Genomic DNA, 922,746 nt, shown 5'->3' with positions numbered 1-922,746 from the left:
GTTCGCGCCAGGATCGGGAAGTCGGCCCGAACCGCTGTGACGTCGAGCTCGCGCACCGAGGTGGTCATCGTGATTACGCTCCCTGGGTAGCTGCGGTGTCCGCGGTGAAACGAACGTAGCCGTTGGTCTCGAGCTCGTCGGCCAGCTCCGGTCCACCGGACTCGACGATGCGGCCACCGACGAACACGTGAACGAAGTCGGGGTTGATGTAGCGCAGAATGCGCGTGTAGTGCGTGATCAGCAGAACGCCGCCGTTCTCGCGCTCCTTGTAGCGGTTGACGCCTTCGGAGACGGTGCGCAGAGCGTCGACGTCGAGGCCGGAGTCGGTCTCGTCGAGGATCGCGATCTTCGGCTTGAGCATGCCCAACTGCAGGATCTCGTGGCGCTTCTTCTCGCCACCGGAGAAACCTTCGTTGACCGAGCGCTCGATGAACGAGGGATCGATCTCGAGCTCGCTGAGGGCTTCCTTGACTTCCTTGACCCAGTGGCGCAGCTTGGGAGCCTCGCCTCGCACGGCCGTAGCGGCGGTGCGCAGGAAGTTGGACATGGAAACGCCGGGAACCTCGACGGGGTACTGCATGGCCAGGAAGAGCCCGGCACGCGCACGCTCGTCGACGCTCATTGCGAGGACGTCTTCACCGTTGAGGGTGATGGAGCCGGACGTGACCTGGTACTTGGGGTGACCGGCGATGGCGTACGACAGAGTCGACTTGCCGGAGCCGTTGGGGCCCATGATCGCGTGGGTCTCCCCCGAGCGGACCGTCAGGTCGACGCCCTTGAGGATCTGGATGGGCTCGGCGTTGGCATCGGAGTTGGCGACCTCGACGTGCAGGTCACGAACCTCGAGGACCGAAGTGGTGGTGTTGTCACTGGTAGACATGAAATTCCTTCAAGATGAGGCGGGCGAGCGTAGCGACGGGGTGGTGTCGCCGGCGGGGCGGTCAGGAGCCGACGGCTGCGAGTTCGGCTTCGACTGCGGCTTCGAGGCGATCGCGCACCTCGGGAACAGCGATCTTGTTGATGATTTCGTGGAAGAACCCACGTACGACCAGACGACGAGCCTGATCCTCCGGGATACCACGAGCACGCAGGTAGAACAGCTGCTCGTCGTCGAAACGTCCCGTTGCACTTGCGTGGCCGGCCCCGACGATCTCACCGGTTTCGATTTCGAGGTTCGGAACCGAGTCGGCGCGGGCGCCGTCGGTCAGCACCAGGTTGCGGTTGAGCTCGAACGTGTCGGTGCCCTCCGCTGCGGCGCGGATGAGAACGTCGCCGATCCACACGGTGTGCGCGTCGGGCTTGCCGGATCCGGGATCGCCCTGAAGCGCACCCTTGTAGACCACGTTGGACTTGCAGTTGGGCTGCGAATGGTCCACCAGCAGACGCTGTTCCAGATGCTGGCCGGCGTCGGCGAAGTACAGGCCGAGCAGTTCGGCGTCGCCGCCCGGTCCGTCGTACTTGACGGTGGCGGACAGGCGCACCAGGTCGCCGCCCAGGCTGATCGAGGTGTATCGAAGCACTGCGTCGCGGTTCAGGCGAGCGTGGTGTGACGTCACATGAACTGCGTCGTCCGCCCAGTCCTGGATGGCCACCACGGTCAGCTGCGAACTGTCACCGAGAACGAATTCGATGTTCTCCGCGAAGGTTCCGCTGCCGCGCTGGTCGATCACGAACGTCGCCTTGGCGAACTGCGCCAGACGAATCTGGGTGTGTCCGTAGGCGACGTTGTCGACTCCGGGGCCGGTCATGGTGACCACAACGGGCTTCTCGACCTCGACCTCGGCACCAACCGAGATGACCGTTGCCGTCTCGAAGCTCGAATACGCCTGCGCTGCAATGCGATCAGCGGGAACGCCGGCTTTGCCCAGACGTGCGTCGTCACGGCCGACGGTCTCGACGGTGATGTCGCTTCCGCCGTCGACCTCGACGGTGACCTGTCCGTTGGCGACGGCGCTGCCGTCGTGCAATCCCCGGAGGCGACGCAGCGGGGTGAACCGCCAGATCTCGTCACGTCCGCCGGGAACCTCGAAAGCATTGACGTCGAACGAGGAGAACTGCTCACCCTTGTTCGTGATGGGTGAGCCTGTGGCTGCACCCTTTACAGGAGCGGTCGGGTTCTCCCCGGCAACAGCTCCGATGACTCCGGTCTCTGGCGTGGTCACTAACCCACAGCCCCTTCCATCTGAAGTTCGATAAGGCGGTTGAGCTCGAGCGCGTACTCCATCGGGAGTTCCTTCGCGATGGGCTCGACGAATCCACGCACGATGGTGGCCATCGCCTCGTCCTCGGTCAGTCCGCGGCTCATCAGGTAGAAGAGCTGATCGTCACTGACCTTCGAAACGGTGGCCTCGTGACCCATGGTGACGTCGTCCTCGCGGATGTCGACGTACGGGTAGGTGTCGCTTCGGCTGATCTGGTCGACCAGCAGAGCGTCACACTTGACGGTCGACTTGGAGCCGTGGGCACCCTTGTTGACCTGCACCAGACCGCGGTACGACGCACGTCCACCACCACGGGCGACAGACTTGCTGATGATGGTCGAGGACGTGTGCGGCGCGAGGTGGAGCATCTTGGCGCCGGTGTCCTGGTGCTGGCCCTCGCCGGAGAACGCAACGGAGAGAACCTCACCGCGGGCGTACTCGCCCATCAGCCACACGGCCGGGTACTTCATGGTGACCTTGGAGCCGATGTTGCCGTCGACCCACTCCATGGATCCGCCGGCCTCGACCTTGGTGCGCTTGGTCACCAGGTTGTAGACGTTGTTGGACCAGTTCTGGATGGTCGTGTAGCGGCAGTGGCCGCCCTTCTTCACGATGATCTCGACGACGGCCGAGTGCAGTGAATCGGACTTGTAGATCGGCGCGGTGCAACCCTCGACATAGTGCACGGAGGCATCTTCGTCGACGATGATCAGGGTGCGCTCGAACTGACCCATGTTCTCGGTGTTGATGCGGAAGTACGCCTGCAACGGGATGTCCACGTGGACTCCCGGCGGAACGTAGATGAACGAGCCACCGGACCACACGGCGGTGTTCAGCGCGGAGAACTTGTTGTCGCCGGCCGGGATGACCGATCCGAAGTACTCCTTGAACAGCTCCGGGTGCTGCTTGAGACCGGTGTCCGTGTCGAGGAAGATGACGCCCTGCTCCTCGAGGTCCTCACGGATCGAGTGGTAGACGACCTCGGACTCGTACTGAGCTGCGACGCCGGCAACGAGGCGCTGCTTCTCCGCCTCGGGGATGCCGAGCTTGTCGTACGTGTTCTTGATGTCCTCGGGCAGGTCTTCCCACGACTCGGCCTGCTTCTCGCTGGACCGGACGAAGTACTTGATGTTGTCGAAGTGAATACCTTCGAGGTCGCTGCCCCAGTTCGGCATCGGCTTCTTGTCGAAGGTGCGCAGCGCCTTGAGGCGGATGTCGAGCATCCACTCGGGCTCGCTCTTCTTGGCGGAGATGTCCCGCACGACAGCCTCGGACAACCCGCGCTGCGCGCTGGCTCCGGCTTCGTCGGAATCGGACCAGCCGTAGCCGTAATGACCGAGGGACGCGATGGTCTCTTCCTGCGTGAGCGGCTCGGTGCCTGCTGCCGCAGTGGTAGTCGCCTGGTCTGATGTGACGGTCATGCGAGCTCCTTCCGGAGTCTTGTTTCTTGACGGCTGCTCGGGTTCAGCGAGGGCTGGTCGCTGTGGTCGAGCAGTTCTGACTTTGAAGAACTAGCTGAAAAATCTCTATTCGAACGCTGCACGGTGGCAACGCTCTGTAGAACACTCTGGTCCGGTCATCTACTCCCGGTGGACACGAGGGGCACGTGCGTCGTGCAGGCGCAGTCACCGTTGGCGATGGTCGCCAGACGCTGAACATGAGTCCCGAGCAATTGCCGGAATGCTTGCTGCTCTGCCTCGCACAGTTCCGGAAACTCTTCTGCCACATGGGAAACCGGGCAATGGTGTTGGCAGATCTGCACGCCGTTGCCGACCGGCCGGGTCGACGCCGCGAACCCCACCGCGTTGAAGGCTTCGGCGATTGCGTCCGCTGTCGCCTCGACGTTGTCGACATCTGTCGGATCAGCCGGTTCGACGTCTCCGACGATCGCCTGAACCCGACGCTTGGCGAACTCCTCGATTGCCGCGTCTCCGCCGATTTCACGGAGTTGCCGCATCGCGGCTCCCGCCAGATCGTCGTAGGTGTGGCCGAGGCGGCCGCGACCGGTCGCGGTGATCTGGAACCGCTTGGCGGGACGACCTCGTCCACGCTGACGCAGCGACGACGCCGAAGCGGTACGGGCTTCGCCGGACTCGATCAACGCATCCAAGTGACGTCGGACACCTGCGGCACTCAAACCGAGGCGCGTGCCGATTTCGGAGGCGGTAATGGGGCCTTCTTCGAGTAGCAGCTTGACCACTGCCGCCCGCGTCTGACCTTCGACGCTCACTGTCACCGGATTTGCGGCAGCACTCGGCGAGGCCGCTACAGTGGGCTGACCTGCAACTTCCTTGCTTCGTGGGTCTGACGCATTTCTTTTCACAACACAAGTGTGACGGAATTCTTTTCGCAGGTCTACTAAGGGCAACCTGCATTACATTCGGGAATATCCGGACAACGTACGTTGTTTGTGCTTGTCTGTCCGGCTGGATGGAGCCGCTACGCTGCCTGGTGTGCCGCAGACCCCCGAGAAGACGACGACCGCCCGATCGGCGCGCGCGATCCTGCTGGAAAAACCCAAGGCACTCGCGCTTTCCACAATCGGCGTTCGACCTTTCGGATCCGCTCCCCGGCAGAGTATGGCCGCGGTGCTGCACGGCGACGAGGACGAGCGCCCTGGCCTGAACGCGAAGGAAACCGCACAACTGCGAGGGATTCGCCGATTCGGCGCAACCGGCGCGGTCTTGATGGCAGTCGGAGCGCTCGGCGCCGGCGCACAACCCGTCCTGCAGAATCCGACCGCAGGACTTCGAGTCCTCAGCCTTCCCGGACGTATGCCGACGGTCTCACTCACCATGACGATGACCGGAACCGTGCTCGTCGTTCTGGCCTGGCTGATGATGGGCCGATTTGCAGTCGGGGACATACGCAGCCGTTCCGGCGCACCGCGGCGCATGACCCGTTCCCAGTTGGACCGCACACTCCTGCTGTGGATCCTGCCGCTCTCGGTCGCACCGCCGATGTTCAGCCGCGACGTCTACTCGTATCTGGCTCAAAGCGAAATCGCGGCCCGTGGACTCGATCCGTACGCCATCGGCCCCAAGGCGGCACTGGGCGTCGACCACGTTCTCACCCGCACGGTTCCGACGATCTGGCGCGACACCCCGGCTCCGTACGGACCGTTCTTCCTGTGGCTGGGACGCGGGATCAGCTCACTGACCGGCGACAACATCGTGGCCGGAATCTTCTTGCACCGCTTGCTCGCATTGGCCGGCGTCGCGCTCATCGTGTGGGCGATACCGCGACTGGCCAAGCGATGCGGTGTCTCTGCCGTCAGTTCGCTCTGGCTCGGTGCCGCGAACCCACTGTTGCTCTTCCACTTGGTGGCCGGCATCCACAACGAAGCACTCATGCTCGGGTTGATGCTCGCCGGAATCGAGATCGCTCTTCGCGCAGTCGAAGGGTCCGGGCCCATCCGTGGGCGAGCGCTGTTCTATCTCGTTGCGGGATCAGGTTTGATCGCCTTGTCGTCGACCGTCAAAATTCCGTCCTTGCTTGCACTGGGATTTGTCGGCATGGCTTTGGCCCGGCGTTGGGGTGGAACCTGGAAAGCCTTGGCGGGAGCCGCGATTCTCCTGGGCATCGTTGCCGCTGTCGTCACGTTTGTCATCAGCGTGGCCAGTGGGCTCGGTATGGGTTGGATCAACACCCTCGACACCGCCACCGCAGTCCGGAGTTGGATGTCCATCCCGACGCTCCTGGGCGTCGGCACGGGATTGGCCGGTGTACTACTCGGACTCGGCGATCACACGACGGCGATCCTCACGATCACGCGGCCCATCGCAACTCTCGTCGCCATGCTCGTCACCGCACGGATGATGATCTCGGTGTACATGGGCCGCATACACCCGGTCGGTGGACTCGGCATCGCACTCGGAGCGATCGTTCTCCTGTTCCCCGTCGTTCAGCCGTGGTACCTGCTGTGGGCGATCCTTCCGTTGGCGGCGTGGGCCACCGCGCCGATTTTCCGCATCCCTGCCGTCGTCTTCACCTCGATCGTCAGCGTCATGTTGATGTCCAACGGCGCCGAATACCTTCCGTTCATGATCGTGCAGGCCGTCATCGCGACCATCCTCACCGCCGGAACGCTCATCGTCTTCACCCGCAATTCACTCCCCTGGCGTAGCGACAAGCCAGTAGCGGAGATCACGAAAGGCGGACCGGTAGACGAAGACAACTCGGCGGGGGCTTACGCTGATTCCCCGTGACCTCGAGAGCCTCCAGATCGTCGACGCCGGCGGTACAGATCCAGGGTGTCGTCAAGTCCTTCGACGGTGTTCGAGCCGTCGACGGTATCGATCTCACTGTCGAGACGGCCCAGGTCGTTGCCCTGCTCGGCCCCAACGGAGCCGGTAAGACGACCACCGTCGAAATGTGCGAAGGGTTTGTCACCCCCGATGCCGGCACGGTTCGAGTGCTCGGTCTCGACCCCATCGCCGACTCCGGTGAAGTCCGCTCGCGAATCGGCGTCATGCTGCAGGGCGGCGGCGCGTACCCCGGGTCCAAGGCCGGGGAAATGCTCGACCTCGTGGCCGCATACTCGGCCGACCCGCTCGATCCCGCCTGGCTCCTTTCCAAACTCGGCCTCACCGATGCGCGCAAGACCCCGTACCGCCGCCTCTCCGGAGGCCAGCAGCAACGACTGTCACTGGCATGCGCGCTGGTCGGCCGTCCCGAATTGGTATTTCTGGACGAACCCACCGCCGGCCTCGACGCTCAGGCACGTCTACTCGTGTGGGAACTCATCGACGCTCTGCGACGCGACGGCGTGAGCGTCCTGCTCACCACACACCTCATGGACGAGGCCGAAGCGCTCGCCGACGAACTGGTCATCATCGACCACGGCAAGATCGTCGCGTCGGGAACGCCGGCGGAGGTCACCAGCAAGGGCGCCGAAGGACAACTCCGTCTGACGACGGTTCCCGGTTTGAGCCTCGATTCGCTGGCCGGTTCACTCGCCGGGTTCCGCATCGAGGAATCCAACCCCGGCACCTACGTCGTCGAAGGTGCAATCGATCCGGCAACCGTGGCGACTGTCGCAACGTGGTGTGCCGATCAGGACGTGCTGATCAACGACATTCGCGTCGATCAACGGAGTCTGGAAGACGTCTTCCTCGAATTGACGGGCCGGGAACTGAGGGGATGACGGAGATCAAGGTCATGAACGAAACAGCGTCGAACGGCCAGAGCAGTCCCATCAGCGTTGCCAGAGACCGGCGGCTCGCCGAGAACCGCTTCGAGCCAGGCACCTTCTCGCCGGATCCCCGCCCCAATTCGGCGGCCAAGATGCTGGCGGCGCAGACCAAACTGGAGCTGACTCTTCTGCTCCGCAACGGTGAGCAATTGCTGCTCACCATGTTCATCCCGATCACCCTGCTCATCGGACTGTGCCTACTTCCGATCGGCGATTTGGGCGATTCTCGGGTCGATACCGTGCTCCCTGGTGTCATGATGGTTGCCGTGATGTCGACGGCGTTCACCGGACAGGCCATCGCCGTCGGATTCGACCGCCGATACGGCGCGCTCAAGCGACTCGGTGCAACGCCGCTACCGCGGTGGGGAATCATCGCAGGCAAGAGCGCTGCCGTCATCATCGTCGTGGCGCTGCAGTCACTCTTGCTCGGCGCTATCGGTTTGGCGTTGGGATGGCGTCCGTCGTTCGTCGAACTTGTACTCGGCGCAGTGGTCATTGCCATCGGTACTGTCACATTTGCAGCGCTTGGCCTCCTGCTCGGCGGTACTTTGCGCGCAGAGATCGTTCTCGCTCTCGCCAACGTCCTGTGGTTCATCATGGTGGGCATCGGCAGTGTGGTCTTCGCCAGCGGCGAACTTCCGACCGCTGTTCACACGCTGGTCCGCATTGTTCCGTCCGGCGCTCTCGCACACGCACTCGAAGCGGCCCTCGACACCTCGATGGACTGGTTTTCGATTCTCGTACTACTCATCTGGGCCGCAGTGGCCGGAGTCTGCGCAGCAAGGTGGTTCAAGTTCACGTGAGTACACGACGGACAGCTCAGATCGTCGGCTGTGTGGCCGCAACAGTCATGTTGTGTGCCGGACCCGCAACGGCGACCCCTTCGGTGTCCGGTCCACTCGCACCTGCAAATCCGCACCTCGGTCCCGTCGGTACTTCCACCATGCACGGTGACGCGGGCTCGTCCGACGTCACGCCGCTGCCCGGTCCAGGAACCGGCCCCCACGAGGTGACAGCTTTCCCGATGATGGCCGCCTGCCCGACGGTCCTCCAGGGTTCCGACGGCATGATCGTCTCGCTCTGCACGACGATGATCGGCCAGATCCCGACCATCCATTTGATCGATCCGAAGGCCGACGCCACGCCGTTGGGTAGATCCGTAGCACAACTGCCGCTCGCGAAGGGCAGTCTGCTCGGCGGCGTCTACGCCTACCTCGACAACGAGAACCGTCTCGTCGCCGTCGACGGAAACCGTCAACTGGTCCGCATTTCCCATGCGCAGAATCCGGACGGCAGTTGGCGGCTGGAACTCGCGGATGTAGTCGATCTCAGTGGTGCGGTTGCCGCCGACGACAACGTCACCGGCCTCGCTCCGGACTGGGAAGGCAATGTCTGGTTCGCCACCGGGCACGGCACCGTCGGGTACGTCGGCACGGATCGAATCGCGCACAGCATTGCGCTCCCCGAAGGTGAACAGGTGCAGAACAGCATCTCCATCTCCCCGACGGGCACTGCCGTCGCAACGACCCACGCGCTCTACCAACTGAAGCGAAATGGCGACGAGGTCGTCATCGACTGGCGTCAGCCGTACGACCGCGGGCCGGCCCGTAATCCGGGTCAGCTCAGCTGGGGAACCGGATCGACGCCGACATACTTCGGCCCGTCGACGGGCAGCGATTTCTTGACCATCGTCGACAACGCCCACCCGACAGTGAGCTTGCATGTCTATCGCGCTGACACGGGCGCCGAGGTGTGCACGCAGCCGGTGTTGTCCGCTGCCAGCCAGGACGGCTCACCGAGCGGCAGCGAGAACTCCCCCGTCGGCATCGGTCATTCCGTCTACGTCGCCGGCACTTACGGATACCCGTACCCCACGACTCCTGAAGGTGCCGGTCCAGCGGTCCCCGCCACGGCACCCTTCAACGGCGGAATGACCCGCGTCGACATCGATCCGGTCGGTTGCCATGTCGTGTGGGACAACACGATTCGTAGCTCCGCGGTACCCCACCTCTCGACGGCTGACGGCTCGATTTACACCGTGACACGGGACGGTGCTCCGAACACCTCTCCGCTGGACGGTTACTCCTTCGCGGTGATCGACTCGAAGGACGGGTCGCAGATCGGTTCGACTCCGCTGCCGTCGACGATCCTCAACGACACCCTTCAGATGTCTGCACTCATCACCGAGTCGGGCGAGTACTTCCAGGGAACGATCTCGGGAATCGTGCGAGTTCGCGCGAACTGACGCGAGCTGGCCCCAACGACGCGGGGCAGGCGCGGAGCGAGCTGGCCCCAACGACGCGGGGCAGGCGCGGAGCGAGCTGGCCCCAACGACGCGGGGCAGGCGCGGAGCGAGCTGGCCCCAACGACGCGGGGCAGGCGCGGAGCGAGCTGGCCCCAACGACGCGGGGCAGGCGCGGAGCGAGCTGGCCCCAACGACGCGGGGCAGGCGCGGAGCGAGCTGGCCCCAACGACGCGGGGCAGGCGCGGAGCGAGCTGGCCCCAACGACGCGGGGCAGGCGCGGAGCGAGCTGGCCCCAACGACGCGGGGCAGGCGCGGAGCGAGCTGGCCCCAACGACGCGGGGCAGGCGCGGAGCGAGCTGGCCCCAACGACACTGTGTAGTTGATGGGGAACTACGATCGTTGGCGTGGTGAATCGTGTGTATGCCGGATTTTTACGCTTGGTGGATCGACTACCTCTCCCCTCGCTGAAAACGCAGAAAATCATCGCGTTCATCGTGATCCTGACGCAGGGCGGCATCGCTGTCACCGGCGCGGTGGTGCGCGTGACGGACTCGGGACTCGGTTGCCCGACGTGGCCGCAGTGCTTCCCCGGTAGCTTCGTCCCGGTCGGCCACGGACAGGTCGCGGTGATTCACCAAGCCGTCGAGTTCGGCAACCGCCTGCTGACCTTCCTGGTCGTCATCGTCGCCGCTGCGATCGTGCTTGCGGTGACTCGCGCTCGCCGACGCAAAGAGGTGCTTGTCTACGCCTGGATGATGCCGCTCGGCACTGTCGTTCAGGCAGTGATCGGCGGTATCACCGTCCTCACAGGCTTGCTGTGGTGGACGGTCGCCATTCACCTGGTTGCGTCGATGCTGATGGTCTGGGTTGCCACGGTGATGTACGCGAAGATCGCGGAACCCGACGAAGCAACAACTCTGGTCGTGATGCCGAAGCCGTTGCGCTGGCTTACCGCGCTGTCAGGTGTCGCGCTCGCCGGCGTTTTGGTCGCTGGAACTCTCGTAACGGGCGCAGGCCCGCACGCCGGCGACAAGGGACTGGACCGGACGGTGCCTCGCCTGGAGATCGAGATCGTGACGCTCGTCCATCTGCACTCACAGCTTCTGGTCGGATATCTCGCGCTGGTCGTGGGTCTGACCTTCGGCCTGTATGCGGTCGGGACATCCGCAGCCGTGAAGATCCGTCTGAAGGTCCTGCTGGGACTGATCCTCGCGCAGACGCTCATCGGTGTCGTGCAGTACTTCACCGATGTGCCGGAAGTTCTGGTGATCATGCACGTCGCCGGTGCAGGACTGTGCACGGCTGCGACCGCAGCAGTTTGGGCTGCGGGTAAGACCCGCCAGTACACGCCGACCAATTCGCCGATACCAGCTGTCTGACGCTTCAAGACACGTGTGGGGCGTAGGAACACCAAAAGGTGTTCCTACGCCCCACACGTCATTTCAGGATTCGTTGCGAGCTTTCGGGAACCGAGTCTGGTTGGCGACCCAACCGGCCATCTTCTTGAAATGGCCTTCCTGCGGGGTGACGATGCTCGTCAGTTCGCGCTCCCACTCGGCGACGGTGACGTTGTCGAAGGACGCGACGACCGCGTTTGCCGTGGCGAGGTCCTCGACGACCTGATCACCGAGGATGCCGTCGGCACCTACGAGGGTGATGCGAACGCCGGCCAGGCCGACCGGCTGGATGACGGCGCTGGCGGAGCCGCCGTGCTCGGCGACGAACTTGGTGATGGCGTTCACCGTGGACTTCGGCAGTTCCGGCGCGGACGGGGTGGCGTCCGACTTCTCGGTATCGGTGCTCATGACTCGACAATACTGGTCGGTAGCCCGGAAGCGACACCAGGCATGGACTGAGCGTCGGCCGCCTCGGGTGTAGAACAGAAACCATGCGAGCCATCTACGTGACCGAGACCGGCGGACCAGACGTTCTGACTCTGACCGAACAACCCGAACCGACACCCGGCCCAGGCGATCTACTCGTCAAGACCGAAGCGATCGGCATCAATTTCATCGACACGTACTTCCGAATGGGCCAGTACAAGCGTCCGCTCCCCTACATTCCCGGCGACGAGGGCAGCGGTGTTGTCGAAGCTGTCGGCTCCGACGTCAACGAATTCTCCGTGGGCGACCGGGTCGCGTGGGCCGCTGCCACTGGCAGCTATGCCGAGAAGGTGGCTGTTCCCGCCGCAGTCGCCGTGAAAGTGCCTGACGGTGTCCCTGCATCGGCCGCAGCGTCGGCGCTCCTGCAGGGGATGACGGCGCACTACCTCGCGAAGTCGACGTATCCGATCCAGAGCGGCGACACCGTGCTCGTGCACGCAGGCGCGGGCGGCGTCGGGTTGATCCTGACGCAGATGGCCGTCAGCCTCGGGGCGAAGGTCATCACGACTGTGTCATCGGATGCAAAGGAAGAACTCTCGCGCGGCGCGGGTGCCTCGGAGGTTCTGCGGTACGACGAGGACATCGCAGCGCGAGTCCGGGAGTTGACCGGCGGCGAAGGAGTAGCGGCGGCATACGACGGCGTCGGCGCGACAACTTTTGATTCGAGCTTGGCTTCCGTGCGCATCCGCGGCACGGTCGCTTTGTTCGGTGCGGCCAGTGGACCGGTTCCGCCGGTTGATCCGCAGCGGCTCAATTCGTCGGGTTCGCTGTTCCTGACGCGTCCGACGCTCGCGCATCACATTCGCACTCGAGAGGAACTGACCTGGCGTGCCGGCGATGTCTTCGACGCCATTGCGGCCGGGAAACTCGATATTCGCGTCGGCGCCGAGTATCCCCTCGCCGATGCGGCAACAGCGCATCGGGATCTGGAAGGTCGAGCAACGACCGGGTCGATCGTTCTGATCCCCTAGCGAAGTGCTGTGCGCCTTTATTAACCGCCCGCGGTTAATAAAGGCGCACAGCAGAATCAGCTGAGCATGTCGCTGATCGTCTGCAGTCCGAGAACCGAGTCGACAGCGAGGCCGACGAACACGATCGCAAGATAGTTGTTGGACTGCAGGAACAGGCGGAGCGGTTTGACCTGAGCACCACCGCGAACGCTGCGGTACAGCTGATGTGCCATGAGCAGGAACCACGCACCGGCGACGATGGTGATTGCGGCGTAGATGACGCCCGACGCGGGGACGAGGACAAGCGTCGTGACGACCATTGCCCAGCTGTAGAACAGAATCTGCTTGGTGACGTGCTCTTCGGTGGCGATCACCGGAAGCATGGGAACACCGGCAGCTTTGTAGTCCTCTTTGTATCGCATCGCCAGCGCCCAGGTGTGCGGCGGCGTCCAGAAGAAGATGATCAGGAACAGCACGACGGGCTGCCAGCTCAGCGACCCGGTGACAGCGGCCCAGCCCACGAGGACGGGCATACATCCGGCTGCGCCACCCCAGATGACGTTCTGCCAGGTACGACGCTTGAGAACCATCGTGTAGATGAGGACGTAGAACGCGATCGTGATCACGACGAGGATGCCGGCCAAGAGGTTGGCTCGCCACCACAGCCACAGGAACGACGCGAGTCCGAGAAGGAGCCCGAAGACGAGCGCGTTGCGCGTCGGCACCGCCTCGCGGGCCAGCGGACGCTTCGCCGTGCGCTTCATGACCTTGTCGATGTCGGCGTCGACGACGCAGTTGAGCGAGTTCGCACTCGCCGCGCCCATCCAGCCACCGAAGAGGGTGCTGAGGATCAGAACGATGTCGACTGTTCCGCGATCGGCCAACAGCATTGCCGGAATGGTTGCCACCAACAGCAATTCGATCACTCGCGGCTTCGTGAGCGCGATATAAGCCAGAACCTTGCCCGTTGCGCGACCCCACACCGTATCGGTATTGGTCGCCCGCGGGGCGGCACCTGGGCTGCCGAAGCCATGTCCGCTCGGCTGTTGCCCTGTCCGCACGTTCTCTCCTTGCACCACGCGTTACCGCACTAACTCTTCACGACACACTGCTGACACTGTTCTCTACTACGAACGATGGTAGACCGCAGCCATTGAGGAACCGAATCGACCCGGACAGCCAGGACCATTAGGCTGGGTTACGCAGTGGAGGGACACCCCACCCTCGCAATCCACGTACACCATGTCAGGAGACATCTGCCAGTGTCGATCACAGACGAGATCCACGTCCTCACGCAACCCGTCCACCCCTCGGACTGGACCGACCTGGACACCAAGGCTGTCGATACCGCCCGCGTGCTCGCCGCCGACGCGGTTCAGAAGGTCGGCAACGGCCATCCCGGAACTGCAATGAGCTTGGCGCCGTTGGCATACACCCTCTTCCAGCGCGTCATGCGCCACGATCCTTCGGATGCAGAATGGGTCGGCCGTGACCGCTTCGTTCTCTCCTGTGGCCATTCATCCTTGACGCTGTACACCCAGCTCTACCTGTCGGGCTACGGTCTCGAGCTCGCTGACCTCGAAGCTCTCCGCACGTGGGGCGCACTGACCCCCGGCCACCCCGAGGTCGGCCACACCGTCGGCGTCGAGATGACCACCGGTCCGCTGGGCCAGGGCCTTGCGTCCGCAGTCGGTATGGCGATGGCTGCGCGTCGTGAGCGTGGGTTGTTCGATCCGGAGACCCCGGTCGGCTCCTCCCCCTTCGACCATCACATCTACGTGATCGCGTCCGACGGTGACATCGAAGAAGGCGTTACGTCCGAGGCCTCGTCTCTCGCCGGTGTCCAGGAACTGGGCAACCTCATCGTCTTCTACGACGACAACAAGATCTCCATCGAGCACGACACCACCATCGCTCTCGGCGAAGACGTCGGAAAGCGATACGAGGCATACGGCTGGCACGTTCAGCACGTCGAAGGTGGCGAGAACGTCTCCGGCATCCTCGACGCGGTTGCCGCGGCCAAGGCCGTCGTCGATCGTCCCTCCATCATCTTGCTCCGCACCATCATCGGTTTCCCGGCTCCGAAGAAGATGAACACCGGCGACGTCCACGGCTCCGCTCTCGGTGCCGACGAAGTTGCAGCGGTCAAGGAAGCCCTCGGCTTCGATCCGGCCAAGTCCTTCGACGTCGACGCCGACGCCCTGGCTCACGCCCGTGAGGTCGTCTCCCGCGGCGCCGACGCACGCAAGGCATGGCAGGTCGAGTTCGACGCGTGGGCTGCACGTGAGACCGAGCGCAAGGAACTCTTCGACCGCCTGTTCGCCGGTGAGTTCCCTGCCGGCTGGGCCGACGCTCTCCCGACCTACGAGGCCGACGCCAAGGGCGTTGCGACTCGCAAGGCCTCCGGTTCGGCGCTCAACGCGCTCGGACCGATCCTGCCCGAGCTGTGGGGCGGCTCCGCCGACCTCGCCGGCAGCAACAACACCACCATCAAGGGCGCAGATTCGTTCGGCCCGTTCTCCATCTCCACAAACGACTGGAATGCGCAGCCTTACGGCCGCACGCTCCACTTCGGCATCCGCGAGCACGCGATGGGCTCGATCCTCAACGGCATCGCGCTTCACGGACCCACCCGCCCGTACGGCGGAACCTTCATGGTCTTCTCCGACTACATGCGTCCGGCGGTTCGCCTGGCCGCACTGATGAAGACTGCCGTCACCTACGTCTGGACCCACGACTCCATCGGTCTCGGCGAAGACGGCCCGACCCACCAGCCGGTCGAGCACCTCGCTGCTCTTCGTGCGATCCCGAACCTCGCCGTCGTCCGCCCGGGTGACGCCAACGAGACCTCTTTCGCATGGCAGGCAGCACTCGAGAACAAGACGGGCCCGACGGCTCTGGCACTCACGCGCCAGGACATCCCGGTTCTCGAAGGCACCAAGGAGAAGGCTGCCGAGGGTGTCAAGCGCGGCGCTTACGTCCTCGTCGACGCAGCCAACGGTTCGCCCGAGGTCATCTTGCTGGCGACCGGTTCCGAACTGCATCTGGCCACCGAGGCTCGCGAAACCCTCGAAGCTCAGGGCGTCGCAACCCGCGTCGTTTCCGTGCCGTGCCTCGATTGGTTCCTCGAGCAGGATCAGGCGTACCGCGACGAGGTCATTCCGCCCGCCGTGCGCGCGCGTGTGTCCGTCGAAGCCGGCATCGCGATGCCGTGGTGGCGCATCCTCGGCGACGCCGGTCAGGCCGTCTCGCTCGAGCACTACGGCGCTTCCGCCGATTACAAGACCTTGTTCCGGGAGTTCGGCATCACTGCCGACGCGACTGTCGAAGCCGCGCAGCGCTCCCTCGCAGCTGTGAAGGGATGATCTCGATGACACAGAACGTGAATACCGAAAAGCTCTCCGCTGCAGGCGTTTCCATCTGGCTCGACGACCTCTCGCGGGATCGCATCCAGTCCGGCAACCTGCAGAACCTCATCGACACGAAGTCGATCGTGGGTGTCACGACCAACCCGTCGATCTTCCAGGCGGCACTGTCCAAGGGATCGGCGTACGACGCTCAGGTCCGTGAGCTCGCACAGGGCGGCGCCGATGTCGACGCCACCATCACCGCGGTGACCACCGACGACGTGCGTGCAGCGTGCGACATCCTGGCTCCGCAGTTCGAGGCGTCGAACGGCGTCGACGGCCGCGTGTCCATCGAAGTCGACCCTCGCCTGGCACACGACACCGACGCCACCGTCGCGCAGGCGATCGAGCTGCACAAGATCGTCGATCGCCCGAACGTCCTGATCAAGATCCCCGCGACGCTGGCAGGCATTCCCGCCATCGCCAAGGTGATCGGTGAGGGCATCAGCGTCAACGTCACCTTGATCTTCTCGGTCGAGCGCTACGAGGCAGTCATGGGCGCATACCTGGAAGGTCTGGACACCGCCAAGGCTGCCGGCCGCGACATCTCGTCCATCGAGTCGGTCGCCTCGTTCTTCGTCTCCCGCGTGGATTCCGAGATCGACAACCGCCTCACGGCAATCGGCACGCCGGAAGCCCTCGAGCTTCGTGGCAAGGCTGCACTCGCAAACGCGCGTCTGGCGTACAACGCGTACCAGCAGATCTTCGAGGTGCAGCCGCGCTTCCAGGCTCTTCTGGCCGACGGCGCCAAGGCTCAGCGTCCGCTGTGGGCGTCGACCGGCGTGAAGAACCCGGATTACCCCGACACTCTCTACGTCACCGAGTTGATCGCGCCGAACACGGTCAACACTATGCCGGAGAAGACGCTCGACGCCCTCGCCGACCATGGCGAGATCACCGGCGACACGATCTCGGGCACCGCTCAGGAGTCGCAGGCGGTCTTCGATCAGCTCGCTGCAGTCGGCATCGATCTTGCGGACGTGTTCAAGGTCCTCGAGACAGAGGGCGTCGACAAGTTCGAGGTGTCCTGGAACGAGTTGCTCGACGCAACCGCCGAGCAGCTCCGCGCAGCAACCCAGAAGAGCTGAGCCTGTGAGCGATTCCGCGGCGGCATCAGATTGGGTGAATCCCCTTCGGGACAGCACCGACAAACGGCTTCCGCACATTGCGGGGCCCTGCGCCCTGGTGATTTTCGGTGTTACCGGCGACCTTGCCAGGCGCAAGCTCATGCCCGCCATCTACGACCTCGCCAACCGTGGACTGTTGCCGCCCGGATTCGCTCTGGTCGGGTTCGCCCGGCGTGACTGGACGGACGAGGACTTCACGAACGTCGTCCTCGAAGCAGTCAAGGACGGCGCTCGCACCAAGTTCCGTCAGGACGTCTGGGAGAGGCTCGCCGAAGGTATCCGGTTCGTGGAGGGCAGTTTCGACGAGGCCGAGGCCTTCCAGAACCTGTCCGACACGTTGGCCACGCTCGACAACGAACGTGGTATCGGCGGCAATCACGGTTTCTACCTTGCGATTCCGCCCAACGCGTTTCCTCAGGTGCTCGAGCAACTGTCGGCGTCGGGCCTCGCGCAGGCCGAGGACGGTCAGTGGCGACGAGTCGTCATCGAGAAGCCGTTCGGCCACGACCTCGAGAGCGCTCGCGAACTGAACGCCGTCGTCAACAAGGTGTTCCCCGAGGACACGGTCTTCCGTATCGACCACTACCTCGGTAAGGAAACCGTCCAGAACATTCTGGCTCTGCGCTTCGCGAACCAGTTGTTCGATCCGATCTGGAACGCGCACTACGTCGACCACGTTCAGATCACGATGGCCGAGGACATCGGCCTCGGTGGACGCGCCGGGTACTACGACGGCATCGGCGCGGCCCGTGACGTGATCCAGAACCACCTGCTGCAGTTGCTCGCGTTCACGGCGATGGAAGAACCCATCAGCTTCGAGCCGCTCAATCTGCAGGCGGAGAAGATCAAGGTCCTCTCGGCCACTCGCCTTGCCGAGCCCCTCGACGAGACCACCGCACGCGGCCAATACGCGGGCGGCTGGCAGGGTGGGCTGCCGGTGGTCGGGCTCCTCGAAGAAGACGGCTTCGCAGCGGACTCCATCACGGAGACCTTTGCCGCCATCACCCTCGAGGTCGACACCCGCCGCTGGGCGGGTGTGCCGTTCTACCTGCGCACGGGCAAACGACTCGGACGCCGTGTCACCGAGATCGCGGTGGTGTTCAAACGTGCACCGCACCTACCGTTCGACAAGACGATGACCGAAGACCTCGGCCAGAACGCTCTGGTCATCCGCGTGCAGCCCGACGAGGGTGTCACCATGCGGTTCGGTTCGAAGGTTCCCGGATCGAGCATGGAAGTCCGTGACGTCAACATGGACTTCTCGTACGGCCAGGCTTTCACCGAGTCGTCACCGGAGGCGTACGAGCGACTCATTCTCGACGTGTTGCTCGGTGAGCCGTCACTCTTCCCGGTCAACGCCGAAGTCGAATTGTCTTGGGAAATCCTCGATCCCGTCCTCGAACACTGGGCAGCCGGCGGCAAGCCGGAACCCTACGAGGCCGGAACGTGGGGACCACCGTCTGCGGACGAAATGATGCAACGCACCGGACGCGAATGGAGGCGACCCTAGTGATTCTCGATTTGCCCTCCACCACCACGGTCCAGGTCAGCAAGAAACTGGTCGAGGTGCGTAAGACCGGCGGCGCTGTCACCTTGGGGCGAGTGCTGACGCTCGTCGTCTGCACCAGGGACACCGGGAATGCCGAGGAAGCCATCGAGGCCGCCAACGAAGCCAGCCGCGAGCACCCTTGCCGCGTCATCGTGCTCCTGCGTGGCGACGAGCAGAGTGAGCCCAGGCTCGATGCTCAGATCCGTGTCGGCGGGGACGCCGGCGCCTCGGAGGTTGTCGTGCTGCGTCTCTACGGTCCCCTGGCGGACCACGAGAGCAGCGTCGTCATCCCGTTCCTGCTCCCCGATACACCGGTAGTCGCGTGGTGGCCCCTCGAGGCACCCGAGATTCCAGCCAAGGATCCCGTCGGGAAGCTCGCGATACGGCGCATCACCGATGCCACCGGCGCCCCCGATCCGACCGCCACCATCAAGGGGCGACTCGCGTCGTACACCGCCGGCGATACCGATCTCGCTTGGAGTCGCGTCACCTACTGGCGCGCGCTCCTCGCGTCGGCTCTCGATCAGCCGCCGCACGAGAAGATCACCTCAGCGGTGGTCTCCGGTCTCAAAACCGAACCGGCACTGGATATTCTCGCCGGTTGGTTGGCAGCCAAGATCGACGGTCCGGTCATTCGACGTACGGGTGAGCTGACGGTCGAGTTGAAGCTCGAGACCCGCAGTATCTCCATCAGTCGTCCGCAGGAGGGCACGACCGCTACGTTGATCCGCACCGGTCAGCCTGACGCGCTGGTTTCTCTGGGTCGTCGAGAGACACGCGATTGCCTCGCCGAGGAATTGCGTCGGCTCGATCCGGACGAGATCTACGAGGAAGCTCTGGCCGGATTGGAGAAGGTGACCTATGAGTGATGTTGTCGTGGAGAAGTTCTCCGACGCCGGCCAACTGGTCGACGCTGCCGCCGCACGCCTGGTCACGACCATCGTCGACGCCCAGAAGGCTCGCGGGTTTGCGTCCATCGTGCTGACTGGCGGTGGAACCGGCATCGCACTTCTCGAGAAGTTGCGTGAAGCTCCCGGCGACATCGACTGGTCGCAGATCGATCTGTACTGGGGCGACGAACGGTTCCTGCCGTCCGGCGATCCCGAGCGGAACGAAGTGCAAGCACGTGAGGCGCTTCTCGATCATGTGCCGGTCGATCCCGACAGGGTACATGCGATGGCCGCATCCGACGGTATCTACGACGGTGATCCACACGGGGCGGCGACGGCGTACGAACAACTGCTGGGCGCTCAGGCACACGGGAATCAGGTTCCGACGTTCGACGTGCACCTGCTCGGTATGGGCGGCGAAGGACACGTCAACTCGTTGTTCCCGCACACCGACGCTGTTCGCGAAGAAGCGCGTTTCGTAGTCGCGGTGACGGACTCCCCCAAGCCGCCACCGGTGCGGATCACCCTCACGTTGCCTGCTGTTCGGCGAGCCAAAGAGGTCTGGCTGCTCGTCTCGGGTGCTGCAAAGGCCGAGGCCGTTGCCAAAGCCGTCGGGGGTGCTTCGGCCGAGGACTGGCCGTCCGCCGGCGCCACCGGTTTGGTTGCGACACGTTGGTTCCTCGATACGGACGCTGCCTCGCAGCTTCCCTGATCTGATTTCACAGATCTGATTTCACAGATCTGATTTCACACCGGTCGGGAATCGTCTTCGGGCGATTCCCGGCTTGGTGGTACGTCGACGACTTCCTCACCGTGGCGACTTTCGACTACCCGCCGAGTCCGGATCCGATGCGAATTTCCTTTTGACGGAACGGAACTCAATCCCGAGATCCCGTTTCTCCAACCAGCACTGCGCCCCACACAACGATCCATCTCTCCCCTACCTCCTTCATCCGAGTGATTACTACCTTGGACGCCGCGAAGTAAGGTTCGGTTCCGCAGATCGCGTTCACTCTTGAACGAAGCAATCCAGGCGAGAACAATCGAACAATGTCGTGGACACCGAATCCGGACGCACTTCGCGGGCGAGTGGCTGTAGTTGCCGGGGCGACGAGGGGCGCCGGACGCGGAATCGCCGCGGCCTTGGGCGAGGCCGGTGCAACCGTCATCTGCACTGGCCGGAGCACATCTGCCGGAATTCTTCAGTCGGACTATCCGCGCGGAGAGACCATCGAAGAGACGGCAGAGCTGGTCACCGAGCTGGGCGGCGTCGGCGTGCCGATTGCCGTCGATCATCTCAAGAGCAAACAAGTGGCTGATCTCGCCGAACGCTTGCGAATCGACTATCACCATATCGACATCTTGGTCAACGACATCTGGGGCGCGGAATTACTCAAGGGTGGGCCGGCGGAGTGGAACACGCCGGTATGGGAACACGATCTGGACAAGGGGTTTCACATCTTGCGTCTGGCGATCGACACCCACATCACCACGTCGCACCACCTCCTGCCGCTCATGACTGATCGGCCAGGCGGACTGGTCGCCGAAATAACCGATGGCACTACCGAATACAACGCATCGAACTATCGCATCTCGGTGTTCTACGACTTGGCCAAGGTGTCCGTGAACAGGCTCGCATTTTCGCAAGGCCACGAACTTGCCCCGTTCGGCTGTACTGCCGTCGCCATCACTCCCGGGTTCCTGCGATCGGAGATGATGCTCGAGAATTTTGGTGTCGGCGAATCGAATTGGCGTGACGCTTTGTTGCCGGAGCGGGATGGTCCGACTGCGCCCGCGGATTTCGCACGCTCCGAGTCACCGAGATTCATCGGACGTGCGATCGCGGCCATCGCTGCCGATCCGAATCGACAGCGATGGAATCAGCGATCGGTCAGTTCAGGCGAACTCGGAACGGAATACGGGTTCACCGACGCGGACGGCAGCCGCCCCGATTTCTGGCGGACCAAATGAATCCGGCTGCGATTATGATCCGCGCATGGCCGAATTCGCGACGATCAACGAATACATCGCTTCGTTTCCCACCGACGTGCAACCAGCCCTCGAGAGTATCCGCGAGACGATTCACAACACGGTTTCAGGCCTCGATGAGACCATCAGCTATCAGATGCCGACCATGACGGTGAACGGAAAGAACCTGATTCACTTCGCAGGCTGGAAAAACCACATCTCGATGTACCCGCTCCCGGCGGGTGACGCCGAGTTCGAGAAGTCCGTCGACCCTTACCGGGCTGCGAAATCAACGGTGAAGTTCCCGCTGAACAAACCGATCCCTCTCGATCTCGTGGCTCGGATCGTCGAATTGCTCGCGCAGCGCCACTAACGTCCGTTCTCGTCGGAGCCTTGTGAGAACGTATGGCCGTGCAGAGACAACCCATCCGCCGCATCAAGGCCGGGCCATCGTCGGGCGCCGACGTAGGCAGCTGGCCGCTGACGGTGCCTGCAGTCGCGCAGATCGTTCAGCACGGTCTCGAGCTTCCACCGGGTGTCACCATTCTGGTCGGCGAAAACGGAGCGGGAAAGTCGACCGTCATCGAAATTATTGCCGCCGTTCTCGGTCTCAACGCCGAAGGCGGGTCGACCAATACGCGGCATCAGACTCGATCGAGTGAACCGGGCGGCCTCGACCTTGTGATCGAGCGGAGTCCCGGAGCATCGAAGTGGGCGTACTACCTCCGAGACGAAACCCTGCACGGTTTGTACACGTACTTGGAGGACAACCCCAATCCCAAGCGACCTGAACCGCTTTACCATCACCTCTCCCACGGTGAGGCGCTGCTCGAGATCCAGTCGTCGACGACCGCCGACGGCGGCTTCTATCTCATCGACGAACCCGATGCCGCACTCTCCTTCCAGGGGACCCTGACACTGGCCGTGCTGCTCGGCGAGTTGGTGGAATCCGGCGCGCAGGCGGTGATCGCGACGCACTCGCCGATCATCGCGGCGCTGCCGAACGCCAACCTGCTCGAGATCGGAGAATGGGGAATCCGAGCCTCGAGCTGGGAGGACCTCGATCTGGTGTCGAACTGGCAGCGGTTCCTTCACGACCCGCACACGTACCTGCGCCATCTGATCTAACCTGGAACTCCACCCCAGGAGGCCTCCATGGCATACGACAAAGCGCTGGCTGAGCGTATCCGCGATGCGCTCTCGGGCGAGGACGACGTCGAGGAAGTAAAGATGTTCGGTGGGCTGAGCTTCATGGTGAACGGGAAGCTGGCCGCCAGTGCGAACTCACACGGCAACATCATGGTTCGGTGTGACCCCGATCGAGTCGACGAGCTTCTGACGCACAAGGGTGCAAGTTGGCCCGAGATGCGGGGTAAGCCGATGAGCAAGGGATGGATCGTCGTCGACCGAACCGGGACGAGTTCGAACGTCGAATTCAACGCGTGGATCAAGGAAGCTCTGGACTTCGTTCACTGACAGTTGGGGTGCGTTGCCGAAGATATCTGACGAGACTGGTGTGGCCGCGGGCTCTCGCGTCGATGAGGGACTGAACCGTGCCCGATCGACCTGAGATTGTCTGTATCTGCGGCTCTGCGCGATTCGCTGAAGAGATGCGGGAGGCGAACCGCGACCTGACGTTCGCGGGCGTGATCGTCGTCGCGCCGGTTGAAGCAGACGAGGCGGTCTCTGTCGAGCAGAAGAACCTGCTCGACGCGCTCCATCTGCGCAAGATCGACCTCGCCGATCGGGTTCTGGTCGTCAACCCTCGCGGATACATCGGTGAGTCCACGCGCCGAGAGATCGCGTACGCGCGCGCCGCCGGCAAACCAGTGTCGTTCACGACGCCGTTTGATCAGTAAGCGCCTCGTCGGTGCGGGCCGCAACGAATATTCTCACGCCGAGTTGCTCGAGCCCTAGCGCCGGTTCGATCAATTTCGCTCGATTCGGCAAAAGTGAACTGGGCGGCCCTTAGACTCCGGAAAAGCATTGGATTGGGCGGCTCGACGCCGCGGAGGAAAGGTGGTCCGTCGCGTGACGTTCACACCCAATCAGCCGGATCACCAACGCGCCTTCGGGTTTCAGACGCCGTCGACCCGCGCAATTCCCTCCCTCATGCCCAACCGTTTCGGACCTAGCCTCATCGGATCGCTCTGGGCGTGCGCCGGGATCGTCGCCGGAAGCCTCGGCCCGTGGACGTCATCCTCCGCACTGGACCACAGTGGTATCGACGAATGCGGAGTGATCACTCTCGTCCTCGCTCTCTGCGCGGTGACCGCGCTGATCACCCTCATGGTTCGAGACGTCACGCCCGAGATCAAGAATCACTGCACCGGCCCTTTGGTCGGAATCGCGGTCTTGATCGTTGCCGTCGGAAACGCCGCGTCCATCGTGCGACGTAGTACCGAGTTCGCAGGGCACACTGCCGGACCGTCCATCGGGTGGGGACTGTGGGTGGTCATCGCGGCCGCAGTGATCCTGTGCATCACGTCGTCGACCGTCGCGCACATGATCAGGTTTCAGGCAGCAATGATCACAAGGTCTTGATCAGACCGCCGTCGATCACGAAATCCGCGCCTGTCACGTTCCCCGCACGATCGCTGGCGAGGAACAACACCAGGTCGGCAACCTCTTCGGGGAAGGTGAACCGCCCAGTCTCGGCTCCGGCCGCGGCGCTTTCGACGATGTCGTCGGCGGCTGATCCACTCGCCTTCGCCAGCGTCGAGGCCACTCCGTGCTTGCCGAGCCACAACTCCGTTTGCACCGGGCCAGGGCTGACGGTATTGACGCGGATCCCCTGCCCGCCCAGTTCTTTCGACAACGACTTCGAGAAGTTGGTCAACGCCGCTTTGGCGGCGCTGTAGTCGATCACCGTGGGGTCAGGTAAGAATGCGTTGACCGAACTGATCGTCACGATGCTCCCGCCACCTCGGCGGATCAACTCCGGCAGCGCAGCGCGAACAGTGCGTACAGCCGACAAGAACGTCAGATTGAACGACGCCGCCCACTCTTCGTCTGTGATGGCCGCGAAACCGCTCGTTCTCGGGGTGACGGCCCCGACGTTGTTGACCAGGATGTCGACGCCGCCCCTCGCTGCTGCAACCTCGAGCAGTCGGGTTGATCCTTCGACACTCGCGAGGTCGACGCCGACAAAGGTGACGGCGCCGCCGGACTGCAGCGATTCGAGTTCCGGCGAGAGCGTCCGCGAGCCCGCGACGACGTGGACTCCCTCGGCCACCAACGCCCGCGTGACAGCCAGTCCGATACCTTTTCCCGCGCCGGTAACGACGGCAGTTCGTCCGTCCAATTGCAGATCCACTGCGGTCCCCGTTCGGTCCGGTGCGCAGCGTTGGGTGTGCGTGCGACAGCTCTAGAGTCGCCGCACGCACACCCTGGTAAACCTGCAGAACCAGCCGCTGTTACCTAGCCACTGTTACGAAGCGCAGTGGCCAGGCCGTTCATCGTCAGCTGGATACCCCGACGCACCTGATCGCTCTCGTCGCCGGAACGGTACCGACGGATCAGCTCGACCTGTAGATGGTTGAGAGGTTCGAGGTACGGGAACCGGTTGTGGACCGAACGCTCGAGGCCCGAGTTGTCGGCAAAGAGGTTCTCGTTGCCCGTGATTGCCTTGTACATGCGAATTGTGCGTTCGTGCTCGTCGGTGATCATTCCGAAGACTCGATCGCGCAGTTCGGCGTCGGGCACGAGGTCCGCGTACCGGGCCGCCAAACCGAGATCCGACTTCGACATCACCATGGCCATGTTCGAGAGCACGGTTCGGAAGAACGGCCACTTCTCGTACAGGGCCGTCAACGTGGCAAGCCGAGTGTCGTCTCCGTCGATCCATCGTTCGAACGCGGCGCCGGTTCCGTACCAACCCGGAAGCATCACGCGAGACTGACTCCACGAGAGCACCCAGGGAATCGCTCGCAGGTCGGAGATCGCCTTGGTCTGCTTGCGAGAGGCCGGACGAGAGCCGATGTTGAGTGCCCCGATCTCGGCGACCGGTGTCGACGCTTCGAAGTACTGCACGAATCCTGGTGTGTCGTGCACTAATTCGCTGTACGCGGTGCGGGCGAGGGCCGCGAGCTCGTCCAGTACCGCGTAGGCAGCGTCGGCATCGCTGCCGAGTCCTTCGACGTCGAGCAACGTCGACTCGATAGTCGCGGCGATGAGTGTTTCGAGGTTGCGATGTGCCAGACGCGGTTCGGCGTACTTGGCCGCAATCACCTCACCCTGCTCGGTGATTCGCAGAGAACCAGCGACTGCACCGGGAGGCTGAGCCAGAATCGCTTCGTAACTCGGTCCGCCGCCACGTCCGACGGTTCCGCCGCGGCCGTGGAAGAGCCTCAACCTGATTCCGCTCTTACGCGCGGCATCGACGAGGTCGAGTTCGGCACGGTACAGCGCCCAGTTGGCTGCCAGGTACCCGCCGTCCTTGTTCGAGTCGGAGTACCCGAGCATCACTTCTTGACTGTCACCACGGGAACGGACGATCGCACGATAGATCGGGATGTCGAGCGTCGCCAGCAATGTGTCGGCGCCGCCCTGCAGATCCTCGATCGTCTCGAACAACGGCACGATGCCGATCGGGCACGAGGGCTCGCTACCGACGCCCGGATCGAGCACCCCGACCTCTTTGAGCAGCACTGCAGCCTCGAGCATGTCACTGACCGAGGTACACATGCTGATGATGTAGTTGGGTACCGCACCCGCTCCGAGAACCCGCACTGCCTTGGCACCGGCCGCCATGATGGCCAGTTCCTTGGTGGTCAATTCGCTGAACTCGGCGTCCGGCGAAGTCAGTGGTCGCCGCGTCGTCAACTCGGCCGACAGCAATTCGACTCGATCGGCTTCCGGCAAGGACGCGTAGTCCGGGTGAACTCCGGCCCACGCCAGAAGTTCTGCGACGACGCTTTCGTGTACCTCGGAGTTCTGCCGCATGTCCAGACCGGACAGGTGAAAGCCGAACACCTCCACCGCTTCTCGGAGCCGATCGAGTCGATCGTCGGCGATGGTCTCGTCACCGAAACGACGCAACGAGGTGTCGATGATTCCGAGATCCCGCTGCAACTGTGCCGGGTCGGTGTACGCCTCGAGTCCGTCGTCGGACCCGTGGGCGGGCAACTCCCCCAGTACCGTCAGTGCTGTGGCGCTCAAGCGCCCGCGGATACCGCGAATCGCGCGACGGTACGGCTCGTCGGCCCTGAAGGCAGAGTCGTCGCCGGAGGTAGACGCCAGCAGATCGAGTTCGGGCGTGACGGAAACCAGCCGCGCCGACATCGACAGTTCACGCTCGAGATGTTCGAGTTCCTCGAGGTGATGCTCGAGAGCAGTCGCCGCAGCGCGCGACGTGGCGCGCTGGACGATTTCGCCGGTCACGTACGGATTGCCGTCTCGGTCACCGCCGATCCACGAACCCGGCCTCAGGATCGGTTCCGGCAGGAGCCCGGCGTCCGGCCAACGAGTGCGCAGAGCTTTGCGAACCTCGGCGTTGATCTTCGGAATCACCTCGAACAACGCTGCGTCGTAGTAGCGCAGGCCTACCTCGATTTCATCCTGGATGCGGAGGCGGCTGAGCCGGATCAGAGCCGTCTGCCAAAGGGTCAGGATCTGACGGCGCAATTGCAGATCGACATCAGCGGTTTCTGCGACGCTCAGCGCCGTGCGCTCGCGGTATCGCATCAACTCGGTGATCCGACTCTGCGTCTCGAACACCGTACGGCGTCGGGTCTCCGTCGGGTGAGCGGTGATGACGGGTGAGACCAGGGCGCCCCGAAGCGCTTCTTCGACGGTGGCCGAATCGATATCGGCTGCATCAAGTTTGGTGTACGTGGCCGCGAGAGTGCTGTCGCGGGGCGGTTCCCCCGCGTTGACGTGGATGGCCCGTCGACGCTCGCGATGGATGTCCTCGGCCAGGTTGGCGAGCAGTGCGAAGTGACTGAACGCCCGGATGACGGGAATGGCGTCGTCCGTACTGATTTCGGCGAACAGCGACACCAGTTCGGCGCGATCGATCTCCGAACGACGGACTCGGAACGACTCGACACGGGCTCGCTCGACCAGATCGAACACATTGTCGCCGGCTTGCTCTCGCACTATTTGTCCGAGTATTCCGCCGAGAAGCCGGATGTCTTCGCGCAGCGGCTCGGTGGCCTCTCGCGGTGTTTCTCGATGCGACGCGGTTTCAGTCATCACACAATTATCGACCGAAACAAAGAACCCCGCTCGATAGGCGGGGTTCCGTGTCTGAAATTCGTGTGTGAAAAACTACCGGCTGTAAGTCATGAGCCGAGAATCAGGCGAACTTGATCTCCAGGCCGATGCCGACGATCGAAATGAGCCAGATCAACGCGGTGAAGACCGTCAACCGGTCGAGGTTCTTCTCGACAACAGTCGATCCGGACAGGCTGGACTGGACACCGCCACCGAACAGACTCGACAAACCGCCGCCCTTACCGCGATGCAGGAGCACCAAGGCGATGAGGAGCAAGCTGGTGATGACCAGCAGGATATCCAGGAACAGTTTCATGTCTGTCTACGTCCACCAATCCAATAGGGACAACTACAACCGATAACACCATACAGGCGCGCGCAGATAGCCTGACCACATACCCGCCTCGCACATGACTTTGCACCCGGCCAGGCACGACTCTTGGTCAGTGGCATCGATCACACTGTCGAGATACCGATTCAGTAGTTTTTCAGTTGACGCGACTCTACCTCCGAAAGGCCGGCTCCATGCTTTCCGACACTGCCCTGCCCAACACTGCCCTGCCCGACACACCCCTGCCTGACACACCGCGTCTGGCTTCGATTCACAACTTCCGCGACGTGGCCGGACCCGGGTACGTCACGACCAGCGGACAGGCGATGAGCCGCGGAGTCTTCTACCGTGCAAACGTACTGACGCCCTCGCCCGAGGATCTTGCAATCGTGGAATCGCTGGGGCTGACCGCCGTCTATGACGTGCGCTCCGAAACCGAGGCGAACGAAACTCCCGACATCGTGCCGGCGCCGGCGATGTACGCCCACATTCCCATCCTGTCCGGAAACATCCACGCCGAAGCGATGGCTCTCCGAACAGCGGACGCTGCAACAGCTTTCATGCAGAACATCAATCGCAGCTTTGTCGCAGACCCCGTCACTCGGAACGGATTTTCGCAGTTGTTCGCCGCCCTGGCGACCACCGAGGGGCCGCAACTCTTCCACTGCACGGCGGGCAAGGACCGAACAGGTTGGGCGGCAGCACTACTGCAGACACTCGCTGGTGTACCGCGCGAAACGATCACGGCGGACTACCTGCTCACGAACACGTACTCGGCCGAGTACATCGATGCAACAGTCGCGAAGATCGCCGCTGCCACAGATGCAGACAAGGGCGAGGTGATCCGGTTGCTGCTTTCCGTCGACGCGAGTTACCTGGGCGCTGCCTTCGAGCAGGTCGAGCACCACTACGGGACCGTCGAGAACTATCTGACCGCCGGGTTGGAGCTTGCTCCCGAACTCGTCGGCGCTCTGGAAACCAAACTGGTGAGCTGACTCGCGAACAAAAAACTGCGGGTGTGTGACCTACTCGGTCACACACCCGCAGTCTTAGTCTCGAGCAGTTTCAGCTCACTACCCGATCATCACGGGAGTGGACCGCCTGCAGCGATCGCAGACAGTGTCGCGAACTCGTCAGCCTTGAGTGACGCGCCGCCGACAAGAGCGCCGTCGACGTCGGTCTGGCCGACGATCTCTCCGACGTTCTTCGAGCTGACGCTACCGCCGTACAGAACGCGAACGCCGGCCGCGACCTCGGCGTCGGCAAGTTCGGCCACTGTTGCTCGTACCGCAGCACACACTTCCTGTGCATCGGCGGCAGAAGCGACACGGCCGGTGCCGATGGCCCAGACAGGTTCGTACGCAATGACGATCTTGGAGATCTCCTCCGCGCTCAGGCCCGCCAACGAACCCTTGAGCTGGTCGACGTTGTAGGCGACATGCTCGCCCGCTTCGCGGATCTCGAGGCCTTCGCCGATGCACACGATCGGCGTGAGGCCGTTCTTGAGAGCAGCCTTCGTCTTCGCGAGGACGGTCTCGTTGGTCTCACCGTGAAGGGTGCGACGCTCGGAGTGGCCGACCACGACGAAGGTGCAACCGAGCTTGGCCAGCATGGAGCCGCTGATCTCGCCCGTGAACGCACCCGAGTCTTGAGCCGAGACATCTTGCGCGCCGTACGTGAGGAGGAGCTTGTCGCCCTCGATCAGCGTCTGGACGCTTCGGATGTCGGTGAACGGCGGGATGACCGTGACGTCCACTTTGTCGAAGTACTTCGCAGGCAAGGAGAAAGCGATCTTCTGCACCAGGGCGATAGCCTCGAGGTGGTTCAGATTCATCTTCCAGTTGCCGGCGATCAACGGCTTACGTGCCATGTCGGATCAGCCTTCCAGTACTGCGATGCCAGGCAGCTCTTTGCCCTCGAGGTACTCGAGGGAAGCGCCACCACCGGTGGAAATGTGCGAGAAGCCCTCGTCCGGGATACCGAGTTGACGAACGGCTGCTGCGGAGTCGCCGCCGCCGACGACGCTGAAGGCGCCCTTCTCGGTTGCCTCCACGATTGCCTCGGCGACACCGCGGGTGCCTGCCTCGAACTTCGGGAACTCGAACACGCCCATCGGGCCGTTCCAGAACACCGTCTTGGCGCCGGTCAGGATCGCGGCAAAGCGCTTGACCGACTCCGGTCCGATGTCCAGACCCATCCAGCCGTCGGGAATCTTGTCGAACGGAACGATCTTCGACTCGGCATCGGCCGAGAAGGAGTCCGCGACGACAACATCCTGAGGGATGTGGATGACGTCGGCGTACCGGTCGAGGAGATCCTTGCAGGTCTCGATCATGGACTCTTCACACAGCGAATTGCCCACGGACACACCCTGAGCCGCGAGGAACGTGTAGAACATTCCGCCGCCGATCACCAGAGTGTCGACCTTCGGCGCCAGTGCCTCGATGACGGCCAGCTTGTCCGAGACCTTGGAGCCACCGAGCACCACCGCGTACGGACGCGCTGCGTCCTGCGTGAGCTTGGCGAGCACCTCGACCTCGGCGCCGACCAGGTATCCGGCGTAATGCGGGAGCAGCTTCGCGACGTCGAAGACCGACGCCTGCTTACGGTGAACAACACCGAATCCGTCGGAGACGAATGCGCCGTCGTCACCGACCAGCTCGACGAGAGCCTTGGCGAGCTTGACCCGCTCGGCTTCGTCCTTGCTGGTCTCGCGAGGGTCGAAACGGATGTTCTCGAGCATCAGGACGTCACCGTCGGTGAGTCCTTCGGAACGAGCCAGCGCGTCCTGTCCCACGACGTCACCGGCCAGTTGCACGTTGCGACCGAGGATTTCGGCCAACTTCGCGGCAACCGGTGCGAGGGAGAACTTGGGATCGGGCTGACCGTCGGGGCGCCCGAGGTGCGCGGTCACGATGACCTTCGCTCCACCCTCGGCGAGTGCCCGCAGGGTGGGAGCGGATGCGACGATGCGACCCGGGTCCGTGATTTCTCCGCCATCCAACGGGACGTTGAGGTCGGAACGCACCAGTACGGTGCGCCCCTCGACCCCAGCGTCCAGCAGATCCTTCAGCGTCTGAACTGCCACTGTTATCGAAACTCCGCTCAGAGAGACTTGGCGACGAGGCCGATGAGGTCGGCGAGGCGGTTGGAGTAGCCCCACTCGTTGTCGTACCAGGAGACGATCTTGACCTGGTCGTCGATGACCTTGGTCAGGCCCGAGTCGAAGATCGACGAGTGCGGGTCGGTGACGATGTCCGAGGAGACGATCGGTGCGTCGGTGTACTTCAGGATGCCCTTGAGGGGTCCTTCGGCAGCAGCCTTCATCGCAGCGTTGATCTCGTCGGCGGTGGCCGACTTCTTCAGGTTCGCGGTGAGGTCGGTGACCGAGCCCGTGGGGATCGGCACGCGCAGTGCGTAGCCGTCGAGCTTGCCGAGCAACTGCGGGAGAACCAGGCCGATTGCCTTGGCTGCACCGGTACCGGTGGGAACGATGTTGAGGGCAGCTGCGCGGGCGCGACGGAGGTCTGCGTGCGGAGCGTCCTGCAGGTTCTGATCCTGGGTGTACGCGTGGATCGTGGTCATCAGACCCTTGACGATGCCGAACTCGTCGTCGAGAACCTTGGCGATGGGGCCGAGGCAGTTGGTGGTGCACGACGCGTTGGAGATGATGTTCTGGCTGCCGTCGTACTTGTCGTCGTTGACGCCCATCACGATGGTGATGTCTTCACCCTTGGCCGGAGCCGAGATGATGACCTTCTTGGCGCCGGCTTCGAGGTGTCCCTTGGCCTTTGCGGCGTCGGTGAAGATGCCGGTGGACTCGACGACGACGTCGACGCCCAGCTCGCCCCAGGGAAGTTCGTTCAACGGGCCACGGTGTGCGAGGGCCTTGATGCGCTGATCGCCGACGACGATCGTGTCGTCACCGTCGAGCGACACGTCGTACGGCAAACGGCCGAGGATGGAGTCGTACTTCAGCAGGTGAGCGAGCGTCGCGTTGTCAGTCAGGTCGTTGACTGCCACGATCTCGATATCGGTGGTTCCGAGCGCCTTCTGCGCATCCACCGCCCTGAAGAAGTTACGTCCGATACGGCCGAAACCGTTTACGCCAACCCGGACAGTCACAATTCGCTCCTTTGACCATGATTCTGGTGTGCAACTTGACCCACGCATACTCCGAATCCGTGTGTGCACGACGCGGACGTGGGGTTCATCGGTCGATGTGACTCATACCCTAATGCGCGTGGCCCGAACGTGCGCAGCCCACCCTGATGGAGGGCAGGTCACCCCTCTTCGAGTAGCTCCACATTCACTGCGGATTCGGTGTCGGGTATGCCCGTTTCCTTGGCCTTGCGATCAGCCATCGACAGCAGGCGACGGATACGTCCGGCAACGGCGTCCTTGGTCATCGGCGGGTCGGCCAACTGGCCGAGTTCTTCGAGGGACGCCTGCCGATGCTCGACGCGCAGTGCACCCGCCGCCGCGAGGTGATCGGGCACGTCCTCACCGAGGATCTCCAACGCACGCTCGACGCGCGCAGCAGCCGCAACGGCAGCGCGAGCAGAGCGTCGCAGGTTTGCGTCGTCGAAATTGGCGAGACGATTGGCGGTGGCGCGGACCTCGCGTCGCATCCGCCTCTCCTCCCACACCAGACGTGTGTCCTGGGCTCCCATTCGGGTCAGGAGATCGCCGATGGCCTCACCGTCGCGGATCACCACACGATCCGTTCCGCGAACCTCACGTGCCTTCGCCGAGATCCCCAGACGCCGCGCAGCTCCAACCAGAGCAAGTGCGGCTTCCGGGCCCGGGCAGCTCACTTCGAGCGCCGACGAACGGCCGGGTTCGGTCAGGGAACCGTGCGCGAGGAACGCACCGCGCCACGCTGCTTCGGCGTCGCCGACACTTCCGCCGACGACCTGCGCAGGCAAGCCGCGAACCGGGCGCCCGCGAAGATCGAGCAGTCCCGTCTGGCGCGCGAGGGCCTCACCCTCCTTCGCTACACGCACGATGTAACGAGCGGACTTTCGAAGCCCGCCCGCACTGAGTACGTGCACGTCGGCACTGTAGGTGAACAGGTCGAATATCTCCCGGCGCAGACGTCGCGCCGTGGAGCCCAGATCCACCTCTGCTTCGACGACCACCCGGCCGCCGACGATGTGGAGCCCACCGGCAAAGCGCAGCAACGCGGAGACCTCTGCCTTGCGGCAGCTGACCTGAGTCACCACTAACCGGCTCAGTTCGTCCTTGACCTCCGCTGTCATTGCCACGAAGCGTTCTCCCTCTGTTCTTCGGATTGCTGTTCTTGCAGGGAAGACTGTGTCGAATCCCCTACTGCCGCACTGCTCGACAGTTCAGCCAGTACATCGGCCAGTTTTGCCGGATCGTGTACATGCGCTGCGCCCGGTGAGGTGTCCGCGACATCCGCGTACCTGACTTCGGCTGAAAATTGATCCGCCGCACGCTGCAGATGTTCACGTTCACGCCCGGCCGGTACCGACGCCGAGTCGACCACCACGTAGTCGACCCGGAAATCGGGCACGTGTTGGGAGAGTACGTGCAGGTGACGCTCCGCGGAGAATCCGGCGGTCTCCCCCGGCTCGGGTGCGAGATTGAGCACCAGTACCTTTCGAGCCTTCGTCGACGACAGTGATTCGACGAGTTCGGGTACCAGGACGTGTGGGATCACGCTCGAGAACCACGATCCCGGGCCGAGAACCACGAGATCGGCACGATCGATCGCAGTCACGGCATCGGGGCACGCGGGCGGATTGGACGGGAGCAGTCTCACACGCCGAACCTTGCCCGGGGTGGTCGCGACGGCAACCTGTCCACGAATGCAGCGGCTGACGCGGGGGTCCTCTTCGAGTCCCTGAACGTCGGCTTCGATCTCGAGCGCGATCGGCGACATCGGCAGCACACGGCCACGGATTCGCAGCAGTCGCGCCATCTCGTCGAGCGCGACGACCGGATCGCCGAGCACCTCGGTCAGTCCGGCCAGGATGAGATTGCCCACCGAGTGCCCGGCAAGTGCGCCGACACCGCCGAAGCGATGCTGAATGGTCCGAGTCCAGTCGACTATCTCGGGTTCGTCCGACGCGAGAGCTGCCAGCGCCATCCGGAGGTCTCCAGGCGGGATGACGCCGAGTTCGGCGCGCAGCCGGCCCGACGAACCACCGTCGTCGGCGACCGTGACCACGGCGGTGACGTCGACCGTCAAGCGTCTGACGGCCTGGAGCGTGGCGAACAATCCGTGCCCGCCGCCGAGCGCGACGATGGCCGGCCCTTCGGGTGTCTCCCGCGAGCGATGTGTCGGTTCACTCATTCGCGCCCCAGATCCCGGTGCACGATGCTGACCGAGATGTCGTCCTCGGAACCCAAACGCCTCGCGAGAGCTTCGGACATGGCTACGCTTCGGTGCTTACCGCCGGTGCATCCGACCGCAATTGTCATGTAGCGCTTTCCTTCTCGTCGATATCCGGCGATCGTCAAATCCACCAGATGTCGGTAGGTGTCGAGATAGTCTTCCGCGCCCTCGCGGGACAACACGTAGTCGCGGACGTCGGCATCCTGACCGGTGTGCGGGCGAAGTTCAGGGATCCAGTGGGGATTGGGCAGGAAACGAACGTCACAGACGAGATCGGCGTCCATCGGCAGGCCGTACTTGAATCCGAACGACTGGACCGTCACCTTCATCGTGCGGTTGGCATCGTTCCCGAACGCCGTTTCGATCTTCTGACGCAGCTGATGCGCCTTCAGCGCCGACGTGTCGATGACCAGATCGGCGGCCGCCTTCACCACGGCCAACTGCCGACGCTCGGCTGCGATCCCTTCGGACAATGTGCCGTCGATGCCGTCGCTCTGCAACGGATGACTGCGGCGCACCTGTTCGAACCGTCGGATCAACACGTCGTCCGACGCTTCGAGGTACAGCACCCGAGTATGGATCGGTTCCGCCTCGAGTTCGGTGAGCACCCACCCGAGATCGCCGGTGAAGAGTCGACTCCGCACGTCGATCACGACGGCGAGACGATCGACCGGCGGATCGGAGGTCAGGCTCAGACCGACCATTCGGGAAATGAGCTCAGGTGGCAAATTGTCCGCGACATACCAGCCGAGGTCTTCGAGCACCTTGGCAGCGGTACTCAAACCTGCTCCGGACAATCCCGTCACCAGCAGGAAATCCATCGTTCGACTGTCTTTGGCGCTGTCGGTAGTCACTGTGCACTCGGCCCCGTCGTCGGCATGGACAATTCTCGCGACTCGGAGCCCTCGTCACCGCTACCGGATTCGGCGCTGGGCGCGTCAGCAGACGTAACAGACGATTCGGATTCCGTGTCCAGCTCATCATCCCCTACCGCGGCTGGCAGCGCTCGAGCTTCAGCACCCGCGTCGGCTGCAGCCGAATCCGTGCCGAGTGCGGCCAGAACTGCTGTGGCGGTGGTCTCACCGATACCGGGGACCTGCATGATCTCCTCGACCGTTGCCGTTTTCAGCTTCGCCACGGAACCGAAGTGAGCCACCAGAGCGGTTCGACGAGTTTCACCGAGCCCCTTGACCGAATCCAGAGCCGAAGCCGTCATCCGCCTCGAGCGTTTGCTGCGATGGAACGTGATCGCGAAGCGGTGGGCTTCGTCTCGGATGCGCTGCAGTAGGTACAACGACTCGCTCGTCCGAGGGAGGATGACCGGATCTTCTTCCCCCGGCACCCATACCTCTTCGAGTCTTTTGGCCAACCCGACTACCGCGACGTCGGTCACCCCCAGCTCGTCGAGGACCGCCGCTGCCGCCGTGACCTGAGGGGCGCCGCCGTCCACGACGAACAGATTGGGCGGATAGGCGAACCGCCGAGGCCGGCCCGTCGCCGGGTCGATCGCCGCTTCGGGAGCCAGATCACCACCGTCCGAGTCCATGGTCGACGCCGACGCCGCGAGGACGCCCAGGTCGCGGTTGTGGCGCAGGAACCGCCGACGCGTGATCTCCGCGATACTCGCGACGTCGTCGGAATGACCGTCGCCGGCAGCTTCCTTGATCGCGTAATGGCGGTAGTCCGACTTACGCGGGAGCCCGTCCTCGAACACGACCAGTGACGCCACGACGTCGGTTCCCTGGACGTGACTGATGTCGATGCATTCGATTCGTAGCGGAGCCGAGTCCAGGTCCAGTGCTTCCTGGATGCCCTGCAGCGCCGCAGAACGCGAAGTGAAATCGCCGGCGCGCTTGAGCTTGTGCTGCGCCAGAGCCTCTTTCGCGTTTCGCTGGACTGTTTCGGCGAGGTCTTTCTTGTCGCCGCGTTGCGGAACCCGCAGTTGCACTTGCGATCCCCGAAGCTTGCTCAGCCACGCCTGGATCTCGGTCGCGTTTGCCGGCAGAACCGGCACCAGAACTTCCTTGGGAACCGCGCTGATCCCGGCCTCGGAACCCGCTCCCGGGTCGAGGGCCGCCTGCTCCCCGTAGAACTGGGTGAGGAACTGCTCGACCAGGATCGGCAGGTCGGACTCGGCGTCGAGTGCGGCCCAGTCGATGGCGTCGCCTGCCTTCTCCACGACCCATCCACGCTGACCCCGCACGCGTCCGCCCCGCACGTGGAACACCTGAACGGCGGCTTCGAGATCATCGGTGGCAAAGGCGACGAGATCGGCGTCGGTGCCGTCACCGAGTACGACGGCCTGCTTCTCGAGCGCCTTGCGCAAAGCCCCGATATCGTCACGCAGACGGGCTGCGGTCTCGAAGTCGAGGTCCTCGGAAGCCTGCTGCATGCGCTTTTCGAGATCTTTGACCAACTTGTCCGTGCGGCCGGCGAGGAAGTCGCAGAAATCTTCGACGATCTGACGATGCTCCTCGGCGCTGACTCGCCCGACGCAGGGCGCCGAGCACTTGTCGATGTAGCCGAGCAGACACGGCCGGCCGATCTGGTTGTGTCGTTTGAAGACTCCGGACGAGCACGTTCGTGCGGGAAAGACTCGTAGCAGCAGATCGAGAGTTTCGCGGATCGCCCAGGCATGGGAGTAGGGACCGAAGTACCGGACACCCTTGCGCCGCGGACCGCGGTAGACGAACAAGCGCGGGAACTCTTCGTTGAGCGTTACCGCGAGAACCGGATACGTCTTGTCGTCGCGGTACCGGACGTTGAACCGCGGATCGAATTCCTTGATCCAGTTGTACTCGAGCTGAAGCGCTTCGACTTCGGTACTGACGACGGTCCACTCGACGCTGCCGGCGGTGGTCACCATCTGCCGAGTACGGGGATGCAGTGTCGTGACGTCCGCGAAGTACGAGTTCAAACGTGAACGGAGGCTTTTCGCCTTTCCGACGTAAATGACCCGACCATGCGGATCGCGAAATTTGTAGACGCCCGGCGCAGCCGGAATGGTTCCGGTAGCGGGGCGGTAAGTCGAGGGATCCGGCACGGTTTCAGGTTAGTCGCCGCCACCGACCGACTCGGAAACGCGCAGGATGCGGGCACCGAACCGGTCGGAAGACGTCAGTTGCTCTTGTGCGCGACCGGTGCGTAGCGGTCGGCCAGTTCGCGGAACTTGCCGACCGTGTCGACGGCGTACTCGCGGTCGTTGGACTGGATCGCCATCACTGCCATGTACTCGTCGTCGGGCAATTCGATGCGTGCCCAGGCGGCACCGTCGGGGAACGAGAGTCCCTCGAACAGATCCCAGTCGACGATCTTCTCGCCCAGGATGTTTCGTACGGCAATACCCTGCTTGCCCACCTTGACCCGGGGCCGCGTCAACATCAGCACACCGAGAGCCAGAATGGTGCCGATGCCTGCCATCGCGATCTGGTCCGCGGCACGGAAGTACACGCCGGTGGACCCCTGGCGAAGCAGGAGTGCCAGTGTGACGTGAACGATCACCAGGAGGACGGCAACTCCGATCGCGTATCGCGTCGACTTACGCGGTGACGCAATCAGTTCCCAGTTCTCGTTGTCGCCGGGTGTACTCATCGAAACGAATCCTCGGTCCATGGTGCTCGGAGATGGCGCAGGGTCACTGCGGTGTCCAGTGCGGCGGCGCAGGCCTGTGCGCCCTTGTCCTCGACGCTACCCGGCAGACCCGAACGGTCAAGAGCCTGCTGCTCGGTGTCGGTGGTCAGGACACCGTTCCCCACGGGGGTGCTTTCGTCGAGCGAGACGCGTGTGAGGCCCGCGGTGACCGCGTCGCACACGTACTCGAAGTGCGGCGTGCCACCGCGGATGACAACACCGAGAGCGACGACGGCGTCGTGCGTGCGCGCCAATGCCTGCGCAACGACCGGCAGTTCGATCGCACCGGCGACACGGACCAGTGTCACGTCCTTGATCTGCGCCTCCTGCGCGACGCGCTGCGCGCCCGCGATCAGAGCCTCGGAGATCGTCGCGTGCCACTGCCCGGCAACGATCGCCAGCTTCAGATCCTTGGCCTCGGCGATCGCGAGCTGCGGCTGACCTTCGCCGCTCACAGTGCGGTTCCCGGCTGTGCGGTGTTCTGGTTCGCCTCGTACTCGTCCAGTCCGATCAGATCGTGCCCCATCCGATCGCGCTTGGTGCGCAGGTAGGTGAGGTTCTCCGCATTCGCGCGCAACGGCATCGGAACACGATCGGTGATCTGCAGGCCGTAGCCGTCCAGACCCACACGCTTGGCCGGGTTGTTGGTCAGCAGACGCATCGACGAGATCCCCAGATCGACGAGGATCTGGGCACCGATGCCGTAGTCACGGGCGTCCGCCGGCAGGCCGAGTTCGAGATTGGCGTCGACGGTGTCGGAACCGGCGTCCTGGAGCTGGTAGGCCTGCAGCTTGTGCATGAGACCGATGCCACGACCCTCGTGCCCGCGCATGTACAGAACAACGCCGCGGCCCTCCTGGGCGACCATGTCCAGTGCGGCGTCGAGCTGCGGGCCGCAATCGCACCGCAGCGAACCGAAGACGTCGCCGGTGAGGCACTCGGAGTGAACGCGGACGAGTACGTCGCTACCGTCGCCGTCGGGGCCTGCGATGTCGCCGCGCACCAGCGCAACGTGCTCGACCTCGTCGTAGATGCTGGTGTAGCCGACAGCGGTGAACTCACCGTGGCGGGTGGGGATGCGGGCCTCGGCGATGCGCAGTACGTGCTTCTCGTGCTTGCGACGCCACGCGATGAGGTCCGCGATCGAGATCAGAGCAAGGTTGTGTTCGTCGGCAAATACTCGCAACTCGTCGGTCTGAGCCATCGCGCCTTCGTCCTTCTGGCTGACGATTTCGCAGATGACGCCGGCAGGACGCAGGTCCGCCATGCGGGCGAGGTCGACTGCAGCTTCCGTGTGGCCAGGACGACGCAGTACTCCGCCTTCCTTCGCGCGGAGCGGAACGACGTGACCGGGGCGAGTGAAATCGTTGGCACCGGATTCGGGGTTGGCGAGCAGACGCATCGTCGCAGCGCGGTCCGACGCCGAGATGCCGGTACCGATTCCCTCACGGGCGTCGACGGTGACGGTGTACGCCGTGCCGTGCTTGTCCTGGTTGGTGGCGTACATCGGGGGCAGGCCCAGCCGATCGCAATCGTCACCGTCGAGCGGCACGCACAGGTAGCCGGAGGTGTACCTGACCATGAACGCCACCAGTTCCGGGGTGGCTTTCTCGGCGGCGAAGATGAGGTCGCCCTCGTTCTCGCGATCCTCGTCGTCCACGACGACAACAGCTTTACCTGCAGCGATATCTGCTACTGCGCGCTCGATACTGTCGAACCTGGTCACGTGCTCGCACTCCAAAGTCTTGACTTTTCACATCATCGAATACAACGAGTGCATCCGACGGATGCACTGACAACCCTACGACCAATCGGACGGGTCCGATCAGCCTGGTCCTACCGACCGGCAGAGTGAAGCCGCTCGACGTACTTGGCGATCACGTCCACCTCGAGGTTGACCGGCGTACCGACCACAGCGGTTCCGAGCGTCGTCAACTCGAGCGTTGTCGGGATCAGCGAGATCTCGAAGTACTCGAACCCGCGGTCTCCGCCCAGCGCGGAGACCGTCAGCGAGACTCCGTCGACGGTGATCGAACCCTTCTCCACGACGTAACGGGAAATGGAGTCGGGCAGTGCGATCCGCACTACCTCCCAGTTCTCGGACGGCGAGCGGGAAATGACGTGGCCTGTTCCATCGACATGCCCTTGAACCAGGTGGCCGCCGAGTCGGCTGTTCAGCGCCGCGGCACGCTCGAGGTTGACGCGAGAGCCGACATCCAATTTCGCCAGGCTCGAGCGGTTCAGGGTTTCCTGCATGACATCTGCGGTGAACGAACCGTCGGCAAGCACGTCGACCACCGTCAGGCACACTCCGTTGACCGCGATCGAATCACCGTGACCGGCGTCGGAGGTGACCAGTGGCCCGCGCACCGTGAAACGTGCAGCATCGACCAGTTCTTCCTTGGCGACAATTTCGCCGAGTTCTTCCACAATTCCTGTGAACACGCGCCCTACTCCTCGTTCCCCGGAGCAGAACTCTCCGGAACCAGACTCAACAAAATATCGGGGCCGATCGTTACCGCAGACTCCAAACGGAATCGGTGTGCGTCGGTGATGGTGTGCACTCCGGCATCGACGAGTGCGGAGGCGCCAGCGCCGAGCAGGATCGGAGCGATGTATGCCTCTATGACGTCGACATATCCGGCGGCAAGGAATGCTCCGGCCAGACGGGGCCCACCCTCGAGAAGTACGTCCGTGTACTCCCCCAACGCCTCGACTACTTCGTCGACGTTGTCGGTGTTGAGCACCAGAGTCGGTGCGGTGTCGTCGAGAATGCTTGCCGTCGAGGGTATTTCGCGCTTTCCGACGACGACGCGAACGGGCTGGTGCGCCGCGAGCTCACCGGTGGGCTGACGTGCGGTCAGCCACGGATCGTCGGCGAACACGGTGCCGGTACCGACCACGATCGCATCGATCTGCGCTCGCTGCGCATGCACGCGCGCCCTCGCCTGCGGACCGGTGATCCACTGACTCGTTCCGTCCTCAGCGGCGCTGCGTCCGTCCAGACTGGCCGCGTACTTCCACGTGATGTGCGGACGACCGGTGCGCTGTTTGTGCAGCCAGGCCCGCAGTGGACCAGCTTCCACCTCGGGTGCTCGCAGTCCGGCCGTGACGCTGATTCCAGCGCGCATGAGCGTCGCTGCGCCGCCGGAAGCCTCGGGATTGGGATCACCGACGGCGTAGACAACCGCCGAGACTCCGGCATCGATCAATGCCTGTGAGCAAGGGCCGGTTCGCCCCTGGTGATTGCACGGTTCCAGTGTCACCACTGCCGTACCGCCACGTGCCGCATCGCCGGCCTCGTCGAGAGCCACGACCTCCGCGTGCGGTCCACCGGGCGGTTGCGTCATACCGACGCCCGCGATGGTTCCGTCGGCAGCGAGGATGACCGCGCCGACCGGTGGGTTGGGGCTGGTGAATCCGCGCGCGGAATCAGCTGCGGCCAGCGCGATCTGCATCGCGGCGTCGAGATCAGCCGTCGACGCCTGTCCACCCTTTGCCATCGAGCGGCTCAGACCGACAGCGTCAGGTGCGGCGACGCCGAGGCGGCCTGCGCGCGCAGCTTGCGCACCGCCTCACCGGGATCACTCGCTCCGTACACCGCCGAACCGGCGACGAAGCAGTCGATCCCTGCTTCAGCGGCCTGCTCGATCGTGGAAGCGTTGATGCCGCCGTCGATTTCGACAAGGAGCGTCAGCTCACCCGAGTCGACGAGCTTTCGAACTGCGCGTGCCTTGTCGAGCACCTGAGGCATGAAGGACTGACCACCGAATCCGGGTTCGACGCTCATGATCAAGAGGGTGTCGAAATCCTTGAGGATTTCCAGGTAGTCGTCGATCGGGGTTCCAGGCTTGATGCTCAGACCCGCCTTGGCACCAGCTGCACGAATATCGCGGGCAACCGAACGCGGATCGTCGGTGGCCTCGGCGTGAAACGTGACGTTGTACGCACCGGCCTCGGCGTACGGCGGCGCCCAGCGCTCCGGATTCTCGATCATGAGATGGCAGTCGAGCGGAATATCCGTCGCCTTCAGCAGACTCTCGACCACCGGCAGACCCAGCGTGAGATTGGGAACGAAATGCGCGTCCATCACGTCGACGTGAAGCCAGTCGGAGCCGGACACGGCAGTCGCTTCATCAGCGAGTCGAGCAAAATCTGCGGACAGGATGGACGGTGCAATCATCGGGGAAGCCACGACGCCGAGTTTAGCTGTGTCTCATTGCCGACCGTGCATGCACATCGGAGCCGGTGCAATCAGATCAGTTCTTGACGACGGTGTGGAGCTTTCGCACCTTGGCCGGTGCCTTGATCCGCCACGCGTCTTCGAGCATCTCACCCAACTGCACCTCGTCGATCAGTTCGAGGTGCACCAGGATCGAGCCGTGCCCGTGATAGTGATCGGTGGTGAAGAAAGCCGCCTCGCCACTGGCGAGTAGCGCCTCCTTCTCGTCCAGACCGCACATCACGACCAAAGCGCCCTCCGCTTCGGTGCGGAGCCGTGCAAAAGTCTTACCTGCCACCTTGAGTGCCGGGGTGTTGTACGAGGTCGACTCTTCCACGGAGGGAAGAGCCGAACCCAGTACTACAACCTGTTCCCACGTAACCATGTAGGCACCATACGACTACCGATGCCCAGAAGTCATCCGATCAGGCCAGCGGCTTGCGCAAAGCGGCCATGAACATAGCGTCCGTGCCGTGTCGGTGCGGCCACAACTGAACCGACGATCCGTCGCCGACGTCCGGGACACCTGGCACCAATTCCTTGGTGTCGAGTTCCACGACGCCGTGACGTCGCACTGCATCGGCGACCACTGCCAGCGTTTCCGACAAGTGCGGCGAGCACGTGGAGTACAGCACCACTCCGCCGGGGCGAACCAGTTCGATTGCGGCAGCGAGCAATTCACGCTGTAACTTCACGAGCGGAGCCACATCGGACGGCTGGCGACGCCAACGTGCCTCCGGGCGCCGACGCAGCGCACCCAACCCGGTGCAGGGAGCGTCGACGAGGATGCGGTCGTATCCGGGTTCGAGCCCGGATTCGCGGCCGTCCGCCACGTGTACGTCGACGGGAAGTTCGCGAGTGGTCTTGCGGATCAGTTCGGCGCGATGTTCGACGGGCTCGACGGCGTCGAGTCGACCACCTTCAATGCCGGCAAGAGCACCGAGAAGTGCCGCTTTTCCTCCTGGACCTGCACAGAGGTCGAGCCAGCGTCCGGAGTCTTCACCTTCGAGAGGAGCAATGCTGAGGGCGCGGGCCACCAGCTGACTGCCCTCGTCCTGCACGCCCGCCAAGCCTTGGCGGACCGCTTCGAGCTGTCCGGGGTCACCGCCGTCGAGATGCACGGCGTACGGCGAGTACGGCCCGATCTCGCCGCCGGTCACCAGTGCTAGCTCCTCGGCGGAGATCTCGCCGGGGCGGGCGACGAGGTGTACTGCAGGGCGGGCGTCGTCGGCGATCAGGACGTCTTCGAGTTCACCGGCAGCAGCGCCGAGCGAGTCGGCAAATACCTGCGCGATCCACAGGGGGTGAGCGTGCTCGAAGGCGAGCCGGCCGACCGGGTCCTTCGGGGCCAGCAGCTCGACCCACTCCTCCTGGGTGCGTTCGGAAACACGGCGCAGGACCGCATTGACGAATCCTGCTCGGCCCTGGCCGTTTTCGGCGCGGACCAGATCGACCGAAGTTGCGACGGCAGCGTGCGGTGCGACACGAGTGCGCAGCAATTGGTACGAGCCGAGTCGGAGAACATCGAGCAGAGTTCCGTCGATCTCTTCGATCGGCCGACCCGCTGCATGGGCGATCACCGCATCCAGCAGTCCCTGAGCACGTGCCGCGCCGTACGCCAGTTCGGTTGCCAGCGCAGCGTCGCGTGCGTCGAGTTTGCGGTCACGCAGGAGCCCTGGCAGAACCAGGTTCGCGTACGCGTCACGCTCACGGACCGCGCGCAGGACGTCACGCGCCGCCAGACGCGGTTGATCGAGCCCGGCGGTTGCCGGATCAGGCCGCTTGGCCTGCTTCGGCTTGGTGTTCTTGGCGCCGCCGCCGTTCTTGGCTCCGGGACCCTGTGTCCGTCGTGCCGGTCGTCGTGATTCGGTCACTGTGCTCGTACCTCCGCGTCGAGTCGGGCACCGCGTGCCCAGTCCCCTGCCGACATCAATTTCTTGCCCGGGGGCTGAATCTGCCCGAGTCGCACCGCGGTGGTCGCGGTACCGATGTACAGACCATCCTTGCGTACCGAGATCTCACCGACTGCCAGGGTCTCGTCCGTGACGGTGATCGGGCCGACCTTGACTCGAAGATCACCGATCATCGTCCATGCCCCGGGTGCGGGTGTGACGGCTCGGATATGCCGGTCCACTGTGGGAGCGGGCAGTTCCCACCGCACGCGGGCCGCGTCCACCGTCACCTTGGGGGCGTACGAGACGCCGTCGGCAGACTGCGGAACCGCGTTGATCTCGCCGGCCTCGAGTCCGTCGAGTACCGATTCGAGGAGGGCAGCGCCGTTTTCCGCGAGACGTCCGAGCAGGTCGCCCGCCGTATCGGTGTCGCGAATCCGCTCGGTCATCACTCCGTACACGGGACCGGTATCCATCCCGGCTTCCAAACGGAACGCGCTGGCGCCCGTCACCTCGTCACCGGCACTGATCGCGGCCTGCACCGGCGCGGCGCCGCGCCACGCGGGAAGCAACGAGAAATGCAGATTGACCCAACCGTATTTCGGAATGTCGAGGACGTTCTGCGGCAACAGGTTTCCGTAGGCGACGACGGGTGCACAGTCCGGTTCGAGGCGGGCGAGTTCGGCCGCGAAGTCGGGATCGGACGCCTTGGCCGGCGTCAGCACCGGGATGCCGTGCTCGTCGGCAAGCAGACCGATCGGCGATCGGGTGACTTTTCGACCGCGGCCCGCCACAGCGTCCGGACGCGTGACGACGGCTACCACTTCGTGGTTGGCGGATTCGATGAGCCGACGCAGTGAAGGAACCGCGGGTTCGGGTGTTCCGGCGAACACGACGCGCATGTCAGCTCTCCCGTTTCGTTGGGCTCTTCGGACTCTGATCAGCCGATCGGCCTGTCGAACGCGGTGGACTGCAACTCACGAAAATGCTCCCGGATGTGTCGGTGGGTGGAACTGTCAGTCTAAGGACTGCGAGAGCTACGACCTACCTCGCGCCGCACCGAACCACTTTCTCAGCAATTTCTTTGATCAGAACCCTGCACATTCACCGGTCCTCGGTATTGACTGTTTCTGTCGTCGCCACTCGGCGGAGGCTGATACGGGATACACCGATCACACGGAGGAACTTAGATGGCAGGCATCGACAGTAAGTTCGACAAGGCCTACGCAGGAAAGTCCGTCGAAGAATTGGCGGACGCCCCGGTCGCGGCACTCAACGGCGTAAGCGATTCGGACGCAGAACATTTGAAGGCAGCGTTCAACATCAAGACCGTCCGCGACCTCGGAACGAACAAGTTCTTCCTGTGGGCGCAGGCCACTGCCAAGCTCGCCGAGTAAACATCCCGACCCACGTGATCTCGGTGCTCACGAGTTAGCAGCTCACGAATTTGCAGCTCACGAATTTGCGTCGATGACCACTTGCGGAATATCCGTGCCGAGCGGCACCACGCTGCACGAAGCGTGCCGCTCGGCATCGGGGTCGAGGACCGTCCGGATGACGTCGATCACGTAGGGGTCGTACGGCATGCGGAAGTGGCCGGTCAGGTTCGACGGGCACAGATCCTGGAGGACGATGTTTTCTGCACCGGCATCGCGGAGCGCGATGTTCGAGGACGGCTGGATCATCTCGTCGACAGTGGACCCGATGGTCGTGTAGCGCACTCCGGGTACGGTGTCGCCGCCGTCGTTGAGGGCGTTCAACATATCCGACCCCTGCATCTGCTCACGGACAGCTCGCGAAAAGACGTCTTCGACAAAATCCTCTCCGCCGGGGATCGCGCGGACGATCGGAACCAACCCGAACATCACCCCGCCGTAGGTCGGCGAAGCCAAACCGACCCAATGATCGACGTAGGCGTCGCCGCCCATCTTGTTGACGTAGTACCGCGTCACCGTCGCGCCTTGCGAATAGCCGATGACGACGACCTTGTCCGCGCCGGTCGCGGTCAGCACCTGATCGACGAAAGAACCGAACGCGGTGGCACTACCGACTATGTCGCCGACGCCGTAGGTCTCGTGTGCGACGTCCCCGTCTTCTTCTTTGATCGCACCGCCGTAATTGAGGGCGAAGACGCAGTAGCCGTCAGCTGCCAGTGCCGGCGACAGGGCCGCCCAATCCGCGTACGCCTCGGTGTCGGTTCCGTGGGCGAGTACAACCGGTCGGGGATGCGTGTCGGAAGGCTCACAGCCGAAATCGTTCGATCCGGCAGGTGCGGATCCTGGATGAGCATGCGCATATGCCGTAGCAACGGAACGGGTCGCCTGACCCGGACCGATGTCGAGAGGAACGTCCATCGCGTCGGCACTCGCAGACGGAAGCGTCGGTGCGGCACCCGATATCGCCGGCGGTGCTCCGATCAGCAGCGCCACTGCTACCGAAAATGTCAGTCCCACAGACCGTTTGACGCCAGCCATTGTTCCTGCTCCTGCTCTGATCCTACGAGGGAGCTGACCGTAACACCATAAACTTCGAGGCGCATACCCTACCGAACAGTAGGTATCCGACGTCTCAATTGCCGCCTTCACCGGCATCATCGCCGGCAAGCACTCGGTACAGCGACTTGCGTGCCTCGACCAGCACGTCGGCTGCGGCCTTGACCTGCGCGGGCGTGCCTACAGCGGCCACTTGACCGGCCGCGCCCATCAACTGTCCGATCAGTTCACGAAGGTCCTGCTCCGGCTCCCCTACGCTGAGACGAACGTCATCCCACGGCGCCCCGAGATCGGCGCGATGCTCCTCGACGTATGCGACGCCTTCCTCGGTCAGCTTGGCAGTCTTGCGGCCGGCGACCTTTTCGATGATGACGAGTCCTTCGTCCTCGAGTTGGGACAGCGCGGGATAAATGGAACCCGGACTCGGCTTCCAGACGCCGCCGCTGCGCTCGACGATCTGCTGAATCAATTCGTAGCCGTGCATCGGCTCTTCCGCGATCAACAGCAGAATCGCAGCGCGCACATCTCCTCGACGACCTCGTCCGCCACGTCCTCGCCCGCGACCGAACTGAGCGCCCGGACCGAAGCCGGGGCCGGGTCCGCCGTCTGGACCGAAACGCCCCCGCCGATGGCCTCTGCGTGGCATGTCACCGAAGCCTGGCCGCTCGTGCGGTCGACCGCGCCGTCCATCGTCTCGATCGCCGGGACCATCGCCCGACGCGCCGTCGTCCGTCGGCACCCACATCACAAATGGTGGCCGTTGCTCACGGCCGAAACCGCCGAAGAAACCGCGCCGGCCGAACATCCCCTCGTTCGGGAAACTTGCATCCATCGTCGAACCTCCATCACTATCGTTGATAGTTCGACGATATATCGTCATATCGGGTAGCGCAAGGATTCCTCCGACAACTCGAAACTCAGCCGATGCGGCGTGGGTCGATCTGAATGCGGACCGGACCCGAAGACTTCCGCGCACTGCGCGCGGCCCTCGCATGTGCCAGAGCGTCCGCAAGGCCGCGACCGTCCTTGCGTGGAACGCGGACCAGCATTCGCTCCGGCGCGACACCGCTCTCGTCCTCACCGGAATACGGAAGCCTCTCCCCCGCAGGCAGTTCCACTGGTCCGAGCAGTACAGCACTTGCCGGCAGATCAGCCGAGTCCACCAACTCCGCAATTGCTGCGGATCCACCGTCGATCGCAGCCATGTGAACGGCCGGAGGAAAGCCGACCTCGTCCCGTTCCTCGAATTGAGACTGTGCGTGCCCCACTGGATCCCATCGGACCAACGCCTGCACCGTCGGGATACCCGAGTCTGCGACAACCACAACTTCACCGCCTTCGGACAGCGGAATCACCATGGCAGCAGCCGACATCCAGCGTCTGAGTGTTTCCTCGGCGGCGCGAAGATCGGGCCGGCCGAGCAGTGCCCAACCGTCGAGCAAGAGCGCGGCGCCGTAGCCGCCGGTCATCACCGGCTCCGCACCCACTGTCGAGACCACCAACGCGGGCCCGTGTGGCAGTTCCTTGACCACATCACTGCCCCCGGACAGAACAACTTTCACACCGGGAAACGCCCGCCCGAGTTCTTCGGCGGTCCGGCCGGCACCGACCACCACCGCGCGCAATGCTTTCGCCCCGCACGCGTGACATCGGTAGGCGGCATCGGCAACCCCGCACCAGCGGCACGCCGGTGTCCCGGCGCCGTCGGGACCTGCCGCAGCGGGAAGAGCCAGTGGGCCGTTACACCGACGGCACCGTGCCGGGGCACGGCACTTTCCGCAGGCCAGGGTCGGTACGTACCCCCGCCGAGGCACCTGTACCAGGACTCCGTTGCCCTCACCCAGAGCGCGCCGGGCGGCCGCGAATGCAATAGCGGGCAAACGAGCCGCTCTGGCTCCCGGATCGCGGGCCAAGGCTTGATCGCTGTCGGCAAGCGCGGTGATCTTGGGTGCGTGGGCACGAACGACGTCCCGCGTAGCGACCAGATCGTGCGCCCATCCCGAGTCGACGAGTACCTGCGCTTCTGCCGTACGGGAGAACCCACCGATCACGACGGCGCACCCGGCGACGTAGCCACGCAGGACGGCAACTTCGCGGGCATGTGGATACGGCGACCGCGGCTCGGACAAGTTGTCGTCGCCGTCGTCCCAGACGACGACAAGACCGGTCTCGGGCGTCGGCGCAAAAACAGCACTCCGCGTGCCGACGACGATCCGGGCGGTCCCGCGCAGTGCAGCGAGCCACCTCCGATATCGCATGGCCGGCCCCAGGCCCGCGGACAGACCTACCACCGCATCCGCTCCGGAGAGTTCGGTACAAGCGGCGACGACGCGGTCCAGGTCGCGTTGATCGGGCACAACCAGGATCGCGGATTTACCACTTGCCGCTACGGCCCCGGCCAGTTCGGCCAGGCGCAGTGGCCAGTTTTCACCAGGCAACGCCTGCCAGACCGCACGTGGGCTTTTCGACTCGCGAATCGCGGACAGGAAGGCGTCACCGAATCTGTAGAGATGCCAACCATTTTCGATCGGTTCAGGAGCGGACGGCGGCTCGGCGGGCCCCCACGGTTCCGCCTCGACCTTCGCGTGCCGCGGCGGTACCGCCAAACGGAGAACATCGGCACGGGTTCCGGCATAACGCTCCGCCACACGATCGACGACTTGCGCGATTTCGGCCGTCAGGACCCGCTCGGACGAGATGACGCGTTCGAGCCAGCCGAACTTCCCCTGATGGTCACTGGTCGCCTCGCGCGAGACGATGAAACCGTCCACCAGACGACCAGCGAAGCGGATGCGCACCCGGACTCCGGGCTGCGCATCCGCTTCGAGTTCACGAGGAACGAGGTAGTCGAATTCACGGTCGAGGTGAGCGAGCGGGAGCATCGGCAGCACCCGGGCGACCGGATCGACTTCTGCCGCTACTCTTTCCGCGCCCACCCGCGCCCCGTCTGTACGTCAGTGATCAGAGACCAGCTGCGCTACGCAGCTTGTCGGCGCGATCGGTGCTCTCCCACGGGAGGTCGATATCGGTGCGACCGAAGTGACCGTATGCCGCCGTCTGCGCGTAGATCGGGCGCAGCAGGTCGAGGTCGCGGATGATCGCTCCCGGACGCAGGTCGAAGATCTCGGTGATCGCCTTCTGGATCCGTGCCGGATCGGTCTTCTCGGTGCCGAAGGTTTCGACGAAGAGTCCGACCGGAGCTGCCTTGCCGATGGCGTAGGCGACCTGAACCTCGATGCGGTCGGCCAGACCTGCGGCAACAGCGTTCTTGGCCACCCAGCGCATGGCGTAGGCAGCGCTGCGGTCGACCTTTGACGGGTCCTTGCCGGAGAACGCGCCGCCACCGTGGCGAGCCATTCCGCCGTAGGTGTCGACGATGATCTTGCGGCCGGTCAAACCGGCGTCACCCATCGGGCCACCGAGGACGAACTTGCCCGTCGGGTTCACCAACAGACGAACATCGGAGGTGTCGAGATCGGTGAGGTTGACGTCGGTCAGCACCGAGTGAAGCACCTTCTCGCGAAGATCGGGCGTCAACAGGTTGTCGAGGTCGATGTCAGCGGCATGCTGGGTGGAGATGACCACGGTGTCGAGACGGACAGCCTTGTCACCGTCGTACTCGATGGTGACCTGGGTCTTGCCGTCCGGGCGCAGGTACGGCAGCACGCCGGACTTACGGACCTCGGTCAACCGGCGAGAGAGACGATGAGCCAGCGCGATGGGCAGCGGCATCAGTTCCGGCGTGTCGGTGGTGGCGTAGCCGAACATCAGGCCTTGGTCGCCCGCACCCTGACGGTCGATCTCGTCGTCGCTGATTCCGTCGACGCGAGCCTCGTGCGAGTGATCGACACCCTGCGCGATCTCGGGCGACTGGGCGCCGATCGCGACGTTGACGCCGCAGGAGTTACCGTCGAAGCCCTTTGCGGAGCTGTCGTAGCCGATTTCGAGGACCGTGTCGCGCACGATCTTCGGAATGTCCGCGTACGCAGTGGTCGTGACCTCACCGGCTACGTGAACCTGGCCGGTGGTGACCAGTGTCTCGACGGCCACGCGGGCGCGCGGGTCCTGGGTGAGCAGCGCGTCGAGGATCGAGTCGCTGATCGCGTCACAGATCTTGTCCGGGTGCCCCTCGGTGACGGACTCGCTGGTGAATAGCCGACTGCCGGACTTGCTCACAGATCTCCCTCTCGACGACTGAGTTCTTGACTACAGCTTATTGAAGTATCCGAATCACCGTTCGGTGACCGTTTTGTCATGCTTTGTTAGCTGGGGGCTGAGCCGACGATAACGGTTGGACCGCCTGCGCAACACCCTTGTACTCACCCGATTATCGTGGGGTAACTCTCACCACCGGGCGCGTGTCGCTACTCGGGAAAGAGCTTGACCAGGGCGTCGAGTACTCGACTGGCCATCAAAGCCTTGGATCCGTGTTCGAGAGCGGACTCCGAGCCGTCGGAACCGAGCAACCAACCGTCGTTGTGATCGACCTCGAACGCCTTGCCCTCGCCGACCGCATTGACCACGAGGAGATCGCAACCTTTGCGGGCAAGCTTGGAGCGGGCATAGGTGAGAACGTCACCATGGGCGTCACCGGTCTCAGCGGCGAATCCGACGATCACCGTTCGAGCATCCAAGTCGCCGTCACGACGCGCTTCGACGAGACCGGCGAGGATGTCGGCATTTCTGGTGAGGCTGATCGAGTCGGGTTCGTTTGCGCCCTTCTTGATCTTGCTGCCTTCGACGGTGGTGGGGCGGAAGTCCGCGACAGCCGCAGCCATGACGACTCCGTCGTGTCCCGGTGCGTGCTTTTCCACTGCCAACCGGAGATCTTCGGCCGTCTTGATGTGCACGACGTCGACAGCGGCGGGGTCGGCGAGATCAGCCGTGTACCCGGCGATCAGTGTCACGTGCGCGCCGCGTTGCGCGGCAAGACGGGCGAGCGCGTAGCCCTGCTTGCCCGAGCTGCGATTACCGAGAAAGCGCACGGGATCGAGCGGCTCGCGAGTACCGCCGGCGGTGACCAGAATGCGGCGACCCTCCAGGTCGCGCGGCAACGCGTCCGAGCGCTCGAGGAGCAACGATGCCAACCCGACGATCTCGTCGGGTTCGGGAAGTCGACCGGCTCCGGTGTCTTTCCCTGTCAAACGCCCGGAGGCAGGTTCGATCACGTGGACGCCGCGCGAACGCAGTGTCGCCACGTTCGAGACCGTTGCGGGGTGCTCCCACATCTCGGTGTGCATTGCTGGGGCGAAGACAACCGGACAGCGCGCGGTCAACAAAGTGGCCGTCAACAGGTCGTCTGCGCGACCCATGACCGCTCGCGCCATCAGATCAGCGGTTGCCGGCGCGATGACGACCAGATCGGCTTCCTGTCCGAGACGGACATGCGGAACCTGCGGGACGTCGTTGAAGACGCCGGTGTGAACCGGGTTGCCGGAGAGTGCTTCGAACGTCGCGCGCCCGACGAACTCCAGAGCGGATTCGGTCGGAATCACGCGGACGTGATGACCGCTCTCGGTGAAGCTGCGGATGATCGAGCACGCCTTGTACGCGGCGATACCCCCACCGACACCGACGACAATGCGCTTACGTATCGATGTGGGCGCGTCGGACACTCCCCCGACACCCGAACGAGGTTCGGGTGCGGCAGATGTGGTGCTCACTCGCCTTCGGTGTGCTCGAGGAGATCAGCGTGGATTTCACGCAACGCGATGGACAGCGGCTTTTCCTGCAGACCGGGCTCGACCAGAGGTCCGACGTATTCGAGGATGCCGTCACCGAGCTGGTTGTAGTAGTCGTTGATCTGGCGCGCGCGCTTGGCTGAGTAGATGACCAGGGCGTACTTGGAAGAGGTGCGTTCGAGCAACTCGTCGATCGGCGGGTTGGTGATGCCGAGCGGGGTGTCGTAGGCAGGCAGAGCGCCCTGACCTGCTGCGGACGCGGCTGAAGTGCTGCTCACTCTTGTGTCTCCTGAATTAGATCTTCATTGAAGAACTAGTTTTATCGATCCGGATATCTGAGAAACGGGGTGGAAATCGGTTCCCGAAGGGTGCGGAATCAGTTCCCAACCAACAAGGATACCAACTCATCGCAAGCACGGCTTACATCCTCGTTCACGATGACCGTGTCGAACTCGTCCTGTGCGGCCAATTCCACTCGGGCCGTCTCGAGTCGGCGCGCCACGACGTCTTCCGTTTCGGTTCCACGTCCGGTCAGCCGTTGCACCAGAACGTCCCAGCTCGGTGGAGCCATGAACACCAACAGAGCCTCGGGCATCGCCTTGCGGACAGCTCGTGCTCCGGCGAGATCGACCTCGACGAGAACGGGCTTTCCAGCTTCGAGCGCTTCTTCGACCGGAGCTGCGGGGGTGCCGGAGCGCTGCAGGCCGCCGTGGATTTCCGCCCATTCGAGAAGTTCACCGGAGTCGATCATCCGTTGAAATTCTTCACGGGAGGTGAATCGGTAGTCCTTGCCGTCCACTTCACCTGGACGGGGATCGCGAGTGGTCGCCGAAACACTGAAAACGAGTTCAGGCAACCGAGTTCTCAGCTCGCGAACGACGCTGGACTTACCGACAGCCGAAGGGCCGGCCAGTACAACCAGCCGACCCCTCCGCACTGCGGTCTTGCTCTCTGACACTGTTGCGTCAGCAATCATCAGACACTGCCGCGTCAGCAATCATCACTTGTCGGCTCAGGCCTCGAAGTCGAACTTGGTGAGCAGAGCCTTGCGCTGCCGATCACCGAGGCCACGAAGGCGACGGGTCGGTGCAATCTCCAGCTCGGTCATGATCTCCTGAGCCTTGACCTTGCCCACCTTGGGCAGCGCCTCGAGCAGTGCCGAAACCTTCATCTTGCCCAAGATTTCGTTGTCTTCGGCGTCCTTGAGGACCTGCTTGAGGTCGGTGCCGCCACGCTTCAGGCGCTCCTTGAGCTCAGCCCTGGCCTTGCGGGCAGCAGCTGCCTTCTCCAAAGCAGCAGCGCGCTGCTCATCAGTCAACTGGGGAAGGGCCACGGTTCCTCCGTCTCGTCGTGTGCAAATTTTGTCTATTCCGCTGATAACCAGCAGCGATAGCGACCGTACTCACGCCTGGCGCGAATTGCTAACCCACCCCCCGCGGTCCGATGCAGATCGCGGTGGGTTATGCGCGTCGAATCGATGTCACGGATCGTCACCGTTTTCGGCTGGATCGAGACGAATTCGACGCCACACGAACGTGCGTACAGTACCGAAATAGACTGTAACACAATGTATTTCGACCCATAGCGTGCGACACCCCCGTGCGAGTGTGCGAAATCGTTACCTGCGGGAATGAACGTGGTCGCCGACACATCCAAAATTTTCGAGCATTTTCGGCGCCTATGCGCGTGTCGCGGCCCGTTTTCAGGTCTGCAGCGACGATTTCGGATCGCCGGCGTCGACCGTCTCGGGTTCGATGCGACTCACGCCGGGGGCGGCCAGAGCGAGCACTACCGCGAGGCTCGCCCAGAGCAATGAATTCTCCAGCACGAAGCCGACTACCGGGATATCCGTGTCCGCGCCGACTCGAGGAAGCCGAAACAGCACTACGACAGCGGTGAGACCGATCGCGATCCAGGACCACACAGGGACCGATCGAGTGCCCTCCCCCACGCCCGACTTGATCGGAACGAGGAGTACACCCACCGCCGGCACCAACCACACGAAGTGGTGCGTCCAGGCAATGGGAGTCACGATTGCCGCCAGCAGAGCCACCACCGTGAAACCGGCGAGATCGCCCCGCAGGCGCTGAGCGCGCCGCGTCGCGACAATTCCGAGGACACCCAACACCGCACAGGCGACGAGCCAGGCCGGACCCACCAGGCCCTCGGGAAGTAGCCGCAAGGCCATTCCACGCACGGACTGGTTACCGAACACGGACGGGTCACCGACGGCGACGCGCCCCGAGAGTGAGGCGATGTCGCCGAAGTAGTCGATCGTCTGGCGTGGGAGAACCGCAAAGCCCAGAGCCGTGGCGCCGAGGAAGCCGGCGAGGCCGCCCGCAACTGCTTTCCAGCGCCCGGTGATCACGTAGTAACCGATGTAGACGAGTGGCACCAGTTTGACCGCGCCGGCGATCCCCACCAGCACGCCCTCGGGAATCCACCGTGGTCGAGCCAGCACGTCGATCAAGCACAGGAGAGTCAGAAACAACCCGACCTGGCCGTACCCGAGGTGATCGGAGATCGGCGATGCCGCCGTCCACAGGACCAGGAAACCCACGTAGACGACGACTGGCCGCTTACGTGTGAACGGGACTTCGCGATAGCTGAGCACGATGATCGCGGCCAGCATCAGGAGGCTGACGAAACTCCATCCCCACTGGACCGCACCCCAGGAACCCAGGGCGACTGGAACGGCGACGAGCGCAGCGAAGGGCGGATACGTGAACGGCAGTCTCGCGTTGAACGACTCGTCGTACAGGTTCGAGCCGTCGAGGACGGCCTGACCCGCCGTCCGGTACACGGCGAGATCGTCGCCGTGTACGCCGGTGACGGATTGGAACCCGGTGGCCAGCAGCGCGCACGCCGCGACGAGAAGTCCGATCTGCCACCAACGATTCACCGACGGACGGTACCACCGGGTTCCACCGCTCGAACGAGCCTCGAGGTCACTCACGGATCAGTTCGCCAATGCGGCTTCGATCTCGTCTCGGTCACGCATTGCTGCCTCCCGAAGTGCCGATACCGAAGGACCATGCTTGAGCACCCCACGGGAAGTGTTCGGCAGCAGGAGCTCGGTCGATCCCGCGAAGATGTCTGCGAGATCCGCTGCCGTCGCACCCTGCGCGCCGAGTCCCGGAGCGAGAATCGGGCCGTTGAACTGCGACAGGTCCAGACCGTGGTCCCGAGTTGCACCGACCACCAGTCCGACGGTGTCACGGCCGTCGCCGTTCGCATCGACCGCAGCGTCGACGATCGACTGAGCCACGCTCACACCGTCAGTCGACGACTGTTGAAGTACGCCGCCTTCCGGATTGGAGGTTCGTGCCAGGACGAAGATCCCGCGGGCGTTCTGCCTTGCCAGTTCGAGTGTCGGAGTCAGCGCCCCGAATCCCAGGTACGGCGAAACGGTGACCGAGTCGGAGGCCAACGGCGAATCACCCAACCAGGCTTGCGCGTACGCGTCCATCGTCGAACCGATGTCACCGCGCTTGGCATCCGCGACGACCAGAGTTCCCGCATCACGAAGAACCGAGATGGTCCGCTCCAACACGGCGAAGCCGGCGCTGCCGTAAGCCTCGAAGAACGCGACCTGAGGTTTGACCAGTCCGACCTCACCGGTGAAGGCCTCGACGCAGATCTCGGCGAAAGTCTCGAGACCTTCGGCCGTACGCGGCAGTCCCCACGCGTCGAGAAGCGCGGGATGCGGGTCGATACCGACGCACAGCCGCCCCCGGTCCGCGATCGCGGACCGGAGACGCTGCCCCCAACTGTGACTCACGACTGCTGTGCCGGCTGACGAAGACCTGCGTGCAATTCCTGCAGGGAGTGAACTCCGATGTCGCCGCGAATGGCTGCTTCGATGCCCTGCACGGCAGCCGAGGCGCCCTGCACCGTCGTGATGCACGGGATGTTCGACGCAACCGCTGCGCTTCGGATCTCGTAGCCGTCGACACGCGGGCCGTTGTTGCCGTACGGCGTGTTGATGACCATGGCGACCTCGCCGCTGCGGATCTGGTCGACGATGGTCTCGGCACCGGCCGGAACATCTTCACCCGACTGCTTGTACACCTGCTTGCACTCGATACCGTTGCGCCGCAAAACATCTGCGGTTCCTTCGGTGGCAAGAATGGTGAATCCGAGGTCTGCCAGGCGCTTGACCGGGAAGATCAGCGAACGCTTGTCCTTGTTGGCGACCGAGACGAACACCGCGCCCGTGGTGGGCAACGAACCGTAGGCGGCAGTCTGCGACTTGGCAAAAGCCGTACCGAAGTCGAAGTCGATTCCCATGACTTCACCGGTGGACTTCATTTCCGGGCTGAGCAAGGTATCCACGCCGGTACCGTCGGCGCGGCGGAAGCGGTTGAACGGCAACACAGCTTCCTTGACCGCGATCGGTGCACCGGCCGGGGTGTTTCCGCCGTCGCCCTTCGCCGGCAGAATGCCGCTCGCACGCAGTTCCGCGATGGATTCGCCGAGCATGACGCGGGCGCATGCCTTGGCCAACTGGACGGCCGTCGCCTTGGACACGAACGGAACCGTGCGGCTGGCGCGAGGATTTGCTTCCAGCACGTAGAGGATGTCGTCCTTGAGGGCGTACTGGACGTTGAGCAGGCCCTTGACGCCGATGCCCTTCGCGAGAGCCTCGGTGGAGCGGCGGACGTTCTCGAGATCCGCCCGGCCCAGAGTGATGGGCGGGAGCGCACACGCCGAGTCACCGGAGTGAATGCCGGCTTCCTCGATGTGCTCCATGACGCCGCCGAGGTACACCTCGGTGCCGTCGCACAGAGCGTCGACGTCGATCTCGACCGCGTCTTCGAGGAAGCGGTCGACCAGGACCGGACGATCGTCGGAGATCTCCGTGGCGCGCGAGATGTAGTCGGCGAGGGAAGCCTCGTCGTAGACGATCTCCATGCCGCGTCCACCGAGCACGTACGACGGACGCACCAGCACCGGGTAGCCGATACCTGCCGCGATCTCGCGGGCGCCGTCGAACGTGGTGGCGGTACCGAACTTCGGTGCGGGCAGACCGGCTTCGGTCAGTACGCGGCCGAATTCGCCGCGGTCCTCCGCCAGGTCGATGGCTGCGGGGCTGGTTCCCACGATGGGGACGCCGGCAGCTTCGAGACGCTTCGCCAGTCCGAGCGGGGTCTGGCCGCCGAGCTGGACGATGACGCCGGCAACGGTGCCCGACTGCGCCTCCGCGCGGTAGACCTCGAAGACGTCCTCGAACGTCAGCGGCTCGAAGTACAGGCGATCAGCGGTGTCGTAGTCCGTGGAGACGGTCTCGGGGTTGCAGTTGACCATGACGGTCTCGTACCCGGCCTCGGACAGCGTCTGCGCCGCGTGGACACACGAGTAGTCGAACTCGATACCCTGACCGATGCGGTTGGGGCCGGATCCGAGGATCAGAACCTTGGGTCGCTCGGTCTGCGGAGCAACTTCGGACTCGGCCTCGGGATCGAGCTCGTAGGTCGAGTAGTGGTACGGCGTCTTGGCCTCGAACTCTGCGGCGCAGGTGTCGACGGTCTTGTAGACAGGGCGCACGCCCAGCTGATCACGCAGAGCGCGAACGGCGTCCTCACCTGCGTGCGTGTCACCACCGAGTTCGGGGCGCAGAGCCGCGATCTGGCGGTCCGAGATGCCGTGGTACTTGGCCTGACGCAGGGAAGCCTCGTCGAAAGAGTCTGCAGCGCGCAGCTTTTCACCGAGCTCGTGAATCTGCTGGAACTGGTCGAGGAACCACGGATCGATCTTGGTGGCGTCGAAGAGCTGCTCGACAGTTGCGCCGAGCGCGAATGCCTTCTCGATGCCGTACATGCGGCCGTCCTGCGGAACGCTCAGATCGGCGAGCAGTGCATCCAGGCTCTCCGTCTCGATGTCGGCGCCGGTCCAGTAACCCGCACGCTTGGTCTCGAGCGAACGCATGACCTTGCCGAAAGCCTCGGTGAAGTTGCGGCCGATGCTCATGGCCTCGCCCACCGACTTCATCGTGGTGGTCAGAGTTCCGTCGGCACCGGGGAACTTCTCGAAAGCGAACCGCGGAGCCTTGACGACGACGTAGTCGAGCGTCGGCTCGAAGCAAGCCGGGGTTTCCTTGGTGATGTCGTTGACGATCTCGTCGAGCGTGTAGCCGATGGCAAGCTTGGCCGCCATCTTCGCGATCGGGTAACCGGTCGCCTTCGACGCCAGAGCCGACGAGCGGGAGACACGCGGGTTCATCTCGATGACGACCAGGCGGCCGTCCTTCGGGTCCATCGCGAACTGGATGTTGCAGCCGCCGGTGTCGACGCCCACCTCACGCAGAATGTCGATGGAAAGGTCGCGCATCGCCTGGTACTCGCGGTCGGTCAGCGTCATCGCCGGGGCGACGGTGACCGAGTCTCCGGTGTGGACACCGACCGGGTCGACGTTCTCGATGGAGCAGACGATCACGACGTTGTCGCGACTGTCGCGCATGAGCTCGAGTTCGTATTCCTTCCAGCCGAGGATGGATTCCTCGATCAGGACGTTCGCCGTCGGCGACGCGGCCAGACCGCCACCGGCGATGCGGTTGAGATCGTCGACGTCGTACGCCATGCCGGAACCGAGGCCGCCCATGGTGAAGGACGGACGCACGACAACCGGGTAACCGAGTTCGGCGACCGTGGCGTGTACTTCGTCCATCGTGTAGCAAACTGCGGACTTCGCGGATTCGCCACCGACCTTGGCGACGATGTCCTTGAACTTCTGGCGATCCTCGCCGCGCTGGATGGCGTCGAAGTCGGCGCCGATCAGTTCGACGTCGTACTTCTCGAGGATGCCCTGCTCGTGCAGCGCCACTGCGGCGTTGAGCGCAGTCTGACCGCCGAGCGTCGCGAGGACGGCGTCGATCTTGTTGCCCTGCAAGGCTTCCTTGGCGATGACCTTCTCGAGGAACTCGGCCGTGATCGGCTCGACGTACGTGGCGTCGGCGAACTCGGGGTCCGTCATGATGGTGGCCGGGTTGGAGTTGACCAGGCTGACGCGCAGGCCCTCCTCCTGGAGGACGCGGCAGGCCTGGGTGCCCGAGTAGTCGAACTCGCAGGCCTGACCGATGACGATCGGACCGGAGCCGATTACCAGGATGTGCTTGAGATCTGTACGGCGTGGCATTAGTTCTTGACTCCGGTTTCTTTCCGTGCGGAGAGCAGGCTGGTGAAGCGGTCGAAGAGGTACGCGGCGTCGTGCGGGCCGGCTGCCGCCTCGGGGTGGTACTGCACCGAGAAGGCCGAATCGTCCAGCAGGCGAACACCTTCGACGGCTCCGTCGTTGGCGCAGGTGTGGCTGACCACCGCGCGGCCGAACGGGGTGTCGAATTCCTGACCGGCTTCGCCTTCGAGCGCGAAGCCGTGGTTCTGAGCGGTGATCGCGATGCGACCGGTCTGATGCTCGATCACCGGGATGTTGATTCCGCGGTGGCCGAACTTCATCTTGTAGGTGCTCAGGCCCAGGGCGCGGCCCAGGATCTGGTTGCCGAAGCAGATACCGAACAGCGGCAAGCCCTGTCCGATGACCTCTTTCGTGAGGTGGACTGCGCCGTCGGCGGTGGCTGGGTCACCGGGACCGTTGGAGAGGAACACTCCGTCGGCCTTCAGGTCGAGGATCTGTTCGAGACTCGCGTTGGACGGCAACACGTGGACGCGAATACCGCGCTCGGCGAACATGCGCGGGGTGTTGGTCTTGATACCGAGGTCGATGGCGGCAACCGTGTACAGCGCCTCCCCGCCCTTCGGCTCGACGACGTAGCCGCTGGTGGTGCTGACCTCACCGGCAAGATCGGCGCCGAGCATGGTCGGCTGATCCTGAACCCGTCGGACCAGTTCGTCATCGGCGGCGATGGCTTCACCGGAAAAAATTCCGGCCTTCATCGAACCGCGAGTACGCAGGTGGCGAACCAGGGCGCGGGTGTCGATCCCGGCGATTCCGACGATGCCCTGCTCTTCGAGCTTGGCCTGCAGCGAACCGGTTGCACGCCAGCTCGAGGTGACGCGCGAGGGGTCACGAACGACGTACCCGGCAACCCAGATCTTGGCGCCGGCACGCTCGCCGGTCGGTCCGACCGACTCGTCGTCTTCGTCGTTCCAGCCGGTGTTGCCGATCTGCGGTGCGGTGGAGACGACGATCTGGCGGTGGTAGCTGGGATCGGTGAGCGTTTCCTGGTAGCCGGTCATTCCGGTGCTGAACACCGCTTCGCCCAGGGTCTGTCCAACCGCACCGAAGGTGGTTCCGCGGAACACCCGTCCGTCTTCGAGGACCAGTACTGCGGGGCTGTTGTCAAAGCCGCTCATGCGTTCTTTCCGTTCTGCTCGATGTCGCCAGAGCTTGCGTCTTCGTTTTCATTCGTCTTGTTCGAAGCGGTCTTGTTCGAAGCAGTCACCGGCTTGACCCAGTCCGGATAAACCGTCTTGTCGTCACCGCGCACGCCCGTGTCGATCTCGGTTCCGCTCGGCAATTCCCAGCGAATCACCAGGACGCCGTCCTTGCTCATGACCTTGCCGGCAAGACCGTTCTCCGTGCGGATCGCGCGGATCGACTTCTCCGGAATCCAGATGGCCGACGCGCCGTCACGCTCGACCAGAATTCCGCCGCTGTAGCGGCTGATCTCGCAGGTGGCGCGGAAACCGAGGTCGCCGACGGCGATTCGGTCCTGCCAACTGGGTGCGATGGTGCTGCCGACGTACAGGCCGGTGGTCGGCAGGACGAGCAGTTCACCCAGGGTTGCCGGTACCGTCGGCAGTTCGCCGATCTTGTCTTTCTGGCGTCGAGCGCGTCCACGCCAGCCGACGTACATCAGGCCGATCATCGCGACCCAGAAGATCGCCAGACCGATGATCCACAGTGCTCTGTCCATGACGCGCTACTCCTCGCTACTCCGCAGCCGCACATTCCCGTCGTGTGCGGTGATGCGGCCACGTAACAGTGTGGTCGTGACCCGAGCGGGCAATGTCATCGACTCGTACGGAGTGTTATGCGCGACACTCGCCAGGTCGGGACCGTGGACCGTCCACTCGGCCGACGGATCGACCAATGTCAGGTTCGCGGGCTCCCCCACCTCGATGGGACGGCCCTGATCGTCGAGGCCGACGATTGCCGCGGGGCGCTCGCTCATGACCCGGGCAACACCGCGCCAGTCCAACAAGCCGGGCTGGACCATCGTCTGCACGATGATCGAGAGTGCGGTCTCGAGGCCGAGCATTCCAGGGCGAGCGGCTGCGAACTCGCAGCACTTGTCCTGCTCGGCGTGCGGAGCATGGTCGGTCGCGACGCAGTCGATGATTCCCTCGGCCAGACCCTTGCGCAGCGCGGCAACATCACTGGCCTCACGCAAGGGCGGGTTGACCTTGTTGATCGCGTCGTACGTCTCGAGCCGTGAATCGTCGAGGAGCAGGTGATGCGGGGTGACCTCGGCGGTGATCGAAATCCCTTGGCTGCGAGCCCACTTCACGAGTTCGACGGTTCCGGCGGTGGAGGCGTGGCAGATGTGAACGCGGGCGCCGGCGTCACGCGCGAGCAGTGCGTCGCGGGCCACGATCGATTCTTCGGCTGCGCGCGGCCATCCGGCCAGGCCGAGACGCGCGGCCGTGGGGCCCTCGTGGGCGACCGCACCGACGGTCAAGCGCGGCTCTTCCGCGTGCTGGGCGATCAGGACGCCCAGTGAACTGGAGTATTCGAGCGCGCGACGCATGATCAGTGGGTCGTAGACGCAGTGGCCGTCGTCGGAGAACATCTTGACCTTGCCGACGCCTGCGGCCATGGTCGCCATCTCGGCGAGTTGCTTGCCTTCCAGGCCCGCTGTGACTGCGCCGACGGGGTGGACGTCGACGAGGCCGACTTCCTGCCCGCGTCGCCAGACGTGATCGGTGATGACCACCGAATCGGCGACGGGACTCGTGTTGGCCATCGCGAAGACCGCGGTGTATCCACCCAGAGCCGCTGCCGAGCTTCCGGTTTCGATGGTCTCGGTGTCTTCGCGGCCGGGCTCACGCAGATGTGTGTGCAGGTCCACGAAGCCGGGAAGCAGGATCTGCCCGCCGGCATCGATCACCTCGGATGCCGTGGCCGGATCGAGGTCCACGCCGATCTCGAGGATCGTGCCGTCGCCGACGAGTACGTCGGTGGGCTCACCTTCTCCGTAGATCAGGACTCCGCGGAGCAGGACACTCACGGGTGATTCTCCGTTCTCGTTTCTGGTCACAGCGCACCGTCCTCCGACCCGACCAGCAGTCGGAACAAGACAGCCATGCGCATGTGTACGCCGTTGGTAACCTGTTGCAGTACAGCAGTTTTGGAGGAATCGGCAACGGCGGATGCAATCTCCATGCCGCGCAGCATCGGGCCGGGGTGCAGGACCACCGCGTGATCGGCCAGCATCGCCAGCCGCTTCTCGGACAGGCCGTAGTTGATCGAGTACTCGCGCTGCGACGGGAAGAAGCCACCGTTCATGCGTTCGGCCTGAACCCGCAGCATCAGCACCGCGTCGAGTCCGGGCAGTTCCGCGTCGAGCGAATGCGAGACCGTGACCGGCCACGTGTGCGCACCGACCGGCAGCAGTGTCGGCGGCGCAACAAGAACAACCTCGGCACCGAGCATCGAGAGCAGCAGTGCGTTGGAGCGGGCGACACGGCTGTGCAGGATGTCGCCGACGATGGCGATCCGCTTGCCCTCGATGTCGCCGAGACGCTGGCGAAGGGTCAAAGCGTCGAGAAGCGCCTGAGTGGGGTGCTCGTGCGTGCCGTCACCTGCGTTGATGACTGCCGGGCCACCGTCGTCGGCCGCTCCGGTCCACTTTGCGATCTGGTGGGCGGCGCCCGAAGCCGGGTGGCGCACGATGAGTGCGTCGGCACCGACCGCGCGCAGGGTCATCGCGGTATCGCGCAGGGATTCACCTTTGGACACCGAGGAACTGGATGCGCTGACATTGATGACGTCGGCACTCATCCATTTGCCTGCCACCTCGAAAGACACCCGGGTGCGCGTCGAGTTCTCGAAGAACACCGTCATGACCGTGCGTCCGCGCAGCGTCGGGAGCTTGCGTACCTCTCGTCCCAGAAGTGCCTGCTCGAACCGTTCTGCCTCGTCGAGAAGTTCTACCGCGGACTCACGATCGAGGTCCGCGATGGAAAGTAGGTGCTTCACGCGCTCTTACCCCCGGAGATGACTACCGCTTCCCTGCCGTCGTGCTCCTGGAGGAGAACCTTGACGTCCTCGGACCTCGCGGTCGGGACGTTCTTGCCGACGTAGTCGGCGCGCAGCGGGAGTTCGCGGTGACCACGATCCACGAGCACTGCGAGTTGGACCGCGCGGGGGCGGCCCAGATCGCGCAACGCGTCAAGTGCCGAGCGCACGGTGCGACCGGAGAAGAGGACGTCGTCCACGAGAACGACCAGCGCATTGTCGACGCCACCCTCGGGGACGGACGTGCGCTCGAGCGGGCGGTGCGGCTTGTTCCGGAGATCGTCGCGGTAGAGGGTGATGTCGAGAGATCCGATGGGAAGACGCACACCGGAGAATTCTTCGATCTTGGCGCGCAGTCGCGTGGCGAGGGTGGTTCCACGCGTCGGGATCCCGATCAGGACCACACGAGGGGCAGTTCCCTCGGGTCCGTCGAGTGCGGTCTTCTCGATGATCTCGTGAGCGATCCGCGCGATGGTCCGGCCCACATCCTGGGCGGACAACAATTCGCGGGTTTCGCTACCTGCCTCGGCACCGACCGGCGCCTTCGAGTTACCTGGACCTGCAAGATCGGATGGGCGAGACCCTTCGGGCACGCTCATGCAGCGACCTCCTTCTCCGCCTCACTGGACGGATCGTTAAAGGATGTCTGACGGTCCCCACCCTATCAGCCGACAGACCTGATCCCGCCGTGCGAGCAGCGACTCCGACCGGTTGTGTGCAGACACACAACGCGCACGGTGACACTCGCACGGCGGTGGTGGAACAAAACTTGCTACTCGGTACCCGAATCCGATTCCTGCGCGCGCTGGGAGGTCGCGGCCGCAGCCGATCGAACCTGCGGCGCAACGAGAACGACCTGGCCGAGGATTCCGTTGACGAATCCCGGAGAGTCGTCCGTCGAGAGCTGCTTCGCGAGTTCGACGGCCTCGTCCACGGCGACAACCGGCGGAACGTCCGTCGCGTGGAAGAGCTCCCACACGGCGATACGCAGAATCGCACGGTCGACGGCGGGCAGACGCTCGAGCGTCCAGTCCTGCAGATGCGAGGAGATGACCTGATCGATCCGGTCCAGATTCTCCGCAACGCCGGACACCAACGTGACGGTGTAGGCCGCGACGGGTGCTACCGCGTCGTCCTTGACGGACAGATCGGAACGCTCCGACGCCAGTGCGACCGGATCGAGGTCACGTGCCTCGGCTTCGAAGAGGAAGTCGACGGCACGCTTGCGCGCCTTGTGGCGTGCACCGAGTTTCTTATGTGTGCCGGACACTCAGGAATTCACACGCCCGAGGTAGTTGCCGTCACGAGAATCGACCTTGAGCTTGTCACCGGTGTTGATGAAGAGCGGGACGTTGATCTCGGCACCGGTCTCGAGGGTCGCAGGCTTGGTGCCGCCGGTGGAGCGGTCGCCCTGCAGGCCCGGATCGGTGTGCTTGACGACGAGCTCGACGGTGACCGGAAGCTCGACGAAGAGGGGAACGTCTTCGTGGGTCGCGACCTGGACTGCCATGTTCTCGAGCAGGAAACGCGACTGGTCGCCGACGGTGGACTCGCTGATCGACACCTGGTCGTAGGTGTCGCCGTCCATGAAGATGTAGTCGCTGCCGTCGTGGTACAGGTACGTCATGTCACGACGGTCGACCGTGGCGGTCTCGACCTTCACACCGGCGTTGAACGTCTTGTCCACTACCTTGCCCGAGAGCACGTTCTTGAGCTTGGTGCGCACGAAGGCAGGGCCCTTGCCGGGCTTGACGTGCTGGAACTCGATGATCGTCCACAGCTGGCCTTCGATCTGCAGAACCAGACCATTCTTGAAATCACTGGTGGAAGCCACTTGCTTCGCGTCTCCTAGGGGTCGGGAAACCGTCTCAGACGACGGTAAGGTCTTTTGCGGTCAGTGTGAGCAGCTCTGGCCCCTGCTCACGAACAACGAGCGTGTCCTCGATCCGTACACCTCCGCGCCCGGAGAAGTACACGCCCGGCTCGACGGTCACCGCCGCGCCGGAAAGAAGTGTACCGGTGCCGAGCTTGCCGATCCCCGGTGCTTCGTGGATTTCGAGCCCCACACCGTGGCCGAGGCCGTGCAGGAACAACTCGCCGTAGCCTGCATCGTCGATCACCGCACGGGCGACGGCGTCGACTGCCGCACATTCGACACCCGGCGCGAGCGCGTCGCAACCGGCAGCTTGCGAACGCGCGACGAGCTCGTAAATCTCCCGTTGCCAATCGGAAACGGACTCGAGCACGTAGGTCCGTGTCATGTCCGAGTGGTACCCACCGACCTGGGCTCCGAAGTCGAGTTTCACGAAGTCACCCGACGCCAGGATCGCATCGGTCGGTCGGTGATGCGGAATCGCCGAGTTGGCGCCGGCCGCCACGATCGTCTCGAAGGAAATACCGTCCGCCCCGTTGTCGAGCATCAGATTTTCCAGCTCGCGGCCGACCTCTCGTTCCGTTCGGCCAGGTCGCAGACCGCCGCGAGCGATCAACTGCGCCAACGCGACATCGGCTGCGGTGCACGCGGCTCGCAACAACTCCACCTCGTACTCGTCCTTGACCATGCGCAATTGTTCGACGAGTCCGCTCACCGGTTCGAACCGGATCTTCGGCGCTGCTTCGGTCCAAGCCCGATGTTCGGCGAACGTCGCCACATGTGACTCGAACGCGAGAACGGGCGCCGTGGACTTCTCGATCAAGTGCGCAGCACTCGAACGGGCGATTTCGGCCCGAAGGTCCGGCACCTGCTCTGACACCTGCGTCACGTAGCGGCCGTCGGTGCAGATCACCGTCTCACGCTCGTCGGACGCTGAATCCGATGCACTGACGACGAGCGCCGCATTGGAACCGGTGAAACCGGTGAGGTATCTGATGTTGAGGAGATCTGTGACGAGAATCGCGTCGAGTTCGCGCTCCGAGAGGAGGCGTCTGAGGGATTCACGGCGTGTTCTGAAGTCGACCGGCATCCCTCGAACCTACCGCCCGCGCAGACCTGCCGATCAACTCGAAACTCGCGGTTACAGCAATAACTGTGGGTTAGGCCACAAGGTGTAATGGGTTCTAGTTAGGCTGTACCCATGAATGCGTGGTTGGTACGTGGCCTCGGCATGGCCCTGATACATGTTGTGTTTCGTGCGTTGCTCGGTGCAGCGATCGCACAGTGGCCACTTCAGGGGTCCACCCTGCGCTGGCTGTCCCTGTTGATCGTCATCGTCTTCGCCGCGATCTGGGGTGGTATCGACGGCATTCGTGACCGCCGGAACTTCCCCGAACCCGAGGACGGCGCCGATCTGACCATGCTGTGGCTCAAGGCCGCATTGGTCGGCGGGTTCGTCGCCGGCGCTGCCAGCTGGGCACTCAGCCTGGTCCCCTCCCTCGAACTCACCCAGCAGGGCTTGTTCTTCGAGGTGACCTCCGGTGCGGCGTTCACGATCCTTCTCATCTTCGTCCCCGCCATGATCGCCATCACCGTCGGACGCTTCTTCGTCAGCCGTGAACAGCGCAAGAACGGAACAGCTCCGCAGACCCCGTCCCACGAGCGTCACCACGAACCGGTGCCCGTCAGCGAGGGCTACGACTCCCCCACCGAGCAGCACGCATACAGCGGAGCCGCGATGTCCGTCGAGGAATCCGACGCCGATACCGCGGTCTTCCCGGCGATCGATCTGGGCAAGCGCGAGCAGTAACGCCCACCGTCCACACAACCGAATGCGGCCCCGAGGATATTTTCCTCGGGGCCGCATTCGTGTGGCTGTTTTTTCGACTTCCCTCGTTCAGCCTCGCTCGGCGAGGAACCTGATCGCCAGCGGATACGCGGCGACGCCGAGTCCGACGATCACTCCGGTCGCAATCGGACTCAGGTAGGAGTGGTGCCGAAACTCTTCTCGCGCATGAACGTTCGAGATGTGTACCTCGACGAGACCTGCGGTCAGTTCGGCGCATGCATCTCGCAGGACCACCGACGTGTGCGTCAAGCCACCGGCATTGAGGATCACCGGTTCCCCCGCGTCCGCCGCGTCGTGGATCCAACCGAGCAGATCGCCTTCGTGATCGCTCTGACGGACGATCACCTCGACGCCGAGCTCCTTGCCTGCCGCGACGCACAATTCGATCAGATCGTCGTGTGTGGTCGCGCCGTAGACCTCGGGCTGACGCTTACCCAGACGCCCCAGATTGGGTCCGTTGACGACGTTGATCCTCACAACAGGACCGTTCCGCCGGCCGGCCGCGCATCGCGGGCAATCGCGGAGTACGCCGCAACCAGCAGACTCGGATCCGGCCCCTCGAGGCGACCCGGCTTGGCCAGTCCGTCGAGGACCACGAAACGCAGCAGCCCGGCACGGTTCTTCTTGTCGGTCTGCATTCCCTTCATCAGATCGCCGAACGCATCACCGTCGTACGACGTCGGCAGCCCGACGAGATCGAGGATCGACTTGTGACGATCCGCGGTGGCGTCGTCGAGTCGGCCCGCGAGCCGTCCGAGTTCGGCAGCGAAGACCAGGCCGACGGAGACAGCGGCACCGTGGCGCCACTTGTAGCGCTCACGACGTTCGATCGCGTGGCCGAGGGTGTGGCCGTAGTTGAGGATTTCGCGCAGATCCGACTCGCGCAGATCCGCGGCCACGACCTTGGCCTTGACCTCTACGGAGCGCCGAATCAACTCGGGCAGAACAGTTCCCGACGGATCGAGAGCTGCCTTGGGATCGGCTTCGATGAGATCCAGGATCACCGGGTCGGCGATGAATCCGGTCTTGATGACCTCGGCCATGCCTGCAACGATCTCGTTGTGCGGCACAGTCTCGAGCGTCGCGAGATCGATGAACACCGCTCCCGGCTCGTGGAACGAACCGACGAGGTTCTTGCCCGCTTCGGTGTTGATACCGGTCTTGCCGCCCACTGCTGCGTCGACCATCGCGAGCAAGGTGGTGGGGACGTGAACTACCTTGACACCGCGCATCCACGTAGCCGCGACGAAGCCGGTGAGGTCGGTCGCCGCTCCCCCGCCCAAACTCATGATCGCGTCGCTGCGAGTCAGGCCGATCCGGCCGAGCACGTCCCAGCAGAAGCCCGCGACAGCAAGATCCTTGCCGTCCTCGGCATCGGGGATCTCGATACGGTGGGCGTCGATTCCCTTCTCCGCCAACGCAGCCCGTACGGCCTCCGCGGTCTCTGCCAGCGGCGGCTGATGGAAGATCGCGACAGTGCGCGCGCCGTCGAACTCGGCAACGAGATCACCGAGCAGGCCGCGGCCGATCACGACCGGGTAAGGACTTGCGGTCTTCACCTCTACACGTACGGGTTCGGTCACTGCTCCACTACTCCGCTCCGGTTGTTCATTTGTCTTGAAGTTTCGACACCAGTTGCCCGACGACACGCGCCGGACTTCGGCCGTCGGTCCGAATCCGAATCGTGGCCGAACGCCGGTACAGCGGACGACGACGCCTCATCAACTCCTGGTACTTGACCTTGGGATCTCCGCCGGCCAGCAGCGGGCGATGATTGTTCGCCCCAGTGCGGCGAAGCCCTTCGGCGACACTGATCTCGAGGTAGATGACCGTGTGCCCCTGGAGCAGTTCGCGCGTGCGATCGGAGAGGATCGCACCACCGCCGAGCGAGACGATTCCGTCGGTGGCCTGCAACGCTTCGCGAACCACCGATTCCTCGATCTCACGAAACCGAGGCTCTCCGTCATGGGTGAAGATCTCCGGGATCGTCCTACCCGTGGTCCGTTCGATCTCGGCGTCGGTATCGACCAATTCGAGTTCGAGTGCCTGCGCGAGACGTCGACCGATGGTCGATTTGCCGGCACCGGGCGGACCGATGAGTACAGCCTTCGGCTTCATCGATACGTGAGTCCTATCGAGGCGGTCGGGCTGCGATGCCCTCGGCGTAACGACGGTAGTTGGCAGTGGTTTCAGCAATGGAATCACCACCGAACTTTTCGAGTGCAGCCTGAGCCACGACGAGCGCGACCATCGACTCGGCGACGACGCCGGCGGCCGGAACCGCGCACACGTCGCTGCGCTGGTGGATGGCAACCGCTTCCTCGCCGCTCTCCATGTCGACCGTCGCCAGAGCGCGCGGAACCGTCGAGATCGGCTTCATCGCGGCGCGAACTCGAAGAGCCTCACCATTGGTCATGCCACCTTCGATTCCGCCTGCGCGGTTCGTGGAGCGCACGATGCCGTCCGGGCCCGGACGGATCTCGTCGTGAGCTTCGCTGCCACGACGGCGCGCGGTCTCGAAGCCGTCGCCGACCTCAACGCCCTTGATGGCCTGAATTCCCATGAGAGCAGCAGCAAGTCGTGAATCGAGACGCTCGGCGCCGCTGACGAAAGTGCCGAGTCCGACCGGCAGGCCGTGGATGACGACCTCCACGACGCCACCGAGGGTGTCGCCGTCCTTCTTCGCCGATTCGATTTCGGCGATCATCGACTCTTCTGCAGCCTTGTCGAATGCGCGGACCGGGCTCGCATCGATCGCGTCGAGATCCTTGCCCGCCGGCACGGGGCCGACGTACGGCTCGGAAGCACCGATGGAAATAACGTGTGAAACGACCTCGGCACCGAATACCTGACGCAGGAAGGACCGTGCGACGGTTCCAGCGGCTACGCGGGCCGCGGTCTCGCGAGCGCTGGCACGCTCGAGGACGGGACGCGCGTCGTTGAAGCCGTACTTGAGCATGCCGCTGTAATCGGCGTGTCCGGGACGCGGGCGCGTCAACGGGGCATTGCGAGCCTGATCGGCGAGCAGGTCCGGGTCGACCGGGTCGGCGGACATGATGGTTTCCCACTTGGGCCACTCGGTGTTGCCGATCTCGATTGCCACGGGGCCACCGAGCGTAAATCCGTGGCGGACACCGCCGATGATGGTGACCTTGTCGGCCTCGAACTTCATCCGTGCGCCACGGCCGTAACCGAGTCGACGACGGGCAAGTTCGGACGAGATGGCCTCAGAGGTCACTTCGACCCCCGCGACCATGCCCTCGAGCATCGCGACGAGGGCGGGACCATGGGATTCTCCGGCAGTTATCCAACGCAGCACGCCGACCATCTTTCCACGTCGCAGACCTCAGTTGTCACAGTGGTCCTCCCGGTGAACACAGATGGCCCACACGCACGAGGCGTGTGGGCCATCTCAGAGGTACCTGTGGGTCTAGAACAGGCGGAATCCTCCACCGTTTGCGTTGATGTCAGCCAAACCGATGTTGATGTCCGCCGAGTTGTCGGGAGCGTGGAACGGCGGCGGAAGCGGCTCGAAGCAGTACGGCGGGTAGCCGTTGCTGATCAAGCCCACCAGGCGGTCACCGACGACGAGCGGTCCACCGGAATCACCGGGAATCGAGCACGTGTGCTCGACGATCTCACCGTAGACGGAGTCGTAGCCCCAGGTGATACCGCACGTGTTGCCGGTCGAACGGCCTTCCTTGCACACGATCGTGCCCGGTGCCGGCGGGGCGCCGATTCCGTTGATCGTCGTGCCGCCGACGGTACGCAGCGGAGCTACCTTGGCGTCGTCGAGATCGATCACGGCGATGTCCGAGACCGGACTCGAGTAAGAGAACCGACCGATGGGTCCGGCCTCGGGCAGGTACTCGGCGAACACCCGGTCCCCGACAACTCCGCAGTGTCCGGCGGTGAGTGCCACGAGAGAACCGGCGTTGTCGTAGCCGACCGCGGTCAACGTGCATGCTGCAACTCGGTCAGGATCGGAGTGATCCACGTCCGGCAGCAGGATTCCTGAGCCCCCGCCCAGTGCCACCGATGAAGGTGCAGGCGCGGCGCCGGCGACGCCCGCTCCTGCAGCCACAGCCGCCAAACAGGCTGCCGCAGCGACGAAAAGCCTTGTGCGCATAGGTTCCCCCGATAATCGAGTGCGAAACGAGATTCGTTTTGTCCCATTTCCGAAACCTCAGTGAACGTCAGGGTGTGGACATTCGGCAAGTCCGACTCGCCGCATACTGGGACCGCGCGCTGGCAATACCCGCATGTATGAAACCGACGGTTACGTCTTTCCTGCAGTTCACCGTCCGTCGTTGAACGGTCAATAACGCCAGACTTCTCGCGGATGTTGCACTCGTCACGTCAGCCAGGCAAACGCAATCGAACCGCAGGCTGCCAGGCACATCGAGGGTCCGTGGGCAATGGGCGAATTGTGGGCTACCGGCCCTCGTCTTCGCAGTTCCAGCGCGGTGCCCAGCGTTGCGGTGAGCACCGACGCAGACACCAACGACCACAGCCAGGCGTCCGCTCCCACCAATCCGGTCACGGCGCCCAGAGGAAGCGAGAGCTTCACATCGCCGACACCCATGGAACCAGGCGACATCACGTGCGCCAGGAGGTGGATTCCGGCGAGCAGTGCCGACCCCACCACCGCCACCCACACCGTTCCCGACACCGTCGCGTAGACCATCACGACGGCGTAGCCCGGCAGCGTGAAACTGTTGGGCAGCCGACGCACAGCCAGGTCGACAGTCGAAATCGCGACGCACCACCACACCACGGCGAGACCGGAAAGTAACTGCACCACCGAGGTATTCAGCGCACCGACGACAACCCAGCCTGTTGCGACGGCGCACTGCGGCACACAACAGAAAGTCACGACTGGTCGATAACCGTGTCGCCGCAACCAATTGTCGACGATCGCCCGAGCACCGAAACCAGCGATTACCCCAGCGCCTGCCAAGACCACCAACGTCCACATGGTTTCGAGCTTGGCGTCTGCCGTTCGCCAGCGGCAGACTACGAATCGTCTTGTGGACTACCTCGACACTGTGAACAGACCTAAGCGATAGCGGCTGCCATCGCCTCTCGCGGAGCGGGCTTGCCCGTGAACTGCTCTACCTGCCCGAAGGCCTGATTGAGCAACATCTCGAGGCCACCGATCACCGTGCCATCGGCCGCCTCGACAACCGAAGCAAGTGGCGTCGGCCAGGGGTTGTAGATCGCGTCGAGGACAAATCGCGCCTTCCCCAATTGCTGGGCAAAGGGCGCTGCCGCTTCCGCGGGAACGGTACTGACCAAGACCGAGGATTCGGCGCAGATCCCGCCTAGCCGTGCGTCGTCGAAGGCGACCAGATCAATGTCCAACCCGACCGCGCCGCCGCATTCGATGGCACCGGATGCGCGCCCCGGATCACGCGCGACCACGGTGACTGTCCGAACTCCCATGTCGGCCAACGCGACCAATGCCGGCCGCGCGGTGCCGCCCGCGCCGACAACTACCGCCGAAGTGCCGCTGAGATCGCCGACACCGCCGGCGATCAACGCACCGCTGACTCCGTCGACGTCCGTGCAGTCGGCACGCCAACCGCCGTCGATGCGAACCAGGGTGTTGGCCGAGCCGATGGTCACCGCTCGCGGTGTGCGTTCGGTGGCATATTCGAGTGCTGCGATCTTGCCCGGCATCGTCACCGAGAGGCCGATCCATTCGGGGCCGAGTGAGTCGACGAGGGGAGGCAACTGCTCGCCGGTGCATTCGATCCGCTCGTAGGTCCAATCGCTCAGCCCCAAAGCCGCGTACGCCGCAAGATGCAGCAACGGGGACTTCGAGTGAGCGATCGGGCTTCCGAGAACTGCCGCCTTACGTGGCGTCGCGAGCGAAGTCGCGGTACTACCGTCCACTGTCGAGAATCCCACTTTGCTGTGCCAGTTCGATGTTGGCCAAATGCTCCTCGTAGCTCTTGGTGAAGAGCGTCTGGCCTTCCTTGTTGATCGTGACGAAGTACAACCAGTCACCGGCCGCCGGCGATTCCACGGCCTTCAGCGCGTCGATGCTCGGCGAAGCGATGGGCGTTGCAGGCAGACCCGGCATTGCGTACGTGTTCCACGGCGTGACGCGCTCACGGTCGGCATCCGTGGTTGCGACCTCGGTGGTGTCGAGTGAGTAGTTGACCGTGGAGTCGAACTGCAGAGGCTGATCGACTGCGAGTCGGTTGACGATCACCCGCGCGACCTTGGCCATGTCTGCGGGCAACGCCTCACGCTCGACCAGCGACGCTGCCACCAACAATTGGTACGGAGACATTCCGACCCCGCTGCCGGCTGTCAGAATTCCCGTGGCCTCGTACTTGGCGGCGCTACCCTCGACCAACGACCGCAGGATCTCGGTGGGCGTAGCAGTGGGATCGAAATCCCAACTGCTGGCGGCGATCAGGCCTTCGAGCTGACGGTCCTTGTCCGGCACGCTCTTGACCGACGACATCGCCCAGTCCGGCACGCCGAGCGAAGCCAGATCGGAAGATGCTCCCGCAGTGTTCAATTCGTCTGTCGAGACACATTTCTGAGCGGAAACCGGGCCGACACAACTCGCCTCGGAAATGAGGTTGTAGATGCCCTTCTTGAGCGAGCCGGTCTGCGCGTCCGAACTGTCGTGCAGCTGACGCCCTTCGGCGATGACAACACTGCCGACTCGGGAGTCCGGGGCAACCAAGGTGTCGAGTGCGCTCGCGGCGCTACTCTGCACCGACACCTGGTAGAAGCCGGGTTGCACCTTCTGGATCTCAGACGGATTGGCGATCGCCGCGTTGTAGAAAGCAGCGGAACTCGCGACGACGTTCTTCGCCTCGAGCGTCGCACCGATCTCCGATGCGGTTTCTCCACTGTTGATCTGGATGACCACGGGTGCGCCGCCGGGGCCGGCAAAATCCTCCGCGGTCTTGTTGCGATCCATGTACCAGAGAGCGCCGTATGCACCGACACCGAGGACTGCGATCACCAACACCAGCAGGGCGAGAACGCCGACCTTCTTGCCACGCTTGGCGCGCTTGTTGCGCGCTTCGCGTTGCTTGCGTGCCTCGGCTCGCGACATGTGCGGCGGATCGATGTTCTGCGGCAGTGCACGCATGACCATGGTCTCGTCGTTGTCGAAGTCGAACGAACTGGTGGGCCGGCTTCCGCCGCCCTCATCCCACCGCGCGTTCACAGATCGCCCTCCAGTGCAGCGTCCTTCGACGACTCCCCTGGTTTCACAGCTCTACTCCGCTCGTCCAGCCAGCCTTGCAGGATTTCCACCGCCGCAGCCTGATCGATCATCGGTCGCTGGCCGCGTGCCTTGACTCCACTTTCGCGGAGATTGCGCGCAGCCGTGACGGTCGTCAGTCGTTCGTCGGACAGTCTCACCGGGATCGGTTCGACGGCCCGCTGCAGTCGTTTGGCGAATGCAGTCGCGATACCGGCGGCTTTACCTTGCTCACCGCGCAGCGTCTGTGGCAGTCCGACGATAACCTCAACGGCCTCGTATTCGGACACGATGGCGATAATGCGCCGGATATCCGGCGCGTCGGGCCCACGCTCCTTCGAGCGTGGAACCGTTTCCACCGGTGTCGCGAGGATGCCGTCGGGGTCGCTGGACGCGACGCCGATGCGAACACTGCCCACGTCGATGGCGATGCGCCGCCCGCGACCAGGGTCGTCGATGCCGGGGCGATCGGGACCCTGTTGCGTAGCCACCACCGTCAGCTGCCGCCCGCCAGCTCTCCGACTCTGTCCCGGATCGCATCGAGCGCCGCCGGGATTCCTGCGGAGTCCGAACCCGAACCCTGGGCCATGTCGGGCTTTCCGCCGCCGCGGCCGCCGATCTTGGGACCGAACGACGCGACCAGCTCGCCGGCCTTCACACCGAGACCTTGAGCTGCCTTGCTCGAGGCGACCACGAACGGAACCTTGCCGTCGACGTCACCGAGCAGAGCTACGACGGCAGGTTCGGAGCCGAGGCGACCCTTGATGTCCGTGACGAGGCTGCGCAGGTCGTTTCCGCCGACTCCGGCGGGAGCAGGCTCGGCGATGACGAGGACACTGCCGATGCGCTTGGCCTTGGCGACGTACTCGCCTGCCGACGCCAGCACAGCCTTGGCCTTTGTCTGCTCGAGTTCCTTCTCGGCCACCTTGAGTCGCTCGACGAGCGCCTCGACGCGGGCGGGCACCTCTTCCGAAGGAACCTTCAGCGAGGAGGAGAGTCCGGCCAGGAGCGCGCGTTCCTTGGCGAGGTAGCGGTAGGAGTCCAAACCGACGTACGCCTCGACGCGTCGGATTCCGGAGCCGACCGACTGCTCACCGAGCAGCGTTACCTGACCGATCTGTGCGGAGCTTCCGACGTGAGTGCCACCGCACAGTTCCATCGAGAACGGGCCGCCGATTTCGACGACGCGAACCTCGTCGCCGTAGTTTTCACCGAAGAGTGCCATCGCACCCATCGCCTTGGCCTTGTCGAGATCCGTGACAAATGTGTTGACCGCGTAGTTCGACGCCACGGCTTCGTTGGTGAGTGCCTCGATGTCCTGCTTCTGGGAGTCGGACAGCGCGCCCTGCCACGAGAAGTCGAAGCGGAGGTAACCCGGCTTGTTGAGCGAGCCCGCCTGCACCGCGTTGGGGCCGAGCACCTGACGCAGCGCCGCGTGCACCATGTGGGTGCCGGAGTGCCCCTGGGTTGCACCCTTGCGCCACTCGGCGTCGACGTGCGCGAGTACGACGTCGCCCTCGGTGATCTCGCCCTTCTGCACCGTCACCTTGTGCGTCCAGACCTTCTTGGCGATCTTCTGCACGTCGTTGACCTTGGCTTCGAGGCCCGGAGCGGTGAGCGAACCGATGTCGGCGATCTGTCCACCGGACTCTGCGTAAAGCGGGCTGCGGTCGAGGATGACCTCGACGTCCTGACCGGCCTTCGCGACCGGCACGCGGACACCGTCGACGATCAGTGCGAGGACGTGAGCCTCGGAGACGAGCTCGTCGAAACCGGTGAACTCGGTGGCGCCTCGGTCGAGCAGTTCCTTGTAGACCGTGAGGTCGGCATGGGCGTGCTTGCGCGCTTGAGCGTCGTCCTTGGCGCGCTTGCGCTGCTCGGCCATGAGCGTGCGGAAGCCGTCCTCGTCCACGGTGAGACCGGCCTCGGACGCCATCTCGAGCGTGAGATCGATCGGGAAGCCGTAGGTGTCGTGCAGTGCAAATGCCTGATCGCCGGCGATGACCGACTTTCCGGACGACTTGACCGTCTCGGCAGCATTCTCGAACAGAGCAGAACCCGAAGCCAGCGTCTTGAGGAACGCGGTCTCCTCGCCGACGGCGACGTTCTCGATGCGCGTGAAGTCGGTTTCCAAAACCGGGTACGACGGCGCCATCGTGTCGCGGACGACGACCATGAACTCGCGCATGGTGGGCTGCTCGCTGCCGAGCAGTTTGGCCGAACGCACGATGCGACGCAGCAACCGGCGCAGGACGTAGCCGCGGCCGTAGTTGCCGGGGTTCACACCGTCGGCGATCAACATCGCTGCGGTGCGTGCGTGGTCGGCGATGACGCGGAAACGGACGTCTGAAGTGTGGTCGGTCCCGTAGACACTGCCGGTCAGTTCGGCGGCCTTGTCGATGACGGGGCGGAGAAGATCTGTCTCGTAGACGTTTTCGACGCCCTGCAGGAGGAACGCAACGCGCTCGACGCCCATGCCGGTGTCGATGTTCTTCTTCGGCAACGGTCCGAGGATCGGGTAGTCGCCCTTGTTGGTGCCCTCGCCGCGCTCGTTCTGCATGAACACGAGGTTCCAGATCTCGATGTAGCGATCCTCGTCGGCTTCGGGGCCACCCTCGACGCCGTATTCGGCGCCGCGGTCGTAGAAGATCTCCGAGCAGGGGCCGCACGGCCCGGGAATGCCCATGGACCAGTAGTTGTCCTTCATGCCGCGGCGCTGGATGCGCTCTTCGGGCACTCCTACCTCGTCGCGCCAGATCGAGAACGCTTCGTCGTCGTCGAGGTAGACGGTGGCCCACAGGCGCGTGGGATCGATGCCGTATCCGCCGTCCTCGACCGAACCTGTCAGCAACTGCCAGGCGTGGGAGATGGCTTCCTTCTTGAAGTAGTCACCGAAGGAGAAGTTGCCCGCCATCTGGAAGAAGGTGTTGTGGCGGGTGGTGATGCCGACCTCTTCGATGTCCAGGGTGCGGACGCACTTCTGCACGGACGTCGCCCGTGAGTAGGACGGCGTCTGCTGCCCGAGGAAGAACGGCACGAACGGAACCATGCCCGCGTTGACGAACAGAAGGTTCGGGTCGTCGAGAATCAGCGAGGCGCTGGGCACCTCGGTGTGGCCGGCCTTGACGAAGTGGTCGAGGAATCGCCTGCGGATCTCGTGGGTTTGCACTAACCGGTCCTTACCTTCAAGAGCGTCGAGCTATGGGTGTCCAGACTAACGCGTCGGCCGGTGGAACCTGGCAGGCGTCAGCCACGAACTATTCGGCGAAGTTTGCTCACCCGATCGGCGATCTCCCGCTCGTTGCCGTGCGCGGTGGGCTGGTAATAGTCGACACCCACCAGATCGTCCGGTGGATACTGTTGCCGCAGAACACCATCACGTGTGTCGTGCGGGTACTTGTATCCGACTGCGTTGCCCAATTGCTCGGCGCCCTTGTAGTGCCCGTCACGCAGGTGCGGCGGTACCAGTCCGGATTTTCCGGCGGCCACGTCGGCCATGGCCGCGCCGAGTGCGGCGATGACCGCACCCGATTTGGGAGCCGTCGCCAGATGAATGGTGGCCTGTGCCAGCGCCAGACGAGCCTCCGGCATACCGATCAGCTGCACTGCCTGCGCCGCGGCGGTGGCAGTCTGCAGCGCCATCGGATCAGCCATGCCGATGTCTTCGCTGGCGTGAACCACCAGACGCCGTGCGATGAAGCGAGGGTCTTCGCCCGCGGTCAGCATCCGTGCGAGGTAGTGCAGGGCGGCGTCGACGTCTGATCCACGAATGCTCTTGATGAATGCACTGATGACGTCGTAGTGCTGATCTCCGGCACGGTCGTACCGAACCGCGGCCTTGTCGACACTGGCCTCGACGGTCGCGAGGTCGAGCACCACCGGGCCCGAAGCGTCACCGGCCGTGTCCAGTGCAGCTCCGGCGGCAGCCTCGAGTGCCGTCAGGGCTCGGCGGGCGTCGCCGGCCGCCAGACGAACGAGGTGTTCCATCGCGTCGTCGTCGATCGTGATCGCTCCGCCGAACCCGCGTTCGTCGGCGACAGCGCGCTCGAGCAGTTCCTGGACATCCGCAGCGGTGAGCGATTGCAGTTGCAGGACCAACGAGCGCGACAACAGAGCGGAGACGACCGAGAACGACGGGTTCTCGGTGGTCGCGCCGACCAAGAGCACGATGCGGTTCTCGACCGCGGCGAGCAAGGCGTCCTGCTGGGTCTTGGAGAAGCGATGAACTTCGTCGATGAACAAGACGGTTTGTTCGCCGTTCAGCAGGCGGCGGCGCGCGAGTTCGATGACACCGCGGACTTCTTTGACTCCGGCGGACAGAGCCGACAGAGCCTCGAACCGGCGGCCGGTAGCACCCGAGATCAACGATGCGAGCGTGGTCTTGCCGGTGCCGGGAGGTCCGTACAGAAGTACCGATGCGGCGCCGGACCCCTCGACCATTCTGCGGAGTGGCGCGCCGGGCCCGAGTAAGTGCTGTTGACCGACAACTTCACCAAGAGTGAGCGGACGCATGCGGACAGCCAGAGGAGCACCGGGCGGCACCGAGGACAGGGCGCGCTCGGCTACAGACACGACATCTGGTTCGTCGACGATCGCGGATTCCTCCGGAGTTGCCTCGAACAGGCCGTCTTCCGCCACCACGCCGTCTTTCGCCCCCACACTGTCTTCCGCTTGCCAATCGCTCACGAATCGACGCTACTAGAGACCACCGACGCCCGACACAATCCGCTGTTCCGCCAGCCCTCACCCAGTCGTGAATCCGCATTGGATAGCGTTGTCGCCATGAGCACCTCCGAGATCGCCACCGTCCTCGCGTGGCACGATGCACTCAACTCCCAAGACGTCGACACTCTGCTGCAGTTGTCGAGTGACGACATCGAGGTAGGCGGCCCCAAGGGCGCGAGCCAGGGACTCGCTGCCCTGCGCGAGTGGGCCACCAACGCCGGCATCACGCTCGTCCCCGGAAAGATGTACGTCCACCACGGCGTGGTCGTCGTCGAACAGACCGCAACGTGGGCGGCCGAACCGGACAAGTCCGCGACCCTGGCCTCTGCTTTCCGAGTCGTGGCCGACCAGGTGACGTCGACGTTCCGGCATCCCGATCTGGCGACAGCGCTCGCGGCGACGGACCTGTCCGAGAACGATCTGGTCTCCGACAACTGAGCGGACTCGACCGAGAAAGGGCGCTCGTGCTTCGTGCACGGGCGCCCTTCTGTGTGTGATCGGTCAGCTGAACTCGGTCCGCAGCGCCGCCACGACGTCGCGGGCGTGTGCCTCGACGGCGTCGTTGCCGGCGAGCTGAGCCGAGCGTGCGAGCCTGGCCCAGCGTCCGACCAGTGCGTCGGCGCGTGGAATCGAGAGATAATGTTCGCGGACGGCGGCGATACGCGAATGATCCTCGGGCAGGTACAGATAGGTACTGAGCCAGACCCAGATGAGTTGGGCCTCGACGATCCTGCGCCCCAATTCGGCCTCGTCGGCCAGGGCGGGCCACATCCCCACTACCTCGGCCCGCCAGGCATCGACCATCGCCGACGCCCGCTCTTCGGTCAGGTCGATGTTGCACAGGCAGCCGGGAAAAGACACCAACGCGTAGGTGATGTCGAGGAGGGCGTCGCGGTAGCCACCCCACTCGTAGTCGAGGAACTGCACGCCGTCGTCGTTGACGATGATGTTGTCGGGGCACAAGTCCGACGGACTGAAGGCACGGAACCGACCGCCACTGAACAGTGTCTGCGCGTGCTGAACCTGCTCGAGAATGTCCGAACTCACATCGATCCCGAGACTTTCCACCAACATCGCGGGAACACCGGTCACTGCGCGTCCCACCTGATCCGCAACTTCATCGGAGCAATGGGCAACCTCGGCTCGACGCAGCAGTGCGGTGAAGTCGTCCTCCCGGCCTACGGTCGCGGCGTGCATGCGTCCCATTGCCTGAGCCATGGCCATCAACGTGTAAGTGACGGTGTCCGGGTCGGAGTCTTCGAGTCGGACGCTGATTGCGGTGGCGTCGCCGAGATCACTCAGGATCAGGAGGCGAGCATCGAGGTCGGACGCCAACAGTTCGGCGCCGGGGCGTGCGTCCTTGGCAAGCGCGTTGGCGAACTGATACGACACCGCTTCACGAAGGAATGCGGTCTCGACGTCGAAGTCACCTTCGGACGCGGCCGGGAGCGCAATCGCTGTTTTGGTAGCTCCCTGGAAGTTGTCGCGGACCTGCTTGATCACCAAAGTTCGGGGCAGGGAGAACGGGTTCTCGGCGACACGAACGCGCAGCACGACGGTGCGGCCACTCCCCCCGAGATCTACGGGATCCACCAGGGTTACGGGTGCCCCTGTGCGGCGTGTCAGCAACTGCTCAGCAGCTGCGACGACTTCGGAAACGGGGTCTGCCAGTAATGCGGTCATCACCGACCAACTTACCCGTTAGTGACTCCGATCATGCCCAGCTCGTCCGCTCGCAGCGGAGAATTCAAGGCCTCACAGCAACAGAAATTGCCGACTACCTGCGGCGATGACAAAAGTCCCCAATCGCCACACCGGCACACAGTTCTCTCGAGAATTTTGCTGTCGGTGAGCAGAACTCCGAACCTGCGACGTCATGGAGTCTTGTCCTCGTCGACAAATCGAGAAATGCCTTTCAACGCTGCTTCGAATTCCTCGTCGGCCCGGGTTCTGAGCCAGAGAACAAGCACGCAGGCAGTGACGATCCCGAGCAGGTTGACAGCCAGTTGCAGAGACGACAACCCGGCGATCCGCCATTCTCCGTTTGCTGCCGCAACCACCGCGAAACCGGCGGCAGGAACCGTGGTGACAGAGATGAACACCCCGACCAAGGCAGCGGACTTCGACGAGACGAGTGCCAGCATCCCAGCCGCACCGGCAAGAAGCGCGACGACAAACGAAATGGGCCCGACCTTGTATACGAAATCGACCTCGTGGAGTGACTCGAGACTGACGACGTCCATCCATCCGAAGAACTTCACCACGAACGTTGCGGCAAGCGTCACGCCCATCGCGATGGGGAATCCGACGGCAAGCGCGAGAATCGAACGCCGACGCAACCGTCGATCCCGCCGTACGAGTGCGACTGCCAAAGCAGCCAGCGGACCGAACTCCGGACCGACGACCATGGCGCCGACGATCGTGATCTGAGAGTCGGTCACGACGCCGATCGCGGCCAGCAGACACGCAATGGTCAGGAACGCGACGAACAATCCGTTGAGAGTCGACTCTTCGCGAGTGCGGGACAGCAATTCCTCCCACACGACGGAATCCGCGGGATCACCAGGCACGTCACGCTCGGCTTTGCGCGCCGCCGCCGACAACACCGTCTCGACCGGCACGAGCGTCATTCCGCCGTCCTCGGCGACGCCGAGTTCGTTCAGGGCATCGACGACGTCGTTTGCCGCCTCACGGGCGACGTCGGCCTCCACCATGTCGCCGGCAGGATGAACCGCGACGTCGCGCATCACGACGATGTGTGTCGCGCCCCGCCGCGACGCGAGCGCACCGAGAACTTGCTCGGTGCGCTCGGTCGGGCAGATCACCCGCAAATGCAGCATGGCGATCCGGTGTCGGCTCTACTTGGCTTCGCCGGTGTCGCCTTCGGACTTCTTGTCCTCTGACTTCTTCTCGGGCTTCGCGTCGATACCCGATTCCTTGCGCTGCTGAGCCGAGATCGGTGCCGGAGCATCCGTCAGCGGGTCGACGCCGCCGCCGGACTTCGGGAACGCGATGACCTCACGGATGGAATCCATGCCGGCGAGGAGCGCGGTGATGCGGTCCCAGCCGAATGCGATTCCGCCGTGCGGCGGCGCACCGAAGGCGAAGGCGTCGAGGAGGAAGCCGAACTGCTCCTGCGCCTCTTCCTCGGAGATACCCATCACCTTGAACACTCGTTCCTGAATGTCCTTGCGGTGGATACGAATACTGCCGCCGCCGATCTCGTTGCCGTTGCAGACGATGTCGTACGCGTAGGCGAGAGCGGAATCCGGATCGGTGTCGAACGTGTCGAAGAACTCCGGCTTCGGCGACGTGAACGCGTGGTGCACGGCGGTCCACGCGGAGTGGCCGAGAGCGACGTCACCGGATGCAGTGGCGTCGGCGGTCGGCTCGAACATCGGAGCGTCGACGATCCACACGAACGCCCACGCGTCAGGATCGATGAGGTCCTTCTTGCGGGCGATCTCACCACGGGCAGCGCCGAGGAGGGCGCGCATCGGCTTCGTTGCACCAGCTGCGAAGAAGACGCAGTCTCCCGGCTGAGCTCCGACGTGGGCGGCCAGGCCCTCACGCTCGGCGTCGGTCAGGTTCTTGGCAACAGGTCCACCGAGAGTGCCGTCTTCACCGACCAACACGTACGCCAGACCCTTGGCCCCACGCTGCTTGGCCCATTCCTGCCAGGCGTCGAGTTGCTTGCGCGGCTGGCTTGCACCGCCGGGCATCACGACGGCGCCGACGTACTCCGCCTGGAACACGCGGAACGTCGTGTCCTTGAAGAAGTCCATGCACTCGACGAGTTCGATGTCGAAACGCAGGTCCGGCTTGTCGCTGCCGTAACGACGCATTGCCTCGGTGTAGGTCATGCGGTCGATCGGCGTCTTGATCTCGTGGCCGACGAGCTTCCAGAGCGCCGTCAGGATTTCCTCGGCGAGCAGGATGATGTCGTCCTGGTTGACGAAAGCCATCTCGATGTCGAGCTGAGTGAACTCGGGCTGGCGATCGGCGCGGAAATCCTCGTCGCGGTAGCAACGTGCGATCTGGTAGTAGCGCTCGATGCCGCCGACCATGAGGAGCTGCTTGAACAGCTGCGGGCTCTGCGGCAGTGCGTAGAAGCTACCGGGCTGAAGGCGCGACGGCACCAGGAAGTCACGGGCACCCTCGGGCGTCGAGCGCGTGAGCGTCGGAGTCTCGACCTCGACGAACTCGTGATGCGCGAGAACGCCGCGCGCTGCAGCACTTACCTTGGAGCGCAAGCGAATTGCGGAGCCGGGGCCTTCACGGCGCAGGTCGAGGTAGCGGTACTTGAGGCGCGCTTCTTCGCCGACCTGATCGTCGAGCTGGAACGGCAGCGGTGCGCTTTCGTTGAGAACCTCGAGTTCAGTGGCGTTGACCTCGATTGCTCCGGTGGGGATCTCGAAGTTCTGGTTGCCCTCGGGGCGAACCTCGACCGTTCCGGTCACGCGAACGCAGTATTCCGCGCGCAGACGGTGCGCCTGCTCGGCCACGTCACCTGCCCGGAAAACTACCTGCGCAACTCCGGATGCATCACGGAGATCGATGAAGATCACTCCGCCGTGATCACGACGCCTGGCTACCCAACCGGTGAGCGTTACGGTCTGCTCTGCCTGCTCGGGTCGCAATGAACCGGCGAGATGTGTGCGCAGCACGGGATTCCTTTCGAACTACTTCCAATAACCGACGACCGACTACTTTGCCTGCGATCCTACGGAGCGAACTGCACAGAGCGGAAACGCGGACCCGCATCGCATGCGAAGCTATCTCCAGAAGTGACGGCAAGCACTTGTTCACGACAGCAGAAAGCGGACATAGATGACCTTCAACGAGGGGGCCCGCGGCGAAGCGGGACGCGTTCAGGTTCAAGGCGGCGGGGGTGGCGGTGGCCGCGGCGGCAAAATCGCGATCGGCGGTGGCGCGGGCGGCATTATCGTTCTGATCCTGGCGCTGTTGTTCGGCGGTGACCCCGGCTCACTCCTGGGTACGTCTACCGAGACTTCGAGTTCGTCGACCGGACTGTCGTCGGTCGACGAGTGCACCGGTGCTCAGGCAAACGCCGATGTGAACTGCCGCGTCACACTGACCGTCGGAAGCCTCGACGACGTTTGGGAACAGCAGTTGGTCAAGCAGTCCGGCACGGCGTACGTGCGACCCGAAGTCATTCTGTTCAGCGGTTCGGTCAACACCGGTTGCGGCCAGGCGTCGAGTGACGTCGGTCCGTTCTACTGCCCGGCCGACCAGACTGCGTACTTCGACACGAGTTTCTTCCAACTACTCGTCGACCGTTTCGGTTCCAGCGCCGGACCGCTCGCACAGGAGTACGTGGTCGCGCACGAGTTCGGACATCACATCCAGAATCAGCTCGGCGACATCGGCCGCGCGCAGGCCGACCCGCAGGGTGAGCAGTCGGGTGCGGTTCGCACCGAACTCCAGGCCGATTGCTACGCCGGCGTCTGGGCACATTTTGCGGACACGATTCCCGACGAAGCGACCGGTCAACCATTCCTGAAGCCCTTGTCCGAGAGCGATATTCGAGACGCCCTCTCGGCGGCGTCATCGGTGGGCGACGACCGCATCCAGAAGTCCACGACCGGTCGGGTCAACCCCGAAGGCTGGACACACGGCTCCTCCGCACAGCGGCAGGCGTGGTTCAAGACCGGATACCAGACCGGCCAGATTTCGTCGTGTGACACGTACTCGGCGCGGGATCTGAACAACCCGCCCGACCTCAAGCGATAGCGAACCTCCGAAACCATCCCACCGACAATTTTTTCTGTCTTGACAGATTCAGTTGTCGGTGGGATGGTTTTCTCATGTTGGACGTAGCAGTCATCGATCGCCCCGGCGCTGCCGAGGCGTCGCTCGATCCGATTCGGCAACGGATTCTGGCCGAATTGGCGGTGCCGGGATCGGCATCCTCGCTGGCGCCCCGGATCGGGCTGACACGCCAGAAGGTGAACTACCACCTGCGCACTCTCGAAGACCACGGACTTGTCGAGCTCGTCGAGGAACGCAAGCGAGGCAACATGACCGAGCGAATCATGCAGGCCAGTGCCGCGTCGTACGTCATATCCCCTGCCGCCATGTCGGCGCTCGCCCCGGACCCGGGCCGGTTCCCCGATCAACTCTCGGCGCGCTGGCTCGTCAGTCTCGCAGCGCGGATCGTCCGAGAGGTCGGCGAACTGATCGCCGGAGCAACTGCAGCCGGAAAACCGTTGGCGTCCTTTGCCATCGACAGCGACATCACCTTTGCCACGGCGGCCGACCGTGCCGCCTTCGCCGGCGAACTCGGCGAGTCGATCAACTCACTCGTCGCCAAGTATCACGACGGCAATTCCGAAGGCGGACGCAAACACCGCCTCGTTGTCGCCCTGCATCCCAGCCTCACCACACCCCAAACCATCACAACCCAAGCGATCGACGCGCCCGAAACGGAGAAGTAGCAATGTCCGAGAAATTCGAAATCCGCCGCGAGGTGGTCGTCCCAGGAACCCCCGAGCAGATCTGGGCCGCCATCTCGGCCGAAACGGCCGGCTGGATGTTCCCCTCCCCTCTCGAGATCCCCGCCGACGGCAGCCGCCCGGACAGCCCGATCATCGCGACCTGGGAGCCGCCCCGCGAACTCGCCATCCACATGCAAGGCCCCGACGGCTGGTTCAACAACCTCGAATACGTCGTCGAAGCACGCGACGAGAGCACCGCCGTTGTCCGCTACGTCCACGCCGGAGTGTTTGCCGATGACTGGGACAACCAGTACGACGGCGCGAGCAAGCACACGGACTTCTACCTGCACAGTCTCGGCCAATACGTGCGGTACTTCGCCGGAAAAACCGTCACCTATGTCTCGGCCGAAGGCCCGGAATCCTCGTCCGCGCCGCAAGCGATGGGAACGCTTCGCAGCGCCCTCGGAATCACCTCGGGCGCCGGTGTCGGTGACTCCGCGTCGGTGGAAGTCCCCGGAATCGGAACCGTCGACGCGATTGTCGACTACATCAACGACTGGTTCATCGGCTTGCGCACCGAGGACGCATTGCTGCGGTTCTACGGCCGAAATGCTTTCGGCGGCAACGTCGACGCGGCCCATCACCTCTTCGCAGAGGGCGCTGACGGTGGATCAGCAACGGCAGCGTGGCAGGGCTGGCTCGACGGCGTGTTCGCCTGAGTCGTCACACTCCCCGCTCTGCTGACACGCGACCGTCGTCGATCGCGGTCAGCAGAGCGGCGTGATCGCGAGCATTGCGCTTGGCGTAGGCAGCCGCGAACTCCCCGATCGCGAAATCGAATTCGGTTCCGTCACCGAGATATTCGGCGATCGCTATCCGATCGGACGAGCGAGCGTGTGCGTAGGCAAGGACCCTGGCGCACAGGCGCCCGTAGAGTTCCAGCCCCTGCGGCACCATCTCTTCGATGACTGCCGACCCTTTACCGTCACGCAGTTGACGAATGTAGAAATCGTGCTCACCCTCGTCGAGCCCCGGCCCTCGTTCCCAGCCGAGAAAGATGTCGCTTGTCGCTTGCATCAAGCGTTGCCCGTTGACGACGCGTTCCCCTTCGTTCTTGAAGGTCGGACCATCGACGTAGCCGGACAATACCGAGGGTTGCGCTTCCTTGACCTGCAGGATCAACGGATCGTCGTCGTCGACGCCTTTCATGAGGATCATCCATGCGCGTGTTCCGACGCTCCCGACACCGACAACCTTCCGCGCAATGTGCGTCATCTCGAAGCTTTCGAGCAACACCCGACGGTCCCACTGCAGCGTGCTCCGATACGACCGAACGCGCTGACGTAGCAACTCCTCGATCTGCGTGAGATCGGTCCCTGCGAACAACTCGTTTGCGGGCACGATCAGCGGCGGATCACTGATGAATTGCCGCCGGCCGTCGACGATTTCGGTGAACTTGCCTGCCGCCTGCACACTGTCGCGGCGACGAGCCTTGTCCAGCGTCGCTTGTGTGCGAGCAAGCATGCGCTTCTTCAGGTCGATCTGGAGAGCCTCGAGCCCGTCCTCGGGTGCGATGTGCGAGTACCAGACTGCAAGATTTCCCAATCCTGCCTGGGTGATCATGGTTTCCCGATACTCGGCCGCGCATCCGCGAACGATCTTCTTCCGCTCCTTGCCCGAAAATCCGTTGTCCTTTGCGGCGATCACCAAACTTGCGGCCAGACGCTTGACGTCCCATTCGAACGGTCCCGGGTACGTTTCGTCGAAGTCGTTGATGTCGAACGCGAGCTTTCGCTCGGGCGTCGCATAGATACCGAAGTTGCTCAGGTGCGCGTCGCCGCAGAGTTGGCTGGCAAGACCCGAATCCGGACTGCGTGACAAATCGTCGGCCATCACCAGCGCAGCGCCGCGGAAGAACGAGAACCGCGATGCCGACATCCGCCCGTATCGGATGGGCACCAGGTCCTGTACCCGCGACTTCGCCTGCAATTCGAGCAGTGATATCGGATCACGGTCACTCTCTGCCAGATCCGCGAGCGCGGCCAATGGCGTATCTCTACGCGCCTGGCGCCCGCGCGCCCGCCTTTCGTCGACCGTGAGATGCTCGGTACGCACTGCTGTCATCTGCCCGACCTTTCACTCGCAACGGCTATCGCTACGAACTCGACGCGTCGGGCGTCGTGCGGCCTCCTGATCCGCGCGCTGCGCGTACCAGGAGTTCCGGACTTGACACCAACGCCTTGCGCCACGGAAGTACCCCGTCGATCTCAATCTGAATCGACAGGCTCAGCACGGTCCTAATAAGAACGATCATGCCCAGAACTGCGGCGTCTGTCAGCGACGGCGACGACGTCACCGTCTTCACCAGATCAGCGGCGACAAGGATCTCGAGGCCGAGAAGGATGACCGCGCCCATGGTCTCGCGCAGAGTACGAAACGCCGAACTACCGTCCCGCGTTCGACTCCATGCGCGCCCCGCGATCACGAATGCGAACACGAACCCGAGAACCATGGCGACAACACCGAGTACCTCGAACCATTCGGTGACCAGCTCGAAGAACCTGATTTTGTCCATGGTCATGATTCTCGAGGTAATGCACCGATAAGTCGAGGTGACACGACGGCGTCAGCTGAAGATCCGCTCGATGTCGTCGAGTCGCAGCTCGGTCGCGCGGGGAGAATAGCCCGAGCCCCACAGGCTGTCGTCGACGTAATGGACGTTCCCCGAGCGGACAGCGGGAAGACGCTCCCAGAGCGGGTTCATCGCCAACTGCGCGCGGACGTCCTGCTGGTCCTGGAATGCGCCCACGATGATCACGTCGCTGGTCACCTGATCGAGTTGCTCCGCTGTGAGTGTGCGCGTGAACTCCTCCGATGTAGCTCGTTCGCCGGGGAAACCGAGGGCGTCGAGAAGAGCGTCGACCTGGTTGTAGACGACACCGTTCTCGCCGGTGCGGAGGAGGGTCACCGACGGCAACGAACCGAGGGCGGAGAGTCGATCCTTGATTGTGAGGAGGCGCTCTTCCGTTCTCGCGTTCAATTCCGCAGCAGCGTCTTCGCGTCGGACCGCGACGCCCATCGAGGTGACCAACTTCTTCATCTCGGCCCACGTGAGGTACCCGTTGAAGCCGGCGAATACTGGAACACCGGTCGCGGAGAGTTCGTCGTAGGACTTTGCCGCATAAGCATTTCCGGCGGTCAGGAGCATGACGATCAGATCCGGCGACGCGCCGATGATCGCTTCCTTGTTCCACGTCCCCGCCGTGCCGAGGTTCGGGATGTTCGCAGCCTCCGGCATCGTACGCAACACCGCGTCACCGCTCACACCATCGAGACCGAAGAAGCCGCCGACGATCTTCTCCGGCGGCACACCGAGGTCGAGCACCGTCGCCATGGCGCTGACATGGGCGATGACCATTCGCTGCGGGTCCGACGGAATCTCGACACTGCCCGTCTCATCCTGCACTGTGACGAGACCACTTGGCGCCGAGCCGTTTTCGTCGCTGCTGCACGCTGCAAGCAAGGTCGCGGCCGCGGCACCGAGCCCGGCGCCGAGGAAACCCCTGCGCGTCAGCGCATCGACGATGCGTTTCCACTGCTCGTCTGTATCGAGTGCGGTGTTATCGAGTGCGGGCGCCAGGCAGATCGAGTTCGGCACAGTTCGGTCCATTCGTTCGAGCGGTCGAGAATCACCTCGATTGTGGCTATCGAACCGTCGAAACTGAACAGGATTTCGAGCCGACAACTATCGCTGTCCGGTCACACCTTCTTGACGACGCTCGACTTCAATTGCATCGGTCCGATGCCGTCGACCTTGCAGTCGATGTCGTGGTCACCAACACCCTGAACAAGGCGGATGTTGCGAACTTTCGTACCTGACTTGATGCCGGTCGGACTGCCCTTCACCTTGAGCGTCTTGACGACCGTCACCGTGTCGCCGTCCGCAAGAATGTTGCCTACGGCATCTTTCACCACACCCAGGTCCTCGCCGGCACTATCGGTCGGCGCCCACTCGTGCGCGCAGGACGGGCAGACCATCAACGCGCCCATCTCGTAGGTGTATTCGCCGGCGCATTCAGGGCAAGGGGGCAAGGTGTCTTCCACGCGGTTCATCCTATCCACCAGGCACCCGATCCCCATTTTTGCACTTCATGAGGCATTCTTGGGCGAAATATTGCATTCGATGAAACTTTGCACTCTGTGCAATTATGGATGAAATGGGAACCGAAACTCTCGGATTGCGCGAACGAAAACGAATTGCGACGAGGCAGCTGATCGAGCACACCGCCGTCGAACTCGTTCTCGACCTGGGCTATGACGAAGTGACCGTCGAGAAAATCTGCGAAGCCTGCAATCTGTCGACCCGCACGTTCTTCAACTACTTCCCCACCAAGGACGCAGCGATCGGTGGGCTCATGCTCGTCGTGCCAAGTGAGACGACCATGCTCACGCTCATCGGCGAGCACCCGGACGATCCGCTGCGCGGCGCCCTCGCGGTATTCGAGGCGGCGATGCAAATCGTCGACGAGCGACCCGATCTGCTCGCGCATCGACGCGAATTGTTCGAGCGTCATCCCACGCTGTTGCAACAACATCTGGCCACCTTCCACGATCTTGAAGACACGCTCACCCGGATCCTCACGCGGGAGTTGTCGAACAGAACCGAGTATCGCCGCCTGCACTCGGACACAGCCGCTGCCGACGAAGCCACAGCAACGGTCATCACCGCAGGCGCCGCGATGCGTTACGTCTTCCGAAAATGGCAGAACAGTGAACGGGCAAGCCCCAGAACAGATTTGCTCGATCCGGCACTACTCCTGATGGCTCGAATACTGAGGTCCGAGAGCTGATCCACACTCTCGCACCCGCCGTCACTCAACTAAGGAACTACATGTCCACTCGAGAAGCTGCGACCGTCGAGCCCGACGGCACGCATACCGACACCGAGGCCTCGCCGGACAAACGGTCGATCATCCTCGTTTTTGTCGGGCTGATGATCACGATGCTTCTGGCTTCGCTCGACCAGATGATCTTCAGTACCGCTTTGCCCACCATCGTGGGCGAATTGAACGGCGTCAACCACATGGTCTGGGTGACGACGGCATACATCCTCGCCTCGACCGTCATGATGCCGGTGTACGGAAAACTCGGTGACCTGATCGGCCGCAAGGGCCTCTTCATCGGCGCCATCAGCATTTTCATCGTCGGTTCGGTGATCGGCGGTCTGTCCCACGACATGACCACACTCATCGCTGGTCGAGCCGTGCAGGGACTCGGCGGCGGCGGATTGATCCTGCTGTCCCAGGCGATCATCGCCGACGTCGTCCCCGCCAGGCAACGCGGCCGGTACATGGGTGCGATGGGCGGGGTGTTCGCACTGGCTTCGGTTGCCGGTCCCCTACTCGGCGGCTGGTTCACCGAGGGCATCGGTTGGCGTTGGGCCTTCTGGATCAACATCCCCCTAGGCCTACTCGCCATCGCGAGCGCGATGGCATTTCTGCACCTGCGGAAGCCGAACCTCGGCAAGCCTCGCATCGACTATCTGGGCATGGTTCTCGTCGCGACGGCAGCGACGTGTCTGATCCTGTTCACGACCTGGGGCGGAAACACCTACGCCTGGGGATCGGCCGTCATCATCGGGTTGATCGTCGGCTGCGTCGTGACGGCAGTGGCTTTTGTCTTCGTCGAAAAGCGTGCCGACGAACCGGTGATTCCGATGCACCTGTTCGCTCAGCGCAACTTCGTGTTGACCACCGTCGCCGGCCTGATCATCGGAATCGCCATGTTCGGTGCGCTCGCCTACCTGCCGACCTACATCCAAATGGTGACAGGCAAGAACGCCACCGAAGCTGGATTGATGATGATTCCCATGATGGCGGGCCTGCTCGTCGCCTCCATCGGGTCCGGCCAGCTGGTCAGCAAGACCGGCCGCTACAAGATCTTCCCCATCGTCGGAACATCCATCGTCGCTGTTGCTCTGGTCCTGCTCTCACGTCTGACGCCGTCGACCTCACTGCTGGTCTTCGGTTGCTACATCGCACTCATGGGTATCGGACTCGGCCTCGTCATGCAGATCTTGATCTTGATCGTGCAGAACACCTTCCCCGCGGCCGAAGTGGGAACGGCCACCGCGTCGAACAACTTCTTCCGCCAGATCGGTGCGTCGTTGGGCAGCGCGATCGTGGGCAGCCTGTTCGCCTCGCGTCTGACCAATCTCCTGGCCGAGCGACTCCCGGCGAATGGCGGCGCGGTCGGTGGTGACGAGAACTCCTTGACCCCGGGAATCCTCTGGAAGTTGCCGAGCCAGGTTCGCGAGATCATCGTCGGTGCATACAACGACGCGCTGGCGCCGATCTTCCTGTACCTCGTCCCCTTGGTCATCGCGGCGGTTGTCCTGTTGCTCTTCGTCAAGGAGAAGCCCCTCGCGACGACGATCGATCGCTCGGCGCCCCCGCTCGAGTAATTGACTATCGTGGCGTGATGTCGCACGCACCGAATACGCCCAGACGCACTCTCGCTGTTCTGGGCGTATTCGGCGTTGTGGTGGTCGTAGTTGTCGCCGGCGCACTGTGGTGGTTCGCGCGCGGCGACGACGCTCTTGCCGGCGAGAATCTCGATTCGCTCCCGGCCGTCGACCACAGCATTCTCAGCGCTCAGCAGAGTGCGCTACTGGGCGTCCTCGAGCAGGAGTGGGAGTCAGGGAGTCCCGGCACCAAATACGCCGAGGGTGTCGAAGAATCGTGGTGTGCCGATTTCGTGAGCTGGTCGATGAACCAGATCGGCACGCCGTTCTCGAACCCCAACTCAGGGTCGTGGCGCATCCCCGGGGTGTACACGCTGCAGGAGTATTACGAGTCCGTCGACGCGTTTGTCCCCTACGGTCAGGACTACCAACCCAAGGTCGGCGACACGATCCTGTACGGCGACTCGAGCCCCTTCGGCCAACACGTCAACGTCGTTCTGGTCAACGACGCCGGCACTCTGACGACCGTCGGCGGCAACGAGAACAACAAGGTCATGCTCCATCGCATCGTCCCGTCGGAAGTCCCGGGGATCGTCGGGTTCGGCGTCATCTGAGCCCGAGCCCCACCGTCGTTGCTTGATGGTTCTTGCGATGTGCAGAGGTGAGGCTACAGATTGGGGGTTGCCGTTGGATGGCACTTGCTTTCAACCAATATTCGGATAATTCCGTGTTTCCGTCATTGACAGATATTGGACATCTGTGAAGAAGTTTCCCTGCCAACTAGATTCGTATCCAGCTGTCCCCCACCCAGAACAGGAATTCGATGCGCCCTGGTGAGCTCACCACTCTCGAGCAGATACAACTCATGGCCCGCGCGGCTGCTGCGCAGGCCATGAGTGCTCCGTCGATGCTCCGACTCCGGCTCGGCCGCTACCCCACTCGCACACCCGAGCTGCGCAAACGCCCACTCCCCGACACCAAGCTGTGCAGCGAAGCGCTCGATCACGCCAGAGGAACCCTCTCCCCCGCGGTCTTGAACCACAGCCTGCGCTGCTGGATCTGGGCCGACGCCTTCGCGCAGATCGATGCGATCGAGTACGACCCCGAAGATCTCTTCACTGCGTGCGCCCTTCACGATGTCGGACTGGGCGCAGAAGGATCGGCCGAGCACGGGTGTTTCACCTACATCAGTGCCGCAGACGCAGAAGAACTCGCGACCCGAGTGGGAACTTCGGAGAGGTCGGTACAGCGAATCGGCGAAGCGATCCGTCTGCACATGGATCTGACCGTCGACCGCGGCGCGGGCGCTGACGCCTATCTACTGCATGCCGCAGCGCATTTCGACGTTGCCGGTCGGCGTGCGCCCGAAATTCCGCGAGCAACTGTTGATGCAGCAATCGCGGAGTACCCGCGAACAGGGTTCACCGACGAGTTCACGCAGTCGATGAGGCGCGAGGTCCAGCTCCGTCCGCACTCTCGCGCGGCGACGCTCTGGAGATCGGGCATGGCACTGCCGCTCCGAACCAATCCCCTGGATTGGAAGAGCCGCTAGCTACGTCCAGTCCTCGAGCACCGCGGTTCGTGATCCTCCGACGTTCCCGGTATTCACCACGCCCACGGGTTCGATCAACATCACCTCCGCTTCCTCTTCGGCGATGGGACAATGCTCGACTCCGCGAGGCACAACGAACAATTCACCGGGCCCCAGCGAAACATCTCCGTCGCGCAGTTGGATTCGGATCTGCCCCTTTGTCACCAGAAACATTTCGTCGGTGTCGGTGTGGGAGTGCCAGACGAATTCACCTTTGATCTTGACGATCTTGATCTCGTAATCATTGAGGGCCGCAATCTTCTTGGGCGACCAGTGCTCGGTGAACTGACCGAACTTCTCGCGGAGCGATACCGCTGTTGCCGAACTGTTCATGTTGTTCCTCCCTCGGGCGCGCCACCACTGCGATGACGACCCCGCCACTCTTCGTCACCCGAGGCAGCTGCGTCTTGTACGTTTCTGACATGGACCCCCGCGGCGCACAGATCACCGCGTGGGCACCGAGCCTCGCGGGAATCACCGAGGTCTTCCATGCCGATTTCGTCGGACACGCCTATCCCAAACACACGCACGATCAGTGGTCCCTGATGCTCGTCGACCGCGGCACGATTGCATACGACCTCGATCATCGCGCTCATGGCGCAGCACCAGAGATCGTGACTCTGTTGCCGCCAGGCATTGCACACGACGGAGTTCCGGTCACCGAGGCCGGATTTCGTCAACGAATCCTCTACCTCGACACGTCAGTTCTCGGCGAGGTCCTCATAGGCCCGGCGGTGGACAGCCCCGAGATTCGAGACCCTCTGCTGCGCCATCGCATCGATCAACTGCACTCTGCACTCGGCCCGGACGGCGAATCACTCGAGGCCGAAAGTCGCCTGGGGTTCCTCGCTGAAAGATTGAACGAGATCCTCACACCGGCCACAGGTCGATCCCTTCACACGCCGACCGTTGACGAACGCGTTGCCGATCAACTTCGGGACCTGCTCGATGCGCGACTCACAACGGGAATCACGATGCGGGAAGCGTCGAACATCCTGCAGCGGAAGCCCACGTATCTGATCAAGAACTTCGCGAAGCATTTCGGGCTTCCGCCTCACAAGTACGTGACGGGACGTCGAATCGATCTGGCGCGACGCGCAATCCTCGCCGGGCGCGAATTGGCGGACGTGGCCGTCGACGTCGGATTCCACGATCAATCCCACCTGTCGCGGCACTTCGTCAAGCATGTCGGGGCGCCGCCCGGCAAATACTCACTGAACGTGGCCAGTGGAGCGCGCTAGTCGCAGCACCTGGCACCGGTTTCGTCGAGCAGACACTGGTTCCGGTCAGCTGGAGTCTGTGTCCACTGAATAAAAACGGTGTCAGGTCCCAACGATCAAGCAGCCGTCTCGAGGTCGACCAGGAGGAAGTCCTCGCGCCGCGGCCCGTATTCACGATCGGTCAGCTGGTACGAGCGCAACGCACGAGGTGCACGCGCCAACTCGTAGAAGCGCTCGGAGCCAGGCACGAATTGCCTCGTAGCCCAACCCCAGTTCGGGCCGTGCGGAAACTTCGGGTCGGGCAGCATGTCGGACTCCATCGACATGAGCCGCAGGCGCCGAACTACCCCGGTCGTGGCGGCATCTGCGCCGAAGTCTATCCACGCCTGACGCGCGTTTGGGTCGTCACGAGGAGTTCCGGCAAGTAGGTGCAATGCACCCGCGACTTCGGCAACCGCCCACCGGCGCGGGTTGTCGACATTCCAGGAGAGTCCCCACCGGACGGTCTCCCCCAATTCTGGAGGAACAAACCACCGAAAACGCAGACCGTCGATGACTACCGGCGTGATCATCGCGTCGAGGTTCGCCGACGCACCGACCATTCGACCGGCTCGACCGCATCGTCGAGCCCGAGAACCACGCGAGCTGCGTTGCGCCCTTGATCGAACAGGGACTGGCGAACCGTTGTCAGGCCGGCGTCCGATGCGGCTGTTGTGTCGTCCCATCCGACGACTGCGACATCGTCGGGCAGCGCGAGGCCGAGTTCACGGATCGCGTCCAGAACCCCCAGAGCCAGTTCGTCACTCATCGCCAAGATGACATCGGGCCTTCGGCTCTCGGGAACGTCGAGCAGGGACCGAGCCATCCGCGCACCCTCGCTCCGCTCGTTGACAGTGACGACCCCTACCCGCACCGAGGGCCAATCGAGGCCCGCGTCGCGGACGGCGCGCTCGTAGCCCTCGAGCCGATGGCGGGACACCGGAAAGAACGCTTCACCTGGATCCACGTCCATCCGAATCTCGGACCGACGCTCACGATCCCACGGAAGGCTGATCACCGCGGGCCGCTGCGCCCCCGACAACCCGACTGCCGCGATCGCGACGGCGCCGGCAACATCGTCCATCCCGACGAGATCCACACCCTCGTGCAACGGACCACCCTGGATGCATGCGGGTTTTCCGGTGCCGACAATCGCGTCGAGGATGGGATCGTCGAAGACGGTGGTCCAGACGACAAAACCGTCTACTGCCGCGTCGCGAACTCTGTCGACGTCTCCCGGTTTCCCCGAGTTCGGCAGCATCATCAGCCCGGCGTTCGCATCCAGGCACGCTTCGGCGACTCCCGAGAGGAATCGCCGAGCTACTGCGTCTTCGAAGGCGTACGTCAGCTTCTCGCTGAAGACGACCGCGATGTTGTTGAATTTCCCGCTCCGCAAGGACTGCGCCGCCCGGTTCGGGCCCGCGTACTCGAGCTCTTCGGCGGCGGCGAACACCTTGGCCCGCGTTGATTCAGACACGCGCTCGGGCTGCGCGAAGGAGTACGACACCGACATCACCGACACGCCTGCGGCCTTGGCGACGTCGGCCATCGTCGGACGACTCGAACGCTGCGCACGTATGGCCATGAGCATCAGCATAGCGAGTGAAAAATATCCATTGCGCAGGTGTGTATCGATACATGTATCGTTACACAACATGACTGCTCGACTGCCGAAGGCAACCACGCTACGGCTGATGACACTGGCCGGAGCAGCCTTCGCCTACGTGACGGCCGAAATGCTCCCCGTCGGACTGCTCAGCGAAATCTCGACGGACCTCGACGTCACCGAAGGGCGTGTCGGCCTACTGCTGACCTTCTACGCATACGGTGTCGCGGTCTTGACGCTTCCGCTGATCGGAGCGGTCAAAACCTGGCCGCGACGACGCGTCGTCGTTCTGACGGTGGCCACCCTCGCGGTGTCGCAACTGGTCGCAGCATTGGCCGTCAACTATCCGATGCTCGTGATCGGACGATTGCTCTGCGCTGCGACGCACGGAGTGTTCTGGGCTGTCGTTGCACCGGTCGCTGCCACCCTGGTTCCGCGCGGACAACAGGGCAAGGCCATCGCGATGGTGTATGCCGGTACGTCTCTCGCTTTTGTTCTCGGAGGACCCCTGTCTTCGGCGATCGGCCAGTCCTGGGGTTGGCGGACCGCGTCGGCGGCAATCGGTGTGGTGGCAGTGGGCATTGCTTTCTCACTGCATCGTGCGTTGCCAGAAATGCCGGTCGATCAACACCATCGGAGTAAGCGAGACAAACCGAAGCCGACACCGGCGATGAAACGGGCACTCGCCGTCATCTGCGCGGCAACGCTGTTTGCCGCCCTTGGGCAATTCGCTTCGTACACGTTCTTCACACTTCTGGTGGAGGAAAGCCTCGGCTCGTCCGGTGGCATCCGTACCGCGATGCTTCTGGTCTACGGCGCCGCCGGCGCCGTCGGAGTGTGGGTCGCCGGCAAGTACTACGACCGCCGACCGCGCCTCTTCACGCTCATCTCGATCGCGACGGTGGCAGGCGCGCTGGCCATCTTCTGGCTCTTGGCGCCGTCGATGGGAGCGTTCGCTGTCGTCGCCACGATCTTGTGGGGTGCGGCGTTCACTACCGTTCCGATCTGCCTCCAGTCCTCGGTTCTGCGCGCCGTCCCTATCGGGACCGACCGTGCCTCGGCCATCTACGTTGTCGTGTTCCAGATCGCGATTGCAACGGGCGCTCTGCTCGGTGCGGCCGTCGTCGACAGTGGCGGGCTCTCACATCTGGCGGGCATCGGGGTCGCTCTGATGATCGCTTCGTTGGCGATAGTCGGGTTCGGCCGACGCGCGTTTCCCCAGGAACCGGAACGGTCTACTCACTCCCCCACCGACGCGCCGGCCGGACTCTCGTCGTAGATCAGGGTGTATCGCCAGAACAGTCGTCTCCTGATCCGGCTACCTGGCAAATACAACGCGGCCGCGCGTCGGACGTCAGCCATCGACTCACCCGGTTCCGCGGTGGGAGCTGTCATCGCCTTCAGTGGCTCGGAGGCAACCCGTCGATGCTTGACGACGCCGACGACGGGATTGCACACGGTCGCCAACACCGACAGGAGTGCGTCGGTGGCTGTGGTCGATCGATAACACCCGACCACGACGAGCCGCCCGCCCGGTTCGAGCAGGCTACTCAGCTGCTTCATCGATTCTTCGAGTGGAAGATGATGCAACGCTGCGACGACTGTGATCGCGTCGTACTTCGCCTCGGATGCAAAGTCCTCGATCCGCTGCGCGTCGATGATCACGTTCTCGTCGTCGACAAACCTTGCGCGCACGGCGGCCGAGGTTGTCAGGTCGGGTTCCACACCGACCACCACGTCGAACCGCCGACGCAAGAGGTCGATCAGATTGCCGGTCCCGCTCCCCACGTCGAGAGCGCGACCGGACCTGACCCCGCGCAGATTACGTAGAACCCACCGGCCGTAGTGATCGTTGTGACTCCACGGATGGCGTCGATTGAAACCGTCCAAGCGAGCAATCACACCCATACCCGACGGTATCAATCCGAGCCCGCGCACCGGCCGTCACAACCGCGGGTCGACCGGCTCCGATTCGAGAGCCAGCACCGCGAACACGGCCTGGTGCGCTCGCCACAAAGGTTCACGGTCGACGAGCCTGGATACCGCCTCCATGCCGAGCGCGTACTCGCGCAGCGCCATCGACTGCTTGTGTCCGAGGTTGCGGTTACGCAATCTCGCAAGCGTCGACGGTTCGAGGTAGTCGGCACCGTAGATCAATCGCAGGTACTCCCGGCCGCGGACCTTGATCCCCGGCTGAACCTTCGCGTTGTACCCCCGCGGTCCGTGAATCTGATTCGCCAGCGGTTTGACGACCATCCCCTCACCACCGTCGCCGGTGAGCGACTCCCACCACTTCGTCGCTTCGAACACCGAGTCCTCGGAACCGAGATCGACCACCAGGCGACGTGTAGTGGTAAATCGACTCGGGTCGGCCGCGGCCAGGCGGTCCGAAATACCGAGGTGCCATTCGTGATCCCGTTCCCCGTACGACTGGCCCTCGGCCGCCAGAATCTGGAACGGCGCGATGGTGACGCCGTCCAGTCCGTTCGTCGGCCACACGTACCGTCGGTACGCCTCGCCGAAGCGCTCGATACTGGCGGCCCGAACAGTTGTCTGTTCGAACATCTCCGCCACGTCCAGGCCCCGCGACCCGGCCCGCGCCAGCACGGCCTCGCGAGCTGTGAGGTCTGATCGCCCGGCCGCCGCGACCGACGCGTACTGCGAGCGCAGCAGACCTTCCGCTTTGACGTTCCACGGCAACAGTTCGCAGTCGAGGAGCAGCCAGTCGGTGCCCAGCTCTTCCCACAACCCAGCGGAGGTGACTGCGGCGGCGATGTCGTCGATCAACTGCTGAGTCAGGTCGTCGTCGAAGAACTGGCGGCCGGTGCGGGTGTGCACCATCCCGGTGAGCGCATCCGGTGCGTCGAAGCGGGACTGAGCAACCGATCGATCACGGCACACGAGCACCACTGCCCGCGAACCCATGTGCTTCTCTTCGCAGATCACTGTTCCGATTCCGCCGGCCCGGTATGCGTCGAACGCGGTCGACGGGTGTTCCAGATAGTCATCGGATTGGGCGCTCGCGCAGGGCGCCATGGTCGGCGGTAGGTACCGCAGCCATTGCGGCGCGACCGCGAATCGGCTCATCACTTCCAAGGCGCCGGCAGAGTTGTCGGTGCGAACGGACACTCGACCGCGCAGTTCGGTGTCGACGCCGGTCGTTTCGAGGACGTCGGCGAGATCGAGCACATCCGGATCACGAGTCGGCGGTGCCAGCGGTACCACCGGCTCGTACCAAACCTGCTCCGCCGGAACCGACACGATCTCTCGTTCCGGGTATCGAAGGGCGGTGAGGGATCCACCGAAGACGCACCCGGTGTCGAGGCACGCGGTGTTGTTGATCCATTCCACCTCGTGCACCGGCGTGTGACCGTAGAGGACCATCGCTGATCCTCGGTAGTCCTGCGCCCACGGGTATCGAACGGGTAAGCCGAATTCGTCCGTCTCACCGGTAGTTTCACCGTAGAGCGCAAAGCTCCGGACTCGACCGGATGCCCTGTTGTGGTAGTCCTCCTTGAGACCGGCGTGCGCGACAACGAGTTTGCCGTCGTCCAGGACGAGGTGCGCGACGAGGCCGTCACAGAAGTCGACGACGCTTTCGCGGAACTCCGCCGACTCGGTGGCCATCTGCTCGAGGGTCTCGGCGAGTCCGTGACTCGGCGTGACCTTCTTGCCGCGCAGCGCCTTGACGAGTTTGTTCTCGTGGTTACCCGGAACCGCTATCGCGTGTCCCGCCGCGACCATCCCCATGACCAGACGCAGCACACCGACCGAATCCGGACCTCGATCCACGTAGTCACCGAGGAAGACGGCAGTTCGCCCGACCGGCGGCACCGCATCGACAGCTCTGCCATCCGTCCCGAAGTCGATGGTGTAGCCGAGTTTCACGAGGAGCGTCTCGAGCTCGCTTCGACATCCGTGGATGTCACCGATGACGTCGAACGGACCACGCTCGACACGCAGATCGCTGCGGAGCGGGTGGCGCAAGAATGTGGCTTCGGAAACCGCGTCCTCACCTCTGAGTATGTGAACCGAACGGAAACCTTCCTTGCCCAACCCGCGAAGCGAGCGAGTCAGCTGTTGGTGCTGGCGGCGAATGACGTCGCGTCCGAACGTCCGATCAGAGCGTGCGTCGTTGCGCGCAGAACAGACCGATTCCGGAATATCGAGCACGACTGCCACCGGCAGTATGTCGTGCTCGCGAGCCAACGCAACGAGTCGCTTGCGCGCGGCGGGCTGGACGTTGGTCGCGTCGACCACCGTGAGGCGTCCGCGTCGCAAACGCTTGGCCGCGACGAACTCCAGCACTTCGAAAGCATCGGACGTCGACTCCTGTGAGTTCGGATCATCACTGACCCACCCTCTGAATGTGTCACTCGAGAGAGTTTCGAACTCACCGAAGTGACGCGCCGCGAAGGTCGACTTTCCCGAGCCACTGACGCCGATGAGTACTACCAGGGCGAGATCTGGAATCTCGTACACCGTCATGACGTTCGTGCCTCCTTCGTGAAGATTGCCATCTGTGTCGGCCCGCCAAGGACCGGATCAATTGCTCCGACAAATTCGAACTCCACGCAATAGCCGTGGACTCGGGCCGTTTCGGTTGCCCAGTCGCGGAATTGGGTTCGGGAGAACTCGAACCTGTGATCGGGGTGCCTGAACTCTCCCGCGGCCAATGCCGGATACAGCACGTTGTAGTCGGCATTCGGAGTAGTCAGCAGCACATACTGCGGTGCTGCGTCCACGAAGACCGATCTGACCAGCGCCGGCAGGCGCGCCGTGTCGACGTGCTCGACCACCTCCATCAGCACGGCTGCGTCGAAGCCTTTCAAGCGCGCGTCGCGGTACGTCGCGGACGACTGCATCAAAGACACACGTTCACGTTGGGCGTCGGACATTTCGGTGAACTTCAATCTGCGTTGCGCCCGTGTCAGTTCGCGCGCGCTCACATCGACGCCGACAAGTTTGTCGAATTGAGCGTGCGGCATCAGCACCTCGATCAGTTTGCCTTCGCCGCAACCGATGTCGACAATCGTTCTGACGTGCAGTCGCTGAAGCGTCGCCAAAACTGCGTCGACGCGAAGCCGTGCCAGCGGCGGATCCGGTCGCGGTAGTTCGATCTGCGCCTCTGCTTGGTCGGGAATCAGTCGATCGACCACCGATTCGACCAGGTCGCGTCGACGCGCCAGGTAGCGGGACATGATCAGCGCGGAATCCGGATGCGACGCCAACCACTCTCCAGCGACGCGGATCAACTTGTCTGCCTCGTCGGGTCCCACCCAGTAGTGCTTCACGTCGTCGAGGACCGGCAACAGCACGTAGAGGTGCCGAAGGGCACTCTGCACCGTGTGTTCCCCGGTGAGCGTCAACGACACGAAGTCGGAGTTTCCCCACGTCGGCAGGTGCGGATCAAGCTGCACCGGTATCGCGGTCACATCCCAGCCCAGCGGCTCGAACAACCGACGAGGCAATTCCGCATCGCCGCCACACGGAACCACCGGAATCGAGACGGTCAACGCGAGTTCGGTTCCGACGAGTTCCGGGTGCGACTTGCACGTTCCCGTCAACGCGGTGCGAAACAGCTTCGACAGAGCAACCGAGAGTATGGACGACGCCGCATACGGCCGATCGTTGACATACTCACCCAGCGAAAAGTTGTCGCCACTCTTGCCGCGTCGATACCTACTCTGCACAAGTTCGATGGGGTCGACGTCCACAATCACTGCCACCGTGGTCTTTTCGGCTGAGGCCTCAGGGTACAGAACCGTGGCGGTGCCGATCGCCAAGTCGAAGCTTTGCACGCGGTCGGGATGTTTGTGCAGCAGGTAGCTCAACGCGGTCGCATCAGGAGTCTGCGGGGTCGGGGTGGACGTCAGTGTGAGTAGCACCAGGCGAATGTAGCCCGGCAAACGTCCGGGGCGCCTCCGATTTACGCGCCCGCGGCCGTCAGAACAAAGTGAGAGCTGCTCCCGCACCCACCAGTTCCCGGGGCGCCTCACGCGGCTCACTGCCAGCTGCACTGACGTCTCGATGCTCCGAACGACCACCCAACCCATGGCGCTCGACCAGTGGCTCGACACGGCTTGCGAGCCAACGCTTGTATTCGGGAGTGACATACGCACCCCGCCCGTACAGCTCGCGGTAGCGACGGATGAGCGCCGGATGTTCCTGTGCAAGCCAATTCATGAACCAACCCCGAGTACTCCCCCGCAGGTGCATCGGGAAGACCGTCACACTCGTCGCACCGGCTTCGGACAGTGCCTCGAACAGCCCGTCGAGATGACTGGTGGAATCAGTGAGGAACGGAATGACCGGCGCCACCATGACATTGCACGAGAATCCCGCGTCGGTGATGGCGCGGATCATCTCCAGACGCGCCCGCGGCGACGGGGTACCAGGCTCGATCTGCTTCTGAAGTGCAGCGTCGTTGATCGCCAACGACACTCCGATTCCGACGTCGACCTGCGCTGCCGCCATTTTCAACAGCGGCAGGTCCCGTCGGAGCAGAGTTCCCTTCGTCAGGATCGAGAAGGGAGTTCCGGATTCGGTCAACGCGCGAATAATGCCGGGCATCAAGCGGTATCGGCCCTCGGCTCGCTGATAGGGATCGGTGTTGGTACCCAGTGCCACCGCCTCCCGTTTCCAGGACTTTCGCGCCAACTCTTTGCGCAGCACCGCGGCAATGTTCGTCTTCACGACCACTTGGGAATCGAAATCCGCGCCGGCGTCGAGGTCGAGATACTCGTGACTCGGTCTCGCGAAACAATATCGGCATGCGTGCGAGCAACCACGAAAAGCGTTGACGGTGAAGCTGAACGGCAACGTCGACTCTTCGGGCATCTTGTTGAGCGCGCTCTTGCAGAGCACCTCGTGAAACGTGATTCCCTCGAACTCGGGAGTCTGCACGGAGCGAACCAACCCGGCCCGTTCGAGTCCGGGTAGCGCTCCGTCATCTGCATCCAATGCCTGACCCGACCACCTCATGGCCCCAAGTCGAACACTTGTTCTAAGGTATGTCAAGATGGAGCGAATACCTGACCGTGCCTCACCACGGCCGGGAAGTTGTTGGCAGAATTCGGTGCATGTCGAACAGAATCAATATTTCGTCCGGTTCCGAATGGGAACCCAAGATCGGTTACTCCCGTGCCGTGCGCATCGGTAACCAGATCGCAGTCTCCGGCACCACCGCTCCTGGTGAGACCCTCACAGATCAGACCCGCGCAGCGCTCGAAACGATCAAGGCGGCACTGGCCGAGGCCGGCGCCTCGCTCGACGACGTCATTCGCACTCGCATGTACCTGCGCGACATGACGCAGTGGGAGCAGGCCGCTCTCGCGCACGGTGAAGTGTTCGGCGAGATTCGTCCCGCCACGACGATCCTCGAGGTCAGCTCGCTGATCGACCCCGCTCTGCTCATCGAGATCGAGGCCGACGCGGTTCTCAGCTGATCGCCAATCCGGACATTTGTGAAATGGGCGCCTAGTCTGAGCCGATGAAACCGATGCGGCTGTATCCGTTGACGCTCGCGCTCGGCATCACCGCCGCTTTCCTCTCGCCCGGTTCTGCACTCGCAGAACCGGGCGAGAGTCTTTCGACGGCTTGCGGCAGCCCGCTGAGCAATGCCGAGGTGGGCCGGATTGCCGAACTCAGCGACGTCACGACGCTGAACGGTGCCGGACTGCCTCGGCTCGAGACCGCTGTCGAACGTCATCGTGAGATCACGTCGATCCTCGTCTCACACCACGATTGGCGAGGCTTGTTCTCCATCGGCCTGGACGCTGCCGAACACGAGGCGGTGATGCCGCTGCAGCGAGACCCTGCGGCCTTCGCCGATGACGAGTGGGCCCATTCCGTCAGCTTCGAATTGTTGCGCAGGTACCTGGTGAACGTCCATGCGGAGTTCACCGGTACTCCCACCGATCCGGCGTGGAACAACTACTTCACCCTGACGCGTCAGTGCGACGCCAGTCCGGCACGAGTCGCCATGGCCGGCTACAACGCGCATCTCACCGTCGACCTCGCTCACGCCGTCGCCACTTCCGGAACCACAGCAGAGGATGTCCCCGATTTCTACAAGATCGTCGATTCCATTGCCGTCAAGGGTGGTTCGATCGTGACCCTCACCAAGGCCGAGTACGACGCCGATCTGGGGCCGCTCTGGCGGTTCTACTTCGTCGGCGAAGGACTCGACCGATTGGCCGGAAACTCGCAGCCCTCGGAACTGCTGCTCCGCGCCGCCGACAGCGGATACAACACCATCACGCTGGCCAACGGATTCGCCCTCCAGAATCCGCAGACACGTCCGGGCGCAGAACAGGAGATCGACGCACTCTGGCGTACTACAGATTCCGCTCTCGACGTACTCTCGCGACTCGGTGGTCTCTGACATCTCACCCTCCGCTGCCTGAACCGGACACACCTGCGACAATGACCCCATGACGGGGCACTCGACGGGGCAAGGCATGCAGAGTCCCGCCATGCGCCGGGTGCGAGACCTGTTGCGCGGGCCCGCAATTGTCTGCGACGGCCGGGCAACCATCCGCGAGGCCGCGAAGTTGATGACCGATGCGGGCCGCCGCGCTGTTGTGATCCCGACGGAGACAACCGGTTTCGGAGTCTTCACCGAAGGTGACCTACGTGCTCGTGTGGTAGTCGGTGGTATCGACAGCAATCAGCCGGTATCAACGGTGATGACGCCGTCAGCAGTGACAGTCGATCCGGATCGATTGGGCGCCGACGCCGTGACCGACATGCTCGAGTACGGATTGCGCCATCTCCCGGTCGTGACTGAGGCAGGCGCACTGATGGGCGTGCTCGAACTCAGCGACCTCCTGACTTCGGCCACCAATCAGGGTTTCGAACTGCGCGCAGCGCTCGCCACAGCACAGGATGACGCCCACCTCGTCGAAACAGCCCGCGCGGTCCCTGTTCTGGTGACGGAATTGGTGGCGTCACGGGTCTCACCGCTCGACATCGGTGCGACGCTGGCGGTGCTGATCGACGTGACGGTCAGGCGCGCCATCGAATTGGTGGTGGACGGAGACGAGCGACCGGATTTCGCGTGGCTGTCGCTCGGCAGCGTCGCCAGACGTGAAGCGCTCCCCTCTTCGGATATCGACAGTGCGCTGGTGTGGGGCGGCGAATCTCATCACGAGGGAGCCGACGCCGCGAAGACCATCCACGACATCCTCGATCTGTGCGGGTTCCCTCGCGACACCAAGAACGCCGTCGCGACCCAGGCCAGGTTCGCTCGGACGCTCCCACAATGGCGCACTGCGCTGCGGAAATGGGTATCCAATCCGTACCAGGACCAGGCCCTGGTCATGTTGTCGATGCTGGCGGATGCCCGCGTCGTCGCGGGCGATCCGGCGTTGGATCCTCGCCCTGCGGCGTTGGATCAACTGCGACTGCACCCGGCCGTCATGCGACTGCTCCTTCGCGAAGCCGTCGGAGACAAGGCAAAGCTCCATTCGTTCAAGGACGTGATGACGCGTCGGACCGGAACCGTCGACCTCAAAGCCAGCGCCGTCCAACCGATCGTGAACATCGCTCGTTGGGCGGGGATTTCCGTGGGCGCCCGCACGAGTTCGACACTCGAACGCCTCAAGGCTGCAGCGGGAAGCGGTTTCCTACTCGACGACGACGCCCAGGTACTGATCGAATCTTTCGAGGTGTTGCAGCAGATTCGTGTCCGCCACCAGACCGATCAGTTCGCGGCAGGTCGGCCACCGACCGACGAAGTCGTGATCTCCGAACTCACTCCGCTCTCGCGGAGCTTGCTGAGCAATGCAGTGCGCGAGGTCGCAGGTGTGCAACGACGACTCGAATATGCCGCGTCCGCGTCGGCGCTACCCGACATCGACCCGTGAATCACACTGCGCTCGAACAGGTTCTAGCGGCGGAGCGCCTCGAAGGCTGGGATCCGAGTAACGAGCAGATCGCGGAACTCGAGGCCGTCATGATCGGGATGCTCTCTCGGCGTGAGTATTTCGAGCAGGAATTGGCGCGAGCCGTCGGCCTCTCGTCTGCGATTCCCCCGCGGATCCGCTGGCGACGATCAGCGCCGTACGTCTATCGCGGTACATCGGTTCTCGAGAACAATTTCGACGTACGAGATCCCGCCGCACTGCAATCACTCGAGTTCGCGGCGACCGCGCTTCGTCTGGGTGAGGCGCATCTCGGCAGCGACCTCGTACCGCACACGCGAGACACAGCCGAACTTCTCCTACTTCACCAGCACGTTTTCCAAGATCTGTACCAGTGGGCCGGACACATCAGAACCGTCGACATCAGGAAAGGTGCGGCAACGTTTGCTCCGGTCTCGGCGATTCGGAACTACCTGTCCGAGGTCGAAGAGATCATCGCCGCCGTCGATTGGGTAGCACTCGATCACGGCGCTGCGTCGTTCGCGCTCGCATCGGTGTACTCGACGCTCAATCATGCCCACCCGTTTCGGGAAGGAAACGGGCGAACCGGAACCCTCTTCCTGCACCGACTCGCCGCGGACACCCGGTATCAGCTCGACTTGTCGCGGGTGAGCAGAACCGAGTGGGTATCCGCGTCGAGGGATTCTGCGCCTTTCCGGCCCACCGGAACCCCGTCGCCTCGCCCGTTCATCGATCTGTTCAATCGCGCGCTGACTCGCTGACGCAAACATCTGCTGCCCGTTCCAGGCGGACTGAACACCGTTACTGCTGAGTGAGCACCGCTTCCGACACTCTGGAAGCGGTGCTCACTCGAGGAAAAGGGTGCTCACTCGACCATCAACCGGGCAGCGCGAACTCCCCTGCGTCGGACCAGCGCTGACGCTCGGCCCCGAACGCGACGGACTGCATCGCACGGAACTCCTCGATCGAGCGCGAGTTCGACGCGAGGAACTCCTGATGCTCGGCCAGCGAGAAGCTGCCGTCCTCGATCTCGACGCCCCCGCCGCGGCCGGCGGCGGTGTCCGCGCGCAGATCCATCAACTCTTCCGGCTCGACGGGGTACCAGGAGATCCGGTCGAAGAATCGCAGCAACCACGGAGTGCCCTCCTCGAACGGCCCGGACTTCGCGGGGTGGCGGTGATTCCACACCTGCGTCGTACGTCCGACGAACTGGTACCCGCCCGGGCCTTCCATGCCGTAGATGCAGAGGTACGCCCCACCGATCCCGACGGCGTTTTCGGGGGTCCAGGTGCGGGCGGGGTTGTACTTGGTCGTGACCAGACGATGACGCGGATCGAGCGGCGTCGCGACCGGCGCTCCGAGGTAGACGTCACCGAGTCCGAGCACCATGTATTCGGCGCCGAAGACGGTGCCGAACACGTCGTTCACGGATTCGAGACCGTTCATCCGGCGGATGAACTCGATGTTCCACGGGCACCACGGCGCGTCGGCGCGAACCCCGTGCATGTACCGCTGGATCGCTTCGCGCGTTGCCGGGTCGTCCCACGACAGTGGCATCCGCACAGTGCGACTTGGCACAACGAGTTCGTTGGCCGCCGGCAAGGTGTCCTCCGCCTCGGCGAGCATTCCCATCAGCTTGCGGACGGGCAGCACGTCCGGGTCGACGCGGACCTGCAGGCTGCGGATTCCCGGGGTGAGATCGAGTAGTCCGGTCGGCTTCTCGGCTTCGAGTCGCTGGTGCAGTGCATGAGCACGCGCACGTAACGCCAGGTCGAGATTCATGTCGCCGTATTCGACCAACACGTTGTCGTCGCCTGAGCGCCGGTACGTGACCGCGGTGTCGCCGTCACGACGGGCTATGACGCCGTCGTCGCCGTCACCACCGGAGGAATGAACAACCGAATTGGAGGCTCGACGCGATACTCCGAGGTCACGCCGGGAGGCTGCCCGTTCGGCGCGGACCGGCACGAAGCGAATCTTGTTCCCGGGAGCCAACTGTCCGAGCTTCCAGCGATCAGCGGACACCACTGTGATCGGGCAGACGAAGCCGCCGAGGCTCGGTCCGTCGGGTCCGAGGAGGATGGGCGTGTCGCCGGTGAAGTCGAGTGCACCGATCGAATACGCGTTGTCGTGGATGTTCGAAGGGTGAAGTCCGGCTTCGCCGCCGGTGGTTCTGGCCCAGTCTGGTTTCGGACCTATCAACCGGACACCGGTGCGGTCGGAGTTGAAGTGGACCTCGTACTCGGTCGCGTACAGCGTGTCGATGTCGGAGCGGGTGAAGAACTCCGGCGCCCCGTGCGGGCCCTCGGTCACCGCAAGTTCCCAGCACGTGTGTATCGCCGGAACATGCTCGGCGGGAACAGCTCCCGCGACCCCGGTCGCCTGTCCGAGTTTGAGAACGTCTCCTGCCCGCAGAGTCCTACCTTCGTGTCCCCCGAACCTGCCCAGGGTGAAGGTCGACGCACTGCCGAGATAGTCGTCGGTCTCGATTCCGCCCTGTACGAGTACGTAGATGCGCAGTCCCGGGCCGCTGACCGTTCCGACGTCGAGCACCGATCCAGCGGGGACGAAAACTGGTCGCCACTGACCGTGTACGACGCCGTCGACGGTCACCGACACCGGGGCACCTGTGATGCAGACCGTGGTGTCTTCGTCGAACGTCATGGCAGGTCCGGCCATCGCGCATTCGATGCCGGGGGCGCCTTCGGGGTTTCCGAGTGCGGTGTTTCCCAACCGAAACGACAGGTCGTCCATCGGGCCCGATGGTGGGACTCCGATCTGCCAGTATCCGACGCGTCCTGGATAGTCCTGAACCGTCGTCAGCATTCCGGGACGCACGATGGTCAGTTTTGCGTTCATTCGTCTGCTCCCGGCCGTGTGACGATCATGCGGACGGCCGTGGGATCGAAGCCGTTGCACGGGTTGTTGATCTGCGGGCAGTTGGACACGAGGACGAGCACGTCACGTTCGGCACGCAACGCGAGCCGCTTGCCTGGTGCCGACAGTCCGTCGACGATTCCGAGTGTGCCGTCGGGGTCGACCGGGACGTTCATGAAGAAGTTGATGTTGGACACCAGGTCCCGCTTACCGAGCCCCCATTTTGCGCCCTCGACGAGGAAGTTCTCGACGCACGCGTGCTGATGCTTGGTGTGGTGGCCGTATCGCAGGGTGTTCGATTCCTGTGAGCACGCGCCGCCGACGGTGTCGTGGTTTCCGACCTCGTCTGCGACCAGGGTCATGAGTGGAGTTCCGTCGTCACTGCGGAGCACGGAGCCTGTGGACAGAAACAGGTTCTTCTGAGCTGTGACCGTCGCTGCTGCCGAGTACCGAACGCTGTGATCGTCACCGGCGTAAACGAGGGTGTCGACGGCTTGATTTCCGTGTAGATCGACGATGGTCAGGACGTCACCGGCGCGGACAACTGCGGACCACGGCCCGAATGCGTCCGCGATCTCGTCGAGGATCACCGTTCCGGGAAGGAGGGCGGGGACATCCAAGGTGGTGGTCATGCGGTCTCCTCCAGGTTCGAAGCCGTCCAGGCATCTTCGGTATTGAGCACTGCGCGTTGGTATTCCGGCCCGAGATCGTCAAGGCTGCCGAGTTCGTCGGCGGCCTTCCACGCGAGCACTTCGAGGGACGTGGTGGGAAACTGCGGCGCCGGATCGAGTGGGTGCGCGGTGTTGGCGATCATCACGATGACGGGCAGGTGAATCAGAAGGTCGACCGTTGCGCCTGAGCCGACGGACCCCGTACTGGTGAGAGCGCCGTCCGCCTCGACGCGGACACCATGGAAGAAGGACAACGGCGGCGCTATGTCCTGCGGCCCGAGTCCGTTCTTCGCGGCAGCGACGGTGAACAGTTCACGACCGGCCGGTGAGGCACTGTGCAGCGAACCCTGCCCGTACTTCGCCTCGTTGGTGGCGCGTGACGTCGTTCCGCAGAACGCGTCGTGGTGACCCGACGTGTCTGCGACCACGGTCGCAAGTACTCGCCCCTGATCGGAGAGCAACGGGTGCCCGACGCCGAGATAGGCCTGCCATGGCACCTTGACGGTATCGGCGACGTTGAGACGCTCCCAGGGGGCGTCGGCGCGATAGAGCAAGATGTTTGCGCAGGCGCTGCCAGCGATGTCGCGAAGTCGCAATCGGGTTCCACGTGCGAGAACCTTGGTCGTGTACCGCCCACCCGGCACGGTCTCAGCCCAGGTCAGACGTTCGGGAGCGACGTCTTCGGGTGGGTTCGGCCAACGCGTTGCCGGCAATACGGGCATGGAATCGGTGATCGTTCCAGCTTGAGACCGGGCATGCTCGCGCGCTCCGGCGGTGGTCTGAGTACTCATGGTCAGGCTCCGATCGTGACGGGATTCGGGGTGGCGCGGCCACGTGGGAAGCAAGCGACTCCCAGCCCCACGACCAGCGCTACCGTGATGGGCGCGGCCCACTGCAGAATGGGGAACTCCCCGGTGGGGTTGAAGATCTCGGCTCGTGGCCAGGACAGGTTGATCACCATCAGCGCGCCGTACACAACCGCGGCGATGTTGACCGGAACTCCCCAGATACCCAGGGAGAAAAGCTTTTTGCCTTCGGCGTCGAACTTGGGGCCGACTGCCGTGCGAGGCCATCCCTTGAGACGCTGAACCAGCAGCGGCACGGTCACCATGAGGTAGGCCAAGTAGATCAAGATGATGCATACGCTGGACAGGGTTGCAAAAATTGCCGAGTTGCCCACGTTGACGGCCAGGACGGCAATGCAGACCAGACCGATGAGGACGGACGGCGCGATAGGTGTTCCGGTGCGGGGGTTGACCTTTGCCAGTACCTGCGAGGCAGGAAGCCGCCCGTCGCGGGCCATCGAGAACATCAGCCGTGAAGCAGCAGTCTGAATGGCCAAGGTGCACACGAACACTGCGATCGAGACGTCGATCAACAAGACCGTGCCCCACGGGGAACTGAGAATCGATGTCAGTACGTACGGCAAACCTTCCGTGGCCAGGCGTCCGTCGGTGAGTGAGGGCGCTGCCATCAACGCGCCGAGGATCATCAAGCCGCCGCCGAGCGCGGAAGCGGACAGTGCAAGCCGGATCGTACGAGGTGCGACGCGTCGGGGGTTGCGGGTCTCCTCGGCCAGTTCGCCTGCCGAACCGAAGCCGACCATGACGTAAGCAGCCATCAGTCCGGACATGATCCACGCCCAGGCGTATCCGGGCTGACCGCCGGCACTGCCGGTGTCGAAGACGACGTCCGGTCCGCGCTGAGCGTGGGTGAAGAACATCCCAATCACTGCGATGACACCGACGATTTCGCAGGTCACGCCGATGTTGTTGATACGCGACATCCAGTTGACGCCGATGCAGTTGATAAAGGTGGTCAGAACCAGAAGTACCGATCCGAGCAGCACGGCGTTGGCGGCACCACTCGATGAGGTGAGTGCGCTGTCCTCGCCGATGATCTGGAACCCGCTCCACACATTGGGGAGCACGACCTGCAAGGCGATCGCGGCGGCCGATGCAGTGACGATCTGAGCGAGAATCATGAACCAACCGGCGAACCAGCCGACGATCTCACCACCCATCCGCCGCGACCACTGGTAGATGGCACCCGAAATCGGATATCTGGCAGCAAGTTCCGCGAAGTTGAGAGCGACCATGAACTGACCGATGAAGACGATCGGCCACGTCCAGAAGAATGCCGGACCCGCGAAACCGAAACCGAGGCCGAACAATTGGAAGATCGTGGTGAGGATGGAGACGAAGGAGAAGCCCGCGGCGAAAGACGCGAACTTTCCCAGCGATCGATGCAGCTGCTGCTCGTAGCCGAACTCCGCGAGGTCACCGTCGTCGTGAGGCGAAGAGGCGAGTGCGGATGCGGTGATGGGCTGCGCAGCCGGGGTGGTTGCACTCAACGGCGTACTCCTTCGGCGAAGCGATTCAGAGGCGAATAACTGTCGATTGATAGTTTTCGCGAAATCCACTCGCCGCAGGTGACGCCCGCGTATACGATTCGCCTGATTCTGTAACAGGCTCGTTGAGTACGTTTCGAGCACGTGACCGAATGCTCACAGCGGCGGCCATCCCGCACGTAAGGCCGCAGCCTGCCACTATGGAAGGCGTGACCAACGCCGGCCCCGGACGACCCCGCCTGACCGCTCGCCGACGCCCGGGTGGCACTGCCCGGGCGGAGATCTTGGATGCAGCCGCTGAACTGTTCACCACCCGAGGCTTCGCCGCGACGTCCACACGCCACATCGCCGAAGCAGTCGGAATGCGTCAGGCGTCGCTGTACAACCATTTCGCCACCAAGGACGACATTCTGGTTGCACTTCTCGCCGACACCGTGACGCCGGCGCTCGACTTCGCGGAGAATCTCAGGCCACTCGACACCGCACCCGAGGTCAAGCTGTACGCACTTTCGTACATCGACGCGGCACAACTGATCACCGGACGGTGGAACCTCGGCGTCCTTTATCTCTTACCGGAACTGAGAAGTGACAGGTTCATGTCGTTCCGAGCCGATCGCGATCGGCTTCGCGAGCAATACCGGGCACTCGCCCAGGATGTGCTCGACGCGATTGACGATCCATCATCAACGCACCTGGCCGAGCTTCCGTTTCGCCTGGTAGAAAGTGTGATCAGCGCGCGAGCCGACGCGCTCGAAGGCACCCCGATTCCCGACGCCGCTGTCATCGCCGGGTCGGCGCTGCACATTCTTGGGTGGCGCCAGGATCTTGACCCCATCCATACGGAAGCGGCAACGATCATTGCGAACGCAGAAACGCCGAAACTGTCCGGGGCTGCATCAGCTCCGGACAATTTCGACGCATTGAGGACCTAAACGGCCACGAGACTAGACCGAGAGGGACTGTCCCGGGAAGATCAGGTTGATGTTCTGAACCTGGCTGGCGAGGTTCTCGAGCGAGATGCCGTGTGCAGCAGCGATCTTCGACAGGGTGTCGCCTGCCTTGACCACGTAGTTGCCGCTTCCGGTGCTTGCTGCCGGAGCCGACTCGACGGAAGCCTCAGCGGTGACGGGGGCGGCTGCGGCCTCGTAGTTGCCTGCGGTGGTGCCGGTGGTCAGGTACTGACCGCAGACGGGCCATGCGCCGACGCCCTGGCCTGCGAGAACGTTCTCGGCGACACGGATCTGCTCGGCCTGGCTGGCGTTGGCAGCGTTGCCCGATCCACCGAATGCGTTCCAGGTGCTCTGCGTGAACTGCAGACCACCGTAGAAGCCGTTTCCGGTGTTGGCGGCCCAGTTACCGGAGGACTCGCAGTTTGCGACTCCGGACCAGTCGTGGCCGGCTGCCGAAGCGGTGCCGGTGCTCATGGCGAGCGGGATCGCGACGACTGCGCCTGCGGTTGCAACTGCGCCGAGGGCGCGCTTGAAGGTGATGCTGGTCATTGGGTAAATCCTCTCCGCTACCGCGGACGAGGTCGGCCCGGACGCTTTCACGTCTCGTCGATCGACTCGTCTGTTTCACTCCTGCCCCGCGAAGGTTTCGGGAGTACCGGACCCGCGGGGCAGAAGCACGCAGTTGCGGGTCGGTGTTTGCCCGGTAGTTTCGGGCTGTCAACGACCGTAGGTGATGGTCACGGATTGGTCACGGGGCAGTTTTCCGGCACTGCTGTACCAGACTCAGTCGAAACTCGAGCAATAACCACAGGTCAACTAATTGATTCGAGCTTCAACCATACCGATCGTTATCCGTCCGTTATGTGGCAACCGTCACGGTGATTTTGTGACCCACCACACCGAAACAGGCCGTGTCGGACCGCCAACGAGGATCCTGGGGATGTTAAGAGATTCCTGGCAACGGGAAAAACCAACCGCCCCAATCATTATGGAGAATGGACTGGTGATCATCGCAGTAGAAGGACCCAGCGCCGCCGGCAAGACCACCTGGTGCCGAACCCAACTCGGTGGCGAATCCGCGGCGGAGAGATTCGTCGCCGAGTATCAGCCCACCGGGTTCGAGCCGGACGGTACGGATCTCGACCTTCAGGCAAGTTACTGGACAACGGTCAATTCGAAGCGATGGTCGCAAGCGGAAGATCTCGAAGCGAGAACCGGTATCGCGCTCTGCGACAGCGACCCGCTGAAACTGCACTACAGCTGGTGTCTCGCTGCGGTGGGCGCAGCACCTCGGGAGCGATTCGAGTACGAGCTCGCGGCAGTCGAGACAGCTTTCGAGCACCTCGAACTGGGTTTCGCGGATCTGACCGTCATCTCGATACCGTCACCGGAGCAGCTTCTGCTTCAGCGCGAAGGCGACCCCAGCCGCCGCCGACGGCATTTCGAGCTTCACGCGGCGCTCGCCGAGCCCCTCACCCACTGGTACTCGGCGGTGAACAGGGTAGATCCAGGTCGCGTTGTGTGGCGCTTTCCGACACAGCTCGATCTTTCGCGCTGTCCCCCGCCTCGATCGGATCGCAGCGATCCGGGCCTCCTTCGCGCGATGATCAACGAGCTGCCGCCTCTCCCCAGGTAGGGAGTGGCTGCTCGATCTCAGCGCGCTCGTTCGACCCTGGCCTCGTCCCACACCGGCGACTCGCTCTCGTACACGTTCCCATCCGATCCGAAGACGAGGAACCTGTCGAACCCGCGCGCGAACCAGCGATCGTGCGTGACCGAGATGACCGTGCCGGCAAACTGAGCAATGCCTTGCTCGAGCGCGTCAGCCGAATGAAGGTCGAGGTTGTCGGTCGGTTCGTCGAGCAACAACATCGTGGCGCCGGAGAGCTCGAGGAGCAGGATCTGCAATCGTGCCTGCTGACCGCCGGACAGGTCGTCGTACTTCTGTTCCGCAGCCTGGGACAATCCGTAACGGTCCAGCGCGCGGCTCGCCGCTTCGCGTCCCATTCCGCTGCGGTGTTCGTCGCCCATGTGCAGGATCTCGAGCAGCGTGTTTCCGGTCAGATCGGGTCTGGAGTGTGTCTGCGCAAACAATCCGGGACGTACCCGGGCACCCAGCGTCGCAGTACCCCCGTGCTCGACCGGCGCGATGTCGAGCGCCTCGACAGGCAGATGCTCGCTCCCCGGATCGGTCCCCCCACCCGCCAAGAGCCGAAGGAAATGCGACTTTCCGGATCCATTGGAGCCCAGCACGGCAACCCGATCTCCGTACCAGATCTCGGTGTCGAAAGGCTTCATCAATCCGGTCAGCTCGAGATCTTGACATACCAACGCGCGCTTGGCGGTTCGCCCGCCCGCCAGCCGAACCGTCACCTTCTGCTGAAGTGGAATCGCTTCGGGTGGCCCTGCCTCCTCGAACTTCGCCAACCTGGTTTGCGAGGCGTGATAACGCGCAGCGACGCCGTCGTTGAACTTGGCCTTTTCACGCAATCGCAGAACCAGGGCACGCAGTTTCGCGTGCTCCTCGTCCCAGCGTCGGCGCAGTTCTTCGAATCGAGCGTTGCGATCCTCGCGGGCTTGGTGGTAGCTGGCCAGCCCAGCACCGTGGGTCCACGACGTTGCGCCGCTGATTCCGGGCTCGAGCGTCACGATGTGGGTGGCCGCGTTGGCGATCAGTTCGCGGTCGTGGCTGACGAACAAAACCACTTTCGACGATTCCGAGATCGTCTTTTCCAGCCATCGCTTGCCCGGAACATCGAGGTAGTTGTCCGGCTCGTCCAGCAGGAGTGCGTCGTCGGGCCCAGCGAACAGTGCTTCGAGAACCAACCGTTTCTGCTCGCCACCACTGAGGGAGTTGGCCGCGCGCCACTTCGCACGGTCATAGGGAACACCGAGAGCCGCGGTAGTGACCTTGTCCCAGAAGTCTTCGGTCTCGTAGCCGCCCACGTCGGCCCAATCGGCCAGCGCATGCGAATACTTCATTTGAGTTGATTCCTCGTCGCGCTCGATCATCGCGTTTTCTGCCGTATCGAGCGCCAGTGCTGCGTCCCGGATCCGTGCCGGCGAGACGGACAACAGAAGATCGCGCACGGTGGACTCGTCGCGAACCTGGCCGACGAATTGCCGCATCACGCCCAGTGTTCCGGATCGAGTGACAGCGCCCTCGTCGGCGACGACGTCTCCGGCGACAATGCGGAGCAACGTCGTCTTACCAGTCCCGTTGGGGCCTATCAGTGCAGTTTTTGCACCGTTGCCGACCCGAAAGCTGACACCGCTGAGCAGTTGCCGACCATCAGGGAGAAAGTAGTCGACGTCGGCGATGTTGAGGTGGGTCACGCTGTCAAGAGAACCCTACCCACGGCGATCTGCCAAACCATTATTCCTGCCTTCGGTCTCGAGCTCACTACCGTCGCGGGATCGTCCGACCGCATCGAGCGCCGCCAGATATCCGAAAACCATTGCGGGACCGGTAGTTGCACCTGGACCGGCATAGGTATGACCCATCACCGGTGAGCTGGTGTTACCTGCTGCATAGAGCCCGTCGATGACCGAACCGTCGGCGCGCAACGCTCGCGCGCGAGCGTCCGTGTTGATGCCGCCTTTGGTCCCCAGGTCTCCAGGCACCATCTTCGCGGCATAGAACGGACCCTTCGTGAGTTCTCCGAGGCTGGGGTTGGGCTTGTTGGTGCAGTCGCCGTAGTAGTGGTCGTATCTGCTTGTCCCACGGCCGAAGTCGCGATCGACTCCGTCGCGCGCGTGACTGTTGAATCGTGTGATGGTCGCGGACAGCGCATCGCCCGGCACTCCGATCTCGGCAGCGAGTTCGGCAATCGATCCAGCTCGCACGATCGCACCCGATTCGATCCACGACCGAGGTATCGGCCTGCGCGTCGGAACCCCCGCGAACAGGTAACGGTCACGGTACGTCTGATCGAAGATCAGCCAAGCCGGGATGTTCTCAGCGGGTCCTTCACCTCGGCCGTACTTTCCGCCGAACATGGCGTGTGCCGCTTCGACATAGGGAAGTGACTCGTTCATGAAGCGCTGACCGCTGGCGTTGACCATGAGGCTGCGAGGCAACGAGCGTTCCGCCAAGGCGAACCACGGGCCTTTGGGCAGTGGAATCGACGGGGCCCACCACGCGTCGTCCATGTACGAAATTGCGGCGTCGACGCGTAGAGCTGCACGGATGCCATCCCCGGTATTGGTCGGTGCCCCGAGAGTCCACTGCGCGCTACTCGGCCGTCGCTGGTACTCGCCTCGCATGTCGTCGTTGTTGTCGAACCCGCCACACGCGAGGATGACACCGCATCGAGCGTGCATGGTGGTCTGCACTCCCCCGGACTCGAGTCGCACACCCACGACACGATCACTGTCGGTCACCAAATCCACAAGCCTCGTCCCGAGCTCCACCGTCACTCCGGCGTCCCGAACTCCGAGCATCAGTTCGGCCATGAGCGCCGGCCCGAGCCCGATCAGCTTCTTCTTCCGAGCTCTTGCGGCCAGGGATCTCATTCCTACCCGAAGCATCCGCACCGGACCCCGCCAATGCCGGATCCCCGTGCTCAGCCAACGGTAATCAGATTGTTGGACAACCATGTTGAGCGGAACCTTCATGTACGGCGGATGAAGTGTCGCAAGATCGTCGCCCAGAGCTCGCGCGTCGAACGGGCGCGGCTCGCACGAGCGGCCGCTTGCACGTCCGCCAGGTGCCTCGGGAAAGTAGTCGGAGTAACCCTTCACCCATTCGAGCTCGAGTGCAGAGTGACGAATCAGGAAATCGAGGGCTTCCGGACCTCGATCGAGATACGTGTCGATTCGGTCGCTGTCTGCATCCTCTCCGACAATGCTCTTCAGATATGTTCGCGCAGAGTCGATATCATCTTTCGGTGCCTCGCGGCGAAGTATCGAGTTTCCCGGAATCCACACGCCGCCCCCGGACCGGGACGACGAACCGCCCCAGTATTCGGACTTCTCCACGAGTATCGTCGAGAGTCCGTTGCGGGCTGCGGTGATGGCTGCGGACATGCCGGCAGCCCCCGATCCGACAACAACGACATCCACTACGGGCGGCGCGGCGCCCTGAGAGTTCTCGTCCATCACTGGTCACGACCTTTCGTGTCATCTTCGTCCTGCGTGTGCCACCGGGATCCCCGAACTGCGTCGAGCGCCCCCTCGACGCACACGGGAAGTGATGCCCCGCGCTTGTGAGGGTTACGTATCCATTGCCGATAACCGAACTCCGCCGCTGCCAACATCAAATGAACGAGAAGTCCTGGGCGGCTGTCATTTTCCGGATCGAGGTACATCCGTTGTGCCACCAACTCGACCAACCGATCACGATGCTCGGGCGCGATCAGGGCGACTCGATCCATCAGGTGCGGCGCGGTGCGGAACGCTGCTCGCCACTGATCGATCTCCGAGGACTCGAAAGCATTGGAGCGTTCCAGGATTGCCCGCGAGATCGCAAGATCAGCCGACTCGGATGCCGGGCGATCCTCGAGCAGCGTCACGATTCCGGCGCCGCCCTGCCTGACCGGATCCAACAGCAGATCCTCCTTGTTACGAACGTGCCGGAAGTACGTACTCGCCGATACCCCCGCTGCCGCCGCAATCTGCTCGGTGGTCACATCCTCGAAACCGTCACGCGCGAACAGATCGAATGCCGCACGTTGAATGTCTGCTCGCACCTGCAACCGCTGTCTCTCCCGTAGTGACATCAGCAACGTCCTCCCGCCTCGGCCGAGATCCGGCCATTCTCGATAATGCGAGTCTCACCTATTGTGACAGTCACTGTCAATATCCAATTCTCTGTCAGATATCAGCAGACCCGGGCACATCGTTGACAGGGCATTCGATGCCACGACAAGCTTCGAAGATGAAGCGATGGGGACCGAATCGAGACGTTTCTCCAACAATTTGTCGATGCGGGGCTTCAAGGCGCGGTCACCGAAGCGTATTTCGGTGGTCCACTCTGGCGCATGACCCTGCTCGCCCGTTTCGACGACCGGGCCCTTGGCCCCGACGGCGCCGTCATCTATCGAAATCGAACAGTGCTTCTCGTTCGGACCAAGTGGGAAAGATCATCGAGCACGAGGACTACTACGAGGACACCGCCAGAATCGGTGACTTCGACAGGCGGCTCCGCGAAATCGAAGCCGGACGAGCCTGTGGCACAGTCGTGGGATGACAGACGTCAGGATTGACCGTCACCGAAAGCTGTCGGCGTTCCTGTCTTCCCAGAACGATGTCGAACTGGCCCGACTGGTCGACACCGTTCGAATCTCGAGTGTCGGCGTAGGTGGCGCCGCAGGAGTGATCAGGGTCTATGACAACAGGCTCAACGGCGTTCCGGTATTCACCAAACGCATCCCACTGAGCGTGCGGGAAATCGCCGAGGTGGGCTCTACTTCCAACCATTTCGATCTGCCGACGTTCTGCCAGTACGGCATTGGTGGCCCAAGCTTCAATGCCTGGCGAGAACTGGCCGCGAACATCGTGGTCACCGATGCCGTTCTGGCCGGCGAAACACAGTCGTTCCCAATGCTTTACCACTGGCGGATACTTCCCGGACGTTCGCCCGTTGCGGCCGAACACGCCGACATCGATTCCGTTCACACCGCCGGCGCCAGCCGTGAAGTGCGGACCCGTCTCGAAGCGCTTGCCGCTGCGCCGTGCAGCCTCGTACTGTTCTGCGAGTACATCGAACACCCGATCTCGAATTGGCTGGAAGACAACCCGTCCGCCAAAGCTGCCGAAGTCGAGCGACAGTTTTCGGAGATCGTGGCATTCTTGCGCGATCGACAGTTGCTGCACATGGACGGACATTTCGGCAACATGCGCACCGACATGGAGCGGATCTATCTCACCGACTTCGGACTGGCCACATCCCCACACTTCGACCTGTCGACTGCCGAGCACGACTTCGTCCGGCGCCACGCCACTCATGACGCCGACTACGCCGCCATGCTTCTGGTCAACTGGCTGGTGACCGAGGTCTGCGGGGTACCGAGGCCGACGAGCGGCGGACCAGTCGCCCGCAACCAGTACGTACGACGATGCGCCACAGGTCATATTCCAGGTGATGTGACACCAGAGGTGGCCGCGATCGTGACACGGCACGCGCCCGTCGCTGCGAGGATGAACGACTTCTACTGGCGATTGTTCGACGGCGACTTCGATGCGCCCTACCCGCATGCCGCGCCAGTTCCGACTTCCGGTCGAGCACAGGGTTTTCCCTGAACTGCCGTATTCACATCTCAGGGTTCATGTCATCCTCGGGACCGATGTGCTGGTCAGTGCCGGTAGGGCACAGTTCTCCTCATGATTGAACTGAGGGGATTGACCAAGGTTTACGGACCGACGAAAGCGGTGGACGACTTGTCGTTCACGGTCAAGCCGGGCATCGTGACGGGCTTCCTGGGCCCGAACGGTGCAGGCAAGTCGACGACGATGCGGATGATCCTGGGTCTGGATCAGCCGACGTCGGGTGCGGCGTTGATCGAGGGCAAGCCGTACCGCGAGCTCAAGACGCCGTTGCGGACTGTCGGCGCGTTGCTGGATGCGAAGTGGGTGCACCCCAATCGCAGTGCGCGTGCACATCTGCAGTGGATGGCTGCTTCGAACGGGATCCCGAAGTCCCGCGTCGACGAGGTGCTCGGGTTGGTCGGATTGTCCGAGGTGGCGGGCAAGAAGGCCGGCGGGTTCTCGCTCGGTATGTCGCAGCGTCTGGGGTTGGCGGGTGCGTTGTTGGGGGATCCGAAGGTGTTGTTGTTCGACGAGCCGGTCAACGGTCTCGATCCGGAGGGCATCGTCTGGATTCGTAAGTTCATGCAGCGGTTGGCGGCCGAGGGCCGCACGGTGCTCGTGTCGAGTCACCTCCTGTCGGAGATGGCGCTCACGGCGGAGCAGTTGGTGGTGATCGGTCGGGGTCGGTTGATTTCGGATTCGACGGTCGCGGAGTTCGTGGATCGTTCGTCGGAGTCGACGGTGCGCGTGCGCAGCCCACAATTGGACGCTCTCCATGCCGCATTGACTGCCCAGGGACTGACTGTCCGCGAGGAACATTCAGGATCCGAGCCGGTGTTGGTGGTCGTGGATTCGACCACCGATGTGATCGGTGGTTTAGCTGGTTCGCAGGGAATCGTGTTGCACGAGTTGGCTTCTGTGCAGGGATCGCTCGAGGATGCGTTCATGAAGTTGACCGGGGACGATGTCCAGTACCACGCATCCGGTATCGATCCGGGCGCCGGAGCCCACCACGCAAACACACAGCACGCTATGGGAGGTGCACTGTAATGGCTGTTCTCAGTGCTGAACGTATCAAGATCACCACGACCAAGTCGCCGCTGTGGTGCACGATCACAATCATCGTCCTAGGGTTGGGCGTCGCCTGGATGATCGGGCGTTCGTCGAGTTCGAGCATTCAGGCGTACAACGACGAAGCCGCATCAGGAACTCCTGATTTCGAGAAATTCCTCCCCACGTTCAACGACGCGGGGCTAGGAGTATCCGGATTCGGCGTCATGGTCCTGATGATCATGGCGGCGCTCGCGATCACCAGCGAGTACCGCTTCGGCATCATCCGTACCACCTTCCAGGCCATCCCGAGTCGGGCTTCGGTTCTGATCGCCAAAGCCTGCCTGATCGGGGCTTTCGGCGCGGTGCTGTCCTTCGTTCTCATGCTCGGCGCGGTATTCATCACCAAAGCTGCGGCAGGCTCTGAAGGTTCCACCAATCTGGCACTGGACAACGCCGACGCCTGGCGCGCCGTTTACGGCGTACCGATCTTCGCGTTCCTCTGCGTTGCCCTTGCCATCACCGTCGGAGCACTCCTTCGTCAGTCCGCCGGCGCCATTGCACTACTGCTGCTGTGGCCACTGCTCATCGAGAGCCTGTTCGGCATGTTCGGATCCTTCGGCAGAAACGTCACACCGTTCCTCCCGTTCGCCAACGCCGACCACTTCCTCTCTTCGGGTTCGAGCACCAATTTCCATTGGGGCCCTTGGGGAAGCTTGTTCTACTTCGCAGCGTTTGTGCTGGTGATATTCGGAATCAGCATCGCCGTCGTCAACAAGCGCGACGCCTGACCGAGTCGCAAACCGACCAAGACCAAAACTGGCCGCACCGGAGCCCTTCCGGTGCGGCCAGTTTCGCGTTGACAGAACCCGCAGCGCTTGTCGATCACGCCAAGGAACAGGACAGGGCACGCGCGGGTTCGCGTCACTCTGCCCCGCGGACGCGGCACCTCGAAATAAGACCTGGTCGAGTTCCTGGCAGACTGACCTTACGCGTCAGCGTTCCAGTTGCGCGGCAAGCTCTTTCATCCAATCGAGGAATGCCTGCGGGCCGTCGAACTGGACGCCGTCGACAGCAGCCACTTCCGGTGCGATGTCGTCGCCCTTGACCACCAACGCTTCTCCACCCGAGGCAAGGACAACGGCAAAGGCCGGTAGGTCACCCCGGTCGTCGCCCGCGTACGCGACGACGTCGACCCCTGCGGCCGCGATCGCGCGAAGGAGGCCTGTCCCCTTGTCCTCCTCAACGGGTGGACGCAATTCCTCGACCAACTTGCCGGGCTCACGCCGCAACCCGGTCCGGCTCGCGATTTCTGTCGTCGCTGCTTCCACCAGGCGCTGCGCGACCGCACGATCCGCGGCCCGACGCCAATGCACGGCCACCGCAAGGCCTTTGCTCTCGACATGGATGCCAGGAACTGCCGGAGAGTCGAACAAGCGTCGCAATTCGGCTTCTGCTTCGGCGACAGCATCACTGAACGCCGCGACGGCCGGAAGCACGTGGATTCCGTCGTCCGTCCAGGTCTCGACGCCGTAGGAACCCATGAGCACAACGGAATTCAAGCTGAGCCGCTCTCGCAAGAACGACACAGGCCGTCCCGAGAGCAAGCCGACAACACCGAGATGCTCGGCCAGGGTCGCAAGCACGTCTTCGGCGCCGGGCAGTAGCGCACTCGCCGACGGATCGTCGACGATGGGTGCAAGCACGCCGTCGAAATCCATCACCAGTCCACAGCGAGCTGGATCGGACGTGAGTCGGAGGATGACGTCCGAAGCGGTTCGCATGGTTCGAGTGTGCCAAATCGATCGCACTCGCAATACCAACACCGGAGCCGAATGTAATCTCTGCCACTTCGTCCAGGTTGTCCGGAACCGCTGAGTAGGTCGCGTCGTCTCCCTGTAAGGGCCCACAGTGGTCCGCTAAAGTTCTCACGACGCTTACCAACTGGGGGGTAATGATGAGCGAATTGACTGTCGCCACTGACGGCATCCGAAAGTACGGCTCGACGTCGACCGAAGCGGCAGGACGCATCGCGCAGGCCGCCGCCGTCGATCTGGGTGCAAACATCGCAGCAGTCGCACCGGCCGTGGGCCCCGTCGGGATCGAATTTCTCGAAGCATTCGCGCGCGCTCAGGCCACACACACCAAAGATGTTGCAGCACTCGCCACGTTCTACGCCGGCAACGCCGCGACGGCCGGTGCGGCCGCGCAGGCCTACGACACCACAGATCATGCAATCGCAACAGATCTGACCGCTGCGGCCGGATCGACGGGCGCGACCGCGTGAGCACCGAAGACGACTCGACGACCGTCATCGAATTCCTTCACGGTGGCGCTCCTGCCCCGGTACTGCCGAACAATGTGGTCGAATCGATGCTCGCCGGCATACCGGTACCGGCACTCCCCGGAATCGAAGATCTGTTCGCGCCCTTGATCGAACTCGGGAAGAGTCTCGGCACAGGCACTTTTGCGGGCATCGATCCCGTCGGCATCTTCGATCAGGCGTCCACTCTCATCGACCACGCCATGGGACTGTCCCGAAGCGCGGTCGCCGACGTGGGCCAGACCTGGAACAGCACCGGCAGTGACGCCGCGACCGAACTGTCGCGATCCGCCCAGAACAGCGGCGCAGAATTGAGCGAACGCGGAACCGCGATATCGAAAACTGCTGCCGCCGCCGCGGAATCGGTGCAGCGAGGCAACGCGAATCTCGCGGCAATCGCGCAGTCCTTCGCCACCACGGTTGCAGCTGCCGCGCCCATCGCGTGGACACCACCAGGACAGGCGATGTTGCTTGCCTCGGCAGCTGAACACATGCAGGCAGCCGTCGCGGCGGTGACTCGGACGCGTGGGGAGATGCTCGGGCACACCGCAGCCATGAACGCCCTTGCCGGACCGATCCCCGTGCCGACCCCACCGACCAGTGAGGCACTCTCCAACCTGGTCACTGCGGAGGCAATCAACAACGCCGCCCGTCAGATCGCCCAACCTCTTTCTGCCTCAACCGATGCCGGTGATGCGCCGTACTCCACCCACCCGGACTCCACTCAGCCAGGCACAGAGGCTGTTCGAACTTCGGCTGCACGGGCCGGCGCCGGGCTTCCGACCGGCGTCGACAAGCTGTGGGGCGCAGGCAATCCGTCGACGTCACTCGCAGCCGGCGCGTCGCCGTCACCCAGTGCGACGGCAAGCTCTGGCGGAGCATGGGTGAGCGGAAGCGGTGGCACTACTGGCGGAATGGTGAGGGGTGCAGCGGGAGTTGCTGCAGTTCAACCGGTTCCGGTAACAACGCCCGGCCTGGGTGCACCATCGTCGGCAGTCGGCAGTAGCGGCATGTCGCCGGGCGGCATGCTGGGCGGTGGACCCCGCGGATCTCGGGACGACGAGTCGTCACGCACTACCCCGAGGTATCTCGTCACTGCCGGCGACGAGAATTCGATGGTCGACGATCTGCCGATGGTGTCGCCGCCCGTGCTCGGGGCTGACGATCCCGATCAGTACCTGTTCCGAGATCTCTGATCAAGACAAACCTCAGACGAAGCCCAACTCCCGCACCGCCGCACGCTCCTGCTCCAGTTCGCTGACGGACAGGTCGATCCGTTCGCGTGAGAAGTCGTCGATCGCGAGGTCGGGCACGATAGCGAACTCGCCATCGGCACAGGTCACAGGGAAGGAAGAGATCAAACCTTCGGGCACTCCGTAGGAACCGTCCGAACAGACGGCCATGGATACCCAGTCGTCCTCGGCGGTACCGATCACCCAGTCGCGGACGTGGTCGATCGACGCGCTGGCCGCACTCGCCGCAGAGGACGATCCCCGTGCAGCGATGATGGCGGTGCCTCGCACCTGCACAGTCGGGATGAAATCGTTCTCCACCCAGTCGCGGTCGTCGATCACCGCGAGTGCAGGCTCACCTGCGACAGTCGCGTGGGACAGGTCCGGGTACTGCGTCGCCGAATGGTTTCCCCAGACGGACACCTTGCGCACCGACGACGCACGAACCCCGGTCTTCTTCACCACCTGCGCGATCGCTCGGTTGTGGTCGAGACGCGTCAGTGCACTGAACCGAGTATCGGGCACATCCGGTGCATTGTTCATCGCGATGAGTGCGTTGGTGTTGGCCGGATTTCCCACGACCAGCACCTTGACGTCCGAGGCTGCGTTGTTGTTGATCGCCTTCCCGTGGGCTGTGAATATCGCGCCGTTCGCACTCAGCAAGTCGGCACGCTCCATCCCCTTGCTCCGCGGACGTGCGCCGACCAGCATCCCGACGTTCGCGCCGGAGAAGGCGACATCGGGATCGTCAGTGATGTCGATGGAGCTCAGCAACGGAAATGCGCCGTCTTCGAGTTCCATCGCAACGCCTTCGGCAGCGGACACGGCGGCAGGAATCTCGAGCAGTCGAAGTTTGATCGGGACGTCAGCGCCGAGCATCTCCCCCGCAGCTATGCGGAAAAGCATTCCGTATGCGATCTGACCCGACGCTCCGGTTACCGTGACGGTTACGGGCGCAATACTCATTGCCGACTCCTCACCTGCCGTTTTCACGACTGTCCGTTCTACAACGCTGTAAGAACGGTTTCCACGCTAGTCGAGTAAACCGGCCACTTCGTGGTCTGTCAGTGTGGTTCTCGGCACTCGTCCCTCCGCCGTCACGAGTTCGACGGCGCGGTAGAGCGGACGCTCGGCGAGTCCGGCGCCGCGGGCTTCGGCACGCAACTGTTCGATCAGCACCGAGGACAACGCGGCAGCCGGTACCAACTCGCTGGCTGCCAGCGCGTCGGCGAGCTTGCGGAGTGCAAGGATCTCCAACTCGCGCCCACCCCCCGCGGTATACAGCGCGAGCGGGATCCGCACGGTGGACCGTCCGTCGCCGAGCGTCAAGCTGACTTCGCTGATCCGGCCGGATCTCACCGTCAATGCCGCCGTGAGTACCTCGGCCACGTCGACGACGTTGGTTCGAAAACCAGCTTGCGCACGAACTCTGTTGCCGTACAACGTGATGTGCCGGCGCAGCGTCATCAGGATCGCAAGTGACGTCGGCACCGCGATGACGGCACCGACGATCACTCCAACGGTCGCCGTCGAGAACACACTGACGATCAACCCGACGACCACACCGAACACCACGACAACAACGGCGAATTTCTTCAACCGCGGCGCGATCAACGCCACGGGAACCAGATCGAGCGAAACCGGTTCGGCCTCAGTGCTCAACGAGTTCCCCGAGCTTGTCGACAACCTGGTCGAGCGCCACTGTCTCCTGCTCACCTGTTGCCAACTGTTTGACAACGACAACGCCCTCTTCGAGTTCACGCTCGCCGAGAACCAAAGCGATCGCGGCACCCGAACGATCAGCTGCCTTCATCGAGCCCTTCACGCCGCGGTTTCCGTACGCCAGGTCGACGCGAATCCCATTGGCACGCAACTGATGTGCGATCTTCACCAGTGCAGCCTTCGCCTCGGCACCCATCGGTACACAGAAGACGTCGACACGCGCCGGTGGCGCAACGGACTTGCCCTCGGCCTCGAGCGCGAGAACCGTGCGGTCGACGCCGATTCCGAACCCGATGCCCGAGAGCGGCTGTCCACCCAGCTGTTCCATCAGACCGTCGTAACGACCACCACCACCGATTCCGGACTGCGCACCCAGTCCGTCGTGCACGAATTCGAAGGTTGTCTTGGTGTAGTAGTCGAGGCCGCGGACCATGCGCGGGTTGACGACGTACGGAACGCCCAATGCGTCCAGGTGCGCTAGCACCTCGTCGAAGTGCGCCTTGCAGCTCTCGGACAGGTGATCGAGCATGAGCGGTGCGCCGGCCGTCATCTCGCGTACATCTGGGCGCTTGTCGTCGAGCACCCGAAGCGGGTTGATCTCGGCGCGTCGACGTGTGTCTTCGTCGAGCGGAAGTGCAAAGAGAAACTCCTGCAGCAGTTCGCGGTACTGCGGTCGGCAGGTGTCATCGCCGAGAGAGGTGATTTCGAGGCGGAAGCCGTCGAGCCCCAACGACCGGAATCCGGCGTCGGCGATCGCGATGACCTCAGCGTCGAGCGCGGGGTCGTCGATCCCGATGGCTTCGACTCCGACCTGCTGCAACTGGCGGTAGCGGCCGGCCTGCGGGCGCTCGTAGCGGAAGAACGGGCCCGCGTAGCTGACCTTGACCGGCAACTGTCCACGATCGAGGCTGTGCTCGATGACGGCACGCATGACACCGGCGGTTCCCTCGGGACGCAACGTCACCGAACGGTCACCGCGATCGGCGAAGGTGTACATCTCTTTGCTGACGACGTCGGTCGACTCACCGACACCGCGAGCGAACAGGCCGGTGTCCTCGAAGATCGGCAATTCGATGTGGCCGTATCCGGCCAACCTCGCGGCGCGCGTCAAACCGTCACGAACGGCGACGAATTCGGCTGACTGCGGCGGAACGTAGTCCGGAATGCCCTTGGGTGCAGAGAAGGTGCTGGCTTTACTCACGAGAGGTACTTTTCCTTATTCTTGTGCGCTGAGTCCAACGAGAAACGGATTCGAGCTTCGCTCGGCGCCGATCGAACTGTTGCCGCCGTGCCCGGGCAGGACCACTGTCTCGTCACCGAGTACCAATAGCTTGCGGGCGATCGAAGCGAGCAACTGCTCGTGATTTCCGCCGGGCAGGTCGCTGCGCCCGATGGAACCCTGGAACAGGGTGTCACCGGTGAACGCCAAATCCACGGGCCCGCTCTCGGTGTTCGCCTGGGTGCGGAACACCACCGATCCCTGCGTGTGCCCGGGTGTGTGGTCCACGACGAACGTCATTCCGGCCTCGGTGATCTTGTCTCCGTCGGCCAGTTCGATCACCTCGTCCGGCTCCACGAACGTCATGCCTTGAATGAATTCCTTCATCGTCGGGCCGATCCCCCGTGCCGGATCGCTGAGCATGTAGCGATCCTCGGGATGGATGTACGCGGGTACGGAATACCGCTCACAGACCTCGCGGGCCGACCACACGTGATCGAGATGACCGTGCGTCAGGAGGACCGCCGTGACCGACATGTCCTTGGAGTCCAGATATTCGAAGAGCGGCTCAGCTGCATCCTGACCCGGATCTACGACTACGCACTCGCACGCGTCGTCCTGAGCGAGTATGTAGCAGTTGGTTTGGAACATCCCGGCCGGAAAACCAGTGACGAGCACGGGGGCAACTCCTCTTCGAAGGGTGGAAACGAACAACACGCTGTCGGTTACAGCCTAAGCTGCTGCCCCGCCAGTAAGTTCTCAGGTTGCAATGGGAGACTCTGACGACGAGTAGAGCCGCTTGCCGAAGCCGACCCCCAGGGTGTCGCTCGGCCGGCCGACCACGATCCACCCGCGATACGGAGGACTACAGCAGTGCCGAGTAACGAGCAACGCCGCGAGGCGGCGAAACGCAAGCTCGAGCGTCAGCTCGAACGTCGCGCAGAACGTGCCCGCAAGCGCAAGCAGATGACGATAGCCGGAACTGCGCTCGGCGTGGTCGTCGTAGTCGGCGTCGTCGGTGGACTCATCTGGCTGAGCAATCGCAGTGACGACGACGCGAACACCACCAACACTGCTGCCGACGACTCGAGCCTCACGCCACAGACCGCGGGTGCAATGCCGGCCGGTCTGTCGACGCCACTGGCCGACACGGTTTCCTGCTCGTATCCAGCCGACGGCGCTACCGCGTCCAAGGCCAACAACCCTCCTCGTACCGACGGGATTCCCACCACCGCGCCGGACGCGACGCCGAGCATCAGCGTCGAGACCTCGCAGGGAAACATCGGGCTCACACTCGACGGAACGAAGTCTCCGTGCACGGTCAACAGCTTCGTGAGCTTGGCGCAGCAGGACTACTTCAACGACACCACCTGCCACCGCATGACGACGAGCCCCTCGCTCCAGGTGCTGCAGTGCGGTGACCCGTCCGGCACCGGCACCGGCGGACCGGGCTACGGCTTCGACAACGAATTCCCCACCACGGCGTATTCCACCACCGACCCGGCAGCGCAAGAGCCCGTCACCTACGCGCGCGGCACGGTTGCGATGGCCAACACCGGGGCACCCGGTAGCAACGGCAGCCAGTTCTTCCTCGTCTACGGCGACTCACAACTCCCCCCGCAGTACACGGTTTTCGGCACGATCGACGAAACCGGGCTCGCCACTTTGGACAAGGTCGCGGCCGGCGGATCGACGCCAGAGGGTGACGGCAAGCCGAATCTGACCACCGACATCAAGACAGTAAGGCTCGACTGATGCGACGTAATCCTGTGATGCGCTTTCCTGTAGTCATTGCCGCCGCAAGCGCCGCGGCGCTGCTTCTGGCTGGTTGTTCCAGTGATTCCGGTAGCTCGGACTCGCCGTCCAGCACCTCCAAGGCGAAGACGACAACGGCTGCCATGCCGCCGCTCGACATGTCACAGTTCGACGCACTCCCGCCTGTCCCGACTCCGGCCTCGGCGACCGTCGACTGCTCGTACCCGAGCGCGGCGGGTGCAGCAAAAACCGTCAATCCGCCGAACTCCACGGGTGTGTCCACCGAGGGAACCGTCAACGTCGCGCTCACGACTACGGCCGGCCCGATCGGGATGGAACTGAACCGGGCGGAAGCCCCCTGCACGGTCAACAGCATCGTGAGCTTGACCGAGCAGAAGTACTTCGACGACACCCCGTGCCATCGACTCGTCACCACACCCGGTCTACAGATCCTGCAGTGCGGCGATCCCTCGGGCAAGGGCACGGGCGGACCGGGCTATGGCTTCGACAACGAGTACCCGACCACTGCCTACCCGGCTAACGATCCGGCACTCTCCTTGCCTGCCGTCTACCCCCGCGGCACGCTGGCAATGGCCAACTCGGGTAAACCGGGCAGCAACGGCAGCCAGTTCTTCCTCGTCTACGAGGATTCGGTCTTGCCGCCCAACTACACGGTCTTCGGAAAGATCGACGACGCCGGCCTGGCGACGATCGAGAAGATCGCGGCCGACGGCGACGACGGTGGCATGGGAGCAACCGGCGGCGGTGCACCCAACACCCCGATCACCATCGAGACTGCAATAGTCGCCTGACCCCCTGTGCGCCTTTATTAACCGCCCGCGGTTAATAAAGGCGCACAGCAGTTTACGAGGCAGAGGTCACGCGGTAGACGTCGTAGACGCCTTCCACGTTACGAACCACGTTGAGAACATGACCCAAGTGCTTCGGGTCACCCATCTCGAAGGTGAACTTGCTGATCGCCACGCGGTCGCCGGACGTGGTGACCGAGGCCGACAGGATGTTCACCTTCTCGTCTGCCAACGCCTTGGTGACGTCGGAAAGCAACCGATGACGATCGAGCGCCTCGATCTGGATCGCGACCAGGAACACCGATGTCGCTGACGGTGCCCATTCGACGTCGATGATTCGCTCCGACTGATCGTGGAGCGAGTTGGCGTTGGTGCAGTCGGTACGGTGCACGCTGACCGCGCCGCCACGCGTGACGAAGCCCAGAATCGAATCGCCCGGTACCGGCGTGCAACACTTCGCGAGTTTTGCCACCGTGCCCGGTGCTCCGGGAACCAGAATTCCGGAGTCACCCGTACTGCGGGTGCGCACCGGCATGGTCGACGGCGTCGAACGCTCGGCCAGTTCCTCCTCGACGGCACCGACGCCGCCCAGATGAGCAACCAGTCGCTGCACGACGTGGTGCGCCGACACCTGACTCTCGCCTACGGCCGTGTACAACGCCGAGACGTCGGGATAGCGAAGTTCGTGCGCGATCGTGCTCATCGATTCGGCATTCATCAACCGCTGCAACGGAAGTCCCACACGGCGGACCTCCTTCGCGATCTGATCCTTGCCGGACTCGAGCGCCTCCTCGCGGCGTTCCTTCGCGAACCACTGACGGATCTTCGCCTTGGCACGCGGCGAGACGACAAACGTCTGCCAATCACGGCTCGGCCCGGCGGTGGCAGCCTTCGACGTGAAGACCTCCACCACTTCGCCGTTTTCGAGAGTTCGTTCCAGCGCGACCAGTCGGCCGTTGACCCTGGCACCGATGCATCGGTGCCCGACCTCGGTGTGCACCGCATACGCGAAATCGACGGGGGTCGATCCGGCAGGCAACGTGATGACGTCGCCCTTCGGCGTGAAGACGAAGATCTCCTTGACCGCGAGGTCGTAACGCAACGATTCGAGGAACTCCCCCGGATCGGCCGCTTCTCGCTGCCAGTCGAGTAGCTGACGCATCCACGCCATGTCGTCGACCTCGGCGATGTCGCCCGCGTGCTTGCCCTTGGTCTCCTTGTACCGCCAGTGCGCGGCGATACCGAACTCCGCGGTCCGGTGCATGTCCTGGGTCCGGATCTGGACCTCCAGGGGCTTGCCTTCCGGTCCCACGACGGTGGTGTGCAGCGACTGGTAGACGCCGTAGCGCGGCTGTGCGATGTAGTCCTTGAAGCGTCCGGCCATCGGCTGCCACAGCGAGTGGACAACACCGACCGCGGCGTAACAGTCACGCACCTCTTCGCACAGAATGCGCACGCCGACCAGATCGTGGATGTCGTCGAAATCGCGGCCCTTGACGATCATCTTCTGGTAGATCGACCAGTAGTGCTTGGGCCGGCCCTCGACGATGGCATTGATCCGCGAGGCGGACAGAGTCGAGTTGATCTCGGCGCGAACCTTGGCCAGATAAGTGTCTCGAGAGGGCGCGCGATCGGCGACCAGTCGAACGATCTCGTCGTACTTCTTCGGGTGCAGGATCGCGAACGAAAGGTCCTCGAGTTCCCACTTGACGGTCGCCATTCCGAGCCGATGCGCAAGTGGTGCAATGACTTCGAGAGTCTCACGCGCCTTACGTGCCTGCTTTTCGGGCGGCAGGAATCGCATCGTGCGCATGTTGTGCAGACGATCCGCAACCTTGATCACGAGCACGCGCGGGTCCCGCGCCATCGCGATGATCATCTTGCGGATGGTTTCGCCCTCGGCGGCGGTGCCCAGAACGACCTTGTCGAGTTTGGTGACTCCGTCGACAAGGTGAGCGACCTCGTCACCGAAGTCCTTGGTCAACTCTTCGAGTGAGTAACCGGTGTCCTCGACGGTGTCGTGCAGAAGGGCTGCGACGAGGGTAGTGGTGTCCATACCCAACTCGGCCAGAATGCTTGCGACGGCCAACGGATGCGTGATGTACGGATCGCCGGACTTGCGCCGCTGGCTCGAATGTCTGTCCTCGGCGACGTCGTACGCACGCTGGAGCAGCGCGAGGTCGGCCTTCGGATACAGCTCACGGTGGAGGCTGACCAACGGCTCGAGCACCGGGCGGATGGTGGCGTTGCGCTGACCGGTGATGCGTCGAGCAAGCCGAGCGCGCACCCTACGGGAGGCGGAAGCGGGCACGGCCAGATTCTGCCCACCCCGATTGCCGGTAGTTTGCGCAGATCCCGAATCGTCGGGCACCGCGGACTTCGATGGTGTCGTCTCCGGAGCCGGAACTACACCCGTCTCCTGCGACACTGCACCCGAGTTCTGTGATCGATCAAGATTCGACGTCATGTCGCCACCTCCTACCACCGAGTTGGTTGAGGCAACCGCCCTGCATCGGGTAATTGCCCTGGAGGTCTAACTCGACCCCCAGGAGACAACTTTAATACTCAGACCTTCACCAGTGATGTCAGTGGGTACTTCAAGAAGCGATCTCGACCGCGCAGTTCCTCGATCTCGAGCACCACTGCGACGCCGACGACGTTCGCTCCACCCAACTCGACCAACTGTACCGCCGCCTCGAGTGTCCCTCCGGTAGCCAGAACGTCGTCGATCACCAGAACATTCCGCCCGGTGAGATCGAAGCCGTTTGCGGGAATCTCGAGAGTCGAGGATCCGTACTCGAGGCTGTACGAACGAGAGAGCACCGGCGGCGGCAGTTTGCCGACCTTCCGCACGGCAACGACTCCCGCACCCATCTTCGCGGCCGCACCGGCACCGAGCAGGAAACCGCGAGCATCGACGGCGGCGATCGTGTCGGCGTCCGGAGCACAGGCGACAAGGGCATCGAGCACGGCCCCGAACCCCTCGGCGTCGGCGAACACCGGAGTCAGATCGGCGAACCGAACACCGGGACCGGGAAAGTTGTCCGCCCAGCGGGTCAGCCGAACAACGGCGTCCCCGGCAGCCCGGTGGATTGCGATCAATTCTTCAGTCGTGTGCAAGGCAACACCATTCGAGACGCTCATCTGCGTAGTACCCATCTGTCCATGTTCCAGCCGGTAGCGGCCCGAGTCGGATTGACCAACACTGCCGACATGCCTGGAGCTACAGCGACAGTTCGTAGTTGATTGAACAGTGGAATCGTAGGCACCTGGGTCCACAGGATGTTCTCCGCCTCCACCGAGAGTCCCAATTGCGCACTCGTGCTCGCATCCACGTTCAACTGATCGATGATCTGATCGATCCTGGCATTTCCGTACGTACCGAGGTTTGCGCCGTTGCCCGATCGCAGCGCTCCGCGCGCGTCGATCATGCTCGCTGTTCCGCCTGCGCCGACTTTGCCTGCCATGCCGGAGAGCACGGCGTCGACTCCCCCACTCTGCAGACTCGCGGGATCGAAGCTGTCGCTACTTGCGTCCTCGACCGTGATTCCCGCCGGAGCACACGCGGCTTTCGCTTCGGAGACGATCTGCGCCCGCACCGGGTCCGGTGCGAGGTACCCGACCCGGACGGTCAACTGGTCGAGGTCGGCTTCCGACAACGACGTCTTCGCAGCCTCGATGTCGGCATTGGCGTACCGATCACCGTCGACCGCAGCGGCGTCGCTGTAAACGAGTGAATCCGGCGCCATCAGTCGCGAATCGACCACGCCGGAACCCAAACCCGCCTGCGGCGCATTCTCCGTCTGCCCGAACTTCTCGAACAAAGTCGTACGCGGAACACAATGCGCGAACGCTCGACGGGCGGCTTCGTCGCCCAGCGAACCAGAGGTCGCGAGAACGAACTGCTCGATCGACCGCGACGGAATCTGTTGGACGTCGAACCCGGACGGAGTACCGAGTTCGCCAGCCGAGCCGGAAGCGACGTCGACGACCTCGATCGAGTTCTTGTCGAGATCCTCGGTCAGATTCACACCACGTGGCCAGACGACGATGCGATCGGTCGCCGGCTTGTTGCCCCACCACCGCTCGTTCGCGACCAGCACCAGGCCGTCGTCGGTACTGTACGAGTCGATTCGATACGGACCAGCGGAGGGCAGTACGGAGGTGTCCACCTGACCTGGAGTCAGGTTCCACCCGGTGTTCCAGAAGTCCGCGATCTTCGACAACGCTTCGGTGTCACCGGCATTCACCGCGCTCACCACGTCGCTGACACCCGTGCGCTGCGTCACGACGTGTGAAGGCATCAACGCAGTCGCACCGAACAACGACCGCCAATCGGTGAACGATCGCCCGGGTTTGAAGAACACCGTCGCGTCCTTCGCCCCGCTCTGGCAGTCGATCCGGTCGATGTCCGCGTATCCGAGATTGTTCGCCGTGTCGAACATGGGCTTCGCGGCACCATCGACGTCTTCGGTGAACTTGCCACTCGACGCCGCCCAGGTGAGGACGAGATCGTCACAGGACATCGGAATCCCGTCGGAGTACACGGACGCCGGATTGAGCTTGTACGAGACCGTGAGCACGTCACCGGGCAACTCAGACGCCGTTCCGATGTCGGTGTCGGAGACAGGTGCTCCGGCCGGGCCGGTGAACGTGAAGCCGGGAAGCACCCGGCCGAACGCGGCCATCGCCCCGGACACCGATCCAGCTGTCGTGTTGGCGTTGTACGTGGAGATGGAGTTGTCGATGGCATATCCGATGGACGGAACCTGCTCGGCGCTTTCCGAGCAGGCCGCCAACGAACCCGCAGCCACAGCGGTGGCCGCAACGAACGTCATCGATCGAACCAGTGTGCGTGTTCTTGGGAGCATGTTCAGTGCCCCTTCTTGTTTCGCTTTCCGGTCGGCCGCGCACCCGGCTGCGGAGCAACCGGCGCACGGCGTGCAACTGGTGCGCCGACGGCAACCGTCTGCGTACCCTTCTCGGCCAGCGTAGCCCGGCGCGAGAGCACCTTACGAGTGTGCGCGGCAACGGGTCCCCAGCGTTCCTTCATCGACACCAGGAGCGGCGTCGCGAAGAAGATCGAGGAGTACGCACCCACGATGATGCCGACGAGCTGAACGAGCGCAAGGTCCTTGAGTGTGCCGACGCCGAGCATCCAGACCGCGACGACCATCAGAGCGATCACCGGGAGCACACTGATGACGGTCGTGTTGATCGATCGCATCAAGGTCTGATTCACCGCGAGGTTGGCCTGCTCGCCGTACGTCCGGCGCGTCAGATGCAGAACACCGCGGGTGTTCTCTTCGACCTTGTCGAACACCACCACGGTGTCGTACAGCGAGAAGCCGAGAATGGTAAGCAAACCGATCACCGTCGCGGGCGTCACCTCGAAACCGACGAGCGAGTAGACGCCGGCAGTGACGATGATGTCGAAGAACAACGCAACGATCGCAGCTACCGCCATGTCCCGCTCGAAGCGGATGGCGATGTAGATACTCACGATCACCAGGAACACAATCAGCGCGATCAGCGCCTTCTTGGTGATCTGGCCGCCCCAGGTTTCACTCACGTCCGCAAAACTGATGGCTTGCGCCGACGGGTTCCCGTTCTTGTCCTTGGGCTGGAACTCGTCGAAGAGAGCCGACTGAAGATCGTTGATCTGCGTCGCGTTCAACGTCTCCGACCGGATCTGCACGGTTGCGCTGGCACCCGAGCCGACTGTCTGCACGCTGACCGGTTCGAACCCGAGTGTGTCGGAGTAGACGGTTTCCACCGCCGACGTCTCGACTCCGCCCTCGGCCGGGAACTGAATGCGTGATCCGCCTTCGAAATCGATACCGAAGGTGAAGCCGCGCAGGATGATGCTCAGCAGCGCAATGGCGACCAGAGCGCCGGTCAGTCCGTAGTAGAAGCGACGCTTGCCGACGACCTCGAACGCACCCGTTCCGGTGTACAACCGCGAGAGCCAGCTGTGCTTGGGCATCGCGCCCTGATCGACGCCTGAGTCAGTGATCTCCGACCGGGCCGCCGCATCGGCGGACTCGGCGGCGGAACTGTTGGTGGACCCCACCGGGGAGTTGTTGGACTCGCTCATGCTCGTGTCTCCTTAGCCGACGCAGCGGCGGCAACCTTACGTTCGCGGGCAACCTCTTGCACTGCGCCGAGACCGTTGACGCTGGGCTTGGACCAGAACGCCGAACGGGACGCCATGCTGACCAGTGGCCACGTCACGAGGAACACGACAATCACGTCGAGAATGGTCGTCAGACCCAAGGTGAAGGCGAAGCCTCGCACCTGTCCGACCGCCAGCACGTACAGAACTGCAGCGGCGATGAAGCTCACCGCGTTGCCGGAAAGAATTGTTCGGCGTGCTCTTGCCCAACCGCGTGGCACCGCCGAGCGGAAGCTACGGCCCTCACGCATTTCGTCCTTGATGCGTTCGAAGAACACGACGAACGAGTCGGCGGTCATACCGATACCGATGATCAGACCAGCCATGCCGGCCAAGTCGAGCGTGAAGCCGATGTATCTGCCGAGCAGAACCATGATCGCGTAGACCATGACTCCGGAGAGAATCAGCGACAACGCCGTCAGGACGCCGAGCATGCGGTAGTAGACGAGGCAGTACAGCAGAACGAGAACGAGACCGACCGCGCCGGCGATCAATGCCGCCTGCAGTGAGGCCAGGCCGAGCGTGGCCGAGACCGTCTCGGCCTCAGAGGCTGCGAACGAGAGCGGAAGCGAACCGTACTTCAGTGTGTTGGCAAGTTCTTTGGCACTCTCGGCAGTGAAACTGCCCGTGATCGAGGTGGCGCTACCCGCAGGCGTTGCACCTTGAATCGTGGGAGCGCTGACGACCTTCGAGTCGAGCGTGAACGCTGCCTGCTTGCCGATGTTGGCTGAAGTGAACTCGGCCCAGGTGTTGCTGCCGGTCGTCTTGAACGAGAGGCTGATCTCGTGGCGCGACTGCTGCGAGTTGAAGACCGAAGACGCGTCGGCAATCTCCTGGCCGTCGATGATCGAAGGACCGAGGAGATAGATGTTCAGTCCGTCTTGCGAGCACGCGACCAGCGGCAGGGTCGGGTCGTCGTTTCCACGGAGCGGATCCGCGACGGAGCAGTCGAGGTTCGCCACTGCTTGCTGCTGCACTGTCGGATCGCTGCTCTGCCGGAGGGCGCGCGCTGCGGCGATTTCCGCTGCTGCTGCGTCGCCTTCGTCGGTGCCGTCGCTCGGCGCGTCCCCGGTGGGGGCCGGAGTCGTTGTCTGCGGCGCGGGCGTTGCCTCGGGAGTAGTCGGGTCCTGAGCCAGGAACGGACGGTTCTGCGGCGTCTGCGTCCCGTCAGCGGGTGCTTCGGGGGCCGGTGCATCAGTGGCCGGAGTTTCGGCCGCCGGCGCCTCAGGCGTAGCTGTCCGATTCGCGTCACGGGTGGCGACGTCGATCGAACCCGTCACCGGGCGGATGTACAGACGAGCGGTCTGGCCGAGCGAGCGAGCCTGCGCACTGTCGTCGCCGGGAACGGTGATGACGAGGTTGTCACCGTCGACAACGACCTCGGAACCGGAAACGCCGAGACCGTTGACGCGGGTCTCGATGATTTCCTGAGCCTGCTTGAGACTGTCCTGACTGGGAGCGCTGCCGTCCGGGGTACGAGCGGTCAACGTGACGCGCGTTCCACCCTGCAGGTCGATGCCGAGCTTCGGCGTGGCCGACTTGTCTCCAGTGAAGAACACCAGGGCATACAGTGCCACTACCAGGACCCCGAAAAGGGCCAGGTAGCGGACCGGATGCACCGTTCCGGTGGAAGGTGCCACGATCTTTAAGTCTCCTCGGTAGGTGCAGAGCTTCAGTAAGTGCACGGCTCGGGTGGTCGACGACCACCCGAGCTGCGGCGTTCGAACTGCAACGATTGATCAACGGGGCGAACTGAGCTGCTGGTGTAAGAGCGGACAAACCGATCTGGACGTGTGTCCGAGTTCACAACTCTAGAACACGTACCAGTTCGACGAAGTCAGGACTCCTTGGTGAGCCGGATTTCGGTGTCGGCAGCAGACTCTTCGATCTCGGAAATCGAGTCGTCGTCGTACTCGTCGGTCTCGGTCGTCTCGACGACGCGCTCACGGATGACCAGACGCGACCAGGTGGTGATGACACCGTCCGCGATCTCGAGGTCCACGGTGTCGTCGTCCAGGGAAGCGATCGTGGCGTAGAGCCCGGCCGTGGTCTGCACCCGATCGCCGACCTGCAGCGAGTCCTGCATCTCGGAAGTCGCGGCCAAGGCCTTCTTCTGCTTGCGCATGCCCAGGAACATGGGCACCAGCAGTGCGAGGATCAAGAGGGGGAAAAGCAAACTCGACATGTGTTGATCAACCTCGGTTGTGTTGCACGTTTTACGCCGCGATGGTCCCGGATGGACCTACGCAATACACCAGTGTGCCATTAGTTGCTGAGGATTCCTGACAGATCGGCCGTTCAAGTAGGCCTTTCCAGTCGAAATTCACTCGCCGTTCGGATCGAACAACGTGGCCTGCGGTTCGTTGACACGAACCTCGATACCGCCCGCTGCGGCATCCGGCGGCGGTGTCATTCCGAGTTGAGTCCAAGCAGCGGCGGTAGCCACACGTCCTCGCGGCGTCCGGGCGATCATTCCGGCCCGGACCAGGAACGGCTCGCACACTTCTTCCACCGTCGACGGTTCCTCGCCGACGGCCACCGCAAGCGTCGACACGCCGACGGGCCCGCCGCCGAACGAACGCACCAAAGCACTCAGTACCGAACGGTCGAGACGGTCCAAGCCCAACTGGTCCACGTCGTAGACGGCCAAGGCCGCCTGAGCGACGTCCATGGTGACGATTCCGTCGGCGCGCACCTCGGCGAAGTCGCGAACCCGGCGCAGCAATCGGTTCGCGATACGCGGTGTCCCCCGCGAGCGTCGTGCGATTTCGGCACCGGCATCGACTTCGAGATCGACGCCCAGAATTCCGGCCGAACGCATCAGAATCTGTTGCAGCTCTTCGGGTTCGTAGAAATCCATGTGAGCGGTGAACCCGAAGCGGTCGCGCAACGGACCGGTCAGCGCACCCGACCGCGTAGTCGCACCGACCAGCGTGAACGGTGCAACCTCCAGAGGAATCGACGTGGCGCCCGGCCCCTTACCGACGACGACGTCGACACGGAAGTCTTCCATGGCCAGGTACAACATCTCCTCGGCCGGTCGAGCGATTCGGTGAATCTCGTCGATGAACAACACGTCGCCCTCGACGAGGTTGCTCAGCATCGCAGCCAGGTCTCCGGCGCGTTCGAGCGCCGGTCCGGACGTCAACCGCAGAGAAGAGCCCAACTCCCCCGCGATGATCATCGCCATCGACGTCTTGCCGAGCCCGGGGGGACCGGACATCAGGATGTGATCAGGCGTGCTGCCACGAAGTTTTGCTCCGGTGAGCACGAGCTGCAGTTGTTCGCGAACACGAGGTTGACCGATGAAGTCGTCGAGACTCTTGGGGCGCAGACTCGCTTCGACATCACCGTCTCCCGCCACCAATTCGGCAGAGACCTGCGACTCGTCGTCGAAATCGTCGATCGGGTCGAAGTTCATCGAGTCTTACCGAGCAGCGACAGAGCGGAACGCAGTGCGACCGACGTGGTGGCCTCGGGCGATTCCGCCAGAACCGAATCCGTGGCCTGCTCAGCCTGCTTGATCGGGAAGCCCAGACCTTCGAGAGCCTCGACGATCTGATCACGGATCGAGCTGCCGACGACGACGCCGGACGCCGCGCCGGCCGTCGTCGCGACGGCGTCGACCTTGTCACGCAGTTCGACAACCATGCGCTCGGCGCCGCGTTTTCCGATACCGGGCACCCTCGTCAACGCCGTCAGGTTGCCTTCCGAGAGCGCCCGCCGCAGCGCGTCCGGTTCGAGAACTGCGAGAGTTGCCATCGCCAGGCGCGGTCCGACTCCGGAAACCGTCTGCAGGAGGCTGAACAGGTCCTTCGACTCGGTATCGGAAAAACCGTACAGCGTCATCGAGTCTTCGCGAACGATCATCGTCGTGAACAGTCGCGCTTCGCTTCCCCGGTGCAGCGCACCGAGAGTCACCGGGGTGGCATTGACCCGATAGCCGACACCTGATGCTTCGATGACCGCGTGATCGAGCGCAATATCGAGTACCTCGCCGCGTACCGACGCGATCATCGTGAACCTGCCTTCTTCGTCTCGGCCAATTTTGCCTGATACTTACGCATTTGTTCAGCGGCCATCGCCTCGGCGCGGGCCATCCGCTCGATCATCGGTGCTCGCCAGCAGTGACAGATCGCCAGCGCCAGAGCGTCGGCAGCGTCAGCAGGTTTCGGCGCCGTCTTCAAATTCAGAATTCGCGTCACCATCGCAGTGACCTGCGCCTTGTCGGCGTTACCGCTGCCGGTGACGGCGGCCTTCACCTCGCTGGGCGTGTGGAAACACACCGGAATGCCGCGTCTGGCGGCAGCGAGCGCGACAACTCCGCCTGCTTGCGCCGTCCCCATCGCGGTACTGACGTTGTGCTGCGCGAACACGCGCTCGATCGCGACCACCTCCGGCTTGTACTGCTCGATCCACAGTTCAGCCGCATCGGAGATCCGCAGAAGCCGAGAACCGAGGTCCATCTCGGCCGGAGTCCGCACCACGTCGACCGCAATGGGGCGCACTTTCCTGCCGTTACTCCCGTCGACCACTCCCAACCCGCAGCGAGTCAAGCCTGGGTCCACTCCGAGCACGCGCACTTGTCACACCTCTCCATACCGAACAGCTGTTCGATAGCTTAGCGGTGCGCGGGACTACTACCCCGCATCAACACGCAACCCGGCCCGGACGCGGACGTCAGGACCGGGTTGAGTTGAAAAACAATCAGTCTTCGAGAGCCGCGAGAACCTCGTCGGAAAGATCGATGTTGGTGTAGACGTTCTGCACGTCGTCAGAATCTTCGAGCGCGTCGACGAGCTTGAAGATCTTGCGTGCGCCGTCGACATCCAAGGGAACCTCGACGGAAGCGCGGAAATCGGCTTCAGCGGAGTCGTAGTCGATGCCGGCTTCCTGAAGTGCCGACCGTACGGCAACCAGATCCTGTGGCTCACTGACGATTTCGAAGGTTTCACCGAGATCGGTGACTTCCTCGGCACCGGCGTCGAGCACAGCCATCAGGACGTCGTCCTCCGACTGGCCGTTCTTCTCGAGCGTGACGACACCCTTGCGAGCAAACAGGTAGGAGACGGAACCCGGGTCAGCGAGGTTGCCACCGTTACGGGTCATCGCGGTGCGAACTTCACCGGCTGCGCGGTTGCGGTTGTCGGTGAGGCACTCGATCAGAACGGCGACGCCGTTGGGTCCGTAGCCCTCGTACATGATGGTCTGCCAGTCTGCGCCGCCCGCTTCTTCACCGGCGCCGCGCTTGCGCGCACGCTCGATGTTGTCATTGGGAACAGACGTCTTCTTCGCCTTCTGGATGGCGTCGTACAAGGTGGGGTTGCCCGTGGGATCGCCACCGCCGGTTCGTGCCGCCACCTCGATGTTCTTGATCAGCTTCGCGAAGGATTTGCCACGACGTGCGTCGATCACAGCCTTCTTGTGCTTGGTGGTGGCCCATTTTGAGTGGCCGCTCATGCGATTCAAGCCCCTTTCCTGCTGCGTTGCGCACGCCGAATGCGCGTCTTTCAGCTCTGCCGATGTTACCCGTCCCACGTCACAACTCGCTGCATCCCCCGACACGAATTAGTCAAACCGCGCATTGTTTGCATAGAATGCAAACATGTTGGTCCGAATAGATCACGCCTCCACAACTCCACTCGCGGAGCAGATTGCAGCCGGGGTTCGTGGCTCGGTCATCCGCGGTGAGATCGGACCAGGTGACCGCCTGCCGTCCGCTCGCGCTCTCGCCGAGTCGATCGACGTCAATCTCCACACGGTTCTTCGTGCGTACGCAACACTCCGCGACGAAGGCCTGATCGACCTCCGACGCGGACGTGGCGCCGTCATTCGCGCCGAATTCGACTCGGGAAGAACAGCTCTCAACGAATCTGCGCGCGAGTTCGTACGGCAGGCCCGAAATCTCGGACTCGACACTGCGCACATGCTCGACCTCATCAAGGAGACCAGCACACAATGACGACCAGCAAGATCCGACTCTGGACAGCAGCTTCGCTGACTCTGATCCCGACCCTGATCCTGGTTCTCGCACGCTTCGCGTGGGGTGACCGCCTACCCGAGACCGTCGCGAGCCATTGGTCCGGATCGACCCCGGACGGCTTCAGCACCACGACGACGTTTTTCGCCATCGCGCTGGTGATTTCTCTGGTGGCTGTCGTTTGCGCCTGTGTCGTCGCGGCCCGTTCGAGCGACAACGCGCCCTTGTTTCTCGCCGTAACCTCGATCTCGAGTGCGACACTGGCGACGATCTGGATTCTGAGCGTCGCCCTGACGATCGACGCCGGGTCGCCGGAAGCCGCGCGTATCGGCTGGTGGATTCTTGCGCCGATCGCGGCGGTACTCGTAGGAGTTCTGGCATACGCGCTGCCTGACCCGCAACGAAGCGGCCCGGAGTCGCCACTGCCGACCCCGACGCTCGACACTCCGCTGACGGCCTCCGAACGTGCAGTGTGGGTCGGGCAGGTCCGCAGCGTCTGGCCGTGGATCGTTACCGCCGGCCTCGTAGTTCTCGTGATCGCGACTGCCGCGTACTCGGATTGGTGGGTTGCCGTGATCCTGGGTGTGTCCACCCTCGCCGTCACAGCATTCGCGTCGGTCACCGTGCGCGTCGACCGTCACGGTGTCGGCATCAGTTCCTGGGGCGTTCAATGGAAGAAGATCCCCATCTCGAAGGTGAAGTCCGCATCGGTCGACGCGATACGTCCGGCCGAATGGGGCGGATGGGGTTACCGAATGACACCGCGCGGAACAGCCGTCACTCTCCGCTCGGGTGAGGCCATCGTGGTCACTCTCGAGAACGGACGACTGTTCGCCGTGACCGTCGATCACCCGGAAGACGGTGTGAAGCTGATCAATTCGTTGGTTCAGGCTGGTTGATTCACGAACAACGTCAATTCACGAACAACACGGCAGCGGCATTGCCGGCGAGGTAGAAGCCGGCAATGCCGAACACCCAACCCATCGCGCTGTCGCCGTGGCGTGAGATGAACGAATCCACCCCGCGCAGCGGCTTGTCCAGTCGGTCGCCGGCCACGATCCGCCCACACAACAGAAGGACTGCCGGAGTGGCCATGATCAGGCAGTATCCGGCAAGTATCGACGCAGACGTGAATGAGGACAGCCCAGCAGCGGTGATCATCGCGATCGCCGCCAAGTAGGGCAGCATCGTCACCAATTCGGCGGTTCCGGCAGCAATCGCCAGAAGTACAACACTTCTCGCGGAACTGGCCGAGCCGAGCACCCGCTCTCGCCAAACATGGGTTCGATCGGCCTGACCGGATGTGCGTCTCTTCTCGGAATCGAATCGAAAGCTCCACGCGAACAACGCGATACCGAGAATCAACTGCGCAACGCGGGCGGCGGGGGTGTCGAGTAGCGGGGCGACGACTGGCATGCCTACCCGTGCCGTCGTCCAGACGGCCACCCCGACAACAAAATAGAACGTCGTGATGACCACCAGATACGTCAGCAGCCTGCGAACCTGCGGTCGTCCCGGCATCAACAACATCCAGACCGGGACGACCAATGTTCCGATGCTCGTACTGTCCAGCAGGGCGAGCCCGCCCAGCGTGGTGAGCAGGACGAGTTCCACGTCAGTCGTTTCGGCGCTCGGGTATCGCTGCCTCCCGCGTTCGGACTGCATTCACGATGTCGAAGGCACCGATGATCGCGAGGATCACGCCGAGTGGTCCGCCGCGAAACCAGAAGAACTCGGCGTCACGCGCGAACAGCCACAGACAGCCGCCACCGACGACCAAGAGAATGCCGATCATCAACTCGAAACGAATCTTCATACGTCGAGCCTGTCTTCTCTCTCGAATCCGCACATCAGCCATCGGAACAACGCCGACCTCATCATTTGGTATGACAAGTCAGGCGCCCCGATGTGCTCTGATAAGTCTGTGGTGACCAGAAGTCGGAGTGTCGGCAAGTGGAACGATCCGCTCATCGCCTTCGGCCTGTTCGCGATCGGGGTACTCCTCTACCTGGTCGGCCTGTACCAAATGTGGACAGATGTCGGAGGTGTCGCCGACGTTCCCGCCGGGGTTCGGATCGGGATGCTGGCTCTGCTGTGTGCGATCGACTCGTTCCGGCGGGTGCGTCCGGCAACGGCCTTGGCGGCGGGGGCCGTCATCGTCGCGGTCGACGCCGCCCTTGGCCCGACTCTGCCGATGTGGCTGGTCCTCTCGGATCTCACCTACGCCGCAGTTCTGTACGGGACGGCGCGGCTGGGCCGAGTGGTGTGTTCTCTGACCGCGGTGACGGTTGCCGCGCTCACCGCACTCGTCTACCTGTCCACCCAGGACGTCCGCGCTGCGGCTGGGGCGGGCGTCGTGACCGCTCTGTTCTTCGGTACGCCGGTGTGGTGGGCACTGGTCATCCGTCGACAAGTCGAACTGACCGAGGCCGAACGCGAGCGTTCCAGAGTCCACGAAGCACTCGCCGCTCTGGACCGCGAGGCCGCGGTCGCTCACGAACGCGCGACCATGGCGCGCGATCTGCACGACGTGATCGCAAGCCACCTCTCCGCCATCGCCATCCACTCGGAGGCGGCACTGTCCACCTCAGCTCTCTCCGGTGAACGGGGCGAACCAGACGACGGCTTGCGGGAGATGATCGGGGCGATCAGATCGAGCAGTCTCGCGGGCCTTTCCGAGATGCGCTCGATGATCGAACTGCTCCACGCCGGGGACGACGAGACCCCGGACCCGCGTTCCTCTCCCCCGCGGCTGACCGAGTTGCCCGTCGTCCTGGACGCAGTTCGGGCAGCCGGCGGCACTGTGCACGTTGCGATCGACGTCGATGCTGCCGACCTGCCGAGCGTGGTCGATCACACGGCGTATCGGATCACCCAGGAAGCGTTGACCAACGCACTCAAGCATGCGCCTGGTGCACCGATCTCGATGTCGATCTCTCTCCAGCACAATGCATTACAGATCGAGATCCGAAACCCCGTCGGTCGCGACACATCCAGTTTTCGGGCGGGAACGCACGGACTTGCAAACATGCGTCACCGCGCCGAACTGCTGGGCGGTTCACTCGACGCACTTCCGGTCGACGGAGAATGGACGGTATGCGCACAGCTACCGGTCCCCGCGCCGAACGGAACGGATCAGTGATCACCGTCGCCCTGGTCGACGACCACGCCGCGATCCGGTCCGGACTCGCGATGATCCTGCGGCAGCACGACGACATCGATGTCGTTGCAGAAGCCGGTGACGGAGCGTCGGCGATCACCGTCACCCGCACGCATCAACCCGACGTCGTACTCATGGACGTCCGGATGCCAGGCACCGACGGCATCGAAGCGACACGTCAGATCGTCGGAACGACCCGAAGCCACGTATTGGTGTTGACCACCTTCGATCTCGACGAATACGTCTTCGCGGCCCTGCGCGCCGGTGCGTCGGGATTCCTGCTCAAGACTGCGACCGCGGACGAACTGACCCGCGCTATCCGCAATGTCGCGGCCGGAGATGCAGTGCTCGCTCCTCGCGCGGCGCGTGTCCTGATCGGCGAGTTCGTGCAGCGCGCACCCAAACCCACCGAACCGCTGGGATTGAACGAGCTCACCGACCGTGAACGCGAGGTGCTCGCGCTGTTGGGGACGGGTCTGTCCAACGCCGAACTGTCGCGTGAACTCGGAGTCGGTGCTCCGACGGTGAAGTCGCACGTGTCGCGAGTTCTGTCGAAGTTGCACCTCACCTCACGCGTCCAGGCGGCGATCCTTGCCCGCGAACTGGAGCTGTAGGTTCGGCCGAGGCTGACTACTCCAGTTATCCGCGAACCAGATCGACGAACATCTCGTGCACTCGACGGTCCCCGGTAACCTCGGGATGGAAAGAAGTGGCGATCACCGAGCCCTGCCGAACCGCGACGATCCGGCCTGCGGCCTCCCCCGCGGCGGCGGGAACCTGCGCAAGGACCTCAACGCCCGGCCCAACTCGCTCCACCCACGGCGCGCGGATGAAGACGGCGCGAATGGGATCACCGATGATGCCCTCGAACTCCAGGTCGGACTCGAAAGAATCGACCTGCCGACCGAAAGCGTTGCGGCGCACCGTCATGTCGATGGCGCCGAGATGCTCGGCGTCCGGCCGGGTGTCTAGTACCTCGCTGGCGAGCAGAATCATGCCCGCACACGATCCGTAGGCCGGCAGCCCGCCGCGGAGTCGCTCACGAAGCGGTTCCAGCAGCTCGAATACCTGCAGAAGCCGGCTCATCGTGGTGGATTCGCCACCGGGGATCACGATGCCGTCGACCTTGTCGAGTTCCTCCGGGCGCCGGATACCCACCGCATCCGCTCCCGAATCATCGAGTGCGGCAAGGTGTTCGCGAACATCACCTTGGAGGGCGAGTACACCGATCAACGGACGCGTCATCACACAGTTCCTGTCTTGTTCTCACGGCTGTTCTTGCTCTCATGGCTGTCGGGTTCGCGTTCGAGACGCGTCAAACCCTCCTGAACCACCGCTGCCACCATGTTGCCATCGCGATCGTAGATACGCCCCTGAGTGAGCGCGCGACCAAAACCTGCCGACGGCGACGTCTGGTCGTAGAGCAACCACTCGTCGGCCCGGAACGGACGCAGGAACCACATCGCGTGATCGAGCGAAGCAGTCTGCGTCTTCACGCCGCGGTGCGGGACTTTGGAAGTTCCGAGCAGGGTCATGTCACTGAGGTACGCGAGGGTGCAGATGTGCAGCAGCGGACGATCCGGCAGAGCCTCGCGGTAGCGCATCCACACGCGTTGTTGCGCAGCGAGATCCGGCGCTGACGCGCTCTGCTCAGCGGGCACAATTCTGATGTCCCAGTTCTTCCACTCCTGATAGAACTGCGATTCAGCCAACTTCGGAACGGTCTGCGCGTCCGGCAAGTCCTCCGGCGCCGGAACGGAGGGCATCCGGTCCTGGTGCTCGATACCTTCGTCGTCGACGTGGAACGAGGCCGACATCGTGAAGATCGTCTTGCCGTCCTGAACTGCATTCACCCGGCGGGTGCAGAACGAGCGCCCGTCGCGGATGCGGTCCACCAGGTAGACCGTCGGAATCTTCGGATTGCCCGGGCGCAGGAAATATCCGTGCAACGAGTGCACGTGGTAGCTCTCGTCAACGGTGCTCACGGCAGAAACCAACGACTGCCCGGCAACCTGCCCGCCGAACGTCCGTTGAAGTGCGGTGGGATGGACCGCACCACGGAAGATGTCCTTCTCCAGGTGTTCGAGCGCGAGGATCTCCTCGATACCAACCATGAGTCCTCCGAAAACATAGACCGCCGCACTGGGCGCGATGACGGTTCACAATATCGCCTCGGCGAGCGGGCACGGCACCATGGTGGGCGTGAGTACATTCATCCCGTCCAGTCCCCTCGCCTTGGCCGAGCAGATTGCAACGCTTAGCGGATCGTTTCCGTCGGTGGCGGTAGTAGCGATCGACGGACCTGATTGTGCACAGCCGTCTCGGCTCGCGGATCTGGTTGGCACCGCCCTCGAGTCGCGCGACAGGCCGAGTGCTGTTGTGTCACTGCACGACTACGTACGGCCGGCTTCGCTGCGATACGAGTTCGGCCACGAGGATGCGCTGAGTTACCGCACTATCTGGTTCGACTATCCGGCACTCGATCGTGAAGTGATCACCGCAGCCCGCACCAAACGGGCGTTCTTGCCGAAACTCTGGGACGAACCCACCGATCGATCGGCTCGTTCGACCCGTATCCCCGTCCATGAGCGCGCGGTCATCGTGATCGCCGGTCCGATGTTGCTCGGGCGCGGGCTGGAGTTCGACGTCAGCGTCCGCCTGGACATGAGCGAACCTGCCATGCGGCGGCACACACCGGAGGCAGATCTGTGGACCGTCGAGGCACTCCTCGAACACCGATCAGAAGTGTCCGAGGAGGTCGATTTCGAGGTCAGATACGACCATCCGGCCCGGCCTGCGGTGCGGTCTCGCCAGTGAAGGTCTCACTGCGATTGATCTCACGTCGGCCGACCTCACTTCGGGCGATACAGCCTGGTCAGACCCTCCTGGACGACTGCAGCAACCATATTTCCTCGGCTGTCGAAGATTCGTCCCTGCGTCAGTGCGCGACCGAAGCCCGCTGACGGCGACGTCTGGTCGTACAACAGCCACTCGTCGGCGCGGAACGGCCGCAGGAACCACATGGCGTGATCGAGCGAAGCGCTTTGCATGGCCACGTCCATGTGGGGGCCGCGGGAAGATCCGAGCAGCGTCATGTCGCTCATGTAGGCAAGCGTGCACACGTGAAATACCGGGTCGTCCGGGAGTGCCTCGCGGGAACGAAACCACACTTGCTGCTGCGCGGCAGCGCCCGGACGTTTGTCGATGTCGGCCTTCGGCACCATTCGAAGGTCCCAATCGGACCACTCACGCGCCAGCCACGCAGTCTCGGGATCCTCCGAATCCTGGGCGATGGCCAAGGTCTCGGGATCAGGAACGGGTGGCATCTCGTCCTGGTGCTCGATGCCTTCGTCTTGGACGTGGAAGGACGCCGACATCGTGAAAATGGCTTGCCCGTCTTGAATTCCGGTGACCAAGCGGGTCGCGAACGATCGACCGTCCCGAACACGATCAACCAGAAAAACCGTCGGCTCCATCGGATTTCCCGGACGCAGGAAATATCCGTGCAACGAATGAACCGAGTAGGCCGGATCGACCGTGCGTACCGCCGACACCAATGCCTGTCCGGCGACCTGGCCGCCGAAAGTGCGGGTCAGGGTGGTCTCCGCGATGATTCCTCGAAAGATGTCCCGCTCGAGGCGTTCCAACTCCAGAATTTCTTCGATCCTCGCCATCGATGCTCCACATCTTCCCGTGTACCGACGTCTACCGACCTTCACACAATGCCTGACGCACCCCCGGCCACCAAAGTGGGCATCCGAAAACACTGAGCGACGGGGCGCATCGACTCAGAATGGCGGTGGATCGTCTCCGCCGTCGAAGGTCCTCCTCCGGGCCTTCTTCTTCATTCGGAGGTGCATTCGTAACCGCTGCCGCCGGCGTTCACCCCGCACACGAGCGGCTTTGTTTTCCAGACGTGTGCGCCGACGCCGACCACCCTCGGGCAGTACAGGCTCGAGCATTCCCGCCAGCAGACCTGACGGCCTCGTTCGGTAGCAATGTCCGGTCGGCGAGGTCAGCATGACACTCCGGTCCGGGTTCGAGATATGCAACCACTGACCGGAATGCTTGAGGCGGTGATGGTTTCGACAATACGCACTCAGATTCGACGCCACGGTCTTTCCACCACAAGTGGGATCGCGATGATCAAAGGGCTCAGTGTGATCAAGATCTGAATTCCATGCAGCGACATCGCAGTGCAACCACTGGCAGCTTCCTGCGATCACCCGCACCCAGGTGTCGAGGACAGCGCCGGGGCGGTAGACCGACGCCGAAGGAACAACGGGCGGAGGTACTGGCTCGCCCTCACCGGAAGACTCGAGCGCGGCATCGGCTGGTACCTTCACCTTCCGAATCAGCGCACCCGCGGCGATGTCACGCGCATGCTCTGCACTGATCACTCCATAACCGTCGAGGTGAGCGGGTTCGTCTGCACCTGGTACGTCACCGCCCTGAAGCGTTGATTCCAGCATGACCACGTGAACCAACGGCCGACGCACCACCACAATCCCGCTTCGATCTTGTGGGCACTCGTCCCGGCCGCAATCGCACGGCAGAATCGTCTACCCGGATACCAACGCTCCCAATGCGTCAGCTCGTCGTTGCTCGTACTTACGGGAATCGTGTCGACACACCGACATTGCCAACTCCCGCAACCGACGGTCGAAAGCCCGTGCTTCCTCCGCCGGAATACTCCCCAATATCCGCGCCATTCCGTCCTCGGCAGCGCTCACACCCACGAACCGATCAGCCAGGGCGCGGCGTCGACGTTCGCGTATCCCCTCGGGATCCACCACGGCGACGATCCGGTCGATAGCCGCTGTCAATCGGCGACCCGTCAAGCCGGTACCGCCAGGCATCGGTGGCGCCGAGATCTTCTCGAGGAGTTGCCGTTCCACCTCGTCGATCAAATCGTCGGCTACGTTGGCCGTAGCGGAGTCGATCAATCCGACTCGATACAGATCCAGTTCTCCGCGCGCCATGGCGGCACGCGTGCGATGGAGGCGAGTCTTGAGAGAAAAGCCGAGACCGATCAACTTTCCCGCTGCGGCACGGCCCATGGTCAATGCCGCGCCGAGCTCGGCCTCAGCCAGTTCGTGAGCGGTAGACGACCAAGCACCGTTATCAGTGTGGTCAGCGCTGCGACGCTCGAAAAACTCGGCAATGGCAGCCAGTTTCCGTTCCACGAGCATCGATTCGCGCGCATGCAGATCGGCGATGAGATCGATGAGGGCGCAGTCGGATTCAGCACCGGACAGCTGCGCTGCGGTACCCGAACTTCCTACTCCGTCATCGAACATTCCTCAACATTATTCGAATATACGTTCGATATCCATGATTTCCAGGAATCAGTCCGAACAATCCCGATTGACCGAAAATCCACGGCCAATATCACCAAAAGTGATGGGGTGGGCGCAAATACGACTTGGACTTGCCGAGACTCCCGATGGCAGACTCGAACACCATTCCCGGACAAAAGAACCCATTGAGGAACCGATGAACGACGCAAGTACCTGGACCGCACGACTCGCCGCACTCGACCTGACCCTCCCGCCTGTTGCCACCCCCGCAGGCTCATACCTCCCCGCCGTTCAGACGGGGTCATACGTCTACACGTCGGGGCAATTGCCGCTCGTCGACGGCACTACGACGTGCATCGGTAAGTTGGGCGAGGGCGTCTCCGTCGAAGACGCCGCCCAGGCGGCGCGGTTGTGCACTCTCAACGGACTCGCGGCAGTCGATGCCTTAGTCGGGCTCGATCGCATCGTTCGGGTCGTCAAGGTCGTTGGATTTGTTGCTTCCGGATCGGGATTTTCGCAGCAACCCCAGGTGATCAACGGTGCGTCCGACCTGCTGGCCGAGATCTTCGGTTCGGCTGGACAACACGCCCGCTCAGCGATCGGCGTCGCCGAACTACCCCGAAACAGTGCCGTCGAGGTCGAGTTCGTGTTCGAGGTATCGGACAGCATCTGATCGGTCTGCCACACCCCGAAGGGGCGGCGGTTGCCAACGCAACCGCCGCCCCTTCGTCTGTGAGGACTTTCAGGCACTGGGCCCGGTCGTCGAACCTGCTGTCACCAACCGCGCTCTGCGAGGCGGTGTCCGACAGGCAGGTCGTCGACGTTGATACCGACCATTGCCTCGCCGAGTCCGCGCGAGACCTTGGCGAGCACGTCCGGGTCGTCGTAGAACGTGGTGGCCTTGACGATGGCCTCGGCGCGCTGCTTCGGGTTGCCGGACTTGAAGATGCCCGATCCGACGAACACGCCCTCGGCGCCGAGCTGCATCATCATGGCAGCGTCTGCCGGGGTCGCGATGCCGCCCGCGGTGAACATGGTGACAGGCAGCTTGCCGGCCTTGGCGACCTCGACGACCAGTTCGTACGGGGCCTGCAGTTCCTTGGCGGCTACGTACAGTTCGTCCTCGCTCAGCGAGGTCAACCGGCGGATCTCGCCTCGGATGGTGCGCATGTGGGTGGTGGCGTTGGAGACGTCTCCGGTGCCTGCTTCACCCTTTGAGCGGATCATGGCCGCGCCTTCGTTGATGCGACGGAGCGCTTCACCGAGGTTGGTGGCGCCACAGACGAAGGGAGCGGTGAACTTCCACTTGTCGATGTGGTTGGCGTAGTCGGCCGGGGTCAGGACCTCGGACTCGTCGATGTAGTCGACGCCGAGGCTCTGCAGGATCTGCGCTTCGACGAAGTGACCGATGCGTGCCTTCGCCATGACGGGGATGCTGACGGTGGAGATGATGCTGTCGATCATGTCCGGGTCACTCATGCGCGAGACGCCGCCCTGTGCGCGAATGTCTGCGGGGACCCGCTCGAGTGCCATGACGGCGACGGCGCCGGCGTCTTCGGCGATCTTGGCCTGCTCAGCGGTGACCACGTCCATGATCACACCGCCCTTGAGCATTTCAGCCATGCCGCGCTTGACGCGGGCGGTGCCGATGGCGGTGGTGGGGGCAGAGTCGGGGGTGCTCACAGCAAACTCCTGCAGTAGTGGCGTGACAAAAGAAACGAGGCACGGCGAACACACGAGTTCATTCGCTCGGAGGCCTCTGGCCAGAACTCTAGGACTAACCGGCCTTCGATTCCGTATCCAATTTGCCATTGCTGGCCTTAGACTGCCCGCGAGCACTGAACGACCGAAAGATCAGCGGATGGAACGCACTTCCGGATCCTCGGTACCGTCCGCGATCGTCGCCGCTTCCACCAGGAGGTTTGCCAGATCCAACGGGTAGACCGGCTCACCGGACTTGGCCAATTGGCGGATCTCGTCGGCGCTGCACCAGCGATGGCCGGTGATGGCACGCTGCTCCAATTCGGTGTGGCCTTGGAAGACCGGCTCGAAGCCGTGAGTGCGCGTAGCGAAGAACAGCTCTTCCGAACGGATCAGCTCACCGTCGAACGGGAAAATCGCCACACGCCGCCAGAGCGGACCTCGCAGATTCTCCGGAGCCACGACGAATCCGGTCTCCTCCTCGATCTCACGAACGGCAGCCGCCCGTAGGTGTTCGCCCCGTTCGAGCCCTCCGCCGACGGTGAACCAGAAGTAAGTGTTCGGGATCTTGGGATCGTGGCCGCGCAACAGCAGCACCCGATCGTCCTCGTCCAGCATCACCACGCGGGCAGAGGTCCGTGACGTATCCACGGTGATGCCCTCGGGCACCGCCGCCGCGGTCGTGCGCTCCGATATCTCGAAGTACTGAGGTAGCGGTGCCGTTCCCCCGAGGTGCAGCCAGCGAACAAGTCGACGCGTACGCAACGCGAGAGTGTCGCGCACCGCGTCGTTGTGGAACCGCCGAGCGATCAGGACCCTCGCCTCGGCATCGGCCAACTCGGCCACCAGTTGAGGTCGCAGCGACGTCGTGCCGTAGGCAGCGAGAGCATTGGACAGCCGGTTCTCGGCAAGCTCGCGATCCTGACGATCCGCACGTTCGGCGGCGTCCGCCAAGGTGACGAATCTGCGGGCGTCGTCGGCGCTCATGTCCACAGCCGCCGCGCGGACAACCGCGGCACGACGGGACAGAGCCGCATCGAGCGCCAACCACGACTGATCCGAACGCACATGCAGTCGATCGAGTCGGTTCGCCGTCCCGTACGCCCACAGTCCGACGACCAGGACGACGGCAGCGACGAGCCCGAGAATGAAGATTGTCAGAGCGGAGAAGGTCATGAACCCACCACGCGTACGCCGGTGCCGCCAACCGTGACGGTCTCGTAGACACGCAGGATCTGTTCGGCCACCACCGGCCAGTCGTATTCGGCAACAACACTTGTCGCGGTGTTGACCAGCGCGCGTCGTCGATCCGGGTCACCGAGAACGGAATCGATTGCCTCGGCCAAGGCATCGGAGTTCCCGATGGGGACCAGCAAGCCGGCCTGACCGTCGCGAAGAACACGGCGAAAAGCGTCCAACTCACTGGCCACGACGGCAGTGCCAGCCGCCATGGCCTCGACCAGCACGATCCCGAAGCTCTCACCGCCGAGATTGGGCGCGCAGTAGACGTCCGCACTGCGAAGCGCCGACGCTTTCTCCTCGTCACTGACCTGCCCGAGCAGGCGGAGATGCTTGAAGTACTTACCCGCCTCTTTGCGGAGTTTCTCCTCGTCGCCGCGTCCGACCACGATCACTTCGAGGTCCGGATGACGCTCGACCAACTCCGGCAGCGCACCGAGGAGGACGGCCATCCCCTTGCGCGGTTCGTCGTAGCGACCGAGGAACAGAATGGTTCCGCCCTCGCGCGGGTAGCCGGGCAACAGATCGGCCTCGGCAAACGCTGCGACATCGACGCCGTTGGGGATCTCGACCGCGTCGGATCCGAGAGACTCGACCTGCCAACGACGCGCCAACTCCGAGACTGCGATCCGGCCGCTGATCTTCTCGAGATACGGAGCCAAGACACCCTGAAACGTGCTCAGCACCAACGACTTCGTGGTCGACGTGTGGAAGGTGGCGACGATCGGGCCTTCCGCGATGCGCAACGCGAGCATGGACAGACTCGGCGCATTGGGTTCGTGGATATGTAGAACGTCGAAGTCACCTTCCGCGATGAACTTGCGGAGGCGGTTGTTCGCCGTCGGGCCGAAAGACAACCGCGCAACAGAACCGTTGTAGGGAATCGCGACGGCTTTACCTGCGGAAACCACAAAATCCGGCAACTCGTCGTCATCGGACGACGGCGCAAGCACACTCACTTTGTGACCACGTTCGATCAGCACCTCGCCCAGATCCACCACGTGCGCCTGGACGCCGCCGGGGACGTCGAAGGAGTACGGGCAGATCATGCCGATTTTCATTCACCCTCCATGCGGGCGAGCCGCGATTCGGAAAGGTCCGAGCGCCACAGCGGTTGAAGCATGTGCCAGTCAGCGGGGTGCGCTGCGATGTTGACCGCGAAACGGTCGGCAAGTGCTTGCGTGGCCGGGCCGACTCCGCCGGATACGTCGATCGGCGGGTCGATCTTGAAGCCCCATCCGTCGGGTGTGAACCAGCAGTGGACCGGTAGCAGCGGCGCGCCGGTGTCGATCGCGAGCTTCGCCGGGCCGGCGGGCATGCGAGTGGGTTCTCCGAAGAACGTGACGGGCACACCCTTCTTCGCCAGATCGCGCTCCCCCAACAGGCACACGATCTTGTTCTCACGCAGATGCTTGGAGAGTTCGACGAACGGAGGATGCTCCCCGCCGCTGAGCGGGAAGATCTCGAAGCCGAGACTCTCGCGATAGTCGACGAACCGTTCGTACAGGGATTCGGGCTTGAGCCGCTCGGCAACGGAGGTCAACCCGCCCCACTGCTGAACGCACCACACGCCGGCCATGTCCCAATTACCGCTGTGAGGCAACGCCAATACCGCGCCATGACCTGCCGCCATTGCCTTTTCCAGATGTTCTTGGCCCTCGACCAGCGCATGCAGCGCCTTACCTGTCGCGACCAGGTCCATCGACGGAAGACGAAACGCCTCACGCCAATACCGGGCGTACGAGCGCATCGAATCCTTGATCAACTGATCCGGAACTTGCTCCGGCGTCGTGCCCAGAACTCTCGCGAGGTTCTTCCTGAGTTGTTCGGGTCCGCCCTTGCGTACCGCGAAATCCGCTCCGGCGTCGAACAGCTTGACCGCCACCGATTCCGGCAGGCTTCGCACCAGACGCCAACCCGCGGCGTATCCCAGATCTGTTGCACGCTCGGCAAAGCTCATTTCTCTGCCTCGCCGTCCGTGTCCGGCGCACCTTCGACCGTCGATGCGGCCGGGGCGATCGGCAGAAGTTCCCGAGCGCCAGGGGAATTGCGCACCGCGAGCACTCGCTGGAAGACCGTCACGATGCTTCCGGCGGCAAGTACCCACATCGCGATGTGGATTGCCCACGGAAGACCCATACCCGTCAGGCCGGATCCGACCAACACGATGATCAGTCGGTCCGGGCGCTCGATCCACCCGCCGTCCGCAGTCAGCCCGCTCGCCTCCGCGCGCGCCTTCGCGTACGAGATGACCTGCGAGGTGACGAGGCAGATGAGCGTCGCGACGAGCAGCCACTTGCTGTTCTCGTGGTAGACCGCCCACCAGGCCAGGCCGGCAAAAATCGCGCCGTCGGCGACGCGGTCGCAGGTCGCGTCCAGTACCGCCCCGTACCGCGTTCCGCCGCCGCGAGCACGAGCCATTGCGCCGTCGAGCATGTCGAACATGACGAAGAACCAGATGAACATGGTTCCCCAGAACAGATGTCCGGACGGAAACAGCGTCACCGCACCGGCGACGCTTGCCACCGTGCCGATCACCGTCACCGAGTCCGGCGTCAGACCGGTCTTGACCAGCGCCTTCCCCATAGGTGCCGTCACCTTGGACACCGATGCGCGCCCGAAGAAGCTCAACACCGCAGGAACCCTCCCCGTCGTGAGTTCCGGTTCGGAACTCGTTGCAGCAATGCATCCTGCCATGAAGCCGGATGCGTCAACCTATTGTTGCCAGGCACCGGCGAGTAGTCCCCTGGTCTCCCGCAGCAATTGCGGCATCACCTTGACCCCACCGAGCACGGTGATGAAGTTGGCGTCGCCGCCCCAACGTGGCACTACGTGTTGGTGAAGGTGCTCGGACAGCGAACCGCCCGCAGCGGCACCGAGATTCAGGCCGACGTTGAATCCGTGAGGATTCGACACGCTCTTGATCACCCGCAACGCCTGCTGGGTGAACGCCATCAACTCGGCGCTCTCCTCCGGCGTCAGGTCTTCGAGTGCCGCGACCTTGCGGTACGGAACCACCATCAGGTGCCCCGGGTTGTACGGATACAGGTTCAGAACCGCATAGACATGCTCACCGCGGGCAACGATCAGTCCTTCTTCGTCCGACATCTTCGGAATGTCGATGAACGGTTCACCTGTCGTGCCCGGGGTGTTGGGCGCCTCGGTGATGTACGACATCCGATGCGGCGACCAAATGCGCTGCAAATGGTCAGGGTCACCGACGCCGTGGTCGATCAGCGAACCCGGACCGTCGTCACCGGGGGCGCTCACTGCGCCACGCTTGGCTGCACCAGTTCGGCTGTCGGCGAGGCGTTCTCGCGGCGGCCGATCCACTCGGTGATGATCCGGACGGCGTCGTCGACGGGAATGCCGTTGATCTGCGTGCCGTCACGGAAACGGAAGCTGACCGCGCCGGCCTCCACGTCACGCTCGCCCGCGAGGAGCATGAACGGGACCTTTTGCGTGGTGTGGTTACGGATCTTCTTCTGCATACGGTCGTCACTGAAGTCGACCTCGGCGCGAACACCGGCTGCCTTGAGCTTCTTCGTGACGTCGAACAGGTGATCGGCGAACGCCTCGGCCACCGGGATTCCGACGACCTGCACCGGCGCCAGCCACGCCGGGAACGCGCCCGCGTAGTGCTCGGTCAGGACACCGAAGAACCGCTCGATCGAGCCGAACAGCGCGCGGTGGATCATGACCGGACGAGTCTTGACGCCGTCGTTTCCGGTGTATTCGAGCTCGAACCGCTCGGGCAGGTTGAAGTCGAGCTGGATGGTCGACATCTGCCAGGTGCGGCCGAGTGCGTCCTTGACCTGAACGGAGATCTTGGGACCGTAGAACGCGGCTCCGCCCGGATCCGGCACCAGAGTCAGGCCGGAAGCTTCGCCGACCTCGGCGAGCGTTGCAGTTGCCTCTTCCCAGACGTCGTCGCTACCGACGAATTTGTCCGGGTTCTTGGTGGACAGCTCGAGGTAGAAGTCGTCGAGGCCGTAATCCTTGAGCAGGTTCAGCACGAACTGCAGCGTGGTGGTCAGCTCGTCGCGCATCTGCTCACGGGTGCAGTAGATGTGAGCGTCGTCCTGGGTCATGCCGCGCACGCGGGTCAGGCCGTGGATGACGCCGGACTTCTCGTAGCGGTAGACCGAGCCGAATTCGAAGAGCCGCAACGGCAATTCACGGTACGAGCGTCCGCGAGCACGGAAGATCAGGTTGTGCATCGGGCAGTTCATCGGCTTGAGGTAGTAGTCCTGGCCCGGCTTGCGCACGGTGCCGTCCTCGTTCAGTTCCTCGTCGACGTGCATCGCCGGGAACATGCCGTCGCGGTACCAGTCGAGGTGACCGGAAACCTCGTACAGATGCCCCTTGGTGATGTGCGGAGTGTTGACGAACTCGTAGCCCGCCTCGATGTGGCGGCTGCGCGAGTAGTTCTCCATCTCGGTGCGGATGATGCCGCCCTTGGGATGGAACACCGGCAGACCCGAACCGAGCTCGTCGGGGAAGCTGAAGAGGTCCAGTTCGGTACCGAGCTTGCGGTGATCACGACGCTCGGCCTCGGCGAGCAGTTCGAGGTATTCGTCCTGAGCCTCGGTGGACTCCCACGCGGTGCCGTAGACACGCTGAAGATCGGCGTTGTCCTGGTTGCCACGCCAGTAGGCGGCGGAGCTTCGGGTCAACTTGAAGGCCGGGATGTGCTTGGTGGTCGGAATGTGCGGGCCGCGGCACAGATCGGACCAGATCTTGTCGCCGGTACGAGGATCGAGATTGTCGTAGATGGTCAGCTCGTTGCCGCCCACCTCCATGATCTCGGGATCGTCGATACCGGACTTGTCGTCGATCAATTCGAGCTTGAAGGGCTCGTCGGCCAACTCGACCCGAGCGTCCTCGATCGAATCGACGACTCGACGCGAAAAGCGCTGTGATCCCTTGATGATCTGCTTCATACGCTTTTCGAGCTTGGCCAGATCCTCCGGAGTGAACGGGCGGTCCACCGCGAAGTCGTAGTAGAAGCCGTCCTTGATCGGCGGACCGATGCCGAGCTTCGCGTCGGGGAATTCTTTCTGAACCGCCTGCGCGAGGACGTGGGCCGCGGAGTGCCGGATGACGCTGCGGCCGTCCTCGGTGGATGCTGCCACCGGCTCGACGTCGACATCGACCTCAGGTGTCCACGACAGATCCTTGAGCGTTCCCTCGCCATCGCGGACAACGACGATCACGTCGGGCCCCTTCGTGGGGTATCCGGCTTCGCGCACTGCAGTCCCGGCGGTCGTCCCCGCGGGCACCCGAAGTGGGGCGGCTGAGTGCTCTGGCGCGGGACTGGTCACGGCGATGTGCTCCTAAAGGTATTGCGACAAGTTAGACAGGCGTCGTACCCACTGCGAGCACGCGCACGATCATGTTATCGGCCCTACCGACATGGTGAGACAACCGAGTGAAGGAAACCGGGCCGCGTTCAACTCACAGCGGCGACTCGAGCCACGAGTAGTCCAGGCCCACCCATGTCCCGATCAGGCCGAAAGTGCCGAGCACCCACAAAGTCGCCAAGACGATCACTGTGGTGAACAGAACGCCCAACCCTTTGACGAACAGCGACTGCTTGCCGAACCATTCCATGAACCGGTCGTATCGAGCCTTCGCGAAATGAAGGAGTCGATGTGCCCACGCGAACTCCGACGCCAGGATGCCGAGGCCGGCGAAAACGATGAGCCAACCGGGCCCGGGGTACGGAATAGCCACGATGCCGGCGGCGAACACGATCGTGCCCACGACTCCGACGCCGATGCGGTACGCAAGATTGAGGGTGGGCCGCGCGGCGATTCCCGCGCGCCACCGCTCCCAGCGGGACTCTGCGTCCTGGAAGACGGACAGGTCTGAATCGTCGACGGAAGAATCGACCTTTTCGGTACTCAAAGCAGTCACCTTTTCGGTCGCGAAATGTCTCTTCGACCAGGCTACCGAAATCGTCGCCCGGCGACCTGCGACGACGGTCTGCATGCCGAAACGACCGTGCCCTCGAACAGCTGTGCTCTCAAACGGCTGTGCTCTCAAACGACTGAAGGCGTCCCCGATGATCGGGAACGCCTTCAGTGTTTTTCTGTGGTCCCGGCTGGGATCGAACCAGCGACCTTCCGCGTGTGAAGCGGACGCTCTCCCACTGAGCCACGGGACCGTAAGTCATCCGAACGCATGCGCTCGAACGAGTTGGAACATTAACACGGCTGCGCGATGAATACGAATCACCAGGTTGGCATTCGTTTTGCTCCAGGCCGCCCCGAAATCTACGAATTCGAACTGATTTCAGACCGTATTCATCGCCAAGACGGACAGTTGCAACGCGCGCGACGGGCCGATTCGACTCCGAACACGCCACTGAGCTGGTGATTTGTGTGTATCCGACACGGTCGGCTAATGTTTCCAACGCACCGAGGAGAGCGAGCAGCTCCCCAAGCAACACGGTGCGATGCGGACGTGGCGCAGCTGGTAGCGCACAACCTTGCCAAGGTTGGGGTCGCGGGTTCGAATCCCGTCGTCCGCTCGAGAGGTGTGACTCAACCTTTTACGGTGGAGTGGCCGAGTGGTGAGGCAACGGCCTGCAAAGCCGTGCACACGGGTTCGATTCCCGTCTCCACCTCGCGCGATTAGCTCAGCGGGAGAGCGCTTCCCTGACACGGAAGAGGTCACTGGTTCAATCCCAGTATCGCGCACCACGTCAGGCCCTAGGGCCTGATGGTCAAGACCTGCTTGCAGGTCTGATAAGTTAGAAAAGTACTGAGTTCCGGTAACGGAGTTCATTGCTCATGCGGACGTGGCGCAGCTGGTAGCGCACAACCTTGCCAAGGTTGGGGTCGCGGGTTCGAATCCCGTCGTCCGCTCCATTTTTCTCCAGAACCCGCGCGATTAGCTCAGCGGGAGAGCGCTTCCCTGACACGGAAGAGGTCACTGGTTCAATCCCAGTATCGCGCACCATTTGAGAATGCAAGAAGCCGGAACCTCAGGGTTCCGGCTTTTTGCGTTCGAGCGCCGAACACACGGGCCGCAGTACTGACGCAAGCCCCTCGGGAATCCACGTCAGTACTGCGGTTGATGTAGCTGATCAGATTGTTGTAACTGCTCAGTGAGAGAAGCGGTTCGCTGCCGAAGTCATCGCGCGCAGCGAGGACTCCGTCGACGACTCCGCAATACCCATCGCCCAGCTCCGACGGCCGTCGCACTCGGTGAAGATGAACGTCGCAGTGCGGTGGCCGATCTGGTGCTGATGGAAAGACAGGATCTCGAGCGAGATTCCCGCGTCGTGCAGCATCGACGTCATGGCCGAGATCGCGCCGGTCGAGGTGGCGGACGCTTTCTGGATACGCTCCCCCAGACCGAGAGTCGCTTCGAAGGTCCAACGACCCGGCGCAATCTTCTCGGAGGACCACGCACCCAGACGGATCGGGCCGCTCATGGCCGCATACGTGGACTCGAACTCGGTCCACGACATCGCTGAGCATTCGGCACGCAAGCCGGCGGGCAGAGATTTGCCGTGACGCGCCGCGAAGGGATCAGCAGCAGAAGAATCAGAAGCGAAAGCGAAGTTGTAAGTCATGATCGTGGTCTTCCTGGAATGAAGTGGAGGACCAACTGGTAGCAAGACGACCCGCAGCGAGGGGTCGGTCCGATTCAGACCCCGCTACGGCGGCTTACTACGAGAATTCGCTTCATGAGAGACGAGGCTAGGCGGCCCGGTTCGAGAATGCAACCCAGACCGCCTCCGCACAGGTCAGACCTGAGCCGCTTTGTGCTCGGCGATGAGGGCGCGATACCACTCGAACGAGGTCTTCGGAGTGCGCTTCTGGGTGTCGAAATCGACGTGCACCAGGCCGAATCGCTCTTTGTATCCCGCAGCCCATTCGAAGTTGTCGAGAAGTGACCACACAAAATAACCGCGGACGTCGACACCGTCGTCCATTGCCGATCGGAGGGCGCGAAGGTGCGCATCGTGGTAGTCGATTCGTGCTTCGTCGTCGACGACGCCTGCGGCATCCGGGGCGTCGTGGAATGAACATCCGCTTTCGGTGATGTAGATCGGCGGCAGTGCGTCACCGAAGCGGGCGTGGAACGTCCGCAAGATCTCGCCCAGCCCCTCGGGAACGATCGGCCAACCGAAATCGGTTGTGGGATAACCGGTAATCGCGACAGGGGCAAAGGGCAGGCCCGGGGGCAGGTCGACTTCGAGCACACCTTCGGTCCCCTGGCCTTCCACCGGAGCAGCAATCATCGTCGGCTCGTAGTAGTTGATCCCGTACCAGTCGAGCGGCGCCCCGATGATTTTCAAGTCCTCGTCGACAGGACCGCTGAGCAGCTGAGCGAATTCGTCGGCCGGGTACTTCCCGACCAGAACCGGGTCGGCGAACATCCAATTGACGACGTGGTCGTAGATGTCGGCAGCCATCACGTCTTCCGGCGAATCCGAAGCGGCACGCACCGGAGCATGGTTCGAGGCGATTCCGATGTTCGTGCATCCGGTTGCCCGAAGCGCTTCGACAGCGAGGCCATGCCCGAGCAGCTGGTGATGTGCGGCTTGGAAAGCCTCGAACCCCAAGGCCAGTCCGGGGGCGTGAACTCCGAGGGCATGCCCGTAAAGCGTGTGCACAACTGGTTCGTTGAGCGGCATCCACATTCCGACCCGATCCGACAGCCGCTCGCCGACGACCTGCGCATACTCCCCCAGCCGATACGAGGTGTCGCGGTTCATCCAGCCGCCCTGCTCCTGCAAGGCAAGGGGCAGATCCCAGTGAAAGAGCGTGACAGCGGCAGTAATTCCCGCCGAACACAGTCGGTCGATCAGGCGGTCGTAGAAGTCGAGCCCCTTCGCATTCACTGCCCCCGTTCCGGTGGGCAGAATGCGCGACCACGACAGAGACAGCCGATAAGCGTCGAGCCCGAGCTGATTCATCAGCTCGATGTCCGACTCCCAGCGGTGATAATGATCGGCAGCGACCGTCCCGGTGTCGCCCCCGACGACAACACCGGGACGGTCACAGAACTCGTCCCAGATCGACGGTCCGCGACCGTCTTCGGCCACAGCTCCTTCGATTTGATAGGCCGCAGTGGCGGTCCCCCAGACGAAGGAAGTCGGAAATTCTGGTGTCGGCTGCCGAGTCATGTCGGTCAGTTAATCAAAGAACCGTGCAAAACACGCAGCTTTGTTGGACACTCGACCAGTATCAAGATCCAGTACCGTTCGGCCTAACCGAACGAACGAGACAAAGGCCCTGCTTGATGACGGATAACACCCGCACCCTGACGAGGGCTCGGATCGCCACTTCGGTGGCCTTCGGACTTCAAGGATTTCTGCTCGCCGCCATTCTGACGCAGCTGCCGCAGTACAAGGACTTGTTCGAGCTGAGCGAGACACTGGTTGTGGTTGCGGTTGTCACTGTGTCCGTCATCGCCGGGCTCGGCAGCGTGCTCGCCGAGATGCTGGCCGTGAGAACGTCGAGCAAGATGACCCTGCGAACTGGGCTCGCCGTCATCGCAGTCTTCGGCGGGGCAACCGGAATTGCGCCCAACGCAGCGATGTTCTTCGTCTTCCTGGCGATCTACGGCATCGGACTCGGCATGGTCGACGCGGCCGCCAACATGCAGGCAGTCTCGATCCAACACGCCAAGGGCCGCTTCATCCTCTCCTCGTTCCATGCTTCCTGGAGCGTCGGAGCGATTGTCGGTGCCCTGTTCATCTCTGCTACCGCAGGCCTCGACATTTCGATCCGCGTCACGCAGGTGATCGCGGGAGTTGTTGTCGGACTGATGCTTCTGGCCTTCGGCCCGCAACTGCTCGATCGGTCCGAGTCTCCGGTTGCCGAGGCAAACATCACGAGCACCGCGAAATTCGCGGTACCCACCCGCGCCTTCGTCCTCCTCGGCGTCGCGATGGCATTGTTCTACGCGGTCGACTTCAGCGTCGGAAACTGGTCGACTCTGTACGTCAAGGACGAACTGCTCGCCGACGCCGGGACCGCTGCCCTTTCCGTGGCGGCGTATCAGATCGCGGCACTTGTCGCACGACTGACCGGGGACTACTGGGTCGGGAAATTCGGTGAGACCACCGTCGTGCGGATCGGCTCTCTCATCGGCGTAGTCGGCATGACAGTTGTCGTCCTCGCGCAATCTCCCGCCGTTGCCATCGCCGGGTTCCTCATCGTCGGGCTCGGGGTACCGGTGATCGCTCCGATCTGCTTCAGCGCTGCCGGCAGGATGGCTCCCCCGGATCAGGTCGATGCGGTGATCGCACGCATCAACCTCTTCAACTACGTCGGCACAGTCGTCGGCGGCGGCATCGTCGGCGCGGTCGCTGCCTTCAGTGACCTTCGAATCGGGTTCCTGATTCCGCTGGCGTTCTGCACGATCTTGATAGTTCTTGCTCCCGCGTTCGCACCGAAACGAGCCACAACTCCGGTCGCCGAGAACGCCGCTTGAGCATTGCGCCCGAGGAAAGTGGTGTACTTGATCGACCGAATTGTGTGCGCGAGAGGCAGAAACTGACGTGACGATCACCGTTGACCGGGCCGGGATCTGGGATTCCGAAGCAATCGCCGACGTGGCAGCGGTGACATTTCCACTGGCGTGTCCGCCGGACGCATCCGACGACGACATCAGTGCCTTCATCGACAACGTTCTCTCCGTCGACAAGTTCTCCGAGTACCTGACCGATCCGACGCGAACCGTTCTCAAGGTCATTCGCGACGGTTCGATCGTCGGCTACGCGATGCTTGTCGACGACGAGCCCGCCGACCCGGACGTCAAAGCTGCTGTGACACTTCGCCCGACAACGGAACTGAGCAAGTTGTACGTGCTTCCGGGTAACCACGGGACCGGCGCGGCGGCATCCTTGATGGACGCGGTTGTCGACCACGCACGACGCAGCGGAAGTGCCGGGATCTGGCTGGGCGTCAATCAGGAGAACCTGCGCGCCCAGAAGTTCTACGCAAAGCACGGTTTCACACAGGTCGGCACGAAGACTTTCCTCGTGGGCGCACAACTCCACCACGATTTCGTGATGGAGCGCCCGGTCAGCTGACAGGCGTGCAGACTAGCCGGCCGCGACCTCGAACCGAGAAAGTGCGAGCAGACGCGAGGTCGCGCGCAGGTACTTCTTCTTGTACCCACCGGCGAGCATCTCGGGAGTGAAGATCTCGTCGAGGCGTGCGCCGGAAACAGTGACCGGGATGCTCGCGTCGTACAGGCGGTCGGCGAGAACCACGATGCGCAGTGCAACGGACTGATCCGTTGCCGGGTGGACACCGTCGATGAACACGGCCTTCACACCCTCGACCAGCTTGTTGTACCGCGACGGGTGCAGGGTGCTGAGGTGCTTGCACAGCTCGTCGAAGTTGTCGAGCGTGGCGCCGTCGATGGCGTCGGCCCGAGAAACCAACTCCTCCGAGGAGATGGGCTCGGGTGCGGGCGGGAGATCGCGGTGACGGTAGTCGGGGCCGTCGACGCGAATCGTCTCGAAGATCGAGCCGAGCTTCTTGATCTCGCGCAGGAAGTCCTGGGCGGCGAAGCGACCCTCCCCGAGCTGGCCGGGAAGCGTGTTCGACGTCGCGACGATGGACACGCCGCGCGCGGAAAGCTCCGAGAGGAGGCGGGATACGAGCATGGTGTCGCCCGGATCGTCGAGCTCGAACTCGTCGATGCAGAGAACGCTGTGGTCGGCGAGCGCTTCGACCGCCTTGTTGAAGCCGAGAGCGCCGACGACGTGTGTCAGCTCGACAAAGGTTCCGAACGCCTTCGGCGACGGAACGCTGTGGAAGATCGACGCCAGCAAGTGAGTCTTACCGACACCGAACCCGCCGTCGAGGTACAGGCCGGCGCCGGTCGCCTGGGTCTTCTTGCCGAACAGTCCGCGGCGTCCACCACTACGGATCTTGGTGACGCGCTTGGAGAATTCCTCGGCCTTGGCGACAGCAGCTGCCTGGCTCGGTTCCTTCGGATCAGGAATGTAGGACGCAAAACTCACCTCGTCGAACATTGCGGGAGGCACCATTTGAGCTACCAGTTGATCGGCGGGTACCACCGGGCTGCGATCGACAAGACGTTCATGCATCCGTCAAGGGTATCTACGTGATGTGATCTCTCATGTGCACCGTATGGATATTGCGACCTACTTCACACCAGGCCACGAAGACGAGCTCCGCGGCTTGTACGCCTATCCGGAGAACCTCTCGCAACCCTGGATGCGCGTGAACTTCGTTTCCAGCATCGACGGGTGCGTCTCCGTTGACGGAGTGAGCGGTGGACTGGGCACACCGGCAGACAAGTCGGTATTCGGGATCTTGCGCGAACTTTGTGACGTCGTCGTGGTCGGCGCAGGCACAGCGCGAGCCGAGAACTACGGGGGTGTGCAGGTCTCGGACGCAGCTCGGGCGCGACGAAAGGCGAGCGGCCTCGCTCCGGTCCCACCGATCCTCGTCGTCTCGGCGCACGCGTCGATCGACCCCGAAAGCCGACTCCTTCGCGATACCGAAGTTCCACCGATCCTTGTTGTCGGTCGCGACGCGGACTCCGCGGCAATTTCGGCGCTGAGATCTGCCGGAGCGCAGGTGGAGGTGACGGACTCACCGAACGTCACCAGCGGCGACATCGACAGGGCCTTGTCGGCTCGCAAGCTCCGTCGCGTGCTGTGCGAGGGCGGACCATCACTTTTCGGGCAGTTGATCGAGGACAATGCCGTCGACGAACTCTGCATCACCACGTCACCTCAACTGGTGGGGAGCAAAGTCGGCCGAATCTCCCTCTCCCCCAACGCAATGCCCACAGCCATGCGTCCCGCGCACATTCTCGGCGATACGGACGGCACGATCCTCACTCGATGGGTTCGTCAGCAGCCACGTCGGTGAACCTGGCACTCTGGTCGGCATGCGCAGAGTTGCTTTGATGGCCGTCGTCCTCGCGACGTGTTGTGCGTGCGGCGCCGGTCCGTCGCTTCGGCCCGCCGTCGCGGTCGAAGGCCGCACCGACGGCAGCCCTGCCCAGAGCGAGGGACCGTCGCCCGATGCGCCGCCGGTTGACCCTGGCGTCCCGACCGATGACATACCGTGGCGAGACTGCACCGGCACGTCACTCGCCGACCAGGCTCTCGCGGCGTCGAGCGCCGGCGTCATTCTCGAATGCGCGGAATTCAATGCCCCCATCGACGTGACCGGCGCCATCGACGGCAACTTCACTGCCGGCTTGACCCGCGCTCGGACCTCGTCGACGCCTGCCGACGCGTATCCGATCGTGTTCACATCGGGCACCGATCGTTCGTCGGGAAACTCTCTGGCCATGCTCGCCGCTTCCGGCTTGAACACGGTTCTCGCCGAACATCCGGTGGTTGCCCTCGATCGCCGCGGAATCGACAGGTCCACCGCAATCGACTGCATGACGCCGGAGATTCGGCGCGGACTTCACGATCTGGGCCAATTCGACTCGGACACCACCGGTGACGCCGCCGATGCGGTCGCGGCCCTCGGTCACGACGCCACCATTGCCTGCACGGACTACCTCGACCCTCAAGAACTGAAGTTCGGCGCCGACTCCGCAGCCGAGGACATCGACGCTCTACGTACACGGTGGGGCGTCGAGACCATCGCTCTGTGGTCTGCAGGGTCCGGCTCGGACATCGCGCTGAGCTATGCGGCGGCCCACCCGAACAACCTCGCGAGGTTGATCCTCGATTCTCCCGCTCCGGTGGCCACCGACGCTGCCACCGAGGCAGAGAGTCGCGTGCAGGGCGAGGAAGCCGCGTTGACCGCGTTCGCTCAGCGATGTGTGGCGCTGGGGTGCTCGCTCGGACCTGATCCGAAGAAATCGGTCACGGACTTGATGGAGCGCGCTCGAGCCGATGAATTCCAGCCGCTGTCCGCCGCTGCGGTGTCGAACGCGATTTCGGCCAGACTGTGGACTGCCGGAACCAACCGTGAGCAGGAGACCCGCTCACTGTCCGACGCTCTGTCCGCGCTCGGTACCGGCAACGCTTCGCCGATTCGAGAGCGCGCCGCCCGGGCGGAGAACGAGGTGGACGGCGACGGCCAGTTCATCGGACGGTGCACCGACGGCATGCAATGGCCGGGCATCGGGCGTGCGCGCGAGCTTGCGGACACCTGGGGCACCAACTATCCGGTGTTCGGGCGAGAAGCCGCGCTCGGGTTGCTGGCGTGCGCCAGCTGGCCGTCGACCGCCAACTCCCCCCTGCCGAATCAGTTGAAGCCCCCAGTCCTCGTGCTGAGCGGTCAGGGTGACCCGGCCGTCGGGAACTCCGGACTCTCGACCGTCACCGGCGTCGTGACCAATGCAGGATCGCGCTTCGCAACTCTGGACTGGCAAGGTGCGGGTCACCCCGCGGCACAATCCACCTGCGCTCAACAGGCGATGCGCCTCTACCTCAGCGACGCCTCCCTGCCCAGTAACGGAAGCGTGTGCCCAGCCTGACTCGGGCGCTCGTCCACCACGACCGAAAAGGGGTGCATCCCCCGATCACACCCTGCTCCGGTGTACCGTGCCGAAGTGTTCCTTCGACAGCTCGAGCCGCGTACCGGGCGGACAACCCAACAAGTCGTCAACTTCGTTTTGTGGCCGATCGCCGTGATGACAGTGCTCAATCGTGTCATCGTCACAGCAGTCAACGGCGCCATCACCGATGACTTCCGACCGGTCTACAACGCCGCGCTGGCGTTCTGGAACGGGCGCGACGTCTACACCGCAGATTTCAACTCCGTAGACCCCCATTACCTGTACCCACCATCGGGTTCCTTGTTGATGGCCCCCCTGGCGATCCTCGATCCCGAGCGCTCACGGTGGCTGTTCATCGGTGTCAATGCCGTCGCCATTCTCGTGGCTCTCTACCTGCTGTTGCGCTTGTTCGACCTGACGATCAGTTCCATCGCGGCGCCGATTCTGGTGCTCGGCGCGTTCATGTCGGAGACGGTCACCAACACGTTGGTGTTCACCAACATCAACGGCCTCGTCCTGCTCGGCGAAGTTGCCTTCCTCCTGTTGCTGATGCGCAAGAAGGATCTGTGGGCCGGCGCCGCGATCGGTCTCACCATCGCAGTGAAACCCACTCTCGCGCCGCTGCTCCTGCTGCCACTCGTTCGCGGTCAGTGGAAGGTGTTGGTCACCGCCCTGGGCATCCCGTTCATTCTCACGGTCGTGGCATGGCCGCTGGCGTCGGATCCGATGGACTTCGTCCGCCGCACCGTGCCGTACCTGCTCGAATCTCGTGACTACTTCAACAGTTCGATTGTCGGAAACGGCGCTTACTTCGGTCTGCCCGAATGGTTGATCCTGCTCTTGCGCGTCGTGTTAGCCGCCATGGTCGTCGTCTCTCTGTGGCTTCTGTACCGCTACTACCGCAACGACGAACTCTTCTTCCTCACCACCGCGACCGGTGTGATCATGACCGCGTCGTTCCTGCTGCCCTCGCTCGGCCAGATGTACTACTCGATGATGCTGCTCCCGCTCCTGATGTCCGTGGTACTCAAGAACTCGGTCATGCGGAACTGGCCGGCGTGGCTCGCCGTCTACGGCTTCATGACGTTCGACAGCTGGTGGTCGAACCGCTGGCCGACCTTCGGCCGGGCGGCCGAATACACCAAGAGCACCCTCGGCTGGAGCCTTCTGCTGATCGTGATCTTCTGTGTCCTCGGATACCGGTATCTGGTCGCGCGTCGAGAGGGCCGTTTGGATCGGGGAATCGATCCCGCGTACCTCCTCGATCCCCCACTCGATGCCGTCTCACCTGCCCACGAAGCCGAAACGGCGACAAAGCATTAGCGTGGAGGCATGAGTTCTTCACACGATGGCATCGACAGCACACCTGAGGTCACGTACACCGAGAGCGAGTGGCGCGAAAAACTGACGCCGGAGGAGTTCGCCGTCCTGCGCCAAGCCGGCACCGAACGCCCCTTCGTCGGCGAGTACACCGACACCACCACGGAAGGTGTCTACTCCTGCCGGGCCTGCGGAGCCGAACTGTTCCGCAGCACCGAGAAGTTCGAATCGCACTGCGGGTGGCCGTCCTTCTTCGATCCGGCGGATTCGGATGCCGTGATCCTGAAGGAAGACAGCTCACTCGGGATGCGCCGCGTCGAGGTCATCTGCAAGAAGTGCCACAGCCACCTCGGTCACGTCTTCGAGGGTGAGGGGTACCCGACGCCGACCGATCAGCGGTACTGCATCAACTCGATCTCGCTGGTCCTCAAGCCCGCTCAGTAGCCAGGTCGTGGGCTACCCCGTGTCACTGGTAGCCCACGATTCGAGACTTTCCACTCAGAAGTCCCAGTTCAGCGCAGTCGGGCTCAGACCGGCCGCATTCAGGTCCTCGTTGCGAGCGACAAGTCCGTCTTTGACGGAACCGATCCCGCCACCGATCGCGCCGGAAGTGATGTCAGTCAACGAGGCGTCGCCGCCCGTGACTTCCTTCGTCACGATCGCAGCGGACGCTCCCGACACCGCGTCGTCGAAGGCGCCCCGCGCGATCTCCTGCACTCTCGAACCGGTCGGGAGCGGGTTCGGGTCAGGGCCGACACGATCCGGCGTCGTCTTCAACCCTCCGTTCGCAAGTCCCTTGATGAAACCGTCGCGCCCCTCGGTCACGACCTTGCCACCGTCGATCGACTGGCGATGATCCATCGTCATCTGCCCGAGTTGAATGGCGAGGCCGGAGAAGACGGCAGCGGCAGCTTCCACTGCCGCAGCCTCGATCACTCGTATCAACAATTGCTGCAACAACATTCGGACCGTGAGTGTTGTTGCGACCTCAGCCGCCACGACCCCGGCGGTACTGACACCCAGTGTCGGGACAGCAGCCGCCACCATGGCGGCAATCTCGAGCGCCAGTGCGCCCAGCGCCGCGAGGATCGACAGTTTGGTGTACTCGATGTCCGTGCCGGTATCGGTGCATGACTGACCCAGTTCGGCCGCGGCAGAGGACAACCGCTCGAAGACCTCCGCAACTCCCCCGGCCTCGGACCAATACCGAGACAACGAGTCGCCGGCTCGACCGTCGATCGATGCCAGTACTGCCTGCAATCCGTAACCACCGGCAGCGGCCGAAGCCTCGATCCGATCGGCCGCACCTGACCAGGCATCACCCAACCTCCACAGTGCCGTTTCGTCTCCTTGCGGCCAGTCACTGCCCACCGCGACCGACGCAACCGCCTGTAACCAGCCGGGAATCTCGAGTCCCATCAGAGCCCACCCGCCATGTCGTCGGCAAGCGAGGTGTCGATCGATTCGAAACGATCGGTGATCTCGATCAGCGTGGCGGTCAATTCGCGGAGCGCGCCCGCGACCAGTGTCATCCCACCGACTGCTGACTCCGCACCGGGAACATATGCGCCTGAGAATGCGGATCCGAACTGGTCAGTGCCCCAGCAACCCTCTTCGGCGGCGACCACTGCGTCGAGAGCGCTCCGCGCCTCGTCGAGATCGGCACCGACCACCGCGAAGGCTGGTGCAGCACTTTTCATCGCGGCCACATTCACGCCCAGTTCAGACATTGCCGGAGCTCCTCAGAACGGTGCGGTCCCAGTTCTCGTCGCAGGAAGCCGGTGTGGAGCTCGGACGAGGTTCGAGAATCTCGCGCAATCCGAGCACGCCCGGAACCAGATCCGGCAAGTCGATTCCGGCCGCCTCCGTGAGCGGCTTCGTCATCTCGGCAACCTGTCGGCGTATGTCTTCTGCCGCAGACGCGGCCGTAGCCAGGATCAGATTCCCCAACGCTGCCGGCGAATGCTTGGCGTAAGAACTCCCCGAGAGATCGACTCCCACCACCGCCCCCGGGCGTCGACGACGATTTCCACGCTGCCGTCACTCGAACGCGCGCTCGCCGTCGCTCGAGCGATCCTCTCCTGCAAGTCCGCCAGCGATCGAGTCCGCTCCAACAGAACGTGCTGCATCGAATCGATCTGAGCCCGAAGTACTTCGACTTGCCCCCGCATCGAACCAACATCCGCTGCACTCACGATGGCCCCCACCTTCGATAGATCGTGACACCTGATTCAGGCGCTCACGAGGTTCGACGCGAGAGGTGGCCGATCGGTTCCGTCAGCGTGAACGAAGCACGGGCGGATCGAATGCCTTGACCGGCGGCAGGGCCCCGTCGAATTTCTCGATCTGCACCAGAACGTGCTGGCCGGTGCACCCGTGCGAGAGTGACGACGTGCCGACGTCCGGTGTCAGAACGTTGGGATTGCCGTGCACACACAGAGAGTCGGGATCGGCAGGATCGAGCGGGTCGTACCAGGCACCGGTGGAAAGTTGGACGACGTCGCTCCGCAAGTCCGAGTCGACGATCACACCAGCAAGGCACGCTCCGCGATCGTTGAACACCCGCACCACGTCTCCTGCCGAGACGCCGCGCGCGGCCGCTGCATCGGGGTGCATACGAATCGGCTCGCGTCCCTGAATCTTCGACGCCTGGCTCGCAGCGCCGTGATCGAGTTGGCTGTGCAGACGCGTCTTGGGCTGATTGGCGATCAGGTGAAGCGGGAATTGCGAGGCTCGCGGTCCACCCAGCCACTCGTCGGGCTCGTACCAGCGCGGATGGCCGGCGCAGTCGTCGTAGCCGAAGGACTCGATGGTCTCGGAGAAGATCTCGATCTTCCCACTCGGAGTCGAGAGCGGATATTTCTCGGGATTCTCACGGAAGTCACCGAAGAGCACGAGGTTGTCTTCGGTTCGCATCCGGTAGTGCCCTTCTGCCCAGAAGTCCTCGAACGTCGGTGTGTTGCCGCCGTCTGCATCGACGAACGGCCGCCATTGACCGTAGAGATGCTCGATCCACTCCTGTGAGGATCGCCCCTCGGTGAACTGTTCCCCGAATCCGAGCGCAGAAGCGAGAGCGGCAAACGTGTCGTAGTCGTCACGCGAGTTCTCGAAAGGTGGAACGACCTGCTGCATCGCGACCAGAAGCGGGTCGTTTCGAGTGCAGCTCAGGTCATTTCGTTCGAGCGAGGTGGTCGACGGGACAACGATGTCGGCGTTGCGGGCCATCGGCGTCCAGTACGGATCGTGAACGACGATCGTGTCCGGACGCGCAAATGCCCGTCGCAGCCTCGGGAGATCCTGATGGTGGTGAAACGGATTGCCACCGGCCCAATAGACCAACCGGATGTCGGGATAGGTCAAGCGCCGGCCGTCGTAATCGAACTCCTCCCCGGGCGAAAGCAGCAGGTCGGAAATCGCGGCTACCGGAATGAAATCCGACACCGGATTCACACCTTGCGAGAAGGTCGGCAAGGGATACGGCACCGGAGCCAGACCCGGCTCGTTCATCGAACCGTAGCCGTGCCCGAAACCTCCACCCGGAAGCCCGAATTGGCCGAGCATCGCTGCGAGTGTCACGCCCATCCACGGTGCCTGTTCACCGTGTTTGATGCGTTGCAACGACCACGTGACGGTCACCAGCGTCCGGCCAGACGCCATTCTCCGAGCCAGGTCGGTGATGAACTCCGCCGACACACCGGAGATCTTCTGCGCCCAGCGCGGATCCTTCGGTACACCGTCGGAACGTCCGAGCAGGTAGTCCTCGAAGCGTTCGTAACCGACGCAGAAACGGCCCAGGAAATCGCGATCGTGCAGGTCCTCCGACGCCAGGACAAACGCCAGGGCAAGCATGATTGCAACGTCGGTTCCCGGAACGGGTGCGATCCACTCGCAGTCACCCTCGACGTCGTCACGCAACGGACTGAAGGAGACGATCTTTCCGCCGCGGGCACGAAACGCGTCGAGCGCCCCGCGCGTCGGATGATCGCTCGTACCACCGGCATTGACTCCGGTGTTCTTGATCGGCACTCCTCCGAACGAGACGAGGAGATCGGAGTGCTTCGCGATGACGTCCCACGACGTGGAGCGCGCGAACAACTTCGAGTGCGTTCCGACCACACGCGGCATGATGACGCCGGTGGCACCGAGCGAGTAGCTGTGAACTGACTTGGTGTATCCACCCAGCTGATTCAGAAATCGGTGAACTTGGCTCTGCGCGTGATGGAATCGGCCGGCGCTGGCCCAGCCGTACGAGCCGCCGAAGATCGCGTTGTTTCCGTGCGCGTCGACCACGCGACGCAGTTCACGCGAGAGGAGTTCGGTCAGTTCGTCCCAGGAGACCGAGACGAATTCGTCGGCTCCACGTCGGTCGCTGGGACCCGGCCCGTTCTCGAGCCAACCCCGACGCACCGCCGGGCCCGAAACACGAGCCCGACTGCGCACCGAACCGGCGAGGTTCCCGAGCATCGGCGAAGGATTCGCATCACCCTCGTACGGATGCACGGCGGTCACCTCGCCGGCGACCGATTCGGCGGTGAACATTCCCCAATGGGACATGTGTTGACGACGCCGGTTCGGTGCAGTTGTCACAGAAACTACTTTCGAAGCAGATCAGGGAAGGGAAAGGACCAGCTTCTCGATGTCCACGCGCGGGCCGGTGAAGAACGGCACCTCTTCGCGAACGTGCAAGCGAGCTTCGGTGGCACGTAGATCGCGCATCAGATCGACGATACGAATGAGCTCGGGTGCTTCGAACGCGAGAATCCACTCGTAGTCCCCCAGGGCGAAGGCCGGGACCGTGTTGGCGCGAACGTCCTTGTACGAACGAGCAGCCATACCGTGATCGGCGAGCATCTTGCGACGCTCCTCGTCGGGGAGCAGGTACCACTCGTACGAGCGGACGAACGGGTAGACGCAGATGTAGTCGCCCGGATCCTCACCCGCGATGAACGAGGGCACGTGGCTCTTGTTGAACTCCGCGGGGCGGTGCACCGCCGAGTTGCTCCAGATGGGAGCACTGGCCTGTCCGAGGACGGTGGTGCGACGGAAATCCGCGTACGCGGCCTGCAGTTCCTCGATGGTGGCCGCGTGGGTCCAGATCATGAAGTCCGCGTCGGCGCGCAGGCCGGCGACGTCGTAGATCCCGCGAACCACGACGCCCTTGTCTTCGAGACCCTCGAAGAACAAGCGGGCGTCCTTGACCGCAGCTTCCCGATCATCGCCCAGCACACCGGGTTCCACCTGGAACACGGAGAACATGAGGTAACGGATTTCAGAGTTCAGTTTGTCGAAATCAAGGCGTGCCATGGGTCTATCGTGCCACTCGCTCGAATATCCGTGTAGCCGCCGTCGTGCCGACTGCGACACACGCCGGAACCCCAACGCCGTGCAGCCACGACCCGGCCAGGGCGAGGCCGTCGAACTGCGTCATCCCGGACTCGATTTCAGCCACGATTTCCGTGTGACCTGGGGCGTATTGGGGAAGACCTCCGTGCCACCGCTGTACGAAGGTCGCGCCTGGCTCCTCGGTGATTCCGGTCACGGTCTCGAGATCGGCGCGCGCGAAGTCGATCAACTCACCATCCGGCCGGTCGACGATCTCCGATGCACCGAATCGACCGAACGACACCCGAACGAGGTGCTCACCGCGATCAGCGAGGTGTGTCCACTTTCGGCTCGACAGCGTGAACGCCTTGGCGGTCAGGTCGGCGTCGGTGGCTACCAGGATCCCTGAATTCTGCGGAAGTTCGACCTGCCCGGACAACCGGAGCGCCACCACCGCGGACGACGCCAGTTCGATCCGAGCGACGGTACTCGCAACATCCGCATCGACTCCGGCCAACAGCGCCGCCGCGCGCGGCGCCGGGACGGCCAGAATCACCGCGTCGACGCTTCCGAGCGGATCGACGTTCCAACCAGCCCCGTCGCTGCGCAACCCGGAAGCCTCGCCACGGACGAAGGTCGCGTCGGCGGCCTGCTGCAGCGCATCGAGCAGGATGCCGTACCCGTCTCTGAGCGCTCCGAACACCGGCCCCGGTGCAGGCGTCGGCAATGCGGCTGCGACTGCATCCGTGAGGCTCCGAGAGCCCGCATCGAGGGCCGCAGCGAGTGTCGGCAAAGCTGCACGCACGCCGATGGTCTCCGCCAGCCCCGAGTACACCCCACCGAGAAGCGGATCCACCGATCGGCTGACCACCTGATCACCGAATCGCTGCGAAACCAGTTCGGCAACACTGCAATCGGAACCGCGGGTCCACTCCAGCGGGACGCCGGCCTCGGCCGCTATGCGCGCCAGGGTCTGCTCGTCGACAAGATCTCGAACCGACTCCGCCGAAGCCGGGATTCCCATCAGGGTTCCGGTCGGCAACCGATTCAGTGAGCCCTGAGACCAGATCAACGGACTCAGGCCCGCGGGATAGACGATCTGATCGGTCAGTCCCAGCTCGGCGAGAAGCGCAGGAACTTCCGGCCGACGGGCGATGAAAGCCTCGGCACCGATGTCGATCGGGCCACCGCCCAGATCAATCGTTCGCAGCTTCCCGCCCAGCCGCGGTGAGTCGTCGACGATCGTGATGTCCGCTTCGGAGCCCAGACTGCGCCGAAGCCGGTACGCGGCAACCAGACCGGAGATTCCGCCTCCGATCACCGCGACCGACGGCCGAGTCGTTGTCACAGCGAGTGCACCAGCTCCACCGCCGAGGTGATCGCCGTGGGATCGGTGTCGGGAAGAACTCCGTGGCCGAGGTTGAAGATGTGGCCGATGGCACCGGCCTCGATCGCGCGGTCCCCTTCGGCGGCGATCCGGCGCACCTCACGATCGATCACCTCGGGGCCCGCGAACAGTACGGCGGGATCGAGATTGCCCTGCAGCGCCTTACCCGGACCGACACGACCAGCCGCGACGTCGAGCGGAATCCGCCAGTCGACACCCACGACGTCGGCGCCTGCCTCCCCCATCGCGCCGAGAAGTTCACCGGTGCCGACACCGAAGTGGATACGCGGGACGCCGGCAGCGGCAACCTCGGCGAACACTCGCTCGGAATGCGGCAGGACAAATTCCCGATAATCGGCCAGCGAGAGCGCGCCGGCCCACGAGTCGAACAGCTGGACCGCGTCGACGCCCGCCTTGAGCTGCGCCTGCAGGAAGCAGATCGTGGTGTCGGCCAAACTTCCGAGCAACGCGTGCCAGGTCTTCGGATCGGAGTGCATGAGCGCTTTGGTCTTCTCGTGGTTCCGGCTCGGACCACCTTCGACCAGATACGACGCCAGAGTGAACGGCGCTCCGGCAAAGCCGATCAGCGGCGTGGAGCCCAACTCGGTGGTGAGAAGCCGAACGGCCTGCGCGATTGCGCCTACCTCTTCGGGGACCAGTCGCGGGAGTGCTGCAACGTCGGCGATGGAGCGAATCGGATTGGCAACCACCGGTCCGACGCCGGCAACGATGTCGAGATCGATTCCCGCGGCTTTGAGTGGAACGACGATGTCCGAGAACAGGATTGCCGCGTCCACGTCGTGACGGCGCACCGGCTGCATCGTGATCTCACAGACCAGCGCCGGATCGAAACAAGATTCCAACATGCCGATCCCGGCGCGGACCTCGCGGTACTCCGGCAACGAACGCCCGGCCTGACGCATGAACCACACCGGCCGTCGACTCGGAGTGCGTCCGGTCGCCGCGGCAAGCAACGGTGCGTCGGGCAAGACTCGCCGAGCGCTGTACTCCGCCGACCCGGTAATGCCTGAATTCATGTTGTCCAACCCGCTCATCAGTCCTCGCGCTCTCCGCCAACGTGTGTCTTCGATCGACTCAATGCTGCCACGTCCCACACTCGGGATCGGACACCCGAGCGGTTCGTGAGCGGCCACACACCCGAGCCACACTCGGTCGGCGCGCCTCCACCTCCCCGCCCACATCCCCGACTAACGTCCTGACCTGTGACGACATCCGGATCGACAGCCGACCCGGCCGAGTTCCGTGCCGCCGTGGAGGCGATGACCGCTGCGCGGGTTCGGCCCGAGATAGAGGTCGGTCCCATCCGCCCGCCGCAGCGTCTCGCTCCGTACAGCCACGCGGTGGGGGCCGAGGTTCTCCACCCGGACTCCGACGTAGTGGCCGAGCAGTCCGAAGGTGACGCTTTCGGCCGCCTGATCCTGTTGTTCGATCCGGACGGCGACGAGGCGTGGAACGGCACCATGCGGTTGGTGGCGTACATCCAGGCCGATCTCGACGAAGCCGTCGCCGCGGATCCACTACTTCCCGAAGTAGCCTGGAGTTGGCTGGTGGACGCTTTGGAGGCCGGACCGGAACCTTTTGTGGCCCTGGGCGGTACGGTCACAGCTACAACTTCCGTGCGGTACGGCGACATCGCCGGGCCTCCGCGAGCCCATCAACTGGAGTTGCGAGCGTCCTGGACTGCAACTTCGTCCGAATTGGCTCACCACGTCGAGGCTTTCTGCGAGGTTCTCGCGTACGCGGCGGGGCTTCCGCCTGCCGGGATAACCACGCTGTCGCGGCAGAACGACTGACTCTGTCACTCGTTTGAGCATTCCCCCGGAAAAATACTAGAACCTGTTCTAGAATGAGTCATGCAACGTCTCAGCGGACTCGACGCGACCTTCCTCTACTTGGAAACACCGACCCAGCTATTGCACGTTTGTGGACTTGTCCTGCTCGACCCCACGACCATCCCGGGCGGCTACGACTACCGGAAGCTGCTTCGCGAGTTGGACTCGCGAATGGCCACCATGCCGACCTTCCGGCGCAAACTCAAAGATTCCCGTCTCAATCTCGACTACCCCGTGTGGGTCGACGATCACGATTTCGACATCGAGCGGCACTGCCATCGGACCGCGGTACCTGCTCCCGGCACACACGCGGAACTGGCAGAGCTCGCCGGACACATCGCGAGCCAACCGCTGGATCGTTCCCGACCGCTGTGGGAGATGTGGGTCATCGAGGGACTTGCCGACGGACAGATCGCCGTCATGTCGAAGATCCATCACAGCGCTGCCGACGGTGTCACCGGCGCGAACATCCTGGCTCAGCTGTGCAGTCTCGAACCGGATTCACCGGCGCTCGTGGATCCCACAGCACAGGGTGCGGGCGACGCGGGAACGCTGGACATCGCCATCGGCGGACTCATGGCCGTCATCGCCCGACCCGCAAGAATTGCCCGTCTGGTCCCCGGCGGAATCGCCATGCTCCCGAAGTGGGTGACGCGTGCGCGAAAGGGTGAAGCGATGCCTGCTCCGTTCACCGCGCCGCGGACCTCGTTCAACGGCGCGATCACCGGTCACCGCAACGTCGCGTTCAGCCAACTCGATCTCGCGAAGGTCAAAGCCGTCAAGGACCGTCACGGCGTCAAGGTCAACGACGTGGTTCTCGCGCTCTGCGCCGGGGCACTGCGTAAGTATCTGGAGGACCGGGACGAGCTGCCGGAGGACTCCCTCGTCGCCATGGTGCCGGTGTCGGTCCACGGCAAATCCGATCGTCCGGGCACGAACCAGATCTCGGGCATGTTCACGCAACTCGGCACCCAGATCGCCGATCCGGTCGAACGCCTGCACGCGATCAGCGATTACAACGCCACCTCGAAGAACCACAACGAGGCTCTGGGCGCGAACATGCTCCAGGACTGGTCGCAGTTCGCTTCGCCGGCGGTGTTCGGCGCCGCCATGCGCGTGTACTCGTCGCTCAAACTCGCCGAGCGTCACCCCGTCGTGTCCAACCTGGTCGTGTCGAATGTGCCTGGACCGCCGGTCCCGCTCTACTTCCTCGGTGCCCAGATCAAGGGAATGTTCCCGCTCGGCCCGATCTTTCACGGAGCAGGTCTCAACGTGACGGTGATGTCTCTCGACGGAAAACTCGACGTCGGCATCGTCAGTTGCTCCGATCTGGCCCCCGAATTGGACCAGCTCGCGCAAGGTTTCGGAGCCGCACTCGACGAACTGTTCGACGCTGAGGTGACAACCCCGGCCCCGACTGCGACGTAGAGTCAGTGACCATGTCCGAAGTCACCGATGATGCAACCGAGCCCACCTCCGACGTAGTTCCGCTGCTCGTTCCGCGTGACGGAGTTCCGGACGTCATCACCACTGCCGCCGGTGTCGCCGACGCCGCGGCCGCGCTGGCCTCCGGCCACGGCCCGCTCGCCGTGGACGCCGAGCGCGCATCCGGATTCCGCTATTCGGCACGGGCGTACCTGATCCAGCTTCGACGCGAAGGAGCAGGATCGTTCCTGCTCGACCCGATTCCGACAGCGCAAGACCTGCAGCCGTTGGCCGAGGTGATCAACCCGTTGCAATGGGTGCTGCACTCTGCCGATCAGGATCTCCCCGGCCTCGCCGAACTGGGCCTGACGCCGGCCGAGCTGTTCGACACCGAACTGGCCGGACGACTGGCCGGGTTCGAGCGAGTCGGACTCGCCGCGATCGTGGAACGAACCCTGCGAGTGGAACTTCGCAAGGGTCACGGGGCTGCGGACTGGTCGACACGTCCGCTGCCGGACGCCTGGTTGAACTACGCCGCCCTCGACGTCGAAGTGCTTCTCGAACTGCGCGACGCAATGGAAGCCGAACTCGAATCCCAAGGCAAGCTCGAGTGGGCGAAGGAAGAGTTCGAGTACATCCGTCTGGCCGGCCCGCCCAAGCCCAAACCGGACCGCTGGCGTCGTACGTCGCACATCACCTCACTCAAGACCACCCGTCAGTTGGCGGCGGTACGGGCGCTGTGGCAAGCGCGCGAGGATCTCGCACGCAAGCGCGACGTGTCTCCGAGTCGGGTTCTTCCTGACTCCGCGATCATCGATGCCGCTCTCAAAGATCCTCGGTCGCTGGATGCGCTCCGCTCGCTTCCCGTCTTCGGCGGACCACGTCAACGCCGTTATTCGCGTATCTGGATGGACGCACTGGAAGCCGCGCGCAGGCTCCCCGACAGCGAGCTTCCGCCGAAAACCCCGCCCATCGTCGGGCCGCCCGCTGCCGGCCGCTGGGCCCGCCAGGATCCAGCGGCGGCTGATCGGTTGACCGCGGCGCGCGCAGCACTGTCGGACCTGAGCAAAGAGGTTTCGGTGCCCGTGGAGAATCTGCTCCAACCCGACCTGGTCAGGCGCCTGTGCTGGGACTGGAAACTGGAACCCGACTCGGACATCGCCGAAGTCGAGAGTGCGATCGAGACCAAGCTCACTTCCGGTGGCGCACGTGGCTGGCAACGCACTTTGACCGTTCCCGTCCTCGCCGAGGCACTGAACTCCGTGGTCCCGGCCGAGCCCGAAGTGGAAGAGCCGGAATCCTGACCTGACCCCGGTGTGAGGTTGGAGCAATTCGGCACGTTAAGTTACCGGTCAGTAATGGGCAGTAGTACGCTCGATACGAGGCCGGACGCCTGGCCGTGATCGCCGAACCAACGTCTCACCGCCCTTCGGTGCGGTGGGCAGCTCCATCAGGAGGAATTCGCGTGGCTCCATCCACAAACAACCAACGCAACGTCGTCTTCGTCGACGGCATTCGCACCCCGTTCGGCAAGGCCGGCCCGAAAGGCATGTACGCCGACACGCGCGCAGACGATCTCGTCGTCAAGGCGATTCGTGAGCTGCTTCGCCGCAACCCGCAGCTCGATCCCGCACGGATCGACGAAGTTGCCGTTGCAGCCACCACACAGACCGGCGACCAGGGCCTGACCATCGGCCGCACCGCTGCGATCCTCGCCGGTCTCCCCGAAACCGTTCCAGGATTCGCCATCGACCGCATGTGTGCCGGCGCGATGACCGCCGTCACCACGACCGCGTCGGGCATCGGCTTCGGCCAGTACGACGTCGTGATCGCCGGTGGCGTCGAGCACATGGGTCACCACCCGATGGGTGAGGGCGCAGACCCCAACCCGCGTTTCCTCGCCGACCGCCTGGTCGACCCGAGCGCCCTCGTGATGGGTAACACCGCCGAGAACCTGCACGACCGGTTCCCGACCATCACCAAGGACCGCACGGACGCCTACGCCGTCAACAGCCAGAACAAGTACGACGCTGCCAAGAAGGCCGGCTTCATCGCCGACACCCTGGTCCCCGTCGCCACCCGCAGTTCCGCGGGCTGGGGTCTGGCCACCGAAGACGAGCCGCCGCGCCCCGGAACCACCGTCGAAGATCTCGCGAAGCTCAAGACGCCGTTCCGCCCGGCCGGACGCATCACCGCCGGTAACGCAGCCGGACTCAACGACGGTGCCACCGCAGCACTGCTCGCCGGTGAGGACACCGCAGCCGAGCTCGGCCTGCCGGTCGGCATGCGCATGGTGGGCTTCGCCTACCAGGGCGTCGACCCCGCCGTCATGGGCATCGGCCCGGTTCCCGCCACTGAGAAGCTGCTGGCACGCACCGGCCTCAAGATCGAGGACATCGGACTCTTCGAGATCAACGAGGCGTTCGCCGTTCAGGTCCTCGCGTTCCTCGAGCACTACGGAATCGCCGACGACGACCCGCGCGTCAACCAGTGGGGCGGCGCCATCGCGTGTGGCCACCCCCTCGCTTCCTCGGGCGTTCGCCTGATGACGCAGCTCTCCCGCCAGTTCGCGACGCGTCCCGACGTGCGCTACGGCTTGACCACCATGTGCATCGGCCTCGGCATGGGCGGCACCGTCATCTGGGAGAACCCGAACCACGCTGACTACCAGGCAGGAGTCAACTAAATGTCTGATATTGCAACAGCATTCGCCGACGAGGTCGTGACGAACGCCTACACGAGGATCATCTCGGTCCCCGGCATCGAGGGCCCGTTTGCACTGATCACCCTCGACAACGGCTTCGACCACACCAAGCCGTCGTCCTTCGGTCCCGGCGGACTCGCAGCATTCGACGCCGCCCTCGACGAAGCCTTTGCCGCCAACCCGGTTGCCATCGCCGTCACCGGCAAGCCCTTCATCTTCGCCGCCGGCGCGGACCTCAAGGGTGTTCCCGCGATCACCTCTCGTGAGCAGGGACTCGAGCTGGGCCGCTTGGGCCACAAGGTGTTCCGACGCCTGCGTGAGTCGTCCGTTCCCACGTTCGCCTTCATCAACGGTGTCGCTCTGGGCGGCGGCCTCGAGGTCGGACTGCACAGCCACTACCGCACGGTTGCCGCCAATGCGGGCGCACTGGGTCTTCCGGAAGCATTCCTCGGTCTGGTCCCCGGTTGGGGCGGAACGCAGTTGCTCCCCAACCTCGTCGGCCCGTCGAACGCCGTCACCGTGGGTATCGAGAACTCGCTGAACCAGAACAAGGTGCTCTCCCCCAAGAAGGCACTCGAACTCGGCGTCGTCGACGTCGTTCTCGACTCTGCCGACTTCATCGAGCAGTCCCTCGCCTGGGCGTCGCAGGTCCTCGCCGGCACAGTGACCCCCGCTCGCCCCGAGATCGATCGTGGCCAGGGCTGGGACGACGCGATTGCTCGTGCGAAGGCGATCGTCGACGGCAAGACCAAGGGCAACGCTCCCGGCGCCGTCAAGGCCGTCGAGTTGCTCGAACTGGCTCGCAGCACCGACATCACCGATGCCGCCTCGCTCGACAAGGGCTTCGCGGCCGAGGACGAGGCTCTTGCCGATCTTCTGCTGACGGACGAGCTCCGGGCTGGTCTGTACGCCTTCGATCTGGTGAACAAGCGCGCCAAGCGTCCCGCCGGAGCACCCGACCGCTCGCTCGCTCGTAAGGTCAGCGGCGTCGGCATCGTCGGCGCCGGCCTCATGGCCAGCCAGCTCGCGCTGCTCTTCGTCCGCCAGCTCAAGGTGCCGGTCATCCTGACCGACATCGACCAGGAACGCATCGACAAGGGTGTCGGCTACGTCCACACCGAGATCGAGAAGCTCCAGGGCAAGGGACGCCTGTCCCCCGACGCTGCGAACCGCCTCAAGGCGCTCGTCTCCGGCTCCCTCGACAAGGCCGCGTTCGCCAAGACCGACTTCGTCATCGAAGCCGTCTTCGAGAACATGGACGTCAAGAAGAAGGTCTTCGCGGAACTCGAGCAGTTCATTGCTCCCGAAACCATCCTCGCCACCAACACCTCTTCGCTCTCCATCACGGAAATGGCGTCCGGCCTCGAGCATCCCGAGCGTGTGGTCGGCTTCCACTTCTTCAACCCGGTGGCCGTTCTTCCCCTCCTCGAGATCATCAAGGGCAGCAAGACCGATGATGCCACTCTCGCAACGGCTTTCGCCACCGCGAAGTCGCTGAAGAAGTCCGCCGTCCTCTGCGGCGACAAGGCCGGCTTCGTCTTCAACCGCCTCGTCACCCGCACCTTGGGTGAGGTCATGTCCGCCGTCGACGAAGGCACCCCCTTCGACGTCGCAGACAATGCCATCGCCGAACTCGGCATGCCCATGTCGCCGTTCACCTTGCTGGCCCTCGTCGGACCCGCAGTGGCACTGCACACCGGTGAGACCCTGCAGGAGTCGTACCCGGACCGGTTCAAGAGCTCACCCGGACTCGAAGCACTCGTCGAGGCCCGCAAACCCGGCGTGTGGACCTGGGGCGAGAACGGTCAGGCCGTCGACCCCGAGGTCGCCGCACTGTGGCCGCAGGGTGACAAGGTGTCAACTTCGGAAGAGGTCCTCGAGCGCACACGTCGTGCATTTGCCGAGGAAATTCAGATCATGCTCGACGAGGGCGTCGTAGCGGCAGCCGAGGACATCGACCTCTGCCTGCTGCTCGGCGGCGGATTCGGATTCTGGAACGGCGGCATCACGCCGTACCTGGACCGGACCGGTACCTCCGAGGTCGTCAACGGCAAGCGCTTCCTCGCGCCCGGTGTTGCCAGCGTCTGAGTCAGTCGATCGACCCGTCACGGACGGCGTGCCCTCGGGTACGCCGTCCGTGGCGTTTGCGCAGGTTCAGAATAGGGTTCCCACATCGTCTTTCACGATGTTCTCGAGCGCACGCTCCGCGACGGCGGCGATGGTCATCGACGGATTGCACGCAGCGGAGTTTCCCGGCAGCAGAGCGCCGTCGAGCACGTACAACCCCCGCTGGCCCAGAACCCGCCCATCAAGATCGCACACCGAGTTCATGCAGGCACCGCCGAGGGGATGCCACGTGGAGGGCAGTATCGCGTTCGTGTCGGTGAGCAGTCCTCCTGCCGCGATCCGGTGGGCGGCCGGCCCGATGTGGCCTTGCTGGATCGCCGAATCCCCGTCCTTCGGCCAACGGAGCACCGCCTCACCCCGCGCCGAGTCGTACACGAACCGACCTCGGTCGTCGCTCACACCGAATCCGACCATCACCGTGCTGTGAGCGTCGAACGCAACGGGCGGGAACGACGCCTGAATGACGGTGAACGCATTATGCGGGTCGTCCCAGTTCCGGCTGCCGTAGACGACCGGCCCGCCCTGCGTCGCACCGAAGTTCTCGGCGAGATCCGACCAGATGTAGATCCGATCGGCATTGGTCCCCCACCCTGCGCCGAGCTCGTCCGGTAGATCCCTGATCCGCCCCGTTGCCGCGGCGCGGACCAGGAGTTTGGTGGTGTTCATGCTGCCGGCAGCCATGACGAGCGCATCCGTCGTCAAGATCTTGTTCTCGAGAATCTTGCCGGAAATGTCGGTCCGGTCCACGTACACGCGCCACCGTCCGTCGGCAGCCCGCTCGACATCGGTGACCTGGTGCAGAGTCTCCACATTCACCAATCCGGTCGCTTCCGCAGCCGCAATGTAGGTGACATCCACCGAATGCTTGCCACCGTTGTTGACACCGAGCGCGCCGTCACCGTTGGTGTAAGACGGCTTCATCTCACCCCTCAGTTCGGCCAACGCGAAGTTCCAGTCGATCGGCATCGGAATCTTCGACACGGGTAGACCGGAACGCGTTGCGTTACGCGCGAATACACGTGCCGCCTCGTAGTTCGGGCTGGAAATCAGTTCGTCTGGTGCAGTTTCCACTTGCAGCATCCGCGCCACCCGCGGGTAATGGACGCGGTCCATTCGTGCGTAATCGAGCTCCTCCGGAAAGTGCGTGTTGAAGACCGCTTCTTCCGGTTGCAGCGTCATCCCTTGGTACACAAGCGATCCGCCGCCCACACCGGCTGCGCAGATCGCGGTCATGTTCTCACCGGTCACCGTCTCCAACAAACCCGCGTACGGCTCGAAGATCGCCGGCCTGCCGAACAGAGTCGGGTTGGACTGATGCCAGAGGATGCGCTTGTCCGGACTGGCTGGGTGCGGAAAAGTTTCGGCATTCGGCCCGGTCTGCCACCGAATCCCTCTCTCCAGCAAAGTGACCGGAACCCCCGCCTCGGCCAGGCGAAGTGCCGTCACCCCGCCGCCGAACCCCGATCCGATAACCACGGCACGGTGCACTTCACGTGTCAGCGGAATCCCTGTTGCAGCCCTGGCCGTGCGTGGCGCCATCATCGCGACTCCCACGGCGGCCGTACCGGCCAAGAACGATCTACGTTTCACTCCGGACATGACTGGTGCTCCCTCGAAGAATGTCGCCAGAGAATTCCGGGCACGCCAAAACTAGACACTCTGACGCTCGAGTGTCAAGGTTTTGGCGGAGCAGGCAAGGAACTACGAGGTCGACCGGATTGCGGGCCCGAGCCACCTCGAGAGAAAGGCCCGCAAGGAGTCGTCGGAATGTACGAGGTCACTGTCGAATGCAACAACCGAAAGCCCCAGTCGCACGGCAATTTCCACTATCTCATCCAACTCCGCCTCGGTGGCGAGGCCACGTTCGACCATAGGGGTGAGCATCTGACCAGCGAAAGGTATTGCTCGACTCATCATTTCGAGATCGAAGACAGGGTTTCCCCGCTCGGCGAGGAGCAGAGTCGCGAGCACCGGGTGAGCACGCACGGCAGTTCGCGCGGCAACGATGAATTCGACGACGTATTCACACGCCGTGTCGACCGACTCCACCTGTGCCGTGATCTCCCCGAGAACCTCGACAGCGAGACCGCCCATCGCCTGGGAGACGACCTCTTCACGTGTGCCGAAAATCGAGTACACCGTCTGGCGCGAGACACCGGCCGCGGTGGCAACTGCGGCAATGTTCACAGCCTCGAATCCGCCACCTTCGATCAGTCCGAGGGCGGCACCGAGAATCTTCTGCTGTGATCGCACGAGGAAAGTATTGCCCACCGAAACGGTGCACTGAGAAACGCGGTCCAGATCCGACTCCCACCTGCATAAACGGCACAATCGGTTTCGTTTGGCTGCCGAAATTCAGTAGGTTAGGCTGCCCTTCATGAAAACTTCTGTTCGGGGCTTCACTGCCCTCGGTGCGGCTGCAATCGCGGTCACCGCACTTGTCTCGTGCTCCTCGGATTCAGGCACATCCACGACATCCCAAGGTACGGGCGGATTCCCCGTCAGCATCGAGAACACCTTCGCCACCACGACCATCGACTCGAAACCCGAGCGCCTCGTCACCCTCGGATGGAACGCGCAGGACATCCTGTACGCACTCGATCTGACTCCGGTCGGACAGCCCAAGTACACCTACGGCGCGGACGACAACGGCGTCATGCCCTGGGCGCAGGACTACTTCGACGCGGACAAGACAACGCTCTTCGACATGCCGGCCAGCGGAGAACCGCCGATCGAGTCCATCGCGTCGTTGACCCCCGACGTCATCCTCGCGCCGTACGAGGGCTTCGAGGAATCCGTCTACAACCAACTGAGCAAGATCGCACCGACGGCCGCCTACCCCGGCGCGGCCTGGCAGACATCCTGGCAGGACCAGACCCGCATCGTCGGCAAGGCAGTCGGCAAGAGCGAAGAGGCCGACAAGCTCGTCGACGGCCTCGACGCGACTCTCGCCGATACCGCCACAGCCCACCCGGAGTTCGCCGGAAAGACATTGGCAGTGGTCAACTTCGACACCGATTCGAGCAACATCAACGTCTATCTGCCCACTGATCCGCGGGTCCAGGTGCTGACCGAACTCGGGTTCGTCAACGCACCGGGCGTCGAGAAGCTAGCCGCGGACAATGCAGGTGGATCGTTCTTCAAGACGATCTCCTACGAGAACATCGCCGACATCGACGCCGATGTGATCGTCGGCTTCACCGACGGCTCCGGTGATCCGTCCGGCATACCCGCAGTCGGTGGACTCGGCGCGGTCAAGCGTGGATCCACCGCATTCCTCAGCGACACCCGGGTCATCGGCGGACTGAGCAACGTCAACGTCCTGAGCACGCCGTGGGTCCTCGGCCAGATCACACCGACGTTGAGCGAAGCCGCAAAGCGCGCCTCCGCCTAGAAAAGATGCAGTGTCGGTCACGGTCTTTATGCTCACCTGCATGGCCGAACTTTCGATCTCCGTAACCAGGCACGTCAACGCACCGGCGGACACTGTGTGGCAGGTCCTGACGGACCTCGACAACGCTGCAGACACCCTCTCCGGCCTGATCCGTATCGAACGGCTCGCCGGAGAGGGATACGCCGTCGGCACCAAGTGGCGTGAAACTCGGAAGATGATGGGCAAGGAAGCAACCGAGGACATGTGGGTCACCGAGGTCGAGGCTCCCACCCGCACCGTCGTCAAAGCCAACTCCCACGGCATGAACTACACGAGTGGGTTCACGCTGAAGCCTGACGCCACAGGCACGATACTCGAGATGCATTTCTCCGGTGAATCCGAATCCACTTCACGTATCTCGAAGATCTTCACAGCGGTATTCGGTCGGTTGGGCGCGCGGTGACCCGGAAATTCATGGCGAAGGATCTCGAAGACATCGCAGCAAAAGCCGAGCGTCTCTCGGGCGAGTAAAGCGCCCTCACCTGCACTTACCATATTGTTTGCATACTAACTGCAATCAATACGACATTACTGTGTCAAGCTGATTCTCTGCGGGAATGGACTCAGCTGGGTAACGGCGCGTGAGTCCCCGCCAAATCTGCCCCGGTGGGCGTAGCGTGCAGAGTGCTCGCGGATGGATCGGCGCATCGGGGTGTCGACCGTAGGGCCTTTGAGGGGGCAGGAATGGCATTCAGCGGAACCGCCTCCGGCGGAGGATCAGGCGCTACTCGCGCCGACGTCGGACATGCAGTGCTCTTCGCCGGCGCCGCCGCGCTCGGCGGTTTTCTGTTCGGATACGACACCGCCGTCATCAACGGGGCGGTCGGTGCGATCCGAGACAAGTACGACATCGGCGCCTCGGGCACCGGGCTCACGGTCTCACTGACTCTGCTCGGCGCAGCACTCGGCGCCTGGATCGCAGGCACACTCGCCGACCGACTCGGCCGCATCCGCGTCATGCAGATAGCCGCGGTGTTGTTCATCATCGGCGCCGTAGGCTCCGCAATTCCGTTCAGCGTCTACGACCTCACATTCTGGCGCGTGGTCGGCGGCCTGGCAGTGGGTTTCGCGTCAGTCATCGCCCCGGCCTACATCGCGGAGATCTCTCCCGCCGCGATTCGCGGACGTCTCGGCTCGATGTACCAGCTGGCTATCGTTCTCGGAATCGCCGTGTCGCAGTTGGTCAACTACGCCCTCCAGGCCGCGGCCGGTGGTGATCGCAATCAGATCGCAGGCCTCGAAGCCTGGCAGTGGATGCTGATGCTCGAGGCGGTTCCCGCAGTCCTGTACCTGATCATGACAACCACGATTCCCGAATCTCCACGGTTCCTCGTGGCGCAGGGCAAGGACGATCGTGCTCGCAAGATCATCTCCGATCTCGAAGGTGGAGATCACGACGCCGTCACCGAACGCATGAACGAGATCCGCGAATCTCTGACGGAGAAGCAAGCCAAGACCACAGTCCGCCAACTCTTCTCGAAGCGGCTCGGGGTTTCCCATCTGGTGTGGGTCGGTATTGCACTCGCCGCATTGCAGCAGTTGGTCGGCATCAACGTGATCTTCTACTACTCGAGCACCCTCTGGCAGGCGGTCGGATTCGGCGCTGACCGGTCCCTGCTGATCAGCGTCGTGAGCGCCTTGGTCAACATCGTCGGTACGTTTGTCGCCATCGCCGTCATCGACCGGGTCGGTCGAAAGCCGTTGTTGCTGGTCGGTTCCGCCGGTATGGCCATCTCACTGGGCACCGCAGCGTTCTGTTTCCATTCGGCAACAGTGACCAAGAACGAGATCGGCGAATCCGTGGCGACGCTGACCGGAGCCAATGCCACTATCGCTCTTATCGGGGCGAACGCATTCGTGTTCTTCTTCGCCTTGTCCTGGGGCCCGGTCGTCTGGGTGTTGATCTCCGAAATGTTCCCCAACCGCGTGCGTGCTGCAGCAGTGGGAATTGCGACCGCCACCAACTGGGTCGCGAACTTCCTGGTGTCCTGGACGTTCCCGGCACTGGCCGATTGGAATCTGTCGTACACCTACGCCGGCTACGCCGTCATGGCAGTGTTGTCGCTGTTCGTCGTCCTGAGGTTCGTGAAGGAAACGCGAGGCAGCACACTCGAATCCGTCCAGTAGCGAACTCTCACGATTTCACCGAAAGCGGTGGCCCTCGGATTGATCCGTGGGCCACCGCTTTTCGAGATCGTAGTGAAGATTATCGTGAGACGAGCTGTCAGCCTTGCGCGACTTCACCTTGAGCCGACGCCGAGGACGCGTCTTCCTGGACGTGGACGCCGACGCTGCCCATCCCCGCCACCCAGCCGGTGATCTTGCGGGAGAGGTCCTGAGCCGTGAGTCCGAGTTCCTTGTGGATGGCCTCGCGGCTGGCGTGATCGAGGAACTGCTGGGGAACGCCCATGTCGCGGCACGACGTGTGCACTCCGGCTGCCCGCATCGCGGCCGAGACCGTCGAACCGATGCCGCCGTGCAGACCACCGTCTTCGATGGTGACCACGAGGGCGTACTTGTCCGCCATCTTCACCAGCGAATCCGCGACCGGCAGAACCCACCGCGGATCGACGACGGCAACCGAGATGCCCTGCTTGTCGAGCCGCTCGGCAATCTCGAGTGCCAGGGATGCAAACGGGCCCACCGCGACGAGGAGCACGTCGCCGCGCTCACCCTCGCTGGACTTGAGAACGTCGACCATTCCGTCGAGTCGCTTCACGGCCGGAATCGCTTCGGGTACAGCGCCCTTCGGGAAACGAACGACGGTTGGGCCGTCGTCGACGAGAAGCGCCTCGTCCAACTCTTCCCGCAGCGTGTCTGCGTCACGCGGTGCCGCGACGCGGATCCCCGGGATGATTCCGAGCAGCGAAAGATCCCAGACGCCGTTGTGGCTGGCGCCGTCGACTCCGGTGACCCCGGCGCGGTCGAGCACGACTGTGACCGGTTGCTTGAGTAGAGCGACGTCCATCAACAACTGGTCGAAAGCCCGATTGAGGAAGGTCGAGTAGATAGCAACGACGGGGTGAAGTCCGCCAAGTGCAAGACCGGCGGCCGAGGTCATCGCATGCTGCTCGGCGATACCGACGTCGAACATGCGGTCGGGGAACTTCTCACCGAATGCCGCAAGGCCGGTGGGCCCGGCCATCGCTGCGGTGATGGCGACGATGTCCTCACGACGCGAAGCCTGCTCGATCAATGCGGCCGAGAAGACCGACGTCCAGTCCGGCGCGGACGACTTGGTGCCGCGACCGGTGACGGGATCGATGACACCGGTGGCATGCATCTGGTCGGCCACGTCGTTCTCGGCGTGTGCGTAACCGTTGCCCTTACGAGTGACGGCATGGACGATGACCGGTCCGCCGTAGGCCTTTGCCCGGCGCAATGCCGATTCCATGGCGGCTTCGTCGTGTCCGTCCACCGGTCCGAGATACTTGATACCCAGATCGGTGAACATGACCTGAGGGCTGACCGCGTCTTTGAGACCCGCCTTCATTCCGTGCAGGACGGAGTACGCGGTGCGCCCCACCCAGGGCAGTCTCTTGACCATGCGTCGGCCACTGTCGAGGGCGCGCTCGTAACTCGGCGCAGTGCGCAGTGCCGAGAGATGGTCGGCGAGTCCGCCGATGGTCGGTGCGTACGAGCGACCGTTGTCGTTGACGACGATCACCACCGAACGGTCCTTGCCTGCCGCGATATTGTTGAGAGCTTCCCAACACATTCCGCCGGTCAGCGCACCGTCACCGACGACGGCAACTACGTGGCGATTCTGACCCGTCAGCGCGAAGGCCTTCGCGAGGCCGTCGGCATAGGACAGCGCGGCGGAAGCGTGAGAGGACTCGACCCAGTCGTGTTCGCTCTCGGCGCGGCACGGATACCCGGACAGTCCGCCCTGCTTACGCAGAGTGTCGAACTGATCCTGACGACCGGTGAGGATCTTGTGTACGTAGGCCTGATGGCCCGTGTCGAAGATGATCGCGTCCTGCGGCGAGTCGAAAATTCGGTGCAGTGCGAGGGTCAACTCCACGACGCCCAAGTTGGGCCCGAGGTGACCACCGGTCGCAGCGACCTTCAGCACGAGGAACTCACGAATCTCGTCGGCCAACTCCGTCATCTCGGCGTGGCTCAACTGACGTAGATCGTCAGGACCCTGAATGCGGGCAAGAACACCCAACGAGATCGCTCCCTCCGTGCTTCACAGCTGCACCGGTGCGCGCCGCGGCTGTCTTCGCGACAGTGCTGCCAGTCTACGGAGCGTTCCGGCGAACCGACACGCGGACTCGGCCCGATTCCGGTGTGACTTCGCGTAACAGCGAAATCCCGCGGATCGCTCGTGATCGCAATCACAGACAAATGGGATCCGTCGCGATCGACTCGGCAACTCTTCTTCCACAAAACGACCGCCATGTCAGCTTAAGGTCGACGTATGGGAACTGTGGTCGACGACCTGATAACGCGAGTGTTCGACGAAGTCCGATCACTCGACGAAGGCGAGTTGGCCGACTACATCCCCGAACTCGCGGCGGTCGCCCCCGATTCGTTCGGAATCTGCATCGCCACCGTAGACGGTTACGTCTACGAGATCGGTGACTCGCGAATCCCGTTCACCATTCAGTCGATCTCGAAGCCCTTCACCTACGCCTTGGCTCTCGCCGATCGAGGAAGCGAGGCGGTTGCCGCGAAAATCGACGTCGAACCATCCGGCGAGCCGTTCAACGAAATCAGCCTCGACCCGCTCACCGAACGGCCACGAAACCCCATGATCAATGCCGGGGCGATCACCGCTGCATCACTGGTTGCCGGACCGAATCCCGAGGCCCGCTTCGAGCGCATCCGCTCGGCGTACTCGCGATACGCAGGCCGCGAGCTGACCTTCAACGAAGCCGTCTACACCTCCGAGGCCCGCACCGGTCACCGCAACCGTGCGATCGGCCACATGCTGCGATCCTTCGACGTCATCACCGGCAATCCCGACGAGGCCGTCGACCTGTACTTCCGTCAGTGTTCGATCGACGTGACCTGCCGTGATCTGAGTCTGATGGCTGCGACGATGGCGAACAACGGCGTCAATCCGCTCACCCACGAGCGTGCGCTGGCACCCGCAGGCGTCGAACAGGTCCTCAGTGTCATGGCAACCTGCGGGATGTACGACGGCGCCGGCAAGTGGCTGGTGGAGGTCGGATTGCCGGCCAAGAGCGGCGTCGGCGGCGGAGTGCTGGCGGTTCTGCCGGGCCAGATCGGCATCGCCGTGTACTCCCCCAGGCTCGACGTTCACGGCAACAGTGTTCGCGGAGTTGCGTCTGCCCGCGCGCTGTCGAAGGAACTCGAACTGCACTTCCTCCACGTGACGCGGGCGTCACGCTCGTCGATCCGGGCCAGATACAGCGTCATCGAAGCACCGTCGCGAGTACGACGCACCCCGACCGAACAAGCCGTGCTCGACGACGTCGGCAAGCGCAGCCGGGTCTACGAACTGCACGGCGATCTCCTCTTCACCGGTGCCGAATCGGCGGTCCGCGAAATCGGCTCGGTGGACGAGGGCCTCGAAGTTGTCGTCATCGACGTCCGCCGCGTCGACGACGCCAGCGACGTCGCAGTACGCATGATCACCGCGCTGCAGGTTCAACTGGCCGAGCGGGCTTGTGCGGTGGCCGTCGTCGATCCGCAAGGACTGCTGGGACAACGAAGTTCGAGCATCGACCCCGCCAGAAGAAGTGGTCGGGTTTTTGCCGATCTCGATTCCGCCATGCAGTGGTGCGAAGACACTCTGCTTGCGGTGCATTGTGAGGTCGATCGGCAGGCGTCGACGATCTCGATCGAGGACCACCCAGTTCTCGATGCTCTGTCCGCGGCACAGATCGAGGGATTCTCGGCAGAGTTGGAGACGCGAACCTATGCCCGCGGCGAGAAGATCGCCCGCCGAGGTGAATCGGCGTCTGGCTTCTACCTGATTCTCAGTGGCCAGGTCAGCACCATGTTCACCGACGCGCACGGGGTCGAGCACCGCATCACGACGCTCTCCGCCGGAATGACGTTCGGCGAGATGACGATGTTCCTCGACACTCCGTTCCTCAACGACATCCGCGCCGATTCCACGGTCACCGTGGCCGTGCTGACTCCGGAGCGATATGCAGAACTGACCGCACAGGCACCCGAGTTGAAACTTGCGCTTCTCGAACGACTGGCTACGGGCGCCTACGAGCAATTGGACCTGATGTTGCGGAGTGTCATATCCGCCGGACGAATCGGATAGGAACCACACGTGCCCACCACCGCCTTCACCTCGGAGCCGTCCACTGTCACGGTGACCGGAACTGCCACTGCAACAGCTGTTCCCGACATCGTGCGATTGACGATCGGAGTATCGGTGACACAGACGGCCGTTTCCGACGCATTCGACGCCGTCGCGCGTCTGTCCACTGCGCTGACCGAGACCCTGCACGCGCGCGGTGTGCGCGGAGCGGACCTCACCACCGCCGGGCTGAGCGTCCATCCGCAGACTCAGTGGAGCGACGGAGGCCGCCAGGAGACAACAGGATTCACGGCATCGACAACTTTCCGAGTCGTACTGCGAGAGCTGGAGCCGGAAGCGGCGAACTCCCCCGCTGCCGTCATCGCGGCATGTGTATCGGTGGGTGGCGACGCGATTCGGCTCGACGGACTGGAGTTCGATCTCGACGACCGCAGCGATCTGGCGACAAGAGCACGCGAATTGGCCTGGACGGCAGCCGAATCGAAGGCCAGACAGTTCGCAGACCTGGCAGACAAAGATCTGGTCGAAGTCCTCGAGGTGCTCGAGGACTTCGACCAGATCGTGCCGATGCGCGGACGTGTCGCGGCGATGAAAGCGGATTCGGCCCCGATAGCCGTCGAACGCGGAGAGATCGAAGAATCGATCTCGGTCCGCGTTCGATGGGCTATGGCGTGACAACAGTAATTCAGAAGACGCGGCCGGCAGTAGACCAGCCGGGCTTGCGGATCAGCGAGTGAGGTTCTTCTCCTCGTTCTTCTCTTCGCGTTCTTCTTCGAACTTCTGCTCGGCGTCGGGGGTTGCCATGTCGATGGTGGTGCGCAACGGACGGTTCGGGATGAAGATGACCGACACGAGCGTGACCACGGCGACGACCGCTGCGACCAGGAAGATCCGTCCTGTTGCGTCGCCGTAGGCGAACCGAACGATCTGCGAGACGAAGTCAGGCATATTGCTCAGGTCGAGGCCGTCCTGGAGGCTCTTGCCAGCTACTGCCTGCTGCTCGGGCGGCAAGGTGGAGACCGAATCGACTGTCAGTGTCTTGACGCGGGTCGCAAGAATCGAACCGAGCACCGACACGCCGATCGCGCCGCCGAAGGTGCGGAAGAACGCCACGATACTGCTGGCCGCGCCGATGTTCTCGACGCTGACCGTGTTCTGCACGGCGAGCACGATGTTCTGCATCAGCATGCCGGTACCGAGACCCACGATGGCGATGAAGATTCCGATGGTCCAGAGGCTGGTTGCGTGGTCGATCGTCGACAGCAGCCCGAAACCGACCAGCAGCAGAACTGCGCCGGCGACGATGAAGGGCTTCCACTGACCGAACTTGGTGATCAGCTGGCCCGAGCCGACCGAGGCGACGAGCATGCCTGCGACCATCGGAATGGTGAGCAATCCGGCTTCGGTGGGATCGAATCCGCGTGCGGTCTGGAAGTACTGCGTCAGGAACGTCGTCGCGCCGAAGAGGCCGACACCAACTGCGATCGAGGCGATGATCGCGAGAGCCGTGGTGCGCTCGGTGATGATCTTGATCGGCAGGATCGGATCCTTGACCTTGGATTCGACGAACATCGTCAGGCCGAGCAGGGCCAGACCACCGATGACGAAGAAGGCCGACTCCTTCGAGAACCAGGCGTAGTAGTCGTCCTGACCGGCAAACGAAACCCAGATCAGTAGGACGCTGACACCGGCGGTGAGCAAGGTGGCGCCCATCCAGTCGATGGAGACGTTGTCCTTCTTCACGGTCTCGACGTGCAGTGTGCGCTGAAGCAGGAACAATGCGATGACTGCCAGCGGAACACATACGTAGAAGCACCAGCGCCAGCCGGCAGTGTCCACGAGGACGCCGCCGAGGATCGGTCCACCGGACATCGAGACGGCCATGGCCGCACCCATGTATCCGGAGTAGCGACCGCGATCTCGCGGCGGGATGATCGTGCCGATGATGGCTACGACGAGAGCGGTCAGACCGCCCATACCGATGCCCTGGATGACACGCGCACCGAGCAGCAACGGAACGTTGTGCGCCGCGCCGGCGATGACCGAGCCGATCACGAAGATGACGATCGCGGTCTGGACCAGGACCTTCTTGTTGTAGAGGTCGGCAAGCTTGCCCCAGATCGGCGTCGACGCCGCGGTGGCGAGCAACGCTGTCGTGATGATCCAGGCGTACTGCGTCTGAGTTCCGTGCAGTTCACCGATGATCGTGGGAAGCGCTGTGGAAACGATGGTGCTACTGAGCAGCGCGGTGAACAGCGCTGCGATGAGTCCGGTGAGTGCTTCGAGAATTTCGCGGTGAGTCATCGCGCCCGCTTCGCGAGCCGATCCGTCACCTCCGGTACTTGCCCGGGTTTCTCCTACTGTTGCTGCCATGTGCCTTATCTCCCAATACTTTCTACGCCCGTGTGCGGAACTGCCGGTGAGGCCTGCCGATTCGATGCGCCGAACGTCTCGTTGAGACGTTGCAGCGATGTCACTGCGGCCATGGCCTCTTCCTGGCTCCAGTCTTCGAGCATGTTGCGCAAACGCGCCGCACGCCGCTGCGTGGTTCTCCGTAAAACGTCGTGTCCCTCTTCCGATACTCGGATGCGGAACGCCCGCTTGTCAGCCGGATCGGGATTTCTCTCGACATACCCAGCGTCGACCAGATCCGACATTTGTCGGCTGAGCGACGACTGACTGACACACAGATCGACGGCCAATTCGTTCTGTCGGCACTCCCCACGCGCCGCCAGCATGAACAACACACTGACCAGCGCAGGCGGCAGCAGGCTGTCTGCACCGGTGGTGACCGCGGCTCGCAGCGATCTGCCGAACATGAAGATCGTGTCGACGAGCGCTTGGGCCGTCTCCGGCTGTACCGACATTGCCTACCCCTGAATTCGAGTGGCCCGAACGAGCCGTGACTTGAAAACGGAAAACTACTTGCAGAACGAAACTATACGATTAGTTGCGTAATGCAAGCAACTGTTGTGAACGCGAGAAGCGTCACACCGTTTCAGGGAAAGATTTCGGGACGTCTCAGCGTTCGAGGAGCGCGATGCACTCCATGTGGTGAGTCTGGGGGAACGCGTCGAACGCCCGGAGGCCACCGATTCTGAAGCCCTGCTCCAGGTAGAGGCCGATATCGCGACCGAACGACGCCGGGTCGCACCCGATGTGGACTATCCGCTCAGCGCCCGTTGAGGCGAGAGCTTCCACGACCGGACGGCCGGCCCCCGCACGTGGCGGGTCGAGCACGACGACAGCAGGCGAACGCTCCAGATCCGCGATGATGTTCTCGACGCGGGCGCTGTGGAAGCGCACCTGACCGAGATCGGACAGCGCTGCCTGCCCGTCCGCGACTGCACGCGCCGAAGATTCGACGGACTCCACCACGCCGGACGACCCGACAAGCTCGGCGAGCACAGCTGCGAACACGCCGACACCGCCGTAGAGATCCCAGGCCGTGTCCGCGGTAGCGGCTCCGGCCCACTCCCCGACCACCTGTGAGTACGCGGCCGCAGCGCCGCGATGGGCCTGCCAGAAACCGGTCGCGGCCAGCGCCCATTCTCGACTGCCGACGCGCTCGGTCACTGTGTCCGATCCGATGGCAACTCGGGTCTTTCGCGGGCCGCCGCTTGCCGCTCGGCGTGCCATCGCGCCGCGTCGCCCGGGCGTCCGCCGTCCCGTCTTGGACACCGCGGGTGCCGCGATTTCCACGACGTGCCGCTCGCCCGCAGCGTCGAGAACGACCTGCAGCTCGCTACCTGGCGCCCACTGCGCACCGCCGAGACCGTCGTACGCGCTCTGATCGATCTGGGTGCACCGCAGGTCTGTGACGATCCGGTTGCTGCGGTACGCGTGGTATCCGGCGACACCGTGCCCGTCCACCGCCAACCGGACTCGCGTGCGCCAACCCGTTCCGCCTCCGGTTCCGGGCAGTTCCTCTACCTCGACGTCCGATTCGACACGAGCCAGTCGCAGAAGCTGCTCCCGCACGACCGAGGTCTTCATCTCACGTTGGACGCTCAGATCCGCATGCGAGTAGTCGCAGCAGCCCGCCCCGCCCGGGCCGGAGATCGGGCATGTCGGATCGATCCGATGCGGAGAAGCGTCGAGAACGGTGATCGCGTCGGCGCGGCAAAACGATCCGCCCTTGTCCTCGGTCACCCGGACCAGCGCACGCTCCCCCGGCAAACCGTGACGGACGAACACGACCCGCCCCTCGTGCCGGGCGACGACGAACCCGCCGTGACCGGGGTTGCCCAGATCGACCTCGAAGGTCTGTCCGGTCCAATTCTCACTCAACGAACTACGCCTGCCATTTCGATGTTGCCGATCATTTTTCGCCGGTGATCATTTCTCGCCGGTGTCGTAACCGCGACGCGTGGCGCCTGCGGTCTTCTCGATGTCGAGCGGCTTCGCCTTTGCCGACGAACTCAGCTGCCACGGAACGCTGGTCACCATCACGCCGGGCTGGAAAAGCAGACGACTCTTCAGACGAAGCGCGCTCTGATTGTGCAGGATCTGCTCCCACCAGTGTCCGACGACGTACTCGGGAATGAAGACGGTGACGACGTCACGCGGAGCATCGCGTCGTACACGCTTGACGTAATCGAGAACCGGCTTGGTGATTTCGCGGTACGGCGACTCGATCACCTTGAGCGGAACCGTCACGTCGCTCTTCTCCCACTCACGCACGAGTGCACGGGTGTCCGGCTCGTCGACGTTGACCGTGATGGCTTCGAGGGTGTCCGGTCGCGTGGCTCGCGCGTAGGCGAGAGCTCGCATCGTCGGCATGTGCAACTTCGAGACGAGCACGATCGAGTGCGTGCGGCTGGGCAGTACGCCGTCCCACTCCTGCTCCTCGAGCTCGGCTGCGACGCTGTCGTAGTGCTTGCGGATCATCTTCATCACGATGAAGATCGCGACCATCGCGACGATGGCGATCCATGCGCCGGCAGCGAACTTGGTGATCAGAACGATGATCAAGACGGTGGCGGTCATTGCCAGACCGATCGAATTGATCACTCGCGAGCGCTGCATACGGGCCCGTTGCGCCTTGTCGGTCTCGGACTTCAGATGCCGAGTCCAGTGCTTGATCATGCCCGTCTGGCTGAGCACGAACGAGACGAAGACGCCGACGATGTACAACTGGATGAGCTTGGTGACCTCGGCGCCGAACACCACGACGAATGCGATGGCAGCACCGGAGAGGAAGAGGATTCCGTTGCTGAATGCCAGTCGGTCGCCGCGCGTGTGCAGCTGACGCGGTAGGTACCGATCCTGCGCCAGGATCGATCCGAGTACCGGAAATCCGTTGAACGCGGTGTTCGCGGCCAGAACCAGGATCAGTGCCGTGACGATCGCCATGAAGAAGAAACCGATCGGGAAACCACTGAACACGGCTTCGGCGATCTGCGCGATCAAGGTCTTCTGATGGTAGCCCTCCGGCGCTCCGACCAGCTGTTCCTGCGGATTGTGTGCGTAGACGATGCCGATCTTCTGAGCCAGGATGATGATGCCCATCAGCAGGACGATGGCGATCGACCCGAGCAGCAGCAAGGTCGTGGCAGCGTTGCGCGACTTCGGCTTCTGGAACGCCGGTACGCCGTTGCTGATGGCCTCGACGCCGGTCAGTGCGGCACAGCCCGAGGAGAATGCGCGGGCGATCAGGAACGCGAAGGCAATTCCGTACAGATGCGAATCCTCGGCGTTGAGCGTGAACGACGACGATTCCGCGTGCACATCCTCACCGAGGACGTAGATCCGGAAGAATCCCCACCCGAGCATCAGGAACATGCCGACGATGAATGCGTAGGTCGGAATTGCGAACGCGGTCCCCGATTCACGGATACCGCGAAGGTTGACCGCGGTCAGCAACACGATCGCCGCAACCGCGAACAACACCTTGTGCTGCGCGACGAACGGCAGAGCCGAGCCGATGTTCGACGCCGCCGACGAGATCGACACGGCGACCGTCAGCACGTAGTCGACCATCAGCGCACTACCGACGGTCAGACCGGCGGTCGGGCCGAGGTTGACCGTCGCGACCTCGTAGTCGCCGCCACCGGAGGGGTATGCGTGGACGTTCTGGCGGTAGCTCGCCACCACCACAGCCATGACGATGGCGACGGACAATCCGATCCAGGGTGTGTACGCATACGCGGAAATACCCGCGACGGAGAGAACCAGGAAGATTTCTTCGGGGGCATACGCGACGGACGACATCGCGTCGGACGCGAAGACCGGTAGTGCAATTCGCTTGGGTAGCAGCGTGTGCCCGAGTTTGTCGCTTCGGAACGGCCGACCGAGCAGGAGCCGCTTGGTAGCGGTCGAGAGCTTAGACACGTGCAAAGCGTAAGCCGTCTCGCCCGATTCGGAGTCATCAGAGCCCCAACTTCACCTTTTGTCGTGACAACCGGCACGCGAGCGACCGTTGTACTTGCTCTTCCCGTGAGGGGCTGTACCGTTCGATTCGGCGTGCAATCGCGCCATGAGGGTCCATGAACGGAGTAGGGCGTGTATGTCGTCATCATGGGGTGCGGTCGAGTGGGTTCTTCCCTCGCCGCGTCTCTGACCAGGATCGGACATGAGGTCGCCGTCATCGACCGCGATCAGAGTGCGTTTCTGCGTCTCGATCTCGACTTCCCGGGAACCAAGGTTCTGGGAATGGGGTTCGACCGTGACGTGCTGGTCCGGGCGGGAATCGAGCGGGCCGACGCCTTTGCCGCGGTGTCCTCGGGAGACAATTCCAACATCATCGCAGCGCGAGTCGCACGCGAGACTTTCGGCGTCGAACGCGTCGTCGCACGTATTTACGACGCCAAGCGTGCCGCCGTTTACGAGCGACTCGGCATTCCCACGGTCGCCACCGTGCCGTGGTCGACGGATCGTTTCCTGCACACGTTGACCAAGGAAAGTCAGACTGCGAAGTGGCGCGATCCTTCGGGCACTGTCGCCATCACCGAACTTGCCCTGCACGAGGATTGGGCGGGCAAGCCGATCGCGCTCCTCGAGGGCGCGACCAGTTCGAGAGTCGCCTTCATCATCCGCTTCGGGACCGGCATTCTCCCCGACCGCAAGACTGTCATCCAGGCCGACGATCAGGTCTACATCGCCGCCGTGTCGGGAACCGTCGCCGAAGCTGTCGCACTGGCCGGCAACCCGCCGCCGAGCGACGACTGAGGGAGGCCGCAGATGACTGATCCGTACGCCGCCCCCCACAACAAGACTGCGACTGTGTTGCACTACAACGTGATTGGAAGTTCTCGATGAAGGTCGCCATCGCCGGAGCCGGCGCCGTAGGCCGTTCCATTGCGCGAGAGCTGATTCGAAGCTCACATGACGTCATGCTGATCGAACGCAAACTCGATCACATCGAACCGGAGTCGGTGCCCGAGGCGAAGTGGGTGCACGCGGACGCCTGCGAACTCAGCAGACTCGAGGACGCGTCGATGGAGTCGTACGAGGTCGTGATTGCCGCGACCGGAGACGACAAGGCAAACCTGGTCCTCAGTCTGCTCGCGAAAACCGAGTTCGGTGTTCGCCGAGTTGTCGCCCGCGTCAACGATCCCCGCAACGAGTGGCTCTTCGACGAGTCCTGGGGCGTGGACGTCGCCGTCTCGACACCGCGGATGCTCGCTTCGCTCGTCGAAGAGGCCGTCTCGGTCGGTGACCTGGTCAAACTGATGACATTGCGGCAGGGACAGGCCAACCTCGTCGAGATCACGTTGCCCGACAACACACCTCTTGCCGGAAAAGCCGTCAAGAAACTCGAACTTCCGCGAGACTGCGCACTGGTCACCATCCTGCGTGGCGGACGCGTGATCGTCCCGCAGATGGACGATCCCATCGAAGGCGGGGACGAACTGCTCTTCGTTGCGGCCGTCGACGCCGAGGATCAGTTGCGCGTTGCACTCCGCCTGGAGAATTGACCGACGAACACACTGACGACGAAAGGGAATCACATGGCACAAGCGCCCGAAAACACCGTAGTCACCGACAATCCGGCCCAGAGCCGGTACGAGATCCATGCCGACGGCGACCTCGCCGGGATCGAGGACTACACCACCTCCGGTGACGTCGTCTCGTTCAACCACACCGAGATCTACCCCGCCTTCGAAGGTTTCGGATTGGCCGGGATTCTCGTCCGCCAGGCTCTGGACGACCTACGAGCACGCGGCCTCAAGGTTCATCCGGTGTGCCCGTACGTCGTGAAGTTCCTCGACAAGCACCCCGAGTACCAGGACCTGATCAGCTGAGATCTCGGTCTTCGCGCGGCTTCGTCAGATTCACCGAGCCCACCTCTTCGGACCCTGCGTCCGTGGCGGTGGGCTCGCTGCTTTCGGGCTCCACAACCGGTTCAGGCTCGACGATGCGATCGGCCTTACGCACAGCCCAGACCGTCACGAGCAGCACCAAACCGGTCAACGGCCAACCCATGCCGATACGCGCGACTGCGAGCCATCCGGTGTGGTCGGTGTCGTAGAGCTGTGACTGAACGAGATACCGCGCACCGAAGACCAACGCCCACGCTGCCGTCGCGACGTCGTAGAGCCGGACGGCGGAGCTGTGCTTGCGCCAGAGATTGCCGTGCCCGTTGAGATAGCCCCAGATGATTCCGACGAGGGGCCAGCGTACGAGGATCGAAATCAGGAAGACCGCACCGTAGGCGAGGCTCGTGTAGATACCGAAGAGGAAATATCCTTTGGCGTCGCCGGTGCGGTAGGCGATGAATGCGGAAACTCCGACTCCGAGAAAACCGGAAATAGCGGGTTGGAGGGAATCCTTGCGGAAGAGGCGCCAGGCCGCGATAGCGACAGCGACGCCCAATGCGGCCCAGATTGCCGCGGTGAGATTCCAGATGCTGTTGACCGGGACAAAAATCAGAATCGGCAACGACGAATAGATCAGACCACTCAGCCCGCCGAGTTGGTCGATTACCGATCGCTGTTGTGTTTCAGTCACCTGTCGAGGGTGCCACAGTCACCGAGTTGCACGGTAAATGCGGGAAACGCGCCTATTCGCCGCGCAGTTCGTAGTAAGGGTTGAAGATCGCCTTGCGACCGTCACGCTCGCCCACACGACCGCGGATCAGCAGGGTCTTACCGGTCTCGATTCCCGGGATCCGGCGACGCCCGATCCAGACGAGATTGATCACCTCGGTGCCATCGAAGAACTCGGCCTCGATACTGGCATTTCCCGACTTGGGACACGCGTCGACGCTGCGGAGTCGGCCCACCATCGTGACTTCTTCACCGCGACGACAATCGCATGCCTTCTGACCTCCGGAAGCCTTGTTGGACTCGACCATCTCCTGGGCGTCCAACTGGTCGACGTCCTCGGTCAGACGCTGGGTCAGTCGACGAAAATATCCTGCGGCGGCGGGTGCCATTGCGCGCTCCTGCGAACATGTGTGACGCAAGGGTTTCGCGTCACGTGAAGGGCTGTGTGATCGCCACTGTAGACCCATTACGAGCGTGTAACCACACCGGTCAGTCCGCGTCTCGGGGGCACCGGGCAAGATCAAGAGATGCAGAACTCTGAATCGGCGACCGTTGCCGTCGTTCTCCCAGGTACAGGCTCTGACGCCCACTTCGCGGACCGCGCATTCCGGGCGCCGCTGGAGGCTCTGGGTGTGCGCATCATCGCAATTGAACCGGACCCTCGGCGTGTCGTGGACGGCTATCTGGACGCGATGGACAGAGCCGCGGACACGCACGGCCGAATCATCGTCGGAGGGGTCTCGATCGGAGCGGCCGTTGCACTCCAGTGGGCCGCCGACAATCCCGATCGAACGGTGAGTGTGTTGGCAGCGCTTCCGGCCTGGACGGGCTCGGCCGACGACGCCCCCGCAGCAGCGAGCGCGCGGTTCACCGCCGGGCAACTGCGCTCCGAAGGCTTGGAGTCGGTGATCGCTGCGATGCTCGCGTCGAGTCCGGCGTGGCTCGGAGCCGAACTCGAGCGCTCCTGGCGCTCTCAGTGGCCCGATCTCCCGGCTGCGCTCGACGAGGCGGCGTCGTACCACTCACTCGGCGAGAGCGCGCTACGGGCGGTGGGCGTTCCGGTCGGCATTGCGTCGGCGGTGGACGATCCGGTTCATCCCGCGTCAGTGGCGCAGGCCTGGGCGGCTTCACTCCCCCGCGGCGCAGTCGCCACGACGACGCTCGACATGATCGGGCGCGACCCCGCGGTTCTCGGGTCCACCTGCATCAAAGCGCTCGCGGCGATCGAATCCGATACCACCGCGAGCGCCTGAAGAAAATTCTGTTACTGACCCAATTGCTGCATGGCAGAACCGGATTCGCCGCTACGAGGCGGCGGGGTCGGCCGTGCTGGAGGTGCCGGCGGAGCGGGCGGTGCTGACTGCTGTTGCTGCTGGGCGGCGACCTGTTGCTGCTGCGCTGCCGCCAACTGCTGCTCGTGTGCGGCCGCCAACTGCTCGGCGAGCACCTGCGGGAGCACCACGGGCAGCGGTGTCCGCACCGGATGCGGCTCTGATCCTCGGTTGACGACGGTGTCACGCAAGATGTCCCGTGCGATTGCCACCAGAGGAGCGTTCGCGGCGGTGGATCCACTCGGACCCGCGACCACGCAGCGCACCATCCACCGGGGACCGTCGACGCCGATGAACCGCAGGTCCATGTTGGCCGTCACAGCAGCCAGTTCACGGCCCCACGGGCCGTTCTCGACGCTCACCGCGGAATTGTCGTCGCGAAGCGACTGCGCGAGCTCGGCAACGACCTCACGCCACTGACCGGGCGATTTCGGGGCGGCGTAGGCAGCAACCGTGATGCGGCCGTGCTCGGTGACCAGGTGCACGGCCTGCGGCGAACCGTTGGGCGCCATCTCGACCTGCAACTGCCCGCCGGTCGGCATCGGCACCAGAACGGAACCGAGATCAAGACGCTGACCGTCACGGCCTGCCGTCGGATCGTCGGAATCGATCTCCGAGATGTCGTAAGGGCCTTCCGATTCGTCACCGAACTCGTCGCCGGTGACTTCGAGATCGTCTTCGACCTCGTCGATCTCCACCGACTCGTCGTTCTCGTCACCGAAGAAGCTGGTGGTTTCCTCGTCGACATCTGTCTTCTTCTTGCGTCCGAACATGATTCAGACTCCCTTTCCGACTACCGCGCCAGGCGCATCGGTATCGAGTATCGCGTGCCCGCCGCTGGAACCGTAGCCTCCGGTTCCTCTGGTCGTGTCGTCCAGCGATTCGACTTCCTCGAAAACCGGAAGTTCGACTCGTTGAACCACGAGCTGAGCGATTCGGTCACCGCGGCGGATGTCGATGGCTGTGGCCGGATCGAGATTGATCAAGCAGACCTTGAGTTCACCCCGGTATCCCGCGTCCACGGTTCCGGGCGCATTCACGATCGACAGTCCCGATTTGGCGGCGAGTCCGGAACGCGGATGGATCAACCCGACGGTGCCCACCGGCAAAGCGATCGCGATCCCCGTTCCGACCAGTGTTCGGTGTCCGGGTTCGATGGTGACATCGCTGGTGGAGCACAGATCCACACCCGCATCTCCGGGATGCGCACGCTGTGGAACGGGCAGGTCTGGATCCAGTCGCTTCAAGGCGATGGAGAGATGGTCGCTCACGTGGGCCAAGACTACTCGTAGCGACGGACTATCCTTGACAGGTGCCCGAAACATCTCGACCTGACGTCGCCACCACAACGCCCCCGTCCACGACGCTGTACTCCGAGCGCCTGTGGGTGCCGATCTGGTGGTGGATCGCCGGGCTGGCCGTAGCCGGACTCCTCGCGGCCGAGGTCCACATGGGCCGCCCGGGGCTTCTCTCGTACCTGGCGTATGTCGTACTACTCCCGATCCCGATCTGGGCGGCATTCTGGCTCAGCCGGATGCGCGTCGAGGTGGTGGAGACAGCAGGGGTGAAGGAATTGCACGTGGGTAGAGCCCACCTGCCGGTCGAATTGATTTCACGGGCGGCAGCAGTGCCGGCTTCCGCGAAGAGTGCTGCGATGGGGCGCCAACTCGATCCGTCGGCGTTCGTCCAGCATCGCCCATGGGTCAAGACAATGGTGTTGATCGTGCTCGACGACCCGGAGGATCCCACGCCGTACTGGTTGGTGAGCACACGTCGTCCCGCTGATCTGCTGGCTGCGCTGGATCTCTGACCAGAGCGGTCACAGCAAAGCAGTACTTCCCGACCCTTGGTCGACCCTCGCGCTGACGGGTCGACCACCGGGAAGGGAGATCAGGCAGCGCAGTCCATGCATACGAGCTGTCCGTTGGCATCACTGGCCAGGCGGCTGCGGTGATGAACCAGGAAGCAGCTCGAACACGTGAACTCGTCTGCCTGCTTCGGAACAACTCGAACTGAGAGTTCCTCGCCGGAAAGGTCGGCACCCGGCAGCTCGAAGGACTCCGCGGTGTCCGTCTCGTCGATGTCGACGACGGCTGACTGCGCTTCGTTGCGTCGCGCCTTCAGCTCCTCGAGCGAGTCCTCCGAAACCTCGTCGGACTCTGTACGCCTCGGTGCGTCGTAGTCAGTTGCCATCTCGTCTACCCCATCCTCTTCGTGTATCCCGGTCCCGTGTGCGCCGAGAATCCGGTAGATCCTTGATGCGCATGGAAACCGCCGTGGCATCCAGATCATTCCCTGTCGCTGCATAACGCTGCAGGACTGGAATTAGTGCCCGGAAGTTCCTTCCGAGAACGTGATCTGCGCCTCATTTGGTTGTCATTTCGGCGTCCGGCCGATGCCCAGTTGAACGACCTGGGCCGCCAGACAGTAGCCGACGTGAGCACGAAAGTAGTAACCGAATCGGAAATTTCCGAAAAATGACTGCGAATTGTCACCAAGGCAAGAGCAAGCTGTGACCTTTCCACGATGTTTTCGGGCCGAATCCGGGTAGAAACAGGCCGGTAATCGGCCAACTGCCGTTTCTCAATCGACAAGGACTCGACGCGTCGAGCCTCGCTTCGGCTGTCTCGTCACACAGGCCCTCTAAGGTAGGCACCGAACGTCATGCCGGCGCCGCTCGGCCCGATGGCGAAGTAGAAGTTTCGTCAAGAAAGTCGAGGGATACCGTGGTTTCTCTGATCACCGAAGGCAGCTCTACCGATGACCAGGGACATCCGTTCCGCCGTCGGCGCGCGTGGCCGGTGATCGCCGTGTTCGCGGTACTCGCATTGATCGGCAGTGTCTTGTGGGTCCGCATCCTGAGCGCCGAGGCGGAAGTCAGTGACACCGTCGCCTGCAACCTGCCGCAACCTTCGTCCGATCCTTCGGCAGCGGCGCCACTACCGCTGGGAACCGTCGTCGACCGCTCGAAGCTGCTCGACGTGGATCCCGCTCCCCTCGCCGCCACCAAGGTTCGTGTGTTCAACGCCAACGGTGAACACGGCCAGGCGGCCCAGGTGGCAGCGCAACTGAGCGAGTTCGGCTTCTCCAGCGCGCCGGACGTCCAGGTCGGAAACGACCCCGTCTACGTCGACCAGAACATGGAGTGCCAGGGTCAGATCCGATTCGGAGCGAACGGCCTCGCCGCCGCCAGTTCCGTCTGGCTGGTCGCCCCCTGCGCCGAACTGGTCCAGGACGGCCGCGGCGACGACACCGTCGACCTGGCTCTCGGCACCTACAACAAGGGCGCCCTGACCCCCAACACCGACGCCACCGCGATCTTGCATGCTCTGGCCGAGCAGCCCGCAAACGCCGAAGTCGCTCCGATGGACATCGCACTGCTCAAAGCAGCGCGCACGGCGCGCTGCTGACAGGCCTCAGCTCGGAATCGGCTGATCTGCGCCGATCGAACTGAGCATGTGCGCGAACTGCTCGGCGATCGCCGGAGCGACTGCGTAAACGACATCGCCGTCGGCGGACGTGGAATTGGGCGCCGGGACGTTGATCACGGCGCCCGCTTCGGAAGCGATCAAGGAGCCGGCTGCCCAGTCCCACGGACTCAGTCCGTGTTCGAAGTGAGCGTCGACCCGGCCGGTGGCAACCATGCACAGATCCAACGCAGCCGAACCGATGCGTCGGATGTCGCGGACCTGCGGCAGGATCTGCCCGATCAACGTGCCCTGCACCTTCCGGCGATCCGCTCCGTAACCGAAGCCGGTGGCCAACAGCGCCATTGACAGCTCGGTCACCTCATTGGCTTGCAGGTCGCTGACGACGCCGTCGGCCGTGGTCATGGTTGCACCGCCGCCCCGATGCGCGGCGTACGTGGTTTCCAACGACACGTCGACGACAGCCCCGGCTACCGAGACCCCGTCGATCTGTACGGCCACCGAGATGGCGAACGCGGGGATTCCGTAGAGAAAATTCACCGTGCCGTCGATGGGATCGACAACCCATCGAACTCCCGCGGAATCGTCGGTATCTCCGCCACCTTCCTCACCCAGGATCGAATCTGCAGGCCGCCATTGCGCCAGAAGGTCGCGAATCACTTGTTCGGTTTCGGTATCGACCACCGTGACGGGATCGGTGGGCGTGCTCTTCGCCGCAACCGAACCACCCTCGGCGGCACCGGAACCCACCAGGCCGAATACCTCGGGCCGACGCAAACGGACGTGTTCGGCTGCGCGTTCGGCGACGGCTACGGCTACTTCCCGCAACTGTGCGGGGTCCAGAGAATCGGCGGAAAAGTCGGGCAATGTTCTTTCTGAAGGGCGCACCGGACTATCGCAACACATCTCTACCGAGGGGCACCACTCGAACGTCTCGAGGTGGGCGGTTCGAGAGGACGCGCCCGGGTCCTTGTTCGGGTTAGTGTTTGCAACGGTAGATCGTGACCTCGAATTCGACACTCAGGAGCGCAGGACGATGACAACCACAGGTTTCGGGATCGACGTCGGCGGCAGCGGCGTCAAGGGCGGCACGATCGACCTGAGCACCGGGGAAATGATCGGTGACCGCATCAAGATCCTGACCCCGCAGCCGTCCACACCCGATGCGATCGCGGGCACTGTCGCCGAGATCGTCGAGCAGGCCAAGTGGACCGGTCCGGTCGGCATCACCTTGCCCGCTGTCGTGACCGGCGGCGTCGCGCGAAGCGCCGCGAACATCGACAAGTCCTGGATCGACACCGACGCCGCCGCTCTGTTCGGCAAGGCACTGGGCGGGCGCGAGGTCACCGTCCTCAACGACGCCGACGCTGCCGGAATCGCCGAGGACTCGTTCGGAGCGGGCAAGGACACCTCCGGCGTCGTGATCTTGTTGACCTTCGGCACCGGAATCGGATCTGCCGTGCTGCACAACGGAGTTCTGTTGCCCAACACCGAGTTCGGTCACCTCGAGGTCGACGGCAAGGAAGCCGAGCACCGGGCGGCGTCGTCGGTGAAGGAGAAGAAGGACTGGAGCTACAAGGAGTGGGCCGTCGAGGTCTCGCGAGTTCTGACCACCTTCGAGAACCTGCTCTGGCCAGATCTCTTCATCGCCGGAGGCGGTATCAGCCGCAAGCACGAGAAGTGGATTCCGCATCTGACCAACCGCACCAAGGTCGTCCCCGCCACCCTTCTCAACACCGCGGGAATTGCGGGAGCTGCGCTCGCATCGGTCGGACTGACTAGGCCGGCCTCCGTCGCCGGATGAGAAAACCCGCACGTGAAAAGCGGAAAATCTACCTGTTACGGCCCGCCGTGACGTAAGAGTTTCCTGAGAGTCGTTACAATGGTGAAGTCCGGCTGCGCGCCGGCCAACAACCATTGACCTCTCCGCCGGATCACCACTCTGGCGTGACGCCGCACGACACCGTCACGAAAGGGCGTACGTGGCAGCCACCGATACACGTCAGACTGCTGATTCTCCATCAGAGTCAGAGCCACAATCTCCAGCCGTGGAGGCGGCCACCGTCACCGCTCCGGCAGCCAAGAAGGCTCCGGCGAAAAAGGCCCCCGCCAAGAAGGCAGCAGCAAAGAAGGCTCCGGCCAAGAAAGCTCCGGCCAAGAAGGCAGCAGCTAAGAAGGCCAGCCCTAAGAAGGCCGGCGATCCTGACGCCGAAGACGGCGATGTCGAGTTGGAAGACATCGACATCACGGACGGCGACCTTGCCGAGGTCGAGTCCGATGTCGTCGAGGTCGTAGCAGTCGGCGAAGACGAAGAGACCGCTGCAGAGCCGTCCGAGAAGGACAAGGCTTCCGGCGACTTCGTCTGGGACGAGGAAGAGTCCGAGGCTCTCCGTCAGGCACGCAAGGATGCCGAACTGACGGCGTCCGCCGACTCGGTTCGCGCTTACCTCAAGCAGATCGGCAAGGTCGCACTCCTCAACGCCGAAGAGGAAGTCGAACTGGCCAAGCGCATCGAGGCCGGCCTCTACGCCGTGCAGATCATGCAGGACCTCGCTGACAAGGGCGAGAAGTTGCCTGCGGCTCAGCGACGCGACATGAGCTGGATCTGCCGCGACGGCAACCGCGCCAAGAACCACCTCCTCGAGGCCAACCTCCGCCTGGTCGTCTCGCTGGCCAAGCGCTACACGGGCCGCGGCATGGCGTTCCTGGACCTCATCCAGGAAGGCAACCTCGGTCTGATCCGTGCAGTCGAGAAGTTCGACTACACCAAGGGTTACAAGTTCTCGACCTACGCCACGTGGTGGATCCGTCAGGCCATCACCCGCGCAATGGCCGACCAGGCTCGCACCATCCGTATCCCGGTGCACATGGTCGAGGTCATCAACAAGCTCGGCCGTATCCAGCGTGAGCTGCTCCAGGACCTGGGCCGTGAGCCCACGCCGGAAGAGCTCGCCAAGGAAATGGACATCACGCCGGAGAAGGTGCTGGAAATCCAGCAGTACGCGCGTGAGCCGATCTCTCTCGACCAGACCATCGGCGACGAGGGCGACAGCCAGCTCGGTGACTTCATCGAGGACTCCGAAGCTGTTGTCGCAGTCGATGCCGTCTCGTTCACCTTGCTGCAGGATCAGCTGCAGTCGGTACTCGAGACGCTGTCCGAGCGCGAAGCCGGCGTGGTTCGCCTCCGCTTCGGTCTCACCGACGGTCAGCCGAGGACTTTAGACGAAATCGGACAGGTCTACGGCGTCACGCGTGAGCGTATCCGCCAGATCGAATCGAAGACGATGTCGAAGCTGCGCCACCCGTCGCGTTCGCAGGTTCTGCGCGACTACCTCGACTAGTCACACCAGCTATGCACACAAGAGCCGCTCTCCGGATCGCCGGAGAGCGGCTCTTGTGCGTTTGCCGCCTCAGACCAAGAGTGTGTCCCGGAGTTGTGCGACATCGTCCTCGCTCAACTGAAGGCCGTCCCGGACGTAGTTGTCGAAGTTGCCGTACACCCGATCCACCGTGGCGAAAGACGTGTCCAGCCAAGACTGTTCGACGCCGTCGATGAACGCGCTCCCCGTGCGGGGTCCGGTGAGGTACTGATTGCTGAGCATGTAATCGGCGTTCACGTCGGTGCGACTCACGCCGAGGACGGTCAGGAGAACTGCGGTCATCCAACCGGTACGGTCCTTGCCCGCCGAGCAGTGGTAGAGGACTGAACCGTCGGTGTTCGCGACGTTCACCAGCGCGTCGTGGAATGCGCGGCTCGCCCCCGGATCGGTCACCATCAACGCGTACATCGTCGGCATGTCCACCAGCGCCGGGAGGTTGGCGGGGTTGGTTCCGATGACGTCGAACCAGTTGCTTCGCGCCCCGTTCGGAAGGCGATCCTGCGAGAGCGTTCGTTCGACGACCGTACGGAAGTCGTCGACCGATTCCACTCCGCGTTCGCTCAACGACGCGAGATCCGACGGTGTCAGCTTGTCGAGGGCATTCGAGCGAAATACCTTCCCCCACCGAACGGTCTGCCCGTCCGCGGCGTCGTAGCCACCGATGTCACGCGCGTTCGACGCACCCTCGAGGTGTAGCGATCGATCCGCGGCAACCTGCGCAGCTGTTGGTCCGGCGTGGTCGAGAGCGGGAATTCCACCGGCGAGCGCCGGGACCGGTGCACACGAGATGATCAGCGCACACAGAGCGGTCGCGGCGGGACGGGCGATTCTGTTCGACATCCGGACAGAATAGGACCGCAATCAGGACTTCGTACGAACCTTGATGTACAACGAGGCGACCGGTTCGATAACTCTTGCCGCCACCGGGCCGATGACCGCCATCAGGAGCACGTAAGCAGTTGCCAATGCGGCAAGTTCGGCGTCGACGGCGCCTGCGGACACCGCGAGGCCGGCGATGATGATGGAGAACTCACCGCGGGCGATCAGAGCGGCACCGGCGCGCGCCTGACCCATTCGCGCGACACCCTGACGTCTGGCCGCCCAAGCGCCGGTTACCAGCTTCGTGATCGCCGTGACCACTGCCAGGATCGCGGCCCATCCGAGGACTGGCGGAATGGAACTGGGATCGGTGTTGAGACCGAAGACCACGAAGAACATTGCGGCGAACAGATCTCGAAGGGGCTCGAGCACGCGACTGGCATTGTGCGCCGTCGACCCCGAGATCGCGATTCCGAGGAGGAATGCGCCCACAGCCGCCGACACCTGCATCGCCGAACTGATGCCGGCGACCAACAGTGCGGCACCGAGCAGCTTGAGCAGGAGCGTCTCACTGTCGGGACTGTCGAGGAGGGCAGAGACGTACCGTCCGTATCGGAGGGCCACGACAAGAACCACGGTGATGACCAACAACGAGATCCCGACCGCTTCGAGCCCGCCCATGAAGCTCACGCCCGCGAGCATCGCGGTCAGAATCGGCAGGTACAGCGCCATCGCCAGGTCTTCGAACACCAGAATCGACAGCACGACCGGTGTCTCGCGGTTACCGAGGCGCCCCAGGTCGCTGAGCACCTTGGCGATGATTCCCGAAGACGAGATGTAGGTGACGCCGGCCATGACCGTCGCCCCCACGACGCCCCAACCGAGCATCAAGCCGACAACCGCGCCAGGGGTGGCGTTGAGGACGATGTCGACGATGCCGGCTACCCGCGAGCGTTTGAGACCGGTGACGAGCTCGGCCGCAGTGTATTCGAGCCCCAACAGCAGCAAGAGCAGGACGATCCCGATCTCACTTGCCAGATGGGAGAACTCGCCGATGTCGCCGAGCTGGATGAAACCGCCCTGTCCGAAGCACAGGCCGCCGATCAGGTAGAACGGGATCGGCGACATGCCGACGCGAGCAGCGAGCCGTCCGAGCAGTCCGAGCGCGAAGAAGACCGCGCCGAGTTCGATCAGTGCGAGGGTGGTTGTGTCCACGCGCCAGTCAGCCGTTGGCCAAGATTTTTGCCGCTGCAGCCAAACCGTCCGGCGTTCCGACTGCCACGAGAAGGTCTCCCCCGGTGAACGTGAAGTCGGGGTTCGGAGACGGGCTCACCTGTCCTGCGCGCATGACGGCGACGATGGACACTCCGGTGCGCGTGCGCATGCCGGTGTCCCCGAGGGTCTGTCCGTCGTAGCGAGAACCGTCCTTGATGTAGAGCTGTTTGGTTCGAATGCCCGGAAGGTCACGGTGCTCTTCCTCGAGCTGAGCAACGAGCTGGGGGGCACCCAGGAGATTGCTGAGCGCTGCCGCTTCCTCGGTGGTCAGAGGCAGCGAGGCAGCACACGCGTCAGGGTCGTCTGCCTTGGAAACGATGAGGTCGGTATGACCGTCCCGATGGGTGACGACACCCACGCGACGACCGGAAGACAGAACAAAATCCTTGCGCGTCCCGATCCCCGGTAGTGGGGTGACTTCTACGTTCATATACCAACGGTAGCGCCGATCGGTGACCTGCATCGCGGGAGGGCCGTAATCCGCGGGGCACAGTTCACGACCGGCCAACCGGCGACCTACCGAACCGGCGAAAACAAGCCGTTCTCGCCCGGAAAATACTCGACGACAGCGGTGACGGCTGCGACGGGAATCGGGGCGTACAGATGCGGGAATCGCATCGATTCCGGGTCCGAGGGGACACCCGGTTCGTACTTGACCTGACCGACGAGCAAGGCCGGATCGATAGCCAGAAGGACTATGTCGTCACGGCCGGCAAAGATCCGATTGGCCGGGAGATGAACTTGCGCCGGAGTCGACATGTGGACAAATCCCTCCGCCTCGAATCCGTCGGGGATACGTTCACCGAGCTGTTGTGCCCGCGCCCACTCCTCGCGCGTGCACATGTGGAGCAACTCGACGCTCTTGTCGACAAGTGGTTCGCGTCCCGGGTTCATCCGCCCAGAATATCGGGCTGAGGTCGGCGATCCGAATCAGCTGTCAGCGAACAATCCTCACCCGAGAATGCCTGCCCAGCGCATTTCCAGTGAGACACAACACTAAGAAACGCCTTCGGGAACAACCCGTAAACCCCAAACGTCTGTAAGAGTGGATCTACCGCGCCATTCCGACGCGGCGGACCAGGCCCCAGGCACGCGGCCCGAATGCCGCAAAGCCAGTACGGAGGAGTCATGCCCGGAACACTGACCAGCCCACAGTTGACCGCTGCCGACCGGTGCGACCGGTGCGGTGCCGGAGCACGCGTACGCGCCGTGCTTCCCACCGGCGGCGAGCTTCTCTTCTGCGGACACCACGCAACCGAACACGCGGATCGACTTCGCGAGATGAATGCCGTCGTCTCCGAAAGCGAACCCGCAATCTGACCTGTCAGCCGGGGGTGGCCTCTTCACGAGGCGCGCCATGAACGCCAGAACGGGCGATCACAGTCACTGTGATCGCCCGTTCTGCCGTTCCGGGGCCGCAAGCACGCGAAGCGTGCGGGACCGGTATCGGCTGCTACCAGCTGCGGAGAATCGCGATGCGTTCGGTCAGCTGATCGACAGTAGCGATGGCCGTCGGCGGACCGCCGCACACCCGGCGCAGTTCCGCGTGAATGATGCCGTGTGGTTTGCCGGTGCGGTGAACGTTCATCGCCACCAACCCGTTCAGCTCCTTGCGGAGCGCTCCGAGCTGATCTGCCGTGGCCGCTCGATCGGATACCACTGCCGCCGTGGGTTGCGGTGCGGCGGCCTTGGCCGAGTTGGCCTCGACCTGTGTCTGCTGGCGTTGACGCAGCAATGCCCGCATCTGATCGGCGTCGAGTAGACCTGGCAGACCGAGGTAGTCGGCTTCCTCGTCACTTCCGGCGAATGTCGCGGTACCGAAGGACGATCCGTCGTAGATCACCTGGTCGAGTTCGGCATCGGCGCCCAGGGACGTGAACGCCTTCTCCTCCTCGCCCAGCTCGTCCTTCTGCTTGTTCGCATCGGCGAGCAGGTCGTCTTCGAGGCCGTCCTTCTCACGATGCGGCTTGCCGAGTACGTGATCACGCTGGGCCTCGAGCTGTGCGGCAAGGTCGAGAAGCACCGGCACCGACGGCAGGAAGACGCTGGCAGTTTCGCCCTTACGACGCGAGCGCACGAAGCGCCCGATCGCCTGAGCGAAGTACAGCGGAGTCGACGCGCTGGTCGCGTACACACCGACCGCCAGACGGGGAACGTCGACACCCTCGGACACCATGCGGACCGCGACCATCCATTTCTGGTCGCTCGCACCGAATTCGGCGATTCGCTTGGACGCGGTGGGGTCATCGGACAGCACGACGGCCGGCTGTTCGCCGGTGATCGCTGTCAGGGCCTTCGCGTACTCGCGGGCCACTGTCTGGTCCGTCGCGATGACAAGTCCGCCGGCATCGGGCATACCGGTACTGCGCAGCTGCGCCAAACGGGTGTCTGCTGCTTGCAGCACGGCAGGAATCCAGTCGCCGGCAGGGTCCAAGGCCGTACGCCAGGCCCGAGTCGTCTGCTCGGCGCTCAGCGGCTCGCCGAGTCGAGCGGTGAATTCCTCGCCGGCGTTGTTTCGCCACCGTGCCTCGCCCGAGTAGGCGAGAAACACGACGGGGCGAACCACGCCGTCCTTGAGGGCATCCGAATATCCGTAGGAGTGGTCGGCTTTCGAGCGGAGCAGACCTTCCTTGTCCGGCTCGTACTCGACAAAAGGAATGGCACTGTCGTCACTGCGGAACGGGGTTCCGGTCAGTGCGAGACGCCTGGTCGCGTCGCCGAAAGCTTCACGAATGGCGTCGCCCCAGCTCTTGGCGTCGCCGCCGTGGTGGATCTCGTCGAGGATGACCAGCGTCTTGCGGCCCTCGGTGCGCACACGATGCTTCGACGGGTGCGAGGCAACCTGGGCGTAGGTCAGCACGACGCCGTGATAGTCACTCGAGGTCTGGCCAGTCGAGTTGGAGAACCGCGAGTCCAATGCGAGGCCGGAGCGCTGAGCGGACTCCGCCCACTGGTGCTTGAGGTGCTCGGTCGGCGCCACGACGGTTATCTGGTCGACCGTCCGGTCACGGAGCAATTCCGAAGCTACCCGCAGAGCGAAGGTGGTCTTACCTGCTCCCGGCGTTGCGACCGCCAGAAAGTCACGCGGACTGCTGGAAAGGTATTTGGTCAGTGCACGGCGCTGCCATGCACGAAGGGAACCGGTAGGGGCGCCAGGTTGGGTTCCCGCGGATTGAGCTCCGGCGGGTTCGGGCGACTTGCCGAACTCGGCTGCCACGGTCTCAGACGTCATAGGCCGCGCCTCCACTGGAATCGCACTGTTGTCTCGCGCTCCTCGAATTTTCATCAATGTCCGGCGACGAGCCTAGCCGCCGCCACCGACGAAAGCCGCACTCGAAGCGCGTACTCATGGCCGTTCTCACTCCGGCCGGCGAGGTTTCGCTTCTCTCGCATCCTGCCGACCTGCACGCGAATTGTCTCAGAAATGTGCGACACGTCGGCGCCATGGTTGGGCAACCGGGTGTGTCGTCAGGGATGCTGGAGACATCATGAGTGAAGCGCGAGGCGAGAAGTCGAGCGGAAGTGATCTGCACCACCGCAGATGGCATCCGCTACGCCGCACCGGGCAGTTGATCGGTCGAACCCTGAGCAAGGCCTGGGACGATTCCATCTTCGGAAAGGCGGCTACGGCCGCGTTCTGGCAAACGCTGTCGCTGGCTCCCCTGCTGCTCGGACTTCTGGGAATGATCGGCTACATCGGTGGGTGGTTCGGACCCAACACCGTCGAGATCATCGAATCCAAGATCGTCACGTTCAGCGGAACGATCTTCAGCGAAAGCGTCGTCGACCAGATCATCCGCCCGACGGTGACGGACGTCCTTCAGCGCGGACGCCCGGAGATCATCTCCGTGGGCTTCCTGCTGTCCCTGTGGGCGGGATCATCGGCGATCAGTACGTTCGTCGACTCGATCGTGGAAGCACACGGGCAGCAGGATGCCCGCAATCCCATCTGGCAGCGCATCTTCGCCCTGCTGCTCTACGTGATGTTCCTGGTGATGGCGGTGTTCATCCTGCCGCTGGTAGCTCTGGGGCCGACGCTCGTCGGGCGAGCACTGCCGGCCTCCTGGTACGTGGTCGGATCGAATCTGGTCGACACGTTCTACTACCCCGCTGTCGGTCTGCTGGTGATCATCGGCCTCACGACGCTCTACAAGGTCGCTCTGCCGAAGTCGCTGCCGTGGCATCGGCTGCTCGCGGGCGCCCTGGTCGCCGGTGTGTTCTTCATGGCCGCCAGCACCGGATTGCGCTGGTACCTGGGATTCGTCACCAGCACCGGCTACACGTACGGCGCACTGGCAACGCCGATCGCGTTTCTGCTCTTCACGTTCTTCCTCGGTTTTGCCGTCGTGCTCGGCGCCGAGTTCAACGCGACGGTTCAGGAGTTCTGGCCGGCTCGTGCCACTCGGATGGAGCAGATGCGAGAGTGGCTTGCGGCTCAGAACACCGACGAAAAGACCGGTCCGGTCACCAACCTGACCTGGCACCTGGCCACCAGCCCGATCCGCATCTCGGGCGACAAAGCGGACCCGGCCACGGTCCCCTCGTACGGGCGGCCCCGCAGCAGACAAACCGAGAGCAGACAATCGGAGTCGCGCCAGAACTCGTGCGTCGACCAAGATCCCTGCGATGAACCGCAAGCAGACGCGAAGAGCCCGGCGGCCGACTGCGTCGAGGCTGTCGATCCGCCGAGCTCCGGAAGTACTCCCGCTCGCCTGACCCGAGGTCAGTCGCCCTTACGGAGTCCTTCGTAAATCTTCTTGCAGTCCGGGCACACCGGTGATCCCGGCTTGGCGGACTTCGTCACGGGAAACACCTCACCGCACAGCGCGACGACATGGGTTCCCATGACGGCGCTCTCGGCGATCTTGTTCTTCTTCACGTAGTGGAAGAACTTCGGGGTGTCGTCGTCGGTCGTTTCGTCGGTGGAGACGTCGGGACGTTCCTTGGTTTGAGTGCTCACCCCTCCAATAATGCCGTCTCCGTCACAGCGGTGCGACCCACGGGTCGTGTGCAATTGTCGGCCGAGAGTGGAACAGTGGAGTCATGGCACGAAATGGCGCGTTCGGCAGGTCCGACGAGGCCGGGACTCCCGACAATCCCGTACTGATCACCGAAGCGCAGCAGTCCGTCGAAGAACAGCACAAAGCCCGAGTGCGCAAGTACATGATCATCATGTCCTTCCGGTTCCCGGCGTTGATCCTCGCGGCGATCGCGTACGGCATCTGGGCCAACGCCTGGATCTCGATGCTCATCATCGGTGCATCCATTCCGCTTCCCTGGATCGCCGTCCTGATCGCCAACGACCGACCACCGCGCACCAAGGACGAACCGAGTCGATACGACGGACGAAAGAAGACCGCAGGCGAGATCGAATCCGCGACGCACCACACCATCGAAGGCTGACAAGTTCCGCCTGCGAGAATGACGGGGTGAGAAGCGAAACGCTCCTGTCCATCACCCCTGCGCTGCGTGAGGCTCTGCTTCGCAATCGATTCGACACCGGAACCATGCTCGAGGCGTTGGGTCCCGAAGTTCACGCTGCTCTCGGCCGAAGTGAGCCGGTGCCCGTGCGCCGCGCCACCCGAGAACTCGGGGACCTGGGCGTTCTCATCAGACTGTTCCTTCTCGCCGATGACTGCCCGGCGGGCGACGTCGCCGCGGCGCTGGCTCCGCTGACAATCGCGCAGTGCGTCGACGCCGGTCTGCTCGAAGGTGAGAACTTCGACAGTGAGAATCCGCTCGTGCGGGCCGCGGTGGATCTTCGCCCCATCGACGTCGGCGACGGCGATCGTTGGGTGATCTCGGATCTCGACGGCGGAATCCGCCCCAAGAAGGCCACGGCCGATCATGTGCTGGGCGTCGGGCATGCGTCACTGTCCTTGCTGCAGGCCACGCCCACCGCGAGGGTCGGCAGCGTGCTCGACCTCGGTACGGGATGCGGCATCCAAGCCCTGCACGCGAACACGTACGCCGATTCGGTCACCGCAACCGACATCAATCAACGCGCTGTCGACCTCACGGCAGCAACCATGGCCCTCAACGGACTGGACGTCGAACTCCTTCAAGGGTCCTGGTTCGAACCCGTCGAGGGTCGAACCTTCGACCAGGTGGTCGCCAATCCGCCGTTTGTCGTCGGCGAGGCACGCGTCCATCACACGTACCGCGATTCCGGCCTCGATCTCGACGGTGCGAGCGAATTGATGATCTCGCAATCGATCGACTACCTGAACCCCGGCGGCACGGCAGCTCTGTTGGCGTCCTGGGTGCACGTCGAAGGGCAGGACTGGCGGTCGCGGATCGCGTCATGGCTGCCGGCCCACGGCGTCGATGCCTGGGTGGTCCAGCGCGATGTCGCGGATCCGGCTCTGTACGTCGGCACGTGGCTCAAGGACGGCGGGCAGGATCCGCGAGATCCGGAAACGGCATCGAGAGCAAACGCCTGGCTGGATCACCTCGAAGAATCCGATGTCGAGGGCGTCGGCTTCGGTTTCGTGTTCCTTCGCCGCACCGACTCCCCCGCCGACCTGATGGCCGAGGACCTCATGCACGGCTTCTCGGACCCGCTCGGGGCCGAGGCGCTCGCTTACTTCGACCGTCTTGCCTGGTTGCGTGAACACGACGTCCTCGAGGAACGCTTCGTCCTCGATCCGGACACGGCTCTCGAACGCGTCTACCTCCCCGGTGACGAGGGATGGCAACAAGTGGTCACGCGTGTGCACCGCGGCAACGGACCGCACTGGCAGCACGAGATCGACGAGCTCGGTGCTGCGCTGTTGGCCGGACTCCGAGCGGATGGACTGGTGGTCGACGAATTGATCGAACTTCTTGCCGCGGCGAACGGCGAAGACCCGAACCAGCTACGTGAGGCCGTCGTCACAATGATGGTCTCGCTGGTTCGACACGGGTTGGTGCTTCCCGTCACGAACTGAGTTCCCGGTGAGTTGCAGATTTTTGTGTTCTCAGCAACTTCTCAGGACGACTGGGAAATAACTGCAGGTCACGGCGATTTAGCGGAAATCGGCACGGGAACTTTCCCGGAACTCTCACACGTTGAACTGTGTGAGAGACCGCCGATAGGGAGGCAAGTCATGACAAGCCCCAGCACCACTACTCGCATTCGTCCGAGCGCCGCAGATCTGGACGCCCAGAGCCCGGCCGCAGACCTGGTCCGCGTCTACCTGAACGGGATCGGTCGTACTGCACTGCTGACAGCAGCAGACGAGGTCGAACTGGCGAAGCGAATCGAAGCGGGGCTGTACGCCAGCCACGTCCTTGCCACGGGAAAGCGCCTGACAGTCGCCAAGAAGAGGGATCTCGCAACGATCGTTCGCGAGGGACAGTCGGCACGTAGCCACCTCCTGGAAGCGAACCTGCGACTCGTCGTGTCGCTGGCCAAGCGCTACACCGGCCGCGGCATGCCGCTCCTCGATCTGATTCAAGAAGGCAACCTCGGACTCATCCGTGCGATGGAGAAGTTCGACTACGCCAAGGGCTTCAAGTTCTCGACGTACGCCACCTGGTGGATCCGTCAGGCGATCACCCGCGGAATGGCTGATCAGAGCCGCACCATCCGGCTCCCAGTCCACCTCGTGGAGCAGGTCAACAAGCTCGCCCGCATCAAGCGCGAACTGCACCAGCAGCTCGGGCGAGAAGCCACGGACGACGAGTTGGCCGAAGAGTCGGGCATCCCGGCGCACAAGATTGCCGACCTGCTCGACCACAGCCGCGACCCGGTAAGCCTGGACATGCCTGTGGGCAACGACGAAGAAGCGCCCTTGGGCGATTTCATCGAAGACTCCGAGGCGACCTCGGCCGAGAACGCCGTCATCGCCGGTCTGCTGCACAGCGATGTGCGCAGCGTGCTCGGGACGCTCGACGAGCGGGAGCAGCAGGTCATCCGACTTCGCTACGGTCTCGACGACGGCCAGCCCCGCACCCTCGATCAGATCGGCAAGCTCTTCGGCCTCTCGCGTGAGCGGGTTCGTCAGATCGAGCGTGAGGTCATGGGCAAGCTCCGCGTCGGTGATCGCGCCGAGAAACTGCGGTCCTACGCGAGCTGATCAAACAACACAGCACGTGCGTCAGCGCGCCACACCACTCGCGCTGACGCACCGCACAAAGCACCGGCCACTGCTACTTCCCTCCCCCTCGGGAATGTGCGGTGGCCGGTGTTGTTCGCTGTGTCTACCGCAGCCGCCTGGGCCCCAGGTCGATTGCGCTCGGCTCAGGTCCGATTCGGACACGTGAATCGGTGATCTCCGCGCCGGTAGCCGAAGCGAGTACCGGCTCACAGGCCAGTTCGCGGACTTCGGGAATGTCGTCGGCCAGCGCCGAGATGCGCTGGACCAGATCAACCAACGCACCCTTGTTGACCGGAACGGCGTTGCGGTATCCGGAGAGAAGCGGCGCGGCCTTGGGCGCGTCGATCAATTCCGTAGCAGCGTCCTCGGTGAGAGGCAGTACGCGATAGGCACGGTCACCGAGGAGATCGGAGATCACGCCGGCAAGCCCGAACGAGATCAGCGAACCGAACGACGGGTCGTCTTGGACACCAACCACACATCCGATGCCCTTGGTTGCCATTTTCTGCACGTGCAGCAGCGGTTCACCCGACGCGGCCGCAAGATCTCGGTAAGCGAGGCGCACCGATTCCGGTCCACTCAGATCCAGCCTGACGCCGCCCAGATCCGGTCGGTGTCGCCACATTTCGCCGGTTGCCTTGACCGCGACCGGGTAGCCGACAGCATCCGCTGCCTCTACTGCTTCGTCTTCGCTCAGGACCGAACGGAATTCGACGACGGCGACCCCGTAACACTCGAGCAGCGCCGCCGCTTCCACATCTGAAAGCCAACGGCCAGGAGAGTTTTCAAGCCAATCTGCCACCATCTTCTGGGCTCGCTCGGAGTCGATACCCACGGGACGAACCACCTTCGACGCAGGCTTGCTGCGCCACTCCGCATATCGCCAAGCCCTCGCCAACGCCAGGGCGGCACGCTCCGGCCCCGGGTAGGACGGCACCGAACCGCGGGTCGGGTTACCGACTTCGTCACGAACTGCCAGGACGTCCGGCACACCCTCAGCTGCGAGGAACGTGGTGAGAATCGGCTTGTCCGAGCCTGCGACGGCGTCCTTGAGTGCTTTCGCGAACGGCTCGACCGGAATGGCAACCGGGGGAACGAAGACGGCGATGACGGCATCGACGTCGAACGACGCCAAAGCGTCGCGCACGGCAGTGGCGAAGAGTTCCGGACTCGCCTGGGCGCCGAGGTCGACCGGGTCGCTGACCTGCAGACCTTCACTGCGGGCCGCGTCCGCAGCAAGGACACCGAGCGCGGTCGAGTTGCCGATGACCGCAAGCCGTGGGCCGGCGGGCAACGGTTGGTATCCGAAGAGCAAGGCGCAGTCGAACAATTGTGAAATGGACCCGACCTGAATGACGCCCGCCTGTTCGAAGAGGGCGCGGACGATCGAATCGTCGATCTCGACTCCGGTGGCGGCGAGCACCGGCGGAACCGCGTGCCGACCGCTCTTCACTGCGACGATCGGCTTCTTCCGCGCAACTCGACGCGCGATGCGAGAGAACTTCCGTGGGTTGCCGAAGCTCTCCAGATAGAGAAGGACCACTTCGGTGGACTGGTCGGAATCCCAGTACTGCAGAAGGTCGTTACCCGAGACGTCCGCACGGTTACCGGCGGAAACGAAGGCGGACAATCCGATTCGGCTGCGAGCGGCTTCGTCGAGAATGGCGATACCGAGCGCGCCGGACTGACAGAAGAAGCCGACGTTGCCTGCCACCGGCAAGACCGGCGCGAGCGTCGCATTCAACGAAATCGCCGGGTCGTTGTTCGCGACACCCAGCGCATTCGGGCCGATGAGGCGCATACCGTGAGCGCGCGCTGCATGGACCAGTTTGCGTTCGGACGAGCGCCCGTCCGGACCACTCTCACTGAAGCCCGACGAGACGACCACCAGCGCTTTGACGCCCTTGTCGAGGCAGTCGTCAAGTACCGAATTGATCGATTCTGCAGGTACAGCCACGACGGCGAGATCGACGTCGTCGGGGATGTCACGAACCGTCGGATATGCCCGAACGCCGTGTACCGAACGATGCTCTGCGTTGACGGGATAGACCGGTCCGGTGAATCCGCCGCGCAGCAGGTTGGTCAACACCGCGTTACCCACTTTGGCCGGGTCCGCTGATGCGCCGATCACCGCCACCGATCGCGGGCTGAGCACGTTTCCCATGCTGCGGGCCTCAGCTGCCCGCTCACGCGAATTACGTACTGAAACAAGCGCTTCCGTCGGGTCGATCGCGAATTCGAGTCTCAGCACGCCACCGTCGAAAGAGCGGCTCACCTGATACCCCGCCTCACGGAACACCGTCACCATGTTGCGGTTCTCGGAGAGGACCTCGGCGACGAACATCGTCAGACCGTTCTCGGCCGCTGCCGCTGCCAGGTACTCGAGCAGGATCGGGCCGAGGCCGCGCCCCTGGTGTGCGTCGGCGACGACGAAGGCGACCTCGGCAGACTTTCCGTCACCGACGTCGAGCAGTCGCTCGTATCGACCCACCGCGATGATCTCGTCGCCGAGCATCATCACGAACGCCACGCGGTTGTGGTGGTCGACCGTCGTGAAGTTCTTGACGTCGCGCGCCGACATCGTGGGGTACGGGCCGAAGTAGCGCAGATACCGGGTGCGCTCGGAGAGTTTGCCGTGGAATTCGACGAGCTTGTCCGCGTCTTCGGGAACGATGGGTCGCAACGCCACCGCTCCGCCGTCGGAGGCGAGAACATCGACTACCCAGGAATGGGGATAGGTGTGAGCGGGGTCGGTCTTCGGCGCCTGGCCGCTCGCCTCGCCGCCGGCAGCTACGGTATCGGACTGTTCAGTCACGGGGATCCTCCGGGTCGAGTCCGAGTAGCGGGAACGAAGCGCGACGTGTCGCGATGATCGCCGAGTCGATACGGGTGAGTGCACGGTCCACCGAGGCGACACCTGTCTCCGGTGTACCACCCGGGCCGTCCCACGGCGTGTAGGCGACATCGCCGCCGTCCCCCATGGTCGGCGGGAGGTCGACGCTCGGCGCTCGCAGCTTCGTCGATTCCTTCCAGTCTTCCGGGACAGCGGTGTCGACGTCGATCTCGCGATCGAGCGCTGCAGCGATCAAGTGAGTCCATGCCCTCGGCACGACGCGCACCAGTCCGTATCCCCCGCCTCCGACTGCCAGCCACCGCCCCTCGGAGTAGCGGTCGGCGAGGTCACGCATCGCCAAAAACGCGGCGCGCTGACCGTCGACGGTGAGGGCGAGATCCGCGAGCGGGTCCTCGCGGTGCGAGTCGACTCCGCACTGGCTGATGATGATCTGCGGGCGGAAGGCTGCAATGGCTCCCGGGACGACGGCGTGAAATGCACGCAGCCACAACGCGTCGACGGTTCCGGGCAGCACCGGGATGTTCACCGCCGTACCTTCGGCGGCCCCGTCGCCGACTTCGCTCGACCATCCGGTGTTCGGCCACAAGGTTGCCGGGTGCTGATGCAGCGAGACCGTGAGCACCCGCGGGTCCCCGAGAAACGCATGTTGCACTCCGTCGCCGTGGTGAGCGTCGACGTCGATGTAGGCGATGCGGTCGTAGCCGTTGTCGAGCAGCCACGAAATCGCAACCGCCGCATCGTTGTAGACGCAGAATCCAGAGGCCCAATCCGCCATCGCGTGGTGCATGCCGCCGCCGATGCTGACCGCGCGCCTCGTTCGTCCCGAAGCGATTTCCTGCGCTGCGGCCAGCGAGCCGCCGGCGAGGATCGCACTGGCTTCGTGCATGTGCGGGAAGACCGGGTTGTCCTCGGTACCGAGCCCGTGGGGAACATCCTGGCCGCTCACACCGTTGTTCGCAGAGTTACCCGCGTCTTTGACCGCTGCAAGATATGCCGGTGTGTGGATTCTGAGGAGGTCGGCATCGGACGCGGCACTCGGTTCGAGAAATTCGATGCCCTCGAGAAGTCCGAGGCTTCGCGAGAGTGCCATCGTGAGATCGAGGCGAGTGGGATTCATCGGGTGATCGGCGCTCCACCGATAGCTCAGGTACTCCGGACTCCACACCACGACTCGATTCGCTCGAGACGCCGCGGGGTCCCCGTCAGATCTGATCGACGCGGTCATGGGATCACGCTACTTCCTTCTCGTTTCGTGCTGCACACCACACTCGTGGCCCGCTTCGGAGACCGAGATCGAGTGACACGAATCCAATTCGGACACGCGCTGGACTCGCCGCGGTGGAGGCGGCACCGGAACCACGAACTGAACGGTAGAATGATCAACTGACGAAGGGGTTGAGTGTGAAGGATCTAGTCGACACCACGGAGATGTATCTCCGGACGATCTACGACTTGGAAGAAGAGGGCGTAGTCCCACTCCGGGCGCGGATCGCCGAACGGCTCGAACAGAGCGGACCCACCGTCAGCCAGACTGTTGCGCGTATGGAGCGTGACGGCTTGCTGATGGTCGCCGGCGATCGACATCTGGAACTCACCGACAAGGGTCGCGATCTCGCGATCTCTGTCATGCGTAAGCACCGGTTGGCAGAGCGCCTGCTGGTGGACGTCATCGGTCTCAAATGGGAAGACGTACATGCCGAGGCATGCCGTTGGGAGCACGTGATGAGCGAGGAGGTCGAGCGTCGGCTCGTCGTCGTTCTGAACAACCCCACGACGTCGCCCTACGGCAACCCGATTCCGGGCTTGGACCAGTTGGGACTCGACGGCCCGGTTGCCACCACCGAAACATTGGTGCGCCTGACCGATATTCCGCACGGCGCACAGACAGCTGTGGTCGTTCGGCGACTGGCCGAGCACGTGCAGTCCGATCCCGAGGTGATCGCGCAGCTGCGTGACGCCGGCGTCGTTCCCGACGCCAGGGTGACGGTCGAAACCCGTCCGGGCTCGGTGACGATCATCGTGCCGGGTCACAGCGGGTTCGACCTGTCCGAGGAAATGGCTCACGCCGTTCAGGTCAAGCAGGTCTGAGGAAGTAGATGAAACTCCTGGTCACCGGCGGCGCCGGTTACGTCGGCAGTGTGTGCAGCACTGTGTTGCTCGAGCGTGGACACGAGGTTGTCGTCATCGACGACCTCTCCACCGGAAATGCCGACGCGGTGCCTGCCGGTGCCGAGTTCATCGAAGGAGACGTGGGAGCGCTTGCCGCCGACGTCCTCGGCAGTGCGGGTTCACCGGTTTTCGACGGTGTGCTTCACTTCGCGGCGCAGTCGCTGGTCGGCGAATCGGTGCTGCACCCCGAAAAGTACTGGCGCGGAAACGTCGTCACGACCATCGAGTTGCTCGAGGCGATCCGTGTCTCCGGTACTCCGCGCCTCGTGTTCTCGTCCACCGCCGCAACGTACGGCGAACCGGAGCAGTCCCCGATCGTGGAGACCGCTCCGACCCGCCCCACCAATCCGTACGGCGCGACCAAGCTCGCGATCGATCATGCGATCACCTCGTACTCGATCGCTCACGGCCTCGGTGCGACGAGCTTGCGCTACTTCAACGTCGCGGGCGCGTACAAGTCCGCCGGTGAGAACCGGGTGATCGAAACCCACCTGATTCCGCTCGTCCTTCAGGTCGCACTCGAGCAGCGGGACAAGATCTCGGTCTTCGGAACCGACTGGCCCACGCCGGACGGAACCGCGGTACGCGACTACATCCACGTGCTGGACCTCGCCGAAGCACATCTACTGGCGCTCGAATCCTCGGTTCCCGGCGAGCACCGCATCTACAACCTCGGAAGCGGTGCCGGCTTCAGCGTGCGCGAGGTGATCGCCGCCTGTGCGCGGGTCACCGGCCTGCCGATCAACGTCGAGGACGCGTCACGACGGCTGGGTGATCCGGCAGTACTGATCGCATCGAGCGACAAGGCGATTACCGAGCTCGGTTGGACGCCCACGCGTACCGATCTCGACGTCATCGTCGCCGACGCATGGCAGTTCCTCCAGGATCTGGGCGACCGCTCACACGCTGCTCGCTAGCTTCCATTCGGCAGTGCCGGCGGCAAGCCGGTGATTCCGAGCGATTCCCCGATGGACAATCCGACGGCCGCGAGGTCACGGATTCCGTCGGGGCGCATACCGGATTGCAGCGATAGATCCAGCAATCCCGCCAAGGTGTGTTCCGAATCGGCCGACAGCGCGGCCGACAGCGCAACACCTGCCAGAGGTCCGTCGCCACGCACGTATGCAAAGAAGCCGAGAAGTGTTGCCGGCCAAGCTCGTTCGGGCAACGGGACTTCATGGGTGAGCACGAGCCACAATTGCTCAGCATGTGCCGCAACGGACGTGATCGCCAATCCCAGCACCACGTCGCGCACGCGTACGTCCGTCAAAGCGACCACCAGATCGGCGCATTCCTGCGGGTCAGGGCAGTGAGCGCCTGCCTCGACACGGCGGACATGTTCCAACACCAGATCGATCCGGCGCTGAACTGCGGTTTCACCGCTCGGTCCTCCACTGTGCGCGCTCGACTCTCGTCGGCTCGCGATCAGTCGGGCAATCGTGTCGTGATTGCGAGCGGCGCCGTGTACCCACCGGACCAGTTCCTCACGCGAACGGCGAATGACCCTCCCGCCCAACACCTGTGCTGCTGCAACCGACGAAGATGCCGGGTCTGGCAGGGTGCCGCGGTGAATCGAACGCATGACGCTCGTCCACGGCTGGCCAGATTCTATTGCGGCCGTGCACAATACGTCGGCCAGCTCGACGCAGGTTCCGCCGAGCATGTCTTCGAATACCTCGGCCAGCTCGATGGTTTCATCGATCAGAGTTTCAGCCGCCGAGCAATCGGTGATCACCACGAGAACGACCGCACGCGCGCCTTCCCCGTCACAGACGGCGGCGAACTGGCGCAGCGCCGCGCTCATCTGCCTCGCGGGCTTTCCCCTGACACTGGGAAAGTAGTCGTGCCGCATCACTGGTCCGAGCGTCGAGGCGGAGGCGCCCATCAGAGACAGCGCAACCACAGAGTTGGACGGATGGAAGCCCAGGAGTGCGGGTATTGCCGCGATCAATTCGCCTGGATCGGAGACGCGTTCGACGCATCCGAGAAGGGCGGCAAGGTCGTCGTCGGAGAATTCGAATTCTCCCGGAAGAGGTGATGTCGTCATGCACACACCGTCGCTGATCACCCTGACCCGACCGTCTGCTCGAGCAGGGAAAACAGCTGCGTCCAACTCGTCTGTGGATTACCGCATTTGTTGGGGACCAAGTACCGCGCCGCACCGAGCAGCTCCGCTACTTGTCGGACCTGTGTGCTGTGAAATCACTTGCCTGCTTTGACCTTCTGCACGGCTGCGGTGAACGCTTGATCCAGCGGTGCCGTCGAGGGCGTCGCAGAACCGAACGTCATCAGTGTTGTCGCCACCCGTACGTCGCCGACCTGCGCGATCAAGGTCAGCATCGTCTGATCACCGGCTGTGGCCTTGGGGGACACGACAGTGCGGCGAAGTGACATCGTCTTGTCGGCATCGATCGGCGACGGCGGAAGAATTTCCGTCGTCACTGCCGTAGTGACGCCGTTCGCAGTGACAGTCATGGACGGGCACTGCCGAGTTTGCGCTTCCAACTCGTCCAGTGGTGCATCGACCTTCGTGAGTTCGACCGAAATCGTTGCCCTCGTCGCGTTGTCGGTCCCGACCGCCATCACGGTCCCGTTCGGACCGTAATCCTGTTCCGGTGGCTCACATTCGGACGGATCGACGGTGGCACCGCGCGGGACGCCGACTAGATCCGGCGCTGCCATCGGAACGGCTTGCGGGGGCAGCACAACAGCGCCGAAGGGCTCGGGGAATTCCTCGGGAGTCAGCAGCAGTTCGGACAGCGGTGCCGCCGTTTTCGGAGAGGTGGATTTCGGCGTCGAGGATTTGGGTGCAGCCGTCGTACTCGGCGCCGCCGTGCCGCTGTCGGTCGCACCGGCAGTCGCCGGCGCGGAGTCCGGAACGGGTGCTCCTTGGACCGACCCGGAGCAGCCCGCGAGTAGTGCAACGGCGGCCACCGCAGCAAGTGAGCATGCGGCCACTCGCCTGGACGATCGTGGACACACCCGCATGTAAGCCTCCGCACTCGACCGATCCCGACAATCGACCAATCCATTTCGGACAAATCGGCCGTGCCGACCTTGTGTTCCACTCTGCCATGTCCGAAGCCGCGCACCCGACATCTAGCGAACGCCCAGGCCAAGTGTCGAAAAATACCGCTCAGCTTCGCTCTCGGCGAACGCCCGTCTCGTCGGATCGGGAATGATCGGTCACCGACTCGGTGTTCTTACCGATGAACGTCTGATCCAGTGCTGTCGGGCACCTGACTCCGATGCTGTCGAGCGTGCGCCGATAGTGGACACTTGAGATCAAGACCGAAGAGCGAAGGGGACTGCGATGGACGAACAGTCGAGGATGTACGAGCTGGAATTTCCGGCGCCCCAGTTGGCGGCTGCCGACGGCCAGGGACCGATCCTGATTCACGGACTCGAGGGTTACTCCGACGCCGGTCACGCCGTGAAGTTGGCGACGACGCATCTGCGCGAAAGCCTCGAGACCGAGCTTGTCGCGTCGTTTGCTGTCGACGAGCTGATCGACTACCGCTCGCGTCGACCGACGATGACGTTCAAGGCCGATCATTTCTCCGATTACGACGCTCCGGCGCTCAATCTGTACGCACTGCGCGATACGGCCGGCACGCCGTTCCTGCTGCTTGCCGGGATGGAACCGGACCTCAAGTGGGAGCGGTTCACCACAGCTGTTCGACTGTTGTCCGAACAGTTGGGAGTGCGTCGAACCATCGGGCTCAACGCGATTCCGATGGCAATCCCGCACACCCGACCGCTCGGTGTGACAGCACATTCGACCAACAAGGACCTGATCCAGGACCATCAGCGTTGGTCAGGTGAACTGCAGGTTCCCGGCAGCGCATCATCACTGCTCGAGCTTCGTATGTCTCAGCACGGGCACGAGGCGATGGGCTTTTCGGTGCATGTCCCCCACTACCTCGCGCAAACGGACTACCCGGGCGCCGCAGAAACTTTGCTCGAAAACGTTTCCGAGGTTTCGGATCTGGAGTTGCCCTTGGTGGCACTGGGTGAGGCCGCGGCGCGCGTTCGGGAACAGGTTAACGAGCACATAGCCGGGAACGAAGAAGTTCAGACTGTAGTCCACGCTTTGGAGCGTCAATACGACACTTTTGTCGCCGCTCAGGAACAACAGTCGTCCCTTCTGGCCGGCGAGGCCGACCTTCCCAGCGGTGACGAGATCGGCGCAGAGTTCGAAAAGTTCCTGGCCGAACAGGCGGGAAATGACGACTTCGGCTCAGCTGGAGACCTCGATCGAGGCGACAACTGACGAAAATGTGACGGGCGGGGCGCATAATTCGACATTGTGCGCATTCCGCAACCCCTCCGTTACCTGGGCTGTTGTTCAGGACACATCCGTCGGATAGCCTCAAACTCTGTGTGATTTTCGTTGACGGCTCAACAACTGGAGCAGACAGTCAACGTGGTCACACGCCGAGCCAGGAGGCGACATGAGCAGACCACGGAACCGTCAGCTCCGACCGGTCCCCGACGAGGAACCGCGGATGATGTTCCGGACGATTCACGGCTACCGACGCGCATTTCGGATAGCCGGCGAGGGTCCGGCGGTACTGCTCCTGCACGGAATCGGCGACAACTCGTCGACGTGGACCGAGATCATTCCCCACCTCGCCAAGAAGTACACGGTCATCGCACCTGACCTGTTGGGTCACGGCCGTTCCGACAAGCCACGCGCGGATTACTCGGTAGCCGCGTACGCCAACGGCATGCGGGATCTTCTGTCGACGCTCGGCATCGAGCACGTCACCGTCATCGGGCACTCGCTCGGCGGCGGCGTAGCGATGCAGTTCTCCTACCAATTCCCACACATGGTGGATCGCCTCGTGCTGGTCTCGGCCGGTGGCGTCACCAAGGACGTCCATCCGCTGCTGCGCCTCATGTCCGTTCCGGTGGTCAACGAGGTGGTAAAGCTGCTCCGGATACCTGGTGCGATGCCGCTCGTCCGGATGGCCGGGAACCTTGCCGGCGTAGTTCACGGTTCAAATCTGCGTCCCGGCACCATGTTGCATGACACACCGGACCTGATTCGCGTGCTCGCTGATCTCCCCGACCCCACGGCCTACGAGGCCTACCTTCGTACGCTGCGGGCCGTCGTGGACTGGCGCGGACAGGTGGTCACGATGCTCGACCGCTGTTATCTGACCGAGAATCTGCCGGTTCAACTGATCTGGGGCGACGACGACTCCGTCATTCCCGTCTCCCACGCTCATCTCGCGCACGCGGCGATGCCGAACTCACGCCTCGAAGTCTTCCGCGGCTCGGGCCACTTCCCGTTCCGCGACGATCCGATGCGTTTCCTGCAGATCGTCGAAGATTTTCTTTCCAGCACCGCACCACTCGTCTTCGACGAGGCTCGCTGGCGCCACATGCTGATCTCCGGGGTCGGCGAGAACACCATCACCGGAACGTCGTCCACCCGCATGGCTGTGCTCGACGCCATGGGCTCGGACGAGCGAAGCGCAACCTGATCCACGGTTGCGGCTAGCCTGTACGAGTGCTGCTGACGGAACTTCTCCCCGACAACGCGGATCCTGATTCCGTTTTCGACGCCTTCTCTTCGTGGACCATCGAACGAGGTTTGACGCTCTACCCGGCCCAAGAAGAGGCCGTCATGGAGTTGGTCTCGGGTGCAAACGTGATCCTTGCGACGCCGACCGGGTCAGGCAAGTCGATGGTGGCGATCGGCGCGCATTTCTATGCGATGTCGCTCGGCAAGCGCACCTATTACACAGCGCCGATCAAGGCGCTCGTGAGCGAGAAGTTCTTTGCACTGTGTGAGGTCTTCGGTGCCGAGAACGTCGGCATGATGACCGGCGACGCCGCCGTGAACTCGTCGGCGCCGATCATTTGTGCGACGGCCGAAATCGTCGCGAATCTTGCACTGCGCGAGGGCCCGAACTCCGATATCGGCCAGGTCGTGATGGACGAGTTCCACTTCTACTCCGAACCCGATCGAGGTTGGGCGTGGCAGGTTCCGCTCATCGAGTTGCCGCACGCCCAGTTCCTGTTGATGTCGGCAACTCTCGGTGAAGTCGACTTCTTCTCCGAAGATCTGACGCGGCGTACCGGGAAACCCACCACCGTCGTCTCCGGCACAGAACGCCCCGTGCCTTTGATGTTCTCGTACGCGACCACGCCGGTCGGCGAAACCATCGAAGATCTGGTGACCACCAACCAGTCCCCCGTCTACATCGTGCATTTCACGCAGGCCGCCGCCCTCGAACGCGCCCAGGCACTGACGAGCGTCAATTTCTGTTCCAAAGAAGAGAAGGAAGCGATCGCCGAGGCGCTGGGTGGTTTCCGCTTCACCACCGGGTTCGGAAAAACACTCTCCCGCCTGGTTCGGCACGGCATCGGCGTTCACCATGCGGGCATGCTGCCCAAGTACCGACGGCTCATCGAAGTTCTCGCACAGGACGGGCTTCTCAAGGTGATTTGCGGTACCGACACCCTCGGCGTCGGCATCAACGTCCCGATCCGCACGGTGCTGCTCACGGGTCTGGCCAAGTACGACGGTGTCCGTACTCGACATCTGAAAGCCCGCGAGTTCCATCAGATCGCCGGTCGCGCGGGTCGTGCAGGCTACGACACGATGGGCACCGTCGTCGTACAGGCACCGGAACACGAAGTAGAGAATCTGCGGGCAGTCGCCAAGGCCGGCGACGATCCGAAGAAGATCAAGAAGATTCAACGCAAGAAGGCTCCCGAGGGGTTTGTGTCCTGGAGCGAAGCGACGTTCGATCGCTTGGTCGCGGCCTCGCCCGAGCCGTTGGTGTCGCGATTCTCGGTCAGCAACTCGATGCTGCTCAATGTCATTGCCCGCCCGGGTAACTGCTTCGACGCGATGCGGCACCTGTTGGAGGACAACCACGAATCGCGTCCGGCGCAGCGCAAGCACATCCTCAAAGCGATCTCGCTGTATCGCGGATTGCTCAGCGCCGGCATCGTGGAACGCCTCGACGAACCCGACGAGTACGGCCGCATGGCTCGGTTGACGATGGACCTGCAACGCGACTTCGCCTTGAACCAGCCACTCTCACCGTTCGCCTTGGCGGCATTCGAACTTCTCGACGTCGAATCCGACAGTTACGCACTCGATGTCGTCTCGATCATCGAGTCGACGCTCGACGATCCGCGTCAGGTTCTGATGGCGCAGCAGCACTTCGCTCGTGGCGAAGCGGTTGCGCAGATGAAGGCCGACGGCATCGAGTACGAGGAGCGCATGGAACTCCTCGAAGAGGTTACGTGGCCGAAACCGTTGTCGGACTTGCTGTTCCCGGCTTTCGAAATGTACCGGGGTGGCCACCCGTGGATCACCGAGTTCGCCCTCTCCCCCAAGTCCGTGGTGCGCGACATGATCGAACGCGCCATGACGTTTGCCGAGTTGATCAGCCATTACGGACTCACCCGGTCCGAGGGCCTCGTCCTGCGCTACCTCGCCGACGCCTACCGCGCGCTGCGACAAACCGTCCCGACGGAAGCGCGCACCGAGGAACTCGAAGACATCATCGAGTGGTTGGGCGAGCTGATCCGTCAGGTCGACTCGAGCCTGCTCGACGAATGGGAGTCACTCACCGACCCCGGAGCCGAGGCAGATACGGAAGAGGTTGCGATCGGCGCCGACATTCCCCGTCCCATCTCGGCGAACCCGCGCGCATTCCGCGTCATGGTGCGCAATGCGATGTTCCGACGCATCGACCTCGCGTCGCGTCGGCAGTGGAATGAGCTGGAAAACCTCGAGGACGGTATCGACGCCGCCGAGTGGGAGGAGCAACTACTCCCGTACTTCGAGGAGTACGCAACAATCGGAACCGGGCCATCGGCGCGCGGGCCGGCGCTCTTCCAGGTCACCGAAGAGGGTGAGTTCTGGCGGGTGCGGCAGGTGCTCGAGGATCCGGAGGGCGATCACGGATGGGCACTGCTTGCCGTCGTCGACATCCCGGAATCGGATGCCGCGGGTGAAATCGTGTTCGACGAGCTGAGCGTCGTAGAAGGCTAGCGCCTGTGCGCCTTTCTGGTAGTCGGCGCTACCAAAAAGGCGCACAGGGGGCGTCAGCCCCTACGAGCCTTCCGCGGCTGGTTGCGGCGAGCAGCGCGCTTTTCCTTGATGCGAACGTTCTCGGCCCGCACCTCGGCCTGAACAGCGCGTTCCTTTTCGAGCCATTCGGGCTTCTCTTCGAGGAGTGCGGCGATCTGATCCGTGGTGAGTGCTTCTTCGACGCCGCCGCGGGCCAGGCCGGCGATCGATACGCCCAGCTTGGCTGCGATGACCGGGCGAGGGTGCGGTCCGGTGCGTCGCAGCTCCAGCAGCCACTCCGGCGGATCGGTCTGCAGAGCGGTCAGCTCGTCACGAGTCACGTCGCCTTCCTGGAACTGCGCAGGTGTTGCTTCCAGGTACACACCCAGCTTCTTGGCAGCCGTCGTCGGCTTCATCGTCTGGGGAGTTTTGTTCGACGTCATGCAACAAGAGTAACCAGCCGATACGGGTGCTTTTACCAAGGCGGTAGCCTTGCCTGGTGACAGACGCGGATAGTCAGGCAATTTTTCGACTCGCGTACGCCCCGGGGGTGACGCCCACCAAGTGGGTCCGGGTGTGGCACGAGCGGCTCCCCGAGGTGCGTCTGGAACTTGTTCAGTTCCCGGTTCTCGAACTCGAAGCTGCACTTCGCGCCGGTGAAGCAGATGCAGGTTTGGTTCGACTGCCGATCGACCGGACCGGCATCAGCGCCATCTCGCTGTACGCGGAAACCCCGGTGGTGGTGGTACCGAAAGATCACGTATTCACTACTGTCGATCAGATTTCCGTCGACGATCTGGCCGACGAGATAGTGCTCGATCCTCTCGACGACAGACTCGACTGGCCGACCCGTCCCGGAAAGACCGCCGCCGAGCGACCAGCGACCATCGCCGACGCCATCGAGTTGGTGGCCGCCGGCGTCGGAGTTGTCGTGGTTCCCCATTCGCTGGCGCGGTTCCACCATCGCAAGGACCTGACCTTCCGTCCGGTGGACGGTGCGCCCGAGGCTCCTGTGGCTTTGGCATGGATGGAGTCCAAGACCACAGATCTGGTCGAGGAACTGATCGGCATCGTGCGGGGCCGAACGGCACAGAGTTCCCGCGGACGGAACGGCGAGCCGGCAGAGAAGATCAAGGGCTCCGTCAAGGCCAAGATCGCGGCCCGCGAGCGTCGCGCAGAAGCTGCCAAGAACGGGCAGAAAGCTAAGGGCGCCGGCACCGCGAAGAACATATCCGGACGCAACGCCGGTTCCGGTAAGGCCAAGGCGGGCGGCAAATCAGGCAGCGGGAAGTCCGGTGGGACCAAGAGTTCGGGTGGCCGGTTCTCCGGAAAGCAGAAGGGCCGCTAGGGCTTCAACTGGCAACTCGGAGGATCGCTGCCGGACAACGCTGAACTGATCAGGCGCGACAGACTCGGGCTGTGGTCTCGCGAATTGGCGCATCGTCGAACTCCGTCGAGCATGATGAGAGTATGACTCCCGCGAGTTCTTCAGCCCTCGACGAATTGGTAGCGGCACTCCCCGAGGGAGCCGTCCTGCTGGATCCGGACGTGACCGCGGGCTACCGCCAGGACTGGGCCGCCGACCCGACCGCCGGCCGTCCAGCTGCCGTGGTTCGCGCTACGTGCACCGAAGACATCCAAACCGTGATGCGATGGGCAACCGCCCACCGCGTTCCGGTGGTTCCCAGAGGTGCCGGCTCGGGCCTTTCCGGTGGATCCAGCGCCGTCGACGGTTGCATCGTGGTCAGCACCGAGCGAATGCGACAGATCACGATCGACCCGGTCGCCCGGGTGGCGGTTACTCAGCCCGGCTTGATGAATGCGGAGGTCAAGAAAGCCGCCGCAGAGCACGGACTCTGGTACCCACCTGACCCGTCGTCCTTCGAGATCTGTTCCATCGGCGGCAATGCAGCCACCAACGCCGGCGGGCTCTGCTGCGTCAAGTACGGAGTTACCACCGACTACGTTCTCGGACTCCGGGTCGTGCTGGCGGACGGTACAGCTGTCAGCCTCGGAGGTCCCCTTCTCAAGGACGTCGCCGGACTCTCACTCACCAAACTGTTCGTGGGCAGCGAGGGCACTCTCGGCATCATCACGGAAATCACGTTGCGTTTGATTCCCGCGCAGCCGCCCGCATCAACCGTCGTCGCGTCGTTCGACTCGGTACAAGAAGCTGCCGACGCGGTCTTGGCGATCACCAGCAACATGCGTCCGGCGATGCTCGAGTTCATGGATCACGCCAGTATCAATGCTGTCGAGGATTCGGTACGCATGGGTCTGAACCGCAAGGCTCACGCACTACTGCTCGCGCAGTCCGACGCACCCGGCGCGGCAGGCGTGCTGGAAATCGAGACGATTGTTCAGGCGTGCGAAAACAACGGAGCCACCGAAGTATTCGCCACCGATGACCAGGCCGAAGGTGACGCTTTTGCGGCGGCACGGCGAGCGGTGTTCCCGGCCGTGCTCGCGATGGGAAGTCTGCTTCTCGAAGACGTGGGCGTTCCCATGCGCGCACTCCCCCAGCTGGTAACCGGGGTCGAAGCCATCGCAGACGACCTCGACGTCCTGATCTGCACGGTGGCGCACGCCGGAGACGGAAACACCCACCCGCTCATCGTCTTCGACCCCGCAGACCCGGACATGTCCGAACGCGCACAGATCGCATTCGGACGGGTGATGGATCTCGCCATCGCGCTCGGCGGCACGATCACCGGCGAACACGGGGTGGGTCGACTCAAGCGCGACTGGCTGCCGTCACAGTTGGGTGAAGACGTCATGGCCCTCAATCGCAAGGTCAAGGATGCGCTCGACCCGCTGGGAATTCTCAATCCCGGAGCGGTCATTGCCGTGAAAGAAGGCTCTCTCGACTAGCTTTCACGTCGACGTCGAACGAGTTACGTCATCGAGGAACCGTCGGGCTGACCGAACGGACCAGCTCGGCCAGCTGACGGAATCCTTCTGCTCGGCCACTCGACGAGCGGAACACGACGCCGATCGTGCGACCTGGAGCTGGCGAAGCGAAACGCGCCGTCGACAAGTCCCCGCGTCGAACCTCCACTGCAACAGCCGATTCCGGGACCAAAGTCACCCCGAGTCCCCCGGCCACACATTGCACGACTGTCGCGAGAGAGGTAGCCCGCGTGTCGCCGGCAAGCGGATGGGCGTCTACCGAACGGCACAGATCCAACGTCTGGTCACGCAGGCAGTGGCCGTCGTCGAGCAAGAGCAACGGCAGCGCGTCGAGCACGTCCGCCGTGAGATCGACACGTCCGGCCAAGGAATGATCGTTCGGCACGACCATCACAAAATCCTCTTCGTACACAGGAACTTCCACCAGGCCAGGTGTTCCGGCAGGAAGCGCCAACACCGCGACGTCGAGCGCTCCCGATCGCAGTGCATCGAGTAGGCGCGCCGTTTGATCCTCGACTATTTGCGGCGCCAACGACGGCAACTTCTCGCGCAGCTCCGGCAACAACCCCGGAAGAATGTAGGGCGCAACGGTCGGGATCAACCCGATGCGTAGCGGTCCGGTCAGAGAGTCGCCGGAGCCGGCCGCGCTCGCGACGAAACCGTCGGCAGCTTCGAGAATCTGCTTGGCCTGACCGAGCAAGCGCTGTCCGTCCGCGGTCACGAGCACACGCCGGGTACTGCGTTCGATCAGTCTGACTCCCAGCCCCGCCTCTAGAGCTGCCAGCGCCTGCGACAGTGTGGGTTGGCTCACACCGGAACGCGCTGCGGCAGTACCGAAATGCCGATACTCGGCGACCGACACGAAGGCACGCAGCTGTGACAAGGAAGGTTGATAAGTCTGATCAGACATGCCTATCAGTGTAGTGCCACCCATCACCTTTACCTTTTGAACGGTTTGATGCAGAATGGACTCATACCAAAAAGCGCCGGTCACAACCTCGACACTCCAGTCGAAACCGTCCGACCCGCTGACGGTGACAAACCCTCTCGATCCAGCACGTTCGGCCGTCACAGTCCGAACAGCCGGATCGTGTGCGCAAGAAATTCCTGTTCACGAGACACGTAGGAGAATGAGACACATGGCTCTGCTCACAATCGGCGACCAGTTCCCCGCTTACAACCTCACGGCTGTCATCGGCGGCGACCTGTCCAAGGTCGATGCCCAGCAGCCCGATGACTACTTCACCACCGTCACCAGTGACGACTACGCAGGCAAGTGGCGCATCGTCTTCTTCTGGCCCAAGGACTTCACCTTCGTGTGCCCCACCGAGATTGCTGCATTCGGCAAGCTCAACGAAGAGTTCGCAGACCGTGACGCTCAGGTTCTCGGCGCTTCCGTCGACAACGAGTTCGTGCACTTCCAGTGGCGTGCACAGCACGAAGAGCTCAAGACCCTCCCCTTCCCGATGCTCTCGGACCTCAAGCGCGAGCTTGCCGAGGCCACCGGCGTCCTCAACGCCGACGGCGTTGCAGACCGCGCGACGTTCATCGTCGACCCCAACAACGAGATCCAGTTCGTCTCCGTCACAGCCGGTTCCGTCGGCCGTAACGTCGACGAGGTTCTCCGCGTCCTCGACGCTCTCCAGAGCGACGAGCTGTGCGCATGCAACTGGAAGAAGGGCGACCCGACCATCAACGCCGGCGAGCTCCTGACTGCGAGCGTCTGAGTATGAGCGTCGAGAACCTCAAGAACTCGCTTCCCGAGTACGCGAAGGACCTCAAGCTCAACCTGAGTTCCATTGCGCGCACGACGGTCCTGAACGAGCAGCAGTTGTGGGGAACGCTCCTCGCAACGGCCGCAGCCACCAAGTCTGCGTCCACGCTCAAGGAGATTGCTTCCGAGGCTGCCGACAACCTGTCGGCAGAGGCATACAACGCCGCTCTCGGCGCAGCGTCGATCATGGGCATGAACAACGTCTTCTACCGCACCAAGGGCTACCTCGACGGTAAGTACGACGACCTTCGTGCCGGCCTGCGGATGAACATCATCGGCAACCCGGGCGTCGACAAGGCCGACTTCGAATTGTGGTCGCTTGCAGTGTCCGCGATCAACGGCTGCAACCACTGCCTCGAAGCTCACGAGAACACCCTCCGCCAGGAAGGTGTCGACCGCGAGGTCATCTTCGAAGCGATCCGCGCCGGTTCCATCGTCGCGGGCGTCGCACAGGCTGTCGAAGCCAACGAGATCCTCTCTGCCGCACAGGTCTGATCACTCGGACCTGAGTGCAGTTCGACGAGCCCTCCCCACCGTGAAGGTGGGGAGGGCTTTTCGCGCGCTAGGGTGGACCGATGGGTATCGAGGTGAGTGTGGTCCGGGTCTTCACGGACGAGAACGGCAAGCACGGGAATCCGCTGGGAATCGTCGACGCGTCCACGGTTGCAGAATCGGATCGACAAGCCGTCGCGAAGGAACTCGACTACAGCGAGACCATCTTCATCGACGTTCCGGATGACGGCGCCTCGCGTGCGCGGGTCCAGATCTTCACTCCGGCAGCAGAACTCCCCTTCGCCGGACACCCGACCGTCGGTGCCACGTGGTGGCTGGGCGAACAGGGCCGTCGCGTGAGCGCCCTCGACGTTCCTGCCGGCAGTGTCGACGTCCGCCAATCCGGCGCTTTGACGTGGGTACGCGCGCGTGCCGAATGGGCACCGGAATTCGCGATCTATCCGATGGACACGGTGGACGACGTCATCGACGCAGATCCGTCCGACTACGAGGCGGATCATTCGTATCTGTGGGCATGGCAGGACAAGCTCGAAGCTGCCATCCGCGCACGCATGTTCGCACCGGTGATGGGAATCGCCGAGGACGAGGCGACCGGATCTGCAGCGCTGCGCATCACGGACCGATTGAGGAAATCATTGCTCATCACCCAGGGACGCGGATCGGTCCTTCACACGACCTTCTCTCCGGAAGGTTGGCTCGAAGTCGGCGGCCGCGTCGTCGCCGAGCCGTCACGAACCTTGTGAGTACCCGGCGGGATTGCGTCCGGCCTCGAGGTCACGTGCACTCAGTGATACCGAGATCTCGTCACCGAGCGCAACTCCCGGCGCGAGGGGCAACTGATCTCCACTCCAGAACTTGCCCGGGTCGAACCAGTTGACACGACGATTACCGACGAGCAGACCCATCGCTTCATAGGTCTTGGCAACCACTTCGGCGCAGTAGGCGCTCTCGACGGCTACTGCCGATACGTCGGACTTCTTGCGCAGCTTCGGGATTCGGCCGCCGAACCAGCGCGAAGCAAGCTTGGCCGTCGACGGGAAAGGCGTACCGTCCAGCCGCGCGATCGTCTCGAGCAGAGCGTCTTCCTGCTCCCGGGTGATCTCGTGGTCGAGCTGGCGCAACCATCCACGCTGCCCGTACTTGGCGCCCCAAACCTGAACGGCCGATCGCAGATCGTGCAGTTGGACACCACGCTGGAAGCGTCCGGTCCACATGTCCTGCAGCGAGTGACCGAGTTCCGCATGCCACATCAGCGGCGGGAGGTCGTCGATCACGACCGACATTCCGACGTGGTTGACCGGGCTGTTGGTCAGCGTCTGGATGGCCCGGTCCGCCGTCGACTCTCCGCGGAAGATCCAGATGTCGCCCGTGCGGGTCGCCGCGGCGGCCTCGTCGAGACTCACCTGCGAAAGCAATCGTCGGTCCATGCCTCTAGCGTAGAGGGATGAAACTTCCTACTCCTCTGCGCGCCTCGCACGTTTGGAAACTGGTCGGCCTCGCCGGCGCGATGGGCGTTGCCGCCACCGGGGTCCTCGTTGCGCGCGGCGAACGCCAGCGTCGGGCCTACTCTCCGGACGAGATTCGCTCGGTACTGCACGAGCGGTACACCCAGGCCTACGCCAAGCAGTCGGAACAAGAGGTTCTGGAACTGGAACCTGCACCCAACGCTGTGCGGCGCCGAATCGAGAAACTCTTCCGGCGCCGCAACTGAACTCATCCGAGAGCTGCGAGGATTCCTGCTGCCATCTCCGCGACCTGATCATCGGTCATGACAAACGTCGGCGAAATCTGCATCGCACCCTGACCCGCGGCGCGACCCGAAATACCGTGCTCACGAAGCGTCTTCACGAACGGCAACGCCTCCGCCGGATCAGCCAACTGCACCGCGGCGACCGCACCGAGCCCACTGCGAACCTCCGCCACCCGCGGATGCTCGGCCAGCGGTTGCAGATGCGTATGCAACGATGCCTCCAGACGCTTCGACTCCGCGAGCAGATTCTCACGCTCGAGAATGTCGAGGTTCGCCATCGCCGCAGCAGCAGCACCGGCATGACCGCCGTAGGTGTACCCATGGCGCCACCACGAACCGGCATAGAACGGCTCCGCCACCCGCGGCGCGATGAACACCGCACCCATCGGCACGTAACCCGACGTCAAACCCTTTGCCGTGGTCATCATGTCGGGCTGCAAATCGAAACGAGTGGACGCGAACCACTCACCTCCGATCCGGCCGAAACCGGTCACGACCTCGTCGACGACAAAGAGGATGTCGTGCTCGCGGCAGATGTCACGCACCTCGGCCAGGTACCCCTCCGGCGGAAGATACACCCCACCCGCACCGATGATCGGCTCCGCGAAGAACGCAGCGATCTTGTTCGCACCGATCTTCTCGATCAACTCGAGCAGGCTCTTCGCATCATCCCAGCCGACGGTCGCCGCATCCGCCATCAGCTCGCCGTACCCCTCACGGTTCACCGGAATACCAGCGAGAGCCGTTCCCGCAACGTGCATTCCGTGATACGCCTTCTGACGACCGACGATGATCGCCTTCTCCGGCTGCCCCACCTCGTGCCAGTACCGACGAGCGAGCTTCGCCGCAGTGTCCACCGAATCCGAACCACCCGAAGTGAAGAAGATCTTGCTCCCGGCAACCGGCGCGATCGTCGCCAACCGCTCCGCCAACACCTGCGTGGTCTCGGGAACGAAATCACCGAAATTCGAGAAATGAGCGATCTTCGACAACTGAGCCGCCACCGCATCCGCGATCTCGGTGCGCCCGTGCCCGACATTGGTGAACCACAGGCCCGCCGTCGCATCCAGATACCGCGTGCCCTCGCGGTCCCAGATGTACGCGCCCTCACCGCGAGAGACGACAAACGCGCCGTTCTTCTCCACAGCGCCCATGTCCGCGAACCCGTGCCACAATGCCGAAGCCATCATTGTCCCCTTCGAATACAAACGATGCTGGTGTGCAAACGATGTGCTGCGACTATATCGACACCAGGAATCCGCGCACGACGGCGCTCGCCCGGCACCGGCTTTCACGGGCGCACCCGTAATCTGTCGACCATGACTTTTGCCGACAATCTTGCAGCACTGCCCGCCATCGATCATCTGGCCGCCATCGAGGTACTCGACGCCGACGGAACCGTCCTCGACACCGTCGAGAACAAGCCCGGAAAGTCCGGCTCGGTCAAGGTGTACAACCATCTCGCTCAGGTCTACGGCGCGCTGACACCCGAAGCCGCCTCGGCAGGATTGACGATCTTCGCCGAGCACACCGAGGACGCCCGGGCGAACCCCGGTAAGCACCCGAACGTGGACCGCCTCGAGCAGGTGCTCGCCTCCGGCAATCCCCTAGGACTTCGCAGCGTTCCGTCCGCGTAACCCGGCTCCCAGCCGTCCGACGGCATTGACCGCCAACGCCATCAGGGCCATCGCGATGCCCAGTACGACGAATCCGATGAACAGGGCCAGATAGCCCTGGTGGCGAGGATCCATGAACGGATACGGATACCAGTCGACGATCGGCCCTCGAATCAACGTGTACACCGCGTAGATCACCGGAAACAGCAGCCACTGCAGTGAGCGGGCTTCGGAGATCCTGTGCCTCGAAGCGAAGAACACCCAGTCGAGAAGCATGACCAGGGGAAGAATCCGATGCAGTGCCGAGTTGATCCAGGTATCGTTCAAATTGACGTCGATATCGGCCAGGAGCACGGCGTAGATGATCCCTGTGATCACCATGTACAGCGTCACCGCCCCTCGGATCGACTGCCACGCCTGCGATTGTGGATCTCGAATTGCACCGACCAGCAACACGATCACCGCAAGAATGTTGCTCTCGATGGTGAAGTAGCTCAGATAGTTCGACAGAGACAGCTCAGCCGCGTCACGGATCGGGATCCACAGCAAAGCGGCAAGTCCGAACACAGCAAACAACAGTCTCAGGGCTCGCACGGCGATCGGCGTCGACAAGACAGGCACCGATGACTCATTTGCGGTATTTGTCGTCACCGGTCGATATTTGCACATCAGCACGATCTGCGAGCGGTAGTTGTGAACGCGTTCGATAGGCTGTCATCAGCATGTCTACAACACCACCGGCCCCGCTCTCCACCAAGCGGAGTGACCTGAAGAGCGCGCTGGCGCAGGTCTCACTCCGCGACGAGAGTCGACTCCGTCGCAAACTCGACCGTGCCCGCACACCAGACGCTTTGGTGGCGCTGGCCGAGGAAATCGAAACGGCGCGCACGCGGTTGGCCGCACGCTCCGCCAATGTTCCCGCAGTCTCGTATCCGGAAGCTCTGCCCGTCAGTCAGCGCAAGGACGACATCGCGACCGCGATCTCGGAGAATCAGGTTGTCATCGTCGCCGGCGAGACCGGCTCGGGTAAGACAACCCAGATCCCGAAGATCTGTCTCGAACTCGGACGTGGCGTCCGCGGTCTGATCGGACACACACAGCCGCGCCGGTTGGCAGCACGCACCGTTGCCGAACGTATCGCCGAAGAACTCGACACCGAACTCGGCGACGCCGTCGGATACACCGTGCGGTTCACCGACCAGGTCTCGGACCGCACCTACGTCAAGCTCATGACCGACGGCATTCTACTCGCCGAAATTCAGCGCGACCGTATGCTCCGACGCTACGACACGCTGATCATCGACGAAGCGCACGAACGCAGTCTCAACATCGACTTCATCCTCGGTTACCTGGCTCAGCTGCTCCCCCGCCGACCCGATCTCAAGGTCATCATCACGTCGGCGACCATCGATCCCGAGCGCTTCGCCAAGCACTTCGCTGTCGACGGTAAGCCCGCGCCGATCGTCGAGGTATCCGGGCGTACATTCCCTGTCGAAATGCGTTACCGGCCACTGACCGTCGAATCCGGCGACATCACCTTCGACCGCGATCCCGTCGACGCGGTCTGCGAGGCGGTCGACGAGCTGAGCGCGGAGGGCGAAGGCGACATCTTGGTCTTCCTCTCCGGCGAACGCGAAATTCGCGACACCGCAGATGCTTTACGCGATCGGCGTCTTCGCAACACCGAAATCGTCCCGCTGTACGCGCGGCTGTCTGCCGCCGAGCAACACAAAGTGTTCTCGCCGCACACCGGCCGACGCGTCGTCCTTGCCACCAACGTGGCCGAGACCTCGCTGACCGTTCCCGGCATTCGGTACGTCGTCGATCCGGGAACCGCGCGCATTTCGCGATATTCGGTGCGCACCAAGGTTCAGCGGTTGCCGATCGAGCCCATTTCGCAGGCGTCAGCTCGTCAGCGTTCCGGGCGTTGCGGCCGCGTCGCCGAAGGAATCTGCATCCGCCTGTATTCCGAGGAGGACTTCGAGTCACGTCCGGCATTCACCGAACCGGAGATCCTGCGAACCAACCTCGCATCCGTGATCTTGCAGATGACGGCCCTCGGCCTGGGCGACATCGCGGCATTCCCCTTCGTCGAACCGCCGGACCAGCGCGCCGTGAAGGACGGAATCGGACTCCTCGAAGAACTCGGCGCCATCGCGCGAGGTTCCGAGGCCAGCCACCCCGAACTGACGCCGGTCGGCCGCGAGCTGGCCCAGATTCCGGTGGATCCGCGGATGGCACGGATGCTGGTGGAAGCCAAGAACAACGGTTGCCTTCACGAAACCCTTGTCATCGTCGCGGCGTTGTCCATCCAGGACGTTCGCGAGCGGCCCGCCGAGTTCCAGCAAGCCGCCGACGAAAAGCACGCCCGCTTCAACGTCGAGAACTCCGACTTCCTGGCCTACCTGAAACTGTGGGACTACTTACGCGAACAACGTAACGATCTGTCCTCCAACCAGTTTCGCAAGATGTGCCGGAACGAGTTCCTGCACTGGCTCCGCATCCGCGAATGGCAGGACCTGCACGGGCAACTCCGGCAGATCACCCGCGGTCTCGGCTGGACAGTGGGAGAGACACCGGCAAGCGAGAACGCGATCCATCAGTCGCTCCTTGCCGGATTGCTCTCGCATATCGGGCTACGCGAGGGCGAGAAGCGGGACTACCTCGGCGCCAGGGGCAGCCACTTCGCGATCTTCCCCGGATCGGGACTGTTCAAGAAGCCACCACGCTGGGTCATGGCCGCCGAACTCGTGGAAACGTCGAGGCTGTGGGCGCGCATGTCCGCGCGTATCGAACCCGAGTGGGCTGAAAAGCTCGCCCCGCACCTGGTGAAACGGACCTATTCCGAACCGCACTGGTCCTCCAAGCGCGGCTCGGCGATGGCATACGAGCGGGTCACTCTCTACGGAGTTCCTCTGGTAACCGGCCGCGCAGTGACGTACTCACGAATCGATCCCGAGGCCTCTCGCGATCTCTTCATCCGCCATGCGCTCGTGCAGGGCGAATGGCAGACGAACCACAAGTTCTTCCACGAAAACCGTGCACTCCTCGACAACGTCGAAGAACTCGAGAACCGCGCGCGCCGACGCGACATCCTCGTCGACGACGAAACTCTCTACGAGTTCTACGACGAACGGGTCGGCCAGGAAGCGGTGTCCGCCAGGCACTTCGACCAGTGGTGGAAGGGTGAGCGGCGCAAGAACCCCAGTCTGCTGACGTTCACGCCGGAAACCGTGGTCAACTCCGACGCGGCTGCCGTCCTGGGCGGCGAGTACCCAGACGCTTGGCGCCAGGGCGACATGCAGTTTCCGCTCACTTACCAATTCGAGCCGGGAAAAGACGACGACGGCGTCAGCGCGCACATCCCGGTCGGCCTGCTCGCGCAACTTCAGCCGGTCGGCTTCGACTGGTTGGTCCCCGGTATGCGCGTCGATCTCGTTACCGCTCTGATCAAGACGTTGCCCAAGAACATTCGACGCGCTGTCGTTCCGGCTCCGGATTATGCCGCCGCAGCATTGGCAGCAGTCAAACCTCGATCCGAGCCGTTGATGACCGCAATGGCCCGCGAACTCTCGCACTTGGGCGGGATCCAGATCGACGCCAAGGACTTCGATCCCGCCGCGCTGCCCGACCATCTTCGGATGACATTTGTCGTCGAGGACGAATCGGGCAAGGTTCTCGCGAAGGGTAAGGATCTGGCGCAGCTACGACGCACGCTCGCCCCGCGCGTGCAGAAGGAAGTGGCCAAGGCGGCAACCGGAACCGAACGGGCAGCGGCAACCGTCTGGACATCCGAAACGCTGGGCGCATTGGAACAGACCATCACTCGCTCCATCGGCGGACAGCAGGTGACCGGCTACCCAGCTCTGGTGCCGGAGAACGGCGGAGTTGCCGTTCGTGTCCTGAGTACGCCGGCCGCGCAGGCGCAGGCGATGAGGGAAGGTACGCGGGCGCTTCTCCTCGCGGCCGTTCCCACCCAACTCAAGGCAGTGACCGCCGGCTTGTCGAACACGCAGCGTCTGGCTCTCGGCCAGAATCCGGACGGCGGCTTGGAGGCCCTCGTCGAAGATTGCCGGGTGGCAGCTGCCAACGAAGTGATCGCGGCTCACGGTGGACCGGTACGCACGCCTGAAGCGTTCGATGCCCTGGTGAAGATCGCACGCTCCGAACTGGCCGGACGCGTTTCCGCGATCCTGCGCATGATTGTTCCGATCCTCGAACAAGCACACCGACTGAGCGTCGTGCTGGACCGCTCGCGCGGCGAGGCAGCCGACGACGTCCGAGAACAGTTGACCTCACTGCTGTTTCCGGGATTTGTCGCCGAACTGGGATCGGCCCGCCTACGCGATTTACCGCGGTATCTTGCCGCAGCAAAATTCCGTCTCGAAGCTCTGCCCGCAAGTGCACAACGAGATCAGCAGGCTATGGATGTCCTCGACCGGGTGTACGCAGCGTACGACCGGTTGTTGAGTTCGCTTCCCGAAGAGCGTCGCACTGCTCGAGATGTCGATGCGATCAGTTGGATGATCGAGGAACTGCGCGTGAGCCTGTTTGCGCAGTCCCTCGGTACACCCACACCGATTTCCGAAAAGCGAGTCCTGAAAGCTATCGAAGCGATCAAGCGTTGATGTTCGGCGGGAATTGCGCGATCAGTAGATTGTCTGAATGTTGACGTTGGTGAGGAAACCGCCAAAGGTGGCAACAGTGTTGGCGAACCCGAGGGTTACCAGGCTGTTCACGACTCCGAGAACTGCAACTAAGTTCATAACGCCTCCGTGAAGATCCGAGATGCGGACGAACGTACCTGGTAGACACTAAGCGAATAACGTGCCCGATTTGTTCGATTGTTCGCTTTGTGTTCTCAGCGTTACCTAAGACCGCTCTGTGCTCTCAGCGTTATCTGAGGCGAAGGCCTCAGTCGACGGAAACGGTCTCGGCGCCGGGAGCCTTCTCGGCGGCACGGGTCTCTGCATGCTCGCGCATGTCGGTGATCTCACGTTCGAAATCCGCAGCCGAGCTGAAGGACTTGTACACCGATGCGAATCGCAGGTAGGCGACTTCGTCGAGATTTCGAAGCGGATCGAGGATCGCGAGCCCTACCTCGTTACTGGGAATTTCGGCAGAACCCGAAGCTCGAACGGCATCTTCAACCTGTTGGGCGAGCAAATTCAGCGAATCGTTGTCCACTTGGCGGCCCTGGCATGCGCGACGCACACCTTTGACAACCTTTTCTCGGCTGAAAGGCTCCGTGACGCCGCTGCGCTTCACGACCGAGAGAACTGCCGTCTCGACCGTGGTGAATCGGCGGCCACACTCGGGGCACGAACGGCGCCGCCTGATCGCCTGGCCCTCGTCGGCCTCGCGCGAATCGACCACTCGGGAATCAGGGTGCCGGCAGAACGGGCAATGCATCGGGGTTCCTTCGTTGTCGCCGAAATGGCCGCAACTCAGATTCGCTACCGACTGCAAATCCTCCGACGATTTACAGAGCAGATCCACGTACTCAACGCGACCACCCGAGGTGGTGGGACTGTCAAGTGGACAGCTTACTCGCTGTGAACGGACTGCTCTCACGCTCGGTACGCCCCCGCCTGGTACGGGGTAGGTCAGCGCCCCGAGGCCGGCACGATCAGCGTTTGTCCCACTGACAGTCCGGAACTCGACATCGCATTGAGATCCATGATCTGCTCGATCACCGAACCGACAGCCTGGCCGGGTGCAACCTTGGCAGCAATATCACTGAGGGATTCACCCGCGGCAACGCGAACCACTTCGGTCGCGCCGTTTGTCGCAGCTACGTCACCACTCGACAAAGCGCCGATCCCCACCAACGCCAACACTGCGAATGCGGTGAATACGGCGCCCAGGAAAACCGTCTTCCAACTGACATCCTCGGCGGCCACTTCATGTTCGACCCGTGACACACCGACCCTGTTTCGGTGCGCGAAACTTCCTCCGTACGGGCGTGACGAATCGTGCTCGCTGTCCCACCGGCGAGGAGATTCGCGCAATGAACGCGAACCTGAAACCGCGCCCACCGCCGGAACCCGGCGAACGACGGCCGCCTGCGGTTCGTTGTCGACATCCCTGGCCACGCCATGCATTTCGGCCGCTCCGCGCCGTTCGAAGGACACAGCGTCTGCATCGGGCCCATAGAACGAGGGGTGGTACTTCAGTGCCGACGTACCGTCGAAACCAAACGCGTCGAAACCAATCGCGTCGTCGAAAACCCTGTTGCTTTTCAGTGCTGCGTTACCCATCGTGACCTCCGCTGGTCGACACCGATCGATGTGTTCGATCATGCGTTCGATGGAACGCATGTTCGAATTTCTACCACGCCTGGCCGACAATGTCTCTACTTGGAGCGACACGAATCGAACAGATGTTTGAAACCGCGAGCAAATCCGGCTAGATTCGTGTCAGACCACACAGCGGGAATTGCGAAAGCCTCCGTGTTTGTCGACAGCTCGAATGTTGGCAGGAGGCACCGACAGGTTTCTGCGCGACTTGCACCAGGCACTTTTGCAGGCAGTTTTCAGACACGACTTGTTCAGACACGACTTCTTCAGACACGACTTCTTCAGACACGGAGGCAACAGGCCATGAAGGACGATCGCTCCAGCACAGCCGCGGAGGCAGGAGCTTCTGCAGTTCCGTCTCCGTCGAGCGAGACGCTCACCGAGCGTCAGCGGCGCGTTCTCGAAGTGATCCGCGATTCGGTGACGGAGCGCGGGTATCCGCCGAGCATTCGCGAAATCGGGGATGCGGTGGGGCTTACCTCCACGTCGTCGGTCGCGCATCAACTGCGAACGTTGGAGCGCAAGGGCTTCCTTCGACGCGATCCCAATCGCCCTCGTGCAGTCGATGTTCGGGGTCTCGACGAGGTTGCGGCCGATACCGCCATCGCGTCGGTGTCGAAGCATTCCGGCGAGTACAACAGTGCCGACCCGCTGCCAGAGCCGGCGTTCGTCCCCATCCTGGGCCGCATCGCTGCCGGCGGACCGATCCTCGCCGAGGAAGCTGTGGAGGATGTGTTTCCACTCCCCCGCGAGCTCGTCGGCCAAGGTTCGCTCTTCATGCTCAAGGTTGTCGGTGAGTCGATGATCGATGCAGCGATCTGCGATGGCGACTGGGTTGTCGTCCGTCAGCAGAACGTCGCCGAGAACGGTGACATCGTGGCCGCAATGATCGACGGCGAAGCCACCGTGAAGACGTTCAAGCGTACGAAGAAGGAGGTGTGGCTGATGCCGCACAACGACCTCTTCGAGCCGATTCCCGGCAACAACGCCGTCATCTTGGGCAAGGTTGTCACGGTCATGCGGAAGATCTGAGTTCGCTCGCACCCTCGATCACAAAACTCTGGGCCCCGGCATCAGCCGGGGCCCAGAGTCTTTTCGTGACGATCAGCGGTCCATCACCCGAATCAGAGATTCAGCGAACGTCCGATGATCTCCTTCATGATCTCGGTTGTGCCCCCGTAGATGGTCTGCACACGAGAGTCCATGTACGCCTTGGCAACCGGGTATTCCTTCATGTAGCCGTAGCCTCCGTGCAGCTGGAGGCAGCGGTCGATGAGCTTGACCTGAGCTTCGGTGGTCCACCACTTCGCCATCGCAGCTTCCTGCACGGTCAGCTTCTCGGCATTGAGCTGCTCGATGAACTTGTCCACCAGGATGCGCACTGCCGTGGTCTCCGTTGCCAATTCGGCCAGTACGAATCGGGTGTTCTGGAAGCTGCCGATCGACTTGCCGAATGCCTTGCGGTCACGGCAGTACTGGATCGTGCTCTCGAGAACCGATTCCATTGCGGCGGCAGCAACGACGGCGATCGAGAGTCGTTCCTGGGGAAGGTTCTTCATCAAGTAGAAGAAGCCCATTCCCTCTTCGCCCAGCAGGTTGGCAGCGGGAACGCGTACGTCGGTGAAGCTGAGTTCGGCGGTGTCCTGAGCCTTCATGCCGATCTTGTCGAGATTGCGTCCTCGCTCGAAGCCGGGCATGTCCCGCTCGACCACGAGGAGGCTGAAGCCCTGAGCACCCTTGTCCGGGTCGGTGCACGCGACAACGATGATGATGTCGGCGTTGATTCCGTTGGTGATGAAGGTCTTCGAACCGTTGAGTACCCAGTGGTCCCCGTCGCGAACTGCTTTCGTCTTGATGCCCTGCAGGTCGCTACCGGTACCCGGTTCGGTCATCGCGATCGCCGAGATCAGCTCACCCGACGCGAATCCGGGTAGCCAACGCTGCTTCTGCTCCTCGTTGGTCAACTCCAGGAGGTACGGCGCCACCACGTCGTTGTGCAGCGTGAAGCCGATACCACTGAAGCCACCCTTGGTGGTTTCCTCGGTGATGATCGCGTTGTAGCGGAAATCCTTGACACCGCCGCCGCCGAATTCCTCAGGTACCGCGGTTCCCAGGAATCCCTGCTTTCCGGCCTCGACCCAGACGTCACGATCGACGATGTTCTGCTCTTCCCACTTCTCGTGGTTCGGTGCCACGTGCTGTGCCAAGAACTTCTGGTACGACTCCCGGAAGAGTTCATGTTCCGGTTCGAACAGGGTGCGCTCCACGCCGACTCCTTGCAATTCGATATACGGCACTTCAGTGATGTACCCGGTGGGGACGATGTACCCGGTCGGGATATTTTCGCTGAGACTGGGCACGCCGAAGTTCGCGGGCCCACGTCACTGCCTCCGACGGTAGAACCTGTTGCGATACCCGTCGATGACCCGAACGATCACGATTCGTGACTGTAGCGGTTATCTGTTACTCGAAGTACGGAATCTGGCGAGGTATCGCATGATCGGGTAGGCGACGAGGATGCCGATCGACCCCCAAGCGATGCCGCCCAGCTCGACCGAACCAATGGTCAGCGTCAGGTTCCCGATGCCGGCAACCAGTGCGGCAGCGGCGACGGTCAGGTTGACCGGATCGGTGAAGTCCACCTTCGCTTCCATCCAGATGCGCACACCGAGAATGCCGATGAGTCCGTAGAGAACCATCGTCGCACCGCCGATGACGCCGTTCGGAACCGTGAAGACCAGTGCACCGAATTTGGGCGAAAATGCCAGGATCACGGCGGTGGCGGCCGCTACCCAGTACGCCGCGGTCGAGTACACACGCGTCGCTGCCATGACCCCGATGTTCTCGGCATACGTGGTGGTTCCGGATCCGCCGCCGGCGCCCGCCAAGGTCGTGGCGAGACCGTCTGCAAACAGCGCATTGCCGGCCAGATCATCGAGGGACTTACCCGTCATGGCGGACACCGCCTTGACGTGTCCGACGTTCTCGGCGACCAGAACGATCACCACGGGCAGCGCGAGCACGATCACCGACCAGTCGAACGACGGTCCGTGCAGACTCGGCAGCCCGAACCAGTCGGCTTCGCGCAGAGCGGACACTCGTTCACTGTCGAGACCACCGATGACCGCGGCGAAGACCCAGCCGATCACTACGCCGACCAGAATGCCCAACCGGCCGAGCAACCCGGGACCGACGACCGTGACCAGCAGGATCGAAACGAGCGTGACCGTGGCGATCAGCGGCTGCGATTCGAAGGAACCGACCGCCGTCGGAGCGAGGTTGAGACCGATCAGCGCGACGACGGCGCCTGTCACTACCGGCGGCATGACGGCGTCGATGACCCGGCTGCCGATCAGACGTACGGCGACGCCGATCAACATCAACACGATGCCGACGGCCATGACGGCACCGAGCTGCGCGGCCGGGCCTGACCCTGCTGACGCTGTCAGCGGGGCGATGAACGCGAAGGACGAACCGAGATAGCTCGGGATCCGGCCCCGGGTGATGAGCAGGAACAGCGCGGTGCCGATACCCGAGAACAACAGCGTCGTCGTGACGGGGAAGCCGGTGATGGTCGGAACGAGCAGTGTCGCTCCGAACATCGCGATGACGTGCTGCATCCCGATCCCGATGGTGCGCGGCCAACTCAGTCGTTCATCCGGCGCCACGACGGCGCCGTCGGCGATCCGCTTGCCGTCTCCGTGGACAGTCCAGCCGATTCCGCCGGCCCCGGTCATTGTTTCTCGTTCGATCACAGGTCGAAATACTAGAGGTCAGGCGCTCGGTCTCCGACCGAGACCAACGAAACCAGTTCAGCTGATTGCGTCGGCCGCCGCTTTGCGCGCTGCCACCGGATCACCGGTTGCCAGCACCGCCGCCGCAGCCGCCTCACATTGCGCCATGGTGACTGACCCGACCTTCGCTCCCACACCCGCGACCGACGCCGCAGCGCACGACAGCGAGGAAACTCCGAGTCCGGCCAGAACACACGCCAACAGTGGATCGGCGGCCGCCTCACCGCAGACGCCGACGCGCTTGCCTGCCGCCTGACCGGCCTGGGCCGTACGTGCGACAAGGGCGAGCACCGCGGGCTGCCACGGATCGGTCAGGTCGGCGAGTTCGGAGGACATCCGATCAGCGGCCATCGTGTACTGAGCGAGGTCGTTGGTACCGATCGAGAGGAATTCGACGTGTTCGAGAATCTGGTCGGCCAACAGCGCCGCCGCCGGGATTTCGACCATCACACCGGGAACAAGATCGCGTGCCCGCACCGCATCGGCAAAACGTTTCGCCTCGGCCGGGGTGGCGATCATCGGTGCCATGACCCACGGGGACGAGTTGGTCGACGCCGCGGCTGCCGCGATCGCGTCGAGCTGGCGGTCGAGAATTCCCATGTCCTGCCAGGCGATTCGGACCCCACGAACGCCGAGGGCCGGATTCGCTTCCTCTTGATGGTTGGCGAATTTGAGCGGCTTGTCCGAACCCGCGTCCAACGTGCGAATGATGACCTTCTTTCCTGCGAAGGCCTCGAGAACTTCGGCGTAGATCGCCGCCTGCTCGTCTACGGTCGGTTCGGTCTCACGGCCGAGGAAGCAGAGTTCGGTCCGGAAGAGCCCGATGCCTCCCGCTGCGGTCAACGCCGCGGCGCGAGCGCCCGCGCCGTCTTGAACATTGGCGAGAACGTCTACCGGCCGACCGTCCGACGTCCGGCCTGGTCCGGTCCACGTGCTGACGCGTTCGCGATCGATCCGGGATTGTTCGACCAGTTCGCGCGCCTGTTCGGGATCCGGCTCCGCGATCACGTCGCCGGTGGTTCCGTCGATCAGAATCGGTGTTCCGGCCGCGATGGATTCCAATTCCTTCGCAGCCACGATGCACGGGATGCCCAACTGCCTCGCGATGATTGCCGTGTGGCTGGTCGGGCCGCCGAAGATGGTCACGAGTCCGATGATCTTGGTTGCATCGAGGCCCGCGGTGTCCGCAGGAGCCAGATCGTCCGCGCACAGCACCGACGGCGTCTCGGGCATCGGAACTCCGGGTTCGGGCAATCCGGAGAGTTCGGCGATCACGCGGTCGCGGATGTCCTCGAGATCGGTGACGCGCTCGGCCATCACACCGCCGACCTTGGTGAACAGCACCACGAACTGCTCCGTCGCCGCGATCGCAGCCTGCACCGGGGGCACTCCGCCGGCGATCGACTTCTTTGCCGCCCCGATCCAGCCGCGATCGGCTGCCATCGCTGCGTTGGCCTGCAAGACCTCGGCGGCCGCGCCTGTGGCTTCGGCAGCCCGTCCGAGAAGGCGGTTCTCGACAGCCTTCGCTGCTGCGACGAAGGCGTCTGCAGCGGCCTCTCGATCGGCCTCGTCGAGTGCGGGCGCATCGGTGACGAGTTCTGGTCGGCTGGACGGCCAGATAGCCGGGCCGTAGGCAATTCCGGGCACGACGGGGGTGCCGTGCACGGTGATTCGGTTGAGCTGTTCGGTCATCTGTCCTCCTTGAGCGATGGGCCCGGTGTCACACCGGATCACCTCGAGCGTGTAAAGCCCTCACCTTCGTTGTGACGAAGATTACTCCCAAGTCTTGACATGTCAACACACTCGGGCGTAAAACAACATAAAGCAACATTCACTGTGATCCACAACGCACCGTCGGATCACATTTCGGAATCGGAGAGCACGTGTACGCGGAAGAACGCCAACAAGCGATCGGCACCATGGTGTCGCAGCGCGGACGCATGTCCGTGGCGGCGCTGTCGGAGACCTTCGGTGTGACCACCGAGACCGTGCGTCGCGATCTGGCCTTCCTCGAGCGGATCGGACAGATCAGGCGTGTACACGGCGGCGCCGTTCCGACCGGATCCCTCCACGTGACCGAACCGGGCATGGCGGAACGCGATCAGACCCGCGCGCAACAGAAGGACCGGATCGCCCGCTGCGCGGTCACCTATCTCCCTCCTACCGGCGGCAGCGTCATCTTCGACGCGGGCACGACCACGGGCCGCATGATCCCCGAACTTCCGACCGAGAACGACTTCACGGCCGTGACCAATTCCGTGCCGATCGGCGCACGACTGGCATCGATGAACTCGATTTCCCTGATCCTGCTCGGCGGACGAGTACGCGGGGTGACGCAAGCCGCGGTCGGCGAGGACGCTCTGCGCCTGCTGAGCACGTTGCGGGTCGACGTCGCCTTCGTCGGAACCAACGCGATCAGCGTCGGGCACGGACTCTCCACCCCGGACAGCGAAGAGGCCGCCGTCAAACGAGCGATGGTCAAGGCCGCCAATCACGTTGTCGTGGTGGCCGATTCCAGCAAAGTCGGCCGCGAGCACTTGATCAGCTTCGCACCACTCGACAGCATCGACGTCCTCATCACCGACGAAGAGATCAGTCCCACAGACACATCCGAGTTCCACGACCACGGAATCGAGGTGGTGATCGCATGATCGTCACACTGACAGCCAACCCGAGTATCGATCGGACCGTACAACTCGAGCAACGGCTCGAACGAGGCTCCGTCCTACGTGCCCACTCCACTCGCAGCGACCCCGGCGGCAAGGGGGTCAACGTCGCGCGTGTTCTCGCCGCAGCCGACCTCGACGTGCTCGCGGTGCTACCGGGAAATGGTGGCGATCCCTTGCTCTCGGCGCTCGCAGCCGGTGGGATTCCCCACATCGGCGTCGCCACAACGGGTCCGGCTCGCACCAACATCACCATCGCCGAACCGGACGGGACCACGACGAAGATCAACGAACCCGGCGCAACGCTGTCCGGTTCGACGCTCGACGCCCTGGCACAGGAGTTGATCGCCCGCGCCGATACCGCACTGTGGTTCGCGCTGTCCGGCTCACTGCCTCCCGGCGTTCCTCTGGGGTGGTACGGCGAACTTGTCGCGGCGCTGCGCGATCACCCGTGCAAGGTAGCGGTCGACACCTCGGACGCCCCACTGACGGCACTCGCCGAATGCTTCCCCGGCTCGGCACCTGATCTGCTCAAACCCAACGGCGAGGAACTCGCGCAACTGACCGGCGTCGACGGCCACGTCCTCGAACGTGCTGCCGAGAACGGTGATCCCGGGCCTGCAATCACGGCGGCACAGCGATTGGTCGACCGCGGCGTCGGCAGTGTGCTCGCCACACTCGGCGCAGCCGGTGCCGTCCTCGTCACGGCCGACGGCGCGTGGATCGCCACCGCTCCCCCGATTGTCGCAGTCAGTACCGTCGGCGCAGGCGATTCGTCGCTGGCCGGCTACATCCTCGCCGAAGCGGGCGGCGGCTCGGAATCCGAGCGGCTACGTCACGCGGTCGCCTACGGAAGCGCCGCTGCCTCCCTTCCCGGCACAACCCTTCCCACACCCGAACAGATCGATCTGGCAGCGGTTTCGGTATCTGCAGCAGATGCCGCCTCTCCCATCCCCGTCCCCACCGAACTCGCCTGACGCCCTAAGGAACCTGACATGTCCGATACCACCGCAGCCGGCAGTTCCGGCCCGGAGATCATCAGTCCCGAACTGATCTCACTCGACACCGACCTGGGTTCGACCAAGGAAGATGTCATTCGTTCTCTCGCAGCGCGATTGACTGCAGCGGGGCGGGCGAGCGACGCCGCGGGACTGGTCGACGCCGCACTCGCTCGCGAAGCGCAGTCCGCGACCGGACTGCCCGGCGGAATCGCAATTCCCCACTGCCGCGCCGAGGCTGTCTCGTCCGCGTCCCTGGGGTTTGCTCGACTCGATCCGAAGGTCGACTTCGGTGCACCCGACGGCCCCGCCGATCTGGTCTTCCTGATCGCGGCGCCCGAAGGCGCCGGGGCCGAGCACATGAAGCTGCTCTCCTCCTTGGCCCGAGCACTCGTCAGGCCCGCGTTCGTCACGTCACTTCGTGAAGCGTCGACGCCGGACGAGATCGTGAGACTGGTCGACGAGGTACTCAATCCCGCACCGAAGGATCCTGCAGCAAAGGCTGCGGCAGCGACACCCCCGGCACCTGTTTCCACCGGGAAACACGCTACCGAGGAGACCCCGGCACCAGCGCCCGCGGAGCGTCACATCGTCGCGGTCACCGCCTGCCCGACCGGAATCGCTCACACCTACATGGCGGCGGACTCACTCGTCGCCGCGGGTGAACGCGCCGGCATCAAGGTTCACGTCGAAACGCAAGGTTCGAGCGGAAGCACCCCCCTTGACCCTTCGGTGATCGCCGGAGCCGCCGCGGTCATCTTCGCCACCGACGTCGGAGTGAAGGGCCGCGAACGATTCGCCGGTAAGCCCGTCGTCGCTTCCGGTGTCAAGCGGGCAATCAACGAGCCGGACAAGATGCTCGCAGAAGCGTTGCGCGCCTCCGAGAATCCCGCCGCCGCCACCGTTGACGGCACCGCCGCAGCGGCCGCGGATTCCGATGCCGGTTCCGTAGGGTTCGGCACCCACCTCCGTCAGGTCCTCCTGACCGGTGTCAGCTACATGATCCCGTTCGTCGCGGCCGGCGGTCTGCTGATCGCACTCGGCTTCCTGCTCGGCGGATACGAGATCTCCGGTCCGGCCAAGGACATCGTTCTCAACAACTCGATCACCAACCTTCCCGACGGTGGTCTGGCCACCTATCTCGGCGCAGTGCTGTTCCAGATCGGTTCGTTGGCATTCAGCTTCCTGGTGCCCGCGTTGGCCGGCTACATCGCCTTCGCCATCGCCGACCGGCCTGGCATCGCTCCCGGCTTCACAGCCGGCGCGGTCGCCGTGTTCGTCGGTGCCGGTTTCATCGGCGGCTTGGTCGGTGGTCTCATCGCCGGTGTCGTCGCGCTCTACATCGGCCGGATCGCCGTCCCGCAGTGGCTGCGAGGCCTGATGCCGGTGGTAATCATCCCGCTGTTCGCGACGCTGGTCGTCGGAGCACTGATGTTCATCGTCCTCGGGCGTCCGCTCGCCGCGATCACCTCCGGTCTCACCGACTGGCTCAACGGACTGTCCGGCAGCTCGGCCATCTTCCTCGGCATCATTCTCGGCCTGATGATGTGCTTCGACCTCGGTGGACCGGTCAACAAGGCGGCTTACGCCTTCGCCGTCGCCGGACTCAACGTCAACGACCCGGCCACTTTGCGCATCATGGCGGCTGTCATGGCTGCCGGTATGGTTCCGCCGCTTGCCATGGCACTTGCCTCGACGGTGCTGCGTCCCAAGCTCTTCAGCGAAGCCGAACGGGAGAACGGAAAGGCTGCCTGGTTGCTGGGTTCGGCATTCATCTCCGAGGGCGCGATTCCGTTCGCCGCTGCCGACCCGCTTCGCGTGATCCCCTCGATGATGGCGGGCGGCGCGGTCACCGGCGCGCTGATCATGGCTTTCGACGTCACTCTCAGCGCCCCGCACGGCGGCATCTTCGTCTTCTTCGCAGTCGGCGGAATCGGCTGGTTCCTGGTCTCGCTCGCCGCGGGAACCGTGGTAGCTGCGCTCGCCGTCGTCGGAGCCAAGGAGTTCTTCCGCAAGGGGCCGTCCGATGCCGAACTCGACCCCGAAATCGTGCCCGCTGCGGCATGATCGACAGCAGGCAACACTGCAGTCACCACCTGAGTCACCAGATCTGCCCGAACACCCCATAACGTCCGCAACGACAGTTCTACAACGAGGAGATCCCATGCCCAGCAAGACAGTTGCCGTCGGTTCCGCAGTCGGCCTCCACGCCCGCCCCGCCGCTCTCATCGCCGAAGCAGTCGGAGCCTCCGGCGCCACGGTCACCCTCGCAGTCGCCGACGGCGAACCGGTGGATGCAGGGTCGGCACTGATGATCATGACGCTCGGAGCCGCCAAGGACACCGAAGTAACCATCGAGTCCGACGACGCCGACGCACTCGCCAAGGTCGCCGAGCTGGTAGCCGCTGATCTCGACGCCTGACCTGATGTCAGTCGGTGCTGTGCAGCGGGCCGGACACTCTCACGGAGTCAGTGCGAGTGTCCGGCCCAGCCAGTCCATTTCGAGTTCCAGAGCAGTGCCCCACACATCACCCGAGTGCCCGCCGGGAAGGGTGTAGTAGTCCACGTTCATGTCGGCGGCGCGTGCAGCCTCGAACATGATCTCCTGCTGAGGGCGGTAGATGTCGTCGTCCTCACCCGCGACAAATACACCCGACAACTGCGGATACCGATTCTGCGCCATCAGGTCTCGGGCGTTGACCGCGTCGAACGCGCTTTCGTCACCGTCGAACATGGCCGCCACGGTGTCCTCGTGATCACCGGTCGACGGTTCGTCCTGGCCGGAGAAGTCCAGGAACGACGGGTATCGGTCCGGGAAGTTCACGGCCATCTCGATCGCGCATGTCCCGCCGTAGGAGAACCCACCGATAGCCCATTGCGCAGCGTCCGGATTCACTTGAAGGTTCGATTCGATCCAGTTCGGGACGTCCTGGTCCAGATACGTCGCGACGTTGCCGAGCGCAGAATCCATGCAGCCGGGGTTGGCGTCGTAGTCCCCCAACGCGTCGGGCACCACCACGACGGGAGCAAGCCCGGAATGCCTCGACGCATAGGCGTCGACGGTGGTCGCGAGCCGGCCACTGTCCAGCCAGTCGCTGGGGCTGCCGGGCTCGCCCGCCACCAACACCAGTACGGGCAACTCGGCACGCGGATCGGCAAGATAGGCCGGCGGGAGATACAGCGTCGCAGGCCTCGCGTCGAATCCCGAAACGTTTCCTGGAATCGCCGCTTCCGTCACGACACCGTTGCTCGGCATCCGCACCGGAACCTGCCAATGAGTTTCGGTGGGCAGTCCCCGTTGTACCCAAGGTTCGGCCCCGGGGAGCGAATCGAAGGCAACGTTCTCGACCGAGCCCACCGGCCAGTGCCCGACCAGTGAGCCGAGTGTGGGATAGGTGCCGGTCTGCGCGTTGACCTGACCTACTGCGACGATCGCGGCCAGCCCGGCGAATGCCGTCACCGAAAGGCCACGCGCAAGCCCTGGGCGCCGAAGGAGAACGAGTGCGGCGCCGATGACTCCGAACATCGCCAGCGCTATCCAGACAAAATTCGACGCCGGTAGCTGCGCGGGCAGCGGCCGAAAGCTGAGCCACACGAACGTCGCACCGGTGGCTGATCCGAGCACTGACAGACCTAGCGCGACCAACGCGGCCCTACGCGGCAACCACCGAAGCAGAAGCAACGTGCCGACGCCGACGATGACGGAACCCACGAGCAGCGCTGCGGTGATGTGTCCGTGCTCGAGTGACATACGCGAGAGCCGCGTCAGGAGTTGATGCCCGTGCATTCGTTCCAGTATCCACATCTACCGTCGGTCTGCGAATTCGTGGAATTATCGGGAATCAGCGGCGTCGTCGAAATCTCACGAATGCCGCGCCCCCGATCGCACATCCTGCCGCGACCAACCCGGTCCACACGAATGTCCACGGATCGACCCCGACACCGACCGAACCGGCAGACGAGTCAGCCGTCGCTTCTGTCGCGTCCACGAGCGCTCGCATCACGTACACCGGAGGCAACGCTCCGCCGGCAGATTCCGAACCGATCAGAACATCGCCCGCATCGTTGAATGCCACCGCCTCACCCTGAGGCTCCTTCGGGAGCGGGATCCGCAGCGGTTCGGTACCGGTGAGCGTCGCGCCGATTCCGCCGTCCACGACTTCGTACAGGTACAGGTCGGAGTAACTCCGAAGTGCGATCGCCGAACCGTCCGACGACACCGCTCCCCCGGTGAACATCACCGACACGGGCTTCTCCGGTCCGAGGGACACGGCTCCGACGCGCTCGAGCGGCGTCGGGCCGGGCTGCGCCAAGTCACTCAGTTTCTGATCCCCGATCGGTGTGTAGACACTGCTTTCGCCGAACAATTCCTTGGTCACGACAAAAACGTGGCCGTCGGGGTCTAGCAGTATCGACTCGGTGTCGTGCGCACCGTCCGGGTACGTGAGGCGGTGCAACGTACCGTCACCGGAATCGAGGTCCATCGTGATGAACGCCACTGTTTCGCGGGTCCGGAGGTTGTCACCGGTGTCCGACAGAACGAGCGTTCGCCCACTCACCGCAAGATCTTCGACGTCGTAAGGATCTATCGGGACCGGAATCTGTTTCTGGACAACACAGTTCAGGTCCATTTCGAATACGAAGTCGTCACTGCCGCCGTCGCCCATCGCGTAGATCCGATCGTCGACGACGACCATCCCCGACAACTCCTGGAGCGCAGGATCGGTAGGCGTACAGAGTGGGGCGAACTCGCTCGGTTCGAACGACGACGCCTGTGCGAGCGCTCCGGGAAGCAGTGCGGTTGCCGTAGTCGCAGCAATCACCGCGACCACGGCCCCGAAACTACGCACTAGGTGCGTACTCGACCAATGCCGAGGCCAACATCTGTGGCACGCGTGCGTGCACCCGCGTTCCCGCCTCTTCGTGAGTCGATTCCAAAATCGTTCCGTCCGAGTGGATTCGAGCCATCAAGTCACCGCGCGTGTACGGCACCAGCACGTCGACCTCGACCTCCGGCCGAACCAGCACCTCGCTGAGATGTGCTCTTAGTTCGGCGATTCCCTCACCCGTCCGCGCCGAGACGAACACGGCACCAGGCAACAGACCACGTAGTTGCGTCAACGTAACCGGATCTGCCGCGTCGATCTTGTTGACCACGATCAACTCCGGCGGAGCCTTCGAATCCGTCTCGCGCAGAACATCGGTGACGACTTCCCGAACAGCCTTGATCTGTTCTGTCGGCAACGGATCCGAACCGTCGACGACGTGCAGCAGCAGATCCGCGTCGGTTACTTCCTCGAGAGTCGAGCGGAATGCCTCGACCAACTGAGTCGGCAGGTGTCGCACGAAGCCGACCGTGTCGGTGAGTACGTACTCGCGGCCGTCGTCGAGTGCTGCGCGGCGAGTGGTCGGGTCCAAGGTGGCGAACAACGCGTTCTCCACGAGCACACCCGATCCGGTGAGCGAATTGAGCAGACTCGACTTGCCCGCGTTGGTGTATCCGACGATGGCGATCGACGGGATGTCGCTCTGCAGTCGACGTGTGCGCTTGGTGTCGCGAGCGGCCTTCATGCCCTTGATCTCGCGGCGTAGTTTCGCCATGCGCTCACGAATACGGCGACGGTCCGTCTCGATTTTCGTTTCACCGGGACCACGCAGGCCCACACCGCCGTTACTGCCGGCACGGCCACCGGCCTGGCGCGACATCGACTCGCCCCAACCACGCAGACGCGGGAGCATGTACTCCATCTGAGCAAAAGCCACCTGGGCTTTACCCTCACGAGACGTGGCGTGCTGAGCAAAGATGTCGAGAATCAGAGCTGTCCGGTCGATGACCTTGACCTTGACGATCTTCTCCAGCGCCGTGAGCTGCGCCGGCGTCAGCTCACCGTCGCAGACGACGGTGTCGGCGCCGGTCGCCAGGACTACTTCGCGCAGTTCCTGCGCCTTGCCGGAACCGATGTAGGTGGCAGCGTCGGGTTTGTCGCGACGCTGAACCAGTCCTTCGAGGACCTCGGAGCCGGCCGTCTCGGCAAGTGCGGCCAACTCGGTCATGCTCGCCTCGGCCTGCTCGGCAGTTCCCTGCGTCCAGACGCCGACCAGGACAACTCTTTCGAGTCGAAGCTGGCGGTACTCGACTTCGGTGACGTCCTCGAGCTCGGTCGACAGACCGGCCACGCGGCGCAGGGCGCCGCGATCTGCGAGTTGCATCTCACCGGTCGACGGGTTGCCCGATGCGGACGCTGCCGTGTATTCGGCTTGCGCGTACTCGGACTGCTCGTGAGCGGTGGACTCTTCGTTTTCATGTGTGTTCGTCATACAAGATCCATGGTCCCACGAAACCTGGCCACGGTGCATCCGTATTTCCTGCAGGCGTATTTCCCGCGGGCGATATCACACAAGCGATTGCCACCACGCGTCGCTGATCGTTCCGCTCGCCACCAGAACCGAGGGCCCCCGCAACGACCCTTTGCCGCCTTCGACGGTGACCTGTACCTCGCCGCCGAGCACGCGCACCAGTACCGAGCCTTCATCGCGGCCGTCGTACCTCAGCGCCGCGGCCGCAGCTGCGACCGTTCCGGTTCCGCAGGAACGAGTCTCGCCCACACCACGCTCGTGTACGCGCATGTGGACCCCACCGTCGTGGATCGGCGTCACGATCTCGATGTTGACCCCGTGCGGGAAGAACCCGGGATCGAAGCCCGGAGAAACACTCAAATCGAGCGCACTCAAAACTTCTGCCGTCACGTGCTCGTCGACACACGCCAAATGCGGATTACCGACGTCGATGCCGACGCCGGCGAAGACGCGGCCGTCGATTGTTGCCGAACTGGTGCCGAGGTCCTTGATCGGGCCCATCGCCACGGTCACGTCACCATGTGTGGCGTCGTAGCCGTGCACCACGACCGGACGCGCTCCGGCGCGGCTGCCGACCACGAACTCGTCCTTGCTCTCCAAGCCCGAGGCCTTGAGATAGTGGGCGAATACGCGAACTCCGTTTCCGCACATCTCCGCGATGGAGCCGTCGCTGTTGCGGTAGTCCATGAACCAGTCTTCGGCAGCGACGCCGTCGGGCAGCGCACCGAGCACGCCCGCGTCCGCAAGTGCGCCTGCCCGGGCGACACGAAGGATGCCGTCGGCGCCGAGGCCACGCTGACGATCACACAACGCTGAAACTCGCGCCGGCTCGAGATCGACCCGAACGTCGAGGTCAGGGAGAACAACGAAGTCGTTCTGCGTGCCGTGGCCCTTACTGAAATCCATGGTCGCCATCCTATCCGGACCTGCCGACCGACTCACGCAGGTGACGCGGTGACCACGACGTTCTGTTCGTACGTGAAGCCGGACGGCAACGAGGGGTCGGGCACGGTTGCGCCGCCGCAGGTCACGAGGACCAGCCTGGGCGCACCCGTTTCGGAAAAGAACTCGGCCGGCAAAGCCACCTTTTCGTACAGCTTCAGGCTCGCTGCGTGATAGGTGAACATCGTTCCGGTGTCGTCGCTCACGTAGATCGGTGTTCCGGGCTTCATCTGGTGCAGCGCCCACAAGGCGCCGTGCGTGCGATCACCGTCGTCGACGTGGCCGGCAACAAGATTGGTGCCCTCCGAAGATCCGAACTGCACACCGTTGGTGAAATGCGAAACCTTGTCAGGATGCGGAAGGATCATTCCGCGGTTGGCGCCGAACCCACTGGTCACGATGTCGGCTCGCACATCGAGATCGGGAATCGCGAGCGTGTTCGGCGGCAGATCCGTTGGCGCAGGCGCCCACGTCGCCCCTGGATCGGTTGGAGCTCCCACGTCGAAGGGTGCTTCGGGAACAGGTGCGCTGATGGGCTTCCCGGCCGCACTCACCGCAAAATAGACGAGCACCCCGCCGACCGCGAGAAATGTGACGAGCAGTAGGAGAAGCGGCAGCCGACCCGCGCGTCGGCCTCTCGGTCGCGCGTGTGTCCCGGTCTGCGCCATGTTCGTTGTCCTCCAGTCCGTCGATCGCGAAACGAATGGATCGCGAAAGAGCTAACTGTAAGATAGCTGATCGGGGCGATCGTGTTACAGGCCGCGATATGCAAGGGCAGCGAAGGCCGAGCGAGCCAGCTCCGGATCGGCACCGTCGAGCCAGTGCACGCGTGCGTCACGACGGAACCATGATCGTTGGCGGCGAACGTAGCGCCGCGTCCCGATGAACGTCCGTTCGAGTGCTTCGGCCAGATCGTATTCACCGTCGAAATGTGCGAGCACCTGTGCGTAGCCGATGGCTCGCGGCGCTGTGACGCCCTCACGCAATCCTTGCTCGACGAGTACGGCGACTTCGTCGACAAGTCCGCCTGAAAACATCAGCTCGGTTCGCAACCGAATCCGGGCGTCGAGTTCTTCCGTATCCCGATCCACGCCGAGAATGCGGGTTCCCCATCGAGGGTCACCGATCTGCGGCGCCGAGGCCGCGAACGGCAGACCTGTCAGCTCGACGACCTCGAGCGCCCGAACCATCCGCCGACCGTCCGTCGGCAGTATCGACGCCGCTGCTACCGGATCAGCAGCAACAAGCGCCGTATGCACCGCACCGACCCCACCGTCGGCCAGCACTGCCTCCCACTTCGCACGAACTTCGGGATCCGTTGCCGGAAAGGACCATTCGTCGAGTAGAGACTGGACGTACATCATGGATCCGCCGACGATCACCGGAACCTTGCCCGCCACGATCAGATTCTCGGCGATCGCGATCGCGTCGCTTTGATAACGCGCGACGGTGGCGGTCTCCTTCACGTCGAGAACGTCGAGCAGGTGATGCGGAATCCCGCGACGCTCGGCCGGCGTCAGTTTGGCGGTCCCGATATCCATGCCGCGATAGAGCTGCATCGCGTCGATGTTGATGATTTCACCGCCGAATTCCTCGGCCAGTGCCAACGCGAGATCGGACTTTCCCGACGCTGTCGGACCGACAACTGCGATCGGGCGAAGTTCTTCAGGGACGTTCACGGCCGCCACGTCCCGACGTGGTAACCGACGCCGAACGGCGCATCGCTGTAGTCGGCCGTCGCGCGAGGATGGGCTGACCGAGACGAGCCCGTAAAGGCACCGGCCAGGACCTGCCACGCCGCGCGCCCCTGGGCTCCGACACTCCGGCAGAGCTGGGGATCGAGAGCAAGAAGCGCCTCCGGGTCACCGGCCGTCAGGGCGTCGTCGATGGCCGACTGCACACCCGCGGCGCGCTCGTCGAAGCTTCCTGGCGCCTTTGCCGTCAGCGTGGACGCACCGTCAGCAACGATCAGAAGCCCTTGCGGTCGGTTGTCGCTGTCGAGTTGCTTGCGCAGCTGCTGCCCGAACTCACGACATTCATTCGCCGACGCCTTTGCACTGACGACGTGCATGTCGACGGTTATCTCCACGTCTGTTCGGCCACGCAGCCAGCCGGCAACAAGGGCGCACAGTTCGAGAGATGGCATCGGTTCGCCTGCCGCATCCGCGTCCAGTGACGTCCGGACATCGGCGCCGAATCCAGCGAACGTACCGATCTGCCCACGTCCGACGCCCGATCGCCAGAGTTCGCCTGCTGCTTTCTCGGGTTCTGCATTCTCGGGGCCGACGCCGACGCCCACCCAGTGCACCGCCTCGTGAGCGAGCCGGCGCACGGCGGTTGTCGCTGCAGCACGCACCTGAGCGGACTCGGCCGAATCACCGGACAATTCCGGCACGAGTAACGGCGCCGAGGGGACGAGAACAGCGGAAGTCAACACAGTTGCCACGCTAGTCGACCCCGAGGTGGCGACCTCACACCCTCTTACCTGATTCAATAGTCGGAGAACGTGAGTACCGGGTTCAATGGAACCAGGAATGCGATCAGGCAGCCGTGACGCGCGGCAGAGACGAGGACCGATGACCGAGAACAGTGAACCCACCACCGGCGCCGACAGCAGTTCGGCCAGCCCGAGCCCGGCAGCACCCAAACCCGGCGCTCCCAAACCTGGTGGACCACGCCCCGGTGCGCCCCGCCCCGGAGCACCTCGCCCCGGACCAGCAGCCTCGCATGCCGTCACCGCCGCACCGGCCAGCGACCCGAGCAAGTTCGGACGCGTCGAGGAAGACGGAACCGCCTGGGTGAAGACCGCTGACGGTGAACGTCAGATCGGTTCGTGGCAGGCCGGCGACGCCACCGAGGGCCTCGCCCATTTCGGTCGTCGCTACGACGACCTCGCGACCGAGGTCTCGCTACTCGAGGCGCGACTGACGTCGGGCGCCGGAGACGCCAAGAAGACCAAGGCTGCCGCCATCGCTCTGTCCGAATCCCTCTCGACCGCTGCAGTGATCGGTGACCTCGACGCTTTGGCTCGCCGACTCGACGTGATCGTTGCCGGTTCCGACGAGGCCGCAGCGCACGCGAAGGAAGAGAAGGAACAGTCGCGCGCGGCAAGCACCGCCCGCAAGGAGGCCCTCGCAGTCGAGGCCGAGCAGATCGGCTCGGAGTCGACCCAGTGGAAGACCGCGGGTGATCGACTGCGCGAGATTCTCGACGAGTGGAAGACGATTCGCGGAATCGACCGCAAGGTCGACGACGCGCTGTGGAAGCGGTACTCCAAGGCTCGCGAGTCCTTCAACCGACGACGTGGAGCGCACTTCGCCGAACTCGACCGGGATCGTGCGAGCGCCCGTTCGACGAAGGAAGAACTGGTCGAGCGCGCCGAGAAGCTGTCGACCTCCACTGAATGGGGACAGACCGCCGGGGAATTCCGCGATCTGCTCAGCGAGTGGAAGGCTGCCGGCCGCGCACCGCGCGAGGCCGACGACAACCTGTGGAAGCGCTTCAAGGGCGCTCAGGACGTGTTCTTCGCCGCGCGCAACGCTGCTGCATCCGAGCGCGATGCCGAATTCGAGCAGAACGCGGTTGCAAAAGAGGAGCTGCTCGCTGCCAATGCGAACATCGATCCGGCGCACGGACTCGAGAACGCCCGCGCAGCGCTTCGCGACCTGCAGGAGAAGTGGGACGCGATCGGCAAGGTGCCGCGCGACCGAATGCAGGAACTCGAAGCGAAGCTCCGGGCCATCGAAACCAAGGTGCGCGACGCGGTCGACGCCGAGTGGCGTCGCACCGATCCGGAAGCACTTGCCCGGGTCGCGCAGTTCAAGGAGCGGGTGAGCCAGTTCGAGGAGCAGGCCGCCAAGGCTCAGGCTGCCGGCAAGACGAAGGACGCCGAGAAGGCTCTCGCTCAGGCCAAGCAGTGGCGTGAGTGGGCCGAAGCTGCCGAAAGCGCCGTCAACGAGTAATCGACGACGAGCTGTAAAGACAACAAAAACGCCGGCTGACTCCGAAAGGAGTCAGCCGGCGTTGTCTTGTGCTTTGGACGGACGGCCTGCTGTGTCAGCCGACGTTCCATTCCTGATGCTTCTCGGCTTCGGCCGCAGCGATCCGGCGTTGCTCCTCGGCAGCGAGCTGAATGTTGGTTCGTGTCCAGACCACCTTGAGCCAATGGAACGTCAAGAACACGACGGCAAACCATCCGATGATCAGCCCGATCGACGGTCCTGCCACATTGAAACCGGCGGGAATGGTCTGACGCGACCAGACGGCCATCATGCCGAGAGCGCTCGCCACGGCACTGCCGGCGAGTGCGACCCAGGCCAGACTCCAACGCCGCGTGACCAGCGCGAGCATCGAGAATCCGATGCCGAAGATGACGACGAACCACACGAACAAGCGTGAGAACAGTGCAATCCGTTCGGTTTCCGCGTCCTGGTTGTACGCGAGCACATCCCAGCCATTCGAAACTCCCGCATGGGGCAGGGCAAGGGTGCCGACCAGCACGAGCACCGCAACCGCGACAACCATGGCGCGCACACCCGGGTCGATTTCTCCCGCGACCTTGCGTTCCGCGTCGTCGAGATCCTTGCGGTAGCCCTCGAAGGCGTCGTCGCCCGGCTGTGGTGTCGTGTTCTCGTGTTGCGAGGTCATGCGTTGCATCCCATCTGAACGGGTTGTGGGGCCGGGGCACCGATCTGCGGTAGTCCGAGACCTACGCCGATGGGCGGGGTCTTGGGTGTGATGCCCTTTTCGAACGAATCACCGGCGCGGGTCCGACGGTGCGTGAGCACTCCGTCATCTGCCACGAGGTGATGAGGGGCTCCGTGGGTGACGACGACCGTCACCACGTCACCGGGTCGGATTGTGCCGTCGAGGTTTCCCTCGGGGCGGAAATGCACCAGGCGGCCGTCTCGCGCGCGACCACTGAGACGGTGAGTCGCCGCGTTCTTCCGCCCCTCCCCCGCTGCCACCAAGAGTTCGACCTCGGTGCCGACGAGCTTGCGATTTTCCTCGATGTTCACTTCTTCCTGAACGGCGAGCAATCGCATGTAGCGTTCCTGGACAACCTCTTTGGGGAGTTGATCGGCCATCTCCGCCGCCGGCGTGCCCGGGCGCTTGGAGTACTGGAAGGTGTAGGCGTTGGAGAATCGCGCCTTACGCACGACGTCCAGCGTCTCCTCGAAATCCTCCTCCGTCTCCCCCGGGAACCCGACGATGATGTCCGTGGTGATGGCGGCGTGCGGCATTGCGGCGCGCACCTTCTCGATGATCCCGAGGTACTTCGACTTGCGGTACGAGCGCTTCATCGCTTTGAGAACCTTGTCCGAACCGGACTGCAACGGCATGTGCAGCTGCGGGCAGACGTTGGGAGTGGTTGCCATCGCTTCGATGACGTCGTCGGTGAATTCTGCCGGGTGCGGCGATGTGAACCTCACCCGTTCGAGGCCGTCGATGTGTCCACATGCCTTCAAGAGGGAGGCGAAGGCTCCGCGATCGCGCGGTTGTTCCGGATCGGCGAACGACACGCCGTAGGCATTGACGTTCTGTCCGAGCAGGGTTACTTCCGAGACACCCTCGTCGACGAGTGCCTGCACCTCGGCCAGAATGTCGCCGGGACGTCGATCCACTTCCTTGCCACGCAGGGCCGGAACGATGCAGAACGTACACGTGTTGTTGCAGCCCACCGATATGGAAACCCAACCTGCATAAGCAGATTCGCGTTTGGCTGGCAGTGTCGAGGGAAACGCCTCGAGCGCGTCGAGGATTTCGACCTCGGCGCGCTGATTGTGACGCGCACGATCGAGCAGCGCGGGAAGCGAGCCGATGTTGTGAGTGCCGAAGACGACATCGACGAACGGCGCCTTCTTGACGACGGTGTCACGATCCTTCTGCGCCAGGCACCCGCCGACCGCGATCTGCATGTCGGGGTTCGCCTCCTTGTTCGGGGCGAGCTGGCTGAGGTTGCCGTACAACTTGTTGTCCGCGTTCTCGCGGACCGCACACGTGTTGAAGACGACAAGATCAGGATCGGTTCCGGTCTCCGCCTTCGAATACCCGGCGTCCTCGAGCAGACCGGACAGTCGCTCGGAATCGTGGACGTTCATCTGACAGCCGTACGTCCGCACCTCGTAGGTGCGAACAGACTTCGCAGTCGGCTCCGGAACTGCAGTCGGCTCCGGAAGTGCAGGGGACATTTCGTCTATCAGTGACACGCTTCAGCCTAGCTCACGTCCACTACGACGTGTAATAATGCCCTGATAAACAGCCGAAACGCGACATAAACGTCGTCACAGTAAAATTTCCATTACATATGGCAAGAACCATGGCGAAATCACGGGCGTCGACGCAAACTACGCCTAAGGTTCTCGTTTATGACCCAAGCCGACGATGCGACGACGCCGACCACCTCCGGCGATTCCACATCCATGATTTCGATGACCTCGGTGAACAAACACTTCGGGGAACTTCACGTCCTGCAAGAGGTCAATCTCGAGGTACCCAAGGGCCAAGTGGTGATCGTCCTCGGTCCGTCGGGCTCCGGTAAGTCGACTCTGTGCCGCACCATCAATCGCCTGGAACCCATCGACTCGGGCACCATTGCCGTCGACGGCAAGACGCTCCCCGAGGAGGGCAAAGCACTTGCCGCACTTCGTGCCGACGTCGGGATGGTCTTTCAGTCCTTCAACCTGTTCGCACACAAGACGATCCTCGAGAACGTCATGCTCGCACCGATGAAGGTCCGCAAGGCGAAGAAGGACGAAGCCAAGAAGACGGCGCAGGCATTGCTCGAGCGCGTAGGTATCGCCAATCAGGCCGACAAGTACCCGGCGCAGCTTTCCGGCGGTCAGCAACAGCGTGTCGCGATTGCTCGCGCTCTTGCGATGCAGCCGAAGGTGATGTTGTTCGACGAGCCCACCTCCGCTCTCGACCCCGAGATGGTCAACGAGGTCCTCGACGTCATGACTTCCCTCGCCAAGGAAGGCATGACCATGCTCGTGGTCACGCACGAGATGGGATTCGCCCGCAAAGCCGGCGATCGTGTGCTGTTCATGGCTGACGGCCAGGTCGTCGAAGACACCACGCCCGAAGAGTTCTTCACCCATCCCAAGTCGGATCGGGCCAAGGACTTCCTCGGCAAGATCCTCACTCACTGATCACAGTCCCCTCCGACAGTCCTGTCCTCGTCCACAAGACAACTTGCTCGACTGCACCGTTCACCTCGGCTGCACCGTTCATCTCGACTGCACCGTTTGCATGTCGACAACTGAGAGGATCTTCATGAAGATCAATCGCTCCGTCCGTTTCGGAATCGGAATCATGGCTATCGCGTTCGCTGCCACGGCTTGTGGTGGAGGAGAAGAAAAGAGCGCATCGCAGAGTGCTGCCGATGGAACGCTCACCGTCGGTATCAAGTTCGATCAGCCCGGCCTCGGTCAGCGCAATCCGGACGGGACGTTCTCCGGCTTCGACGTCGAGGTAGCCCGGTACATCGCGAACGAACTCGGCGTGAAGCCCGAAGGAATCACCTTCAAGGAATCACCGTCAGCCCAACGCGAGACCCTGATCCAGAACGGCGAGGTCGACTACATTGTGGCCACCTACTCGATCACCGACGCACGCAAGGAAAAGGTCGGCTTTGCCGGTCCGTACTTCATCGCCGGCCAATCGCTGCTCGTTCGCTCCGACAACACCGACATCACCGGTCGCGATTCTCTCAGCGGCGGCAAGAAGCTCTGCTCGGTGACTGGCTCCACTCCGGCTCAGAAGGTCAAGGACTCCGTACCTGACGTCCAACTTCAGGAGTTCGACACCTACTCTGCTTGTGTCGAAGCACTGCGCAACGGCGCTGTCGACGCAGTCACCACCGATGACATCATCCTCGCTGGTTTTGCCGCACAGTACCCCGGCCAGTTGAAGGTCGTCGGAGAACCGTTCACAACGGAAAACTACGGCGTCGGCCTGGCCAAGGACGATTCCGAGACCCGCGGCAAGATCAACGACGCCATCGAGAAGATGATCTCCACCGGCGCATGGGAAGAAGCCTTCAACAACACCGTTGGCGCTTCGGGCTACCCCATCCCGGCGCCGCCCACCGTTGATCGTTACTGACCTGCTTTTTTCACCGTCAATCTCGCTGCGGCTCCCACTTCGGGAGCCGCAGCGCGTGACGCCACCAACGGAGATCCCGTGATCTGGGGAGACGGCAAGTGAACCTTCTGAGCAAGTACGGCGACCAGCTTCTGGAAGCCTTCTGGACCACGATCCAGCTGACATTTTTCTCCGCGATCGGCGCTGTCATCATCGGTGTGCTGATCGCGGCGATGCGCGTGTCACCGGTCCCGGTCGCCCGATTCCTGGGCGCCGCGTACGTGACCGTGTTCCGCAATACCCCCCTCACACTGATTCTGTTGTTCTGTCTGTTCGGTCTTTCGCAGACGCTCGGAGTCAACCTCGCCAAGTCGGATTCGCCGACATTTCTGGTGGACAACAACTTCCGACTCGCCGTCCTCGGCCTCAGTGTCTACACCGCCGCGTTCGTGTGTGAGTCACTTCGATCGGGAATCAATACCGTTCCGGTCGGCCAGGCCGAAGCGGGCCGATCACTCGGTCTGTCGTTTGCACAAAATCTTCGGCTGATCGTCCTGCCTCAGGCATTTCGCGCGGTCACAGCACCGCTGGGTAGCGTGCTGATCGCACTGACCAAGAACTCGACCATCGCCGCGGTGATCGGCGTATCCGAAGCGTCAGCGCTGATGAAGAAGATGATCGAAAACGAAGCGGCGATCTTTGTCGTCGGTGGAATCTTCGCTGTCGGTTTCGTGATCCTGACACTTCCCATGGGCTTGATCTTCGGCAAGCTGAGCAAGCGATTCGAGGTTTCACGATGAGCAACCGCGCAACAGTCCTCTACGACGCGCCAGGTCCGAGAGCGCGAAATCTCTACCGATTCGCGTCCCTTGTCGTCGCTGCACTCATGGTCGCAATCGGTTACGTCATCTACCGCGCACTCGACGAAAAGGGCCAGCTGACAGCAGCGAAGTGGGATCCGTTCCTCGAATCCACGTCGTGGACAACGTATCTGATACCCGGCATCCGGGGAACGCTGATCGCGGCTGCGATGTCCATCGTCTTCGCGCTCATCCTCGGTTCTGCACTGGGTATCGGCCGACTCTCCGAGCACAACATCATTCGGAAGATTTGCGGCGTCATCGTCGAATTGTTCCGAGCAGTACCGGTTCTGATTCTGATGATCTTCTCGTATCAGGTGTTCGCCGAATACGAGGTCTTCAAGTCCAAGTACCTCGCACTCGCGGCAGTCGTCGTGGGTCTGACTCTGTACAACGGTTCTGTGATCGCCGAGATCGTCCGTGCCGGAATCAACTCACTCCCACGAGGGCAAAGTGAGGCCGCCAAGGCACTTGGTATGCGCAAGACGCAGATCATGGTGACGATCCTGCTCCCCCAGGCGGTTACCGCCATGCTCCCGGCCCTGATTTCACAGATGGTCGTGGCGTTGAAGGACTCCGCCCTCGGTTACCTGATCGGATATGTCGAGCTGGTGCGTCAGGCCCAACAGCTCGGCACCTTCTACGGAAACTTCCTGCCGGCGCTCATCGTGGTCGCCGCGATCATGATCGCTCTCAACTCGGCTCTGACCTTCCTGGCAACCAAGGTGGAGAAGCGCCTGCGGTCCGGGAAGCGAAAGGGCAAGGGCCCCATCGCGGCTCCGTCCGCCGACCCAGCTGTTTCGGTTCCGGGTATGGACCTGACCAAGCCGTGAATCAGATGGAGCCGTGAGTCGAATCCAGCCGCGTTAGCGTGAATACACAACAGGGCGGGGGTACCACCGAATTTCGGTGGTACCCCCGCCCTGTTGTTCTGAATGCTGCACTTCGCTACGAGTCGGTGACCGCCGCCATCTCGGCTTTGACCACCTCGTACGACATCCCAGCTGAATATCCCTTGCGTGCCAGCATCGAGACCAGTCGACGCGTGACCTTGTCGCGATCATCGACGGGCTTGTTCTTCAGCTTCCGCCGAACCAGCTCCGCTGCTCGCTCGCGTTCATCTTCCGGATCGATCTGTGACAACGCTTCGGAAGCGGTGTCCTGGTCGATTCCTTTGAGCCGCAACTCGACTGCAAGCGCACGCTTTCCCTTGCCCGAGTACGTATGCCGCGAATGAACCCACTGGTTCGCGAAGTCTGCGTCGTCGATCAACCCGATTTCTTGGAGTCGATCGAGGACCTTGGCAATCATCTCGGGCTCGAAGCCGCGCCCGCTAAGCTTTGTTTCCAGCTCGGAACGACTGCGCGCCCGGTCGGTCAGGAGGCGTAGGCAAGCATCTTTGGCCTGCGCCTCCGTCCCACCTTCTGCGCGTTGCGACGGCTTCTCGGATCGTTGACGGGATCGACGCCGAGGAGCGCCGTACTCTTCACGAGCATTCTCGCCGTTGTCACCGTCGTCGAAGCTCATGACTGAACTCAGAAGTCGGCGGGAGCTTCGTCGGTTGCAGTGACGTCAGCACCGATACCGAGCTTTTCCTTGATCTTCTTCTCGATCTCGTCACGGATATCGGTGTTCTCCAGCAAGAACTTACGAGCATTTTCCTTGCCCTGACCCAACTGGTCACCTTCGTAGGTGTACCAGGAGCCGGACTTGCGGATGAACCCGTGCTCGACACCCATGTCGATGAGCGAGCCTTCCTTGCTGATGCCCTGGCCGTAGAGAATGTCGAACTCGGCCTGCTTGAACGGCGGCGCGACCTTGTTCTTGACGACCTTGACGCGAGTGCGGTTACCCACTGCGTCGGTACCGTCCTTGAGAGTTTCGATACGACGGATGTCGAGGCGGACCGAAGCGTAGAACTTCAGTGCCTTACCACCGGTGGTGGTTTCGGGAGAACCGAACATCACACCGATCTTCTCGCGAAGCTGGTTGATGAAGATGACGGTGGTGCCCGAGTTGTTCATGGCACCGGTGATCTTGCGCAGCGCCTGGCTCATCAGTCGAGCCTGCAAACCGACGTGGCTGTCACCCATCTCGCCTTCGATCTCGGCGCGAGGAACAAGAGCGGCCACGGAGTCGATCACGACGATGTCGAGGGCGCCTGAACGGATCAGCATGTCGGTGATTTCGAGGGCCTGCTCACCCGTATCGGGCTGCGAGACCAGGAGTGCATCGGTATCGACGCCCAGCTTGGCTGCATAGTCGGGATCGAGTGCGTGCTCCGCGTCGATGAACGCCGCGATGCCGCCGTTGGCCTGAGCATTGGCAACTGCGTGCAGTGCCACGGTGGTCTTACCCGAGGACTCCGGGCCGTAGATCTCGATGACGCGGCCACGCGGCAGTCCGCCGATACCCAGCGCGACGTCGAGCGCGATGGAACCGGTGGGAATGACGGCGATGGGCTGGCGGACACCCTCACCCAGGCGCATCACCGAACCCTTGCCGAAGTTCTTGTCGATCTGCGCCAACGCGAGGTCGAGTGCCTTGTCCCGATCAGGTGCCTGTGGTGCCATCGTGATCCCCATCCTTGTTTCAGTCTTCAGTGCCTGCCTGAGCAGACTCCGTCTCTTCAGCGCCTGCCTGAGCCGACCCTGTTGGTGTGTTGCGATCAGAGTAGATCCGGCCACCGACAGACTTTTCGATCTTGCTTTAGCGCTTGTCGATCACCGCGTTTGTAGGTCACCGCGTTTGTAGAACATCGAAAGTTCGCAGTTACCAAAGAAGCGTCACCACCGAACAGGTTCAGCATAGACGAACACGTGTTCGAACAGAAGATGGGAGACGTTCGACACGCCGAAGAATCAGCGGCGGGCGGGTGGTACGTCGAACTCCACACAGAGCGCACGCCACACTTCGCGAGGCTCCCAGCCTGCTTCGACGGCCTCCGCGGCAGTCATTCCGTCGAGACTCTGGAGTACATGGTCGATCAGCATCGAGTCGCCTCGTACCTGCCCGAACTCTTCGCGCACCATTTCATGAAATTCGGTCAACCGCACAGCCGCCACCGTAGTCCACAGAGCGGTGCACCTGCATTCAGGCGCAACGTGCTCACGCCGTCACACCTCCGTTGACCACCTGTCGGCACACCGCCACCGGATCGGTGACCTGCGACGCAGTCGCGGCAGCCGCTCTCGCAGCTTCCGCGAATCGTTTGTCGGAGAGCACCTGCAGTACGGCATCGCGAATCGACTGAGCATCTGCGGGCCGCACGATCACCGACGTCCCTGCCCGCGCAGCGCGATTGGCCAACTCCCACTGGTCCCCGCCCCCGGGAACGACGACCGTCGGCACGCCGGCCAGCAGGGCCTTCGCCAACATGCCGTGCCCGCCGCCACATACCAACACCGACGCGTCACGCAGCATCGCGTCCTGGCGTCCGAGACCTGCACGAACCCAATCAGGATGCTCACCTTCAGCCCCGTCGAGCATCGACGCGATCAGCCGCACACCGGCTCCGCCGAGTCCTTCGACCGTGCCCTCGAACATTCCCACTGCGCCGGTGTGCGCCGTGGAGGGCGCCACCATAACCAGCGGTTCGTCACCTGGCGGTGGATCCAGAATCACCTCGGTCGGCTCCCACAGAAGCGGTCCGACGACGTGAGCGCGCTCCGGCCAGTCGGGGCGAGGCACTTCGAGTGCCGGAAGTGTTGCGATCAGCCGCGCTTGCGGACCGGGATCCAGAGCGGGCAGTCCGACACCGACACGGGCCTGGGATCGCTGGGCCAACCCTTGCTTGATCGAACGTCCCGTCGCTGCGCGCATCAGGGTATCGCGGAGTCGACCACGAATTCCGACGCCGGGAGCGAGCCCACTGCCGATCGGCGGCAACCCCCGTGAAGGTGAGTACAGCGGGTGAGGCGAGAGTTCCACCCAGGGGATGCCAAGTCTTTCGGCGGCCAATCCGCCTCCGGCAGTGAGGATGTCGGAAACGACGAGATCCGGGGAGACGGACTTCAGGTCGGGAAGCAGTTCGGTGGAAATATAGGCGGCGCGCGAATGAATCCGAGCGCCTGCATCAAGATCGTCGTCTCCCGGCCGCGGGGCCAAGCCCTTGAGCGGCTCGGCTTCCACGCCGGCTGCTCGCGCTGCCTCGACCCACCGGGTCCCCGTGTACAGGATCGGTTCGTCGCCGGCCTGGATCAACGCCAGCGACAACGCTATTGCGGGAAAAGCATGACCCGGGTCCGGCCCGGCAACAACGGCTACACGCACCGGATCAGAGTGTCACACCGAGTGAAAGGCCTGTTCCGCCGCACCCAGTGCGCGTTCGCGATCCGAAGCCACCAATCCGATTCTCGTCCTGCGATCGAGGACGTCGTCGACGTCGAGGGCGCCTTCATGCGACACCGCGAAATCGAACTCGGCACCGCAGATCTCCAAGTCCGCAACCGACCGGAGACGATCGCCGCTCGCCGCGGCAACGACCTCGGCCTCGGTGCCGTATCGCGCCACCAATGACGCGGGTGCCTTGATCTTCTTCAATTCCGCCGGTGATGCAGCGCCTACCAGCGGCAACGCGCGTGTCCGACATGCCCCGGCGCTCAGCGACCCGACCTCGACCGCAGCGTCGACGGCGTCTTCGGCCATCTTGCGGTACGTCGTGAGTTTTCCGCCTACCACCGTGACCAAGCCCGAGTCCGAACGGACTACAGCGTGATTGCGCGAGAGGTCGGCCGTCGAGCCTTCACCGGTGTCCAGCAGCGGACGCAGACCCGCGAAGGTCCCCAAGACGTCCCCACGGGTCAGCGGAACTTCCAACGCCGTGTTCACGGTGTCGAGCAGGAAGTCGATCTCGTCCTCTGACGCCGACGGCACGTCTGGCACCGGTCCCGGCGCTGCTTCGTCGGTCAACCCGAGGTAGATCCGGCCGAGCTGGGCGGGCAGGGCGAAGACGAAACGGTTGGTCTCGCCGGGAATCGGCACGGTCAGCGCTGCCGTGGGGTTCCCCAATCGCGCTGCATCGAGCACCAGGTGCGTCCCGCGGCTGGGGCGCAGGGTGATGCTGGAGTCGACCTGATCAGCCCAGACACCGGTCGCATTGACCACGACGCGGGCACGCATCAAGAACTCGGATCCGGTCAACTCGTCGCGCAAGGTGGCCGACGTTCCGGATACGTCGTATGCACCGACGCGGGTCAGGATTCGCGCGCCGTGCGACGCTGCGGTTCTGGCGATACCGACGACGAGGCGGGCGTCGTCGATGAGCTGCCCGTCGAACGCGGTCAAGGCGCCTCGTAGGTTCTCGTGCTTGACCGCGGGAGCCAATTCGCGCGCCCGCGCAGCGCTGACCGTCCGTGATCTGGGCAGCACCGAAGCCGGGGTTCGCGCCGACATGCGCAGAGCGTCACCGGCCAGGAAACCGGTACGCACCAGGGCCTTCCCGAAGAACGACGTTTCGGGCAACAGCGGTACGAGTTGAGGCATGGCGCGAACGAGGTGCGGCGCGGTGCGCGTCATGAGGATGCCGCGCTCGACCGCACTTTCACGCGCTATACCGACATTGCCGGAAGCCAGGTACCGAAGGCCGCCGTGTGCGAGTTTCGAACTCCAGCGGCTGGTGCCGAACGCGAGGTCGTGCTTTTCGACCAGCGCAACACTGAGCCCACGAGTCACGGCGTCGAGAGCGACACCGACACCGGTGATTCCGCCGCCGATCACCAGGACGTCGACCGAATCGCCGTTCGCCAACTGCTCGAGTTCACGAGTACGCCGTTGTGCGTTGAGCGCTGAATCGCTGCCTGCTGAATCTAGGGGGCTCACAGCTATTCTCCCGAATTCTTGACGGGTGCCAGATAAGCAGCGACCGCATATCGAAGTTGCTCGACCGACGCATCGGAGGAAAGCTCCGGCTCGAGAGTCGGCGCAGAAATGACGACGGACTGAGCCATCAGTAGAACCATCGCCGCGATCTCGTTGACGCTTCCCTCGCGAATCGAACCATCCTGTTGGCCGGCCGCGACAACGGATGTGATCAGCTCGAGAATCGACTTCTGGCTCGCGCCGAGCCGGTCCACGATGTAGGTCGTCAGCAATTCTTGATCGGCTTGCCGAATTTTCACGAAGAGCGGATGGTCGCGAATCTGGCCGACGACGTCACCGATCGCCTCCACGAGCAACGTGCCGGCAGACCCGTTGAAGGTCACCTCGGGCAGCACCGATCGGATCTCCCGGGTGAGCAGGTCCGCGACGACAGCTCGCGTGTCCGGCCATCGCCGGTAGACCGTCGGTCGGCTCACGCCGGCCCGACGCGAGATCTCGGCAAGTGTGGTTCGCTGCATTCCGAAATCGAGGACACACGACCTTGCTGCGTCGAGAATCACGTCGTCGATCTCGCGGCTGGGGATGCGCTGACCATCTGCCTTGCGAGGGGCAATTGAGTCATCTGCGTTACGGATTACCATCGTGTGTAACACAATACCGGACAAGTCACCGGTAATCCCGTCGGGACTTGCGATTTCTCTCGCTCAGAGATCATCAGAAATAGTACAACTCGAAACCAACTGCTCGCTCGGCGTCGAAACCAGGCTTCGGTCCGCTGACCATGTCGATCTGTGCGCGCGCCTGTTCCCGGATCGGCGTGGAACTCAGCGCCGCCAGATATCGCGCATGCTCCGCGAGCGAATCCACGGCGCGATCGACCGTCGACGTCACGTCGACGCAGTGTGTGGGAGTCATCGTATTGACCGCAACCCACCGAACACCGGACCACGGCGCCAGTCCCTGCGCTGTCAATGAGGGAAAGATCCATTCATTCGCTGCGTCGGCAGTTGCGTCGAGAACGCTGATCCCGAGTGCACGGTGATCTGCGCTGTTCAGATAGCCGGGGCCCCAGGTGTGGGAGAAGTTCATCGTCACCACCAATTCCGGACGGTGGCGGCGAATTGCTGCGGCGAGAGTCGAGCGCAACTCCAAGCCTTCCACGAGACGACCGTCGGGCAGGCCGAGGAACTCCACCTCACCGACACCGACGATCGCGGCCGAGCGACGCTCTTCTTCCTCGCGGATCGGGCCGGACTCCTCGGGCGACAGACCGGCGATTCCGGCCTCGCCGCGCGTGGCCAGGACATATCGCACGTCTTTGCCGCGATCGGTCCACTGCGCCACTGCTGCGGCTGCGCCGTATTCGATGTCATCGGGATGCGCCACGATGACAATCGCGCGCTGCCAGTCCTCGGGGAAGTTTTCCATAGGGCAGATCTTGCCCGTCAGAACCGCGAAGCGGGCGAATTGTCGCCACTTCCCGACATCGCCTTCACCAGGAAGTAGATTCCGAAGCCGACAGCGCCGACCACCAGAACCCAGAAAAGCCCCTTGATCAGCGCACCGACCACCGCGAGTGCGACCCACACCAGTACGACGGCCAAAACGATCTTCCAAAACATGCTTACCTCCAACGTGCCGTTGAATAATCAGTCGAATCGGACAGGTGCTGCGTCGTCCGTAGAACCAGCCTGACAGGTCTGGCGTGACAAAGCAGCAGCTCAGCGGCAAGTTCAGGTAAAGATCAGGGTTCACCCCGAGACCGGCCCTCACGCAGGTCAGGTGTCCAACCCATGGGAGCTTGCTCCTGGCGTAAACTCGCGAAGTTCGATCCCGTATGCCGAAGGAGCACGTCCGCAGTGTCTACGACCCGTTTCCCCGCTCGCGATCTCGCGCATGTAGCCGTCTTCGCCGCACTCATCATCGCGCTGGGCCTACCCGGGTCGATCAACATCGGCATTTCCGGCGTGCCGATCACCCTTCAGTCCATGGGCGTCATGATGGCCGGCGCTCTACTCGGACCGCGCAAGGGTGTTCTCGCCGTCCTGACGGTCATTGCTCTGGGATTGGTCGGTCTACCGGTCCTTGCCGGCGGTCGCACCGCACTCGTGTCTCTATCGAGCCCGACAGCCGGATTCCTCATCGGTTGGATCCCGACGGCGTTTGTTATCGGATGGCTGACCGCCAAGATGCTGCCCAAGTACCGGATCATCGCGGGCATCGGCATCAACCTTCTCGGCGGCGTCGTCGTTCTCTACGCGTTCGGCATCGTTGGAATGATGGTCCGCGGACACATGAGCTTCGTTGCCGCATGGTCGGCCAACGCCGCCTTCATCCCGCTCGACGCCGCAAAAGCAGTCGTCACCGCGTTGGTCGCGTCCCAGGTTCACCGGGCATACCCGGCACTACTGCGCGACTCGGTGATCTCGTCGAACAAGACCGTGGTGGCGAATTAATCTCCGATGAGTGAGATCGTCTTCGAGAACGTCGGACACAGCTTCGGTGAACGAACGGTCCTGCAGCAGATAGATCTGCGACTGAGCGAGCAGCGAATCGGAATCGTGGGTGCGAACGGAAGCGGCAAGTCGACGCTCGCTCGCATGATCAACGGACTGGTCGTTCCGACGGAAGGACACGTCCACGTCAACGGCTTGGACACGGCGAAGAAGGGCCGCGACGTACGCAAGCAGGTCGGATTCGTCTTCACCGATCCCAACCACCAGATCGTGATGCCGACGGTTGCCGAGGACATCGAATTCTCGCTCCGCCGTAGCGGATTGGGCAAAGCCGAGCGCGCCGCAAAGGTGGCCTCGGTGCTCGAACGCTACGGCCTCGCCGGGCACGCCGACCATCCCACCCACCAGCTTTCCGGTGGGCAGAAGCAGCTACTCGCGCTCGCGGCCATCATGGTGACAGAGCCGAACGTACTCGTCGCCGACGAGCCCACCACGCTCCTCGATCTTCGCAACTCGCGACTCATCAGCTCGGTGTTCGAGTCACTCGATCAACAACTGATCGTCGTGACCCACCAACTCGACCTCCTCGAATCATTCGAACGGGTGTTGGTTGTCGACCAAGGCCGTGTCGTCGCCGACGGCTCCCCCGCCGACTCGATCGGCCATTACCGGTCGTTGGTCTCGTGACCACTCTCGGCGTCTACCGGCCGGGCACATCGCTCCTGCACCGGATGCCGACGGGGATCAAGCTCTTCGCATTGATCGTGGCGATCCTGGCCGTCTCGATCTTCGTACGTGAGCCGTGGCAGCTGGCAGCTCCCGCGATCGTCGTGATCGCCCTGTACGTCATTGCGCGCATCCCGCCGATGACGGCGATCCGGCAGCTGCGACCCGCACTGTGGATGTTGCTGTTCATCGGCGCGTTCCAGCTGGTGGTCGCGGGGTGGCAGCGAGCGACCGTCGTGTGCGGCGTCCTGATCATCTCGATCGCCTTCGCGGCGATCATGGGTCTGACCACGCGGATCTCCGAGATGCTCGACGCGATCACCCGGTTCCTGACACCCTTGCGACGCTTCGGCGTCAATCCCGAACGGATCGCCTTGCTCCTGGCAATGACGATCCGGTGCATTCCGCTGATGTTCGAGGTCATCACACAGGTGTCCGAAGCACGCAAGGCACGAGGGCTCGGCTTCTCGCTGCGTTCCTTCGCAGTGCCGGTCATCGTCGGCACCCTGATGACCGCAGATGCGATGGGTGAAGCATTGGCAGCCCGCGGCGCCGACGACTGAGCGCCAATCAGACCAGGAACTGTCAGTTGTACTTGCGGGTGATGTCGTCCACCTCGCCGATGGCGTCGGCAAGCGCCGAAAGTCGCTCGGCGGCCGCGTGCAGCGCCGAGAGTTCTCGGTTGAATCCCACCAGAGCCGAAGGGCTGTGAGGCGCTGTCAATGCAGCTGCGGAGGTCACCAGATCCTCGTACTGATCCAACCCCGACTGCAACTCAAGAACTGCGCCGTCGATGGTGGGATCAAGAGGTTCGGTCACCTTGGGTGTAGCGGCCACGGCGCGTTCCATTGCGACGACATCCGAAGACACCGCGAACATCGCTCTCAATGCCGAATCGGCGGTAACAGTGATTTCGTCCAACTCACCGGGGTCGATGGTGTCGGCGCGCCTGAGCACACTCAAGATCTCGAACAACGAAGTCTCGGCGCCGATGAGGCGAGACATCGGGATGAACGCGCGAGACGACGACGGTGGCAAGCGCCGGCGAATCGGCGCCGACGGCGGTGGGCCGGAACTCATCGAACGGTAGCGGCCGACCGCGATGACGGCGGGAACCGCGAACAGTGCCGCTCCCCCGCCTGCCACGACCACCGACCACTCGGGGGCCGACGCAACAGCAAGGCCGGCCGTGCCGACCACTGATCCGCCGGACATGAAACCCCAACGCTGAGCGCGTCGACGTGCACGGGCACGTTTGCGCTCGAATTTGGCGCGCGGGTCCTGCCACCGCCGAGCGGCATCCGCCGCAGACAGTCCGACCTCGCGCAATGTGTCCGCGGTGCGTCCCAACGCTCCGAAGGCGCCGGATACGGAAACGGGAACGGCCGACCGGGGCTCGCGCCCAGATCGACCGTCTCGTGAAGAAAACATCAGAGCATCACTGCCGACATCGAGGATTCGGCTACTGCCCGGTCTGACCGGCAGCCGGGGGCTGCTTCTCGACGGACGGAGTCGCAGGAGTGGCTGCTGCGCCGCCGGACGGCAGTGCCTCGCCCTTCATGGAAGCACGAATCTGCTCGAGGCGACTGTGCCCTGCCATCTGGACCGAGGCCTGCTGGACCTCCATCATGCGGCCTTGAACGGAGTTCTGAGCGAGTTCGGCAGAGCCGAGTGCGTCGGCGTAACGCCGCTCGATCTTGTCGCGCACAGCATCGAGGCTGGGTGTGTTGCCGGGAGCCGACAGCGTGCTGTCCATGGACCGAAGGGACTCGCTCACGCGCTCCTGCATCTTGGCCTGCTCCAGCTGGCTGAGCAGCTTGGTGCGCTCGGCAACCTTTGCCTGCAGAGTCATCGCGTTCTGCTCGACAGCCTTCTTGGCCTGAGCGGCGGCCTGCAAGGACTGGTCGTGCAGTGCCTTCAGATCTTCGACGCCCTGCTCGGCCGTCACCAACTGGGCCGCAAAAGCTTCGGCAGCGTTGGTGTACTGGATCGCCTTGTCGTTGTCGCCGGCAGCAGCGGCCTGATCGGCGAGGTTGACGGCCTGGCGCGCGTTGGCGTTGAGCTTTTCGACCTCGTCGAGTTGACGGCTGAGCTTCATCTCGAGTTGACGCTGATTACCGATCACCGACGCAGCCTGCTGGGACAACGCCTGATGCTGGCGCTGTGCGTCCTCGATCGCCTGCTGAATCTGAACCTTTGGATCTGCCTTCTCATCGATCTTCGAATTGAAGAGCGCCATCAGGTACTTCCAGCCCTTGACGAAAGGATTAGCCATTGGTTTGATCCTGCCTCCATCTGATGCGCCGCGCCGAACGCGACCCGGAGCGCGACCGTCGCGCACCGAAACAAGGGCTGCGCCCTATCTGCTCTGACCCCACCTGCTGGAAACCGGCGGTTACGTACAAAATCTATCGGTTACGGCCGGTAGTGGCTACGCCGCCGCCAACCTTCGAGCGTTCGGTGCCGGAATCACGACGCGGGTATCGCGTGCGATTGTCGGCGAACCGGAAGCCGAGACCGAACCGGAAGCCGAGACCGAACCGGAAGCCGACACCGCAGGTTCGGCGACCTGTCGACCAGCTACCGGAGCGCTCTTCTTCGTGGCCAGGGTCTCGCTCACGTCGACCAGCACGTCGGACAGTGGGACTGCGAGCGCATCACAGATCGCCGCCAACAGTTCGCTCGATGCTTCCTTACGTCCACGTTCCACTTCGGACAGATAGCCCAAGCTCACACGCGCGCTGTTCGACACCTCACGTAGCGTGCGGCTCTGCGAAACGCGCGTACGCCGGAGACTGTCACCGATTGCCTCACGCAATAGCAGCGCCATCTCGCTCCTCCTTCATCCGTGACCTCATCGTGCATGGTCGTACGTCTTCACAATCGTCAACGTCCGAACACATCCGATTGGTTCCCGAGCCTATCGTGCCGCACGCTCTGCGACACGATCACGTAACCGCGACACGGCAGTTGCGACTGCGGTTGTCCGAATCTCCCACCGTTCGCCGCCGAGCGCGAGGGGTACGCATTCGGTTCCGTCCGGGCCGGCGATACCGAGAAACACCGTTCCGACCGAGTGTCCGTCCTGCTCACTCGGACCGGCGACTCCGGTCAGTCCGATACCCCAGTCGGCGCCGCACCTCGTCCGGGCGCCGAGCGCCAAAGCCACGGCGGTGCTCTCGGACACGGGGCCGTCCGTTGCCAGACGCTCGGGATCCACGCCCGCCAGCGTCGCTTTCAGGTCGGTCGCATACACGACCAGGCCCCCACGCAGCACCGCGCTCGACCCTGGCACGGACGCGACCGCAGCCGTGAACAAGCCAGCCGTCAGAGATTCGGCGGCGGCGACAGTCTGCCTCGCGGCGCCAAGGGCGTCGACGAGTTCGACCACTCCGAGTGCGAGCAGCGGGTCCGTCATGACTCGACTGCGCGAACTCCGGCGCGAAGCCTGATCGCCTGCACGATGTATTCGATTCCCGTCGCCACCGTCAGCACGACGGCAGCAGCCATCAGCAATCCGCTGACGATGTCCCAACTGCTCGGCAGCGGGCAGAGGTAGAACCCGATCGCGACGGCCTGCACGAGGGTCTTGAGCTTGCCGCCCTTGCCCGCCGGGATGACCGCGTGCCGCAGTACCGCGAACCGCAACAGCGTGATTCCGAGTTCTCTGGCGATGATCACTCCGGTCACCCACCACGACAGGTCACCGAGAACCGAGAGACCGATCAGCGCGGCGCCGATCAGTGCCTTGTCCGCGATCGGGTCCATGAGTTTGCCGAAATCGGTGACCAGACCGTACTTCCGAGCCAATTGGCCGTCGATCCGATCCGTGATCGCGGCGACGATGAACACGCCCATTGCCCCGAGACGCCACCACGTCGAGTGTCCGCCGTCGACGAACAGAACAACGAGAAAAACCGGAACGAGAACCATTCGGACCATCGTGAGAATGTTCGCGATGTTCAGCAACGGAACCGGGTTGTCCGCGACAGGTGTGCCGTCGGACGGGCCGACGGCGGCGCGATGGGCGTCGGTCTGATCGCGCGGGGTACTCATCGGATCACCGCACAGGCGGTGAGCCGAACCCGGGACAAAGCCGAGCGGCGCGGGAATTGCGTGGGGCGGACAGGCACGCGACTTAGAATATCGGTAGGGCCATTGACTAATGTGCACCACATGACTTCGACCGCGCCGACCTATACCGAGAGCCAGTTGATCGTGCGTCGCGCGCGAACGTCGGACATCCCCGAAATCAAGCGTCTGATCGACATCTACGCCGGCAAGATCCTCCTCGAGAAGAATCTCGTGACGCTGTACGAGGCAGTCCAGGAGTTCTGGGTCGCCGAGCGAGGTGACCAGGTAATCGCTTGCGGCGCACTGCATGTGCTGTGGGCGGACCTGGGTGAGATCCGCACCGTCGCAGTCGATCCGACTGCCAAAGGCCAGGGCGCAGGTTTCCACGTCGTCGACAAACTCATCGAGGTCGCCAAGGAATTGGAGTTGGAACGGTTGTTCGTTTTGACGTTCGAGACCGAGTTCTTCCACCGTCACGGATTCGCGGAGATCGACGGCACCCCCGTCACCGCCGAGGTCTATGCGGAAATGTGTCGGTCCTACGACGCCGGCGTCGCCGAGTTCCTCGATCTGAGCTATGTGAAACCCAACACACTCGGCAATACTCGCATGCTCCTGACTCTCTGAACCGTTCAGACTCTTCACACACCACCCTCTCGATCACCAGCCCCGAAAGCGGTTCACGATGTCGTTGTTCCTCGTCGAATACACCTACGCGCCCGAGAAGATCGCTCAGCGCGACGAAGTCCGTAGCGATCACCGCGCGTGGCTCGCGGATCTGGTTTCCCGCTCGATCGTCTTGTCATCCGGCCCGTTTGCAGATGGAAACGGCGCGCTGATCATCGTCGACGCCGCAGACGCCGACACCGTTTCCCTCCTCTTCACCCACGATCCGTTCGCGATCGCCGATTTGATCGAGAAGGTCCGGATCACCGAGTGGGTTCCGGTGTTGGGTCAGTTCAGCGCCTGAGAGCCCCGGCCCCGGCTTACTCCCCCGCCCGGTCGCGAGTCTTCAACAGGCTCGCGACCGTCGTCACCGCCAATACTCCGATGATCACTCCGAGTGAGAGTGCCGTGGAGATTTCCGGGACGGAGACGTGTTCACCTCCGTTGACGAACGAGAGGGTGTTCTCGTGCAACGCGTGAAGTACCAATTTCACACCGATGAACGCCAGGATTATCGAGAGCCCGTACGAGAGATAGACCAGCCGTTCGAGCAACCCACCGATCAGGAAGTACAGCTGCCGTAGACCCATCAGCGCGAAGGCGTTGGCGGTGAACACCAGATACGGTTCCTGGGTCAGACCGTAGATCGCCGGAATCGAATCGAGCGCGAAGAGCACGTCGGCAAACCCGATTGCGATGAGCGCCAACAACAACGGTGTCACGACGCGCTTGCCGTCGATCCGGGTGATCAGTTTGTCCCCGTCGTATTCCTCGGTTGTCGGCAGCACCCGCTTCACGAGTGAGATGATGCGACTGTCGCGCTTCTCCTCGGCTTCCTTCTCATGCCCGTGATCGCGGATCAGGGTGTACGCGGTGTAGATCAGGAACGCACCGAAGAGGTAGAACACCCAGCTGTACGCATTGATGGCGGCCGCACCGACTCCGATGAAGATTCCGCGCATCACCAATGCGAGGACGATGCCGATCAGCAGGACTTTCTGCTGGAACTCTCGCGGGACGGCGAACGTCGACATGATGATCACGAAGACGAACAGATTGTCGACCGAGAGCGCCTTCTCCGTGACGTAGCCGGCGAAGTACTCACCGCCGTACGTGGTGCCCCAGATCCACATCACGACGAGGCCGAAGACGATGGCGATCGAAATGTAGACCGTCGACCAGAATGCGGACTCCCGGAAGGTCGGCGCATGCGGAGTGCGGACGTGGGCGAAGAAGTCGAAGACGAACAGGCCGAGGATCACCACGATCGTGATTCCCCAAGCCAACGGCGTCACATGCACGGGTTCCTCCGGTCGTCTGTCGACGGCTTCTCCGCCGAGGTGTCCCTACTCGTCTGCGGGTGCCTCGTCCGGGTCGCCACCGCGAATCGACCACAGCAGACCGTCGAGTTCCTCAGGCTTCATCAAAACCTCGCGTGCCTTGGAGCCCTCGCTGGGGCCGACGACGCCACGATTTTCCATGAGATCCATGAGTCGACCGGCCTTGGCGAACCCGACGCGCAGCTTGCGCTGCAGCATCGACGTCGAACCGAATTGACTCGTGATCACCAGTTCCACGGCCTGCAAGAGGACGTCCATGTCGTCGCCGATGTCGGGGTCGACGTCTTTCTTCTCCCCGGCCTTCTGTGCGGTGACACCTTCGGTGTACTCGGGCTCGGCTTGGTTCTTCGCGAAGTCGACAACCGCCGAGATTTCCTCGTCGGTGATGAACGCGCCTTGCATACGGGTCGGCTTGCCGGCGCCCATGGGCAGGAACAAGCCGTCACCCATACCGATGAGCTTCTCGGCGCCGGGCTGATCGAGGATGACTCGCGAGTCCGTGAGCGAGGACGTCGCGAACGCCAGACGCGAAGGCACGTTGGTCTTGATCAGGCCGGTGACGACGTCGACGGACGGGCGCTGCGTTGCCAGCACCAGGTGGATTCCGGCAGCGCGGGCTTTCTGGGTGATGCGGACGATTGCTTCTTCGACGTCGCGCGGCGCGGTCATCATGAGGTCTGCCAGCTCGTCCACGATCGCCAGGATGTAGGGGTACGGACGGTAGACGCGCTCGCTGCCCAGCGGGGCGGTGATTTCGCCGGACTTGACCTTGGAGTTGAAGTCGTCGATATGACGCACCCGGTTGGCCTGCATGTCCTGGTAGCGCTGTTCCATCTCCTCGACCAACCAGGCCAGCGCTGCCGCTGCCTTCTTCGGCTGAGTGATGATCGGCGTGATCAGGTGCGGGATACCTTCGTACGGCGTGAGCTCGACCATCTTGGGGTCGATGAGGATCATCCGTACTTCTTCGGGCGTTGCTCGGGTGAGCAACGAGACGAGCATCGAGTTCACGAAGCTCGACTTACCCGAGCCGGTCGAACCTGCCACCAGAAGGTGGGGCATCTTCGCGAGGTTCGCACTGACGAAGTCACCTTCGATGTCCTTACCCAGACCGATCACCAGCGGATGGTGATCGCGTCGGGTGCTCGGCGCGTTCAAAACGTCGGCGAGGCGGACCATTTCGCGGTCGGAGTTCGGTACCTCGATACCCACCGCGGACTTACCCGGAATGGGGGCCAGGAGGCGGACGTTGTCGGTTGCCACGGCGTACGCGATGTTGCGGGCGAGCGCGGTGATCTTCTCGACCTTCACGCCTGGGCCGAGTTCGACCTCGTAGCGCGTCACCGTCGGTCCGCGGGTGAAACCGGTAACAGCGGCATCGATCTTGAACTGTTCGAGGACTTCGCTGATCGCCTCGATCATCGCGTCGTTCGCAGAACTGCGGAGCTTGGGCGGGTCTCCCTCGATCAGCAACGTCGTCGGCGGGAGGTTGTAGTCGCCGTCGGTGACCCGATCGGTGACGAAGTGTTCCTTCTCCTCCGGCTCCGGTTCGGGTTTCGGCACGGGCTTGGCGATGGGGACCGAACGCGCAGGCACCTTGGGGCGCGGTGCCGGCGTCTCCACGACGGGCGCTGCCGCAGCCGCGACGGGCTCGTCGGGTACTGCGGTGTCGTCGGCGTTCCACAGACCGAGGACTTCGGTCTTCTTGTCTCCGGATTCGAACTCGTCCGTCGGGTAGTTGTCGATCGGTGCGCGTCGGCTGGTCCGCTTGGCGGGCTTGAGCGGCGGCTCGGCGTAGGTGTCGACCGGGTAGCCGTCGGCGTCGAACAGTGAAGGATCGTAAGCAGATTCGCCGTAGTGGTGCTCACCGTCCTCGTCGAATTCGGATCCGTAGTCGCCGTATTCATCCGAGCGATACGAGGCGCCGAAGAAGGACTGGAACTTGCTCGGCACCTCACGCAGAGTCGTTCCGGTCAGAAGGAGGATTCCGAATCCGGCGGCGATGACCAGCAGCGGCGCAGACAGCCAGACGGTGAGCCCGTTGGTGAGCGGGCCGCCCACGACGTATCCGACAAACCCTGCGCCGTTGGAGCGACCGGTGGCGTCTGTCGGTGAACCCGAGATGATGTGCCAGAGGCCGAGCGCCGGCAGACCGACCAGCAAGGATCCCATGATCAGTCGGGGCCGGATCTCAGGTTTCGGTTCGGTGCGCATCAACAGGATCGCGAGGCCGACGCCGACGATGGGGAGCACGGCCGAGGCCGCGCCGAAGATCGCCCGCACGAGGGTGTCGATGCCGCCGCCGATCGGACCACCGGCCTTGAACCAGACGCCACCGGCGATGACGACGCTGAATGCGATCAGGCCGAGCGCTATTCCGTCGCGGCGGTGGCCGGCTTCGATCTCGCCGACCTTACTGACGGTGCGTGTGGTGGCGCCGACGCCGCGGGCAGCCAGGGACCACCCGGCTCCGATTCCCTTGCCCACAGCGGCCAACGGGCTGGCCCGCTGAGAGGTTTTCGATACCGGGCGGCGCGCGGCCGACGACGTACCGGACGCCTTCTTGGGCGCCGGCTTGGAGCCTTTGCCCGACGCGGGGCGCCCACCAGCCCTGGCCGAAGTCGTGACATTTCGAGGAGTCGATACGGTTCGCGTGGTGCGCGAGGCACGAGGTTTTGCGGTTGCGCGCGCGCTCGGAGTAGAGGCTGACGACCTGGTCGATGCCCTGGACGTAGACGTGCTTGTACTGGATCCCCGGGCGCTCGACTTACCTGCCATGGAGTTCAGGCTAGTCTGTGCGACCCCATCTGGACCATCCGCAACACCAGCAACACTGGTGGCGAGTGCGAAACGTGATCTTCACAACCCGTCTGTCGAGCTCGGCTCCGGCAGAAGGGGGCCATCAGAAACTGCGATCGAGCGCCATCACGGATTGAACGTCGGCCAGTTCACCTTTGGCTTCGATCTTCACCTCGTTGCGACCGAAAGCGTGCAGCAGCAACTCGGCGGGTTCACCCTGCAGGACAACACTGCGAGAGCCGGATTTGTGGACGACCGCACTCTCGCCGGACGGAAGTTCGAAAATGACCTCGACAGCGGCTTTGCGGTAACCCATCTTGCCGATCTGCCGGGCGTACTTCCACAGCTGAGCCTGCCGACCCTCCGACAACGGACGCGGCGCCCAGTTCAGATGTGCGCGTCGTACATCTTCGTGGTGGACGAACATTTCCGTGGTATTCACCTGCGCGTCGAGCCAGTACATCGGCGACCACCGAGGCGGCCCACTCCGAACGTCGTCGAGGATCTCCTCCCACGGACGCGCCGCTGCGGCCTTACGCACGCTCTCGGTGTGACCGGCAAGAGGGCTCAACATGATTCCGGGAGCGGCGTCGAGACGCCGCTCCCGGACTATCAGATGTGCTGCCAGGTCACGATTGGTCCACTCCCCACACAGTGTCGGAGCATCGGGGCCGAATTCGACCATGCTGTCCACCAGGGCGAGTCGTTCGTCATGAGCGAAGGTCACCTTCGCCAAAGTACTCGAACCGGACCGGGTTCGAGCGGAAGCGACCTGCTGTGCCGAATCTACGGAACCGCGATGACCGTCGGAATGATCATCGGACGGCGGCGGTACTTGTCCGCGACCCAGCGTCCGACGACGCGGCGCACCGACTGCGCGATGCGATGAGCGTCGATGACGCCTTCGCTCGCCAACCGGGCCAGGTCCGATTCCACGAGATCCGCGGCAGCCTTGAGCGCTGTCGGATCGTCGGAGAAGCCGCGACCGGACACCTCGGGGGTGCTGACCGCACGGCCCGTCGACTCGTTGATGACGATGGTGATCGCGATGAAGCCGCCCTCACCGAGCACGAGGCGATCGGACAGCGTCGGCTCACCGACGTCGCCGACGGACAGACCGTCGACGTAGACGTGTCCGACCGGTACGCGTCCGACGATCTCGGCGAGGCCGTCCACCATGTCGACCACGACGCCGTCCTCGGCCAATACGATGCGCTCTTCCGGCACGCCGGTTGCCTTTGCCAGCGCGGCGTTGGCACGCAGGTGCCGCCATTCACCGTGGACGGGCATGGCATTGGTGGGCCGAACCGCGTTGTACAGGTAGAGCAACTCACCGGCGGACGCGTGGCCCGAGACGTGAACCTTGGCGCTCTGCTGGGTCACGACGGTGGCACCGCGCTTGGCCAAACCGTTGACCACGGCAAAAACGGAGTTCTCGTTGCCCGGGATCAGCGAAGACGCGAGAACGACAAGGTCGTTGGCGCGGATGTTGATCTGACGGTGTTCGCCGCGCGCCATCCGCGAGAGCGCTGCCAACGGCTCACCCTGCGAACCCGTCGAAATGAGCACCAGGCGATCGTCGGGAAGGGTGGCGGCGGTGTCGATGTCTACGACGAGGCCGTCGGGCACCGTCAGGTAGCCCAGATCCTGGGCGATCTGCATGTTGCGGACCATCGAGCGGCCGACGAAGACGATGCGGCGGTTGTACCGAGCGGCTACGTCGACGACCTGCTGGATGCGATGCACATGGCTGGCGAACGATGCCACGATGACGCGCTGCTTCGCCTTGCCGATGACATTGTCGAGCACTCCCCCGATTTCGCGCTCGGGTGTGACGAATCCCGGAACCTCGGCGTTCGTCGAGTCGACGAGGAACAGGTCGACGCCCTCGTCGCCCAGGCGGGAGAATCCGGCGAGGTCGGTCAGGCGGCCGTCGAGAGGCAGCTGATCGAGCTTGATGTCACCGGTGTGCAGTACGACGCCGGCGTCGGTGCGAATCGCGATCGCGAGAGCGTCGGGAATCGAGTGGTTGACCGCGAAGTACTCGCAGTCGAACGGGCCATGGGTGGTGGTGTTTCCCTCGACGACCTCGACCAGGTTCGGACGCAGGCGATGCTCGCGGCACTTGGCGGCAACGAGAGCGAGAGTGAACTTCGCGCCGATGACCGGAATGTCCGCGCGCAGACGCAGCAAGAACGGCAGAGCACCGATGTGGTCCTCGTGTCCGTGAGTCAAGATGACGGCTTCGACGTCGTCCATACGGTCTTCGATGTAGCGGAAGTCCGGGAGGATCAGGTCGACGCCAGGCTGCTGGTCCTCGGGGAACAGCACACCGCAGTCGACGATCAGCAACTTGCCACGGTGCTCGAACACCGTCATGTTGCGACCGATTTCGCCGATGCCGCCCAGCGCGACGATGCGCAGACCCGATGCCGGCGCCTTCGGGGGTGTTCCGAGGCGACCCGTGGGATCGACGGCCGGACGGTTCTCGGGGCGCTTGTTTCCGCGCCCGTTGCCCGACTTCGATGCTGCCGGTCGGTTACCGCCGGAAGATTTGCGCGGCGACCTGTCTTCGGTCGACTTCTTGGGTGCAGCAGATTTGGTGGCAGCGGACTTGGTTGCTGCAGATTTGGTTGCTGCGGCCTTCTTGGGCGGGGCGGCTGCGGCGGGGGCCGCTTCTGCCGCCGGCGCAGCTGGTGCCTCTACCGGTGCGGCCTTTGCGGCCGTTTCGGGAGCCGGAGGCGAAGGCGGACCGGCTTGACGACTGGCACTACGACGTCGGGGGGGACGGGTCATTTACAAAACTCCTGCCGCATGCAGATCGGCGGCAAGACCGTCGATCTGCTCTTTAGTGGGTGCAACCTGCGGAAGGCGTGGTTCTCCGACATCGATTCCGATGAGTCGCAGACCCGCCTTCGAAGCGCTGACACCGCCGAGGCGGGCAACGGAACGAATCACAGGGATCAAACTGAGGTTTATCTCGCGCGCGCGGGCGATATCGCCGGACACGAACGCGGTGTGAAGGTCGCGGAGACGACCCGGAACAAGATGGCCGATGACGCTGACGAAGCCGGTGGCGCCCACAGCGAGCCACGGCAGATTCAGCGGGTCGTCGCCGGAGAAGAACTGAAGCTCGGTGGTGCCGATCAACTCTGCGCCGGCGTTGAGGTCGCCCTTGGCGTCCTTGACGGCCTTGATTCGCGGGTGCTCGGCGAGTCGGCGGATCGTCTCGGTCTCGATGGGAACGACGGAGCGGGGCGGAATGTCGTACAACATGACGGGCAGGTCGGTCGCGTTGGCGACGGCGGTGAAGTGTGCAAACAGTCCGGCCTGGGGCGGACGTGAGTAATACGGGGTGACGACGAGCAGACCGTGCGCTCCGGCGCGAGCCGCGTCACGTGCGAGTTCGACGCTGTGAGCGGTGTCGTTGCTGCCGGCGCCTGCAACGATCTTCGCGCGGTTACCGACGGCGTCGATCACTGCGCGGAGCAGGTCGAGCTTCTCGGACTCGGTGGTGGTGGGAGATTCACCGGTGGTACCGGCAAGAACGAGGCCGTCACAGCCGTTGTCGACGAGATGGGCTGCGAGGCGCACTCCCGCGTCGACGTCCAACTTCCCGTCGGCAGTGAACGGGGTCACCATCGCAACGGAAATGGTGCCGAACGGACGCTCGACAAGAGAAGCGGAATCACCGTAGGTCATGGTCAGAAGGTTACCCGGTTCAGCTCTTACTTCTGCACACGAGTCACGACTCGGCCGCAAATGCGCTGACGGCAATTTCCGATCCGTCGCTTCCGCGAAGAATCTCGTAGTCCCCGAACACATTTGGCGCGACATCACGAAGCTGACGCAGGCACTCGACCGCGACTCGCCGGATCTCGACATCCGCATGTTCGGTGGCACGCATCTCGACGAAGTGCCGCCAGGCCCGATAGTTCCCGGTCATGACCAAGCGCGTCTCGGTGGCGTTGGGCAGCACCGAGCGCGCAGCCTGCCTGGCTTGCTTGCCCCGCATCGGGGCACCGGGCACCGATTGCAGTTTCCCTTCGAGGGCAGTCAGCAGTTCCCCGTAAGCGCGACGGCTTTCGTCGGTGGCATTCAGAAACAGTGCTTCGAGCTCGGGATCACCTTCGACAGCAGGAGGCACGACGACGTTTGCATCGTTCTCACGGACGAATCGCTGCGAGAGTTGCGAGTACGAGAAGTGCCGGTGACGAATCAATTCGTGAGTGCACGAGCGCGAGATACCGGTGATGTAGAAGCTCACTGTCGCATGCTCGAGCACCGAAACGTGTCCGACCTCGAGCAGATGCCTCAGATAGCCGGCGTTGGTTGCGGTTCGCGGATTCGGCTTGGACCAACTCTGGTAGCAGGCTCGACCGGAGAACTCGACCAGCGCTTCGCCACCATCCGCGTCCGTCTCCCACGGAATGTCCTCGGGCGGGAAGAACTCGGACTTCGCCACCAACTGCACCTTCAGCGACACCGTGTTCGGCACAACCCACTCCTCGACAAGCACGAAACGACCAGCACGAAACCCGGGCGCCGTTCGCCTCAGGTGCTGGGCAACTCTATAGCGGTCGACCGCCCTCGATACCGAGTGACGTCATCACATCCTTGACTGACGTCACTTTTGACGCCACTGTGGTGTCATGGACATTTCGGAGTACACCGCAAAGCTGCAGAACGACCTCGCCACTGCAGCCGAACTCGGCGACGATCACACGCGCCGGATTGCGGCGTCGTTGTCCGCCGCCATCGAACCCTCGGTCCGCCTGGTCTTGTTGGCCGCGGCGACGGAACTGGCCAAGGAGATCGGGGCGAAGCTGGGCGACCGAGAGGTCAAGGTCAATCTCGACGGAAGCGAATTACTGGTCGACGTCGTTCGCCCGCCGAACTCGACCGGCGGCGAGGGTGCAAACGAGAAGGCAGACGACGAGAAGAAGGACTCAACCTACTCGTTCGACGACGTCAGCGGAGATATCAGCCGGGTGACGTTGAGGATGATGGAGCAGATCAAAGCCCGCGCCGAGGAGGCCGCCAATCAGAACGGAGTCTCCCTCAACTCGTGGGTTTCACAAGCCGTCCAGGGCGCATTGCGGGACCAGATGCGCAAGAACGGCATGGACTAGCTCGACGCCAACCCGATCACCGAATGATCTAATTGCGCAACTGCAGTAATCACGAACCGTTGCCGCAAGGCGAGAAGGAGCACGTTCATGGCCGTTTCGGGCGTCAAGGAATTCGAGATCAAGGCTGATCCGGAAACGGTGATGAAGGCCGTAGCAGCCGTCGATCGGCTGCCGGAGTGGTCGTCTGCACACAAGAAGATCACCATCGAGAGCACCCACGACGACGGTCGCCCCCATCGCGTTCGCATGGCCGTGTCCATTCTGGGAATCAACGACGAGCAGGTAGTCGACTACACCTTCGAGGGCGACGAGAAGGTGACCTGGACCCTCGTGGAGAGCGGTCAGCAGAACCAGCAGGACGGCTCGTACGTCTTGACTCCCACCGACGGTGGAACCAAAGTCACCTTCGAACTGACCATCGATCCCAAGATCCCGCTGCCGGGCTTCCTGGTGAAGAAGGCACAGAAGACGGCCCTGGAAACAGCGAGCAAGGGCCTGACGAAGTTCGTCGAAAACTTCTGAGCGCACACGCAATTCAGGCGGCCCTTACTTCGGCGTTCATCGCCGGGTAAGGGCCGTTTGCCGTGAAGCCGAGCTGTGTTTTCGCGGAAGTCCCTGCCGATGTTGAAGATTCGCCGGTAGCCGGGGACCGCCCGGAGTAACGTCGGCCGCGTGTCCGCCGAGACCGCAGAGCCCAACTCCATGGCACCCGTGCGCATCCTCGTCTACAGCGACGACGCACACACGCGCGAGCAAGTTCGGCTCGCTCTCGGAGAGCGCCCACATCCGTCGATGCCCACCATCGACTACATCGAGGTCGCGACGGCACCGATCGTCGTAGCCAAGCTCGACGCCGGCGGAATCGACCTCGCAATCCTCGACGGCGAGGCGAGTCCGGCGGGCGGCATGGGCGTCGCGAAACAACTCAAGGACGAGATCGCCGACTGTCCACCGATCCTCGTACTGACCGGTCGACCCGACGATGCGTGGCTGGCGTCGTGGTCGAGAGCGGAAGCCTCAGTGCCGCAGCCGATAGATCCGATCGAACTTGCTTCCACCGTCATCGCGCTTCTGCGTCGACAACTGAGCCGGTGAGCACCCGTTGCAGCGGTGATTCGTTGCGGCGCCGACTACTTCGGACTTTCGAGAGCGAAACTCCGCACCCCGAAAACGAACCCAATGTCGGAGGCCTCCCCTAGTGTGGGTGTCGCAGGTCACATAAGTATCGAATTGCTGGCAGTATCGAAATCGAACGGCACCTTCGGGCTGGGCGGACATCCGCACAGCGGAGAGGAGTTCGGGTGACATGAACGCTTACATCCCCATTCTCGTCCTCGGGGTCATCGCGATGGCCTTCGCCGTGGTGTCGGTTGTTCTCGCGTCCGTGGTCGGCCCGAAGCGGTACAACAGGGCGAAACTCGAAGCCTACGAATGCGGAATCGAACCGGCACCCCGTACCGCCGGTGGCGGGCGGTTTCCCGTCAAGTTCTATCTGACGGCAATGCTGTTCATCATCTTCGACATCGAGATCGTTTTCCTCTACCCGTGGGCGGTGCATTTCGATTCGCTCGGCTTGTTCGGCCTCGCGGCGATGGGCCTTTTCATAGTCAACGTCTCGGTGGCATACGCATACGAATGGCGACGAGGCGGTCTCGGTTGGGACTAGGCCAGCGGACACAGGTACAGCACACATACGTCAGACAAAACCGGTCACACCGCAGCTGTTACGACTGAAAAGAGTCGGATATGGGTCTCGAAGAAAAGCTCCCCAGCGGATTTCTACTGACCACTGTCGAGGGCCTGGCAGGGTATGCCCGCAAAGGATCACTGTGGCCTGCCACCTTCGGGCTCGCGTGCTGCGCGATCGAGATGATGGCAACCACGTCAGGTCGCTTCGACCTGGCGCGGTTCGGCATGGAGGCATTCCGCGCGTCGCCGCGACAGGCAGACCTTCTGATCGTGGCCGGGCGGGTCAGTCAAAAGATGGGGCCGGTACTTCGTCAGGTCTACGACCAGATGGCCGAGCCGAAATGGGTTCTGGCCATGGGTGTGTGTGCGTCGTCCGGCGGTATGTTCAACAACTACGCAGTGGTACAGGGCGTCGACCACATCGTGCCGGTCGACATCTACTTGCCCGGTTGTCCGCCGCGGCCGGAGATGCTCCTGAACGCGATCATCGAACTGCACCGAAAGATCCAGGAGATGCCCCTCGGCGTGAACCGCGAAGAGGCACGCGCGGCAGCCGAGCGCGCCGCACTGGCATCCACCCCCACCATCGACATGAAGGGGCTTCTGCGATGACCGCGGGCAACAACGGATCGAGGGGGATGTTCGGGGTCCGCGGCAGTGGTGACACCTCGGGCTACAGCCGGCTCGCCCCGCCGATCTCAGTAGAGGACAAGGCCTCTCGACCGTTCGGTGGATACTTCGACGAAGTTGCGGACTCCTTGGATGCCGCATTGCGCAGCGGGGGCAGCACTTTCACCGATGCAATCGAGCGGGTAGTGATCTTTCGAGACGAGATGACGCTGCATGTCGAACGGTCTCACCTCCCGCAGGTCGCGCGCAGACTGCGCGACGAATCGGAACTGCGCTTCGAACTTTGCCTGGGTGTCGATGGAGTCCACTATCCGCAGGACACCGGTCGCGAGCTCCACGCAGTGTATCCATTTGCTTCGATCACGCACAACCGCCGGATCAGACTGGAAGTGTCCGTGCCGGACTCCGATCCACATATTCCGTCCATCGTCGGGATATACCCCACCAACGATTGGCACGAGCGTGAGACCTACGACTTCTTCGGGATCGTCTTCGACGGTCACCCGGCCCTGACCCGTATCGAGATGCCCGACGACTGGAAGGGCCACCCACAGCGCAAGGACTATCCGCTCGGCGGTATCCCGGTCGAGTACAAGGGCGCCCAGACTCCTCCACCCGACGAGCGTAGGTCGTACAACTGATGAACGAGACGACAGGAAGCAACTCCGGTGCCACGACGGAAACCGTCGTCACAGCATCGGGTCAGGACTGGGACGACATCGTCACCGCGGCCGCTCGCCAGCGAACCGGCGAGGCCGAACGGATCGTGGTCAACATGGGCCCGCAGCATCCGTCCACTCACGGCGTCTTGCGCCTCATTCTCGAAATCGAGGGTGAGACAGTCGTGGAAGCTCGGTGTGGAATCGGCTACCTGCACACCGGAATCGAAAAGAATCTCGAATACCGGAACTGGACGCAGGGCGTCACTTTCGTTACTCGAATGGACTACCTGTCACCGTTCTTCAACGAAACCGCGTACTGCCTCGGAGTCGAAAAACTTCTCGGTATCACCGACGACATTCCCGAGCGAGCCACCGTCATTCGCGTGATGATGATGGAGCTCAATCGAATCTCGTCGCACCTTGTCGCCCTGGCAACCGGTGGAATGGAACTGGGCGCCGTGACGGCGATGCTGTTCGGATTCCGCGAACGCGAATTGATTCTGGACGTGTTCGAGACGATCACCGGACTGCGGATGAATCACGCCTACATCAGGCCTGGTGGTCTCGCTCAGGATCTACCCGACGGGTCGGTCGCGAAGGTGCGAGAACTGTTGAAGGTCCTACCGAAACGGTTGCGTGACGTCGAACTGATGCTCAGCGACAACTCTATCTGGAAAGCCCGCACCCAGGGAATCGGATATCTCGATCTCACCGGCTGCATGGCGCTCGGCGTGACGGGGCCGGTCCTACGCGCCACGGGTCTCCCCCACGATCAGCGTCGAGCGCAGCCCTACTGCGGCTACGAGAACTACGAGTTCGACGTCGTGACGCACGACGGATCCGATTGCTACGGAAGGTACGTCATCCGTGTCGAGGAGATGAAGGAGTCCCTCAAGATCGTCGAGCAGTGCCTCGACAAACTGCAACCGGGGCCGGTCATGGTGGACGACAAGAAGATCGCCTGGCCTGCCGATCTCGCTGTCGGACCGGATGGCCTCGGCAATTCGCAGAAGCACATCGCCAAGATCATGGAGTCGTCCATGGAGGGTCTGATTCACCATTTCAAACTGGTCACCGAAGGAATCCGCGTGCCGCCCGGCCAGGTGTACGTCGCCGTCGAGTCCCCGCGTGGCGAGTTGGGTGTGCACATGGTCAGCGACGGGGGAACCCGGCCGTACCGCGTCCATTTCCGGGATCCGTCATTCACCAACCTTCAAGCGGTAGCGGCGATGTGCGAGGGAGGCATGGTGTCCGACGTGATCGCCTCGGTTGCCAGTATCGATCCCGTCATGGGCGGAGTGGACCGATGACCGGCCCGAACGGCTCGTCACGGGTGTTCATCGAACTCGGGCCGCGCCCGGACGAGCCCACGCAACTGGTACGCCCTGGCGCACGATCGAGTTATCCGCCTGACGTACTCGCCCGACTCGACGCCGATGCCGAAACCGTCATCGCTCGTTACCGTGAGCCTGACGCCGCGGCGACCACCAGTCGATCAGCCCTCCTGCCGCTCCTTCATCTCGTGCAGTCCGAGGACGGGTACATCACCCCGGCCGGGATCGATTTCTGCAGTGCCAAGCTGGGTTTGACCGGCGCCGAGGTTGCCGCCGTTTCCACCTTCTACTCGATGTATCGCCGTGGTCCGACGGGTGAGTATCTGGTCGGAGTCTGCACCAACACGCTGTGCGCGATCATGGGCGGAGACGACATCCTCGCAGCACTCGAAGAGTATCTCGGGTCAGCAGGCTCCAGAGACGAAGGCGGACAATCCATCTCGACGTCCGACGGCAAGATCACCCTCGAACACATCGAGTGCAATGCGGCGTGCGACTACGCCCCCGTCATGATGATCAACTGGGAGTTCTTCGACAACCAGACTCCGGAATCGGCGCGCTCACTCGTCGATGCGCTCCGCGCCGGAGAGCGCGTGACACCCAGTCGCGGTGCCACACTGTGTTCGTTCCGACAGACCGCACGCACCTTGGCCGGGTTCCCCGATACGCGAATCGAAGCAGCCGAAGCACAAACAATCGGCGGGGCAACTCTTGCCGGACTGCGTATCAGCCGATCTCACGACGACAACCCACCCGGCTCGGCCTCAGCAGCCGACGCTCCCGACGAAGGGAAGTGACATGACACTCGCCCCCGTCCTGAGTCGCTACTGGGATCAACCGAACTCGTGGACTCTCGACAGCTACCTTCGTCACGACGGCTACCAAGCCCTACGCAAAGCGCTAGCCATGTCCCCCGACGCCGTGATCGAAACGGTCAAGGACGCGGGCCTTCGTGGGCGCGGTGGCGCCGGTTTCCCGACGGGCCTCAAGTGGAGTTTCATCCCACAGAGCACCGAAGACAAGCCAGGAGACGGCAAGCCTCACTATCTCGTCGTCAATGCCGACGAGTCCGAACCGGGCACATGCAAGGACATGCCGTTGATGATGGCGACCCCACACACGTTGGTCGAGGGAGTCATCATCGCGGCGTATGCAATTCGAGCGGCCAAAGCGTTCATCTATGTCCGGGGCGAGGTGGTCCCGGTCCTGCGACGTCTGCAGACCGCCGTGGCCGAGGCCTACGCGGCCGGATACCTGGGCCGCAACATCCTCGGTTCGGGATTCGACTTGGATCTCGTCGTGCACGCCGGAGCAGGCGCGTACATCTGTGGTGAGGAGACAGCCCTCCTCGATTCGTTGGAGGGACGACGCGGTCAGCCTCGACTGCGGCCGCCATTCCCCGCCGTCGCCGGCCTCTACGCCTGCCCGACCGTCGTCAACAACGTCGAGTCCATCGCGAGTGTGCCGTCGATCGTCCTGGGCGGCCCGGAGTGGTTCCGGTCGATGGGAAGCGAGAAGTCGCCGGGGTTCACGTTGTACTCGCTCTCTGGTCATGTCACCACTCCTGGCCAGTACGAGGCGCCGCTCGGCATCACGTTGCGAGAACTTCTCGACTACGCGGGCGGCGTTCGCACCGGGCACACCCTCAAGTTCTGGACTCCCGGCGGATCCTCGACTCCGATCTTCACCGACGAACATCTCGATGTCCCACTCGACTACGAGGGCGTCGGCGCGGCGGGATCGATGCTCGGCACCAAAGCACTGCAGATATTCGACGACACAACCTGCATCGTGCGTGCGGTGCTGCGGTGGACCGAGTTCTATGCCCACGAATCTTGCGGTAAATGCACGCCGTGCCGCGAAGGCACGTACTGGCTGGTGCAGATCCTGCGTCGGCTCGAAGGCGGAACAGGTACTGAAGCTGATCTCACCAAACTTCTCGACATCTCGGACACCATCCTCGGAAAATCCTTCTGCGCGTTGGGCGACGGAGCGACCAGCCCGATCATGTCCTCCCTGAAGTACTTCCGCGAGGAATACGTAGCGCATTTCGACAGCAACGGATGCCCGTTCGATCCTCGCCGATCCGTTCTCGCGACAGGAGCGTTCGTCTCATGACTGCAGCCGACGCTACCAAGAACGACGCCACCAAGCCCGACACGGCACCGCCCACTGATCTGGTCGCCCTCACCATCGACGGCCGGGAACTCCAGGTACCCAAGGGCACGTTGATCATTCGCGCTGCAGAGATGATCGGCACACAGATTCCGCGGTTCTGCGATCATCCTCTTCTGGACCCGGTCGGGGCGTGCCGACAGTGCATCGTGGAGGTCGAAGGTCAACGCAAGCCGGTGGCGTCCTGCACGACACCGGTTGCGGACGGAATGGTCGTCACCACACAGCTCACGTCACCGGTGGCGGAGAAGGCGCAGCGCGGGGTGATGGAACTCCTGCTCATCAACCACCCTCTGGACTGCCCCGTGTGTGACAAGGGCGGCGAGTGTCCGCTTCAAAACCAGGCGATGTCGACCGGTCGCACCGAATCCCGGTTCGGTGAGGAGAAAAGGACCTACCCCAAGCCCATCCCACTCTCGTCCGAAATCCTGCTCGACCGCGAGCGTTGCGTCCTCTGCGCCAGATGCACACGGTTTTCGGGCCAGATCGCCGGCGACCCGTTCATCGATCTCCTCGAGCGCGGCGCGCTTCAACAGGTCGGGATCTACGCCAACGAGCCCTTCGAGTCCTACTTCTCGGGCAACACCATCCAGGTGTGCCCGGTCGGCGCGCTTACCAGTACGGCATACCGATTCCGGGCGCGACCGTTCGATCTGGTGTCCAGCCCCAGCGTGTGTGAACACTGCGCCGACGGATGTGCTCAGCGCACGGACCACCGTCGCGGAAAGGTTCTCCGCCGTCTCGCCGGGGACGACCCCGCAGTCAACGAGGAATGGAACTGCGACAAGGGCCGTTTCGCATTCACGTACACGACCCAAGGTGATCGGATCACCACTCCCCTGATCCGCAACGCTGACGGCGAATTGATTCCGGCGTCGTGGCCCATGGCACTCGACCTCGTTGCGCGATCCTTCGCGCAGGCCCGCGGTGACGCAGGCGTACTCGTCGGCGGACGCTCTACCTTGGAGGACGCCTACGCCTACGGCAAGTTCGCGCGAGTTGCTCTCGCTACCAACAACATCGACTTCCGAATCCGTGCTCATTCTGCCGAAGAGGCAGGTTTCCTCTCAGCACACGTCGCCGGCCGCACACTCGAAGAGTCGGTAACGTACCAGGACCTCGAGTCGGCCCCGGCCGCATTGCTGGTAGCTCTCGAGCCCGAGGAGGAGTCACCGATCATCTTCCTGCGGCTACGCAAGGCCGCACGTTTCGGCAAGACGACGGTGCTCTCCAGCGCGCCATTCGCTACGCGCGGCCTGCAGAAGATGGGCGGCTCTTTGCTTCGGACCGTACCCGGAAGTGAAGCAGCTCTGATGGATTCGTTGTCTCACCCCAGCAGTGAGGAGGGCCAGCTCCTCCGGCAGCCCGGTGCAGTGATCCTGTTGGGCGAACGACTCAGTGAGGTGGCGGGCGGCTTCGCCGCGGCGGTACGTCTCGCCGAAGCGACAGGAGCTTGTTTGGCTTGGGTCCCACGCCGCGCTGGTGATCGCGGCGCCGTCGAGGCCGGCGCACTACCGGGATTGCTTCCCGGCGGACGCCCCGTTGCGGACCCGGCAGCACGTCAGGAGGTGGAATCAGTGTGGGGGGTCTCCATCCCGGCATCCGACGGGCGCGACGCCGCGAGTCTGCTGGATCCGGGGCAGACGACTGCTGCCCTTCTTGTCGGCGGCGTCGAATTGAGTGATCTCCCGAACCCGGCGAAGGCAAGGGCCGCGATCGAAGCAGCAGGGTTCGTGGTGAGTTTGGAGATCCGTCACAGCGGAGTCACCGAACTCGCCGACGTCGTCTTCCCCGTGGCGCCGGTCGCCGAGAAGCCCGGAACCTTCCTCGATTGGGAAGGCCGCGAGCGCGTGTTCGACACCGCATTGAGAACGACAGGAGTGATGCCGGATCAGCGCGTCCTTCACGCGATCGCAGCCGAGATGGGCATCGATCTGGGCCTACCCGACGCAGATTCCGCACGCTCGGAGATACACCGCCTCGGCGCGTGGCCCGGATCGCGCCCCACCTCGCCTCAGGTCCCGTCAGGCACCATGCCCACACCGGCACTGGGCGAGGCAGTGTTGTCGAGTTGGCGAATGTTGCTCGACAACGGCCGATTGCAAGACGGCGAGCCCAACCTGGCGGGTACGGCACGGCTCCCACTCGTGCGTTTGTCTGCCGAGACCGCTGCCGAGATCGGCGCCGACAACGGCGATCACGTTGCGGTGTCGACTGAATCCGGTTCCATCACATTACCGTTGGAGATCACCGAACTCCCGCCTCGAACAGTCTGGCTCCCGCTCAATTCACCGGGTAGCACGATCTACGAAACGCTCTGCGTTACCGCGGGTTCCGTGGTGAAGATTGCGAAGGCGGGAGCGCAATGACCACCCACGAGTACGGGACCGTGGCAGCTCCGGTCGACCTGTCGGCGTTCGGGCACGACCCGTGGTGGTTGGTGATCGGCAAGGCTCTCGCCATTTTCGTGTTCCTCGTACTCACACCGCTGGTGGCAATTTACGCGGAACGAAAGGTCATGGCACGCATGCAGATGCGTGTCGGACCGAACCGCGTCGGCCCCCGTGGAATGCTCCAGAGTCTCGCTGACGGAATCAAGCTCGCCCTCAAGGAGGGCATCACACCGACCGGCGCCGACAAACCGATTTATCTCCTCGCGCCCGTCATCGCAGTCGTGCCCGCGTTCATGGCCTTTGCCGTCATCCCGTTCGGTCCGCAGGTGTCGATCTTCGGAACCCTTTCACCCCTGCAACTGACCGATCTGCCGGTCGGAGTTCTCTACATCCTCGCCGTGACTTCAATCGGTGTGTACGGGATCGTGCTTGCCGGCTGGTCGTCCGGATCGACGTATCCACTACTGGGCGCACTTCGATCGACCGCGCAGGTCATCTCCTACGAAGTAGCAATGGGGCTGTCCTTCGCCGCAGTCTTCCTCTACGCCGGCACGATGTCCACGTCCGGCATCGTCAGCGCCCAACAAGGTGCCTGGTACGTCTTTCTCCTCCTGCCGTCCTTCCTGATCTACGTGACAGCCATGGTCGGCGAAACCAACAGGGCTCCCTTCGACCTTCCCGAGGCCGAGGGTGAACTGGTGGGTGGGTTCCACACCGAGTACTCCTCACTCAAGTTCGCGATGTTCATGCTGGCCGAGTACGTGAACATGGTGACGGTGTCCGCTCTGGCCACGACACTGTTCCTGGGCGGGTGGCACGCACCGTTCCCGTTCAACCTGTGGGACGGCGCCAATTCCGGTTGGTGGCCGGTGCTGTGGTTTGTCGCCAAGGTGTGGGGCTTCCTCTTCGTCTTCATCTGGTTGCGCAGCACGCTTCCTCGATTGCGCTACGACCAGTTCATGAATCTCGGATGGAAGATTCTCATCCCCGCTGCCTTGGTGTGGGTGATGGTGATCGCGACCGTTCGTGCGTTCCGCAACGAGGGTTACAACACCTGGGTCGTACTTCTTTGCGTCGCACTGGTTCTCGGAGCTGCGCTCCTGATCGTGTTGGCCGGGACTTACCGCAGCCGACGCCGTACTGCCGCGTTGGTGCCCGATTCGGGGACCCGGCCTTTCGATGCAATGTCGGGCGGCTTCCCGGTTCCACCCCTACCTGGTCAAACGCTGCCGACCCGAAAACTACCGGGTCAGAACGTGCCACCGCCGCGGCGGACAGATGTTTCCGACACATCGGAGGACTCCCATGCCTGATTTCCTCGGACCTATCGCGGGTTTCGGAGTGACGCTCTCGACAATGTTCAAGAAACCCGAGACCGAGTTCTATCCGGAGGAGAAGCGGCCCACCGCGCCCGGATACCACGGTCGCCATCAACTCAACCGGTATGCGGACGGACTCGAGAAGTGCATCGGTTGCGAACTGTGTGCCTGGGCCTGCCCCGCCGACGCGATCTATGTCGAGGGTGCTGACAACACCGAAGAAGAACGGTTCTCCCCCGGCGAGCGTTACGGGCGGGTGTATCAGATCAACTACCTGCGGTGCATCGGCTGTGGTCTCTGCGTCGAGGCTTGCCCCACTCGGGCTCTCACCATGACCAACGAGTACGAGATGACCGACGACAACCGAGCCGGGTTGATCTACGAGAAGGACCGCCTTCTCGCGCCCCTGAAACCCGACATGGCAGCGCCACCACACGCGCTGCGTCCCGGCACAACTCAGGACGACTACTACCGCGGCGACATCACAGCAGCTCCCGAACAGGCAGTACCCGAGCAAGAGCCGAACCCGGAGACCGAGAAATGATCGCGGCGGTCACGACCACGATCCTGGCGGAGGGAACGATGACATCGACCTCCACCGGCGAGGCGGTGCAGTTCTGGATCCTCGGAACCCTTGCGGTGATCAGCGCTTTGGGTGTGGTCGCCGCCCCCAAGGCCGTCTACTCTGCGCTCTTCCTTGCAATGACGATGATCATCCTGGCCGTCTTCTACATCGTGCAGGGCGCACTGTTCCTCGGTGTCGTCCAGATCGTCGTCTATACCGGCGCAGTGATGATGTTGTTCCTGTTCGTCCTGATGCTGGTCGGCGTGGATTCTTCGGACTCCTTGGTCGAAACGCTACGGGGACAACGCGTCAGCGCGATCGTGATCGGCGTCGGATTCGGGCTACTCCTTATCGGCGGCCTCGGAAATGCGTCGATCTCGGGGTTCACCGGATTCACCGGACTCGACCAGGGCAACATCGACGCTCTCGCCGATCTCATCTTCATCCGCTACGTCTGGGCCTTCGAACTGACCGGCGCACTGCTGATCACGGCGACACTTGGCGCAATGATGCTCGCGCATCGGGAGAAGATCGGATCCACGCTCAGCCAACGCGAACTCTCGCAGCAACGATTCGCGTACCTGGGCAGCGATGAGAGCAATCCCGACAAGGGCTCGGCCACTCCCCTCCCCAGTCCCGGCGTGTACGCACGTCACAACGCAGTAGACATGCCGGCGTTGTTGCCCGACGGAACGTTCTCGACCCTCTCCGTCAGCAGCGCCCTCACTCCGCGATCCCCGGATCCCGATACCGGCGAGGAAACGCAGCGATGAATCCCGAGAATTACCTGTATCTGTCGGTCCTGTTGTTCACCATCGGGGCTGCGGGAGTCCTCCTGCGACGCAACGCCATCGTGGTGTTCATGTGTATCGAATTGATGCTCAACGCCGCGAACCTGGCATTCGTGACCTTCGCGCGCATGCACGGCAATCTGGACGGCCAGATCTTCGCCTTCTTCACGATGGTGGTAGCTGCGGCCGAAGTAGTCGTCGGCTTGGCAATCATCATGATCATCTTCCGATCTCGGCGTTCTGTATCCGTCGACGACGCAGACCTGCTGAAGTACTGACATGTCAGGAGGAATCACGTCCGCCATCTGGTTGCTCCCCGCCCTGCCCCTGTGCGGCGCCGCTGTCCTGTTGCTGGCGGGTCGTCGCACGAACGCGTGGGGCCACCTGTTCGCCTGCGTCATGGCACTCGCGTCGTTTGCCGTCGCAGTGGTGTTTTTCATCGCCATGCTCGGCCGCGACACCGCCGACCGCACCGTCACCGAGCACCTGTTCAGTTGGGTCCCGGTCGACAGTCTTCAGGTCGAGTTCGGACTGCAGCTTGATCAACTGTCGATGTGTTTCGTCCTGCTCATCACCGGTGTAGGTTCGCTGATCCACATCTACTCGGTCGGCTACATGGCGCACGACCCCGAGCGTCGTAAGTTCTTCGCCTACCTCAATCTCTTCCTCGCTGCGATGCTGCTCCTCGTGCTCGCCGACAACTTCCTCGGGCTCTACGTCGGCTGGGAAGGCGTCGGTTTGGCGTCGTACCTGCTGATCGGTTTCTGGCAGCACAAGCCGTCGGCGGCGACCGCTGCCAAGAAGGCTTTTGTCGTCAATCGGGTGGGCGACATCGGATTGATGATCGCGATGATGTTGATGTTCAGCACGTTCGGCTCGCTCTCGTTCAGCAGCGTCTTCGCCGACGCGTCTGGTGCAAGCGAAGGTGTCCTGACGGCGATCGGCCTGATGCTCCTCCTCGCTGCATGCGCGAAGTCGGCGCAGGTGCCACTGCAGTCGTGGCTCGGCGACGCGATGGAGGGCCCCACCCCCGTCTCGGCGCTGATTCACGCGGCCACGATGGTCACGGCCGGCGTCTACCTGATCGTGCGCTCCAATCCGATCTTCGATCTCGCACCCGACGCTCAACTCGTGGTTGTCATCGTCGGTGCCGTGACGCTGCTGTTCGGTGCGATCATCGGCTGCGCGAAGGACGACATCAAGAAAGCGCTCGCCGCATCGACCATGAGTCAGATCGGATACATGGTCCTGGCAGCGGGTCTCGGACCAGCTGGATACGCCTTCGCAATCCTTCATCTGATCACCCACGGATTCTTCAAGGCAGGCCTGTTCCTCGGCGCGGGTTCGGTGATGCACGCGATGAACGACGAAACCGACATGCGGAGCTACGGCGGGCTCCGAGCGTTCATGCCACTGACTTTTGTCACGTTCGGGCTCGGATACCTTGCCATCATCGGTGTTCCGCCGTTTGCCGGGTTCTTCTCCAAGGACAAGATCATCGAGGTTGCGATCGGCGAGGGTGGCGTCAAGGGTGTTGTGCTGGGCATCGTCACCCTGTTGGGTGCCGCCCTCACTGCCTTCTACATGAGCCGCGTGATGCTGATGACCTTCTTCGGGAAGGCCCGCTGGGAGAACCAGAAACCTCACGAATCTCCGGCGGTGATGACGTCTCCGATGATCATCCTGGCGGTGGGGTCCGTCGGCGCCGGGATGCTCCTGACCATCGGGTCCAGCTTGCAGAACTGGCTCGAACCGGTTGTCGGCTCACATCACGTCGAACCGCAGATACCCGCATGGTCGATCACCGCGCTGGCGCTGCTCGCAGTTGCCGCCGGCGTCGCGATTGCGTATCGCGAGTACGCCACCCGGGAGATTCCACTTGTGGCACCGACTCCGGTTTCACCGTTGACCGGTGCGGCTCGCCGCGATCTGTACGGTGACGCCTTCAACGAGACGGTGTTCATGAAGCCTGGACAACAACTCATGAAGTCGTTGGAAGTGTTCGACACCAAGGGAATAGGCGGCGTCGTGGGCAGCTTTGCGGTGGTCGTCACCGGGCTGTCCGCGCTCACGCGGAAGCTACAGACCGGGTTTGTTCGCTCGTACGCACTGGTGATGTTTGTCGGAGCAACACTCGTGGTCGCGACAATGATGGCGGTGACACTGTGGTGATCGAAGCGGCGGTGAGCGACTCTGTGACCAATACCGGCTTCCCCGCGCTGACGGTGCTCTGGTTGCTTCCGCTCATCGGAGCGGGTGTTGTCCTCGCTCTGCCGGCACGGTCGTACCAATTTGCGAAGTCTCTCGCATTGGCTGTGTCCGTGGCAGTCCTGGTGGTCGCCGCCGTTCTCGGGGTTGCGTTCGACCGCGGCGGCGAACAATTTCAATTTGTCGAAAGCCACAGCTGGATACCGGCTTTCGGTACCAGCTACACACTCGGACTCGACGGGATCGCACTCGTTCTGGTTCTTCTCACCGCAGTGCTGGTGCCATTACTACTGATCGCGGGCTGGAACGACGTCCCAGCAGACCCGGCATCACCCAAGAGAATGCCGCACACCTATTTCGCGCTGATCCTTGTTGTCGAGTCCATGGTGATGATTTCGTTCAGCGCCTTGGACATTCTCTTGTTCTACATTTTCTTCGAGGCAATGCTGATACCGATGTATTTCCTCATCGGCGGGTTCGGCGGAGTGGGCAGATCTCGCGCAGCCGTGAAGTTTCTGCTCTACAACCTCCTCGGCGGCCTGGTCATGCTCGCTGCAGTCATCGGCCTGTATGTGGTCACCACGCGCGACGAGAGTCCCTTCGCGAGCGGCACTTTCGACTTCCGGGCGATCGCCTCAGCGGCAAACAGCGGTGAACTCGGTGTGGGGCCCGGGGTGCTCAACGCCTTGTTCCTCGGATTCATGTTCGCGTTCGCGGTGAAAGCACCGCTCTGGCCGCTGCACAGTTGGTTGCCGGACTCCGCGGTGGAATCGACTCCGTCGACAGCAGTGTTGATGATGGCGGTCGTGGACAAGGTGGGCACGTTCGCGATGATTCGCTACTGCCTGCAACTGTTCCCGGAGTCGTCGTCGACTTTTGCACCGTGGATCATCACGCTCGCCGTTATCGGGATCGTCTACGGCGCAATACTGGCGATCGCACAAACAGACGTAATGAGACTTATCGCCTACACGTCGATTTCGCACTTCGGCTTCATCATTCTCGGAATCTTCGCGATGACCAGCCAGAGCCAGGCGGGTTCCGCGCTGTACATGGTCAATCACGGAGTCTCCACTGCGGCTCTGTTCTTGATTGCGGGATTCCTCGTCTCGCAGCGAGGTACTCGATCGATCGCGGCGTACGGCGGCGTCCAGAAAGTTGCACCCGTACTTGCCGGCACATTCCTCGTTGCGGGGCTGGCAACGCTGTCGCTGCCGGGTCTCGCGCCGTTCATCAGTGAGTTCCTGGTGCTGATCGGGACGTACTCGCGATACCACGTGGCCGCTATCGCGGCGACTGCCGCGCTTGTCCTGTCCGCGATCTACATACTCTGGCTCTACCAGCGCATGATGGGCGGACCTGTGAAGGAAGGGCAGGGAACGATCCGCGACCTCGCTCGACGCGAACTCGTGGTGGTCGCCCCTCTGATCGCACTCCTGTTGCTTCTCGGCATCTACCCCAAGCCTGCCTTGGACGTCATCACTCCTGCAGTGAGCCATACGGTCGTCGACGAGGCTCCGACCCCGCTCGTCGCCGATCACGAAGGAGGTGCCCACAAATGAGTTCCTTCAACGACGTGACCATCCTCGGCTCAGCCGGCACGGCGTCACCCAATGTCGAATACAGCTTGCTCTCGCCAATGTTGATCGTGTTCGGTGTTGCGGTTGTGGGCGTACTCATCGAGGCGTTTGCACCCCGGCGTTTTCGATACCCCGTGCAACTCGTCCTCGGTGTCGCAGGTTTGGCGGCCGCGTTCGTGGCAGTGCTTCTACTCGCCGGCACGCGGTCGACGGCGATGATGGGTTCTGTAGCGGTCGACGGTCCGACCCTTTTCCTGCAGGCCACGATCCTTCTCGTGTCGATCCCCGCAGTACTGCTGATCGCCGAGCGAGGCTCGGGCAACACCGCCGAGGTGATCGCGCAACACGACGCGCTCGGCGGTTTCACCCCTCAAGCGTCGAGCGTCCCCGGAAGTGTTGCGGAACAAGAAGCGGTCAAGGTCGGTATCGCCCAGACCGAGGTCTTTCCGCTCACCCTCTTCGCTGTCGGCGGCATGCTCCTCTTTCCCGCGTCCAACGATCTGCTGACGATGTTCGTTGCGCTCGAAGTGTTCTCACTGCCTCTGTATCTCCTGTGTGGTCTGGCACGCCGACGTCGCCTGCTCTCCCAGGAAGCTGCGCTCAAGTACTTTCTGCTCGGGGCATTTTCGTCGGCGTTCTTCGTTTTCGGAATTGCGTTGCTGTACGGCTATGCCGGGACGGTCACGCTCTCCGGTATCGCCGACGCAGCTCGCAGCGGGTCGGGTACCGACGCCTTCCTGTGGCTCGGGACAGCACTCGTGGCCGTGGGATTACTGTTCAAAGTCGGTGCCGTGCCGTTCCATTCGTGGATTCCCGACGTCTATCAAGGGGCGCCGACGCCGATCACCAGTTTCATGGCTACTGCGACCAAGATCGCCGCATTCGGTGCCATCCTTCGTGTCTTCTATGTGGCTCTGCCCAACGAGTACGTGAACTGGCGTCCACTGGTGTGGGCGGTCGCGATTCTCACGATGGTTGTCGGATCGATCGTCGCTGTGACGCAAACCGATATGAAGCGGATGCTCGCGTATTCGGCCATCGCGCACACCGGATTCATTCTGACCGCTGTGGTTGCGGATTCGGACGCCGGCCTGGCCTCGGCGATGTTCTACCTTCTGGCCTACGGATTCAGCACCGTGGGCGCGTTCGCCGTCGTGAGTCTGGTTCGGGACGCAGACGGTGAGGTCGCGACGCTCTCGCGCTGGGCCGGATTGGGCCGGCGCTCACCGCTGGTCGGAGTTGTGTTTGCACTGTTCCTGTTGGCTTTCGCCGGGATCCCGTTGACCAGTGGGTTCATCGGAAAGTTCGCGGTGTTCAGCGCAGCAGCCGAGGGCGGGGCCGCACCTCTCGTGATCGTCGGCGTCCTGTGCAGCGCGATCGCCGCGTACTTCTACGTGCGAGTGATCGTGTTGATGTTCTTCACCGAATCGGCCGCAGACGCTCCGACCGTCGTGGTACCGAGTGCACTGACCAGCAGTGTGATCGGCCTCGGCGCCGGTGTCACGCTCATCCTCGGCATACTCCCCCAGCCGGCGCTCGACCTCGCCGAGCGTGCAGCGGACTTCCTACACTGAGCCGATGCGTGAATCTGACCTCGACCCCGGGCTGCCGAGCACCATCCGGGCCCCATGGTTCGTCGTGTTTTCAGCGGTAGCGATTGTCCATCTGATCCTCAATGCCGCTGATGCTGCGCCCTGGGACGGGATCACCAAGGTCATGCTCGCGCCGATTCTGGCTGCCTGGGTTGTCGCCCGACGCGGACCTCGAGTTGTGGCTGCGGCACTGATTGCCTGTGCTTTCGGAGACCTGTTCCTGATCTGGGACTCCACGTTTGTCATCGGCATGGCAGCCTTCGCGATCGGTCACCTCTGCTTCATCCGATTCTTTCTCTCACACGGCGCTCTTCGGGAGATACGAAGGCGGCCATGGTTTCTGTGCGCTTACACCATCGCTGGAATCGCTCTTGTGTCGTACACCTGGCCCGGTCTCGAACCTGAACTTCGAATTGCCGTCCCCGTGTACGCCGCAATCCTGGTGGGAACCGCATCAACCGCACTGACGTACAACTCGATCACCGGTATCGGCGGCGCGCTGTTCCTCACCTCTGACGCCCTCATCCTGCTCGGCCAGGCGAACAAGTGGCAGCCCGCCGCTGCGGGCATCTGGATCATGACGCTGTACATCCTCGCTCTGTTGCTTCTGACAGTGGGGGTTCTCGGCCGGAGTAAGACGCCAAACCGTCCATTAGCTCAGAGGCTGTAAGGATCAGCAACCAGCCGGACATCTCTTCATATGACCCCGAAATCCGAGGAACAACCGCCGCCGAGCGGCGAAGAGCGGTTCACCGCCCTGTGGGACGCCTACGCCGGTCGGGTGTTCGCGTATACCTGTCGCCACGTTGATCATCACAGCGCGCAGGAGGTTGTCTCCGAGACGTTCCTCGTTGCCTGGCGACGCTTGGACGAAGTGCCCGAGCAGGCACTTCCATGGCTGTTGGTGGTGGCTCGAAACACCGTGAACAATAACCGTCGCAGCGTTCGGCGCCTTGACGCGCTCACCGAGAAGATGGGACGCATCGAGCAGATTGCGGCATCGACGCCGGGCGCCGACGTCACTGTCACCGAACGCACGGAACTGCTCGAAGCACTGGCAACACTCACCGTCACCGAACGTGAAGCCCTGCTCCTGACTGCCTGGGACGGGTTGACCGCCACCGAAGCCGCGCGGGTCGCTGGGTGTTCGGTTCCGGCCATGCATGTTCGTCTCTTTCGCGCTCGGCGTCGATTGCGCGCCGGGTTGACTTCAAATTCCGTCACCGTAATCCCGATGAACACCGCCCGACCTTGCGCTGCCGCCGAACACGGGAGTACCCCATGACCAAAGATCTGCTGACCACGCTCGAGAAGCTGCGGCCGAGCGATACGGTTTCCGCCGAACTCTGGCCCGAGAACGTCCAAGATGCCGTACGCACCCGAATCATGGCTACCGAAAACAACATTGGGGCAACCAAGGCTCCACGCCGTCGCGTCGGTGCCATCGTTCTCGTCGCGGCGATCTGCGCAGCAGTGGTGGTGGGCTGCGCCGCTGCCACGGGGATGATGCCGAAAGCGTTCACCGACATGTACTCGGGTTGGCAGACGATGCCGGGAACCAACGGCGGAATAGATCCGTCCACCGCCGAGCGGGTCGGGTCCATTCCCGGACCTGACGGAACCTTGTTCAGCGTCTTTGTCGCCCACGGCGCCAATGGCTGGAGGTGCGTCGCCCCGGTTTTCGAGGCGTCAGCCGACATCGACAAGGTTGGTCCGTCGAAATTCATCGGCCTCGGACACGGCTGCAGATCAATTGACTTGTACGGCGCGGATTCATTCGGGGGCGGCGCCGGGTACGAGGCCGGTCCGCACGAGGCGACCTACGACGCAGGGGCGGGAGGTGCTGTCCGAGCCGAACTTCACACCGCAGACGGCCATATCTATCCGACAATTCTTGCCGAAGACCGCTTCTACGGATGGATTCCCCTGTCGCTCACGTCCCCTCGTCCAACCCTCGTCGGATATGCCGCAGACGGGACGGTCGTCGGCACCCGGTGAGCTGTCGGTACCCTCGAAAGATGACTGCACACGCCCCGAACGAGCGCATCCCCAGCCAGTGGGAAGAGATCACTGCAGCCGACTCGACGCATTCCACACGATATGTCGAGCGTTTCCGTTCCATGAGAGCGGACGGCAAGGACATTGTCGGGGAAGCACGTTTGATCGACGCGATGCTCGGACGCGGTGGCCGGGTTCTCGATGCAGGGTGCGGGCCTGGCCGACTCGGCGGTTATCTGCACGACGTCGGGCATGTGGTTGTCGGAGTCGATGTCGACCCGGTTCTCATCGCTGCCGCAGAAGAAGACCACCCCGGACCGACGTGGCTTGTCGGCGATCTCGCCGAACTCGATCTGCCGGCCCGCGGTGTCGAGGCAGATTTCGACGTCATCGTGTCGGCAGGCAACGTGGTGGCGTTTCTCGCTCCGTCCACCAGGCAAGCAGTATTTTCAGGATTTGCTCGTCATCTCGCTCCGAGCGGCCGAGTGGTCATCGGATTCGGTGCCGGCCGTGGCTACGAGTTCCCCGAGTTTCTCGCCGACGCGACCGCGAGTGGCCTCGAGGCTGATCTGCTGCTCTCCACGTGGGATCTTCGCCCGTTCAAGGAGGATTCCGAATTCCTGGTCGCGGTGTTCTCCCGCGCCTGACCCGGCACTTCCCCCGCACTCCCTGCGATCCGTCACACGGCGATCAACTCACCCTGATCACAATGGTGGCGACTGTTGTTCACTACGAACATAATTGGATCAATGCGGGTGTGGCCGAGCGGCAAGGCAGCGGTCTGCAAAACCGTCCACGCAGGTTCGACTCCTGCCATCCGCTCCCCTTGCGAACCAGCGACTCATGTCGCAACCCCCACCTAGGAATGACATTCGGTGCACGCAGCCTGCATCGCTCCGCTCCGTCTCCGCGCACATGGCTCCGGACAGTTACCCTCGATCGATGCACCCTCTCCCCGAGACAGGACAGTTACCTCCCGGACCGATGGCTTTGCAAGTGGAACACCTCTGCATGGCGTTCGGCGCGAAAGTTGCTGTGAACGACCTTTCTCTTGCAGTGCCCTCAGGTTCGTTGTTCGGACTGGTTGGCCCGAATGGTGCGGGAAAAACGACCACATTGTCGATGGCTGTCGGATTGCTTCGCCCGCACTACGGTCGCAGCCTGGTGTACGGCTACGACGTGTGGAACGACCCTGTGGCAGCGAAGAGTCTGCTCGGCGTCCTACCCGACGGTTTGGCGCTACCCGCCCAGTTCACCGGTCATGAACTACTCACCTATTTCGGGCGACTGCGCGGTATGCCAGAGGACGTCATCGCGTCACGACGCGACGAACTGTTGGCCGCGCTCGATCTCGCCGATGCAGGTGGAACGGTCATCGCCGATTATTCAGCGGGCATGACGAAGAAAATCGGGTTGGCCTCGGCCTTGTTGCACGGCCCTCGCTTACTGGTACTGGATGAGCCGTTCGAAGCTGTCGACCCCATTTCTTCGGCCGGAATTCGGAGCATTCTGCTCTCGTTCGTCCACTCAGGTGGCTCGGTCATTCTTTCCAGTCACGTGATGGCCCTTGTCGAACAACTGTGTACTCACATCGGAGTCATCGCAGACGGTCGCGTCGTGGCTTCAGGAACGGTCGACGAGGTGCGCGCAGGCAACACTCTCGACGAGGCATTCGTTCGCCTTGTCGGTAGCCGCAGTCCCAGTCCCGACGGACTGTCATGGATGCGCGCATGACCACCACCAGCTTTTCACCGACACACTGGAACCCGTCGGTCTCTGTGTGGCGCACTGTTCTCCGCATGCGCATGACCCTCTACAAACGTCAGTTCACCGGTGGAAGAGCTGTAATCAAGGTCATTGCAGCGTTGTTCGGGGTTCTGGGGGCAGCGCTACTGTGCCTACGAGCTTCGGGAAAGAACGGTGTTTCCCCCGATCTCGTCAGCGGCACAACCAGTCTCGCACTTTCGGCTATCGGCGTGATGTGGATCTTGATGCCGATCATGTCTGGTCTGTCAGATGACAATCTTCACCCCAGACATTTCCAACTACTCCCCCTGGAACCCGTCCGACTCGCCAGAGCACTGTTCTCGACGTCGCTGGTCGGTATAACCGTGCCGATTACCGCGTTGGCTGCAGCAGCGATTCCAATTTATGCCGCTACACACCACCCTGCCGCACTGCCATTGGCCATTATCGCTTGGCCCGCAACGGTCCTGCTCATTGTCGGCACCTCACGGGTCGCGATGCTGGCGATGTCGCAGCTCCTGCGGAGTCGTCGCAGCCGCGAACTGGGACTGTTGGCATTCGGCACGTTCTTCGGCGGACTGTATCTGCTGCAATTTCCGCTGCAGAGTCGCCTCGGCACGGTCGTGGACGGCGACGTCACGTGGCCGCTCACGGTCGCGCATTCGATCCCGTTCGCGTGGGGAATCACCAGTGTCGACGCAGCAGCAGGAGGCGCCTGGCTCCTCGCCGCCGGAGCAGTCCTCGCCCTGGTGCTGGTCGATCTCGCACTGCTGTGGTCATGGCAACGCCTGGTCGTTCGCTACTTCAACGGGAAGGTCGCAGAATCAGCGGGCGCCACTTCCGTGCAATTGAAGAACCAGGGCCGCGACATTCGAACCGGTTGGCGCGCATCCCGACTGGGCACCGTCATCTCTCGCGAGCTTTCGCTCTGGCACGGAGACATGCGCCGACGAACACAACTGCTCTCCGTTGCCATCATGACCTTGGTCTCCGGCTTCGGACCGCTGATCTCGTCATCGATCCCCTTCTCCGCCGCATGGGGTGCCTGGTTCCTGATCTACCTGGCAATGGCAGCCGGATCGAATCTGTACGGATTCGACGGCGCATCGATCTGGCATCTGGTGATGATCCCCGAAGCCGCTGCCGCTGACGTCCGGGGCCGACAAATCGCGTGGGCGATCGTGATGACACCCTTCGTGGTCGTCGCAACAGCTGCTGTACGGATCTTCGGGGACCTCGGGACCGACCGACTGGCCGTGCCGCTCGCCGTCGGCATTTCGATGATGGGAGTCGGTGCAGGACTGGCAGTAGCGATCTCCGCCAAAGCCCCCTACCCGGTCCCGGAGATGAAGAAGACGTTCTCCCTCAACACCCGCGGATCCTTCAACGGCTCGTCCTTCGGACTGATCATCCTCGCCATCGTCATCTTCGCCGCGACAACGGCGCCCGGCGTGCTACTAGGGGCGCTGCTACCGAACCCGGTGAACTATTCCGCCATCCCTGTCGCTGTTGCGATCGGTGCACTTGGTGCTTGGATCGGGGGCCGCGTCGCGATCACCCGTATGCAACGCGAGCCGGATCGGATTCTGTTCGCGGTTACCACCGCATGATCGTTGCCCAGATAGTCCGAGAATTTCTGGGCGTCAGCGCAGTAGCCGCAACTTGCACCAAAAAACTCAGTCTGGGCAATCGGATTATCAGGGATCCAGGTAGCGCAGCTCAACGGGTTCGGTCCTCGCATATCGCCGCCGGGCTTTCGTGACATAGCTTCCGCTCGAGCCGAACCATTGCCCTGGAAACATCGCACCACCAAGATGTTTGGCATGCCCCCGGAGCACCACGGTTCCGTACGTGTCGCCGAACGTCCCGGCCGATGCGGGAACTGCGCGCACCCCGCCCCTTCGCTGGAGCGTGGGTGGATCGAGCGCTGCCTCAGGTTCGCACCGCAGCCCGCTCGGTGTGCAGAAATCCTGGTGATGGACCACTACACCGGAGCGATGGAATTCTGCCGGTGCCGACATCCGTTCCACGGGTCCTGATCGCGCCGGATCCTCGAGATCCGCTGTCGAGCCGAGTCCCTCGGCGCCCCGGCTCGACAGCGAAATCACACCTGAATCAGCTCAGCGAGCTCAGCAGCGGCTCGAGAAGCTTGTAGAGCTCGAAGATTCCGATGATCGTTGAAATAGAACCCATGATGATCCTCCGTGATTCGTGAACTTTCCGTGACGTCGCGTCACAGGCAGAAAGCTAACAAACCCGGCATTCAAACGGGGACCTTGGATGTGTCCGGCAGATGAACTCCCTGCTCGGAGAAGCATTTTGGTGACCAGCGTCATGCTCATCGAGAAATGAGCCCCATCGTCACATCACCTGACACCGACCGACGGTAGCAGCAAAAGTCTGCCCGTTGCGATCTGGCGATACATGGCACCATTTCCACCCCATCCGACTCTTGCTTTGTGCGCTGAATCCGATTACATTTCTCAACAATAACGGTACGCGTAACGAAATAAAGAGACGGTCTACTTCACAGCCCGATATATCCAGTGCCACAACCCTTCCGGGCTCTTGGAGGGGCGGCGTTTCGTCGCGTCCATAAGCTCCTCACTCCCCGATCGAAAGAGAGCACGATGACCACAGAGAGCGTCTCCGGCAATCAGCCGCGACCGGTAGCAACTATCGCAAGCCTGACCCTGCTGATCGCTGCCGTGGCCGCGCTCGAATGCATCATCGTCCCCGCACTCCCCCTGATACAGAGAGACTTCGGAGTGACGGCCGACGTCGGAGCGCTCGCATCCGTCGCTCTGACGTTGAGCACTGTCCTCGTCACGCCGATGGCCGGGCAAATAGCCGACGTGTACGGCGCCCGCCCCACCTTGCTCGCGATCACGACAATCGTTGTCCTGGGCGGCAGCGTGTCCGCTCTCGCAACGATCTTCCCGCTGTTCGTCCTCGGCCAGTTTCTCCAGGGATTCGGGCTCGGGTTGCTTCCCGTGAGCTTCGTGGTCCTACGACGCACTTTGTCCTCGGACCGACTGAAGACGGCCACGGGTTTGCTCGGGGCTGTCGTAGTGGCCGGCGGCGCTCTGGGAGTCGTATTGGCCGGGCCCGTCGCGGAAAACGTCTCACGCTCCGCGATGTATGCAGTTCCGACCGCGTTCGTTTTGCTCGGCGCAATTGCTTTTGCCGTGAGCACACCACGAGATCACATGTCGAACGTCGGCGGCCGACTCGATTGGCCGGGAGCGGGCGGATTGGCTCTGGGATTGTTGACGCTGACGGCGTGGCTGGCGAGCGCATCGAGCAACGGGTGGGGCGCACCGACGTCGATGCTGCTGCTTCTCGCTTCCGCTGCCGTGTTCACGATCTGGGCCAGGTATCAGAGCCGGACAACCGAGCCGATGGTCGACCTGACGATGATGCGGCATCGTTCGATGTGGAGCGCCGTGGTCGTCGGCGTGGTTTTCGGGTTCACCTACGGCGCTGTTGTCTATCTACTTCCGCAACAACTCGCCGTGCCGGCAGAGAGCGGATTCGGCCGCGGTGCGTCGACCAGCGCCATCGGCTTCCTGCTGTGCGTCGGCTACGGCGCAGCGGTCATCGCGTCGGTGATCTCCGGAAAGCTCGCACAACGGGTCGGCACGAAAGCCATTGCGGTAGCGGGAGTTGCCTTCCTCGGCCTGAGCGGCGCCGTCGGGGTCTTTGCAACAACGATGTGGCAGATCGTTGTGGTGCTGATCCTTGCGGGTACCGGCGTTGCCGCCGCGTCGACGGCAGTGTTCGTCATCTCCGCCGACAGCGCACCGGCAGACCGCGTAGGTGTCACGACGGCAATAGTCACGATCGCCAGATCGCTGGGTTCTGCTGTGGGAACCCAAATTGCCGCCGGGATCATCGCGAGCGCGACTTCATCCGGCGGCCTTCCCCAGCACTCGGCATTCGCCACAGCTTTCGGAGTGGCGGCAATCGTTGCGATTGTCGGACTCGTTGTCGCGGTGACGATGCCGAAACCGGCATCAACCGATGTTCAGTGGTCGTCGTCGTCCTCGTCGAAGTCTGCGACTCCGCGCTTCCAGTAGCCCGTGATCAGGTGGTCGCCCGAACTCAGGCCGAGTTCGTCGCGCACGAATCTGCGAATCGGCTTGAGACTGGTGGCCTCACCGGAGATCCAGGCGTAGACACGCTCGCCCTCGGGCACGGTGACCGTCCGTACTGCCTGCTCGAGCAGATCCGAGTGACCGGCTGGGACGTCACCGCGGTGCAGCCATCGCACCTCGACGCCTTCCGGAACAGTGAGTTCGATTTCCTGTGAAGGGTCGGTGATCTCGACGAACACCCACCCGGCGGCAGCAGCGGGCATCATCTCGAGCCAACGAGCAATGGCAGGAAGGGCGGTGATGTCACCGGCCAGCAGATAGCGGTCGTACGTCCACGGAACCACGACGCCACCGGGCGGACCTGCCACGTGCACCCGAGTGCCGACGGTGGCCGCCTGAGCCCAATCAGAGGCGTACCCACCATCGTGGAGCGCGAAGTCGAGGTCCAGCTCCCCCGCCTCGGCGTCGTATCGACGGACGGTGTACTCACGCGAGATCGGCAATGGACGAGGCCACTTCAGGCTGAATCCGTCGCGTTCGGGTAGACGTAAAGTTCCGTCTGCATCCGGGTAGACCAGGCGAACATGCTCGTCGGGAGCGTGCGATTCGAAGCCCGCCAACTCCGGTCCACCCAAGGTCAGACGCAACAGTCCGGTCCCGACCATTTCGCTGCGAACAACTTCGAGTTCGCGAATGCCGATGGGGTACGGCACTTTTGCGCCGGTGGTTCCCGCCAGAACTTCGGCGATGGTCGCGAGGTGGTCTCCTCGGTTCATGAACTACCTTCCTTTTCCGGCGGAGCATTCCCCACCGGCACAGTGTTTTCGGAGAGATCGACTTCGTTGATCTCCGAAGTTACCCGGCGCACCGAACCCAATGCTGCCAGGAGCACCAGGCCCAGTGTCACACCGGCGAGCCCCAAGACCAGTAGCGCGGCGCCAGGCTCGAGCCACTGCCCGAGGAACCCGGCTGCCATCGAACCGATCGCCGTACCCGTGACGGCTTGCACCATCCACAGACTGGACACGCGTCCGCGCAATTCGTCCGGCGTGTTCTGTTGAAGGACTGCAAATCTCAGAATGTCGTTGAGTGCGCGGCCGAGGCCGAATCCGGCCAGGCCCAGGAACGCGACAATCGCTGCTCCCGACGCACCCAGTACCACCAGGCCGAGAGGCATCAGCGCAACAGAGATCAACATCGCGGCGCCGTTGCGGTGGACTCGTCCGGTCCAACCGCTGGTGAGGGAACCGACCACAGCGCCGACAGCGGGGGCGCCGTAGAGCAGACCGAGCATGGTGGGTCCGCCGCCGAGAACCTGGTCGACGAAGGCAGGCAGCAACACCATCGGCCCGCTGACGAACATGACCAACAGACCGCTGATCAGGATGCCGCGAATGACTGTGTGCGTGCCGGCGAATTTCACGCCGGTCACCAGCGCGCGCATCGGGCTTTCGTGATTCGTGCCCGGTGCAGGAGAAGGGCCGATGGCTTGGAACAACGTGACAGTTGCTGCGGTGGCCACCGCAGCAACAAAGTATGTCGCGGGAATGCCGCCGGAGGCGATGATCACGCCGGCGATTGCCGGCGAGATCATCGTCCCGATGTCGGTGGTCAGCGCTACCAAAGCGCCGGCCGCAGCCATCTTGTTGCGCGGCAACAACGTCGGCATCAAAGCCATCAAGGCCGAGCTGCTGACACCGCCGGCCAAGCCGTCGACAGCTGCCGCGACGTAGATGACCCACATCGACGGGTGTGGCAAGAGCGCATTGCACCCGAGAATGACAAAGCCGAGACCCGCAGCACTGCGGGCCAACTGGATGGTGCGTCGCCGATCGTAACGGTCAGCGAGCACGCCGCCGAACAGGCTGCCGAAGAACATGGCGATGGCCATCGCCGTGGACACTCCGGCAACCTGCAAGGTCGAGCCGGTGAGCTGGTACGTCTGCGCGGGGACGGCTACGACGAGCAGTCCGATCCCGAGCAGCGAGATCAATCGCGCGGAAAAGGCGTACCTGAAGGGACGGCTGGTCCGCAAGGGTGAAACATCGATCACCAGCCCACCGAATCGAGTCATGCGAAGGTCTGGCCGATCAGGTCGAGGGTAGCCATTGCGCCGTCGTAGTCAGGACGGTAGCTGCTGGCGGGGAGCTCGAACGTCGTGCCTGCCTTGAAGGACGGCAACTGCGAGTAAAGCGGATCGGTGGCAAGTTCGGCCATCGGGCGACCGGACACCGGAATCACAAAGGCGACAGGAGCATCGGCGACCTGCGAGAGCAGTTCCGGGCTGACCTCGAACGAGTCACCCGAGCCGAAGAGCTGCGGGTTGCCGGCCTTGGCCATGACGTCGTCGGCCTTGAAACCGAGCTCGGCGAGCATCGCGGGCAGCGCGGCCGTCGGCGGAACGAGGTACGGCTTGTTGCTCGAGACCGAGAGGAAGTAGACGACGTTGCCCTCGGGAACCTTGATCTTGCCCTTGACCTCTTTGACCTTGTCCTCGTATGCGCTCATCAGCGCCGGAACCTGGTCGGAACGGCCCGCCGCGTCGGCGACGATTTCGAGCTGCTTGTCCCACGCGGCGACCGTCTTGGGGACCAAGACGGTGGGTGCGATAGCAGTGAGCTGATCGTAGAGTTCCTCGGACTGAACGGAGGTGATTCCCTGGCCACCGCCGATGATCAGGTCGGGCTCAGCCGCCGCGACGGCTTCGATGTTGAGCTGCTCGCCGGCCGGCAATTCCTTGGTGCCCTGCGCCTTTGCGGCGTCCGCCCAAGCCGGCGGGAATCCACCGTCGAGGTTCGTGACACCGAGGACGCGGGTATCGGTGGCAACCACCGGTGCGTCCAGGGCGTACAGGTATCCGGCGAGACCGCCGCTCAGAACCACGATGCGCTCCGCCGACGCGGGCACGGTGACCGAGCCCTTCTCGGTCTCGATCACGCGGGTCGCGGGCTCTGCAGCCTTGGTCGGTTCGTCGTTCGAATCGCTACTGCAACCGATCATCGCCACGAGTGCGACGATCAGCAACCCTGCGATGGCGACGAAACGTCGCCAACTCCGTATCGCGAGGGGCGGTGTGGACTTCATCATTGAGCTCCCATTGTGTTTCAACTGTGTGGTTTTCGAACTATGTAGCCGTGCGTTTCGACAAATAGCTGTCGAGCAGCGGGGCAATCGCCGCCCACCCGGCTGGGGTCACCAAACCGGCGTGGTCGTACGGCAGATGGTGTACTGCCATGTCCTGGTCCCCGCGGACTCCGCGCCAGCGATCAGCCAGCAGCTGTCCGGACGCCTCGGCGTCGGCGGTGATCAGAGTAACCGGTCCGTCGTAGGTTGTGTCGGTCGAGCTGGCCACGAGCAAACGAGTGGCATCAAAACCCGCCCGAACAGCGTCGACCAGTCCCGGTGCCTGAGTGAGGATCTCGGGTGGCAGGGCGGCGGCCAGATCTCGGTCGTCGGCATCGTCGCGACCGCGATCGTCACGATCTCCCAGCGGATGAGTATCGATCAGACCGGCGAACTCCACTGTCTCGCCGATATCGACCAGCTGAGCAGCCATCGCGGCAACGACGTTGCCACCGAACGAGTAGCCGAGCAGGTGGTACGGCCCGCTCGGTTGCACGCCGCGAATCGTGTCGACGTACATCGCTGCCAGTTGGTCCACGTTCGTCGGTTCGAGTGGCTCCCCGGCAACTGTGGGCAGTTGCAGGCCGAACAGCGGACGGTCGGCCTCGAGAACACCGGTCAAAGGCGCAAAGGGCCAAGCGAATCCACCGGCCGGATGCACGCAGAACAGTGGCTCTCCGCTGCCGTCGGCTCGCAGTGTCAGGAGGCGATCACGACTCAGATCGATTTCGGACGCCGACTCGTCAAGGTGTACTGCAAGTTCTGCAACTGTCGGACGGGCCATCAGCGTTCCCACACCGACGCTCACCGACAGGTCGTGCTCCATCTCCCCCACCAGTCGCATGGCTCGAAGCGAGTCGCCGCCGAGATCGAAGAAACTCTCTTCGGGATCGACTGCCTCGACGCCGAGTACCCGCGCAAAGACCTGGCACAGTTGCCTTTCCATCTCGGTTCGCGGTGCTCGGGCCGCTGCTCGGGCGGGGGGTGCCGGCAACGCACCGCGGTCCAGTTTTCCGTTGGGCGTCAGCGGGATCGAGTCCACGACGACGATGTCCGACGGAACCAGGTGTGCCGGTACGCGTTCCCGCAACGCAGCTCGCAGATCGGTTGAATCGGCACCGGGTTCTTCGATGACGTAGCCGACCAGTCTCGGCGGCGCACCGCCTTCGCTACGGACGGACGCTGCCGCTCGCAACACTCCCGGCAACGACGCCAACGCGGATTCCACTTCACCCAATTCGATCCGAATGCCTCGGATCTTGACCTGATGGTCCGCGCGACCCAGGTATTCGAGTTCACCGTCGCGACGACGCAGTACGACATCGCCCGTGCGGTACATGCGCTTGCCGACGGAGTAGGGATCAGCAACGAACACAGCGGAGGTCAACGCGGTCCGGTGAAGGTAACCCATCGCCGTTCCGTCTCCGGACATGTACAGCTCGCCCGCCGCTCCGATCGGTACCTCCCGCAGACCCGAATCGAGTACCCGCGCAGACGCGTTCAGAATCGGACGACCCAAGCAGGGTGTCTCGCTCCCCTGAACCGGGGATCCCATCGCGTTGATCGTGAACTCCGTCGGCCCGTAAAGGTCGTACCCGTCGACACCGTCCTGATCGCGCAATCGCGACCACAACTCGGCAGGTACAGCTTCTCCGCCGAGCATCACCAACACCGGCGTCCGCTCACCGTCGAGGAGACCGGCGGCCATCAGTTCCCGTGCATACGAGGGGGTTACATTCACGACGTCGATACCGACTTCGCGGTAATGCTTCACCAGAGACGCGGGGTCCAGTCGCGCCTGCTCGTCGATCACGTGAACTTCGTGCCCCGCGAGCAACCAGAACAGTTCCTCCCACGACATGTCGAACGAGAACGAGACTGTATGCGCGATGCGCAGACGTCGGCCACCCACACTGTTTTCGGTCGGAGTGAATATCTCGGCCTTGTGATTGTGATACATCGTCGTCAACCCGCGGTGACCCACCACGACGCCCTTGGGTTTTCCGGTACTGCCCGAGGTGTAGATGACGTAGGCAGGCTGGTCCGGTGAGGTCGGCCCGCAGACCGCAGCCTCGTCGACAACTGGTGCCGAAGACTGCCCGTCGAGTACCCCGGCCACGTCCGGGTCGTCGAGGACCAGACATGGCTGTCCATCGGGAACAACGAGGTCACGCGTCTGAGTCGTGGTGACTACCAGCGCCGCATCGCTGTCGAGGATGAGTTCGCGCAGGCGTGCCGGCGGGTGAGCCAGATCCAAGGGAAGGTAGGCCGCTCCGGTTCTCATGACGGCGAAGATTGCGACGACGTGATCGGCAGTACGCGGAAGCGCGAGCGCGACAACACGGGTCGGTCCCCCGCCTGGTACCGACTGCCCCAGCGCCGAAGCGAGTATCCGTGCCAGTCTGTCCACCCGAGAGTTCATCTCGGCTGCGCTCAGTGTGACGTCTCCGAAGACCAGCGCCGTCTCGTCCGGAGTTGCCGCTGCCCTTTCGCGCAGTAGTGCGTCCACGCTACCGCCGGCCTGGTCCGGCCGTGGCATCACGACGTGCTCCGAAGCGAATTCCGCGGGGGTGCGCGAAAGCGGAACCGCCGTGTCCGCCACCGTGGCGGTATCGGAATTCGCCATCACTTCGAGAATCGTGATGGTGCGGGACAGGATGTCCTGAGCCACGTCGTGCGGAATCAGGTCAGGACGGTTTTCGAGTGTGAGCGCCATCGCCGCGTCCCCGACACCCGGATCCACGTCGAGCGTGAGCGCATAGTGCGTGCCGTCCACCGCATCGAACCCGACGATTCCACTGCGACCGAACGTGTCTCGACGTGCCTGTTCGTCGCGAGGGGTGTTGCGGAAAACGTAGAGCGTGTCGAAGAGCGTGGCGAACCCTGCACTTCGCTGCACGTCGCCGAGCCCGAGATGGTGATGCCCCAGCAGCGAACCTTGTTCACGGAACAGGCGTCCGAGCAACGCCGAGATCTCCTCGCCTGGCCGGACCCGGACACGCACGGGAATGGTGTTGAGCGCCAATCCCACCATGCGGTCGGCGCCCTCGACCTCGGGTGAACGTCCCGAAACCGCCGATCCGAAGACCACGTCGTCACGGCCCGTCACGGCGCGCAATGCCAGGCCCCACGCCGCAGAGACGACGGTGGACAGCGTCACTCCGCTACGTCTGGCCAACTCGCGTACGTGCTCGGTGATCTTCTGTTCGAGCTGAACCCGGGTGAACACCGGCAACGGAGCGCGTCCGCCTGATCCCGTACCACCCACGAGTGTGGGTTGCTCGAGATCCGCGAGGTAGTCCTTCCAGGACGAGATGGCGTCCGTGCGATCCGCTTCGGCGATCCATCGCAGGTGATCACGGAAGTCCGCAGGCTTGTCGAGCGCGCCGCCGAGTCCAACCGGGTCCGTGCCGTGTGTGCGAGCAAACTCGTAGAGCGCAAACAACTCCGCGTACATCAAGGTCTGCGACCAACCGTCGGTCAGCAGGTGGTGCTGAGTGAAGACGAGGTGCGCTCCACCACCTGGCAACCAGACCAACACCATTCGAATGAGTGGCGGCGCACTCAAGTCGAACAGCCTGCCGAATTCAGCCTCGTCGACGGCGCGGACCTCGATATCCAAGTCGTCGGGTGCGACTGCGCTCAGATCGATTTCGCGGAAAGGCATTTCGGCTGCCCTGGGCACGAACTGCACCGGAGCGTCGAACCCGGCGTGTGTGAAGCCGGCCCGCAGGTTCGGATAGCGCCGCAAGAGCGCATCCCCTGCTGCGCGGAGTGAGCGAACGTCGACGGCGGCATCGGCGGAGAACTCGAATCGCGGCTGCATGTGATAGACATCCGTGCCGCCGGCGCCGTCGAGAACCGACTGGAAGTACATGCCTTCCTGCAAGGGACCGAGTGGCAGCACGTCCTGCCAGCCCGGGCTCAGCGACTCGAGCCGTGCCCGACGATCCGCATCGACGGCCACGAGCGGACTCGGCACGCGATCCGGCGCGGTGTCGGGCAATGCCTTCCGGTCCACCTTCCCGTTGAGGGTGAGTGGTAGTGCCTCGAGCACCGTGATGGTCTGCGGCACCATGTGTTCGGGTAGGAGCCGCGCAATCTCCTTGCGCACCAGTACCGAATCGAGCGTGGTTGCACCTTCGGGAACCACATACCCGTGCAAACTTCCGGTACCCGCCGCATCGACGCGAACGGTGGCTGCCGCGCGGAACACACCTGCCACCGATCCGAGCGCGCCTTCGACTTCGCCGAGCTCGATGCGGAAACCGCGAACCTTCACCTGATCGTCCGCACGACGAAGGAAGTGCAAAACCCCTCGCCGGCGTCGGACCAGATCGCCGGTGCGGTAGAGGCGTGCCCCCGGCAGAGAAGGATCGGCGACGAACCGAGCGACGGTCAGATCGGGGCGGTTCAGGTATCCGCGGACCACCTGCGCACCGCCCAGATACAGCTCGCCCGCAACGCCTTCCGGAACCTCACGCAGGTCGTCGTCGAGGATTCGCACGTGCACATCGGTCCAGGGCTGACCGATCGTGACTCGGTCGCCGGTCGTGATGACCGAAGATGTCGCCCACACCGTGGCCTCGGTGGGTCCATAGACATTCCGGACCGAAGCAGCGTTGGCCACCAGATCGTCGGCCAGATCCTGCGGGAGGGCTTCCCCTCCCACCAGGGCTCGCACCATGGCGAGTCCGACTGCGTTCTCGTGTTCGGTGACCACTCGCCACAGCGCCGGCGTTGCCTGCATCACTGTCGCATCGCTTGCGATGATCAACGCCGACAACGCATCCGGATCGCGAACCGTCCTGCGGTCTGCGATCACGACAGTCGCGCCCGCCGCGAGCGGGCACAGCAACTCGAGTGCCGCGATGTCGAACGACACCGTTGTCACCGCGACGATGCGATCGCCCGGCCTGATCCAGCAATCCTCGAGTACCGTGTCCGCGAAGGCTGCGAGGTTGCCCGTCGAGACCATCACGCCCTTGGGGCGACCCGTCGAACCGGAGGTGTGGATCATGTAGGCGAGGTGATCACCCGCCGCGGGCGGCGGAGGAAGCACGACACCCGAGTTGGTGAACTCACCGTCCACGAAGACACTCGTGGCGACCGTCAACGGAAGTTGCCCGGCGCTGTCGATACTGGTCAGGACACACACCGGAGCCGCGTCCTCGATCATGAACTCGAGCCGCTCAGTCGGGTAATGGACGTCGAGTGGCAGGTACGCAGCGCCGATGCGCAGTACCGCGAGCAGTCCGGCCACCAGATCCGCATTTCGATCCAGCGCGACGGCGACTACCTTCTCGGGTCCGGCGCCGACCGCGAGAAGTTCGCGGGCCAGCTCGTCGACGCGCGCCGACAGTTCCCCGTAGGTAATTCCGACCTCGCCGGAGATCACCGCGATGTCGTCGGGGTGGCGGCTGACGTGTCGAGCGAACAACTGCGAGATCCCCGACGGCGGCGTCGCGCGTCGGCCCGGGTCGCGATCCGGCTTGTTTTCCGCCAGTCGCAGATCCGCGACGACAGTGCTGATTTCGTGACCGAGGACCGCGATCACACCGTCGAGCAATGCGTCCGCAGTCGCGGCGTCGAACAGCCCGGCATCAACCGTCAATCGAAGTTCTGTTGCGGTTCGGACGAATTCGAGGTCGACGCTCTTTCCGGGCGAGTGACCGACACGGGCAGCGAACAGGCTGCTCGTCGGACGCCCGAGTAGATCCGCGATTCGGTCGAGGCTGACATCGGAATGCGCAAGTGCCTCGGTGACAGCGTTTTCGACTCGCCGAACGACATCGGCAATTCTCGGCCGACCGGACAGGTCGACCCGAATCAGGGTGTCATTCCCTTCCGAGACCAGTCCGACCGCAAGGTCCCGACCACCGCCGAAGCTGTTCAGCGTCGCCGCCACGGCAGCCAACAGCACCGCGTCGAATCCTAGTTCGTCACCGAACCGGGCATCGCGTAGCTGACGGAGGTAGGTGTGCGGGCGGTACTCTTCGCCGCGCGGGCGGTCATACGGAAGGTCCGTTTCGAGGGGCAGGTCCGCGAGCGTGCGAACCCAGTACCGCTCGTGATCAGGATTTCCCGCCACCGCCGGGGCGCGGAACGTCGCCACGGTCACGACGGGTCGATCGACGCCAACGACCGAATCCGGCGAGAACTTCGTCCGATCGACGCGTGCGGCCACGGCAAGACCGAGGGGGGTCGGGGTGTCGAAGACATCCGAGACGACGACGCGAATTCCCAGCTTGCGCAGGCTTCCCACCAACCGCATCGCAGTGAGCGAGTGACCGCCGAGAGTGAAGAAATTGTCACCCGGATCGACGTCGGGAATCTCCAACACCGTTTCGACACAGGCGCACACTGCATCAACGACCGCGGGATCGACATCGATCGCAGGATCGGACGCGGCCACCTTTTTCGTGACAGCGACATTTTTCGCGGCAGACACCGCATCGGCAACGGACACTGCCTGTCGGACTACCGTGAGCACCTCGGATGCGGGAGCTGTCGGTTCGGTCAGCAACCCACGCAGGATCTCCGCGAGCCGTGTGACCATTCGCTGCGCCGTGGCGTCGGAGACAACTGCCGGATCGTGGTATAGAACCAGATCCAGATTGGTGCTCGGCGGCGCCATCAACGTCATCGGATAGTGCGTGACTCCGCGGTTGGTGAATCCCTCGACCCGCAGTGTGTGCGATGCAGGCTGTCCCGCACCGGAGTTCGGGAAGTTCTCGAACACCAGGAGCGTGTCGAACAGTTGCCCGATTCCGGCGATGCGTTCGATCTCGGCCAAACTGGTGTGTTCGACGTCCACGATGTCGAATTGGGCGTTCTGCAGACCGACGAACTGATCGAGCAAAGGCCGGTGCGCGACGATGTCGAGGCGGGCCGGAATCGTGTTGCTGAACAACCCGACCATTCCCTCCACCCCCGAGAGTTCGGCAGGTCGGCCGGACACCGTGGCCCCGAACACGACGTCCCACTGTCCTGTCGCTTCGGCGAGCGCTGCCGCCCACGCACCCTGAACCAGGGTGTTGACCGTCAGCGCTCGCGCACGGCCGAGTTCGATCAGCGCTTCGGCGTCCGATGTCGCGAGAGGAACCTCGAGCGCGACGGGCACACTTCGCGGCGCTCCGGCATCGGCAACGAGAGTCGGCGCGGTGAGCCCACGCAAACGCTCGCTCCACGCTGCGCGGGCAGAGTCCTGATCACGGCCGGCGATCCATGCCAAGTAGTCGCGATACGGCGTCGGCGCAGGGAGGCGGCTGTCGCCGTCGTGGTAGACGTTCATCAGCTCGCGCAGGACGATCGGAGTCGACCAACCGTCGGTGAGCAGGTGGTGCGCGTTGAGGACCAAACGGTGCACCCCGCCGGGCAGCCGAACCAGTAGTGCACGCAGCAGAGGCGGTGTACTGACGTCGAAGACATGCTTGGCGGCCTCGTCCTCGAGCTGATCTGCAGAGCGGAATGCAGTGTCAGCTGGAACGGAGGTCAGATCGACCGAACGCCACTCGACTTTTGCGCCGCGCGGAATGATCTGAACGGGCCGTTCGAACTGCTCGTAGTGAAAAGCTGCGCGAAGGTTCGGGTGCCTGTCGATCACGGTCTCGAACGCGTCGGCCAACTTCGCCTCGTCCAGTGGCCCGGAGAGGTCGAAGCGTGCAGTGAGCGTGTAGACGTCTGCGGCTCCGTCACGGACCGCATGGAACAGGAGACCTTCTTGTAGCGGCGAGAGCGGAAGGACGTCGGCAAGCGGTCCGTGGACGGCTTCGAGTTCGTTGATCCCGGCCTGATCGACCACCGCGCCCTGGCCGAAGATCGTCGCCGAGCAATCGGAAGGCGTCAAACCACCCTCGAAGAGCGCGGCATGCGCGGTCAGGGCAGCGAGCGCACGTTCCCAATGCTCTTGCAGCTCGACGATCGTCGCGCCGTCGAGCACTGAACCCGCCGCAGTCCATTCGACCGCCAGCGTCGTCGAGTCGTCCTCTCGGACAAATGCGTTGAGCGCCAGCACTTCCGACATTGCCTTGCTCGCCGGTTCGATGACCGCGAATGGATCCTGCTCCGGCAATCGCCATCCGGTTCCGGGTAGGGACGGGAAGCGGCCGAGATAGTTGAGCAACAGTTCAGGTGTAGCGCACGCGGAAAGGTCAGGTGCGGTGTCGCGATCCAGATGCCGCAGAACTCCGTAGCCGACTCCACCTCCGGGTACGGCGCGTTTTGCTTCCTTCACCGCACGAAGCAGATGCCCGGCAGCTGCTCCCCCGCTCAGTGCGTCGGCAAGATCGTCTGCGGTGAGCAGTGCATCGGTGGGAACCCGAACGGGGAACTCACTGGTGAACCACCCGATGGTTCCGGCGAAGTCGGTGTCGCTGGCGAGCGCGTCGCGGCCATGACCTTCGACGGTAACTGTCTGCGCGGGCAGCCCAGTCAGGCCGCGACTGTGCTGCCATGAGCGCAAGGCAAGCATCAATCCCGCGAGAAGCACTTCGTCGGTCTTGGCTCGATACGCCGCCGGAAGCGTGGTCAACAGCGCGTCGGTGACGGCCGGGGGCGCAATGGTTGTCGTGCGAGAGGCGGTTGCGGTCACGTCGATCTTCGGGTCGAGACGACGACTGCCGATCGGCTCGTCGTCCGCCTGTACCGACGCGGACTTCCAGTACTCGAGCTCTGACGCCCTGCTGCCAGAGGCCCCGAATTCCGCGAGCAACCCTGCGTATCGACGCCACGAACTTCCGCCTGCAGCCAACCGGGCCGACCTACGCTCGCGCGCTGCATCGGTAGCTTCGTGGAGGTCTGGAAGCAGAATTCGCCAGGACACACCGTCGACGATCAAATGGTGAGCCACGACGATCAATTGGTCGGGTCGACCGGCCTCGGTATTGACCAGTACGACTCGCAGGAGTTCACCGGCGCGTGGGTCGAGACTCGCCGCCGACGCCTCCGCGAGCTCTCTGATCCGGGACGGCTCGGAGGTGTCGGACACCTCGCGAACGAGTCCCTCGCTGCGCACTGCACCGGCGTCCCGGACGATCAATTCGGCAGTGCCGCTGTCGTTGTCACGGCGCAGGAGCAGGCGTAGAGCGTCATGGTGATCGAGGATCGTCTGCACGCCGGACTGCAGGTCACCCAGTGAAAGGCTGTCGTCGATGCGCACTGCGGTCCATTGCGCGTAGCCCGCGATTGCCTCGTCTGTCGGATTCTTGTCGATCAGTGCTCGAACGATCGGCGGGGCGATCACGGTGCCGGTCGCCACGTCCGCAACCGAGGCTACGGCGTCGGCGTCATCGGCAATCTCACGCGCCGCAGCGGCGATGGTTCCCAGATCTCGCTGTGCCAGTAGTTCTTTGGGAGCAACGATCAGACCACGCACCCGCAGTCGACTGCTGACACTGATTGCCGTGATGCTGTCACCACCGAGGCCGAAGAAATCCTCGTCCACGCCGACGCGTTCGCGGCCGAGCACCTCGGCCACCACGTCACAGAGGATTTCCTCGTGTGGTGTGGATGCAGCGCGACCTGCCGATTCGGCAGCCGGGGCAGGTAGTGCCGCACGATCGAGCTTTCCGTTCACCGTGACGGGCAGTTCGTCCAGAACGACGATTGCGGCGGGAACCAGATGATCCGGTACGCGACCGGCGAGGTCACGGCGCAATTCTTCCTGCGGCGGAAGCGTCGCGCCGGCGGCGGCTACAACGTAGCCGACGAGGCTGGGCCGTCCCCCATCCGTGCGGATCAACGCAGCAGCCGCGCCGATTCGGGGTACCGATCCGAGAACAGCCTCGACCTCGCTCAACTCGACTCGATGTCCGCGAATCTTCACCTGCTTGTCGCTGCGACCGATGAAGTCGTAGCCCCGCCCCGGCACCCACCGCGCCACGTCCCCGGCGCGGTACATCAGATCTCCCGGAGCCCCGAAAGGATCTGCGACAAAACGCTCGGAGGTCGCGCCGGCGCGGCCGAGGTAGCCCCTGGCCAATTGCGGTCCCGCCAGGTAGAGCTCACCTCGTTCACCGTCGGCGACCGGCTCGAGCGCGCTGTCGAGCAGGTACGCACGGGTACCCGCGAGGGGGTACCCGATACGCGGTCCGGCACCTTCGACCGTGGTCGCGATCGCGTCGACCGTCGTTTCTGTGGGGCCGTACAGGTTTCGAGCCGGAACACCGGATTCGATGATCGCGTCCCACAGTGCGGGCGGTGCCGCCTCGCCACCCACGACGAGGAGCTGCAACCGCTGCGTACGCAGCAACCCGTTGTCCACCATCGCTGCCGCCATCGACGGCGTCGTGTCGACCACGTCGACGCAATCTCGCTCGAACGCCGCGACCAGAGCAACCGCGTCCTTCTGCAGTTCCTCGTCGTATACGTGCACACGATGACCACACAGCAGCCACAACAGTTGATCGAGAGACGCATCGAAGGCGAACGACGCTGTGTGCGCGGTGTGCAGTTGACGGTTCCCGACGCGCTCGGCGGTGTCCCGGTAGATGGTGGCGCGATGGTGGTGAAGCAGGTGCGCCAATCCACCGCCTCTGACCAGCACACCCTTGGGCTTGCCTGTCGATCCCGAGGTGTAGATGACATACGCCAGGTGATCACCATGCCGTGCTGTCGCCAGTTCACCGAGTTCGAGTGGAAGCTCGGAATTAGCACGGAGTTCTTCGCGGACTGCGTCGGAATCGATGACGAGGGGGTCGGGCCGAGAACCTCCGACGAGTTGCTCGGCCAGAGTGGAAGTGGTGATCACGACTTTCGGCTGCGCGTCGTCGATCAGATCTCGCAACCGCTCGGCCGGGTGCTGCGGATCCAGGGCCACGTACGCTGCGCCCGCGTTCAATGTCGCGAGCAGAGCCACCACCATCTCGGAAGTACGCGGAAGCGCAAGTCCGACAATGTCGTCCGGGCCGACATCGCGGGCCCGAAGCAACCGGGCGAGCTTGTGGACGCGGCCACCGAGTTCTGCGCCTGTCAAACGTTCGTCACCGCATACGAGGACTGTGTCATCCGCGTGCTCGACGACGATGCGGTCGAACACGTCGGGAACGAGTTCGACCGAGCCGGGCAGCGGTGCAGTTTCGCGGCCGGCGAGAATCCGCGAGGCTTCGGCCGCAGGCATCATCTCCACCTGACCGACGGCAGGATCTCCCTCCCCGACCATCGCGTTGACGATGCTGACGAAACCGGCGAGGCGACGCTGAACCGATTCCCGAGTATTGGTACGCGCGTCCACTTCGAATCCGAGTAGAACTTCGCCGTCCGCAATGGGCGTCACCGTCAAACCCAGGTCCTCCGGCGGTCCCCCGGCGACGTTTTGCAGTACACCCACAGCGCCGGCGAAATCGAGGGCGAAGTCGAAAGCCTTGAGATTGATTCCGATCCCGTGAAGCAGTGCGCCGGTTCCGGCGACGCCCAGGTCCCGAGCAAGATTCTCACCGCGGTAGCGCTGGTGTGCGCGCAGGCTTTTCATCGTGGCGGCCACCTGCTTGCTCAGGTCACCGAGTCGATCGTGGCTGCGAATCGTCAACCGGAGAGGCAGAACGTTGACTGCCATGGCCGGCGTCTTGAGTGCCGTGCGGCCTACGCGCGCCATGAGTGGCATCGCGATGACAACATCCGTCTCGCCGAGCAGTCGGTGGAGAAACGCGCCGTAGCAGGCGATCAGTGCCTCGGCCCACGTTGTTCCCGTCGCGTCTGCCACCTCTTTGAGGCAGCTGAGGGCGTCGGCGGTAATGACCTCGCGAACCTGGATCGTTCGTTCCGCCGGACCGGTGACCTGCTGGCCGCGTCCGTCCAACGCGGGCAACGGCGTCAGGACATCACGCCAGTAGTCACGATCTTCCGCGAACTGCTCGCCAGCCCGGTACGCCTCGTCCTCCCTGACCAGATCTGTCATAGAACCGAATCGCGTTGGCGCGACCTCGGTTCCCTTCTTCGCGGCCGTGTAGTGCGCGGCGACTCGGCGCGAAATCATTGCTGCGCTGTATCCGTCGACGATCAGGTGGTGATAGAGCTGAATGCACCAGATCTCGCGATCGGAGAGCCTGATCAGCGAGTAGGTGTACAGCGGACGCTCCACCATCAGGCGGCAGTACTCGGACGCCCGGCTGCGCTCGGCGTCGACCAGTGCGTGCGCCACGGCTACGGGATCGCGCTCGTCACGGACGTCGGTGATCGGGATGATGCCAACCGGCTCGTCGGAGATGTACTGACGCGGGCCGTCCGCCGTCTCGATCATCCGCAGCCGCATGGTTTCGGCTTCACCGATCGTCGCCGTGATGGCGGCTGTCAGCAGTTCGGTGTCGATCGGTTCGTCGCCCGAGATTTCGAGCACCTCACCGACGAGGTAGCTCCGGGATTCGGGATCAAGCCTCTGTGCGTTCCAAATCCCGAGTTGAGCTCCTGTGAGAGCAAACGTAGCTTCGCTCGCCGCTCCGGAGTTCGAACCTGGAAGAACGCTCACACTGATCCCCTCGTCTGTGGACACACGTCACCCAAGGGTGACCTAACGTCGTTTTGGGTAGCCTAAACTAAATGTCAATGAATCGGGGAATCCGCCTCGCCGATGACCCGAGAACCGACGGCTCCCGACGCGTCAATCAGAGGACACGCGCTTCTACAACCGCTTGCGGGACAGTCTCTTTCGTGAATCGAAACGAGAAAGTGAAGGCTAGTCCATCAGCGTTGCCGCGACGGTTCCGCCCAGTTCATAACAACCATCGCGGACAGATTTGTCCACGCTCACAGTCACTTCGAGCGGATCCGCCACCGCGACCAATCCGAGCCCGGTGGCGAGTTTGCGCACCGAGGACACTGCACCGGCAGTGTCGTTGTTGCCGTGAACCCACAGGCCGTACGGTCGATCCGAAACCGCGCCGAGGCATTGGTAGTACGTGGTGTCGAAGAAGTATTTCAGCGCGCCCGACATGTAACCGAAATTGGCGGTGGTTCCGAAAAGATAGCCGTCAGCAGCGAGGACGTCGGGCACCGTCGCCGCCAACGCCGGCATCACCTTCACCTCGACGCCCTCAATCTCGGGATCGCGAGCCCCGGCCAGGACCGCATCCAACAATTCGTGGGTTGTCGGCGAGGGCGAGTGGTGAACCACCAACAATGTCTTCACACACCTGACAATACGGCGACGGGTGGCGCACCCGTCGCCGTTCACGCCTACGCCGAAACCCTTTCCGCGCTCATCGCCTTGACCAGGTCGTCGGTTCGGGTGACCGAGGCGCAGCGCCCGGCCGCGTACTCGAGCGCGCCGACATGCTCGTCCAGGGAGAAGTCGGCTACCGCGTCGCCCACGAAGAAGATCTGCACGTCTTGCATGAACCCGTCCAAAGCGGTAGTCAGGCAACCGATGTGGGCATAGATTCCGGTGATGATCAGCTGGTCACGCCCACTCTCGCGCAGCCGCTCACGCAGATCTGTCTTGATGAAAGCGCTGTAGCGCCATTTTGTGAGCATCAAGTCGTCCGGATGCGGAGCCAACTCGGCGATCACGTCGGTGTGAGCGGGATCTGCCTTCAGACCCGGTCCCCAGAAATCCGACAGCAACGCGCGCTCCTCGGGATCCTGATCACCGGGTTGCGCGGTGTAGACGATCGGGATTCCGGCAGCTCGCGCCGACGAACGAAGCCGGTCGATGTTCGGAACCACGGTTTGGAGCGGGTCGACGCTTCGGTCGTACGCGTTCACGAAATATTCCTGCATGTCGTGCAGAAGCAACAACGCTCGGGAAGGATCGAGAGTCCAGTCGACCCGATTCTGCGGAAACTCGGTGGGCATCTCGTATCGCACTGCTGTGGGTAGCGCCATGATGAATCTCCTCGAAAATGTGGGGGTGGGAACCGATCAACTCGACAGAGTCTGTGCGGCAATCGATTCGCTGAGAACACGGCGCAAGGCCGCCTTGCTGGTCTTTCCGACGCCGGTGACGGGGAACTCGGTCACGAACTCCACTCGATCCGGAACCTTGTACGCCGCAACGCCTCGGCCTCGTATGTATCGCTTGATCTCGCCGACGGTCGGGGCATCTCCGGAAATCACCAGAACAGCACAGGTTCGTTCGCCCAGGTACTCGTCGGGAACGGCGACGACGGCCGCATCGTGGACAGCCGGATGCGAGAGCAGGTGGTTCTCGATCTCCTCGGCCGCAACCTTCTCACCGCCGCGGTTGATCTGGTCTTTTGCGCGCCCCTCGACTATCAGATGTCCTGAATCGGTGACGCTGACCAGATCGCCGGTGCGATAGAAACCTTCGGCGTCGAAGACCTCGGCATTGTGCGCATCCGCCCGGTAATAGCCGCGGATCGTGTACGGACCCCGAGTCAGTAAGTGCCCCGTGGTTCCGGGCGCGACGAGCGCGCCTTCGTCGTCGACCACACGAACCTCGTCGTCGGGTGAAATGGGCCGGCCCTGAGTGCTGACGATCAATTCTTGCGTGTCGTCGAGGCGGGTGTAGTTGACCAGCCCCTCGGCCATCCCGAACACCTGCTGGAGGGTGCAGCCCAACTCCGTGGGTACGCGTGCAGCGGCTTCGGCGCTGAACTTCGCTCCGCCGACGCCGAGAACCCGCAAGCTCGACAGATCGTGATCTGCCTTACTGGGGGCGGCCATCCAGGCCAACGCGATCGGTGGAACCAAGGAAGCGTGCGTGACTCGCTCTGATTCGATCAGACCGAAAGCTGTGGAGGGCATGGTGTCCGGCGCCAGAACCACGGAGCCGCCCGCGTGGAGAACGCCCAGGATGCCCGGCGAACTCATCGGAAAATTATGCGCTGCAGGAAGAACCACCAACATGCGCGTCGAGTCGTCGACGCCACAGATCGGGTTGGACGCTCGCACCGAGTAGAGGTAGTCGGCGTGCGTTCGCGGAATCAGCTTCGGAACACCGGTCGTGCCACCGGAAAGCTGAAGAAAGGCGACCGACAACGGATCGACGTCGGCAAGAACGGGAACCTCGTATCCGCGCAGCGAATCGAAACCGACAAACTCTTCGGGGTCACCGGCCACGATCACAACAGGCGGAGTCTCGAGGCCTTCGTTCACCTCACGCGCCAGCGCGCGGTAGTCGAACCCGCCATGACGGTCGGCGACGATATAGGCAGCGACATCAGCGAACTGGCAGAAGTATCCGATTTCGGTTCGGCGATGCGCCGGCAACCCGAATACCGGCAGGGCGCCGAGCTTCAACACACCGAACAATGCTTCGACGTATTCCACGATGTTCGGCAGCTGCAGAAGCACCCGGTCACCGGCGCGAACACCCAAGCCGGACAGGCCTCCGGCCACGGCCGAGCTGCGACGATCGAGGTCGGAATACGTCAGCCGTGTCTGTGTGCCAAAGGCATCGCTGCCGACCACCGCTTCGTTGTCGGGATGCCGTGCGGCCGCGGCCGTGACGAATCCGGCCAGCGTCTCGTCAGTCCAATAGCCTCGTTCCCGATAATACGTCACCAAATCGGGTGGATACTGTGCGACGGGTGCCAAGGGCTCGCGAGCGATCCTCGAGGTCATGCAAGTGACTCCTGTTCGAAAGTACTGTCAGCAAATACGTCTCACGCTTTGAGCGTCGCTCCACCGTCGACGTACAGCGCCTGCATGGTGATGTGGGCCGCCCGGTCGGACAGCAGGAAGTGCACCGAGTCCGCGATATCGTCTGCGGTGGCCAGTTTTCCGAGCGGAATACCCAGGCGATAGCTCGCCAGATTGCCTTCGATGACCGCGTCGGCACCCGAATCGTCGGAAGGGTCCGACCACAGTGACCGCTGCATCGCTGTGTCGGTGGATCCCGGAGCGACCACGTTGACACGAATGCCTTCAGTAGCCAGCTCCAGTCCAGCGGTTCGAACCAACATGGTGGCAGCAGCTTTGGACGAACCGTAAGCACCCATCCCGATACGTGGGACACCGGCCGCGTTCGACGAGACGACCACGATCGCCCCGGCCCGACGGCGACGCATTTCCAGTCCCACGCTTTGCAGCACGTTCAGCAATCCGAAGACGTTGACGCCGAATATCTTCCGCCACTGGTCCGGATCGGAGTCCAGCACCGATCCGGTGTCGAGAATTCCGGCGACGTGCGCGAGCGCGTCGATCCGGCCGAACGTGTCCATCGTCGAGGCCACTGCAGCGTCGACTGCCTGCCGGTCGGTCACGTCCACGACGTGACTCTCGATATCGGCGCCTTCGACGATTGTTTCTGCCAATTCCGCAGTTACCCGCTTCAATTCGACGTCGTCGCGATCGAGCAACGCCAGCGAATACCCGTCGCGCGCAAGCGTACGGGCCACTGCGGCGCCGATCCCCGCCGCAGCACCGGTGACCACGGCGATTCGGCGCTCGCTCACTGCGGGCACAGGACCTGAACCCAGGCATTGATCGTGGGCTCTTCTGCCAACTCCGCGAAGTCGGCATCCGCGCCCGCTCCCCGCCACCGTTCGACGAGCGTCATCAAGCGAACCGAGTCAAGGCCTTCGTCACCCAGGTCCGCGTCGTCGCCGAGTTGTTCTGCCCTCATCGACAGAACCTCGGCGACGTCGCGCACGATCTGGTCACGGTCCACGGTGTTGCTCATCGGTCTCCTCGAGTAGTGGTCGACGCGCTCAGATCGAGCCAACCCAACCTCGTGTCGACCCCGTCCGCACGCCTTGACTTTAGGCCAGCCTAACCATAACGGTACGGAAGTACACAACCCGGACGCTCGCAACACAAATTCACCCAAACTAAGGCTAGCCTCAACATAACAAGCAATCTGTCGAACTGGAAGGGTGTCCATGTCAGCACTCGCCGAAGTCTCCGAATTCCCGTTGCGCAACAACCGGACTGACGATGAAACGGACTCCGTTTTCCTGCTCTCACGTAGGCAAACGTCGATCCGCACTTCGGGAGTAGTCGAAGAATTCGACTCGGCCTTCGACGCTGCCGAAGCCCTCAAGACCGGGCGCATCGACTCGGTCGTCGGCGCCCTGCCGTTCTCCCCGGAGACGCCGTCCGCCCTCACCGCGCCACTGAGTTTCACACGAGTCCACGGTGATCTATATCACTCGAACATCCCGTCATTACCCACTTCGCGGGTAGCCGGATTCGAACCCAGCCCGCAGATCCACACCGACAGGGTCCGCGGAGCCATCGAACGACTTCGAGCAGGCGAACTCGACAAAGTTGTCCTCGCACGCTCCCTGACCATCGAGGCCGAGTCCACGATCTTCCCCGCCGCTCTGGCCGAGAAACTGATTGCACTCGATCACGCGCACAACGGTTTCTGCGTCGACCTGTCCCCCGCCGGAGGAAAGTACCGCGGGCGTTCGCTGGTCGGTTCGACGCCCGAGGTTCTGATCGAAAGGCGAGGCGGCGTCGTCACCTGCCACCCGCTGGCGGGCTCGATTGCACGCCATCCGAATTCGGATCAGGACGAGGCGAATGCCGAGCAACTCCGCGCGTCGACCAAAGATCTGGCCGAACACGCGTTTGTCGTCGACTCCATCAGCGCGATACTCGGACCACTGTGCACGTCCTTCAATGCACCCAGCGCACCGGAAATCCTTCGGACACCGCAACTGTGGCATCTCGGGACCAAGATCGAAGGTGTCCTGATCGACCCGAGCCTGACCTCGCTCGAACTCGCAATGGCGCTGCATCCGACTCCCGCTGTCTGCGGCACACCGACGGTCGCCGCACGCGAGCACATCACCGCAACCGAAGCCGATCGTGGGTTCTATGCCGGTGCCGTGGGCTGGTGCGACCGGACTGGAGACGGCGAGTGGATGGTTGCTATTCGTTGCGCCGAGATCGCAGCAGACGGCCTCTCGGCGCGGGCCTACGCCGGCGGCGGCATCGTCGCTACTTCCGACCCGGAAATCGAATTGAGAGAGACCAGTACAAAATTCCGCACGCTACTCAGTGCGTTCGACCTCGCTGAACATCATCTCTGACAGGGCGTCACTTCTTCGAGGTGTTCAGGGCAATCGCGGCGTGAACGAGTGCCTTGAACGCCTTTTCGTCGACGGCTTGGCCCTCGTGGAAATCGATCGCCCGTCGCGTATTGCCCTCGAGGCTGGAGTTGAAGAGTCCTGAAGCGTCGTCGAGTGATGCGCCTTTGGCAAAGGTCACCTTCACTGCGCTCTTGTAAGTCTCACCGGTACAGATCATTCCGGCGTGGTACCACACGGGAACACCTCGCCACTTCCATTCCTCCACCACATCCGGATCCACTTCTTTGATCAGAGTTCGTATCCGGGCGAGCATCTCGCCCCGCCAGTCTCCGAGTTCCTCGATTCGCTTGTCGATCAACCGAGACGGGGAATCTGCGCCTTGCTTGTCGGACTCACTCTTCGCCATCGCTTCGTCACTTCCTGCTCGTCGCCGCCGATCTCCGGTGAGTCGAGTATCCCCTCCTGCACGCGGATTCACTCGGTGAATCACTGACGCATCACGGCGTCTCGGCAGATGCGATTTCTTGCAGTTTCGGTCAAAGTGAGACGGACGTCCAGTATTCTCTGGGTACTAAGTCCCGATTCTTCGGCCTGGAGGACTGCATCGTGATCTGGAATCGACCGCTCACCCACTCAGTCGCTTGGGCTGCCGGATCGGTTGTTCTCGCCGCCGCGATTGTCGGCGTTCACACTGTTCCTGCGGCGGCGCAACAGGCCCGCGTCTTCGACGTACTGTGCACACCCACCGATGCAGGCCTTTCCGAGCTGTCCGGACTCACCGTCACCGCGGCCGGGATGTACGCAATCGGCGACAGCGGCTCCGACGATCGGGTCGCCGAACTCGATTCGAACTGCCACGTGCAGCGCTGGATCAGCGTGGGCACCCCTCGTGTCGACGTCGAGGAGCTGTCGTCGACTCCCGACGGCCATCTGTGGCTGGCAGACATCGGCGACAACAACGCGGTACGAACGTCGGTCGGGCTGATCGACCTCGATCCGGCTTCAGGTGCGGCGACCTCCTACCCCCTGGTCTATCCCGACGGCGGGCACGACGCCGAGACACTACTGATCCAGAGCGACGGGGTTCCCGTCATCGTCACCAAGGACTACCTAGGTGCAAGCGTGGTCTACACAACCGCTGAGCGACAGCAGGTTCAGGATCTGAGTACGGGCTCGCCGACCATGTTGGCCAAAGTAGGTCAGCTCAGATTTACTCCCACCCTCACACCCGGTGGGCCCGTCCCCCACGCCGGCACGATGGCTGTCACCGGCGGCGCCGTGAGCAAGGACGGCACGGTGGTAGCGCTCCGCACGTATACCGACGCTTACCTGTACGCAGCTCCCGACGGCGATGTCGTGAAAGCGTTGAACACCAACCCGATTCGCGTCCCCCTTCCCGACGAGCCACAAGGTGAGGCGATCGCGTTCGACGCTGCCGGTGATCTGATCAGTGGCTCCGAGGCATACCGAGGGCCATTACCACCAATCCGAATTCTTCGCGGCGCCAGCGACATCGCACTGTCGGGCGGAGCGAGCGGCTCTCTCGGGTCGTAGTCGATTCGCGTCCCCGGGAAAGCGGACAGGCGCCGCTATCATGGCCGAGTGAACAAACAACTTCGAGCGACAGTGGTGGTCTCGGCAGTTCTCGCACTGGCTTCGTGTGCGAATTCCCTCGAAGGATCACCGCGCCCGGATGCGTTTGTTCCGAGCATCGACAACCCGGATCCGTCCGAAGCCATCGACGGAGTTGTCACGGTCGACTACCCAGCAGCCCAACACGTACGCCCGAACGAACGCGTGGCGTACACATATTCACCGCCCTTCGGCGGCCGTCATGACTCGGTCTGGGCAAACTGCACCGGAGTTGTTTATCCACAAGCGATTCGGACCGAGAATGCGGTCCATTCTCTCGAGCACGGGGCCGTGTGGATCACGTACAACCCCGACCTCGTCTCGAGCGAGGATCAGGCTCGCTTGGCACAGCGAGTCGAGGGCATGAGCTACACGTTGATGTCGCCGTATCCGACCCTGGATTCGCCGATCTCGCTGCAGTCGTGGGGCCGTCAGCTCAAGCTCGACAACGCCGCGGACGCGCGCATCGATCAGTTCGTCTCGGCTCTGCGCGTCAACCCGAACACGTATCCCGAAGTGGGCGCGACCTGTTCGGTGCCGGTGACGAGCTTCGACCCGAACAACCCGCCGCCATTCGACCCCACCACTCCGGATCCGTCATCTCCCACAACCGTTCCGGAGCGGTAGCGTCTCAGCAGGCCCCGCTCCGCGGCGTAGACACCTACTTGCCTCGTGAACGGCGTTCCAGTTCGACTGCCCGTCGCATGGTTTCCCGAGCCCGGCTTCGGTCACCGGCATAGTCGTAGGCGCGAGCAAGTCGGAAGTTCTGCTTCCAGTTGTCCGGGTCTGCTTCCCAGTCGACCTTGATCTGGGCGAACAACTCGTCGGCAGCCGCTCGCTCGATCCGGCCCGAAGGCAATTTCGGAAGCGCAGACGCATCGACAGCGAGGCCCTCGTCGTGAATCTGCTGCGCGAGGCGCTGGTGCGTGAAGCCGGCACGGAGCGTGGCGATGACGAGCCACAGCCCCAGGAACGGCAGGATCAGCACGCCGATCCCGAGACCGATCGCGGCGCCGCCACCGTCCTGGATGAGCTGGATTCCGCGCTGGCCGAGCAGCACGAAGTACACCGCGAGCGCAATGCAAATCGCGACGATCAGTGCGACGGTGCGGGTGGTCTTGTTCATAGATCGAGAAAGGAATCGATACCGACCGTCAGACCCGGACGCGAGCCGATCTGGCGGACACCGAGCAGAACGCCCGGCGCGAACGAATTCCGGTCGATCGAGTCGTGGCGAATGGTCAGCGTCTCGCCCTGAGTTCCGAGAATCACTTCCTGATGCGCGACCAGTCCGGCCATCCGCACGGAGTGAACCCGGACGCCGTCGACGTCCGCTCCGCGCGCACCCTCGAGCTCGGTCGTGGTGGCGTCAGGACTGCGTCCCACGCCTACTTCCGCGCGAGCCTCGGCGATCATCGCGGCCGTTCGGTATGCGGTGCCCGAGGGAGCATCTGCCTTGTTGGGGTGATGGAGTTCGATGACCTCGACGGAATCGAAGAAGCGCGCCGCGGCAGCCGAGAAGCGCATCAACAGCACAGCACCGATGGCGAAGTTCGGGGCGATCAGAACACCCGTTGCCGGCTGGGCGTCGAGCCAGGACTGCACAGTCGCAAGCCTGGACTCGTCGAAACCGGTGGTGCCGATCACTGCGTGAATTCCGTTGGCCACGAGGAATTCCAGATTTCCCATGACGACGTCGGGGTGCGTGAAATCGACCACTACCTGAGTGCGGGTGTCGACAAACGTCTCGATGCGATCACCGGTGTCGACCTGAGCGACGAGTTCCAGATCGGGAGCAGCTTCCACTGCCTCGCAGATCGCTCGACCGACCTTGCCCTTGGCTCCCAGAACCCCGACCCTGATGGGTGCTGCACTCACGTCTTCCACGCTCCGTCCGATGCATTGTTTGAGGTGAAGCCTACGCAATCACCCCGATGCGCTCACCATCAGTCGGGCGGGAGTTATGTCACCACTGGCACACTGGACGTAGTGAGCAACCGTCCGCAAGTCCGCGAAACCGGCAACCTTCGACCACTCGAGTTGGCAACGGGTGCCGTCATGGCCGGATTCACGGTCGCGTTGTCCGTCATTGCCACGGTCATCCCCATGGCCAGCGCCCTCAACCTCGTGGCCGCCGTTCCGATGGGAATTGTTGCCCAGCGCTTCCGAGTCCGCGCCGTGACGACGGCCGGTATCTCGGCTACGGCAGTCGCCTTCGTCGCGGCGGGTTCGGGATCTGCGGCGGCGGTCGCATTGAGCGCTCTCCTCGGCGGAATCATCGGTACGGTCAAGCGGCGCGGTCTCGGCTTCGTCTCCGCATTGCTGTCGTCATTGGTCATCGGGCCCGCGCTGGCGTTGTTCTCCATAGTCCTGTTGCTTGTTCTCGCTCCGCTGCGCACCTTGTTGTTGACCTCGCTCGAGAACACCGCGTTGGGCGTGGCCGAGATCTTGAAGCGTGCCCCCACACTCGTCGGCGCAGCCGAATGGATCGAGAACAGCATCGGCTCGATCATCGACTACTGGTGGTTGTGGATCGGCGTGTCCATCATCTCCGGAATCGTCCTCAGTACCGTCGTCTCCTATTTCGTCCTCGGCGCCGTCCTCGACCGATTGGCTGCACTCCCTTCGGCCGACCCGCTCCAGACAGCACCCGACGACCGTCCGATCGATCCGTTGCCGGTCACTTTCGATCACGTGGGCTTCACCTATCCGGGTGCAACGACACCGGCCCTCGTCGACGTCAACTTCACCGTGCGACGAGGAGAGTTCGTCACCGTCGTCGGCCACAACGGCTCGGGCAAGTCCACACTCACCCGGTTGCTCGCCGGTCGCGCGCCGACTGTCGGGACGCTGACGAGACCCGGGTCCGCCGGTCTCGGCCGACACGGCGGAACCGCCGTCGTCCTCCAACGACCCGAAAGCCAGATCCTCGGAACCCGCGTCGCGGACGACGTCGTCTGGGGGCTTCCCCCCGAGTCGCATCCCGACGTCGATGCACTGCTGGCCGAGGTGGGACTCGCAGGCATGGGTATGCGTGAGACCTCCGGGCTGTCCGGTGGCGAGATGCAACGTCTGGCTGTTGCAGCCGCGCTGGCGCGGCGCCCCGCTCTGCTGATCGCGGACGAAGCCACCGCGATGGTCGATCAGGCCGGCCGGGAGGAATTGGTCTCGCTCCTTGCCGAACTTCCGCGACGCCACCCGATGGCCGTGGTACTGGTCACCCATCACCACGCCGACACCCGCAACGCAGATCGGGTGATTCAACTACAACGCGGACGGCAGATCGATCACCAACCAGGTTGGATGACGTCGACGTTCGGGGGTCCGCCGTCTGCGCCGTGGCCGGTCAGCACTCGAGCTGTCCTCCAACTCACCGATGTCACCCACACGTACAACGACCGGACTCCGTGGTCGCGGCGCGCACTGTCGGACGTCAATCTCACAATCGGCGACGGCGACGGGCTGCTGGTTCTGGGCGGCAACGGTTCCGGTAAATCGACTCTGGCCTGGATCATGGCGGGCTTGATCGCACCGAGCAAGGGAACCGCAGTCTTCGACGGCAAACCCGTCTCACGCCAACTCGGCACCGTCGGTCTCACGTTCCAGCATTCGCGACTGCAGCTGCAACGCCGAACCGTCGCCGAAGACATCGAGGCCGCCGGAGGTCCGGAGATCGGATCGGTGCAAGTCTCGTGGGCGCTCGACGCCGTCGGACTCGACCGTCACATCGCCGGCCGCAGCATCGACGAGTTGAGCGGCGGACAGATGCGACGCGTCGTCCTGGCCGGTCTCCTCGTGCGCCAACCGCGGGTACTCATCCTCGACGAACCGCTGGCCGGTCTGGATCCACCCGGTCGACACGAAATCCTGAACGTACTCAGGTGGATTCGTCGGAACGGAACCGCAGTAGTCGTCATCTCCCACGATGTCGACGGCATGGACGCCGTGTGCAGCAGAACAATTCGACTGTCGGAGGGTCGCATCCTCGACCCTGCCGCCAGCAGCGCCTTGGAAGGATCGACGACGTGACAACACTTCTGCGCGAAGTCCCGACTTCATCGCCGATCCACCGATTGTGGGCCGGAACGAAGATCGTTGCCGTCGTTCTCGTCAGCATCGTGGTCGTGACCGCTCCGTCCTGGCCGGCGATCGGCGTCGTACTCGGATTGTTGTTGCTGACCGCGGTGATCGGACGCATCCCCCCGACTGCAGTTCCGCGACCTCCGTGGTGGTTGTGGGCGCTGATCCTGCTCGGCGCGTTGATCAATCTTCCGATCGGCCTCGACGCAGTGTTCATCTACCTGCAAGCGGTGGCGTTCGGTCTTGTATTGCTCTGCGTCTCACTGATGTTGGCATGGACCACGTCGATGAGCGATGTGGCGCCGGCACTGGCAACACTCGGTAGACCGCTACGATTCCTCAAGATCCCGGTCGACGAGTGGGCGATCGCGACGGCCCTCTGCATTCGTTCACTTCCGCTCTTGATCGACGAGATGCTCACCCTGGTGGCGGCGCGACGACTACGCCCGAAAGCTGTGGTCAACAGCGCTGCCGACAATTCGATAGTCGATCTGATCACCACGACCATGTCGGTGGCAATTCGGCGCTCTGCCGAGATGGGTGAAGCGATCTCCGCTCGCGGGGGCACCGGTTTGATCGCGGCGTACCCCAAGCGCCCTCAGCTCGCCGACCTGTTCGCACTGACCGTCGTCATCGCCGCGTGCGTCAGCGCGGTTGTTTTGACTCTGGTTCTGCGCTGATCGGGTCACCACTGACAGAATTTCCCTGGGCGATGATCGCAGAACCCATCCAGCGCCGTAGGTATCGCCGCAGTTCTTCGTCGCTCCGCTTCGGGTCGCCGGGCGCGAGGAAAAACGACTGCATCGTCCGCAGGACGTATTCGACCAGTTCCTGAAGTGATGCGTCGTCGTATCCGAAACGCACCCAGTCCACGTCGAAGCGGGTGATCATCGCCATTCCGAAGGCCTGCGCCTCCTGAGAGGTCAGACCCTCGGGATGAAGACTCGAATTCGTGCTGGTGAGCAGAATGCCGAGATGCGGCGTTCGGTGGACCTGGGTCAGGGTGTAGACGACACCCTCGGTCATCGCCTCGACGGGATCTTCGATGCCGCTCACGTGTGTGGTGAGTCGATCGAGATAGCCGTCGACCGACGCGATCGCCGCTGCCCGCATCAGAGCGTCAGCGCTGGGAAAGTATCGATACACGGTCTGCCGGATCACGCCCAGTGACTCGGCGACGTCGCCGATGCTGATTTCCGAACTTGTCCGTCCGATCAACTCGACCGCGGCCTCGACAATGCGACGAGACGCATCTTCGTCACTGTCCGGTGGATTGCCGCCCCACCCACGCCTTCGTGCCACTGCCCACTTCCTCGCTCGAACGAGGCTCGAACCATGTCTTTGCGCTCGAAGTCCAAGAGCCACAGGCTAACACAGGCAGGTTTTGCGTCTGCGCCCCTCGAATTCACTCCCCTCGCCGAAAGTGAACATACAACTGCACACCAATATGTATGATTACCGCCACACGTGGCTTCGAGTGCCAGCGCGGCCACCTGACCAGCCCCTCCGAAAGACGAGGTTCGACAAGTGACCAACCTTCAACCCCGAAAAATGGACTTCGGATTCGAGGATCAGGACGTTCCCTTCCTGTGGAACCCGGAGAACCCGGCCTGGTCGAGCATGTCCAACGCGGTCTCGTTCCTGGCCATCGGTTTCGAGAAGATGATCGTGAAGATGATCATGCAGACCAAGTCGCGGATCAGCGATCCTGAAGTGGCCGAGGAAGCCGTGGCGTTCATGCGTCAGGAAGGCCATCACTCGACCGCGCACCGCCAGCATGTGAAGGCTCTGATCAGGCGCTACCCCGGACTACAGAACACGCTCGACGCTGTGATCGGTGAATTCGATCTACTGACCGAGGCGACCTCGCTGAACTACCGGCTTGCATACACCGCAGATCTAGAGGCGACCTTCACTCCGGTGTTCAAGCTGATGCTCGACAACGAGGCGACCTTGTTCCGCCCGGGAGACGACCGCGTCGCGTCACTGTTCATCTGGCACTTCGTCGAGGAGGTCGAGCATCGCAGCTCGGCACTGATCATCTTCAATTCCGTTGTCGGAAGCGAGCTTTACCGGATGCGAATGGCGCCGTCGATCTTCGCACACGTCATGAAGGTGATTCGTATCGCCTGCGCAGGCTTCAACCAGCACGTTCCGCTCTCCGAGCGGCAAGTCGACTCACTGTCGATGTTCGCCACCCACCGCACCAAGCAGAAGATTCTGACGTCGTTCGCTCCGTATCTGACCAAGGGCACGATGCCTCGCGCCTTCGATCACCTTCAACTCGGAGAACAACTCGTCGCACTCGGCGGTGTCTTCCGCAGCCAGATGCCCAATCACAACCCGGACCACGAGAAACTCCCCGCACTCGCCGACCAGTGGTTCAAGCGTTACGACGACGGCTACGACTGCACACGCTGGTACACCGCCGAATCTCAGGCACAAGCCGAGTCGATCACGTCAGGGGCCAACTGATGGCAGAACACTGCTCCCCCACGTTCTCCCAGCTCGCAACAGAACTCGGTTTCTCCTGTCAGGAAGCAGGTGGACTCGTCGAGTTCCGTAACCCCGCGGCGCTGGAGAACTGGACCCTGCCCGTCCTCGAATGGACCATCATCGTCGGCTCGGTGCTCGCACTGGTCCTGGCGATCGTGCGGTTGCGCCGCAACGGCGACCCCACCAATCTGGTTCTCTGGTTCGGCGCCACCGCCTACCTGTTCATCATCGAGCCTCCGCTGTACTTCCCGGCGGCGTTCGGCATCGAAGAACAAGTGGACACGATGTTCGCGCACAACGTGTTCACCGTCGACTTCATGTGGGGTCGACTGCCGCTGTACATCGTTGCCATCTATCCACTGATGGCGACGTTGGCCTTCGAAATAGTCAGAATGCTCGGCGTTTTCCGCAAATACGGTCCACTACTGGGCGCTGTCTGCGTCGGCTTCGTCCACCATGCGTTCTACGAAATCTTCGACCACCTGGGGCCCCAGTTGCGGTGGTGGGAGTGGTCGACGTCGAACCCGATCAACCAACCCATGTTCGACGCGGTTCCACTTCCCAGCGTGGTCGTCTTCGCCGCGCTGTGGCCGATGTCGTTGGCATTCTGCGTCCAGTACTTCGTCGGACGGCACGTCGATGCCGGCAAGCACTTCTCCGGACTTCAATTGGTATGGCGCACCATCGTGATCGGCCTGCTGGCCTCGCTGGGTACGTTCATTCTTCCGCTCCCGGCGACGGTCTTCGGTATGGGAAGCGACACTGTCCGCGGGTTCCTCTACGCCGCTGAACTTGCAGTCCTCACAGTGGTCGCGATCGTGGTTCTCGTCCGCCAATGGACGCACCTGCGCTCGGCAGAATCGAACACTCCTGCACACACCAACAGGTTCGTGCAGATCTACAGCGTGGTGTACCTGGTTGTCATGGCCGTCCTGTGGGCGAGTGCGCTTCCCGACTTCTTCGACGCGGTCGACGGTTCCACCAGCGCTGGAGATCCCATCGGGAACCTCTGGTACACAGTGGCGTGCTTCGTCATCGCAATCCTGTGCGTGAGCGCAACTTTCACCATTCCGAAGCGGAACTCCGGGACGGCCGACGCCGAGCTCCTCGGGGCAAACTCAGCGACTCCGGCTACCTAGGCGACCGGGACGAGACCGCTCGGGTCTCGTCCCGGTTTCTCGGTTTCACGGGACGCGGTGAGTCCACTCTTCGGTTCTGAACTTCGTGTCCACCAGCTTGCGCGCCTGCTCCAACTCCGAGTCCGTGTAATCGCTGTCGTGGGTGTCGTATTGACCTCGGAAGTGCTGCGCAAACGACTCCAGGATTGCTGCACGCGTCATTCCGGTCTGCGAACGCAGCGGATCGACGCGCTTGGCCGCACTCTTGGTTCCCTTGTCCGACATCTTCTCTCGTCCGATTCGCAACACCTGCGTCATCTTCTCAGCGTCGATGTCGTAGGCCATGGTCACGTGATGGAGCACAGTGCCGGACGCGAATCGTTTCTGAGCGGCGCCGGCGATCTTGCCCTTGTCCGAGGCGATGTCGTTGAGCGGCACATACCGAGCGTTGATACCGACCTCGGCAAGCGCTCCCATGACCCACTGATCGAGAAACGCGTAGGACTGCTCGAAACTCAAACCCTCGACCAATGACGCCGGTACTGCCAACGAGTACGTGATGCAGTTGCCCGGTTCCATGAACATCGCGCCGCCACCGGAGATTCGGCGCACCACCCCGATGCCGTACCGCGCAGCCGCCTCGGAGTCGACCTCGTTACGCACGGACTGGAACGATCCGATCACGACCAAGGGCGAGTCCCAGTCCCAGAAACGCAATGTCGGCGGACGCTCACCCGATGCGACCTCACGCGCGATGACCTCGTCCAGCGCGACGTGCATCGCGGGATCGAGAACCACCGGCGGGATGAGGTCGAAGGTGTGATCCGCCCAGCTCGTGGCGTGGCCGAGTGCGCGCCGGATCGCGATGCCGACCGACTGCGGCGTGAAGCCGATCATCGAGACGGACTCGTCGAGCGCAGTGGAGATGGCATGCGCCAACTGTTCTGCATCCGAGTCGGCGGGCATTCCGCGCAACGCCGCGTTGATGTCGTCGAGCGCGCTGTCGGGCTCGAGGAAGAAGTCCCCCGAGACTGCGACTTCGGACAGCCGACCGTCCGCCACCTCGACGTCGACCGCGACCAGTTTTCCACCAGGAACCTTGTACTCTCCACGCATCCGTCCAGCCTATCCCTGCGGGATTCTCTGCGGTGAGCGCCGTCGAAGATCACACCGCGCGCGCAGTGCGCATCTGTTCGGAAGGCAGGGCGACCAAGTAACCACACCTGTAAGTCGCTGCGGGGCTGCACAATCGCGCGGACGGGACCGCACGTGTCGACCCCTGGCAATTTGGCCGAGCAACGGCCCTGCTTCTGCCGACAGGCGAGATGATCTCTGTGGTGGGAGGATTGCCGCAACGAGCCAACTCCCTGGCGAGCCACAACGGAGGTAGACATGAAGGTCCCGGCGTTCCACTCGACGGTTCCTTCGGATCTCGACGTCTATCACGACAACGAAAGCTGCATTTTGGCCGCGCGCATCGCAGTGTCCCATCGTGCGCCCGGAGTCGACGGCCGACCGTGGTGCACTGCGTGTGCGTCTTTGGACTGACGAGCGACCACCAGCTCACTCACACCCACGTCGCCGATTCGGGGACAACCCCGTTGGCCCGAGCATTCGCATCGATGACAGCGCGGAGCCACACTGTCAGACCGGTCTCGACCTGCTCGTAGAACGCGGTGAATCCCGGATCGGCCACGTACATCCGTCCCAGACACACCTGCATCGAATGTGTGCAGTCGAAGTAAACCCCGATCGACGCTCGGTGCCGTTCTGCCAGCAAATTCGCCTCGCCGCTTCCCGGTTCGACACCGGATCGGCAGGCCAGCGCCAGATCTTCGTTGAGCGTCTCGACGCAGTCGGCGATCTTCTGCCAATCCTCAGCGGTCCTACCCGCCGACCGTTCCGCGTGCTGCGCCCACTGCGCACTGTCACCCCAACGCTCGTGCGCCTCAGGTCCCCATGACGGCTGCCAGTGTCGGCCGAAGATCGAGACCTGCTCGTGTGCCGGCAACAGCACACCCGACTTCCTGGCATCGATGATGCGATCCAAGGACTCGCCCAGTTCCTCCAAGTCGGCTATCCGTTGCCGCAACTCGGCGCGCTGCCCACGCAGCGTCTCGTCCACGTGGGCTGCGGGCGCATCGAGCAATATCCCGATCTCGTCGAGCGACAAACCCACGTCACGGTAGACAAGCACCCGGCCGATGCGACCGAGGTCCGCGTCGGTGTAAAGCCGGTAGCCCCCGTCACTGCGCCCGGACGGACGCACCAAACCGATTGCGTCCCAATGATGGAGGGTACGTACGGTTATGCCTAGTCGTGATGCGGCAGCACCGACAGTGAGAGCACTGTCTGCCTCGTCTCCGAAGAGTTGGTCCGTCACGTGATCCAGTCTGACAGACGCGGTTCGGGAGGCCACAGCGTCAGACCTCGGTTCAGTCGTCGGGTCCGTCAATTCCCATGCCTCGCAGATGCTCGGCCTCGGCACTGTTCGGGTCGTACGGACGAGCGGCCGTCATGATCACGCGCGCGTTCTCCGGTGTCACAATCTCCAACTCCAGTGAATTCCACGGCTTCAGATGTGGACCGCTGGTGCATCCGGGCCGCAATTCCTCACACGCCTGTGCTATCTGGTCCATCTGACTCAGCACACACGCAAAGCTCACACTGACGGACGGTGGTGAATCTGCACATTCGCCGGGCACGAGCAGAACGTCTTGAAATGCCCAGCGTCGCAGGTGCGTCAGTCGATCCGGTACCGAAAAGAGGTCGAAGAAACCGAGCCCACGGATCCAGAAGTCGGCAGATTCGGCCAGATCCGATGTCGGAACCGACACGAACATGGGCATTCCGTAGAGACCTCGGAACTGTTCCGGAGGCACGGCGTCTGTAGCGGGGACAGGGACGGGGCTGATGTCGAATGCCGGGTAAGTATCGGTCATGAAGCCATCGTGAGCCCTCACGCTACGTCAGGGTCAAATCGTGTGAAATCCGATCGAACCAGATTGCGCGATCACACCGTGCGTGCGAATGCGCCGTCGTCTGCGAATACCCGTTGGGCAAAGCGTTCGCCGATGAGATTGTGCGTCGCAGCGTCCGGATGGAGCTGATCGGGAAGCGGCAACTCTTCGTTCTCGGCCGCACCATAGAGATCGCACCCGTCGACGTAATGCAGATTGGGATCATCCGCCGATCGCTGGGTTACGATGCGCGCCAACTCTTCCCGAATAGAGCGCAGCGTCAGCTTTCCGGCTGCGCGCTCGGCGGGATCGCCGGTAGCAACGAATCGCATTTCGCCTCTGGCAAGCGCGTCGAAATCGAATGCACCAGGTCCAGGCGTGTCTTCGTGAATCGGGCAATAGACAGGCGAGACGACCAGCAGTGGAGCCACTGGATGACCGTCGCGGACCGTGTCGAGGAAGCCGTGCATTGCCGACGTGAAGGCCCGCAGGCGCATCACGTCGGAGTTGACCAGATTGATGCCCATCTTGATGCTGATGAGGTCGGCAGGAGTGTCTCGCATAGCGCGGGCGACGTACTGGTCCAGCAGAGCGCTGCCGCTGAACCCGAGGTTGATCAGATCCACGCCGCCGAGAGAGGCTGCGAGAGCAGGCCAAGTGCGGGAGGGACTTTCAGCGCCGGAGCCTTGACTGATCGAGCTTCCGTGATGGAGCCACACATCACGCTTCGTGCCGACTGCGAGTTCGAGCGGGGCGTCGGTTCGCAATGCGACAAGTTCGGTGGTTTCGTTGTGCGGCAACCAGATCTCGACGGTCTTGGATCGCGCGGGCAAGTCCGCGAAGCGGATGGTGCTGACGGGTCCGGATTGTCTCTGAGCGGTACCGGTCGCCATGTCGATCGTCACCGTGTTGCCACCCTCAGCGATTGCGTGCCCGGTTGGTTCGCCGTCGACGATCAGGTCGTACACCCCTTGCGGCCTCGGCGGAGCACCGATGTAGATCATTTTCGTGGGCAGAGTGTCGAGTTCGATGGCCGTAGCGCTGGTTCGGAACACCAGCCGCACTCCGGACGGTTGTGATTGCGCCATTGCCATCTGCCCGTCAGCGAATTGCGTGCGAGCTCTGGCAGGCAGACGGTGTGTCAGCACACCGCGTTCGGTCCGCTCGAGCTCGAGGGCTCCGCGCACGATGTCCTCGGAAATTACGGTAGTAATCCAGCTGCTCTGGCTGTTCATCTCATTCACCTGTAGATAAGTTGCGAAGGTTTTAACTACAGCACACAGTAATTTGCCTATACTATTTAGGCAAGCGGTTTCACTTCTCGACGAACAGGACCAACGGACATGCCTCGCGCAGGACTGACACCCGAACGCCTCGCCGTGGCGGGCGCCGAATTGGCCGACGAGGTGGGCTTCGAGCAGGTGACCGTATCGGCGGTCGCCAGAGCGTTCGACGTCAAGGTCGCAAGCCTGTACTCGCACGTGAAAAGTTCGAACGACCTCAAAACCAGAATCGCGCTGCTTGCCTTGGAAGAGATGGCCGACCAGGCTGCCGACGCCGTGGCCGGTCGGTCCGGCCGCGACGCCTTGACCGCCTTCGCGAACGTGTACCGCAACTACGCGAGGTCACACCCTGGTCGGTACGCCGCGTCACAGATGCGCCTCACCCCGGAGGCCGCGGCCGCGAGCGCGGGTTTCAGACACTCGCAGATGATGCGATCGATTCTGCGCGGGTACAACCTCACCGATCTCGATCAGACCCACGCAGTTCGGTTGCTCGGCAGCGTTTTTCATGGGTACGCCAGCCTCGAGCTGGGTGGATCGTTCAGCCACAGTGCACCGGACAGCGCCGAAAGCTGGGCAAGAATCCTCGAGGCTCTCGATTCGATGCTGACCAATTGGCCAGCGTCGAGTCCATGACCAGTCGTGATTCTTGCGCGCCAAGTTCTTGCGCCACTTGGTGATCGCACACGGCCAAGAAACCTCGGGCCCACCCCAGGAGCGGCGCCACACAATCGCGCGCTCCCGCAACCACAGGTCGCACTGGGACAGAAGAAGGTCCGAGTAGGCAAGAAGCCGGGCGTGGAGCTCCGCTTAGAGGAGAAGCTTGGCGCGCAGAGAGTCGACAGTGCCCTGGTCGACGCCGAGGCCCTCCCGTACGTAAGTATCCATACCGCCGTAGAGCCGGTCCACCTGTGCATACGCCGCATCGAGCCACGACAGGTCCACCGCGTCGTCCCGGCCCAGGTACGTGTTCGACGCCATGAAATCGGCACTGATGAACTCACGCGGGACACCCAGAATGGTCAGCAGGATCGCGGTACCCCAACCGGTGCGGTCCTTCCCTGCACTGCAGTGGTAGACGGTTGCGCCGTCGGAGTTGTTCGCGATCGCAGTCAGCAGGTCACGGAAGGCGACATCGGAACCACGGTAGTTGACCATGAACGGGTAGCCGATGCTCTGGCCGATGTTCGAGGTTCCCTTGACTGCGCCGTCGATCAACGCGCGACCGAGGGTCAGGGGAACGAACTCGTGGAACGCGATGCCGTGTTCGATACTGACGACGTCGGCGACCTGGTAGGTGACCCCGGCGGGGATCCGATCGGGATCCTCCGCACGTTCGGAGGCGTTGCGCAGGTCGACGTCGAGGGTCAGGTTCGCGGCGGTGAGTTTTGCCAGATCAGTCTCATTGAGCGAGCTGAGCTTGTTGGAACGGAACACCAGGCCTGTCCGGACGGTCCTGCCGTCGGTAGTCCGATACCCGCCGATGTCGCGGAAGTTCCGCGCCTCGTCGAGCCTGATCTCGGCCGCGGACGGCGGTGGGATCTCCGGCAGCGGCGGTTGCTCCCCGGACGATCCGAACTGACTCGAACCCAATTGCAGGTCGCCGCTCGAGGCGGAGGCGAGTGTGGGGCCTGTCAGGGCCGCACCCACGGCGACCAGCGCAGCGAGGGCGATTCCGAAAGGGCGCGCCCCTCGGCGGCGCGTGTAGGCAGTTGTCACCTTCATCCTCTCATTGGTTGTGCGGGATACCCCGCGCCCCGCAAACTCCCGTGCGAGATTACAAGGGTGGCACGCTCCTCGTCCCGACTTTGCTCCAGAAACCGGACATGTGTTCAGGTGCCCGGCCAGCCGCCATCCGGCAGGAAGAAGCTCTTGCCCGTCACTGCGTCGCCATCGACCACGCCGGGCCCGTTCGAACGACAGACCGCGGCCGCGGCGGCAGCCGTAACTGCACAGCGCCGAACAACTTCACTGTCGAGCAACTGCACGAATCTCCACCTCGAGCTGGTAACCGTTGGGACGAAATCAATCTCATGCGCTACCTGCCGTCGACCATGACCAGTGCAGGCTGAGGAATGTCGGACGAAGCGTCTGCGAGAGCAGCAAGAGTGCCGTCGAGCGCGACAAGGTCCGCACGACGACCCGGCGCCAAGATCCCCACCCGTCCTTCGTCATGGACCAAGTACGCACTGTCCACAGTCATGGCCTGCACTGCACGCTGCACTCCGATCCGTTGGTGGGCGCCAAGCACGGCACCGCCCATGGTCAGCCGATTCACAGCAGTCCTAATCGTCTGGAGGGGATCCATCGGCGTTATCGGGCAATCCGAGTGCAGCCCGAATTTCAAGCCGATGTCATCGGCGCACGCCAGCGGGTCCAGGTTGCCGGCTCTCTCAGGACCGAGGAAACGGTCACGGTGACGATCGCCCCAATGAAAAACATGGTTGACGAAAAAGCTCACCCCGATCTCGGCATCACGTATCGCCTCGAGATCCGCAGGCCTACTCACCTGGCAGTGCTCGATACGGTGCCGCGCTCGACGTCCGTCACTGCGGTGCGCACTGCGCAGCGCCGCGATGGCGGCGGCTACAGCCGCATCGCCGTTGGCGTGCACCGCGACCTGACCTCCCTCGCGGTGCACCTGGAGAACCATGTCGTCGAGTTGCTCCTGCGGATAGAGCAGATCACCGTGATGGTTCGGGCTGCAGGTATACGGAGTTCGCAAGGCTGCAGACAATCCTTGAATGGACCCATCCGCCCAGAATTTGGCGCCGGCCAGGCGGAAGCGTGACCCTGGGGCCGGTGCAGCCGTGAAAGCGATGTTCCTTTCCTCCAGTTCTGCGATCGCGAGATCACCCCGAAGGAAGCCAACCGTGTGCACGGGCATCTCGCCCATGGTGTCCAGGGCACGATAGGCGGCCAACTCCTGCATGCCCGCCGACAGGCCGACCCCTAAATCGTGGACGGTCGTGATTCCTCGCGAACGCGCCAGTGTCAAGCTACGCAGCAACGCGGTCTGCACCTCTGCCTGTGTCAGGTCTGGTATCGCGCCGCTCAACCGTGCCACGGCGTCGATTTCCCAGGCCATCCCTGTGAGCCTCCCGTCCGCCCCACGCGGAAACTGCGAGTCCCCGGGATCCACCGTCGATTCGTCGATGCCTGCAGTTGCAAGCGCAACAGTGTTTGCCACCGCAAAGTGCCCCGAGATGTGCAGAACGATGATCGGGCGGTCGGTGCAGACTGCGTCGAGGTCATCGCGTGTGAGATGGCGACCTTCTCGAAGTTGTGTGTCGTCGTACCCCCATCCACGTATCCAGCCGTGAGTGGGAGTGGAGTTCCGCAGAGCCCCTTGGATATCCGTGATCGAGGCGCACGGTGGCGTCCGGCAATCGGCCCATCCGTCAGTCAAGCCGGAGTAGGTCGGGTGAATGTGCGACTCGATCAGCCCCGGGATCACAGTAGCGCCGGCGAGATCGAGCCGACGAGTTTCCGGTCCGGCGTACTCCCCCATGTCCTTTCGACTTCCGGTGGCGACAACCAGGCCTCCATCGAGGACGAGCGCCTCAACCTGGGGTGACGCTGCGTCTTGGGTGAGGATTGCATCTGCGGTGAGTAGTGTCCGAGTCATCGGATATCCGCCTTCGTGGTCGGGGCTGCGGGGCAAGGCACTGGTGCCGATCGATTTTCTGCACGGAGGCCCGAAACCGCTTCGACAGGAGGCCACATCACTCGGGTGGCGGACACGAACAACACGTTCAGAACGAGCGCTGCGGCACCGATGTTCATGCCTTTGTCCGCCAACCACATCGATACCGTGCCGTGTGTGTCGAGGTACAGCCAGAGCACCAGCACGTCGCCGAGCACCACGCCCATCGCGAGCGCTGCCGGTCGCAGCTTCCATCCGAAGATCATCGTCGCGAACACCACCACGGCCTGGGTCACCCCGTAATACGCGGTATTCACCAGCGTCAGCAGCAATTGGGGTGCGGCGAGGGTGAGGATCAGCGACAGGCCGAGGTAGGCGACGATGACCCCGCGCACCCACACTCTCTGACGTGATTCGGGTATTCCAGGAACGATGTTTCGCGAGACGATCGAGCCGATTCCCAGCGCCGAGCCACACAGAACAACGATCGCGCACAGTGCCGCACCACCCGCCACCACTCCGGTCAGCCAGTCCGGGAGCACGAGACGGGACAGTTGCAGGAGCACCTCATTGGACTCTGCGCCCTCGAGCTTGTTGGGCAGCAATGAAATTGCGCCGAAGGCAGCAGCGACGAGGAAGGGATACATGAGCATGTACAGCGGGTTGAATCGGGCGACTCGCTTGAGGGTTGCCTCGGACTTCGCCGATAGCACCGCTTGCACGATGAAGGGGAAAACGAAAAAACCGAGTGACTGGAACACAATTGTGGTGAGAACGAAGGTCAGCGACGAACCGGTGACGGTGGATTGCGAGGCCTGCCCGGCCCCATGGGATGCCGCATCGGCAAAGAGCTTCGTGATACCGCCCGATTTGGCCGTGGCGGCCAGTCCGATCAGGATCGCTCCCAACAGCAGAGCTGCGTCCTTGACGTAAGACACGAACGCCGGTGCACGCACACCCGAAAGCAGGAGGAAGAGCAGAGCAAGCGCAGCGCCGACGAAAACCGCCACCGTCGGGTTGATGGTGATGCCAAGTCCGCTCAGTGCGACCTGGAGGCCGGCAAGCTGCAACTGCCCCCAGGGAATGAGGAAGACTACCGAGGCAATCGCGATTGTCAGTTCCAACCCGCGCGACCGAAAGTGCCGCCCTGCCACATCGGGCAGCGTCATCGCGTTATACCGCTTGCCTGCCCGCCAGAGATAGGGCGCAAAGAAGTATCCGATCGGGTAGGCAAGCAAGATGTATCCGATGAACCAGACGCCGTAGCTTGCCCCGTGGGCGTACACACCCCCGGGAAATCCAATGAGCGTGCCGATGCTGTAGGCCTCACCTGCTCCCAGGATGAAAACCAGCACGGGACCGAAAGACCGCCCGCCCACGAGGTAGTCGGAGATCTCTTTTTTGCTTCCACGGCGTGAAAGCACTCCGGCGCCGAGCGCGAGGAGTAGCACGAGCGTAAATGTTGCAGCGATCATGTCGGATCCCCGATCTCGGTCTTGGCCTGAGCCAGTTCGTTTCGTTCCGCTTCCTCGAAGTCCTTGCGGTCAAAGAACTTCCATGCCATGTGGAGACACAACGAGGTCAGCGGCATCCACAGGAAAAGCCACGCGAACAAAATGGGAAATCCGAGAACAGTCAGTTCGGATCCGGAGAGCGCAACTATCCCGCCCAGCACCCCGACGAACGGAACTCCGATTGCGAGCAAGGCACTCTTCGCCTCGTTGGACATGATTGTGGCTCCTTAGCCGTTGATCGATCCGGAGCAGATGAGGCGAGGGGCGTTTTGCCGTCGAATCGTCGTCCGGTCTAGCGTTGAGTGTGCCTCCCGTCACTATGGCGGGACCATGGGTGAACCCCGGAATCCACGACGCTCGTTCGTGAAATTCACGGGACGCAAGACCAAGCACGCACAAAGGAGTAACCCCGTGGACGTAACCGACGTCGAAGAAGAAGACACGATCCGACGGTTGTGTCGCGAGGTTTCCGACGAGCTCGAAGCGCTCACCGAGCGCGCGGTACAACAGATTCGCAGCGAACTCCCGGCCTACTCCGCGGTACCAGTGGCCGAGCAAGGCAACTACATCCGCAAACAGTTGTCCGCAATGCTGTGTGCCGTCGCCGAGAACGAAACGATCACCACAGAAGACACCGACCGAAACCGCGAACTCGGGCGCCGTCGCGCGATGCAAGGGCTCCCCCTCTCCGATGTCATCGAGACCTATCACATTGCATCTCGTGAGCTCTGGGACACGATGGTCCAGCGGTCCACGAAACCAACACACGAGCTGCTGCAAGCAGGCGGCAAACTTTGGGACCTCGTTCACGCCGCGACGAGCGCAGTCGCAGTCGGACACTCCGAGGCAACGCGCAGCGAGCAGGCCATCCGCGCCGGCGTTCGATACCGATTCTTCGAAACACTGCACAGTGCAACGGATATGGAACTGAGCAACGCCCGAGAGCTGGCACAAACCCTCGGATTCGAAACACAGAAATCGTTCCAAGCACTGTCGGCCGTCGAGGACGAATGGTCAGAAGCACAAGTGGAACACCTGCAACGAACCCTGGATTCCGTGCATGTTGTCGCGCATTGCAGTCGACATGGCTCCCGAGTAATCGTGATGTGTCAGGGCGAACCAACCGAAGTCATCCACGCAATCATGCGAGATCATCCACGAACGTCACTAGGTATCGGGATGCCCCGGGTCGGGCTCGTCGGCGCAGCTCAAAGCATCACCGACGCCGAGCGCACATTGCAGTTGGCGACAGCGCCGGGCACGACGGTCAGTTTTGCCGACGAATGGCTCATCGCCACTCTTGCCACCCACCAGGACGAGCTGCTGCCGCTTCTACAGGCCGGGGCATCTGTGGCCGAAGAGCACTCACATCTGATGGACGCCGTCCGCGCCTTCGCGCGAAGCGGGTTCTCTGTCAGCGCCGCCGCCCGTGACATCCACCTACATGCGAACTCTGTCACCTATCGACTCGACCGCTGGCAGCATCTGACTGGATGGGATGCGCGAACCCTCGACGGCCTGATGAAATCCATGGTGAGCCTCGAATTGTTTCATCGTAAAACGCTCGCCAAGATCTGACACCGAACACAGTCCGCTTTTCCTCGGCACACTGAACCGCGCCCGTGCTTGTCACGCGGGGTCGGAGTCGAGTCGATTCCGAAGCCAAGCACCCATATCTAGCGCAGCACGCCGGGCAACAGGCGTTGGATGGTTTGTAAATCCATGCGGGACATCAGGATAGAGACGCAAGTCGACGTCGTTTCCGGCCGCCGACAGTCGCGCCACCATGGCAAGGTTCTCTGCCAGGACCACGTCTTCTGATCCAACGACAACGAGGGTCGGCGGCAGGCCGCTGAGGTCGCCGAATGTCGGAGAAATATCCGGAAGAGTGCGATCATCGACATGGCCGACGTAGGCTTCGATGAAGTATTCGTCGCTGATGGTGCGGCCCGCGGGAGTCTGGGCACTGACGTCGTACGTGCCCGCTTCCAGCACCGCACCCGAAAATGCCTTGGCCAGACCTCGATCACGAAGGCGCAGCAACGTCGTCGTCACCAAGGTTGCTCCCGCCGACATGCCACCGATGGCGAGCCTGGTCGTCCCGAACCGTTCGGCAGCGACCTCAAGCAGCCACAAGGCGACTGCCTCACAATCGTCCGGCGCTGCCGGCCAAGGGAATTCCGGTGCAAGCCGGTAATCGACGGTAACCACTACTACCCCGACCTCGTCGGCAAGTCTCATGCTTCGGGCGTCAGCGCTGGCCGCTGAACTCATGTAGAAACCCCCACCCGGAAGATACAGATAGACCCCGTTGACATCGCCGTCTTTCGGAGTGACTACGCGCACCGAAACGGATCGGCCCTCGATGTCGAGTGTGTGTTCAACAGCCCGGCTCGCCGTGGGATCAACCACCCTGGATGCTCGCACCACAAGCAGTTCCTGCAGGGAACTCGGACCGACACCGGCAGGCCGCGACGCATAGAACGCTCGCGTACTCGCCAAATCGTCACGAGGCATTTGTTCGATCAGATCAGTCAATGCAAGCTTCACCAGGGCTCCCTCGGGTCGAGACTTGTCGACAATGATGACACCTCCAGCAGGAGCACGTGTCCGACGTGTTCTCGGCAACGCGGGGCCGTGACAGGTATGAGCAAACCGCGCCGGAAAGAGGTCTTCTCACGCTAGCCTCGACTCGGAATTGGACGTTTGTCTAGAAAGGTCGATGGATGCGTGCGCTGTTGCTTGCCACCCTCGCAATCCTGGTCCTCCAGATTGCAACTCCGGCGGCGAACGCTGCACCACCGGATCCGGGCTGGACTCTCCCCCAACTGACCGTCGCAGATCGAACGATCAAGGACGTCGACGGACGAACGGTGTTGCTCCGCGGCGTGAACGCCAACGGTCTCAATGACTACGCAACCAACGGCACCGGTCTACCCACCGTTACGCCGCTGGGAAGAACGGACTTCGCGCAGATGGCAGCGCTGGGCTTCAACGTCGTCCGACTCAACGTCGCGTGGTCCCTCCTGGAACCGACCCGCGGTGCATTCGACACTGCGTACGTCGACCGCGTTCGAGTAGCGGTCGAGGATGCAAAAGACCACGGCATCTACACCATTCTCGACATGCATCAGGATGCATGGGGCCCGTACGTCGGCACCCCGAGCGACCAGTCGTGCCCGTCTTTCATGGAGCCGGGAGTCGGCTGGGACGGCGCACCCGAGTGGGCAACCCTGACCGGCGGATGGACAACCTGCAACATCGGTGGACTCAGGGAAGCCGCACCCGCGATCGCCCATGCCTTCCAGGCGTTCTACGACGACGAGCAAGGAATCCAGAGTCGCCTCGTCGCGACGTGGGCGCGGTTGGCTGCCGAGTTCAAAGACGAACCAGCTGTAGCCGGATACGACCTGTTGAACGAACCGAACCCCGGCCTGCGCGATCCATTCACGGCAGCTGATCAGATCGGGCAGTTCTACAAGCGGGCTACCGACGCCATCAGACAGGCCGAAGCAGGAGGATTTCCACACCTCGTGTTCTTCGAGCCCAGCGCGATCTGGTCGGCTTTCGGCCTCGACGCGCTGCCTCCACGCCATTACCTGACCGATCCCCTGGTGGTCTTCTCGCCCCATCTCTACAGCGAATCGATAACGGTCAGTAGCGAATTTCCCGGAATCGAAGACGGATTCAAGATCGCCGACCTCGCTGCCGCCTGGTACGACGCACCGTTGTGGACAGGTGAATGGGGTTGGTTCGGCGACGCCGACGAGCAGAGAGCAGACGTCGACCGCTTCGTCGATGCCACCGACAAGTACCGGATGGGCGGCGCGTGGTGGTCGTGGACACAAGCGTGCGGTGACCCCCACCCGGTTCGCGACGGCAATACCCACCAGCCACAGGGAAATCTGAATCGCATCGACTGCCCGTCCGGTGAATCACTCGGGCTCGTAGAGGGATTCGCCGCGCCACTCTCGCGAGCGTATCCGCGGGCAGCGCCCGGCACGCTGACGGAGGTATCGCGTGACGGGTTTGACGGGAGCGGCACCGGACGGGTCGAGGCCTGGTACCCCGGCACCGACCGGCCACAGCTCGAGACCACGAATCTCTCCGACGTCCGACTGTCCCCGATCGAGGGCGGATGGCAACTGATCGGCCACGCCGACGGCGACTACGCGGTCAAGCGCGCCTGATCGAACGATCATCCGGGAATCGCGCGTTCACACCACGCGAAAGAGCGGGTATCAGAAGATTCCGCCAATTCCCTTGCCGATCAGAACAACTCCGACGACCAAGATCAACACACTCATCACCGTGGTGTTGTTGTCCTGGAGCCAGACTTTGAGATTGGCCAACGGCTTTCGCAGGCGATCAGCAGCCACCACGTATCCGATGACCGGGATCGCGACAGTTGAACTGGCGATGACCGTGAAGACGAGAATCGAGGTGATCGCTCCGCTGGTCGCCAACGACGCCGAGCCGATCGACACTCCGGCCGCGATGCACATGAGCAGGTTCTTCGGGTTGATCGCGGCGAGCGCGAATCCAAGGCCCAATCCCTTGGCCGCGGTCATCTCGTCGACGGCTTGCATCCACTTCGGTGTTTCGTGCTCGCCGCTGCGCCCCCGCCACTGCTTGACCCCGACGGCCAACAGAAGGACACCGAGAGCTAGTTTGATCCACGAAACCGTGGCGGACGGTCCGTCGTCTGACGTGCTGACGACACTGGACAAGATGACGAAAAGAACTGTAGCGATGAAGATTCCGAGTAACCAGCCCACCGCGAACCCGGCGCTGGTGCTACCCGCTCGCTTGGAGAGCAACATCAAGATAGTGGCGATGACGGCCACCGGCGACACGGCGACACCGACGGCCAATGGGAGAAGTTCTCCGACAACGGAACCCATGTCAAAACTCATTTCTGATTGCAGCAAGCAGGATAGGCGGTAGGCGAGAAAAGGCGCCCCTGTCCGCCACGACGGACAACAGAGCACAGCTGATACCGCTGCGCGACAATGCTGACACTGCGAGCGCCTGCGTAGTTGATGCCTCATTCGAAAGGGATGAGTGCCTGAACCGCAGGCCTCGATTCCCCACCGAAGATCGCGAAAAGACTTGGCTAACGGTGTGTCGGCTGCGCTCGCAGCAGAGCGCAGCCGACATCATCGAGGAGGATCACCAGACACAATCTCGAGTAGTGACCTCACGCGTAAAGACGGGTTACTTCGCGCAGCCACTGCCCTCGAACGCGAGCTTGGACGTATATTGCCCGTCCGGCAAATACTCTCCCATCACGGCCTTCTCGTCGCCGGGCGTCTTGGTATCGTGTGCAGCGTGGCTGAAGTCCTTGGCCGGCAGCATGTTCCGCATGATCAAGAGGGAATCGTCGGGATGCCCTGCGCCGTCACCGGCCGGCGAGAGCGAAAGCCATGACACCCCACATTCCTTCGTAGCGTTTGCGGGTCGGTCTTCAGGGAGCGACGCGACAATCGTGTAGCGACCATCCGCATCAGTGGCCATCTGCTCGTCGAACAGACACGTCGCTACCTTCGTCGTTGCCAGCGATTCATTGCTGCACATCGACCAGAACCGCATGTCGACTGCGCTGTCGAGATTCTTTGCGCCGCCTGTCGTCTTCGGAGTCCTCGGCAACTCTCCCCGAAGTACTAGAACTTCGCCGAACCCACGGTTGACTTCGGCGGTGACGTAGCTGTTGTCGATGTTGGAGTACTGCCCGCCCACCCGCTGGGGTGTGCCATCGCATTTGCCGAGATAGGTACAGCCGAGCGTGAACTCGGCGCTGTAGTACGCCCGCCAGACTGGTGTCTGCTCGGAAGGGAATGTCGCAGGCTTGCCCGGTTGGTCACGCAATGCCTTGTACGTGTCCAGCGGCAGCGAAGCCGGCTTCAAGATTCCGTTGTCCGCACCGACCGCTGAACACAGATCCTGCCCGCGCAACACCTGACCACCGGAAAGGTGCAGCTCTGGCTCCGGCAGTCCAACGCCGCCGGTGAGATCACGCCCGTTGTCCGGCAGGTAGATGCGATAAAGCAGGCTTATCCGGTCCTGACCTGGCACACCGGCATACAAGGTGTTGGGTTTCGGCTCAGCAGGCGAGGCCTCGTTGAGGACGGAAGCCGTGTACGACCTGGCACTTTCGTTCGATCGATCGGCACCGGGAAGATAGGTGTTGCGCGAACCTGCGTCGGGAGCTGTCGAAATGTCATTGAGGACGGCGGTCGGCATCGCGGTTGCCGCGTTGTACGAGTTCAACGACTGATAGCGAGCATGCGCATACTGCCCTCGGATAACCAACTCGGCGTTCTCGGGGATTGTGAACTGCGCAGCCCAGTAAATCGCCGCAGTGTCAGGAAAGGCGTAGTTGAGCTGTGGGTCCGCGCGCTCGGGATTGATCGGCACGGACCAGAAGCAGGTCGACACCGGATGCTCGACGTCCGGTCCGCCGGATCCGAAATCGACAGAACCAGATTCGGATCCGCTAGCCGAACCGGTTCCTGATCCGGATCCGCTCGACGAACCGAAATCGACAGATCCGACCGCCGGCGCGGCGACCGCGGACCCAGCCCCGGCAAATACAGTGATCGCGCTCAGCGCCACCGCAGCTACGAGTGTTCTTGATGAATGCATCGCGCTCCTTGTTAGATAGCTGACAAACAGTGATAGAACGATCTAGAGCGAGTACTCCCGGTCCAACGACGAGAGACCGTCACGAGGTCCGCACTCCGCACTACTACTTGGTGGGTTGAAAGTCGTTCGTCAGAGCGCCGCGAATCGCGTCGGTGTCCGACTGAGACCAGTTGTCGGGGTGCAGGATCCGCGCCCACATGTCCGCCGCCTCGGCACCGTAGTTGTGCCCGTGACCTGGCGGAACGTCCGCCGAGAAGACCATGTCGAGTGTCACCTGCCAGAATGTCACGAACGGTATCCACGTCATTCCCGGATCGACATCACGGCCGAGAGGCTCGGCAAGCCAGTCCGGCTTGTTCAGAAGCAGGTCGAAAGACCACCAGACAATTGGGTCGCTGGCGTGCTGCCAGTACACGACGCGTGAGTCGTTCCACGGCGCATCCAGTTCGAGATCCTCCGGATAGGCAGCGAAACGAATCGACTGCCCGTCGTCGATCACCGGCACGGCTTCCCGTGAGCCGGAGTCACGACTGCTGGTGATCTCCTGCCATTGAGCGGTGAAGTTCGGAGTCCCCGACCACAACGCCCCATCCACCCGCGTCGCCATGTCCTGTGCTCCCGCGAACGCGGCCTGTCCCCCGTACGATCCGAGGCTCTCGCCGAAAACGACAAGCTTGGGGCGCTTGTCGAGCGGCAGATCGATCCACTTCGCATAGACAGAGTTGAACAGCGCCCGGCCTGCGGCCATCGGGGTTTCGCGATCGGCGATGAATGCCAAAGGGCTGGGAAGGAACGAGTACTGCATCGCCGCGATGGCGGTATCGCCGCCCTGGACGTATTCGAAAGCGGACGCCACGTCGTCGTTCACCCAGCCGCGGCCGGTGGTGGTCACTACTGCCAGGACGGCACGGTCGAAGCCGCCGGTGCGCTCGAGTTCGTTGACGACCCGCTGCGCGACACCGTCGACGGAATCCGACGACTCACGGCCGGCGTACACGCGGATGGGTTGCTTCGCGTCCCGGCCGGTCAGCGCGGAAATCTGCACCGCAGACGGCCCGCTACCCATGAAAGTGCGACCCTCCTTGCCCAGCGAATCCCATGCCTCGGCAGACATGGGTGAACCACTGCGTTCGGCGATCAGAGGCTGGTCGATACCATCGGGCGTGTCGTTGTCCGCGCCGGAGAAACTCCAGTTCGCAAAAGCGATGAGCCCGTTGTAGAGGGCACCGTTGACGACGAAGATCGCCAACGCGAAGACGACGACCAAGCTCGCGACTTTCGCTGCTTCCTTGGGAACAAACCGCAGAGCAACGGCAGCGAGCCCTCTGGTGAGATGCCGCAGACCGCGACCCGCCTCCAACAAGATCAACCACACCACCAGCGAAATCAGCAGCACCAGAAGATAGTTCGCCCGGTTCACGCGAGGCGCCTCGACCAGATCACGGACGATCTGCTGCCACCACGAACCCAAGATCAGAAAAAGAGGCACCAATATCACTGCCAGTACGGCGAGTACGGCCCAACCGATCCGCTTGGTCCGGTCCGACCATCTCGGTTCGACTCCGCATTTGCGGATCATCCACGCCACGATCACACCGATGGCGTACCCGGTGGCGACGGAAATACCGGTTGCCACGCCCTGCAGGTACCACGCGCGCGGTAAGAGGGACGGGCTCATCGAGAGGACGAAAAACACCAGACCGAACGACAACCCGACCGAGTGCAGTGTCTTGCCGTAGCGCCGCACACCTTCCCACACACGTTTCATGCCCGAATCGTAAGTGCGCCAGAAAGATGAAATGCGCCTCTCATCCCTTTCGAATGAGGCGCGAACTACGTCGGTGGAAAGTGTTCGCTATTCCGCGTCATGCACCGAAAAGCTTCGACCCAACGGCAATCACGGACAAACACCGGTGGTGCGTTGACAGATTTCACACACGCGATTCCGCGTACACTGTGTGGGGTCAATCCACTCAGCACGTACAAATTCGGCGCGATTCTCATGGCGGCAAAACGAGGAAACCTACCGATCGAACTGAGCAGTTTCGTCGGTCGCCGGTCCGAGGCCAAAGAAGTCCGACGCCTGCTGTCGGACTACCGGCTCGTGACCCTTACGGGCCTGGGTGGGGTCGGCAAAACCCGCTTGGCGCTCCGTGCCGCCGATGATTCCTCTCGTGCGTTCCCCGGGGGCGTCTGGTTCGTCGACTTCAGCGAACTGCGGGAGCCGGCACTTCTCGATCAGACGATTCTTGCCGCACTCGGAGTACAAGACCGATCTACGCGGTCACCGCGATCGGTACTGATCGGCCGTCTCGTCGACGAACGTGTCCTGCTTGTTCTGGACAATTGCGAACACCTCATCGGCTGGGTGGCCGACACCGCCGCCGAACTCCTCCGGTGCTGTGCCCGATTGGCACTTCTGGCGACCAGCCGAGAACCGCTCGACATTCCCGGCGAGATGGTATTACGGGTGCCGCCTCTGCGATTTCCCACCGAGGCGCCGTCGCCAACCGACACCCGTGATGGTGATGCGATGATGCTGTTCGAGCAGCGGGCACGTTCCTCCGTGACGGACTTCCGCATCACCAGCGAGAACAGCGCGGCTGTGGAGAAGATCGTCCGCCGGTTGGAAGGACTACCGCTGCCGATCGAGTTGGCGGCTGCCCGACTGAGGGCGATGTCGGTCGATCAGATCCTGCAAAAACTCGACGACCGCTTCCAACTGCTGACGCGGGGCAGCCGGAACGCTCCAGCGCGTCAACAAACGCTTGCACAGAGTATCGACTGGAGCTTCGATCTGTGTACGCCGCCGGAGAAGTCGTTGTGGGCGAACTCGAGCGTATTTGCGGGTAGCTTCGATCTCGGGTCCGTCGAAGGAATTCTCGCCGACGAAGCACAGAACGACGACTTGGGCGATCTCGTGATGTCCCTTGTCGACAAGTCGATCCTCATCCGTGAACAAAACGGCTCGTACGTCCGCTACCGCCTACTCGAGACTCTTCGCGACTACGGGCGTGAACTGGTGTCAGTCGACGAGTGGGTCTCGCTGCAGCGCAGGCACAGTGAGTGGTTCAGGCAACTCGTCTTCCGCGCCGGAGTCGACTGGACGGGGCCGCACCAAATCGACTGGATGACGCGGATCGACCGCGACTTACCCAACGTGCGCACCGCGTTGGAATTCGGTCTGACCGAACCCGACTCGGTCGAAGCCACATTGCGTACCGCAAGTGCCTTGCATGATTACTGGCTTGCACGTGGTCGATTCAACGAAGGTCGCTACTGGTTGGGTCGCGCCCTGGCCGAGGTGCCCGAACTGACCGAGGGCACTCTCGGTGAGGCGGTAGTCGAGGCCGCCGCGACAGGCGCACTGCTGGCAGCCCTCCAACGAGATATCGCTTCGGCGACAAGCATTGCCGAAGAGGCTCGGCGACAGGCCGAGATGCAGCGGAACGACGACGGTCGCATACTGGCGCGGTACACGCTCGGATTCGTCGCGGTCGCCGACGGCGATCTCGTGCGCGGCGCCGAGTACCTGGAGCAGGCTGTCGCAGCATTCCGGGCAAACGACGACATCGCCCGTCTGGTACCCGCGCTCTACTGGTTCGCCTTCGTCGTCGACGCACTCGGCGAAACTGACCGGGCTGCAAGTATTTACGAGGAGGAGTTGGCCCTCACCGAATCGCGCGGCGAAATCTTGTGGCGGTCGATGACGATGTCGGACTACGGATCCGCCCTATGGCGTCATGGCAACCACGCTCGCGGTATCGAGCTACTCGAAGATTCTCTCCGATTGCTGCGAGGGCTGGGTAACCAGTTCGGATGTGCATGGTGCCTCGAGGAAATCGCGTGGACGCTTGTCGACCGGGACGCAAAGCTGGCAGCCACACTGATGGGAGCTGCCAACACGCTGTTCACCGCCACGGGCAGCCCGATGGACACCTTCAGGAGCATGGTCCCGTACCACGAAAACAGCGTGACCGAGGCTCGTAACCGGCTCGGAGACAGGGTGTTTCAAACAGCATTCGATCATGGACGAGCTCTGACTCTCGACGACGCAGCGGCCCGCGCGCTGAGAGGGCAACCGCCCGGTGGATCACCGAAATCGGCGGCCGACGAAGTGCTGACTCCGCGGGAGCAGCAGGTGGCCGAACTCGTCGCACAGGGCCTGACAAACCGAGCAATCGCGGACAAGCTGGTCATTTCTCAGCGCACTGTCGACGGCCACGTCGATCACATACTGAACAAACTGGGGTACGGCTCGCGCACCAGGATTGCGGCCTGGGTGCTCCAGCGCACAAACGACTTCCGCAACCCTTCGACCTCGTGACGGTCGGTGTCTTCGATCGATCGCGGCGCGGCGGGTAACCCGGCCGAATCCTGTCGCAAGAATCCGACCGTCGAAAGTTTTCTCAGCCTTCGTGATCAGCGAGAGTCCAGTGTCCTGCACCGCGCAGTTCGAGTTATCGATTGTGAAAAACGTCGAGAGTGCTGCGATGCCCGACGCTGACAATGATGCTGTCGGGCAGTTCACGGCGAAGGATGTCGTAGAGCGTGTACTCGAGGCCTTCGTCGATTCCGGATGTCGCCTCGTCGAGAAATGCGGTTCGCGGTCGGATCAGGAGGACTCGGGCGAACGCCAACCGTTGTTGTTCGCCCGGCGACAGAATTCGAGTCCAATCAGCCGGCTCGTCGAGCCGACCGATCAAATGTGCGAGATGCACCTCGGCGAGCGCGTCGTGGAGCCTGCGGTCGTCGAAGTTCGAGCGCCCGGTGTTCGGCTGACCTGAGGGCAACTGGTCCGGATATGCCAAACCCGCGCGCAGAGAACCCAATGGTAGGTATGGCCGTTGTGAGAGGAACAGGACGTCTCCGACCGGGGTGGTCACGGAACCGTTTGTGTACGGCCACAACTGCGCGATGCTGCGGAGCAGCGTGGTTTTGCCGCTACCCGACGGACCCTTCACCAGCAGTGCATCGCCGGGCCCCAGTGACATGTCGAGTTCGGAGATCAACGCCTCACCAACCGGCGTGCGCACGTCGAGTCCCCGAACAACCAAATGACTGCCAGCGGAGAACGCGTCGAGCACGGGAAGTGCGCGGGCACGTCGATTGGCATCGGCGAGCCCGGTCAAACGGATCAGTGTGGCCCGGAAACTTGCAAAATCGGCATAAGACTCTCGAAAGAACGACAACGAATTGTGCACCTGGCCGAATGCTTGAGCAGTTTGCATCACTTCGCCGAAAGTGATCTGCCCGCTGAACAATCGAGATCCCTGGACCAGAAACGGAAACACCACCGCTGTCTGATCCACTGCCAGATTGAAGCCACTGAACTTGAGCGTCCGGAAGACGATCGCCCACATATTGCGGATCACTGCAGCAAAACGTAGTCCGAGCGTGCGTCGTTCGACGTTCTCTCCGCGATAGAAGGCGATGCTTTCGCCGTACTCCCGTAGTCGAACCAACGCGTACCGGAAGCTGGCGCCGAGTTTCTCGTTCAAGAAGTTCAGCATGATCAAAGGCCGGCCGATCCAGAATGCGAGTGCCGTGGTCACCAACACGTAGGTGTAGACGAGAAAGATCATCGCTCGCGGAATCTCGGCACCGAAAACAGTCAAGGGACCGGACAGATCCCACAGGATCTTGGTGAAGCTGACGATCGAGACCATTGCGGCGACGGCGCCCATGGACAACGTGCGGGACGACGTCGCGAATGCGGTGATGTCTGCCTGAATACGTTGGTCCGGATTGTCGACCGGGTTCTCCAGGAAGTTTCCGCGATAGTAGGCGCGGCCGTCGAGCCAATCGTCGGTCAATGTGTCATTGAGCCAACTGCGCCAATTGATATCGAGTGTTTGGCCTACCAGGTAGACGACGAGTGAGCTAGCGACGTGGACTGCGGCCAATATCGCGAACACTCGCAGGTAGTGCCAGAAAGCGGTTTCGTCGAGGTTCTGAATGGCGTCGTAGAAATCCTTGTACCAGTACGAGAACAACACCGTCACGCGGACACCGAATATCGTGAGCAGCAGCAGTAACGCGAGAATCGACAGCGGAATGACGGTGCGCCGGGGATCGAAGTAGGGCCAAGCCATTCGCCGAAACTGGTTGCCCCAGAAGGTATACCGAGCAAGCAGCAGCGCGGTGACGACGAGAACCACTACCGTGATCGCATATGCCTCTGCCAACCACAGTGCGCTGTCCGTTACCGCGCTACCCCAATTCACCGTAGCCTCCGTCCTGGAGGGGAACTGACGATCACATATCGGTCGACAGCATTCGGTTCGCGATCCGCAATCCCGAGTCTTCCGCGGCATCCAATGCACGTGATTGCTCTGCCGTTATCCTGTCGCACACCCAATCCCAGTGCATCGTCACCACAGCGCCGGGGACGGGCATCGCCGCAAGCGCGTTGCCCTCGACCCTCCACCGCACTCTCTGCGTTGCCGGTCGGCCGCGTGCGAGTTGCTCACCGTCGAACTCGAGCGGGGACGAAACCACCAATGCATGCTCCTCGCCGACGTCCTCGACCACTCCCCATCTGATCCGGCAGTTCTGGAGGACGGACAGTGGGACCGCACCGCGCTTCCGAAGAAGCTTGACCCACGGATACACCAGAAATACGTGAAAACTGTGGTGCGCGAGCGCGCGGTCCCGACCCCCGAGGACGGGGAGGAACCCGGTGTTCTCGCGTTCACCGAATGCCCCCCTCAAGTGCTGTAACAACTTCCCCGAATCGAGAGAGTCGAGGAGATCACCTCCCACCCAATAGGCTTCGATCACTCGCGGATCCAGGGGGTCGTCGATGCCCGCTCCTACAGCCAATGCCTCGAGGTACGGCCACGCACCGTCGAATTGACGAGCGTGATCACGGTCGCCGCTGCCCGAGTTGCCGCTGGCCAGACGAAGCAGCACTGAAGGATCGTCGGGTCCGCAGTAACCCAACTCGTTCGGCGGATACGCGTAGCGGGCAAACAATGCCGGCCCGTTCATACCGACGGCAGTCATCAGCAGATCCGAGGAAGTTGTTCACCTGCCGGCAAATCCACTACCCGATTGCCTCCCAATGCCGTACGCGCCACCACCATTGTGCGATGTTCGGCCACGCACTCCCCGATCACGGCGGCTCCCACACTCAGTGGATTGCCGTGCATCGCTTCCAGAACCAGGGCGGCATCTTCGCGTGGAACGAAAGCGATCAACTTGCCCTCGTTTGCGACGTACAACGGATCCAAGCCGAGTAGCCCACAGGCGTCGCGCACGTCAGCGGGAATCGGCAGATCTCGCTCCACCAGCGCAACCCCGATGTTCGACGCCTGAGCGATCTCGTTGAGGGTCGCGGCGACTCCGCCCCGCGTAGGGTCGCGCAGGACGTGGATGTCGACACCGGTGGCAATCATGTCGGCCACCACGCCGTTCAGGGCCGCACAATCACTGCGCACTTCGGTCCCGAATTCGAGACCTTCGCGACAACTCATCACGGCCACGCCGTGAACGCCGATGTCGCCGCTGACGATCACGACGTCACCCACTTGTGCGCGAGTGGGGCTGATGTCCACCCCGTCTGCGACAATCCCGATTCCTGCGGTGTTGATGAAGACTCCGTCGCCGTGACCGGCATCGACGACCTTGGTATCACCTGTCACCAGCCGAACGCCGGCAACGTGCGCGGCCTCACCGAGCGCCTTCGCGATTCCCGCGATGTCGGTCAGCGCCGTCCCTTCTTCCAGGATGAATGCCGTCGACATCACCAATGGCTGCGCTCCCGCCATCGCCAGGTCGTTCACCGTTCCGTTGACAGCGAGATCGCCGATAGTTCCGCCGGGAAACACCATGGGTTTGACGACATACGAGTCGGTCGAGAACGCGAGCCGCACCCCGCCGACGTCGAATACGGCCGAGTCACCGAGTTCTGCATCGGCAGCGCTTCCGAACGAGGGCAGGAACAGGTGCTCGATGAGCTCGGCGGACATCGCTCCTCCACCACCGTGCCCCATGACGATGTTCGGCGAATCACGCAGCGGCAGTGGGCAGACCCACGCCGACAAGTCCACGACAGCGGTCTCCTCAGCCGGCATGACCCGCCTCCTGAAGTTCCAGGCGCCGGTACAGGTAGTACGCGGCGCACGCCCCCTCGGACGACACCATCGTGGCACCGAGCGGATTCCGCGGAGTGCATTCCTTCCCGAAGGCACTGCACTCGTGTGGCTTGATCAAACCTTGCAACACTTCTCCGGAACGGCAGACGCTCGACTCGTCAGTGTGGATATCGGTCACCGAAAAACGCTCTTCGGCATCAAAATACGCATACTTCGGTGCCAGCTGCCAACCGCTGTCCGGGATCGATCCGATGCCGCGCCACGTCCGGTCCGACACGGCGAACACATCCTCGAGCATCGCTTTCGCTGCGGTGTTGCCCTGCGCGGTGACGGCACGGGCGTAGGCATTTTCGACCTCGTATCGACCCGATTCCAACTGCAGCACCGTCTTTCGGATGCCCTCCAGCAGATCCAGCGGCTCGAATCCGGTGACGACGATCGGGACCTTGTACTTCTCGGCCAGCGCCGGGTACTCCGACGTTCCCATCACACTGCATACATGCCCGGCCGCCAGAAATGCCTGCACGCGGCACTCTGGCGAATCCATGATCGCGGCCATCGCCGGCGGGACCAGAACGTGCGAGACGAGTAGCGAGAAGTTCTCGATACCCAGGCGATTGGCCTGATAGACGGTCATGGCGTTGGCCGGCGCGGTGGTCTCGAATCCGATCCCGAAGAACACCACTTGCCGGCCCGGATTCTCCTTGGCAATAGTCAGTGCATCCAACGGTGAGTACACCACCCGCACGTCACCGCCGGCGCTCTTGATGCGGAACAGATCCGACGAACTCCCCGGAACTCGCAACATGTCCCCGAAGGAGCAGAAAATGACATCGGGTCTTGCCGCGATTTCGAGAGCTTTGTCGATGATCTCGAGCGGGGTGACACAGACCGGGCATCCGGGTCCGTGGATCATCTCGATCTGTTGGGGAAGTAATTGATCGATGCCGTGTCTGATGATCGAATGTGTCTGACCACCACACACTTCCATGATCGCCCATCGCCGTGTGGCCAGCGCACGGATCTGATCCAGCAGTTTGCCGGCCAGTTCCGGATCGGAGAACTCGTCCAGATATTTCATGATTCTTTCTCCTTCGGTTCGATCCCCGCGGCCCGGGCAGCCCTTTCGAACCCGTCACCGAATTCCTCTTCCAGTACGCCGAGGTGCTCGAATTCCGCCAGCGTGCTGCGAGCGGATTCCTCGTCGAGTCGCTGGATGGCAAATCCGACGTGCACCACGACGTACTCGCCGACTTGGGCGCCCGGAATGTACTCGAGGCACACTTCTTTTCGGACGCCACCGAAGTTCACCACCGACATCGTCGTTCCGTCGCGTTCCTCCAGGGACTCGATACGTCCCGGTACGGCTAGGCACATGACACAACTCCTGACCTCATGACGAACTCCCCACCAGCACTTGGCCGTAGGCGAGACCGCCGTCGTTCGGCGGCAACTCCAGTCCTGTCAACGGCGTGAATCCAGCGTCTGAGAGCAGAGCACACGCCCGAACGAGCAGTAGAGGGTTCTGAAAGACACCTCCGGTGAGTACTACCTCGTCCACTCCCGCCAGTTCCCGGCCACGAATTGCCCACTCGAGCACCAGGTGCGCTACGGATTCGTGGAAACGGGCGCCGATCACTTCAGCGGGCAACTTCTCCCGGAGATCGCGGACAACAGCCCGAATGACCGACCGCGGATCTGCTGTCCACGAATCGTCGTCCGACTGCGTCCAATCGAAGGTGTACCGCGAACCGGCGCTGTCGACTCCCCTCGACACCCCCTCCAACTCGATGGCAGCCTGCGCTTCGTAGTCGACCCTCTGACGGACCCCGGTCAGCGAGGAGACTGCGTCGAACAACCGCCCCATGCTCGAGGTGTCCACGCACCCGAAACCGGTTTCCATCTGGTGAAGTAGGACCGACTGCTCTCGGGGCGGACAGGCTGCCACGGGCGCGAGGTCGGATTCCCAGTCCAACCCGGCATGCCACAGGTGGGCGAGCGCCATTCGGTACGGCCGTTCCACTCCGGCATCGCCCCCGGGCAGCAGTACGTATCCCAGATGCGCGAGACGGCGATAACCCTTGTACGTCGCCAGCAGTAGTTCCCCTCCCCACACTGCGCCGTCCGCCCCGTAGCCGGTGCCGTCGAACGCTATTCCGAGAACTGGTTCGCTCCCGTCCCGGCCGTTCTCCCCCATCACGGAAGCCACATGTGCGTGGTGATGCCCGACGATGCGCACCGGTCGGTCACCACTACGACTGCGAGCCCACGAGGACGAGCGATACCGCGGATGCTCGTCACAGGCGATCTGGTGCGGCACCACCCCCGTGATCGATTCGAAGTGACTCTCCGACGCAGCAAAACTGTCGATGACAGCGAGGTCGCCCATGTCTCCGATGTGCTGACTCGGCCACACATATCCGTCCTCGGCAAGACAGAAGGTGTTCTTCAGGTCGGCCCCGACCGCCAAGGTAGGCGGTACGTCGAACGGCGCGGTGACGGGCAGCGGAGCATATCCGCGCGAGCGACGAAGCAACTGTCTTCCACTGCCGACTATTCGCATCACCGAGTCGTCACACGGCATCAAGATCGGACGGTTGTGGGTCAATACCCCGTCGGCCAGGTCACCCAATCGTTCGAGATCGTTGTCGGAGTACAGAATCGGCTCACCGCCGATGTTCGCCGATGTCATGACCAACACCGCTGGGCCCGCCTCTTCTCCGGCCAAACCCAGAAGAAGATGCTGAATCGGGTTGTAGGCCAGCATGATTCCGATATCCGGAATGCCGGGGGCAATCAAGGGGGAAAGCGCGTATCCAGACGCTTTGGCAACCAGCACAATCGGGCGCTCGCGCGAGGACATGGCATCAGCCTCGGCATCACCGACCACACCCAACTCTCTGGCTTCTGGCACATCGCGCACCATCACCGCCAACGGCTTGCTTGCTCGATGCTTGCGTTCACGCAACTCGTGAACCGCGCGGTCGTCGCGGGCATCACAAGCCAGGTGAAATCCTCCGATTCCCTTGACAGCAAGAATCTTCCCGTCTCGCAGTAGGGATCGGGCTCGTAGCAGTGCACCCTCACCGGTCACGGCGGGCGCGTCCCCTTCCACGAACGATAGCGTTGGACCGCACTGCGGGCAGGCAATCGGTTGCGCATGAAACCGGCGGTCGGCGGGATCCACGTACTCCGCCGCACAGTTCGCGCACAACGGGAATCGCTTCATCGTCGTAGCGGCCCGGTCGTAGGGCAGCGATTCGATGATCGTGAATCGCGGACCGCAGTTGGTGCAGGTGATGAATGGATGACGATATCGCCGATCGCTCGGATCAGTCAGTTCCCGGAGGCAGTCGTCGCAGATCCCGACATCCGCCGGCGCCAAGGTTCGCCCGACCGACCCCGCATCCGTCTCGACTATGCGAAACCCCTCACGACCAACCGGCCGCGAGTCCTCGCGCTCCACCGACTCCACCCGTGCCAGCGGTGGGGGGCGGTTTCGCACCCGAGCGACAAATGCATCGATTGTCTCTCCGTCGCCTTCGACGTCGATCACGACACCGAGAGCAGAATTTCCCACCGAACCCGACAGTCCCAGTTCGGTGGCGGTCGCATGGACGAACGGCCGGAAGCCCACCCCCTGGACTACGCCACGAACGATGACACGGCAGGCGATCTTCATGTCCCGACCTCGCCGTTACCAGTATCGGAGTCGACTACCTCACCGTCGTGGCCACCACGGCCCATCAGTTCGAGGCCGGCCCGAGCATGGCGAGCTCCCTGCTCGTCGACCTTCTCGACTGCAAAGCCCATGTGGATCACCACCCAGTCACCTGCCGTGACGGTGCCTTCGTCGAGCATTCCGATGTTGACCTTGCGTGGTGCCCCCTCCACGTCGACGAGAGCGAGTTGACCTCCGTATCCGTCCAGTAGCTCGCGTACCCGTCCCGGAATCCCCAGACACATGACTCACACCTCCGGCCCCAGTGTGGTGGCATCACAGTCCACGTCGATGGACCGGACGAGTGCCAGCACCGCAGAAGCGGCTTGCCTTACCGAATCACGCATCTCCGCACTCAATCCGATTCCGTCGCCGATCGATTTCGCATGTGCCCCCACCACGAACGTCCGCGGGAGTGTTCCGCCGAGGGCCTGCAGGCTGGCAAACACCGAACTCGGATGCATCGAGTGCGCGTCGAAACCTCCTTGCGGGCCTTCACTTTCGGGGTCCACTTCGATGATCGCGAGCTTGCCCGGGACTCCGGTCGCCGGTAAGGCATCGATCAGGACCAGGGCGTCCCACGACTCCAACAAGTCGTACGCCAGATGCACGCCCCGAATCCCGTAGTCGACCAGGCGAGCTCCCGATGGGAGATTCTCATGCTGCAGCGCCCGAACAACTTCGGGGCCGAATCCGTCGTCTTCGAGAAATATGTTTCCGACACCTGCAATCAGCACGCGCACAGCGCTTTACATCTTTCGCATTCGCAGATAGCGCTGGATGTCCGGCATCGACACCACCAGGACGATCGCGGCTGCGATCGCGGTGGCGCCGAGAAGTGCCGTCGACAGCAATCCCATGCTCCTCATGGCGAGTTCTCCTCTCGATAGCTGTGAAGTTCGATAGCTGTGAGTACGTCACGCGCTGTCGCGCGGCATCGGCTCTATCTCGTCCGGCGCGAAGTACAGGTAGCGGCCGTACCAGTTGTGCAGATCGGCGGCCGGATCGTCCAACAGTGTCACCCCAACATGAATGTCGCCGTCCACGTCTTCATGAATGGTGGCGACGTGGGCGATCCGGCCGTCGAAGAACAGGTCCTGAGCATCAGCGCGGCGTGAGGGGTGGAGCCGAACCGTACTTCCACCAGAGACACGGACGCCGTTGATCAGAACTGCGTCGGTGCGTGGTTGAACACTGGTGTCGGCTTCCGGGGTCCACCAGTCCACACCGTCAGGCACCTCGGGTATCAGATCAGAACCGGCATTCGAATCTCGCAGCACGCCGTGCAGGCCGGCTAGATCGTCGTCCGTCAATCGCTCACATCGGTCGATGATGTCGGCAGCTCTGGAGTCGGTAGCTCGCGCCCGCGCCTTTTCCTCGTCGGTCATGGCAAGGATTCTCAGGGTGAGAATTTCGTCGATCTCGGTCGAGTCGAAGAGAGATCCCTCGCTCTGCGGCGCAATCTCGGGAAAGTCGTACAGGATGATCGGTGACACCAGAACGGTGGGAGATGTGCCAGGGTGAGTGGGGTCCTCGGTCCCCGCAAGCACCGGATAACAGCGATTTTGCCGCAACTGCTCCGAGTGATCTGCTTCTTCGAACAACGACAGGAACCTCGAGCCTGTGCAGTTCACAATGACGTGAGTCCCCAGCATCGATTGCGCGGTGGCCGTGCCCTTGTCCCGTGCGTCGACGCTCGTGGCGTTCATGATCGTCACGGAAATCACCGTGCGTCCGTCCCCGGCGGAGGCGCTCACTGCCAAGAGGCCATTCACCGGAAGCCGTGTCCGAACGATCCGTCCGACCACCCTGCCCCGAGAGTCCGACAAAGTCTCTCCTTCGACAACTCCGGCCGCACAGAAGGTTTCTTCGACGCCGGCCTCGAGTTCGTCCAGACCCCACGGACCCAACACGATCTCGGACTCGGTGGCTTCGTCCCACGAGATCGACTCCCGCTCGCCGACTACCAACCGATCGACCGGGATCCACGCCCCGCCGGCGCCGAGTCGTTCAACCGTCCGCGACTGGTGGTGCAGAAATCTCACAGTCGCAGAAACTTCGACGCCGTTCCGCTCGAATTCGCCGAGCAGACATTGCGCGGACATCGACGGTTCCTCGCCGACTCCGACCTCGGCGGCGCCGGGCGGTCCGAGAACCCCGAACTGCCAACGGGATTGATTCTTCGCCGAGCCGGCCCGGTAGGGATAGAGAAGATATCCCTCGTACAGGACGGCGTCGGCCACGGCCCGAACGTCGTGATCCATCCCCGTTCGAGTCATCGCGGCACCTGGCTCGCCGTCAGCAACTGCCGCACGGCTGAATCGAGGTCCGTGAGGCCGTGCGCTGCCTTGAACCGCACGAGATCGGCAATCGTCTCATGGTCGAGGCGTACCCAACCAGACGCCGGATAATGCGCAGCCATCAGCTGTTTCCACACGTCGACCGGCAATTCGTAGGCAGCAGATCTGTCCCACGGGATCTGCTGCACGGAGAACCCACGCGGTCCGTCGGTGAATACCGTGCCGCTCAGTAGAACCACGATCGGAATCGTTCCGTCTCCGAGTGCGTGCATGTACTTCGACGCCGTCACCGAGAAGTCGTACGTACACGCCATGGGCAAGGCCGCGACCGTTGTTCCGGTGAATCCTTGAACGACCGTGGAACATTCCATCCACAGGAAGGTGCGCAGCGTACTCGACCAACGCTCCCGCGGACCGAAGAGATCGCGCAGACCTTCGCCTTCGGCGTCGGAGTACGGTCGGCGGTGTGGTTCGATTCGTACCTGCGCGCGCAGAGCCACCGCACGGACGGTCGTGCCGGTGGATTCCGACATTCTCAATCTCACCGTCAGATTCGGCGTAACCGCGTACGGTTCTACCTCCATGTTGTCGATCGAGAAGTCGAGAACAGTCATGCCGACCTGCTTCGCGCCTCGACGCGCCCGAAGAACTCGTCCACTGCGCGTGCGGCATCCTGGCCACCGTCGAATCCGCGCCACACGGTGCGCAATCGTCCCACCAGTTCGTAACAGGCGTCGATGGGAACAACGAAGCATCTCGGCGATTGTCCTGACGTGGGCACCGACACGATCAACGCCTCGACGTCGGCCCGCATCTGCGCGAGCCCCGGATTCTCCTCGAGCACAGTCTCGAACGAGTCGATGGGCAACTCGGATTCGGTAGCTCCGGCCGGTCCCGGATAGAAGACTATGTACTTGTCGACGAGTGAGTTGCGGAAGAAGAATGCCAGGCCGACGGGGATTTCCAGAGACTCCCACCGGCCAGGGCCGAGGTCGAAGTCCGGAAACTCGAGGTACCGATCGGGAACCGCTTTGTATCGAAGGTCCGCGTCGACCGGTGCAAAGAGTAGATAGCACGGTCGGCACACGCACATCAGGCTCCGGACCTGTACGTCCACGACGTGCTGGTGTTCGTCGCCTATGCCCGCCGCACACATCTCACACCTCGGTCCGGTCGGAACGACACGCGACGAGGCGATTCGTGTGAGCACCTCTCCCACAGTGACTTTCATGACGGGGCTGCGTTCACGGCTAGGTCACCGGTATCACAGACTCGTCAGCAAGCGCGACCGAGAGCACTCCGTCGCGAATCAGCACCGGCACAGGCGCCAGGTGCTCGGAGCCGGTGCCCACCCGCGCTCCCGCCCCGTACACACTGAAGTGGGCAGAGCACGTCGGACAGGTGAGGACAGCGGCGTCTCGGGCAGGACGGCCCATCATGCGTTCGAGCACAGCCCCCGCCATCGAGTGCTCACACACCGGGCAATGGTCGCGATACGCGTACAGATCGTCACCGGAGCGGCAGACCAACAGATCGGTGCCCGACACGCGGAAGCCCGCGACCTCTCCCACCTCGACTTCGGCGAATTCGGGGACCTCCACCCAGTGCGTACCTCCCCCGTCGGCGTGAACGTGCGAGAACAGGGACTCGACCGAAATCACACCCGACTTCAGCTCGTGCGAATCCGGTGTTTCGACGTCGATTCCGGTGGTCTCGGGTGCCGCCGCCTGCACCGCGTCCTGGACCGCGGTTTCGAGGGTCACCGAGGACGAAGGGCAACTGTTACAGCTTCCGAGAAGCCGTAGTCGCACCACGCCGTCCGCCACCTCGATCAGTTCGACGTCGCCTCCGTGCGAACCGAGGTACGGACGCACGCTGTCGAGCGCAGTGCGGACGCGGGTCTCCACGTCGTGCGGGTGAAGTCCGTGCACCAGTAGCAGGCTGGACACCAGATCGTCGCGAACCATCGCATCCATCGTGGCCGGATCTGCCAGAGCGACGGTGCGTTCGAGTGCTGCGCCGTACAACTGCACGACCTCACGCACCAGTTGCTCGGCGCGATCTCTCGCCACCGGGCCTGCGCCGGCGTTGGCCTGCAACAACGTCTCGATGCGCTCACCTGCTCCGCGCCAATAGTCGGCCGATTGCTCCATCGATCACTCCCCGGTCACGGACTGCGTCGGAGAGTGCAACTTCTCCAGGGTCTTGCCACCGCCGAGATACATGTGAACACCACACGGCAGGCAGGGATCGAAACTACGCACGGTCCGCATGATGTCGATGCCCTTGAAGTGGTCTCGATCGTTCTCCTCGAAGATCGGCTGACCCTGCACGGCATCCTCGTACGGACCGGGGGTTCCGTAGCTGTCGCGCGGGCTCGCATTCCACGGTGTCGGTGGGTACGGGTGATAGTTCGCGATTTTTCCGTCACGAATCACCATGTGGTGTGAGAGAACTCCGCGGACGGCTTCGGTGAATCCGCAACCGATACCCTCGTCCGGGACCTCGAACGACTCCCACGTCTTGGTCCGGCCGGCCCGGATCTCGACAAGCGCCTTCTCGGCGAAATGAAGGGCAGCCGCGGCTGCGTATGCCTGGAAATACGTTCGCGCGCGGTTTCTTTCGAGGGTATTGCTGCCATGTTCGGGAATCTTCCACTCGAGCGAGACAGGACCCTTCAGTGCTGTTTTCGGAAGATTGATCTTCACACTGTGTCCGGTCGACTCCAGGTATCCGATGTCGACCAGGCCGGCCAGAGCGGTGCTCCACAGACGAGCCAATGCTCCCCCGCCCGTGTCCAGAGCAAGGTTGTCTTTTCCGTCGAACCATCGCGGTGACATGACCCAGCTGTACTTGTCCTCGAGGTTCCGCTTCTGCGGGTGGGGGTTGGTGTGCTGATTCCACGGGTGCCTGCGATCGACCGGGTTACCCAGCGGATCGGTTTTGACGAACATCTCCTGATCACTCCAGTCCTCGTAATACGAGGAGCCCAGCATGATTCGGATACCGAGGTTGATGTCCACCAGATCCGTGGTGACCAACTTTCCGTCGACAACCACACCGGGAGTGACAAACATCTTCCGGCCCCAGTCGGTCATGTCCTTGTAGGAGAAATTGCAGTACTCGGGGTCTTGGAACGATCCCCAACAACCCAGCAGGGTCCGCCGCAGGCCAACCTTTTCGTAACCAGGCATCGCCTGGTAGAAGAAGTCGAACAGGTCGTCGTGCATCGGCACGACCTTCTTCATGAATTCGACGTACCGCATCAGCCGCGACATGTAGTCCGTCATCAGTTCGATCGTCGCGACGGTGCCGACGCCGCCGGGATAGAGCGTCGACGGGTGAACGTGCCTGCCCTCCATCAAGCAGAACATTTCGCGAGTCGAACGCGAGACTTGCAACGCTTCGCGATAGAACTCACCCGTGAACGGATTGAGAGTCCGCATGATGTCCGCGATCGTGCGATACCCGTGCTGCTCCTCGTGCGGGCAGCGCGTGTTCTCTGCCTGCGCCAGCACACCGGGATTCGTCTCGGAGACCATCTTCTCGCAGTAGTCGACGGCGACAAGATTCTCTTGAAAGATGTTGTGGTCGAACATGTACTCGGCGGCCTCGCCGAGATTGACGATCCACTCGCCCAGATGCGGCGGCTTGACGCCGTACGCCATGTTCTGTGCGTAGCACGAGCATGTGGCGTGATTGTCACCGCAGATGCCGCAGATACGACTGGTGATGAAATGCGCGTCGCGCGGGTCCTTCCCCTTCATGAACAGGGAATACCCGCGAAAGATCGACGACGTGCTGTGGCACTCCACCACTTCGCGATTGGCGAAGTCGATCTTGGTGTAGATGCCCAGACTGCCGACGATTCGGGTGATGGGGTCCCACGCCATCTCGACAAGACCGTCGCGGTCCGCAGTCGAGGTGGGTTCGGGAACGATGGCCGTCATTGCAGTGCCTCCCAGAGACGTTGCTCACGAACTGATTTGAATGTATCCGGTCGGTCACCACGTACGCGTCGCACCAGTGAGTAATTTCGACCCGCGCTCGCGCCAGTGCGGTTCCTTGTCCAACGTGTTTCCGGTGAGCCGGCGGAGACTGTGGATCACGGACCCGTACATTCCCACCGCATTGGTGGAGAGTTTGCCGCCGGGCGGTTCATCCATGAACGGCATGAACTTGTCGGGGAACCCCGGCATCGTGCACCCGATGCAGATCCCGCCGACGTTGGGACACCCGCCGACTCCGTTGATCCAACCACGTTTGGGGACATTGCATTTCACGACCGGTCCCCAACATCCGAGTTTGACGATGCACTTCGGTGACCCGTACTCCGTCGCGAACTCACCCTGCTCGTAGTACCCACCACGGTCACAGCCCTCGTGTACGGTGGCACCGAAAAGCCACTGCGGGCGCAGGGATTCGTCCAAGGGAATCATCGGCGCCTGATCAGTGGCCATGTACAGAAGGTAGGTCAGGGTCTCGGAGAGGTTGTCCGGCTGAATGGGACACCCGGGAACGCAGACGATCGGGATGCCCGCCTTCGATTTCCAGGTCCACCCGAGATAGTCCGGCACGCCCATCGCACCGGTCGGATTGCCGGCCATCGCATGTATGCCGCCGTAGGTCGCGCACGTACCGACCGCAACTACCGCAGTGGCTTTCGGTGCCAGCTTGTCGAGCCATTCGCTCGTGGTGACCGGTTGGCCGGTTTCGCGATTGTTCCCGAAGCCACACCAATACCCCTCGTCGTGAAGTTTCTCGTTCGGTATCGATCCTTCGACGACAAGAACAAAGGGTTCCAGTTCTCCGCGGTCGGCTTTCCAAAACCACTCCAGGAAATCGTCAGCGCCACCCTGCGGTCCGCATTCGAAGTCGATGAGCGGCCAATGAACCGCTACCTGCGGCAGCCCGGGCAAGGCGCCGAGCGCGATCTCCTCGATACTGGGTTGCGTGGCTGCAGTGAGCGCCACCGAATCTCCGTCGCAACTGAGACCGGCATTGATCCACAGCACGTGGATCAGAGTTTCTTCCGCTTTGGCCGCTGCGCTTGCGGGGGTAGCTGCGCTTTCGGAGGCAGGTTCCGCCGTGGTGCCAGCAGTCGATTTTTGTGTGTCCATGTCAGCCGCTTTCACGGGTGCACTTGCGCCTTGACTCTCAGCGCCGCGACTGGCCTGACACGCTATGGCCTCAAGACTCTGTGGCCTCGAATTGCCGCGGCACCGAAACGCTGACGCCACCGGAGTCGAACCTCGGCCCACTTGCGTGGCACCCACTCATTTCATTAACTACCCGAGCAGATCAGTTGTCAACGGCCACCGGAGAAATCGCCGAACGACTACCGATCCACTCGTACCACTCGTCCATGCCCTCACCTGTCGTGGCAGACAAAACAACAACGCGCACAGCAGGATTGAGTATTCTCGCCTGCTCGACGCAGGCATCGACGTCGAACTCGACGTATGGGAGCAAGTCGATCTTGTTGATCACCACGAGGTCCGCGACAGCGAAGATGTGTGGGTACTTTTTCGGCTTGTCTGCCCCCTCCGGCGTCGAAATTAGGACAACCTTGCCTTCCTCGCCGAGGTCGAAGAGCGCGGGGCACACCAGGTTTCCGACGTTTTCGATCAGAAGCAGCGATTCTTCAGCGGGATCCAAGGCGCGCAGTGCGCGGTCGATCATCGCGGCATCGAGGTGACATCCGGCCCCGGTATTCACCTGCACCACCGACGCGCCGGTCTCTCGGATCCGCTCGGCGTCGAGCCGGGTTTCCTGGTCACCTTCGATCACGGCTATCGGTCGCTGACATCCGAGCTCCCGGATGGTTCGCGCCAGCAATGTCGTCTTCCCCGCGCCGGGGGAACTCATGATGTTGAGCGCCGTGATTCGGCGGTTCCGCATCCACTGACGATTGTGAACCGCAATGCCGTCGTTCTTGGCGAGCACCTGCTGCTCGAGAATCACGGTGTGGTCGGGGTGGCCGCGCTCATGGTCATGCTCGTGACCGTGCCCATGACCGTGCCCATGATCGTCGTGTTCCTGCTCGTGTTCTCCGTCTGCGACTACCGACACCCGAGGTCCTGTGGTGTCCCCGCACCCACACGTCGCGCACATGCTCAGCTCACTTCCATCGACAGGATCCGTAACTCTCGGCCGGCAAGCACCTCGACATCAGCACTGCCGCATTCACACAGCAAGAACATGTCGGGCGGCGAGAACATCACGCCGCAGCTTTTGCATCGCGCGCTGGTTGCAATCTCATCGATGTGCAAGCTGGCACCTTCGGCGTGAGTACCCGCGGTGACGACGTCGAAGCAGAACAGCAGAGAGTGTGGAACCACCGCGCAGAGTTGCCCTACTTCAAGCCGCACGCTCGATACTCGTCGCTCGCCGGCACGCTCACACACGGCTTCGACCACACTCTGCGCAATGGACAGCTCGTGCACGGTGAAACCCACGATTCGTGATCCGGAAACCTCCCTTCCACGATAAGCACCAACGGTCTCTGTGCGTAACCCGTACACGAAAACAGGCTGCGATCCGCAACTATTGCGGATCGCAGCCTGTGACAGCGTTATTCGTGTGACGAACGCCGGCGAGAAGGATTACGGGTTCGGAACCGGCACCTTCGTCGTCGTGGTCGTCGACGTCACTGTCGTAGTCGGGGGCGCCGTCGTTGCATCCGTTCCCGCTACCGGTGTGGTCGGAACTGTCGACGTCGGCGTCACTGCCGCCGAACCCGTCGGAGTGGCAACCGCTCCCGATGTGACCGACGCCGATCCTGCCGCAGGCACCTGTGACGTGGTTGCGGGCGCTCCAGCAGATCCCGTGGAGCCAGTGGTCCCGGCCGGTGCCTGACCGGTTCCGGTGCCTTCAGCCACCGCGGCGTCGCCCTCAGCATTGCCGTCAGCCATGTAGGCATCGACAGCAGCACTGATCTGTTCCGGGGTCGGCTTCGCAGTTGTGTCGACGGGCTTTCCTTCCTTCGCCTGCTGGGCGAGGTAGGTGAGCCAGGCCGCTGCGTACTCAGCTGAAGTCAACGGCTTGCCGTTGGCCGCATCCGCATCTCGCCAGTAATCGAAGTGGTGTCCGACGTCTGGAGCGAGTGTCTGCTGGTAGGGGTCGCTCAAGATCACGGGAATCGTGTTCTGGTTGGTAGCAATCAGACCGACAATCTCCTTGAAAAGCTTCTGCGGCAGATATGCCAGCGGAGACACCTTGTCGGTGGACACCGTCTCGCCCTCGGCTACCGGCGCCGGCGCGGGTGTTTTTCCGGGCTTGTACTCCGGATCCGAGACCTTGAGCATCACCTGAAGGAATGTCTCGTCACTCTGCATCCAGTTGGGATTGGACGAAATGTCTGCGAACGCCTCGAAGACGATCTGGCCGAACACCACCGCGACGTCCTGACCGGTGGCCGGGTTCAGACCCTGCGCTTCGAGTTGGTCGATGTTCAACTGCCGACCGACATTTGCCGCCAAGATCAACAGAGAGATGTTGCTGGGAGCCGAGCAGGTGAAGTCACCGTCCGAGCAGAAGGACGCGACCTTGCCGTTCAGCTTGCCGAAACCTCCGGCAGTGCCGGGGAGTACACCTTCGCCAGGTGTCGCGGAGGTTCCGTTCTGGTACTTCGTATTGAAGTTATCCGGGTTCGTGAACGGATTCGTGGCACCGAGGAACGTGCCGTCGCCCGCTTCACGGCCTGCATCCGCCAGCATGACCACACCGACAACCTTGTCCGGGTCGACCCCGAACTCGTTGTTCTCCTGCGTACCGATGTCCATCGCGACGCGACGCACCACATCGGCGCCTTCGCTGTACCCGACGATCGAGAACTGAGTCTTCGGGCATTCCTTGGCGATGGCACTCATCACGGACTGCGTATTTGCAGCGCCGGCAGCGACGGCATCCTCGTAGGACGCCATGTTGGCCGGGTACGCGATATACACAGCCGCGTACGAGCCGGGCTTGTTCGCGTTGACGGAGCCTGCCGGGTTGATCACCTGGTCGACGCGTTCACTCTTGTAGTCACCGGACAGGGCGGCCGGCAGCGGCTTCCCGTCGGCTCCCAGCAACATCTTCACCGTCGAAGCGTCCGGTGTGTCGTGTCGACCGGCAACCGCGATGCTGACCATGTCGTGACACTCGGTGACCGACGACGTCAATTGTGTCTCGATCGTGCGTGACTCCGGAGAGTCCACAGCGACCGCAACCGCGACCAGTGCGGCCACGCCGAGCGCTGCGGGCGCTACTGCACCCGCCAGTATTCGATGTCGCGAAAAGAACCCACGAACCGGCATATCTTCTCCCCAATCAACTTTTGGAAAACGTACGACCGACCCCCGGGGCGTCACGCAACGTCATTCGAGTAGTCGTCCAGTACGAGAGGAGCGTTACAACGGGTAACGATTTTCCGTGGCGACTCGGGAGGGAATCGGGGGCGCAAACGCCTCATTTCCGCTGCATAACACCGACGTGCACCTACTCCGCGTCGAAGATAATGACCTGTCGGATTGCTTTTCCGTCGGCGAGTTCGTCCATACCCGAATTGATGTCGGCCAATTCGATTCGCGAGGAAATGAGCTTCTCGACCGGCAGCTTCCCGTCGCGCCACAACTGCGCGTAGATCGGGATGTCGCGGGACGGGACCGCAGATCCCAGGTAGCTGCCGATAATGGTCCGCGCTTCGGCGACCAGTCCGAGAGGTGAGATCGACGAGCGCGCGTCAGGCGCCGGCAACCCGACCGTGACGGTCGTGCCACCCGCTGCCGTCGCAGCCACCGCTGTCTCGAAGGCCCGAGCATTTCCCGCGGCCTCGACGACGATGTCTGCGCGAACGCCACTCTCGGACAGGCCGGACGGTGTGAAGACCTCGGTCGCGCCCAGTTCCAGCGCCTGAGCCAGCTTGGATTCCAGTGCGTCGACACCGATGACGTTCTCGACCCCGAGTGCCCTCGCCGTCAGGATTGCGGCCATCCCGACGCCACCCAAGCCGACCACCATCACGGTGTCTGCCGGGCGAGGCTTCGCCGCGTTGAGGAGCGCTCCCCCACCGGTCAACACCGCACAACCGAGTACGGCTGCAATTTCGGCCGGGATGTCGTCGTCGACGGGAACAACCGACTTGGCGTTGACCACAGCATGCGTCGCGAAACCCGAAACACCGAGATGATGTTTGACGTTCTCGCCGGAGCGCCGCAGTCGATGCGCGCCACCGAGCAAACTGCCGTCGTTGTTGGCAGCGCTACCCACCGTGCAAGGCATCCGGCCGTCAGTGGCGCATCCCGCACATTCACCGCACCGTGGAAGAAAAGTCATCACGACGCGGGTGCCCACCGACAACGAATCAACTCCGTCGCCGAGTTCGATGATTCGACCTGCCGCCTCATGGCCCAACAACATCGGCACGGGTCGTACCCGATTGCCGTCGACCACGGAGAGGTCGGAGTGACAAAGCCCGGCAGCTTCGATCTTGACCAGGATCTCACCCGGGCCCGGGGATTCGAGGTCGAGTTCCGAAATCGAAATCGGAGTCGACTCTGCGAAGGGACGCTTCCGGCCGATCTCTTCGAGCACTGCACCACGGATCTTCAACTGTACACCCCGATTTCGATAGTTCGAACTACTTGCCCACGATCCCGCGTACCGACGCGGGGAGGTCACGAACCCGCTTGTACGGACCCACGACGGCGGCTGCAAACGGCCTCGTCAAGAGCACCTGCGCCACCTCGAGCACCTCTTCGGAGGTGACTGCGTCGATGGTCGCGAGCGTCTGCGCAACACTGCGATGGTTGCCGTAGTTCAGTTCGCTGCGACCGATACGGTTCATGCGTGAGCCTGAATCTTCCAGTGCCAGAACCAATCCGCCGCGCAGCGATCCCTTGGCGCGGGCGATCTCGGCATCGGTGATTCCGTCCGTCGCCACGTTCGCGAGTACCTCGCGGATAACCGTGGCAACCTCCCCGAGGTTCTCCGGCTGGCAACCTGCATACACGGAGAACGCTCCGGTGTCCGCGAAGGTGTCGACGCCGGAATAGACGGAGTACGCCAGCCCGCGCTTCTCCCGAATCTCTTGGAACAGACGAGAACTCAGCCCACCGCCCACTGCGGCGTTGAGCACCGACAGCGCCCAGCGATGGCCCTCGTGCCGGCCGAACGCGCGTACCCCGAGCGCAAGGTGGACCTGCTCGCTGTCGCGGTGGGTCAAGCTCAGTTCAGGCATCGTTCGCAAACGCAGAGTGCCTTCGCGCCGCGGCGTCGGCTTGACCCCGCGCTCGAGATGTCCGGCAAATGCACGGCGAGCGAGCGTCACAACCTGCTTGTGGTCGACGTTTCCCGCTACGGCCAGCACCATCCGCTGCGGTGTGTAACGCCGAACATGGAAGGAATGCAACTGATTGCGCGACATCGACTCGATCGATTCGACGCTACCGATGATCGGACGGCCGACAGGATGATCGCCGAACAACGCGGTCAGGAACGCGTCGCCGAGCAAGTCTTCCGGATCGTCGTCACGCATCGCGATCTCTTCGAGCACTACTTGCCGCTCGACATCGACGTCCGCGGTTCTGCAACGCCCTCGCAGCACGACGTCGGCGACAAGGTCAACCGCCATCGGAAGGTCGTCGTCGATCACGTGCGCGTAGAAACAGGTGTGTTCCTTCGACGTGAATGCATTGAGTTCGCCGCCCACACCATCCATGACCTGCGCGATGTCCAACGCCGTCCGTGACGGCGTCGACTTGAACAGCAGGTGCTCGAGAAAATGCGCGGCACCGGCCACACTCGGCTGCTCGTCGCGCGAGCCGACTCCGACCCACACACCGACGGAGGCGGAACGCACACCGGGAATGAACTCGGTGACGACGCGCAGGCCGCCGGGAAGGACCGTGCGCTGTACTCCGGATTCGGGAGTCGCATCGATCGGCGATTTCAGCACAGCGCTGCGGCTGCGCGTGGTGTTGGGAGTGGTCTTTGCCATGAAAAGGTTCAGCAGTCCTCGGTGCAAGTGGTCAATCAGGTATCTACAGGCTCTGTGTCTACAGACAGTACAGATGCGGCCCCGCACGGAAATCCGCGCGGGGCCGCATCAGAGTACGAAGTGAGATCTACTCGGAAGCAGCCTCGTCGGCGGCCGGAGCGGCAGCCTCGTCGTTGCCCTCTTCGACCGGGATCAGCGAGATCTTGCCGCGAGCATCGATGTCGGCGATCTCGACGCGGATCTTGGATCCGACGTTGACCACGTCTTCGACCTTGGCAATGCGCTTACCGCTGCCCAGCTTCGAGATGTGCACCAGTCCGTCGCGTCCCGGCAGGAGCGAAACGAAGGCACCGAAGGCGGTGGTCTTGACGACCGTGCCCAGGAACCGCTCGCCGACCTTGGGGAGCTGCGGGTTGGCAATGGCGTTGATCATGTCGATCGCGGCCTGTGCAGACGGTCCATCGGTGGCGCCGACGAACACGGTGCCGTCGTCTTCGATGGAGATGTTGGCACCGGTCTGCTCGGTGATGGAGTTGATCATCTTGCCCTTGGGGCCGATGACCTCACCGATCTTGTCGACGGGGACCTTGATGGCCGTCACGCGGGGAGCGAACGGGCTCATCTCGTCCGGGGTGTCGATGGCTTCCGCCATGACCTCGAGGATCGTGGTCCGTGCGTCCTTGGCCTGCGAGAGTGCACCGGCAAGGACCTGCGACGGGATGCCGTCGAGCTTCGTGTCCAGCTGCAGGGCCGTGACGAAGTCCTTGGTACCTGCGACCTTGAAGTCCATGTCGCCGAAGGCGTCTTCGGCGCCGAGGATGTCGGTCAGCGCGACGTAGCGGGTTTCGCCGTCGACCTGGTCGGAAACCAGACCCATGGCGATACCGGCAACCGGAGCGCGAAGCGGCACACCGGCGTTGAGCAGTGCGAGCGTGGACGCGCACACCGAGCCCATCGAGGTGGAACCGTTGGAGCTCAGAGCCTCGGAGACCTGGCGAATCGCGTAAGGGAACTCTTCGACGCTGGGCAGAACCGGCATGAGAGCGCGCTCGGCGAGTGCACCGTGACCGATTTCGCGACGCTTCGGCGAACCGACGCGGCCCGTCTCACCGGTGGAGTACGGCGGGAAGTTGTAATGATGCATGTAGCGCTTGGTGGTCTCGGGACCGAGCGAGTCGACCTGCTGAGCCATCTTCACCATGTCGAGAGTGGTCACACCCAGGATCTGGGTCTCGCCACGCTCGAACAGTGCGGAGCCGTGTGCGCGCGGGATGATCGCAACCTCGGCGGACAGCGAACGGATGTCCGTGACGCCGCGGCCGTCGATGCGGAACTGATCGCGCAGGATGCGCTGGCGAACCAGCTTCTTGGTGAGCGAGCGGAACGCTGCTCCCAGTTCCTTCTCGCGGCCTTCGAAGTTGGGTGCAACCTGCTCGAGAACCTCGACCTTGACCTCGTCGGTCTTGTCGTCGCGTTCCTGCTTGCCGGCGATTGTCAGTGCGGCATTGAGCTTTTCGGACGCAGCAGCCTCGACGGCAGCAAAAACGTCGTCCTGGTACGCCGGGAAGACCGGGTAGTCACCCGTGGGCTTTGCAGCCTTGGATGCAAGTGCTGCCTGTGCAGCGCACAGGCGTGCGATGAACGGCTTGGCGGCCTCGAGGCCCTCGGCGACAATGGCCTCGGTCGGTGCCTGAGCGCCGTCGGCGATCTTCGCGATGACGTTGTCGGTGGCCTCGGCCTCGACCATCATGATCGCGACGTCGGCGTTGTCACCGCTACCGGAAACGACGCGGCCGGCGACGACCATGTCGAAGACGGCGTTCTCGAGCTGATCGACCGTCGGGAATGCAACCCACTGGCCGGTCTTGTTCTCGTCCGAGACGATGAGTGCAACGCGCACGCCACCGACGGGTCCGGAGAACGGCAGGCCCGCGATCTGCGTCGACGCGGAAGCAGCGTTGATGGCCACGACGTCGTACAGATCCTGCGGGTTGAGGCTCATGACCGTGACGACGACCTGGATCTCGTTACGGAGACCGTCGACGAAGGACGGGCGCAGCGGCCGGTCGATGAGGCGGCAAGTCAGGATCGCGTCGGTGGAGGGGCGTCCCTCACGACGGAAGAACGAACCGGGGATGCGGCCCGCTGCGTACATACGCTCTTCGACGTCCACCGTCAGGGGGAAGAAGTCGAAGTGCTCCTTGGGGTGCTTGCTGGCGCTCGTGGCGGACAGCAGCATGGTCTCGTCGTCCAGGTAAGCAACGACGGCGCCGGCGGCCTGCTGAGCAAGGCGTCCGGTCTCGAAACGGATGGTGCGGGTACCGAAGGACCCGTTGTCGATCACGGCGGTGGATTCGAACACGCCTTCGTCGACCTCTACTACGGAATTCTCTGTCATTCTTTTCTCTTCACTTCCCTCTCGTCTTCGCCGTACCCGCGCGGGCGTTTCCACCCTCCTGGTGGAAACTGCGCACCGAGGGACGTCCCCCTCTTGAATTGCAGACGCTCCTTGCGATGCGAGCGATTTCTGCTTCGGGACGTCACGACGTTCGGGCGGCCGTCGATCGAAGTCCGCCGGAGCTTTCGGGCACTTGCCCGGTCCGGAGAACCACTACCGACAACCGACACCACGTTCTCTGGTGCATACGGTGTGCTGGCTGCGCACTGCACAACTGCGCATAAACAACTGCGCCTGGACAACTGTGCATAGCGCCGACAGCGGAAACTGCCTTGCGGCAGCTAACGCCGAAAGCCAGCGAAGCCAAGTATATGCGTGGCTTCGCCGGCTGACGGAGTGTTCGGCAAACCGAAGCATGCCGTGTTGCTTTCGATCAGCGTCGTGAGAAAAATCTAGCGACGCAGGCCGAGACGCTCGATGAGCGTGCGGTAGCGAGCGACGTCGGTCTTTGCCACGTACTTCAGCAGACGACGACGGCGACCGACCATCAAGAGCAGTCCACGACGCGAGTGGTGGTCATGCTTGTGGGTCTTGAGGTGCTCGGTGAGATCGGTGATGCGCTTGGTGAGCATTGCCACCTGAGCTTCAGGCGATCCCGTGTCGGTCTCGTGCAAGCCGTACTCGCCGAGAACGGCCTTCTTTTCTTCCGTGGTCAATGCCACTTGATTCACTCCTGTGATGACGTTTGCGTGAAAGGAACTAGATCGGGCGCGGCCACCGCAAACCGCAGCACGCACCGAGAGAAGATCCTACCAGCAGCAATGAGGCGCTCTCGCCCACCTGGAGCGAATGTGGCGGCCGCCACTGACACAGGAGGAACTCAACCGACGCTACGTTCTGCATCCTCACTCAGAATCCGGCGTGCGCGTTCGACATCTCGGTTCATCGCCGTGATGAGCGACTCGATCGAGTCGAACTTCTCCATACCGCGAATCCGCGAAACCAGGTCGACCGCGACGTGTTGTCCGTACAGGTCTGCTTCGGTGTCGAGAACGTATGCCTCGACGGTTCGGGTCCGGCCGGAGAAGGTCGGATTGGTACCCACAGACACCGCGGCTTGGTATCGGCGACCGGGAACGACGGTTCCGAGTTCCTCGCCGGCACCGAGCACCGTGAACCACGCCGCGTACACGCCGTCGGCCGGAATCGCCGAAAACATCGGCGGTGCAACGTTGGCCGTCGGGAACCCCAACTCGCGTCCACGCTTGTCACCGTGGACGACCACACCTTCGACACGATGTGGACGGCCCAGAGCTTCGGTAGCCGCTTCCATGTCGCCTGCGTCGACGCACGAGCGGATGTAGGTCGACGAGAACGTCACCGCATGCTCGGCGAGCAGCTGGACGCCGTCGACGGCAAAGCCGAAGCGAGCGCCCATTTCACGAAGAAGATCGACATTGCCGAGCGCCTTCTTGCCGAAGGTGAAGTTGTCCCCCACCACGACCTCGGCGACATGTAGACGTTCGACGAGAATCTCGTGGACGTAGCGCTCCGGCGTCAGCTTCATGAAATCAGCGGTGAACGGCATCACGCAGAACACGTCGATGCCCAGATCCTGAGCCAATTCCGCACGCCGTTGCAGCGTCGTCAACTGGGCTGGATGACTACCCGGCCGCACAACCTCCATGGGATGCGGGTCGAACGTCATCAACACGCTCGGAACACCACGTTTGCGGGCAGCGGTAACCGCTCTCGCTATCAATTGGGCATGCCCACGATGCACACCGTCGAACACACCGATAGTGAGCACACAACGACCCCAATCGGCCGGAACTTCGTCGAGACCACGCCATCTCAGCACGATTGGCAGCCTACGGGTCCACCGGCGGCGGGTCACGTTCGGACCCGCCCAGCGAATCACCGCTGTGCTGCCGCTCACGTACGGAAGTTCCGGATTTCGTAGCCTAAGCTAAGCGTTGTGGCAGCTCACAAGACCGGAACCTCGGAAGCATCATCGACGTCGGACGGCGACAGCACTTCGGCGCACGACGCGGCAATCGACACGCTCGCACTCTCGTCGGTGGCCCAGGACTACCTCAAGGTCATCTGGACTATCCAGGAGTGGTCCCACGAGCGGGTTTCCACCAAGCTCCTGTCCGAGAAAATGAGCGTCTCGGCCTCGACGGTCTCCGAGGCGATCCGCAAACTCTCGGACCAAGGCCTGGTCGATCACGCCCGCTACGGATCCATCGCCCTGACCGACAGCGGCCGCGCCGCCGCCGTCTCCATGGTCCGGCGCCACCGGTTGATCGAGACCTATCTGGTTCAGGAACTCGGATACGGCTGGGACGAAGTCCACGACGAGGCCGAAGTCCTCGAACACGCCGTTTCCGATCTGATGATCTCTCGGATGGACGCCAAACTGGGCTTCCCCGAACGTGACCCGCACGGTGATCCCATTCCCGCCACCGACGGTTCGGTGCCGACACCCCCGGCCCGCCAGCTCAGCGACTTCGCCAACGGTGAGCGGGGCCGCGTTGCCCGGATCTCCGATTCCGATCCCGAAATGCTCCGGTACTTCGATTCCGTCGGCGTCAGTCTCGATGTCGAGATCACCGTCGAGGAGCGCCGCGATTTCGCCGGGACAGTGTCCGTTCGACTCGGCGACAGCCCCAACACCATCGACTTGGGAAGTCCAGTCGCTCAAGCAATTTGGCTCGTCTAGCCGAGGTAGTCAAAGCGGCAGTCGGTATCGGCGTTCCACGGGCCGGACGCCGTCGGTCCGGGTCCAGTCGGCGAGCCTCTCGTCGACGTACACCCACCCTCGACGCTCGTACAGTGCGATCGCCGGCAGAGCGTCGTCGACGACGTCGAGCACCAGTTCCAACCGACTCTCGGCTGCGAAATCCGTCACGGCATCGAGTAGCGCATCGCTGAGGCCGTTTCCACGTGAGCCAGGATGAACGAACAATCGCGACACGGCTATCGATCCCGCGGTTGTGGGCGCACCTGCGACCTCGCTGTCGACGGCCACATGGCCGACAACACGACCGTCGCTCTCACCGACCCACGCCTTCACCACCGTGGGCGAACTGAGCCAGCGGTGCGGGTTCTGCGGCCACGTGTTCGGATATCCGTCGCACTCGTGGACCTGTGCCAGCGCATCGACGCAACCGTCGAGTTCGCCGTCGACACGCTCGCGGACGATCACCCGCGAAGCGTCGCCGGTCGCACGACCATCACCGAACTGGCGCGTCGACCCTTCTCCTGCAGAAGCGCAATCGTGTGACCGGTGGGATCGATCGCCGCACAGATCCCCTTCATCCCGATCGGCTCGAGCCAGCGCCCCTGGCTGATCGCCTCGGCTTCCTCCGCCGTGATCTGCCGATGCGGAAAAGCCGTCTGCGCGGCCTGATCGATGTCGAGGCTCACACCCGGCTGATCCGCGAGATCTTCGAGCGTGCGCGCATGTTCGAGAGTGAACGGCCCGACGCGGGTGCGGCGCAATGCCGTCAAATGACCGCCGACGCCCAATTCACGACCGAGGTCGCGGGCAAGCGAGCGGATGTACGTACCGGACGAGCACTCCACGTCGACGTCCAGATCGACGAAGCCACCCGGGACATCTCGCCGAGCCAGAACCTCGAAAGTCGACACCGTTACCGGACGCGGCGCCAGCTCGACGGTTTCTCCCGCACGCACCAGAGCATGTGCGCGCTGACCGTCCACCTTGATAGCGCTCACGCTCGCCGGGATCTGCTTGATGTCTCCGGTCAGCGTGGCCACGATCGCCGCGATCTCCGCGTCCGTCACTTGCGATGCGTCTGTGGAAGTCAGGACCTCACCCTCGGCGTCGTCCGTGTCCGTCGCTGCACCGAGGCGAATGGTCGCCGAATACGCCTTGGTGGTCAGCGCCAGGAGTCCGAGCAACTTGGTCGCACGCTCCACACCGAGAACAAGGACGCCGGTCGCCATGGGATCCAGCGTCCCGGCATGTCCCACTTTGCGGGTGTTCAACAACTTGCGGCACCGAGCGACCACGTCGTGGCTGGTGATACCCGCCTCTTTGTCGACAATCAGAATTCCGGCGCCGACAAGACCGGAGGAAGGCTTTTCACGAGCTGACACGTGTGCCGATTCTGCCAGTCGCGCTCACTGCACCGAAATTGCCGTCAGGATGAGCCCGTCCGACACCAACCACCTGCCGTCGAAAGAAGTGAGCGGCGGACCGGACGTCGCCTCACCGGGGACCAGCAGACGCGAGTTGAAAGTGCCGGACGTTTCCGACTCCGCCTCGAACGTGATGTGGGCGTCCTCGAAACCCAACCAGCGCCCGGTGAGCGGAAACCACGCCTTGTACGTGGCTTCCTTCGCGCAGAAGAGCACTCGATCCCAGTGCACCGGACCGCCGGTTTCCTGAGTGTCCAACCACGTTCGTTCCGCCTCGATGCTGACCGCGGGCAATACCCCGTCCGGCAGCGGGCCGTGCGGTTCGGCGTCGATACCGAGTGAGCGGACCTGCATGGAGTACGCCAGGACAGCGCCGCGGTAGCCGTCGCAATGGGCGAGGCTCCCGACCACTCCCTGCGGCCAGAGTGGGGCACCACGCTCGCCGCGCATGACAGCGGCAGACGGAACACCGAGCTTGCCCATCGCCTGACGCGCAAGGTGCCGGGTAGTCACGAACTCACGACGACGCTTCTCGACCGCGCGGCCGATCAACGCCTCCTCACTGGGGTGCGGAACCAGACCGGGCGGATCCACGAAGGCCTCGGCCGTCGCAACTCCACCGGGAAGAATCTGTTCGATCACGTAGCGATACCTCTCAGCGTCCGGCGCGCATGCGCTCGACTTCGGCTTCCTGCTCCGGCGTGACCTTGAAGTGGCCACCCCACTTGTTGAGCGTTCCCGGCGGGTACTCCGGAACGGGAAGAATCTGACGCAACAACTTCTCCGGCAGTCCACGCCGACGCCACTCGCGCGGGTATCCGAGTGAGACTTCCTCGAAGCGGACGCCGTCGTAGTACGTGGTTCGAGGAATGTGCAGGTGCCCGTACACCGAGCACACCGCGTTGTACTTCACATGCCAGTCGGCGGTCGCGGTGGTTCCGCACCACAACGCGAACTCCGGATACATGAGCACGTCCGTCGGCTGCCGGACCATCGGGAAATGGTTCACGAGAACGGTTTTTGTGCCTTCAGGGAGCGCGTCCAACCGTGCCTGGGTGTATTCGATTCTCGCCCGGCACCACGCGTCGCGCGTTGCATACGGCTGCGGCGAGAGCAGGAACTCGTCGGTGGCGACGACGTTCTTGTCCCGCGCGATCTCGAGCCCGTGTTCCTTGTCTCGCGCGCCTTCCGGCAGGAAGGAGTAGTCGTAGAGAAGGAACATCGGGACGACCGTGACCGGGCCCTCGACTCCCTCCCACACCGGGAACGGGTCCTCGGGCGTGATGACGTCGAGTTCGCGGCACATGTTGACCAGGTACTCGTACCGCGGCGCTCCGTGAATCTGAACCGGATCCTTGGCGGTCGTCCACAGTTCGTGGTTGCCAGGAATCCAGATGACCTTTGCGAATCGGCTGCGAAGGAGCTTCAACGCCCACCGAATGTCGTCAGTTTTCTCGGAAACATCTCCGGCGAGAATGAGCCAGTCGTCAGGCGAATCCGGGAACAGTTCCTCCGTCATCGGCTTGTTGCCGTTGTGACCGACATGAATGTCGCTCACCGCCATCAACTTTGCTGCCACGATCCCTCTGCTTCCTCAGTTGAACTTCCGCGCCTCGCCGTCGCCGGACCTGTCACTGCCCACTTGCCGGAAAACGCTCGCCACGACACCGCGACCATCCGAAGTACTACGAACACGGTAAGCCCTGCCCAAATTCCGGCCAGACCCCAGTCGTAGGCGAGGGAGAGCCAGATCGCGGGCAGAAACCCGAGAACTGCGCAGAGCATGGTCGCGTTGCGCAGAAACACCACGTCCCCGGCGCCGAGTAGAACACCGTCGAGTGCGAAGACGATTCCCGCCACCGGCATGATCGCGACGAAGAACCACCATGCGATCGACATCTGACCGAGCACCTCGGCGTCGGACGTGAAGAGTCCGGGGATCACGGAGTGGCCGGCGGCGAAGAAGATCGCGAGCACCACGGCAAATACCGTCGACCAAGCGGTGATCCGCCAGGTCATCCTTTTCGCCGCGGCTGCGAATCCACCGCCGAGCGCCGCTCCGATCAGCGTCTGAGCTGCGATCGCCAAGGAATCGAGAAGGAGCGAAACCAGGTTCCACAGTTGGAGGACGACTTGGTGCGCACCGACTACAGCCGCACCGAACCTCGACGCCACTGCAGCCGCGGAAACGAAACACGCTTGGAATGCGAGGCTGCGCAGAATCAGGTCACGGCCCATCAGCATCTGCGCCCGCATGATCGCAAAATGTGGTCGAGCCGAAACCGGTTCACGAAAGAGCGCCCAGGCGAACAGCACACCCGAAATACTCTGGCCCACCAGATTCGCAACAGCTGATCCTTCGAGTTCCAGACGCGGAGCACCGAGCAAGCCGTGCACCAGAATCGGACACAACACCGCCGAAATACCCAGGCCGACAAGGACGAACCGCAGCGGTCGCACCGTGTTCTGAACCCCGCGCATCCAGCCGTTGCCGGCCAGGGCCACCAGGATGAGTGGAACACCCAACACCGCTATCCGGAGCCAACTTTCCGCAGCCGCGGCGATGTCGGGAGTCCCGGCCACCGCCGAAGTCAGCGGGCCGGCGATCACCTGCACGATCACGACCAAGGCCAGGCCGATCGCGGCCGCCAGCCAGGTCGCCTGAACACCCTCACCCACCGCGTCGCGCTCGCGGCCCGCCCCGTGAAGCCGTGCGGCCCGCGCCGTGGTGCCGTACGACAAGAAGGTCAGCTGCGTACTCACCAACGACAGGATCAGACCACCGACTGCCAATCCGGCCAGCGGAAGCGCCCCGAGTCGGCCGACCACGGCGATGTCGAACAACAGATAGAGGGGTTCGGCCGCCAGTACCCCGAGCGCCGGAAACGCCAGGGAAAAGATTCGACGCCCAGTGACGTCGAAATTAGCTGCCGAAGATCCCGCCGAGGTGGCGTCAGATTCGCTCAATGCCGCGGATTCAGCCGAGTGCCGCGACGAGCGCGGCAACAATCTCGTCGCTGGAAGTGGTCGACGTATATCCGGCCGACAGCCGGTGCCCGCCGCCACCAAGACTTTCAGCGACCGCCGACACGTCGATCGCCGACTTTGCACGCAACGAGATCGACCAGCTTCCGGAAACCGACTCTTTGAGTACGGCGGCAACTTCGGCTTCCGAAGTGGTCCGCACGATATCGACGACGCTCTCGATCTCCTCGGAGCGAAGATCGCCGATGTCACTGCGTCGGATCACCGCGTACACCAGCCCACGGCCGTCCGCAGCTTCCGGAACCAGCACCGCGGACCCGAGTACAGCGCCCAGCATCGGCAACCACCCGAACGGATGGGTGTCGAGCAGCTTTCGCGCAATCGCGTCGCCGTCGATGCCGGTCGCCAGCAAACGCGCGGCGAGCACGTGCGGAAGCGGACCTCCCCACCGGAAGGAGCCGGTGTCGGTGACCAGTCCGGCATAGAGACAGTGCGCGATATCGCGATCGATCGCGACTCCCCACGCATCGAAGAATCGTGCGATGAGTGCCGTCGTCGAGGCCGCGGTTTCGTCGACGACGTTGATGCTTCCGAATTCGGAATTGGAGCGATGGTGATCAAGGACGATCGTGCGATTCGCGCCGGCGAGTCGACTCGACAACTCACCGAGACGGCCCTCGCTGCCGACATCCACCGTCACCAGTACATCGACACTTTCCCGAACATCAGTGGGCGCCACGAGCAAGTGGAGACCGGGGAAATCGCGCATCGACTCGGGCAGCGCCGACGGCCGACTGAACGCGACCTGCACCGAAATGCCCCGACGCTCGAGAACGAGACCGAGCGCAAGTCCGCTGCCGATCGTGTCCGCATCCGGCTGCACATGGCAGAGAATTGTCACCGTGTGTGCCGATTCGAGAACCTCGGCCACCTGAGCGAACTTCGCCTCGCAGGGGTCGACGTCCGAAAGTGCGGTGATCGTCATTCTCGGTGCGCGTCAGTCGGCTTCACGAACATCTGGCGACGCCTCGTCTTCGTCCGAAGCCACTCGCGGCTCCTTGTACGGATCTGCATCTCCGGCCGGCTGTGCATTCTCACGCGCCTTGGCGACCTCGTCGTCGGCGGCCTTGGCACGGGCCAGCAGTTCTTCCATATGACGCGCGGTGTCGGGAACGGTATCGGCGACAAACGTCAGAGTCGGTGTGAAGCGAACTCCGGTTCCGGCACCGACCTTCGAGCGCAGAACACCCTTGGCCTTCTCGAGACCTGCGGCGGCGGCTTCCACATCGGGTGCGGAATCGACCTTCTCGCCCATGACTGTGTAGTACACCGTCGCGTCGTGCAGATCGTTGGTGACCTTGGTGTCCGTGATGGTCACGAATGCGAGTCGCGGATCCTTGATCTCGTGATCGATCGCGGTCGCGACGATGGTTCCGATACGCTTTGCCAACTTGCGTGCCCGGGCTGGATCTACCATGACTGTCAGTCTCCTCTACCTGGCCACTCGAATCGAGGTGACTCGATCGATCAAAGTTCTGGTTAACAAGAATTATTACCGACAACAGTCTCGTCCATCGGCTACCCGGCAACCAAATCACCATCGGTAGAGGTCTTCGACCACGAGCCACCGCCGCCAGGGCCGTCGTCGAACTCCACAGTTGTCGCATGTGTCGAGCGTGAGCACAAACACCGCCACAGTTGGACCCGAAGCCACCGAATCCCTTGCCGACGAACTCGATTCGTTACGGCGTCTGGAAGAGTGGCTAAGCGACACAGATCGGTGACGCTCAGTCTTCCGGGCCGAAAATTCGCCTTCGCACAGCCAGCAACTGAATCTCCGGACGGTCGGCGACCGCCCGCTCACAATGATCGAGAACGTCGTGCAGGTGATCGACGGACGAACTGACCACACCGACGCCCACGAGCGCACGACGCAGGCGTCCCTGCTCCCCCGCCTCCGCTGCACTCACACCGAATCGACGGAGTTCCGCCAGGATCGGCGACAGCATCGAACGCTTTTCCTTGAGTGAGTGGACATCGCCGAAAAGGATGTCGAACTCCAGTGCCCCTACAAACATTTTCCCCCTATACAGAGCCGAATGGACTCTCTCGGACTTGTATGTTCAAGTCCGAGAGAGTCCATGTCAGCTAGTACTCACGTGCGTCCGCCCCAACGCCCGTGTCGACATAATCAGTCGCGCGGCTTCTCGCGAAGCTCGTAGCACTCGAGAACGTCACCGATCTTGATATCGGAATAGGTTACGGTCAAACCACATTCGTAGCCTTCGCGAACCTCGGTAGCGTCTTCCTTCTCCCGCTTGAGCGAGGAGATGGTGACCGTCTCGGCGATGACCTTGCTGTCGCGGATGAGACGTGCCTTGGCGTTGCGACGGATGCTGCCCGACGTGACCAAGCAACCGGCAATGTTGCCGATCTTGGACGAACGGAACATGGCGCGGATCTCTGCCTTGCCCAGCTCGACCTCTTCGTACACCGGCTTGAGCAGACCCTTGAGTGCCTTTTCGACCTCGTCGATGGCCTGGTAGATCACCGAGTAGTAGCGAATGTCGACGCCCTCGCGGTTCGCCAGCTCCGTTGCCTTGCCTTCGGCGCGGACGTTGAAGCCGATGATGATCGCGTTGGACGCAGCAGCCAGGTTGACGTTGGTCTCCGTGATGCCACCGACACCGCGGTCGATGACGCGCAACTGCACCTCGTCGTCGATCGGAATTCCGAGGAGAGCCTCTTCGAGGGCCTCCACGGTTCCCGAGTTGTCACCCTTGAGGATCAAGTTCAGCTGTGAATGTTCCTTCAGAGCTGCATCGAGATCGTCGAGGCTGATGCGCTTACGACTCTTCGCTGCAAGCGCGTTGCGCTTACGTGCGTTGCGACGGTCCGCGATCTGACGAGCGATACGGTCCTCGTCGACCACGAGCAGGTTGTCGCCTGCACCGGGGACCGACGTGAAGCCGATGACCTGGACCGGACGTGAAGGCAGTGCCTCGTGGACGTCCTGACCGTGCTCGTCCACCATGCGGCGGACGCGGCCGTAAGCATCGCCGGCAACGATCGAGTCGCCGACCCGCAGCGTTCCGCGCTGAATGAGCACGGTAGCGACGGGGCCGCGGCCACGGTCGAGGTGCGCCTCGATGGCAACACCCTGAGCGTCCATGTCCGGGTTGGCGCGCAGATCCAGGGAAGCGTCGGCCGTCAACAGCACTGCTTCGAGCAGTGCGTCGATGTTGAGACCCTGCTTCGCCGAGATGTCGACGAACATGGTGTCTCCGCCGTACTCCTCGGCCACCAGTCCGTACTCGGTGAGCTGCTGCCGGATCTTGTCCGGGTTCGCGCCTTCCTTGTCGATCTTGTTCACCGCGACCACGATCGGCACGTCGGCCGCCTGGGCGTGGTTGATCGCTTCCACCGTCTGCGGCATGACGCCGTCGTCGGCTGCGACAACAAGGATCGCGAGGTCGGTGGCCTTGGCACCACGAGCACGCATGGCCGTGAAGGCCTCGTGACCGGGGGTGTCGATGAACGTCACGAGACGCTCGTTGCCCTCGAGCTCGGTCAGCACCTGGTAGGCACCGATGTGCTGCGTGATGCCGCCGGCTTCGCCCTCACGGACATTCGCCTTACGGATCACGTCGAGCAGACGGGTCTTACCGTGGTCGACGTGGCCCATGACGGTGACCACAGGCGGACGGGACTCGAGGTCCTCTTCTCCGCCGGCGTCCTCGCCGTAGGTGAGGTCGAAGCTGTCGAGCAGCTCGCGATCCTCGTCCTCCGGGCTGACGACCTGCACGACGTAGTTCATTTCGCCGCCGAGCAGCTCCAGCGTCTCGTCGTTGACCGACTGAGTTGCCGTGACCATCTCACCGAGGTTGAACAACGCCTGCACGAGTGCTGCGGGGTTCGCGTCGATCTTGTCCGCGAAGTCCGACAGAGATGCGCCGCGAGCGAGACGGATGGTCTCGCCGTTGCCGCGTGGCAGCCTGACGCCGCCGACTGCGGGAGCCTGCATGCTTTCGTACTCGGCGCGCTTCGCCCGCTTCGACTTACGTCCACGGCGAACTGCTCCGCCGGGACGACCGAATGCACCTGCCGCTGCGCCGCGCTGACCGGGACGGCCACCGCCGCCGGGACGACCGCGGAATCCACCGGCCGGAGCTGCTCCACCGGGAGCACCTGCACCAGCACCGGCGCCGGGAGCGCCGCCACCGCGGTATCCACCGCCGCCGCCACCCGGACGACCACCGGGAGCGCCACCGGGACGACCCGGACGTCCGCCGCCACCGGGCGCGGGACGAGCGGAACGAGCAGGCATTGCACCCGGGTTCGGGCGAGGAGGCATGGAGCCGGGGCTGGGACGGGGTCCGCCCTGACCTGCAGGCGGACGGGGTCCACCCTGGCCGGGAGCCGGACGGGGACCGCCCTGACCCGGAGCCGGACGAGGTCCACCCTGACCGGGAGCCGGACGGGGACCGCCCTGACCCGGAGCCGGACGAGAACCGCCCTGACCTGCGCCCGGACGCGGTGCGCCGGGAGCCGGACGAGGTGCCGGACGCTCGGCGGGTGCCGAGGAGTACGGGTTGTTACCGACGCGAGGTGCCTTCGGTCCCGGACGCGGTCCGCCGGGCTTTGCGCCGGTGGACGGTGCGGCCGGAGCCGCGGGGGCTGCCGGTGCCGACGCTGCGGGAGCAGCCGGAGCCGGACGTGCCGGCTGTGCTGGTTTCGGAGCGTTGAACGTCGGGGTGGGGACCGGCGCTGACGGTGCTGCCGGAGCAGCGGCTGCGGGAGCCGCGGGGGCTGCCGGGGCCGGAGCTGCGGGAGCAGCCGGTGCGGGTGCGGCCGGCTTGGGGCCGGGACGCGGTGCGCCAGGCTTTGCAGCCGACGGCGACGGTGCGCCGGGCTTTGCCGCGGGGCGAGCCGCCGGAGCTGCTGCGCCGGTCTCGGACTTGGTTTCTGCTCCGCCTGCCGACGGGAATGACTCCCGCAGACGACGGGCGACGGGCGCCTCCACTGTGGATGACGCAGACTTCACGAACTCGCCTTGCTCCTTGAGCGTTGCGAGTAGTTCCTTGCTGGTGACACCGAGTTCTTTAGCCAACTCGTGCACGCGGGCCTTGCCTGCCACTGCTCTCCTCACTGATGAGGTCGAGCAGGAGGCATCCCACAGATGTGGGTCCCGCACGACCTCGGGTTATCGCCGATGGACGTTCATCGTTGGTGCTTCACGGTGTGCTCATGAGTGCTTGTGCCTGTTCTTCTCGAGAGGTACTGCTTTTGTGTGAACTGCGTCGACCAGCTGGTCGACAGCGGACGTGTCCAGATTTCCGGACACTCGCAGTGCTCTGCTGAATGCTCGGCGCCGCTCTGCCAGGCTCAGACAACTCGGATCCAGGTGCAGCCATGCACCTCGACCGGGGAGTCTTCGCGATACGTCGGGGACGAGCGGGGAACCCTCCGGCCCCTGCTCACCAACCACGACCCTCAACAGATCGACAGCCGACCCTTGTTCCCTGCATCCCACACACGTTCTGACCGGCGAACCGGGTTTCACGCGCGCAGAATCCGAGGACTCACGTCGAACCATTGTCCACTCTACCGCCGAACCGTCTCGATCACTGCATTCCACCGTTATCCGTTGGACGTGGCGGGCCGGTCGGACGCGTCGCCAACGGGTGCCGCATCGCTACGAATGTCGATACGCCAACCCGTCAACCGCGCAGCCAGGCGGGCATTTTGACCCTCTTTTCCGATGGCCAACGAAAGCTGGAAATCGGGCACGATGACACGGGCCGCACGAGCCTCGGGATCGACGACAGTGACGGAGACCACTTTCGACGGGGAAAGTGCGTTGCCCACAAACGTCGCGGGATCTTCGTCGAAGTCGATGATGTCGATCTTCTCCCCCGCGAGTTCGCTCATGACGTTGCGGACGCGCTGACCCATCGGGCCGATGCATGCACCCTTTGCGTTGAGCCCCTGCACACGTGAGGCAACGGCGATCTTGGAACGATGTCCCGCTTCGCGCGCGACGTTGATGATCTCGACGCTGCCGTCCGCGATCTCTGGAACCTCGAGTGCGAACAACTTGCGAACCAGGTTCGGGTGGGTCCGCGAGAGGGTGATCTGTGGGCCGCGGGCTCCGCGAGCAACTCCGACGACGTAGCACTTGATGCGCTCACCGTGCTCGTAGTTCTCGCCGGGAACCTGTTCTGCAGGCGGCAACAATCCCTCGGCGCCGTTGGATTCGCTGCCGATTCGGACGACGACCATTCCGCGGGAATTCGCACGCGTGTCACGCTGAATGACACCACCGACGATTTCACCCTCATGGGTCGAGAACTCACCGAAACTGCGCTCGTGCTCGGCGTCGCGCAGACGCTGCAGGATGACCTGGCGTGCGGTGGTCGCCGCGATGCGTCCGAATCCCTCGGGAGTGTCGTCCCACTCCTCACCGATCATGTTGCCGTCGGCATCGGTGTCGTGCGCCATCACTCGCACCGAACCGGTCTTGATGTTGACATCGATCCGAGCGTTCTGCTTGTGCCCCTCGGTGTGGCGGTACGCCGTCAGCAGCGCGGTCTGGATCGTGGCGATCACAGTTTCGATCGAGACACCTTTTTCGGCTTCGATCGCTCGCAACGCTGCAATGTCGATATTCACTTGTCGAACCCTTCTTCGTTTTCTACGTCTTCTAATTCTGCTTCGTCGTCTTCGACACTGTCCACGCCCGAGTCCTCGGTGAGGTCAACCGCATCCGAAGGAACTGCGCGCCCCTCCGGGATGCCGCCCGCGAGTTCCAACTCCGCCTCACTGGGCTTCGAGAACTCCACCTGAACTACAGCCTTTTGAACGTCGCCCAGTGCAATCTCGCGCACGGTCAGTCCGCCACGGCCACCGATGACAACTGCCACGGAATCGTCGTTCATCGTTCCGATTCGGCCCACCACGGTCTCGCCGGCCAGATCGATTCGCGCTTTACGTCCGCGAGCCCGACGCCAGTGACGATCGAGCGTCAGTGGGCGGTCAATTCCCGGGGAGGTCACCTCGAGGGTGTACGGCGTTTCACCGATTTCCTCGAGGGTGTCGAAAAGTTCCGAAACGAGTCTGCTGATCTCCGCGGCGGCATCGAGCTCGATCCCGGCATCGCTGTCGACCATGATGCGCACCGCGCTGTGCTTGCCCGCACTGGTCACGACAACGTCTTCGACGTCATAACCCTGGGCGTGCACGAGTTCGGAGATCAGCTCGATCACCCTCTCCCTGGATGGCACCGGCATCTCGCGAACTCCTCATTTCAGTTGTCGTCGATTGTCCGACTTGTGTCGACTGTCGACGTGGGCGGCTGCGAGCATGAAAAGACACCAGGTGCCACATGCTGCAAGCATCCAAGAGTACCGCTCATTGCACGTCTCCGTGACCAGAGTGCCCGACGCACGTCACACTTGAACACGTGCCGCGGATTCGAACGATCGGCCGACCACCTGGCACGATGGACTGGTGCTGACGCCCATGACTACTACCCCACTCTCCCGGCGGAGTGCGCTCAAGATGACGGGAACAGCAGCGTTGGGCGCTGCTGCCTTCTCGTTGTCCGCCTGCACCGACAACGGCACAGCGGAGGCGGCTGCAGAAGTCGACCAGCTGACGGCCCAGGCCGATCGAGCCCGCTCCGACGCGGCAGCCGCAACCGCCGCCATCGCACTCGCACCGGACAAGTCGGCATCACTGACCACGATCAGCGCCGAACGCACAGCGCACGCACTCGAACTCGACGCCGAGATTGCGCGAGCAGCGGGCAGCGGCGCCGCTACGACCACAGCGCCCCCGTCGACCTCGGTCGCAAACGCTCCTACGGGCGTCGAAACCTTGAGTACCTCGCTGGCCGATTCGGCGCGCAGTGCCGCGGATCTCGCTCGGACGATGTCCGGCTATCGCGCGGGCCTGCTCGGTTCGATCAGCGCGTCGTGCTCGACTCAGGTTGCGGTGTTGCTTCAGTGATCACTTCGCACACCCGTCGATCCGAGAGTTCTGCCTTGCTGACCGCAATCGAATCAGAGAATGCCGCGATCTTCGCTTACGGAGTGGTTGCCGCGTTTTCGAATCCTGCCCGTGTCAACGAGGTTGCCACGCACACAGCAGCGCACCGCGCGCGACGTGATGCGCTGGTTGCCCTGTCGACCGACGCGGGCGTGACCCCGCCGACAGCCGCGGCAGCGTACGAGATCCCGTTTCCGGTGACGGACGCCGTTACCGCGGCACAGCTGGCAGCACAGATCGAATCCGACACCGCCGTGACCTACCGGGCATTCGTCGAACAGGTCGATACCGACCAACTCCGCACGTTCGGAATCGACGGCCTGACCGATGCGGCAATCCGCGGCGCCGGATGGCGGTCCGCGCTGGGAACCGCTCCGGCCACCTCAGCGTTCCCGGGGGACCCGACTTCGTAACTGCTGTGCGCCTTTATTAACCCCCGGCGGTTAATAAAGGCGCACAGCAGTGCTCAGGCCTTGCGATGCGAGGGCACGAACCACGCCGCGACAACCGCAACCAATACGAAGCAACCGCCGACGCGCAGTGCAGGTGTCAGCGCATCTCCGTAACCGAGTGGCGTGAGGGCACCGCCGGCGGCAAGGAAGACTGCAGTGAGAACCGCGATTCCCAGTGCAACACCGATCTCACGAAGCGTCGAGTTGGTCGAACTGGCCGTTCCGTGATCAGGCTCGTCCATGTCGACGAGTACCGCCGTCGAGCTCGGCGCGAAGGTCAGGCCCATGCCGATTCCCGCCATCAGTAGAGCCGGAACCAGCGACCCGTACGTCACGTCGGGACCGATCAACGCTGCCAACCAGAACAATGCTCCGGCCTGGAGCAACAGACCGGTCAGCAGAAGCGAACGGAGCCCGACCTTCGGCGCCAGAAAACCGGCGAGAGGCGCGAAGATCATCGGCGCTGCCGTCCACGGAAGCGTCCGCAGGCCTGCTTGGAACGGGCTGTAGCCCATCACGATCTGGAGGTACTGCGACAGCAGGAACACCGCCCCGAAGATTCCGATCGAGAAGGTCAAGCCGATGACGTTCGCCATCGAGAAGCTGCGTGAGCGGAACAGACGTAGGGGCATGACCGGATGCGAGTTCTTCATCTCGCGAAGCACGAACAGTGCCAACGCGACTGCGGAACCGACCAACGACGCAACTACTCCAAGCGACCCCCAGCCCTCGTCGTTGCCGTGAACGATCCCCCACACCGCCAGGAACACACCGAGTCCGGCGAGTGCGACACCGGGAAGGTCGAGAGGCTGTGTGCGACCGGTCGATTCACGCAACGCATACAACGCGAGAGGAACAGCGACGATCGCAACCGGCACGTTGATCCAGAAGATCCCCTGCCACGAGAACCCGTCGACTACCGCTCCACCGACCACGGGACCCATCGCGATCCCCAGGCCGGAGACGCCACCCCACACGCCGATTGCCATGGCACGCTTGGCTTCCGGTACCGCTGCCACGAGGAGAGTGAGTGAGAGCGGCATGATCGCGGCAGCGCCGGCGCCCTGAAAGGCTCGGGCCGCGATGAGCAGGCTTGGTGTCGTCGACAACGCCGAAGCAATCGACGCCGCCGTGAACAGCCCGATCCCAAACACGAACATCTTGCGGCGCCCCCACCGATCGCCGAGCGTCGTCGCCGAAAGCATCAGCGTCGCAAAGCAGAGCGTGTACGCATTCATGAACCACTGAAGTTGCCCGACGGACGCATTCAGCTCCTTCTCGATCACCGGCAGCGCGCTCGTCATCACGAGGTTGTCGAGGGTGGCCATGAACATGGGCAGAGAGGCAGCAACCATCGCTATCGCGATCGGAACCTTACGTCCTCCACTGCTTTCCGACCCGGATGCGGCGTCCGATCCGGACTTCGTCAAAACGGTCATCGTGATTCCTCGAGTGAAGGTGCCTTAAGGCATCGGATGATTACTTAAGTCGAAACTAAGCTATCCGGTGATAACGTGTCAACATGTCGATCGGTGCAGCTGAACCACGTACCCGCAGGATGAGCGCACCGGAACGTCGCGCGTTGGTCCTTGCCGCGGCAACGCGAGCATTCGCAAAGGGTGGATACTCGGGGACCAGTACGGACGCCGTCGCCAAGGAAGCCGGTGTCTCGCAGCCCTACGTCGTGCGCATGTTCGGAACCAAGGCAGATTTGTTCCACGCAGTGTTCACGCGCGCGCTCGACGAAATCGTCCGCACCTTCAACGACAAATTGGATACGGTCACGATCGATCCGAGCAATCCGCAGTTCTGGGCCGAACTCGGATCCGCCTACGGCGAGCTGGTTCTCGACCGAGACCTACTGCTTGTCATGTTGCACGGCTTCGCCACCAGCACCGATGATGTCGCCGCCGTCTCCCGGAACGCCATGTCCGGCATCTACACCTTGCTGCGCGAGCGCACCGGTTGCACGCCCGAGCAAGCGCGTTTGTTCATCGCGAACGGGATGCTGATCAACAATCTGCTCGCAATGATGGCGCCCGAACACGCCGAAGAAGATCCAGCCCTCGGCGAGCTCTGGGGCAGCGTCTTCAGCGACTCGACTGCGATCACGCTCACCGGCGACGAATCCTCGAGCGAAACCGACACCGATTCCTGACCGGTCACTGGGAAAAACTACACACATGTGACTGAGGACACCCTACAGTCGATCCGACATGTCTCCGGGAAACCCAGACGAAAAGGACCGACGTTGGATCTCACACAACGCCTCGACGCGCTCGAACAGATCGAGGAAATCAAGAAGCTCAAGCACGGCTACTGGCGAGCATGTGACGCCAAGGATCCAGTTCGGTTCCGCAACAGCTTCATCCGTTCCGGAGCGTCGATCGACTACGGACGCCTCGGCGCCTTCGACGACGCGGGGCCGATGGCGGACATCTTCGAGAAGATCGCTCTTCGCAAGGTCGACGGCCGGTACGCGGTCCTCGACATGCATCACGGATTGCATCCCGACATCACACTGACCTCGGAGACGTCGGCGGTGGGGCGATGGGCTCTGCAGTTCCGCCAGATCGACACCGTCGGGCGCACCGAGAAGTTGATGACCGGCGAATACGACGACAAGTACGTGATCGAGGACGGTATGTGGAAAATGAGTCAATGCCATTTCACGGAGACGTGGTCGATCACCACTCCCCTTTCCCCGGACGCTGACATCGCCGAGGGTTCGTTGGGTGGGCCGCGATGACGACGAACGGAAAAGTTGCGCTCGTAACCGGTGCCAGCCGGAGCGTCGGCAAGGGCATTGCCCTCGCGCTGGGAAGCGACGGATGGACGGTGTACGTGACGGCCCGAGGAACCGTCGGCGACGACGGCCCACTCGATCGCACCGCAGCCGAGATCACCGAGCGCGGTGGTCACGGCATTGCCGTGCAGTGCGATCACGCCGACGATCAACAGATCGTCGACCTGTTTGCACGCATCGCCGAGGAACAGTCAGGCCGCCTCGATCTTCTGGTCAACAACGTCTGGGCAAACCCGGCGGGTTATGCAGGCTTCGCCGATCCGTTCTGGAAGAGGCCGATCGACGATTGGGATTCGCTGATCGGAATCGGACTGCGCGCCCACTACGTTGCTTCGGTGGAAGCGGCGAAGTTGATGGTTCCCCGGGGCAGTGGAGTGATCGGCAACATCTCGTCGTTCGGCACCCGCGGGTACCTGCACTCTGTGCTGTACGGGATGTCGAAGGCAGGTTTGGACAAGATGGCCGCGGACATGGCTGTCGAATTGAAGGGGACCGGCGTCACCGCACTTTCCTTCTGGCTCGGGTTGATCCGCAACGAGCGGATGGAGGCGAGTGGGATCGAGAGCTTCGAAGGCTTCTCACTGGCCGAGGCCGAAACCCCGGAATTCGTCGGCCAAGTCATCACTGCATTGGCCAACGATCCAGAAGTGAACGCGCGCAGCGGTCACACACTGATCACCGCCGAGACGGCCGTCGAGTACGGAATCACCGACGCCAACGGGAAACAACCGGCGTCACACCGCAGTGCCTTCGGTGGCGGCCCGCTTTTCTGATTCATCAGTAGCAGTGGTCGCGTCGCGTGCCGGCACAGCACGCGGCGCTGCCACTCGCGCCTTCAGGGCAAGCCAGGCACACCCGATGACGACGACACCGCCGGCCACGATCGAGGGTGACAACGTCTCACCGAGTATCAGCGCCGACCAGGCAATGCTGAGCACCGGTTGAACCAACTGTGTTTGGCTCACAGTGGAAATGGGACCGATCGCCAGACCCCGGTACCAAGGAAAGAACCCGAGAAACATACTCACGCATCCCAGGTAGGCAAACGAAAGCCACGAATTCACATCGGCAGAGACCGGAGCCTGGGCCATGGACGCCACCGTCAACGCAATCGTGACCGGCAGTCCGAGAATCAACGCCCAGGCAATCGTCTGCCACGACCCGATCTCGCGGGCCAGCAACGCACCTTCCGAATATGCCAGCGCTGCACACACCACCGCGGCGAACAGAAGAAGATCAGCGAGATGAAACGAGCCGAGTCCGCCGTTTGCAATCGCCACGAACCCTACGACCGATACCGCGCCGGCGGCGCTTGCCCACCAGAATCCCTTACTGGGACGCTCTTTTCCTCGGACGACCGCAAATACCGCGGTCGCAGCGGGAAGTAGCCCGATCACGACTGCCGCGTGACTCGCCGGCGATGTCTGCAACGCAAACGTGGTGAACAGTGAAAACCCCAGTACCGCACCAACAGTCACGAGTGCGATGCGCAACCACTGCCGAAGCGTCGGAAGCGTCGCGCGAGTAACCGACAGCATCACAATCGCAAGGGCCCCGGCAACGACAGCGCGGCCCGCACCGACGAACAGGGGGTCGAGATCCGCGACGGCGACCCTCGTGAGCGGAACGGTGAACGAGAACGCCAGCACACCGAGCAAGCCCCACCACAAACCGGATCGAGACGATGGCATCGGTAGCGGTTCCTGCGGCGCGACGATAGCGCTACTCTTCATACTCATGTTTTACGATAGCAGTAGCACGCCAACCAGCGAAACTGGTATTTCAGATGCGCACCCGTGTGCAGGAGATCGAAATTGCTCCGAGCAGTCCGACGAGCGCGAAAGCGTAGAAGCCCCACGGCACGGCGTAACCCGCACCCAGGAGGACTCCGCCCAGGATCGGGCCACAGATCGCACCGACCCGGCCGACACCTGCCGACCATCCGAGCGCGGTCGCGCGAATCTGAGGTGGGTGATTGGCGCTCGTGAAGGCGTAGACCAGTACCTGCGCACTGAACACGAAGCATCCGGCGAGGAAGACCATCACGTAGATTCCGAACGACACCTTCACACTCAGAAGCGCCAGGAACAGTGCAGCTCCGGCGAACCACACGATGGCTGCAGTCCGCGGGCCGATCTTGTTCGCGACGCCCCCGGCGATCAACAGCCCGACGACGGCGCCGGCATTGAGGATCAGAAGGAACGTCAACGACGCCCCGAGGTTGTAACCGGCCTCACGCATGATCGTCGGAAGCCATGTGTTCAATCCGTAGACGAGCAGCAAGCCCATGAAACTGGTGATCCAGATGGCGATGCTGTTGCGCAGGAACTTCGAAGAGAACAGTGCACGAACGGGATTGGCGGCTTCGGCGCGCTCAACTTCGGACGTGGGCGCAATCTCGAGTTCGACTCCGTAACGGGCAGCGATTTCCTCGGCTTCGGCACGCTTTCCGTGAGCGAGAAGGTACGACGGGGATTCCGGCAGATACCGCAACATGAGTGGAATCAGGGCGACGGCAGGAAGTGCGCCGACAACGAACATCGCTCGCCAACCGAAAGGTTCGATCACGACGAGCGCCAGCGCTGCGGTGGCAACGGCGCCGACGTGGTAGCCGGTCATCAGCATGGTCGACGCAGATCCACCGCCTTGTTTCTTCGAGAATTCGTTGACCAGAGCCAATGCCGTCGGTAGGGCGCCACCCAGCCCCACACCGGCAAGGAAGCGCAGCAGCCCGAAGATGAACGGATTGGGCGCAATTGCGCACAACAGAGTCAGAATCGAGAATGCGGCAACGGCGTACAGCAGCGCGCGGCGTCGACCGATGACGTCGGTGAGAGTGCCGATGACGAGGGCGCCGATGGTCATGCCGATGAGCCCGAAGGTCGAGATCATCGTGATCGTGCCGGTACTCAAACCCCACGCGTCGTAGTCGAGAAGCGAAGGAATGACCGCGCCGAGTACGACCAGGTCGAATCCGTCCAGAAGCACTGCGATCCAACACAACGGTGCTACCCACATTGCGGCACGCGCCCCAGGCGAACCGGTGGTTGAACTCGACTGCGTATGCGGTGCGGTCATCGGATCCTCGACATTCACTGCTTGTGGGCGTTCGCGACCGGTTGGGATCCAGTAGTTCGGATCGAAACGTGTTCGCATTGCGAACGCCTGTTCATAATGAGCACATCGATTGTGTACGGAGTCACAACGCCATGTCAAACGTCGCGGTAATCTCGAGGAATGGCACTCTCCGAAAATGAGCGTGAACAGTTCCTGGCCGAACCCCACATCGGGGCGCTGTCCGTGGCGGACGGCACCGAGCGCGGTCCGTTGACCGTCCCGATCTGGTACCTGTACTCACCCGGTGGCAAACCATGGATCCTCACGGGCAAGGATTCGCGAAAGGCACGACTCATCGAGTCGGCCGGGCATTTCTCGTTGATGGCCGAAAGGCTCGATCCGACAATCCGTTACGTCAGCGTCAGCGGATCCGTCGACAAGATCGTTCCGGGCACCGACGAGATGCTGGTCGAAGTCTCGCGGCGTTACCTGGCTCCGGACAAGGTCGACGGGTATCTCGAATTCGCGCGATCGCAGTTGGGCGAACAGGTAGCGATCTACATGAATCCGCAGCACTGGCTGTCTGCGGATCTTGGGGCGATCTGACAATTCTCAGAAAAGCGAAGGCTCGGCGCGCCGGAGTGGCGCGCCGAGCCTGACCTGCATGTGGAGGGCTCTATGTCAGCTCTCGGTGAAGAAACGCACCCGATTGAGTCGATGACCGCTCGCCTCGAAGCCGAATAATGCGATGGCCGGTTCCCCGCACACGATGACGCTCGCCGTCACGGTGCGACCGGCAACCAGCATCTTGCTCTTCGTCACGCCGGTGAGCAGAGCGTTGACATCAGCGTTGGACAACTGCGTCCCCGCCGGAAGCTCGACGGGTACCGGCGGCGTTCGGCCGACAGCGGCCGCATCGAGGAACCGCGACGCTGCCTTCTTGCCTTTGTCTCCGACGCCGAAGATGCCGCGCGAGAACCCGAGCGCCCCGCCGATCCCCTGGTTCGAGAGCAACTGCGGCGTCAACTTCGCGGCCGCCTTCACCCCCGCCACACCAGCAGTCGCGAGCTGGCTCAACATCGTCGCCAATTCCCAATGCGCATAGAGGGTTCCGATCCGCAAGGAATCGGGCTCCCCCACCAAGTCGTAGCGCAAGTGCATCGGAACGTCGAGAACGACTCCGGTCGACATCTCGGTAGCGAGGCTCAGATCGCGCCACACCGTCCGGCCGCACACGATGTCGCGCTCGACATGGAAGGTGATCGAATTGGGGGCGATGAACGTGTCGTAGAAACTCTCGATCGCCGCCTGACCGTTGTGCGGACGTGAACCTACAGGGTCGTTGACCTGTCCGTCGCCGGCAAACAGGGCCACCCAGGTCGAGCGGTCATGCGCGCCGACGGCTTTCGGGGATCCCTCCACGACGGCCATCAACTGCTCGCGCGTAACCGGCGCGGTCATGCGCGCATCTCGTATGCACCGTCGTACGCCTTGACCTGCTGCCACACCCGGTCGAAGCGTTCACTGTCGACAACAGGCTTCCGCACCGCGGCCAGGGCCCATTTCTGCTGCTCGGGTGTCGACGACGGCTTTCCGTGCAGCGCGATCGCGTATCCCGAGAAGTCACGAATCTGGAAGTCGAAGATCTGATCGACAACGTCGGCGTCGAGCCCGCTGATCTCGGCCTGTTCGAGAATCAGATGACCGTAGACGACGAGAGAGAACAGGTGCCCGACGTTGAGCATGAAATCGAGGTCCTTCTGCTGCTGCGCGTCCGGCGCTGCAGCAGTGAGCAATTCGGTGAGCGCGATCGCCTGCTCGTAAAAACGGGCGACGTTCGGAATCGAAGAGTGCTTCTCGTAGACGGGCTTCCACTCGTGGAACTGAATCTTCGCAGCGCCGCGGGTAGGCCCCTGGTTCCAGAAGAACTCGTCGTCGGCGGCGTCGTCGCGCGTGACGATCTCCGGGAACTGCGCCGAGTTGAACAGATAGTTCGGCAAGAACTTGAGAATCAGGCCGACGTTGACGTGGACGGTGCCCTCGAGCTTGGGCAGCGTGCCGATCATCTGCGCTGCCTCGCGGAAGTACGTGGACTTCTCGTATCCCTTGGCTGCGATCACATCGTGCAGCAACCCGACCACCTTCTCACCTTCGGAGGTGACCTTGGCCTTGGTCATGGGATTGAACAGCAGGTAGCGACGGTCCTCGAGGCTGGCGCTGCGGAAGTAGTCGACCGCCCGCGCACTGAACTGCTTCATCGCGATCAGACGTGAGTACGCGTCGACGAAGGCGGCGCGAACGTGGGCAAAATCCGTGACGGGATTGCCGTACAGAATTCGATTCTGCGCGTGAGTTATTGCCTCGAAGAACGCATGCTCGGTGATGCCGATGGAGCCGGTGCAGAGGTTGAACTTTCCGACGTTGACCGTGTTGAGCGCGGCCTCGAATGCGGCGACGCCGGTGTGCAGAATGTCTTCCTCGCGCACCGGGTAATCGTCGAGGCGGAAATTGCTGACATACATCTGCCCGCGCAGGACGTTGTCCACGAGCTGATAGTTCGGATGTGCACTGTCGGCGACAAAGAACACGTAGCCTTCGGGGCCCTCGACGTCGGTACGACGCCCGAACACAGACACCATTCCGGCTACGTTGCCGTTTCCGATGTAGTACTTCTCGCCGCTCGCGCGGAAGGCGACGTCGCCGTCGGTGGGAGTGAGGAGCATGTCGGTGGAGTACACGTCGGCGCCGTGGTCGCGCTCGGACAGCCCGAACGCCATGACACCACCGTCGGCAAGTTCCTGCGCTGCACGCTTCTTCGCAGCGTCGTTGTCACTCATCCAGATCGGTCCGAGTCCGAGGATCGTGACCTGCCAGGCGTACCAGTAAGCGAGTCCGTAAAAACCGAAGATCTCACTCAAGGCCGCGTTGCGGGCACCGTCCCAACGACGGTTCTCGTCACCGTCGGCGAATGCCGCCGGAGTCTGGAACGTCGCGAACAACTTCTCCTTGCCGACGAATTCGAGAAAGTCGGAGACCCACACGGCGTCGAGGTCGTCCTGAAGCAGTTGCTTCTTACCGCGGCTCTCGAACCATTCGATGGTGGCTCGCAGCAAACGGCGGGTCTCCGGATCGAACTGAGCGGGGTCGTAAGTATGGGGGTTGAAGAGCAATCCATCGGTGCCAGACACGTCATTACCTTTCGTCGATGACGCTAAACTACCAGCGGGTAACTTTCCGCGGTGCGATTCATGGAAGACCTGCGATTCTTCGCGAATGCCACAGGTCCATCGGATTCCACGTGCCCGCCCGAGCACGCGTGATCGGGTAGCACGCCAACCCGAGCAACAACGCAGACATATGGCCGATGGCGGTGAAATTGGTGGCGAAAATCAGAGGTACACCGTAGAAGAGCAACAGCCCCGCGAGATAGACGTATCGCCACGGATCGACGATGCGGTACACCAGAATCCCCATGATGCCGGCCAGACCGTAGCTCACACCCACGTCGAGAGTGTTGACCGCCGACTCCGCCACGTATCCGTGCCGAATACCTTCGTACAGAACACCTTCGCTGATGTACGTGGCTCCGACGTGGGCGATGACGACAACACACAACCACCGCCACGTCCCGAGCCAACGCTCAGCCGTTGCATGAAAGATGGTGAAGAGAACCAGGTATCCCAACCAACCGCCACCTTCGAGCCAGAAGGCACTCGAGAACAGGACTCGTAGCGGGTCTTCGGCCAGGTGATGCAGATTGGTCGAGCGCTTGCCGAGAAAACGCTCCTCGACATTGTCGGGCAGATGCCGAAGGAAGAGCGTGGTGAACAGCAGGGCCAGCAACCAGACGTAGGTACCGGGAGCACTGCGCACCCATCGCCATGCCGCCTTTGCTGCCCCCAGCATCCTCACCGCTTCGAGTCTGCGCTCACTCGTTCACTACTGCAACGGCAAACCCGTCCCATCCCTTCGAACCCACGGTTTGAATGGCGGTGCCGTCGAGTTTCGGCTCGGCCGCGATCATCTCCAACACCGCTCGACTCGCTTTGACGCGCTCGTCGTCGATATCCGGGTTGGACACATGTCCCCCACGCACCACGTTGTCCACGATGATGACGGTTCCGGGATGCGAAAGGGCCAACGCCCACCGCACGTACTCGGTGTTGTTCTCCTTGTCGGCGTCGATGAAGACCAAGTCGAAAGGTCCCAACTCTTCCTTCGCGATCGACGGGAGGCTGTCGAGCGCCGCCCCGACGCGGACGTCGACACGGTCAGCCAAGCCGGCGCGCTCGATATTCGCCCGAGCGACATCCGCATGGGTGGGATCGAATTCCAGCGTGATGACCTGGCCCGAGGGGCCGACCGCGCGAGCGAGCCAGATCGTGCTGTATCCGCCGAGCGTTCCGATCTCGAGAACATTGCGCGCCAGGCACATTCGCGCCAGAAGATTGAGGAGCTTGCCCTGGTTCGGCGCCACGTCGATGGGCGGAAGACCGGCCTCGGAGTTGGCGGCGAGTGCCGCGTCGAGAACCGGATCTTCACCTACCAACGTGGAGACAAGGTAACCGTCGACTTCTGCCCAATCCGGTTCGCGTTCCATAGCCACGATTGTGGCAGAAAAGAAGGGCCGCCGCAGACACCTCGGAAGGTGGCTGCGGCGGCCCAGACGCCTATTCGAATCAGCCGCGAACTGCGCTGATGATCTCCTCGATCGCCGAGTCGGCGTCGATCTCACGGCTCTCGCCGGTGAAGCGGTCGCGAATCTCGACCTTGCCGTCTGCCCAACCACGGCCGACGACAACGATCAGCGGAACACCGATCAGCTCGGAGTCCTTGAACTTCACGCCCGGCGATGCCTTGCGGTCGTCGAGGATCACTTCGAGTCCCGCGCGGTCGAGCTGCGCGGCGAGGCCTTCGGCGCCTTCGCGAGCGGTCTCGTCCTTGTTCGCAATGACGAGGTAAACGTCGGCCGGTGAGACCTCAGCGGGCCAACGCAGACCCTTCTCGTCATGGTGCTGCTCGGCAATGACGGCCACCAGACGCGAGACGCCGACGCCGTACGAACCCATGGTCGGGCGGACGGGCTTGCCGTTCTCGGCGAGGACATCGACGGTGAAGACGTCGGTGTACTTACGGCCGAGCTGGAAGACGTGCCCGATCTCGATACCGCGAGCCGAGACCAGCGTGCCGGCTCCATCCGGAGAGGCGTCGCCGTCACGAACCTCGGCGGCTTCGATGGTTCCGTCGGGGGTGAAGTCCCGACCGGCAACGAGGCCGACCACGTGCTTGCCGTCTTCGTCGGCGCCGGTGATCCAGCTGGTGCCGTCGACGACACGCGGGTCGACAAGGTAGCGAACGCCGTTGGCCTGCAGCGCCTTCGGGCCGATATAACCCTTGGCCAGGAACGGGTTGTTCTTGAAGTCGGTCTCGGTGATCATCACGAACTCGGCCGGCTCCAGCGAAGCCTCGAGGCGCTTTTCGTCGACCTCACGGTCGCCGGGGATGCCGATACCGAGCAGTTCCCACTCGCCGCCGGGCAGGCGGGTCTTGACCATGATGTTCTTGAGAGTGTCGGCGGCGGTGACGGTACGGCCGAGATCAGCGCCGTTCGCCCAGTCCACCAGGGTGTCGATGGTGGGTGTGTTCGCGGTGTCGTACACCTTGGCTTCGGGCAGCCCGTCGAACGGAATCGAATCGGGAACAACAGTCTTGACGGCCTCGACGTTGGCGGCGTAGCCGGATTCGAGGCAGCGGACGTAGGTGTCTTCGCCGATCTCGCTCTCGGCAAGGAACTCCTCGGACGCGCTGCCGCCCATCGCACCGGAGGTGGCCGAGACGATGACGTACTTGACGCCCAGACGCGTGAAGATCTTCTCGTAGGCGCCGCGATGCGCCTGGTACGACTCCGTCAGGCCTTCGTCGGTCAGGTCGAAGGAGTAGGAATCCTTCATCAAGAACTCGCGGCCGCGCAGAATGCCGGCACGCGGACGCTCTTCGTCGCGGTACTTGGTCTGCACCTGGTACAGGGTGACCGGGAAGTCCTTGTAGGAGTTGTACTCACCCTTGACCGTCAGAGCAAAGAGCTCCTCGTGGGTCGGGCCGAGCATGTAGTCGTTGCCCTTGCGGTCCTTGAGGCGGAACAGGTTGGGGCCGTACTCGGTCCAGCGGTTCGACGCTTCGTAGGGATCGCGCGGGAGCAGCGCAGGCAGCAGGATTTCCTGTCCGCCAATTGCATTCATTTCTTCACGGACAACACGCTCAACCTCGCGCAGCACCCGCAATCCCAGCGGCAACCACGAGTAGACGCCTGGAGCGATACGACGCACGTAGCCGGCACGAACCAGCAGTTTGTGGCTGGCAACTTCGGCGTCCGAGGGATCGTCACGCAGGGTACGCAGGAACAGGTGGGACAGACGGGTAATCACGAGGTGTAAGGATAGTCGCCGCAGTCGGCCGAGCGGGCCTCGGTACGGTTACAGCGTGCTTGTACTGCTGCCTCCCTCAGAAACCAAGTCCGACGGCGGCAAGGATGCGCCCCTCGATCTGGCCGAACTGTCGATGCCACAGTTGACCGAAACGCGCGAATTGCTGGTTCAGACGCTGGTCGATCTGGCCGCTGACGTCGAGGCGTCGTGCGAAGCGCTCGGGCTCGGTCCGACGCAAGCAGACGAAGTGGAACGCAACGCCAAGCTGTGGGTGTCCGCGACGCGGCCCGCACTGCAGCGCTACACCGGCGTGCTCTTCGACGCCCTCGACGCAAAGTCGTTCACCCGCGCCCAGAAGGCGAAGGCGCTCGATCGGATCGCCATTGGTTCCGCTCTGTTCGGTGCTGTCCGCGCAGGAGATCTGATCCCCGCCTACCGCCTCTCTGGCGGGTCCAAGCTGCCGGGGATGGGGACGCTGCGCTCGCTGTGGAAGCCGGAGCTGCCGAAGGCCCTGGCCGCCGAAGCCGACGGCCTTGTCATCGATCTACGATCCGGCACCTACCAAGACCTCGGACCTGTTCCGGACGCCTTGATCGCAACGGTCCTCACCGAGAAGCCGGACGGCACCCGGACGGTGGTCAGTCACTTCAACAAGCACCACAAGGGTCTGCTCGCCCGTGCGCTGGTGGTCTCGCGCGCCGAACCGACCGATATCAAGGGTGTCGCGCGGGTGGCGTCGAAGGCCGGCCTGCGGGTGGAAATCGCGTCGGAGCGTGAACTGATCATCCTGACGGATTGATGGCTTCGTCTGTCAAGTGCCACAGAAGGTTTGGAATGTTTCGCTGAAAGACTGCGGAGCCGCCTCGGTGTAGTCGGTCCACTCGTCGCGTCGGTCGAATGGATGCGTGACAACCTCGAGCAGCTTCTCGAAGGGAACGAGGTCGCCGTCGGTCGCGGCGCGCAGGGCAGCATCGAGGTGATGATTACGCGGAAGGTACAGCGGGTTGACGCGATCCATCGCGCTCGCGGTCTCCGCGGCCCCACGCCCCTGGTCCGTCAGGGCCCTGTGCCACCGCTGCAACCAAGACGCGATGTGGTCCCGTGGCACGAGGTCGTCGAGGGGCGCCGAATTTCCACGCAATTCGTCGGCGAGTGCGCGGAAACTGCCCGTCCAATCAGCACCGTGTTCCGCCAACAACGTCAGCAGATCGTCGACGAGCGCCCGATCGACAAACGGCTGGGCCAGACCGAGCTTTTCCGCGAAACCGGCCGCATAGTGTCCCTCGTAGCGCTCGTCGAAGGTCTCGAGAACTGCCGACGCCGCGGAAATCGCATTGTCGGGTGCGGAATCGATCAGCGGCAACAGTGTTTCTGCCAAGCGCGCCAGATTCCACTTCAGTACAGCGGGCTGATTGCCGAACGCATAGCGGCCCCCGTGGTCGATCGAGCTGAACACTGCCGCCGGATCGAATGCGTCGAGGAAGGCGCACGGACCGTAATCGATGGTCTCTCCCGAAATTGTCGTGTTGTCGGTGTTCATGACCCCGTGCACGAAACCGATGAGCATCCACCTCGCCACCAGTGACGCCTGCGCCTCGACGACCGCCTCGAGGAACCTCAGATAGCGATTGTGTATACCCGTTGACGGAAGTTCGGTCAGCTCCGGGTAGTGCCGGGCGATCGCGTAGTCGGTGAGCGGCTGCAAGACCTCGCCCTGCCGGGCCGCGAACTCGAAGGTCCCAACGCGTAGGTGACTCGACGCGATCCGTGCAAGCACGGCACCGGGTTCTGCGCCGTTGCGGCGAACGTCCCGTCCCGTCGCCACGACAGACAGCGCGCGCGTAGTGGGGACACCGAGGGCATTCATCGCCTCACTGACCAGATATTCACGCAGCATCGGCCCTACGACCGCGTACCCGTCGCCGCCCCGAGAGAACGGTGTGCGCCCGGAGCCTTTCAGATGCAAGTCCACTCGCTGCCCGTCACTGCTGACGAGTTCTCCGAGCAACAACGCCCGACCATCCCCGAGAATCGGTGCGTACCCACCGAACTGATGACCCGCATACGCCATCGCCACCGGCGTGGCCCCGACCGGCACCGTCGAGCCGGACAGGACGCCGATCCCGTCCACACTTCGCAGCGCTGCTACGTCCAATCTCAACGACGCAGCCAGCTGCTCGTTCACCACGAGCAACTGCGGGTCAGGGGCGGCAGCACCTTGCCACGGCACCGTCAGAGCGCCGAGTTCGTCGGCGAACGTGCTCTCGAGGCAGGCCACGATGGTGACCGTGTCTGCTGTGGATTCCTGGAATGCGGCCATCACACGAGAGTAGTCACCGTGCGACAACCTATCGATCAGCCCTGATCGATGTACGACTCGAGCTGATCGCGTTCGCTCTTGAGCTCGTCGATGCGGCTCTTCACCACGTCGCCGATACTAACGATGCCGAGGAGGTTGCCGTCCTCGATCACCGGCAGATGCCGGATTCGACGCTCGGTCATGATCGCGGCAATGCTGTCCACTGCGTCTGCCGGAACACACGTGTACATCAGAGCGGTCATGACCTCGGAAACCTGGATCCCGAGAAGGTCCGGGCCACGCTCGTGCAGGCGTCGAACGACATCGCGTTCGGAGATGATGCCGACCACCGCGTCGTCGTCGACCACCACCATGGCTCCGATGTTGTGGCGGGCAAGATCGCACAGCAGCCCGTTGACCGTCGTGTGGGCGTCGATCGTGACGATGCTGTTGCCCTTGTTTCGCAATATGTCCGCGATCCGCATCACGGCACCCCGATCCGTCGAGACTCTCGGCACGTCCTGCAACGATCGTATCGGCTAGCGAAGCGGAAAAACAGGACTGATCAGGCGATTCCCTGAGCTGCCTTCTCCGCAGCCTGAGCCTGGGCTACCTGAGAAGGTGTGAACCTGATGCACAGCGCCGCGATACCGGCGAACACGGCGCAGACCGCGCAGCCCACAAGTGCGAAGGTGTACCCCTCTCCGAGTGCGATCAATTGCGCCGGATTCATGTCCGCTGCCTTGCCCGAAGTGCCGCCGAGCGAGAGCGTCTTGGACGTCGCCATTGCACCGATCACCGACAGCGCCAATGGTCCACCGAGCGTCTGGGCAACTTGGGAGATTGCGGTCAGCGGGCCGATCTCGGTCTCCGGGACACCGGCGATCGCGCACAGTGGCAAGGGCACCATCGCGAGGCCGATACCGAATCCGATCCCGATCACGGGCACGAACAAGTTGGCCAGGTAGGTGGAGTCGGAATCGAGAGTAGAGCCGTAGAGGAGTCCGACGATCATGATCACGACGCCGGTGAGGACCAGCCAGCGGGGTTGAACCTTCACGGCGAGCTTGGAAGCAACCGACGCGGCGGCGCCCAATCCGAACGCGAACGGAATGAACGCGATACCGGCACGCAACGGCGAATACTGCATGATGTCCTGCACGAACAGCGCGACGAAGGCCGTCATGCTGAACATCGCGCCACCGACGAAGAAGATGGCGAGGAACGTCGCGACACGGTTGCGATCGGCGAACAACGAGAAGGGCAAGAGCGGGTTGTCCGCAGTTCGCTCGACGAAGAGGAAGGCGGCGAGGGCGACCAATCCGGCCGCCAATGCCCCGATGACGGCGATACTCCCCCATCCCATTTCCGGGCCTTCGGTGAGAGCAAAAACAACACCGGTGCACCCGAGAGTCGCGAGGATCGCGCCGGGGACATCCAAAGCCAGACGCGTCTGATTCGTCTCGCGAAGGGCGCGGAACGCCATGCCGACGAGCGCGATGCCGATCGGGACGTTGATGAGGAAGATCAGACGCCACGACACCTCGGTCAATGCGCCGCCGATGATCAGACCGGCGATCGATCCGACGCCCGTCATGGCGGCAAAAATCGCGATGGCCTGATTACGAGCCGGACCCGCGGCGAAAGTCGTGGCAACAAGGGCGAAGGCAGTGGGCGACGCCACGGCTGCGCCGACACCTTGAAGCGCCCGCGCTGCGATCAACATGCCCTCGTTCAGGGCGAGTCCACAGAGCAACGACGCCACCGTGAACAGCGAGACTCCCGCGATGAACATCTTCTTGCGTCCGAACGCGTCGCCGAGCCGACCACCGAGGAGCATGAGCCCACCAAACGCAAGCGCGTAGGAGGTCAACACCCAGTTGCGGCCGCTGTCGCTCAGCCCGAGGTCGGCCTGCAATGGCGCCAGAGCGAGGTTCGCGACAGTACCGTCGAGCACCACCATCATCTGCAAACCACTCAGGACGATGATGGCAAGCCCGATGACTCGAGTCGCTACCGGGGCATTCGCCGAAGCGGTTTCAGATGTTGGGGAGTCAGACACAAGACTTCACGTTACCCAGCGTCGACGGAAAAGCCCGCGACCGGCCCGATCACGATGATCGCCGGAGGCTTGATCTCCTCGTCCTTGACGCGCTGAGCAACGGTCGCCAGATCGGCCCGAAGTTCACGCTGGGTGCGCAGAGTGCCCTCTTGGATCACGGTGACCGGCGTGGTTGACGGGCGTCCACCGTCGACGAGTGCCTTCGCGAACTGATCGATGCGCTCGACCGCCATGAGCAGCACGATCGTGCCGCGCAACTTGGCCAGCGCCGACCAGTCGACCAGCGAATCCGGATGATCCGGAGCCACGTGCCCACTGACGACGACGAACTCGTGGGTGACCCCGCGGTGGGTGACCGGGATGCCTGCGGCCGACGGGACCGAGATCGCGCTCGTGATTCCGGGCACTACGGTCACCGGAACGCCGGCAGCGGCACACGCTTCGAGTTCTTCGTATCCCCGTCCGAAGACGTACGGGTCCCCGCCCTTGAGGCGGACCACGAACTTGCCTGCCTTCGCGTTGTCGATCAGCGCGGCGTTGATGGCCTCCTGAGCCATGGCACGGCCGTACGGGATCTTCGCGGCGTCGATCACCTCTACGTCCGGACCCAGTTCGGCGAGCAACTCCGGCGGAGCCAATCGGTCGGCCACGACGACGTCGGCGCGGGCGAGCAAACGGCGTCCGCGCACGGTGATCAGATCGGGATCACCGGGGCCACCACCGACGAGAGCAACACCCGCAGCGGCAGGCTCGGCCGTATCGGCGAGCACGCCCGACTGAAGACCTTCGACGACGGCGGTGCGGACCGCTGCCGAACGACGGTGATCGCCGCCCGCCAGAATTCCGATGCTCATACCGTCGTACTCGGCGCTGGCGGGAGTGACGGCGGTGCCGTGCTTCGCGTTGTCGGCGCGCACGCAGAAGATGTGGCGACGCTCCGCTTCGGCGACGATCGCCGCATTGGTTTCCGGCTCGTCGGTCGAGGCGATGGCGTACCACGCACCTTCGAGGTCGCCGTCGGCGTACGGACGCTCTTCGACCGTGATCTGACCGGCAGTGGCCATACCTTCGACGGCTGGAGTGAACGCGCGACTGATGACGTGAACGCGGGCACCAGAGGCGACCAGCAGTCCGAGTCGGCGCTGAGCCACAGTGCCGCCACCGAACACGACCACGCGTCGATCGGTCAGGTTGAGGCCGACCAGGTAGTTGGTCTCGTCTGCGGTGGACTCGCTCACTCGCACTCCGTTTCGTTGTCAGAATTGGTCAAGCTGGAGGGAACTTTACGGGCCGCGGCCACGGTCACTCCATCCCTGGCAGTCTTGGCCAGCACAAGTCGGCCGCCCCCGGACGCAAGGATCGCAGCCGCTTCCGCGACGCTTGCCGTTCCGACGGCGTTCTCGACGCGAGGCGATGGTGACGGAACTTGAACTCGCGCAAGTACGTCCGGGGCGAAACTCACAATCGGGACGTTCAGTTCATGGGCCGCTGTCAGAAGAGCCGAAGACTCAGCTTTTGCCGCCACAGTGGCGAGTACCACGATCTTCCCTTGCGCCGCGGGCACAGCCTTCACCGCAGCGACGATGTCCTTCGCGGTGACACTCGTCGTGAATCCCACGCCGATACAGAGGTCATCCCCGTGCGGCATCGACGAACTTCGCGATCGATTCGGGCTGCCCCACCGGATCAGTGTGCAGATACGACGCGTGGACGCCACCGCGAACAAACCCTTCGTGGACACTGCCGCCGTCCCAGGGCCGCCACCCCCACGCACTTCCGCAACCGTCCGCGTCTGCCGAGACGAGAGACGTTCGGTGGAACTCGTGACCGGTGACGCGGGAGCCTGCGTCGAAGAGGCTGGAGTCGCTGATCGCGACTGCTTCGCGATACCCGAGGGTCAGGCGTTTCCCGAACGTCGCATCCACTCCGACCACACCGGCCATGCTGTGACCGTCCAAGCTGCGAGCGAGGTAGAGCAGACCGGCACACTCGGCGTGGATCGGTGCACCGCCGTCCGCCAGATCGCGAACCTGCTGCAGCAGTACGGTATTGGCCGCAAGGTCTACCGCGTGTTCTTCCGGGAAGCCACCGGGAAGGACCAGAGCGGCAGTTCCCGCAGGAAGCTCGTCCCGCAACGGGTCGAACACCTGCACGTCCGCGCCGGCAGCAGTCAACAGCTCCCGGTGCTCGGCGTAGCCGAAGGTGAAGGCCGGGCCACCCGCCATGGCAACCACAGGCCGAGACTCTGCGTGTGCGCCGACCTCGGCAACCGGATCCCATACAGCTGCACTCACGTTCGAGGCGGCGAGTGCGCGAACAGCACCCAGATCGACGTGCGAGGCAATCAAATCGGACATCGCGTCCACTGCGGCCACAGCGGCGGCGCCGTGCTCGGCCGCCGGAATCAGGCCGAGATGCCGGGAGGGAACTTCGAGTTCCGTCAACCGTGGCACAACCCCGAGCACTGCGACGCCGACCTTGTCGCACGCATGACGCAACACCTGCTCGTGACGAGCGCTCCCGACGCGATTGAGAATGACGCCGCCGATGCGCACACCTGCGTCGTAGGTCGCGAAGCCGTGGAGTACGGCGGCCAGACTCTGACTGTGCCCACGGGCGTCGATCACGAGGACTACCGGCGAACCGAGGATCGACGCGACCTGCGCCGTCGATCCCTCCGCCGACGGCTGCGAGTTTGCCTCGTCGATCTTCCCGTCGAACAGACCCATGACGCCTTCGACCACGGCGATGTCGCAACCAGCGGTTCCATGCCGGTAGAGCGGTCCGATGCGATCCGGGCCCACCAGAACAGTGTCGAGGTTGCGTCCGGGCCGCCCTGCCGCGAGTCCGTGATAACCCGGGTCGATGTAGTCCGGCCCCACCTTGAAGGGTGCAACGCTGCTACCGGACCGTCGCAGCGCGCCGATCAATCCCGTTGCCACCGTGGTCTTTCCGCTACCCGAGGCAGGAGCGGCGATCACCACGGCCGGAGTGGAAGGACTTACCATTCGATGCCCCGTTGGCCCTTTCGGCCGGCATCCATCGGGTGCTTGATCTTGGTCATCTCGGTCACGAGGTCGGCGGCGTCGATCAACGCCTGCGGGGCGTCGCGTCCCGTGATGACAACGTGCTGGTTGCCCGGACGATCGCGCAGTGTCTGCACGACCTCGTCGACGTCGACCCAGCCCCACTTGAGCGGATAGGTGAACTCGTCGAGGACATAGAATCGATGTTCCTCGCTCGCAAGCCTTCTCGCGATCTCCTGCCAACCCTCCGCAGCGGCAGCAGCATGATCTTCCTCGCTACCGGCCTTGCGTGTCCATGACCAACCTTCGCCCATCTTGTGCCACTGCACCGGCCCACCGACGCCGGTTTCGTCGTGCAGGTTTCCGAGCGCGCGGAACGCGGCTTCCTCTCCGACCTTCCACTTGGCACTCTTCACGAACTGGAACACGCCGATGTCGAACCCCTGATTCCAGGCACGCAGCGCCATGCCGAAAGCGGCGGTGGACTTACCCTTTCCCGCGCCGGTGTGCACGGCAAGTACCGGCGCGTTACGACGCTGACGCGTGGTCAGACCGTCGTCGGGAACTGTCTCGGGAACACCCTTGGGCATCGTGAACTCCTGAGCTGGGATCTAGGCTGCGGCGCGGACGACACCCGCGACCTGCTGCGCTGACAATTCGGCGAGGCGGACGTATCCGCCACGTAGTTCTCGCGCCAACTCGGCCGCCAGCCCCAGACGCACGAGGCCGGTCTCGCAGTCGACGACGATGGACGCGACGGACGCGTCGGCGAGAAGATGCGCGGCGACGCGGGCGCGGTGCAGCGCGTCCTTGCCGCCGGTTGCCCGGCCGTCGGTGAGTGTGACGACGAGGGCGCGACGCTGCGGGTCACGAAGTCGTTCACGCAGAACCACTTCGCGAGCACGCAGGAATCCCTCTGCGAGTGGGGATTTGCCGCCGGTACGCATCGACTGCAAGCGACGGACAGCGATGTCCACCGAAGATGTCGGCGGCAGTACGAGCTCCGCTTCACGACCACGGACAGTGATGACGGCGACCTTGTCGCGGCGCTGATAGGCGTCGCGGAGCAACGAGACAACCGCACCGGTGACCGCGGAGAGGCGGTCGCGTGCTGCCATCGACCCCGACGCGTCGACAACGAAGACGATCAGATTGCCTTCTCGCCCTTCACGTATCGCGCCGCGGAGGTCAGCCGGTGCCAGCCGCAACCGTCCAGCAGTGCGACCACGGGCAACTTGAGACTCGGCTGCGGCAAAGACCGTGCTCGTCAGATGCAATCCGTGCCCACGCTCCCGCGTGGACCGCACAACTCGTCCACGGGACGACATGGACCGCGAGCGTCGTCCCGGTGCACCTTCACCGACTCCCGGAACTTCGAGGAGCTTGGCCTTGAATTCGCCGGCCGGTGGCGCCGAGGGACGATCGGTGGCGCGTACTCCCCCACCAGGTCCGTCTGGGTCGTCCGGGCCGTCGTCATCAGGCCCGTCGTCGTCCGGCCCTTCGTCTCCGGGACCGCCGTCATCGGAGCCGCCATCTTCCGGGCCACGGTCTTCGTGATTTTCGGGAGGTTCGGGCTCTCCGTCGCGCGCGTCGTCCTCTACCTGCGACTGAGCATCCTGATCGGCCTGCTCGAGCGCATCGTCCAACTGCTGCTGATCCAAGCCGGGCTCGTCGAACGGATCGCGGCGGCGGCGATGCGGCAGCGTCAGTTCCGCCGCTACTCGTACGTCCTCCGCAGTGACTTCACTGTCGCCACGCCAGGCAGCGTGGGCCGTCGCGGTGCGCGCCAGCACCAAGTCCGCGCGCATACCGTCGACGTCGAACGACGCACACAGCGAGGCGATACGACGCAGTTCGCGGTTGCTCAGCTCGACCGAGTCCAATTTCTCACGCGCCGTGAGGATTTCGGACGCCAACTCCTCATCGGCGGATACGTACCGAGCGACAAATGCCTCGGGGTCACGCTCGTAGTCGAGTCGGCGACGCACCACTTCCATGCGAATGTCGACGTCGCGGGAAGCGGCGACGTCGACAGCCAGACCGAAACGGTCCAGAAGTTGCGGACGCAGTTCTCCCTCTTCGGGATTCATCGTGCCGACGAGTACGAACTTGGCCGGATGCGAATGGGAGATGCCGTCACGCTCGATGTGAACCCGGCCCATCGCCGCGGCGTCGAGAAGCACGTCGACCAGGTGGTCGTGAAGCAGATTCACCTCGTCGACGTACAGAACACCCTGGTGAGCGGCGGCGAGCAGTCCAGGTTGGAATGCGCGCTCACCGTCACGCAGAACCTTCTCCAAGTCGATCGAACCGATCACCCGGTCTTCGGTGGCGCCCACGGGCAGTTCGACCAAGCGGGCCGGTCGTCTCGTTCCGGCGTCGTCGACCGCGGGCAGCAGCGCAGTCAGCGCGCGCACGACCGTCGACTTGGCAGTTCCCTTCTCACCGCGAACCAGGACCCCGCCGATCCCTGGATGCACCGCACACAGGATCAGCGCCAATCGCAATTGATCCTGGCCGACCACAGCACTGAACGGGAAGCCCGCCACTGGTCGATCTTCTTCACTTCGCACGTCGATATCCCTCCACCTCTCGGTTTCCTCGCCGAGAATTTGGCTGCACTCGAATGTCGCGGCAACCTGGCTGAGATCTCCCGGTTTATCGGTAGAGGAGAGATCTTTCACAGTGGCGGGACCGCGCCTGGATCGAACAGGACTTCCCCGCGAACATTCGGTATCGAAAAAACCCTAGTCGGCTCGCTTTCCCACGAGCCGACCAGGGTCAATTCTCCGACAAACTAGCTGACGGCCACGAAAGGCTCTCCCCCACCACGACGCATCGGGGTGTGCGGGATGCCGTCTTCGATGAACTCTTCGCCGTCAGCCTTGAATCCGTGCTTGGCGTACATCTCGACCAAGTAGGTCTGTGCATTGATCCGGCACGGCGCTTCGCCGACCTCGGCCAGTGCGGCCTGCAGGAGGCGGGTCGTGTGGCCCTGGCCGCGAGCCTGACGCGACGTGCAGAGGCGTCCGATTCGGAAGCTCTTGTTTCCGTCGTCGTGCTCTTCGAGCAGCCGGAGCGTGCACACCACCTGGCCGTCCTGCTCGAGCCAGAAGTGGCGTGTTTCCGTCAGCAGGTCCCGCCCGTCCAACTCGGGATACGGGCAAGCCTGCTCGACGACAAAGACCTCCACTCGAAGCTTCAACAACTCGTAGAACGTCTTGTTGTCGAGATCGAGTGCCCATGAACGCTTCAAAGCTGCTGTTGCCGTCATGGGTTGGACTATCACACAGTCGCGGCGGTATCCGCGACCGGAGCCGATTCGGAAGCACCGGCGGAATCGAGCTCGAGAACCTTCGAGGACCAATCCCAGACCTGGTTGAACAGGCCTTCGTTGTCGGTGAGCTTGACGCCGATGGACGGAACCATCTCGCGGAGCTTGCCCTTCCAACCCTGGAACTCGGTCGGGAAGCAGCGCTCGAGTACGTCCAGCATCGCCGGGACGGCCGTGGACGCACCGGGCGAAGCACCGAGCAGGCCGGCGATGGAACCGTCCTCAGCGGCGACCACAGCGGTACCGAATTCGAGGACACCACCCTTGCCCTTGGCACGGCGGATCACCTGGACGCGCTGGCCCGCGGTGATGAGTTCCCAGTCCTGGGCCTGCGCCTTGGGCGCGAACTCACGCAGATCCCAGATGCGACCGGCTTCGTTCTTGGCAAGCTCGCTGACCAGGTACTTGACCAGGCCGAGCTCGCTGACACCGACACCGAGCATCGAGAGGATGTTGTTCGGCTTGACCGAGCCGGGCAGGTCCGTGACGCGACCCTGCTTGAGGAACTTCGGCGACCAACCAGCGTAGGGACCGAACAGCAGACCCGGCTTGTTGCCGATGACACGGGTGTCCAGGTGAGGCACCGACATGGGCGGGGCGCCGACGGCAGCCTTGCCGTAGACCTTGGCGCTGTGCTGGTCGATGAGTTCGGGGTTGGTGCATCGCAGGAAGGCACCGCTGACCGGGAAGCCACCGAAGCCCTTGGCTTCCTTGATGCCCGACTTCTGCAGCAGGTGCAGGGCGCCGCCACCGGCACCGACGAACACGAAGCGCGAGCGAACGGTGCGCTTTTCACCGGTGCGACGGTTGGTGACCTTGACGGTCCAGGACTTGTCCGAGTTCTGCGTCAGGTTGGTGACCTCGTGGCCGAAGTACATCTTGCCGCCGGTCTTGCCGATGTAGCCGATGAGCTGCTTGGTGAGCGCTCCGAAATCGACGTCGGTGCCGTCCTGGCTCCAGTTCAGGGCGATGGGATCGGAGAAGTCGCGTCCCTTGGCCATGAGCGGCAAACGCTTGCTGAACTCGGCCGGATCGTCGATGTACTCCATACCGCGGAAGAGCGTGTGGCCGGCAAGTGCGTCGTAACGAGCACGGAGGTACTTGGCGTTGGCCTCACCGTGAACGAAGCTCACGTGCGCGATGGGGTTGATGAATTCCTTGGGCTGTGTCAGGACGCCCTGCTCTACCGCGTGTGCCCAGAACTGGCGTGACACCTGGAACTGCTCGTTGACGTTGACGGCCTTCTTGATGTCGACCGTGCCGTCCGAGTTCTCAGGTGTGTAATTGAGCTCACACAGGGCTGAGTGACCGGTTCCCGCGTTGTTCCAGGGGTCGCTGCTCTCGGCTGCGACGGCATCGAGCCGCTCGAAGGTCGAGATCGACCAATCGGGCTGCAGCTGGCGCAGCAATGCACCCAGCGTGGCGCTCATGATGCCTGCGCCCACGAGCACTACATCCGTCTTCGTCTCTACCGCGTTCTGATTCGACACTGGAGAATCGACTTCCTTGTCATTAGCCGTGCGCGCATCCGCCTGCTGTGTTACGCCGAATAGGTTACCCGTGCGTACACGCGCGGTTCACCACCCCCAATTGTGCTCTACAACGCGCACTCGAAACGACGATTAGATTGTGATTTGTGACTACTTGGGTTCCAGACGTCCTCGGTGACGGATATCAGCAGCTGACGATCCCGCTCGGAACGGATCCGGACGGCGAAGGCGAGGTGGACGCAACACTGGTCCGCTACCAACCGCAGAAGGAGGCGGTGAAGACACACCGTGCCGTTTTGTACGTGCACGGCTTCACCGATTACTTCTTCCAGAAGCACCTCGCCGAGCACTTTGCCGAGCAGGGTTACGCCTTCTTCGCACTCGACCTGCGTAAGTGCGGCCGCTCCCTCAAACCGGGGCACACAGCTCATTACGTCTCCGACCTTGCGCTCTACGACGCCGAACTGAACGAAGCGCTGCGCATCGTCCGCAGCGAGACCGAGGGCAGCGAGGTGCTGCTCATGGCGCACTCCACCGGCGGTCTGATCGTTCCGCTCTGGCTGAACCGTTTGCAGCGCAAGCCCGGTGGCAGCGACGGCGCCGGAATCTGCGGGCTGGTACTCAACAGCCCCTGGTTCGACCTTCAGGGTCCCTCAGTGGTGCGCAACGTCGGTACTACGGCGATCGATGCGCTCGGACGGGTATCGGCGAAGACGGTGATCCCGGGAACTGGGCTACCGACTTACGGTTCCAGTCTTCATGTTTCGGCCAACGGCGTCTGGGATTACAACCTCGACTGGAAGCCACTGGCAGGCTGCCCCGTTACCTTCGGCTGGATGCGGGCCGTCCGAGCGGGTCACGCAAAACTTCACCGCGGCCTAGACATCGGAGTGCCCGCGCTGATTCTGCGCTCGAAGAAGTCGCAGTTCGCGAAGGCGTACAACCCGAGCGTCGACCTCGCCGATTCCGTGCTCGACGTCAAGCAGATCGCACGTTGGGCCGGTTGCCTCGGCGATCGCACCACCATCGTCCCGATCGACGGCGCCCGTCACGACGTGTTCCTTTCGACCGAGAAGCCCTTGGCCACAGCCTTTTCCGAACTCGACCTGTGGTTGGAGTGGCTCGACGGCCACCTCACCCCGGCCGCAGAAAGTTCGGCAAGCACAGCAAGCAACACACAGGAGATCGCGCAGTGACGCACTACGACCTTGCAATCATCGGCAGCGGATCCGGAAACTCGCTGCCCGACGAGCGGTTCGACGGCAAGAAGATCGCAATCCTCGAAGAGGGCACCTTCGGCGGAACGTGCCTCAATGTCGGGTGTATCCCGACCAAGATGTTCGTCTACGCCGCCGAGGTGGCACGCACCGTCACCACTGCCGAGAAGTACGGCGTCGACGCCACTCTCGACGGCGTTCGTTGGTCCGACATCGTCAAGCGCGTCTTCGGCCGCATCGATCCCATTTCTGCAGGTGGTGAGCGGTACCGCAGCGAAGACAGTCCCAACACCACCGTCTACCGCGGCCACGCCACGTTCACCGGCGACAAGACGATCGACACCGGAACCGGCGAGACGATCACCGCTGACCAGGTGGTCATCGCAGCCGGTTCGCGTCCGATCATCCCGGACGAGATCGCGTCGAGTGGTGTGAAGTACTACACCAACGAAGACATCATGCGACTGCCCGAACTTCCCGAGCACCTCGTGATCGTCGGCTCCGGATTCATCGCCACCGAGTTCGCACACGTGTTCTCCGCGTTGGGTTCTCGCGTGTCGATCATCGGTCGCAGCCAGCGACTGCTGCGGCACCTCGACGACGAGATCTCCGAGCGCTTCACCGAGTTGGCCGAACAGAAGTGGGACGTCCATCTGGGCTCCCCCCTCACGTCGGTACGCGGCGATGGCGACAACATCGCCGTCGAACTGGCAAATGGCACAGTCGTTTCCGGTGACGTTCTCCTCGTCGCGGTCGGTCGTCAGCCGAACGGTGACCTACTCGGTCTCGACAAGGCCGGCGTCGAACTCGACGACAAGGGCTCGATCGTGGTCGACGAATACCAACGCACCACCGCCGAGGGCGTCTTCGCACTCGGTGACGTCTCCTCGCCGTACCAGCTCAAGCACGTCGCCAACCATGAAGCGCGCGTTGTTCAGCACAACCTGCTCCAGGACGCGTGGAAGGACACGTCCGGGCTTCGCAGCACCGATCACCGCTTCGTACCGGCAGCCGTGTTCACCGACCCGCAGATCGCCGACGTCGGAATGACGGAGAAGCAGGCTCGCGACGCCGGACTCGACATCACCATCAAGGTGCAGGCTTACGGCGACGTCGCGTACGGCTGGGCGATGGAGGATCAGGAGGGCATCTGCAAGGTGATCGCCGAGCGCGGCACCGGACGCATCCTCGGCGCCCACGTCATGGGTACGCAGGCTCCGACCGTCATCCAGCCGCTCATTCAGGCGATGAGCTTCGGTTTGTCAGCTCAGGACATGGCGCGTGGCCAGTACTGGATCCACCCGGCCCTGGCCGAAGTGGTCGAGAACGCGCTGCTCGGCCTCGACATCTGAGCCCCGCCGCCCCAATGACGCCGAAAAGGCGGGCACTCCTCGCAATGGGAATGCCCGCCTTTTCGTAGGTCAGAGTTTCACCAGGGGCTGGTACGCAGCACGATCTCGGTTGCGAGTTCGGCCGGTGCCGACTTGACGACGTCGTCGACACCCGGAAGTTCCGTCACGCGGAAGTCGGAGTACACGAAACGACCGCTGGCGTCGGCGATGGCCCGACCTCCACTGCCCACGACTACGGTGGTCGGAACCTCGACCGGCGGAACGCCGGCAACATCGCTGGCCGACGGATGTCCACGGTCCACGGCGATCAAACTCGCGAAGCGGCCGAACTGACGTGCAGCCAACAGCCACGCGAGATCGGCGCCCTCCCGGTGACCGACCAGATTCACCCAGGCGATGTTCAACTCGTCCAGAAGTACCACTGCCGAGGTCTCGTCGAGATTCTCGATCGATTCCACCGCGACGGTCCGCAGGTCCGAATGATGCAGTCGCTCACACACATCGTCGTACAAGTCGACGGGGTCGCCCTTGCCCGGGAGCAGGAGTACCGCATGCTTGCTGACCGGCCCGTCGATCCGAACGGTGCACGAACCACTGCCCACCGCTACTCGAGTCAATTCCATGTCTGGAAACGGTACGCGATCCACACAGTGGAGGACCCTGGAGTCGACAGAAGTATGACCACTCATACATTCACGCGCCGCTACGAGCCCGAATTGTTCGCTCTGTACCGCCTCCACTCGGAGCGAAAGTGGCTTTCGGCGCATCTGAGGCGACGGACGTACCGTTCGCTCGAAAGTGGGGGTGGGCCGAACTCCAGTGGGGCGCGGCTCTAGGTACCGGACGGTTTGGGGAGCCTCGTCATTCCGTAGACGTGATCAGCGCGCACCGTGAGGATCTGTCGACGCTCTGCCACCATCGCTTCGCGGTACTCCTCCCAATCGGGATGCTCCTGGCCGCTGATGTCCCGGTACAGCTCGACCAGGGCGTCCGACACTTCGTCGTGAGGATCGGCCGCTGCGGGTGTCACCACAGCAAGTCCTTCGATCACGGCGTAGCTCCAGAAGTCGGGCGCGCTGACGTGAAGGGAAACCCGCGGATCGCGGATCGCATTTTTACTCTTGGCGCGATCGGCCGTGACGGACACGGAAGCCGTCTTCGACTCGTCATCCCAGCGGTAAATGATGTTGGACAACTGTGGGCGGCCGTCACGCTTGACGGTTGCCAACACACCTTGTTTTCCCTCGGCCACGAGTGCGAACAACGCGTCGTCGGTGTCTGTGTCATTGCTCATATCTGCACCAACGACGCCGTGCGGCCGGTTTGTTCCGGGGGCAGTCCAGTTCGAAGATCGCGGACCGCAATCGCGCGATGTCTCTTCCCCCGATGGACGACAGCGGACAAAGATGGTCGACATGGCAACTTCTCACGACATCCTCCGGCTGACTGCGTTCAGTTCGGATCCGGCCGGCGGTAATCCGGCCGGCGTAGTGCTCGACGCGCGCGGACTCGACGACTCCGAATTACAATCTGTTGCAGCCGAAATCGGGTATGCCGAGACGGCGTTCCTCATCGAACCGGAACTCGGAGGCAACCCGCGCCACAGCCGGATCCGGTACTTCTCCCCTATCGCCGAAGTACCGTTCTGCGGTCATGCCACTATTGCGACGGCCATCGCTCTCACCGAGCGAGACGGCGACGGAACCTTCACATTCGAAACACCGATCGGACCGGTATCCATCGACACGGCGACCGACGAGGACGGAAGGTCCACCGCGACCTTCACCAGCGTCGAACCGTCGGTCTCGCCGATCGATCACGCCGTGCTGACAGCGCTGCTCGGGCTCATCGGCGTCGATTCGTCTGCGCTCGACGCGCGGTATCCCGCAATGCTTTCGTACGCCGGCAACACTCACCCGATCGTCGTACTTCGTGATCAGTCGACATTCGACGAGTTCACCTTCGATCCATCCGCAATGCGAACTCTGATGGACGCGCAGGGATGGGCCGGCACGGTGACGATCCTGCATCCCCTCGACGACAACACCTTTGAAGCCCGAAATCTGTTTCCGGTGGGAAACATCGTCGAGGATCCCGCAACCGGGTCCGCAGCGGCATCGACCGGCGGTTACCTGCGCAAACTCGAACCCGCGGCCACTCCGCGGCGGATCACCATCCACCAGGGCCGACACGTCGGGCGTCCCAGTGTGCTCGAAGTCGACATCCCAGTCGACGGCGGTATCTCGGTCACCGGCACCGCAGTGCCCGTCGTCGACGGGCAATAGTCAACCTCAGCGATGAGTTCCTCCCCGCCGGCGGGTCTATTCACCAGAGCGACGTCACAAGAGCATCGCATCGAGCCGGGAGAACATCATGTCTGCAATCGCTTCAACCGCACACAACCTCCACCTCACCAAGCCGCGTGCCGTACTCGGCGCCACGGTCATGGCCCTCGTCGCCAACCTGATCCTGTGGTTGATCGGCCTGGCATCGGGCGGATCGTTCGAGATGACAGATCAGGGAAAGGTGGCGAGCGTAGCTCCCGGCGGGGTCATCACACTTACGGTAGTGCCGTTGCTGGTCGGTTTGTCGCTCGCAATGTTGATCTCACTGAAGTGGGAGCCGATCATCCGCATCGCTCAGGTCGTGGGTGCAGTGTTTGCGCTCGGCACCATCGCCCTGACGATCGCCGCGGACTTCGACGCCGCCAGCACGGTCACGCTCGCGCTGATGCACGTGGTTGTCGCCGCGAGCGTGGTCGTCGCGCTCGAGGCCGTACGTCGGTCTCCGTCGAACTAGACCGCGGTAGGCGGCGCGGAATACGTCTCGACGATCTCGGCTGCCACGTCACGCAACTTGGTGTTCGTGGTCTGAGACTGCTTGCGCAGCATGTGAAATGCGGTGTCGGCGTCGATTCGATGGATGGCCATCAGCATGCCTTTGGCCTGTTCGATCGGCGCCCGAGTCTCGAGCGCGCGTTGCAGGGCGTCAGCTACGGCCTTGGCAGATTTGAAACGGGAGAAGTCTCCGATCGCGCGTGAGACTGTTGTCGTGAGAATCTCCATGACTTCCGCGTCGACGCTGTCGAAGGCCGCTGGGGCACGTCCGTACAGGTTGAACGAACCGAGTCGCTGATCCGGCGTGAAGAGCGGCGCCGCGAGAAAGGACTTGATCCCTTCGTCCTTCGCGGCCGCCGCGAACCGCGGCCAGCGTTCCGCGCTGGTCTCGGCATCAACGACTACGGTTTCACCGGTTCGAGCCGCGTGCAGACATGGTCCGTCGCCGGCGTCGTATTGCTCGATGTCGACGCGCAGGGTCCGCGAATCGGTATGAACGGCGGTGTAGGTCTGCCCGGCAAGATCGATGGTGACGCCGATGCTGTCGGCGCCGTCGATGGCGTCGTTCGCGATTTCGACGGCGCGCTGGAGCAGAACCACGAGTTCGTCCTCGTCGCCGATACTTCCCCCGAGCGCTGCCAGCAACTCTCTGACCGCACGTGCCGTCAGCCGAGTTTCCGCAGCCTCGACGGCGACGTCAGCACCCGTTGCCGTCGCATCGTCCGGCAGTACCGACGGCACCGAATCCTCGGTTCTCGGGTCGAAGCCTCTGGGGTCGAAAGCGGTATCCACGACGAAGCATTCTTCCAGTTTCACGGGCACCAAGGAGAGTGAGTTCGGTGACAGAACCCGGCAAACCGCCGAGTCGTCATCGCCATCGATCGAGTGCGACACCGAGATTCCGCCTCGCCCGAGTGTGCTGGCCACGAACCGCGTCCGGACTCAGTTCCAGGACAACAGCGATCTGCGGATACGTCATGCCCTCCACTTCTCGCAAGACCCAGGCAGCACGCTGACGCAGTGGCAGGCGATCGAGTTCGGATTCCAGGGCATCGAGAAATGCTGTGCCGCAGACTTCTTCGCTCGGATCACGCAAACGGGGATCAGCTTCTTCCCGGAGTTCGTCCATATCGGCGGCGCAGGAGCCGACTTTTCGATAGAAATCCGAGATCTTGCGAGAACAGATCGCGAACAACCAGGTCTTGGTGCTCGAGCGCCGCTGAAACCCCGGAAGTTGGCGCCACGCAGCGACGCAGGTTTCCTGGACGATGTCGTCGACGTCACTCTCGCTCGCGAGCAGTCGACGGGCAAATCGATACAAGTGCGGGCCGTATCGGCGGACGATGACGTCGAAGGCCGCGTGATCGCCGAGCATTGCCGAGTCGACCAGCACCTCGTCACTGAAGTCGGTCAGCAAGCCGTCGAATTGATCTGTCACCGCGCACACTCCTACTAGGGAGCCGTCGCGGGAGTGAGGCCTGGCTATTCTACCGCGTCCACGTCGACACCCGCGGGAGCGCTCTCAGGCTTCGAGTGCGGAAGCAATGACGGGGAGCCCGATAGGCGCCCCACCGTTGATCAGTTTCTCGAGTAGATCCTGATCGAGGTGCTGCTCGACGAGATCAGCGAGAAGGTCGAGTTGTTGTTCTCGCACCGCGGCAACCGCGGTGTCGGGTGCAGCAACAAAACCGGGAACCGCGAGCTCACGCAGCAGGCTGCGCCGAAAGTCGTCACTTTCCAGGAGACCGTGCCAGTGTGTCCCTCGAACAGGCCCTTGCACACTGCCTTCCGGCATACCGCTCGAGTCCGCCAGCAATGGGCGGTCCCCGTTGCGCACGACGCGTCCGTGATGAATCTCGTACCCGGACACCGAGATACCGTCTGCCGTACCGGTCATCTGCGCCAACACCTTGTCCGGAGCGAACTCGACATCGAGGTCCAGCAGACCCAGTCCCGCGGTGGTCCCTGATCCTGATTCGACGTCGTCGACGATGGAATTACCCAGCATCTGGTAACCGCCGCAGATTCCCAGGACTGCTTGCCCGCGACCTGCTCGCGCGACGATCTCGTCGGCCAGGCCGGTACTTCGCAACCACTCGAGGTCACTCACGGTGGACTTACTACCGGGGATCACCACGAGGTCCGCGTCGCGAATCCGCGACGGATCGGTCACCCACGAAACTGCCACGCCCGGTTCACATGCCAGTGCCTCGACGTCCGTGGAGTTGGAGATGCGCGGGAGCCGAACCGCAGCAACGGTGAGCCAGGCCGAACCGACGGGTGGGCCCGGGCGCCCGACCGGGGCATTGCCGGTGACGCCAAGCGAATCCTCGGCGTCGAGCCAAAGATCGTCGGCAAACGGGATCACTCCGAGAGTGGGTCGACCGGTGAGGCTGCGCAGTTGTTCCAGTCCGGGTTCCAACAGTGCAACGTCACCGCGGAATTTGTTGATCACAAATCCCGCGATCAATGCCTGGTCGCTGGGCGAGAGCACAGCAACGGTCCCGAACAGATGGGCCAGGACGCCGCCGCGATCGATGTCACCGACGACGACGACCGGAATCCGCGCAGCCTCAGCCAATCCCATGTTGGCAAGATCCGTTGCGCGCAAGTTGATTTCGGCCGGTGAACCGGCGCCTTCACAGATCACGACGTCGAACTCGGATCGAAGCGATTCGAGATCTTCGGCCACGACGGCGCGAAGCCACTGCCGATGCTGCATGTAGTCGCGAGCACCCACTGTGGTCATCGCCTTGCCCCGAACAACCAATTGCGACGTGCGGTCACTTCCAGGCTTGAGCAGCACCGGATTGAATCGAACACTCGGCTCCAGACCGCATGCACGCGCCTGAAGTGCCTGCGCACGGCCGATCTCTCCGCCGTCCAGCGTGACCACGGAGTTGTTCGACATGTTCTGCGCCTTGAACGGCGCCACTCGGACGCCTCGACGCGCCAACATGCGACACAATCCGGCCACAAGAACGCTCTTGCCTGCGTCGGAAGTAGTGCCGGCTACCAGCAGAGCGCCGCGCATCTCCGAACTCAAGGCAGGGTGAGAATCTCTGCACCGGTCTCGGTGACCACCAAGGTGTGCTCGAACTGCGCCGTCCACTTACGGTCCTTGGTGACGACGGTCCAACCGTCCTCCCAGATCTCGTAGTCGATACCACCGAGGTTGATCATCGGTTCGATCGTGAAGACCATGCCCGGTTCGATGATCGTCTCGACCGCGGGCTCGTCGTAGTGCAGGATCACGAGGCCGTTGTGGAAGGTCTCGCCGATTCCGTGTCCGGTGAAGTCCCGGACGACGCCGTACCCGAACCGATGGGCGTAGGACTCGATGACACGTCCGATCACGTTGAGCGCGCGGCCGGGCTTGACGGCTTTGATGGCCCGCATCGTTGCCTCGTGTGTGCGCTCGACGAGCAAGCGGTTCTCTTCGGACACGTCACCGGCGAGGAATGTCGCATTGGTGTCGCCGTGTACCCCGTTGATGAACGCGGTGACGTCGATATTGACGATGTCGCCGTCCTGGATCACAGTCGAGTCGGGGATTCCGTGGCAGATCACCTCGTTGAGAGACGTGCAGCACGACTTGGGAAAGCTCTTGTAGCCCAACGTCGACGGGTATGCACCGTGGTCGAGCATGAACTCGTGTGCGATGCGGTCGAGTTCGTCGGTCGTGACACCGGGAGCGACAGCCTTGCCGGCTTCCTGCAGCGCGCCTGCAGCGATCTTGCTGGCGATGCGCATCGCCTCGATCGTTTCCGGCGTCTGAACCCAGGGCTCGTTGCCCTCTTTGGCGGTCGGCTTCCACGCGTACTCGGGCCGCTCGATCTTCGAGGGCACAGCGAGGACGGGAGAGACGGTTCCAGGGACCAATGGGGTACGCACAGACATGCAGAACAGCCTAGACCTCGCGTCGCGCGTCAGCCGGATGCACTCCAGTTCCGGAAAACCGGGTCGACGAGAATTCTGACGGGGGTCGACATCGTCTGTCCGAATTCCTCGAAGAGCACGTCGCGAGATTCGAAGGTGCCCAGATCGCGGTCGACGAATTCGGAGAAGTCCAAGCAATCACACGAAACAGACTTGCCCCAACTGATCGGAGCGCGTCCGATCGCGTCGAACAGTGTCTCCTTGCCGGTATTCGTGAACGGTTCGAGCGCTGAGACCACCGCAGGTGAAACGATCTCGGAGATGTCCTGCCAGCGTCCGTCGACCAGAAATTCCGGCCACGCCAGCAGCACTGACTTCGGAATCACCGCATGTAGACGCCGAAATCTCGGGTACCAGAATTCCCCGCGTAGTACGAGACCGCGTACTCGGGTGGCGATACCTCGGCGGCGAGCCAACGCTTCGACGATAGCCAGTCTCTGACTGCAGGATCCGCGCTCTCGACTCAATGTCACCGAGACGGGTTGCCGGTCGTCGAGGCCGTACACCGGCCGAATATTTGCAGCGACGCTGCGATGCGCCGACACCAGGAACTCCTGCACCGACTGGATCGCACCTTCTGCAATGTCCTCGTAGAGGCGGGCCACGTCGTCGTGGCCCCAGTCGAGGATCGGAGTTGCGGCCACATCGCCACCCGACGCGTCGTGGCGGATGTCACCTTTGCGGATTCCACCGAGCAGTACGCACGTCATGTCTCAACCGTAGTGCGCGACCGGAATCGGTGGAGCCTGACAGAATCCCAACCGTGAAGAAATGGCTGTTGTTGATCACCGCGATCCTCACCGAGGTGTCTGCGACGCTGTCGTTGCGCGCCGCCCTCGATCACCCGGCTTGGTACATCGTGGTCGTCGGCGGATATCTCGCAGCATTCACCGCCTTGTCGTTCGTCCTGCGGGAGGGCATGGGACTCGGTGTTGCATACGGAATCTGGGGCGCAACCGGAGTTGTCCTGACCGCAGTATTCGCAACGGCCCTTTTCGGAGATCCTCTGACGGCCACCATGGGCGTCGGGATTGCACTGGTCATCGGCGGAGTGCTGTGCGTCGAACTCGGCTCCCAGGCTGCCGCCGACAGCGGGCCGGCGGACCCAGCATGACCTTCGTATTTCTGATCGCTGCAATTATTTCCGAGGTCACCGCGACGTTGTCACTACGGATGGCGTCGCAGGACGGCAGCGACAAACGATGGCTCGCGGTTGTCACCGTGGGGTATCTCGCCGCTTTCGCCTTCCTGACCCTCGCGCTCGACGCGGGCCTCACCATCGGCGTCGCATACGGAATCTGGACCGCATGTGGAGTGGCGTTGACGGCAATCGCATCCCGTATTCTCTTTCGCGAACCGCTGACCAGGCTCATGATGGTCGGGATCGGCCTCATCGCGGCAGGCGTGCTTCTCATCGAACTCGGTGCGAGTCACTGATCGCTGCCCACATCAGTGTAAGGTTTACCTAACTTTGCTCTGGAGGTAGTCCACGGTGCTGATCCCTGCCCTTCGTGAAATCGACGACGGTCCACAGCTGGACGACGATTCCCACTTACGGGAATCCGACCGCCACACTCCGATGGCGCGCGCCGTCCCGGCGCCGTTCCAACTCACGACGTACATCGTCGAGACCGACCACATCACCCGGTGGCCAGAGCACGCTCACATCGAGCACGAACTGATCTGGTCCGACCGCGGTGTCGTCAACATGATCATCGACAATCAACTCTGGACCGTCACGCCCGGCGTCGGCCTGTGGATCCCCCGCGGGGTCCTCCACGAAGGTCAGGCAAATCCCCACGTCGCATTCCGCGCCACGCTCTTCACCCCCGAGCTGTGGACCCCCGCCTGGAACGAACCGTGCATCGTGACACTGAGTGAGGCAGCCCGGGCACTGCTGATACACCTCGCCCACACCGGAATGCCTGCAGAACAACGCCTTCGGGCACAGCAGGTTTGTGTCGATCTCCTCACGCCGGCATCAGCACCTCACTTCGACGTACCGATCCCCCGAGATCCGCGGCTACGGATGCTCGTCGACAAAGTGCTGTCGGATCCCGCCGACGATCGATCACTCGATCAGTGGGCTCACGTTCTCAATCTCAGCCGACGTACGGTCACCCGGATTTTTGCCGCGGAACTCGCCTTGAGCTTTGCGCAGTGGCGCACTCTGGTTCGTATGAGCACGGCCCTCGGCATGCTCGGGACCGGAATGAGTGTGAACGCCGTCAGCCGCCGTGTCGGTTACGGGACGTCGAGTTCCTTCATCGCCGCTTTTCGCAAGACGGTCGGCTACACCCCCGGCAATGCGCTCGCCGCTGTCAACTGACTCGAGCCTGACCTGTTGTCGACATCGGCTGGCCCCTTCGCTACACGCACGCGCCCTACATTCACTTAGGTAAGCCTGCTCTCATGCGCGTACTGCGCTGAGTCGTGCAAGCACTTCCCTGATCAATCCCGAGGAGTTTCGCGTGTTCAGATCTGCCCGTCAGAGAATTCGTCCCCAGCGGAGGCGACGAATCGTTGTTGCGCTCATGCTGGCGGCGGCACTGCCTCTGACCGCCTGCACACAGTCGTCATCGGACGCCCAGGAAAACAATTCATCGGCATCCGCCGTCGAGGACGGCGCCTATCCCGTGACGATCAAGCACGCTTTCGGCGGGACCACCATCGACAAGGAGCCGACACGGATCCTCACCCTCGATTCCGCAGCGGCAGACACGGTCATCGCCCTGGGTGTCACTCCGATCGCGATGCAGAAGGACTCTTGGGCCGGCGACGCCGACGGGTTCCTGCCGTGGACCCGCGCCGAACTCGAAAAGTCGGGCCAGACGCTGCCCACGCCTGCGCCGTACTACTCCGACAGCGGCGAGCTACTGTTCGAGCAGATTCTCAATGCCGCGCCTGATCTGATTCTTGCCCCGTACTCGGGCTTCTCCGAGCAGGATTACCAGCGCCTGAGCTCGATCGCCCCGACCCTCCCGTACGACACCAAGCCGTATCAGCCCAGCTCGTGGCAAAACCTCGCCACCGATGTCGGCAAGGCACTCGGGCGTCCCGCTCAAACCGCGGCGCTGATCAAGTCGGTTGAGGAATCGGTCCAGGAATCGAAGGCGAGTCATCCCGAATTCAACGGAGTCACTTTCGCCTTCGGTTCCTACATCCGTGAAGGAGAAACCGAAACCGCCATCTACGGTCCGGACGATCCGCGCGTCAAGTTTGTCGAAAACCTCGGGCTCACAGTCGCTCCCGACGTGGTGAACGGCGCCAAGAACTTTGCCGGCGACTCGTTCCTTTTCGGCATCAGTATGGAAAAGCTCGACACGATCGACACCGACGTGTATCTCGGTTGGGCAAGCGATCAGTCGGAAGTCGACAGCACATTGGCCAACACTCTGTTCTCGCGGTGGCCGGTCATCGCCAACGGCAAGGACCTGTGGATCACCGACAATCGCCTGACTGCAGCGACAATGTACGTCAGCCTTCTGAGTGTTCCGTGGGCGACCGACGAACTCGTGCCACAGTTGACCGAACTGGTCGCAAAATAGCAGCCCGCTCGGTCTGATCAAGCAACTGAAGGCCACTCACCGCGAAGTGTCGCGAAAACCACGGTGTCGGTCCACTCGTTCTTGATCCACGCGTTCTGCCGAAAATGTCCCTCTCGCCTCATACCGATCCGCTGCGCGAGTCGCGCCGAGGATTCGTTTCTCGAATCCATTCGCGCGACCACGCGGCGCAATCGGGGTGTCGCGAACGCGAGGTCGATCAGAGCGGTCACTGCTTCCGTCGCGAATCCTCGGCCGCCGAACTCGGGCGAAAATGCCCACCCGAGTTCGGCGGTGTGCTCGACTTCGGCTGTGCAATCAGATTCTTCGACTCGCCAAGCACTCACGCTTCCGACAACCCGGCCCCCGTACTCGACAACAAGTGCCACCGCGCCCGATGCCAGGTCGCGGCGAGACATTCTGGTCTGCACGGCCTCCCGAGCCTCCGCGAGACTCCAGGGTTCGTTGAGCAAATATCGGCATACGTCGCTGCGCCCGTAGAAGGTGAGAAGATCCCGGTGATCGCCTGGGCGGTAGGTACGGAGCACCAGCCGGTCCGTCCGGATCACACCCGGTGCAGGCCTCATCGCCACACCTACGTCCGCCATATCCATGCCGTCACGGTAGGTTCTTTCGGATTCGTAGGCGAATGAATATCGCAATGCTGTGCAGCGCTCAATGTTTGATTTGCCCTCCGACGGGCTACTTCACCACCGTAAAAGGTCGGGACAGGGAAATATGCCAGGCTATTTCGCGCTTGAAATCTAGGGGCGGTCATGTCCGAGGATTCACTGGTAAAGCAGGGTGTGGCAAAAGGAAGCGCGCTGGGCGGAGCCGTTCTCCTCATCACAGTCGGCGTGCTCGAAATCCTCCAAGGCATCTCGGCGATATCGGAGGACGACGTGACAGTCGTCGGCCCGGAATACACGTACCAATTCGACCTCACTTCGTGGGGATGGATCCACCTCGTACTCGGTGTGCTCGTCACCGCTGTCGGAATCATGCTCTTCACCGGCGCGACGTGGGCACGGGTAGGCGCGATAGTCATCTGTTCTCTGTCGATCCTCGCGAATTTCCTGTGGCTACCCCACTCGCCGTGGTGGTCGATCATCATCATCGCGCTCGACGTATTCGTCATCTGGGCCGTCGCGACCTGGAATCCCGAGGTCATCTGAGGTCACCCGCCGAATCATCTTCGCAGTTCAGCATTTCAACTGTGCGCCAGTAGTTTCCGTCCCGGGAGGACCATCATGGCAAACGGCACGAGCGACGGACCACTCCAGGAGGACGAACGTGCCGAACTAGCCCGGTTGCGCGAAGAGGTAGCAACACTTCGCGAGCAGACTCCCAGCGCCCGCGAAACGACCGTCGAGAAAGTCTCCCGACCACCTCGACATGGGCTGCGGTGGACCGCGGTGACAATCCTGCTGGTGCTGGTCGCACTGCTCGCAGTCTTGTCGGTAACCACCCGCTTCGTACGTAGTCAGATCCTCGACACGGACCGCTACGTCAGCACGGTAGCGCCACTGGGTGAGAATCCAGCCGTGCAAGCGGAGATCACGAATCAAGTCACGGACGAGATCTTCGATCGCGTCGACGTCGAAGGGCTCACCACCGAGGCACTCACAGCATTGACGGACGTGTCGAATCTCGAAGCCAACGCCCCTCGCGTGGACCAGGCGTTGGTGGGTTTGGCACCGGTGATCGCCGGCCAGGCGAAGAGTTTCGTCCACGACACAGTGGCCTCGCTCGTTCGGACGCAGCAGTTCGAAGACCTTTGGATTCAGGCGAACCGAGCGGCGCACAACTCCCTCGTCGCCGTCATGACCGGAAACTACGGACCCGACTCGGTCGAGGTCGACCAGAGCGGAACGGTCAGCATTTCACTGAGCACGATCATCGACCGGGTGAAAACGGCGCTGACCGACCGCGGCTTCGCTTTCGCAGACAAAATCCCGTCCGTGGACAAGGAGTTTGTTCTCTTCCAGTCCCCCGAGCTGGTGAAGGCGCAGCGAGCCGTCTCGGCACTCGACAAGGTCTCGGCGGTGCTGCCGTGGTTGGGAATCGCTTGCGCAGCAGCCGCTGTCGCCGTTGCGCCAACCGGTCGCAGGCTTCGTACGCTGTCCCTGGTCGGTCTGTCGATTGCGTTGGGAATGCTTGTTCTTGCCATCGGAATTCTGATCGGACGTGCAATCTACCTCGACAGTGTCCCTACCGATATCCTCTCGCCAGACGCCGCCACCGCTGTCATCGACACAGTTCTGGTTCCGCTTCGGACGAGCCTTCGCGCGGTTGCGGTCCTCGGTGTGGTGGTGGGGCTCGGCGCCTACCTGATCGGTGGTTCGTCGTCGGCGATCGCCGTTCGTCGAGGCTACGGGCAGGCGTTGGACTTCGTCCGGCATTCTGCAAGCGGCCGAACGCCGAATCAGGTGGAGCGGTGGGCCAATCAGCTTCGTGTCCCACTGCGCTGTGCCATCATCGGCATCGCCGCACTGTTGCTGCTCTTCTGGCGCTACCCCACCGGATTGGTCGTTGGTTGGATCGTCGTCATTGCGCTCGTTGCTCTCGTCGCACTGGAAGTATTGGTTCGTCCCGCACGCGCCGCCGCGCAGGACGCCGCGCCTGACGACGGCGGAACCGACGACGCCAGGCCCGGGGCAGAAGATACGAAAACTACGCCAGCGCCTTTGCCTTGATGGCCTGGAATTCCTCTTCGTTGATCGCGCCTGAGTCGAGAAGCTCTCTGGCGTCGGCGATCTGCTGAGTCGGCGATTTCCCGGCGACCTTTCGAATGTAATCACTCTGCGCGTGTATGTGCTCTTGAGCGGCTTCCATCGACCGCCTCGTCATTCCGTCATTCTTGACGACCACGTAGATCATCGCGGACAGGAATGGAATGACGAAGAGGAATATCATCCACAACGCCTTGGCCCAGCCCGAAGTCTCGTGATCACGGAACAAGTCGGTGATGATCGAGAACAACACGCTCAAGTACGCCACAAAGGCAAAGCAGACGAAGATGAACCAGAAGAATTCCCAGAAGCCTTCCATGTCAACGCTCCCTGTACTCGGTTTTACACATCAGGAGTTCGGGAGGCTGACGTTCCGCGCCTGAGCTCCTGCATTCGGCCAGAACTCCCTGGTCCAAGGTCATTTCAGTATGCGCCGACGATCCCCGTTCCGGCTACAGCTCGAGAGAGTTCAGACTCGCCGACCGCTCATCCATTATCGGAATCACGATTCTCCGATCCGAGATCTCTTGTCTGGCCGCTTTTTCGACCAGAAGAGGCACGAAGTCGCGGATCCGACATCCCGCAAAACGCTGGTGAATTGTTCGCACTCTGTTTTCGATCTCCGGTGGAGGAACGGCGGGATAGCGGGAAATGAGGCGAGTGATCACCCGCTCGACGTGGAGCAACTCTTCGTCGCCAGTCATCCATTAATGGTCGTCCGTCCAGCCGAGCACGTCAAGACTCGGAAAGGGTTCGAAAACAACACGATTCGGGTCTCGATTGCGAAGAGAATAGGTTCACCGAATATGGGGCATACACATAAGGGCGGACGGTTCCCCGCGCGCTCGCGTTGCGCTCATGATGCCAGGGAGTGGAAGTGGGAAAGAACGCTCGGATTCTTCACGACGACACCCCGTCGACCCTTACCGACGACGCGCCGCCCGTGGCAGAAAAGCCGATGAAGAACAAGGTGTACCGCCGCAAACTCAAGCCGTTGCACGGCGAACTCGTGGCTTTGCAGGAGTGGGTCAAATCGTCTGGAGCCAAGGTCTGCATCGTATTCGAAGGTCGAGATACCGCGGGGAAGGGCGGTGTCATCAAAGCCATCACCGAGCGAGTGAGTCCGCGAGTGTTCCGGGTCGTTGCGTTACCCGCCCCGACCGAGCGAGAGCATTCGCAGATGTATGTCCAGCGCTACGTCCCGCATCTTCCGGCTGGCGGTGAGATCGTCATCTTCGACCGAAGTTGGTACAACCGTGCCGGTGTAGAACGAGTAATGGGCTTTTGCACCGAAGAACAAGCACATCAATTTCTCCAGCTCATTCCGACCGTCGAACGCGCGATCGTCGAATCGGGAGTCATTCTGCTCAAGTACTGGCTCGAGGTCAGCGAAGAACAGCAGCTCTTACGTCTGCAGAGCCGGATCGACGACCCTCGAAAGATCTGGAAGCTGTCGAATCTCGATCTGAAGTCGTTCAGTCATTGGTACGACTACTCGCGTGCCCGCGACGAGATGTTTCGCTTCACCGACACCGGCTGGGCGCCATGGTATGTCGCAAACAACAATGACAAGAAACGCGGACGACTCAACATCATCAGCCACATTCTGAGTCAGATCCCCTACGAGCCCGTGCAATCCACGGACATCACCCTGCCGAAACGGCAGAAGGCTCACGGCTACCAGACGCCCAAACAACCGCTGCACTGGATTCCGACCCGGTATTGACGATCGCCAAGGAAAGGATGTGCGGTCATGAGCCCCACGCCGTGGCATGCGCAGAGTGGCGAATCAGTCGTGTCCGTACTGCAGTCGGACCCGGAGCGCGGACTGCAGTCGGATGAGGCCGACCAACGGCGACGACGCTACGGGTCGAACGAAATCACCTCGACGCCACCGCCGTCGACGTGGTCGATCGCGCTGTTGCAGCTGAAAGATCCGATGAACTTGATGCTCGTCGCCGTGGCCGCGGTCAGCATCGCCATCGGTGAAGTGCCGACAGCAATCGTGGTGGCGGTGCTCGTCGTGCTCAACATCGTCCTCGGAACTCGACGGGAGTTGAAGGCACGGGCCAGCGTCGACGCCCTCGCCAAGATGCAGACGCCCCAAGCACGGGTCATTCGTGACGGGAACCTGATTCAACTCGACGCTACCGAACTGGTGCCGGGTGACATCGTCCAAGTCGAGGCAGGAGACATCATCGCTGCCGACGGACGGTTGCTCGCCACCACCACCCTGGAGACGCAGGAAGCCGCATTGACCGGGGAAAGCGCGCCGATACCGAAGGACCCGAATACGCTGAACAACGAGGATATTCCGCTCGGAGACCGCAGCAATCTGGTCTTCCAGAACACCTCGGTCACCCGCGGCACGGCGACCATGGTGGTCACCGAGACCGGGATGCAGACGCAGATAGGCCGGATCGCGTCGATGTTGTCGGCGGTCGCCCCTGGCAAGTCGCCACTTCAACGTGAATTGGACTCTCTCACCAAACTTCTCGGAATCATCGCGTGGACGGCAGTGATCGTCATCGTCGTCATCGGGCTCCTTCGTGGGCAGGACCTGACTACGCTTCTGCTCCTTGGTATCGCAATGGGAGTGTCCGCGATTCCGACCGGCCTGCCAACATTCGTCCAGGCGATGCTGGCCTACGGTGCCCGTCAACTGGCCGACGCCAAGGCCGTCGTGAAGAACCTGACCGACGTCGAAACACTCGGCGCGACCAGTGCAATCAACTCGGACAAGACCGGCACGCTGACCATGAACCAGATGACCGTCCGATCGCTGTACGTCCACGGCCGTTGGTACACGGTCGAGGGCGAAGGCTATGCCAAAGCGGGAAGGATAACGCAGGTTGCCGGCGAGGCGCCGCCCGACTTCACCCTTCTCGCATACGGACTGTGTCTCGACAGCGATGCAACGGTTTCCGATTCCGGGGAAGTTGTCGGCGACCCGACCGAGGCCGCGCTCGTGGTGCTCGCGGCAAAGATCGGTGCCGACGCCCCACTCACCAGACGGACCTACCCGCGGGTGGCGACGGTTCCGTTCGATTCCGCGTACAAGTTCATGGCCACGTACCACCATCTCGAAGTCGACGGCGTAAGTCAGTTCGTCGGATTGGTCAAGGGCGGACCCGATGTCGTCCTCGCTCGGTGTTCTTCGGCCTTTCTCCCCGGCCGTCGGCAGGTCCCGATCGAGGAAGTCCGAGACGAACTCACGGCAGCAAATCAGTCCATGTCCGAAAAGGGTCTTCGGGTGCTGGCATTCGCGGTCAGACGCCTCGACGGACGGGAAGACGCTGTCGTGGCCGACCCCATGTCCTTTGTCGAGGACCTGACGTTTGTCGGTATGGCAGGCATCATCGACCCGCTGCGTCCGGAGGCGGTCGATTCGGTGCGAACCGCACACCGGGCCGGCATCGAGGTCCGCATGATCACCGGCGACCATGCCATCACCGCCGCAGCGATCGGTGCCGAACTCGGACTCGGCCCGGGCTCGGTGGGCGGAGGCGAGTTGCAAGCGATGACCGATGAAGAACTGTCGACCGCGTTGCCGAACCTGCACGTGTTCGGCCGCGTCACTCCGCAGGACAAACTTCGCTTGGTCGATGTCATGCAGAGCGGTGGCGCCGTCGTCGCGATGACCGGAGACGCGGTCAACGACGCCGCCGCGTTGAAGAAGGCAGACATCGGCGTCGCCATGGGCTCGGGCAGTGAGGTGACCAAACAGGCGGGCAAGATGGTGCTCACCGACGACAACTTCGGCACCCTCATCACCGCGATCACTTTGGGCCGCAACATCTACGGAAAAATCGTCTCGTACATCCGCTACCAGATGTCGAAACTCTTCTCCTTGGTTCTCCTCTTCCTCGCTGCGAGCATCTTCAACATCAACGAGGGTGTGGCACTGACGCCACTGATGGTGCTGTTCCAGCACTTCTTCATCACACTGTTCCCCGTCGCCGTGATCATGCTCGACCCGCCGCCACCGGATCTGATGAACAAGCCTCCGCGCGATCCCAAGATGCCGATCGCACATCGAAGCGCAGTCGCTCAGTGGCTCGCGTACGGTGTCCTGCAATTTGCCGTGACACTCGCGGCGATGCTTCTCGCACCCGGTGAAATGAGTACTTCCGATGCGAATGTTCCCATGACCACAGCATTCGTAGTGCTCTCTCTCGGTTCGATTCTCGCGGGGCTTACCATGCGGCGTGATCCCGAGTCCGGCGTGGTTCCACCGGTTCTCGGTGCCATCAAGATCTTGACGATCCCCACGGTCGTGACCGTATTCGCCGTCGAGGCGGGCGTCCTCCAGGACCTCCTCATGACAACCTCACTGACCGGCGCCCAGTGGCTCGCCTGCCTGGGTTGGTCGCTGATCATCCCGGTTGTCGTCGAGTTGGACAAGGCAATTCGACGCCGCCGCCTCGCACAGGCACCTGCGCCCCTCCCTGCGACCACCGCGGTTGCCCCCGAGCGCGCCCGTTCGCTCCACTGAGGGAGGACAATCAAACGATGATGTGGGCGGAGAGTCTAGGTCGGCTACCGGGCGTCGCGACTGCCCGTGGGTATCGCCGCGAGTGGTTGCGAACAGACGTCACTGCCGGACTCGTCTTGACTGCCCTGCTCATCCCGGCAGGCATGGGCTACGCCGAGGCCGCCGGGTTGCCTGCGTACGCCGGGCTGTACGCCACCATCGTGCCTTTGCTCGCCTACGCGGTAGTCGGGCCCTCGAAAATCCTTGTACTCGGACCTGATTCGTCACTGGCGCCGCTGATTGCCGCCGCGGTCATACCGCTGGCAGTGGTCGGCGATTCGGAGAATGCGCTTGCACTAGCCGGTGTTCTCGCCATTCTTGTCGGACTCATCCTCGTGATCGGCGGATTCCTTCGTCTCGGCTTCGTGACCGAACTCCTCTCGAAACCGATCCGCCTCGGCTACCTCAATGCCATTGCACTCGTCGTCGTAGTTGGTCAGATTCCCAAGCTGCTCGGATTCTCCGTCGACGCGTCCGGTCTACTCGGTGAAATCGGCGGGATCTCAAAGGCCCTGGTGGGTGGCGACGTCGACCCCCTCGCTGCCGCCATCGGTGTCGGTTCGCTAGTCGTCATAGTCGCCTTCCGGCTCTGGGTACCTGTTGTTCCCGGCGTTCTGGTGGCCGTTGTCGCGGCCATAGTCTTGTCCGCTGCCGCCGGTCTCACCGATGACATCGGCATGGTCGGCGCACTACCGGAAGGACTCCCCCTCCCTTCCGTCGGTGGAGTCACCTGGCAGGACGTCGGCCATCTGATCGGGCCCGCCGCCGGTATCGCATTGATTGCCTTCGCCGACACCGGCGTTCTCTCGCGCACCTTCGCCGCCCGCCACGGCGAGGACGTGAACGGCAGTACCGAAATGAAGGCGATCGGTGTCGCGAACGTGGCCGGCGGGCTGTTCGGCGGGTTTCCGATCTCGGCGAGCGGGTCACGAACTCCGGTAGCCGAACAGAGTGGGGCGCACACACAATTGGCCGGCGTCGTCGGGGCGCTCGCGGTCCTGGTGTTCGTCCTCGTCGCTCCCGGACTCACGGCATATCTGCCCGATGCAACACTGGCCGCCGTCGTCATCGTCGCCGCGTGTGCACTGATCGACGTGGGCGGCATGGTCCGCATGTGGCGCATGAGCACCGTGGAATTCGGCCTCGCCGTCGCGGCGTTTCTGGGCGTCGCCCTGGTCGGTGTGCTACAAGGCATCCTTGTAGCGATCGGACTGTCCTTCGCAGCGGTCATCGCGCAGGTATGGCAGCCACATCGAACCGAACTCGTCGAGACGGGCGAACCCGCCGGATTCCACGACATCGAACGCCATCCAGATGGGCATCGCATCCCCGGCCTGGTGTTGGTGAGGTTTGACGCGCCACTGTTTTTCGCGAACGGCGAGATCTTCGACGAGTACGTTCGCTCCGTCGTCGCCAAGGCGCCAGATCCGGTCGACTGGGTGGTTATAGCCGCCGAACCGATCACCGGACTCGATACAACGGCAGTCGACGAACTCGTCGATCTGGATACATTCCTCGAAGGCAAAGGAATTCGGTTGGCATTCGCAGAGATGAAAGGTCCGATCAAGGATCGACTCATCCGATTCGGAGTCGGGGATCGATTCGATTCGACGCACTTCTACCCGACCGTCGAAGCCGCCGTGAACGCATTCCGCACCCGAACCGACGACTGACAAACGCCAGGCAGTCGGGAGCCGTGGCTGCATTGGGTACCGTTTGGTATGGGATTCACGACGGACAATGTTCCGGCACGCCGTATCGCTCAGGTCGCCGGCGTGGGCGGTATCGCCGTCGGCGTTGTCTCGCTGATCGCGTTGTACTCCACCAAGCCGATCAACCCGTTGATCGCCGTGGCCTCCTTCGTCCCGATACTGCTTGCGGTCACACTCGCAGCGTCCCTGATATGCCTGGTCTTTCGCCGCTGGATCCTGCTGGCGATCTCGGTGGTACTGATTGCGGTGGGCGCGTCGGTGATCAGTCCACTGTATGTGGCAAACAGTTCCGAAATCGACGGGCCGACTCTGCGCGTAATGCAAGCAAACCTTCTCTTCGGGCAGGCAGATCCCGCCAGTTTGACTGCGACGGTTCGCGAGAAGGCAGTCGACGTCCTGACGGTTCAGGAACTGACCACATCACTCGAAGGCTCTCTCAGAGATCAAGGACTCGAGCAACTGCTGCCGCATCACTACTTGGTACCGGACGAGGCCGGCGGGGGTGGCGCCGGTATTTACAGCCGTTATCCGCTGACGGACACTCGGGAATTGAACGGATTCGGACCGACCAATCTTGTTGCCGAAGTGGGCTTCTCGACTCCGTTCACCCTTCTGGCGGTTCACCCCGGACCGGCGTACGTGACCCCGCCCGACGTGTGGACTGCCGAGCTGAGCACTTTGCGAAACGCGCTCGACGCTGCTGCCGCCGAGGAAACCGTCATCGTCAGTGGCGACTTCAACACCACATTCACGCACAAGCAATTCCGTGACCTCCTCGATGTCGGCTACTCCGATGCCGCAGACCAATTGGGAGTAGGCATCGTGCGCACCTATCCGGCGGACAAGAAATTTCCCGCGATCGTCGGCATCGACCATGTACTTCTGCGGGGCGGACAGGCGAAGTCACTCGAGCGGATCGACATCGAAGGTTCCGATCACTTCGGCTTGATCGTCGACGTGGCGATCCCCAACTAGTCGGAGAGCACCCGACCCGCGCGAACGCGTTGCGGATCACCCGTGCTTCGGCATGCTTCGACCCGACACATCGATCGTCCGATGCAGGTGATGCGGCGTACGCAGGACGATCGACCGGTCCACCACGGATACGCCCGGAAACTGGTCGGCGAGATAACCTTCCAGACGCTGCACGTCGTCGATCGAGCGCAGCCACACCGCCAATGCGATGTCGTAGCTGCCGATCGTAGAAGCAACAAGCCTCGCCTCACGCAGGTGCGAAAGGCGCTGAGCAATTGCCTCCTTTCGCCCGTCGAGACGTAAGAAGTACCAGGCGTAGACCGGCCAGCCGGAGTAGGGCCGAGCAATCTCCGTGCGGACGACCAGTCGCCCCGTCGACAGCTCGTGAGAAAGGAGCGCCCCAGCGCGAGCCGGCGTGACTCCGAGGGCCGCAGCGAGTGCCGAGACGGTGACACGTGGTTCGCGAGAAAGAATGTCGAACAGCTGCGACTGTTCCTCTTCGCCGGCGCGTACACCACGAATCTTTCCCGCCGGGGCCGACTCGAGCGCGGCGATTTCTTCCGCATCGAGAGCACGTAGACGCCAGTTCCTCGCGTCGGAGTTCGCCGAGGACACGATCTGAGTTCGCATCGCGGTGATCATCGGCAGGGATTGTGTTCGCTCCAACACGTACCTGGACAATTGATCGAGGTCAGTGCAGGTGAGCGTGACGAGCAGATCCCGATTGCCGGTTGTGAGATCGACTGTGAGAACTTCGGGATCGTGCGCGACCTGTTCGGCAACGCTCATGGTCTGTGCCGGTGCGCATTCGATCTCGAGAAGTGCGGTCGCCGACACGATGGGTCCACCACGGTACGCAGCGATCCACGCTATTCCTTGCGAGTGCAGACGCTCCCAACGCCTGGTCAGGGTGACCGGGTCGGAACCGATCGCGCGTGAAAGCTCGGACCACGACGCTCGCGGCCTGATCTGCAGTGCGTTCAACAGCCGAAGATCGTCGTCCTTGAGCATCTGATCCTGCACCGAGGACCTCACTTTCAAAAGAATGCTGCACCGAAACAGGATCGAAACGCGTCGATCCTAACTTCATCACATCAATAGTCCACCAAATCCTGAGCCTCGAGAACCCTTACTTCTTGCGTTCGTTCGCCCCCTCGAGAAAGACACCGACATGACCGAAGCATTCCCTGTCTCGCATGACGATTCCCCAGTCAGCGATCAAAACGCGACGCAAAAAGTCGTTTTCGCCATGCAGTCGCCACGCCTGTGGATCGTGGTGACTCTGCTCCTCGGGCTTGCGGCAGGCGCGCAACTGATCGGCCCCGCAGTGATTCCCGTCGGCGCTGCCGCCATCACGATCCTGCCCATGGTGTGGGGACTGATTGCCGGCGGTGTCGTCTCGAGCCAGAAGTGGAAACCACTCGGCCTCGACCTTCAGGCTGCGGCCTCGGCAATCATGGGCCTGGCTGTTCTCTTGCTTTGTGCAAGGTTGTCTTTCACCATCGGCCCGAACATCCAATTGTTGTTCGAGGCGGGCCCCGCACTGCTACTGCAGGAATTGGGGCACTTGTTCGGCACTATCGCTCTCGCACTCCCGCTGGCGGTACTCCTTCGGATGGGGCCGGCCACCGTCGGAGCAACCTTCTCCATCGACCGCGAGGGTTCCTTCGCGATGGTCAGCGAACGCTACGGCCCCGATTCCGACCAGTACCGTGGAGTCCTGTCGATGTACGTCTTCGGCACTCTGTTCGGTGCCGTGCTGATCAGCCTGATTGCGTCACTGGCTACATCCTTCAACATCTTCGACCCCCTCGCATTGGCGATGGGTGCCGGCGTCGGATCCGGCTCGATGATGGCTGCCGCTGCCGCCAGCGTCGTTTCGGCGCACCCCGAGATGGCCGACCAGGTACTCGCCGTGGCGGCCACATCCAACATCATCACCGGCCTCCTCGGCGTGTATGTCGGCATGTATGTCGCACTCCCCCTTGCTGATCGAATCTACGGCGCACTCACCAAGCGCTCGAAGTCGACCAGCGAACGGAAAGCCGACACTGCCCCACGAGCGGTTGCGCCGAGCGCCACCGTGCCGCTGACCACGATCGTTCCGATTCTGTTCGTCGGTGGGGTCATCGTCTCCTCGATCGCAGCGGGTGGCGTATCTCGATCGATCATCGTCGGTTACTTGATCCTCACCGGATTGTTGCTCCTGGGCGTCGGCGTGGCCCGCCTGACCCGCGGCAAGATCGCGGCGATGATCGCAATCATCACCATCGGCGCCTTGGCGACAACACCGTGGTCCCCCATCGGTGATTTCGTCTCGAGCACCGTCGGGAGTGTCGACTTTCTCTCGATCTGCACCCTCACCTTGACTGTCGCAGGTCTCAGCCTCGGCAAGGACCTTCCCTTGCTCAAGACGATCGGCTGGAAGATCGTGCCCGTCGGAATCGTCGCGATCCTCGCCTCTTACCTACTTTCCGTGGTCGTCGCGGAGTTCGCGCTGGGCCTCTGGCACTAGAACTGCACCCGAAGACGCTGAGAACCGAAGACACCGCGATCCGAAGACACAGAGAACCAAAGATGTTGAAAGGAAACAATACCCATGTCCATCGCTGACACCCGCACCCGCACAGACTCGGTTTCGAGCACGATCGAGAAGTGGGCATCACGCCTCATCGACGTCAGCCACACCATCCATGCTCACCCAGAATTGGCATTCGAAGAGCATCATGCGTCGGCCCTCTTGGCGGACGCAGCGCAGGAAGCCGGCTTCACGGTTACTCGCGCCGCCTACGGCCTCGAGACGGCATTCGAAGCGGTGCGAGGCTCCGGCCCCTTCCGCGTCGTCGTCTGCGCCGAGTACGACGCCCTTCCCGACATCGGTCATGCGTGTGGACACAATGTCATCGCCGCTGCCGGACTGGGAGCAGCGATCGCGCTCGGAGAGGTCGCGGAGGAACACGGCCTGACCGTCGTCCTTCTCGGTACGCCGGCCGAAGAACATGGCGGCGGGAAAGTCTTGCTGCTCGAACGTGGCGCATGGGAAGGCGCGGCGATGTCGATCATGGTCCACGGCGCTGCAGGTGAAGACGTCAGCTGCACCGTCACCGGAACGCAGGCAGTCGACCGGTTCGACGTGACCTACACCGGACGAGCCGCACACGCGGCCGCTGCGCCACACAAAGGCATCAACGCAGGTGACGCCGCCACGATCGCCTTGGTCGCCATCGGACTTCTCCGTCAACAACTTCCGTCCGACGTCAGGCTCAACGCCTATGTCGAGCACGGCGGCGAAGCAACAAACATCATTCCGGCCTCGACGTTGGTGCGAGCGGAAGTTCGGGCCGCAGAACTCGACGTGCTGTTGGACGCCAAGCGTCGTATGCTCTCCTGCTTCGAGGGCGCAGCTGTGGCCAGCGACTGCTCCTGGTCGACCGAACGCGCCGAACCGCGCTACGAGGAGCTTGTTCAACATCGCGTGCTGGCGACGATCTGGGACGAGGAGATCGCGAGCCTGGGCCGCACCGCGGCCGCCCGAACTCCCCTGACCGGCGGCTCGACAGACATGGGCAACGTGTCGAAGGTGGTTCCCTCGATCCACCCGATGATCGCGTTACGCGGCGTTACCGGAGTTCCTCACACGATCGAGTTTGCCACTGATGCCCGCTCCGCAGCGGGCGACGAAGCTGTTCTGCACGGAGCAATTGCAATGGCACGCACTGTGATCCGAGCCTCCACCGGGGACTCGCGCTCCAACCTCCTGACGATTGCGGCCCAGCGCGAGTCAGGAGCGACTACCGTCACGAGCGCCGAATGAGCACCACCGGCGTCTATGTTTCCGCGCTCGAATTCTTCTCCATCGGCATCGGGCCCTCCAGTTCACACACGGTCGGTCCGATGCGAGCCGCCCGCACTTTTGTCGGCGAGCTCTCCGACGCCGGCTTGACCGCGTCGGTCGACCGAATTCGCTGCAATCTGCACGGCTCTCTCGCCGCCACCGGAATAGGGCACTGCACTCCCGACGCGGTGATCGCGGGACTTCGTGGGTTGGATCCTGAAACGTGCGAGCCGAACGACGTTCACGGGCGTTGGGCCGAGCTCTCGGACGGCGGATCGGTGAAGCTCGTCGGCGGCTCACTCGGGCACGTTGTGTTCACTCACGAGGACATGGTGTTCGAGCCGCTAGTTCGCCGTCACGGGCACCCCAACTCGATGACACTGACCGCCTTCAGCGGTCGCGAAATCGTCTGTACGAGTACACATCTGTCGATCGGTGGCGGATTCGTACTGCGTGCCGGAACGGAGACGCAAGCAAGCGCGCATTCGATCAACTCACGCTATCGAACCGCGAAAGAGCTACTGGCGGAATGCGGCTCCGGAACTATCGCCGAACTGGCACTGTCGGACGAAATCGCGATACACGGCCAGGATCGGGCATTCACCGGCATCGACGCGATCTGGTCCGCGATGCGCGACTGCATCGAACGCGGCACCCAGACCGAAGGTGTATTGCCCGGGCGTCTCGGAGTTCGCCGAAGAGCACGGTCTGCGAACATTCAACTGGAACAACGTAACTGCGCACCCTCCTCACGCGAGTGGCTGACCGTCTACGCCATGGCGGTCAACGAAGAAAATGCAGCAGGTGGCCGCGTGGTAACGGCTCCGACGAACGGTGCCGCAGGCATCGTGCCGGCAGTGCTATACCACCACATACGTGCGGCGGGCGCCGGTGTTCACGACGTTCGAACCTTTCTCCTCACCGCAGCCGCAATCGGATCGATCATCAAGGCGAATGCCTCGATCTCGGGTGCGGAGGCGGGGTGCCAGGGTGAGGTCGGAGCTGCCTGCGCGATGGCGGCAGCCGGCTTGTGCGCTGTCATGGGCGGATCACCACGACAAATCGAGAATGCCGCTGAGATTGCCATGGAACACCATCTGGGGCTGACCTGCGATCCGGTTGGTGGCCTGGTCCAAATCCCATGCATCGAACGAAATGCCGTAGCCGCCTCGACTGCAGTCACCGCAGCTCAGCTCGCATACCTGGGTGACGGGACGCATGTGGTGAGCCTCGATACCGTCATCGAAACCATGCGCCAAACCGGAAACGACATGTCCGTGCGTTACAAGGAAACAAGTGAAGGCGGGCTCGCCGTCAATGTCGTCGAGTGCTGAGGGGGATGTCGACGGCAGCGGCGAGGGCGGGCGGACGCCGTCGCAGGAAATATCATCCTCTCGAACGATGAAGTCCGGTGCACCGATTTCTACACTCGGTGACATGACTTTGTGGACGGTGACCAGATGATCGCTCATCACGCTGGAGGAATCCCACTGCACAATTCTTCACGGCACAACACTGCGGGGCCGTCGCGCTCGACGCAGTCCTCCGGTCGCAAGATCGCCGCGTTGATCGCGTTGGTCGCCGGTTTCTCCGCTGCCTTCGTTCTCGCCCCGGGCATGCTGACGAGTAGGCCGGGTGATGGGTACGCAGACCAGGGAGAACTCGTCGAGACGGTCCGCGCCGCGTTCGTCGAATACTGGAGTTCCGGTGTCCAAGCCTTCTCGCCAAGCTTGGAGTCCGCTGTCGACTACTGGCTGCGGTACCACGTGGCCAAGGCCGTGATCGCGGTAATCCTGCTGACGGTTCTGCTCGCACTCGGCCGGATGCTCAAGGCGTCGTTCGTGAACGCCGGCCCTCTGACGGCTGGAAAGAAACTCGCATTCGCCTCGGCGGGAGGGCTGGTCACGCTCCTCGCGATGTTTTCCTCGGTACTCGTGATGGCAAATATCCAAGGTGTCGTTGCACCCTTCTCTTCGCTGATCTCGATGTTGCCCGTGGCCCAGGCGGATGGGGCACTTGGCGACACTGTCGGGCAGGTCCGCCAACAGCTCGCTCAGTCGACGGGCACCGGAAACCAGCAAAGCCCTGTCCTCGAACTGATGATCAGCGACTTCGCGCGGTATCACTTGGCCATGGCGGTGATCGCGCTGATCGCGGCAGCAATATCACTGACCGTGACTGTGGTCGTGTGGGCACGCTTCGCGAGAACGGCGCGATCCGAGCGACGGACGAGATTCGTGTCGGGGTCGATCGGTCTTCTCACTGCACTGTTCACGCTGGGATTGATCGTTGTCGGCGTAGCAAATATGGGCACCGCGGCAGACCCGGCACCCGCGCTGGCGGCGTTCTTCGACGGCGGAATCTGACCCAAGCCAAGGGTTCAGGCCAGGGTTCCGTAGTCCCCCGGTACCGGTTGAGGAGGTACCTGGGGACTGCGTCTGCCGTACCCGGGGTCGATGTGTGAGTGCCCTCGGACGGGCAGAGTTCGACTCATGAAAACCGGAGCAAGACGCATCCTGCTTGTCGGCCTGTGCAGCGCCATGGTTGGAGCTGTAATCAGCTGCAGCACGGACAAATCCACAGACACATCCGACAAGATCATGGACTCGACCATCACCGACCAGCTCGATTCGATCGTCGACGCAGCGGTGAATTCGACCGGGATTCCCGGTGCGATGGTGGGCATTTGGGGGCCCGACGGCAACTATGTCAAGGTTGCAGGAGTCTCGGATACGGCAACCAAAGCGCCGATGGAAACCGACTTCTACCACCGGATCGGCAGCGTCACCAAAACATTTACCGTGACCGCCCTGCTGCAATTGGTCGACGAGGGAAAGATCGGTCTCGATGATCCGATCTCCCAGTACGTCGACGGCGTCATGGAAGGCGATGCGATCAGCTTGCGTCACCTGGCAGGAATGCGCAGCGGCCTCGTGGACTACACGACGTCCGAACAGTTTGTCATGGATGTTCTTTCCGACCCTCGCCGATCATTCACATCCGAAGAGCTCTTCGGATACGTCAAGGACCTCCCACTCCAAATTCGACCAGGAACCACTGTCGATTACTCGAATACCAACACCCTTCTGCTCGGCATGGTCATCGAGAAGGTCACCGGCTCAACACTGTCGGACGTCATCGACACCAAGATCACCACACCACTCGGAATGGAGCACACCAGCTTTCCCACCACCAACGCGTTCCCGAACCCCCACGCACAGGGATACACCAACCAAACACTCGACGAATCCGTGACCGCAGCAACGGACTGGAACCCGTCTTGGGGAGGCGCCGCGGGCGCAATGATCTCGTCGTTGGACGACATGCGCATCTGGGTTCCGGCCTTGGCCAAGGGCGATCTCCTCGCCGACGACACTCAGAAGCAGCGCCTGCACACCGAGCCCCTGGGCGAAGGGGACGACAGCTCCGGCTACGGACTCGGTTTGTTCAACAGCGGCGGCTGGATCGGTCACAACGGAAGCCTGCCCGGCTACAAGACAGTCTCGGTCTACTTGCCCGAGAAGGACACAACCCTGGTCGTCTTCATCAACACCGACATCGACGGAGAGACCGACCTGACCAGTGCTTTGATGGTGCCGATCACCAAGTTGATCAGCTCGGGCAACGTCTACGGCTGATCACCTCGGGTCCGATCCACAATTCGGACGAAAGTGACATCTCGGGTTTCGATCTGTCGATAGGCTCGACCGCCGACAGATCGAAACCCGAAAGAGGCACTCATGGGATCGTTGAAGGACTGGCTTCTCGACAGCGACAGCCCGCTCGTGGGGATTGTGGGTGGCATCCTACTGACGATCGCAATGCTCTCCGGCGGTACAGGCATGTAACCCACCGCTCCCGATATGGCTCCGCACAGCGGTGGACGTTCAGTGCGTGATCCAACGAACATGTTCGTTACGAACATGTTCGTGTACGGTGAAATCATGCCCACTCAGCCAACAAGTCCGTCGAGCCGTCGCAATCGTCCGGCCAAACCCGCTCTGACACGCGAGGGCATCGTCAGTACCGCGGTGGAAATCTTGCGGTCGGAGGGCTTGCAGAAATTGACGATGCGTCGACTCGCCCTCGAACTCGACACCGGGCCGGCATCGATGTACGTGTACGTGCGCAATACCGCCGAATTGCACGCCGCCGTTCTGGACACACTTCTCGGAGTGGTCGACCTCGCCGAAAATTCCTCCGGCACTTGGCAAGCTCGCCTTGAACGGGTGTTGACCTCGTACACGGCCGTGCTGTTCGATCATCCCGGTCTCGCCCAGTCGGCACTCGTTTCCCGACCCAGCGGAGTTCACTACGTACGCCTGCTCGAGCGCCTGCTGGCATTGCTCGACGAAGGCGAAGTCCCTCCAGGTCAAGCCGCGTGGGGCGTGGACTTGCTACTGCAGTACGCGACGTCCACTGCTGCCGAACACTCGGCGCCGAACAATTCCGCCGACGCGGATGCCCAATGGAGCGCGCTGACCGACGCAATCCAGAACGCAAACCCGCAGACGCACCCACTCGTCGCAAGACATGCAACAGCTCTACTTGCCGGTGAACCCTCGGCGCGCCTCTCCTGGGGATTCCGCACGCTCATCACGGGCATCGAGAACACCCCACTCACTTCTTAGGAACCCACCATGAACCAGTACCCCATCGCAATCATCGGCGCCGGCCTCGGTGGCCTCACCCTCGCCCGAGTCCTCCATCTCCGCGGAATCGATTCGGCGGTATTCGATCTCGAATCCGGACCGACAGCCAGAACTCAAGGCGGGATGCTCGACATCCACGAAGACTCGGGTCAGATCGCGCTTCGTGCCGCCGGCCTCTATGAGGAGTTCCGCGCCCTCGTTCATCAAGGCGGGGAAGAGACACGCGTCCTCGATCGAAATGCCGTCGTGCACCTGAGCGAGCAGGACACCGGAGACGGCGACCGCCCGGAAATCGACCGCGGCCAGCTGCGTGACCTACTGCTCAGCTCAATTCCGAAGGAAACAATCCAATGGGGAGCCAAGGTCCGCAGTGCTCATCCGTTGCCGGATGGTCGACACGAAGTTCACCTCGCGGATGGAACCCACTTCACCACCGATCTCCTGGTCGGCGCCGACGGTGCGTGGTCGAAAATCCGTCCATTGGTTTCAAACGACACTCCTGCGTACACCGGAATATCTTTCGTGGAGTTCGACCTCGACGCCGCCGACAACCAGCACGTGGATGCCGCTGAAACCGTCGGCGGCGGAATGATGTTCGCACTCAGTGCCGACAAGGGCTTCCTTGCCCACCGTGAGACCGACAACAGTCTGCACATCTATGCCGCCCTGCGAGTTCCCGAGAGCTGGGCAGCGAGTGTCGACTTCTCCGACGATCACATCGCGAAGAAGGTTCTGCTGGAACACTTCTCGGACTGGGACGAGTCACTGCGTTCACTGATCGTCGAAGCCGACAGCTCGCTGACCCCTCGCCCCATCCATGCCCTTCCCATCGGCCACAGTTGGAGCCGTACTCCCGGGGTCACTCTGCTCGGGGACGCGGCACACGTCATGTCGCCGTTTGCCGGAGAGGGTGCGAACCTGGCAATGCTCGACGGCGCGGAACTCGGCCAGGCGATCGCTTCGCACAGCAGCACGGAGGAAGGGCTAGCTGTCTACGAAGAGCGACTCTTCCCACGCAGCGCCGCGGCGGCACAACAGTCCGCTGATGGACTGGACATGTGCTTCGGCGAGAACGCACCCCAGGGGCTCGTGGACATGTTCGCCTCACACGCGTGACCGGAGCCGTTGCCTGATTGTCAGTTCGCCCGTGCAATGACATGCAACCAATCGGCAGTGGGACCGACCACGGCGTCGATTGACAAAGTTTCCCACCCGCTTCTGCCGAGCACCTGACGAAGTTGGTCCTCCTGCCAAAATGTGAAGTGGCGCGGCAACCCCAATTTCGCTTTGCTCCAACTGGTTCCGTCGCCCCTCTTGACCGTGAACGCAAAAATTCCCTCTGCCCCGACTACACCTCGCGACTTTCTCGCGACGAATTCGAACTCGTCGCGTCGCAAATGAAGCAGGACTGCATTTGCCACCACGGCATCGTACGTTCCGTTGAACTGCCCAGTTCGCATGTCGAGAACCTCAGCTGTAAAACCCTCTGCCCTCATCATTTCCACGAAGGCGAGTGCGCCGTCAGTGCGCGCCACCGATACTCCGAGAGATTCGAGGTACTCGGCATCACGGCCGGGACCACTGCCGAGTTCCAGAATCGTCCCTCCGTCCACCAGCTTGGCGATCTGGGCGAGGTACCGGACCATCGCCTCCCCCATGACATACGGTCTAGCTGCATACAGATTCGCACCGGCCTCATAACTCGCGAGTGTGATGTCGCCTGCATCGCCCACCGCAATCACTCCCGCAACGTCGTCAAGAAAGCAATGCGGTCGCCGCGGTAGAGCGAGCGAACCCGCTCGATCGGCACACCATCCGGGTCGACAGACGTCCGGTGCAATAGAAGCATCGGCATCGAGGTGGTGGACTCGACGAGCGTTGCCTCCCGCGGTGAAGCGAGCACCGTCTCGATCCGTTCGGTTGCGGAGGCAAAGACCACGCCGATGGAACGGATAGCCGCGTACAGGGACGTCGTCGCATCGAAAGCGTCGAGCATCTCACCGAACCTGCTGTCCGGCAGGAACGTTGATTCGAGTCCGATCTTCTCGCCGTCGGCGAAGAGGACACGCTCGAGATGAACGACGCTGTCGCCCACCTCGATACCCAACTCCGTGGCGAGACCGTCGTCGGCCGACATTCGTTCGAACGTCACAATCTTACGACTGGGCACTCGCCCAGCACTCAGTGCGCCTTCGGTATAAGAACGAATCGAGAGCGGCTGAACCAACTTCGGACTCGCGACGACAGTGCCCCGCCCCCGCCGCTCGATCCGTCCTTCGACAAGCAGATCACGAAGCGCTTGACGGACCGTCTCGCGAGCGACAGTGAACCGTGCCGCCAATTCCCGCTCGGACGGGACTGCGTCGCCCTCCTCGAGCCCACTGAGAATTGTCTCGATCTCGGTGCGCACCCTGTAGTACTTCAACTCCGGTTCGATCACGACGCTCGAGGTCCCCGGCCCGGTGGACGTCTGCTGATTCATGGCGCAAGCGTACAAGAATTCGGTCTATACCAATTGTTAACCTGGAGTTCGTCTCGATTCCCCCTATTGGTCTAGACCAAACGTCACTATTTCTACATGCGAATTTTGATTGTGGGCGGAGGGATCCTCGGAACGGCGCACGCCGACGAGGCAATCCGTCGGGGACACGACGTCATCCATCTCGAACGTGAGCCCGAAGCCCGCGGTGCCACGGTACGGAACTTCGGCCTCGTCTGGGTATCCGGGCGAGCCCCGCACGAACTCGAAGCTGCGCTGCGCTCGCGCGAACTGTGGGCAGACCTTGCCGCCCGTGTCCCCGGCGTCGGATACCGCCCAGCCGGCTCCATCACCCTCATGCGCACCGAGGAGGAGGTCGCGGTCGCGCAGGAAGCGTTCTCTCGGCCGGACGCTGACACCAGAGGGTTCGCGCTCCTGGATCCCGACGCCGTTCGCGTCGTCAACCCCGCGCTCCGGGGCAAGTTTCTCGGCGGACTGCACTGCACGCTGGACGCCGCAGTCGAGTCACGGCAAGCGCTCCCCGCCATCCGTTCTTACCTCGAATCCACCGGCCGTTACACCTACCACGCCGGAACGGAGGCCCGCGAGATCACGACGACCAGCTCCGGCGCACACATCCGCGACGACCACGGTCGCAGCTTCGACGCCGATCTCGTGATCGTCTGCCCCGGAGCAACACTCGGCGGATTGGCTCGCGATCTCGCCGGCGATCTCCCGTTGCGCCGTGTGCGCCTGCAGATGATGCAGAGCGCCCCACTCGGCGAAAAGCTCACCACCGCAATCGCTGACGGTGACAGCTTCCGCTACTACCCGGGTTTCGCCGGATCTGCCCTCGATCACCTCCGCAAAGTGCAGCCGCAGGAACCGACTGCCGAGGAACACCGCATGCAACTCCTGTGCGTGCAGCGCTTGCACGGCGGGCTGACCATCGGCGACACCCACGAATACGAGGAACCCTTCGACTTCGATGTCGACGAGGCGCCCTATCGCCATCTGTCCGGAGTCGTGGAAACACTTCTGGGACGCGATCTTCCGCCAATCGTCAAGCGTTGGGCGGGCGTCTACAGCCAGTGCATCGACCCCTCACAACTTGTACACCGCGCCCAAGCCGCCGACAACGTCTGGGTGGTTGCCGGCCCCGGTGGCCGCGGTATGACGCTCGGCCCGGCACTGGCGGAACAAACCGCCGACCAGCTCGGTCTCTGAATCTCTCCGACAAGAAAGACTTCTCATGTCTCCGATCACCCTTGCCGTTCTCGACATGGCCGGCACCACCGTCGCCGACGACGGACTGGTTCTTCGCGCCTTCGCTGCCGCCGCTGAAGCCGGCGGACTGCCCGCCGAAGGCCCGGAAGCCGACGCCGCTCGCCAGTACGTCCTCGACACGATGGGCCAGTCGAAGATCGTCGTGTTCCGGGCGATCTTCGGTGACGAAGACCGCGCCCAGGCCGCGAACGCCGCCTTCGAAACCACGTACGACTCCCTCATCGACCAGGGCCTGGCCGAGCCGATCCCCGGCGCCGAGAAAGCCATCACCACTTTGCGCGAGGCCGGCATCAAAGTTGCCTTGACCACCGGGTTCAGCCGATCGACCCAGGACAAACTCCTCGTCGCGCTCGGCTGGAAAACCCTCGCCGATCTCACCCTCTCCCCCGCCGAGGCCGGTCGCGGTCGACCGTACCCCGACCTGATTCTGACTGCCCTGCTCAAACTTTCGATCGACGACGTCCACCAGATCGCCGTACTCGGCGACACGTCCAACGACGTGCTCAGCGGCATTCGTTCCGGCGCATCCATCGTCGCCGGAACTCTGACCGGCGCACACGACGAGCAACAGCTTCGCGACGCCGGAGCCACCCACATCGTCCCGTCAGTGACGGAGTTCGCCGAACTCCTCACCCACTCCTGATCTCACCTCCGAAAAAGGAATCGTCATGCGTCTACGCCCGAGCATCGCTGCGGCCGCTCTCGCCGTGTCCGTCCTTTCGTTCACCACTGCCTGCGGTGGCACCGGCACTGCTGCCGGATCAGACACCGAGACCGTCACCGTATACAGCGCCGACGGCCTGTCCGGTTGGTACAAGGGAAGATTCGACGCCTTCACCGCGCAGACCGGTATCGCCGTCAACCTCGTGGAAGCCGGATCCGGCGAGGTCGTCTCCCGCGTCGAAAAGGAGCAGTCCAACCCACAGGCAGACGTGATCATCACGCTGCCCCCGTTCATCCAGAAGGCCGATGCCCAAGGTCTGCTCGAGCCCAGCGGAATCGACACCTCCGCCGTTCCTGCCGACGAGAAGGACGACGCCGGCAAGTACGTACCCGTCGTCGAGAATTACCTCTCGTTCATCGCCAATCCGACTGCATCACCCGCCCCACAATCTTGGGACGATCTGCTCACTGACCAGTTCAAGGGCAAGTTGCAGTACTCCACGCCCGGCCAGGCCGGCGACGGCACCGCGGTGCTCTTGCTGCTCCAGCACCTGATGGGTAAGGAAGGAGCACTCGACTACCTCGGAAAGCTCCAGGCCAACAACGTCGGACCCTCGTCTTCCACCGGAAAGCTCCAGCCCAAGGTCAGTAACGGAGAGCTGCTGGTCGCCAACGGTGACGTCCAGATGAACCTCGCCTCCATCGCCGACGACGGATCGAAGTTCGACATCTTCTTCCCCGCTGGAGCCGACGGCACTCGCACCACCATTGCACTGCCCTACGTGATGGGCCTCGCCAAGAGCGCACCGAGCAGCGAACAAGCCAAGAAGTTGATGGAGTTCCTGCTCTCCGAAGAATCCCAGAAGACCGTCGCCACCGATGCACTCGGCGTATCAGTCCGCGAGGACGTCCGAAGCGCTGCCGGTGAATCCACCGACAAGAACACGCCTTCCGGAGTTCTGCAGGGCGTCAACGTGTGGACCCCGAACTGGAACGACGTCCTCAGCTCGCTCGACGCCGACATCGCCGCTTACCAGAAAGCCACCGGGAGCTGATCATGGCAAGAACCAGACTGGGGCGGACGCTCCCCGAGACCGTCGGTGTTCACGGAGCGATCGAACATTCTGCTCCGGCCATCACCTTCGATCGCGTCAACGTCGCCTACGGCCGCGGGAAGACCGCAACCCATGCACTCGTCGATTTCAATCTACGAGTGGCGCCGGGTGAAACTGTGGCACTGCTGGGGCCCAGTGGATCCGGCAAGTCGACCGCTCTGAAGGCCCTCGCGGGATTTGTCCGCCCCACGTCCGGTTCCGTCAAGCTCGGCACCCTAGACATCACCAATCTGCCTCCCGCACAACGCGGTATCGGCGTCGTCGTTCAGTCGTACGCTCTCTTCCCGCACATGCGAGTATCCGAAAACGTAGCCTTCGGACTCCGAGCCCATCGCGTGCCGCGGTCGGAGATCGGCCCTCGCGTGGCCGAAGCCCTCGACATGGTCGGGATGTCGGCGTACGGAAAGCGGCTTCCCCGTGAACTTTCCGGCGGTCAACAGCAGCGAATCGCCATTGCCCGAGCGTTGGCAATTCGCCCTGGAGTACTCCTCCTCGACGAACCACTGACCGCCCTGGATGCTCAACTTCGCGAGAGCATGCTCGGCGAACTGGCGAGACTGCGCGCAGCACTACCTGACACAGCCATGCTCTATGTGACGCACGATCAGAGTGAAGCCCTGGCGCTGGCAGACCGAATCGCAGTGATGCGCAACGCCAGACTCGCGGACATCGACACCGCTGAGGCCTTGTGGAAACGTCCGCCGTCCAGCTTCACCGCGGCGTTCCTCGGGGGTGCCAACCTGCTGCCCTGCACCGTCACACGCGTCATCGGCACCTCCGCGCTGGTCTCGATCGGTGGCACGCCGTTCACTGCTCACGCCCCGCAGCCCGAGATCGGGCACATCGAATGGGAGTCCGACATGGACGCCTACCTGTGTGTTCGTCCACACGCGGTAGCCGTAACCGGTGTCGGCGCACGAGGATCATTCCCGGCGCGCATCGTCTCGAGCGTCTGGCGCGGTTCCACGACGCGTCTGACGCTGGCTGTACGTGGCCTCGACGACGTCCGCGTCGACGCGGATGTTCCAGGGCACGACGAACGACCGGTCGACACCGAAGTGGGCGTCGTCCTGCCCACGGACGGCAGTGTCCTGGTTCCGGCGGATCGCCACCCATGACGACAACCCTGGAACGCCCCGAAACCGCTGCGCCCCAGCACAAAGACCCGATCCCGTGGCGCCGGATCGGCTGGACGCTGCCACCACTGCTTCTTGTCCTCGTGTTTGCTGTCTATCCCACCGCACGTGTCCTCACGGAATCTCTGAGCACCGCAGATGGCACCGGGTTGTCCACGTGGTCTTCGGTGCTCGGTTCGGAACTGTTCAGAACCGCGCTCTGGCGGACCATCCAAATCGCCGTGGCGTCGACCCTGGGTTGCCTGATCCTGGGAACCTTCCTCGCCTTGGTGCTTGCCTTCGTTCCGTTCGCCGGATCCAAGGTGGTGGGGCGATTGATCGACACGGTGCTCGCCCTGCCGTCTTTCCTGATCACGCTGGCGTTCACGTTCCTGTACGGGACAGCCGGCGCCGTCAACGCCTTGATCGTCCGCATCACCGGCGATGCGAGCGGCCCACTGAATTTCCTCAACACTCCGTTCGGTGTGATCGCGGCCGAAATCACTTTCTTCACACCCTTTGTCGTGCGTCCGCTATTGGCAGCGTTCACCCAGATTCCGCGTGAACAACTCGACGTGGCAGCCAGTCTCGGCGCGTCACCCGTCCGAGTTCTGCGACAGGTGGTGATGCCGGAAGCGTGGCCGGCCCTCCTGGCCGGTGGATCGCTCGTGCTTCTGATGACGCTGAATGAATTCGGCATCGTGCTCTTCACCGGGGCTAAAGACGTCGTAACTCTGCCGGTCCTCATCTACACCCGCGGCATTGTCACCTTCGACTTGCCCGGCGCAGCAGTGATCGCGACGGTCCAGGTCGCACTCTCACTCGGCCTGTACTGCCTCTACCGATTCACCTTCAACAGATTGATGGGAGGCAGCCGTGCTGCTGTGGACACGAAGCTCTAGGGCCCTCGTACTCGGATTCTTCACCCTGGTCGTCGCGGTGGTTTTCGTCGCGCCCATCGCCACCGTCGTCGCGGCTGCCTTGGCCGGATCGTGGACCGGTCCACTCCCGTCGAATCTCGGCGGCAAGAACTTCTCCACGGCGCTGTCCGACGAGAACTTCGCCAGCCTGATCGTCAGTTTGCAGACTGCATTCATCGCGGGGGCATTGGCTTTGATCGTCGGAACGTGGGCCGCGCTGGCCTCGCGTGAGGCACCGATGTGGCTGCGGCGCATCACCGATGCCGTATTCCATTTACCGATTGCGGTTCCGTCGGTCGCGATCGGCTTGGGTCTGCTCATCACTTTCAACGAGCGCCCGCTACTGCTCGGCGGCACCAAGTGGATCGTGATTCTCGCTCACACGGTTTTGGTGCTCGCCTTTGCCTTCAGTTCCGTATCGGCCGCGCTCGAACGGCTCGATCCCGCCTACCGTCAAGCTGCCGAATCACTCGGCGCCGGCCCGGTGCGGGTGCTGACACGGGTAACGCTACCGCTGCTGCTCCCAGCGTTGGGTGCGGCCGCCGGGCTTTCCATCGCACTGTCGATGGGTGAGCTGGGCGCAACGGTCATGGTCTACCCGGCGACATGGAAGACCTTGCCGGTCAGCATCTTCGGACTCACCGACCGTGGCCAGGTATTTCTTGCCGCAGCAAATACGACACTGCTGCTTGCAGTCACCCTGGTCGCCCTCATGGTGGTCGGCAGAATTCGTCGGCGCTGACCTTGCTGTGCGCCTTTATTAACCGCCGGGGGTTAATAAAGGCGCACAGCAGGGGTTTATCCCTTCCGCAAGATGTACCGCTGAACCTTCCCACTCGGGGTCTTGGGCAGGTTCGGAACAAAGTGCACCGTGCGCGGGTACGCGTGCGCGGCGAACTTCTTCTTCACCAACGTCTGCAGTTCCTTCTCGAGTTCGTCGTCGCCGTCGACGCCTTCGCGAAGAACGACGAACGCCTCGAGAACCTCACCACGCAACTCGTCGGGCATGCCCACCACGGCGGCCTCGATGACGTGCTCGTGCATGACCAGCACGCTCTCGACGTCGAAGGGACCGATGCGGTAGCCCGCCATGATGATGACGTCGTCGTCGCGCGAGGAGAAGAAGAAGAATCCGTCCTCGTCCGTCATTCCCGCATCACCGGTGATGTACCAGCGGCCGTCTTCGCTGAATCGCTGCTTCGTCTTCTCCGGCGCATCGACGTACCCGGTGAACCACATCAACGGGCTGTTGTGAGTATCGATCGCCACGCGGCCCTGAGTGCGGGCCGGTGCAATGTCATCCGAATTGTCTTCCAGCACAGCGGCAGACCAACCCGGCAACGGACGACCCATGGATCCGGGACGGACATCGTCGCGAAGTCCGTCGGCCCAGGCGTTGACGATGAACATGCCGTGCTCGGTCTGGCCGTAGTGATCACGGACCTCGACGCCCAACGAGTTCTTCGACCACGCAACAACATCCGGAGTCAAGGGCTCACCGGCCGAGGAAGCGCGGCGCAGCGAGATGCCTTCCGGAACGGGAGCCTTGTCGGCACGCAGACTGCGGTAGACGGTCGGAGCGGCGGCAAAATTGGTGACACCGAACTTCTCGATGATCTGCCACGTCAGCGGCGCGGAGAATCCGGCGTGCAGCAGAAGGCTTCGCGTGCCGGCGGCAAGCGGGCCGAGCAACGCGTAGTACAGCCCGTACGCCCAGCCCGGGTCTGCGGCGTTCCAGAACACGTCGTCCTCTCGGACGTCGAGGCCGAACTCCTGGTAGGCGTGGAACGAGGCGAGCGCGCGCACCGGAACCGGCACGCCCTTGGGTGTTCCCGTGGTGCCACTGGTGAACAACTGCACCATCGGTGCGTTGCCGCCGACTGCCTGAGCAGCGCCCTTCGGGTCTTCGGCATCCTGAGCTGCGACAAGTGCGTCGAAGTCCAACTCGTCACCGGCCGCGCCGCCCGCGACGATGACCTGCCACGCTGCGTCGGCGGGGATGTCCTCTCCCGGCGCGAGCTTCTCGAGCTGATTGGCGTCGGAAATGACCACCTTCGCGCCGCTGGCCGTCAAGCGGAAAGCGATGGCCGGCGAAGCGAACGCCGTGAACAAGGGCACGTGGACCGCTCCGCGGCGCCAGATTCCGAGGAGCGCGACCACCAGGTCCGCAGACTTACCCATCAAGGTCGCGACGTTGTCACCCGGCTCGACTCCGAGGTCGGCCAGAGCTGCCGCGAAACGCGCCGACTGCTCACGTAGATGACCGTAAGTGAGGTCCACCGAGCTAAGGTCTGCCTCGACGACGGTGAATGCAACGCCATCCGCGGGATGCCGATCGCAGAGCAATTCTGCGGCGCTGGCATGCGGGGTGTCGTACTGGTCCAGCAGCTCGCGCACCCGTGCGGTGGGATCGGTGCTCATCAACTTGCTCCTTATCGATCGTCGTATGGTTGGCCCGACCGGTTACGTTGGCGGCTCGTCATACGTACTGTTCACCCCCTATGATCTAGCTCACAAGAGAACTTCACTACCCCCAGAAAGGGGTACCTGCGTGAACCGACATGCTTCGTCACTTCTGCGCCCCCGCGACGGGGACGCAATGCGAGGTGAACTCCGAACAATCGCAGCTCAGGGCGTTGTTCCCGTGCTGTTCGGAGGCGAGGTCCAGGACGGAACCCTGCACCTGAGCGAATTCGTCGGCACCCGCACCAACAACCTCAAGGGCTTGGCCATCCCGCCGCGCTCGGGCATGGGCGGACGCGTCGTAGCCCAGGGTTCACCGATCACCGTCAACGATTACGGCAATTCGCAGTCCATCACTCATCACTTCGACCGTCCTGTTCTCAGCGAGGGCCTGCATTCGATCATCGCCGTTCCGGTCATGGTTTCGGGAAAATCGCGCGCTGTGCTCTACGCCGCGATCCGCGATTCCGCTCCGTTGGGTGACCGAACAGCAGACGTCATGGTCGGCGCATCCCGGCGTCTCGGGATGGAGTTCGCCATCCGCGACGAAGTCGATCGTCGCCTGCAACTACTGCAGGCCGCCGCCGCGACTACCGCCGACGGTATGTCTTCGGAAGAGATCCGCGGAGTCCACGCCGAACTACGCAGTGTCGCCCAGACCGTCACCGACACCGACTTGCAGACCAAACTCCGCGGACTCTCCCAGCGTTTGGCCAACCTGCTGCGTCCCACCGCAGACGCCGAATCCGACGTCACGCTCACCCCGCGCGAAGTGGATGTTCTCTCTCAGGTCGCACTCGGCTGCACCAACATCGAAGCCGGCCAACGGCTTTCCCTTCGCCCGGAAACAGTCAAGAGCTATCTGCGAAGCGCGATGGGAAAGCTGGATGCGAGCTCACGCCACGAAGCCGTGGTGACCGCCCGGCGGTTGGGACTGCTCCCCTGACGGGTCAGTAGCCTTCAGGCAGGGCGGTGAGCATGTCACGGGTGACTGCGACGGCGTTGTCCGAACTTCCGCCCCGCACAACCAGAGTCGCGAAGGCCAGGTTCCCGCGATAGCCGACGAACCACGCGTGCGATCCCCCTTCGACCTCGGCTTCACCGGTCTTGCCGTACACCTCACCCTGATCTTCGACGCGTTCTGCAGTACCGCTGGTGACCACGAGTCGCATCATGCCGCGCAGGCCGTCGACCATGGCGGGCGAGATCGCCGGGCGCTCACCGTCGATGGTGGTTTCGCGCCCTGAAATCAGTTGCGGCACCGGAGTCGAACCGTTCGCGACCGTCGCCGCTGCCATCGCCATTCCGAACGGACTGACCACGACCTTTCCCTGACCGAACCCGTCTTCGGTCCGCTGCACCAGATCCGACGCCGGCGGCACCGAACCGGAATCGATCGGCAATCCCACCACGTTGTAGTCCTGGCCGATGCCGAACTGCGCTGCGGCAGTGGTCAACGTGTCTGGTTGCATCTCGCTGGCCAGCTTGGCGAAGGACGTGTTGCACGAACGCGCGAAGGCCGTTGCCATCGGCACCGTGCCGAGTGAGAACTCGTTGTAGTTGGGGACGCTGCGCTCACCGATCTCGATCCGGCCCGGGCATGGCACCATCGTGTCGGGGGTCGCCTGACCGGTCGAAATTGCGGCGCCTGCCGTGATGATCTTGAACGTCGAACCGGGCGGGTACTGACCCATCGTCGCGACCGGTCCGTCGCGGTCTGCTGCCTTGTTCTGTGCGACAGCCAGGATCGCCCCACTCGACGGTTCGATGACCACCATCATCGCCTGATCCTTGTTCACGTTCACGGCACGCTGAGCAGCGATCTGAATGTTGCGATCCAAACTGATACTGAACGACGGAACAGGTTGCGGCGCAGTCTCGGTCAGCACATCGGTGTCGACGCCGTTCTGGTTGACCGTGACGACACTCCAGCCGGCTTTGCCGTCGACCTCGTCGATGATCGTCTTCTTGATCTGCCCGAGAAGGTCGGGCGCGAACTCCGGGTCCGTCGAGACGAGATCCGATTCGTCCGAGACAGATACTCCCGAAATGGCTCCCAGTTGCGCCGATACCTGGTCGTAGTCGTCACTGCGCAGGCGGGTCACCAGATAGTCGCCCTTGACGGCCGTCGAGGATTCGGCGATCGATTGACCCGTCAGCGAAGAATCGAAGCGACCGAGAACACTTGCGAGATTGTTTGCGGAACCGATGATGTCGTTGCTCTTGGAGCGATCGAACTTCACTCGGTAGACAATTCCCGGCACCAGGACATCCGTGCCCGAATGCTCGTTGACCCGCGCTCGCGGCGCCGCGGTTGCCCGCAACGACATCGTCTGCTTGTCACCGAGGCGCGGGTGAACGTCCGTCGAACTCCACCGGACGGACCAGTCGCCGTCCTTGCGTCCCATCTGCAGCTCGCCGTCGTACGTCCATACGCGGTCTTTCGGAAGGTGCCACTCGTAGGTGTAGCCGACCGTCGCAGTGTCACCGTTCATCTTCACCGACGTGGTCTCGGCAGTCATCGACTCGGCCTGGAGCGCATCCCAGGTGTCACTCAATACAGGACCCGCGGAGTCAGGCCGGTCCGTCAGTTTTGCTGCCTCGTCGATATCCCTGTCACCGAACGCACTCAGGAACTGCTGCGCGACGGGCTCGGGGCCGGCGGGTTTCGGAGTACACGAACTGATCCCCACCGCCAAGAAAATCACGGTGCAGGAGGCCAACAGTTGGGCCGAGCGACTACGAGAGAAATGCCGAGTGTTCATCGAGCCCCATAGTAGGGCGACAAATGCTCCACCCAGCGTAGGCGCGACCATTGCACGCGGCTTGTACGGTCAGTCGAGCAGCACCGTCGAGAAGGTCGCGACCTGTCGGAACCCCACCCGCGAATAGGTCGACCGCGCAATCGTATTGAAGCTGTTGACGTACAGGCTCGCAATGCGACCGGTCGCCATGATCGACTCCGCTACAGCCGCTGTACCGGTCACGCCGAAGCCCTGCCCACGAAATTCCGGGTTGACCCACACACCCTGGATCTGGCCACAGCGAGCAGACATCGAACCGACCTCAGCCTTGAAAACGACCTGGCCGTCCTCGATGCGCGCCCACGCTCGACCAGCGGCGATCAGGCTAGCGACACGGTGCCGGTATCCGCGCCCACCGTCGTTGGCACGCGGGTCGACTCCGACCTCTTCGATGAACATCGCGATCGCGGCAGGCAGATAGATCTCGAGTTCGTCCGAGCGAACCTGCCGGACCAGTGGATCCGACGGGCACGCCAGCGGCTCGGAAACCGCGAGCAACGGCTGTTCGGGGCGCACCTCCCGCGCAGTTCCCCAGTCGAGCTCGAGCATCTCCCACAACGGCAACGCCAATTCGGCGCGGCCGACCACCGACGAGCACATGCGCGGAATCCGACAGGCACGGTCGGCGAATGCCCGAATGTCATCCGGATCGCCTCGAAGCGGAACCAGGTTCGCCCCGGCAAAGCACAGTGAGGACAACGGCCCGCCTCGACTCCACAGCTCGCCGTGAATCATTCGTGGGTCGACGCCGCATTCTTCGACGCGCGCGGCAATCATGCAGGCCGCCACCGGATCGGCGTCGAGTACCCGTCGGACGTCTTCGAGATCTCGACTTCCGACCTGCTTGGCTCCGAGGAGTTTGAGCATCCGTCAACCCCCTCGACTCGACTGCGCGTCCACGAATATCACTACCCGATCATGATGCACTCAGATTGCCACGAACCTGACACCGACGGGGAAGATTCATCCGGCAATCACTCAACTCACGGTGACGACCGGCGCACCCTCCGAGGCGTCACCCTCCATGCTTTCGGCAATTTTCATCGCCTCTTCGATCAACGTCTCGACGATCTGCGCCTCGGGCACCGTCTTGATGACCTTGCCCTTGACGAAGATCTGGCCCTTGCCGTTGCCGGACGCCACACCGAGGTCGGCCTCACGCGCTTCGCCCGGTCCGTTCACGACGCAACCCATGACTGCCACGCGCAGCGGGATCTCCATGCCTTCGAGGCCGGCGGAGACCTCGTCGGCGAGTGTGTAGACATCGACCTGTGCACGGCCACACGAGGGGCATGAGACGATCTCGAGCTTGCGGGGACGCAGGTTCAGAGACTGCAGAATCTGGTTACCGACCTTGATTTCCTCGGCCGGCGGGGCCGAGAGCGAAACCCGGATCGTGTCGCCGATACCCTCCGCGAGCAGCGCACCGAAGGCGACCGCGGACTTGATCGTGCCCTGAAACGCCGGCCCTGCCTCCGTGACGCCGAGGTGCAACGGGTAATCGCATTTGGCGGCGAGTTGGCGGTAAGCCTCGACCATGATCACCGGATCGTTGTGCTTGACGGAGATCTTGATGTCACCGAAGCCGTGCTCTTCGAACAACCCGGCCTCCCACAGCGCGGACTCGACCAACGCTTCGGGCGTCGCCTTGCCGTACTTCTCCATCAACCGAGGATCGAGCGATCCCGCGTTGACACCGATACGGATCGGAATGCCTGCGTCACCGGCAGCCTTGGCCACCTCTTTGACACGGCCGTCGAATTCCTTGATGTTGCCCGGATTGACGCGCACCGCAGCGCATCCCGCATCGATTGCCGCGAAGATGTAGCGCGGCTGGAAGTGGATGTCGGCGATAACCGGGATCTGGCTCTTCTTCGCAATGATCGACAACGCGTCCGCGTCTTCCTGACGCGGGCAGGCGACACGGACGATGTCGCAACCGGACGCGGTCAGTTCCGCGATCTGCTGCAGCGTTGCATTGACGTCGTGCGTCTTCGTGGTGCACATGGACTGCACCGAGATGGGGAAATCGCTGCCCACACCTACCGTGCCGACCTGCAGCTGCCGTGTCTTGCGTCGAGGAGCAAGAATCGCTGCGGGTGCCGAGGGCATTCCCAGTCCGATAGGGATGGTCACGTCTGTGCCTTCTTTCATAGCTTCACTGCAAGTTTAGCCGGGCGATCGCCGCACTACCGCGCGGCAACCGTCACCCTTCTCACACGGTCAGAAGATCTTGATCGGATTGACGATGTCAGCCGTGAGTGTCAGCAACATGAACGCGCCACCGATCACGATGAATACGTAAGTAATCGGAAGGAGTCGCGTGTAGTCGACCGGGCCGCCGGGAATCAAGCCTCGGCGGGCGCGGAACCAATCACGGATCTTCTCGTAGAAGACCACCGCGATGTGACCGCCGTCGAGCGGCAACAGCGGCAGGATGTTGAAAACACCGAGGAAGAAGTTGATCGATGCGAGCAGTCCGACGAACATCGGCCACTCGGCTCGATCTGCGGCCTCGCCACCGATCACGCTGGCACCGACCACGCTGATCGGTGTGTCCTGGGCGCGTTCGCCGCCCGTGATCGACTCCCACAGTGCCCCCACCTTCGACGGAATGTCAGCCAATGCCTTCACCGAGTCGACCATGATCTGGCCGGTGTAGTCGAAGGCTGCCGGAACAGCCGTGAGAGCGTTGTACTCGACCAGCGCCGAGCCCGGTCCACCGATTCCGACAGCGGATACTTCCTGCTTCACGGGAACGCCACTGGCCGAGTTCACATATCGCTGGACTCGTTCGGGCACGACCGTGATCGACAAGGCCTCTCCGTCGCGATCAACCGACAACACGATCGGACCATCCACACCTCGAATAGCTGCTGCCACCTCAGGGAAGGTGCTCGTCGACTTTCCGTCGACTGCGGTGATCCGATCTCCCGATTGCAGGCCCGCATCTCCCGCGGGGCCCCCACCCGAGCACTCTGTCAGCTCGAAGTTGCCGTCCTGGCCCAGCTGATCGGGGGCCACACAGGTGACCTCTTGGACCACTGGCTGAGCGGGCTCAGTTCGGCCCCAGCCGAGAAGCAATGCGTAGATCAGGAGGAACCCGAGAATGAAGTTCATCGCGATACCGCCGGACATGACGACGACGCGCTTCCACGCCGCCTTCTTGTACATCGCGTGCGGCTCTTCTTCAGGCGTCATCTCGTCGAGGGCCGTCATGCCCGCGATGTCGCAGAATCCGCCCAGCGGCAGCGCCTTGAGGCCGTACTCGGTCTCACCTCGACGGAACGAGAAGATCTTCGGTCCGAAGCCGATGTAGTAGCGGCGAACCTTCATTCCCAAAGCTTTGGCCGTCCACATGTGACCGGCTTCGTGCAGGGCGATGGACACGCCGATGCCGAGGGCAAACAGCACTACGCCCAGTGCAAAAACCATGAAAGCTCTAGCCCTCCTGCTTCACGAGCTGACGCGCTCGTGTGCGTGCCCAGCCGTCTGCGGCCAGAACGTCGTCCACGGTAACCGGTTCTGCGGACCATTGACCTGCATCGTCGAGAACAGCAGCCACCGTGCGGACGATCGCCGGGAAGGAAATGACACCGTCGAGGAATGCCTGAGCCGCCACTTCGTTGGCCGCGTTGTAGATCGCGGTGAAGCAACCTCCGGATTTTCCTGCGCTTCGCGCCAGATCGACGGCTGGGAACACCGACGAATCGAGCGGCTCGAATTCCCAGGTGGAGGCGGTGGTGAAGTCGCATGCCGACGCCGCACCTTCGATGCGGTCCGGCCAGCCGAGAGCGAGAGCGATCGGGAGCTTCATGTCCGGTGGACTCGCCTGTGCCAGCGTCGATCCGTCGAAGAAGGTCACCATGGAGTGCACGATCGATTGCGGATGCACGGTGACGTCGATGCGGTCGTAGTCGATCCCGAACAGCAGGTTCGTCTCGATCAACTCGAGGCCCTTGTTGACCAGAGTTGCCGAGTTGAGGGTGTTCATGGGGCCCATCGACCAGGTGGGGTGCGCTTTTGCCTGAGCCGGATTCACACTTTCGAGCTCCTCGGCGCTCCAGCCACGGAACGGCCCACCCGAAGCGGTGAGAACCAACCGGGCCACCTCGTCGCCTGTTCCACCACGTAGGCACTGGGCAAGCGCCGAATGCTCCGAGTCGACCGGCACGATCTGACCGGGGGCGGCGGCTTTCGTCACCAGCGCTCCGCCGGCGACAAGCGATTCCTTGTTCGCCAGCGCCAGGCGCGCTCCCGAGTTCAAAGCCGCCAGTGTCGGTTCGAGTCCCAAAGAACCGACGAGCGCATTGAGGACAACATCGGCACCGCTGTCCCGAACCAGTTCCGTCACGGCGCTCGGTCCCGAACGGGCGGTTACCGATTCCAGCGCCGATGCCGCTGCAGGATCGGCGACGGCGACGTCCGTGACGCCGGTTGCACGAATCTGTTCGGCCAACAACTCGACGTTGTTGCCGCCCGCTGCAAGACCGACTACTTCGAAACGGTCGGGGTTGGCAGCGATGACCTCCAGCGCTTGGGTACCGATCGAACCGGTACTGCCGAGGAGGAGGACGCGGGTACGTGTGGTTTCCTGCACTCGCCCATTGTTCCTGATAACACCTGAGAACAACCTTATCGACGCCCAACTACGTACGACAGGCAGTCGTATGTCACCATATTGGGCAGTAGTGCAACCGAATGAGCAGGAGGATCGACCGTGGCCGATACCCAGTTGGACGTCAAGTCCAGCGCCCCCGTCGTGGTCTCGCACGTCGATGAGGCCGAGGTTCCCTCTGCCGCATGGGGGTGGAGTGGTGAAGGACTCAAGTTTTTCCGTTTCCTCGGATGGTTCTTCGCAATATTCCTGCTTCTGATGATGATCGGAAACCATCACGGCAAGGTCGAGGATCTGTGGCTCATCGGCACCGCCGGATTGATGATCTTCATTCTGGTCCGCGACATCGTCATCCGTCGCCGCCCGCGCTAGAAACCTGACAAAGAGAAGGCCTCCACGAACGAAAGTTCGTGGAGGCCTTCTCTTTACGTGTTTCAGGCCTGAAACGTTTCAGTTCTCGGCTGCCAGCTGGCCACAGGCTGCGGCGATTTCCTGACCGCGCGTATCGCGCACCGTGCACGAGACGCCCTGGGCGATGACCCGACGCACGAACTCACGCTCGACGTCCTTGGGGCTCGCGTCCCACTCGCTGCCCGGAGTCGGGTTGAGCGGAATCAGGTTGACGTGCACCAACCCGCCGAGTGCTTTCTTCAGCTTCTTGCCCAGCATGTCCGCGCGCCACGGCTGATCGTTGACGTTCTTGATCATCGCGTACTCGATGGACACACGGCGACCGGTCTTGTCTGCGTAGTACCGGGCAGCCTGAAGTACCTCCGACACTGACCAGCGATTGTTGACCGGGACAAGAGTGTCGCGCAGTTCGTCGTCCGGTGTGTGCAGCGATACCGCCAGCGTGACGCTCAGGCCTTCGTCAGCGAGCTTGCGGATAGCGGGAGCTAGGCCGACGGTCGAGACCGTGACGGACCGCTGAGACAGGCCGAGGCCGTCGGGTGCAGGCGAGGTGATCCGTCGTACCGCTGCCACCACGCGCTTGTAGTTCGCCAAAGGCTCGCCCATACCCATGAACACGACGTTCGAGAGGCGTCCGGGGCCGCCGGCAACTTCACCGTCGCGCATGGCAGCCGCTGCCTCGCGAACCTGATCGACGATCTCGGCGGTCGAGAGGTTGCGGTCGAGGCCGCCCTGACCCGTCGCACAGAACGGGCAGGCCATTCCGCAGCCTGCCTGACTCGAGATGCAAAGTGTTGCCCGGTCGGGATAGCGCATCAAGACGCTTTCGAGCAGCGTTCCGTCATGTGCCTTCCACAGGGTCTTGCGAGTGTCGCCCGAATCGCACGCGAGGTGCTTGATCGGGGTCAACAAGGTCGGGAACAGCGACTCCCCCACCTTCTCGCGCACCGATGCGGGGAGATCGGTCATCTTCTCCGGATCGGCTTCCAGCCGCGCGTAGTACTGACGCGCCAGCTGATCGGCCCGGAAAGCCGGAAGGCCGAGCTCTTTCACCGCTTCTTTGCGCTCGGCGGAATCGAGATCGGCGAGGTGCCGTGGAGGCATTCCGCGCTTGGGTGCAGTGAAAACGAGGGGAAGAGAGGCAGCCATAGTTACACCATTGTCCCATTGTTTTGGGGTGCTACCCCACTGCCACCCGATTGTGGCCGGATTACCCGTGCAACTTCGCGCAGGTTGAGTGATGATCATGTCATGTCAACCACACCAGAGGATCCGTCGAATTCCCCCGTGTACGGCCCAGCCGACGGTTTCGGCCCCGATCCGGAACTTCCGAAGGTGGACGAGAACAAGGCAGTGGAAAAACACGATCCGGAACCGACACCGACGCCTGAACCGGTGCCGACCGGAACGTCGGTCACCGACCGAACCAGAGCCGCCACGACCTGGGTTGGCCTGGTCATAGGTGCAATCGTGTTGATCTTACTGCTGGTGTTCATCCTGCAGAACCTAGAGAGCGTCTCCGTCAAGATCCTCGCCTGGCAGATCGACTTTCCGCTCGGAATCACGATCCTGCTTTCCGCCATCGCGGGCGCATTGATCATGGCGTTGGCAGGCGGCGTTCGCATCATTCAGATCCGGCGCGCAGCGAAGCGGCAGATGTGACTGAAATCTAGTTACGCAATTGGGTCGATCGATGGGCCAGCAGGCATCATTGATGTCGTGGAAATCACCGGAAAGGCCCTGATGTGACTACTCACATGGAGAGACCTGTGACCTCGCGAATTGCCCCGCAGCAGGCAAGATCCTGGCTCCTCGTCCCCGCGTCCAAACCGGACACCTTCGACGCCGCACTCGCGAGTGCGGCCGACGCCGTCATTCTCGACCTCGAGGATGCCGTCACCGCACCCAACAAACCGGCGGCCCGCCGCGATGTCGCCGCATTCCTGAGCGAACACAATCACGCCTGGGTTCGGATCAACGACGCCACGACACCGTTCTGGGAAGAGGATCTGGCCGCACTCGCGGGCCTCCCCGGACTCGAGGGTGTCATGCTCGCAAAGACCGAAAGCGGTCAGCAGGCCGACGCCACGGCCGAGCGACTTCCCGACGGCACCAAGATTCTTGCCCTCGTCGAATCCGCGGTAGGACTCGAGGCTGCCCCCGAGATCGCACGCACTGACGGCATCTTCCGTCTCGCATTCGGCAGCGGCGACTTCCGGCGCGACACTGGGATGGACGACTCCCCCACGTCGATGTCGTACCCGCGTTCGCGGCTCACCATCGCCAGCCGCGCGGCACGCATCGCTCCGCCGATCGACGGTCCCACGCTCGGCCCCGATCTGGATCTGCTCGCCCGAGACTGTGCGATCACCTTGTCACTCGGCATGGCCGGCAAACTCTGCATGACCACCGCGCAGACTGCCCCCGTCAACGCAGGACTGAGTCCCTCTGTAGCCGACGCGATCTGGGCTCAGAATGTCATCGACGATCTCGGCGAAGATGGCTCACGCGTGCGCGACGGCAGCGACTTGCCCAAGCTCGCCAAGGCGAAGAAGATTCACAAGCTCGCCACCCTGTTCCACATCCCCACCGATCACTGATTTTTTACTACTGAATCGGTGCAGAAAACGTCAGGCGCTCAAGTCGGAGCGCCTGACGTTCGTCTTTTGAGCCCGCCTTCACGCAAGTTCGAGTGATCGTGGTTTGGACCGAACATGGATCCGGTATCGCACCGTGAAGCCCAATCCCGTTACTTGCGAGAACGCACGCTCGGCAGTCTTCTCGGTGAACTCGATTCCGAGTACCCGCCACATATCGTCTCGATTCTCGAACTCCCACCGGGTCTCGACGCGCGTGAGCGAGAATCCTTGAGCCTCGAAGAACGCTTCGACCGCCGCGGGATCGTATTTGGGCAGATCCGCCCTCATCCACTCCCCGTACGGGCCGGCGCTCACATCGAGATCCACGATCAGCAAGACTCCCCCGGGCCTCAGGATGCGCATGGCCTCACGAATTCCCGGGCCGCAGCCTTTTCCGAAGAAGTACGCCGTACGGGCATGAACGAGATCGACTGAAGCATCCACCAGACCCGTGGACTCTGCTGAACCCTGGACTACGTCGATCGACGCCGAATCGCGGGTTCGTTCCCGCGCGGCCTTCACCAGCGGTGCATGCGGCTCCACTCCGACAACACGACGGGCAGTACGAGCGAACTCCGGTAGATGGAACCCTGCCCCACAGCCGACATCGACGACATCGCGTCCAGACCAGTCGACCTGGGCTCCCATCGCGGCCCAGATGGAACCGTCGACGTCCTGCGCACGGTTCTCGATCTCGTACACGTCCGGCCAATGCCAGATGTTCGGACTGGGGATCGGCTTGGAACGGCCTGAGAAGAAATCACGCACGAGAAATCAGACGAGTGCGTACAGAATCAGCCAGGTGACAAATGCCGACGGCAGGAGTGAATCCAGGCGGTCCATAATTCCGCCGTGGCCGGGAAGCAAGGTTCCCATGTCCTTGATGCCGAGTTCACGCTTGATCTGCGATTCGATCAGGTCGCCGACCGTCGCGACTACCACCAGGACGACACCGAGCAGGACGCCGATCATCGAATTCGCGTCGAGGATCAACGTCACCGAAAGCAAACTGCCGATGACGCAGAAAATGAGGGAGCCGACGAATCCCTCCCAGGACTTCTTCGGGCTCACAGCGGGCACCATCGGATGCTTCCCGAACAGCACTCCAGCCGCGTAGCCGCCGATGTCGGAGCACACGACACCGATCATCAGGACGAAGACGCGACCGGGGCCGTCGTCTTCGAGCACCATCAACGCACCGAATGACGCCAACAGCGGGATCCACGCCAGAACGAACACCGTGATGGAGGTGTCTCGCAGGAAGTTCTTCGGGGTCGCCTTGAGCCCGTGGTCGAACAACCGCCACACCATGCATACCAGGACGGTCGCGGTGAATCCGCTGAGCACCCCGACCGGTCCCCACGGCCAGCCGAGCCAGATCGTGGCTTGCCCGCCGACGAGAAGCGGAATTCGCGGCACCTCGATGTCGGCTTCACGAAGCCGCGTGGTGACCTCCCACGTCGCGATGAACATCGCGATCGCGACGACAGCGATCCATCCCGGGGGCAGGAAGATCAAAGTGCCGATGACCAAGGCGCCGAGACCAGCTCCGACGCCGATGGCGGCAGGTAGGTTCCTGCCCGCCTTCGACTTCGGCGGTTGCGCGCCCTCAGCGCCGCCCGTAGGCCCGTCCGTGACGGGACCACCGGCGGTTCCCTCTTGTGCGTGCACCCAAACTCCCTGATCTACTCCCGACGACAAACACTGCAAATGAGGAGGCTATACCTCCATCAACTCTGCTTCCTTGTGCTTGACGAGTTCCTCGACCGTGTGCACGTACTTCGCCGTGGTCTTGTCGAGTTCTTTCTCTGCGCGACCGACCTCGTCCTCGCCGGCTTCACCGTCCTTCTGGATCCGGCCGAGTTCGTCCATCGCCTTGCGGCGGATGTTGCGCAGCGTGACCTTGGAATCCTCGCCCTTGGACTTGGCCTGCTTCACCAGTTCACGTCGACGCTCTTCCGTGAGCTGCGGAACCGAAATGCGGATGATGCTGCCGTCGTTGGACGGGTTCACACCGAGATCCGAGTTGCGGATCGCCGTCTCGATCGCGTTGAGCTGCGAAGCCTCGTACGGCTTGACGATGACCATGCGGGCCTCGGGGACGTTGATGCTCGCGAGCTGCGTGATCGGCGTGATCGAACCGTAGTAGTCGATCACGATGCGCGAGAACATACCGGGGTTCGCGCGTCCGGTGCGAACCGAGCCGAGATCGTCCTTGGCTACCGTGACAGCCTTTTCCATCTTCTCTTCTGCCTCGAAGAGCGCTTCATCGATCACGGCTGTTCCTCCATGTTGTTCTGCATCATTTTTTGGGTGTCACTCACGACTTGATCAGGGTGCCGATCTTCTCACCGGACACCGCGCGAGCGATGTTTCCTTCGGTGAGGAGGTTGAACACCATCATCGGCATCGAGTTGTCCATGCACAGGCTGAATGCCGTCGCGTCCGCGACCTTGAGCTCACGTTCGATGACCTCACGGTGCGTGATCTGTTCGTACATCGTCGCGTCCGGGTCGAGACGCGGGTCGGCCGAGTAGACGCCGTCGACAGCCTTGGCCATCAGCACTACCTCGGCACCGATCTCCAGCGCGCGCTGCGCAGCAGTGGTGTCAGTCGAGAAGTAGGGCATACCCATCCCGGCACCGAAGATGACTACGCGCCCCTTCTCGAGGTGCCTGCGTGCGCGAAGGGGGAGGTACGGCTCGGCGACCTGGCCCATGGTGATGGCCGTCTGCACGCGAGAATCGACGCCCGCCTTCTCCAGGAAATCCTGCAGAGCGAGGCAGTTCATGACGGTGCCTAGCATGCCCATGTAGTCGGAGCGCGCGCGATCGAGGCCACGCTGCTGCAGTTCCGCCCCGCGGAAGAAGTTTCCGCCGCCGATGACCACTGCAACCTGTACGCCCGATCGAACGACCTCTGCGATCTGCTCAGCCACCTTGGTGACCACGTCGGGATCGAGACCGACTTTGCCGCCTCCGAACATTTCGCCGCCGAGTTTGAGCAGGACCCGCTTGAATCCTGGACGTTCGTTGGCTGGTTCGGACATTGTTCTCCTCAGTTCGATACAAGACCTTGTAGGTCCTTCATTCTTCTTCTGCCGCCGAATCGGACACCGCGGCATAGGAAAGCCCCCGGGACTCGTCCCGAGGCACTCTCATCCTGCCTCATCGGAGGCCCCAGGTACACGTAGACCCCGCCGGTAGAGCAAATGCTCTTCAGGCGGGGTCCATGTGTGCGGGCTCCGAATTAAGCGGAGGCGCCGACCTCGAAACGCACGAAGCGCTTGATGGTCACGCCTGCCTCGTCGAGGATCGCCTTGACGGTCTTCTTGGAGTCCGTGACCGAAGACTGCTCGGTCAGAACGACGTCCTTGAAGTAACCGTTGACGCGGCCTTCGATGATCTTCGGCAGTGCCTGCTCGGGCTTGCCTTCTGCGCGGGCGGTCTCTTCGGCGATGTGACGCTCGGAAGCGACGATCTCCTCGGGAACCTCGTCACGCGTGACGTACTTCGCCTTGAGTGCTGCGACCTGCATTGCAGCGCCGCGAGCGGCCTCAGCAGCAGCATCGCCTTCACCGGTGTACTCGACGAGAACGCCGACAGCGGGCGGCAAGTCGGAGCTGCGCTTGTGCAGGTAAACGGCAACGGGGCCGTCGAAGGAAGCGACGCGGCTCAGTTCGAGCTTCTCACCGATCTTCGCGGACTGCTCCGCAATGACGGTGTCGATGGTCTTGCCGTCGAGCTCGAGCGCCTTGAGAGCGTCGAGGTCAGCAGGCTTACCAGCAGCAGCGACGGTCACGATCTCGTCGGCCAGCTTGATGAACTCGTCGTTCTTGGCGACGAAGTCGGTCTCGCAGTTGATCTCGATCATGACGCCGTCCTTGGCGACGACGAGACCCTCAGCGGTGGTGCGCTCTGCGCGCTTTCCGACATCCTTCGCGCCCTTGATGCGCAGCTGCTCGACGGCCTTGTCGAAATCGCCGTCTGCATCTGCGAGTGCGTTCTTACATGCCATCATTCCGGAGCCGGTGAGCTCACGGAGCCGCTTGACGTCAGCGGCGGTGTAGTTCGCCATGATTAGCGAGCCTCCTCATGTGTCTGTTTCGGACCTAGGACTAACGGTGAAGCACGGCCTGACGGTGGTGCTCGGGCCTAACGGTGAAACGGCCCTGACCAAAAGAACTCTTGGTCAGGGCCGGTTTCAACGAATCAGGCCTCGGTGGCCGGTGCCTCTGCGGCGGGGGCTGCCTCAGCCTCTGCAGCCGGAACTGCCTCAGCCTCTGCGGCCGGAGCTGCCTGCGAGAGCAGTTCCTGCTCCCACTCGGCGAGGGGCTCGCCTGCGCCGGCTTCGGGCTTCGCGTCCTTGTCGGCGCTCAGTCCTGCACGTGCCTGCACACCTTCGGCAACCGCGGAAGCGACAACCTTGGTCAGCAGTGCTGCGGAACGGATGGCGTCGTCGTTGCCCGGGATCGGGTAGTCGACGAGGTCGGGGTCGCAGTTGGTGTCCAGGATCGCGATGACCGGGATGTTCAGCTTGCGAGCCTCGGCAACTGCCAGGTGCTCCTTGTTGGTGTCGACGATCCACACCGCGGAAGGAACCTTGGCCATGTCGCGGATACCACCGAGGGTGCGATCCAGCTTGGTCATCTCACGCGTGAGCATGAGGATTTCCTTCTTGGTGCGACCTTCGAATCCACCGGTCTGCTCCATTGCCTCGAGCTCCTTGAGGCGAAGCAGACGCTTGTGAACGGTGGTGAAGTTGGTGAGCATGCCGCCGAGCCAACGCTGGTTGACGTAGGGCATTCCGACGCGAGTAGCTTCGGAAGCGATGGACTCCTGCGCCTGCTTCTTGGTACCGACGAAGAGAACGGTGCCGCCGTGGGCAACGGTCTCCTTGACGAACTCGTACGCCTTGTCGATGTACGTCAGCGTCTGCTGGAGGTCGATGATGTAGATGCCGTTGCGGTCGGTCAAGATGAATCGCTTCATCTTCGGGTTCCAGCGACGGGTCTGATGTCCGAAGTGGGTTCCACTATCGAGCATCTGCTTCATGGTTACGACAGCCATGGCTGTGTACCTCAAACTTTCAATCCGGTTGATGCAGGCGATCGGGTGATCCCTGCCCTGGCACCCGCACGGCCGTCGGACCTGTTTCGTGAGAACCAGGACCAGCCGAGGCCGGAAAACGTGCGCGGGCGCGCGAAGTCGGACTGTGCGAGCACAGACCGCTCGACAAGTGTACGTCCTCGTCCCCCGATGCCATAACCACCCCGGAAGCAACAGACCGAACCGGCGGTTGTGGATCGGCGGCTACCTTGTGGATTACCCGTCTGATCTGCATTGAAGCGTGCGCTACTCCACGCAAGATCAAGGAATGACGATCTTGCGCGGAGCTCGACGAGGCGTGGTATTTGCCGTGATCTCCTGCTGTGTCGCCGTAGGCACGGCGTCAGCAGACACGCGATTCGACTGGCCGCTCGCTCCTCGGCCGCACGTGGAACGCGCTTTCGACAAACCGGCCGAGAACTGGCTGCCGGGTCATCGCGGGGTCGATCTCGGCGGCAGCGCCGGCCAATCCGTCCTCGCGGCCGGCGACGGCATCGTGGTGTTCGCGGGAGTGGTCGCCGGAAAGCCGACGGTGTCGATAGATCATCCCGGCGGCCTACGCACGACCTACGAACCCGTCACCGCAGTCGTTCGCACAGGTGAACGCGTCGCAGCCAGGTCCGTGATCGGAACCCTCGAAACCGGGCACGAAGGGTGCGCTGTCGAAGCATGTTTGCACTGGGGATTGCGCAGAGGACGCGAGTATCTCGATCCACTCGGACTGGTTCGGTCGCAACCGCTCAGGCTCAAGCCATTGAAAGGAGGCTGATCGGTCGCAGAAATCGGTCGCAGAATCAGTGCCACTCGGAAACGGCGTGCCGACCCACAGCGTCCGCGAAGTCGTCGGCCACCATCGCTGCCAGTTCCATGAACGCTCGTCTGGTGGCCGGTCGCATCAATTCGAGGTCCATCACCGACCCCTCCGCGAGATGCTCGTCGAAAGGAATGACCTCGACGGCGCGGCATCGACGCATGAAATAGTCCACCAACGCGTCCATGTCGATCACGCTCGACCCTGGTCTGGCGGCGCTGATGACGACGACGGTCCGCTCGACCAGATGGCCGTATCCGTGCAACTGAAGCCAGTCGAGCGTTGCCGCTGCACTGCGCGCTCCGTCGATTGCCGGCGAACTGACCAGAACCAACGAATTGGCAAGATCGAGAACGCCGTTCATCGCCGAGTGCATGATCCCGGTACCGCAATCAGTGAGGATGATGTTGTAGTAGACCTGCAAGATGTCGATGACCTGGCGATAGTCGGCCTCGCTGAATGCCTCCGAAATCGCCGGATCCTGCTCACTCGCCAGCACCTCGAGACGACTCGACGACTGGGATGTGTGCACTCGAACGTCCGAATAGCTCTTTATGTCCGGTCTAGCAGCAATCAGATCGCGCACTGTCGAATTGGTCTGCAGCGGAACACGTTGTGCCAAGGTCCCGAAATCGGGATTGGCGTCAACCGCCACGACGCAGTCACCACGCAGCGAAGCAAACGTCGCACCGAGTCCGACCGTGACCGTCGTCTTGCCCACTCCCCCTTTGAGCGAGAGCAGAGCGACTCGGTAGTCGTTGCGGATCGGCTGCTCGATTCGGGCGGCCAGTGCACGGTTGCGCTGTTCGTTGGTCGAATCCCCCAGATTGACCACACCTCCGGTCGCACGATGCAATCCTCTTCGCCAGCCGCCACGCGGCGTCCGTTTCGGGCGTTTCAGTAAAGCTTCGGCAACCAGATCCTGGTTTGTCACCTGTTGCTGGCTCGACGGTGGCGGTGGCGTGGACCAGACCTCTTGCAGTCGCGCCACAGGCTCCGGCGTCGGCGCCGGCTCGGGAGCCGGTTGCGGCGATTCGGACAGCCAGGCTGGTTGGCCGCTGTTCGGCAGGTGCTTCACATCTTGGCGGTTCACGAATCCCCCGGATATCGCATGTAATCGAGTGTCTTGACACGACGATCGAACTTTGCCGATTGTTCACTCTTCTGAGCTGCGACGCTACCAAATACCAGCCGAGAACTCGCGTCGCTCCACAAATCAGGCGCGCGGATGGGCCTGATCGTGGACGGATCGAAGCCGTTCGACCGACACGTGCGTGTACAGCTGAGTGGTCGCCAAACTCGCATGACCGAGGAGTTCTTGGACCACACGAAGGTCCGCACCACCCTCCAGCAAATGTGTCGCAGCCGAGTGCCGAAGCCCGTGCGGACCCATGTCGGGAGCCCCTGGAATTGCAGCCATGGTTTCGTGGACCACCGAACGCGCCTGACGCTGATCGAGCCGGCCGCCTCGAACTCCGAGGAGCAACGCTCGCCCGGACCGATCCGAACACAGCGCGGGTCGTCCGTGCTCCAGCCAGCCGTTCAGTGCCGATTCTGCGGGCAGGCCGTATGGCACCGACCGCTCCTTGTTCCCCTTGCCGAGAACACGAAGCAATCGTCGATCGGCATCGACCGACTCGACGTCCAGTCCACACAACTCGCCGACGCGAATTCCGGTGGAGTACAACAATTCCACGATGAGTCGGTCTCGCAGGGCGAGCGGCTCTTGTTGCTGCGCACCGCTTTCCGCCGCATCCATTGCGTCGAGGGCCTGGCTCTGACGCAGCACCGTCGGCAGCGTCCGGCGAGCTGGTGGAGCCGCCAGACGTGTGCCCGGGTCGACGGAAATGCGTCCGGTCTGCGCGAGCCACGCAGTGAACCCACGCGCCGAAGAAGCCCGTCGAGCTACCGTCGTACGGGCTGTTCCTACGGCATTCTGGGCGGCCAACCACGAACGCATGACACTTAGGTCGAGGCGGTCGAGATCTGCATTCTCCGAACCCGCGGAGAAATGGGTCAGCAATGCCCGCGCGTCACCGACGTAGGCGCGGATCGTGTGTTCCGACCGGCCTCGGCTCAGTCGGAGGTGCTCGGCATACGCATCGAGGTGAACGCTCAAGCTCGCCGGCAATGCGTCAGTCATGAACACACGCTCGCTCGCCGCGATTGAAACTGCAAGCTCCCTCGCCGATAGGGTTGATCGGTGAATCGAGCAATTCCTCTGAAGATGTTGTGCGTACTGGCACTGATTTCCGCAATCGCTCCACTGTCCATCGACATGTACCTGCCCGGCCTACCGTTGATGGCGGATGCACTCGACACTACTGCGGCCAGCGTTCAGCTCACGCTGACCACCTTCATGGCAGGCCTCGGAATCGGCCAGCTGATCATCGGTCCGATCTCCGACGGACTTGGCAGGCGACGAATACTGCTGGCCGCGACAATCATCACGGCACTGAGCGGCGCGGCATGCGCGGTGGCGCCGAACATCGAGTTTCTCATCGGTGCACGACTCGTCCAGGGCTTGAGTGGAGGCGCTGCCATCGTTCTTGCCCGCGCTTGTATTGCCGACCGAGCGCGCGGCGACGACGCAGCGAAGCTCTTCAGCATCATGATGATCATCGGCGGTATCGCTCCCGTCGTCGCGCCACTGATCGGCGGCGCACTTCTCGGCCCCGTCGGATGGCGCGGAATCTTCTGGGTCCTGGCTGTCGCGGGCGCCGTGATGGTGGCTGGTGTCGTTTTGCTCGTTCCCGAGACACTTCCGCCCGAGCGACGCCACGGCGGCGGATTGAAGGCCCTGATCTCGAATCTGCGATACGTGGTCCGCAATCGGCACTACCTCGGATATGCGCTCGCATTCGTCTTCGGATTCGGCGCCTTGTTCGCGTACATCTCCGCGTCACCGTTCGTCGTTCAGAACGTTCTCGGGCTGAGTCCGTCACAATTCTCGATCGCGTTCGCAGTGAACGCCACCGGAATGGTCACGGCAGCGATGATCACCACTCGCCTGCTCGGTCGCGTCGGAGCACGCACGCTGCTGCGTTTCGGGGTGTGCCTACTCCTCATGGGCGGCGCCGTATTGTTCTGCACCAGCGTGGTTTTCAGTTCCACGAATACCTGGTTGATCTTGGTCCCACTGTTCGTGGCAATTTCGAGCATCGGGTTCATCATGGGCAATGCGACCGCTCTCGCCCAAGGAGAGGTCACCAACGCGGCCGGGACCGGTTCAGCGCTGATGGGAGCGGGCCAGTTCGGCTTGGCGGCGCTGGTTTCGCCGTTGGTGGGAATTGCGGGAGAAGACACGGCAGTTCCGATGGCAATTGCAATTCCCACCTTCGGAGTTCTCGCGGCCGTTGCGCTCGTGTTGCTGACTCGCGGCACGGCCGCCGCGAGTTAGTTTTCGGCCGCGGCGAGTTCGGACTTCCAGACCCGGAAGCCCTCTTCGGTGCGACCACGACGCCAATAGCCGGAAATAGAAGCAGCCGACGCCGGGACCTTTCGTTCCTTGCGAATGTACGGTCGGAGGTTGTGCATGACGGCTTGTGCTTCACCGTGAATGAACACGTGCGGTTCGCCCGGCAACCATTCGAGTGCCTTGACCGCGGCGACAACCGGAGCGTTGTCGCCCGCTAATTCTTCGCCGACCGCATCGGACGATGCCCCGCGATGTAGCCAGGTCACGGCAATACCTTCTGGGGCATCGAGCGCGATTTCGTCTTCCGGTCCCCCGACCTCGACAACGGCGTAGCCGACCGCATTCGGCGCCAATCGCGCTATCGACGCGGAAATAGCGGGTATTGCGGTCTCGTCTCCGACGAAGAGATACCAATCAGCGGTTGGTGACGGCAAAAACGCGCCACCAGGTCCCCGCAGAGTAATCTCAGCGCCCGGCTGAACTGACGCGGCCCACGGACCTGCGACACCCATGTCGCCGTGGACGACAAAATCGATTGCAATCTCTTTGGCATCAAGATCGTACGAACGAATCGTGTAGGTGCGCAGTGTCGGCTGATCAGGAGTGCCGAATTCGATCTTTACATAGGAATCGCTGTATTCGCTGGGAGTGAACGACTCGAAGCCTGGTCCCCCGAGAAACACTCGTACCATATGGGGGGTCAATTGTTCGGTCCGCAGAACCGTCAATGCAGTTGTCGGCTTGGCCACAGAAAGATCCTTCCGAAAGTTAGTGTTACCTAACTAATGTACACGACAATTGCAGCACGAGGGCGAAATACCTCGCCGGCGACTCCACACAGCGCTCTGTCGACCTTTGTACAGAGCGAAAGAAACCGACCAATCTGCTGGGTAAATTCGGTGCTGTTTAGACGAATTATTTGATCTGCTTCACACGGACGACCTGTCGGACAAAGCTGTCCGAGAACTCGGCAAAGCAACAGTAAAATACACCTCTGGCTCCCGGCGAGTTCGCCGAGAGCCAGAGGTGTATTTAATTCAATCTAGTGTGCAGCGTCGAAAGCGTCGATGATTTCCGCTTTGATACGCCCACGCGGAGCAACTTCGTAACCGTTCTTACCTGCCCAGTCACGGATGGCCTGGAGCGTCTCCTTGGAGCGTCCGGAACCTGATGTGGCCTGCGGAGATGCAGCCTGAGCCTTCTTGCCGCGCTTCCCGCTCACCTTCGCAGCAGCCTCGACGAACGGCTTCACCGCAGCGTCGAACTTCTCTGCATTGGTGGCGCGCAGATCGATCACGTAATCCGTTCCCTGGTAAGAGAACTCAATTCGATCACCGAATCCATCGTCAATCGGCTTACCATCAAGGTCGTCGATGAGTTGCCGAATCAGCTTCTCAGCCATTGCACTCCTCTTTCAATGATCGATTCAATTCTCCTTCACAATACACAGATAGAGCGTTGATGAACAAAAGAAGTTCGAAAGCCTTCACCGTTTCCGAACAGACTCAATGGTCCGAATTAGCAGCGGGTTAGCGGCATTGCCTCGACCGAACACGACCCTGAAAATTCTGCACGTTCATCCCTCGGATGCCGGGTGTCAATCAATGCCCGCCGTCATCGTGATCCAGACTAATCGGACTTCCATGCACATTGACCTGAGGCTTTCCTGAGACCCGTCGAACTTGCAGGTCGGGTCGGCGAAACGCATCGAGAATTACATTGCACACAGTCGAGCAAATTCGTGAAAAATAGCCCTGACGTGCCATTTCCGATGCGCTGCGGGTATTGACGATTCACGGTCTTCGCAAACGATTAGTGAGCATCGCCACGCATGGTCTGACGGGCGCAGAAGTAGTTCACGTACTACCGCGTCCGAAACCAACCACTGGAATCAGAACTTGCAAATCCCTCCAGTTCGAGCAGAGGAAGAGTGGCACGAACCTGAGCTATGAGCAATCCCGATTCCTCGGACAACTCACGCGTACTGCGAGACCCCGTTCCCGGCAATGCTTCGTATACCAATCGAGAATTGCCTCGCAATGCGTCGATGTCACGCGTCGCGGCCGCATCCTCCGCGGAATCCCCGACACCAAATGGGCCTGACGCTTCGACTACATCCACGGCATTGGACACGAGTTGCGCTTCACCTTCTCGGATCATCCGGTGGCATCCGGTCGACGATGCCGAGGTAACCGGTCCGGGCACCGCCATCACGGGACGGCCTAACTTCCGAGCCCAATTGGCGGTATTGCGTGCACCACTGCGCCAACCCGCCTCGACCACCACTACTCCGTCCGACAACGCAGCTACCAGTCGATTCCTTGCCAGAAACCGGAACTTTGCAGGTGTTGTGCCCGGCGGATATTCACTTATCACTGCACCCGAACTCGCTATCTGTTTGAGTAGTCGCGCATGCCCTGACGGATACGCTCGATCCACGCCACAGGCCAAGACAGCCAGTGTGTTTCCACCTACGCCCAATGCAGCGCGGTGCGCGGCCCCGTCGATACCGAAGGCCGCCCCGGAAATCACGGTCCATCCGTCGACAGCGAGGTCACCGGCAATCTCTGCCGTCACGTGTTCGCCGTACGCAGTCGATGCCCGCGTGCCCACAATTCCAACCGATCTCTCGGTCAGATCAACCAAATCCCTGGACCCCAACACCCACAACACAAATGGCGCCGTCTCACCCCCGGAGGGATCGAGTCCGTCAAAGGAAAGCATTCGCCACGCCGGCCAATCGGCGCAGTTCGGTGTTACGAGTCTGCCACCCATCGCCTCCATCAGGTCGAGGTCTCGTTGGGCTGTGTCGATGTGAGCGCGGGCTCGCGTCTTCTCCTCGATCGCGGGTGGCAGATCGCCGTTGCGAACCGCCCTCGCAGTTTCTTCGACCCCGAGCTCGCCGATCAACATGGACATATATGCGCTAGGGCCCTGCACGACGCGGGACAGATATGCCCAAGCGAGTAGTCGTGGATCGTGTGCAGTCATTGGAATCCCCTGTCTCGAAAGTCGAGTGCGGTGACAACTTGGTCTGGTCCGGGCATCGCTTCACCTGCCAGATCGGCGACACTCCAGGCAACCCGCAACGCTCGGTCCGCCCCACGAGCAGTGATGACACCTTTACGCAGCGCCCGTTCCACCGGCGCCAGCGCTGCACGCGAGAGTCTGAACTTCTGTCTCAACGCCGGCCCTGGTACCTCCGCGTTGGTCCGCCACCCGTACTCACTCCACCGCTGGGCTGCAGTGTCCCGAGCCGCCGCCACGCGCGCACGAACATCGCTGGTGCTTTCCCCCACTTCGTCGATCAGCGCTCCGGTTGCTACCGCCTGCATCCGGACCCTGATGTCGACTCGGTCCAACAACGGGCCAGACAATTTCCCCAGGTAACGGCGACGCGCCGCGGGTGCGCAGACGCAGTCCGCGTCTCGCGGCGGCGCGCATGGGCACGGATTCGCGGCCAGGATCAGCTGGAACCGCGCCGGGTACCGAGCAACTCCGTCCCGCCGGGCGATTCGCACTTCCCCGTCTTCGAGTGGTGTGCGTAGCGCTTCGAGCACCTTCACCCCGATCTCGGCACATTCGTCGAGAAACAGCACGCCGCGATGGGCGCGGCTGACCGCACCAGGACGAGCCATCCCACTACCACCACCCACCAGCGAACTGACCGACGAACTGTGATGCGGCGCAATGAAAGGCGGCATATCGATCAACGGCCGATCCTCCGGCAACACCCCCGCCACCGAATGAATCGCCGTCACCTCCAACGACTCCCCCTCCGTCAACGGCGGAAGAATCCCCGGAAGCCTCTGCGCCAACATCGTTTTCCCGATCCCCGGCGGACCCGTCAACATCAAATGATGCGCACCCGCCGCAGCAACCTCGATCGCCCACCGAGCATCCGTCTGCCCGACAACCTCACTCAAATCCCGCACCGCCACCACACCAGCACGCTCGAAAACATCAGGAACAGCAAGCGCCAACTCCCCACGCAACCACCCGATCACCGCGGACAGATCGTCAGCGCCCAGCACCTCGATCCCCTTCACCAAGCCCGCCTCAGCCAACGCCCGAGCCGGAACCACCACAGTCCCCCACCCCGCCCGCTTCGCCGCAAGCACCGCAGGCAACACACCACGCACCGTCCGCAAACGACCGTCGAGCGCCAACTCCCCCAAAAACACAGTCTCCCGCAACAACTTCCGCGGCAACTTCTTCGCCGCATCGAGAACTGACAACGACAAAGCCAAATCGTAAACACTGCCCACCTTCGGCAACGTCGCCGGCGACAACGCCAAAATCACCTTGCTGTCCGGCCACTCCTCACCAGAATTGGTCACCGCCGCTCGAATCCGATCACGCGACTCGTGCAACGCCGTATCAGGCAGCCCCACCAAATGCACCGCAGGCAACCCGCGCCCGATATCCGCCTCGATCTCCACTATCTGCCCGTCCACACCACTGACCGCAACAGAATGCGCCCGCCCCAACGCCATCAGAACGCATCCACAAAATGCTCGACCGAAGGCACGCCGTCCCGGCCGATCAACACCGCCACCACATCGAAACGGACCCTCGACCACGACCGGCCCGAATCAGTGAGCCAGTGCATCGCCAACACCCGAATCCGACGCTGCTTCGCGAACGTCACCGACTCCGCCGGACTCCCGTACCCGGCACCCGAGCGAGTCTTCACCTCCACGAACACAATTCGATCACCGGACGTCGCAACAACATCCAACTCGCCGTACCGACAACGCCAATTGCGTTCGACAATCTCCAAACCCGCATCAATCAGGAACTCGACAGCCACATCCTCGCCCCGAGCCCCCAACGCCATATTCCTCGCCATCGCAGCCCCCACCACTCACACCCCGCGCCCGCCCATACGAAACGCGTCCCAACCACCACCCTCAACCCACCACCACAAAACCAAGCCATCCGAAAACAACCTGTTCACAACTCGGAACCTGTGGAATTCGGCAGCGCGACACACCAACGGCGACCCGAAACCTGACAATTTTCTGAAATCAGCCACATCTTGGACGAAAGTCCAGTAGAACTAGTTACAGTTTTGCTCAAACCGTCACGCACCCCGCTGAATGGAGTTCTACATGGCCCGCCGCTCACTTCGCCACGCAGTAGCAACCACTACATCCCTCGTTCTCATCGCCGCCGGCGTCACTGTTGGACTTGGAGCCTCGGTGGCGCAAGCAGCACCGGCATGCGCGCTCAACCAGTCGGTCACCGACAGTTGGGCCGGTTCCCTCGGGACGCCGTACACCGTCAGCAAGGAGGTTGTCGGCGACGGCAAGGTCGCCCCGGGACAGACGGTCACCTACCTGACAAAGGTTTCCGGTTCGGGAGCACTCGTCAATCAGATCCGCGATTTCCACCCGGCAGGATTCCAGCTGGTCAAGGCTCGCCTGAACGTCAAATGGCTTATCGGCGACCAGAAGTGGGACGACGTCACCAAGACCGTCGTCGTCGGCAACAACTCCGTGGTGGCAAAGGGCGGCGGATGGACCACTGCTGGTGGCGGCATCATCGCATTGGAGACCACCTACAAGGTTCCCGATAACGCAGTTGTCGGCTCTCAGCTCGACAGCGGCGCCGGCACCAACATTGTGCTGGCGGCGGGCGACTGGAACATCAATCCGATGGGCGTGTGCGTCACCATCCGGCAGCCGAACCCCGTCGAGGCGGGCGCCGGAAGCCTCGAGGACATGGGCTTCGGCTCACTCAACTCCGGATCGGGCCAGGTATTCGGTTCCCTCACCGATCCGCAGGGGTCGATGACCAATGTCATCAGCGGTGTCCTGGGCAATGTGCTCGGCAACATGAGCTGACTCAGTTCGAATTAGAAATGGGCCGAGCCACCAGCACATGCTGGTAGCTCGGCCCATTTCTACGTTGCCGAACAAAGCTTTGCCGTCAACCGAGTTCAAGAAATCATCAGCAAATCACCGCGTCAGCTTTCCGCCGTACCGGGCCGGCGTCGTACCGAAGGTTTCCCGAAATGCGGCGATGAACCCGCTACTGGTTCGGTAACCCACCTGCGGGGCAACGTCGTTGACACCCTCACCCCGCGCGAGCATCTCGAGCGACGCATACATTCGGGCGCGAGTCCTCCACTGTCCGAAGGTAATCCCGGTATCGGCGACAAAGGCACGCATCAAAGTCTTGGAACTGACCCCGAGTTCACCCGCCCACTCCCCTAATGTTCGCGAGTCTGCCGGATCGGCAAGGATGCGGGCAGAAACCGAACTCGCCGCAGCATTGCGAGGAACCGCGAGGACGTCATGCCGTTCGGGCGCGGCAGCAAGAATGTCGTAGAGCAACTCCTGACTCATCAACCGCCGAGCATCGTCGATGGTCCGATCTGCGAGATGGCGCAGCAATTGAGCGGACAGAGCATCGACTTCGAGAACCAGTGGCTGAGTCCACCTGGGCCCGCCAGGGCGTAGATCCGGACGCGCATAGGCCGCGATCATGCATCCCGCCGACAGAAGCGTCATGTCGTGGAGAACGGTGCCCGGCAACCAGACCAAGTGCTCGCTGTGCAGGTGCCACACGTTGCCCCCGGCAGCAATCTGCATCGTCCCTTCACTCATCCAGGCGATCTGATGCTCCGGGTGGCGGTGAGCCCCGTACGCGGTCACGCCCTCGACGACGTTGGTGTAGACCTGAAAATCTTTGAATGTCCGTCCGCGACTATCGGGCAGCGCTAGCAAGGACTTTGGGCGAGTCGAGTACTCGATAGTGGACATTTTGCGTCTTTCTGGGCGTATCCGAGTCCATCCTGAAGGATGGACCGACGATCCTGCAAAGGTTAGCCTCACTTTATTGCTGACGCGACCAGCTCAGCACTTCACGCGGACCTCAGATCACTTCGCCCACCACTTCGAAGGAGCATGCACGTGCCCTCACATAGCACCCGAATCCTCGCCGCCTTATTCACGACGGCCGCGATCATCGGGTTCTCGACCGCCTGTGGAACCTCGCAAGGCGTCGACACCGCATCAGCGACCCAGAGCAACGACGCATTCCCCGTGACGATCGAGCACGCACAGGGTTCGACGACAATCGATGCCGAACCGCAGCGGGTAGTGACACTCGGATACACCGATCACGAACCACTGCTCGCCTTGGGAGTCGAACCCGTAGGCATGGCCGAATGGTGGGGGTCCGGCATGGATGAAAGCTGGCCGTGGACGAAGAATTACTGGAAGGGGAAAACTCCGACCTACATCAACAGCGGCGGAGACTTCAACTTCGAGCAAATCGCCTCCCTCGCACCAGATCTGATCCTCGCGCTGTACGCCGACATCGACACGGAAACCTACAAGAAGCTGACCTCGATTGCGCCGACTGTCGCACAGAGCAAGGAATACGACGCATACACAACGCCGTGGACCGACATGACGCTCACCGCCGGGCGCGCCCTCGGCAAAGGACCACAAGCTCAGCAACTGATCACGGATACCGAAAACGCGTTTGCCGCCGCTCGCGCTGCACACCCGGAGTTTGCCGGGCAAACCGCAACGATCGTCAACCTCGACACTCCCGAGGGATACGTGTTCTCGTCGCACGACCCACGCGGCATTTTCCTCTCGTCACTCGGGTTCACCCTCCCTGCGACGGTCGACGCATTCGTCGGCGACCAGTTCGGTGACTGGCTGCCGAACGAGCGATACGACATCCTCGAACCCGTTGATCGTTTGATCGTGATGGCCGATCCGGAGGGAGAGAAGGCCCTCGCCGGCAACACTCTCTACCAGCGGCTACCCGCTGTGAAGAGCGGAAATGCGATAGTCGTGCGGTACACCGCAGATCCACCCGTCGGCGCGGCGATGTCCGGGAATACCGTCCTGAGCATTCCGTATGCCATCGACCAACTGACAGCCACGTTGTCGAAGTAAACAACAGGGCAGGTATCGAAAATATGTTCGAAGAGTGTTAGCCTCGGGGTCAGGAAGCACTCACGGACATCGAGGATCACCATGGACGAGGTACCGGACACCGCGTTAGATCTGGCTCGACTGGTCGACGAGCTGACGGTTCTCGACCAGCGACGCGTCGACATCGGCGAGAGTTTGGTTCATCTCGAGTACCTCTACTCCCAGATGGGCGCACGGCAACAAGCAGATGCTGCCCGAAAAGCCTTCCAGGAGAAGTACGTCGGACGAATCTACGAACTCGCAGACGGCCTGCGAACCTGAAAAGGGGTTGCACACAACCACTGACCGAGCGCATGGTCATTCCTGCACGACACACCGGACCGATCGGTTCGGCTGTGAACTATGTGGGAGAAATCTGATGGAGAAGATCACCAAGAGGCTGTGGAACTGGGCATCGATACTCGACGAGAACACTCGCGAGCAAGCGCTGCGTTCGTCCCAGATGCCTTTTGTCCGTCCACATCTGGCGCTTATGCCGGATGCGCACCTCGGTGCGGGAGCGACGGTGGGTTCGGTCATTCCGACGGAAGGCGCAATCATGCCCGCCGCCGTCGGAGTCGATATCGGCTGCGGAATGATCGCGGTCAAAACCCAGTTCAACGCACGCGACCTTCAAGGGCGCGACCTGAGCGTACTTCGCCACAGCATCGAACACTCCGTCCCGCTCTCGGCAGGTGTCTACAACAAGACGCTGAGCGACACGGCGCAAATCCGCATCGCAGAACTCGAGACGATGGCGGGCGATCGCCTGGCCTTCTACGACAAGTTCAAGAACAACTGGAGGTTTCAGCTCGGAACGCTGGGCTCTGGTAACCACTTCATCGAGGTGACACTCGATGAAAGCGACGGCGTCTGGCTGTTCCTGCACTCGGGAAGCCGCGGTATCGGAAACAAGCTCGCGCAGCATCACATCAAGATCGCCAAGGACTTGTGCGAGCGGTGGTACATCAACCTTCCCGATCCGGATCTTGCCTACCTGGTCGAGAAGACACCCGAATTCGACTCGTACATAACCGATCTCAACTGGGCTCAGCACTTCGCTCTGCTCAACCGCGAAGAGATGATGGACCGCGTCGTGAAGGACTTCGCGCATTTCATGGGAGACGGCAAGCCGGCGATCATCGACGAAGTCGAGCGGATCAACTGCCACCACAACTTCACCCAGAAGGAGTTCCACATGGGCAGGGGTGTGTGGCTGAGTCGTAAGGGTGCGATCAAGGCAGACGAGGGCACGCCCGGGCTCATCCCCGGTTCGATGGGGACGGCGAGTTACGTCGTCGTCGGGAAGGGAAACGTACCGTCGTTCAAGTCCAGCCCCCACGGCGCGGGTCGGGTGTACGGACGTAACCAGGCACGCAAGACCTTCACCATCGAAGATCTCGACAAGGCAATGGTCGGCATAGAATACAAGCGTTCCTCGGCGTTCCTCGACGAGATCCCGGGTGCGTACAAGGACATCGACGTCGTGATGGACGACGCGAAGGACTTGGTCGAGATTCGACACACGCTGCGTCAGATTGTGAACGTCAAGGGCAACTGACCCCGCACAACTCCGCGAAATACGAAGTGCCCCGCCGATATCGGCGGGGCACTTCGTTGTCGAGATCAGTCCGGCAAGCGCAGATCAGTCAGGAAGGCGCAGATCCGGCTTGTCCAGCTCTTCGATGTTGACGTCCTTGAAGGTCACGACGCGTACGTATTTCACGAATCGCGCCGGGCGGTACATGTCCCACACCCACGCGTCGGACATCCGCAGTTCGAAGTAGATCTCCCCGTCTGAATTGTGGGGCAGCAACTCGACCGTGTTGGCCAGGTAGAAACGTCGTTCGGTCTCCACGACGTAGGAGAACTGTCCGACGATGTCCCGGTATTCACGGTAGAGCGACAGCTCCATCTCGGTTTCGTACTTCTCGAGATCCTCGGCACTCATCGGTTTAGCCAGTCCTCCCATTTCGTCTGAACGTCCATCATCCCGTACGGCCCGCGCGTTGTTCCAACCGGACTCCCGCAGCCACCACGTTGGCATAGGTCATGCGGTGCTCGGGGCACGGCCCCAGCTCGTCGAGTGCGTCCATGTGCAGTGGCGTGCTGTATCCCTTGTGAATCGCGAAGCCGTATCCCGGATGAGTGTCGTCCATCTCGGTCATCACACGATCTCGGGTCACCTTCGCGAGAACGCTCGCCGCGGCGATGCATGCAGCGGCGCCGTCACCGCCGATAACTGGTAGCGACGGAGCCGTCAGACCCGGAACCCGAAATCCGTCGGTGAGAACGTAGCCCGGTTCGAGATCGAGGCCCGCAACTGCTCGCCGCATCCCCTCGATGTTGGCGACGTGGATGCCGATCTGATCGACTTCCGCAGCGGGAACAGAGATGACACTCCACGCCAAAGCCAAGCGCTTGATCGCCGGGAAAAGCTCCTCGCGCGCACGTTCGGTCAGCTTCTTCGAATCGTCGAGCCGCGCGAGGGCTGCTTGCGGTTTCGGCGCCAGGACACATGCTGCAATGACAAGTGGACCAGCGCACGCTCCGCGCCCGGCTTCGTCGACGCCGGCCACCGGACCGAGTCCGGTTCGCGCCAACGCAGACTCCATCGTCCGCAGACCTGCCGATCTGCGAATGACAACGCGAGGGGGCCAACTACTCACTGTCTCTGCCTACTCGGAACTACGCGAATCCATGTGTGCGGTCCGACAACTCAGTTGCCCTGAATATCAGGCGCATCGATGCCGCCCATTCGCGACGGGGGAAGGACGATGAATCGCGCTTGACCGATGATGTTGTCGATCGGGACGGTTCCCTGGAACTCGTCGTCGACGTGGTAGCGCGAGTCGGCGGAATTGCTGCGGTTGTCACCCATGACCCACACGTGGCCCTCGGGAACGGTGATCGGCCCGAAGCAGCGGCCCGACTTCAGTTCGGTGTCACACGTCTGTGTTCCCGGGGTGAACGGGAAATCCATCTTGATGTACGGCTCGTCGAGCGGCTTGCCGTCGACCAGGACTCGGCCCTGATCGTCACAGCATTCGACGGTCTGGCCGCCGGTAGCGATCACTCGCTTGACCAAGTCGTTCTCGTCCGGCGGAACGAGGCCGACCCACGAACCGACCTCTTGAATGCCGCGGACGACAACGTTGTCGGACCGATTGGACACATATTTCGTGTTCCACGAATCGGGTCCCTTGAAGACGACGACGTCGCCGGGTTCCGGATCGCCGAAGCGGTATCCGATCTTCTCCACCACGATGCGGTCACCGGTACATCCCGCACAGCCGTGCAGTGTCGGTTCCATCGACTCGGATGGGATGAGAAAAACTCTGAAGACAAATGCCTGAAGGACGATGCTGAGTACCAGCGCTACGCCGATCAGAACAGGGAGTTCTCGCAGAAACGATCGCTGTTTCTTCTGCGGCCGATGTGAGGTCGGTTCCGCGGAACCGCTTGATCCCTCGTGATTCTCGGGTCCGGACGACAATGCCTGCTCCTTCGAAGAATCTGCCACAGAAACCAGATTAGCCCGACACCGCGCGTACGCGGTGCCGGGCTCATCGGAAAGATCAGCGCTTTTCCTTGATCTTCGCCTTCTTGCCACGAAGCTCACGGAGGTAGTACAGCTTGGCGCGACGGACGTCACCGCGGGTCAGAACCTCGATGGAGGCCAGCGTGGGGCTGTGAACCGGGAAGGTGCGCTCGACGCCGACGCCGAAGGAGACCTTACGGACGGTGAAGGTCTCGCGAACGCCGCCGCCCTGGCGACGAATAACGACGCCCTTGAAGACCTGCACGCGCTCCTTGGAGCCTTCGATAACCTTGACGTTCACGTTGAGCGTGTCGCCGGGACGGAACTCGGGGATGTCGTCGCGGAGCGACTTTTTGTCCAGGAAGTCCAGGGTGTTCATATGTCATCCTTGTATTTCGCAGGAGCAGAGGAACCGAGCGGCACGCGTTTCGGTCTCCCGAAACGGCGCTCGTCTGGTTCGTGCCCAGATCAAGTGCTGCTGCCTGGTCCAGGCAACCCGTCCATTGTGCCAGACGCGGATACCAGCGGGGAAATCGGTGGCGGCGGAGCTGCGTGGATGGTGTGGTCCAGTTCCTGCTCGGCCGCGGTCATCGCATGTTCGACGCTCGGCGATCCGGCTATCAGATCCTGGACGTAGATCTTGGCCCGGATGACGGGCCGACGCCATTTCCGTTCGCGTTCGAGCGCGCGGTTCATCCGTTTCGGCTTGCGCGTGTACCGCCAGCGAGCCCACGGTGCACCCGGCCGGCTCAGGCGGACCGCTCCGATTACCAGCAACGGGAAAACGAACAGACCGACGAGCCCCGTCCAGATCTTCCCCTTGAGAATCACGATGGCTGCCAAGGCGAAGTTGATCAACGCGACGAAAACGAAGACCAACTTGATCCACGGATCGCGTTCTTCACGGAATCCGGCGACGTCGAGAAGTTCGAGCGGGCGGAAACCCAGCAGCACCAGGCCGGTCACGGCGATCGCGACGAAGACCGCATCCACCGAGGTCCGACCTTGTTCGGACCAGTACACATCCTTCAGATAGAAGATCAGTGCGAACTCGTCGAGCACCAACGCAGCACCCATACCGAAGATCGCCGCCAGGACGGCACCGGTGGTCTGCGAACCATCGACGTAGACCGCGATCAACGCACCACCGGAGATCATCATGGCGATCACACCGAACACGACGTGATGCACATGCTGGCCTCCGGGCGCGATGTTGCCCGGCCACCATTTCACTTGCGCGCGAATCATCCGGACGCTGAGGCGGATGAAAAGGAAGGCGGACAGGAACCCGAGCAGGAAGAACAGCAACGGCAATCGGCCATGGGCGATGATCTCGCGCTCGAGCCACTCCCGCATCACTGTCCTCCCTTCACCGAATTCATGATCCGACCCTGATCGGATTCATACCGCCAACCGACTCGATTGTGACGATACGGACTTCGAAAACCCGGCGGACGGATTTACTTGCCGAAGCCCGCCTTGCGCAGAGCGTCGGCCATCGACCCGGCAGCAGGCGCGCGGTTGTCCGGTCGCTGCTCGCGTCCGCCCTGGCGTCCGCCATTTCCTCGTTGCTGACCCTGCCCCTGACGCTGGCCCTGCGGCTGGCCCTGCCGCTGAGGTTGCCCACCTCGCTGGCCTTCGGACTTGCGGGGCGCTCCCACCTCGTCGTCGAGACGAAGCGTCAGCCCGATGCGTTGGCGTGCCTCGTCCACTTCGAGGACCTTCACCTTGACGACGTCACCTGACTTGACGACCTCGCGTGGGTCCTTGACGAAGTTGTGCGACATCGCCGAGACGTGAACCAGACCGTCCTGATGAACTCCGATGTCGACGAAGGCACCGAAGGCTGCGACGTTGGTGACCACGCCTTCGAGGGTCATGCCGGGCTTGAGATGCGCGACCTTCTCGATACCTGCGGCAAAAGTCGCGGTCTTGAATTCGGGTCGTGGATCTCGTCCCGGCTTCTCCAACTCGGAGATGATGTCGGTGACGGTCGGTAGACCAAATCGCTCGTCGACGTAGTCGGACGCCTTGACCGATCGAAGTGCCTGCGAGTTTCCGATCACGGTGCGCACGTCCCCGCCTGCACTCGCGACGATCTTGCGAACCACCGGATATGCCTCCGGGTGGACGCTCGACGCGTCGAGAGGGTCGTCGCCGTCGGTGATCCGCAGGAAGCCTGCGCACTGCTCGAATGCCTTGGGTCCCAGTCGGGAGACATCCTTGAGACCCTTGCGGGATTTGAACGGACCGTTCTGGTCCCGATGCGCGACGATGCTCTCTGCAAGGGATCCTGCAATTCCGGACACCCGAGCAAGCAGCGGCACGGACGCGGTGTTGACGTCGACGCCGACCGAGTTGACGGCATCCTCGACGACGGCGTCGAGGGAACGCGAGAGCAGCGATTCGGTGATGTCGTGCTGGTACTGACCGACGCCGATGGACTTGGGATCGATCTTGACCAACTCCGCCAACGGATCCTGCAAGCGACGCGCAATGGACACCGCACCGCGAATCGAGACGTCGAGGTCGGGAAGTTCCTGCGACGCGTAGGCCGAAGCCGAGTACACCGATGCGCCTGCCTCGGAGACGACGATCTTGGTCAGGTTGGGCGCGCCGGTCTTCTTGATCAGTTCGGTAGCGAGCGTGTCGGTCTCGCGTGAGGCCGTGCCGTTGCCGATGGCGATCAGTTCGACGCCGTGTTCGGCGACCAGTCCGGCAAGCGTCGCGAGAGCCGCGTCCCACTTGTTCTGCGGCTGGTGCGGGTAAATCGTCTCGTAGGCAACAACTTTGCCGGTTCCGTCGACGACGGCAACCTTCGTTCCGGTGCGGAATCCGGGGTCGAGTCCCATGGTGGGTCGGGCGCCGGCGGGAGCTGCGAGGAGTAGATCCTTGAGGTTGGTGGCGAAGACGTCGACGGCGTCCTTTTCGGCCGACTGCCGCAGACGCATCCGAGTGTCGATACCGAGCGTGACGGCGAACTTCGTCTTCCACGCCCACTTGACGGTGTCGAGAAGCCACCCGTCGGCGGCCCGACCACGGTCGGCGATCTCGAACCGCGACGCGATGCGGCCTTCGTAGACCGTGCGCTCCCCCGGCGCGAGTTCTTCGGTGTCTGCCGCCATGTTGAGCGACAGCACTTCTTCCTTCTCGCCGCGCAGGACGGCGAGGATGCGGTGCGAGGGCAATTTGGAGAACGGTTCCGAGAACTCGAAGTAGTCAGCAAACTTCGAGCCATCGGTTTCCTTGCCCTTGCGGACCGAGGAGACGACCTGGCCGCGATTCCACATCAGCTCACGCAATTCACCGACCAGATCGGCGTCCTCGGCGAAGCGCTCGACGAGGATCGACCGGGCACCGTCGAGTTGCTCGTCCGAATACTGCGCGGGATCGGTGGTGGGATCTCCGATGAGAGCATCGGCGACGGGCTCGTGGCCGGCCTCGCGGGCGATCTGCGCCTTGGTGCGCCGCTTCGGCTTGAAGGGGAGGTAGATGTCCTCCAGCCGCGCTTTCGTCTCGGCCAGCATGATCTGACCGCGCAGTTGATCGTCGAGTTTGCCCTGAGAGTCGATCTCCGTGAGCACGGCGTCACGACGGTCGTCGAGCTCGCGGAGATACCGCAGCCGCTCGTCCAGGAGTCGCAGCTGGGCGTCGTCGAGCGTGCCGGTGACTTCCTTGCGGTACCGGGCGATGAAGGGCACCGTGGCTCCGCCGTCGAGAAGGTCGACTGCTGCTGCAACCTGGCCTTCGCGGACGTCGAGTTCCTCGGCAATGCGCTGGTTCACGGTCTTGAGAATCACGAGATCCGACCCTACCGCTATCCTGAGACAAGAAGATCGGCAACAGTGCCGTGTCAGGGCTACCGGGGGAAACAAATGAGTACGCGGTACGTCCGGATTGCCGCAATGGTGGCCGCAGTTACTTTTGCGGCTTCGTGCAGCGGTGGGCAGAACCCGGATGATCCGATGCAGACCCCCGCCTTTCCCGACACCAATGTTCCGGTAGCCGAGACCCTCGACGGCCGTCTGGGACAGGCTCAGGTGGCTGCGCTCGGGCGTGGTGCGGACGTCTCCATCGCCATCCTCGACCGCTCCTCGGACAAGTACCTCGACGTCGCCGGTGACCAGCAGATCGAAACAGCCTCGGTGGCAAAACTTTTCATCGCCGAGGATCTACTTCATCAGGATGCGCGCGGTGAGCGACCCATCACGGACGACGATCGCACCCTCATGGCGGCGATGCTCGAATCCTCCGACGACACCGCAGCCAACCTCCTGTGGGACGAGGTCGGCGGCCAAGAGGTGATCACCCGCGTCGCCGAGCGTTACGCACTGACCGCGACGACGCCGCCCTGGGACGGAATGTGGTGGAACACCGAGACCACGACACGTGACCTGGTCACCTTCTACAGCGGTGTCCTCGACGACTCCGATCAACTCGGACCTGAACGGGTCGAGCAGTTCGTCGAGTACCTGCGGCAATCCACTCCCGAAGGAACCGACGGTTACGACCAGAGATTCGGCCTGCCCGAGGCCTTGTTCGGCGAGCCCGTCATAGGAGTCAAACAGGGCTGGATGTGCTGTGTCGAGGACAAGTGGATCCATCTGTCCACCGGCATCGTCGGTGACGACAACCGATACATCATCGCGATCGGTTCGCGAGAAGACGTCCAGTACACGGACGAGGACAGCTTCTATCCCGACACCTCGTTCACCGATGCCGTCGACGACGAAAGTGCATTGCACGCTCGCGACACGGTCACCGGCGTCACGCAGATTCTCTTCCCGAGCGGAAGCATCGACGACTGGGCAGCGGCATCCACGACCGCGGATTCGGCGATGCCCGAAGCTTCCGGGCCCTGATTCGATCCAACGCGGTCGTGTTCGTCCTCAAGCCTGCTTGTACTCGAGCACCGAACCGATGACACGGTCCTGTTGTTCGAACGTGAGCATGGGCCACAGCGGCAGTCGAAGGATCGACGCGGAGAACTCGGCACTACGCACGCACGGCTGCGGTGTTCGTCCGTAGCGCACACCGGCCGCACTCGTATCGAGCGGAACGTAGTGGAACGGCGCCACGATTCCGTCACCGGCAAGGTGCCGAATCAAGCCGTCACGGCTCTCTTCGGTCGGCATCTTGAGATAGAACAGGTGCGCAGTGTGCTCGCGATCATCGGGCACCGCCATGGGCACGACACCGTTCGCGGCCGCCCACTCGCCCAGACTCACGCTGTAGGCATCCCAGACGCGATGCCTGGCCGCCTGAATCGCGTCGAACTCGGAGAGTTGTGCGTCGAGGACGGCGGCATTGAGTTCACTGGGCAGATAACTCGACCCGATGTCCTGCCACGAATACTTGTCGACCTGCCCGCGCAGGAAACGCGCACGGTCGGTCCCCTTCTCACGGATGATTTCGGCGCGAGTCATCAACTGATCGTCGGAGAGCAACAGCGCGCCGCCCTCACCGCAGTGAACGTTCTTGGTGTCGTGAAAACTCTGCGTTCCGATAGTTCCGATGGTGCCGAGCGAGCGCCCGCGCCACTTTCCGCCGAGTCCGTGAGCGTTGTCTTCGATCAACGCAACGCCGTGGAGTTCCGCGAGGTCGAGGAGAGGTTCCATGTCCGCGGCGACTCCGCCGTAATGCATGACCAGTACAGCTTTGGTGCGTTCGGTGATCGCCGCCGCGACGCACGCCGGGTCGATGTTGCCGGTACTCGGATCGATGTCGACGAAAACAACAGTGGCCCCGCGCAACGCGACGGCGGTCGCCGCCGAACTGAACGCGAAGCTCGGAACTATTACCTCGTCGCCCGGGCCCAATTCGAGCAGCAGCGCACCCAATTCGAGTGCATGCGTGCACGAGGTGGTCAGCAGAGCATGCGTGGATCCGGTGATCGCCTTGAGCGCTGCAGTCGCGGACTTGGTGAAACGTCCGTCACCGTGAATGTGGTCGGACTCCAGAACCGTTGCCAGATTCGACAATTCGTTCGATGCCCGATAGGGGCGGGAGAAGATGATGCGATCAGTGCTCACGACTACGCCGATCGATCGAGGTTCCGGGCCGCGGGGAGTCGACAGTCAGATACAGCGGCTTTCCGACAAGGACGTGCAGTGCCACACCGAGATATTCGGCAATGAGCCCGAGCGAGAACAGAATCGCACCCGAACAGACCAGCAGCGCCATGATGATCGACGCCCATCCTTCGGGATCATTGTTGTCGCCGGTCATGGCCCCGATGAAGATCACCGCGGCCATGATCACGCCGGCCGACGCCAGGGTGACTCCGAGCAGGCTGACCAGCCGCAGACCGCGTGTTCCGCTACACAACACCATCTTCCAGAACAACGAGAACAAACGGCGGTAGTTGTACCCGGATTCTTCGCGGCCTTCGGCTCGAAGTGTCACCGGCGCCGTGGCCGTGTTACCGACAACCCACGTCAGCGCAACGTCCAGATACACGCCGTTGGCCGCGACGCCGGCCAACTGTCGGCCGATGTCACCGCGGATCAGGCGGTAACTTTCGAATCTCGTCGAATCAGGGAACGCGAATACCGTCGCCAAGACGATCTTTGCGCCGCGCGAGGTCAGGTTCCGCAAGAATCCGTGCGGGCGTGTGTTCGTGGGTTTGGAATACACGAGATCGGATCGCTCCGTCAGCGCGGTGTCGAGGAAAGCCCCGATGTGCACCGGGTCGTGCTGGCCGTCCTCGTCCATCGTCACGATCCACTGTCCAGTTGCAGCGGCCATGCCAGCGATGGTCGCCGCGTCCTGGCCGTAGTTGCGGCTGAGCCACACGACACGCACCTGCTCGAAACGGCGCTCCAATTCGAGTAACACGACGTCGGAGCGGTCCGGGCCGTTGTCGTGAACCAGCACGATCTCGTCGACGGAGAACTGCGCACCACCGGGCGTCGCACTCGGTGTGCCCAGGCCGTCCAACTCCTCGACGAGCGCCGTGATCGTCTTTTCGCCCTGATAAACGGGCACTACGACGGAAATCGAGTGCACTCGCTTCCACTCCCTTCAGGGGGCTCGACTGGCGCCGAGAGACAGGCACGATCGGGCCCACACCGTCGCGAACTTTAACACGCAGAGATGTCTTGACTTCGGATGCCGGCGGCGCGTGACGCGCTCGCGTCTCCGTACGCCCCACCTGCCCTGTTAAGGTCTGGAACTCGTGGTGGAAACTCGCACTCTCGCCCGGGCAGACGTGTACAAGTGGGGCGCCGTCACGGCGATCGGTGTCATCGCCGGTTATCTGGCCGTGGTGCTCGCGAATGCTCGTCACTTCTACACCGACGACACCGAGTCCCAATACGCGCCGCTGTGGGTCATGCTCGGCCGCAGTCTGCGAGAAGGACACCTCCCGGTGCTCGTCCCCGAGAACTGGATGGCGGGCAACTACGCGATCGAGGAAGCAGGCCTTCTCAATCCACCGCAACTCCTGATCGACCTGATCGCACCGTCCTTCGACAACCTGGCGTTGTACGCGACGATCGTGAAGTTGATCTTCGCGATCATCCTTGCACTCGGCGTCTATCGGATCTGCCTCGAGTACGGCTCGAAGCCCACGTGGGCTGCCGTCGCCGGCGTCTCGATTCCGTTCACCGGTTTCCTGCTGTTCTTCGACTCGGCCAGTTGGATGACTGCCTTCACCGGCACTGCCTGGATGGTTCAGGCGTGGGCGTCGGCAATCCGCTACGCCCGAGGTAAGAGCGGTCCGATCCCGACCTTCGTGTTCTTGTATCTCGCGATGTCGGTCCAATATGTTTTCCCCGCAGTCGAATCCGGCTTGATGATCGGCGCGGTCGCAATCGGCGAAGTTGTCTATCAGCGGCGTTGGCTGCCGTCACTGCGGCTTCTGGCGGTGTCCGCGTGTGCCGCTCTGGCCGGTCTCGCGACGTATCTGCCGAGCCTGCTCACCGCGGACGTCACCTGGCGCGGTGCATCCGAAGTCAAGAACGATGCATTCCTCGCCGTCCCGTGGTCGGAATCGCTGAACGCGAGCCTGCCGAGCACGATGCCCGCGTTCACCTCGTGGTGGGGATACATCCAGACCATGCCCATGGTCTACATCGCCTGGTTCCTCATACCCGCCCTGGCATTCATCGACTGGGGCAAGGCACGCGCCGCGGCACGCGAATTGACCGCCGTCGGGATCTTCACGGTCGCCGTCCTCATGTGGACTGCCGGGCCGAGCACGATCGGCCCACTGCGGTGGCCCGCGCGCGTACTTCCGATGGTGGCCATCGGACTCCTGCTTCTGGTGTGCATCCTGCTCGGGCGTTACGCCACGACCGACAAGTTGCGCGGGCGCTGCGTTGCAGCGGGAATCCTCGTGGGCCTGCTTCTGATTCGGTCAGCCTCGGCAGCTCCCGGGCTCGCGAAATGGCATGTGATCTCGGCCCTGCTCGTTGCCGCACTCGGCGCCGCGATGGTCTGGCTCGGCCGTACCAAGGGCACTGCTTTCGCATGCCTCGTAGCGATCGTCGCGGTCTCCCCCATCGCGTACGCCCAGGTTCGGGCCGCGCAACCAACCCCGATGAGCTGGAACCTGCCCGAATCCCGCTCGGAGATGAAAGACGCCTTCCCCGACTTCGAAGGCACGACACTGCAACTGGGCGACCGTGCGCTCATCGCCCCCGGGGACAAGACCCTCGACGGAGCGTACGGTTCCCTGGCTTTCGGCAACTACCCCAAAGACCTCGAACTGACCTACACCAGCGGCTACACCCCCAACGGGCACTTCTACTTCGGTGATCTGCTCTGCATGCGCTGGGACATGAGTGTCTGCCCCGACGCCTTCCGACGCGCATTCACCGTCGAACCCACCACCGGCCGCACCATCGTCGACCTGATGAACGTGGACCGCGTCGTACTTCAGAACGCTCTCTACCCCGATGCACGCAAGAACCCGGCTCCCGACGGATGGAAATGGGTCGACTACCCCGGACACGAGAACTACATCTCGGTACTCGAACGCGTCGACGGCCCCGTCTCGACACGCAACGGACGCATCGCCGACGCCCACGGCGTCGAGGCTACGTCGATCGCGGAATCGAACATGTCGAGCACCCTTCGTGTCAGTTCGGAGACCGGCGGCAAGGTTGTGTTCGCACGGCTCGGCTGGCCCGGATATCGGGCGAGCATCGACGGTCAGCCTGTCCCGATCGACGTCGTCGCGAAGTCCTTTGTCACCGTGGACGTTCCAGCCGGTACGAAAGACGCGGAACTTGTCCTGACGTGGCGTCCCCCGGGATGGAAGGTCGGCGGCGCTTCGATGGTCGCCGGAGTCCTCGGACTCGGCGTGCTCGAGTGGATGTATCTGCGGAACCGACGCAAGGACGGGATCAACACCGTGAAAACCGAGTCTTCATGACCGAAGACATCGCATCACCCGAGAACCCCGGCCCACTGCTTCGGGTGGTCAAGCATCAGCCCATCGCATTTGCCATTGTCGGAGTGGCTAATACGGCGATCGGATACGCGCTCTTCGTGGTCTGGTCACTGATCCTCGACAACAAGGATCTGTATCAAGTGGCTGTGATCGGCGCGTACTCCATCAGCGTCCTCATCGCTTTCGTTCTGCATCGGACTCTCGTTTTCCGCGTCCGCGGACATGTGGCACGCGACCTGGGAGCGTTCATCGTCGTCAATTCCGGTGGCCTGGTGCTGAATCTGATACTCGGAACAATCGCGGTGTCGATTCTGCATGCCCCGCCGCTTCCCGCCCAGGCGGTTGTCATGTTGATCGTTGCCGGTGTGAGCTTCTTCGGTCATCGATACTTCTCGTTCCGCCGCAAACCTGCCGAACGGCACTGACCTTCTACGATTCGCGGGGTAGCGCTCGATCCACTGCCGCCTCGACGATCGTCCGAATATCTTCCTCTCCGAACAGGTTCGGCAATGTGAGTCGATCCAGTGCGAGCCAGTTCAGCGACAAATAGAGCAGGCGAACGGTCATCGCATCACCCGGCACGCCCGACGCCAGATGATTGGCTACGTTCAGATCGAAGTCTTCTCGGATGCGGACGGTCAGTACCGCACGCAGGTCCGGTCGACGCGTCGCCTCCAGTCGCAACTCCATGAGCGCGAGGAAACCCGTTCCGAACGAGGTGACGCGCTCGACCACGTCGAGCATGAGCGTCACCAGGCGCTCACGATCGGTGCCGTTGACGGGATCGATCATCCCTTCGAGGTCCTCCGGAATCAGTCGCTCGTAGATCCGGCCACCCGCTTGAGTGAGCAGGTCGTCGCGATTGGAGAAGTAGTTCGACGCTGTCCCGTTCGGCACTGCTGCCTGGGCGTCAACGGCTCGAAACGTCAAGCCTCGAGCACCCTCTCGGGCCAACACCTCGATTGCCGCGTCGATCAGGGCAAGCCGGCGTTCCGGGTTCTTTCGCACTTGACATCACTCCTGACACGACCCTAAGTTAAACCACTACAAACATAGTACTACGAACGGAGCGTTATATGCGAAAGCTTGTGTACTACGTGGGAGCTTCCCTCGACGGATACATCGCGGGGCCTGGTGGCGAATTCGATTTCCTCCCGGTCTCCGAACAGATCACGGCCTTGATATGCGATCGATATCCTGAAACCGTGCCAACGCATGTGCGGCCCGCTCTCGGAATCGAGGACGCGCCCAACAAGACCTTCGACACGGTCGTCATGGGCCGCGGCTCCTACGAGCCCGGGCTGGCCGCCGGAGTGAAAAGCCCCTTCGCGCACCTGCGTCAGTTCGTCGTCTCCACAACCATCCCTGACGCCGAGGATCCCCCCGTCACCATCGTTCGCGCCCATCCGCTTGGGGTAGTCAGATCTCTCAAAGAGGAAGAAGGACAAGATATCTGGCTGTGTGGCGGCGGAACTCTCGCCGGCGAACTACTACCGGAGATCGACGAGTTGATCATCAAGAGGTATCCGGTAGTCGCCGGCGCAGGCATACCGATGATCAGAGGTAACTTCGAGCCGACACCGTTCACACCGACTGCAACCGAATCGCTCGACGACGGCGCAAGCATCACCTGGTTGAAGCGAAATACCTAAGGAAGAAGATCCGGTCGACGCTCGGCCGTGCGCTGCAGCGACTGCTCATGGCGCCACGCTTTGATCTTCGCGTGATCACCGGAGAGAAGCACCGGCGGAACTTCGAGGTCGCGCCACACAGCCGGGCGAGTGTAGCTAGGCCCTTCGAGAAGGCCGTCGGAAAACGAATCCTCTTGGTGTGAAAGCTGATTGCCGAGAACGCCGGGCATCAGTCGCACGACAGCCTCGACCATCACCAGCACGGCTGCTTCGCCGCCGATCAGGACGTAATCGCCGATGCTGACTTCTTCGACTCTGACCCGCTTGGCGGCGTCGTCGAAAACCCGTTGATCGATACCTTCGTATCGGCCGCAGGCAAACACAAGGTGCTTGGCGTTGGACCAGCGGTGCGCGGTCTCCTGGGTGAACGGAACGCCGGCGGGAGTGGGCACCACCAGAATGGTCTCGGCATCATCGGGGCCGGAAGAATCGGAGCGCCCGATCACGTCGTCCAGTGCCGGGCCCCAGACGGTGGGTTTCATGACCATGCCGGGTCCGCCGCCATACGGAGAATCGTCGACGGCTTTGTGCACGTCATGGGTCCACGACCGAAGATCGTGGACGTCGACCGAGATCAAGCCACGTTCGATTGCCTTGCCCAGCAAGGCAGCACGAAGCGGTTCGAGATACTCGGGAAAGATGGTGACGACGTCGAGACGCATAACAAACGATCAGTCGTTGTCTGAGTTCGATTTGTCGCTGTTCGACTTGTCGCCGAAGTCCGGGTCGAGCAGTCCCTCGGGAGGCTCGATCACCACGACACCGTCGGCGATCGACACCGAGGTGACGATGGCGGCGACAAACGGGATCAGCAATTCGCCGGATGCCTCACCGGTACGGCGAATCGAAAGCAATTCGCCTGCGGCGGAATGCAATACCTCGATGACCGAACCGACCTCGGCACCGTCCGTGAGGACGACCTTCAGTCCTTCGAGTTCGTGATCGTAGAACTCGTCCGGATCATCCGAAGGCTCGAGTTCGGAACTGTCGATGACGAACAGTGTGCCGCGCAACGCATCTGCGTCGCCACGGTCACTGACGCCTTCGAGGCGCAGCAGAAGCCGCCCGGAATGATCCCGGGCGGCTTCCACTGTGTACGACTTCAGTGTGGACTCGCGCGGCTTGCGCCCACGCAGCACGGAACCTACGGCAAAACGATCTTCGGGCTCGTCTGTACGAACCTCGACTACCAATTCACCTTTGATGCCATGCGACTTCGCGACACGACCGACTACGAGTTCCACCTGTTTACTGCCGTCTACTGATCGGTGTCGACGACATCAACACGGATACCGCGGCCACCGATGCCGGAGACCAAGGTCCGCAGAGCGGTCGCAGTGCGACCACCCCGACCGATGACCTTGCCGAGATCGTCTGGGTGCACGTGCACCTCGACGGTCCGTCCCCGACGTCCGGTGATCAGCTCGACGCGCACATCGTCGGGATTGGCGACGATGCCACGCACGAGATGCTCTACCGCATCAGCGACGACGGCACTCACTTGTCAGCAGCCTCGGCGTCTGCAGCGGGAGCCTCGGCGTCAGCCGCGGTGTCTTCTGCCTTGGCCTCGTCAGCCTTTGCAGCCTTCTTCTTCTTGGGGGTGATTGCTTCTGCAACCGGCTCGTTCTCGGCCTGCGCGAGCGCAGCCTGGAAGAGCTCGAGCTTGGTGGGCTTGGCTTCCTTGACGCGCAGGGTGCCTTCGGTGCCCGGCAGGCCCTTGAACTTCTGCCAGTCACCGGTGATCTTGAGGAGTGCCTCGACGGGCTCGGTGGGCTGTGCGCCCACGGACAGCCAGTACTGAGCGCGCTCGGAATCGATGTCGATCAGCGAGGGCTCTTCCTTGGGGTGGTACTTGCCGATGGTCTCGATCGCACGGCCGTCACGACGGGTGCGCGAATCGGCGATGACAACGCGGTACTGAGCGTTGCGGATCTTGCCGAGGCGGGTGAGCTTGATTTTGACAGCCACAGCTGCAGTTCTCCTTCAGCGCGCACAACAGTGCTGCGCATGTCACGTGCAATTCAGCGACCCACACGATTTGTGAGCCCGGTTTTGCCTCTATCCTGTGACCGTCGCAGCGGTACGTAACCGGTTGCGACGAACAATGGTCCATTGTGCCAGATGGGTGGGCTCGTTCGGAAACCACCCTGTGCGCGCTTCGAGAGTGCGGGGACTCCCTAACCACTCACGGGGGTTCCGCGGAGGATCACACGCATCGGCTTCGCGAGCACATCGGGGTTTCCGCGCGGATCTTCAGAGTAAACCACCAGGTCGGCGGGCGCTCCTTCTGCGATCCCCTGCGCACCCAACCAACTCCGCGCGTCCCAGCAGGCTGCGCCCAGCGCCTGATGCGCCGTCAAACCGGCAACTTCGAGTTCGGCGATCTCGTCGGCGATCCGCCCGTGCCTGATCGATCCGCCGGCATCCGTTCCGGCATAGATCGGAATCCCGGCCTCGTGAGCGGCACCGATCGTCCGATGTCGACGAGCGTGCAGATCCCGCATGTGCGCCGCGTAGATCGGATACCGGGTGGCAGAGTCCGCGATCTCGGGGAAAGTTGCGATGTTGATCAGCGTCGGAACCAAGGCGGTGCCGTGAGCGACCATCAACTCGATGGTCGCGTCCGTCAATCCGGTGCCGTGCTCGATGCAGTCGATGCCGGCGTTGATCAGGCCGGGCAGAGCATCCTCGGCAAAGACGTGAGCGGTGACCCTTGCGCCTTCGGCATGGGCGGCAGCGATGGCCTCGACCAGAATCTCGTCGCTCCACAACGGGGCGAGGTCACCGATGGAACGATCGATCCAGTCCCCGACGAGCTTGACCCAACCGTCACCGGCGCGTGCCTGACGCACCACCTCGGCCGGCAACTGAGATTCGTCGTCCAGGTCGACCGGCAGGCCCGGGATGTACCGCTTCGGTGCTGCGATGTGCTGACCTGCGCGAATGATCCGCGGCAGATCGAGGCGCTCGTCGATGAACCTGGTGTCGACCGGCGATCCGGCGTCACGAAGCAACAGCACGCCCGCGTCACGTTCGGTCTTCGCCTGCCCCAGCAAGCCGTCGACGGTTTCGCCGCCGCCACCGCCGTAGCGGATACCGACGTGACAGTGCGCATCCACGAGACCCGGTGTGATCCAACCCGATTCGACGATCGTCTCCGCACCGGACACCGGCTCGAAGGAAATCAGCCCGTCGACGATCCACAATTCGATCGGCTCGGCATCGGGCAGACCGATACCCCGCAGATGAAGCGCAGCCACCGACTACTTCTTGGGCAGCTTGAGCTGGGAGAGATCGATGCCTTCCAGTCCGGGCGGCAACTGATCGAGACCCTTGGGCATGTTCGACAGGTCGGGCATGCCGGCCGGCATTCCGCCGGGCATACCCGGGAATCCGCCCATGCCGGGGAATCCTCCGCGCATCTTGGGCTGCGTCGGGCCCTTGCCGCCCTTCTTGCCCTTCTTGCCCTTCTTGCTGCGAACCTGCTTACGCGCGCCGGGCATGCCCATACGGCCGGCCATGGCAGCCATCATCTTGCGGGCTTCGAAGAAACGATCCACCAACTGGTTGACGTCGGAAACCTTGACGCCCGAACCGTTCGCGATGCGCAGTCGGCGTGAGGCGTTGATGATCTTCGGATCGTCGCGCTCGGCCGGCGTCATACCGCGGATGATGGCCTGAATGCGATCGAGTTGCTTCTCGTCGACGTTGGCCAGCGCGTCCTTCATGCCGCCGGCACCCGGCAACATACCGAGGAGGTTGCCGATCGGGCCCATCTTGCGGACGGCCATCATCTGATCGAGGAAGTCTTCGAGGGTGAGCTGACCGGAACCGATCTTCGCTGCGGTCGCTTCGGCCTGATCGGCGTCGAACACCTGCTCGGCCTGCTCGATGAGGCTCAGGACATCGCCCATGCCGAGGATCCGGCTGGCCATGCGATCGGGATGGAAGACGTCGAAGTCTTCGAGCTTCTCGCCGGTGGACGCGAAGAGGATCGGCTGGCCGGTGACCTCGCGGACGCTCAGCGCGGCACCACCGCGGGCGTCGCCGTCGAGCTTGGTGAGGACGACACCGGTGATGCCGACTCCCTCACGGAAAGCGTCGGCCGTGCTGACCGCGTCCTGACCGATCATGGCGTCGAGGACGAAGATGGTCTCGTCCGGGTTGACGGCGTCACGGATACCGGCGGCCTGCGCCATCAGCTCCGAGTCGATACCGAGGCGACCGGCGGTGTCGACGATCACGACGTCGTAATGCTTGTTGCGTGCTTCTTCGACGCCGGCGCGGGCGACCTCGACGGGGTCGGCTGCGGACACGCCCAGTGCGTTCTCGCCGCCGCCGATGGAGGTACCGGGATGCGGCGCGAAGACTGCGGCGCCTGCACGCTCACCGACGATCTGAAGCTGAGTGACGGCGCCGGGACGCTGAAGGTCACAGGCGACGAGGAGGGGCGTGTGCCCCTGATCCTTGAGCCACTTGGCCAACTTTCCGGCCAGCGTGGTCTTACCGGAACCCTGCAGACCGGCCAACATGATGACCGTCGGCGGAGTCTTGGCGAACTGCAGTCGACGAGTTTCGCCGCCGAGAACCTCGACCAGCTCTTCGTTGACGATCTTGACGACCTGCTGAGCCGGGTTCAGTGCACCCGAGACCTCGGCGCCCTTGGCGCGTTCCTTGATCTTGGCGATGAAGCTGCGCACTACGGGAAGCGCGACGTCGGCCTCGAGCAGGGCAAGGCGGATCTCGCGGGCCGTAGCGTCGATGTCGGCGCCGGACAGACGACCCTTGCCACGCAGATCCTTGAGAGATCCGGTCAATCTGTCGGAAAGGGATTCGAACACCGAGTGCGCTCCTGAAGGTCGTGCGAGTTAGCCGTGGATATTCTCGGGCACCAGCCTAGCCGCTACGCCCGCACCGATCCCAGCCGATGCGGGCGTAACTGCCGAAACCGGTCCGTCAATCCTCTTTCTTCTTGGGTTGTGGCACCGGAACCACCGCCAGCACCGCCTCCTCGACGCGCTCTCGCGCCGCGCGGGTATCGGCCTCACCGAAGTCGAGGCAGAACGCGTCGACCACCGAGGAACCCAAGGTGGCGACCTTCGCCCACCGGATGTCGGCTCCACTGTGTTCGAGTGCTGCGGCCAGTCGGCAGAGCAGGCCGACGCGGTCCTCGGTACGCAATTCGAGGATCGCCTGACCGTCACCGGGCGCGTCGAACCAGATGACCCGCGGCGGCGCCTGCGCATAGAGCACCGGAACCGCCGAATCCTTGTTGGTCTGGATCGGGTCGTCCCACTGCTCTGCCCGTGCCTCCTCGTCCTTCGCGTCGAGAAGTTCGAGCAAATTCAGTTCACCGGCCGAAGCCCGGATCAATTCCTGCCGGAGCAGCACCGCCTGCGGGGGTGTGCCGAACCTCGGCGTCACGACAAACGAGTTGACCGCCGAACCTGCATGCGACCCCACCGATGCGGAATGCACCCGCAAGGACTGCAGCGCCAGAACTCCGGCAGCCCGAGACAGCAGCCCGGGAGCGTCGGGCGCGATGACGGTCACGACGTAGGTGTGCGCATTCTCGGCCGGAACGAGCGAGACGTGAACCCCGCCCTCCTCGGCGATGGCCAATTGCTCGGGAGCGAGTGGATCGGGTTGCGGGAGCTCCTCCCCTGCCATCAGCAAACGACAACGACGCACCAGCTCGCCGATCAACGACGACTTCCAGTCGCCCCAGACACCAGGCCCGGTGGCCAGCGAATCCGCTTCCGCCAACGAATGCAGGAGATCGAGAAGGGTCCCGTCTCCCTCGAGTGCGTCGACCACTCGCTGCACCGTTGCCGGATCGTCGAGGTCGCGACGGGTGGCGGTTTCCGGCAACAGCAGGTGGTAGCGCACCATCGCCGTCAACGTCGCGACGTCGGAAGGCCAAAGTCCCAAGCGATTTCCGATCGCGGTGGCCAATTCGGCACCGACGACGCTGTGGTCTCCCCCTCGCCCCTTCCCGATGTCGTGGATCAACGCACCGAGCATGAGCAGATCCGGCCGAGCGACGCGAGTGGTGAATCCGCTTGCATACGCGGCGGTTTCGACCAGGTGCCGATCCACCGTCCACGTGTGGACGGCGTCGCGCGGCGGAAGATCGCGAATGGTCCCCCACTCCGGCAGGAGTCGACCCCAGAGCCCGGTCCGGTCCATCGCCTCGATCACCGGAACCGCACGCGATCCCGAACCCAGCACGACCAAGAGATCGTTGACTGCATTTTTCGGCCACGGTTCACGCAATTCGGGGGCATTGTCCGCCAGGCGATTGAGCGTCGACGCGGAGATCGGCATGCCGTTGGTGGCCGCCGCTGCCGCGACCCGCATCACCAGACCGGGATCCTTCTTCGGTCTCGCATCGCGCGCCAGAACTACTTCGCCGGCATGCTCGACGACACCCTCGTCCAGTGGTCGTCGCACCGGCGCGCGACGCAGCCGCGACAAACCACGCCGGGGCAAGGAGTTTCCGGCGGTACGGATACCGACGTCGACCGAATAGCTGATGGTGCGCGCCGATTCGCTGAGAAGGCGGGCCAGATCGAAGCGATCACCGATCCGTAGCGCCGCACCGATCTCGTCGGCGTCCTGTGCTCGCAGTTGGTCGCGGGCGCGACCGGCAACGCGGTGAAGTTCGGTGCGCACGTCGAGCAACCGCCTGTGCGCGAGTGCCAGACCGCCGCCGGGCGAGTTGGGTCCCAGCCCTGGCATCCCGTCGGTCAATTGCGCGATGGACAGGGCGTTGAGCAGTTGGACGTCTCGCAGCCCGCCACGACCGCTCTTGAGATCCGGTTCGGCGCGATGGGCGATCTCGCCGCTGCGCTCCCACCTCGTACGGGTCTGGGTGATCAATTCGTCGAATCGGCTGCGGATGTCCATGCGCCACTGTCGTCGGACACCACTGATCAACAAGTTGCTCAGCTCCACGTCGCCGGCAATGTGGCGTGCTTCGAGCATTCCGAGTGCTGCCGTCATGTCGGTGGCCGCAACCTGAAGCGCCTGCGGAAGCGTCCGCACGCTGTGGTCGAGTTTGATGTGCGCGTCCCACAGCGGGTACCACAGGCTGTCCGCGACCTGGGCCACGACCGCCGGGTCCATGTCGTCATGCAGCAGAATCAGATCGAGATCGGAATACGGCAGCAGTTCGCGTCGGCCGAGACCACCCACGGCGACGATGGCAAACCCACAATCCGGTTTGATGCCCAGTTCGGTCCCCTTGGTGGTCAACCAGAATTCGTGCAGATCGACCAGTGCATGTCGCAGCGCGGGGGCGTCGAGCCTCCTGTTCTTGACGCCTCCGGTGAGTAGGGCCTTGCGTGCGCGGGCCAGGTCCGCAGCTTCGTCGGATCCCCCTGACGAGACCGGCCCTGGCCCCGTCGCTTTCGCGACGGAACCAGGGCCGAAGTTCTCGGACCCTTTCGGGTCAGAGTGCATCGCCACCGCGTTCCCCGGTGCGAACCCGGATGACCGACTCGACTGGCGAGACCCACACCTTGCCGTCACCGATCTTGCCGGTTCGAGCGGCCTCGACGATCACCTCGACCACCTTGTCAACGGCCGCGTCGTCGACGACGACCTCGACCCGGACCTTGGGTACGAAGTCCACGGAGTACTCCGCGCCTCGGTACACCTCGGTGTGGCCCTTCTGTCGGCCGTAGCCCTGAACTTCGCTGACTGTCATACCCAGCACTCCGGCCTGCTCGAGTCCGGTCTTGACGTCCTCGAGCGTGAACGGCTTGACGATTGCTGTGATCAGCTTCATGTGCTCATCCCTTTCCAAACTCTGAAGTGCCTGAATTCACTTTAATCACGTGCTGATCACGCGAGGTCGTATGCGGTCTCTGCGTGTTCGGTCTCATCGATGCCGCGTGCCTCGTCCTCGGCCGAGATTCGCCAGCCCAGGGGCTTGAGTGCGAAGCCGATGATCGTCGTCAGAACGCCGGTGAAGACGAGTGCTGCGAGTGCGATCACGATCTGAACCACCAGTTGCTTGTAGTCGCCGCCGTAGAAGAGGCCGGTTGCGGTGCCGAAGAATCCGATACCGATCGTGCCCCACAGGCCGGAGACAAGGTGAACACCGACGACGTCGAGCGAGTCGTCGAAGCCGAAGCGGAACTTCAGGCCGACTGCGAGAGCGGACAGGATGCCGGCTACTGCGCCGAGGAAGATGGAACCGACCGGGTTGAGCGCACCGGCAGCAGGGGTGATGGCGACCAGACCGGCGACCGCACCGGAAGCTGCGCCGAGGCTGGTGGCGTGGCCGTCACGAATACGCTCGGTAGCGAGCCAGGCCAGGACTGCGGCACACGTCGCGGTGGTCGTGTTGACCCAGGCGAGACCGGCGTTACCGTCGGCGGCGAATGCCGAGCCGGCGTTGAAGCCGAACCAACCGAACCAGAGGAGTGCGGCGCCGAGCATCACGAAGGGCAGGTTGTGCGGACGGAAGGCGGTCTTGCCGAAGCCGAGACGCTTGCCGACGATGAGTGCGAGGACCAGACCGGCCATACCCGCGTTGATATGAACGACTGTGCCACCGGCGAAGTCGATCGGAGCGACGTTGGCGACGGTGACTCCGTCGTCGTTGACCGTGGTGCCGAAGAGCTTTGCCGCGATGCCGTCCTCGGAACCCGAGAGGAGTCCGCCACCCCACACCATGTGTGCGAGCGGGAAGTAGACGACGGTGACCCAGATACCCGAGAACAGGAGCCAGGTGCCGAACTTGACCCGCTCGGCCAGGGCACCACTGATGAGGGCGGTGGTGATGATCGCGAATGTCACCTGGAACGCGATGTCGATGACGTTGGGGTAGCCCCACGCGCCGGCGATGAAGTTGCCGTCAGCATCGGTGATGCTGTTCTTGAGGCCGAAGAACTCGAACGGGTTGGCAAAAATGCCCCCGATGTTCTCGGAGCCGTAGGACATCGACCATCCCCACAGAACGTAGATGACGCCGATGACGGCCATGGCCCCGAAGGACATCATCATCATGTTCAGGACGGACTTGGACCGAGACATCCCGCCGTAGAAGAAAGCGAGGCCGGGTGTCATCAGCAAGACCAGAGATGCAGCCATCAGCATCCATGCGGCGTTACCGGAGTTCGCCAACAAATCGTCGGTACTCACTTACTACCTCCTAGTCGCACGTGCCGGGCAGCACGTCGTTAAGGAGAAGAGTGCTGGGCTGGTGTTTCGTCCATGGCGCTGTCGCGTTTCGCAGACGTGAACCAATTGCCCAACTTTGTTGCAAACAGGTTTCGCCAGGGAGTTCTACCGACCCTGTGCGCCTTTTTGGTAGTTCGCGCTACCGAAAAGGCGCACGGGGGCGTCAGCCCAGGAGGGCGTCGACGAACGCACCCGGCTCGAAGGGCGCCAGGTCGTCGGCACCTTCACCGAGACCGACCAACTTCACCGGCACACCCAGTTCATGCTGAACCTGGAAGACGATTCCGCCCTTGGCGGTTCCGTCCAGCTTGGTCAGTACGACGCCGGTGATGTCCACGACCTCCGCGAACACTCGAGCCTGCGCCAGTCCGTTCTGGCCGACCGTCGCATCGAGAACCAGCAGAACGTCGTCGACCGAGGCCTTCTTCTCGATAACCCGCTTGACCTTGCCGAGCTCGTCCATCAGACCGGTCTTGGTGTGCAGACGGCCGGCGGTGTCGATCAGGACCACGTCGACGCCGTCCGCGATGCCCCGTGAGACCGCGTCGAAGGCAATCGCAGCGGGATCGCCACCCTCCTTGCCACGAACAACTTCAGCGCCGACACGCTCGGCCCACGTCTGGAGCTGATCGGCGGCGGCGGCGCGGAACGTGTCCGCGGCACCGAGCACGACGCGACGACCGTCGGCGACGAGCACGCGAGCCAGCTTGCCGGTGGTCGTTGTCTTGCCGGTCCCGTTGACGCCGACGACGAGCAGAACAGCCGGGTGATCATCGTGCGGCAATGCGCGGATGGAGCGGTCCAGTTCGGGACGCAGTTCGGCGATCAACACCTCGCGCAGAAGGGCGCGGGCGGCAGCCTCGGTCCGGACGCTGCGGGCCGCCATCTGCTCACGAAGCTTCGTGACGACTTTTTCCGTGGTCGCGGAGCCGAGGTCTGCGATGAGGAGGGTGTCCTCGACTTCTTCCCACGAGTCCTCGTCCAGATCGCCGCCACCGAGCAGACCCAGCAAGCTCTTGCCGACTGCTGACTGCGAGCGGGAAAGGCGCCCGCGCAGTCGGTCCAACCGACCCTCGGTCGGGTCGATCTCGTCCAGCACGCGCGGTGCAGGCTCGACTGGCGCGGGAACGACGACAGGTTCGGGAACGACAGGTTCTTCGACAACAGGTTCTGCTACCGCTGGTTCTTCTACGACCGGCTTTTCGATTACCGGCTCTTCGACAACCGGTTCCTCGACAACAGCGGGTTCTTCGACAACCGGCTCCTCGACAACGGCCGGCTTCTCCGCAACCGGTTCTTCGACGATCGGTTTTTCGACGACAGGTTCTTCGACGACGGGCGGCATCTCGGCGACCGGCGGCGTCGGAACCACCGGAGGTGGCGCCGTTGCCGTCGACCCCTGACTGAAGTTGAACCCGCCACCGGCCTTGTAGCCGCCTGACTTGTCCTTCTCGGGGGCGCCGAGCTCCGGCTTCGTCTCGGGCGCCTTCAGCGATACCTGCCCCTTGCGGTAGCGCAGGAATCCGGCAACGAGAACGACGAGTAGTACGGCCGCTACAGCCGCGATGATGATCCAAGCCTGGGTAGTCACCGGCCCATTGTTTCAGGCTCCGACCCGGAAAGTGAGCAGGGCTTACGTCGAGGCCATGTCTTGACCGCGAAGTCGCTGCGAAATCACGGTGGTGATGCCGTCGCCGCGCATGCTGACGCCGTACAACGCATCGGCGATTTCCATCGTCGGTTTCTGGTGAGTGATCACGATCAACTGCGACTTCTCCCGCAATTGTTCGAAGAGTCCGATCAGCCGCCGCAGGTTGGTGTCGTCCAACGCCGCCTCGACTTCGTCCATCACGTAGAACGGGGACGGGCGTGCCCGGAAGATCGCGACCAGCATGGCCACCGCGGTCAACGACTTCTCGCCGCCCGACAGCAACGACAACCGTTTGACCTTCTTACCGGGCGGACGCGCCTCGACTTCGATGCCGGTGGTGAGCATGTCCGAGGGATCGGTGAGGACCAGCCGCCCTTCTCCCCCGGGAAACAATTTCTCGAACACTCCCACGAACTCACGCTCGACGTCGGCATAGGCCTCGGTGAACACCTGCAGAATTCGTGCGTCGACGTCTGCGACCACAGCAAGAAGGTCCTTGCGTGCGGTCTTGACGTCCTCGAGCTGAGTGGAGAGGAAGGTGTACCGCTCCTCGAGAGCTGCGAATTCCTCGAGCGCCAGCGGATTGACCTTGCCGAGGGTGGCGAGGTCCTTCTCGGCCCGCTTGGCGCGCCGTTCCTGAGTCGCGCGGTCGTACGGAAGCGGAGCGGGGGCGGTGACCTGCTCCCCACGCTCCTTGGCCTGCTCGTACTCCTCGATTTCGAGAGCGGTCGGCGGCAGTTCGACCTCGGGCCCGTACTCGGCGATCAGATCGTCGAGGCCGATACCGTACTGATCGAGGATCGACTCCTCGAGTTGTTCGATGCGCAGCGCTGCCTGTGCCTTCGCTACCTCGTCGCGGTGGACGGCGTCGGTGAGCGAAGCGAGTTGTCCAGTCAGTGCTCGGACTATCTCGCGGACCTGATCCAGCTTGGCCGTGCACTCGGTGCGGGCCCGAGCCAACTCGTCACGGTGAGCAAGAGCCGCGGCGACGACGGTCTCGAGTTCGGCCGCCACACGCTGTCCCGATTCGGCCACGGCAGCTGCGACCTCCGCAGCGTGCGCCCTGGCGCGCAGAGCCCGTTCGGCGCGGATCCGCGCTTCTCGTTCGGCGGCCGCGGCGCGGCGAAGCGAATCAGCCTTTCCGCGTACGGATTCCGCACGCTCTTCGGCGGTGCGCACGGCAAGGCGAGCATCCATTTCGACGATGCGCACTTCGGCGAGCGCTGCTGCGGCCATTTCGCGATCGGCAGCGGTCGATTCCGCACCGTGTCCCGGTGCACTGCCGTCGGTTTCGGCGACGCGCAGACGTTCCTCCAGATCCGCGAGCTTTGTCAGCGACTCACCGCGGCCCTCCTCGGCACGCACTCGCTGGGCGGTCAACCGCTCGGATTCCGCGTGGGCGACTCGTGCTGCCTGCCCCAATCTGCCCAACTGCTCGTAGATGGCGGACATGGCAGCGTCCGACTCGTTGAGCGCGGCCAAAGTTTGCTCCGCGGTCTCGCGTCGAGCGGCCTGTTCGGCCAGAGCGCCGGACAGCGCCGCGTCGAGTTCCTCGGATCGGCTCTCCGTTGCCGCCAGTTCCGCTGCTGACGCGTCGATCGCCGCCTGCACCTCGAGCGTGCTCGGTTGCCGATCCGAGCCACCGATCATCCACCCCGAACCGTGCAGATCGCCAGAACGCGTCACTGCGCGAATTCCCTTGTGGTCAGCAACAACTCGAATCGCGTCATCGAGAGTCTCGACCAGGACGACGCCATCGAGGATGGCGGTCAATCCGGCACGCAACTCGTCAGGGCAGTCGATGACGTCGACGGCCGGACGACTACCCGGCGCGATCTCGGCCTCGCGCTTGATCGCCGGTTCACCGCTCACGATCAGTGATGCACGCCCACCGTCCTGATCGGCCAGTGCTGTCACAGCCGAGCGAGCAGAGTCCAGCGACTGCGCCACGACGGCGTCTGCTGCCGGCCCCATCGCGGCGGCGATCGCGGCCTCGTAGCCGGGTTCGACGTGAATCAGTCCGACCAGCGAGGTGATGCCGTCGTCGCCGCGGTGTTCGAGCAGCCAGCCGCCACCGTCCTTGCGCTGCAAACCCATCGACAGTGCCTCGATGCGCGCCCGGAGCGAAGCGATGCGTTGCCCGCTCGTCTTTTCTTCCTCACGAAGCTCTTCGACGCGCGCGTCGATCATCTCGAGAGCCTCGATGGCGCGTTCGTGATTGGTATCGAGGCCGACTTCACCGGCGTCGAGGTCCCCGATGCTTTCTTGCACCGTGTCGAACTCGGCCTGTGCGGCATCGCCACGCAGACGAGCCTCGTCGATCGCCTCGGTCAGCCGAGACACTTCCGCGTCGACGGATTCGACGCGGGTACGCAGAGTGTCGACCTGACCGGAGAGTCGAGCAAGACCTTCACGGCGGTCGGCGACGGCACGAACTTCCGCCATGTGCGCCCGTTCCGCTTCTGCTGCAGCATCTTCGGTGGCTGCGAGCTGGTCCCGAGCAGCGTCCGACGCCGCTCGCGCGATTTCGACGCCTTCGAGGAGTTCGGCCTCCTCGGCAGCAAGACGTTCGGCGCGCGCCTCCATCTCGTCCGGGTCCTGGCCGCGGTTGCCGACGGGTTCGGAGTCGAGATGACGCGCACGCTCGCGGGCGATGCGCACGGTGGCGTTGACGCGTTCGGCAAGCGCGGAAAGCTGGAACCAACTCTGCGCAGCCGCTTCCGATCCCGGAGTCAGACGAGCGAGAGCTTGCTCCTGGCGCCCGAGTTCGAGGTTGGCCTCGTCGAGCGCAGCCGCCACCTGGTTGTGCTGTTCACGGGCCGCTTTCTCGTCCTGCGCCTGGTCGTTCAACTGGTTTCGACGGGTCACCAGATCGTCAGCGGCCAGACGCATCTTTGCATCACGCAGGTCAGCCTGGACCGTCTGTGCTCGCCGAGCGACCTCGGCTTGGCGTCCCAGCGGTTTGAGTTGCCGACGCAGTTCCGCGGTGAGGTCACTGAGGCGAGCGAGATTGGCCTGCATGGAATCGAGTTTGCGCACCGCTTTTTCCTTGCGGCGGCGATGTTTGAGGACTCCCGCGGCTTCTTCGATGAAGGCGCGTCGATCTTCGGGACGGGATTCGAGGATCGCGGCGAGCCGTCCCTGCCCGACGATGACATGCATTTCGCGGCCGATGCCGGAGTCGCTGAGCAGTTCCTGGACGTCCATCAGACGGCAGGACGAGCCGTTGATCTCGTACTCCCCCGCACCGTCGCGGAACATCCGGCGCGTGATCGACACCTCGGAGTACTCGATCGGGAGCGCCCCGTCGGCGTTGTCGATGGTCAAGGTCACCTCGGCGCGGCCCAGCGGCGCGCGGCCGGAGGTGCCGGCAAAGATGACATCTTCCATCTTGCCGCCGCGCAGGGCCTTGGCGCCCTGCTCGCCCATCACCCAGGTCAACGCATCGACGACGTTGGATTTACCCGAGCCGTTCGGGCCGACCACACAGGTAATTCCCGGCTCGAACCGAAGAGTCGTTGCCGACGCAAAGGATTTGAATCCCTTGAGTGTCAGACTCTTGAGGTGCATGGGGGGAAACTTTACCGCCAAACCGGTCAGCGTTCGACGAACCCTGTCAGGTCGCCCCTGGCGGTGTCCCAGCTGTCGACCACGAGATCCACCGTGCCCGGGGTAGTGCCGGAGCGCAGCATCTCCACCAATCGCTCGAGCTGCGTGCGTTGGCCTTCCGCCACGACGAGCACTCGACCGTCACGCTGATTGGACGCATATCCGATCAATCCGAGTTCGAGAGCGCGGGCCCTGGTCCACCACCGGAACCCGACGCCTTGAACGTATCCGTGAACCCACGCCGTCAACCGCACGGGCGCTGCTTCAGCCATGACGCTCAGCCCGCCACACGTTCGAGACGGTGAACGTCACCCAGGAATCCGGTGGTGTAGAGCGCGTTGGGATCCCAGCCCGGTCCGGCGCCGAACTTGACCGCAGATGTGAACGGCAGACCCGAGGCGATCTCACACGAAGATCCCGAATCAGGATCGACGCGAACAACTTTGCCGCCTGCATTGAATGCGACGTACAACGCGCCGTCCGGTCCGACGGTCAGATCGTCCGCCATGTTTGCCGGACCGACCCCGGGGAGCGTGATCGTTCGCACCGGCCCGCCCAGATCGTTTGCGTCGAGGATGTGGACGGCGGTGACCATGTCGAAGGTCGTGCTCACGTAGATCGTCGAACCGGAGCGTGCGAGGCCGTCGACGGTGCCGAGGTCTTCACGAACGATCGAACTGCTTCCGTCACTGTTGACGACCGTGAGCCCCGGCCTGGTGAGTGTGCGGGCAGTGAGGAAACGGTTATCGTCCAGCTGCACAAGCCCGTTCGGCATCACCAGACCGTCGGCGATCGTTGTCACCGACCCGTCTGCGACGTCGACCTTGCGGAGGCTGCCGTCGGCGATTCCGAACAGTCCCGAGACAGTCGAGTTGCCCGTGGTGAAGTACACGGATCCCTCACGCGCGACCAGACCGCCAGATCCGGTGACGTCACCGACCAAAGTTGTCCGTGTTCCGTCCGGCGCTACTTTCAGCAGTGCACCCGGCCCGATCAGAGCCGACTGCGACAACACCATCGATCCGTTGCCGTCGAATTCGAGGTTCTCGAGCATTCCGGCACCAGTCGCCACGACGCTCGACGTCCATGTGCCGCAACTACCGGCCGAGCGGTCGGCCGGGACCGAGGCCTGCGCTGGAGCACTCAGCGCCACAACGGAACCCAGTGCGATCGCAGCGACAACGCTGCCGGCGCGGAACATCAGGCTTCCGTGTCGAACGACAGAGTGACCTTGGTTCCGGCCTTGAGCGTGCGCCCGACCGTGCATACCTTGTCCACGGAACGCTCGACGAGAGTGATGAGGCGCTGCTGTGCCTCGGCATCCAACTCGCTGAGATCGAGCTCGAGGACCTCGTCGAGCTGCGGGTAGACCTCGTTTTCACGATCGGCGGCTCCGGACACTCGGACCGTCGCGTCGTAGTTGTCACCGAGCCGGCGCGAGATCGGGAAGTCGGAGCTCATCCCGGTGCATGCGGCCAGTGCAATTTTGAGGAGTTCGCCGGGCGTGAAGACTCCTGGCACCGATTCGGAGCCGATGAGAACCTCTGCGCCGCGCGAACTCTTGCCGGTGTAGAGGCGGGTTCCGGTTCGTTCGACCCAAAGCTCCGTGTGAGCCGGGGCGGTTGCAGTGGTGTCGGGAGTCTGTTCAGCCATGACGCAATCTTGCCACTCCGCCGAACCGAAGGGGTGGGAGACCTAGGCGATTCGCCGTGCCCTCGGGGTCGGCTGGCACCGCGGGCAACTGAACGACGATCGATTCATGAACTTCTCACGCTTGATCGGCGCGCCGCATCGTGGGCACGGGAGGTTTTCCTGCCCGTACGCCGACAGCGACCGGTCGAAGTAGCCCGATTCCCCGTTGACGTTCACGTACAGCGCGTCGAAGGACGTACCGCCCTGATCGAGCGCTTCACCCATCACCGAGTGTGCCGCGGTCAACAGTTCTCGAAGTTTGGGCCTGGTAAGCGTTTCGGCGATTCGGTTGCCGTGAATCTTGGCGCGCCACAATGATTCGTCGGCGTAGATGTTTCCGATTCCGGAGACCACCGTCTGGTCGAGAATCGCGCGCTTGATCTCGGTGTGCTTGCCCCGCAGGACTTTCACGACGGATTCGAGATCGAACGCCGCATCCATGGGATCGCGAGCGATGTGCGCCACCGACTCGGGCAGCATCGTTCCGTCGACCTCGACGAGGGGTGAAATCGACCAGCCACCGAAGGTCCGCTGATCGACGAATCGAAGATCGGCCCCGGAATCGAGGGCCAACCGAATGCGTAGGTGCTTTTCCCAGTCGACTGTCGGGGGTTGGACCAGCATCTGTCCGCTCATCCCGAGATGAACCACCAGTCCGACACCGGCAGGCTCGAGAACCAGCCACAGGTACTTGCCGCGACGCTCTGCCGAAGCGATGGTCTGCCCGGTGAGTTGGCCGATCAAGTCCTCGGAACCGAGAATGTGGCGCCTGATCGCGCGGGGATGGAGTACCTCGACGGCCTCGATCGCCGCACCTACAGCATGGGACTGTAGGCCGCGGCGAACGACTTCGACTTCGGGAAGCTCAGGCAAGAGTGAACTCAGCCGGCAAGATCAGGCGTGTCGTCAGCAGCGACTGCGGTAGCAGCGGCATTCTCCGACATCGTCTTCCATGCCGAACTTGCTGCCTTCTGCTCGGCTTCCTTCTTGGAACGACCGACACCGACACCCAAGGGTTTGCCACTGATGAGAACGGTGGCCGTGAATTCCTTGTCGTGATCGGGTCCGGTGGCGGTGATCTCGTAAACGGGAACTCCGGCACCGTGTTCTGCCGTCAGTTCCTGCAGACTCGTCTTCCAATCCAGACCCGCGCCCAGAAGCGGTGCGCGAGTGAGTAGATCGTCGAACAGATCGAGGACGACGCGTCGCGCAGTCTCGATGCCGTGCTGCAGGTGGATGGCGCCGAGAATCGACTCCATACCGTCGGCGAGAATGGACGGCTTGTCACGGCCGCCCGTCATTTCCTCGCCCTTACCCAGCAGCAGGTGTGCTCCGAGTCCACCTTCACCCAGAGTCCTGGCAACCTCGGCGAGTGCATGCATGTTGACCACGCTGGCACGGATCTTCGCCAGATCACCTTCGGATTTGTCCGGGTGGGACAGGTAGAGATTTTCGGTCACCGTGACGCCGAGAACGGAATCCCCGAGGAACTCGAGGCGCTCGTTCGTGGGCAGTCCGCCGTTCTCGTACGCGTACGAGCGGTGCGTGAGAGCCAGGGTCAGAAGACCGGGCTCTATATCTACGCCGACAGCGGCGAGGAGCTTGTCGTGATTGCCCTCGCCGCCGGCGGCTGAAACTGTATTTTCGCTCGTCATAGTCTTTCTCCGGGGAGAACTAGACAGCAGCGGTTACCTGGCGGCCCTTGTAAGTACCGCATGACGGGCATGCGATGTGGGGAAGGGTCTGCTCGCCACAGCCACGGTTGGGGCAGGTAACGAGGGTGGGCACAGTGGTCTTCCACTGGCTACGACGCGACCGCGTGTTGGATCGCGACATTTTGCGCTTGGGGACAGCCACTTCTACTTCTCCTCGGCTTCGGTGATCACAAGATTTTCGCTGGTGTTTGATTCCACGCCAAATTTGGCCGCGAGACCAGCCCAGCGAGGATCAAGTATGTCATGCCCATGCCCAGATTCCGCAATCGCCAGGCGAATGCCACATTCTGAGCACAATCCCAGGCAATCGTCACTGCACAGAGGCTGGAGCGGAAGCGCCAGCCCGACTGCATCGACGATGACCGGTTCGAGGTCGATTTCGTCGTCTTCGACCGCGTAGACCTCTCCCTCTTCCGTCGTCTCCTCGGTGGTGCTGTCCGGGTAAGCGAACAACTCCGTGAGATAGATGTCCACGGTGTCGGTGAAAGGTTCAAGGCACCGCGAGCATTCACCCTTGGTGGGTGCGTGCACGTTTCCGGTGACGAGAACGCCTTCGGACACTGCTTCGAGACGAAGATCGAGATCTATGTCCGCGCCCGCTTCGATCGCGATCAGATCGAGACCGATACGGTTCGGGGACTGAATTGTTCTCTCGACGGTACGCATCGACCCTGGACGACGACCGAGCTTGACCGTGTCCAGCAAAAATCCCGCATCACTTGACTGATGCGACGAACTACGACGATGCGTTGACAAAGAGAACTCACCTAACTGTTGAAACTGGTATGGGCAACCACTCCACAATACGGCAGCTACAAGGCAAATCCCAATTCGATCCACGAAAAAGTGGGCCGCCCCATATCGGACGACCCACCCTCGACTGACTTGTCTGCTCTATCGGCGCCGCTCGGAACGACGATCGTCGTCCTGGTAATCGGGAACTCCCGAACCCGTTCGAAGCTGTTGACGACCACGCCCGACCGACCGAACGGTCCCGGTAAGGAACTCTTCGAACTCGGCCAACTTGGTGTCCACGTACAGGTCACACTCCGAACGCATCCTGTCGGACTCGGCATGAGCGGCGTCGATCACTCGCGCGGATTCCGCGTGAGCGGACTGGACAACCTCGGTCTGCGACACCAGACGAGCCTGCTCCGCCGTTCCCTCCGCCACCGAATGTTCGTACGAGGCCTGGCCGGACTCGATCATCCGATCGGCCTCGGCACGCGCCCGTCCGGTGACGGCCTCGTACTCACGACGGCCGTCGGTGACGGTCCGTTCCGCTTCTGCTTCGGCGTCCTCTACCAACTGATCGGCGTGCGCACGCGCTTCGGCAACCATGCGATCGGCCTGAGCCTTGGCATCGGACAGAATCCGGTCGGCGTCGTCGCGTGCGTTCTCCACAGTCGAGGTTGCCTCGGCATTGGCGCTGCTGACCGTCTTCTCGGCGTTTGCTCGCGCGTCACCGACCAATTTGTCGCGATGATCGAGGACGTCCTGAGCGTCGTCCAGCTCGCTCGGAATTGCGTCCCGGACGTCGTCGAGTAGCTCGAGTACGTCACCGCGAGGCACAACACACCCTGCGGTCATGGGAACACCGCGCGCCTCTTCGACAATTGCGACCAGTTCGTCCAGTGCCTCGAATACGCGGTACACAAGCAACCCCAATCTCTACCGGCCGAAATCGGCCCACATCGTCACCGGTCCACTCGGACCTGTGCCCGTTCCTGTCCAAGTTTGCCGGAAGAACGGCCAACGGGGTGTCGTCGTGGTCGGTGTGTCGGGGATCAGCTGTTTTCGGCTGCTCGCTCGGCGATACGTGCGAGTAGCCGAGAATGCACTTTGGCCGGCAACATGTCGGAGACGTCGCCGCCGAAAGTCGCGACTTCCTTCACCAGAGAACTCGACAGGTAGCTGTACGTCGGATTCGTGGCGACGAACAGTGTGTCGACGCCCGTGAGCTTCTGATTCATCTGAGCCATCTGCAGCTCGTAATCGAAGTCGTTCGCGCCGCGCAGACCCTTGACGATCGCGCTGAGGCCTTCTTGTTTCGCGTAGTCGACCAACAATCCGTGCCACGACGTGACGCGAACGTTGGGCAGGTGACTCGTCGCGTCTTCGAGCATCTCGATCCGCTCGTCGATCGTGAACATGCCACGCTTGCTCTTGTTGATCAGCACGGTGACCACGACCTCGTCGAATTGCGCAGCAACTCTTCCGATTACGTCGAGGTGACCGTTGGTCACAGGGTCGAAGGATCCGGGACAGACGGCGCCAGTCATGAGTCCAGACCGTAGCAGGTGGCCAGCTCGATGCGGGCTTCACCGTAGTTCTTGGCCTTGATCGGCTCGTAGCCCTGAGGCCACACGGTCTCCGGCGAGCGCGACGATCGTTCGAGTACCACGATCGTGCCCTCCCCCACCCATTTGTTGGCCTGCAGATCAGCGAGCATGGACACGACAGCCTCGTCGGTTACCGCATACGGTGGGTCCGCGATCACGATGTCGTATTCACGCGCGCTCGGACCCGAGACCACGGCCGCAACCGGAGCGGCGCGAACCGTCGCCCCAGGCAACGCGACAGTGCCGATGTTCGCCTTGATGACGGCAGCAGCCTTGGCATCCGATTCCACGAGAACAACGTGCTCGGCTCCCCGCGAGAGCGCCTCGAGGCCGAGAGCACCCGAACCCGCAAAGAGGTCGAGAACCGCGCACCCTTCGAGATCGATGCGCGCTTCGAGAGCACTGAACAGCGCCTCACGAACCCGATCCGACGTCGGACGGGTGCCGCTCGGCGGGACTCGCAGGCGTCGACCGCCCGCAAGTCCCGAGATGATGCGTGTCACTCTGCGGCGCTCTCCCCCGTCGAGACGACTACCAGCAGGTCTCCGCCCTCGACCTGTTGGACGGCGCTGATCGCGATCCGAGAGACGACGCCGGCGCGCGGCGAGGTGATCGCCGCTTCCATCTTCATTGCTTCGATCGTGGCCACGGTGTCGCCGGCCTCGATCTTCTGGCCTTCCTTCACCGCGAGCGTCACGACGCCCGCGAACGGTGCCGCCACGTGGCCCGGGTTGTTCTTGTCGGCCTTCTCCGCCACCGGTACGTCACTGGCAATGGAGCGATCGCGGATCGAGACCGGGCGCAATTGACCGTTCAGGATGCACATGACAGTGCGGTAGCCGCGCTCGTCGGGCTCGGAGATCGCTTCGAGACCGATGATCAGCTCAACGCCGGGAGCCAACTCGACGCGGTGTTCGTCGCCGCGCCGCAAACCGTAGAAGAACTGGTTCGCCGAAAGCCGCGACGTGTCACCGTACTTCTCGCGGTGTTCGAGGAATTCCTTTGTCGGGCCGGGGAACAGCAGACGATTCAGCGTCGCCTGACGGTCCTTCGACGAGCCCTCGAGCAGCACCTCGTCCTCAGCGGACAACGTCGCTTCGGGCTTGGCCTGGCCACGTCCTTCGAGTGCCTTGCTGCGGAACGGTTCCGGCCAACCACCGGGAGGCGTACCGAGTTCACCGCGCAGGAAGCCCACCACGGAGTCGGGAATGTCGAACTTCGCCGGATCTGCGGCAAACTCCTCCGAAGGCACGCCGGCGCCGACAAGGTGGAGGGCGAGGTCGCCGACGACCTTCGACGACGGCGTCACCTTCACGAGATGCCCGAGCATGCGGTCCGCGTCGGCGTACTTGGCTTCGACCTCTTCGAACCGGTCGCCGAGACCGAGAGCAACGGCCTGGGTCCGGAGATTGGAGAGCTGGCCGCCCGGAATCTCGTGCGTGTACACACGTCCCGTCGGCGCCGGCAGTCCGGATTCGAACGGCGCGTACACCTTTCGCAGCGCCTCCCAGTACGGTTCGAGGTCGCACACGTTCTGCAGGTTCAGTCCGGTGTCGAACTCGGAGTGCGCAGCGGCGGCAACGATGGCCGAGAGCGCAGGCTGACTGGTGGTTCCGGCCAGTGCCGCCGAAGCACCGTCGACTGCGTCGGCGCCCGCCTGCCACGCGGCGAAATACGTGGCCAACTGTCCACCGGGGGTGTCATGCGTGTGGACGTGAACCGGAAGATCGAAGTTGCTGCGTAGCGCCGTCACGAGCTTGGTGGCCGCCGGAGCGCGCAGCAGGCCCGCCATGTCCTTGATCGCGAGCACGTGAGCGCCCGCATCGACGATCTCTTCGGCCAACTTCAGGTAGTAGTCGAGCGTGTACAGCGTTTCGTTCGGATCCGACAGATCGCCGGTGTAGCTCAACGCCACCTCGGCGAGGGCCGTTCCGGTCTCACGCACCGCGTCGATGGCAGGGCGCATCTGGTCGACGTTGTTGAGCGCGTCGAAGATTCGGAAGATGTCGATGCCGGTGTCGGTGGCTTCCTGAACGAATGCGCGCGTGACCTTTTCGGGATACGGCGTGTAGCCCACCGTGTTTCGACCGCGAAGAAGCATCTGGAGGCAGATGTTGGGAATCGCCTCACGCAGTGCGGCAAGCCGGTACCACGGATCCTCGTGCAGGAAGCGAAGTCCCACATCGTAGGTCGCGCCGCCCCAGGCTTCGATCGAGAGCAGTTCCGGCGTCAACCGCGCAACGTGCCCGGCAACTCCGAGCAGTCCGCTGGTTCGAACTCGCGTGGCCAACAACGACTGGTGCGCGTCACGGAAGGTGGTGTCGGTGACGCCGACGGCCTTCTGCTCACGCAGTGCCTTCGCGAAACCTTCGGGTCCGAGTTCGAGCAGGCGCTGACGGCTACCGGCAGGAGGAGGCGTCGAAAGATCGATCTTGGGCAGCTTGTCCTGCGGGTACACCGCCGAGGGCCGCTCACCGTGAGGCTTGTTGACCGTCACATCCGCGAGGTAGGTCAGGATCTTCGTGCCGCGGTCTGCCGAAGAACGCAGAGTCAGCAACTGAGGACGTTCCTCGATGAAGGAGGTCGTCACACGTCCGGCACGGAAGTCCGGGTCGTCGAGAACCGCCTGCAGGAACGGAATGTTGGTCGAGACGCCACGAATGCGGAACTCGGTGACCGCGCGGCGAGCTCGCGCCACAGCGGCTTCGAGGTCGCGACCGCGACAAGTGAGTTTGACCAGCATGGAATCGAAGTACGCTCCGACCTCGGCGCCGAGTGTGGCGCCACCGTCCAAGCGGATACCGGCTCCGCCCGGGGTGCGGTACGCGGTGATACGGCCGGTGTCCGGGCGGAATCCGTTTGCCGGATCCTCGGTCGTGATGCGGCACTGCAGCGCCGCGCCGCGAAGCTTGATCGTCTCCTGTGACAGACCAAGTTCTGCAAGCGTCGAACCGGACGCGATCTTGAGCTGCGACTGGACCAGGTCCACGTCCGTCACTTCTTCGGTGACGGTGTGCTCGACCTGAATTCGCGGGTTCATCTCGATGAAGACGTGGTTGCCGCGCTTGTCGAGAAGGAACTCGACGGTGCCCGCGCACGTGTATCCGATCTCCTTCGCGAAGGCGACGGCGTCGGCACAGATCTTGGCGCGCAACTCTTCCGAGAGATTGGGCGCCGGAGCTAGCTCGATCACCTTCTGGTGGCGACGTTGCAGCGAGCAGTCACGCTCGAAGAGGTGGATGACGTTGCCCTGCTCGTCGGCGAGGATCTGCACTTCGATGTGCCGGGGGTCGATGACGGCCTGCTCGAGGAAGACCGTCGAATCGCCGAAGGCCGATTCCGCTTCGCGTGCTGCGGCTTCGATCGATTCCTTGAGTTGTGAGCGCTCCGCAACACGGCGCATTCCGCGCCCACCGCCGCCTGCGACAGCCTTGACGAAGAGCGGGAAGGTCATGTCCTCGGCGGCTGCGAGCAACTCGTCGATGTCCGCTGACGGCTCCGAAGACGCGAGCACCGGGAGACCGGCGGCCTTTGCCGCTGCGATGGCCCGAGCCTTGTTTCCGGTCAACTCGAGGATCTCGGCGGACGGGCCGACGAACTTGATGCCTGCCTCGGCACACGCCGCCGACAAGTCCGGGTTCTCGGAGAGGAAACCGTAACCGGGGTAGATGGCGTCGGCTCCGGCGCTCTTGGCTGCGGCGACGATTTCCTCGACCGAGAGATACGCGCGAACGGGGTGACCCTTCTCCCCGATCTGGTAGCTCTCGTCTGCCTTGAGACGGTGGATCGAATTCCGATCCTCGTACGGGAACACCGCGACGGTTCCGGCACCTAGTTCGTAGGCGGCGCGGAAGGCACGGATCGCAATTTCGCCGCGGTTCGCGACGAGCACTTTGGAGAACATTCGAGAAAACTACCCCGATTTCATCTTGCGTCTACATGCGGAGTCTCATATTTCGGACTGAATCGAGAAACCAACCCGGCGGTCCTCGTGCTATTCGATTTCAGCTTGTCGTCATACCCTTCACGACTTCTCGAGGTACTCGATCCGGTCGGAGTCCAGGGCAGCGGTCACCATGGACGCGAGGGCGGGATGACCGTCGAGCGCCGGATCGGAGTCGACGATTCCCTGAGCGAACTCCCTGGCAGACTCGAGGATGTCTCCATGGGCCATGAGGGAAAGCAGCCGCAGATTCGAGGTTGTGCCCGACTGCGCCGCACCGAGGATGTCTCCTTCACGTCTGGTCGCGAGGTCGAGTTGAGCCAGTTCGAACCCGTCGTTGGTCGCTGCCACCGCCGAGAGCCGCTCGTACGCCGGCCCCCCGGGATTGCTTCCGGTGACGAGGATGCACAGGCCCTGGTGTTTCCCTCGACCGACGCGGCCACGCAACTGATGGAGCTGACTGACGCCGAACCGCTCGGCGTCGACGATCACCATCACCGTCGCGTTCGGAACGTCGACACCGACTTCGACAACGGTCGTACAGACGAGGACGTCGATGTCACCGACGTTGAACGCGCTCATCACCACGTCCTTTTCGTCGGAAGGCAGTCGACCGTGCAGCAACCCGACTCGCAGATCGGCCAGCGGACCACTCGACAGCTCTTCGAAGACGTCGACCGCCGACTTGGTCTCGGGCTGCTTCTCCTCGGTGAACTGATCTTCGCCTGCACCCTGCTCGCCGTCACCGATCCGCGAGCACACGACATACGCCTGACGGCCGTCGGCGACGTCCTCACGGATTCGTTCCCATGCGCGATCGACCCACTGCGGCTTCTGCTTCGCGGGCACGACACTGCTCTTGATCGGGGTTCGCCCACGTGGAAGCTCTCGCAGGGTCGAGACCTCGAGGTCGCCGAGCACGGTCATGGCGATGGTTCGCGGAATCGGCGTTGCCGTCATCACCAGCAGATGCGGACTCAGTCCTTCACGGGCACGTGATCGCAACTGATCACGTTGCTCGACGCCGAAGCGGTGTTGCTCGTCGACGACAACCATGCCGAGGTTGAAGAACTCGACGTTGTCCTGAATGAGCGCATGGGTACCGATGACGATCCCGGCGTCGCCGGTCACGGCTTCGAGCAGCGCTGCGCGCTTCGCAGCGACTGGCAGCGAGCCGGTAAGAAGGGCGATACGGGTGGAATGTTCGGCAGAACCGAGTTCACCACCTGCAGCCAGCGAGCCCATCATCTTGCGCAGTGATCGCGCGTGCTGATTTGCCAGGACCTCGGTGGGTGCGAGCAATGCGCACTGATAACCCGCATCGACGACCTGCAGCATCGCGCGCAGAGCCACGATCGTCTTGCCTGACCCGACCTCGCCCTGAAGAAGGCGGCTCATCGGGTGTGGGCGGGCAAGGTCGGTGGAGATCTCCTCCGCGACTGCTTGCTGTCCCTCCGTCAGAGTGAACGGGAGCATCTCCTCGAACTGGTCCGCGATCCCGCCGGCGACCGGAGCGCAGGCCGGAGCCACACGCTCGGAATTGTCGTGACGACGCATCGCGAGGACCAACTGCAGAGACAGCGCCTCGTCGAAACGCAGACGATCCTGTGCTCGTTCGATGTCTTCCTTGGTATCTGGCAGGTGAACGGTGCGCAGCGCCTCGTCCAAACCGATGAATCCGTGCTCGGCCCGAGTCTCGGCGGGCAACGGCTCCTCGATCGGATCGAGTTGGTCGAGCACTTGCCGCACGCACCGCATGATGGTCCAGCTCTCGACCTCGCGGGTCGCCGGGTACAGCGGGATCAATGCGCGGTCGAAGACGGACAGATCGAGTTCGGCGCCGGGATCCTGATTTGCGCGAGCCAGGCCCGCAAGGTCACCGGCTCCCTTGATGGATGCAAGCGGAACTACCGAATCCTCTTCGCCGACACGAGGTTCCGGGAGAATCAGGTAGCTCGGATGAGTGAGAGACCACTTGCCGCGGAAGTACTTCACCGTCCCGGAGAACATCGCCCGAACGCCGGGCTTGATGACGTGCCGCACCTTCTGCGGGTTGAAGAACGTGACGTCCACGGTCTGCGAATCAGTCGCCAGCGATACTCGCAACATCTGCCCCGGACGGTTCTTCATCTTCACGACGGCAGCCGACGCCACACGCGCGATGATGGTGATGTGCTCACCCTCGGGCGGCTCCTTCTCGGCAAGTTCCTTGCCTGCCGACGCGTACCGGTGTGGGTAGTGACGCAGCAGGTCCTCGACGGTGCGGATCTCGAATGCCTCGTCGAGCGCGTCCGCGGTCTTCTTTCCCAGCAGCCGATCGAGTGGGTCGGCGAGCGTCGCCATCAGTTCCTCCAGCACAGTGTCGCGGTAAGCACATGTGTTCGTATATCAGCAGTCACCGACAGACCAGGTTCGATCACTCCACACCCAACTGGAACAGGTCACCCGGCTGATCACCCTGATAGACGAGCACGTCGACGCCCGGGTGGTGCGCGACGACGTGCGCCTCGAGCTGCCCGGCCAGGTCGTCCGGCGCGTCTGCGCCCATGAGTAGGGTCACGAGTTCGCCACCGGATCCGAGCGCGAGGTCGACCAGTCGCGCACTCGACTCCGCGACGTCGGGACCGATGAGCACCACCTCGTGCCCCATCAGACCGATCGCGTCACCCGGATCACATGTCCCGACGTAGGTCAGCGAACGCTCGACCGCGATCCGCAACGATCCCCAGCGCGTGGCGGCCGCCGCCTCGGACATCGTGAAGCCGTCGTCGGCGACGTTGCGCTGAGGGTCGTGAACGGCAAGTGCTGCCAGGCCCTGGACCATCGACGACGTCGACAGCAGCAGAACCTGGTGAAGCGGATCGCGTGCAGCGGCACTGACTGCGACGAGTTCCTGAGCGGTCAAAGCTCCGTTCGGAAGCACCAGAACTTCGCTGCGTTCCATCTGACGAATGCGGCCGAGCAGTTGTGCGCGTGTCACCGGCGCATCGTCGCACCGAAGAACCGTCGCACCCTCACTCTCGAACAACGCCGCCGCGCTGTCACCGGCAACGACGGCCAGTACGCCGCGCGCGCCGGCCCCGGGGAATCGCCTCTCCGCCCGTGCCACCAACTGGTCGCGTTCGTCGACGAGAAAACTGCTGATGCGAATACCGTGAACCTTCCCGGCCTCGAGGCCGGCTTCCACGGCTGCACCGGCATCGCAGCAATGCACGTGCACCGACCAGCCGCCGAAACCGTCGCTGACGATGACCGTCGAATCTCCGAGGACGGACAGCCGCGTGCGCAGCGCCGTCATGCGATCGTCGTCGGAGTCGTCGACGAGGTACATGACCTCGAAATCCTGTTCCGAGTGATCACCACATTCGATCGGGCTCTTGTGAGCCCAATCGTGATCGAATGCGCTGACGTCGACAACTGCGCTCGACCTCGGGTCCGGCGTCCCCAGATCTTCGCGAACCTGCGGCTTCCCGGTCAGCACCTCGACAAAGGCGTCGAGGATCAGAACCAGACCGAATCCCCCGGCATCGACCACCCCGGCGGACGCGAGAACGTCCAGTTGCTCCGGCGTCTTGTTCAGTGCGATCGCAGCGGCGTCGGCAGCGGCGGCAACCACGGATGCAAGATCCTCGCCGCTCGGTGTCCTGGTGTCGACGCACTCCTGCGCTGCTTCTCCCGATGCGCGCAATACCGTGACGATGGTGCCTTCCACCAGATCGGAGACAGCCCGAGAGGCCAGCGTCGTCGCCGTGGTCAGCGAGTTCGCGAAGCTTCGGCCGTCGATGTGCTCACCTTGAACGCTCTCGGCGATGCCCCGGATCACCTGGGAGAGGATCACTCCGGAATTACCGCGAGCACCGGACACGGCGCCCCGAGCCAGAGCGTTGGCGACGCGGCCCGCACTGCGGACGTCGTCCTCGATCGTCTCGGCGGAATCGAGTGCAGCCCGCATCGTGAACAGCAGATTGGTGCCGGTATCCGAATCAGGGATGGGAAAGACGTTGAGGCTGTTGATCTCACCGCGACGTTTCTGGAGGCTGTCGACCGCCCGGCGGGCCCAGCGCCGCAGCAGATGTCCGTCCGCGACGGATTCCGCTTCTTCGGCGACGCGTTGCACTTCCCCCACTGACGGTTCCCCTCGACGATGGAAAGACTGACGATGAAAAAGAGATCGGTGATCGGTGCAGTCGAGGGTAGTCCGACGCTTCTGCGCAACCGTCATTACCGGGCGGTTTGGCCATTCGGGCCGGAAGCGGTTACTCTTACACGGTTGCCTCGAACGGGCTACACGAAATAATGCTGCACTTTGTTTGTTGCTGATTGACTGTTTTCACGTTCGGCTGCACAGTGAGCGGTCAAGGATCGGTTCGAAGTCGAGTATATTCGGATTGTAATTCTGGCTGCCCTACCGTGTAGGGTAACCACTTCAATATTCATTTCTAACAAGGAGTTCGCGACTATGGCTGCCGTCTGCGACGTATGCGCCAAGGGGCCCGGCTTCGGTAAGTCGGTCTCGCACTCGCACCGGCGTACCAATCGTCGCTGGAACCCGAACATTCAGTCTGTTCGTACCGAGGTTGCCCCGGGTAACACCCGTAAGGTCAACGTGTGCACCTCCTGCCTGAAGGCAGGCAAGGTCGCTCGGGGCTGATTGCCCGAGCACAAACTATTGCAGGCTCTGCCCCCGTCACTTCGGTGACGGGGGCAGAGCTGTATCTATGTGGCTGTATCTATGTGTCCCCGTGTTTCGTATGGCTGTCGGACACCCGTAATGTGCGTTGAGTGACTTCCATCGATGACCTGAGCAAAGTGACCCTCGACGAGGGCGTACTCCGCATCACCATTTCCACCGCCGCCAACGGCACCTCCCTCGACGACGAAGGACTGGTTCAGGGCGCGCAGGCGCTCGAGACAGTCGGAAACGACATCGGGAGCATCCTTCTGGTCGGCGAAGGCGCAAACTTCTGTGCCGGCGGCAACGTCCGTGCGTTCGCCGCAGCCCCTGACCGCGGCGAGTACGTGACCGAGGTTGCCCGCGTCTTCCACGTGTTCGTTCGCGCGCTCGACGCTGCGAGCGCTCCAGTGGTGGCCGGGGTCCACGGATGGGCTGCCGGCGCCGGAATGAGCCTGGTCTGCCTCGCCGACGTCGCAATCGGCGGCACCGGCACCAAGCTTCGCCCCGCGTACCCCTCCATCGGTTTCACCCCCGACGGCGGAATGTCGTGGACGCTTCCACGCATCGTCGGCGTGGCACGCGCTCGCGAGATTCTTCTCAACGATTCGGTGATCGGTGGCGACGAAGCCGTCCGCCTGGGGATCCTCACCCGACTCGTCGGTGACGACGAGGTCCAAGAAGAGGCAGCTCGCCTCGCCCGCGCTCTGGCCAACGGACCGAGTACGTCGTACTCGGGAATCAAAGCACTGCTGCGTTCGTCGCGGACGAACTCGCTCGCCGAGCAACTCGACGCCGAAGCCGCGTCCATCGCCATCGCAGCGAACAGCCCGATCGGACGCGAGGGCGTCGACGCGTTCGTCGACAAGCGTCGGCCCGATTTCACTTCCGCAAAGCAGGCCTAGTCGAACTGCCGTGCCGAACGTCGCGACTCGACGTTCGGCAGGCCGGTTCGTGCAGACACCGTTCGATCAGCCCAGATTCCAGTCGACCGGATCGGCTCCGAGTCCGGTCAAGAGTTCGTTCGCACGACTGAAGGGGCGCGAACCGAAGAAGCCACGCGAGGCCGAAAGCGGTGACGGGTGCGCGGATTCGATGATCGGTGTGTCGCCGAGCATCGGCGCGAGAGTGGCCGCGTCACGACCCCACAAGATCGCCACCATCGGCGACGACCGCGCGACCAGAGCGCGGATAGCCTGCTCGGTCACCGGCTCCCAGCCCTTCTTACGATGAGAAGCGGCTTGACCCGGCTGCACGGTGAGAACGCGATTGAGAAGCAGCACACCTTGTTTCGACCACGGTGTCAGATCGCCGTTCGGCGGTATCGGCAACCCGAGATCCTGGTGATACTCCTTGTAGATGTTGCCGAGACTTCGCGGAACCGGCCGCACGTCCGGTGCAACCGAAAAGCTCAACCCGACAGCGTGACCGGGCGTCGGATAAGGGTCCTGACCGACGATGAGCACTCGAACGTCCTCGAAAGGGTTCGTGAACGCACGCAAGACGTTCTCCCCCGCCGGCAGGTACTCCCGTCCCGCAGCGATCTCTTCGCGCAAGAACTTACCCATCGCGGTGATCTGCTCCGACACCGGTTCGAGTGCTCGCGCCCACCCTGGGTCGACGATCTCTGCAAGCGGCGCCATCAGTCGAGCCTGCGCAACGCGTCGCGGTAGTACGCCGCATTGGCTGCGTACATCTTGACGTTGCCGTCGAGGTGACCGAGCGGAACCTCGTATCCCGCACGGACCTTGGCGGGGACACCGAGTGCCATGCTGCGCGGCGGAACCTGCATCTTGTTGGCCACCACCGCACCAGCGGCGACGATCGACCCCGTCCCGATCACCGTTCCGTTGAGAACAACTGACCCCGACGCGATCAGGCAATGGTCCTCGATGGTCGATCCCTCGATGTGCGCGTTGTGGCCCACGACGCAACCGGAACCGATGACAGTCGCATCGACGGCGGTGCAATGGATGACGGTTCCGTCCTGGATGTTCGATCCGATTCCCACCGAAATGGTTCCGTAGTCACCACGCAATACCGCTTGCGGCCAGATCGAGGTACCCGCTGCGAGAGTCACGGCGCCGATCACCACCGCGTCCGGGTGGACGTATGCGTCCGGATGAATGTCCGGAACTCTGTCTCCAAGTGCGTATACAGCCATGAAAGCAACCTATACCGCGGTGGTACCGGTGGTCGAAAAGCTGTGCCAGCCCCCGCCGCTCTCGCGAAGCGAACCGTCGACGCTCACGCCCGAACCGGCGGCAACCTCACCGATCACGATCCAACCCGACGGAATCTCGACCTCAGGCCCGAAAGTTGCTGCGAATCCGTGATCTTCACCACCGGAGAGGATCCAGTCCAGCGGATCGACGTCGAGCGCCTCGGCCGCCGATGCGACATCGGGTGAGGTCGGAACCGCAGCCGAGAAGATGTCGAACCGCGCGTGCGAGGCCTCTGCGAGATGTCGAAGATCCGCGATCAATCCGTCGGACACGTCCGTCATGGAATGTGCTGATTCTACGGCGTCCCATGCCGATTGATACGGAGGATTCGGAACGCGATGGGAGGCAAGCAAATCTGGAAAGTTTGCGGGCTTGTCGAGCAGTACGGCTTCGTCGAGCAGTAGTGCCAACCCTGCTGCCGAGCAACCGAACAACCCGGCGACCGCGATCTTGTCACCGATCTTTGCTCCCGAACGCAGAACTGCCGCACGGCCACCGAGATCGCCGAGCACGGTCACCGACACCACGATCACCGGTGACTGGACCAGGTCACCGCCGACCACACCGGCACCCAGATCGGTTGCCGCGTCCCAGATTCCCGCGGAGATTGCGTCGACCACGTCGACGGGTGTCGAAGGCGGGCACCCCAGAGACACCGTGAAGGCCGTCGGCCGCGCTCCCATCGAGACCACATCAGCAGCGTTCTGTGCCACTGCCTTCCGGCCGATGTCGCGTGGTGAAGACCAATCCATTCGGAAATGTCGACCTTCGACCAACATGTCGGACGAGACAACCACACGGCCGTCTCCGGAAGTCACGATGGCGGCATCGTCACCCGGCCCCAATTCAGTGGTGACCGGTTGGATTCGGCCGAGAAGAGATCGCGCGATCACGTCGAACTCCCCCACCTGCTCGACAGTGGGCTCCGACCCGAACTCCGATGACGCAGTGAACTCTGATGATGCAGTGAACTCCGATGATGCGATGAGTCTCTCCAATGCCGACGCAATTCGCTCGTAAGCGGCCTGCGGTACCTTCTAGCTGTGGTCGTGAATGCTTCTGCAAGCTCACGCGTGTGTCGGCAATCCTACCGATTCACCGACATGCTCTCAGAAGTGACAAGACCGCTGATCGACTGGACCAGGACCCGAGCGAAGAACTGAGCATGGCAGAAAACACCTCCACCGCAGACAACGCCGACATCGACCCCGACGGCGACGACGATCCGTCAGAGCGCCGCAGTCCGGCGCTGATCGCCACCGCCATCGCACTCCCGGTAGCCCTGATCGTCGGAGTAGTGATCGCGGCCGTCGTCGCGGGAAACAACCCTGAACTCTCGCCGGTTGCATTGGGACCCGTACCGGCACCGGCAGCGGAGTCGCCGGCCTGCGTTTCCCTTCTCGGCGCGCTCCCCGACAAGATCGACGACTTCACGAAAGCCGAATTGGTAGAACCTGCTCCGGCCGGTGCGGCAGCGTGGCAGCGCAGCGAAGGAGAGCCGATCGTCTTGCGCTGCGGACTCGACCGTCCGTCCGAGTTCGACCAGGCTGCAGCACTACAGGTCGTGAACGGAGTCCAGTGGTTCCAGGTCTCGGGAACCGACATCGGTTTGGCGGCGAGCACTTGGTTTGCCGTAGACCGCGGTGAATACGTCGGTATCACGATCCCCGACGGGACCGGTCCGACGCCGATTCAGGAAATCTCCGACACCATCACGGCGACTCTCGAACAGAAGCCTCTCGACCCGGCGCCGGTCGCGGTTCCCTGATCAGCGAAGGCCGGTGCCGCGAGCGACGGCGGTGTCGACCAGAGTCGAAATCAAAGTGCGGTAATCGATTCCGGTGGCGTTCCACATCTTCGGGTACATCGAGATGGAAGTGAACCCGGGCATCGTGTTGATCTCGTTGATCACCGGGCCGTCAGCCGTGACGAAGAAATCGACCCGCGAGAGTCCCTGGCAATCGAGTGCCTTGAACGCGCGGACAGCAAGCTCTCGAATCTGGTCGCTCACCGACTCGTCGAGTTTCGCGGGGATGTCGAATTCACACACGTCGTCGAGGTACTTGGTGTCGAAGTCGTAGAACGCGTCCGAATCGGCGTCGGAATCCGGCATCCGGATCTCGGCGACCACACTCGCCTTGACGTCGCCGTTCGGGAATTCGAGGACACCGCATTCCACCTCGCGGCCGATGATCGCGCCTTCGACGATCACCTTGGGATCATGCAGGCGTGCATGAGCGATCGCCCCGTCCAGACCGTCCCAATTGCTCACCCGAGTGATGCCGATGGACGAGCCTCCACGAGCGGGCTTGACGAAAACCGGAAGGCCCAATTCCGCCTTCTGCTCTTCGGTCAGCGTTGCGGTTCCCGGTCGAAGCACGACCTGCACTCCGACGGGAAGTCCTTCAGCAGCAAGAAGCTTCTTCGTGAACTCTTTGTCCATGCCGGCGGCGCTGGCCAGAACTCCGGGTCCGACGTACGGAACCCCGGCAAGTTCGAGCAGACCCTGGATCGTGCCGTCTTCGCCGTAAGCCCCATGAAGAACGGGGAACACGACGTCGACCGACGCGAGCACAGCACCGGCGTCGGAGCCGTCGAAGGAGATGACCTCGCCCTCGCGGGTGGGGTCCGCGCTGAGGACCACCGACGTTCCGTCTTTGTCGACCGACGGCAGCGCGCGCCCGCTGATCGCGAGGGAACTGGGGTCGCTCGAACCGAGCACCCAGGAACCGTCGACGGTGATGCCGATCGGTACGACGTCGTACCGATCGGGGTCGAGGTTGCTCAGGACGCTTCCGGCGGAAACACAGGACACTGAATGCTCATTGCTCCGGCCACCGAAGATCACGGCCACGCGGGTACGACTGCTGTTCACGCGTCAAACCGTACCGCCGAATCGACTGCGGCACGCGATCGGGCCGGACCGATTTCGTCGACCCGGCCCGTTTACGCGTCGAGTGCGCGCTCGATGTCGGCCAGGAGATCGGCGGTGTCCTCGATGCCACAAGCGATTCGGACAAACCCCGCACTGACCGGATCGCCCCAGCGCGCACGGCGATCCGCCGTCGTGTGGATCCCGCCGAAGCTGGTAGCAGCCGTGACGAGAGCGCTCGCTTCGACGAACGAGTGGAATGCCTGAGCCGAATCCAACTCGACGCTCACCAATCCACCGAATCGATTCATCTGACCGGATGCCGTTGCATAGGACGGGTCACCGCGAAGGCCGGGGTAACGAACGGACCGGACTGCTTTGTGATCCACCAACATCTCGGCAAGCGCCAGCGCGTTGTCGCACTGACGCCCGAATCGCAGGCCTGCCGTGCCGAGACTCCGGTGCGCAAGCCACGTCTCGAAGGGGCCGAGCACCGTTCCCGAGAGAAGTCGCTCACGCTCGATTTGCCGACTCACCGCCGTATCGGAGGTGGCGACGTAACCCATCAGGAGGTCACTGTGCCCGCTGAGAGCCTTGGTACCGCTGGCCACCACGACGTCGGCACCCAATTCGAGCGGGCGCTGACCCAGCGGTGTCGCGGTCGTGTTGTCGACGATCAGCAGCGCACCCGAACGGTGGCACACGTCGGCGAGCACGCGAAGGTCGACCACGTCCAGCACCGGGTTGGACGGCGTCTCGGCGACGACGACCACGCGGCCCGGTGACGCGTCGAGCAGATCTACGAAGCTCGCGTCGCCCATCTGCAGAGTCGAAACCTCGCGAACGGTGATTCCCAACGGCGCGAGGCGCTCGTTCGCGTACAACCGCACTTGGTAATACCCGTCCGAGGGCACGACGACGGTATCCCCCGCGACGAGGACGCTGCGCAAGGTAGCGGTGATCGCGGACATCCCCGATCCCATGACGAGGGCGTGGTCCGCTCTCTCGAGCGCCGCGAGCGCGGATTCGAGTCCGCGCCAACCCGGGTTCGATGCACGTGCATAGATATCGGACTCGGAACCTTCGTCCGCCGAAAGTTGGTACGGCGCAGCGAATATCGGGCCCAGTTGCATGGGCTGACCCGCGGCGTGTTCGCGCGCGACGGCGCTCACGCTGCGCGTCGAATCCCCGTAATCCTCGAAGCGACCCACACCGATTTCACTCATTCCGGCTTCGTCCGGCGTCCGAGCAACTGACCGATCGCATCGCTGACGGCCATGCCTTCGTGGCACACCCGGTGGACCGCGTCGGTCAACGGCATCTCCACGTCGTATCCGGCAGCGAGTGCGCGTACCGACGTGCACGACTTCACGCCCTCGGCGACCTGACCGTTGGTTGCCTTCTGTGCCGACTCCATCGACCCGCCTCGTCCGAGCCGCTCTCCGAACGTCCGGTTTCGCGACAACTCGGACGTGCAGGTCGCTACCAGGTCACCGACGCCCGCCAAGCCTGCAAGAGTCGACGCCTTGGCGCCGAGCGCAACGCCGAGACGAATCGTCTCGGCGAGCCCACGGGTGATGATGCTGGCAACCGTGTTGTCGCCGAATCCACTGCCGGCGGCCATGCCGCAGGCCAGCGCGATCACGTTCTTACACGCACCACCGATCTCGCATCCGATGACGTCGGAGTTGGTGTACGGCCTGAAATAGCCGGTAGCACAAGCATCCTGGAGAGCGAGGGCACGCGAGGAATCCGAACAGGCGATCACCGTCGCCGCGGGCTGCCCGCCGGCGATCTCGTGTGCAAGGTTCGGGCCCGAGAGCACCGCGACGCGCCCCGGTTCCACGCCGGTCACCGACACGATGACCTGGCTCATGCGCATGAGCGTCCCGGTCTCGATTCCCTTGGCCAGACTCAGCAGAGTCGCATCGGGTCCGATCGAGCCTTTCCACTGCTCCAGGTTTGCTCGTAGCGACTGCGAGGGAACCGCCAGCACGATGAAGTCAGCACCTGCCATCGCCTCCTCGTGGTGGTGGGTCGCGCGAATCGACGAAGGCAAAGCAATGCCTGGCAGATAGTCGCTGTTCTCGTGCGTGGTGTCGATGCGCTTCGCGACCTCTTCACGCCTGGCCCACATCGTCACGTCGGTTCCGGCCTCGGCCATCACCTTCGCCAACGCCGTTCCCCACGAACCTGCGCCCAATACAGCTGCCTTACTCACACGCTCACCCCGTCTACCCGGCGAAGCGGGTCGCCGCCAGAAAAATCGTCTGCACAGAGTATCGCCTGTGGTGCACTGCGGTGGGCAGCCGCGGACACCGAGCGTGATGACTGGCAAGATCGAGGGATGGACAGCGCGGAACCCCCGTACCCACACGCCGTGGAGACACCGCATGCGCGCACGGAGATCGAACGCCCCATGCATGCGATAGTGGCCGTCAAGTCCTTGAGATCGGCCAAGTCCCGCCTCGCGGGCGAACTCGACTCGGACGCGCGTGCAGACCTCGTGTTGGCCATGCTTCACGACACCCTCGCCACAGTTGCAGCCGTCTCGGCCATCGACAGCGTCACAGTGGTCACCCCAGACCCCACCGTTGCCGCCCTTGCATATTCCGTCGGCGTGACGGTCTACGCCGATCCAGCTCCCGACGGCGCCCGAACCAACGGCGCAACACCGCGCACGGAGGAAACCCTCAACGCGGCGTTGAGTGCAGCGGCCGCCGATATCCGAGCCAAGCGCGGAGTGGTCGACCTCGTTGTGCTGCAAGCCGACTTGCCCGCCATGCAACCGAGCGAACTGACGGAGGCCGTGGCCGCGGCCCGAAGCGGCGGACGTTCAGTCGTCGTCGATCACCACGGCACCGGCACTTCCGCATTGTTTGCGTGCGGCGAAAGCGCGCTCGACCCTCGGTTCGGGCCGGAATCCGCACTTGGACATGCCAATTCAGGTGCTCGTCCACTCAACGGCCAATGGCCGGGACTGCGCACCGACGTCGACACCCATGCCGATCTCGGCACTGTGCGAGCACTGGGAGTAGGCCCCGCGACATCGGCTTCGTTGACCAGACTCAAGGCCACGCCGTCGAACAGTCGATGAATTTTCTTTCATCGATTGTCGGACCGCGCGATTGTGGGGGATGATCGACGAGTGAGCAATGGCGAAGCACTCGAAAACCGTATTTCCGAAGACCAGTCGGACGGAGACCACAGCTCCGGCCGGCACGAGAACGGCACGGCCACCTCGCCGCGATCTCAGGCCGTCGCGGTCGCCACCAACATCCCGGGCGCTCCCCCTGCAGCTACCAAGGCAGAGCTACCCGAATTGCTCGTCGGACTTCCCGAGGATCGTTACCTCAACCGCGAACTCAGCTGGCTCGATTTCAATGCCCGTGTTCTCGCATTGGCTGCCGACGAGTCACTGCCGTTGCTCGAACGCGCAAAGTTCCTCGCCATCTTCGCTTCCAATCTCGACGAATTTTTCATGGTCCGGGTCGCCGGACTCAAGCGCCGCGACGAGACGGGACTGTCGGTCAGGTCCGCCGACGGCCTCTCCCCACGCGAACAATTGGCGCTCATCGCGCGTCGCACCCAGGAACTCGCTGACAAGCACGCACACGTGTTTCTCGACTCGGTCCGCCCTGCCCTGGCGGCAGAAGGCATTTCAATTGTTCGATGGGCCGACCTCAGTGCCGACGATCACGGCCGGCTCTCGGCGCATTTCCACGAGCAGGTCTTCCCGGTACTGACGCCGTTGGCAGTCGATCACGCCCACCCGTTCCCCTACATCAGCGGACTGAGCCTCAACCTCGCCGTGACAGTGAAGGACTCCGTCACCCGCGGCGAACACTTCGCTCGCGTCAAGGTTCCCGACAACGTCGGCCGGTTCGTGCGAGTCAAGAGCACGACATCTTCGTCCACCATCGATTCTTTCCTCCCGATGGAAGAACTGATTTCGGCTCATCTGGACGTGCTGTTCCCCGGAATGGAAATCGTCGAACATCACGCTTTCCGAATCACACGCAACGCCGATTTCGAGGTCGAAGAAGATCGGGACGAGGATCTGCTGCAGGCACTCGAACGTGAATTGGCGCGTCGTCGTTTCGGTTCACCCGTTCGCCTCGAAGTTGCCGACGACATGACCGAGCACATGCTCGAACTGCTTCTGCGTGAACTCGACGTCGATCCGGCCGACGTGATCGAGGTTTCCGGTCTCCTCGACTTGTCCTGCCTCTGGCAGGTTTACGCCGTCGACCGCCCCGCTCTCAAAGACGCTCCGTTCGTCCCGGCGACGCATCCGGCGTTCGGTGAACGCGAGACTCCGAAGAGCGTGTTCTCGACCCTGCGCGAAGGCGACGTGCTCGTCCACCACCCATACGACTCGTTTTCCACAAGCGTTCAACGCTTCATCGAACAGGCCGCCGCCGACCCGCAGGTGCTCGCGATCAAGCAGACCCTGTACCGCACTTCCGGCGACTCCCCCATCGTCAATGCACTGATCGACGCCGCCGAAGCGGGCAAGCAGGTTGTCGCGCTGGTGGAGATCAAGGCCCGCTTCGACGAGCAGGCCAACATCAAGTGGGCACGCAAACTCGAGCAGGCCGGCGTTCACGTCGTCTACGGTCTCGTCGGTCTCAAGACTCACTGCAAGACGTGCCTCGTCGTCAGACGAGAGGGCTCGACCATTCGTCGTTACTGCCACATCGGCACGGGCAACTACAACCCGAAGACCGCGCGCATGTACGAGGACGTCGGATTGCTCACCGCAGCACCGGAGATCGGTGCAGACCTCACCGACCTCTTCAACTCGCTGACCGGATACTCCCGAAAGACGAGCTACCGCAACCTTCTCGTAGCGCCGTACGGGGTTCGCCGCGGGATCATCGAGCGGATCGACAACGAGATCGCTCACAAGCTCGCAGGCCGCGATGCCGGTATCCGCTTGAAGGCCAACGCATTGGTCGACGAGCAGGTCATCGACGCGTTGTACCGCGCATCCAAGGCCGGTATCCCCGTCGAGATCGTGGTCCGCGGAATCTGCGCGCTCAAGCCGGGCGTTCCCGGCCTCAGCGAAAACATCGAAGTACGTTCCATTCTCGGACGCTTCCTCGAACACTCGCGAATGTTCCATTTCCGCTCGGCCGACGAATTCTGGATCGGCAGCGCAGACATGATGCACCGCAACCTCGATCGCCGCGTCGAGGTCATGGTGCAGGTCAAGGACCCGAAACTGTCGAAGCAACTCGGTGACATCTTCGACTCCGCGCTCGATCCCCGAACTCGCTGCTGGGTACTGCATCCGGACGGGAGTTGGGTCGCTGCCCCCGAACGCGGTGAGGACGTACGTGAGCATCAACAGTCGTTGATGCGCAGCCGCACCGCCAGCGGGTCTTGACGGGCTCGGATCACACAATGAACGACAAGCCGGTCAAAGCCAACATCTTTGCCGCAGGCGCGGTTCTGTGGCGGAAGGCTCCTCAGGATCCTTCCGCCATCGAGATCGCCGTCGTACATCGACCGAAGTACGACGACTGGTCATTCCCCAAAGGAAAGCTCGATCCCGGCGAGACCTTCTTGACCGCAGCAGTTCGGGAGGTCCGCGAAGAGACCTCGATCACCGGACGTTTCGGAAGGCACCTCGGTGGCGTGACGTACCCGATCCCGGGACATCGCAAACTCAAACGGGTCGAATACTGGTCGGCCGAAGCAGTGGACGGAGATTTCGGGCCGAATAGCGAAGTGGATGTTCTCTATTGGCTTCCGGTCACCGAGGTCGCCGATCATCTTTCCTACCCGATGGATCGAATGATTCTTCGCCGCTTCGTTTCCCTTCGGCCTGACACGAAAACGGTATTACTCGTCCGCCACGCAAAAGCTGGGAGCCGTAAGCGATACAAGGGCGACGACAATGTGCGTCCACTCGACGCCAAGGGCAAAGAGCAATCCGCCGCCTTGGTCGAACAGCTGAAAATCTTCGGAGCCGATTCGGTTTTCGCGGCTGACCGTACGCGCTGCATCGACACTGTGATGCCATTGGCGGAGGCATTGGGTGTAGAGATTTCGACGGAACCTCTTCTGACCGAAGAAGGTTACGAGGCCGATCCCGACGCCGCCAGGGCGCGTGCGCTGCAGATCGCCGCGCTGGAGGGCACTCCCGTAATCTGCAGCCAAGGAGGCGTCATCCCCGATTTGATGCGCTGGTGGGCTGATACGGCCGGTATAACACTGCCCTCGGCGCGCAACCGTAAGGCGAGCACTTGGGTGCTCTCGTTCCTCGACGGCCGTCTCGTCGCCGCGGATCACCTCGACAGCCCGCTCCCCAAAGTCGCCAACTCCTGAGGGATTTGGACCAACCGACACTCAGCTCGATTCGGTAGTTTTGCAAAGCACTGAAACACAGGAGAATTCACACTTCTCCCAGACAGCAAAAAGAGGTGCAGCCGCGGATCTGATCCGCGGCTGCACCTCTTTGTCTTACGGCATCGGGTTTTTCACCCGAACGCGACTACTTTGCGCGCTTGGCCGGAGCCTTCTTGGCCGGAGCCTTCTTGGCTGCGGTCTTGGCGGGAGCCTTCTTGGCCGGAGCCTTCTTGGCCGGAGCCTTGGCTGCGGTCTTGGCCGGAGCCTTCTTGGCGGGAGCCTTGGTGGCAACCGTCTTCTTGGCTGCGGTCTTGGCCGGAGCCTTCTTGGCAGGAGCCTTGGTGGCAACCGTCTTCTTGGCTGCGGTCTTGGCCGGAGCCTTCTTGGCGGGAGCCTTCGCGGCAACCGTCTTCTTGGCTGCGGTCTTGGCCGGAGCCTTCTTGGCCGGAGCCTTCTTGGCTGCGGTCTTCTTGGCAGCAGCCTTCTTGGCTGCAGCCTTGGTGGCCGGTGCTGCTACGCCACGCTTGACTGCCGGGCCGGTGGCCGGAAGCTTCTGTCCACCAGCGATAACAGCCTTGAACTGCGCACCCGGACGGAAAGCCGGAACCGACGTCGGCTTGACCTTGACGGTCTCGCCCGTACGCGGGTTGCGTGCAACACGTGCTGCACGACGACGCTGCTCGAAGACTCCGAAGCCGGTGATGGTCACGCTCTCGCCACGGTGGACGGCGCGGACGATGGTGTCCACGACGTGCTCCACTGCGTCGGTCGCTGTGCGCCTGTCCGAACCCAGCTTTTCAGTCAGAACATCGATGAGCTCTGCCTTGTTCATTGAAATTCCTCCGCTAATTGTGGTCCACCGTCGGACCGACTGAGAACCACGGTAAACCTGATAACGGCAAGAGTCTATGTGCCACGCCAATTCTCATTCAACGTGACTGCGAAATGGTGACCTATTTCTCTTCCCGCGCGGAGTTGCGGATTTCGGTTCAGCCCTGCGAAATTCGGGCTGGAAGGGTAGTCGGTTTCCATGAAGGCCTTGACTTTTCGAACTCGGAAATCGCGTCTACCTGCCGCAATGTCAGTCCGATGTCGTCGAGACCCTCCAGCAGACGCCACCGTGTGTAGTCGTCAATATTGAACGGCACCACCGTAGTTCCGGCGCTGACGGTCCGATTCTCGAGATCTACTGTCAATTCCAGTCCGGGCTGCTCTTCGAGCAACTTCCAGAGCAATTCGACGTCGCTCTGCTCGACCTGTGCCGCTACGAGACCGGCTTTTCCGGCGTTTCCGCGGAAGATGTCGGCGAACCGGGAAGCAATGACGACCCGAAATCCGAAGTCGGAGAGAGCCCACACGGCATGCTCACGCGAAGAGCCCGTGCCGAAATCGGGACCGGCCACGAGGACACTTCCCTTGTCGTACGGAGCCAGATTGAGAATGAAGTTGGGGTCGGTACGCCAGCCTGCGAACAGCCCGTCCTCGAATCCGGTGCGCGTCACCCGTTTCAGGTACACGGCAGGGATGATCTGGTCGGTATCGACATTCGAGCGTCGCAGCGGGACGCCGATACCCTTGTGCGTGGTAAAGGATTCCATCGAAATTCTCCTCGAGATGGTAAGTGGGTCAGACCAGATCGGCCGGTGCCGAGAGCGTTCCGCGGACCGCCGTGGCAGCCGCGACGAGCGGGGAAACCAGATGAGTCCGGCCGCCTTTACCCTGTCGGCCTTCGAAATTCCGGTTGGACGTCGATGCCGAACGCTCGCCGGGAGCAAGCTGGTCAGGGTTCATTCCCAAGCACATCGAGCAACCGGCCTGGCGCCATTCAGCCCCTGCCGCTGTGAAGATTTCACCGAGACCTTCGCTTTCGGCTTGAGCCCGCACCCGCATCGAGCCGGGAACGATGAGCATCCGAACGCCCTCTGCCACATGGCGACCCTCGAGCACCTCCGCCACTGCGCGCAGGTCTTCGATGCGTCCGTTGGTGCACGAACCGACGAACACGGTGTCGACAGAAACATCCCGAAGCGGCATACCGGCGTCGAGACCCATGTAGGTGAGCGCCTTCTCGGCTGCCTGACGCTCGCTCTCGTCGACGATCAGTTCGGGATCAGGCACACGGTCGCCGAGCGGCGCACCCTGTCCCGGATTGGTTCCCCACGTGACGAAAGGCGTCAATGCGCTTGCGTCGATGTGAACCTCGTTGTCGAATTCCGCGCCCTCGTCGGTCTTGAGCAACTCCCACGCGGCGACGGCTTCGTCCCACTCTGCGCCGGACGGTGCATGCGGACGGCCCTTGATGAACTCGTAAGTGGTCTCGTCCGGTGCGATCATGCCCGCGCGGGCTCCGGCCTCGATCGACATGTTGCAGATGGTCATACGAGCTTCCATCGACAGTTTGCGAATGGCCTCGCCGCGGTACTCCAGTACGTAGCCCTGGCCGCCGCCGGTGCCGATCTTGGCGATGACTGCGAGGATCAAGTCCTTGCTCGTGACGCCGGGAGGCAGCTCGCCGTCGACCGTGATCGCCATGGTCTTGAAGGGGCGCAACGACAATGTCTGCGTTGCCATCACATGCTCGACCTCGCTGGTGCCGATTCCCATTGCGAGCGCACCGAATGCGCCGTGCGTCGACGTATGACTGTCGCCGCACACCACGGTGGTTCCGGGCTGCGTCAGGCCGAGCTGCGGTCCGACCACATGCACGATGCCTTGGTCGAGATCGCCCATGCGGTGCAAGCGAACTCCGAACTCCTCGCAATTTCGGCGCAAGGTGTCGACCTGAGTCTTGGACACAGGATCTGCGATCGGCTTGTCGATGTCGATCGTCGGAACGTTGTGGTCCTCGGTGGCAATCGTCAGGTCGGGACGGCGCAACTGGCGTCCCGCCAGGCGAAGTCCGTCGAATGCCTGGGGGCTCGTCACTTCGTGAACGAGGTGGAGATCGATGTAGATGAGGTCGGGATCCTGCCCCTCCCCTTTCACGACAACGTGGTCGTCCCACACCTTCTCGGCGAGAGTGCGTGCTTTCTGTGCCATGTCTTCCACCTCTGTACGTAGCCTCGCGTCGGCGGACTACGGGCTGGCCCGCCGCGCGTGAAGTAGGTCCCCAGCCTTCACAGCAGATGCAGACTGTCCCGAGGAAATGCGCTATCCCTCCAGGAAATGCGCTATCCCTCCAGGAAATGCGGTAGCATCCCACTATGCGAGAATCTGGTATCGACCTATGAGACAGCATAGCGGCATCGGCGTCCTGGACAAAGCAATGGGCGTGCTTCATGCAGTAGCTGAGGAACCGTGCAGCCTCACCGAACTCTGTGCACGAACCGGTTTGCCGCGCGCGACCGCCCATAGACTCGCCGTCGGTCTCGAAGTCCATCGACTCCTCACTCGCGACTCGGACGGTCAGTGGTGCCCAGGGCCCGGACTCGCCGAACTCGCTGCCACCGCTAATGATCCACTCATTGCTGCGGCCGGACTCATCCTCCCCCGCCTTCGCGAAATCACCGGCGAAAGCGTCCAGCTGTACCGTCGCGAAGGCACACAACGCATCTGCGTCGCGTCGATGGAACCACCGACCGGCCTGCGTGACACGGTGCTCGTCGGAGCCCGACTGCCGATGAACGCCGGATCCGGCGCCAAGGTCCTTCTCGCATGGGCAGATCCACAAACCCAACGGACCGTCCTCGCCGATGCGTCGTTCGGCGAACGAGTGCTCCTCGAGGTTCGCCGGCGCGGCTGGGCACAGAGCGCGGCCGAACGTGAGCCCGGTGTCGCCAGCGTCGCGGCTCCCGTCCGAGACTCGGCAGGCGCTGTCATTGCCGCGATTTCGGTCTCCGGCCCCATCGATCGGATGGGTAGACGACCGGGAGCCCGCTGGGCGGCGGACCTTCTCGCAGCTGCCGAAGCGCTCCACAAGCGTCTGTAATTCGTGACACAGTAAGGCCTTCAGATCCTCGAGCACGTAGGAGTACGACGCGACCATGGCAGGAAAGCAGCGTAGTCAGATCACGATGACCGAGGCCGAAATCTCGAGCTTCGTCGAAAAGAGCCGTACGGCAACGATGGCGACGTTGAGCGCCGACGGAATGCCTCACCTGATCGCGATGTGGTTCGCGATAGTCGACGGCGAAATCTGGTTCGAGACCAAAGCCAAGTCGCAGAAGGCCGTCAATCTTCGCCGGGACGCCCGAATGTCCGTCCTGATCGAAGACGGTCAGACGTACGACACGCTCCGAGGAGTCTCGATGGAGGGTACCGGGGTCATCGTCGAAGATCCGGAAGCCCTCTTCGCTGTGGGAATCAGCGTCTGGGAGCGATACACGGGCCCGTACACCGACGATCTCCGCCCGGCCGTCGACGCGATGCTCCACAAGCGCGTCGCGGTACGGTTCGTTCCCGATCGAACTCGTTCGTGGGATCACCGCAAGCTCGGGATGCCTGCGATGCCTCTTTCCGGCTCTACCGCACCGCCGCCGCAGCCCTGAGATTCGTGAGCGGAAAAATCACGAGCAATCGAATTCGGGCCGGCGTAGTTTCACCAACAGGCCCAACAACAAGGAGTGAGCATATGAGCGATCTCGACAGCAACACCCCGTCCGAACCCGAATCCCAATCGGAGGAAACCAAACGAAAGTTCCGTGAGGCCCTCGAACGGAAGAATCATCAGAACGCCAAATCGACCGACCATCGCGACGGACAGTCCAAGGTCCACAACACGCATGGCCCCGCCGATCACAAGCGAGAGTTCCGCCGTAAGAGCGGATAACCGATCGCGGACAACAGAGTGAGATGACGATCACCCCCAGTCGAATTCGACTGGGGGTGATCGTTTTTCGCATCGCCGGAAACATTTCCCGCACATACGAAAAGACCCCCCCGATCAATGATCGGAGGGTCTTTCCTTTGTAGCCCCGACGGGATTCGAACCCGCGCTACCGCCTTGAGAGGGCGGCGTCCTAGGCCGCTAGACGACGGGGCCAAGACACGCTTTTAAACGTGGTATTTCAGTCTTGCTCTTGGATGCTCAGCAAGCTTAGCTTGTCTGAGTCCGGCCACAAAATCGACCGGATTTCCGCTGGGGTACCAGGACTCGAACCTAGAATGGCGGTACCAGAAACCGCTGTGTTGCCAATTACACCATACCCCAAGGTCTTGCTCACCAGCCTTGCCCGATCCGCTTCGCTGTTGTGCTCGGCGGCTCGTCTCCGGCCGAAAAGAAGATTACCAGTACCCCTGCCCCAAATACCAAATCGTATGGTCACAGGAGGTTTTTGCTTCATTTTCGGCCGGAAGACCGTCCGATCTAGGCGGTTACCGCTGCCCTACCGGCGCGCAACCGAGCGAGCGAGACCTCACGACCGAGCAATTCCATCGACTCGTACAGCGGAGGGCTGATGTGAGAGCCCGTGATCGCGACCCGAACCGGAGCGAAGGCCTTACGCGGTTTGAGCTCCAGATCCTCGATGAGGGCCTTCTTGAGTGCTTCCTCGATACTGGCCGCCGACCACTCTGAGATGGCATCGAGCGCCGCAAGAGACGCGTCCAGAACCGGACCGGCATCTTCCTTCAAGTTCTTTGCCGCCGCGGCCGGATCGAGAGCAAACGACGCCTCGTCGACGAACAGGAATTTCAGCAGATCCCACGCGTCGGACAGGACGACGATGCGCGTCTGCACGAGGTCCGCCGCAACAGTGAACGTCGCTTCGTCGACGTCGGCGCCGATGTGTCCGTGCTCCACCAGGAACGACTTCAGACGACCGGCGAAGTCGGCCGGCTCGAGCAGACGAATGTGCTCGGCATTGATCGCGTCGGCCTTCTTCTGGTCGAAGCGGGCAGGATTGGAGTTGACCTTGGAGACGTCGAAGGCCGCAACCATCTCGTCGAGCGAGAAGACATCGTGATCGTCGGCGATGCTCCACCCGAGCAGAGCCAAGTAGTTCAGCAATCCCTCGGGAATGAAGCCCCGATCGCGGTGGATGAAGAGGTTGGACTCGGGATCGCGCTTGGAAAGCTTCTTGTTGCCCTGACCCATCACGAAAGGCAAGTGCCCGAACGACGGTGTGAAATCGGCGACACCGATACGAATCAATGCCTCGTACAACGCGAGCTGACGCGGAGTCGAGGACAGCAGATCTTCGCCGCGCAGTACATGGGTGATCTTCATCAACGCGTCGTCGACCGGGTTGACCAAGGTGTACAGCGGAATGCCGTTGCCGCGAGTCAGCGCGAAGTCCGGAACGGTGCCTGCCTTGAACGTGGTCTCGCCCCGCACCAGGTCGTTCCAGGTCAGATCGTGATCGGGCATCCGGAGGCGGACGACGGGCTTGCGCCCCTCGGCGATGTAGGCAGCGCGCTGCTCGTCGCTGAGCTCGCGATCGAAGTTGTCGTATCCGAGCTTCGGATCGCGTCCGGCCGCCTTGTGTCGCGCTTCGACCTCCTCGTTGGTCGAGTAGGACTCGTAGGCCTCGCCCGCGGCCAGCAACTTGGCAACAACGTCGAGATGCAGGTCGCGACGCTCGGACTGGCGATACGGTGCGTGCGGCCCACCGACCTCCGGGCCTTCGTCCCAATTGAGCCCCAACCAGCGGAGGGCGTCGAGGATGGCCTGGTAGGACTCTTCACTGTCGCGCTGCGCATCGGTGTCTTCGATACGGAACACGAATGTGCCGCCGTGGTGTCGTGCGAATGCCCAGTTGAACAAGGCGGTGCGCACCAAACCCACGTGCGGGGTTCCGGTGGGTGACGGACAGAAACGGACGCGTACTTCGCTGTTGGTCATGGCTCACTTGGCTCGGCGATGATGGATGGTCGTACTACAGGTTAGTCCGGCAGCCCTTCCTCCATCCGGCCGATCACTTACCCGGCAGGACGTTGATGCGTGTCATGTCGCCGTCGTAGTAGGCCAGCAGTCGCTTGTCCATGACCTTTCGCCACAGCGGCGGCACCCACGCGCAGACGATCATGACTGCGTAACCCGCTGGAAGTTGCGGCGCTTCGGCCGCACTTCGCAGGCTCTGGTACCGCAGACGCGGATTCGCGTGATGGTCGCTGTGACGCTGAAGTTGATAGAGGAACAGATTGCTGACGACGTGGTCGCTGTTCCAGCTGTCCTCGGGCGAGCACCGGACGTACGAGCCGTCAGGCCGCTTCGCACGTAGCAAGCCGTAGTGCTCGAGATAGTTGGCGGTCTCGAGGAACGTGAAGCCTGCAATTGCCTGAACGGCGAGCCACGGCGCAATTTCCCAGCCGAACGCGGCGATCAGACTGCCGAACAGAACCACACTCATCGCCCACGCGTTCAGGATGTTGTTGCGGTAACTCCACGTCCGTCTCCCCTGACGCCTCAGACGAGCGCTTTCGATCCGCCATCCCGAGCGCAGGCCGCCGATGACGCTGCGAGGCAAGAAGAACCAGAAGTTTTCCTTGTACCGCGAGCTGGCCGGATCCTCCGGCGTCGCGACGCGGACGTGGTGACCATGGTTGTGTTCGACGTAGAAATGGCCGTAGAAGGACTGCGCGAGCGCTACTTTCGCGAGCCACTTCTCGAGCTTCTCACTCTTGTGCCCCAATTCATGCGCCGCGTTGATCCCCACACCGGCAACCACGCCGGCAGTCATCGCGAGCGCGAACTTCTCCCCCGCCGCCATCGGCGCGTTCACCCAACACCACGCGACGAACACCAGCCCGACGTATTGGAGGGGCAGGAACAAGTACGTGCACCAGCGGTAGAAACGATCCTCTTGCAATTCAGGGATCGCTTCGTCCGGTGGGCTGTTACCGTCCTCGCCCGCCAGGAGATCGATCAGGGGAATGACGATGACGATCAGCCACGCCCCGATGGCCCAGAAGAGCCCGAGACTGAATTTGTCGACCAGGAACCACGCAGCGAACGGGCTGAGAGGAACCAGCAAACCCAGTGGCCACAGGTAGCGCTTCTTGTCTCGCCACACCGGCCGCTGCCCGTTCCGCGCTTGCCCTGCCGCTGTCCGGGAGGCTTCCGCGAAGGTCGTCATGTATCACCACGTTTCTGCGCAATCCACTCGATTGCCCCATCGGCTTCTATCCAGTTATCGGTCACCCTACTGCTCAGCGTTACATTTCAGGGAATTTGGTCTGTTACGGGCCGCGACAGCAAACCGTGGGGCGAACTCTCCCAACCTGGCCAAATCCGACATAACGCCAGGAGGATCAGAAGCGAAGCTTCGCCTGGGTCATGAAACCCGCAGGTCAGTCCCGGAGCCTGATTTCTTCGAGTCGGTAGGCAATCCCGATCACACCACTGGCGATAGTTACCATCTTGCAACTTTTCTGCGACAGACACCTCTCGACCTCACACCACGACGGAGGCCCCATCCGGTTGGATGGGGCCTCCGTAGTCGCGTGACTGAACGAACCGGGTCAGGATCAGCTCTTGGCGGTCACCGGGTTCGTGAGAGTGCCGATCCCCGAGACCGTGACCGACACGGAATCGCCGTCGACGATCGGGCCTACTCCGGCGGGGGTGCCGGTGAGGATGACGTCGCCAGGCAAGAGAGTCATCACCGCCGAGATCCACTCGATGATCTTCGGAATGTCGTGGAGGAGAAAAGCCGTGCTGCTGTCCTGCTTGACCTGGCCGTTCACCTCGGTCTTGATGTCGACGTCGGACGCATCCAGACTGGTTTCGATCCAGGGGCCGAGTGGGCAGAAAGTGTCGTGGCCCTTCGCGCGCGTCCACTGCCCGTCGTGACGCTGATGATCTCGCGCCGACACGTCGTTGGCGATCGTGTAACCGAGGACCACGCTCAACGCCTTCGCCGCCGGAACGTCCTTGCACGGTTGACCGATGACGACCGCGAGTTCACCCTCGAAGTGCACCTCGTTCGAGGTGGGAGGCAAGACGATCGGGGCACCCGGGCCAACTATGGACGTGTTCGGCTTGAGGAAGATCACGGGGTCCGCGGGAGCCTCTCCGCCCATCTCCGCGATGTGATCTGCATAATTCTTGCCGATGCAGATCACCTTGCTGGCGAGAATCGGAGCCAGCAGACGAACATCGGCGAGCGGCCAACTTCGGCCGGTAAATGTGGGGTTCCCGAACGGGTGCTCCGCAATTTCCTTGGCGACGAGGGCATCCTCTTCACCTTCGATACTGACGAACGCAACACCATCGGGACTGGCAATTCGACCAAGACGCATGCCGGCCAGTCTATCGGGGTGCCGGAAACGACTGACGCGCGCAAGCCGAATGGCTCACGCGCGTCAGTCCCGTGAAAGAATTCCTTACAGCGCTGCAGTGATCCGGTCGCCGATCTCCGTGGTGGAGATGGGACCTTCGCCGCGGGTAGCCAGGTCGGCAGCGACCACAGCCTCGACCCGAGCGGCGTCGTCCTCGCGTCCGAGATGGCGAAGAAGCAGTGCGGCCGAGAGGATCGCGGCGGTGGGATCAGCGATTCCCTTGCCTGCGATGTCCGGAGCACTGCCGTGAACGGGCTCGAACATCGACGGGTTGGTACCCGAGGCATCGATGTTTCCACTTGCGGCCAAACCGATGCCACCGGTTACGGCGCCGGCGAGGTCGGTGATGATGTCACCGAAGAGGTTGTCCGTGACGATCACGTCGAAGCGCGACGGGTCGGTGACCATGTAGATCGTGGCCGCGTCGATGTGGCAGTACGCGGTTTCTACGTCCGGGAACTCGGCACCGACGGTCTCGATTGCACGCGTCCAGATTGCGCCCGCGTTGGAGAGCACGTTGGTCTTGTGAATCAAGGTGAGGTGCTTGGACCGGGTCTGCGCCAAGGCAAATGCGTAACGCACCACGCGCTCGGCACCGAACCAGGTATTGATCGACACCTCGGTCGCGATCTCGTGATCGGTGCCGACGCGGATCACTCCACCGTTTCCGGTGTACGGACCCTCGGTGCCTTCACGAACCACGACGAAGTCGATCTCCGGCTGCGCCGCCAACGGCGACAGCGCACCCGGATACAGCTGTGCGGGGCGAAGATTCACGTGATGATCGAGCTGGAAGCGCATGTTCAGCAGCAGACCACGCTCGAGGATGCCGGGTGCGACGATCCGCGGATCACCGATGGCGCCCAACAGAATTGCGTCGTGCTGACGAATCTGGTCCAGCTCGTCCGCCGGGAGCAACTCGCCGGTGGCGTTGTAGCGACGGGCACCGAGATCGTATTCGGTGGTTTCCAGATCCGGAACCAACTTGCCGAGCACCTTGAGCGCCTCGGCAGTGACCTCGACGCCGATTCCGTCACCCGGAATGACCGCAAGCTTCATGGAGTCCTCATCTCAGTAGAACTGTGCGCCTTTATCAACCGCGGGCGGTTGATAAAGGCGCACAGCAAAAACAATCAGGAAAGGTCGACCTGGGCGACGCGAGCGTCGAGCTGCGAGACGATTGCCTCGACCTCGGCGTCACCGACGACGCGATCGACGCGCAAGATGACAGTTGCGCCTTCGCCTTCGGCATCCTGGCTCAGTGCTGCTGCGAGGATGTCGACGCCCGCGTTTCCGAGGACGGTGCCGAGGACACCGAGAACGCCCGGGCGATCGCTGTAGTGAACGACGATGTTGTGGCCCTCGGCGCGCAGGTCGAAGCTGCGTCCGTTGATGTTGACGATCTTCTCGACCTGCTGCAGACCGGTGAGTGCGCCCGTGACCGACGTGACCGTGCCGTCGGCGGCAACTGCACGCACCTCGACCGCGCTGCGGTGAGCAAGAGCCTCGGAGTGCTTCTCGACCGACACGGTCACGCCGCGCTGCTCGGCCAGTGCCGGAGCGTTGACGAACGTGACGGCCTCATCGCTGCTGGCGGAGAACACGCCGCGTAGTGCAGCCAGGCCGAGGATGTCGACGGTTTCGGCAGACAGCTCGCCGGTGGCGACAACCTGCACGGTCTGCACAGCTTCGGGCGACAACGTCGCAGCGAGGAGACCGAGCTTGCGGACGAGCTCGAGCCACGGAGCAACTTCTTCGCCCACGGGGCCGCCGGAGACGTTGACAGCCTCGGGAACGAATTCGCCTGCCAGAGCGAGGAGAACACTCTTGGCCACGTCGATGCCTGCGCGGTCCTGAGCCTCGGACGTCGATGCTCCGAGGTGCGGGGTGACAACGACGTTGTCGAGCTCGAAAAGCTTGGAATCGGTGCACGGCTCGGTGCTGAACACGTCGAGACCGGCGCCTCGGACCTTGCCGGAGACGAGTGCGTCGTAGAGCGCATCTTCGTCGATCAGACCACCGCGAGCGGCGTTGACGATGATGACGCCGTCCTTGGCCTTGGCGAGGCGCTCGGCGTTGATCAGGCCGGCCGTTTCCTTGGTCTTGGGCAGGTGCACGGAGATGAAGTCGGCGCGCTCGACGAGCTCGTCGATGGTGACCAGTTCGATGCCGAGCTGCGCTGCGCGCGCTGCGGGCAGGTAGGGGTCGTACGCGATGATCGTGGTCTCGAACGCAGCGAGACGCTGCGCGAAGAGCTGGCCGATGCGGCCGAGTCCGACGACACCGACGGTCTTGCCGAGGATCTCGACACCGTTGAACTTGCTTCGCTTCCAGGTGTTCTCACGCAGGGTCTTGTCTGCTGCGGGAATCTGGCGAGCGGTCGACATGAGGAGCGCGACAGCGTGCTCGGCAGCGGAGTGAATGTTGGAGGTTGGTGCGTTGACGACCATCACGCCGCGCTCGGTGGCCGCGGGGATCTCGACGTTGTCCAGGCCGACACCGGCGCGGCCGATGATCTTCAGCTTGGTGCCGGCAGCCAGAACCTCGGCGTCGACGGTAGTGGCGGAACGGACGAGAATCGCGTCGGCCTCGGGTACCGCGGCGAGCAGCGCCGGGCGGTCGGGTCCGTCGACCCAACGCACCTCCACACCGTCACCGAGCGCCTCGACTGTGGACGGCGCGAGCTTGTCGGCGATCAGAACAACGGGACGGCCAGGCTGGCTCACGTGCAAACTCCCTGATTAGGTGGGTGTGAAGGTGGTTTAACCACCGATAGTTTAGTGCGCGCTCACTTGGAATCCACAACGCGGTAGGCAATACCACATAGTGGACACTTTCGCGGGCAAATTCTCGACGGAATATGAATCCGGACTCAGACGACCCGGAAAACGACTCCGGCCCAATGCCGCGCTGGTTCAACGTAATTGAACCGGCGCGGCATCAGGCCAGTGGAGACGTGGAGCGTGAAACTGCGAATTACGCGGTTTCGGTGATCGGACGATCGACCCAGCTCATCAGGTCGCGCAGCTTCTTGCCGGTGACCTCGATGGGGTGCTCGGCGTTGGCCTTGCGCAGGCCCTCGAGCTCGGTGTTGCCGTTCTCGACGTTGGCAACCAGACGACGGGTGAACTCGCCGGACTGGATGTCGGCCAGGATCGCCTTCATGCGCTCCTTGGTGTCGGCGTCGATGACGCGCGGGCCGGAGAGGTATCCACCGAACTCAGCGGTGTCGGACACCGAGTAGTTCATGCGGGCGATGCCACCCTCGTACATGAGGTCGACGATGAGCTTGAGCTCGTGCAGAACCTCGAAGTACGCCATCTCGGGTGCGTAGCCGGCCTCGACCATGACCTCGAAACCGGTCTTGACCAGTTCCTCGGTGCCGCCGCAGAGCACGGCCTGCTCGCCGAAGAGGTCCGTCTCGGTCTCTTCCTTGAACGTGGTCTTGATGACGCCTGCGCGGGTTCCGCCGATGCCCTTGGCGTAGGACAGAGCGAGAGCCTGTCCTTCACCCTTGGGATCCTGGTCGATGGCGATGAGCGCGGGAACGCCCTTGCCGTCGACGAACTGACGACGCACCAGGTGGCCGGGGCCCTTGGGGGCGACCATGCCGACGGTGACGAACTCCGGAGCCTTGATCAGGTCGAAGTGAATGTTCAGGCCGTGACCGAAGAACAGCGCGTCGCCGTCCTTGAGGTTCGGCTCGATGTCATTGGTGAAAATGCTCGCCTGCGCGGTGTCAGGTGCGAGCACCATGATGACGTCGGCCCACTCGGAAACCTCGGCCGGCGTACCGACCGTCAGCCCCTGCTCTTCAGCCTTCTCACGCGACTTCGAGCCTTCCTTGAGGCCGATGCGCACATCGACGCCCGAGTCACGCAGGCTCAGCGAATGGGCGTGGCCCTGGCTTCCGTAGCCGATCACAGCAACCTTGCGGCCCTGAATGATCGACAGATCGGCATCGTCGTCGTAGAACATCTCGACTGCCACAGTTCTCAACCTCTCCTTGGATTTTTACGTGTCTAAAAGTACTAACGGGTGGCCGTGATCGACTTCGGCCCTCGACCGACTGCCACGACCCCGGACTGAACGATCTCCCGGATACCGTACGGATCAAGCATCCGCAGCAGTGCATCCAGCTTGGACCGAGTACCGGTCGCCTCGATGGTGACGGACTCCGGAGAGACGTCGATCACCTTGGCGCGGAACAGGTTCACCGTTTCGATGACCTGCGTGCGCACGCTTGCATCAGCGCGCACCTTGATGAGCACGAGCTCGCGAGCGACGGATGCTTCACCGTCCTGCTCGACGATCTTGATGACGTTGATCAGCTTGTTGAGCTGCTTCGTCACCTGCTCGAGAGGGAACTCGTCGACCGTGACGACGATGGTCATACGTGAGATCTCGGGGATCTCGGTTCCGCCCACCGCAAGGGATTCGATGTTGAATCCGCGGCGGGAGAAAAGTGCGGAGACGCGAGCCAGCACGCCTGGCTTGTCCTCGACGAGAACACTGAGGGTGTGACTGGTGCTCACTTCTGATCCTCCCCTGTGCCCGCGGCGGGTCCGGCTTGCTCGCGTGACATGGCTTCGTGGATGACGGCGGGCTCGGCAACTGCCTCGTCGTCGTCGAACAGCGGCCGGATGCCCCGGGCCGCCATGATTTCGTCGTTGCTCGTTCCGGCAGCGACCATCGGCCACACCTGTGCGTCGGCGGTGACGATGAAGTCGATCACGACAGGCTTGTCGTTGATGGACTGCGCCTCACGGATCGCAGCTTCGACATCTTCTTCACGCTCGACACGAATTCCGTGGCAGCCCAATGCTTCTGCGAGCTTCACGAAGTCCGGGATGCGGATGGCGCCGTGCGTTCCGAGGTTGGTGTTGGAGTAGCGCTCTTCATAGAAGAGTGTCTGCCACTGGCGCACCATGCCGAGGTTGCCGTTGTTGATGAGGGCAACCTTGATCGGAATACCTTCGAGTGCGCAGGTTGCGAGTTCCTGATTGGTCATCTGGAAGCAGCCGTCGCCGTCGATCGCCCACACCTCGGTGTCGGGCATACCCATCTTGGCGCCCATGGCTGCGGGAACCGCGTACCCCATGGTGCCGAGCCCGCCCGAGTTGAGCCACGTGCGCGGCTTCTCGTAGCCGACGAACTGCGCGGCCCACATCTGGTGCTGACCGACGCCGGCGCAGTAGATGGCATCCGGTCCGGCGAGCTTGCCGACGGTCTGGATCACGTACTCCGGGCTCAGCTGACCGTCGGTGGGACGGTCGTAGCTCAGCGGGTACGTACGACGGATGTCGTTCAGGTACGCCCACCACTCGGTGAGGTCGAACGTGGTGCCCGTGGCCATGTCGGCACGGATCGCCTCGATGAGTTCGGTGATGACCTCTTTGCAGTCGCCCACGATCGGGACGTCCGCGTAGCGGTTCTTGCCGATCTCGGCCGGGTCGATGTCTGCATGGATGACCTTGGCGTCGGGCGCGAAGGAATTCAGCTGACCGGTCACGCGGTCGTCGAAACGCGCACCGAGGGTGATCAGTAGATCGCTACGCTGCAGAGCGGCGACTGCGGCAACGGTGCCGTGCATTCCCGGCATACCGCAGTTGAGGTCGTGACTGTCCGGGAACGCGCCGCGGGCCATCAGCGTGGTGACGACGGGGATACCGGTCAGCTCGGCCAATTCGAGCAGCTCCGGCGAGGAGTCGGACTTGATGACGCCGCCACCGACGTACAGAACCGGCGACTTGGCGTCGGCGATCAGACGTGCAGCTTCACGAACCTGCTTGCCGTGCGGCTTGGTCACCGGGCGGTAGCCCGGCAGACGCATCTCCGGCGGCCACGAGAACGTGGTCTGCGACTGCAGGATGTCCTTGGGGATATCGACCAGGACGGCGCCGGGGCGACCGCTGGCCGCGAGGTAGAAGGCCTCGGCCATGATGCGCGGGATGTCGATCGCGTCGGTGATCAGGAAGTTGTGCTTGGTGACCGGCATCGTGATGCCTGAGATGTCGGCTTCCTGGAAGCCGTCGGTACCGATCAGCGAGCGCGCCACCTGTCCGGTGATCGCCACGATCGGAACGGAGTCCATCTGCGCGTCGGCCAGCGGCGTGACCAGGTTGGTCGCACCGGGACCCGAGGTAGCCATGCAGACGCCGACCTTGCCGGTCGCCTGGGCGTAACCGGTGGCAGCGTGGCCTGCACCCTGCTCGTGGCGCACGAGCACGTGGCGAACCTTGACCGAATCGAAGAGTGGGTCGTAAACCGGGAGCACGGCACCGCCGGGAATGCCGAATACCGTGTCGACCTCGAGCTCTTCGAGGGCTCGAACCACAGACTGCGCGCCGGTTACCCGCTCAGGCGGGAGCTGGCGACGGTTGGCCGTCTGGGTTGCGGCAGCCGCGGTTGTCGGGCTCGGTGTCCCTGACTTGCGCGGCGTGGGTTGAGGCCGTGCTGTTGGTGCGCTCACTGGGAAATCCTCTGATTCTGGCTCCGGGCAACAAAAAACCCCCGTCAGCATCTGCTGAGCGAGGGTGGCGCGTCGTTATCTGGTGAGTTGAAAAATCGACTCAGGCGACGACGCGCCGGCCGATTACGAGCAACTCATTCTGTTTCACGCACTCGACAGTAGAGGCGCTAGTCGCGAACGGCAAACTTGGTGAGTCGACCGTCCCAGAATCTGAGATACATCGGCTGCAATGCGAAGATGTAGAGGTGTCAACTTCGCAGCAGCCCGTGCCACCGGCTCAATCATCCCACACGCCGAAACCACTTCGGCACGTCATCCGCATTTCGCAGCTCGCTTACATGGCGTGCGCGTTCCTTCTGTTCGCGGTCAGCTTCCCGATCTTCGGGTGGCCCGTCGCCTTCAGCTGGTTGCTGATCCTTCCGATCATCGCCGTCTATCTCGTCGCGCGACTGCGCACCACCGTCAGCCCTAACGGCCTCGAGGTCCGCTCGACGTTCTCCAAGCGCACCCTCGCCTGGGACGACGTCAAGGGTTTCCGCTTCCCGAAGCGGAGTTGGGCGCGCGCGGAACTCACCGACGGAACCGAGGTGACCCTGCCTGCGGTCAGCTTCGTCAGGCTTCCCGAGATCGCGATCGCCAGCGGCGGCCGCATCACCGATCCCTACGCATCCGCCGCAGAAGCCTTCGCCGCCAAGGAAGCCGAGGAGGAAGAAGCAGCTGCAGAAGCAGAAGCAGAATCCGAGCTCGTCGAGAACACACAGGACCAGCCCGAAGAGAAGCGCCCGTAGCACGCGAGTAGCGTTGAAAGGCCCTCGCTTCTATTTGAGTGGACCAGCAACGATCACATAAGGAACACGCCCATGCCCCCGTTGAGGTCACGCACCACCACCATCGGACGTAATGCTGCCGGAGCCCGATCCCTGTGGCGCGCCACAGGAATGACGGATTCCGACTTCGGAAAGCCGATCGTCGCCGTAGCGAACTCGTACACCCAGTTCGTACCCGGCCACGTGCATCTCAAGAACGTGGGCGAGATCGTTGCCGAGGCCATCAGTGCGGCCGGCGGCGTCGCTCGTGAGTTCCACACCATCGCAGTCGACGACGGCATCGCAATGGGCCACGGCGGAATGCTCTACTCGCTCCCGAGCCGCGAGATCATCGCCGACTCGGTCGAGTACATGGCAAACGCCCACACAGCCGACGCACTGGTGTGTATCTCCAACTGCGACAAGATCACTCCCGGCATGCTCAACGCTGCAATGCGTCTCAACATCCCGACCGTCTTCGTCTCCGGCGGTCCGATGGAGGCCGGTAAGGCAGTGGTCGTCGGCGGCGTGGCCCAAGCCCCCACCGACCTCATCACCGCGATCTCCGCCTCTGCCAACGATGCCGTGTCCGACGAGGGCCTCGACGAGGTCGAGCGCAGCGCGTGCCCGACATGCGGGTCCTGCTCCGGAATGTTCACCGCCAATTCCATGAACTGCCTGACGGAGGCCCTCGGCCTCGCATTGCCGGGCAACGGCTCCACGCTGGCAACTCACAAGGCTCGTCACGCACTCTTCTCTCGTGCGGGCACCACCGTGGTCGAGGCTGCCCTCAAGTACTACCGCGACGGCGACGAGTCGGTGCTGCCACGCAACATCGCGACCCCGGCAGCGTTCCGCAACGCGATGGCTCTCGACGTCGCCATGGGCGGTTCCACCAACACCGTCTTGCACACGCTGGCTGCGGCGCAGGAAGGCGAGGTCGACTTCGACCTCGGCACCATCGACGCGATCAGCCGAAAGGTTCCGTGCCTGTCCAAGGTCTCTCCCAACTCGGACTACCACATGGAAGACGTCCACCGCGCCGGCGGAATCCCCGCCCTGCTCGGTGAGCTTCGCCGCGGCGGACTCCTCGAAACCGACGTGTCCACCGTGCACACCAAGAGCTTCGACCAGTGGCTCGACGACTGGGACATCCGCTCCGGCAAGGCAACCGACGAGGCAATCGAACTCTTCCACGCGGCTCCCGGCGGCGTGCGCACCATCGAACCGTTCTCCACGGACAACCGTTGGTCTGCCCTCGACACCGATGCGGCCGGCGGCTGTATCCGCGACGTCGAGAACGCCTACACCGTCGAAGGCGGCTTGGTTGTCCTGCGTGGCAACATCGCACTCGACGGCGCAATACTCAAAACGGCCGGCATCGACGAGGAACTGTTCTCCTTCCAGGGCCCGGCGCTCGTCGTCGAATCCCAAGAAGAAGCCGTCTCGGTCATCTTGCAGAAGAAGATCAAGGCCGGCGACGTTCTCGTCGTGCGCTACGAAGGCCCCAAGGGTGGCCCCGGCATGCAGGAAATGCTGCACCCCACTGCCTTCCTCAAGGGCGCAGGCCTCGGTAAGGAATGCGCGCTGATCACCGACGGTCGTTTCTCGGGCGGAACCTCCGGGCTGTCCATCGGTCACATCTCCCCCGAGGCTGCCGCAGGCGGAATCATCGGTCTCGTCCAGAACGGCGATCAGGTTCGCATCGACGTCGCCTCGCGCACGCTCGAGATCCTGGTCGACGACGACGTCCTCGCCGAGCGACGCGCGAAGATGGAGGCCTCGGAGCGCCCGTGGCAGCCGGTCGATCGTCAGCGCACCGTGACGACAGCACTGCGCGCCTACGCCGCTCTGGCGACGTCCGCCGACAAGGGCGCGGTTCGCTACGTTCCGTAAGTTCTGCCACGAATCGAAATAATCCCCGGCCGCTTTTCGGCCGGGGATTATTTCTGTCAGCGTGCGTGCGGCTCGAGACGCGCGTAGCCGATGTGACAGTCACACAAGGTTTTCGGGCAGCCGCACGTGCGGCAACCAACTCAGCTCCACGAGAATGCTCGCCAACGGGCCACGACAGAGGGTCGACCGAGTCGGGTTCATGTCACCTCGGAGAAGAACGCGGGACCGACTGCGTCCGAACACGCCATACTTCCTCCGGTGTTGTATGAGCTTGAACCACAACCCAATCCGATCATCCCGTTGCCGACACACTCTGCCACGACGCGTGATGGACGCTCGACCGGATCCAGGTACGCGGCGGTCCTCTCGCCTGTCGCCCCGATACGGGTGAAATGGGACGTGCTGGTACAGCGACAGTGCAACTCATCGACAGCAAGACCGACCGACAGGTACCGAATAACCGGGCGACACGCGGAGCACCAACGGAACGATATGAGCTATCAGACATTTCAGACCGAATCGCGCGTCCGGCTCGTGAGCGAATTCACTTGGACGTAGGGTTTCAGACACCAGCTGATCAATTCAGATACATGAGGGGGGATGACTTTCAGTCAGGTGATCATTTCGGTCAGTTCGAGCGAGCCGACTTGCACACGGCGCTCACCAGTGGTTCCCTCATCAGGTCACTGAGACGCACATCACAACGACGACAGTCAGCCACCGCCCGTCACCCACAAGGTCGACGGGAAACAACCAAGGAGCAATACATGCCCGGAGTCGGCATATGGCGCACCAAATCCGTCGAGCAATCGATCGCGGACACCGACGAGCCTGAGACAAAGCTCAAGAAGGAACTGACCGCGAAGGACCTCACGGTATTCGGAGTCGCCGTCGTCATCGGCGCAGGCATCTTCACGCTGACTGCTCGAACCGCAGGCAATGTCGCAGGACCCTCCATTTCACTGGCATTCGTTCTCGCTGCCATCGCCTGTGGCCTCGCCGCGCTGTGTTACGCGGAGTTCGCCTCCACCGTCCCCGTCGCAGGCAGCGCATACACGTTCTCCTACGCCACGTTCGGGGAGTTCGCCGCCTGGATCATCGGCTGGGACCTCATTCTCGAGTTCGCTCTCGCCTCCGCCGTCGTCGGCAAGGGCTGGTCGCTGTACCTCGGCAACGTCATCGGGGCCAGCGGAAGCACCACCGCCCACATCGGTTCGATCAGCTTCGACTGGGGCGCTCTGCTCATCATCGGCGCGATCACGCTGATCCTCGCGATCGGCACCAAGGTTTCCTCGCGAGTCTCCGCGATCATCACCGCGATCAAGATCGCAGTAGTCCTGCTCGTCATCGTCGTGGGCGCGTTCTACATCAAGAAGGAGAACTACTCCCCCTTCATCCCGCCGTCCGAAGGAACCGAGAGTTCTGCAAGCGGAATCCATCAGACCCTGTTCTCCTGGCTGACCGGCGCAGGCGGAAGTAGCTACGGCGCTTACGGATTGCTCGCCGCAGCCAGCCTCGTGTTCTTTGCCTTCATCGGTTTCGACGTCGTCGCCACCACCGCCGAGGAAACCAAGAACCCGCAGAAGTCGTTGCCGCGAGGAATCTTCGGCTCGCTCGCCATCGTCACGGTTCTCTACGTTGCCGTCACGCTCGTACTGACCGGCATGGTCAAGTACACCGAACTCAAGGACGGCAGTCCGTTGGTCGGCGATTCCAGCGCCACCCTCGCAACCGCATTCGAGGCCAACGGCATTGGTTGGGCACAAACCGCCATCAACTTCGGTGGCCTGGCCGGCCTCACGACAGTTGTCATGGTCATGATGCTCGGCCAGACCCGCGTCCTCTTCGCCATGTCCCGTGACGGCCTCATGCCGCGCAGCCTGGCCAAGACCAACGCCAAGGGCATCCCGATGCGCATCACGTTGATCGTCGGTGGCATCGTTGCCGTCCTGGCAGCGTTCTTCCCCATGGGCACGCTCGAAGAGATGGTCAACATCGGAACGCTGTTCGCCTTCGTCCTGGTTTGTGTCGGTGTCATCGTCCTTCGCCGCACCCGCCCCGACCTGCCGCGCGGATTCCGCGTCCCGCTGGTGCCGTTCGTTCCGATCGTCGCCGTGCTCGCCTGCGGTTGGCTGATGCTCAACCTCTCGGTCGAGACCTGGATCCGGTTCCTCGTCTGGATGGCCATCGGTGTGCTCGTGTACTTCGCCTACGGTCACCGCAAGTCGGTCCTCGGTCGCAAGCTCAAGGACGGAACGGCCATCCCGTCCGCGAACGCCGACCCGGTACTCGTCAAGGACTGATCCTTCACAAACGAACCGCCGCTCTCCGATTCGGAGAGCGGCGGTTCGTTGATTCGACGGCGCGAGTTTCAGATGAGCGGATTGGCACCGTTCAGGAAGATCCAGGTGCAGACGCCGGCAGCGATACCGAGGATCAAAACCACGAGCGATCCGATAAACGGACGAGTTGCCCAGCCACGACGACCGTCGAGCGCAATACGACCTGGTCCCGTCAAAATGATGACGCCCGCACAGATTCCGAGCAGCATCTCGTACTCGGTCCCGGCCGGGGCGAAGTACTCCAGGCCGGGTGCGCTCGCCTGACGCAGCGCCCACGCATTGATCATCACCGCCAGAACCGACGCTGCCGCAACGGGAGTCAGCAACCCGAGGATCAGGAGGGCGCCACCTGCGACTTCACCGACGGCGCCGAGTATCGCCATCCACTTCGCCTGCTGGAACCCGGCGTCCGCCAGCATCGACTCGAACCCGTTCAGCCCCGGCCCGTTCCAGATACCGGTCAACTTCTGCAGACCGTGCACCAACGCAGTTCCACCGACGGCCAATCGCAGTGCAAGCAACCCGAGGTCGAGAGTGCCTCGGCCCCGCGGAGACTCAGTTGTACCTGCCACGGCTTCGGCGGTGGGAACGGCGGCGATCGGAGCGTCGTACGCCGTCTCACGCTCGAGAGCCACGGTCGGCTGATCCGCGCCAGGTGCTCGGTATGTCGGTATCTGTTCGGTCAGGGAGTTGGCGTTCGTGGAACCGAAATCGAGATCGTCGTCGGTCCGCGGCAACGGATTCTTGGCGCTCACCGTCGGAAATTGTTCGGTGGGCGAATCATACGGACTGGACACATTGCCCGTCGGCTTGTCCGCATCCGACAACTCGCTGGGATCTTTTCGCTCGTCAGTCACGTAGGTGAGCCTATGACCGATTCACGAACTCGACGGGGAACCTTGGTCCGGCGTGGCGGCATCTGCCGTGCATTACGTAACGTCTTGGGCATGACTACGGGTAGGCATGCAGCGCTGGGCGCACTGGCGCTGGTGCTCGGGACATCGTTGCTCGCAGGTTGCGCCGACTTCGACGAATCGACTGCCTCGCCGTTCACACCCGAACCGACCAACCAGGCCAGCGCGGAAGTGCAGCCGGAGAACCCGCCGCCGTCGACCACGCCGCCGGCGCCGCGGACCGGCCCCCTCGGACCGTGTCAGGATGCCGACACCGCCGTGATCGCAACCTGTCTCGACACCACGGGTGGGCTCGTCACACTCCCGGACGGGAACTCCGGACTGGTCGCCGAACGGCGGACCGGCCGGATCATGCAGGTAGCTCCCAACACGACACCGGTCGAGGTAGCCAAGATCGACGTCGACGGCAGCGGTGACGGCGGCCTTCTCGACATCGCACTCTCCCCCACGTTTGTCGAAGACAACCTGATCTATGCCTACGTCACCACCGGAACGGACAACCGGGTGGTCCGCATCGCTCCGGGTGACACCGCCAAGGAAGTACTCGGTGGAATCCCGCGCGGCGCGAGCGGCAACGGCGGGTCACTGGAGTTCGCGGCCCCGGACCAGCTCATGGTTCTGACAGGCGATACCGGAAACCCCGCGGTTGCTCAGGATCCCGCCTCGTTGGCGGGGAAACTCTTGCGGGTCCGATCGCTGACACCCAACGCTGCGCCGCCTCGCCCGGAAGTTGTTCTGTCCGGAATCGGAAACGGCGGCGGCGTGTGCGTCGATCCGGGAATCGCGACGTGGGTCACGGACCGAACCACTCTCGAGGATCGCCTCCAACGCGTCGGCGCCGACGGCACGGTGACATCCCCCGCGTGGACGTGGCCCGACCGACCCGGAGTCGGCGGGTGCATCGCGGCGCAGGGAGTGGTAGCTGTCGCGCTGGGGGCCGGCAAAGCGATCTCGGCGCTGGCCGCAGATCCAGGAACAGGTGCCGTCACGACCGCGCCGTCGGCAGTGGCGAAAGACACGTACGGCCAGCTGGGCGGTTTGGCACTCGGATCCGACGGTTTGATGTGGGCGAGCACGATAAACAAAACCGCGGGCGAGCCGGGTCCGAACGACGACAAGGTGGTCAAGATCCCGATGCCGAGTGGCAGCGGCGGGATCGACTGAGCCGCCATGTCTGTTCGGTCACGGATCCCGTGACCGAACATGCACAGATGCGTACTCTTTTGTTAGCGGGGCTAAACACCACGCATTCGCCAGGACCGGTTGGCCCAACCACGACAAAGGAGTCGGTATGAAGGCAATCCAGTACGCGAGAATCGGCGCAGAACCCGAACTCACGGAGATTCCCAAACCCGAGCCCGGTCCAGGTGAAGTGCTCCTGGAAGTCACCGCTGCCGGCGTCTGCCACTCGGACGACTTCATCATGAGCCTGCCCGAGGAGCAGTACACCTACGGCCTTCCTCTCACGCTCGGCCACGAGGGCGCCGGCCGGGTCGCCGCCGTCGGCGAGGGCGTCGAAGGGCTCGACATCGGAACCAATGTCGTCGTCTACGGACCCTGGGGCTGTGGCAGCTGTTGGCACTGCTCGCAAGGACTCGAAAACTACTGTTCTCGAGCAAAAGAACTCGGCATCAATCCTCCTGGTCTCGGTGCACCCGGCGCGTTGGCCGAATTCATGATCGTCGATTCACCTCGCCACCTCGTCCCGATCGGCGACCTCGATCCGGTCAAGACGGTGCCGCTGACCGACGCCGGTCTGACTCCGTATCACGCGATCAAGCGTTCACTGCCGAAACTTCGCGGTGGCTCGTACGCCGTCGTCATCGGTACCGGCGGTCTCGGCCATGTCGCCATCCAACTCCTCCGCCACCTCTCGGCAGCAACCGTCATCGCACTCGACGTGAGCGCGGACAAGCTCGAACTGGCAACCAAGGTAGGCGCTCACGAAGTGGTTCTGTCCGACAAGGACGCGGCCGAGAACGTCCGCAGGATCACCGGAAGTCAGGGCGCCGCACTGGTTCTCGACTTCGTCGGCTATCAGCCCACCATCGACACCGCGATGGCTGTCGCCGGCGTCGGATCGGACGTCACGATCGTCGGGATCGGCGACGGGCAGGCCCATGCCAAAGTCGGGTTCTTCCAAAGTCCTTACGAGGCTTCTGTGACAGTTCCGTACTGGGGTGCCCGCAACGAGCTGATCGAATTGATCGACCTGGCGCACGCCGGCATCTTCGACATCGCGGTGGAGACCTTCAGTCTCGACAACGGCGCCGAAGCGTATCGACGACTGGCCGCCGGAACGCTCAGCGGCCGCGCGGTTGTGGTCCCTGGTCTGTAGACCGACAGCGGCAAAACGACAGCGAAAAACACTGATGCCCGGGCGAATTCGATTCGGCCGGGCATCAGTGTCAGAAATTCAGTGTGCGCTAGCTGCACGCCTCGATGACAAGTTCCTTCACACGAGCCGCGTCTGCCTGTCCACGAGTGGCCTTCATGACGTCGCCGACGATCTTTCCGGCGGCCTGCACCTTGCCACTGCGAATCTTGTCCGCGATGTCGGGGTTCGCTGCGAGCGCTTCGTCGACGGCTGCCTTGAGCTTGGTTTCGTCACGTTCGACGACCAACTCCGGGTGGGCCGCGACAACCTGCTCCGGGTCACCCTCGCCGTCGAGGACGTGATCGACGACCTGGCGAGCCACTTTGTTGTTGAGCTTGCCGCTGTCGATGAGAGCTACGACCTGGGCAACCTGCGCCGGGGTGATCGGCAGAGCGCCGAGTTCGACGCCACGGGTGTTCGCCTGCTGTGACAGGTAGGACAGCCACCAGGAGCGCGCTGCCTCGGGCGAAGCACCGGCCTCGGTGGTCGCGATCACCAGATCGATGGCACCGGCGTTGACGAGGTCGCGCATGACCTCGTCGGAGATTCCCCAGTCCTTCTGGATCCGCGCACGGCGAATCCAGGGAAGCTCCGGCAAGGTACCGCGCAGTTCTTCGACCCACTCGGCGCTCGGAGCGACGGGCTCGAGATCCGGTTCCGGGAAGTAGCGGTAGTCCTCGGCCGTTTCCTTCCGGCGTCCCGCTGCGGTGGTGCCGTCGCCTTCCTGGAAATGGCGGGTCTCCTGGATGACCTCACCGCCGGCGTCGAGAACTGCTGCCTGACGGCGCATTTCGTAGCGAACTGCGACCTCGACGCTCTTGAGGGAGTTGACGTTCTTGGTCTCGGTGCGGGTCCCCAGTTCGGTGGAACCGATCGGCATGAGGGAGATGTTGGCGTCGCAGCGCATCGATCCCTGATCCATGCGGACGTCGGAGACGTCGAGGGACTTCAGCAGATCACGAAGCGCCGTGACGTACGCGCGAGCAACCTCGGGGGCGCGCTCACCGGCACCGTGGATGGTCTTGGTGACGATCTCCACCAACGGAACGCCCGCACGGTTGTAGTCGAGCAGCGAATGGCTGGCACCGTGGATACGACCGGTAGCGCCACCCACGTGGAGGGACTTACCGGTGTCCTCCTCCATGTGGGCGCGCTCGATCTCGACGCGCCACGTCGTGCCGTCGTCGAGGATCACGTCGAGGTAACCCTCGGTTGCGATCGGCTCGTCGTACTGGGAGATCTGGTAGTTCTTCGGCTGATCCGGGTAGAAGTAGTTCTTGCGTGCGAATCGGCCCCACGGCGTGATGGAGCAGTTGAGCGCAAGGCCGATCCGGATCGCGGACTCGACAGCGGCTGCGTTCACCACCGGCAACGAACCGGGCATGCCCAGACAGACCGGGCACACCTGGGTATTGGGTTCGGCACCGAACTCGGTGGGGCACGGGCAGAACATCTTGGTCGCGGTGCCGAGTTCTACGTGCACCTCCATACCCATCACAGGCTCGTACTTGGTCAGTACTTCGTCGTAATCGAGGATGTCGGGCGCATCGACAGCAGTCATGGTGATCAGTTTATGCGTCTGCGGCTCAGCCGAAGAATGCGGCTGCCTCCTCGTAGCGCTCCTTGGGCACCGTCTTGAGTTTGCGGGTCGCCTCGGCGAGCGGAACGAGGTCGATGGACGTTCCGTGCAACGCGACCATTTGACCGAAATCTCCGCGGTGAGCTGCGTCGGTGGCATGAACGCCGAAGCGAGTGGCGAGGATGCGGTCGTGCGGCGTCGGGGTGCCACCGCGCTGAATGTGCCCGAGGACGGTGGTGCGAACTTCCTTGCCGATCCGGCGCTCGATCTCGTTTCCGAGCTGCTGCGCGACACCGGTGAAGATCTTGTGGCCGAACTCGTCTATGCCACCTTCGCGCAGGGTCATCGACGCGGGATCGGGCATCGCACCTTCAGCCACGACGCAGATGAAGTGGGAGTCGCCACGCTGGAAGCGCTTCTTGACCATCGCGCACACCTCGTCGACGTCGAACGGCTGTTCCGGAACCAGAGTCAGGTGTGCCCCCGACGCCAGTCCGGCCTGCAGCGCGATCCAGCCCGCATGCCGGCCCATGACCTCGACGAGCATGACGCGCTGGTGCGATTCGGCCGTTGTATGGAGCCTGTCGATGGCGTCGGTGGCGACAGCCAAGGCGGTGTCGAAACCGAAAGTCACGTCAGTGCAATCGATGTCGTTGTCGATCGTCTTGGGCACACCGATCACGGGTACGCCGCTCTCGGAAAGCCAACTGGCCGCGGTGAGAGTGCCTTCGCCGCCGATCGGGATCAGGACGTCGATCCCGTTGTCGTCGAGAGTCTGCTTGATCTGATCGAGGCCCGCACGGAGTTTGTCGGGGTTCACGCGAGCGGTGCCGAGGATCGTGCCACCGCGGGTGAGGATGCGGTTGATGCGGTCATCGGAGTCGAGCGGGACCTTGCGGTCCTCGAGCAATCCTCGCCAGCCGTCCCGGAATCCGACCACGGTACTGCCGTAACGACCGGCCGACGTACGTACGACGGCGCGGATGACCGCGTTCAAGCCCGGGCAGTCGCCGCCGCCCGTGAGGATTCCGATTCGCATAGTGCAGCACCTCTCGTGACCGGATTGTGGATCTTGGTGTCCATCTTCCCCCAGTCACGGTATTGCCGCAGGATAGCGGCGTTGCCGAGCCGCAACGCCGCGCCGCACGGGACCCCTAACCCGGCGTGACGAGCCCGCTTTCGTACGCCAACACGACTGCCTGGGCGCGATCGCGCAGATCGAGCTTCGACAGCACCTTTCCGACATGGGTCTTGACGGTCTGCTCGGCGACGAACAGCCGCTCGGCGATCTCGACGTTGGACAATCCGCGGGCGATCAGTTCGAGGACCTCGCGCTCACGCGGGGTCAGGGCGTCCAGCGCTTCGGGCCGTGCGCGCGGGGCCGCCCGCCGGCTGGTCACATCGGCAATCAGACGCCGAGTCACCGTCGGCGCCAGCAAAGCCTGCCCTTCGGCAACGACGCGTACCGCCCGAATCAGCTCCTCAGCCGGTGCGTCCTTGAGCATGAAACCGCTCGCTCCGACGCTCAGGGCCTCGTAGACGTAGTCGTCGATGTCGAAAGTGGTGAGCATGAGGACTCGCACCGGCGGTTCCCATCCGGCGGACAGAATCTGGCGGGCAGCGTCGAGTCCGTTCATCTCGGGCATGCGAACATCCATCAAGACCACATCCGGACGCAATCGCGCGACCTCGGCGACGGCGATCTTGCCGTCCGGCGCATCGCCGATCACGCTGATGTCGGGCTGGGCGGAGAGTAGGGCTCCGAACCCTTGTCGAACCATCGCCTGGTCGTCTGCGATGAATACTGTGATGGGCACTCGGACAGCCTAGGCGGGCACCGACGGCAACTCGGCCCGGACCTCGAACCCTCCGTCCTCGCGCCGGTTTGCCAACAGCATGCCGCCCACCGCCGAAGCCCGCTCACGCATTCCGCGGATTCCGTTGCCACCAGTGGTTTCCGACGCCGAGTGCTGATTGCCACCCAATGGCGAAGGTCCGTTGTTCACGAGCGCGCTCACCGATTGCGGACCGAAGGCCACGGCGACCTCAATGGGTCCGCCTGGCGAATGCCTGGCCGCGTTGGTGATCGACTCCTGAATGATCCGGTAGAGCGCAAGGCCCGTGGATTCCGAGACCGACGCTCGATCGCCGTCGACTCGCCACGATACCGGCAAACCGGCACGGGTACTGCCGAGCAGCAGTTCGTCCAACTGGTCGACGCCCGGTTGCGGAGCTGTCACCATGTGGTCCCCGTCGCTGCGCAGTACTCCGAGGAGACCACGAATCTCGTTGAGCGCTGCTCGCCCTGTCTCACTTATCGATTCGAATTCGGTTCGGATCTCCGGAGTGACTGCATCGAGTCTGTACGGCGCACTCTGAGCTTGCACGACCACCATCGACATGTGGTGGGCCACGATGTCGTGCAAGTCGCGCGCGATCCGCGCCTTCTCCTCGAGGATCGTGCGTCGAGTGCGTTCGAGTTCGCTGACTTCCTCCTGCTTGGCCAACTGGCGGCGCGAGAGGACCAACCAGCGGATCAACAGGCAGAAGACGACCAGGGCACTCAGCCCGACAGCCCAACCGGCGCCGTCGCTTCCCGGGGCGTTGCCGAGAAAGAGCAGCACCGTGGCGATCCAGGCGACACCGACAACCTGAATGGGCGCCCGCAGACTCACTGCGGCCAGCAACGACATCAGCACGATGATGTGGACGACCTGCCACGGGTAGTCGTAACCGGGAGTGTTGTCGAACACCAACGGGATGATCAACGCCGAGACCGCCGACACCGCCCACCCCAACGGAGCGTTGATCCGGATCAGGACGAACGGAAATGCAGCCAACGCGGCGACGAAGGGCATGATCGGCGGCGAAACATGATGCGTCAGTTGCAGTGTCGGCCAGGCAATCGAATAGAGGATCAGAGTGATCGCTACGATGACGATGTTCCAGAACTGACCGCGGGCCACGAAACTGGTTGCCCGACGCACTTTCTCCGAATGAACGACCGCCCCGTCGAGGCCGGACAGCATCGACCCGGCGGTGGCGTATGTCGGCGCGGGCACATCCGGTGCACCCTTGTTCTTCCTACGGACCTTGATCACTCGTCAAGCCTATGAAGGCGAACCCCGAAAGTCCTCATACTGCAGAGTGAGATCCCCCTACCTCCGAGGTATCACAGGGGAGGGAATTCTCACCCGAATGCGCGTCGGAGAACCCCTCCACAGAGCGATGACCGCCAGGATTGTCCGTTCATAGCGTGAACGGCATGCGGATCACACGGGTGAAAGACATCTCTCGAAGCGCCGGCACCTGGGCGGCCCTGGCGCTGGCTGCAACGGCAGCGATCACGGTCACTGCCGGAGCGAGCGGAGCCCAGTCGCCGCGCACCGAGAATTCGAGCGCATCCAGGGCGATCGCCACCGTGACTACTGCGGATGCCGCTGACGCTGCGACCACCATCCCGGCGGACTTTGCGGCATTCGCCGGTTACACCCCCGCCGTCGTCGACGGATACCTCGCCAATCCCCACGGCGACTGCTCGTCGCCGGTCCCACTTCCCGACGAATTCGACTCGGCCTGCAAAGCGCACGATCTCGGCTACGACCTACTCCGCTACGCGCATTCGCACGGAACGGAACTGGGGCCGTGGGCACGTCAGGTCCTCGACGGTCAGCTCGACCAGCGAATGCATGCCGCGTGTGAAGACCGCACGTCCTTTCTCTCACGAGGGTATTGCTTCGCGATGGCCGATGTAGCCGTCACGGCTGTGAACGGAAACTCCTGGCGCCAAAGCTATCTGACGCCGGTCGCGGAATCGGGATTCGGTTACGGCACGGCCGGTGTTCTGGCAGTCTCCGCCTTCGGCTTCACCCTGATGCGATCGCGGCGCCTCGACCCGTCGAACGAGTTCTCCTACTCCCCGAAAGCGATTGCAGCATGAGCGTTCTGAATGCGTCACGGACCCCCGTCCTCGCCCGAGTCGGGGCGCTCGCACTCCCCCGCGTGTCCACGAGCGTCGCCGTGGCAGCGATGTCCGCCATCTCGCTGGCTCCCGGACTCCTGCCGCGATCAGCCGTACTACAAGGGGTGTTCAGCGGTCTGCTCGTCGCGGCCGGACTACTGGCGATGTGGGCGTTCTCCGCGGTAGCCCGTCGGCTCGTCCCCGACCGGGTCAAGGCCCGATTCGACGAACGTCATTGGCGCATCACCGCGTTCGGGTTGTCGACTGCCGGCACCGCAGTTGCGATGTTCGCCGCCGCCGGTTGGCAGAACTCGTTGCGAGCGGCGATGGGCGCACCGTCTGCCGGACTTCTCCACTGGGCGGAGGCGGGTTGCATTGCAGCACTGACCGCACTTGGTCTCTGGGGCATCGGGATCGGAATTTCGAAGGCGCTGCGGTGGATGGGTTTCGCGCGGAGCGTCGGCGCACTGGTCATGGGTGTTCTCGGGGTGCAGTTGGTAGTCGGTCCCGTCATGTGGAACGGCCTCGCCGATTCGTTCGACAAGTCCAACGCGTACATCGACACCGCTCTGACACAGCCACTTTCGGCCTCTGTGTCAGGCAGCCCCGAATCTCTCATCTCGTGGACGTCGATGGGGGCGGAGGGACGCAAATTCGTCGCAGCAGGCGAAGACTCGGTGCGTGTCTACGCCGGTTTGGATTCGGCACCCGACACTGCATCACGTGCCGCTCTCGCGGTGAGCGAACTCGATCGCGTCGGCGGCTTTACCCGCAACAGCGTCGTAGTGGCCGTTCCGACCGGATCGGGGTGGATCGACACGCATGCAGTCGCCGGTATCGAGCAACGGTTCGGCGGCGACGTCGCAATAGTCGGGCAGCAATACTCCGACGCACCCAGTTGGGCGACATTCCTGTTCAGCCGCGACGACGCCGAAGAATCGGCAACCGCTCTGTTCACCGCCGTCGGCAGCCACATTGCCGCTATGCCCGCCGAGGATCGACCGGACCTGTTCCTCTACGGACAGAGCCTCGGCGCCGTCGGCGGCAGCGCCGCACTGACCGAGGCTTTGTCCGAGGGCAGTCCCACCACCGCGTGCGACGTGTTGTGGGCAGGTCCCCCGGCCGGCGCGACACGAACGGACGGCGCAACCGTCCTCGCGAACACTTCCGACCCGGTGGTGTGGTGGTCCCCCGCCCTCGCGACGCAGAAGCCGGATCTGAGCCGTGCCGTGCAAGATGCACCGATCCCGCAGTGGATCCCGGGTGTCACGTTCTTGCAGACCACCGTCGACATGCTCGGTTCGCTCGGTGTCCCCGCCGGTCACGGCCATCGCTACGGAACCGATCAAGGGACGGCCCTGAGGACTTGCTCCTGAAACTGCTGTGCGCCTTTATTAACCGCGGGGGGTTGATAAAGGCGCACAGCAAACAGGTCAGACTGCAGTTGCAATCGGGCCGCGTGCAGCTTCGTAGGCGGCACCGACACGGTAGAGGCGCTCGTCAGCCATGGCGGGCGCCATGATCTGCAAGCCCACCGGCAGGTTGTCGTCCGCGGACAGGCCCGAGGGCACCGACATCGCGCAGTGTCCGGCCAGGTTGGTCGGCAGCGTGCACAGGTCGGAGAGGTACATGGCCAACGGATCGCCGACCTTCTCCCCCAACTTCCACGGCGTGAATGGGCTGGTCGGCGAGACCAGTACGTCCACCTTCTCGTAGGCCTTGTCGAAATCGCGCGCGATGAGCGTACGAACCTTGAGCGCCGAACCGTAGTAGGCGTCGTAGTATCCCGAGGACAGTGCGTAGGTACCGATCATGATGCGGCGCTTGACCTCCGGACCGAAACCGGCGGCGCGGGTTGCCGCCATGACCTGGTCGGCACTCATGTTGCCGTCGTCGACACGCAGTCCGTAGCGCATGGCGTCGAAGCGAGCCAGGTTGGACGAGACCTCACTGGGCAGCACCAGGTAGTACGACGCGAGCGCATGCTCGAAGCTCGGGCACGAAACCTCGACAACTTCGGCGCCCAAAGCCTTGAGTTGCTCGACAGCAGCGTCGAAGGAAGCGATGACGCCGGGCTGGTAGCTGTCGGAGTGAAGTTCCTTGACCACACCGACTTTGACGCCGCGCAGGTCGCCGGCTGCACCTTCACGTGCCGCAGCGACCACCGGACGCACGGGGGCGTCGATGGACGTGGAGTCACGCGGATCGTGCCCGGCGATGACCTCGTGCAGCAGAGCGGTGTCGAGCACGGTGCGGCCACAGGGACCGCCCTGATCGAGCGAGGACGCGCACGCGACGAGTCCGAAGCGTGAGACAGTTCCGTACGTCGGCTTGGTTCCGACCGTCGCGGTGACCGCAGCGGGCTGACGGATCGAACCGCCGGTGTCAGTGCCGATGGCCAGCGGGGCCTGACGGGACGCGAGCGCCGCTGCGCTACCGCCGCCCGAGCCACCGGGGATGCGGGTGACGTCCCACGGGTTACGCGTCGGGCCGAAGGCCGAGTTCTCGGTCGAAGAGCCCATCGCGAACTCGTCGAGGTTCGTCTTGCCGAGGATCGGGATGCCGGCAGCGCGCAGCTTGGAGGTCAGAGTCGCGTCGTACGGCGCGACCCAGCCTTCGAGAATTTTCGACGCACAGGTGGTCGGCATGTCCGTCGTGGTGAAGATGTCCTTCAGCGCGATCGGAACGCCGGCGAGTGCCGAAGCGGGTTCGTTTCCGCCCGCGAGCGAGTTGTCCACTGCTGCGGCGGCTTCGAGAGCCTGTTCGCCTGCAACGTGCAGGAAGGCGTGGTACTCGGTGTCGACGGCCGCGATGCGGTCGAGATGCGCCTGCGTGACCTCTACCGAGGACACCTCACGCGAGTGGATCTTGCCGGCCAGCTCAGCGGCGTCCAGCGTGGTCAGATCGGTCATTCGCCCTCTCCAAGGATCTGCGGAACCGCAAAGCGATCCTGTTCGACTGCGGGTGCTCCGGACAATGCCTGCTCGGGGGTCAACCCGGGCACGATCACGTCGGGGCGCGTCACGTTGGTGACGGCATTGGGATTCGCCATGGGCGGGACGTCGTCGGCCGCAACCTCGGTGACCACCTTGACGTGGTTGAGAATCGAATCCAACTGACCGGCGAACTCGTCGAGTTCGGCATCGGACAGGGCGAGTCTGGACAGCCGCGCGAGGTGCGCGACCTCGTCACGGGAGATGGCAGGCACCGCGGGGCCCCTTTCGGAAGAGGACGTGAACATTGCCGGTCCAGCCTAGTTGCTCGCCGCGACAGACCTGTAAGCACGCCTGCTGTATCGAACGACGAGCACGCTCACTGTGTCGATCGCCACGCCGGATGCCCGCGGTGTGTTTCGCTCGTGTGACAAGCATGTGCATCCGGCGTGACGCCGCCGCGGCGCCCACCATCGCAGGTTGGGCAGGTGCAAAGATGAGTCAGGCCCGGGTCGACGTGATCCGGGCGAGAACCGATCAGCGAAAGGCACGCACGTGTCGTACCTGCTTCGCGTCCAACTGCCCGATCGACCAGGCAGCCTCGGCGCGCTCGCCGTAGCTCTCGGATCCGTGGGCGCAGACATCCTCTCCCTCGACGTCGTGGAACGAGGTGACGGTTTTGCCATCGACGACCTCGTGGTCGACGTCGAACCGGGCGCGCTGCCCGACACCTTGATCACCGCTGCCGAGCATCTACCGGACGTGCTGGTCGATTCGATCCGCCCCTACGCCGGGATTCTCGACACTCACCGTGAGCTCGAACTCATAGATTCCGTTGCGACGGCCCGAAACGATCGACTACAGGTCCTCGTCGACGGCGCGCCGCGTGTACTGCGAGTCGGCTGGTGCGTCGTCGCGGACATCGGCAAGCACGGTGCGTACCGCGTCGTCGGTAGCGCCGGCGCGCCGGAAACCCACGCCACCGACATTCCGTGGATGCCACTGGACAAGCCCACCGCCCTCGACGGCGAGGCCGACTGGGTTCCGGACGTATGGCGCGACATGAACACCAGCCTCGCTGCCGCACCTCTCGGCTCCGGCAATCGAGTCCTCATGCTCGGTCGTCCCGGTGGGCCCGAATTCCGCCCTTCGGAGATAGCCCGCCTCGGCTACCTCGCAGGAATCGTGGCGACGGTACTGAGTTGACCAGGCTGGCTGATCAGGCCAGGCCGCGCACCATGACGGTCAGTTCCATACCGCGAATCGGCTCCCACGCCCGCTCGGGATCGGGGACGAAACCGTTGCGGTCGTAGATACGACGGGCATCGACCATCTCGGGCTGCGTCGAGATGACCACCGAGTGATCGCCGCGGTCGTAGGCTTCGGCGATCACTGCGCGAACCAATGCGGTTCCGGCGCCCGATCCCCGAGCTTGCGGCGAGACTGCGAGCATGCGGAACTCGAGTTCGCCCTTCTGCGCAACATCCGCGAAGGGCGTGCCGGGTTCTGCGATCGTCAACGAGCCCACGACTTCGTCACCGAGAACCGCAACCAGCACCCGGCCCTGCTCCACCCGAGTTGCGGTGTCTCGCAGGCGCTCCGCGTACGGCGATCCGCCGGCGACAAATCCGCCACCCACGTACGACTGCACAGTCAGCTCCCCGACGGTCTCGAACTCAGCCGGTAGAACTTCACGAATCTCGATCATGGCGTCACTATCGCACCCAGCACACCAATCTCAGAAATCGGACAAAGTCACTCTGGTTCGTCCAAATTGGTGGGAGCGACCGCATCCGGGCCATCTTCGAGCAACCGCCGGAAGCCGTCTTCGTCGAGCACCGGCACACCCAATTCGACCGCCTTGTCGTGCTTGGAACCGGGCGCTTCACCGACGACGACAAACGCAGTCTTCTTCGAGACCGACCCTGCCGCCTTGCCGCCGCGCACCAGAATCGCTTCCTTCGCCTGATCACGCGAGTAGGTCTCGAGCGAACCGGTGACGACGATCGAGAGGCCCTCGAGATTGCGCGGAATCGAATCGTCGCGTTCGTCCTCCATGCGTACTCCGGCCGACGCCCACTTGTCGACGATCTGCTGATGCCAGTCGACGGAGAACCACTCCACGACGGCGGCGGCGATAGTCGATCCGACGCCGTCCACTGCAGCCAACTCGTCGACCGAGGCTTCCCGAATGCGTTGCAGCGAGCCGAATTCGCCGGCCAACGCCCTCGCGGCAGTGGGGCCGACGTGCCGAATCGACAGTGCCACAAGCACTCTCCACAGCGGCTTGTCCTTGGCCGAATCCAGGTTGGCCAGCAAGCGTTTTCCGTTGGCGGACAGGGATCCCGCATTGGTGCGGAAGATCGGAACTTCGATCAGTTTCTCGGCGTCGAGTGAGAAGAGATCGCCCTCGTCGCCGATGACCTTCGCCTCCAACAGCCCGGTCGCGGCCTCGTAACCGAGCACCTCGATGTCGAATGCACCGCGCCCCGAGACGTGGAACACGCGCTCGCGCAACTGCGCCGGGCAGTACTGCTGATTGGGGCATCGCACGTCGACGTCGCCCTCTTTCGCGGGTGCCAACAACGTGCCGCACTCGGGACAATGTGTCGGCATGACGAACTCGCGCTCGGTACCGTCACGAACGTCTGCCACGGGACCGAGAACCTCGGGGATGACGTCTCCGGCCTTGCGCAACACCACGGTGTCGCCGATCAGCACACCCTTGCGCTTGACCTCCGAGCCGTTGTGCAGCGTGGCCAAGGACACAGTGGAACCCGCCACCGTGACGGGTTCCATGTACGCGAACGGCGTCACACGACCCGTACGTCCGACACTGACCCGGATGTCGAGGAGCTTGGTCGTGACCTCTTCCGGCGGGTACTTGTACGCGATCGCCCACCGTGGTGCGCGTGACGTGGTCCCCAGACGCCTTTGTAATGCCATCTCATCGACTTTGATGACTAGACCATCAATCTCATGATCAACGTCGGCACGGTGACGACCCCAATACTGAACCGCCTCGACAACTGCGTCAGCACCAACGACTCGGGATGTATAGCTTGATACGGGGAGTCCCCACTCGCGGAGCGCGCTGTAAGCGTCATATTGCGACATCGGCTCGAAACCTTCAATGCGACCGAATCCGTGGCATGTCATTCCCAAACGTCGTTCGGCTGTAATGTGCGGATTCTTCTGTCTAAGCGAGCCTGCAGCAGAGTTACGCGGATTTGCGAAAGGAGGCTTTCCTTTTTCCAACAGGGATGCATTCAGATTCAGGAAATCCTCTATTCGAAAGAAGACTTCACCACGCACTTCTAGAAGCCGCGGCACAGGAAATCTGGTGCTACCAGTTAGCCATCTGGGAACGTCCTGAATCGCGAGCGCGTTGAGGGTAACGTCTTCTCCCGTTCGTCCATCACCTCGCGTCGCCGCGCGAACCAGTCTACCTTTTTCATAAACAATATTGAGTGCAACGCCGTCGATCTTGACTTCGCACAAATAGTGCAAATTAGAGCCAACTTCATGTTCGACGCGAGAGATCCAGATTCGCAATTCTTCTTCGTTGAATACGTTATCTAGACTTAACATTCGCTCTAGGTGATCCACCGGAGCGAAGTCCGTCGAAAGCTTGCCCCCGACTCGCTGAGTAGGAGAATCTGATCGTCGCAATTCCCGATAATCATCCTCTAATGCCTTCAACTCTGCGAACAGTGTGTCGTATTGCTGGTCCGAAATTATTGAATTCCCCATAGAATGGTAAAAATCCTGATGCTTTCGAACGATCTCTGCCAACTCTTTCCAGCGCTCTTTCGCTGACATGGACGAAGCTGGCGCAGCCTGCGCGTGCGACAGCGAGATCGACTCAGTTTGCTTCGGCTCGGGCGTTTCGTTCACCAAGCAAGGCTAACGGCTGGGTGCGACATCGAAAACCCGCGCGAGTCAGAACGCCGACGGATCGTCCACCAATGCCTTGCCGACGTCTGTACACAGCCGAAGGGCGGCACGAGCCCAGTCGAGGTTCGCACCCGAAAGACCGCAACGCGGAGTGACCGCGACCTGGGTCTGCAGGAGTTCACGAGAGAAGCCGAGACGATCCACCAGTGTGACGGCGGGCATCGCACACTCTTTCCACGTCACCGGCTTTTCCGGCTCCACGGACGGAACCAGACCGAGCGCCAATTCCTTGCCGGCGTCGAACAACTGGCCGATACCGTCGAGATCGCGTGAGCCGATGAGCGACATGTCGAAGCTCACGCCGAACGCCTGGCTTCGCCTCAGTAGATCCCACGGCATGTCTGTGCCGCAACTGTGGACGATTGTGGGCAGTCCGCAACCGCTGATCGTCGAGTCGAGTACGGCGAGTGCCTCGGGTTCCGGCAGTGCCGGAACGCTCTCCATCTTGGTGCGCCCAGGCAGCGAACCGGCCAGAACTGCCGCGATCTGCGGCTCGTCCAACTGGATCACCACTGCGGCGCCGGTGCGGCGAGTGACCTCGGCCGCATGACGCGCGAGACCCTCACCGAGTGATTCTGCGATGTCGCGGAGCGCACCGCGGTCGACGAGAACTCGCGAACCGTTTGCGACTTCGATCTCGGCGCCGAGTGTCAGCGGGCCGGCGGCTTGGAGCTTGACGACGTGGTCTCCGCCGACCAAGCGCGCCGACTCCCAGGCTTCCTCGAGCGCGTCGAGATCCTGATTCAGAAAGTCCTCGGCTCGCTTCGCGACATTGCCCCTCCGAGGCACGACTCGATAGGCGCGGGTCGAGGCGTCGAGGTTGATATCGACCAGAATTGCCCCCGCCCGGCCGACCATGTCAGCGCCGAGACCGCGGCTCGGCAACTCCACCAGATGCGGGAAACCACCCAGCTCACCGAGGATGGTTGCGGCACTTTCGCGGGCATCCGTGCCCGGCCAGGATCCGATTCCGGTGACGAGACCACCGATGGAAACCTGCTGCGTCACAGTGTGTTCGGCTCGGATTCGGTGCCCGAGATGGTGCCACTGCCGAGAACCTGGTCGCCCAGTTCGCGGTCGGGGCGATACAACACGACGGCCTGTCCCTTTGCGACGCCGGTCAGTGGTTCGCGCAACGAGATCGAGATACCGCCGCTTGAAGTACCGTCGTCGACGGCCTCCGCAACAGCCTGCGCCAGTCCACCGTGCGCACGAACCTGCACCATGCATTCGACGGGGCCCTCCGGCGCCTGGCCCGAGGTCCAGATCGCACGCTGCGCCGAGATGGCCCAGACGTCGAGATTCTTGGCCGAACCCACTCGGACCGTTCCGGTTTCGGGCTCGATCGCGGTCACGTACCGCGGACGGCCGTCACCCGCCGGACCTTCGACGCCGAGACCCTTGCGCTGTCCGATCGTGAAGCCGTGTACGCCGTCGTGTGCAGCGAGGACTTCACCCGAATCGGCGTCGACGACGCTTCCCGGACGAACGCCGATGCGCGCACCCAGGAATGCTCGTGTGTCGCCGGTCGGGATGAAGCAGATGTCGTGACTGTCAGGCTTGTTCGCCACAGCCAGACCGCGCTCGGCGGCTTCCTCGCGGATCTGTTCTTTCGGTGTGTCACCGATCGGGAACATCGCTCGCGAAAGCTGCTCAGCCGTCAGCACACCGAGGACATACGACTGGTCCTTGTCAGCGTCGACCGCCCGGCGCAGGACGCCGTCTTCGAGGCGCGCGTAGTGACCGGTCGCCACGGCGTCGAAGCCGAGAGCGACTGCACGGTCGGCGAGTGCGGTGAACTTGATCTTCTCGTTGCAGCGCAGGCACGGATTGGGGGTCTCACCCGCTGCGTACGACGCCACGAAGTCGTCGATCACGTCTTCCTTGAAGCGATCGGCGAAATCCCAGACGTAGAAGGGTATTCCGAGAACGTCGGCGGCGCGCCTGGCGTCGCCGGCATCTTCCTTCGAGCAGCATCCACGCGAACCCGTCCGCAATGCGCCCGGCGCCGTGGACAAAGCAAGATGAACGCCGACGACGTCGTGTCCGGCGGCGACAGCGCGGGCGGCGGCGACAGCGGAGTCGACACCTCCGCTCATGGCTGCGAGTACTCGCATCAGCGATCCCCTCCACGCGAACCGGCACCGGCAAGACCGGCGGCCCGAGCGCGCTCTACTACTTGTGGAAGCGCAGCGATGAGCGCGTCCACATCGGTGACACTCGACGTATGTCCGAGCGAAAATCTCAGTGAGCCACGCGCGACGGGCGATTCGACGCCCATCGCGATCAAGACATGGCTGGCTCTGGCCACACCGGCGGTGCAGGCCGAACCGGTGGAACATTCGATACCGGCGGCGTCGAGCAGCATCAGCAACGAATCGCCCTCGCAGCCGGGGAAGGTGAAGTGCGCGTTACCGGGAAGCCGATCGGATCCGGTCGGGCCGTTGAGCACCGACTCGGGAAGAATCTCCAGGACTCCGTCGATCAAACGGTCACGCAACTGCGCCAATTCCCTTGTGCTGGAATCGAAGTTCTCGACGTTTGCGCGCAGCGCCGCAGCCATCCCGACAACGCCCGCAGTATCCGGAGTGCCCGAACGCAGATCACGTTCGTGTCCGCCGCCGTGAAGGAGCGGCACACACGGAACCTGGCGTCCGAGCAGCAGTGCGCCGACGCCGTGCGGACCACCGAACTTGTGCGCCGCGATGCTCAGCGCGGACAATTTGCTCGCCGCGAAATCGACCGGCAATTGTGCAACTGCCTGAACCGCGTCGCTGTGCATCGGAATCTCGAACTCAGCCGAAATCTCCGCCAACTCCACGATCGGCATGATCGAGCCGACCTCGTTGTTGGCCCACATCACCGTCACGAGTGCGACCTCGTCGGCGTGGACGGAAAGCTCGTCACGCAAGGTCTGCGGGTCGACGACACCGTTCTCGTCGACCGGCAACCACGTCACGCGCGCGCCCTCGTGCTGCTCGAGCCACTCGACGGCGTCGAGCACCGCATGATGCTCGACGGAGCTGGCCAGGATGCGAGTGCGTCGCGGGTCTGCGTCACGGCGAGCCCAGTAGATGCCCTTGACCGCGAGATTGTCGCTCTCGGTGCCTCCGGAGGTGAAGATGACCTCCGACGGCCGCGCACCCAGGCTGGCGGCGATCGATTCCCGCGATTCCTCGACGCGGCGCCGGGCCGCACGGCCGGAGCCGTGCAGCGAGGACGCGTTGCCCACGGTTTTGAAGGTATCGGTCATCGCCTCGATAGCGGCTGCCGACATCGGAGTCGTGGCGGCATGATCGAGGTACACCGGAAATCCGGCGTGGGCACTGTGTGCAGGCAGAGTCATGGCTTGACAAGGATAGCCCAGCACGAGAGTTCGACCAGCCTCGCTCAGCAGGCTAAGCGCTCATCGCCGGGGAAGGATCGATTTGTCCCACTGCTTGTGTCACGAGTTCCGGTGCGGGGTCGAAGATGTCGTGAGCTGCCAGATCGATGATGTCGACGCCGCGTACGGCTCTCTCGCATCGCTGCGCGAGATCGAATCGACACTCCCCTGCCTCCTCGAGCGGAGCCAGCCTGACCTTCACCTCGACGTTCTTCTGACGCAGGATCCGACGGATGGACTGACCGATCGTTTCGGTGCCGACAAAGCAGGGTCCGGTGCACAGGGAACCGTCGGCGTTCTCGTAGCGGATCGCCATCGGCTGAACCGGGCATTCGGCGTCGACGGCTGCTTGGAACATCGCCGGACGAAAACCGCCGTACGCCCGCCCGCACCAGGTCGTTCCCTCGGGGAACACCATCACCCGGACACCTCGCTGCAGGCGTTCGCGAACGACGTCGACGGTTCCGGGGAGTTCACGCAGGCGAGCGCGGTCGATGGGGACGACGCGCATCCGGCGCGCGAGACCGCCGAGCACTGCCCAGTCGAGCAGGTCGGCGCGGGCGACGAAGTTGGCCGGAGCAACGGCGCTCGCGACGAGGACGTCGGTCCAGGACACGTGACCGGCGACAACCATGACCCCGTCAGGTTCCGCGCGCCCCAACCGCTGATCGTCGACCGTCAGCTTAATCCCCAGACAACGAAGCAACGCGCGGGAGTATCCGCGTTGCATCTCAGTACGCCAGGTGCGCGGGAGCAGCCAGCCGGCCGAAAGCACAGGCGCAGTCAACAGTGCGGCACCGACCATGACCCCGCGGGCCATCACGGTGATACTCGACACACCGGGTGCGTCCGCGGGTAGGCACCCGTCGCCGCAGGGGCTCGTCGGCACCCAGTACGGCACCGCCGCGGTCATCAGCCGATCCCCGACTCGTGTGCGGCGGCCGCCGATCGCAGCCGTTCCAGATAGCGCTTGTTGGCGGAGTGAAGGCCTTGCAGCGCAACAAAATCGGCCACACCGAACTCGGGATCGTGAGCAGGTTCCCCGCAGATCATCGCGCCCATCCGCAAGTAACCACGGAGCAACGGTGGCATCGTCACGCGTTCCGGTGCGGCGATCTCGTCGAGCGTCAGACCCCCGAGGACCACCGGGTTTCGTGGGATCACCCGCCGCGACCCCGGACTGGCGTGCTTGTTCATCACGAAGTCACGGACGCCGCGGACATCGGCGCCGGCAATTGAATCGGGGCTCGGCAAGACGGGCACGGAGACGCAGCCCATCACCCACTCGTATCCGGTCAATTCGAGATAGTGCAGGATGCCCGACCACATCAGGCTCAGGACGGATCCGGTGCGGTGCGCGGGATCGACGCACGCGCGACCCATTTCGACGATCCTGTTCGACACCGGATCGAGCGCGGAGATGTCGAATTCGGTTGCGGTGTAATACCCACCCGCCGCCGCAGCGGAATCCGGCGGCAGCATTCGGTAGCAGCCGACGTACTCCTCGGTGATGTTGTCACGAACGAGTAGATGATCACAGAATTCGTCGAAGCCGTCGGCGTCGAGTTCGAAGACCCCGGCCGAGGCCGGGAGGGAGAAGCCTGGCTCGGAGGCGAACACTCGGTATCGAAGGCGCTGCGCTGCGACACGATGCTCGCGGTCGGAGGAGACGATCAGGGAATATCTCGGCTGGGCGACCTCACGGCCGAGATTGTCACTCGCGGAGCGAAGGACTGACGTAATTGTCATGCGCAAGGTTTATCGAGCGCGAACGGCGTCTCGGTATCGACGAAGTGACATGCCGATGCAGGCCGGGTGAATAAAGCACTGTGCGCCTTTATCAACCGCGGGGGGTTGATAAAGGCGCACAGCAGTTTGTGCTTTTCAGCCCTTGTGGGACTTCACAGCTTCGGTGAGCTGCGGTGCGACGTTGAACAGGTCGCCCACGATGCCGAAGTCGGCGATCTCGAAGATGGGTGCCTCTTCGTCCTTGTTGACCGCGACGATGGTCTTGGACGTCTGCATGCCGGCGCGGTGCTGGATGGCACCGGAAATGCCGAGCGCGATGTACAGCTGCGGGGAGACCGTCTTACCGGTCTGACCGACCTGGAACTGTCCGGGGTAGTAACCCGAGTCCACAGCGGCACGCGAAGCACCGACTGCAGCGCCGAGGGAGTCGGCCAGCTCTTCTACGACGGAGAACTTGTCCGCGCTGCCGACGCCACGTCCACCGGAGACGACAACCGACGCCTCGGTGAGCTCGGGGCGGTCGCCGCCGACGATGGGCTCACGCGAGGTGACCTTGACGGCACTCTCGTCCTGGGCCGGAACCTCGACGGTGATCTGCTCGCCTGCGCCGGCCTGCGGAGCAGCCTCGACTGCGCCCGGACGAACCGAGTAGACGGGAACGTCGCCGTTGGCCTTGGCCTCGACGGTGAACGCGCCACCGAAGATGGAGTGGACGCCGGTGCCGTCAGCCTTGATCTCGATGACGTCGGTCAGCAATCCGGAGCCCAGACGTGCGGCCAGACGACCGGCAACCTCTTTGCCCTCGGTGCCGGCTGCGGTGATGACTGCTGCCGGGCTGGTGGACTCGACCAGAGCGGCGAGAACGTCGACCTTGGGGGTGACGAGGTAGCCGTCGATGTCGTCGGACTCGGCGACGTAGATCTTCTCGGCGCCGGCTGCTGCCAGAGCGTCGGCGAGCTTTGCTGCGGTGCCCGCGGGGCCGGCGACAACTGCCGACGGCTCACCGAGTGCGCGTGCAGCGGTGATGAGTTCGGTGCTGACCTTCTTCAGCGCACCCTCTGCGTGCTCTACGAGCACAAGTACTTCTGCCATGACTTAACTCTCCCTGAGTTCTTCTGCTGGATGTCTAGAAGGGCGCGATCAGATGACCTTGTTGCTGACGAGGTACGCGGCAATCTTGGTGCCACCGTCTCCCTCGTCGACGATGCGCTCACCAGCGGTACGGGGGGGCTTGGGGGTGGAGGACGTCACGGTGGTGCCGGCGTTGGCAACTCCGACGGTCTCCGGGTCGACTCCGAGGTCGGCCAGCGTGTAGACGAGAACTTCCTTCTTCTTCGCGGCCATGATGCCCTTGAAGGACGGGAAGCGCGGCTCGTTGATCTTCTCGGTGACCGAGACGATCGCGGGCAGCGAAGCCTCGAGGCCGAAGACGCCCTCGTCGGTCTCGCGCTCACCGGTGATCTTGCCGTCGGCGACGACGACCTTGCGCAGCTGCGTGAGCTGCGGGATGCCCAGGTACTCGGCGATGATGGCCGGAACAGCGCCGACGCGGCCGTCGGTGGCCTCGTTGCCGGCGATGATCAGGTCGGCAGGCTCGTCGTTCTCGAAGGTGATCTGTCCGAGAGCAGCAGCGAGCGTCCATGCGGTCTGGATCGCGTCGGAGCCGTGCAGTGCCGGGTCGTTGATGTGGACGGCCTTGTCGGCGCCCATCGAGAGAGCCTTGCGGATAGCGTCGGTGGCGCGGTCGGGACCTGCGGACAGCACCGTTACCTCACCGCCCTGAGCTTCCTTGATGAGGAGTGCTTCTTCGACGGAGCGCTCGTTGATCTCGTCGAGGACTGCGTCGGCGGCTTCACGGTCAAGCGTGTAGTCGCCGTCGGTCAGCTTGCGCTCGGACCATGTGTCGGGGACCTGCTTGATCAAAACAACGATATTCGTCATGGGTCTTCGTCGACCTCCTGTGTGTAATTCACCTGATAAATCGTCTGTGGTGCTCGCGCAGTCCGAGCGTCCGAAAAGAGAGTCCGACAGGTCTCCCTACGGGCGAATTTCTCGGTTCACGTCGGCTGTGCGTTAGATTACCCCACGTTAAGTTACCGGTGGGTAACTTAACGTGGAACCTCGTCCACCATAACGGCACGAACAGGAATTGACAGCAGTGATCTGGACCACGGCGAACACGTTCTACTCGGATGGCACTAATCTCGCACGGGTGAGTGAAACGAGTGTCAGCAACCACGAGGACGCACCCCTGCCCTTGACGGGCGAACGAACCGTGCCAGGAATCCCCGAGGAGAACTACTGGTTCCGACGCCACGAAGTGGTGTACCGCGCACTTCTGGAGCGCTGCACGGACCGCCGAGTCCTCGAGGCCGGTTCCGGAGAAGGCTACGGCGCCAACATGATTGCGGACGTCGCAACAAAGGTTACCGGCCTCGACTACGACATCTCCGCGGTCGAGCACGTCCGTGCCCGCTACCCCCGCGTCGAGATGCTCCACGGCAACCTCGCCGAGCTTCCACTGGCGGACAACTCGGTTGACGTCGTCGTCAATTTCCAGGTGATCGAGCACCTGTGGGATCAGGGTCAGTTCCTGCGCGAATGCTTCCGAGTTCTCGCTCCCGGCGGTGAACTTCTCATCAGCACCCCCAACCGGATCACCTTCTCCCCCGGCCGCGACACGCCGCTCAACCCTTTCCACACTCGTGAGCTCAACGCCTCCGAAATGACCGAATTGCTCGAAGACGCCGGATTCCGCGTTCAGTTGATGACCGGCGTCCACCACGGTTCGCGCCTGAAGGAACTCGACGCCAAGCACGGCGGATCGTTCATCAATGCGCAGATCGACCGCGCGTTGGCCGGCGAGCCCTGGCCGGAAGATCTCACCCGCGACGTCGAGGGCATCACCGTCGACGACTTCAGCATCAGCGAACCCGACATCGACGACAGCCTCGACCTCGTCGCTATTGCCGTGAAGGAATCCGGCGAGTGAGTAACGCAACACCCGTCACCGAACCGGGGATGTTCGCCCTGGTTCTGCACTCCCATCTGCCGTGGCTCGCCAACCACGGCAGATGGCCAGTCGGCGAGGAATGGATCTACCAGTCCTGGGCTGCGTCGTACATTCCGCTCGCCGCCGCGCTACGACGCCTGGCCGACGAGGGCCGATCGCACCTGCTGACGCTGGGAATCACGCCCGTACTCGCGGCCCAGTTGGACGATCCCCACTGCCTCGCCGGGATGCATCACTGGCTCGGCAACTGGCAGATCCGCGCCCACGAGGCTGCCGGCATGCCGGACGCGGCGCACCGCGAACTCGGCGCGCGCGAACACCGGGCGTCAGCTGCCGCTCTCGCAGATTTCGAGACTCACTGGCAGCACGGCGCCTCACCGGTGTTCCGCGACCTCATCGATCGCGAGGCCTTCGAGCTTCTCGGCGGGCCGCTGGCCCACCCGTTCCAACCGCTGCTCGATCCTCGATTGCGGGCGTTCTCCCTCCGCGAAGGTCTCGCCGACGCGCATGCCCGGTGGAGTCACACTCCGACCGGGATCTGGGGACCCGAGTGCGGGTACACCCCGGGCATGGAGCGCGGGTACGCCGAAGCGGGCGTCACCCACTTCATGGTCGACGGCCCCGCCTTGCGCGGCGACACGTCCCTCGGCCGCCCGGTTCGAGAATCCGACGTGGTTGCATTCGGCCGCGACCTGCAGGTCAGCTACCGCGTCTGGTCCCCCAAGTCCGGATATCCGGGTCACGCCGCCTACCGCGACTTCCACACCTACGACCACGAGACGGGTCTCAAGCCGTCGCGGGTCACCGGACGGACCGTCGACTCCGCCGACAAGTTGCCGTACGACCCCGAACTCGCTGCGGCCGCCGTCGACAAGCATGTTGCCGACTTCGTCGAAACCGTTCGGGCGCGTCTGCGCAGTGAATCCACCCGCATCGGCCGCGACGCCCTGGTGGTCGCAGCTTTCGACACCGAACTGTTCGGGCACTGGTGGCACGAAGGTCCGCAGTGGCTCGAAAAACTCCTGCGCGCGCTTCCCGAGGCCGGAATTCGCGTCGGCACCCTCGCCGACGCCAAGGCATCGGGATACGTCGGCGAACCCGTTCAACTCGAGGATTCGTCATGGGGATCGGGTAAGGACTGGCGTGTCTGGGCCGGCGATCAGGTGTCCGACCTGGTGCAACTGAACTCCGAGGTGGTCGATACCGCCCTCACCACCGTGGACAAGTCTCGCGGACGCGACAACGCACCCGGCCGACCGGAACTGCGAAACCGGGTCAACGATCAGGTACTTCGCGAGACACTGATGACAGTTTCGAGCGATTGGGCATTCATGGTGAGCAAGGATTCGGCCGCGGGGTACGCCCGCGAACGCGCACACAAGCACGCCCACGCGACCAGGGAAATCTCCGAAGCGCTCGTTTCCGGCCGCGACGCCGTCGCCGAGCGGTTGGCCAAAGGCTGGAATCGCGCCGACGGATTGTTCCCCGGTCTGGATGCACGCCGTCTTCCTGACACTGAACTGGTGAACGGGAGCGCGTCGTGAAAATTCTCATCGTCTCGTGGGAGTACCCCCCGGTCGTTGTCGGCGGCCTCGGCCGACACGTCCACCATCTCGCCACCGAGTTGGCTGCTGCAGGCCACGAGGTCGTTGTTCTCTCGCGTCGCCCCTCCGGAACGGATGCGTCGACGCACCCGACGATCACGCACATTTCCGAGGGCGTCCTTGTCGTCGCAGTGGCCGAGGACCCCGCACACTTCGTCTTCGGCGAGGACATGCTCGCGTGGACCCTCGCGATGGGTCACGCGATGGTCCGGGCCGGGACGGCGCTGCACAAGCCAGGAGTGGGCGAGGGCTGGCAGCCCGACGTCGTGCACGCGCACGACTGGCTGGTCGCACATCCGGCGATCGCCCTGGCCGAATTCTATGACGTCCCACTGGTTTCCACACTTCACGCCACCGAGGCGGGTCGCCACAGCGGCTGGATCTCCGGACGCATCAACCGCCAGGTCCACTCCGTCGAGTGGTGGCTGGCAAACGAATCCGACTCTCTCATAACCTGTTCGGCGTCCATGCAGGAAGAAGTGACCGAGCTCTACGGCCCGACGCTGCCGCCGATCACCGTCATCCGCAACGGAATCGACGTGACCACGTGGAACTTTCGCGAACGTGGACCGCGATCCGGACCGCCGAAACTCCTCTTCGTCGGCCGCCTGGAATACGAGAAGGGCGTGCAGGACGCCATCGCAGCACTCCCCCGAATCCGTCGTAGCCACCCCGGCACGACCCTCGCGATCGCGGGCGAAGGCACCCAGTTCACCTGGCTCTACCAACAGGCACGCACGCATCGCGTCGCGCGGGCGGTGGACTTTCTCGGCAACCTCGATCACACGGAACTGCTCAGCTGGCTGCACGGAGCGGACGCCATCGTCCTGCCGTCGCGCTACGAGCCGTTCGGGATCATCGCCCTCGAAGCGGCGGCGGCCGGCACTCCGCTGATCACGTCCACCGCAGGCGGACTGGGCGAAGCCGTCGTCGACGGGGTGACGGGGATGTCCTTCCAACCGGGCGACATCGCCGGGCTCACCTCGGCTGTCCGCGAGGTACTCGACGATCCCGCCGGGGCACAGGAACGGGCAGTGGCCGCCCGCGCACGCCTGACATCGGACTTCGACTGGCATCAGGTCGCCGAGGAGACTGCTCACGTCTACGCGGGCGCGAAGCGTCGGGTGCGACAGCCGTTGGCCCGTCCGCAGATCCCCGAGCGTCCGCTGCCCGGTCGCTGAGCTCGCTTTGTGCTGATCTCAGGGGGTCGGGAGTGGCGCGGTGAAACGAGAACTCGCATCCCCGAGCAGATGGCCTGGTGGCAGCATCCGGCCGCACAGCACGAGCAGGAGATCCTGCGCCGCCCCGTGAACCTCGGCGCCGGCACCGTACGTCCAGTCTCGGTCGTCGGCGCGCAACCGAGCGCCGTCGAGGTCAGTTCCGAAATACTTCACGGTTTTGGGCGAGAGTCCGCTGAGCACACGAGTGAGCCGGTCTTCGGGCACCACGTAATCGTCGCCGAGTGCCACGCGAATGTCCTGACCGTGGATCACGTCGTGCGAGAGCGCACCCTCGAAGCCGCCGCCTGGAGGCTTCCACGGGTGTGCAACGTTGTCGCGAAGCGAGGCAAGCAGTTGTCGCTCACCGACTTCCGACGCATCGGCGAGCGCTCGCCGGTTCGACATCTTGTTGAAGTTTCCGCGTGACTTGACCATTTCCACGACGAATCGCGGCGCCGAGTATCGGTAGGGCATGGTGATGTGCGCGATCACTTCGCGGACCCGCCACCCCTCGCACAGGGTCGGCGCGTTCCACTGCTCCGTGCTCAGGCCTTCGAGAAATCCCACCAGTTCGCGGCGCTGCGCCACGACCCATTCGGGTGTCTGTTCGCTCATGTCGGCACTCCTTTCACCGGCGCAGACTTTCGGCGCCGATACCGATACAGACCGGTTGCGGCGCCGAAAGTAATCGCTGGTTCTGCCAAAAAGTGAGCTACGACGTCGACGACGCGTCGGCAGCGTCCGCAGCAGCCTTCTTGCGTGCGATGTCCTCGAGCGCCGCGATGTACTTTGCACGATCGGCAGCGCCGGCTTCCCAATCGGACTTGCGGTTCTTGACCGCCTTCGCGGGCGAGCCGACCGCGATGCTGTAGTCCGGGATGTCTCCCTTGACGACGGCGTGCGCCCCGAGGACACAACCGCGTCCGACGCGGGTATTTCGCAGCACGGTGACCTTCGCTGCCACCCACGTGTCCGGGCCGATACGGACGGGGCCCTTGACGATGCCCTGGTCCTTGATCGGTGTGTTGATGTCGTCCATGCGGTGGTCGAAGTCGCAGATGTAGCACCAGTCGGCTACGAGCGTCGACGCACCGATTTCGATGTCGAGGTACGTGTTGACGACGTTGTCCTTGCCGAAGACGACCTTGTCGCCGATGCGCAGCGAGCCTTCGTGGCAGCGGATCGCGTTGCCGTCACCGATGTGCACCCAGCGCCCGATCTCGAGGCGGGACAGGTCGGGGGTGGAATGGATTTCGACGTTCTTGCCGAGGAACACCATGCCGCGCAGGATCACGTGCGGGTTGGCCATCTTGAACTTGGCGAGACGGTAGTACCGCACCAGATACCAGGGTGTGTACGCCTTGTTCGCCAGAACCCATTTGAGGGAATCGACCGTCAAGAACTTGGCCTGATCGCTGTCGCCTCGGCGTGATCCCCGCCATCGAGTGCGCAACGGTGCGCCCCACATGCTCGTCATGAGTGTTCAGCCTACGTGGGGCCGACTCACCGACCCTCGGGGTGTGCCCCGTCACGTTGCCCCGGTCGGGATAGTCTCTGGTCCGGGCTTGTGCAGTTACCGAGGGCTCTTGATCAAGTGAAGGCAGGGAGATTGTGATGCGGCGGGTCCTACGGTCGTCCGTGATGGTGTCGACGGCGATCGCTGCGGCCCTGATCGCCGGTTGCGGCAGCGACGACGGACGGGTGGACCGGTACGCGTCGGCGGGTTGGCCGGCCATACATGCCGACGCCCGCAACAGCGACACGAGCCCGGTCACCGGATCACGCGATGTCGAGTTCGCATGGTCACGCCCTCTCGGCGGTCCGGTTGCCGCGTACGCCTCGGTGGCCGCGAACGGCCAGAGCTTCGTCACCGCCCGCACCGAGAACGGCTGCAATCTCTTCTCGTTCCAGATGGATACGGGTCGCAAGAAGTGGTGCGCTCGACTCAACGACGGAGTAGTCGCCTCGACGCCCATCGTCGACACTGCCACCAATGTCTACGTCGGCGAGAGCGGCGCGATGATGTCCTTCACCGAGACTGGTCAATTGCGTTGGCGCACGCTCGTTGTGGGCACTCCTCTCTCGTCACAGTTCACCGGCGACGGAAACCTGTTGTTCATCACCCAATTGGGTCAGATCAACGTGCTCAACCCGCAGACCGGCGCAAAAGTGGTTCCGTCGTTCGACCTGATCCCGCCGCCGTCGATCGACCAGGGCGCGAATGCAGAACTCATTCCCGACAACAAGGGTTTGAACGAGTGCTTCCTCGGCACGTCCGGCTGCCCGGTGGCCAATACCCCGGCAGTGGACCTGGGCACCGGCAAGTTCTACTTCACCTTCTACGGACCCAGTTCTCAGGCAGCCGATCTGGTGGCCATGAAGTACACGGGCGGCGACAATCCGTCCATCACCCGCGAGTGGTCCACCGACGCGCTTCCCGGTGGAACGGCGTCGAGCCCGGACCTGTCGAAGGACGGCAAGACCGTCTACGCCACCGACAACAACGGATCTCTCTGGGCAGTGAACGCCGAAACCGGTGACACCAGGTGGAGTTACGACATCGGCTTCAACTCGGCCGGTAGTGCCTCGACGTCCGACGACGGTTTGATCATTCCCGCCGGCGGCGACAAGGGCCACCTCCTTGCCGTGCGCGACGAGGGAGATCACGCCGAACTGGCCTGGGAACGTAAAGACCTTCTGCAACTGGGCGTTCCGGCGCAGACCGCCGGCGACACCGGATACACCGTCGTCCGCGAGGGTGAGAACGGACTGAGCCTGATCACCTTCGACACCGAAACCGGTGAGACGGTGGATCAGGACACGTTGCCGGGAGCAGTCGGCTTCACCGTCGGCACCTCGATCGGCCCCAAGGGCGAAGTGTTGACGCCCAGCGCAATCGGTGAGCTGTTCGTCTTCAAGTGAGCTAGCGGGACGCCTCACAGATGAAGGCCGACGCCGATCGTCCGATCCGCACGATCACGACGCTCAGTGCACGCGAGCCCTTGAGCTTGAGCCGTGGACGCAGCACTGCCGGGTCCACGTCGACTCCTCGCACCAGGATTTCGGCCACACCGCAGTCCCGCTTGGACAGTGTCTGTTTGAGCAGTTTCTCGGAGTACTTGATCTGCTCGAGGATCCGGAATCCGCGAACTCCCTCAGGGACGCTGTCACCGGTCAGATAAGCGATGCGTGGATCGAGCTGCCAGAGGCCGTGTCTGGCCGCGTAGTGGCGCACGAGGCCCGCGCGTACCACCGCTCCGTCCGGGTCGATGATCCACTCCCCCGGCGCTTGCTCCGGAATCACGTCGTCCTCGGCGTCGGTGATCGCCCATCCGCTCCCGTCGGAGCGAAGGACCGAAGCTCGGCGCGTGACGCCGGACTCGGCCAGTCCCGTCGACCACAGGCAGGCTTCCTTGACGCCGCCGTCGAGTGAGACGACCTCGACTTCCCCGTCCCAGCCCAGATTGTCGAAATCGAGTCCCGGAGCGCACTTCACCGCGAGATCACGGCCGGAGTACGCCTCGATGAGGTCCGGCAACGGTGGCATCAACGCTGCCGGATCGTGAGTGCGGCGACCGCCCGATCGCCGTGCGGGGTCTGCCAGCACGACGGTCTCGCGTGTCGTCGGGCGGAGCGCGTCGGCCCGCAGCAACGCTGCGCTCGGCACATTGCGCTGTGCCATCGCCAGGCGAACGGAATCGATGTCGCTGCCGATCACGCGATGCGCAATTCCGGTCAAGGCATGCAGTTCGGCGCCGATGGAGCACGTCACGTCGTGGACGTCGCGCCCGATCAGACGCTGCGCGCGGTGGGCCGCGACAACGCCGGGAGTGGCTTGTTGCATCGCGTCGTCCGTGAACAACCATTGCTCACTGCCCGGCAGTTTGGCGGCGGCTTTACGTCGAAGCAGGACGGTGTCCACGAGCGCAGGCATGTGATCACCGAAACGCGTACGCGCCCGGCCGATGTCGGCCAGACGCGTACGCGTGGACAGTTCGAGCTGATCCACCTCGGCCAAGGCAGCTACGCCGGAATCACTTCCGAGATAGTCGACGTCGCCGAGGGTGAAGTCATAACCCAATTCAGTTGCCGGGCTTCACGCCGGTGATCATGACGTTGTAGAAGAATCCGCGAGGAACGACGTGGCGGAGCACCTTCTCGTCGACCCAGCTGAGTGTCTTCCAACCACCGAAAGCGAAACGCCCCCAGCCCCAACCGAGCTTCTCCGGCGGAACAGCCGCTTCGAAAGTACGGACAGGCCAGCCGAGAAGCGCCGCGGCGAATTCCTCGGTGGCAGCGTGGACCTGATCGGCGCCCGCAGACTTCGCCATGTTCTCGAGGTCGGTGGGGTCGAACGTGTGGATGTCGACGACAGCCTCGAGAGCTGCTGCACGAGAAGACTCGTCGAGTTCCTCTTGCGGGCGACGCCAGTCTGCGAGGAACGGCAGCTTGGTCACGCGCGTGGTTGCTTCCCACGTCGCGCGGCCGAGCCAGCGAGCGTAGAAGTTGCCGACAGTGGTGGGCTCACCGGCGAAGACGAAACGTCCGCCGGGCTTGAGGACACGAAGGACCTCACGCAGCGACTTCTCGACGTCCGGAATGTGGTGCAGCACGGCGTGGCCGACCACCAGGTCGAAGGTGTTGTCCTCGTACGGAATGGTCTCGGCATCGGCAACACGGCCGTCGACCGGAAGGCCGAGGCTTTCGGCATTGCGCAGTGCGACCTTGACCATGCCGGGCGAGAGGTCGGTGACCGAACCGGTCTTGGCGACTCCACCCTGCATCAGGTTCAGGAGGAAGAATCCGGTGCCGCAACCGAGTTCGAGCGCGCGCTCGTACGGGAGCGGCTGATCGCCCGCGACGGCGTCGAAACGACCACGTGCGTAGTCGATGCAGCGCTCGTCGTACGAGATGGACCACTTGTCGTCGTAGGTTTCGGCTTCCCAGTCGTGGTAGAGCACCTGGGCGAGCTTGGTGTCCTTACGAGCGGCCTCGACCTCTTCGGCCGTGGCGTGCGGCCGCGGCGCGGGGTCGACTACCGAGGTGTCGGTAGCGGCGGGCGGCGTGACGGTTGCGTCGTCATTCGGGCTGGCTGTCATGGCGGCTATCCTACTCGCTGGTAAGAGATGAACAAGTTCTAGTTTAGGGGAGCCTACTCGCCCGTGAACTCGGCCTTGCCCGGACCGTTCGCGATGAACGACTCCATGCCGATCGCCTGATCCTTGGTCGCGAACAATCCGGCGAACAGATGCTGCTCGATCTTGAGCCCGGATTCCAGGTCGGTGTTCAGACCCTCGTCGATGGCTGCCTTGGCAGCAGCCAACGCACGTGACGCTCCCCCGACGAACTGCGAGGCCCATGTCCGGGCCGCGGTGTACACGTCGTCGGGAGCGACGACCTCGTCGACCAAACCGATGGCCAATGCCTCGTCAGCCCCGACGAAACGGCCGGTGAAGACCAGATCCTTGGCCTTGGCCGGACCGATCAGACGAGCCAGGCGCTGCGTTCCGCCGCCACCGGGAATGATTCCGAGCAGAATCTCCGGAACTCCGAGCTTGGCATTGTCTCCGACGATCCGGCGATCGGCCGAGAGTGCAACTTCGAGTCCACCGCCGAGTGCGTATCCGGTGATCGCGGCGACGGTCGGCTTCGGGATGGACGCCACGGCGCCGAGTCCGGCCTGCATGCCGCCGATCGCGTCACGGATCTGGCCGTAGTCCATCTCGGCCATTTCCTTGACGTCGGCACCTGCTGCGAAGACTTTCTCGCCGCCGTAGACGATGACGGCCTTGACTGCCTTGTCGACGGTCGCAGCGTGTGCGGCAGCAGCCAACTCGTCCTGAACCTGACGGTTCAGAGCGTTCATGGGCGGACGCGCCAGACGGATGGTGCCGATGCCTTCGGAAACCTCGAGAGTCACAAATTCAGCCATGGTCGAGAGGTTACTTTGCCGCCTTGACCGACCACGGATGCGGCCCGGCGACGTAGTAACCATCCTGGTTCGGGAACTCGACGCGCAGCGTTTCCTCGTCGGTGATCAACGTAGGCAGGATGACGGGAATCACCGGCTCGGCTGCGAGTATCTCCGCCACCGAACTGAACTTGGCCAATTCGGTCAGCTGACTCCACGTCGGCGGCAACAGGATGCTGCCACCCTCCCGCCAGTGCGCCAGCGCGTCCTGCGGGCTCTGCCAACGAACCTCGGCGGCCTCGGAGGTGACGCCGTCCGCGATCTGTCCGGTCGGTGACGCTGCGACGAAGAAGCGCGTGTCGTAGCGGCGGGTCTCGCCCACCGGCGTGATCCAGTTCGCCCACGGCCGCAGCAGATCCGTTCGCAGGACCAGGTTCTCCTTCTTCAGGAAATCGCTGAACGACAGCTCGTGCTTTTCGAGAGCTACTCGGTCCTGTGCATAGCCGGCCGTGTCCGCGACGACCGTGTCAGCCGTGGGGCCGGCCAGCAGGACACCGCACTCCTCGAAAGTTTCCCGCACCGCAGCCAAGACGAGAGCCTTCGCCCGAGCAACATCCGTGCTGAACCGCTCGGCCCACCACTCGACCGACGGCCCGGCCCACTCGACCTCGGCCGTCGCATCGGACTTGTCGACGCCGCCTCCGGGGAAGACCGTCATGCCCCCGGCAAACGCCATCCCCTGTACTCGTTGAAGCAGGAAGATCTCGATACCGGATTCGGCATCGCGCACCAAGATGACGGTCGACGCATCCTTGGGCTCGGGGACAGCGTTTGCATTCTCGTTAGCCATGCTTCGCGAACCTACGCGATCTGTGATCTGGGCCGCATTTCAGGTCCCACTGAAGCTCACGCGCGATGAGCTCCGGACGGTCTCGCGCGGCGCGCGAAGTATCGGCCGTCCGCCTTGTCGAGGCTGATGGACTGGCTGAATGCCGCGCTCAGATTTTCGGCGGTGATGACGTCGTCCAGAAGCCCCTGGGAGACGACCTCCCCTTCCTTGAGAAGGAGTGCGTGGGTGAATCCCGGCGGGATTTCCTCGACGTGATGGGTGATCAGAACGGTAGCCGGGGCGTCCGGATCGGCAGCCAGTTCGGCGAGTCTAGCCACAAGTTCCTCACGTCCACCGAGATCGAGCCCGGCGGCGGGCTCGTCCAGGAGAAGAAGTTCGGGATCGGTCATCAAGGCTCGCGCGATGAGGACGCGCTTGCGCTCGCCTTCGGAAAGCGTCCCGTACGTCCGATCCGCCAGGTGCTCGGCGCCGAGGCTTTCGAGCATCTCCACAGCGCGCGAGGTGTCCATGGATTCGTACTCCTCGCGCCACCGACCGAGAACGGCATAGCCCGCCGACACGACGAGGTCGCTGACCTTCTCGTCGCCGGGCACGCGGTTCGCCAACGACGACGAGGACAAACCGATTCGCGGGCGCAACTCGTTGACGTCGACCTTGCCGAGAACTTCGCCAAGGAGGTGGGCAGAACCACTGGTCGGGAAAGTCTCACCGGCCGCGATACGCAGCAGCGAGGTCTTGCCGGCACCGTTGGGTCCGAGCACCACCCATCGCTCGTCCAGCTCCACTTTCCAGGTGACGGGCCCCACGAGAGTGGCCCCTCCCCGACGGATGAGTACGTTGTCGAAATCGATGAGCAGATCTGGATCAGGTAGCGGCACCCGAACATCTTCCCGCACATTCTCCGGCCGTTCACGGCAGGATCATCTTGCGTGTCGCCTCTCATCGAAACTCACACCCCGACGCCCGGGTCTCCGTTCCCACTCGGCGCCCACATCGTGGACTCCGGAACCCAGTTCGCGGTCCACGCCCCAGCTGCGTCGAGCGTCCAGATCTGCCTGATCGACCAGGACGGAAACGAAGATCGCGTCGAACTTCGGCAACACACGTACGGAATCTGGCACGGAATCATCTCCGGGATCGGTGCGGGGCAGCGTTACGGAATTCGGGCGTCCGGCCCGTGGAATCCGCGCGCCGGGCTGAGACTTAATCCACACAAGCTGCTCGTCGATCCGTGGGCGCGCCGCATCGAGGGGGATCTCGGTGATCACCGTGCCCTCCTGTCGTACGCCGACGATCCCTTCGGCGACCCGTCGACGGTCGACTCGCTCGGCCACGTGCCGCTGTCCGTGGTGACTCCCGGCCTCGCGCCCGCCGGAGCCCGCCTCGAGACGCCGTGGGAGGAAAGCGTCATCTACGAACTGCATGTGGGCGCGTACACCGCCAGTCATCCAGGAGTACCCGCCGCCCACCGCGGAACGTACCTCGGCCTGACGGCACCGGCCGTGATCGATCACTTCGTCTCACTCGGCGTCACTGCCGTGGAACTGCTTCCCGTACAGGCATTTCTGACCGAACACAGCGTCCGCGAGCGAGGGATGCGCAACCACTGGGGATACTCGACGGCGTCGTACTTCGCCCCGCATCCCGGATACGCGGCAACTCCGGGCGGCGAAGTCACCGAGTTCCGGATCATGGTCGACGCACTACACGCGGCAGGCATCGAGGTCGTCCTCGACGTCGTCTACAACCACACCTGCGAGCAGAGTGTCGACGGAATCAGTGTCAGCTGGCGAGGTTTGGACGGCCCCGGCTATTACCTTCTCGACGGCGACGGCCGCGACATCGACCTGACCGGGTGCGGCAACACGGTCGACGCCTGCTCCCCCATCGCCGTCCGCATGATCACCGACAGCCTCCGCTACTGGGCCACCGAAATGGGTGTCGACGGCTTCCGATTCGATCTCGCGAGCGCGTTGGGTAGGCCGCGCGGCGGCGGCTTCGACCAGCGGGCGTCCATCTTGTCGGCCATCTCCTCCGATCCGGTACTGACTCGGTGCAAGCTCATCGCCGAACCGTGGGATGCCACTGCCGACGGTTACCAGGTCGGAAACTTCGGACTCCAATGGTCGGAATGGAACGACAAGTACCGCAGCACCATTCGCCAGTTCTGGAACGGCGGCTCCAGCGTCCGGAAGGTCGCGTCGCGCCTCGCCGGTTCCGAGGACATCTTTGCCGGCAGCGGCCGTCGCCCATGGGCGTCGATCAACTTCGTCACAGCGCACGACGGGTTCACCGCCGCCGATCTGGTCGCGTACAACCACAAGCACAACGAAGCCAACGGTGAAGACAATCGTGACGGCGCCGATCACAACGATTCGTTCAACCACGGAATCGAAGGCCCGAGCACCGATCCCGAGATTCAGGACGCCAGGGCACGTCATGTACGGGCGCTACTGGCCACGCTCGTGCTGTCGACAGGCACACCGATGCTCACCGCCGGAGACGAGTTCGGCCACAGTCTCGGCGGAAACAACAACGCGTATTGTGTTCCCACACTTGCCTCCCCAGCCGATTCGTGGGCCCTGGACTGGACGGCGGCCGATCAGTCGTTGGTGCAGTTCGTCTCCCGAGCGTTCGGATTACGCCGAACGGCACCGGCGTTGCGTCAGCCCGAATTCTTCGAAGGCAGAAGAAGACTGGAGCACCCGGACCTCGTCTGGTTCGACGCTGCCGGCGTCGAGTTCGACGACACCGCATGGTACGACGAGAGTCACCGAACGCTGCAGGCCTGGATCGACGGAGCCGACGTTCGGTCTCACACTCGAACCGGGCGCCCACTCGGTGACGACAGTTGGCTCCTGATCCTGCATTCCGGTGGACCGGTTCAGGTCACCGTCGGCACTCCGGAATGGTTCGACGGCACCTTGACTGCATCGTTCGATTCGGCTTCACCCACCGGAGAACCTGCCTCCACGGCCGAAGTTCCCGTCGGCACCGAGATTTCGCTGACCGGCCCCACGGTCTTGGCCTTACGTTCCGTGACACGTCCTCCGGTCACCGCTGCTGTCATGGAATCCGGCAGCACCTTGATGAGGAATTGAATGGTCGGTCCGATCCCGAAGGCGTACAACACTGTTCCGACGCCGACGGTGCCACCGAGGAGCCATCCGGTCGTGAGGACCGCGATCTCGATGCTGGTACGCACGAGCCTGACCGACAGACCTGTGCGAGCGACCAGTCCGGTCATCAATCCGTCGCGGGGGCCCGGCCCCATGCCCGCGCCGATGTAGAGAACGCTGGCCAGTCCGTTGAGGAGGATTCCCGCGACCATGATCACGGCTCGAACTGGCATGGAATCAAAGACCGGCAAGAAGGCCAGTGAGGTATCCACCGAGATGGCAATTACAACGACATTGGCGACCGTTCCGAATCCCGGCCGCTGACGGATCGGAATCCAGAGCAGCAGTACCACCGCACCGGTAATCGCAGTGATCACGCCGAAACTGAGCGAAACGTGCTCGGCCACACCCTGATGGAACACATCCCAGGGATCCAGACCAAGACCGGCTGTGATCATCATGGCCATCGAGAAGCCGTACAACCACAGACCGACGAACAGCGAGGCGAATCTCCGTATCAACACTCGACCATCTTGATGGCCACTGGACTGTTCATCCATAGCCAAGTTGCCGATACTGGACTGGTCGGTTGCGTCTCTACGGAACCGCGATGACTGTCATGGAGCCTGGTGCCACTTCCGTGAAACCAGCGTCACGAACCGCGACGGCCTCCGACTTCTTCAGCCGAACTACTGCTTCGGCCCACTGTTCCGGGCTCGCGTCGCGCACTGAGCAGCGAAAGTTGTTCTGCGCCCAGGCCCAGCACTGTTTCTCGGACATGGCCGCCGCCAACAACATCGAGGCATGCCCGACCTGTGCCGACGCCTTGCCTACCGTCATCTCGAGCGCCGAGTCGATCCACAGCACAGGAAGACCAGGCTCCGGCGGGCCAGGCTCGTCGTGCTCGAGATCGGTCCCACCGATCTGCAACTTCTTGATTCGCGGGTCCAGTTCTCCGACCGGCCCGGGAACCAGAGCCCGCGCCTGCGCGCCATCCACATCGACGGTGATTCCCGGTACCTCCTGCGCGGCGAGCCACTGCGCTCCTCGCGCTCGACGAGACACCTTCCGAATCCGGGCACCCACCCACGCCGAATAGTCCTCGTGCCAGGGGCCGGGTTCCCCGTCTTCGGTGAACCCGACGCGTTCGTCCAGACACAGCGCCACAGCCGCCGTTGCCGCAGCCTCGAGCAGTGCGGTGCGCTTGGGCGGGTCTGCCTTCGGAATGTGCAGAACGATCGGCATCGCCAACACCAGCGCCGGATCCGCGGGATCGTCTCGCCCTCCGTACCCAGCAGCCAGCACCGCGTGGCGCTCGCGCCAGCGCGAATCGGGGCCGGACATCACAGCTGGATCGGAACTGAATGCTGGATCGGAACTCATGGAATCGGTACGCGTCGCACGCCACCGTCGACGGCGTCCGCAGCCTCGACCTCGTCGCGGGTCACACCGAGAATGAACAGCACAGCGTCGAGGAAGGGATGCGACAAAGCAGCATCTGCGACCTCCCGCAACGCAGGCTTGGCGTTGAACGCCACGCCCAGGCCCGCGGCGTTGAGCATGTCGATGTCGTTGGCACCGTCGCCGACGGCGACGGTCTGTTCCATCGGCACACCGACCTGATCGGCGAACTTGCGCAGCGCAACGGCCTTCGCGGCGCGGTCGACGATTTCACCGATCACACGTCCGGTCAGCTTGCCGTCGACGATTTCGAGGGTGTTGGCGTGCACGAAGTCCAGTTCGAGTTCGTGTGCGAGGCCTTCGATGACCTGCCGGAATCCACCCGACACCACGCCGCAGTGAAATCCGAGGCGGCGCAGGGTGCGAATCGTGGTTCGCGCACCCGGCGTCAGTTCGATGCTCTCTGCCACCTCGTCGATGACGGAGGCGTCGAGACCGGCGAGTGTCGCCACACGCTGGTGCAGTGATTCGGTGAAGTCGATCTCGCCGCGCATCGCAGCTTCGGTGACGGCGCGGACCTCGTCCTCGACGCCGGCCTTCGCGGCGAGCATCTCGATGACCTCGCCCTGGACGAGCGTCGAGTCCACGTCGAACACGATCAGACGCTTGGCCCGGCGAGCGAGACCTGCGCGCTCGACCGCGATGTCGACGTTTTCGAGAGCGGCGACCTCGGCGAGTCCGGTGCGCAGCTTCGCGTCGCCGTCGGCCGTATCGGCCGCGCTGACGCTGAGTTCGAGGCCGGTGACCGGATAGTCGGCGACACCACGGATGGAATCGATGTTTGCGCCCTGCTTCGCGAGTTCGCGTGCCACCGATCGCATTGCGCGAGCATTGACCGGGCTACCGAGAACAACGACCGCGTGGGTGGACACCGCGGGCCGTCCGGGATCGGCACCGATTTCGATGTCGACGTTCATTCCGACCGTCGCCATCGCCTGTTCGAGTTCTTCCTGAAGCGCTTCGGGATCGTTCGGGCAGGCAACCATGACACCGAGTGTCAGTCGACCTCGAATCACCACCTGCTCCACGTCGAGTAGACGCACATCGTGCCGCGACAGCGCCGCGAACAGTACCGAGGTGACGCCAGGGCGGTCCGGCCCGGTCACAGTCACCAGAACAGTGGTGTCAGAGGCACCCACCGAAAACTCCGATCGTTTCTTCGTTCGCGTCTTGATCGTCACTATTGTGCCAAGCGAAAGGCCCCACCCGTTACTCGGGCGGGGCCTTCGCTGATTACTTCAGTGTGTTACTTCGCTCAGGAGCGGCTGTCGGTTCCGGGGTCGCCTTCGTCCCCGACCGTGAGCGGCTCGTGACGAGCATCTTCGAGCACGGTGCTGGCGTTCTTCCCGCCGTGGCCGGGGCCGACGTGCGCTTCCGCGCGCATCCGCTCCACCATGTGCGGGTAGTGCAGCTCGAACGCCGGACGCTCGCTACGGATGCGTGGCAACTCGGTGAAGTTGTGACGCGGCGGCGGGCAGGTGGTTGCCCACTCCAGCGAGTTTCCGTAACCCCACGGATCGTCGACGGTGACCACCTCGCCGTAGCGGTAGCTCTTGAAGACGTTCCAGATGAACGGAAGCGTCGAGGCACCGAGTACGAAGGCAAAGATCGTGGACACCGAGTTCAGAACCGTGAACCCGTCCGAGGGCAGGTAGTCGGCGTAACGACGCGGCATACCTTCGGCACCGAGCCAGTGCTGAACGAGGAACGTGCCGTGGAAACCGACGAACGTGGTCCAGAAGTGCCACTTGCCGAGGCGCTCGTCCATCATGCGACCGGTCATCTTCGGGAACCAGAAGTAGATACCGGCGTACGTGGCGAACACGACCGTGCCGAAGACCACGTAGTGGAAGTGGGCGACGACGAAGTAGCTGTCGGTGACGTGGAAGTCGAGCGGCGGGCTCGCGAGGATGACACCCGACAGACCACCGAAGAGGAAGGTGATCAGGAAGCCGATCGAGAACAGCATCGGCGATTCGAAGGTCAACTGCCCCTTCCACATCGTGCCGATCCAGTTGAAGATCTTCACACCTGTCGGCACGGCGATCAGGAACGTCATGAACGAGAAGTACGGCAGGAGAACAGCGCCGGTTGCGTACATGTGGTGGGCCCACACTGCGATCGACAGAGCGGCGATGGCCAATGTTGCGTACACCAGCCGCTGTAGCCGAAGATCGGCTTACGGCTGAAGACCGGGAAGATCTCCGAGACGATGCCGAAGAACGGCAGCGCGATGATGTACACCTCGGGGTGACCGAAGAACCAGAACAGGTGCTGCCACAGGAGCACACCGCCCGTTGCCGGGTCGAAGATGTGCCCACCGAGATGGCGGTCGACGAACAAGCCCATGAATGCAGCGGTCAGCAGCGGGAACGCCAGCAGGATCAGGATGCTGGTGATGAAGATGTTCCAGGTGAAGATCGGCATGCGGAACATGGTCATACCGGGTGCGCGCAGGCAGATCACGGTGGTGACCATGTTGACGCCACCGAGGATGGTGCCGAGGCCGGCGACGGCCAGACCCAGGACCCACAGGTCTGCGCCGACGCCGGGGCTGTGCAGCGCGCTGGTCAGCGGCGTGTATGCCGTCCAACCGAAGTCTGCTGCGCCACCGGGCGTGACGAATCCGGCCGTCGTGATGATCGCACCGAACAGGTACAGCCAGTAGCTGAACGCGTTCAGGCGCGGGAACGCGACGTCGGGTGCACCGATCTGGAGCGGAAGAATGTAGTTCGCGAAGCCGAAGACGATCGGGGTCGCGTACAGCAGCAGCATGATCGTGCCGTGCATGGTGAACAGCTGGTTGAACTGTTCGTTGGAAAGGAACTGCATGCCGGGTACAGCAAGTTCGGCACGCATCATCAGTGCCATGAGGCCACCGATGAGGAAGAAGGCGATGGAAGTCGCCAAGTACATGATTCCGAGCACCTTGGGATCGGTGGTCGTGATCATCTTGAAAATGAATGAGCCCTTGGGTCCCTGCCGCGGCGGGTAAGGCCTGGCCGGCGCTATCGTGGGGACTGGCTGGGGCGCTACGGCAGTCACTGATCCTCCTGAATGTGCCTTTGGTCGCTCCGCAGACTCCGTCAAAGAGCCCTTGGTTGCGCCCGCAGGGTCCGTCGCCCGGGCTGCGGACAACGGCTTCTGGCTTGCGCTCATCGAATGGTAGACCGTGACTCCGAGGCACCGCGACCCGGTCCTACTCTGCGTCGTACTCGAGCATCCGTTTTTCACGGCACCGAACGAACGACCTGCGGTTTATGTTCCCCCGGGAGTCCGAACCCACTTCCGAATCGGCGTGTCGTGCGCGTCGAAGAATTCGGTCGGTGTCCGTTTTCGGCCATCTCCTCCACTGATAAGGTCACCCTCGCCTAACTCACCTCAGGAGTATTCAGTGAAATTCTTTCCCCGCCGCGCCGCGCTGGTAGCCGTCGCAGCCTCGATCGCCTTGGTCGTTCCAGCCTGCTCGAGTAACGACGAGCCCGCTGCAACCACCACCTCGACCGAGTCGGGCGCATTCCCCCGCACGATCGAACACTTCCGTGGAAGCACCGAAATCCCGGCAGCACCCCAGCGGATCGTCGCGCTCGACAACAGCTTCACCGACGCCGTCCTTCTCCTCGAATCCCCGCTCGTCGGCTACGTCGACTACCGCGAGCCCGGTCTGCCCGACTACCTCGGATCCTCGCGGGAGGAATTCGCCGCGGACGCCGTCTCGGTCGGCACGGTCAGCAGTGCAAGCCTCGAGAAGATCGCCGCACTGCAGCCGGACCTCATCATCTCCGCCGAGGTCCGCGACGGGAAGAACTACGAGCAGCTCTCCGCAATCGCGCCCACCGTCTTCACCCAGACGACCGGTCCGACGTGGAAGGACAACATCCGCGTAGTCGGTGAAGCGCTGGGCAAGGAATCGCTGGCCGAGGCGAAGATCACCGAATACGAAACACGCGCGGCTGCCGTCGGCAAGGAAATCAACGAGAAGGCGAACAACCCGGTCATCTCGGTAGTCCGGTTCGCCGGTGAACCGACCGCACGTCTCTACCGCACCACCTCGTTCAGCGGCATCGTTCTTCAGGACGCCGGATTGAAGCGCCCGGACAACCAGGGACCTGACCCCGCCGATGCCGGCAACATCATGATGAAGATCAGCCCCGAGCTGATCAACGAAGCCGACGCGGACGTCATCTTCATCAGCACCTGGCAGGACGCCGAGGGCAAGAGCGCCGAAGCTGCGAAGCCGTTCCTCGAGAGCCCGCTGTGGCAGACGCTTCGAGGACGCAAGGTCGACGTGGACGATTCACGTTGGATGTCGCCGGTCAGCATCCAGGGCGCCCACATGATCCTCGACGACCTCTCGGACACGTTCGAGGTGGACAAGCAGAACAGCTGAGTCGAACAGCTAACCTGAACGGCGCCCGCTCACACAGGAAGCCGTCGACTTGTCTGTTCTCTCACGCACGTCTGTTCTCTCACGCACGTCTGTTCTCTCACGCACGACCGCCCGCACGTCCGTTCGTCGTGTCTCGATCCTGGGGATCACCGCCACGATGCTCGTCCTCGGTGGTTGCTCGTCCGACTCGTCGGACGATCCGGCGAGCACCATCGTCCGGACCACTACGTCGATCGCCGGTGCCGGCGTGATGGGCATCGAACGCGACACCGCCACCGCGTGCCCGACGCCGACGCAAGCCGACCCGGGAGCGGGCCCCGGGGTGAAGCGTCGAGTCGTACACGCTGCGGGTGAAACCGAGGTTCCTTCCGATCCCCAACGGATCGTGGTCCTCGACAGTGTCTCGATGGACGCCGTGTGCGCCCTCGGTCTGTGGGAGCGGGTAGTGGGCGCCGCAACCGGTGTCGACTCGCCTCAACCGTCGTACCTGGGTTTCGGCATCTCGGAGATTCCGAGTGTCGGCCCCGTGAGCGCACCTGACGTCAACGCCGTGAAGGCCGCCGCGCCGGACTTGATCCTCGGGTCCAGTCCGGCGTCCGACGGCTTGTACGGGCAACTCGACGCCATCGCCCCCACCGTGTTCGCGGGCTCGGATCCCGTGTACTGGAAAGCGCAGTTCGCCCTCGCCGGCCAGGCACTGGGCCGTTCGTCCGCGGCTGCGACGGAGCTCGACCGCTACCAGCAGGACGTCGTGCAGCTCGGCGACGCATTGAATGCATCGCAGACGCAGGCATCAGTGGTTCGGTTCGGTTCGAAGGACCTGCAGATCGAGGGCCCTGCATCCTTCGCCGGACAGATCCTCAGCGACGTCGGCGTCCGGCGCCCACCGGCGCAGCGATTGACCGATGCGACCACGGCACCGATTCCGGCCGACGATCTCAGCGCCGCCGAAGGGGACTTGATCTACGTCCTCTTCGACGGGCCGAACGGTCGTACCTACGGCACCGAGGTCATGAAGAGCGACCAGTGGCAGGACCTCGCCGCTGCCACCGACCGGCGTGTGTTCGTCGCTGAAGACGACATCTGGAACGGAAACGGGATGACTGCTGCCCGTGCCGTATTGGCGGACTTGAAGGGAACCTTGAACGGATATGCGAGCTGACTGGAACGAACCACTACTCCGACATTCGAGGCGGTTCGCCCCAGCTGTGAAGTTCGGGTTCTGATCATGCCGATCCCCGAATTCATTGTTGCACTGCGCGAGAAGGTCGGTCATGCGCCGCTCTGGCTGTCCGGAGTGAGCGTCGTGATCCGCGACGACGACGGTCGGGTCCTGCTCACCCGCCGCGCCGACAACGGTCAGTGGGCCGTCGTGTCCGGCGTTCTCGAGCCTGGCGAGGAACCGTCGTCGGCGGCGGTGCGCGAGGCGAAGGAAGAAACCGGCGTCGACGCCGAATTGGTTCGGATCACGAGTGTCGATGTCACAGAGCCCATTACGTACCCCAACGGCGACGTGACTCAGTACCTCGACGTCTGCTTCCTGGCCAGGTGGACCGGCGGAGATGCACACGTGGCGGACGACGAAAACCTCGAGGTCGCGTGGTTCGCGCCGAGCGAACTGCCTTCGGACATGACGGAAACCTCGCGTCTGCGCCTCGCAAAAGCGTTGCAGGACAAGCCGGAAGCGTGGTTTCAGCGCTAGTCCGCTCCCAATACACGGCCGAAGCCCGATTCCCGCGTGTGCAGGAGTCGGGCTTCGGCGTGTAGGTCGCTCTCTAGAAATCCCAGTCGTCGTCTTCGGTGTTGACGGCCTTGCCGATGACGTAGGAGCTACCCGAGCCGGAGAAGAAGTCGTGATTCTCGTCCGCATTCGGTGAAAGTGCCGACAGGATAGCCGGATTGACGTCCGTCTCGTCCTTCGGGAAGAGGCCTTCGTAGCCGAGATTGTTGAGCGCCTTGTTGGCGTTGTAGCGCAGGAACTTCTTGACATCCTCGGTCAGACCGACGCCGTCGTAGAGGTCCTGGGTGTAGTCGACCTCGTTCTCGTAGAGCTCGAAGAGCAACTCGAACGTGTAGTTCTTGAGCTCTTCACGCTCGGCCTCGGTGAGCTGTTCGAGGCCCTTCTGGTACTTGTAGCCGATGTAGTACCCGTGCACGGCCTCGTCGCGGATGATGAGGCGGATGAGGTCTGCAGTGTTGGTGAGCTTGGCTCGCGAGGACCAGTACATCGGCAGGTAGAAGCCGGAGTAGAAGAGGAAGCTCTCGAGGAGCGTCGATGCGACCTTGCGCTTGAGCGGCGACTCGCCGTTGTAGTAGTCGAGAACGATCTGCGCCTTGCGCTGCAGGTTGGGGTTCTCCTCCGACCAGCGGAACGCGTCGTCGATGTCGGGGGTGGAGCACAGCGTCGAGAAGATCGAGCTGTAACTCTTCGCGTGCACCGATTCCATGAAGGCGATGTTGGTGTACACCGCTTCTTCGTGGGGAGTGATCGCGTCCGGGATGAGGCTGACGGCGCCGACCGTTCCCTGGATGGTGTCGAGCAGCGTCAGGCCCGTGAAGACGCGCATGGTGAGCTGCTGCTCCTGCGCGGTCAGCGTTCCCCAGGACGGGATGTCGTTGGAGACCGGCACCTTTTCGGGCAGCCAGAAGTTGCTGACGAGGCGATCCCATACCTCGGCGTCCTTCTCGTCCTGGACGCGATTCCAGTTGATGGCGGAAACGCGACTGACCAGCTTGACCATAATTCCTACCTAGCGAGAGAGATACTGCCGAATGTTGGCTTGCCTGAACACTACCCGTTGTGTCGGGTCCGCGATGCCAACACAACAACATGTGTCGCACGCGCCCCTCCACGAGTACAAAAAATGTGATATCAATTAAATATCACTTACCGATGGAAAGCGAGTCTCGCATGACCAGCACACCCACCGTGGCCGAGAAACCGACCGGTGTCGCCACCACAACGATCGCCGAACGCCCAGGCTGGGACCTGTCCGGCAGCTGGATGCTCCTCGGCGGCGTCCTTCTCTTCCTGGCCGGAATCGCGCTGTCCGTCGTTGGCGGAGTTCTGGGACTCTTCGCCCTGATTCCGGTCGGAGTGGTGCTGTTCATCGCGTCACTCCCCCTCCTGATGGGCCTAACGTTGGTGCAACCGAATCAAGCCCGAGTTCTGCAACTTCTCGGAAGCTCGTACAGCGGCACCCTGCGCACGCCGGGACTGCGATGGACAAACCCGCTGACGGTCCGTCGATCGATCTCGACGCGCATCCGAAACCATGAGACCGGTCAGGCGAAAGTGAACGACGCCGACGGCAATCCCATCGAGATCTCGGCGGTGGTCGTCTGGCAGGTGGCCGACACAGCGCTCGCCTCGTTCCAGGTGGACGATTACGAGGAGTTCGTCTCCGTACAGACCGAGGCGGCCGTCCGCCATATCGCCGGTAGCTACCCGTACGACGCCGAAGGCCGAGTCTCGTTGCGCGAGAACGCCGATATCATCACCACCACCCTGTCGGAGGAGGTTCACGCCCGCGTACGTGCGGCGGGTGTCGAAGTTATCGAGACACGCATCAACCGGCTCTCGTATGCACCCGAGATCGCCAGCGCGATGCTTCGGCGCCAGCAAGCGGGTGCAGTGATCGCCGCCCGCAAGCAAATCGTCGAAGGTGCGGTGTCCATGGTCGACATGGCACTCAAGCAGCTCGAGGAAAAGCACGTCGTCGAACTCGACGAGGAACGCAAGGCCACGATGATCAGTAACCTTCTGGTCGTGCTGTGCGGCGACCGCGACGCACAACCGGTGCTCAACACCGGTTCGCTCTACCAGTAAAGGAAAGGCCACATGGCCACGGATCCAGCTCCGCGATCCGAGCGTAAGAAGATCCTTCTTCGGTTGGACCCAGCGGTGCACGACGCGCTTGCCCGCTGGGCGGCCGACGATCTCCGAAGTACCAACGCCCAGATCGAGTTTCTCCTTCGGCGCGCACTCACCGAACACGGTCGTATGCCGAAGAACGCCGGCAAGATGCACGGTCCCGGCCGTCCGCCGGCCTGATACCCCTGTGCGCCTTTTCGGTAGTAACCACTACCGAAAAGGCGCACGGGGGCGGAGCCCTCTACAGCATGCAGGAAACGCAGCCCTCGACCTCGGTGCCTTCGAGTGCCATCTGACGCAGACGGATGTAGTACAGCGTCTTGATGCCCTTACGCCACGCGTAGATCTGCGCCTTGTTGATGTCGCGAGTGGTTGCGGTGTCCTTGAAGAACAGCGTCAGCGACAGGCCCTGGTCGACGTGTTGCGTTGCGGCAGCATAGGTGTCGACGATCTTCTCGTACCCGATTTCGTAGGCATCCTGGTAGTACTCCAGGTTGTCGTTGGTCAGGTAGGGCGCCGGGTAGTAGACGCGGCCGATCTTGCCTTCCTTGCGGATCTCGATCTTCGACGCCACCGGGTGGATGGAGCTGGTGGAGTAGTTGATGTACGAGATCGAGCCGGTCGGCGGGACGGCCTGAAGGTTCTGGTTGTAGATACCGTGCTTCTGAACCGAAGCCTTCAGCTCACGCCAGTCGTCCTGAGTGGGGATGTGCAGCTTCGCATCGGCGAAGAGTCCGCGAACCTTGTCGGTTGCCGGCTCCCAAGCCTGATCGGTGTACTTGTCGAAGAATTCACCCGAGGCGTACTTCGACTCCGGGAAACCCTTGAAGTACGAGCCGCGCTCGATGGCGATCTTGTTCGACGCACGCAGTGCGTGGAAGAGCACGGTGTAGAAGTAGATGTTCGTGAAGTCGATGCCTTCTTCGCTGCCGTAGAAGATCCGCTCACGAGCAAGGTATCCGTGCAGGTTCATCTGACCGAGGCCGATGGCGTGAGAGTCGTTGTTGCCCTGCTCGATCGACGGCACCGAGTAGATGTGCGTCTGATCGGACACCGCCGTCAATCCGCGGATCGACACTTCGATGGTCTTGGCGAAGTCGGGCGAGTCCATGGTCTTCGCGATGTTCAGCGAACCCAGGTTGCAGGAGATGTCCTTGCCGACCTTCGAGTAGGACAGGTCGTCGTTGAACAGTGAAGGCGTCGAAACCTGCAGGATCTCCGAGCACAGGTTCGAGTGCGTGATCTTGCCCTCGATCGGGTTCGCCCGGTTCACCGTGTCCTCGAACATGATGTAGGGGTAGCCCGATTCGAACTGCAATTCGGCGACGGTCTGGAAGAACTCGCGAGCCTTGATCTTGGACTTGCGAATTCGCTTGTCGTCGACCATCTCGTAGTACTTCTCGGAGACGTTGATGTCGGAGAACGGAACTCCGTAGATGCGCTCGACGTCGTACGGCGAGAACAAGTACATGTCCTCGTTCTTCTTCGCCAGTTCGAACGTGATGTCCGGGATCACGACGCCGAGTGAGAGCGTCTTGATACGGATTTTCTCGTCGGCGTTCTCACGCTTGGTGTCGAGGAACCGGTAGATGTCGGGGTGGTGCGCATGCAGGTACACAGCACCGGCACCCTGACGCGCACCCAACTGGTTGGCGTAGGAGAACGAGTCCTCGAGAAGCTTCATGATCGGGATGACACCCGAACTCTGGTTCTCGATCTTCTTGATCGGGGCGCCGTGCTCACGAACGTTGGTGAGCAGCAAGGCAACTCCGCCACCGCGCTTGGACAGCTGCAGTGCCGAGTTGATGGAGCGACCGATGGACTCCATGTTGTCTTCGATACGAAGCAGGAAGCAGGACACGGGCTCACCGCGCTGCTTCTTGCCCGAGTTCAGGAACGTCGGGGTGGCGGGCTGGAAGCGTCCGGCGATGATCTCGTCGACGAGTTCGACGGCCAGGTCTTCGTTGCCTGCGGCCAGGGTGAGCGCAACCATGCAGACACGATCTTCGAAACGCTCTAGGTAGCGCTTACCGTCGAAGGTCTTGAGCGTGTAGGAGGTGTAGTACTTGAATGCACCCAGGAACGTCGGGAAGCGGAACTTCTTGGCGTACGCGTGATCGATCAGGAACTTCACGAAAGTACGTGAGTACTGATCGAGAACCTCGGGCTCGTAATAGTTTTCCTCGACGAGGTAGTCCAGCTTCTCGTCGAGGTTGTGGAAGAACACGGTGTTCTGGTTGACGTGCTGCAAGAAGTACTGACGGGCTGCAGCGACATCCATCTCGAACTGGATCTCACCGTTGGCGCCGTACAGGTTGAGCATGGCGTTGAGTGCGTGGTAGTCGAGACCGTTGGTGGAATCGCCGCCGCGCGCATCACGCTCTACGCTTCCTGCCGCGATCGTGTCAGTGATGGTTGGCGCCACTGCCCGTGCTCCTTCTCTGTTTCGAGATGATTCCAGAACTCCCCCAAGCCTTCTCGTACCCGGTCGACGTCCTCGGCAGTGCCCATGAGTTCGAACCGGTACAGAAAAGGAACGTGGCATTTCTGGGAAATGATGTTTCCTGCATAGCAAAAGGACTCACCGAAATTGGTGTTTCCCGCCGCGATCACTGCTCTGATCAACGACCTGTTGTGTGGATTGTTCAAAAAACGAATGACCGGCTTCGGTACATAACTGGTGTCGCGCCCTGTCACGGTGACCCCGCCACCATAGGTGGGCAGAATCAGCACATAGGGCTCGTCTACACGAAATGAGCCGTCACGGTCATGGATAGGTATACGTGTCGCAGGCAGGCCGAGACGTTGAACGAATCGGTGGGTGTTCTCCGACACGCTGGAAAAATAGACCAGCGAAGTCATCGGTTGTCACCATTTTCTTGTACGGTGCCCGGAACTACTCAGATGTGTCGGCGGAGGTGTCCACCGCCGACACTGCGGCGCTTCAAGCAGCGACGGTCAGGGTCTTGATGCGATCGGGACGGAAGCCCGACCAGTGATCTTCACCGGCAACCACGATGGGTGCCTGGAGGTACCCGAGAGCCATGACGTAGTCGCGGGCTTCGGCATCCTCGGTGATGTCGATGACGTTGTATTCGAGACCGGCCTTGTCCAGGGCGCGGTAGGTGGCATTGCACTGAACGCAAGCGGGCTTGGTGTAGACGGTGATGCTCATGAGAGTCCCTCTTTCGCTTAGCCAACAAAGGCCGATGTAGTGATGTTCAGCACCGATACGACCGATTGCCGGAGTCTCGCTCGAGGCGTTCCGCGTTGTGGTCTCTCAGTGCTCAAGACACTACACCTAGTGGCCGACAGAAACACATAACGCGAGATGTTGTGAGTCACATCGTTGGAATTCCCAGGTCGCCCCAGTTCAGCGCCTTCATTTCCCGGCGCGTCGGCGTGTCGCGCGTCACAGTTTCTTTTTGTGCTCGCCAGCCTCTCGGAGCCGCGCCACGGACCTACCATGAGCGTCGTGGAAACACCCCCGAAGGACGAGGCTCCACGCCACGAGGCAACCGTGACGAGAACACAGCAGGTGACACCGTTGATGCGCAGAATCACCTTCGGTGGGGAGGGCCTGAGCGACTTCGAGACGAGCGGGAGCCCCGACGAACGGGTGCTCGTCAGATTCCCCCTCGATCCCCCTCACGCCCGTAGTTACACCGTCCGGCGCTGGCAGCCGTCGAAGAACGAACTGGAGATCGACTTCGTTCTCCACGGCCACGGCGGCGCGGCACTCTGGGCCGCGACTGCGCAACCGGGCGAGACCGTTCACCTCTCGACGGCGAGCGGGTGGTTCACGCCGCCGGCAGGTTGCGACTGGCTGCTGATGGTCGCCGATCACGCCGCTCTGCCCGCGATCGGGCGAATTCTCGAAGAAGCACCCGACGGTCTACCGATCCACGTCATCGCGCAGGTACCCGCGCCGAGTGAACAGCAGACGTTCACGACGCGCGCCGACGCTCACTACCGATGGATCGAGGAATCGGACTCGCTGCTCGCCGAATTGGCCGGCGCTGCCCTGCCCCCCGGCGAGGGCTACATCTGGTGTGCAGTCGAGGCCGCGGACGCCAGACGCATCCGCACTCACCTGCGTCGAACATGGGAAATCCCGGCAACCCGCATGCACGTGATGGGTTACTGGCGGGAGGACAAGGAGAACTGGGAGCGTCGGTACGCCGCCGTCGCCGACCGTATCGATGCTGCGATGGGCGAAGCGATGATGGCCGGCAAGGATTTCGAGTCGGTTCGCGACGCGGTCGACGACGCGATGGAACGCGAAGGGCTCTAGCGCGCATACGAGTGAGGACCACACCTTCCGGCATGGCCCTCATTCGTGAAACGAATTACGCGTTGACGAGCTGCTTGCCGGCGTCGACGAGGTCGGAGACGACCTTGGAGACCTGAGCGAGCACCTCTGCGTTCTCACGCGGGTGCAGCTCACCGAACAGTGCGCCGGTTCCACCGATGCTCAGTGCAGTGTCCTCGACGACCTTGCCGCCGGCGATACGGACCGCCTTGGTGGTGTCTTCGTGTGCCCACTTGGCGCCGTTGCCGCTGGGCGAAGCGCTGATGACTGCGACAGCCTTGTCCTTGACTGCACCGACACCGTACGGACGCGAGATCCAGTCGATGGCGTTCTTCAGAACTGCGGGAATGGTGCCGTTGTACTCGGGGGTGACGAGCAGGAACGCGTCCGCGTCGCTCGCAGCGGAGCGCAGTGCGTCGACAGCGGGGATGGAAGCACCCTCGACGTCGATGTCTTCGTTGTAGAAGGGGACGTCGGCGAGGCCTTCGAAGACCGTCAGCGTGGCGCCCTCGGGTGCGGCGGACACAGCCGTCTCGGCAAGCTGGCGGTTGACGGATCCGGCGCGCAGGCTGCCGACGAGAACGAGAACATTGGTCTGTGACATAGCGAGTTTCCTTCGAGAGTGGTGCGGTTGGTGGCTCCGGTTGAAAGTTATATCAACTAAACGGACCGCGGTCCACTTACATTCCCCGGCCCTGTAACCTGATCCCGTGAGCGCAATCCCCCTCCCCCAGATCGGCGCCGCGCCGGTCGAGCGCGGTGACGCAGCACGTAACCGCGTACTTCTGCTCGACGCCGCAGCCCTCCTCGTTGCCGAGCGAGGTGTCGACGCGGTGACGATGGATGCTGTCGCGTGCCGGGCCGGTGTGGGCAAGGGCACAGTTTTTCGGCGCTTCGGCAATCGATCGGGACTGATGCAGGCACTGCTCGATCACACCGAGCGAGAACTGCAACAGGCATTCATGTTCGGCCCCCCACCGTTGGGTCCGGGCGCGCCGCCGATCGAGCGCCTCATCGCGTTCGGACGAGCCCGGATTGCCATGGTGGAAGTACAGGGCGAAGTCCTCCGAGCGGCGGAAAACGCTCCTGAATACCGCTTCGGCGGTCCGGCCCGGGCTCTCGGCATCGCTCACGTCATCGGGCTTCTTCGAGGAGCCGGCGTCGAGGGCGACCTCGATCTGCTCGCTTCAGCACTGTTGGCACCGCTCGAAGCGTCGCTCGTCCTTCATCAGGTGCGCGATCTCGGGATGACCACCGAGCGTCTGGCCGCCGGCTGGGAAGACCTTGCCCGGCGCGTTACTCGATGTTGACTCCCCCGATCCGTCCCACCACTTAATGTGAGCCCATGCGCATCGCAGCTGCCGTCATCGGCCTCCTGACCATCGCCGCGGTAAGCGGTTGCTCCGCTTCGTCCGACTCCCCCGAAGACAAGACGGATCCCTCCGGTCGTGTGTTCATCTCGACCTCCGTGGATGGAACACAAATTCCCGGCGGCGGCCCGCTGACTCTCGACTTCAGCCAGGCCGGTCGAGTGTCCGCGAGCGCCGGATGCAACACGGCAAACGGTTCGGTCGAGTTCAACGACGGCACGCTGACCACCGGCACCATGGCGTCGACCATGATGGGCTGCCCTCCCGGCATCGCCGAGTCCGACTCCTGGACAACAACATTGCTGACCGCCGCGCCGGCGTGGAGCCTCGACGGCGACACCCTCGTCCTGACATCGAAGGACGCCACAGTCACCCTGCAGGACAAGAAAATCGTCACGCCGGATCGACCGCTGCAGGGCACGACGTGGACTGTCACGTCCCTCATCAGTCCCGATGCGATCAGTACGAGCCTGGCTCTGGAGACGTCAGCTCCCGAACTGACGATTGCCGCAGACGGTTCGGTCAGCGGGAGCACCGGATGCAATCGCATGACCGGAAGCGCCCAGACGTCCGACACCACAGTCACGTTCACGCCGATGGCAACCACGCGTATGGCTTGCCCCGAGGAGAACATGGACATCGAGCGCCAGATCCTGGCGGTGCTCGACGGCGAAGTGAGCTACTCCGTCGACGCCGACACGCTGACCCTGCGCAAGCCCGACGACACCGGATTGATACTGACTGCGCAGGCTTGACCAGACGCTGCAGGCTCGATCAGACGTTGTCGAGCAGCCAGCGCCCCAACTCGCGGGCGCTGGCATCGATCATCGCGGGCCAGTCCAAGGCCGAGTCGTCCGCGTGATCGCTGACGTGTTTGACGAGTCGGCAGGTAGCACCCGCAGCCTGCGCGGCGAATGCGATGGCAAACCCCTCCATGTCGACCAGATCGGCTCGCTGTGCAAGGGCGTCCCGGGTTGCAGCGTCGGCGATGAATGCGTCGCCGGTCGCCAACACCGAGTCGTCACCGCCGGCGAGCACCAAACGGTCCGCGACGTCGTGCCCCAGCGCTCGGATCGCGGTGCTGCTGATGTCGTGATTGATGACGACGCCGGGAACATAGAGGCCGCCGTGGTGCGCGTGCAGCGCACCGGCTGTCCCGATGTTGACGACCAGCGGCAGATCATCCCGCTCGTACCGCGCGAGAGCAGAGGCGACTGCTGTTGCAGCACTGACCTTTCCAATCCCCGTGATCAGCAGTTCGCATCCTTGCGGCACGTATGCCGCTTCCGACTTCGTCGCACTGACCACCAGAACGTTGTTCGCACTCATGTGCGCGACCGTACCGCCCCGGATACGGTGGCACTGCACGCGCCTGCTCACATCGCTAGAGTCCATTCATGGCCACACTGCGTGAAAGCATCATCGAAGAACTCGGCACAAAGCCGACAATCGACGCCGCAGCGGAGGTTCGCGCGCGAGTCCAGTTCCTGAAGGACTACGTGCGCTCGACCCCCGCCAAAGGGTTCGTTCTGGGAATCAGCGGCGGTCAGGACAGCACGCTCGCCGGAGCCCTCGCCCAACGCGCGGTCACGGAACTTCGTGAAGAAGGCCACGAGGCCGAGTTCGTCGCCGTTCGACTCCCCTATGGCGCGCAGGCCGACGAATCCGACGCTCAGATCGCGCTCGGCTTCATCAAGCCGGACCGCTCTCTCACGGTCAACGTCAAGCCTGGCGCCGACGCCACGGCCCGTGAGGCCTCCGAGGCGTTGGGGAACGGCGAACTGCGCGACTTCGTCCGCGGCAACATCAAGGCGCGCGAACGAATGGTCATTCAGTATGCGATTGCCGGTCAGCTCGGCTACTTGGTAATCGGTACCGACCACGCCGCAGAAGCGATTACCGGCTTCTTCACGAAATTCGGTGACGGCGGTGTCGACATCACGCCGCTCACCGGCTTGAGCAAACGCCAGGGCGCTGCATTGCTGCAGGAATTGGGCGCACCCGAGAGCACGTGGCGCAAGGTGCCGACCGCCGACCTCGAGGACGACCGACCCGCGCTACCCGACGAAGTTGCCCTCGGCGTCACGTACTCACAGATAGACGACTACCTCGAAGGAAAGGACGTTTCCTCCGAGGTAGCCGAGAAGCTCGAGAAGATGTTCACCAACACTCGTCACAAGCGCACGGTGCCGGTCACACCCCTCGATGACTGGTGGAAGTAACTGCTACCAGAGCTCTTACCAGCGACTAGCTACCGAACAGGCTGCCGAAGACGTCGCCCAGCGAACCCGTTCCCGAAGCCGGATCCTTCTTCGCGAAGTTGGTGGTGCATCCGTTGAACTGCACTGCATCGACCAGCGTCGACGTGGCGGCGGAACCGTTGCCCACACTGACGCCGTAGTGGTCGACTACCGCGTTCGGGTTCGCGGCGACGATGTCAGCCAATGGCACTGACACGCGGTCCTTGGCGCCGTCGATGTTCTGAGTGCTCCACCACACGCCCTTCTGGAGATCCGCGTGAACGCCGCCGTCAGCCGTCGGCGTGGCGTCGGGTCCCGGGACCCACACCAGGGTGGTGAATCCGTTCTCGAACTTTCCGCCGGTCGTTCCGGTGAGGCGGAGCTGGAACGCCGCAGTCGGCGTGGCGGCGCGCTCGGCAAAGCCGATCGCCTTGCCGACTGCGTCGGACAACTTGATACCGCCGGCCGAATGGTAGGAAACCGAACGATCGCCGGTACCGTCGACGGCCAGCTTCAGTGAACCGTCCTTGTCGAGAACGTTGTCGGCCGAATACGACGCGGTCTGATCCTTCTCGTCGGTGAACGGGATGCCCCACCCGTTCGGCGTCGCTTCGGCGGACAGGGTCGAGCACGAGGCTTCCGGCACAGAAGAGCCGAGAGAACCGGTGGACGGAAGCGCAGTAGCAATTGCCGGAGCGGTGAGTGCAGCTGCCCCGAGGAGCGCTACGACGACTCCGACACGGCGCGTGGAATTAATCGACATTGAAATACCTTTCACATATCCCGAGTGGAATTGCGCCAAAATTAACACATGTCGACAATTACCAACAGCGAAGGTATTTCTTTTGTCATCCAAACAGATGACAATTCACCTTGGCAATTCGAAGTGCATTCGCCCCCCCAAAAGTAGGAGAAACTAAACAAAACGACCAATGCTGGACAATTGACCAACAATGGAGAAAACGGAGATAGATGCCACTTGAGCTGGAGTGATCAAGATATAAATATTTGGACCGGAAACCCGAAAAAGGACAATACGTCGGCAGCCCACAAATAGCTACGCCGGCAATTCTCGGACTAGCCTCCAGCGAAAGGCGGAAGAATATCGACAGCGCTACCGGAGGCTCGAGAGACGTCGCGGGTCAACTCGTCACCGACGAGGAAAGCCGAGACCGACAGCACTCGCTCCATCTCCGGTCCGTATCGCCCGACCAGCACCGCCACCAACTCGGCAAGTGTGTTGTCAGGCGAGATGGCGACTACCTCGCTACGGCAACCGGATACATCCGCTGCAGCAGCAAAGTAACGAACCGAGATCGAATGCGGATCAGCCACCAATCGCTCCCATACTTCTTTCCGGCGGAACGAAGTCCGCGGCGTCGATGCCGTGCCCTGCCCACTTGTTCCACATCGCACCGCGCCACAAATCCGCTAGTTCGTCGTCACTTGCTCCAGCCCTGAGCGCGGCACGCAGGTCAACTTCACGGTCACTGAACAAACATGACCGAATTGTTCCCTCTGCGGTCATTCGCGTCCGATCGCATTCACTGCAGAACGAGCGGGTCACGGAAGCGATGATCCCTACCGTCATCGTGGTCCCGTCGACGCGCCATTCTTCGGCAGGAGCCGACGGATCTTCACGGCCGATTGCTTCCAATTCGAAACGGCTTCCCAAAACGGACAACAATTCAGCCGCGGTCACCATGTTCTCGCGTGCCCATGCATGGTCTGCGTCCAGAGGCATTTGCTCGATAAAGCGCAATTCGACGCCGGCTTCGAGGCACCACTGCAAAAGATCCGCCGCACCGTGGAGCGTTTCACGCATCAGCACCGCATTGATCTTCAGTGGCGCGAGCCCGGCCGCAGCTGCCGCTCGAATTCCCGCGAGAACGGACGGCAACCTGTCTCGACGCGTCAATTCAGCGAAATGGGCGCGATCAACCGAATCCAGGGAAACATTGATGCGAGTCAAACCAGCTGCAGCCAACTTCGCCGCACGATGTTCGAGCCCAACGGCGTTGGTAGTCATGGAAAGTGGAATTCCTGGCACGCGCGCGGCGCACCCCCCGATGATCTTTTCGAGGTCACTACGCATCAGCGGTTCGCCGCCGGTGAATCTCACCTCGCGAATACCGACTCGTTCGACGCCGATTCCGACTACTCGAATGATCTCGTCGGCACTCAGAAGATCTTCCGCAGCGATGGCCGGCAAGCCTTCCTCCGGCATGCAATACGTGCAACGAAGTGAACACTTCTCGGTGATCGAGACTCGCAGATCTCTGGCAACACGCCCGAACCTGTCGACCAGGAGATCCGTCTCTGGACGACCGGCGAGGGAGGCAGCGTCGAACCGCACGGTGGGAATTCCCATCGAGACCACTGTCATCACTTCACCAACTTCCGTATTGCTCCAGTATGACCGAAAGCCGTACTCCGTGTGTCGGACGGACCACACCGCCTAGGATCAAAACATGTCGAGGTTGTCGAGGTTACTGTCATGAGCGCGCGTTCGGTCGAGGAACACGCGTCGCACATCTCCGGATTGCTCACCGGCCTGCACACCCTCTCTCCGACGGCAGTTCCGACGGCAGAAGCGTTGGGGTGCATAACTTGCTCGGATATCGCATCGCCGGTAGACCTGCCACTCTTCCGCAACTCGCAGATGGACGGGTATGCCGTCGATGCTGCTTCTGTGGCCTCGGTTCCGACCACACTGACGGTTCGAGGCGTGATCGCCGCTGGAAGCGGAAAACCACCGAAACACCTTCCAGGATCGGCATTTCGCATCATGACCGGTGCTCCGCTCCCCGAGGGTGCCGACGCCGTTGTTCCGGTCGAGGACACAACGGGTGTCACCGAGCACGTCGTCACGATCGAACGGGGCAGGTCGGTAGGCGAATTCGTACGCGAACGTGGCAGCGACATCACCGCCGGAATGCTACTGGTCACGGCCGGAACGCACTTGGAACCTCGCCATATCGCCGCGCTGAGTGCTGTGGGCCTGGCCTCGCTCGACACCTACACGAAGCCACGGGTCGCGATAATTACGACGGGCGCCGAACTGAAAAGTGCCGGAACAACTCTCGAACCCGGTGAGATCTACGATTCCAACGGTCCAGCTTTGGCAACATTGGCCGAAGCCAACGGCGCCGATGTCGTATCCGTCGCCCGAAGCAGCGACGACCCCGCCGAGTTCCGCGAATTGCTCTCGTACGCAACCTCGGTCGCTGATCTGGTGTTCACCTCCGGCGGAGTGTCCATGGGCGACTTCGAGGTGGTGAAGGAAACTCTCACGCCTCTGGGAGCACACTTCGGCCACGTCGCAATGCAGCCGGGCGGTCCGCAAGGCACTGCAGTGGTGAACGAAGTGCCGGTACTGAGCTTCCCGGGCAACCCGGTGAGCACGATGGTCTCCTTCGAGGTCTTCGCACGGGGCGAACTGCGCCGGGCCGCGGGCCTGCCCGAGATCCCGCGCGAGCGACTCCCGTTGACTGCACCGCTGCGTTCGGTGGACGGCAAGCGGCAGTTCCTGCGGGCACGCAGAACTGCGGACGGAATCGAACTCGTTGCCGGACCCGGATCGCACCTTGTTGCAGCCATGGCGTGGGCCGACGTCCTGATCGACATCCCCGCCGCCGTGACCGAGCTCGGCGCGGGCGATCTCGTCGACGTCGTCCCGCTCTCGACTTCCTCGATCTGATTCACTCGATCTGATTCAAAGGACACTGATGACCGAATTGACACACGTCGACAGCGAGGGCCGAGCGCGCATGGTCGACGTCAGCGCCAAGGCCGAGACGACGCGTATCGCCGTCGCCGCCGGCGAACTCGTCACGACCGCCGAGGTAGTTCGCCTCGTCCGCGCCGACGGCATGCCCAAGGCTGATGTCCTCACCACCGCGCGCATCGCCGGAATCGCCGGTGCGAAGAAGACCTCCGAACTGATCCCGCTGTGTCATCAACTCGCGCTCTCGTCGGTCAAGGTGGAATTCGGGTTCACCGAAACATCGATCACCGTCGAGGCGACGGCGAAGACTCGCGGACAGACCGGCGTCGAGATGGAAGCACTCACCGCCGTCGCGGTAGCCGGCCTGACCTTGCACGACATGGTCAAAGCGGTGGACCCCGGAGCTACCATGAACGGTGTTCGTCTGCTCACCAAAGACGGTGGTAAGCGCGGACATTGGACCCGCGACACTCAGAACGCACAGACAGCTCCGGCGCACACCTTCACCTCGGCACGGTCCGCGACCGTCCTCGTGGCTTCCACCGGCGGTGCGAACGGCACCAGACCCGACACCACCGGACCCACGATCGCGACCTGGCTACGTGAACGGGACTTCGAGGTACGTGGACCGCTTGTGTACGCCGACGCAGACATCGCGGCGGGCATCGCTGACGCCAAGGAGGGCTCCCCGTCACTCGTCATCAGTACCGGCGGCACCGGGGCTTCCCCCACGGATGCCACCCCGGAAGCTACCCGGGCAGTCTTGACCCGTGAGTTGCCCGGCGTCGCAGAAGCGATCCGGACCAAGGGCCTCGAGAAGACACCGCACGCGTCGCTGAGCCGTGGTGTGGCAGGTCTCACAGGTACGACGGTCATCGTCAATCTTCCGGGTTCTCCCGGTGGAGTGAAGGACGGTCTCGCCGTCCTCGGACCCATCATCGATCACCTGCTCGCGCAGGTCGCAGGCGGAGGAGCGCACGATGAGTGAGCTATTGGCTCGGATCTCCGAGCAACCGATTCACGCAGACACCGTCGACGCCGCCGTGGCCGGTCCGAAGAACGGCGCTGTTGTGGTGTTCACGGGAACGGTGCGCAATCACGATGGAGGTCAAGCGGTTTCGGCGTTGGAGTACCAAGCGCATCCGGATGCCGAACGCTTCCTCGAGACGTGCTGCCAAGAGGTTGCGGCCTCGACCGGCCTGCCGGTTGCTGCGATCCATCGCGTCGGTCACCTCGAGATCGGTGATCTCGCACTGGTCGCCGCCGTCGCCGCGCCGCATCGAGCGGAGGCGTTTGCCGCGTGCGCCGAACTGGTGGAGCGCATCAAGCACGAGGTACCGATCTGGAAGCGGCAACACTTCGCGAACGGCGTCTCCGAATGGGTCGGGTTGTAGGTCGAACGCTCCGGGAAGGTAGAGTTGCGATCACTAGGTGCCTGAAATCGGGCATCCAGCGTCGTAGAACGCAAATTTTCTTGCTGAGTGCTCAATGCACCCGCTCTTCTTACGGCGAAGAAGCCTGCCGACCGGCAGCGCCGCCACCACTGTGCTTGATTGTTCGACCGGTTAATTCCCGTGTCGGCATCCGGGCACGAACACGTGCCCGAAAGGCTCTGAACACACTTGTCTGACATCTCTACGCCCGCTACCACCTTCGCAGCCCTCGGTGTGCGCGCACCGCTGGTGAAAGCTCTCGAAGACGGCGGAATCACTTCTCCGTTCCCGATCCAGATCGACACCCTCCCCGACACTCTCTCGGGGCGCGACGTACTGGGCCGCGGAAAGACCGGAAGCGGCAAGACCCTCGCGTTCTCCATCCCCATGGTCTCCCGCCTCGCCGGCGAACTGTCCGGAGGAAAGCGTCGTCCGGGTCGACCGCTCGGCCTGGTGCTCGCACCCACGCGTGAGCTCGCCACCCAGATCACCGCAACCCTCGAACCGTTGGCCGCCGCATACGACTTGCGCGTGACCACGATCTTCGGTGGTGTCTCGCAGCACCGCCAGGTTCAGGCTCTCAAGGCCGGAGTCGACATCGTCGTCGCCTGCCCCGGTCGCCTCGAAGACCTCATGAAGCAGAAGTTCGTCAGTCTCGACGCCGTCGAGATCACCGTGCTCGACGAGGCCGACCACATGGCCGACCTCGGCTTCCTGCCCGTCGTCACCCGCATCCTCTCGTCCACCCCGCAGGACGGGCAGCGTCTACTGTTCTCGGCAACGCTGGACAACGGCGTCGACAAGCTCGTCAAGCGTTTCCTCAAGAACGAGGTCATGCATTCGGTCGACGAGGCCAACTCCCCCGTCGCCGCAATGACGCACCACGTGTTCGACGTCGACGGCGTCGAAGCCAAGAAGGCTCTGGTCGAGAAGCTCGCTTCCGGTACCGGTCGTCGCATCCTGTTCATGCGCACCAAGCACCAGGCTCGCAAGTTGGCTCGCCAGCTCACCGAGTCGGGCATCCCGTCCGTTGACCTTCACGGCAACCTCTCGCAGGCTGCTCGCGACCGTAACCTGGCGGCATTCTCCGCCGGTGAAGCGCGCGTCCTCGTCGCCACCGACGTCGCAGCGCGTGGCGTCCACGTCGACGACGTCGAGTTGGTCGTCCACGTCGATCCGCCGGCAGAGCACAAGGCTTACCTGCACCGCAGTGGTCGCACCGCTCGCGCAGGCAGCGCCGGCGACGTGGTCACCGTGGTTCTGCCCGAGCAGCGTAAGGATCTTGCGATCCTCATGCGCAAGGCAGCCATCAAGGTGACCCCGGTCCGTTCGACTGCCAACTCCGAGCACGTCGTCAAGTTGGTCGGCGACATCGCACCGCACGTCACGCCGGCTCCGAAGGCTCCTGCCCAGCCGAACGGTGGACGCGGGCAGCGTCCCGCCGGCCAGGGTGGACGCGGCGGCGCAGCACGTTCGGGTCAGGCTCGCTCCGGACAGGGCGGTCAGTCACGCGGTGCTCGCACCGGCGGAGCTGCCCGTCAGGAACATGCCGGTGGTGGCGCTCGCCGTCCCCGCACCGGCGGCGGCGCTCGCACCGCAGGCTCCACCGGTGGCCGTCCCGCACGCTAGGCCACACCGCCGCCCCGCGCGCAACACCGCCCGGTACAACTCAATAGGTTTCGTAATGGACAGCGTCGGCCAGTGGCCGGCGCTGTCGCCATCCGAAGCGTTCGAGATCCGGAACCTGTTGAAACTCGGTCACCTTGCCGACGCACAGCCACGCAATGGGGCGAACGGGTGAGGGAATGCCCATGAGTTCGGTGAGGTACTTCTCGTCGTAGAACGAAACCCAGCCGATGCCGATCTCCTCGGCTACCGCGGCGAGCCACAAATTCTGAATTGCCAGTACCGCCGAGAACAGCCCGGTGTCGTCGACGGTATGACGGCCGAGGATGTTCGGGCCACCGCGCGACGGGTCGTAAGTGACGACGATGCCGGTACCACTCTCGGCGATTCCCTCGATCTTGATGGGGTCGAACGTCGAGCGGCGATCCTCGGGCAAGGACTGCGCGAATTTCACCCGGGCATCGGCGACGTGTGCCGCGAAGGTGTCGAGCGTCTCCGGATTACGAACGACGACAAAATCCCACGGTTGCGTGTTTCCCACGCTCGGCGCGCGATGGGCGGCGTCGAGAATGCGCATCAGAGTTTCGTCGGGGACGATCTCTCCCGAGAACTCGGCGCGAACGTCTCGCCGTCGCCGAATCGCTTCGTACACGGATACAGCTGATTCACTCACGCCCCGACGGTATAGCGGTGCAATCCCAGCATGGCGTCGGGGTGCGGTTCGACCGTTTCTTCGCGCACGCAGGCGCGGAGCGCGCTGCCGACCGCCCCCGAATCCATCCCGGTACCGATCACGACCAGTTGCGTGGTTCGAGGTTCGCCCGACTTCCATCGCAGCGGCGTGATCCGGACATGATCACCCACCGATTGGATCTCGAATTTTCCTGTGTAGCCCGGAATCTCGAAGTTCACGAAGCCCTTGATGCGGTAAACACCCGACGGCTGATTCTCGAGAAAGTGCGTCAGAGCCCTGGCATCGAGAGGCGTCTCCGATGCGAAATCAACCGATTCGTAGCGGTGGTGCAGGTGATCGTGGTGACACGAGCCGTCCTCGTGATCGTCGTCGTGCCCGTCGCGCAGGAGTTCGTCGAGGCTCAGTTGATCGCCCGGAGCCGGAGGGGTCACCTCGCCGGTATCGAACAACAGAGCGGGGTCTATCCGCGAGTGCGAGGTTTCCACCATCGGCGCTCGCGGATTCAACTTACGAATTTCGGCCGTGAATCGCTCGCGTTCGGCGACCGGAACGCTGTCGATCTTGTTGACTACCAACAGGTCTGCCAGGCGGACATGTTGATCGAGCTCGGGATGTTCGCGGCGAACGGTGGAGAAATTGGCTCCGTCGACCAGGACCACCAGGCCGCCGTAGACGACAGACGGGTTCTCACTTCCGAGGACGAGTCGAATCATGTTCCGCGGCTCGGCAAGCCCGCTGGCCTCGATGACGATCACGTCGATCCCGGACTGCCGGTGCGCCAACTTGTTCAGCATCTCGTCCATGTCCGAGACGTCGACAGCGCAGCACAAACAGCCGTTGCTGAGAGAGACCATCGAATCGACCTGACCGGCGACCATCATCGAGTCGATGTTGACGGATCCGAAGTCGTTGACGATCACGCCGATGCGTACACCGTCGTTGTTACGCAGAAGATGGTTGAGCAGCGTCGTCTTGCCCGAACCGAGAAAGCCTGCGACGACTATTACGGGAATCTGCTTCTTCGCCACCACACAACCTTCCGAAACCACACGTACCGATCAGTGATCGTAGTGGAGTGTGGCTCCGGAAGGTTCACGCTGACAGCAGACTCACACCGTGCAGAGCGGACGGATGTCCGACGTGCCCTCGGTGGTCGGTGACGTCAGGATCGTGCATGCGTTGTATCCACGGGATTCGGCGACCCGGCGGATCTCACTCCAGCCTGCCGCGTCGATGACCGCCGACCGTGAGAGCACGAACCCGGAAAGCCTGAGCGGATCGCCCACCAGTGCCCACGAATAGTCGTCGGCAATGTAGGTGACGATGTAGTTGGGTGGGCCGTCCAAGCTTTCCTGTGAGGGCACCCCGGGGAAGCTCACATGCAACTGGGCACCCGTTGCTGGATCGGTAACTCGGGCATTCCCGACGATCTCGTTGGCTTGACCGGTCCACGTCGTACACGTGTTCTTCACGCTCACGTTCGACGAATCGACGATCCCGTAACTCGCCCGGGTGTCCTTCGCGCACGCGAGGTTGAAGGGCTGAGGAATCGCCGCCACCTGGTTCCATTCCCCTACGTAGCGCGCGACGTCCAGGTTCGCCACCGGCTGCAAGGGTTCCCAGAGTGGGCTCGCCTGCGCGGTTCCCGAAAACATCGTCGCTGCGGCGCACACTCCCGCAATCGCAATCGCACTTCGCCCCGACCACTTCATGTCACTGCTCCTCGTCTGTACAACGCTCGATCGGCATTGGTTCCTCAAGACATTCGGAGCTGACGGACTGGAGGATGGGGCGGCATGTAAAACTACTTTTGGTTTGTTATGGACCTACTTCACAAACCTTATGTAGTCTTTGCTAAAAGATAGCTGAAAGTCGGACGGAGCTACTGTGATGAAGGTTGTCGACTTAGGTCTAGAACGCACTCGCTATGCAGTCATCGACGAGACGATCGAGTCGAGGTGGCGCCGAGTCACCTCCATGCAGCACGACGCCGTTGCCGTCGTGACTCCGCGCGACCGGATCACTTTCGCCGAACTCGAACTCCGAACCGACGCATTGGTCCGCGAACTTCGCCTACGTGGGTCACACGGGGCACGCCCGGTTGCGGTCGATCTCGAACCAACGGCCGAGTCGGTGCCCGCCATCCTCGCCACTCTGATTTCCGGTCGGCCCTTGGTCATGATCGACCCACAACTCCCCGAGGCCCGCCGAGCGCACATCATGAGCACCTCGGGTGCAGTCCCGCTGCAGTCGATACTCGACGAGTCTGCTGCGACGGGCTTCAGATTCGACAGCGCGTTGGAACCATCGAGTTCCGACCCTGCAATGATCGCGTTCACGTCAGGCACCAGCGGGGCACCCAAGGGAGTCGTGTTGAGCCACTCCATGTGCCTGAACAAGGCCGACGAACTCGCCGCAGCAATCGACCTGCGACCCGACGATCACATCGGGAACCTGTTGCCCGTCAGTTTCGGAGCCGGAATCACGGCCCTGATCATGGGGCTTATGAACGGAGTCACGGTCTACTGCTGGGATCCACGTATCGACGGCGTCTCGGGAATCGACGACTGGCTGATCGAGAATTCGATCACGACCACGCACTGTGCGCCGTCTTTTCTGCGGGCGTGGTCAGATCTCGATTGCGGTGCAGCAAATGATGATTCGATCGGTTCCCTACGCGTCGTCGTAACGTACGGGGAAGCAGTTCACGGCGAGGACTACGCGCGCCATCGCAGTCACGGCTTCGCTCGCGTCACGTACGTCAACTGGCTGGCCACCACCGAGACCGGTGTCGTCGCGTACAACGTGTTCCCACCACATTCCGAACTACCCGTCGGAGTGGTACCGGCCGGACGTGCTCGCGACGGCAAGGACGTACAGATCGTCGATGTGAACGGCGTGCCTCTCCCCGACGGAGAGATCGGCGAGATACAGGTTGTCTCGAGCGATCTTGCCGATGGATACCACGGTGACCCAGATCGCACTGCGGCACGATTCACGCGCCTGGGCGACGGAGTGAGCATCTACCGGACCGGGGACCGGGGACGCATCGACGAACGCGGAGAACTGCAACTGCGGGGACGCGTCGACGACGCCGTCAAGATTCGGGGCTATCTGGTGGAACCGATGGAAGTCGAGGCGCATATTCGTCGAATTCCCGGCGTCGCCGATGTTTTCGTGGCCGTCGTCCTCGAGAACGATCGACCGGAGATCGTCGCCTACGTGGTCCTGACCAACACCGTGATGGCACGGTCGGGCGCCGAGATGCGGCGCGAATTGGCGACATATCTGCCGGCCTGGATGCTCCCCCGACATTTTGTTCTGATGCCGGCGTTGCCCCGCAACGAAAGAGGAAAGGTCGATCGAACAGCGCTGCCCTCCGTCGAGGTGCGGTCCACTCCACCGACTCTCGCCGGGCCCGCCGAATTGTGGTTGTCCTCGATCTGGGAGTCGATTCTCGGCGTCGACTCCATCGACCGTGAGGACGACTTCTTCGAACTCGGCGGCGACTCGCTTGCTTCAACCGAAGTGGTGGCAAAGATTCACGACATGTTCCGGATCCGGATCACGGCGGCGGAGTTCGCGGCCGCCAGTACCGTCAAAGACCTTGCAGCGCTGGTGGATCGGCGCAGAATCGATCCCGATGATCGCGTCTGTCACAACACGATGGTTCCGCTGAAGCTCGAAGGGTCCGGGCGACCGCTGTTCATCATGAACGGAGCGGGGTGCCCATCGACGACGCTGTCCGCCTTGTCGAAAGCGCTTCACACCGATCGGCCGGTTTACGCACTTCAGCCACATGGCTTCGAATCTCGCGGACTACCCGACCGGTCGGTGAAAGCAAGCGCCCGCCGTTTCATTTTCGAAATCAAGAAGATTCAGCCCACCGGGCCATACCTCCTCGCCGGATACTCGTACGGCGGCTACGTGGCGCTGGAAATGGCGACACAGCTGTCCGAGTCAGGTGACACTGTCGAACACGTCACCGTTCTCGACACCAGAATCTCCACCGAGGCTGCCGCACGACTGGCTGGTCGAGCGGGCATCACTTTGGATCCGTCGATCGTCGACCTTGCACCACAACCATCCACCAATGCCCGCTGGAAGCCGACCAGACGCACCGTCGCGGCCATGTGGATCCGCACGCTGTTCGCCGGCATTCTGCAGTACCCGCCGGCCACCCAGTGGACCGTGTTCCTCTACATAGGAGGCCAGGCGCTCCGGAAGCATCGGATACGAGCATGCGCCGCGCCCGTCACCGTGATCCGTGGGGCCACCAACAACCGTGGACGCGAGATCTGGTCACTCATTGCCACGGGCTCACTGGATTTCGACGACGTCGACGCGTGCCACGAAGACGTCGTCCGCCAACCGTACGTCCGCAAGACTGCGGCGATCATCGATCGAGTCTGCGATCGAGCGTGACCAGCGCTCCTCATGTCCAGCTGTAGAAGAAAGAGCGGCGCGGAGTGAGGGCCCAGTCGGTCGTCGACGAACACACTCGTTCCTTGACGAACGCACCCGCCCTGCCTGCGATGAACATGCCCGCTGCATCGTCGACACGAGTGGTCCGCTGGAACACACCTCGCCGCCTCCCGAGACTGATGCACCGGCCTGCGAACTTCGGAGCCACCGGGCGCGGCGCGGAACCTTCGAGTCGATGCAGGATCGTCTCGGCCGCATGGACTCCCAAGGGAATCGCAGCCTGACAACTCATCCTCAGTGAAAGATCACCGACTGCGACAGCATCACCCGCACCGACGATGTTGGGGTGGGACGAGCATTCGAGTCGGTCGTCGACCTTCAGACGACCGAGACCGTCGACGGGAAGGCCACTTCGGCGCGCCAGCTCGGGGACCCCGAATTCTGTCGCGAGAATCGTGCAATCTGCCTCCACCCGTGCGCCTCCCGCAAGCTCGCAGGACGAACCGTCAATCCGTGTAACCCGGGATTCGGTGACGATGTCGACCCCAAGATCGGTCAATGTTCTGAGAATTGCAGATCGCGCACGCTCTGACAGATCCGGGGCCACGATTCCTCCGGTCACCAAAGTGATTCGGCTGCTTCGCTGCTCAGCCAATTCTGCGGCAGTCTCGATTCCGGTGAGACCGCCGCCGACAACACAGACCGTAGCCTTCCCGTCGAGTGTCGCCAGTCTGGATTCGAGGCGAACCGCGTCCTCGAATTCGGAGACGCTGAACCCGTGCTCCGCCGCCCCGCCGATAGTGCTGGGTAACTGCCCACTTCCGACTGCGTAGACCAGATAGTCGTAGTCGAGCACACTGCCGTCGTCGAGGGTAAGCCTGCCGAGCCCCGCCTCGATCGTCGTCACCTCTCCGAAGACTCGGTGTGCCGCACGCGGTAGCGCCCTGTCGAACGAGACCGTCGCGTCGTAGCCAGCCGCAATCATCTGATGGAGCCTGATTCTTTGCACGAAGTGTGGGCGCGGATTCACGACGGTCACCGTGATGTCCGACCGAGTTCTCAGCAGTCGCTTCGCTGCCATGACGCCCGCATATCCTGCCCCGATTATCACCACGTGTGCACTCATGGTTCTCCGTTCCGCCAACGGTCCCCATGCTGAGAATGCACGGGATGATCAGGCCTCATCGCGGACGTTATTGAACATTGACGCCCTGGCGTTATGGCGGTCGACACATCTAGGCAGAACTGTGCTGCATGCAATAGAGACTCGAAAAACACAGGGTCGACAACACAACACTGGCTCGAAAACAACAAATGCTCTGCACCGATTGGTGCAGAGCATTTGTTCGGGTGGAACTAAGTGGATTATGTTCGCACTTATCTTCCCCTATGAAACGGGTCCTAGAAGCGACCCGAGATGACGGGAGTGAAATCGGATCAGTGCCGGTCAGGGCCATTTCTCCGGCTGTGGTTCGAGCGCCGCAGCGTCGCCTGACGCCCACCGACACCGCCCGCATCATTTCCAGTTACACGAACGGCGCGAGCATGAAAGCACTTGCCGAGCAGCTGCATCTGACTCGTCAAACCATCGCCCGAGTTCTAAAACGAGAAGGCGTCACGCTACGCCAAATCGGACTCAGCGACATCCAAGTCGAGGACGCTATTGAGCTTTACCGATCCGGATTGTCATTAGCAAAAATCGGAGAAAAGATCGGCGTCGACCACGGGACGGTTCGGCGTCAACTTCTTCGACGAGGTGTGGCGATGCGCGATACCCACGGCCGCGAGAGGTAAATAGCTAGAGACTGGGACTACGGATGCAGTTGGAGGGAGCATCGATCACCCCCTCGCCGCGAAGCTGCATTGCCACCCGATCAAGTGCCGCATTATCAGGAAAATGTACTCGCCCGAATTCACGGCTCACCGGAAGCTCAACTTGAAGTGTTCGAAATTGCGGCTCGGCGTCGGAGAGCAGTTCGCTAGACGCAGTCTTCCGCCCAATGCCTCCAGCGCGAAAGTGACGATTGCCAATGTAGAGCTCAATGTTCACATCGCCAACCCAGCAATCGACGTGAAACAGGGCATCCGCGAGAGGATGCGATCGGACATCAAGCCGTCGACTACGCAATTCGGCAATGACATAAGCTTCCCGCAAGAATGAGTAGTACGCGTTGCCGATCCTCCAGCGCATCGCGTCCCTCGCTTGCTGCCGCCCGACTCCCTGATCCACTACGTACTCGATCTCCATTTGAGCCGGCTCCCACAACATCTGCCGGAATCGTAACCCTTCCGCTGCATTTCTGAACGCCTGATAGGTGGGCAAACGACCAAGATCCTCGGCTATAAAGCTGAGGACGTGCGTGAATGCAGCATCTGGATTCCAATCTCGGATCCTCGGGATTCGAATAACATCGCGCTTTCGAACCGCGCCCAGCGCGTGCTCGGTTGAGACTGCAACCTCCTTAACATCGTCAGGGGTGACAGATGCGAGGACTGTATTTTGGTGGGCGAGAACGAGTGGAACAACACGCGACCTGCGCGGATCCGACTTCCACCGACGTAGTGTGCCACAAGCTTTTTCCGAACGCGCGAACCTTGCAATCGCATCCTCGCTAGACACCCTCACTACACTCATAGGCCAACTGTAGGAACTGACACCGACAACACTCGTCGCATGTCTCCACAGATTGCCCGATGGCTAGGTGTTGGCGGACATCAATGGCGCTAGCTTCGGATCAGCCTCAATCGAATCGCCGTCCAGCGCAACACCCCAGTCCGTACCCTCGGCAACCAAACACCACTCACCTACAGAACTTGGTATGAACGGCGCGGACATCAACAAACCCAGGCCCTTCGATGGTAGACCTCTAGCCTCGGTAGCTGCTACCTGCCATTCCGTAACGGTAGATCGACACGACACAGCTGAAAAATGTTCATGTTTCCGATTGGATTCGTGAGGTTGTGACATATTGTCAAACTATCTTCGCTCAAGTACCTTAGAGCGAAGATGAACATGTTTACGAGAAAGAGCCATCACATGAATGTAGTAGCCAAATTGACGCGCCCTGTCGAACAAAAAATGGTAGCCGTGCGATGAATCTTGGTTTAGAATTCCTGAAAGCGAAAGGAAATCGCACGTTCACAGTTGAAGGAGGTGACTTCTCCCAACTTGAGATCCGACCAAGCGGCACGGGCAGCCTACACTACTTCTATGACCTCAAACATTCAAGTCTTGTGACGGACTTCATCCTATACGACGGGCCGAAAGTTTCCGCAATCTGCACCGTCACTCTAATTTACAACGAGGACACTTATTCACCACGACTCAAATTCTGGAAAAAAGACAAGACCAAAGAAGGGCAAATACCTTTAGAGCAGAATATTCCAGATACAACAGATACACGAACAGTCAAAGCATTCGTAGATACCAGCGATGGACACCAAAATCTCTGGGTATTGATAAATTTTCTTCAAGAATGCCGCGAAATCTCGCTTCCAGAAGGCGAGTTTCGAATCACTGGTAAAGATAGCGTCGAAATCGCCCAACTCCTTGTTGACAGTGACAAAGCACAAGTTATTGAGGCGCTCAAGTCGGTTCTCGGAAGCTCACTCACCCAAGCTGAGCTCGACATAATTGCCAACCGCAAAGGTCAGCTCGATATTTTTCATTGCTACTTAACGGATTCGGAGTTCTTCCAGAAGCGACGAGACGAGCAGCAGGCTTTAGGGAAAGATTCGCGACCAGAAGCAATTTGGCAACAGTTCTTCGAACAAAATCCATGGATCTTCGGATACGGACTAAGCTTGATCGCGTGCGAATCATACGACGACAATAAACTTGAACAGATCACCACCGGTGCAAGTAAGTTTGGCGGAGCAGGCAAACGAAGCGATGGCGTTCTCCGTACGCGCGGTGTTGTTAGCAGTTTACTTTTTTGCGAGATCAAGCGGCATGATCTCCCGTTACTGGCAAGCACTCAATACCGAAAACCTGACGTTTGGGCTCCTTCAAACGAAGTAGTCGGTGCAGTATCTCAAGTGCAGAAGACAGCAGAGAAAGCAGTCCGCGGAATTGGGGAATTCCTCCACAGGCAATATGAACCAGACGGAAGCCCGACAGACCTTGTAGTTTCAACTGTGAGACCACGACAAGTAGTTGTAGTTGGACAAACGGACGAGTTTTCGACCAACGGAGAACTAAATCGCGAAAAGGTATCGTCCTTCGAACTTTACCGTCGATCCGTCAACGACGTCGAAATCATCACCTTCGACGAACTCTATGAGCGCGCTTGTTTCATTGTTCAGGACAAAAGCAAAAGAGGCTGAACCTCACCGAGACCTTCGCCGACATATTTCACAGAGGTCAAAATCAACCAAACCATGTACCAATAAGTCGCAAAGGCGACGTTGCTCGCAAGCAGCAATAGAGGTAGGGCGATGAGCGTGACATCGCAGAGGATCGCAAACAAGCAAACACCTACCTCACTATGAAACTGTTCCTGGAATCGACCCGCATCGCATTCAGATGCCGGGCCATCGAAACTATGAAAGGCTTAGCTGCCGAATACACCTCAACCGCCAGACGATCGCCCGAGCCCCCAAACGCGAAGATATCCCGCTATGTGGCCGGGACTCAGTGAAATACAGATCGATGACGTCATCCCGCTCTACCAGTCAGTGCTGCCATTAGCGGGAATTGGAGAAATTTAGTGTCAGCAACAGGGCCGTTCGGCGACAACTCCTCCGACGAGGCATTGCTAGGGGCTACACTCAGAGACCAGAGAAATAGTCGAATCAGGGCCAAGCGAAGGCCTTGGACTTTGGTCATGTCCGGACACTGCATCGAGCGGACTCTCCGAACGACGGACCTGCTCTGCGACGGAGCTAAGCCGCAATTCCAACAGGTGAAAACCGTGCATCTTTCTCCCCAGAATACGACAATGAGTCAAACAAGTAATCGACGTCAAGGAGGCCCTTATGATTCCAACCACCCCGATAGAAGGCGGAGACTCTCTGCCCATTGGCGCGAGCTTTTGGACGCCAGATCTGAGTGCTTTGACCGAAGATGAGGGATTCGGATTCTTTCGAGACACGTGGCCAATCCTCGACATTCCACATGAATTCGCGCAACAAGTTGTTTCAACGGAACGAATTATTGTCGATTGCCTTTCACAATTGGCTAGTAGCCCAGCACACTACGAACGCCTCGCGCAGATCGTGGAAAACTGGGACCCCGACGTGATAGAGGAAGATCTTTCGTCCGGCGAGCACGCTGCAATAAGTGGGATTCTTCGTAACGCAGACGACAATCCTCTCGACAGCCTTGAACTTGGAGTATCCGGATTGAGCCTTGCTCTCTCGTCGATTGGCGCTTATCCCGCCGCAAGCTGCCGAGGCCACGGCACCGCGCATGCATGGTCCAGGTGCCCAGTCGTCTATTTTGCGGCGACTCGAAGCACCGCCGTTGCTGTTGAGTCGGCGTTACAAAAGAGTGCGTGTCGTTTCGTGCTCGATGATGCGCGCCCAACACTATTGTGTGTCGCCGGCAGCTCGGCATTAGATACGAACCAACTCGCAAGTGCCCTCCTGGAACATGAGAGTTAGAAGAACTCGTCGACACCAATTGATGCAAGACCAAGCGGGCTCGCATCGATGCGAACCGCCAATTACATCTTTTCAATGTTAGAAGTCGAAACTGGAATCCTGTGGTCCCATGCCACTCGCACGTGCATCTTTGTCGCGGTAGGAAGATGTTGCAAGGACCGATCTGGTCAGCGACACCTCCCGAACTTTACGATCAAAACTATCCGTGTTCAAATCGCTATCTAGGATAGACTTATAGTGATAATAATGGCTTGCGGTTCGCTTATGCACCTGCGACCAGGTCAGGAGATCTATATCGTCGCGATTCTTCCAAGATTCCAGGACGCGATCCATCATCGAATAGTTATCACTTGCAATAAAGACTCCGATGATATTCGATTGGCCGACAGATAGCTTGTTAACATATCCCTCAAGCTGATGAAGATCGTCTAGCGTAGCATCATGTCCGCTTCTCTTGATTTCAATCACCACAAGTTGCCCGTCACCGTTGAGCGCTAAGAAGTCATACCGCGTACTGTCACGACCTTTGCCATTGGACACCTCGCTTAGATTCCATTCCTCCAACTGCTTAGAAATAGTCTTTTCTTCTGATAAAACTTGCCATTCAGGATTGATCAGCCATGGATAGCTAGCAAGAAGATCGTGCATATTGTCATTACCGCGAACGTGAGCCGTCTCCGACGCATTGTTAACAATCATAGCGAAGAATTTTTCGATTATTTCAATTCGTCCTTTGACTACCTCAAGAATTGCACGACTCTCAAGCACTTTCCAACCTTGAATATAAGCAACTGTCTTTCCAAACTGTTCAGGATCTTCTGAGGCCGTCTCCAGTTCGCTAATATAGTCGTGAAACTGCCTGTATTCAAAAGCTTGCAATATGGTGTCCGCCAACGAATTGATACGCTCCGGGTTAACTTCGGCATTGCCCAGCGCTCGTATAAACTTTGTAGCTTGAGCCTTAGACGGCGAGTCAAGTGAATCCAATCGCCCCTTTAACCTGGGATCCGAAGTAACTGTTTTCTCGGTTTCATTTTCTCGACGACTTAGACGTTCACGTAAGAGCTTTCGCGTTAATTGGTCTCCCCACGACTTGAGCTCTAAAGTAGCTTCATCCTCCCAATCAATTTCTTGGCGATCTGTGGATATGCGATCAGATTCATCGTCGTCTCCCGAATCCAAGAAATCTGCTTCCATAACTCCGGACAAATATTTTGTTCCGTGCTGACCACTCGCGGTCCCTTCAACGCCAAAAAAATACGGAGGGGCTTGAGCGGTCTTGCCATTGACGATTACTGTAAATCCCTGCAATTCAGACGGCAGAACTTTGTCCGAGAACCCTGCCCACCATCGAACTGAATCACCTGACGGAAGTTTCTCAATTTGCTCACCACTTACCGGCAATCGATAGACAAACTCGATGTCTGGTTCTCTGAGAATTTCTCCGTTAATCGAAATCTTCATTTCGCCGACTACTGATCTACTGAATCGTCTAGCAAGAGATCGGTGCAACCCGTCGATGTCGGGTGGGGTTTTGTGCTTCAACATTCGCATCGTTACGCGGGTACCACTCTCCGATTTTTCTGAGATGGGCACTTCTTTAACGACACCTTCTATGCCTAGAGTTCTAACCTCTCCACCATCCGCTTTTAGCTTGGCTCCATCAAGTTCGAATCGTGTGTATTTTTCATCGCGCCAAGTTTCGACCACCATCTTGCGACCTAAGCCGAAACCCGCGAGCTTTCCGACACCTTTTCTTCCCATAACCCGACGGCCAATTGGACTCGATTGGCCGGCGGAACGCCGATTTCGACCTATCACTAGGTACTCATCTTCGACTTGATCAGCTGTCATTCCAATCCCATTATCTAGAATAACCACAGTCGAAACATCACGGTCGTAGCTTGATTTGGTCGGAATAGTGAGCTCTACGTTCGTAGCGCCCGCATCCCATGCATTCGCAACAAGCTCCGCAATCGCGACGTCCCGGCGTTTATACATTTGAGTCCCGAGATGCTCAAGTGTGCGGCCGAGAACAGTAATTTCGAACCGACGGCTCGAGGGATCGGAATAATTCATGCCCGCTAGACTACTTCCTGGTGCTCGCAGCGGCGGGTAAAACGCGTCACGACCGTCCGACTCATGGCAGCCCGTTGGATGAAAGGAAGCCATCCCCCGACGGTCGTCCGGCCAAACGGCAGTTCTGGATGACTGCCGCCGCCGATCGCCGAATCGATCCGCACATTGGTTTGGACGTCGGACCGAGGCAATGTCGGACGCAGACCGTATCATGGTCGGATGCCTTCAATGATCGATCTTTTCGCCGGTTGCGGCGGCATGACCAGCGGTTTCTCCTCCGAAGGGTTCTCGCCAAAACTTGCGATCGAGTTTGATCTTCACGCCGCCTCGACCTATGCGGCGAACTTCGGCGAAGATCACACCCTTTACCGTGACATTGCGACCGTCAAGGCCCGCGAGATCCCGAAAGCAGACGTGGTCATTGGCGGGCCACCGTGCCAGGGATTTTCCAATCTTGGATCCAAGGACATCAACGACCCGCGCAATCAGCTTTGGCGCGAGTACCTGCGGGTGGTGAAGACGGCGAATCCCAAGGTCTTCGTGATTGAGAATGTTGACCGATTCATGCGATCCGACGAGTTTCAGCTGCTACTCGCTGAGACCGACGGCGGGTCGCTGAAAAACTATCAACTATCATTTGGCCACCTCAACGCCGCTGACTTCGGCGTCGCTCAACGACGAAAGCGCACGATCGTCATTGGATCTCGTATCGGCAAGATCGAGCTACCCGCTGCGACACATGCCCGCGAGCCCGCCACGCCAGACACCGCGAAATGGGCGGGAACTCGTACGCGGATTGGCCGCATTCCTGAAAAGCCCACATCGCTCAGTCTCCCCGACTCGACCGCGGAATTCTTCGGACATACGGTTCCAGGAATCTTCAAAGGGCTCGACATACACCTTGGCAGAACTCCCACGCCGCTGTCACTGGAACGCTATGACCATGTCCCACCCGGCGGGGGTCGGTTCGACGTTCCAGACCACCTTCTTCCTCGGTGCTGGCGAGAAAAGGCGACTGGGACAACCGATGTCATGGGAAGAATGCGATGGACGATGCCCTCCCACACAATTCGCACGGAGTTCTTCAAGCCTGAAAAGGGCTCGTACCTCCACCCACAGTGGGATAAAGCTGGCAAGCATCGAGTGAATCGCCCTATCACCCACTTCGAAGCATCAAGGCTCCAGGACTTCCCCGAGGACTTCCTATGGTGCGGTACTAAGATCCAAATTGCGAAACAGATCGGCAACGCGGTGCCGGTGGGCCTCGCGAAGGCCCTGGCAGGTCATCTGCGAAACTACCTATAACGAGGGGCGAGCAGTCACCCAGCCTTACATGTCATATCCAAGATGGCTCAACAACACGTCATGACGCACACATCAAATGTCTCTGGCGAATGACATCATAGGCTGGTGCCTGATAATGCCAGCCCCGACTTCGACGTTCAACTAGAGCCAGCGAACCTGACACAAGATGCACGCGCTAATGCAATGCGGCGAACACGTAACAGCTTCCGAAAGCATCCTACTCCGACCACTGCGATGTCTTCGGCTAAAAAACGCACTGAGGTTTTCAACAGGATTGCCCCGCAATCTCCGCCAGACGACCTCCTCCAGATCATTCGATGGTTCGAGGATCACGAAGAAGCCAGACATCGCTTCCGTTGGACGCTCAGAGATTCGATCGATGAGCTTCTCGACGGGCAAAGGACTGGCCGCTGGTGCTATCAACATCTGACCAAGACCGAAAAGACGTACCTCGGAACAGCTATCGAAGTAAACCTCACCCGCGAGTTCGAGATTACTGATGGCAGTGACCTTGACTGGAACATCGATGGCGTCGAAGTTGACTGCAAGTTCTCGAAGGACTTGGGCGGATGGGAAATCCCGATGGAGATGTACCTATGCGGAGATCACGGGCCACGGTCGGGAAAACTGAATCATCCAGCCCTGCTGGTCTGGGTCAATGATGACGCCAGCGAGTGGGCTGCCGGACTGCTCCGCATCACAGACGAACGACTTCGTTGGAAAACCACCGCCTCGGCTGATCGAATCCGGGCCTACAACCGAGACAACAAGCGTCGCATCAACGAAGAAGCCTTCAGTGAAATCTACTGGTTGTGGGGTGGAATTCAGGCTGATCTACCAACGAACCTTCTCCTTCACTTAGACGCAGACACGCGAGATAAAATTCTCACCCCAAAATCCAGCGGACAAGGACGGTTGAACGAACTCTTCCGCCACATCACGATGCGCCTCGTGAATCGTCAAGTTGTGCTTGCGGTCGGTCAGCAAGACGACGCGCCAAAGCGTGTCCGTGATTCGCGGATTGCACTCCGCGATGATGGTTTCATCATCGTCGGACACCAACGCCCATATACACAGATCGCACACGCACTCGACCTGACACTACCCGCGAAGGGGTCTTGGATGTCTGTTCGAGTCACCCCAGTCGAGCATTCCGACGAGCGCGCGAAGTTTGGAGCGCATGGCAGGTGGTGGGCAATCGCGAGAAGCACCGATACAGGAGCAGCGCCGGTACTGTCCGAAACCACCGCAATTACGTCGGGATAGCGGGCAAACTAACTAACCTATGCAGCGTCGTGGTCCGTCATGCTGCGCCACTTCGGAGGACTTGCAGGCGCGAATTTCACTTGCTGGTGGCGCGCTGTCGCTGCCTGAGCTTCGACACCTCCTCCCCTGGCTGCTAACTAACCACAAGCGATCGAAAACACTGCTTTCTGGCATTACATCGGAACAATGATGTCGTTCGACGACGTTGAGAGAATTCGAGACGATATCACTGATCTCGATGTTTCACTGCTGATCAATGCCAATGCAGACCATTTGGAGGCCAATTGGCCACACCTCGGAGTGTCTCGCACACCGGTCACCGATGAGCCAGCGACCATGATGCCGAGTAGTCACAACTATCGATGGTCATTTGAATCCGGCCGACTCGCCATCGACGTAGGAACGCAGCGAATTCTTATGGCCAAGAACGGCAGACTCATCAAGGCTCGCGACGAAATCTCGGCGGCCTCGTGGGAGGACTTACGCGGACCTCTAGCAAATTACCGACTCGCTCGGGTCGCACTGCACGGAATTCGGCGCTCAATCACGATAGATGCAGAGCAGAGCCTCGACGGACGCAGTGATGTAGAAGACGTGGCCACTTCGCTCGACGACCGCTATTACGTCACCGAAGCCACAATCCGAGTGTCGTCCACTACCACCACCGATGGCTTGTCAGATCTGCTCGTTGATTTTGGTGGCAGCACTGTTCATGCATGGTCGGGAGCAAGCATCCGCGACCTCACCACAATTGCAGGGCAGGTTTTGAATGCAGGGCAGGTTTTGAACTTCCGCCAACCCCTCACACCCGGTGAAATTGCACGAATGCTCTCGATCGACTCCGCGCCACCACCAGATGATGAACAGTGAGGGCTTCAACATCGTTTCATTGACGCCCTGAAATCAATCATTGACTCAATGTAGTTGATGCTGCATGCTTGCGTGGGTCATTCAACCGAAGGTGGGTCCATGTCGACGATCAACTCAATCGGTGCCGTTCAACTGGGGCATCGCCTTACTCAACTACGCGAACAGACGGGCCGCAAGCAGGGCGAGCTCGCTAAACAGGTCACGTGGAGCCCTGCCATGCTGTCGCGCATTGAAGCCGGCGATCGCCAGATTTCAGACGAAGAACTCAGCTTGCTCCTGGCTGCCATCGGGACCCGCGAAGCCACAGAGCTAGCCGAAGCGCTGGCTCGCGATTGGTCTATCCTCCCCCGCCCGGCACTCGATCATTCTGACCAGGACCTACTCTGGGACGCCGAACAGCTGGCCGACTCGCTCCTGCAGCTCGCTGTCACGCCGAGCGTCCGTCCTGCCTTCGAACGACGACTGCAGGAATACATCGAAGAGATCCGTGAGGCCGCCAAGCTCCTCTTGCGCCGAGAGCACGGGATCGCGTTCATCGGCAGTATTGGGGCCGGAAAGTCGACGGCAATTTGCCGCGCCACAGGCCTTGAGGTTGAGGGCCAACAGGGGCGTCCATCGCCCGTGCTCGAGACAGGCGGCGGAGGAATTACGCTGTGCGAGGTCCATCTCCGAGTCGGCCCTGGCTACGGTATCGTCGTAGAACCGCGCACGCATGACGATATCCGCGTTGACGTCGAAGACTTTGTCGACCAACTACTGCGCGCGGGACAACCCGACACGAAAGACGAGCACGCGACTGATGGTTTCCGCGCCGTTCCACGCGAGATCGAGCGGGCCATACGCAACATGGCGGGCTTGAACCCAACGCGGACAAAGGGCGCCGACGGAAAAACCGTCCGATCTGACCCCGCTAAGGACCTCGCCACGGCTATCCCGTCAAAGCGCGAACTCGTCGTCGAACTATTGACAAGGATGGGACTCCATCGACGAGACCGCCGAGACGAGTGGTTTGACCCCAGCATTGCCTCAAGCCCGTTGGACTGGTTGAAGAGCACTTTCGAACGCATCAACAATGGTCGACACCCCGAATTTTCGCTTCCAACGCGTATCGAACTGGTCCTCCCGGAGCTGATGGCGAACATACCTGGGTTGACGATCAACATCGTTGATACAAGAGGTATCGATCAGCCAACAGGCCGGGCGGACCTGGAATCACATCTGGAAGACCCGCACACCGTCGCGGTACTGTGCTCAAGCTTCAACGCAGCACCGGAGCAGTCTGTACAACACCTTCTCAAACGGGCCCGAGACATCGGAAACCCTCAAATCGACTCCAACTGCGCAATTCTCGTCCTTGCTCGACCGGAGGAAGCACTTGCGGTCAAAGACGAAACTGGGCTCCGGGCGGAATCGATCGAGGAAGGATACGAGCTCAAGTCTGAACAGGTCAGCGTCGCGCTCGGCCCCTACCAACTCGATTCGATGCCCGTCGAGTTCTTCAACGCTCTCGACGACGATCCGAATCGGCTTCGCGATTTCCTCGCCAACCGTGTGGCACATACTCGGCAGGAGTTTCGTCGACAGCTTCGCGACATCCTGGCAAACGCTGAGAACCTGATCGCAAATGCCGAGCAAGAACAAGTTCTTGAGGTTCAACGTGACGCTAGCCGTCTCATAAGTAGCTGGGCAAAAAATAACCGCGAACCAGCCACAGTACGCAGCCAAATCCACGACACATTGTTTACCGAGATCTCCTCTGCTCATGCAAGTTCCGTCCACGCCGCAGCCAGGCGTGGAGGTGAGTGGCGGTCGCTCAGCTACTCACATCAACTTGGATTCGGCGCGCGCCGACTCGCAGTCCTCACCCTGCGTGATTCGGTGAAGAGCTTCACCTCTCTATGCGAGACGCTCTCGGACTCGATGCCTGAGGCCAACGAGCTCCTGTCGCAGGCGGCACGACTGATGTCGCAGACCTACGACGATCTGCTCAAAAAGATGCAGCTATCCGGAAAAACCCTGTACCGAAAGCAACTGCAGGAGGACACTGCAATGTGGACTGACTGTCTGCAAGCATGGGGCCAGGGGTCCGGCTACCGAAATCGGGTCGTTGAGCGCAATCGCGACTGGTTCGCGGAGGAGGACCGTGTGGACCTTGAAGGCGAACTTCGGATGACGCTGGCGCGTGAATGGACGACGCTACTCTCTCGTCTCGGGGCCATATTTGACACAGACTAGCTGTTCCAACTAGCACTTCCACGCAGATCTTGAGATTCTCACCAATACCGACGACCGTCAGGTCGTAGACATGACTGCCCTGGGCCAGATCACGCGTTGCGAGGAGCCCTCATAATCTGAACCCGCCTAACCAGTGCCCCGACGACCAACTAAACGTCGGGGCACTGTCTTGGAAGGTCAGTAGGTCGGCAACGAAAGCAAGTTGTCGTTAGGTACGCCATTCGCGAACGTGCGCAGGTACGGAACGGCTCCGGGGCTATGCACAGTTCCCACCTCTGATCGCGATTGCGGACCAGTCACATAAGCGCTGCCCTTCTGATTGTCGATGTAGTCCACCATCTGTGCCTTGGCGTTCTCCCCGATATTGCCGGTTGATTCGTTGAGCCATTAGAAATTAGTGATGTGCTCGTTCCGTGTGCCACCGGGCGACATCCGACGGTGAGTGGCCCGAACTGCCATGGTTCTTCCTCATTTCCTTTGAATTCCCGACCCTCAGTTGTTCTACCAAAAGATACCGACAACCTCAGGAGCCGCCGTTGACTATGGCTTTCATAGGGGCGCTAAATCGCGGCCCTCGGTGACCATGCTCGGATTGCGAGAACCGGCCCCTCACAGATGTGAATGATGTGGTTTACCGCTTCCCGAACATCACGAGCCGTCCATTCGTAAATATGGGAACTATCCGGGCGCAAAAATGCACCGAGTTTTGCGGTCGCGACATCTTCGACTGATCCAACGTGTGTACCTTCGGTCCACATTGAGTGAGGTCCGGCATCATTGGAAGGATCGGCAAATGAACATCGGCGACGAGTGCATCTACCAGTTACGCGACGGAACCCCGATCGAACGCGTTCGGATCGTTGGTATCGACGAACGAAAGAAGACTCCACGCTACGAGGTGAGCTTTCTTGACCGCGCGGAACCTTCGAAAGTCGAGAATGTTCCCCGCAACCGACTGCACGGCCCATGGCACAACGCCCAGGAATTCCGCCGAGTTCAGGACGGGTGGGCCGCGATAAGCCGCTACGAGCTCACGGAAGCAGAGGACTACGCCGCTTCCCATGTGTTCGATGTCCTTGTCCCCACCGAGATCGCCACTCTCACATGGCGACCCGTTTCCTGCGCAGTATCGATTAGCGACATCGATGCGCTCGATCAGATGATAGGCAATCCCACGCAGAACATCATCGACGCCGTCGCGCACTTCGAACTCGACGACGAACTCATCCTCTCCCCCGCTGCCGCTGTCACAATCGCGGAACACGTTTGCAGAAAAAACCCAACACCGATTCTCGATTGGCTGCGCGACGAAGAGAAGTCGGCTCGGGAAGCCTGCAAGCACGGAAAGCCCTACCCACGCCGTGACGACCCCAATCACCGGTCATCACCGGAATGGGAATATCAGTACTATCTCGAACACACGCGGCCGGTCCATGAACTACTCCGCCAGTGGGTCGGCCACCGGGCCATTGGCTTCTACGACAGACTCGCTGCTGCGGAAGCCGAAGTTCATCGCCTCGACGAGCTGGTCGGCCGGCTGATCGACTCCTTGAAGCAGAACGAGATAGTCCATTTCGCAGCCGCGATGGAGGAAGAGTATGAGAAGAACCGGATAACACCGTTCAATGTTCGACCCGATATCGACCGCCCCCTCGATCTTTCCGAAATACCGGTTCGGTATGTCGAGCGACGTCGAGGTCGCTGGTGGAACTGACACACCACCAAACGCGCATGCACGACAAGCTGAAGTCCTCACGGAGAGAACTACGGATCAGGAACCTCCAAACCTTCGCTTCAGTTCGGACAAATCGCTGTATCCAGGCGCGGGAATTCGAGGCATAGAAGTGGCCCGGTTGAAGGGGTCCAAGTCTACGCGTCGATTCCTGGCCCAGTCCAACCATTCGCGAGCAGACGCCCTCGCGGTCACATCCTCGATGCTGTCGACATAATCCGTGAGCGCTTCTAGATATTGGTCCAATTCACGAAGTACCTGCCAATTCCGAACTTGCTCGTTCAATACCTCCGCCCGCACATCTTCGGCCCATTGCTCAAGTGCCTTAACTTCGGCAATCTCATCTCGGCGTTGCTGCTCCTCCAGTCGTCGAAGCTCCGCCTCGCGCGCCAAATCGGCTGTGACAGTTAGCTCTTCTATCTGCTCCATGACGAACGGCAGCAGGTCTTCGAGCACCGTCTGCCCGTCATCAACCCAGTCCTGGTGATCGCGTCGATCACGCCCAAAATGCAGGCGTAACGTGAACTCATCTAATGGCACGTCAACCCACTTCTGCCATCTCTTGTATCCCGTGCGGATCTCGTGGCGAATATCAGCCTCGGTCGGTGTGTATTCACGACGGTCGATTGTCTGAATCAATTCGATGGAGAACGAACTGTGCCTGATCTTGATTGATAACTGACCGCGATCGGTTCCCTCCGACCTACCCTGCCAAGTCCTCGGTTCGATTGCGCTCAGATGGTGCCCGCGGATCTCGGACTCGGTCGCGAGAGCACTGAGCAGGTAGCAGGCCCGTTCCGTGGCGTCCACATCTGAAAGGGTCTGCTTTTCAAGAACTTCCGTGACCACCGGATGAGGTGGAAGCTGATGGCGCTTCCGTGAGGACGTCGATAGAGCTGACGAATGCCACGGCGGTGGACCAACAACTTCGATCGCCCAAGAGCGCCGCGCATGCCAGTAGTCAGAGCGGATTCGACGTCCGGAGGGCAGGAGGTCAAGGTCGCGAATCTTCCGCATGATCCGTTCGTCTTCCGAAGGATCGTGGCCGTCGTCGTAGCTGCGCGATGTTCGACCTAACCCCGATGCCGGGTCAAGTTGGAGAGCATCTATCAACGCTTCTGCCCGCTTCGCCAGTGACAGTTTGGCAGAGCGCTTCCCTCCAGGCGGAACCACCGCCGGAGGTGTTCGCGTTGCTCCGTGATCCTCATCGGACAGAGCATTCTCTGTATCAACTGCTTCAGCCTTCGGCGCTGAAACGGCCTCTCGCTTTCGCTCCGCGACTGGCGTCGATCCGTCGATTCGTTGCCCTTTTCCCAACCGATCTCGCTGTCGTTTCGACAAGCCGTGCCCGGCAGGGAAAGTGCCGTAGTCGAGGTAGTAGCGCCCTGCATCGGTGAGCGACGACGACCAGATTCCATTCAAGTGCGAAATCTTTACCAGCTGACGACCTGCAAGTGCTCGTGCAGTCGTTTTGCGCCCCGGTCCCGTCGATTCGATATCGGGACAACCGTCACCAATCCAACGCAAGATCGACTTCTGCCGATCTGTGAGCGCCTTCGTGATCGGGTTCATGATGGAAATTTCAACACGGCACGGGAAAGACCACTCACCGACGCTCGCCAACGATCCAATTCGTTCAGCCAACCATCATCTCTCAGCGTAACACGAAACCTGTCTGCAAGCGATCGCAAGAGGACCCATTCGATGGCCTCTGAACTGCAGAAACTATCCTTTGGGCGGGTTGTTATCCCTGCTGCGGGGATAAGTATTCTTCTCCCCGATCGTTCCATTTTTCTTTTTGATGACATGCTCGACTTCCCGGTCTACTGCCATCTCGCGACCTTTGGCCTGCGCTTCAGACTTGGTGGGCGCCGTATTCGATGCTCGCGAGTTTCCTTGAGGACGATTCTTCCAAATCCCATCCTCGAAGTATGTCTCTATGTCACCCGTTGCCATGTGTTCCTCCATTGATCGAAAAGGCATCTAGCTGCAATATATCCTTGCTCACCGACATGCTCACGTCCTTACCAAACGGGACACCGCCGACGAACCGGGCTGGGCAGAAAAAGTAGTCGACTCGCAACACGATCGGTCCAAATATGCGGTGATTGAGAAGAAGTAGAAGACCCTGGCACTCGACGGTGCTCAGTCGTCCCTGTTCAAGCCGGATCCGCCTCGAAACGTCAGACCTCTCGCATAGCCTGGGCAAAGCCATCACCAGAGGAGGTCACATGCGAGTCTTTATTAGCAGTGTTCGTCGCGGCTTGGAGGAAGAACGCGACGCATTGCCGGGGCTGATCACCGCGATCGGACACACACCCATCCGATTTGAAGACTTCGGGGCGACCGATCTTCCGAGCCGCGAAGCATGCCTGGCTGGCGTCGGGAACGCCGAACTGTATCTGCTAATACTCGGCCCAAACTACGGACACCGGTTCCTAGACACTCATCAATCGCCTACTCACGACGAGTGGGCTGCTGCGACAGCCGCCGGGATCCCCCGACTCGTTTATCGGAAAGACGGTGTGCAGTTCGAGAAGGATCAGGAAGAGTTCATCGAAGCAATTGGCGACTACACCTCGGGCGTCTTCTACGACACGTTCTCATCCACCGCGGACCTTCTGACGAAAGTCGCTGAAGCAGTCAGGAACGCAGCGTCAGCACCGGTCGGCCTCCGCTACACACCCCTCGACACCCACGTACCAATCGTATGGCGACGCACAGAACCTTCTCACACACTTTCCAGTGAACGACCCACATTGGAAGTTCACGTTCAGAACGTCGACACGAGACGATTTTCTGCCCGTGAGCTCGAAGAACTTGCTGACGCACTGCTGACTCGACTCCGAAATAGCGGTGTCGTCGATCACGAGCAGGGACTTTCGGTGGAACGAAACGATGGTTCAGTCGCCGTCGCAATCGCCGGATCAGTGCCTTCAACTTGGAACACTGTGCGACAGTCACGTGTCACAGGGGTTCGAGTATTGAGTTCAGGCCAGGTATCCGTCTGGTCAGAGCTGCCGTCCGACGGCCTTGGCGCAGTTCTGGACGACGAAGCGCTGACCAGCCAGATAGCCTCGGCGCTTCGACTGATCGGCGAGCTTAGAGTTGTCGTTGGGCCTGAGTTGGCGATCGCCGTTAGCGTCGATCCGATGAGCTCTGTATCAATCGGTTCTGTCAATGAAATGCCGAGGAGGAGCGCCAACTTCGGATTTCACTCAAGTACACCCGTCCGAGTCAATCCAGACGAGTCGACCACCCTCGCTGCGCTGGACTCAGGATCTAGTGAAGTCGCACGGAACCTCGTCCGCGAGCTGATCGAACAAGTCCGTCGCCGATGAAATCCCTCTAGATTCGAATTGCCCCGAGGACATCTCGAATCCGTTCGCGACTCGGTTAATCGTCGGCTCCAGTCGAATGACCATCTCGAATTGGCGACCGCGCGGCGTACTTTAAAGGGCGATGAGAGCAGAGCGGCAACAGCTATCGTCGATCGGAGTTAAGGTCAGAAACACTGGGAGCACCCGGCACGAGCATTCTCTCGTCTCCGCTACTGACCGCCGAGAAATCTGAAAGCACCAGCACAACCAGCCTCACTATCGGAGTGGTCGAGACCCGTGGAGCTTTTGTTTACCGACTTCTTCTTCACCCTCCCCGACGAACGAGGTGCACTCGCTCACGCCGCAGCCGGCGGGAACGCACACTTGCTGGCAGTCGACCTCGTCCCCGGCACGCGCGCTGTGCACGGCACCGAGATGTACGGGACATCGTCGGCCGGGCACACCCATGGGCCACCAATGAGCAGATCGTCGAAAACACCTTCGTCCGCGACACCCTCCGTAGCGACAGTTGAACCCACCACCGAAGGCATCGGCAGCACCCCCACGACCCCATCACGCGCGCGGAAGAAATCCTGGATAGGGATTCCGGCATCGAGCGCACCTGAACTGGATATCGGCCCTTGAGGGCGGTGCTTTACGTCCACAGGTCAGCGTTGGCGTTGGCCCTTACTCCTTAGGCTTTCTCGATCGTCAGTTTTGAACCAGTCACGGAAGTGGGCCAGAACATGTTCAAGAACCCTCGGCAGCACTCTTTCCGTGATACATCGGTCTATATATCAAATGTGATTTGCGTTTGCGCCGAGTGTCTCTCTACGCCGATGCAGCAAATCAATGACCAAGCGGTCGATGCCCTCGAAGGCCCCAACGGAGCATCGCCGCCGCGCGTGCAGATTCCCCCAACTCCTGTGTTCCTCGCCGTACGCGTTCCGTGAAGGCTTCTGGGCCAAGACCAACACAACTCAGCGACAATGTTTCAGGCATCGCCGACCGATCGCGCATGGGCAACCATCCCCTGAAACGCGCAGACCTCGTTATTCGGTGGGGAAAATCCGATATTGACCGTGCGACGACAGCCTGCGACACTTGCTTATCTGCCCGTTGGAATTGTATCCCAACGCACAGCGAGAGGATTGGATACCACCTATGATTATCGAGATCTGCGGAGCTCCAAAATCGGGCAAGACACAGATGGCCACTTATATCGAAGAACACGCCAAACACGATGGATTCCGCATCCGGCACTACCACGGCGGAGGTCGATTCATCCCGATGGACGGAAAGAACTCTCCTGAGTTCAACCTGGCAGCCGTCGCCCGAAATCTATACTATCTACTGACTGCACCCAAACCGGACAATACAGTAACCATAATGGATCGTGGGGTAGTTGACGCGCTAATTTTCACGGAAGCGCAGCTCGACTGTGAGATAATTTCACGCACAGAACGTGACGCCATCGTGAACTTCATAGATCAACCGCCAGTATGGCGCAAGATGGACCACATAGTAGTCTTGTCTGCTCATAGCGACGTTATACAAAATCGATGGAAATATTCAGTCGGCCCTAATCGTGGAAAACACCCAGGAAATCTGGAACTCAAATTAGCCTTGAATAATCGTTACAACGAAATTGAGAAGATTCTGAATACCCGGTCAGTTCGGTACACAATCGTCGAAGTGCCATCGAATCATCAAGAACTGCTGGAATCATCGGAAGAAGTATACCGCAGGATTCTCAGTTCAACAATTGAAGAAATGATATAATCATGTCAATGGCCTACAACTATACAATAAATTTGGAAATTGATAACGAATCCACACGAAGAATCATAGCGGTAAACTCAATCTACCAACAAAACGGTTGGGAAATTATTTCTTTGTCCGAATCAGAAGATAAGCCCAAACCTCACATTACAGTGATTCGCTCGAACAACTTGCCCCAACTTAGAAATTTAATGAATAAAGTCACTAAAGAGGGCGAGTTTCATGTTGATATACTTTCACCTCGTAACCCGGATAACTCAACCGACTATACCGTATCGAACGTTATCGCGACAGGCTCAGCCATAAGCTCGTTACATGAACTTACGAACACCATAGGGGACGTAGGCACGAGAATCGAAAATGAACTCCACCTGACAATCGCAAAAAAAGGAAAGAAAAAAATAAACACCCCTACCGGACTTGCCGATAATTATTTCCCAATCCGCGCAACGGTTATTTCCATAAGACTATCCAGAATGGGTGATGCGGGCGTGTGTTTGGACACAATCGAGCGAAACGAAACACGCCCGAAAGAAGGGAGCCGGAGTTGACTATCGCGATATCAATTGTGACGAGCCTTGTCGCAGCGATTCTTTTCACCATCGCCCAATACTTGTGGCGACATCGACGAGCAAGCAAACTTGTGCTCTGGAGTGTCACACACTGGCGTTCCTCTGTCCGGGTCTCGGTTGCATCAATCTGCATCTTTTGTATCGATTCGAAGTACGTTCTGGTTCGACAATCACGCCGACCCGACCAGATCGGACCAATCGGCGGTGCGGTCGATATCTTCCCAGCCGGGCTTAGGAGCCTCGACGATCTCGGATTTAAAGTCGAAAGCCCACTGGAATCAAAATGGGGAATCGCACGGACCGCACTACGCGGTTTTCTTCCGGCGCGGCAAGTCACGAGATTTGGATTGTGGCTCTTGGGTGACATGGGGCGGGAAAGCTTCCGAGAGTGCATCGAGCGCGAACTCACGGAGGAACTAACCGCAGCGGGAACCCCTGCCGATGAAATACCACGCTTTAGACACTTTCGATATGTTCGAACCGTCTCCGAAGGACCCAAATACATCAAAGGAACGGAAATTTGGCAATGGAGAATGATGCGCGTTTTCGAATACACCTTGGATCCCGATTTTGATTCAGAATTAATCACGTCGATACGTAGTAATTCCGGCCCAGAACTCTCTCTTGAAATGGTCACTGCAGACGAAATTAGGAGCGGGCGATCTGAATCCAACTCTGTGATTGGGAGCCATGCAGAGTACTTGCTCAACGGGAGGTCACATAGACATGAAATTCCACAACGAATTCGACGGGCATAAACTTCGTATGCACTAGTTGTTGCGTGCAGTCACCGATTGCGGCGTGCTGGTAATAACGCTTCTTCTTTCCGATGTGGCCAAGTGACTTAACGAATTTCACATCCACTTGCAATTGATGGCCGGAGCGTTGTTTTCGTAGCACTTCCCGGGTCTGCGTACGTTTGTAGCGCTGTGAGGTGGGTAGCCGATTGAAGCCGAGCTTGTGAAGGATTCGCCAGACACTGGACGGACTGATGGCGACGTCTGGTACCGGGCGAGGTACATCGAGATCCTTTGTGGCCGGAGTTGGTATTGCTGGCGGACGCAGGAGATCTTCTCTGTCCCCTCCGGATCGGTCTTCATCGGCTGATGGTGCGGCAAAGCTCGACTGATCACTGAGACCCTCCATTCATCCTTCTTCGAAACGTCGTCGCCGCACGTAGTCGCCGCACGTAGCAGCAGCGCCGGCTGACGCCGTAGTAGCGGCTCTGGCGGCGACACCGCCACCGGCTTCCTCGACGTGACACAGTGCGGGTTGGTCAACCAGCCCCGTTCGGGACGTCCACGCACGATCGATCACCGCCAGATCATTTCGGAAACCCTGGTGTCGCCCCCGAAGAAACTCGGCGTCCCCTATTGAAGCGCCCGATTGCTATCCGATCGACTGGGAATCAGCAACAGCACTGTCGCGGAGGCGTGACATGGGTACAGTGTGCAGCCCTGGCACAGTGAAATATTCAAGTTTTGCACCGATCCGGAACTCGTCGCGAAGGTCACCGACATCGTCGGGGTGTATCTCGATCCGCCGGAAAACGAGATCGTTGTGTGTGTAGACGAAAAATCGGAGATTCAGGCACCGGATCGGACGGCGCCGACGTTGCCTATGCAGATTGGGCTCCCCGAACGCCAAACCCACGACTACGTCCGCAACGGCACGACCACCTTGTTTGCGGCATTGGAGATCGCGACCGGAAAGCTGACCGGGATTTGCCGGCCCCGATACCGTCACCATCGAATTCTGGTGTTCGTCAAGCACGCGGCTCGGGCATATCCAGACCAGGAACTGTATCTGGTGATTAACAAGTACGCCGCCCACAAGAGGTCCGAGGTCCGCCAGTGGTGGGCGGGGAACCCGCGAATCCACGTCCATTTCACTCCGACGTGGGCATCGTGGATGAGCCTCGTCGAAGTCTGGTTCGGCATCATCGAACGCCAAGCCATCCACCGCCGGCGACGGCGATGAAGTCGACCACCTGCGGGTCGGCGTAGGCCCCCTCGTCGCCGATCACGAACGCAAAGAGCCCCGGATAAGACGTCTGGAGATCCTCGGGCACGAGATTCGATTCGACGTCTGCCCATCGCAACCTTTGTTCGTTCGACAATCCAACCCACCAACTCTGGAGTTCGATCAGTACACCGTCGACATAGTCGGCCACGTCGTCGGGAAGATGGAAGTGCTCGACATCCGCAAGGCCGGTGAACCACGGCCCTGCGAGTTTGGTGCCCTTGGTAAGTATCTCGTCGACGGACTCGTTCGGAATCTCAGCGCGCGGGCCAGCGAAGAGGACACGGCGAGCCTGGCTGTCGAGTGCAGCGAACCAACTCGTGATCTGGTCGACGTCCGGTGTCGGTGATTCTTCGCGTGTCGTCATGAGGTAATTCTAGAAGTGCAGATTTCCTTGTTCTCCGTGACCTCACAGATTCCAGCGATTCTGAAGTGTTCAAGATCTGCACTCGTTAGGCTGCCTGGCCATTGAGACATGGCAGTACTGGACCGAATCAATCAACATCACCGAGCGATGGAACGCGAAGAAGCAAGTCGAGGCAATGGCGAAGTTCAACGAGTATCTCAATCACCTCGGCTCACAAGGATGGGAACTCATCAGCTACCAAGAAGTCCTGATGACAGGGAACTTCACGGGAAACGTCAAGGGGCGCAATTACATGGCGATCTTCAAGCGGAGAACTTCGTGAAGAAATCGACGACGACACCCGCTCCCCAGCCGTTGACTGCCGACGAAGAGCGCCTAGTTCGCGCAGACCTCACCGACCTCGTCCTTTTCGAAGCCCTGCTCCAGTAGAAAGGGATCGACGGACTTGTCATCACGTGCGAGTAATGCAAATCCGATCATCAATTCACCTGGTCGGCAGTGACTGACAACCTTATTACCCTCCTTCGTGACGGCACCTCGAAGTCGAACCACAATCAAACTGCAGGAACCTTCGTGAGGTGGGATTGGTGCCGGGGATATGCGGCTTCCTTTTCCTCGGACATTCCGCGCTACTTGTCGTGACCGGATGCTTATCCGGTCATGCAGCTTGGAAGACTCCTCCAGTGGAATCTTCATATGGATCAAACGACACAGCCCATTGGAATAAACTCTTCGAAGAATGAAGGTCTGGCAACTCGCGAGCACGTTCTCGCTTCGAACCGTCACTGAGCGCTACTCGACTGTCATCCGCATCTACCGTGAAACATTTGCGGAGGCAACATCGCCGGAGCCTCCGCAAATCCTTCACTTGACTGAAGCTAATGGGGATACCAAGATCACAACCCCATTCGACAAAGTCGGCGCACCGTAGGCCGTGTGGGGAGCCTCGTCCGGTTTCCAACGGACATATGCTCCTCCTTTTGGCAACCAATATGCATCACACGACGCGCGTCATGGTGCATCTCGTGGCGCTGGCCCGTCTCCCTGTTCACGAGATTGCCCGCATCAGGGAAAGGACGTCGATCTCATCGGGCGCACGATCAACGTGATAGGAAAGGGAGGAGTGAAGGCCGCAGTCCCTATGCATGAGGTGCGGCTGGAGCTTGCACAGGCTCGATGCCTCGGCACCGCGTGGTGGTTCCCTCCAGAGGGGGTAACAACCCCCACATTCGACCAAAATCGGTGGCTATGCCTTGGGTACATCGATGGAACGCGCCGGGGTTCCGGGGTCTGCGCATAGCCTTCGGCATTGGTTCAGCACGAACCTGGTCTGAAGCGGAGCGGATTTACGGACCGTGCAGCATTTGATTTGCCACGCCTCCCTGCAAGCAACTCAGATCTTCACGCCGGTCGCAGACCATCAGAAGACCGATGCGATTGCCGAGCTGACACAGCCATCTGTCGCATGAACGCCGGACGAGCGAGCCTTCCGACTCCACCTACACCGACTGAGTAATGAGATAGTAATCTCTGTGGGCACCTTTTCCTTGCCAGGTCCGGGCGCGCGGCTCGTCGGTGACGCGGTCACATGCCATTCCGACGAGCCCTCGATCTGTGCGGCGCCCTTGTCGGCGTACACACATTGGCCCGCCCTATCTGGGGGCGGGGCGGGCCACCCCCTCGTTGCTCACGAAAGCGAAGCCTAATGAACTACGATCGCAACCTGCCGACCAAGCCCCAGCAGAAGCAGTGGGCATGGGCAGTCCTGACCTTTGCGTGCGTAGCTCTCGCCGTAGCACTGGCCCTGATTTGACCCAGAGTCACCAGCCAAGACGTCAAATGCCGAGCGGTAGGGATACGCTTGTTTCTCAGCTCGCCGGCACTGTCGTCACACACTTTTCGGCGAGCCCCTCAGTTCGTGCCGTTTCCTTGTCGGTTCCGGCACGTGCGGCCTACTGCACTAGTCCGCAAGGTTCGGCAGGCCACCTGGACTGCGTACCTGGTGCCGCGACGAATATTCGACACGCACGGCCCACCCGACCGGGTGACTGCGGGTGGGCCACCTTCACTGCGTTCCGCTGTTCCGTGACAGTCGGTGGCACGTATCGACCTACTAGGTTGGACATACATCCCCCACCTAGTAGGTCATCTGATCTGCGTGCAACCGGGTTGGGCTTGGGTAGCACGCACGGCTCACCTGGCAGTTACTGACGAGCTCCCGGGTGGGCCTCCCGGGCTGCGCGGCGGGTGGACCTGATGGCCGTTCGACGCGCATGGCCTGCCCACGGTGCTACTGACGAGCACTGTGGGCAGACCATGCGGGGTGTGCAGCACGCCATTGACACGGACCGGGATCGGCGGCCCGCCCGCATCTCCGGCAGTCCGACGTCGAATCTCGTCGAGAATCTGTTTGTTCGACATCTGCTGTAGCGTCGTCCTCGTTGCAGGCAAGGGCACGTTCTCTTCTTCGGTCATGTACCCAGCAGCGACCAGCACCTCCGGCACTGGCGTATCGAACAACGCTGCGACTCGCCGCAGTACCGGCGGAGTCGGGGACCGTGCGATCGTCGTCCATTGGCGCATCAGCGATGGGTATACCCCCATCGCGCGGGCTGCCTCCTCGGCACTCTGGTGACCACGAGCGGCGATCTGATCTCGAACCCAACGCGCAAATCCTGAAGGCATAGGCGCCATTTTCCCATGCAATTTCTGAATGCTCGCACAGCGAAACAGTTCGACGGTTGCGCGCCGGATCAGTTATCCCCATGTGCTGTGCATGAATTGGGGATAGTTCAACGCTCAAGTATCTGTGACTCCATGAAGACTGGTATCCGGCACCGAGTGCACATAATCTGCGGAGGCGACGCCGGACTTAGCTGACCTACGGCGGAGCAGTGCCTCTCCGGATACGCAAGTCACGCGTTCCTTCCGGTGAGGCACCGAATACTGCGCGTCGACGGGAAATCAAGGGCTCGTTTGCGCGCACGGCCCACCGGATGCTGACACTCACCTTCACTTCGGTGGGCCACCCCGAATGCGTGCTGGGTACCGTGAGGTGGCGGCTTCGGCGCGCACAGACCCGCCGCGTTGGACCCCTATTCCGACGTGGCGGGTCACCCGAACTGCGTGCCCCATCCTTGGTCGGATCTTGGGGCGCGCACCGTCTGTCGACACGGTGGAACATGTCGACGGACAACCGTCTTGCTGAACCTCCCGGAGATAGGAATACGGCAAGCACTGGCTCGCCGCTCTGGCGCATTCCGGAGCGGCGAGCCTCCGGCAATTCCGCCTTTTCAAGGCGACGGTTCAGTGCGCACGGCTCACCGATAGTGCGCTCGCAGCCTCAACTTGTCAGTCGTTCCACGAACGAAAAATGTTCCCCGACCCCACCGCTGGACGCGACGCGATCGGGGGACATGGTGGCGAGGGTGAAGTCGTTGCGATCGCGATGAATGCTGAGTGGTGGCCACCGATGGCGACCACGGATGCCGTCATGTCCCAATCGGGAAGCGTCGCAAGTATGTCCAATTCACGGGTCACGACACGGAGAGTCTCTCCGCAGTACTCGCAGCTGCGGCTCCATCGGGCATCAGACTTGTGTGCGGGGCCGGCCACGGCATTGTCGGTGCAGAAGCTGACCGCCAGCCGACCGCCGAGATAATCGAGCTCTTCGGCTTCGGCACAACGATCCTGGGGGGATGCACCTTTGAGCGGCGTGGAAACCGAAGTCGAAACGACCCGAAGGGGCAAATAATCGACTGGAACTAATAAGAGATAGCAAGGATTTGGTGCGCTGAGCGCGTTGCGCGGGCAGCGTCGACATCGACCGCCCGCATGCGCGTTTCGGCGCGTGGCTCTCGATGTGTGCCCACACGGACGGGTTAAGTAATAGGATGGTAAAGAAATCGATACCAGGAGAACATCACGTGACCGACCTCAGCCCACAAGGACGTGCCCACCTGCGCAAGGAACGCGCAGACCTACGGCGACGAAGCGATGGTCGATGTCCGCGACGCCCTCCAGGCCGCCCTCAATGAACGCGACGAACTCCGAGACCTTCTCGTCGACCGACTCTTCGCCACCGCTCGCGCCGACGAGTCTGCGACCGAACCTGAAATCTAGCGAAATGCTTAGATCTGGTAACAATGGCCCGTGAACACTCACGCCATTGTCACAGCAAACCCGCACCAGAGGCTCCTCATCGCTGCCGCACTCGTCAATGGGTACCCCACGCCGATTCATGTTCTTTGCCAGCACGCGGAACTGACAGCACCATGACAGAAGAGGAAATGCGCGAGGCGATCCGAGCCCGCGCCGCTCAAGCAGTCGGTCGCGACATCGACGACGGCTGGGTCGAATTGATCAACAACGTCATCCGTAACAAAGCCCCCGAAACGAACTGACAGCACACCGTCCAGGAGCGCGCCTGGATCTGTCGCCGCACCAGCCGCTACGCAGAAGACGGCTCGATAGCCGACACTGGCGGAGCCGCGGTGGTCAGCATGAAGTCGGGGCGAACCAAGTCGTTTACCGTTCTGTCCGTGCCTACGTATGCGCGTTAAGGCCGATATCGATCCGGTTTGGTAGAAAACTTGATAGGACTCACTGAGACGGGTGTCGGCCTCAGCTCCCGCGCCACCTCTCGCCATTCCAATACTGATGCGATAATGACGTCCGACACATCGGCCTGAAGGCATGGCCGCAGAGAATGTGCGCGCAGAAAAGAGTAAACAATGAGTCCGCGAAATACCTGGTTGTCGACCCGGTCCACAGAACTGCGCGCTATCCTCCTCGACCTCGGTCTGACGATCACCGACGCAGAGGCGCAGTCAATTCTCGATGACAAGGTCAATGAGTACGCGACGATGATGCGCGTCAGCCGTCAAACAGCTCAGCGCAGTTTCGGTGATGAACACCTGGCCCGGTTTGCCCAGTCGCTGACACTCTCCATTTCGGACGAAGCTCCGGGTGCAAACCTTGTCGAGTTCGAGCGAACGATCTCGATGTCTATCACGGCGGTGGGGCTGACGACCGCAGCTTTGGCGGAAGCGCTCAAGGTTGCGCACGCCAACCTCAAGGACATCGCCATCAGCGAAGGGTTGAGTCATCTCTCGACTTTGGGGATGATCACTGCAGAGGCCAGTGCGTTTCTCGTGCCCGTCCCGCGTCCGCTTCTACTTCGAATCGCCCGGTTTCTGGACATGGCAGGTACCTCCGTCAAGGACGGTGCGAACTTGCCGGAAGGGCTTGCGGAATCAGGGCGCGCGCAGTTCGCTGAGATCCTTAGCGTTGACGCTGACGGGATCCGTGCCATTGCGAACGACGACAGCGACGATGCGCCCGAGTTGTGGCGGACGCCGAATCCTCGTTGAAAGAACAAACTCGGAGGTTCCGCGTTGCAGTCTCTTTGCGATCGCCACGCGACCGGAGCGGATGAGTGCCTACGTGAAAATGGCTGTCTTTGAACAGGAGTGCTGTGTTCGGAAACAACCCTCGATACTGTCGAATCGCCAGTAGGATCCGAGCATGACTTCTGTTGCCGTTTTCGTAGATACTAATAGGCGACCCTGGTCGAGCTTGGTGTGCTTGTGAGTAACGATGACGAGTACATAGAAGAGATCCGCGTCGTTCGGCGGAAGAAGGACACCTACAGGTCGAAATCATCGAAGTCCAAGGATTTCGAGAGCGATCTCCTTCGCAGCAAGACCTCTAAGAATGTTGCCGGTCCGACCGAGTCCCGGCGGGTCAACGAACAGGAACTTCGTGAGAGGTACCAGAGCGCTCCTATCTTCGTGACGTCTTCAGTCTCCTCTCCACGTGAACTGACACCGAGCCAACAAGCACTCGCCGACGTCATAGCCGACGCCGGGAGCATAGTGATACGCGAGTTCCTGGTCCCGCTGATCAGAGACGTCGCAGCTCCCGCGGCCAAGGCGAAACTGGGTGAGTTCGCGGCGCGTCAGCGTATTCGGGCGCTGGAACGAGCTGAAGCTAAAACGAAATCATCCGACGCTGACGCTGTGCAGGTCGACGTTGTGGGCGAGGAAAGTTTCGCTCCCGTCGCCGATCTGGAAGTTGCGGAGCCTTCGATCCCGGTCACCCGAAGCGCCCTCATGCTCGCCCAGTTGCAGTTGAAACTCGCGCAGGACTACGCCGCCAAGCAACAATGGCTCATTTCGCACGCTGAGGTTGTAGATGAAGATCTCTCGCCGGAACTGGAGCAATCCCTCACGCGAATGATCGAAGGCAGGGCGAATGAGCTGAATGATTCGGAGCGCGAAGCGGTTGCGGCCTTCCTTCAGCAGGCCGGGAGTATCGCGGGCAGCAAGCCTGCGCTGGCCCCTCAAGGAAGACTCCGACGAGTCGCGGACGAGGTTCGCAAGGTACCGAAACGACCGCGTAGGCCCAGAGAGGCTCCATAGCCTGTCTCCCGTTGCTGCGCGCGACCGTCAGTTTGCCTCGTTGTCCTGACGCGTACTCTTGAATTACAGCCCGGCCGAGATAGCTAAGTATCTCTAGTGACTGGCGTCGAACGCCTCGATAATTTCTTTCTTAATCCTTCCGCGACTCGACACCTCGTACCCGTTGCTGTTGGCCCAGTCCCGGATTGCGTGTAACTGTTCTGGTGATCGATGCGGGGTAACGGTCTTCGTAGCAGCTTGTGTCCCGTTGTTCTTCTTGGCCGTGCCAACTTTTTGGGCAGACTGAATGAACGGCTCAAAGGCAGCGTCGAGTTTGTCGGCGTTCGTTGGCCGCAGATCGATCTGGTAGTCGGCACCTTGGTACGAAAAAGTCACACGGTGCTCAAAGCCTGGATCGATCGGCTTTCCGTCGAGATCGTCGGTGAAGGTGTGGATGAAGATTTCGGCCATTGTGAGGGGACCTCTGTTTGTTTCGGAAAAGATGGCAGCCAGCACCATACAGTCAATTCGGTGCGTCTTTGGGAGGTGGTCGTACTTGGAGTCCGGGAATTGACCGCCAAGGGTTGTCGTCAGATGCGTACTGCCCAGGTTGGTCGCCATCGAGGATCGACCACGGCTATGTGCTGCGCTCCCGATGCGGCGATCAATGCGGCACGGTGACGACCGTCCACCCATGTGCCTCCGCTTCCGATGTCGAGTGGGCGGGAGTGGAGTTCGCTCCACGCAAAGAGGTCGGGCCCAAATAGCCCGCACTCGTCGCCGTACAACACCCACGTCTCGAAGTCCCATCCGGTCGCCCGCTCCTGAACCACTGCAGCACTCAGGTTTGCGATGGTCAACCAGTCGACGACGGGATATCCCTCGTGTAGTCGCCAGTTGTTCGATTCCGCCTCCACCCCTGTGACTTTCGGCAGGGTCGAGACCGGCCGTACGACAAAATTCATGAACGTGCACCTCCCGTAAACACTGGTAAGTATGCAGGTAACAAGCGTCTTTCCGGTCGCCGGATGTCACCGGCGCGACACCCCAGAATGCCCCGACGCAGCTCGAAAGCATTTGCGTCGAACTGACACTTCGAGCTGATCAGAACCACTGCGCTATGAACCTCAGGTTTGGCCCGAATCACCTTCTGCGCGTTGTTGCCGGCCGGCGCGGCGTTGTTGTTCAGCACGTTCACGGCACTCCTGCCGAAAGGCTTTCTCGGCTGCGGGATCATACGCTGCGACCGTTCGCCCCCCTTCGGCATCGACGTGCGCAGCAACGCTCGCGTAGACCGGTGACGCGCGCTGCCCACGACCGGCGACCAGCCACAACACTGACCCGAACACCGGGACGAACAGGATTACCACCATCCACAGCGTCTTCGGCAGATGCTGGATGTATCTCACGTCTCGGGTGACAACATCCACCAGGCAGAAAACCCACAGCGCCATCGACGCAAGACTGAAAACGAACAACGGCACGGCATCTCCTCCCGAATACGTATTTCCTGCCGATTGTATCGAAAGTCGTAGAGGTAGTGCAGCCTTCAAGTAGCTGTAACTTCACGAAGACTGGTATCAGGTTCTTTGTGTCGCCTATTGTTCCGATTGGCGTCACAGTTTCCCCGTTTCCGCCAACGAGGGGGATGGCGCCTGCACTCCGCCGACGGTGTCCCCAAACCGTCGGCGGGGCACCACGTACCGGTGTACCGCTTCCGCCTCGGTTCTCGGTACGCCACGCTCACCGACCTGCTGGTCACTCTCAGGTCGGTGAGCAACAACAAAGCTGCGCATCGAAGATTCCTCCATGTCCCTTCGATGCGCTGGGCTCGCCGGTGACGGTCTCCGAACACCGTGGCCGGCGAGCCATCTCATCCCTCCAGAGGGGCCTCAAGAGTCGGCTCGTCTGGGCATCGTACGGGTTGCGGCCGCGGCTCCGAGCACGCGAAGTACTATTCGTACCGTGTGTCCGCGCTTCGTCGGCTCACCGCACACCGCCTGCCTTGGATTGTTCCGCCGAGCAACAGGCAAAGGCCACTCGAACTGCGTGCCACTGTTCGTGACAGTCGGTGGCGTGTCGTGACAGTCGGTGGCGTGCACGGCCCGCCGGGTTGAACACCTAACCTCGACCTGGCGGGCTACCGATGACTGCATGTCGCTTTCCGTGGCGGTCGGCGGCATGCATGGTCCACCGGGGCGACACTCACATGTTCGCCGGTGGACCACCCCGGCTGTGCGCCCGACGGACGTGATGGCTGTCGGTGCACAGGGGCCTGCCGAGCTTTCTGCACTGAAGACTCGGCAGGCCACCCCGATCCAGCGATCGAACCATTCCTGATTACGCGAGTCCGTTTTGTCACGGCACAGAATCCACTTAGCTACAGGGCGAAAGTAGCTGGCCCCTCTGCCCGCCAATAGCCCAGTCGCGGCGTCGTGACACCTCCCCGCAGTTTCATGCCTACTCGGGGCGAAAGGTCATGGGATCTAGGGACTTTCAACCTATTTGGGATAAACGATGCGTATGGAACGATGCGAGAGTGAAAATGAACGCTCAAGTCATCAGGTCCCGCAGGCGTCGGGCCAGGCGTTACAGCCCCACTCGTTGGTGGAGCACGGCCCTCGTGGTGGGCCTCTGTGTCATCACCGGATTGATCGTCGCCGCCAGTGTGTGCTCCTCGATGGCCGCCACTGGAGCTGACCTGAGATCATTCAAGCCTCAATTAGCCGTAACTTCACGAAGACTGGTATTTACTTCACCGTGTCGCCTACTGTTCGGACTGGCGTCATGACTTCTCCGTTTCCGCCAATGGAGGAGATGAACCGCCCTGGATCTGATGGAGACCTGGTTCAGGCCACCTCGCGGTCGAAGGTGGCGGTCGAGCACTGTTGACGGTACTTGTTTTCGTAGTCGATGGGCGAGTTGTAGCTGATCGAGGAGTGCAGTCGGTTGGTGTTGAACCAGTGCACCCAGGACGCGGTTTCTCGTTCGACTTCGGCGCGACCGGTCCATGACTTTTGCCGGTCGATCAGCTCGGTCTTGTACAGGCCGATCGTTGATTCCATCAACGCATTGTCGAGTGCGTCGCCGACGCTGCCGATCGAACCGGCGAGCCCGGATTCGATCAACGCTTCAGCGAAGGCGAGCGATGTGTATTGCGAGCCGGCATCGGAGTGATGCACCAAACCAGTTGCAGTAAAAGCGAAATCACTCCTACGCCTTGTGGACAATGCTTGCTCGAGCACCCCGGATACCAACGGTGTCGCCTTGGTCGTCATCACCCGCCATCCGAGAATTCGGCGGGAGAACACATCGACGAGGAACGCTGTGTAGACGAACCCGGTCAACGTCCAGCAATAGGTGAAGTCGGCAACCCACCACTGGTCCGGGCGGGTCGGCGCGTCCCACTGTCGTTCGATCAGATCGGGGTGCCTGGGCGCTCGATCGTCGCGTTCTGTGGTCACTGTCCGCCGGCGTCCGCGGACGACTCCGGCCGCACCACAGATCGCCATCAACCGGCCGACCTGATCACGGCCGATATCGTGACCAGCACGTTTCATCGAATGCCACAGTTTCCGGACCCCGTAGAGCCCTCTGTTGGCGAGATAGAGGCGGTGCACAGTGTTCGCGGCGTACGCCTCGTCGAGGGCGGCAGCGGAGACCTTGCCGCGTTTCTTGGCGGCATAGTAGGTGGACGGGGCGATCTTGATTCCGTGCTCGCGGAGCACAGTGCAGATCGGGTCGACCCCGAATCGTAGCCGGTATTCGTCGATGTAGTCGACGATCACCGAAGCCGGCGGTCGACCTCCGCCGCCGCGAAAAACGCCGATGCAGTCTTGAGAATCTCGTTGGCTCTTCGTAATTCGGAGTTCTCGCGCCGAAGCGCTTTCAGTTCTCCATCGCGGTCGAGTCCTGCTTGTGCCTCATGCACTTTGGCTGAGGGCTCGTCCTTTTCGACCCAGTTCCGGATCGTCGCAGGATTGATGTCGAGTAGCGCTCCGACGTGTGTGCGGGCGGCGGTTTTGGAGTCGCCGTGCTCGGATCGACGGTCTCGATACATTCGAACTGCCCGCTCCTGCGTCTCGGCATCGAACTTCCTTGGTGCACCCATATCTGCATTCTCCTGGTGAGATCACAGTCTCCACCAGTCCCAGGACGCTTCAAGATGACATCCGCGCCCCGTTGACGGTGTCCCCAAACCGTCGGCGGGGCACCATGATCGGCGTACCGCTTCCGCCTCGGTTCTCGGCACGCCTGGCTCACCGGCCGTGTATCCACGGTCTGATCACCGGACGGTCGGTGGGTCGCAACAGACTGCGCGCCGAAGTTCCTCCATCTTCTCCGGCGCGCATGGCTCGCCGGTCACGGTCTCCGAACACTGTGGCCGGCGAGCCGCCTCGCTCAACAGGGTGCCGCTGCTCGTCGCAGCGTTCGGCCTCTCGTTGAAACTGGGCGCTGCCACGATTCACTGACTGCCCCACCCATGCGCACCGGTTTTGCGCGGTGCGACCAAAGCTCGCCATATGCAGGACAAAGTGCATCGACACGAGACCTGCGTGACATCTAAGGTGGAGATGTAAAGACCTGCTTCTCGGTGTTTACCGGTCTCGTCGGTCCCCTTGTTGTGTGGCCGTCGAGACCGTCCTGTTTCCGCGTCCGGCGGCAGCTCCGGCTACGGTTCAATGCACGCGTCCACCCCGTCGACGAGTGACGCCGTCGGGCGATGGACAAAGCTGATCGTCGTGTTTCCGGATCGAGCCTGTAGTCGGATGACCTAGTGCCGCGCGCCTAAAGTTCTTTGACAGTTCGGTTTGAGATACTTCAGACATGCGGATTGAGCCTCTGATCTTGCGTGACGGCGACGACGTCGAATTGGCGAGGCGGGTGCGATCGAGGTCGATTCCTTCGGGTGCGGCGCAGCGGGCACGGATCATTGTGCTCGCATCTCAAGGTGAGTCGAATTCGTCGATCGCAGAGCTGGTCGGGGTGTCGCGGCCGACGGTGATTTCCTGGCGCGCTCGCTACGATGCGGACGGGTTGGCCGGCCTCGAGGACGATGCTCGGTCGGGGCGGCCACGCAGTCTCGATCACCGGGAGATCGTCTCGGCGACCTTGATGCCGCCGCCGAAGAAATACGGTGTTACGCACTGGAGTTCGCGTTTGCTCGCGAACCATTTGGGGATCGGGTACGGCACGGTCGCGCGGATCTGGCGTGAGTACGGTGTGCAGCCGTGGCGCAGTGAGACATTCAAGTTTTCCACCGATCCGGCACTGGTTGCGAAGGTGACCGATATCGTAGGGTTGCACCTCGATCCGCCGGAAAACGCGATCGTGCTGTGTGTGGACGAGAAGTCGCAGATTCAGGCATTGGATCGGACAGCTCCGACGTTGCCGATGCAGATCGGGATCCCGGAGAAGCAAACCCATGACTACGTCCGCCACGGCACCACCACCTTGTTCGCCGCGTTGGAGATCGCAACCGGCAAGGTGACCGGGATCTGCCGGCCACGGCACCGTCACCAGGAGTTTCTGGTGTTCCTCAAGCATGTGGCACGGGCGTATCCGGATCAGGAACTACATCTGGTGATGGACAACTACGCGACCCACAAGAAGGCCGAGGTCCGTCAGTGGTTGGCTGCGAACCCGCGGATCCATGTCCATTTCACCCCGACATCGGCGTCGTGGATGAACCTCGTCGAGGTGTGGTTCGGAATCATCGAACGTCAAGCGATCCACCGTGGGACTTTCCGCAGTGTCCGCGAACTCACGAGCAAGATTCGGGACTTCATCAACGGGTGGAATCCGCGGGCGCAGCCTTTCGTGTGGACGAAAACTGCCGAGCAGATCCTGGCGAAAGCCGACCGTAAAACAACTTCAAACTCGGGGCACTAGTGGATATGTCACCGTGAACTACACACCCTGACACACCATGCTGCGATGTAACTCGATATTCTCTAGAGTGGGTCCGCTGCGGGCTCCTGCCCTCGGATATGCCGTCGCGCAGTACGACTGGCCGATGAGGATCCTCGATGAGCGACGCAAATGGCAATAGCGGTCTGGTGACCAGGCTCGGTGCCGTCCCCATCGCGGACGGTGCTCTTATGACCAAAATGCTGCGCGCCACATTGGTGCAGCATGCAGAGAGCGGCGTGGACGTTTCCGAGCCCGCTTTGCTCGGACTGCTAGCGATCGTCGGCGCGTTGGAAGATCGTCTGGCGCATCATGCACCCGCGTCGCCGCTGGAGGTGACGTCATGAAGAACGCCCTACTACGGCTGCGAGCTCGCGTGGAGGAGCGTGTCGATCTTTCATCTGACGGTTCGTCTGGGCTGACGCCGGAAGCAATATTGGTGCTCGGGAGCATCATTGCGGCGCTGGGTGTCATCTGGTGGGCCGCATAGCCGAAGGTTATGCACAGGCACTGTGGAATGAGTGGGGATAACCCTTTCCGGGTGATGCATACCCAGTCGTCTCGATGTAGAGGCCTTACTGGCCGCGTTTCGTCGATTCGCCTGCCCGAGCGGTGGTGGCACTCACCGTTTCGCCTCCGCAGCGAATAGCCTGCTTTCACAGTCCGGCGGCGAGCCTAGGTGCCGAGCAACGTGCTGGCGGTTGCCGAACTTCTGCGAGTCCTTCGGGACTTTGCCGAGCGCCTGACATGACTTTCTGAACGAAATACCTCGCATAGTGGCCGAATGTGATTCGCTCCCCGCGTGGCTCCGCCCGCAAAACTCCTGCGCTCGGCCTACCGTGCGGGATCGCGCGCCAGCAATTAACTATTGACGATTCAACTACCGTCCGGCGAGGCGAAGCGTCGATTTCGGCGCCGTCACGCTGCAATGAGTGAACTCAACCGGCCTGTTCTTCTGTTTGCCCGCTCATCACTGCGTCTGTCTAATTGATAACTTTCATGACGCTTGCCATATCGGGACAAAAGTCCCACGTGCTGGTCACGAGCTTGTCGAGATGTATCCGTGATCGAAAGTTCACGATAAAGCCGACTACGGCCGATCTGGAGCCTGGTGATCAAACGGAACGCTTGGTACTGTCCGGTAACTTCAATTCAGTTAGTGTTCAGTTACCTCAACGGTTGCTGGCCCGCGACGTAGGAGCTACTCATGGCAACCAGCCCGGAACCCCGCACGACTCGTCGTCACTCGAAGGCCGCAGTGGGACTTGCGGCATGCGCTGTTGCCGCGCTGTCGTCGGGTGTGGTCTTCGCAGGGAGCGCATCGGCAACGCCGACGGCGCTTCCCGACAAGTTCGCGAGCACGGTCACCGATGACGGCTGGTCGTTGGATCTTGCCGCAACGAAACTGTCGGCGAACCCGGTGCCGAATCTGGCGACGACGGCGTTCACCCGTGAGGGGTTCGTGTCGGCGAAGGTGACCGGCACGATCGGTGGTGCGGGCGATTCGGCAGTGAAGACCGGATATGTCGAGCAGGGGTTGCAGATCGGCTGCCAGATCGATGTCTCCTCCGGACTTGGCTTGGGGCTTGGCTTTTCGCTCGGCCCGTCTGTCGGTGTGAGTATTTCGGGTGTCCCGTCGGCGAACGTGGGTGTGAATGCGTCGGTGAATCCGAGCATCCAGACCACCATCGCACCGGGAACCATCACCACGATCCCGCTCGGCAAAAAGGACCTCGAAGCGGCGAAAGCGTCGATCACGGCAGAGAACGTGCACGTGAAGGTTGACGCTTGCATGGGGCCGGTCACGATCCGCTCCTACGCACAACTCGCCGTCTCAACTGCAACCTCGGACAACAGCCTGTTCGTGTATTCCGATCCGACCTGGCTCTAACCCGGAGCAGCCGTCGTCAGCGCTGCATTCTCAACCCACTCTGCGCAGGCCACCATGCCCTCGCACACGCCGTCACACGAGGCCCGAGTCACGGGTTTGCCCATCAATCAGCATCACAGGAGAAGTTCATGAAGATTCGCACCTTGGTCACAGCCGGAGCGCTCACCGCAGGTATCGCCCTCGTCGGTCTTATCGGCGGGGGCGTGGCATCGGCTGCCACCCCGATCGTGCAGCCAGAGAAGGGTCGGATCGGGCTTTCGCTCTCGAACGCTGAAACCGCAGCACTGGCGGCGAGCCCCATCCCCGATGCGATCGCGAACATTGTTCCCGGCTCGCAGCGCTGGGTTGGCCGGGCCCCGGGTTCGGTCATCACCAACGTCGACGGCAGGGCCAGCGCCCCCGATCGGGTCGTGATCGCCGAAGCTGCTGCGCATCCGGGCGGCTACGTCAACATCTACGTATCCGACCCGAACAACCCCGTCACCGGGGGCTACATCGTGCAGACCTACCAGCACTGGAACTGACACCTCGGCTTTGCGGTCCGTCCTGCGATTTTCGGTGACGGCACTCTCTGAGCACTCTGAGGGCCATCACGAACTGCAGTAGTCCGCGTGGCGCTCCAACCATATTTCAGACCAGTTCATCGCTGCCCTCCCGATCTCGCAGGGATGAAGATCCACCACCGAATCCGTTGCACCACTTCACCCGTCCACCGTTTGGAGTCCCGTCATGACCATCCACAACGCCGAACACTCTCGGTCCCGCCCGATGACGGAGCCGCCGGCCACAGTTCGTAGTGGCCGCGGTGCGGACGTCGACGACTGGGACCCGGACAGTGAACTGAGCGAAACCTCGAAGAGCGCGATCGCGACTGTATTCGGGCTAGCGCTACTTATTGCGGCGTTCGCGGTGATCGGACGACTCGGTGGTTGGGCGGCTGATTACGGGACGATTCTGGTGTATCTGGCGTTCTTTTTGTGGATGTCGATCGCGGGCCGGGTGTTCTGGTGGGGCGCGGACAAGCTCATCGCCGCGGCGCGGAAGAAGTCGAACACCGGTGATCGCCGGTGAAGTCCGTGCTGAAGCTGCGCAGGTCCATCGCGGGAGTACTCGCTGCCGGAGCAGTCATGACTGGAGTAGCTGGAGCCATTGGTGCGGGAATCGCACTGATCGCCGCACCCGCGACCGCGGGACCAGCGGAGGACTGTGCGGCGGTGCGGGCACGTGATCATCAGATCTACCTGAATCTGATCGCGTCACTGCCTCCTGGTTCTCCGATCCCGCCTGAATACATCAACCCGTGCCTGACCGCACCCACCACCACAGCGACCGCCGCCCCGACAACCACCGTCGGACTACCGGGTGCACAGGCTCCGGGCGGTGGCCCGAACGCCGGCGCGAACGCTCCGACGAACTTCCCCACCTACAACGGCACCCCCATCGTCCCCGTCCCCGGCGCCGCGCTGCCTGGACAGCCGAATACGCCGACACCATCTGGTATCGAGAACCCTGCAGGAGTCCCGGTTCCGACGACCACCAGCGGACCTGCCCCGACCGCACCCCAACCCGCTGGATCGACCGCACCCACAGCGGTCCCCGATCGTGGTCCCGGACCTGTTCCCTCTGGAACACCGAATACTGTTCCCGGACAGTCAGAATCGAATCCCACGGTCACGCCCTCGGGACTCAGCGACGACGACGGGCGCGATCGGTACCTCGAACTCGTGTTGGTCGGTGCCGCCGCGTTCACAGCCGGCGGGATCGGAGTACGTGGGCGTCGTTCACCGTTCGGCCCACGCATACCGTTGGATGGGCGTACGCCGGAATCGATCCTCTCCCAGACAGTCGGTACCCTCGCCTCACCGCTGATGGAGTACGCCAAGGGTGGCCAGTCGAAGATCACGGTCACCGAACCCGGCGGGGGACGTCGTACGTTCTTCCTGATCCACGACGCGACGTCCTCACACGAAGCGGAAATCCCCGTCGACGTCCCGCCCGGCGGGCATATGAGCGTTAATCCGGACGGCTCCGTCACCGTCTTCGACGCGGACGGAAACCCGGTCTCGGCCGTGGCAGCTCCGTGGGCGTACGACGCCGACGGCAATCCTGTTCCGACTGACTACGAAGTTCGCGACGGCCGTCTTATTCAGAAGGTGTATGCCGACGAAGCGACCGCGTACCCGATTTTGGCTGATCCGCCGGAAAAGAAGGCGAAGGCACCCACCTCGGTCGCTTCGAAACAAGTCCAGAAAAATACGAACACCGCCGCACCCAAGCCGAATTCGATGACCTCGCGCACAACTCCGCAGAAACCGCAGAACAGTGGAAACACGAACTCGGGCAACACTTCCGGAGCCACGAACAGCGGCACCACCGCTGGTAAGTACGCCGGGATCACCACCCAAGGCTCCGCTCCGGTCACGAAACCTGCATCTCCCAATCAGTCACCGCGCACCACCACCAAACCTGGACCGAAGCCCGCGCCGACCTCTCAGGAACAAGCAACGAACCAACTCGCCCAAGCACACGGCGAAGTCCCTCCGGTTGCACCTTCGAAACCCGCGCAACCAAATCAGTCGCCACGCACCACAACCAGTCCGGGCCCCAAACCCACTGTCAGTCCACGACAACAAGCTGCGAACCAGCTTGCCGAAGCGCACGGGGACGTGCCGGCCGGGTTCACCGGCAATGTTCCGATCCCGCCAGATCCGAACGCTCCCGACGACCGATCGTTCCCGCAAAAAGTATGGGACACCGCGTGGGGTGTCGGGGAAAGTGCCGTCGACACAACAGTCGATAGCGTCGGAACGCTCGGAGATGCGTGGCGAAACTTCCTCGTAGTCCCCGTCCACGATGCCGCCGTCGATCCGTTCGGGTTCAATCGCGGCCAACGAGCACAACCTTCACCCGAGCATTCGCCGGTTGAAATCGCAATCGCGGCCGCAAATATCGTCTCCCTCATTCCGATCGTAGGCACAGGAGGCAGAGCCGGCGGGGTCGCTGTGCGCGAAGCGGTGGAGGCTGTTCTGCGTCGCGGCGGAACCGCCGCAGAAGCCGAAGCAGTCGGGCGCAGCGTGGCCGCTGGCCTCGGGCCGGCGGATTACACCGCAATCGGTCGCTACACCGGTGTGGATTCGATGACTTTGAACTCCGCTCTTCGCACGCCATCCGGACTTACGCCCGAACTGACCGCTGAAGCCGACGCGCTGAGTTCCGCGCTGTCGAAACTGCCGAGCTTCGAAGGCGACGTTTACCGCGGCGTAGTCTTGCCTGAGCGTGTGATCGCCAGATACGAGCCGGGTACGATTGTGGAAGAAACAGCCTTCACCAGTGCAACAACGGATCTATTGGAAGCTTTCCCAGGCAATGTCAAGTTCTTTATCGAATCGCGAACCGGAAAGGAAATATCCGAATTCTCCGCAATGGCGGATGAGGCTGAGGTTTTGTTCGATCAAGCTACATCATTTGAAGTCCTCGCGCGAACAGTCAATTCGGCCACCGGCGTCACAGAGATTATAATGAGAGAGATAGTGAGATGAGTGAAGAGGAAAATATCTCCGAGGGGTATGACTCGCCGTTCGTTCCATCCGAGGAGCAAAGAGCTACTATTGAAAGACTGAGCGCTAAAATCAAAGCTCAAGCTGCCATTCCGATGGAGAAGAGGAAATATAACTCGAACCCAAGGTTTTCCGAAAACTTTGGCCCCATCGAAGGTGACGACGGTGAATGGCGCTTTCCCAAGATTCACGACAGGTCGAGTAACAACCACGTCGATTCGGCTGAGTAGCAACTGGCTAGAAGTACCAACCTTTGAAGGAGCTAGCGTGGCGGCATCTGTTGCTGATGAGCCGACTGCCGAGCGTGCTCGCTACGGGAATGCTCTTGTCGGGCTCGCGGCCGGTGACGCGTGGGGTTTTCAGGTCGAGTTCCGCAGGTACGCGGACATGCCGGCCTACCCGGTGCCTGCGCCTGCGGGTGAGTGGATGATCAGCGACGACACTCAGATGACTCTCGCGCTGCACGACGCACTCGTCGAGGTCTCGGACTTCGCCGACATCCCCGCAGTCACCGACTCGATCGTCCGACACTTCATCGCATGGGAACTCGATCCTGAAAACTTCCGTGCCCCGGGCATGACCTGCATGGGCTCATTGGCAAATCTGCGCGGCGGCGCCAAGTGGTACGACCCAGACGGGGCGTTCAAGTCCGCCGGTTGCGGTGCGGTCATGCGATTGGTGCCCGCCGCATTCGCACCGGAACCGTATTGGCGGGGCGTGACCGCCCTTCAAGCTGTGATCACCCACAAACACCCCCGCGCAATAGTTCCCGCGCTGCTTCTGGCCGACGCGGTCCGTCACGCGCCGGAGCGCCGTGGCAGATTCCTCGAATTCGCCCTGGCGGAGGCAGCGCGAATCTACGAAGGTGTCAGCGAGTGGTTGAGCGATTCGCACTTGGCGGATGTCCTCGCCCCGTATCGAAGGGACATGCCATCGGTACTGGTGGATGGGCTCAACGACGATGTGGTGGATATCCTCGGTGCCGCGACTCGGGCACGGGATCGACTTGTCGGGATCGATGCGGCTGCGTTCGGTGATCCGTGTGCCGGTGTCGGTGAAGGGTGGGAATCCGCCAGCGCGGTTGCCCTGGGGCTGCTCGTTGCGGATCTGGCGACTTCCGCCGACGGTGATGATAGTGCGCCGCTCACCGGGCCCGCTGCACTGGGGTGGGCGGCAACCAGTAATGGTGACTCGGACTCCATTGCCTGTATTGCCGGCGCGGTTATCGGGTCGGCCCACGTCGTGCCGGACTACTGGAAGCGTGCCGGTTTGGTTCCCGAATTCGAGCCGAGGTATGCCGCCGAGTTGGAGGCCGCAACACGACGATTGCCCGGAAAGAACACGAAAAACTGACATTCAGCGCAGGGAGCCTCCGGGGGCTCGTGAAACCCATTCTTCTCGCAACGCGCCTGCAGCGAGCACGGACTGTCGATTCCTGCTCGCTGTAGGAATTGGTTGGCACCACGGACCAGGATCAATGCCTGAAGGTCGGGGCCGACAGGTGCGCTTCGATCTTCTCCAACCGTGGCGCTGCAACCAGGGTCGTTGTGAACGGCAGCCCATATCATCTCGATCCTGCAGCTCAGCCAAGATTTCGAGCATCCTTCTCATCTGAAACGCCAAGTTTGCGCCTTTATCGTTCAACTCGACACTCCTTGATTATAGAAGCGGAGGTTTCAAACCTCGCTCAATCTACCCGGCAAATCGACGCCTCCCCTGCTTGCGACAAGATTCGCCTCGCCCCTCGCTAGTGACACGGAAAACGCTCGCGCCAATCATCAACCAGTTGGACACTCGAATATCGAAGTTAGATTCACCTAAACCTAAAGGACGCGTGGTGTAGCAGATATTTACACAATTATGCTGATGTGAGTAAATAGTCGAGTAACATGTTTTTCGATCTCGATAACTGCCACGAGTACACATCAATGTTCGCTGCCGTTGTTCTCCAGCCGACCGGCTGGAGATAGCGCCCACGAACGAAGGTACCAAACCATGGCAACCGGAATCGTCATACCGTGTGAACAGTCAACTCCAATCTACGAAGGTCGTTTCACCGGCCTCCGGGACTACCAACTGGCTGTCGATGGTCATATCGAGGCCTTAGATCTCGATATGCCTGCAGGGACGATCTTCGCGAACGATGAGTCGAAGATCTTGGGACTGCCCTTAAACCGCCGAGCGACTTTACTGTGGTGGCTCAGCACGCCCATATTTCGACATCGCGATGTTATTTGCGGAAACGCGGTTTTAGTTGGGCAACCTGACTCCGAGGGCGAGACTCAGAGCATCCCGCAAGATCTGCGTGCCCTGCTGCTCGATCGGGCCAACTATCGCGTCGAAGTGCAGACTGCCGGGGAGACCGAAAGGTGGGCTGGCAATCAATTGGTCTTCGAAGACTACTTCGAGGCGGCAAACTGGGGACTTTCGCTTTGGGATCGATGGACGCTCGTCACTCGGGTGCGTGTCGTGGACGCGTAATGCGCCGGTGGTGCCAGTGAGAGAGCTCGAAGTTGAGCTTTCTACTTCCCGCACCACCGGACTGTCCTAGTGTTCGTGTTTCAGAACAACGCGAATCCGACCGTACGCATGAACACCACCGCGTGCCATCACACGCGACTGACTTCTCGACATGAATTAGGTCCCTCGTCATCGGAGCAACCACGGCTTGCGCGGCAGCGAACTCCCGCAGATCAGTTGGGTAGCCGTAGACCAACGCCACAGCAAGAATGCACTTCTCATTGGTGCGGGCGGTTTCAGTGGCTCCGATACTCATATCCGCCTTTACTATCAGGTCTACTGTTTTCGTCAGACACTCATCCCTCAAGTTGTTACTATCAGGTCTACTGTTTTCGTCAGACACTCATCCCTGAAGTTGTGATGCCCATCGTTTCCGTCCCGGATTCTCGACACGGTGCCACACCGCCGCAAAGAGAGACCGAGGGCGGACACCACTCTGATTTCGTGTTCCAAGAAGTCAGACCGGTGAGCCCGTCATATTCGACGAGAACCGAAATCGACAAGCTCTCGACCTGTTACAGATTCGACAGACAAGCCCGCTTCGGCCAGGCTGGACCTACTCCCCCGCAGGCAGAGGTAACCCGTCCAGCAGAGCGCCTGGTGTCGTATTCAAACCGAAGGCGATCTTGATGATGTTCTCCAATCGCAGACTGCGTTGGCCGCGCTCCACCTTCCCCAGCTGAGTCCAGTGAATGCGGCACTGAACGGCGGCAGCTTCCTGACTCAGCCCCAACTCCTCGCGTCGGGCGCGGATACGTGCACCAAATTCGCGGGTTGTTTCGTTCAGGGGAGGCTTTGCTGGTTCCGACACGAATCCAACCTCATACGGCACACGCGCAAACGGCCAGAGCGAAACGTACGCATGCGCTTTACACCCATGCGTATATGCCTTACTTTGAACATGCGGAACGGACACGGTTCTGGCCGATCCGTTCACGTCGAACCCACGCGGAGGTGGGCAACCAAACATGGAAAGGGGGTGCGGCATATGAGCGGCGGAGGAAACTTCATCAGTGGCGGCGGCAACTGAAGCTGACCGAAGAACCATGGGCGCAGGGTCTCCAGCGAATTGCATATGAGTGCGAATTCGCTTGATACCCTGCGTTTTTCGTCTTCTCAAAGTGACTTCTGCTTGCTATACTGCAAGCAGAATATGCGTGACCCCAACCAACGACTCGTACACCTCAAACTGGCATTCTTTGCCTTCATAGTCGCAACCGTCGGCCTAGCTTTGATGGTTCTCGGCAAATACCTGACCACGCAAAGCATGTCCGGGTTCATCAGCTTCCTCCCAATCAGCGAGGTGGGAGGAACGCTGCTCGTCGCCGGCCTCGTCGGCATCGGGCTGGATCTCTGGATCGACGGTGACCGGGGCGTCGTTATCGAGAAGCTCGTCGAAAAAGTCATGCTCCGCGCACTCGGCAAACTCGCTCCTACGTTGCGCGATTCCGTAATCCAAGCCTTCGCCGACAACATCGATCACCTGTCTGTCGTCGCTACCGACGAGTTCCTCGATCGCTTGGCACGAAATGCGTTGACACTCAGGCTCGGCGACCGCACCTTCGCCGAAGACATCTACGAAGACGTACGAGATATGGCCATCGCTGCCACCGAGCGGTGGTACGACACCAAAATCAGCATGAACCTCTCGCCCCTGCCACTAGAACCTCAAAACGAGGCTCCCCCAGCCTTTGTGCTGACCGCTCGGTATGAGTACCAGGTAAGACCAGCAACCATCAATCGACGCTTCACAGCCGTGTCGAACTTACGCGAGTACCGCGCAATCATGGAAGAGCCAGGCGACACCTCAGTCTGGTATATCAACCCCGCCAGCGGATTCGACGGAAGCACACGCGAAGCATTCGAACTCGTCCAGTTCAGCGTCAACGGCGAAGATCGACCCATCCGCCGCAACCTCCGTGCGAGCGGACAGACCTACACCGCCAACATCAGCAAAGACGTCGTCGACAGCCTGGAACTCGTCACCATCTCCTACACCTATCGCACCATACTTCGACAACACGGACACATGCTCCACGTCGATGTCGAACAACCGTCGAAGGGCCTCGATGTCGAACTGGAATACGGGGACTGTGGCATAGCCGAGATGCGCCTCATACCGTTCATCTCCAGCAGCAAGAAAGTACGGAATTTTGAGATGCCGTCAACGGTGCCGGAGAAGACAGTTGGGATCGGATTCGATGGCTGGGTCATGCCACGATCCGGAGTAATCGCGGTCTGGATACTTCAAACTGAGAATCCGACGCCTACAGCTTCGCCTTGAAATAGATCAAGTATTACCAGATGAAAATAGGACACCACTTAGACTCGGTAGAACTAATCCGTAAACTGTTCAAAATCGTCAAATGACACAGGCACATCGCCGAGAGTGCAACAACCCTAGGATTTTCAAGCGAAGATACAAATACGCTTTCCATTTCAAAAACCAGGAGATGCTCCACAGAATGGAGCCAATTAGTGTGTTAATAACACAAAGACACCTGATCAAAATTCAGAAACGATCAGTTAACCTAAGCCCGTTTCAGTTTTTCTCCGACTGTCGACGCTAGCTGATTAATCCAACTCTCATGCTGATCAAACCGACCCTTCTCCTCGACAAAAGATTCACCAACTGCATTTTGAAACTTATCAAGTTGATTACCGATCATCTCACGATGTCCGTTGAGTTTCGACGTAATCCCAGCATCAACACGTTTGACTACACTACTGAGAGAAGATACCTCACTTTCGAGATTTTCGACCTGATCCCCTAATGCGCTCGCCTCACCCCGAAGAGAATTGACGTCATCGCGTAACTCACGAACGTCCACCGCATTCGATTTTTTCGCCAACTGATCTTTGATCACAGAGAATTCACTGTGCATATATTTGAATAGCTTGTCATATTGATCGTCATTCATCCTACTTCCAGATTAAATGAAACAGGACATTTCAGCAAGAGGAAATGGAGTATCGACATATGAAGCTAATGAATGCCAACAGACACCAACCCAAATTCGATGCTACTGCCATATCCGCAGCTTACAATTGACATTACTCGCTACGACTGGCAAATCTCCGCCCTACCTCGAATTCAGTGATCCAATCTTTAAGCTGTCAACGGATCGCCAGGTTAGGCGGTTGTGCCGCTGACGGACCCACCTCGCAACTAGGCAGTTCATGGAGAGAACCAATCGGTTCAAATGCAACTATGCGTGCCGGATTCTTTCCACATTCCGAATACTGCTCAGACGACGAACCGTGTAGGATCGGCTCTGCGTTCTCGATATGGCGGGTCGCCTTAACAATATGGCCACAGTACAACCGAACACGCCATCGCATAGTCTGTGAGTCGTCCGGTCGGCTCCATGTTCTGCCATTCACGATGTGCACCTTCGAGTCGGCATTCAGACGCTAAACTTCACAAGTTCCTCACCGCGCCAATGCACCCGGTTCCTAACCACCCTCAGGCATCTGCTGGTCTCGATAATCACGATGGCCGCAGCTCATACGCTTCGAGTGGGATGCTCTGGATTCGATGAAGAGCAACCGAGAAACCGTCGCCCATCAGCGACCCATAGCTTCTCCCTTTAGGAAGCTAACGCCATAATCGGTGATGCCTGGCGCGGACCGGCATCCACCAGCCACTACCTCATATTGTTTCGCCAGGAACCGAAGCGCAATCCGCCATGTCATCTCTCGCAATCGTGGCCAGATCGGTCCCAATTGCGGTATGACGTCAAAGAGACACCGCCGAGCAAGGTCGCCGCTACTTGGGATCTCGGATTCGGGAATCGTGGAGAGGCAGTTCGCTATCGATGACAGAGGTCTGTCCCGAATATGCGAATGTGCGCATTCGACGAGCGTCGAGCAATACCGTCGAATCACCCGCGCGACAAGGCGTGGGTGTCATCGTCGAAGGAGACAGACATGAAAGCACTCGTCTATCACGGTCCCGGCAAGAAATCGTGGGAGGACGTGCCCGACGCAGTCATCGAAGATTCGACCGATGTCGTGGTCAAAGTGGATACGACCACAATCTGCGGGACAGACCTGCACATCCTCTCCGGTGACGTCGCCGCCGTCACCGAAGGACGTATCCTCGGTCACGAAGCAGTGGGGACCATTGTCCAGGTCGGTGATTCGGTAACCGCATTCTCCGTCGGAGATCGTGTCCTCGTCCCTGCTGTCACCAAATGTGGGCGATGCGCGTATTGCCAATCCGGGATGCCATCTCATTGCCAAACCGTCGGGGGGGTCGGATGGATCCTCGGACATCTGATCGACGGAACACAAGCGGAGTTTGTCCGCGTTCCGTACGCCGATACGTCCCTGTACGCGATTCCGGACGACATCTCCAATGAACAGGCGATCTTTCTCGCCGATTCACTGCCCACCGGGTACGAAGTGGGAGTGTTGGCGGGCAAGGTTCGCCCCGGCAGCACCGTGGCGGTAGTGGGAGCCGGCGCGGTGGGGTTGGCGGCGATTCTCACCACCGGATTGTGGGGCGCGGCCCGCACCATCGCCATCGACTCCAACAAGTTCCGACTCGAAAAAGCCCTCGAATTCGGAGCAACAGACGTCGTCGAAGTCGGACCGGGAACCGTCGCCGACGTCATAGCACTCACAGACGGCCTCGGCGTCGATGTCGCCATCGAAGCAGTCGGATATCCGGAAACACTCCTGACTGCAGCATCGTTGGTGCGGCCCGGAGGGACCATCGCCAATGTCGGAGTTCACGGAACCCCAGTCGAGTTGCCGATGCAGGACTTGTGGATCCAAAACCTCACCCTGACCATGGGTTTGGTGGACACCGTCTCCATCCCGACGCTGTTGAAGATGGTCGGAACAGGACGTATCCGCTCAGAACTGATGGGCACGCATTCATTCACCTTCGACGAATTCGACCGAGCGTATGACACATTCGCTCATGCAGCCGACAACAAGGCACTCAAGGTGATCATCTCGCCGTCCTCCTAGCCACCCGCATTTCGGCTGAGATTCCGCCCCAATATGACGGAATCTCAGCCGATATAGCTGATCCCGAAGGCATCAATCTTCCTGTACAACGAGGACCTACTGATTCCGAGCAGAGCAGCAGCGTCGTACCGATTTCCGCCTACTTCGTACAGCGCCTGGATGATCGTGTCGCATTGCGCAGTATCGAGGGGCGAGAGCTTGCGGGTCGCATCACGAAAGTGCAGTCGCGGCAAGTCCGATGATTGGATTTCGCCAAAGGGTTTGTTCGCCACCACATGTCTGAGGACATCCTTTAGCTCACTGATGTTCCCCGGCCAGGAATATCCTTCAAAGACCCGAACGACCTGCATTCCCAGGCGCAACGAGTGCCGGGTCGAGATCTCACGAAGGATGGAGCGAGCGATGTCAGCGATGTCGTCGACACGATGCCGTAGCGCAGGAATTCGAGTCACCTCGCGAAAATGTGCACCTACAAGCGCATACGGGTGACTCTGGTCAACAGCAGTTGCGTCGACACAACCGATGATCATCGGCGGATCAATTGCCTTGGAAAGAATGAGCAGAGCGTTGTTTAGTGCGCGTGCATCGTTGACATTGAGACTGTTCAGCGATCGCAGGACCAATAGTCGATGTGACGCTCGATCTGATAACGACGTCGACAATCTCTCCACGGCAGCAGAGACATCGAGCCGCACGCAGTTGACTGTCTCGATTGCAGCGCCGGGATATTGCGAGGTGAACATCGCTGCCGCCATTGTGCTCTTGCCAGTTCCTGCCTCGCCGACGAGAAGCTGATTGCGATGCTCGGAGATACTGACAGCAACTGCCTGCCGCGCCCTCAAATACGGATTGAGCAGCGACTGGTTCTTTGTCCGTTGTACTCTGCGATTGTCACCGGTGAGGTTGGTCGTGTAGTCACGTGGACCTACCGAGCCGACGTGTGCACCTTGACGGCTTGTCGATCCTCCGCCATCGTGCATATCACTCACAGTCACCGAACTTGCGGTCAAAACGCACCCCGTCACCTCACCGAGATAAACCACCGGTTCGAGGTCGACATCCACATTTCCGCCACCCGACAGCGCGATCCGACAGGACCCGAAATCCCCGTTCAACAACGCCGAACGCGCATGCCTGACCAACCCATCGAAGTCGCGCCTTGCGACCTGCGGACACAGCGAAGCTGTATGCGTGAACAAGTGCGTACCGTCGGTTGCAAGAACGAGACGATTCCCGCTCTGAGTTTTGGAGGCGAAACACGCTGCCAGCGAACCCGTTCGACGTTGGTCTACTTCAACGACCAACTCGTGAATTTGTTTTGCCAAGAATCTCGACACCGAGACAGCCATCGACGAATGCTCCGAAAGGTGGTTGATTACCACCACCACCCCAAACACCGAACCATCGAGATCCCTGATCGGTGATGCCGCCTCTGCAATGGCGACCAATTCGTCATTCCAATGCTCGGGCCCAACAACACATTCCGACGTTCCCGTCTGCAGACAAAGATGCCCGGCACTGGTACCAAGCCGTGATTCGTGCGCATCGGAACCTACAAGCATCCCGGCAGAGTTCAGCATGTACTCCAGCGCCGGGTCACCGTCATACCGAAAACACACCCGATGACCGACATCGATCACGACGACCGAACTCAACCCGTCCGGATCCGATTCGAAAAAATCCGCAAGGATTACTCTGGCAGCTTCGACGAGTCGGGTACCACTCGAATCCTCCTGAAAATCGAACGCCATTCCATTCAGGCGTCTCTCGCGCGGACCCCGGCATCGGTACCAGGACGCGAGTATCTCGGGCCGGACGTATTTCGCAACATCAGGAGCGCAATCGGCCTTCTTCAAGGAAGATCGTGCAACGAGAACCTCAGGCGATATGTGATCCGTTTCCCGCAACTTCCTGAACTTCCGCTGTGTATGCCACCGAAATTACAGTATCAGTGTCCAATAGAGAACGGGAAAGTCCGCATGGCAGATATCCGGAACGACCACCGCCGCAAACTATTGCACGGCACCTACACCCGTTTCCACTTCGTGAGGGAGAACGGCCGTCCCGACTGATTGCCAATTGTGGAGCGGTGGGACGGCAGAGCCAACCTACCGCCCCCCCGAATTGGGGTCAGCCCAGATCGAATCGGTCAGCCATCATGACCTTGTCCCAGGCCGCGACGAAGTCGTGCACCAGCTTCACATGCGCATCGTCACTGGCGTACACCTCAGCAAGCGCACGCAGTTCCGAGTTCGAACCGAATACGAGGTCATTTCGCGTTCCCGTCCATCTCACCTTCCCCGTCTTGGTGTCCTTGCCCTCGTAGATACCTTCCTGTGAGGTCGGCGCCCATTCGATGCCCATATCGAGGAGGTTGACGAAGAAGTCATTGGTCAAAGTGCCCGGAGTGTCAGTGAGAACCCCGTGCGACGTCTTCTTGTACGTCACTCCTAGGACACGCAGTCCACCGACGAGAACGGTCATCTCGGGAGCGCTCAGACCTAGAAGGTTCGCCTTGTCGATCAGGGAGTATTCAGCCGGTAGCCGTTGCCCCTCCCCCATATAATTGCGGAAGCCGTCTGCACGCGGCTCGAGCACGCTAAACGAATCAACATCTGTGCGCTCTTTAGTTGCGTCTGCACGGCCCGGGGTAAACGGCACCACGACGTCGCATCCTGACCTCTTCGCCGCGGCCTCGACCGCTGCGACACCTCCGAGAACAATGAGGTCAGAAAACGAAATCTTCGCCCCTCCAGCTGAATTGAATGAGTGCTGAATCTCTTCGAGTGCATGGATAACTTCGGCAAGCTCGTCCGGTTCGTTGACCTCCCAGCTAGCTTGCGGTTCGAAACGGATACGACCGCCGTTTACGCCACCGCGCTTGTCACTCGCACGGAAGGTGGAGGCTGCGGCCCATGCTGTAGAGATTAACTGAGCTTCAGTTACGGCCGATTCCAGAATCACCGCCTTGAGTCGAGCAATATCGTCGGCGCCTACGGGGTCGAAGTCGATATCAGGTATCGGGTCTTGCCATAGTTCCACCTCGGCTGGCACTTCAGATCCGAGGTAGCGCGATACCGGGCCCATGTCGCGGTGGGTGAGTTTGAACCAGGCCTTGGCGAACTCGTCCGCGAGTTCTTCCGGGTGTGCGAGCCAACGACGCGTGATCTTCTCGTACGTCGGATCAACGCGCAGCGCGAGATCGCTGGTCAGCATCGAAGGGTTACGACGCGCCGTAGGATCGGCGGGGTCCGGGACGAGGTCGGCTGCTGCACCATCCTGCGGACGCCACTGGTGCGCTCCTGCGGGGCTCTGAACAAGTTCCCACTCGTATCTGTAGAGAACGTCAAGAAAACTGTTGTCCCACTGTGTGGGGGTCGGTGTCCAGATTACTTCGAGACCGCTGGTGATCGCATCTGCCCCGGAGCCGGTGCCGTAACTGCTGCTCCATCCGAAGCCCATGTGTTCGATCGACGCACTCTCTGGTTCTGCACCCACGAACTGGTTCGGATCAGCAGCACCGTGTGTTTTACCGAACGTGTGGCCACCTACGATGAGAGCGGCGGTCTCTGTGTCGTTCATCCCCATCCTGGCAAAAGTGTCGCGGATGTCGATTGCTGAGCGCACTGGATCTGGCTCGCCGTTCGGCCCTTCCGGATTGACATAGATGAGTCCCATCTGAACGGCGGCGAGCGGGTTCTCGAGTTCTCGGTCGCCAACGTATCGCTCGTCGCCGAGCCATGTCTGTTCTGGACCCCAATACACATCCTCGTCCGGCTCCCACGCGTCGACACGACCACCCGCGAAGCCACAGGTCTTGAATCCCATCGATTCGAGAGCGACGTTGCCGGTCAGGACGATGAGGTCTGCCCAGGACAGATTCGCACCATACTTCTTCTTCACCGGCCAGAGCAGGCGACGAGCTTTGTCGAGGTTTGCATTGTCGGGCCAGCTGTTTAGCGGCGCAAACCGTTGCATGCCTGCCCCCGCACCCCCTCGACCATCCAGGACGCGATAAGTGCCGGCTGCGTGCCACGCCATTCGAACGAAGAACGGACCGTAGTGACCGAAGTCGGCAGGCCACCAGGGCTGCGAGTCTGTCATCACGGCTTCGATATCCGCTTTGACGGAAACTAGGTCAAGACCGTTGAATGCAGCCGTGTAGTCGAAGCCTGGTCCCATGGGATTGCCGACTATGGGGTTCTTCTTGAGGATGCGAAGGTTTAGGCCCTTCGGCCACCAGTCCCGATTGCTTCCACCTTCGACAGGATGACGTTGTCGATCGTGAAATACCGGACACTTACCCGCTTCCAGAGACGGGTCCTGATTCAACTCGTCTTCGCGGGTTACCTGACTTACTGACACTGGCAATTCCTTCGACGTGGTTCTGGTGAGTCCTGCGCTCACCGCGCTGTGCAGCTCGAAGAACAGGGACGAAAACCGTTCGACCCGTTCGCTATTGAAGTCATCGTGAAGCCGAATGACCAACCTAGCTGCCGTGTCAGTAATAGCACTGTTCTGATCCAGATCACGATGATTCTCAAAATGGGACGGCCAAGCCAAGTCGGCAACAAATCCGGAGCCGACCGTGTCCAACCGCCCCGATACGGACAGCTTCAGCTGAGGACGAAAAAGTGTTGTAAATCTCAAAGTGAGACGAATGAGATCTAGATCACGGTGTTCAATCAGGTGCACATCTTCCCGAGAAGGTCGGCAACCCGCCGATCTCGCATCCAGGAGGCGCACATTGAGTAGGCAAAGCCTTACCAAGGCACACGCGAAGATCTCGGAGCTTACGTGGGAACCCACGTTCGCGACACCTGCGACTCGCTTCGGAACCGACTATACGTTTGAGAAGGCTCCGAAGAAGGATCCGCTCAAGCAAATCATGCGGTCCTACTTTCCGATGGAGGAGGAGAAGGACAACCGCGTCTACGGCGCCATGGACGGCGCTATCCGCGGCAACATGTTCCGTCAGGTTCAGCAGCGCTGGCTCGAGTGGCAGAAGCTGTTTCTCTCGATCATTCCGTTCCCCGAAATCTCGGCGGCACGCGCCATGCCTATGGCGATCGACGCCGTGCCCAATCCCGAGATCCACAACGGTCTCGCTGTGCAGATGATCGACGAGGTTCGTCATTCGACGATTCAGATGAACCTCAAGAAGCTCTATATGAACAACTACATCGACCCCGCCGGGTTCGACATGACGGAGAAGGCATTCGCCAACAACTACGCCGGCACAATCGGCCGCCAGTTCGGCGAAGGATTCATCACCGGCGACGCCATCACCGCCGCCAACATCTATCTGACCGTCGTTGCCGAAACCGCCTTCACGAACACCCTGTTCGTCGCGATGCCGGACGAGGCGGCCGCAAACGGCGACTATCTGCTTCCAACCGTCTTCCACTCCGTCCAGTCGGACGAGTCACGCCATATCTCCAACGGCTACTCGATCCTGCTCATGGCTCTGGCCGACGAACGAAACCGCCCGCTCCTCGAACGCGATCTGCGGTACGCCTGGTGGAACAACCACTGTGTGGTCGATGCAGCGATCGGAACATTCATCGAATACGGCACCAAGGACCGCCGCAAGGACCGCGAGAGTTACGCAGAAATGTGGCGCCGGTGGATCTACGACGATTACTACCGCAGCTACCTGATCCCACTCGAAAAATACGGCCTGACTATCCCCCACGACTTGGTCGAGGAAGCATGGAACAGGATCACGAACAAGGGCTACGTGCACGAAGTCGCAAGGTTCTTCGCAACGGGATGGCCGGTCAACTACTGGCGCATCGACACCATGACCGACAAGGACTTCGAGTGGTTCGAGCACAAGTACCCAGGTTGGTACTCGAAGTACGGAAAGTGGTGGGAGGAGTACAACCGCCTTGCTTACCCCGGGCGCAACAAGCCGATTGCGTTCGAGGAAGTGGGCTATCAGTACCCGCACCGCTGCTGGACCTGCATGGTGCCCGCCCTCATCCGTGAGGACATGGTCGTAGAAAAGGTCGACAACCAGTGGCGGACGTACTGCTCGGAGACCTGCTACTGGACCGACGCGGTTGCCTTCCGAAGTGAGTACGAAGGCAAGGACACCCCGAACATGGGTCGGCTCACCGGTTTCCGCGAGTGGGAGACCCTTCATCACGGCAAAGATCTCGCTGACATCGTCTCGGATCTTGGCTACGTGCGAGACGACGGCAAGACCCTCGTCGGCCAGCCGCACCTCAACCTCGATCCGAAGAAGATGTGGACCCTCGACGACATTCGCGGGAATACCTTCCAGAGCCCAAATGTGCTGCTGAACCAGATGACCGAGTCAGAGCGGAATGCGCACATCGCGGCTTATCGGGCCGGTGCCAAAACGCCTGCTTGATTCAGGCTCGGTGGGCAGTGCCTGAACACCGGCGCTGCCCACCGTATTCAGCGTGATCGACACATTCAATTCAGGAGACCCTCGTGGCCGACACCCACCGAATCACCTTCGAACCGGTCGACATAGAGATGGACGTCCGCGAGGACGAACACATCCTCGATGCGGCGTTTCGGCAAGGAATCCATCTCATGCACGGCTGCCGAGAAGGACGCTGTTCGGCATGCAAATCGTTCGTACTCGACGGTGACATCCAGATGGAGAATCACTCGACCTTCGCGTGCAACGAAGCTGAAGTGGACGAAGGATTCGTACTTCTCTGCCGCACAAAGGCATACAGCGACTGCACCATCGAACTTCTCAATTTCGACGAGGACGAACTCCTCGGCGGAATACCGATTCAGAATGTGACCACTCGGGTCATTGCACTCGAACCTGTCACCGACGACATCGTTGCCCTTCGGCTCGAACCCATCGACCCCTCGGTATTCGAGTTCAAACCGGGCCAGTACGCCGATCTGCGCATCCCAGGAACCGACGAGCACAGGTCCTTTTCCATGGCGTCGACGCAATCCACACCAAACCAGGTCGAATTCCTCATCAAGAAGTATCCCGGGGGTAAGTTCGCGACGTTACTCGACGACGGAATCTCGATCGGCGACGAGATCGCACTGACCGGCCCCTACGGATCATCCACTCTCAAGGACGGCCATGTTCTGCCTGTGGTGTGCATCGGTGGAGGCGCCGGAATGGCCCCCATTCTCTCGCTTGTCCGCCACATGAGCGAGTCAGGAAACACTCGCCCCGTCCACTTCTACTACGGTGCGCGGACACCGAACGATCTGTTCTACATCGACGAAATCAACGCCATCGGCAACGGACTGGTCGACTTCACCTTCGTTGCGTGCGTGTCTGATTCAACCGGCGCACCAACTTCGGGGTCGATATCGGTGAGGGAAGGCAACGTCACCGACGTCGTGAAGCAACTGGAACCGAACATCGCCAAAGCAGAGGTCTATCTATGCGGGCCACCCCCGATGGTCGATGCAGCACTGACCCTTCTGGACCTGTGCGGGACCCCCACCGACCAGATCTTCTACGACAAATTCACGAGCCCGGCATTCGACTAGCCCGGTATTCAACTAGCAGGCGTCGAGATTCCCATTTCACACTCACAGTACGCACAGCGAGCGAGAGGGCAGACATGACCGCACCCACTGGAGCGAAGCAACGCAGCTTCCCCAAGATCGAATTCACCGATTCCGAAGCCGGAGCGCTGGAATTCCCCAGTTCGAAGAGTCGCACATACAGCTACTACACACCAGCCAAGCGTCGGGCGACGATGTACGAAGATGTGACAGTCGACGTACAGCCCGACCCCGACCGTCACCTGACGCAGGGCTGGATCTACGGCTTCGGTAACGGCCCCGGAGGCTATCCGCTGGAGTGGACAGTCGCGAAGTCCTCCAACTGGCACGAGTTCCTCGACCCCAACGAAGAATGGGATCAGACGATTTACCGCAACAACTCAGCAGTCGTACACCAGGTCGAGCTCTGTCTGAGCAACGCCAAAAGGGCTCGGGCCTACGACGGCTGGAATACCCCGTGGCTCAAGTTCATCGAGCGAAATCTCGGTGCGTGGATGCACGCGGAGAATGGTTTGGCGTTGCACGTGTTCACATCGATCCAACGATCAGGACCTACGAACATGATCAACACAGCAGTTGCTGTCAATGCCGCACACAAGATGCGGTTCGCGCAAGACCTTGCGCTGTTCAATCTCGACCTGTCCGAGGCCGACGTTCCGTTCGACGGCTCTGCGCATATGGACGTCTGGCAGAATGCCCCAGAATGGCAGCCGACCCGTGAGGTCGTCGAACAGCTGACAGCTACCCCTGATTGGTGCGAGTTGCTGTTTGCGACCAACATCGTCTTCGAACAGCTCATCGGTTCGCTTTTCCGTACCGAGCTGATGATGCAGATTTCCGCCCGCAACGGCGACTACATCACTCCGACCATCGTCGGTACCGGTGAGCACGACTACGACCGGGACCTGAACTACACTCGCGCTCTCTTCCAGCTCTTGACACGCGATCCCGAACACGGTGAATCCAACCGCGCGCTCTTCGGCGAATGGATGGCCGTGTGGGTGCCCAAGTGCCTCGATGCCGCTCGCGCCTTGCAGCCGATCTGGTCGCAGCCGGCGGACAAGGCCGTCACCTTCGCATCGAGTCTCGAAGCTGCCACCGCCAAGTTCACCGCACTGCTCGAATCCCTCGGCCTCGAGATTCCCAAGGAGTTGGCACGATGACCATGCAATTCGGATCGTCCACAGAATTTTCCAATATGTGCGGCGTGACCTTGATGAACACGCCCGTCGGACGGGTTGTCGCAGAGGTGATGGGCGCCAAGGACGGCGTCGAACTGACCGAGTATCCGTCGATGATTCGAGTCGATGGCACGAAACTCCTCTCCTTCGACTACGACGAACTGACCGACGCGCTCGGACAGGAATTCGACGGATCAGTGTTCGAAGAGATCAGCTCCACACACTACGGACGCATGGTCCACCTCGACGACAAGACAATGCTCTTCGCCAGCCCCGAGGATGCGGCCGAGTACATCGGATTCGACCTCGCCGAGCTCCCCTGACAGCTAGATAGATCGGTGGTGCCCGGGATCAAAGGACACCAGTCTCTTCGGAGGCTCCACCCCGGGCACCCCCAGTAGTTCGCAGCCCCGAATTCATCAGAATTGGAGATCGACACCATGTACGAGAAGAACGGCGAAAAATACTTCATCGTGGACGGTCACGTTCACTTGTGGGACGCACGTGAGAAGAACCAGAAGAACATTCACGGCAAGCAATTCATCGACTGCTTCTACGACTACCACAAGAACCTGAGCCCTGAGTCGGAGCTGTGGGACTACGAGACCTATCAGTACTACGGCGAGGATCGGCTCTACAAGGACCTGTTCGTCGACGGCTACGTCGACCACGCAATCTTCCAGGCAACCTTGCTCAGCGACTTCTACCACACGGGTTTCGGGCAGACCGAGGATGCGTTCGCCCTCACTCAGAAGCATCCAGACAAACTCACGTACAACCATGCATACGACCCGCGCTTCGAAGAAGCGGGCCTCGAACAACTCCGCAAGGATGCGGACCGCATGAACCTGCAGGGAGTCAAGCTCTACACAGCGGAGTGGCACGGTGACTCCCGCGGATACAAGCTCGACGACCCCTGGTCCAGGCGCTATCTAGAAGAGTGCATCACGCTCGGCATCAAGAACATTCACGTTCACAAGGGACCGACGATCCGTCCCCTCGACCGGGACGCATTCGACGTCTCCGACGTCGACAAGGTCGCCACCGACTACCTCGATCTGAAATTTGTCGTCGAACACGTCGGATTGCCCCGCCTCGAAGACTTCTGCTGGATCGCCACTCAGGAGTCGAACGTCTACGGGGGCCTCGCCGTCGCGCTTCCGTTCATCCACAGCCGACCGCGCTACTTCGCTCAGATCATCGGAGAGTTGCTCTACTGGCTGGGCGAGGACAAGATTCTCTTCGGCAGCGACTACGCCTTGTGGACGCCGAAGTGGCTAATCGAGCAGTTCGTTGATTTTCAGATCCCCGAAGACATGCAGTCCGAATATGCGCCGATCACCGTCGACCAGAAGCGAAAGATCCTGGGCGCGAACGCAGCAGCGTTGTACGGCATTGACGTCCCCGCCGAATTGCGCCCCGCAGGTCACCCCGGCCAGGAAGGTGTCGAGGTTGCTGCGGGAGCCAAGGAAGTCGTGAACTCATGAGCACCTTGACACTGTGCTCCACTGTCGACGTCATCGCTGCACTCGCCACGGTCGCCGACCCAGAACTCGACGAGCCGATCACAGACCTCGAATTCGTCAGATCCGTGGAGCTCAACGACGATGGAGTAGAAGTACACCTGCGTCTACCAACAGCCTTCTGTTCCCCGAACTTCGCCTACCTGATGGCATCGGACGCCGTGGACGCTCTTCGCACCATAGAAGGGATAGGACGAATTCGAGTCCTGCTCGACGACCATCACGACAGCGAGAAGATCAATGCCGGCCTCGCTGCGGATGCCGGTTACCGCGGCACATTCGGTTCCGAAGCAGACGAGAGTCTCGACGAGTTGCGGGAAACATTCCAACGCAAGGCACATATCGCGGCCGTCGAGCGTTCGATTGCTGCGCACCTCGCGCGAACAGGCGAGGGGATCGACCGCATTCCCACGCTCACCCTTCGCGATCTTCGAAACGAAAAACACACGATGGCGCTGCTTCGGCGGCGAATCGCTATCGGGCTCAGCATCTGCCCTAACAGTCGCGTATTCGTTGACGAAGGCGGTAAATCGATTCCGCACGAAGAGATCCCACTCAAACTCCGCTTCGCGAGGTCTGTCCGAATCTCGATCGAGGGGAACGCACACTTCTGCCGTGGCTTGCTCGCCACCCGCTACAGCACCACCGAGCCTGCCGGCCCGGTGCCGCACATCACCGATACAAGAACCAGGAGGCCGTAATGAAGGCAGTGCAGGTGGTGGGGTACCACTCGAAACTCGAACTGACGGAGATCCCCGAGCCCACAATCGATGGTCCATTCGACGTGATCGTCCGGATCGGCGGAGCGGGCGTGTGCCGAACCGACATCCACATCCTCGAAGGCCAGTGGGAGGAGAAGAGTGGCGTCACTTTGCCCTACACAATCGGACACGAGAACGCCGGCTGGGTTCACGCCGTCGGCAGCGCAGTGAACAACCTCGAAATCGGCGACAAAGTCATCCTGCATCCCCTGGTCACCTGCGGACTGTGCCGTGCCTGCCGATTCGGCGACGACGTCCACTGCGAGAACAGCGAATTTCCTGGTATCGACCGCAACGGCGGATATGCGGAGTACCTCCACACAACCGCCAGAAGCGTTGTGAAGATAGATGATTCTCTCGAACCTGCCGATATCGCAGCGCTCGCCGACGCCGGCCTGACGGCGTATCACGCTGCCGCGAAGGTCGCCCGCGATACCCGACCGGGCGATGCGTGTGTCGTGGTCGGAGCCGGCGGGTTGGGACACATCGGAATCCAGGTACTCAAAGCGATCTCCGGGGTCAAAGTCATTGTGCTCGACCGCAACCCAGACGCGATCGAACTCGCTGTGAAGATCGGGGCCGACCACGGAATCGTCGCGGACGGCAACCACGTCCAGAAAGTTCTGGAACTCACGGGCGGACACGGGGCGGAAGCAGTACTGGACTTCGTCGGTGAAGGTGGCGCCACACACGAAGGTATCGCCATGCTGCGCCGGGCAGGCAACTACTACGTCGTCGGCTACGGCGAGAACATCGACATCCCCACCATCGACATCATCTCGACCGAAATCAACTTCATCGGCAACCTTGTCGGCTCCTACAACGATCTCCAGGAGTTGATGACACTGGCAGCGAACGGACAGGTGTCGCTTCACACCACGAAGTACCCCCTGGAGAAGTTTCAACAAGCGCTCGACGATCTCGACGCGGGGCGTGTGCGAGGCCGAGCAATCCTCGTCCCCTAGGACCGCACCAGAAGTTCACCACATCGAATCGAAAGGATCACGTCATGGCCAAGGAACTGCGGTTCAACACCGAAGCACGCGCCCTACTGGAGCAGGGCGTCAACGCCCTCGCTGATGCAGTGAAGGTGACTCTGGGACCCAAGGGGCGCAACGCGGTGCTCGAAAAGCTCACTGGACCCCCCACCATCACAAACGACGGGGTCACCATCGCTCGGGAAATACAGCTCAGCAATCCCTTCGCCAACATGGGCGCTCAGTTGGTCAAAGAAGTCGCGATGAAAACCAATGGCGTCGTCGGAGACGGCACGACGACGGCGACGGTTCTTGCACAGGCCATGGTGCGCGAGGGACTCCGGGCGGTGGACGCCGGTGCCAACCCCATGCGGTTGAGACGTGGCATCGAAACGGCGGTCACGTCCGTCGTCGAGTCGCTACGCACGCAGGCAGTCGAGGTGGTCGGCAGCAACGACCTCCAACGGATCGCAACGCTTGCCGCGAGTGACGATGAAGCCATCGGCCAGTGCGTAGCCAAGGCCGTCGAATACGTCGGGAAATCAGGTGTCGTCACAACCGAGGAGAGCGAGACCCTGGGGATGTCGGTCGCCGTAGTCGACGGCATCGAGTTCGATCACGGATTCATTTCCGGGTACATGATCACCGACCCCGAACGTGCCGAGGCGGTACATGACAATCCGGTCATTCTGTTAACCAACAAAAAGATCAACCAGGTCCAAGACATCATGCCCAGCGTCGAGGCAGCCAAGCGCGCAGATCGCCCGCTCGTCGTGGTGGCCGAGGATGTCGACGGGCCTGCACTGCAGTTACTCGTCGGTGGCAACATGCACAAGACAATGCAGTCCGTCGTCGTCCGTGCGCCAGGATTCGGCCACCGCAGGGTCGCTGAACTACAGGACCTTGCAATTGCACTGGGTGGTCAAGTAATCGCCAAGGACACTGGCCTCGAGCTATCCGACGTTTCGATCGAACAGTTGGGTTCGTGTGACCGAATCACCGTCACCGAAAACTCCACCACCATTGTCGGGGGTCGCGGGGACCAGAGTTTGCTAGACGCACGCGTCGCTCAACTCGAAGCCCAATTCGAACGATCGAAGATCGACGGAGATCGAGACAGCCTCGAACAACGAATCGCACGTCTAACTGGACGCGTCGCTGTGGTCCGAGTTGGTGGAGCCACAAGTGTCGAGCTCAAGGAGCGAATGCTTCGTGTCGAAGACGCTCTAGCTGCGGCCAGAGCAGCCTTGGAATCTGGCATCGTTTCTGGCGGCGGTACCGCCTTGGCCCAGTCCCACCGCGTGCTCGGGGAACTTGAATTGACAGGTGATCAAGCAATAGGACGCGACGTCGTTCGCAAGGCTCTGACCGAACCACTTCGATGGATTGCCATCAACGCTGGCTTCGAAGGCGATGACGTCGTCGATGTCGTGACCGGACTACCGCTCGGCCATGGGTTCAACGCCCTCACAGGCGAATACGGAGACATGTTCGACGACGGTGTCATCGATCCGTTTAAGGTGACACGAGCAGCCCTTGAAAGCGCAGCGTCGATAGCAGCGCTACTCATCACAACCGAAACCGCCGTCGTGGAGGAAGTCTACGGGCATCCTGGGGCAATCATAGCGCCAGGATTCGGGGATCTCGCGGAAGGAATGGTTCGCCCGTCGAATATCTACTAAATTCAGACAGGTTTGCCGCGCGCCAATTTCTATCTCGGGGTTGGTGTCAATTCATCTCTGACATCGACCCCGAGAACTCACCGTAGGGAAAACTGATGATTTTCATCGTAGTCAAATTTAAGGTTCTTGAACAACACATCCATAAATGGTTAGACGCCACGAAGAAGTTTACTGAAAGCACTAGAAGGGAGCCGGGAAATCTGTGGTTCGACTGGAGCATAAATACCGAAAATCCGGACGAGTTCATACTCATCGAAGCTTTCACTGACAGGCAGGCAGGATCAGACCATGTCACTTCTGAGCATTTTCGCGAAGGACTAGATTCCATGCGTCCGCTTCTGAGCGAGACACCCAAGATCATGCATTGCGAAATCGATCAGGGGGGGTGGTCAGATATGGGAGAATTGCAAGTCCAGGCTTGATAGTGAAGACGGACCCGTCTCGCGCCGCTTGGAATTGTCTACAAAGACCTAATTGCACTGGAAGGGTATCGGACAGAATTCTCCAGAACACGGTAAGCAGGATAACTCACTCATCACAGAGATGATTGTTGATATACCTGAGCGCCACAAACGAGACTTCAAATCTCAGAACCAGTAGGAGTCCACAACAAGTGAACACGAGAACTGCAAGGAAGCGTGCGGCAAGTTCACCCGCATCATCTGTAGATTCCAATCCAGGAAAGCTAACCGATCACGATCTAAGCGTAGTCCTTCGAGTCCTAACGGGATCACCGACGGTTCCTGCCGTAGGCGCAGAACTGCGCGATGACGCCAGCCGAACGGGCTTCCCGACTCAGGTCAACTAAGATTGGTCCGTGAGCTTCCACCTGCACAGGCATCGATGTATGCGTGGGCGACCGACACATCGAGAACTGACACAAGGCTGATAGGCGGAGGAATGAAGAGACAATTATCCGTCCGGGATATACGCAAAGCGCGCGAGAAGTTCTTCACCGATCAGGAATTGGACGATTCGGTCCGAGATCCGATCTGCTTCTCCTGGGAGCGATCGAAATCATTGAACATTCAACCAGATGTATTGAATCTACCGTTTGTTCGCGAACCAGATTTGGAGAGCCCACTTGTTTTCGCGGCCGCGCCTGTTCTTCACCAACTCGCCGAAGGCCTCGTCGACGAGCCTGTATCTGTAATCCTCACCTCCGCCGACGGAGTCGTCTTGAGCAGGGTCGCCGGAAGTAGCCAACTCCTCAGAACACTCGACAGCCTCAACCTGGCACCGGGCTTCAGCTATCTGGAGGAATTCGCCGGCACAAACGGTATCGGGACGGCACTGGAAACTCGTCAGCCCACCCTAGTTTCCGGCGCAGAGCATTATGTCGAAAGCTTGGGCGGTCTCATGTGTGCCGGAGTGCCAATCATCCATCCTGTCTCCAGCCTCGTCGTGGGCGTTCTCGATGTGACCGGCTGGGTCGAAGATGGAGCACCGCTGCTGGTCACCTTGGCGCGATCCGCTACTGCTCAGATCGAAGGACGGCTGCTCTCGGATTCGAGCAGAGAACAGACCGCATTGCTCAACGCGTACCTGAAAGTGTGCAGAAGATCGCCGAACGTGGGTGTATTGGCGTTAGGGGACGACGTCATTCTTCTCAACAAAAAACTGCGCCTTGCCCTAGACCCCCAAGACCAAGCCGCATTGATCGAGCACGCTACGGAACTGAGCAGCACACCGGACAAGGGCCGCCACCTACTGACTCTGCCGAGCGGGCAGACGGCACGACTCGCCTCAATCACGGACGGAAACCTACCGACTCGGCGCGGATTGGCTGTCTACCACGCATACCTGAGTGACCTGGCCGCGCCCGCGATTACATCCGGGAGCGCAATAGCGTTTCCAGGCATCGTCGGAGACAGCGCCTCATGGCGGCGTAGCACCCAACAGATCGCGCACTGCGTTAGGCAACGAGAATGGGTGGCCGCCGCGGGCGAGGCCGGTAGCGGGCGGTTTTCGATCCTCAAAGCATCTGCAATTCAACATATCTCAACACACACGAAATTCTTCTCAGCTGTCGAATTGATCAACAGCGAGGATGGGCTCCAATCTCTGGAGTTAGAACTCGAACAGGACGGCTTCAGTCTGATCATTCGCAATATCGATTTGCTACCTGATTCGCACCAACGAGTTATCGCAGGGATGATTCAAGGGCGTGAGCATGCGGGTTGGATCGGAGTGACTGTCGGAACGGACTCCGGAAATCGCACAAGCGACGCACTGATCCTCCCCTTCTTCGGCCACACGGTGCATGTACCAGCACTTCGCCATCGTATCGAGGACCTACACAAGCTGATTCCCTTTATTCTCCGGCAAGTCAATCGGGGGCAGGACCTTGTCCTCTCCCCGGCCGCAGTCCGGCAACTTACCAAGTACAGCTGGCCCGGCAACGTCGCACAACTGCGGGAGATCCTTCAGGAAGTAGTTCACAAGCAACGATCAGGCACAGTTGAAGTCGACAAACTGCCACCCGCGTGCAGGGCACTTAGCCGCCGGACGCTGTCGCCCATCGAAGCACTCAAACGCGACGCCATCATTCGAAGCCTTGAGGAAACCGGAGGCGATAAACAGGCGACGGCGGACGCCCTTGGAATGTCCCGGGCGACCATCTATCGGAAGATACGCGAATTCGGCATCAATCTGTAGCTCTGCCAATGCAATTCACCGCAGCCCACGAAGGCCAAGTAAGCCCCCGGCATGTTTGATGCGGGCGTGTAGCCGCAGTGAGTCGGAGCCCAAGATTAGATGACCGAAAGGGAACTTCTCGCAGGGCAAGGTCGGCACTCCCCGTCGATCTTGTCGGCCTCCGCTACCTCGATGACCGACCCGGTTCAAAAGTCCACGAAATTGGAATGACACGAAGATCAGAATGAACCTGGCTCCTCTACGTGAGGAGGAAGGGCGCGAGTTACCTGCGGTGTCCGTGCTGACGGCTCGTTACGGATACCACGTCAAGCCGACGACTGTCTATCGCAGGTTGACCGCCGTGTCCGATATCCGCAAGTACCGAGCGACCACGGAGAAACCGGGTGAGACGTCGGTCTGGTACATCAACCCCGCGAGCGGATTCAGCGGAAGCACGCGGGAAGCATTCGAACTCGTCCAGTTCAGCGTCGACGGCGAGGATCAGTCAATACGATGCAGTTCACCGAGAATGTGGTCAGACATACACAGTCAATGATCGCAAAGACGCCCTCGGCAGATTGGAATACTGAAACTGCCGCATCACTGAGATGAGCTTTATGCCATTCATCTCCAGCGGTAAAAAACTGGAAACTTCCAGATGTCGCCGATGGTCCCTGAGAAGACCGTTGGGCTCGGCTTCGAGGGCTGGCCAGAGTGATTGCTGTATGAGCCATAGACGGTGATGACATGAATCCCTGGTCCAATCGGACCCTGCCGAAGGCTTCAATCTTCAGGTGATGCAAAACGAGAACTTGCATGATTCATTGCATGACAAGAGCTATGATACACGCACAAGATTCTCGAGAGTTGGATATACAACAACCGAGGAGGTGACCATCTCGCCAGCCCTAAATCAATAAATTCATTTCCGGGATTCACGCACCACGTTCGGAATGATACAGATATTTTAGCAAATTAAAATCGCACCAGATCTCGTAATTGATTATCGCCTTATCCGCCTCCGAAAGATTGCTAAGATTAACAGCTTGAACAAATTTTCTTTTAAAATATGTTGACGACAAATCGGCCGAAGAATCTAACAATAGCCAAATAAGACGCAATACAATGCCAACTCGGGTTGCGCAAACTGCGATCAATTTAAACTCCTCGAAGACGTACGATCGAGAAGAATAGCCGTCAATTAGTCCGTCGTTAATCTTCAAAGGTGGATAAAAATCAACTAATGAGGGAATCCCGTCCAATTCAATCACGATATTGACCGGCTTAATATCTGCACCAACCATTAGAATTGGTAACCTATATCCACATAAGCTCAGGAATTCTTGAGACTCATCAAATTCACTGAGCCGATTAAGAATTGATCCAAACACCTCAAATTTGTACTCCAATCCAAGCCTCGGGGTCCGCCACATATGATCTAGGGATTCTCCCGATATGTATCCTTCAAGACTCCAAAGTTGAGCCTCGCCCGATGTTTCAACTACATGACTTGAGTAAAGCTCAGCTTTGCGAATAGGAAGCGAGCCCAGAATAGAATAATATTCTTCGAAATTCAATCTCAAAAACTTCGCTTCATCAAGGGTCAGACCACGACCGATTCCCAACCGCTTTAGGAGAATCGGACCAGGCCAAAAGTCGAAACGATCAGTGTGAGCATTCAGACTTCCAATCGACAATGACGAGTTGACGCCTTTCATCTCAAGGTCGACAAACCCTCCTTCCCATACTGATAAGAAAAGATCGTGCAGGTGAGGAGAACCTGCACGGGACATGGGCGCTAAATCAATTTTGGCTCTTCGACTCATCTGATACAATGTTATCACCATTCTGGCGAAATAGTATTAATTTCCAGACTATCGAGAGAGTTCTGTTGCACGAAGGTCTCGATATGGTTTCCGATTGTATCGAGAAGCTTTCCGAAGGATTCTTCCGCAGCATATTCTCCTCGTCCAGCTATCACGATAAGTTCTTCTTCGACCTGCAGTGTTGTCACCTGAACCCAGTTAGCTCGCTTCAATCCAGCCTCCACGAGCCGTAGACGTCCTCGCTGCGTTGTGTGCCCCTGGTACATCACCATGATGTCGGCGCGCTCAGCTGACAGTTCAACCAATGTCTTTCTGCCGTCATCTAGGGAACCAAACAAAAGCTCAAGCAGTTCGGAGTGAGGCGGATCAAGTCCGATCACATCGAATTTTCGTTCGATTATCGGGTCAGTCGAGTCGAGCACTCTCCTTGCATCCGCCTTGAGCCACAATCCGTAGTCACCTGCCTCCAAGCCCACAGAAGACGCAGCAACATACAGATCGACCGACACTACATCAAATTTCCCGCCAAGTAGACGGTGCGCTACCCCGCTTCCAGCAAAAAGGTCCAAGACTCGAACCTTCTGCTGCTCTATTGGCCCTTGCAAAGCCTGTGCTGTAGCAAACAGTGCGAGGGCGTGGGCTACCGACGGACCGATAGTTTCCGACTCCGCATAACTAACCAATTTATTCATCTGCAGGACTTTTAAGAATTTTCCGATGAGCGATTTATCAGAAACCAAATGCTCATGGGCGTCAATCGATTTCATAGGTGCCGCTTGTATTGAGTCAACGATGTTTTCATTGTCGCTATCAACATTCGGGCGTACATCAATCCGGAGACGATCAGGTACGGAATCTTCTCCTAACCATCTCAGATTCCGACGCTTGAGACCGATTAATACACCTTCAAGGATGCGTTCAATCTTCTGAAAATTGTAACCTCCGTCACGGAAGAGGAAGGCCGTGGCTTTCGCACCAGCCGCGTCTACTGGCATGACAAGAGTTCTTCTGGTTTTTCCTGTCCGACTACTCTTATGAATAAGCTCGTAAAGCTTGGCCGCATCAACGGTTATATCAGGCTTGGTGCGACTTGTGTATTTACCCTCCAAATCCACTGAGGCCATAACCTCATTCGCCGTGGATGCTATATCACGCGCAATTGCCGCCTGGAGGTAGCGACCTCCGTACACCGTACTCGCACATTTCGTGGCAAGCTCTTTCAGCAGATCCCTTAATTCGCTACGCGGTACTGCTTCTGAAACTTTGAAGTACACGCTGTTTTGGGGTCCATAATGACTGCCGCGCAATTCCTCGGGAACTAGGTTATTGTATCGATTCTCAATTAACCAACGCAACGATGGAAGCTGATGTTTCAAGTCCCGCCTATAGAGCATAACCCTATCGGAATTGAGCCACGCGAGAACGACGGCTTGGTCATTGACCCCGGAAGAATCACAAACTGCGTCCAGGATCTCTAATTTACGTGCGGGAGCATCAGCACCGTTCACAGATACCTCAAGGAAGTCTTTGTTCGGCGATTTTAGATCGACCGTTGCATAATCAGTGAGGTTATCTTCGGGTATATACTCATCGACGATCCGATCGAGTAGATCTTCAAGCTCGAAGGAAGATTCAAGCGAACCCCATGCCGAATCTGAATTCTTCGCAATCCACTGATTCAGGGAAGATATCAGACGGTCATCTTCGGGACTGTCTCGCGGTATTGTCGCCACACTATATAACGTCGCTCTCAACAGTCTTTTCTCATCAGAGTTTAAGAGAATTCCCAGCTCTTCGTCGGTAATAATATCGTCTGGAGGAATCATTATAGATTCGGTCAGAAGATCTCGTTCCGGCGTAGAAACACGCTCCAGGAATGAGCTAAACCCGTCCGGCCATCGGTGAGACCAAATAGACAACCTTCGACAAGCCGTCCGAATATCCTGAAGCTTCTTCATCGCCATATCCGAATCAACGTCGAGAAAGGTAATTCCGAATAGGACCACAGTTTTCTCAGCGATGTCAGGTAACGCTACCAGGTTATCTGCTTCACTTTGCCAGAAAGTCTCGGATGTGCTTCGCGGTGGAAGTGGTCGGACGGACACCAGCGTACGCACGCCGTGTCGACGCCGAAGCAACCTCGCCAAGACTGTTGCACCAAGCCCCCCTGCCAGTTTCCCGTCGTGGACAATCACGATGTCGGTGTCGGTATCAAACATGCCCATGCAAACCCTCGTCTCTGCGCAGCTTCTCGTACCTGACCAGATCCTACGTGCTGATAATAGGTTTGCCACACGAAATGGGAGTTTTCAATCGGTCCAACCGTCCTGTACCGGCGGATCGCATAAAGAGCCCACAGTATCGGAGAGGATTCCTGTTTTGATCGCTCGTCTTCGTCCACCTTCCTGCCAACCACGCGCCTTCTGGTGAAACTCGACTGAAGAGCGACGCTTGATATGCCGTAGCGCAGTCTTAACCGACTAGCTAAGAGAAAAACCTGGACGATCCACGAGAAGATGCCAGCAGGTGACCTTGTTCGTATCGACAACATTGGCCATCGGGGTGCGCCAGCTTGCAAGACATTTCGCAGTGATTGAACTGCGCAACGGCCGGAGCATCCGGCGCTGACGAGGCGGAGCGGTCGGAGGCCGATAAAGAATGACTCTACTTGCGCACTCCCGATGCAGAACCTCACTGTTTTTTGTTCTATCCGCACGCTCCGACTGCACCACAGCAAAACGCGAGCTGGACTGCATCAAGCGGATACCCGACGTCACCAACTTCGTGCGATACTTGAGCTGTTACGGCGCAGCGTCGCAGATGAGACGCGCCAGTTCTTGTTAAATCCGCAGAATTACGAGGGCAGGTATTGAAAGAACGGTACATTCAGGACCAGCTAGGCATGACGGGCGCAGAGGTCGCCTCCCGTCAAATTCGCGAGAACGGTGGATGGCAACATTGGCCACAAGAAAAGACGTCGGTCCTCGGAACTTCAAGTGCACTTCGGATCCTGCGATTGACTGGTGTTGCCTCACCAAGCGTCTTGGCTGATGGCATCGGCTACCTCAACCGGGGCATACCCGACCATTATGGCCCTATCACCGCGCGAGGCCGGGGGAAACACCCGCATACATTGGCCTTCGGATTGTGGGGCCTGTCGACGGCGAACGAAGGACTTTCAGTTGAAACCTTGGCCACCGGACGTTTCTGCCTGAACGAGCTAACAGTCCTTATGCAAACTAACGGCATCGTGGAATCAGCGAAGCGAGGACGCGTATCCGTCTATCTCACTGCAATGACAATTACCGCTCTGAGCGCATGGTTTCGGACCCTGTCGTTCCCACACCCAAGTTTGCCAGCCTCCGAAGTAGAAGACCAGCTCGTCCTCACACGTTCACTGCTGATCGTCGGGATCACGGGAATCCTTCGTCATGCCCGACTAGACGGTAAATGGGGCTGGTGGCCCGAGCGATCTGACGCTCGCGACAAAAACAGCAGTATGACCGCGCGTTGTGTCATCGCCCTCCACGACGCTCAGACCGTTCCCGGTCTCGAGCTACCCGATACGTGGCAAGCCGGGCCATTACTTAACCCCACGACCATCAAACTCAACGACTTCATCCAAAGTTGCACCCTCTTGCTGCTGCATCGCGCCGAGAAATGGATGAAGCTTTCTGAACCGAACCGAGATGTCGGATACCGCGCCCGCTGGTATCACTTGAGCTACGCGACGTGCCTGTACGCGTGCCTGCTAGCCACAGATCCGGCCACCGGACTACCCGTCCATCCGAACCACGGGGGCAGGCTCGACGATGCGTGGAGCCACCTCGCGGAGTTGCGGCTTCACGAAGAGCGTCTGTGGCGCGATCCCACCTTCACCTCGCAGATGCCATCAATGCACGGAAACCTGTACGTCGCCATGGCCTATACGAAGCGTCTCGACAATCTTCGTGCACGCCAGCTCGTGGCCGGACGATATCGTGCGGCGGACGACCGAATCCTGAACGCGATACACATCGAGCCGCAGCCTCAACGCGTCACGGTTGGGTTGTCGACGAGCGATGAACACTCAGTCATTTTGTCGGGGAAGCCATTCACCCGACTTGCGTGGATCCTTCGGAATCTGGATGACAGTGGCTCGATTTCGAACGCCGCACTGTACGAGCAGTTCCCGGAGCTCAACAACGACAACATCGCTCGCGCTATTGCGCTGATCAACGGGCCTATCAGGAATGCCACGGACGGAACCATCCGACAGTTGTTGGTTGGTTTGCGGAATGTCGGCGAACCCGGATATCGCATCGTCGAGTTTCCGCATTCAATCACCTTCGAGGAACCAGATCGTTCAGCCGTGGTTCCGTAGCCAGATTTGTCATCGGCACCGACGCGCTTTCATCGGTTTGTCATGCAGAAAGCCGGATCGGCGCGGCACTCGGCCGATAACAGTTTCCTGGTTGGCGACTTGTCATTCTCCAGGTGGCGTCCCTCCGCTCACTTGTCATCGCAAGTTCATTGCAGTACTTCTTTGACCGATCTTCAATGACAGCGAAATGTATGTTCCACGGCCACAACGTATCCCAATAGTCGCACCGAGTGACTACCGAGCGTGACCGGGAACGGATCAATGCAACAGTGAACAGTCAGAGCCAAACCTCCACACCTTCGAAAAATTTGTGTAAGTGCACGTTTGAGGTCGCCACCGCTGTCAGCGCACTTGCTGTCTTGATGTGTGCTTGCGGTCCCACAGCTGGCCCCTTGCTCGACTCACATGAGGCCGATACCAAAGCAATCTTGGCGAATTGCCCTGCGGGACGGAGTGTCGATTCTCGCGCTTCGCTCGACATGTCAGCGAGCCGAATCAAACAGCCGCTTTCGGCCCATGAGAGTGAGACGCTGCGCGCCACGGTCCGTCGCACTGTCATCTGCGGTGGGGTAGTCGAGATCTCCGCATTCTTCGGCTCAGTTGCCTCAACTGTGCCGCTCTATTCCGGCAAGCTTCAGCTCGATGGTGCCACCGACAACGCGCGTCTACGTCGTGAGCCCGAACTCACAGACTCTGTCATGGAGACGGTCGAGACGAACCTGACCCAGTTGCAGTTTGAGCCAAGCGACGGCTCGACAGGCGGCACCGACATCCTCGGACAGCTCGGTCAATCTGCAGAATTCCAGAGACAACTCGATCCCGTCGGCGACACGAGCAACCTGAGCGTCCTTCTCGTCACTGACGGCGAAGACAATGCCACGTTGCACTTCAGCGACCCGGCCCTATCTCGCGAGCAGGCCGTAGCTATGGCTGATGAAGTGGCCGTTCCCGATCTATCGGGTGCATCCGTGACCTTCATAGGCGTCGGCAAGACCAGCAATGGCGCTATTGCAGAGACCACGTATGTCGATGCACTCAAGGCCGCGTGGACTCGGGTCTGCGAGCGCACCGGCGCCACCCAATGCAGCGTTGTCACCGACCCTGCGAACGGACAGTGATCAACATGGCGAACCTGAATCTGCGAAAAGCTTCGGCAACCGATCATCTTTCAAACGCACGCTCGAATCGGCTCATCCCGGTCGACAACGCGTCCGCTATCCCTCGTCCGCCGACAATCGGCGACACGTACGGCGAACTGGCGTGGGACGCACAAAGCGTCGCACAGGAGCATCTGTTCAAATCTGAAGCCGAACGGATATCCCGTGTCGATTCGGCACGTCACAGCGCTCTCTCACCGTATGCCAACGAATCGGGCCATCTCATTGCTGAGAACCGAAGTGTCGTGTCCGAGGCGCGCAAGCGCTTCCTACTGACTGGGGCGGCGCTGTCACCATGGCGTCGTCGGAAAGGGTCCGGTTGGGGTTACAGATTGCGGGCATGTGCACTATGCGTCGGTGAAGTAATGGGACCGGCAAACGCCGCGATCATCTTCGGCGACATCCCAGCACTCGCGATTCTTCAGGCAGTTTCGGCCGGTACGGCAACGATAACGGCTGGGCTCACCGGCGCCGAGTTCAAACACCTCCACTTGTCAGCCGAACGGAAGCGGGAGAAACCCGAGGACGTTTCGGGCGATTTGATGCCGTACCAACACTTGTTCGACGGTAGCGGTCTCAGGGCTCGTCGGTACGCCACAATTGCGCTGGCCAGCGGCTTGACGGTCGGGTTGCTCGTTGCCAGCGCGATTTTCAGCCTCCGGGCCGCTCTCGATGGGAGTGCCGTCGGCGTCGCGTTTGGATCACTCGCCCTCGCTGTCACGGTCGCATCATTCATCAACTCGTATTGCCATGCAGACCCGGTCAGTGACCTAATCGACGAAGCGCACGGTCAGTATCGCAAGGAACTTCGCGCACACCGCCGACTGACTGCCCGCCCGTTGCTCCTGTTCGTTGGGCGCGCTAAAGAACGGTCACGGTCAATTACTGCGGAACAGCACCATCGCGGGGATGCAGCCAGCTCCCATCTCACCGCGCTGTCGTACGAATCGCTGACCGGCAGTCCCGATGTCGTCGGCCACGGTCCCGCAGCGCCTGCAATCGGTCGCCGAATTCGGAAGGCAGACCAGTGAGCGACCACAAACTCCAGCGTGTCCGCCTTCTGAACCCACGCGTCATCGGCCACGGACAGCCCATCAGCACGACAACCGATCGAAACCAGCGCGCCGCTACATTCGCACTCGGTGAGGCAGGTTCATGCCCCGACCGTCCATCTCTGACCGTGATCATTGCCGACGACTCGGCAAGTATCACCGCTCAGTCTGGGCATGACCCACTCGCACAGCGATATTCGGAGGCCAAGCAAGCAATAGATCACATCGGCAGGTCATGTAACTGCCGCCAGGAGTTCGTCGCGATCATCCACTTCGATCAGCCCTCCCCGCTCGATGTGCCGCCCCAACGGCTCCACCGGCGCGGCCGGCTGCGACTTCGCTCCGGGCTCCGTTCGACGGGGTCGCGCGGATCGAGTGATCTCTCACCGGCATTCGCCAAAGCTGAGCGTCTAGCAACGCAGTTTCGAAGCTTCAGCATTGGGATCGTCGTCATGACGGACTTTCTTCTAACGGACCGCGATCCATCAGAAGTCCTGGGTCGACTCGTCTCCTTCGAGGGCCACGTTCATGCCGTCGCATTGAATGCAGAACCCCCGCAGACTTTGAAAACTGCTCCCCATGTGAGCATCTCGATGATCACGCAGAATTCCGAGCCTGGCGCGACTGCGCGCGCCATATTTGAATCCATGACGTCGAATCGCGCTATGGCCACCGCTCATCAAGACCAGGAGCAGTAGCGGACCACCAAGCCGCCAGACATCCAGCGCACTGTTGGAGCGCCGTCCCACCGCTCTGACGCCAAAGCAACGCCCAATTCTTCACCATTCAACCTTGCCAACACATAGGAAGGTCTATTCAGTATGCCCATTCCAAAGACGATTCCTCCGGTTCTCCGCATCCAGATTGATGAGGCTCGCGAAATTCTGAGCTCCTTCATAGATTTCCACGCAGAACAGACCGCCGAAGCAATCGGGTTCCGCTTCGTCCCGACGCAGGATGCTCCCACCACGTACTCCGCGCTGTGCACGGCATTCGAGCGCAGCATCCAAACTAAGGAACCGCTGCCCATTTCCAACCAGAACAGCGGATCGGTGCTGTTCACCTCGCCTGAGGTGAACATCGCCCACCGCTTCGTCCACGATGTTCACCACTGCCTGCTGAGGCTGAGCTTCGACCTCGTTGACGAGCTAGAACTGGCGATCTGGCACTTGGACCAGTTGGAGCGCAGCGGTTACGCTCGAAATTCTCTGCCATGGAAACTGTTTCACGCCGACCTCATCGGGCAGATACAGATCAATGCGCTCGCCAATCGATTTCCTGCGGATCAACGTTCGTTCGGCATCAACTGCGCCGTCATGGGTCTCGAACGCGGGGTTCTGCACGAACTGCGAAACCCGTCATGACTGACGCCAACCCGAAGTCCTGGTTCGACCGCGCCATCAGCGGGTGCCTGAGCATCCTCGTCGCAGCTATCGCTCTGTACTTCGCCGTCGCGCTCATCGAGGCGATCTGGCCGTATCTCGTGTCGGCTTTCGCAGTCGCGTCCGTCGTCGTGGTAGCCATTCAGATCATCCGCGCCCGCCGCGAAAATCGCTGGTAATTGATCACCCCTACGTCTCGAATCAGCCCCGTCCAATCGGTGTTGTGATTTTTACAAACTCTATTGTTCGTTGAATACGTTCAACGTTAAATAGAAGACACCGGGCGTTCAATCAATTCAACGACCCGAAGAATTCATCCGCACTATCAAAAACTCTAATTCACAGGAGGGCACAGCTATGTCACGAACCTATCGACACAACGACAAAGAAAAGAGAAAGAACGACTACCGAAAAGGCGGACGACCGCGAAAGGATCGCAACATCTCAGTCCGCGGCATTCGCCGCGATACCCCGGATCTCCAGCGCCTCAGCCGTGCCGTCATAGCTTTGGCGCTGGCCGAGGCCGAACGCGAAGCCGCCAATGACGATTCCAGAGCGAAGGAGCCCCGAGATGACTAACCCCTCACCAGCATTGCCCCTCGGCTCGTTGTTGTGGCAGGAGATCTTCTGGCCCGCGCCGCTAAGTCGAGAGCCCATTCTCGGTCTGCTCCGCAGCTGGGCATCTCAAGTCCATGCCCCTCAGATCATCGTCGAAGCTCGTGCCGACCGCCACGGCATTCAGTATCTTGTCGGCTCCCAGCTCCGTCATCATCAAGCGCTTCGCCGCGACATCGAACAACTCGTCCCCGGCACCGTCGTCACCAGTTACCCGGATGTCCGCGCCCCCATCACGACGGCAAGACGACTGCAGCTTCACAATCAGGTCGCCCTCGCCACCGGGCACCCTGAGGCGTCGACCCGAGCCATCCTGTCTGCTCTCACCAGCGTCCGACGAACCGAGAAGCTCACGCTTCAGATTGTTCTCGGGCCGAGGCTCACGCCACGCTTTCCCACTGGCGAAATCGCAAAGATTGACCAGTCCGTCACCTCTCGCGCCCTCACAGGAGTCCTACCTGAAAAACGAACTGCCGCAGCAACCGAAGTCAAACGAAAACTCGCCCAACACGGCTTCGTCGCAATCCTCCGTCTCGGTGTTCACGCAGACAATCCGGAACGCAGGCGAAGCCTACTGCTCGCCGCGACATCGGCAATATCGACAGTCGCGGGGCCTGGCGTCCGTGCGACTTTCTCACCCGAAAAGGCCGCGCGTCTCAATTCGCCATCACCCCAGTGGTCGATGTGGACTCGTGGACAACGCATTTCCATCGAGGAACTACCGATCCTCACCGGCTGGCCTGTCGCCGACGCCGCTTCCACTCCATACCCCGGGCAACCACCAGCCCATCCAAAACAGCTCCGCCCGAAAGCCGTTGCTGGCGAGGATGATCGGATCATTGGAGACACCACCGCTCCGGGCACCGATGGGCAACTCGGCATCAGCGAAAAGGATAGTCGTCAACATCTTTGGATTCTCGGGCCGACCGGAACCGGCAAGAGCAGCCTGCTTCAGTCCCTCATCGTGCAAGACCTGCAGGCTGGACGCCCCATTGTCGTCATCGAGCCGAAAGACCTCATCCACGAACTGCTCTCGACAATCCCAAAACACCGACGCGACGATATCGTCGTACTCGACCCGCTCGACGATGCACCAGTAGGCATCAATCCGTTGCAGTCATACGGCCGCTCCCCGGAAGCCGTCGCCGACCATGTGTTCAGCGTCTTCCTCGCGATCCACGGCGAAAGTCTCGGCCCGAGGTCTTCTGACATCCTGCGGAACAGCCTCCACGCTCTCGCCACCCGTGACGACGCCAGCCTCGTCATGCTTCCGCTACTGCTGACAAACCCGGCCTTCCGCCGCAGCGTCACCCGCGATATCTCGAAGGCCGATCCCATTGCGGCCGGGCCGTTCTGGCAGTGGTTCGATCAGCTCTCCCCCGAGAGCGCCGCGCAAATCTGTGCACCGCTGCTCAACAAGATCAGACCACTCCTGTCGCCGCACCTTCGCGGTGTGCTCGGACAACAGCAACCACGCTTCAACATCCGGCAGGTTCTGCAGGAGAACAAGGTACTCCTCGTTCCACTTCAGAAGGGTGTCATCGGACCAGAATCAGCCGAACTACTCGGCGCTCTGGTTGTCGCCGAACTCTGGCAAGCGCTGCGGGAGCGTGCCTCGATTCCTCCCAAGGACCGCACCACTGTGACCGTCGTCCTCGATGAGGTGCAGGAATTTCTGAGACTCCCCACGGACGTCTCGGATGCACTCGCCATGTCCAGGTCGCTGGGCGGATCATTCCACCTCGCCCATCAATTCATCGACCAGCTGCCACCAGGGATGCGCACCGCTTTCGCCGCAAACGCGAGAAGCCGCATAGCCTTCCAACTCACCGCAGCGGACGCCAAAACGATGACGGCCGGACAATCCGATCTGACTCCCAGTGACTTCACCGCACTGCCCGTATTCCACATCTACGCCTCGCTCGTGAAAGACGGAGCCGTCCAGCCTTGGGCATCTGGTGTCACGCTGCCACCGCCGCGATCGACCAGCAATCCCGATTCAATCCGGCGCCGCAGCCGCGAGCAATTCGGCCGCCCCATCGCCGAAGTCGAGGCCGGCTTCCTGTCGGTTCTCGACCAATCGTCAAGTGTCACCGACGAACCCATCGGCGGCATTCGCAGAAGGAGGACAACACCATGAACGAGTCAGCGCCCAAACGAGCCACCCTGCTCCCTACAGCCGCCCACACGATGGGGCCATCGAACCACCCCGACAACTCAATTCCATTTCAGCCTATACCAGTCGACAATGCCCCGGTAGTCCGTCCCACCGCCCGACCAACCGCCCCCGGCACCGAATCCGCGCCCGCCCTGGTCATCGCCCCAGATTCCGATTTACGGGCGGCGAATGATGGTGCCCATTCGGGCACCACAGTCCCCGCGAATGACCACCCACGTCTCGATCCAGCGCCAAAGCACCCGACACACACTGCACCCCAGCGAATCTCCCAAAAACAGATTCTTCGGCTACTTGGTCGCCTCAGCGACCGTGACTGGCAGATCATCATTAGCATCGAACAATTTCGATTCCTCGCTGCATCGCATATCCAAGCCCTTCACTTCCCTGACCACTCCACCAAACCCGCCGCAGCACGTGCCGCACGCCGGGCCCTCACCCGACTGGCTCAGTGGAGGGTGATCGGCACGTTGCCCCGTGACATCGGTGGAATGCGCTCAGGGAGCACCGGAAACGTCTACTACATCGACGAGGTGGGTGACCGCCTCCGGCGGCAACAGGACCCCGACCGTCCACGCCGGCGCTACCAAGAACCGTCTACCCGATTCCTCTCGCACACCCTCGCCATCGCAAACACCGTCACGACCCTCGTCAGCGCCACCAACTCCCCGGGGCCGTCACTGGTTCGCTACGAACTTGAACCAGCCGCCTGGCGGCGTTACCGAAACTTCAGCGGCGGATCGGTCGTCCTCAAGCCAGATATCTACCTTGAGTCCGCGGTGAGCCCGGAGCACGACGACGTCGCAGCGTTCTTCCTTGAGATCGATCTCGGCGGCGAGAGTCTGACCACCCTGCTTCGCAAATGCCTTGCCTACGAGCAATACCGGCGAAGCGGAATCGAGCAGGACCAGTACGGAGCATTCCCCTATGTCATCTGGACGATGAGCGCGCGAACGCCAGAGATCGCATCGAGACGACAGGAAGCACTCGCCAATGCGATCTCACGCCACCCACAGCTCCCCGACGAACTCTTCATCATCACCGCCCCGGCCGAACTGCCGACCCTCATCATGAAAGGAGGTACCCCATGACCCAACCCCCAACAACAGCGTTGCTCCCCCATCCGAGCCCTCCGCCACCTCGGCAGGCGGCCCCACTGCCCGGCTCGATACTTATCGGAGACGCGGCTACTAAACTCGCCTCCGTCGCGGACGCCAGTATCGATATGACGCTCACCTCTCCGCCCTACTTCCGGCTTCGTGACTATGAGAACGAACGCCAGCTCGGACTCGAATCCCACGTCGACGACTGGGTTCACGCCCTTCTCCCAGCGTTGCGTCAGATCTCCCGCGTCCTCGTCCCAACCGGCACCCTCTGGCTCAATCTCGGAGATACCTACGCCACGAACCCAACCCACGGAGCACCAACCAAGAGCCTTGTCCTCGCTCCCGAACGACTGGCGCTAGCCCTAGTCGAGGAAGGTTGGATTCTGCGAAACAAGATCGTCTGGGCCAAAAAGAACCCCATGCCAACAAGCGTGGGAGATCGACTCGCCTGCACCTACGAAGTGGTCTACGTGTTCGCCCGTCACACCCGCTACTACTTTGACCTCGATTCGATCCGCGAGCCTCACCGCAGTCATCCGCCGAATTCCTCCGGGCCTCCCACTGGCAGACCACCAGGTCACCGCGAGTCCTGGCGCGGCTCGAACGCCGGCAGTGTCAGCGGTCTTCACGCCGTCAAACGAGATGGCCGAGTCGGACATCCTCTGGGTAAGAACCCAGGCGATGTCTGGCCAATCGCGACGAGCCGAGGACACGGTGCACACCACGCGGCCTATCCACTCGAACTCGCCCGCCGTGCGATCCAGGCTGGTTGCCCTGAAAAGCGCTGTAGTGGCTGCCAGCTTCCCTGGACACGTCCAATAATTCGCGCGCTGGGACACAAAGCAATACGGCAAAGTTTGCAACCGACGTGCGACTGCCAACTCCCCGGTGAGCCCGGCATCGTGCTCGATCCATTTCTCGGGTCCGGCACCACCGCGGTTGCGGCTGAGAGCCTGAGGCGCAGATGGATGGGGTGTGAACTCAATCCAACCTTCGCAGCCGATGCTCGAAGTCGAATCACCAAGGCACGCCAATCGGATTCCGCCGCATAACCTCCTGCACCCCGACAACCTCGTCGGTCACCTGTGGCCGGTTCCCGAACGTCAATCGACGTTTGCCGGTCACACCACACCGAGGAGGTTGCCATGACGGCACCCGAGGACGGCACCAGCCGCCCAACCACCACCAACGGAAACGGCGCGGTCAAAACCCTCGCCATCCGATTGGAACCCGATGTCCACGCACAGCTGAGCCTCATCGCTCAGCTTCGCGGCTCCACGATCACCGATGAGATCAAGAACGCGCTGGCAGCCCATATGGAGGCAGCCAAGCACGCCGACGATCTCATGGCCCGCGCTGATGAAGCGCTCGCCGACATCGAACGTGACGCCGCAGCACGCAGGGACGCGCTCTCAACGCTGTTCGCCACCCCGGAGAGCACCAAAACGCGCCCCCGCACCGCCCGAAAGGACACGGGCTCAAGCCCTGGCACCTGACCAGGCAACGGTGTGCCAGCAGATGGCAGTTCGAACCACTTCTCAGCTGAGGGAGGTTCGCTGCCGCTGCTGGCCCACCAGCAACACCCTCACCCCAATCAACTCACGAAACGAAGGGAGGACACAAAGATGAACAACGACAAACACTTGGATACAACACCTTTCGACCCGAAAGAGCTAGAACTGCCCCGTTCGACTGAGCACTCCACCAACCACGAAATTGCGCCCGGAGATCTACCCAGGATCTACGTCGCATCACTTAGCGACTACAACAATGGCCATCTCCACGGGACGTGGCTCGCTGCCACCGACAGTCCTGAGGATCTTCAGGCAGCGATCAGCGCCATGCTGGCCAAATCCAGGCAACCAGATGCAGAGGAGTTCGCAATCCACGATTTCGACGGATTCGGCGATCTGCAACTGTCCGAATATGAATCGCTCGAACGGGTGAGCCGCCTGGCACAAGGCATCGCGGAGTACGGTCACGCCTTTGCCGCATGGGCCGACTTACACATCGACGACGATTCCCAGTGGGACCGCTTCGAAGAAGCCTACTTCGGCTACTACGACTCACTCGATGACTACGCCGAACAGCTTGCCGACGACCTCGGCTACACGAAGTTACTCAGCGACACAATCCCTGAGTATCTGAAGCCCTACACAAGCTTTGACTCGGAGCAATTTGGTCGCGATATCCACGACAGCGGCGATATTTCGATCTCAGACGCATCGCACGGCGGAATTTGGATATTCGACGGACGGATGTAGCTAAGCCTTACCGGAATCGCGCAATGGACGGCAGCAATAAGTGTTGTAGAAATAACCAATCCATTGAACGAATTGAACGAAAGAATTAGAATAGGAACGAAAAGGAACCCTATTCATGAATCAAGAGCAATCCCGAAAACTAGCTCGAATGCTGCGCTCACGTCGAGAAGAACTCGGCCTATCCGCCAGCCAATTAGCCAGGCGGGCCAACGTCGCTGTAGGCACCGTCACCCGCATTGAGCTCGCGCAGATCCCTGCACCGAAGGTCGAAAGCCTTCGCTCAATCGCGGATGCGCTCGACTTGCCGATCACCGACCTTCTTGCGACAGCAGCACTCCTTCGCGACGACGAATTGCCAACAATGCCGGTCTATCTCAAATTGAAGTATCGCGACATGTCACCCGAAACCGTCGCAGAAATCAACCGCTACGTCGAGAGCATCATGTCCCGGCACGAGCATGCAGCCGCCGGACCAACTGGCGGCGAAGACGAATAAGGAACCACCACAAAACATTCAAACAAACCTATCCGCGGGAAGGAGGACCACCGCATGCCCCACAGCCCTGACTCCACAGTTCACCACAGCATTCTGACCAAACTTCGCGCACTCGTCCCCCACCGGCACTTGTCAATCGAAGAAGCACTACGAATCGCCGAACTCCAAGCAACTCACTTGCTGGCCCTGCAACACATCGACGAAGCACCTGTGCCGTCTGAGGTCATTACAGAATTGCCGAAGCTGCGAGTCGAGTACGCCAACACCCCTGTGTCTGGAGCGTGCTTCTGGGACGGCCACGACTGGGTCATCGAGCTCAACCCCCGGCAGACACACACGAGGCGACGCTTCATACTTGCCCACGAGTACAAACACATCATCGATCATGGCCTCGCGGGATTCCTGTACCCACCCCAAATCTGTAGCCACGGACTCGATCACGCCGAGTACGCGGCCGACTACTTCGCCGGCTGCCTCCTCGTCCCCAAAACACAGCTCAAAAGAGCGTTCGCACACGGAATTCAGAGCCTTCACGACCTTGCCCGTCATTTCGACGTGACCGAACGCGCAATTGCGACTCGCCTGAAACAAACCGGCCTCAGCGATCCAACCCCGCGGTGTATGGACCGGCATCACCAACAACATAATTCAGCTGAAAGGAATCTCATATGAGAAATCTGTCGCACGACAGCCGAGCCGTCCTCTATCTCCGCGTCTCGACGAAGGACCAAGCGCAACGAGGCGGAGAGCTTGAAGGGTTCTCGATACCCGCCCAGCGAGAGGCATGCCGCAGGAAGGCCGAATCGATGGGCGCAACCGTCATCTCCGAATTCGTCGATGCGGGAGAGTCTGCACGGTCCACCGACCGGCCCGAGCTACAGCGGATGCTCCTAATGCTGAGCTCCGAGGCAGTCGATTTCGTCATCGTTCACAAAGTCGACCGTCTCGCGCGCAACCGAGTCGACGACGTCGAAATCAATGTGGCGATCCAAAAGACTGGTGCTCGACTTGTTTCCGTTACCGAAAACATCGACGAAACGCCCAGTGGCATGCTCATGCACGGAATCATGAGCTCGATCGCCGAATTCTACAGCCGGAATCTTGCCAACGAGGTTGTGAAGGGAATGCAACAGAAGGTCCAAAGCGGCGGAACCACGGCCCTGGCTCCCATCGGATACGAGAACGTGCGCAAGGTCGTTGGAGGTCGAGAGGTGCGTACCGTTCAGATAGATCGAGAGCGGGCGGAGCACATCGTCTGGGCATTCTCAGCGTATTCCTCCGGGGAATGGAGCCTGAGAAACCTTGCAGCAGCGCTCGAATCACGTGGATTAGTCCAGAAGGCGACCGCGAAACGAGCTGAACGCCCCCTTCGACCCAATCGACTGCAGACAATTCTGCGAAACAGGTACTATCTCGGGTTCGTCTCGTGGAAAGGCGTCGAACACGTCGGGCAGCACGAACCCCTAGTGTCACCAGAGGTTTTCGAGCAAGTTCAAAAGGTTCTCGATGCTCACCGCCAGTCTGGTGAACGTCCGCAGAAACACCACCACTACCTCATTGGCTCGCTTCACTGCGCTCGCTGCGATTCGAAGATGATCTACTCCGTGTCCAAAGGCAACGGCGGCGCTTACCAGTATTTCGTATGTCTCGGTCATCACTCCAAAACGTCCGACTGCGCCTTGCCGTATCTGTCGGTCGAGACGGTGGAGAAACAAGTTGTGACAGCCTGGCATCGAGAAAAATCAAAATGGAACGAACTCGCTGTCCGCGCCATCGAGTCAACACTCGCGGACGACCTCAGGGCGCATCGAGATGAAGCGGCTCAGCAACACGGTGCTTTCACACGACGCATCGAGAAGATCCAGCGAGAACGCCTGCAGTGGGCTGAGAAGGCCATGGACGGCTTAGTGCCAGATGACATAGCGCGCAACAAGCAATCGCAATTGGGACGTCAGCTCGGATCTCTACAGGAACAGCAGGCTCTGCTTGATAAAACGAACGCCGACTACTCTGGCACGTTAGCCCGCGTTGCGAATCTCATCCGTAACTGTGGTGACATCTACGAGCGCGCAAGCGACCGGCTGCGAAGGGACCTGAACCAATCCTGGTTCAACCAATTGCGCGTCGACGAGACCGATGGTGACGTGAGCGTTTCCGCCACCGATCGGACGAGGCTTATGGCTACCCTGCATCAGGCGGGGCCGGGTGTCATCCACGCGCCAACGATCGACAGTCCCCCGCCGCGCGACATCTCCCTCAGCACGTTCTTTTCGGACAACGAAAACGGCGAGGACCGTAGTCCTCGCCGTATTTGTCGTGTTCGTGGTGCTAACGAACACCTTTTGGTGGAGCTAAGGGGACTCGAACCCCTGCGAAAACAGGGCATACACGCAGGTCACGATATATTTATTGCGTCTTACGTGACTGTTGACGCAATCGATTGACCAGCGGTTATGGACGCCTATGTTGACGCGGTCAACACCCTCTCCACTCGCACACTTGTTCGATACCTGGTAGCGTCGGCACTGTTGGCAGGAGACGGAAGGGAAGCCGTCAAAGATCGCCCGCACCACAACTGAATAGTTCGATGCCCACCTGACTCATTCGGCAGCACAGGTGGGCATCGGCATTTCCTGGGCTGAATCACCCCCACTTGTCATGCACCCGATCGGGTGCTAATGTTGTGTCAACACCAACAAGGGAGACCAACATGAACGCCTACCGAATCACCGACAACACCGGCACCGAATTCCTCGTCATGGCCCACACCACCACCACCGCCCACACCACAGGAACCGAAATCCTCGCAGACTTCACCACCAACTACGGTGAACGCAAAGTCGCCACCGTCTCCCCCATCTAGCCGGGAGGCCCCTCCGGGGGCCACCCCGCTCGCCCGAAAGGCCCACCGTGACCGCCCGCTACATGTCCATCAAAGACATCGCCGAACACGTCGGCCTGACCGTCAACGCAGTCAAGGCACACCACCTGCGCGGGAACCTCCCTGAGCCCGCAGTACAGATCGGCCTCACCCAAAGCATCGGATTCGGATGGTCAGTTGAAGCGATCGACGCATGGAACGCCGTGCGACCCCGCCGCTCCTGAAACGACAAAAGACGCCCCACCCTCGCAATGAGGATGGGGCGTCAGTCGTCTAACGGTCACACAGGTACAACACGCAGATACGTATTCGCGCCAGTCTTGACTATGCGGTTGGTCGAGGTGCCAGAGTTCACCCATCCCTCGACAGTTAGCAGATCCCCATCAACGACAGACAGCGCGAAACTGCCAGTGAATGTAAGTCCGACACCCGAGCCTTTCGTCCAGACGACGGAACCATTCTTGAGAACTCGCCAGTCCTTCTGGGTAGTGCCGAGCGCACCCCATTCGGACCCAACTTCGATGGTGGCGTTACCCGAGCCATTAACACGCAAGGCGTTGCCGGTGACGGTCGAGTTCGATCCCGCCGTCCACGGCCCAACCTCTGTCCATGTTGAAGACGGCAGCGTCTGGTCGCCGTTCTTCGTCACCGACTGCTGGATGAACATGTTGACCGTGACAGCAGCATCGGCTGTACCAGAACTGGATGCGCTGGCGGTAATCACCGAACGTGCAGTCGTCGCAGCGGTCGCGGTACCCGAACTGGACACAGGTGCCGTCATCGTCGCAGCCGGCCAAGCACCAACACCAGCGATACCCTCACAGGTCACCGCCGCCGTGATCGGCGCAACAGGCTTCACAATGACAGCAGCGGTACCGATACTCGAAACGCTCGACGCCAACGAGATCGACGGGTTCACCACAACACTCGCAGTACCCGCACCAGATGCAGGGGCCTCGATGAGTTTAGCGAACACAGCGAGAGCTTCACCCACACCAGACACAGACGCCGTGAAGACAGCCACACCGGACAAGGTCACGCCCGCCGTACCGTCACCGACAATGTTCATCGGGTACACCGGAGTCGTCACCAACACCACTGTCGCAGTGCCAACGCTGATTGCTGCCGCATCGATCGATACAACGAACATCGGTGCAGGCGGAAACGCAACCATCTCACGAGCAGTACCGGGGAAGATCACTGTCCGTGTGTCGGACGCCGGGAACGCAACCCTCCCGACATCCGGTCCCGGCCACCTCACCCTCAGGCCTGCGTGTAGCTGGGGTTCAGCTTGAACTCACCGGACGGGGTGACCGTCGCGTCGGGGTTGTCGATGATGTCCCGCAACGTCGAACCACTCCACCGGCACACATGCGTGACCGTCGTCGACGATGACACGGCGAACGTCAACTGCGAACCTGTGACAACGCCACCCGACGCGGCACCCCACGTGGTGGTCTGCCGCGCATACGAACCGTTAGTCACCTCGTTCGCCGTACCGCCCGCGCCGGGATCAGCGGTGTGCAGGCTGTACGACGTTCCGAGCGACGCCCAGTAGTCAGCCATCGAGTTCTTTGTTGCTGTTACGGAAAGTGCCATGTCAGTTAGTCCTCACTGTGATCATGTCGCGTCGGGCCTTACCGACAAAGAAGGGGTAGTCGTTAGTCGTTGAAGTGGCACCATTCGGATACGAGATCTTCATCTCGTACTTGGTGCCATTCGGAATCAGATCCGCCTGTGCAGCTTCGACGCGAAAGGTGAGGGTGTCGCCGTCAATCTCGCCCGCCCAGATGGTGCCGTTCTCCCACTTCACTTCCACGACAGTGTCGGGGATCAGCGGGGCACTATTCTGAATCGGGTCCGGGATCCAGTCGTATCCAGTCCGAAGGTTGATGTCTTCGTAGTACGGGGTCCAGCCAAGTCCCGCCATCACTCCCCCTCCGCTTCGAGAGCCTCGATGAAGTGGTCTTCAGCGTCCGCAGTAAGGTCCGCCTGCGGGTCGACCACAACTTCTGGGGTGACAGCGATGTCCTCGATCGGATCAGGAGTCACAGAAATACCGGACTTGGACATCAGATCCCCGTCTCGATCGTGACCGGAGATTGTCAGCCAGTTCTCACCCGGATTGAACTCGGCGGTGAATGTTATGCCGTCGAGTCCGTCGACAGTGAATGTGCTCATAGGTCTTTCGCCTTCCACTCGTTGACGCCCACAGACGGGACGGAGAAGTAACCGAAGATTGCGCCGCGGTGGGTGGAAGCAGTCTCGAACGCTGCACGCCGGAACGCCGCGCCCTTACTCGCCTCACTCGTCGCGTCCGTCCACGACAACACTGGTGAACCGTTTACGTACGCCGTGAAGTCCGTTTTCCCTGTACCGACATCGTCGGTAGCGCGAAGCTCGACCAGGTCACCGTTCGCCCACGTTCGGGTCGTCGAATTCTTTGTCACACCAGCAGGGTTCGCCGCAGAGTAGGCGCGGATCTCGATCAACCCGAAGCGGATACCGACCGCGACGAACCGAGTCATATCGGGGTTCGATCGGACCGCTGCCTGCGCCCGAGGATTGTCCTCGGTATCGGCATGCGACCTGTCGAACGCGTCGATCTTCACCGACACCGACATCGTGTCCGTCGCCAACTGCGAGGAATACACACCTTGCGACCGGTCCTCGACGCGTGCAGTGAGGTTTCCGCGGTTGATGCGCTTGCACTGGGCCACCCCGTTGATGATGTCCATGCCAGTCCCGTACACCGCCCAGTTCGGGCCGAGCGTCGACGAGTTCGCACGGTCGAACAAGTCGACGAACGTCAACTTGATCAGACCCAGCGACTGGCCCATGAACATCCACGGCACCCACGTCGATGTGTTGTCGAGTTGCGCCGGCGTGAGCGTCATCGGGGGCGCTGTCTCGCCTGCCCTTGTCATTGCGAGACGGGACGGGAACACACCGGAGATAGCGTTTTTGCGGGCCGTCTGCATACCGAGTAGGTGCCGTTGCGTGTTCGCGCTTCCGGTCTGCACGATGCACACCGCGAAGATATCGCCCTTAGCCGCAACGATATCCACGCCGAGAGAGATCGTGATGTCCTGCGCGCCGAGACCGAACTGCGTTTGAATGTTCGCGCCAGTCGGCGAGATCCAGATCAAAGTCAGGTTGCCATCAGCGAGACCAGATGCGGTTTTGCCCATCTTGTAGATCCCGACGCGGACGGTAGCTTTCGTCGGCTGATTCTGTTCCGCGATCGTGAACCCGACCGTGTTGTAAATCCGGGCACGAGTGGCGTTGATGTAACCGAGGTCCAACCGATTGATGGCCGTTGTGTACACAGGCTCAGCCCAGACGATATCGGTATTCACATCGGTGAGTTGATGACTGTGCGCGAAGCTCTCGCCACCGAGCTCATCCTGCGTCTTACCTGACACTCCGACTGGGATCGGTTTCATGTCGGAGAACGGGAACACCGCATCATCGACCGGATTCAACGACACATACAACGGAACATCAGTAGGGATGTCCTCAATGCTGGCCTTCGTTCCCAACGCGAGGTTCGCCTCAGCGATTGCAGTCGAGTTGGCGATGTTCGCTTCCTCATTAGCAGCGGCCAACGCAGCAGCGGCAGCAGCATCGTCGACCGCCGTCATCGCAGTCTCCTGCGCCTGCACCGCCTTCTGCTCAGTCCCACGCAGGCGATCAGCCAACGCATCGAGATTGAAGATCCCGAACGTCAACCCGTCGAGCGCGTCGAAGATCATGCCCGCGATCCACCCCAACAGACCGTTCGGGAAGATGCCGGTGATTCCAGCTTGGCCGGCGGGTTTACCGGGGGGCAGCTTCTCCATCAGCACTCACCCCCCTCGGAACAATCTCCAACTCAGCAGGCGGAGCAGGAACCTGAATACCATTATCCGCCAACGTATTACGCAACGTCGCAATGTAAGTTCGAGCAGCCAACTGCCAACGATCCAAATGATCAATCACACTGTCACGCTCGGCAACTTTCTTCTCGAGTTCAGTGGTCCGTGCATCGGCCTTATCGGCCCGTGCATCCGACTTGTCCAAACGCACGGACAGCGAATCGATATTCTCTTGTGGTGCCCGCCTCCACGCAGTAACAGCACTCGCAAGCGACGTACCGAACGCGACAATCAAAGCGAGGAGGACACCTAAAGAATCAGAGCTCACCCACCTACCTCCTGATGTGCCCTGGTCATCCCGAAGTGAATGCCAGCAATTCCTATAGCCACAACACCGAACACGATCGGCGCAGGAGGCTCAGATAAAACCGAACCAGAAATGATCGACACTCCGTAAAACATCCACCCGAAGATCCCGACGATGTGCGCACCAACAGCCCACCTCCCCCACACCGCTGCGGACGCCAACAAAGCGCCAGTCACCATGAATACGACCGGCCACACCGGACCGATCGACTCGATGACCACCACCAATGTTTCCTGTCCCGGAGGAAGCGGACGCCGAACCCACTCAGACGGGCCCAGGTAGATAACCCCTACCGAGATGGAGATCAAACCCATGATCAGGGAAACGATGCGCACCCCTGACATACCCTTCACCCCTTGGGGGCCGTAGCAAGCGCAGGAAGGTATTGCTTCAAGAACGCATCCACCGCAGGGTTCGCAAGAACCTTCGTCACACCCGCAATGATCGGAACCGCCGACGCCAACGCCGTCGACTGCGTAGTCGTCGAAGCATCAGTCAACGCAGCCAACACCGCCGGCAGAATCGCGATCAGAAACGCCACCACCGTACGAGCAACAGCCCGCCACGGATACTGAGACTGAGTCGCCTCATCAACCTTCGAATGCTCACCCATCACTTACCCTCCAGCTTCGTCAAACGTGCCTGGATGTCGGCGAGCGCATCAACCACAGTCTTGCCACCTAACTGCGGCCAACCCTTGAACTGACCCGCATCACGCTGCTTCATGCCACACAACTGCTCGCGGATGTCCTTCACATCGGACACAACCGCATCCATGTACGTCTTGAAAGTAGCGAAATCCATGTCACCCTCCTCGGGCTTGGCGTTGTTGTTGATTCGAGCCTGAATGTCTGCGCGGAACTTATTCATATCCATCCCGCCCGGATCCCACTTGCCCTGTGCCGCACCAGCCCACTCCTTGTGGCCGATCGCATGCGAGGCAGGCTGACCGACCTTCCGGAGGATCGCAGCGCAGCACCGCACATACGCCTCGTACTGCGCGGGCGACCAACCTTCGGTGCCGTTGTTCTCCGCCTCGATGCCGATGGTGCGTTCATTCGCGCCATTCGTCGGTAGGCCCGGGTATGACCCGCTGCCGGCATGCCAGGCGACACCCACACCGACTACGGTGGCGACACCATCTCGGGACAGGTGGATCTGCGAGCACAAGCCGAGGCTCGGATGGTTCGCGATGTAGCCGGGGTTATTGCCGGGCGGGTTGTTGCCGGTGTGGTGTGCGACGACACCCCAAATGGTGCCCATGTCGCCGTGGCCGCGGTCTTTCCAGCCGGGGTATTCGACGACTTTGATTCCCTCGGCACGCAAAACATCTGCGAGCCAGACGGGATCTCCTGTCCAAGTCATGCGTTTCTCCTAAGTTGAGTTGGCGACAGCGCGGAAAATGCCCGCATACTTTTGGATGCGGGCGTACACCTTTTCCCACGCGTCCTTCACCGGCAACGGATCACCCAAAGTGACCTCATGCACCATGTGCCCATCACGGTTGTCGACGATCTTCACGTTCGACACGTGCTTCTCGATCACCACACCGTTGTCCCACAGCGTCATGACATCACCGACCTGGAACCGTCGAGGGAACGAAACCTCTACGCCGTCAATGATTTCGGTATCAGCGCCGAAGGTGAGCCCGCGACCATCCGCGCCGCCAGGGATGACCTTGATCTTGATGGACTCCGACCCCGAATTTTTCTTCAGCGCAGCGAGCCCGTTCGCCCAACCATCAAGCGAGTAGGCAGCAGTGTTGTCGCCGAACGCTTCCGCGAACGCATGCTCACCCATCTCATCCTCGAGCTCTGGATCCCAGAACTGTTGGAACGCGAAGAACACGTTGTCGAACAGGTCGCCGATGATGTTGCCCAAACCCAACCCGGGGAGGATCGCGTTCAAGATCAACTGCAACGCGAAGTTGGCGCCCCACTCGATGACCTGATTCAGGATCTCGGGCGCCTTCCCGCCAATGAGAACGCGGGTAGCGGTGACATGGTTTTCGGTTCGCTCAATCCAGATGATCTGGTTGCCGTCTGTGCGCCACTGCATGTACCGGCGGTCCCGTTTGGCGTGCGTGTTGAACACGTAGCCGGAGCGGGTCATCTTCCCCCACTCCGAGGGGTTGGTGAGACCGAGAACATTGCCCGGGTTGCTGAAGTTCAAAAAGTTGTCTGAGGTGTAGTCGAATACCGATTGCAGCATCGAGAGGGTGTGCGTGTTGAACACATGCGGGGATGTAGTGCCGTCAGACGGCGACCACAAGTGAATCGACAGACCCATCTCGTACGTCTCAACGGTCTGCTGAAACAGCTCATCCAACTGGGTCGCTCGTGCAGCGAGCACACACATCTCGTCAGGTACCTCGCGAGCAATGTCGAGAAGGTCATCCAACGTGTCGATGTCGTCGAGATCCGGTAGTTCCGGTGAGGTCTTGCGGATCGGGAGCGCCCCGTACACCGGGCGCCGCAGCCGCGTGAACACCTTCGCGACATACTTTTTGAACACCTGGTCCGGTGGACCCCAGTCAACATCCTGCTTACCGGTCAGGTTGATCTGAATCTCAGGCGGCAGAGTGTTGTTCACCCACGCCAACGCACACACGAGCCAAAACAGATTGGACACACATGTCAGTTGGATGGTGTAGCGGCCGGGTGGGCCGGCGACCGCAGCCGTCAACACCCTGCCATCCCACGGGAGACCATTCACTGAGGTCCGAATGTGGATGACCTTGCGCCGAGGATGCGACAGATACGCCGCCGCCGGATGATCCGACATGATGTTGATCGTCGCGAACGTCGGAATATTCCAGTCGTACTCGAACGTAGTGCCTGGCATGTACGAGCCGAGCGGACGCCATTGCAACGCATCAGGCGACCCGAATTCGATATCGAACCCCAACTCATCGGTCGTGTTGGGCCGCGCATATCCAGGCATGAACACCGACATTTAGATGCCCTCCCAGAATAGTTGCGGCACTGTCACCTCCACGGAAGTCGCCGCAGTAGTGCCAGTGCCTTGGATAGTGATCGGGACAGTTCGGATACCGGCTGGGATCGTCTTGTACCAACGACGATTGATGAACGACTTGTCCACGCCGTTGATGTCGGTGATCTCGAACCAGTCCGGATCGGTTTCGATGGTCCACTTGTCGCCGGCCGCGATAGTCGGTAGCGAGACGAGTTCGCCAGCCCAACCGATCTTCGGGAGCGTGATCGGGCCCGTGATGACGATGTGCGGCCACACCGCCTCATCCGACTCCGACTCGATTGCCGCGGTGGAGAACTGTGCGGGCGTGAACTTCTTCACGACCGGGTCTCTCCGCCACCACGTTTCATCCGACCGCAAAGTCACCGGATCTTCGAGCACCAACCCGTTGTCCTTCAAAGCTGTGATGTTCAGCGGTGGAGGCGTCTCGGACAGTCGCACCACCTGAAACTTGTCTCGCCCCGTGTCGGTGATGCAGTGGAACGTTCCGATTTCCTTGCCCCGGCCGAGGGAGTGGCGCCACAGTTTCCCGAGCGCCACCCCATCAGCCCGCGGAACAGGCCCGAGTTTCGCGACAAGACCAATGAAGTTCGGGTCATCATTCCTGGCAACCCAATGCACGCCAGCCTGCCCGACATTCTGCTGATCGTCGTGCGTGAACTTCGCACCTTCAATCCCTGTCGGGTCCGCCCGAAGAGAAACGGGACAGGCCGGATCATTGAAGTCCCAGACTGTCCCGTCCCAGCATTCGAAGACATAGCGTCGGCTCATAGCCTGCCCTTCATGATTGCGATGTCCGCCATGCCGGTAGCGGGGTTGACATCAACCTTGACGTTGATGGGTTCCTTGTTCTTGACGGCTTCCAAGATGCCTTCGAGGATCGGTGCGACCTCGTCCGTGAACTGACCGAACCCCTTCTCCAACTGGGAGGAAGAGTTGGCGCCAGTGTCGAATTGGCCGGTGAACTTACCGTCCGCATCGAAGCCACTGGCGAGCGCGAATGCTGCACCAACACCGAACGCCGCAGCGTTATACGCAGCAGCACGACGACCATTCGCCGTCGTCGGCACCTTCAACCCCGGCTTCTCCCCCACATAACCACCGAAGCCAGTGAGTCCACCGTCAGCCATCGGCACCAACTCGTACCCGAACCGGCGCGCAGTCTCCCGAGTGATCGCGACTGAACGGTTCCGCTTCGACGGGGCATGCGGAATGTAGGACTCTCCGCCTGTTCCCTTCTCCGCGAACCGAATCAAATCCGCACCATCCGAATACAGGCCGGCTTGGTCGGGGAGGTTCATGCCGCCGTTCTCGAACACCTTGAACCCGCCAGACCAGATCAGGTTCGGATCCTTCCCGGCAGCATCCGAGGTTCCACCAGCCGGCGCCGCCGCGGGTGCAGGCTCAGGCGCCGAATACGACGACGACGATGTTCCGGGCCAGTTGGTGACAAACACCCGCTGCCCATCAGTCGCCAACGCAGCACCACTGTCAGTAGTGCCAACAGTCATCTGACCGTTACCGCGAGCATTCGACGCCGCGATAATCTCGTCCGCCTCAGCAGCCTTCACCGCATAATTCGAACCATCCGCAGTACCCGACTGCTGCACCTTCTGTGCCGCCTCAGCCTCCGACATGCTGTTGTAATCGAAGTCGTCGAGCTTGTCGTAAAACATGCCCGCCGCACGAGTCGGATCCTTCCGGTCCTCCAACGTGCCCCAACCACCGTTATCGCGCTGCTGCATGATGCCGGCGTTATCGCCATCCATGCCGTGGTCGAGGTTCTGCAAATCGGTTTCAGCGAGGGCGGTCATGACCGCGGCCTTGATGCCCTTATCGCTGATGCCGCGGCGCTTACCTTCCGCGATCACCTGATCGGCGATCTTCTCCCGCTCAGTACGATTATCCGGAGCAGCAGGAGCCGCATCCTTACCCGCACCCGACGGCGCACCCAACGGTTCCTTCGACGCCGCATGCACATGGTTCTCGTGCTGCTGCATCGTCGCCGCACCATAGAACGACGGATCAACAATCTTCCCGTCCTTGATGTTCCGAGTGAACCGCGGATCCGAGTAGATCAACTCCGCCAACTGCGACTGGTAGTTGTCGGCGAGGTAGTTCGCCCACGCCAACTGCTCATCGGTGTTGCCGGAGCCGTTGGAGTAGTCGACTGCCTTACCTTGGCCGTGGTAGTCGTTGGTGTCTCGGTATGACGAGGTGAGTTGCAGTCCTGGTGCGTGTTGGGATGCGATGCCGGTGAACGATTCGACGACACCACCGTCAGCCATCTTGATGGCGTCAGGTCGAACAAGGCCGAATCCGAAGCGGCGAGCCACATCCTGCAAGATCGCCTCCGAGCGTTTCCGCTTCGACGGCGCCCCCGGAATATAGGCTTCCCACTGCGTTTCACCTTCCGCATACTGCACCGGCCCAAGCGGAGACTTCGTGTAGATGCCCTGCCCGGAACCCTGCTGAATGTGCGCGGTGTCGATCATCCCGTCCGCACGCGTACGCACACTGCCGTCAGCCTGCCTGAACTGAGGAGCAACCGGCCCCTGCTGACCCGACGCATTGAAATCGCGCTGAGCCTGCGCCGTCCGCTGCGTATCAACCAACACCACAAGGTTGCGCGGCTGATTGATCCATGCACGAAGCGCAGCTTCCGTTTCGTCAGTCGGAGCGGTGACCTTCACAGTCCCATCAGGCAGATGTTCGACCGTGAACCCCAGATGGGTGAGGTTGTCCTCAGCCTCCTTCGTCAACGCTTGCGTGTGGACTGTCTTCGAGTCCGGGACGCCGATGACCTTGTCCTTCAACGCGTCCAACTCGTACTTGGCTTCTGGCATGCCGGGTTGGCGGATCGTGGTGTCCACGAACTCGGGCGTCAACCCGAGCGTCGCAAGGTACGCAACCGCAGCCTGATTCGACATACCCGTCGCCATGACCTGCCCGAGAAGGGCGTCATAGTTTTCGTTGTACTGCCCAGTCAACGCTTCGACAGTGTTGCCAGCTTCCATACCCGTCTTGATCTGGGTTTGAAGCTTCTCAGACATACCCTTCAGGCCGTCGTCCATCTTGACCTGGGCCTCGTTGTTGCGATCGATCGAACCAGTCCAGTTCTCAATCTTGATCGCAGCACCATCAGCACCAACACCGATATCAGCGATCGCCTTGTTGACCTTCGCGGTCTCGTCGTTGAACGCGGCCGACAGTTTCATATCGCCAGCGAACTCGTTGAAACGGTTCTGCGCCGCATCGAGACCAGGCACCAACGTGTTCTCCACGAAATCGGCGCCCTGATTCAGGCCATTCTTGATGCCCTCACCAGTCTTCTCGGCAGCGTCAGCCATCCCATTCAGCTTGTCCGACAGGCCACCAACACCCGCATCGAAACCAGGAATAACAAGACTGATCACCGACGACAAGGTGTCGAGGCCGCCGACCATGTCAGCGAGCGACCGCAAGATACTGACCGACATGTCCGCGCCGGCACCAGCAAACTCCGCGAGCCCACGCATACCGTCCGCAACGAACCCGAGCACAGCCTTCGCGCCCTCGAACGCACCATTGCCGACATCGATGAAGAACTGGATCACACCAGCACGGTTGTTTGAGATGTTGTCGGCGAAGTCCTTGATGTACGGGCCGAATGCTTGCGCGAGAGCGGCTTTCATCCCATCCGATGCCACGCTGATGGAGTTCATTGCGCCCTGCACTGATGTGCCAGCGTTGTCGCCCATCACGTTGATCGCACGCCACGCCGCACCCTCATAGTCATTCATCGACTGAACGGCCGTGGTGAGGTCGAGTTTGTACATCGCGTTGCCGAGGTCTTCGGCTTTCGTTCCGAACAAGCCAACCGCGACAGTGTTCCGGACTACGGGGTCTTCGATCTCACGGATCTTCGTAAGTAGATCCGTCATACCCTCAGTGCCTTCTGCGCCGCCCTTCGCGATCTTCGCTGTCATCTCTTCGGCATTCATACCGAGCGCCTCATAGGCTTCTGCTGCTGCCTTCGACCCATCGATCGAACGGATCGCGAACTCCTTGATCGCATCCGCCGCCGTATCCGTATCGCGTGCACCGTTCTTCACAGCCTGATTCATCAACCCGAACGCTTCAGCACCGGAAAGGCCGACCTTCGCGAACTGAACCGAGTACTCAGTGACCGTGTCAACCAAATCCTCGGACGCGTTCAATCCCATCTGTGAGCCTTTGACGAGCAGGTCGAAGGCGTCCTGCACGTCGACTGCGAAACCGGACTTCACTGCGTTACCGGCTGCGCGGGCGACGTTCGGGATGTCTTCACCCATGATCGTGGCGACACCGTCGAGACTGTTGATGATCTTCTCAGCGTCCCGTTGCGTTGCGGCTGGGTCCAGGAGTCCGTTCGCGAGTGCGGCTTTCGCGGTCGCTAGGTTGCCCTCGATCGATTCACCGAACGCGTCGGCGTAGGACTCACCTGCTGCGAGACCGAACTTCCGTGCCTGCGCTTCCGTAACACCTGTCTGCGCCTGAAACAGGTCTTGATTCTGCTCCTGCTGCATGCCCTCTTGGATGGCGGCAGCGAGCGCCGCGCCAGCCGTCAAGCCGATGACAGCGACACCAAGCAAAGAGCCGGCGATAGGGCCGGTCGATGATGCGAGGTTGCCGATCGTGTCGGTGAAGCCGGACAGGAAGTTTCCGCCAGCCTGATCGCCAGCGCCAGCACCGCCGTCACCTGCCTGCCGATACAGGTCATCCAGGTCGCCTTGAGCGGCCTGCAAATCCTGCCGAAGGCGGTTGCCCAGTTCGATGTCGTTCAGCGCACCGGCAGCCTGCCGTGCGCCGGCACGAATTTCGTCGATCCCTCGTGCAGCGTCGCGGGCCTCGTTGAGGAGGCGGTCGTTCATGTCGATGTCGTCGACTGACTGGTTTGCGCGTTGCGCGTTGCGTTCCAATTCTTGGATGCGTTGCGCGGCTTGCTGCGCCTGCCGGTCCAGCTGGCGGTTGATTTCGACGGCTTGTGCTGCTTCTCCTGCGCGGGCGGCGGCGCGGGTGATGTCCTGGAATCCGTTGCTGATCCGTTGTGTGGATTGCCGTGACTGCTGCTCGGATCGTTGGGTTCCCTGGATGAAGCGGGAATCGTCCAATGTGAGTCGGGCTACCAGTTCGCCTACGTCAAGCGCCAAGGGTCAGCCCTCCAGTGTTCAGGTTTTCGGTTTGATCGTGGCGAGGAACTCGGTGGCCTGTTCGAGGTCGACGAGTTTGCCGAGTTGCGCTAGCGCCCAGTGCGCTTCGCCCATGTCGGCGGTGAAGCCGTAGTGGATGATTGCGGTGCGGCCGGCGTGGAAGATCATCGGCCAGGGCAGGTCGTCGGCGACCATCTCGTCGTAGACGCCGCCCGACCATGCTTCGGTTTCCGGGTCGATCTCGGCGCCGAGGATTTTCAGTGCCTCGAACACCTGCTCAACTGGCGGTACACCTTCCGCGATGACCTGCTTGCGTAGGCGTGCAGCCTCGGGGGCACCAGGTGCGGGCACGGTGTACGTCTTCCCGCGGATCGGTAGCTTCAGATCCGGGTCGAAGAAAGTATCCAAATCTTTGTAGGCCATCAGACTGCTTTCGGGTGTAGGGCATCCCAGAGGTTGGTGCCTGGGGTGGATGCGTAGTGGTCGATGCGCAGTTTCAGCCACCGCCACGTACGGGCGTCGAGGAGGCCGGATTCGATGTCGTGTCCGTTGGCGTCGAGGTCGAGTTCGATGTCACGCCAGTGGTTGAGGACATCAGTCCACGGACGATCGACAGTTTCGTCGACGTGCGTTTTACCGGGTGCCGTGTTGTACCACTCGCGGATTCCGGTTACTTCGTCGTACGGGCCGCCGCCAGGATCATCCGGTCCATAGGTTCCCGGTGCTGAAAGATCTTGCGGGCTAGGGTCGCCCCCACTCTCGATTGGTTCGGGGGTGGGGGCAGGGGATTTCCCGCCAGCACGCCACCAGCCGACTCCCACACCTGTTGCGCCCGCTCAGGCCTCAAAACAAAGGCCATCGCAACGCGCCCAGCGAGAACGATCTTCGGCCACGAAACGCCGGCGTCGACCATCTCCTGGTAGGTGTCGCCGAGAACGTAGATGATTTCGGCGCGTTCCTGCTCATCATCCAGCCGAACTTCTGAACTCAACAACATCATGATGTGCAGGCCTTGTTCGGCGCTGCATGAGATCCGGAACTCGCGCCCACCAATAGGCAGCACAAGTTCCGGGTCCATGAGTTCTGCGAGGTCACGCATACAACAGCAACCTTTCACAAGTTAAGCGAACCGAGGCACATCGCCCTCAACCGCACGAATTCGATCCACAGTCATCGTGTGCGAGGCATCGAAAGACCCCGACCACTGCGGACTGATCTGAATCACCAACAACGTCCCCGGACTGTCAATCCGCTTCGTCAGATAAAGCCAATGGAACCGTCCCCGACTAGTCGAAGAAATGTCCTGCCGGCGCTGAGTGGTCGAGCCACCCTGATCACGCACAGCCAAACCCACACTGGCGATCGTGTTCGTTGCTGGAACAAACACCCGAATCCCCACTGTGACCAGCTTCCCGGACACCAAACCCTTGATACCCAACGAAGCCGGTGACGCCGAGAACTGCGCCATCGACGCACCAGTCGCCACCGCAGTCAACTTCAATGCATGTGTGCCGGTTTCGAAGTTGACGGTGTCCTTTTCCGCCAGGCAGTTCGTCAGCGTCCAACCATCCGGGAACGCCGGATCAGTCCACGTCGCGAACTCGGTGTTCGCGATCAACGACCGCCCAGGTTCGAGGAAGTACGACGGACGCTGAGTCGGTGCCGGGGCTGCACCGTGATACTGCAAAGCGCGCATGACAGTGTCAGCCCACAACACGCTGCCGTTCGGGGCTGGCGCATCAGATGCAGTGGTCGGGTGAATCCCGTCGCTCTTGGTGTACGCGACGGGATTGCCGGTGTCGGTGAACGCCTGATGCACGTCGATGAACCCGTACCCGCGGCGAGCGGCGAGGGCCTGAAGCTCGGTTGCCTTGATGCTCTGCCACGTCTCACGCCCCGCGGTGAAGCTGGGGTTTTGGGACATGATGATCACGCCGGCGTCCGGGTAAATCTGGGTTAGCTCTTCGGTGAGGATGAGCACGTTGGGGCGGAACGCGGCACGCAGGTTAGCCGATGACACGTCGTACAAGTTGTGTGAATGGGACACCATGATCAGGTCAGGTGGTGTGGCGGTGAGCGATTCGAATGCTTGAGTGAATCGCTCACCGATGAAGTTCAGTGTCGAGAATCCCGATACCGAGCAGTTCCACATGGTGATCGTTGGGGGCGTTGGTGCGGTCCCTGTTTGGATGACGGTGGCGGCATCGTAGGTTCTGCTGGTGTCGTTCCACAGTCGGTAGTTGACTGTGTATTTGGGGAATTGCGCTGCCAGTGCTTGCGTTTCGAGGTAGATGTGTTCCGCTGGTTCGTTGCCGGTGGAGTCTCCGATGTAGAGGATGTCGACGTTGTCTGTTCCTCGGTTCAGTTTCGAGAGCATCCGGGTCGCGTTGGCTGATGCTGTCGAAAGGATCTCGTGCCCGTCCGAGATGCCTTTCGTGATGTCATCCACCAACTCTTTCGTTAGGCGGGTAGCCCCACTCACAATGTTCGGTCGAATAAAGTTCATGGAACTACCCGCCTTCCTGCGGTCAAACGATTACCAGGGTCGGCCCGATCACCGAGGTGGACGACCCGATGATCGAGCTACCTAAGGGTTTACGACTACGGTCAGCGCTCCACCGGTCAGTGCGGTACCGTCGCCGCTTACGACGCCGCCAGGGACAGTGACCGACCAGGTCGGCGCCGTGCCGGAGGTCGTGAAGTCCGCTGCCACGTAACCGTCATCGAGGGCGACCAGAGCAGCCTTGATTGCAGCGGCGGTCGCGTTGTAGGCGAGGGCCGTGGTGGTCTTGCCGTTCCAGGTGAGGGTGAAGGTGCCTGCGGTGGCTGCGCCGACGCCGACAGTGAACACCTGCTCGCCCGAAGGTACGAGGGGCTTGACGATGTCCTGCGGCTTGCCGCGGCCCCACAACGTTCCCGAGAACGTCTGCAACGAGTTCTGATCCGATGCCGGATCATCCTTGAACTCGACAGCGCACGTCGCCTGGTATGCCTCGTCGATGTCGTCGCGGCGGTAGATGCGGGCAACAACGAAGTTGTCCTTGCCGGTCTTGCGACCCAGCTTGCGGAGCAGGTTCTGGCCCGGGTCGTCGACGAAGCCGGTGGTGTCTTCGCCCTTGCGCTTGCCTGCGAAGGGGATGGAGAACGCGAGGCCGGTGGCGATCTGCGACGCGAAACCTTCGGAGTCGATGTCGGAGTCGTCCTGCATGGCGCCGGCGAATACTGGTGTGGCGTTGGAGAGTCCGCGGACTCGGAGGAATGTGGTTCCGTCTTCGGATACGTCGAGGATCCAGTCGCGGCCGAGTGTTGAGGCGAGGGATACGGTGGGTGTGGTCATGGGTTTGCTCCTGGGTTTGTGGTGATGGTGTACGAATCGGGGCGGGTGTAGCGGTTGCTGGCTTCCAATGCGGCGGGGCCGCGGATGTGGCGGCGGCAGTTGAGGATGTTGATGCCCGCCCACACGGTGTTGCTGCGTTCGTGGAGGGTGTCGTCGATGGCGCGGAACACTGTGTCGGCCATGCGTTCAACTGCTCTCACGTCGAGGCCAGCAGCCCGGAAACGTATTTGGACGTAGTAGTCGGGGGTTGCTTCGTCCTTCGATCGGTCGTCGTTGTAGACGTTGATGAAGATCGCGTTGTCGGGTTTGTCTCGGAGTTGCCCGAAGAACACCACCGGCAGTGCGCCGGTTGGGTAGGTGGTGAGGTTCGGCTCCCAGCGTGCGAGCCCGAGGTTGGTGAGGTGTTGGGCGAGGGCTTCGAGTAGTTCGACGGTGTCCGGTGCCCGAACGAGTGTCATCCGAGTTGCCTCCGTATCGCCTCAGCGATGATCCGCCCCACGATGGGGGCTTTCGCGATGCACGCGTTCTCGAGGAACTTCGCCTCACCGTCCTGATGGTGATAGCCGAGTTCTTCGTGTTGCTTCGCGGCGTACGGCTTCGAGTAGTAGACGACTGCTTCGAATCCTTCTGCGGCTGTCGTGCAGTCGTTTCGGAGTTCGCCGGTTTCTTTCGGGGTGCGCTCGATTGACTCTTGCTTGATGACTTCAGCGGCAGCGTGTAGTCCGTCGGTGATGGCGGAGCGGACTGGCTCGATCGGAAAGTTCAGAGCAGTACTCATGAGCGGTCTCCTGTGTACAAGATGAGCGCTGTAACCATCGACGGCGCCAACAAGATCCCGAGGAATCCAATGAGTTCGACAATGCTCATTCCATGCTCCTACCGTTCACAGTTGATTCCCGGGATGCAGCAGCAGGGAAGACCGCCACACATATCGAGGTCCTGAGACTCGTACTCGTCCAACCACTTCTGAGTCACGTGCTTCTCAGCCATCCGGGCGGAACCGTTGCGGCGCCGATGCCCTCGCGTGTGAGGTCGGCAGCAAGCCCAACCCGCCTTCGCGACACCAAGCAAGCCAGCCATGCCACGCTCCTAGGTCAGATCCACGCTGTAGAAGTTGGGGGTCAAACCGTTGCCGTCGTCATGGCGTTGCTCCGCCAACACCACAGCCGTGCGTCCACCAAACTCGGGCGGAAAAGTCACCAGCGAGCCGACAGGAATCAGCGCAGTGGTGACATGCATACTCACCCTGGCCTCGGAGATGACCTCCGAACCATCAGCAGCCTTCACCAACTTGCGTTTCGTGGTGATCTTCCCGAGCACAGTCACCGCCGGATCGAACGCCGGCTCGTACGGGCCTTCGCCCGCATGCCGCTGCACCGAAACCGGCCACACAAACCACACCTTCGCGATCTGATCAGCGACGCTCACGGACCCACCGCCTCACGAATCAGGAAATGCGCGTACGCAAGACCACGCCGATACCCGCGAGACTCAGTCAAATCATGATCCGGATCGACCCGATCACCATGAGATGCGTTGATCTCGGCGTCGATAGCGGCAAGTGCAGTGTCCATCGGGTTCACCATGACTGCACCGCCGACGACGCGAGACCCGCCAACCGCAAAATCCGCAACGCACCAGGCGCCAAAAACTTCAGCGCATTCATGCGATCTGGAGCCGTCAAATACGTGTCATACGACAACGATGCACCATCAATCGCGGTCGTCGTCAACCGCGGCTCCTGACCGCCGGCGCCCTTGATCGGATCATCACCCGACGCCAACCACGCATGCACTTGCGCGCACGTCGCTTCCTGCATCGCCTCCGACAGATCGTCATCCGAGGGCTTCCCATTGGGGAGGGTGTCGTAGATGTCGCACTGGCATGCGGTGCCGACGAGGCCGGATGCTTCCCGCAGCATTGCAGTCACCTTCGCGGGGGCAGGTTCAGGGGTTTCCCCCATCCATGTTTCCAGTTGATCGGCGGTCGCATAGACGAGCACGGATTCTCCTCGGGGTGTTGATGGTTGGTGCGCAGGTACCGGATTTCAGGTCCGGAATTTGACGCGCTGCTACAGGGCCGAAAGGAACCCGGCATTGGAAACCCCAAGCGGCCTTCACACGGGCTAATGACGATTCACCGGGCGTGTGTTTGACGCACCAACCATCAAGCGTTGGTCCCACCAGCCCCGAGCCGCACAGGAAGGCGACTCGGGGGGTGGGCATCAGGTGTTACGCCTGAGTGACCGCGAACGATCCGCCGGTCAGGCCCGAACCCGAGCCAGTCAGCGAACCGGGAACCGTCACCGTGTACGGACCACCAGCAGATCCGGTGACCGTCACATCAGCAGCAGCGATCCCGTCATCGAGAGCGACGATCGCAGTCTTCACAGCCGCCGCGGTCGCGTTGTACGCGATCCCAGCGGTCGTGCGTCCACCGACAGTCAGAGTGAACGTGCCAGCTGTGGCAGCACCGAGAGTGACGGTGTAGCTGATGTCACCGAGAGTCAGCTTCACTGCACGCTTCAGGCTGAACGTGGAGTTCGGGTCCGCGTAGTCGTCGGGATCAGTGACAACGTTGATGCCGAAGAACGTGTCGAACACGCTGCGGTTCACCATGTGCGTGGAGTCGTAGTCACGAACCCAACGCAACGCGATGCCGGCGTACGAACCAGATGCCGTGTCGACGCCACCCAGCGGCGAAGCGGGAACGCGGTACACAGCCTGGAAGGCGCTGCGGTGGAACGCGAACGCTTCCTGCGGGTGGATGCTGTTCGACACGACGATCTGGAACCCCGCGACAGAACCGATGGTTGCATTACGGAGCGCGTTCGCATCGCCAGCCTGATCTGCCTTGCGGAACTGATCCGACAGCAGGATCGACGCTTCCACCGCCGTACCGACGAGGAACACTCGATCGGTCTGAGGAACGTGGTAGTCGTTCAGTTCCTTGCGGGCCTTGACTGCGGCGGCGTAGAAGTCGCTACCGATGGCGATCAGCGAGTTCAGCGGATACGACGCCGACGTGATCTTCGATGCGATCTTGTCTTCGAGGCGTTCAGCGACAGAACGGGTCTGCGGCAGGACAACCTGCTCGGTGAACTGGTCGATGTCGAGGGTCAGCTCTTCGTCGGTCAGTTCGATCGCGTTGTACGGGTGCTGATCGAGCTTCACGTCGACCTTGAATTCGTTCAGGTCGGAAATCTCGATCGCGGCGGTCTTGTCTCGCCACGGCTTGTCCTTCGCGACCGTGCGGCCGGCGACACGGATGCTGACGGTGTCGTTCTTCGGGGACCGGCTGGAGAAGTGCTGCGACGCATCGGAGGCGACGATGCTCGGAAGAACTACATCGCGTTCGAGGACGCCGAGACCGGCAGAGAGGATCTGCTCGGCCTTGAGGATGGTGTTTGCCATGAGGTGTGCTCCTGGTTAGTAGATTCGGATGCCCGGTTTGCGGCTCGCGGCGCGTTCGGCGAGTTTCTTCGGGTCCATCTCGTCGGTTTTGGTGGTTCCGCCTGTTGCTTGCCGACCGGATCGGCCGGCGGGTGCGGCGGTTTTGATGCGTTCGGAGAGTGCTTTCGCTTTGGCGTCGAACTTGTCGGCTGGTACGCCTTCGAGGAAGTCGAGGTCTTCGTCGGACAGTCCGTACTTGCGGGCTGCGCGTTCGCGTGCGGCTTCAGCGCGGGCGGCTTCAGCGTCAGCCTTGGCGTCGGCGGCTTCCTTCGCTGCCTTCTCCTCGGCGGTCCGGTTCTTGGCCCGGATCTTCTCCAGCTCGGCAGCAGCGTCGCGGTTCTTCTTCGCTTCCGCTTCGTGCTTGCGGGACATCGCTTTCCAGTCGATGTCCTTGTTCTCGCCTGCGCCGTCCTTGCCAGCTTCGCCTTCGGCGCTGTTGGTTCCTGCGTCGTTGTTTGCGCTGGCGTCGTCGTTGGCGTTGGTGCCGCCTTCTCCCCCACCGTCGTGGCCTTCTTCGTCGCGTCGAGGGTGCTGGCGGGACGGCCAGCGGGATGCTCGGGCGAACATGTCGAACGGTTCGGGTGCGATGACGGATCGTTGGACGCGCATTGTTCTCTCCTTGTGCCATGCGGCATTGGCCCCGGTTGCCGTGCGGCTGGGGGCTGTTGGGGTTACTGCGATTCCGCCATGCGGCGGGAAACTCTGGGGATCTATCGGCGTGTATTGGGAAAACCCGATAGATCAGCGTGCGCCGAGGCGTTCGCGGTTGGGCCGGCGTTTCAGGTCGTGTTGCGCGGTGTGAGCGGCGATCGCGGCTCGCTGCGCCTTCAACCGGGCAGCCAACTCGCGTTTCCTCGCTGGGGTGACTGCGACGGCCTGCTGCTTACGGGTGTCGCGGATGTCCCGCTCCATCGCCCGCTGCTTCTGAGAGGCTGCGTACCCTTCCGGATCCGGCTTCGTCTCGAACGTCCTTGACCCGCCAGGGATGAACGCTGATACAGCGTGGCCGCAGTTGGGGTGTTGGAAGCCGTTCGAGCGCGCATCTTTCAGCGTGGCTTTGATCTTCACCTTCACCGCACGGCCGCCGGTCGCGTTGGGCCGGATCACCGTCCCCGCCTCACCATCCAACGAGAGGACTTGCCCTTCGTAGGGTTGGCATTGCGGTGCAGGGTTCGAGTGGCTGGACACGACGATCAGGTTTTGGCCGCGCTCCAACATCCGATCCGTGTGCCCATCGATCAGCTCTTGGTTGACGATGGTTCGGGACTTCATCTCGATGTAGGAGGCGAGGGACCAGTTGCGGCCGGCAGCATCACGGAATCCGGTCACGCCACGTTTGGTTAGGATGTCGAGGGCTTGTTGCGCTGCATCCAGGCGCGTACCTGTCTTGCCTGAATGGCGGGCGATGATCTGCGTTGTCACCTGCGAATGCAACTCCCCCGCAGCACCCGGTATCCGAGCAGTAACCTGCGACAAAACCTGCTGCCCCGCATAGATCGCTGCGCGAGTCTTCCGATCCCGAGCAGGCGTCACAGGCGGAACCGGAGGCGGCTTCGGCAACGCCTTCAAGTCCTCGTCCGCAGCCTCCCGACCACGCTCCGCAGCACCAGCAACCGCACCCTCAACAAGCGCCGGCATCTGGGATTGCAACTGCAACGCCAACAACTGCGCCTGCTGCCGAAACCGCAACATCTCCGCCGGCTGACGCGCTTCCCACTCTGGTGTGTCGATGCCCGCCACGATCGCTTCGGCGAGCATCGACATCAGAGCGAGTTCGGCTTCGGTGTAGAGGTTGATGAGTTCGTCGGGGAGGCCTGCTGCTTCGGACGGGTCGAGCGCCATCGCCTACCCCCTTTAGAATCCGCCTCCGAAGCCCCCGGATGGATCAGGAACCGCGCCAGCCTTATCGATCGCCGCGGCCTCATCGTCGATCCACTTCTCGTCCTTGTCCTGATTCAGGTACGCGACCTTCGTCCTCGTGGACGCAGCATTCGACGTAGACCAATTCAAGACAGTCCGCGACTTCGCCTCATCAGATTCACGAGCGAACTCAGGCCACTCGATCTCCAACTCCTCCGACGGAGCAACACCTTTGAACTTGGCGGCGTCGATGCGGAGGCAGATCGTCGCCAACGGAGCTAACGCGGCACCCCAATAGCGGGCCTTACCGTTGGTCGTGATGACCGTCCACTCCTTCTTCCCCTGCGCCTCCGTAGCCGTCTGAGCAACCTCATCCGACATACCAAACGACACAGGCGAATAGCCGGTCTTGCGGAGCACTTCACGGATCAGCATCTCCGCGCCCTGATCATGCTGAAGGACACGGATCTCGGGCTGATGGAACTGGAGCATCGACATCGAGGTACCTGTCGAGCCGACACCAGTACCGACTGCCTGAAACACTTCCCGGTCCTCGGACAGCGCCATGCCTTTGCCGGCGCCGAGGTTTTCGAGGAGGTCGTCTGAGGCGAACATGCGGGCTTGGCCGATGCGGAAGTCTCGAACGAGTGAGGAGTAGATGCGGTCGAGTTCGTGGAGCAGTGGGATTGTGTCGGTGGAGATGTCTGCGCGGCCGAGGTAGCGGAGTGTGTTGTGGTTCCGCCATTCGGGGTTGGGGAGGACGTTGGGGACGTATCGGGCTGCCAGTTCATCGACGCCGAGGTCGACGTAACCACCGAGCTCACCGTCAAACGCGGTGAGCTCCTTCACTAGGCCCTTGGTGTCATCGTGGGCGTCCAAATCCTTCACGCTGCCGAGGTCCGTCGGCGTCCCCTGGTAGAGGGAGTGGACGATCTTCCCCTTCTCGTACCGTTCCAGATGACGCCACACGTCCCGCTCATCCGAACCCGCAAGCTCAGACCAGAACGTGACCGCGACGAGCCGGCCCCACCTGTATTCGGGGATCGCCTTGTCAGCGTCCACGAAGTCGATCCACGCGTTGTCGGCGACTTCCTCGTCCCACACCACACGCTGATACGAGCCACCCAACGCTGAGCAGGATTCGCCGGCGGTGAACAGGTCACCGTGGAAGGTTGGGGTGTTGAAGATCAGGTCAGCGCGTTCCTGCGTGGCACCTGTGGGGTCTACGATCGTGAGTGTCTCCGAGAACAAGCATGACGCGGACAGTTTCGGGATATCGCCGGCGATCGGTGCATGCAACCGCTTGATCGGGGTGGTCGTCTGGCTGACGGGGCGACCCCAGAACGCGTTGTACGCCGCGGACAGTCGATCCTTCACACCTGACGGGGATGTGCGGTTCCCTGCTTGGTAGTAGTCGTCGAGCTTCGCGGGATCGCCTTCCCACCACACCTGAGACTCGCGGGTGCGTTCCACGACTTTGCCGAGCTCGGTTGGTGGCCACGCCATGCCAGCTTTGATCATGCGGCTACCTCCTCGGCGATAGTGATTTCGATGGGAATGTGATTGCGCCAGAACGTGAACGACGAGAACACGCCGTAACGCCAGGCGTCGCAGAAGTCATCATCTTCTTTGACTGGGGCGTCTTCGCCTCGTTCAGCAGCTTTGCGGTCCCACACATATCCACCGATCTCTCCGAGCAGGTTGGTGCACAGCGGCCCGTTGATGAGTAGTTGGTCGGTGGACAGTAAGGCTGAGACGACGCCGATGCCCGATTTGTGGGAGTTGTGGGCGTTCATGATGATGCCGAACCCTTCGCGTTGCATCTGCATCTTCAGCGCTGCTGCTGATGGGTCTACGAAGAACCGTTCTGGTTTGCCGTGTTCGTTGATGAATCGGCGTAACGATTTGGTGCGGTCGGCTGGTGTGCCTGATGGTGGCGCCCATTCGGCCATTGCGTACAGCTTGTTGTCGATGCCGAGGCCGATGAGGAGGCCGGCGGCTGGGTGGTTGACGCCGTCGTCGATGCCCATTGCGATGATGCGTTGGATTTCGGGTGTTTGGTCGACGACGTGGCGTGCGGGGTCGAAGCAGTCGTAGATGACGCCGTCTGCCATGGTCCATTTGCCGAGGATGAATCGGTCGTACCAGAGTCCGGAGTATTGGGCTTGGCGGGTTTCGATGTATCCGTCGGGGAGGTTGTCGCGGTTGTCTTCGATTTCGAAGTGGAAGCAGCGGATGTTGAGTTTCGGGTCGTGTTCGCGGTCGATCCAGTCGGTTTTGAGCCAGTGCCTTGGTGCGTCGGGGTTGGTGGTGACGAACAGTTGGCACGCATACCCTTTGACGCGCAAACGGCTGTGGAGCATGGAGAAGAACTCTTTGCTGACCAGTGTTGCTTCGTCGAGGTAGGCGATGCAGATGGTCATGCCTCGGATGGTTGATTCAGCGCGAACATCGGAGCTGCCGAGGATGTGGACTGTGCGACCGAAGATGGTTGCGGTGGGTGCACCGCGGTTGTAGCTGATGTGGTCAACCAGGTCACCGAACAGTGCTGGATCCAACAGTGCTTGCATGATGTTGCGGTAGACGGTGTCTCTGGTGCGGCCGATGATGACGATTTCCCCTGAGGTGGGGGCGGTCGCGATCTTCATCAACAGTTTGAACAACGATCCGATCGTCTTACCGGATGACACGGCGCCATGCCAGATGACCACTTCAGCTGATGCTGCACCGATACTGTGGGCTTGCTTCGGGGACAGTGTGCCGAGCTTCGAAGGCAACAACCCGGTCACTCCCCTTGTTCGGCTTCGTACTGTGCAGCGAATTGTTCGAGGGCGCCTTGCATCTGGACGAGCGCGGATACAGCCTTCTCGGCTTGTTGGCCGGCGTTCATCTCGTGCAGCTTGTTCGCGGCGTTGAGTGCGGTGGAGAGCGCTTGAACGATGTGCTTCTGCGCCACCGGATCAGGCTTATCCAACTCATGCTGCTCGTACTGATTGAACTGGCCGCCGAACGAATACACGATGGCAGGCTTATCGAGTTGAGCGAGCATGTCCTCGGACTTGACCAACAACTGCTCTTCGATGCGTGCCCGTCGCGCTTTGTTGTCGACGTGCACAGCCTCAGCAGCCTTCGCCGTCCGAGACCGATCCCACGACAACTTGAGCCGCTCCGAATGCCGGTGAATCGTCTCCGTCGACCTACCCATGGTCTTCGCGATGAAGGTCAAGGACTTCCCCGCGCCATGTAGTTCGGTTAGCCGTGCGCTCTCTTCATCGGTCCACGCGGCCACTCACTGCTCTCGTGTGCGCGGTGAGGGCCCCAAAGGTTTGGGTTTGGCGATTGTCCAGGTGTGGCCGTTGCTGGTGGTGTGGTCGCCTGTGTGGTTGTTGGTTTGGGTGCAGTCGAGTTTCCAGTGGCCGTTGTTTGGTGTGGAGACGGGGAGGAAGTTGGGGCAGGGTGTCATGTCCGTCTCCTTATGTGGTGTACATGCGCCAGATTCCGGTGATTGCCCAGATGAGTAGGTCGCGGCTGGGCATTAGATGACCCAGAAGTTGATGAGGGCGATTGTGATTCGGATGGCTTCGATGAGGTTGAGGATTGTTTGCATCGGGCCTCCTGAAGTTTGGTCCCCGGACGTGCACCCATGCCGAGTGGTGATTGTGGGTTGCTCCATCCGGGGGTTGCTGCACGTCCCTCACAAGGGGGCGCCGTTGTCTCAGAGACCGGCGCGGTGTGCAGCAAGTACACGAAACGCGACACCCGAGTTGTGATTGTCAGGTGTCGCGTACGCGCATAGCGTATCACTTGCATCGCCGCAAAGGTTGCAGACATGCAAGTAATATTGGTTACGGTTTGCGGAGGTCGAATTTTATGTGTCCGCCTGGTGCTGCGGCCGCTTCCTGTTCGCGTCCGTCTGGGAAAATGATTGTTGCTGTGACTATGTCTTTCGCTGGGGCGGGGAGGTTGAGTTGGTATGCGCGGATGACCTTCTGGAGTGCTTCTTCCAGTAGTTGTCTGATGATGTCGCGTTCGTCGTCTCCGATTTCTCGGGTGGATGGTTCGAGGTTTACGGATATGTTTCCGTGTTGCTCTGATCTGACTTCGATAGTTACCTGTGTCATCCTGCGATCCTATTGCGTTCGGGTGTGGCGTAGTGGGCGTTGAGTACGTCGCCGAGTTGGTAGATGGGGGTTCGTTTGTCCGCGTAGCGGACCGGCACGATTTTTCCGGTTTCGCGTAGGTGTTTGATGCGGCGGATGGTGAGGCCTTGGGCGCCGATGTGTTTGGCGAGGGTGGCGATTCCTCGGGCGTTGAGTTGTTCGGCGTGTGCTTGGGCGAGGCGTTGTGGGTTGGGTTTGGGTGTGACTGCGAGGTTGCGTCCGCTGGCGTTGCGTGCGTGCCGGATTTCCTCGGTGATGTTGTAGTGGGCGTATGTGCTGCCTTCGGTGGCGGCGAGGAGTAGTAGGTGTCGGCGGAGGAATGCTGCGGTGCTTTTGATGGTGCTGGTGGGTGGGGTGATGTTTCGGATTTCAGCTAGCCACAGTGCCCATCCTTCGAGGCAGATGAGGAGTCTGTCGGCGGCGTCGACTGCTGCGACGTTGTATGGGAGTGGTTGAGGCCGATCCCCGGTAGATACTTTCGGTTGCCAGTTGGCGGTGGCGATGCGCGGTTTCATGGCTTCGCTGAGGTCGTCGCAGATGTCGGGGGCATCTGATAACGCATCGTCGAGGTCGACTTGTTCTTGTTTCGGGATGAACCAGTGGTCAGTCACAACGTCTCCTCAGAGTCCATCCGTGTGGTGTCGAGCTCAAAATCTCCGTATACCGAAAGTGGTTGTCCTGGTTCGTTGCTCGCCGTGCAGCCGTGATCGTGGTAGGTGGCACGTGGGCAGCGTTTGCAGCCACAGTCGGGGCAGACGACCATGAACTTCGACAGACGTGACATCCAGCCGTCTGGGTCGAGTTCGTCCATGATCCGGTCCCACTCGTTGTCGCAGTAGCGGCAGAAGCAGTTGTTGATCGGCTTGTCACTGCCGACGATGTAGATGAGTTTCGCCTTGTAGTCGACTGTCGTGTTTTCGGTTGACACGGTGTCTCCTCGGTCAGAATGGGGCTTCGTCGGATGTTGCGGCGGGTGGGCTGCCCCAGGGGTCGTCCTGCGTGGCCGTCGCGGTGGTGCGCGCTCCTCCGCTTTTGCGGTCGGCTTTGTTGACCTTGGCTGTGGCGTACTTGAGTGAGGGCCCGATTTCGTCGACCTCCAATTCCACGACGGTCCGCTTTTCCCCTTCACGAGTTTCGTAAGAACGCTGCTTGAGTCGGCCGGACACGATCACCCGAGACCCACGCGTCAGGCTTTCGGCGACGTTTTCGGCTGCTTCGCGCCAGATGTTGCAACGCATGAACAGTGCATCGCCGTCGATCCATTCGTTTTTCGTCCGGTCGAATGTGCGAGGGGTACTGGCGACGGTGAAGTTTGCGACTGCGGCGCCGGCGGGTGTGAAACGAAGTTCGGGGTCGGCGGTGAGGTTGCCGATGACGGTGATGGTGGTGTCGCCGCTCATGTGCGGGTCTCCTCGATGTGTTGGTTGATGATGGGGAGGATGGTGGGTAGGACCCACGCTGAGAACCCGTCGATGATGCGGTCCTGGTTGGTTTTGGTTTGTGTTTTGAATTGTGTTGCACTGTTTGGGTTGCGGAGGATTTCGTTGCGGGCCGCGGTTTGCAGTGCTTCGCGGAGTTGGGTTTCGAGGTTCGTCGCGGGTGTGGCCTGTGATCGGATCTCACTCACAACGACTCCTCCGAAGGCAGTTCGATTCGGGCTGTGACGATCAGCTTTGTTCCAGGTGGGAAGTCGGATGCGTAGGCTTTAAAGCCTGGGCCGTATGTGAATCCCTGCCGCTTATCCCAGAAGAGGCCGTCGAGGTAGCGAACTTCGCCAGGGAGGTCAATGCCACGTAGGTGTGGCGCAACAACCTTCTCTGCGGTGAGTGTGATCGTCTGCTCGGTATTGTCAGCAGATAGCACTTCGTCGGGGTTGGTGTGTCGTACGCAGCGATACGGGCTGCGTTGGTATTGCTGGCGGATTTCGGTTTCTTCTCGCCGGGTGGTGGCAGTGGTGAATGACCGCTCCTTGCATCCTTCGAATGTGCAAGCAAGTCGGATGGTGTACTCGCGTCGGCTCATTGCTGTTCCCCTTCAGGTTTCGGCCTAGCGACCACGTTCAGTTGGCAACCCTCGGGTGCGACCGTGACGGGATGCGTTGGGTGAACCGCAACCTTGTGGTAGCCGATTTCGAGAACTAGCAGCGGGGAGGTCGCGGAGTCCGTGACGGCGCACAGCTTCCCGGCGAGGAGCGCGCCGTTTGCACGGACGGCAATGGCCCTGCCAATGTGATCGCTCTTGTAGATCGGGTTGCCGTCCATGCCGTTTGTGGCGAGCTGGGATGCGGTGATCTGATGCATTCCCAGCTCGGGTAGCGGTCGAAGTTTCGGTGCGAGTTTGAGTCTCATTGCTGTTCCCCTTCCAAAGCTGCGCGGGTGTAGTCGCCGGTGATTGCCGACTGGATGTGTTCGGTGAGGATTTGCTGTCCTCGGTCCCAGCCTTTGTCGTAGTGGCTGCTGTCCGGGTTGATGCCTTCGATGTTCGGCAGCGCGTTCCGCACCCTGGCGATCGTGGCCTCCGCCTTCTCGGCGCGGGCACGCCAGTCGTCGCGGGACTGGACCCCTTTCCGATACTCAGCGCTCCACTCATCCACTCGGGCTTCGAGTTCCGCGGTCCGCCCGTTGGTGTGCTGCTCCACCACCAACGCCACATGCGCGGGATGGTCTTTGCGGAACATCGACTTACCGCAGGCGCATCCATCGAACACTTGGCGCGCATCGTAAGTCGGGTAGTGCGCTGCGATGAGGTCGGTGAGGTCAGCCATGGTGGCCCTCGTGTCCTTTCGGTCGGGTGCATTTGCGGTAGCTGTGACCGTCCGCCCAATCGCCGCATGGGACTCCGGGTTTCGCGATGAGCTTCGGGGTGATCGTGTAGGTCGCCGTCAGTAGCTCGGCCACATGCGCGGCATGGATTCGTTGCGGACCCTCTATGCCGCATGAGCAGATCCAACTGTCGTGATGCGGTCGCTCCTGGTGCGCTGCGATGAGGTCAGTCAACCCCGGATCAGGCGCGGTCACGACGACACCCCCACAAGCTGAGCCATCAACTGACGGCCCACAAACTCTGCGTACGCTGGCGGGATACTTTCCGCTAGCTCCTTGCGCACATCAGTCCAGTCGATGCCCATCGCCTTCTGCCATTGCGCGACAGTGCCTTTGCCGCCACCATCGCCGTACACAGCGAAGTAGGGGCCGTCGAACCATTCACCGTGCCGGTATCCGGCGACCCGGCCGCGATGCTTCCGATGCTCCGGTTGCGTGACTTCGAAGCCAGTGACTTCGAAGTAGCGGTGCCGGATCACGCCGAGCCCGAACATCTCCCCGCAGAGGGTGAGGTCGCGTCGGAGGTCTGAGCCTTGGACGTTTTCGATGATCGTCGGCACCGACAGTTCCGCGAACGCTGCACGCGTGGCGGGGATCAGGTTGATGTGGTTGCCTGCGGTTGCTTTCTGGTTGCCTTTGATGAGGGTGCATGATGCCTGGCATGGTGGGGAACCGTGTACGGCGTCGTATTCGTGTCCGTGTGCGGCGAGGTATTCGAGGGCGTCGCCTTGGATGAATGTGTCTCCGGCGTAGTTGGGTTGGGGGTTGATGTCGACGCCTGTGACGTGGAAGCCGGCGTTTTGGTATCCGCGGGCAGCGCCACCAGCGCAGGAGAAAAGGTCGAGGAGCTTGAGGGTCATGCTCACCCCTCCTCGGCCGCAACGAACGGGGCGCAGTAGTCGAAGTTGGCGGGGTTGTTGACTTTGGCCCATCGACCTTGCGTTGTTTGCCCCTCCCAACTGCGACGACCGACTCGTCGCCAGTTGAAACCTTCACTGTCCCGCACCTTGGCCACCTCAGCTGGCACGTCGTTCAGGCTCGGCCACGGTCCGGTTTCGGTGGGGGCAGGGACAACCGGCGAGGAGGTGGGCTTGGGCACGATCGGGCAGTCAGCTCCGCGTTCATGCTTGCGATTGATGCCACCCCAATCTGACCAGCGGCATTTCGGATGGCAGCAGTAGTCCTCCGCTTTCGTCTCCTCCTCGGCGGGTACAGCAGGGGCGGGAGTGAACGCTCTCCAGACGCGGGCAACAGCCTCGTCGATTGACTGGCTGGGCTTGAAGTCCTCGGCGGGTTCGGTTGCCGGGAACAGGGCGTCGACCGCTGCGATGAGCCGGTTGACGTGGCCTCGGGCGTTCCCGTCGAAGTTGCGGTACCCCCTCAACCCCTCTCGCGCCGCCCGCACGTCTTCCACCTGTTCGGCGGTGAGTCGCTGCTCGTCGGCGGCCAAGAGGCGACCGGCAGCGGTGAGGTGAGCGAGGACTGCCCGGATGCCTTCGAGGACCGGAGCGTACTGGGGGCGAGGGTGGTTCTCGGCGGCTCGGAATGCCAACGCCAACTCGTTGAGGAATTCGAAACTCTCGGTTTCGACGGCTTCGAGTCGGTCGATTTCGGTTTGGAGTGTGGCCGCAAGGTCTGCGATCGTCTCGTCCGGAATGTCGATTCGTACTCCGAGGGTGTTGGCGACGCCCAGAAGTGTTGTGCGGATGATGTCTTCGCTTAGGTTGCTCATGGTGTGGGCTCGATTCGGATTTCGATGCGAGGGTTTTCGCGGTCCAGGAGGATGGTGTTGCCGCCGTCGATCACATGCTTTTGGGCGTCGTCGGGGATGACGTGTTGGCGGAGGGCGTCGATGGCGTCTTTGCGGAATGCGCTGAGTCCGTCTGCGTCTCGGATGCGAGCGTCGGGTGCGTATTGGGTGATGCTGATGGTTACTTGTTCGCACATGGGGATCGGGTTGGTTTGTAGTGCTTGTCGGATCTGCCAGTGGATGCGGGTGCGGGCCTTGGACTTTTTTGTCCAGTGGGCGTTGCGCCATTCGTTCATGGTGAGGGGTGGACGGCCGGGGTGGTGGGTGTCGATGATGGTGAGGGTGTGGGTCATCGGCGTGCTTTGTCGAGTTCGGCGTGCGCTTGGGTGCAGGCTTCGCAGCGGCATTGGTAGCAGATGTAGCTGTTGTCGGTGCCGTGTGGTGCGTTGGGGTGGTAGGGGCGCCCGTTGTAGGTGATGCGTTGGATGCGGAGGCGGGCGCGGGATATTGCGGTGTTTTGTGCTTTGGTGCGTACGGGTGTGGCGGTGATGGTGTCGATGATGTGTTGGAGGTTCGGTCGGTCGTAGCAGACGGTGCAGAGGGTTCCTACGCCGTCGATCCGGCCGCGGGTGAGTCCGCGGGGTTGGTGGCATTCGGTGCAGGGTTCGATGTGGGGTGGGGTGGGTGTCGTGGGCGGCAGTGGTGTGGGTCGTCGTGGTGGTGTGGTGCGCCGGTTTTGTACTTTTGCGATGGGGCGTCGGGTGCGGCGTTCGCGTTTGCGGTCTTCGGCTAGGAGTTGTTGGACGGTGGGTGAGAGTTCTATGGGTGCTTGAACTTTCGGGATCATGAGGCGGTCAGCGTCGCGCATTTCGCGTCGGCACGGCCCGCATTGACCGCACAAGCCGGTGGGGCAGGATTGGGTGGAGAGGCTGGTTGCGATCATTTCCCTGCCGCCTGTTCGTGGGCTCGGTCGGCTTGGTCCCAGAAGTCGGCGGGGTCGTCGTCGTAGGCGAGTCCGTCATCGTTATCGAAGTGCGCCATCACTCCCCCTCGACTGCCGCGAAGACTGCGCCGTTCGAGGCGTTCTGGATGTGCCAGTCGAAGTCTTTGAGGACTGGCGCTATCCGCCTGTTGGTGTGCTGCTCCACCACCAACGCCACATGCGCGGCGTGGGCTGCGAACTCGCTTCGGTTGACCGCGCCTTCGTTGCTGGTCCACTTGCAGCCCTTGCCGCAAAGGTAGATGTCATCGACATGATGCCCGTCGCTGTCGTACTCGATGAACGGCCCGGAAAGGGTGTGCGCTGCGATGAGGTCGGCCAGACCTGCGTCGGTCGTTCCTTCATCTGCTTGTGTGAGGTGGTTGTGTGCGGCGTTGGCGAGGTCGATCCAGATCGTCTGCTGCAATGCATCCAGTGCTTCGAACGGTCCGAGCATTGCGCGATCTGCGGCGGTGTGCTGGGGGTTTCCGTTCTCGTACAGTGATTTTGCGAGGGCTTCGATGTGGTTTGCGCTCACATTGCACCGCCGACGTTGGGCATGTTCGCAGTCATCATGGTCTGCTGGTTGTCATTGCGGACCTTCTCAAGCTGCTTCTTCTGCTTCTCGGCTTCACGCTTCGCCTGGATCACCGCTTCAGCTTCGGTGGGCATCCATTCGGTGATGATCGCGTTCGCGAGGGCTTCGCTCTGGTGGGGGAAGATGTCATCGCCAACGTGCTCGATGATGAGGTCGTGGAGTGACTGGTATCCGCTCATGCTGTTACCTCCGGGGTGAATAGGATGCGGGCAGGCAGTGGGCGCTCGGAACGTGTTCCCCACCAGACTCGATTTCCGTTGCCGCCCGGATAGTCGTGGAACTCGGCACCGGCTGTTGCGACGTTGCCGTCCGCGAACATTGCGACAGTTCCAGGGATCTCGGCATTCAAGTCTTCGATGTTGTTCACCGTGCGAGGCTTGGGCTGGTAGTCGGCGAGGACCGCATCAGCGACTGCGCGTAGGTCGTAGACATGGTCGAGCAGTACGTCACCGAGGTCGCCGATGTCGATGTAACCGTCCCAAGGAGTGTTGTCACGCAGTGCGACTGCGATCTTCTCGGCCAGTTCTTCTCGTTTGCTCATGCTGCGTATCCGTTCAGGTATCCGGTGAGGGTGTAAGCGAAGGTGATGCAGAGTCCGGTGAGTGTGACGGCGACGTAGGTTCGTGCGCGCCACAACTTGCGGCGTTCCAACCGTTCGTGCCGGTCTGTCAGGTCGTCCATGAGGGCGAGGGATTCGAGCCGGTCGCAATGCTGCGCAAGGGATCTCATATCCGGCTCCCGTCTGTGTCGAGCTGCGTCATGCAGTCCTCGCAGATGAAAAACGGGCCGAACGAACTGTCGACGCGGGGGTTGAGGTTCACGCTGCCGCACGTACCGCACACCGGGGCCTTCACGGTGTCGTACATGGTGGCGCGGGAGATGAGTTCACGTACGGGCACACCTGTGCGGTGCCGGCCACGCGAACGAAAAGTGAGAACAGTCATGACATTCCTTCCGATTTCTGGTCCCGCTGCAACGGGATGCTCCAACTGTAGACAATCATCATGCGTCACGCAAGACACATGACTCACACGGTAAAAAGATTTGCCGCCTGGCGTCTTGCGTCCTACATGACAGTTGCCAGCGCTCAGTGGACCTCCAGCGAACGAACGAGCGCAATCCGGCACATCCACCCCAACGGGCACCTTCGGATCGCCAAATCTCGTTTCAGCCACATTTTCAGCGAATCCGCTCATTTCTTCGACGCCGCCATCCGCTCAACAGCCTCAGCAACACCAACCCGAGGCTGTAACGCCAACCGAACCTGCACACGAGAGAACAACTCGGCACGCTGCGCCTCGGACAAATCGATCGCCGGGGAACGCCCCAACGCCACCCGACGAACATGCTTCTGCGCCAGCGGCGGCGAAAATCCCATGTCCTCAAGCTCGTACGCCATCGTCAACATCTGATCCCGCTGCTCGTCATCGAGCGCGCCCAGAGCCTCGAAGTACGCGGCGCGAGCATGCTTGACGATCGACGCCGGCAACGGACGGAACCCTTCATCCTCGATCCGGTACGCCCGTGCCACACCAGCGAGCAAGTCCTCGCGGCTCAGATGCGATCCCGCGAACACTTCGGCCCACGCCTTGACGAGAGCCTCGCCCGGGTTCGGGAACCACGGATCGTTCGCGGCGCACTTCGCCAGCACCAACGCTGACGTTTCGATCCACTCGTTCATGCGAGTTCCCTCCTGGTGTTCGGATTGGCGAAGGCGAGGAAGCCTTGGACTTTCTCGTCGGACTTCGACTTCTGTGTGGTCGCTGGGGTCGCTGCTCGGTTCGCGGACTTGTGAACGAATCCGGGAATCATCGATGCCGCTGTCATCGGTGACGCTGCCCAGTCCTGGATCCCTGCTTCGATCTGCTCCCGACTCACCCCGGACTTGAGGCATCCGTCGACAGCTTGGGCGATCTTCGAAATCAAATCGCCTGGGACTGGCGACGGGCAGGATTCCGAGTAGGCCCTTGCGATGATGTGCGCCTCAGCGGAGTGCGCTGTCCCGTTGAGATGCTCGGCGATGTCTCGCACTCCCCGTGGTCTCGCCTGCGCGTCTCTTAGGTGAGGTGAACTACTTACGTAAGTAAGTAGTTCTTTCTCTTTCTCTATCTCTATCTCTGCTTGATTCTGCTTGAGGTCCTGCTTAGCAGCTGCTAGCCCGTCTGCTTGCGTTTCGTTGGCATGCGCCCGGTTCGCTGCCCTGGCCTTGCCTCCCTTCTGACCTGCGGCGATCTTCTCATTTCGAGACTTTTCGATCTCCGCGATGGTCTGATTGTGTTCGGCATAGTCGTGAACAATCGCGACATTTTTTGAAGCAACAATCGTGATCGCTCCGCAAGATTCCACCGAAATTCTGTTGCGCTTTGTTCCCATCTTCACCCACACAGGCAGCGGCAGATTGCCGTCGTTGGGGTACTCACGGCAGTGCATAATGGCTTTCACGATCAACCACTTCTGCCCGTCCGTGAGATTGATGTACTTCGGATTGCGGTCCATATCCACCGCCAGATTGATATAGATCCGCTTGTCTTTGGGCACGGTGGGGCTGTCCTTACTTGCGGCGGTTGTGTCGTTCGTAGCGTCGGCGAGTGCCAGGGCGGGCTGACACCGGATCCGGTCGCGGGCGGAAGATCGGATCGGAGTACACGATCTTCAGGGTTTCTTTGATGTCAGCTTCGGTGACCCGCCACTTGTTGGCGATCTTTCGGCCGGGCCACTTCTGCGATCGCAGTTGCTCGCGGTAGTAGGTGGGGCTGCACCTGAGCCGTAGCGCGGCCTCGTCGATGGTGAACACTTCGTCGGGCGGTACGTGCCGGCGTTGTTCGGTGGTCGTCATGCGGCTTCTCGTTTCTCGTGTGGGATGTACAGCTGGTTGCGTTGGACGACGGCGAGGTGGCAGAGGCCGCCGCGGGGGTGTCCGTTGTCGAGGCAGATGGTGTAGCCGTGTTCGTCTTTGTGGACGATGGTGACTTCGCTGAGGGCGCTGTAGGTGCCGATGTTGGGGTGGGTGATGGGTACTCGGAGTGAGGCTTCGCGGATCATGCGGCGCCTTTCCATACTCGGTTCGGGTTGGAGTGGCGTTCTTTTCGTGCGGGTTGGCACCATCCGGTTTGGGCGATGTGGCCGCGGCGTGATGCGTTGCCGATGATGGATGAGAGGACGTTTCCATTGCCTGCGCGGAGCCAGTCCCGTGTTTCGGGTGGGACTGCGTCGCGGACGTGGTCGGCACTGAACTCGCGGCCGGATCGGATGAGTTCCGTGAGTGCGGTTTCGATGTGGTTGGGGTGGTCGTGGTGTCCGACTGTTGCGGCTGCGAGGGCCGCGTCTTGCCCGTCCAACCTGAGCTGCTCACCAGCAGTGGTCATTTCGTTTCCTTGAGGTCGTCGTAGTGAAACGGGAGCGGGTGGTGCGGTCCGGTGTGACCTTGTGGTCGACCGCATCTGGTGACCACACGCAGGAAGAAATCGAAAGGTGCATCGCAAACTTCTGCGCTCACAACCCCTCCCATTCGCGGTTGCGGCCAGGAAATAGATCCGCGTCAGACTCGTCGCAGGTGCTGCACCGGACTGATGGCAATGGCCCGTAGTACGACATCGGGTCAGTGGGAGTGCGCACGATGTAACGGAACTCGCGACGTTCGCGGCAACGGAAGCACCAAAGCTCACCGTCCGGTTCGTCGTGTGCGATTTCAGTCGGCACACACAGAATGTGAAGACTCATGCTGCGTCCTCCGATTTCTTGGGAGCCATCGGACGCTCACCTATCGCCGAAATGGTCGGGCACGGCCAAGCGCGTTTGCAAGAGTCACAGAACTTCTCGAACTTCCCCGTTGCTCGGTTTCGTCCGTAGTTCACCGAATGCAGATTCCAAACTCGATTCAGCAGCGCGAGACGAGTTGTCATGCTGCGTCCTTTGGGGTTTCGGTGGGGAGGTTCGCGTCCGGATGCGACCAACGGTTGTACGGGCCACCACGGTCCTCACGCGTGCCGCACCAGGACTCGTGCTGGTTCCAACCCGGCACCGGACCACTGCACGTGCACGTATCGCGGAAGTAGATGCTCATGACGCCACCTGCTCTTCCACCGTCTCCACGTCAACGGGCTCCGCATCCAACGGCAACTGCTCAGGCTCCGCAGCTGCCTCGACCGCAGACTCCGCCTCCGACATCCCCTGAATACGCCCCATGATCAACGCCTGAATGTCGTCCTTCTCCTGCGCCGGCAACGTCGCAGTCTGCTTCCACAGCTCCCGCAACACATCCTTCGACTCAGCAGCCTCAATCGCAGCAAGCAAAGAATCAACGTCCACCGACACGACTTCGGCGTCTTCCGGCTCCCCCAACGCCTCAGCGATCGAACGTGGCCGCGACGACACAACCTGCGGGCGCTGCTGCTGCCGCGCCGCAACAGGCGCACCATCCTCATCGATCGTGCCGCCCAACTCCTCAGCCGTATAGATCACGCCATACAAGGCATCAGAAGCCCACATCCGTGCAGCCTCAGTGATCGCCCGAGACCGCAACATCGCCGCCGGGTAATTCGTCCACGGACCCTTGCTCGCCCACTTACCGGCCTTCCGCGCCTTCGCCTCATCCCAGCGAACAGGCTTCGGCACATAGTCCGGGTCATCAGCACGGATGATCGTCGCCTCCGCGTAGGTGTCGTCACCTTCGACGCGCAGCTTGTGACCGGCCTTCCGGACGAGCGACGCGATCAGATCGGCTGATGCGGTGGGCTTGCCGTCGATGACGTGGATGGACGTGAGTGCGTTGATGCGCGGGATCCCCAAAGCGTCTGCGTATTCGCACGCGAACATCAAGTTGGCAGGGTTGCCGCGGTACTGTCGGGGAAGCATGTCCCCCGTCGACATTGCCTTCGACCACTCCATCATCTCGGCGAGAGTGTTTTCGTTTCGTACTGCGATCTCGGTCATGCTGCTGCCTTTCGAGGATTCAAGATTTCGGGGGCCTTCTCCGCGAGGCCAGACGTGGCGCGGATAGACGGCGCGCCCTTGCTGTTGACACGCGACGCGATCGTGTGACCGTTGAACGTCGCCTTCTTCGACGAACCCAGAAACTCCAACAACACCGACCCGGTCCGCTTCTTCTCCAGCGCCACAGCAGCTTCCGCCGCAAACGCCTCCAAATACGGCACCGCGATCTCCGCCGGAACATCCACCCCGGGATCATCAGCAATCGACGTATTCGCATACCGAACCGACAACCGATCACAATCACGCGAATGATCCGCCGGCGGCTGGATACCTGCCTGCAACTGCTGATCGAACGCCAACACCCGTTCCCGCAAGACCGCAGCATCGCGGGCGTCATAGTCGATGACGAACACCTTCGGGCGACGGTGGAACAGTTCGAACGGACCGCACGCCGCGAGATGCGTTCGGCGAGCACCGATCACATCCATCTGCCACATCGCCTGCACCAGATAGTGCATCGGGACCTGATCACCCCACTGGTGGATGTCGTCAGCAGTCTTGATCTCCAACAACTCGATCTCGACAACCTCAACGCCGTCGACAACAGTGCTGATCGTGACGATGCCGTCAGGGTCCGCTGTCTGCCACTCCCGAATCGAGTGCTGCCAGGTCGAGGTCTCCTCCACTGACCAATCCGGGTGCATGTCCTGAAACCATCCGCGGATCAGCGGTTCGAACTCATGCCCGCGGCCCTGCACATCCGTTTGCGGTTGCAGCGGAACGATGCCCTTCATCGCGTCATAGATGCTGCGAGGGGTGTCCCACTTCGACAAGCCCACGATCGCCGCGACCTTCGACGCCGAGTACTTCGTCCACCACTCCGCCGTGCCAGGCGCAAGCGGTTCGGGAAGCTGGAAGCCAGTCAGAGTAGTCATGATGCCGCCTTGAAGTTGACGGCCTCAGCGAACTTGTCGCCCACCGCACTCAATGCGGCAACCAAATCCGCGGCATTAACCTCAATCGCCTTGAACATGGTTCCCGTCGCATCAGGATGCGACCAACCTTCCGGCAACAACACCCGCGCCGTGTAACCACACTCCAACGCACTCCACGGAACCGACCACGAATTGCGAGGCATCCCGTGAAACTCCAACAGATCCTCGATCCGCGCTATCGCTTCCCCGACCGTGTCAGGGGTAAGGTGTATGTGCATTCGCTTTTCCTTCCGATTGGTGATTGCCTCGCCCGTCCTCCTGCAAGAGGGCGGGCTTTTTCGTGCCCTCATGCCGAAACCAATTGTCGTTTGTCACGCGTGACACGCAACGGTTCAGGCATAAAAAGGGCCTTCCTGGGGGCTCGAAGCTCCTTGGCGATCAGCTTCGCCCGGTTCTGCGGGCAGTGCTTTCGCTTGCCAGTTCGGTAGTGGCCGATGGTGGAGTGGGAGCACTTCACCCTCGATGCCAGTTCTCGGACGGACATGTCGTTGTACTCCATGTATTCGACCAACAGGTCGGCGTTCACGATCACGTCGAGCCTCCATTCAGATTGCTTGTTTTTCATGGCTTTACCTTTCCGTTTCACTGTAGACGCTCTGTCTACCGTCCCACAAGACAGTAGACGGTGTAGACACTTTTGTCTACACCTAAATTGGCGATTTTCGACCCGTACCTCAAGCAATGCAGATCACAGTGATGGAATTTGTAGACAGCGCGTCTACACTCTGACTATTCGAACACTGCCGCCGTGAGGAACGTTTGTAGACATGAACACCGGACCCACCACAGACGATCTGTGGGACGCAGCGCTCGTCAAAGCTGGCTTCGTGGACAAGCGTGACGGCGAATCCCCCTCACACCGCGCACTAGCCGAACACCTCGGAATCGGCACATCCACCATCACCAACATCCGCGCCGGAAACGCCAAACCAAAACCAGCCACAGTCGCCAAAATCGCCGACGCCCTCCGCATCGACGTACGCGAACTATCCCGCTGGATCGGCCAGACCCGCGAAGTTGCGAAGCCCTACACCCCACCCTCCGAAGCCGACCTTCTCGACCAACGAGAACGCGACGCCCTAGACGAGATCATCCGAGTCATGGCCGCCAGCAAGATCGGTGTCAAGCCTGAGGACGAGACTTCCCAGAATCAACCGCTCAGGGTTGTCCGTCCGATTGCCGCTTCGCCACCAATCGCGGCGTCCAGGAGAAACAAGGAAACCAGATCCGACTAGTCGTGTTCTGAATTGTCGGTATCACTGTCTACAGTCCGCGCATGACCCGATATCACCCTTGGCGGACAGCGCGAAACAAACACGCCGACACCGTGATCGACTGCACCCGCGAACTTCCCGAGGGGGTTGCGGGCTACACAGACGGCACCGACATATGCATCTGCCGCACCCTTACCCAGGCTGCGCGACGATCAGTCCTCACTCACGAACTGATACATCTCGAGCGCGGCCTCCCATCCACGGATCCACGCTACGAGGCCCGCGAAGAGAAATTGGTCGACGAACTCGCGGCACGGCTCCTGATCCCTCTTGACTCTCTCGTCAATGCACTCGTTTGGACGCGAGGACAGCCCGACGACGAATGCGCGTGGGAACTCTGGACAGACCTGCACACACTTCTCGTACGGGTCCGAACGCTGACCCCGCTCGAGCGGGCCTACATTAATTCCGAACTGGACCGACGCTCAAACTAAGCGCCCCCACCGAAAGGCACGACGATGACGACACCTGGCCCCGGCTGGCATCCCGACCCTGAAGGCAACCAGCAGCTCCGCTACTGGGACGGACAACAATGGACCAGCGCCACACAGCCCATGCCGCAACCGACACCGCCCCCGACACCTGTTGATCCCGCAAAGCTCGCCAAAGACCGCAAACACGCCCTCATCGGCGCAGGCGTAGTCGCAGTGCTCATCGCCGCATACTTCGGCGTCAACGCTCTTGCCAACCGCAAAGACGATGCCGAAACGGTCGCCGCAGAAACCACCACGTCCGAAGCAGCCCCGACCACCACGACAACGGTCAGGCCGACGACTACAACAGTGCGAACAACCGTCGCAGCCGCACCACCAGTCACGACGACCTCAAGTGTTGCTGCAACGACCAACTACAACCCTGCCGACGACCCCGAGTTCCTATTCCTGGGGACACTGACACTCATCGGATTCCCTGACACCCCGGATTCAACGGCACTTGAAGCCGGACGAACAGCCTGCGCCAGCTTCAGGAAAGGCGAAGAGTTCATGGACATTTCGCTGATGACCTACTTCAACGGGCCGGACAGCTGGACGGCAGAGAATGCAGGTCAACTCGTAGGCGCAGCAGTCTCCGCTTTCTGCCCGCAATACAAGAGTGAACTGCCCCGCTAGGTCAGAGTCCTTCAAGGGCCGCGCTGAGGGCTGCTGATGCTGCTTGTGCGGCACGGCGATCCAGATGCCCGTAAATGTTGATCGTCGTCGTGATCGACTCGTGGCCGAGGTGCTGCTGAATGACAGGCAGCGGTACCCCGGCCGCGATCATCCAACTTGCGCACGAATGCCGAAGATCATGTGGCCGCGGCTTCTTCCCTAGTCTGTCGGACAGCTCCGCTATCATCGGCCGCCACGCCTTGTTGTGAAAAAGTTGAGCAGTGACCGGGCGCCCGAGACGATTCGTGAACACGAACTCATCTGGTGCGCGACCCTTCAGATCGCCACACGCTTCGATCGCCTGATCTGACAGGTTGATCGTCCGCACAGACTTCCGGGACTTCGGCGGCCCGAGTTTCCGCTTCGCTTCGCCTGTGTACTTCCAGGCCCGCACGATTCTCGCTGTCCGCTCCTCCAGATCGATGTCGCCCACTCGAAGCGCAGTAGCCTCGGAGAATCGCATTCCTGTCGACACCAGAAACACCGTCAACGGACGCCACTGCTCCACCACCACGTCCCGCACCCGAACGAACTCGGCCGGCGTCAAGAACACCGGCTCATCTTCCTTGTGCCGCGCCGGCAACCTCCGACCGTCACACGGGTTCACCTCAATGTGATTCGCTCGCACAGCACCGTTGAACGCACCCGACAAGAAACCATGCTTGTTGGCGATGGTCTTCGAGGAGCCCTTCTGCGCTTGGACCCACTTCGAGATCGCCTTCTCGTTCACGACGGATAGCGGCAAAGCGCCAAGAATCGGATCGATGTCGCGGCGGAGGTACGAGCGGTACTTGTTCTTCGTTGCTTCCTCGACGCCAGTCAGATGGTCGATGTACTCGGTGCACCACTCTGTCACCGTCAGGGCGGGGATCTCTTCGGGTAATGCTTCCGCGCCGAACATCAGCTCTTGCGCTGCATCGGGTCCGATTTGCTCCAACAGCTTCTTGTACTTGGTGGCTTCCTTCGGATCATCGAAGCTGTCCGACGATTGCGTGCCGTTGTGCCGATACAGAACCTGGTAGTAGGGCGTACCCGCTTTGGTGGTTCGTGGTCGAATGGATGCCATGAAACGAAAAAACCTCCCGGTTAGGGAGGTCATCGTATCGTCGTTGTGTGACAGGTGTTGACGTGGCGTGTTGACCGTCAACATTTTTCTCACCTTGCAGGTCTCTGACCTGCATCGATATGGTGGAGCTAAGGGGACTCGAACCCCTGACCCCCACACTGCCAGTGTGGTGCGCTACCAGCTGCGCCATAGCCCCGTATTCAGTTCACTCTAACAGTCGAACTCGCAGCGGCTGTTCTGCTTTCCGCTTGCTGGAAGAAAGTTACACCACTTGACTCGTGGGCAACAAATCGCCTGGTCAGAGCGAAGCGGCCGCTCCTTGTCGAAGCGGCCGCTCCTTGTCGAAGCGGCCGCTCCAGCTCAAGAGGAGAGCTTGGAAACCCAGTCGCTGCTGCCTGTGTCAACGATCTTGCCGTTCGCCACAACCGTGGGCGTCCCGTTCGACCCGACATCCTTGAGCGCCTGGCTGGCGGCTGCGGCATTGGCCGCGGCGGCTTCGACGTTGGTACCGGAAGTGATGCAGGTTGCCACGTCCTCGGATGCGCCCGCATCACGAGCGATCTGGGCGAGGTCGTCGTTGGTGTGGTCGCTGCTGCCGCCCTCGGCCGGCTGCGTGTCGGTCGCGAAAAGCTTGTTGTGGAATGCGGAGTACGCGATCGCGTCGCCGCCCTGAGCAACGCACAGGAGCGCAGCGCCGGCCCGTGTGGAGTAGTCACCGCTGCCCGACGCCCGGTTGAGGAAGTTCAGCATGTGGTATCGCACGGCGACGTCACCGTTGTCGACAGCGGCCGCGAGAGCCTGGCCACTGAGGTGTTCGAGAGCAGCACAGGCCGGGCACAGCGGATCCTCGAAGAGATCAATGGTTGTCGCGGCAGAGGGCTTGCCGAGCAGCACCACTCCGTTGTCCTGCACCGTGACGGCAACTTCGGAACTCTGCACGGAGCCGTAGCCGTCGTTCTGGGGCTTGTTCTTGCTGTTCGTCCACAAGACACCGCCGATGACGAGGGCCGCGATCACGAGCACCGCGAGGCCACCGATGATGTAGGTGGAGCGGCTCGAGACCGGTTCCGGCGAGTATTTGTTCTTGCTGCTCTTGGTGCTCACGCTGATGCAGTCCTTCGTGCGTCGAAACGATTTACCGATTGCTTACCTTGCCACTGAAGACTGAGTATCCACTGAGAACGCCGCGCGTGATCCGGGCCCCAATGCGAGTGGCGAACGCGGGAACACGAGCAGCCAGACGGCAAGTGCCAAGAAGCCCAGGTCGCGGAGAATCTCCTTCGAATAGTCCCAAGCGCCGACGTCGGCTGCACCTCCGCCGCCGAAACATCCGCAGTCGATGGACAATCCCCTGGCCCACACCGAAATGATCACCGCAATGAGAACCGTGAGGATGACCACCGAGACTGCAGCGGATGCTCGCACCGCCAACCCGACGAGGATCAGCAGGCCCAGGACTATTTCGACCAGGGGAAGAGCCGTCGCCACCGGACCCACCAGTGACTCGGGCAATAGTTGATAGGCGCGCACCGCGATCTTCGTCTGAACGGGATCAAAGAACTTGAGTCCCCCGGAAATCAGCCAAACGGCCGCCAAACCCAATCGGGCCACAAGACTCACGATGCGAATTGCCACCCGATCGAGAGTACAGAATGCCCGGTCAGTCCAGGTTTGTCCGCGCAGGAGTATCCGTTAGCACCGTCACATCAGTCAGATCTTCTACAACGGATTCGACAGACTTCGTTCGCGACGGGACGAACAACCACCCCGTCGCCGACACGACAACGACGGCTCCCATCACCGCGAAGGCCGCAGAGTACGACACATACTCGGCGATCAGCCCGGCACAAATCGGCGCCACTACCCCACCGATGTCGGACATCATCTGGAATACCGCCAGGACGGGTCCGCCGCGAGCCGTCGACCCGACCACATCGGCAACCGCGGCCTGCTGAGCCGGGCTCATGAGCCCTGAACCGACGCCCGTCACTGCAGCAATGACAAAGAACACCACGAGGTTGTCCGTGAATCCCATCGCGATGGTGCCCACACCACAGATGAGCAGGCCGCTCACGACAAAGGGCTTGCGTCCGAAGCGGTCGGAGAGTCGTCCGGACACGATCAACACCAACGCATTGCCGACGGCGAAGATCGTCAGGGCGTAGGCCGCAATCGAGGGGTCTCGGCCGAGGAACTCGACAACGAACAGGGGAACCATGGCAACGCGAACTCCGAAGATCACGCCACCGAAGGCGAGGTTCGATCCGAGCGCTGCCCGGTACACCGGAGACTGGAGGCCTTCTGTGAGAGTCATCGACTTCACATCGACAGCCTTGTCCGGTGACGCCAAATGAGATCCACGCAGGCTCACGAAGACAACGAGCGCGGCGATCACCAACGCAATTGCGTAGATGATGAACGGCATCCGCAGACCGAACTGCAACAGCGCACCGCCGACCAGCGGGCCGCCGATCGATCCCATGAGAAAGCTTGTCGCGTACAGACCCGACACGCGGCCGCGACTGTCCGGCGGTGACATGCGAATGATCAGCCCGAGAGCCGACACGGTGAACATGGTCGACCCGATGCCACCCAACGACCGGAACAGCAGAAGTTGCCAGTACTCCCCCGCGAAAGCGCACGCACCGGTCGAGACCGCGACGATGAGAAGGCCGACGATGTAGACCGGCCGCTCACCGAGTTTCTGTACCAAAGTGCCGCTCATCGGCGCGAACACCAATCGCATGAAAGCGAAAGACGAGATCACGATCGTGGCGGCGGTGACCGATACGTCGAAGCTGCGCGCGAACTGAGGTAGTGCCGGGGCGACCAACCCGAATCCGAGGGCGATGACGAAGCTGGCGGCGACCAGTACCCAAATTTCCTGTGGCAGCTTGGCTGCACGAGTTTTCATGTCGCCCGGAATTCTAGCCGGGCGACATGAGCGGTCCGCGGGCTAGTTCGCCTTCAAGACGCCGGACACCAAGTCCTTGGCCGCTGCCTGAACCTGAGCCAGATGATCGGCGCCCTTCATCGACTCGGCATAGATCTTGTACACGTCCTCCGTGCCGGACGGCCTCGCTGCAAACCATGCGTTCTCCGTCGTCACCTTGAGACCACCGATCGCCGCGCCGTTTCCGGGCGCGGCAGTCAGTGTCGCGGTGATCGGTTCACCCGCCAGCTCGGTTGCACTCACCTGGTCGGGAGACAGTTTTGCCAAGACTGCCTTCTGTGCGCGTGTCGCGGGCGCATCGATACGTGCGTACGCCGGGCTCCCGAACTTCTCGGCCAACGCGGCGTAGTGCGCTGACGGAGACTTTCCCGTCACCGCGGTGATTTCCGACGCGAGCAACGCAAGGATGATGCCGTCCTTGTCCGTCGTCCAGACGGAACCGTCGTGTCGGAGGAAGGACGCGCCGGCGCTTTCCTCGCCGCCGAATCCCACAGACCCGTCGAGCAATCCGGGAACGAACCACTTGAACCCGACCGGAACCTCGAGCAATTCGCGGCCCAGGCTGCTCACGACACGGTCGATCATCGAGGAACTCACGAGGGTCTTGCCGACCTTGGTATCTGCGCCCCAACCTGGCCGGTTCGCGAACAGGTACTCGATGGCAACGGCGAGATAGTGATTCGGGTTCATCAAACCGCCGTCGGGAGTGACGATGCCGTGGCGGTCGGAGTCCGCATCGTTTCCGGTCGCGATGTCGTAGCGATCCCGAATCCCGATCAGCGACGCCATCGCGTCGGGCGACGAGCAGTCCATGCGGATCTTGCCGTCCGTATCGAGCGTCATGAACCGCCAGGTCGGATCGACGAGAGGATTCACCACTTCGAGGTCGAGTCGGTGAGTTTCGGCAATCGCGCCCCAGTAGTCGACGCTTGCCCCGCCGAGGGGGTCTGCACCGATCGTGATTCCGGCATCGCGGATCGCGTCGAGGTTGAGGACACTGGGGAGGTCTTCGACGTAGTAGCGGAGGAAGTCGTAGCGTTCGACGCGGTCCAGCGCTTGTGCCGCCGTCACACGCCGTACCCCGGAAAGCCCCTTGCGCAGTAGCTCGTTCGCTCGATCGGCGATAACCGACGTCGCATCCGTGTCCGCGGGCCCGCCGTGCGGCGGGTTGTATTTGAAGCCACCGTCACGAGGCGGATTGTGTGACGGTGTCACGACGATGCCGTCGGCTTTGGCCTCCGGACCCGTCGAGTTGTATCGCAAGATCGCGTGACTGACAGCCGGGGTGGGAGTGTAGGCGTCGCGTGAATCGACGAGGACGACGACGTCGTTGGCAACCAGGACCTCCAAGGCCGACAGCCAGGCAGGCTCCGAGAGCGCATGTGTGTCCCGGCCGATGAACAGCGGGCCGTCGATTCCCTGCGAAGCGCGGTACTCGACGATCGCCTGGGTTGTCGCCAGGATATGAGCTTCGTTGAACGCCGAGTCGAGACTGGAACCGCGATGTCCTGAAGTGCCGAAAAGTACCTGCTGCATCGGGTTCTCGGGATCCGGAGTGCGCGTGTAATACGCGGTGACCAGATGAGGAACATTGATCAGATCCTCTGGCAGAGCCACTTGTCCTGCTCGTTCGTGCGCCACGAATCCCCCTCGGCCCGGTGGTCGACCACTGTGTCGACGCGACTGTGGACAATTGTCTACCCTGGCCGCGTGGCGTGCACGCTCGGCGCCGGATCCGTCAATCCGTGATCTGGATTCCCAACCACGCAGCGGACAGTCCCACGATCAGACTGAGGACGATGTAGATCAGAGAAAGCGCCGTCTGGCGCCTCTCGATCATCCCGACGTTCTCGGTCGCGAAGGTCGAATAGGTGGACAAGCCGCCGCAGAAGCCGGTCGCCAGAAGTGCGGCCATCTCGGTGGAAAGAGCTGCCCCGGTGAACAATCCAAGGAGGAAGCAGCCGATCACGTTCGCGGCGAACGTCGCAGCCGGAAATCCCTTGTACGCGGGCACATACCGCGCCAACAGGTACCGGCCACTCGCACCAGCGCCGCCGCCGAGCGCCACCAGGAGAACTGTCATGCCGACGCTCCGTCCCGCGCGCGGATCCAGCGTTCACCGAGCCCTTTGCCCAGTGCTGCAGCGAGGATCGCGGGAATCAACGTCCCGAGAACATAGAGAATCGATCGCCACGGACTCTCCGTCACGGCGTGAACCGCGAAGGACGAGAAGGTGGTGAAGCCGCCGCAGAAGCCCGTGCCGAGAAAGAGGTACCCAACCTTGTTGTGCACGAGCAGGGCCGCGAGAACACCGAGAACGAACGAGCCGACGACGTTGATGACCAGAGTCGTCCAGATGTGGGGAAAGAGCTCCCCCAGACCGTAGCGGCTGAGCGCGCCCAACCCTCCGCCGACGGCAACCGCGCATACCGCAGCCGGCAGTTTCAGATCACCCATGCTCTGGCCTCACCCGAAAGAGCCTACGTCCCGGAGCGGGCTTTCGGCGGGCGAGGAATGAAGTAACTTGTCCGCTGCTGATACTCGCGATAGCCCGGACGCTGTTCCATGTGTCGCTCGAGCAACCGCGCTCCGGTGGCGAAGACCAGGAAGTACGTCATGGCGATCGGTGAGAGGACGGTCAACACCCCCGGCCACACGGACGCCGAGACGAGGAAGATCCCCCACCAGACACACGCGTCGCCGAAATAGTTGGGATGCCGCGTCCATGCCCACAAACCTTGATCCATGACGTGGCCACGGCTGCCCGGATCGGATTTGAACTCCTCCATCTGTCGGTCGCCGACCGTCTCGAACGTGACGCCGACAATCCACAGCGCGATTCCGAGTACGACAAGAAGTCCGAAGCTGCCGTTCGATACTGCTGCGACCTGGATCGGCAGGGAGACGAACCACAACGAAATCCCCTGCGTGAGATAGATCTTGCGGATCGCATACAGCGTTCGATTACCCGTCGCTCGTCCGAGCATTTCTTCGTACCGCGGGTCTTCACCTTTGCCACGCGATCGAATCGCCATGTGCGTCGCCAACCGCAGACCCCAGATCGCCACGAGCGCAAGCATCAGCAACCGGCGCCAGAGGTCGCCGGTTCCCACTATCGCGGACACGAGCGCGATCAGAACGAAGCCGGCGCCCCACGACACGTCGACAACGTTGTGGCGCCCGATCCGTACACCGATCGTGGCTGTCACCGTCATTCCGACGGCGATCGCCAGCAGACTCGTGAGTGTGACCACTCCGAACGCGCCCCAGTCGAATCCGTTCATCGCCGCGACACCCACTGCGGCCGTACCGGTTCCATACCCGATCGACCATCACCGTGCGGCCGGACCGACAGAATCTGATCGACGCCCATCCTGCCGTCCCGAAATGCCATTCCTCCGCCGACGAGGTAGAGACGCCACACCCGAGCGACTTCGACACCTACGAGTTCCACGACGCGATCCCAGTTCGATTCGAAGGTCTCGATCCACGCGTCGACGGTCCGCACGTAGTGCTCACGCAGGGCGTGGACGTCCCGCACTTCGAGTCCACCTTCCTCGATCATCGCAACAGTGCGACCGACGGGCCGCATGTACATGTCCGGCGCGATGAACGACTCGATGAACGGACCTCCCCCGGGGTGCGGGCCAGTGCGGGACATCTGCTGAATCAGCACACGGCCACCGGCAATAACGTTGTCGTGGAGCGCTTTCACGTATGTCGGATAGTTGTCCTCACCGACGTGCTCACCCATCTCGATCGACGCGACCGCATCGAAGGGCGCGTCCGGAATCTCACGATAATCTTGGAGCCGGATCTCGACCCAGTCTTCCAAACCGAGCGCGCGGACCTTCGCGTCGACAAAAGCCTTCTGCTCCGCCGAGATCGTGATTCCGACAACCCTGGCGCCGTACTCCCGCGCTGCATGCAGGCTGAGCGAGCCCCAACCACAGCCGACATCGAGAAACCGCAAGCCTCGCGCTCGATCGAGACCGACCTTGCGGCACACCAGGTCCAGCTTGTCTGTCTGTGAGTCTTCGAGCGTGTAGTCCGGTGTATCGGAAGTCCAATAGCCCGAGGAGTACGCCATGTTCTCATCGAGGATCAATTGGTAGAAATCGTTCGACAAATCGTAGTGGTGCCCGATCGCCTCGCGGTCGCGGGCGAGGCTGTGCAGGCGCCCCTTCACCTGAGCCTGCGACGCCGGCGGAGCCAAAGGTCTCCCGAAAGCACCGAAGGATCGCGCAGCCTTGACCGCGGCCAAGACGAGCGATGGTGTCGGGGTAATCGACCCGAGCCCCCGCTCGGCAGACACCTTCCACACGTGTGTGAGTGCGTCGCCTAGATCGCCCTCGACGTCGAGTTCACCGAGAACATACGCCTGCGCAGCCCCCAACTCGCCGGGATTCCAGAGCAAGCGTCGCAAAACGTTCGGGCTGTAAAGCGTCACCTTCGGAGCATCTTCCGGACCTGCTGTGCTGCCGTCCCATGCAGTCAACCGCACCGGAAGTTCGCCGCCGACAAGTGGACTGAGGATGTCCGAGAGACGACCCGCAACGCCGGTACCTTGTGTCGTTCGATCCATTGTGGCAGTCATCGCTGGTTCCTCCGATCGAGAACAATTTGCTGGACGTCGAGATACCCCGACCGAAACCCCGCCTCGGAGTAGCAGAGATAGAAATGCCACATGCGCGCGAACACTGCGTCGAACCCGAGCGCGGACGCCTCGTCGGTGCGAGCGCTGAATCGCTCGTCCCACAGTCGCAACGTCTGCGCGTAGTGATCGCCCATCGACATCCGCTCACGCACCCGCAGGGTTGTCATGCGCTCGGTGACGTCCTCGATCGCCCGCACCGACGGGAGAAATCCGCCGGGGAAGATGTACTTGTGCACCCAGGTGTAGGTGTTGCGGGTCGCGAGCATTCGATCGTGCGGCATCGTGATGGCTTGGATCGCTGCGCGCCCACCCGGCGCCAGCAGGGCGTCGATCGTCTGGAAGTAGCTCCCCCAGTACTGGTGGCCGACGGCCTCGATCATCTCGACCGACACAACGGCGTCGTACTCCCCCTGTACCTGCCGATAGTCGAGAAGGTCGACCTGAACGCGATCTGCCAGTCCCGCAGCGCTTATCCGCTTCGCTGCCAATTCCTGCTGTTCGACCGAAAGTGTCACCGAGCGCACCGTCGCTCCCCGTTGGGCAGCTCGGATCGCCAATTCTCCCCAGCCTGTGCCGATTTCGAGCACTCGCGAACCGGGTCCGACACCTGCGCCATCCAGCAGTCGATCGATCTTCCGATGCTGCGCCGCTGCGAACACGTCCCACGGCGGGGTAGCTCCTACCGACAAATCCTCGAAGAGAGCACTGGAATACGTCATGGTGTCGTCGAGGAACAGTTCGAACATCTCGTTCGAGAGGTCGTAGTGCCGGGAGATGTTCGAGCGCGTGTTCTGCGTCGAATTCCGTTCACTGCGAGGCTGCTTCGGAATGTAGAGGCCTCGTAGCCGCTGCAGGAAGTCGGGAATGAGCGTCGCCACGCGGGAGGCGAAGACTTCCAGGACCGCAGTGAGGTCGGATGCTTCCCAATCGCCCGCCATGTAAGACTCGCCGAATCCGATCAAACCACTGTCCCCCACACGAGCAGCGAAGTCGTCTGGGCGGTGAATGACCATCAACGGCGAATCGGGGCTACCGCCACCGGAGAACTCACCGTTGGGCATCTGGACACGCAGCGGCAAACGCGCGACCGCCTTGTGGAACAGGGCGCGGGCAACCGGTGATGCAACCCGCACTTTGAGCCCGCTCGGCACGGTGGCGACGCCCGGCCACCGCTCGGTTTCGATCGTGTGAGCGGAAGGTTCGGTGCCGAGAGTGGTTGTGGTCATTGCACTGCCTCCTGCGGGTGATGTTGCGGTCGGGGAACGATGGGTAAGCGCCTGGCCCACAGCCGGATTCCTTGAAATCTGATCTGCGCGGCGACTCGGAGCGGAGCCAGCGGGATGGCGAGCGCACTGCGCACGATCTCGCGCGTCGTCGCCGGCACACAACGACCGGACACCGTGGCCACGAAGGGCGCCTTGCCGTCACGGGCCAGAACTATCGAGAGCGCGAGCGCGGTGTCGGGTAGCGGAAGTCGCATCCGGTACTCGCCGTCCAGATCGTTGAACGGAGATACGTAGAACTCTTTGGACGTGCGAACCGCGCCACGTTCGTCGGTTTCGAGCAGGTAGCAGTGCCGTTCGCCGTAGGTGTTGTGAACCTCGGCAACGACGCACCGCTGACTGCCGTCGTCGTTCAGACACCAGAACACACTCAGCGGGTTGAACACATGGCCGAACACACGCGCGTTCGCAAGCATGAGGATGCGACCGCCGGCGAACTCCAATCCGTTGGTTGCCAGAAAAGTCTCGACGTTGGCACGAATCGATCGAGTGGAGTCGCCGAGGTGATCCCCGGCGTCGAACTTCGCCAAGGGACGCAAAGCCTTCGGGAGCTCGGGCAAATCGTCGACGTCGACGAGCCAGCTGTAGCTTCGGTACTCGAACTCGTTGTGCAGCGGCTCCGTTCGTACGTGCCGGATGCTCGTATGAACGATGGACGGCGTGATGGGAGTAGTCACGGCCACCGACCTCCGACGCGTTCGGCGGCGCGCAGGCCAGAGAGTGCACCGTCCTCGTGGAAGCCCCATCCGTGGTATGCGCCGGCAAACGCGAGTACGTCCGAGTCCAGCTCAGGAAGCCGCGCTTGAGCGGCGACGGAGGTGGGTGTGTACTGCGGATGCTCGTAGGTCATCTGATCGATCACCGACTCCGGGGCCACCATTTCGTCTCCCCCCAACGTCACCAGGTAGCGCCGGCCGGTCTCCGGCAGCCGCTGCAACCTCGTCATGTCGTAGCTGACCAGAACGTGATCCGGCTTCGCGTTGCATTCAGGGATGTAGTAGTTCCACGACGCGCGCGCATTGGTGTTGCCGGGCAGCACATTTTCGTCCGTGTGAAGTTGGGTGTGGTTGACGGAGTACGGCATTGCACCGAGGACCTGGGATTCGACAGGCGTCGGATCCGCCAAAATCTTCAGCGCTTGCTGCGGATGCGTTGCGACCACGGCTGCGTCGAAGGTCTGGATCTGGTCGTCGCCGTCACGAATGTCGACGCGATCGTCGAACCGGTGGATTGCGCGCACCGGCGTGTTGAGGCGGATATCCCCGATACTTTTGGCGACGAGACGAACGTATTCGCCCGATCCACCGGTGACTGTTCGCCAGGTCGGCGATCCAGTGACGCTCAGCATTCCGTGGTGATCGAGGAACGAGAACAGGTACCGCGCGGGATATTTCAGCGCCGAGCCGGGATCACACGACCAGACTGCCGACACGAGCGGAGTCATGAAGTGAGCGGTGAAGTAGTCGGAGAACCGGCCGCTGCGCAGAAACACCCCAAGTGTCTGGTCAGGTGCCGACGGATCCGTGTTGTCGAGCAATGCGCGGGCACGGCGGTGGAAGCGCTTGACCTCCATCAACATCGACAGAAAACTGCCTTTCACCAGCAGCCCCGGCGTCGGGAGAACGCCGCGCAACCCTTGGCCTCCCGAGTACTCGAGCCCGCACCCCCCACACCTGACCGACATGCTCATATCGGATTCCTGCGTAGGCACATCTAGTTCTGCGAACAATCGCAACAATGTCGGATAGGTGCGATCGTTGTGGACGATGAACCCCGTGTCGATGGCGAGGCTTCGCCCTTCCGGGTCGGTGACCGAATGGGTGTCCGCGTGCCCGCCGAGCCGTGAATCCGCTTCGTAGAGGGTGACGTCACTGTCCTTACTGAGCACCCACGCCGCTGTCAGACCTGCGACACCACTACCGACGACGGCCACCTTGCGCTTGTCGGAACTCATCGTCGTTCTCCCATCTTTGTTGCGGCTACCCCGCGACTCATTCCTGCGATTGCATCCGCGACGAGGCGATGCCAAGTCGCCGCCCGACGGAGCATGAAGTGGCCTGCGCCGTCGATGCCGATCCATTCAGCGCTCTTACCCGACTTCTGCAGTTCGTCAACCTTCCGGCGAGACGCTGCCGGGTCGGTCCACGAGTCGGCCGTGCCGTGGAGCACAACCAGCGGTGTGTCCGAATGCAGATTCACCGACGTTCCATCGGGCCACCACGGCGCCAGCGCGACCACACCGACCACCGCCGGATCGCCACATAGTTCGGCGGCGACCCGTCCGCCCATCGAGTGCCCCAGCAGGATCACCTGAGCTTGTGAATTACGTTTCGTTATCGCGTCGAGTGCGGCGCGGGCGTCGGCGACCGGACTGCGCTCGGCACCGTTCCAACCTCGAACTCGATAGCGAGCCTGCACCGCCTTGACACCGGAGAGGCGAAGCTGAGCGGTGAACGGGCACATCCGAAGGTTGGACAGATGCCAGGCGCGAGCCGGGCGATGGCTCGATACCTTTCCTCCAGGCAGCACTAGCACCACCAGGTGCTGGTCACCGTCCTGCTGTTGCCGTCGGTTGGGCGTCATACACGGCATTCGGAGCCGAAAACCATTTGGATGGGGTTCGTAGAATTTCTTTTGTGAATCGTGAAGCACTCGTCGGCGATGTCCTCGACGCCATGGACGCCAACTTGGTATCCCATGCCTGCCACCTGCATGAACACTTGCCGACGGGATCGGTCACGGTCTCTGCAGATGTTGTCGTCGCAGACAGCGGCCTCACCGACGACACTTTCAACATCATCGCTGGTGCGCGCTTCGCTGTACCTGCTGCTGAAGGCCCGGAAGAAGACCGACGACTACTCGACGTACTCGCGTGGCTTCGAGCAACCGGTCGTCCGTTCTCCTGGTGGACAGGTCCGCGCGACAAGCCCTCTGACCTCGGCGCTCGCTTGTCAGCCCTCGGCTGCGTGCGCTCCGAGGAAGAAAGAGCGATGACGGCAGACTTGGACGTCGTCCCACGCCCAACGCCTGTCTCAGAACTGTGCGTTCAGCGAGTGACGACTCGTTCGCAGCTCGCCGACTACGCCGCCGTGATGGCCGCCAATTGGTCGCCGCCCTCAACCGCAGTAATACGTTTCTTCGAAGACACCGCCGATGACATCCTCGATGAGCGCTCGCGGAGTTCGTTTGTCGTGGGATACGCGAACTCCCAGCCTGTCGCCGGAGCCGAGGTCCATTTTGCCGCCGACGTCGCCGGACTGTATGGGGTCGTCACACTCGAAACGGCGCGCCGACGAGGATTCGGCTCGGCGGTCACCCTTGCCGCACTCGACATCGCCCGCGAGCGAGGTGCCCGAACCGCTGTACTTCAGGCGTCCAGCGACGGCGCACAGCTCTATCGAAACGTCGGCTTCGAGGATGTCGGTACCTACGCCGAGTACTCGATCGGCAGCGGTTAGACGTCCCCGCGGGGACGCTTTCCGTCCTCATCCACGGATGTGTGTCGGTACTGGCATCTATCATCGAACGTACATTCGAAACATTGTCGGACACGCGCCGGGGGGGCAACGATGAACGCAGAACTGACCGATACCGCAGAACTGACCGATACCGCAGCACTGATCAATGAAGAAACGCAGGGTTCCACCCGAAGCGACGTAGAGCAACTCGGCTCCGAAATCTGCGCTCTCGCCGGCCAGATCGCGGCGGCCACGGCTCGATTCCTCACCCTCCTGTCGAAGTTCGACGAAGACCGCGGCTGGGCCGGCCCTGGACTGCATTCATGCGCCCACTGGCTGTCGTGGAAATGTGGAATGAGCCTGCACACCGGCAGGGAATATGTTCGCGTCGCCAAAGCGCTCCGCCCTTTGCCCGAGATGCGGAAGGCCTTCGAGCAAGGCCGGCTGTCCTACTCGAAGGTTCGCGCACTCACCCGGGTCACCACGCCGTCAAACGAAAAGCAGATGGTTCGGTTCGGATGCGAGGCGCCCGCAGCCCAGATCGATCGTCTCGCCGCAGGTCTGCGTAAAGCAACCGACAATGAATCTGGCAAAAGCAAAGCGCCCGAACATCTTCAGGTCCGCTGGCATTGGGACTCGGATACGGGCGAGTTTGTCATCAAAGGACGCCTGCCCGCGCAGGACGGCGCCCGAATCCTCGCAGCATTGGCGGCGGCGGAACGTGAACGCACCCGAACCGCTGCCATCCGCCCTGTCGACGAGAAGGCCACAAAGAACCCGGCCGGAAATATCGGACCAGGACTCGTCGCGATGGCAGAGCTCGCCACCGCCGCAGTCACAGACCGCACGTCCAAGGCCGCCGCGAACGAAGTTGTGTTCTTCCACGAAGCGAACACCGTCCGTGTACCGAGTGGACCCGCACTCCCCCAAAGTGCCGCCGAGGAAGTGCTCTGCAACGCGAAACTTCGCCTGGGAACGACAAAGGAGGGATGCGTTTTGAATCTGGGCCGAAGGACCCGCGTCGTCAGCGCCAAACAAATGCTGGCATTGAATTACCGCGACGGATGTTGCCGCACACCGGGTTGCGGGCGGACTCGCTTCTTACACGCACATCACGTGAAATTCTGGGGACGCGGCGGAAATACGGACTTGGACAATCTGATCATGCTGTGCGGCACCTGCCACCGCGCGCTGCATGACGGCCAGTTCACGATCACTGCTCTCGGCGAGCAGAAGTTCGAGTTCCTTTACGCCAATGGTGACGTCATCGACCCAGCACCACCGACCGAGGGATTCGCTGATGGCCTACTGCGCGGAGACATACCCGACGACGCGATCATCCCAAGATGGGACGGCGAGCCCCTTCACCTCGATCACGCGGTCAGCGTCATCCTCGACGGTTGGGCCGCCTGAGGAAACATTGGTCTAGTCCAATCTGAATCTGCCGTGAACAACAGGACAACCCTCACATCCTGGTAGTGCAATTGGTCTAGTCCTATCGCAAGATGCTTAGCGTGACCAAGAAAATCGCACGCACCTCAGCCGCTATCACACTCCTCCTCGCCGGCGCTGTTGCTGCCGGAACTGCAACTGCTGCAGCAATTCCCGGATCGTCCGACCTCAATCCGTCGGCCGCCGAGAAGACAGTTGTCATCGGCCTCGACGGCACTATGCTCAGCCACATCAAGACCGCCGACGCTCCCCGCCTCCAGAAGCTGATCGCCGAAGGAACCAGCGGAGAATCTTCCATCCTCGGCCACACCACCATCTCCGGACCGTCGTGGTCGACCATCCTGACCGGAGTCTGGGATACCAAGCACGGAGTCAAGGACAACACGTACGCGGGCGCCCGCTTCGACCTCTACCCGAGCGTCTTCACCCGACTGGAAACAGCAAAGCCCTCCCTCCTCACCGAATCGATCTCCACGTGGGGCGGCATCGACAACATCGCCTCCAGTGGGACACCGAAAGCCGACGTTGTCGTCACCACGGCCGATGCAGGTTCCGGAGCGGCCACCGACGCTGCGACGGCAGACGCCGTCGCCCGCGACATCACAGACAAGGGACCTGACCTGATCTTCACCCAACTCGATCAGGTGGACGGCGCGGGACATAGCGGCGGCACCAACGGCGCTGCGTACGAAGAGTCCATCGCCTCGGTCGATGCTCAGGTGGGCAAGATTGTCGATGCCGTCGATCAGCGCGCAGCAAAGACCGGCGAGAAGTGGACTGTACTGGTCACTGCGGATCACGGGCACAAGCCCGCCGGTGGGCACGGCGGTCAGACACCCGCGGAAGCAACGACATTCGTCATAGCACGCGGCGCGGGATACGCGGCCGGTAAGAACACAGACTCGTACACGATCGCCGACATCACCCCGACAATCCTCAAGAGCCTGGGCGTTGCATTGCCTGCCGATCTGGACGGCAAGCCGCTGGCCAAGGAAGCTCCCGGCTTCGTCGGCTCGGTCGACCTGGGATTCTTCGGCTCCTGATCGCAAGAAGGCCCGGGCCACACAGCAGAGTGCCGCAGCAAGACAGCAGCAAAAAGGCAGCAAAAAGGTCGGGCCGGAGAGCGTGTGCTCTCCGGCCCGACCTGTTGTGGAGCTGCCGGGAATTGAACCCGGGTCCTACGTTGAATCGCTAGGGCTTCTCCGTGTGCAGTTCGCTAAGTCTCTACTTGGATCTCCCAGTCTCGCGAACAAGCCAGGATGACGATCCCAGTCACTGTTTGATGTCCCGTCCGACTCCGTGACCGAGCCGAACAGTAAAGCCCTCTAGCTGATGCCAGGAACCGGGTCGAGGGCAACCCCGGGCTGACAGACACGCTTCGCTACTTAGGCAGCGAGAGCGTAGTCGCGCTGATTGGAATCGGCGCTTATAGGTTTGCAGCGACGCTTACGGTGGTCTCTTGCCTGCACCGACACGCTTCCCCTAACTCAACACACGCAGTCGAAACCGTTCAGCCCCGTGTGTGCCCCGCGTCTTTCGTGGGGCTATTCACTATAACGCGCCGAAGTTCGGAAGTCATACCAATTAATCGGCGGCACTTTCCGTGTGCTTCGCCCGAGCCGTTTCCTGCACTGCACCCGCTTCCTGCACTGCACCCGCTTCCTGCACTGCACCCGTTTCCTGCACTGCAGCCATCTCACGCTCGGCGGCACCGGTGATGTTGGTGATCATCCCCTGGAAGACGACTCCGTGGAAAGGCAGGATCGAATACCAGTACGCCCGACCCGCGAGCCCGCGAGGGAAGAAGACCGCGCGTTGATCGAGGTGGGAACCCACCGGCCGTCCGTCGGCACCGGCTGGGCCTTCTGATACTCGCAACTCCAACCATGCTCCGCCCGGGACCTTCATCTCGGCGCGCAATCGGAGCAACTTGCCTCGATCGATTTCTTCGACCCTCCAAAAGTCCAGGGCTTCGCCCGTGTTGAGCCGGCGTGGATCCCGCCTGCCCCGGCGCAGTCCGACACCACCGACCGCGCGGTCCATCCACCCCCGAATGGCCCACGCCAAAGGGAATGAATACCAACCGTTCTCGCCGCCGATCGACTCGACCACCGACCAGAGGGTTTTCGGATCCGCCGCGCAGTCACGTTCGCGATGATCGACGTAGACCGCTTCGCCGGCCCAATCCGGGTCGGATGGAAGAGGATCGGATGGAGCGCCCGCAATCGTTGCACCGGACCACGCCGTCTCCACCTCACCGGTGTCGATCTTGCGAAGTGCCAGTCGGACCGCTTCTCGATACGGCGTGAGGCCCTCGGCGGGAGGCGGGATGAAGCTGTCGATGTCGTGATTGTGCATCACCGCGTCGTTCTGCAGGGATTCGATCAGGGGCATCGCCAAACCTCGTGGGATCGGCGTGACCAATCCCACCCAGTGACCTGCCAGACGCGGGGTGAGGACGGGCAGGACGAGGATGCGTCGGCGTACCAATCCAGCGACGTCGGCGTAGGTGTTCATCATTTCGCCGTACTGCATGACATCCGGCCCACCGATGTCGAAGGCGCGGTTGACCTCCGGCGTCGTCGCCGCGGCTGCAATCAAATAGTGGAGTACGTCACGCACCGCGATCGGCTGAATGTTGTTGTGCACCCACTTGGGTGTGGTCATCACCGGAAGCCGATTGGTCAAGTGGCGCACCATTTCGAAGGACGCCGAACCCGATCCGATCACCACTCCAGCTTGGAACACAACCGTCGGAACCTCGGAGTCGAGCAGGATCCGACCGACTTCGAGCCGGGACTGCAAGTGAGTCGACAACTCTCGGTCGGAGGGATGAAGCCCGCCCAGGTAGACGATCCGTCGCACCCCCGCATCGCGGGCAGCGGCGGCGACGTTCTCCGCGCTTCGCTTGTCGATATCCGAGAACGACCCTCCCCCACCCATGGCGTGAACGAGGTAGTAGACCACGTCGATATCGTCGAAAACACCTGAGAGGGTGGCACTGTCGGTCAGATCCCCGCGCTTGATCTCCACGGAATCGTGCCAGGGAACATCGCGTAGTTTCTCCGGGCTGCGCACCACCACTCGAACTCGATGACCCTCTTCGACCAGGCGAGGGGCAAGACGTCCGCCGATGTATCCGGTCGCACCCGTGATCAACACTCTCACTGCGTCCATCACCCCACGCTACGCACAATTCAACTGCGAAGCGCGAGTGCAACCCCGAGGTCGTCGTTGGTCAACATCATGTTGATCCCCGCTCCGGCCTTCGCCCCGGCGGCTGCGGCCATGATGACCTGGGCACCCGGGTCCACGACATTGCCCGCGGCGAACACGCCGGGCACGCTTGTGGCCCCCATCATGTCGACTGTGACGAAATCGCCCATCATCGTCTCGGCGCGCTGCGCACCGAATGTGCGCAAGATCGCATCGTTGGGGTCCATCGTGAGGGCGCCACCGACAAAGACCGCCGAACGCGCGACCACACTGCCGTCGGCCAACCGCACGCCCACCAACCGATCATCCTCGACGACGGGACCGGCAACCTCACCCTCGACGATCGAAATACCGCGAGCCGCAAGCTTTTCCCGATCTTCGGAACTCAGTTCGGTGATGCGATGAAGGAAGAGAACCACGTCATCGGACCACTGGCGAACCATGAGCGCCTGGTGCATCGCAAATTCCGCGCTCTTGGCGATCACGCCGAGCGGCTGATCACGCACGCCATACCCGTGGCAGTACGGGCAGTGCAACACATCGCGTCCCCAACGCTCGCCGAAGACTTCGAGTTCTACCGGTAGGCGGTCCGTCAGACCCGTCGAAACAAGCACCTTGCGCACCTGAATCTTGATGCCGTCAGCCAGTTCTACCGAGAATTTCTCGCCGTCCCGTGTCACGGAGACAACGGTGCCGTCATGGAACTCGCCGCCGAATTTGCGGACCTCACCTCGGCCGATGGTCAACAATTCTGCGGGGTTCATGCCGTCACGGGAGAGGAATCCGTTCATGTGGTCGGCGGCCGCGTTCCGTGGCGATCCGTTGTCGAAGACGATCACGGACCTGCGTGCCTGACCGAGAATGAGTGCGGCGTTGAGGCCTGCCGCACCGGCTCCGATTACTGCTACGTCGAATGAGTTCTGCGTCATGAATCCAGAATGACAAGAGAACGCAGTCTTGACAAACGCTGTTGCCACTTTGGCAAAATGAGTGCATGACCGAAACATCGTTCGAAGCCGTACTAGCCGGCATCGGCCCTCGCCTACGTGCGTTGCGCCAACAGTCCGACATGACCCTGGCCGATTTGTCGGAGACCACCGACATCAGCGTCAGCACACTGTCGAGACTCGAATCCGGTACTCGCCGAGCCAACTTGGAGCTTCTGCTGCCGATTGCCAAGGCACACGGCGTCCCCTTGGACGACCTCGTGAACAGCAAGATCAAAGATCCGCGCGTGCGCGAAGAACCTCGAACGGTCGGATGTATGACGGTCATTCCGCTGACCAGTCAACCCGGCAATCTGCAGGCCTACAAGATGATCATCTCGCCCACCGACGACGATCGCGAACCGGGATCCCACGAGGGCTACGAGTGGGTCTACGTTCTGTCCGGGCGCATCCGACTCCAACTCGGCGACCGGGATTTCATCATGGGGGCAGGCGAGGCCGCCGAGTTCGACACGCACATCCCGCACCGCATCAGTGCTGCCGACGGCCGGCCGGCCGAGGCGATCAGCCTCTTCGGAAAACAAGGCGAGCGGGTTCACCTACGCGCAGCGCCGGCCGACAGACGCGGCTGAAGAAAACTCTCCGAGAAGCGAGGGCATCTACAAGCGGGTGACTCGGTGGAGCGGGTGCACATCGTTGAGAGATGACTGAGAATCCGGCCAAACCGATGCCAACTGTTGTACCGCGCCGCCTGTCTCCGCGCGAGATAGCTAGCCCGATGAATCATCATGACCGAGAAGAGGAATCCCGATGAGTGGAAAAACCACTTCCTACTGCGGTCCGGGCTCGTGCACGATTTGAATCGCTCCGATGAAGTGGGTCGGCGGACCCACCTTGTCGATGTATGGAATGTAGATGTTCGTTCGTCCCACAGGGCCTGCCGACCGCTCAGAGCTCTTGCAGGGTAATTGATCTTGCGTCCAATCATTCGTCGATTTCGCGGGGCGACGAATTCACGTAAGTGGCGAAAACAAGGGGAATGACATGGAATTACGACAACTCGCGCGCGATCTTCAAGTCTCGCGTATTGGCTTAGGGTGTAACAACTTTGGTACCCGGCTGGACCCTGAGGGGAGTACGGAGGTCGTCCGTACCGCCCTCGATGAGGGCGTCACCCACTTTGACACAGCGACGATGTACGGAAACGGGCGCTCGGAGGAAATCCTCGGCAAGGCGCTCGCAGGTCAACGAGACCAGGTGGTAATCGCCACCAAAGCGATTCCACGCCCGCGTGAGGTCGATTACAAGCCCGGAGTACTCGCACGAAGCATCGAGGATAGCTGTGAGGCAAGCTTGCGGCGACTCAGCACCGACCGAATCGACTTGTACTACCAGCATGTCCCTGACCCCGATGCTCCACTGGAGGAGGCCATCGAGGCGTTGAATGGGCTGGTAGCCAAAGGGAAAGCCCGCCACGTAGCTTGCTCGAACTACTCCGCGGATCAGATGAGGTAGGCCGAGGGCATCGCCACCGGTACTGGCGCATCGCATTTATTGGCGAACCAGGTCGAATGGAATTTGCTCAACCGCGCGATCGAGGCAGACATTGTTCCCGCCGCACACGAGGTCGGAATGTCAATCATCCCTTTCTTTCCGCTTGCTTCCGGAATGCTCACCGGTAAGTACACGATGCGACGGCCGTTTCCGACCGGCAGCCGACTAGCCAGTGCGCCGTACTTCGCCACACTGGCGACGGAAGAGAACTTCGAGTACGTGGAGAAACTGTCAGCGTTCGCACAAGCGTACGGACACTCGATACTCGAACTCGCCATAGCGTGGCTGTGCGCGCAGGAGAGCGTTCCCTCTGTGATCATCGGTGCGATGAACCCCGAACAAGTGCGATCAAATGTTGCCGCCGCGGAGTGGAAGCTCGACGACGACGTTCTTGCGGCGCTGCCTTCGCGCCCCTGAAAGTCTGCGGTTCAACTCCTTTTGCTGATTTGACTACTGAGCAGCCAGATAGAAAACAAACGGCCCGCGCACTGGTAGCTCGCTTTCGCAGTCCAATGTTGGACTTCCAACCTGTAAGCCGCGTCGACCGTATTCGTTCCGCCGGCAGTCGCAACGACAGGACCAGCACATCACCTCCGAGTGTGTGTGAGTGACGAAGAGAAGTGGCCATCGATGACCTACCAGGCTGTGCAGCCAATCGAGGGCACTGCCCTCTGCTGGGGATGCATCCCACACGCTGATTTGATACAGCTCGCCGAGTTGGCCCGTAGGGGCGGCTTTCCAGAGATCACTGTTCATCCCTCGCAATATTCGATTGTGAAGAGTGCCGACTCCCGAGTGCGGGAGCGCCTGGACGATCTAGGTGTGACTGTTGGCGTGATCGATGCGCTCATGACCTATCTACCCGGCTCTGCTCGACTGGATGAGGTACCTCCACACTGGCGCAAGCTCATGGTAGATCTCGACGAGTGTCTCGAAGCCGCTGAGGCGCTTCACGCTCGCACTCTCAACGTCGCCCATTTCTTGGGTGATCCGACAGTGAAGAGAAACGCGCTGGCGTCGGCGGTGCGACAAGTCGCCGACCGCGCAGCCGAGGTCGGAGTTCGTGTCAGTCTGGAGTTCATCCCCGGCACAGGAATACCGGATCTCGGTGCGGCGTTGGACATCGTCCGGCGAGCCGACCACCCCGGCGTTGGAATCCTGTTCGATACTTGGCACTTTCTGCGCTCGGGTGGTACGCCGACCCAGCTTGCAGAGGTTACCCATGGTCAGGTATTCGAAGTGCAGATCAGCGATCGTGTCCAGCCTGGCCGCCACGATCCCTATGTACCGATGACCGGCCGCCTGGCTCCTGGCGAGGGAACGGCGCCGATCGCGGAGATTGTGCGGGCGTTGGGGGTCGTGGCTCCCGACGTCGTGTTGGGAGTCGAGGTGTTCACCGCTGATATCGGAGATCCGGAGGAAACCGTGGCCCACCTTTCCGCGGCCACTCGGATGTTCCTGCGGAGTACTGAATTTGGTTCGCCCGCGGGCATTGTCGAGCCGTCATGAGCTATTCCGAGGCCCTGAGTTTGGTGCGATACCAAACTCGCACCGCCGCCGCGTTTCCAATTTGGCCACTCCGCCAATCGGAGACCAGTTCAAACCACGCGGGACTCTTTTGACAGGATGGTCGCGGATCGGGGTATCCGGCGTGCAAGTAGCCCAGGTACTCGTCGAGGAATGAAATGGCGCGTTCCTACGATGGGTGTACGGGTCACAGCCGCTGAAAAGGAACTACGCCCCAGCGACGGCAATCATGCCGACTGCCGCCAGCGCCAACAGCATTCCCGCTTGTTGCACGCGGCTTACCCGCTCGCCCAGCATCACCATGGCGAGCAGAACCGTCGCAGCCGGATACAGCGAACCGATCACGCTGACCAGTGAGAGCATTCCGCCTTGGAAGGCGTAGATCATCGTCCCGTTCGCGACGACGTCGAGGACGCTGACGTACACCGCGAGCTTGAGTGGCTCGCCTCGTGGGAGAACGAAGTGACCGGCCGCCAGCGCGACCAACCACACCACGACGGTCGCGGCACCTCGAGATACGGCCAACGCCCACAGCCCGCTGCCCTCGCCGATCTGGTGAAGTGCGATGAACGAGAGTGCAAATGCGCCACCGCTTCCGACGGTCAGAAGAGCCACTTGTCTGGTGAAGCGGAGGGTGATTCCGCCGGCAACCTCACCCGCGGTGTCGTCAGGCGACTCGCGGCTGACCAGGACGACGGCGACCAGCGCGACGGCAATACCCAGGTACGCGATCAACCCCGGCCGCTCACCGAAAGCGAAGCCGACGAGCACCGGAATGCCCGCCACCAGAACAGCTGTCAGCGGCGAGACCACCGACATGGGGCCGGTTGCCAGCGCGAGATAGAACCACCAGACCGCCAGACCACTCGTGACGCCCGCGATCGCACCCCAGATCAGACCGTTCGGCGTCAGCGTCCCGGATACGAAAGGTGCTGCGATCAGAACGATGACGAGCGAGAGTGGATACGAGACGATCACCACACGCAGTGCGGCAACTCGTCGTGACGCAACTCCCCCGACGAAGTCGCTGACTCCGTAGGCAACTGCCGCCACGAGGGCAAGCAGGATGGAGGTCAGCGCATGCCCTTGATACGACGACCGAGCTCGCGGGTCACCTCGCGCTCGGCGGTCCGCTTGGCCATGTCCTGGCGCTTGTCGTAGTCCTGCTTACCCTTTGCCAGTGCGAGTTCGACCTTGACCTTGCCGTCGTTGAAGTACATCGACAGCGGGACCAGCGTCTGGTTTCCCTCGCGGGTCTTGCCGACGAGGTGCTCGATTTCACGCTTGTGCAGCAGGAGCTTTCGGGTACGACGTGGCGAATGGTTGTTCCACGTGCCTTGCGTGTACTCCGGAATGTGCAACGAGCGCAACCACACTTCGCCGTTGTCCACCGTGGCGAACGCGTCGACGAGCGACGCCTTGCCTTCACGCAGACTCTTGACCTCGGTCCCGACGAGAGCGATGCCGGCCTCGTAGGTGTCGATGATCGTGTAGTTGTGGCGTGCTTTGCGATTGGTCGCAATGACCTTGCGGCCCTTTTCCTTCACTGTCCGGGCCTCTCAGTCCGCTGTCTTGCTGTCGAATGGTTCTTGCTGTTCCAGCATAGAAGCTCGTGCAAACCGATTATTCGCGGACGTACAGACGCAGCGTCACGTACGCCGTCACCGCGGCCATTCCGACACCGGCAAGTACGAGGATCGGCGAGACGAACAGCACGTCACTGTTGGATATCCGCGCCACGATGTTTGCTTCGTAGACGTCGGACAGGACCCCGTCGATGAAGACGTTCTTCGCCGTGAACAGCCCGGCAATGGCGAGCACCGCACCGATCAAGGCCGCCACGACGGCTTCGAGGAGGAACGGAAGCTGGGTGTACCAACGCGTCGCGCCGACCAACCGCATGATGTTGACCTCGGTACGACGCGTGAACGCGGCGATCTGGACCATGTTGGCGATCAGCAGGATGGCCGCTATCGCCTGGACGATCGCGATCGCGAACGCTGCGTTGCGCACTCCACCGAGCACGCTGAACAGTCGGTCCACCAACTCGCGCTGATTGAGCACACTCTCGACGCCGGGCCTCGAACCGAAGGTGTCGTTGATGACGCCGAACCGCTCCGGGTCACTGAGCTTGACCTTGAACGACGCCGGGAAGCTGTCCGGGCTCACCAGGGCTGCCAGTTCGGGCTGGTCCTTGAACACGCGCTCGGTGGCGTCCTTCACGGCGTCTTCGCGGTTGAGGTACTGAACCGCGACGACGGACGGAGTCTGCTCGAGTTCCTTGCGCAACGAACTGCAGATCTCCTGCTCGCAACCGGGATCGGCCGAAGAGATGTCGTCGGTCAGGAAGATCTGCACCTCGACTCGTTCGAGGAAGATCTGCTGGGTCTTGCCTGCCATCTGCACGACCAGCAGACCACCGCCGAAGAGTCCGAGGGAGATCGCCGTCGTCAAGATCATGGCGATGGTCATCGTGATGTTGCGGCGTAGGCCGGTCAGGACTTCGCTGAAAATAAAGCTGGCGCGCATCGGGGAATCCGATTCCTTTTCGAGAGGCCGGTTGTTTCACGACAACCGGTGGGCGTACGGGACGTGTGGTCGTAGTCGGCGCTACCTGCCGACGCCGTACACACCCCGCGCTTCGTCTCTGGTCACCTTGCCGAGATCGAGTTCGATGACGCGTCGACGCATGGAGTCGACGATGTGGTGATCGTGGGTCGCCATCACGACGGTGGTGCCGGTGCGGTTGATCCGCTCGAGCAGCAGCATGATGTCCTGGCTCGTTTCGGGGTCCAGGTTGCCGGTGGGCTCGTCGGCGAGCAGCACGAGAGGGCGGTTCACGAATGCGCGGGCGATGGCGACGCGCTGCTGCTCACCGCCGGAAAGTTCGGTGGGCAGTCGATCGGCTTTGCCGGCCAGACCGACCATGTCGAGAACCTCGGGCACAGTGCGCGCGATGACGTTGCGGGGCTTGCCGATGACTTCCAACGCAAAGGCCACGTTCTCGGAGACCGTCTTCTGCTGAAGCAAGCGGAAGTCCTGGAACACACAGCCCATGCTCTGGCGAAGCTTCGGCACGCGGCGGGCCGCCAACTTGTTGACGTGGAAATCCGCGACCTCGATGTCGCCGGACGTGGGCGACTCCATCTTGAGCAGCAACCGCATGAACGTCGACTTGCCGGAGCCGGAGGGGCCGATGAGGAAGACGAACTCCCCCTTCTCCACCTCCACACTGACCTTGTCGAGCGCCGGCCTGGTGGAGGCCTTGTAGGACTTCGACACATTCTTCATGCTGATCACAACTAGCCAGTCTAGCCGTTATCTAACGGTGACCTTGGCGCCACGCGCGAGCACCCTCGTCCTTATCCGGTACCGGTGGTCGCGGGTGACTGCGGCACAGACGTCGGTGCCTGCATCGCCGCGCCAGGTTGGGGAACGGTCGTCGTCGCCGGAGTGGTCGGCACCGTGGTCGCGGACTGTTCGGCGTTGCCCGGCGCAGGCGCGGGACCCGAAGTCGGCGTCGGAGAACCTGAGCTGCCCGTGCTCGATTCCGGAGACTGGGTCTCGGACGTAGTCGTCGGCTCGGTCGAGGACGGCACGGGGGTCGTCGTCGACGGTTTGACCGAGGGCGCGACGTAAGGCTCGGTCTGCGACGTGTCCACGCTGGGCGGTGGTGTCACTGCGGTCGGGTCCTCAGGATTGAGATACGTATGCAACAGATACGTCAATATCCACGCCACGATGAGAATGAAGGTAGAGGTTCGCATCCGGCCGCCGAAGATCCGGGACGGGAGCCAGTCCAGGTGAAACAGTCGGTCGAGTCCGCGGCGCGGTTCCTGATCGGTCATTCGCTCGCCTCCTCGGTCCGTACGGTGTGCAGATCCGGTGACACCGTGATCCCCTGACGTCGCAGTGCTGCGGCGACGCGGACACGAAGAGCGCGTCCGACCTGGAACTGTTTGCCAGGGAGTGTGCGCGCGACCATCCGCACGTTGACCTGATCGACCTCCAGGCTTTCGACGCCCATGACCGTGGGCTCGTCGAGCAGCAGTTTCTTGAGTCCGCGGTCGGCCATCGCGTCGACTCCGACCTGGCGAAGCACCTCGTTGACCCGGGTGAGATCGGCGGTCGCCGGAACCGGAACGTCGATGACGGCGCGTGCCCAATCCTTGGACAGGTTGGTCGCTTTCACGATCTGCCCGTTGGGAACGGTGATGACCTCGCCGTCGGAGTTCCGCATTCGCGTCACGCGCAGGGTCACGTCCTCGATGACACCCTCGGCGTCGTCGGAGGAGCCGGTGATCGCAAGTCGCACGGTGTCACCGAAGCCGTACTGACGTTCGGTGATGATGAAGAAACCGGCAAGAATGTCCTGCACGACGCGCTGTGCACCGAAACCGAGCGCCGCACCGAGAACGGTCGCCGGCGCGACGAGACTGCCGATCGGCAGGTTCAGTTGGTCGAGAACCTTCAGCGTCGCGATCACGTAGATGAACGTGATGACCACCCAGGTGATGACCTGCGCGACCGAGTGACGATGCTTGGTCGCCTCGGAACGAACCAGCGCATCGCCCAACTGATAGTTGGAGTCGATCTGGTCGGTGACCTTGTTGCCTCCCCAACTGACCAACCGGGCGAGAATCATCGCCCCGAGCACGGTCATGAGGACGGACAAACCGGTGGTTTGAAGCCAATCGAGCAGGTTCTGCCCAGGTCGAAGTAAAGTCATCGTGCCTTTCGGTATCCGAACGCTATGCGGACTGGTTCTCGCTCATGCGCCAGCGGATGCCGGCCTCGAGGAACCCGTCGATGTCGCCGTCGAGCACTGCCGACGGGTTGTTGACCTCGTACTCGGTACGCAGGTCCTTGACCATCTGGTACGGATGCAGAACATAGGAGCGCATCTGGTTGCCCCACGAGCTGCCGCTGTCGCCCTTGAGCGCATCCATCTCGGCGCGCTCTTCCTGACGCTTGACCGCGAGCAGTTTTGCCTGCAGGACGCGCATCGCCGACACCTTGTTCTGGAGCTGCGACTTCTCGTTCTGACAGGTGACGACGATTCCCGTCGGGATGTGCGTGAGTCGAACGGCGGAGTCCGTCGTGTTGACCGACTGGCCGCCGGGACCGGACGAGCGGTAGACGTCGACGCGGATGTCGTTCTCGTTGATCTCGATGTGGTCGGTCGTCTCGACGACCGGCAGTACCTCGACCTCGGCGAACGACGTCTGACGGCGCCCCTGGTTGTCGAAGGGGCTGATGCGAACGAGCCGGTGGGTGCCCATCTCGACGGACAACGTGCCGTACGTGTACGGGCCTTTGATCGCGAACGTCGCGCTCTTGAGTCCGGCTTCTTCGGCGTACGACGTGTCGTAGACCTCGACGCCGTAGTCGTGCTTCTCCGCCCAGCGGATGTACATACGCATGAGCATCTCGGCCCAGTCTGCAGCGTCGATACCGCCGGCACCGGAGCGGATGTTGATGAGCGCGTCGCGCTCGTCGTACTCGCCCGAGAGCATGGTCTTGACTTCCATCGCCGCGATGTCGTCTCGCAGGCTCGCGCGCTCGGCGTCGGCGTCGGCCACCGCGTCGGGGCCTTCGTCTTCTGCCAGTTCGTAGAGGATCGGCATCTCGTCGAGTCGCTCGCGTAGTGCCACGATCCGGCGTAGCTCGGCCTGCGCGTGGGAGAGCTGGCTGGTGACCTGCTGGGCGTGTTCCTGGTCGTTCCACAGACCCGGGTCGGCTGCCTGGTGCTCGAGCTCGTCGATGCGTCGGCGCAGCTCCTCGACGTCCACAACCGATTCGCAGGTGCGAAGGGTGGTGTCGAGGGCGTTCAGGTCTGCAATTACGTCGGGATGCACGGTTCTCAAGGCTACCGGGTGCCGACCTCGGCCCTGCCGCCCGTCACGTATTGGGATCACCGGGACTGGAAGCCTTGCCAACCTCGCTCCGAGGGAACCTACTGGAACGATGACTGTCACCGACGAATACCTGCAGAACAACGCCGCCTACGCCGAGCAGTTCACCGGACCGCTCCCCCTCCCACCCAGCAAACACGTCGCCGTACTTGCCTGCATGGACGCCCGCATCGACGTCTATCGGGTGCTCGGAATCAAGGAAGGTGAATCGCACGTCATCCGCAATGCGGGTGGAGTCGTCACCGACGACGAGATCCGATCCCTGGCCATCAGCCAGCGTCTGCTGGGAACTACCGAGATCATCCTCATCCACCACACCGACTGCGGAATGCTGACGTTCACCGACGACGACTTCAAGCGATCCATCCAGGACGAGATCGGCATCAAACCAAATTGGGCTGCCGAATCGTTTCCCGACATCGACGAGGACGTCCGTCAGTCGTTGAAGCGCATCGAGAACAGTCCGTTCGTCACCGCGACGACCTCCCTACGCGGATTCGTCTTCGACGTCGCAACCGGAAAGCTGAACGAGGTCGTCCCCGATTGAGCCGGTAGGTTGTGTACCCGTGACCGATCGCGCATCCGACCTCGCACTCGCCCTCCGTATCGCCGACGAGGCTGACGCGATCACTCGCGCCCGCTTCGGCGCCCTCGACCTTCGAGTGGACGACAAGCCGGACCTCACCCCCGTCTCCGACGCCGATCTGGCTGTCGAGCGAGCAGTGCGCGCGACGCTCGGTGAGCATCGTCCTGCGGATTCCGTACTCGGCGAAGAATTCGGCGGCGACGCAGCCTTCGAGGGCAGACAGTGGGTGGTCGACCCCATCGACGGGACCAAGAACTTCGTCCGCAACGTACCGGTGTGGGCCACGCTGATCAGCTTGCTCGAGGACGGCGTCCCGGTCATCGGCGTCGTGAGCGCACCTGCACTGAATCGGCGATGGTGGGCTGCAACAGGTTTGGGTGCACATACGTCCTTCGGGGACAGTGATGCGCGGGCGATCCAGGTATCCGCCGTCGATCGCAGCGAGTCAGCGAGCCTGAGCTTCTCGAGCCTCTCGGGGTGGAAGGACCGCGGAATTCGCGATCAGTTCGTCGAACTCACCGACCACGTCTGGCGCGTGCGCGGTTACGGGGACTTCTTCTCCTACTGCCTCGTGGCCGAAGGCGCCGTCGACATTGCTGCCGAACCCGAGGTTTCCCTGTGGGATCTGGCAGCGCTCGACGTATTGGTCCGTGAGGCCGGCGGCGCGTTCACCGATCTGGACGGCGGCGCAGGTCCGCACGGCGGCAGCGCGGTCGCCACCAACGGACTGCTGCACGAAGACGTTCTGGCCCGCCTGCGGTAACACCCGAGTACCAGAACATCCCACCCGCCGCAAGGGTCCGAGGGAGGAGTTCCGACAGGCCCGTCGGCAGGATTCGGCACGACATCTCGGCCCGTTGACTGGAAGTAGTTGATCACGCACTACTTCCAGGAGAACGATGAACCGGATTTCCAGGCGCACGATTCTGTTCGGTCTGGCCGCAGCGCCCCTCGGGCTCGCGGTGGGCTGCGGCGCCGACCCGGCAGAGAAGAGCGCCACGTTGGCGGTGGCCGGAACTTCGCGTCCGCTACCGATTCCGCCGCTTGCCGAATCCACCGTCGACGACGCCGGTGTTCGCCACTTCACACTTCGTGCCGGTGCCGGGACCACCGAGATCGTCGCGGGAAAACTCACCGACACTTGGGGTTTCAACGGATCCATTCTGGGGCCGACCGTCCGCGCCGAACGCGGAGAATCTGTCGCATTCACGATCGACAACACACTGGAAGAGCCCACGACCGTCCATTGGCACGGCATGCATCTGCCCGCCCGATACGACGGCGGCCCGCACCAGACCATCGAAGCCGGCGGACGCTGGGAACCGGCGTGGACGATCGGCCAGTCGGCGTCGACGCTCTGGTATCACCCACACCCGCACGGATCCACCGAACGGCACGTGCAGCGCGGTCTCGCCGGACTGTTCCTGATCGACGACGCCGACACGCGGGCGTTGGACATCCCCAAAACCTATGGTGTCGACGATGTTCCGCTGATCATCCAGGATCGTCGATTCCTCGCCGACGGCAGCTTCGACGAATCGGATCCGACCGACATAGGCCTGCTCGGCGACACGATCGTCACCAACGGCATCTCCGACGCCTACCTCGACGTCACCACCGGGGTCGTCCGGTTACGCATTCTGAACGGCTCTTCCGGCCGTCTCTACAACCTGGGGTTCCCCGACGACCGCACGTTCGATCTGATTGCCACCGACGGCGGACTGCTCGAATCACCTATTGCGATCAAGCGGATTCAGCTCAGCCCCGGCGAACGAGCCGAGATCGTGGTTCGCGTCGACCCCGGTGCGACGACCACACTGGTGTCGTTCCCGATCGAGGACGGCGGTGGCGTGAGTTCCTCCGACGCCGAGAACTTCGGCATGAACGACCGCTTCGACATCCTCGAACTGCGGGGCGTTGCCAGCCGCGCGTCACGGTCGACTCTCCCGGCGCAGTTGGCCGCACTGCCGCGTCTGGATCCGTCGAAGGCAAGCGTTTCCCGAACCTTCGATCTGCAGTGGTACATGATCAACGGGCAACGAATGGACATGAACCGCATCGACTTCGAGGCCGAGGTCGGCGCGACCGAGGTGTGGACGATCACCAACAAGGACAACTGGCCACACAATTTCCATGTCCACGACGTCCAGTTCCAGATCCTCGACGTCGACGGTCGCACTCCCCCGCCGCACTTGCGCGGACTCAAGGACACCGTCTACACACCGCCGGGCAGCAGGGTTCGCGTCGCACTGCAGTGGTCCGAGTACACCGATCCCACCTTCCCGTACATGTTCCACTGCCACCTGCTGATGCACGAGGACCAAGGGATGATGGGCCAATTCCTCGTCCTCGAACCGGGACAGAAGGCGGCTCCGATGCAGATGGACATGCCGATGGACATGCCGATGCCTGGTTCGCACTCCGGTCACTGAAAGTTCTGCAAGTGGTACACGGCGAGGCGAACCCGATTGTCGCAACCGGTCTTCGACATCAGGTTCGCCACGTGCGTCTTCACCGTGGTCACACCGAGATGCAGCGTGTCCGCGATCTCCTGATTGCTCTTCCCTTCTGCCACCAGCGCGAGGACCTGCGATTCGCGATCGGTCAACGGAACCTTCTCCGTCGCAGCAGTGTCTGCGATACCACCGATCACCGCTCGATCCACAACGCGGCGGAGAAGTTCCGGAGTGAACACCATCTCGCCCTCGGCGATCCGCCGAATGGCACCGAGCAACTCGGCGGGTTCGGTGTCCTTGACGAAGAATCCCGAAGCCCCCGCGGCGAGTGCGGGATACAGATGATCGTCGTCGTCGAAGGTGGTCAGCACGAGGATGCGCGCTCGACGACCGGCCTTGACGATCTGCTGCGTGGCGCCGATCCCGTCCAGCCCGGGCATTCTCAAGTCCATCAGAATCACGTCGGGATCCAATTCTGCAGCGAGCGCTACCGCCTCGACGCCGTTCGACGCCTCACCGGCCACGGTCATGTCCTCGGCTGCCGCGCACAGCATCCGCAAACCGGCGCGCACAAGTCGCTGGTCGTCGACGATCAGCACGCTGATCACGAGACATCGCCCGAGACAACGAGTGGAATACTCACGTGCACTTCCCATTTCCCGTCACTGTTGGTGCCCGCGGTCATCTCGCCGCCGACCAACTCCGCACGCTCCTGCATTCCCACCAGGCCATGACCTGCACTCCGAGGCGATCCCTCGACGTCGTTGACAACCCTGACATGCACCCGGTTGTCTTCGCGACCGACCGAGACCGATACCAGCCCCTTCTTGTCGCCATGCTTCATGACGTTGGTCAGTGATTCCTGAATCACCCGCAACAACGTCAGCCTCCCGATCGCGTCGAGATCGGCTGCGCCTGACTCGACATTCTCCTGGGCATCGAAGACTGCCTGCACCTCGAAACCCGCCGCACGCACACGATCTATCGCCGCCTCGATTTCCGCCTCGACGGCATCCGGCTCGACCAGAGCGACCTCACCGAGCGAAGGATCACGAAGTGCGACCAGGAGGCGACGGATATCGGCCAGCGCATCGGACGCAGTCCCACGCACATCCGCGAGGACCTCACGCACGGCCTCGTCCTGGGGCGCCAAGACATGTTGAGCCACGCCGATTCTCAGGACGATCGATGCCATGTGGTGCGCAACCAGGTCGTGCAGTTCGCGGGCGAGCGCACTGCGCTCCGCAGCGCGGGTCTGCGCAAGATTGTTCGCGGCCAATTCACGCTGCGAGCGTAGATACAGCCCGAGCAGCAGTGGCAACCCCACGTACGCAAGCACTTTCACAGCCGTCGTGACAGACCAGAACGCTTCGTGAGATTCGAACCAGATCCCCGCGAGCACCGAACCGCACCATCCTGCTGCCGATACGGCAACCATTTCTCTACGCTCGGCCCGCATCGTGACGTCGACGACGGCGACCGCCCCGAGATACGGAACAAGCTCGGACAGCCCCCAGGCGTCGGCGACGAACATCGGAACGGCGAGCGCCGAGATGACCAGGGACGCGAAGACCGGCCATCGACGGCCGACAGCGAAGGCGAGCGCCGACAGCATCGACAGAATCCAGTAGGTGAGGGGAACTCGATACTCCCCCGGATACGTGCTGGCGATCAACAGGCACGGGACCACCACCAACGGCGTGTAGCGCACGTACCGCTGTATCCGATCTGGCACCTCTGTCCGGTTCACCCCTCGAGCCTATGACGCGCATCATTTCGCGGTTTCTCGACAACAGACCTTACTGATGAGTAAGATAAGGATCGTCCAACGCCCCAACACCGAGAAACAGCTGGTGATCATGACCAAGCAAGACAGTGTTGCCCCCGACAAGAGCGCTCAGCGCAGCGAATCGGGCGCGCAGCGCGGCGGCGCCAAGGGTGCGCCCCGCGACACGTCCGCCGTCGGCCTGAACCCGATCAAACGCGACGCCATGGGCGCAGCCATGCGTGTGCTTACCAAGATCACCGGTTCGGAACTGGCCGAGAAGTTCAATCTGCGTCAGACCATCGATCGCGTGACCTACGAGGGCACCAAGACGGGCTTCAAAACCCTGGGTGCCGCCACTCGAGGATTCCAGAAGGTCTCGGGCAACGGCGCACCCAAGCGCCTGCCCGACAACCCGAGCAAGAACGCCGACTACTTCGATCTGACCCCCGACGACGACCAGAAGATGATCGTCGAGACCGTGCGCGAGTTCGCGGCCGAGATCCTGCGTCCCGCAGCGCACGACGCCGACGGCGCAGCGCAGGCACCCGCCGATCTCTCCAAGCGCGCAGCCGAGCTCGGCATCACGCTGATCAACGTTCCCGAAGAACTCGACGGAGCAGCTGCCGATCGCGGCGCAGTCACCAATTCTCTTGTTGCCGAGGCACTTGCGCACGGAGACATGGGGCTTGCACTTCCGATCCTCGCACCCAGCGGCGTTGCAGTCGCACTGACGCAGTGGGGCACCGACGCGCAGCAGAAGACCTACCTTCCGGCCTTCACCGGCGAGCAGGTCCCCGGCGCAGCAGTGGTGGTCAACGAACCACGCGCACTGTTCGATCCGTTCGCCCTGCAGACCAAGGCAGTTCGCTCCCCCAGCGGCTACAAGCTCAACGGCGTCAAGAGCTTGGTGCCCGCCGCGGCTACGTCCGAACTCTTCGTCATCGCCGCAGAACTCGACGGCAAGCCCTCCTTCTTCATCGTCGAATCCGACACCAAGGGACTCGTCGTCGAAGCAGATCCCAGCATGGGACTGCGCGCCGCAGGCCTGGGTCGCCTGATCCTCACCGATGTCGCGGTGTCGGAGTCCGCACTGCTCGGCGACGGTGACGCCGAGCAGCGCAAGGCCGAATACGCCGACGCGATTCGCCTGGCTCGCCTCGGTTGGGCGTCCATGGCCGTCGGAACCAGCCAGGCAGTTCTCGACTACGTGATTCCGTACGTCAACGAGCGCGAAGCGTTCGGCGAGCCGATCAGCCACCGCCAGGCGGTTGCCTTCATGGTCGCCAACATCGGCATCGAACTCGACGGACTGCGCCTGGTCACGCTTCGGGGCGCTTCACGCGCCGAGCAGGGCTTGTCCTTCGCTCGCGAATCCGCTCTGGCCCGGAAGCTGGCTTCCGAGAAGGGCATGCAGATCGGCCTCGACGGTGTGCAACTCCTCGGTGGACACGGGTTCACCAAGGAACACCCGGTCGAGCGCTGGTACCGCGACCTCCGTGCCATCGGCGTTGCCGAGGGCATCGTCCTCATCTGACGCCGCTGAACTTCCAGGAGAACCACGATGATCAACCTCGAACTTCCCAAGAAGCTCAAAGCATCAGCGAACCAGGCACATCAGGTCGCGGCGCAGATCTTCCGACCCATTTCACGTAAGTACGATCTCGCTGAGCACGAGTACCCCGTCGAGCTCGACACCATGGCCGCCATGGTCGAAGGCCTCTCCGATTCCGGTGGAGACATCGGCGGTGCCAGCGGCGGACGGTCCGACGCGAGCGCCAAGGGTGGCAACGCCAACGGCGGCAACATGTCTGCGCTCCTCAACTCGCTCGAAACGTCTTGGGGCGACGTCGGACTCATGCTCTCGATCCCCTACCAGGGGCTCGGCAACGCCGCGATCGCCGCAGTGTCAACCGACGAACAGCTCGAACGTTTCGGCAAGGTGTGGGCCTCGATGGCCATCACCGAACCGAGCTTCGGTTCCGACTCCGCCGCCGTGACCACCACCGCCGTTCTCGACGGCGACGAGTGGGTTCTCAACGGCGAGAAGATCTTCGTCACCGCCGGTGAGCGTTCGACGCACATCGTCGTGTGGGCGTCGGTCGACAAGTCGAAGGGCCGAGCGGCCATCAAGTCGTTCGTCGTTCCGCGTGACGCACCGGGCCTGAGCGTTGCTCGCCTCGAGCACAAGCTGGGCATCAAGGCCTCCGACACCGCAGTACTCCTGCTCCAGGATTGCCGCATTCCCGCGGACAACATCCTCGGCAGCCCGGAGGTCAACGTGGAGCAGGGCTTTGCCGGCGTCATGCAGACGTTCGACAACACCCGGCCCCTCGTTGCAGCCATGGCCGTCGGCGTCGGACGCGCAGCTCTCGAAGAACTGCGCGGCATCCTGACCGAAGCCGGTGTCGAGATCTCCTACGACACACCGGTCTACAACCAGCATGCAGCTGCAGCCGAGTTCATCCGTTTGGAAGCCGACTGGGAGGCCGCGTACCTGCTGTCTCTGCGCGCGGCGTGGATGGCCGACAACAAGAAGCCGAACTCGCTCGAAGCGTCCATGTCCAAGGCGAAGGCCGGTCGCACCGGCACCGACGTGACGCTCAAGGCAGTCGAGTTGGCCGGCACTTACGGCTACTCGCAGCGCCCGTTGCTCGAGAAGTGGGGCCGCGACTCGAAGATTCTCGACATCTTCGAGGGCACCCAGCAGATCCAGCAGCTGATCGTCGCACGCCGTCTACTCGGAAAGTCGTCCGCCGAACTGAAGTGACGGTCGCACGGACCAGATCCCGAAACACTCCGCCCCGCCACCTTTCGAGGTGGCGGGGCGGAGTGCTCGGTCGCCATCGTGAAACTTCACCACCGAAACCTGATTGCGCATTAGTGTGTAATCAGTCCTACAACGACGCTGGGAAGAGGTTCACGTATGCCCGGATTGGTCACCAAGGTCACTGACACCATCGGCGCGGCGGGGGTTATGTTCCGAGCCGGACTCGTCCCGTTCCCTCGCCTCGATCGCGGACTCAAATCCATTGCAGCCGTGGACAAGTACGGACCCTTTGCCGGGCCGGTCCATGCACACGCCGAGAACGGCTACGATGCGGTGGCGATCATCGACGAGCGCGGACCCATCACCTATGCCGAGCTCGAGCGTCAGAGCAACGCGTTGGTCCGGGCGTGGCAGGCCGACGGCATCACCTCCGACTCCGTCATGGGTGCGATGTGCCGTAACCATCGAGGCTTAGTCCTGACCATGCTGGCGGCAGCAAAGAACGGAACGAAGCTCGTTCTCATGAACACGGGCTTCGCTCGGCCCCAACTCGTGGACGTCGCAGCGCGTGAGAAGGTTGTCGCCTTCGTCTACGACGACGAGTTCGCGGACATCGCCGATGCCTTGCCGGACGACGTCGTCGTCTATCGTTCCTGGCCAGAGGGCACAGCCGCTGACGGTTCCACGGCAGCTACTCTCGACGAGGCCATCGCCGGACGCACCACGTCGTCGGTGCCGGCACCCGAGAAGAACGGTGGCTTCGTCCTCCTCACCAGCGGCACAACGGGAACTCCCAAGGGTGCGCCGCGTGGCCACACCTCCCCTCTCGCGTCGGCACAGTTCCTCGACCGCGTGCCGTTGCGCCGCGGACAGACCATGATGATGGCGGCCCCCGCCTTCCACGGAACCGGTGTCTCGCAGTTCGCTCTCGCGTTGGCGCTCGGCCAGACCGTCGTCATGCATCGAAAGTTCGATCCGGAGAACACGATCAAGCTTGTCGCCCAGTACAAGTGCGACAGTCTGGTCGTGGTCCCGACGATGCTCACTCGCATCATCGACCTCGGTCCCGACGTGCTGTCCAAGTACGACACGTCGAACCTGAAGATCATCTTCTCGGCAGGTTCGTCACTCTCACCCGACCTGTGCAAGCGAGTCACGGCCTCGTTCGGGTACGTCCTCTACAACCTGTACGGATCCACCGAGGTCGCAGTGGCCACGGTCGCGACTCCCGAGGATCTGACCATTGCGCCGGGAACGGCGGGCCGCGCTCCGGTGACCTGTCACGTCGAACTGTTCGACGAGAACAACAAGAAGATCACCACCCCACACACGATCGGCAGGATCTTCGTCGCCAGCGGGCTGAGCTTCGAGGGATACACCGACGGGCGCGACAAGGAACGTATCGACGGGCTTCTCTCGACCGGCGACGTCGGACACTTCGACGCCAACGGCCTCCTCTTCGTCGACGGCCGCGACGACGACATGATCGTCTCCGGTGGCGAGAACGTCTACCCGCTCGAAGTCGAGAACCTGCTCGCCGATCGGGAGGACGTCTTGGAAGCGGCAGTCATCGGAGTCGAGGACGCCGACTTCGGGCACCGTCTGCGAGCGTTTGTCGTCGTCGCCCACGGCGCCGACCAGAACTCCGACGAGCTGAAGGATCACGTCCGGTCGAATCTCGCGCGCTACAAGGTTCCCCGCGAGATCGTCTTCATCGACGAACTTCCCCGCAACGCCACCGGAAAGCTGTTGCGCCGCGTCCTGATCGAGATGGAGATCAGCGAAGACTGAGCACAGTCACAAAGCTCTGAGCGTGCGGATCAATTCCGCCTCGTCGACGCGAGTGGAGTGCCCGTCGCGGAGCACGACCTCGCCCGCAACCAACACCGTGTCCACTATCTGACGACTGCCCGTCGTGAGAATGGACGCGCCCGGATCTCGCACCGGGAGGCAACCGAAGTCGCGTTCGAACCGAATCATGGTGAGGTCGGCGGGATCGCCCACGGAGATCCCGCCGGACCTGGCCGGCAGACCGAGTGCTGCGTTTGCACCGCCGGATGCGATGTCGATCATGGCTTCGAAGCCGAGCAGGTCGGCGCGGCCGCGCGCGGCTCGCTGCACGTAGGCGCCGGTGCGCAGCGTCTCGAGCATGTCCTGAGTATCGTTGCTGGCTGCGCCGTCCACACCCAACCCCACCGCGATCCCCGCGTCGAGGAAACTCGGGACGGGCGCGATTCCGCTACCGAGGCGCATGTTGCTGACGGGGTTGTACGACACTCCGACGCCGCGCTCCGCCAGCACCTTCTGACCACGGTCGTCGAGTTCGACGCAGTGGACCGCCAGCACCCGGTCCCACAAGAAACCATGGGAATCCAGGTAGTCGACCGCGTTCATGCCCGCGTGTTCGGTACACATCGTGTTGTCGGTCTGCGTCTCGAGCAGGTGAATCGAGACCGTCAGGTCGCGAGCCTGCGCGAACTCACGCACTTCCGACATCCCCTCCGGGGTCAGCGAACGCGGGTTCGGTACCGCGACTGCCACGTCAATGCGGGAACCGGCGACGTCCCGCATCATCTGATCCGTATGTGCGAGAACGTCTCCGAGTGGTTGCATGAGCCGCGGATCGAAGCCCCACTTCCTCGTCTTGTCCGCCCGGTCTGCGGTTCCGCGTCCCAGCACCGCACGAATCCCGGTGTCGTGCAACGCCCGGATCACGGCATCGTGAACCTCGCTGGACGGGTGCGGCCACATGTGTTCGACCAGGGTGGTCGTACCGCTGCGCAATGCCTCCAGCGAGGCTGCGACAGTGGCCGCGTATGCGCGCTCGGGAGTGATCTGAACCGACTCTTCTGCGACCGCGAGTAGCCATTCGAGAAGCGGTGCCCCTTCGGCGATCCCACGCATCAGTGACTGCTGAAGGTGCGTATGGGTGTTGACGAACCCAGGGATCAGATACGCCCCCGATCCGTCCACACTTCCAGGTGTGGCGGTGCCGGTCGACTTCTCGATCGATTCGACCACCCCATTCGAGACGACGACGTCGTGGCCGGTCAGCCATTGCCCGCCGCTGTACAACGTCACGTCCCGGATGATCACGTCGGTCATGTTCTTGGGCGCGGTAGTCATCGCCAGTTCTCCTGAAAGTGTGTGACGGAACGGATACGGATCAACGCGCGAAGTTCGCGCGTACTCGCTGGTCGATGTAGTCCTCGGCAGTGATCGGCGGGTACTTGCCCGCCGGCCCCTCGATGGTCACGTCGCGGTTCGCCTGAGCGAAGAACGCGAGGCTGTAGCGGGCTCCCCGATAGTCGGTGACTCCGGGACTCTTGACTCGATGAAAATTCGACGGCAGGACGTCATCACTCCATCTCATCAGCATGTCGCCGATGTTGCAGGTGATTGCTTCCTCAGCCGGCACCACCGACGTCCATTCCTGGGTGTCCATCTCCTTGCCCGGGCACAGTTGCAAGCCGCCCTGACCGTCTCGCTGGAAAAGCAATGTCAGGCAATCGAAATCGGTGTGTGCTCCGGCACGCCACATCCCTTCGACATCTGCGTCGGCGGCAAGGGGGAAGTAGTGGAGTAGTCGCAGCGTGCTCTGGTAGGTGTCCACCGACGGGTCATGTGCCCTGGTGAAGAAGTCTCGTTCGAATCCCAGCTTCTCGGCGAAGCACGACAACAGGTCCATCGCAATGCCCCAGCACTTGGCTTCGAAGTCCAGGATCGTTTCGCGGAATCCGCCCAATTCGTCTGCAGTGGGCCACAGATCACCCATATGCGGGCGGGTCACCTGATAGGACTCTTTCTGATCAGGTGTTCCGATGGACGGACGCACCTGCGTCATGCTCTCCCAGCCGGAGTTGAAACCCTTCTTGAGCGGATACTGCGCTTTGACCTCAGTGGGCAGTGCAAAGAATCGCTCGGCCGCCGCGAAAGCCTCGCGGACCTGGTCCAGATCGATCCCGTGATTGACGATTTGGAAGAATCCGATGTCGGTTGCTGCCGACCACAACTCCTCGGCGATCTCGCTGCGCCGGTTCTCGAAATCCGAGAGATCGATTCTTCGGACCTCGCGGTCGGTGGTCTCCGTGCCCAGGCCACCCATGCGGGTCTCGCGGTTGAGTTCTGTCATGTCGTAAGTCATTTGCTGTCAGCTCCTTCAGCGGATTCCGATGGACCGATCGGTGAACTTGTCGGTGTAGATCTCTTCTGCAGTCAATGACTGCGGTATCGCCGCACCCCCGGCGTTCAGGATGGGCTTCAGTTCTTCGACGGTGTGAGCGACTCGCGTCATGTCGAACGTGCCGACGGATCCGTCCGCCTCGTTCGCGATCAGGCCCTTCTCTTTCAAGAGTTGGGCACTGAACGCTGCTTCACCCTCGGTGTAGGGAGAGAACGACACGTCCTGCGAGACGACGTCGACAATGGCAGCATTCGCCGTATCCGGCGCAGTGATGTAGTCCGCGGTGGCCTGCTGAATGATCGGAACCAGCTTGCTCAAACACGGGGAGAGTGTCTCGACCTTGTCGGCACGAACGGAAACATTGGACGCGTAGATGTCGAAACCCGAATCTTTCAGCAGGTCATAGGAAACCGGCTTGTCCCACGCCGGCGTCTCCTTCTCGTACGTGTACGGTTCCGAATTCGCGAATCCTTGCTGAGCGATGGTCGGGTCACCGACAAATCGCGAGGGAGCTCCGTCGTAGCTCGTGTCGAGCTGAGACTGCTTCAGTAGGCCTTTCGCCACGAGCCACTGCGGAAACAGTTGCTCCTTGGAAACGACGACACTCGCGTCGGACTTGCCGATATCGGCAACACTCGCCCATTCCGGATGAGACTCTTTGTCCCACATGAGGATTGCCGGGCTGTACTTGAGCAATGGCGTGACGGCCACAACGGGCTGACTTGCCGCTGCCGCGATCACCTGATCGCCGTGCACCAAGCCGAGAGTGATCGAATCGTCGACGTACATCTGGGAGCTGACGGATTGGAACCCGATTGCCGGTCCCCCGGCCCGCAAGGTCAAGTCGACTCCGGTGTCCTTCCCTCCGGCGACAAGAGTCCCACTGACGGACTTGTCGTCGGTGTCGACCGAATAGCCGGGACCAAGCATCTCGAAGAGCGCCCCCATATCCGACTGTGGCTGCCATTGGAGTTGAACCACAACGTTTTCCGGACAGAGACCCGCTAGGTTCTGAGCCTCGGCAGCTGGTTCGAGAGATTCAGCCTTGGCCGTCTCAGCCTCACTGGAGCTGCACGCAGTCAATCCGATGGCTGCACACATGGCCAGTGCCGCGCCCGCCGCTCCCACACTTCTGCGATTGGAATGCACCTTGCGATTTGAATACACAGCGTCTCCTTCGTGAAAACAATTGGGATGTGGGCGAACCAGGAAGGGTGATCCGATGTGCACACTCTGCAGCACATGGATTACATGCAATCGACTAGTTGTTTCCATCAGGTAACGCGCGCCAGGATTCTCGCTTCACCTGCAATGTCACCTCACATTTACATTCAGCAATCTAGGCGACATACATGCAATTCAAGATGGTTCACACATCTTGAAGAACTTTTGCATGCATTATTGAACCGGAGGCTCAGATGGAACTCGCGAACACGATGCAGGATGCCGACGCTCGCAAGCTCACCGCACCGATGCAGATGGTCTTTTCCGATGTCGTCAAGAAGTTCGATACCGGCACTGTCGCGCTGGACGGCATCGATCTGAACGTGGAGCGAGGAGACTTCGTCGCCGTGGTCGGACCCTCCGGCTGCGGCAAGTCGACTTTGTTGCGCATGGCGGCCGGCCTCGAGCGACCGACCAGCGGCGCGGTTGCCCTCGACACCGAATCAGTTGGCTTCATCTTCCAGGAGCCGACTCTCCTCCCCTGGCGAACCGTGCAGGCCAACGTCGAATTGTCCGCCGAACTCGGTGGCGGCGACAAAGCAGCCCGAAAGTTGCGAGCCGACGAGGCAATTCGCGCAGTGGGCCTGGCGGACTTTGCGAAACAACTGCCCAACGCGTTGTCGGGCGGAATGAAGATGCGCGTCTCGTTGGCACGTGCGCTCACCCTCGCACCTGCTGTGATGCTGCTCGACGAACCTTTCGGTGCTCTCGACGAGATGACACGACTGGAGATGCAGGTAGAGCTGCAAAGGCTCTACACCGACAAGGGGTTCACCTCGATGTTCATCACGCACTCGGTATCCGAGGCCGTGTACCTCGCAAACAAGGTGGTCGTCATGACCGCCCGGCCCGGACGAATCCATTCGGTCGTGGACATCGATTTCCCGTACCCGCGTAGCCCGGAACTGCGCTACGACGCCCGATACACCGAACACGTCGCCGAGATCTCGGCCAGTCTCCATGGGAGCTCACGATGACCGAAGTCCTTGCAGTGCAACAGGGCACCACCGCACGCAATTCCGCCGTTCGCACTGATTCTGCGACCGCCGCGCGAGCACAGTCACAGCCCGGACGGCCCTCGCGAATGAGAGCGCTCGGCACCTTCCTTCTCTATCCGCTGCTCTCACTTGCCGGCGCGGTCGCGGCGTGGTCGATCGTCAGCTACCTCGTTCTCTCCCCGGAACGTCGATTTCTCCTTCCGCCGCCGAGTCAAGTACTGACAAAGTCGCTACTCGACTGGAAACACCTCTCTCCCATGCTCGAAGCCCTCGCAGTGACGGCACAGGTAGCACTGGTCGGCTTCGTGGTCGCGGTGGCAGTCGGCGTCGGAACCGGCGTGCTGATGAGCCAGGCCAAGTGGATCGAGCGGATCGTCTATCCCTATGCCGTTGTGCTGCAGGTCATTCCCATCCTCGCCATCGTCCCCCTCATCGGGCTCTGGTTCGGCTACGGTATGACCGCGCGCACCCTGGTGTGTGTTCTCATCGCAGCCTTCCCGATCATCACCAACACACACTTCGGATTGCAATCGGTCGATCGCGGACTGCACGAACTGTTCACCCTCGGCCGCGCGTCCCGTTGGGATCGATTGGTGAAACTCGAACTGCGAGCGGCAATGCCGGCTATTCTCACCGGCATCCGCACCGCCTCCGGCCTTGTTGTCGTCGGTGCCATCATCGGCGACATGTTCTTCGCCAAAGGACAACCCGGGATCGGAACGCTGCTCGACGTCTACCGAAGCCGCCTTCAGTCCGAGGATCTGATCGCCGCGATCGTGATCGCGTCGGTGTTCGGTGTCCTCGTCTTCTCTGCCTTTGGATTCCTCTCACGTGTGCTCGTCGGTAAGTGGCACACGTCCGGCCGCAAGGACTTTAAATGACCCACGAAACTCCTGTCTTCGAAATCCCTACGATCGATATCAGCCCGTACCTCCGCGGCGAGGCAGCGGTTGCAAACGCCACCAACAGCACTGCCTGTGCGGAAGTGGCAGCTCAACTCGATCGCGCGTGCCGGGAGGTCGGATTCATACAGATTGTCGGACACAGCATTCCACGATCGGCGACCGAAGGACTGGCCGACGCTCTCGACGAGTTCTTTGCTCTCCCACTGACGGTGAAGAACAACTATCGCCGTCCCTCGTCCGAGAACCGCGGCTACTCACCACCGAAATCGGAATCACTCAGCATGAGCCTGGGCGTCGCCGCTGCGAACCAGATGAACGATTTCTACGAAGCAATAGTCGTGGGCACAGAGGTGAGCGACTATCCGGGCGTCGACCTACCCGAGTCCAGCTACGCCGCCAACACCTGGCCCGTGGCCGCGCCCGGATTCCGACCGGCAATCGAAGAGTATTTCCGTCATGCCCAGGGCTTGGCACGAATCCTGATGTGCGCCTTTACCGACGCTCTCGGATTGCAGCCCGGGTACTTCGATTCGATGCTCGACCATTCGATCGACGCGATGAAGATGAACAACTACGCACTGCCCGAGGGCGAGATCCGCATCTCCGGCGACATGACGGGAATGGGCGCTCACACCGACTTCGGAATCTTGACCATCCTGTGGGCAGATCGAGTTCCGGGTCTTCAAGTTCTGAGTGCCGACGGCGTATGGCACGACGTCCAACCTGCCGACGGCGCACTCTTGATCAACCTCGGCGACGCGATGGCACGCTGGACGAACGACCGATGGCGCTCGACAGTGCACCGAGTCGACCCACCTATCGTCGATGGTCAGATCATCCGACGTCGCTCTGCCGCATTCTTTTTCGACGGGAACTACGACGCCGTCATCGAAGCACTGCCAGGGACTCTCACACCGGGCGAAGTGGGATACCCGCCGATCACGATCGCTGAGAACATCGCGGCCAAAGTGGCCGGACTGAAAGGCGCGACGGCGCCCGAGGTCGACAGTCGCAGCGCTGACCGGGTGCGCGCCGCTGGATAGCGCTCCCGGGTACCGTCGACATCGTGCAGGATCGAAGTGAGGACAAGATGACCACCACCGAACGAGCTTTGCTCACCGAGTCCGTGCACGAGACGCTTCGCGAACTGATCTTTTCGGGCGAGCTGGCGCCGGGGACACCACTGAGTGTTCCCGCGCTGGCGAGCAAGCTCAATGTCAGTCGAACGCCGGTCCGCGAGGCCGTGCAGCAGTTGATCTACGAGGGCATCGCCGTCCACACACGGAATGCGGGTGCAAAAGTCGATTCGCTGGACGCGGAGTCTCTGCGCGCGGTCTTCGAGGTGCGTGAGGTACTCGACGGTCTCGCGGCGTTCAACGCGACGGCCAATGCCACGCACGAAACCGTGTCACAGCTGAACAAGATGGTGCAGGTGCAACGCGAACTTCTCGAGAGCCCGCCGGATCAGCGTCGGGATTCGAAGCTCGACCTCGAGTTTCACACCTTGATTCGTGAGACTGCATGCAATCACCCGCTCAGCGAAGCCCTGCATCGTCTGGACGGACAGTCACACCTCTACCGTTCGGACATGTGGAGCCTCGAGCTCAATCGGCGGACCGCCGTCACCGAGCACGCACGTATAGTCGCGGCCATCGAATCGGGTGACGCCTTGGGGGCGAGGACTGCCGCGAGCGCACACGTAGCCGGGCTACTCGTCCGAACAACCCGGACCTGAAGCTTTACCGAAATGACGGAAACAGCGTGTCAGGCCAGGTGATGTCGCCGTCGTTCTCGTCCACGAACGTACCGACACAGTCGCGCCCCAAAGCGCTGATCGCTCCCGAGATGACCTCTGGATGCTCGAGCTCGGTGAGGTGGTCTCCTCCGGTTCCGGCCCCGGGAACGCCATCGACGTACACCCGGCACTGGCCCCCGTCCAACCGACCGTCCGCCCACTCGCCCGAACTCTGCACCACCGAATAGTAGGCAGATCCAGGAGTGTCCTCACCGGTATTGAGCTTGGTGAGAACTTCGGAGAACATGCAGGTGTCGTAGCCGTCGGCAGGGCCTTGTACGCAGCCACCGGGGCTACCGTACTGTGGCGCACCGATAGCGACGAATGAATCCACTACTTCGGAGCCACCGAGGAACTTCGCGTAGTACCGGGAGCTCAGTCCACCCGCACTGTGCGCGATCACCCCGACGGAGTCAGCGCCGGTAGCGTAGGAGCGAATCGAATCCGCAATCAGCTCGGCGTCGGCCGCAATCATCTTGCCGGGTGCGTCGACGAAGTGTGTCTCGTAGCCCGCAGCGCTCAGTGCCTTGTCGAGGGCGCGGTAGGTCGCCTGGTGCGTTTCTCCCGAGTTGTAGAGCTGCTGCCCCGGAACGATGAAGACCACGCGCTTCGCATCGGTGATCCGCCCACCGGCGGCAGCGCTTCCTGCCGAGAACGCCAGAGCGGTGGTCACCAGCGAAGTAGTCACCGCCATCGCCAAGAGAATCTTCGAGAGTCGCACGTCGCCACCCTACGACGGCTGCGCACAAAAAAGACCGCCGCACTGGATTCCAGTGCGGCGGTCCTTTTCTAGTAGCGGGGACAGGATTTGAACCTGCGACCTCTGGGTTATGAGCCCAGCGAGCTACCGAGCTGCTCCACCCCGCGATGCATGGACAAAGTTACACGAGCAGGTGAACGGAACGCAAATCGCCTGCGCTGGAGCGAAATACACGCCTGAAAGTCGAAGAATCGGGTGACTGGGTTCACAAAATGCCCGTGAGCATCAACACATAACAAGCATGTAACGAACGTACGTCGAAACGGCATCGGAAAGGCTCTACCAGCACAAACGCTAAAATTTTGGGTCGAGAGCAGACCAGACAGTCCGGAAAATTGCGAATCGACCCTCGTTCGACGCTCCCGTACGGTCGGTCCCGGCCCGAATCAACCGGGCGAACGCCGACCCGCCGCTGCTCCACTCTGCCCCGCGGGATCGGAACCCCCGAAACCTTCGAGGGGCAGAGACACGGAGAGACAAGCGCCCGGGAAAGTCAGCATCATCGCCGACCCGCAGGCCCGCCGATGTCAGCAAGCGCGGAGAGGATTTACCCCGACATGACGTACACCAGCATCAGCAAGCGTGCATTCGGCACATTGGCAGTAGCCGGCGCACTTGTCGCAGTGCCCCTCACCATGAGCACCGGCACCGCTTCCGCAGCCACCCACAACTGGGACGGCGTCGCACAGTGCGAGAGCGGTGGCGACTGGAACATCAACACCGGAAACGGCTACTACGGCGGCCTGCAGTTCTCGCAGAGCACCTGGACCGCCAACGGTGGCACCGGCTCGCCCGCCAACGCTTCCAAGGAAGAGCAGATCCGCGTCGCCGAGAACACCCTGCAGAGCCAGGGCCCCGGCGCATGGCCCGTCTGCGGCCAGCGTCTGACCGTCGCGAGCGAGCCTGCAGTCGAAGAAGCTCCCGCCGCAGCGCCGGCTCCCGTCGCCGAGGCACCCGCAGTTGCTCCCGCCATCGAGATCCCGGCCGAGCTCAAGCCCGCCGCACAGCAGGCTTACGACACGGCTCGTGACCTCGCCGGCCAGTACGGCTTCGCCGCACAGTTCCAGCAGCTCTCCGATGCCAACGCACCGATCGTTGCAGCACTGCGCTGATTCAGCTCGTACAGCTTCACCTGAGAACACAAGAAGGCCCGCCATCCGATCGGATGGCGGGCCTTCTGTGACTCACGAACGAGGTCGACTAACTGGGCGGCAGCGCCTGGTAAGCGTCAACCGCCTTCTGCAGGCGATCCAGCGCGGCTCCGTAACCACTGAAGTCACCAGTCTGTTGCGCAGACTTCAATGCATCCATGGCAGCGTTGACCTCTGCCAGAGCCTTCGACACATCTTCCGATGATGCCGGACCTGTAGGCGTCGTCGGCGCCGTCGGCGCGGGGGTGGTCCCGGTTCCCGCCGGCGGTTCCGTCGTGGCAGTTCCACCCGGTGCGGTGGCAGCACCCGCGGCTCCACCATTGTCGAAGACCTGATCGAGCGCCTCGGCCAACGTGGATGCGTAACCGACACGAACCCTGCTGCCAGCCTTCGCAGACTCCTGGTAACTCACCAGAACTCGGGAAAGCTGCGGGAACGAAGTCGTCGTGTTACTTCGCTCGGTATACATGGGTTCGACGTAGAGAATTCCACCCTCTGCGATCGGCAAGGCCAACTGGTTGCCGTATCGGATCGTGTTGGTTCTCTCCAGCAGTGCCTTCTCCGAGCCCACGCGAGCATCCGAGATCATCGAGTTCTGTGACTGTGACGGACCCTGCGTCTGTTTGTTGACGGGCAACTGCAGAACAGTGATCTTGCCGTAGTCCTTCGGATCCGAATTGACGGTGATGTAAGCCGACAGGAAGTCTCGCTGGAATCCCACCATCGGACTTGTGAGCCGGAACGACGGCGCGCCGGTTTCCTGGTCCCCTACCATCACGTAGTACGGCGGTTCATTTTCCTTCGAATTCTCCACCGTCGGCTCGTTGGGCACCGACCAGAAAGCGTTGTTGGTGAAGAACTCGGTCGGATTGTCGACGTGGTACTTCGCCAACATTTCCCGCTGAACCTTGAACAGGTCTTCGGGATAGCGGAAGTGTGCCCGCAGATCGTCCGAGATGTCACTCTGCGGCTTGACCGTGTCCGGGAACACACCCTTCCACGCATTGAGTACCGGGTCGTTGTCGTCGACCTGATAGAGCGTCACGGTGCCGTCGTAGGCATCGACGGTTGCCTTGACCGAGTTGCGGATGTACGAGACTTCCTTCTTCGGCAACAAACGACCGGTCGTTGCATCCACACTGTCCGCGACCAGTCCGTCCAGCGAACTGCGCTGTGCGTACGGGTAGTTCTCCAGCGTGGTGTACGCATCGACGATCCAGACGATCTTGCCGTCGACTGCGGCCGGGTACGCATCTCCGTCAGTGGTCAACCACGGAGCAACCTGACCGACGCGATCGCGAGGATCACGGTTGTAGATGATCTTGGAATCCGAACCGACGGCACCCGAGAAGAGAATGTTCCTCTCCGTGTACTTCGCCGCGAAAGCCAAGCGATTGACCCAGTTTCCGATGGAGACGCCGCCGGAACCGGTGTAGGTGTACTTGGTCTGCTCCGTGTCGTATTCGCGGGCTTCCGAACCACCGGCACCACCGACGATTGCGTAGTCGTCAGCGCCTTGACCGATGACCTCGCCGTAGTAGATGCGCGGTTGATCGACCTTGATGACCTGTGTCCCCGCGTCCTGCGAGGCGATGTCGCTGACCGTGTAGATCGGGTAGCCCGCATTGTTGTTGTTCGCGTTGTCCTTCGTCGGGTCCAGGACCGGCGCAGTGATCTTGTTCGCCGGAGCGGCCACCAAGCCGTCGCCGTGGGTGTAGACCGTGTGCTTGTTGATCCAGTCCGTCTGGTTTCCCTGCAGGTTGTTCGGTGAGATCTCACGCGCCGCCACGATGTAGTCGCGCATCTCACCGTCGATGTCGTAGCGATCGATGTCGAGCGAGGGCGGGAACCCGTAGAAGTTCTGACGCTGTTGCTGCTGGGTGAAAGTGGGCGACAGAATGTTCGGATCGAGAAGACGAGCATTGGCAATAGTGGTGACGTCTGCCGGCACTTCGCGCGGAATTGCGTCGCCGTCACCCGAGTAAGGCTGATATCTGACCTTGTCGTCCGTGATTCCGTAGGCCTGCCTGGTGGCCGCGATGTTCCGCTCGATGTACGTACTCTCCTTGTCCGCCGCGTTGGGCTTGACGGAGAACTGCTCGACGATCATCGGCCAGACTGCGCCAACGAGCACGGACGAGAGAACCAACAGAGCAACGGCCATAGCCGGGATACGAAGGTCGCGGGTGAAGATCGCAGCGAAGAAAGCCAAAGCACAGATGATCGCGATGGACATCAATATCAGCTTTGCCGGGAGCACAGCCATGATGTCCGTGTACCCGGGGCCGGTGAACGTCGGCTCTTTACGGCCGCTCGAAAGCAACGAGTAGCGATCGAGCCAGTAGGCGACGGCCTTCAACAGCACGAAAGTGCCGGCCAGAACAGCCAACTGCACACGAGCGGCGGTAGTGAACGTCCCCGCTCGTCCGGCCAATTTGATTCCACCGAAAACGTAGTGGGTGATCAGATTTGCCACGAAAGCCAGCAGGATCGAGACGAACAACCAGTTGAGAACGAAACGGTAGAACGGCAGATCGAACGTGTAGAAGCTGACGTCCATGTTGAACTGCGGATCGGTGATACCGAATGCCTGGCCGTTGAGGAACAACTGGATAGTGACCCAGTTGGCCTGCGCGATGAGACCGGACAGGATGCCGATCGCTACCGGAATGATCACGCCGAACAGACGAAGACGCGACATGACGGTGGTGCGGTAGCGCGCGATCGGATCATTGGGTCCGGAGACCGGGACGAACACCGGGCGTGCGCGGTACGCGAGAAGCATCGCGAGCCACACGATGGCGCCGACGACAATTCCGACGACCAGGAAGAGCACGAATCGCGTCAGCAGAACCTTGGTGAAGACACCGCGGAAGCCGACTTCGCCGAACCACAACCAGTCCGTGTACATGCCGATCAGTCGCGGCCCCACGAGCAGCAAGGCCGCCACTACGACAGCCACCACCAACAAGATTCGACTGCGTCTGGACAGAGAGGGTAAACCTGCGGGGGGCCGCATGCCCACGTGCCACGCTCCAAGATTTGGCGACGCCGTGGCGTCGCAACCGATTGCATCGATCACTGCGGCCACGCCCGAGTGGACTTGGCCGTTTCCGACCACTCTACGTAACAACGGTCACGGGTTGACAACACGGAGAGCTGGGAGCCGGACAGAAGGTGGGAGGATGAACGCGTGAGTGAAGAGAATATGAGCAGATCACCGAGTGCCCTCGCCCGGTGCGTTCATGAAGTTGTCGACCACATCGACGCCGAAGGCTGGGATCAGCCTCCGAAGCTGTACGCGTTGGTACCCACCGAAATGCTCGCCGCGGCCGAACCCGGACTGCTCGACCAACTCGCCGAGGGCGCCGAATACACACCGATCGAACAGGAATCGCTTCCCGAGGACATCATCGGCGGTTCACGGGCACTCGACGAGTTCCTGGCGACGACGCATTGGCCCGAGTCCGTGCAGGGTTGCATCCTGGTGCAGGAGATCGTCGTCCTGCCGCCCGAGGCGGAATCGGATCTCGATCACGCCACGGCGCCGGTATTGACCGATCAGCATGCTGCGGACGAGGTCGCGCGACTGACGGCCAACGCGCATCCCGATCGACGCGAGGCTCGACTGTTCGTCGGAGTGCTCCGTGACGGTCCCTCGCTGTCGCTCCTACAGATGCGTCCCGACGAGGATGCGGATCCGTACGGTGACTTGGAACTGCTCACCTACGACGGTCTTGCACCTCACCTCGTGCACGCCCTGTACGCGACGCTCGACGAGGTCGAAGAAGACTGACATAGTCGTCGGCGGCCAGGCAGCCTTCAGCAGCGGGGTGCGTCGCCGCCCGTGTTGAGGCTCTCGAGTGAGTCCACTGCGCCGGGCAGGTTGTCGACCTTGACGAGTCGAAGCCCGTCCGGCGCATTCTGTTTCGCCTCGTCACAGTTCTGGGCCGGCACGAGGAAGGTCTCAGCACCGGCTTCGGACGCGGCGATCAACTTGTACCTGATGCCGCCGATCGGACCGACCTCGCCGTCGGAGTCGATGGTGCCCGTTCCGGCTACGAACTTTCCGCCGTTGAGCTCCCCCGGAGTCAGCTTGTCGACCAAGGCCAGTGTGAACATCAGTCCGGCAGAAGGACCGCCGATGTCGGCGAGATTGAACTGCACGGTGAAGGGAACGTCCGGGACCTCGCTGGGTGTGACGCCGAGGTAACCCGATTCGGGCTTGTTGGGCCGCGCCCCGACGGTGACCGGCACAACGGTCTCCACACCCTCACGAAGGACGGTGACGTCGATCGCGGTGCCGGGCGCGATCGCACCGACCGTGTCCTGAACGCCGGTGATGGTGGTTACCGGAGTGTCGCCGATCTTGACCAGGACGTCGCCTTCTTGCAGGGCACCCGCAGCGGGACCGTCCGGAGTCACCTTCGAAACAGTCAGTGCCACCGGCTTGCCGAGAAAGTGCAGTGCCGCCAACTCGGCACTGTCCTCGGATTGCTGGAAGTCGGCCGTGTTGGCCTGCTGAATCTCTTCCTTCGACTTCTCGGGCGGATAGATCTCCGAGCGAGGGACGAGTCCGTTGCTGCCACTCGCCCACAGTCCGAACGCTTCGAAGATGTTGAGGCCGTCGCGAACCGACACCGTTGTCATGTTGAGGTTGCCGTCGGTGGGATCGACCTCGGTCCCCTGGATGTCTACGACGGGCTTACCGTCGACGTCGCCGAGCGTGTTGAAGGTGGGGCCCGGACCGAGTGCGACATAAGGAACAGTGACCATTGTTCCGACGACTCCCAACACGACGATGGGTGCGAGTGCGGCCAAGAGCGTCACTATCCGTCGATTCACCTGATCCAGAGTAAAGCGCGAAGGCTCCGGAGCACCGATCGCACCGCCTGAGCGCCGTGCGTGTTCGCCGTCAGCGTGACTCGGAGGGCGACTCCGACCGCTCGAGCCTTGTACCGTTGAGGTATGAGCAATATGCCGTTCGGCTTCTCCAACTCCGACGACGATCCCGATCGCGACAAGAACGCGGCGGGTGGCAATCCGTTCGGGGGTGGTGACATGCCGTTCGGGTTCGGCGCGGGCGGTGAGGGATTCGATCCGGCTCAGCTCGGCCAGATGCTCACCCAGTTCGGGCAGATGCTGAGCGGAATGGGCTCGTCGATGGGCCAGGGCGGTACGTCCGGCCCGGTCAACTACGACATCGCCAAGAAGCTGGCACGCCAACAGATCGGATCGGTCACACCGATCACCGAGGGCAACGTCAAGGCGATCGCCGACGCCGCGCACCTGGCCGAGATGTGGCTGGACGCCGCGACAACGCTCCCTGCCGGAGCGAGCCGCACTCTTGCGTGGACTCCGAACGACTGGCTCGACAACACGATCGACACGTGGAAGCGACTCTGTGATCCGGTGGCCGAGAAGGTAGCGGGCATGTGGGTCCAGGGTCTTCCGGCCGAAGCACAGCAGATGGCTGGCCCGATGCTGGGCATGCTCGGCCAGATGGGCGGACTCGCGTTCGGCTCGCAATTGGGCCAGGCACTCGGCCAACTGTCCACCGAGGTGCTCTCCTCCACTGACATCGGCCTGCCCCTCGGCCCCGAAGGCACCGCGGCCCTTCTCCCGGCTGCGGTTCAGGCTTTCAGTGAGGGTCTCGAACAGCCGCATCAGGAAGTTCTGGTCTTCCTCGCCGCGCGGGAAGCCGCTCATCAGCGCCTTTACAGTCACGTTCCGTGGCTGCGCCAGCGTGTTCTCGCGACAGTGGAGGAATACGCCCGCGGAATCACCATGGACTTCTCGGCGATGGAAGAATTCGCCAAGGACCTCGATCCATCCGCTCTCACCGATCCGAGCAAGCTCGAAGCGCTGATGCAGCAGGGCACGTTCGAGCCGCAGAACACACCGGAGCAGAAAGCCGCTCTCGAACGTCTCGAGACTCTGCTTGCGCTGGTCGAGGGTTGGGTGGAGACGGTCGTCACCGCCGCACTCGGCGAGCGACTGCCTGGTGTTGCCGCGATGAGTGAGACGTTGCGGCGTCGCCGCGCTACCGGCGGCCCCGCCGAACAGACCTTTGCGACGCTGGTCGGACTCGAACTTCGTCCTCGCAAGGTCCGTGAAGCGGCCGGTTTGTGGCAGAAGCTCACTGCGGAAGCCGGTATGGACGTTCGCGACGGCGTCTGGTCGCATCCCGACCTGATGCCCGATTCGAGCGATCTCGACGCACCGGACGGATTTGTCGCCCGTGTCCTCGGCGCCGGCGAAGCCGGTAATTTCGACGACCCGATAGCCCAGCTCGAAGCCGTCGTGGCAAAAGAGCGCGCGGCCGAGGAAGCGATGGACAAGACCCGCGAGGACGACGAAGAGAAGTAATCTCTTCTCGACACATTTTCGCAGATCAGCCGCGATGACGGCCTGTGGATAACTGCCGCTGACGTGGACTCGCCGAGGGCCCGTCGTGCCAGCATCGAATGATGACCGGTCACACACACGACAACACCAGACAAGACAGCACTTCACAGCGATCCGCGGGACCTCGATGGGACCCGCGGATCGCTGTTCTGTCGCGCCCGGATGGTCGACTGCAGCTGGGATGGACCCCCGGACGTGCCGTCCTGCTGACTCTGCCTGTCGGGGTCGACGATCGCGCGGTGAAGTCGATCCTGCGCAAAATGGACGGCTCGAGATCCCGCGCAAACATCCTCTGGGAAGCGTCGAGGCGCGGGATTCCCACATCCGTGACGGAGGAGTTGCTTGAGCAACTCGCCGATTCCGGTTTCGTCCACACTGCCCGCAGAAGCACCGCGACGGTCCGGATTCACGGTGTCGGTCCGCTCTCTGACGCCATCGAGCGCGCACTGGTCACCGGCGGGGTCAGCACGCGTCGCTCGCGCGGGTATCGCAACACCGACGTCGTGCGCACGTGGAACGAACAACTGGTGGTCCTGAGCGACGACGTCGTAACTGATCCTCGTCTGGTCAGCGATCTCGTTCGCTGTGGATTCCCCCACCTTTCCGTCCGCATCCGCGACGGCAACGGTGTGGTCGGTCCTCTTGTCCTGCCTGGTCAGTCGAGTTGCCTGCGGTGCGCAGACATCCTCCGATCCGAACTCGACCCTCATTGGCTTCATCTGTCCGCGCAGCTACTCGGCAGCGCAGGCCACGCGGAATCGGCGATGATCCATGCAAGTGTCGCGCTGGCCCTGGCCGAGATCGACTCCGCATTATCGGAGACAGCGGCGACGCATGCGGCGAGTCTGTCGTCGACGCTCGAGATCGCGCTCCGTCCGTATCGGATCACAACCAGGCGCTGGCCTCGGCAAATATCCTGCAGTTGCCAATACCTGGCACCTGTTTCGGGCAAAGGACGCCCCAGTCAGACATGATGGTGTGGTGTCCGAGATCCCACGCAAGAGTTCTGCCCGTACTGCCAAACTCGCGAGCATCCCCCTGGGGATGGCCGGTCGCGCCGCCATGGGCTTCGGACGCAAGCTCGCCGGCGGCGACAAAGGCGAGATCGACGCGCAGTTGAGCGCGAAGGCGGCCGAGCAACTGTTCGCGGTGCTGGGCGAACTCAAGGGCGGCGCGATGAAGCTGGGCCAAGCGCTCAGCGTCATGGAGGCGGCAATTCCGGAGGAATTCGCCGAGCCATACCGCGAGTCGCTGAACAAGCTCCAGGCCGCCGCCCCGCCGCTGCCGACCAAGCAAGTACACAAGATGCTCGACCAGCAACTCGGAACCAAGTGGCGCGACCGATTCCAGTCGTTCGACGATGAACCGACCGCGTCGGCAAGCATCGGGCAGGTTCACCGAGCCGTCTGGGCGGACGGCCGCGACGTAGCCGTGAAAGTTCAGTACCCCGGCGCCGACGAAGCTCTACGCGCCGATCTCAAGACCCTGGGCAGATTTGCCGGTCTCTTCGGTTCGGTCATGCCCGGTGTCGACGTACGGCCCGTGATCGAGGAGTTCACCGCGCGCACGGAGGAAGAACTCGACTATCGGATCGAGGCGAACAATCAGCGAGCTTTTGCCAACGAGTTCGACGGAGATCCCCAATTCGTGATCCCGCACGTCGTGGCGAGCGCGCCGAAAGTGGTCGTGACCGAATGGATGACGGCAACCCCGTTGACCAGAATCATCGAGAGTGGAACGCCGGAGCAGCGCAATGCGGCCGGTGCACTACTCGCCGAATTCCACTTCGCGTCTCCGGCCCGTGTCGGATTGCTCCACTGTGACCCGCACCCCGGCAATTTCATGCTTCTCGAGGACGGCCGACTCGGCGTCATCGACTTCGGTGCTGCTGCGCCGTTCCCGAACGGACTGCCACGGGTTCTCGGCACGATGGTGCGCTTGGCTGTCGAGGAACAATTCGACGAGTTGACGGAGTTGTTGCGCGCCAACGGTTTCGTGATCCCCGGACGCACGGTGACCGACAAGGAGATCGCGGATTACCTGCGACCCTTCACCGACCCGATCCAGACCGAGTCATTTCACTTCACTCGGGCATGGCTGCAAAAGGCCGCCGGAACCGCCACTGACTTCAACAGTGCGCAGTTCCGAACGGCCCGTGCACTCAACCTTCCGGCCGAGTATTTGATGATCTTCCGTGTTCTTCTCGGTTCGGTCGGCATATGCGCCCAGTTGGACGCATATGCCCCGTACATGGAAATCCTGACTCGTTGGTTGCCAGGGTTCGCGGAGCCGGTTCTGGATGACACCGGCTCCGCCGACTAAGACACCGGCTCCGCCGAATAGGGCTCTCACGCGCACACAAGTTGCTTGCGTGGGCGCCCTCTCGGTCTCTTGCGCGCTATGACGGCCCCCTGATCGAGGATCTCGCCGCCCCACACCCCCCATGGCTCGGCGCGGTCGAGAGCCGCACTGAGACAACGGGAACGGATGGGGCACTGCGCGCACAGTGCCTTGGCCTGCTCGAGTTCGGCCGGAGCTTCGGCGAACCAGAGATCGGGGTTGGATGCCCGGCACGGCAGGTCGCGGCGGGTGGACGCGACCTCGATGAACGTGACTGCAGCCGAAGTGACGTCGGTGGAAGTTACTGCAGTGGTGGAGTTTTCGGATTCCACGCGGATTGTCTGGGCAGACAACTCGGTCTCCTAGTGCTCGGATGCGAAACTGTGTCGCACGATATGGGTTCGATGGGTGCGAACCTGAGCCGAGTCGGAAACCAGATGAAGAGGGCTATCCAACACAAAGGCCACGGTCCGCAGGGGCTGCGGGTCCGTGGCCGTAAGTGAACGGATGTGTCCTACCGAGAAATACCTCGATGGCTTAAGAACACGGACTCGACAGCTGCTTTCTTTGCTGCTGCTTGAGGGCGCAGGCGGAACGCATGCTGCGCCCATCCCGCTGCACGCGGCAGCATGGGGGCGGCAACAGCGAACTTTGCGCTTGCGCACGCTTCGTAAGAGATCAAGTTCGTCATTTTTTTGCCACCTCCATTTCGTGTCGGTCCGGATAGTTTCTGCGCACAGGTTGCCCCGTAACACTGAAAACCAGAGTAGAGAATCTGCCGAATCTGCACAACCTATTTTTGACCTGCGGTTATGTAACTCACCGTTGTCGATTCGGATGTGTTGTCAGATATCGAGTGTTGCCGCACGCAGTTCGCCGCGAATGACAGCTAGTACGTCTTCCCCGAAGTTGTCGAGTTTCTTCGGCCCGATTCCAGGGATCGAAACCAGTCCACGATTGTCTTGTGGTCGTTGTTCGGCAATAGCCATCAATGTGTTGTCACTGAAGACGACATAGGCCGGAACTTTGAGTTCTCGGGACTTGTCCAGACGCCAGGCCTTGAGGTGCTCGAGCAATTCCAGGTCGACATTGGACGGGCATTTTTCGCAGCGCCCGAGCATTGTCGCCGACGTCCCGATCAACGGTTTGCCGCAGACGCGGCAGCGCGGACGCTTCTTGTTCCCCGACGACGGCGCGGCAACGCGCGAAGCCGGTGAGTCCTCGGGGATGAGCCCGTTGAGGAACCTCGACCGGCGACGGGACTTGCGTCCCCCCTCATTGCGGGCCAATGCCCACGACAGCTGCAGATGCTCGCGAGCGCGAGTAACCCCCACGTAGAGAAGCCGACGCTCCTCCTCCACCGCGACGTCGTCGGCGCCCGAATTGGCGTCGCCGAGAACGTGTTGGATAGGCAGGGTGCCGTCGTTGAGGCCGACCAGGAACACCGCATCCCATTCGAGCCCCTTGGCCGCGTGGAGGGAGGCCAGCGTCACACCTTGCACGGTCGGTGGGTGCCGCGCCTCGGCTCGGGCCGTGAGCTCCTGTAGAAGCCCGGTGAGCGTCAGTTCAGGTTCGTGGACAAGTTGTTCTTCGGTGAGCGCCACGAGAGCCGAGAGCGACGCCCAGCGCTCGCGTGCCTGAGTACCCGAAGGCTCTTCGTTGGTCAGGCCGAGCGGCGCGAGCACAGCGCGGACGAGTGAGACCAGCGCTTCGCCGTTGTCTGCACCTTCGGGGAGGTCGTCGCGTCCAGCTGCCTGACGCAGCGCTGCCACCGCCTGACGTACCTCGGTGCGAGTGAAGAAGCCCTCTCCACCGCGCACCTGGAACGGAATGCCCAGCTTCGTCAGGGCCTGCTCGTGCGCCTCCGACTGAGCATTGATCCGGTACAGAACAGCGATCTCGGCCGCAGGGGTGCCTGCCGCGATCAGCCGTTTGATCGCCCGCGCAACGCCGAGTGCTTCGGCCGGCTCGTCGTCGAACTCCATGAACTCCGGCTCAGGCCCCGGCGCGCGTTGCCCGATCAGCTGCAGACGCGTCCCGGCGATCCGCCCGCGCGCGGCACCGATCACGCGGTTCGCCAACGACACGACCTCAGGGGTGGAGCGGTAATCCCGTTCGAGCCGAACGACGGTCGCTTCGGGGAATTTCCGGGAGAAGTCCAACAGATAGTTGGGGGTGGCTCCGGTGAAGGAGTAGATGGTCTGATTCGCATCGCCCACCACGGTCAGATCGTCTCGGTCGCCCAGCCAGGCGTCGAGCACACGCTGCTGCAGTGGGGTGACGTCCTGATACTCGTCCACGACGAAGCAGCGATACCGCTCGCGGAACTCGTCGGCGACTGTCGAATGCTCTTCGAGAGCTGCCGCCGTGTGCAGTAGGAGATCGTCGAAATCAAGCAGCATGCCGTCCTGGCCGCGTGCTTTCAGCTCTTCGTATGCGGCATACACCTGGGCCACCTTGGTGGCATCGACCGGTGCCTCACGGCGAATCTTGGCGATCGCGCGTGGGTAATCCTCCGGCGCGATCAGCGACGCCTTCGACCACTCGATTTCACTGGCGAGGTCGCGGACGCTTTCCGTGCTGGTGGACAATCCCACCCGGGCTGCGGCACTGCTGACAACGGCGAACTTTCGGTCCAGCAGACGCCACGGCGTGTCGCCGACAACCTGCGGCCAGAAGTACTTCAGTTGACGGAGAGCAGCAGCGTGAAAAGTTCGAGCCTGCACCTGCGGCCCACTCCCGCCGACGCCCAGCTCACGGAGACGTCCACGCATTTCCCCGGCCGCACGAGCGGTGAACGTCACGGCAAGCACCTGACCGGCCGACACGTGACCGTCGGCAACCAGATGAGCGATCCGGCGCGTGATGGTGCGGGTTTTGCCTGTTCCAGCGCCCGCGAGGACACATACCGGGCCGCGTGGCGCGAGCACGGCGGCCGATTGTTCTGGATCCAGTCCGGTGTCCGCAGGCATGGGGACCATCATGGCAGGACGTTCCGACACTCCATTCGCCGCGCCCGACGGTATGTGGGCAAGAGAACACGGGCCGATACGGAACAACGCTCTCGGTCGTGGTGTTATATCGGCCGTGACTTCTACCGAAAATGCGCCTGCCCTGACCATCTACTCGACCACGTGGTGCGGCTACTGCCGTCGCCTCAAGACGCAGCTCAACGCGTCGGGGATCGAGTACACCGAGATCGACATCGAGAACGATCCGGCAGCAGCCGATTTCGTCGGCAGCGTCAACGGTGGCAATCACGTCGTTCCGACCGTGAAGTACGGCGACGGCAGCGTTGCGACCAACCCGTCGCTCAACCAGGTCAAGCAGGCTCTGGGTCTGTAGACCTTCTCCGGCTGCTACTTGACCCAGCTCTCGAGCATTCCGCGAGCGATGGAGATCGACCCGGGCAGCAGCAGTGGCGCGTCCGCTTCCGAACCCCAGTCGCCGAGTTCGAGAGCGGCGCGCACCTCGTCCTTCGTGAACCAGGTGCCCTCGGCGATCTCGCCGTCCGCGAACAGCAGCGGAGCGGCGGGGTCGCCGATTGCGGCGAAGCCCAACATCACCGAGCGAGGGAACGGCCAGGGCTGGCTCCCGAGGTATCGAACGCTGTGCACGTCGATACCGACTTCTTCCTTGATCTCGCGGACAACACACGTTTCGAGTGACTCCCCGGCCTCGACGAATCCCGCGAGAATCGAGAAACGGCGCTGCGGCCAGGTCGGCTGACGCGCGAGTAGAACTCGATCGCCGCCGTCGTGCACCAGGCAGATGACCGCCGGATCCGTTCGGGGAAACTCCTCGTGGCCGGTGGACGTGGAAATGCGTGACCAGCCGGACATCGTGGGTTCACTCGGTGCGCCGTCGATAGCGCTGAATCCGGCACTGTCGTGCCAGTTGAGAATCGCGACGGCACCGGTCAACAAACCGGCGTCCGCGTCGTCGAGTGTTCCGCCGAGCATCCGCAATTCAGACAAAGTGCCCGCCAGCAGCGACACCCGCACCGCCCAGACGTGGCGATTCTCCCGAATTCCCAGGAAGACCGCGCCGCGCACCGGTTCGGGCCCCAACTCGGTTGCCTCGGCGAAGACCAATTGACCTTCCGGCGACACCTTGACCTGACCCCGTGAATTCACACGGAGGAGCAGTGCGTCCGCCCAACCCGTCGTCAGTGCAGCGGCGTCCGACCGCAATTCCTCGGCGCGGCCGACGCTCGAGCGTGAGAGCAGAGGTGTTTCGGTCAGCTGGAAGTCGTTCACGCTCACGACATTACTGCGCGCACGAAGCTCGGTAACACTCAGTTCGTGACGCGGCGAATGTAGAGCAGTCGATCGTTCTCCTCGACGGCGTCCACCTCGGGTGAACCGACGCGAACCAGACGGCCGTCACGAACGACCCCGAGCACGATGTCGGAGAGATGACGCGGAGAGCCGCCGACCTCGTCGCGCTCGACGGCACGCTCGGCAATCGCGAATCCGGCCTCCGGAGTCAGCAGGTCTTCGATCATCTCCACGACGGTCGGCGTCGTGGTCGCGATGCCGAGGAGTCGACCCGCCGTCTCCGAGGACACGACGACGGAGTCTGCGCCGGACTGACGCAGAAGATGCGCGTTGTCGGCTTCACGGATGGCTGCGGCGATCTTGGCTTTCGGCGCGATTTCGCGGGCTGTCAGCGTCACGAGCACTGCGGTGTCGTCACGGTTGGTTGCCACGATGATCGACGACGCATTCTGCGCACCTGCCAACCGAAGTACGTCCGATTTCGTCGCCGAACCGAATACCGTCACCAGGCCTTTGCTCGCCGCCGAATCGAGGACGGTCTGATCGGTGTCCACGACCACGATCTCCGACGCCGGTACACCGTCACCGAGCATTGCTTCGATTGCCGTCCGCCCCTTGGTCCCGTATCCGACGACGACGGTGTGATTACGCACGTGCTGCCTCCAACGCTGAATTTTGAACGCCTGACGCGAACTCTCGGTCAGAGCTGAAAGTGTGGTTCCGACCAACACGATCAAGAAGAAGATCCGAAGTGGCGTGATCAACAGGACGTTGACCAGGCGCGCCGACGGCGTGAACGGAGTGATATCGCCGTAGCCGGTGGTCGAGAGCGAAACCGTCGCATAGTAAATGCAGTCGAGCAGCGACAGCTCGTTGTCCTGTGCGTCCCGGTATCCCGCGCGATCGATGTACACGATCAACACGGCGGCGCCGAGAGCACCCAACGCGATGAGAACTCGCTTGTAGATGGCCCGCGCCGGACTTGTCTGTAGCTGGGGAATGCGCAGCACCCCGACAAGGGCGAAGTCAGGCTGATCGGTCAATGCTTCCGACCTGGTCAAACGCGCCCGGAGCTTACCGGCCATACATCGACTCTCTCACTCGAACTTACGAAATACCTACACGGACATCGGCAGGCAGCGTAACCCTCGAAGATCGACTTCGGAACTCGGGCGCCGAATAGCGCGCGGGTCGTGGCGCCGGTAGTGGCAAGAAGGTCCACCGTGGGGCAGGCTGGGCAAATGCCTTTCACCGGTTCGACGTCCACTCCCAGCCAAGCGGCCGCTCTTCGTTTGTCGGCCCTCCTTCTCGGCGCCGGCACCATGCATTTCGTGGCGCCTTCCTTCTTCGACAGCACCGTTCCCCGCCAGCTTCCCGGACAGGCCCGCACCTACACCCAGGTGTCCGGCGTCGCGGAACTGGCGATCGGCGCTGCCTTGGCCGTGCCGAAGACCCGCAAGCTCGGCGCGGGCCTTGCCGCCGCGCTCTTTGTTGCCGTGTTCCCCGCCAACATCCAGATGGCGATCGACTGGTGCCGAAGCCCGAAGACGTCCACACCGCAGAAGATCGGTTCGATCGCACGTCTTCCCCTGCAGGTTCCGCTGGTGACCGAAGCACTCAAGGCTCGTCGAAACGCAAGCTAATCTTGCGCGCCTGCCGTTCGGATGAGGCGAGCGAGAGCCTCACCGTCCGGCAGGTTCTCGGGTGCGATGGTGCGACCCGATCGAACGTAGTGAAACGCCGCCCGCACCTTGTCGGCCGGAAACTGTTCGTTGCGCCCCGCCGAACGGGCTCTGGCCGACATCAATTCGGCCCAGGCCACCCGATACGCGGCCAACTGCATCACAACAGCGTCCTCGTTGGCGGCCGACGGTTCGGCACCGGTCTTCCAGTCGATCACCGTCCATCCGCCGTCGGGATCGGCGAACACAGCGTCGATCCGACCGCGGAGAACCGTTCCGGCAATGGATGTTTCGAAAGGAACTTCCACTTCGATCGGGCTGCGATTGGCCCACGGGGACCGCAGGAACGCATCCTGAAGTTTCACCAGATCGGTCTCGGGACCCGCGCCGGTATCCGCGGCGCCGGGTAGTTCGTCGAGATCCAACAGTCGGGTCGCACCGAACCTTCGCTCGATCCAGGCGTGAAAAGCCGTGCCGCGCCGAGCGAGCGGGTTCGGTGGGTACGGCAGTGGTCTACGCAGCCGTGCCGCGAGTTCATCCGGATCTGCCTTGAGGTCGACGAGCTGAGTCACCGAAAGCTGCGCCGGGAGAATCACTTCGGCACGCGCGTTTGCCCGGGCTTCGCGCTCGGCCAAGAGCACGTCGACGTCCGAGGCCCAGTTCTCCGGATCGTCCTCCGGTTCTTCCGCCTCTTGGCTGTCTTGCGGCAGCGAAGCAAGTGCGGACAGGACGCTTGCGGCTCCGGCCTCGACCGCGCCGCGCCGCGCACCCAGCGGATCCGGCGGCCACTGCGCCGTACGGGGCGTGGCGGCCAACGGGTTCTCGGTGTCAGGTTCCGGTGCAGGCGCCCACTCCTCCACGACGCCGATCGCACCGCGCGAGTCTTCCTCATCGGCATCGTTTTCGGCCGCGACCATCTGATGCAGCTCGTCCAGGAACTCCGAAGGCCCCTTCGGTTCCGAACCGGATTCCGCCCAGTGATGCGCCGAGATGAACAGCGCCCGTTCGGTTCTGGTCAGCGCGACGTAGAACAGTCGCCGGTCCTCGTCCAGTCGACGGTTGGACAAGGCCTTCTTGTGCGCCGTGATCGCGTTCTCGAGGTCCTTGCGGTTGTAGAGCTCCTCGAGGTCGAGCACCGGAACTCCGTCGGCCGAATCCGCGTCGACGGCCCGGTCCCCACGCAACGACGGTGGCAGTTCGGCGAGCGCCCCGAGCCACGATCCGGACGCGGTGGTCGAGGGGAACACCCCGTCGCTGACATGCGGGATCGCCACTACTTCCCATTCGAGCCCCTTCGCCGAGTGCACGGTCAAGATCTGCACGCGATCCGGCGCCACCTCCACTTCGCCCGGAGTGAGGCCCTTTTCGATCTGTTCGGCGGCCGCGAAGAATGCGAGCATCCCGGGCAGATTGGCTGTTGGACGCGTCGCGTAATTGGCGACGACGTCGGCAAATGCGTCGAGATGCTCGCGGCCCGCGGTCCCGACGACACCGACTCGAGTTCGCGCGCCTGCCTCGATTCCGATACCGAGCACCCGCTCGACCTCCGCCACCAGTTCGGTGAGCGGCTGGCCGATACGTTCGCGCAACGACGCCAATTCTGCCGCTATCGCGTTGATGCGTGTGTACCCGAGAGCTGAATAACGTTCTGCCGGGCCTGGATCGGAGATCGAATCGACCAATCCTGCTTGCTCGGCGTTCTCCCCCGGCAGCGCGTCCTGAACTGCCGAGGTGAGCGCCTCGGCGTCGGTGACCGCACCCGCTGTTCCGTATCCGGCGGAGATGGCAAGTTCGCGGGAGCGTTGCGAGAGTGCGGCGAGGTCCTTCGCGCCGATCTGCCATCTCGCTCCGGTGAGCAGCCGAACGGCGGCGCTGCCCGCCAGCGGATCGGCGACCACTCGGAGCATGGCGATCACGTCCGCCACCTCGGGTGTGTGCAGGAGCCCACCGAGTCCGACCACTTCGACCGGCAGACCTTTGGACCGCAAAGCCTCGGCCAGCGGGGCAGCATCGGCGTTGCGGCGGATCAACACCGCTGCCGTGGGCGTCGGGCGGTCTTCGGCACGTGCCGCCTCGTATTCTTCGGCGATCTTCTCCGCAACCCACTGACGTTCCTGTTCGACGTCTCCCAGCAGCGCCAGTCGAACGTCTCCGGCGACGGCTCCCGGCCGCGCACGAAGTGTGCTGACGGCCACACCGCGTCGGCGCAACGGTGCCGACGACAGGTTTGCCAGTTCGAGAGCCTCCGGCGGGTTACGCCAACTGGTGAGCAGTTCGAGCGTCGGAGCCGGCTTTCCGTTGGCAAGCGGGAAGTCGGTTGCAAACCGTGGCAGGTTGGCCGCCGACGCGCCTCGCCAACCGTAGATCGACTGCATCGGATCGCCGACGGCTGTCAGCGCCAACCGGCCGTCGGCTCCCCCGCCGAACAACGAGGACAACAACACTCGCTGAGCGTGACCGGTGTCCTGGTACTCGTCGAGAAGAACTACCCGAAAGCGCTCACGCTCGGTTTGCCCGACCTCGGGATGTTCGGAGGCGACACGGGCCGACAGCGACATCTGGCTGCCGAAATCCAATGCGCCTTCACGCCGCAGCGTCTCACCCAGCCGGGCAACGAGGGGCAGTAGCTCGATGCGTTTGTGTTGCACATCAAGGTAATTCAACAGCTCTTTGCTCGGCCCACCCCGCTGTTTCGGACCGGCGGGCAGAGTGTGAATCAGCTTGTCCAACTCGGTGTGAGCCTCGAGCAACTGCTCGGGGTCGACCAGGTGCTCCGCCAACTGACCGGCAAGGGCCAGAACGGTTTCGGTGATGGACCCCGGATTCTTGTCGGTGTCCAGATCACTGTCCCAGCCGCTCACGACGCGGTGCGCAACCTGCCACAGTTCGGTCTCGGACAACAGCGTCGCCGAGGGTTCGATCGGCAACAGCAGTCCGTGCTCGGACAGCAACCGTCCCGCGTAAGCATGGTAGGTACTGACTTCGGGTTCCCCGGCCAGAATCCGGGAACGCACTCCGCCGGTCGGGTCGAGTGCCCGCAAAACGTCCGAACCCGCCAGTCGCGCCAAGCGCTTGCGGATTCGCGACGTGAGCTGTTGTGCCGCTTTGCGCGTGAAGGTCAATCCGAGAACGGCCTCGGGATCGACGAAGCCGTTGGCCACCAGCCACACGACGCGAGCAGCCATCGTCTCGGTCTTACCGGCACCGGCACCGGCGACGACCAATGTCGGACCGAGCGGTGCGGCGATGACTGCCGCCTGTTCCGGCGTCGGCGGGTGTTGACCGAGCGCGACCGCCAGGTCGACAGGATCGATCTTCGGTCGGCGTGCCTTCTGCGTCGCGGCAGCCACTTAGTTACTCACCTGTCGTCCCTCGTCGTGTGCCGGGCAACTCGAGCGCACCGGGCAATGTCTACATCCGTCGTTGACCCTGGCCAGATACTGCGGCCCTTGGGTCGCTGCCGCTGCGTTGTGGATGACGTCTCGCCACATCTCGACGGCTTCGGCCGTCAGCGGCGGCTGAACTCGCTGCGCCGCACCGTCTTTCTTGTTGGACTTGGCCACGAATACCAGGCGTGCACCGCCGGGTTGTGTGGCCGGTTCGCCGGCAATCGCACCTTCGGCCGCTGCGACCTGGTACGCCGCCAACTGCGCGTGAGATTGCGCGGCCTCGTTGCTGACAGGGTTTCGCGCAGTCTTGACGTCGACAACCACCGGACGGCCTTCGGTGTCGCGCTCGAGCCGGTCGATCCGGCCACGAAGCTTGACCGCGGGCGCTCCCTCCTCACGTGGTTCGAGGACCCCCTCGACCGCGACCTCGACGCCGACTTCGGTCAGTTCACCGCGAGTTGCGTTCATCCAGGCGGTGAACGTCGCCAGCATCTCCCGAGTTCGATTGAGTTCGCGGCGCGAGTACCACTGCGATCCCAGATCGATGGATTCCCAGGCATTTTCGAGTGCCTTCTCGACCTGATCCGGTGGAATCCGGCCGGCCAATGCCTGCACCAAGGTATGGACCAGCGTACCGGCGATCGCATGAGTGTTGTCTCCGTCGCTGCCGCCATGACGCTCGAACACCCATCGGAGAGGGCATGTTTCGAGAAGCTCGATGGTGGACGGCGATAGTGAAACCGGTCCGTCCTCGGGCTGCCACATGGGAGCAGCGGTACTCGGCTCGGCTGTGCCGTACCACTGATCCGGGTGCGCGCCGCGTACCCCGGCAGCAGCCAGACGTGCCAACTGGCGAGCGGCCCGGGAATGCTTCTCGGGGTCGAAATGCGCGATGTCGGGATCACACACGACGCTGCGAAGCTGTGCGACCAGTGCAGGCAGCGACAGAACCCGGGTATCCCCGGTCTCGGGTGCAACGACGTCGAGATCGGAGGACGGATCGTCCGAGTACGCGTCACCACGGATCAATTCGTCCACGAACCGCGAAGGCACCAAGTCGGTGTCCCCCGAAGCCGATTCGACTGCGGTGATCAGCAGACGGCGACGAGCACGGCTACAGGCAACCAGGAACAACCTGCGTTCTTCGGCCAGAAGCGGTGCGGTTCGCGAGAGTCGTTCGGCAGCCGAGTCACTGCCGTCGGAGACTCCGTTGACCAGGTCGATCAGCGCTTCGGTACGCAGTAGCGATCCGCGTGCCCGCAAACTCGGCCAGAGCCCCTCCTGCACACCCGCCACCGCCACGACCGCCCATTCGCGACCCGCCGCGGCGTGAGCGCTGACCACGGTGACGGCGTCGGGAGTGATGACCGACCGGCTCCGCGAGTCGGTCGGTATCTCCTGGCTGGTCAAGTAGTCGACGAAACCGGCGAGTTGCGAACGCGGCAACCGGTCGACGTAGTTGGCGGCCGCGTCGAAAAGTGCGACGACTGCGTCGAGGTCTCGATCGGCCTGTGAGCCGATAGGTCCGCCGCGCGCCGACGCAGCCGCCCAGCGTCGTTCCAGCCCCGTCGCCTGCCATGCTGCCCACAGAACTTCTTCGACCCCGAGACCTCGCTCGAGAGGCACTCGGGCCTTGCGAAGGACCGACAGCACGCGATTGAGTGCCGCAGCTTCGACGTCTGTCAACTTGCCCATGAGGCGCTTGGACTGCGCACGATCCTCGTCGATCAGAATGAGCCGCAACAACTCCGAGGAGTCCCGATCACTTCCCGATGCCAACTCGACCCGGCGCAGGCCACGACGCAACCGGCGCAGGGTGACCGGCTCGGCGCCGCCGATGGGACCGGCCATCAGGGCAAGCGCGTCGTCGCCGGTGAACTGATCGCCGCCGAGCGCCCGAAGGACCAGCAGCAGGCCGGACACTCCGTGTTGCCTGGCCAGCGGCAATTCGGTGGCAGCGGTCGTGACGGGTACCCCGGCCGCGAGCAGCGCTCGCCGGAGAGGGGCGAGAGTGCGCGGGACCGACCGGACGATGACGGCCATGTCGGACCAAGCAATCCCGTCCAGCAGATGCGCCCGGCGCAAGGTATCTGCGACGACTGCCGCTTCTTTGGCCGTCGTACCGAGAACCCGCACCGACGCCCGCCCCGGGTCCTCATCGGTGAGATCGGATGGAACCGCGATGCGATGAGCAAGGTTGCCGGGCAGCCGCGCAGCGATCTTGGCCGCGATCGACGCGACGTCGGCGTTGTTGCGAAACGTGGTGGGCAGGACGATCTGGCGCTCGTCTCCGCGCTCGGCGAGTCCGAGTAGGAACGCCGAATCCGCACCGCGGAACCCGAAGACCGACTGATCGGGATCACCGGCGATGACCGTGCCCGCAGTTGCGGTTCCGATCAGCCGAACCAGTTGCGCCGCCTGCGGATCCAGATGTTGTGCGTCGTCGACGAGTAGGTGCCGGATCCGAGCGCGCTCGGAGCGAAGCAATTCGGGATCGGTGGCGAACGCGGTCAATGCCGCACCGATCAACTCGGCCGCGTCGAGCGCCGGCGCCGTCGCCTCCGGAGCCTCGACACCGACACTGCCGCGCAGCAGCACGCCTTGCTCGTAGGCCTCGGCGAACCGCCCGGCCGCCACCCACTCCGGACGTCCACGCTTCTTGCCGAGCTTGACCAGATCTTCGGGGCCGAGTCCGCGCTCGTTCGCTCGCAACATCAGATCTCGAAGTTCGACGGCAAAGCCGTTCAAACCCAATGCGGGTCGCAGGCGCTCCGGCCACCGGAGCGCACCGTCTTCTATGTCGCCGCGCAACATCTCTCGGAGCACCGAGTCCTGCTCGGCGCCGGTGATCAGGCGTGGCGGCGCGTTGCCGTGCGCTGCGGCTTGAAGCCGGAGTACGGCAAAGGCGTACGAGTGAACGGTGCGGACCAACGGCTCACGAGTTGCCTGCGGTCCGCGTTCTTGTTCGTACCCGAGCAACCCGGCCGTGATCTGCTCGCGGACCTGCGTCGCTGCCCGGCGCGACTGGGTGAGCACCAGGACCGATTCAGGATCTTCGCCACCGGAGATCTTCTGCACTGCCAGATCCACGAGAAGGGACGTCTTGCCGGTTCCGGGGCTGCCGAGTACCTGCCAGGGACTCCAGGCGGCCCCCGAGCCGAATGAAACAGGGCCGAACGCGAGTTGGAACGGATCCTCGGACGGCGGCGCGAACAGCCGGGCCGTCCCTCCGTCCCATGTTCGGGGTATCGGAGACGGCGCAGTTCGGTGCACCAACCGCGCCCGCGGAATGGTGACCTTGCTGCGTGTTGCCGTCTCACTCACCCAGGCATTCCACCAGAGCGCACCGACAACTCACACATCGCCTGCTTCCGGCATGATTGACCTCGTGTCTGCACTCCATACGTATCTCTACGGACCCGTCGGGGCACCGGAGATCCTTTCGCTGCACGGTCTGACCGGTCACGGCCGACGTTGGCAGTCGATGGCCGAGAACCAACTGCCCGAAGCGCGCTGGATCTCGCCGGATCTACGCGGTCACGGGCGTTCCACCTGGGCTCCTCCGTGGAACATCGAATCCCACGTGGCGAGCCTGCTGGAGACGCTCGACGAACATGCCACCGGACCGGTGGTGATCGTCGCGCATTCTTTCGGCGGAATGCTGGCGCTGCACCTCGCGGCCACCGCACCGGAACGCGTTCGTGGGCTCGTCCTGCTCGACCCGGCGATCGGGTTGGATCCGACTTTCATGCAGGAAGTGGCCGAACTCACAATCGGCTCACCGGATTACACCGATGCGGCAGAGGCCTACTCCGAGAAGATTCACGGCTCGTGGGGTGAGGTTCCCACACAGGACCTCGACGTCGAGATGGCGGAACACCTGATCGAACTGGGCAATGGACGCGTCAACTGGCGCCTGTCCACGCCCGCGATCGTGACCGGGTGGGGCGAACTCGCTCGCCCGATCGTGCTGCCTCCGTCGTCGATGCCCACCGTGCTGGTTCAGGCGATGAAGGTCCAACCGCCGTACGTCACCGACGAGTTCCGGGCAGCGCTCACCGAGCACCTCGGTGAAAATCTGACCGGTGTCGAATTCGACTGTGACCACATGGTCCCGCACGTGCGGGCCGACGAAGTCGCCGCCCTCGTTCGCAGCATGCTCTGAAGGAACCGACATGGCAGCCACCACCGAAGAGCAGATCGAAGAGGTACGGCGCCTCATCGCGTCGATTCCGGCCGGTTTCGTGGCGACGTACGGCGATATCGCTGATGCTGCAGGACTTTCCAGTGCTCGCACGGTCGGTTGGATCATGCGAACGGACTCTGCCGACCTGCCGTGGCATCGGGTTCTCGGCGCCTCCGGCAAACCGTCGGCGCACCTGGCTCATCGTCAGATCGCCAAGCTCGAACTCGAAGGCGTGCCGATCAAGGACGGTCGGATCGACCTGAAGAAAGCTCGGTATCACTTCTGATTCACGTGTCACCGGTCGTCGTGACGCGGGCGATGGGGCAGCATGGAGGTATGACCGTCACGCCGCCGACAGCCGCCCTCATTCTGGCGGGTGGTCGCGGGACCCGAATGGGTGGTGTCGACAAACCCGGCCTGCTCGTTCACGGCCGCAGGCTCCTCGACATCGCGCTTTCAGCGACGGCGCATCTGGACGCCGTCGTCGTGGTCGGTCCACATCGCCCTGAACTTGATCCTGGCATCACTCAAACTCAGGAAACTCCGGCCGGAGCCGGCCCTGTCGAGGCGATCTGGGCCGGATTGTCTGCGACCCGGTTACCCGACGACGCCGTGGTGGTGGTCCTGGCGTCCGATCTGCCGCACATCGAGGCCGTATCAGTCGACGCTTTGATAGCTGCCACGTCGACGGACAGTCCGGTGACGTGTGCCGTGGACGAGAACAACCGAACCCAATTCCTGCTCTCCGCGTGGACATTTCGCGAGCTCCGGCAACGCCTGTCCACATTGCGGGAGAGTTCGGGGTTGGAGAATCAACCTATGAAAGCGATTGTCACCGAACCGTTCTCGACGCTGCGTGTCACTGGCACCACTGACTGCGACACACCGGCGGACATCGACCGCGCGCGAAACCATCCGCGCCTGACGATCGAGCAAGCCCGCGCCGCCGTCAGGAACTCACTGACAGCATTATCACCACACCGGGCCGCCCTCGCCGACAGTCTCGGAGCAACGCTCGCGCAGCCTCTCGTCGCCCTGGGTGATCTTCCTCGATCCGATGTCTCGGCGATGGACGGGTACGCCGTCTCCGGCGAGGGTCCCTGGCGAATCCGCACCGAGATCCGTATCGCGGGCGCCGACGGGCAACTCGAACTCGGTGAAGGCGAAGCGATTCGCATTGCCACGGGAGCACACCTGCCCCTCGGCGCCACCTCGGTGATTCGTGACGAGTATCTGTCCGTCGACGAGCCATCTCGGATGGTACGGAGACTGCCGGATGCGCCGCACCGCAACGACGCTCGACCACGAGGGGAAGATTGGACCACCGGATTCACGATCGCCCCGACTGGTACCGCGGTGACTCCGGCGGTGGTCTCCGCAGCTGCCAGCGGTGAAGTGTTCGACGCCCTCGTCCGTGGTCCGGTACGGGCACGCGTGACAGTCACCGGCGACGAGATCCGGCGGACCGGTCCACTGCGTGAAGGTCAGACCCGCGACTCCGTCGGTGGGATTCTCCCCTACCTACTGGAAAGCAACGGCGTACGGTGCGTGGCGAATTCGCACCTGAGGGACACGGCCGACAGTTTCGAGCGTGTACTGGCGGATGCGACTGAACAGGACCTGCTTGTTGTCATTGGTGCGACGGGCGGCGGCGCTGCCGACGAAATGCGCAGTGCGCTCGATCGACTCGGCGCTCGCACGATTGTCGGGCGAGTCGCCTCGCGCCCGGGCGGATCTCAGATAACGGCTGTCCTGCCCAGTGGTCGGGTGGTTCTCGGCCTCCCCGGCAACCCTTACGCCGCAGTGACCACCCTGTTGACGATGCTGCCCACCGTCGTGGCCGCCTTGACGGGAAGCGACACACCACCGCCACTGCTCGGCATCATCGAGAACGCCGCTGCGGTGACTTCCGATGCGGTACGCCTACTGCCGGTCACACAATCCGCCGACGGTCGCTGGCGCGCCGAACCGTCTGTACGTACCGCACACCTGGCGGGGTTGATCGGGCGCTCCGCGTTTGCACTCGTTCCGCCACACGCGGAAGACGGTGCCGTCGCCGAAGTGGTTGTCCTCCCACGCTGATCGGGTCAGTCGTTTGGGCGCCTACGCCGGTTGACCCCGACCACGCCGACCACTGTCGCAAGCACCAGCGAATACACGCCCCACAGCACTAAGAACGGCAGCAACCAGCCGGCATCAACGGTCTGACCGCGCGGTCCGACGCAGTACAGCGTGAAATTGGTGGACGTACCGTCGCCGTCGGAAAAGGTATCCGAGACGACCATCGCGCTCGATGTGGGAGCTTCACAGAAAATCGGCGCCAAATGAGCGACCTGTCCTGGCCAGATCACCGAAGACAGTAGTGCAGCAAAGATTCCCACGACCACGATCACCACTACGGAGATCACCAACGGAGCGATACGGCGGCTCACAGCGGGTGCACCAGGAAGGGAGTTCCGTCAGGCTCGAAGACCACCAGCGCCCGCGAGCGTGGAGATTCCACCATCACGGATGCGCGAATCGCCTCGGTGCGACTGACCGAGATCCCGGTGACTTCGCCGTCGTCGACACCGCTGTTCTCCAGCGCGTCGTCGACCAACTTCTCGAGGTTCGTCAATGCCGGCACTTGATCCAGCGTGAACGATCGTGCATCGAGATCGTCGGTGACACTGACTTGCACGGGGCTCGGCTCGCCGAGAATGACTCCGTCGAAAGAGAATCTGTCGAGCTGGGTCGGCTTCCCGGGGTCTCGAACGGTGACTCCGAGCGTCTCGATCGGGCTGATGTCGATGCTGGTCACCGATACCGCGTCGACGCCGTATCTATGTGCGAGGCTGTCGAACCCGCCTCGCACCAACTCCGACGTCATCCCACCGCCACGTTCGCGCATCTGATTGTCGAAATCCATCCGATCGACGGCACCGATACATCCGCTCAGACTCGTGGCCGCCAAAGCGATGGCTACCGTCCACAGCGCCGACCGCACCTGCGAGGACGCGAATTTCATGAGCGGAGCGTACCGCGAGTGTCCGGTTCCATCCCGGTGGACTGCGCGTCGCACGAATTACTGTCGGCGACTCGTGGGATCATCGCGCCATGAATCGTGTCGACGAAGGATTCGAACCGCCGGACGCATTGGTCGAGTGGTGCCGCTCCCGCACCTTTCCACTGCACGTCCTCGACGACGAAGCCACCGTCGACCTGGATTGGTGGAACGCACACCTGAAGGACGCCGGCCACACCATCAGCCTTCGCGGGCGTGATCTCGACGGCAAAGTGATCACCGAAGGTCGAGCCATCGTTCAACGCAACGACCTTCGCCCGTCGAGCGATCTCGTTGTCGCCCAGCACGACGGCCTCGGACTACTGTTTCTCTGCGCGGCCTGGCAGGGCTCGCACGAGAGCCGACGTTTCACACGGCGGTTCCCCAACGTCTTCAATCCCCATCACCGCGAGGACGAGGATCCGCTGACCCAGATCACAGCCATTCTCGATCACTGCTCGAAAAACAAGTCGATGCCCGTCGTCCGGCGCGACACCTGGTCCGGGTGGCCACTCACCCCCGGTGTCGGGGTATCGCTGATGGCCGCTTTCATGTGGGCAGTGGGCGTACAGGACGAAGGCCGACGCGCTCAGATGATCGACCAGTACGGAGTCTCGACGCTCATCCACGAGGGCTGGCTCGAGGATCCTTCCGTCACCGGCTTCACGACGCGTCGCTACCGCCGGTACTGCGAACTTCTCGACAGCTGGGCCTATGCCGCCGGCACCCAACCCGAGATCGTCGAGATGTGGTTGGTGAAAAGGTGGAGTGCGCGATTGGCCCAAGCACGCAACGACGTGAGCGCCCCCACCCTGTTCTAACTCTCAGAACGGCTGCATCTCAGAACGGCTGCATCTCAGAACGGCCAGGCAGGGAGAGTCGGCAGCCCCACCCTCGTCGGCCTCCCGACCAACCAGGCCAAGGTCTCCGCGTCGGACAGCGACGGCACTCGTACACCCGGGACCGCCGTCTCGAGTGCGCCCAACTGACTGGCGAGAGTGAATTCCACGAACTCGGCAGGCCAGTCGTGGCAGGTGTAACCGATGTCGAGGTCCATCAGGTGAATCTCGATCTCGTTCCAGCGCAGGATCGGTAGATCGAATGCCGTCACAGGTTTGCGCCACGGCACCGGTGTGTTCAGTCGATCTGTCGGGATCTCGCACAACGCGTCGACCAGCCTCGTTCCCGAGAAGCGGTAGTCGAGGGCCAACAATTCAGCCGGGCGATCTGCGCCCTCTTCGATTGCAGCATTGCGCGCATCCGGCCCCCCTGGATACATCTCCCCCGATTCGCCGCCCTGCACGCCGGCAACAAATCTGCCCAGCGCGTCGGCGTTGCGCGACATGTGCGTCACGACGTGTCCCCGACTCCACCCGGGGAGCCCGGAGGGCTCCCGCGCCTGCTCTTCGGTCAGTGCACCGATGAGAGCCTGTGCCTTGACGTCGGATTCACGAACTGCTGCGACCAGGTCGGCATACGTCGGCGTTACGGAGTGAGACGTCATGCAGCGATACTAGTTCCCTTCGCGCACTCTCATACCGATTCACGACAAGGTCCACCACTCCCGGATCGACGCCGAGCGGTTCGGTCACACCATCGGCTCCTGCAGCGTGCAACCTTTCGTGGAACAGCCCGTGCGCGAGGAGGTACGAGGCGACAAAAACTCGCTTCGCGCCGCGAACGCGTGCTGCTGCAACAACATCGGCTACCTTCGGCTCCCCGGTCGCGATGTACCCGATGTCGACACGAGTCCCCGCCGCTTCGGCAAGCATCAGCGCAGCACGCTCGACGTCTCGCAGCGCCCGCGCATCGGAGGACCCGGCGGCAGCAAGCACTGTCGCGTCACCCGGATTCCACCCCGCTTCGGTCAAGCGCCGAAGCAACACGCGTGCAAGCGCCGGATCGGGTCCGAGTGCCGGCGTCACACTCACGGCCGAGTGCTCACTGATCGCCACTTCGCGTCGAACATCGGTGTGAACGTGGTAGCCGGACGCCAAGAAGGCCGGTACGAGAATCGCTCGCCCCGGAGTGTCCCGGAGGACTTCCGAAGGTGACGGACCGAGCACATCGACAAAGGCAACGCGCGTGCGTCCGACGCGCGTGCCGACGGCGTCGGCAAGCGCGGCAACCATTTCCACGCCACGTGCACTACGCGTGCCGTGAGCTACCAGTACGAGTACATCGTCATCGCGTTGCATAGTCACCGGGATTCTGTACGTAGTCGCCGGGGTCGAGGGCAAGTCGATAGCCCCGCTTGACCACCGTCTGAACGGCTTTGGGCGCACCGAGGCACGCGCGCAATCGGGCGACGGCGGTCTCGACGGCGTGGGTGTCGCCGCCGCCGCCGGGAAGAGAAGCCAGAAGTTCGTCGCGGGAGACGACTCGACCGGGACTCGCACCGAGAGTGCGGATCAACGACATCGCAGCCGGCGGCAATTGCTTCACTTCACCGTCCACGACTACGCAACCGCCGCGAATGCTGATTTCGTGTTCGCCGGCTTGAATCTTGTTGGCTCGCTGCGGGAGTTCGTCGACGATGTGTCGCGCTAGCGCGCCCAGACGTGCCCGCGCCGGGGCCGTGGTCGGTACATTCAACGCTTCGAGCGGCGCGGAGGTGACCGGGCCGACGCACATGGCCGCCACCGGACCCCGCATCGCGTCGAGAATGTCTCCGAGATCCCCGGTCTTGTCGGCTCGCATCAACATCGAGGCTACGGCCGGTGCACTGGTGAAACTGACGGCGTCGATTCCGGCTGACGCGATGGCGTCGATCATCCGGTCGAGCAGCGTCGGATCCTCCGGCGGTTCCCATCGATAGACAGGGACCGCGATGACCTCGGCGCCGGCCTCGCGCAACACCTGACAGAAGTCGGGAATCGGCTCCCACTCGGTGGTCGCACCATGCAGTTGTACAGCGATCCGCTTTCCCGAGACACCTTCTGCCAGAAGATGTTCGAGCACCTCGGCGGAAGACTCGGATGCCGGTGACCATTCCTCACGAAGGTCGGCCGCGCGGATTGCTCCCTTGGCCTTCGGTCCTCGCGCGAGTAAACGAGCCGAACCGAGCGCAGAACCGAGACTTTCGGCTTCGCCCCATCCGTCGGCGGCTTCCAGCCAACCCCGGAACCCGATGCCGGTGGTGGCGACGACCACCTCGGGAGGATCCGAGATGATCTGCTGTGTCACCCTTTCGAGCTCACGGTCGTCGGCCAACGGAATGATTCGAATCGCCGGAGCGTGAACGACATCCGCTCCCCGACGAGTCAGCAAGGTCGCGAACTCCTCGGCGCGGCGCGAAGCAGTGATACCTACCGTGAATCCAGCCAACGGCATGTCGTCACTCACGAGACTGCATCGGAGACAGTCGAGCGAACGCCCTGCATCTGCAGGCTGTGTACCTGAACGACTCCAGCCCACACGCGAACGCCGTACACCGGCAGCGCAACCGACGAGTCGTCCAGCGCCCGGCCGTCGACCAGCGAGAACGCCTGCTTGAGCAGTGGCGAGACCACGATCGGCTCACCGTCCCGGTCGCCGACGAGTCCGCGAGACATCACCGCGGCGCGGCCGTACGGATCGAAGTTGCTGACAGCCCGGAGTGTGCCGTCCTCGAGTAGGAACAGTGCCACCTGCTCGCCGCCGCGAAGAAGCACGGCAACTCCGCGTCCAGGGATCAGATGGCTCAGCGGGCAGGCCGACGTCCATTCGAGTCGATCCGAATCCAGCTTGGCGATCTGCGCATCGATGACACTCATCGAAGTCCTCCTGTCGATCCGGCGACAACGTCGCGCGGGTTCTTGTCTACGTTTCTACGGATCCCGTGTTTCCCACGGGTTACGCGACTATTACCGGCGCGTGGGGATGCTCGGCATGCCCATCAGGACCGGAACCTTGCGCACTCCGGTCTCGTCGAACACAACCGTCGGGTCGGCTTCTTCCGGTGCGTTGACGAACGAGACGAACCTCGACAATTTCTCCGGATCACCCAGCACACCGGCCCATTCGTCCTGGTAACCCTCGACGTGCTTGGCCATCAGTGCCTCGAGTTCCTCGCCGATACCCAGGCTGTCTTCACAAATCACGGCCTTGAGGTGATCGAGTCCGCCTTCGAGTGATTCGACCCACGGCGCCGTGCGCTGGAGGCGATCGGCAGTACGGATGTAGAACATGAGGTAGCGGTCGATGTACTTGACCAAGGTCGCGTCGTCGAGGCCTCCGGCAAGCAACTGAGCGTGTTTGGGCGACTGTCCGCCGTTACCGCCCACATACAGATTCCAACCGTTCTCCGTCGCGATGACGCCGACGTCCTTGCCTCGCGCTTCGGCACATTCACGGGCGCAACCCGAGACGCCGAACTTGATCTTGTGCGGCGAACGCAGACCGCGGTAGCGATTCTCGAGGTCGACGGCCATACCCACCGAATCCTGGACACCGTAGCGGCACCAACTCGAACCGACGCAACTCTTGACCGTCCGGAGGGACTTGCCGTACGCCTGACCCGATTCCATCCCGGCGTCGACGAGGCGCTTCCAGATCGCGGGCAACTGTTCGACGCGGGCACCGAACAAGTCGATGCGCTGACCGCCGGTCACCTTCGTGTACAAGCCGAAGTCTCGCGCCACTTCTCCGATGACGATGAGTTGCTCACCCGTGACCTCGCCGCCAGGCATCCGAGGTACCACGGAGTACGTACCGTTCTTCTGGATGTTCGCGAGGAAGTGATCGTTGGTGTCCTGCAACGACGCCTGCTGGCGGTGCAGGATGTGATCGGAGTCCGTCGAGGCCAGAATCGAAGCGACTACGGGCTTGCAGATGTCGCAACCGGCGCCCTTGCCGTACTTGGCGATCAGCGCCGAGAAAGTTCTGGTCTGCGTCGACTGGACGATCTGGAACAACTCGGCCCGCGACTGCGCGAAATGTTCGCACAGTGCCTTCGACATCACGACGCCGGAATCGGCCAGCAGCTGCTTCACGGTGGGAAGGCAACCGCCACAAGTGGTTCCGGCGCTGGTGCACGCCTTCACCGAAGCGATGTCGCATGCGCCGGCTGCGATTGCACCGCAGATGGCTCCCTTCGTCACGGCGTTGCACGAGCACACCTCGGCGTCGTCGGGCAGCGAGCCTGCACCCGGCTTCTCCCCCGCAGGCGAGATCAATGTCGCCGGGTCACCGGGTAGTTCGCGACCGACCAGCGGGCGCAGCGACGCGTAGGCCGATGCGTCACCGACAAGAATGCCGCCGAGCAGGATCTTCGCGTCGTCGGAGACCACGAGCTTTGCGTACGTCCCCTTGGACGCGTCGCTGAGGACGACTTCGAGGGCGCCCGGTGAGGTCGCCATCGCGTCACCGAAACTGGCGACGTCGACGCCCATGAGCTTGAGCTTGGTGGACATGTCCGCGCCCGGGAAATCCGCGGCGCCGCCGAGCAGACGATCGGCCACGATCTCGGCCGTCGTGTAACCGGGAGCGACCAGACCGTAGCAACGGCCTTCCACCGCAGCACATTCGCCGACTGCGTAGACGTTCTCGTCCGAAGTCACGCAGCCGAGGTCGGTCAGGATGCCACCGCGCTCCCCCACTGCGATCCCGGCGTCGCGGGCCAGCTGATCACGCGGACGTACTCCGGCGGAGAAGACGAGCAGCGCGGCGTCGATGGTGGAGCCGTCGGAGAGTTCGACCACGATTCCGTTGTCGGCCTGCGAAATTCCCGCCGTCCCGACACCGGTGTGGACAGTGAGCCCGAGTTCGGTGACGAGGCGAGCGAGCAGTGCGCCGCCACCCTCGTCGACCTGCATCGGCATCAATCGCGCATTGTGCTCGACGACGTGTGCCGTCATCCCCATGAGCGAGAGAGCATTTGCGGCCTCGAGTCCAAGCAAACCTCCGCCCACCACGACGCCGACAGCGCCAGGACCAGCCTTCTCGGCGGCGGCCCGGATACCGTCGAGGTCGTCGAGGGTGCGGTAGACAAAACATCCGTCGCCGTCGTGCCCCGGTACGGGAGGCACGAACGGATACGAACCGGTCGCCATCACCAGAGCGTCGTAGGAGATCGTCTCGCCGGTTGTCGTCGTGACCGTGCGTGCATCTTTGTCGATCGCGAGCGCGCCCTCCCCCACACGGAGGTCGACCAGGCTGTCGCCGACGTAATCGTTGCCGGCCAGTGCCAGTTCCTTGGGGTCCCACGCTCCGACGTACGAGGACAGCCCGACTCGGTCGTACGCCGCGTACTGCTCGTCGCAGAGTACGGTCACCGACCAGTTGTTCGCTTCGTCGCGCGAACGCAGTGCCTCGACGAATCGGTGTCCGACCATTCCGTGTCCGATGACAACAACCGACTTGCTCATGACGCCTACTTCCTGAGGTACGAGATAGTTCTGAGATTCTGCGGACCGCTCACGCCGTGACTGCGACCTTCGCCTCGTCGACGTCTGTGGTCAGCGTCGACGGCTTGCGCAGGAAGACGAACCAGGTGACTGCGATGCAGGCGATGTAGAAGGCCAGGAACACCCAGAAGGCCATGGTCGCCGACTTCGCGGGGCTGCTGTACGACGCGCGCAGCACCAGGTTGATGCCGACGCCGCCCAAACCGCCTACCGCACCGGCAAATCCGATGAGAGCGCCGGAGATACTGCGCGACCACGTCGCCTTCTCGCTTCGATCCATGTGGTCGAAGCTCTGAGCCTTCGCCTCGAAGATCGCCGGGATCATCTTGTAAACGGATCCGTTTCCGATGCCGGAGAGCAGGAACAGAGCGATGAATCCGAGAACGAATGTCACCATGATTCCGGCGCTGGCGACGCCGGCGGTGTTGTCGTCCATCGTTCCGGCCGTCACGAGTATCGATGCCGCGAATGCCATGGCGACAAACGTCCACATGGTGATCTTGCCGCCGCCGATCCGGTCGGCCAGTTTGCCGCCGAGGGGGCGAGCGATCGAACCGAGGAGAGGGCCGATGAAGGCGATCTGTGCTGCATGCAGCGCGGCCGCGGCCGGAGTGGCACCGCCGGCGAGGAAGTTGATCTGCAGAACCTGACCGAAGGCGAAGCTGAATCCGATGAAGGAACCGAACGTACCGATGTACAGGAAGCTGATCACCCACGACTCGGAGAACCTGAGTGCCTTGGCCATGGAGCGCAGGTCCGACTTCTGGTTGCCCAGGTTGTCCATGAACAGCGCGGCACCGACGGCGGCGGCCGCAATGAACACGAGATAGACGGCGCAGACGATCCACGGAGCGCGGTTACCGACGGTGGCGATCACCAGCAGACCGATCAGCTGAATCATCGGCACACCGATGTTGCCGCCGCCGGCATTGAGACCGAGCGCCCACCCCTTGAGGCGTTGCGGGTAGAAGGCATTGATGTTGGTCATCGACGACGCGAAGTTGCCGCCGCCGATACCTGCAGTGGCCGCTACCAACATGAACGTGGTGTACGACGCACCCGGGTTCATCATCAGGTAGAGCGTGAGAAGTGTTGGTACGAAGAGGAACAGCGCACTCATGACGGTCCAGTTACGACCGCCGAACCGTGCGGTGGCAACCGTGTAGGGAATGCGGAGGACCGACCCGACAAGTGTGGGCACTGCGACGAGGAAGAACTTTCCGGCCGCGTCGATGCCGTAGATATCCGTCGGCATGAACAACACCATCACGGACCAGATCGACCAGATCGAGAAGCCGACGTGTTCGGCTACCACTGACCAGATCAGGTTCCGCTTCGCGATGTCCTTGCCGCCGGATTCCCAGGCGTCGACGTCCTCTGCATCCCAATGCTCGATGTAATGACTCACCAGGGCCTCCTGAATATGTTGGAGACCCAAAGGTAGAAAACGGTTATTGCGCCGGTGCTGCGTGCGATGACCGCGAAGTCAATTGATCCTCACCCGGTAACAAGACCGGGTGTGAGCTAGTTTTTCGCAGGTGCGTGCCAGGAATCCTCGAGCATCCGAGGCTTACATGCCTGGTAGGCGCCCAGGAGCACCACGATCACAGCGACGACGAGCAGGCCGAACGGCGCAGCGTATCCACCGGACACGTCGTGGAAAACGCCGAACAGGAGCGGACCGAGGCAGGCAACGGAGTAGCCGATGCCCTGGGTGAAGCCGGACAGTGCCGAGGAACCGATGTGCGAACGAGTACGCAGGTTGATCAGCGTGAGCGACATCGGGAACGTGCTCGGACCGAGGCCCAAGACGACAACCCACACGACCGGCGCCGCCATCGGGGCAAAGTACAGCCCGCCCATGCCGACCAGGTAGCAGACGGCACACGCGATCACGACAGAGAAGGGATTGGCCATGCGGGCGCACAGCGTCGGTGCACCGAAAGCTGCGACGAGCCCGATCACCGAGAACATTCCGACCATCGTTCCGCCGAAGGCATCACTGGCTCCGGCGTCACGAAGGATCGAGGGAATCCACGTGAACATCGAATACGTGATCAGTGAGGTCATGCCGAACATGCCGGCCATCCCCCAGGCCACGGGAGAACGCCAGACCTGACCGCGTGGCTGTTCTGCCACTGCCGCAACCGAATCCGATGCATTCTCGACGGACCCGGCTTCGTTCGCGCGAGCCTTGCGCGAGCGAGCGAGGGTGATCAACCACGGCACTGCTGCGGCGAAGCCGAAGGCGGACCACCAGCCGATCGAGAACCGCCACCCGAAGGCGTCGGCAACCGGGACTGCGACAAACGCCGGAACGATGGTGCCGATCTGCACGGCCACGATGTAGACCGAACTCATGGTGGCGAGGCGATCCGAGAAGTACCGCTTGACCAACGGTGGGATCACGACATTGCCGATTCCCATGCCTGCCAGTGCCAGAGCCGAGAGGGCCAGCAACGACCATGTCTGAGACATCATGGCGCGCAACAACATTCCGACGCCGGCCATGAGCATCGCAACGAGGGCCGTTCGCTCGAGCCCGATACGTTTCGCGATGGCGGGAGTGACGAGACCGAAGATGGCGAACATTGCGGTCGGAACCATGCCGAAGACACCGACGATCGAGGCGGAGAAGCCGATCTCGTCGCGAATCTCGGCCGCCAAGGGCGAGAACGAGGTCACCGCAAGTCGAAGTACGAGCGCAGACATCGCAATCGCAGCGAAGACGAGCACACGGCCTTGTATCAACGAGCGGGTTTCGGTTCTCTCCAGTTGAGCAGTCACCGGCAAATCATAGGATGACCGGACGAACTCGCACAAGCGCGGTAATCTAACGTCACATTCACACCACTTACCCGGACCCGAGGAAACAACCACGTGCAACCCGTTCGACGCGCAAGTCTCATCTCGCAGGTCACCGAACAACTCCGCAACGAGATCCGGAGCGGAACCTGGCCGATCGGTTCCAAAATCCCCACCGAACCGGAACTGTCGGAGCTGACCGGGACCGGTCGCAATACCGTGCGCGAGGCGGTCCAGGCGCTCGTACACGCCGGAATGCTGGAACGTCGTCAGGGATCGGGCACCTACGTCGTTGCCGTCTCCGACCTCGGTGGCACTCTCGGCAACTACTTTGCCGGTGCCCACCAGCGGGATGTACTCGAACTTCGGCGCGCACTCGACATCACTGCAGCCACCCTCGCCGCCGCACGGCGAACCGAAGACGACATCGCCGAACTGACGCGGCTACTCGAGCTTCGCACCGCGTCATGGGAGGGTCAGGACGTCGACGCTGCCACCACCGCGGACGTCGCCCTGCACCGAGCAATCGTCGCGGCCAGCCACAACGAGGTCTACCTGGAGTTCTACGACTCCCTGCTCCCGGTCATCGAGACCACGATCCAACAGCACATCGATGCAACCGGCGAAGGATTCCACTCGCAGCACGCGAACCTCGTCAACGCTGTCGTCGACGGGAACACCGTGGCCGCCTCGAACGCCGCACGCGAGCTGTTCGAGGGCCTGGTCTCGGACTTCGGTACCGGCGCCCCGATCTAGAGCAGCAAGCGCACGATGTCGGACGTACGGGCCAACCCCGGGAACGCGTCCGCCGTCGAGCGAGGATGCAGAACATGAACCGCCAAGCGGAACATCACCGCACGTAGAAGCATCTGCGGCCACTCGGGGAGATCTTCCCACCGGCCGACCAGTGCCTCGTCGGCACCACCCCACGAGATCGCGTCGACCACAGCGACGGCGGCGGCCCACGCAGCCGGCCGCCAATACGGCGTGATGTCGGTGATTCCGGGCGCCATACTGCCCGAGAACAGCACTGTCCCGAACAGATCGCCGTGCACGAGCTGGTCCGGGCTCTGCACCGGCTTACGCAAAGTAGCGAGCCCGGCGATCAGTTCCAGACTCTTGCGACCGTCAGGAGTGGGCGTCTCGAGTTGCTCGACGCCCTTCGCGATCCTCAGCGGAACCGTTTCCCATGCCGCGCGATCAGCGGCGACGAATACGTCGACCTCGGCCCACGGCGGCACGGGCGGTTGCGCAAGGAAGCGCGGGCGCTCGAGCGAGGCCGTCGCCGCATGCAGTCGGCAGGACATCGAGACCACTTCGTCGTGACGTGGTTCCGGCGATCCGACGATGAAGGTGTCGGCACGCCAGCCCGAGACGACGTAACGACCGTCGGTCGAACGCACCGGTCGAGCCAGCCGAACGCCGTCGACTTCGAGGTTCTCTCGCACCTTCGCCGACCACGCTGCGCGGGCATGATCCGCGACTGCTGAAAGGACGACGTCTCCACACAGCCACCCGCCGTCCCAATCCGCACCGAGTGGGATGGGATCGACTTCACGGAGGCCGAAGGTGGAGCACACGTGCTGGGGAGGTTGGCCTGTGCTCACACCCCAACGCTACCGGTGCGCGGCGCCGCCTCCCGCGAGGCGCGCCTAGTAGACCGGCAGACTCGCATCCACCTGGTTCGCCCAGGCGATCGCGCCGCCTTGAACGTGGACCGCGTCGGAGAAACCGGCGTTCTTGAGAAATGCCAATGCCTCGGCGGAACGAATGCCGGTTTTGCAGTACAGCACTATCTGCTTGTTCTGCGGCAACGTCGCGAGAGCTTCACCGGACAGGATGCGGTCCTTCGGGATCAGCACGGCCCCCGGCAGATGCATGATGTCCCATTCAACCGGTTCTCGTACGTCGACCAGCTCGATCGACCGTCCCTCGCCGATCATGGCCTCCAGTTCGGGCGCCGTGATCGTCGAACCGACAGCAGCGGCACTCGCCTCTTCGGACACGACACCGCAGAACGCGTCGTAGTCGATCAAGGCGGTGACCGGCACGCGGGTCGGATCACGCTGAAGGCGGATCGTCCGGAACGTCATCGCAAGTGCGTCGTAGATCATCAGGCGTCCGAGAAGCGGTTCGCCGATCCCCGTGATGAGCTTGACCGCCTCGGTCGCCATGATCGAACCGACGGTCGCAGGCAGGACTCCGAGCACACCACCCTCGGCGCACGAGGGGACCATGCCTGGCGGCGGCGCCTCCGGGTAAAGATCGCGATAGTTCAGTCCCGCGCCGTCCGGGGCGTCTTCCCAGAAGACCGAGACCTGCCCTTCGAAGCGGTAGATCGAGCCCCACACGTACGGCTTTCCCGCGATGACGGCAGCATCGTTGACGAGGTACCGCGTCGCGAAGTTGTCCGTACCGTCCAGGATCAGGTCGTACTCGGAGAACAGTTCGACCGCGTTGGAGTTGTCCAGGCGGAACTCGTGCAACCGGACGTCGACGTGCTCGTTGATTTCGAGAATCGACTCCTTCGCACTGAGCGCCTTCGGGCGTCCGACGTCGGAGCGTCCGTGAATCACCTGACGCTGCAGGTTCGACATGTCGACCTCGTCGAACTCGACGATCCCGATGGTGCCCACTCCTGCGGCCGCGAGGTAGAGCAGTGCCGGTGAACCCAATCCACCGGCGCCGATGAACAGGACTCGTGCATTCTTGAGCCGCTTCTGACCGGTCATGCCTACGTTCGGGATGATCAGGTGCCGGCTGTATCGGGCAACTTCCTCCCGGCTCAACTCGGCTGCCGGCTCCACCAGTGGTGGCAATACGACGGGTGTTGCAGACACCGCGAAACACTCCTAGTTCAAGACGAGATCAGGGATTCTCGATCCGGTCACGCTCGGGGGTACGGCCACGGATTGAAGCGGCACGTGAGTCCGTTCATCGGAACGACGCCCTCGGGATCAAGCCTAGCGATGTCGTTGTTCGCGGTTCCGAAGGTCTGCTGCATCATGATCGGTGCGAGTCCGCCTTCGGTCTCGCACGGCTGATGAGCGGCGTATCCGATGGCATGGCCGACCTCGTGATTGATCTGATACTGCCGATACGAGCCGATGTCGCCCTGGAACGAAATGGCGCCTCGCACCCATCGCGGTTCGTTGAGCAGGACTCGGTCCATGCTCGGGTTGTAGCAGGATCCTTCGAGTTCGATTTCGTATCCACAGCCTTCGCGGATCGTCATCTGTGAGGTCAAGGAGATCCGGAAGTCCGGCTCGCCGGCGTCGACGCGCCGGAACGCGACCTTGGGATCGTTGGTCCAACTCTTCGGATTGGCCAGTGTCTGGTCGACCATGCGTCCGTACGATTCGTCTCCGCCGAAGCCGGTCGTGTCGACGCCGTCCTCGATCTCGACCGTGTACGTGAACTCGCGTTCGGTTCCCTGTCCGACCTTGCCCGTCGTACCTGGTACGACGTGCCACGTTCCACCCCCCGCGACGGTGAACGGACCACCGTCGGGAAGGGCACCGGACGGTATCGACGAGGCAAAAGTTCCGTCTCCGGCCGGTGGGGCACCGATGACATCGGTTCCGTCGGTGCTGTGCGCGAGGTCGGCGGTGGCCGACGTCTTGCTCGCGGAGTCTGTGGCGTCCGGCCGTACCGCATCGACGATCACAAGAATGGTGAGCACCACGAGAACCGGAATCGCGTAGGCCCGCCAACCGTAGGTCGAGACGAAGCGCCCGAGCTTGCTCTGCTTTCGCGCTGCCCGGTCCGGTCGCGGATTACGCGGGGTTCGGCCCACTTCTCGTTTGGTCGGATCCCATTGGGCGCGCAAAGGCTGATGGGAGGAAATGCCGCGATAGTCGCGTTCGCCGTAGGCACGATCATCCGGCACCTCCGGCCGACGTTCGTCGCGAGGCGCTCCAGTTCCGCTACGCATTCGACGTTCCTCACGTTCAGGGTTCTGCGTAGTTCGTCCACGCATGCGCGGTCCCCCTGGGTCAGTCACGTCGTCCAGAATCTCACACACGGCAAGTCGCTCGCCCGGGCTGACCGAAACTTGCTGGTCCTGGCGTGTCATGGCAGCCCGTCCTGTAACGAGAAAGACCGCTGGTCTCGCTCACCGAGGCACGCGCGACTCGCCCGGGCGACACACGGTATCGTTCATTCGGCTACGACCGGTGTGACGGAGGATACTGGCGGGTACGCACACGCGACTCGCGGATCCGCGCGCCGACCGAATTACTTTTGCTCAGATTGGAAGCGACATGACAGAACTCGCGGATCGGACTGACTCCGATCGCGGTACAACGGCTGGCAAGCCTGCCGGAACACGTCGCAGCACCCGCCTCCCGCGCGATGCGCGCCGCCTCCAGCTCCTCGCAGCTGCAAGTGAGGTATTCGTTGCGAACGGGTACCACTCGGCCGGCATGGACGAGATCGCCGAATGTGCCGGTGTCAGCAAGCCAGTTCTGTACCAACATTTCCCAGGCAAACTCGAACTGTACGTCGCAGTCCTGCAGAGTTACGTCGACAGCCTCATCTCGGGTGTACGCCAGGCCCTGCGATCGACGACGGACAACAAACAGCGTGTCCGCGCCGCGGTCCAGGCGTTCTTCGACTTCGTCGACAACGACTCCCAGGGCTTCCGCCTGGTGTTCGAGTCCGACATCATGGGCGAACCTCAGGTCCAGACACGCGTCGAACAAGCCACCGAAGCCTGCGTCGACGCCGTGTTCGACCTGGTGAGTCAGGATTCCGGACTCGATCCGTACCGCGCGCGCATCCTTGCGGTCGGTCTTGTCGGTGCCAGCCAGTTCACTGCGCGGTACTGGCTCGAGGCCGCGCGGCCGATCCCGAAGGAAGAAGCCGTGGAAATCACCGTGACCCTCGCGTGGGGCGGTCTCTCACACGTGCCGCTGCAAGCCGAAACGAAGTAACCGGAACCCGAACGAGAATGGGCGGGCAGTCTCACGACTGCCCGCCCATTCTGCTGTTACGGCTACGCGTCAGACGGTAGGCGCGAATCCGACCTTGCGGATATCGGACGGACCGATCTCCACGTACGCCACACGAGAAGCCTGCACCAGGAACTTGCGGCCCTTGTCGTCGACGAGAGCCAGAACCGGCTCGCGGCCACCGAGGACAGCCGCGACCAGTGTCTCGACCTCGTCAGGGGTCTGTTCGCTGTTGACGATGAGCTCACGCGGGCTGTCGATTACACCGATCTTGACCTCCACGGTCAACCTCCGAACTGTTCGTGAATTACATCCGTTGTCGACGCAAGGCTAATGCAGCAACGACCGCCCACGCTCCTCTGCACGCTGTGCCCAGAGCGAACAGGCACCTAGACGAGTCCGAGAATCGCCATCCGCTCGGCATGCTTTGCCTGCATGCCGTCGAACAACGCGACAACTCCGTTGAGGTCGCCGGAGGCGGAGATCACCAGATCGGTGAGATCTTCACGCTGCGCCAGCACGAACTGTGCCTGCGTGATTGCTTCGCCCAGAAGACGGCGTCCCCACAGCATCAACCGGTCCTTGGCGCGAGTACTGGCCTCCACTGCTGCCTTCACCTCGAGCACCACGAACTCCGAGTGGCCCGTCTGGGACAGCACGTCCTCGACGATTTCCGCGACATCCGCCGGGAGGGAGTGCCCGATCTCGCGATAGAAGTCGGCAGCGATTCCGTCGCCGACGTACGCCTTCACGAGCGATTCCAGCCACGTCGACGGTGTCGTCGACGCGTGGTAGTTGTCGAGAGCTCGAACGAACGGGTCCATGACGGTGAAGATCTCGTGGCCACGTTCCGTCAACGCCGTTTCCAGAGTCTCGAAGTGGTCCATCTCGGCGGCGGCCATGCTGGCGAACGCCACCTTGCCTCGCAGGTCCGGTGCCATTTGTGCGTCCTCCGCCAAACGGTAGAACGCCGAAATCTCGCCATACGCGAGAACGGCAAACAAATCGATCACGCCAGGGTGATCGGAAGCGACTCGGCCTCCGGTTCCAGCGTCCGTCGAAGCATCAAGATCGTGTGCGCCCATGACTACGAACTGTAGTGCTTCGACGGCCGACGCGACCGGCAAGGACCGCATGTCCGATTCGGTGATCTTCGACATGTCATCGCGAGGGACGGACAACGTGCAGCTACAATGGTCTTGGGAGTTCGCCAGTTCCCCCGGGCCAATTGGTTAGCCGGGACGGCTGTATTCACACGAACCCCACCGATAATGTGCGCGCACCTGCATCGACGGTTGTCGCCCGCTTCGCCGAGATCTCCGGACGGTTCGAATTCGTCCGAGTGGAATTCAGTGCTGAGGCGTAGGCATGACCGAAGAAAAAGAGGGCATCGACATCGGCCGACTTACGGCCTGGCCCCTTACCTTGTGCGTGCGTACCGCCACGAGGAAAGGCTAGTCCCCTGAGCAAGATCACTGTCGACCACGAAGACGAAGCAACCGAGAACACCGTTTCCGTCCAGCTCGACGACACCCATGTACCCCCGAGCTTCGCCGAACTCGGTGTCCGCGACGAAATCGTCCGCGCACTGAACGAGATCGGCATCGAGCGCACCTTCGCCATCCAGGAACTCACCCTTCCGTTGGCTCTCGCCGGTGACGACCTCATCGGTCAGGCCCGCACCGGAATGGGCAAGACCTTCGGTTTCGGCGTCCCGCTCCTGCATCGCATCGTCACCGCCGAGAACGGCACGGCTGTTCTCGACGGCACGCCCCGCGCTCTGATCATCGTTCCCACCCGCGAGCTGTGCATCCAGGTCGCCCGCGACCTCGAGAACGCCAGCAAGTACCTCCGCGTCGGCGATCGTGGTCTCCAGGTTCTGCCCATCTACGGCGGCCGTCCGTACGAGGCGCAGATCTCGGCACTCCAGAAGGGCGTCGACGTTGTCGTCGGCACCCCGGGTCGCCTGCTCGACCTCGCCAACCAGTCGCACCTGATCCTGGGCAAGGTGGGCGTTCTCGTCCTCGACGAGGCCGACGAAATGCTCGACCTGGGATTCCTCCCCGACATCGAACGCCTCATGGGCATGGTCCCCGACAAGCGTCAGACGATGCTCTTCTCCGCGACGATGCCCGGCCCGATCATCACCCTGGCTCGCACCTTCCTGACGCAGCCGACGCACATCCGCGCCGAAGAGGCCGAATCCTCCGCGGTGCACGATCGCACCAGCCAGCACATCTACCGTGCACACGCGCTCGACAAGGCCGAGATGGTCGCCCGTGTTCTGCAGGCCGAAGGCCGCGGCGCGACGATGATCTTCACCCGCACCAAGCGCACAGCCCAGAAAGTCGCCGACGATCTCGCCGAGCGCGGCTTCTCCGTCGGTGCCGTCCACGGTGACCTCGGCCAGATCGCCCGTGAAAAGGCGCTGAAGGGCTTCCGTAACGGCAAGGTCGACGTTCTGGTCGCCACCGACGTCGCTGCCCGCGGTATCGACATCGACGACGTCACCCACGTCATCAACTACCAGTGCCCCGAGGACGAGAAGACCTACGTCCACCGCATCGGTCGTACCGGCCGCGCCGGACGCACCGGCATCGCCGTCACGCTGGTCGACTGGGACGACATCCCTCGCTGGCAGCTCATCGACAAGGCACTGAGCCTCGGAATCCCCGACCCGGTCGAGACCTACTCCAGCTCGCCGCACCTCTACGAAGAGTTGTCCATTCCGGCCGATGCCAAGGGCACTGTTCGCAAGGCCAAGGCCGCCCCTGAGAAGGCAGCAACGGACAAAGCAGCAACGGACAAAGCGGACGCGCCGAAGTCGACCGACTCGGACGGCAACGAAGAGAAGGCCGCTCCCCGCCGCAACCGGACCCGTCGCCGCACCCGCGCCGGCGCTTCGACCGACGCCGCGACGTCCACCACCGCCGGCGCCACCACAGCTCCCCCTTCGGCACCCGCGGCAACCGCTGCCGAGAACTCGGACGAAGACGGAGCGGCCAAGCCGCGTCGCCGTCGGCGTCGTCGCCCCGCGGCTTCCGCGACGGCAGGCGCCGCAGAGTAAGCTGCCGATGTGCTGGCTCCCGAAAGGCGTACTCGCTCAGATGTGATCGGTGCGCTGGCAATCGCGCTGGCCGTAATCGTGGCGGTGACCGTTGTGTGGTTGCGCAGTGATGCGCGCGGAACCACCTCGGTCACCGCTGAATCTCCACTCCCACCTCTGTCGACGTCGGTGTTGTTACCCGACATCCTGAAACAGACGTGGGAATCTCCCAGTGCCGACTCGACGGCACCGATCACCGTCGGAAATGCCGTCGTCACCGCCGACGGCTCCGAGGTGATCGGCCGCGATCCGGCAACGGGCGAAGAAGTATGGCGATACGCGCGCAACATTCCGCTGTGCGGCGCGATCGGTTCGTGGGATCGCGTCGTCAGCGTCTATCAGGACGATCGCGGTTGCTCTCAGGTCACGTCGCTGGTCGCCGACACCGGCGCCCGAAAGGACCAGCGCAACAGCGACGCCGATTCTGCGGTCAGCCTTTCAGCGGACGGCACCTACCTGATTTCGCGCGGCAGTGAGCGAATGGAGCTGTGGCGCTCGGACCTCGTCCGAACCCTCGAGTACGGCCGGGTCGACGCGAAGGTCAACCCCAACAAGCAACCCCGCACCGGATGCACGCTGCTCGACGCTGCGTCGAGCGCCAACCGAGTCTCGGTACTCGAACGCTGCCCCGGTGAAGCCTCCAACAGGTTGACGGTGATGAATCCCGCACCCAAGGACGCCCAGGAACCCGAAGAGTACGGATCCGCGATTCTCCTCGACTCCGAGGGCGCCCGCCTGCTTGCCGTGGCCGGCGAAAAGACGGCGGTCTATCTCCCCGCAGCCAACGGAACCGTTTCTCGCATCACCATTTTCGACGGAACCGGCAATCCGATCGTCGACTATCCGATCGAGGGAACGGTGACCGAAGGCGCCCGCACCCACGCCGACAAGGCTTCGATCACGTGGTGGACCGGCTCGCAGACCGTCAACCTGCGCCTGAGCGATCTGGCTCCGACGTGGATCGTCAACGGAACGTCAGGACCCGGAAGCATGGTTGCCGGTCAGATGCTCATCCCGGTTCCGGGCGGCATTGCAGCCGTCAGTCCGTCGGACGGAGCGGTGCAGCGCATGATCGCAGTCGACCGCGGTGAGACGACGACGCCGATCGTGCTCGCCAGTGCGGGCGAGACGATTCTGGAACAGCGCGGCGATACCTTGTTCGCGCTGCGCTAGAAGCTCTCGCCTTCCTCAGAGCGCCAGTTCCGGCGCGAAAGTCACGACTTCATTTCCAGCCCAATGCTTTACGAGATTGTCGGCGAGTTCCCGATAGGCATCCGCGCCCTTGTTCTTTCGTCCGGCGAGGACCGTCGCACCCGACGCGGACGCCTCGGCGAACTTGACGGTGCGTGGGATCGGAGGCGCCAGAACGGCCAGGGAGTAGCGGTCGCTGACGTCGGCGAGCACGTCGCGACTGTGCGTGGTTCGAGCGTCGTACAGAGTCGGAAGTGCGCCGAGCAGAACAAGATCCGGGTTGGTGATGGCTTGGACTTCACGAACCGTACGCAGCAGCTGTCCGACGCCGCGGTGTGCGAGGGTTTCGCATTGCAGTGGAACCAGAACCGACTGCGCCGCAGTCAATCCGTTGAGTGTGAGCACACCCAACGACGGTGGGCAGTCGATGATGATGACGTCGTAAGAGCCCAGGAGCGGAGACAGCGCCCGCTTGAGCGCGAACTCTCGACCGGGTCGCATCAGGAGCAGCGCTTCGGCGCCCGCGAGATCGATCGTGGCCGGCAGGAGATCCATACCGTCGTCCGTCTTCAGCACGGCGTCGACCGCGTCGAGATCACCCGCCAGGACCTCGTTGACCGAACGCTCGAGGCGATCCGGGTTGTGTCCGAGCGAGAACGTCAGGCAGCCCTGCGGGTCGAGATCCACCACCAGAACTCGTTGTCCGAGCGCGGACAAAGCCGCACCGAGAGAAGCGACGGTGGTGGTTTTAGCCACGCCGCCCTTTTGATTCGCCACTGCGAGAACCGTCGTCACACGTAGATCCTTGCGCACTTCGCGCCAGGAGGCGAGCTACACACGCGAGGCAGCCTGCAATGATGGTCGACATGACGTCCCAGTCCGCCCCCTCGTCGATCCCCCTCGGTGCTCGCGTCGTACTCATGCGACACGGTGAAACCGAGTGGGCACGCACCGGGAAACACACGGGCCGGACCGAGGTTCCGCTGACTCCGCTCGGCGAGATGCAGGCAACCGCGACCGGAAATCGCTTGCGAACCCTCGACCTCCGGAACCCCATGATTCTGACGAGTCCGCGGCTGCGCGCACAGTTGACGGGCGATCTCGCCGGCCTGCCGGAAGAGCGAACCTGGGATGCACTGTCCGAATGGGACTACGGCGATTACGAAGGCCTCACGACGCCCGAGATCCGCGCAACGGTGCCCGATTGGACCGTCTGGACGCACCCGTGCCCCGGCGGCGAGCAGGCCGATCAGATCCACGCCCGCACCGACATGGTGCTGTCGATGGTGCGTTCGCAACTACCCGAACGCGACGTGATCCTGATCGGGCACGGCCACTTCTCACGCGCACTCATCGCCCGCTGGCTCGAGCTCCCGGTGACGGAAGGAAAGCGTTTCGCCTTGTCCCCCGGCGCATACTCGGTTCTCGGTTACGAGCACGGCGCCACCCACCTCGTCCATCACAACGTGCCGCCGCTCGTCGAGGCTTGAGGCCTAAGATTCTCCCTATGATCCGACGCGCCACGCCCGCAGACGTCCAGCCGATCACCGACATGATCTACGAGTTGGCCGACTACCAGAAGGCCCTCGACGAGTGCACCGTGAAGGCGGAACAGATCGGCGAGGCGTTGTTCGGGCCGGCCGCGACGGCCTTCGCGCACGTCGCTGTGAATTCGGCCGACGACGTCGTCGGCATGGCATTGTGGTTTCGCAATTTCTCGACGTGGGACGGCGCTCACGGCATCTACCTAGAAGACCTCTACGTCAAGCCCAGTCAGCGCGGATCAGGCCACGGGAAGGCTCTTCTGGCCGCACTCGCCAAGGAGTGCACCGACAACGACTACACCCGGCTGTCCTGGTCGGTGCTCAACTGGAACACCCCCTCGATCAAGTTCTACGAGTCACTCGGTGCCGACGCACAGACGGAGTGGACCACGTATCGCCTGACCGGTACTCACCTCGGAGCTCTCGCCGCCGAAGCTGAGTAGAGCGGAAGCTGAGTAGGACCGAAGCAGCGTAGGCGTTCCGTCCTACTTGTCCCGCGGCTCTTCGGTCTCGTCCGCGCGTCCCTCTTCCGGCGACACCTCGTCTGCGTACGCTCCGTACTCCGCTGCCATCCATCGAGACGTCGGAGCCGAGAACAGGCAGCCCAGAGCGCCGAGAACGACGACACCCAGAACGATGCCGAGCGGCACCTGATGCGAATCGGTCAGGAGCGACCAGGCGACCGGCAGGAGCAGCAACTGCGCGACGACGGCGATTGCCCGGCCCCACCGGCGGCCCGTCAGCAAAGCGATACCGGCAGCCAACACCGCGCCGCCGAGGATCGCGACCCACGCGGCAAATCCGTATCCGTTGGTGACGCTCTGATCGTGGCCGGTTGCACCGCGAATCACTGCGACGATCGCGAACCCGGCGGCAACCAGCCCTTGAAGCGTCACGAGGGCACCTGCCCATGTGACTGTCTTGGGCAGGGCGTTCGGACTGGCGGTATTCGGCACGAGGCCAGCCTAGAACACGACACCGGATAGGCTCATGCCCCGTGCGCGCACTGCTGATCGTCAACCCCAATGCCACCTCCACCACCGCTGCCGGTCGTGACCTGTTGGCACACGCCCTCGAGAGTCGGGTGCGACTTACTGTGGCGCACACCACACATCGGGGTCATGCCGCCGAACTGGCGCGCGAAGCCCACGAAGACGGCTTCGGCTCGGTGATCGTCCACGGCGGCGACGGAACGGTCAACGAAGTGGTCAACGGACTGCTCGGGTCACCGCATCCCGCGTCGATGAAATCGGTTCCGGTCGGTCCGATCCCGACGATCGCTGTCGTCCCGGGAGGCTCGGCAAACGTTTTCGCGCGCTCACTCGGTATTGCCGCCGACCCGATCGACGCCACGAACCAACTCGTCGACCTCCTCTCCGAACGGACCAGGCGCCGAATCGGGCTCGCACACTGCGACAACCGTTGGTTCACGTTCAACGCCGGAATGGGCCTCGACGCCGATGTGTGCGAGGCCGTCGACGCCAGCCGTAAGAACGGTGACGCCGCCACACCCGCCCGGTATGTCCGAACCGCGATCGCGGCGTTCTTCCGTGCCAAGCGAGCCGAACCAGCGCTGACCGTCCACCTTCCCGATCAGGATCCCGTCTCCGGAGTCCACTACGCATTCGTCTCGAACTCGAGCCCGTGGACATATCTGGAAGAGCGTCCCGTCCACACCAATCCGGGAACGACCTTCGACAGTGGACTCGGCATCTTCGCCATGACGAGCACCAAAGTTCTGCCGTCCCTGCGGGTTGTGCGGCAACTACTCGCACGCGGCGCGGAGCCGAAATCGAAGGTCCTCTTACGCACCGACGACGTCCCGACAATCACCATCGAATCGTCGCGACCGATCGGACTGCAGATGGACGGCGACTACATCGGACTTCGTGAAAAGGTCGAATTCACCTCGGTCCCGGATGCGCTGGAAGTGTTCGCACCGATTACGACGTGAGTCAGGCAACACGTTTGACCTGCAAAAACTCTGGTGCCAAAAGGTCGAAATCGGGTAAAATGCCGGTGACGCCCAGGTGGCCGTCAGGTGTGTCACAAATTAGTGAGTTGGCCCACGAACCCGTTCAAACCTATTGACATACCGCGAGTTCGTGAAAGCATTCACAAGTAACAGTGCGGAAACATTGATGACGCACACACAAACTCATTGGTACCAAATGGTGTGAATACACACCCAATTAAGGAGCGAAAAAAGATGGACTGGCGCCACAACGCAATCTGTCGCGACGAGGATCCCGAACTGTTCTTCCCCGTGGGAAACAGCGGACCGGCCCTCGCTCAGATCGCTGATGCCAAGGTTGTCTGCAACCGCTGCCCCGTCACCGCCGAGTGCCTGTCGTGGGCTCTCGAGTCCGGCCAGGATGCAGGCGTCTGGGGCGGAATGAGCGAAGACGAGCGTCGCGCACTCAAGCGTCGTAACGCACGTACCCGTGCACGCACTTCCGTCTAGGTAGAACCGAGACGTTCGACTCGCGGCGGAGAACAGCCCCTCTGCACAGTCGAAGACGACAGCCCGGCACCACATGGTGCCGGGCTTTTTGTCTGCTCGAATCGCTAACGCGGCTCGAATCAGTAACGCGCAGAACGTCTACCGAGCGGCACACGCAGAACCGCGTCGGTACCGCCTCCGCTTCCCGGGTGCAGTCCGAGCGAGCCACCGAGTTCGGCGCCCAGCAGAGTCCGCACGATCTGGAGTCCGAGCCGATCGGACTTCTCGAGGTCGAAGTTCTCCGGCAGTCCGCGCCCGTTGTCGTGGATGATCACGTCCAACCAGCGTGCAGAACGCTCGGCACTGAGTGTGACCGTGCCGGTCACACCCGGATCGAAAGCGTGCTCGATCGCGTTCTGCACCAACTCCGTCAGCACCATGACCAGCGGGGTGGCGCGCTCGGCGGAGAACACTCCGAAACTGCCCTCACGCCGAATCGTCACCGGCACACCTACTCCCGCGACATCGGAGAGCATGGGAACCAACCGGTCGATCACCTCGTCGAGATCCACCTCTTCGTCCACCGACATCGACAAGGTGTCGTGAACGAGGGCGATGGACGTCACGCGCCTCACCGACTCTGTCAACGCTTGTCGCGCTTCGTCGTTGCCGGTTCGCCTGGCCTGTAGACGCAGAAGCGCCGCGACGGTTTGCAGATTGTTCTTCACTCGATGGTGAATCTCGCGGATGGTTGCGTCCTTGCTCAGGAGAGCGCGATCACGACGCTTGACCTCGGTGACGTCGCGGACGACGACCGCAGCACCGACATGCCGGCCGCCAGGCTTGAGAACCAGGGCCCGCAGCAGAACGGTTGCCCCGCGCGCCTCGATCTCCATACGGCGACCGGGCTTGTCCGCCAACGTATCTCGGATGTATCCCGCAGCTTCCTGAGACTCGAACGGGTCGGTGACCAACGAACGGGTCAGTGCCGCGAGGTCTTGGCCCACCAGATCCGAGCTCAGACCCATCCGGTGATAGGCCGAGAGGGCGTTCGGGCTGGCATAGACGACTGTGCCTTCGGTATCGAGACGGATGAAGCCGTCGCCCGCACGTGGGCTCGAGTTCGTGTCGGAGCGCGATTCTCGGATCGGGAAGGTTCCGTCGCTGATCATCTGACACAGGTCTTCGGCGCAATCGAGATACGCGAGTTCGAGCGGACTCTGCGCTCGCTGGTGCGACAAGTTGGTGTCGCGGCTCAGAACAGCGATGACTCGCCCGTCCAGACGCACCGGAACGGCTTCCCGACGCGGCGGCATTCCTTCACGCCACGTCTCGTCTTCCCCGCGCACGACGCGGCCCTCCACGAGAGCGCGAAGAACCTGCGGGTGCTCGGACTCGGAAACGACCGTTCCGACCGCATCCTCCGGAAAAGCCGTCGATGCCGTTGTCGGCCGGCAATGCGCGACGCAGATGACCGTCCCCTCGGATCGGTTCTTCTCCGATTCGGTGCCCACCCACAAGAGAACGTCGGCAAAGGAGAGGTCGGCGAGCAGTTGCCACTCCCCCACGACGCGCTGGAGATGGTCGACCGCCGCACCGGGAAGGTCGGTGTGTTCGGCGAGGAGGTCGCTGAGAGTGGACATCGTCCGGCTTAGGAGATCACGGCGATCAGATCGCCTTGCTGAATTACGTCGCCGACCTTGACGCCCACCGTCGTCACCGTTCCCGGAACCTCGGCCAGGACGGGAATCTCCATCTTCATGGATTCGAGGATGACCAGGGTGTCGCCGTCCGCAACGACGTCTCCCTCGCTCACGACGACCTGGTAGACCGTCGAAACCATCTCGGCGCGCACGTCTTCTGCCATCGTGAACCTCACTTCTGTCGGAACTGCACTCTGACCACGAAAATACGTCGACGGATCACTCGATCGACCTGCCAATGGAACCACACCGGCATCGGCGTGAAACAATGACGCGAAAGAAACAGAAGGGAGACCAATCATGGGTAAGCGTGGTCGTAAGAAGCGCAGCCGTAAGGGCAACGCCGCTAACCATGGCAAGCGTCCAAACGCCTGACATGTAGCGCAACAAAACGTCCGAGGGGCGGGGAAGCATTGCTTCCCCGCCCCTCGGCGTTACTGCCTTCCGACTGCTGCCGCTCAGATCTTCGCTGACGGGCTAGCTGTCGGTTTCGGTAGTCGTTATGACGATGGTCCGACGCAACTCGACGGTGAGCCTCTGACGCAGGCTTTCCGGCGCATGGTCTCCGCCGCACTTACGGTTGATCAGGCTCTTGACCTTCTCTTCGATCCCGTAGGCCTCGAGGCACGATCCACAATCGTCGATATGACGCTGCAGGCGAGCACGACTTGAATCGTCGCATTCACCGTCGAGCATCAACCAGACGTCGGCGATGACTGCCGAGCAGTCGAGCCTTTCGAATTCGTCCTGCTCACTCATCGTGTGACACCTTCCGTCTCGGTGGCTGCGACTGTGGCTGTGTCGACCGCGCCGTCCCGATTGAATCCCCGGTCTTTTGCGACATCGGCCAAAAGACCACGCAATTGCTTGCGACCACGGTGCAGTCGCGACATCACCGTTCCGATGGGTGTGCCCATGATCTCCGCGATCTCCTTGTACGGGAATCCTTCGACATCGGCGTAGTACACGGCCATACGGAATTCCTCGGGAAGCGACTGCAGCGCCGCCTTGATGTCGTCGTCAGGCAACGCGTCGAGCGCCTCCACCTCGGCCGATCGCAGCCCCGTCGAAGTGTGCTCGGCGGTGGCGGCCAACTGCCAGTCGGTGATCTCGTCCGTCGGATACTGCGCGGGTTGGCGCTGCTTCTTGCGGTACGAGTTGATGTAGGTGTTCGTGAGAATCCGGTACAGCCAGGCTTTCAGGTTGGTACCGGCACGGAACGAGCGGAAAGCGGTGTACGCCTTGACGTACGTCTCCTGCACGAGATCCTCGGCATCAGCGGGATTCCGCGTCATGCGCAGGGCAGCGCCGTACAACTGGTCGAGCAGCGGGAGCGCGTCGCGCTCGAACCGGGCAATCAACTCATCCGCAGTTTCGGGCGTTTCGGACACTGCGCCGTCGATAGGTTCAGCTACCTCTGACGGTTCGTCCTTGGGCCGGTCGTGTTCCAGCACTCTGATCCCTTCACTAGCCGTAGGGATCAAGGTTACCGCCAACTGAAGATCCGACCCACGGGCCGGTGGTGGCTCACACACAGCCAGCACGGTCGCTCCTTCGCTTCTCGGGACAAGTTTCATCAACTGGTACCAACACGGGAGTCAGCGACTCTGTTCCCGGCCTGGTCGGATGCACCTGTCGGCGATCCACATAGGGTGTTCCTCATGGCCGGAACAGCGACCCCTGCGACCGTACTTCTCGACAAGTCGAAGACACCGCACCGCGTCCACAGCTACGACCACGATCCTCGCGCCGAATCTTTCGGCGACGAGGCGGTCACTGCACTGGCAGAGTCGACAGGCGTCGAGGCCGCACAGATCTTCAAGACCTTGGTCGTCAAACTCGACACCGGCAAGCTCGCCGTCGCGGTCCTGCCGGTCCCGGACAAGCTCTCCCTCAAGGGTGCAGCCGCTGCCCTCGGTGCGAGCAAAGCCGTCATGGCCGATCGCGCCGAAGCCGAGCGCTCGAGCGGCTACGTCTTCGGCGGTATCTCACCGCTCGGCCAGCGCAAGAAACTGCCGACAGTGATCGATGCGTCGGCGCTCGACTGGGACCGCATTCTCTGCAGCGCCGGCCGACGCGGGCTCGAAATCGAGCTGGCTCCGACGGACCTAGCGCAGCTCAGTGGCGCGGTCACGGCGCAAATCACGGCGGGCTGAGTATCCGGTCGCTACGGTCTCACCATGCGACCACACCTGAAAACTCTTGCACTGACCGCTGCGACGGCAGCCCTCACCGTCTCGCTGACGGCCTGCGGGAGTTCGGACAATGCCGCCAAGGAAGTCACAGTAGTCGGATCAGGGCAGGTCCGCGGAGCGCCGGACATCCTCAATGCCGACATCGGCATCGAAGTGGTTGCCCCGGACGTATCGGGGGCGGTCTCCGAGTCGAATGACAAGGCCCGTCAGATGATCGACGCGATAGTCGCCGCCGGGGTGGCCCCCGAGGACGTACAGACAAGCGATCTGTCCGTCCAGCCGCAGTACGACGCCAGTGGTGGACCGTTCGTCGGCGGCAACGTGACCGGCTACCGGGCGACCAACTCGGTACGAATCGTCGTCCGCGATCTCGACAAAGCCTCTTCTGTCCTGGACGCCGGCATCGCGGCGGGCGGAAATGCGGCACGGCTCGGCAACGTCGCCTTCGCCATCGACGACGACTCTCAGCTTCTGGCCGACGCTCGCACCCGGGCCTTCGAGGACGCGAAGAACCGTGCCGAGCAGTACGCGGATCTGTCCGGGACGTCGCTCGAGAACGTCGTGACCATCACCGAGGCACACGACACGAGTGGCGGTCAGACCATGCGCGCTCCCGACGCCTCGATGTCCGACATGGTTCTCGCCCCGGGAACCCAGCAGGTCTCGTTCGAAGTGACCGTCACCTGGGCTCTCGGCTGACCACTAGAGCAGGCTGATCTGCTCGCCGGCACGGTCGACGTCCGGCTCGATCAACTCGTGTCCGTTGTTCTTGACACTGTTGACCAACGGCCGGACTCGATCGACCTCGATCCGCTCGAAGAGGTCCGGTACCGGCTCGAGCAGGGCCGAATCGACGGTGTTGTCGGGATCGAGCCACGCCTCCCAGCGGTCACGAGGCAGGGCGAGGGGCATGCGGTCGTGAACCTGCTCGAGGTGACCGAGAGAGTCGACCGTGACGATCGAGCAGCTCAGGACGGGGCTCGCGTTCTCGACCCTCGGGTCCCGCCAGGCAGACCACACGCCCGCCATGAACAGCCGTGATCCGTCGTCGGGGTGCATGTAGTAAGGAATCTTCGCTGCCTTCTTCCCGCCGGTGGCCTCGGTCTGCCACTCGTACCACCCGTCCATGGGGACCAGGCAACGCTTGAACTTGAAGGCGGTCCGAAACGCCGGCTTCTCCGCCAGCGAATCGGCGCGGGCGTTGAACAGGACCGGGCCTTTGCCCAGTTCCTTGGTCCACGACGGCACCAATCCCCACCGCATCCGCCGAATCCTCTTGGTCGGATCGCTGTCGGGGTTCTCCCGATCGTGGCGTTCGACGACAGTCAACACCTCGGTCGTGGGGGCCACGTTGTAGTCGGCTTCGACGGGCGCCGAGTGGTCGGTCTCGTCGAGCGCATCGAGTTCCACCGCCAGGGTGGCCGGGTCCGCTGTGGTCGCATACCTTCCGCACATGACACCCAGGGTGGCACGGTTTCGACCATTCCCCCACCGATGAGAGAAGATGGACCATGTGAGTCTGAGTCTGTGGAGCGCCCCGAGGGCCCAAGCACCCGTCGATGCAGTGGTGACGCTGCCCGGATCCAAGTCCATCACCAATCGAGCTCTGATTCTGGCCGCACTTGCGGATGGCCCGTCCACGATCACCGGTGCACTCCGCAGCCGTGACGCCGACCTGATGATCGCAGCTCTGCGTGACCTCGGCATCGGCGTCGAGGAAGCCGGTGATGCGACCACGCTTCGCATCACCCCTGGACCCCTGCGCGGCGGCGAGGTCGACTGCGGCCTGGCCGGCACCGTGATGCGCTTCCTGCCGCCACTCGCCGCGATGGCCGACGGCATCGTCCACTTCGACGGCGACGAGCAAGCACGCACACGACCGCTCGGCACCATCTTGGAAGCACTGCGCGGTCTCGGCGCTCGGATCGAGGGTGACGCACTCCCGTTCACCGTCACCGGAACCGGGTCCCTACGCGGCGGGACGGTCACCATCGACGCATCCGGTTCGTCGCAGTTCGTCTCCGGTCTCCTGCTCTCGGCTGCTGCGTTCGAAGAGGGTGTCACCGTCCATCACGACGGCAAGCCCGTCCCGTCCATGCCACACATCGACATGACCGTCGAGATGCTCCGCGAGGCCGGAGTTTCCGTGACGACGCCAGCCACGGGCGGTGACGCGGACACCTGGCGTGTGGCACCGGGGCCGGTGCGCGCCGTGGACTGGGCGATCGAACCCGATCTCTCCAACGCCACACCGTTCCTGGCCGCTGCCGCAGTGACCGGCGGAACCGTCAGCGTCCCGATGTGGCCGTCGTCGACGACGCAACCCGGCGACGCGATCCGCGGGATCCTCGCCTCGATGGGGGCCGACGTCACTCTCGCCGATGGTGTCCTGACCGTCCGCGGCCCGGAGAAACTGCGCGGCATCGACATCGACCTCCACGACGTGGGAGAGCTGACCCCCACCGTGGCGGCCCTGGCCGCTCTCGCCGAGGGCACCTCGCATCTACGAGGAATCGCGCACCTGCGCGGGCACGAGACAGACCGTCTCGCCGCCCTCGCCGACGAGATCAACAAACTCGGCGGCTCCGTCACCGAAACCGATGACGGCCTGACGATCGTTCCCGCGGAACTCCATGGCGGACAATGGCTCTCGTATGCCGACCACCGCATGGCAACAGCCGGCGCCATCATCGGCCTGGTCGTCGACGGTGTCGAGGTCGACGATGTCGGAACCACAGCCAAGACACTGCCGGGCTTCGAGAACATGTGGATCGACATGCTCGAGAGTTCGCCTGCGACACCGAAGGCAAGCTTCTGAGTCCGCGGCAGTACGACGAGTCCGACGTCCGGGTACGCCCCGGGCGCGGATCCCGCCCCCGTACGAAGACTCGGCCCGAACATCTCTCGGCCGAATCGGGGATGGTGGTGTCGAAGGATCGTGGCCGTTGGGGTTGCGTCCTCGGCGGCGATCCCGACCGGCTGATCGTCACGATGCGCGCCCGCGAACTTGGCCGAACCCCCATCGTCGTCGGCGATCAGGTGGACATAGTCGGCGATCTGTCGGGCAAAACCGACACCCTGGCGCGCATCGTCCGGGTCTCCGAGCGTTCGACGGTTCTGCGACGGACCGCCGACGACACCGATCCCTTCGAACGTATCGTCGTCGCGAACGCGGAGCAGCTTCTCATCGTCGTGGCACTCGCCGATCCCCCACCGCGCACCGGCTTCGTCGAGCGCGCACTGGTCGCCGCCTACGTGGGCGGCCTGACGCCGATCGTCTGCCTGACCAAGAGCGACCTCGAACCGCCGGAGGAATTCGCGAGCACGTTCGCCGACCTCGACATCCAAGTGGTCGTCGCCGGTCGCGACGATCCCCTGGACGAACTGACGCAGATCCTCGAGCACAAGTTGACCGCCCTGATCGGACATTCCGGCGTCGGAAAGTCGACACTGGTCAATCGCCTTGTCCCCGATGCCAATCGAGCGGTCGGCATTGTATCCGGCGTCGGCAAGGGCCGGCACACGTCGACGCAATCGGTGGCGCTCCCTCTCGCCGGTGGCGGCTGGGTGATCGACACCCCGGGCATCCGTTCGTTCGGTCTGGCGCACATCTCGCCCGAGAACGTGGTGGCGGCGTTCTCGGATCTCGCTGCGGCGATCGAGGATTGCCCGCGCGGATGCACGCACCTCGGACCGCCGGCAGATCCCGAATGCAAGCTCGACCTGCTGGAGGGCAAATCAGCTCGACGCGTCGTCGCTGTGCGACAACTGCTGGAAGCGATCAAGTCCAACGATCAGTACTGAGCGCCCCCGAGCGACGTTCCGGGCGAGAAAAGCAAAGCGGCCCGACACCATCGAATGGTGTCGGGCCGCTTGCTGTCTACGGTCAGCGCAGTCGACGATCAGCGCAGGCCGAGGAGGCTGCGCAGCTTTCCGCTCTTGCGCTTACGTGCGATGGCGCTCTTGAGGCCACTGCGACGCCCGGTCACGGGATCGACAGTCGAGGTCAGTTCGCCGTCGAACATCCGCTCCGACGCCGTCTCGGGCGCATTGTCGACGGTGTCCTTGAGGTACTTGTTGGGCAGCGACAGCTTGGCGATGGTTCGCCAGGACTTGGCGTACTGCACGGCAAGCGGGCCGGTCGTGTACGGCAAGTCGTACTTGTCCGCGAGCTGACGCACCGTGACCGCGATGTCCTTGTAGCGGTTGCTGGGCAGATCAGGAAACAGGTGGTGCTCGATCTGGTAGCTCAGGTTGCCCGTCATGAAGTCCATGAGCGCGCTGCCCTCGATGTTGGCGCTGCCGAGCATCTGACGCAGGTACCACTGAGCCTGCGTTTCCTTGTCGATGTCTTCCTTGGTGAACTTCTCGGCACCGTCCGGGAAGTGGCCGCAGAAGATGACCGCGTTGGTCCACACGTTCCGCAGAGTGTTGGCGGTGAAGTTGGCCGACAACGTGCTCTTCCACGCCGGGCCGGTGATGGCTGGGTAGATGACGTAGTCGCGCAGGACCTGCTTGCCGATCTTCTCGCCGACCTCACGGAGCTTGCGCTGCGTCTCTTCCTTGTCGGCGCGGCCCTTGGCCACCTTGCCGAGCTCGAGGTGCTGAGCGGCGATGCCGTACTCGAAGAACAGCGCGAGCAGCGTGTTGTAGACCAGGTTGCCGGCGTTGAAGGGCTTCCAGCGCTGATCGCGGGTGACGCGGAGGAGTCCGTATCCGACGTCGTCGTCCATTCCGAGGACGTTGGTGTACTTGTGATGCAGGTAGTTGTGGGTCTGCTTCCAATGCGCAGACGGGCCGGTGACGTCCCACTCCCACGAGGTGGAGTGAATCTCCGGGTCGTTCATCCAGTCCCACTGCCCGTGCATCACGTTGTGCCCGAGTTCCATGTTCTCGATGATCTTCGAGAGCGTCAGCAGGCCAACTCCGGCGAGCCACGCCGGACGACGACGGCTGGCGAAAAGCACTGCGCGGCCGCCGATTTCGAGCGAACGCTGCAGACGAATGACGTTGCGCACGTATCGCGCATCCTTCTCGCCGCGCGACTCCTCGATGTCGCGACGAATCGCGTCGAGTTCGCGGCCGAGCGCTTCGATGTCGGCGTCCGTGAGATGTGCGTATTCCTTGACATCTGCAATCGCCATGGAAAGCCTCCTAGCAGTGAGTTAGGCGCAAAGTAGTAAGTGCAGAACGATCATCGATTCGAATCGTTCAGATCAACTGCACCTACTGTAGCGTAACTTACGGCACCGTAGGTTAGGTTTTTCCCGATGTAACCTATATCACTTCCGACGCTTCGGCATGCGGGAACGGGCCTGTGACTTGAGTGCGGTCAACAAACCGAGACGCTTACCGGTGATCGGATCGGTACGAAGGTCCTCGACCATCGCCATGGCTGCGTCCCGGAATCCCGAGTCGCGGAACCGCAGTTCCGAAGACGTTTCCGGAGCATTGTCCGAGGTTGCGGTCAGCCACTTGTCCGGCAAAGCCAACTTGTGGATGGTGCGCAGAGCCAGAAGATACTGCTTGAAGAGCGAACCGGTGGTGTACGGGAGATCGAACTTCTCGCACAATGCACGCATCTTCACAGCGATTTCGGGATAGCGGTTACTCGGCAGATCAGGAAACACGTGGTGCTCGATCTGGTAGCTCAGATTGCCGCTCATGAGTCCCATGAGCTTGCCGGAATTGAAGTTCGCACTACCGAGCATCTGGCGCAGGTACCACTCGTGACGAGTCTCCTGCTCGAATTCGGCAACAGTGAACTTCTCGGCACCGTCCGGGAAGTGGCCACAGAAGATGACGACGTACGCCCACAGGTTGCGCACGAGGTTCGCGGTCGCATTGGCCGACATGGTCGACTTCCACGCCGGCCCCGTCAGCGCCGGGAACAAGATGAAGTCCTTGCCCACCTGACGAAAGATCTTGCGCGCGAAGTCTTTGTTCGCCTGCGAGTTCAGCTGCCCCTTTTCCGCGCCCTCCAACTCGGCTGCCGCCGTGAGGTCGTGCAGCGCGATGCCCCACTCGAACGTGGCCGCCAAGATCACGTTGGCGATCGGCTGGAAGAGGTTGATCGGCTTCCACGGCTCGTCACGAGTCATACGCAGAATCCCGAAACCGAGATCCTCGTCCATACCGACGACGTTGGTGTACGTGTGGTGCTGGTAGTTGTGGGCGCGCTTCCAATGCTCGGAAGGACCGGTCTGATCCCACTCCCACGAGACGGAGTGAATCTCGGGATCGTTCATCCAGTCCCATTGCCCGTGCATGACGTTATGCCCGAGCTCCATGTTCTCGATGATCTTCGACAGGCTCAGCAGGGTCGTGCCGACCAACCATGCCGGTCGGTACCGACTGCCGAACAGTGCGATACGCCCGCCGAGCTCCAACGCCCGCTGGACGCGAATGACGCGACGAATGTAGCGGGCGTCCCGGATCCCACGAGAGTCTTCGATGTCGAGTCGAATCTGATCGAGTTCACGTCCGAGAGCTTCGACATCGGCCTCGGTGAGGTGCGAAAACTCTTTGATATCGGTGATGGCCACCGTGGTCCTCCGTGTGCCTAGAAGCTATGCGTCCAGCGTACAGTCGCCGGCGGCGGCGGAGATGCACGTCTGGATGCGCTCGCCCTCCGCGTGCTGTTTCCCCGAGCGTAGATCGATCGCGTGGCCGGCAACGAGAGGTACGACACACGTCTGGCAGATGCCCATGCGGCAACCGAACGGCATCAAGGCACCGGACTGCTCGCCCGCCTCCAGAAGCGTCGTCGCACCGTCGACGGTGATCGTCTTACCCGACTTCTCGAACGTGACCGTGCCACCGTCGGCCGAAGCATCGATGCGCGATACGGCGAACCGCTCCATGTGGAGTCGATCCTCGATGCCTTCCGCCTTCCAGACGTCTTCGAGCTCGTCGAGCAACGGGAGGGGTCCGCACGCCCAGGTGTGGCGCTCGCGCCAGTCGGGGCAGACCGTGTCGAGAGAACTGAGTTTGAACTTTCCGTCACGGCGCGTGAGTTGAACGTGGCTCACGAAGTCCTCGTGCTCGGCGTGCAGTGCTGTGAGTTCGTCGGCGAACATCACGTCGGATTCCGTCGGAGCCGAGTGGATGTGCATGACGTCGGGCAATTGACCGCGCCGGTTCATCGTCCGCAACATGCCCATGACCGGAGTGATGCCACTGCCGGCGGTGATGAACAAGATCTTCTCCGGTGGCGGATCCGGCAACGCGAAGTTGCCCGAAGGCGTGGCCAGTCGAACGATGGTTCCCGACGGCACGGCCCCGCTGACGAGGTGGCTCGAGAGAAAGCCCTCGGGCATGGCCTTGACCGCGATGGAAATGCGCTTGTTCTCCCAGTTGGGAGGCGAGGTAAGTGAGTACGACCGCCAATGCCAACGGCCGTCGATATGCAGACCGATGCCGATGTACTGCCCCGGCTGGTAGTTGAAGTCGAATCCCCAACCCGGCTTGATGACGATGGTCGCCGAGTCCGTGGTCTCGGGCCGGACTTCGACGATCTGGCCGCGCAGCTCGCGGGCGGACCACAACGGATTCGCGAGGTGCAGATAGTCGTCGGGAAGCAATGGTGTGGTCAGCCGAGCCGCCGCACCGCGAAGCAGATTGAGCTTCGACCGCGCTGCCGGAACTACCGACGCTGCCGGTGCCTCGATCCAGTCCTTCAGACCCATCAGACCTCCACCTCTCACCTTCCGAACCCACTGCCTACGGTACCGTAGGTTATCAGGTTACGGTACCGTAGGTTACTTCACGGTAAGCACATTCACAGCAGGTCGAGCAAGAACGGCAACTCCTGCGCGGCGTACCACGCCAACTCGTGGTCCTCCGCGTCACCGAGCGTGAACTCGGCATCGGCGTCACCGAGATCCGCCGCGTCGACTATGCCAGCAGCGCGCTCGATGTCCGATTCTGCCTGTTCGAGGTCGACATGCACAGATGCAACCTGAGCCATCGTGACAGGACCCGCCAATCGGACTACCGAATCGTCGAGATCGGGCCGTAACTTCACATCGGCATCGTCGACGTCGGCGGCAACGACAGCACGCCGGAAGGTGACGTCACCCTCGGTTCCGGCGATCAGTCGCAGCGACGCACGCGCAGCCTCACCCATGGCGACCTCGGCCAACTCGTCGTCGTCCCCCGCCGCGTACGACTCACGCAGAGTCGGGGTGACCGCAAAAGCCGTCCGGCTCATAGGGTCGAACTCCTGATCTGCGACCAACTGCTGCAAAATCTCGACCGTCGCCGGTACGTACACCCTCATGAGACCACCTTCATGCTCGTTCGTCACCGACTCGCATCCGTCAATTCCTCGAGTGACTCGAAGATCAGCGAACGAACGACGTCGACGTCCGACATCGCGTCACGGTCGGCATTCAAACCGTAGTAGACATTTCCGTCGTACGACGTCAGGGCGATGCTGAGTGTCTGATTCTTGAGCAGTGGCGACACGGGATACATCTCGAGCATCCGAGCACCACCGAGGTAAAGCGGAAATTGCGGCCCTGGCGCATTGGTGATCATCAAGTTGAACATTCGCTGCGACAGACTACTGGCCGCGCGGGAGCTCATCGCATGCAGCGTCGCCGGCGCAAACCCGGACATTCGCACCATCGTCTGCGCGGTGACCCGCCGACCCTGACGCGCGAATGCCTCCGTCGCATGGGCCACGTGCGAGAGCCGAACCACCGCGTTGGGTTCACCGACAGGCAGGTCGATGAGGAACGAGGAAACATGTCCGGGCGCTTGCGGATCGTCGACGTCAGGACTCTCCGGGCCGTCGGTGTAGACCGACATGGGCACCATCGCTCGCACGATGGTCGCCTCGGTCACCGGTTCACCGCGCGAGAGCAACCAGTTCCGCATCGCACCTGCGATGACGGTCAGAATCACGTCGTTGATCTCGCACCCGTACCGCGCGCGAATACGTCGATAGTCCTCCAGAGACGTCTTGGCCACCGCAAGGCGTCGATTGCGCGAAATGGTGGCGTTGAGCGGGCTCGACGGGGCTACCTGCGTCGCCGTTCGAACCACTTCCGCGAGTTTCCCGAGTGCACTCACAGCCTCGGTGACGGATGTGGTCACGTCGTTGAACGCTGCACGCGCCCGTGCGATCCCCTCCCCCGGGCTCGTTACGAGATCCGCCAGTGCACTGACCAACAAGCTGGTATCGCTCGGCGGCCTGGCGGGCATCCACAATTCTTCGGGGCCTGGCGCTCGATTCTTCTCCGGATCGAAGATCACCTGACTGATCTCTGGAGCCGCCTCGCCGTCCACCAACGACGAATGAGACTTCGTGAAGATGGCAAATCTGTTTCTGGTCAGCCCCTCGACCAGGTACATCTCCCACAACGGCCTCGTGCTGTCGAGTGGTCTCGACGTCAGCCGCGCGATCAGATCCATCAGCTGTTCGTCGGAACCTGGTTTGGGCAGAGCAGATCGGCGTACGTGATAGGTGATGTCGAAATCCGAGTCGTCCACCCAGACGGGGCGGGCCAGACCGAACGCCACCTCGCGAACTCTCTGTCGGTACCGCGGAACCGATCCGAGCCGCTCTTCGACAAGTCGAAGCAACTCCTCGTGATCGATCCCGTTTCGCAGTTGCCTGAAGATCCCCAACGAGCCGACATGCATCGGCGTCGTCCCGGCTTCGAGGAAGTAGAAAGCGGCATCCTGAGTCGTCAGTCTGTTCACCATGGCTTCGTGTCCCCTCCTTCGCCGAGATCGAACAGAATCGACAACTCCTCGATGGTCGATTCCGAGCCGACGTGATGGACCCCGACCATCCCGACGGCCACAGCCGCCCGGACGTTGATTTCGAGATCATCCACGAAAACGAAATCCTCCGGCTCGACGCCCAAACGACTCGCTGCCAACAGATAGATCTCGGCGTCGGGCTTTGCCATCTCGACATCACCGGACAAGATCACGTCGTCGACCAAGACCCCGTCGCCGAGATCCCGCAACCACTGAGCACTGGCGCCGCCGGGATCGTTGCTGACGATTCCCGTCACGATTCCGCGGGCCTTCACCGCGCGCACGACCGCGCTCAAGCCGTCGAGATCCGATCCCGGACCGAACAGCACGCCACCGACATCCAACAGAAGTCCCCGCACGCCATCACCCTAAGTCGCGATGGTGATCACGGCGACATCTCGAGCGATTCGTGTCATGCTTCTCACCATCGCTCGGGGGAGCGAAGTCCGAGACAGCTGTCTCGGACGCAGGATCATCCGGGGGGATGTCATGGAGCAGGACTGCAAGATCGTTCTCGAGCCGGCGCCGCAATTCGAGCCTCACCCGCATACCGTCGTGCTGTCGCGGCCACAGTGCCGGCCAGACCGAACGCAGTGCCGAACAGACCGGATGCTGCGTCGCCCGCGAAAGACGCCACACAACGGAACGTCGCCCAGTACCGGGTTCACTCACGCTCCGGAACCGCGGCTGGTAGGTGCCGACATCTTCTGGAACCGATCACTACGTCTGGTTCTCGAAACCGTCGACCGACGACGAAATCCACGGCAACTCAAGGGCGCGTTGACGCCGTCCGTCCTGGAAGTTGTTGCGAGACTTTACACTTCGGATTTCTCGGCCCGGAAGCTGGGCGGCGCGGCCGTTCACCGCACCCACGTTCAAGCAGTGTCGGAGAGTACCGCCGAAGTCTGTGCGACGTACACACGAGGCACGCAGACTTTTGCCGTCGCAGGCCGGATCGACCACACAGACGAAACAGGCTGGACGGTCACCGCACTACACGTGGTGTGACCGTCCAGCCTGCCGAGTACTGACTGCGCTAATACCTCAGCGCTTGCGCTTGGACTTCGGAGCTCGATTGCTCTTCGACTGCGTCCGTGCGGCTTCACGACGTTCGCGACGAGAGGCGGCACCGTCGCCGGTGTCGGCAGCCGAGTCACGTGTTGCCTTTGCCTTGCCGTCCTCGTCCGGGCCGGTGTACGTCAGACGCGACGGACCTTCGTCGTCAAGTCCCTTGGCGCGCAACGCCGTCGGGGCGGCAGTTCCGGCTGCCCTGGCCGCAGCCTCCTGCGTGGGGAGCGGCTTGGGCGCCGTGGCGGACGCCGCGGCGGCAGAGCCCGCGGTGACGGAAATTCCACTTGCGGGCTGCGCCGGAGCTGCCTCGACCTGCAGGTTGAAGAGGAATCCGACGGACTCTTCCTTCAATCCGTCGAGCATGCCGATGAACATGTCGTAACCCTCGCGCTGGTACTCGACCAGCGGATCGCGCTGGGCCATCGCACGCAGACCGATTCCCTCCTTGAGGTAATCCATCTCGTAGAGATGCTCACGCCACTTACGGTCCAGGACCGAGAGGAAGACACGACGCTCGAGTTCACGCATACCGTTTTCGCCGGCGATCGCATCGATCTCGGCTTCGCGCTTCTTGTACGCCGCGTGGGCGTCTTCGAGCAAAGCGGTTCGCAGGTCGTCACGGCTCAGGTCACTGTTGATGCCTGCGCCGTCCTCCCCTGCCAACGTCTTGTGATCGATGCCGACCGGGTACAGCGTCTTCAGCGCCGTCCACAGCTGCTCGAGATCCCAGTCCTCGACGTATCCCTCGGCGGTGGCACCGTCGACGTAGGCGGTGACCACGTCAGTGATCATCTGCTCGACCTGGCCTTCCATGTCCTCACCCTCGAGGATCTGGCGGCGCTCCTTGTAGATGACCGTTCGCTGCTGGTTCATGACCTCGTCGTACTTGAGGACATTCTTGCGAATTTCGAAGTTCTGCTGCTCCACCTGGGTCTGAGCGCTCTTGATGGCCTTCGAGACCATTTTGGCTTCGATCGGGACGTCGTCGGGCAGGTTCAGGCGCGTCATGATCGACTCGAGTGCCGAACCGTTGAAACGGCGCATGAGCTCGTCACCGAGCGAGAGGTAGAACCGCGATTCGCCGGGATCACCCTGACGTCCGGAACGACCACGCAACTGGTTGTCGATTCGGCGCGATTCGTGACGCTCGGTGCCCAGGACGTACAGGCCGCCGGCATCGCGGACCTTCTCGGCGTCTGCCTTGACCTCAGCCTTGACCTCGTCCAGGACTGCGTCCCAAGCCGCCTCGTACTCGTCCGGCGTCGTGACCGGGTCGAGGCCCTTCTTGCGCAGCGCGATGTCCGCGATGATGTCCGGGTTACCACCGAGCACGACGTCGGTACCGCGGCCGGCCATGTTGGTCGCGACGGTGACCGCGCCGGAGCGACCGGCCTCGGCGATGATGGTCGCTTCCTTCTCGTGGAACTTGGCGTTGAGGACGTTGTGGGCAACGCCGCGCTTGGTGAACTGCTTGGACAGGTACTCCGAGCGCTCGACGCTGGTGGTACCGATCAGGACGGGCTGGCCGTTCTCGTGGCGCTCGACGACGTCGTCGACCACCGCGTCGAACTTGGCTTCCTCGGTCTTGTAGATGAGGTCGCCGTTGTCGACTCGGACCATCGGACGGTTGGTCGGGATCGGGATCACACCGAGCGTGTAAGTCTGGTGAAGCTCGGCAGCTTCCGTCTCGGCGGTACCCGTCATGCCCGACAACTTGTCGTACAGACGGAAGTAGTTCTGCAGGGTGATGGTGGCAAGGGTCTGGTTCTCCGCCTTGATCTCCACCTTCTCCTTGGCCTCGATCGCCTGGTGCATGCCCTCGTTGTAGCGGCGGCCGACCAGCACGCGGCCGGTGAACTCGTCGACGATGATGACCTCACCGTCGCGGACGATGTAGTCCTTGTCCTTGGTGTAGAGCTCCTTGGCCTTGATCGCGTTGTTCAAGTAGCTCACCAGCGGCGAATTCGCGGCTTCGTACAGGTTGTCGATACCGAGCTGGTCCTCGACCAGTTCGACGCCCGCCTCGTGCACACCGATGGTGCGCTTGCGGATGTCGACCTCGTAGTGAACGTCCTTCTTCAGCAGCGGCGCGATGCGCGCGAACTCGCTGTACCACTTGCTGGAGCCGTCGGCCGGGCCCGAGATGATGAGGGGGGTTCGGGCTTCGTCGATGAGGATCGAGTCGACCTCGTCCACGATGGCAAACGCATGGCCACGCTGGACCAGGTCGTCCAACGAATGCGTCATGTTGTCGCGCAGGTAGTCGAACCCGAACTCGTTGTTGGTGCCGTAGGTGATGTCGGCTGCGTAGGCGACGCGGCGCTCGGCCGGCGTCATACCCGAGAGGATCACGCTGGTCTCGAGGCCGAGGGCGCGGTGAACGCGGCCCATCCACTCGGAGTCACGCTTGGCGAGGTAGTCGTTGACCGTCACCACGTGGACGCCGTCACCCGCGATCGCGTTCAGGTATGCCGGAAGAACACAGGTCAGGGTCTTGCCCTCACCGGTCTTCATCTCGGCGACGTTGCCGAAGTGCAGGGCCGCGCCGCCCATGATCTGCACGTGGAAGTGCTTCTGGTCGATCACGCGCCACGACGCCTCGCGGGCAACCGAGAATGCCTCGGGCAGCAACTCGTCGAGAGTTTCCCCGGCGGCATAGCGCTCACGGAACTCGGTGGTCTTGGCTTTGAGTTGCTCGTCTGTCAGGCCTTCGACATCGGGCGACAGAGATTCCACATGCTCGGCGATGTGCTTGAGCCGCTTGACCATGCGACCTTCACCAACACGGAGCAGCTTCGATAGCGACAGCGACGGCACAGTCTTCTTCGTCCTCAATCTTCGGCGACAGGGGGTCACACACTGAAAATCCGGCCGGGGTCCGAAAACTCCGGCCGGATTCCATGGTAGGCGCTACCGGCGGCGAGCGAGCAAACCCACCACCGATTGGGTCATGTCAGGCGGATCAATCCGTAGTCGAAAGCGTGACGACGGTAGACGACGGACGGCTTGTCCGACTCCTTGTCATGGAAGAGAAAGAAGTCGTGTCCGACCAGTTCCATCTCGTAGAGAGCGTCGTCGATGGTCATCGGCTCGGCCGGGTGATCCTTCGTGCGGACCACGCGTCCCGGGCCGTCGTACTCGTCCGGCTCTTGACCGTTCAGCGAAATGTCCGGTGTGACTCCGAGTGAGTCTGCGTCGACGAGGGAGGCGGTTGCCTCCGCGACGGACACCGGTCGCTTGTCGCCGTAATGGACCTTCTTGCGGTCCTTGGTTCGACGGAGGCGACTCTCGAGCTTGTCGATCACCGATTCGAAGGCGGCGTAGAAGCTGTCTGCGGACGCTTCGGCTCGGGCCACCGGGCCTTTACCTCGAGCGGTGATCTCGACGCGCTGGCAACTCTTGGCCTGTCGTCGGTTGCGTTCATGTTGGAGTTCCACGTCGAAGTGGAATATGGAGGGGTCGAAGTGTTCGAGTCGCGCCAGCTTTTCCGAAACGTAGATTCGGAAGTGATCGGGGATCTCGACATTTCGTCCCTTGACTACGACGTCGGATCTCGGAGCTGCGGCATTCTCGGAACGCTCGATGGTGGCGTCCTCGATGAAAAACGAGGCTTGCGAAGGGGTCGTCACTCGTACCTCCCAATTACGGCCCCGCCCCACGGTGGGCGGCGGCAAATTCTGCAAGTACCGAGAGGGGATCCGCCCGGCACCAGTATCGAAGTACCACCTCCTACCAGTATTTTCGGGTGTGCCGCCGACGCTAGTACGTAACGCGCGCGAGTGCCACTGTTCCAACGAAATTCATCTAAGCCCCTGCAAGGACAAGCACGAGAGTTGTCCGAATCCCACTGAGCGAGAGGGCCCGAACCGACTCTGCCGCAGTCGCTCCCGTGGTGAGGACGTCGTCGAGCAGGACGATGTCACTGTCCCCGGCAATCGAAGAGATCGCAGTGGTGTCGAGAGACACATGACCGTTCACGTTGGTCACCCGGTCGGCCGCGGACAGTCCCACCGAGTCACGTACACCTCGCGTCATCCGGAGAATCGGACAGACACGTACCGGACGACCCGCGACAGAACCAATTTCCCGCTTTCCGCGCATACTTTCGGCTATCCGGCGAACCGGATCACCCCCGCGAGATCGCGCCGCTCGGGCGCGCGTGGGAGCCGGCACCAGCACGATCGGCGGACGACCCCCGCTGCCGAGCTCGCCCCACCGTTCCAGAGTGGCCAACGCGTCGGCCACAGCGATCCCCAGAGGCATCGCGAGGTCCCGACGACCCCGTTCCTTCATCTCGATCACACTGCGCCGCCTGGGGCCGTCGTAGCGGCCGAGTGCCCAGACGGGCACGCCCGGATCCACGCGCGGACTCAGTTGAAGCGGATGATCGCGCAGCAGTTCCGCGCACTCACCGCACCACAGAGTCCCCGAGCGGCCGCACCCACCACACTCGCGTGGCAACAGCAGGTCGAGCAGACCGGCACCGAATTTCTTGTCCCCCATGGCCGAATCATGAACCTGAGCACCGACATGCATCAGAGCGCAGACATTCACCAGAGCGCAGAGGCGTCAGCCAGGCAGAACCGGAATCGCCTTCTGTCCGGTCAGCACGGTCACCTCACGCCAGCGGCGATCCCCGGCGGGGTCGTTGTTGTTCAGTTGGAACACCGCACGCGCGTCGGCGACGTACTCGGTGGTCGGCGACGCATCCACGGAGGTGACGGGAGCGGTCAGGTTTCCACTCGGCAGCGCGTCCATTCGTGAGCCGTCGATCGCGACCTGGACGACCGGTATGTCGGCTCCACTGCGCGCGATCACGATGGTGTCGCTGTTGCTCCAGTCGAGTGAGAGCGCGGTACTGCCCAAGCCGGAGGCCACTGCGCGTGGACTCGTCAGGGCATAGACCCCGCTGGCGGTGCGCACGACCACAGCCAGGTAGACCTTGCCGTCGATGATCATCGCCGCTCGCACGCCGTCCCGCGACAGACGCAGTTCCGAGATCGTCGAACCGACCGACGTCAGGGCCCCGACATCGACGTTGGTGACCGACACCCGGCCAGTGCCTGGTTCACGGACGACCCGAACGACGGTATTGCCGTTCACAGCCGTCCAGACCGCGTTGTTGTCCAACTCCCACGAAGGCCTGGTGATGGCGCTGCCTTCGAGTACCGGAACGGACCCTTCGCCGTATGTCCCGAGCGACAAGTCGAATCTTGTGCCGGGATCCGGCCGAGCGGTGTCCGCGACGGCTGCCACCAACTTGCCGTCCCGTGAGAGAGCAGCCGCCGTGAGGTTGCCCGCGTTGCCCGCGAAACCGGGCACCGGAGTCGCCTCTTGCTCGGTGACACTCACCAGTGAACCGTTGCGCAGTGCATGCAGTCCGACGGTTGCACTCGTGGTGGCCAGTGGGTTGGTGGATGCGACGTCGGCGGTGGTCCAGCCGTCGGCATGAGCCGCGTCCAGCGGTTCGCCGTCGATCTCCAGAACGTACGGCCCTGCCACATCGGCGTTGGCGAGCGTCCAAATGACCTGTGCTGCAAACAAACCGCGAGTAGCAGCATCCATCGGGTTGTCAAGGCGGAAGTTGATGCGCACACCACCGAGACCGACTCCGACCTGTCCCGGCTTACCGTCGGCCTTGGTGATCGGACCGATCACCGACACGCCATTGCCCAGTTCGTTTCGCACAGCCGGCGCCAGCGCTGCCTTCGGTCCGTCGATCATCAGACCGATCAGCTGAGCCGCCACCTGGTCCTGCCCGCCGGAGATCCAGCGAAGATCGGGGACGACCGTCTGGCTGGTGGGGTCGAGGAAGAACAACGACTTCCGCTGGTAAGCGCCGAGGAACTGCGGACGCTCCATGATCACGCCGGGAGGCAGATCACTGATCCGCCATTCGCCGTCGGTCAACGCCAGGGTCATCCTCGCTTCGAAACTGCCCTCTTCGGGAACGTACAGTCCTCCCGGGTCGAGGCGACCGACCTTGTTCACACGAATCGTGTAGACGGCTTCGGTGCTGGTTCGAGAAACCGAGAGCACATCGACCTTGTCGACGATGACAGCACTTGCCGCGTCGTCCCAACGCGCCGAAGCGTCCTTGGTCAGGTACTGACGGGCTGCGGCGTGCCGGTTGGACGGATCGGTACTCGCCTTGACGAAGTCACGTACCAGCAGGTCCGGCTCTCGCCCCGATGCCGGTGATTCGACGGAGGTTCCGGGCACGGCTGTCGCCAGAGTTCCGATTGCTTGTGGCGACGAGGACTCCGGCAAACTCGCGCATGCACCGGTCAGCAACAGAACGCTGAGCGTTGTTGCGAGAAGTGCCAGACGGCGGCGGGTTCCGATCATGATCGATCCCCACCGTTGGACTCGTTCCGCGAGTCCGATTCGCGCGGAGTCGGCAAGGACGATGTGACCTCGCCGACGGTGTCGGCGACGATGTCGGCTTCGCTCGGCGTGCGGACGAATTTGGTGGTCGTCGGCTTGAGTGGCAGCGGACTCGACACGACTTTCTTGCCACGGGTGCGCGAGAGCGTCAGCCGGAAGCAGGCTCCGACTCCCGGTTCGCCCCAGGCCTCGAGCTTGCCGTCGTGCAGATTCGCGTCCTCGACACTGATTGCGAGGCCGAGTCCGGTGCCACCACTGCGGCGCACACGGGACGGGTCCGATCGCCAGAACCGGTTGAAGACCAACTTCTCCTCGCCCGGACGCAACCCGACGCCACTGTCGCGGACGATGAAGGCGAGGGCATTGTCGTCGGCGCGAAGGCGAAGCAGAATCGGCTTCCCCTCACCGTGGTCGATGGCGTTGGCAAGGAGATTTCGCAGGATGCGTTCGACGCGGCGCGGATCGACATCTGCCATGACCGGCTCGTCAGGCATGTCCACGATCAGCTCGGTGCCGGATTCGCGGGCGAGATGGCGAACCGTGGAAACGGCCGCTCGCGCACACATACGGACGTCGAGTTGTTCGGACGCGAGTTCCGCGACACCGGCGTCGTGGCGGGAGATCTCGAGGAGGTCCGCCAGTAGCCCTTCGAACCTGTCCAGTTCGGCGACAAGCAGTTCCGACGACCGACGCAGCATGGGGTCGAGGTTCTCGCTGCCGTCGTAGATCAGGTCGGCGGCCATCCGGACCGTGGTCAGTGGTGTGCGCAGTTCATGGCTGACATCGGAGGTGAAGCGTTTCTGGAGGCTGCCGAACTCCTCCAACTGGGTGATCTGTTTGGACAGACTCTCGGCCATCTCGTTGAAGGACATGGCCAGGCGCGCCATGTCGTCCTCGCCGCGGACCGGCATTCGTTCCTTGAGTCGGCCGTCTGCGAAACGCACCGCGATTCGCGAGGCCGATCGGATGGGAAGCACGACCTGTCTGGCAACCAACAGCGAAATCGCCGCCAAGAGCACCAGCAACACGGCTCCACCGATCAGCAGGGTGCTTCGAACAAGAGACAGACTTCGGTCTTCGCTGGCGAGCGGGAAGATCAGATACAGCTCGAGTCCCGATATCGACGACGCGGTGGGGCTACCGATGATCAGCGCGGGTCCGGAGTAACCGTTCGGGTTGGACACTGTCGCGAATTGGTAACTGATCTGGCCGCGTTTGACGAACTCGCGAAGGTTGTCGGGGATCTGATCGACCGGTCCCGAACTCGTCGGCTGGCGCGGCCCGTCCCCTGGCACGATGAGCACCGGGTCGAAGGTGCCGGCCGACCCGGAGGCCTGGCCCGAGGTCTGGTTTCGACGGCTCGTCAGTCCGGATGCAGCGCTTTCCAATTGAACGTTGAGCGCCGTCGAATCGTCGACGCCCGCGAGTTGGTCTTCGACGATGCCGCGGGCTCGGTCCATTTCCTCTGTCGCCGCGGTGATCTTCGTTTCCAACAGCCGATCGGTGATCTGGCTGGTCAGCACGACACCGAGAATGACGATGACGATCAAGGACAACGTCAAAGTCGAGACGACCACTCGCAATTGGAGCGAGCGTCGCCACGTGTGCGCGAGGGTGTTGCTCATCGAGTGACACCACCGCAGAAATGGCGTCAGCCGTCGGTTGAGACGACGACGCCACCTGGAAACTCCGCTCACGGCGGTCCGGCCTTGTAGCCGACCCCCCTGACCGTCAGAACCACTTCGGGATTCTCGGGATCAGTTTCGACCTTGGCGCGCAAACGCTGAACGTGCACGTTCACCAGGCGGGTGTCGGCGGCGTGGCGGTATCCCCACACCTGCTCGAGGAGGACTTCACGGGTGAACACCTGGCGCGGCTTGCGCGCCAATGCGACCAGCAGGTCGAATTCGAGTGGTGTGAGCGAGATCTGCTCGCTGCCGCGGCTGACCTTGTGTGCCGGAACGTCGATCACGATGTCGGCGATGCTCAGCAGCTCGGCCGGCTCCTCTTCCGTGCGGCGCAGGCGAGCACGCACCCGCGCCACCAGCTCCTTCGGCTTGAACGGCTTCATGATGTAGTCGTCCGCACCGGATTCGAGGCCGAGTACGACGTCGACGGTGTCGGTCTTGGCCGTCAACATCACGATGGGCACGCCGGAATCCGCACGCAGAACTCGGCATACGTCGATCCCGTTCATTCCGGGAAGCATGAGATCGAGCAGGACGAGGTCGGGCCGGGTCTCACGCACTGCCGCGAGCGCCAGGGTTCCGTCGCCTACCACGTAGGGATCGAAACCCTCACCACGCAGCACGATCGTGAGCATCTCGGCGAGTGCCGTGTCGTCGTCGACAACCAGAATCCTTGGTTTCATATCCCTATCGTTGCATCTCGGAGCGATGAATCAGACCGTTACGAGGCCGTGCGGCGTGCCGCGTCTTTCCCTCTACTGTGCCGGAAAGTTCGAATCCCGGCCGCAAGGGTGACCGATCACGCGAAATCCGCGAGCCTGCGCGCCAGTTCGCCCGGGTCCGTCTCCGGCCCCACGATCCACCAGGGCGAGACCCAGTCCGTCGCTGCCAACTGCTTGTAGAGCTCACCGGTTCTGGCCTGCAGGCCGCCGTCGCGCTCGTAGGCGTCGAGCTGACGCGACGCGTCCTCGGCCTCACGCGAGCGGGCACGCTGCTCGGCCAGAGCTACCGGTACGTCGAGGTACAACTGCAGATCGGGAGCGGGAAGAGCGAGTCGACCCAACTCCAATTCACGGACCCAGGCGACCATCTCGCCGTCCACGCCCTGATGCGCGCGCGCCGCGTTGTAGGCGGCGTTGGACGCCACGTAGCGATCGAGGAGAACAATGTCGTTGGCGGACAACAGGTCCGAGATCCGATCCGCCGCACCCGCGCGGTCCAGGGCGAACAGGACTGCCATCGCGTTCACGGATTCAGCCAGGTCTCCGTGCGATCCTTTGAGTGCCTCGGCAGCAAGATCCGCGTGGATCGACTTCCCGTACCGCGGAAAATCCAGAGTCGCGATCGACGTGCCGCCGCGGCGGAGTTCGCTCTCCACTTTGCCGATCAACGTTCGCTTTCCAGCGCCGTCGAGGCCTTCCAATGCCACCAGTGTTCCCACGGCGGACAAGCCTATCCCCCGGCCTGCTTGCGCAGACCGGGGGACGGCGGCCACTACATCCTCAGCGACGAATCACCGGGTCAGTAGCGGTAGTGCTCGGGCTTGTACGGGCCTTCGACGTCGACGCCGATGTACTCTGCCTGATCCTTCGTGAGCTTGGTCAGCGTGCCACCGAGTGCCTCGACGTGGATCTTGGCGACCTTCTCGTCGAGGTGCTTCGGGAGGCGGTAGACCTCGTTGTCGTACTCGTCCGGCTTCGTCCACAGTTCGATCTGCGCGATGACCTGGTTGGAGAAGCTGTTGCTCATCACGAACGACGGGTGGCCCGTCGCGTTGCCGAGGTTGAGCAGGCGGCCTTCGGACAGCACGATGATCGAGTGGCCGTCGGCGAACGTGAACTCGTCGACCTGCGGCTTGATGTTGATCCGCGTGACGTCGCCGGACTTCTCGAGGCCGGCCATGTCGATCTCGTTGTCGAAGTGACCGATGTTGCCCAGGATGGCCTGATGCTTCATGGCCTTCATGTGCTCGAACGTGATGATGTCCTTGTTACCGGTGGACGTGATCACGATGTCGGCCCAGCCGATGGCCTGCTCGACTGTCTTGACCTCGAAGCCGTCCATGAGCGCCTGCAGGGCGTTGATGGGGTCGACCTCGGTGACCGCGACGCGAGCGCCCTGGCCGCGAAGTGCCTCGGCACAACCCTTGCCGACGTCTCCGTAACCGCAGACCAGCGCAGCCTTGCCGCCGATCAGAACGTCGGTGCCGCGGTTGATGCCGTCGAGCAGCGAGTGGCGCGTGCCGTACTTGTTGTCGAACTTGCTCTTGGTGACCGAGTCGTTGACGTTGATAGCGGGGAACGTGAGTTCACCGGCAGCGGCAACCTGGTACAGGCGCAGAACGCCCGTGGTGGTCTCCTCGGTGACGCCCTGGACGGACTCGGCGATTGCCGTCCACTTGCCCTTGTCGGACTCGAGGGACTGACGCAGAAGTGCAAGGAAGACCTTGTACTCGTCGGAATCCTGGTCGTCGTCCGTCGGCGGGACGACGCCGGCCTTCTCGAACTGTGCGCCCTTGAGCACCAGCATGGTGGCGTCGCCGCCATCGTCGAGAATCATGTTGGCAGGCTCACCCGGCCAGGTCAGCATCTGCTCGGCTGCCCACCAGTACTCTTCGAGGGTTTCACCCTTCCAGGCGAAAACCGGAACGCCCTTGGGCTCTTCCGGGGTGCCGTGCGGACCGACGACGATGGCGGCGGCAGCGTGATCCTGCGTGGAGAAGATGTTGCATGAAGCCCAGCGGACCTCGGCGCCGAGCGCGGTCAGCGTCTCGATCAGCACCGCGGTCTGAATGGTCATGTGCAGCGAGCCGGAAACGCGAGCGCCCTTGAGCGGCAACACCTCTGCGTATTCGCGACGAAGCGCCATGAGGCCGGGCATCTCGTGCTCTGCCAGACGGATTTCCTTGCGACCGAACTCCGCGAGCGAAAGATCTGCAACTTTGAAGTCGATGCCGTTACGGCTCTCGGCCACGGGCGTTGTTGAAACTGAGGTCGTCATCTGCCTCTCCTGGTTGACGTGCATACTCTGCACAAGCCTATCGGTGTACCAGGCTATCGGTTAGACGCCCTCTCCCGCCCGCCCCTCTACTGCGCGGCCCTCGCGCGCCACGTCGATGAACGGCCCGAGCAGTATGCCCAGATCCTCCGCCACCGAAGCCTCGGACTCCGGCGGCATCGAAATGTAGCTCAGCCCGAGACGCGCAATCGCCCTGGCCAGAATTCCGGCGTCGGCGGGTGACGCCTGAATCCACCCTCGCTGGAAACTCTCCGCAAGCCGCGACGACGCGCGCTCGATGATGACCGCACTGTCGGTGGTGATCAGGCGAAGCAGGTCCGGCTTGGCCTCACCGGTGAGCAGAGAGATCACCAACGGGTCGGTTGCACTGGAGGCGAAAAACGATCCGAAACCCGCCGTCAACGCCTCGACTGCACGTCCGTCGTTCGCCACCATGGCCTCGTCCACCGCGTCGACGAAGCCGTCAGCAAGGCGAAGCGCGTACGCCTCGGCAAGCCCTTGCCTCGAGCCGAACTCGTTGTAGAGCGTCTGACGACTCACACCGGCATGCTTGGCCAGAACCGTCAGCGTCACCTCGGACCAGTCGCGCTCGGTCAACAACTCACGCATCGAATCGAGCACCGACGTACGCAGCAGCAGGCGCGACGCTTCTTTCTGCGGCAGACGAGTGGGCGTCGAAGTCATGGTGACGACACTACCGCCGCACCTAGGTCCGTTCGACGCCGACGCATCTCACCGTCGTTCGACCTCAACCATGAAGAAGTCGCTCTTCGCCGCCCCGCAGTCCGGGCAACTCCAGTCTTCGGGAATGTCGTCCCAGCGAGTGCCCGGTTCGATACCGTCCTCCGGCCAGCCGACCGCCTCGTCGTACTCGAAGCCGCATTGCGCGCACTGATACAGCTTGTAGTCGTTCATGATTCACTCCCCGCCGTTGCCGGCATCGGCTCGAAGTCCAGCTTTTCCCTCACGCCGCAGTCCGGACAGCACCAGTCGTCCGGCACGGCATCCCACGGCGTGCCCGCCGGAAACCCTTCTCGTGGTGCACCCTTCGATTCGTCGTAGACGTATTCACACACCGGGCATCGATAGCTGCTCATCACGCTGCTCCGTACCGAGCAAGGATGCGATCACGCTTGGACGGCTGAACGTTGACGCGGGTGATGTCGCCGCCGTAGTGCGCAAGGACTTTGGGATCCATCACTTTTCGCCACAGCGGTGGAACGTAGGCGAGGATGATCATGCTCGCGTACCCACTGGGCAGGTTGGGCGCACCGTCCATGCTTCGAAGCGTCTGATAACGACGCGTCGGGTTCGCGTGATGATCGCTGTGACGCTGGAGGTGATACAGGAAGATGTTGGTGCAGATGTGATCACTGTTCCAACTGTGCTCCGGTGCTGCACGCTCGTACCGCCCGCTGTCCAGACGACGACGCTTCAGTCCGTAATGTTCGAGGTAGTTGTCGGTTTCGAGCAGACAGAATCCGAACACGGCCTGCAGCACCAGGAACGGCAGTACCGAGAGGCCGAAGACGGCGACGAGGACACCGAACAGTACGACGGACATCAACCACGAATGCAGGACGTCGTTGCGAATTGTCCACGGCTTCTTACCCAGTCGATCGAGTCTGGCCTTTTCCAGGGACCACGACGAGCGCAGAGATCCCCACACACTGCGCGGCAGGAAGGTCCAGAAGCTCTCCCCGAAGCGAGACGACGCCGGATCCTCGGGCGTGGCGACGCGCACGTGGTGTCCACGATTGTGCTCGATATAGAAGTGGCCGTAAAACGACTGCGCCAGAGTGATCTTCGACAACCAGCGTTCGAGATCGTCCTTCTTGTGACCGAGCTCGTGTGCGGTGTTGATCCCGATTCCTGCGACACAACCGATACTGATCGCCAGACCGATCTTGGAGATCAGCCCAAGTCCCCCGTCGATTCCGAGCCAGGACAGATCGGTCGCCGACCAGAGGTAGCAGGCCAGGACCAGGCTGACCAACTGGAACGGTATGTAGATGTAGGTGCAATACCGGTAGTACCTGTCGTTCTCGAGGCGCTCCATCACTTCGTCCGGCGGATTCTCGCCGTCCGGGCCGAAGAAGATGTCGAGGATCGGGAGCAGGATGTAGACGAGCAGCGGCCCGATCCACCACCACACCGGCGAGACCGCGTTCCATCCGAGACTGTTGAACAACGCGACCAATCCGACGGCGATGAAGACCGCCGTCGGCGGCACCAGGCCGAGCAGCCAGAGATATCTCTTCTTGTCACGCCACTGCTCGGGCGGGAGTGTCTGCCCGGACTGCGAGTTCACGTGCGTCGACACGGTCTACCTCCTCGATTCGGACCGACCCGGAAACTGTGAGTCAGTTCACTATGAGGTAGACAGTACTACTGATTTTGTACAAGTGATAGACAAATCGTAAACTTTGTACATCTACTCGATTTCGCCGCGTTCACGCTTCCCGATCATCGAATGCTGCCTGCTGTAGGCGAAATAGATGACAACGCCGAGGGCCATCCAGACCACGAACCTCATCCAGGTCTCCACCGACAGGTTGAACATCAGCCACAGACACGCGAGGACGGCCAGAATCGGGACCAGCGGGACCAGCGGCACCCTGAATCCGCGAGGTAGGTCGGGACGCGTCCGACGGAGCACGAGAACCCCGATCGAGACGAGAACAAAAGCGAACAGTGTGCCGATGTTGACCATTTCCTCGAGGGTGCCGATCGGAAAAACGCCGGCGAGCACCGCGACCACGACGCCGACCAAGATCGTGATCCGCACAGGGGTTCCGTGCTTGCCGGTCGGCGCCAGGCGTCGTGGCATCAGACCGTCGCGTGCCATCGCGAAGAGCACCCTGGTCTGCCCGAGCATCAGCACCATCACCACTGTCGTGAGACCGGCCAACGCACCGAACGAGATGACGTTTTTCGCCCACGTGATGTCGTGGAAGGCGAATGCCGTTGCCAGGTTGGAGGTATCGCCCTCGAGTTCGGTGTATTTCACCATCCCGGTCAGCACCAGTGTCACCGCCACGTACAGAACCGTGACGATCAAGAGCGAACCCAGGATGCCGCGTGGCAGCGCCTTCTGCGGCTCCTTCGCCTCCTCCGCCGTCGTGGCGACGACGTCGAAGCCGATGAACGCGAAGAACACCAGACTGGCTGCCGCGAGCAATCCGTACCACCCGAACGTGCTGCCACCGGCCCCGGTCACGTACGAGAACAACGACTGGTGGATGCCCTCTCCCGTCGAGCCCGGCTCCGACGGCGGAATGTACGGCGAGTAGTTGTCGGTGTCGATGTAGAAGAGGCCGACGACGATCACCAGCAACACCACCGCGACCTTGATCGCCGTGATCACCAGCGACACCCTCGACGAGAGTTTTGTGCCGGTCGCGAGCAGGATCGTGATGACAGCGATCACCAGCACCGCACCCCAGTCGAACGAGATCGGCCCCAATTCGACGATCGGGCTGGGTGAGCCCATCACTTCGCCGAGGTACAGCGACCAGCCCTTGGCGACCACCGAAGACGCCAAGGCGAATTCGAGGATGAGATCCCAGCCGATGATCCAGGCGACGAATTCGCCGAATGTCGCGTACGAGAACGTGTACGCGCTACCGGCAACCGGGACCGTCGACGCGAATTCGGCGTAACACAGCGCTGCCAGTCCGCAGGCGATGGCGGCAATGACGAACGCGAGCGAGACCGACGGCCCGGCGACATTTCCCGCCGTCCGAGCCGTGAGTGTGAAGATGCCCGCACCGATGACGACTGCGACACCGAACACCGTGAGATCCCACGAGTTCAGTTCTTTCCGGAGTTTGGTTTCCGGCTCGTCAGTGTCCTTGATGGACTGCTCGATCGATTTGGTTCGAAACAGCTTCGACCGTCCAGATCCGGCCTGCTCGTCCTTGACAGCCATTGCCGCCTCCTTGCTGGGGACCAGCAGGTCCCACCATGGGCAAGTAGAGAGATGGCATCAGCCTAAGCCCGCAGGCGCAGCTTTGTTCAGGGTTTGTCGGGAGCCTGTAGATCTGTTTCAGGGCGATCTCCTGCGCTGAGACGATCCAGGTCCGGCTCGAGGTAGATCACCCGCGCCGCAGGCACTGCAGCGCGCACGCGAGACTCGGCCTCGTCGATCGCCGTCGCCACGTCCGAGATCGTCGATCCGATCGGCACCGCAACCTTGGCAGCAACAAGGATCTCCTCGGGACCGAGGTACTGCGTCTTGCAATGAATGACGCGTTCGATACGAGTTCCGTCGACCAGGGCGTTGAGGATCAGTTCGGTCTCCACCGCCGTTGCGCCCTCACCGATCAGCAGCGACTGCATTTCGATGATCAGAATGATCGCGATGATGCCGAGCAGGACACCGATGCACAGAGTTCCGATGCCGTCGAAGACCGGATTTCCGGTCACCATCGTGAGGCCGACGCCGCCGAGTGCAAGGACGAGACCGATCAATGCGCCGGTGTCCTCGAGCAGCACAACCGGGAGTTCCGGGCTACGAGAGGTTCGGATGAAGTTCCACCACGACGCATTTCCCTTGAGCGGTCGTGATTCCTTCGCTGCGGTCCGGAAGCTGTAGCCCTCCAGACAAATCGCTATGACAAGAATCGCGATTGCCACGAAAGCCGAATTGAGTTCTTCCGGATGCTGAATCTTGTGAATGCCTTCGTAGATCGCGAACAGCGAACCGAGGGTGAAGAGCACCAGTGCAACGACGAACGAATAGAAGTATCGGTTGCGCCCGTAGCCGAACGGGTGCAGTTGATCCGCGTCACGTTCTGCCTTCTTCTGCCCCAGGAGCAGCAAACCCTGATTGGACGTGTCGGCCACCGAGTGCACCGATTCGGCGAGCATCGACGACGATCCGGTGATCAAGAATCCGGCGAACTTGGCTACGGCAATTCCGGCATTGGCTCCGAGGGCCGCCAGAATTGCCTTCTTGCCACCATGAGCCGACACAATGTCTCCTAGTTTCCGACTACGGCACTGAAAACCTGCGCAGTCGGGGTCCGTGTGCTCAGGTGTATCGCGGGCTCGTCGGCAGCGATCCACGCCGCTCGGCCTCGATCGAGGTCGAGAGTGTCGGCGCCGCACGTCGCAGTGACCGCGCCGTCGGTGCAGATCAGAATCCGCGGGCCTGAAGCGTCGACGACGATGTCCGTGGAATTCGCGTCGAACTCCAGACGCGTCAAACGAAATTCGGGCGCCGGCGTGACGTACTCGTATCTACCTGATCCTGACTGACCTGATCCAGATGACGGGGCCGGATCGAGCACTTCGATATCGGCCCCGACGAAGTCCAGAACCCTCAGCAATTCGGGCACGTCGACGTGCTTCGGTGTCAGCCCGCCGCGCAGAACGTTGTCGGAGTTGGCCATGATCTCGACCGCGAGTCCATGGAGATACGCGTGGAGATTGCCGGCAGCGAGAAACAGTCCTTGGCCGGGCTCGAGGGTGACGCGGTTGAGCAGCAGTGCCGCCAGAACACCGGCGTCGCCGGGGTACGCCTCGCTCAATTCCAGCGCGGTGCGGATCTCGGTCACGAATTCGGCGTCGTGGTGCGCGACGTAGGTGATGCACCCGGCAAGTACGGCAGGGAGCAAGGTCCCGAGCACCGTGGACGGCAGCGTGATCCATGTCGTGAACAACGCCCGCAGTCCGTCGGAATCGGGTTGGCCTTCGAGCAGGCCGATGTACGGCTCCAACTCGTCGACGGCCAGAGCGCGCAGCAGTTTGACAGTCCGCGTCGGCTCGCGGAATCCGGCAAGCGCTTCGAATCTGCTGAGCGCGACAACGAGTTCGGGCTTGTGGCTGCCGTCCTTGTAGTTGCGAATCGGCGATTCCATGGGAACGCCGAGTGCGTTCTCACGACGAAAACCCTCGTCGGCTTGAACGGCGCTGGGGTGCGCTTGAAGCGACAGCGGTTCTTCCGCCGCAAGCAGCTTGAGCAGGAATGGGAGTCGCTCACCGAATGCCTCGAGGTTCTCACGGCCGAGTTCGCGTTCGGGTTCGCGGTGCAGGACCTCGAGCAACGACTCGCTTCCGGATTCGGTGATCACGCGCGCCGGGTCACCCGGGTGCGCGCCCAACCACAATTCCGCTTCGGGATGATTCGACGGAGTCGAAAGACCGCGTAGTTCGGCAATTGCCGTTCGCGAGCCCCACGCGTAAGAACGAAGTGCACCTTCGAGTTCACGCACTTACTTCGCACCGCCCGTCAACTGCACGTACGCCGCGGCCATGTCTACTCGAGACGCCAACACGAATACCTGCTCCATCTCCGATATGACCACGTTGGTCTGGTCTTCGTCTGCCGCAACCACCAGATCGGCGTCGGCCAGTGCGTCCATCCGGCGCCTCGCCTCCCCGCGCGTGGATTCGGTCGCGAAGACGAACGCCCGCACCGGCGGGGTCGGCAGCGCGCCGTCGAGTTGCGGATCGTGAAAGAAGGGGTCGTGGAACACCGAATCACGTGAAGCTGCGTCCGGCGCGAACAGTGCCCGCGCCGAACGAATCACCTCGGACATCTCGGCGGCAGCGGCGTTCAGGCCGGAGCTCATCAGCGCAACGCTCGAGAACTCTGCGAGTGCTGTTGTCACGGAACCACTTCCACACAGAACGACTCGCCGGCCGCTCATCCTGGTGGCCAACGACTTGGCCGGGTTGTGGAATACCTCGTTGGCCGGTCCGTCCCGCAGCGCCTCCGCATCAACTGCGTCGGCGATTCGACCGAGCACCGCCGAACGGTCCTCGATCGATCCCTTGCCCTCGATTTCGGCGGCAACCGCGAGGAAGACGGCGAGGAACCGCGTCATCGTGTGCCGGGGCGAGGCGTAGAGCCGCGGCGGCAAGGGCATGGTGCGCCCGGCCGCCACGGCTCGCATGGGCCCCTCGTCGGGAACGGCGACAACAACCTCGGCGCCGCGGCGTACGGCACTGTCAACGGATTCGACGAGGCGTGGATCACCGGCATCGTCACCGGCGACGACGATCACGTCCAACGGCCCGGCCCACGACGGCGTCCGGTCGAGAACGAGGAGCGGGCAACCGACCGAATCTCCGACGAGAGCAAGCGCGATCCTGGCTCCGTGCCGGGCGCCACCCGCGCCGGCGATCAGTACGACGCTGCGCGGACGCAGACCGGCCAACCGGGAGATCACACCCTCACCGACGGCCGACGCGGTGGCCCGAATCTGTGCGCCGCCCATGGCTACAGACCGCAGTAACCCTTCCGAATCGGCAGCTGACAAACCCTCGCTGTCGTCGAGGTCGAGAAGCGGCATCGGCGCTGTCATCTCACCGCACCCCCTTCTCCATTAGCAGTTCCCGCACCATCCAGCATTCCAGCTCCACGCGGTCCGTGGTGGCAAAGCCCTCGTTCCCGAGGCCGTCGTTCCTGAGATAGTCCCCCAACTATCCCAGGGCTTCGGCTCACCGACAAACCGATCAGACTCGGATTCAAGCCCGGACGATCGCCAGAATTTCGTTCACCAATGCGTCGACATCGGCGGACGTGGGTGCTTCGACGTTGAGTCGCAGCAGTGGTTCGGTGTTGGACGCGCGCAAGTTGAACCAGGCATTTCCCTCGAGAGTGACCGTGACACCGTCGAGGCGATCCACCGACTCGGTGCGGTCGGCAAATGCCGCCAGTACAGCGGCCGTACGATCTGCCGCGTCAGCCACGGTGGAGTTGATCTCGCCCGAGGCCGCGTAGCGGGTGTACTCCGCCATCAACTCGGAGAGCGGACGATCCTGCTCGCCCAGTGCGGCGAGTACGTGCAGCGCCGCGAGCATGCCGGAGTCGGCGCCCCAGAAGTCGCGGAAGTAGTAGTGAGCGGAGTGCTCGCCGCCGAACACCGCACCGGTCTCGGCCATCTCCTGCTTGATGAACGAGTGGCCGACTCGGGTACGAATAGCGACGCCGCCGAGTTCTTCGACCTGTTCGGGCACTGCCCGTGACGTGATCAGGTTGTGGATGATCGACGCGCCCGGTTCCTTCGCGAGTTCGCGCTTGGCGACAAGTGCCGTCACCGCGGACGGCGAGACCGGGTCGCCCTTCTCGTCTACGACGAAGCAACGGTCCGCGTCACCGTCGAACGCCAAGCCGATGTCCGCTCCGGTTTCGCGCACGTAGGCCTGCAGGTCGACGAGGTTGGCCGGATCGAGCGGATTGGCTTCGTGGTTGGGGAACGTGCCGTCGAGCTCGAAGTACAGCGGCAGGACGTCGAGGGGCATCGGCCCGAATACGGCCGGCGCGGTATGGCCGCCCATACCGTTGCCTGCATCGACTGCGACCTTCAGCGGGCGCAACGCAGCCAGGTCGACCAATCCGCGGAGGTAGCTCGCGTATTCCTCGAGGACGTCCTTGGTGCTGGCGGTGCCTGCCGGTCCGTCGTACGCGGGAACACCCGAGACGACCTCGGCGGAGATGACTGCGAGGCCGGTGTCCTGACCGACCGGCTTGGCGCCGGCCCGACACATCTTGATGCCGTTGTACTTGGCGGGATTGTGGCTCGCCGTGAACATCGCGCCCGGGCAGTTCAGCAAACCGGATGCAAAGTAGAGCTCGTCGGTCGACGCCAATCCGATGTAGACGACGTCGAGCCCTTGAGCAAGCACGCCGTCACCGAAAGCCGAAGACAGTGTGGGCGACGATGCGCGCATGTCGTAGCCGATCACAACCGTCGTGGCGGCGCCGGCCTCGTCGCGGACCAGTCGGGCGAACGACGCACCGACGTCGCGGACAAAATCTTCGTCGATCTGCTCACCGACCACACCGCGTACGTCGTACGCCTTGATGATTGCAGCAACCGACTCGGCTGTTCGCCCCACTGAAAACTCTCCTTGTGCATGCACCCTCACAGACGGGAACATCCGGGCGCATGGCGTCCGGAGATTCGCAGTACTCGGGTGTGGAAGTACTCGGTCGAGCCTAGCGTCTACGGCGACGAATCTCGCGTCAGTTGGACGGGTCGGGCAGAACGCGTAGGTGTCCACGACGCCCTGTACGGGCAGTACTCGGAGCTGCGGGACGTATGTCCTCATCTGCATCGACGTTGGACTTGCTGCGATCTCCGAGACCGGCCTCACGTACAGCTTCGGCCAAAGCGGTCAGATCGTCTTCGTCGGGAGTACTCGACGCGAATCCGCCTTCGTGGCGGACGAGTTCCCACCCCTTGGGGGCGGTGATTCGAGAGCCGTGAGTGTCACACAAATCCCATGAATGGGGCTCGGCGACGGTTGCCAGCGGCCCGACAACCGCAGTGGAGTCCGAGTAGACATACGTAAGCGTCGCGACGGCGGGGTTCTTGCACCCGGGGCGGCAGCAGCGACGCAGAGATCTCACAGGTACGGAGCCTAGCCCTCCCCACGTCCGGAACCTACTCGGACACACCGAGCAGTTTCTCCTGTCGTAATCTGGCGCCATGCCACAAGCCCGCCGCCGACGCTCGGTCACTACTCGTTCCATCGAGCGACACGGCCGTGGCCTGCGCGGACCGCTACTTCCCCCGGAGGTGCCCGCCAGGCGTACCCGCGCGGAGAAGTTCGATCTCCTGGTGCTCGACGCCTTCTCTCCCGTCGACCTCGCATGGCACGACCGGCTGACGAAACTCGACATCGCAGTGGACGAAGTTCCGAAGATTCACGCGCACGATCCGGAGTCCGTCACATGGCCGCCGGAGGTCATCGCAGACGGCCCGGTTCCACTGTCACGACTGATTCCGGCCGGAATCGACCGTCACGGAAATACGACTCGCGCAAGAATTGTGCTGTTTCGCCGCCCATTGGAGCAGCGAGCGAAGGATCCGGAAGAACTCACGGATCTGGTGCACGACGTGTTGGTCCATCAAGTCGGCACGCATCTGGGCGTCGACCCACAGGTCATCGACCCCACGCTGCCCGACGAGGACTGATACTGCCCGACGAGGACTGACGCACTGTCAGACGAAAAAACTGATGTCACACGAAGAAGTAAATCCACACGAAGAACAAAACAGTCGTTGCTTGACCTGCAATTCCCCGTTGCAGGTCAGACTTTCGAAGACCGCCCGTCAGCCCCGACGCTGACAGAACCGATTCAGCAGCAGATCAGATGATCCCCCGCTTGAGTCGCCGACGCTCGCGCTCGGACAACCCTCCCCAGATTCCGAACCGTTCGTCGTTCGCGAGCGCGTACTCGAGGCACTCGTCACGAACTTCACAACCGAGGCAGATCCGTTTTGCTTCCCTCGTCGATCCTCCCTTTTCAGGAAAGAACGCTTCGGGATCGGTCTGCGCGCAGAGAGCACGCTCCTGCCACTGATCCTCGATGGTGTCGAACAATTCTTCGAAGCCGGTGACGAGACTCAGCACTGGCCGAGTACTCATACCGTCGAACTCACTGCTGCAGGCACCTTCTGCTGCGCCTGCTCGGGAATCGGTCTGCGGTTCGTCGCTTACTGTCATTGCGAGAGAACTGATCTCGACATTTTCATTGGGCATCGTTCCGCCTCCTCACCTGTAATAGCGCAGAATTTTCACTCCATCTTCAACCCCACCCCGTCGACCGTTCGAAACTGTGTTCGAAACCGGCCCCGCTGCAAGTGAACTCACAAGTAGCGGTTGGAATGACACATTTGAGATTACACACGTCCAGCGTGTCGCGGTCAAGCTAAACGAGATGAATCCATTAGTATTCCGGCCCTCAATTGACGGGACCTTCTGCCCGCCAGACACGACGACGCGCCGACCGCCTAGGCTCTGTTGTCGTGAACGTGACTGTATTGGTTGGCGGCGTCGGCGGGGCCCGTTTCCTTCAAGGTGTTCAAAACGCGCTCGGAATCGCCGGTGGTGAATCCCTCGAGAAATACGAAGGCCCACATCGCATCACGGCCGTCGTCAACGTCGGGGACGACGTGTGGATGCACGGTCTGCGCATCTGCCCCGATCTGGACACTTGTATGTACACACTCGGCGGCGGCATCGACACCGAACGCGGGTGGGGGCACGCCGGCGAAACCTGGAATGCGAAAGAAGAACTCGCCGCGTACGGCGCGAAGCCGGACTGGTTCGGCCTCGGAGATCGCGATATCGCAACGCATTTGATTCGCAGCCAGATGCTCCGCACGGGATATCCGTTGTCCGCGATCACCGAAGCGTTGTGCAATCGCTGGAATCCCGGTGTCGCACTGCTTCCCGTGAGCGACGACCGCAGCGAAACACACGTCGTGATCACCGATCCGGAAGACGGTGAGCAGAAGGCGATTCATTTCCAGGAGTGGTGGGTACGCCATCGGGCACAGGTGGAAACGCACAGCTTCGCTCACGTCGGCGCCGAGCAGGCCAAGCCCGCGCCAGGGGTGGTCGAGGCGATCGACGGTGCCGACATCGTGCTGATCGCACCGTCCAATCCCGTCGTGAGCGTCGGCGCGATCCTCGCGGTGCCCGGCATTCGCGGTGCCCTGCGAACAACCGCGGCCAAGGTTGTCGGCCTCTCCCCCGTCATCGGCGGAAAACCGTTGCGCGGCATGGCTGACGAGTGCCTCGAGGTGATCGGGGTCGAGACGACTTCGGAGGCGATCGGTCGCCACTACGGAGCTCGTTCGATCAACGGCATTCTCGACGGCTGGCTCGTCGACGAAGGTGACACGGCCGACATCGACGGGGTGGACGTGCGAAGCATCCCACTTTTGATGACGTCCCCCGAAGAGACCGCGAAAATGGTTCGCACGGCTTTCGAGATCGCCGGAGTCGAACTGTGACCGAGCCCGGAACCGAAGCAAGCCGCGACAGAAATCACTCTCCCGGTGATCACTCCCCCGGCGCCGCAATCGAAGTCATTCCCGTGCTCGGGCTTCCCGAGTTCCGGCCCGGAGACGACTTGGCCACCGCTGTCGTCGACGCGACGCCGTGGCTCGAGAGCGGCGACGTCGTTGTCGTCACGAGCAAGGTGTTCTCCAAAGTCGAGGGTCGCATCGTTTCCTCACCGACCGATCCGGAAGAGCGCGACGCGGCACGACGCCTCCTGGTGGATCAGGAAGCCGTCCGCGTCGTGGCACGCAAGGGCCGCACTCTGATCACCGAGAACAAACTCGGAATCGTGCAGGCCGCATCGGGCATCGACGGCTCCAACGTCGACGGTGCCGAATTGGCGCTGCTCCCCGTGGATCCGGATGCGAGCGCTGCGGGTCTGCGCGCCCGAATTCTCGAGAGCACGGGCAAGTCCGTCGCCGTCGTCGTCACCGACACGATGGGTCGTGCGTGGCGCAACGGGCAGACCGACGCCGCAATCGGTTCCTCCGGCATTCCGGTCCTGCACGGCTACCTCGGAGCACAGGACAGTCAGGGCAACGATCTGATCGTCACCGAGATCGCGATCGCGGACGAAATCGCCGCTGCGGGCGACTTGGTCAAGGGCAAGCTGGGCGGCGTTCCCGTCGCCGTCGTTCGTGGGCTTCGGTTCGAGGACGACGGTTCGAGTGGCCAGGATCTGATTCGCCGCGGCCCGGACGATCTGTTCTGGCTGGGCACCGAGGAAGCTACGGCGATGGGCCGTGGCCAGGCGCTGCTGTTGCGTCGATCGGTCCGACAGTTCGCAAGTGATCCCGTCGACGCGGAGATCATTCGCAGCTCGATCGCCGAGGCACTCACCGCTCCCGCACCGCACCACACGAGACCGGTTCGATTCGTGTGGCTACGCACGGAGTCGGTCCGCACGGCTCTTCTCGAGCAGATGCGCGAGAAGTGGGCCGCCGATCTTCGCGCCGACGGTCGCAGTGACGAATCCGTCGAGGCCCGGGTTGCCCGCGGAAACATCCTGTTCGACGCCCCCGAGGTCGTCATTCCCTTCTGCGTGCCCGATGGCGCACACAGTTATCCGGATGCCGGACGAACCGCGGCGGAGTCGACGATGTTCACGGTCGCCGCCGGCGCGGCAGTGCAGGGACTGCTGGTCTCGTTGGCCACCCGCGGCGTGGGAAGCTGCTGGATCGGATCGACGATCTTCGCCGCCGATCTCGTACGCGAACAACTCGATCTCCCGGCGGATTGGCAGCCACTCGGTGCCATCGCAATCGGGCACCCCCTCGAACCACTGACTCCGCGCTCTGTCTCCGCCCCCGGGGACGCGTTGGTGGAGCTGTAGGTCCATGTCAGCCGAATCGCTGCACGCCTCCGCCAAGGGCGTCCTGGAGGGCTGGGAGACGTCCTCCGAAGCGGACGAATCATTGCGGCACACGATGCTCGCGTTCCTCGATTCGGCTCCGGACGGCTGCCTTCGTCGCCACGCACCGGGACACATCACCGCGTCGTCTCTCGTTCTCGACGAGAGTGGCTGCCACGTCTTGCTGACCCTGCATCCCAAGGTGGGCAGGTGGATTCAGCTCGGCGGCCACTGCGAGCCCGACGACGAGACGGTGGTAGATGCGGCATTGCGGGAAGCTCGCGAGGAGTCCGGAATTCACGACGTTCGGATAGACGCGGACCTACTCTCCGCCCACACGCATCCGATCACGTGCTCACTCGGAGTACCGACTCGCCATCTCGATCTACGGTTTCTTGTTGTGGCGCCGGACAATTCACATATCGTCCGCAGCGCAGAGTCCACCGACCTCAGATGGTGGCCGGTGGACGCGCTCCCACCTACAGCGGAACGCGAGACCATCGACCACCTGGTCGCGCTCGCCCGTCAGCGCAAGAATCAGGACTGAATCGGAGAAAGCTGGGGCTGCTTGGCGCTCACGCCGTCGCCCGAAGATGTTCCCTTCACGCGCCGAGCTACCCACGGCACCAAGAACTCTCGCGCCCATTGACGATCCTCGCGACGAGTTTCGGCTTTCGTGAGAACCGGCGCAGGCCCGAGATCGGGCGGGGTCAATCCGTGTTCGACGCCGAGCACGTCGAGCACACGCGTCGCCATGTTCTCGTGCCCGGAGGGCGACATGTGGAGGCGATCCCAGTCCCACATCCGAAGGTCCTGATATTCGGAGAATCGCCAGAAGTCGACGAGGGTCGCGTCGTGGCGGTCGGCCACCTCGCGAACAAGCTCGTTGTAGATCGCCAGACGTCCGCGGAGCTTGCCGAAGAAGGCGGACCATCCGGTGTCGTACGCGGTGAACATCAGAACCCGAGCGCCGGATGCAGTGAGCTGACCGATTGCCGAATCGTAGCGGGCGACCATCGCATCGATGTCGAGCTTCGGACGCATCATGTCGTTTCCGCCGGCGTAGATGGTCACCAGATCGGGCTTCAACGCCAGAGCGGGTTCCAACTGCTCGTCGATGATCGGTCCGAGTAGGCGACCACGAATCGCCAGGTTGGCGTAGCGGAAGTCGGGATTGTTCACCGCCAGCTGCTCGGCCACTCGGTCTGCCCACCCGCGCAGACCGTTGGGGAATCGTTCGTCGGCGTCGCCGACGCCCTCGGTGAACGAGTCACCGAGGGCAACGTAACGGCTCGGAAGAGAAGTCATACCCGCCAGTATTCCAGTAGGTCAGCTAACGATCACACATCTGTGCTGAAGCGCACGCCACCGTCCGGCAGCGTCACCCCCGGCCACACGCGTGCGCCGCGCAACAATTCACACCGCGCACCGATGTCCGCGCCGTCGCCGATGACAGCGTCGCGGACCAGCGCTCGGGGTCCGATACGGACGCCGAATCCGAGGATCGATCGTTCGACCACCGCGCCGGCTTCCACAACGGCGCCGTCGAAGAGAATTGCACCGTCGAGGCGAGCGCCTGCGCCGACTTCTGCGCCCCGACCGACAACCGTGCCGCCGATCAGGACAGCGCCCGGCGCGATTCCGGCTCCGGGGTGAACCAGCGACTCGCCGCGCGGACCTTCGAGAGCCGGCGAAGGTGCGATACCTCGCACCAGGTCGGCGGAACCGCGAACGAAGTCCTCGGGGGTTCCCATGTCACGCCAGTACGACGAGTCGACGTGACCGAACACCCGCTTGCCCTCGGCCAGCAGATTCGGGAACACCTCGCGCTCGACCGATACCGGTCGTCCTTCGGGGATCTGTTCGATGATTTCGCGCTTGAAGACGTAGCAGCCGGCGTTGATCTGATCCGTCGGCGGATCCTGGGTCTTCTCCAGGAATGCCGAGACTCGTCCGTCCTCGTCGGTCGGAACACAACCGAATGCTCGCGGGTCTCCCACACGAACCAGATGCAGGGTCACGTCGGCGTCCGTCTTCTCGTGGGTCTCGAGAATGCCGTTCAGATCGGTGCCACCGAGCACGTCGCCGTTGAACACCATGACGTTGTCACCGCGCAACTTCGGCAGCACGTTGCGGATTCCGCCACCGGTGCCCAGCGGTTCGGTCTCGAAGACGTAGTCGATCTCGAGGCCCATCTTGGAGCCGTCGCCGAAGTAGTCCTCGAATACCTCTGCCTTGAAGGACGTTCCGAGCACGACGTGCTTGATTCCGGCTGCCTCGATGCGGGCGAGCAGGTGCGTCAGGAACGGAAGGCCGGCTGTCGGAAGCATCGGCTTGGGCGCCGACAGCGTCAACGGACGCAGCCGAGTGCCCTTGCCGCCTACCAGGATTACGGCGTCGGTCGGATTCGGATCGGACATCATTTTCCCCCGTGGTTCGAAACTGATGGGTTGTCGGTCGAGTTGTCGGTGCGAGCGCGCTCGCGAACTGCAGAAGCTACGGCGATCTTGGATCGCACCGCGAGGCCACCGCGCAAGGCAAGTCGTAGCGGAGCCTGCCACCAGTGCGGATGGCGATCAGCCTGGAACTGGTACGCACTGCGATGATGGGCAGGCAACATCAGTTCCGGATGACGTCCTGCCGCATGGCCTTTGGCATGGGTGACGACGGCCGAGGGGACGAATACGTTGAGCCACCCGGCTTTTCCGAGGCGGTCACCGAAGTCCACGTCCTCCATGTACATGAAGTAACGAGAGTCGAAACCTGAGATGGTGTCGAAGGCGTCGCGTCGCACCAGCAGGCACGACCCGGAAAGCCACCCCACTGCACGCTCGGTGACGGCCTCGTTCTCCTGACGGTAACGAGCAGTCCACGGGTTCTTCGGCCATACGGTACCGAGCAACGCGTGCCCGACGCCCGAGGTGATGTCGGGCACCGTTCGCGCCGACGGATAGACACTGCCGTCCGGTTCGAGGACCTTCGGCCCCAGTGCACCGGCCCTTGGCCACCGATTTGCCGCAGCCACCAATTCGTCGAGTGAACCGGGTGCCCATTGGACGTCCGGGTTGGAAATCACGACGAATTCGATCGACGAATCGATCTCCGCTACAGCCCGATTTATCGCTCCCCCGTACCCGATGTTTCCGCCGGTTCGAAGCAGACGGACATGCTCGTACTTGGCATCGGCGGCCTCGGGGGCACCATCGGTCGACCCATTGTCGGCCATGATGACCTGGGGTTTTTCTGTCGTCGCCACAGCGAGCGTGCTCAAGAAATTCTCGAGATGCTCGCCTGGCGAGTAGGTCACCGTTACCACGGCCAGCTTGGGACTCACGCCGGTCAGCCTAGCCGTCCGCGGCCACTGTCCCGAACAATGCTCACGCCAGAGCGGCGTGCAGAGCCTCTCGCCACGGACGCAGCGGCGTCATTCCCGCGGTAACCCACGCGCGCTCGGACAAGACCGAATATGCCGGGCGCGGGGCAGGGCGTACGAACTCCGCACTACTGCACGGGCGCACCCGAGCAGGGTCTGCTCCGATCTCCTCGAAAACAGCTCGCGCCAACTCGTACCAACTTGCTTGCCCGCCGTTCGTCACGTGGAATGTCGACGCACCCGTGAAGTCCAGCAGCGCGAGTTCGACGATGCCGCCGGCCAGATCGACGCTGTACGTGGGTGACCCGATCTGGTCGTCCACGACGTTCACGAATTCGCGTTCGGCTTCGAGCCTTCTCATCGTGGCGACAAAATCCGTGCCGACACCGGAATACACCCACGCGGTGCGGACAACGGCCGCGTCAGCCCCCGACTCTCGAACAGCGATCTCGCCGTCCAGTTTGGTTCGGCCGTAGACCGTCGCGGGACCGGTCGGTGCATCGACGTCGTATGGCGAGCTTGCATCGCCCGGAAAGACGTAGTCCGTCGAAACGTGGATCAACCGCGAACCCGCCCGCGCACAGGCTTGCGCGAGATTCCGCGGTCCGATCTCGTTGACCGCCCTCGCCGCCTCCTGGTCGGTCTCGGCAGCATCGACGGCCGTGTACGCAGCGCAGTTGATCAGCACCGAATCAGGCGAGACGAAGTCGTCGACCGCGCGGCTGTCGGTGATGTCGAGCTCGCGGGAACCGACGGCCGTCACAGTGTGACCCGCCGACGTTGCGAGAGCATCGATACGTGTTCCGAGCTGCCCTCGGGCGCCGGTGAGCAGGATATTCGTCACACGGTTGAGTCTGGCACGCCGCGTCGAGGTACCCGCGGCCGAGCATCGGACCAGTAACCTGAAGGGGTGTCCCACCAGCAACCGCAGCGCCGCGCGCGTCCACGACCTGCGCCGATTCGGACCAAGACGAGCCCGGCTCGCATAGCGGTCGCGGTGCTGTCCGTGCTCGTACTGCTGGTCACCGGGTTCGCGTGGCGGGGTGTGGACTCGTTGAGAAACAGCCTTGCCACTGCCAGCGGACTCGGCCTCGGTGGCGGCAAGGACGGCGCCATCGACATTCTGATGGTGGGAACGGACAGTCGAACGGACGCGCACGGCAACCCGCTCTCACAAAGCGAGCTCGACTCGTTGCGCGCAGGTGAGGAAGTTGCGTCCAATACCGACACCATCATCTTGATCCGCGTCCCCAACGACGGGAGTTCCGCGACCGCGATCTCGATTCCCCGCGACGCGTACGTCAACGTCCCGGGTATCGGTATGTCGAAGATCAACGCCGCGTTCGGTGCCACCAAGGAAACCGAACGGCTGAAGTTGGTCAACAACGGGTCGTCCGACAGCGACGCAGACAAGAAGTCGACGGAAGCCGGCCGGACCGCGCTCATCGGAGCGGTGGCGAATCTGACCGGCATCACCGTCGATCACTACGCCGAAGTCGGACTACTCGGATTCGTCCTGCTGACCAACGCAGTGGGCGGAGTCGACGTGTGCCTCAACGCGCCGGTAGACGAACCGATGTCCGGAGCCAATTTCGCGGCCGGGAAACAGACACTCGACGGTGCCGACGCGCTGAGCTTCGTGCGACAACGACACGATCTTCCTCGCGGCGACCTGGACCGGATCGTTCGCCAGCAGGTGTTCATGGCTTCTCTCGTCAGCAAGGTACTCAGCGCAAAAACCCTCAGTGACCCCGGCAAGCTCAGTCAGCTGACCTCGGCTGTCCAGCGTTCCGTCGTGATCGACGACGACTGGGACATCATCGAGTTCGCCAAGCAGTTGCAGAATCTGGCCGGCGGCAAGGTGCAATTCGAGACAATTCCCGTTCTCGACATCAACGGCATGACCGATTACGGCGAGTCCATCGTCAAGGTCGATCCCAAGGCCGTCAAGAAGTACATCGCGGGATTGGTCGGCGCCGACAGCGAGGACTCGGAGGAGACCTCCGAAGCACCGACCACGGTGAATGCGTCCTCGATCACGGTCGACGTCGCAAACGCCAGTGACATCGCAGGGTTGGCCAGCGGGGTTTCCGAAGCGTTGAGTGCCCTCGGATACAAGCAGGGTCAGGTCGGCAACAACACCGGCTCCGACGTCACCGAATCGACGGTGTTCGCAAAGTCCGCGGACGACGACGCAGCACTCGCGGTGGCCGAGGCACTCGGCGGTCTGACGGTCAAGGCGGATTCGTCATTGTCCTCGGGCAAGGTTCGGGTTGTCATTGCCGAGGACTACAGCGGCCCGCAGTCCGCGGACGCGGTATCCCCGCCCGAAGGAGCGACAAGCACGACTGAATCGTCGAGCACCACCGAGACCAGCCCCACTCCCGCCCCTCCCGGCCCGCCGATCGACGCGGCCTCCAACGGCCCGCGCTGTGTCAACTGAAAAATTGTGTGAACTGAACGGCTGCGTAAGCTGACGACGTGCCTTCGCCTGTAGACAACCTGACCGACGCCCTCCTCGGACCGATCCTGGCTGCCGACCCGGCCGGCCCTCGCGTGACCTACTACGACGACGCCACCGGCGAGCGCATCGAATTGTCTGCGAGCACTCTGGCCAACTGGGCGGCAAAGACAGCGAATATGGTCCGCGACGAGTTCGCTCTCGAGCCGGGCGGCAAAGTTGCCGTGCTGCTTCCCGCGCACTGGCAGAGCGTCGCCGTCTTGCTGGGTGTGTGGTGGGCAGGCGGTGAGGTGGTCCTCTCCCCCGACGCCGACGCCGAACTGGCTTTCGTCACTGCCGACCGACTGGACGATGTTGCGGACGTACCGGAGGTAGCCGCACTCTCACTCGACGCGTTCGGCAAAGGTTTGAGCGATCTTCCGCTCGGCGTCGCCGACTACGCAACCTCCATCCGTGTGCACGGCGACCAGTTCCGTAGCGCCGGAGCCGGTTCGGCGCTCGAAGGCCGGTCCGTAGCGGACACGATCGACGCGGCACGGGCATCGGCGAAGAACGTCGAATTGGTGTCGACGGATCGTGTCCTCTCCAGTCGCACGTGGGACACGGCAGACGAATTGATCGACGGGCTTCTGGCAGTTCTCGCCGCGGGCGCCTCACTCGTGCAGGTGGCCCACCCGGACGCGGAAGCTACCGCGCGCCGAGTGGGCACCGAGAAGGTCACGAAACAGTTCTGAACGCTAGCTCGCGAGAGCTGTCACCGGTGACACCAGCCCCGCCCGCCTAGCGGGGAGCAGTGACGCGATCACACCGCAGATTCCGCCGATCAACACGATGGCTACCAACTGCACCCACGGCACTGCGCTGAGGGCGACGTCCTCGATCCCGAATACCGATGCGGTACCGGCTACACCGAACACCATCCCGAACAGCACTCCGATCACCGATGCGACTCCTGCCACGAGCAGCGCTTCCCAGATCAACATGGCTCGAATTCCCTTCTTGGTCAGTCCGAGTGCGCGAAGCAGTCCGGATTCGCGGCGCCGTTCGAGAACGGACAGTGCCATGGTGTTTCCGACGCCGATCAAAGCGATCAACACCGCTACCGACAGCAATCCGGCAACCACCATGAGCATGGTGTCGAGGATCGAATCGAGAGCTGAACGCATCTCGGTCATGCCCTGAACATCGCTGCCCGGCGCTCCCTGGCGTGCCAGTTCGGTGATGCGGTTGGTGGCGGCCAAAGCCTGTTCGTCAGTATCCGTCCCCAGCCTTACCCAGTACGAATCGGTGGTCGGCGCGGTGGCCGCTGCACCGAGATCGCCTCGATCCAGTAGTGCTGGTTGACCTTTCACGCCCTCGACCACGCTGACGTTCACGACGCCGCGATCCCCACGCACCGTCGCCGTATCGCCCGCCGAAAGCTTGTATTCGGTCAGGTCAGCGGGCGAGAGCACCAACTGACCGGCCGCGGGTACCGAGATCTCGGTACGCAGAACATCTTTCACCCGAGCAGCGTCGACGCCGAATCCGGCCAACGAACCGCGCCCGTCGATCGTCAGTTCGGCCTTGTCCAGACCGCTCACCGCGCCGACACCGTTGACCGCGGCGATGTCTGTGCCCAACCCTGCGGGAAGCGGTGCCGAACCTGAACTGCTCACCATGACGTCGACGGGGAATTGACTGTCCATCGCCGCGGGTGCGGCTTCCTTGACCGTCGCGATTCCCACGACGAGCGTGCTCGTCAAGGCAACACCGATCAACAATGCGGTGGCCGTCGCCGAGGTGCGGCGTGGGTTCCGACCGGCGTTGCCTGCTGCCAGGCTTCCCACCGGACCGATCAGTCTCGCCAACACTCCGCCGGCCGCATTGATCAATGCAGGCACGATTCGACCGGACAGTGCCGCGATCCCCAGGAACGAGAACAGTCCACCGGCGGTTGCCGCCGGCACCTGCTGATTCGTCACTCCCAGGACGGTCATCGCGATGCCCGCGAGCAGGGTCACGACGCCGAGAACCCGGCGCACCACCGATACCTGAACGCTCTCAGGCTTGGACTCCATCGGCTGCAGTGCTGCCAGCGGGGAGAGCCTCGTTGCCGCCCGCCCGGGCGCAGATGCAGCGAGCATCGTCATCACGATGCCGACGGCAAGACCGACGAGCACGGTCACCGGGGTGACGCTCAGTGACGAAAGAGGAACCGGCACATCTGCGGCCGTTGCTACGCGACCGATTGCCCAGGCAAGTCCGACACCGAGTCCGACGCCGATCACCGAGGCGATCACGCCGACCGCCGCGGCTTCACTGCGAATGCTCCGGCGAACCTGTTTGGCCGTGGCGCCGACGCATCGCAGCAACGCAAGTTCCTGAGTGCGCGCCGCGAGCAGCACGGCAAATGTATTGGCGATCACCAGCGCGGCAACAACAACGGCGATGGCGCCGAAGGCGAGCAACACCGTGCTGAGGATCTTGGTGCCGCCCATGTATTCGGCTGCGGCGTTGTCTGTGGCTTCTTCGCCGGTCAGCACGGTGGAGTCCGCGGGCAACGCGCTCGCGATCGAATCCACGAGTTGTTGCTGAGAGCGTGAACCGTCACCGGCGACACGGAACTCACGTTCGGCACTGTCACCGGCCCACGCGCTCACCTGCTCGGCGGTGGTGAATATCTTGATCCCGCCCAGTCGTTGCGCCGAACCGGAGAGGTCGACCAGTCCGACTACCTCCGCGGTGGGTGCGGCGGCACCGACCGTCGAATCCCGTGCCGTGACTGTGATTCGGGCACCGATCGGTATCCCGGAGTCCGCGCTCACCAACACCTGCCCCAGACCGGCCGGAATCGATCCCTCCGACATCTTCTCCCAACGCAATTCGGGATTGTCGGCAATCGAGAGCGCATCCCCGTAGGACGCGCCCTTTGCCTCGGAGTCGACACGAACATACGTCGACACGTCGTCGGCCACCGCCGAGACGCCCGGCACCGCGCTCAGCAGAGCTTCCGTCACGCCTGGACCGGACGCGACGACATCTGTGGTTTCGTATTGCGTCGCAAGTGATTTGCTCACACTCGCGTCGACCGTCGAGCTCAAGGTCAAAGTCGCGACGATGTATCCGACGGCGATCACCACCGCGAGTATCGACGCCACATAGCGCCCGGCATGTGCCCGCGCCTGCGCAAAAGCCAGACCTCTCATCGCAGTGCACCCGAAACTGCAGGAACATCGGCCAGGTCGTCGGCACCGAGAGCTCGCATGGCACCGATCACCGAGTCGACGGTGGGATGGTCGATCTCTCCGGCAATACGCCCGTCCGCGATCAACACGACTCGATCCGCGTACGACGCCGCCACCGGATCGTGCGTCACCATGACGACGGTCTGACCGGTCTCCCGGACACTGGTCCGCAAGAGCCCCAGAACCTCTGTCCCGGAACGGGAATCCAGGTTGCCGGTGGGCTCGTCGGCAAAGATCACGTCGGGCTGCGGCAGTAGTGCGCGGGCGACGGCTACGCGTTGCTGCTGACCGCCCGACAATTCGTGCGGCAGGTGATCGAGACGCTGCGACAGGCCCAGCTTGCCGATCACCTCGTCCATCCACTCGGGCGAGGGTTCACTACCTGCCAGCTTCATCGGCAGCAGCATGTTCTCCCGAGCAGTGAGCACCGGTAGCAGGTTGAACGCTTGGAAGACGAATCCGATTCGCTCGCGTCGCAGTTCGGTGAGCTCCGTGTCGCCGAGTTTCGTGACTTCGGTGTCGCCCAGGAAAACCTGCCCACCCGAGACCGTGTCGAGTCCGGCCAGGCAGTGCATGAGCGTCGACTTTCCGGAGCCGGACGGGCCCATGATCGCGGTGAACCGCTCGCGACCGAAGTCCACGTCGACTCCGCCGAGCGCGTGAACCGTGGTCTCACCGGTGCCGTACACCTTGGTGACACCGCGGGCAGTGATCGCCGGCACTGCGGCTGGTTCCGTCGTGGTGTGCGCATGCATTCTTTTGCCCTCCGTAAAGCTTCTCGCTATGACGGAATCGACGTTATTGCAGCGCAAGTGGTCTCCGCGTCGGAGCGCGGGGCGATCTTGGAAAGCCCGGTGTCATCCCGGGGTAGGACTGAACAGAGCTGCTCGTCAGCCCTCGGTACCGAGGAGATCCGCGCGCCGGACAAGTCCGATCTGGAAAGCGAAGACGACTGCCTGCACACGATCACGAGAATGCGTCTTTGAAAGAACCCGTCCGACATGGGTTTTCACTGTCGTCTCGGAGACGTGGAATTTCGCAGCGATCTCCGAATTCGACAGCCCGTACGCCATGGCTTCGAGCACCTCGACCTCGCGCGGCGTCAACTCTTCGGGCAACTGCGCTTCGGGCGCCGAGCCTTCCAGGAGTGGCCCGACGTGCTGAAGCAGTCGCCGAGTGGCCCGGGCTTCGATCACCGCGTCCCCGCGGTGCACGGTGCGGATGGCGTCGAGCAACTGCTCCGGTGGCACGTCCTTGAGCAGGAAACCACTGGCGCCCGCCCGGATAGCCGACATCACGTACTCGTCGTTGTCGAAGGTGGTGAGCACCACGACCTTCGGCGCATCGGGGTCGGCCAGGAGCCGACGAGTCGCCTCGATGCCGTCCATCTTCGGCATCTGGACATCCATCAGAACGACGTCGACATGACGGGCGGCCAACTCGGTCAACGCCTGCTGACCGTCCGAAGCCTCGACAACCACCGACAGATCCGGCTGTGAGTCGATGACCATTCGAAAACCTGCGCGGACCAGCTGCTGATCGTCGATCAGTGCCACTGCGATCGGAGCCACGTGTTCGTCCATGCCACTCACCTTAAGACCTTCGGGCGTTTCTAGACCTACCCAGACGTTCGTTCGTACGGCAAGACGGCCCGGACGCTGTATCCGCCGCCTGATTTCGGTCCGGCGGTCACTTTGCCTCCGTGCAGCTTGGCTCGCTCGGCCATTCCGATCAGTCCCTGTCCGCCTGGTGACGATTCGACCAGCGCGGCGCTGCCGCCTCGTCCGTCGTCGGTGATACCGAGAACGAGTTCGGTTTCAGCCCACGTCATCTCGACGCTCGCCTGTGCTCCAGGCCCCGCATGTTTGAGAACGTTCGTCAGCGATTCCTGCACGATGCGATACGCCGTCAACCCCGCACCCGCAGAGAGTTCGCGTGGTTCCCCGGTCACGCTGACGGCGATGTCGAGTCCGCTGCTGCGTAACTCGTGGAAGAGACTGTCGATGTCGCCGGCGCCCGGGATCACCGAGAAATCACGGGGCGTGTCCTCACGCAGGACGGACAGCAGCGATCGCATGTCGGTCAACGCCTGGCGGCCGGTGGAGGCAATTGTTTCGAGTGCCTGAATTGCAGCCTGAGGATCCTTGGCCGCGCTGTAGCGTCCGCCGTCGGCCTGAGCGATGACAACGGTCAACGAATGAGCAACGATGTCGTGCATCTCGCGCGCAATCCTCGAGCGTTCGCTGATCGTCGCGATTTCCGCTTCCTGCGCACGCTCGAGTTCGAGCAACCGTGCGCGCTCGGTCAGGCCTTCCAATTGTTTGGTGCGGACTCGACGCAGGTCACCGAACGCCCAGACCGCGAGCATGAAGATCATGACGGCCACGGACTGCATGACCTGGGAGGACACCGGGATTCCGTCGTAGCCGAAGTATCGAACAGTTCCGGCAATCGAGCCGAGCAACGCGAGCACCAGCCCGGTGAGTGAACTCCACCGAGCGCCGTAAGCGGCCAGCGCGTACAGGGAGATGGGTACGACAACGGCCGATGCGAGCAGTGTGTTGCCGATGAAGATCACGTGTAGAACTGCGAACCCTGCGATCACCATGCCGGAGAGTTCGGGGCGCGAGCGTCGCCACGCCAACGGAACGGTCATACCCAGCGAGATGAACACCGCCAGCGGACTCGCCTCGACCGCAACGACAACGCTGAACAGTGCGGCAACCGTCGCAATGCAGATGTCCACACCGCGAGCATGTTCCGCGCTCCAGCGGACGAAGCGTTCACTAGTCGGAAAACGAGCCATGCCGCCAAGAGTAGCTTTTACTGACGAGCTCTCACTCAGGTGCGGTAACCGCCGTCTTCGAGACCGGCCTCGATTTCGAAGCGGTTCCGCGGCCCGCGATGACGCAGTTCCTCACGCAGGTACAGCAACCCGAATATGATTCCGTACCTGGCCCATTGGTCCGCGTGGACTGCCTCGTGGCGAAGGACGGGTCGCGTCGCGTTTCGCCGCGTGAGATATACACCACCGAGAGTTGTTCCGCCTCTGGCGAACCCGCAGCGCAGTCCGGAGGCGACAAAGATTCCGAACTCGTCGTCGAAGCGGATGTCCGCGCCGAGAATCCTGGCGTACAGCAGGGCGACGCGGGTGACGAACGCGGACTGCGCGCTGCCCCGACTCGCTCGGATCAGCGGCAGCCCGCGTCGTGCACACACGAGAAGATCAGCCCAGCAGTTTTTCGCGGAGCGCCTTGTCCTTGTCGAGCACCATCGACTCGAGGCTCTCCTGGAACGCCACCATCCGCTGCTGCAGTGCGGGATCCGAAGCACCGAGAATCCGAGCAGCCAGCAGACCGGCGTTGCGAGCGCCACCGATCGACACTGTCGCCACCGGGACGCCGGCCGGCATCTGGACGATCGAAAGCAGCGAATCCATACCGTCGAGGTACTTGAGCGGCACCGGAACACCGATGACCGGCAACGGCGTGGCCGAGGCAACCATGCCCGGAAGGTGCGCGGCGCCACCGGCACCGGCGATGACGACCTTGATTCCGCGGCCCGCGGCTTCCCTGGCGTAGTCGAGCATCCGCTGAGGCGTGCGGTGCGCCGAGACGACACCGACCTCGAAGCGGATACCGAACTCGGCCAAAGCTTCGGCGGCAGCTTCCATGGTCGGCCAATCCGAATCGCTGCCCATGATCAGGCCGACCTGCGCGCTCTCACTCACCGTGTACATCCCATCCGTCGGTCCAAACTGCATACGAAAGCCAATGTGCTGCGCGCTCGGCGCGTTCCCGAACTGCGGCAACGTAATTCGGATCGTCGATGGATCCGGCGCCGCCCACGATGTTGACGTGACCGATCTTGCGATCCTTGCGCTCACCCTTGCCGTACAGGTGGATCTTCGCGTCAGGCATCCGCGCGAACAGGTGATGGACGCGCTCGTCCATCGTCATCTCGGGAGCTTCCGGCGCACCGAGAACGTTGGCCATCACGGTGACCGGCGCGATCGGCGACGTATCTCCGAGCGGGTAGTCGAGAACCGCGCGCAGGTGCTGCTCGAACTGAGAGGTGCGGGCGCCGTCCATCGTCCAGTGACCGGAGTTGTGCGGGCGCATCGCCAACTCGTTGACCACGAGAGTGCCGTCGGTCGTCTCGAACAGTTCGACGGCCATGGAGCCGACCACACCGAGCTCCGACGCGATGCGCAGCGCCAACTGTTCAGCTTCCTCGGCAACGGCACTCGAAAGCTCGGGGGCAGGTGCGATCACGACGGCACACTGGCCGTTGCGCTGAACCGTTTCCACGACCGGCCACGTAGCGCCCTGTCCGAACGGCGACCGCGCCACCATGGCGGACAGCTCCCGACGCATCGAGACCATTTCCTCGACGATCAGCGGAACACCCTTGTTCAGCTGCTCGGTGACGATGGCTTCTGCTTCGTCCTGATCGTCGGTGATCCAGACGCCGCGGCCGTCGTAGCCTCCGCGTGTTGCCTTGATGACAAGCGGCCAACCGTGTTGGGCACCGAAACGCACGACGTCTTCTGCCCACGTCACTTCGGCGTACGCAGGTACGGGCGCGCCCAGTTCGGCAAGTTTGCGACGCATCAGAAGTTTGTCCTGAGCGAAGATCAGAGCCTGCGGCGGCGGCTGAACGTTCACGCCTTCGGCAACAAGAACCTCGAGATGCTCCGTGGGCACGTGCTCGTGGTCGAACGTCAACGCGTTGGAACCGACCGCTGCGCGTCGAAGAGCGTCGAGGTCGGTGTGGCTGCCGAGCACGACGTCGGGGCTGACCTGAGCTGCCGGCTCGTCCGAAGTCCCGGAGAGCACTCGGAGCGTCTGGCCCAGGGCCACCGCCGCCTGGTGAGTCATCCTGGCCAACTGTCCGCCACCGATCATGGTGACGACGGGCATGGATGCTTTTGCCGGTCGAGGGGTGGTCGGGCGGGCGGGGATCTGCGCGGGATCGTTGTTGCCGGTCACGGCTCTCTATGTTGTCATGTGCCGCGTTCGCCCGTTCATTCAGCGTTCCCAATCTGTGATTCTGCTGATGAATCCGCGGCAAATTGGTGGTAACGCGGTTTCGTTTCGTAAACTCATCTGTTGTGCCATTTGTCGACGGGGTCATTGCCCGCATACCCCAACCGTTTCGTGACATCGCTCTGCGTCACAGCGAGCTGATCAAATTCGCGATCGTCGGCGGAACGACCTTCCTCATCGACTCGGGCATCTTCTACACACTCAAGCTGTCGATCCTCGAATCCAAGCCGATCACGGCCAAGATCATCGCCGGCGTCGTCGCGGTGATCGCGTCGTACATTCTCAACCGCGAGTGGTCGTTCAAGAACCGTGGTGGCCGTGAACCAGCGCACGAAGCTGCGCTGTTCTTCATCATCAGCGCCATCGGTGTCGTCATCAGCTTCATCCCGCTGTACATCTCCAGTTACGTCTTCAACCTGCGCGTACCCGAAGTCAGCTTGGCGACGGAGAACATCGCCGACTTCATCAGTGCATATGTCATCGGCAACCTGCTGCAGATGGCGTTCCGATTCTGGGCCTTCCGCAAGTTCGTGTTTCCCGACGAGAATCCGGAACCGCTCGAGCTGTCCGACACCACAGGATTGTCCGAAACCACAGCGTTATCCGAAACCACAGCGCCTGAGCCGGTAATTCCTGATGCCGAAGAGGAGCTCGGGCACTCCTGAGTTTTCCGTCTGCGCCGGCCTTTCGGTCAGCGCGGTTCGCGGTGCGGAACGACGTCCGCGGTCGGCGCCGTGTTGGCCACCGGCAGGAAGACGGCGAACAAGGCAGGCTTACGCCTCTGCAGTTCCAGGCGGCCCCCGTCGGCTTCGATCAGTGCACGTGCGAGCGCCAACCCGACGCCGGTGGACCCCGCCCCCGAAAATCCTCTGTCGAAGATGTGCGGCGCCAGATCGTTCTCCACACCGGAGCCTTCGTCGGTGACCTCGACGCACACCATCGAGTCACGGCGAGACGAACTGCGACCCGTACCGTCGATCAATCGCACCGACACCGTGCACGTGCCTTCACCGTGTTCGAACGAATTGTCGACCAGAACGGAAACAGCTTCACGCAGACGCGAACCTGTGGTCGCAGCCATCACCGTGCGATCGCCGCGTAGGCGCAGCCTGCGTCCCTCTCCGTCGAACTGAGCCTGCCAGTCGCGAGTCACCTGTTCCAGCTCGCCGACTACCGACACCAGACTCGCCGATGACCCACTGGTGCGCGACGAGCGAATCAGGTCGTCGATTCCGTCGGTGAGCCTGTCCACTTGCGCCATGGCTTCCTCGGCCTCGTTCACGACGTCAGGATCTTCGTGAACGGACAACTCGTCCAGGCGCAGCCGCACTGCAGTCAGTCGACTGCGCAGTTGATGCGAGACGTCCGCAACCAGCGCGCGCTCTCGTTGCAGCCGCACCGAAATCTCCACGGTTGCCGCATCGAGGACGTCGGACACGCGGTCGAGTTCGGGGATGTCGTGCCGACGAGGATCCGGCCGGAAGTCGCCTTCGGCGAGGCGCGCCGCCCGGTCGGCCACATCCTGCAGCGGATCGGCAAGCCGACGCGCAGTGACCACAGCAACCACGGTGCCTGCCGTGATGGACAGAAGCACGAGCACGCCGACAGCCATCACCGCCTGTTTCTGCTGGGTGCGCAGGTTCTCCGACGGCACCTCGAGACGCAACGAGCCGGACGTTCCCATCGCGAGCGATTCGACGAGTGCGTTCTTGACCGTCGCCTCACCGACGTCGACGCGTGCGGCGCCGTCGACGACGGTCGGATACACGACGACGAGGCGCCCGTCGTTCGGGGTGAGAACCTTGAGCGAATCGGTGTTCAACGCACCTTCGACGAGTCCATTCGTCCCCTCTTGCGCGATGACCTCAGCGGCCATCCGGTCGAGGCGCACCCGGAGATCACTTCGCGTCACGTCCTCCACCCAGAGCCACGCCGTGTAGATCAGCGGAACCCCCAGCAGCAACGCCGTCATGATCACGACAGCGAGAATCGACTGCAATATGCGACGCCGCATGCCGGCAGTTCCTGATTCTCGAGAAGTTAGTCGGTGTTGATTCGGAAACCGACACCGCGGACGGTGGCAATCCTGCGTTCCACGGCGGGGCCCTCGTCGCCGATCTTGCGGCGCAGCCACGACATGTGCATGTCGAGCGTCTTCGATCCACGAAGCTCGACGTCGCCCCACACCTCACGAAGGATCGTATCGCGCGAGACAACTTCCCCGGCATGCTCGAGGAGGACCCGCAGAAGCTCGTATTCCTTGTTGGCCAAGGCGATTTCGGAGCCGTTGACGAGCACGCGTCGTGCCGCGGGCTCGAGCCTGATGCCACCGACCTCGACAATCGTGTCCTCGCGGCCACCGTGGCGACGCAGGAGTGCTCGCACACGTGCCATCAACTCGGCGAGACGAAACGGCTTGCTGACGTAGTCGTCGGCGCCCGCGTCCAACCCGACCACGAAGTCGACTTCGTCGGTCCTGGCGGTCAACATCAGCACGGCGAGCGAGGTGCGATGCGCACGAATCTGTCGGCAGACCTCGAGGCCGTCCATGCCCGGAAGGCCGAGATCGAGAATCAACAGGTCGAAATCACCTTCGAGCGCCTGCTGCAACGCAGCGGGTCCGGTCGGTTCGACCGTCACCGAATACCCTTCACGCCCCAAGGCGCGGGAAAGGGGTGCAGCAATGGCCTCGTCGTCTTCGGCTAGCAATACGGCAGTCACACGAACAGACTACGGACAACACGCCTTTGCACGTTGATTACCAGCCATTTCGATCGTTCGGGTCGTCGTTTTCACCTGACGGCCACTGCGGTGCCTGCGATGGTGGCTGCTGCATGGAATCGAAAACCTGGTGATACAGCAGGGCGTGAACGTGCTCGACGTCAGGAATGTCGTCGAACTCGAGCGGATCGTCACTGGCAGATGCGATGACCAGAGTTCCGGTCTTGAGCATTCGATCGATCAGGCCGTGACGAAACTGAACATTGCTGATCCGTCCCATGGGAATGTCGATACCCGTGTGCGTGAGCACTCCGTGGCGGATGAGCACTCGCCGATCGGTGACGATGAAATGCGTGAACTTCCAGACCGTGAACGGCGCAACCGATCGCCAGGCCACGACACCGAGCCAGATGATTCCGACGGCAATGGACGACACGGTGCGAGCCGTGCCGTCCAATCTCGTCTGTGCGAGGCCCAACAAGAACCCGGCGACGGCCGTCGCAAGCACGAACGTCAGCGCCGGAAGCACCAACATCTTCCAATGAGGATGGCGATGCAGTATCAGTTCCTCGTCCTGAGCGAGGGCGTCTTCGGGATATCCCATGACGGGAAGTCTGCCACCCCGCACCGACTTTCAGACACACCGACTTTCAGGCACACCCGTCTTCAGGGCAACGCTCAGGGCTGCGCGATCTTTCGCAGCACCAACGGGGTCACGACGATGATGATGCCGTACAGCACCATCCACACGCCGACCACGATGCGGAAGACGTCGAGCGAGAGTTCGGGCTGCAGAAGGACGATTGCACCCGCGACGATGCTGATGACTCCGAGCACGATCGACAGACCGCGATCGACGGTGTGCCCGGACGCCGCGTCGACCAGATCGAGAACGCCACGGAATACCCACCAGGCACCGATCACCAACGCGATCAGAACCACCGTCTGCAAAGGGCTACGGAGAACCAAGAATCCGAGGAGCACTGCCAACGCGCCGGAGATCGCGACGAGCGTGCGAGTTCCACCCGAAGCCGTCACGTCCGCGAACGAACGGATGATCTGAACGATTCCGAATCCGAACAGCTGGATCGCAATGACAACCGCGACCACGAACAGGGTGGCATCCGGCCACGCGAGTACCGCGATACCCAGGCCCAATGTGAGGACACCGAGCAGCACCGTCACGCCGGTGAGTACGCGGCGAGCGCTCTCGGCCGTCTCGGCTTCGGTCGGAACAACGATCGGTGTGGTCATGACGCCCCTAGGCAGCTCGGTAAATCCCGCAGTTGAGTGAAATGAAGGACGGACGGTTGGTTCGAAAACCGGTCCGGGCCAAAAATTAGCACTTTGGTGCCAGAAAATCCGGCAACGTTCACGATTCGGTGACCGGGGCGGCGCGAAGGTGCGTGATATCACCTGCTGCGACCGCAAAGGTCTCCCCATCTGTTCCCTCGATTTCGATGACGACGCGTCCGGAAGTGTCGACGTCGGTCGCGATACCGAACACCTCCTTGTCGCCCGGCAAAACCGCGCGGACTCGTTTGCCCAGCGTCCCGCAGCGCTGCCGGTATTCGGCAGCCAACACAGATGTATCCCATTTCGACGATTCCCAAGCACGGAATTGCGTCGCCAATTCACGGGCGATTGCGCGAACGAGAGTGTCGCGGTCGACAGTCGATGCTTCTTCGATCAGCAGTGACGTAGCGGTCGGGACGGGCAGCTCCTCGACGCCGAGGCTCACGTTCAGCCCGATCCCCACCACCACCGCGGGATCGGGCGCCGTCCTCGCCACCTCGGCCAGAATGCCGGCGACCTTCTTGTCACCGATGAGAACGTCGTTCGGCCACTTGAGTTCTGCGGGTACTTCGGCCACGTTGCGCAGCGCGTCGACGACCGCGATTCCCGACAGTAGCGGGAGCCAACCCATGTCCGCGAGATTCATTCCGGGCATCGACAGCAGAACCGACATCGAGATCTGCGCTTGCGGCGGACTCACCCACGTGCGCGAATGACGGCCACGGGCACTCGCCTGATATTCGGCGATCAGAACGTGACGGTCGGCATCCGGATCTGCCGCTCGCGCAAGGAGATCCGCGTTCGTCGAACCGGTCTCCTCGACAACGTCGAGGCGGTTCCAGAAAACGCGCGCGTCGTCGTTGTCACTGCGCACCAGTGCGCGTCGTAGGGCATTGCCGTCGAGGGGCGGTCGGTTCAAGTCGGTCCACATAGCCCCAGCCTATGACGACAGCGAGAATGTACTGGTCAGTAGCTTGAGCCTGCAAGACAGCGACAATCGGACCTGCCTTCGAAGCCCCCCACGCACTCTCGTTAAGCTCACGTCCATGACCACTGTCCAAGAGCCGAACGCGCCGGAGGCGGCGGCCGCACCCGATATTCACACGACCGCGGGAAAGCTCGCGGACCTGCGGAATCGCCAAGCCCAGGCGCAGGCACCGAGCGGCGAAGCCGCCATCGACAAGGTGCACGCCAAAGGCAAGCTGACCGCCCGCGAGCGCATCACCGCCCTCCTCGACGAGGGCTCCTTCGTCGAACTCGACGCACTGGCACGGCACCGAAGCGTGAACTTCGGTCTCGCTGACAACCGCCCGGTCGGCGACGGCGTCGTCACCGGTTACGGCACCATCGACGGCCGCGACGTCTGTGTCTTCTCACAGGACGCCACCGTTTTCGGCGGATCGCTCG

The 922,746-nt window shown here is 62.4% G+C and carries 886 protein-coding genes, 11 tRNA genes, 1 other RNA gene, 3 pseudogenes and 1 other annotated feature (2 of these 902 running past the window's edge); of the genes and pseudogenes, 342 read left to right on the top strand and 559 right to left on the bottom strand.

The window, feature by feature from the left end; all coding sequences use genetic code 11:
* From AOT96_RS25440 to AOT96_RS25420, 5 genes are all read right to left on the bottom strand, one after another.
* Positions 1–68 carry the 5' end (the start) of a cysteine desulfurase gene (locus AOT96_RS25440; protein ID WP_003944865.1) on the bottom strand. 1,198 nt of this gene lie to the left of the window's left edge, so 68 of the gene's 1,266 nt are visible here — the first part of the coding sequence; it begins with the start codon at positions 66–68; its stop codon lies off the left edge, out of view.
* A 5-nt stretch (positions 69–73) separates the two neighbouring features.
* Positions 74–880: a Fe-S cluster assembly ATPase SufC gene (gene sufC, locus AOT96_RS25435; protein WP_003944795.1), complete on the bottom strand. Its 807-nt coding sequence runs from the start codon at positions 878–880 to the stop codon at positions 74–76.
* Positions 881–941: 61 nt separating this feature from the next.
* Positions 942–2,162, bottom strand: coding sequence for a Fe-S cluster assembly protein SufD (gene sufD, locus AOT96_RS25430; protein WP_003945011.1), 1,221 nt, complete (start codon positions 2,160–2,162; stop codon positions 942–944).
* Entirely contained in the window at positions 2,162–3,622 is a 1,461-nt protein-coding gene (gene sufB / locus AOT96_RS25425) for a Fe-S cluster assembly protein SufB (RefSeq protein ID WP_003944799.1), read from the bottom strand. Before sufB ends, sufD begins: the two co-directional genes overlap by 1 nt.
* Before the next feature lie 155 nt (positions 3,623–3,777).
* A complete protein-coding gene (locus AOT96_RS25420) occupies positions 3,778–4,524 on the bottom strand; it encodes a helix-turn-helix transcriptional regulator (RefSeq protein ID WP_269465952.1) in 747 nt (248 codons plus the stop codon).
* 130 nt (positions 4,525–4,654) lie between these two features.
* On the opposite strand from AOT96_RS25420, the gene mptB reads away from it, so the two are divergent.
* The 5 genes from mptB to AOT96_RS25395 all read left to right on the top strand — a co-directional run bounded on the left by mptB (position 4,655) and on the right by AOT96_RS25395 (position 11,019).
* A complete protein-coding gene (gene mptB / locus AOT96_RS25415) occupies positions 4,655–6,409 on the top strand; it encodes a polyprenol phosphomannose-dependent alpha 1,6 mannosyltransferase MptB (RefSeq protein ID WP_003944776.1) in 1,755 nt (584 codons plus the stop codon).
* Positions 6,406–7,347: an ABC transporter ATP-binding protein gene (locus tag AOT96_RS25410; RefSeq protein ID WP_007727917.1), complete on the top strand. Its 942-nt coding sequence runs from the start codon at positions 6,406–6,408 to the stop codon at positions 7,345–7,347. The genes mptB and AOT96_RS25410 overlap by 4 nt, the downstream gene beginning before the upstream one ends.
* A gap of 14 nt (positions 7,348–7,361) precedes the next feature.
* Positions 7,362–8,198 (top strand): ABC transporter permease, encoded by an 837-nt coding sequence (locus AOT96_RS25405; RefSeq protein ID WP_371735117.1) that lies wholly within the window; start codon positions 7,362–7,364, stop codon positions 8,196–8,198.
* A 47-nt stretch (positions 8,199–8,245) separates the two neighbouring features.
* Complete coding sequence (locus AOT96_RS25400) at positions 8,246–9,640, top strand: hypothetical protein (protein WP_231917463.1); 1,395 nt, start codon at positions 8,246–8,248, stop codon at positions 9,638–9,640.
* A gap of 404 nt (positions 9,641–10,044) precedes the next feature.
* Positions 10,045–11,019: a COX15/CtaA family protein gene (locus AOT96_RS25395; RefSeq protein WP_197523607.1), complete on the top strand. Its 975-nt coding sequence runs from the start codon at positions 10,045–10,047 to the stop codon at positions 11,017–11,019.
* 63 nt (positions 11,020–11,082) lie between these two features.
* Here AOT96_RS25395 and AOT96_RS25390 read toward each other — a convergent pair whose 3' ends face one another.
* Entirely contained in the window at positions 11,083–11,445 is a 363-nt protein-coding gene (locus AOT96_RS25390; protein WP_003945032.1) for a hypothetical protein, read from the bottom strand.
* A gap of 83 nt (positions 11,446–11,528) precedes the next feature.
* Between AOT96_RS25390 and AOT96_RS25385 the strand changes: the two genes are divergently transcribed.
* Entirely contained in the window at positions 11,529–12,494 is a 966-nt protein-coding gene (locus AOT96_RS25385) for a quinone oxidoreductase family protein (RefSeq protein ID WP_021332986.1), read from the top strand.
* Positions 12,495–12,550: 56 nt separating this feature from the next.
* Here the strand turns inward: AOT96_RS25385 and AOT96_RS25380 are convergent, their stop codons facing one another.
* Positions 12,551–13,534: a heme o synthase gene (locus tag AOT96_RS25380; protein ID WP_003944994.1), complete on the bottom strand. Its 984-nt coding sequence runs from the start codon at positions 13,532–13,534 to the stop codon at positions 12,551–12,553.
* A 201-nt stretch (positions 13,535–13,735) separates the two neighbouring features.
* Here AOT96_RS25380 and tkt point away from each other — a divergent pair, with 201 nt between their 5' ends.
* The 11 genes from tkt to AOT96_RS25325 all read left to right on the top strand — a co-directional run bounded on the left by tkt (position 13,736) and on the right by AOT96_RS25325 (position 23,958).
* On the top strand, positions 13,736–15,838 hold the full coding sequence (gene tkt / locus AOT96_RS25375; protein ID WP_003944976.1) for a transketolase: 2,103 nt from the start codon (positions 13,736–13,738) through the stop codon (positions 15,836–15,838).
* Positions 15,839–15,843: 5 nt separating this feature from the next.
* Positions 15,844–16,968, top strand: a complete 1,125-nt coding sequence (tal, locus tag AOT96_RS25370; protein ID WP_065352937.1) for a transaldolase — start codon at positions 15,844–15,846, stop codon at positions 16,966–16,968.
* Between the two features lie 4 nt (positions 16,969–16,972).
* Positions 16,973–18,517 carry a glucose-6-phosphate dehydrogenase gene (gene zwf, locus AOT96_RS25365; RefSeq protein ID WP_030536404.1) on the top strand — a complete coding sequence of 515 codons (1,545 nt, stop codon included), beginning with the start codon at positions 16,973–16,975 and terminating at the stop codon, positions 18,515–18,517.
* Positions 18,517–19,425, top strand: a complete 909-nt coding sequence (opcA, locus tag AOT96_RS25360) for a glucose-6-phosphate dehydrogenase assembly protein OpcA (RefSeq protein WP_003944921.1) — start codon at positions 18,517–18,519, stop codon at positions 19,423–19,425. Before zwf ends, opcA begins: the two co-directional genes overlap by 1 nt.
* The gene (gene pgl, locus AOT96_RS25355; protein ID WP_007727943.1) at positions 19,418–20,158 is read left to right on the top strand and encodes a 6-phosphogluconolactonase; all 741 of its coding nucleotides are present in this window, start codon (positions 19,418–19,420) and stop codon (positions 20,156–20,158) included. Before opcA ends, pgl begins: the two co-directional genes overlap by 8 nt.
* A 338-nt stretch (positions 20,159–20,496) precedes the next feature.
* Positions 20,497–21,417, top strand: a complete 921-nt coding sequence (locus AOT96_RS25350) for an SDR family oxidoreductase (protein WP_030536406.1) — start codon at positions 20,497–20,499, stop codon at positions 21,415–21,417.
* Positions 21,418–21,442: 25 nt separating this feature from the next.
* Complete coding sequence (locus AOT96_RS25345) at positions 21,443–21,787, top strand: iron chaperone (RefSeq protein ID WP_058038770.1); 345 nt, start codon at positions 21,443–21,445, stop codon at positions 21,785–21,787.
* A gap of 32 nt (positions 21,788–21,819) precedes the next feature.
* Positions 21,820–22,542: an AAA family ATPase gene (locus AOT96_RS25340; RefSeq protein WP_065352458.1), complete on the top strand. Its 723-nt coding sequence runs from the start codon at positions 21,820–21,822 to the stop codon at positions 22,540–22,542.
* Between the two features lie 27 nt (positions 22,543–22,569).
* The gene (locus AOT96_RS25335) at positions 22,570–22,890 is read left to right on the top strand and encodes a TfoX/Sxy family protein (RefSeq protein ID WP_003944891.1); all 321 of its coding nucleotides are present in this window, start codon (positions 22,570–22,572) and stop codon (positions 22,888–22,890) included.
* A 134-nt stretch (positions 22,891–23,024) separates the two neighbouring features.
* Positions 23,025–23,273: a hypothetical protein gene (locus AOT96_RS25330; RefSeq protein WP_207624530.1), complete on the top strand. Its 249-nt coding sequence runs from the start codon at positions 23,025–23,027 to the stop codon at positions 23,271–23,273.
* A 172-nt stretch (positions 23,274–23,445) separates the two neighbouring features.
* Entirely contained in the window at positions 23,446–23,958 is a 513-nt protein-coding gene (locus tag AOT96_RS25325; protein ID WP_231917349.1) for a hypothetical protein, read from the top strand.
* Here the strand turns inward: AOT96_RS25325 and AOT96_RS25320 are convergent.
* From AOT96_RS25320 to secG, 3 genes are all read right to left on the bottom strand, one after another.
* Positions 23,945–24,730 carry an oxidoreductase gene (locus AOT96_RS25320; protein WP_058226749.1) on the bottom strand — a complete coding sequence of 262 codons (786 nt, stop codon included), beginning with the start codon at positions 24,728–24,730 and terminating at the stop codon, positions 23,945–23,947. The two genes, AOT96_RS25325 and AOT96_RS25320, sit on opposite strands and share 14 nt — an antisense overlap.
* A 104-nt stretch (positions 24,731–24,834) precedes the next feature.
* A complete protein-coding gene (gene ppc, locus AOT96_RS25315) occupies positions 24,835–27,609 on the bottom strand; it encodes a phosphoenolpyruvate carboxylase (protein ID WP_030536411.1) in 2,775 nt (924 codons plus the stop codon).
* A gap of 103 nt (positions 27,610–27,712) precedes the next feature.
* Positions 27,713–27,946, bottom strand: a complete 234-nt coding sequence (gene secG, locus AOT96_RS25310; RefSeq protein WP_003944946.1) for a preprotein translocase subunit SecG — start codon at positions 27,944–27,946, stop codon at positions 27,713–27,715.
* Positions 27,947–28,155: 209 nt separating this feature from the next.
* Between secG and AOT96_RS25305 the strand changes: the two genes are divergently transcribed.
* A complete protein-coding gene (locus AOT96_RS25305; RefSeq protein WP_039972891.1) occupies positions 28,156–28,956 on the top strand; it encodes a tyrosine-protein phosphatase in 801 nt (266 codons plus the stop codon).
* Positions 28,957–29,045: 89 nt separating this feature from the next.
* Here the strand turns inward: AOT96_RS25305 and tpiA are convergent, their stop codons facing one another.
* From tpiA to fmt, 16 genes are all read right to left on the bottom strand, one after another.
* Positions 29,046–29,831, bottom strand: a complete 786-nt coding sequence (tpiA, locus tag AOT96_RS25300) for a triose-phosphate isomerase (RefSeq protein WP_007727965.1) — start codon at positions 29,829–29,831, stop codon at positions 29,046–29,048.
* A 6-nt stretch (positions 29,832–29,837) separates the two neighbouring features.
* Entirely contained in the window at positions 29,838–31,049 is a 1,212-nt protein-coding gene (locus AOT96_RS25295) for a phosphoglycerate kinase (protein WP_003944901.1), read from the bottom strand.
* A 17-nt stretch (positions 31,050–31,066) separates the two neighbouring features.
* Positions 31,067–32,086 (bottom strand): type I glyceraldehyde-3-phosphate dehydrogenase, encoded by a 1,020-nt coding sequence (gene gap / locus AOT96_RS25290; protein WP_003944851.1) that lies wholly within the window; start codon positions 32,084–32,086, stop codon positions 31,067–31,069.
* 158 nt (positions 32,087–32,244) lie between these two features.
* Positions 32,245–33,222, bottom strand: coding sequence for a DNA-binding protein WhiA (whiA, locus tag AOT96_RS25285; RefSeq protein ID WP_021344225.1), 978 nt, complete (start codon positions 33,220–33,222; stop codon positions 32,245–32,247).
* Positions 33,219–34,283 carry a gluconeogenesis factor YvcK family protein gene (locus AOT96_RS25280; protein ID WP_003944943.1) on the bottom strand — a complete coding sequence of 355 codons (1,065 nt, stop codon included), beginning with the start codon at positions 34,281–34,283 and terminating at the stop codon, positions 33,219–33,221. Before AOT96_RS25280 ends, whiA begins: the two co-directional genes overlap by 4 nt.
* On the bottom strand, positions 34,280–35,179 hold the full coding sequence (gene rapZ, locus AOT96_RS25275) for an RNase adapter RapZ (RefSeq protein ID WP_081557847.1): 900 nt from the start codon (positions 35,177–35,179) through the stop codon (positions 34,280–34,282). Before rapZ ends, AOT96_RS25280 begins: the two co-directional genes overlap by 4 nt.
* Positions 35,176–37,368 carry an excinuclease ABC subunit UvrC gene (gene uvrC / locus AOT96_RS25270; protein WP_003944805.1) on the bottom strand — a complete coding sequence of 731 codons (2,193 nt, stop codon included), beginning with the start codon at positions 37,366–37,368 and terminating at the stop codon, positions 35,176–35,178. The genes rapZ and uvrC overlap by 4 nt, the downstream gene beginning before the upstream one ends.
* A 74-nt stretch (positions 37,369–37,442) precedes the next feature.
* Positions 37,443–37,916 (bottom strand): PH domain-containing protein, encoded by a 474-nt coding sequence (locus AOT96_RS25265; RefSeq protein WP_003944987.1) that lies wholly within the window; start codon positions 37,914–37,916, stop codon positions 37,443–37,445.
* Positions 37,913–38,410 (bottom strand): 6,7-dimethyl-8-ribityllumazine synthase, encoded by a 498-nt coding sequence (gene ribH, locus AOT96_RS25260; protein WP_003944999.1) that lies wholly within the window; start codon positions 38,408–38,410, stop codon positions 37,913–37,915. Before ribH ends, AOT96_RS25265 begins: the two co-directional genes overlap by 4 nt.
* Entirely contained in the window at positions 38,407–39,681 is a 1,275-nt protein-coding gene (locus AOT96_RS25255) for a bifunctional 3,4-dihydroxy-2-butanone-4-phosphate synthase/GTP cyclohydrolase II (RefSeq protein WP_003944833.1), read from the bottom strand. Before AOT96_RS25255 ends, ribH begins: the two co-directional genes overlap by 4 nt.
* Before the next feature lie 110 nt (positions 39,682–39,791).
* Entirely contained in the window at positions 39,792–40,400 is a 609-nt protein-coding gene (locus AOT96_RS25250) for a riboflavin synthase (protein WP_003944892.1), read from the bottom strand.
* A gap of 5 nt (positions 40,401–40,405) precedes the next feature.
* On the bottom strand, positions 40,406–41,458 hold the full coding sequence (gene ribD / locus AOT96_RS25245; protein WP_003945026.1) for a bifunctional diaminohydroxyphosphoribosylaminopyrimidine deaminase/5-amino-6-(5-phosphoribosylamino)uracil reductase RibD: 1,053 nt from the start codon (positions 41,456–41,458) through the stop codon (positions 40,406–40,408).
* An 8-nt stretch (positions 41,459–41,466) separates the two neighbouring features.
* Entirely contained in the window at positions 41,467–42,150 is a 684-nt protein-coding gene (rpe, locus tag AOT96_RS25240; RefSeq protein WP_019748384.1) for a ribulose-phosphate 3-epimerase, read from the bottom strand.
* Between the two features lie 64 nt (positions 42,151–42,214).
* Positions 42,215–42,562 (bottom strand): MmcQ/YjbR family DNA-binding protein, encoded by a 348-nt coding sequence (locus AOT96_RS25235; protein WP_003944924.1) that lies wholly within the window; start codon positions 42,560–42,562, stop codon positions 42,215–42,217.
* Between the two features lie 40 nt (positions 42,563–42,602).
* Positions 42,603–44,051, bottom strand: coding sequence for an RsmB/NOP family class I SAM-dependent RNA methyltransferase (locus AOT96_RS25230; protein WP_003944903.1), 1,449 nt, complete (start codon positions 44,049–44,051; stop codon positions 42,603–42,605).
* Complete coding sequence (gene fmt, locus AOT96_RS25225) at positions 44,048–44,971, bottom strand: methionyl-tRNA formyltransferase (protein WP_003944846.1); 924 nt, start codon at positions 44,969–44,971, stop codon at positions 44,048–44,050. The genes AOT96_RS25230 and fmt overlap by 4 nt, the downstream gene beginning before the upstream one ends.
* Before the next feature lie 288 nt (positions 44,972–45,259).
* Between fmt and AOT96_RS25220 the strand changes: the two genes are divergently transcribed.
* On the top strand, positions 45,260–45,466 hold the full coding sequence (locus AOT96_RS25220; protein ID WP_003944900.1) for a hypothetical protein: 207 nt from the start codon (positions 45,260–45,262) through the stop codon (positions 45,464–45,466).
* Positions 45,467–45,523: 57 nt separating this feature from the next.
* Here AOT96_RS25220 and AOT96_RS25215 read toward each other — a convergent pair whose 3' ends face one another.
* The 19 genes from AOT96_RS25215 to AOT96_RS25120 all read right to left on the bottom strand — a co-directional run bounded on the left by AOT96_RS25215 (position 45,524) and on the right by AOT96_RS25120 (position 66,401).
* A complete protein-coding gene (locus AOT96_RS25215; RefSeq protein WP_156778977.1) occupies positions 45,524–46,543 on the bottom strand; it encodes an esterase/lipase family protein in 1,020 nt (339 codons plus the stop codon).
* Positions 46,544–46,637: 94 nt separating this feature from the next.
* A complete protein-coding gene (locus tag AOT96_RS25210) occupies positions 46,638–47,306 on the bottom strand; it encodes a PadR family transcriptional regulator (protein WP_378504007.1) in 669 nt (222 codons plus the stop codon).
* A 172-nt stretch (positions 47,307–47,478) separates the two neighbouring features.
* Positions 47,479–49,497, bottom strand: a complete 2,019-nt coding sequence (locus AOT96_RS25200) for a primosomal protein N' (RefSeq protein ID WP_081557843.1) — start codon at positions 49,495–49,497, stop codon at positions 47,479–47,481.
* Positions 49,498–49,522: 25 nt separating this feature from the next.
* Complete coding sequence (gene metK, locus AOT96_RS25195) at positions 49,523–50,737, bottom strand: methionine adenosyltransferase (RefSeq protein WP_003944827.1); 1,215 nt, start codon at positions 50,735–50,737, stop codon at positions 49,523–49,525.
* A gap of 188 nt (positions 50,738–50,925) precedes the next feature.
* Complete coding sequence (gene coaBC, locus AOT96_RS25190; RefSeq protein ID WP_003944888.1) at positions 50,926–52,224, bottom strand: bifunctional phosphopantothenoylcysteine decarboxylase/phosphopantothenate--cysteine ligase CoaBC; 1,299 nt, start codon at positions 52,222–52,224, stop codon at positions 50,926–50,928.
* The gene (gene rpoZ, locus AOT96_RS25185) at positions 52,221–52,520 is read right to left on the bottom strand and encodes a DNA-directed RNA polymerase subunit omega (protein ID WP_003944996.1); all 300 of its coding nucleotides are present in this window, start codon (positions 52,518–52,520) and stop codon (positions 52,221–52,223) included. Before rpoZ ends, coaBC begins: the two co-directional genes overlap by 4 nt.
* 98 nt (positions 52,521–52,618) lie before the next feature.
* Entirely contained in the window at positions 52,619–53,218 is a 600-nt protein-coding gene (gmk, locus tag AOT96_RS25180) for a guanylate kinase (protein WP_003944801.1), read from the bottom strand.
* A 36-nt stretch (positions 53,219–53,254) separates the two neighbouring features.
* Complete coding sequence (gene mihF, locus AOT96_RS25175; protein ID WP_003944825.1) at positions 53,255–53,575, bottom strand: integration host factor, actinobacterial type; 321 nt, start codon at positions 53,573–53,575, stop codon at positions 53,255–53,257.
* A gap of 369 nt (positions 53,576–53,944) precedes the next feature.
* Entirely contained in the window at positions 53,945–55,144 is a 1,200-nt protein-coding gene (locus AOT96_RS25170; protein ID WP_230691689.1) for a glycosyltransferase 87 family protein, read from the bottom strand.
* Between the two features lie 57 nt (positions 55,145–55,201).
* Positions 55,202–56,023, bottom strand: a complete 822-nt coding sequence (gene pyrF, locus AOT96_RS25165) for an orotidine-5'-phosphate decarboxylase (RefSeq protein WP_007728008.1) — start codon at positions 56,021–56,023, stop codon at positions 55,202–55,204.
* A complete protein-coding gene (carB, locus tag AOT96_RS25160) occupies positions 56,020–59,376 on the bottom strand; it encodes a carbamoyl-phosphate synthase large subunit (protein ID WP_065352453.1) in 3,357 nt (1,118 codons plus the stop codon). The genes pyrF and carB overlap by 4 nt, the downstream gene beginning before the upstream one ends.
* The gene (gene carA / locus AOT96_RS25155) at positions 59,376–60,551 is read right to left on the bottom strand and encodes a glutamine-hydrolyzing carbamoyl-phosphate synthase small subunit (RefSeq protein ID WP_007728009.1); all 1,176 of its coding nucleotides are present in this window, start codon (positions 60,549–60,551) and stop codon (positions 59,376–59,378) included. The genes carB and carA overlap by 1 nt, the downstream gene beginning before the upstream one ends.
* On the bottom strand, positions 60,548–61,114 hold the full coding sequence (locus AOT96_RS25150) for a PH-like domain-containing protein (protein WP_065352452.1): 567 nt from the start codon (positions 61,112–61,114) through the stop codon (positions 60,548–60,550). The genes carA and AOT96_RS25150 overlap by 4 nt, the downstream gene beginning before the upstream one ends.
* A gap of 6 nt (positions 61,115–61,120) precedes the next feature.
* Complete coding sequence (locus AOT96_RS25145; protein ID WP_003944990.1) at positions 61,121–62,428, bottom strand: dihydroorotase; 1,308 nt, start codon at positions 62,426–62,428, stop codon at positions 61,121–61,123.
* Positions 62,429–62,454: 26 nt separating this feature from the next.
* Positions 62,455–63,399, bottom strand: a complete 945-nt coding sequence (locus AOT96_RS25140; RefSeq protein WP_065352451.1) for an aspartate carbamoyltransferase catalytic subunit — start codon at positions 63,397–63,399, stop codon at positions 62,455–62,457.
* On the bottom strand, positions 63,396–64,037 hold the full coding sequence (gene pyrR / locus AOT96_RS25135) for a bifunctional pyr operon transcriptional regulator/uracil phosphoribosyltransferase PyrR (RefSeq protein ID WP_003944977.1): 642 nt from the start codon (positions 64,035–64,037) through the stop codon (positions 63,396–63,398). Before pyrR ends, AOT96_RS25140 begins: the two co-directional genes overlap by 4 nt.
* Positions 64,038–64,210: 173 nt before the next feature.
* A complete protein-coding gene (gene nusB / locus AOT96_RS25130) occupies positions 64,211–64,708 on the bottom strand; it encodes a transcription antitermination factor NusB (RefSeq protein WP_007728014.1) in 498 nt (165 codons plus the stop codon).
* Positions 64,709–65,272, bottom strand: coding sequence for an elongation factor P (gene efp / locus AOT96_RS25125; protein ID WP_003944958.1), 564 nt, complete (start codon positions 65,270–65,272; stop codon positions 64,709–64,711).
* A gap of 34 nt (positions 65,273–65,306) precedes the next feature.
* Complete coding sequence (locus tag AOT96_RS25120) at positions 65,307–66,401, bottom strand: M24 family metallopeptidase (RefSeq protein WP_003944812.1); 1,095 nt, start codon at positions 66,399–66,401, stop codon at positions 65,307–65,309.
* A 111-nt stretch (positions 66,402–66,512) separates the two neighbouring features.
* Here AOT96_RS25120 and AOT96_RS25115 point away from each other — a divergent pair, with 111 nt between their 5' ends.
* A complete protein-coding gene (locus tag AOT96_RS25115) occupies positions 66,513–67,121 on the top strand; it encodes a B-4DMT family transporter (RefSeq protein WP_019748369.1) in 609 nt (202 codons plus the stop codon).
* Positions 67,122–67,208: 87 nt separating this feature from the next.
* On the opposite strand, the gene aroQ is transcribed toward AOT96_RS25115, so the two are convergent.
* From aroQ to AOT96_RS25060, 11 genes are all read right to left on the bottom strand, one after another.
* A complete protein-coding gene (gene aroQ / locus AOT96_RS25110) occupies positions 67,209–67,637 on the bottom strand; it encodes a type II 3-dehydroquinate dehydratase (RefSeq protein ID WP_003944916.1) in 429 nt (142 codons plus the stop codon).
* The gene (aroB, locus tag AOT96_RS25105; protein ID WP_003944873.1) at positions 67,634–68,743 is read right to left on the bottom strand and encodes a 3-dehydroquinate synthase; all 1,110 of its coding nucleotides are present in this window, start codon (positions 68,741–68,743) and stop codon (positions 67,634–67,636) included. Before aroB ends, aroQ begins: the two co-directional genes overlap by 4 nt.
* 25 nt (positions 68,744–68,768) lie before the next feature.
* Complete coding sequence (locus tag AOT96_RS25100; protein ID WP_030536425.1) at positions 68,769–69,278, bottom strand: shikimate kinase; 510 nt, start codon at positions 69,276–69,278, stop codon at positions 68,769–68,771.
* A gap of 13 nt (positions 69,279–69,291) precedes the next feature.
* Positions 69,292–70,479, bottom strand: coding sequence for a chorismate synthase (aroC, locus tag AOT96_RS25095; RefSeq protein WP_063316721.1), 1,188 nt, complete (start codon positions 70,477–70,479; stop codon positions 69,292–69,294).
* A gap of 111 nt (positions 70,480–70,590) precedes the next feature.
* Positions 70,591–71,289 carry a S1 family peptidase gene (locus AOT96_RS25090; RefSeq protein WP_007728030.1) on the bottom strand — a complete coding sequence of 233 codons (699 nt, stop codon included), beginning with the start codon at positions 71,287–71,289 and terminating at the stop codon, positions 70,591–70,593.
* Positions 71,290–71,514: 225 nt separating this feature from the next.
* Entirely contained in the window at positions 71,515–72,138 is a 624-nt protein-coding gene (locus tag AOT96_RS25085; protein WP_007728032.1) for a prepilin peptidase, read from the bottom strand.
* 80 nt (positions 72,139–72,218) lie between these two features.
* Positions 72,219–73,058 carry a shikimate dehydrogenase gene (locus tag AOT96_RS25080; RefSeq protein WP_065352450.1) on the bottom strand — a complete coding sequence of 280 codons (840 nt, stop codon included), beginning with the start codon at positions 73,056–73,058 and terminating at the stop codon, positions 72,219–72,221.
* Positions 73,048–74,358, bottom strand: a complete 1,311-nt coding sequence (mltG, locus tag AOT96_RS25075) for an endolytic transglycosylase MltG (RefSeq protein ID WP_065352449.1) — start codon at positions 74,356–74,358, stop codon at positions 73,048–73,050. Before mltG ends, AOT96_RS25080 begins: the two co-directional genes overlap by 11 nt.
* Positions 74,355–74,888 carry a Holliday junction resolvase RuvX gene (gene ruvX, locus AOT96_RS25070; RefSeq protein WP_003944838.1) on the bottom strand — a complete coding sequence of 178 codons (534 nt, stop codon included), beginning with the start codon at positions 74,886–74,888 and terminating at the stop codon, positions 74,355–74,357. The genes mltG and ruvX overlap by 4 nt, the downstream gene beginning before the upstream one ends.
* A 2-nt stretch (positions 74,889–74,890) precedes the next feature.
* A complete protein-coding gene (gene alaS / locus AOT96_RS25065) occupies positions 74,891–77,563 on the bottom strand; it encodes an alanine--tRNA ligase (protein ID WP_030536427.1) in 2,673 nt (890 codons plus the stop codon).
* A gap of 77 nt (positions 77,564–77,640) precedes the next feature.
* On the bottom strand, positions 77,641–79,080 hold the full coding sequence (locus tag AOT96_RS25060) for a replication-associated recombination protein A (protein WP_370852743.1): 1,440 nt from the start codon (positions 79,078–79,080) through the stop codon (positions 77,641–77,643).
* 96 nt (positions 79,081–79,176) lie between these two features.
* Between AOT96_RS25060 and AOT96_RS25055 the strand changes: the two genes are divergently transcribed.
* Complete coding sequence (locus AOT96_RS25055) at positions 79,177–79,557, top strand: nuclear transport factor 2 family protein (RefSeq protein WP_003944973.1); 381 nt, start codon at positions 79,177–79,179, stop codon at positions 79,555–79,557.
* 63 nt (positions 79,558–79,620) lie between these two features.
* Here AOT96_RS25055 and AOT96_RS25050 read toward each other — a convergent pair whose 3' ends face one another.
* From AOT96_RS25050 to aspS, 3 genes are all read right to left on the bottom strand, one after another.
* Entirely contained in the window at positions 79,621–80,802 is a 1,182-nt protein-coding gene (locus tag AOT96_RS25050; RefSeq protein ID WP_030536429.1) for a kinase, read from the bottom strand.
* Positions 80,803–80,993: 191 nt separating this feature from the next.
* Positions 80,994–81,959 carry a DUF389 domain-containing protein gene (locus tag AOT96_RS25045; protein ID WP_065352448.1) on the bottom strand — a complete coding sequence of 322 codons (966 nt, stop codon included), beginning with the start codon at positions 81,957–81,959 and terminating at the stop codon, positions 80,994–80,996.
* A gap of 18 nt (positions 81,960–81,977) precedes the next feature.
* A complete protein-coding gene (aspS, locus tag AOT96_RS25040; protein WP_003944808.1) occupies positions 81,978–83,786 on the bottom strand; it encodes an aspartate--tRNA ligase in 1,809 nt (602 codons plus the stop codon).
* A 163-nt stretch (positions 83,787–83,949) separates the two neighbouring features.
* Between aspS and ypfJ the strand changes: the two genes are divergently transcribed.
* The 3 genes from ypfJ (at position 83,950) to AOT96_RS25025 (ending at position 86,296) form a co-directional block, all read left to right on the top strand.
* On the top strand, positions 83,950–84,873 hold the full coding sequence (ypfJ, locus tag AOT96_RS25035) for a KPN_02809 family neutral zinc metallopeptidase (protein WP_030536430.1): 924 nt from the start codon (positions 83,950–83,952) through the stop codon (positions 84,871–84,873).
* 74 nt (positions 84,874–84,947) lie between these two features.
* Positions 84,948–85,577 (top strand): ArsR/SmtB family transcription factor, encoded by a 630-nt coding sequence (locus AOT96_RS25030; protein WP_007728048.1) that lies wholly within the window; start codon positions 84,948–84,950, stop codon positions 85,575–85,577.
* A 2-nt stretch (positions 85,578–85,579) separates the two neighbouring features.
* Positions 85,580–86,296, top strand: coding sequence for an ATPase (locus tag AOT96_RS25025; RefSeq protein WP_030536431.1), 717 nt, complete (start codon positions 85,580–85,582; stop codon positions 86,294–86,296).
* 4 nt (positions 86,297–86,300) lie between these two features.
* Here the strand turns inward: AOT96_RS25025 and AOT96_RS25020 are convergent, their stop codons facing one another.
* The 4 genes from AOT96_RS25020 to AOT96_RS25005 all read right to left on the bottom strand — a co-directional run bounded on the left by AOT96_RS25020 (position 86,301) and on the right by AOT96_RS25005 (position 89,681).
* Positions 86,301–87,701 carry a DUF2252 domain-containing protein gene (locus AOT96_RS25020; RefSeq protein ID WP_007728051.1) on the bottom strand — a complete coding sequence of 467 codons (1,401 nt, stop codon included), beginning with the start codon at positions 87,699–87,701 and terminating at the stop codon, positions 86,301–86,303.
* A gap of 31 nt (positions 87,702–87,732) precedes the next feature.
* A complete protein-coding gene (locus tag AOT96_RS25015) occupies positions 87,733–88,152 on the bottom strand; it encodes a DUF1622 domain-containing protein (RefSeq protein WP_007728052.1) in 420 nt (139 codons plus the stop codon).
* Positions 88,153–88,203: 51 nt separating this feature from the next.
* On the bottom strand, positions 88,204–89,235 hold the full coding sequence (locus AOT96_RS25010; protein ID WP_231917348.1) for an ABC transporter substrate-binding protein: 1,032 nt from the start codon (positions 89,233–89,235) through the stop codon (positions 88,204–88,206).
* A 101-nt stretch (positions 89,236–89,336) separates the two neighbouring features.
* Positions 89,337–89,681, bottom strand: coding sequence for a zinc ribbon domain-containing protein YjdM (locus tag AOT96_RS25005; protein ID WP_003944988.1), 345 nt, complete (start codon positions 89,679–89,681; stop codon positions 89,337–89,339).
* A 113-nt stretch (positions 89,682–89,794) separates the two neighbouring features.
* Between AOT96_RS25005 and AOT96_RS25000 the strand changes: the two genes are divergently transcribed.
* The 4 genes from AOT96_RS25000 to AOT96_RS24985 all read left to right on the top strand — a co-directional run bounded on the left by AOT96_RS25000 (position 89,795) and on the right by AOT96_RS24985 (position 93,592).
* Positions 89,795–90,427: a TetR/AcrR family transcriptional regulator gene (locus tag AOT96_RS25000; protein ID WP_003944787.1), complete on the top strand. Its 633-nt coding sequence runs from the start codon at positions 89,795–89,797 to the stop codon at positions 90,425–90,427.
* 41 nt (positions 90,428–90,468) lie between these two features.
* Complete coding sequence (locus AOT96_RS24995) at positions 90,469–92,040, top strand: MDR family MFS transporter (RefSeq protein WP_003944867.1); 1,572 nt, start codon at positions 90,469–90,471, stop codon at positions 92,038–92,040.
* Between the two features lie 17 nt (positions 92,041–92,057).
* Positions 92,058–92,654, top strand: coding sequence for a CHAP domain-containing protein (locus AOT96_RS24990; RefSeq protein ID WP_197523606.1), 597 nt, complete (start codon positions 92,058–92,060; stop codon positions 92,652–92,654).
* Between the two features lie 209 nt (positions 92,655–92,863).
* On the top strand, positions 92,864–93,592 hold the full coding sequence (locus AOT96_RS24985; RefSeq protein WP_050656334.1) for an HD domain-containing protein: 729 nt from the start codon (positions 92,864–92,866) through the stop codon (positions 93,590–93,592).
* Here AOT96_RS24985 and AOT96_RS24980 read toward each other — a convergent pair whose 3' ends face one another.
* Positions 93,593–93,964, bottom strand: coding sequence for a cupin domain-containing protein (locus AOT96_RS24980; protein ID WP_030536435.1), 372 nt, complete (start codon positions 93,962–93,964; stop codon positions 93,593–93,595). It abuts the gene before it with no gap.
* A gap of 89 nt (positions 93,965–94,053) precedes the next feature.
* On the opposite strand from AOT96_RS24980, the gene AOT96_RS24975 reads away from it, so the two are divergent.
* Positions 94,054–94,872, top strand: coding sequence for a helix-turn-helix domain-containing protein (locus AOT96_RS24975; protein WP_042919858.1), 819 nt, complete (start codon positions 94,054–94,056; stop codon positions 94,870–94,872).
* 95 nt (positions 94,873–94,967) lie between these two features.
* Here AOT96_RS24975 and AOT96_RS24970 read toward each other — a convergent pair whose 3' ends face one another.
* Together AOT96_RS24970 and AOT96_RS24965 are read right to left on the bottom strand one after the other, a co-directional pair.
* Positions 94,968–95,423 (bottom strand): hypothetical protein, encoded by a 456-nt coding sequence (locus tag AOT96_RS24970; protein WP_228232707.1) that lies wholly within the window; start codon positions 95,421–95,423, stop codon positions 94,968–94,970.
* Complete coding sequence (locus tag AOT96_RS24965; protein WP_228232709.1) at positions 95,420–96,475, bottom strand: LacI family DNA-binding transcriptional regulator; 1,056 nt, start codon at positions 96,473–96,475, stop codon at positions 95,420–95,422. Before AOT96_RS24965 ends, AOT96_RS24970 begins: the two co-directional genes overlap by 4 nt.
* A gap of 70 nt (positions 96,476–96,545) precedes the next feature.
* Here AOT96_RS24965 and AOT96_RS24960 point away from each other — a divergent pair, with 70 nt between their 5' ends.
* A complete protein-coding gene (locus AOT96_RS24960) occupies positions 96,546–97,775 on the top strand; it encodes an MFS transporter (RefSeq protein WP_003944893.1) in 1,230 nt (409 codons plus the stop codon).
* Here AOT96_RS24960 and AOT96_RS24955 read toward each other — a convergent pair.
* From AOT96_RS24955 to AOT96_RS24940, 4 genes are read right to left on the bottom strand one after another with little or no spacing between them, the layout of a single operon-like run.
* Complete coding sequence (locus AOT96_RS24955; protein WP_064444674.1) at positions 97,736–98,404, bottom strand: class I SAM-dependent methyltransferase; 669 nt, start codon at positions 98,402–98,404, stop codon at positions 97,736–97,738. The two genes, AOT96_RS24960 and AOT96_RS24955, sit on opposite strands and share 40 nt — an antisense overlap.
* A 36-nt stretch (positions 98,405–98,440) precedes the next feature.
* Positions 98,441–100,984 (bottom strand): polynucleotide kinase-phosphatase, encoded by a 2,544-nt coding sequence (locus tag AOT96_RS24950; protein ID WP_065352445.1) that lies wholly within the window; start codon positions 100,982–100,984, stop codon positions 98,441–98,443.
* Positions 100,981–102,384, bottom strand: coding sequence for a 3' terminal RNA ribose 2'-O-methyltransferase Hen1 (locus AOT96_RS24945; RefSeq protein WP_374192578.1), 1,404 nt, complete (start codon positions 102,382–102,384; stop codon positions 100,981–100,983). Before AOT96_RS24945 ends, AOT96_RS24950 begins: the two co-directional genes overlap by 4 nt.
* A 58-nt stretch (positions 102,385–102,442) precedes the next feature.
* Positions 102,443–103,480 (bottom strand): Rv2578c family radical SAM protein, encoded by a 1,038-nt coding sequence (locus AOT96_RS24940; RefSeq protein WP_003944842.1) that lies wholly within the window; start codon positions 103,478–103,480, stop codon positions 102,443–102,445.
* Between the two features lie 98 nt (positions 103,481–103,578).
* Here AOT96_RS24940 and AOT96_RS24935 point away from each other — a divergent pair, with 98 nt between their 5' ends.
* Genes AOT96_RS24935 through AOT96_RS24920 form a run of 4 tightly spaced genes read left to right on the top strand, consistent with a single transcriptional unit; the run spans position 103,579 to position 107,144 of the window.
* Positions 103,579–103,944: a RidA family protein gene (locus AOT96_RS24935; RefSeq protein WP_019748335.1), complete on the top strand. Its 366-nt coding sequence runs from the start codon at positions 103,579–103,581 to the stop codon at positions 103,942–103,944.
* A gap of 53 nt (positions 103,945–103,997) precedes the next feature.
* On the top strand, positions 103,998–104,882 hold the full coding sequence (locus AOT96_RS24930) for a DUF5995 family protein (RefSeq protein WP_083197717.1): 885 nt from the start codon (positions 103,998–104,000) through the stop codon (positions 104,880–104,882).
* 49 nt (positions 104,883–104,931) lie between these two features.
* Complete coding sequence (locus AOT96_RS24925; RefSeq protein WP_231917346.1) at positions 104,932–106,365, top strand: putative nucleotidyltransferase substrate binding domain-containing protein; 1,434 nt, start codon at positions 104,932–104,934, stop codon at positions 106,363–106,365.
* Positions 106,362–107,144, top strand: coding sequence for a Fic/DOC family protein (locus AOT96_RS24920; RefSeq protein ID WP_065352441.1), 783 nt, complete (start codon positions 106,362–106,364; stop codon positions 107,142–107,144). The genes AOT96_RS24925 and AOT96_RS24920 overlap by 4 nt, the downstream gene beginning before the upstream one ends.
* A gap of 115 nt (positions 107,145–107,259) precedes the next feature.
* Here AOT96_RS24920 and AOT96_RS24915 read toward each other — a convergent pair whose 3' ends face one another.
* From AOT96_RS24915 to AOT96_RS24900, 4 genes are read right to left on the bottom strand one after another with little or no spacing between them, the layout of a single operon-like run.
* Positions 107,260–109,242: a 5-oxoprolinase/urea amidolyase family protein gene (locus AOT96_RS24915; protein ID WP_054188196.1), complete on the bottom strand. Its 1,983-nt coding sequence runs from the start codon at positions 109,240–109,242 to the stop codon at positions 107,260–107,262.
* Entirely contained in the window at positions 109,239–109,892 is a 654-nt protein-coding gene (locus tag AOT96_RS24910) for an urea amidolyase associated protein UAAP2 (protein ID WP_054188195.1), read from the bottom strand. The genes AOT96_RS24915 and AOT96_RS24910 overlap by 4 nt, the downstream gene beginning before the upstream one ends.
* Positions 109,889–110,722 carry an urea amidolyase associated protein UAAP1 gene (locus tag AOT96_RS24905; RefSeq protein ID WP_065352440.1) on the bottom strand — a complete coding sequence of 278 codons (834 nt, stop codon included), beginning with the start codon at positions 110,720–110,722 and terminating at the stop codon, positions 109,889–109,891. The genes AOT96_RS24910 and AOT96_RS24905 overlap by 4 nt, the downstream gene beginning before the upstream one ends.
* 2 nt (positions 110,723–110,724) lie before the next feature.
* Complete coding sequence (locus AOT96_RS24900; protein WP_065352935.1) at positions 110,725–112,284, bottom strand: amino acid permease; 1,560 nt, start codon at positions 112,282–112,284, stop codon at positions 110,725–110,727.
* 197 nt (positions 112,285–112,481) lie between these two features.
* Here AOT96_RS24900 and AOT96_RS24895 point away from each other — a divergent pair, with 197 nt between their 5' ends.
* Positions 112,482–113,213, top strand: coding sequence for a TetR/AcrR family transcriptional regulator (locus AOT96_RS24895; protein WP_054188193.1), 732 nt, complete (start codon positions 112,482–112,484; stop codon positions 113,211–113,213).
* Positions 113,214–113,225: 12 nt separating this feature from the next.
* On the opposite strand, the gene AOT96_RS24890 is transcribed toward AOT96_RS24895, so the two are convergent.
* Positions 113,226–113,780, bottom strand: coding sequence for a transglycosylase family protein (locus AOT96_RS24890; RefSeq protein WP_030536448.1), 555 nt, complete (start codon positions 113,778–113,780; stop codon positions 113,226–113,228).
* Positions 113,781–114,219: 439 nt separating this feature from the next.
* Between AOT96_RS24890 and AOT96_RS24885 the strand changes: the two genes are divergently transcribed.
* The gene (locus AOT96_RS24885) at positions 114,220–114,867 is read left to right on the top strand and encodes a hypothetical protein (protein ID WP_007728105.1); all 648 of its coding nucleotides are present in this window, start codon (positions 114,220–114,222) and stop codon (positions 114,865–114,867) included.
* Positions 114,868–114,884: 17 nt separating this feature from the next.
* Here the strand turns inward: AOT96_RS24885 and AOT96_RS24880 are convergent, their stop codons facing one another.
* The 3 genes from AOT96_RS24880 to AOT96_RS24870 are packed head-to-tail and all read right to left on the bottom strand — an operon-like array spanning position 114,885 to position 118,951.
* A complete protein-coding gene (locus AOT96_RS24880; RefSeq protein ID WP_003944811.1) occupies positions 114,885–116,567 on the bottom strand; it encodes an ATP-binding cassette domain-containing protein in 1,683 nt (560 codons plus the stop codon).
* Positions 116,568–116,582: 15 nt separating this feature from the next.
* Positions 116,583–118,331, bottom strand: a complete 1,749-nt coding sequence (gene kstD, locus AOT96_RS24875) for a 3-oxosteroid 1-dehydrogenase (RefSeq protein WP_065352439.1) — start codon at positions 118,329–118,331, stop codon at positions 116,583–116,585.
* A complete protein-coding gene (locus AOT96_RS24870) occupies positions 118,331–118,951 on the bottom strand; it encodes a TetR/AcrR family transcriptional regulator (protein WP_030536452.1) in 621 nt (206 codons plus the stop codon). Before AOT96_RS24870 ends, kstD begins: the two co-directional genes overlap by 1 nt.
* A gap of 466 nt (positions 118,952–119,417) precedes the next feature.
* On the opposite strand from AOT96_RS24870, the gene AOT96_RS24860 reads away from it, so the two are divergent.
* From AOT96_RS24860 to AOT96_RS24850, 3 genes are all read left to right on the top strand, one after another.
* Positions 119,418–120,473: a serine/threonine protein phosphatase gene (locus AOT96_RS24860; protein WP_042448695.1), complete on the top strand. Its 1,056-nt coding sequence runs from the start codon at positions 119,418–119,420 to the stop codon at positions 120,471–120,473.
* Positions 120,474–120,554: 81 nt separating this feature from the next.
* Positions 120,555–121,529, top strand: a complete 975-nt coding sequence (locus AOT96_RS24855; protein WP_042919882.1) for an ABC transporter ATP-binding protein — start codon at positions 120,555–120,557, stop codon at positions 121,527–121,529.
* Positions 121,529–122,320, top strand: a complete 792-nt coding sequence (locus AOT96_RS24850; protein WP_065352438.1) for an ABC transporter permease subunit — start codon at positions 121,529–121,531, stop codon at positions 122,318–122,320. The genes AOT96_RS24855 and AOT96_RS24850 overlap by 1 nt, the downstream gene beginning before the upstream one ends.
* A gap of 204 nt (positions 122,321–122,524) precedes the next feature.
* Here AOT96_RS24850 and otsB read toward each other — a convergent pair whose 3' ends face one another.
* Positions 122,525–123,313 carry a trehalose-phosphatase gene (otsB, locus tag AOT96_RS24845; RefSeq protein ID WP_231917340.1) on the bottom strand — a complete coding sequence of 263 codons (789 nt, stop codon included), beginning with the start codon at positions 123,311–123,313 and terminating at the stop codon, positions 122,525–122,527.
* Positions 123,314–123,486: 173 nt separating this feature from the next.
* Between otsB and AOT96_RS24840 the strand changes: the two genes are divergently transcribed.
* Positions 123,487–123,816 (top strand): type VII secretion target, encoded by a 330-nt coding sequence (locus AOT96_RS24840; RefSeq protein ID WP_037130770.1) that lies wholly within the window; start codon positions 123,487–123,489, stop codon positions 123,814–123,816.
* Complete coding sequence (locus AOT96_RS24835) at positions 123,813–125,048, top strand: hypothetical protein (protein WP_230691596.1); 1,236 nt, start codon at positions 123,813–123,815, stop codon at positions 125,046–125,048. Before AOT96_RS24840 ends, AOT96_RS24835 begins: the two co-directional genes overlap by 4 nt.
* Before the next feature lie 12 nt (positions 125,049–125,060).
* Here the strand turns inward: AOT96_RS24835 and AOT96_RS24830 are convergent, their stop codons facing one another.
* From AOT96_RS24830 to AOT96_RS24815, 4 genes are all read right to left on the bottom strand, one after another.
* The gene (locus AOT96_RS24830) at positions 125,061–126,050 is read right to left on the bottom strand and encodes a malate dehydrogenase (protein ID WP_042452093.1); all 990 of its coding nucleotides are present in this window, start codon (positions 126,048–126,050) and stop codon (positions 125,061–125,063) included.
* A 66-nt stretch (positions 126,051–126,116) separates the two neighbouring features.
* Positions 126,117–126,746: a hypothetical protein gene (locus AOT96_RS24825; protein WP_007732974.1), complete on the bottom strand. Its 630-nt coding sequence runs from the start codon at positions 126,744–126,746 to the stop codon at positions 126,117–126,119.
* Complete coding sequence (gene hisS, locus AOT96_RS24820) at positions 126,736–128,007, bottom strand: histidine--tRNA ligase (RefSeq protein ID WP_007732972.1); 1,272 nt, start codon at positions 128,005–128,007, stop codon at positions 126,736–126,738. The genes AOT96_RS24825 and hisS overlap by 11 nt, the downstream gene beginning before the upstream one ends.
* Before the next feature lie 15 nt (positions 128,008–128,022).
* The gene (locus AOT96_RS24815; protein WP_007732970.1) at positions 128,023–128,703 is read right to left on the bottom strand and encodes an MBL fold metallo-hydrolase; all 681 of its coding nucleotides are present in this window, start codon (positions 128,701–128,703) and stop codon (positions 128,023–128,025) included.
* Positions 128,704–128,898: 195 nt separating this feature from the next.
* Here AOT96_RS24815 and AOT96_RS24810 point away from each other — a divergent pair, with 195 nt between their 5' ends.
* Entirely contained in the window at positions 128,899–129,780 is an 882-nt protein-coding gene (locus tag AOT96_RS24810; RefSeq protein ID WP_003943303.1) for a peptidylprolyl isomerase, read from the top strand.
* Positions 129,780–130,592 (top strand): peptidylprolyl isomerase, encoded by an 813-nt coding sequence (locus AOT96_RS24805; RefSeq protein WP_371747840.1) that lies wholly within the window; start codon positions 129,780–129,782, stop codon positions 130,590–130,592. The genes AOT96_RS24810 and AOT96_RS24805 overlap by 1 nt, the downstream gene beginning before the upstream one ends.
* A 52-nt stretch (positions 130,593–130,644) precedes the next feature.
* Here AOT96_RS24805 and AOT96_RS24800 read toward each other — a convergent pair whose 3' ends face one another.
* From AOT96_RS24800 to AOT96_RS24755, 10 genes are all read right to left on the bottom strand, one after another.
* The gene (locus tag AOT96_RS24800) at positions 130,645–133,056 is read right to left on the bottom strand and encodes a RelA/SpoT family protein (protein ID WP_050656600.1); all 2,412 of its coding nucleotides are present in this window, start codon (positions 133,054–133,056) and stop codon (positions 130,645–130,647) included.
* 98 nt (positions 133,057–133,154) lie between these two features.
* Positions 133,155–133,733 carry an adenine phosphoribosyltransferase gene (locus AOT96_RS24795; protein WP_007732962.1) on the bottom strand — a complete coding sequence of 193 codons (579 nt, stop codon included), beginning with the start codon at positions 133,731–133,733 and terminating at the stop codon, positions 133,155–133,157.
* A complete protein-coding gene (locus tag AOT96_RS24790) occupies positions 133,730–135,460 on the bottom strand; it encodes an ABC transporter substrate-binding protein (protein WP_065352437.1) in 1,731 nt (576 codons plus the stop codon). The genes AOT96_RS24795 and AOT96_RS24790 overlap by 4 nt, the downstream gene beginning before the upstream one ends.
* Before the next feature lie 2 nt (positions 135,461–135,462).
* Positions 135,463–136,686: a protein translocase subunit SecF gene (gene secF, locus AOT96_RS24785; protein ID WP_007732958.1), complete on the bottom strand. Its 1,224-nt coding sequence runs from the start codon at positions 136,684–136,686 to the stop codon at positions 135,463–135,465.
* Positions 136,683–138,404, bottom strand: a complete 1,722-nt coding sequence (gene secD, locus AOT96_RS24780; protein ID WP_007732956.1) for a protein translocase subunit SecD — start codon at positions 138,402–138,404, stop codon at positions 136,683–136,685. Before secD ends, secF begins: the two co-directional genes overlap by 4 nt.
* 197 nt (positions 138,405–138,601) lie before the next feature.
* Positions 138,602–138,949 (bottom strand): preprotein translocase subunit YajC, encoded by a 348-nt coding sequence (gene yajC, locus AOT96_RS24775; RefSeq protein ID WP_003943339.1) that lies wholly within the window; start codon positions 138,947–138,949, stop codon positions 138,602–138,604.
* 138 nt (positions 138,950–139,087) lie between these two features.
* A complete protein-coding gene (gene ruvB, locus AOT96_RS24770) occupies positions 139,088–140,185 on the bottom strand; it encodes a Holliday junction branch migration DNA helicase RuvB (protein WP_003943304.1) in 1,098 nt (365 codons plus the stop codon).
* Positions 140,182–140,781 carry a Holliday junction branch migration protein RuvA gene (ruvA, locus tag AOT96_RS24765; RefSeq protein WP_007732953.1) on the bottom strand — a complete coding sequence of 200 codons (600 nt, stop codon included), beginning with the start codon at positions 140,779–140,781 and terminating at the stop codon, positions 140,182–140,184. The genes ruvB and ruvA overlap by 4 nt, the downstream gene beginning before the upstream one ends.
* On the bottom strand, positions 140,778–141,347 hold the full coding sequence (ruvC, locus tag AOT96_RS24760) for a crossover junction endodeoxyribonuclease RuvC (protein ID WP_003943325.1): 570 nt from the start codon (positions 141,345–141,347) through the stop codon (positions 140,778–140,780). Before ruvC ends, ruvA begins: the two co-directional genes overlap by 4 nt.
* A gap of 124 nt (positions 141,348–141,471) precedes the next feature.
* Positions 141,472–142,224 carry a YebC/PmpR family DNA-binding transcriptional regulator gene (locus tag AOT96_RS24755; RefSeq protein WP_007732951.1) on the bottom strand — a complete coding sequence of 251 codons (753 nt, stop codon included), beginning with the start codon at positions 142,222–142,224 and terminating at the stop codon, positions 141,472–141,474.
* Positions 142,225–142,369: 145 nt separating this feature from the next.
* Here AOT96_RS24755 and AOT96_RS24750 point away from each other — a divergent pair, with 145 nt between their 5' ends.
* Together AOT96_RS24750 and AOT96_RS24745 are read left to right on the top strand one after the other, a co-directional pair.
* Positions 142,370–142,726, top strand: a complete 357-nt coding sequence (locus AOT96_RS24750) for a GntR family transcriptional regulator (RefSeq protein ID WP_003943322.1) — start codon at positions 142,370–142,372, stop codon at positions 142,724–142,726.
* On the top strand, positions 142,723–143,643 hold the full coding sequence (locus tag AOT96_RS24745) for a hypothetical protein (RefSeq protein WP_065352436.1): 921 nt from the start codon (positions 142,723–142,725) through the stop codon (positions 143,641–143,643). Before AOT96_RS24750 ends, AOT96_RS24745 begins: the two co-directional genes overlap by 4 nt.
* 13 nt (positions 143,644–143,656) lie before the next feature.
* Here AOT96_RS24745 and AOT96_RS24740 read toward each other — a convergent pair whose 3' ends face one another.
* Positions 143,657–144,358, bottom strand: a complete 702-nt coding sequence (locus AOT96_RS24740) for a GAP family protein (RefSeq protein ID WP_065352435.1) — start codon at positions 144,356–144,358, stop codon at positions 143,657–143,659.
* Between the two features lies 1 nt (position 144,359).
* A complete protein-coding gene (locus AOT96_RS24735; RefSeq protein WP_047269316.1) occupies positions 144,360–144,560 on the bottom strand; it encodes a hypothetical protein in 201 nt (66 codons plus the stop codon).
* A 111-nt stretch (positions 144,561–144,671) separates the two neighbouring features.
* Between AOT96_RS24735 and AOT96_RS24730 the strand changes: the two genes are divergently transcribed.
* Positions 144,672–145,886, top strand: a complete 1,215-nt coding sequence (locus tag AOT96_RS24730) for a sensor histidine kinase (protein WP_231917339.1) — start codon at positions 144,672–144,674, stop codon at positions 145,884–145,886.
* Entirely contained in the window at positions 145,841–146,518 is a 678-nt protein-coding gene (locus AOT96_RS24725; RefSeq protein WP_065352433.1) for a response regulator, read from the top strand. The genes AOT96_RS24730 and AOT96_RS24725 overlap by 46 nt, the downstream gene beginning before the upstream one ends.
* Before the next feature lie 25 nt (positions 146,519–146,543).
* On the opposite strand, the gene pdxT is transcribed toward AOT96_RS24725, so the two are convergent.
* Together pdxT and tesB are read right to left on the bottom strand one after the other, a co-directional pair.
* Entirely contained in the window at positions 146,544–147,149 is a 606-nt protein-coding gene (gene pdxT, locus AOT96_RS24720) for a pyridoxal 5'-phosphate synthase glutaminase subunit PdxT (RefSeq protein WP_007732937.1), read from the bottom strand.
* Positions 147,149–148,018, bottom strand: coding sequence for an acyl-CoA thioesterase II (tesB, locus tag AOT96_RS24715; protein ID WP_007732935.1), 870 nt, complete (start codon positions 148,016–148,018; stop codon positions 147,149–147,151). Before tesB ends, pdxT begins: the two co-directional genes overlap by 1 nt.
* Before the next feature lie 79 nt (positions 148,019–148,097).
* On the opposite strand from tesB, the gene AOT96_RS24710 reads away from it, so the two are divergent.
* Entirely contained in the window at positions 148,098–148,721 is a 624-nt protein-coding gene (locus AOT96_RS24710) for a hypothetical protein (protein ID WP_065352934.1), read from the top strand.
* A gap of 35 nt (positions 148,722–148,756) precedes the next feature.
* On the opposite strand, the gene AOT96_RS24705 is transcribed toward AOT96_RS24710, so the two are convergent.
* From AOT96_RS24705 to AOT96_RS36615, 3 genes are all read right to left on the bottom strand, one after another.
* Positions 148,757–149,578 (bottom strand): acyl-CoA thioesterase, encoded by an 822-nt coding sequence (locus tag AOT96_RS24705; RefSeq protein ID WP_003943337.1) that lies wholly within the window; start codon positions 149,576–149,578, stop codon positions 148,757–148,759.
* A 114-nt stretch (positions 149,579–149,692) separates the two neighbouring features.
* Positions 149,693–150,403, bottom strand: coding sequence for an HNH endonuclease signature motif containing protein (locus tag AOT96_RS36620; protein ID WP_231917337.1), 711 nt, complete (start codon positions 150,401–150,403; stop codon positions 149,693–149,695).
* 63 nt (positions 150,404–150,466) lie between these two features.
* Positions 150,467–151,204: a DUF222 domain-containing protein gene (locus tag AOT96_RS36615; RefSeq protein WP_231917329.1), complete on the bottom strand. Its 738-nt coding sequence runs from the start codon at positions 151,202–151,204 to the stop codon at positions 150,467–150,469.
* Between the two features lie 196 nt (positions 151,205–151,400).
* Between AOT96_RS36615 and AOT96_RS24695 the strand changes: the two genes are divergently transcribed.
* On the top strand, positions 151,401–151,877 hold the full coding sequence (locus AOT96_RS24695) for a RidA family protein (RefSeq protein ID WP_050656607.1): 477 nt from the start codon (positions 151,401–151,403) through the stop codon (positions 151,875–151,877).
* Between the two features lie 101 nt (positions 151,878–151,978).
* On the opposite strand, the gene pdxS is transcribed toward AOT96_RS24695, so the two are convergent.
* The 9 genes from pdxS to AOT96_RS24650 form a co-directional block, all read right to left on the bottom strand.
* Entirely contained in the window at positions 151,979–152,887 is a 909-nt protein-coding gene (pdxS, locus tag AOT96_RS24690; RefSeq protein WP_003943338.1) for a pyridoxal 5'-phosphate synthase lyase subunit PdxS, read from the bottom strand.
* 171 nt (positions 152,888–153,058) lie between these two features.
* A complete protein-coding gene (locus tag AOT96_RS24685) occupies positions 153,059–154,081 on the bottom strand; it encodes an NUDIX hydrolase (protein WP_042919908.1) in 1,023 nt (340 codons plus the stop codon).
* Positions 154,078–155,205 (bottom strand): glycosyltransferase family 4 protein, encoded by a 1,128-nt coding sequence (locus AOT96_RS24680; RefSeq protein WP_065352432.1) that lies wholly within the window; start codon positions 155,203–155,205, stop codon positions 154,078–154,080. Before AOT96_RS24680 ends, AOT96_RS24685 begins: the two co-directional genes overlap by 4 nt.
* Positions 155,202–156,104 (bottom strand): phosphatidylinositol mannoside acyltransferase, encoded by a 903-nt coding sequence (locus tag AOT96_RS24675; protein ID WP_030536867.1) that lies wholly within the window; start codon positions 156,102–156,104, stop codon positions 155,202–155,204. The genes AOT96_RS24680 and AOT96_RS24675 overlap by 4 nt, the downstream gene beginning before the upstream one ends.
* Positions 156,101–156,778: a phosphatidylinositol phosphate synthase gene (gene pgsA, locus AOT96_RS24670; RefSeq protein ID WP_007732918.1), complete on the bottom strand. Its 678-nt coding sequence runs from the start codon at positions 156,776–156,778 to the stop codon at positions 156,101–156,103. The genes AOT96_RS24675 and pgsA (AOT96_RS24670) overlap by 4 nt, the downstream gene beginning before the upstream one ends.
* 81 nt (positions 156,779–156,859) lie before the next feature.
* Positions 156,860–157,414, bottom strand: coding sequence for an HIT family protein (locus tag AOT96_RS24665; protein ID WP_003943307.1), 555 nt, complete (start codon positions 157,412–157,414; stop codon positions 156,860–156,862).
* Complete coding sequence (thrS, locus tag AOT96_RS24660) at positions 157,411–159,468, bottom strand: threonine--tRNA ligase (RefSeq protein WP_007732914.1); 2,058 nt, start codon at positions 159,466–159,468, stop codon at positions 157,411–157,413. Before thrS ends, AOT96_RS24665 begins: the two co-directional genes overlap by 4 nt.
* 133 nt (positions 159,469–159,601) lie before the next feature.
* Positions 159,602–160,054: a TIGR02611 family protein gene (locus AOT96_RS24655; RefSeq protein ID WP_030536868.1), complete on the bottom strand. Its 453-nt coding sequence runs from the start codon at positions 160,052–160,054 to the stop codon at positions 159,602–159,604.
* A gap of 187 nt (positions 160,055–160,241) precedes the next feature.
* Positions 160,242–160,313 (bottom strand) — tRNA-Val (locus tag AOT96_RS24650).
* A gap of 293 nt (positions 160,314–160,606) precedes the next feature.
* Between AOT96_RS24650 and AOT96_RS24645 the strand changes: the two genes are divergently transcribed.
* From AOT96_RS24645 to AOT96_RS24625, 5 genes are all read left to right on the top strand, one after another.
* Positions 160,607–160,679: transfer RNA gene (locus AOT96_RS24645), tRNA-Gly, on the top strand.
* Between the two features lie 25 nt (positions 160,680–160,704).
* Positions 160,705–160,775, top strand: a tRNA-Cys gene (locus AOT96_RS24640).
* A 1-nt stretch (position 160,776) separates the two neighbouring features.
* A tRNA-Val gene (locus tag AOT96_RS24635) sits at positions 160,777–160,851 on the top strand.
* 92 nt (positions 160,852–160,943) lie between these two features.
* A tRNA-Gly gene (locus tag AOT96_RS24630) sits at positions 160,944–161,019 on the top strand.
* Between the two features lie 16 nt (positions 161,020–161,035).
* A tRNA-Val gene (locus AOT96_RS24625) sits at positions 161,036–161,110 on the top strand.
* Between the two features lie 145 nt (positions 161,111–161,255).
* Here AOT96_RS24625 and AOT96_RS24620 read toward each other — a convergent pair.
* On the bottom strand, positions 161,256–161,729 hold the full coding sequence (locus tag AOT96_RS24620) for an alpha-isopropylmalate synthase regulatory domain-containing protein (RefSeq protein WP_065352431.1): 474 nt from the start codon (positions 161,727–161,729) through the stop codon (positions 161,256–161,258).
* A 174-nt stretch (positions 161,730–161,903) separates the two neighbouring features.
* Positions 161,904–163,289, bottom strand: coding sequence for a GH1 family beta-glucosidase (locus AOT96_RS24615; protein WP_065352430.1), 1,386 nt, complete (start codon positions 163,287–163,289; stop codon positions 161,904–161,906).
* Positions 163,290–163,405: 116 nt separating this feature from the next.
* On the opposite strand from AOT96_RS24615, the gene AOT96_RS24610 reads away from it, so the two are divergent.
* Together AOT96_RS24610 and AOT96_RS24605 are read left to right on the top strand one after the other, a co-directional pair.
* Entirely contained in the window at positions 163,406–164,602 is a 1,197-nt protein-coding gene (locus AOT96_RS24610; RefSeq protein ID WP_065352429.1) for an MFS transporter, read from the top strand.
* 67 nt (positions 164,603–164,669) lie between these two features.
* Entirely contained in the window at positions 164,670–165,203 is a 534-nt protein-coding gene (locus tag AOT96_RS24605) for a GNAT family N-acetyltransferase (RefSeq protein ID WP_003942603.1), read from the top strand.
* A 12-nt stretch (positions 165,204–165,215) separates the two neighbouring features.
* Here AOT96_RS24605 and zapE read toward each other — a convergent pair whose 3' ends face one another.
* Entirely contained in the window at positions 165,216–166,232 is a 1,017-nt protein-coding gene (zapE, locus tag AOT96_RS24600) for a cell division protein ZapE (protein ID WP_003942629.1), read from the bottom strand.
* A gap of 43 nt (positions 166,233–166,275) precedes the next feature.
* On the opposite strand from zapE, the gene AOT96_RS24595 reads away from it, so the two are divergent.
* Genes AOT96_RS24595 through msrB form a run of 4 tightly spaced genes read left to right on the top strand, consistent with a single transcriptional unit; the run spans position 166,276 to position 170,383 of the window.
* Positions 166,276–167,025, top strand: a complete 750-nt coding sequence (locus AOT96_RS24595) for a pyrimidine reductase family protein (RefSeq protein ID WP_064688822.1) — start codon at positions 166,276–166,278, stop codon at positions 167,023–167,025.
* Between the two features lie 19 nt (positions 167,026–167,044).
* Entirely contained in the window at positions 167,045–168,598 is a 1,554-nt protein-coding gene (locus tag AOT96_RS24590) for an alpha/beta fold hydrolase (protein ID WP_065352428.1), read from the top strand.
* A 60-nt stretch (positions 168,599–168,658) separates the two neighbouring features.
* Positions 168,659–169,942 carry a glycosyltransferase family 87 protein gene (locus tag AOT96_RS24585; protein ID WP_065352427.1) on the top strand — a complete coding sequence of 428 codons (1,284 nt, stop codon included), beginning with the start codon at positions 168,659–168,661 and terminating at the stop codon, positions 169,940–169,942.
* A 9-nt stretch (positions 169,943–169,951) separates the two neighbouring features.
* The gene (msrB, locus tag AOT96_RS24580; RefSeq protein ID WP_003942631.1) at positions 169,952–170,383 is read left to right on the top strand and encodes a peptide-methionine (R)-S-oxide reductase MsrB; all 432 of its coding nucleotides are present in this window, start codon (positions 169,952–169,954) and stop codon (positions 170,381–170,383) included.
* Positions 170,384–170,437: 54 nt separating this feature from the next.
* Here the strand turns inward: msrB and AOT96_RS24575 are convergent, their stop codons facing one another.
* The 7 genes from AOT96_RS24575 to hemE form a co-directional block, all read right to left on the bottom strand.
* A complete protein-coding gene (locus tag AOT96_RS24575; protein ID WP_003942627.1) occupies positions 170,438–171,358 on the bottom strand; it encodes a WXG100-like domain-containing protein in 921 nt (306 codons plus the stop codon).
* Positions 171,358–171,669 carry a hypothetical protein gene (locus AOT96_RS24570; protein WP_065352426.1) on the bottom strand — a complete coding sequence of 104 codons (312 nt, stop codon included), beginning with the start codon at positions 171,667–171,669 and terminating at the stop codon, positions 171,358–171,360. Before AOT96_RS24570 ends, AOT96_RS24575 begins: the two co-directional genes overlap by 1 nt.
* A complete protein-coding gene (locus tag AOT96_RS36090) occupies positions 171,662–171,940 on the bottom strand; it encodes a hypothetical protein (protein WP_231917327.1) in 279 nt (92 codons plus the stop codon). The genes AOT96_RS24570 and AOT96_RS36090 overlap by 8 nt, the downstream gene beginning before the upstream one ends.
* A 276-nt stretch (positions 171,941–172,216) precedes the next feature.
* Positions 172,217–174,493, bottom strand: a complete 2,277-nt coding sequence (locus AOT96_RS24560; RefSeq protein ID WP_065352425.1) for a molybdopterin guanine dinucleotide-containing S/N-oxide reductase — start codon at positions 174,491–174,493, stop codon at positions 172,217–172,219.
* A 54-nt stretch (positions 174,494–174,547) separates the two neighbouring features.
* Complete coding sequence (gene hemQ, locus AOT96_RS24555; protein ID WP_003942644.1) at positions 174,548–175,243, bottom strand: hydrogen peroxide-dependent heme synthase; 696 nt, start codon at positions 175,241–175,243, stop codon at positions 174,548–174,550.
* 4 nt (positions 175,244–175,247) lie between these two features.
* Positions 175,248–176,609: a protoporphyrinogen oxidase gene (locus AOT96_RS24550; RefSeq protein WP_007732889.1), complete on the bottom strand. Its 1,362-nt coding sequence runs from the start codon at positions 176,607–176,609 to the stop codon at positions 175,248–175,250.
* A complete protein-coding gene (hemE, locus tag AOT96_RS24545; protein ID WP_050656617.1) occupies positions 176,606–177,703 on the bottom strand; it encodes a uroporphyrinogen decarboxylase in 1,098 nt (365 codons plus the stop codon). Before hemE ends, AOT96_RS24550 begins: the two co-directional genes overlap by 4 nt.
* Before the next feature lie 168 nt (positions 177,704–177,871).
* On the opposite strand from hemE, the gene AOT96_RS24540 reads away from it, so the two are divergent.
* From AOT96_RS24540 to AOT96_RS24520, 5 genes are all read left to right on the top strand, one after another.
* Positions 177,872–178,462, top strand: a complete 591-nt coding sequence (locus tag AOT96_RS24540; RefSeq protein WP_003942604.1) for a DUF3000 domain-containing protein — start codon at positions 177,872–177,874, stop codon at positions 178,460–178,462.
* Positions 178,463–178,522: 60 nt separating this feature from the next.
* Positions 178,523–179,929 (top strand): WS/DGAT/MGAT family O-acyltransferase, encoded by a 1,407-nt coding sequence (locus tag AOT96_RS24535; protein WP_003942594.1) that lies wholly within the window; start codon positions 178,523–178,525, stop codon positions 179,927–179,929.
* Between the two features lie 11 nt (positions 179,930–179,940).
* Positions 179,941–181,230, top strand: coding sequence for an HRDC domain-containing protein (locus AOT96_RS24530; RefSeq protein ID WP_007732879.1), 1,290 nt, complete (start codon positions 179,941–179,943; stop codon positions 181,228–181,230).
* A gap of 161 nt (positions 181,231–181,391) precedes the next feature.
* Positions 181,392–182,612 carry a thiolase family protein gene (locus AOT96_RS24525; RefSeq protein WP_003942598.1) on the top strand — a complete coding sequence of 407 codons (1,221 nt, stop codon included), beginning with the start codon at positions 181,392–181,394 and terminating at the stop codon, positions 182,610–182,612.
* The gene (locus tag AOT96_RS24520; protein ID WP_065352424.1) at positions 182,613–184,718 is read left to right on the top strand and encodes a 3-hydroxyacyl-CoA dehydrogenase NAD-binding domain-containing protein; all 2,106 of its coding nucleotides are present in this window, start codon (positions 182,613–182,615) and stop codon (positions 184,716–184,718) included.
* Positions 184,719–184,784: 66 nt separating this feature from the next.
* Here AOT96_RS24520 and AOT96_RS24515 read toward each other — a convergent pair whose 3' ends face one another.
* Together AOT96_RS24515 and AOT96_RS24510 are read right to left on the bottom strand one after the other, a co-directional pair.
* Positions 184,785–186,356, bottom strand: coding sequence for a GMC oxidoreductase (locus AOT96_RS24515; protein WP_083197661.1), 1,572 nt, complete (start codon positions 186,354–186,356; stop codon positions 184,785–184,787).
* 102 nt (positions 186,357–186,458) lie between these two features.
* The gene (locus AOT96_RS24510; RefSeq protein WP_042920005.1) at positions 186,459–187,010 is read right to left on the bottom strand and encodes a TetR/AcrR family transcriptional regulator; all 552 of its coding nucleotides are present in this window, start codon (positions 187,008–187,010) and stop codon (positions 186,459–186,461) included.
* Positions 187,011–187,134: 124 nt separating this feature from the next.
* On the opposite strand from AOT96_RS24510, the gene AOT96_RS24505 reads away from it, so the two are divergent.
* From AOT96_RS24505 to AOT96_RS24495, 3 genes are all read left to right on the top strand, one after another.
* Positions 187,135–188,151: an iron-siderophore ABC transporter substrate-binding protein gene (locus AOT96_RS24505; RefSeq protein WP_065352423.1), complete on the top strand. Its 1,017-nt coding sequence runs from the start codon at positions 187,135–187,137 to the stop codon at positions 188,149–188,151.
* 40 nt (positions 188,152–188,191) lie between these two features.
* On the top strand, positions 188,192–188,593 hold the full coding sequence (locus tag AOT96_RS24500; RefSeq protein ID WP_231917325.1) for an SRPBCC family protein: 402 nt from the start codon (positions 188,192–188,194) through the stop codon (positions 188,591–188,593).
* 281 nt (positions 188,594–188,874) lie between these two features.
* A complete protein-coding gene (locus AOT96_RS24495) occupies positions 188,875–190,317 on the top strand; it encodes a sugar porter family MFS transporter (RefSeq protein ID WP_007732869.1) in 1,443 nt (480 codons plus the stop codon).
* 97 nt (positions 190,318–190,414) lie between these two features.
* Here the strand turns inward: AOT96_RS24495 and dxs are convergent, their stop codons facing one another.
* A complete protein-coding gene (dxs, locus tag AOT96_RS24490) occupies positions 190,415–192,361 on the bottom strand; it encodes a 1-deoxy-D-xylulose-5-phosphate synthase (RefSeq protein ID WP_042449918.1) in 1,947 nt (648 codons plus the stop codon).
* 252 nt (positions 192,362–192,613) lie between these two features.
* Between dxs and glsA the strand changes: the two genes are divergently transcribed.
* Both glsA and AOT96_RS24480 read left to right on the top strand, forming a co-directional pair.
* Positions 192,614–194,440 (top strand): glutaminase A, encoded by a 1,827-nt coding sequence (glsA, locus tag AOT96_RS24485; RefSeq protein WP_065352422.1) that lies wholly within the window; start codon positions 192,614–192,616, stop codon positions 194,438–194,440.
* Positions 194,441–194,449: 9 nt separating this feature from the next.
* Entirely contained in the window at positions 194,450–195,115 is a 666-nt protein-coding gene (locus tag AOT96_RS24480; protein ID WP_003942616.1) for an SIMPL domain-containing protein, read from the top strand.
* A 51-nt stretch (positions 195,116–195,166) separates the two neighbouring features.
* On the opposite strand, the gene AOT96_RS24475 is transcribed toward AOT96_RS24480, so the two are convergent.
* From AOT96_RS24475 to AOT96_RS24460, 4 genes are all read right to left on the bottom strand, one after another.
* Entirely contained in the window at positions 195,167–196,813 is a 1,647-nt protein-coding gene (locus AOT96_RS24475; protein ID WP_007732863.1) for an MDR family MFS transporter, read from the bottom strand.
* Between the two features lie 5 nt (positions 196,814–196,818).
* Positions 196,819–197,307 carry a MarR family winged helix-turn-helix transcriptional regulator gene (locus AOT96_RS24470; protein ID WP_003942624.1) on the bottom strand — a complete coding sequence of 163 codons (489 nt, stop codon included), beginning with the start codon at positions 197,305–197,307 and terminating at the stop codon, positions 196,819–196,821.
* Between the two features lie 154 nt (positions 197,308–197,461).
* The gene (locus AOT96_RS24465) at positions 197,462–198,730 is read right to left on the bottom strand and encodes a class I SAM-dependent RNA methyltransferase (protein ID WP_065352421.1); all 1,269 of its coding nucleotides are present in this window, start codon (positions 198,728–198,730) and stop codon (positions 197,462–197,464) included.
* Between the two features lie 48 nt (positions 198,731–198,778).
* Positions 198,779–200,773, bottom strand: a complete 1,995-nt coding sequence (locus AOT96_RS24460; protein ID WP_007732857.1) for an APC family permease — start codon at positions 200,771–200,773, stop codon at positions 198,779–198,781.
* Positions 200,774–200,944: 171 nt separating this feature from the next.
* On the opposite strand from AOT96_RS24460, the gene AOT96_RS24455 reads away from it, so the two are divergent.
* The 3 genes from AOT96_RS24455 (at position 200,945) to AOT96_RS24445 (ending at position 202,686) form a co-directional block, all read left to right on the top strand.
* Positions 200,945–201,610 (top strand): potassium channel family protein, encoded by a 666-nt coding sequence (locus tag AOT96_RS24455; RefSeq protein WP_003942587.1) that lies wholly within the window; start codon positions 200,945–200,947, stop codon positions 201,608–201,610.
* An 86-nt stretch (positions 201,611–201,696) separates the two neighbouring features.
* Complete coding sequence (locus tag AOT96_RS24450; RefSeq protein ID WP_003942632.1) at positions 201,697–202,359, top strand: potassium channel family protein; 663 nt, start codon at positions 201,697–201,699, stop codon at positions 202,357–202,359.
* Between the two features lie 33 nt (positions 202,360–202,392).
* Positions 202,393–202,686, top strand: coding sequence for a GNAT family N-acetyltransferase (locus AOT96_RS24445; protein ID WP_007732853.1), 294 nt, complete (start codon positions 202,393–202,395; stop codon positions 202,684–202,686).
* On the opposite strand, the gene AOT96_RS24440 is transcribed toward AOT96_RS24445, so the two are convergent.
* Both AOT96_RS24440 and AOT96_RS24435 read right to left on the bottom strand, forming a co-directional pair.
* On the bottom strand, positions 202,679–203,392 hold the full coding sequence (locus AOT96_RS24440; protein WP_003942611.1) for a DUF3159 domain-containing protein: 714 nt from the start codon (positions 203,390–203,392) through the stop codon (positions 202,679–202,681). The genes AOT96_RS24445 and AOT96_RS24440 overlap by 8 nt on opposite strands.
* Before the next feature lie 52 nt (positions 203,393–203,444).
* A complete protein-coding gene (locus AOT96_RS24435) occupies positions 203,445–203,819 on the bottom strand; it encodes an OB-fold nucleic acid binding domain-containing protein (RefSeq protein ID WP_065352420.1) in 375 nt (124 codons plus the stop codon).
* A gap of 138 nt (positions 203,820–203,957) precedes the next feature.
* Here AOT96_RS24435 and AOT96_RS24430 point away from each other — a divergent pair, with 138 nt between their 5' ends.
* Complete coding sequence (locus AOT96_RS24430) at positions 203,958–204,683, top strand: alpha/beta fold hydrolase (protein WP_065352419.1); 726 nt, start codon at positions 203,958–203,960, stop codon at positions 204,681–204,683.
* 11 nt (positions 204,684–204,694) lie between these two features.
* Here the strand turns inward: AOT96_RS24430 and AOT96_RS24425 are convergent, their stop codons facing one another.
* Both AOT96_RS24425 and dut read right to left on the bottom strand, forming a co-directional pair.
* Positions 204,695–205,534, bottom strand: coding sequence for a DUF3710 domain-containing protein (locus AOT96_RS24425; protein ID WP_003942585.1), 840 nt, complete (start codon positions 205,532–205,534; stop codon positions 204,695–204,697).
* A 3-nt stretch (positions 205,535–205,537) separates the two neighbouring features.
* Positions 205,538–206,032 (bottom strand): dUTP diphosphatase, encoded by a 495-nt coding sequence (gene dut / locus AOT96_RS24420; RefSeq protein WP_065352418.1) that lies wholly within the window; start codon positions 206,030–206,032, stop codon positions 205,538–205,540.
* A gap of 41 nt (positions 206,033–206,073) precedes the next feature.
* On the opposite strand from dut, the gene AOT96_RS24415 reads away from it, so the two are divergent.
* A complete protein-coding gene (locus tag AOT96_RS24415; RefSeq protein ID WP_003942596.1) occupies positions 206,074–206,571 on the top strand; it encodes a DUF3093 domain-containing protein in 498 nt (165 codons plus the stop codon).
* 80 nt (positions 206,572–206,651) lie between these two features.
* Here the strand turns inward: AOT96_RS24415 and AOT96_RS24410 are convergent, their stop codons facing one another.
* Positions 206,652–206,954, bottom strand: a complete 303-nt coding sequence (locus tag AOT96_RS24410) for a DUF4193 domain-containing protein (protein ID WP_003942593.1) — start codon at positions 206,952–206,954, stop codon at positions 206,652–206,654.
* Positions 206,955–207,487: 533 nt separating this feature from the next.
* On the opposite strand from AOT96_RS24410, the gene cei reads away from it, so the two are divergent.
* Entirely contained in the window at positions 207,488–208,171 is a 684-nt protein-coding gene (gene cei / locus AOT96_RS24405) for an envelope integrity protein Cei (RefSeq protein ID WP_065352417.1), read from the top strand.
* Positions 208,172–208,177: 6 nt separating this feature from the next.
* Here cei and AOT96_RS24400 read toward each other — a convergent pair whose 3' ends face one another.
* Positions 208,178–209,056, bottom strand: coding sequence for an inositol monophosphatase family protein (locus AOT96_RS24400; RefSeq protein WP_042920008.1), 879 nt, complete (start codon positions 209,054–209,056; stop codon positions 208,178–208,180).
* Positions 209,057–209,225: 169 nt separating this feature from the next.
* Between AOT96_RS24400 and ppgK the strand changes: the two genes are divergently transcribed.
* Both ppgK and AOT96_RS24390 read left to right on the top strand, forming a co-directional pair.
* A complete protein-coding gene (gene ppgK, locus AOT96_RS24395) occupies positions 209,226–209,993 on the top strand; it encodes a polyphosphate--glucose phosphotransferase (RefSeq protein WP_042449945.1) in 768 nt (255 codons plus the stop codon).
* A 178-nt stretch (positions 209,994–210,171) separates the two neighbouring features.
* On the top strand, positions 210,172–211,530 hold the full coding sequence (locus tag AOT96_RS24390) for an RNA polymerase sigma factor (protein ID WP_019748245.1): 1,359 nt from the start codon (positions 210,172–210,174) through the stop codon (positions 211,528–211,530).
* A gap of 69 nt (positions 211,531–211,599) precedes the next feature.
* Here AOT96_RS24390 and AOT96_RS24385 read toward each other — a convergent pair whose 3' ends face one another.
* From AOT96_RS24385 to AOT96_RS24370, 4 genes are all read right to left on the bottom strand, one after another.
* Positions 211,600–212,409 carry a tyrosine-protein phosphatase gene (locus tag AOT96_RS24385; protein ID WP_030536889.1) on the bottom strand — a complete coding sequence of 270 codons (810 nt, stop codon included), beginning with the start codon at positions 212,407–212,409 and terminating at the stop codon, positions 211,600–211,602.
* Positions 212,410–212,430: 21 nt separating this feature from the next.
* Positions 212,431–213,603: a cation:proton antiporter gene (locus tag AOT96_RS24380; RefSeq protein ID WP_003942634.1), complete on the bottom strand. Its 1,173-nt coding sequence runs from the start codon at positions 213,601–213,603 to the stop codon at positions 212,431–212,433.
* A 7-nt stretch (positions 213,604–213,610) separates the two neighbouring features.
* Positions 213,611–214,093 (bottom strand): cation:proton antiporter regulatory subunit, encoded by a 483-nt coding sequence (locus AOT96_RS24375; RefSeq protein ID WP_021344116.1) that lies wholly within the window; start codon positions 214,091–214,093, stop codon positions 213,611–213,613.
* A gap of 86 nt (positions 214,094–214,179) precedes the next feature.
* Complete coding sequence (locus AOT96_RS24370) at positions 214,180–214,557, bottom strand: DUF952 domain-containing protein (RefSeq protein ID WP_065352416.1); 378 nt, start codon at positions 214,555–214,557, stop codon at positions 214,180–214,182.
* Between the two features lie 234 nt (positions 214,558–214,791).
* Between AOT96_RS24370 and AOT96_RS24365 the strand changes: the two genes are divergently transcribed.
* Positions 214,792–214,983, top strand: a complete 192-nt coding sequence (locus AOT96_RS24365) for a DUF7455 domain-containing protein (RefSeq protein WP_003942643.1) — start codon at positions 214,792–214,794, stop codon at positions 214,981–214,983.
* 133 nt (positions 214,984–215,116) lie between these two features.
* Here the strand turns inward: AOT96_RS24365 and AOT96_RS24360 are convergent, their stop codons facing one another.
* Complete coding sequence (locus AOT96_RS24360) at positions 215,117–216,895, bottom strand: DEAD/DEAH box helicase (protein ID WP_003942642.1); 1,779 nt, start codon at positions 216,893–216,895, stop codon at positions 215,117–215,119.
* Between the two features lie 256 nt (positions 216,896–217,151).
* Between AOT96_RS24360 and AOT96_RS24350 the strand changes: the two genes are divergently transcribed.
* Complete coding sequence (locus AOT96_RS24350; RefSeq protein ID WP_042449910.1) at positions 217,152–218,414, top strand: YihY/virulence factor BrkB family protein; 1,263 nt, start codon at positions 217,152–217,154, stop codon at positions 218,412–218,414.
* Here AOT96_RS24350 and AOT96_RS24345 read toward each other — a convergent pair.
* The gene (locus tag AOT96_RS24345; protein ID WP_003942602.1) at positions 218,387–218,623 is read right to left on the bottom strand and encodes a DUF3039 domain-containing protein; all 237 of its coding nucleotides are present in this window, start codon (positions 218,621–218,623) and stop codon (positions 218,387–218,389) included. The two genes, AOT96_RS24350 and AOT96_RS24345, sit on opposite strands and share 28 nt — an antisense overlap.
* Positions 218,624–218,706: 83 nt before the next feature.
* Here AOT96_RS24345 and AOT96_RS24340 point away from each other — a divergent pair, with 83 nt between their 5' ends.
* From AOT96_RS24340 to AOT96_RS24330, 3 genes are all read left to right on the top strand, one after another.
* On the top strand, positions 218,707–219,066 hold the full coding sequence (locus AOT96_RS24340) for a DUF3099 domain-containing protein (protein WP_003942638.1): 360 nt from the start codon (positions 218,707–218,709) through the stop codon (positions 219,064–219,066).
* 26 nt (positions 219,067–219,092) lie between these two features.
* A complete protein-coding gene (locus AOT96_RS24335) occupies positions 219,093–220,592 on the top strand; it encodes a DUF7782 domain-containing protein (RefSeq protein ID WP_030536892.1) in 1,500 nt (499 codons plus the stop codon).
* A gap of 159 nt (positions 220,593–220,751) precedes the next feature.
* Positions 220,752–221,723, top strand: coding sequence for a sigma-70 family RNA polymerase sigma factor (locus AOT96_RS24330; protein ID WP_003942639.1), 972 nt, complete (start codon positions 220,752–220,754; stop codon positions 221,721–221,723).
* 124 nt (positions 221,724–221,847) lie between these two features.
* Here the strand turns inward: AOT96_RS24330 and AOT96_RS24325 are convergent, their stop codons facing one another.
* Together AOT96_RS24325 and AOT96_RS24320 are read right to left on the bottom strand one after the other, a co-directional pair.
* Complete coding sequence (locus AOT96_RS24325; RefSeq protein WP_007732826.1) at positions 221,848–224,559, bottom strand: bifunctional acetate--CoA ligase family protein/GNAT family N-acetyltransferase; 2,712 nt, start codon at positions 224,557–224,559, stop codon at positions 221,848–221,850.
* The gene (locus AOT96_RS24320) at positions 224,552–225,823 is read right to left on the bottom strand and encodes an acetoin utilization protein AcuC (RefSeq protein WP_003942159.1); all 1,272 of its coding nucleotides are present in this window, start codon (positions 225,821–225,823) and stop codon (positions 224,552–224,554) included. Before AOT96_RS24320 ends, AOT96_RS24325 begins: the two co-directional genes overlap by 8 nt.
* A 176-nt stretch (positions 225,824–225,999) precedes the next feature.
* Between AOT96_RS24320 and AOT96_RS24315 the strand changes: the two genes are divergently transcribed.
* The gene (locus AOT96_RS24315; RefSeq protein WP_003942150.1) at positions 226,000–226,686 is read left to right on the top strand and encodes a metal-dependent transcriptional regulator; all 687 of its coding nucleotides are present in this window, start codon (positions 226,000–226,002) and stop codon (positions 226,684–226,686) included.
* Positions 226,687–226,694: 8 nt separating this feature from the next.
* Positions 226,695–227,684 (top strand): UDP-glucose 4-epimerase GalE, encoded by a 990-nt coding sequence (gene galE, locus AOT96_RS24310; protein ID WP_007732821.1) that lies wholly within the window; start codon positions 226,695–226,697, stop codon positions 227,682–227,684.
* On the opposite strand, the gene AOT96_RS24305 is transcribed toward galE, so the two are convergent.
* Positions 227,681–228,814 carry a DUF4192 domain-containing protein gene (locus AOT96_RS24305; RefSeq protein WP_039973312.1) on the bottom strand — a complete coding sequence of 378 codons (1,134 nt, stop codon included), beginning with the start codon at positions 228,812–228,814 and terminating at the stop codon, positions 227,681–227,683. The two genes, galE and AOT96_RS24305, sit on opposite strands and share 4 nt — an antisense overlap.
* Before the next feature lie 155 nt (positions 228,815–228,969).
* Positions 228,970–229,725: a sensor domain-containing protein gene (locus tag AOT96_RS24300; protein ID WP_007732815.1), complete on the bottom strand. Its 756-nt coding sequence runs from the start codon at positions 229,723–229,725 to the stop codon at positions 228,970–228,972.
* A gap of 355 nt (positions 229,726–230,080) precedes the next feature.
* Here AOT96_RS24300 and AOT96_RS24295 point away from each other — a divergent pair, with 355 nt between their 5' ends.
* The 3 genes from AOT96_RS24295 to AOT96_RS24285 all read left to right on the top strand — a co-directional run bounded on the left by AOT96_RS24295 (position 230,081) and on the right by AOT96_RS24285 (position 234,790).
* Positions 230,081–231,040, top strand: coding sequence for a proteasome assembly chaperone family protein (locus AOT96_RS24295; RefSeq protein WP_003942198.1), 960 nt, complete (start codon positions 230,081–230,083; stop codon positions 231,038–231,040).
* 181 nt (positions 231,041–231,221) lie between these two features.
* On the top strand, positions 231,222–232,259 hold the full coding sequence (locus AOT96_RS24290; protein ID WP_007732813.1) for an alpha/beta fold hydrolase: 1,038 nt from the start codon (positions 231,222–231,224) through the stop codon (positions 232,257–232,259).
* Positions 232,260–232,285: 26 nt separating this feature from the next.
* On the top strand, positions 232,286–234,790 hold the full coding sequence (locus AOT96_RS24285) for a DEAD/DEAH box helicase (RefSeq protein WP_065352415.1): 2,505 nt from the start codon (positions 232,286–232,288) through the stop codon (positions 234,788–234,790).
* Positions 234,791–234,843: 53 nt separating this feature from the next.
* Here AOT96_RS24285 and AOT96_RS24280 read toward each other — a convergent pair whose 3' ends face one another.
* Positions 234,844–235,251 (bottom strand): DUF5997 family protein, encoded by a 408-nt coding sequence (locus tag AOT96_RS24280; RefSeq protein WP_007732807.1) that lies wholly within the window; start codon positions 235,249–235,251, stop codon positions 234,844–234,846.
* A gap of 56 nt (positions 235,252–235,307) precedes the next feature.
* Here AOT96_RS24280 and AOT96_RS24275 point away from each other — a divergent pair, with 56 nt between their 5' ends.
* Together AOT96_RS24275 and AOT96_RS24270 are read left to right on the top strand one after the other, a co-directional pair.
* Positions 235,308–236,156 (top strand): LysR substrate-binding domain-containing protein, encoded by an 849-nt coding sequence (locus AOT96_RS24275; protein ID WP_003942255.1) that lies wholly within the window; start codon positions 235,308–235,310, stop codon positions 236,154–236,156.
* Between the two features lie 122 nt (positions 236,157–236,278).
* A complete protein-coding gene (locus AOT96_RS24270; RefSeq protein WP_030536896.1) occupies positions 236,279–237,679 on the top strand; it encodes an FAD-binding oxidoreductase in 1,401 nt (466 codons plus the stop codon).
* 28 nt (positions 237,680–237,707) lie between these two features.
* Here the strand turns inward: AOT96_RS24270 and AOT96_RS24265 are convergent, their stop codons facing one another.
* Complete coding sequence (locus AOT96_RS24265; protein ID WP_030536897.1) at positions 237,708–238,628, bottom strand: hydrogen peroxide-inducible genes activator; 921 nt, start codon at positions 238,626–238,628, stop codon at positions 237,708–237,710.
* A gap of 229 nt (positions 238,629–238,857) precedes the next feature.
* On the opposite strand from AOT96_RS24265, the gene AOT96_RS24260 reads away from it, so the two are divergent.
* The 3 genes from AOT96_RS24260 to AOT96_RS24250 all read left to right on the top strand — a co-directional run bounded on the left by AOT96_RS24260 (position 238,858) and on the right by AOT96_RS24250 (position 240,748).
* Positions 238,858–239,445 (top strand): peroxiredoxin, encoded by a 588-nt coding sequence (locus AOT96_RS24260; RefSeq protein WP_003942119.1) that lies wholly within the window; start codon positions 238,858–238,860, stop codon positions 239,443–239,445.
* A gap of 2 nt (positions 239,446–239,447) precedes the next feature.
* Entirely contained in the window at positions 239,448–239,987 is a 540-nt protein-coding gene (locus AOT96_RS24255) for a carboxymuconolactone decarboxylase family protein (protein WP_003942122.1), read from the top strand.
* 80 nt (positions 239,988–240,067) lie between these two features.
* The gene (locus tag AOT96_RS24250) at positions 240,068–240,748 is read left to right on the top strand and encodes a PhzF family phenazine biosynthesis protein (RefSeq protein WP_003942237.1); all 681 of its coding nucleotides are present in this window, start codon (positions 240,068–240,070) and stop codon (positions 240,746–240,748) included.
* On the opposite strand, the gene AOT96_RS24245 is transcribed toward AOT96_RS24250, so the two are convergent.
* A complete protein-coding gene (locus AOT96_RS24245) occupies positions 240,734–241,432 on the bottom strand; it encodes a hypothetical protein (protein WP_030536898.1) in 699 nt (232 codons plus the stop codon). The genes AOT96_RS24250 and AOT96_RS24245 overlap by 15 nt on opposite strands.
* A gap of 17 nt (positions 241,433–241,449) precedes the next feature.
* Between AOT96_RS24245 and AOT96_RS24240 the strand changes: the two genes are divergently transcribed.
* Positions 241,450–241,716, top strand: coding sequence for a hypothetical protein (locus AOT96_RS24240; RefSeq protein ID WP_007732799.1), 267 nt, complete (start codon positions 241,450–241,452; stop codon positions 241,714–241,716).
* Positions 241,717–241,718: 2 nt separating this feature from the next.
* Here the strand turns inward: AOT96_RS24240 and AOT96_RS24235 are convergent, their stop codons facing one another.
* Positions 241,719–242,942 (bottom strand): aminotransferase family protein, encoded by a 1,224-nt coding sequence (locus AOT96_RS24235; RefSeq protein WP_172827079.1) that lies wholly within the window; start codon positions 242,940–242,942, stop codon positions 241,719–241,721.
* Positions 242,943–243,074: 132 nt separating this feature from the next.
* Between AOT96_RS24235 and AOT96_RS24230 the strand changes: the two genes are divergently transcribed.
* Positions 243,075–243,392, top strand: coding sequence for a DUF2322 family protein (locus AOT96_RS24230; RefSeq protein WP_030535540.1), 318 nt, complete (start codon positions 243,075–243,077; stop codon positions 243,390–243,392).
* Here AOT96_RS24230 and AOT96_RS24225 read toward each other — a convergent pair.
* Positions 243,363–243,992, bottom strand: a complete 630-nt coding sequence (locus tag AOT96_RS24225; protein ID WP_030535541.1) for a Pr6Pr family membrane protein — start codon at positions 243,990–243,992, stop codon at positions 243,363–243,365. The two genes, AOT96_RS24230 and AOT96_RS24225, sit on opposite strands and share 30 nt — an antisense overlap.
* Positions 243,993–244,093: 101 nt before the next feature.
* Here AOT96_RS24225 and hrpA point away from each other — a divergent pair, with 101 nt between their 5' ends.
* Positions 244,094–247,999, top strand: a complete 3,906-nt coding sequence (hrpA, locus tag AOT96_RS24220; RefSeq protein WP_065352414.1) for an ATP-dependent RNA helicase HrpA — start codon at positions 244,094–244,096, stop codon at positions 247,997–247,999.
* A gap of 286 nt (positions 248,000–248,285) precedes the next feature.
* On the opposite strand, the gene nrdR is transcribed toward hrpA, so the two are convergent.
* Both nrdR and AOT96_RS24210 read right to left on the bottom strand, forming a co-directional pair.
* Complete coding sequence (nrdR, locus tag AOT96_RS24215; protein ID WP_030535543.1) at positions 248,286–248,783, bottom strand: transcriptional regulator NrdR; 498 nt, start codon at positions 248,781–248,783, stop codon at positions 248,286–248,288.
* Positions 248,784–248,977: 194 nt separating this feature from the next.
* Positions 248,978–249,691, bottom strand: a complete 714-nt coding sequence (locus tag AOT96_RS24210) for a LysM peptidoglycan-binding domain-containing protein (RefSeq protein WP_030535544.1) — start codon at positions 249,689–249,691, stop codon at positions 248,978–248,980.
* Positions 249,692–249,973: 282 nt separating this feature from the next.
* Here AOT96_RS24210 and lexA point away from each other — a divergent pair, with 282 nt between their 5' ends.
* Positions 249,974–250,702: a transcriptional repressor LexA gene (gene lexA / locus AOT96_RS24205; RefSeq protein WP_007735195.1), complete on the top strand. Its 729-nt coding sequence runs from the start codon at positions 249,974–249,976 to the stop codon at positions 250,700–250,702.
* Between the two features lie 92 nt (positions 250,703–250,794).
* On the opposite strand, the gene AOT96_RS24200 is transcribed toward lexA, so the two are convergent.
* From AOT96_RS24200 to AOT96_RS24190, 3 genes are all read right to left on the bottom strand, one after another.
* A complete protein-coding gene (locus AOT96_RS24200; protein ID WP_007735194.1) occupies positions 250,795–251,937 on the bottom strand; it encodes an acyl-CoA dehydrogenase family protein in 1,143 nt (380 codons plus the stop codon).
* A gap of 189 nt (positions 251,938–252,126) precedes the next feature.
* Positions 252,127–253,407 (bottom strand): uracil-xanthine permease family protein, encoded by a 1,281-nt coding sequence (locus tag AOT96_RS24195; protein ID WP_065352932.1) that lies wholly within the window; start codon positions 253,405–253,407, stop codon positions 252,127–252,129.
* Positions 253,408–253,482: 75 nt separating this feature from the next.
* Positions 253,483–255,156, bottom strand: coding sequence for a putative PEP-binding protein (locus AOT96_RS24190; RefSeq protein WP_050655800.1), 1,674 nt, complete (start codon positions 255,154–255,156; stop codon positions 253,483–253,485).
* Between the two features lie 191 nt (positions 255,157–255,347).
* On the opposite strand from AOT96_RS24190, the gene AOT96_RS24185 reads away from it, so the two are divergent.
* The 4 genes from AOT96_RS24185 (at position 255,348) to AOT96_RS24170 (ending at position 259,550) form a co-directional block, all read left to right on the top strand.
* A complete protein-coding gene (locus tag AOT96_RS24185; RefSeq protein ID WP_003942134.1) occupies positions 255,348–256,115 on the top strand; it encodes a DeoR/GlpR family DNA-binding transcription regulator in 768 nt (255 codons plus the stop codon).
* Positions 256,112–257,107 carry a 1-phosphofructokinase gene (gene pfkB / locus AOT96_RS24180; protein WP_030535546.1) on the top strand — a complete coding sequence of 332 codons (996 nt, stop codon included), beginning with the start codon at positions 256,112–256,114 and terminating at the stop codon, positions 257,105–257,107. The genes AOT96_RS24185 and pfkB overlap by 4 nt, the downstream gene beginning before the upstream one ends.
* A gap of 18 nt (positions 257,108–257,125) precedes the next feature.
* Positions 257,126–259,195 carry a PTS fructose transporter subunit IIABC gene (locus AOT96_RS24175; protein WP_007735189.1) on the top strand — a complete coding sequence of 690 codons (2,070 nt, stop codon included), beginning with the start codon at positions 257,126–257,128 and terminating at the stop codon, positions 259,193–259,195.
* A 97-nt stretch (positions 259,196–259,292) separates the two neighbouring features.
* Positions 259,293–259,550, top strand: coding sequence for an HPr family phosphocarrier protein (locus AOT96_RS24170; RefSeq protein WP_003942144.1), 258 nt, complete (start codon positions 259,293–259,295; stop codon positions 259,548–259,550).
* A gap of 39 nt (positions 259,551–259,589) precedes the next feature.
* Here AOT96_RS24170 and AOT96_RS24165 read toward each other — a convergent pair whose 3' ends face one another.
* The 7 genes from AOT96_RS24165 to AOT96_RS24135 all read right to left on the bottom strand — a co-directional run bounded on the left by AOT96_RS24165 (position 259,590) and on the right by AOT96_RS24135 (position 266,864).
* The gene (locus AOT96_RS24165; protein WP_007735188.1) at positions 259,590–260,915 is read right to left on the bottom strand and encodes an alpha/beta hydrolase; all 1,326 of its coding nucleotides are present in this window, start codon (positions 260,913–260,915) and stop codon (positions 259,590–259,592) included.
* Between the two features lie 55 nt (positions 260,916–260,970).
* Positions 260,971–261,960, bottom strand: a complete 990-nt coding sequence (locus AOT96_RS24160) for a hypothetical protein (RefSeq protein ID WP_231917322.1) — start codon at positions 261,958–261,960, stop codon at positions 260,971–260,973.
* Between the two features lie 10 nt (positions 261,961–261,970).
* Complete coding sequence (hflX, locus tag AOT96_RS24155; protein WP_003942213.1) at positions 261,971–263,446, bottom strand: GTPase HflX; 1,476 nt, start codon at positions 263,444–263,446, stop codon at positions 261,971–261,973.
* 75 nt (positions 263,447–263,521) lie between these two features.
* Positions 263,522–264,391, bottom strand: coding sequence for a diaminopimelate epimerase (gene dapF, locus AOT96_RS24150; protein ID WP_063316726.1), 870 nt, complete (start codon positions 264,389–264,391; stop codon positions 263,522–263,524).
* Positions 264,392–264,423: 32 nt separating this feature from the next.
* On the bottom strand, positions 264,424–265,095 hold the full coding sequence (locus tag AOT96_RS24145; protein WP_065352412.1) for a class F sortase: 672 nt from the start codon (positions 265,093–265,095) through the stop codon (positions 264,424–264,426).
* An 84-nt stretch (positions 265,096–265,179) separates the two neighbouring features.
* Positions 265,180–266,115: a tRNA (adenosine(37)-N6)-dimethylallyltransferase MiaA gene (miaA, locus tag AOT96_RS24140; protein WP_063316518.1), complete on the bottom strand. Its 936-nt coding sequence runs from the start codon at positions 266,113–266,115 to the stop codon at positions 265,180–265,182.
* On the bottom strand, positions 266,103–266,864 hold the full coding sequence (locus AOT96_RS24135; RefSeq protein ID WP_058226374.1) for a class III extradiol dioxygenase subunit B-like domain-containing protein: 762 nt from the start codon (positions 266,862–266,864) through the stop codon (positions 266,103–266,105). Before AOT96_RS24135 ends, miaA begins: the two co-directional genes overlap by 13 nt.
* Before the next feature lie 139 nt (positions 266,865–267,003).
* Here AOT96_RS24135 and AOT96_RS24130 point away from each other — a divergent pair, with 139 nt between their 5' ends.
* Positions 267,004–268,389 carry a DUF349 domain-containing protein gene (locus tag AOT96_RS24130; protein ID WP_003942193.1) on the top strand — a complete coding sequence of 462 codons (1,386 nt, stop codon included), beginning with the start codon at positions 267,004–267,006 and terminating at the stop codon, positions 268,387–268,389.
* A 94-nt stretch (positions 268,390–268,483) separates the two neighbouring features.
* Here AOT96_RS24130 and AOT96_RS24125 read toward each other — a convergent pair whose 3' ends face one another.
* Both AOT96_RS24125 and miaB read right to left on the bottom strand, forming a co-directional pair.
* Positions 268,484–269,074: an Rv2732c family membrane protein gene (locus AOT96_RS24125; protein WP_065352931.1), complete on the bottom strand. Its 591-nt coding sequence runs from the start codon at positions 269,072–269,074 to the stop codon at positions 268,484–268,486.
* Positions 269,071–270,618 (bottom strand): tRNA (N6-isopentenyl adenosine(37)-C2)-methylthiotransferase MiaB, encoded by a 1,548-nt coding sequence (gene miaB / locus AOT96_RS24120; protein ID WP_065352411.1) that lies wholly within the window; start codon positions 270,616–270,618, stop codon positions 269,071–269,073. The genes AOT96_RS24125 and miaB overlap by 4 nt, the downstream gene beginning before the upstream one ends.
* Before the next feature lie 231 nt (positions 270,619–270,849).
* On the opposite strand from miaB, the gene gluA reads away from it, so the two are divergent.
* The 4 genes from gluA (at position 270,850) to AOT96_RS24100 (ending at position 274,205) form a co-directional block, all read left to right on the top strand.
* Positions 270,850–271,578: a glutamate ABC transporter ATP-binding protein GluA gene (gluA, locus tag AOT96_RS24115; RefSeq protein ID WP_007735175.1), complete on the top strand. Its 729-nt coding sequence runs from the start codon at positions 270,850–270,852 to the stop codon at positions 271,576–271,578.
* Between the two features lie 124 nt (positions 271,579–271,702).
* Positions 271,703–272,533, top strand: a complete 831-nt coding sequence (locus AOT96_RS24110; protein WP_003942146.1) for a glutamate ABC transporter substrate-binding protein — start codon at positions 271,703–271,705, stop codon at positions 272,531–272,533.
* A 98-nt stretch (positions 272,534–272,631) separates the two neighbouring features.
* Positions 272,632–273,312, top strand: coding sequence for an amino acid ABC transporter permease (locus tag AOT96_RS24105; RefSeq protein WP_003942105.1), 681 nt, complete (start codon positions 272,632–272,634; stop codon positions 273,310–273,312).
* Positions 273,309–274,205 (top strand): amino acid ABC transporter permease, encoded by an 897-nt coding sequence (locus tag AOT96_RS24100; protein ID WP_007735172.1) that lies wholly within the window; start codon positions 273,309–273,311, stop codon positions 274,203–274,205. The genes AOT96_RS24105 and AOT96_RS24100 overlap by 4 nt, the downstream gene beginning before the upstream one ends.
* 115 nt (positions 274,206–274,320) lie before the next feature.
* Here AOT96_RS24100 and recX read toward each other — a convergent pair whose 3' ends face one another.
* The 8 genes from recX to AOT96_RS35810 all read right to left on the bottom strand — a co-directional run bounded on the left by recX (position 274,321) and on the right by AOT96_RS35810 (position 280,814).
* Positions 274,321–274,899, bottom strand: coding sequence for a recombination regulator RecX (recX, locus tag AOT96_RS24095; RefSeq protein ID WP_065352410.1), 579 nt, complete (start codon positions 274,897–274,899; stop codon positions 274,321–274,323).
* Between the two features lie 8 nt (positions 274,900–274,907).
* Complete coding sequence (gene recA / locus AOT96_RS24090; protein ID WP_007735170.1) at positions 274,908–275,945, bottom strand: recombinase RecA; 1,038 nt, start codon at positions 275,943–275,945, stop codon at positions 274,908–274,910.
* A gap of 288 nt (positions 275,946–276,233) precedes the next feature.
* Entirely contained in the window at positions 276,234–276,428 is a 195-nt protein-coding gene (locus AOT96_RS24085; RefSeq protein ID WP_003942185.1) for a DUF3046 domain-containing protein, read from the bottom strand.
* A gap of 52 nt (positions 276,429–276,480) precedes the next feature.
* Positions 276,481–277,644, bottom strand: a complete 1,164-nt coding sequence (locus AOT96_RS24080) for a glycosyltransferase (protein ID WP_042450679.1) — start codon at positions 277,642–277,644, stop codon at positions 276,481–276,483.
* A gap of 12 nt (positions 277,645–277,656) precedes the next feature.
* Positions 277,657–279,192 (bottom strand): glycerol-3-phosphate dehydrogenase/oxidase, encoded by a 1,536-nt coding sequence (locus AOT96_RS24075; protein ID WP_065352409.1) that lies wholly within the window; start codon positions 279,190–279,192, stop codon positions 277,657–277,659.
* 2 nt (positions 279,193–279,194) lie between these two features.
* On the bottom strand, positions 279,195–279,833 hold the full coding sequence (locus AOT96_RS24070; RefSeq protein ID WP_003942216.1) for a TetR/AcrR family transcriptional regulator: 639 nt from the start codon (positions 279,831–279,833) through the stop codon (positions 279,195–279,197).
* Between the two features lie 73 nt (positions 279,834–279,906).
* Positions 279,907–280,620 (bottom strand): PIG-L deacetylase family protein, encoded by a 714-nt coding sequence (locus tag AOT96_RS24065; RefSeq protein WP_007735164.1) that lies wholly within the window; start codon positions 280,618–280,620, stop codon positions 279,907–279,909.
* A gap of 17 nt (positions 280,621–280,637) precedes the next feature.
* Positions 280,638–280,814: a hypothetical protein gene (locus tag AOT96_RS35810; protein ID WP_197523605.1), complete on the bottom strand. Its 177-nt coding sequence runs from the start codon at positions 280,812–280,814 to the stop codon at positions 280,638–280,640.
* 237 nt (positions 280,815–281,051) lie between these two features.
* Here AOT96_RS35810 and AOT96_RS24060 point away from each other — a divergent pair, with 237 nt between their 5' ends.
* The 3 genes from AOT96_RS24060 to AOT96_RS24050 are packed head-to-tail and all read left to right on the top strand — an operon-like array spanning position 281,052 to position 282,937.
* Positions 281,052–281,648 carry a biotin transporter BioY gene (locus AOT96_RS24060; protein WP_007735162.1) on the top strand — a complete coding sequence of 199 codons (597 nt, stop codon included), beginning with the start codon at positions 281,052–281,054 and terminating at the stop codon, positions 281,646–281,648.
* Between the two features lie 6 nt (positions 281,649–281,654).
* A complete protein-coding gene (locus tag AOT96_RS24055) occupies positions 281,655–282,335 on the top strand; it encodes an energy-coupling factor ABC transporter ATP-binding protein (protein WP_054828100.1) in 681 nt (226 codons plus the stop codon).
* Positions 282,332–282,937 (top strand): energy-coupling factor transporter transmembrane component T family protein, encoded by a 606-nt coding sequence (locus tag AOT96_RS24050; RefSeq protein WP_054825715.1) that lies wholly within the window; start codon positions 282,332–282,334, stop codon positions 282,935–282,937. Before AOT96_RS24055 ends, AOT96_RS24050 begins: the two co-directional genes overlap by 4 nt.
* A 22-nt stretch (positions 282,938–282,959) precedes the next feature.
* Here the strand turns inward: AOT96_RS24050 and pspM are convergent, their stop codons facing one another.
* From pspM to pgsA (AOT96_RS24025), 5 genes are all read right to left on the bottom strand, one after another.
* A complete protein-coding gene (gene pspM, locus AOT96_RS24045; protein ID WP_231917320.1) occupies positions 282,960–283,805 on the bottom strand; it encodes a phage shock envelope stress response protein PspM in 846 nt (281 codons plus the stop codon).
* Between the two features lie 31 nt (positions 283,806–283,836).
* Positions 283,837–284,649, bottom strand: coding sequence for a phage shock protein PspA (pspA, locus tag AOT96_RS24040; protein ID WP_003942098.1), 813 nt, complete (start codon positions 284,647–284,649; stop codon positions 283,837–283,839).
* Positions 284,650–284,805: 156 nt separating this feature from the next.
* On the bottom strand, positions 284,806–285,204 hold the full coding sequence (locus AOT96_RS24035; protein WP_065352408.1) for a helix-turn-helix domain-containing protein: 399 nt from the start codon (positions 285,202–285,204) through the stop codon (positions 284,806–284,808).
* Positions 285,205–285,294: 90 nt separating this feature from the next.
* On the bottom strand, positions 285,295–285,792 hold the full coding sequence (locus AOT96_RS24030) for a CinA family protein (protein ID WP_042450683.1): 498 nt from the start codon (positions 285,790–285,792) through the stop codon (positions 285,295–285,297).
* Entirely contained in the window at positions 285,789–286,430 is a 642-nt protein-coding gene (gene pgsA / locus AOT96_RS24025; protein ID WP_003942125.1) for a CDP-diacylglycerol--glycerol-3-phosphate 3-phosphatidyltransferase, read from the bottom strand. Before pgsA (AOT96_RS24025) ends, AOT96_RS24030 begins: the two co-directional genes overlap by 4 nt.
* 120 nt (positions 286,431–286,550) lie before the next feature.
* On the opposite strand from pgsA (AOT96_RS24025), the gene AOT96_RS24020 reads away from it, so the two are divergent.
* Positions 286,551–287,075, top strand: a complete 525-nt coding sequence (locus tag AOT96_RS24020; protein ID WP_019748183.1) for an amino-acid N-acetyltransferase — start codon at positions 286,551–286,553, stop codon at positions 287,073–287,075.
* Positions 287,076–287,133: 58 nt separating this feature from the next.
* On the top strand, positions 287,134–287,418 hold the full coding sequence (locus AOT96_RS24015; RefSeq protein WP_058226271.1) for a YciI family protein: 285 nt from the start codon (positions 287,134–287,136) through the stop codon (positions 287,416–287,418).
* Positions 287,419–287,434: 16 nt separating this feature from the next.
* Here the strand turns inward: AOT96_RS24015 and AOT96_RS24010 are convergent, their stop codons facing one another.
* From AOT96_RS24010 to thyX, 6 genes are all read right to left on the bottom strand, one after another.
* Positions 287,435–288,415: a TerC family protein gene (locus tag AOT96_RS24010; protein WP_019748181.1), complete on the bottom strand. Its 981-nt coding sequence runs from the start codon at positions 288,413–288,415 to the stop codon at positions 287,435–287,437.
* Positions 288,416–288,460: 45 nt separating this feature from the next.
* Positions 288,461–291,232, bottom strand: a complete 2,772-nt coding sequence (locus tag AOT96_RS24005; RefSeq protein WP_030535561.1) for a DNA translocase FtsK — start codon at positions 291,230–291,232, stop codon at positions 288,461–288,463.
* 124 nt (positions 291,233–291,356) lie between these two features.
* Positions 291,357–291,980: a TIGR03085 family metal-binding protein gene (locus AOT96_RS24000; RefSeq protein WP_003942175.1), complete on the bottom strand. Its 624-nt coding sequence runs from the start codon at positions 291,978–291,980 to the stop codon at positions 291,357–291,359.
* A gap of 59 nt (positions 291,981–292,039) precedes the next feature.
* Positions 292,040–294,049, bottom strand: coding sequence for a ribonuclease J (locus tag AOT96_RS23995; protein WP_003942231.1), 2,010 nt, complete (start codon positions 294,047–294,049; stop codon positions 292,040–292,042).
* Complete coding sequence (gene dapA, locus AOT96_RS23990; protein WP_003942142.1) at positions 294,050–294,955, bottom strand: 4-hydroxy-tetrahydrodipicolinate synthase; 906 nt, start codon at positions 294,953–294,955, stop codon at positions 294,050–294,052.
* Between the two features lie 43 nt (positions 294,956–294,998).
* Positions 294,999–295,751, bottom strand: a complete 753-nt coding sequence (gene thyX / locus AOT96_RS23985) for an FAD-dependent thymidylate synthase (RefSeq protein WP_065352930.1) — start codon at positions 295,749–295,751, stop codon at positions 294,999–295,001.
* A 154-nt stretch (positions 295,752–295,905) separates the two neighbouring features.
* Between thyX and AOT96_RS23980 the strand changes: the two genes are divergently transcribed.
* From AOT96_RS23980 to AOT96_RS23855, 25 genes are all read left to right on the top strand, one after another.
* A complete protein-coding gene (locus AOT96_RS23980; RefSeq protein ID WP_003942206.1) occupies positions 295,906–296,385 on the top strand; it encodes a toxin-antitoxin system HicB family antitoxin in 480 nt (159 codons plus the stop codon).
* Positions 296,386–296,472: 87 nt separating this feature from the next.
* Complete coding sequence (locus AOT96_RS23975; RefSeq protein WP_003942203.1) at positions 296,473–296,907, top strand: SRPBCC family protein; 435 nt, start codon at positions 296,473–296,475, stop codon at positions 296,905–296,907.
* Positions 296,908–297,087: 180 nt separating this feature from the next.
* Complete coding sequence (locus AOT96_RS23970; RefSeq protein ID WP_042450864.1) at positions 297,088–297,480, top strand: Rv3143 family two-component system response regulator; 393 nt, start codon at positions 297,088–297,090, stop codon at positions 297,478–297,480.
* A gap of 211 nt (positions 297,481–297,691) precedes the next feature.
* Entirely contained in the window at positions 297,692–298,051 is a 360-nt protein-coding gene (locus AOT96_RS23965) for an NADH-quinone oxidoreductase subunit A (RefSeq protein WP_003942165.1), read from the top strand.
* Positions 298,052–298,131: 80 nt separating this feature from the next.
* Positions 298,132–298,686: a NuoB/complex I 20 kDa subunit family protein gene (locus AOT96_RS23960; protein ID WP_003942234.1), complete on the top strand. Its 555-nt coding sequence runs from the start codon at positions 298,132–298,134 to the stop codon at positions 298,684–298,686.
* The gene (locus AOT96_RS23955) at positions 298,683–299,345 is read left to right on the top strand and encodes an NADH-quinone oxidoreductase subunit C (RefSeq protein ID WP_007735151.1); all 663 of its coding nucleotides are present in this window, start codon (positions 298,683–298,685) and stop codon (positions 299,343–299,345) included. The genes AOT96_RS23960 and AOT96_RS23955 overlap by 4 nt, the downstream gene beginning before the upstream one ends.
* Complete coding sequence (nuoD, locus tag AOT96_RS23950; RefSeq protein ID WP_007735150.1) at positions 299,345–300,676, top strand: NADH dehydrogenase (quinone) subunit D; 1,332 nt, start codon at positions 299,345–299,347, stop codon at positions 300,674–300,676. The genes AOT96_RS23955 and nuoD overlap by 1 nt, the downstream gene beginning before the upstream one ends.
* Positions 300,673–301,497: an NADH-quinone oxidoreductase subunit NuoE gene (gene nuoE, locus AOT96_RS23945; RefSeq protein ID WP_065352407.1), complete on the top strand. Its 825-nt coding sequence runs from the start codon at positions 300,673–300,675 to the stop codon at positions 301,495–301,497. Before nuoD ends, nuoE begins: the two co-directional genes overlap by 4 nt.
* A gap of 1 nt (position 301,498) precedes the next feature.
* Positions 301,499–302,818 (top strand): NADH-quinone oxidoreductase subunit NuoF, encoded by a 1,320-nt coding sequence (nuoF, locus tag AOT96_RS23940; protein ID WP_050655787.1) that lies wholly within the window; start codon positions 301,499–301,501, stop codon positions 302,816–302,818.
* Complete coding sequence (locus AOT96_RS23935) at positions 302,815–305,244, top strand: NADH-quinone oxidoreductase subunit G (RefSeq protein WP_065352406.1); 2,430 nt, start codon at positions 302,815–302,817, stop codon at positions 305,242–305,244. Before nuoF ends, AOT96_RS23935 begins: the two co-directional genes overlap by 4 nt.
* Positions 305,241–306,581, top strand: a complete 1,341-nt coding sequence (gene nuoH / locus AOT96_RS23930) for an NADH-quinone oxidoreductase subunit NuoH (RefSeq protein ID WP_054827146.1) — start codon at positions 305,241–305,243, stop codon at positions 306,579–306,581. Before AOT96_RS23935 ends, nuoH begins: the two co-directional genes overlap by 4 nt.
* Positions 306,574–307,131 (top strand): NADH-quinone oxidoreductase subunit NuoI, encoded by a 558-nt coding sequence (gene nuoI, locus AOT96_RS23925; protein WP_003942192.1) that lies wholly within the window; start codon positions 306,574–306,576, stop codon positions 307,129–307,131. Before nuoH ends, nuoI begins: the two co-directional genes overlap by 8 nt.
* Entirely contained in the window at positions 307,128–307,925 is a 798-nt protein-coding gene (locus AOT96_RS23920) for an NADH-quinone oxidoreductase subunit J (RefSeq protein WP_065352405.1), read from the top strand. The genes nuoI and AOT96_RS23920 overlap by 4 nt, the downstream gene beginning before the upstream one ends.
* Entirely contained in the window at positions 307,922–308,221 is a 300-nt protein-coding gene (gene nuoK / locus AOT96_RS23915) for an NADH-quinone oxidoreductase subunit NuoK (RefSeq protein WP_003942238.1), read from the top strand. The genes AOT96_RS23920 and nuoK overlap by 4 nt, the downstream gene beginning before the upstream one ends.
* A 1-nt stretch (position 308,222) precedes the next feature.
* Positions 308,223–310,115, top strand: a complete 1,893-nt coding sequence (gene nuoL, locus AOT96_RS23910; RefSeq protein ID WP_065352404.1) for an NADH-quinone oxidoreductase subunit L — start codon at positions 308,223–308,225, stop codon at positions 310,113–310,115.
* The gene (locus tag AOT96_RS23905) at positions 310,109–311,713 is read left to right on the top strand and encodes an NADH-quinone oxidoreductase subunit M (protein WP_050793996.1); all 1,605 of its coding nucleotides are present in this window, start codon (positions 310,109–310,111) and stop codon (positions 311,711–311,713) included. The genes nuoL and AOT96_RS23905 overlap by 7 nt, the downstream gene beginning before the upstream one ends.
* Positions 311,710–313,305, top strand: coding sequence for an NADH-quinone oxidoreductase subunit NuoN (nuoN, locus tag AOT96_RS23900; RefSeq protein WP_065352403.1), 1,596 nt, complete (start codon positions 311,710–311,712; stop codon positions 313,303–313,305). The genes AOT96_RS23905 and nuoN overlap by 4 nt, the downstream gene beginning before the upstream one ends.
* Positions 313,306–313,309: 4 nt before the next feature.
* On the top strand, positions 313,310–313,993 hold the full coding sequence (locus tag AOT96_RS23895; RefSeq protein ID WP_065352929.1) for a lysoplasmalogenase: 684 nt from the start codon (positions 313,310–313,312) through the stop codon (positions 313,991–313,993).
* Between the two features lie 30 nt (positions 313,994–314,023).
* Complete coding sequence (locus AOT96_RS23890) at positions 314,024–314,608, top strand: RNA polymerase sigma factor (protein ID WP_042922613.1); 585 nt, start codon at positions 314,024–314,026, stop codon at positions 314,606–314,608.
* Positions 314,605–315,321 carry a hypothetical protein gene (locus tag AOT96_RS23885; protein WP_042922610.1) on the top strand — a complete coding sequence of 239 codons (717 nt, stop codon included), beginning with the start codon at positions 314,605–314,607 and terminating at the stop codon, positions 315,319–315,321. The genes AOT96_RS23890 and AOT96_RS23885 overlap by 4 nt, the downstream gene beginning before the upstream one ends.
* 20 nt (positions 315,322–315,341) lie before the next feature.
* Positions 315,342–315,968, top strand: a complete 627-nt coding sequence (locus AOT96_RS23880) for a class I SAM-dependent methyltransferase (RefSeq protein ID WP_042922606.1) — start codon at positions 315,342–315,344, stop codon at positions 315,966–315,968.
* A gap of 104 nt (positions 315,969–316,072) precedes the next feature.
* Positions 316,073–316,143, top strand: a tRNA-Cys gene (locus AOT96_RS23875).
* Positions 316,144–316,263: 120 nt separating this feature from the next.
* Positions 316,264–317,055, top strand: a complete 792-nt coding sequence (locus tag AOT96_RS23870) for an ABC transporter ATP-binding protein (protein WP_051649609.1) — start codon at positions 316,264–316,266, stop codon at positions 317,053–317,055.
* Positions 317,052–318,677: an ABC transporter permease gene (locus AOT96_RS23865; RefSeq protein ID WP_065352928.1), complete on the top strand. Its 1,626-nt coding sequence runs from the start codon at positions 317,052–317,054 to the stop codon at positions 318,675–318,677. Before AOT96_RS23870 ends, AOT96_RS23865 begins: the two co-directional genes overlap by 4 nt.
* A gap of 1,020 nt (positions 318,678–319,697) precedes the next feature.
* Positions 319,698–321,146, top strand: coding sequence for an MFS transporter (locus AOT96_RS23855; RefSeq protein WP_065352402.1), 1,449 nt, complete (start codon positions 319,698–319,700; stop codon positions 321,144–321,146).
* On the opposite strand, the gene AOT96_RS23850 is transcribed toward AOT96_RS23855, so the two are convergent.
* The 9 genes from AOT96_RS23850 to AOT96_RS23810 all read right to left on the bottom strand — a co-directional run bounded on the left by AOT96_RS23850 (position 321,095) and on the right by AOT96_RS23810 (position 340,866).
* Positions 321,095–321,940: a siderophore-interacting protein gene (locus tag AOT96_RS23850; protein WP_020907492.1), complete on the bottom strand. Its 846-nt coding sequence runs from the start codon at positions 321,938–321,940 to the stop codon at positions 321,095–321,097. The genes AOT96_RS23855 and AOT96_RS23850 overlap by 52 nt on opposite strands.
* Positions 321,937–323,238: an enterobactin transporter EntS gene (gene entS, locus AOT96_RS23845; protein WP_007735127.1), complete on the bottom strand. Its 1,302-nt coding sequence runs from the start codon at positions 323,236–323,238 to the stop codon at positions 321,937–321,939. Before entS ends, AOT96_RS23850 begins: the two co-directional genes overlap by 4 nt.
* The gene (locus AOT96_RS23840) at positions 323,235–324,248 is read right to left on the bottom strand and encodes a Fe2+-enterobactin ABC transporter substrate-binding protein (protein WP_065352927.1); all 1,014 of its coding nucleotides are present in this window, start codon (positions 324,246–324,248) and stop codon (positions 323,235–323,237) included. Before AOT96_RS23840 ends, entS begins: the two co-directional genes overlap by 4 nt.
* Positions 324,249–324,288: 40 nt before the next feature.
* Positions 324,289–336,750: a non-ribosomal peptide synthetase gene (locus AOT96_RS23835; RefSeq protein WP_231917318.1), complete on the bottom strand. Its 12,462-nt coding sequence runs from the start codon at positions 336,748–336,750 to the stop codon at positions 324,289–324,291.
* A gap of 207 nt (positions 336,751–336,957) precedes the next feature.
* On the bottom strand, positions 336,958–337,410 hold the full coding sequence (locus AOT96_RS23830; RefSeq protein WP_003942217.1) for a flavodoxin family protein: 453 nt from the start codon (positions 337,408–337,410) through the stop codon (positions 336,958–336,960).
* Between the two features lie 47 nt (positions 337,411–337,457).
* Positions 337,458–338,105 (bottom strand): isochorismatase family protein, encoded by a 648-nt coding sequence (locus tag AOT96_RS23825; RefSeq protein ID WP_065352400.1) that lies wholly within the window; start codon positions 338,103–338,105, stop codon positions 337,458–337,460.
* 36 nt (positions 338,106–338,141) lie between these two features.
* Positions 338,142–339,806 (bottom strand): (2,3-dihydroxybenzoyl)adenylate synthase, encoded by a 1,665-nt coding sequence (locus tag AOT96_RS23820; protein WP_042450693.1) that lies wholly within the window; start codon positions 339,804–339,806, stop codon positions 338,142–338,144.
* A gap of 41 nt (positions 339,807–339,847) precedes the next feature.
* Positions 339,848–340,648, bottom strand: coding sequence for a 2,3-dihydro-2,3-dihydroxybenzoate dehydrogenase (locus AOT96_RS23815; protein ID WP_065352399.1), 801 nt, complete (start codon positions 340,646–340,648; stop codon positions 339,848–339,850).
* Positions 340,636–340,866 (bottom strand): phosphopantetheine-binding protein, encoded by a 231-nt coding sequence (locus AOT96_RS23810; RefSeq protein WP_003942230.1) that lies wholly within the window; start codon positions 340,864–340,866, stop codon positions 340,636–340,638. The genes AOT96_RS23815 and AOT96_RS23810 overlap by 13 nt, the downstream gene beginning before the upstream one ends.
* Before the next feature lie 199 nt (positions 340,867–341,065).
* Here AOT96_RS23810 and AOT96_RS23805 point away from each other — a divergent pair, with 199 nt between their 5' ends.
* Complete coding sequence (locus AOT96_RS23805) at positions 341,066–342,223, top strand: isochorismate synthase (protein ID WP_083197660.1); 1,158 nt, start codon at positions 341,066–341,068, stop codon at positions 342,221–342,223.
* 7 nt (positions 342,224–342,230) lie between these two features.
* On the opposite strand, the gene AOT96_RS23800 is transcribed toward AOT96_RS23805, so the two are convergent.
* On the bottom strand, positions 342,231–342,629 hold the full coding sequence (locus tag AOT96_RS23800) for a DUF1801 domain-containing protein (RefSeq protein ID WP_007735116.1): 399 nt from the start codon (positions 342,627–342,629) through the stop codon (positions 342,231–342,233).
* Between the two features lie 200 nt (positions 342,630–342,829).
* Here AOT96_RS23800 and AOT96_RS23795 point away from each other — a divergent pair, with 200 nt between their 5' ends.
* A complete protein-coding gene (locus AOT96_RS23795; protein ID WP_058226283.1) occupies positions 342,830–343,777 on the top strand; it encodes a hypothetical protein in 948 nt (315 codons plus the stop codon).
* 48 nt (positions 343,778–343,825) lie between these two features.
* Complete coding sequence (locus AOT96_RS23790; protein ID WP_003942235.1) at positions 343,826–344,482, top strand: DUF3105 domain-containing protein; 657 nt, start codon at positions 343,826–343,828, stop codon at positions 344,480–344,482.
* A gap of 34 nt (positions 344,483–344,516) precedes the next feature.
* Here the strand turns inward: AOT96_RS23790 and AOT96_RS23785 are convergent, their stop codons facing one another.
* Both AOT96_RS23785 and dapB read right to left on the bottom strand, forming a co-directional pair.
* Positions 344,517–344,981 (bottom strand): hypothetical protein, encoded by a 465-nt coding sequence (locus AOT96_RS23785; RefSeq protein ID WP_003942246.1) that lies wholly within the window; start codon positions 344,979–344,981, stop codon positions 344,517–344,519.
* Positions 344,978–345,733 (bottom strand): 4-hydroxy-tetrahydrodipicolinate reductase, encoded by a 756-nt coding sequence (gene dapB, locus AOT96_RS23780; RefSeq protein ID WP_378397116.1) that lies wholly within the window; start codon positions 345,731–345,733, stop codon positions 344,978–344,980. The genes AOT96_RS23785 and dapB overlap by 4 nt, the downstream gene beginning before the upstream one ends.
* A 111-nt stretch (positions 345,734–345,844) precedes the next feature.
* Here dapB and AOT96_RS23775 point away from each other — a divergent pair, with 111 nt between their 5' ends.
* Both AOT96_RS23775 and AOT96_RS23770 read left to right on the top strand, forming a co-directional pair.
* Complete coding sequence (locus AOT96_RS23775) at positions 345,845–347,884, top strand: ATP-binding cassette domain-containing protein (RefSeq protein WP_030535578.1); 2,040 nt, start codon at positions 345,845–345,847, stop codon at positions 347,882–347,884.
* Positions 347,881–348,615, top strand: a complete 735-nt coding sequence (locus AOT96_RS23770) for an energy-coupling factor transporter transmembrane component T family protein (RefSeq protein WP_030535579.1) — start codon at positions 347,881–347,883, stop codon at positions 348,613–348,615. Before AOT96_RS23775 ends, AOT96_RS23770 begins: the two co-directional genes overlap by 4 nt.
* Here AOT96_RS23770 and AOT96_RS23765 read toward each other — a convergent pair.
* On the bottom strand, positions 348,581–349,237 hold the full coding sequence (locus AOT96_RS23765; protein ID WP_007735111.1) for a TetR/AcrR family transcriptional regulator: 657 nt from the start codon (positions 349,235–349,237) through the stop codon (positions 348,581–348,583). The genes AOT96_RS23770 and AOT96_RS23765 overlap by 35 nt on opposite strands.
* 225 nt (positions 349,238–349,462) lie before the next feature.
* On the opposite strand from AOT96_RS23765, the gene AOT96_RS23760 reads away from it, so the two are divergent.
* Both AOT96_RS23760 and AOT96_RS23755 read left to right on the top strand, forming a co-directional pair.
* On the top strand, positions 349,463–350,410 hold the full coding sequence (locus tag AOT96_RS23760; protein ID WP_030535581.1) for a metal-dependent hydrolase: 948 nt from the start codon (positions 349,463–349,465) through the stop codon (positions 350,408–350,410).
* Positions 350,410–351,570, top strand: coding sequence for a DUF7802 domain-containing protein (locus AOT96_RS23755; RefSeq protein WP_030535582.1), 1,161 nt, complete (start codon positions 350,410–350,412; stop codon positions 351,568–351,570). The genes AOT96_RS23760 and AOT96_RS23755 overlap by 1 nt, the downstream gene beginning before the upstream one ends.
* A 45-nt stretch (positions 351,571–351,615) precedes the next feature.
* On the opposite strand, the gene AOT96_RS23750 is transcribed toward AOT96_RS23755, so the two are convergent.
* On the bottom strand, positions 351,616–352,665 hold the full coding sequence (locus AOT96_RS23750; RefSeq protein WP_003942269.1) for a lipoate--protein ligase family protein: 1,050 nt from the start codon (positions 352,663–352,665) through the stop codon (positions 351,616–351,618).
* A gap of 276 nt (positions 352,666–352,941) precedes the next feature.
* On the opposite strand from AOT96_RS23750, the gene AOT96_RS35805 reads away from it, so the two are divergent.
* Positions 352,942–353,097, top strand: a complete 156-nt coding sequence (locus AOT96_RS35805) for a hypothetical protein (RefSeq protein WP_003942131.1) — start codon at positions 352,942–352,944, stop codon at positions 353,095–353,097.
* Between the two features lie 19 nt (positions 353,098–353,116).
* Here AOT96_RS35805 and AOT96_RS23745 read toward each other — a convergent pair whose 3' ends face one another.
* The 3 genes from AOT96_RS23745 to AOT96_RS23735 all read right to left on the bottom strand — a co-directional run bounded on the left by AOT96_RS23745 (position 353,117) and on the right by AOT96_RS23735 (position 355,744).
* Positions 353,117–353,932, bottom strand: a complete 816-nt coding sequence (locus AOT96_RS23745; RefSeq protein ID WP_051720812.1) for a MerR family transcriptional regulator — start codon at positions 353,930–353,932, stop codon at positions 353,117–353,119.
* 52 nt (positions 353,933–353,984) lie between these two features.
* The gene (locus AOT96_RS23740; protein WP_030535584.1) at positions 353,985–354,491 is read right to left on the bottom strand and encodes a glyoxalase/bleomycin resistance/dioxygenase family protein; all 507 of its coding nucleotides are present in this window, start codon (positions 354,489–354,491) and stop codon (positions 353,985–353,987) included.
* Positions 354,492–354,562: 71 nt separating this feature from the next.
* Positions 354,563–355,744, bottom strand: coding sequence for a GDSL-type esterase/lipase family protein (locus AOT96_RS23735; protein ID WP_065352398.1), 1,182 nt, complete (start codon positions 355,742–355,744; stop codon positions 354,563–354,565).
* A gap of 108 nt (positions 355,745–355,852) precedes the next feature.
* Between AOT96_RS23735 and AOT96_RS23730 the strand changes: the two genes are divergently transcribed.
* On the top strand, positions 355,853–356,428 hold the full coding sequence (locus AOT96_RS23730) for a TetR/AcrR family transcriptional regulator (protein ID WP_030535586.1): 576 nt from the start codon (positions 355,853–355,855) through the stop codon (positions 356,426–356,428).
* Between the two features lie 174 nt (positions 356,429–356,602).
* Here AOT96_RS23730 and AOT96_RS23725 read toward each other — a convergent pair whose 3' ends face one another.
* The 5 genes from AOT96_RS23725 to AOT96_RS23710 form a co-directional block, all read right to left on the bottom strand.
* Positions 356,603–357,517: a tyrosine-protein phosphatase gene (locus AOT96_RS23725; protein ID WP_030535587.1), complete on the bottom strand. Its 915-nt coding sequence runs from the start codon at positions 357,515–357,517 to the stop codon at positions 356,603–356,605.
* A 107-nt stretch (positions 357,518–357,624) separates the two neighbouring features.
* Positions 357,625–357,780, bottom strand: coding sequence for a hypothetical protein (locus AOT96_RS35415; protein WP_155277914.1), 156 nt, complete (start codon positions 357,778–357,780; stop codon positions 357,625–357,627).
* 50 nt (positions 357,781–357,830) lie between these two features.
* A complete protein-coding gene (locus tag AOT96_RS23720; protein WP_007735103.1) occupies positions 357,831–359,420 on the bottom strand; it encodes an amidohydrolase in 1,590 nt (529 codons plus the stop codon).
* Entirely contained in the window at positions 359,417–360,913 is a 1,497-nt protein-coding gene (locus AOT96_RS23715; protein WP_030535588.1) for a sodium:solute symporter family protein, read from the bottom strand. Before AOT96_RS23715 ends, AOT96_RS23720 begins: the two co-directional genes overlap by 4 nt.
* Positions 360,910–361,167, bottom strand: a complete 258-nt coding sequence (locus AOT96_RS23710; RefSeq protein WP_003942271.1) for a DUF3311 domain-containing protein — start codon at positions 361,165–361,167, stop codon at positions 360,910–360,912. Before AOT96_RS23710 ends, AOT96_RS23715 begins: the two co-directional genes overlap by 4 nt.
* A gap of 196 nt (positions 361,168–361,363) precedes the next feature.
* On the opposite strand from AOT96_RS23710, the gene AOT96_RS23705 reads away from it, so the two are divergent.
* The gene (locus AOT96_RS23705; RefSeq protein WP_030535589.1) at positions 361,364–362,530 is read left to right on the top strand and encodes a PucR family transcriptional regulator; all 1,167 of its coding nucleotides are present in this window, start codon (positions 361,364–361,366) and stop codon (positions 362,528–362,530) included.
* A gap of 51 nt (positions 362,531–362,581) precedes the next feature.
* Here AOT96_RS23705 and AOT96_RS23700 read toward each other — a convergent pair whose 3' ends face one another.
* The gene (locus AOT96_RS23700; RefSeq protein ID WP_030535590.1) at positions 362,582–363,502 is read right to left on the bottom strand and encodes an alpha/beta hydrolase; all 921 of its coding nucleotides are present in this window, start codon (positions 363,500–363,502) and stop codon (positions 362,582–362,584) included.
* 176 nt (positions 363,503–363,678) lie between these two features.
* Between AOT96_RS23700 and AOT96_RS23695 the strand changes: the two genes are divergently transcribed.
* On the top strand, positions 363,679–365,142 hold the full coding sequence (locus AOT96_RS23695) for a glycoside hydrolase family 5 protein (protein WP_030535591.1): 1,464 nt from the start codon (positions 363,679–363,681) through the stop codon (positions 365,140–365,142).
* A gap of 51 nt (positions 365,143–365,193) precedes the next feature.
* Here AOT96_RS23695 and AOT96_RS23690 read toward each other — a convergent pair whose 3' ends face one another.
* From AOT96_RS23690 to AOT96_RS23680, 3 genes are all read right to left on the bottom strand, one after another.
* Entirely contained in the window at positions 365,194–365,856 is a 663-nt protein-coding gene (locus AOT96_RS23690; protein WP_030535592.1) for a GAP family protein, read from the bottom strand.
* Between the two features lie 313 nt (positions 365,857–366,169).
* Positions 366,170–367,597, bottom strand: a complete 1,428-nt coding sequence (locus tag AOT96_RS23685) for a hypothetical protein (protein WP_054827139.1) — start codon at positions 367,595–367,597, stop codon at positions 366,170–366,172.
* 103 nt (positions 367,598–367,700) lie between these two features.
* Complete coding sequence (locus AOT96_RS23680) at positions 367,701–369,365, bottom strand: alpha/beta hydrolase (RefSeq protein ID WP_065352397.1); 1,665 nt, start codon at positions 369,363–369,365, stop codon at positions 367,701–367,703.
* 153 nt (positions 369,366–369,518) lie between these two features.
* Here AOT96_RS23680 and AOT96_RS23675 point away from each other — a divergent pair, with 153 nt between their 5' ends.
* On the top strand, positions 369,519–371,924 hold the full coding sequence (locus tag AOT96_RS23675; RefSeq protein WP_030535595.1) for an ATP-binding protein: 2,406 nt from the start codon (positions 369,519–369,521) through the stop codon (positions 371,922–371,924).
* 133 nt (positions 371,925–372,057) lie between these two features.
* Here AOT96_RS23675 and AOT96_RS23670 read toward each other — a convergent pair whose 3' ends face one another.
* From AOT96_RS23670 to AOT96_RS23565, 23 genes are all read right to left on the bottom strand, one after another.
* Positions 372,058–373,824 (bottom strand): ABC transporter ATP-binding protein/permease, encoded by a 1,767-nt coding sequence (locus AOT96_RS23670; RefSeq protein ID WP_051720808.1) that lies wholly within the window; start codon positions 373,822–373,824, stop codon positions 372,058–372,060.
* Between the two features lie 31 nt (positions 373,825–373,855).
* Positions 373,856–374,605 (bottom strand): DUF6390 family protein, encoded by a 750-nt coding sequence (locus AOT96_RS23665; RefSeq protein ID WP_030535596.1) that lies wholly within the window; start codon positions 374,603–374,605, stop codon positions 373,856–373,858.
* Positions 374,605–375,675, bottom strand: a complete 1,071-nt coding sequence (gene hypE / locus AOT96_RS23660; RefSeq protein WP_007735089.1) for a hydrogenase expression/formation protein HypE — start codon at positions 375,673–375,675, stop codon at positions 374,605–374,607. The genes AOT96_RS23665 and hypE overlap by 1 nt, the downstream gene beginning before the upstream one ends.
* Positions 375,665–376,777, bottom strand: coding sequence for a hydrogenase formation protein HypD (hypD, locus tag AOT96_RS23655; RefSeq protein ID WP_007735088.1), 1,113 nt, complete (start codon positions 376,775–376,777; stop codon positions 375,665–375,667). The genes hypE and hypD overlap by 11 nt, the downstream gene beginning before the upstream one ends.
* Positions 376,774–377,073: a HypC/HybG/HupF family hydrogenase formation chaperone gene (locus AOT96_RS23650; RefSeq protein ID WP_030535597.1), complete on the bottom strand. Its 300-nt coding sequence runs from the start codon at positions 377,071–377,073 to the stop codon at positions 376,774–376,776. Before AOT96_RS23650 ends, hypD begins: the two co-directional genes overlap by 4 nt.
* 16 nt (positions 377,074–377,089) lie before the next feature.
* A complete protein-coding gene (gene hypF / locus AOT96_RS23645; RefSeq protein WP_050655148.1) occupies positions 377,090–379,378 on the bottom strand; it encodes a carbamoyltransferase HypF in 2,289 nt (762 codons plus the stop codon).
* A complete protein-coding gene (locus tag AOT96_RS23640; protein WP_007735086.1) occupies positions 379,375–379,662 on the bottom strand; it encodes a HypC/HybG/HupF family hydrogenase formation chaperone in 288 nt (95 codons plus the stop codon). The genes hypF and AOT96_RS23640 overlap by 4 nt, the downstream gene beginning before the upstream one ends.
* A gap of 3 nt (positions 379,663–379,665) precedes the next feature.
* A complete protein-coding gene (locus AOT96_RS23635) occupies positions 379,666–380,160 on the bottom strand; it encodes a hydrogenase maturation protease (RefSeq protein ID WP_030535599.1) in 495 nt (164 codons plus the stop codon).
* A 6-nt stretch (positions 380,161–380,166) separates the two neighbouring features.
* The gene (locus tag AOT96_RS36610; protein ID WP_003942178.1) at positions 380,167–380,286 is read right to left on the bottom strand and encodes a DUF6893 family small protein; all 120 of its coding nucleotides are present in this window, start codon (positions 380,284–380,286) and stop codon (positions 380,167–380,169) included.
* Between the two features lie 48 nt (positions 380,287–380,334).
* The gene (locus tag AOT96_RS23630; RefSeq protein WP_030535600.1) at positions 380,335–381,696 is read right to left on the bottom strand and encodes a hypothetical protein; all 1,362 of its coding nucleotides are present in this window, start codon (positions 381,694–381,696) and stop codon (positions 380,335–380,337) included.
* Complete coding sequence (locus AOT96_RS23625) at positions 381,693–382,331, bottom strand: DUF6084 family protein (RefSeq protein WP_007735081.1); 639 nt, start codon at positions 382,329–382,331, stop codon at positions 381,693–381,695. Before AOT96_RS23625 ends, AOT96_RS23630 begins: the two co-directional genes overlap by 4 nt.
* Positions 382,328–382,948 carry a DUF5947 family protein gene (locus AOT96_RS23620; RefSeq protein WP_030535601.1) on the bottom strand — a complete coding sequence of 207 codons (621 nt, stop codon included), beginning with the start codon at positions 382,946–382,948 and terminating at the stop codon, positions 382,328–382,330. The genes AOT96_RS23625 and AOT96_RS23620 overlap by 4 nt, the downstream gene beginning before the upstream one ends.
* A 19-nt stretch (positions 382,949–382,967) precedes the next feature.
* Positions 382,968–383,870: a NifU family protein gene (locus AOT96_RS23615; RefSeq protein WP_030535602.1), complete on the bottom strand. Its 903-nt coding sequence runs from the start codon at positions 383,868–383,870 to the stop codon at positions 382,968–382,970.
* 3 nt (positions 383,871–383,873) lie between these two features.
* Positions 383,874–385,667 carry a nickel-dependent hydrogenase large subunit gene (locus AOT96_RS23610; RefSeq protein WP_007735075.1) on the bottom strand — a complete coding sequence of 598 codons (1,794 nt, stop codon included), beginning with the start codon at positions 385,665–385,667 and terminating at the stop codon, positions 383,874–383,876.
* Positions 385,668–385,721: 54 nt separating this feature from the next.
* The gene (locus tag AOT96_RS23605; RefSeq protein WP_030535603.1) at positions 385,722–386,837 is read right to left on the bottom strand and encodes a hydrogenase expression protein HypE; all 1,116 of its coding nucleotides are present in this window, start codon (positions 386,835–386,837) and stop codon (positions 385,722–385,724) included.
* Positions 386,838–387,018: 181 nt separating this feature from the next.
* Positions 387,019–387,831 (bottom strand): hydrogenase nickel incorporation protein HypB, encoded by an 813-nt coding sequence (hypB, locus tag AOT96_RS23600; RefSeq protein WP_030535604.1) that lies wholly within the window; start codon positions 387,829–387,831, stop codon positions 387,019–387,021.
* Between the two features lie 2 nt (positions 387,832–387,833).
* Positions 387,834–388,163, bottom strand: coding sequence for a hydrogenase maturation nickel metallochaperone HypA (gene hypA / locus AOT96_RS23595; RefSeq protein ID WP_073512368.1), 330 nt, complete (start codon positions 388,161–388,163; stop codon positions 387,834–387,836).
* A 159-nt stretch (positions 388,164–388,322) separates the two neighbouring features.
* Positions 388,323–390,017, bottom strand: coding sequence for a cutinase family protein (locus AOT96_RS23590; protein ID WP_007735070.1), 1,695 nt, complete (start codon positions 390,015–390,017; stop codon positions 388,323–388,325).
* A gap of 181 nt (positions 390,018–390,198) precedes the next feature.
* Positions 390,199–391,311, bottom strand: a complete 1,113-nt coding sequence (locus tag AOT96_RS23585) for an alcohol dehydrogenase catalytic domain-containing protein (protein ID WP_007735068.1) — start codon at positions 391,309–391,311, stop codon at positions 390,199–390,201.
* Positions 391,312–391,339: 28 nt separating this feature from the next.
* Positions 391,340–392,698 carry a M16 family metallopeptidase gene (locus AOT96_RS23580; protein WP_030535606.1) on the bottom strand — a complete coding sequence of 453 codons (1,359 nt, stop codon included), beginning with the start codon at positions 392,696–392,698 and terminating at the stop codon, positions 391,340–391,342.
* 127 nt (positions 392,699–392,825) lie between these two features.
* Positions 392,826–395,096, bottom strand: coding sequence for a polyribonucleotide nucleotidyltransferase (locus tag AOT96_RS23575; protein ID WP_003942275.1), 2,271 nt, complete (start codon positions 395,094–395,096; stop codon positions 392,826–392,828).
* A gap of 452 nt (positions 395,097–395,548) precedes the next feature.
* On the bottom strand, positions 395,549–395,818 hold the full coding sequence (rpsO, locus tag AOT96_RS23570) for a 30S ribosomal protein S15 (RefSeq protein ID WP_007735061.1): 270 nt from the start codon (positions 395,816–395,818) through the stop codon (positions 395,549–395,551).
* 158 nt (positions 395,819–395,976) lie between these two features.
* On the bottom strand, positions 395,977–396,957 hold the full coding sequence (locus AOT96_RS23565; RefSeq protein ID WP_003942148.1) for a bifunctional riboflavin kinase/FAD synthetase: 981 nt from the start codon (positions 396,955–396,957) through the stop codon (positions 395,977–395,979).
* Between the two features lie 117 nt (positions 396,958–397,074).
* On the opposite strand from AOT96_RS23565, the gene AOT96_RS23560 reads away from it, so the two are divergent.
* Positions 397,075–397,821: a metal-dependent transcriptional regulator gene (locus AOT96_RS23560; protein ID WP_030535607.1), complete on the top strand. Its 747-nt coding sequence runs from the start codon at positions 397,075–397,077 to the stop codon at positions 397,819–397,821.
* 9 nt (positions 397,822–397,830) lie between these two features.
* Here AOT96_RS23560 and AOT96_RS23555 read toward each other — a convergent pair whose 3' ends face one another.
* From AOT96_RS23555 to rimP, 12 genes are all read right to left on the bottom strand, one after another.
* Positions 397,831–398,307, bottom strand: a complete 477-nt coding sequence (locus AOT96_RS23555) for a GNAT family N-acetyltransferase (RefSeq protein ID WP_065352396.1) — start codon at positions 398,305–398,307, stop codon at positions 397,831–397,833.
* Positions 398,304–399,224 (bottom strand): tRNA pseudouridine(55) synthase TruB, encoded by a 921-nt coding sequence (truB, locus tag AOT96_RS23550; protein WP_030535609.1) that lies wholly within the window; start codon positions 399,222–399,224, stop codon positions 398,304–398,306. Before truB ends, AOT96_RS23555 begins: the two co-directional genes overlap by 4 nt.
* A gap of 24 nt (positions 399,225–399,248) precedes the next feature.
* The gene (locus AOT96_RS23545; RefSeq protein WP_003942126.1) at positions 399,249–399,908 is read right to left on the bottom strand and encodes a 4'-phosphopantetheinyl transferase family protein; all 660 of its coding nucleotides are present in this window, start codon (positions 399,906–399,908) and stop codon (positions 399,249–399,251) included.
* 13 nt (positions 399,909–399,921) lie between these two features.
* Entirely contained in the window at positions 399,922–400,845 is a 924-nt protein-coding gene (locus AOT96_RS23540; protein ID WP_030535610.1) for a metallophosphoesterase family protein, read from the bottom strand.
* Positions 400,830–402,233: an MATE family efflux transporter gene (locus AOT96_RS23535; RefSeq protein WP_065352925.1), complete on the bottom strand. Its 1,404-nt coding sequence runs from the start codon at positions 402,231–402,233 to the stop codon at positions 400,830–400,832. The genes AOT96_RS23540 and AOT96_RS23535 overlap by 16 nt, the downstream gene beginning before the upstream one ends.
* A gap of 10 nt (positions 402,234–402,243) precedes the next feature.
* Complete coding sequence (locus AOT96_RS23530) at positions 402,244–403,236, bottom strand: DHH family phosphoesterase (protein ID WP_030535612.1); 993 nt, start codon at positions 403,234–403,236, stop codon at positions 402,244–402,246.
* A gap of 12 nt (positions 403,237–403,248) precedes the next feature.
* Entirely contained in the window at positions 403,249–403,728 is a 480-nt protein-coding gene (gene rbfA, locus AOT96_RS23525; protein ID WP_003942248.1) for a 30S ribosome-binding factor RbfA, read from the bottom strand.
* Positions 403,729–404,038: 310 nt separating this feature from the next.
* Positions 404,039–404,329 carry a DUF503 domain-containing protein gene (locus AOT96_RS23520; RefSeq protein WP_030535613.1) on the bottom strand — a complete coding sequence of 97 codons (291 nt, stop codon included), beginning with the start codon at positions 404,327–404,329 and terminating at the stop codon, positions 404,039–404,041.
* 113 nt (positions 404,330–404,442) lie between these two features.
* Positions 404,443–407,388, bottom strand: coding sequence for a translation initiation factor IF-2 (gene infB / locus AOT96_RS23515; RefSeq protein ID WP_030535614.1), 2,946 nt, complete (start codon positions 407,386–407,388; stop codon positions 404,443–404,445).
* Between the two features lie 108 nt (positions 407,389–407,496).
* Entirely contained in the window at positions 407,497–407,847 is a 351-nt protein-coding gene (locus AOT96_RS23510; protein ID WP_019748063.1) for a YlxR family protein, read from the bottom strand.
* A 44-nt stretch (positions 407,848–407,891) separates the two neighbouring features.
* Positions 407,892–408,923, bottom strand: a complete 1,032-nt coding sequence (gene nusA / locus AOT96_RS23505) for a transcription termination factor NusA (protein ID WP_003942738.1) — start codon at positions 408,921–408,923, stop codon at positions 407,892–407,894.
* On the bottom strand, positions 408,920–409,540 hold the full coding sequence (rimP, locus tag AOT96_RS23500) for a ribosome maturation factor RimP (RefSeq protein ID WP_030535615.1): 621 nt from the start codon (positions 409,538–409,540) through the stop codon (positions 408,920–408,922). The genes nusA and rimP overlap by 4 nt, the downstream gene beginning before the upstream one ends.
* A gap of 271 nt (positions 409,541–409,811) precedes the next feature.
* Between rimP and AOT96_RS23495 the strand changes: the two genes are divergently transcribed.
* Positions 409,812–410,261, top strand: coding sequence for a hypothetical protein (locus AOT96_RS23495; RefSeq protein WP_065352924.1), 450 nt, complete (start codon positions 409,812–409,814; stop codon positions 410,259–410,261).
* On the top strand, positions 410,258–410,713 hold the full coding sequence (locus tag AOT96_RS23490; protein WP_003942700.1) for a ferritin-like domain-containing protein: 456 nt from the start codon (positions 410,258–410,260) through the stop codon (positions 410,711–410,713). Before AOT96_RS23495 ends, AOT96_RS23490 begins: the two co-directional genes overlap by 4 nt.
* Positions 410,714–410,766: 53 nt before the next feature.
* Here the strand turns inward: AOT96_RS23490 and AOT96_RS23485 are convergent, their stop codons facing one another.
* Positions 410,767–412,191, bottom strand: coding sequence for an MFS transporter (locus tag AOT96_RS23485; protein WP_065352395.1), 1,425 nt, complete (start codon positions 412,189–412,191; stop codon positions 410,767–410,769).
* Positions 412,192–412,274: 83 nt separating this feature from the next.
* Between AOT96_RS23485 and AOT96_RS23480 the strand changes: the two genes are divergently transcribed.
* From AOT96_RS23480 to AOT96_RS23470, 3 genes are all read left to right on the top strand, one after another.
* A complete protein-coding gene (locus tag AOT96_RS23480; protein ID WP_003942694.1) occupies positions 412,275–412,910 on the top strand; it encodes a TetR/AcrR family transcriptional regulator in 636 nt (211 codons plus the stop codon).
* Positions 412,911–413,003: 93 nt separating this feature from the next.
* On the top strand, positions 413,004–413,501 hold the full coding sequence (locus AOT96_RS23475) for a nuclear transport factor 2 family protein (protein WP_065352394.1): 498 nt from the start codon (positions 413,004–413,006) through the stop codon (positions 413,499–413,501).
* On the top strand, positions 413,498–414,331 hold the full coding sequence (locus AOT96_RS23470; protein ID WP_003942723.1) for an SDR family NAD(P)-dependent oxidoreductase: 834 nt from the start codon (positions 413,498–413,500) through the stop codon (positions 414,329–414,331). The genes AOT96_RS23475 and AOT96_RS23470 overlap by 4 nt, the downstream gene beginning before the upstream one ends.
* On the opposite strand, the gene AOT96_RS23465 is transcribed toward AOT96_RS23470, so the two are convergent.
* Both AOT96_RS23465 and AOT96_RS23460 read right to left on the bottom strand, forming a co-directional pair.
* Positions 414,293–415,249 carry a DMT family transporter gene (locus AOT96_RS23465; protein ID WP_007735024.1) on the bottom strand — a complete coding sequence of 319 codons (957 nt, stop codon included), beginning with the start codon at positions 415,247–415,249 and terminating at the stop codon, positions 414,293–414,295. The two genes, AOT96_RS23470 and AOT96_RS23465, sit on opposite strands and share 39 nt — an antisense overlap.
* 91 nt (positions 415,250–415,340) lie before the next feature.
* A complete protein-coding gene (locus AOT96_RS23460) occupies positions 415,341–416,636 on the bottom strand; it encodes an MFS transporter (protein WP_065352923.1) in 1,296 nt (431 codons plus the stop codon).
* Between the two features lie 159 nt (positions 416,637–416,795).
* On the opposite strand from AOT96_RS23460, the gene AOT96_RS23455 reads away from it, so the two are divergent.
* A complete protein-coding gene (locus tag AOT96_RS23455) occupies positions 416,796–417,221 on the top strand; it encodes a pyridoxamine 5'-phosphate oxidase family protein (protein ID WP_003942732.1) in 426 nt (141 codons plus the stop codon).
* A gap of 75 nt (positions 417,222–417,296) precedes the next feature.
* Here AOT96_RS23455 and AOT96_RS23450 read toward each other — a convergent pair whose 3' ends face one another.
* From AOT96_RS23450 to AOT96_RS23430, 5 genes are all read right to left on the bottom strand, one after another.
* Positions 417,297–418,076, bottom strand: coding sequence for a nuclear transport factor 2 family protein (locus AOT96_RS23450; RefSeq protein WP_030535621.1), 780 nt, complete (start codon positions 418,074–418,076; stop codon positions 417,297–417,299).
* Positions 418,073–419,803, bottom strand: coding sequence for an acyl-CoA dehydrogenase family protein (locus AOT96_RS23445; protein WP_007735018.1), 1,731 nt, complete (start codon positions 419,801–419,803; stop codon positions 418,073–418,075). The genes AOT96_RS23450 and AOT96_RS23445 overlap by 4 nt, the downstream gene beginning before the upstream one ends.
* A 58-nt stretch (positions 419,804–419,861) precedes the next feature.
* Entirely contained in the window at positions 419,862–420,521 is a 660-nt protein-coding gene (locus AOT96_RS23440) for a rhomboid-like protein (protein WP_021343988.1), read from the bottom strand.
* 22 nt (positions 420,522–420,543) lie between these two features.
* Positions 420,544–421,215 (bottom strand): O-methyltransferase, encoded by a 672-nt coding sequence (locus AOT96_RS23435; protein WP_020969392.1) that lies wholly within the window; start codon positions 421,213–421,215, stop codon positions 420,544–420,546.
* Positions 421,216–421,294: 79 nt separating this feature from the next.
* Positions 421,295–423,040, bottom strand: a complete 1,746-nt coding sequence (locus AOT96_RS23430; RefSeq protein WP_054188575.1) for a proline--tRNA ligase — start codon at positions 423,038–423,040, stop codon at positions 421,295–421,297.
* A 55-nt stretch (positions 423,041–423,095) separates the two neighbouring features.
* On the opposite strand from AOT96_RS23430, the gene yaaA reads away from it, so the two are divergent.
* Positions 423,096–423,839 carry a peroxide stress protein YaaA gene (yaaA, locus tag AOT96_RS23425; protein ID WP_007735009.1) on the top strand — a complete coding sequence of 248 codons (744 nt, stop codon included), beginning with the start codon at positions 423,096–423,098 and terminating at the stop codon, positions 423,837–423,839.
* A gap of 12 nt (positions 423,840–423,851) precedes the next feature.
* Here the strand turns inward: yaaA and AOT96_RS23420 are convergent, their stop codons facing one another.
* The 10 genes from AOT96_RS23420 to mqo form a co-directional block, all read right to left on the bottom strand.
* Positions 423,852–425,360, bottom strand: coding sequence for a protein adenylyltransferase SelO (locus AOT96_RS23420; protein WP_042450753.1), 1,509 nt, complete (start codon positions 425,358–425,360; stop codon positions 423,852–423,854).
* A gap of 35 nt (positions 425,361–425,395) precedes the next feature.
* Complete coding sequence (locus AOT96_RS23415) at positions 425,396–425,824, bottom strand: CBS domain-containing protein (RefSeq protein ID WP_007735005.1); 429 nt, start codon at positions 425,822–425,824, stop codon at positions 425,396–425,398.
* An 80-nt stretch (positions 425,825–425,904) separates the two neighbouring features.
* Complete coding sequence (locus tag AOT96_RS23410) at positions 425,905–427,401, bottom strand: MFS transporter (protein WP_003942680.1); 1,497 nt, start codon at positions 427,399–427,401, stop codon at positions 425,905–425,907.
* 11 nt (positions 427,402–427,412) lie between these two features.
* Entirely contained in the window at positions 427,413–428,639 is a 1,227-nt protein-coding gene (gene cobA / locus AOT96_RS23405) for a uroporphyrinogen-III C-methyltransferase (RefSeq protein WP_047271356.1), read from the bottom strand.
* Positions 428,636–429,049 (bottom strand): cobalamin biosynthesis protein, encoded by a 414-nt coding sequence (locus AOT96_RS23400; RefSeq protein ID WP_037130389.1) that lies wholly within the window; start codon positions 429,047–429,049, stop codon positions 428,636–428,638. Before AOT96_RS23400 ends, cobA begins: the two co-directional genes overlap by 4 nt.
* Entirely contained in the window at positions 429,033–430,409 is a 1,377-nt protein-coding gene (locus tag AOT96_RS23395) for a cobyrinate a,c-diamide synthase (RefSeq protein WP_065352393.1), read from the bottom strand. Before AOT96_RS23395 ends, AOT96_RS23400 begins: the two co-directional genes overlap by 17 nt.
* Positions 430,403–431,017 carry a cob(I)yrinic acid a,c-diamide adenosyltransferase gene (cobO, locus tag AOT96_RS23390; RefSeq protein ID WP_064073685.1) on the bottom strand — a complete coding sequence of 205 codons (615 nt, stop codon included), beginning with the start codon at positions 431,015–431,017 and terminating at the stop codon, positions 430,403–430,405. The genes AOT96_RS23395 and cobO overlap by 7 nt, the downstream gene beginning before the upstream one ends.
* A 21-nt stretch (positions 431,018–431,038) precedes the next feature.
* Entirely contained in the window at positions 431,039–433,000 is a 1,962-nt protein-coding gene (locus AOT96_RS23385) for a magnesium chelatase subunit D family protein (RefSeq protein WP_042450884.1), read from the bottom strand.
* 224 nt (positions 433,001–433,224) lie between these two features.
* Positions 433,225–433,701: a GNAT family N-acetyltransferase gene (locus tag AOT96_RS23380; RefSeq protein ID WP_003942808.1), complete on the bottom strand. Its 477-nt coding sequence runs from the start codon at positions 433,699–433,701 to the stop codon at positions 433,225–433,227.
* Positions 433,702–433,712: 11 nt separating this feature from the next.
* Positions 433,713–435,191 (bottom strand): malate dehydrogenase (quinone), encoded by a 1,479-nt coding sequence (mqo, locus tag AOT96_RS23375; RefSeq protein WP_230359902.1) that lies wholly within the window; start codon positions 435,189–435,191, stop codon positions 433,713–433,715.
* A 206-nt stretch (positions 435,192–435,397) separates the two neighbouring features.
* On the opposite strand from mqo, the gene AOT96_RS23370 reads away from it, so the two are divergent.
* Entirely contained in the window at positions 435,398–436,447 is a 1,050-nt protein-coding gene (locus tag AOT96_RS23370; RefSeq protein WP_003942674.1) for an alpha/beta hydrolase, read from the top strand.
* Positions 436,444–437,820 carry a mycothione reductase gene (gene mtr / locus AOT96_RS23365; protein WP_065352392.1) on the top strand — a complete coding sequence of 459 codons (1,377 nt, stop codon included), beginning with the start codon at positions 436,444–436,446 and terminating at the stop codon, positions 437,818–437,820. The genes AOT96_RS23370 and mtr overlap by 4 nt, the downstream gene beginning before the upstream one ends.
* A gap of 77 nt (positions 437,821–437,897) precedes the next feature.
* Here mtr and AOT96_RS23360 read toward each other — a convergent pair whose 3' ends face one another.
* Together AOT96_RS23360 and AOT96_RS23355 are read right to left on the bottom strand one after the other, a co-directional pair.
* Positions 437,898–438,443: an alpha/beta fold hydrolase gene (locus AOT96_RS23360; protein ID WP_065352922.1), complete on the bottom strand. Its 546-nt coding sequence runs from the start codon at positions 438,441–438,443 to the stop codon at positions 437,898–437,900.
* Between the two features lie 209 nt (positions 438,444–438,652).
* Positions 438,653–439,114, bottom strand: a complete 462-nt coding sequence (locus tag AOT96_RS23355) for a PPOX class F420-dependent oxidoreductase (RefSeq protein WP_063316564.1) — start codon at positions 439,112–439,114, stop codon at positions 438,653–438,655.
* A gap of 121 nt (positions 439,115–439,235) precedes the next feature.
* Here AOT96_RS23355 and AOT96_RS23350 point away from each other — a divergent pair, with 121 nt between their 5' ends.
* Together AOT96_RS23350 and AOT96_RS23345 are read left to right on the top strand one after the other, a co-directional pair.
* A complete protein-coding gene (locus AOT96_RS23350; RefSeq protein WP_231917303.1) occupies positions 439,236–440,105 on the top strand; it encodes a PhzF family phenazine biosynthesis protein in 870 nt (289 codons plus the stop codon).
* A gap of 88 nt (positions 440,106–440,193) precedes the next feature.
* Positions 440,194–440,619, top strand: coding sequence for a DUF6069 family protein (locus AOT96_RS23345; RefSeq protein ID WP_007734977.1), 426 nt, complete (start codon positions 440,194–440,196; stop codon positions 440,617–440,619).
* Here the strand turns inward: AOT96_RS23345 and AOT96_RS23340 are convergent.
* The 5 genes from AOT96_RS23340 to AOT96_RS23320 form a co-directional block, all read right to left on the bottom strand.
* Positions 440,616–441,449, bottom strand: a complete 834-nt coding sequence (locus tag AOT96_RS23340) for a GAF and ANTAR domain-containing protein (protein ID WP_030535633.1) — start codon at positions 441,447–441,449, stop codon at positions 440,616–440,618. The genes AOT96_RS23345 and AOT96_RS23340 overlap by 4 nt on opposite strands.
* 76 nt (positions 441,450–441,525) lie before the next feature.
* Complete coding sequence (locus AOT96_RS23335; RefSeq protein WP_007734974.1) at positions 441,526–442,095, bottom strand: RNA polymerase sigma factor; 570 nt, start codon at positions 442,093–442,095, stop codon at positions 441,526–441,528.
* Between the two features lie 84 nt (positions 442,096–442,179).
* The gene (locus AOT96_RS23330) at positions 442,180–443,691 is read right to left on the bottom strand and encodes a cobyric acid synthase (RefSeq protein ID WP_065352390.1); all 1,512 of its coding nucleotides are present in this window, start codon (positions 443,689–443,691) and stop codon (positions 442,180–442,182) included.
* A gap of 8 nt (positions 443,692–443,699) precedes the next feature.
* Complete coding sequence (map, locus tag AOT96_RS23325) at positions 443,700–444,557, bottom strand: type I methionyl aminopeptidase (RefSeq protein WP_042925817.1); 858 nt, start codon at positions 444,555–444,557, stop codon at positions 443,700–443,702.
* A 29-nt stretch (positions 444,558–444,586) separates the two neighbouring features.
* Positions 444,587–445,306: a transglutaminase domain-containing protein gene (locus tag AOT96_RS23320; RefSeq protein WP_065352389.1), complete on the bottom strand. Its 720-nt coding sequence runs from the start codon at positions 445,304–445,306 to the stop codon at positions 444,587–444,589.
* A 53-nt stretch (positions 445,307–445,359) separates the two neighbouring features.
* On the opposite strand from AOT96_RS23320, the gene AOT96_RS23315 reads away from it, so the two are divergent.
* The 4 genes from AOT96_RS23315 to AOT96_RS23300 all read left to right on the top strand — a co-directional run bounded on the left by AOT96_RS23315 (position 445,360) and on the right by AOT96_RS23300 (position 448,144).
* The gene (locus AOT96_RS23315; protein ID WP_003942817.1) at positions 445,360–445,710 is read left to right on the top strand and encodes a DMT family transporter; all 351 of its coding nucleotides are present in this window, start codon (positions 445,360–445,362) and stop codon (positions 445,708–445,710) included.
* Complete coding sequence (locus AOT96_RS23310) at positions 445,707–446,033, top strand: DMT family transporter (protein WP_003942819.1); 327 nt, start codon at positions 445,707–445,709, stop codon at positions 446,031–446,033. The genes AOT96_RS23315 and AOT96_RS23310 overlap by 4 nt, the downstream gene beginning before the upstream one ends.
* A gap of 55 nt (positions 446,034–446,088) precedes the next feature.
* The gene (locus AOT96_RS23305) at positions 446,089–446,925 is read left to right on the top strand and encodes a helix-turn-helix transcriptional regulator (RefSeq protein ID WP_007734963.1); all 837 of its coding nucleotides are present in this window, start codon (positions 446,089–446,091) and stop codon (positions 446,923–446,925) included.
* Positions 446,926–447,067: 142 nt separating this feature from the next.
* Positions 447,068–448,144: an iron-siderophore ABC transporter substrate-binding protein gene (locus AOT96_RS23300; RefSeq protein ID WP_223304443.1), complete on the top strand. Its 1,077-nt coding sequence runs from the start codon at positions 447,068–447,070 to the stop codon at positions 448,142–448,144.
* Between the two features lie 17 nt (positions 448,145–448,161).
* Here AOT96_RS23300 and AOT96_RS23295 read toward each other — a convergent pair whose 3' ends face one another.
* Positions 448,162–448,755 carry a GNAT family N-acetyltransferase gene (locus AOT96_RS23295; RefSeq protein ID WP_050656477.1) on the bottom strand — a complete coding sequence of 198 codons (594 nt, stop codon included), beginning with the start codon at positions 448,753–448,755 and terminating at the stop codon, positions 448,162–448,164.
* A gap of 162 nt (positions 448,756–448,917) precedes the next feature.
* Here AOT96_RS23295 and AOT96_RS23290 point away from each other — a divergent pair, with 162 nt between their 5' ends.
* Together AOT96_RS23290 and AOT96_RS23285 are read left to right on the top strand one after the other, a co-directional pair.
* Positions 448,918–449,316 carry a DUF7144 family membrane protein gene (locus AOT96_RS23290; protein WP_007734954.1) on the top strand — a complete coding sequence of 133 codons (399 nt, stop codon included), beginning with the start codon at positions 448,918–448,920 and terminating at the stop codon, positions 449,314–449,316.
* 75 nt (positions 449,317–449,391) lie between these two features.
* Positions 449,392–450,837 (top strand): hypothetical protein, encoded by a 1,446-nt coding sequence (locus tag AOT96_RS23285; RefSeq protein WP_054825512.1) that lies wholly within the window; start codon positions 449,392–449,394, stop codon positions 450,835–450,837.
* Here AOT96_RS23285 and AOT96_RS23280 read toward each other — a convergent pair.
* Together AOT96_RS23280 and AOT96_RS36085 are read right to left on the bottom strand one after the other, a co-directional pair.
* Positions 450,815–451,192: an SHOCT domain-containing protein gene (locus AOT96_RS23280; RefSeq protein ID WP_007734948.1), complete on the bottom strand. Its 378-nt coding sequence runs from the start codon at positions 451,190–451,192 to the stop codon at positions 450,815–450,817. The genes AOT96_RS23285 and AOT96_RS23280 overlap by 23 nt on opposite strands.
* A gap of 133 nt (positions 451,193–451,325) precedes the next feature.
* Positions 451,326–451,577, bottom strand: coding sequence for a three-helix bundle dimerization domain-containing protein (locus tag AOT96_RS36085; protein WP_007734945.1), 252 nt, complete (start codon positions 451,575–451,577; stop codon positions 451,326–451,328).
* A gap of 191 nt (positions 451,578–451,768) precedes the next feature.
* Here AOT96_RS36085 and ppk2 point away from each other — a divergent pair, with 191 nt between their 5' ends.
* From ppk2 to AOT96_RS23255, 4 genes are read left to right on the top strand one after another with little or no spacing between them, the layout of a single operon-like run.
* Complete coding sequence (gene ppk2, locus AOT96_RS23270) at positions 451,769–452,599, top strand: polyphosphate kinase 2 (protein WP_085989950.1); 831 nt, start codon at positions 451,769–451,771, stop codon at positions 452,597–452,599.
* Between the two features lie 27 nt (positions 452,600–452,626).
* A complete protein-coding gene (locus tag AOT96_RS23265; protein ID WP_065352388.1) occupies positions 452,627–455,368 on the top strand; it encodes a cation-translocating P-type ATPase in 2,742 nt (913 codons plus the stop codon).
* A 17-nt stretch (positions 455,369–455,385) separates the two neighbouring features.
* Positions 455,386–457,080, top strand: coding sequence for a SulP family inorganic anion transporter (locus AOT96_RS23260; RefSeq protein ID WP_050656482.1), 1,695 nt, complete (start codon positions 455,386–455,388; stop codon positions 457,078–457,080).
* Between the two features lie 48 nt (positions 457,081–457,128).
* A complete protein-coding gene (locus AOT96_RS23255) occupies positions 457,129–458,094 on the top strand; it encodes an endonuclease/exonuclease/phosphatase family protein (protein WP_054187746.1) in 966 nt (321 codons plus the stop codon).
* A 36-nt stretch (positions 458,095–458,130) separates the two neighbouring features.
* Here AOT96_RS23255 and AOT96_RS23250 read toward each other — a convergent pair whose 3' ends face one another.
* A complete protein-coding gene (locus AOT96_RS23250) occupies positions 458,131–459,129 on the bottom strand; it encodes an Lrp/AsnC family transcriptional regulator (protein WP_231917294.1) in 999 nt (332 codons plus the stop codon).
* A 214-nt stretch (positions 459,130–459,343) separates the two neighbouring features.
* Here AOT96_RS23250 and AOT96_RS23245 point away from each other — a divergent pair, with 214 nt between their 5' ends.
* The 7 genes from AOT96_RS23245 to AOT96_RS23215 all read left to right on the top strand — a co-directional run bounded on the left by AOT96_RS23245 (position 459,344) and on the right by AOT96_RS23215 (position 467,697).
* Positions 459,344–460,609 (top strand): DUF3100 domain-containing protein, encoded by a 1,266-nt coding sequence (locus tag AOT96_RS23245; RefSeq protein ID WP_231917292.1) that lies wholly within the window; start codon positions 459,344–459,346, stop codon positions 460,607–460,609.
* 84 nt (positions 460,610–460,693) lie between these two features.
* Positions 460,694–461,908: an amidohydrolase gene (locus AOT96_RS23240; protein ID WP_065352385.1), complete on the top strand. Its 1,215-nt coding sequence runs from the start codon at positions 460,694–460,696 to the stop codon at positions 461,906–461,908.
* Complete coding sequence (locus AOT96_RS23235) at positions 461,905–463,263, top strand: L-serine ammonia-lyase (protein ID WP_065352384.1); 1,359 nt, start codon at positions 461,905–461,907, stop codon at positions 463,261–463,263. The genes AOT96_RS23240 and AOT96_RS23235 overlap by 4 nt, the downstream gene beginning before the upstream one ends.
* 126 nt (positions 463,264–463,389) lie before the next feature.
* Entirely contained in the window at positions 463,390–464,295 is a 906-nt protein-coding gene (locus AOT96_RS23230; RefSeq protein WP_218960095.1) for a hypothetical protein, read from the top strand.
* Positions 464,296–464,421: 126 nt separating this feature from the next.
* Positions 464,422–465,567, top strand: coding sequence for a serine hydrolase domain-containing protein (locus AOT96_RS23225; protein ID WP_065352383.1), 1,146 nt, complete (start codon positions 464,422–464,424; stop codon positions 465,565–465,567).
* Between the two features lie 306 nt (positions 465,568–465,873).
* Positions 465,874–466,560, top strand: a complete 687-nt coding sequence (locus AOT96_RS23220; protein ID WP_042924456.1) for a TetR/AcrR family transcriptional regulator C-terminal domain-containing protein — start codon at positions 465,874–465,876, stop codon at positions 466,558–466,560.
* 9 nt (positions 466,561–466,569) lie between these two features.
* A complete protein-coding gene (locus AOT96_RS23215) occupies positions 466,570–467,697 on the top strand; it encodes an FAD-dependent oxidoreductase (protein ID WP_042924405.1) in 1,128 nt (375 codons plus the stop codon).
* A 20-nt stretch (positions 467,698–467,717) separates the two neighbouring features.
* Here the strand turns inward: AOT96_RS23215 and AOT96_RS23210 are convergent, their stop codons facing one another.
* Complete coding sequence (locus AOT96_RS23210) at positions 467,718–468,314, bottom strand: methyltransferase domain-containing protein (RefSeq protein ID WP_128638015.1); 597 nt, start codon at positions 468,312–468,314, stop codon at positions 467,718–467,720.
* A 5-nt stretch (positions 468,315–468,319) separates the two neighbouring features.
* Positions 468,320–469,063, bottom strand: a complete 744-nt coding sequence (locus AOT96_RS23205) for a GntR family transcriptional regulator (protein WP_051649686.1) — start codon at positions 469,061–469,063, stop codon at positions 468,320–468,322.
* A 96-nt stretch (positions 469,064–469,159) separates the two neighbouring features.
* On the opposite strand from AOT96_RS23205, the gene AOT96_RS23200 reads away from it, so the two are divergent.
* From AOT96_RS23200 to AOT96_RS23175, 6 genes are read left to right on the top strand one after another with little or no spacing between them, the layout of a single operon-like run.
* Complete coding sequence (locus AOT96_RS23200) at positions 469,160–470,287, top strand: TIGR03364 family FAD-dependent oxidoreductase (protein ID WP_042924407.1); 1,128 nt, start codon at positions 469,160–469,162, stop codon at positions 470,285–470,287.
* Between the two features lie 25 nt (positions 470,288–470,312).
* Entirely contained in the window at positions 470,313–470,990 is a 678-nt protein-coding gene (locus AOT96_RS23195) for a phosphonatase-like hydrolase (protein WP_030535653.1), read from the top strand.
* A 25-nt stretch (positions 470,991–471,015) separates the two neighbouring features.
* Entirely contained in the window at positions 471,016–472,065 is a 1,050-nt protein-coding gene (locus AOT96_RS23190) for a 2-aminoethylphosphonate ABC transporter substrate-binding protein (RefSeq protein WP_003942754.1), read from the top strand.
* Between the two features lie 2 nt (positions 472,066–472,067).
* Positions 472,068–473,243, top strand: a complete 1,176-nt coding sequence (locus AOT96_RS23185) for an ABC transporter ATP-binding protein (protein ID WP_065352382.1) — start codon at positions 472,068–472,070, stop codon at positions 473,241–473,243.
* Positions 473,240–474,142: a 2-aminoethylphosphonate ABC transporter permease subunit gene (locus AOT96_RS23180; protein WP_042924412.1), complete on the top strand. Its 903-nt coding sequence runs from the start codon at positions 473,240–473,242 to the stop codon at positions 474,140–474,142. The genes AOT96_RS23185 and AOT96_RS23180 overlap by 4 nt, the downstream gene beginning before the upstream one ends.
* Positions 474,117–474,902 (top strand): ABC transporter permease, encoded by a 786-nt coding sequence (locus tag AOT96_RS23175; protein WP_003942733.1) that lies wholly within the window; start codon positions 474,117–474,119, stop codon positions 474,900–474,902. Before AOT96_RS23180 ends, AOT96_RS23175 begins: the two co-directional genes overlap by 26 nt.
* Before the next feature lie 56 nt (positions 474,903–474,958).
* Here the strand turns inward: AOT96_RS23175 and AOT96_RS23170 are convergent, their stop codons facing one another.
* Entirely contained in the window at positions 474,959–476,581 is a 1,623-nt protein-coding gene (locus AOT96_RS23170; protein ID WP_003942743.1) for an AMP-binding protein, read from the bottom strand.
* A 178-nt stretch (positions 476,582–476,759) separates the two neighbouring features.
* Here AOT96_RS23170 and AOT96_RS23165 point away from each other — a divergent pair, with 178 nt between their 5' ends.
* Complete coding sequence (locus AOT96_RS23165; RefSeq protein WP_042450799.1) at positions 476,760–477,569, top strand: LuxR C-terminal-related transcriptional regulator; 810 nt, start codon at positions 476,760–476,762, stop codon at positions 477,567–477,569.
* A 4-nt stretch (positions 477,570–477,573) separates the two neighbouring features.
* Here the strand turns inward: AOT96_RS23165 and AOT96_RS23160 are convergent, their stop codons facing one another.
* The 5 genes from AOT96_RS23160 to dxr form a co-directional block, all read right to left on the bottom strand.
* Positions 477,574–479,388, bottom strand: a complete 1,815-nt coding sequence (locus AOT96_RS23160; RefSeq protein ID WP_042450801.1) for a penicillin-binding transpeptidase domain-containing protein — start codon at positions 479,386–479,388, stop codon at positions 477,574–477,576.
* A 69-nt stretch (positions 479,389–479,457) separates the two neighbouring features.
* On the bottom strand, positions 479,458–480,294 hold the full coding sequence (locus AOT96_RS23155; protein ID WP_058226322.1) for a GNAT family N-acetyltransferase: 837 nt from the start codon (positions 480,292–480,294) through the stop codon (positions 479,458–479,460).
* Between the two features lie 111 nt (positions 480,295–480,405).
* On the bottom strand, positions 480,406–481,563 hold the full coding sequence (gene ispG, locus AOT96_RS23150; RefSeq protein ID WP_007734888.1) for a flavodoxin-dependent (E)-4-hydroxy-3-methylbut-2-enyl-diphosphate synthase: 1,158 nt from the start codon (positions 481,561–481,563) through the stop codon (positions 480,406–480,408).
* 87 nt (positions 481,564–481,650) lie between these two features.
* The gene (locus tag AOT96_RS23145; RefSeq protein ID WP_030535658.1) at positions 481,651–482,862 is read right to left on the bottom strand and encodes a M50 family metallopeptidase; all 1,212 of its coding nucleotides are present in this window, start codon (positions 482,860–482,862) and stop codon (positions 481,651–481,653) included.
* A gap of 7 nt (positions 482,863–482,869) precedes the next feature.
* Positions 482,870–484,027: a 1-deoxy-D-xylulose-5-phosphate reductoisomerase gene (dxr, locus tag AOT96_RS23140; RefSeq protein ID WP_064073702.1), complete on the bottom strand. Its 1,158-nt coding sequence runs from the start codon at positions 484,025–484,027 to the stop codon at positions 482,870–482,872.
* Positions 484,028–484,147: 120 nt separating this feature from the next.
* On the opposite strand from dxr, the gene AOT96_RS23135 reads away from it, so the two are divergent.
* The gene (locus AOT96_RS23135; protein ID WP_003942762.1) at positions 484,148–484,417 is read left to right on the top strand and encodes a DUF2631 domain-containing protein; all 270 of its coding nucleotides are present in this window, start codon (positions 484,148–484,150) and stop codon (positions 484,415–484,417) included.
* Between the two features lie 78 nt (positions 484,418–484,495).
* On the opposite strand, the gene rlmN is transcribed toward AOT96_RS23135, so the two are convergent.
* Positions 484,496–485,605 carry a 23S rRNA (adenine(2503)-C(2))-methyltransferase RlmN gene (gene rlmN, locus AOT96_RS23130; RefSeq protein ID WP_003942816.1) on the bottom strand — a complete coding sequence of 370 codons (1,110 nt, stop codon included), beginning with the start codon at positions 485,603–485,605 and terminating at the stop codon, positions 484,496–484,498.
* Positions 485,606–485,707: 102 nt separating this feature from the next.
* On the opposite strand from rlmN, the gene AOT96_RS23125 reads away from it, so the two are divergent.
* Together AOT96_RS23125 and AOT96_RS23120 are read left to right on the top strand one after the other, a co-directional pair.
* On the top strand, positions 485,708–486,118 hold the full coding sequence (locus AOT96_RS23125) for a LapA family protein (protein ID WP_073512295.1): 411 nt from the start codon (positions 485,708–485,710) through the stop codon (positions 486,116–486,118).
* Between the two features lie 95 nt (positions 486,119–486,213).
* On the top strand, positions 486,214–487,056 hold the full coding sequence (locus AOT96_RS23120; protein ID WP_041814950.1) for an HpcH/HpaI aldolase/citrate lyase family protein: 843 nt from the start codon (positions 486,214–486,216) through the stop codon (positions 487,054–487,056).
* 78 nt (positions 487,057–487,134) lie between these two features.
* Here AOT96_RS23120 and AOT96_RS23115 read toward each other — a convergent pair whose 3' ends face one another.
* The 6 genes from AOT96_RS23115 to rpsB all read right to left on the bottom strand — a co-directional run bounded on the left by AOT96_RS23115 (position 487,135) and on the right by rpsB (position 492,164).
* Entirely contained in the window at positions 487,135–487,863 is a 729-nt protein-coding gene (locus tag AOT96_RS23115) for a class I SAM-dependent methyltransferase (RefSeq protein ID WP_065352381.1), read from the bottom strand.
* A 6-nt stretch (positions 487,864–487,869) separates the two neighbouring features.
* Positions 487,870–488,766, bottom strand: coding sequence for a phosphatidate cytidylyltransferase (locus AOT96_RS23110; protein WP_003942673.1), 897 nt, complete (start codon positions 488,764–488,766; stop codon positions 487,870–487,872).
* A 48-nt stretch (positions 488,767–488,814) separates the two neighbouring features.
* Positions 488,815–489,372 carry a ribosome recycling factor gene (frr, locus tag AOT96_RS23105; protein WP_003942777.1) on the bottom strand — a complete coding sequence of 186 codons (558 nt, stop codon included), beginning with the start codon at positions 489,370–489,372 and terminating at the stop codon, positions 488,815–488,817.
* A gap of 43 nt (positions 489,373–489,415) precedes the next feature.
* Positions 489,416–490,144 carry a UMP kinase gene (gene pyrH / locus AOT96_RS23100; RefSeq protein WP_003942722.1) on the bottom strand — a complete coding sequence of 243 codons (729 nt, stop codon included), beginning with the start codon at positions 490,142–490,144 and terminating at the stop codon, positions 489,416–489,418.
* A 200-nt stretch (positions 490,145–490,344) separates the two neighbouring features.
* On the bottom strand, positions 490,345–491,172 hold the full coding sequence (gene tsf / locus AOT96_RS23095; RefSeq protein WP_007734877.1) for a translation elongation factor Ts: 828 nt from the start codon (positions 491,170–491,172) through the stop codon (positions 490,345–490,347).
* Between the two features lie 134 nt (positions 491,173–491,306).
* Positions 491,307–492,164, bottom strand: a complete 858-nt coding sequence (rpsB, locus tag AOT96_RS23090) for a 30S ribosomal protein S2 (RefSeq protein WP_065352380.1) — start codon at positions 492,162–492,164, stop codon at positions 491,307–491,309.
* Positions 492,165–492,471: 307 nt separating this feature from the next.
* Here rpsB and AOT96_RS23085 point away from each other — a divergent pair, with 307 nt between their 5' ends.
* Positions 492,472–492,972 carry a M23 family metallopeptidase gene (locus tag AOT96_RS23085; protein ID WP_065352379.1) on the top strand — a complete coding sequence of 167 codons (501 nt, stop codon included), beginning with the start codon at positions 492,472–492,474 and terminating at the stop codon, positions 492,970–492,972.
* A 25-nt stretch (positions 492,973–492,997) separates the two neighbouring features.
* On the opposite strand, the gene AOT96_RS23080 is transcribed toward AOT96_RS23085, so the two are convergent.
* Together AOT96_RS23080 and AOT96_RS23075 are read right to left on the bottom strand one after the other, a co-directional pair.
* Positions 492,998–494,107 (bottom strand): MinD/ParA family ATP-binding protein, encoded by a 1,110-nt coding sequence (locus AOT96_RS23080; RefSeq protein WP_003942711.1) that lies wholly within the window; start codon positions 494,105–494,107, stop codon positions 492,998–493,000.
* Positions 494,108–494,230: 123 nt separating this feature from the next.
* On the bottom strand, positions 494,231–495,157 hold the full coding sequence (locus AOT96_RS23075; protein ID WP_003942767.1) for a tyrosine recombinase XerC: 927 nt from the start codon (positions 495,155–495,157) through the stop codon (positions 494,231–494,233).
* 84 nt (positions 495,158–495,241) lie between these two features.
* Between AOT96_RS23075 and AOT96_RS23070 the strand changes: the two genes are divergently transcribed.
* Positions 495,242–496,414, top strand: a complete 1,173-nt coding sequence (locus AOT96_RS23070; protein WP_007734871.1) for a multidrug effflux MFS transporter — start codon at positions 495,242–495,244, stop codon at positions 496,412–496,414.
* Here the strand turns inward: AOT96_RS23070 and AOT96_RS23065 are convergent.
* From AOT96_RS23065 to AOT96_RS23045, 5 genes are all read right to left on the bottom strand, one after another.
* Positions 496,411–497,181 carry a siderophore-interacting protein gene (locus AOT96_RS23065; protein ID WP_065352378.1) on the bottom strand — a complete coding sequence of 257 codons (771 nt, stop codon included), beginning with the start codon at positions 497,179–497,181 and terminating at the stop codon, positions 496,411–496,413. The genes AOT96_RS23070 and AOT96_RS23065 overlap by 4 nt on opposite strands.
* A 293-nt stretch (positions 497,182–497,474) precedes the next feature.
* Positions 497,475–497,834 carry a histone-like nucleoid-structuring protein Lsr2 gene (locus AOT96_RS23060; protein ID WP_003942721.1) on the bottom strand — a complete coding sequence of 120 codons (360 nt, stop codon included), beginning with the start codon at positions 497,832–497,834 and terminating at the stop codon, positions 497,475–497,477.
* 461 nt (positions 497,835–498,295) lie between these two features.
* A complete protein-coding gene (gene dprA, locus AOT96_RS23055) occupies positions 498,296–499,423 on the bottom strand; it encodes a DNA-processing protein DprA (protein WP_030535668.1) in 1,128 nt (375 codons plus the stop codon).
* Entirely contained in the window at positions 499,420–500,928 is a 1,509-nt protein-coding gene (locus tag AOT96_RS23050) for a YifB family Mg chelatase-like AAA ATPase (RefSeq protein ID WP_007734866.1), read from the bottom strand. The genes dprA and AOT96_RS23050 overlap by 4 nt, the downstream gene beginning before the upstream one ends.
* On the bottom strand, positions 500,928–501,284 hold the full coding sequence (locus tag AOT96_RS23045) for a YraN family protein (RefSeq protein WP_039973464.1): 357 nt from the start codon (positions 501,282–501,284) through the stop codon (positions 500,928–500,930). Before AOT96_RS23045 ends, AOT96_RS23050 begins: the two co-directional genes overlap by 1 nt.
* A gap of 262 nt (positions 501,285–501,546) precedes the next feature.
* Between AOT96_RS23045 and AOT96_RS23040 the strand changes: the two genes are divergently transcribed.
* A complete protein-coding gene (locus AOT96_RS23040; RefSeq protein WP_007734864.1) occupies positions 501,547–502,281 on the top strand; it encodes a hypothetical protein in 735 nt (244 codons plus the stop codon).
* 114 nt (positions 502,282–502,395) lie between these two features.
* On the opposite strand, the gene AOT96_RS23035 is transcribed toward AOT96_RS23040, so the two are convergent.
* Entirely contained in the window at positions 502,396–503,202 is an 807-nt protein-coding gene (locus AOT96_RS23035; protein ID WP_007734863.1) for a helix-turn-helix transcriptional regulator, read from the bottom strand.
* Positions 503,203–503,346: 144 nt separating this feature from the next.
* Between AOT96_RS23035 and AOT96_RS23030 the strand changes: the two genes are divergently transcribed.
* The 3 genes from AOT96_RS23030 to AOT96_RS23020 all read left to right on the top strand — a co-directional run bounded on the left by AOT96_RS23030 (position 503,347) and on the right by AOT96_RS23020 (position 505,933).
* A complete protein-coding gene (locus AOT96_RS23030; protein ID WP_231917290.1) occupies positions 503,347–504,354 on the top strand; it encodes an iron-siderophore ABC transporter substrate-binding protein in 1,008 nt (335 codons plus the stop codon).
* Positions 504,355–504,435: 81 nt separating this feature from the next.
* Positions 504,436–504,654: a hypothetical protein gene (locus tag AOT96_RS23025; protein WP_003942716.1), complete on the top strand. Its 219-nt coding sequence runs from the start codon at positions 504,436–504,438 to the stop codon at positions 504,652–504,654.
* Between the two features lie 97 nt (positions 504,655–504,751).
* Positions 504,752–505,933, top strand: a complete 1,182-nt coding sequence (locus AOT96_RS23020; protein WP_065352377.1) for an RtcB family protein — start codon at positions 504,752–504,754, stop codon at positions 505,931–505,933.
* Between the two features lie 84 nt (positions 505,934–506,017).
* On the opposite strand, the gene AOT96_RS23015 is transcribed toward AOT96_RS23020, so the two are convergent.
* The 6 genes from AOT96_RS23015 to AOT96_RS22990 form a co-directional block, all read right to left on the bottom strand.
* Positions 506,018–506,323 carry a DUF2469 domain-containing protein gene (locus AOT96_RS23015; protein ID WP_003942715.1) on the bottom strand — a complete coding sequence of 102 codons (306 nt, stop codon included), beginning with the start codon at positions 506,321–506,323 and terminating at the stop codon, positions 506,018–506,020.
* Positions 506,324–506,360: 37 nt separating this feature from the next.
* Entirely contained in the window at positions 506,361–507,041 is a 681-nt protein-coding gene (locus tag AOT96_RS23010) for a ribonuclease HII (RefSeq protein ID WP_024487346.1), read from the bottom strand.
* Between the two features lie 50 nt (positions 507,042–507,091).
* The gene (gene lepB, locus AOT96_RS23005; protein ID WP_003942787.1) at positions 507,092–507,895 is read right to left on the bottom strand and encodes a signal peptidase I; all 804 of its coding nucleotides are present in this window, start codon (positions 507,893–507,895) and stop codon (positions 507,092–507,094) included.
* Between the two features lie 55 nt (positions 507,896–507,950).
* Entirely contained in the window at positions 507,951–508,292 is a 342-nt protein-coding gene (gene rplS, locus AOT96_RS23000; RefSeq protein WP_003942791.1) for a 50S ribosomal protein L19, read from the bottom strand.
* Positions 508,293–508,381: 89 nt separating this feature from the next.
* Entirely contained in the window at positions 508,382–509,269 is an 888-nt protein-coding gene (locus tag AOT96_RS22995) for a hypothetical protein (RefSeq protein ID WP_003942742.1), read from the bottom strand.
* 104 nt (positions 509,270–509,373) lie between these two features.
* Positions 509,374–511,713: a Tex family protein gene (locus tag AOT96_RS22990; RefSeq protein WP_003942690.1), complete on the bottom strand. Its 2,340-nt coding sequence runs from the start codon at positions 511,711–511,713 to the stop codon at positions 509,374–509,376.
* 75 nt (positions 511,714–511,788) lie between these two features.
* Here AOT96_RS22990 and AOT96_RS22985 point away from each other — a divergent pair, with 75 nt between their 5' ends.
* Positions 511,789–512,775, top strand: a complete 987-nt coding sequence (locus AOT96_RS22985) for a serine hydrolase (protein WP_007729299.1) — start codon at positions 511,789–511,791, stop codon at positions 512,773–512,775.
* Positions 512,776–512,802: 27 nt separating this feature from the next.
* Here the strand turns inward: AOT96_RS22985 and rffA are convergent, their stop codons facing one another.
* A complete protein-coding gene (rffA, locus tag AOT96_RS22980) occupies positions 512,803–513,945 on the bottom strand; it encodes a dTDP-4-amino-4,6-dideoxygalactose transaminase (RefSeq protein WP_003942806.1) in 1,143 nt (380 codons plus the stop codon).
* Complete coding sequence (locus AOT96_RS22975; RefSeq protein ID WP_003942691.1) at positions 513,935–514,921, bottom strand: glycosyltransferase; 987 nt, start codon at positions 514,919–514,921, stop codon at positions 513,935–513,937. Before AOT96_RS22975 ends, rffA begins: the two co-directional genes overlap by 11 nt.
* Positions 514,922–515,093: 172 nt before the next feature.
* On the opposite strand from AOT96_RS22975, the gene AOT96_RS22970 reads away from it, so the two are divergent.
* Both AOT96_RS22970 and AOT96_RS22965 read left to right on the top strand, forming a co-directional pair.
* Entirely contained in the window at positions 515,094–517,292 is a 2,199-nt protein-coding gene (locus tag AOT96_RS22970) for a hypothetical protein (protein WP_064444658.1), read from the top strand.
* Complete coding sequence (locus tag AOT96_RS22965; protein ID WP_007729301.1) at positions 517,289–517,735, top strand: GtrA family protein; 447 nt, start codon at positions 517,289–517,291, stop codon at positions 517,733–517,735. Before AOT96_RS22970 ends, AOT96_RS22965 begins: the two co-directional genes overlap by 4 nt.
* A 4-nt stretch (positions 517,736–517,739) precedes the next feature.
* Here the strand turns inward: AOT96_RS22965 and AOT96_RS22960 are convergent, their stop codons facing one another.
* Positions 517,740–518,318, bottom strand: a complete 579-nt coding sequence (locus AOT96_RS22960; RefSeq protein WP_003942695.1) for a TetR/AcrR family transcriptional regulator — start codon at positions 518,316–518,318, stop codon at positions 517,740–517,742.
* Between the two features lie 68 nt (positions 518,319–518,386).
* Here AOT96_RS22960 and AOT96_RS22955 point away from each other — a divergent pair, with 68 nt between their 5' ends.
* Positions 518,387–518,962 carry a dihydrofolate reductase family protein gene (locus tag AOT96_RS22955; RefSeq protein WP_065352376.1) on the top strand — a complete coding sequence of 192 codons (576 nt, stop codon included), beginning with the start codon at positions 518,387–518,389 and terminating at the stop codon, positions 518,960–518,962.
* Here the strand turns inward: AOT96_RS22955 and trmD are convergent.
* From trmD to AOT96_RS22840, 24 genes are all read right to left on the bottom strand, one after another.
* A complete protein-coding gene (gene trmD / locus AOT96_RS22950) occupies positions 518,959–519,663 on the bottom strand; it encodes a tRNA (guanosine(37)-N1)-methyltransferase TrmD (protein WP_003942745.1) in 705 nt (234 codons plus the stop codon). The genes AOT96_RS22955 and trmD overlap by 4 nt on opposite strands.
* Positions 519,664–519,672: 9 nt before the next feature.
* Positions 519,673–520,245 (bottom strand): ribosome maturation factor RimM, encoded by a 573-nt coding sequence (gene rimM / locus AOT96_RS22945; RefSeq protein ID WP_030535432.1) that lies wholly within the window; start codon positions 520,243–520,245, stop codon positions 519,673–519,675.
* Positions 520,246–520,259: 14 nt separating this feature from the next.
* Entirely contained in the window at positions 520,260–520,502 is a 243-nt protein-coding gene (locus AOT96_RS22940) for an RNA-binding protein (protein ID WP_003939023.1), read from the bottom strand.
* A complete protein-coding gene (gene rpsP, locus AOT96_RS22935; protein WP_003942818.1) occupies positions 520,499–520,969 on the bottom strand; it encodes a 30S ribosomal protein S16 in 471 nt (156 codons plus the stop codon). Before rpsP ends, AOT96_RS22940 begins: the two co-directional genes overlap by 4 nt.
* A gap of 209 nt (positions 520,970–521,178) precedes the next feature.
* Positions 521,179–522,261: an amidohydrolase family protein gene (locus tag AOT96_RS22930; RefSeq protein ID WP_065352375.1), complete on the bottom strand. Its 1,083-nt coding sequence runs from the start codon at positions 522,259–522,261 to the stop codon at positions 521,179–521,181.
* Positions 522,262–522,264: 3 nt separating this feature from the next.
* Positions 522,265–523,842, bottom strand: coding sequence for a signal recognition particle protein (gene ffh / locus AOT96_RS22925; protein WP_003942713.1), 1,578 nt, complete (start codon positions 523,840–523,842; stop codon positions 522,265–522,267).
* Between the two features lie 115 nt (positions 523,843–523,957).
* Entirely contained in the window at positions 523,958–526,465 is a 2,508-nt protein-coding gene (locus AOT96_RS22920) for a [protein-PII] uridylyltransferase (protein ID WP_054187792.1), read from the bottom strand.
* Positions 526,455–526,793, bottom strand: a complete 339-nt coding sequence (locus AOT96_RS22915; RefSeq protein ID WP_003942772.1) for a P-II family nitrogen regulator — start codon at positions 526,791–526,793, stop codon at positions 526,455–526,457. The genes AOT96_RS22920 and AOT96_RS22915 overlap by 11 nt, the downstream gene beginning before the upstream one ends.
* Positions 526,794–526,849: 56 nt before the next feature.
* The gene (locus AOT96_RS22910) at positions 526,850–528,109 is read right to left on the bottom strand and encodes an ammonium transporter (RefSeq protein ID WP_051649690.1); all 1,260 of its coding nucleotides are present in this window, start codon (positions 528,107–528,109) and stop codon (positions 526,850–526,852) included.
* A gap of 247 nt (positions 528,110–528,356) precedes the next feature.
* Positions 528,357–529,784, bottom strand: coding sequence for a signal recognition particle-docking protein FtsY (gene ftsY / locus AOT96_RS22905; RefSeq protein ID WP_030535428.1), 1,428 nt, complete (start codon positions 529,782–529,784; stop codon positions 528,357–528,359).
* A gap of 42 nt (positions 529,785–529,826) precedes the next feature.
* Positions 529,827–533,414: a chromosome segregation protein SMC gene (gene smc, locus AOT96_RS22900; RefSeq protein ID WP_054187762.1), complete on the bottom strand. Its 3,588-nt coding sequence runs from the start codon at positions 533,412–533,414 to the stop codon at positions 529,827–529,829.
* A 26-nt stretch (positions 533,415–533,440) separates the two neighbouring features.
* Complete coding sequence (locus AOT96_RS22895; RefSeq protein WP_054187763.1) at positions 533,441–533,725, bottom strand: acylphosphatase; 285 nt, start codon at positions 533,723–533,725, stop codon at positions 533,441–533,443.
* A gap of 5 nt (positions 533,726–533,730) precedes the next feature.
* Positions 533,731–534,654: an SMP-30/gluconolactonase/LRE family protein gene (locus AOT96_RS22890; RefSeq protein WP_065352374.1), complete on the bottom strand. Its 924-nt coding sequence runs from the start codon at positions 534,652–534,654 to the stop codon at positions 533,731–533,733.
* Positions 534,654–535,106 carry an OsmC family protein gene (locus AOT96_RS22885; RefSeq protein WP_003942740.1) on the bottom strand — a complete coding sequence of 151 codons (453 nt, stop codon included), beginning with the start codon at positions 535,104–535,106 and terminating at the stop codon, positions 534,654–534,656. Before AOT96_RS22885 ends, AOT96_RS22890 begins: the two co-directional genes overlap by 1 nt.
* Before the next feature lie 42 nt (positions 535,107–535,148).
* Positions 535,149–536,018 carry a bifunctional DNA-formamidopyrimidine glycosylase/DNA-(apurinic or apyrimidinic site) lyase gene (mutM, locus tag AOT96_RS22880; RefSeq protein ID WP_003942752.1) on the bottom strand — a complete coding sequence of 290 codons (870 nt, stop codon included), beginning with the start codon at positions 536,016–536,018 and terminating at the stop codon, positions 535,149–535,151.
* A gap of 8 nt (positions 536,019–536,026) precedes the next feature.
* Positions 536,027–536,800, bottom strand: a complete 774-nt coding sequence (rnc, locus tag AOT96_RS22875; RefSeq protein ID WP_003942759.1) for a ribonuclease III — start codon at positions 536,798–536,800, stop codon at positions 536,027–536,029.
* Positions 536,801–536,819: 19 nt separating this feature from the next.
* Positions 536,820–537,002 carry a 50S ribosomal protein L32 gene (gene rpmF / locus AOT96_RS34840; protein WP_007729318.1) on the bottom strand — a complete coding sequence of 61 codons (183 nt, stop codon included), beginning with the start codon at positions 537,000–537,002 and terminating at the stop codon, positions 536,820–536,822.
* Positions 537,003–537,004: 2 nt separating this feature from the next.
* Positions 537,005–537,565: a YceD family protein gene (locus tag AOT96_RS22870; RefSeq protein ID WP_007729319.1), complete on the bottom strand. Its 561-nt coding sequence runs from the start codon at positions 537,563–537,565 to the stop codon at positions 537,005–537,007.
* Between the two features lie 189 nt (positions 537,566–537,754).
* Positions 537,755–538,516 carry a DivIVA domain-containing protein gene (locus AOT96_RS22865; RefSeq protein ID WP_003942696.1) on the bottom strand — a complete coding sequence of 254 codons (762 nt, stop codon included), beginning with the start codon at positions 538,514–538,516 and terminating at the stop codon, positions 537,755–537,757.
* Between the two features lie 131 nt (positions 538,517–538,647).
* Positions 538,648–539,142: a pantetheine-phosphate adenylyltransferase gene (gene coaD, locus AOT96_RS22860; protein ID WP_003942776.1), complete on the bottom strand. Its 495-nt coding sequence runs from the start codon at positions 539,140–539,142 to the stop codon at positions 538,648–538,650.
* Positions 539,139–539,705, bottom strand: coding sequence for a 16S rRNA (guanine(966)-N(2))-methyltransferase RsmD (gene rsmD, locus AOT96_RS22855; protein WP_003942746.1), 567 nt, complete (start codon positions 539,703–539,705; stop codon positions 539,139–539,141). The genes coaD and rsmD overlap by 4 nt, the downstream gene beginning before the upstream one ends.
* Positions 539,702–543,106 carry a pyruvate carboxylase gene (locus tag AOT96_RS22850; protein ID WP_003942675.1) on the bottom strand — a complete coding sequence of 1,135 codons (3,405 nt, stop codon included), beginning with the start codon at positions 543,104–543,106 and terminating at the stop codon, positions 539,702–539,704. The genes rsmD and AOT96_RS22850 overlap by 4 nt, the downstream gene beginning before the upstream one ends.
* A 120-nt stretch (positions 543,107–543,226) precedes the next feature.
* Positions 543,227–545,488 (bottom strand): ATP-dependent DNA helicase RecG, encoded by a 2,262-nt coding sequence (gene recG, locus AOT96_RS22845; protein ID WP_065352920.1) that lies wholly within the window; start codon positions 545,486–545,488, stop codon positions 543,227–543,229.
* A gap of 73 nt (positions 545,489–545,561) precedes the next feature.
* The gene (locus AOT96_RS22840) at positions 545,562–547,271 is read right to left on the bottom strand and encodes a DAK2 domain-containing protein (protein ID WP_065352373.1); all 1,710 of its coding nucleotides are present in this window, start codon (positions 547,269–547,271) and stop codon (positions 545,562–545,564) included.
* A 333-nt stretch (positions 547,272–547,604) separates the two neighbouring features.
* Between AOT96_RS22840 and rpmB the strand changes: the two genes are divergently transcribed.
* The gene (gene rpmB / locus AOT96_RS34835) at positions 547,605–547,796 is read left to right on the top strand and encodes a 50S ribosomal protein L28 (protein WP_003942669.1); all 192 of its coding nucleotides are present in this window, start codon (positions 547,605–547,607) and stop codon (positions 547,794–547,796) included.
* Between the two features lie 131 nt (positions 547,797–547,927).
* Entirely contained in the window at positions 547,928–548,722 is a 795-nt protein-coding gene (locus tag AOT96_RS22835; RefSeq protein WP_065352372.1) for an enoyl-CoA hydratase-related protein, read from the top strand.
* Positions 548,723–548,788: 66 nt separating this feature from the next.
* On the opposite strand, the gene AOT96_RS22830 is transcribed toward AOT96_RS22835, so the two are convergent.
* From AOT96_RS22830 to AOT96_RS22820, 3 genes are read right to left on the bottom strand one after another with little or no spacing between them, the layout of a single operon-like run.
* Entirely contained in the window at positions 548,789–549,460 is a 672-nt protein-coding gene (locus tag AOT96_RS22830; RefSeq protein ID WP_042450832.1) for a uracil-DNA glycosylase, read from the bottom strand.
* Positions 549,460–549,981 carry a gamma carbonic anhydrase family protein gene (locus AOT96_RS22825; RefSeq protein ID WP_003942761.1) on the bottom strand — a complete coding sequence of 174 codons (522 nt, stop codon included), beginning with the start codon at positions 549,979–549,981 and terminating at the stop codon, positions 549,460–549,462. The genes AOT96_RS22830 and AOT96_RS22825 overlap by 1 nt, the downstream gene beginning before the upstream one ends.
* A gap of 9 nt (positions 549,982–549,990) precedes the next feature.
* Positions 549,991–550,935, bottom strand: coding sequence for a thiamine-phosphate kinase (locus AOT96_RS22820; RefSeq protein ID WP_065352919.1), 945 nt, complete (start codon positions 550,933–550,935; stop codon positions 549,991–549,993).
* Positions 550,936–551,117: 182 nt separating this feature from the next.
* Here AOT96_RS22820 and AOT96_RS22815 point away from each other — a divergent pair, with 182 nt between their 5' ends.
* Positions 551,118–551,810: a DUF3515 domain-containing protein gene (locus AOT96_RS22815; RefSeq protein ID WP_081377619.1), complete on the top strand. Its 693-nt coding sequence runs from the start codon at positions 551,118–551,120 to the stop codon at positions 551,808–551,810.
* Here the strand turns inward: AOT96_RS22815 and AOT96_RS22810 are convergent, their stop codons facing one another.
* The 3 genes from AOT96_RS22810 to AOT96_RS22800 all read right to left on the bottom strand — a co-directional run bounded on the left by AOT96_RS22810 (position 551,811) and on the right by AOT96_RS22800 (position 555,135).
* The gene (locus tag AOT96_RS22810) at positions 551,811–552,917 is read right to left on the bottom strand and encodes a D-alanine--D-alanine ligase family protein (RefSeq protein ID WP_042450837.1); all 1,107 of its coding nucleotides are present in this window, start codon (positions 552,915–552,917) and stop codon (positions 551,811–551,813) included.
* 71 nt (positions 552,918–552,988) lie between these two features.
* Positions 552,989–554,140: a cystathionine gamma-lyase gene (locus tag AOT96_RS22805; RefSeq protein ID WP_065352371.1), complete on the bottom strand. Its 1,152-nt coding sequence runs from the start codon at positions 554,138–554,140 to the stop codon at positions 552,989–552,991.
* On the bottom strand, positions 554,137–555,135 hold the full coding sequence (locus AOT96_RS22800; protein ID WP_030535420.1) for an NAD(P)H-dependent glycerol-3-phosphate dehydrogenase: 999 nt from the start codon (positions 555,133–555,135) through the stop codon (positions 554,137–554,139). Before AOT96_RS22800 ends, AOT96_RS22805 begins: the two co-directional genes overlap by 4 nt.
* 126 nt (positions 555,136–555,261) lie before the next feature.
* On the opposite strand from AOT96_RS22800, the gene cofC reads away from it, so the two are divergent.
* The 3 genes from cofC (at position 555,262) to AOT96_RS22785 (ending at position 559,250) form a co-directional block, all read left to right on the top strand.
* A complete protein-coding gene (cofC, locus tag AOT96_RS22795; RefSeq protein ID WP_080552786.1) occupies positions 555,262–556,011 on the top strand; it encodes a 2-phospho-L-lactate guanylyltransferase in 750 nt (249 codons plus the stop codon).
* Between the two features lie 180 nt (positions 556,012–556,191).
* On the top strand, positions 556,192–558,306 hold the full coding sequence (locus AOT96_RS22790) for an RNA degradosome polyphosphate kinase (protein WP_235867855.1): 2,115 nt from the start codon (positions 556,192–556,194) through the stop codon (positions 558,304–558,306).
* Between the two features lie 17 nt (positions 558,307–558,323).
* Complete coding sequence (locus tag AOT96_RS22785) at positions 558,324–559,250, top strand: bifunctional NUDIX hydrolase/histidine phosphatase family protein (RefSeq protein WP_047271273.1); 927 nt, start codon at positions 558,324–558,326, stop codon at positions 559,248–559,250.
* 166 nt (positions 559,251–559,416) lie between these two features.
* On the opposite strand, the gene AOT96_RS22780 is transcribed toward AOT96_RS22785, so the two are convergent.
* The 3 genes from AOT96_RS22780 to leuC all read right to left on the bottom strand — a co-directional run bounded on the left by AOT96_RS22780 (position 559,417) and on the right by leuC (position 562,319).
* Complete coding sequence (locus AOT96_RS22780; protein WP_047271271.1) at positions 559,417–560,103, bottom strand: HU family DNA-binding protein; 687 nt, start codon at positions 560,101–560,103, stop codon at positions 559,417–559,419.
* Between the two features lie 157 nt (positions 560,104–560,260).
* Positions 560,261–560,869: a 3-isopropylmalate dehydratase small subunit gene (gene leuD, locus AOT96_RS22775; RefSeq protein ID WP_003944724.1), complete on the bottom strand. Its 609-nt coding sequence runs from the start codon at positions 560,867–560,869 to the stop codon at positions 560,261–560,263.
* 28 nt (positions 560,870–560,897) lie between these two features.
* Positions 560,898–562,319 (bottom strand): 3-isopropylmalate dehydratase large subunit, encoded by a 1,422-nt coding sequence (leuC, locus tag AOT96_RS22770; RefSeq protein WP_003944727.1) that lies wholly within the window; start codon positions 562,317–562,319, stop codon positions 560,898–560,900.
* 178 nt (positions 562,320–562,497) lie between these two features.
* Between leuC and AOT96_RS22765 the strand changes: the two genes are divergently transcribed.
* The 3 genes from AOT96_RS22765 (at position 562,498) to AOT96_RS22755 (ending at position 564,039) form a co-directional block, all read left to right on the top strand.
* Positions 562,498–563,199: an IclR family transcriptional regulator gene (locus tag AOT96_RS22765; protein WP_007729342.1), complete on the top strand. Its 702-nt coding sequence runs from the start codon at positions 562,498–562,500 to the stop codon at positions 563,197–563,199.
* Positions 563,200–563,254: 55 nt separating this feature from the next.
* Positions 563,255–563,758 carry a pyridoxamine 5'-phosphate oxidase family protein gene (locus AOT96_RS22760; protein WP_003944740.1) on the top strand — a complete coding sequence of 168 codons (504 nt, stop codon included), beginning with the start codon at positions 563,255–563,257 and terminating at the stop codon, positions 563,756–563,758.
* An 83-nt stretch (positions 563,759–563,841) separates the two neighbouring features.
* Entirely contained in the window at positions 563,842–564,039 is a 198-nt protein-coding gene (locus AOT96_RS22755; RefSeq protein ID WP_007729345.1) for a DUF5302 domain-containing protein, read from the top strand.
* Positions 564,040–564,179: 140 nt separating this feature from the next.
* Here AOT96_RS22755 and AOT96_RS22750 read toward each other — a convergent pair.
* From AOT96_RS22750 to AOT96_RS22705, 10 genes are all read right to left on the bottom strand, one after another.
* Positions 564,180–564,252: transfer RNA gene (locus AOT96_RS22750), tRNA-Glu, on the bottom strand.
* A gap of 96 nt (positions 564,253–564,348) precedes the next feature.
* Positions 564,349–564,420 (bottom strand) — tRNA-Gln (locus tag AOT96_RS22745).
* Between the two features lie 156 nt (positions 564,421–564,576).
* Positions 564,577–566,052 (bottom strand): glutamate--tRNA ligase, encoded by a 1,476-nt coding sequence (gltX, locus tag AOT96_RS22740; RefSeq protein ID WP_003944712.1) that lies wholly within the window; start codon positions 566,050–566,052, stop codon positions 564,577–564,579.
* A 73-nt stretch (positions 566,053–566,125) separates the two neighbouring features.
* Positions 566,126–567,286, bottom strand: a complete 1,161-nt coding sequence (locus AOT96_RS22735) for an alkane 1-monooxygenase (RefSeq protein WP_030535413.1) — start codon at positions 567,284–567,286, stop codon at positions 566,126–566,128.
* 391 nt (positions 567,287–567,677) lie between these two features.
* On the bottom strand, positions 567,678–568,451 hold the full coding sequence (locus tag AOT96_RS22730; RefSeq protein WP_003944722.1) for a fumarylacetoacetate hydrolase family protein: 774 nt from the start codon (positions 568,449–568,451) through the stop codon (positions 567,678–567,680).
* Between the two features lie 84 nt (positions 568,452–568,535).
* Positions 568,536–569,549 carry a 3-isopropylmalate dehydrogenase gene (locus AOT96_RS22725; RefSeq protein WP_065352369.1) on the bottom strand — a complete coding sequence of 338 codons (1,014 nt, stop codon included), beginning with the start codon at positions 569,547–569,549 and terminating at the stop codon, positions 568,536–568,538.
* Between the two features lie 74 nt (positions 569,550–569,623).
* Entirely contained in the window at positions 569,624–571,216 is a 1,593-nt protein-coding gene (gene serA, locus AOT96_RS22720; protein WP_003944758.1) for a phosphoglycerate dehydrogenase, read from the bottom strand.
* A 250-nt stretch (positions 571,217–571,466) separates the two neighbouring features.
* Positions 571,467–572,468, bottom strand: a complete 1,002-nt coding sequence (gene ilvC, locus AOT96_RS22715) for a ketol-acid reductoisomerase (RefSeq protein WP_030535412.1) — start codon at positions 572,466–572,468, stop codon at positions 571,467–571,469.
* 53 nt (positions 572,469–572,521) lie between these two features.
* Entirely contained in the window at positions 572,522–573,025 is a 504-nt protein-coding gene (gene ilvN, locus AOT96_RS22710; protein WP_003944718.1) for an acetolactate synthase small subunit, read from the bottom strand.
* Positions 573,022–574,962 carry an acetolactate synthase large subunit gene (locus AOT96_RS22705; protein ID WP_030535411.1) on the bottom strand — a complete coding sequence of 647 codons (1,941 nt, stop codon included), beginning with the start codon at positions 574,960–574,962 and terminating at the stop codon, positions 573,022–573,024. Before AOT96_RS22705 ends, ilvN begins: the two co-directional genes overlap by 4 nt.
* Positions 574,963–575,228: 266 nt before the next feature.
* On the opposite strand from AOT96_RS22705, the gene AOT96_RS22700 reads away from it, so the two are divergent.
* The 3 genes from AOT96_RS22700 to AOT96_RS22690 all read left to right on the top strand — a co-directional run bounded on the left by AOT96_RS22700 (position 575,229) and on the right by AOT96_RS22690 (position 579,967).
* Positions 575,229–575,750 carry a PH domain-containing protein gene (locus AOT96_RS22700; protein ID WP_065352368.1) on the top strand — a complete coding sequence of 174 codons (522 nt, stop codon included), beginning with the start codon at positions 575,229–575,231 and terminating at the stop codon, positions 575,748–575,750.
* 72 nt (positions 575,751–575,822) lie between these two features.
* On the top strand, positions 575,823–577,664 hold the full coding sequence (gene ilvD, locus AOT96_RS22695; protein ID WP_065352367.1) for a dihydroxy-acid dehydratase: 1,842 nt from the start codon (positions 575,823–575,825) through the stop codon (positions 577,662–577,664).
* Positions 577,665–578,431: 767 nt separating this feature from the next.
* A complete protein-coding gene (locus tag AOT96_RS22690; protein ID WP_003944693.1) occupies positions 578,432–579,967 on the top strand; it encodes an amino acid permease in 1,536 nt (511 codons plus the stop codon).
* 68 nt (positions 579,968–580,035) lie between these two features.
* Here AOT96_RS22690 and AOT96_RS22685 read toward each other — a convergent pair whose 3' ends face one another.
* Positions 580,036–580,863, bottom strand: coding sequence for a DoxX family protein (locus AOT96_RS22685; RefSeq protein WP_003944742.1), 828 nt, complete (start codon positions 580,861–580,863; stop codon positions 580,036–580,038).
* Positions 580,864–580,953: 90 nt separating this feature from the next.
* Between AOT96_RS22685 and AOT96_RS22680 the strand changes: the two genes are divergently transcribed.
* Together AOT96_RS22680 and AOT96_RS22675 are read left to right on the top strand one after the other, a co-directional pair.
* Positions 580,954–582,084: a PQQ-dependent sugar dehydrogenase gene (locus AOT96_RS22680; protein ID WP_003944688.1), complete on the top strand. Its 1,131-nt coding sequence runs from the start codon at positions 580,954–580,956 to the stop codon at positions 582,082–582,084.
* Positions 582,085–582,211: 127 nt separating this feature from the next.
* Positions 582,212–583,258 carry an NAD(P)-dependent alcohol dehydrogenase gene (locus tag AOT96_RS22675; protein WP_065352366.1) on the top strand — a complete coding sequence of 349 codons (1,047 nt, stop codon included), beginning with the start codon at positions 582,212–582,214 and terminating at the stop codon, positions 583,256–583,258.
* A gap of 88 nt (positions 583,259–583,346) precedes the next feature.
* Here the strand turns inward: AOT96_RS22675 and gatB are convergent, their stop codons facing one another.
* The 4 genes from gatB to AOT96_RS22655 form a co-directional block, all read right to left on the bottom strand.
* The gene (gene gatB / locus AOT96_RS22670) at positions 583,347–584,858 is read right to left on the bottom strand and encodes an Asp-tRNA(Asn)/Glu-tRNA(Gln) amidotransferase subunit GatB (protein ID WP_007729370.1); all 1,512 of its coding nucleotides are present in this window, start codon (positions 584,856–584,858) and stop codon (positions 583,347–583,349) included.
* Positions 584,859–584,883: 25 nt separating this feature from the next.
* The gene (locus AOT96_RS22665; protein WP_019747919.1) at positions 584,884–585,915 is read right to left on the bottom strand and encodes an ATP-dependent 6-phosphofructokinase; all 1,032 of its coding nucleotides are present in this window, start codon (positions 585,913–585,915) and stop codon (positions 584,884–584,886) included.
* Positions 585,916–586,030: 115 nt separating this feature from the next.
* Positions 586,031–586,693 (bottom strand): response regulator, encoded by a 663-nt coding sequence (locus AOT96_RS22660; RefSeq protein WP_054187770.1) that lies wholly within the window; start codon positions 586,691–586,693, stop codon positions 586,031–586,033.
* Positions 586,694–586,702: 9 nt separating this feature from the next.
* Positions 586,703–587,977, bottom strand: a complete 1,275-nt coding sequence (locus AOT96_RS22655; RefSeq protein ID WP_054187771.1) for a sensor histidine kinase — start codon at positions 587,975–587,977, stop codon at positions 586,703–586,705.
* Between the two features lie 164 nt (positions 587,978–588,141).
* Between AOT96_RS22655 and AOT96_RS22650 the strand changes: the two genes are divergently transcribed.
* Together AOT96_RS22650 and AOT96_RS22645 are read left to right on the top strand one after the other, a co-directional pair.
* Positions 588,142–588,816, top strand: coding sequence for a hypothetical protein (locus AOT96_RS22650; RefSeq protein WP_065352918.1), 675 nt, complete (start codon positions 588,142–588,144; stop codon positions 588,814–588,816).
* Complete coding sequence (locus AOT96_RS22645) at positions 588,813–590,213, top strand: alpha/beta-hydrolase family protein (RefSeq protein WP_065352365.1); 1,401 nt, start codon at positions 588,813–588,815, stop codon at positions 590,211–590,213. The genes AOT96_RS22650 and AOT96_RS22645 overlap by 4 nt, the downstream gene beginning before the upstream one ends.
* A gap of 57 nt (positions 590,214–590,270) precedes the next feature.
* Here the strand turns inward: AOT96_RS22645 and gatA are convergent, their stop codons facing one another.
* Both gatA and gatC read right to left on the bottom strand, forming a co-directional pair.
* On the bottom strand, positions 590,271–591,749 hold the full coding sequence (gene gatA, locus AOT96_RS22640) for an Asp-tRNA(Asn)/Glu-tRNA(Gln) amidotransferase subunit GatA (protein WP_007729384.1): 1,479 nt from the start codon (positions 591,747–591,749) through the stop codon (positions 590,271–590,273).
* The gene (gene gatC, locus AOT96_RS22635; RefSeq protein WP_003944747.1) at positions 591,746–592,045 is read right to left on the bottom strand and encodes an Asp-tRNA(Asn)/Glu-tRNA(Gln) amidotransferase subunit GatC; all 300 of its coding nucleotides are present in this window, start codon (positions 592,043–592,045) and stop codon (positions 591,746–591,748) included. The genes gatA and gatC overlap by 4 nt, the downstream gene beginning before the upstream one ends.
* A gap of 280 nt (positions 592,046–592,325) precedes the next feature.
* Between gatC and AOT96_RS22630 the strand changes: the two genes are divergently transcribed.
* Complete coding sequence (locus AOT96_RS22630; protein WP_063316591.1) at positions 592,326–592,976, top strand: hypothetical protein; 651 nt, start codon at positions 592,326–592,328, stop codon at positions 592,974–592,976.
* 13 nt (positions 592,977–592,989) lie between these two features.
* Here AOT96_RS22630 and AOT96_RS22625 read toward each other — a convergent pair whose 3' ends face one another.
* From AOT96_RS22625 to AOT96_RS22585, 9 genes are all read right to left on the bottom strand, one after another.
* Positions 592,990–593,478, bottom strand: a complete 489-nt coding sequence (locus AOT96_RS22625; RefSeq protein ID WP_003944764.1) for a GNAT family N-acetyltransferase — start codon at positions 593,476–593,478, stop codon at positions 592,990–592,992.
* 47 nt (positions 593,479–593,525) lie between these two features.
* On the bottom strand, positions 593,526–595,592 hold the full coding sequence (ligA, locus tag AOT96_RS22620; protein WP_156779006.1) for an NAD-dependent DNA ligase LigA: 2,067 nt from the start codon (positions 595,590–595,592) through the stop codon (positions 593,526–593,528).
* 120 nt (positions 595,593–595,712) lie between these two features.
* On the bottom strand, positions 595,713–596,735 hold the full coding sequence (locus tag AOT96_RS22615) for a methionine synthase (protein ID WP_065352364.1): 1,023 nt from the start codon (positions 596,733–596,735) through the stop codon (positions 595,713–595,715).
* A complete protein-coding gene (gene mnmA, locus AOT96_RS22610) occupies positions 596,732–597,844 on the bottom strand; it encodes a tRNA 2-thiouridine(34) synthase MnmA (protein ID WP_042447455.1) in 1,113 nt (370 codons plus the stop codon). The genes AOT96_RS22615 and mnmA overlap by 4 nt, the downstream gene beginning before the upstream one ends.
* Positions 597,844–599,073 carry a cysteine desulfurase family protein gene (locus tag AOT96_RS22605; protein WP_019747909.1) on the bottom strand — a complete coding sequence of 410 codons (1,230 nt, stop codon included), beginning with the start codon at positions 599,071–599,073 and terminating at the stop codon, positions 597,844–597,846. Before AOT96_RS22605 ends, mnmA begins: the two co-directional genes overlap by 1 nt.
* Before the next feature lie 52 nt (positions 599,074–599,125).
* Positions 599,126–600,025 carry a lysophospholipid acyltransferase family protein gene (locus tag AOT96_RS22600; protein WP_065352363.1) on the bottom strand — a complete coding sequence of 300 codons (900 nt, stop codon included), beginning with the start codon at positions 600,023–600,025 and terminating at the stop codon, positions 599,126–599,128.
* Positions 600,025–600,861: a GNAT family N-acetyltransferase gene (locus AOT96_RS22595; RefSeq protein WP_050655130.1), complete on the bottom strand. Its 837-nt coding sequence runs from the start codon at positions 600,859–600,861 to the stop codon at positions 600,025–600,027. The genes AOT96_RS22600 and AOT96_RS22595 overlap by 1 nt, the downstream gene beginning before the upstream one ends.
* A 135-nt stretch (positions 600,862–600,996) precedes the next feature.
* Positions 600,997–601,953 carry an electron transfer flavoprotein subunit alpha/FixB family protein gene (locus AOT96_RS22590; RefSeq protein WP_003944698.1) on the bottom strand — a complete coding sequence of 319 codons (957 nt, stop codon included), beginning with the start codon at positions 601,951–601,953 and terminating at the stop codon, positions 600,997–600,999.
* A 48-nt stretch (positions 601,954–602,001) separates the two neighbouring features.
* Positions 602,002–602,802: an electron transfer flavoprotein subunit beta/FixA family protein gene (locus AOT96_RS22585; RefSeq protein ID WP_003944754.1), complete on the bottom strand. Its 801-nt coding sequence runs from the start codon at positions 602,800–602,802 to the stop codon at positions 602,002–602,004.
* Positions 602,803–603,073: 271 nt separating this feature from the next.
* Here AOT96_RS22585 and AOT96_RS22580 point away from each other — a divergent pair, with 271 nt between their 5' ends.
* Genes AOT96_RS22580 through AOT96_RS22570 form a run of 3 tightly spaced genes read left to right on the top strand, consistent with a single transcriptional unit; the run spans position 603,074 to position 606,659 of the window.
* Positions 603,074–603,853: a class I SAM-dependent methyltransferase gene (locus AOT96_RS22580; RefSeq protein ID WP_050794067.1), complete on the top strand. Its 780-nt coding sequence runs from the start codon at positions 603,074–603,076 to the stop codon at positions 603,851–603,853.
* Positions 603,854–603,882: 29 nt separating this feature from the next.
* Positions 603,883–605,418, top strand: coding sequence for a 1,4-alpha-glucan branching protein domain-containing protein (locus AOT96_RS22575; RefSeq protein ID WP_065352916.1), 1,536 nt, complete (start codon positions 603,883–603,885; stop codon positions 605,416–605,418).
* Positions 605,415–606,659 carry a glycosyltransferase family 4 protein gene (locus AOT96_RS22570; RefSeq protein WP_054831442.1) on the top strand — a complete coding sequence of 415 codons (1,245 nt, stop codon included), beginning with the start codon at positions 605,415–605,417 and terminating at the stop codon, positions 606,657–606,659. Before AOT96_RS22575 ends, AOT96_RS22570 begins: the two co-directional genes overlap by 4 nt.
* Before the next feature lie 18 nt (positions 606,660–606,677).
* Here the strand turns inward: AOT96_RS22570 and AOT96_RS22565 are convergent, their stop codons facing one another.
* Both AOT96_RS22565 and AOT96_RS22560 read right to left on the bottom strand, forming a co-directional pair.
* Positions 606,678–607,313: a maleylpyruvate isomerase family mycothiol-dependent enzyme gene (locus tag AOT96_RS22565; RefSeq protein ID WP_003944749.1), complete on the bottom strand. Its 636-nt coding sequence runs from the start codon at positions 607,311–607,313 to the stop codon at positions 606,678–606,680.
* A 97-nt stretch (positions 607,314–607,410) separates the two neighbouring features.
* Complete coding sequence (locus AOT96_RS22560; RefSeq protein WP_003944741.1) at positions 607,411–608,175, bottom strand: acyltransferase; 765 nt, start codon at positions 608,173–608,175, stop codon at positions 607,411–607,413.
* A gap of 137 nt (positions 608,176–608,312) precedes the next feature.
* Here AOT96_RS22560 and AOT96_RS22555 point away from each other — a divergent pair, with 137 nt between their 5' ends.
* Positions 608,313–609,620, top strand: a complete 1,308-nt coding sequence (locus AOT96_RS22555) for an outer membrane protein assembly factor BamB family protein (RefSeq protein ID WP_065352362.1) — start codon at positions 608,313–608,315, stop codon at positions 609,618–609,620.
* Position 609,621: 1 nt separating this feature from the next.
* On the opposite strand, the gene AOT96_RS22550 is transcribed toward AOT96_RS22555, so the two are convergent.
* Genes AOT96_RS22550 through AOT96_RS22530 form a run of 5 tightly spaced genes read right to left on the bottom strand, consistent with a single transcriptional unit; the run spans position 609,622 to position 614,337 of the window.
* The gene (locus AOT96_RS22550; protein ID WP_065352361.1) at positions 609,622–610,779 is read right to left on the bottom strand and encodes a THUMP-like domain-containing protein; all 1,158 of its coding nucleotides are present in this window, start codon (positions 610,777–610,779) and stop codon (positions 609,622–609,624) included.
* A 1-nt stretch (position 610,780) separates the two neighbouring features.
* A complete protein-coding gene (locus AOT96_RS22545; protein WP_003944733.1) occupies positions 610,781–611,797 on the bottom strand; it encodes a class I SAM-dependent methyltransferase in 1,017 nt (338 codons plus the stop codon).
* Between the two features lie 53 nt (positions 611,798–611,850).
* On the bottom strand, positions 611,851–612,630 hold the full coding sequence (locus AOT96_RS22540) for an enoyl-CoA hydratase/isomerase family protein (RefSeq protein WP_003944701.1): 780 nt from the start codon (positions 612,628–612,630) through the stop codon (positions 611,851–611,853).
* Positions 612,631–612,640: 10 nt separating this feature from the next.
* Positions 612,641–613,459, bottom strand: a complete 819-nt coding sequence (locus AOT96_RS22535; protein WP_065352360.1) for an NUDIX hydrolase — start codon at positions 613,457–613,459, stop codon at positions 612,641–612,643.
* Between the two features lie 56 nt (positions 613,460–613,515).
* Entirely contained in the window at positions 613,516–614,337 is an 822-nt protein-coding gene (locus AOT96_RS22530) for an ABC transporter ATP-binding protein (protein ID WP_083197658.1), read from the bottom strand.
* A gap of 51 nt (positions 614,338–614,388) precedes the next feature.
* Between AOT96_RS22530 and glgX the strand changes: the two are divergent.
* Positions 614,389–616,431 (top strand): annotated as a pseudogene (gene glgX / locus AOT96_RS22525) (glycogen debranching protein GlgX); the annotation flags it as partial.
* Here glgX and yczE read toward each other — a convergent pair.
* The 4 genes and pseudogenes from yczE to ctaD form a co-directional block, all read right to left on the bottom strand.
* Complete coding sequence (yczE, locus tag AOT96_RS36080) at positions 616,344–617,138, bottom strand: membrane protein YczE (protein WP_306669957.1); 795 nt, start codon at positions 617,136–617,138, stop codon at positions 616,344–616,346. The pseudogene glgX and the gene yczE overlap by 88 nt on opposite strands.
* A 37-nt stretch (positions 617,139–617,175) precedes the next feature.
* On the bottom strand, positions 617,176–617,961 hold the full coding sequence (locus AOT96_RS22515; protein ID WP_065352357.1) for a peptidyl-tRNA hydrolase: 786 nt from the start codon (positions 617,959–617,961) through the stop codon (positions 617,176–617,178).
* Entirely contained in the window at positions 617,958–619,178 is a 1,221-nt protein-coding gene (gene serB, locus AOT96_RS22510; RefSeq protein WP_003944761.1) for a phosphoserine phosphatase SerB, read from the bottom strand. Before serB ends, AOT96_RS22515 begins: the two co-directional genes overlap by 4 nt.
* 116 nt (positions 619,179–619,294) lie before the next feature.
* Positions 619,295–621,084: pseudogene (ctaD, locus tag AOT96_RS22505) on the bottom strand (aa3-type cytochrome oxidase subunit I).
* 349 nt (positions 621,085–621,433) lie between these two features.
* On the opposite strand from ctaD, the gene AOT96_RS22500 reads away from it, so the two are divergent.
* The 3 genes from AOT96_RS22500 to AOT96_RS22490 all read left to right on the top strand — a co-directional run bounded on the left by AOT96_RS22500 (position 621,434) and on the right by AOT96_RS22490 (position 624,131).
* Positions 621,434–622,429 carry an ABC transporter substrate-binding protein gene (locus tag AOT96_RS22500; protein ID WP_042450041.1) on the top strand — a complete coding sequence of 332 codons (996 nt, stop codon included), beginning with the start codon at positions 621,434–621,436 and terminating at the stop codon, positions 622,427–622,429.
* Between the two features lie 157 nt (positions 622,430–622,586).
* Entirely contained in the window at positions 622,587–623,591 is a 1,005-nt protein-coding gene (locus AOT96_RS22495) for an iron-siderophore ABC transporter substrate-binding protein (protein ID WP_065352915.1), read from the top strand.
* Between the two features lie 66 nt (positions 623,592–623,657).
* Positions 623,658–624,131: an NUDIX hydrolase gene (locus tag AOT96_RS22490; protein WP_065352356.1), complete on the top strand. Its 474-nt coding sequence runs from the start codon at positions 623,658–623,660 to the stop codon at positions 624,129–624,131.
* A gap of 73 nt (positions 624,132–624,204) precedes the next feature.
* On the opposite strand, the gene nrdF is transcribed toward AOT96_RS22490, so the two are convergent.
* A complete protein-coding gene (gene nrdF, locus AOT96_RS22485) occupies positions 624,205–625,170 on the bottom strand; it encodes a class 1b ribonucleoside-diphosphate reductase subunit beta (protein ID WP_003944744.1) in 966 nt (321 codons plus the stop codon).
* A gap of 170 nt (positions 625,171–625,340) precedes the next feature.
* Between nrdF and AOT96_RS22480 the strand changes: the two genes are divergently transcribed.
* Both AOT96_RS22480 and AOT96_RS22475 read left to right on the top strand, forming a co-directional pair.
* Entirely contained in the window at positions 625,341–626,258 is a 918-nt protein-coding gene (locus AOT96_RS22480; protein WP_003944699.1) for an SPFH domain-containing protein, read from the top strand.
* A gap of 12 nt (positions 626,259–626,270) precedes the next feature.
* Positions 626,271–626,483 carry a hypothetical protein gene (locus AOT96_RS22475; RefSeq protein ID WP_003944723.1) on the top strand — a complete coding sequence of 71 codons (213 nt, stop codon included), beginning with the start codon at positions 626,271–626,273 and terminating at the stop codon, positions 626,481–626,483.
* 61 nt (positions 626,484–626,544) lie between these two features.
* On the opposite strand, the gene nrdE is transcribed toward AOT96_RS22475, so the two are convergent.
* The 3 genes from nrdE to nrdH all read right to left on the bottom strand — a co-directional run bounded on the left by nrdE (position 626,545) and on the right by nrdH (position 629,478).
* A complete protein-coding gene (gene nrdE / locus AOT96_RS22470) occupies positions 626,545–628,728 on the bottom strand; it encodes a class 1b ribonucleoside-diphosphate reductase subunit alpha (RefSeq protein ID WP_003944756.1) in 2,184 nt (727 codons plus the stop codon).
* Positions 628,686–629,165: a class Ib ribonucleoside-diphosphate reductase assembly flavoprotein NrdI gene (gene nrdI, locus AOT96_RS34825; RefSeq protein ID WP_003944767.1), complete on the bottom strand. Its 480-nt coding sequence runs from the start codon at positions 629,163–629,165 to the stop codon at positions 628,686–628,688. The genes nrdE and nrdI overlap by 43 nt, the downstream gene beginning before the upstream one ends.
* 82 nt (positions 629,166–629,247) lie before the next feature.
* Positions 629,248–629,478: a glutaredoxin-like protein NrdH gene (gene nrdH / locus AOT96_RS22465; protein WP_003944717.1), complete on the bottom strand. Its 231-nt coding sequence runs from the start codon at positions 629,476–629,478 to the stop codon at positions 629,248–629,250.
* Between the two features lie 291 nt (positions 629,479–629,769).
* Here nrdH and AOT96_RS22460 point away from each other — a divergent pair, with 291 nt between their 5' ends.
* Positions 629,770–630,597 (top strand): siderophore-interacting protein, encoded by an 828-nt coding sequence (locus AOT96_RS22460; RefSeq protein ID WP_065352355.1) that lies wholly within the window; start codon positions 629,770–629,772, stop codon positions 630,595–630,597.
* A gap of 55 nt (positions 630,598–630,652) precedes the next feature.
* Here the strand turns inward: AOT96_RS22460 and AOT96_RS22455 are convergent, their stop codons facing one another.
* Positions 630,653–631,219 (bottom strand): NAD(P)H-dependent oxidoreductase, encoded by a 567-nt coding sequence (locus AOT96_RS22455; RefSeq protein ID WP_030534957.1) that lies wholly within the window; start codon positions 631,217–631,219, stop codon positions 630,653–630,655.
* Positions 631,220–631,325: 106 nt separating this feature from the next.
* Here AOT96_RS22455 and AOT96_RS22450 point away from each other — a divergent pair, with 106 nt between their 5' ends.
* On the top strand, positions 631,326–631,925 hold the full coding sequence (locus AOT96_RS22450; protein ID WP_003944690.1) for a TetR/AcrR family transcriptional regulator: 600 nt from the start codon (positions 631,326–631,328) through the stop codon (positions 631,923–631,925).
* 35 nt (positions 631,926–631,960) lie between these two features.
* A complete protein-coding gene (locus AOT96_RS22445) occupies positions 631,961–632,740 on the top strand; it encodes an META domain-containing protein (RefSeq protein ID WP_065352354.1) in 780 nt (259 codons plus the stop codon).
* Positions 632,741–632,759: 19 nt separating this feature from the next.
* Here AOT96_RS22445 and AOT96_RS22440 read toward each other — a convergent pair whose 3' ends face one another.
* The gene (locus AOT96_RS22440; RefSeq protein WP_065352914.1) at positions 632,760–633,314 is read right to left on the bottom strand and encodes a nucleosidase; all 555 of its coding nucleotides are present in this window, start codon (positions 633,312–633,314) and stop codon (positions 632,760–632,762) included.
* A 68-nt stretch (positions 633,315–633,382) separates the two neighbouring features.
* Between AOT96_RS22440 and nadE the strand changes: the two genes are divergently transcribed.
* Positions 633,383–634,207: an ammonia-dependent NAD(+) synthetase gene (gene nadE, locus AOT96_RS22435; protein WP_003944695.1), complete on the top strand. Its 825-nt coding sequence runs from the start codon at positions 633,383–633,385 to the stop codon at positions 634,205–634,207.
* 25 nt (positions 634,208–634,232) lie between these two features.
* On the opposite strand, the gene AOT96_RS22430 is transcribed toward nadE, so the two are convergent.
* The 3 genes from AOT96_RS22430 to moaA all read right to left on the bottom strand — a co-directional run bounded on the left by AOT96_RS22430 (position 634,233) and on the right by moaA (position 636,611).
* Positions 634,233–634,988, bottom strand: a complete 756-nt coding sequence (locus AOT96_RS22430) for a hypothetical protein (RefSeq protein WP_065352353.1) — start codon at positions 634,986–634,988, stop codon at positions 634,233–634,235.
* A gap of 314 nt (positions 634,989–635,302) precedes the next feature.
* Positions 635,303–635,560 (bottom strand): MoaD/ThiS family protein, encoded by a 258-nt coding sequence (locus tag AOT96_RS22425; RefSeq protein WP_003944706.1) that lies wholly within the window; start codon positions 635,558–635,560, stop codon positions 635,303–635,305.
* Positions 635,553–636,611 (bottom strand): GTP 3',8-cyclase MoaA, encoded by a 1,059-nt coding sequence (moaA, locus tag AOT96_RS22420; protein WP_007731315.1) that lies wholly within the window; start codon positions 636,609–636,611, stop codon positions 635,553–635,555. The genes AOT96_RS22425 and moaA overlap by 8 nt, the downstream gene beginning before the upstream one ends.
* Positions 636,612–636,722: 111 nt before the next feature.
* On the opposite strand from moaA, the gene AOT96_RS22415 reads away from it, so the two are divergent.
* From AOT96_RS22415 to AOT96_RS22400, 4 genes are all read left to right on the top strand, one after another.
* Positions 636,723–637,925, top strand: a complete 1,203-nt coding sequence (locus tag AOT96_RS22415; RefSeq protein WP_065352352.1) for a molybdopterin molybdotransferase MoeA — start codon at positions 636,723–636,725, stop codon at positions 637,923–637,925.
* A 28-nt stretch (positions 637,926–637,953) separates the two neighbouring features.
* A complete protein-coding gene (gene moaCB / locus AOT96_RS22410; RefSeq protein WP_054187785.1) occupies positions 637,954–638,940 on the top strand; it encodes a bifunctional molybdenum cofactor biosynthesis protein MoaC/MoaB in 987 nt (328 codons plus the stop codon).
* On the top strand, positions 638,933–639,346 hold the full coding sequence (locus tag AOT96_RS22405) for a molybdenum cofactor biosynthesis protein MoaE (protein ID WP_003944730.1): 414 nt from the start codon (positions 638,933–638,935) through the stop codon (positions 639,344–639,346). The genes moaCB and AOT96_RS22405 overlap by 8 nt, the downstream gene beginning before the upstream one ends.
* 228 nt (positions 639,347–639,574) lie before the next feature.
* Positions 639,575–641,014 carry a DEAD/DEAH box helicase gene (locus tag AOT96_RS22400; protein ID WP_042450056.1) on the top strand — a complete coding sequence of 480 codons (1,440 nt, stop codon included), beginning with the start codon at positions 639,575–639,577 and terminating at the stop codon, positions 641,012–641,014.
* A gap of 40 nt (positions 641,015–641,054) precedes the next feature.
* On the opposite strand, the gene bluB is transcribed toward AOT96_RS22400, so the two are convergent.
* The 3 genes from bluB to AOT96_RS22385 all read right to left on the bottom strand — a co-directional run bounded on the left by bluB (position 641,055) and on the right by AOT96_RS22385 (position 643,417).
* The gene (gene bluB / locus AOT96_RS22395; RefSeq protein ID WP_007731309.1) at positions 641,055–641,684 is read right to left on the bottom strand and encodes a 5,6-dimethylbenzimidazole synthase; all 630 of its coding nucleotides are present in this window, start codon (positions 641,682–641,684) and stop codon (positions 641,055–641,057) included.
* Positions 641,681–642,733 carry a CobW family GTP-binding protein gene (locus tag AOT96_RS22390; RefSeq protein WP_065352351.1) on the bottom strand — a complete coding sequence of 351 codons (1,053 nt, stop codon included), beginning with the start codon at positions 642,731–642,733 and terminating at the stop codon, positions 641,681–641,683. The genes bluB and AOT96_RS22390 overlap by 4 nt, the downstream gene beginning before the upstream one ends.
* Positions 642,734–642,814: 81 nt before the next feature.
* The gene (locus AOT96_RS22385; RefSeq protein WP_042924492.1) at positions 642,815–643,417 is read right to left on the bottom strand and encodes a lipocalin family protein; all 603 of its coding nucleotides are present in this window, start codon (positions 643,415–643,417) and stop codon (positions 642,815–642,817) included.
* Positions 643,418–643,595: 178 nt separating this feature from the next.
* Between AOT96_RS22385 and AOT96_RS22380 the strand changes: the two genes are divergently transcribed.
* Positions 643,596–646,130 (top strand): alpha/beta fold hydrolase, encoded by a 2,535-nt coding sequence (locus AOT96_RS22380; protein ID WP_065352350.1) that lies wholly within the window; start codon positions 643,596–643,598, stop codon positions 646,128–646,130.
* A 10-nt stretch (positions 646,131–646,140) separates the two neighbouring features.
* Here AOT96_RS22380 and AOT96_RS22375 read toward each other — a convergent pair whose 3' ends face one another.
* Positions 646,141–647,256 carry an NAD(P)/FAD-dependent oxidoreductase gene (locus AOT96_RS22375; protein WP_083197656.1) on the bottom strand — a complete coding sequence of 372 codons (1,116 nt, stop codon included), beginning with the start codon at positions 647,254–647,256 and terminating at the stop codon, positions 646,141–646,143.
* 314 nt (positions 647,257–647,570) lie between these two features.
* Between AOT96_RS22375 and AOT96_RS22370 the strand changes: the two genes are divergently transcribed.
* Entirely contained in the window at positions 647,571–647,924 is a 354-nt protein-coding gene (locus AOT96_RS22370; RefSeq protein WP_178377338.1) for a hypothetical protein, read from the top strand.
* Between the two features lie 4 nt (positions 647,925–647,928).
* Here AOT96_RS22370 and AOT96_RS22365 read toward each other — a convergent pair whose 3' ends face one another.
* Positions 647,929–648,765 carry a hypothetical protein gene (locus tag AOT96_RS22365; protein ID WP_065352348.1) on the bottom strand — a complete coding sequence of 279 codons (837 nt, stop codon included), beginning with the start codon at positions 648,763–648,765 and terminating at the stop codon, positions 647,929–647,931.
* A gap of 458 nt (positions 648,766–649,223) precedes the next feature.
* Here AOT96_RS22365 and AOT96_RS22360 point away from each other — a divergent pair, with 458 nt between their 5' ends.
* A complete protein-coding gene (locus tag AOT96_RS22360; RefSeq protein ID WP_081377572.1) occupies positions 649,224–650,456 on the top strand; it encodes a Shedu immune nuclease family protein in 1,233 nt (410 codons plus the stop codon).
* 651 nt (positions 650,457–651,107) lie between these two features.
* Complete coding sequence (locus tag AOT96_RS35410) at positions 651,108–651,734, top strand: hypothetical protein (RefSeq protein WP_143173090.1); 627 nt, start codon at positions 651,108–651,110, stop codon at positions 651,732–651,734.
* Positions 651,735–651,812: 78 nt separating this feature from the next.
* Here the strand turns inward: AOT96_RS35410 and AOT96_RS34820 are convergent, their stop codons facing one another.
* A complete protein-coding gene (locus AOT96_RS34820) occupies positions 651,813–653,813 on the bottom strand; it encodes an ATP-binding protein (RefSeq protein WP_178377339.1) in 2,001 nt (666 codons plus the stop codon).
* Between the two features lie 219 nt (positions 653,814–654,032).
* On the opposite strand from AOT96_RS34820, the gene AOT96_RS22345 reads away from it, so the two are divergent.
* From AOT96_RS22345 to AOT96_RS22330, 4 genes are all read left to right on the top strand, one after another.
* Entirely contained in the window at positions 654,033–655,118 is a 1,086-nt protein-coding gene (locus AOT96_RS22345) for a DNA cytosine methyltransferase (protein WP_065352345.1), read from the top strand.
* 105 nt (positions 655,119–655,223) lie between these two features.
* Positions 655,224–656,384, top strand: a complete 1,161-nt coding sequence (locus AOT96_RS22340) for a NaeI family type II restriction endonuclease (RefSeq protein WP_231783274.1) — start codon at positions 655,224–655,226, stop codon at positions 656,382–656,384.
* 186 nt (positions 656,385–656,570) lie between these two features.
* Positions 656,571–657,254 carry a hypothetical protein gene (locus tag AOT96_RS22335; RefSeq protein WP_065352343.1) on the top strand — a complete coding sequence of 228 codons (684 nt, stop codon included), beginning with the start codon at positions 656,571–656,573 and terminating at the stop codon, positions 657,252–657,254.
* Between the two features lie 99 nt (positions 657,255–657,353).
* Positions 657,354–659,489, top strand: coding sequence for a helix-turn-helix transcriptional regulator (locus AOT96_RS22330; RefSeq protein WP_065352342.1), 2,136 nt, complete (start codon positions 657,354–657,356; stop codon positions 659,487–659,489).
* A 177-nt stretch (positions 659,490–659,666) separates the two neighbouring features.
* On the opposite strand, the gene AOT96_RS36605 is transcribed toward AOT96_RS22330, so the two are convergent.
* Complete coding sequence (locus AOT96_RS36605; RefSeq protein WP_081377575.1) at positions 659,667–659,828, bottom strand: DUF3892 domain-containing protein; 162 nt, start codon at positions 659,826–659,828, stop codon at positions 659,667–659,669.
* Positions 659,829–660,282: 454 nt separating this feature from the next.
* Between AOT96_RS36605 and AOT96_RS22325 the strand changes: the two genes are divergently transcribed.
* On the top strand, positions 660,283–661,203 hold the full coding sequence (locus tag AOT96_RS22325; RefSeq protein WP_081377576.1) for a hypothetical protein: 921 nt from the start codon (positions 660,283–660,285) through the stop codon (positions 661,201–661,203).
* A gap of 57 nt (positions 661,204–661,260) precedes the next feature.
* On the opposite strand, the gene AOT96_RS22320 is transcribed toward AOT96_RS22325, so the two are convergent.
* Positions 661,261–662,865, bottom strand: a complete 1,605-nt coding sequence (locus AOT96_RS22320; protein WP_143173092.1) for a hypothetical protein — start codon at positions 662,863–662,865, stop codon at positions 661,261–661,263.
* Positions 662,866–662,946: 81 nt separating this feature from the next.
* The gene (locus AOT96_RS22315) at positions 662,947–663,177 is read right to left on the bottom strand and encodes a DUF2188 domain-containing protein (RefSeq protein WP_065352910.1); all 231 of its coding nucleotides are present in this window, start codon (positions 663,175–663,177) and stop codon (positions 662,947–662,949) included.
* 185 nt (positions 663,178–663,362) lie between these two features.
* Between AOT96_RS22315 and AOT96_RS22310 the strand changes: the two genes are divergently transcribed.
* The 4 genes from AOT96_RS22310 to AOT96_RS36600 all read left to right on the top strand — a co-directional run bounded on the left by AOT96_RS22310 (position 663,363) and on the right by AOT96_RS36600 (position 667,653).
* Positions 663,363–664,562 carry a DUF4062 domain-containing protein gene (locus tag AOT96_RS22310; protein ID WP_143173093.1) on the top strand — a complete coding sequence of 400 codons (1,200 nt, stop codon included), beginning with the start codon at positions 663,363–663,365 and terminating at the stop codon, positions 664,560–664,562.
* Positions 664,563–665,705: 1,143 nt separating this feature from the next.
* Positions 665,706–666,323 (top strand): hypothetical protein, encoded by a 618-nt coding sequence (locus AOT96_RS22300; RefSeq protein ID WP_065352338.1) that lies wholly within the window; start codon positions 665,706–665,708, stop codon positions 666,321–666,323.
* 8 nt (positions 666,324–666,331) lie between these two features.
* Positions 666,332–666,874: a hypothetical protein gene (locus AOT96_RS35405; RefSeq protein WP_143173095.1), complete on the top strand. Its 543-nt coding sequence runs from the start codon at positions 666,332–666,334 to the stop codon at positions 666,872–666,874.
* Positions 666,817–667,653, top strand: a complete 837-nt coding sequence (locus tag AOT96_RS36600; RefSeq protein WP_414899116.1) for an SMODS-associated NUDIX domain-containing protein — start codon at positions 666,817–666,819, stop codon at positions 667,651–667,653. The genes AOT96_RS35405 and AOT96_RS36600 overlap by 58 nt, the downstream gene beginning before the upstream one ends.
* On the opposite strand, the gene AOT96_RS35400 is transcribed toward AOT96_RS36600, so the two are convergent.
* Entirely contained in the window at positions 667,601–668,041 is a 441-nt protein-coding gene (locus AOT96_RS35400) for a hypothetical protein (RefSeq protein ID WP_143173096.1), read from the bottom strand. The genes AOT96_RS36600 and AOT96_RS35400 overlap by 53 nt on opposite strands.
* Positions 668,042–668,212: a hypothetical protein gene (locus AOT96_RS35795; protein ID WP_178377336.1), complete on the bottom strand. Its 171-nt coding sequence runs from the start codon at positions 668,210–668,212 to the stop codon at positions 668,042–668,044.
* Between the two features lie 132 nt (positions 668,213–668,344).
* On the opposite strand from AOT96_RS35795, the gene AOT96_RS34810 reads away from it, so the two are divergent.
* Positions 668,345–668,875, top strand: a complete 531-nt coding sequence (locus AOT96_RS34810) for an IS630 family transposase (RefSeq protein ID WP_073512994.1) — start codon at positions 668,345–668,347, stop codon at positions 668,873–668,875.
* On the opposite strand, the gene AOT96_RS22290 is transcribed toward AOT96_RS34810, so the two are convergent.
* Positions 668,835–669,284 (bottom strand): hypothetical protein, encoded by a 450-nt coding sequence (locus AOT96_RS22290; RefSeq protein ID WP_065352337.1) that lies wholly within the window; start codon positions 669,282–669,284, stop codon positions 668,835–668,837. The two genes, AOT96_RS34810 and AOT96_RS22290, sit on opposite strands and share 41 nt — an antisense overlap.
* A gap of 175 nt (positions 669,285–669,459) precedes the next feature.
* Between AOT96_RS22290 and AOT96_RS36075 the strand changes: the two genes are divergently transcribed.
* Positions 669,460–669,606 carry a DUF4177 domain-containing protein gene (locus AOT96_RS36075; protein WP_231783272.1) on the top strand — a complete coding sequence of 49 codons (147 nt, stop codon included), beginning with the start codon at positions 669,460–669,462 and terminating at the stop codon, positions 669,604–669,606.
* A gap of 1,871 nt (positions 669,607–671,477) precedes the next feature.
* On the opposite strand, the gene AOT96_RS34800 is transcribed toward AOT96_RS36075, so the two are convergent.
* On the bottom strand, positions 671,478–671,969 hold the full coding sequence (locus AOT96_RS34800) for an XRE family transcriptional regulator (protein ID WP_231783271.1): 492 nt from the start codon (positions 671,967–671,969) through the stop codon (positions 671,478–671,480).
* A gap of 1,266 nt (positions 671,970–673,235) precedes the next feature.
* Here AOT96_RS34800 and AOT96_RS35395 point away from each other — a divergent pair.
* The 4 genes from AOT96_RS35395 to AOT96_RS22265 all read left to right on the top strand — a co-directional run bounded on the left by AOT96_RS35395 (position 673,236) and on the right by AOT96_RS22265 (position 675,706).
* Positions 673,236–673,406: a hypothetical protein gene (locus AOT96_RS35395; RefSeq protein ID WP_156778975.1), complete on the top strand. Its 171-nt coding sequence runs from the start codon at positions 673,236–673,238 to the stop codon at positions 673,404–673,406.
* Between the two features lie 152 nt (positions 673,407–673,558).
* Entirely contained in the window at positions 673,559–673,687 is a 129-nt protein-coding gene (locus AOT96_RS36375; protein WP_256670117.1) for a hypothetical protein, read from the top strand.
* 330 nt (positions 673,688–674,017) lie between these two features.
* The gene (locus AOT96_RS22270; protein ID WP_065352333.1) at positions 674,018–674,656 is read left to right on the top strand and encodes a hypothetical protein; all 639 of its coding nucleotides are present in this window, start codon (positions 674,018–674,020) and stop codon (positions 674,654–674,656) included.
* Between the two features lie 216 nt (positions 674,657–674,872).
* Complete coding sequence (locus tag AOT96_RS22265) at positions 674,873–675,706, top strand: hypothetical protein (RefSeq protein WP_143173097.1); 834 nt, start codon at positions 674,873–674,875, stop codon at positions 675,704–675,706.
* Positions 675,707–675,799: 93 nt separating this feature from the next.
* Here the strand turns inward: AOT96_RS22265 and AOT96_RS22260 are convergent, their stop codons facing one another.
* The 4 genes from AOT96_RS22260 to AOT96_RS22245 all read right to left on the bottom strand — a co-directional run bounded on the left by AOT96_RS22260 (position 675,800) and on the right by AOT96_RS22245 (position 679,796).
* A complete protein-coding gene (locus tag AOT96_RS22260) occupies positions 675,800–676,306 on the bottom strand; it encodes a histone-like nucleoid-structuring protein Lsr2 (protein WP_231917287.1) in 507 nt (168 codons plus the stop codon).
* Positions 676,276–676,650 carry a hypothetical protein gene (locus tag AOT96_RS22255; RefSeq protein WP_143173098.1) on the bottom strand — a complete coding sequence of 125 codons (375 nt, stop codon included), beginning with the start codon at positions 676,648–676,650 and terminating at the stop codon, positions 676,276–676,278. Before AOT96_RS22255 ends, AOT96_RS22260 begins: the two co-directional genes overlap by 31 nt.
* Before the next feature lie 162 nt (positions 676,651–676,812).
* Positions 676,813–677,169, bottom strand: a complete 357-nt coding sequence (locus AOT96_RS22250; RefSeq protein ID WP_081377578.1) for a PLD nuclease N-terminal domain-containing protein — start codon at positions 677,167–677,169, stop codon at positions 676,813–676,815.
* Between the two features lie 1,365 nt (positions 677,170–678,534).
* Positions 678,535–679,796 (bottom strand): IS3 family transposase gene (locus AOT96_RS22245; protein WP_156778974.1). Its coding sequence is split into 2 segments (ribosomal slippage): positions 678,535–679,502 and positions 679,502–679,796, totalling 1,263 coding nucleotides; the frame shifts between segments, so codons are not numbered across the junction.
* Positions 679,381–679,512: a sequence feature (AL1L pseudoknot), on the bottom strand. It overlaps the preceding gene by 132 nt.
* A gap of 716 nt (positions 679,797–680,512) precedes the next feature.
* On the opposite strand from AOT96_RS22245, the gene AOT96_RS22235 reads away from it, so the two are divergent.
* The 10 genes from AOT96_RS22235 (at position 680,513) to AOT96_RS22195 (ending at position 689,524) form a co-directional block, all read left to right on the top strand.
* Complete coding sequence (locus AOT96_RS22235; protein WP_065352328.1) at positions 680,513–681,577, top strand: IS630 family transposase; 1,065 nt, start codon at positions 680,513–680,515, stop codon at positions 681,575–681,577.
* 137 nt (positions 681,578–681,714) lie between these two features.
* Positions 681,715–681,942, top strand: coding sequence for a hypothetical protein (locus AOT96_RS22230; protein ID WP_065352327.1), 228 nt, complete (start codon positions 681,715–681,717; stop codon positions 681,940–681,942).
* On the top strand, positions 681,939–682,085 hold the full coding sequence (locus tag AOT96_RS35390; protein ID WP_156778973.1) for a hypothetical protein: 147 nt from the start codon (positions 681,939–681,941) through the stop codon (positions 682,083–682,085). The genes AOT96_RS22230 and AOT96_RS35390 overlap by 4 nt, the downstream gene beginning before the upstream one ends.
* A 717-nt stretch (positions 682,086–682,802) precedes the next feature.
* The gene (locus tag AOT96_RS22225; RefSeq protein ID WP_065352326.1) at positions 682,803–683,486 is read left to right on the top strand and encodes an MspA family porin; all 684 of its coding nucleotides are present in this window, start codon (positions 682,803–682,805) and stop codon (positions 683,484–683,486) included.
* Between the two features lie 128 nt (positions 683,487–683,614).
* Complete coding sequence (locus tag AOT96_RS22220) at positions 683,615–684,010, top strand: hypothetical protein (protein WP_065352325.1); 396 nt, start codon at positions 683,615–683,617, stop codon at positions 684,008–684,010.
* Positions 684,011–684,215: 205 nt separating this feature from the next.
* The gene (locus AOT96_RS22215) at positions 684,216–684,557 is read left to right on the top strand and encodes a hypothetical protein (RefSeq protein WP_065352324.1); all 342 of its coding nucleotides are present in this window, start codon (positions 684,216–684,218) and stop codon (positions 684,555–684,557) included.
* Positions 684,558–684,613: 56 nt separating this feature from the next.
* Complete coding sequence (locus AOT96_RS34795; RefSeq protein WP_231783270.1) at positions 684,614–687,025, top strand: ADP-ribosyltransferase; 2,412 nt, start codon at positions 684,614–684,616, stop codon at positions 687,023–687,025.
* Positions 687,022–687,273 carry a hypothetical protein gene (locus tag AOT96_RS22205; RefSeq protein WP_065352323.1) on the top strand — a complete coding sequence of 84 codons (252 nt, stop codon included), beginning with the start codon at positions 687,022–687,024 and terminating at the stop codon, positions 687,271–687,273. The genes AOT96_RS34795 and AOT96_RS22205 overlap by 4 nt, the downstream gene beginning before the upstream one ends.
* A 37-nt stretch (positions 687,274–687,310) precedes the next feature.
* Positions 687,311–688,396: an ADP-ribosylglycohydrolase family protein gene (locus AOT96_RS22200; protein WP_065352322.1), complete on the top strand. Its 1,086-nt coding sequence runs from the start codon at positions 687,311–687,313 to the stop codon at positions 688,394–688,396.
* A gap of 642 nt (positions 688,397–689,038) precedes the next feature.
* The gene (locus tag AOT96_RS22195; protein ID WP_065352321.1) at positions 689,039–689,524 is read left to right on the top strand and encodes a DUF3846 domain-containing protein; all 486 of its coding nucleotides are present in this window, start codon (positions 689,039–689,041) and stop codon (positions 689,522–689,524) included.
* A gap of 595 nt (positions 689,525–690,119) precedes the next feature.
* Here AOT96_RS22195 and AOT96_RS35385 read toward each other — a convergent pair.
* The gene (locus AOT96_RS35385) at positions 690,120–690,374 is read right to left on the bottom strand and encodes a helix-turn-helix domain-containing protein (RefSeq protein WP_065352907.1); all 255 of its coding nucleotides are present in this window, start codon (positions 690,372–690,374) and stop codon (positions 690,120–690,122) included.
* A 264-nt stretch (positions 690,375–690,638) separates the two neighbouring features.
* Here AOT96_RS35385 and AOT96_RS22185 point away from each other — a divergent pair, with 264 nt between their 5' ends.
* Positions 690,639–691,847, top strand: a complete 1,209-nt coding sequence (locus tag AOT96_RS22185) for a hypothetical protein (RefSeq protein WP_156778972.1) — start codon at positions 690,639–690,641, stop codon at positions 691,845–691,847.
* A 247-nt stretch (positions 691,848–692,094) separates the two neighbouring features.
* Here AOT96_RS22185 and AOT96_RS35380 read toward each other — a convergent pair whose 3' ends face one another.
* Complete coding sequence (locus tag AOT96_RS35380; protein WP_143173145.1) at positions 692,095–692,484, bottom strand: hypothetical protein; 390 nt, start codon at positions 692,482–692,484, stop codon at positions 692,095–692,097.
* A gap of 1,009 nt (positions 692,485–693,493) precedes the next feature.
* Between AOT96_RS35380 and AOT96_RS22175 the strand changes: the two genes are divergently transcribed.
* The gene (locus AOT96_RS22175) at positions 693,494–694,543 is read left to right on the top strand and encodes an alcohol dehydrogenase catalytic domain-containing protein (RefSeq protein WP_065352906.1); all 1,050 of its coding nucleotides are present in this window, start codon (positions 693,494–693,496) and stop codon (positions 694,541–694,543) included.
* Positions 694,544–694,587: 44 nt separating this feature from the next.
* On the opposite strand, the gene AOT96_RS22170 is transcribed toward AOT96_RS22175, so the two are convergent.
* Positions 694,588–696,399, bottom strand: coding sequence for a helix-turn-helix domain-containing protein (locus AOT96_RS22170; protein ID WP_156778971.1), 1,812 nt, complete (start codon positions 696,397–696,399; stop codon positions 694,588–694,590).
* 274 nt (positions 696,400–696,673) lie between these two features.
* On the bottom strand, positions 696,674–698,875 hold the full coding sequence (gene katG, locus AOT96_RS22165) for a catalase/peroxidase HPI (protein WP_065352905.1): 2,202 nt from the start codon (positions 698,873–698,875) through the stop codon (positions 696,674–696,676).
* A 415-nt stretch (positions 698,876–699,290) separates the two neighbouring features.
* Here katG and AOT96_RS22160 point away from each other — a divergent pair, with 415 nt between their 5' ends.
* From AOT96_RS22160 to AOT96_RS22110, 11 genes are all read left to right on the top strand, one after another.
* Positions 699,291–700,922 carry a methane monooxygenase gene (locus AOT96_RS22160; protein WP_065352317.1) on the top strand — a complete coding sequence of 544 codons (1,632 nt, stop codon included), beginning with the start codon at positions 699,291–699,293 and terminating at the stop codon, positions 700,920–700,922.
* 83 nt (positions 700,923–701,005) lie between these two features.
* Complete coding sequence (locus AOT96_RS22155) at positions 701,006–702,049, top strand: FAD-binding oxidoreductase (protein ID WP_065352316.1); 1,044 nt, start codon at positions 701,006–701,008, stop codon at positions 702,047–702,049.
* Positions 702,050–702,123: 74 nt separating this feature from the next.
* Positions 702,124–703,230 (top strand): aromatic/alkene monooxygenase hydroxylase subunit beta, encoded by a 1,107-nt coding sequence (locus AOT96_RS22150; RefSeq protein ID WP_065352315.1) that lies wholly within the window; start codon positions 702,124–702,126, stop codon positions 703,228–703,230.
* Positions 703,227–703,571 carry a propane 2-monooxygenase effector subunit MimD gene (gene mimD / locus AOT96_RS22145; protein WP_064444318.1) on the top strand — a complete coding sequence of 115 codons (345 nt, stop codon included), beginning with the start codon at positions 703,227–703,229 and terminating at the stop codon, positions 703,569–703,571. The genes AOT96_RS22150 and mimD overlap by 4 nt, the downstream gene beginning before the upstream one ends.
* A 117-nt stretch (positions 703,572–703,688) precedes the next feature.
* Entirely contained in the window at positions 703,689–704,735 is a 1,047-nt protein-coding gene (locus AOT96_RS22140; protein ID WP_065352314.1) for an amidohydrolase family protein, read from the top strand.
* On the top strand, positions 704,732–705,472 hold the full coding sequence (locus AOT96_RS22135) for an iron-sulfur cluster assembly protein (protein WP_065352313.1): 741 nt from the start codon (positions 704,732–704,734) through the stop codon (positions 705,470–705,472). Before AOT96_RS22140 ends, AOT96_RS22135 begins: the two co-directional genes overlap by 4 nt.
* Positions 705,472–706,497, top strand: coding sequence for an NAD(P)-dependent alcohol dehydrogenase (locus AOT96_RS22130; protein ID WP_065352312.1), 1,026 nt, complete (start codon positions 705,472–705,474; stop codon positions 706,495–706,497). The genes AOT96_RS22135 and AOT96_RS22130 overlap by 1 nt, the downstream gene beginning before the upstream one ends.
* 44 nt (positions 706,498–706,541) lie before the next feature.
* Positions 706,542–708,191, top strand: a complete 1,650-nt coding sequence (gene groL, locus AOT96_RS22125; RefSeq protein ID WP_064444314.1) for a chaperonin GroEL — start codon at positions 706,542–706,544, stop codon at positions 708,189–708,191.
* Positions 708,192–708,286: 95 nt separating this feature from the next.
* Positions 708,287–708,613 (top strand): putative quinol monooxygenase, encoded by a 327-nt coding sequence (locus AOT96_RS22120; RefSeq protein WP_065352311.1) that lies wholly within the window; start codon positions 708,287–708,289, stop codon positions 708,611–708,613.
* Between the two features lie 478 nt (positions 708,614–709,091).
* On the top strand, positions 709,092–710,849 hold the full coding sequence (locus tag AOT96_RS22115; RefSeq protein WP_065352310.1) for a sigma-54-dependent Fis family transcriptional regulator: 1,758 nt from the start codon (positions 709,092–709,094) through the stop codon (positions 710,847–710,849).
* Between the two features lie 223 nt (positions 710,850–711,072).
* On the top strand, positions 711,073–711,384 hold the full coding sequence (locus AOT96_RS22110; RefSeq protein WP_065352309.1) for a hypothetical protein: 312 nt from the start codon (positions 711,073–711,075) through the stop codon (positions 711,382–711,384).
* A 379-nt stretch (positions 711,385–711,763) separates the two neighbouring features.
* Here the strand turns inward: AOT96_RS22110 and AOT96_RS35375 are convergent, their stop codons facing one another.
* Together AOT96_RS35375 and AOT96_RS22105 are read right to left on the bottom strand one after the other, a co-directional pair.
* Entirely contained in the window at positions 711,764–712,654 is an 891-nt protein-coding gene (locus AOT96_RS35375; RefSeq protein ID WP_143173072.1) for a hypothetical protein, read from the bottom strand.
* Positions 712,655–712,668: 14 nt separating this feature from the next.
* The gene (locus AOT96_RS22105; protein WP_156778970.1) at positions 712,669–714,873 is read right to left on the bottom strand and encodes a hypothetical protein; all 2,205 of its coding nucleotides are present in this window, start codon (positions 714,871–714,873) and stop codon (positions 712,669–712,671) included.
* 683 nt (positions 714,874–715,556) lie between these two features.
* Here AOT96_RS22105 and AOT96_RS22100 point away from each other — a divergent pair.
* The 15 genes from AOT96_RS22100 (at position 715,557) to AOT96_RS22025 (ending at position 730,370) form a co-directional block, all read left to right on the top strand.
* Entirely contained in the window at positions 715,557–717,017 is a 1,461-nt protein-coding gene (locus AOT96_RS22100; RefSeq protein WP_143173073.1) for a hypothetical protein, read from the top strand.
* 230 nt (positions 717,018–717,247) lie between these two features.
* Positions 717,248–718,135 carry a hypothetical protein gene (locus tag AOT96_RS22095; protein WP_143173074.1) on the top strand — a complete coding sequence of 296 codons (888 nt, stop codon included), beginning with the start codon at positions 717,248–717,250 and terminating at the stop codon, positions 718,133–718,135.
* Positions 718,136–718,140: 5 nt separating this feature from the next.
* Positions 718,141–719,205, top strand: coding sequence for a hypothetical protein (locus AOT96_RS22090; RefSeq protein WP_143173075.1), 1,065 nt, complete (start codon positions 718,141–718,143; stop codon positions 719,203–719,205).
* A gap of 842 nt (positions 719,206–720,047) precedes the next feature.
* On the top strand, positions 720,048–720,590 hold the full coding sequence (locus tag AOT96_RS22080; RefSeq protein WP_065352303.1) for a hypothetical protein: 543 nt from the start codon (positions 720,048–720,050) through the stop codon (positions 720,588–720,590).
* Positions 720,587–720,787: a hypothetical protein gene (locus AOT96_RS22075; RefSeq protein ID WP_065352302.1), complete on the top strand. Its 201-nt coding sequence runs from the start codon at positions 720,587–720,589 to the stop codon at positions 720,785–720,787. The genes AOT96_RS22080 and AOT96_RS22075 overlap by 4 nt, the downstream gene beginning before the upstream one ends.
* Before the next feature lie 392 nt (positions 720,788–721,179).
* A complete protein-coding gene (locus tag AOT96_RS22065) occupies positions 721,180–723,363 on the top strand; it encodes a type IV secretory system conjugative DNA transfer family protein (RefSeq protein ID WP_065352300.1) in 2,184 nt (727 codons plus the stop codon).
* Positions 723,360–724,490, top strand: coding sequence for a replication-relaxation family protein (locus AOT96_RS22060; RefSeq protein ID WP_081377551.1), 1,131 nt, complete (start codon positions 723,360–723,362; stop codon positions 724,488–724,490). Before AOT96_RS22065 ends, AOT96_RS22060 begins: the two co-directional genes overlap by 4 nt.
* Positions 724,487–725,557 carry a DNA-methyltransferase gene (locus AOT96_RS22055; RefSeq protein ID WP_081377552.1) on the top strand — a complete coding sequence of 357 codons (1,071 nt, stop codon included), beginning with the start codon at positions 724,487–724,489 and terminating at the stop codon, positions 725,555–725,557. Before AOT96_RS22060 ends, AOT96_RS22055 begins: the two co-directional genes overlap by 4 nt.
* 93 nt (positions 725,558–725,650) lie before the next feature.
* Positions 725,651–726,001, top strand: coding sequence for a hypothetical protein (locus AOT96_RS22050; RefSeq protein WP_065352299.1), 351 nt, complete (start codon positions 725,651–725,653; stop codon positions 725,999–726,001).
* A 129-nt stretch (positions 726,002–726,130) separates the two neighbouring features.
* The gene (locus AOT96_RS22045) at positions 726,131–726,769 is read left to right on the top strand and encodes an antirestriction protein ArdA (RefSeq protein ID WP_143173076.1); all 639 of its coding nucleotides are present in this window, start codon (positions 726,131–726,133) and stop codon (positions 726,767–726,769) included.
* A gap of 115 nt (positions 726,770–726,884) precedes the next feature.
* The gene (locus tag AOT96_RS22040) at positions 726,885–727,265 is read left to right on the top strand and encodes a helix-turn-helix domain-containing protein (protein WP_065352298.1); all 381 of its coding nucleotides are present in this window, start codon (positions 726,885–726,887) and stop codon (positions 727,263–727,265) included.
* 54 nt (positions 727,266–727,319) lie between these two features.
* Complete coding sequence (locus AOT96_RS34785; protein WP_073512796.1) at positions 727,320–727,937, top strand: ImmA/IrrE family metallo-endopeptidase; 618 nt, start codon at positions 727,320–727,322, stop codon at positions 727,935–727,937.
* Positions 727,934–729,709 (top strand): recombinase family protein, encoded by a 1,776-nt coding sequence (locus tag AOT96_RS22030; RefSeq protein WP_083197654.1) that lies wholly within the window; start codon positions 727,934–727,936, stop codon positions 729,707–729,709. Before AOT96_RS34785 ends, AOT96_RS22030 begins: the two co-directional genes overlap by 4 nt.
* A gap of 266 nt (positions 729,710–729,975) precedes the next feature.
* Positions 729,976–730,128, top strand: coding sequence for a hypothetical protein (locus AOT96_RS35370; protein WP_156778969.1), 153 nt, complete (start codon positions 729,976–729,978; stop codon positions 730,126–730,128).
* A 47-nt stretch (positions 730,129–730,175) separates the two neighbouring features.
* Complete coding sequence (locus AOT96_RS22025; protein WP_156778968.1) at positions 730,176–730,370, top strand: helix-turn-helix transcriptional regulator; 195 nt, start codon at positions 730,176–730,178, stop codon at positions 730,368–730,370.
* Positions 730,371–730,426: 56 nt separating this feature from the next.
* Here AOT96_RS22025 and AOT96_RS35365 read toward each other — a convergent pair whose 3' ends face one another.
* Complete coding sequence (locus AOT96_RS35365; protein ID WP_197523603.1) at positions 730,427–730,813, bottom strand: hypothetical protein; 387 nt, start codon at positions 730,811–730,813, stop codon at positions 730,427–730,429.
* On the opposite strand from AOT96_RS35365, the gene AOT96_RS35360 reads away from it, so the two are divergent.
* Complete coding sequence (locus AOT96_RS35360; RefSeq protein WP_156778966.1) at positions 730,806–731,441, top strand: hypothetical protein; 636 nt, start codon at positions 730,806–730,808, stop codon at positions 731,439–731,441. The two genes, AOT96_RS35365 and AOT96_RS35360, sit on opposite strands and share 8 nt — an antisense overlap.
* Here the strand turns inward: AOT96_RS35360 and AOT96_RS22015 are convergent.
* The 53 genes from AOT96_RS22015 to AOT96_RS21765 form a co-directional block, all read right to left on the bottom strand.
* A complete protein-coding gene (locus tag AOT96_RS22015; RefSeq protein ID WP_065352293.1) occupies positions 731,410–731,745 on the bottom strand; it encodes a phage tail fiber protein in 336 nt (111 codons plus the stop codon). The genes AOT96_RS35360 and AOT96_RS22015 overlap by 32 nt on opposite strands.
* Position 731,746: 1 nt before the next feature.
* Positions 731,747–732,076: an LtfC-like domain-containing protein gene (locus AOT96_RS22010; protein WP_065352292.1), complete on the bottom strand. Its 330-nt coding sequence runs from the start codon at positions 732,074–732,076 to the stop codon at positions 731,747–731,749.
* Positions 732,076–732,327, bottom strand: coding sequence for a hypothetical protein (locus tag AOT96_RS22005; protein ID WP_065352291.1), 252 nt, complete (start codon positions 732,325–732,327; stop codon positions 732,076–732,078). The genes AOT96_RS22010 and AOT96_RS22005 overlap by 1 nt, the downstream gene beginning before the upstream one ends.
* Positions 732,324–733,988, bottom strand: coding sequence for a DUF7257 domain-containing protein (locus AOT96_RS22000; protein ID WP_065352290.1), 1,665 nt, complete (start codon positions 733,986–733,988; stop codon positions 732,324–732,326). The genes AOT96_RS22005 and AOT96_RS22000 overlap by 4 nt, the downstream gene beginning before the upstream one ends.
* Positions 733,966–734,331 (bottom strand): hypothetical protein, encoded by a 366-nt coding sequence (locus AOT96_RS35355; protein ID WP_156778965.1) that lies wholly within the window; start codon positions 734,329–734,331, stop codon positions 733,966–733,968. Before AOT96_RS35355 ends, AOT96_RS22000 begins: the two co-directional genes overlap by 23 nt.
* Complete coding sequence (locus tag AOT96_RS21990; RefSeq protein ID WP_197523602.1) at positions 734,328–734,705, bottom strand: hypothetical protein; 378 nt, start codon at positions 734,703–734,705, stop codon at positions 734,328–734,330. The genes AOT96_RS35355 and AOT96_RS21990 overlap by 4 nt, the downstream gene beginning before the upstream one ends.
* A 14-nt stretch (positions 734,706–734,719) precedes the next feature.
* Positions 734,720–734,983, bottom strand: a complete 264-nt coding sequence (locus tag AOT96_RS21985; protein WP_065352288.1) for a hypothetical protein — start codon at positions 734,981–734,983, stop codon at positions 734,720–734,722.
* Complete coding sequence (locus tag AOT96_RS21980) at positions 734,983–735,735, bottom strand: peptidoglycan recognition protein family protein (protein WP_065352287.1); 753 nt, start codon at positions 735,733–735,735, stop codon at positions 734,983–734,985. The genes AOT96_RS21985 and AOT96_RS21980 overlap by 1 nt, the downstream gene beginning before the upstream one ends.
* 9 nt (positions 735,736–735,744) lie before the next feature.
* Positions 735,745–737,325, bottom strand: a complete 1,581-nt coding sequence (locus AOT96_RS21975) for a Gp37-like protein (protein WP_065352286.1) — start codon at positions 737,323–737,325, stop codon at positions 735,745–735,747.
* Positions 737,326–738,135 (bottom strand): hypothetical protein, encoded by an 810-nt coding sequence (locus AOT96_RS21970; RefSeq protein ID WP_065352285.1) that lies wholly within the window; start codon positions 738,133–738,135, stop codon positions 737,326–737,328.
* Positions 738,132–742,535: a phage tail tape measure protein gene (locus AOT96_RS21965; protein WP_065352284.1), complete on the bottom strand. Its 4,404-nt coding sequence runs from the start codon at positions 742,533–742,535 to the stop codon at positions 738,132–738,134. Before AOT96_RS21965 ends, AOT96_RS21970 begins: the two co-directional genes overlap by 4 nt.
* A gap of 18 nt (positions 742,536–742,553) precedes the next feature.
* Positions 742,554–742,958, bottom strand: a complete 405-nt coding sequence (locus AOT96_RS21960) for a DUF7426 family protein (RefSeq protein WP_065352283.1) — start codon at positions 742,956–742,958, stop codon at positions 742,554–742,556.
* A 247-nt stretch (positions 742,959–743,205) separates the two neighbouring features.
* A complete protein-coding gene (locus tag AOT96_RS21955; protein WP_065352282.1) occupies positions 743,206–743,634 on the bottom strand; it encodes a DUF7426 family protein in 429 nt (142 codons plus the stop codon).
* Positions 743,635–743,655: 21 nt separating this feature from the next.
* A complete protein-coding gene (locus AOT96_RS21950) occupies positions 743,656–744,984 on the bottom strand; it encodes an SGNH/GDSL hydrolase family protein (RefSeq protein WP_065352281.1) in 1,329 nt (442 codons plus the stop codon).
* Positions 744,985–745,122: 138 nt separating this feature from the next.
* The gene (locus AOT96_RS21945; RefSeq protein ID WP_065352280.1) at positions 745,123–745,872 is read right to left on the bottom strand and encodes a phage tail tube protein; all 750 of its coding nucleotides are present in this window, start codon (positions 745,870–745,872) and stop codon (positions 745,123–745,125) included.
* Entirely contained in the window at positions 745,869–746,330 is a 462-nt protein-coding gene (locus tag AOT96_RS21940) for a phage tail terminator protein (protein WP_065352279.1), read from the bottom strand. The genes AOT96_RS21945 and AOT96_RS21940 overlap by 4 nt, the downstream gene beginning before the upstream one ends.
* Positions 746,327–746,650 (bottom strand): hypothetical protein, encoded by a 324-nt coding sequence (locus AOT96_RS21935; RefSeq protein WP_065352278.1) that lies wholly within the window; start codon positions 746,648–746,650, stop codon positions 746,327–746,329. The genes AOT96_RS21940 and AOT96_RS21935 overlap by 4 nt, the downstream gene beginning before the upstream one ends.
* A 311-nt stretch (positions 746,651–746,961) precedes the next feature.
* Positions 746,962–747,300, bottom strand: coding sequence for a hypothetical protein (locus AOT96_RS21930; RefSeq protein WP_065352277.1), 339 nt, complete (start codon positions 747,298–747,300; stop codon positions 746,962–746,964).
* Complete coding sequence (locus AOT96_RS35350) at positions 747,297–747,446, bottom strand: hypothetical protein (protein WP_156778963.1); 150 nt, start codon at positions 747,444–747,446, stop codon at positions 747,297–747,299. Before AOT96_RS35350 ends, AOT96_RS21930 begins: the two co-directional genes overlap by 4 nt.
* A 5-nt stretch (positions 747,447–747,451) precedes the next feature.
* Positions 747,452–747,874 (bottom strand): hypothetical protein, encoded by a 423-nt coding sequence (locus tag AOT96_RS21925; RefSeq protein WP_058226532.1) that lies wholly within the window; start codon positions 747,872–747,874, stop codon positions 747,452–747,454.
* A gap of 229 nt (positions 747,875–748,103) precedes the next feature.
* Positions 748,104–749,285, bottom strand: a complete 1,182-nt coding sequence (locus AOT96_RS21920) for a P22 phage major capsid protein family protein (protein ID WP_065352276.1) — start codon at positions 749,283–749,285, stop codon at positions 748,104–748,106.
* 15 nt (positions 749,286–749,300) lie between these two features.
* Entirely contained in the window at positions 749,301–749,933 is a 633-nt protein-coding gene (locus AOT96_RS21915; protein ID WP_065352275.1) for a hypothetical protein, read from the bottom strand.
* A gap of 132 nt (positions 749,934–750,065) precedes the next feature.
* Entirely contained in the window at positions 750,066–751,166 is a 1,101-nt protein-coding gene (locus AOT96_RS21910; RefSeq protein WP_065352274.1) for a phage minor capsid protein, read from the bottom strand.
* Positions 751,167–751,178: 12 nt separating this feature from the next.
* Positions 751,179–752,705, bottom strand: coding sequence for a phage portal protein (locus AOT96_RS21905; RefSeq protein WP_065352273.1), 1,527 nt, complete (start codon positions 752,703–752,705; stop codon positions 751,179–751,181).
* The gene (locus tag AOT96_RS21900) at positions 752,702–753,895 is read right to left on the bottom strand and encodes a PBSX family phage terminase large subunit (RefSeq protein WP_231917285.1); all 1,194 of its coding nucleotides are present in this window, start codon (positions 753,893–753,895) and stop codon (positions 752,702–752,704) included. Before AOT96_RS21900 ends, AOT96_RS21905 begins: the two co-directional genes overlap by 4 nt.
* 74 nt (positions 753,896–753,969) lie before the next feature.
* Positions 753,970–754,473: a helix-turn-helix domain-containing protein gene (locus AOT96_RS21895; protein ID WP_156778962.1), complete on the bottom strand. Its 504-nt coding sequence runs from the start codon at positions 754,471–754,473 to the stop codon at positions 753,970–753,972.
* 556 nt (positions 754,474–755,029) lie between these two features.
* Positions 755,030–755,305, bottom strand: a complete 276-nt coding sequence (locus tag AOT96_RS21890) for a hypothetical protein (protein ID WP_065352271.1) — start codon at positions 755,303–755,305, stop codon at positions 755,030–755,032.
* On the bottom strand, positions 755,302–755,955 hold the full coding sequence (locus AOT96_RS21885; protein WP_065352270.1) for a hypothetical protein: 654 nt from the start codon (positions 755,953–755,955) through the stop codon (positions 755,302–755,304). The genes AOT96_RS21890 and AOT96_RS21885 overlap by 4 nt, the downstream gene beginning before the upstream one ends.
* The gene (locus tag AOT96_RS35345; protein ID WP_156778961.1) at positions 755,952–756,272 is read right to left on the bottom strand and encodes a hypothetical protein; all 321 of its coding nucleotides are present in this window, start codon (positions 756,270–756,272) and stop codon (positions 755,952–755,954) included. The genes AOT96_RS21885 and AOT96_RS35345 overlap by 4 nt, the downstream gene beginning before the upstream one ends.
* Before the next feature lie 13 nt (positions 756,273–756,285).
* Positions 756,286–756,744, bottom strand: coding sequence for a single-stranded DNA-binding protein (locus tag AOT96_RS21875; RefSeq protein ID WP_065352269.1), 459 nt, complete (start codon positions 756,742–756,744; stop codon positions 756,286–756,288).
* Positions 756,741–756,971: a hypothetical protein gene (locus AOT96_RS21870; RefSeq protein ID WP_065352268.1), complete on the bottom strand. Its 231-nt coding sequence runs from the start codon at positions 756,969–756,971 to the stop codon at positions 756,741–756,743. Before AOT96_RS21870 ends, AOT96_RS21875 begins: the two co-directional genes overlap by 4 nt.
* Positions 756,968–757,366 carry a hypothetical protein gene (locus AOT96_RS21865; RefSeq protein ID WP_065352267.1) on the bottom strand — a complete coding sequence of 133 codons (399 nt, stop codon included), beginning with the start codon at positions 757,364–757,366 and terminating at the stop codon, positions 756,968–756,970. The genes AOT96_RS21870 and AOT96_RS21865 overlap by 4 nt, the downstream gene beginning before the upstream one ends.
* A complete protein-coding gene (locus tag AOT96_RS21860; protein ID WP_065352266.1) occupies positions 757,363–757,692 on the bottom strand; it encodes a hypothetical protein in 330 nt (109 codons plus the stop codon). Before AOT96_RS21860 ends, AOT96_RS21865 begins: the two co-directional genes overlap by 4 nt.
* Positions 757,689–758,108: a hypothetical protein gene (locus AOT96_RS21855; RefSeq protein WP_065352265.1), complete on the bottom strand. Its 420-nt coding sequence runs from the start codon at positions 758,106–758,108 to the stop codon at positions 757,689–757,691. The genes AOT96_RS21860 and AOT96_RS21855 overlap by 4 nt, the downstream gene beginning before the upstream one ends.
* 249 nt (positions 758,109–758,357) lie before the next feature.
* Entirely contained in the window at positions 758,358–759,026 is a 669-nt protein-coding gene (locus AOT96_RS21850) for a DNA cytosine methyltransferase (protein ID WP_065352898.1), read from the bottom strand.
* Positions 759,027–759,028: 2 nt separating this feature from the next.
* Positions 759,029–759,898: a hypothetical protein gene (locus AOT96_RS21845; protein ID WP_065352264.1), complete on the bottom strand. Its 870-nt coding sequence runs from the start codon at positions 759,896–759,898 to the stop codon at positions 759,029–759,031.
* On the bottom strand, positions 759,895–760,269 hold the full coding sequence (locus tag AOT96_RS35790; RefSeq protein WP_065352263.1) for a RusA family crossover junction endodeoxyribonuclease: 375 nt from the start codon (positions 760,267–760,269) through the stop codon (positions 759,895–759,897). Before AOT96_RS35790 ends, AOT96_RS21845 begins: the two co-directional genes overlap by 4 nt.
* Complete coding sequence (locus AOT96_RS35785; RefSeq protein ID WP_197523601.1) at positions 760,266–760,859, bottom strand: hypothetical protein; 594 nt, start codon at positions 760,857–760,859, stop codon at positions 760,266–760,268. The genes AOT96_RS35790 and AOT96_RS35785 overlap by 4 nt, the downstream gene beginning before the upstream one ends.
* A 97-nt stretch (positions 760,860–760,956) precedes the next feature.
* Positions 760,957–761,433 (bottom strand): hypothetical protein, encoded by a 477-nt coding sequence (locus AOT96_RS21830; RefSeq protein WP_065352261.1) that lies wholly within the window; start codon positions 761,431–761,433, stop codon positions 760,957–760,959.
* Entirely contained in the window at positions 761,430–761,672 is a 243-nt protein-coding gene (locus tag AOT96_RS21825) for a hypothetical protein (RefSeq protein ID WP_065352260.1), read from the bottom strand. The genes AOT96_RS21830 and AOT96_RS21825 overlap by 4 nt, the downstream gene beginning before the upstream one ends.
* A complete protein-coding gene (locus tag AOT96_RS21820) occupies positions 761,669–762,034 on the bottom strand; it encodes a hypothetical protein (RefSeq protein WP_065352259.1) in 366 nt (121 codons plus the stop codon). Before AOT96_RS21820 ends, AOT96_RS21825 begins: the two co-directional genes overlap by 4 nt.
* The gene (locus tag AOT96_RS21815; protein ID WP_065352258.1) at positions 762,031–762,222 is read right to left on the bottom strand and encodes a hypothetical protein; all 192 of its coding nucleotides are present in this window, start codon (positions 762,220–762,222) and stop codon (positions 762,031–762,033) included. Before AOT96_RS21815 ends, AOT96_RS21820 begins: the two co-directional genes overlap by 4 nt.
* Positions 762,219–762,437, bottom strand: a complete 219-nt coding sequence (locus tag AOT96_RS21810) for a hypothetical protein (protein WP_065352257.1) — start codon at positions 762,435–762,437, stop codon at positions 762,219–762,221. Before AOT96_RS21810 ends, AOT96_RS21815 begins: the two co-directional genes overlap by 4 nt.
* Positions 762,438–762,685: 248 nt before the next feature.
* A complete protein-coding gene (locus AOT96_RS21805) occupies positions 762,686–763,174 on the bottom strand; it encodes a hypothetical protein (protein WP_065352256.1) in 489 nt (162 codons plus the stop codon).
* Positions 763,171–764,031, bottom strand: coding sequence for a hypothetical protein (locus AOT96_RS21800; RefSeq protein ID WP_065352255.1), 861 nt, complete (start codon positions 764,029–764,031; stop codon positions 763,171–763,173). The genes AOT96_RS21805 and AOT96_RS21800 overlap by 4 nt, the downstream gene beginning before the upstream one ends.
* Before the next feature lie 13 nt (positions 764,032–764,044).
* Complete coding sequence (locus AOT96_RS21795) at positions 764,045–764,329, bottom strand: helix-turn-helix domain-containing protein (RefSeq protein ID WP_065352254.1); 285 nt, start codon at positions 764,327–764,329, stop codon at positions 764,045–764,047.
* Entirely contained in the window at positions 764,326–764,535 is a 210-nt protein-coding gene (locus tag AOT96_RS21790) for a hypothetical protein (RefSeq protein ID WP_065352253.1), read from the bottom strand. Before AOT96_RS21790 ends, AOT96_RS21795 begins: the two co-directional genes overlap by 4 nt.
* Entirely contained in the window at positions 764,532–764,858 is a 327-nt protein-coding gene (locus tag AOT96_RS21785; protein ID WP_065352252.1) for a hypothetical protein, read from the bottom strand. The genes AOT96_RS21790 and AOT96_RS21785 overlap by 4 nt, the downstream gene beginning before the upstream one ends.
* Before the next feature lie 533 nt (positions 764,859–765,391).
* Positions 765,392–765,556, bottom strand: coding sequence for a hypothetical protein (locus tag AOT96_RS35335; protein WP_156778959.1), 165 nt, complete (start codon positions 765,554–765,556; stop codon positions 765,392–765,394).
* The gene (locus tag AOT96_RS21780) at positions 765,553–766,425 is read right to left on the bottom strand and encodes a recombinase RecT (RefSeq protein WP_065352251.1); all 873 of its coding nucleotides are present in this window, start codon (positions 766,423–766,425) and stop codon (positions 765,553–765,555) included. The genes AOT96_RS35335 and AOT96_RS21780 overlap by 4 nt, the downstream gene beginning before the upstream one ends.
* Positions 766,422–767,360: a YqaJ viral recombinase family protein gene (locus AOT96_RS21775; protein WP_065352250.1), complete on the bottom strand. Its 939-nt coding sequence runs from the start codon at positions 767,358–767,360 to the stop codon at positions 766,422–766,424. The genes AOT96_RS21780 and AOT96_RS21775 overlap by 4 nt, the downstream gene beginning before the upstream one ends.
* Positions 767,357–767,638 (bottom strand): hypothetical protein, encoded by a 282-nt coding sequence (locus AOT96_RS21770; protein WP_156778958.1) that lies wholly within the window; start codon positions 767,636–767,638, stop codon positions 767,357–767,359. Before AOT96_RS21770 ends, AOT96_RS21775 begins: the two co-directional genes overlap by 4 nt.
* Positions 767,639–767,706: 68 nt before the next feature.
* The gene (locus AOT96_RS21765; RefSeq protein WP_058226499.1) at positions 767,707–767,985 is read right to left on the bottom strand and encodes a helix-turn-helix domain-containing protein; all 279 of its coding nucleotides are present in this window, start codon (positions 767,983–767,985) and stop codon (positions 767,707–767,709) included.
* 202 nt (positions 767,986–768,187) lie between these two features.
* Between AOT96_RS21765 and AOT96_RS21760 the strand changes: the two genes are divergently transcribed.
* Genes AOT96_RS21760 through AOT96_RS21750 form a run of 3 tightly spaced genes read left to right on the top strand, consistent with a single transcriptional unit; the run spans position 768,188 to position 769,803 of the window.
* Positions 768,188–768,655 carry a helix-turn-helix domain-containing protein gene (locus tag AOT96_RS21760; RefSeq protein ID WP_058226498.1) on the top strand — a complete coding sequence of 156 codons (468 nt, stop codon included), beginning with the start codon at positions 768,188–768,190 and terminating at the stop codon, positions 768,653–768,655.
* Between the two features lie 41 nt (positions 768,656–768,696).
* Positions 768,697–769,128: a hypothetical protein gene (locus AOT96_RS21755; RefSeq protein ID WP_065352248.1), complete on the top strand. Its 432-nt coding sequence runs from the start codon at positions 768,697–768,699 to the stop codon at positions 769,126–769,128.
* A gap of 24 nt (positions 769,129–769,152) precedes the next feature.
* Complete coding sequence (locus AOT96_RS21750; RefSeq protein WP_065352247.1) at positions 769,153–769,803, top strand: DUF732 domain-containing protein; 651 nt, start codon at positions 769,153–769,155, stop codon at positions 769,801–769,803.
* Position 769,804: 1 nt separating this feature from the next.
* Here the strand turns inward: AOT96_RS21750 and AOT96_RS21745 are convergent, their stop codons facing one another.
* The 14 genes from AOT96_RS21745 to AOT96_RS21680 all read right to left on the bottom strand — a co-directional run bounded on the left by AOT96_RS21745 (position 769,805) and on the right by AOT96_RS21680 (position 782,384).
* Positions 769,805–770,908 carry a tyrosine-type recombinase/integrase gene (locus AOT96_RS21745; RefSeq protein ID WP_065352246.1) on the bottom strand — a complete coding sequence of 368 codons (1,104 nt, stop codon included), beginning with the start codon at positions 770,906–770,908 and terminating at the stop codon, positions 769,805–769,807.
* Between the two features lie 120 nt (positions 770,909–771,028).
* A tRNA-Ala gene (locus AOT96_RS21740) sits at positions 771,029–771,104 on the bottom strand.
* 164 nt (positions 771,105–771,268) lie between these two features.
* On the bottom strand, positions 771,269–772,012 hold the full coding sequence (locus tag AOT96_RS21735) for a DsbA family protein (protein ID WP_065352245.1): 744 nt from the start codon (positions 772,010–772,012) through the stop codon (positions 771,269–771,271).
* Positions 772,013–772,054: 42 nt separating this feature from the next.
* Positions 772,055–772,543, bottom strand: coding sequence for a MauE/DoxX family redox-associated membrane protein (locus AOT96_RS21730; protein WP_003942318.1), 489 nt, complete (start codon positions 772,541–772,543; stop codon positions 772,055–772,057).
* A gap of 25 nt (positions 772,544–772,568) precedes the next feature.
* A complete protein-coding gene (locus tag AOT96_RS21725) occupies positions 772,569–773,822 on the bottom strand; it encodes an MFS transporter (protein ID WP_065352244.1) in 1,254 nt (417 codons plus the stop codon).
* Positions 773,823–773,864: 42 nt separating this feature from the next.
* Positions 773,865–775,502 carry a phosphoglucomutase (alpha-D-glucose-1,6-bisphosphate-dependent) gene (pgm, locus tag AOT96_RS21720; RefSeq protein ID WP_042450064.1) on the bottom strand — a complete coding sequence of 546 codons (1,638 nt, stop codon included), beginning with the start codon at positions 775,500–775,502 and terminating at the stop codon, positions 773,865–773,867.
* 97 nt (positions 775,503–775,599) lie between these two features.
* The gene (gene crcB / locus AOT96_RS21715) at positions 775,600–775,944 is read right to left on the bottom strand and encodes a fluoride efflux transporter CrcB (RefSeq protein WP_003942344.1); all 345 of its coding nucleotides are present in this window, start codon (positions 775,942–775,944) and stop codon (positions 775,600–775,602) included.
* On the bottom strand, positions 775,941–776,318 hold the full coding sequence (locus AOT96_RS21710; RefSeq protein WP_007731302.1) for a fluoride efflux transporter FluC: 378 nt from the start codon (positions 776,316–776,318) through the stop codon (positions 775,941–775,943). Before AOT96_RS21710 ends, crcB begins: the two co-directional genes overlap by 4 nt.
* 23 nt (positions 776,319–776,341) lie before the next feature.
* Positions 776,342–777,145, bottom strand: a complete 804-nt coding sequence (locus tag AOT96_RS21705) for a DUF1295 domain-containing protein (protein ID WP_065352897.1) — start codon at positions 777,143–777,145, stop codon at positions 776,342–776,344.
* A complete protein-coding gene (locus tag AOT96_RS21700; RefSeq protein WP_065352243.1) occupies positions 777,142–778,458 on the bottom strand; it encodes an SAM-dependent methyltransferase in 1,317 nt (438 codons plus the stop codon). The genes AOT96_RS21705 and AOT96_RS21700 overlap by 4 nt, the downstream gene beginning before the upstream one ends.
* Positions 778,455–779,744 carry an SAM-dependent methyltransferase gene (locus AOT96_RS21695; protein WP_065352242.1) on the bottom strand — a complete coding sequence of 430 codons (1,290 nt, stop codon included), beginning with the start codon at positions 779,742–779,744 and terminating at the stop codon, positions 778,455–778,457. The genes AOT96_RS21700 and AOT96_RS21695 overlap by 4 nt, the downstream gene beginning before the upstream one ends.
* Positions 779,741–780,484 (bottom strand): DUF1365 domain-containing protein, encoded by a 744-nt coding sequence (locus tag AOT96_RS21690; protein WP_064444295.1) that lies wholly within the window; start codon positions 780,482–780,484, stop codon positions 779,741–779,743. The genes AOT96_RS21695 and AOT96_RS21690 overlap by 4 nt, the downstream gene beginning before the upstream one ends.
* A complete protein-coding gene (locus AOT96_RS21685) occupies positions 780,475–781,755 on the bottom strand; it encodes an NAD(P)/FAD-dependent oxidoreductase (protein ID WP_065352241.1) in 1,281 nt (426 codons plus the stop codon). The genes AOT96_RS21690 and AOT96_RS21685 overlap by 10 nt, the downstream gene beginning before the upstream one ends.
* Entirely contained in the window at positions 781,752–782,384 is a 633-nt protein-coding gene (locus AOT96_RS21680; RefSeq protein WP_007731295.1) for an alpha/beta fold hydrolase, read from the bottom strand. The genes AOT96_RS21685 and AOT96_RS21680 overlap by 4 nt, the downstream gene beginning before the upstream one ends.
* 53 nt (positions 782,385–782,437) lie before the next feature.
* Between AOT96_RS21680 and AOT96_RS21675 the strand changes: the two genes are divergently transcribed.
* The 3 genes from AOT96_RS21675 to AOT96_RS21665 all read left to right on the top strand — a co-directional run bounded on the left by AOT96_RS21675 (position 782,438) and on the right by AOT96_RS21665 (position 785,754).
* A complete protein-coding gene (locus AOT96_RS21675; RefSeq protein WP_080961234.1) occupies positions 782,438–783,259 on the top strand; it encodes a GNAT family N-acetyltransferase in 822 nt (273 codons plus the stop codon).
* 111 nt (positions 783,260–783,370) lie between these two features.
* Positions 783,371–784,672: an HNH endonuclease signature motif containing protein gene (locus AOT96_RS21670; protein ID WP_065352240.1), complete on the top strand. Its 1,302-nt coding sequence runs from the start codon at positions 783,371–783,373 to the stop codon at positions 784,670–784,672.
* Between the two features lie 101 nt (positions 784,673–784,773).
* Entirely contained in the window at positions 784,774–785,754 is a 981-nt protein-coding gene (locus tag AOT96_RS21665) for an alkaline phosphatase family protein (protein ID WP_003942284.1), read from the top strand.
* Positions 785,755–785,858: 104 nt separating this feature from the next.
* Here AOT96_RS21665 and ssrA read toward each other — a convergent pair.
* The 3 genes from ssrA to AOT96_RS21650 form a co-directional block, all read right to left on the bottom strand.
* Positions 785,859–786,229: a transfer-messenger RNA gene (gene ssrA, locus AOT96_RS21660) on the bottom strand.
* A 66-nt stretch (positions 786,230–786,295) separates the two neighbouring features.
* Positions 786,296–787,888 (bottom strand): SDR family oxidoreductase, encoded by a 1,593-nt coding sequence (locus AOT96_RS21655; protein ID WP_065352239.1) that lies wholly within the window; start codon positions 787,886–787,888, stop codon positions 786,296–786,298.
* 20 nt (positions 787,889–787,908) lie between these two features.
* Positions 787,909–788,856 carry an NAD(P)/FAD-dependent oxidoreductase gene (locus AOT96_RS21650; RefSeq protein ID WP_065352896.1) on the bottom strand — a complete coding sequence of 316 codons (948 nt, stop codon included), beginning with the start codon at positions 788,854–788,856 and terminating at the stop codon, positions 787,909–787,911.
* A 65-nt stretch (positions 788,857–788,921) separates the two neighbouring features.
* Here AOT96_RS21650 and AOT96_RS21645 point away from each other — a divergent pair, with 65 nt between their 5' ends.
* From AOT96_RS21645 to AOT96_RS21635, 3 genes and pseudogenes are all read left to right on the top strand, one after another.
* Positions 788,922–789,506, top strand: coding sequence for a helix-turn-helix domain-containing protein (locus AOT96_RS21645; protein WP_007731290.1), 585 nt, complete (start codon positions 788,922–788,924; stop codon positions 789,504–789,506).
* 412 nt (positions 789,507–789,918) lie between these two features.
* Positions 789,919–790,845 (top strand): annotated as a pseudogene (locus AOT96_RS36070) (aldo/keto reductase).
* Positions 790,846–791,250: 405 nt separating this feature from the next.
* Positions 791,251–791,937 carry a sugar phosphate isomerase/epimerase family protein gene (locus AOT96_RS21635; RefSeq protein ID WP_219466804.1) on the top strand — a complete coding sequence of 229 codons (687 nt, stop codon included), beginning with the start codon at positions 791,251–791,253 and terminating at the stop codon, positions 791,935–791,937.
* Between the two features lie 225 nt (positions 791,938–792,162).
* Here AOT96_RS21635 and AOT96_RS21630 read toward each other — a convergent pair whose 3' ends face one another.
* The 7 genes from AOT96_RS21630 to prfB all read right to left on the bottom strand — a co-directional run bounded on the left by AOT96_RS21630 (position 792,163) and on the right by prfB (position 797,813).
* Complete coding sequence (locus AOT96_RS21630) at positions 792,163–793,008, bottom strand: DMT family transporter (RefSeq protein ID WP_003942324.1); 846 nt, start codon at positions 793,006–793,008, stop codon at positions 792,163–792,165.
* Between the two features lie 20 nt (positions 793,009–793,028).
* Entirely contained in the window at positions 793,029–793,502 is a 474-nt protein-coding gene (smpB, locus tag AOT96_RS21625) for an SsrA-binding protein SmpB (RefSeq protein WP_003942330.1), read from the bottom strand.
* A gap of 76 nt (positions 793,503–793,578) precedes the next feature.
* Positions 793,579–794,484 carry a permease-like cell division protein FtsX gene (gene ftsX / locus AOT96_RS21620; protein WP_003942367.1) on the bottom strand — a complete coding sequence of 302 codons (906 nt, stop codon included), beginning with the start codon at positions 794,482–794,484 and terminating at the stop codon, positions 793,579–793,581.
* An 81-nt stretch (positions 794,485–794,565) separates the two neighbouring features.
* Positions 794,566–795,246, bottom strand: coding sequence for a cell division ATP-binding protein FtsE (gene ftsE / locus AOT96_RS21615; protein WP_020969258.1), 681 nt, complete (start codon positions 795,244–795,246; stop codon positions 794,566–794,568).
* 71 nt (positions 795,247–795,317) lie between these two features.
* On the bottom strand, positions 795,318–795,803 hold the full coding sequence (locus AOT96_RS34780) for a hypothetical protein (protein WP_007731286.1): 486 nt from the start codon (positions 795,801–795,803) through the stop codon (positions 795,318–795,320).
* Positions 795,800–796,684, bottom strand: coding sequence for a mechanosensitive ion channel family protein (locus AOT96_RS21605; protein ID WP_003942304.1), 885 nt, complete (start codon positions 796,682–796,684; stop codon positions 795,800–795,802). The genes AOT96_RS34780 and AOT96_RS21605 overlap by 4 nt, the downstream gene beginning before the upstream one ends.
* Before the next feature lie 22 nt (positions 796,685–796,706).
* Positions 796,707–797,813, bottom strand: coding sequence for a peptide chain release factor 2 (gene prfB / locus AOT96_RS21600; protein ID WP_003942364.1), 1,107 nt, complete (start codon positions 797,811–797,813; stop codon positions 796,707–796,709).
* 109 nt (positions 797,814–797,922) lie between these two features.
* On the opposite strand from prfB, the gene AOT96_RS21595 reads away from it, so the two are divergent.
* The 3 genes from AOT96_RS21595 (at position 797,923) to AOT96_RS21585 (ending at position 800,888) form a co-directional block, all read left to right on the top strand.
* Positions 797,923–798,417 (top strand): beta-class carbonic anhydrase, encoded by a 495-nt coding sequence (locus tag AOT96_RS21595; protein ID WP_065352238.1) that lies wholly within the window; start codon positions 797,923–797,925, stop codon positions 798,415–798,417.
* A 19-nt stretch (positions 798,418–798,436) separates the two neighbouring features.
* The gene (gene hisN / locus AOT96_RS21590; protein ID WP_065352237.1) at positions 798,437–799,219 is read left to right on the top strand and encodes a histidinol-phosphatase; all 783 of its coding nucleotides are present in this window, start codon (positions 798,437–798,439) and stop codon (positions 799,217–799,219) included.
* 136 nt (positions 799,220–799,355) lie between these two features.
* Positions 799,356–800,888 carry a multicopper oxidase family protein gene (locus AOT96_RS21585; RefSeq protein ID WP_065352236.1) on the top strand — a complete coding sequence of 511 codons (1,533 nt, stop codon included), beginning with the start codon at positions 799,356–799,358 and terminating at the stop codon, positions 800,886–800,888.
* On the opposite strand, the gene AOT96_RS21580 is transcribed toward AOT96_RS21585, so the two are convergent.
* Both AOT96_RS21580 and AOT96_RS21575 read right to left on the bottom strand, forming a co-directional pair.
* Positions 800,882–801,520, bottom strand: a complete 639-nt coding sequence (locus AOT96_RS21580) for a response regulator (protein WP_047271656.1) — start codon at positions 801,518–801,520, stop codon at positions 800,882–800,884. The two genes, AOT96_RS21585 and AOT96_RS21580, sit on opposite strands and share 7 nt — an antisense overlap.
* Entirely contained in the window at positions 801,517–802,662 is a 1,146-nt protein-coding gene (locus tag AOT96_RS21575; RefSeq protein ID WP_047271658.1) for a sensor histidine kinase, read from the bottom strand. Before AOT96_RS21575 ends, AOT96_RS21580 begins: the two co-directional genes overlap by 4 nt.
* Before the next feature lie 103 nt (positions 802,663–802,765).
* On the opposite strand from AOT96_RS21575, the gene AOT96_RS21570 reads away from it, so the two are divergent.
* From AOT96_RS21570 to AOT96_RS21560, 3 genes are all read left to right on the top strand, one after another.
* On the top strand, positions 802,766–804,214 hold the full coding sequence (locus AOT96_RS21570; RefSeq protein WP_003942317.1) for an acyl-CoA dehydrogenase family protein: 1,449 nt from the start codon (positions 802,766–802,768) through the stop codon (positions 804,212–804,214).
* A gap of 27 nt (positions 804,215–804,241) precedes the next feature.
* Positions 804,242–805,447, top strand: coding sequence for an acyl-CoA dehydrogenase family protein (locus AOT96_RS21565; RefSeq protein WP_003942363.1), 1,206 nt, complete (start codon positions 804,242–804,244; stop codon positions 805,445–805,447).
* A 156-nt stretch (positions 805,448–805,603) separates the two neighbouring features.
* The gene (locus tag AOT96_RS21560) at positions 805,604–807,238 is read left to right on the top strand and encodes an acyl-CoA synthetase (protein WP_003942348.1); all 1,635 of its coding nucleotides are present in this window, start codon (positions 805,604–805,606) and stop codon (positions 807,236–807,238) included.
* Positions 807,239–807,244: 6 nt separating this feature from the next.
* On the opposite strand, the gene AOT96_RS21555 is transcribed toward AOT96_RS21560, so the two are convergent.
* The 3 genes from AOT96_RS21555 to AOT96_RS21545 are packed head-to-tail and all read right to left on the bottom strand — an operon-like array spanning position 807,245 to position 810,797.
* A complete protein-coding gene (locus AOT96_RS21555) occupies positions 807,245–808,573 on the bottom strand; it encodes an amidohydrolase family protein (RefSeq protein ID WP_007731280.1) in 1,329 nt (442 codons plus the stop codon).
* A gap of 40 nt (positions 808,574–808,613) precedes the next feature.
* On the bottom strand, positions 808,614–809,591 hold the full coding sequence (locus AOT96_RS21550) for an isopenicillin N synthase family dioxygenase (RefSeq protein WP_003942293.1): 978 nt from the start codon (positions 809,589–809,591) through the stop codon (positions 808,614–808,616).
* 15 nt (positions 809,592–809,606) lie between these two features.
* On the bottom strand, positions 809,607–810,797 hold the full coding sequence (locus AOT96_RS21545) for a hypothetical protein (RefSeq protein ID WP_007731279.1): 1,191 nt from the start codon (positions 810,795–810,797) through the stop codon (positions 809,607–809,609).
* A gap of 251 nt (positions 810,798–811,048) precedes the next feature.
* On the opposite strand from AOT96_RS21545, the gene AOT96_RS21540 reads away from it, so the two are divergent.
* The 4 genes from AOT96_RS21540 to AOT96_RS21525 are packed head-to-tail and all read left to right on the top strand — an operon-like array spanning position 811,049 to position 814,492.
* Positions 811,049–811,831: an ABC transporter ATP-binding protein gene (locus AOT96_RS21540; protein WP_003942349.1), complete on the top strand. Its 783-nt coding sequence runs from the start codon at positions 811,049–811,051 to the stop codon at positions 811,829–811,831.
* Positions 811,828–812,733 (top strand): ABC transporter permease, encoded by a 906-nt coding sequence (locus tag AOT96_RS21535; RefSeq protein ID WP_007731277.1) that lies wholly within the window; start codon positions 811,828–811,830, stop codon positions 812,731–812,733. Before AOT96_RS21540 ends, AOT96_RS21535 begins: the two co-directional genes overlap by 4 nt.
* Positions 812,730–813,800: an isopenicillin N synthase family dioxygenase gene (locus AOT96_RS21530; RefSeq protein ID WP_058039107.1), complete on the top strand. Its 1,071-nt coding sequence runs from the start codon at positions 812,730–812,732 to the stop codon at positions 813,798–813,800. Before AOT96_RS21535 ends, AOT96_RS21530 begins: the two co-directional genes overlap by 4 nt.
* 47 nt (positions 813,801–813,847) lie before the next feature.
* On the top strand, positions 813,848–814,492 hold the full coding sequence (locus AOT96_RS21525) for a GntR family transcriptional regulator (RefSeq protein WP_065352895.1): 645 nt from the start codon (positions 813,848–813,850) through the stop codon (positions 814,490–814,492).
* Positions 814,493–814,496: 4 nt separating this feature from the next.
* On the opposite strand, the gene AOT96_RS21520 is transcribed toward AOT96_RS21525, so the two are convergent.
* Entirely contained in the window at positions 814,497–815,273 is a 777-nt protein-coding gene (locus AOT96_RS21520; protein ID WP_065352235.1) for an esterase/lipase family protein, read from the bottom strand.
* Positions 815,274–815,345: 72 nt separating this feature from the next.
* Positions 815,346–815,419 (bottom strand) — tRNA-Met (locus tag AOT96_RS21515).
* A 450-nt stretch (positions 815,420–815,869) separates the two neighbouring features.
* Between AOT96_RS21515 and AOT96_RS21510 the strand changes: the two genes are divergently transcribed.
* Positions 815,870–816,424 (top strand): transglycosylase family protein, encoded by a 555-nt coding sequence (locus tag AOT96_RS21510; RefSeq protein WP_003942299.1) that lies wholly within the window; start codon positions 815,870–815,872, stop codon positions 816,422–816,424.
* Between the two features lie 88 nt (positions 816,425–816,512).
* Here the strand turns inward: AOT96_RS21510 and AOT96_RS21505 are convergent, their stop codons facing one another.
* Entirely contained in the window at positions 816,513–819,488 is a 2,976-nt protein-coding gene (locus AOT96_RS21505; protein WP_065352894.1) for a UPF0182 family protein, read from the bottom strand.
* Positions 819,489–819,656: 168 nt separating this feature from the next.
* On the opposite strand from AOT96_RS21505, the gene AOT96_RS21500 reads away from it, so the two are divergent.
* A complete protein-coding gene (locus tag AOT96_RS21500) occupies positions 819,657–820,259 on the top strand; it encodes a PPA1309 family protein (RefSeq protein WP_019747831.1) in 603 nt (200 codons plus the stop codon).
* A gap of 26 nt (positions 820,260–820,285) precedes the next feature.
* On the opposite strand, the gene AOT96_RS21495 is transcribed toward AOT96_RS21500, so the two are convergent.
* Positions 820,286–821,308, bottom strand: coding sequence for a YlbL family protein (locus tag AOT96_RS21495; protein ID WP_037130086.1), 1,023 nt, complete (start codon positions 821,306–821,308; stop codon positions 820,286–820,288).
* A gap of 123 nt (positions 821,309–821,431) precedes the next feature.
* On the opposite strand from AOT96_RS21495, the gene AOT96_RS21490 reads away from it, so the two are divergent.
* The 3 genes from AOT96_RS21490 (at position 821,432) to AOT96_RS21480 (ending at position 825,193) form a co-directional block, all read left to right on the top strand.
* Positions 821,432–822,832, top strand: a complete 1,401-nt coding sequence (locus AOT96_RS21490) for a zinc-dependent metalloprotease (RefSeq protein ID WP_003942352.1) — start codon at positions 821,432–821,434, stop codon at positions 822,830–822,832.
* A 98-nt stretch (positions 822,833–822,930) separates the two neighbouring features.
* Entirely contained in the window at positions 822,931–823,845 is a 915-nt protein-coding gene (locus tag AOT96_RS21485) for a hypothetical protein (RefSeq protein ID WP_065352234.1), read from the top strand.
* Between the two features lie 4 nt (positions 823,846–823,849).
* Positions 823,850–825,193, top strand: coding sequence for an ABC1 kinase family protein (locus tag AOT96_RS21480; RefSeq protein ID WP_192712539.1), 1,344 nt, complete (start codon positions 823,850–823,852; stop codon positions 825,191–825,193).
* 26 nt (positions 825,194–825,219) lie between these two features.
* On the opposite strand, the gene AOT96_RS21475 is transcribed toward AOT96_RS21480, so the two are convergent.
* Complete coding sequence (locus AOT96_RS21475) at positions 825,220–825,543, bottom strand: WhiB family transcriptional regulator (RefSeq protein WP_003942321.1); 324 nt, start codon at positions 825,541–825,543, stop codon at positions 825,220–825,222.
* A 513-nt stretch (positions 825,544–826,056) separates the two neighbouring features.
* A complete protein-coding gene (locus AOT96_RS21470; protein ID WP_003942300.1) occupies positions 826,057–828,195 on the bottom strand; it encodes an ATP-dependent DNA helicase UvrD2 in 2,139 nt (712 codons plus the stop codon).
* Positions 828,196–828,298: 103 nt separating this feature from the next.
* Between AOT96_RS21470 and AOT96_RS21465 the strand changes: the two genes are divergently transcribed.
* Positions 828,299–828,556: a mycoredoxin gene (locus AOT96_RS21465; protein ID WP_003942350.1), complete on the top strand. Its 258-nt coding sequence runs from the start codon at positions 828,299–828,301 to the stop codon at positions 828,554–828,556.
* Between the two features lie 14 nt (positions 828,557–828,570).
* On the opposite strand, the gene nudC is transcribed toward AOT96_RS21465, so the two are convergent.
* The gene (gene nudC / locus AOT96_RS21460; protein ID WP_007731249.1) at positions 828,571–829,470 is read right to left on the bottom strand and encodes an NAD(+) diphosphatase; all 900 of its coding nucleotides are present in this window, start codon (positions 829,468–829,470) and stop codon (positions 828,571–828,573) included.
* Between the two features lie 38 nt (positions 829,471–829,508).
* Positions 829,509–830,576, bottom strand: coding sequence for a potassium channel family protein (locus AOT96_RS21455; protein ID WP_003942296.1), 1,068 nt, complete (start codon positions 830,574–830,576; stop codon positions 829,509–829,511).
* A gap of 156 nt (positions 830,577–830,732) precedes the next feature.
* Here AOT96_RS21455 and AOT96_RS21450 point away from each other — a divergent pair, with 156 nt between their 5' ends.
* Complete coding sequence (locus AOT96_RS21450; RefSeq protein ID WP_003942341.1) at positions 830,733–831,134, top strand: DoxX family protein; 402 nt, start codon at positions 830,733–830,735, stop codon at positions 831,132–831,134.
* Here the strand turns inward: AOT96_RS21450 and AOT96_RS21445 are convergent.
* Both AOT96_RS21445 and AOT96_RS21440 read right to left on the bottom strand, forming a co-directional pair.
* Positions 831,131–834,523 carry an ATP-dependent helicase gene (locus AOT96_RS21445; RefSeq protein ID WP_065352233.1) on the bottom strand — a complete coding sequence of 1,131 codons (3,393 nt, stop codon included), beginning with the start codon at positions 834,521–834,523 and terminating at the stop codon, positions 831,131–831,133. The two genes, AOT96_RS21450 and AOT96_RS21445, sit on opposite strands and share 4 nt — an antisense overlap.
* The gene (locus AOT96_RS21440; protein ID WP_065352232.1) at positions 834,524–837,886 is read right to left on the bottom strand and encodes an ATP-dependent helicase; all 3,363 of its coding nucleotides are present in this window, start codon (positions 837,884–837,886) and stop codon (positions 834,524–834,526) included.
* A gap of 52 nt (positions 837,887–837,938) precedes the next feature.
* On the opposite strand from AOT96_RS21440, the gene AOT96_RS21435 reads away from it, so the two are divergent.
* Genes AOT96_RS21435 through AOT96_RS21425 form a run of 3 tightly spaced genes read left to right on the top strand, consistent with a single transcriptional unit; the run spans position 837,939 to position 840,830 of the window.
* Positions 837,939–838,727, top strand: a complete 789-nt coding sequence (locus AOT96_RS21435; protein ID WP_065352231.1) for an alpha/beta hydrolase — start codon at positions 837,939–837,941, stop codon at positions 838,725–838,727.
* Between the two features lie 10 nt (positions 838,728–838,737).
* Positions 838,738–839,034: an MGMT family protein gene (locus AOT96_RS21430; protein WP_003942322.1), complete on the top strand. Its 297-nt coding sequence runs from the start codon at positions 838,738–838,740 to the stop codon at positions 839,032–839,034.
* A 50-nt stretch (positions 839,035–839,084) separates the two neighbouring features.
* A complete protein-coding gene (locus tag AOT96_RS21425) occupies positions 839,085–840,830 on the top strand; it encodes an NTP transferase domain-containing protein (RefSeq protein WP_065352892.1) in 1,746 nt (581 codons plus the stop codon).
* A 5-nt stretch (positions 840,831–840,835) separates the two neighbouring features.
* On the opposite strand, the gene AOT96_RS21420 is transcribed toward AOT96_RS21425, so the two are convergent.
* The gene (locus AOT96_RS21420; protein ID WP_054826395.1) at positions 840,836–841,180 is read right to left on the bottom strand and encodes a hypothetical protein; all 345 of its coding nucleotides are present in this window, start codon (positions 841,178–841,180) and stop codon (positions 840,836–840,838) included.
* The gene (locus AOT96_RS21415) at positions 841,177–841,755 is read right to left on the bottom strand and encodes a hypothetical protein (protein ID WP_042922177.1); all 579 of its coding nucleotides are present in this window, start codon (positions 841,753–841,755) and stop codon (positions 841,177–841,179) included. Before AOT96_RS21415 ends, AOT96_RS21420 begins: the two co-directional genes overlap by 4 nt.
* Before the next feature lie 89 nt (positions 841,756–841,844).
* Here AOT96_RS21415 and AOT96_RS21410 point away from each other — a divergent pair, with 89 nt between their 5' ends.
* Positions 841,845–842,612, top strand: coding sequence for an 8-oxoguanine DNA glycosylase OGG fold protein (locus AOT96_RS21410; protein WP_003942311.1), 768 nt, complete (start codon positions 841,845–841,847; stop codon positions 842,610–842,612).
* Positions 842,613–842,647: 35 nt separating this feature from the next.
* On the opposite strand, the gene AOT96_RS21405 is transcribed toward AOT96_RS21410, so the two are convergent.
* From AOT96_RS21405 to AOT96_RS21375, 7 genes are all read right to left on the bottom strand, one after another.
* On the bottom strand, positions 842,648–843,295 hold the full coding sequence (locus tag AOT96_RS21405) for a maleylpyruvate isomerase family mycothiol-dependent enzyme (RefSeq protein WP_058226479.1): 648 nt from the start codon (positions 843,293–843,295) through the stop codon (positions 842,648–842,650).
* Positions 843,240–843,989 carry a sirohydrochlorin chelatase gene (locus AOT96_RS21400; RefSeq protein WP_037130090.1) on the bottom strand — a complete coding sequence of 250 codons (750 nt, stop codon included), beginning with the start codon at positions 843,987–843,989 and terminating at the stop codon, positions 843,240–843,242. The genes AOT96_RS21405 and AOT96_RS21400 overlap by 56 nt, the downstream gene beginning before the upstream one ends.
* Positions 843,976–845,136 carry a uroporphyrinogen-III synthase gene (locus AOT96_RS21395; RefSeq protein ID WP_007731238.1) on the bottom strand — a complete coding sequence of 387 codons (1,161 nt, stop codon included), beginning with the start codon at positions 845,134–845,136 and terminating at the stop codon, positions 843,976–843,978. Before AOT96_RS21395 ends, AOT96_RS21400 begins: the two co-directional genes overlap by 14 nt.
* Positions 845,133–845,546, bottom strand: coding sequence for a nitrite reductase small subunit NirD (gene nirD, locus AOT96_RS21390; protein ID WP_042922175.1), 414 nt, complete (start codon positions 845,544–845,546; stop codon positions 845,133–845,135). The genes AOT96_RS21395 and nirD overlap by 4 nt, the downstream gene beginning before the upstream one ends.
* A gap of 90 nt (positions 845,547–845,636) precedes the next feature.
* Positions 845,637–848,138 (bottom strand): nitrite reductase large subunit NirB, encoded by a 2,502-nt coding sequence (nirB, locus tag AOT96_RS21385; protein ID WP_003942314.1) that lies wholly within the window; start codon positions 848,136–848,138, stop codon positions 845,637–845,639.
* Between the two features lie 49 nt (positions 848,139–848,187).
* Positions 848,188–849,588 carry an MFS transporter gene (locus AOT96_RS21380; RefSeq protein WP_085998905.1) on the bottom strand — a complete coding sequence of 467 codons (1,401 nt, stop codon included), beginning with the start codon at positions 849,586–849,588 and terminating at the stop codon, positions 848,188–848,190.
* A gap of 113 nt (positions 849,589–849,701) precedes the next feature.
* Positions 849,702–850,964: an MFS transporter gene (locus tag AOT96_RS21375; protein WP_065352230.1), complete on the bottom strand. Its 1,263-nt coding sequence runs from the start codon at positions 850,962–850,964 to the stop codon at positions 849,702–849,704.
* A gap of 93 nt (positions 850,965–851,057) precedes the next feature.
* Here AOT96_RS21375 and AOT96_RS21370 point away from each other — a divergent pair, with 93 nt between their 5' ends.
* Positions 851,058–851,738: a FadR/GntR family transcriptional regulator gene (locus tag AOT96_RS21370; protein ID WP_003942319.1), complete on the top strand. Its 681-nt coding sequence runs from the start codon at positions 851,058–851,060 to the stop codon at positions 851,736–851,738.
* Here the strand turns inward: AOT96_RS21370 and AOT96_RS21365 are convergent.
* From AOT96_RS21365 to AOT96_RS21355, 3 genes are read right to left on the bottom strand one after another with little or no spacing between them, the layout of a single operon-like run.
* A complete protein-coding gene (locus AOT96_RS21365) occupies positions 851,735–852,589 on the bottom strand; it encodes a TIGR02569 family protein (protein WP_007731227.1) in 855 nt (284 codons plus the stop codon). The genes AOT96_RS21370 and AOT96_RS21365 overlap by 4 nt on opposite strands.
* Before the next feature lie 45 nt (positions 852,590–852,634).
* Positions 852,635–853,822, bottom strand: a complete 1,188-nt coding sequence (moeZ, locus tag AOT96_RS21360; RefSeq protein ID WP_003942292.1) for an adenylyltransferase/sulfurtransferase MoeZ — start codon at positions 853,820–853,822, stop codon at positions 852,635–852,637.
* 47 nt (positions 853,823–853,869) lie between these two features.
* Complete coding sequence (locus tag AOT96_RS21355) at positions 853,870–854,916, bottom strand: DUF3152 domain-containing protein (RefSeq protein ID WP_007731223.1); 1,047 nt, start codon at positions 854,914–854,916, stop codon at positions 853,870–853,872.
* A 328-nt stretch (positions 854,917–855,244) separates the two neighbouring features.
* Between AOT96_RS21355 and AOT96_RS21350 the strand changes: the two genes are divergently transcribed.
* Positions 855,245–855,916 (top strand): TetR/AcrR family transcriptional regulator, encoded by a 672-nt coding sequence (locus AOT96_RS21350; protein WP_003942309.1) that lies wholly within the window; start codon positions 855,245–855,247, stop codon positions 855,914–855,916.
* A 69-nt stretch (positions 855,917–855,985) separates the two neighbouring features.
* Here the strand turns inward: AOT96_RS21350 and AOT96_RS21345 are convergent, their stop codons facing one another.
* Together AOT96_RS21345 and AOT96_RS21340 are read right to left on the bottom strand one after the other, a co-directional pair.
* Positions 855,986–856,216 carry a DUF3107 domain-containing protein gene (locus tag AOT96_RS21345; RefSeq protein ID WP_003942312.1) on the bottom strand — a complete coding sequence of 77 codons (231 nt, stop codon included), beginning with the start codon at positions 856,214–856,216 and terminating at the stop codon, positions 855,986–855,988.
* Positions 856,217–856,323: 107 nt separating this feature from the next.
* Positions 856,324–857,019, bottom strand: coding sequence for a ferritin-like fold-containing protein (locus tag AOT96_RS21340; RefSeq protein ID WP_039973220.1), 696 nt, complete (start codon positions 857,017–857,019; stop codon positions 856,324–856,326).
* A 377-nt stretch (positions 857,020–857,396) separates the two neighbouring features.
* Between AOT96_RS21340 and AOT96_RS21335 the strand changes: the two genes are divergently transcribed.
* Positions 857,397–859,001, top strand: coding sequence for a DEAD/DEAH box helicase (locus AOT96_RS21335; protein WP_030534998.1), 1,605 nt, complete (start codon positions 857,397–857,399; stop codon positions 858,999–859,001).
* Positions 859,002–859,010: 9 nt separating this feature from the next.
* Complete coding sequence (locus tag AOT96_RS21330) at positions 859,011–860,213, top strand: Rv3212 family protein (RefSeq protein ID WP_047271684.1); 1,203 nt, start codon at positions 859,011–859,013, stop codon at positions 860,211–860,213.
* Between the two features lie 15 nt (positions 860,214–860,228).
* Here the strand turns inward: AOT96_RS21330 and AOT96_RS21325 are convergent, their stop codons facing one another.
* Positions 860,229–861,026 (bottom strand): ParA family protein, encoded by a 798-nt coding sequence (locus AOT96_RS21325; protein ID WP_003940948.1) that lies wholly within the window; start codon positions 861,024–861,026, stop codon positions 860,229–860,231.
* 71 nt (positions 861,027–861,097) lie between these two features.
* Between AOT96_RS21325 and AOT96_RS21320 the strand changes: the two genes are divergently transcribed.
* Positions 861,098–861,721 (top strand): acid phosphatase, encoded by a 624-nt coding sequence (locus AOT96_RS21320; RefSeq protein ID WP_080552758.1) that lies wholly within the window; start codon positions 861,098–861,100, stop codon positions 861,719–861,721.
* Between the two features lie 17 nt (positions 861,722–861,738).
* Complete coding sequence (locus tag AOT96_RS21315) at positions 861,739–862,218, top strand: GNAT family N-acetyltransferase (protein WP_054828207.1); 480 nt, start codon at positions 861,739–861,741, stop codon at positions 862,216–862,218.
* Between the two features lie 42 nt (positions 862,219–862,260).
* On the opposite strand, the gene AOT96_RS21310 is transcribed toward AOT96_RS21315, so the two are convergent.
* On the bottom strand, positions 862,261–862,731 hold the full coding sequence (locus AOT96_RS21310; protein ID WP_054828206.1) for a hypothetical protein: 471 nt from the start codon (positions 862,729–862,731) through the stop codon (positions 862,261–862,263).
* A gap of 41 nt (positions 862,732–862,772) precedes the next feature.
* On the opposite strand from AOT96_RS21310, the gene AOT96_RS21305 reads away from it, so the two are divergent.
* On the top strand, positions 862,773–863,729 hold the full coding sequence (locus AOT96_RS21305; protein ID WP_007731209.1) for a diacylglycerol/lipid kinase family protein: 957 nt from the start codon (positions 862,773–862,775) through the stop codon (positions 863,727–863,729).
* Between the two features lie 255 nt (positions 863,730–863,984).
* The gene (locus tag AOT96_RS21300; RefSeq protein ID WP_003940950.1) at positions 863,985–864,239 is read left to right on the top strand and encodes a WhiB family transcriptional regulator; all 255 of its coding nucleotides are present in this window, start codon (positions 863,985–863,987) and stop codon (positions 864,237–864,239) included.
* A 119-nt stretch (positions 864,240–864,358) separates the two neighbouring features.
* On the opposite strand, the gene AOT96_RS21295 is transcribed toward AOT96_RS21300, so the two are convergent.
* Both AOT96_RS21295 and AOT96_RS21290 read right to left on the bottom strand, forming a co-directional pair.
* Positions 864,359–865,861 (bottom strand): sensor histidine kinase, encoded by a 1,503-nt coding sequence (locus AOT96_RS21295; protein ID WP_003940890.1) that lies wholly within the window; start codon positions 865,859–865,861, stop codon positions 864,359–864,361.
* Between the two features lie 8 nt (positions 865,862–865,869).
* Positions 865,870–866,085 (bottom strand): biotin/lipoyl-binding carrier protein, encoded by a 216-nt coding sequence (locus AOT96_RS21290; RefSeq protein ID WP_007731208.1) that lies wholly within the window; start codon positions 866,083–866,085, stop codon positions 865,870–865,872.
* Between the two features lie 136 nt (positions 866,086–866,221).
* On the opposite strand from AOT96_RS21290, the gene AOT96_RS36595 reads away from it, so the two are divergent.
* Entirely contained in the window at positions 866,222–866,296 is a 75-nt protein-coding gene (locus AOT96_RS36595; protein ID WP_022597109.1) for a 50S ribosomal protein bL37, read from the top strand.
* 102 nt (positions 866,297–866,398) lie between these two features.
* On the opposite strand, the gene rsrA is transcribed toward AOT96_RS36595, so the two are convergent.
* Positions 866,399–866,680: a mycothiol system anti-sigma-R factor gene (gene rsrA / locus AOT96_RS21285; RefSeq protein WP_003940722.1), complete on the bottom strand. Its 282-nt coding sequence runs from the start codon at positions 866,678–866,680 to the stop codon at positions 866,399–866,401.
* The gene (locus AOT96_RS21280; RefSeq protein WP_054782092.1) at positions 866,677–867,375 is read right to left on the bottom strand and encodes a sigma-70 family RNA polymerase sigma factor; all 699 of its coding nucleotides are present in this window, start codon (positions 867,373–867,375) and stop codon (positions 866,677–866,679) included. The genes rsrA and AOT96_RS21280 overlap by 4 nt, the downstream gene beginning before the upstream one ends.
* Before the next feature lie 207 nt (positions 867,376–867,582).
* Here AOT96_RS21280 and ybaK point away from each other — a divergent pair, with 207 nt between their 5' ends.
* Together ybaK and AOT96_RS21270 are read left to right on the top strand one after the other, a co-directional pair.
* On the top strand, positions 867,583–868,077 hold the full coding sequence (ybaK, locus tag AOT96_RS21275; RefSeq protein WP_030535005.1) for a Cys-tRNA(Pro) deacylase: 495 nt from the start codon (positions 867,583–867,585) through the stop codon (positions 868,075–868,077).
* Between the two features lie 24 nt (positions 868,078–868,101).
* Entirely contained in the window at positions 868,102–868,815 is a 714-nt protein-coding gene (locus AOT96_RS21270) for an SIMPL domain-containing protein (protein ID WP_065352229.1), read from the top strand.
* 3 nt (positions 868,816–868,818) lie between these two features.
* Here the strand turns inward: AOT96_RS21270 and AOT96_RS21265 are convergent, their stop codons facing one another.
* Positions 868,819–869,571, bottom strand: a complete 753-nt coding sequence (locus AOT96_RS21265; protein ID WP_064112594.1) for an SOS response-associated peptidase — start codon at positions 869,569–869,571, stop codon at positions 868,819–868,821.
* A 49-nt stretch (positions 869,572–869,620) separates the two neighbouring features.
* Here AOT96_RS21265 and aroA point away from each other — a divergent pair, with 49 nt between their 5' ends.
* Together aroA and rsgA are read left to right on the top strand one after the other, a co-directional pair.
* Positions 869,621–870,934 (top strand): 3-phosphoshikimate 1-carboxyvinyltransferase, encoded by a 1,314-nt coding sequence (gene aroA / locus AOT96_RS21260; RefSeq protein WP_042922161.1) that lies wholly within the window; start codon positions 869,621–869,623, stop codon positions 870,932–870,934.
* Positions 870,883–871,920 (top strand): ribosome small subunit-dependent GTPase A, encoded by a 1,038-nt coding sequence (gene rsgA, locus AOT96_RS21255; RefSeq protein ID WP_037129054.1) that lies wholly within the window; start codon positions 870,883–870,885, stop codon positions 871,918–871,920. Before aroA ends, rsgA begins: the two co-directional genes overlap by 52 nt.
* Positions 871,921–872,018: 98 nt before the next feature.
* Here the strand turns inward: rsgA and AOT96_RS21250 are convergent, their stop codons facing one another.
* The 6 genes from AOT96_RS21250 to AOT96_RS21225 all read right to left on the bottom strand — a co-directional run bounded on the left by AOT96_RS21250 (position 872,019) and on the right by AOT96_RS21225 (position 878,249).
* Positions 872,019–873,260, bottom strand: coding sequence for a fatty acid desaturase family protein (locus tag AOT96_RS21250; protein WP_003940700.1), 1,242 nt, complete (start codon positions 873,258–873,260; stop codon positions 872,019–872,021).
* A 138-nt stretch (positions 873,261–873,398) separates the two neighbouring features.
* Positions 873,399–874,661, bottom strand: coding sequence for a fatty acid desaturase family protein (locus AOT96_RS21245; protein WP_003940901.1), 1,263 nt, complete (start codon positions 874,659–874,661; stop codon positions 873,399–873,401).
* 24 nt (positions 874,662–874,685) lie between these two features.
* The gene (locus AOT96_RS21240) at positions 874,686–875,804 is read right to left on the bottom strand and encodes a ferredoxin reductase (RefSeq protein ID WP_003940928.1); all 1,119 of its coding nucleotides are present in this window, start codon (positions 875,802–875,804) and stop codon (positions 874,686–874,688) included.
* Positions 875,805–875,896: 92 nt separating this feature from the next.
* Positions 875,897–876,397 carry a DUF6912 family protein gene (locus AOT96_RS21235; protein WP_030535010.1) on the bottom strand — a complete coding sequence of 167 codons (501 nt, stop codon included), beginning with the start codon at positions 876,395–876,397 and terminating at the stop codon, positions 875,897–875,899.
* Between the two features lie 23 nt (positions 876,398–876,420).
* On the bottom strand, positions 876,421–877,830 hold the full coding sequence (locus AOT96_RS21230; protein WP_007731194.1) for a WS/DGAT/MGAT family O-acyltransferase: 1,410 nt from the start codon (positions 877,828–877,830) through the stop codon (positions 876,421–876,423).
* Positions 877,824–878,249, bottom strand: a complete 426-nt coding sequence (locus tag AOT96_RS21225) for an HAD-IA family hydrolase (protein WP_003940859.1) — start codon at positions 878,247–878,249, stop codon at positions 877,824–877,826. The genes AOT96_RS21230 and AOT96_RS21225 overlap by 7 nt, the downstream gene beginning before the upstream one ends.
* 130 nt (positions 878,250–878,379) lie before the next feature.
* On the opposite strand from AOT96_RS21225, the gene AOT96_RS21220 reads away from it, so the two are divergent.
* Positions 878,380–878,898 (top strand): Rv3235 family protein, encoded by a 519-nt coding sequence (locus AOT96_RS21220; protein ID WP_231917277.1) that lies wholly within the window; start codon positions 878,380–878,382, stop codon positions 878,896–878,898.
* A gap of 36 nt (positions 878,899–878,934) precedes the next feature.
* Here AOT96_RS21220 and secA read toward each other — a convergent pair whose 3' ends face one another.
* The 18 genes from secA to AOT96_RS21135 form a co-directional block, all read right to left on the bottom strand.
* Positions 878,935–881,778 carry a preprotein translocase subunit SecA gene (gene secA / locus AOT96_RS21215; protein ID WP_065352227.1) on the bottom strand — a complete coding sequence of 948 codons (2,844 nt, stop codon included), beginning with the start codon at positions 881,776–881,778 and terminating at the stop codon, positions 878,935–878,937.
* A gap of 131 nt (positions 881,779–881,909) precedes the next feature.
* Positions 881,910–882,590, bottom strand: a complete 681-nt coding sequence (hpf, locus tag AOT96_RS21210; RefSeq protein WP_003940893.1) for a ribosome hibernation-promoting factor, HPF/YfiA family — start codon at positions 882,588–882,590, stop codon at positions 881,910–881,912.
* A 175-nt stretch (positions 882,591–882,765) separates the two neighbouring features.
* Positions 882,766–883,497: a ComF family protein gene (locus AOT96_RS21205; protein WP_003940811.1), complete on the bottom strand. Its 732-nt coding sequence runs from the start codon at positions 883,495–883,497 to the stop codon at positions 882,766–882,768.
* A gap of 33 nt (positions 883,498–883,530) precedes the next feature.
* Positions 883,531–885,309 (bottom strand): MtrAB system accessory lipoprotein LpqB, encoded by a 1,779-nt coding sequence (lpqB, locus tag AOT96_RS21200; RefSeq protein ID WP_003940768.1) that lies wholly within the window; start codon positions 885,307–885,309, stop codon positions 883,531–883,533.
* On the bottom strand, positions 885,306–887,045 hold the full coding sequence (mtrB, locus tag AOT96_RS21195) for an MtrAB system histidine kinase MtrB (protein ID WP_019747781.1): 1,740 nt from the start codon (positions 887,043–887,045) through the stop codon (positions 885,306–885,308). The genes lpqB and mtrB overlap by 4 nt, the downstream gene beginning before the upstream one ends.
* Positions 887,042–887,719 (bottom strand): MtrAB system response regulator MtrA, encoded by a 678-nt coding sequence (gene mtrA, locus AOT96_RS21190; protein ID WP_003941013.1) that lies wholly within the window; start codon positions 887,717–887,719, stop codon positions 887,042–887,044. Before mtrA ends, mtrB begins: the two co-directional genes overlap by 4 nt.
* 116 nt (positions 887,720–887,835) lie before the next feature.
* Positions 887,836–888,477, bottom strand: a complete 642-nt coding sequence (locus AOT96_RS21185; protein WP_007731190.1) for a dTMP kinase — start codon at positions 888,475–888,477, stop codon at positions 887,836–887,838.
* Between the two features lie 80 nt (positions 888,478–888,557).
* Complete coding sequence (gene ahcY / locus AOT96_RS21180) at positions 888,558–890,036, bottom strand: adenosylhomocysteinase (RefSeq protein WP_003940766.1); 1,479 nt, start codon at positions 890,034–890,036, stop codon at positions 888,558–888,560.
* 60 nt (positions 890,037–890,096) lie between these two features.
* Positions 890,097–890,738, bottom strand: a complete 642-nt coding sequence (locus AOT96_RS21175) for a TetR family transcriptional regulator (protein ID WP_003941024.1) — start codon at positions 890,736–890,738, stop codon at positions 890,097–890,099.
* A gap of 48 nt (positions 890,739–890,786) precedes the next feature.
* Entirely contained in the window at positions 890,787–890,969 is a 183-nt protein-coding gene (locus AOT96_RS21170) for a rubredoxin (RefSeq protein WP_003940894.1), read from the bottom strand.
* The gene (locus AOT96_RS34775) at positions 890,966–891,151 is read right to left on the bottom strand and encodes a rubredoxin (RefSeq protein ID WP_003940827.1); all 186 of its coding nucleotides are present in this window, start codon (positions 891,149–891,151) and stop codon (positions 890,966–890,968) included. Before AOT96_RS34775 ends, AOT96_RS21170 begins: the two co-directional genes overlap by 4 nt.
* A complete protein-coding gene (locus AOT96_RS21165; protein ID WP_065352226.1) occupies positions 891,151–892,377 on the bottom strand; it encodes an alkane 1-monooxygenase in 1,227 nt (408 codons plus the stop codon). Before AOT96_RS21165 ends, AOT96_RS34775 begins: the two co-directional genes overlap by 1 nt.
* Positions 892,378–892,488: 111 nt before the next feature.
* Entirely contained in the window at positions 892,489–893,985 is a 1,497-nt protein-coding gene (locus AOT96_RS21160) for an amino acid permease (RefSeq protein ID WP_065352225.1), read from the bottom strand.
* A gap of 86 nt (positions 893,986–894,071) precedes the next feature.
* The gene (locus tag AOT96_RS21155) at positions 894,072–895,031 is read right to left on the bottom strand and encodes a cation diffusion facilitator family transporter (protein ID WP_042450115.1); all 960 of its coding nucleotides are present in this window, start codon (positions 895,029–895,031) and stop codon (positions 894,072–894,074) included.
* 8 nt (positions 895,032–895,039) lie between these two features.
* A complete protein-coding gene (manA, locus tag AOT96_RS21150) occupies positions 895,040–896,272 on the bottom strand; it encodes a mannose-6-phosphate isomerase, class I (RefSeq protein WP_063316634.1) in 1,233 nt (410 codons plus the stop codon).
* Complete coding sequence (locus AOT96_RS21145; RefSeq protein ID WP_064688945.1) at positions 896,273–897,367, bottom strand: hypothetical protein; 1,095 nt, start codon at positions 897,365–897,367, stop codon at positions 896,273–896,275.
* A gap of 163 nt (positions 897,368–897,530) precedes the next feature.
* Positions 897,531–898,904 carry a phosphomannomutase/phosphoglucomutase gene (locus tag AOT96_RS21140; protein ID WP_065352224.1) on the bottom strand — a complete coding sequence of 458 codons (1,374 nt, stop codon included), beginning with the start codon at positions 898,902–898,904 and terminating at the stop codon, positions 897,531–897,533.
* A gap of 127 nt (positions 898,905–899,031) precedes the next feature.
* The gene (locus tag AOT96_RS21135; RefSeq protein WP_007731177.1) at positions 899,032–899,418 is read right to left on the bottom strand and encodes a DUF3499 domain-containing protein; all 387 of its coding nucleotides are present in this window, start codon (positions 899,416–899,418) and stop codon (positions 899,032–899,034) included.
* A gap of 79 nt (positions 899,419–899,497) precedes the next feature.
* On the opposite strand from AOT96_RS21135, the gene AOT96_RS21130 reads away from it, so the two are divergent.
* Positions 899,498–899,986, top strand: a complete 489-nt coding sequence (locus AOT96_RS21130; protein ID WP_065352223.1) for a metallopeptidase family protein — start codon at positions 899,498–899,500, stop codon at positions 899,984–899,986.
* A gap of 175 nt (positions 899,987–900,161) precedes the next feature.
* On the opposite strand, the gene AOT96_RS21125 is transcribed toward AOT96_RS21130, so the two are convergent.
* Complete coding sequence (locus tag AOT96_RS21125) at positions 900,162–900,440, bottom strand: WhiB family transcriptional regulator (protein ID WP_020907098.1); 279 nt, start codon at positions 900,438–900,440, stop codon at positions 900,162–900,164.
* A 380-nt stretch (positions 900,441–900,820) separates the two neighbouring features.
* Here AOT96_RS21125 and cofD point away from each other — a divergent pair, with 380 nt between their 5' ends.
* Genes cofD through AOT96_RS21110 form a run of 3 tightly spaced genes read left to right on the top strand, consistent with a single transcriptional unit; the run spans position 900,821 to position 903,760 of the window.
* Positions 900,821–901,813: a 2-phospho-L-lactate transferase gene (gene cofD, locus AOT96_RS21120; RefSeq protein ID WP_003940958.1), complete on the top strand. Its 993-nt coding sequence runs from the start codon at positions 900,821–900,823 to the stop codon at positions 901,811–901,813.
* Positions 901,810–903,195: a coenzyme F420-0:L-glutamate ligase gene (locus tag AOT96_RS21115; protein ID WP_003940947.1), complete on the top strand. Its 1,386-nt coding sequence runs from the start codon at positions 901,810–901,812 to the stop codon at positions 903,193–903,195. The genes cofD and AOT96_RS21115 overlap by 4 nt, the downstream gene beginning before the upstream one ends.
* A 4-nt stretch (positions 903,196–903,199) precedes the next feature.
* A complete protein-coding gene (locus AOT96_RS21110; protein WP_003940680.1) occupies positions 903,200–903,760 on the top strand; it encodes an NUDIX hydrolase in 561 nt (186 codons plus the stop codon).
* On the opposite strand, the gene AOT96_RS21105 is transcribed toward AOT96_RS21110, so the two are convergent.
* From AOT96_RS21105 to rfbD, 4 genes are read right to left on the bottom strand one after another with little or no spacing between them, the layout of a single operon-like run.
* Entirely contained in the window at positions 903,751–904,521 is a 771-nt protein-coding gene (locus AOT96_RS21105; protein ID WP_003940765.1) for an SGNH/GDSL hydrolase family protein, read from the bottom strand. The genes AOT96_RS21110 and AOT96_RS21105 overlap by 10 nt on opposite strands.
* Positions 904,522–904,553: 32 nt before the next feature.
* A complete protein-coding gene (locus tag AOT96_RS21100) occupies positions 904,554–905,636 on the bottom strand; it encodes a sugar phosphate nucleotidyltransferase (protein WP_037125580.1) in 1,083 nt (360 codons plus the stop codon).
* Positions 905,633–906,547 (bottom strand): glycosyltransferase family 2 protein, encoded by a 915-nt coding sequence (locus AOT96_RS21095; protein WP_003940999.1) that lies wholly within the window; start codon positions 906,545–906,547, stop codon positions 905,633–905,635. Before AOT96_RS21095 ends, AOT96_RS21100 begins: the two co-directional genes overlap by 4 nt.
* Before the next feature lie 43 nt (positions 906,548–906,590).
* A complete protein-coding gene (gene rfbD, locus AOT96_RS21090; protein ID WP_054802243.1) occupies positions 906,591–907,430 on the bottom strand; it encodes a dTDP-4-dehydrorhamnose reductase in 840 nt (279 codons plus the stop codon).
* 66 nt (positions 907,431–907,496) lie between these two features.
* Here rfbD and AOT96_RS21085 point away from each other — a divergent pair, with 66 nt between their 5' ends.
* Both AOT96_RS21085 and AOT96_RS21080 read left to right on the top strand, forming a co-directional pair.
* Entirely contained in the window at positions 907,497–909,029 is a 1,533-nt protein-coding gene (locus AOT96_RS21085; protein ID WP_269465951.1) for an LCP family protein, read from the top strand.
* Positions 909,030–909,067: 38 nt separating this feature from the next.
* Positions 909,068–909,781: a TIGR03089 family protein gene (locus AOT96_RS21080; RefSeq protein ID WP_003940786.1), complete on the top strand. Its 714-nt coding sequence runs from the start codon at positions 909,068–909,070 to the stop codon at positions 909,779–909,781.
* Positions 909,782–909,784: 3 nt separating this feature from the next.
* Here the strand turns inward: AOT96_RS21080 and AOT96_RS21075 are convergent, their stop codons facing one another.
* From AOT96_RS21075 to AOT96_RS21045, 7 genes are all read right to left on the bottom strand, one after another.
* The gene (locus AOT96_RS21075) at positions 909,785–912,235 is read right to left on the bottom strand and encodes an ABC transporter permease (RefSeq protein ID WP_065352222.1); all 2,451 of its coding nucleotides are present in this window, start codon (positions 912,233–912,235) and stop codon (positions 909,785–909,787) included.
* A complete protein-coding gene (locus tag AOT96_RS21070; RefSeq protein ID WP_042450120.1) occupies positions 912,232–913,029 on the bottom strand; it encodes an ABC transporter ATP-binding protein in 798 nt (265 codons plus the stop codon). Before AOT96_RS21070 ends, AOT96_RS21075 begins: the two co-directional genes overlap by 4 nt.
* A 135-nt stretch (positions 913,030–913,164) precedes the next feature.
* A complete protein-coding gene (locus AOT96_RS21065; protein ID WP_003940960.1) occupies positions 913,165–913,857 on the bottom strand; it encodes a response regulator in 693 nt (230 codons plus the stop codon).
* Between the two features lie 35 nt (positions 913,858–913,892).
* Positions 913,893–915,080 (bottom strand): sensor histidine kinase, encoded by a 1,188-nt coding sequence (locus AOT96_RS21060; RefSeq protein ID WP_030535022.1) that lies wholly within the window; start codon positions 915,078–915,080, stop codon positions 913,893–913,895.
* A 35-nt stretch (positions 915,081–915,115) separates the two neighbouring features.
* A complete protein-coding gene (locus AOT96_RS21055; RefSeq protein ID WP_065352221.1) occupies positions 915,116–915,493 on the bottom strand; it encodes a hypothetical protein in 378 nt (125 codons plus the stop codon).
* A 7-nt stretch (positions 915,494–915,500) separates the two neighbouring features.
* Positions 915,501–916,013, bottom strand: coding sequence for a 5-(carboxyamino)imidazole ribonucleotide mutase (gene purE / locus AOT96_RS21050; RefSeq protein ID WP_030535024.1), 513 nt, complete (start codon positions 916,011–916,013; stop codon positions 915,501–915,503).
* Positions 915,997–917,196 (bottom strand): 5-(carboxyamino)imidazole ribonucleotide synthase, encoded by a 1,200-nt coding sequence (locus AOT96_RS21045; RefSeq protein WP_202426942.1) that lies wholly within the window; start codon positions 917,194–917,196, stop codon positions 915,997–915,999. The genes purE and AOT96_RS21045 overlap by 17 nt, the downstream gene beginning before the upstream one ends.
* Before the next feature lie 191 nt (positions 917,197–917,387).
* Here AOT96_RS21045 and AOT96_RS21040 point away from each other — a divergent pair, with 191 nt between their 5' ends.
* On the top strand, positions 917,388–917,987 hold the full coding sequence (locus AOT96_RS21040) for a GtrA family protein (protein WP_064688941.1): 600 nt from the start codon (positions 917,388–917,390) through the stop codon (positions 917,985–917,987).
* Positions 917,988–918,013: 26 nt separating this feature from the next.
* Here AOT96_RS21040 and AOT96_RS21035 read toward each other — a convergent pair whose 3' ends face one another.
* The 5 genes from AOT96_RS21035 to AOT96_RS21015 all read right to left on the bottom strand — a co-directional run bounded on the left by AOT96_RS21035 (position 918,014) and on the right by AOT96_RS21015 (position 922,270).
* Positions 918,014–919,336, bottom strand: coding sequence for a sensor histidine kinase (locus AOT96_RS21035; RefSeq protein WP_007731154.1), 1,323 nt, complete (start codon positions 919,334–919,336; stop codon positions 918,014–918,016).
* Between the two features lie 26 nt (positions 919,337–919,362).
* Positions 919,363–920,043 carry a response regulator transcription factor gene (locus tag AOT96_RS21030; protein ID WP_003940916.1) on the bottom strand — a complete coding sequence of 227 codons (681 nt, stop codon included), beginning with the start codon at positions 920,041–920,043 and terminating at the stop codon, positions 919,363–919,365.
* Between the two features lie 37 nt (positions 920,044–920,080).
* Complete coding sequence (locus AOT96_RS21025; protein ID WP_003941034.1) at positions 920,081–920,647, bottom strand: PH domain-containing protein; 567 nt, start codon at positions 920,645–920,647, stop codon at positions 920,081–920,083.
* 74 nt (positions 920,648–920,721) lie between these two features.
* A complete protein-coding gene (locus AOT96_RS21020; protein WP_003941007.1) occupies positions 920,722–921,297 on the bottom strand; it encodes an HdeD family acid-resistance protein in 576 nt (191 codons plus the stop codon).
* A gap of 118 nt (positions 921,298–921,415) precedes the next feature.
* The gene (locus tag AOT96_RS21015) at positions 921,416–922,270 is read right to left on the bottom strand and encodes a biotin--[acetyl-CoA-carboxylase] ligase (RefSeq protein WP_003940755.1); all 855 of its coding nucleotides are present in this window, start codon (positions 922,268–922,270) and stop codon (positions 921,416–921,418) included.
* 115 nt (positions 922,271–922,385) lie between these two features.
* Here AOT96_RS21015 and AOT96_RS21010 point away from each other — a divergent pair, with 115 nt between their 5' ends.
* Positions 922,386–922,746, top strand: partial view of an acyl-CoA carboxylase subunit beta gene (locus tag AOT96_RS21010; protein WP_003940853.1) — the start only. The gene runs 1,280 nt beyond the window's last position; only the first 361 of its 1,641 coding nucleotides appear in the window; it begins with the start codon at positions 922,386–922,388; the stop codon falls past the right edge of the window.

Source organism: Rhodococcus sp. 008 (assembly GCF_001682295.1).
Classification (GTDB): domain Bacteria; phylum Actinomycetota; class Actinomycetes; order Mycobacteriales; family Mycobacteriaceae; genus Rhodococcus_F; species Rhodococcus_F qingshengii.
The sequence above is the reverse complement of the archived record's forward strand: the minus strand, read 5'-3'. Positions and strand labels throughout refer to the sequence as shown.

Excerpts from the sequence above, each read along its gene's own strand:
- AOT96_RS22625 (WP_003944764.1), bottom strand. The coding sequence starts at position 593,478 with ATGATCGAGATTCGTGAAGTTCTACCGGCTGAGTTCGAGACCGTCGGG.
- AOT96_RS23180 (WP_042924412.1), top strand. The coding sequence starts at position 473,240 with ATGACGACAACCCTGGAACGCCCCGAAACCGCTGCGCCCCAGCACAAA.
- AOT96_RS25280 (WP_003944943.1), bottom strand. The coding sequence starts at position 34,283 with ATGAGTGAACCGACACATCGCTCGCGGGAGACACCCGAAGGGCCGGCC.
- AOT96_RS24675 (WP_030536867.1), bottom strand. The coding sequence starts at position 156,104 with ATGAGCTTTGCCGAGCGTGCAACAGATCTGGGATACGCCGCGGGTTGG.
- AOT96_RS24370 (WP_065352416.1), bottom strand. The coding sequence starts at position 214,557 with ATGAACCCGGGACGCGAACCACTTGTCGACAAGAGCGTCGAGTTGCTC.
- gatA (WP_007729384.1), bottom strand. The coding sequence starts at position 591,749 with ATGACCGATCTGACCACGCTGGACGCCGCTGAGCTGGCCGGCAAGATC.
- AOT96_RS22955 (WP_065352376.1), top strand. The coding sequence starts at position 518,387 with ATGCGAAAGCTTGTGTACTACGTGGGAGCTTCCCTCGACGGATACATC.
- rlmN (WP_003942816.1), bottom strand. The coding sequence starts at position 485,605 with ATGGCTGCCTCTCTTCCCCTCGTTTTCACTGCACCCAAGCGCGGAATG.
- AOT96_RS21265 (WP_064112594.1), bottom strand. The coding sequence starts at position 869,571 with ATGTGCGGAAGGTATGCGACCACAGCGGACCCGGCCACCCTGGCGGTG.
- AOT96_RS22765 (WP_007729342.1), top strand. The coding sequence starts at position 562,498 with ATGAGACAGCATAGCGGCATCGGCGTCCTGGACAAAGCAATGGGCGTG.
- AOT96_RS24805 (WP_371747840.1), top strand. The coding sequence starts at position 129,780 with ATGCGACGTAATCCTGTGATGCGCTTTCCTGTAGTCATTGCCGCCGCA.
- AOT96_RS22585 (WP_003944754.1), bottom strand. The coding sequence starts at position 602,802 with ATGACGAATATCGTTGTTTTGATCAAGCAGGTCCCCGACACATGGTCC.
- AOT96_RS25215 (WP_156778977.1), bottom strand. The coding sequence starts at position 46,543 with ATGGCTGGCGTCAAACGGTCTGTGGGACTGACATTTTCGGTAGCAGTG.
- AOT96_RS21975 (WP_065352286.1), bottom strand. The coding sequence starts at position 737,325 with ATGTCGGTGTTCATGCCTGGATATGCGCGGCCCAACACGACCGATGAG.
- AOT96_RS23785 (WP_003942246.1), bottom strand. The coding sequence starts at position 344,981 with ATGAACAAGACCACCCGCACCGTCGCACTGATCGTCGCGATTTGCATT.
- AOT96_RS21060 (WP_030535022.1), bottom strand. The coding sequence starts at position 915,080 with ATGGCTCGTTTTCCGACTAGTGAACGCTTCGTCCGCTGGAGCGCGGAA.
- AOT96_RS21710 (WP_007731302.1), bottom strand. The coding sequence starts at position 776,318 with ATGGGTGATCTGAAACTGCCGGCTGCGGTATGCGCGGTTGCCGTCGGC.
- AOT96_RS21845 (WP_065352264.1), bottom strand. The coding sequence starts at position 759,898 with ATGAGCAACCTAAGCGAAGACATCATCCGCACAACACTTCTGGGCGTC.
- hemQ (WP_003942644.1), bottom strand. The coding sequence starts at position 175,243 with ATGGCACGCCTTGATTTCGACAAACTGAACTCTGAAATCCGTTACCTC.
- AOT96_RS24435 (WP_065352420.1), bottom strand. The coding sequence starts at position 203,819 with ATGGCACCCGCCGCCGCAGGATATTTTCGTCGACTGACCCAGCGTCTG.
- AOT96_RS35375 (WP_143173072.1), bottom strand. The coding sequence starts at position 712,654 with ATGAGTCGAAGAGCCAAAATTGATTTAGCGCCCATGTCCCGTGCAGGT.
- AOT96_RS24575 (WP_003942627.1), bottom strand. The coding sequence starts at position 171,358 with ATGGGACTCGAGATTCCCGGCTGGTTACAGGCGGTTGCGTCGGTCGCG.
- hflX (WP_003942213.1), bottom strand. The coding sequence starts at position 263,446 with ATGACGAACACACATGAAAACGAAGAGTCCACCGCTCACGAGCAGTCC.
- AOT96_RS23495 (WP_065352924.1), top strand. The coding sequence starts at position 409,812 with ATGACGGGAACAGCAGCGTTGGGCGCTGCTGCCTTCTCGTTGTCCGCC.
- AOT96_RS24430 (WP_065352419.1), top strand. The coding sequence starts at position 203,958 with ATGCAGAACTCTGAATCGGCGACCGTTGCCGTCGTTCTCCCAGGTACA.
- AOT96_RS23355 (WP_063316564.1), bottom strand. The coding sequence starts at position 439,114 with ATGAGCAATGACACAGACACCGACGACGCGTTGTTCGCACTCGTGGCC.
- AOT96_RS24425 (WP_003942585.1), bottom strand. The coding sequence starts at position 205,534 with ATGTTCGGACGCAAGAAGAAGACAGATGTCGACGAGGAAACCACCAGC.
- AOT96_RS21680 (WP_007731295.1), bottom strand. The coding sequence starts at position 782,384 with ATGACGCCCAACCGACGGCAACAGCAGGACGGTGACCAGCACCTGGTG.
- AOT96_RS22040 (WP_065352298.1), top strand. The coding sequence starts at position 726,885 with ATGAATCAAGAGCAATCCCGAAAACTAGCTCGAATGCTGCGCTCACGT.
- AOT96_RS23230 (WP_218960095.1), top strand. The coding sequence starts at position 463,390 with ATGATCGCTCATCACGCTGGAGGAATCCCACTGCACAATTCTTCACGG.
- AOT96_RS23870 (WP_051649609.1), top strand. The coding sequence starts at position 316,264 with ATGCACCCTCTCCCCGAGACAGGACAGTTACCTCCCGGACCGATGGCT.
- AOT96_RS22645 (WP_065352365.1), top strand. The coding sequence starts at position 588,813 with ATGAGCGTTCTGAATGCGTCACGGACCCCCGTCCTCGCCCGAGTCGGG.
- crcB (WP_003942344.1), bottom strand. The coding sequence starts at position 775,944 with ATGACAGTTCTCCTGGTGGCGCTCGGCGGCGGCGCTGGTGCGAGTGGC.
- AOT96_RS24170 (WP_003942144.1), top strand. The coding sequence starts at position 259,293 with ATGCCCAGCAAGACAGTTGCCGTCGGTTCCGCAGTCGGCCTCCACGCC.
- AOT96_RS23200 (WP_042924407.1), top strand. The coding sequence starts at position 469,160 with ATGCGAATTTTGATTGTGGGCGGAGGGATCCTCGGAACGGCGCACGCC.
- AOT96_RS36615 (WP_231917329.1), bottom strand. The coding sequence starts at position 151,204 with ATGTTCGATGACGGAGTAGGAAGTTCGGGTACCGCAGCGCAGCTGTCC.
- AOT96_RS21220 (WP_231917277.1), top strand. The coding sequence starts at position 878,380 with ATGGAGCAGGACTGCAAGATCGTTCTCGAGCCGGCGCCGCAATTCGAG.
- coaD (WP_003942776.1), bottom strand. The coding sequence starts at position 539,142 with ATGACTGGCGCCGTCTGTCCCGGATCCTTCGACCCTGTGACCAACGGT.
- AOT96_RS21045 (WP_202426942.1), bottom strand. The coding sequence starts at position 917,196 with ATGCCCGTCGTCACCATGATCGGTGGCGGACAGTTGGCCAGGATGACT.
- mtrA (WP_003941013.1), bottom strand. The coding sequence starts at position 887,719 with ATGAAACCAAGGATTCTGGTTGTCGACGACGACACGGCACTCGCCGAG.
- AOT96_RS34820 (WP_178377339.1), bottom strand. The coding sequence starts at position 653,813 with ATGAATTATTCCGATCCCTCGAGCCGTCGGTTCGAAATTACTGTTCTC.
- AOT96_RS21875 (WP_065352269.1), bottom strand. The coding sequence starts at position 756,744 with ATGAGCGGCGACACCACCATCACCGTCATCGGCAACCTCACCGCCGAC.
- AOT96_RS22090 (WP_143173075.1), top strand. The coding sequence starts at position 718,141 with ATGGCGAACCTGAATCTGCGAAAAGCTTCGGCAACCGATCATCTTTCA.
- AOT96_RS24890 (WP_030536448.1), bottom strand. The coding sequence starts at position 113,780 with ATGACCAGCATCACCTTCAAGCGCGCCCTCGGCGCAGTTGCAACCGCA.
- sufC (WP_003944795.1), bottom strand. The coding sequence starts at position 880 with ATGTCTACCAGTGACAACACCACCACTTCGGTCCTCGAGGTTCGTGAC.
- AOT96_RS23125 (WP_073512295.1), top strand. The coding sequence starts at position 485,708 with ATGTCAACCACACCAGAGGATCCGTCGAATTCCCCCGTGTACGGCCCA.
- map (WP_042925817.1), bottom strand. The coding sequence starts at position 444,557 with ATGTCTGTGCGTACCCCATTGGTCCCTGGAACCGTCTCTCCCGTCCTC.
- AOT96_RS23685 (WP_054827139.1), bottom strand. The coding sequence starts at position 367,597 with ATGCATTCATCAAGAACACTCGTAGCTGCGGTGGCGCTGAGCGCGATC.
- AOT96_RS23480 (WP_003942694.1), top strand. The coding sequence starts at position 412,275 with ATGTCGATCGGTGCAGCTGAACCACGTACCCGCAGGATGAGCGCACCG.
- AOT96_RS22455 (WP_030534957.1), bottom strand. The coding sequence starts at position 631,219 with ATGTCACAGACCAATGTTCTCGTTCTCGTCGGCAGCCTGCGCGCCGGA.
- AOT96_RS22105 (WP_156778970.1), bottom strand. The coding sequence starts at position 714,873 with ATGTTTGATACCGACACCGACATCGTGATTGTCCACGACGGGAAACTG.
- AOT96_RS24330 (WP_003942639.1), top strand. The coding sequence starts at position 220,752 with ATGACAAGCCCCAGCACCACTACTCGCATTCGTCCGAGCGCCGCAGAT.
- AOT96_RS24470 (WP_003942624.1), bottom strand. The coding sequence starts at position 197,307 with ATGTCGGTACAGCCGGAGACGGCCCAAGCGCTCGTCGACACGATCTTC.
- AOT96_RS23980 (WP_003942206.1), top strand. The coding sequence starts at position 295,906 with ATGGACATTTCGGAGTACACCGCAAAGCTGCAGAACGACCTCGCCACT.
- AOT96_RS22915 (WP_003942772.1), bottom strand. The coding sequence starts at position 526,793 with ATGAAGCTGATCACAGCAATCGTCAAGCCGTTCACGCTCGAGGACGTC.
- AOT96_RS22255 (WP_143173098.1), bottom strand. The coding sequence starts at position 676,650 with ATGAATTTTGTCGTACGGCCGGTCTCGACCCTGCCGAAAGTCACAGGG.
- AOT96_RS24520 (WP_065352424.1), top strand. The coding sequence starts at position 182,613 with ATGTCTGATATTGCAACAGCATTCGCCGACGAGGTCGTGACGAACGCC.
- AOT96_RS35400 (WP_143173096.1), bottom strand. The coding sequence starts at position 668,041 with ATGGAGGGTCTCAGTGATCAGTCGAGCTTTGCCGCACCATCAGCCGAT.
- AOT96_RS24450 (WP_003942632.1), top strand. The coding sequence starts at position 201,697 with ATGAAGGTCGCCATCGCCGGAGCCGGCGCCGTAGGCCGTTCCATTGCG.
- AOT96_RS21605 (WP_003942304.1), bottom strand. The coding sequence starts at position 796,684 with ATGACTTTACTTCGACCTGGGCAGAACCTGCTCGATTGGCTTCAAACC.
- nuoH (WP_054827146.1), top strand. The coding sequence starts at position 305,241 with ATGACCACCCACGAGTACGGGACCGTGGCAGCTCCGGTCGACCTGTCG.
- AOT96_RS24410 (WP_003942593.1), bottom strand. The coding sequence starts at position 206,954 with ATGGCAACTGACTACGACGCACCGAGGCGTACAGAGTCCGACGAGGTT.
- AOT96_RS23295 (WP_050656477.1), bottom strand. The coding sequence starts at position 448,755 with ATGGATATGGCGGACGTAGGTGTGGCGATGAGGCCTGCACCGGGTGTG.
- AOT96_RS25235 (WP_003944924.1), bottom strand. The coding sequence starts at position 42,562 with ATGGTTACGTGGGAACAGGTTGTAGTACTGGGTTCGGCTCTTCCCTCC.
- AOT96_RS21985 (WP_065352288.1), bottom strand. The coding sequence starts at position 734,983 with ATGGGTGAGCATTCGAAGGTTGATGAGGCGACTCAGTCTCAGTATCCG.
- AOT96_RS35410 (WP_143173090.1), top strand. The coding sequence starts at position 651,108 with ATGATTCCAACCACCCCGATAGAAGGCGGAGACTCTCTGCCCATTGGC.
- AOT96_RS24680 (WP_065352432.1), bottom strand. The coding sequence starts at position 155,205 with ATGAAAATCGGCATGATCTGCCCGTACTCCTTCGACGTCCCCGGCGGC.
- AOT96_RS25345 (WP_058038770.1), top strand. The coding sequence starts at position 21,443 with ATGGCCGAATTCGCGACGATCAACGAATACATCGCTTCGTTTCCCACC.
- hemE (WP_050656617.1), bottom strand. The coding sequence starts at position 177,703 with ATGAGCGGGTTGGACAACATGAATTCAGGCATTACCGGGTCGGCGGAG.
- AOT96_RS22495 (WP_065352915.1), top strand. The coding sequence starts at position 622,587 with ATGCTCGTCCTCGGTGGTTGCTCGTCCGACTCGTCGGACGATCCGGCG.
- galE (WP_007732821.1), top strand. The coding sequence starts at position 226,695 with ATGAAACTCCTGGTCACCGGCGGCGCCGGTTACGTCGGCAGTGTGTGC.
- AOT96_RS35405 (WP_143173095.1), top strand. The coding sequence starts at position 666,332 with ATGGCCTACAACTATACAATAAATTTGGAAATTGATAACGAATCCACA.
- AOT96_RS24895 (WP_054188193.1), top strand. The coding sequence starts at position 112,482 with ATGGAAGGCGTGACCAACGCCGGCCCCGGACGACCCCGCCTGACCGCT.
- AOT96_RS22535 (WP_065352360.1), bottom strand. The coding sequence starts at position 613,459 with ATGGCTAACGAGAATGCAAACGCTGTCCCCGAGCCCAAGGATGCGTCG.
- AOT96_RS22010 (WP_065352292.1), bottom strand. The coding sequence starts at position 732,076 with ATGGCGGGACTTGGCTGGACCCCGTACTACGAAGACATCAACCTTCGG.
- AOT96_RS22115 (WP_065352310.1), top strand. The coding sequence starts at position 709,092 with ATGAAGAGACAATTATCCGTCCGGGATATACGCAAAGCGCGCGAGAAG.
- nuoL (WP_065352404.1), top strand. The coding sequence starts at position 308,223 with ATGTCAGGAGGAATCACGTCCGCCATCTGGTTGCTCCCCGCCCTGCCC.
- AOT96_RS22375 (WP_083197656.1), bottom strand. The coding sequence starts at position 647,256 with ATGAGTGCACACGTGGTGATAATCGGGGCAGGATATGCGGGCGTCATG.
- AOT96_RS24500 (WP_231917325.1), top strand. The coding sequence starts at position 188,192 with ATGGCCGAACTTTCGATCTCCGTAACCAGGCACGTCAACGCACCGGCG.
- AOT96_RS23015 (WP_003942715.1), bottom strand. The coding sequence starts at position 506,323 with ATGAGTGCCGAGGATCTCGAGAAGTACGAAACCGAGATGGAGCTGTCG.
- AOT96_RS22270 (WP_065352333.1), top strand. The coding sequence starts at position 674,018 with ATGAGTCCGCGAAATACCTGGTTGTCGACCCGGTCCACAGAACTGCGC.
- AOT96_RS21320 (WP_080552758.1), top strand. The coding sequence starts at position 861,098 with ATGACGTCCCAGTCCGCCCCCTCGTCGATCCCCCTCGGTGCTCGCGTC.
- AOT96_RS22290 (WP_065352337.1), bottom strand. The coding sequence starts at position 669,284 with ATGACGACACGCGAAGAATCACCGACACCGGACGTCGACCAGATCACG.
- AOT96_RS35810 (WP_197523605.1), bottom strand. The coding sequence starts at position 280,814 with ATGTTTTGGAAGATCGTTTTGGCCGTCGTACTGGTGTGGGTCGCACTC.
- AOT96_RS34800 (WP_231783271.1), bottom strand. The coding sequence starts at position 671,969 with ATGCCTTCAGGATTTGCGCGTTGGGTTCGAGATCAGATCGCCGCTCGT.
- lpqB (WP_003940768.1), bottom strand. The coding sequence starts at position 885,309 with ATGATCGGAACCCGCCGCCGTCTGGCACTTCTCGCAACAACGCTCAGC.
- AOT96_RS21230 (WP_007731194.1), bottom strand. The coding sequence starts at position 877,830 with ATGGTGAACAGACTGACGACTCAGGATGCCGCTTTCTACTTCCTCGAA.
- AOT96_RS24145 (WP_065352412.1), bottom strand. The coding sequence starts at position 265,095 with ATGGCGCAGACCGGGACACACGCGCGACCGAGAGGCCGACGCGCGGGT.
- AOT96_RS24710 (WP_065352934.1), top strand. The coding sequence starts at position 148,098 with ATGGTGGGCGTGAGTACATTCATCCCGTCCAGTCCCCTCGCCTTGGCC.
- nrdI (WP_003944767.1), bottom strand. The coding sequence starts at position 629,165 with ATGACTTCGCTGGTCTATTTTTCCAGCGTGTCGGAGAACACCCACCGA.
- AOT96_RS21700 (WP_065352243.1), bottom strand. The coding sequence starts at position 778,458 with ATGACTGCCACAATGGATCGAACGACACAAGGTACCGGCGTTGCGGGT.
- AOT96_RS23825 (WP_065352400.1), bottom strand. The coding sequence starts at position 338,105 with ATGGCGCTACCCACAGCAGTGCGATACGAGATGCCCACCGAGTTTCCG.
- ruvB (WP_003943304.1), bottom strand. The coding sequence starts at position 140,185 with ATGAACTTCGACCCGATCGACGATTTCGACGACGAGTCGCAGGTCTCT.
- AOT96_RS22055 (WP_081377552.1), top strand. The coding sequence starts at position 724,487 with ATGACCCAACCCCCAACAACAGCGTTGCTCCCCCATCCGAGCCCTCCG.
- AOT96_RS23235 (WP_065352384.1), top strand. The coding sequence starts at position 461,905 with ATGAGCACCACCGGCGTCTATGTTTCCGCGCTCGAATTCTTCTCCATC.
- AOT96_RS22330 (WP_065352342.1), top strand. The coding sequence starts at position 657,354 with ATGTCGACGATCAACTCAATCGGTGCCGTTCAACTGGGGCATCGCCTT.
- AOT96_RS21425 (WP_065352892.1), top strand. The coding sequence starts at position 839,085 with ATGACCGTCACGCCGCCGACAGCCGCCCTCATTCTGGCGGGTGGTCGC.
- AOT96_RS21940 (WP_065352279.1), bottom strand. The coding sequence starts at position 746,330 with ATGACACTCGTTCGGGCACCGGACACCGTCGAACTACTCGAAGCCCTC.
- AOT96_RS24925 (WP_231917346.1), top strand. The coding sequence starts at position 104,932 with ATGACGGGGCACTCGACGGGGCAAGGCATGCAGAGTCCCGCCATGCGC.
- AOT96_RS24950 (WP_065352445.1), bottom strand. The coding sequence starts at position 100,984 with ATGACGGTGTACGAGATTCCAGATCTCGCCCTGGTAGTACTCATCGGC.
- AOT96_RS25045 (WP_065352448.1), bottom strand. The coding sequence starts at position 81,959 with ATGCTGCATTTGCGGGTGATCTGCCCGACCGAGCGCACCGAGCAAGTT.
- AOT96_RS24530 (WP_007732879.1), top strand. The coding sequence starts at position 179,941 with ATGTCCGAAGTCACCGATGATGCAACCGAGCCCACCTCCGACGTAGTT.
- AOT96_RS25335 (WP_003944891.1), top strand. The coding sequence starts at position 22,570 with ATGGCATACGACAAAGCGCTGGCTGAGCGTATCCGCGATGCGCTCTCG.
- AOT96_RS23360 (WP_065352922.1), bottom strand. The coding sequence starts at position 438,443 with ATGGAATTGACTCGAGTAGCGGTGGGCAGTGGTTCGTGCACCGTTCGG.
- AOT96_RS35350 (WP_156778963.1), bottom strand. The coding sequence starts at position 747,446 with ATGGACACTGCACTTGCCGCTATCGACGCCGAGATCAACGCATCTCAT.
- ppgK (WP_042449945.1), top strand. The coding sequence starts at position 209,226 with ATGACAACCACAGGTTTCGGGATCGACGTCGGCGGCAGCGGCGTCAAG.
- AOT96_RS23415 (WP_007735005.1), bottom strand. The coding sequence starts at position 425,824 with ATGCGGATCGCGGACATATTGCGAAACAAGGGCAACAGCATCGTCACG.
- AOT96_RS23710 (WP_003942271.1), bottom strand. The coding sequence starts at position 361,167 with ATGTCCAACGAGGCGAAGAGTGCCTTGCTCGCAATCGGAGTTCCGTTC.
- AOT96_RS22885 (WP_003942740.1), bottom strand. The coding sequence starts at position 535,106 with ATGGCTGAACAGACTCCCGACACCACTGCAACCGCCCCGGCTCACACG.
- AOT96_RS25030 (WP_007728048.1), top strand. The coding sequence starts at position 84,948 with ATGTTGGACGTAGCAGTCATCGATCGCCCCGGCGCTGCCGAGGCGTCG.
- AOT96_RS22120 (WP_065352311.1), top strand. The coding sequence starts at position 708,287 with ATGATTTTCATCGTAGTCAAATTTAAGGTTCTTGAACAACACATCCAT.
- AOT96_RS23060 (WP_003942721.1), bottom strand. The coding sequence starts at position 497,834 with ATGGCTGAGAAGCTGATTCGGCAACTCATCGACGACCTTGATGGTAAG.
- tpiA (WP_007727965.1), bottom strand. The coding sequence starts at position 29,831 with ATGGCACGTAAGCCGTTGATCGCCGGCAACTGGAAGATGAATCTGAAC.
- AOT96_RS24210 (WP_030535544.1), bottom strand. The coding sequence starts at position 249,691 with ATGCGTTCCATCGAACGCATGATCGAACACATCGATCGGTGTCGACCA.
- AOT96_RS24725 (WP_065352433.1), top strand. The coding sequence starts at position 145,841 with ATGCGCACAGCTACCGGTCCCCGCGCCGAACGGAACGGATCAGTGATC.
- AOT96_RS21555 (WP_007731280.1), bottom strand. The coding sequence starts at position 808,573 with ATGACTACCGCGCCCAAGAACATGACCGACGTGATCATCCGGGACGTG.
- AOT96_RS21945 (WP_065352280.1), bottom strand. The coding sequence starts at position 745,872 with ATGACCACACCCACCGTATCCCTCGCCTCAACACTCGGCCGCGACTGG.
- AOT96_RS23290 (WP_007734954.1), top strand. The coding sequence starts at position 448,918 with ATGTCCGAGGATTCACTGGTAAAGCAGGGTGTGGCAAAAGGAAGCGCG.
- AOT96_RS35790 (WP_065352263.1), bottom strand. The coding sequence starts at position 760,269 with ATGACCCACACCCTCACCATCATCGACACCCACCACCCCGGCCGTCCA.
- AOT96_RS22445 (WP_065352354.1), top strand. The coding sequence starts at position 631,961 with ATGCGCATCGCAGCTGCCGTCATCGGCCTCCTGACCATCGCCGCGGTA.
- AOT96_RS34775 (WP_003940827.1), bottom strand. The coding sequence starts at position 891,151 with ATGAGCAGCTATCGATGCCCGGTGTGTGAATACGTCTACGACGAATCG.
- AOT96_RS24620 (WP_065352431.1), bottom strand. The coding sequence starts at position 161,729 with ATGACTTACAACTTCGCTTTCGCTTCTGATTCTTCTGCTGCTGATCCC.
- AOT96_RS22600 (WP_065352363.1), bottom strand. The coding sequence starts at position 600,025 with ATGACCGCGGCGGTGCCGTACTGGGTGCCGACGAGCCCCTGCGGCGAC.
- AOT96_RS23030 (WP_231917290.1), top strand. The coding sequence starts at position 503,347 with ATGCACGTGCCCTCACATAGCACCCGAATCCTCGCCGCCTTATTCACG.
- pfkB (WP_030535546.1), top strand. The coding sequence starts at position 256,112 with ATGATCGTCACACTGACAGCCAACCCGAGTATCGATCGGACCGTACAA.
- AOT96_RS22460 (WP_065352355.1), top strand. The coding sequence starts at position 629,770 with ATGAGCGTCGTGGAAACACCCCCGAAGGACGAGGCTCCACGCCACGAG.
- dapA (WP_003942142.1), bottom strand. The coding sequence starts at position 294,955 with ATGACCTACGGTGATTCCGCTTCTCTTGTCGAGCGTCCGTTCGGCACC.
- AOT96_RS22235 (WP_065352328.1), top strand. The coding sequence starts at position 680,513 with ATGCGGATTGAGCCTCTGATCTTGCGTGACGGCGACGACGTCGAATTG.
- nrdH (WP_003944717.1), bottom strand. The coding sequence starts at position 629,478 with ATGAGCATCACCGTCTACACCAAGCCCGCTTGCGTTCAGTGCAATGCC.
- AOT96_RS34785 (WP_073512796.1), top strand. The coding sequence starts at position 727,320 with ATGCCCCACAGCCCTGACTCCACAGTTCACCACAGCATTCTGACCAAA.
- rnc (WP_003942759.1), bottom strand. The coding sequence starts at position 536,800 with ATGACGAGCGAAAATACAGTTTCAGCCGCCGGCGGCGAGGGCAATCAC.
- AOT96_RS24755 (WP_007732951.1), bottom strand. The coding sequence starts at position 142,224 with ATGAGCGGCCACTCAAAATGGGCCACCACCAAGCACAAGAAGGCTGTG.
- AOT96_RS22475 (WP_003944723.1), top strand. The coding sequence starts at position 626,271 with ATGGCCACGGATCCAGCTCCGCGATCCGAGCGTAAGAAGATCCTTCTT.
- AOT96_RS22430 (WP_065352353.1), bottom strand. The coding sequence starts at position 634,988 with ATGTCGATTAATTCCACGCGCCGTGTCGGAGTCGTCGTAGCGCTCCTC.
- ilvC (WP_030535412.1), bottom strand. The coding sequence starts at position 572,468 with ATGTTCTACGACGACGATGCCGATCTGTCGATCATTCAGGGCCGCAAG.
- cobO (WP_064073685.1), bottom strand. The coding sequence starts at position 431,017 with ATGCCCAAGGGTGTTCCCGAGACAGTTCCCGACGACGGTCTGACCACG.
- purE (WP_030535024.1), bottom strand. The coding sequence starts at position 916,013 with ATGTACACGGTGAGTGAGAGCGCGCAGGTCGGCCTGATCATGGGCAGC.
- AOT96_RS23330 (WP_065352390.1), bottom strand. The coding sequence starts at position 443,691 with ATGCGCGGCGCTCTGCTGGTAGCCGGCACTACTTCCGACGCAGGCAAG.
- AOT96_RS24475 (WP_007732863.1), bottom strand. The coding sequence starts at position 196,813 with ATGGCAGCAACAGTAGGAGAAACCCGGGCAAGTACCGGAGGTGACGGA.
- AOT96_RS22830 (WP_042450832.1), bottom strand. The coding sequence starts at position 549,460 with ATGGCGCCGCTTGCAGAGATCGTCGACCCAGGGTGGGCGCGAGCACTC.
- AOT96_RS22785 (WP_047271273.1), top strand. The coding sequence starts at position 558,324 with ATGAACGACAAGCCGGTCAAAGCCAACATCTTTGCCGCAGGCGCGGTT.
- AOT96_RS24980 (WP_030536435.1), bottom strand. The coding sequence starts at position 93,964 with ATGAACAGTTCGGCAACAGCGGTATCGCTCCGCGAGAAGTTCGGTCAG.
- AOT96_RS21960 (WP_065352283.1), bottom strand. The coding sequence starts at position 742,958 with ATGGCCTACAAAGATTTGGATACTTTCTTCGACCCGGATCTGAAGCTA.
- AOT96_RS21240 (WP_003940928.1), bottom strand. The coding sequence starts at position 875,804 with ATGGGTCTGAAGGACTGGATCGAGGCACCGGCAGCGTCGGTAGTTCCG.
- AOT96_RS23220 (WP_042924456.1), top strand. The coding sequence starts at position 465,874 with ATGCCCACTCAGCCAACAAGTCCGTCGAGCCGTCGCAATCGTCCGGCC.
- AOT96_RS24065 (WP_007735164.1), bottom strand. The coding sequence starts at position 280,620 with ATGGAAAACTTCCCCGAGGACTGGCAGCGCGCGATTGTCATCGTGGCG.
- moaCB (WP_054187785.1), top strand. The coding sequence starts at position 637,954 with ATGACCGAATTGACACACGTCGACAGCGAGGGCCGAGCGCGCATGGTC.
- nrdR (WP_030535543.1), bottom strand. The coding sequence starts at position 248,783 with ATGCATTGCCCGTTCTGCCGGCACCCTGATTCCCGAGTGGTCGATTCG.
- AOT96_RS22560 (WP_003944741.1), bottom strand. The coding sequence starts at position 608,175 with ATGACGAGCATGTGGGGCGCACCGTTGCGCACTCGATGGCGGGGATCA.
- ftsX (WP_003942367.1), bottom strand. The coding sequence starts at position 794,484 with ATGCGCGCCAGCTTTATTTTCAGCGAAGTCCTGACCGGCCTACGCCGC.
- cofC (WP_080552786.1), top strand. The coding sequence starts at position 555,262 with ATGGACAGCGCGGAACCCCCGTACCCACACGCCGTGGAGACACCGCAT.
- AOT96_RS21585 (WP_065352236.1), top strand. The coding sequence starts at position 799,356 with ATGAACCGGATTTCCAGGCGCACGATTCTGTTCGGTCTGGCCGCAGCG.
- msrB (WP_003942631.1), top strand. The coding sequence starts at position 169,952 with ATGAGTTCTTCACACGATGGCATCGACAGCACACCTGAGGTCACGTAC.
- AOT96_RS21235 (WP_030535010.1), bottom strand. The coding sequence starts at position 876,397 with ATGAGGGTGTACGTACCGGCGACGGTCGAGATTTTGCAGCAGTTGGTC.
- AOT96_RS22100 (WP_143173073.1), top strand. The coding sequence starts at position 715,557 with ATGACGGGCGCAGAGGTCGCCTCCCGTCAAATTCGCGAGAACGGTGGA.
- AOT96_RS22175 (WP_065352906.1), top strand. The coding sequence starts at position 693,494 with ATGAAAGCACTCGTCTATCACGGTCCCGGCAAGAAATCGTGGGAGGAC.
- AOT96_RS23165 (WP_042450799.1), top strand. The coding sequence starts at position 476,760 with ATGCGAGGTGAACTCCGAACAATCGCAGCTCAGGGCGTTGTTCCCGTG.
- AOT96_RS21765 (WP_058226499.1), bottom strand. The coding sequence starts at position 767,985 with ATGAAAAACAAGCAATCTGAATGGAGGCTCGACGTGATCGTGAACGCC.
- pspA (WP_003942098.1), bottom strand. The coding sequence starts at position 284,649 with ATGGCTAATCCTTTCGTCAAGGGCTGGAAGTACCTGATGGCGCTCTTC.
- AOT96_RS23195 (WP_030535653.1), top strand. The coding sequence starts at position 470,313 with ATGTCTCCGATCACCCTTGCCGTTCTCGACATGGCCGGCACCACCGTC.
- AOT96_RS21125 (WP_020907098.1), bottom strand. The coding sequence starts at position 900,440 with ATGAGTACTCGGCCAGTGCTGAGTCTCGTCACCGGCTTCGAAGAATTG.
- AOT96_RS21530 (WP_058039107.1), top strand. The coding sequence starts at position 812,730 with ATGACCCACGAAACTCCTGTCTTCGAAATCCCTACGATCGATATCAGC.
- AOT96_RS24750 (WP_003943322.1), top strand. The coding sequence starts at position 142,370 with ATGTTGGTCCGAATAGATCACGCCTCCACAACTCCACTCGCGGAGCAG.
- AOT96_RS25020 (WP_007728051.1), bottom strand. The coding sequence starts at position 87,701 with ATGACAGCAGTGCGTACCGAGCATCTCACGGTCGACGAAAGGCGGGCG.
- AOT96_RS23720 (WP_007735103.1), bottom strand. The coding sequence starts at position 359,420 with ATGACTCGGACACTACTCACCGCAGATGCAATCCTCACCCAAGACGCA.
- AOT96_RS23120 (WP_041814950.1), top strand. The coding sequence starts at position 486,214 with ATGGAGAGACCTGTGACCTCGCGAATTGCCCCGCAGCAGGCAAGATCC.
- AOT96_RS21455 (WP_003942296.1), bottom strand. The coding sequence starts at position 830,576 with ATGGCCGGTAAGCTCCGGGCGCGTTTGACCAGGTCGGAAGCATTGACC.
- tesB (WP_007732935.1), bottom strand. The coding sequence starts at position 148,018 with ATGGTTGGTATCGAGGAGATCCTCGCGCTCGAACACCTGGAGAAGGAC.
- mimD (WP_064444318.1), top strand. The coding sequence starts at position 703,227 with ATGACCATGCAATTCGGATCGTCCACAGAATTTTCCAATATGTGCGGC.
- otsB (WP_231917340.1), bottom strand. The coding sequence starts at position 123,313 with ATGCGAACCGCTTCGGACGTCATCCTCCGACTCACGTCCGATCCAGCT.
- AOT96_RS24020 (WP_019748183.1), top strand. The coding sequence starts at position 286,551 with ATGACTTCGACCGCGCCGACCTATACCGAGAGCCAGTTGATCGTGCGT.
- AOT96_RS25385 (WP_021332986.1), top strand. The coding sequence starts at position 11,529 with ATGCGAGCCATCTACGTGACCGAGACCGGCGGACCAGACGTTCTGACT.
- AOT96_RS21510 (WP_003942299.1), top strand. The coding sequence starts at position 815,870 with ATGACGTACACCAGCATCAGCAAGCGTGCATTCGGCACATTGGCAGTA.
- AOT96_RS23960 (WP_003942234.1), top strand. The coding sequence starts at position 298,132 with ATGGGTCTCGAAGAAAAGCTCCCCAGCGGATTTCTACTGACCACTGTC.
- AOT96_RS22325 (WP_081377576.1), top strand. The coding sequence starts at position 660,283 with ATGAACATCGGCGACGAGTGCATCTACCAGTTACGCGACGGAACCCCG.
- AOT96_RS21650 (WP_065352896.1), bottom strand. The coding sequence starts at position 788,856 with ATGACGCAGAACTCATTCGACGTAGCAGTAATCGGAGCCGGTGCGGCA.
- AOT96_RS21595 (WP_065352238.1), top strand. The coding sequence starts at position 797,923 with ATGACTGTCACCGACGAATACCTGCAGAACAACGCCGCCTACGCCGAG.
- yajC (WP_003943339.1), bottom strand. The coding sequence starts at position 138,949 with ATGTCGAGTTTGCTTTTCCCCCTCTTGATCCTCGCACTGCTGGTGCCC.
- AOT96_RS24280 (WP_007732807.1), bottom strand. The coding sequence starts at position 235,251 with ATGACGTCGAACAAAACTCCCCAGACGATGAAGCCGACGACGGCTGCC.
- AOT96_RS23185 (WP_065352382.1), top strand. The coding sequence starts at position 472,068 with ATGGCAAGAACCAGACTGGGGCGGACGCTCCCCGAGACCGTCGGTGTT.
- AOT96_RS23350 (WP_231917303.1), top strand. The coding sequence starts at position 439,236 with ATGGCAACTTCTCACGACATCCTCCGGCTGACTGCGTTCAGTTCGGAT.
- AOT96_RS24375 (WP_021344116.1), bottom strand. The coding sequence starts at position 214,093 with ATGAACGTAGAAGTCACCCCACTACCGGGGATCGGGACGCGCAAGGAT.
- AOT96_RS25340 (WP_065352458.1), top strand. The coding sequence starts at position 21,820 with ATGGCCGTGCAGAGACAACCCATCCGCCGCATCAAGGCCGGGCCATCG.
- AOT96_RS21400 (WP_037130090.1), bottom strand. The coding sequence starts at position 843,989 with ATGCAACGCGATGACGATGTACTCGTACTGGTAGCTCACGGCACGCGT.
- AOT96_RS25025 (WP_030536431.1), top strand. The coding sequence starts at position 85,580 with ATGTCCGAGAAATTCGAAATCCGCCGCGAGGTGGTCGTCCCAGGAACC.
- AOT96_RS25090 (WP_007728030.1), bottom strand. The coding sequence starts at position 71,289 with ATGCGCACAAGGCTTTTCGTCGCTGCGGCAGCCTGTTTGGCGGCTGTG.
- AOT96_RS23460 (WP_065352923.1), bottom strand. The coding sequence starts at position 416,636 with ATGACCGCACCGCATACGCAGTCGAGTTCAACCACCGGTTCGCCTGGG.
- AOT96_RS21655 (WP_065352239.1), bottom strand. The coding sequence starts at position 787,888 with ATGGACGCAGTGAGAGTGTTGATCACGGGTGCGACCGGATACATCGGC.
- ruvA (WP_007732953.1), bottom strand. The coding sequence starts at position 140,781 with ATGATCGCGTCGGTACGCGGCGAGGTACTCGATATTGCGCTCGATCAC.
- AOT96_RS21315 (WP_054828207.1), top strand. The coding sequence starts at position 861,739 with ATGATCCGACGCGCCACGCCCGCAGACGTCCAGCCGATCACCGACATG.
- AOT96_RS23485 (WP_065352395.1), bottom strand. The coding sequence starts at position 412,191 with ATGACCGTTTTGACGAAGTCCGGATCGGACGCCGCATCCGGGTCGGAA.
- AOT96_RS21490 (WP_003942352.1), top strand. The coding sequence starts at position 821,432 with ATGAGCAATATGCCGTTCGGCTTCTCCAACTCCGACGACGATCCCGAT.
- AOT96_RS24685 (WP_042919908.1), bottom strand. The coding sequence starts at position 154,081 with ATGACCTTCTCCGCTCTGACAATCTTCATTCTCGGGCTCGTCGCTGCC.
- AOT96_RS23450 (WP_030535621.1), bottom strand. The coding sequence starts at position 418,076 with ATGACCGCGCCGGTTACGCGCGAGCAGTTGATGGCCGTCGTGGAGGGA.
- AOT96_RS35805 (WP_003942131.1), top strand. The coding sequence starts at position 352,942 with ATGAAGGTCCCGGCGTTCCACTCGACGGTTCCTTCGGATCTCGACGTC.
- AOT96_RS22995 (WP_003942742.1), bottom strand. The coding sequence starts at position 509,269 with ATGCGGGAGTGGCTCGAGCGCGAGATCATCGCCCATGGCCGATTGCCG.
- AOT96_RS21725 (WP_065352244.1), bottom strand. The coding sequence starts at position 773,822 with ATGAAAACTCGTGCAGCCAAGCTGCCACAGGAAATTTGGGTACTGGTC.
- AOT96_RS24270 (WP_030536896.1), top strand. The coding sequence starts at position 236,279 with ATGACTCCCGCGAGTTCTTCAGCCCTCGACGAATTGGTAGCGGCACTC.
- AOT96_RS22130 (WP_065352312.1), top strand. The coding sequence starts at position 705,472 with ATGAAGGCAGTGCAGGTGGTGGGGTACCACTCGAAACTCGAACTGACG.
- AOT96_RS24705 (WP_003943337.1), bottom strand. The coding sequence starts at position 149,578 with ATGGCGAGGATCGAAGAAATTCTGGAGTTGGAACGCCTCGAGCGGGAC.
- recX (WP_065352410.1), bottom strand. The coding sequence starts at position 274,899 with ATGAGCTTCGACGACGGTGACAACGGCGAGAATGCTCGTGAAGAGTAC.
- ahcY (WP_003940766.1), bottom strand. The coding sequence starts at position 890,036 with ATGACGACCTCAGTTTCAACAACGCCCGTGGCCGAGAGCCGTAACGGC.
- ribD (WP_003945026.1), bottom strand. The coding sequence starts at position 41,458 with ATGGCAAAGGGTGGACAGGCGTCGACGGCTGATCTCGACGCCGCGATG.
- moaA (WP_007731315.1), bottom strand. The coding sequence starts at position 636,611 with ATGACAGTGGTCTCGATGGGAATTCCCACCGTGCGGTTCGACGCTGCC.
- AOT96_RS24230 (WP_030535540.1), top strand. The coding sequence starts at position 243,075 with ATGACTTTTGCCGACAATCTTGCAGCACTGCCCGCCATCGATCATCTG.
- AOT96_RS23240 (WP_065352385.1), top strand. The coding sequence starts at position 460,694 with ATGTCCATCGCTGACACCCGCACCCGCACAGACTCGGTTTCGAGCACG.
- AOT96_RS25150 (WP_065352452.1), bottom strand. The coding sequence starts at position 61,114 with ATGGACAGAGCACTGTGGATCATCGGTCTGGCGATCTTCTGGGTCGCG.
- AOT96_RS23810 (WP_003942230.1), bottom strand. The coding sequence starts at position 340,866 with ATGAGCAACACCGTGGACCGTGACCAGATCGTGCGCGACGTCGCCGAG.
- AOT96_RS36075 (WP_231783272.1), top strand. The coding sequence starts at position 669,460 with ATGGCGAAGTTCAACGAGTATCTCAATCACCTCGGCTCACAAGGATGG.
- gltX (WP_003944712.1), bottom strand. The coding sequence starts at position 566,052 with ATGACCAACAGCGAAGTACGCGTCCGTTTCTGTCCGTCACCCACCGGA.
- AOT96_RS22890 (WP_065352374.1), bottom strand. The coding sequence starts at position 534,654 with ATGTTCCGCGCCGGCAGCGTTGTCGCTGCGATCGCACTGGGTTCCGTT.
- AOT96_RS22595 (WP_050655130.1), bottom strand. The coding sequence starts at position 600,861 with ATGACAATTACGTCAGTCCTTCGCTCCGCGAGTGACAATCTCGGCCGT.
- AOT96_RS24290 (WP_007732813.1), top strand. The coding sequence starts at position 231,222 with ATGAGCAGACCACGGAACCGTCAGCTCCGACCGGTCCCCGACGAGGAA.
- AOT96_RS22385 (WP_042924492.1), bottom strand. The coding sequence starts at position 643,417 with ATGAAGTGGTCGGGGCGAAGTGCGATTGCGATTGCGGGAGTGTGCGCC.
- groL (WP_064444314.1), top strand. The coding sequence starts at position 706,542 with ATGGCCAAGGAACTGCGGTTCAACACCGAAGCACGCGCCCTACTGGAG.
- AOT96_RS21350 (WP_003942309.1), top strand. The coding sequence starts at position 855,245 with ATGACAGAACTCGCGGATCGGACTGACTCCGATCGCGGTACAACGGCT.
- AOT96_RS23155 (WP_058226322.1), bottom strand. The coding sequence starts at position 480,294 with ATGCTCAAACTCCTCGGAGCCAAGCAGGTCGGAAGTCGAGATCTCGAA.
- fmt (WP_003944846.1), bottom strand. The coding sequence starts at position 44,971 with ATGCGCGTCGTGTTCGCCGGAACACCCGAACCCGCGGTTCCTTCACTG.
- AOT96_RS23190 (WP_003942754.1), top strand. The coding sequence starts at position 471,016 with ATGCGTCTACGCCCGAGCATCGCTGCGGCCGCTCTCGCCGTGTCCGTC.
- AOT96_RS23680 (WP_065352397.1), bottom strand. The coding sequence starts at position 369,365 with ATGAAACGTGTGTGGGAAGGTGTGCGGCGCTACGGCAAGACACTGCAC.
- trmD (WP_003942745.1), bottom strand. The coding sequence starts at position 519,663 with ATGCGTCTCGACGTCGTCACCATCTTTCCCGAGTATCTCGAACCGCTT.
- AOT96_RS23690 (WP_030535592.1), bottom strand. The coding sequence starts at position 365,856 with ATGGGTTCCGTTGTCGGAGAACTTCTCCCATTGGCCGTCGGTGTCGCC.
- AOT96_RS24570 (WP_065352426.1), bottom strand. The coding sequence starts at position 171,669 with ATGTCTGAACTGGGCGTGAATGTGGCCGCGATGAAAAGTGCTGCACCA.
- AOT96_RS24495 (WP_007732869.1), top strand. The coding sequence starts at position 188,875 with ATGGCATTCAGCGGAACCGCCTCCGGCGGAGGATCAGGCGCTACTCGC.
- AOT96_RS23040 (WP_007734864.1), top strand. The coding sequence starts at position 501,547 with ATGGCCCGCCGCTCACTTCGCCACGCAGTAGCAACCACTACATCCCTC.
- AOT96_RS22195 (WP_065352321.1), top strand. The coding sequence starts at position 689,039 with ATGGCAACCGGAATCGTCATACCGTGTGAACAGTCAACTCCAATCTAC.
- AOT96_RS23650 (WP_030535597.1), bottom strand. The coding sequence starts at position 377,073 with ATGTGCCTAGCCGTACCGGGACGTATCGAGTCCCTGGAGGAACGCGAC.
- AOT96_RS21485 (WP_065352234.1), top strand. The coding sequence starts at position 822,931 with ATGATGACCGGTCACACACACGACAACACCAGACAAGACAGCACTTCA.
- AOT96_RS21890 (WP_065352271.1), bottom strand. The coding sequence starts at position 755,305 with ATGACACAGGTAACTATCGAAGTCAGATCAGAGCAACACGGAAACATA.
- AOT96_RS23995 (WP_003942231.1), bottom strand. The coding sequence starts at position 294,049 with ATGACCCGTCCCCCCCGACGTCGTAGTGCCAGTCGTCAAGCCGGTCCG.
- AOT96_RS23955 (WP_007735151.1), top strand. The coding sequence starts at position 298,683 with ATGACCGCGGGCAACAACGGATCGAGGGGGATGTTCGGGGTCCGCGGC.
- AOT96_RS24240 (WP_007732799.1), top strand. The coding sequence starts at position 241,450 with ATGAAACTTCCTACTCCTCTGCGCGCCTCGCACGTTTGGAAACTGGTC.
- AOT96_RS22080 (WP_065352303.1), top strand. The coding sequence starts at position 720,048 with ATGCCCATTCCAAAGACGATTCCTCCGGTTCTCCGCATCCAGATTGAT.
- pgsA (WP_003942125.1), bottom strand. The coding sequence starts at position 286,430 with ATGAGTACCCCGCGCGATCAGACCGACGCCCATCGCGCCGCCGTCGGC.
- AOT96_RS22690 (WP_003944693.1), top strand. The coding sequence starts at position 578,432 with ATGCCCGGAGTCGGCATATGGCGCACCAAATCCGTCGAGCAATCGATC.
- AOT96_RS24795 (WP_007732962.1), bottom strand. The coding sequence starts at position 133,733 with ATGAGCGTCTCGAATGGTGTTGCCTTGCACACGACTGAAGAATTGATC.
- AOT96_RS21695 (WP_065352242.1), bottom strand. The coding sequence starts at position 779,744 with ATGACCACAACCACTCTCGGCACCGAACCTTCCGCTCACACGATCGAA.
- AOT96_RS24735 (WP_047269316.1), bottom strand. The coding sequence starts at position 144,560 with ATGAAGATTCGTTTCGAGTTGATGATCGGCATTCTCTTGGTCGTCGGT.
- AOT96_RS24905 (WP_065352440.1), bottom strand. The coding sequence starts at position 110,722 with ATGAGTACTCAGACCACCGCCGGAGCGCGCGAGCATGCCCGGTCTCAA.
- AOT96_RS23380 (WP_003942808.1), bottom strand. The coding sequence starts at position 433,701 with ATGACGGCAACAGCAGCTTTGAAGCGTTCATGGGCACTCGATCTCGAC.
- AOT96_RS22780 (WP_047271271.1), bottom strand. The coding sequence starts at position 560,103 with ATGAACAAGGCAGAGCTCATCGATGTTCTGACTGAAAAGCTGGGTTCG.
- rpsB (WP_065352380.1), bottom strand. The coding sequence starts at position 492,164 with ATGGCTGTCGTAACCATGAAGCAGATGCTCGATAGTGGAACCCACTTC.
- ybaK (WP_030535005.1), top strand. The coding sequence starts at position 867,583 with ATGGCCGGAACAGCGACCCCTGCGACCGTACTTCTCGACAAGTCGAAG.
- AOT96_RS24940 (WP_003944842.1), bottom strand. The coding sequence starts at position 103,480 with ATGAGGTGGTCGGGTCAGGCATTGGATGCAGATGACGGAGCGCTACCC.
- AOT96_RS21670 (WP_065352240.1), top strand. The coding sequence starts at position 783,371 with ATGAACGCAGAACTGACCGATACCGCAGAACTGACCGATACCGCAGCA.
- AOT96_RS22910 (WP_051649690.1), bottom strand. The coding sequence starts at position 528,109 with ATGCTGATGGCTGCATCTCTGGTCTTGCTGATGACACCCGGCCTCGCT.
- AOT96_RS22665 (WP_019747919.1), bottom strand. The coding sequence starts at position 585,915 with ATGCGAATCGGAATCCTCACGGGCGGCGGCGACTGCCCGGGCTTGAAC.
- recG (WP_065352920.1), bottom strand. The coding sequence starts at position 545,488 with ATGGCGACGCTCGCCGACCCACTCGATCGGCTGCTGGGAAAGAAGACC.
- AOT96_RS22920 (WP_054187792.1), bottom strand. The coding sequence starts at position 526,465 with ATGCACTCTGACCCGAAAGGGTCCGAGAACTTCGGCCCTGGTTCCGTC.
- AOT96_RS23895 (WP_065352929.1), top strand. The coding sequence starts at position 313,310 with ATGCGTGAATCTGACCTCGACCCCGGGCTGCCGAGCACCATCCGGGCC.
- AOT96_RS23170 (WP_003942743.1), bottom strand. The coding sequence starts at position 476,581 with ATGAGCACCGATCCCACCGCACGGGTGCGCGAGCTGCTGGACCAGTAC.
- AOT96_RS22490 (WP_065352356.1), top strand. The coding sequence starts at position 623,658 with ATGCCGATCCCCGAATTCATTGTTGCACTGCGCGAGAAGGTCGGTCAT.
- AOT96_RS24130 (WP_003942193.1), top strand. The coding sequence starts at position 267,004 with ATGACCGAGAACAGTGAACCCACCACCGGCGCCGACAGCAGTTCGGCC.
- AOT96_RS21270 (WP_065352229.1), top strand. The coding sequence starts at position 868,102 with ATGCGACCACACCTGAAAACTCTTGCACTGACCGCTGCGACGGCAGCC.
- AOT96_RS24360 (WP_003942642.1), bottom strand. The coding sequence starts at position 216,895 with ATGACGTCTGAGACCGTGGCAGCCGAGTTCGGCAAGTCGCCCGAACCC.
- carB (WP_065352453.1), bottom strand. The coding sequence starts at position 59,376 with ATGCCACGCCGTACAGATCTCAAGCACATCCTGGTAATCGGCTCCGGT.
- AOT96_RS23265 (WP_065352388.1), top strand. The coding sequence starts at position 452,627 with ATGAGCCCCACGCCGTGGCATGCGCAGAGTGGCGAATCAGTCGTGTCC.
- nadE (WP_003944695.1), top strand. The coding sequence starts at position 633,383 with ATGGCCACACTGCGTGAAAGCATCATCGAAGAACTCGGCACAAAGCCG.
- rplS (WP_003942791.1), bottom strand. The coding sequence starts at position 508,292 with ATGAACACCCTGGACTTCCTGGACAAAAAGTCGCTCCGCGACGACATC.
- AOT96_RS24255 (WP_003942122.1), top strand. The coding sequence starts at position 239,448 with ATGAGCGTCGAGAACCTCAAGAACTCGCTTCCCGAGTACGCGAAGGAC.
- AOT96_RS21915 (WP_065352275.1), bottom strand. The coding sequence starts at position 749,933 with ATGCGCGTCCAACGATCCGTCATCGCACCCGAACCGTTCGACATGTTC.
- gatB (WP_007729370.1), bottom strand. The coding sequence starts at position 584,858 with ATGACTGCTGTCGATGCGCCCGACATCCTCGATTACGACGAAGTACTG.
- nuoF (WP_050655787.1), top strand. The coding sequence starts at position 301,499 with ATGACACTCGCCCCCGTCCTGAGTCGCTACTGGGATCAACCGAACTCG.
- AOT96_RS36375 (WP_256670117.1), top strand. The coding sequence starts at position 673,559 with ATGACAGAAGAGGAAATGCGCGAGGCGATCCGAGCCCGCGCCGCTCAA.
- AOT96_RS21070 (WP_042450120.1), bottom strand. The coding sequence starts at position 913,029 with ATGCATGCGCACACCACGACGGAACCAGCCGCAGTGCCGGCGATCACT.
- sufB (WP_003944799.1), bottom strand. The coding sequence starts at position 3,622 with ATGACCGTCACATCAGACCAGGCGACTACCACTGCGGCAGCAGGCACC.
- pdxT (WP_007732937.1), bottom strand. The coding sequence starts at position 147,149 with ATGACGCGTCCGTTGATCGGTGTACTCGCCCTCCAAGGTGATGTTCGC.
- AOT96_RS24515 (WP_083197661.1), bottom strand. The coding sequence starts at position 186,356 with ATGTCCGGAGTGAAACGTAGATCGTTCTTGGCCGGTACGGCCGCCGTG.
- AOT96_RS23420 (WP_042450753.1), bottom strand. The coding sequence starts at position 425,360 with ATGGCCGCATTCCAGGAATCCACAGCAGACACGGTCACCATCGTGGCC.
- AOT96_RS25405 (WP_371735117.1), top strand. The coding sequence starts at position 7,362 with ATGAACGAAACAGCGTCGAACGGCCAGAGCAGTCCCATCAGCGTTGCC.
- AOT96_RS24305 (WP_039973312.1), bottom strand. The coding sequence starts at position 228,814 with ATGACGACATCACCTCTTCCGGGAGAATTCGAATTCTCCGACGACGAC.
- AOT96_RS21430 (WP_003942322.1), top strand. The coding sequence starts at position 838,738 with ATGGCAGCCACCACCGAAGAGCAGATCGAAGAGGTACGGCGCCTCATC.
- AOT96_RS21290 (WP_007731208.1), bottom strand. The coding sequence starts at position 866,085 with ATGGCAGAAGACGTGCGCGCCGAGATGGTTTCGACGGTCTACCAGGTC.
- ligA (WP_156779006.1), bottom strand. The coding sequence starts at position 595,592 with ATGTCAGCGAAAGAGCGCTGGAAAGAGTTGGCAGAGATCGTTCGAAAG.
- ppc (WP_030536411.1), bottom strand. The coding sequence starts at position 27,609 with ATGACTGAAACCGCGTCGCATCGAGAAACACCGCGAGAGGCCACCGAG.
- AOT96_RS21905 (WP_065352273.1), bottom strand. The coding sequence starts at position 752,705 with ATGATCAAAGCTGGCATGGCGTGGCCACCAACCGAGCTCGGCAAAGTC.
- AOT96_RS22065 (WP_065352300.1), top strand. The coding sequence starts at position 721,180 with ATGACTAACCCCTCACCAGCATTGCCCCTCGGCTCGTTGTTGTGGCAG.
- AOT96_RS24365 (WP_003942643.1), top strand. The coding sequence starts at position 214,792 with ATGCCCGGAACACTGACCAGCCCACAGTTGACCGCTGCCGACCGGTGC.
- AOT96_RS24035 (WP_065352408.1), bottom strand. The coding sequence starts at position 285,204 with ATGGCGCTGCTATTGCGTGAGGCAATCGGTGACAGTCTCCGGCGTACG.
- AOT96_RS24560 (WP_065352425.1), bottom strand. The coding sequence starts at position 174,493 with ATGTCCCATTGGGGAATGTTCACCGCCGAATCGGTCGCCGGCGAGGTG.
- AOT96_RS23395 (WP_065352393.1), bottom strand. The coding sequence starts at position 430,409 with ATGGTAAGTCCTTCCACTCCGGCCGTGGTGATCGCCGCTCCTGCCTCG.
- AOT96_RS23800 (WP_007735116.1), bottom strand. The coding sequence starts at position 342,629 with ATGGCGAAGAGTGAGTCCGACAAGCAAGGCGCAGATTCCCCGTCTCGG.
- AOT96_RS22050 (WP_065352299.1), top strand. The coding sequence starts at position 725,651 with ATGACGGCACCCGAGGACGGCACCAGCCGCCCAACCACCACCAACGGA.
- AOT96_RS21955 (WP_065352282.1), bottom strand. The coding sequence starts at position 743,634 with ATGCGTGACCTCGCAGAACTCATGGACCCGGAACTTGTGCTGCCTATT.
- AOT96_RS24250 (WP_003942237.1), top strand. The coding sequence starts at position 240,068 with ATGGGTATCGAGGTGAGTGTGGTCCGGGTCTTCACGGACGAGAACGGC.
- AOT96_RS23880 (WP_042922606.1), top strand. The coding sequence starts at position 315,342 with ATGACTGCACACGCCCCGAACGAGCGCATCCCCAGCCAGTGGGAAGAG.
- AOT96_RS35370 (WP_156778969.1), top strand. The coding sequence starts at position 729,976 with ATGAACGCCTACCGAATCACCGACAACACCGGCACCGAATTCCTCGTC.
- AOT96_RS24960 (WP_003944893.1), top strand. The coding sequence starts at position 96,546 with ATGACTGCTCGACTGCCGAAGGCAACCACGCTACGGCTGATGACACTG.
- dapF (WP_063316726.1), bottom strand. The coding sequence starts at position 264,391 with ATGGATTTCAGTAAGGGCCACGGCACGCAGAACGACTTCGTTGTTCTC.
- rpmB (WP_003942669.1), top strand. The coding sequence starts at position 547,605 with ATGGCTGCCGTCTGCGACGTATGCGCCAAGGGGCCCGGCTTCGGTAAG.
- AOT96_RS22045 (WP_143173076.1), top strand. The coding sequence starts at position 726,131 with ATGAACAACGACAAACACTTGGATACAACACCTTTCGACCCGAAAGAG.
- AOT96_RS23715 (WP_030535588.1), bottom strand. The coding sequence starts at position 360,913 with ATGATCGCTGCAACATTTACGCTCGTGCTACTCCTCGCGCTCGGCGCC.
- AOT96_RS22590 (WP_003944698.1), bottom strand. The coding sequence starts at position 601,953 with ATGGCAGAAGTACTTGTGCTCGTAGAGCACGCAGAGGGTGCGCTGAAG.
- AOT96_RS24745 (WP_065352436.1), top strand. The coding sequence starts at position 142,723 with ATGACGACCAGCAAGATCCGACTCTGGACAGCAGCTTCGCTGACTCTG.
- AOT96_RS23345 (WP_007734977.1), top strand. The coding sequence starts at position 440,194 with ATGTCTGCAATCGCTTCAACCGCACACAACCTCCACCTCACCAAGCCG.
- pyrH (WP_003942722.1), bottom strand. The coding sequence starts at position 490,144 with ATGTCCGAACCAGCCAACGAACGTCCAGGATTCAAGCGGGTCCTGCTC.
- AOT96_RS23640 (WP_007735086.1), bottom strand. The coding sequence starts at position 379,662 with ATGTGTCTGGGGATTCCGGGACGGGTACGCGAGCTACTGGACGGATAC.
- AOT96_RS24030 (WP_042450683.1), bottom strand. The coding sequence starts at position 285,792 with ATGACGGACCCGCTGCTCGCACTCGGAGTGGTCGAACTCGTCGACGCC.
- AOT96_RS23260 (WP_050656482.1), top strand. The coding sequence starts at position 455,386 with ATGATGTGGGCGGAGAGTCTAGGTCGGCTACCGGGCGTCGCGACTGCC.
- AOT96_RS24610 (WP_065352429.1), top strand. The coding sequence starts at position 163,406 with ATGACGGATAACACCCGCACCCTGACGAGGGCTCGGATCGCCACTTCG.
- nuoD (WP_007735150.1), top strand. The coding sequence starts at position 299,345 with ATGAACGAGACGACAGGAAGCAACTCCGGTGCCACGACGGAAACCGTC.
- AOT96_RS21820 (WP_065352259.1), bottom strand. The coding sequence starts at position 762,034 with ATGAGCAAACGAGAAGAACTGGCCGAGAAGATCGCAGTCGCACTGCGT.
- AOT96_RS25115 (WP_019748369.1), top strand. The coding sequence starts at position 66,513 with ATGAATGCGTGGTTGGTACGTGGCCTCGGCATGGCCCTGATACATGTT.
- AOT96_RS23575 (WP_003942275.1), bottom strand. The coding sequence starts at position 395,096 with ATGACAGAGAATTCCGTAGTAGAGGTCGACGAAGGCGTGTTCGAATCC.
- AOT96_RS22760 (WP_003944740.1), top strand. The coding sequence starts at position 563,255 with ATGGCAGGAAAGCAGCGTAGTCAGATCACGATGACCGAGGCCGAAATC.
- AOT96_RS24265 (WP_030536897.1), bottom strand. The coding sequence starts at position 238,628 with ATGTCTGATCAGACTTATCAACCTTCCTTGTCACAGCTGCGTGCCTTC.
- AOT96_RS22515 (WP_065352357.1), bottom strand. The coding sequence starts at position 617,961 with ATGAGTTCCGATCCAGCATTCAGTTCCGATCCAGCTGTGATGTCCGGC.
- mqo (WP_230359902.1), bottom strand. The coding sequence starts at position 435,191 with ATGAGCGCCACGCTGGGTGCATTGCTGCGCCAGCTGCAGCCCGATTGG.
- AOT96_RS24800 (WP_050656600.1), bottom strand. The coding sequence starts at position 133,056 with ATGACGTCGAATCTTGATCGATCACAGAACTCGGGTGCAGTGTCGCAG.
- AOT96_RS24125 (WP_065352931.1), bottom strand. The coding sequence starts at position 269,074 with ATGACCTCGCAACACGAGAACACGACACCACAGCCGGGCGACGACGCC.
- AOT96_RS22480 (WP_003944699.1), top strand. The coding sequence starts at position 625,341 with ATGACCAGCACACCCACCGTGGCCGAGAAACCGACCGGTGTCGCCACC.
- AOT96_RS21910 (WP_065352274.1), bottom strand. The coding sequence starts at position 751,166 with ATGGCGCTCGACCCGTCCGAAGCAGCAGGCCTCCCCGACGAACTCATC.
- AOT96_RS21540 (WP_003942349.1), top strand. The coding sequence starts at position 811,049 with ATGGAACTCGCGAACACGATGCAGGATGCCGACGCTCGCAAGCTCACC.
- AOT96_RS24915 (WP_054188196.1), bottom strand. The coding sequence starts at position 109,242 with ATGAACGCAAAACTGACCATCGTGCGTCCCGGAATGCTGACGACGGTT.
- AOT96_RS23615 (WP_030535602.1), bottom strand. The coding sequence starts at position 383,870 with ATGGAGCAATCGGCCGACTATTGGCGCGGAGCAGGTGAGCGCATCGAG.
- nuoK (WP_003942238.1), top strand. The coding sequence starts at position 307,922 with ATGAATCCCGAGAATTACCTGTATCTGTCGGTCCTGTTGTTCACCATC.
- AOT96_RS25100 (WP_030536425.1), bottom strand. The coding sequence starts at position 69,278 with ATGAAGCCGAAGGCTGTACTCATCGGTCCGCCCGGTGCCGGCAAATCG.
- AOT96_RS22895 (WP_054187763.1), bottom strand. The coding sequence starts at position 533,725 with ATGGCTGAAGCAGCGCCCGTGCGGTTGACGGCGTGGGTTCACGGATAC.
- hrpA (WP_065352414.1), top strand. The coding sequence starts at position 244,094 with ATGTCTACAACACCACCGGCCCCGCTCTCCACCAAGCGGAGTGACCTG.
- lexA (WP_007735195.1), top strand. The coding sequence starts at position 249,974 with ATGAAGGACGATCGCTCCAGCACAGCCGCGGAGGCAGGAGCTTCTGCA.
- AOT96_RS21025 (WP_003941034.1), bottom strand. The coding sequence starts at position 920,647 with ATGGGATATCCCGAAGACGCCCTCGCTCAGGACGAGGAACTGATACTG.
- rbfA (WP_003942248.1), bottom strand. The coding sequence starts at position 403,728 with ATGGTAGATCCAGCCCGGGCACGCAAGTTGGCAAAGCGTATCGGAACC.
- AOT96_RS22335 (WP_065352343.1), top strand. The coding sequence starts at position 656,571 with ATGATGTCGTTCGACGACGTTGAGAGAATTCGAGACGATATCACTGAT.
- AOT96_RS23665 (WP_030535596.1), bottom strand. The coding sequence starts at position 374,605 with ATGACTGCCGTCGGTATGAACGGGCCGGCATTGTTTGCCCGCTACGCG.
- AOT96_RS24100 (WP_007735172.1), top strand. The coding sequence starts at position 273,309 with ATGAGCAACCGCGCAACAGTCCTCTACGACGCGCCAGGTCCGAGAGCG.
- AOT96_RS21790 (WP_065352253.1), bottom strand. The coding sequence starts at position 764,535 with ATGATCCGCGAAGCCTCACTCCGAGTACCCATCACCCACCCCAACATC.
- AOT96_RS23625 (WP_007735081.1), bottom strand. The coding sequence starts at position 382,331 with ATGACTGTTCTCGACTTCTCGATCGACAACATGGAGGTAGAACCGTAC.
- AOT96_RS22825 (WP_003942761.1), bottom strand. The coding sequence starts at position 549,981 with ATGGCTGTATACGCACTTGGAGACAGAGTTCCGGACATTCATCCGGAC.
- AOT96_RS22260 (WP_231917287.1), bottom strand. The coding sequence starts at position 676,306 with ATGGCGACCAACCTGGGCAGTACGCATCTGACGACAACCCTTGGCGGT.
- AOT96_RS23755 (WP_030535582.1), top strand. The coding sequence starts at position 350,410 with ATGGCAGAACACTGCTCCCCCACGTTCTCCCAGCTCGCAACAGAACTC.
- AOT96_RS21770 (WP_156778958.1), bottom strand. The coding sequence starts at position 767,638 with ATGCACATACACCTTACCCCTGACACGGTCGGGGAAGCGATAGCGCGG.
- pspM (WP_231917320.1), bottom strand. The coding sequence starts at position 283,805 with ATGTTTTCTTCACGAGACGGTCGATCTGGGCGCGAGCCCCGGTCGGCC.
- AOT96_RS25220 (WP_003944900.1), top strand. The coding sequence starts at position 45,260 with ATGGCAGGCATCGACAGTAAGTTCGACAAGGCCTACGCAGGAAAGTCC.
- AOT96_RS23695 (WP_030535591.1), top strand. The coding sequence starts at position 363,679 with ATGCGTGCGCTGTTGCTTGCCACCCTCGCAATCCTGGTCCTCCAGATT.
- AOT96_RS24850 (WP_065352438.1), top strand. The coding sequence starts at position 121,529 with ATGGCTGTTCTCAGTGCTGAACGTATCAAGATCACCACGACCAAGTCG.
- leuD (WP_003944724.1), bottom strand. The coding sequence starts at position 560,869 with ATGGAATCCTTTACCACGCACAAGGGTATCGGCGTCCCGCTGCGACGC.
- AOT96_RS23610 (WP_007735075.1), bottom strand. The coding sequence starts at position 385,667 with ATGACGGCCATCGTTCCCGAACCCACCTCGACTGCGGACCGCGACGGT.
- AOT96_RS25120 (WP_003944812.1), bottom strand. The coding sequence starts at position 66,401 with ATGCCGGTCGACTTCAGAACACGCCGTGAATCCCTCAGACGCCTCCTC.
- AOT96_RS23590 (WP_007735070.1), bottom strand. The coding sequence starts at position 390,017 with ATGCCGGTTCGTGGGTTCTTTTCGCGACATCGAATACTGGCGGGTGCA.
- AOT96_RS21075 (WP_065352222.1), bottom strand. The coding sequence starts at position 912,235 with ATGAGAGGTCTGGCTTTTGCGCAGGCGCGGGCACATGCCGGGCGCTAT.
- AOT96_RS22415 (WP_065352352.1), top strand. The coding sequence starts at position 636,723 with ATGAGCGCGCGTTCGGTCGAGGAACACGCGTCGCACATCTCCGGATTG.
- AOT96_RS23605 (WP_030535603.1), bottom strand. The coding sequence starts at position 386,837 with ATGGACACACAAAAATCGACTGCTGGCACCACGGCGGAACCTGCCTCC.
- AOT96_RS24070 (WP_003942216.1), bottom strand. The coding sequence starts at position 279,833 with ATGGTAATCCGTAACGCAGATGACTCAATTGCCCCTCGCAAGGCAGAT.
- AOT96_RS35335 (WP_156778959.1), bottom strand. The coding sequence starts at position 765,556 with ATGAGCATCTACTTCCGCGATACGTGCACGTGCAGTGGTCCGGTGCCG.
- AOT96_RS25050 (WP_030536429.1), bottom strand. The coding sequence starts at position 80,802 with ATGACCGCATTACTGGCAGACCCCGTTTCCGAAGTCGTCGCAGCTGCT.
- tal (WP_065352937.1), top strand. The coding sequence starts at position 15,844 with ATGACACAGAACGTGAATACCGAAAAGCTCTCCGCTGCAGGCGTTTCC.
- AOT96_RS22000 (WP_065352290.1), bottom strand. The coding sequence starts at position 733,988 with ATGGAGAAGCTGCCCCCCGGTAAACCCGCCGGCCAAGCTGGAATCACC.
- AOT96_RS23070 (WP_007734871.1), top strand. The coding sequence starts at position 495,242 with ATGTTGTGCGTACTGGCACTGATTTCCGCAATCGCTCCACTGTCCATC.
- AOT96_RS23035 (WP_007734863.1), bottom strand. The coding sequence starts at position 503,202 with ATGTCCACTATCGAGTACTCGACTCGCCCAAAGTCCTTGCTAGCGCTG.
- AOT96_RS21805 (WP_065352256.1), bottom strand. The coding sequence starts at position 763,174 with ATGAACGAGTGGATCGAAACGTCAGCGTTGGTGCTGGCGAAGTGCGCC.
- AOT96_RS24195 (WP_065352932.1), bottom strand. The coding sequence starts at position 253,407 with ATGACCGGGGCCGGCGGAATCGGCTGGACTGTCCACGGAGACGGCAAG.
- AOT96_RS21435 (WP_065352231.1), top strand. The coding sequence starts at position 837,939 with ATGATTGACCTCGTGTCTGCACTCCATACGTATCTCTACGGACCCGTC.
- AOT96_RS21745 (WP_065352246.1), bottom strand. The coding sequence starts at position 770,908 with ATGGCATCCATTCGACCACGAACCACCAAAGCGGGTACGCCCTACTAC.
- AOT96_RS25000 (WP_003944787.1), top strand. The coding sequence starts at position 89,795 with ATGGGAACCGAAACTCTCGGATTGCGCGAACGAAAACGAATTGCGACG.
- AOT96_RS22680 (WP_003944688.1), top strand. The coding sequence starts at position 580,954 with ATGACTACGGGTAGGCATGCAGCGCTGGGCGCACTGGCGCTGGTGCTC.
- AOT96_RS23855 (WP_065352402.1), top strand. The coding sequence starts at position 319,698 with ATGACCACAGAGAGCGTCTCCGGCAATCAGCCGCGACCGGTAGCAACT.
- AOT96_RS24965 (WP_228232709.1), bottom strand. The coding sequence starts at position 96,475 with ATGGCCATACGTGCGCAGCGTTCGAGTCGTCCGACGATGGCCGACGTC.
- AOT96_RS23510 (WP_019748063.1), bottom strand. The coding sequence starts at position 407,847 with ATGGTTCGACGTGAGTCCTCGGATTCTGCGCGCGTGAAACCCGGTTCG.
- whiA (WP_021344225.1), bottom strand. The coding sequence starts at position 33,222 with ATGACAGCGGAGGTCAAGGACGAACTGAGCCGGTTAGTGGTGACTCAG.
- AOT96_RS22030 (WP_083197654.1), top strand. The coding sequence starts at position 727,934 with ATGAGAAATCTGTCGCACGACAGCCGAGCCGTCCTCTATCTCCGCGTC.
- AOT96_RS22540 (WP_003944701.1), bottom strand. The coding sequence starts at position 612,630 with ATGGCTGAATTTGTGACTCTCGAGGTTTCCGAAGGCATCGGCACCATC.
- AOT96_RS24955 (WP_064444674.1), bottom strand. The coding sequence starts at position 98,404 with ATGGGTGTGATTGCTCGCTTGGACGGTTTCAATCGACGCCATCCGTGG.
- ilvD (WP_065352367.1), top strand. The coding sequence starts at position 575,823 with ATGCCCCCGTTGAGGTCACGCACCACCACCATCGGACGTAATGCTGCC.
- AOT96_RS23820 (WP_042450693.1), bottom strand. The coding sequence starts at position 339,806 with ATGACCTCGAGGATCGCTCGCGAGCCCTTGGCACCCGTCGCACAGTAT.
- AOT96_RS22015 (WP_065352293.1), bottom strand. The coding sequence starts at position 731,745 with ATGGCACTTTCCGTAACAGCAACAAAGAACTCGATGGCTGACTACTGG.
- AOT96_RS22300 (WP_065352338.1), top strand. The coding sequence starts at position 665,706 with ATGATTATCGAGATCTGCGGAGCTCCAAAATCGGGCAAGACACAGATG.
- AOT96_RS21560 (WP_003942348.1), top strand. The coding sequence starts at position 805,604 with ATGCCCGGATTGGTCACCAAGGTCACTGACACCATCGGCGCGGCGGGG.
- AOT96_RS23920 (WP_065352405.1), top strand. The coding sequence starts at position 307,128 with ATGATCGCGGCGGTCACGACCACGATCCTGGCGGAGGGAACGATGACA.
- AOT96_RS35380 (WP_143173145.1), bottom strand. The coding sequence starts at position 692,484 with ATGAATGACGATCAATATGACAAGCTATTCAAATATATGCACAGTGAA.
- AOT96_RS24935 (WP_019748335.1), top strand. The coding sequence starts at position 103,579 with ATGTCGAACAGAATCAATATTTCGTCCGGTTCCGAATGGGAACCCAAG.
- AOT96_RS23310 (WP_003942819.1), top strand. The coding sequence starts at position 445,707 with ATGACCTTCGTATTTCTGATCGCTGCAATTATTTCCGAGGTCACCGCG.
- secG (WP_003944946.1), bottom strand. The coding sequence starts at position 27,946 with ATGAAACTGTTCCTGGATATCCTGCTGGTCATCACCAGCTTGCTCCTC.
- AOT96_RS23970 (WP_042450864.1), top strand. The coding sequence starts at position 297,088 with ATGGCACCCGTGCGCATCCTCGTCTACAGCGACGACGCACACACGCGC.
- AOT96_RS22545 (WP_003944733.1), bottom strand. The coding sequence starts at position 611,797 with ATGACAGCCAGCCCGAATGACGACGCAACCGTCACGCCGCCCGCCGCT.
- AOT96_RS22730 (WP_003944722.1), bottom strand. The coding sequence starts at position 568,451 with ATGCGTCTTGGTCGAATTGCCAGTCCCGATGGTGTTGCGTTCGTCAGT.
- AOT96_RS21470 (WP_003942300.1), bottom strand. The coding sequence starts at position 828,195 with ATGATGGTCCCCATGCCTGCGGACACCGGACTGGATCCAGAACAATCG.
- AOT96_RS23865 (WP_065352928.1), top strand. The coding sequence starts at position 317,052 with ATGACCACCACCAGCTTTTCACCGACACACTGGAACCCGTCGGTCTCT.
- AOT96_RS25350 (WP_030536406.1), top strand. The coding sequence starts at position 20,497 with ATGTCGTGGACACCGAATCCGGACGCACTTCGCGGGCGAGTGGCTGTA.
- AOT96_RS24830 (WP_042452093.1), bottom strand. The coding sequence starts at position 126,050 with ATGAGTATTGCGCCCGTAACCGTCACGGTAACCGGAGCGTCGGGTCAG.
- AOT96_RS23580 (WP_030535606.1), bottom strand. The coding sequence starts at position 392,698 with ATGGCAAAGACCACTCCCAACACCACGCGCAGCCGCAGCGCTGTGCTG.
- pyrR (WP_003944977.1), bottom strand. The coding sequence starts at position 64,037 with ATGAGCGTGCCCGAAGGGTCTCGCCCATCCGATCTTGCAGGTCCAGGT.
- AOT96_RS36085 (WP_007734945.1), bottom strand. The coding sequence starts at position 451,577 with ATGACTGGCGACGAAGAGTTGCTCCACGTCGAGCGGGTGATCACTCGC.
- AOT96_RS21015 (WP_003940755.1), bottom strand. The coding sequence starts at position 922,270 with ATGTGGACCGACTTGAACCGACCGCCCCTCGACGGCAATGCCCTACGA.
- AOT96_RS23520 (WP_030535613.1), bottom strand. The coding sequence starts at position 404,329 with ATGTTTGTAGGGGCACTGGAGTTCGACATCCTTTTCGGCGATGTCCAC.
- AOT96_RS22965 (WP_007729301.1), top strand. The coding sequence starts at position 517,289 with ATGACCGAAGACATCGCATCACCCGAGAACCCCGGCCCACTGCTTCGG.
- AOT96_RS22075 (WP_065352302.1), top strand. The coding sequence starts at position 720,587 with ATGACTGACGCCAACCCGAAGTCCTGGTTCGACCGCGCCATCAGCGGG.
- AOT96_RS23280 (WP_007734948.1), bottom strand. The coding sequence starts at position 451,192 with ATGGAAGGCTTCTGGGAATTCTTCTGGTTCATCTTCGTCTGCTTTGCC.
- hypD (WP_007735088.1), bottom strand. The coding sequence starts at position 376,777 with ATGAAATATCTGGACGAGTTCTCCGATCCGGAACTGGCCGGCAAACTG.
- AOT96_RS24930 (WP_083197717.1), top strand. The coding sequence starts at position 103,998 with ATGCGGCTGTATCCGTTGACGCTCGCGCTCGGCATCACCGCCGCTTTC.
- AOT96_RS21250 (WP_003940700.1), bottom strand. The coding sequence starts at position 873,260 with ATGGCGATTGCAGATGTCAAGGAATACGCACATCTCACGGACGCCGAC.
- AOT96_RS23160 (WP_042450801.1), bottom strand. The coding sequence starts at position 479,388 with ATGAACACTCGGCATTTCTCTCGTAGTCGCTCGGCCCAACTGTTGGCC.
- AOT96_RS24165 (WP_007735188.1), bottom strand. The coding sequence starts at position 260,915 with ATGCACGGGCATCAACTCCTGACGCGGCTCTCGCGTATGTCACTCGAG.
- AOT96_RS24840 (WP_037130770.1), top strand. The coding sequence starts at position 123,487 with ATGAGCGAATTGACTGTCGCCACTGACGGCATCCGAAAGTACGGCTCG.
- AOT96_RS21525 (WP_065352895.1), top strand. The coding sequence starts at position 813,848 with ATGACCACCACCGAACGAGCTTTGCTCACCGAGTCCGTGCACGAGACG.
- gmk (WP_003944801.1), bottom strand. The coding sequence starts at position 53,218 with ATGATTGCTGACGCAACAGTGTCAGAGAGCAAGACCGCAGTGCGGAGG.
- AOT96_RS21535 (WP_007731277.1), top strand. The coding sequence starts at position 811,828 with ATGACCGAAGTCCTTGCAGTGCAACAGGGCACCACCGCACGCAATTCC.
- carA (WP_007728009.1), bottom strand. The coding sequence starts at position 60,551 with ATGAGCGGCTTTGACAACAGCCCCGCAGTACTGGTCCTCGAAGACGGA.
- AOT96_RS21920 (WP_065352276.1), bottom strand. The coding sequence starts at position 749,285 with ATGGCAAACACCATCCTCAAGGCCGAGCAGATCCTCTCTGCCGGTCTC.
- AOT96_RS24320 (WP_003942159.1), bottom strand. The coding sequence starts at position 225,823 with ATGACCGCGTCGATCAGATCTGACGGGGACCCCGCGGCGTCTCGAGCG.
- AOT96_RS21130 (WP_065352223.1), top strand. The coding sequence starts at position 899,498 with ATGCCACAAGCCCGCCGCCGACGCTCGGTCACTACTCGTTCCATCGAG.
- hypF (WP_050655148.1), bottom strand. The coding sequence starts at position 379,378 with ATGAAGATCGCCTGCCGTGTCATCGTTCGTGGCGTAGTCCAGGGGGTG.
- yczE (WP_306669957.1), bottom strand. The coding sequence starts at position 617,138 with ATGGATGAACAGTCCAGTGGCCATCAAGATGGTCGAGTGTTGATACGG.
- AOT96_RS24245 (WP_030536898.1), bottom strand. The coding sequence starts at position 241,432 with ATGGACCGACGATTGCTTTCGCAGGTGAGTCTCGACGAGGCCGCCGCG.
- AOT96_RS24790 (WP_065352437.1), bottom strand. The coding sequence starts at position 135,460 with ATGCTCCCAAGAACACGCACACTGGTTCGATCGATGACGTTCGTTGCG.
- AOT96_RS23440 (WP_021343988.1), bottom strand. The coding sequence starts at position 420,521 with ATGCTGGGGGCAGCAAAGGCGGCATGGCGATGGGTGCGCAGTGCTCCC.
- AOT96_RS23075 (WP_003942767.1), bottom strand. The coding sequence starts at position 495,157 with ATGACTGACGCATTGCCGGCGAGCTTGAGCGTTCACCTCGATGCGTAT.
- AOT96_RS21775 (WP_065352250.1), bottom strand. The coding sequence starts at position 767,360 with ATGACTACTCTGACTGGCTTCCAGCTTCCCGAACCGCTTGCGCCTGGC.
- AOT96_RS21105 (WP_003940765.1), bottom strand. The coding sequence starts at position 904,521 with ATGACTTCTCTTCCGAGCCGTTACGTTGCCCTCGGTGACTCGTTCACC.
- AOT96_RS24595 (WP_064688822.1), top strand. The coding sequence starts at position 166,276 with ATGGATATTGCGACCTACTTCACACCAGGCCACGAAGACGAGCTCCGC.
- nuoI (WP_003942192.1), top strand. The coding sequence starts at position 306,574 with ATGCCTGATTTCCTCGGACCTATCGCGGGTTTCGGAGTGACGCTCTCG.
- AOT96_RS22440 (WP_065352914.1), bottom strand. The coding sequence starts at position 633,314 with ATGAGTGCGAACAACGTTCTGGTGGTCAGTGCGACGAAGTCGGAAGCG.
- rsrA (WP_003940722.1), bottom strand. The coding sequence starts at position 866,680 with ATGAGTGAGCAGGACGAATTCGAAAGGCTCGACTGCTCGGCAGTCATC.
- AOT96_RS25085 (WP_007728032.1), bottom strand. The coding sequence starts at position 72,138 with ATGTGGACGTTGGTGGTCTTGGCAGGCGCTGGGGTAATCGCTGGTTTC.
- ypfJ (WP_030536430.1), top strand. The coding sequence starts at position 83,950 with ATGACCTTCAACGAGGGGGCCCGCGGCGAAGCGGGACGCGTTCAGGTT.
- AOT96_RS24535 (WP_003942594.1), top strand. The coding sequence starts at position 178,523 with ATGCAACGTCTCAGCGGACTCGACGCGACCTTCCTCTACTTGGAAACA.
- mnmA (WP_042447455.1), bottom strand. The coding sequence starts at position 597,844 with ATGCGAGTACTCGCAGCCATGAGCGGAGGTGTCGACTCCGCTGTCGCC.
- AOT96_RS23740 (WP_030535584.1), bottom strand. The coding sequence starts at position 354,491 with ATGACCGATACTTACCCGGCATTCGACATCAGCCCCGTCCCTGTCCCC.
- AOT96_RS25390 (WP_003945032.1), bottom strand. The coding sequence starts at position 11,445 with ATGAGCACCGATACCGAGAAGTCGGACGCCACCCCGTCCGCGCCGGAA.
- AOT96_RS21815 (WP_065352258.1), bottom strand. The coding sequence starts at position 762,222 with ATGAGATCCCTTGCGCAGCATTGCGACCGGCTCGAATCCCTCGCCCTC.
- AOT96_RS36610 (WP_003942178.1), bottom strand. The coding sequence starts at position 380,286 with ATGAGGAGCATGGGATTGCTGTCGACGGCACTTCTCGGCGCCACCGCG.
- AOT96_RS25265 (WP_003944987.1), bottom strand. The coding sequence starts at position 37,916 with ATGAGTACACCCGGCGACAACGAGAACTGGGAACTGATTGCGTCACCG.
- entS (WP_007735127.1), bottom strand. The coding sequence starts at position 323,238 with ATGACTCGATTCGGTGGGCTGGTGATCGATGTTTCACCCTTGCGGACC.
- AOT96_RS23530 (WP_030535612.1), bottom strand. The coding sequence starts at position 403,236 with ATGACGATCACCGCACTTTCGGACGTCGACCCCTGCGAGGCGAAGTTC.
- AOT96_RS21780 (WP_065352251.1), bottom strand. The coding sequence starts at position 766,425 with ATGACCGAGATCGCAGTACGAAACGAAAACACTCTCGCCGAGATGATG.
- AOT96_RS22215 (WP_065352324.1), top strand. The coding sequence starts at position 684,216 with ATGACCATCCACAACGCCGAACACTCTCGGTCCCGCCCGATGACGGAG.
- AOT96_RS23630 (WP_030535600.1), bottom strand. The coding sequence starts at position 381,696 with ATGACTCGAACGGGGATGGATCACGACGTTCGGGCCGTGGCCGACGCC.
- AOT96_RS21020 (WP_003941007.1), bottom strand. The coding sequence starts at position 921,297 with ATGACCACACCGATCGTTGTTCCGACCGAAGCCGAGACGGCCGAGAGC.
- AOT96_RS23145 (WP_030535658.1), bottom strand. The coding sequence starts at position 482,862 with ATGGTTTTTGCACTGGGCGTAGTGCTGTTTGCCCTCGGCATCGGCGTG.
- AOT96_RS23850 (WP_020907492.1), bottom strand. The coding sequence starts at position 321,940 with ATGAACCGAGGAGACCACCTCGCGACCATCGCCGAAGTTCTGGCGGGA.
- AOT96_RS21850 (WP_065352898.1), bottom strand. The coding sequence starts at position 759,026 with ATGACCCTCAAGCTCCTCGACCTTTTCTCCTGCGCTGGTGGCGCTGCC.
- AOT96_RS21170 (WP_003940894.1), bottom strand. The coding sequence starts at position 890,969 with ATGAACGACTACAAGCTGTATCAGTGCGCGCAATGCGGCTTCGAGTAC.
- nuoN (WP_065352403.1), top strand. The coding sequence starts at position 311,710 with ATGAGTTCCTTCAACGACGTGACCATCCTCGGCTCAGCCGGCACGGCG.
- AOT96_RS24505 (WP_065352423.1), top strand. The coding sequence starts at position 187,135 with ATGAAAACTTCTGTTCGGGGCTTCACTGCCCTCGGTGCGGCTGCAATC.
- AOT96_RS22365 (WP_065352348.1), bottom strand. The coding sequence starts at position 648,765 with ATGAGTGTAGTGAGGGTGTCTAGCGAGGATGCGATTGCAAGGTTCGCG.
- AOT96_RS21295 (WP_003940890.1), bottom strand. The coding sequence starts at position 865,861 with ATGTCCACTCTCAGCGACCTCCTCGCCGAACACACCGACCTTCCCGGT.
- kstD (WP_065352439.1), bottom strand. The coding sequence starts at position 118,331 with ATGGACGAGAACTCTCAGGGCGCCGCGCCGCCCGTAGTGGATGTCGTT.
- AOT96_RS24985 (WP_050656334.1), top strand. The coding sequence starts at position 92,864 with ATGCGCCCTGGTGAGCTCACCACTCTCGAGCAGATACAACTCATGGCC.
- AOT96_RS24855 (WP_042919882.1), top strand. The coding sequence starts at position 120,555 with ATGATTGAACTGAGGGGATTGACCAAGGTTTACGGACCGACGAAAGCG.
- AOT96_RS21865 (WP_065352267.1), bottom strand. The coding sequence starts at position 757,366 with ATGAGCCGACGCGAGTACACCATCCGACTTGCTTGCACATTCGAAGGA.
- AOT96_RS24235 (WP_172827079.1), bottom strand. The coding sequence starts at position 242,942 with ATGGCTTCGGCATTGTGGCACGGGTTCGCGGACATGGGCGCTGTGGAG.
- pgl (WP_007727943.1), top strand. The coding sequence starts at position 19,418 with ATGAGTGATGTTGTCGTGGAGAAGTTCTCCGACGCCGGCCAACTGGTC.
- AOT96_RS24975 (WP_042919858.1), top strand. The coding sequence starts at position 94,054 with ATGGACCCCCGCGGCGCACAGATCACCGCGTGGGCACCGAGCCTCGCG.
- nirB (WP_003942314.1), bottom strand. The coding sequence starts at position 848,138 with ATGAGCAAGTCGGTTGTTGTCATCGGACACGGAATGGTCGGACACCGA.
- AOT96_RS21760 (WP_058226498.1), top strand. The coding sequence starts at position 768,188 with ATGAACACCGGACCCACCACAGACGATCTGTGGGACGCAGCGCTCGTC.
- AOT96_RS21035 (WP_007731154.1), bottom strand. The coding sequence starts at position 919,336 with ATGCGGCGTCGCATATTGCAGTCGATTCTCGCTGTCGTGATCATGACG.
- AOT96_RS23805 (WP_083197660.1), top strand. The coding sequence starts at position 341,066 with ATGTCAGCACTCGCCGAAGTCTCCGAATTCCCGTTGCGCAACAACCGG.
- AOT96_RS21935 (WP_065352278.1), bottom strand. The coding sequence starts at position 746,650 with ATGAGTACTGCTCTGAACTTTCCGATCGAGCCAGTCCGCTCCGCCATC.
- AOT96_RS21340 (WP_039973220.1), bottom strand. The coding sequence starts at position 857,019 with ATGGGCGCACACGATCTTGATGCTTCGACGGACGCTGGAACCGGAGGC.
- AOT96_RS22230 (WP_065352327.1), top strand. The coding sequence starts at position 681,715 with ATGAGCGACGCAAATGGCAATAGCGGTCTGGTGACCAGGCTCGGTGCC.
- AOT96_RS22140 (WP_065352314.1), top strand. The coding sequence starts at position 703,689 with ATGTACGAGAAGAACGGCGAAAAATACTTCATCGTGGACGGTCACGTT.
- AOT96_RS24350 (WP_042449910.1), top strand. The coding sequence starts at position 217,152 with ATGAGTGAAGCGCGAGGCGAGAAGTCGAGCGGAAGTGATCTGCACCAC.
- AOT96_RS22650 (WP_065352918.1), top strand. The coding sequence starts at position 588,142 with ATGCGGATCACACGGGTGAAAGACATCTCTCGAAGCGCCGGCACCTGG.
- AOT96_RS22735 (WP_030535413.1), bottom strand. The coding sequence starts at position 567,286 with ATGACGACCTTCGCGGAAGCCTCCCGGACAGCGGCAGGGCAAGCGCGG.
- AOT96_RS23255 (WP_054187746.1), top strand. The coding sequence starts at position 457,129 with ATGGGATTCACGACGGACAATGTTCCGGCACGCCGTATCGCTCAGGTC.
- AOT96_RS24995 (WP_003944867.1), top strand. The coding sequence starts at position 90,469 with ATGTCCACTCGAGAAGCTGCGACCGTCGAGCCCGACGGCACGCATACC.
- AOT96_RS21645 (WP_007731290.1), top strand. The coding sequence starts at position 788,922 with ATGACCGAAACATCGTTCGAAGCCGTACTAGCCGGCATCGGCCCTCGC.
- AOT96_RS24615 (WP_065352430.1), bottom strand. The coding sequence starts at position 163,289 with ATGACTCGGCAGCCGACACCAGAATTTCCGACTTCCTTCGTCTGGGGG.
- AOT96_RS23225 (WP_065352383.1), top strand. The coding sequence starts at position 464,422 with ATGAAAACCGGAGCAAGACGCATCCTGCTTGTCGGCCTGTGCAGCGCC.
- AOT96_RS36605 (WP_081377575.1), bottom strand. The coding sequence starts at position 659,828 with ATGGTGGACTACATCGACAATCAGAAGGGCAGCGCTTATGTGACTGGT.
- ftsE (WP_020969258.1), bottom strand. The coding sequence starts at position 795,246 with ATGAAGAATGTGTCGAAGTCCTACAAGGCCTCCACCAGGCCGGCGCTC.
- AOT96_RS23470 (WP_003942723.1), top strand. The coding sequence starts at position 413,498 with ATGACGACGAACGGAAAAGTTGCGCTCGTAACCGGTGCCAGCCGGAGC.
- AOT96_RS23205 (WP_051649686.1), bottom strand. The coding sequence starts at position 469,063 with ATGAATCAGCAGACGTCCACCGGGCCGGGGACCTCGAGCGTCGTGATC.
- AOT96_RS24260 (WP_003942119.1), top strand. The coding sequence starts at position 238,858 with ATGGCTCTGCTCACAATCGGCGACCAGTTCCCCGCTTACAACCTCACG.
- AOT96_RS35785 (WP_197523601.1), bottom strand. The coding sequence starts at position 760,859 with ATGATCGCAACCAGCCTCTCCACCCAATCCTGCCCCACCGGCTTGTGC.
- AOT96_RS22605 (WP_019747909.1), bottom strand. The coding sequence starts at position 599,073 with ATGACTCTGCCTGCACACAGTGCCCACGCCGGATTTCCGGTGTACCTC.
- AOT96_RS23215 (WP_042924405.1), top strand. The coding sequence starts at position 466,570 with ATGAACCAGTACCCCATCGCAATCATCGGCGCCGGCCTCGGTGGCCTC.
- AOT96_RS21855 (WP_065352265.1), bottom strand. The coding sequence starts at position 758,108 with ATGGCTGACCTCACCGACCTCATCGCAGCGCACTACCCGACTTACGAT.
- secF (WP_007732958.1), bottom strand. The coding sequence starts at position 136,686 with ATGAGCGAGTCCAACAACTCCCCGGTGGGGTCCACCAACAGTTCCGCC.
- aroA (WP_042922161.1), top strand. The coding sequence starts at position 869,621 with ATGGACCATGTGAGTCTGAGTCTGTGGAGCGCCCCGAGGGCCCAAGCA.
- recA (WP_007735170.1), bottom strand. The coding sequence starts at position 275,945 with ATGGCACCACAGGCACCTGATCGGGACAAGGCACTCGACCTCGCGTTG.
- AOT96_RS23245 (WP_231917292.1), top strand. The coding sequence starts at position 459,344 with ATGCAGTCGCCACGCCTGTGGATCGTGGTGACTCTGCTCCTCGGGCTT.
- AOT96_RS21405 (WP_058226479.1), bottom strand. The coding sequence starts at position 843,295 with ATGACGTCTCACTCCGTAACGCCGACGTATGCCGACCTGGTCGCAGCA.
- AOT96_RS35360 (WP_156778966.1), top strand. The coding sequence starts at position 730,806 with ATGAACATGTTGACCGTGACAGCAGCATCGGCTGTACCAGAACTGGAT.
- AOT96_RS22805 (WP_065352371.1), bottom strand. The coding sequence starts at position 554,140 with ATGAGTGAAATCGGTGTGGGTCGCTTCGAGGATTACGGGGATTCGACG.
- AOT96_RS22205 (WP_065352323.1), top strand. The coding sequence starts at position 687,022 with ATGAGTGAAGAGGAAAATATCTCCGAGGGGTATGACTCGCCGTTCGTT.
- tsf (WP_007734877.1), bottom strand. The coding sequence starts at position 491,172 with ATGGCGAACTACACCGCCGCTGACGTCAAGCGGCTCCGTGAGCTCACC.
- AOT96_RS24870 (WP_030536452.1), bottom strand. The coding sequence starts at position 118,951 with ATGTCACTACGGGAGAGACAGCGGTTGCAGGTGCGAGCAGACATTCAA.
- AOT96_RS21100 (WP_037125580.1), bottom strand. The coding sequence starts at position 905,636 with ATGATGTCCGATCCGAATCCGACCGACGCCGTAATCCTGGTAGGCGGC.
- AOT96_RS23045 (WP_039973464.1), bottom strand. The coding sequence starts at position 501,284 with ATGGCGAGGAATATGGCGTTGGGGGCTCGGGGCGAGGATGTGGCTGTC.
- nirD (WP_042922175.1), bottom strand. The coding sequence starts at position 845,546 with ATGAGTGTCATCGATGCGCAGATCGCCAAGCTGGATTCGGATCGACTC.
- AOT96_RS21795 (WP_065352254.1), bottom strand. The coding sequence starts at position 764,329 with ATGACGACCACCGAACAACGCCGGCACGTACCGCCCGACGAAGTGTTC.
- AOT96_RS21755 (WP_065352248.1), top strand. The coding sequence starts at position 768,697 with ATGACCCGATATCACCCTTGGCGGACAGCGCGAAACAAACACGCCGAC.
- AOT96_RS21980 (WP_065352287.1), bottom strand. The coding sequence starts at position 735,735 with ATGACTTGGACAGGAGATCCCGTCTGGCTCGCAGATGTTTTGCGTGCC.
- AOT96_RS22850 (WP_003942675.1), bottom strand. The coding sequence starts at position 543,106 with ATGTTCTCCAAAGTGCTCGTCGCGAACCGCGGCGAAATTGCGATCCGT.
- rimP (WP_030535615.1), bottom strand. The coding sequence starts at position 409,540 with ATGCCGGTGCCATCCAGGGAGAGGGTGATCGAGCTGATCTCCGAACTC.
- glsA (WP_065352422.1), top strand. The coding sequence starts at position 192,614 with ATGGGAACTGTGGTCGACGACCTGATAACGCGAGTGTTCGACGAAGTC.
- AOT96_RS22985 (WP_007729299.1), top strand. The coding sequence starts at position 511,789 with ATGAGTACGCGGTACGTCCGGATTGCCGCAATGGTGGCCGCAGTTACT.
- AOT96_RS23890 (WP_042922613.1), top strand. The coding sequence starts at position 314,024 with ATGACCCCGAAATCCGAGGAACAACCGCCGCCGAGCGGCGAAGAGCGG.
- AOT96_RS22405 (WP_003944730.1), top strand. The coding sequence starts at position 638,933 with ATGAGTGAGCTATTGGCTCGGATCTCCGAGCAACCGATTCACGCAGAC.
- AOT96_RS21685 (WP_065352241.1), bottom strand. The coding sequence starts at position 781,755 with ATGAGTTCCGACAAGCGCAAGGTGGCCGTCGTCGGTAGTGGTGTCGCA.
- AOT96_RS21355 (WP_007731223.1), bottom strand. The coding sequence starts at position 854,916 with ATGCGTAGCGGAACTGGAGCGCCTCGCGACGAACGTCGGCCGGAGGTG.
- AOT96_RS25305 (WP_039972891.1), top strand. The coding sequence starts at position 28,156 with ATGCTTTCCGACACTGCCCTGCCCAACACTGCCCTGCCCGACACACCC.
- AOT96_RS23840 (WP_065352927.1), bottom strand. The coding sequence starts at position 324,248 with ATGAAGTCCACACCGCCCCTCGCGATACGGAGTTGGCGACGTTTCGTC.
- AOT96_RS21565 (WP_003942363.1), top strand. The coding sequence starts at position 804,242 with ATGATCAACCTCGAACTTCCCAAGAAGCTCAAAGCATCAGCGAACCAG.
- AOT96_RS24590 (WP_065352428.1), top strand. The coding sequence starts at position 167,045 with ATGCGCAGAGTTGCTTTGATGGCCGTCGTCCTCGCGACGTGTTGTGCG.
- AOT96_RS21810 (WP_065352257.1), bottom strand. The coding sequence starts at position 762,437 with ATGACTGTTCTCACTTTTCGTTCGCGTGGCCGGCACCGCACAGGTGTG.
- AOT96_RS24015 (WP_058226271.1), top strand. The coding sequence starts at position 287,134 with ATGTCGTTGTTCCTCGTCGAATACACCTACGCGCCCGAGAAGATCGCT.
- AOT96_RS21065 (WP_003940960.1), bottom strand. The coding sequence starts at position 913,857 with ATGGACGAACACGTGGCTCCGATCGCAGTGGCACTGATCGACGATCAG.
- AOT96_RS24860 (WP_042448695.1), top strand. The coding sequence starts at position 119,418 with ATGACAGACGTCAGGATTGACCGTCACCGAAAGCTGTCGGCGTTCCTG.
- AOT96_RS23620 (WP_030535601.1), bottom strand. The coding sequence starts at position 382,948 with ATGAAAGTCACTGTGGGAGAGGTGCTCACACGAATCGCCTCGTCGCGT.
- AOT96_RS23050 (WP_007734866.1), bottom strand. The coding sequence starts at position 500,928 with ATGGCGTTGGGGCGGGCGCATTCTGTTGCGGTCAGTGGTGTGGACGGG.
- AOT96_RS21160 (WP_065352225.1), bottom strand. The coding sequence starts at position 893,985 with ATGGCTGTCAAGGACGAGCAGGCCGGATCTGGACGGTCGAAGCTGTTT.
- AOT96_RS21450 (WP_003942341.1), top strand. The coding sequence starts at position 830,733 with ATGCCTTTCACCGGTTCGACGTCCACTCCCAGCCAAGCGGCCGCTCTT.
- AOT96_RS21785 (WP_065352252.1), bottom strand. The coding sequence starts at position 764,858 with ATGACCACTGCTGGTGAGCAGCTCAGGTTGGACGGGCAAGACGCGGCC.
- AOT96_RS23085 (WP_065352379.1), top strand. The coding sequence starts at position 492,472 with ATGACGATCTTGCGCGGAGCTCGACGAGGCGTGGTATTTGCCGTGATC.
- AOT96_RS24695 (WP_050656607.1), top strand. The coding sequence starts at position 151,401 with ATGAACGACGCAAGTACCTGGACCGCACGACTCGCCGCACTCGACCTG.
- AOT96_RS24005 (WP_030535561.1), bottom strand. The coding sequence starts at position 291,232 with ATGGCAGGTAAGTCGAGCGCCCGGGGATCCAGTACAAGCACGTCTACG.
- AOT96_RS34780 (WP_007731286.1), bottom strand. The coding sequence starts at position 795,803 with ATGACCGATCAGGAACCGCGCCGCGGACTCGACCGACTGTTTCACCTG.
- gluA (WP_007735175.1), top strand. The coding sequence starts at position 270,850 with ATGATTTCGATGACCTCGGTGAACAAACACTTCGGGGAACTTCACGTC.
- AOT96_RS24110 (WP_003942146.1), top strand. The coding sequence starts at position 271,703 with ATGAAGATCAATCGCTCCGTCCGTTTCGGAATCGGAATCATGGCTATC.
- AOT96_RS24340 (WP_003942638.1), top strand. The coding sequence starts at position 218,707 with ATGGCACGAAATGGCGCGTTCGGCAGGTCCGACGAGGCCGGGACTCCC.
- AOT96_RS21550 (WP_003942293.1), bottom strand. The coding sequence starts at position 809,591 with ATGACTTACGACATGACAGAACTCAACCGCGAGACCCGCATGGGTGGC.
- AOT96_RS25055 (WP_003944973.1), top strand. The coding sequence starts at position 79,177 with ATGAGCACCTCCGAGATCGCCACCGTCCTCGCGTGGCACGATGCACTC.
- AOT96_RS25210 (WP_378504007.1), bottom strand. The coding sequence starts at position 47,306 with ATGTGGGTGCCGACGGACGACGGCGCGTCGGGCGATGGTCCCGGCGAT.
- AOT96_RS22005 (WP_065352291.1), bottom strand. The coding sequence starts at position 732,327 with ATGAGCACATTCACTGTCGACGGACTCGACGGCATAACATTCACCGCC.
- AOT96_RS24445 (WP_007732853.1), top strand. The coding sequence starts at position 202,393 with ATGGCACAAGCGCCCGAAAACACCGTAGTCACCGACAATCCGGCCCAG.
- AOT96_RS24385 (WP_030536889.1), bottom strand. The coding sequence starts at position 212,409 with ATGTCGAACAGAATCGCCCGTCCCGCCGCGACCGCTCTGTGTGCGCTG.
- AOT96_RS25015 (WP_007728052.1), bottom strand. The coding sequence starts at position 88,152 with ATGGACAAAATCAGGTTCTTCGAGCTGGTCACCGAATGGTTCGAGGTA.
- AOT96_RS21825 (WP_065352260.1), bottom strand. The coding sequence starts at position 761,672 with ATGAGCGGATACCAGTCACTCCACGACCTCATCATCGAGCACGTTGGC.
- AOT96_RS23435 (WP_020969392.1), bottom strand. The coding sequence starts at position 421,215 with ATGGAACGCGAACCGGATTGGGCAGAAGTCGACGGTTACCTTGTCTCC.
- AOT96_RS22575 (WP_065352916.1), top strand. The coding sequence starts at position 603,883 with ATGTTCGCCCTGGTTCTGCACTCCCATCTGCCGTGGCTCGCCAACCAC.
- AOT96_RS22380 (WP_065352350.1), top strand. The coding sequence starts at position 643,596 with ATGAAGGTTGTCGACTTAGGTCTAGAACGCACTCGCTATGCAGTCATC.
- hypB (WP_030535604.1), bottom strand. The coding sequence starts at position 387,831 with ATGTGCGCGACGTGTGGGTGCGGGGACACCACAGGACCTCGGGTGTCG.
- AOT96_RS21175 (WP_003941024.1), bottom strand. The coding sequence starts at position 890,738 with ATGACTTCGACGCCCACTCGTCTGCCGCAGAAAGAAGCGTCGCGCCTG.
- AOT96_RS25330 (WP_207624530.1), top strand. The coding sequence starts at position 23,025 with ATGCGGGAGGCGAACCGCGACCTGACGTTCGCGGGCGTGATCGTCGTC.
- AOT96_RS22725 (WP_065352369.1), bottom strand. The coding sequence starts at position 569,549 with ATGAAGCTTGCGGTCATTCCGGGTGACGGAATCGGCGTCGAGGTCACT.
- AOT96_RS35365 (WP_197523603.1), bottom strand. The coding sequence starts at position 730,813 with ATGTTCATCCAGCAGTCGGTGACGAAGAACGGCGACCAGACGCTGCCG.
- AOT96_RS23885 (WP_042922610.1), top strand. The coding sequence starts at position 314,605 with ATGACCAAAGATCTGCTGACCACGCTCGAGAAGCTGCGGCCGAGCGAT.
- AOT96_RS24885 (WP_007728105.1), top strand. The coding sequence starts at position 114,220 with ATGGAGAATGGACTGGTGATCATCGCAGTAGAAGGACCCAGCGCCGCC.
- AOT96_RS23465 (WP_007735024.1), bottom strand. The coding sequence starts at position 415,249 with ATGCCATCGTCTCGATCCGGTTTGTGGTGGGGCTTGCTCGGTGTGCTG.
- AOT96_RS23735 (WP_065352398.1), bottom strand. The coding sequence starts at position 355,744 with ATGAACAGCCAGAGCAGCTGGATTACTACCGTAATTTCCGAGGACATC.
- AOT96_RS23320 (WP_065352389.1), bottom strand. The coding sequence starts at position 445,306 with ATGACGTGCGTACTGCTCGGTGGAATCCGCAAAGGTGACATCCGCCAC.
- AOT96_RS24295 (WP_003942198.1), top strand. The coding sequence starts at position 230,081 with ATGGACGAACAGTCGAGGATGTACGAGCTGGAATTTCCGGCGCCCCAG.
- AOT96_RS25400 (WP_231917463.1), top strand. The coding sequence starts at position 8,246 with ATGTTGTGTGCCGGACCCGCAACGGCGACCCCTTCGGTGTCCGGTCCA.
- AOT96_RS23020 (WP_065352377.1), top strand. The coding sequence starts at position 504,752 with ATGGAGAAGATCACCAAGAGGCTGTGGAACTGGGCATCGATACTCGAC.
- AOT96_RS22555 (WP_065352362.1), top strand. The coding sequence starts at position 608,313 with ATGCGGCGGGTCCTACGGTCGTCCGTGATGGTGTCGACGGCGATCGCT.
- AOT96_RS22675 (WP_065352366.1), top strand. The coding sequence starts at position 582,212 with ATGAAGGCAATCCAGTACGCGAGAATCGGCGCAGAACCCGAACTCACG.
- AOT96_RS22185 (WP_156778972.1), top strand. The coding sequence starts at position 690,639 with ATGAGTGCGAATTCGCTTGATACCCTGCGTTTTTCGTCTTCTCAAAGT.
- AOT96_RS21750 (WP_065352247.1), top strand. The coding sequence starts at position 769,153 with ATGACGACACCTGGCCCCGGCTGGCATCCCGACCCTGAAGGCAACCAG.
- AOT96_RS35390 (WP_156778973.1), top strand. The coding sequence starts at position 681,939 with ATGAAGAACGCCCTACTACGGCTGCGAGCTCGCGTGGAGGAGCGTGTC.
- AOT96_RS21145 (WP_064688945.1), bottom strand. The coding sequence starts at position 897,367 with ATGACAGCGCCGATGCCGCTTCTCGACCTCGACGACAGCGAGGGTTTG.
- AOT96_RS22755 (WP_007729345.1), top strand. The coding sequence starts at position 563,842 with ATGAGCGATCTCGACAGCAACACCCCGTCCGAACCCGAATCCCAATCG.
- AOT96_RS22150 (WP_065352315.1), top strand. The coding sequence starts at position 702,124 with ATGACCGCACCCACTGGAGCGAAGCAACGCAGCTTCCCCAAGATCGAA.
- AOT96_RS23025 (WP_003942716.1), top strand. The coding sequence starts at position 504,436 with ATGGACGAGGTACCGGACACCGCGTTAGATCTGGCTCGACTGGTCGAC.
- AOT96_RS23935 (WP_065352406.1), top strand. The coding sequence starts at position 302,815 with ATGACTGCAGCCGACGCTACCAAGAACGACGCCACCAAGCCCGACACG.
- AOT96_RS21970 (WP_065352285.1), bottom strand. The coding sequence starts at position 738,135 with ATGAGCCGACGCTATGTCTTCGAATGCTGGGACGGGACAGTCTGGGAC.
- AOT96_RS23400 (WP_037130389.1), bottom strand. The coding sequence starts at position 429,049 with ATGCCGCACGGGGATGACCTCTGTATCGGCGTGGGATTCACGACGAGT.
- AOT96_RS23750 (WP_003942269.1), bottom strand. The coding sequence starts at position 352,665 with ATGCGTGGAGAGTACAAGGTTCCTGGTGGAAAACTGGTCGCGGTCGAC.
- nuoE (WP_065352407.1), top strand. The coding sequence starts at position 300,673 with ATGACCGGCCCGAACGGCTCGTCACGGGTGTTCATCGAACTCGGGCCG.
- zapE (WP_003942629.1), bottom strand. The coding sequence starts at position 166,232 with ATGCATGAACGTCTTGTCGATCGCAGCCCGGTGGTACCCGCCGATCAA.
- AOT96_RS21705 (WP_065352897.1), bottom strand. The coding sequence starts at position 777,145 with ATGAACGGATTCGACTGGGGCGCGTTCGGAGTGGTCACACTCACGAGT.
- AOT96_RS24055 (WP_054828100.1), top strand. The coding sequence starts at position 281,655 with ATGAGTGAGATCGTCTTCGAGAACGTCGGACACAGCTTCGGTGAACGA.
- AOT96_RS22360 (WP_081377572.1), top strand. The coding sequence starts at position 649,224 with ATGAATCTTGGTTTAGAATTCCTGAAAGCGAAAGGAAATCGCACGTTC.
- AOT96_RS34795 (WP_231783270.1), top strand. The coding sequence starts at position 684,614 with ATGACTGGAGTAGCTGGAGCCATTGGTGCGGGAATCGCACTGATCGCC.
- AOT96_RS24970 (WP_228232707.1), bottom strand. The coding sequence starts at position 95,423 with ATGATCACGCCGGTAGTCATCGACGGTCTGCGTTTTCGGTGGTTTGTT.
- AOT96_RS22345 (WP_065352345.1), top strand. The coding sequence starts at position 654,033 with ATGCCTTCAATGATCGATCTTTTCGCCGGTTGCGGCGGCATGACCAGC.
- AOT96_RS23965 (WP_003942165.1), top strand. The coding sequence starts at position 297,692 with ATGAACGCTTACATCCCCATTCTCGTCCTCGGGGTCATCGCGATGGCC.
- AOT96_RS23725 (WP_030535587.1), bottom strand. The coding sequence starts at position 357,517 with ATGAAGGTGACAACTGCCTACACGCGCCGCCGAGGGGCGCGCCCTTTC.
- nrdF (WP_003944744.1), bottom strand. The coding sequence starts at position 625,170 with ATGGTCAAGCTGGTCAGTCGCGTTTCCGCCATCAACTGGAATCGCGTC.
- AOT96_RS22060 (WP_081377551.1), top strand. The coding sequence starts at position 723,360 with ATGAACGAGTCAGCGCCCAAACGAGCCACCCTGCTCCCTACAGCCGCC.
- AOT96_RS24175 (WP_007735189.1), top strand. The coding sequence starts at position 257,126 with ATGTCCGATACCACCGCAGCCGGCAGTTCCGGCCCGGAGATCATCAGT.
- AOT96_RS21110 (WP_003940680.1), top strand. The coding sequence starts at position 903,200 with ATGTCAGCCGAATCGCTGCACGCCTCCGCCAAGGGCGTCCTGGAGGGC.
- AOT96_RS21205 (WP_003940811.1), bottom strand. The coding sequence starts at position 883,497 with ATGCATGTCGGTGCTCAGGTTCATGATTCGGCCATGGGGGACAAGAAA.
- smc (WP_054187762.1), bottom strand. The coding sequence starts at position 533,414 with ATGCACCTCAAGAGTCTGACACTCAAGGGATTCAAATCCTTTGCGTCG.
- AOT96_RS24990 (WP_197523606.1), top strand. The coding sequence starts at position 92,058 with ATGTCGCACGCACCGAATACGCCCAGACGCACTCTCGCTGTTCTGGGC.
- AOT96_RS22565 (WP_003944749.1), bottom strand. The coding sequence starts at position 607,313 with ATGAGCGAACAGACACCCGAATGGGTCGTGGCGCAGCGCCGCGAACTG.
- AOT96_RS22225 (WP_065352326.1), top strand. The coding sequence starts at position 682,803 with ATGGCAACCAGCCCGGAACCCCGCACGACTCGTCGTCACTCGAAGGCC.
- AOT96_RS23285 (WP_054825512.1), top strand. The coding sequence starts at position 449,392 with ATGGCAAACGGCACGAGCGACGGACCACTCCAGGAGGACGAACGTGCC.
- hypE (WP_007735089.1), bottom strand. The coding sequence starts at position 375,675 with ATGCCGGCTGAGGAGACCGCTGTCGTGGACTTGTCGGCGTGGGTCTGC.
- AOT96_RS22135 (WP_065352313.1), top strand. The coding sequence starts at position 704,732 with ATGAGCACCTTGACACTGTGCTCCACTGTCGACGTCATCGCTGCACTC.
- AOT96_RS24910 (WP_054188195.1), bottom strand. The coding sequence starts at position 109,892 with ATGACCACCACCTTGGATGTCCCCGCCCTCCTTCCCGGAACGGTGATC.
- AOT96_RS21300 (WP_003940950.1), top strand. The coding sequence starts at position 863,985 with ATGGACTGGCGCCACAACGCAATCTGTCGCGACGAGGATCCCGAACTG.
- AOT96_RS23455 (WP_003942732.1), top strand. The coding sequence starts at position 416,796 with ATGGCACTCTCCGAAAATGAGCGTGAACAGTTCCTGGCCGAACCCCAC.
- dprA (WP_030535668.1), bottom strand. The coding sequence starts at position 499,423 with ATGACTGCACACGATCCACGACTACTCGCTTGGGCATATCTGTCCCGC.
- AOT96_RS21415 (WP_042922177.1), bottom strand. The coding sequence starts at position 841,755 with ATGAAATTCGCGTCCTCGCAGGTGCGGTCGGCGCTGTGGACGGTAGCC.
- AOT96_RS23975 (WP_003942203.1), top strand. The coding sequence starts at position 296,473 with ATGGCCGTTTCGGGCGTCAAGGAATTCGAGATCAAGGCTGATCCGGAA.
- AOT96_RS23730 (WP_030535586.1), top strand. The coding sequence starts at position 355,853 with ATGCCTCGCGCAGGACTGACACCCGAACGCCTCGCCGTGGCGGGCGCC.
- AOT96_RS22220 (WP_065352325.1), top strand. The coding sequence starts at position 683,615 with ATGAAGATTCGCACCTTGGTCACAGCCGGAGCGCTCACCGCAGGTATC.
- miaB (WP_065352411.1), bottom strand. The coding sequence starts at position 270,618 with ATGTCCCCTGCACTTCCGGAGCCGACTGCAGTTCCGGAGCCGACTGCG.
- AOT96_RS22315 (WP_065352910.1), bottom strand. The coding sequence starts at position 663,177 with ATGGCAACGGGTGACATAGAGACATACTTCGAGGATGGGATTTGGAAG.
- AOT96_RS21860 (WP_065352266.1), bottom strand. The coding sequence starts at position 757,692 with ATGAGACTCAAACTCGCACCGAAACTTCGACCGCTACCCGAGCTGGGA.
- AOT96_RS24190 (WP_050655800.1), bottom strand. The coding sequence starts at position 255,156 with ATGACCGAACAGCTCAACCGAATCACCGTGCACGGCACCCCCGTCGTG.
- AOT96_RS22110 (WP_065352309.1), top strand. The coding sequence starts at position 711,073 with ATGAACCTGGCTCCTCTACGTGAGGAGGAAGGGCGCGAGTTACCTGCG.
- AOT96_RS21410 (WP_003942311.1), top strand. The coding sequence starts at position 841,845 with ATGAATCGTGTCGACGAAGGATTCGAACCGCCGGACGCATTGGTCGAG.